Raw genomic sequence first — 835,960 nt, 5'->3', positions numbered from 1 at the left:
CCTCTTCGACAGGATGATACTGGCGTATTATGACCGGGCAGAAAAACGTATTATCCGAATCGACTGACCACAAAAGTGTTACCTATGTGGTCGGTCTGATCTGTTACCCATGTGCCCGGTTGTACCTTCATGCGCCCCTGGCCACAAACTGCACTGTAATTGATGACGCATTCGGTGCAGCATAAAATTTCTTTTGTCGCCCTAAAACGCATCCCAGCCCGGTTTACACCCCATAGAAAAACATCCTGCACTGCTGCGCCACGTTACAGTGAAATGAACAGGATAAAGGGGATGAAAATGTCGCGGATTCAATTAAAAGATGCAGAACTGTTGCGCCAACAGGCGCTGTTTGGTGGACGCTGGCAGGACGCCCATGCGGGCGCCACGCTGCCGGTCATCGATCCATCTACTCAACAACAGATTGCTACTATTCCTGCACTGGGTGCAGCCGAAACCGAGCAGGCGATAGATTATGCTGAGTCGGTGCGTGTCAGTTGGGGCAAAACCCCAAATGCATCGCGCGCAGCGCTTTTGGATAAGTGGCATCAGCTGATTCTCGATAATGCGGACGATCTGGCGATTATCATGACCGCCGAGCAAGGCAAGCCGCTGGCAGAAGCGAAAGGCGAGGTGTTATACGGCGCCAGCTTTGTGAAGTGGTTCGCTGAAGAGGCGCGCCGCATCTATGGCGATACCATTCCGGCGCCAAGCGCAGACCGACGCATTCTGGTACTGAAGCAGCCCGTTGGCGTGGCCGCAGCGATCACACCGTGGAATTTCCCGATTGCGATGATTACCCGCAAAGTGGCACCTGCGCTGGCCGCCGGTTGCCCGATCATCGTGAAACCTTCTGAGCTGACGCCGCTGTCGGCTCTTGCACTGGCGGTGCTGGCAGAGCGGGCAGGTTTTCCCTCTGGCGTGCTCCAGGTGCTCACCGGATTGCCGATCGAAATTGGCAGCACACTGACCGCCAGCCGCACCGTACGCAAAATCTCCTTTACCGGATCCACACGTGTCGGCCAGTTGCTGATGCAACAAAGTGCCGACAGCATCAAACGTCTCAGTCTTGAACTGGGCGGCAATGCCCCTCTGATTGTGTTTGATGATGCCGATCTCGATGTCACCATCCCTGGCGTGATGGCGAGTAAATTCCGTAATGCCGGTCAGACCTGCGTCTGTGCCAACCGCATTTTGGTTCAACGCGGTATCTATGAGCGTTTCAGCGAAAAACTCCTTGAGGCAGTGGCAACCCTTAAAGTGGGGGATGGCTTTGAACCCAGTAGCACGATTGGGCCACTGATTAACGATCGTGCTGTCGAGAAGGTGAACAACCATATTGATGATGCGCTTAGCCAAGGAGCAACCTTGCTGCGCGGCGGGATCAGTGCAGCGAATGGCACCTTTGTCGAACCGACCGTGTTGGGTAATGTCACCAGCAGTATGCGTATTGCGCATGAAGAAACCTTCGGCCCGGTTGCACCGCTTTTTGTTTTCGACACGGAAGAGGAAGCGATACGCATGGCGAATGACACGCCTTATGGATTGGGCGCTTATTTCTTTACGGAGAATATACGCCGAGCCTGGCGTGTGGCGGAATCATTAGAATTTGGCATGGTCGGTTTTAATACCGGTGCGATTTCATTAGATGCGGCACCTTTTGGCGGAATTAAATTATCCGGATTAGGACGTGAAGGTTCTCGCTATGGTATTGAAGAGTATCTTGAGCAGAAAACGTTTCACATGGGCGGTTTATAAATGTAGCAATGCGCGTTAAATCGTGTCGCTACAAATAGGTAGCCGCGCAATTCATTGCGCATCATGACTTCCATCATCAATTTTATAATCAGCGCCGGCAGCCTCAGGTTTCCGGCGCTTTTTATTTTGTGCGCGCTGTCATACTTTTCCGGCTCATCACCGTTTTAGTGCAAGTTTCGTGCGAGCTGCACCGTAGGGATGCACGAATTTTGTGAAGTAAATCATCTGTTTATTCCTTCGGCAATTCCGCAAATTTTCCCTCTCCAATACGGCAGAAAATTTTTCTGGGCTGTTTTTTACGCATTTTTATTTTTTACTGGGCTGGCATACTTTCTGCATTAGCTTATTAACGTGACAGATAAATGTAGTGCAGATCGTTAATTGGCGCACATGTGATGGGTGTAACAAATAAGGAATTTTCCATGTTAAGTTTCGACCCTGAAAAAGTTTCGCTCCCGATTGGCCATTATATTGGTGGCCAGCATGTCACCACCCAAGGCGCGCGTTTCGCCGTAAAACGGCCGTCTGATGGCAAAGTCTATGCCGAGCTGAACGAAGCCCAGGCCAGCGATGTGGATCGTGCTGTCACCCTCGCTCATGAAGCGCTGAAAACCAGCGGCTGGCGCAGTTGCCCACCGCGCGAGCGTGGCAGGGTGTTACGTCGCTGGGCAGACCTGATTGAGAATGACCTGCTGCTGGCTCAGCTTGAAGCTTTGGGGTCCACCCGACCGATCAGCGATGTCGTGCAGCATGAAATTCCGTTCACTGCCGAAGCCATCCGGTTTTACGCCGAGTGTGCAGATAAATACAGTGGCGACCTGTTCCCGACGCAAGAGAGCAGCCTCGGTATGTTGGTGTCTGAGCCTTACGGCGTCATTGGCGCTATCACACCATGGAATTTTCCGCTGTCGATGGCCTCATGGAAATGTGGCCCCGCACTGGCAGCTGGGAATGCGGTGGTGTTGAAGCCATCAGAGTTGACCCCGCTTTCTACCGTGCGCATGGCGGAGCTGGCCGTTCAGGCCGGGTTACCTGCTGGCGTGCTGAATATCGTGCAAGGCAGCGGTGCGGTGACCGGCAGCGCGCTGGTCACCCATCCGCTGGTGCGCAAAGTCTCGTTCACCGGTTCCACCGTGACGGGCGCACGCATCATGAGTGACGCCGCCCAGCACGGCATGAAGCCTGTCACGCTGGAGTTAGGGGGTAAAAGCCCACAGCTGGTGTTCGATGATGCAGGCGACATTGATGTCTTGGCGCAGCGCATCCTGCGCGGCTTCACCGCCAACGGTGGACAGGCTTGTGTGGCGGGTACTCGCTTAATTGTGCAACGTGGCATCGCTCAACCGCTGCTGGATCGCCTGGTGGCGCTGTGTCAGCAGCCGCAGCCAGGTGTTACCTGGCAAGACAGCAGCCGTTATGCGCCGCTGATCGATGAGCGCCAGGGCAATAAGGTCGCGTCAGTTATTGCTGAAGCCAAAGCGCAGGGCGCGGAAGTCTTGGTGGGCGGTGAGCGTTTTGCCGATACCGATGGCGGGTGGTTCTGGCAACCGACCCTGCTGTGTGGTGTGGCGGCAGACAACCCGGCCGTGCAGCAAGAGATTTTTGGCCCGGTGCTGACGGTGCAGGAGTTCGATAGCGAAGAAGAAGGCCTGGCGCTGGCCGCGCATGAGACTTACGGGTTGTGTGCGGGCGTGCATACGCTGAGTCTGCCGCGTGCCATGCGAGCGATGCGTGCTATCGAATCCGGCACCGTATGGATCAACCGTTATGGTCGCTCCGGTGATTTTATTATTCCCACTGGAGGCTTTCTTGGCTCTGGTATTGGCAAGGATCTGGGACGTCAGGCATTTCAGGCCTGTCAGCGCCAGAAGAGTGTATTAATCGATTTTTAAATTCACGTATCAGACAACGACGAGGTCGCGTCATGGCACTGTTTAAACCGAAATTCATCACCTTTGATTGCTACGGCACCCTGATTAACTTTGACATGGCGGGAGCTGCTGAACGCTGCTTTAAGGATCGTGTATCCCCGCAGGAGATGCTCGCATTCACCACCGATTTCGCCATCTATCGCCGCGATGAGGTGCTGGGCGCGTGGAAGCCTTACTACGATGTGGTGAGCGATGCGCTGCAGCGCACCTGCAAAAAATGGGGCGTGCAGTGGAGCCAGGCAGATAGTGATTTCATCTACACCGATTGTGCCACCTGGGGACCGCACCCCGATGTGCCAGCAGGGCTGGCAAAAGTGGCGAAAGAGTTTCCACTGGTGCTGCTCACTAACTCTATGAACGATTTGATTCCGCACCACGTGCCGCGTCTCGGTGCACCGATCCACATGACCATCACCGCAGAAGAGGTGGGTGCATACAAGCCACAGATGAAGGGCTTTGAGTACATGCTGGACAAGCTGAATTGTGGTCCAGAAGAGATCCTGCATGTTTCGTCTAGTCTGCGCTATGACCTGATGACCTGCTACGACATGGGTATCAAAAACAAAGTGTGGGTCAACCGTGGTCACGATCCGGCCAACCCGGCATATGAATACACCGAGATTAAAGACATCGGCGGTCTGCCCGCTGTCGTTGGACTCTAAGCCCGGAGGCGGCGATGAAACTCGAATCATTCTGGCAATCCACGGCACCGGCCTTCACCGGCGCAGCGAGCGGCGCACTGCCGGCAGTCGCGGATGTGGTGGTGATTGGCGGCGGTTTTACCGGCGTTTCAACTGCGCTCAACCTCGCACGCAGTGGCATCAGTGTGGTGCTGCTGGAGAGCGCTGAAGTGATGAGCCAAGCCTCAGCGCGTAACGGAGGGCATTGCAACACGGGTGTGGCGCAGAACTTTGCCTCACTGGTGGAGAGCCAGGGTATTGAGCAAGCCAGCCGCTTTTATCGCGCTTATGACGATGCCGTGAGCTATGTCGAACAACTGATTCGTGATGAGCAGATTGATTGCGATTTTCGTCTGTGCGGAAAACTGAAACTGGCTAGCAAAGCCTCGCATTTTCCCGGCTTGCGCAGTGCCTGGCAGTTAATGCGCGACACCGTGGACCCGGAAATCGAGCTGATCGGCAAGGATGAGATTCGCCGTGAAGTGGGGAGCGAGGCTTTCCATGGCGGGCTGTTACAAAAACGCGGCGGCCAAATGCACATGGGCAAATTCGGTATTGGCTTGGCAAATGCTGCCGCTCGCGCCGGAGTGAAAATCTTCCCTCATCATGCCGTCACGGGCTTAACGCGTCTGGAGGGGCATCGCCACCGCGTCACGACGGCGAAAGGTGAAATCATTGCTGAGAAAGTGATGATGGCAACCGGCGTTTCTAATGAAGGCCCCTTCCCATGGTTCCAGCGCCGCATTGTTCCGGTCGGCAGCTTTATTGTGGTCACCGAACCGCTGGGTGATGAGTTGATTCAACAAGTGCTGCCAAAAGATCGCACTTACGTCACCTCACTGAATATCGGCAACTACTTCCGCACCACTGCCGACCGTCGGTTGGTGTTTGGTGGTCGCGCCCGCTTTGCCGTCAGTAATCCGACCTCGGATACCCGCAGCGGTGAAGTATTGCGAGCCGCGATGACGGCATTGTTCCCACAGTTGGGTCAATCACGCATCGACTATTGCTGGGGCGGCATGGTGGATATGACTGCAGATCGTCTGCCCCATGCGGGCGAGCATGAGGGCGTGTTTTATTCCCTCGGCTACAGCGGCCACGGCACGCAGATGTCAGTGTGGATGGGACGTGTGATGGCCGATTTGTTGGCCGAAAAACGCAATGAAAACCCTTGGCAGCGCGATACATGGCCTGCGCTGCCTGGTTACCACGGGAAACCCTGGTTTTTGCCTCTCGCGGGGCTGTATTACAAGGCTAAGGATCGGCTCTCCTGATCATTGGCGGCGACCCAAAGCACGATAAATCGCACCGCTACAAAGGGTGAGATTTATCGGTGAGGTAGGCGCATAGCGCGCATTGCCTCAGGCAGCACCCAGCCAGTGATGATTTTCGAAACAAACAACTTTTCATTTTGAGGGTGTGCAGATGAGTAAATTCAATAAAGAGTCTGACGCTGTGAATCCGGCCCTGACACGCATGCTGACCGAAGGGTCCATGTCTCGTCGTGGCCTGATGAAGTTGTTGTCGGCCGGTGCAGTGATGAGCAGCGGTTTGATAGGTTTTCCGCAGATGAGTTTTGCGGCTGAAACACCGGTGAAAGGTGGCAAGTTGCGTGCAGCCATGTCGAACGCTTCCGCTACCGATACACTCGATCCTGCAAAAGGCAATAACAGCGGTGACTACACCCGCCAGTTTATGGTCTACAGCGGCTTAACCGAGTTGGATAAAAACCTCGCGGTGCAACCGGCGCTGGCAGAATCCATCGAGTCCACTGACGGTGTGACCTGGCAGATTAAACTGCGTAAAGGCGTCACCTTCCATGATGGTAAACCGCTCACCGCCAAAGATGTCATCTACTCTCTGAGCCGCCACAAAGATCCAGCGGTGGCTTCCAACGCCTTTAAATTGGCCGATCAGTTTAAGACGTTCACTGAGGTCAACGACAACGAAGTGACGTTGGAATTGAGCAGTGCCAACTTCGACGTACCTTATATGCTGGCCAGTGCACCTTTCCTGATTGTGCAGGATGGCACCAAAGACTTCAGCAAGGGCATCGGCACTGGGCCGTTCAAGCTGAAAGAGTTCTCGCCAGGCGTACGCTCGGTTGGCGTGAAGAACCCTAATTACTTCAAACCGGGTCTGCCGCACCTTGACGAAATCGAACTGCTGGGCGTCACCGACCAGGCGGCACGCGTTAATGCGCTGATGTCAGGCGATCTGCATGTGGTCTCCACGCTCAGCGCGGCAGATTGCAATCGCATCAAAGCCACCAGTGATTATGGGGTGCTGGAGAGTAAATCAGGGATGTATACCAACCTGATCATCCGTACCGATATGAAACCCGGCAGCAACGAAGATTTCGTGTTGGCAATGAAGTATCTGCAACCACGCGACATCGTGGTGAAAACCGTACTACAGGGCTATGGTGATGTCAGTAACGATACGCCGGTACCACCGTGGCATCCCCTATACAACGCCGATCTCAAGCCGCGTCCTTTGGATGCCGAGAAAGCCAAATATCACATTGAAAAAGCCGGGATGAAAGGGGCCACGGTCGAGATCATTACCACGCCTAACATCGAAGGGTCAGTAGAAGGGGGACAGTTGATTCAGCAGGTGTCACGCAACACCGGCCTGAAGATCAATGTGCGCCGCGTGCCTTATGACGGCTATTGGTCCACGCACTGGACCAAAGACCCGGTGGGCTACGGTTCGATCAACCCGCGTCCAACGCTGGATATGTTGTTCTCCCAGTTCTATCTCTCCACGGCATCCAACAACGAATCAGGCTGGAAGAACCCGCAGTTCGATCAGCTGGTGGTGGCGGCACGTGGTGAGCGCGACCAGGGGAAACGCAAGCAAATGTACGGTGACATGCAAAAACTGATTTATGACCACTGCGGTACCATCATCCCGACCTTTATCAGCTCAACCGATGGCTACAGCAAAAAAGTGGGCGGCATTGAAGCTTGGCCAAGCGGCATGATGATGGGATATCGATTCCATGAATTTGCTTGGTTGAAAGCCTAATCCGTCACCCGTTAGAGGAGAACGCCGATGAACCGATACATGTTGTTTCTGATTGCCCGGCGCGCAGGTGCCGGCATCCTGACCTTGCTTATCGTCTCGGCGGTGGTGTTTTTTATCACCAGCCTGCTGCCCGGCGACGCCGCGCAGATGATTCTGGGGCAAAACGCCACGCCGGAAACGGTGGCGGCGTTACGCCAGCAGCTGGGTCTCGATCAGCCGTTGTTGGTGCGCTACTTCAGCTGGCTTGGTGGGATGCTGCACGGTGATTTCGGCACCTCGTTTGCCAGCCATCTGCCGGTGACGCAGTTGGTGGCGCAACGTATTCCCGCCACGCTGGAACTGGCAGGAATTACCACGGTGATTTGTGTGCCGCTGGCACTGGTCATCGGCATTCTCGCCGCGATGAATCGTGGCTCTGCGCTGGATCGGTTCCTGGTGATTAGCACCATGGCCACAGTGGCGGTGCCAGAGTTTCTGGTGGCAACCGTGGCGGTGCTGATCTTCGCTGTCAAACTGCATTGGGTATCGGCGATGTCATTTGGCAGCCCCGATATGGATCTGATCAGTTACCTAAAGGCTTACGCATTGCCGGTGCTGACGTTGTGCTGCGTGTTAGTGGCACAGATGGCGCGTATGACACGCTCAGCGATCATCAACCAGCTTGACAGTCCTTATCTCGAAATGGCGCTGCTGAAAGGCGTATCGCCACTGCGCGCGGTGTTACGTCATGCGTTGCCTAACGCGGTGGGGCCGATTGCCAACGCCATTTCACTCAGTCTGTCCTACTTGTTCGGCGGTGTGATCATCATCGAATCCATTTTCAGCTATCCTGGCCTCGCCAGTGCGCTGGTGGATGCGGTGAGCAACCGTGACCTGCCGGTGGTGCAGCTCTGTGTGATGATGTTTGCCGCCTGCTATCTGGTGTTGCTGCTGATTGCAGACGTGCTGACCATTGCCTTTAACCCGAAATGGAGGAGCTGATGAATAGCTTGCTGCTTCCTGTACGTATTTTCCAGGCGCTGTCAATCTCAGGTCGTATCGGCCTGCTGATGTCACTGTTCTGGTTAGCGATGGCGGTGTTTGGCAACCAACTGGCACCCCATAACATCGACGACATTGGTGGTGGTCCCATGCTGGGGGGCATGACCGCCGATAATCTGTTGGGCACCGACTACCTTGGCCGCGACATCCTGAGCCGCATTTTGTATGGCGCAAAATTCTCCATCGGCTTGGCGCTGACTGCCGCGTTGGGTGCCAGCCTGATTGGAACCTTACTGGCGCTGTTAGCGGCGGTGGCAGGGCGCTGGCTGGAGGAGCTCTTGGGTCGCATTAACGACGCGATGCTGGTACTGCCGGGTAAAGTGCTGTCGCTGATGATTGTGGCGGTATTTGGTTCTTCACTGCCTATGTTGATTTTGACGGCCACCTTCACCTATTGGCCTGGTGCCTTCCGAATCGCTTTCGCCATGGCCAGCAGCTTGCGCAATATGGATTATGTGCGTGCTTCTCGGTTACGTGGTGAAAGCCGCTGGTACATCGCGATTCATGACATCCTGCCTAATATGGTGCACCCCATGCTCACCGACTTCGGCCTGCGTTTTGTCTACATTGTGCTGTTGTTGAGTGGCTTAAGTTTCCTCGGTTTAGGCGTTCAACCGCCGTATGCCGATTGGGGCACACTGGTGCGCGAAAACCTACAAGGACTGTTTAATGGATCGCCTGCCGTGTTAATGCCTGCGGTCGCGATTGCCAGCCTGACCATTGGTGCCAACCTGTTTATTGACAGCCTCCAGCAGATGCGTCCGCTGACGCTGGCGAAGGAGGGAGCATGAACGTGACACCACATACTGCGATGCCAGTGATTTCGGTAGAAAACCTGCGCGTTACGGCGCAGACCGATAAAGGTGAAGAGATCGATCTGGTTTCTGACATCCGTTTTACGGTGCAAAAAGGGGAAGTGCTGGCACTGATTGGTGAATCGGGTTCCGGTAAAACCACCATCGCCATGGCGCTGATGGGATATGCCCGTCACGGCTGTCGCATCGCTGACGGCAATATCCACCTGGCGGGAACCGACGTGCGCAGCTTGTCACCGGGGCAGTTGCGTGAGTTTCGCGGCAACAAGGTGGCCTACATTGCCCAGAGTGCCGCCGCCTCCTTCAACCCCGGCATGCGTATTCTCGATCAGGTCATTGAACCTGTGGTGATCCACGGCACAATGAAACGTAAAGCGGCGAAAGAGAAGGCGATAGCCCTGTTTCGCGAGCTGGCGCTACCGAACCCAGACACCATTGGCGACCGTTTTCCCCATCAGGTTTCTGGCGGTCAGCTACAGCGTTTGATGACGGCGATGGCGTTGATTGGCGACCCTGATGTCGTGATCCTCGATGAGCCGACGACCGCACTGGATGTCACCACCCAAGTTGAGGTGCTAAAAGCCTTCCGTCGCGTGGTGGCGCAACGTGGCGTTACCGCGGTGTATGTCAGCCACGATCTGGCGGTAGTGGCGCAGATGGCGGATCGCATTTTGGTGCTGCTGCGTGGAAAAATGGCCGAGTACGGCACCACTGAACGTTTAATTGGCGCACCGCAGGCTGAATATACCCAACTGCTGATGGATGCTGCACGTCAGAAAGAGCGCGAGAGTAGCTGGACCTGTGCAGAGGCTGATGTTCAGCCGCTGATGGAAGTGCGCGATCTCAGTGCCGGATATGGCCCGTGTGATAGTGAGGGCAAACCGAAAACGCTGATTCTGGAAGATATCAATCTTAAGCTGTGGAAAGGGCAAGCGATTGGCATTATCGGCGAGTCGGGATCGGGTAAAACCACGTTGGCACATGCGATTGCTGGCCTAAATGCCCCGAGCCACGGTCATATTCTGTTTAATGGTCACTACATCAATGGCGATATGCATAAGCGCCCGGATAACGAGCTGCGGCGTATCCAGTATGTGTTCCAGATGGCGGATACCGCGCTGAACCCGGCACACAGCGTGGAACGTATTCTTACTCGCCCGCTCGTGCTGTTCCACGGCCTGAAAGGGGCCGATCTTGAGCGTCGTCTGCATCAATTGCTGGACCTGGTCAAACTACCGCGTTCAGTGTTGTGGCGCCGTCCATGGGCACTCTCCGGTGGGCAGAAGCAGCGTGTGAATCTGGCTCGTGCCCTTGCGGCGGAGCCGGATCTGATTCTGTGCGATGAAGTCACATCGGCGTTAGATACGGTGGTCGCCGCCGCCGTGCTGGATCTGATTAGCGAGCTGCGTCGTGAGTTGGGGCTGTCAGTGCTGTTCATCAGCCATGATATGCATGCCGTGCGCGCCGTTTGCGATGATATCGTGGTGATGAAATCAGGTCGCATCGTCACGCAGATTTCCCGCGCTGATTATGATAAGCCGACCAGCGAGCTGTACTTCGAGCGTCTTAAACGGGCGGTGCCGGAGCTACGACAGGGTTGGCTGGATGAGCACGAAGAAGTGCTTAAAGCAGAATAAACATCACGGCATTCGTAGCAGCGCGGTTCTTCTCACATTTCAAGGGTGAAACCGCTCGCGCAATAAATGGCGCCGCTACATCGCAGGTGCGTTTTACACGAAAGGAGCAGCAGATGATCACATTACGCGCCATGACGCAGGACGATATTGAACACGGCTATGCCATCACCCAACAGCTCAAATGGCCGCATCGTCGTGAAGACTGGCAGCAGGCGTTGGCATTGGGTGAAGGCGTGGTCGCTGAGGAACAGGGTAAATTTGTCGGCAGCGCCTTTGGCTGGCGTTGGGGTGAACAGGCAGCAACCATTGGCTTGGTGGTGGTGAATCCCACCTGCCAAGGGCGTGGCATTGGCAAACAGCTGATGCTGGCCGTGATGGAAAAATTTCCGGACGCCGTGATTCGTTTACATGCGACGGAAATGGGGCAAGGACTGTATGAGAAGCTCGGCTTTAAGGTCACGGGCACCATTCAGCAGCATCAGACACGTGAGCTGGCAGCGGTGCCCGCGGTGAGCATCCCCACTGGTCTGACACTGCGTAATGTCGAGGCGAATGAAGTCGATCTCCTCACCGAATTAGACCATCAGGCTCACGGTATGTGGCGTCCACAGTTGATGCAAACGCTGATCGCTGACCATCAAACGGTATTGCTGCATGATGCGCAACAGCGGGTGCAAGGTTTTGCCAGCCTGCGCCGCTTTGGTCACGGTTGGGCGATTGGCCCGGTGATTGCGCGCAATATCGAGGTGGCAGAGGCGTTGATTGCCGCGCTGATGCAGGGGTTGCGCGGTGAGTTCGTGCGCATCGATACCGATGCGGCTTTACCACTAGCGAGCTGGCTGGAAAAACTGGGGCTGGTCAAAGTTGACGCGCCCACCACCATGTACCGGGGAACGCCGTGGTCGCCGCAAGTCGGTGAGATGCAGGCGTTTGGGTTGATGACCCAGGCGATGGCCTGATGCATATCGTTTATAAATCAGAAGCGACGCGCGGAGCCCACTGGCAGCGCTGGCTGGCGCAACATGCGCCGGATGTAAAGATGCATATCTGGCCGGATGTGGGTGACGCGGAACAGGTTGAACTGCTGGTAGCCTGGCAACCGCCGGAAGATGTCATGGCGACGTTCCCTAATCTTAAAGCGCTACTGTCGGTGGGCGCGGGAGCCGATCAGTTCGACCTTAGCCAACTGCCACCCAATTTGCCGGTGGTGCGAATGATCGAACCCGGCCTGACGCAAGGCATGGTGGAGTATGTCACCTTTGCCGTGTTGGGGTTGCATCGTGATATGCCGCGCTATTTCCAACAGCAGCGTGTAGCAAAGTGGCAAACGCACCCGATTCGTACCGCCAGTCAGCGGCGCGTGGGGGTAATGGGCTTAGGTGAACTCGGCCAGGCATCTTTGCAGCAGCTGGTGTCATTAGGGTTTGACTGTGCTGGCTGGAGCCGGACACCGCGTGAACTCGAGGGTGTGCGCTGCTGGCATGGCGCAGAGCAACTGGGTGAGTTTCTGGCACACAGCGACATTCTGGTGTGTTTGCTGCCGTTGACCGATAGCACGCGCGGTTTGCTCAACGCTGAACTGTTTGCGCAGTTACCTGCCGGCGCCGCACTGGTGCAGGTGGGGCGTGGCCCGCAGTTAAATCATAACGATCTGCTCACGGCACTGGCCAGCGAACAATTGAGCGCCGCTGTACTTGATGTGACCGATCCCGAACCTTTACCGCCGGAACATCCTTTCTGGCAGCATCCTGACATCTGGCTCACGCCGCATATTGCCAGCCAGACGCAAACCGATAGCGCTGTGGCGGCGCTGCTCGACAACCTGCGCCGCTATCAACGCGGCGAACCGATGGTCGGTCTTATCGATCGCAAACGGGGATACTGAGATGCAACTGGAACAATTAGTCGCTCTGCGACGGGATCTGCACGCCCATCCCGAGCTGGGGTATCAGGAAACGCGCACCAGTAACATTGTGGCACAGCTGCTGCAAGAGCATGGGATAGAGGTGCATCGCGGCATGGGTAAAACCGGTGTGGTGGGCGTCCTGAAGTGCGGAACCGGCGCACGCATGATAGGGCTGCGCGCCGACATGGATGCACTGCCCATGCAGGATAACGGCACACAAGCGTGGAAAAGTGTGCATGCTAATGTCTGCCATGCCTGTGGTCACGATGGCCATACGGTGATGCTGCTGGGTGCGGCCATCCAACTGGCTCAGCAGAAGGACTTTGAAGGCACGGTCGTCTTCATTTTCCAACCGGCAGAGGAGGGGCTGGCGGGTGCCAAAGCAATGATCGATGACGGCCTGTTCGAGCAATTCCCCTGTGATGCGGTATTTGCTCTGCACAACTGGCCAGAACTGCCATTAGGTGAGGTGCAGACGCGACCGGGCGCCATCATGGCGGCGGCTGACCGTTTCGATATCACGGTGAAAGGGGGAGGTGGCCATGCCGCACAACCGCACCTGACGCGTGACACGTTGCTGGCGACTAGCGAGCTGGTTGTGCAGCTCAACACCTTGGTGGCGCGTGCGCTTGATCCCTGCGAACCCGGCTTACTGACGGTGACACGCATGCAGGGAGGATTCTCGCACAACATGATCCCAGCCGAGGCCAGCATAACGGGTACGGTGCGTACCTTTAGCCCGGCAGCTCAGGACATTATTGAAAGTCGGCTGCGGGAAATGGCGCAGCATGTCACGGCAGCGCACGGTTTGCAGGCCGAGGTCAGCTATCTGCGCTATTACCCGGCCACGGTCAATAACGTCAAGGCAGCGCAACAGGCCCTCGGAGCGTTGCAAGAGGCGGGAATGTCCGCGCAGCCGGCGAAACAACCGGCGCTAACCTCAGAAGATTTTGCCTTTATGTTGCTGGCCAGGCCGGGGGCTTATGTGTGGATCGGTTCTGCACCTAGCCAACCCTTGCACCATTCAGCTTACGACTTCAACGATGCTTTGATCCCGCACGGTATTCAGGCGTTGACGGCAATGGCCCGTCACGGGCTGCGTGCAGAATTTCCCGGCTGATTGGCCGGAGATTTTGACAGGAAATGCCGCTGCTTTGCTGATTACGGCAGCGTGAGAAACCAACGGGTTGCGATACTTGAGCCAACCGAACGTTACGTGGATGAGGGTTTTTAAAATGCAGAATGTCATGGCGGAGCAGCAAACGTATACCGATAACGGCCTGTTACTGGATACGCGTGAGCAGAATGTGCCACGCGGTGTGGTCACCGCGCATCCGTTGGTGATTGAACGGGCAAAAGGCAGCGAAGTATGGGACGTAGAGGGCAATCGCTATCTTGATTTTGTCGGTGGTATCGGCGTACTCAATGTTGGACATAACCATCCAGCAGTGGTCAATGCCGTCACTCAACAGTTAGGGCTGGTGTCGCACGCCTGTTTCCAGGTGGTGGCCTATCCCGGTTACATCGAGTTAGCCCAACGCCTGAATACCCTAGTGGGCAACGGGGAACCTTATAAAAGCGTGTTCTTCACCAGCGGCGCAGAAGCAGTAGAAAATGCGGTGAAAATTGCCCGTGCACACACCAATCGTAGCGGTATTATCGCCTTTGATGGCGCCTTCCATGGGCGTACGCTGCTGGGCTGCACATTGACCGGCATGAGCCAGCCTTATAAGCAGAACTTCGGACCCTTTGCGTCAGAAGTTTATCGCTTACCTTATCCGAATGCTTTCCACGGTGTGAGTGATGAGGATTGCCTGCAAGCACTGGAACAGCTTTTTGCCGTGCAGATCCTGCCGGAACGCGTCGCCGCGATTATCATCGAGCCGGTTCAGGGTGACGGCGGCTTCTTGCCTGCTGGGGCTAACTTTATGCAGGCACTGCGTCGCATCACCGAAAAACATGGCATTGTGCTGATTCTTGACGAAGTGCAAACCGGTTTTGGTCGTACTGGGACCATGTTCGCCTTCCAGCAACTGGGTATCACTCCAGACCTGGTGACGGTGGCGAAAAGCCTGGGTGGCGGTTTGCCCATTTCAGGTGTGGTGGGTAAAGCCGCGATCATGGATGCGCCGCTGCCGGGTGGTCTTGGTGGTACTTACGGCGGAAACGCACTGGGTTGTGCGGCTGCGCTGGCGGTGCTGGACCTGCTGGAAAACGATAACTTGCTCGCCCGAAGTAATCAGCTGGGTGAACAACTCAATGCACGCCTGCAGCAACTGGCTGAAAAGTATGCCTGTATTGGCGAAGTGCGTGGTGTGGGCTTTATGCAGGCGGTGGAGATCATCGACTTCGAAACCAAACGTCCTGATGCGGCGATGACGCAGAAAATTCTCGACTGTGCCTGCCAGGAAGGGTTGTTGCTGATTAAGTGTGGACTGCATCGCAACGTGGTGCGTTTCCTCGCACCGCTGGTGACCACAGATTCACAACTGGAAGAAGCGTTGCATATCTTTGATATTGCGCTGGCACGCGCCAGTGGTCGTTTAGGATAAACCCCGCTTCCTCATTGATATTTCTGGAATTATTCACTAGACCAAAATAAAACGTGGCGCGCACGCACGCTAGCGCCGCCACGTCAAAGCGTGTTATACCTTTGTCACAACCTGCGCAATTGGTCAACAATGAGGGGTGCTATGAACGGCTTAATGAAATTAGACCGCATCGACATCAACATTTTGGTGCAATTACAAAAAGATGGCCGTATCAGCAACGTCAATCTCGCCGATGCCGTTGGACTTTCGCCTAGCCCCTGCTTGCAACGGGTGAAACGCCTCGAACAAGCCGGTTTTATCACCGGATATGAAGCCCACATCAATCTGACCAAAATCACCGACTCCGTGACGGTCTTCACCGAGGTCACGCTTTCGGGTCATCGCCGCGAAGATTTTATGAAGTTCGAAAATGCGGTACGTGATGTGGATGAGTTGATGGAGTGCCATTTGATTACGGGTGGCTACGACTATTTGCTGCGTTTTATAACCCGCAGCATTGAGCATTACCAGGAAGTGATTGAGAAGATGCTCGATGCACAAATCGGCATCGATAAGTACTTCAGCTATATCGTGATTAAGTCACCGATTATGAAAAGCAGCGTGCCGTTACGTTCGCTGATTGCCAGGCATAATCCCGTGGATTTTGGGGTGTAATTTGTCCCGCACCTCAAACTATAGCGGCGCGATTTATCGCGCGGGTTTCATTCAGCAACTTTAGCGCTGGAAAACACCCAGTAAATTGCGCCGCTACCCATTTTCGTCTGCAAAACCTCACAGCATAAAATTTCTTCCCTGCCCGAAATTCCCTTTATCTTTACTGTTCCAACCATGGCTTTAAGCGCGCCGTGTGCCTGCTCATCCGTACACTTAATTTATCCCTTTACAAGGAGTTGCCATGACCGTCCTGACCATTGCCGACCAACTCTGGCAGCGCGACGACTTCACTATCTCCACCGAACGTCAGCGCCTCGATATGAACTATATCCACCAACAGCTGGTGGAGAAATCTTATTGGGCCAAGGACCAGCCTCGTGCCAAAACCGAACGTGCTTTTGCCGGTTCGCTGCCGTTTGGCGTGTATCACCAACAGCAGCAAATTGGTTTTGCACGGCTGGTGACGGATTACACCCGTTTCGGCTGGCTATGCGATGTGATGATTGACGAGAACTGGCGGGGGCACGGGCTGGGTAGCTGGCTGGCGACCTGCGTGCGTGCGCACCCGGAACTCGCCACCGTGCACCGCTGGATGCTTTCCACCAATGATGCCCATCAGCTGTATCAGCGCCTTGGCTGGCGTGTGGTGCAGGATCCACAAAAACTGATGGAATTTCCACTCTCCTGATAATGGAGTTTTCTCACCATGGGTTACCGCGTTGGCGTTGATATTGGCGGATCGTTTACCGATTTCGCCGTGCTGAATGAACAGACTAATCAGATTCATACCTTAAAAGTGCTGTCGCGGCCGGATCAGCCAGGCAGCGAGATTTTGACGGGATTGGCGCAGTTGCAGCAGCGTGAGGGTATAGAACCCCAGCATATTGACTACTTTACCCATGGCACCACCGTGGGCATCAACGCGGTGATCCAGCAGCGCGGGGTAAGGTTGGCCCTGTTTGCCACCGACGGCTTTTGTGATGTGCTTGAGCTGGCGCGCCTCAAGATCCCACATATCCACGATTTGTTCTCACGGCGTCCCGCTCCTCTCATTTCACGCGACCGGGTATATGCCATCAAAGAGCGTACTGACCGCCATGGCAACGTATTGCAGCCAGTGGATCGTCAGAGCGTGATCACGGCTATCGACATGGCGCGCGCGGCGGGTTGTCAGGGGATTGTGGTGTCGCTCCTGCACAGCTATCGCAATCGCCACAATGAAGCCGCAGTGAAAGCCATTATTGAAGAGGTGGCACCTGAACTTCTCACGTCCTGTTCGGCAGATATCTGGCCGATTATCCGCGAGTACGAGCGCACCATTACTGCCACCATCAATGCCTACGTCCAGCCGATGGTGATTCACTACCTGGAATCGTTTGAACGCGCCTTACAAACCATGGGCGTACAGTCACCACCGCGCATCACGAAATCCAATGGTGGTGTGATGGGGGTAGAACAGGCGAAAAGCGAATGCGTGCAGATGGTGCTGTCGGGAACAGCATCGGGTGTCATTGGTGCCAGCTTCCTCGCCAGTGCCTGCGGGTTCGACAAGATCCTCAGTCTGGATATTGGTGGCACCAGTGCCGATGTGGCGGTGATTGTTGATGGGCAGGTGGCACAAGGCAACGGCGAAATCATCGGTGACTTTCCGATCTACATTCCGTCGGTGGCTGTCACCTCGGTGGGCCAAGGCGGCGGTTCGTTGGCGTGGATCGACAACCAGGGCGTCCTACAAATGGGGCCGGACAGTGCGGGATCCTTGCCTGGACCGGTGTGTTTCCAGCGTGGCGGCACGCAACCCACCGCCACCGATGCCTTTGCCGCCTGTGGCATGATCGGACACGGCGATCTCGGCTACAACGCCGTGAAAGTGGATGTTGCCGCTGCCCGTGCCGCATGGCAGCCACTGGCAGAACGGTTAGGTATTACGGTGGAAGAGACCGCTGAAACCGCCATTGAGCTGGCGATCTCCAGCATGTACGGTGACACCAGTGGATTGCTGTCTCGCTTTGGGCTGGACCCGCGTGAATTTTGGTTCCTGGCCTTTGGCGGTGCCGGTCCAATGATGGGCTGCTTCCTTGCTCGTGAACTGAATATGAAAGGCGTCATCGTGCCACCGACGCCAGGTGTGCTGTCTGCACTGGGCGGTCTGGTGGCGGATATCCGCAACGACTTTATTCGCACACTGTATAGCGATCTTGATGCCATGCTGGCCGACAGTCTGGCGACAGAAGCCGATGCCCTGAGCCAGCGTGCACGCCACTGGTTGAGCGAACAACACGGCGCCCATATGCCATTTACCCTGCACTATAGCGCTGATATGCGCTATCGCGGCCAGTCGTTTGAGATCGAAGTCGCTCTGGAGCCTGAGTGGCTAACACAGGCGAATGTCAGTGCACTGCATGCTGCCTTTGACCGCCAACACCAGCAACTCTTTGGTCACTTTGATGCTGGCGCGCCAGTACAGATCATAAACCTACGTTTGGTGATTGCATCACCTACGCCAAAACCGATGCTTAACACGCTGGCCACTGCCAGTGCGCCCGTTGAGGTGTCGAAACAGGTCAGTGCATGGATAGATGGCGCATCGCATCAGGTTGATGTGGTGCTACGCGCCAGTCTCCTTGCCGGGCACCACCTGTTTGGCCCGGTGATCATTGCGCAAGATGACTGCACCACTTGCGTTCCGCCTGGCATGCAGGTGGACTTAGATAACTTCGGCAACCTGCTGATCACCCCCGTGGAGGCGAACTAACATGGCAATTGACGGACGTAACCTGCAAATTCTGGCTAACTATTGTGCCGCCGCCGCGGATGCCATGGCGTTTACCCTGATGCGCACCGCGCACTCGACGTTTGTGAAAGAGACGGAGGATTTCTCTTGCCAAATTGTCAGCCGTGACGGCATGGCGTTCGCCTCGCCGCGCAGCTTTGGCGCCCCTTGGTACAGCGGCATCGATTACGGCCCGGTACTGGCATTCATCGATAGCTATGAGGAAGGTGATATCTGCATCACCAACGACTCCTACGCGGGTAACGTGGCAACGCACTCGCCGGATATTCATATCTGGAAGCCGGTGTTTCACGCCGGCGAGATCGTATGCTTTGTGGTCGGTCACATTCACAACACCGACGTGGGCGGTGCGGTACCGGCTTCGCTGTCGCGCTCGCTAACCGACATCGTGCAGGAAGGGATACGTATTCCGCCGCTAAAAATTGTGCGTAACGGTGAGCTGAATGAAGAAGTGGCCAGCATTATGCGCCTGAACGTGCGCGTGCCGGATCAAAACTGGGGCGATTTCAAAGCGCAAATTGCGTCGGTGAATGTGGGCGAGCGCAAGATCCATGACATTATTGCGCGCTTTGGTATTGATGATTTCCTGCAGGGCATTGAGGGCATTCTTGATTATGCCGAAGCGCAAGCGCGGAGCATCATCGCCACTATCCCGGATGGGGAGTATTTCTATGCCGACTTTGCCGATGAAGATGGCGAAGGTGGCTTTCCATGCCGCGTAGCGATCACGCTGCGTATCACTGGCGACACGCTGGAACTGGATTACACTGGCAGCGATCCGCAATTAGCGTCATCACTGAACATGCCAACCGGTGGGCGTGAACGGCACCCACTTGCGCTGGTGGGGGTAACCTATGTTCTTTCGACGCTGGACCGCAATCTGCTGCTTAACGCGGGCACGCTGCGACCTACGCGTGCCATCTTGCCTCCAGGCACAGTAATGAACTGTGAAGCCCCAGCTGCGGTGGGTATGCGTTCGTTAACCTGTGCCTTGTCGCAGATTGCCACGATTGGCGTGTTTTCTCAGGCATTACCTGATCGCTTGCCCGCTAACTCACCGGGCGGCAACTCCATCATGAACATTCGCACCAGCGACAGCCAGAATCGCAGCGTGGTGGCATCGCTTGGCCCGGTGGGCGGCGGTGCGGGTGGCACGCCACGACACGATGGTCCTGATGGTTCGGGAGGACTGTCAGCCTTCCTGAAAAATACACCGATTGAGATCAATGAAGCGGAAGTGCCGATTCATTTCCATCGTTACGGTTTAGCGGCCGACAGCGCGGGTGCGGGACGTTATCGTGGTGGTCTAGCCACCGAAATGGCGTTTGAGGTCTTTGCACCCAATACCACGGTGACGGCGCGCAACCGCAACCGTTCAGTGTTCGCTTCAGCGGGAGTATTGGGCGGGGAGTCGGGGGCTTTGTCTCACTTCCGCACGCTACGGGATGGGGTGGCGATCGAGCATGGCAACACTGACGTGATTCGTTGCCAGCCGGGCGATATCGTTGAAGTGCGCGGGCCGGGTGCTGGCGGTTACGGCCTTCCCGTGGAGCGCGATATGGCCGCCGTGCTGCAAGATGTGCGCTGTGGATTTGTTTCCCCGCAGGTCGCCCGTGAGCGTTACGGCGTCGCGATGGTGGACGGTGAGGTTGATCAGGCTGCCACCGCCCGATTGCGGGCAGAGATGCGCACGCGTGCGACACAGCATTTTGATCACGGCCCAGCACGGTCGGCATTTGAGCGGGTGTGGACGCCAGCGCGTTACCAGTTGCTCACGACTTTTCTGGCTGATGCACCGATCAGTTGGCGACACTTCCTCAAGCAGCAGGTGTTTACCGCGGTGGAGGTGGATAGCGAACGTCCCATGGCAGAGATTTTCCAGGCGTTACAGCAGCGTTATCCTGCGATGATGAATCAGTCGCACTAAGCGCTAATCGTGGTTGTGGTGCTTTGCCATAGTTATTGACCTTGCCCGGTGGCGGTTCATCGGGCGCATTTAAGGGGACGTCACTATGGCTTCAGCAAATACACCCGTGTGGTTTATTTCGGGTTGTTCTACCGGCTTCGGTCGTGAACTGGCGCAACAAACCATCGCGCGCGGCTTCAAAACCGTGGTCACGGCACGCGACCCCGCGAAAGTGCAAGATCTGGTGAGCGGACATGATAACGCATTGGCCGTGGCGCTGGATGTCACCGACCAGGGCAGCATTGATCAAGCCGTCAAGGCTGCACTTGAGGCGTTCGGCACCGTCGATGTGCTGGTAAATAATGCGGGTTACGGTTATCAGAGTTCAGTAGAGGAGGGCGATGAAAAAGAGATCCGCGCTCAATTTGATGCCAACGTGTTTGGCTTGTTTGCTTTAACTCGTGCGGTACTGCCTGCGATGCGTAAACAGCGACGTGGACACGTTATCAACATCACTTCAGTGGCCGGTTTTATTGGTTTCGCCAGTTCGGGTTATTACTCCGCCAGCAAACATGCAGTCGAAGGATGGTCTGATTCACTGGCACTCGAGGCCGCGCCATTGGGTATTCATGTCACTTGCGTTGAACCCGGCCCGTTCCGCACTGACTGGGCTGGACGCTCGCTGCACCAGACGCCAAGCACGTTGCCAGAGTATGCCGATACCGCCGCCGCACGCATGAAAGCCACGTCCGAATACAGTGGCACTCAAGCCGGTGATCCGGCACGGGCTGCCACCGCGATGATTGCCATCACCGAACATGACAATCCCCCGCGCCATTTAGTGATGGGAGCATGGGGATATGACGCGGTGACCAACAAGCTAAAAGAGCGCTTAGCGCAGATCGAAGCCTGGAAGCAGACATCCATTGATACCGATTTCCCGTCTTAACCTGTCCCAGGGCGCCATGTCTGGCGCCCTGCCGAGGCGCTTATACCATCTTCTTAATCTCTTCAAAGGGCACTGCCTGGCTGAAGAGATACCCTTGCAGTTGATTGCAGCCTGCATCGGCAAGGGCATTTTTCTGCCCCTCCGTTTCTACACCTTCGGCCGTCACGGTCAACCCCATGGCGTGGCCGAGACGCACTACTGATTCGACAATCGCGGTGGAGTTCTGCGCCACACCGAGTGACTGCGTAAAGGAGCGATCAATTTTGATTTTATCCACCGGGAAGGTGCTCAGGTAATTCAGGCTGGAGTAGCCGGTGCCAAAATCATCCAGAGCGATGCGGAAACCCGCTTCGCGCAATGCGATAATGCTGTTACGCGCTTCGTGTTCATCTTCAATCAGCACGCCTTCAGTGATCTCCAGTTCCATATGGTGCGGATTGGCGCCTTCTTCGCGCACTATCTCGATAATACGCTCCACAAAGCCGCTGGCACGGAACTGCACCGGGGAGACATTCACGGCGACAATGACCTGCGGCAGTTTCAGCGAGGTTTTGCAGGCTTCTCGTAATACCCATTCCCCCAGGGGAATGATCATTCCGGTTTCTTCAGCAATAGCGATAAAATCACCGGGTGAAACCTCCCCGCGCACCGGATGCTGCCAACGTAGCAGGGCTTCCAGCCCCACCACCCGCTGCCCGCTGATTTCCATCAACGGCTGATACCACACGGCTAACCCGGTAAAATTCACCAGCGCCTGACGCAGATCGGTCGCCATCTGTTGCCGGGTGCGCAGGGACTCGTCCATCACTTTCTCAAATTGACGATACTGACCCCGTCCGCTGTTTTTCGCTTCGTACAACGCAATATCGGCTTTACGCATTAATTCCAGGCGATCAATGCCATCTTTCGGTGCCAGTGCAAGACCGACACTCACGCCCACCCAAACTTCACTGCCTTGCAATTCATAAGGCTCACTTAGCACACTGATGATACGCTTTGCCAGTGCTTGCACTTGGCCGATGTTATCCACTTCGGGCATGACTACAATAAACTCATCGCCGCCTATACGGCCCACGGTGTCGCTCAAGCGCAAAATGTGAGTGAGACGGCGTGCGACCTCAATAATTAACTCATCCCCAGCATGATGACCGTAGGTGTCGTTGATATTCTTAAATCGGTCGAGATCCAACAACAGCAGCGCCACACGCTGATCGTGTCGGACAGAGGCGGCCAGCGCTTGCGTTAAGCGATCTTCCACCAAGGCACGATTCGGCAGGCCCGTCAGCACATCATGAAAGGCCAGATGCTGCGCCTGAGCTTCGCTGGCGCCCAGCTTCAACAGTGATTGCGACAAATTAAGCGATGATGTCCAGATTCGACGCACCATAAACAGACAGAGCAACGTAATTAGCACCACGGACAGCAGCGTTGAAGGGCCCAGCATGCGCAGCATCTGCGCACCGGGTTTATCCGGTTGCCAACTCAGATAACCCACAGCATCGCCTTGCTGAGAGTTGAGCTGGTAAAGCGCATCTTTGCCGGGCTGCGGCGCACCGTCGCTAAAATGCAGTTGTTGCAGCTGACTGCGATCCGCCAGATTACGTAAATAGCCGTCATCGAGGAATTTAATGCTTACCAGTCGGTAGCGTCCGGCTTCGGCTGTGCTGCTGATATCCCCCACCGCCAGCGCCGCCGCGCGCTGTCCTATGCGCACAAAATCAGCACGGTCGGACGGGCCTGCCACTTCATCGCTGCTTCTCACCAGTGGACTGTTGGTCATGTCCTGCAAATAGTGACCAATGTTCTCACCAGAGACCCGCTGACCGTTACGCCATACTGCCAGCGGTTGGTTGTCACGATCCAACAGCATGATCAACTGGTGATCGAACATGTCATAGAGCCAGTTACCGACATTTTGATCCAGCCAGTTGAAGTCTGGGGTCGGTGAAGCGAGTTGTTGAGCGAGCGGAGACCAACGCGTCAGGCTGCGCAGTTGGCGTAGATGCTCACTCAGACTCTGCGCAAAGGAGGCTTCGATCATGCGTTGCTGTTGATCGCGTGCCTGTTCATTGCTCAAAGAGGTGCCCCAGAACAGGCCAACGCCCGCTCCGGCAAAGGTTAACGCCAAAATCGCCACCAGCGGCAAAATCACTTCCCGAACAAAATTACGTCTGAATCCATCTGACAGTTTGATTGTATTAATCATTTTAGAGTTCGCGTGACAAGGAGGGCTCATTAATAACGTTAGCAGACTTTACGCAAGCTGCATCCTGTAAGGGAAGGGATAAAGCGGTGAAAATAAGTGATAATTTTTTGAACATTGTCACAAAGGTTACAGTTAAAAATTTTTTATTAAAACAGCAGCCGTTTCGCTTCAATTCTGCTGCCCTAAAGCAAATTCATCCCCGCGTCATTGAGTCGTCACGGCGCTGTCATCTGGCTCGCGCACTGTAGTCGCCATCCCGCAGCCACCTTCGCTGCGTTCCTCAACCTGAAGCGAATGAGGTATTGAGCGTGATGGAGATATCCAGACATCCGACCACTGTGTATCAGGCGGTCGCCGCCCAACTGGAGCAGGCACTGCAAGAGCGCTATCGCTGTGGTGACTATCTGCCTTCCGAACAACAGCTGGCCGATCACTATGAAGTGAACCGTCACACGCTGCGCCGTGCGGTAGATGAGTTGGTCAATAAAGGTTTGCTGCAACGTCGTCATGGTGTGGGCATCCTGGTATTGATGCGTCCCTATGATTACCCACTGCATGCCCAGGCGCGCTTCAGCCAGAACCTGCTGGAGCAGGGCAGCCATCCCACCAGTGAGCGTCTGCTGGCGGTGCTGCGTCCGGCCAGCAGCGATGTGGCCAGCGCCTTGGCCATCAATGAAGGCGACAACGTGATTCATCTGCGCACTCTGCGCCGTGTCAATGGCGTACCGGTGTGTGTGATTAACCACTTTCTGCCTGAATTGAGCTGGTGGCCAACACTGCAGCAGTTTCAGAACGGCTCGCTGCACGACTTTATGCAGCAGCACTTGGGGCTGGATTTAACCCGTTCGCAAACCCGTATCAGCACCCGCCGCGCACAGGCGAAAGAGTGTAAACAGCTGGAGATTGCCCTGCAGTCGCCGCTGCTGTGTGTCCGCACGTTGAATAAACACCGCGACGTTCTGGTAGCGGAATACTCCGTCAGCCTGACGCGTGGCGACATGATTGAACTGACTCTGGAGCATGAATGAAACAGCAAACAGCCCGCCAGCATTGGCTCTCGGTGCTGGCGCACAGTGAAGCCAGCCAGCTCGATGCGCACTGGCAGACGCTGCATCTCAACGCCGATTTTGAGCGTGTCCGTCCAGCCGAAACGGGGTTAACGCGCCTGCAAGCGCGTATGGGGGGCAGCGGTAAACGCTTTGTGATGGGCGATGCCACGGTCACACGCGCGGTGGTGAAACTGCACGACGGCACCCTCGGGTTTAGTTACGTATTAGGCCGTGATAAGGCCCATGCCGAACGCTGCGCATTGATTGATGCGCTGCTGCAACAGCCGGAAACCCACGCGCTGTTGCAAGAAAAATTGATTGCCCCACTGGCAGCACTGCGCGAAGAACAGCGTCAGCTGCGCGCGCGTGAAATCGCCAGTTCTAAAGTTGATTTCTTTACGCTGGTTCGCGGAGATAACTAATGACATTACTGGCCAGTTTTAACCATCCGGTTGCCGATTCACAGCGTGCCTTCCGCCGCATTCTTAAAGCCATGAGCGAGCCGGGTGTGATGGTTTCATTACCTTTGGAGCAGGGGTGGGGCGATCTGTCACCGGCTGCCACTGCAGTATTGCTGACGTTGGTCGATCAGGAGAGTGCGTTGTGGCTGGATAGTCGCGTAGACAGCGAGACCGTGCGTAACAACCTGCGTTTCCATACGGGCGTACCCATTGTTGAAGAGCGCCATGCGCCGTTTGCTTTAACCCATGCTGCTTCGAACCCGGATCCTGCGCTGTTTGCGCCGGGTGACAATATGTCACCGGAAAAAAGCACCACGCTCATCATTGAAGTGCCGGCTTTAAATGGGGGGTTAACCCTGCGCCTTTCCGGTCCTGGCCTGCGTGAATCTCGTGCTATTGCCCCGCAGCTTCCGGAAGCGATTCTGACCTATCTGCGCGAGCGTCCACATCCGTTCCCACTGGGCGTGGATCTGATTTTCACCTGCGGTGAAGCGATGATGGCACTACCTCGCACCACTGACGTGGAGGTGTGCTGATGTACGTTGCGGTTAAAGGGGGCGAAAAGGCGATAGCCAGCGCCCATGAGCTACAGACCGATTTGCGCCGTGGCGACCGTAAGGTGGCTGAACTGGGCTGCGATCAGGTGGCTCAGCAACTCGGATTAGCGGTTGACCGGGTGATGACCGAAGGCGGTATCTACGATCCACAATTAGCGGCCTTGGCGATTAAACAAGCCAGTGGCGACCTGGTCGAAGCCATTTTCCTGCTACGCGCCTATCGCACTACCTTGCCACGTTTGGCCGACAGTCTGGCGCTGGAAACCGATGAGATGCGCCTCGAACGCCGTATCTCGGCGGTGTACAAAGATTTGCCGGGTGGTCAGGTACTTGGTCCCACCTACGATTACAGCCATCGACTGCTCGACTTCACGCTGCTGGCTAACGGTGAAACCCCGTCGGCACCGCGTGACGATCAGGCGCTGCCAGAGCATTGCCCGCATGTGTTCAGCATGATGACCAGAGAGGGCCTGGCAGCGCGCGAAGAGGATGATGGCAGCGAGCCTTGCGATATCACCCGCGAACCACCCGGTTATCCCGCCACGCGCGCGGCACGCCTGCAACAGCTGGTGCGCGGCGACGAAGGTTTCTTGCTGGCGCTCGGCTACTCCACGCAGCGCGGATATGGCCGCAACCACCCGTTTGCTGGCGAAATCCGTACCGGCTATCTCAGCGTTTCGATCTGCCCGGAAGAGCTGGGTTTCGACATCGATATCGGTGAAATCCTGCTGACCGAATGTGAAATGGTTAACGGCTTCACCACGCAAACCGAGGGTGCACCGCACTTCACCCGCGGTTACGGCCTGGTGTTTGGCCGTTCAGAGCGCAAAGCCATGGCGATGGCGCTGGTAGATCGCGCCTTACAAGCCCCGGAGTACAACGAACGTATTGCCGGCCCGGCGCAGGACGAAGAGTTTGTTCTGTCGCATGCCGACAATGTGGAAGCGGCGGGCTTTGTTTCGCATCTGAAACTGCCGCACTACGTCGATTTCCAGGCGGAGCTTGAGTTGCTGAAGCGGCTGCGCGAACAGGTTCAGGAGCAGAAAGATGAGTGAGTTAACCGGCTATAACAACGGCTATCTGGATGAGCAGACCAAACGTACCATTCGGCGCGCGATCCTCAAAGCCGTCGCCATTCCAGGCTATCAGGTGCCGTTTGCCGGACGTGAAATGCCGATGCCTTACGGCTGGGGCACCGGCGGGATCCAGATTACCGCCAGCATCATCGGTGGCAGCGACGTGCTGAAGGTGATTGACCAGGGCGCGGATGACACCACTAACGCCGTATCGATCCGCCGCTTCTTCCAGCGTGTCAGTGGCGCAGCGACGACTGAAGCCACCAAAGACGCCACGCTGATCCAGACGCGTCACCGTATTCCGGAGACGCCGTTGCAGGAAGATCAGGTGCTGATTTTCCAGGTGCCAATCCCAGAGCCACTGCGCTTCATCGAGCCGCGCGAGACTGAAACCCGCACCATGCATGCGCTGGAAGAGTACGGGATCATGCAAGTGAAACTGTATGAAGATATCGCGCGCTACGGCCATATCGCCACCACTTATGCCTATCCAGTGAAGGTCAACGATCGCTACGTGATGGACCCTTCGCCGATTCCGAAATTCGATAACCCGAAAATGCACATGATGCCTGCGCTACAGCTGTTTGGCGCGGGGCGTGAAAAACGCATTTATGCCTTGCCGCCTTATACCAAAGTGGAAAGCCTCGATTTCGACGATCACCCGTTCACCGTACAAAGCTGGGATGAACCCTGTGCCCTGTGCGGTTCGCGCCACAGCTACCTCGATGAGGTGGTAATGGATGATGCCGGTACGCGCATGTTTGTCTGCTCCGATACCGATTTTTGCCACCAGCAGCAGGAACAACAGCATGCACAGTGAACAGCCGCTGCTTGCGGTCAACAACCTGACACATCTATATGCGCCAGGTAAAGGTTTTGAAGACGTGAGCTTTGAACTCTATCCCGGTGAAGTATTGGGCATTGTGGGGGAGTCCGGTTCCGGCAAAACCACCTTGTTGCGCAGCCTGTCAGCACGCTTAGCGCCGCAGCAGGGCAATATTCTTTATCGTGCTCAGGATCTTTATCAACTGAGTGAGAGCGACCGCCGCCGCCTGTTGCGTACCGAGTGGGGCGTAGTGCATCAGCATCCGCTGGATGGTTTGCGCCCGCAGGTCACCGCAGGCGGCAACATTGGTGAGCGCTTGATGGCCGTGGGCCAACGTCATTACGGCGATATCCGTAAAGAGGCGATGCGCTGGTTGCAGGACGTTGAGATCCCCGCCAACCGTATTGACGATTTACCGACCACCTTCTCCGGCGGTATGCAGCAGCGTTTACAGATTGCACGCAACCTGGTGACGCAACCCACGCTGGTGTTTATGGATGAGCCAACCGGCGGGTTGGATGTGTCAGTACAGGCGCGACTGCTGGACCTGCTGCGTACTCTGGTGCGCGAGCTCAATCTGGCGGTGGTGATCGTCACCCACGATCTCGGCGTGGCGCGCTTGTTGGCGCATCGGCTACTGGTGATGAAGCAGGGCAAGGTGGTGGAGAGCGGTCTGACCGACCGGGTGCTGGACGATCCGCACCATCCCTACACGCAACTGCTGGTTTCATCGGTGCTGGCTTAACTTCATCAGGACATCAACATGCAACCTTTATTGCGCGTAGAGAAACTCAGTAAAACCTTCGTGCTGCATAACCAGAGCAGTGCTGAACTGCCGGTGCTGCAGGATGCCAATCTTGAGGTCGCAGCCGGTGAGTGCGTGGTGCTGCACGGTCGTTCCGGCAGCGGAAAATCCACGCTGCTGCGCGCGCTGTACGGCAACTATCAGGCCAATAGCGGCCACATCTGGCTGCAACATCAGGGCGAGTGGATCGACATGGCGCAGGCACCCGCGCGCCAGATATTGGCGATTCGTCGCGAAACTGTCGGCTGGGTCAGTCAGTTCTTGCGAGTGATCCCTCGCGTGCCAACGCTGGAGATTGTCATGCAGCCGCTGCTGGAACGCGGTGTGGACCGGGCTTTTTGCGAGAAGCGTGCCAAAGACCTGCTGACCAGGCTGAATGTGCCTGAACGTTTGTGGTCACTCGCGCCGTCCACGTTCTCGGGCGGTGAACAGCAGCGCGTGAACATTGCACGAGGCTTTATCGCCGATTATCCGGTGCTGCTGCTGGATGAACCCACTGCCTCGCTCGACAGTGCCAACAGCGCAGCGGTGGTGGAATTGATTGAACAGGCGCGCGCCCGTGGTGCCGCTATCGTAGGTATTTTCCATGACGAAGCGGTGCGCGCACGCGTGGCCGATCGCCTGCACGTGATGCAGCCGGTGAAAACAGGAGCAGAAGCATGATCGTCAATAATGTCCGTCTGGTGCTGGAAAATGAGGTGGTGGCCGGTTCGCTGGAGATCCGCGATGGCCGTATTACGAGCTTCAGCGACAGCGCAAGTCAAATACCGGGTGCGCTGGATGGTGAAAATGCTTTCCTGCTGCCGGGACTGGTTGAACTGCACACTGATAACCTGGATAAGTTTTTCACTCCACGTCCTAAAGTCGATTGGCCAGCGCATTCTGCGATGAGCAGCCACGATGCGCTGATGGTCGCCAGCGGTATCACCACCGTGCTGGATGCGATTGGCGTCGGTGATGTGCGTGATGGCGGTCATCGCATTGAGAACCTAAGCAAAATGATCAATGCGATTCAGGACAGTAACCGCAAAGGCATCAACCGTGTCGATCACCATCTTCATCTGCGCTGTGAGTTACCTCACAACACCACGCTGCCGCTGTTTGAAACCTTGATGAGCACGCCGGAGTTGTCACTGGTGTCGCTGATGGACCATTCGCCAGGTCAGCGTCAGTACGCTTCACTGGAGATGTATCGCACCTATTACCAGGGCAAATACTCGTTGAATGATGAGCAGATGGATCAGTTTGAGCGCGAACAACTGGCACTGGCCGCCGAGTTCTCCACGCCGAACCGCAACGCCATTTCCGGCCTGTGCCGTTCGCGCGGCATCCCGATTGCCAGCCACGATGATGCCACAGCGGCACACGTTGCCGAATCTCACGATGTGGGCAGCACCATTGCCGAGTTCCCTACCACGCTTGAGGCGGCACGCGCCTCGCGCGAATGCGGTATGCAGGTGTTGATGGGCGCGCCGAATATCGTACGCGGCGGCTCGCATTCCGGCAACGTGGCAGCCTGGGAGCTGGCCAGCCATGGCCTGCTGGATATTTTGTCATCCGACTACTACCCGGCGAGCCTGCTGGACGCGGTGTTCCGCTTAGTGGCGGATGAGCGCAACAGCTTGACATTGCCACAAGCCGCCGCGCTGGTGACACGCAATCCGGCTCGCGCCATTGGCTTGCACGATCGCGGAGTGATTGGTGAAGGCATGCGAGCCGATCTGGTGCTGGCGCATACCGAACATGGGCATCCGCACATTCGCCACGTCTGGTCGCAGGGCAGGCTGGTGTTCTGATGGCGCGCCTGATCTGGCTAACCGGGCCTTCGGGCTCGGGTAAAGACAGTTTGCTTAACGCGCTACGTGAAGCCCCCCCTGAGCAGTTGGTGATTGCACATCGTTACATTACGCGCCCGGCCGATGCCGGGGGCGAAAATCATGTGGCGCTGAGCGAAGCCGAGTTTCGGCGGCGAGAAACATTGGGGTTGTTTGCCATTAGTTGGCAGGCGCACGGCCTGTATTACGGGCTGGGAGAAGAGATCGACCACTGGCTGGCGCGCGGTTTAAACGTGCTGGTTAACGGTTCACGTCTGCATCTGCCGATCGTGCAGCAGCATTATGGTGCGCAGCTCCTGCCGCTGGTGCTGCAGGTTTCGCCGCAGGTGTTAGAGACGCGATTGCGTCAGCGTGGACGTGAAAGTGAAGCAGAGATTAGCAAACGGCTGGCACGTGCAGCAGAACCGTTGCCTGCACACTGTTATCCGCTCAATAACGATGGCGCACTGAGCGACACGCTCGACAAGCTGCGTCAACTGCTGGAGCATCCGCCATGAAACTCACTTTTCTCGGAACCGGCGGCGTGCAGTCTGCGCCGTTGTTCGGCTGTGATTGTCACGCCTGTGAACGCGCCCGCCTTGAACCGCGACGCGCCCGTGCTGCCACCAGTGCGCTAATCGACACCGGCAGCGAACGTATTTTGCTGGATGCCGGTCGCCACGATCTGCATCAACGCTTTCAACCCGGTGAGCTGAGCCGTATTTTACTGACCCATTTTCATATGGATCACGTGGCAGGACTCTTTAGCCTGCGTTGGGGAATCGGTGAACCGATCCCGGTGTGGGCACCGCCGGATGAGAAGGGCTGTGATGACCTGTTAAAGCACCCCGGCCTGCTCGATTTCCGTCCCGCTCTAACGCCTTTTGTGCCGCACAGCTTCGGCGCGCTGCAGGTCACGCCCTTGCCGTTACAGCACTCAAAACTGACCTACGGCTATCTGTTTGACTGGTACGGCACGCGGTGTGCCTGGCTGTGTGATACCTGCGGATTGCCGCCGGAAACTGCAGAATTTCTTGAGGGTCAGCCCTTGGACCAGTTGGTGATTGACTGCAATGACCCTCCGCGAGAAAGCGTGCGCAATCATAATGATGTGACGCGCGCATTGCAGATTATTGAACGGCTGGCACCGCGCCAGGCTTGGCTTATTCACCTCAGCCATGAGATGGACAGCTGGCTACTCAATAATCGCTTACCAGACAATGTGCTGGCAGCGGTCGATGGTCAGAGCATTAGAGTCGGTTCTGTTCACGCTGTCACCGTTTAATCACTTTATTGTCATCAAGTCTTCATCGGATTTGCCCGTAATAACGGGCAATCAAGACCTCAGAGAGATGGAGTGCATCATGGCACAGGCATTACTGAAGACCGTCATCGACAATCCTTACGTTCCACACGCCGGCCAGGGTAACAAGGTGCTGTCAGTACAGGGACTGTGTAAGGCGTACGGCGAAAACCGCGTACTGGATAACGTCAGCTTCGATCTGCATGCGGGCGAGCTGGTGGCCGTGATTGGTCGCTCTGGCGCAGGCAAATCGACACTGTTACACATGCTCAACGGCACCATCAGTGCTTCACAGGGCGCGATTCTTAGTAATCGTTCGGGTGAAGCGGATCGTGATGTGGTGACGCTAAACAGCCGTCAAATGCGTGAATGGCGCAGCGAATGCGGCATGATTTTCCAGGATTTCTGCCTGGTGCCACGTCTGGATGTATTGACCAACGTGCTGCTGGGGCGCTTGAGCCAGACCTCAACCCTGAAATCCTTCTTCAAAGTGTTCTCCGAAGCGGACCGTGCGCGAGCGATTGAACTGCTGCAGTGGATGAATATGCTGCCGCAGGCGCTGCAGCGTGCGGAGAATCTGTCAGGTGGACAGATGCAACGCGTGGCGATTTGCCGTGCGTTGATGCAGAACCCGCGCATCCTGTTGGCTGATGAGCCAGTGGCTTCGCTCGACCCGAAAAATACCAAACGCATTATGGATGTGCTGCGCCAGGTGAGTGAGCAGGGCATCAGCGTGATGGTGAACCTGCACTCGATTGAATTGGTTAAGCAGTACTGCACCCGTGTTATCGGCATTCAGCGCGGCAAAGTGCTGTTTGACGGACATCCTTCTCAGTTGACCGATGGCTTGCTGCATGAGCTGTACGGCGACGAAATTAACCAGCTCCACTAACTTCCACGGCAAGAGAAAAAACACGAATGAAACTGACCTCTTTAGCTTTATTGACTGTTGCAATGACTTTTGGCGTTAACGCAGCGGATGCACCAAAAGAATTAAACCTCGGGATTTTGGGTGGACAGAACGCCACTCAGCAGATTGGCGATAACCAGTGCGTGAAAGATTTCTTCGACAAAGAACTGAATGTCGATACCAAAATGCGTAACTCGTCTGACTACTCAGGCGTGATTCAGGGCCTGCTGGGTAACAAAATTGATATGGTGCTGAGCATGTCTCCAGCATCTTACGCTTCGGTGTATCTGCAGAACCCGAAAGCGGTAGACGTGGTCGGCATTGTGGTCGATGACAAAGACGGTTCACAGGGTTATCACTCTGTGGTGATCGTCAAAGCGGACAGCCCGTACAAAAAACTGGAAGACCTGAAAGGCAAATCTTTCGGTATGGCCGATCCGGATTCAACCTCTGGTTTCCTGATGCCTAACCAGGCGTTCAAGAAAGAGTTCGGTGGCACGGTTGACGACAAGTACAACAACACCTTCTCCAGTGTCACCTTCTCTGGCGGTCACGAGCAGGACATCCTGGGCGTGCTGAATGGTCAGTTCGAAGGCGCAGTGACTTGGACTTCAATGATCGGTGATTACGACAAGGGTTATACCTCTGGCGCCTTTGGCCGCATGATGCGTATGGACCAGCCTGACCTGATGAAGAAGATTCGCATCATTTGGCAGTCTCCTCTGATCCCGAACGGTCCAATCCTGGTCAGCAACAACTTGCCCGCTGACTTCAAACAGAAGTTGGTGGCTGCTATCAAGAAGTTGGATAAAGAAGACCACAGCTGCTTTGTTAAAGCGGTGGGTGGTGCCCAGCACATCGGCCCAGCAACCGTTGCCGATTATCAGAACATCATTGATATGAAGCGTGATCTGATGAAAGGTGCGCGCGGTTAATTTAGCGGGGTGCGGTTATCGGCAGCGGTGCGCATGAATGCGCACCCTACGTGATAACGCCTGTGTAGGGTCGCCATTTATGGCGACCTTGCCAAATAATCGCACCCGTCTGATGACGCCATTTATGGCGACCTGATTCAGCACTGCATCACCCTCCAAAACAGGACATCCCCCTTGACCGATTTCGAACACTACTACCAACGCATCCGTCGCCAGCAAAAGCGCGACACCGTGCTCTGGTCGCTGCTGTTGGTGGCGCTCTATCTCGCTGCGGGCAAGATGGCGGAATTCAATCTGCTAACCGTCTGGCAATCGCTGCCACACTTTTTTGATTACATTGGCGAAACCGTGCCTGTGCTGCATTGGTCGGTGTTGTTCGCTGATGGTAAAACCGAAGGCTCCCTGGCTTATTGGGGCTATCGTCTGCACTTTCAGCTACCGCTGATCTGGGAAACTCTGCAGCTGGCGCTGTCTTCGACCATCGTTGCGGTGATGATTGCCGGTGTGTTGGCGTTTTTTGCTGCCGACAATACCCAAACGCCGCGCAGCGTTCGCATCGCGATCCGTTCGTTTGTCGCTTTCCTGCGCACTATGCCAGAACTGGCGTGGGCAGTGATGTTTGTGATGGCCTTTGGCATTGGTGCCATTCCCGGCTTCCTCGCACTGGCGCTGCATACCGTGGGAAGCCTGACCAAACTGTTCTATGAATCAATTGAGAGTGCTTCGGATAAACCGGTGCGTGGTCTGGCCGCTTGTGGGGCCACTAAATTGCAACGTATGCGCTTTGCTTTCTGGCCACAGGTCAAACCGACATTTCTCTCCTACAGCTTTATGCGTCTTGAGGTGAATTTCCGCTCTTCCACCATTTTAGGTTTGGTGGGCGCGGGAGGGATCGGCCAGGAGCTGATGACCAATATCAAACTGGATCGCTATGATCAGGTGAGCATCACCCTGCTGTTGATCATTGTGGTGGTGTCGCTGCTGGATACGGTATCAGGCTGGTTGCGTCGTCGTGTAGTGGAAGGGGAAATCAAATGATCGCTTTAGCACCGGATGTCGCGAAACTGAAGCAGGAACATCCTGCCTTGTTCGCCGCACAAAACCGTTATCTGCGCCGGGTAGCGGGAGTTGCACTTGCCATTGCACTCTATTACCTGTTCTTCTTTGAGTTCTTTGGCATTGAGTGGAGTCGAGTCATTATCGGTTGCGAGCAACTTGGGCGTTACTTCCTGCGCATGTTCGTTTGGCAAGACTTTATGAACTGGCCATTTGGCTATTATTTCTCGCAGATTGGCATAACGCTGGCGATTGTGTTTGCCGGGACATTGACCGCATCGCTGATCGCGTTGCCAGTGTCATTCCTTGCAGCGCGTAACGTGATGCACGATCCCATTGCCCGTCCGATCTCCTTAGTGGTGCGCCGTTTGCTCGACATCCTGCGCGGTGTCGATATGGCCATCTGGGGGCTGATCTTTGTCCGTGCTGTCGGCATGGGGCCGTTGGCAGGTGTGCTGGCGATTGTGGTACAGGACGTGGGTTTACTCGGCAAACTCTATGCGGAAGGGCATGAAGCGGTGGAACGTTCACCAAGCCGTGGTTTAGGTGCGGTGGGGGCAAATAGTCTGCAGAAACATCGCTTTGGCATCTTTACCCAATCCTTCCCGACTTTCCTGGCGTTGAGCCTGTACCAGATTGAATCCAATACCCGTTCTGCGGCGGTGCTCGGTTTCGTCGGCGCAGGTGGCGTCGGCCTGGTTTACGCCGAAAACATGCGTTTGTGGAACTGGGACGTCGTGATGTTCCTCACCATTATTCTGGTAGGGGTCGTGATGATCATGGATGTTATCTCTAGCAAACTGCGTAAGCGTTATATCACGGGGAAACCGTTGCCGCTGTGGCAGCCTGCCGTGCGCGACTGAGACGCTCACTGCGTTGCCAGGCCCGCTCCAGCGCCTGCGCCAACTGCACCTGCTGCCAAGGCTTGGCCAAACGTTCGCACAACGGCAACGTTACCTGACTCTGGCGCAAATCCTGACCGCTAATTAACAGCGTGGCCAACCCCGGCCACTGCTGTTGCGCCTGACGAATCACATCTGCGCCATTCAGCGCGCCGGGTAACATCAAATCACTGATCAACAGCTCAATGTCAGGGGTTTGACGCAGCAGCGTCAGGGCCGATTCGCCATCGCTGCACTCTAAGGTAAGATAACCGAGTTGATGCAGATGCTCACACAACGTCTGTCGTACTGCGGGCTCATCATCCAGCACTAAAATCAGTCGGTCTCTACTGGCGGCAGGGATAAAGGTGGGCAGTGGCGGAGCAGATTGTGTCACTTCCGGCGCGCGCGGCAGTAACAGCCGCACGGTTGTGCCTTGCCCGGGGGCGGTTTCTACCTCAATCTGCCCGCCTGATTGCCGCACAAAGCCATAAACCATCGACAAGCCCAGCCCACTGCCGCTGCCGGTGTCTTTGGTGGTGAAAAACGGCTCAAAGATTTGCTCACGTACCTCGGACGACATACCACAGCCGTGATCGATCACTTCAATCGCCACACGATCGCGTTTTCCTTCCTCTTCCTGGGGGCGTTGATTCCAGATACGCAGGCGGATTTCACCGCTCTGCTTTTCCATCGCGTCACGCGCGTTGACCACCAGGTTCATTAGCGTGTTTTCTAACTGCCCGGCATCGATCCACGCGGGCCAGCCCGGACGCTGTGCGTCGACAATCAACTGCTGACCGGGCAGCAAGGAATGCTGGAGCAGTGAATGCAGATTATCTACCAGCTCGACAACTGCCACGGATCGCGGGTAGAGCGCCTGTTTGCGCGAGAAGGCCAGTAAACGTTGTGTCAACTGCGCCGCGCGATCGGCTGCCTGACGTGCGCGTTCTACTCGGCTGGCCAGGGTGCCAGGCGGCAGTTGATCGACGGTGAGCGCCAGGCTACCGATAATCACCGCGAGAAGATTATTAAAGTCATGCGCGATGCCACCGGTCAATTGGCCTACAGCTTTCATTTTCTGGCTATGCAGTAGCGCCTCTTCCAGGGCTTTGCGCGTGGTGCGCTCTAGTACCGTGTTCACCATACCGCGCCTGGGCACTGGGCTGAAACGCAGTTCCAGCGTACGGCCATCCGGCAGACGCACCTCTTGCGCGTCATGCAAACCATTCAACTGCACATCCATGCGCTCCAGCAGATGTTGATAGTGCAGACCGCGATGTAATTCACGCGGTGCGATACCCAGCAGCTCGGCGTATTGTGCGTTCCACACCACCAGCTGGCCGCTGTTATCGAACAGCGCGAAACCATCGCGCATCGCGAGGAAGGTTGACTCCAGCTGATTGCTCTTCTCCTTCAACAGCCGCGAGGTGTGCGCCAGCGAGGCGGTGTTGCGTGCAAACACGTTAAACGCGCGCGCTAAATCGCCCAACTCGTCCCGTCTGGCTAATCCCGGCACATTAACGCTTTTCTCACCCTGAGCCAGTCGCGTCATGGCTTGGGCAATGGCGGTGAGGCTGGAACCCAGGTTGCGGTAGATGTAGTAACCGGCGTATCCGGTGATTAGCAGGGCCAGCAGCATAAACAGCCCGATAAAACCGATGATCGAGTCGAGCTCCTGATGGGTAACATTACTGCGCGCATCACTCTGCTGTGCGACCAGTTGCACATAGTGGGTAATGTCACCATTAAGCATCGCGACCAATGCTTTGATGCGATAGGTGGCGTAGGCAATGGCAATATCACTCTGCTCCAGTTGTTCTGCCACGGGTTGCAGGCTGCGAGTGGTGCTGACCAGCCGGTCTCGCTGCATCGCCAGTGCATCCTGTAATGGCAACGCCGACCAAATGGGCAGGACTTGCTGTAGCTGCTGTTCGGCGGCTTGTGGGACGCTGGATTGAATCGCCACCTTTAACAGGGCATCAGTTTGTTGGCGTAGGGGTAAAAAAGAGGCATCGGCGGCCAGGGTATTAATACGATTGAGCAGCAGCTGCGCTTGCCACAGGCCGCTCAACATCACGTTGCGTTGCAAGTGACGCTGATGTCCAAACCGCAACAGCTGGTTAATGCTTTGTTCCAGCATCTGACTGCGCTCACGAATGCGTGCCAGCAGCGCCGGCTGTTGCGCAGCTAACGGCGCATTGGCGAGCAGCGCCAGGGATTGCTGTAGCGCTTGTTGCGTTTGCTGCAAGCGCGCGGATTCACTTTGGTATTCCAATGCGCCGACCACTTGCGCTAGACGCACTGCTGCGGTGGCGACGTTGGCGGTATCACGAGCCAGTGCCAGGCTGCCGTTCATATCCGCCAGCGTTTGGGCTTGCGCCTGTTCCTGAATGTGACCGGCGTGGCGAAATCCAAAAATAGCCACCAGGCTCACCGCGAGCGTGACACTTACCACCAACAGATTGAACAGCAGCAGGCGACCCCGTGCGCCAGCATGCCATTGCAGACTCTGACTCATTTCCCATACCCCCACCTGCTCTTCTGCTGGCGAGTATAGAAGCGCACGCCAGGCGAAATATGACAAATATGAATGGCCGCTGACATTTTCCATTTATCTGCCGTTGCAACACTCGCTGCAACATCTGGCAGCGGGAACTTGGCGATGACAGCGACACCGATCTTAGAAATGCGCGAAATTACCCGACGCTTTGGCAGCTTCTATGCGTTGAAGGGCGTGGACCTGCGGGTATGGCCCGGCGAAGTGCATGCGCTGATGGGGGAAAACGGTGCCGGAAAAAGTACGTTGATGAAAATTCTGGCCGGTGCCTATACCGCCAGCAGCGGGGAAATTCTTATCGACGGTCAACCCTATGCCATCAAAGGCCCAAAAGAGGCGCTGGCAGCAGGGATCACCCTGATTTATCAGGAAATCAATCTGGCGCCAAATTTAACGGTGGCAGAGAACATCTTTCTCGGCAGTGAGATCACCCGTGGCGGGTTAGTTAAACGCCGCCAGATGGCAGAAGAGGCGCAGTTGGTGATTAACCGCCTCGGCGCTCAGTTTAGCGCCACGGATTTGGTGAGCAAACTCAGCATCGCTGAGCAGCAGCAGGTGGAGATTGCCCGCGCTCTGCATCGCAACAGCCGTATATTGGTGATGGATGAGCCTACCGCCGCACTGTCCAACCGCGAAACTGAACAGCTGTTTGCCTTGATCAAACGTCTGCGTAGTGAAGGTATGGCGATCATCTATATCAGCCACCGCATGGCAGAAGTGTATGAACTCTCCGACCGCGTCAGCGTACTACGCGATGGGCAATATGTCGGCAGCCTGACGCGCGATCAGCTGAATGCCAGCGAACTGGTGCGCATGATGGTGGGCCGACCACTCAGTGACCTGTTTAATAAAGATCGCAACATTCCCTTCGGTGAGATTCGACTTGCCGTTAATCACCTGACCGATAACCGCAAAGTGCATCCCAGCAGCCTGGCGGTGCGCGCTGGTGAGATTGTTGGGCTGGCTGGCTTGGTCGGAGCAGGGCGGAGTGAACTGGCGCAGCTGATATTTGGTGTGCATCAGCCCAAAGGCGGTGAGATCTGGATCGACGGGGAAAAGGTAAAGATTCACTCCCCGCGTGACGCTATCGCCCGAGGTATTGGCTTTCTCACCGAAAACCGCAAGGAACAAGGCTTATTTCTTGAACTGGCTGCACAGGAAAATATCGTGATGGCGACGCTTGAGCGCGATGCCAGCTATGGCCTGCTCAACCGACGCAAAGGGCAGAAGATTGCCAGTGATGCCATCGAGTCATTGAATATCCGTGTACCCCATGCACAGGTGCGTGCCGGCGGTTTATCTGGCGGTAATCAACAAAAGTTACTGATTTCACGTTGGGTTTCCATTGCTCCGCGCATCCTGTTGCTGGATGAGCCTACGCGCGGCGTGGATGTCGGTGCCAAGAGCGAAATCTATCGCATGATGAATCAGATGGCGCAGCAGGGCGTGGCAATCCTGATGATTTCCAGTGAATTGCCAGAAGTGGTGGGCATGAGCGATCGCGTATATGTAATGCGTGAGGGCAGTATTGCTGGCGAACTAAGCGGTGCTGATATCAGCCAGGAAAACATAATGACACTGGCCACCGGCGCGCAGCCGGCTCAGGCCTGAGGAGACCGATATGACCAGTGAAACCGCACGCGTTAAAAATCCCACCATCAAGCGGGCGTTAATGAGCGACCTGCTGCAAACGGTGGGCATTCTGCCGATCCTCATCATCATTGTGGCGGTGTTTGGTTTTGTAGCGCCTAACTTCTTTACCGAAGCCAATCTGCTGAACATTACGCGCCAGGCGTCGATCAATATTGTGCTGGCCGCAGGGATGACCTTTGTGATTTTGACCGGCGGGATCGATCTGTCGGTGGGATCGATGCTGGGCACCACGGCGGTGGTGGCGATGGTAGTGTCGCTTGACCCTGCATTTGCCAGTTTGACCATTCCGGCGGCACTGGGCGCGGGGCTGATCATGGGGCTGTTCAACGGCATCCTGGTGGCGTGGGCGGGGTTGCCGCCGTTTATCGTTACGCTGGGCACTTACACTGCACTGCGTGGTGCCGCTTATCTGTTGGCGAATGGCACCACGGTAATTAACTCTGATATCAATTTTGAGTGGATAGGTAACGGCTATCTGGGGCCGATCCCTTGGTTGATCATCATTGCCTTTGCGGTGATTGCGCTGTGCTGGTTCATCCTGCGCCGTACCACCCTCGGTGTGCACATCTATGCGGTGGGCGGCAATGTTCAGGCGGCGCGTCTGACAGGGATCAAAGTGGGTGTGGTGCTGGTGTTTGTCTATGCCATGAGCGGCATGCTGTCGGGATTAGGCGGGCTGATGAGTGCCTCACGTCTCTATAGCGCCAACGGTAACCTGGGCGTGGGGTATGAGTTGGATGCCATTGCTGCCGTTATCCTCGGCGGTACCAGCTTTGTGGGTGGCATCGGCACTATCACCGGCACGCTTATTGGTGCACTGATTATCGCCACGCTCAACAATGGCATGACGTTAATGGGGGTCTCTTACTTCTGGCAGTTGGTGATCAAGGGTGCAGTGATCATTATTGCCGTGTTAATCGATAAGTACCGTACACGTCATCACGTGGGCTAATGGGCTGGCAGTGCGCGCAATCCTCACGTACTTCAGTACGCTCCGGTTGCTGTGCGCTGGCCGTCGGCAAACTGGCTGCGACAATAACGCCCTTCGATTCGACGCATTAAAACAGGTTGTCACATCACGGCGATCTCTCCGATCGCCAACATAATCATAAAAGCAGGAGAACATCGACTATGCGTTTTAATCCGATTATTACCGGACTGCTGGCGGCGACATTGCTGAGTGCGCCCCTTGTACAGGCCAAAGAGTTGAAATCCATTGGTGTGACCGTCGGCGACCTCGCCAATCCGTTCTTTGTGCAGATCACCAAAGGTGCAGAGCTGAAGGCGCGAGAACTGGCAGGCGACAAGGTGAACGTGACCTTGGTATCCAGCGGCTACGACCTCGGTCAACAGGTGGCGCAGATTGATAACTTTATCGCCGCTAAAGTCGACATGATTATCCTTAATGCCGCCGACTCCAAAGGTATTGCGCCAGCGGTAAAACGTGCGCGTGACGCCGGTATTGTGGTGGTGGCGGTTGACGTGGCCGCAGACGGTGCAAATGCCACCATCACCTCGGATAACACCCAAGCCGGTGCCATGGCGTGTAAATACATCGCTGACCGTCTGAAAGACAAAGGCAATGTGGTGATCATTAACGGCCCCCCCGTGTCTGCGGTGCAAAACCGTGTCGAAGGCTGCATGACCGAGCTGAAAACCCATCCTGATATCAAACTGCTCTCCTATAACCAAAACGCCAAAGGCAGTCGCGATGGTGGATTGGAAGTGATGACCGGGCTGCTGTCTGCCAATCCGAAGATCGATGCCGTGTTTGCGATCAATGATCCCACTGCGATTGGTGCAGACCTGGCGGCGAAACAGGCGCAGCGCAGCGAGTTCTTTATTGTTGGCGTGGATGGATCGCCAGATGGTGAGGAAGCGTTGAAACGTAAAGGCTCGCTGTTTGTCGCGACACCGGCACAAGACCCGCAGGTGATGGCAGCAAAAGCGGTCGAGATTGGCTATGACATCCTGCAAGGCAAACCGGCGCCGGATAAACCGGTGCTGATCCCGGTCACTATGATCGATCGTAATACCGTTAGCAGTTACAAAGGCTGGACGGTGAAATAACGCGAGATTTTGCAGGCGGCCATTGGGCCGCCCAACAGAGGGAGGGAGTCATGCATCGATCCGAAGTGAATGCCATTCTGCAACTGACCCGCGAATTTTTTATGCGCCAGGATGTTCACCTGCCGCCCTGGGCTGATTATGGCCTCAGCCAGTGGCGTGCGCTGGATAAAAGCCGCGCAGACGAGCTATTAGCACTGCATCTGGGCTGGGATGTGACCAGTTTTGGTGCCGAGGACTTCTCACAAACCGGTTTAACCCTGTTCACCCTGCGCAACGGCTCGCGTGGCGGGCAGCCGTGGGCTAAACCCTATGCCGAAAAAATGATGCATGTACGCGAAGGGCAGGTCACGCCGATGCATTACCACCCGCAAAAAATGGAAGACATCATTAATCGAGGTGGCGGCAACCTGATTGTCACGCTGCATAATCGTGCGGGTGACCAGTTGGGTGATAGCCCCGTCAACGTCACGCTGGATGGGATTCGCCAAACGCATGCGGCGGGTTCGCAATTGCGGCTGTCACCTGGCGAGAGTGTCACCTTGTTGCCCGGCATCTGGCATAGCTTTTGGGGGGAAGAGGGCTACGGTGACGTGCTGGTCGGCGAAGTTTCCATGCCCAACGATGACGAGCATGACAATGTTTTTCTTACCCCACTGGCGCGCTTTAACCCGATTGATGAGGATGAAGATCCGCGTTGGTTGCTGTGTAACGAATATCACCGCTGGCTGGCATAAAGGAGCGTACCATGGCACTGATCTCTCTGGCGCAGGGCTTGGCCCATGCGCAGCAGCATCAATATGCGCTTGGCGCATTCAACGTCTTAGATACCCACTTCCTGCGTGCCTTGTTTCAGGCGGCGGAGCAGCAACGTTCACCCTTTATCATTAACATTGCAGAAGTGCATTTTAAGTATGTCAGTCTGGAACATCTGATTGCAGCGATACGGACAGAAGCGGCGCTGCATGATATTCCCGTTGTGCTTAATCTCGACCACGGCTTGCACTTTGAGGCGGTGATGCAAGCGATTCGTCTTGGCTTTACTTCGGTGATGTTTGATGGCTCAACCCTGAGTTATGACGAGAACGTTCGCCAGACGCGTGAAGTGGTGAAAATGTGCCACGCGATTGGCGTTTCAGTTGAAGCGGAGTTGGGGGCTGTCGGGGGCGATGAGGGCGGCGCGCTGTTCGGTGAAGCCGACAGCAACAAATTCACCGATCCGACGTTGGCGGCTGAGTTTGTCCAGTCAACGGGGATTGATTGCCTGGCGGTGGCGATTGGCAACGCGCATGGCAAATACAAAGGCGAACCAAAACTCGATTTCGACCGTCTGGCAGCCATCCGCGCGGCCGCAGGCATTCCTTTAGTGCTGCACGGCGGCTCGGGGATCAGTGATGCCGATTTCCGCCATGCCATCAGTCTGGGTATCCACAAAATTAACTTCTATACCGGCATGTCACAGGCTGCACTGGGTGCGATTGAAACACAAATTACCCAACGCGATGCCCGCTATGACTCTTTTGCCGAACTGCTGATGGCGGTGGAACGCGATATCGCCAACGTGGTGGCGCAGCAGATGCAGGTGTTTGGCAGCGCCGGGAGGGCCTGAGATGGCGCAACGCAACGGCATTCTCGGTGCGGGCAGTATGCTGGTCGATCATGTGCAGCGGATCAGTCACTGGCCAGAGCAAGGCTGGCTGGCGGAGATCACGCACAGTGAGAAATGTAGCGGTGGCGCCGCGTTGAATGTTCTGTTCACCCTGGCTCGCATGCAGGTGCATCTGCCACTTGCTGGCGTGGGGATGATTGGTGAAGACAGTGACGGTGAGTACATCCTGCAATTGCTGGATGAGCACCGGGTAGACCGCCAATTTGTGCAGCGTACGCACACTGTGACCACGGCAATGACGCAAGTGATGACGACGCCCGACGGGCAGCGCACCTTTTTCCATGCGCGTGGCGCCAATGCACAGCTTGATTTGTCCCATTTTAGCGCGGTGGAAACTGCCCACCGTATTTTTCATCTCGGCTATTTGCTGTTGCTCGATAGCCTTGATCAACACGATGAGCAATACGGTACGCGCAGCGCGCGTCTGCTTGCGGATATGCAGCAGCGCGGCTATCTCACGTCGCTGGATCTGGTGTCACGGGCGGGGGAGTATCGACCATTGGTGATGCCCGCACTGCGCTGGCTTGATTATCTGGTGATCAACGAGCTGGAAGCGCAGTCTCTCACCGGAATTCCCTTGCGCCATAAACAGGGTTTAGCGGAACCTGACGTCTTTGCACAAGCTGCACAATGGCTGATTGAGCAGGGCGTGCGTCAACGTGTGGTGATCCACGCGCCGGAAGGCGCTTGGGGACAGGAAGGGAAGCAAATGGGGATCTGGCAGCCCGCATGGTGTCTCACGCCGGAAGAGATCGTCGGCAGTGTGGGGGCGGGGGATGCCTTCTGTGCTGGCGTGCTTTATGCCAGCCACGAAGGATGGTCGATGAGAGAAACCCTGAAGCTGGCACATACCTGCGCCTGCTTTAATTTGCATGCAGCGAATGCGCTGGACGGCACGCGGCCACTGGCCGAGATGCAGCGCTGGATGGATCAAGCGATTTGTGTTTCTCGTGCCGCTGAAGCCGGGCGCATGACATCGGCAGAAAAAACATAACCCAGGCCACGGATGGTCCGAATCAAACTGGGCTGATGCGGATTGGTTTCAATCTTCCTGCGTAGGCGCATGATCAGCACATCAATGGTGCGATCAAACACTTCCAGACTTTCGCTGTGCGTTAACTCCAGCAGCTGATCGCGCGTGAGCACCTTGCGTGCATGGCACACCATGGCACGCAGTAACGTATATTCACCTTGAGTTAATGGCACGCTTTCCCGTTGTGGATTAAATAGCTGGCAGCGGGCATCATCCAGACGCCAGCCATTGAATTGCCACCCCTCATCAGGTTGCAAGTCGGGTTGCGTCAAACGTCCGCAGCGACGCAATGCGGCTCGCGCACGCGCGACCACTACGCGTGGGTTGAAAGGCTTGGCGATATAGTCATCGGCCCCCATTTCCAGTCCCACCACCATATCCGCTTCCGATCCCATACCGGTCAGCATGATCACCAGCAGATCAGGCCGTTGGCGTTGCATGTGTTGCAGCACCAGTAAGCCGTTGGTGTCCGGTAACATCATATCCAGCATGACCAATGAAATTTCCGGGTGAAGACTGAGCAGCGCCAGCGCATCTTTGCCCTGGTGACAGCTGTAGACGGTAAACACGTGTTCACTCAATACATCGTGCAGCAATTCACACACAGCACGATCATCATCAACGATCAAAATCGCGGGCTTCATTGCGCTGTCTCTTAGGTTGCGAAAGGGTTAAAGGCAGTGTAACCCGATGTTTATAAGCTGCTGTTTCAGGCAGCAGAAACGTGAGCGACATCGCCAGGCAGTGTGCGAAAGCGTGCGTTGCCGCAATATTTTCGGGGGTGACCATTGACCAATGGGAAAACGATTGCGCAGTGATAGTGCAATGCACCATAATCGCGCCTCATTCTGGTTCGGAATTATCTTAACCGTGACCACATTCGGAAACGTAAACGATTGCGTACGAGAGTGGCATAGCAATTGCTATGTGGACAGGGGAAAGCGGAAGGCACAGTTGCCTTAAGTCCGGCTCAAATCGCTTTCATCACAAAAAAAATCACTAGCTAAACCACATTGGCAAGAGAGAACGCGCATCCGTGCCGTCTCCGCTCATGAGAGATGATGATGTTAGAAAAACTCTTCAAACTAAAGGCGCATAACACTAACGTGCGCACGGAAATTATTGCGGGCATCACGACCTTCCTGGCGATGGCCTACATTCTGTTTGTTAACCCGAGTATCCTCGGCGCAACGGGCATGGACAAAGGCGCCGTTTTTGTCGCGACCTGTCTTGCTGCGGCGATTGGCTGTGTGCTGATGGGATTGATCGCTAACTATCCGATCGCGTTAGCGCCGGGCATGGGTCTCAACGCCTTCTTCACCTACACCGTTGTACTTCACATGGGATACACCTGGCAGATTGCGCTGGGTGCGGTGTTCCTTTCAGCGGTGATTTTCTTTGCACTGTCGATATTCAAAATTCGTGAATGGATTATCGCCAGCATTCCGCTGCCACTGCGTGCCGGAATTGCAGCCGGTATTGGCCTGTTCCTGGCGCTGATTGCGCTAGAAGGTGCGGGTATCGTTGTCGATAACCCGGCCACACTGGTGGGTTTAGGTGACCTGACTAAACCGGGACCACTGCTGGCACTGTTAGGCTTCTTCATCATTGTGGCGCTGGAAGCACGTCGTGTGACGGGCGCGGTGCTGATCGGTATTTTGGTCGTGACCTTTATCTCCATGGGTATTGGATTGACGCCATTTGGTGGCGTGTTCTCCGCGCCTCCCTCTATCGCGCCGACCTTTATGCAACTGGATATCGCGGGCGCCTTCAACGTGGGCTTAGTCAGTGTGATCTTCGCCTTCCTGTTTGTGGATGTGTTCGATAACACCGGTACGCTGCTGGGTGTGACCAAGCGTGCGGGTCTGGCTGATGAGCAGGGCAATGTGCCGAAGATGGGGCGTGCGCTGGTCGCTGACAGTGCGGCAGCGCTGTTTGGCTCGCTGTTAGGTACGTCTACCACCACCAGCTATGTTGAATCAGCGGCAGGTGTGAGTGCGGGTGGTCGCACAGGTCTGACGGCGATTGTGGTCGCAGTACTGTTCCTGTTAAGTCTGTTCTTCTCACCGCTGGCGGGTAGCGTACCGGTTTATGCCACGGCTCCTGCATTGTTGTTTGTGGCAGTATTAATGGCTTCGGGTCTGGCTGAAATTGACTGGAAAGATATCACCACTGCTGCGCCGGTCACGGTGACGGCACTGACGATGCCGCTAACCTACTCAATTGCCAACGGTATCGCTTTTGGTTTCATCACCTGGACGGTGGTCAAACTGCTGAGCGGTCGTACCAAAGAGATCAATGCCGCACTGGTGATTCTCTCGATTCTGTTTGTGATTAAACTGGGCTGGCTGAGCGCTTAAGTTCTGGTTTCCGGAAGCCCGCTTGGGCTTCCGTGTTTTCTGTTTCATCCCCTCGATTATTTTCTTAGCGATCTCTCGCAACACTTCACTGTAGCTGCTTTTGTTATTCCTTTGCCCGTTTTAGCCTGCGCTGCGTATTGATTCCTGCCTGATCTTTTTTGCCGTGAATGGCGGGTTCGCGGAATGTTTAATCGGCTCGAATCTGTTTCACTACGTAGCAAGGTGAAGAGATAGCCGGGACTCTCTGGAGGTGTGTAATGGAATACGCTATGCGTACTGCCCCGTTTCTTCCACCACTTATTTACGTCGTCAGGAATATCGGAGATTCAAAAATGGAAGAGTTAACTCAACGAGTCGGGCTGCTGGAAAAAACCACGCATCAAATTCAACAGGATGTTGCCGTCCTAACCGCGCGATCCGAGAATTTTGCGACCAAGGCCGATATCGGCACGCTGCGTACCGAACTGCTGGGGGAAATGGGAAAGTCGGAAAAGCGTACCGACTGCAAGTTCGAAAAAATAGCGCTGCATTTTGACGATAAACTGGGAAAAATGGCGCTGCATTTTGACGATAAACTGGGAAAAATGACGCTGCATTTTGACGATAAATTGGGAAAAATGGCGCTGCACTTCGACGATAAGCTGGAAAAATTGGAAGTGCGTATTGACGATAAGCTGGAGAAAATGGAACTGCGTATCGACGATAAGTTGGACAAAATGGAACAACGCATCGATGTTAAGTTTGAGCGCATGGATGAAAAATTCGAGAAAAAATTTGTCAGAATTGATGAGAAATTTGAAAAGCTCAATGACCGACTGACCTGGTCCATTATGGTGCCCGCCATTCTGGCTGTGCTGGCTTGGTTTGTGAAAGATCTGGTGGTTAAAGTTTAATCCAAAATCCAACATAATTCCGGCCCCAATGGGACCGGAATCGAGCACTTAACGGAACGGTGGTTCATTAAAGGTGCGTAATTTCCTTGAATGCAACTTATCGCCCTCAGCACGCAGCAGCTCAACCGCACAAATACCGATCTGCAGATGCTCAGAAATTGCCCCTTCGTAGAAGCGATTCGCTTGGCCCGGCAGTTTAATTTCACCGTGTAGTGGCTTATCCGAAACGCACAGCAAGGTGCCATAGGGAACGCGGAAGCGGTAACCCTGCGCGGCAATCGTGGCACTCTCCATGTCTACCGCCACCGCGCGGCTCAGGTTAAAGCGCAGTGCAGAAGCGGAGTAACGCAATTCCCAGTTACGGTCATCTGTGGTCACTACCGTGCCGGTGCGCAGACGCTGTTTCACTTCCTCTCCCGGCATGCCGCTCACGGCTTTGGTGGCGTCATACAGCGCACGCTGCACTTCAGCAATGCTTGGAATAGGAATGTCCGGCGGCAGCACGCTATCCAATACATGATCGTCACGCAGATAGGCATGCGCCAGCACGTAATCACCGATGGTCTGGCTTTCGCGCAGGCCGCCGCAGTGACCAATCATCAACCAGGCGTGTGGGCGAATCACTGCAAGGTGGTCGCAGATGGTTTTGGCATTGGACGGACCCACGCCAATGTTCACCAACGTGATGCCACGGCGATTGGGTGATGTCAGATGCCATGCGGGCATCTGGTGCTTCTTCCAGGCCAGATCAGACATCATTGCCGTGGGGTCTTGGGTATCAGCGGTGATCACCACATCGCCAGCACAGGCCAGGCTGTCATAAGGTGTGCTGGGATCCTGCACCTGCGCAATCGCCCAACGCACAAACTCATCGACATAGCGCGTGTAGTTGGTAAACAGCACGAACGGCTGGAAGTGCTCAACGCCTGTTCCGGTGTAATGGCGTAAACGCGCCAGTGAGAAATCAGTGCGCAGTGCATCGAAGTGTGACAGCGGAAAAATGGCATTCGCATGGAACAGGCCATCTGCGGTTTCATCGCCAATCTGCGACAGTTCGGTGGTAGGGAAATGGCGCGCAATGCTGGCGCTCATCGAGCGATCCAGTGTCAGGCCGTCAATCACGTACGGGTAGGGAATCTCCTGCTGTGAAGGCACCACTTCAACCAGGACGTCGTACTCTTTCTCCAGCATCTGTAATTGCTCACTCAGATAGTGACGCAATAACGCCGGGCGGGTAATGGTGGTGCTGTAACTGCCGGTGTGAGTAAAACGTCCCCATGCGCGGGTGCGGTTCTGCTGAGGGCCTTCGCCTAACCAGGTGATGCGCAGCTCCGGGTAAACAAACAGACCTTTCTGTCGCGCATCTTCATCCGGAAGTGTGCCGTTTGTCGTGAAATCGCGAATCGCGTTGCGCAGCGCGGCTACAGCGTTCTCATACAGGCGCTCCAGTTCATCCAGTGCCTGCTGGCTACTCAATCCGTTCCGTTGCGTATTCATAGGTTCTCCTTCAGGAAACGTGGACCGATTTGACCAGAGCATAGCGGATAAACACACCAGCACGATGAAGAATCTGTGATCGACCGCATTCTGCACCATCACGGTGCTGGTACACGGCGTAACTCTGGCTATGTTTATGATTAGCAGGGATGTCACCACGCGCCTCGTCTGCCCTGGCGCGATGCCACTGCAAAAAGCTGCCACCGACCGTCTTCTTTGGCGAGTTTCTTGCTTGATCCTAAACCGTGGTCCTGACGACCACATAAAGTGCTGCAAAAGTTTCAGAAATTGATTTCTCCCAGGCCGTGGTATGGCTCCGTTCCTGACCCGTTGAGGATTGAAAGCATGTCTTTGAAATTCATGAAACACCCAGTGAAGGTGGTACTTGCAGGTTGCCTGAGCGTGGCCTTTTACGCACAGGCGGATATCAAGATTGGTGTGGCAGGGCCGTTCTCTGGCCCGAATGCGACCTACGGGGCGCAATACTGGAAGGGCGCAAGTCAGGCAGCAGATGACATCAACGCTGCTGGCGGAATTAACGGTGAAAAAATCGTGCTGGTGCAGGGCGATGATGCCTGCGAACCCAAACAGGCGGTGTCTGTCGCTAACCGTCTCGTCGACCAAGATAAGGTGATGGCGGTCGTCGGCCATTTCTGCTCCTCCTCCACCATGCCCGCCTCGGAAGTGTATGACGAAGCCGGTGTGCTGGCGATTACCCCCGGATCAACCAACCCGCAAATCACTGAACGTGGAATGAAAACCATGTTCCGCATGTGTGGCCGCGATGACCAGCAAGGTGCCATTGCCGCGGACTTCATCATCGACAAATTGAAGGCGAAGAAAGTGGCGGTGATCCATGACAAAGACACTTATGGTCAGGGGCTTGCGGATGCGACCAAAGCCGCGCTGGAGAAACGCGGGGTGAAAGAAGTGATGTATGAAGGGCTCTCTCGAGGAGAGAAGGATTTCAATGCTCTGGTGACGAAAATTGGTGCGGTGAAGCCCGACGTGGTCTATTTCGGTGGCTGTCACCCCGAGGCTGGACCCTTGGTGCGGCAGATGCGTGAGCAAGGGGTCAACGCGGCCTTCTTCTCTGGAGACTGCATCGTGACTGAAGAGATGGTGACGGCGGCAGGAGGCCCCCAATATACCAAAGGGGTCTATATGACCTTTGGTAATGACCCGCGCACCATTCCTGATGGCAAAGCGGTGATTGAGAAATTCCGCGCCAGCGGTTTCGAACCGGAAGGTTACACTCTGTACGCGTATGCGTCTGTTCAGGCGATTGCCGCAGCGTACAAAGCCGCAGGCAAAGACAATGCGAAAGCCAGTGACTGGCTGAAAGCCAATAGCGTGGATACCGTCATGGGTAAAAAAGCCTGGGATGGCAAAGGCGACCTCAAAGTCTCGGATTACGTGGTTTATCAGTGGGATGACAAAGGCAAATATCACCAACTGTAATTCGACATGCGACCCCGCTTAAGCGGGGTCTTGCGCCATTGGGTGCGAAGTTTGCGCCCTCTCTACGTGCGAGATTGATCTATGGACGCCTTCTTCTTACAGCAGATGATCAACGGCCTGACGTTAGGCGCGGTATATGGGTTGATTGCCATCGGCTACACCATGGTTTATGGCATTATCGGCATGATTAACTTCGCCCACGGCGAGGTGTATATGATCTCTGCCTACTTGTGTGCCATTGGCTTGGCCTTACTGAGTTTCTTTGGTATTCACTCTTTCCCGCTGCTGATTTTCGGCACCTTGCTGTTCACGATTATTGTGACCGCCGCCTATGGCTGGGCGATAGAGCGTATTGCCTATCGACCCCTGCGTAATTCAACGCGTCTCGCCCCGCTGATTTCGGCGATTGGCATGTCACTCATCTTGCAAAACTATGTGCAACTCAGCCAAGGCCCAAATCAGCAGGGTATCCCAACGCTGCTAACCGGCGTATTACGCATGGAGCTAGATGGCGGGATTGTGCAGATTACATGGACGAAAGTCTTCATTCTGATCGCCGCGTTCTGTGGCATGGCGCTGCTCACCTGGATTATCCAATACACCAAGCTTGGCCGGATTTGTCGTGCGGTACAGCAAGATCGCCGAATGGCATCGATTCTGGGCATTAATACCGATCGCGTGATTTCGCTGGTGTTTGTGATTGGCGCAGCAATGGCGGGGCTGGCTGGCGTTCTGGTGACCATGAACTATGGCACTTTCGATTTTTACGCGGGCTTCATCATTGGCATCAAGGCCTTCACGGCAGCGGTGCTGGGCGGCATTGGTTCACTGCCTGGCGCCATGCTGGGGGGACTGCTGCTTGGCGTGGCGGAAGCCCAGTTTGCGGGGTTGGTGAACTCGGATTACAAAGATGTGTTCTCGTTTGCCCTGTTGGTGGTGATTTTAATCTTCCGTCCGCAAGGGCTACTGGGACGTCCACTGGTTGCGAAAGTGTGAGGATGCCGCGATGAATGCAATGACGCAACGTGCGGGCATGCGCGAAGCATTGCTCGACACACTGCTGGCAGGGGTGATCGCGCTGGTGGTGTTTGGCCCGATAGTGGGCGTGGTATTGGACGGTTACAGCTTCAAACTGTCGCCGCAGAGTGTGGCGCTTTTGGTCGGGCTGGTCATGGTCGGACGTTTGCTGATCAGCCTGTTTCTGTATACAAACTTTGGACAGCAATTTAAGCGCAAATTTGAAGGTAATGACGATGGCGTTTACGTACGTGAGCCCGGTTATCGTTCGCGGTTGCGCTGGATCTTGCCGCTGTTACTGATAGTCGCGTTGGTCTTTCCCTTTCTCTCCAGCAAATACCTGCTGACCGTGGCGATTCTTGGGTTGATTTATGTGCTGCTTGGCCTTGGACTCAATATTGTGGTGGGCTTGGCTGGGCTTCTCGATTTGGGCTATGTGGCATTTTACGCCATCGGGGCGTATGGCCTGGCGCTGGGGTACGAGTACCTTGGCTTAGGGTTCTGGAGCATGTTACCGATTGCGGCGCTGATGGCGGCTTTTGCCGGCGCATTGCTCGGTTTTCCCGTGCTACGTATGCATGGCGATTATCTGGCGATTGTGACGCTTGGCTTCGGCGAAATCATTCGTTTGGTTCTGACCAACTGGTTGTCGTTTACTGGCGGGCCGAATGGGGTATCGGTGCCATCACCGACCTTTTTCGGTCTGGAGTTTGCCCGACGTGCACGGGATGGCGGCGTACCTTATCACGAGTTTCTGCACCTCGATTACAACCCAAACATGAAGTTTATCTTCATCTATGTGGTACTGGTGCTGGTGGTCCTGTTGGTGCTGTTCATTAAACACCGACTGACACGCATGCCCATCGGTCGCGCCTGGGAAGCGTTACGGGAAGACGAAATTGCCTGCCGTGCCATGGGGTTGAATCATGTCTTGGTGAAGCTTTCAGCCTTTATGCTCGGCGCATCAACAGCGGGCATCGCAGGAGTGTTTTTCGCCAGTTATCAGGGCTTTGTGAATCCAACTTCTTTCACCTTCTTTGAGTCCGCGCTCATTCTGGCGATTGTGGTGTTAGGCGGTATGGGTTCGACGCTCGGCGTAGTGCTCGCCGCCTTTGTGCTGACGGTTGCACCTGAACTATTGCGTAGCTTTGCTGAATATCGCGTGCTGCTGTTTGGCATGTTGATGGTATTGATGATGATCTGGCGACCACGAGGATTGGTGCGCACCGCGCGCGTGGGTGTTCCCCTGCGTAAAGGAGTACGCCATGAGTGATGCCATCCTGCAAGTGAATAATCTGATGATGCGTTTTGGCGGCATTAAAGCGCTGAATGACGTCAGTTTGTCCGTGGAGCGAGGTTCGGTGACCTCACTGATTGGGCCTAATGGTGCGGGCAAAACCACAGTATTTAACTGTCTTACCGGTTTTTACCGCGCGACCGGCGGGCGCATTATGCTCAATGCCAACCAACGGCATACGGATGTGATTCAGGTGCTGGGGCAGAAAATCCATCCGCAGGATTGGCTCAACCCCGCCCGCTTGGGTTCACGCATTTGGTACAAAATGTTCGGTGGGGCTCATCTGGTCAATCGTGCCGGGCTGGCACGAACCTTCCAGAATATCCGTTTATTCCGTGAGATGTCGGTGGTGGAGAATTTGCTGGTGGCGCAGCATATGCAGGTCAACCGCCAACTGATGGCGGGAGTACTCAATACCCGTGGTTATCGTGAAGCGGAAAATCGGGCGCTGGACCGCGCATTTTACTGGTTGGAAAACGTCGATTTAGTCTCAAGCGCTAATCGTCTGGCGGGCACGCTCTCTTACGGTCAACAGCGGCGATTAGAAATTGCACGCGCGATGTGCACGCGCCCAGAACTGATTTGTCTCGATGAGCCTGCGGCAGGGCTGAATCCGGTGGAGACGGATGCCCTGAGCCAAATTTTGCATCGCTTGCGAGCTGACCATCGCATTAGCGTGCTGTTGATTGAACACGATATGCCGATGGTGATGCGAATTTCCGATCATATTGTGGTACTCGATCACGGAGATGTGATTGCACAAGGAACCCCGCAGCAGATTCGCCACGATCCCAAAGTGATTGCCGCCTATCTGGGTGCCGAAGAGGAGGACGAGCATGGCTGAACCGATGCTGAGTTTTGAAAAGGTTGATGTGTTTTACGGTCCCGTGCAGGCGCTCAAGCAAGTATCGCTGACGGTGAACCAAGGGGAAACCGTGGCACTGATTGGGGCTAACGGCGCAGGAAAATCGACGTTGTTGATGTCGATTTTTGGCCAGCCGCGTATCGCCAGTGGTGAGATTCGCCTGCGTGGGGAGTCAATTAGTCATCGCAGTACCCATTTTATCGCCGCCAGCGGGATTGCGCAGGCACCTGAAGGGCGGCGCATTTTTCCTGACATGACGGTTGAAGAGAATCTGTTAATGGGCACCATCGCTGTGGGGGAGCGGTATGTCAAAGAAGACAAAGAGCGGATGTATCAGCTCTTTCCGCGTTTGCTGGAACGGCGTAAGCAACGCGCGATGACACTCTCCGGCGGTGAACAACAGATGCTGGCGATTGCGCGTGCGCTGATGAGCCGTCCAAAGTTACTGCTACTGGATGAACCGAGCCTTGGCTTGGCCCCTATCGTGGTCAAGCAGATCTTCAGCATTCTGCGTGAGTTGACACAGCAAGGTATGACGCTTTTTTTGGTCGAACAGAATGCCCGACATGCGTTGCAGTTGGCCGATCGCGGTTATGTGATGGTCAATGGCGAAATTAAATTGAGTGGCAGGGGGGAAGAACTCTTAAATAATGATGAGGTGCGCAGTGCCTATCTCGGTGGTGCAGCGGATCCTGCGGTGGTGGCGGCAAAAAGTTTGTAATAATGATTAAATGGTGACAGGAAACACTTTGCATATTTCTCAGTGGCCTATCATCATTATTACTCATCTTCCTCTCCAAAGTGATTTGGTACTCCCTTGCAAAATCCTGGCGTAGCAGTGATGCGTGCGGTCAGAAAAACGGCGTGGTATCCAAAACGTCGCTCTTATCGCACGCTATTGTGGCGTGAAATCACGCCACTGGCCGTGCCCATCTTTATTGAAAACCTGTGTGTGATGCTGATGGGTGTCCTCAGTACCTTTCTGGTTAGCTGGTTGGGTAAAGAGGCGATGGCGGGTGTTGGACTCGCTGACAGCTTCAACATGGTCATTATCTCGTTCTTCGCGGCCATTGATCTCGGTACCACGGTGGTGGTGGCCTTCAGCCTCGCCAAACGCAACGGTAAACGTGCTCGTGCCGCCACGCGGCAGTCGCTGGGACTGATGACGGTATTGGCATTTGTGCTGGTGATTGTCATTGAGTTCTGGGGGCATCTGATCATCGATGGCATTGCGGGTAGCGCAGAGCCTAAGGTGAAAGAGTTGGCGCTTAGCTATCTGCAAACTTCTGCATGGAGTTATCCGGCGGCAGCCATCGCGTTAATTGGCAGTGGTTCATTACGCGGAGCAGGTAACACCAAAATTCCCATGCTGATTAACGGCGGTATGAACATCCTCAACATCGTGATCAGTAGTGTGCTGATTTACGGTGCCATGGGCTGGGAGGGGATGGGTTTTATCGGCGCGGGATTGGGATTGACCATTTCGCGCTACATCGGTGCAGCGGCCGCCATTTATGTGCTTTATCGCGGTATTACACCTGCATTAAGAATAACGATTGCCAGTTATTTTCGTCGTTGGGATCGTAACATCCTGATGGAGGTACTGGGGATTGGCGTGCCTGCCAGTATTGAATCGGTTCTCTTTAATGGCGGTAAGTTACTGACGCAGATTTTCGTTGCAGGCATGGGGACCAACGAAATTGCCGGTAACTTCATTGCGTTCTCGATTGCCACATTGATTAACCTGCCCGGCAACGCCTTGGGCTCCGCTTCAACCATTATTACGGGCAAGCGGCTGGGCAAAAATGAAGTCATGCAAGCGGAAAGGCAAATTAAGCATGTATTCTGGTTGGCCATGATCGGTCTTTGTTCGCTGGCGTTGATTACTGTGCCGCTTGCCGGGACGCTGGCGAAATTCTACACGCGCGACCCTGAGGTTATCGAGGTCACTAAACACCTTATATGGCTTAACGCCGCCTTTATGCCCATCTGGACCGCGTCCTGGGTACTGCCTGCCGGACTGAAAGGTGCGCGTGATGCACGCTACACCATGTACGTGTCGATGTTCAGTATGTGGGGGGCGCGTGTGGTAGCGGGTTACGTACTGGGGATCATGCTGGGGATGGGAGTGGTCGGGGTATGGCTGGGGATGTTCCTTGACTGGACAGTACGTGGCGTGTGCTTCTGGTGGCGTTTAACCAGCGGGAAGTGGCTGAATAACTATCATCGCATGCTGGCTAAAAGCAGGGGCTAGTGGTAATGGTCATCTGATAAGGTGGCCATCTGCTGATATGCATTTAACGGGATTTCATCGCATATCTAATCGTTTTGGTTATTAATCGGATTAGGTTTTACTGTCAGGGTCAACAATTACTGGAGAGCCTGACGATGAAAACGACGCTTTCGCAATGGTTCAACCGCCTGATTAATGCGGAGTCTCAGCCGACTGAAGAGCGAGAATTCGATCTTAGCAGCCATATTGATTTACTGATCCCCATCAGCCAACTTTATGGCATCGAGTTCCACCCATCGGTATACCGCTACTATGAGCGATGAACGATTTCTTCTCGTCATGCGCTACAGTTACTGGAACGAACTGTGCACTCATCAAAAAAAACCGCTGCCATGTCCAGCGGTTTTTTTTATGCCTGAATTTGCGCCTTTCTTACTCAATTTTAAGCCGATCCCTACAAATCATTCAGCTTGGCGCTTATTGTATGAATTACGTAATCCTCCCGTAAAGAAATGTATTCCCAATCCACATTTCTCGTGCAAGAATAAAAAAGTAAATGATAACCATTGGCGTTATCATTTAGGTGTTTCATCCTGATGCTGTTTTAAGCCGCTGTTTATCAGTACTTAACGTCGTAAGGATGTAACGAGCGCGTCAATAACGATAAGAAATTTCCCCTTTTAAAATGGATAACAATCGCAACTTGCCGTTTGGCAGCTTTAACTCGCTGACCCTGTTTACCGGGCTTTGTATTGGTATTTCTCCTGCCGCCGCACTGGCCGCAGATAACGCCACAAAAAAATCTGAAGATACCCTCGTAGTCAACGCGCAGACGCCTTCGCTATATGCCCCAAATGCGTCTGCTGACCCCAAATTCAGTCGTCCACTGGTTGACACCACACGAACCATGACGGCGATACCTGAGCAGGTAATTAAAGATCAGGGCGTCAATAATCTGACTGATGCATTAAAAAACGTACCCGGCGTCGGCGCGTTTTATGCCGGTGAAAACGGTAGCTCCTCTACCGGTGATGCGGTTTATATGCGCGGTATGGATACCTCAAACAGCATCTACGTTGATGGTATTCGCGATATCGGCAGCGTCACGCGTGATACCTTCAATACCCAACAGGTTGAAGTGATTAAAGGGCCATCCGGCACCGATTACGGCCGCAGTGCACCGTCTGGCTCCATCAACATGATCAGCAAACAGCCGCGTCTGGATACCGGGCTGGATGCCTCCGTCAGTGTGGGTAGCGCGTGGATGCGTCGCGGCACGCTGGATTACAATCAGGCTATTAACGATAACAGTGCGTTCCGTCTTAACCTGATGGGAGAGAAAACTCACGATGCCGCGCGTGATAACGTTGAGAATGAGCGTTATGGTGTCGCACCCTCGCTGGCGTTTGGTCTTGATACCTCAACACGTCTCTACCTGAACTATCTGCATGTACATCAGAACAACACGCCTGATGGTGGCATTCCTACCATCGGCCTGCCTGGCTACTCTTCACCCACGCCTGCAACTTCTGCATTGAACAACTCGGGCAAGGTCGCCACCAGCAACTATTACGGCACGGATTCAGATTTCGATAAATCCACCACGGATAGTGGCACCATTCGCTTTGAACACGATCTCAACGACACCACTACCATTCGCAACACGACGCGCTGGTCGCGGGTGAAGCAGGAGTATCTGTTGACGGCGGTGATGGGGAATGCGATTACCACTCCTAATCCGAACGATGTAGGCACCTGGACCTGGACGCGTAATGCCAATTTAAAAGATGTCAGCAACCGCATCCTGACCAACCAAACGAATATTACCTCCAAGTTCTACACTGGCTCGGTGGGGCACGATATCAGCGCGGGAGTAGAGTTTACGCGTGAAAATCAGACCAACTATGGTGTGAACGCGATTACCGCGCCTGCTGTAAATATCTATCACCCTATCAGCAGTATCTCGGTGGGTGGGCTGGATCGTAACGGTGCTAACGCCAATGGCCAAACCGACACCACGGGCATTTATGCCTTTGACACTTTAGCCATCACCAAAAACTTTGAGCTGAACGGCGGCATCCGTCTTGATAGCTATCACACGGATTATGATAGTGCGACAGCTTGTGGTGGCACCGGACGCGGGGCGTTAGCCTGTCCTGCCGGGGTAGCAAAGGGTACACCTGTCACCACTGTTGACACCGCTAAATCTGGCAACCTGGTCAACTGGAAAGCGGGCGCACTCTATCGTCTGACCGAGCAGGGCAATGTTTACTTCAACTACGCGATTTCTCAACAGCCTCCGGGCGGCAGCAGCTTTGCGTTGGCAGCAGGCGGAACGGGTAACAGTGCGAACCGCACTGACTTCAAACCGCAGAAAGCGAAATCTAGCGAAGTGGGCACCAAATGGCAGGTCATGGATAAACGTCTGCTGTTGAACGCGGCGCTGTTCCGCACCGATATTGAGAACGAAGTGGATGCCAATGATGATGGCACCTACTCACAAACCGGTAAGAAACGTGTAGAAGGTTATGAGTTGTCTGCAACAGGCAATATCACGCCAGACTGGGAGGTGATCGCAGGTTACACCATGCAGCATGCTTCGGTCCGTGAAGGAGCCAGCGTAGCGCAGGATGGTTCATCCTCGATTGCATATACACCGAAACATGCCTTTACGTTATGGACGCAGTATCAAGCTACCGATGCGATTTCTGTTGGTGGCGGTGCACGCTATGTGGGCAGCCTGCGTCGTGGCAGCGATGGTGCAGTGGGCACGCCTGATCATACCGAAGGCTACTGGGTGGCCGATGCCAAGCTGGGTTACAAGGTTAACAACAACCTCGATCTGCAGCTTAACGTGTACAACATTTTCGATACCAACTATGTTGCTTCGATCAACAAGAGTGGCTACCGCTATCATCCGGGTGAGCCGCGCACCTTCCTGTTGACCGCCAACGTGCATTTCTAAGTCTTTACGTGGGGCGTGCGCGCCCCACATTTTATGAGAGAACAACGCGATGATGTATCACATTCCTGCCGTACTGGCGCCGGAAGAGGTAGCAAAATTCAGTACGTTGCTACAACAGGCTGAATGGATTGACGGACGTGCAACGGTCGGGAGCCAAGGCGCGACGGTCAAAAATAATCAGCAGATTGATACGCGCACACCGCTTTACGATCAGCTGCAAGCTGCGGTGATGCAGGCTTTGAACACCAACCCGCTGTTCTTTTCTGCCGCACTACCTCGCTCGATATCCACACCGCTGTTTAACCGTTATGAACAAGGCGAAACTTACGGCTTTCATGTGGATGGTGCGGTGCGCCACAACGGCGCTGCGGGCTGGATGCGCACTGACCTCTCGGCCACGCTGTTTTTGTGCGAGCCAGAGAGTTATGAAGGAGGGGAGTTAGTGATCGAAGACACTTATGGTCAGCACAAAGTGAAATTACCTGCCGGTCATCTGGTGCTCTATCCCTCTAGCAGCCTGCACTGCGTTACACCAGTGACGCGCGGTGTCCGCGTTGCTTCGTTCTTGTGGATTCAATCCATGGTGCGAGATGACAAGCAGCGTGCGATGCTGTTTGAGCTGGACCGCAATATTCAGAGTCTTAAAGCACGCCATGGCGATAGCGAAGAGTTGTTGTCACTGCTGAATATGTACCACAACCTGCTGCGTGGATGGACTGAGGTATAAATTTCCCCTGACCGCGCGCGCTGAGCGCGGTTTTCTTTTTATTCCGATAAACAATTGTTCACCTGCTTACTGCTCCTCTCTCAAATGTTCACATGGTGAAAATGTGAAATCCTTGTAAATCACCAATCAAAGCCCTCTTTCGTGATCTGGTCGCCTTTTCCTGCGCTCATTTTTTGCTAAAAATGTGTTCATACGGTCATTGTCTGAACTTTAGTTCATCAAGAGGAGCGCATATGAGTCAGTTCGAAATAGGTGTCAACACGGCGATGTTTGACGGTTTAGATAATGATGTTGCTTTCAGCACGATTCAAAAAGCCGGGTTTCGTTATGTCGAACTTGCCTATAACCAAGGATATGTCGGTGATATGCCACCCGAACTCTTTAGTGCTGAAAACGCACGTCATATCAGCGGGTTATTGGAAAAATATCAGTTAAAGACGCGTTCTTTTGGCGCCACCATGAATATGGGCGCGGTGGATGCCGTTGCTCAGTTTACCCGCCGTATCCATTTTGCTCATTTGATAGGGGCAAAATGGATCAACATTTGTGTTGGGCGTCAGCAAGACCGACAGCAGATTATCACCAATCTTAAACAGCTCGCCCCGATAGCGGCGGACAATGGATGTGTCATTTGTCTGGAGAATGGTGGGGACCCAAATTATGACGTTTTTAGCTTGGCTGATGATGGAGCTGCACTGCTTGACGCGGTTGATCACCCAGCCGTCTCAGTTAATGTAGATGCAGGAAATATTGTCTCACTGTGTCCTGATGTCGATCCTATTGAACAAGCGATAGCCATGCTTCCCTATGCGCAGCACTGTCATCTGAAAGATTTAGAGGTTATTGATGGCGAAGTGCATTTTACCCCTATAGGCTACGGGCAATTAAATTATGTGCCGATGATTGGCCTGCTTGAAGCGAAAAATATCCCCTGCAGCCTGGAAATCCCATTACGTATGCATCGTCAGCGTGACAGTTATCCATTGCGTGGGGATGCGCCTATTGATCCCGCTCGTAGTCTTGAGGTTTTAATTCAGTCTCGTAGGACACTGGAAAAATGGTTGGGTTAAATATTTTAGTCTAAAAGGTTAAAGGACATAAAATGAGGGTGCGGCTGCTGATGATTGTTAATCAGCAGGCGTCGTTCTATGCGCCAATGACAATGATCTTAATTTGCACTGTAAGCCTTATTCATTAAATCCGTTGTTTAACGACTTTAAGCTGAAGGTTAATTTATGTCTAACTCAACGTTGAATACAATATCCAAATCGGCTAAGCCAACTCAGTTTCGCTGGGCAATATTCGCCACAATGTTTTTTCTGTTAGCCGTCAATCTAATGGACCGAATTACATTGTCGATTGGTATGCCCTATATCAAAGACGAATTTCATCTTTCACCTACTATGCAGGGTCTAATTTTAAGCAGTTTCTTTTGGTCTTATGCACTATTACAGGTCCCAGGCGGTTGGCTGTTGGACCGTTACGGGCCGCGCAAAGTGATCACCGGGGCGTTATTTGGTTGGGGATTCTTTCAAGCGATTATTGGTTTGGCGAGCGGTGGTCTTAGCCTGATTCTTGCACGTATTGGCTTAGGGGCGATGGAAGCACCCGTTTCGCCGAGCGGGGCGAAGTTAAGCTCAACCTGGCTGACGCAATCTGAGCGAGGCCGTGGTGCTGTGATCATGGATTCGGGTAGCCCGCTGGGGGTCGCGATAGGCGGTATTATTGTCGCACACTTGATTGTGGTGCTTGACTCCTGGCGCGTCACCTTTGTCGTTGTCGGGTTGTTCACCATGGTGTTGGGCTTCTTTGCCTGGAGAATACTGCGCGACAAACCGACTCAACATCCAAAAGTGAGTCAACAAGAGGCTGATTACATTGCAGCAGGTAATGTTGAAGGCGCCGTGACGGATACCCCATCAGTCCCCACAAAAGGGTTGGGTATTAGCTGGTTTACGATGATTGCTATCATGTTAGGCCGAGCTTCCTGGGGCATGGTGTATTGGGGATTGTTAACCTGGGGACCGAGTTATCTGGCTCAGGCTCAGGGGTTGCAGCTGGCTTCGATTGGTAACTCGACTTTCTTAATCTTTGTTATGGGTACTGCGGGATGCCTGTTCAGTGGCTTCTTTGCGGATTATCTGGTGAAGCGTGGTGTTAGCCATAATGTTGCATTGAAAAGCCTGCTGTCCGTTTCTGGTTTGGTAGGGCTTGGTGTTCTCTACGCATTAGCGACGGTAAAAAATCCTAACCTGGCGGTGGGACTGTTATCGGTTGCGGCCTTCTTTATGATGTTTGGCAGTTTATATTGGAGTTTCCCCGCAATTTTAGCCCCAAAAGACCGCGTCGGTATGGTGGGTGGGCTAATGAATATGGCAAACAGCTGTGCCGGTATTCTTGTTCCTATTTTGGTCGGTGTTATTCTGCAGCTTACGGGGAGCTATGAAAGTGTACTGGTTTATTTCGCCATCTGTGCAGGATGCTACACCCTCGGTACGCTCTGTATTAATTTTAATAAACTACCGGTTAAAAACGGTCAGCTCTCATTTCAGAAATAGTCGGAAAGGGAATTTGAAAATGATAGGGGGAGAGGATGTCCATTATATTACGTGCGAATAAAGTTCCACAGGCATTGGTGGATGGGTTATCGGCGGGTAATGAAATTATTGCTCTGGATAGGCTATCGCCAGAAAAATATCATGAAATTGAAATTATCTTAGCCAGCGGTGAATCGGTTGTTAATGATGCGTTGATCAATAAGCTGCCGCACGTGCGTTTGATTGCGGTATTTGGCGTAGGTTATGACGGCATTGATATTTATGCCGCCCAGCAACGCCATATTACTGTGACTAATACACCCGATATTTTAACTGATGATGTGGCCGACTTGGCGATAGGTTTGATGCTCAGCGTTGCGCGGCGGATTAATGATGCGCAGCGTTTTATTGAGCGAGGATCTTGGCAAAACGGTTCTTATCCACCTGCGGTTAAAATCAGTGGGAGGCGGTTGGGCATTGTGGGCTTTGGTCGTATTGGGCGCGCTGTGGCCCGCAGGGCTCAAGGATTTGACATGCAGATTGGGTACTACAGTCGCTCACAATCTGCTATTGAGGGTGTCACTTACTTTCCTTCTCTGGTCTCGCTGGCTGAAAATAGCGATGTGCTGATGGTGTGTGCCAGCGGAGGCAAGGAGAGCCATCATCTGATTAATAAAGAAGTACTTGATGCGTTGGGACATGATGGCATCATCATCAATGTTGCACGTGGGAGTGTCATTGACGAAGCAGCATTGTTAGCAGCGATTAACATGAATCACATTGGTGGGGCAGGGCTGGATGTATTTGCAGATGAACCACATGTCCCTCAGGCATTTTATCAACGGGAAAATGTGGTCATCACGCCACATATTGGCAGTGCGACTCAGGCGACACGCGCCGCCATGGCGAAATTAGTCATGGATAACATTGCCGCTTTCCAGGCGGGTCAACCGCTGCTGACACCGGTCATTTAATCATGAGGGGGCTTTGCCCCCTCTTTTTATCAGGCGTGCCATGCACGCTGTAAAAACTCCCGGCACTGGCGTTCATTATCCCACAGGTCATCTTGATCGGTGGTGCGCATCTCAATTGCAACCGAAATCGCGCCAAGTTCCCCAGGCAGCGGCAGATGACGGGCGGTATTAATGATGTGCGCAGCGGTAGTCTGTGTCAGGAAACCAGGTTCGCCAAACTTCATGTGATAATCACCAAAGCCGGCGGTTTGTGGATCAAGGATGGCGTTAGCGAGATGCAACTGAGAAATCAGTGGCGCTGCCAGCCTCAGTGATTCGGCCAGATCTTCCTGATTCAGGGCGACATGCGCACTGTCCCAAGCGAGATAAAGCTTTGGACAATCAGGACGGAGTGCTGTCATCCATTCAACGGTCTCACTGGTGGGACCAATCAACTGGCATTTATGTGCAAAACGGTCGAGCGGTTCGATCTGCAGCAACATTCCCTCATATTGACCTACCTCCTCACCAATGCGCACTATCGCTTCACTGAACCCCTTCATTGCCTCGGCGCGTGGCGCATCACCGGGATCGCTTCCACTCACCAGTGAAAGCTTGGTGGTGCCACATTCCGCCGCAAGGTGCACCAGCTCACAAGCGCGTCGAATTGATTTTTCGCGTAACGCAGCATCCAAACTACTCAGGTTTAACTGCTCCTTTAATAACTCAAAGGTTAGCCATTGCGTGACATGAAGGGCATGTTGTTGTGCCAGCGTACGTATCTTTTTAGCCGTAGTGGGTTGATGGAAAATACCGGTTTCAAAGCCTTGGTAATAGTCACTGATGGCAATTTTTTCAATGACTTGCAACATGGCATTTTCATCTGATGCTAATGGAAAAAAGAGTTCAGCGAGATGTGCGGAAGGATAGAAAGTTGTCGCCATAATCTAGACATAGCCTCCTGTTTAAAAAAGATAATACGTTCGGAAGTGGAGTGAATATTGACGGGTGATGAAGTAAGAATAGGTGCTCATGAACAAATGAACAATATATGTTCTTATGATCATCTCAGCATTATGATGTGGATCGCAGTTTGAGTGGATGAATACGCTGAATGCAAAAAGCCCGCTCAAGTTTCCCTGAGCGGGCTTCTCTAAATATGGCTCCTCTGACTGGACTCGAACCAGTGACATACGGATTAACAGTCCGCCGTTCTACCGACTGAACTACAGAGGAATCGTGTGAACGAGGCGAATATTAATGGTGCTCCACAAATGTGTCAACAGCTAAAAACACATTTGTATTCAACTGGCTAGCAATAGTACAAAGCGATGGCTAATTAAACAGAATCCACGACGAAACGAGCCATTGGATCCTGTCGGTAGAAACGTTGTAAGTGGGTATACATGTCTGGGAAGCGCTCAGCCAGCAGATTGGGGGCGCTAAAGAAGTACTCCGAAAGCACCGCAAAGCATTCTGCGGCATCACTGGCAGCATAAGGATCGATAGTGGCGGCCTGCTCGCCGACTAGCGCGACTTCGGCTTCAATCTCCTCCATCGCTGTCAACAGATCCTTTTCCCACTGAGCAACATCACGTAACGCTATCGCTGGAATACCGCTGGTGTATCCGCTGCCGCGTGCATCCAGCTTGTGTGCCACTTCATGGATCACCAGGTTGTAACCGGAGAGGTCGAAGGAGTCCTGAATATCCAACGCATTTAACACCACCGGGCCTTGCGTCCAACTCTGTCCAGCATGCACGGCGGGGGATTGGTGGACCAGGCCGCGATCATCTTCCCAACGGTCATCAACACGAAAAGGTTCGGGGTAAATCAACACTTCATGGAAGCCGTCCAGCCACTCCAGACCGAGTTTTAAGACGGGTAGGCAAAACAGGAGTGCAAGCCGTGCGAACTGCAGTTCAGTGAAGTGCAGCCCTTGCAGCAGGGAGATTTTCTTCTGCTGTAAGAAGCGCTGGGCTAGCGCAGTGAGGGCGACCTGCTCGTCTACATCCAGCAGCGAAAAAATAGGTTGTGCCAGCGCCTGCTGCCAGGGAAGCGCCATGACGGTGGTATCAACCTGCGCATTCCACGGCCATTTAAACATCGTGTGACTCGCTCTGCTGGGCGTAAGGGATTATCTTGGCGCGGCAGGGTAAAAAATGCCAGCGCAGAATCAAAGCTGAGTATTCAATCAGTTGCTACGGGATTTGTCTGTGATTGGGGTGGCAAAGCGAGCAGATAAAATAAAGGCCGCCACGGAGGGCGGCCTGAGAGGCGTTAGCCTTCGCGTTCGACGCGCTGGAATTCGATCACCCATACCCATGGGTTCACTTCCCAACTGGTCGCGCCATACTGTTTCTGCCACGCTTTGCGGTAGGCTTCTTTCGGGGACTCCGCGTTCATGTTCATGGTAAAGAAGTTATTCAGGAAGTGGGTATCGGTCTGCACCCCTTCCGCCATGATGTCATCTTCGCTGATGTCCTGAATCTTTTCGGCGCGCACGGATGTGATCGCCAAATCAATGCGACTGGCCCAACGCGGCATGTGGATGGCGGTCTGCCAGCCAAACTGCTCGGCGTGTTGCACATCTTCATCCAACTGACCTAATTCATTACTGTCAGCGCGATACTGGCAAAACGCGGGGGTGCGGAAGGGAAGAGGATCGCGCTCATATTCCGCCAACTGTTCTTCCGGCACGATCGGACCGCGCCAGGTTTCTCTTACCCATAAACGGTCGCCCACCTGTCCAAAAGGGCAGTGTGAGCTGATATCTGCCATCGACATCAGTTTATAACCGTGCAGGTGGTTAGCGCTGACGTCAAACGCATGTACACCTTCATGATAATCCTGACCCGGGCCAAAGGCCTGAGTTTTCATAATGCGCCGGGTTTGCGTTTGCTGGCCAATCAGTAGGGCGCGAACCCGCTGTTCGGAAAAAAGAATCGGCCGTTCTTTCATTACGTACCTCGTGTAGTGTCACTAACCCGGAGAACTTCGACGAAACATCCGCATCGGCAGATGAGAGAATCAGCATAATGGGTTTGAATCAATTTGCTTAATAATTTGTCGCCTCAGTATCAGGCTATTCCTGCATATTCCGGTTTTAAAAATGGCTCATAAGCAAAATGCGTGCTGGAAACAGCAATGCAGCCAGCGTCGAGCCAGAAATATCCCCTATACAGTACGTTATAACGGCCGTCATGGGAATCTTTTCGGACTTTTCCCGCAGTGTATATCACCGATGATCGGTGTTAATCAGCCGGTTTAACTGGAATAAATCAATATCATGAAAATTGTTGATGGTTAAAATAGATTACCTCTGTTTAACAGAGTTAATTAACTTAAACGAGACTAAGGAAATACCTAAAACGTGATCTAAGCTGGGAAACCCGCATTAACAGCGCTATAACAAGATCGGGATCGCATTTTTGCGCTTTGCACATCCAGGAGGGATGTAAAAAAAGTGTCACGACCATACCGCTATGATGTCCTCCAGGAGCAGCACCCTGAATGAGCGGTGCTTTTATAACAGCAATAAAGGAGAAGCACGATGTCACTCACCCGCTGGCAACAACGTTACGAGAACTGGCTGCAGCAGAACTGGCTGCATGACGATAAAGCCCATGATATCGCGCACCTGCGTCGCGTCTGGATGAGCGCGACTCGCATTATGCAGCACAGCGTCGCTGACCCCATGGTGGTCCTGACCGCCTGTTATTTCCATGACGTGGTTAACCTGCCGAAGAACCACCCGGAGCGTCATCTGGCTTCTACCTACGCCGCAGAAGAGACGCGACGAATTCTGCAACAGGATTTTCCAGACTTCCCAGAAGCGCTGTTAGACAGCGTTGCCCATGCGGTTCAGGCGCATAGCTTTAGCGCGAGAATTGCTCCCCAAACGCTGGAAGCGAAAATTGTACAAGATGCCGATCGTCTGGAATCTTTGGGGGCCATCGGCCTGGCGCGTGTTTTCTACACTGCCGGAGCATTGGGACGTCCGCTGTTCGATAGCGAAGATCCATTAGGAAAAGAGCGTGAATTGGATGACGTAAAATGGACGTTGGATCACTTCCAGAAGAAGCTTCTGCGCTTACCGGAAACCATGCAAACCGAGGCAGGACGCTTGTTAGCAGAGCACAACGCGGACTTTCTGGTGCAATACATGGCCAAGCTGTGCGCAGAGTTGCAGGGGAATCTCACCGCTATTGATGAGTCGGTGTTAAGGGACTTCAGCCCTATACACTCCTAATATTAAATTTTTATGACAGTCTGTTAACTTTCATATTCTTCCGCTACGTTGTTGTAAATCAAAAGGGAGTATGAAGATGACCGAGACCGTTAACTTAACCATTAAAATTGACCCGGCGCTGAAAGAACACATCAAACAGTTAGCCGCAGATAACCAAATCTCCATGAGTCAGGAGATCGTTAACCGCTTGCAGGCCAGTTTACATGCTGTTGAGCAACAGGACGTTGATAATCTGCATACCGAAGAGGCGGTGGCTGAGCAGCTTTCCGCTTCTGAACTGAAGCAGGTTCGTGCGCTGCTGAAGAAAGGCAAGAAAAAGAAATAAGCGAAAAAACCCGTCAAAATTGACGGGTTTTTTTATTTATGCGGCATTGACGCGGAATTGCTGCGCGCGTTGTGCTAGTCGATCTGAAAGTTCACGTAATTGCGCAGCGGCCTGCACCTGATGCGCGTTAAGTTTTTCGTTTTGCTGTAGCTGCTGACTCATCTCGACCACTTCCTGGGCAATTTTGCTGACGCGGTGGCTTTGCGCCGTGGAGTTTTGCTGCAACTCATCCAGCTGGGTTACCACGCCAGACACCGCCCCGCTAATCTGCGCAAACAGCACTTCCAGTGATTTCACTTTATCAAAACCATCGTTGACGTGCTGCTGCGTGTGCTGAATCAAGCCATCGATCTGGCGTGTAGATTCGCCGCTCTGCTGAGACAGCAAGCCCATTTCTTTCGCGACGACGGAGAAACTACGACCATAAGCACCCGCATGTGCGGATTCTATCGCGGCGTTAAGCGACAGTAACCGAGTCTGCATGGACAGGCTATCCAGCATGCCAACAATCCCAGCGATATCCCCCGAGGCCGTGACAATCTGCTGCATCTTATGCTCCATATTATCGACTTCAATGGCGCAGTTGCGCATCAGTTTATCGGCAGACTGGGCTTCCTGGGTAGCTTGCTGCGAGAACTGTGCGCCAATCTCAACTTCTTCTGAAACACGATGCAAACGCTGCGACAGATGGTGGAAGCTGGCATTCTGTGTCTGATGTTGCTGCATCACCTGTTCATTATGCTGCTGCATATCTTCAGCACCGGCCGCAACGCTTACCGCAACCGTATTGATATCACTCACAATTTGTTGCAGGCCATCGCGCATGGACTCAATCGATTGAAACAGCTGGCGTGTCTCCAGAGATTGGCGTCGTGGGGTGGTGTGGCTGGGCACTAAATCCCCCGTCGCAATATGCTCTAACTGCTGATTCGCACGGCGCAACGGGAGAAGTACACCGCGCATGACCAGGCTGGATGCGAGGACCAGCATCGCCATCAATATGCCACTCACAATCAGCGACATATTACGGCTCTGCTTCAACGTGCTGAGCGTGTTCTGGTTGACGCTGGTCAGTTGATGGTTGGCCTGTTCGATTTCACTGAACCAGGCATCATTAAACTGCTGCTGAAATGCCTGCATCGGCACCATGAAGAAAGCGTTGATATCGTTGGCCGCTAATCCTTTGAGCTGCTCCTGCAATCCCTCCGCCAGCATGGCAAACCCTTGCGCCAACGGGCTGTCGGCTTTAGCGTGATAAGCCGTAAATAACGACTGCGCTTTTTTCAACGACTCATCCGAGGCGGCCGCAAGGCTCTTCCAGCTGTCCACCGATCCACTCTGCTGGTCCTGCATCAGGTAGATACCGGCACGATGGCTATTATCACTGGCCGTCAGTAATTCGATTCGTGCTTTATCCAGCAGTGCCAATCTTTCCCGCAGTTGATTGGCTTGCTGTAAAGAGGTTTGTGTTTGGTTAACGTGATTATTGAGCAGGAGTACGCCTGCAAATTGGAGCAGACAAAACACCACAATAAACAGCAGAAACTGACTGCGTAAGCTGGTGAGCCACAGCGGCATGCGCAATGAAAATCGGTTACGAAAACGCAGCGGTAAGGAGATAACGGAAAGGAGTGACATCTAACGCCCCCAAAAATAAAAAGGATTATTGGGAGGGTAGGTGACAGTTGGGTGACAGCGGACGCGATTCAGTGCAAAACAGCACAAAGCGCGTCCCTAAAGGAAATTATGGACCTGGGGTGCTAGGTGTTGCGATGCTGGTGTTGCTGAATCAACGGCAAAAGAAGCTGGGCGACAGCAGCAAAAACCGGCACGACCACGGAATTACCGAACTGTTTATAAGCTTGGGTATCAGAGACAGGGATGCGGAAATGGCTTTCACCAGGCGCCTCAAACCCCATTAACCGAGCACACTCACGCGGCGTTAAGCGACGGGGACGACGTGCCATATTGCTGGCTAGTTGGAAATCGACTTCACCTTGCGCATGATCCCAACCACGATCGATCAGAATCTCTGAGCCATCTTTGTAATAACGCGCAGAGAGGGTACGTACGCAAACGTTGGGATTATGCGGATCGTTAAGCCCGAAGCCAAAACCATTGCCTTTGGCTTTGTGCTTTTTCGCGTACTGATACAAGTACTGCCAAAGCGTCGGGGACAAGATGTACTTTTCCTCTGGGGCGGTTTCCAGCAGGCTCTGCAGCGAAGGCACTTGCGGCGGATAAAACTGCGCGAGCGAACGCAGTGAGAAGCCGTCACTCAAGCCACTGTCACGGCGAATGCCAACCAGCACGATGCGTTCGCGATGTTGCGGCAAGAAATGGCGCGCATCGACAATCTTTGCATCCGGCGCACCGCTATCCGCAGCATCAGCCACGTCGTAACCCAGCTCATCCAGCGTTGCCATGATGATGGCAAATGTACGTCCCTGGTCATGGCTCTTAAGATTCTTGACGTTTTCCAGCACAAAAAATGGCGGCTTTTTGGCCGCGAGAATACGTGCCACGTCGAAAAACAGCGTGCCCTGCGCTTCGCACTCGAAACCGTGCGCACGGCCTAGCGCATTCTTTTTACTGACACCTGCCAGAGAAAACGGCTGACACGGAAAACCCGCCAGCAGAACTTGGTGATCGGGAATGGTTTGGTCAATGTGCTGATAAATCGCCTGTTCGTCCGTCAGACCAGCCGGCTGCGTAACCAGGCGAATATCGCTGTTAAACTGATGCTGGGCAGGATCGCTGTAATGATTGGCTTTATAAGTCCTTACAGCTTCTTTATTCCATTCACTGGTGAAGACGCACTGACCGCCAATCTTTTCAAAGCCGCGGCGAATTCCACCAATCCCAGCGAACAGGTCGATAAACTGAAACTCAGGCGTGTCGTAATGCAGCGGACGTGACGGCAACAGCGCCTGCAGGCTGCTGACTTCGCGGCTGGAGAGTGCCGGAACACGGCTTTTTTCCTGACGAATACGGTTCAACCGAGAGACGCTCCAGTCGAGGCCTCCAGCATCGGTTAAGGTCTGCAGTACATCACGCGTGGCGTAAATATCGAGGACCTGCAATAACAGCGATGTCGCGTCATCCGAAGCAGCAGTAAACGGGGAGGGCGAAGCCGTCGCGGCGGGTTCGATAGCAAGCATGCGTTTTTCCTTAACAGTGAAGCCGCTATGCTATCACTCCTCAACCTGTGAGGAAATTGGCGGGACGTGCCCGCCAGTGATACATCACTTTTTCTTGCGCACTTCCAGTGCATATTCTGCGCCATTAATGCGGACTTTTAGCAATTCGGTTTCATCCCTAAACTCAGTTAACGTCCCTTTGCTGGCATGTAACAGCAGCTCACCATTGTGGTTGTAGCCATATCCTACGCGGGCGTTACCGGTCCAATGCTGCTCAAACACGCTGGGTGTTTTGACGGCTTCATCCAATTCGCTGGATTTAGCGGTATCGCATTTCGTGAATATTTTGCGATATAAGAAGTGGGTGCCCGCCTCCATGCGACTCTCGCCATTGGTTTCCAACAGCACCTTAGCGGATGCCGTATAGGAGCTGAGTTTCACGAAAATACGGCATTCGCCACTTCTTATTTGCTCAACCTGCACCTGCGATACCGGGCAAGACCCTTCACCAGACCATGTGCATGCGATCTGCGATTTCAGACTTTGCAGATAGATATGCGCCACCCCTTCTGATGTTCTGTCGGTGGCATCCAACTGCGTGCTGCTCATACTGTTATAGGCAGCGGTACCTATGACGCGCATATGCACTTGCTGTCCCAGCTTGAGCTGCACTTCAGCAACACACCACCAGCTGTGAGCATCTTGCAAATTATTCATCTGATGTTGTGCTGTGATGTAATCGTAATTTAGCGCGCCGTTGATGATGATACCCGTGTTATCAATCTCAACTGAACCACGTTCATACTCCGACAGCCACTCAATATCGCCAGGGCGAGGGGTAAAGTCGAAGCCGTTACCTCCCTGGATATTCTTCTGTAAGGTGATGGTCCGGCAGTACGCCATTTTCAGCGGTGTTTCACAGCCTTCAATGCTTAGGGCCTCCAATATCCACTGCCCGTTTGAGATATCGCCAGGATCGGATGAGTGTTCAATCCAGCCATTACGAATCATCGCTTGCGTACAGCGCGGAGCATAAATAGCGGGTTGCGCTTTGTTGCGTTGAATATTGAAGTTGGACAGTTCGATAGCGGTCGAATGGTCCCATTTCCCGTTGGGATTGTCTGACCAATAGGCGTGAATCAACGAGTTCTGGCAGTCGCGGGCGTACCACTGATCGATTTTGCAATCCAGGGTGTCGAGGATATCCAGGCCACGTCCACCAAGGTTGCGGAATTCAATACTGCTGACGCGCAGAAATTGCCCCGCCTGAATAATATTTTTGAAGAAGCCCTTACTGTTGGTTGAGCTCCCCGTTGCGCTGCTTTCACCATCAATAACAAAGCCAGAGATCTCGACGTATCGTGCATTGACGTTGAACATCACTTGATTGTCTTTACGGTCAGAAACCAGCGTCGTGGTGGGAAAATAGCCAAAATTGACCGGTGCACCAGAGAGTTTGAATCGGTTCACCTCTTTCGACGCAATATCAAATTGAGAGAGGAGGAATTTGCCGGCGGTGAAGCGAATTCCCGTAGCGGGATAGTTAGCTTGCGACCAGTCAAACATTCGTTTGACCGCTTCAACACAATCCGTTTTACCGTCGGCGACGGCACCAAAATCGAGTACCGTCACGCTGTTATAATCGAAAAGCACACGCTTCCAGCGAGCACCTTTAGCTGTGACAAAGGTGATGCCGAAGTCCTCTTTCGTCGTGTTGTCGCTTTTATCGTAAACAAACAGGCCACCGCCCATGGCTGTGCCAGCAGTGTATTCCAATACGGATGCCAACTCTCCTGCTCGCGTTGGTTCAGTGGCACGCAGCGCCGCAATGTCACGTACCTGAATCAGCGCTTCACCTCCCCGATTATCTGCCAACTCGAGCACGACTTTACTGAAACTCAGCGGGTTACCGCTGGCGTCAAACACCGTGAGGCTATTGCTGACAGCGCTATCAATACTGTTTTGTGTCGCGAGCGTGCCATTGTCTGGATTATTTACCATGGTGAGTTCCTTTAAATTGAAAAGAAAAACAACAACGGGAAAAAGTATAAGTGCATGATTGTTAATGTGTTGGGACGGGCCAGCGCGGAATTAAGGGAAATGACTGACGCTTTTTAGGCTGTGTCTGGAACATCCTGATTTCGATTCATAAAGCGAAACGGCAGAATGGTGATTTACAGAACAATCGCAGCACTGTTTTATTTTTTGCTGGACCCGTTAAATCCAGAGGTGGGAAGGGTTAAAGCCTGTGTCTGTAAGAAGTTTAATCGAATTGTGCTCGAACATATTTATTGAGCTTATGTTGTCACATCATCAGGTTGCGCCATGACAAGCCCGCGTGTTGTGCTGGCCAACTTTCGCTTTTGCCCCAAACCGCTAAAGTTGAAGGAGCCCCAAACCAAGGAGACGCCATGGCAGATGTCCACTCACAAGATATCCGCAGCAAAAATATGCGTGCGATTCGCCAACAGGATACGGCGATTGAGCAGCGTATTGCGTTGATTTTAAAAGATCGTGGCTTCAGTTATCGCGTGCAAGATAAGGCGCTGCCTGGCCGCCCTGACTTTGTGTTGCCACAGGAGAAAGCGATAATCTTCGTCCACGGTTGCTTCTGGCATCGACATCATTGCTATTTATTTAACATGCCCGCCACGCGCACCGAATTCTGGGCCGGAAAAATCAACAGTAATGTCGAGCGTGACCGGCGCTATATCCAGCAATTACAGGAGAACGGCTGGAAGGTCTTGATCGTGTGGGAGTGCGCGTTGCGCGGTAAATTGAAACTGGAAGATATGGCATTAGTGGAAAGGTTGGAAGAGTGGCTGTTGGCGGCATCGCACAGCGGCGAAATCGATCATCATGGGCTGCATCACTATCGTATTGAATAGTGCGCGATTGTTGCTTTTAAACGCCATAACGGTTTAGATCAGCCCTTTCTCTGGGACGCGGAAAAGAGCCATGAGCAGCATCAAACTGACGGTCAAACGCCTGTATCAACTCCGTGATGAGCGGATGGTGAACACCCACGCAACGGCACGCATCTATCTTGGCGAGCAGTTAGTGGCCACCGAGGAGATCAGTGGGATGACGGAAAGTCCGGTGAGCAAATATGTGCATGCGGGCGATCTTGCCGGGCAGACACTTCGCGTCGAATGGGACTGTGCGGGCATCGCGGATATGTCAGTGACAGCCGTTGAGCGTTGCCCCTGTTGTCAGGATCACGAACAGGAATAAGGATAAATATTTTGGCAGGAACCAGCTTACTGACACTTCTGGATGACATTGCCACCTTGCTTGATGATATCTCCGTCATGGGCAAAGTCGCGGCAAAGAAGACTGCTGGCGTATTGGGTGACGATTTATCGCTCAATGCGCAGCAGGTGACCGGCGTCAAAGCCAACCGTGAATTACCCGTTGTATGGAGCGTGGCCAAGGGGTCGTTTTTAAACAAGCTGATTTTGGTGCCTTTGGCATTACTGATCTCTGCTTTTGCTCCCTGGCTGATCACTCCCTTACTGATGGTGGGCGGGGCTTACCTTTGTTACGAAGGCGTGGAAAAGGTTTTACACAGCCTCAATCACGATAAAGCTGACAACAGCCCAGAGGCGCGCCAACAACGTCTCGACAAACTGTCCCAGATGGACCCGCGTCAGTTTGAGAAAGATAAAGTAAAAGGGGCGGTGCGCACTGACTTCATCTTGTCGGCGGAAATTGTGGCCATCACGCTGGGGATTGTCTCCGAAGCACCGTTGCTTAACCAGGTTTTGATTCTGGCTGGCATCGCGATTCTGGTGACTATCGGTGTGTACGGCATTGTCGCGATGATTGTCAAAATCGATGACCTGGGCTACTGGCTGCGTGAGAAGTCCTCCACTCTGGCGCAGGGCATGGGCAGCGCATTATTGGCATTGGCTCCTGTGCTCATGAAGATTTTGACCGTTGTGGGAACGATAGCAATGTTCCTGGTAGGCGGCGGGATTATTGTCCATGGCATTACGCCCCTGCATCACGTTATCACGGAATACAGTAGCGGTTTCCACGGTGTCGTCTCGGCGCTGTTGAGCAACGCCGCCAATCTGGTGCTCGGTTTCATCATTGGGTCGATCGTGCTGTTGGGGGTAAATCTGATTGCTAAGCTGCGTGAAAAATCGGTATAAAGCGCAGGAATTTTCTAATCACGGGTCAGGAGAACGATGATGAACGACGATATGTTTGAATTTGATATCGATGCACAGCTGGAGCAGGCTGAAGCCAAAGCGGCTGAAAAAGCCAATGAAGTCCCAGCAGACATCAGCGATGAGGCTGATTGCGAAGGTTGCAAAATCTGATTTTCCCACCCGGGAAACTGCTTCAAAGCCGATAATAATTTTTATCGGCTTTTTTTATAAACAACATTTTTAACTGCTTATTCCGATTTCGTCACAGTAATAGCAATATCCTATAGGCAAAAACCCTGCCCACCTGCTATACCTATTCTCGTTCAATCAACGGAAAAGGGAGGGCGCGGTATGACCTTTGCGATCAGTGACGAAGTTCAGCATAAAGAGGGCGGACCCACTATGGTGGTGACCGGCTATGCCAGCGGAATGGTGGAGTGTCGTTGGTATGATGGCTTTAGCGTGCGCCGTGAGGCGTTCCGCAGTGACGAATTGAGTCATTTGTCAGCAGCGCGCCAACTGGCCAGCTAAGCGCTTGCGGGGCGGTTATCACCGTCCCGTTGCGTTTTACCTATTTGATTTTCCTTTGATCCCTGCCTGTACGGTTTTTCTCCCTCTGACTACACTTTTCGCATTCGCTTTTTACCGGACGACGGTCACCCATGCCCACTTCGCTTTTGCCGCCACGTGCAGGCAATCCTTTTTTGCCGGTGCATCTCTGCTTTCTGGCGGTCTTTCTGTTTTCTGCTTTTCTCACCGTACATGAAGCGATTGAACTAAAAAATAACTGGGAAGAGCGTCAGCGCGCGCAGCTGGCTGAAATCCAAAAGAATCTCGACAGCCGGTTTCAGGAAAGTATCGATGAATTGACGTATTACGAGAGAATGCTCAACTATGCGTTGATGCATCCGCTGGATTCGAGTCAAACGCGCGAAGCCATTACCCGCTTTCAACAATTGCGCCAGCAAACGACTTGGCAATTAAAATTGGCCAGCCTACGTAGTATGCCGCTGAATGGGGTAAGTGACAGTTGGTTGACGCGCGATCCTCTACTGCAGCGCAGTAGCGATCACATTAATGCGGAATTACGCGCCGCAATGGAATTCAGTTTTATCATGCAGTTCAGCGATCCAGGGCAGGATTTCCACTCGCGCTTTTGGTATATCTCGCGCGCCGGTTTTTTTATCAGCTCAAGGCCACCGCAAAGCCCGCAGGAGCTGATTGAAAGTTATACCACCATGACGGAGCGCCCCTATTTTCGCGACCAGGCACCGAATAATCCACAGCGCGGCCGATTGCGCTGGAGTGAAGCCTATCAGGGCGAATTCAAGGAAGGGTTGATGATGACGGTGAGCACGCCGATCGTCAGTAATGGATACTGGTACGGTGTACTGTCGATGGATTTCACCCAGACGCGGATACATGGGTTGATGACCGAAGCACGCCATAGCTTGCTTCAAGGCAAGCTGCTGATGGTAGACCGCTCGCTGAATGAAATCACCCGTTTGCATGCAGCCAATGATACACCGCTGACGCCTGAACAGCAGGCGCGCCTGGAGAAGCGTATCCGGCAGCTACCCGACGGGGTGATGCGGCTTGGCACCCAGTTTTCCAGCTGGGGTAAATTAAAGAATGTGGATGCGTATATCGTCAATATTCAGAGCCTGCGGCAGGGGATGTCGCAGGAGCTGGGCCGTGTTTCATTGTTCTTGTTCAGCATGTGGTTACTATTTGTTCTGCTTTTGGTGGTGGCGCATCAGGTCATTATTCGCCTGGTGCGACGTATGGTCGATCTTTCCGCCAAACTCACCTGGCGTGCCAATTATGACGGTATGACGCGGCTACTTAATCGCAATGCGTTCTTTGAGCAGTTTGTGGCGTTGGCGGCGCGTAGCCAGCAGCAGAAGAAGCCGATTGCGGTTATCCAATTGGATGTCGACCACTTTAAGAACGTGAACGATACCTGGGGGCATGCGGCGGGCGATCAGGCATTGATGCGGGTAGCTGGGGTGATCAGTCGGACATTGCGCAAGTATGATGTCGCGGGTCGTATCGGCGGTGAAGAGTTTTGTATTGTGTTACCCGAAACCACCTTAGCGGATGCCCAGGCGGTAGCTGAACGCATCCGTATTCGGCTGGCGGCGAAAACCATTCTGGTGAATTGTAATGCGACTTTCAATGTCACCTTATCGGCCGGCGTGACCGGGAGTGAAGAGCAGGGCGATTATCATGCCGAGAGCCTGCAAGCCACCGCCGATCGTCGCCTGTATCTGGCGAAAACCGGCGGTCGCAACCGCGTGGTGGCAGAAGATTAAACTTTGCCGTCGTTATCCTCTTCCACTGCCTGATAAATCCGTTGCAGGATGTCAGGGAAAGCCGATTGCACGCGACTCCAGCTGGGAATAAAGGGCTTTTCATTAGGGCGCTCAATAAAGGATTGCCCTGCGTCGAGTATCGCTTGGGTAAACATCTCGACAGCGGCTTCCTCAATATGTTGATCAAACTTAAGGCCATTCATCGTGGCTTCATGGTTGTAGATCTCCATCATATCCAGCGCATTACGATAGTAAGTCGCTTTTAAGACGCGAAACGAGTCGCTGGTAAGTGGCACACCCATCGTGGCCAGTTTGCGCAGCAGGGACTGGACAATATCATTGCTCATACGCTTCAACCCGCCCGTTCCATCTTCTTCGGCCAAAGGCTGATGTTTATGGTCGTAGTTGTCGGCAATCTCCACCTGGCAGGTCTGGCGTGTGGTGTAGTTGCGATAGATCTCCGATAACACGCCAATCTCCAGCCCCCAATCACCGGGGATTTTTATGCCGTTCAGCACATGGGTGCGCATCGCAAACTCACCAGAAAGGGGATAACGGAAGCTGGTCAGGTAATCGAGGTATTCTGAGTGACCATAAACCTTCTGCAGTGAGCGGAGCAGGGGGCCGACCAATAGCCGACCAACGCGACCATTCAATTTGCCATCTGCTACGCGCGCATAAAAGCCTTTGCAGAACTCGTACTGGAATGCCGGGTTAGCCAGCGGATAGAGCAGGCGTGCGAGCATACCGCGTTCATAAGTGACGATATCGCAGTCGTGTAGTGCGACACACTGGCTCCGATCAGAGGCCAAGGTATAACCGGTACAGAACCACACATTACGCCCCTTGCCAGGCTGGCTGGGTGACAGGCCCTCTTTATCCAGCTCAGCATCCAGCGCTTTCAGTCGCGGGCCGTCGTTCCATAAGATGCGGTGACGCTGCGGTAATCGTGAGAAGAATTCGCGGGCAAAGAGAAATTGCTCGCGGTCGGCGCGATCAAGGCCGATGACAATTTCATCCAGATAGGGGACTTTAGCCAATTCATTGACAATGTTATCCAACGCTGGCCCCTCGAGTTCAGAAAACAGTGAGGGCAGAATCAGTCCCATTTTGCGTTTGCGAGCAAAGCGCACCATCTCTTTTTCCAGCGATTCAACGCTGCGGTGGGTGAGATTATGAAAATTAGTAATGACACCGTTTTGGTAAAAATCACTCATCGTCTCATCCTCTGGTCAGGCGGTTAATCGGGTTGCGCCAAAAAGTAGTCGAGTCCTTCCCGCCAGCCTCGCGGGCCGACATGGGCGGTGTGATAGATATTTTGTTGATCGTTGCGCTGTAAGATCACTGGGGTTTTACTGAACCCTTTGATAACGACAGCGTAATCGACCTGCTCCAGCATGGGCGCATCATTTGGTCCATCGCCAAGTCCGATAGTGGTGAGAGGATTGGCTTTATGCTGGGCAAGAGACTGCAACAGCTGCGTCAGCGCAATACCTTTGCCGCAGCCTACGGGCATCACATGCCAGAATCGGCCTCCTTGTGTCAGCGTAAGGCCGTGTTCAGCCAGGGCGATACGGAAGTCATCAAGTTTGTTGCTCTCATCACGCCATAACACCACTTCAGAGGCCTGGCGCAGACGGCTCTGACTCGCCTCAGCCAATGTTAAGCCCGTGAAACGAGCCACCTCAGCATCACTGAAATCGTGAAAGCCGCTAAAGCGGTAGGTGGCCTGCAAGGTACGAAGGGTATTGCACAACGCGAGGTAGTTCTCATCAGGTTCGTTTTGCAGGATGGGCTCGCCATGTAAAGCCACATGGGCACCATTCTCAGCAATAAAGGGGGTGCCAGAGAGGCCGAGGCGTTTTTGTAGAGGAATAATTTCCGCGGCGGTTTTACTGGAGCAGATTACAACAGGAATGGCGTGCTGCTTTAAGCGTGCTAGCCACTCACTGGCCGCCTCCCAATTGTAGTCGTGGTGGTCCAGCAATGAGCCATCAAGGTCGGTCACTATCATCAGAGATGAATCAAGTCTCAGCATCATCACACTCCTTACGCGACGCGTATCCGTAAAGCAGAGAGTAATCAGTATAATAGCGTTATGGCGATCACACTTTTTCGCCGCCTTGCTGCGGGTAAATCTAGGATAATTCTTAAATCGAAACGGCGACAGAACGGTCTGTGCGTGTTTTGTGCGCGGTAGAAGTACCGTTATAACAGGGCGTTTTCGGTAATCCGTGGGGTTGCTAATGCAATTTTGTGCGTTTTATACGCAAAAATGGGACTTGTCTTGTGTTGACTAAAGCGTAACCTCATTCATGTGTTAAGAATTTCCTGGTGTAACGAATTCACTGATTTATTTTACCCGGCGGCCCCGCCGGGTATTTTTTTGAAATCGATTTCATCGATTCACTTCGGTAATCGCAAAGTCGCGAATGTCGAGTTCGAATGCTTCGGCCAGTTCGATATAAGAGTCATAGGCTTCGCCGTTGACTCTTACTCGGTGGGCATGTTCCGACTCCATGAACTCTTTTACCTCACCTGATGTTTTTTTCTGAATCGCTTCCAGCAACGCATCGACATCAATATTCACTTCGCGCTGCACGTTGTCGCTGTACTCTTTGGCGGTAGTCATCGTGAGCCTCCCAGAGGCGATAAGATTCGCCTTAAGTATAGACAACGTAAATTGGCGAGTGGGGAGGGGGACGGCAGGCAAAAAAAAGCCCGCGCTGCGCGGGCAAAAATCCTTGTTACTTTTAGGTTGACTGCGCCTTTGGGGTTGGTGCAGTACGAGGAAGTGTACGAGTTGCTCGCGTCAGAAGTCTCTCTGCTTAGTGTTAAGAAAGTGAAAAGTGTGTTTTTGACAGATCTTTACCTGTAGGACAGCCCGTATATGCCCACAGCGTCTATGCTTAGCTCTTGACGATTATTATTTTTATCAGGGAGTTAGTATGGATTTCATTCGAATCGTGATCGCAATTTTACTGCCGCCTTTGGGGGTATTCCTGCAAGTCGGTTTCGGCGGCGCCTTCTGGCTTAATATCCTGCTGACGCTGTGTGGCTACATTCCCGGCATCGTTCATGCTGTGTGGGTCATCGCGCGACGCTGATCGCGATCAGGCATCGGTCTTTTTCTTCCGTTACACTGTGTGCAGGATATTTTCTGGAGAACAGTCAATGAAGGTCAATGATCGGGTTACGGTAAAAACCGATGGCGGCCCACGTCGGGTTGGCACAGTGCTGGCAGTGGAAGGGTTCAACGAAGGCACTATGTATCTGGTGGCGTTAGAGGATTACCCGTTAGGGATTTGGTTCTTTAATGAGAGTGACCATGCCGAAGGAGTATTTGTCGAGCCGTATGTCGAAGCCTGAGCAACGCTGAATATAGGGTGCATATGAAGGTGCCCCCTACGAACAATGGACAGATTGATCGTAGGGTAGCCATTCATAACGAATGAAAAGCGCTTAACTGACCAGTCGTACGCTTTTCATCGTTATCTATCTGATTAGAACGTTTCCCAATTATCATTGCTGCTGGGTGCCGCCAGTGCGGCACGCGGTGGCAACGTTGGGGCTTTCAATACCGGCACAGAAGTTGTCCCCTGACGCGATGCGGGTCCATCATTTAAGCGGAACGCGGCCACGGCCTGCGTCAGACGTCCCGCCTGATCTTCCAGCGATGCTGCTGCTGAGGAGGCTTCTTCGACCAGCGAGGCGTTCTGCTGTGTCACATTATCCATCTCAGTCACCGCCAGGCTGACCTGCTGAATACCGCGACTTTGCTCATCTGAGGCTGCAGCAATCTCCGACATAATATCGGTCACGCGGCGCACCGCTTCGACAATCTCGCTCATCGTGGAACCGGCTTCACCGACCTGATGTGATCCGTTGGTAATGAGATCGACTGACTCAGCGATCAATGATTCAATTTCCTTGGCTGCCTGCGCACTCCGCTGCGCCAGATTACGGACTTCACTCGCGACCACCGCGAAGCCACGGCCTTGCTCACCGGCGCGCGCGGCTTCCACCGCGGCGTTCAGCGCCAGAATATTCGTCTGGAAGGCAATGCTGTTGATCACATTGGTGATTTCAGCAATCTTTTTCGAGCTACCCGATATATTGTTCATGGTCTTCACGACACCATTGACCAACTCACCGCCGTTCCGTGCTTTACCTGATGCATCGGCCGCCAGCTGGCTGGCGTGATGGGCATTTTCCGCATTCTGTTTCACTGTCGCCGTCAGCTGCTCCATGCTCGCTGCCGTCTGTTCCAGTGCTGAAGCTTGTTCTTCCGTGCGTGAGGACAGATCCGTATTACCGGCCGAGATTTCGCTAGAACCTTGATAAATCGCGACGGCGCCTTCACGAACGGTGCCCACCGTACGAACCAAAGCTGCCTGCATCAATTGGAGATTGTGCAGCAGGCTGCCGATCTCGCTGCGGCCATAGGCTTGTTCTGGCGCGGTGAGGTCGCCCTGAGCAATACGGCCAATACGTTCCACTGACTGCTGCAGAGGATTGATCACCACACGGCGCAGGAAAATGAAGGTCAGCAGCACCAGCACCAGTGCAGCGGCAAATGCCACAGCCATGGCAATAAAGCCCACGCGGGATTGATGGGCGGCTTCAGCATTGATGGCTTCAGCGCGGTCAGTTCGAATCTTAATCGCTTTCAACAACACCGCATTATAAGCATCATCCAGCTTGCGCGTGACGTCGGTTTCCTGCGCCACGATACCTTCAAAGCTGCCCTGCTTGGCCGATTCAATCATCGGCTTCAGCCCTTTATCGATATAGTCATTGAATGCCGCGCTCAGTGGCGCATCCAGTGCAAGGTCTTCGGGGGTTTTTGCTTTGCGGTCCATATAGACTTTAAAGCCCTCGCGCGCTTGTTTAATGCGGGTTTCAGTACGCGCCAAGTCGGCGCGGTAGCCATCCATTTCGCCAATACGGGCAGCAGCACCCGACTGAAGCACATTCAAACGGGCAGTGCGTAAGTGGTTTGAACTGTTAGAAATGCCCATACGGATTTGAATCTCATCCGTTGCATCATTCAGGGAGTTATTACTTTGAATCAGAAAATAACTGGCGAGGGCAATACACAGGGCAAAAAGCAGCAGAATGCCACCAAAGATCATGCTGAAAAGAGGCATCAGGCGCAGGTTCTGCCAGATGCTGAGCTTATATTGCCCATCAATCGATGCTGTTTTCATATCCTTGCTCTCATTTGGGGTAGGTGTTCTGAGAATTAGCATCGGCAGCGACGGACAAAGGATTAGGTGGGGAAATGGGATCTGGCTCGCAAATCGCAGCAAAACGACAAAGGGCCAATCTGCTGAATGGCCCTTTGTCTGCTACGGCTATTTACTCAATCTATTTACCCGAGGGACTATCTCACGTTGACATAAATCCCTGAGGTAACATTGTCGGTAAGACGCACCACATGATAAATAACTTGTTTATTATGTGTCTTAATTTTGCGTTTAATATTACCTTTGTGTGACGATACCGTTTTGGCTTTAATTTGCATCTTATCGGATATTTGAATGGTGTCATGACCTGACATCCACATTTTAAGCATATTTGATTCAGTCTGACTTAATGTCAGTGGGTGAATGTCGAGCCCAGCGGAAATACGCGGAGCGACACTGAGTTTCTTTTGCAGGTAAGTGCCTAATAATGAATCCAACGTCGAGGTTTTTATCGATTTTGACGTAATAATCAGGTTCTTACGAACGTAGAGGTATTCCTCAAAATGGATATTTGATATCGCCATAAAGATAAAGAATAGCGTATCAGGATGTTGCATAATAATGGCACGAATGCGATCGCTAGAATCGGATTCATGAATAAAACACTCTTCGTTAATAAAGACAACGCCAGGCTTTAACTGCTCACATCTTTGTTGCAATTGTTCGATATCAGACACAGGAGTAATATTTTTCTTTTTAACTCCTTTGGCTGACATATAGTCTGATAATCCGAGGCGTGTGTAATTACATGAATCCATAATAATCGTTGGCATTATAGCGACCCTCACCAATTTGTTATCCGTTTAAATCAACGATGAATACGCGTTTGCGGTACGAGAGAGATTTCCAAAGACACTTTTTTATTCTGCTCGGCAGACTGGCGAATGGTATCCGTGCGCCATCATGACTCTTCCCTGAACCCTTCTGCGAAGTTTATTGTGCTACTTCCACGTCACTCTTGTCCCCGCGATAGTGGGAATCGCCGGGAGTTTGCAATAAGTGTGTAAATCGCTCTGTTTTTGAGAGCCCTGTCACTATCGCGCAAGTCACAGACAAATCTGATAGGACAATTCTTAAAAACATTTGAATCGCGAAAGTGTGACGCTTCAGCGAGTGTTGACAATGCCGGAAAAAAGGGATTTAGACAAGAAAAATCGCTGTTAAATTTTTTTTGTTTAAAAACAGCCCTTTGAGCATTTTTTCAACCAATTCACAAGGTTTACCACCTTAGGAATCGTCTGACTAAAATACGCGAAGCCGGGTTTAATAAGAATAATTTTCACCTAAAATGCGCATTTATCAGAATAACCTCAGTTGATTTCTGAGAAATATGGTTCGAAAAATGCACAGATTGATTTTGGATACTTAACTATTGAATGGCATCTGTTGTAGAAAAGTTAATTAACCAGCGCGGGAGAGTTCTGACACAAACTGCGCGAGTAAATCAAAGACTTCGCCGAAGAGATGTTCACAGAAAGGGGCTAGCAGCGGCATCATCATACCCAGGCTAAGGATCCCTACCGTTAAGGTAATTGGGAAGCCAATGGCGAAAACTGACAGCTGTGGTGAAACACGGTTTAACAAACCCAGGGCCATGTTAAGCGTGAGCAATAAAACTATTAAGGGGAGTGCTAACATCATGCCGTTAAGGAAAATTAACCCGGCGGACTTCACCAACGCCATAAATGCATTCGCATTGAGTGGCTGATCGTTAATCGGCAGGGTATGAAAACTGTCCACCAACAGCGAAATAAGCCACAGATGTCCGTTAAAGGTCAAAAATAGCAGCATCGCCAACATATCAAGAAAACGTGCCAGCACGGGCATGTTAAGACGGCTGCCGGGATCAAAGAAGGTAGCGAAGGATAAACCCATCTGTAAGCCCACGACTTCCCCGGCCATACGGACAGCGGCAAAGGCTAACTGCATAGTTAAGCCGATGCCTACGCCAATCAGCAGTTGCTGCAATAAGATCCAAAAGCCCGCCGGCGTAAACAGTGTGACCTCAACGGGAGGGAGTACCGGGATGACAATCCAGGTGGTGAGAATCGCCAGACCAATTTTAACGCGTTTAGGAATCGACTTTTCACTCAGCACCGGTGCGCTGGCAAACAGGGCCAGCAACCGCACCATCGGCCAGAAAAATTGTGCGACCCAATGGATCAGCTGACTGCTGTCGAGGTTAACCATTAACCGATGATATAAGGCAGGTTGGTAAATAATGTGCGCATATAATCCAGCATCAGGTTCAACATCCATGGACCAGCAACGACCACCGTAGCGGCAACCGCCAGAATCTTAGGGATGAACGAGAGGGTTTGTTCGTTAATCTGGGTCGCAGCCTGCAAGATGCTAATGATCAAACCACTGATTAACGCAACCAACAACAAGGGAGCGGCCATCATCAGCGCAACGCGCATGGCTTCCTGGCCCATTACCATTACCGATTCGGGTGTCATGCTGCACTCCTGAAGTTATACGCCGCGACCCTGAGGCCGCCGGGTTGATGATTGCCGCCGATGCTACGAGTAGAAACTCTGCGCCAGTGAGCCCACCAGTAATTGCCAGCCATCAACCAACACAAACAGCATGAGCTTAAAGGGCAGGGAAATGGTGGCGGGCGGGACCATCATCATCCCCAGGGCCATCAGCACACTGGCGACCACCAAGTCGATGATCAGGAAGGGAATGAAGACAGTGAAACCAATCTGGAAGGCCGTTTTCAATTCGCTGGTGACATACGCTGGCAATAGAATGCGCATCGGTACCGCTTCTGGCCCGGCAATCGGCGCGGTGTTGGCGAGACGAGCAAACAGCGCTAAGTCGGCTTCACGGGTCTGACGTAGCATAAATTCACGCAGCGGCTGCGCACCTTTATCAATCGCCACGTCCATGCTGATTTTATCCTGACTGAACGGCAGATAGGCGTCGGAGTAAATCTTGTCGAACGTCGGCGCCATAATAAAGAAGGTTAAAAAAAGCGCGAGGCCCAACAGAACCTGATTCGGTGGGGCAGAGGGTGTGCCCAAGGCATTACGCAGTAAACCGAAAACAATAATGATGCGCGTGAAACTGGTCATCATCAGCAGGATCGCCGGAATGAAGGTCAGCGAGGTGATAAACACCAGCGTCTGCACCGGCAACGACCAACTCTGGCCGCCATTCGCCAGAGGATGGCTCACCAAACCTGGCAGCTGCGCATGGGCAACCGGTGCCAGCAATAACAGTGGCAGAAGGGGAAGCAATCGACGCATCATGGGTTTTTTCCGGGACGTTTAACCAGATTCTGAAACAGCTGACGAAAATCCTGTTGCGCCACCTGATGGCTCGCCAGCTCTTCCGGCGAAACAGGTGGCAAGGAGTGCAAGTGAGTGATTTGTTGGGCGGTCACACCCAGCACCAAACGCGCATCCGCGGTATCGACAATCACCACTCGCTCCTGCCGACCGACCTGCACGCTGGCGCTCACTTTTAACGCCTGGCTACTGACGGTTTTTGGTGCAAATCCGAGACGTTTAGCCAGCCAGCCACAGGCCAGGATCAGTAAAACAATCACGGCCAGCACGCTGCTCACTTGTCCTATTACCGAGCCCGTCGAGACGACAGGCTGGCTATGAACGGGCTGACCGATTTGCGCGTTCTTCAGCATGCTTAACGACTCAGACGACGCATACGTTCTGACGGGGTGATGATATCGGTGATGCGCACGCCATACTTGTCGTTCACTACCACAACTTCACCTTGGGCAATCAAATAGCCATTGATCAGAATATCCAGCGGCTCACCGGCCAGGCCATCCAACGCGACAACCGAACCCTGCGTCAGGCGCAGCAGTTCTTTGATCGTCATCTTGGTGCGACCCAGTTCAACCGTCAATTTGACCGGGATATCCATGATCAAATCGATATCCTGCAGTGAGCCACTGGCGCCATTGCTATCGAAAGACTTGAACACGTTCTCTGTCGGATCAGGCGTGCTGGTGGTCGCCTGCTCGTTCATTGCCTCAGCCCACAGGTCGTCCGCAGAAATATCATCGGACGGTTTTTTGCTGTCACTCATCGGGCTGTTCCTCATTCAGCGAATTCAAAATCGGGTTAATCAGGTGTTCTACACGCAACGCATACTGGCCATTCAAGGTGCCATATTGGCTTGTGAGTACCGGTACGCCATCGACGTGAGCAATGATGCGGTCCGGCTTCTCAATGGGCAGGACGTCACCAGGTTTCAGTTGCAAAATGCGTGACAGACGCAGCGATGTTTCTGCGAAGTGGGCAATCAGCTCCAGCTCCGAGTGCTGCACCTGTTTCACCAGATTGTCGCGCCAGTGGTTATCTTCCTGACGGGAGTTTTCCAGTGGTGGATTGACCAGCAGCTCACGCAGCGGCTCAATCATCGAAAACGGAATACAGATGTTAAATTCACCCACCAGGTTACCAATCTCCACCTGGAACGGCGTGTTAACCACGATATCGTTCGGGGAAGTGGTGATGTTGGTGAACTTTACCTGCATTTCAGAACGAACATACTCCACGTCCAGCGGATAAATCGCTTTCCATGCATCGCTGTAGCCTTCCAGTGCCAGCTTCAACATGCGGCGGATAACGCGTTGTTCCGTGTGGGTAAACTCACGGCCTTCCACTTTGGTCGGGAAACGGCCATCACCACCGAACAAGTTGTCCACGGCGATAAACACCAGACTTGGCGAAAACACCACCAGCGCGGTGCCGCGCAAGGGTTTCAGGTGGATCAGGTTCAGGTTGGTTGGCACCGGCAGGTTGCGGGCGAACTCATGGTACGGCTGAATCTTAATCGCACCGACGCTGATATCCGGGCTACGGCGCAGCAAGTTAAACAACGCCATACGAAAATGACGGGCAAAACGCTCGTTAATGATCTCCAGCGCCTGAAGGCGTTCGCGCACCACGCGACGCTGGGTATTGGGATCATAGGGACGGATATCGCCATCGGTCCCTTTGGAACTGTTCTCTACTTCCGCACTGTCACTGTCGCCATTAAGCAGCGCGTCAATCTCAGCCTGGGAGAGAATGCTATCGCCCATTAAATCACCTCAAAATGAAGGCGGTAAACAGCACGTCACTGACGACCTGTGGCGGTTGATTTTTTACCAGCGGCGGAGCCAGCACCTGTTTGATCTGCTCAACCAGGGCCTGTTTGCCTTGTTCCGTTGCCAACTGCGCCGCATTTTGGCGCGAGAGCAACAACAGCAAACGGCTGCGCACTTCAGGCAGGTAATCATTCAACCGACGACGGGTATCCTCGTCCGGCAGACGCAGAGTAAAGCCTACGTACAACACACGGTCGGGATCGTTGTCAGGATTGACCAGGTTAACCGTAAACGTATCCATTGCAAAAAATACGGGGGCGGCGGGTGGTTCGACTTTCGCCGCTTCCGGTTTGTCATCCCCGTGTTTATTCATCATTCGCCAGACTGCATAGCCTGCCACGCTGCAAGCGGCCAGCGTTACAATCAGTAACACCGGTATTAGTATTGAACGTTTGCGGCCTTTAGCTTTCGCGTTATCAGACATGTTTGCAGTTACTTCCTGTGAATTATGGGCAAGCCTCTCGGCTCGCCTGGACAGATTATCCCGCGTCTTAAGTCAAACAATGGGAAGAAAAGACGCGGGTTTTACGCTTACCTTCAGCGTTTAGCCGCTGTCAGGCAAAGATATCGACAGCGCCGTTGCCGGACGCGCGCGCCTGAAGGGCTGCCGGTACGGCAATAGGCGTTATCTCGTTATCACTGTCCTGGGAGAGGGTAAAGCTGCCGTGCTGGCCATCACGACGACCTTCCTGCTGACCCGAATAATTCTGGCTCTGTGCGAAGGCGTCGCTGCTGACATTACTCTGTCCCAGGTTTATTCCGCTCTCCGCCAGCGCACTACGCAGCTGAGGGAGAGCCGCTTCCAGCGCGGCCCTCACTTGGCTGTGGCTGGAAACCATACTTAACTGTGCCTGATCCTTATCCAGGCTCAGGCTGATCTGGATGGCGCCCAGATCTTCAGGATGTAAGCGCAATTCGGCATTTTGCTGACCGTTGCGACTAAACATCACAATTTGCTGGCTCAAAGCCTGCTGCCACTCATTGCTGCCGAGTTGGGCGTTTAGCATCGGCGTCGACGGAGTGGTACTGGTCGTCGCCGTGCTGGTGGTCAGTGTGCTGGTACTGCTGACCGGGGCGCTGGTTAATGCTGTGACCGAATCGGTGCCGCTTTGACTATCACGACGTTCTTCCGGTTTACTCAGCGTGCTCAACACCTGCTTGAAACTTTCGTCCAGCGTCAGTGCTGCGCTGTTGTTACTGGCCGCATTGCTGGCAGTGGCGGTGCTGCTACTGCTTTGCGCACTGCTGGCCTCACGTGTTAATCCACTCAGTACATCGCTGGATTTTTTCTGCGGCACGCTGTCAGTAGAGGCTTGCTCATCCTTCACTGCGCTTTGTAACGTGCTGCTTAACAATGCACTCTTTAGCGTAGACTTTGACTCTGCTGCGGTCTTATCCGTTTCGGTGCTGATGACACTCGCACTGCTGCGGTTTTCAACTGCCGCTGGCAACATGGCAAAAAGTGCCTGCACATTCTGTAAGTCGCTGGCAGTTAACGAACTTGCCTCAGCCTTGTCTTTATCATCGGCTGATTTGAGCGTGGCTTTAGTGTTTTCAGGTTGTAAAAGTGCGTTTAACGCCTCTGGTTTGTCCAGTGCCTGCAATAACGCGCTTAATGACGCTTTTGTGACGTCTTTTTCATCGACTTCTGCTGTTGAATCAGTCGATTGCGTGTTAACACTTTGTTGCTTTGCCAGCGTCAATAAGCGATTGCCCAGCTCAGTGATAAACTCTTGCGGCAAAGTGTCTGCGCTTAGCAGTTTGTCCGATGAGACTGAACTGTCTGCTTCTCCCAAATTAGAGGTTTGCGTAACCAAAGTTGGCAGCGTAATCATTCGCCTCTCCTCATAGCAGCCCGTTGGGCAAATTCATCCATCCGTTTCTGGTCGAGACGGTTTTCTTGTCGTAATGCGTTTTCCGCCGCGCGGGTAATTAACGTTTGATAGGCGTTTAGTCGCTTGTGCTTTTCACGCCAGTTGCTCAATGCCTGCTCCAGACGCTGATTCCACTGGTTAAGCTGCTGACGGTGCTGCTCGATGGCTTTTTCCAGCGTCTGAATGAATTGGTGGTAGTTAGTCCAGCGCGTGCTGGCAATCCCACCCGACATATCTGCGTTGAGTTTGTTGCGGTACTCATCCTGGTAATTCAGCAACATATTGAGCTGTTCATCCGCCTGCTGTACGCCACGGCGCATGTCGCCTAAATGAATCACGGCCTGTTCCAGATCCTGTTCCGCGAGGTCGCGCAACTTATCAATAGCACTGGCAGTTTTCATGGCTTACCTCACTTGAGATCGGACTAACCGAACATGGCCTGCAAATGCAGACAGGCATCGTCGTAGTCGCTGCGTTCGAAAATACCTTGTTGCAGGAACGCTTCCATTTCGGGGTAAAGCTTGATGGCTTTATCCAGCATCGGATCGCTTCCGGCGGCATAGGCGCCAACACTGACCAGATCGCGGTTGCGCTGGAAACTGGAGAGCAACTGTTTGAACTGGCGCACGCGCGCGTAATGGGTGTCGTCAATCAGCGCGGTCATCGCACGACTGATGGACGCTTCAATATCAATGGCTGGATAATGCCCGGCTTCAGCCAGACGACGTGATAGCACAATGTGACCGTCCAAGATGGCGCGGGCAGAGTCAGCAATCGGGTCTTGCTGATCGTCACCTTCGGTCAGGACGGTATAGAAAGCGGTAATCGAACCACCGCCATGAGTGCCGTTACCGGCGCGCTCGACCAGGGCTGGCAGTTTGGCGAACACGGAAGGCGGATAACCTTTCGTGGCGGGCGGCTCACCGATTGCCAAGGCGATTTCACGCTGCGCCATGGCGTAACGGGTGAGGGAGTCCATAATCAGCAACACGTGTTGACCCCGATCGCGGAAGTCTTCAGCGATACGGGTCGCGTAGGCTGCACCCTGCATGCGCAGCAAGGGTGAAACGTCGGCTGGCGCGGCGATCACTACGGAACGCGCGCGACCTTCAGCGCCGAGGATATTCTCAATAAATTCTTTAACTTCGCGACCACGCTCTCCGATCAAGCCAACCACAATGACATCCGCTTTGGTATAACGAGCCATCATGCCGAGCAGCACGGATTTACCCACGCCGGAACCGGCAAACAGACCCATACGCTGGCCCCGTCCGACGGTCAACAGGGCGTTAATCGCGCGCACACCGGTATCCAGCACATCTTCAATCGGCGTACGTTGCAGCGGGTTAAAGGGGGCGGTGATCAGCGGTGCGCGATAACCGGTGTCCGGGGCAGGTAAGCCATCAAGCGGCTTGCCACTGCCATCCAGCACACGGCCCAACAATTCTGGGCCAAGCAGCAGTTGTTTACCGCTGTGGCCGCTATCGCCATTGACCCGCGCATAAACGCGCGCGCCCGGCAAAATCCCATCCACTTCTTCCAGTGGCATCATCAGCAGTTTCTGACCGTTAAAGCCCACCACTTCACTTTCGACTTCGGTGATGTTGTTGCCATCGCTGCGTTCAATGATGCAGGTCGCACCCAGCGGCAGTTGCAGCCCGGTGGCTTCCAGCACTAAGCCGGTCGCACGCGTCAGGCGACCGTAGCGGCGCACCGTTTGAACTTGTGAAATACGATCTTCGAAGGCATCGAGCGCGCCGAGCCAACGTGAAAGGCGCGACGAGGTCATTACAATGTCCCCGGTGCGGCCAGACGGCACAGTTCTTGCCAGCGGGTTGCCACGCTCGCATCAAGGTCACCATCTTCTGCACTGAGTTTACAGCCGCCGGGATGCAGCGAACTGTCGGCCAGCAGCTTCCAACCGTGCAGGTCCAGCGTCGGGCCCAGTGTTTGTTCAATGCGCTGTAAATCATCAGGATGTACGCGCAGTTGCGGTTTACCACTGAACATCGGTTCCTGCTGAATCAGTTGTTGTATCTGACGCAGCAGGGCAGTGCCATCGACTTGAGTCGCTTGGCCAATGACGGTACGTGCCGCTTCCAGTGCCAGTTGCATGAGACGCGAAGCAATCACGCTGTCCAGGGCTTCCAGCGTGTGATGAAATTCGGTCACCAATTGCTGCATTCGCGCCTGTAATGGCGCCTGCTGTTGTTGCGCATCGGCCAGACCTTGCTGGAAACCAGCGTCATAGCCGTTCTGCTGTGACTCAGCAAAGCCCTTTTGATAACCCTCGCTGTAACCCTGCGTCTGTGCATCTTTGCGCATCTGCTGCTGCATGCGCTCCAGCATTTGCTGCTGTTCATCTTCTGCACTGATTTCAAACTCCGCAGCCGGTTCTTCCAGCTGCGGTTCTGCTTCGACTTTGAACGCACTGCCTAAGTCATCAGGCTGCCAGCGCTGCCACGCACGGGCGGAAAAGGCATCAGACATAAGTTTCCTCGCCACCACCAATTACCATTTCGCCCGCTTCGGCCAGGCGGCGTACCACCAGCAGAATGGCTTTCTGTTCGTTTTCCACCGCAGACATACGCACCGGACCACGGTTGGCCAGATCGTCGCGCAGAATATCGGCCGCACGTGCCGACATGTTCTTGAGGAACTTCTCGCGCAGCGGCTGTTCGGCACCTTTCAGCGCGATCAACAACTGCTCGGACTCCACTTCCTGCAGCAAACGCTGGATGCTGCGGTCGTCCACTTCCACCAGGTTTTCGAACAGGAACATCTCGTCGATGATCTTCTGAGCCAGCTCGCCATCGAAATCGCGTACTGCTTCGATAACTGCTTCTTCCTGCTGCGTTTTCATCAGGTTGATAATTTCGGCTGCTGTTCTCACGCCGCCCATCTTCGCACGCTTGAGGTTGGTGCCATCTAGCAGGCCGTTGAGCACCTCGGTCAGCTCTGCCAGTGCCGCAGGCTGTACACCGCCGAAGGTGGCAATACGCAACATCACATCATGGCGCAGACGTTCGTCGAACAACGCCAGAATATCGGCGGCCTGGCCACGTTTAAGGTGTACAAGGATGGTGGCGATAATCTGCGGATGCTCGTCGCGAATAAGGTCGGCGGCCGCCTGCGGCTCCATAAAGTTGAGTGTTTCCATCCCGCTGGTGGTCTCGTTTTTCTCGAGAATATCCTCCAGTAGGCTGGCCGCACGTTCTTCACCCAGCGCTTTCACCAGCACTGAGCGCAGATACTCATTGGAGTTGAGGCTCAGTGCCGCGAACTGCTCGGCATCTGCTTCAAACTCGCGCAGGACTTCCGTCAACTGCTTATGCGAGACCTGACGCATGCCGGCCATCGCGGCACTGAGATGCTGTACTTCACGTTGGTTGAGGTGTTTGAACACCTCCGCCGCGCGCTCTTCGCCAATGGTCATCATCAGGATGGCGCTTTTTTCTGTACCGGTCAGACTCATAGTTCTTTACTCATCCATTCGCGGATAACTAGCGCCACAACGCGCGGATCGTTTTCAGACATATCGCGGATGCGCTGGCTCATCACCTCGGCGCTCATGCGGTTATTCGACTTACGCTCTTGGTCCAGCTCGTCTTTGCTGAGCTGTACGCTGAAGGCTTCTTCAGATTCCATCGCTTCTGCACGCGCTGCGGCAGCTTCTGCGGCGGCTTTCTCTTGCTCTTTCTTACGCATCAGCTGTGGACGAACCAGCTTGCGGTAGAGGATGAAGGCAACCAGTGCCACCAGCAGCCAGCGACCACCGCTCATCAACATGTCGAAGAAGGCTTGTGATTGCCAGAACGGCAGGTCACCGCCAGACGGCTCGGTCATATTGAACTGCGAGTTGACGACGTTGATGCTGTCACCACGAGTCTGGGAGTAGCCCATCGCTTCACGGGTTAAATCTTCAATCTGTTTGATCTGCTGATCGTTCAGTGCAACCGCTTTGCCTTTACCGTCATCGCGATAATTCACGACCACTGCAACCGACAGGCGCTGTACGTCACCGACGTTCACCTTGGTATGGCGAATGGTGCGATCCAGTTCGTAGTTTACGGTGTCATTGCGTGTTGAGCTGCTTGGGCCGCTGCTCTGTGCTGTGCTGGTCGAGGTGCCATTGTTTTGACCATTCGCGTTCTGGCCATTGGCGTTTTGACCGTTGGCATTATTCTGCTGCTGCGGGTTGTTAACCGGTGCCGTATTGGCCGGGGCAGGCTGATTCGACAGTGCACCCGGCACGCCGCCTGGGTACGGGCTACCGTTTTGCTCACTGGTATTGGTCTGGCGCGAGCGAATCGCAGTGCTATTAGGATTGGCGTTCGGCTGGTACTTCTCGTCCGTTTGTTCGCTACGGTCAAAGTTAATCTGCGCTGTCACCTGCGCATGCACATTGCCTTGGCCAACAATCGGGTTGAGGATCGCTTCGATACGTTGCTGATAGCGAGCTTCGACTTCAGAGGCGTATTTCAGCTGAGCGTCATTCAGATCACGGCCTTCGCTGTCAGATCGCGTCAGCAGGCGTCCGGTCTGGTCAACTACCGTTACGTTGCCGGGTGGCAGTCCTGCCACGCTGCTCGATACCATGTGCTGAATGGCCTGAATTTGGCCTTCATCTAAAGCACGGCCTGGTTGCAGGTTCAGGGTAACGGAAGCGGAAGGGGCCTTTTGTTCGCGAACGAACAGCGTCGGTTTTGGCATCGCCAGATGGACGCGTGCGTTCTTCACCGGACCCAGAGTCTCGATGGTGCGTGCCAGCTCGCCTTCCAGCGCGCGCTGGTAGTTGATCTGCTCGCTGAACTGGCTGATGCCGAACTTCTCTTTGTCCATCAGCTCAAAGCCAACAGAGCCGCCTTTCGGCAGCCCCTGTTGCGCCAAGCGCAGACGCAGTTCATGCACTTTATCGGCGGGCACCATGAGTGCACCACCGTTCTCGGCGAACTGGTAAGGGATGTTCATTTGCGTTAACTGCGTGACAATCGCGCCGCCATCCTCATCAGAGAGGTTGTTATAAAGGACGCGATAATCCGGCGCTTTAGCCCACAGCACCAACGCAAAAACCACCGCAATGGCGGCGGCGGCGGCAACGATTAAAGGAATTCGCGGATTGGCGCGCAGGCGGCCAAGCAGGTCATTGAAGCCCTTCTTTGCGGTATCTTGTGTAGCGGCTGCACTCGCATTCATGACCGATTCCTGCCTGACATAATTGACCGGGTAAGTTGTGGTGACAAAACAGACTCCCTGACTTTCCTCTTCACATTTTGCATTGCTGCTGCGTTGGCTGCGTTCGCTTACCCCGGTCACTTACCGATGTAAGCTCCCGGGGATTCGCGAACTTGCCGCCTTGCGGCAATGCAAACTGTTTTGAGGAACAAATGAAAATGAATTTCCAATCTTATGGGGGCATTATTTGATGGATTGGGTCACTTCGATGGCTGGATAAGCCGGGGTTTTTACGTTTATTTAGCGCCTTTGTCCTATTGACAGTGTGTTAACTTTTGCAGCGTGAAAATGTAAACCCTTCTTCCATGAGGTACAGGCAATGTCGATTCAGGCAATTGATGGTGTGTTGCAGCAGCTGCAGTTAACGTCTCTGCAAGCCAGTGGCAAACAGGCCGAGTCAACCAATCAGGTGGATTTCGGTGCCACCATGAAAGCAGCACTGGATAAGATCAGCGAAACGCAAAATACCGCGCGCGCGCAGGCGCAGGATTTTGAGATGGGTAAACCCGGCATTCAGCTGAATGATGTGATGGTCGATTTGCAGAAGTCTTCTATCTCAATGCAGATGGGTGTCCAGGTGCGTAACAAACTGGTGTCCGCTTATACCGATATTATGAATATGCAGGTGTAGTGACTGCACAGATGTTGCGATGTCAGGCGGGAAAGGATTTATCTTTCTCTTTCACAGCGGCATGATGCTGGCCTGACACGCGGCTCATATCGGGAAGAGGACTCTCACGTGAAGCATCCCCTGCTGCTGGTAATGGTAATGGTAATGGCAATGGCTTTGCTGTCCGGCTGTGATAATAAAAGTGCGGACTTCTCCCCGCAAATGAAAAACTACGCTTACCTCTATCAATTCGAAGCCATCCCCGGCAACGTTAAGAGTACCCATCAACGTCTGTTTAGTGCCGATGGCACACCGCTGTTCGACGTCGATATTGCGTTTGATCAGCAAGGCTGTGTGACTCATGTTAAATCGATCGACAAGGCCGGTGAAATCACGGAAGTGACTCGCTCAGGCGAGCAACTGACCGGCACGGAAAACGGTCAGGATGTGGTGGTGACACTGAATAAGCAGTGCGCCGTTATCAAGAAAGTCACGCCAACGATGGCAGTGGATATTGCCTACAACGCTCAGGGATGGGTTGATCAAATTTCATCTCCCGCTTCTGATGTGAAATTTCATCTGACTTACAATAAAGCGGGTGATATGACGCTATTAAGCATTATGAAGGGCGACGAGACGCTTTCACGTGCCAGCGCGGTTCATGATGCGGACGTGAAGAAAATATCCGACGTGATTACGACGGTGCAAAGAAACAATCAGAGCAAAACCGTCAGCACACACTGTAAATATAAAAATGATGTGCCTTACTACTGTGACACCCTGACAACGGATGCCGATGGTAAGCTAATTGATAAGCAATATGGCACCATCGAAGTGACCTATTATTAACGTCAGAGTGCTCAAAAAAAGTCGCGGAAGCGGCTTTTTTTATGCTCGTCACCCGCGAGCGAAATAAGCGAAGCGCTAAATAAAACAAACACTTACTGATCAAGTGTGGCATCTGTGTGGTAGAGTGCTGGCGTGAGATGAGCTTTCATGAGTTAAGCCGAAGAGGGTGCAGATCATGCATTACGCCCATGAAAGTCTGATCGTTATCTTGGCCACTAGAAGCGTGTAAATATGAAAGAAGGGTACTACTGGGTGAGAGATAATGATAATCCGCCGGAAGTGTGGCGTTATATCAGGCAGTATGGTTGGTATCGTCCCTGCATTGCTGTGCCCATTACCTTAAGCTCATTCAAACTGATGAACTATCAAATCATCAGCGATCGCTTATTACCACCAGGCTATACGCCGCTTTAAATTTTAATAAACCGCCTTTCTACAGGCAATGCTTGTCAATTAAGCATCTGATGATAACGCAGTCTGGTGCCGCTCAGGGGCTGGCGGCCCTCGCGCCGCTGACGCGGTACCTTCACTTCACTCGTCCGCCTGACGGACCGGCGCAGACGGGACTTTCCCTGTCCCGGCTGCACCTTTCGCCAGCATCCATGCTGGCTCTCCTGGCTTCCTCATTTCGTTCAGCGCTGCGAAATACCCGCCCCAGAGCGGCACCAGCCTGCTTGCTAATATCGGTTTACGCTGTTGGAAAGGGCACGATGACTCAGGCGATAGCGCTTTTACTGCTACAAAGGGCACCGTGTCTGAGGCCACAGCGCCTCTGATGCTGCAAGGGCTATTCGCAGCGCTGAGGCGGAGACGTTGTGCCAGGAGCCAGTCGCAGGGATGCGACAGGCAGTTCGGGTAGGCCAGGACGGCCGTACCGGAACGTTCCGGCCGGCACAACGTTGCAGCCGAAGGCACCGCGCAGCGGCGCGAGGACGGCCCGGCAGCAGCAGAGGTGCTGTGGCCCTCACCAACATGCCCACCCGCGTATAAGAAAAGGCCGCCATTTTAACAAAATAGCGGCCTTAGCCGAACAGGACCTTAACTGACTGGCATTACCTTTCTACAGGCGGTTTTATTCAATGAAGCGTGTTATTTGATCTCAGGCCAGGCAATCGCCGGTAAGCCATTCAACTGCGGGTGGGCAAACAAATACCCCTGGAATTGACTGACACCTGCCGCCTCAAGCCACATCCACTCTTCTGCTTGTTCTACTCCCTCGGCAATCACCGCAATCTCCAAAGACGAACAGCACTTGATGATGGCATGCAAGATGGCCTGCTTCGGGCCACTTTTGTGCACGTTGCTGATGATCTCACGGTCGATTTTGATTTTATCCGGCTGAAACTTGGACAGCAGCGATAGGCCGGCAAAACCGGCGCCAAAATCATCTAAAGCCAGGCTAATTCCTGCGGCTTTAAGTTTTCTTACTTCCGCCGCAAATTCGTCAGCCTTAGAGATGATCTCATTCTCAGTCACTTCCACAATCACCTGCTCCGGCACTAATCCGTTGGCTTCTATTTCTGCCAGCAAAAACTCGACGGCATTCGGCACGGTAACCAGTGACATGGGAAGTAAATTAATCGACAGGCTGTGATCGCCAATGCCCAGTGCGCTTGCCAGTTGAAACGCGAGCTTCTTCGATTGGATATCTGCGTGATAAATCGCCTCGCCGCCGAAGTCAGAAAAATATTCGCTCGGCGAACCGCCATTGGGGGTGCGAATCAGTGCTTCATAGGATGCAACGCGGCGGGCAAAAGGATCGATGATGGGTTGGAAAGCGAAATGACAATCCTGCAAGGAGGCCATAATGTCATCCTGCAAGGTGCGCGCAGGTTCATCCGCAATAAATTCCCAGGTATTGGCAGCGGGAATTTCAAAGTAATTTTCTTTATCACGCGCAATGACGAAGGTACGTAGAAACTGCAAAGCACGATCATCGTAAGTCAGTTGGTAACGCGAAGTCCCTTTATCCAACACGGCCTGCAAAACCGTGGCCTTATCATGTTCACGGAGGTCAAACAGCTCCATGCCCAAATTGCCAAAGCGGCGTGTCGGCGCGAAGTCGTGCATCAACTCCACCAGGTTATGGTGACGAGCATCCGCGCAAATTCGGTCATAAATGTTCTGTACCGCTTCACGAGGTCCTTCCAAAAGCTGGAAGAAGTGTCGACCATCGAACAACAGTATGCCGGTCACATCCGAAGACTGGTTTTTGTTATTCGCCTTCGCAACCATGTCTTCCAGTGTTTTGATGGGGACATTATCGTGAAGATGGCTGCGGTAGATGATGGTGGTGAGCATGAGATTGTCCGAACGTATCGTTATTGTGGGGCCTACAGTAGCAGGCTTACGCCGGGGTCTGTCTATAGATACAGTGCTTGGCCGTAAACTATTTTCAAAATAATAGGTTAACCGAAGCGGCTAGCAAACGGCGTCAAGTCGAATTGTTAATGAATCGCACCATCATGCGCTTAACGATAAAAAAATTCGATTGAATGGATAAATGAAAGGCGTATCGTGGCCCTCGTTAACCAGAGGTGAGCAGAGCGTGTTAAGACTCAACAACCGCGGTCAAGAAGATGTGACTAAATGGTCAATTGTTGGCGCAGACGGCAAGCATAAAGGCAGCGTTGCGCTGTTTGATAAACTCAGTACCCGCCGTTCTTACTGCGTCAGTTATCGTATTACGCAAACGGATCTGCACGGGAGGGTTGTCGTCGATCATCTGACCGACGTTTTGTAAGATTTGCCGTAGTTTTGCTGTACTTGACCCGCTACATCAAGCGGGTTTTTTGCGTGATCATTTTGAACGATATCGACGCATCTCCATCAAAGTTCCAATCAACTTCAGACTGTTCTCTGATGATGTCACCGCAGGAAAATCTTCGTTTAAAGGCCTTAACGAGAAAATTTCCTCGTCTTGGTGTTGTGCTAACAGGCGAAAGATTCGCACCTGCGCGATGCCATTGACCCTAGCCAGAACCACATCACCGGGTTGGGGGGCGACGGCAGGGTCAAATATCATCGTGTCATTCGGTCGATAGTCGGGTTGCATGGAATCATCTTCCAGCATGACGGCGAGCGCCAGTTCACTGAGTGGAACGTCGCTATAGAGAAAGCGTGTGGCTTGTTGCTGAATGGACAAACGTTGCTCCTGCAACCACAGCGCCGCTTGCGCCAGACTTATCAAGGGCAGGGTGGAGAGATGACTGACGCTCGATGGCGCAGCAAATACTTCGCCGTCACCGTCAATGATCCACGCAGCAGTACATTGCAACCACTCTGCTAAGCGTAAAAGATTCTCTCCGCGAGGCACCGTCTCTTCCTTTTCCCACTGCGAAACAGCCACATGTGAAACGCCAATGCCACTCGCCAGCGCCTGCTGGGTGAGCTTCAGCGCTTTACGGCGGCTGCGAATGCGTTCACCAACAAATTCTTTTTTCATCATCTTGACAACTCCAACTGGGTTTACTTAAGTATACTTAAATTCATAAGTTAAAGTAAACTTAAACTATGGCATTGACCAGGCAACTGGCAAGGGTGGTCAACGTGCTTTGAGGGCTGACTCCTTGCCAGTGTTGAGAGGTGAGGCATGGAAAGTAGTTTGGTGACCAGTGTCGGTGCGTTGCTTCTCGGCGGCGGTGCGGCAGCGGTGTTTTGGAAGCCTTTAATGGCAGGCATCGCGGCCATTGTCACCAGCAATCGCGCCGGCGGAGAGATCATTACCAGCTACAAAGAGCAGGTGATGCTTCTTAAGGAGAGCCATGCATTGATGCGCCAGGAGAACGACGATCTGCGCCAGCGGCATGATAAAAACCTGCGGCGTATATCATCGTTGGAAACCGATTTGCGGCTGATTAAAAACGCGTTAGGCATTTTGCTGGCGACCACGGAATCTGACCACAGTGACAAATTCCGCAGTCAAATCAATCAACTGATTACCACCCTTGAGGAGAGCCGCGATGGTGCAGATAAACACTGAATTCTCAGTCAAAAACCATCGACGTCAGTTACTGCTTGGCGGATTGCTGTTGGTGCTGTCGCTGCTGTGCGTAGCGATGACCATCATGTTTGTGTTCGTCAATAACAGCGCCAATCGTCGAGTAGAGGATATTCGCCAACAGTACCGCGCCATTTCAGATCGACGAGAAGCGCGGGTTGCCGAACTGACCAGCCAGTTGGTGGCTTTGCAAAAAAAACTGGATGGCTTACCGGACCGCACCGCGAATAAGACAGCAGACAAAGTAAAGCAGGTTGTCGGAGAGGATGCGCCATCCGAACCGACACGCTAAGGAGGCCAAGATGAGTATTACCGAGCGGATCGTAGAAAGCCTCGGCCAACTACGGTCTTTATTAAGTCAGAAGGAGAAAATTATGAGCGATCAAACTGTCATTGAACCCACCACCACCTCAGCACCGGATGCCACTGCGCTTTCACCGGCGGAGAGTTTTGCCAATGAAGTTTCGGCACCTGTCGCTAGCACTTCAGATACTTCTGCGGCTACATCGGTTGTTGCTTCACCGGATGGTGCGGCTGATGTTGCATCGCAACCTGCTGCTGCGCCGATTGTGGCGGCGGACGCTGCATCGCAGCCCTCAGCTACACCGGCTGTTGCGGCGGATGTTACACCGCAACCCGCTGTTGCCGCTTCTGCTGTTCAGCAAGACATTAGTGCCAGTGTGAAAGACTTCACGCAGGCGTTTAATTTTGTTGAGCAGGGGGTAGAGAAGTTGGGCGTAGCCGCTAAGGATGAACTGATTGCGCTAGCAAGGAAGTATCTGTAATTACCGGGCGGCCTTCGGGCCGCCTGTCTCTGACACTTCCGATTATTCTTAATGCGGCCTCGATATTTTCAACTACCTTTAATCATTCAGGCGTTATTTAAACGGGTTTAATTAGCGAAAAGGAAGATAGCATGAGTGATACAGAGGCAATCAAAACCAAAACTGACTACCTGCGTGATGTCACCTCACAGCTAAAAGAGATGCGTCACTACGCGCAGACCAATACTGAGACGCTGTCCAGTCACTGGTTAGCTTTTGATGCAGGGGAATATAAAGACAAAGAGTATGCTGGGCGTTTTGATACGCTAATCAACAAGCAGGGACAGCTGTTGGATGATATTGATCAGGCGATTCAGGATTTGGAAATCGCCATCAATCACAGCGAGCAGGAAAGCTAAGTTCTTTCTGGGCGGGTGGCTTAATCGGCCACCAGCCACATATCCGCTTCATCGAACATCTCTTCAACAATGCGCGCCACAGTCGCTTTATCGTTCTTACTGAGGTCGGTATCGATCGCATTACGCTCCATTGGCTTAACACGCACCTCCGCGTCAGGAAACACGCGCTGCACGCGCTTCTCTAACTCCTGCAAAATCATCTCACGCGCACCCGGTAAACCGGCCACGTTGCGCTTGTCGTAAATCAGCTCCACAAACATCAGGATATTCCATTGTTCAAACAGGGTGCGTCATATTACTGTAAATAAAAACAGTAGCAAGCTGTGAGGGCTTATCAGGAGGAGTTTTTTTGCTCAGAGACAAAGAGAAGGGAACAACATTGAAGGAAAAAATACTACCTCTGGAGGGTAAATCCAGCAACACCTCCAGAGGCGGCGCAACAGCACCTTCGTTCAAGGACAATCTACGACCGAAGCCGTCCCGACTAAGTTATACAACTTAGGTCGAGTTGTACAACTTTTTTCCTTGGGAATTTGTGCGGTTGGAGGTGTATCTGAGATACTGTTTTAGTACCGCTGCGCTTAGAGTTCGTTTTTGATGCAGAACTCTTCCCACGTCATTCCCAATGCTTCCGCATGGGATTTCAGATAGGTTTCAATAGCTTCCGCTGCAACGGCTTTGTCTGGCTCAGCCAGTTGAATGGAAAACAGCATACCATCCAGTTTCTTTTGGCGCAGAAACGCGGCGTAAATTCGTTCGGCATGCCATTCACGCAATTGGCGCAATGAGAGGTTGGCGGCACGCGCATCGCTTTCTGTCAGCTCATCTAACGCGGCTTGAAAATCGGCGTGGGCAGCAAAAAACATAGTACGCGCCTGTGCATAATACTCTTCTGGGGTTTTCATGGGTGATTCCTGATCCGTAACTTGCGCGCTAGTGTAGCGTGCGCGCAATGCGTTGTCAGGAAGCGTGGTGTTTTAATCAAGATAGCTTGCGTAACTTACGGGAAAAATTATAACGTACCCGGCATTGACGCGAGTGTAGGGATGAATAATGAAAAAGTGGATGTTGCTGGCTGCGATCGGCCTGAGCGGATGTGCGCAAATCACCAGTTATGACGGTGCGGTAAAAACCCCTGCGCCGCAGGAACTCAAGGGCAACTGGCAGACGGTTGGGCCACAGAGCAAATTGATCAGCAGCCAGGCGATTGGCAGCCTGATCATTGGCGCTGAAGGCGATACGCTGGATTGCCGCCAGTGGCAGCGCGTGATTGCCAAGCCAGGCAAACTGACCCGTCTGGGCGACCAATGGGTCAACGTGACGCGCCAGGTGCGCGTGATGCCGATTGTGCTGAACAACGGCGAGCTGCGTTATGACGGATTGCGCATGCGTAAGATAGATCGCCCAACCCTGGAGTGCCAGCAAGCGCTGGAAGAGGTGGCAAAGCGCCCTAATGAAGCGGTGATTCAGAATATTGAGCCAGAGATCATGCGTCCGGTTTCGGTGCCTTCTCAGAAGTGATTCTCTGGGCGCAAAAGCAAAACGGGTGAGCATCAGCTCACCCGTTTTTCATTTAACCCGCCGTGAATTAATTCTGTGGCAGATACACATTGCCTTGCTTGCCATAAGCGCTCATCACCGACTTCTGCTTCGATGACTGGCTTACCAGTAACGCCAGCTCGTCCATGCGCAATTTCAACAGACGTTTGACTTCACTCTCATTGTCGAGGATATGGCGCAAGACTGGGCGCAGCTGCTCCTGCATCTGACTGGACGGCGGCGCGGCTTCCGTCGTTCGGGCCAATGTTTGCACCGCACTGACGTAATCCATCTCCTTTGTAATCAGGTCATCCCATTCGCCGTCTGCGGCCAGGCGCAGCATTCCATGGCTGAGATCAAGTAATTGTTGGTAAACGGTGATCAGTTGCGGTGCGTTATTCATTAAACGGCGTCCTGAAGGTGTTGAGGTTGTGCGACTTCTTTCCAGGCATCAGCGATATTGCGTAAAAGGCCTTCTACTTCTTCAATGGCTTCTACGTCATTTCGCAGGTTGGCCTGCAGCAGACGGCGGACCATATAGGCATACAATCCCACCAGATTATCGGTGAGTTCATCGCCAGTACCTTCCACCAGACCTTGCTTAAGTCCGTTTTCGATGATGTTGATCGCCTTCGATAGCGATAAACCTTTGCCTTCATTATTCCCATCCTGCAAAAACAGGCGGGCACGTACCAGCGCGCTCAGCGCGCCGTCAAACAGCATGGAGACCAGCTGCTGCTGGTTGGCGCTCATCACTGCGCTCTCCACACCAATCTTTGCATAGGCTTGAGTGCCATTTGCGCTGTACATGATCACTCCTTATTAGGATGAGCTGGTGGTGCTCGTTGAGCTGCTTGACGTATCGAACTGCTGCGTCAGATAGCTACTGGTTTGGTTCAGCGAACTCATCAGAACGTCGAGGGCGGTAAACTGGGTCTTATAACGCGCCACCATGTTATCGATACGGGTGCTCATGGTGTTGTACTGATCGGTCAGGTCATTCAGGGTTTTACTGACACCATCAGTGGCGGCCTGAACAATACCAGTGCTCGAAAGCCAGCTGGTCAGATTGGTGGCGATGGTGGTGGTGATGCCGGTGGTTTTACCGTCACCGACGATCATCTCTTTAACACCATCTGGATCGCTGCTCAGCGCCGTTTCAAGTTTGTCGTCGTCAGTTTCTAACTGACCGGTAGAAGGGTCAGTAGTGATGCCAATTTGCGCTAACGTTTTGTACGTCGATGAACTCTGCGCATTGGTTAACATACTTTTAAGCTGGGTCTGGATACTACGTAGCGTACTGTCACCTAACAGCGCGCCGTTGCTGGAATCCTGAGAGTCAGCACCGACATCAACAGCTGTATATTTTGTCAGCGTGTCAAATTGATCCAGTAAAGTGTTATATGCATCAACCCAACTTTTGATAGCACTTTCTGCTTTAGTCGTATCTTTAGCAATTGTCAGTGTCTGATTGCTGGTAGTTGTATCGTTAAGATTGAGTGTAATACCTTCCAGCGCATCATCAATGGTATTGCTGCTGTTCTCGATTTCAACGTTGTTAACGGTCAGCTTTGCATTTTGCGCAGCGACGCTTTCAGTCATCACGTTGCTGCTGGCGCTGGCGTCATAACCTACGATGCCTTGCAAGGTGTCATCGCCTGAAACGCTAATCGAAGTCACGGCGTTATCGCTGCCCGTTTCACTCGATGTCAGTGACAAACGGTAGCTGCCATCACCCACTTTAATGATGGTGGCCGTCACGCCAGCGTCTGCACTATTAATTGCGTCGCGCATCCCAGTCAGCGACGTTTGATCGCTGGTTAGGGTGATGTCTTTGCTGCTGCCATCTTTCAACGCAATTGTCATAGTACGGCTGCTGGCAGAAGTGTCACCCAGCGCTGTGGTGTTACTGGTTTGCACCGCCGAGGTCAACGTTTGCGCCTGCGCCAACTGCGTAACACTAATCGTGTATTTACCTGCAACCACTGAACCGGATGTTGTAGCACTAAAGGCACTGGTACTGCTGGTTGCAGAGGTTGCCGTGAACAGATCGGCATTATTAAGGGTGGTGTTAGCGGTCTGGAAAGTTGTCAGCGCACTTTTCAGCGTGCCGTAAGCACTCAGTTTGGCGGTATAGGCCGTTTGCTGAGTTGAAATCGGTGTCAGGGACGCTTTTTCGGCGGTTTCCAGATTATCCAGAATGGTACTTAAATCGAGTCCTGAACCGATACCGAGGGTAGAGATACTAGCCATGTTGTTTCCTTTTATATCGACACGGAGAGTGAATACCGGGGTTATCGGCTCTTAATAGGCAAAGTTTAAAATTATTTATCTGCGAGTGATAAAGCGAATAAAGCATATAGAGAAGGGTATTTCCGGCGCTAGAAAAGTATTGGGTTTGCACTAAAGATGTGCGAGGTGGGGGCGATAAAGATAAGCGTGACAGGTTGAAGATAAAAAATTTCGCCTGGTACTAAAAAATCTCTAAAGGTTGTTTCAGCACAGACGATAACAACTTTGACGGCGCTGAAGCCGGCGGGTTGAAGCCCAAACCATAACCAAAGACTTGATTAATAGGAACTTAAACCATGGCTCAAGTAATTAACACCAACAGCCTCTCGCTGATCACCCAGAACAACATCAACAAGAACCAGTCTGCTCTGTCTACCTCTATCGAGCGCCTGTCTTCTGGTCTTCGTATCAACAGCGCTAAAGATGACGCTGCTGGTCAGGCAATTGCCAACCGCTTCACCTCTAACATCAATGGCCTGACTCAGGCTGCGCGTAACGCCAACGATGGTATCTCTGCTGCGCAGACCACTGAAGGCGCACTGTCAGAAATCAACAACAACTTACAGCGTATCCGTGAACTGACTGTACAGTCTCAGAACGGTACCAACTCAGATTCTGACCTGTCTTCAATCCAGGACGAAATCAAATCACGTCTGGATGAAATTGACCGCGTATCTGACCAGACCACCTTCAACGGCGTGAACGTGCTGTCTAAAAACGGCACCATGAGCATCCAGGTAGGTTCAAACGATGGCGAAACCATCAACATCAACCTGGAGCAGATTGACTCTTCAACTTTGGGACTGAGCGGCTTCTCTGTATCTAAAAACTCACTGAGCGTAGGTGCGTCAGTGACTCAGGTTTCAAATGACAGCGGTGTGCTGACAAAAGTTGACCTTTCTGACGCGGCGAAAGCCTTAGGTGTCGACGCTAGCACACTGTCGCTTCATCAGATCACTGGTTCAAGCGGTTACGTAGTTCAGTCTGGCAGTGACTACTATTCTGTATCTGTAGATAACGCGGGTTCTGATGCCGGTAAAGTTGAGATGAACACCACTGATGTCACATACGGTGATTCAGATAATGGCGTTGGCTCTGCAACTCAGAGCGGCAAATTGGTTCAGGTTGGGGCTGACTCTGACGGCAATGCTGTAGCCTTCGTTAGTGTGCAGGGCAAAAATTACGAAGTATCTTCTGGTTTGATGGTTGATAGCCAAGATGCAACTGATGCTACTTCTGGCACCACTACTGGTATCGAGCTGAGTGGTTCAGGTGCGACAACCGAGTTCGCTGGCGCAGCGACCAAAGATCCATTGGCTCTGCTGGACAAAGCTATTGCTCAGGTTGATACCTATCGTTCAAGCCTGGGTGCGGTTCAGAACCGTCTTGACTCTGCTATCACCAACCTGAACAACACCACCACCAACCTGTCTGAAGCGCAGTCTCGTATTCAGGATGCGGACTACGCAACTGAAGTGTCGAACATGTCTAAAGCGCAGATTATCCAGCAGGCAGGTAACTCAGTGTTGGCTAAAGCTAACCAGGTTCCTCAGCAGGTTCTGTCTCTGCTTCAGGGCTAATAAGACAGTTATTCAGCATCGCCTACAAGTGATGCCGAATAGAGTTTGGTCTTACTTTTCAGTAACGGAGCGATCTACTGAGATCGCTCCGATTTTTTTCTGTTTACCTCAGCTATTCATCATTCTCAACTAACGACCTTAAAGGTCGCCTTACAACCAAAATTTCCGCTCATCTTTTTTAAACGCGTTCATAGCGAAAAACCACTTTCGTTTGGATTGAGGGGGAGAAATGGTGATTTCCGCATGTCGTAAAGAAATTAAGTACCCGAAATGAGCATTCTTTTACATTGAGCGTAATCGCTTAGAATAGCTGGCGTTTGGCTGTGTACTTGAAGGATTAGATCGAAATTAGCCAGCTAACATTCTCTATCAACATTTGCTTTTGAGTCGTGGCACCGGCTCTGCAAGTCTTTTGGGAGAAACACGCTCAATGAACGCTCAACCCCTTGTCAGTATTATTGTTACTGCACAGATACCTCATTGGCTCAACATAGCGCTGCAAAGTGCACGAGATCAAGACTATGGAAATTGCGAGATTATCGTAGCTGACTACAGCGATGACAAAAGTGTCTCGAGATGTGTGAAGCCTTGGCTAAAACGGGCCGGGCACTCGATAAAATTGATCACTACATCTTCTGGCTATCACAATGTGGTTGAGCAAGCGATTTCAGTTGCCCGTGGAACTTATTTCAAATTTTTGAGTGATGCTGAGTTGCTTGCACCAGACTGCATTAGCAAGCTGCTTGCTGCACTTAAAATGGCTCCGAGAGCAGTCATTGCTGTTTCAAAGCGAAATGTGATTGATGCACAGGGTAATATTCTGCCCGATACACTAGTCAATACAGGATTAATGGCGGAAACTACCCTAATGCGCGGGCAAGATCTGCTGCGCTATCAAACTACGCTCGATTACAACTTACTTGGAGAATTGGTCACTTCATTAATTCCTCGAGAGGCAATATCCCCTTTAATGGGAAAAAAAGGGAATTTATTTATTCTTGATGGGAATATAAATGCCGATATCTTGGCTTTAGTGCTTTATTCTAAGCTTTTACAAAGCGGTGACGTGGTGTGGTTGCCAGAAGCACTTTGTTCAATCCGCCATTCTGAAGTCTATATTCAACCCCATCAGCGTGAATCCAAAGATAACGTCAAAGAGCAGCGAAAAAAACTATATCAACATATTTGTTCTTCAGAATGGTACAAAGTTAATACTGCACCTCGAGAGCAGGTCACGGTAGCAAATATAGCTATGCCCCATGAACATTCGATAGTTGACCTCCGGAGACAACAGCAACACAATCTTAGCCTAGGTGTGCTAAATCACTGGCTTAAGGTCCGTAAGCTTGAATCATTTCAACATGAACAAATGTTTCAGATTGCGGCACAACAGACCCAACCGTTTTCATTGTCTATCCTTATTGATGGGGTGAACTCTTATCAACAGGACGTTTTACGAACTTTAAAGTCTTTAAGCTCTTTTTCTTCGCCGCTACTGAAAATACAGCCAGTCATCATAAGCGCCGCTGAAACTGATGAATACTTTGAGACGCCTGTTATCGTGGCTGATAATTTCATGGTGGGTGTAAACCAAGCATATGGCTTGGGGGATTATCAATGGCTTATGTGTACCCGCGGAGGAACTGAGTTTCACATCTCGGGGCTTATAGCGCTTTCTACTCAACTACAAAGTTCAGAAAATTATTTGGCATTATATGCTGATGAATTTTTTATGATCCAAGGGGAACCTGCAGGGGTCGCCTTTAGACCTGACTTTAATCTCGATATGCTTTTGAGTACGCCAAGAACCATGGCGCAGCACTGGCTATATCGACGGGAATTGTTGGTGGCGGCTGAGGGGTTTGATGCTTCTTGTGGTGATTCGGCTGAGTTTGATTTAATTCTCAAGTTGATAGTATCTCAGGGTCTAAACTGTGTCGGGCATGTCACTGAACCTTTAGTGACAGCTTCTCTACAGAAACGAGATATCAAAAACGACGCGAAGATATTACAGCAGCACTTACACCATCGTGGATATTCTGAAGCAGAAATTGACTTGGATTCATTCCATAACTATCGGTTGCGCTACAATCATGCTGAAAGCCCAAAAGTTTCTGTCGTCATTTTAGCCAGCGGCAGTTTACCTGTATTAATTAGCTGCTTGACCTCAATAATGGAAAAAACTTCCTATAAAAATTATGAGTTGTTAATAGTCACAGATAATCAGTATTCTCCAGAGCGTGATAGCTGGTTACAGGCGATTTCTGAAGTTGATCCACAGTCTATTCGCGTACTGAATTATGAGAATATATTTAACCGCAGCGCGATGGCAAACCTAGCTGCTAAGTACGCAAAAGGTGAATATCTAATTCTGATGAATTACGAACTTGCTGTCACCGATGGTACTTGGTTAGCTAACCTATTAAATCACGGGCAGCGTCCTGAGGTCGCAGTTGTTGGCGGCAAACAACTTTCATCAGATAATAAAGTTCGTCATGCGGGTTACGTCTTGGGTATTAATGGTGCTGCTGGGGAAGTGTTCCGCGGGCAGGATGATAGTCAGCCTAGTGCCATGGCACGTTTGCATATTGACCAAAATTACAGTGCAGTATCAGGCGACTTTATGTTGGTGCGCAAAACAATATTTAATGAAGTCGGCGGGTTTAACAGTGATAACCGTCTCTTTGACGATGTTGACTTCTGTCTAAAAATTCGTGAGCGTGGTTATTTAATCGTTTGGACCCCTTATGCGCGCATTCTGAGATCTGCAGCGAGAAGAACGCAGTTTGTTGGAGAGTCCCTGCATGCCACGGCAAAAATTAAGCTGCAGGAAGAAGATAAATTGTTTAAGAGCTGGTTGCCAATCATTGCGCGTGACCCTGCATATAATTCCAATTTATCATTACGCAGCCGACACTATGATATTAGTAATGACAGTAAGTTAAACTGGAATCCGATTAACCATATAAATGTACCTAAGATTATCGTGAATAATGCCGATAGTGCAGGATGCGGCTATTATCGCATGCTAAAACCTTTTGCTGCTATGAAAGCCGCAGGGTTTGCAAATGGATATGAGGGAATGAGCATGCTGACATTTAGTGAACTAGCACAGTTCAACCCTGACACATTGGTTATTCAGCGGCGATACTCACCAGCGTTTCATAACTGGATAGAACGTGTAGCAAAACTTCATAAGACATTTAAAGTCTTCGAACTTGACGACTATATTATCGAGTTACCGGCCAAACATAATAATCGCGCGAACTTTCGTCCTGAAGTCACCGAACAGTTACGAAAAAGTTTAAGCTATTTCGACCGCTTTGTCGTTTCTACTGCTCCCCTGGCGGAAGCATTGCATGGTTTCCATCCAGATATTCAGGTGGTGCAAAACCTGTTGCCTGTTGACTGGTGGGGTAATCTTCATAGTTTGCGCAACCAGGGACGAAAACCACGTGTAGGTTGGGCTGGTGGGTCCAGCCATCAGGGTGACCTTGAAATGATTGCAGATGTGGTTAAAGCGCTGGCTAATGAAGTGGAATGGGTATTCATGGGAATGTGTCCAGATGCACTAAGACCTTTTGTGCATGAATTCCATCGTGGAGTTGATATCACTCTCTATCCTGCCGCGCTTGAGGCGCTTAATCTTGATTTGGCGCTTGCCCCAGTGGAGGACAACATATTTAATGTTTGTAAAAGTAATCTCCGACTGATGGAGTACGGCGCGTGTGGTATTCCTGTGATCTGCAGCGATGTGGAGTGTTATCGCCATACTGATCTACCAGTAACACGAGTTAAAAACCGGTTTAAAGATTGGGTTGAAGCAATTCGTATGCACCTGACAGAATCTGAGCAGAGTGAAAAAAAAGGGCTGGCACTGCAAGCGATGTTAAGAAAAGAGTGGATGCTAAAAGCAGACGCTGCAGCTAACTGGCTCACAGCATGGCGACCTTAGTGTGACGGAGTATAGTCAGTTTCGTTAAGGCTTAAAAAGAGGGCAAAAAACAGCGGTATTCTGCGCCTGACTGTGACGGGCTCTGTGTCAGAGTGTTTCCATTATTGAATTCTCCAGGATGCATCATGTCCTGGAGCAAAATTTCGCAGGGAAACACTCAGCATGGCTGGTCCAGAATCATATCCTTACTACATCATGACACCAGATTACAAAACATCATCACTGGGTATTCAGGTGATGCACTATCTCTGTCATCTGCTTAATGAAAAGGGATATCAAGCGTGGATTGTTAATGCTAAAACAAACCCGGCGTGGAATACACCGGTACTGAGTGAACATCTTTTCCGGCAGCATAAACAGCAAAAAATTCCCTTCATTGCGGTCTACCCAGAGATAGTGAGTGGTAATCCTCTTAACGCACCGGTCGTGGTGCGTTATATGCTTAATCATGAGGGAAAAATGAATGGCAATAGCATTGATTCCGAGGAGAGTGACTTAATATTTTGGTATCGCAAAGAGTTTGCTGATAAAGCTATTAACCCCTCATTACTAAAGCTTGAGTGCATCGATTTAGACCTTTTTTGTGATGAGGGCAAGAAACGTGATCTTAATTTTCTTTATCTCAATCGCGTACCAGAGTCTGCTATTGATTTCTCTCGTTTGCCTGACGAGCTTGAAATACTCTCAATGCGTAATCCCCTAACACTTGAAAAGTTGGCAGAGAAATTCAAGAGTGCCAGAGTTCTATATAGTTTTGAATCATCAGGCACCAATACATTAGCGTCGTTGTGTGGTTGTCCTGTCGTAGCATTGAAAGCAAAAGGCTATGAGAACTATGCGGTAACAGAAGCCACAATTCGAGATGCCGGTGCAACGGCTTATTGTTGGGATGACAGCGAAGCATCTTTAGCAGACGCTCGTGAAAAAAGCACTGAACTTCGCCAGCAATTATTAGCGGCGCGAGAAGTTAGCCTGCAACAATTAGAGGATTTTATTCATAAAACACAAAGCGAAGCAAAAAATCGCACTGATGAAATAATCAATTCAAGTCTGCAACACTGGATTTCCCATCGGCAGTTACCTCCTGGTTACTGTATGAAAGTACAATCCGGCAGTGCGCCTCGGTTATTAATTTTAATCCATGAAGATGCCAGTGATGACCAAAAAACAAGTGAAACAATTAGCTCAATTCATGCGCAAAGCATCGTTGTGGATATAGAAGTTATTACCCGATCAGTAACAAAAAAAACAAGTTTAAATACAAACTATGTACTTGCTAATGATTTTGCCTCACATATTCAGAGGGTGACTGAAAGAGGTAGCTATGATTGGATGCTCAATGTTTCTTCTGGCATTATTTTAGCCCATGAAAGCTTACCAGTTATAATCAATCAGTTGGCCAATACTGATTATTCTGCAGTGGGTTGTGATGAGGTATGGTTAAATGGAAATGATGAATCATGGACAATGAAGCGCGATGCGCTTGAAGAAGAAATTCTTTACTCTGCTCCACATGTTTATATGAAACGCTGGCTATTTTCATTTGCGGCATTACGTCAGTTAAATGGGGCTGTGATTCGCTTTGATAGAGCCTATGAGACCGATTTGCTGTTACGAATTCACAACAAGTTTGGGCCTCAGTCGCTGGGGTACCATTCTGATGCCTTGTGCGTTCTCGCAAATTATGCCATTGACGAACTTGAAATTCAGGAGTCCGCTGAGGCCCTGAAGCAAAATTTGGCTACCAGAGGGTGTACTGATGTTGGCATCAGTTGCTCACCCGATGAACCGTTACGGATAGCTTATGCACGCGATGATGCACCTTTAGTTTCTGTAATAGTGTTAGCGGGAGAAGATGCTGTGCTCCTGGAAAATTCATTGATGAGTTTCCTGGAGAACACGAACTGGGATAAGTATGAAATTCTGATAATAAACCATGATAATAACTGTGATTCTGTTAATCAATGGCTTGAAGCCGTAGCTAAAATAGATGTCGAAAAGATCCGTGTGGTACGCGAAGAAAATATACAAGGTCGGAAGTCATTGCTTGAATTGGCAATAAAGTACGCCCGAGGGGAATATTATCTATTTATCGATACCGCCATAACATTTTTAATAAAAAATTGGCTAACGATTTTGATAAATAGCATGCAGCGGGAGAACATAGGTTGTGTGGCACCCAAATTGATTGGGCGTGACAAAAAAATCATATCGGCGGGATTAGGCTTAAATCAGCACGGAAGGCTAGAAAATATAGGTCTCGGCTTGCCTTGGGATGCCCGTGCGATCAACTACCTATTATCAACGGCGACATCAGTGACAGCTGTTGCGAAGGCTTGCTGGCTCGTTTCGCGTGCATGTTGGGAGGCAGTTAAAGGATTCGAGGAAATTCCACAAAATATTGCTGCTGTTGATACAGGCTTTATGATTCAGGCAAGAATATTAGGCTATAAGACTTTGCTGGTTCCAGAAAGTGTTGTGATTTGGGATGGTGAATGTGCTGATTGTTCAGCCGCGGATGAGCAAGCTCTACAGGCGATGATATATGACAATGCAGTAAAATTCAGAGCCACAAATCAATTAATTAGTTTATTGCAAGGCTTTCAAAAGCACACCATTAAGGATAATAATACAGCTAAGCGTTGGATAGCAAGGCGTCAATGCGGTATACCATTAATTGCACTAATTGGTAATGGTAATGGTGATGGTGATAGGCATCTTTCACGCTTTAAAGAATTTATTTTACTGCTTGAAAAAGAGCAGGAGTTGGATGTTATATCTTTTGAAAAAGTACCACATGTAGCAGAGTTAATGTCTGAAGAAATTAGTTTTGCCGTTGTTATGCCTGATGTGGAAGTACCAGAAAGTAATGTGATTCAACAATTAAAAACAAACCTTCCCTACAAATTTTATGGGGTGGCGGATGAAACTCTCTCTGGTGAGAATATAAAGAATTGGCTTGATAGCGATTTGCTCACAGGATGGCTTACTTATTCATTGGAACAACAGCGCTGGCTAACGAAAAAAAATAAAAAAAGCATTGCTACTCCAGCGTATTATCCATACATGCCAGCACCGTGTGCATGCAATGAGAGTTCGGTTAAATTACGCGTTCTATGTGACACACGTTATTTAACTAATGAAGAAATAAATTTTCTGACTCCTATTATAATTCAGACAGCTGTCAATCTTGACTGGGTTATTTATGGCCACTACCCGCGTGTATGGGTAGAATCGGTGAGTGAAACATGGCGAGTTTCTAAACTCAATGGGAAAAGCCCCGATTTGACATCATTAAAAATTGATGTTGCGGTCATTCCTGCACTACCACATAAGAATACACGTTATAAAGATAATTATGAACTGCTGGAATATCGCTTTCATAACATCAGTGTTGTGACCAGTCAGGGGATATCTTTTGATGCTGACCCGGATGTCGTCAGGGTTAAAAACAAAACACATGAGTGGGTTAAAGGACTGCTTATGTTAGCGCAAAGAAAGTCTAAATCAACGCAACGCACATTGTTAACTCGTGATGAATCTAGTTGCAAAACTAACGATTACATGGAAAAGGTTTTACAGTTTTTAGCAACCCTGTCCGACAAAGATAATAACAAAAAACAAAACTGTACTCAGTTTAAATGTATCAATGCTGCTTATGTAGAGAGAGTATCATGAAAAAAATAGGTGATAATCCACATTACGATCGCGAAAATGTGCTGGTCACCAGTCCGCTTTTGCCACCACTAGAAGAATTTATTCCTTATCTAGAGGAAATCTGGCAAAGCAAAAGGTTGACTAATGGTGGTCCATTTCATCAACAACTTGAAAAAGAACTTGCTGATTATCTGGGTGTTCAACATTTAAGTTTATTCGCAAATGGTACGTTGGCGTTGATGACAGCAATGCAGGCGTTGCGTATCACGGGTGAAGTTATCACCACTCCGTACTCTTTCGTTGCTACCTCTCACTCGTTAATGTGGAATGGCTTAACACCTGTCTTCGCAGATGTAGATCCTGCAAACTATAATCTGACCCCGGAGGCGATTGAACGTGCAATTACACCGCGCACTACGGCTATTATGCCTGTGCACTGTTACGGTGTTCCATGTGATGTAGAGCGCATTCAGGAAATAGCCGATACATATGGCCTTAAAGTTATTTACGATGCTGCTCATGCTTTTGGTGTAAAGCTTAATGGAGAGAGTATTCTTAACTTCGGAGATATGTCTGTACTGAGTTTTCATGCCACGAAAGTGTTTAATACCATTGAGGGTGGCGCGATTATTTGTCCCGATGCTAAAACTAAAAAACGTATTGATTATCTTAAAAATTTCGGCTTCGCAAATGAAACTACGGTTGTTGCTACAGGAATAAATGGAAAACTTAATGAGGTTCAGGCAGCATTTGGCTTATTACAACTGAAGCATATTGATGTAGCTTTAGAACAAAGGCGAGAGCTTACTACTCATTATATGAAGAGGTTGGGTAAACTTGAAGGAATTCAGACTCTTATCATTCCAGATGAAGTTGAATGGAATTATTCATATTTTCCAATTTTAATTAATGAAGAAGTCATGGCTAAGCGTGATGATATCTATCATGCGCTTCAGAAAAACGGAATTATGGGGCGTCGATATTTTTATCCTCTTATTAGTCAATTCGCTATGTATAAAGAATTTGCTAGTGCGGCACCCTCTAATTTGCCGGTTGCTCAGTATCTAAGTAGCAATGTCATCTGTTTGCCTCTTTATCCAGGGTTGAGCTCATCAGAAGTCAATAAAATTGTTGATATAATTGAGTCTTTCTCGAGAGATATTACTGCTGTCAACGAATCTTCTTCTCTGGGGATGACCGGTTGAGCTCACAGGCTGAAGTGTCTGCTAGGAAGTGCGCAATGAATGAAATAACAAGCCTAACTGATCAATTAGAGAGGTCGACTATTTTGGACTTGCGTAATGGTACAAACCATCCCTTATCGTTACGTTATAGCGAGATACACTCCTTTGCGCTGATTCAGGGAGATATAAAAGATGGTCGAGTTCTGCCCGGCTTAGATTTTTCAAATGCGTCACCTTTTTATTTAGCGGCAAAAATTGCAGTGGATAATGGTCTTGAAAGGCCGGATACTTTTTCATTAATGCATTCCGCATTAAGAAAATTTTATCTAAACTTTCAGCCAATGAATGCCGCAAAATGGCTAGGCATTAATACACCTAGTAATACAAGACTTTCGCAAATTCCTCCATGGGGCGGGGTGCTGCCATGGCGTGCCAGAACACAACTTTCCTATCAGCAGGCTTGTGAGAGTGCAGCTATTGTCGACAATGCGTCCATGGGACGACAGGGCGGAGTAGAGTTGGGATGGCAATTCTGCGGCCCAGTAAGTGATGAAAAAATAGCAATAGAATCCGAACGTATATTGGTTGTTTTAAAAAAAATAGCACGTTATGGATTTCAGAGAAATGATTCTTCTGATGGTGATGTTCGTGCCACTGCTTTAGTCAATGAAGATAATAAATGGCGTTGGTTAGTGTCTTCTGGTAACCACCGTGCTGCTGCTGCTGCCGCATTGGGATACGATTCGATACCAATTAGAATTAATCTGGTCATTAGTCGTAACGATGTTTTATTTTGGAAGCATGTTGTTGAGGGGTTATTCACTTATGAAGAAGCATTGTTTGTATTTGATAATGTTTTTCAGAACTAAAGTGATAACTGTTTTCTCTAAATAAATTGAATAACAAGGGGGCATAATGCATTCAACTTTAGAAGTCTCAATGAAATTAAAAAAGAAATTGGAAGAAGATGGTCAGGGTGAGAGGCATGCTCTTTATCATGTCCTGCCTGAGTTCTTGAATGCTGAATTGATGGAGAGTGGGTGTCAAAATATCTATCGCTTCAATGAGCGGGAGCGCTTTTCTTTTTTTAAGCAATTTGTTGATTTTAAAGGTAAAAGCGTATTGGATATAGGGTGCAATACTGGTTATTTCATGTTCTCTGTATTGGATGAAGGTGCCAATCAGATTACAGGTTATGAAGGTAAAACATCCTGTGTAAATTTCATCATGCAGGCTAAACCATACTGCTCACATCCTGAAAAAATACATGTTTTGAATGAGTATTATGATTTTAGTAATGCCGGTGGGACCTATGATGTCTGCCTGCTGCTAAATGTATTACATCATTTAGGCGATGATTTTGGTGATGATGAAATTAATAAGGATGAAGCCAAAAAGAAAATAATAGAACATTTGCGGTTTATGAGCCATAACGTGGACACGCTGATTTTTCAGATGGGATATAATTGGAAAGGTGAGCATGATAAATGCCTCTTTGCTGACGGTACCAAGCAGGAGATGATTGAATTTCTCCAATTAAATTTGGCTGAATCATGGGAGTTTGTTGTCATTGGCATTGCCGAAAGATCCGCAGAGGGCATTCGCTACTGCACACCATCCGAAAATAATATCCAACGTGATGATGAATTAAGGGAATTCTTAAACAGACCGATCTTTATCCTTAAAAGTAAAAAATTTAATACGACCAATAAGTAAGTCTGATGAACTAAAAATGCAGTTTTGGGAATCCTTTTTGCTAGTCAATGGCTGAATTAGAGTGCAAATTAGGGCGTTTTTCAACTGCAGGGCTGGGCTGTCTTTCTGTTAAGTTAGCAAAAAGTTAGTCACTGTTTGTGGGATGAAAGCGTGAAACTTGCGATTTATGGTGCGGGTGGGATGGGCCGTGAAGTCTTGATTCTCGCACGCCAAATTCATCAGGACTCACCTCGCTGGGATGACATCGTCTTTATTGATGATATTGCGCCTGGACGGGTGCTAAAAGGTGTGCCTGTTATGAGTTTTGAACAGGCCATAGCTGAGCCCATTGAGGTAGCAATTGCGGTAGGTGAACCCGCGTTGAGGGCCAAGTTGGCCAATAAAGTGCGTGAGCAGGGGATTTCGCTCGCGACTCTGATTCATCCCGATATCGTCGTCAGTGACTGCACGCGCATAGGTGCAGGATGTGTGTTAGCGAAAGGGGTTTTTCTGTCGTGCGATGTAACACTCGGTGAAAACAGCTGTATGCAAGCGTTCTCCAGTGTTGGACATGATGCATACATTGGCAATGATGTCGTCATCTCCACTTATGTGACGACGGGCGGAAACGTTAAGGTGCATGATCGCGTTTTCATTGGCATGAGTGCAGTTATACAAGAAAAAGTGAATGTGGGCGCGGATACCATCATTGGTATGGGGGCTGCAGTATTTAATGATATTGCAGCCTCGATGATTGCACTGGGTAACCCTGCCCGGGTTATGCGAAAAAATGATGAAAAACGCGTGTTCAAATAAAGATTTTAGCCAAGGCAGAGCTGACGATATGTCAAATATTGAAAAGTACAATCAAATTTTTGTTGAAACTTTTGAAGTTGATGAGTCCATATTAGAGAATTATAAATATCAGGATACGCCGTCATGGGATTCTGTGGGACATATGACAATGATTGCTGCTTTAGAAGAAACTTTCAATATCATGTTGGAGACGGATGATATTATAGAGTTTTCTTCCTGGCAGGAAGGAAAGAACATTCTAAAAAAATATGCTGTTGAAATTTAATTTTGCTCGTGGCTTCCATGAGGAATAACTATGCTAATGCAAGGTAAAACGGTTTTAATCACAGGTTGCCGCCGTGGCATTGGTAAAGCTATTGTAGAAACTTTCGCTGCGCATGGGGCTGATATTTATGCACACGCGCGTTGCGAAGATAAAACGTTTATGGCAGAAATGGAGTTTCTGTCACAAAAATATAGCGTTGACATTTTACCTGTTTTTTTTGATTTAACAGATAAAACTGCCATGCAGAGTGCCGTCAGGAAAATTATAGCTCAAAATACACCTATTGATGCAGTAATCAATAATGCTGGTGTTGCTGAAAACAGTTTGTTTCAAATGACTAGTGAAACACAATTGCGCAACCAGTTTGAAGTGAATTTTTTCTCGGTGTATTTTTTTTGCCAGTATATGGTGAAAATCATGCTTAAAAATAAAAAAGGAAGTCTAATCAATATCGCCTCAACTGCGGCTGAAGATGGTAACCCTGGTAAGTCTGCTTACGGAGCATCTAAGGCAGCATTAGTTGCCATGACACAATCTATCGCATCTGAAATGGGACATTGTGGTATACGGGCAAATGTTATTTCTCCTGGCATTACCGATACCGATATGTTGCAAACAATGCAAGCCAATGTCGTCGAAGACGCTATCAATAAGACGTCACTGAAGCGGGCAGGCCGCCCCTCAGAGGTAGCAGACTTGGCGCTTTACCTTGCATCCGATCTTTCTGGTTACATTACAGGACAAGTCATAAGGGTAGATGGAGGCTTGAAATGAATATTGCGTTAGAAAAATTAAATAAGAAAGCTAATGCTATTCGTCAGACCATTTTAAACGTGGCTTATCAGGCGCCCAGTGATGGTGTTCATATCTCTCCTGCATTATCCTTAGTAGATATATTAACAGCGCTTTACGGTGAGGTGATGCGATATTCTAATGATGACATCACCTCCTTAGAAAGAGATTTTTTCATTTTAAGTAAGGGCCATGCTGCACTTGGATTATATTCTACACTCTACCACTTCGGTATCATTGATGAACCTGCGTTAAATAGCTTTGAGATTAATGGTTCTGTATTGCAAGTCCATCCTACTTTACATCCAGAATATGGCATCGATTTTTCATCAGGAAGTCTGGCGCAAGGGATGAGTTTTGCGATAGGCCGAGCCTTAGGGCAACGTATGAATAAAGAACAATGGCATACGTATGTTCTTGTTGGTGATGGGGAGTGCAATGAAGGTTCAATCTGGGAAGGCGCTTTCATGGCGGCACAATACGGATTGGATAATTTAACGGTCTTGGTCGATCAGAATGGGTTGCAATCTGATGGTTTCACTTCAGATATTATGAAAATGCAACTGCCCTCTCTGTGGTCATCCTGTGGTTGGGAAGTATTTGAGTGTGATGGCCACGATTTCACAGCGCTAATGGATGTTTTACGAAAGCCTGTCAATGGGCGACCACGAGTGATTATCGCTCGAACCGTAAAAGGTAAAGGTGTGTCCTTTATGGAAAATAATAAAGAGTTTCATCGTAACCGATTAAATGAAGACCAAATGCGTGTTGCGTTGAACGAACTCAACCAGGAACACTCATGCTGACTATTAAGCCGACCTCTATACGCTCATGGTCGATGTTAGGCTCGCGTGGAACTTTCGGGCTTACGTTGTTTGAGCTAGCACAACATCATCCTGATGTCGTCGCACTTACTGGCGATCTTTGTAAATCGTCGGGCTTGGATCGTTTTGCTACTACGTTTCCTGAACGCTTTTTCAATGCGGGTATTGCGGAACAAAATATGGTTGGTGTTGCCGCCGGATTAGCGGCCAGTGGCTATGTTCCATTCGTCACTTCATTTGCAAATTTTGTCACTTTTCGCGCCGCCGAACAGGTACGAGTTAACCTTGGCTACATGCAACAAAACGTCAAACTAGTGGCGCTTGCATCCGGTTTGGCAACAGGTATGTTTGGTGCAACGCATCATGGAATTGAAGATCTTGCTGCGTTACGTTCAGTTTCGAATATTACCATCCTTTCACCGGCAGACTGCACTGCAACTGCCAAAATGACTGAGGCCGCTTTATTACACCAAGGGCCAGTTTACTTGCGCCTTACGGGCAATATTCGTGCTCCAGTTGTTTATAAAGAAGATTTTGATCTGCAAATTGGTCGGGCTATTGTATTAAGTAAAGGCAAAGACGTTGCATTAGTGGCTACGGGTACAATGGTGCATGTTGCTCTTCAGGTTGCTACACAACTGCAAGAATACGGTATTGATGCGTCAGTCATTGATATGCATACCATTAAACCACTTGATACGGATACCTTGAGCACTGTATTAAATGCCAAACTGATAGTCACACTGGAAGAGCATAGCGAGATTGGTGGTTTAGGCAGCGCAGTGGCTGAATATTTGACGGCTAAAAAGCAACGCCCTCCTCAGCTTATTTTGGGCATTCCGCAAGGATACCCCCACGCTGGTGACTATGGTTGGATGCTCGAACAAGCCGGACTAACAGCCTCCCAGGTTACCCAGCGTATTACTAGCCGCTTGCGAGAAGACTAATGGCATTTTGGCATATTGAAAATCATCCCTCTCTACGCTTAGCTGTGATCACCGATTCAGGTGCTGGAATAACCTATGGTGACTTATTAGAATATGTTCAACAGATAGAACAAAGGATAAGCCGTGGGGATTTGATTTTTATTTTATGTAGTAATAATTTAGCTACCCTTGCAGGCTATCTGGCATGTTTACGTAGTGGTGCTGTTGCTTTAATGCTAGATGTTAACATTGAAAGCTCTCGCTATCTTGAATTGATCCAAATTTACCAACCAGCGTATATATGGTGTCCTGAAAGTTACAGTAAGGAATCATCGGTATTTACACTTGTCGATTACAGTCTATGTGCTACGGATGCCATACCTTTTTCTGTTCATTCGGATTTGGCTTTACTGGTAACGACATCAGGTTCTACAGGCAGTCCCAAATTGGTTCGCCTGAGCCATACTAACCTTCAGTCGAACGCTTGCAGCATTTCTGAATATCTGCACCTGAGCAGTTCAGAGCGCCCCTTTGTTCATTTGCCTTTAAACTATGTTTTTGGTCTTTCGGTGGTAAATAGTCATCTGCTGAAGGGCGCGACATTAATTTTAACTCAGTATAGTTTGATGCAACGTGAGTTCTGGCACCAACTTGCTGAACATAAGGCAACATCCTTGTCAGGCGTACCTTATACGTTTGAGATGCTTATGCGCCTGCGCTTCAACCAAAATAATTATCCATCGCTAATGACGTTAACTCAGGCCGGGGGAAAGTTAGTTCCGCACCTGCACCAACATTTTGCTGCATACGCGCAGCAGCAAAAAATGTCATTTATTGTTATGTACGGTGCTGCAGAAGCTACCGCAAGAATGGCATGGCTCCCGGCTGAATATACGAGCGATAAACAGGGGGCAATTGGTATCGCGATACCCTCAGGTGAGTTATCACTCGTGGATGAAAATGGAGTCTCTGTTACTCAGCCTGGCGTAAGAGGTGAGCTAATTTATCGCGGGCCAAATGTTATGCTGGGATATGCTACGCAAGGCTCAGATCTCAGCAAGGGCGATGAATTAAAAGGCGTATTCCAAACGGGAGATATTGCATTTAGAGATGAGGAAGGATTTTTTACCCTTGTCGGCAGAAAAAAACGATTTTTGAAAATTTTTGGTAATCGTCTTGGATTGGATGAACTTGAGACATTGCTACGTGAACATCTGCCTGATTATGAGATCGCTTGTTCTGGTGAAGATGATAAACTTAGCATTTTCATCATAGACGAAAGTATTGCAGAGCGAATAAAGCAGTATGTGGTACGTTTAACAAAGTTTCATCCATCCGCGATTGTTATTCGGCTGATAGCTGTCATGCCACGCACGGCTTCTGGAAAAATTCAATATGAGAAGCTGAGTGATGTTACTAACTGATATCAATGACCTATTAGTTATACCTCCATTCTCACTGGAGCAAACCAGCAAGAAGGCGTTGCTGTTATCTCGTTTAAATGCGTTAACCCGGCATCACAAAGAAAATTGTGCATATTATCGGGGAATACTCAGTGGGCTAGGGCGTCATCAAGATACGTTTGACACATTAGAAGATGTGCCGTTTATTCCGGTATCGATGTTCAAGCAACTTTCACTGTCAAGTGTTGCAGAGCAAGATGTAGTCAAGGTCATGACGTCTTCCGGTACTACTGGTCAACAGGTTTCACGTATTTATCTTGATAAAGCTACCGCCAGCTTGCAACAGAAAACGCTCGTTAAGATCGTCAGCGATTTTATTGGCACAACGCGCTTACCAATGCTAATTATTGATTCACCTAATGTTATGAAAGACCGTAACATGTTTTCCGCTCGCGGAGCGGGTATTTTAGGGTTTTCAATTTTTGCGAGTGACAAAGCTTATGCTTTGAATGAAAACATGGAATTAAACCATGACATCATTAATTCTTTTCTCTGCAAACATAATGGAAAGCCTATTTTGTTATTTGGCTTCACCTTTATGGTTTGGCAACATTTTTACAGCCAATTAATATCTCATTCTGAGAGATATGATTTTTCACATGCAACCCTAATTCATGGTGGAGGTTGGAAGAAGCTGCTGCTTCAGCAGGTTTCCGCTAATGAATTTTCAAAAAGGCTTTATGATGTATGTGGAATCAGCAAAGTTCATGATTACTACGGCATGGTTGAACAGACGGGATGTATTTATTTACAATGCGAACCTGGCCATCTACATGCAAGCATTTATTCCGATGTTATCATTCGTGATCCGCAAGACTTTTCGCTCTGTGCAGTAGGAAAAAAGGGAATTATACAGGTTCTTTCCGCACTGCCAGAATCCTATCCTGGGCATTCCCTATTAACGGAAGATGAGGGCGTTCTATTAGGAGAAGATAATTGTGGATGCGGGCGTAAAGGAAAATATTTTCAGGTAATTGGACGGCTTAAAAATGCAGAGTTACGGGGATGCAGTGATACCTATGCCGCACATCTTTGATGAAATTTCATTTCTGGTAGGTGATAGCAATAAGCTGCATCATGTGAATGCAGTTTCTGCACTGCGCCCATTTGATGATGAAATTATCAATTTTCTAGCGACATTTTCGCAAGTATTATTTCGCCTCCCGGGTGTAAAGGAAAGAAGTGATTTAGCCAGCCTCGCATTTTGGTGTCGCCCTGCGTCACTCAAGGCCATGAAAAATCAATATGGCGACATTAATCATTTAATCGGGCGTGGTGTGGCATTTCATATTGCTCCCTCCAATGTCGCGGTGAATTTCGCCTATTCACTTTTCACTGGGCTGCTCTCTGGTAATGTGAATATTGTTAGGTTGCCAGCGAGAGATTTTGAGCAAATAAATATTATTTGTACTGCTCTTAGCCATTCTTTAAGTCTGCATCCGAGAGTATCACCTTATATTTACTTAATACGCTATAACAAGAAGCAAGAAATAAACAATGCATTGTCTTTATTGTGCAATGTACGTTTAATATGGGGTGGCGATAAAACCATAGAGGTATTACGTCAATCGCCGTTGAGGCCACGCGGTTTAGATTTGGCTTTTTCTGATCGCCACTCATTTACCATTATAGATGCAAAAAACTATCTTGATAGTCCAGATAAAATAAGGATCGCACACAATTTCTATAATGATACGCTGCACAGCGATCAAACTGCCTGTTCATCTCCTGGTCTAGTTATTTGGTTAGGAAAAGATAGGACCGTTAGCAAAAATGCGCAGGAGACTTTCTGGCAGCATCTCGATCGCGTTGCGTCAGAGCGTTATGAGTTTCAACCTGTGAGTGCGGTGACAAAACTAATGGCACTTTGTATGATCAGTGCTCAAGTCGATGGAGTGGTGCAGCACCCTGTTGTACATAACCGCTTGATGCGGGCTCAATTATCTACACTCTCACATGATAGTATGGAATACCGCTGTCATAGTGGTTATTTTCTTGAATATTTCGCTGCTTCTTTAGATGAGGTATTGCCTGTTTGCGGTGAAAAATGTCAAACAATAACCTATGCAGGTATTGAAAAAGACGTATTGAGAGACTTTGTTCGTAATAAGGCCCCCGCAGGTGTAGATAGAATTGTGCCTATCGGACAAGCGCTACAATTCTCCCTGCAGTGGGACGGCTACGATCTTATATCGCTGCTCAGCCGTACGGTTGTTGCCGTTTAATTGTATAAATGCTAATGATGATGACCACGATTTTCGTGGTCGTTTTTCATTCACAAGTTCTGATATTTACTTTCAAGTGAAAGGTAGTAATTTGATTTGAGAAGTTCTTTGAGCAACGTTCTCTGGTTTTGGCTGTCAAAGAAACAGTGATTTATTTTTCCGGCAAGATTAAGCCCAGTCTTTCGCATCATATAATAATCATTATTGTGTGAGCCTAATTGTGGTGCGATGTAGTTTTTTAATAGATCGTTGCCATTTAATTCTACTTTTTTATCTAAGTTAAACACTTTGTACAAGATGGCGCTTAAGAGAATGCTCAAATGATGATTGTTAGGATGACTAACGGTCGAAAAACATTCCGTGTCATTTAATAGTGCGTGTTCATATATCTCTGAATAGTCTATGTAAACTTTTCCTTCCTCAAAAAGATCTTTATATTTTTGAGCGTCGTCTCTTACCATTTTTATCTGCTTTTGTGGACATAGAGACACCTGATGATATTGCTGAACAGATTGAACTATGTTATGTCCCTGAAGATAGAGATGTAAAAATCGATAATCAGCATAGACCATTGAATCGGGCACGCCATCAGAAAAATAGCCTAATTGTGGCGTCGACACACGTGATTCAAGTGTCGGTAACACGGTAAGGTCAAAATATTGACTTAGTGAAGCAGTCGAGAAAGGTCCCCATTTTTCTGAATGATACTGCATGAAGATATGATCGCATCCGTCAAGTTGATGCATAAAATCAATAAGTTGCGTCTTAGGGTTGAGTTTATATATTGGCGTATTATAGACAGAGGTAATTTTTCCTTGGTGTAAGGCGCTGTTTTTTTTAGTCATTTCACCAAGGACTTCCAGCTGGCAGTTTCCAACAATAGCTATATTCAATTTATCTTTCCTCAATCATTTTTACACAAAACCCTGCTATCAGTTTACGATTCAACGAGGTGAGCTAATGAGGAAAAAAGCGACTAAAAACAGTAGTAATGCGAGTGATTGCAGAACACAGCCACGGCAGTCGCTTAGATTTTATCGGGATAAAAAATGTCAATTTACGAGACAAAGCGGCTGCGCTGTAGCTATAAAACGTGCTGCATGAGCTGGTTAACACTCAAACCCGGCGATACCCGATATCCCTTAAATCAGAACACCGAACCTTCGCCTCAAACTCCGTGGTCTTCCCATTATTCTCCAGCGAAAACGGCACCACAATATGCGTGCTGGTCGCATTCAGCGTCGTCGGGTGAATATACAGCGAACCAATCTGCACCTGAAACGTACCAAAAAACGCCGGATTGGCATGATTGAGCAGGTCCTCTTCCACTTCATTCTGCACACGCTGATGGTCAATATTGATGCAGGCTAACTGATCCTGCTGAAAGTCTGTTTTCTTCGCGTAAGCATAAAAGCCGGCGGCACCCAATCCTAAAACCAGCAGTGAGAAGAGTTGACTGCCAAATTTGCTGTGCATCGTTTGATTTCCTTATTCGTGACAACAGAAATCATAATCAATGCAATTAGCCAGTTAATGGGTTTTGCCTATGGTTTGGGCTGTAATAAAAGCGGAGTACCGCTTTACAAATAAAAAAGCCGCGATATTGAATCGCGGCCCTAATCTATTCGTCAGGAAATTAACGGTAATTGACCGTCAAAATGCCTTCACGCTTGGCATCACTCAGCCACTCTAACTGGGCTTCAGAACGGCGGTTGTTGAAAGCAATGGTTTGCACATCGGAAGTGGACAGTGACTGCTGATGATACTCGCCTTGCTCAAAGCAGTTGCTGGTGATGGCAGCATGGTTAACGTTGATACGGCAAGCGGGTTGGTAGATTTCACCGCTGAAGTGAACGCGACCTTTACCCACTACGCCAAACTGCTCGCTGGCAGAAGCGGTGCCACAAGCACCAACCAATAAAGCAAATACCGCAACCTTGCTGAGAGTACCGATATTTTTCATCATTGTTCGCTTCCTTATGCTCTTTGTCACCGTACCAAGATGTGCTGCCCGGATTAGGATTTGTCCGAAGCAGCTTCATTAATGAGGAGCATAGCCTAACCCGTTGATCTACACAGCATACTTTGACTTAAGTAACAGATGTTTTTTCCGATCAATTATCAGTAATTAATTCGCATAAACAATGAAAGGATAGTTGACTACCTTAATGCAAATTTTTTTAGGGGAAGGTTTTTTAACTGGAGCTAACGAGATAAGTCAGTCAGGAATGCTGAAAAAAGGCTGAAGTGGGAATGGGTGAAAAAATATGCAGGTGAATGTGCGGAGAGAAAATTGAAGGCTGTCTGCGTTTTGGTCGGCATAAATGAGGTAATGACCGTCACTTAAGCGCGTTTCGGTCGCCATTAATGGCGACCCTACATGGTTCGGAACGATTTTCATTTGGGCGCATTGATGGGCAATGGCTTAAATAAGCAATTTTTTAATTAAGCGAACGGCCTTACGCCATAAACCACGTCCGTACAGAGGTTCAGCGTGTTTCGTCGGGTGCGCATTAATGTGCATAGAGAGGCATAAAGGTGTACGGCTGAAGGGGCGGCAATATTGAAGGGACTATAAATGCAAAAAGCCGGTGCACTAGGGCACCGGCTTTCACTAAAAAACTCAGCGTCCTAATACTACTTAAACGTCACATCCACATTCGCCGAAGCGGAGAAATCACCGATCTTAGGGTTACTGTTTAGCCAGCGCAGCGTGGCGATAAAGTTATTCTGCATCACCTGTCCATTGGCATAACCCAGCGGCACGCTGGTGTTCATTGGGATAAAGCTGTCTTGGTTGCTGTCAGTTGAGACTGAGATACCAAAACCGCTATCGGCGCTGGGCATAATGATATCTGAACCGCTGGTAGGATAAGTGGTACTGAAGCTGGCGACAAATGTCTGCCCCTGGCAGTCTTGTCCTGCATTGGTCAAATTTGTCACCACCGAAAACGGCACGCGTTTTTCAATCACGCCTGCACTGGCATTGCGCGAGGGTAGGCTACCGAAGTTCACGGTAGCACCATTGTTCGAAGAAATGTTCACCTGCGGCGAGCAGGAGATAAAGCGAATATTACCTAATCCATTGATATAAGCTCGGAAGTTACTGTTGGGCGTGCTGTTTAGGCCTAGCACGCCATCCACCTGAAAGATGGCGTAATCGCCGGTATTCGTAATTTTACCGCTGGCCGGAGGTGTGCTGCCAGTAGCCTTAATATAGATAGAGTAACTGACGGTCACGGTTTGCGAACGCGCGGGCGACAAGCATCGGGAGCCGGAACGACGGCAGATTGTGCCTGCGCCCACATCCGTACGTGACCCCTTCACGGGTTTAATATCGATGCTGTTATAAGTCACACCCACTTCAATTGAGGGATGGATCGACTGCATTTCCCCAACCGGATCCCAATAGAGATACGCATCTTCACCCTCTGGATGGTTATTGGTGTCTTCGCACAAGAAGGTTGAGGTGTAATTTTGTGAACGCCATAAAATGGTGCCTGCCTTGAGCGTGGCGGTTGAAACCTGGATCGGATCCGCGATGGTAATCGGCTGGCGAATACTGCCCGAACCCGCTTCTTTACAGGAAAGGGCAAAACTGCTGTGAGAAAACAGTGCAGCGCTAAGCGCCAGCAGCGTCAGGCAGGCGCGCATCACGCCACGAAATTGAAGAAAACGCATTAAAGCATCCTTTTAATTGGGCGTGCAGCGCAGAGTAAATTCTTGATAACCGGCCAGCGGGCCGCTTTTGATTTCCGGCAAGGTGAGCCAGCAATGCTCGCTATCGGCACTGCCCCAGCGCAGTTGCAAACGCTCACCGCTAGAGACGCCAGACACAAAGGTGCTGCCATCTGTGCCGACGACACCCAGGTTGCTGCCGTTTTGATTAAACACGCTGGCACCGATGGCAGGCACATCGCCGTTTGGCAACTGGGCATGGATCAGCGCACTCTTACCGCTGCGGGTATCAAAGGTCACTCGGCTAATCGCGCCATAGGTGGGCACCACATCTTTTACTGCCAGAGGAATATCCAGATCGGCACCGATATCATCGGTGCGCAGTGCCACGCGGTTGTGGTGGTAGGCAGTCGCAGAAGTCATCACGGCATAGCCAGAACGGTTGATCGCCACGCCGGGCTGGTTCTCAAGGCGTACACCCTGAGCATCTTTGGCTTCTACCAAGACCACGGTGTTTTGCAACGGTTGGGTCAGGGTCAAGCCACCAGAGTGCAGCAGTGCACCGCCGGACAGATTTAGGTTGGTTTGTTGATAAGCACTGCTGTAGGTGTAGCCCAGCTCGGCATTACCGATGCTACCCATATAACCGACGTCGGCGGTGCTGGTCTGGCCCGAATGGCTCGACTTGCCGGTTTGCACATAGTAATTAAGGCGGTTGTCATCCAGCAGGCTGCCGCTCAGCCCCGTGTTATAACTGCTGCCGCCTTGTTTACTGTCGGCGAGGTTAACGGTGGCCGTTACCGGCTGATTATCAAAGGCATTAAACGGCACAGACAAAGTAAAGGAGATGCTGCGATCGTGCTCACCGTAGTTACTCTGGCTGTCCTGCAGGAATACGCCGTAATTCACTTTGCCCCAGCTGCTGTTTAGCCCGGTTTGCAGCGTGCGGTCGCGGTTCTCTGAACCCCAGTAAGTCTGATTGGTTAATGAGGCATAAACAGAGACTGGACCAAGATGCTGATTGATTGTCAGTTCGAGGCGCTGGCGTTTGTTATTGTAAACGTTGGTGTAATAGGTATTAGTGCGCGTATCCGCCCAGGACGGCACGCCATTATCCACCTCGCTGGTATCGGTATACTCGTTGCGATAGCGGCCATTTTCATAATTCGCGCGCTCCGCCACCATGTCACTGAAATCGTAATAGCCGGAGGTGGAGTAGCGGTAACCTGCAATCTGTAATTCGGTGCCGAGGGTGTTGAGCGATTTGGAGTAGAGGAAACGGAAGCTGGCCCCCTGTTTTTCATCTCCATTGGCCAAATCGGTTTTCGACCAGGCCGTATCAAATGAGGTGGCGCCAAACATGCCCAAGCTTTTACCCATCCCTAATACCGCCGAACTGTAGTGATCGGCAAACAGCACGCCACCATAGGGTGTGATGTCATAGGGCAGACCACGAGAAAGCGTGGCCTGTACAAACTGCGGATGATAATTGGTTGAGCCATCCTGGTAGCGGCCAAGGGTAAAAGCGTAATCCCAAATCCCTTCACGCAGCATATTGGTCACGGAAGAGAAGGGCACCGAATAGTGTTGTCGCGATCCGTCCGCTTCATAAATCGTTACCTGCAAGTCACCGCTCAGGGTGCTGGGGTAGACATCATTCAAGGCGAAGGGGCCAGGCGCGACACTGGCACTGTAAACGGTATAGCCATTTTGCTGCACATCTACGCGGGCATTGGTACGGGCCACACCGCGGATCACCGGCGCATAGCCGCGTAGACTATCGGGTAAAATCTCCGCCACGCTGGAAAGTTGCGCGCCACGGAACTGGAAGCTGTCAAACACGCTGTTGCTGGTGCTGCTTTGCCCGAACAACAGGCGGGAGCGCCAGGAGACAATATCCGTTTCTGCCCAAGAAGAGATGGGTGTCCAGTGGCTCTGCTCGCCACTCTGTTTTTGCCAGGTTGAGGTATTGCGCAGCCGCCAGCGACCGAGGTTCACGCCGCTGCGGGATGAAAGATAGTAATACTGGCTACTCTGCGAGCCATTATCATGCAAGCGGTTGTCAGAACCCGTGAAGTTATAATTGACAAAAGCCGCATTGATACCGTTGTCATACACTAACGGTGAAATGGCGCCTTTGGGCACCGGAATTAAAAACACCTGCGGAACCGAGAGATCTACGCGCTGCACGGCGGCGTCATAACTGACGCTGGCATCCTTAAAAGTTTTGGCTAAATCAACACAGCTATCAGGCTGGGTCGTGGTAGGGAGATCGACACCGTACGCCCGCAGTTCGTCAGCGTTTAAACAAGGCGCTATCGGTTTTTCAGGCGTCGGCTTGCGGAATTCAACATCACGATGATCAACCCGTTGTCCGTTCAAATAAATATCGAAGGGATAGCTGCCGGGTAAAATATCATCACCGGTGGCTAATTCGGCAACGGTGGCGGCATCACCGTGGATAAAAGAGGTATTAAAAGCCTCTTCCGCGTGAGCAGAAAAGGCTTGAAGTAAGGCAATGGTGAGAAGGGACAGCTTAACTTTATGATTGTTTGTATTTTTCATACATCATGGTTTCGCGCTTTCATGCACCAAAGGAAATTGCTGTGTGTAATTTTTTATAAAGCGCTTTGTTTTGCAGCACTGTTGCCGCCAAAGTCGTTGATATAGCTGGCCTGTACGCGAGAGGCGGCTTCAGCGCCAGCAGGAAGATTGACCGTCAATTGACCGAAGGCGTTAACCATATCCGCGTTGACTTGCCACTGTTTTCCAGCGGAGTTCGTCAGCTTGAGCACAGAGAACGTAATATTCAGCGGGCCTGGGTTCTCAATCACCAGCTTGTTGTTTTGCTTACGCCACTTCAGGTTTTCCACCTGTTGTTCCAATGTGGTATTCAAGCCAGCGGGGCGATAAAACAGTTTTACGCGCGTACGCACCGCAATTTGCAGCGTATTGGCTTCTTTCGGTGCGGGAGGGATTTCTTGTACGTTGACCCAAAATACCGATTCACGATCCTGCGGCAGACCTTGACCTGCATAGATAAAACGCAGAATGGCCTCTTTATTTCCGGCCAGTTTTAATACCGGCGGAATCACCTGAATCGGAATATCTTTCGGTATTTTGGTCGCATCACCGCGGTCCAACCAGGTTTGCACCATATAGGTGTCATTCTGGTCGTTGCGGATGTCCAGCGAGGCGGATTTCGCATTGCCGTTGTAAACAACGCGACTTTCATCAACCTGAATACCTGCAGCGGCGCTCGCAGAATAAATAAACATAACGGCTGCAAATAACTTTTTCATGGTTTCACTCACTGGGCGCACGCCATCCTTGGCAGTTGCAGATTTAAATTATTTATATTCGATGGTGAAGCTGGTGCTGGCGTTGGCTTCGCCCGGCGTGACGGTCTGATTAAAGGATTTGTAACGCGCTTTCAGGTTAAAGGCCGCAGTACCATTTGGCGCAGCGGTATTGGTACTGGAAGCGGTGACCCACGCGGTGTTGTCATCGGCTGTCTGGTTGATTGGCAGCACTTTCTCGTTGTTATCCAGAATTTCGATACCCACGCCAGTCGCTGCACTTACCGCTAACAGGTTTGGATTGCCAGCCACGGTTGGGCCGTCAAAACGCAGCGTATAGGTGCCACTGTCACAGTTAGACAGATTGATGGTGAAGGCTTTAGAGGCGGTCACATCGCCAATTTTGCTGAAGGCGTTGGTTGGGTATTTACCGATGAAAACTTCTTTGTTGGTGTCGGATGAATTCACGGTACAGGTCGATTTCACAATGCTGCCGGTGAATTTAACGGTGCCGTTGGTCGCATGCGCATTCATCGCCATCAGGGTCAACACAGCAGAAGCCAGAGGTAACAGAATCTTTTTCATCAGGTACTACTCCAAAGTGGGAATTCAGTTGGTTTTTGTTATCCCGATTCCGACTGAGCAGCAGGGTTTCAGCGCATCGCCAGCAATTCGTGATAGTCATTAGGATTACTCTTAACTGGCGATGACTATAAATTTCTGGACCTGATCGATTGATAGTTGTTAACACTTAATTTTCGAATAACTATCGATAAAAACATTTCTAGCTTGTTTACATTTGCGATAAGTACAATCTAACTTAACTTTTCGGGGGCTTGGCAGATCCCGGTGATTTTTATAAATACATAAAAACCAATTGGTTATGATTTTTATGCTGATAAAACCATCAAGCTGGCTTAACGGATTCTTTGTAAGCGTTTGATATCGAGAGTCAACTCCATTAACACGTCTTCGATACGGCGCGTCAGCGTTGGACTGGGTTTGGAGAAAGCACAAGCGAGTGAAAAGTAATTTGACTGCGTGCTGGAGTTAGCAAAATGCGTGATTTCTTTCACGTTGAGCAGCGTTAAATCTACCGGGTATTGACCGTAATTTTGTAGATTTAGCGTCATGCTTTTGAGCAACATGCCAGGCTTAGTCAGCGTTGGTAGAGTCTCTGAACAGATTAATTGCACGCCACGCGACGAAAGATCTTTAATCACCATACGGTGCACGTAGCCGTCGCGAAAACGTCCTTCGCAAATAAAACCGAATTGCTCTGGAATCGTCACACGTACACTGCTACGACGCTGGGTGATGACGATCTCTGACGGAAAAGAAAATGTCAGTTGATGGGCTGCCGAAGAGTGGGCAATTAAATTTGCGTCAAATTCAATTTTTTCCGTGCTACCCTGGATCACCATGGAAAAAGTGCTGTCGAGCGTAACATCATCGACTTCTGCAATAACCTGGAAACCACTTAAGTCCAGTTCGATAAAGTGGCTGCTGAGAATTTTATCACCATAGGTAAACTCAACGCTGCCATTGCGTTTTTTTGCCTCGCGCAACATAGCCAGTATTTCGAAACGATCGGTTTTCGTGACTTCCTTGAAACTAGTATTGTCCATAAATACACCAATTCTAAAAAACAGCCAGTCGTTAACCTGAGAGTAGGGGGTTAACTCTATGAATTTATGATTATTATTGGGTTTAAAGCCTGAGGTTTCGCTGTGTGAGAATACAGGCTGCATTGCAGAGGAGAATAGATAAAATCAATAGAACTGACTCCGGTAATAAGTTAACCGGAAACGTTTTAAAGGCAGAAAATATCCATTAGGTGTTGGAAAAAAGCCGCGCTCTGCAAGTCTTCTTTTTTAAAATGCCTGCGTAACGTTCATTCTGTCAATTAGAAATGTAAAGAAACTGTATTGTACCTACTAATATTAGTAGGTTTCGCATTGTGGATTCCATCAGTTTTTGATGGGTTTACGATGAGGTAAGAGTGAGGCAGAGTGCGTGGTGGCTGAGTTTTGGTCTCTCTGAATGCCTATAAACGTTCACCCATGCTAACTTTTCCAATATGTTCCCCAATCATGATCAGCATTTTTTGTTAAGTCTGTTTTGAGTTAATTGGCGTTAGAATCCTGCGAAATTTAATTAAATGGACTTTGCTATGGGGAAGAGCGTATTTATTCCTTTGCTGGCTGTTGCTTGCATGGGATTGGCGTTTGCCAGTTACAGCAGTTGGGAGAAAAATAACGAGATACAGCAAGACCGATTAACTTGCCCTTTAATCAAGCCTGAGCAAATTATCAGTAGCCTAGAGCGTGATCTACTGAATAAACCGGCAGAAGCATTTTTCCATAAAAGTCGGATTACCATTGGGGCACTGCATATTGCCAGTGAGAGTATTCAACTTGAACAAGGAACGCACTATTCGGTTCCCTTCACCATTACCGGGCGCATGGAACGGAAATATATCGCATTTGTCAGATGTTCAGATCTAAAAGATATTACCTATAATAAATCATAATAAATTTGTGAAATCGATTTTGATGTTTCAAGGATGAGGCTCTAGTTATGCTTGCTGTTAATTATCGTCGATCGTTTTTCTATCAGGATGAGCTCTTAAATACTGAGTTGCATTATTATCGCAACCACGTGGTTATCTTTTTCCAGTCTGATGTTTTTTTATTGATCCCCCCTGAAAAAGGCAAGTTAAAGAACACCCTTCTGAGGGAGGATGGCCTGAGATGGCGTAAGCTTGCTTACCTTTGGGTTGATGAAATAATTCATTTATTCAAGGTTTTAGGTTTCACTCCAAACACCAAGTCTGCCTCGCTGGCACAGAAACGCAGTCTAAAGAAGATCCATAATAATGGCACCGAATTTGAATATGCTTTACCGAAATTGGGCGCATTAGTAGAGAAAACCCTTATCACCAACAATACCGTGCTGACCTGCAACTATAAAGGCAGTGAAATAACGCATGCTTCGGGGCATTGGCTTAATGTCAATTATCAAGGAGAAATCGAGTATGGTTTACGACGTTTTGGGCAATGTATTAAGCAACACGGCAATCCGCTTAAATTCTCTACGGAAGAAAACCCTGCGACTGAGAATAAAACAGGGCTAGACTTTAGTATTCTGGCTGCGATGATGAATTCACATTACTCATTTAATCAAATGAACGATTTTCAGCGAGTCGCTAAATCTGATGCTGATCGTTACCTCAACCGACATCAGCATGTGCTCAATTTGGCGGCAAATCTGTTATAAATAAGACTCTTTTTCTCATCACAGGACGTGATACATGCGAATTCTTGCCTTTGCTGCTCTTATCTTGGTGGGCTGCACGCCGATCAAACACCCTCAGTCCCATACTGAAAAACCACCGGCTCCTGTCGTCACCGATCTCAAAAGTTACTATCTTGCCGTCCAGTACGCGATTCAAAGTGAGTTTTATGATGCTGACCATTACATCGGCAAAACCTGCAATTTGCGCATCGACCTTGATGACAAGGGGCAGCTAAGCGGCTTACATGTTTACAGCGGGGATTTATCACTTTGCACTGCGGCGATGGACGCGGCAAAGCAAGCTGAGCTACCCGCACCACCGTCAGCGCAGGTGCATGAGCAGATGAAACATGCTGTTTTAGTCTTTGCGCCGCAGTAGAAGTGCGCAATAAATCGTGCTGCTATCGATCCAAGTTGGAGGTCGTAGCGGCGCAATGTACTGCGTAATTATCTTAACCAACCATCATTACCCAGTAATTTATCCCAACCAAAACCAAATTTTCTCTCACTCTTCAGCCCGATTTCCCCCAGCACCCTATAACGCAAGAAAAGTAACCAGCCTGTTACAGTCCCAGCTAAAAATGCCGATAACTTCCCCAGAATCATTCCAATTTTTTCGCACGACTTTTTTGTTTTCTGGGGTGTCTATGCGCTTCAATTATGACTTGTTACCGGGTGAGCAGCTGACTTTCGAAGAGATCGCGTTGCGCTATGCGCAGCAGCATCCTGATGAGAAAGAACTCACCGCACGCGGGTTGCTGAGCCCGTCGACCAGCTTTCGCAATTTGGTGATCCGCGCGGTGTTCGCGCAGGAAGAGATCAATAGCCCGCTGGAGGATCTGCTGTTCGTATCGGAAGATAACGAGCGCAAAAACTATCTGCGTCGCTTTGAGCACTATTTAAAAAATCAGCAGGCTTTCCTTTATTTCCGGCGTAACGATGAAATAAAGAAAGAGGGACGCTGGAAAGTGGTGGGTGAAACCCAGGTCTATGCCATGCTCGATCCCAATTCGGCGGAGGCGCAGAACTTACTCAGCAGCCGGGGGTTCAAGCTGGTGCTGATGCGCCAGACGGAAGAGGATGAGTACTGGCAGTTGTTCGATTCCCAGGCGCATCCTTGCTTTCCGCTGTCGCGCAAGATTCAGTTCCTGGTGGTGCTGAGCACACCGCATCATAAAGTACCAACGGCGGTGATGCCCGGCACGGAGGTGGGGCGTCGCGTGAAAGCCAAAGTACTACAGCGCGCCAGCCAGGCGGAGTTCAGTTCGGCGGTGAAAGCTCGCTACGGTGCCTGCATAATTACCGGCACACAACTCACGGAACGTCATAGCTGGCCTTGGGTGGAAGCCTGCTATATCGACACGCAAGAAAATGAAGAGGGATTTTTGGCGGATAACAGTGTCGATAATGGTTTGTTCTTGCGTAGCGACTTACAGCGACTGTTCATCAATAAAATGATAAGCATCGACGCGGAGACTGGGCAGGTTTTATTTAATCCTGCACTGGAAACAGAAGCGCCGATAAGCGATTTTTATCAGACGCTCGCAGGAAAGATCTGTGTGCTGTGGGACGCCGTGCCGCCTGGCACGCGGCAACGGCTGCGTAATCTGCGCTAGCCGCTGCGCTTATGGCGGTGCATTGCACCGCCATCCATAACAAATTTGAAATAACCTCGCTTTTTCCTGTCTATTCTGCCAATCAAAACCCCTACAGAATTGGATAATCATGCCGATAACTTTATTAACGCAGGGTAGTCAACGTGAACGATCTCTATACGCCCGATGGCGTGATGGATAAACATTCGCTCTGGCAGCGCTACGTTCCTCTGGTGCGGCATGAAGCGTTGCGCTTGCAGGTGCGTTTGCCAGCCAGCGTTGAGCTTGACGATCTGCTGCAAGCGGGTGGTATCGGATTATTGAATGCCGTGGAGCGTTATGACGCGCTACAAGGCACCGCCTTTACCACTTATGCCGTGCAGCGTATCCGGGGCGCAATGCTGGATGAACTGCGCAGCCGCGACTGGGCACCTCGCAGCGTACGTCGAAATGCGCGCGAAGTGGCTGGTGCCATGCATCAGGTAGAACAAGCGTTGGGGCGCTCGGCTACTGAGCAGGAAGTGGCTGAACAGTTGAATGTTTCGCTGGAAGAGTATCGGCAAATTTTGCTCGATACCAATAACAGCCAACTCTTCTCCTATGATGAATATCGAGAAGAACACGGGGACAGTGCGGAATTGGTGACGGAGGGGCATGAGGAAGCCAACCCGCTTCATCAATTAATGGAAGGAAACCTGCGTGACCGCGTAATTGAAGCGATCGAGGCATTACCCGATCGTGAAAAATTAGTGCTCACACTGTACTACCAGGAAGAACTGAACCTGAAAGAGATTGGCGCAGTGCTGGAGGTGGGAGAATCCCGCGTCAGCCAGTTGCACAGTCAGGCGATAAAACGCCTGCGTGCCCGATTGTCGGGGGCGCGCTGACAGAATCAGTTCCTGGGATCGAAAAAATAATAAAACCGGGGACTCAGCAATGGGAGCCAAAGCCAAAGCCAGACCTTTAAGTCGCTATCTTAAAGACTACAAACACAGCCAAAGCAACTGTTCACATTGTGGCAAGGTTTTAGACCGCATGGCGTTAGTATTTCGCGGCCAGATCATCAATAAAGAGGCCATCGCTCGGATGGACCAAATGATTGACGACCAGGTGTGGATGAAGCTCCAGCCGGAATTAACCGCGTTATGTCGTTTCTGTAGCGATATTTTTTGTAATACCCATCCAAATTACTTCGATATCATGGCGTTTAAGCAGTATCTGTTTGAACAGACCGAAATGAGTCACAGCACGATTCGTGAATATGTGGTTCGCCTGCGTCGTCTTGACGACATGCTGAAAGCGAAAAATTTCCCGGCAGACAAATTACGGGGTAACAGCTGGCATGAGTGTCTGGAAAATGATTTGCCTGACGCGGGTAACAACAATTACCGCATTGCACTGCGAAAATATGACCAGTTTTTAGGCTGGCAGCAGGGCTAATTGTGATCCTACCCTTGTTGTCGCTGAGCATAGCGACAACAAGGGCCGCACACGGCGAATTCCGGGTGCGACTTTTCTCATCTTCTGCAACACTGTATGGATAATTGCATATTGCCCGAATGGAGGCTGCATTGTCCTTACACCTTTTGCACCAGTTCCCACGTCTCGAATTACTCGGTGCGCCGACGCCGCTTGAGCATTTGCCACGGCTTTCTGACTACCTTGGCCGTGATATTTTTATCAAGCGCGATGATTTCACCCCTGTCGCCTTAGGCGGCAATAAACTGCGCAAGCTCGAATTTCTCGCTGCCGATGCGCTGCGTGAAGGGGCTGACGTCCTGTTGACGGCGGGGGCTATCCAGTCAAACCATGTGCGCCAGACCGCTGCTGTTGCGGCACGTCTCGGATTGAAATGCGTGGCCTTGCTGGAAAATCCGATTGGCACCACCTCTGAAAACTATCTCTCCAACGGTAACCGTTTGCTGCTTGACCTGATGGATGTCGAGGTCGTCATGGTGGAAGCGTTACATAATCCGACTCAGCAGTTGGCCGAACAGGCGGAACGCCTCGAAGCGCAGGGTTTCCGTCCATATGTGGTACCCGTGGGGGGATCAAACGCGTTAGGTGCGTTGGGTTATGTCGAATGTGCCCAGGAAATTGCCCATCAGAGCGAAGGCGTGGTGGATTTCGCCGCCGTGGTGGTGGCTTCTGGCAGCGCCGGAACCCATGCGGGCTTGGCGGTCGGGCTGGAACATCTGTTACCGCAAAGCGAACTGATTGGCGTGACCGTTTCAAGGAAGGTCGAAGCACAGTTGCCGGTGGTGGAGCGTATTCGTACTGCACTGGCGGAACAGCTGGAAGTTCAGGCACATGCGCCCATTACATTGTGGGATGACTATTTTGCGCCACGCTACGGTGAACCGAATGAAGAGGGGATGGAAGCAGTCAAGTTACTGGCACGCCTTGAAGGCATCATGCTGGACCCGGTGTACACCGGCAAAGCGATGGCGGGCCTGATCGATGGCATTGCGCAGAATCGCTTCCGCCGTGAAGGGCCGCTGCTGTTTGTGCATACCGGCGGATCGCCAGCGTTATTTGCTTATCATCCTTCGGTCTGAGACAGCGCCAAAAAAAAGTTTATAATCCGGCGGTTATTGCAGCCTGAAGTGCGCAATAACGCCAATAACGAAAGGGCGGCAAACATGGGTTTCGCTGCCCACAGCACACAACACATCACAATAAATGGGGTAAACATGGCTTTCTCTCCAATTCGTCGCCAACTGGTGATGGGCATGATGGCGGTCGCGCTGGTCGCGGGCGTTAACGTCAAATCTTTCGCAGCAGAAGATCTGCTGGCGCAGGTGAAAAGCAAAGGCGAACTGCGCGTCGGTCTGGAAGGCACTTATCCGCCGTTCAGCTTCCAGGACGAAAGCGGCAAACTCACCGGTTTCGAAGTTGAATTTGCGCAGGAACTGGCTAAGCATCTCGGGGTAAAAGCCGACCTCAAACCGACCAAATGGGATGGCATGCTGGCCGCGCTGGACTCGAAACGTATTGATGTGGTGATTAACCAGGTGACGATTTCACCTGAACGTAAGAAGAAGTATGACTTCTCCACCCCTTACACCATCTCTGGTGTGCAGGCGCTGACGCTGAAGAAAAACGCTGGCACCATTACCAAGCCGGAAGATCTGTCTGGCAAGAAAGTGGGGGTTGGCCTCGGTTCTAACTACGAGCAGTGGCTGCGTGATAACGTCAAAGGCGTGGACATCCGTACTTATGATGATGACCCAACAAAATATCAGGACCTGCGTTCAGGCCGTGTTGATGCCATCCTGGTTGACCGTTTAGCGGCTCTGGATTTGGTGAAGAAAACCGGCGATACCATGGCCGTTGCAGGCCCTGCGTTCTCCCGTCTGGAATCAGGCGTCGCGCTGCGTAAAGGCAATGACGATTTGCTGAAAGCCATTGATGCGGCGATTGCCGACATGCAGAAAGATGGCTCGCTGAGCAAACTGTCTGAGAAATGGTTCGGCGCGGACGTCACTAAATAATGCAGGAAAGCTTACAACTGGTGCTGGATTCAGCACCATTTTTACTCAAGGGCGCGCTGTTCACACTGCAGCTCAGTATCGGCGGGATGTTCTTCGGCCTGGTACTTGGCTTCGTGTTAGCACTGATGCGCCTGTCGCATTTCTGGCCGATTAACTGGCTGGCGCGTATCTATGTGTCGATTTTTCGTGGCACACCGCTGATTGCTCAACTGTTTATGATCTACTACGGTCTGCCGCAGTTTGGTATTGAACTGGATCCGATACCCTCCGCCATGATCGGTCTTTCTCTTAATACGGCCGCTTATGCCTCCGAATCACTGCGTGGCGCGATTGCCGCCATTGAACGTGGTCAATGGGAAGCGGCGGCCAGTATCGGAATGACGCCGTGGCAGACCTTGCGCCGTGTCATCCTGCCGCAGGCTGCACGTACGGCGTTACCTCCGCTCGGTAACAGCTTTATCAGTCTGGTCAAGGACACCTCACTGGCTGCGACCATTCAGGTGCCAGAGCTGTTCCGCCAGGCACAGTTGATTACCTCGCGTACACTGGAAGTTTTCACTATGTATCTGGCGGCATCGCTGATTTACTGGGTGATGGCTACCCTGCTGTCGGCGTTACAAAACCGCCTGGAAGCGCATGTGAATCGACAGGATCGGGAGGTGAAATGAGTGCGATTGAAGTACGTCAGCTGGTAAAACAGTTCCATGGCCAGACGGTTTTGCACGGTATCGATCTCGATGTCGCGCCGGGCGAAGTGGTGGCAATTATTGGACCGAGCGGATCAGGCAAGACCACCTTACTACGCAGCATCAACCTGCTGGAAGTGCCTGACAGTGGCCGCGTCACGGTGGGCAATATCACCATTGACGCCAGCATAGGCCTGAATAAGCAGAAAGAGCAGGTGAGACGCTTGCGCCAGCAGGTCGGTTTCGTGTTCCAAAACTTCAATCTGTTCCCGCACCGTTCAGTGCTGGAGAACATCATTGAGGGGCCGGTGATCGTGAAGGGTGAACCCAAGGCGGAAGCGGTTGCACGTGCACGCAGCTTGCTGGAAAAAGTGGGTTTGCATGGCAAGGAGGAGAGCTTCCCACGCCGACTTTCGGGTGGGCAGCAGCAGCGTGTGGCCATTGCCCGTGCGCTGGCCATGCGTCCTGAGGTGATCCTGTTTGACGAGCCGACTTCGGCGCTCGACCCCGAACTGGTAGGTGAGGTGCTCAACACCATTCGTGCACTGGCGCAGGAGAAACGTACCATGGTGATTGTCACCCATGAGATGAGCTTTGCACGGGATGTGGCCGATCGCGCCATCTTTATGGATCAGGGCCGCATCGTGGAACAGGGCGCCGCAAAAGCGCTGTTTAGCAATCCGCAGCAGGCACGCACTCGGCAATTTCTTGACAAGTTTCTTAATCAATAGACTCAAGCGCCGTCTGGATCTGACGGCGCTTCCTTCTTTTTGCCTGCTTTAATCTCCCTCAGTTTCTTCTGAAAAATTTTTCGCCCCTGTGCAATAACTCACTGAAATAAAAACTTTTTATATAATTTAGAATTGATTTGGCAACAGGTGAAATCATTTTTAAGACCCGCCCGATTGAGACAACTTTGTAAATATAAATAATTCTTTACAAATTCATGGCGCAATCAGGATAAAACAATGAGTAATGCCAGAAATGAGGTCCTCTGGATCAACACGCTAAAAGGTGCATGTATATTGCTGGTGGTGTTGCACCACTCAATCATCACCACCTTCGCTCCTTCGATACATCATCTCACCGCCGGTATTGTTCCGGCGCACTGGTGGGTAACATTTAATACCTATCTTTCACCGTTGCGTATGCCTGCCTTCTTCTTTGTCTCTGGGTTGCTGGCTGCCAGTTCTATCGTTAAGAAGAGCTGGAAAGAGGTATTCACCAAGAAGTTCAGTAATATCGTCTACCTGTATTTACTGTGGGGAGCGATCCAATGGCTAAGCATCCACTACATTTCGACGCATTTGGGAGAACGTCTCTCCAGTTCCAAGAATGCTGCTTATGCGGATTCACCCTTTGAGTTTCTCAAGCTGTTGATGACCGCCATGACCAGCCTGTGGTACCTCTATGCGCTGGCCGGGTTCTTCCTGTTCACTAAGCTGTTCCATCGTCAGAAAATTGCGCTGGTATTGCTGGCTATTCTGGCTAACTATGCGGCGCAGTTCAGCCTGATACCAGGCTGGGGACCTGCAAGCGTGGCGCAAAATTATCTCTACTTTTTGCTAGGGGTGTTCTTCAGCCAGTCTCTGATTGAGATAAGCCAACTCAAACGTCAGCACTGGTTGCTGCTGACTGTCATCGCGTTAATCGGTGTGGCGCATCATGTTGGTGGTATCTATAAAAACCCGTTCTACAGTCTGCTGACCATCGTATTTGGCATTGTGGTGTGCCGTTTCCTTAATGAACGGTTTAATATGGCGTGGCTCAACTGGATTGGTCGTAATACGCTGCAAATCTATGTGCTGCACCGTATCTTTATCGAACTGCTCGGGCTGAGCGCGATTGCGATTGCGCTGCACTACGGCTGGTTCGGTCATGCGGCATTCAGTTGGGCGTGGGCGTTACTGATGCCTGTCACTGGAGTGGCAGTGTGTGTGAGCGTCTCGCTATTGGTATGGACAATGTTAAATCGCGGGCCAGGGCGCGTTTTATTCTTGTATCCGCGTCTTCTGCGTAAACCGGCATTAGAAGCTAAATCCGCACCATTGCAATAATTGATAAGGGCCAGTTTACTGGCCCTTATTATATCCACATAGCACACCTGAAATATTCCCGCTTATCCATTTGCCACATTTAATCATTATCTGAAAAACATTTGATTATTATCTGGCTGTTGCCGTGGTGGATTGTTCTCAATTTTCCCGCCTGAAAAGGCATGCCGAATTTTCCGCGCTGTGAAGGTTAACCCCTCAATTTAAGGCAAATATTCTTAGTCTGCTTAGTATTCGAAGAATAGCTGGGACTGTAAAGTATTGTTATATCAGGGCCACGAAAAGGCTTTTAGGACTTTCGCTACAGTCAGTGCGTACAGGCGTGTTTAATAATCGTTAAATAACCAGAAATGCTTCATTGATTTTTTCCTCATACTTCTCCTTTTAAGACCTACACAGCATCGGGAGTAAACCATATGAACAACGCCAGAAAAGAAGATATTGCTTGGGTCAATACCCTTAAGGGGGCATGTATATTGCTGGTGGTGTTATATCACACCGTATTACCCGGATTTGAAGGAACGGTGAAATATTTGACGGCGGGTTGGATCCCAGCAGAAATATGGGTGCACTTTAATACCGTTTTATCACCGCTGCGTATGCCAGCCTTCTTCTTTGTTTCTGGCTTGCTGGCAACCAACGGGATTTTGAATCGCCCGTGGAAGCAGGTGTTTACCAGTCGTATTACTAATTTGTTCTATCTCTATATTCTTTGGGGCTTTATTCAGTGGTGGTCGATTGTAGGCATTTCCACTGAGATCACCGGACAGCGTATTTCGCAGAACCTGAATGCGGCCTATGCCGGTTCGCTGTTTGAATTCCTCAAGCTGACCTTCATGGCGATGAGTACCTCGTGGTATCTGTACGGTTTAGCGCTGTACTTCCTGTGCGCCAAGATTTTCCATAAGCAGAAAGTGGCGTTGCTGGTGGCGGCGGTAGTACTTAACTATCTGGCCGTTGAGAAGATCATTCCGTACTGGGGACCGCAGAGTGTGGCGCAGTATTTCCTGTTCTTCCTGGTGGGGGCATTCTGGAGCCCATTGATGTTGCGGTTGAGCGAATGGCGTCGTGAAAATATCCTGCCATGGGCATTACTGGCTGCCGCTTCAGGCATCCACATTATCTTTGGCTTGGATAAGAGTCTGTTCCTGTGCATCATCGCGGTGCTGGTGAGCGTGGCGGCTTGCCGCTGGCTTAATGCGCACTTCAAGATGACGTACTTTAACTGGATTGGGCGTAACACACTGCAGATATACGTGATCCATCGTATCTTCATTGAGTTCTTTGGCATGTCAGCGATTCTGTTTGCTCAGCGCCATCATCTGTTTGAACATGCGTGGTTCTCGGTGATGTGGGCGTGTTTCTATCCCATCGCGATTGTGGGTATCTGTTCGCTGTGTTCAGTGGCGGTATGGTCTCTGACCAACCGTGGATTGGGGCAGTCGCTGTTTGTGTTCCCGACCTTAATCGGTCTGAAGCGCAGCAAGTCAGCGGCATAAAAAAACCAGGTGCGCATTGATGCGCACCTGGCTCCAAACCGCACAGTCATAATGACGTATTTGAATTTTTATTAACCAATCGTCATCAAACTCGCATTCCCCCCCGCCGCGGCGGTATTCACACTCAGCGAACGTTCGATTAACAGGCGTTCAAGCAGCAGATTGGTCTCGCCACGAGCAAAGCCCTGCACCGAAACAATCGCTCCATCACGCGCTGCAACCTGCTCGCACAGCGTACGCAGCTGGTCGGCATCGCCATGATGAATTACCGCATCAAACTCTGCCGCCAGCACATCTTTCACCAGCGCTACACGTGACTGCACAGCGCCAGGCAGACTGGAACGCAGCCCACGGTGCAGTTCATCGTCCTGCCAGAGTACCGTGCTGCCTACGCTGGTCACTGCCGCTAACTGTGTTAATGCATCCTGTTCATTATCCGCAATACACAGCACATGCTCGCGAGGGAGCAGGGTGAAGGTGTTGCGCTCACCGGTTGGTCCCGGCAACAAACGAACAGTACCGGCCTGTGCCAGTTCATCGTAACGCTGGCACAGCGCTAACAGCTCTGGCTTATCTTGCGCCCAGCTTTGCAAAGCCTGATGTGCGCTCATTAGTTCGGTACGAACGCTGCTATCGACGGGGCGTTCAGCGTCCTGGCGATCAAAGGTCTTGCGTAACGCACCATCCGGGCGGTTGGACAGCAGACGATAGAGATAGAGCGGACCGCCTGCTTTTGGACCGGTGCCCGACAAGCCTTCGCCACCGAATGGCTGAACGCCGACCACTGCCCCGACCATGTTGCGGTTGACATACAGGTTGCCGACTTTTGCTCCTGCTGTAACCTGCGCGATGGTCTCATCAATACGCGTATGCACACCCAATGTCAGACCATAACCCGAGGCATTAATCTGCTCGATCAACTGTGGCAGGCTGTTACGGGCGAATCGCACCACGTGCAGCACCGGACCAAACACTTCTTTATCCAGATCGCTCACCTGATCCAACTCGATCAGCGTAGGTTTGATAAAGGTGCCACTGTTCCACTCTTTGCTGTCTTGTGGATTGTCCTGTGCCGCCTGATAGACGGTGAAACCTTTGTTACGCATCGCCTGAATGTGGCGGTCAATGTTGTCCTTGGCTTCGGCATCGATGACGGGGCCAATGTCGGTCGACAGGCGCTCTGGATTACCCATGCGGCATTCGGCCATGGCACCACGCAGCATCTTCAGCGTGTGATCTGCCACATCGTCTTGCACACACAGCAGGCGCAGTGCTGAACAGCGCTGTCCCGCACTGTCAAACGCCGAGGCGACAATATCCACCACCACTTGTTCGGTCAGTGCGGAAGAGTCAACGATCATGGCGTTCATACCGCCAGTCTCGGCGATCAGTGGGGTTGGACGGCCTTGTGGATCGAGGCGGCCCGCCAGATTGCGCTGTAACAGCGTGGCAACTGCCGTTGAACCGGTGAACATCACTCCGCGGACTCGTTCGTCGCCGGTCAGCTGTGCACCCACGGTTTCGCCCTGGCCTGGCAGCAGTTGCAACACGCCAGCAGGCACGCCAGCATCCAGCATGATCTGCACAGCCTGTGCGGCAATCAGCGGAGTCTGCTCAGCCGGTTTGGCCAGCACGCTGTTCCCTGCCGCCAGTGCAGCCGCGATCTGCCCTGCGAAAATCGCCAGCGGGAAGTTCCATGGACTAATGCACACCACGGGACCCAGCGGACGGTGCGTTTCATTATCGAAATCGTCACGCACCATGCCAGCGTAGTAATAGAGGAAATCGACCGCTTCGCGTACTTCGGCAATCGCATTGTTATAAGTTTTACCGGCTTCACGCACCAGTAAACCAATCAATTGCTGCATCTGGCCTTCCATCGCTTCGGCTGCACGTTCCAGAATGGCCGCACGCTCTTGTGGCGGGGTGGCGAACCAGATCGGACCGGCATTCACCGCCGCATCCAGCGCTTCCGAGACTTCGGCTTCACTGGCTTCGCGTACGCTTCCTACCACATCGGCAGGTGCCGACGGATTCAGCACCGGACGGCTGACGCCTTCACCCAGCGCACCTTCCACCAGAGGTTGTGCAATCCATGGCTGGCTGGCGCTGTTGAGCAGGGCACTGGAGAGTGACGCCAGACGATGTTCGTTCGCCAGATCCAGACCGGCAGAGTTAGCACGTTTCTCACCATAGAGGTCACGCGGCAAAGGAATTTTCGGATGCGGTAAACCAACGGCACCTTCACTGAGCGCCATTTTTTCAACAGCGGCAACCGGATCGGCCACCAGTTCGTCCAGCGGCAGCGTGTTATCGGCAATGCGATTCACAAAGGAGGTGTTGGCACCGTTTTCCAACAAACGACGCACCAGATAGGCCAGCAGAGTTTCATGCGTGCCGACTGGGGCATAGATGCGGCATGGACGGTTGAGCTTGCCGTCGGCCACTTTACCTACCACCTGTTCATACAGCGGTTCGCCCATGCCGTGCAGACACTGGAACTCATACTGACCCGGATAGTAGTTGTTGCCCGCCAACTGATAGATGGCTGCCAGCGTGTGCGCATTGTGGGTGGCGAACTGCGGGTAGATCAGGTTGGGTACGGCCAGCAGCTTACGAGCGCAAGCCAGATAAGAGATATCGGTGTACACCTTACGGGTGTAAACCGGGTAGCCTTCTAATCCATCGATCTGAGCGCGCTTGATTTCACTATCCCAATACGCCCCTTTGACCAGGCGGATCATCAGGCGGCGACGGCTGCGTTGCGCCATATCGATCAGCGAATCAATGACAAAAGGACAGCGCTTTTGGTAGGCCTGAATCACAAAACCGATGCCATTCCAGCCATCCAGCTCTGGCTCGAAGCACAGTTTCTCCAGCAAATCGAGTGACAGTTCCAGACGGTCCGCTTCTTCGGCATCGATGTTGATACCAATGTCGTAAGAGCGTGCCAGCAAGGTGAGTGATTTAAGAATCGGATAGAGTTCTTCCATCACACGCTCATATTGCGCACGGCTGTAACGCGGATGCAGTGCCGAAAGCTTAATGGAGATACCGGGGCCTTCATAAATGCCACGACCATTAGAAGCTTTACCAATCGCATGGATCGCCTGCTGGTAAGACACCAGATAGGCTTTGGCATCGCTGGCGGTGAGGGCCGCTTCGCCCAGCATGTCATAGGAGTAACGGAAGCCTTTCTCCTCCAGCTTACGTGCGTTAGCCAGCGCTTCGGCGATGGTTTCACCGGTAACAAACTGCTCGCCCATCAGGCGCATCGCCATATCCACGCCTTTACGGATCAGTGGTTCGCCGCTTTTACCAATAATGCGGTTCAGCGAGCGCGACAAATTGGCTTCGTTATGGGTCGACACCAAACGACCGGTAAACAGTAGACCCCAGGTAGCAGCGTTAACGAACATTGATGGACTGCGGCCCAGGTGTGACTGCCAGTTACCGTTGCTGATTTTATCGCGGATCAGGGCATCACGGGTTGGCTTATCAGGAATACGCAACAGCGCTTCCGCCAGGCACATTAAGGCTACGCCCTCTTGAGAGGAAAGGGAGAACTCCTGCAACAGACTTTGCACCATTCCAGCGCGTCCGGTTGCCCCTTTTTGGTGCCGAAGCTTATCAGCAAGGCTATAAGCAAGCTGATGGGTTTTCTCTGCCAATGGGGCAGGGAGACGTGCCTGTTCCAGCAGCATGGGTACCGCATCAGTTTCCGGCCGGCGCCACGCGGCGGTGATGGCAGAACGCGTGACCGACTGCGGCAAAATATGTTCGGCAAAGTCGAGGAAAGGCTGGAATGACTCGTCTGGCGCGCCTTCTTCACTGATGGAATCAGCAAGTTGCACAGGAATTTCTGGCAGCCCTTCACCGGCTTCCAGTTGCGAAAGATAGTTAAAAATCGCCTGTTTGATCAGCCAGTGTGGCGTGCGGTCAATTTTTCCTGCCGCCAGTTTAATGCGATCGCGGGTGGCTTCATCCAGCTTCACACCCATGGTGGTGGTTCCCATGATTCCCTCTTCCTCAAAATATGAATCGACATCAGCGTGGGCTGCACTATCACTCATGTTGCAACTTTGTGCAACCGTGTTAAATGTGACCTGAGTTGCACGTTTATCACTGCTTAAAAGCGGCTTCGTGAAAAAACGGCACAGAACTTGCTGCAAGAAGCTCGCCAAAGTTGCAACTCCGCTCAAAGAGAGCACTCTCATGTTAAGTAAGGTGCAACTGAAAGTGTGAGTGAGTGCAACCTATTGGCATTAAAAAATCGAAGTCAGGTGAAACCAGTGTGACAGCTGTGTTAAATGCATTGTGCGCGCCGCCCCTTTGCGGCAGGATACCGCGCCTTAAGAGGAATCGCTTTCTCTGGATGCGGTAAAGCCCTATGCAGTCCCGTTCCGATTGCACAGGAAAAAGATTGCTCTTACGGATTAAATAATAAGTGGAGAGAGTATGAGTATGAGTACACCGATGTTGGTGACCTTCGTAATTTACATCCTTGGGATGGTGTTGATCGGTTTTATTGCCTATCGCTCAACCAAAAATTTTGATGACTATATCTTGGGCGGTCGCAGTTTAGGCAGTGTGGTCACTGCACTGTCAGCGGGTGCATCGGATATGAGTGGCTGGCTGCTAATGGGGCTGCCGGGGGCGATTTTCCTGTCCGGCATCTCCGAGAGCTGGATCGCCATCGGCCTGACCATTGGTGCCTGGCTTAACTGGAAAATTGTCGCGGGACGCCTGCGTGTCCAGACTGAGCATCACGACAACGCCTTAACCTTGCCTGACTTCTTCTCCAGCCGTTTCGAGGATAAAAGCAAACTGCTGCGTGTGATTTCCGCTGTGGTTATTCTCATCTTCTTCACCATTTATTGCGCCTCTGGCGTGGTTGCGGGTGCGCGTCTGTTCGAAAGCACCTTTGGCATGGATTATCAGACTGCCTTGTGGGCGGGGGCTGCAGCCACCATCCTTTATACCTTGGTGGGCGGGTTCCTTGCAGTGAGCTGGACCGACACCGTGCAGGCCAGCCTGATGATCTTTGCGCTGATACTGACCCCAGTGTTCGTGATTATCGCGGTGGGTGGTTTGGATGATTCGCTGGCGGTGATCGAAGCGAAAAGCCTTGAAAACCTCGACATGCTGAAAGGGTTGAACTTTGTGGCGGTGATTTCGCTGCTCGGTTGGGGCTTGGGTTATTTTGGTCAGCCCCATATTCTGGCGCGTTTCATGGCGGCAGATTCACACCACTCCATTCGCACTGCACGCCGCATCGGGATGACATGGATGATTCTGTGTCTGGCAGGTGCCGTTGCCGTCGGCTTCTTCGGTATTGCTTACTTCCAGAACCATCCTGAACTCGCGGCAGGCGTTAGCCAGAATGGTGAGCGCGTGTTTATCGAGCTGGCGCGAATCCTGTTTAACCCATGGATTGCCGGTATTTTGCTGTCAGCGATTCTGGCCGCAGTGATGTCCACTCTGAGCTGCCAGCTGCTGGTGTGCTCCAGTGCCCTGACGGAAGACCTGTATAAAGGCTTCCTGCGCAAAAATGCCAGCCAGAAAGAGCTGGTTTGGGTCGGACGTTTGATGGTGTTGGTGATCGCGCTGATTGCTATCGCACTGGCGGCCAACCCTGAAAACCGTGTACTGGGCTTAGTCAGCTATGCTTGGGCGGGCTTTGGTGCTGCCTTCGGCCCGGTTGTCCTGTTCGGTGTGTGCTGGAAACGCATGACACGTAATGGCGCTTTAGCCGGTATGGTAATCGGTGCGCTGACTGTGCTGCTGTGGAAACAGTACGGTTACACCGAACTGTATGAAATCATCCCTGGCTTCATCTTCGCCAGCATCGCGATTGTGGTGTTCAGCCTGATTGGCAACGGCCCATCAGAAGAGGCGCAAGCGCGTTTCGCGGCAGCTGAAGCTGAGTACCAGACCAAATAATCAGTCCTTTACAGATCAAGCCCGCCCGTAAAACGGCGGGCTTTTTTATTAACTTGCCAATGCCCCAACGCTTCCTTCAAAGCAACGACATAGCCCAAAGTCTACTAAAGGCCATTCCGAAGAGCGAAGCGTCCGCTCCAAGGGTTGCAGACCTTAAAAAGCAGTTTTTTTAACTCGCCAATGCCCCAACCCTCTTTTCAAAGCAATGACATAGCGCAAAGTCTACTAAAGGCCATTCCGAAGAGCGAAGCGTCCGCGCCATGGATGGCGCGGCCGATCTGCATGGATGCGTGATTTCTTCGCGATCGGAATGGCCTTTAGTGGACCTGGTACTAAACGTGAAGCGACCCCAAGCACGGAACTCAAAGCCACCCCAAACACTGAACTCAAAGCCCCACATGCACTGAACACCCCACATACCTCATGAAACGCCAACACCTCATCTCATTGAATCCGTCTCACGCTCCGCAAATGAGAAATTATTTCATGACGTGACTTGTATTTTTTATCCCTGTAATGATAATCAATATCGTTCACATTTTACGTATTTTTACCTAAGGTTTACCCTCCTTAACAATCAAGAGGTTGGTGATGTTCGTTCCGTTTCTCATTATGCTGCGTGAAGGTCTTGAAGCAGCACTCATCGTCAGCCTGATTGCCAGCTACCTGAAACGCACCCAGCGCACCCAATGGTTCCCCGCGATGTGGGCTGGCGTGTTCATTGCAGCTGCGCTCTGCTTGGCATTAGGCATTTTCATTAACGAAACCACCGGCGAATTCCCGCAGAAACAGCAAGAACTGTTTGAGGGCATTGTCGCTGTGGTCGCGGTGGTCATCCTCACCTCCATGGTGTTCTGGATGCGCAAAGTCTCGCGCAACATCAAAGCCACGCTGGAACGCTCAGTAGATCAAGCGCTGCAAAAGCAGGGCGGTAGCGGCTTTCCGCTGGTGCTCATGGTCTTTCTGGCGGTGGCACGTGAAGGTTTAGAATCGGTGTTCTTCCTGCTGGCGGCCTTCACCCAAGACGTGGGTTATGCACCACCAATTGGTGCGGTGCTTGGCTTAGTGACCGCGATCGTATTAGGCATGCTGCTTTACTACGGCGGTATCCGCCTAAACCTTGCGAGCTTCTTCCGTTGGACCAGCCTGTTCATTCTGTTTGTCGCCGCTGGCTTGGCGGCAGGCGCGATCCGTGCCTTCCATGAAGCCGGGCTGTGGAACCACTTCCAGGGCGTGGCTTTTGACCTCAGCAACACGCTCTCTACGCATTCGGTGGTGGGCACACTACTGGAAGGTATTCTGGGCTATCAGGAAACCCCAAGTGTCAGTGAAGTGGCGGTTTGGCTGATCTATCTGGTCCCGGCACTGCTGCTGTTTTTCTTCCCGGCACGTCCGACGGCCAACGCCGCACGCACCACACGCTGAAATTAAATCAGGCGCGATTGCGCGCCTGTTCTTCCATGAAACAGGGATATCACTATGACGATTCGCTTCCGCCGTAAGGCGCTGTTGGTTTCAATGCTGGCCCTCTCTGGCGCCGCTTCTGCTGCATCCATCCCGCAGGTAACGGTCACCGTCACCGACAAACAGTGCGAGCCGATGTCACTCAACGTGCAGGCAGGGAAAACGCAGTTCATCATCAAAAACAACAGCCAGAAAGCGCTGGAGTGGGAAATCCTCAAAGGAGTGATGGTGGTGGAAGAGCGTGAAAACATCGCGCCAGGCTTCAGCCAGAAACTCACCGCTAACCTCGAAGCGGGCGAATACGACATGACCTGCGGCTTGCTGACCAACCCGAAAGGCAAACTGGTTGTCACTGGTGAGTCGAAAACCGCTGCCAAAGGCAAAACCGACATCATGCAGCTGGCTGGCCCGATCACTGACTACAAAACCTATGTCATGAGCGAAGTCAAAGAGCTGGTTGCCGGCACCCAAGCCTTCACCGACGCAGTCAAAGCCGGTGACCTTGAGAAAGCCAAAGCCTTGTATGCACCAACCCGTGCACACTATGAGCGCATCGAACCTATTGCTGAACTCTTCTCCGACCTGGATAGCAGCATCGACGCCCGTGAAGATGACTTCGAGAAAAAAGCTGACGATCCGAAGTTCACCGGTTTCCACCGCATTGAGAAAATCCTGTGGGCGGATAAAACCACCAAAGGTGCGGAAGAGTTTGCCACTAAGCTGAACCAGGATGTATTGGATCTGCAAACGCGCATCAGCGAGCTGGCCTTCCCACCGGCCAAAGTGGTGGGTGGTGCAGCAGGTCTGGTAGAAGAAGTCGCCTCCAGCAAAATCTCGGGTGAAGAAGATCGTTACAGCCGTACCGACCTCTCTGACTTCCAGGCCAACATCGACGGTGCGCAGAAAATCGTTGATCTGCTGCGCCCACAGCTGCAAAAAGCCAATCCGCAACTGCTGGCGAAAGTCGATGCCAACTTCAAGAAAGTGGATGTCATCCTCAGCAAATACCGCACCAAAGACGGTTTCGAATCTTACGAGAAGCTCACCACCGCTGACCGTAATGCATTGAAAGGGCCGATCACTACGCTGGCGGAAGATCTCTCCCTGTTGCGTGGAACTTTAGGTCTCGACTAATCATGAGCCATAAAAATGACGCGGCAGAGCCGTCGCGTCGTCGTTTATTGCAGGGATTAGGGATGTTGGGCGGCGCGGCCGCCCTGAGTGGCGGCTGCCCGTTCCATACGGCAGCCGCGGCTGACAGCTTTTCTCCCGGCACAGTGGCACCCGATGCGCGCCAGCAGGTGCAACCTTTCTACGGTCCACACCAGGCAGGTATTGTCACGCCGCAGCAAGCTTCAATGATGCTGGTGGCGTTTGATGTCTTAGCCAGCGATAAAGCGGATTTAGAGCGCTTGTTCCGTTTGCTGACCGCTCGCTTTGCGTTTCTCACCAAAGGTGGCCCGGCACCCTCAGTGCCGAATCCGCAGTTGCCGCCGATGGACTCTGGGATTCTGGGAGCCGATATCGCGCCAGATAATTTAACGATGACGTTATCCGTTGGCACCTCGCTGTTTGATACGCGCTATGGTTTAAGCCCGCATAAACCTGCGCAGTTGCAAAGCATGACGCGCTTCCCTAATGACTCACTTGATGCCGAACAATGTCATGGTGATGTGCTGATCCAGATTTGCGCCAACACCCAAGACACGGTGATCCATGCACTGCGTGACATCATCAAACACACGCCGGATCTGCTGGCGGTGCGCTGGCGCCGCGATGGCTTCATTGCCGACCACGCTGCGCGCAGTAAAGGCCAGGAAACCCCGATCAATCTACTGGGCTTCAAGGATGGAACTGCCAACCCAGACACGCACAATGCGGCATTGATGGATCAACTGCTATGGGTCACGGCTAACCAGCAGGAACCCGCCTGGACGTTAGGTGGCAGCTATCAGGCCGTGCGCATTATTCGTTTTCACGTTGAGATGTGGGACCGCACGCCATTGGGCGAGCAGCAAACCATCTTCGGTCGTGAAAAACTCTCAGGTGCGCCTTTGGGCATGCAGCACGAACGCGATGTGCCGGATTACAGCAAAGACCCGGACGGTGACGTGATTGCACTGGATGCACACATTCGCTTGGCCAATCCGCGCACCCCGGAAACCGATAGCAGTCTTATGCTGCGCCGCGGTTACAGCTATTCATCGGGTATCACCGGCGCAGGGCAGTTGGATATGGGGTTATTGTTCGTCTGTTACCAGCATGATTTAACCAAAGGCTTTATCACCGTACAGAAGCGTCTCAATGGCGAAGCGCTGGAAGAATATATTCGTCCCATCGGTGGCGGATACTTTTTCGCTTTGCCGGGCGTCGCGGACGAAAATCATTATCTCGGCCAGTCTTTACTGCAAGCTTGATTAATAAATGCACAACCCTTGCGCGTCCAGCCGGGCGCACAGGGGCTGTCTTTCCCACACCAGCAACTTTACTGCGGCCGTACTCACTTCCGAATGTTCCGAAAAACTTCAGTCAGCCCCCAATAATCCATCTTTTTGATAAGCCTGAAAAATTTAATTTAAGACGAAAAGTCTCATGCTTCGCTTAAAACTTTTTCTTTAACGCGAAGTAAAATTACTGTTGCAATGCACTGCAAATATGATGCACTTTAATCATAAGCGTTGTCAGTTGTGTGGCTAAGTCCACTGGAGTTCGCGCATGACCCGGTCCTTCCACGGACAGTTAAATACACTTCAGCTAGCGCAGTACACTGCGGGGGATTTCTTCCCTCCAAAGTATCCTCTTCACTTTTCAATTATCGTTTCTCAATTAACGCCAAATCTTTACCGGTGCGCTTCAGCGCTTCGTCGTTGTTGCACACTATTCTCGATGGTCAGACCCGGCTTACAAGGAAGCCACAGAAACCTCTAAAGCGTTCAAGTCATCGCCGCGGGTGATCCGCCGCGATAAATGAAACCAACTGTAAGGTGCCACTATGGGAAGACAGAAAGCAGTGATCAAAGCGCGTCGTGAAGCAAGAAGAGTCGTTCGTAGTGATTCTCGCAGTCATCGTCAGCGCGAAGAAGAATCGGTCACTTCGCTGGTGCAGATGGGTGGGTTGGATTCAATTGGTATGGCGCGTGATTCACGCGACCGGGGTCCGATTGAAGCCAGAAATGAAGCTCAAGCGCACTATCTTAATGCCATAGAAACGAAACAGCTGATATTCGCCACCGGCGAAGCCGGTTGCGGTAAAACCTGGATTAGCGCAGCCAAAGCGGCTGAGGCCCTGATCAATAAGGACATCGAAAGGATAATTGTGACGCGCCCGGTTCTGCAGGCGGATGAAGATCTCGGTTTCCTCCCCGGAGACATTTCCGAGAAGTTCGCCCCGTATTTCCGACCGGTATATGACGTTCTGGTTAAACGTCTTGGCGCTTCCTTTATGCAGTACTGCCTGCGACCCGAAATCGCTAAGGTAGAGATCGCGCCCTTCGCATACATGCGCGGACGTACCTTTGAGAATGCGGTAGTGATCCTTGATGAGGCACAAAACGTCACTGCGGCACAGATGAAGATGTTCCTGACACGCTTAGGCGAAAACGTGACGGTTATCGTCAACGGTGATATCACCCAGTGTGACTTACCGTCTCACGTCAAATCTGGTCTGGCCGATGCGCTGGCCCGCTTCGAAGAAGATGAGATGATTGGCGTCGTGCGTTTTGGCAAAGACGACTGCGTTCGTTCGGCTCTGTGCCAGCGTACGCTGCATGCATACGGTTAATCCATTGAGCAGTAGATTGAGAGTGTAGCAAAGCAAAACCCGGCGCCAGCCGGGTTTTTTTCACTTCAACAGATGCAAGTCAGCATGGCGGTTCATATCTTTATAAAGCAGATAGCGGAATGGCTCATCGCCACCGGCATAGCAGGCTTGCGGGCAAAATGCGCGTAGCCACATATAATCGCCAGGTTCAACCTCAATCCAGTCTTCGTTAAGTTTGTAAACGCCTTTGCCTTGCAACACATACAGGCCATGCTCCATCACGTGGGTTTCCATAAACGGAATGAGACCGCCTGGCTTGAAAGTCACAATCGTGATGTGCATATCATGACGCATATCATTCACATCCACGAAACGGGTTGTGGCCCAGCGCCCGCCGGTATCCGGCATCGCCGTCGGTGTGATATCGCGCTCATTGGCAATCATAAACGGCGGTTTTTCCAGCCCTTCCAGTGGTTGCCAGATTTTACGGATCCAATTGAAGCGGGCGGCTTCACTGTGGGTATTCTTGATTTGCCACTGCGCGCCAGCCGGGATGTAAACGAAGCTGCCGGGCACCAAATCATGCTGTGCACCTTCCACCGTTAAATGTAGGTGGCCTTCTAAAACAAACAACGCACTTTGCGCGGCGGGATCGGATTCTGGGCGATCGCTGCCACCTTGTGGGCCCACTTCCATAATGTAATGCGAGAAGGTTTCGGAGAAACCGCTCATGGGGCGCGACAATACCCATAGACGGGTGTGCTGCCAGAAGGGTAACTGGCTGGTCACAATATCTGACATCACGCCACGCGGGATAAAGGCGTAGGCTTCGGTAAACACTGAACGTCCAGTCAACAGACTTTTTTGTCCATCAAGGCCGCCGTGCGGTGCGTAATAGCTGCCGTGTTCCATGATTCTCTCCTTAATGGCTTTCAGCAAACGGATCTTTGTGATCGTAAGAGTTGATCCAGACGTGCTCGGACTTTAGGTAGTCATAAATGCTATCGACAATATCGATGCCTTCTTTCTCGGTACGCGCCTGTTCAAGGTCTGCAATCTCACCGGGATACATCACCTTTTCCACGCCCTCTGCTGGACGAACCTGGTTCAGTTCGCCCATCACTTGTTGTACGTTGTCAAGGAAGGTCTGTTGATCGCCAAAGAAAGCCGGATTGATAACAATGTGTAGTTGCCCGAGATCGCGACCTTTACTGAGATCGGCATACATGGAGCTCACGCTGCGTCCAAACGGCAGGCCGAGCAGCACCCCTGAAAGGATGTCGATCATCATCATCAGGCCGTAGCCTTTTGGCCCGGCGATCGGCAACAGGCCACGCACGTCGTGTGGGTTGGTGGTCGGTTTACCGCTGGCATCTACTGCCCAACTGTCTGGAATGGCTTTATCACGCGATCGCATATCAAGGATTTTTCCCCACGCCTGCACCGATGTGGCCATATCAAAGGTCATGATGTTGTCGCGGCCCGGTGCAGAGAAGGAGAGGGGGTTGGTACCGTAATAGATCTCTGCGCCACCGAAGGGTACGACCATAGGGTCGGACTGGCACATCGCCAGGCCAATCAAGCCCGCTTCAGCGGCCATTTGGGTGTAATAGGATATGGCACCGCTGTGGCTCATGTTCTTGATGCCAACCACCGCAATGCCTTTTTCTTTCGCCATATCGATGGCGACTTCCATTGCCTGCTTCGACAGCACCATGCCGGGGCCATTATCACCGTGCAAGATGGCGCTGCAGGGACCGGTGGTTTCCACGCGAATCTCAGGGTGCAGTGTGATACCGCCTTTCTGAATACGTTCGGAGTAGTACTCCACTCGCACGGTGCCATGAGAGTGAATGCCGCGTGCTTCAGCAAACACCAAGACATCAGCCATCACGGCGGCATAGTCGGCCGAGAGTCCGGCGAGGGTGAGTTTGCTGGCGATAAGCGTATGCAGCGTGACCTTATCGATATTCATACTGGCTCCTGTTTTGTTTATGACTCGTGAAAATGAACACGACAACCAGCACCACAGCGCCTGTGGCGAGGATGATGCCCGCTAAGTTGAATGCGTCTAAGGTGCTACCGGTACGATCGGCGATGTTGCCGGTGAGCCAAGGGGCGATGAAAGAGGCAGACATGCCGAAGAAGTTGTAGATACTGAGAGAGGTTGCCAGCTTCTTCTTATTAGAAAGGTCGGAGATGGTTGAAATCAGCAGCGGATCGAGTGCCAGTTTGCCCAGCAGTCCATAGCCAACCAGACCCAGCATGATCACAAAGGCATCTTGTGCATGGGCGGAGATCAGCAACATCACGGCGGCTAGCACCAGTTGCAGTAACATAATCCGGTATTTGTAGTGGCGATATTTATCCGCCACCATGCTGAAGATCAGCGCTCCTGGAATGGACGCCAGCCCCACCAGTGATGCCACCATACCCGCACTGCTGCCTGAGAAATGACGCTCGGTTTGCAGGAAGTTGGGCAACCAAGAGACCACCAGAAAATAGGCGTAGCAGCTACAAAACAGCACAAAGTAAACCGCCAGCTTTTTGACGGTGAAATAGCTGTTTTCACCACTGCCCTCGGCCAGGTTATTTTGCGGCGCAGACTGCGTGGAGGCCGCGTTGTCACGGCGAATAAAGAGATAATACAGGGCAAAGGTCAGCACCATAATCAGCGCGACACCTTTTAACATCAGCTGCCAATCAACCGACTGACTGAGCACCAGCCACGATGAACCGCTCAGGCCAATGACCATTCCAACCGACGATCCACTGTTGATGATCGCGGTCGCGACGTTGCGCTTGTTGGCTGGGATATCCTGACCTGACAGCGAGAACGCAGCACCGTAAAAAAATGCGCCACTCAAACCTGCGAGCGCACTCGCGATATAGATGACCACCAGACTTTGCGAAGCCGACATCAAAAAGGTGGCAAGCGCGAAGACCAGGAAGCCGAACGATAAAATCAATCGCTTATCAAACTTGTCAGAAATCATGCCTGCTGGAACTTGCAGCAGGACATAAGCAAAAAAGTAAATGCTGGCGATAATACCGATCTGCTGGTTGCTATGCAGATCCAGGGTTTGCATCACCTGCGGATAAATCGGGGTCAACATGGAACGATAAATCCAAATGACGACCCATCCCAGACACAGTAAAGCGGTAAGTCGCTTCCAATAGGAGGACGCTCGCTGCGTGTTCTCTTCCTTTTTCATTGAACCCTCTGTTGCATGTTGGTGCAGTGAGTGAAACTTTAGTTGCAGTCAGGCCATCATGCATTGACAAAAAATTAACATAAAGATCTTTCTGTGCTGAGGTGTAGCGTCATTTCAATGAAAAAGATGCATCTTTTCTGATATATCAAGGGTTGAGATGAATACCAACAAAGAAACTAATGTTTCATGAATTGAGATCTGGTTAACAAATTAGATGCGAGGATCAGGGGGAAGCGACAGGGAATGAAAGCCTAGGTGAAAGAAAAGGAGATCGGCTGAGCGATCTCCAAAGTCATGCAATCACGATCGATTCAGCGTGGTTCCAACGAGCGAACCATCAACTGATGATGGGGAAAATCAATCAGCACCTGATGTTGTTGCAGGAAAGGGGTTCCTAGCACGCCATCGGCTTCCATGTGGTCAAAATTTCCCTTAATGACTAATGCATTCACATTAAATTTCCCTGGTGTGGCGTGTTTAATATGAATTTGTGTGGCTTCGCAGTTGTTATTATCCCATTCCGCTATGATTTCTTTGCAGCTAATACCATTACCTGTTCCATTAACGTTATTTCTCCACAGCATGGATACCGACGCGCCGGTATCTAAAAGCATCTTATAACTTTTATTACCTTGCACCATATCCATCACGATACCTTCCTCACTCAGTGTGAGGGGCAGTGATAGCCATTCATTCTGATCAATATCTAATTCTGATAATTGATTGGCAACCGTAAAGGTGCGTTGTTGATAATCTATCATCAATACCTTTTGCCAAAACAGGCCCAAGCCGATAACCATATGCTCGGGACGCTTGCCGTCTGGCAACAGCGTCAATCCCCAAGGTGTGAGCGAGACGCCTTCTACATTTTCAAAACTCATACCATTGACATAAACATGGTGGAACCGGAATTGATCGTTCAGAAAAACTTGCCCGGTGAGGTCTGTGCTACGTGCTTTTTCTTTTCGATACTGTAAGTTCGGCACCTGGCGCATAAATTCCTGAGTGAAATGGAAAGCGAATTGAGAACCGCTATCCAACATAAATTCACCGTCGCGACCATTAATGTTGACCTCGATAATTGGCAGCGCACTTTCATCCAGATTAAAAGGAATGGATATCACAGATTGAGCATAAGGAATAATACTCAAAGTGAGAATCACAGCGCCAGTGCGTAAGAATCCTTTCATGTATTGCCCGTCCTTCTCTAATAAGGGAACGGAGGTTTACATCGCGCCGAATCATATTTTTATCCTAAAGTGTCTTTATTCAAATCCTGTGATCCGAAACAGGGAGTTTCTTCTGAAAATCGCGCAGTGCGCGCATCTCGCTCATAGCCCTGCGGTTCACAGAGTAGGTGATAAAGCTCTGGCCGACGTCCATGAATCCAGCGTCGGCCGGTCGACATCGCAAGCAGGGAAAGATCTAACTCGGCGCTCACTAACGTATCTCTGAACGACAGTGTTTCATTGAGGATGCGACCGTACGGGTCAATCACCATGGCGTTGCCGGTGCGAATCTCACCGTTATCCAGACCGACACCGTTACTGAACAGAATGAACAGGCCATTATCGTGGGCGCGTGAGGGTAGCCAACGCATCAACCAGGCACGACCACTGTCACCTGCGAGTGCGGCTTCCAGTTCATCGGGATGGCTATCTCTGTTTTCCCACAGGCTCACCGGGATAGGCTTCATGCCAAACGGGCTGCGTGAATGCGTACCGCCGGTCTGATGCGGGGCGATGAGGATATCTGCGCCGAGTAGCGCAGTGATACGCACGTTATCGGTCAGATTATTATCCCAGCAAATCAGAACCCCAACGCGTACACCCCAAGGAGTATCAAACACGGTGAATTCATTACCTTGAGAAATCGCCGGATGCTCAAACGCATGGATCTTGCGATGTACATGCCGTTGGCCATCCGGCATACATACGGCATAGGCATTGTAGAGTTGGCCGTCTGGATGCTTTTCAATGAATCCGGCACCTATCGCCATTTGATGCTGTTCGGCTAGTGTCGCAATACGGGCGAGAGAAGGGCTGCTATCACTGGGTTCTGCCAGCGCTTCTACCTCTTCACGTGACAGATCCGGAACATGCCAGTAGCCCGTAATACACATCTCAGGAAAGGCCAGAAGTTGGGTGTGTTCCTGTGCGGCTTGGGCAATAAATTGCTCCATTATCGCGAGATTGTAGGGCTTGTCGCCGGCACGATGACAAAACTGTACGCAGGCAACGCGGAGGTTTTTATCCATTTCGATTTTTCTCAGTGAAGAACTTGAATGCAATTTCACCAGAGAGGAACCCAGGATGTATAATCACACCTTCTCTGATTTTGATAACCGAATGGAATGGATATCAAGCTACTGCGCGCTTTCGTCACGCTGGCGCAAACCGGGTCGTATCATGCGGCCGCTGACATTTTGTGCGTGACACAACCCGCGCTAACCAAGCAGATCCAAACGCTTGAGCACTTTGCTGCCGTCACGTTATTCCAGCGTGGCAGGCATGGCGCACTGTTAACCGTTGCGGGTGAACAGTTACTGCCCGCCGCACTAGATATTGTGGCGCGCCACACGCAATTTTTGACTTCAGTCGCGGCGTTGCAGCAGGGGCATGCGGGGAAACTTACCCTAGGCTTTGGCATTTCCTTCTTTCGTGTTGCACCTGAGCGGGTTGCTGCATTTCGCAGTGTGTACCCCGGTGTGCAGGTCACACTGAACGACATGCCGTCTGCGCTGCAGTGTCAGCAGTTGATTGAGGGGCGACTTCAGATCGGATTTGTGCGTTTGCCGGTACCCGCGCCGCTGCAAACACGCGTGCTGGGTGAGGAACAGTTAGTGCTGGCGGTCGCCGCGCATAATGGCGCAACGGCAACAGCGCTAATCGAGAGCCAGCAAATGCTACAGCTTTCACCCTCTCGTGGAGAGGGATTAACCTCGCAGGCGCAGCGTTTTCTCAGTAGCCAGCACCTCCAACCGCGCACGATTGGCGTGGCAGATGATATCCAGACATTGCTCGCGCTGGTGGCGGCGGGTGATGGGGTGGCATTATTGCCCGCCAGTGTGGTGCATGTTCTTCCGGCAGGCGTGAAGCTGCTGAATTTGGTGGGGGAACATACGCACTGGCAAACTGGGATTGCCTGGCATGCACAGATTAAAGACCCTCTCAGGGATAACTTTTTACGTTTGGTGAGTGATGTATAAGGGCATTTCATTATCTCTAACGGCGTCGATCTTATTTGCCGTGCAATATTATTTGGCCTCTCTGCTGCCAACGATGGACGGCTATGAGCTGTTCGGTTGGCGCTCACTGATTGCATTCCCCTTGATGACCGTCTTTATGCTGTTTAACGGTGAGTGGCGAGCGGTGAGTGAGATTGCCCAGCGCATTGTCGCCAAACCCTGGTTGTTACTGGGCATCATCATCAGCAGTGGTTTGATGGCGCTACAACAGTGGCTGTTTATTTGGGCCTCACTGAATGGGCGTGGAATCAATGTTTCACTGGGTTATTTCCTTTTGCCGCTCTTAATGGTGCTGGTCGGTCGCGTGCTCTACAAAGAGCGGTTGTCAGCGCTGAAGATCACCGCGGCATTGGTAGCGGCAGTGGGCGTTATTCATCAGGTGTATGAGGTCGGTGGTTTTTCTTGGGAAGCACTGACGGTGGCGATAGGCTTTATTTGTTATTTCTTACTGCGCCGTTGGATGCAAACGGCCACGCTCGGTGGGTTTTGGTTCGACATGCTGATAACCATGCCCTTTGCACTTTGGTGTGTGTGGGGCGGCGCAGTGTTTGGACATAGCCCGGAAATGTCGGATAGTGTTTATTGGGTGATTGCCATTTTTGGCGTCAACAGTGCGGCGGCATTCATGAGTTATATCAGCGCCAGTAAATTGCTGCCGTTCACCGTTTTCGGGCTACTGGGCTACGTTGAGCCCGTGCTGTTACTGCTGATTGCGTTGGTGCTGGGCGAAACGATTCATGCCAATGAGAGATTAACCTATTTGGCGATTTGGGGCGCAGTCATGCTGCTGGTGCTTGAGGGCGTAGTACGGGTGATTCGCAGTCGCAGATATCACACCTGATTGGTACTTAAAAGCCAATCTTCTGGCTTAATGCTTGTCAGTTAAGGGGCTCTTCAGATGAGGCTGCCATTTTCTTAGAATAGCAGCCTTTTCAACTGCACGATTAAGCATGTTGGCGTGTGCTGCAGCACCTCTGCTACCGGGTGCTCGTTTTAGTGCGGGCCCCAGCACCTCTGCTGCTGCCGGGCCGTCCTCGCGCCGCTTCGCGGTGCCTTCGGCTGCAACGTTGTGCCGGCCGGAACGTTCGGGTACGGCCGTCCTGGCCTACCCGAACTGCCTGTCGCATCCCTGCGCCTGGCTCCTGGCACAACGTCTCCGCCTCAGCGCTGCGAATAGCCCTTGCAGCATCAGAGGCGCTGTGGCCTCCGACACGGTGCCCTTTGTGGCAGTAAAAGCGCTAAAGTCTTCACCATCGAGCCCTTTCCTACAGCGTAAACAGATGTTAGCAAGCAGGCTGGTGCCGCTCTGGGGATGGCATTTCGCAGCGCTGAACGGAATGAGGAAGCCAGGAGAGCCAGCATGGATGCTGGCGAAAGGTGCAGCCGGGACAGGGAAAGTCCCGTCTGCACCGGTCCGTCAGGCTGACGAGTGAAGTGAAGGTACCGCTTCAGCGGCGCGAGGACCGCCAGCCCCAGAGCGGCACCAGACTGCGTTATCGCCTGTGCCGGCCACCCCAGAGCGGCTTTTCACCTAATCCTTAACTGACAGGCATTATATCTTCTGGCTTGGTTTAGCAACGGGCAAAAAAAAGCCTGAACTTTTGTTCAGGCTCTTCTTAAAATGATGGCGGTGAGAGGGGGATTCGAACCCCCGATACGTTGCCGTATACACACTTTCCAGGCGTGCTCCTTCAGCCACTCGGACATCTCACCACATTTTTTCTGCTGACCGCACTGGGTCAACGGGGCGCTACTATAGGGAGTTACCTGAAAACGGTCAAGCCCTATTTTCTCCTTTTGTTCTATCCGCTTAAGCTCTGTGCAGCTTGCTGCATCTCTCACCGAACTGCGTGTTCTGTCATCAAATTAATTCCTTTCTGCCACAAAAGTGTCACCAGACTGTCGCAGACTTGTCCGCGGAAACATTTGGTTATATTTACTGATAAGGATGCTGATAAATGAAACAAATACCTCTTTTCACGGTTTCTCTGCTGGCTTCATTAATTACTACGCCAGCAGTGGCAGATGATGCCACTTACACGCGTGCCGCAACCGGTGACATCACCGAACACGGTGGAGCACGACGTTTGAGTAGCGATCAGACTGAAGCGCTAAAAGCTTCTTTGATTAACACCACGGCCAAAAACGTTATCTTGTTGATCGGCGACGGCATGGGGGATTCGGAAATCACTGCCGCACGTAATCAGGCAATGGGCGCAGGAGGCTTTTTCCCCGGTCTTGATGCGCTGCCCCTGACCGGTCAGTACACCCACTATTCTCTGGACAAGAAAACCCACAAGCCAAACTACGTGACGGATTCAGCTGCGTCCGCCACCGCGTGGGCTACTGGCACCAAATCTTACAATGGTGCGATTGGTGTTGATGTCAACGGCAAAGACCAAGTCACGATACTTGAACTGGCAAAAGCTGCCGGTAAAGCGACAGGCAATGTCTCAACGGCAGAACTGCAAGATGCGACACCTGCCGCATTAATGGCGCATGTCACCTCACGTAAATGCTATGGGCCGGAAAAGACCAGCGAACTTTGCCCAACCAATGCGCTGGAGCAGGGTGGCAAAGGCTCAATCAGCGAGCAGATGCTGAAAACGCGCCCTGATGTGACGTTGGGCGGCGGGGCGAAGTCCTTCGGTGAAAGCGCCAAAGCAGGTGAGTATCAAGGTAAAACCCTGCGCGAGCAGGCTCAGGCGCTCGGCTTCCAGCTGGTCGATAACCTGGATGGCATGAATGCCATCCAACAGGCTGACCAAAGCAAACCGGTATTGGGTCTGTTCTCAGATGGTAATATGCCCGTACGCTGGCAGGGGCCGAAAGCCAGTTATCACGGCAATATCGACAAGCCAGTGGTGACCTGTGAAGTGAATAAGGATCGCCCGGCGTCCGCACCTACCTTGGCGCAGATGACCAAAAAGGCGCTCGATCTGCTGAGCACCAATGAAAAAGGCTTCTTCCTGCAAGTAGAAGGGGCTTCCATCGACAAACAGGACCATGCGGCTAACCCGTGCGGTCAGATTGGTGAAACCGTTGATCTGGATGAAGCGGTGCAGCAGGCGCTGGCCTTTGCTCGTGAACATGGCGATACCCTGGTTGTCGTCACGGCTGACCACGCGCACAGCAGCCAGATCATAGAGAACGGCAGTAAAGCGCCGGGTCTGACACAGGCACTGAATACTAAAGATGGTGCCGTGATGACCATCAGCTACGGTAACTCGGAAGATGATTCGCAAGGCCATACCGGCACGCAGATTCGTATTGCAGCTTATGGTCCGCATGCGGCTAATGTGGTTGGCCTGACTGACCAAACCGATCTGTTCTTCACGCTGAAGGACGCAATGGGTATTAAGTAATCGCGCATAAGCTAAAACACAGAGTTCCACTATTTATGGTGGGCTCTGTGTCATGTGCATTCAGCGCAGCCAATATTAACGGGAGCGAATGCCGAAATAAATCACGCTACCGCCCACCACTAACCCTGCCGCAGCCAACAACAGCGCCGGTTGCAGAGAACCCAGAAAATGCACGCTAAGCGAGGACACTAAGGGTCCAATCAGCTGCCCGGTCGCATAACCGGAAGTCAGCAGTGCCACGGTTTTAGCCAGATTTCCCTGACTTACTTCTCGTGCCATTTTCATGGAAAGCTGCATGATCGACAGAAACGCCAACCCGATGATCACGGTGGAAATCAACAAACCTTGCGCATCTGGCATCAGCACCACTGTCGCGACCCCCAATCCTTGCATCAGTAAGGTCATTGCAAGGCTGATACGCGTATTCAATCGCGCAGCAAAAGCGATCACCAACAGCACGCCAGCCACAGCTGAAAGTCCAAACAGCGGCCAGAAGAACGCGGCGAGTTGTCCTTGGGCAAAGAGGCTGTGCGCCATCTGTGACAAGAAAGTCGCCGGTAGAATGTAGCCAAATCCTGCCAGGGTGTAGGCAGCTAATAAGCACTTAAGATCGCGACTGACAGGTTCGGATTGTTGGGTTTGCTGACGCGTAGGCAAACTTTTTGGCAACGCTTTCCACACCAGCAGAGCACCAGCGAAGGCGACGAAACCGTAAACCAACCACGCCTGATTGGCATGGAAGTGTGTCTCAGACATCAACCACGCCAGTATGCCGGTGAGCGTAATGCCAATGCCGGGGCCGCTAAACACCGCTGCGGACATGCGTGGTGCCTGATAACTGGCTAAGACCATCTGTGTCCAGGAGGTCACAATAATCAGTGCCCATGCGCCGCCAATACCCGCGATAAAGCGAAACAGGCACTGCAGAGCAAAAGCATTGGTGAAACCAGACAGTAGCGTGACCAGCGTAGTCGCCAGCAAGCCGACTTTAAGATAGCGCGCATGCTGTGTGCGAATGCGACTCACATGCAGGGCACCAAACAAATAACCGATGTAGTTCATGGCCGCCAGCACGCCCGCACTGGATAAACTCAGATGTCCGTCCGCAATCATCAGCGGAATTTGTGGCGTGAGTGAGAAGCGTCCCATGCCCATGACCACAATGAGGGTGATCATCCCGGTCAGCATAGTCGCGACACTGACTTTATTCTCCCCGGCCACAGGCTGGCCCGGTGCGATCTGTTGCATTGACATACTTTTGCTAATCTCCGATAAGATGCCGTAATCTTGCCGACGATAGTAATCGTCAATCAGTCAGTGAAAAATAGGGTGGTTTATCCTATGACTGTAGGTCATACCCAGGAGCCGCAATGTCGCGCAATCAGGACGTAAAAAATTTCCTCACCCAGCAGCGGGCAAGGGTTGATCCACAACAACATGGATTCAGCACTCAGAATCGTAGAGTACCAGGCTTACGCCGCGAAGAGGTGGCGCAACTGGCGGCGGTCAGCGTCAGTTGGTATACGTGGCTGGAACAAGGCCGGGAGATCAATATCTCACTGGCGGCTATCCAGCGCATCGGTAAAGTGCTGCAGCTTTCTCACACTGAGCAGGCTTACCTTGAAGCATTAATTTTTGGTAATGCGCATAGCGAAGCAAGCCGAGCTGAACTGTCAATGGAAGTGAAGGCGATGGTGGATGCGCTAAATCCCCATCCGGCTTTTGTTCGCCGCGCCAACATGGATATTCTTTACTGGAACCGTGCTGCGCAATCACTGATTGTCGACTGGGCCGCGATGCCGCAGGAGGATCGCAACTCGCTCAAGCTGATGTTCGTTAGCGATGACTATCGCCAGCGTATTCACGGTTGGGAAGAGGCCGCACGTCACACCTTATCCGCCTTTCGTGCTAATTATGCGGCCAGCAATCAGGCGCAAGAATTTGAAGTGGTGGTACAGGATTTGCTGGCGCGCAGTGAGGATTTTCGCAACATGTGGCATGTGCCAGATGTCAGCAAAATGGGCGCAGGCAATAAGACGATTATAGATGTGGACGGTAAGGTGAATAGCTTCACCTACACCTCATTACAGGTGGATAACGCGCCAGGCATCTATCTGATTTTCTACCTGGCGCGTGAAGGCTAACCGATTACAGGCCGCGCTGTGCCATCAGACGAGCTAAATCCACCAGTCGATTAGAGAAGCCCCATTCGTTGTCATACCACGCGAGGATTTTCACCAGGTTACCACCAATCACCAAGGTTGAAAGGCCGTCGATGATCGATGAACGAGGGTCGCCTTGATAATCACTGGAAACCAGCGGTTCATCGCTGTAACCGAGGATGCCTTTCAGCGGGCCTTCTGCGGCGGCGGCTTTAAAGGCATCATTGACTTCCTCCGCAGTGACATCACGTTTAAGCGTCACGGTTAAATCGACAATCGACACCACCGGCACCGGTACGCGCAGGGAATAGCCCGTCAAACGGCCATCCAACTCAGGGATAACACGCCCTAACGCTTTAGCCGCACCGCTGGAGTAAGGCACAATTGACAGCGCCGCCGCGCGCGCACCGCGCAGATCTTTCTCTGGCTGATCGTGCAGCACTTGGCTGTTAGTGTACGCATGAGTCGTGTTCATCAGACCATGCTCAATACCGAAGGCCTGGTGGAGAACCTGAGCGGCCGGGGCTAAGCCGTTGGTGGTGCAGCTGCCGTTGCTCACGACGAAATGCTGTTGAGGGTCGTAGCGCTGATCGTTCACGCCCAACACTATCGTCAGGTCATCATTTTTACCCGGCGCGGAGATAATGACGCGTTTCGCGCCACCACTGGTGATATGCACCGCTGCTTTGTCACGTTCAGTGAAGAATCCGGTGGCTTCGATGACAATATCGACACCCACCTCGCTCCAGCGAATATTGGCTGGATCTCGTTCGCTGAACACGCGTACTGACTTACCATCAATGCGCAGTTCACCTTCACCCGCTTCCACTTCTGCAGGCAGTCGACCAAGCAGAGAGTCGTGTTTCAGCAAATGCGCCAGCGTTTTGCTATCCGTAAGATCGTTGATTGCGACAATTTCAATATCATCGCTGCCTAATGCGGCGCGGAATACGTTACGTCCGATACGGCCAAAACCGTTAATGCCTACCTTGATCATCTTTGACTCCTTATACGAAGTGGTTGCAGTCAATGTAGGCCGATCGCGGCATGGCGTAAACGACAAAAAAGGATCACTTTACGCCATTTTTCGACAGTGAAAGCGCTGGCGATACTCTCCAGGGGTAAGATGAAGCTGGCGCTCAAAGCTGCGCCGCAGATTAATGCTACTGCCAAAACCGGTTTCAGCTGCAATACGTTCCAGCGTATCTCGACTCTGCTCTAACCGCTCGCGTGCCGCGGCCAGGCGCGCCTCCGCCACAAAACGCGCGGGCGGTGCACCGGTTTCACGGGTAAAGACGCGCGTGAAGTTTCTGGGGCTCATGGCGGCGCGTTCCGCCAACTTCTCAATGGATAAATCTTCGGCAAGGTTGGCGCGGATCCAGCTCTGTAGCGTGCTAATGGGATCAGATGAAGCGGGCGGTAAGGGATAGCGACTGAACTGCATCTGACCACCGGGGCGTCGTAGATACATCACCATATCCTGTGCGATATCGCGCGCCACGCTAAAGCCAAAATCCTCCTCAACCAATGCCAGCGTGAGGTCAAAGCCCGAGCTGACACCGCCTGATGTCCAAATCGGACCATCCTGAATGTACAGTGGGCCGCCTTCGACCTGAATGAGCGGGAAGCGTGTTTGTAGCGTATCCAGCAAACGCCAGTGTGAGGTCGCGCGGCGCCCATCCAGCAGGCCAGCTTCAGCCAGCAGTATTGCGGCACCACAGATCGACACCACGCGCCGCGCTTGAGGCGCCGCCAGCTTAATGAAGTCCACCACCATATTTCCTTCTTCGACACTGTCACCACGGCCGGTGATCATGATGGTGTCCCATGCCTGGCGGGGATCGAGCTCTGCGAGCTTGAGGTCGGCCAGCAGGTTAAGTCCTGATTGGCCATGGATAACCTGATGTGACTGGGTGGTGGCGATACTGACGCGATAGCGCGGTTGGTCAATGCCCACCGGCAGGTGCAGATTGGCATGCATCAGGATATCGGCAATGCCGGCAGCTTCGAACAGCATGCCGCCGTCGGGTACGATAACGAGAAAGTTTTTCATGGCGTAAATAAGACACTTTAACGGATTAAGCCAAAGTGTCTCATGGCGTGGCGGCTTAAAGCGAGGGGTTATTTTTCTGGTGGCGTATCGGCTACTCCAATGCGCCATTGTTCCGGCGGTAAAGTGCCATTCACGGCGAAATCACCGACGATACGATCTTTATAAATGCGTGGGTTATGCGATGAGAGTGTCCGGGCATTACGCCAGAAACGGTCCAGTGCCAGCGGTTTCAAGGTGGCGGAAGCCCCTAAAGCATCAAAGAGTGTCGTGCTGGCATTGAGCAGTAAGTCGGTGACCACATTGAGTGATTGTGAGACTTCTAACTCGGCTATCGCTACGCTTTGGGTTTTCTGTTGTTCATCATTCTGTTGTTGTGCTTCAAAGGCGCGCTGAAGCGCTTGCGCGGCATGTTGCACAATGGCGCCGCTGGTATAAGCCGCACTGCGCAAGCGCCCGACGACCTGAAGGATTTGCGCATCATCTGCTGCCCGTGCGGCATTACCATTGCTGTAAGTGCGGGTGCGCGCAGCCACCAACGCGGCGACTTCACCACTTTGCGCGCGGCCGATACCGGCCAGCGTGGCCAAATGGATTAACTGATAAAACGCCGGTGAATAACCAAAATGCGCATCTTCGCTGATATCGGTGTGCTGAATCTCAACGTTTTCAAATATCGCGGTACCACTGGCGGTCAGTGTTTGCCCAAAACCATTCCAGTCATCCAGTACGGTGACGCCCGGCGCAGTGCGGGACACCGTCACCGATACGCCTTTGTGGTTCTCATCGGTTAAACCGATATTGATCCAATCGGAATAGAGCGAGCCGGTGGTATAAAATTTTTTGCCATTTAATTGCCAGCTATCGCCGCTACGTTTGATCTGGGTAGAGAATACCGACTGGCGCGCCTCGCCGGTTTCACTCCAGGCCGGGCCGACAATTTCACCCCGTGCAATACGAGTGAACCACTGCTGCTGAAACACCGGATCGCGGTTGCTCAGCACATTTTCTACAAAGCCGAAATGGCCGCGTAGGGATTGCACCAGATTGGAATCCGCCTCGCCGAGTTCAATCAGCAACGTGAATAATTCAGGCAGTGTGGCTCCAGCACCTCCGGCACTTTTCGGCAGCCTCAGGGCAGTAAAGCCACTCTGCTTGAGCCATTCAATCTCTTCTAAGGGGGGCTCGCGGCGCAGCTCGCGCGCAATGGCACCCGCGCGAATGTTGGCAAACAGGGGGCGAAACTTTTCTGCGAGTTGTTCATATTCTGCTGACGGGGGCGAACCCCATCCTGATTCGATTTGTGACATTGCATTAGCCTCCACTCAAAAAAGACAATGATACTGAGGCACTATGCATTTTCATCTTGCCGACTTTTAATGTTTATTTCTGCTAAGCATATTTATTGATGAGCTAATCATTTGCATTTCCATTATCTGGAACAGGAAATTAATTTTTCATATTAATTGTCATTAATGATATTTGGTTTTGGTTTTTTCTGTGTTTTATTCAGAGCGATTCCAATAAAGCTATCAATTCAATTTCCAGATAACGTCAAATGTGGCTGAGTTAAGCCCCGTTAAAATGTTGCACTGGTTTTTTAAGGGAAGTCTTAATTAAATGATGCGAAATTCAGTTCGTCGCTTAGTGATTCCCCTGTTCACCGTTTTAACTGGCGTGATGTCGCAATCGGCTGCACAGGCAGCTACACCTGAATACAGTGATGGCACGCTGGTTTATCTTCATGAACAGGAGCCCCCCTGCTTGTGGGGTGGTTGGGTGCAACAGGCTTATTTAGCCCGTCAGGTATTTGATTATTTAGTCAGTTACGATGATGGAAAAATACGCCCGTGGCTGGCCACCAGTTGGAGTGAATCACCCGATCGAAAAACCATTACTTTCCATTTGCGTCATGATGTGAAGTTCACTGATGGCGATGTATTTAACGCCGATGCGGTGATTAAAAACTACCCCGCATGGCAAAAAGGCATTGGTTGGCACGGCTTCACTTATATGACCGGGTTCACTAAGGTTGATGAATATACAGTGGCACTGCATTTATCAGAGCCCAACCCGGAAATATATAATGTGTTGGCAAATGGCCATTATGGATTTCAGTCTCCCGACTCGCTGGCGCATAACAGTAGTGAAGAAAAATGTTTACGCCCCGTAGGTACTGGGCCGTGGAAAGTGGCTCGCTGGGTGAGGGGGGAAGGCATTAGTTTTGTGCGTAATGATGATTATCAATGGGCTCCACCCAATGCACACCATAACGGTCCCGCCTATATCAAACATCTGGAATGGAAATTTGTCCCCGACGCGACGACCCGATGGGGAGCCTTAGTCAGCGGAGGAGCCGATGTTATTTACCAGCCGCCATCAGCGCAGTGGAGAACATTGCAGCGCGACTATCAAACGCTCTCCTATGTTGCCACCGGTCGGCCACAGGCGTTTTCATTCAATGTACAACGTGTGCCCTTCAATGATGTACGCGTACGTCAGGCATTTGCCTATGCCCTTGATCGCCGGCAAATCGTCAAAACGGTGTTCAAAGGCGCAGTGCCTTATGAGGGTAATGGTTCACTGAGCAAAACCACGCCGCTCTATTTAAATGTTGACGATCGCTATGCGCTCAATCTCGCCAAAGCAAACCAATTACTGGATGCAGCAGGGTGGACAGGGCGCGATGCGGCGGGTTATCGCACCAAGTCGGGCAAAACGCTGAAAGCCCGTCTGCCCTTTATTCAGGCGATTATCGATCAGGAAGGGGCTCTGATGCTGCAAGCGGTACAGGATCAGGTCAAACGTGTGGGTATCAAGTTAGATCTCATCCCGCTCACGCAGACGGAAGGCTTTGCGGGTGCGCGCTCCCGCCCGGATGACAAGGAAATTAGCTTTGGTTATTGGGTATGGCCATCGCCCAACATCCTCGACATTGTTTACAACCATTCCCTCAATGGCGCTTTCAACGGTAATAACACCACTTTCTTCAATAACCCTGAGGTCGAATCACAGATTCTTGATGCGCAGCGTGATCCGGATCCACAACGACGTCTGCAGAAGTTTGCTGTTTTGCAGAAGTGGTTTGACGACCAGGCGATTGCCATCGGCGGGTACAACTTCACCTATAACGTGGCATTTGCCAATAACGTCCGCGGACTTTGGCAGGACCAAGGCAACGGATTACTCAACTTTAACGATGCTTACTTTGTGCAGGAGAAGCCATGAGTGACGTTATCTCAGCGGAGCGCAGGTTGGGGAACCCATCGCGATCCTTATCGAGACGGGTTGCGGTTCGTCTGGCGGCGGCGTTGTTTGTGCTGTGGGGCACCATCACCGTGACCTTTCTGGTGCTCTCGGTATTGCCCGGCGACCGCGCAACCATTCTGCTCAACATTACTTCTGGGCAAGTGATTGAACGCACGCCAGCAGAACTCGCACCCATCAATGCTCAATACGGTTTTGATAAACCGATAGCGCAACAGTACGTCAATTACTTCTGGCAACTGCTGCAGGGGAAATTGGGCTATTCCTTTGAACTGCAACGACCTGTGACGCACATCATCGCTGAACAACTGTTGCCGACCTTCACCCTCGCGATGGCTGCGTTGCTACTGGCATGGTTGATTGCCATCCCCTGGACGTTACTCACCGCAGGACGCAGCAATAAGATTGGCGCACTGGGATCCGCTGTGGAGACTCTCCTGGCGGGCCTACCCCAATACTGGATTGGCATCCTGCTGCTTATCGTCTTTGCCATTGGCCTGCGCTGGTTCCCTGTGGTGGGTGGAGCAACACTGTGGGGTACGGTCTTGCCTGCCATCACTTTAGCGATCCCTTTGGCCGGGTTTATCGGCCATGCCATTCGCGGTGAATTTGAGCGCAGCATGCAGCAACCTTTTGTGTTATCGGCTCGCGCCCGTGGCATGAGCCTCTCCGGTGTGCGGCTGCGCCATGTATTACGCCATGCATTGATTCCAGCCATCACCTTGAGCGGATGGGCGATCGGCAATCTGTTGTCCGGGGCGGTGTTGGTTGAAGCGGTGTTTGCCCGGCCGGGGTTGGGCAATGTGTTGGTCAATGCCGTCAGCAACAAGGATTTTGCCCTGGTGTCTGGCATCGTCATCCTGATCAGTTCCCTGTACATCATTATCAATCTGGTGGTCGATCTGATTTACCTGATCGTCGATCCCCGTCTGCGAGGTCGAGTATGACGACGCATCTTTCCGATTATGCTGGCTTGAAAGCCAGAGGTTCAGTGTGGCGCCAGTGGCGATATTTCACCGGCGTGCTGCCAGGGTCTGTTCTACTGGCAGGCATTGTTGCGCTGTTCTTTGTGGTGGCAGCCGTAGCTCCTGCGCTGCTGGCCACCCATGACCCGTTCACCACGGACCTCACGCACGCACTGCAAGCACCGTCGCTAGCTCACTGGCTCGGCACTGATGATATCGGCCGCGACCTCTACAGCCGAATTATCTGGGGTACGCGACAATCTTTGCTGATTGGTATTGGGGCAATGGCGATTGCGCTGCTCGGCGCTGTGGTGTTGGGCTTTAGCGCTGCGTTGGGGCCACGCTGGCTGGCGGAACCGATCAATCGTCTGCTGGAGATCTTGCTGGCATTCCCCACTTTACTGTTGGCTTTGCTGTTCGTGGCGCTGTTAGGACCTTCTGCCAGCAGCCTGCTGCTCTCGGTGGGTATTGGTACCGCACCTGGCTATGCGCGGTTGGTGCGTGCGCAAGCGTTGCAGGTACGGCAGTCAGGTTATGTTGAGGCCGCCCACGCGTTGGGACATCCATGGCATCGACTGTTCTTGCAACATATCGCGCCAAATGTGTTTCGCCCGCTGTTTTCGCTGGTGGCTTTAGGCATTGGCCAATCTGTGGTGTGGGCATCCGGCCTGTCGTTTCTGGGATTAGGGGTCGTCCCGCCTTCGCCGGAGTGGGGCGCATTGCTTGAGGCCGGAAAAATCAACGTCACGGTGGCCTGGTGGCTCGAAGTCTTGCCGGGTATTGCGATTGTACTGGTCGCGCTCTCCTTTACCCAGTTAGGGCGCTATATCCAGCAGCGGGCAGAGGGGGAACATCGCGCATGACAAACAACGTGATAGAGGTCAATGGACTCAACATCTGGGTCAGCGGTGATATAACGCCCCCAAGGCACATTGTGAAGAATGTGAGTTTTAGCCTACAGCGCGGGCAGTGCCTGGCTTTGGTGGGTGAATCGGGTTCGGGCAAAAGTGTCACCGCGCGGGCGTTGGTTGGTTTAGCCGGTGAGCGGCTGAAGGTCCAGGCCGAGACATTGGCATTGCAGGGTGAGTCTTTGCTAGGACGCAGCGATGCGTGGTGGCAACAGGTGCGCGGCAGCAAGGTCGGTTTTATTTTGCAAGATGCCTTGGTATCACTCGACCCACTCCGTCCGGTAGGCCAGGAGATCGCTGAAGCACTGGCTTTACATGGTTGGGGCACGCCAGCCAGCCGACAGCAGAAAGTACATGCCTTATTGGAGGATGTCGGGGTACCACAAGCGGCACTTCGCGCCTCTCAGCGGCCTGGTGAACTCTCGGGTGGTTTGCGTCAGCGAGCGTTGATTGCATCGGCTATTGCGATGCATCCAGAGGTGATCATTGCGGATGAGCCGACTACGGCTCTGGATGTCACGGTTCAGGCGCAAGTGTTAGACGTGCTGCGTCAGATGCTGGATCGCGGTACCAGCGTGATACTCATTAGTCATGACCTGGCGGTGGTGGCGAAAATTGCCGATCACATTCTGGTGATGCAGGGCGGTAGCATTGTGGAGTCTGGCGCTGCGCGGCAAGTGCTGCAACAGCCGCAACACGCCTATACCCAAGGTTTGATTAACGCTATACCCAGCGAGCACACCAAAGGGCAACGCTTATCCAGCACCGCACCGATACAGATTTCACCGTCGCGGGTAGCTGAAATTTCTAGCGATGAAGTGCTGCTAGAGGCACGGCACATCACTAAGCGTTTTCGCGGGCAGTCGGCAGTGGCTGACGTGTCATTCCAGCTAAAACGGGGTGAAACACTGGGTATTGTCGGTGAATCAGGTTCGGGCAAGACCACGCTCTCGCGTATTGCACTGGCACTGGAATCACCCGATAGCGGAGAAGTTCTGTATCGCGGCAATGCCTGGAGCCATGCTTCAGCCCAACATCAGAGGAAGGTCCGACGCCAAATCGCGGTGGTGTATCAAGATCCTTTGTCCTCTTTTGATCCGCGCTGGCGCGTGTCTGACATCTTGTTCGATGCCATCGCGCTGGATACCCATCCCGTGACGCAAACCCCGCGAGAACGGGCCATCAGCCTGTTGCAGTCAGTCGGACTGACGGCCGAACATTTGCATCAATGGCCTGCGCGCATGTCAGGCGGGCAGCGCCAGCGCGTGGCGATTGCCCGCGCCATTGCCACGCACCCGCAAATCATTGTGTTGGATGAAGCCGTCTCTGCGTTGGATGTCACCATTCAGGCGCAAATCCTGGATCTACTCAGTGACTTGCAGGCGCAGTTGGGCGTGAGCTACCTGTTTATTTCACATGACCTGGGCGTTATCCATCATATGAGCGACCGCGTTTTAGTGATGCAGAACGGCATCGCGGTTGAGCAGGGCAACGCCGATGACGTCTTCTACCGCCCAAGCCACCCCTATACCCAGCAACTACTTGCCTCGCTGCCCCGACTGGGCACAGCGGAAACTGCCTGATAGCTAACGGAGAAAATATGTCACGTGAACTGATTTATAACGGTTTTTTGCATTTGACGCCTAACCATCACAGCCATGGCTACTGGCGGACTCCTGAAGGTCAGGTTCAGTATGGATACAACCAGCTTGATGCTTACGTCAACACGGTGAAAACCCTGGAAAAGGGCTTGTTTGATACGTTGTTTATTGCCGATGTCGTGGGGGTTTACGACATTGAATATGGCGATGGCAAAACCACGATTCGGGCCGGGACGCAATTTCCTGAGCCTGATCCTATCACCATCCTTTCCGCGTTGGGCTTGGTGACGGAGCATTTGGGGCTGGTGGTCACCAGCAATGTGATCCAATCGCATCCTTTCTCGTTTGCTCGCCAGATATCTTCACTGGATGAGTTCACGCGCGGGCGTATTGGATGGAACATTGTGACCTCCTATCTCTCGAATGGCTTTCGTAATTATGGCTTCGACGAAATCGTGCCTCATGATGATCGCTACGAATGGGCACAGGAGTATCTGGATGTCGCCTACAAGCTGTGGGAGCTATCCTGGGAAGAGGGCGCGGTACTGCACGATCCTGCGACTAATCGCTTTTTCGATCCCGACAAGATCCACAAAATTAACCACGTCGGTAAACGCTATCGTGTTGAAGGACCGCATATTGTGGAGCCTTCGCCGCAGCGCAGTCCGGTATTCTTCCAGGCCGGAAATTCGGAGGCGGGTCGTCACTTTGCCGCCCGCAATGCGGAAGTGACGTTCTTGCCCTCACAGACACCGGAAACGGCGCGCAAAGATATCGAAATTTTGAATCGGGATGTGGTGGATTATGGACGTCAGCCGGAAGACCTGAAAAAGTTGGTCATGCTCTCTACGGTGATTGGTTCAACAGAAGAAGAGGCAAAACGTAAGCAGCAATATCTGTTCGATAACATCGATATCAATGCATTGCAGGGCTTTTACAGTGGGGGTTCGGGTATTGACCTTGCCAATATCGATCCCGATACACCACTGACAGAACTGAGTCGCCGCGAGGAATTCAGTCAACATATGCGTTCCAAATTCCGTATCGCCGTGGATGCGGATTATGGTCAAGGGCGTGTGTTGACGTGGCGCGAATACCTGATTAAACATGCGTTACTGCCAGGCCGTTTTGCCGGTACTCCTGAGCAGATCGCTGACAGGGTGCAGCAGTTCGCTGATGCGGGCGTCGATGGGTTTAACGTGGTCCCGGTGACGACGTTGGGCTGGTGGGATGAGTGGGTCGAGCACGTCGTGCCGGTGTTGCAGAAGCGAGGCCTGGCGCAGAAATCCTATCAGCAAGGCACGCTGCGCGAGAAAATTTTTGGCAAAGAAAGTCGCTTGCCGGACTCGCATCCACAAAGGAGATTACGCCTGAAGTAAATTCTCGCTGAAAACCCACACGATGCGTTGTGGGTTTTTGTTATGCTCAGTGCGAGGATCGTTGTTTTCATGGAGTGAAAAGTGAATAACCGTTTTGATGCATTTCTCATGCATCCCCCAGCCCTGTGCAAACAGGGTTATCAACGTTTTGGCATCGAGTTTCTGTGGTTTGGCATCAAAGAAGCGCGTGCCTGTCTTTTCGCCGGTCTGTTTTTTCTCTCGATCTTTTGCGTACCACGCACCGGTCTATTCGGTATCGCACGCTATGACCTGCTGCTTATTATTGCATTGGCTATCCAGTTCATCATGGTGGCGACCCGGTTGGAAAGTTGGGATGAGCTTAAAGCCATCACGCTGTTTCATGTGCTCGGGTTTGGGCTTGAACTGTTCAAAACCTCATCGACGATTGGATCCTGGCACTACCCGGAGGCTGCATGGAGTAAGGTCGGTGGCGTTCCGCTATTCAGTGGGTTTATGTATGCCGCCGTCGGCAGTTACATCATTCAGTGCTGGCGTTTAATGGATCTTAAAATCCGTCATCATCCACCGATCATTTTTGCCGTGCTGCTGTCGTTAGCGCTGTATGCCAACTTCTTTACCCACCATTTTATCGGCGACTATCGCTGGTATATCGCAGCAGTCGCTCTGGGTCTCTATGCGCGCTCTGAAGTGATATTTACCCCTTATGACAGGCCATTTCGTATGCCGCTGCTGGTGGCGTTTGTCCTGATTGGCTTCTTTATCTGGTTGGCAGAGAACATGGGCACCTTCTTTGGCGTATGGCAGTATCCCAATCAGATTGGAGCCTGGGCAACAGTGCATGTGGGTAAATGGGGCGCATGGTCGCTGCTGGTGATGATGACCTTTACCATTACGTTGTTCCTGAAGGATATTAAAAAGCGCGTACATATCGCGCAGTAAAGGGGCCGATACTTTTGCTATAGTCTGGCAGCTCGATTTCACCTATTTTCGACAGGTTACGTATGCCGACTCCTGAGACGTTCGCCACATTTCTTTTCGCGTTAGCGCTGCTGGAACTTTCACCCGGCCCGGACATGATGATGGTGATGGCGCGAGGTTTAGGGCAGGGCCGCAGAACAGCACTCTATACCATGTCGGGTATGGTGTTTGTGGCGGGGATTATTCAGGTTGGCATGCTGGTGTTGGGTCTGGCGGCACTGATTCACTCTTGGCCGTTGGGATTGGATTTTTTGCGTTGGGCCGGTGCAGCTTATCTCATCTGGTTGGGCATCAAAATGCTGCGTTCCAGCGCAACTGCCTCGACACGAGCGCAGAGTAAATCCTCCATTTCTGACTGGCAAGCCGTTAAGGATGGAGCGATTAACAGTCTGACCAATCCTAAGTCGTTACTGTTTATGTTCGCTTTTCTGCCGCAGTTTGTGAATCCCGCCCAGGGGCCGATCTGGCTACAACTGCTGATTTTGGGCACGATTCAAAAGCTGGCAGGCGTGATTTCACTGGGTGCTGTCGCTATCGCGGCTGGGTCGATCGGGCAGTGGATGGCGCGCCATCCAGCGGTGCTGATTTGGCAGGAGAGATTCACTGGTCTGGTAATGATTCTGTTGGGTGCACGGCTGTTGCTGGTGGGTGGTAGTGCGGGGACAGCAATAAAAGCGCGTTCTTGAAGCTGTGCCTGCACGCCGTTCAGCTACGTCCAAAGGCCGCCTCTACCAAGGGCTCAGAGTATGAGACCACAGCGCCTGACCGCAGTAGAATCTTCTCCTTCTGTACCACATTGTTCGTATTCACCCCCTCCTGTCTGATTAATTTAATTTAACCTATATTGAGCGAAAATTAGACTAACAGGTTTTTATCCTCACCCGTTCACAGCTAACCAGATAGCGATGTAGCAGCATGCGGTGCGATTATCTAATTGAACTATTGAAATATTTTCACATTTAGTTAGCATCTTACTCTCCAGGCACAGCAGAATTTGTATCTCAAACGAGGTTCTACGGAAAGTTAAGCCGCGCTTCTGCTGTTTTTCAGGCTGACCGGCTTCTATAGTGCAGCCGATTACCTATGAGGTTAAGGTGACTCAACAACAGACGCAGGTTCAACAGGTATTTCCTTTCTGGAGAGCTATCGAGGCGCTAACACCACAGAAACTCGATAAGGATAATCCCAACGACAGAAAAGCCCCGTCTTATAAGATGGCTTTTGGCTCGCGCTTACCCTGGAACGATCCTAAACATATTCGCAAGCCTATAGCAGCCAGCAAACTATGGCGCTACACCGCACAATGCGGTGTGTATGAGATGTCGCAGCTTGCTGGGCTGCTTGAAAACAAAATTGGATCTCATGAAGCGGTGTTTACTGAGCAGGCAAACGCACAAAGCCGCCTGTTTGACATTAGTTTCAATGAACAAGGGATACCCCAATTCGAATCCTTTGCGCTGTCACTGTCTGTGTGGTCTGCCGGTAACATTCTTCAGCATCAACAGGGTGTAGTGGCTTTAACGCATAGCCTGAGTGCCGATCTCTCCGACTTAGCAGTGCCCAGCGACACCATCCCATTTATCGACAGTGGCTTTTCTGACTTTGATCGTTTAAGTCAGTACCTGATGCAATGGATTGCAGACGAAGCCATCCGTATGAAGGCAGAGAATGTCAGAGCAGATCTGGACTGGATAATACAGCTGGCAGAAATCGTGCTGGAGAAAACCTATTTTCCCCGTGAAACACTGTCGCCAAAGGTTGTTGCCCTGATTAAATGCACGCAGGTCAAAGCGCCAGAGCAAGAGAAGGGCGTTGAGAAGAGCACTTCCGATAAAAATGCCAAGGACAAACCCATAGCCGCCGTCGCGGATGATTTGCTCAACAGTTTTTTCATTCAGGAATTAGGTCATCTCAGTGCAGCCTGGCAAGATGAAAAATATGGGCCGGGATTTGCGGAATATATGATGGCTATTGCGCAACCCGAACGGCAGCGCACTGATATTCGCTCACCCAAGGGCCTGGATATGGCTTTCCAGCAACTGCTGCCAACTCAGGTGCCCAAAGGTGGCTGGCCATCCGAATATCCCTTAGCTTTTAGTCAGCAGTTAGCAGTTAATGAAATCTGGCAGCGAAATGCGCATCAGGCGGGGATTTTTGCGGTGAATGGACCACCGGGTACAGGGAAAACCACCCTGCTTCGCGATGTGGTCGCTGCGGTGGTGACATCTCGGGCAGAAAAACTGATTGCTCTGACGGATGATATTTTTTCCGCTAAAAATAAAATCAAACTCGGAGATACCTGGATACCCTATTACCCGCTTCATGACGCCATACAAGGCTCGGCAATTGTGGTCGCTTCGGCTAACAATGGCGCGGTGGAAAATATCTCTCTTGAACTTCCGGGAGAAAAGGCGGTACCGCAATCGGTGCTTAAACAGAGTCATTACTTTGCCGATCTGGTTTCCGAGCTGACAGATAAACCGGGCTGGGGGCTTTTGGCCGCAAGGCTGGGAAATAAAGAGAACCGGGAAGGATTTTTGAATATTTTCTGGTGGCGCAAGCCCGAGGAAAAAAAAGAGCATGTGGCATTGAGACCGGCCACTTTCTCCCCTAAACGCGGAGAGGGGCTGTTATATCATCTCAAACTGATCTCTGAGGGTTTGCGCCAGCCTGATATGCAGTGGGATGACGCAGTTTCACGGTTTAAAATGGCACAACAGCATGAAAACGCGCAACGTCAGCAATTGATTCGCGACTCAATGCTGGATGAACAGATAAGTTCGCTAAAGGACAAAGTGCGTGATGCAACGCAGGTACGCGCGTTGGTCAATGATGAGTTGTTGCGCAGCAGCCAGACATTCTCAACCTTTGATACCGATGTCTCACAGCACGAGAGCCAGTGTGCCCTGTTGTTGGCTCAACTCGACGCAGCCGAAAAACGTTTGCAACAGCACCAATCAAACAAGCCGGGACTGTTGCTGGCGATTGTCACGCTTGGCCGATCACCTCGTGAATGGTGGGACAGATATCGACGGTTAACGGATGAAAGTGATGCAACCAGAGACGAAATTGCGTCACAGCAGAAGCATCTCAAGGCAATAAAGACCAGGCAGTCTGACGCCGCTAAGAAAGTGGCAGCATTGAGGAAAGAGCTGCAAGGGGCTGAAGAGGCGCTCATGGCAAATCAACAGCAGCTTAACGCAGCGGAACAGATGCGTGAACAAGCCATATCAAGCATTGGGGCTTTTTGGCCGGAGCCTGATGCATCTGAGAGCGTCAGAGAAAAGTCTGCGCCCTGGGCTGTGGAAGAGTGGCGTAAAGCCAGAGAATCCCTGTTTCTGGCTGCTCTGGATGTACAACGATCTTTTATCGAAAATCACTCAAATGAGATGATCAGTAACATTAATCTCGCAAGTGATTGGCTGAAGGGTAAACCTTTGCCCGCAGCACAAGCGGCATTAGCACTGGATTCCCTTTCTCTGATTGTCCCGGTGATTTCCACCACATTTGCTTCTATCCCGCGCATGTTTAAGCACATCGGTCAGGAAGCCATTGGCTGGTTGCTTATCGATGAAGCCGGGCAAGCCCTGCCTCAGCAGGCTGCGGGGGCTATTTGGCGAGCAGCGAGAACCGTGGTGGTTGGCGATCCAAAACAGCTGGAACCGGTAAGTGGCATACCCGCAGTGGTTGAAGCCTCACTAGGCCGACATTTTAATGTTCCGCCATGCTGGTGGCCGAGTGAAGTTTCTGCACAAATTCTTGCCGACCAATCGATGGATTTAGGGACCTGGCTCCCGGACCCCGATAAGGATTCTGTTTGGGTTGGCTGTCCGCTGCGTGTTCATCGCCGATGTGATGATCCCATGTTCACCATCAGTAATCGGATTGCCTATGATGGTTTGATGGTTCATGGCAAAAAGCGCACTGCAACGTCGCTCCCGGATAGTTGCTGGATTGATGTGGTTGGCCAAAACTCTGAGGGAAACTGGATCGTAGAAGAGGGCGAGGCGGTAACAGCATTGCTGCTTGATCTACAAAACACCCACCGTATTCAGCCTGAGAGTATTTTCCTGATTTCGCCTTTCAAAGATTGTTCTGTGAAATTAGGGGCTTTGGCTTCTGAGCTTGGTTTTGACAAGCGCAAGACGGGCACCGTGCACACCACTCAGGGTAAAGAGGCGAATATTGTGGTGTTAGTGTTGGGGGGCAATTTACAAAAACCGGGTGCCAGAGCCTGGGCGGCCAGTCGTCCAAATCTGCTTAATGTGGCAGTGAGCAGAGCTAAACAACGACTGTATGTGATTGGCGATCGATCACACTGGCAGACATTGCGGTATTTCTCGACGCTGGCGAAACACTTGCCTGCCAGGGATATGCAGGCTACGGAGCATATCCTGCAGGAAAATGTGGTGCAGTAATGTAGTGGGTAAAATCCGGAACTATTAGCATCCGCTGCTGAAAACAAAAAATCCACGCATTTGCGTGGATTTTTATAAGCGTTATGAGGTTAGCTAAAACCTCAATAGGCGATTTAGACGTTGAACAAGAAGTTCATCACATCGCCATCTTTCACGATGTACTCTTTACCTTCTGAGCGCATTTTGCCCGCTTCTTTCGCGCCTTGCTCACCTTTGTAAGTCACAAAGTCATCAAATGCGATGGTCTGAGCGCGGATAAAGCCTTTTTCGAAGTCGGTGTGGATTTTACCGGCAGCCTGCGGTGCGGTTGCACCCACTGGGATGGTCCATGCACGTACTTCTTTCACGCCAGCGGTGAAGTAAGTTTGCAGGTTGAGCAGCGCATAACCAGCACGGATCACACGGTTCAGGCCTGGTTCTTCCAGACCCAACTCGGCCATAAACTCGTCACGCTCTTCATCATCCAACTCGGCGATGTCAGATTCAACCGCAGCACATACCGGCACCACAACAGAGCCTTCAGCTTCGGCAATAGCGCGAACCTGATCGAGGTACGGGTTGTTTTCGAAACCGTCTTCACTCACGTTAGCGATATACATGGTCGGTTTCAACGTCAGGAAGCTCAGATAACGGATGGCGGCTTTCTCGTCAGCGTCCAGATTCAATGAACGTAACATGCCTGCTTCTGACAGGTGCGGCAGGCATTTTTCCAGAGCAGCCAGCTCGGCTTTGGCATCTTTGTCGCCGCCTTTGGCTTTCTTCTGGCAACGCTGAATGGCGCGTTCACAGGTATCAAGGTCAGACAGCGCCAGCTCGGTGTTGATCACGTCAATATCTTCCGCCGGATTCACTTTGCCTGAAACGTGGATGATATTGTCGTTTTCAAAGCAGCGCACCACGTGGCCGATGGCTTCGGTCTCACGGATGTTGGTCAGGAATTTGTTGCCCAAACCTTCACCTTTCGACGCGCCTTCCACCAAACCGGCGATATCGACGAACTCCATGGTGGTCGGGACCACGCGCTGCGGCTTAACAATGTCGCTCAGCTGATCGAGGCGCAGATCGGGCATTGGCACCACACCGGTGTTTGGCTCGATGGTGCAGAACGGAAAGTTGGCTGCTTCGATACCCGCTTTGGTCAGCGCGTTGAACAGGGTGGATTTACCGACGTTCGGCAGGCCCACAATACCGCATTTAAATCCCATGGTCTGATTACCTTTATCACTGAGTGTGCAGCGCTGTTTAACAGCGCCGACAGATTCAAAAAATTTCGCGCATTATACACAGAATTGCCTTCTGCGGCGCGGGAATTGGCCTTAACTGGCCTTGAATGCATGCAGGCGATTCATCGCCTTAATTTTGTCTTCTTTAAGCCACAGCTCGGTACAACGAACGGCTTCATCGACGGCATCATCAATCAGCTTTTGTTCGCTGGCCGGGGCTTTGCCCAACACAAAACCGGTGACTTTATTGCGATCGCCCGGATGGCCGATGCCGACACGCAGGCGGTGAAAATTGTTGTTATTTCCCAGCTTGCTGATGATGTCTTTAAGGCCATTGTGGCCGCCGTGGCCGCCGCCTTGTTTGAATTTCGCCACGCCCGGTGGCAAATCCATCTCATCGTGAGCGACCAGAATCTCTTCCGGTGTGATGCGGTAAAAGGTAGCCATCGCTGCGACAGCCTTGCCACTGAGATTCATAAAAGTGGTGGGCACCAGCAGGCGTACATCCTCACCCGCCAACGATAAGCGCGCGGTGTAGCCGTAGAATTTCGGCTCCTCTTTTAAAGACTGATTATGCCTTTGGGCCAGCAAATCCACATACCAGGCGCCCGCGTTATGGCGGGTAGCGGCGTACTCAGCGCCGGGATTGGCCAGCCCCACAATCAGTTTAATGCTGCTCACGATGTTTATCCTGTCTTGCTGCGGAAAGGGCGATAGTTTACTGCCTGCAAGCGGCGAAGACAAAGGGTGCTGCAGCCAGATGATGTCTCTGCGTGACTAATCAATTTCTATCGAAATCAAGATGCTGGCAGTAAAGAAATGTCAGAGATTGTGAAGGATGTGTGATCCTGCACGCATCTTAACCACAAGCCATTGCCTAAACTTATGGCAAGTTAACCATACGTGCTGTTTTCTTTTTTCATAAGGATGGAGGTGAATCATGAAACGTCAAAATTGCCGCTATGTAGGTAATAGCTTGATGTGTCTGGGTTTACTGACGATGGTGCTGGGCGTCGGTTATTCCATTATTAATCAGCTACCTTCGTTGCATCTGCCACAATTTCTCGCCCACGGTGCCATGTTCAGCATCTTCATTGGTGCGCTATTGTGGTTGGTCGGTGCGCGCGTAAGTGGACGTGAAAGAGTCGAAGACCGCTATTTCTGGTTACGCCACTATGGTGACAAACGCTGCCGCCGCAATCACTCTTCACATTAACTGATTGCCGCTTCCTGCAACGGCTGTAGCTGCACAAAATAACGTTCGGTGCGGTTGCGGCCGCTGGCCTTCGCCCGGTATAAGGCTTCATCCGCCAGTCCCAACAAAATGGGGAACGTCTGGTCGCGATGGTTCGCGGTAGCCAAACCAATACTCACCGTATAACAGACATCATTCGGCTGCGACAACTGGGTCGCCAGGCGAATACGCTCGCACACGCGCTGCGCATCTTCGCCATCGCCGGGCAAAATCGCGGCAAACTCCTCTCCGCCTAAACGGGCAAAATGACCGTCAGACGGCAACAATGCCTGTACGACGTGGCAAAAATCAATCAGAACGCGGTCACCTTGTTGATGCCCGTAGCGATCGTTGATGCTCTTAAAATGGTCGAGATCGAACAGCACCGCCGTATAAACGTAAGGTTGGGTTTGACGCGCCGCACGAATCACGAGTCGGTCAGCTTGTTCAAACAGCGCACGACGATTCCAGACGCTGGTGAGGGGATCATGCAGAGACGCCAGTTTATGGGCGATTTGTGTGCGTTCGTTGACCATCGCCAAAATAGTAAATGTCAGGCCAATCACAAACAGGATCGATTCCAGAATGACATAGACCGAGAAGCTGGAACCGGCAATAGAACCGCGTACTGGCGTGGCAACGGCATCATCCAGAAATATACGGGCCACGTGGAACAGCAGATGAATCCACAGGAGCATTTGCGCGGGCCAAAACGTCACGGTTAGTGAGGCTCGTGACTGCCACAAAAGCCGTATGAGCGCGCCAGTGAAAATAATACACAGCAGGCACAGCACCAGCACTCGCTTGGGTTGGCCCTGATAAAACGTCGGGAAAACGCAGAGTATTGCCCAAAGCAATGCACCGGCTATCCAACTGAATCCCAATGGTTTATTACAAAAAATACGGAAGGCGTTAAGCAGATTACCATAGGCCAGCAACATCACCACGTTGCCAACAGCGATCGGTAAAAAGTGAAAACCCGCGCTGCGCAGGCTGCTGAGAAATACCGCCATTAAGGTCAGAACGAGCGCCAGGGTGGTGAAACCCAGCACGCGATCATACTGCGCCCCGACCCACGCGAAGATCAAAATAATGCTCAAAAACCCCAGCACATAGAGCTCGCAAACAAACAGCGTATAGATGTCGAGAGTCATAGTGGTCGGAGTTCTCTGAAAAAAGTGTGGTGAAAAATACCACTAATCAATGAAGCGCTAAAGCGCAGCGTGGTGTAGAGCATGAAAAGAGTGTAAGGCAGGGAGAATAACGGGTTTTAACGGAATTTATCGCGAAAATATCCGCGCCGAAAGCGGCTTAATCGGTAAATAAGGGAAATAACCCTAAAATAAAAAACCGGGCACCAGGCCCGGTTGCATGCAATGAATTAATGTTCGAACATTGCAGAGATGGATTCTTCGTTGCTGATACGACGAATCGCTTCGGCCAACATACCAGAGAGCGTCAGAGTACGCACATTTGGCAGCGCCTTCATTTCATCCGACAGCGGGATGGTATCGCAAACGATCACTTGGTCAATCACTGACTTACGCAGGTTTTCAACCGCGTTGCCAGAGAAGATTGGGTGAGTTGCATAGGCGAATACGCGTTTCGCACCACGCTCTTTCAGCGCTTCAGCCGCTTTGCACAGCGTACCGCCGGTGTCGATCATATCGTCGACCAGTACGCAGTCACGACCGGCAACGTCACCGATGATGTGCATGACCTGAGAAACGTTCGCGCGTGGGCGACGTTTGTCGATGATGGCCATATCGGTATCGTTGAGCAGCTTAGCGATTGCGCGTGCGCGGACGACACCACCGATGTCAGGAGAAACCACAATCGGGTTTTCCAGACCAATCTGCAGCATATCTTCCAGCAGGATAGGGCTACCGAACACGTTATCAACCGGGACATCGAAGAAGCCCTGAATCTGTTCGGCGTGCAGGTCAACCGTCAGAACACGGTCAACACCCACGCTGGAGAGGAAGTCAGCAACCACTTTGGCGGTGATAGGCACACGAGCAGAACGCACGCGGCGGTCCTGACGGGCATAGCCAAAGTAAGGAATAACAGCAGTAATACGACCAGCAGAAGCCCGACGCAACGCGTCGACCATCACAACCAGCTCCATCAGATTATCATTGGTGGGGGCACAGGTGGACTGGATGATGAAAATATCACCACCGCGTACATTTTCGTTGATTTGTACGCTTACTTCACCATCACTGAAACGGCCGACAGCAGCGTCTCCGAGGCTAGTGTAAAGGCGGTTGGCAATACGTTGTGCTAGTTCCGGGGTAGCGTTACCAGCAAAAAGCTTCATATCAGGCACGAGAGGAACCTCAGGCTTGTCGTCCAGAGAATGAACATTTCAAAAGTAACCGGCGAATACTTTTGAAGTCGTTCATACGGGTGTGTTAATGCGTTACGTGCAGTGCCTGGAACAGGGTGGCACGGTCACGTAAACGCTTAGAGCCCGGAAAGGCTACGTTGCAACGGCGAGATATTAAGCCCGCGCGCCACAAATCCGCAAATCCATTTCGGGGCAAGCTCCAGCACCTGACGAGCGTCGGATTCGGTGTTAAATTCAGCAAAAACACAAGATCCGGTCCCTGTCAGGCGCGACGGCGCGTATTCTAGCAGCCAGGAAAGCAGCGCATCAACCTCGCGAAAACGTTTTCTTACCACAGGCTCACAATCATTGTGAAAAGGACGCTGTAACAGCTCATCTAATGTGCGTATCGGTGAATTGCGCGTCAGATCCGCATCCTTGAAAATATCCGGAGTGGCGATACTCACGTCAGGATGCGCGACCAAGTACCATTTTTCTTCTGGTTCAGCGGGTTGTATCTTCTCGCCAACCCCTTCGGCAAAAGCGGCATGGCCACGGACAAACACTGGCACATCGGCACCGAGATGTACGCCGATCGCGGCCAATTCATCAACGCTAAGCTGCGTTTGCCATAAATGATTGAGTGCCACCAGCACGGTTGCCGCATCAGATGAGCCGCCCCCCAAACCACCGCCCATCGGCAAACGTTTTTCCAGCGCGATTTGCGCTCCGGCATCAGCGGGGAGGGTGCCGCGCGCAGCCGCCGCCTGTTTGAGTGCCTGTGCAGCGCGCACGATCAGGTTCTCTTCATCCACAACCCCTGGCAGCGGTGTCAGGAGCCTGATCTTACCGCTGCTGTCTGGGGTAATCTCCAGCGTGTCGCCGAAATCCAGAAACTGAAATAGCGTTTGCAGGTTGTGATAGCCGTCAGGACGACGGCCGGTGATATAGAGAAACAGGTTCAGTTTTGCTGGCGCGGGCCATGTGGTGATCATTGTGTCGTCCAGCTATCCATGCGTAATTTGATGCGTTGACCGCCTTCAGTCAGTTCCAGATTAGCCGGCAGCGGCGGGTTGACCTTGCTGTCGTAATCGGAGATGGAGACTTTCCACTGTTGACCATTACGGCTGTAGTTCACGCTTTGCAGCTGGTAGTTGCTGTTAAGCTGGTAATCCGTGGCATCTCCCGGCAGACCCATCATCCACTGACGCAGGTTGGCCAATGGGATATCCATCCCCGTGAGCTGTGAAATCATCTTCTCGGCGTCGTTGCTGACGTAGCGTTTGCCTTTGTTATCGACGATTTGCACCACAGAACCTTGCGCATCTAGCTGCAATTCGGTGCTGCCGAGCGGGTTGGTTAACAGCAGGCGATAGCGGTCAGCTGCAGTTTGTTGCCAGTTAAAGCGCGCATAGACTTTTTGCTTATCAGAAAGATAGGCAAAGGCACCACGCGTTTGATAGTGGGTGATTTTGCTCACAGCCTGCTGGTGCTGCTGCCATTGTGGTGAAGTGGTGCTGGGACCCGGACCTTGGGGTTTATTGATGCTACAAGCAGCCAGCAATACGCTGGCAAGGGGCAAAAGGCGCAACAGCTTGCGCGGGGGCAAATGCATCACGTGGTCGTCTCCTCAGACACGTTTTTAATTCGTAACAGGTAACGCTAACCATCCAATTCTATGCCGTCAATGCCGATGTAAGGATAATTGCGCACGATCAGTTTAATCTTATTACAGTCATAGCCTTTGTATGGCTTTTCTTGATCTGTGGCATCTTGTAGAATGCGCTTCACAAAACCCTGACAATCATTGGGACATCCCAACCCGAATCACCATGACGCTGCTCGCACTCGGAATCAACCACAAAACTGCACCCGTCGCTCTACGTGAGCGCGTTGCGTTTCTGCCCGACACGCTGGATCAGGCGTTAAACAGCCTGTTGTCCCAGCCGATGGTGCAGAGCGGTGTAGTGCTCTCAACCTGTAATCGTACTGAACTCTACCTTAGCGTAGAGCAGCAGACGGATTTGCAGGAGAAGCTGGTGCGTTGGTTGTGTGAGTATCACGATCTGCGTGAAGAAGATGTCAGAGCAAGCCTTTACTGGCATCAAGACAACGCGGCAGTGAGCCATCTGATGCGCGTTGCCAGCGGTCTCGATTCTCTGGTGCTGGGCGAGCCGCAGATACTCGGCCAGGTAAAAAAAGCCCACGCTGACTCATCTCGTGATCATACGTTGAGTAGCGAACTGGAGCGGATGTTCCAGAAGACCTTCTCTGTAGCCAAGCGCGTGCGCACCGAAACTGAAATCGGAGCCAGTGCGGTCTCTGTCGCCTTTGCCGCGTGCTCGCTTGCTCGTCAAATCTTCGAATCGCTAAGCACCGTTAACGTCTTGTTAGTGGGCGCAGGTGAAACCATCGAACTGGTGGCACGTCATCTGCGCGAGCATAAAGTGCAGAAGTTGATGATCGCCAACCGCACGCGGGAACGTGCGCAGTTGCTGGCCGATGAAGTGGGCGCAGAAGTGATTGGTTTGGGTGATATCGAAACGCGTCTGGCGGATGCCGACATCATTATCTCTTCCACTGCCAGCCCGTTGCCGATTATCGGCAAAGGCATGGTGGAGCGCGCGCTGAAGGCGCGTCGTAATCAGCCCATGCTGCTGGTGGACATTGCGGTCCCACGTGATGTCGAACCCGAAGTGGGCAAGCTGGCTAACGCCTATCTTTATAGCGTCGATGACTTGCAGGCCATCATCGAGCAAAACATGGCGCAACGTAAAGCCGCCGCTGTGCAGGCTGAAAGTATTGTGGTGCAGGAAAGCGGCGAATTTATGGCGTGGCTGCGCGCGCAAAGCGCTGGCGACTCCATTCGCGAATACCGCTCACAGGCTGATGAAGTGCGTGCTGAATTGCAGGAGCGCGCTATCGCCGCACTGCGTCAGGGCGCGGATGCCGAAAAAGTACTGCAAGAGCTGGCCCATAAGCTCACCAACCGTCTTATTCATGCACCAACCAAATCATTGCAGCAGGCCGCGCGCGACGGCGACAGCGAACGCCTGCAGATCTTACGTGACAGCCTCGGTTTAGAGTAATCTGGTCTGTCACGACCTATCACTGGGATACCCTCTATTACATGAAAAGCTCTATTGTTGCCAAGCTGGAAGCCCTCCAGGAACGCCACGAAGAAGTGGAAGCGTTACTGGGTGATGCCGGCGTCATTGGCGATCAAGAACGTTTCCGCGCCTTATCACGCGAATATGCGCAGCTGACCGATGTCACCCGTTGTTTCCGTGACTGGCAGCAAGTTCAGGAAGATATCGAAACCGCTGAGATGATGCTCGACGATCCTGAAATGCGCGAGATGGCCAACGAAGAATTAAAACTGTCGCGCGAGAAACGAGAAGTGCTGGAGCAGCAGTTACAGGTGCTATTACTACCGAAAGACCCTGACGATGAACGTTCCTGCTTTGTGGAAGTGCGCGCGGGAACGGGCGGTGATGAGGCGGCTATTTTCGCGGGCGACCTGTTCCGCATGTACAGCCGTTATGCCGAATCCCGTCGCTGGCAGGTGGAAATCATCAGCGCCAACGAAGGTGAGCACGGCGGCTATAAAGAAGTCATTGCGCGTATCAACGGCGACGGCGCCTATGGCCGTTTGAAATTTGAATCGGGCGGTCACCGCGTACAGCGCGTGCCTGAAACCGAATCTCAGGGCCGTATTCACACTTCTGCATGTACCGTCGCGGTAATGCCGGAACTGCCAGAAGCTGAGATGCCGGAAATCAACGCTGGCGATCTGAAAATCGACACCTTCCGCTCCTCAGGCGCGGGTGGTCAGCACGTTAACACCACCGACTCGGCGATCCGTATCACCCACTTGCCAACGGGGATTGTGGTTGAGTGCCAGGACGAACGTTCGCAGCACAAAAACAAAGCCAAAGCGTTGGCGGTGCTCGGTGCTCGTATTCATGCCGCTGAAACCGCCAAGCGCAATGCGGCTGAAGCCTCAACCCGTCGTAATTTGCTAGGTAGCGGCGATCGTTCCGATCGTAACCGTACCTACAACTTCCCGCAGGGCCGTGTTACCGATCACCGTATCAACCTGACGCTTTACCGCCTGGACGAAACCATGGAAGGCAAGCTGGATACCCTGATTGAGCCAATTGTGCAGGAATATCAGGCCGATCAGCTGGCGGCGTTGGCTGGGCAGGATTGATGATCATTCGTCACTGGCTGCAACAGGCTGTGGTCGCGCTTAGTGGCGGCGACAGTCCGAAGCGTGATGCGGAAATTTTGCTGGGCTTTGTCACCGGTAAATCGCGCAGTTGGCTGGTGGCGTTTGATGATGCCGAACTGGATGCTGCGCAGTTAAGTCAACTTGATGCACTGTTAGCGCGTCGTGTTAAGGGTGAGCCGGTTGCCCATCTGGTGGGCGAACGTGAATTCTGGTCGTTGCCACTGCGCGTCAGTGATGTCACGTTGATTCCCCGCCCCGATACAGAAGTCTTGGTGGAGCAGGCGCTGGCACGCCTGCCGACAACGCCGGCATCGTTGCTTGATCTTGGCACCGGCACCGGTGCCATCGCACTGGCGCTGGCCAGTGAGCGGCCTGATTGCCAAGTATTAGGATGCGATCGCATACTCGATGCCGTCGCACTGGCGCAGGAGAATGCGCAGCGTTTGCATATCAATAACGCGCGTTTTCAGCTCAGCCATTGGTTTAACGATCTTCCCGCCCAGCGTTTCGACCTGATTGTCAGCAATCCCCCTTACATTGATGCCGCCGATGAGCATCTGCAACAAGGTGATGTGCGCTTTGAACCTCTGAGTGCACTGGTTGCCGATGATGCCGGTCTGGCAGATCTACGTTTCATCATTCAAAGTGCGCCACATTGGTTACAGCCGGGTGGCTGGCTGTTGCTGGAGCACGGCTGGCAGCAGGATGAAGCTGTGCGCGCGATCATGATGCAGCACGGCTATCAGCAGGTCAGAAGCATTAACGATTATGGCGGTAATCCGCGTGTGACACTTGGGCAATTTTTTGGATTTAAGGAAGCATAATGGCGAGCTGGTATCCGCTGGTTAAACATTTTCACCTGCTGACGGTGGCCCTGACCATCAGCCTGTTTCTGCTGCGATTTTACTGGCTAACGACGGGTTCAGCCATGCTGCAGCGCCGCTGGGTACGTATCGCGCCACACATTAACGACACCTTTTTGCTGTTAAGTGGCGTGTGGTTAGTGGTGATCACGCACTTTTATCCGTTCTCACCACAAGGAAGCTGGCTGACGGAGAAGCTGTTAGGGGTTATTATCTACATCGCCTTAGGTTCCGTGGCATTGAGCCGTCGCCCACGTAAGATGGGGACCCGTTGGATCGCCTGCCTGATTGCAATCGTAGCGCTGCTGTTTGTGATTAAGCTGGCGATGACCAAAATGCCGATATTGGGGATAGCATGACCTCGCCAGAGCAACTCGATTACAGTGAAACACCGTTGAGTGAAGCGGTGATTGGTGCGACCTGCGCCATACGTAATGATTTTTCCGCGCCCTCTGTACAGCAACAGTTGGCTGCGTTGGTTGAAGAAGCACGTGAATACGTCAGCAGTGAAAAGAATGCTGACTTGCAGCTCGGGAAGCTGCTGGATTTGTTTTACCGCGAATGGGGATTTGGCGGCGCCAGTGGCGTCTACAATTTATCCGATGCGCTGTGGATCGATAAAGTATTGAAGAGCCGTCAGGGTACCGCAGTGTCACTGGGTGTGATTCTGTTGCATATCGCTGATGAGCTGGAACTGCCGCTGATGCCGGTGATTTTCCCTACTCAGTTGATTCTGCGTGCAGACTGGCTGGATGGGGAAATGTGGCTGATTAACCCGTTTAACGGTGAAACGTTGGATACGCATACGTTGGAAGTGTGGTTGAAGGGCAACATCAGCCCAACGGCCAAACTCTACAATGACGATCTCGACGAAGCGAAAACGGTAAATGTGATGCGTAAAATGCTCGACACTTTGAAAGCGGCTCTGATGGAAGAGAAGCAAATGGAACTGGCATTGAATGTCAGCCAGGTGTTGCTGCAGATTGATCCCGACGATCCTTACGAAATTCGCGATCGTGGTTTAATCTACGCCCAGCTCGAGTGCGAACATATCGCGCTAACCGATTTAACTTACTTCGTTGAGCAGTGTCCTGAGGATCCGGTCAGCGAAATGATTAAAGTACAGATTCACGCAATTGAACAGAAACAGGTGACGCTGCACTAAGCGTCCCTCGAAAACAAGGAAAAGGCATGACACAGAAAGTAGTGAATATTGGCGATATCAAAGTCGCAAACGATCTGCCATTTGTTCTCTTTGGTGGTATGAACGTGCTGGAATCGCGCGACCTCGCCATGCGTATTTGCGAGCACTACGTAAAAGTGACCGATAAACTCGGCATCCCTTACGTGTTCAAGGCCTCTTTTGATAAAGCAAACCGTTCTTCCATCAAATCCTATCGTGGCCCAGGCTTGGAAGAGGGCATGAAGATCTTCCAGGAGCTGAAGCAGGCGTTCGGCGTGAAAATCATCACTGACGTACATGAAGCTTCACAGGCGCAGCCGGTGGCAGATGTGGTTGATGTGATTCAGCTGCCTGCGTTCCTGGCGCGTCAGACCGATCTGGTTGAAGCGATGGCAAAAACTGGTGCGGTAATCAACGTTAAGAAACCGCAGTTCGTGAGCCCAGGCCAGATGGGTAACATTGTCGATAAGTTCGCGGAAGGCGGCAACGACAAGGTTATTCTGTGCGATCGTGGCAGTAACTTCGGTTATGACAACCTGGTTGTGGATATGCTTGGCTTCAACGTGATGAAGAAAGTGACCAACAACAGCCCAGTGATCTTCGACGTAACCCACGCCCTGCAGACGCGCGACCCGTTCGGTGCGGCTTCTGGCGGTCGTCGTGCACAGGTTGGTGAGCTGGCTCGTGCCGGTATGGCGATTGGCATCGCAGGTCTGTTCATTGAGGCGCATCCTGAGCCAAACAGCGCGAAGTGCGATGGCCCATCCGCATTGCCACTGGACAAGCTGGAGCCATTCCTGGTTCAGATGAAAGCGATTGATGACCTGGTGAAGAGCTTCCCAGAGCTGGATACCAGCAACTAATCCTTGCAGACAGATGTGAAAAAGGCGCCGATGGCGCCTTTTTTGTGGGCAACGTATAAAAACGATGCCCGAATATAGCAGCGCGATATATCGCGCATTTTGCCTAGAAGGGCGCGCCATGCATTGCAACGCTACCCACACTAAGTTCAATTTACAGCATTATCGTCAGCAAATAACCGGCAAACAGAGCCAGGTGCGCCGCGCCGTTCAGTACGTTAGTACGACCGGTTGAGAACGAAATGTGACACAGAATCAATGCCGCAGACATAATCACCAAATGCGGCGGTTCCAGACCAAATACCAGTTGCTGGCCGGTCAGGGTGGCGATAATGGTGACGGCTGGCACTGTCAGAGAAATTGTGGCCAGCACTGAACCAAAGAACAGGTTCATCGCGCGTTGTACCTGGTTCATCAACACCGCTTTAATGGCACCCAAGCCTTCCGGTGAAAGAATCAGTAAAGCGACCAGAAAGCCGGTAAATTGCTCTGGCGCGTTCAGTTCCGTCAGCAGGCTTTCCAACGTATTCGCGTTCATCTTGGTGACGGCGATGACCGCAATCAGATGCACAATCAGCCAAACGGTATGCCAGATCGAACTGTGTGCTGAGGGTTTGCCGTGGTGTGGATCGCCGTCATCGCCATCATCTTCATGCTCGTAAACAAACAGACTCTGATGCGTTTTGGTCTGGATCAGCAGAAATACGCCGTACATAGCAGCAGAGATAGCGGCAATGACCAGCGCCTGAGCCGTGGTGAAATTACCGCCCGGCAAGGCATTCGGAAACACCAGTACCAGAATCGCCAGCGGAAAAATAGCGATCATGTACTGTTTGACCCCAGCGAGATTCACATACTGGGTGGCAAATTTTCGGCCGCCCAGCAGCAGCGCAAAGCCCACCAAGCCGCCGGTGACAATCATGATGATGGAGTAGAGCGTATCGCGCATCAGCGCGGGAGCCGCATCGCCGGTTGCCATCAGCGCGGAGATTAAACTGACTTCTAAAATCACCACGGACAGGCTTAAAATCAGCGATCCATAAGGCTCGCCCAGGCGGTGGGCCAAAACATCGGCGTGACGAACCACGCTAAAAGCACTGCTGAGAATGGCGATAAGCGCCAGTAGATTGATGCCGATAATCGGCATTAAGCTGGTTTGGCCGCCAAAAAAACTCAGCACGGCCAATGCAGCAATGGGAAAAATCAACGAGTACTCGGTATGACGGGTTTTCTCATGTGTAGCCATTCACCATCCTCTCCGGCAAAAAGAACAAAACAGGCGATCAGTGCCTGATAAATATAATGACTTTTATGACGCAGCGCAGTGTAACTTTTCAACAGTTATGTTTCAGGCTCTTTACGCGTTTTTACTTAATCACTATTTTTATCTTAACTCATCAAAAGTAAGTGTTATCTGTTAATAATGACATCTATTCATGGTGTTGGGATTTGATTAAATTGAACTATCCACTGAAAAAATGATGATAAATAAAGTTTAGAGTGTGGCTTATCTACTTTAATCGATGTTAATCAATCTTTGGCAACTAAAGTTCATGTTTGCATTTTCTTCCCCATCTCCCAGACTTACTAAGACACAGTTAGTAGGAGGAAACATGCCTTACTCATCCAATCGAGAGTTGCCTGACAGCGTTCGCCATGTGTTGCCAAACCATGCGCAGACTATCTATCAAAAGGCATTCAACAGTGCCTGGGATCAGTATAAAGATGCCGACGACCGGCGCGGTGATGAATCCCGCGAGCAGGTGGCTCATAAAGTTGCCTGGGCCGCCGTGAAACAAGATTACGCGAAAGGTGATGACAATAAGTGGCACCCTAAACATTAACCTCAGTTTGCGGGCCATTGTGGCCCGCATCACTCTTTGACCGGAATCATTTAAGTTCCCCGCCAGGCAGCCGATGCTATTTACAGTTAAATTCCCCTTTGTGATCGGGGACAATCTTGAAAGTTTTATGAAAAATGCATTAATGTCTTCTCTTAAGTCGATGCAACGTGAGTTGCCTGTAAGACATCAGATTTGAGGAGCCGAACCGACAGGATGTCAGCGCAGTAGAGGAGGTCGCATTGTTAACCCGGGAATTTCTGTTAAAAGCGGATTGTAAAACATCTTTTGGTGATATTGACGAGGCGTTGCTCTGGAGTTGTGAGCAACGTGCCGCATCGCTGGCCGCTACGCTCGCTTGTCGGCCCGATAAAAGCCCGGTGTGGATTTTTGGCTATGGTTCCCTGATGTGGAACCCGGTATTCGAAGCAGAGGAAGTGGCATCCGGTCTGTTGGACGGCTGGCATCGTGCGTTTTGCTTACGCCTGACGGCTGGACGCGGCACGGTATCAACGCCCGGCCGTATGCTGGCGTTGAAAGAGGGTGGCACCACCAATGGATTGGCGTTCCGTCTGCCGGAAGCGCGTCTGCACGACGAACTTGAGCTGCTGTGGAAGCGTGAAATGATCACCGGCTGCTATCTGCCGACCTGGTGCGAGTTGCAGCTGGATGATGCGCGTAAGGTCACAGCGCTAGTGTTTATTATGGACCCGCGCCACCCACTGTATGAAGCGGACTCCTGCCGCAGCACGATTGCGCCACTGATTGCCCAAGCCAGCGGACCACTGGGTAGCAATGCGCAATATCTCTACTCGCTAGAGCAGGAGTTAGGGAAGCGCGGTATGCAGGAAGATGCATTAACACGGTTGGCGGCAGAGGTGAGAGCGCTGCAGCAATCTGCAGCGCGTTAATCAGGGGTTGCCGGGGTTGATAAGCCAAGTACCTGGCTTATCAATGGTAAGCGATTGGCTTAACACCTGGCTGCCGTTGTGCACTTCAATGCGATAATTTCCCGCAGCCAGATTCAGTGAGGCGAAGCCACTGCTGGCCGGTTTAACGTCCTTCGCTTCGCCGTTCAGCACAATATTCTCCCCGGCCTGCAACCGCAGATAGACAGTCGCCATGGCGGGCGCACTCCCAGCAACAGGATTATTTGTTACGGGTGCGGAAGCTGAAGGCGCAGCCGCCACGGGCGGGGCTTCGGTATGACGATTGGCTTTCCATACCACGACCACCACCGCCAGAATGGCAATGGCCGCTGCCGCCACTAAACCTGGCGACAGTCGACGCACATTACGTGGTGTCACAGGTTCAATTGCCGCCGCGGCATGGTTCACTGCCAGCACTTGCGGTTCAGGTACAGCAACGGCAATCGGCTCGGGGGTGATGGCGGCTTCTGTCGCGACCGGAAGAGTGGTCATTAGCGCTTCAACATCGCTGACCGGCAAATCAATCAGGCTGGCAAAGGCGTCAATGCTTTGCGGACGATCGGCGGGTTTCATCTCCAGTGCACAGTCGATGGCATGCAGCAATGGCAGTGAATAGCCCTCAGGCTGACGTTCTACCAGCGGCTGATAGTTATCTTCAATGCAACGCACCACGCTGACCGGAGGCGCATGGCCGGTAATCAAATTATGCAGCACGGCACCCAGCGCATAGATATCGGTCCACGACCCTTGCTCGACTTCCCCTTCCTCGCTGTATTGTTCAATCGGTGCGAATCCAGGCTTCAGCATGATTTCGGTTTCATCGGACAGGTTACCGATCTCTTTACGGGCTGAGCCAAAATCGAGTAATACGGGTAGCTGGTTTTCCTGAATCTGAATGTTATCCAGTGAAATATCACGATGCAGATAGCCAGCAGCGTGAATGGTATTGATAGCGCCAAACAACGGCGGGAGCAGACGGCGGATCCAGGCTTCGCTGATGCTTTCTGGGCTGGTGATCTGCCACTCTTTCAGCGTCATGCCGCTGTAATAGAGCGTGCCCATATAGGCGGTACCGTTCTCTTCCCAAAAACGCAGGACATGAAGAAGTCCTGGATGATTGAAGCGAGCCAACAGACGCGCTTCCTGAATAAAGCTGTTACGCCCCGCATTAAACAGTTTCTGGAAGCGTTCACCGCGCAGTTCCAGAGACAGGTCAGCGGCACGAACAGCCAGTGAAACCGGCATATACTCTTTGATGGCGATGGTACGTTCGAGCTGGTGATCCCATGCCCGGTAGACGATGCCGAAGCCGCCGCCGCCAATCACTTCCTTGATTTCAAATTCATTAAACCGGTAACCCGCAGGCAGGGCATTCGGTGTGTGGTTTTCGTTTGCCGACATAGTGAACTCTCTGAACACGTCCTGTAGCGCCTGGTCAAGCGGGTTGACGGCAGGCGACGACCGCTAATTAATTAATGTTACGCCAGGCACCAATCGCCGGATCGACAAGATCCGCATGCAGGGTGTCAATCAGTAACACAGTCACTTTTTGCTGTGGCATAAATTGCGACGACCAGACGCCGCGTAATGTTTCAACACGCTTTTTCACCGCATCGCTGTCTTGGCCTGCAGTCTTATCCATTTTAACCAGCAAGTTACCCGTGAAACGCCAGACATGCTGCTGCGGGTCAAATGGCAGTATCAACCAGCTGCCATCGGCATCTGGGCGGGAGACAATCATTCGTTGGTTATTGACCGCAACCACTTCCAACGGCGGTCCGCTCATTTTCAGATCAGCAATCGGGTAACCCTGATAGAAATTCACTGCCAGAGTGCGCGTTTTCCCGCCGTTCATCAGCGTCATGTCGCTGGGGCCTTCCAGCCAACCGTCAGTAGAACAGTGCTGTTGCGGATTATCCGGGATAAATAAGCCATCGCCATTATTGTCATCCCACCAGGTACGGAAATGGCAGCCAGCGGGTAATGAGAAGTGTTGCAGCGGTGTGCTGTCTGCCGGACGAGACAAATCCAGCGGCGCGGCATTATCGGCACTGGCGCTGGCGGTCGCGTCGTTGATAACAATCGGGCGCCAGTTTTGCAGTTTGGCCGCACTGCCATTCGCCAACACGCTTCCCTCTTTGTTGGTCATCTGCCAGGGGATTTCATCCAGCGTGCCACACTGATTGGCCAACAGCGTTCCCACGCGCGGCAGGAAGCTGGTCAGAATGCTGGAGTCAGTGCTTTTACCCGAGACGATGCGCAAAGGGAGTGTCTCTTTACACCAGTCGTTTGGCGAATTACTGGCCACGTTATCGATATACACTTCAAGCGACAGGCTCGGCGAATAGACCACGCGATAATCATCAGCTTGCGCATTCAGAGCCAGCAACAGGGCCGCTAAGCCCGGCAACCACACTTTCATAGGGATCCTTGGAATCAATAACGTGTCGGCAGAAAACGTGCCGCATCAGCCTGGGAATAAAGCAGCGTCGCTTCCTGCGGTTCGCCAATCCAGATTGCCAGAGCGCTGAGATTGTCGCTTTTAACACTGCGGTTTACGGCTTGTTCCATCAAAGTCAGCCACTCTTCGCAGGCATTCACCATGCGCAGGGCTTGTTCCATCTCGTGGGTGGTCAAATTGAGCCAAAATCCGTCGGTGCAAACGAGGAAGGCATCACCATCGGTTAACGCTATCACTTCGCTGAAGGTGGCTGGACGTGAAGGCTCAACGCCGAGCGCATTATAGAGTAAATTACTGTTAATGCCGGAATTTTCATAGCCTGCTTCTTGGAGCTGCTGCGCCAGGCTGTGGTCACGTGTCACCTGACTTAGCACACCGTGACGGAAGTGATAAACCCGGCTGTCACCTGCGTGTGCCCACCATGCGCGCTGTGTTTTACGGTCAATAAACAGCGCGGCAAGGGTGGTACTCATACGGGCATATTTCGGATTCTTTCCTTGCGCTTCTAGCAGTACGCGCTGGCACTCTTCAATGGCTGTACGGGTGCTGTCAGGGGTGAACACCTCACTGTTTTGTAACTGCGTCAGCAAGGTATCACGCACAATTTGCGCTGCCATATCCCCACCGGGAAGACCGGCGACACCATCGCAGACCAGAAAACAGGCTTTATGTTCGTCAAGCTCTGTGCCGGTGCGGTCTTGGTTTTCGTCCCGCATTCCCTGTTGGCAGCGGCTGGCAAACATCATTTTCATGCGTTATCAGTCCGCGTCTGGGAGTCTTTGTACTGGTTGACTTCCATATCATAGGCATGCAAAAACGCTTCGCCGAACAGCGTATGGAAGTCATCCTCGATTTCGCCCGCCGTACGCTGATAATGGCGCGAGAAGTAATCCCACAGCGCGGCTTTCCGCCCAGCCGAAAAAGGCAATTTCGGCAGCACACCCTCGTGACGCGCTTCCTCTTCCAGTCGCTGAGGATTAAATGACTGCAGCATTGAGGCAATGATGGCACGGATGCCCGCTATCATACCGAGTTGATGTGCCTGCAAATCGACTAAGGCATCACGCACCGCCGCTTCGGGTGGCATAAAGCCGGGCATCTGGCTTTGATAAATTTGCATCAACACGGTTTTGCCAGAGGGCAGGATTTTGAACGGATTGTTGGCCTCATTGAGGATCATCGTCATATCCGCCTTAACACCGCGTTTGAGGATGGAGCGTGAGGAGAGCAGGGCGACTGTGCCTTGAGAAAACAGGCTCAACATACGGCCCGTTACGCGCATTTGCTCCTCGGTAAAAGGGGTTTGATGGCCGTTGTTCAGCCCCATACCTTCTAACAGCGCGGCGACCAGTTTGTCCTGATCGACACCCGTCATCGCGACGGGCAGAGTGGGCGAATCACTTTGTGGATCGATCCCCAGGCGCGGGTCAGTGCGTCGTTCCTGACGGGCCATCGCAGGTTCTACCAGGATGTCAGGTTCCTGCTGCATGCCGAGCGGATCGGCTGCGCTATCCGCGAAGAACGCAAGGGGGTCATCCTGTTGCACGTTCTGGCACGCCGGGTCACGGACTTCCAGCCCATACTCACCGATTTGCAGCGCATCACCGTGTTGCAATTGCACCTGAGTTCCACGTTTCAGCGCGATGCCATTCAGCACCACGGAGGTGACGCTACCTTGATTGGTCAGACGGCATTCGCCCTCCGGTGACAGATGCACCAGGGCCTGCAAGCGTGAAATTGCGCGTGATTCGTCGGGTAACACCAGATCGTTATCCTGGCTGCGACCGATAGTTCCCCCTGGCGGCTTAAACGCTACCGTCTTGGCGGGCACATCCGTATTGCACTGCACAATGGTAAATTGCATGAGTCGTCCCATTAACAAGGAAATCGCGACGGTCTATTCAAACATCGGTGGATAGAGCCCGTTGCGTCCCGGCTGAGCACCTGAAGCCGGGTTAAACAATAACGAAAACAGTTGTGCGGTGAGCGGGCCACTGTGTTTGTGCGTGGCGTGGGCAAATCCGTCACTGCGATTACTCCACCAGTAGCTAATGTGCTGCTGGGGATCAAAATTATCGGCGACCTCTCGCCAGCTCAATGTGCAGGGCAAGTCATCAAAACCAATGATGTCCATGATGTCACTGCGCTGTTTATCCGGCACCATGAGCGGGGCTAACTGTTGCATCTGTTGTTCCAGCGCATCAGGATTCAGCCGGTCACGCACGCCACGCAGGAGCAGTGCGCCGAGTTCCTGAAACCAATCGCCGGACATGGCCAGTTGTGCACTGTGCCAATGGCTGAGCGGGAAACTGCGTAACGCCAGCAGCGGCCAGCTTCGGCCGACCCGATCGCACGAGGGCAATAAGCAGCCCATCTGTATCTGCTGACGCAATGGCGACAGAGGTAACACAAAATTCCACACCGGCGCGCGCAAAAACAGCGACGTATTGGCGTCGGACTGCTGATGCCACTGCATCAACCCTTGCTGAAACCACTGGCTCCAGGGGGCTACGGTCGTCTCACTCAGGCGCTGGCGCAGAAAATCCCCGGTGGCGGGTAATTTTCCGTACCAACCCGGTACGGTATGCGTCGCCATTGTTACCTCACCATTACTCACTGTGTCCGGTCAATCGCTGCGATACTACGCGCGGCGCAATCGCCAGCGTGTTGCCATTCTCTCCGGCGTTTTTCAGATTATCCGCAAGCTTGCGCATCATCAGCGCATTGTCACGCGCATAAGGTGACGACTGAATCTGCTGATCCAACAACTGGCTGAGATGCCAGTCCAACTGTTGTAAATCACGTGCGTTAACATCTTCTGGCAAATTGCGCTGTAGGTTTTGCATCAGCCAGCCACGTAAAAACTCACCATCATAATTTCGCGGTTGATACAGCATTTGATAGGCGCGCAAGGCATTGCGGCTGTACTCATTGTCGTCACCAGGATCATCACGCAACAAATTGGTGATCTGCTGGGCCACGCGGGGTAACAGCAGTGACTTAAGCGCATTTTGATAAAGTACCCATGCTGCATCACTGACCTGGTTGCCACGATACAAGCCCACGCGCATGGTAAGCGGCGGATTGTCGAGGGAAAAACGGTCCGATAACGGCAGTTTTACCAGGTTATTTAAGAAGGGTAGCAGATCAAAAATATTATCGGCTGGCTGATGTAATACCTGCTGACTTTGCACCGTGATCGGGCCAATACGGGCGGAAACCTGATTGAGATAGCGCTGGTTCTGGGCGTAGCTGGCGAGCCATAACCCTGACAGCAGTAACAACGCGCCAGTCAGCGCGCCATACCCGATCCAATGAAACAGGCGGTTGCGGTATTCCCAGTGACGATTACTGCCCGCCAGGCCACTCTCACGAAATACCAGTTCACTGAGCAGATCGCGAATAAAGAAACTCTGGCCTTTGTTACCGGGAATAGGGTTATGGCGTGTTACGCTATCCCAGGTGGCGAAACTGTTCTCACCCGTGTGCGGCAACTGTAACTTACGGTTGAGTTCGCCCATGATGCGGTCGAAGGGCAAACCTTCCTGGGTTCCGCTGGTAAAGAATAGCCCCCGTGCCGACCAGGCAATCTCATCCTCGTGGCGGGAAAACACCACATCGAGATATTCATTTAACAGTGGGCGCAGCGAGCTGAACTCCTGAGGGAACAGAAAACTGTCGGCGCGTTGGGTGAGGTCGCGCTCACTGGCCATCACACCCGCCAGCTGCTGCTGCAAACGCTGTTCTAAATGCTGATATTGCTGGTTGAAACTGTTATGCCAGTCATCCTTACGCGGTTTTCCAGGCTCCCACGGAAAGGTGAATCCCCAGATGGCGTCACGCTGCGGTTTGCTCAAGCCAGCATTGAAGCTCATAAACCCTTTGAGTAAGTCGGTTTTAGTCACCATGACATACACGGGAAAATGGATGCCCGTTTGCTGGTGCAGTTCCTGCATACGTGCGCGCAGCGCGCTGGCCTGGGCATGACGCGCCTCGGCTGAGTCTGTTAACAGATCTGCCACGCTGATGGTCATGATCACGCCGTTAATCGGCTGGCGTGTGCGATAGCGCTTCAGCAGATTAATAAAACTCTGCCACTCCGCGCCGTCGCGTACGCGCTGACTCTCCTGCAAGGCGTAACGGCCCGCCGTATCAATTAATACTGCGCTGTCGGTAAACCACCAGTCACAGTGGCGCGTGCCGCCCACTCCGCGAATCGCGGCTTTACCCAAACTGTCAGTGAGAGGGAATTCCAGTCCAGCATTGAGCAACGCCGTTGTCTTCCCGGCGCCGGGTGCCCCCATGATCACGTACCAGGGAAGCTGATAGAGGTAGTGGCTCTGAAAACGAGCCAGCCAACTCTGCTGATGACGACGGCCAAACTGGGTGCGTTTCAGCCGTAAAGCGGCTTCGCTAAAGCGCTGCGCCAGTAACGTATCGGTGGCTTGGCGATCGGATATCTCTTCACTGCTCATCTCCTGCAGGCGATTCAGCAGTTTGCTGTTAAACCAGCCGCGCCATATTGCGGGAATAAACTGGAACAACACCCAGCAGAAAAACAGCAGACCCACGACGATCTGGCGCGGGAAAACAGGCTCGAGTGGGCGGGTGTCTCCCCAGCTCCACAAGGGACCCAGCATCCAGAGCACGCAGCTCAGGGCCGTGACGCCAATCAGGCTCCACAGTAAACGATGGGTTAATAGGTGTTGCAGCGATGCGCGCATCACTGGCCTCCCGGATGATTGCCAAGGGTTTCCGGTGCCGCAAACAGGGTGATTTCGACACGACGATTGCGCGCACGGTTTTCATTGCTGTCATTGGGCAGCAGAGGATTACTGTCGCCACGGCCTTCCGCCTTCACGCTGTGTCCCTCGGCAAGCTGTGGGTTCAGTAACTGCGTGACGGCGCGAGCGCGGGCAAAGGAGAATTCATAGCTGGAGGCAAAGCGACCATCAACGGGGCTGTTATCGGTATAGACCGAGACTAAAACAGTCCCTTTCACCGTTTTCATAGCGCTGGCAACATGCGCCAGCAGCGCGCGTCCTACCTGATTAACCACGGTTCCGTCGGCAGAAAACAGCTTGTCAGCGGGAATGATCACTTTGCTACCAAATGCGCCGTCGCTCACCTCTAGTTGGCCAGCGGCGATCACATCGTTTAAACGTTGGTGTAGATCGAGCAATGCCTGCGGAGAAGTGGGGCGACGTCCCGGCATGATTTGTGGTAAAGGCGTTTGATAGATGGCGCGCAGCAGCGGTTCAGCTGCATTGCCAAGCCGCCAGTTCAGACCGCTGTATATCAGGCAGGCGATCAAGGCCGCTAAGGTGGCGCAAGCCCACAGCGGCACCATGGGACGAGTCAGGCTGCTCACCAGCGGATGGACTTCCACCAGTGGCGTGGCAGGATTGGCGGTGGAGGGGCGCGTTTCCTGGATGAGTTGTGCCAGGCGCTTTCGAATGCCTTCACACTGAGCGCGTCCACTCTCACTGCCACGGTAGCGGCCTTCATAGCCGAGGAGCAGGCAATAGTGGATGACTTCCAACAGCCACAAATGCTGTTGTGGACTTTGTGAAACGCGAGAGAGCAGTTGGAACACCTTCTCTCCGCCCCAGCTTTCGTTATGAAAGGTCACCAGCATGCCGTTTCCGGACCATACCCCCCGAGTGCCCCATGGCGTCTGGGCGGCAGCCTCATCTAATACACTGCAAAGACAATAGCGGGCGCCAATGATCATCTCAAAAGGCAAACCGGCTTGCTTGCAGCGTTGTTCAAATTGGCGGATTTCTTCGATCAACAGCTGGCGTAAACCGGCGGGATCGTCATGCGTGGCAGCCTGCCGTATACGTACAACGGCATTCAGAATGGGTGCAGCGGCATTGAGCAAAAGGTTATCGTTGCCCGCGACAATGCCATCGCGTGCAACAGAATCCTGAGTCATTAAATCTCGATTTTCCCGGCAATGGTGCTTTGTACAGTCCACAGAAAGCGACCTTTCTGCGGACAATCTGCGCCGTATTGCATTCTCAGTCTAGGATCCAGGTCGCGGTATCATTGGTGCGACAGGCTTTGCTGGCGCCTCCAACGGCCACACAGACCTGTTTGGTGCGGCGGGGACGTGGACGATCGCTACGAATGGTGGCGTCGTAACGGCTGCTTTCGACCCCGGCTTTCGGCGGAATATAGCCAATCAACGGTCCATTCGGCTCGTCAGCAATCGCGAGCCAGCTGTGCTCCACACGGCCAAGCACTTCGAATGTTTTAGCGTTATCGAGATAACGCACGATTTTGCCGCTGTAATCCGGTGTGGTCATCACGGATGCAGCATAAAGTGCGCGAAAACTTTCATTGACCGGCGTGAACTCGCCTGGTGCTGCCACCGCGTTACGGTGAACCAGTTTGACGCCATTCACCTCACTGGTCACCAGCGTGTCATCAGTCACGGGTGGTGTTGGCGCTTTACAACCCGCCAACGTTAACACTGCCAGCAGGGTTAGCACGAGACTCTTATTCACCATGAACCTCAAGTTTCATCAGATTAGCTGCAGATTAATAGGTGGCACACGCGGTTAAGGCGGGCAGATCAAGCAGCAAGAAAGCCATCAAAAAATAGTCAGATTACAGAAAGATAGTGCTGTGCTCAGTCTACCTAAGACTTTTGAGAATTCAATCCATTGCACTGGGGGAAATCCCGTGCTACCAGGCAAAAATGCAACGACAGGTGAGGATAAAAAAAGCGTGCTGAGAGTGATAGATAAGCTGCATTAACTTATTCGGCAGCAGATAAAATCAACTCGGGCGAGAAAGCAATTCCCGGCTTTGTCACATTCATAAGAAGGGTAAATTTAATTAATATATTGTGAGGGTCAAAAAAAGATTGCGCAAGTAAACAATTTTATGACTTTCGGAATTTCCGTGAGCTTTACCATCCGATTAAAACCGAGTTCGGCACGGCTTTTGCTTAATTTTTGCTATCAATCCATTTGATTGCGGGGGGAGCAATGAGCCGGGCTTTAGAATACTTACGCGCAAGTCGCGCCAGCGAGATTGCCAGCCTGCAGCGATTGTTGCACACCGGCGAACAGATTCTTGCACTCAGCGAATTGATTCATGTGTTACAGCGTGAGCGCGGAGCCAGCAACATCTGGCTGTGCTCGGCTGGCCGGTTATTTGGTGATGAACTTGAAATCCGCGCGCAGGAGGTTCAGCAACGGCAACAGGCGGCGATCAACGTGTTACCGCAAGCCGTGGCGCAACCTGGATACAGCCGTTTTTGCATGTTGATTGCCGTGGCGTTGCAGGCATTGGAAAGTTTGCCTGCGCTGCGCCAGCAGGTGCACGGGCAAAAATGCAGCCACGCTCAGGCAATGGATGCGTTCAATCATATTATCCGTACCTTGCTCAACCTGGTGTTTGAAGCGGCTGACACAGCGAGCGAGCCGGAAATTTCCCGTGCACTGATCGCGCTCTTCAGCTTTATGCAGGGCAAAGAGTTGGCTGGGCAGGAGCGTGCCACAGGTTCGGCAGGCTTTGCCGCAGGCACATTTACCCCGATGCAGCGCCAGCGCATTCAGGTGTTGATTGCTGCTCAGGAGCAGAGCTTCGCGACGTTCAGCCAATTTGCGGATGCCAGTAACCTACAACGCTGGCAGGCAATGGCCGATGCCGGCAGCCAGATCGAACGGCTACGACGCATCGCCTGTACCGATGCGCATTGCGGTGAGGATGGTGTACTGCATTGGTTCACTCTGCTGAGCGAACGTCTTGATCACATGAAGCAGATAGAAGATGCGTTGTGCAGCACATTGATGCATTGCTGCGAGCGGGCGATTGCCGCCAGTGAACAAGTGGAACTGCAACAGCTGGCGCATCAGGAAGAGGCGAGTTTCTCACTCTATGTGGCGGGCGCAAGCTGGCTGGATGGGCAGGAAAACACGCTCAGCAGCAGTGGCCTGGCCCCACAGCTGGGGCGCTCGGTGTTATCAATGATTGGTGAGCAGGCCCAACGCTTGCAAGCGCAGGCCGATGAGCTTGCCACCATGCGCGCTGCGCTGGATGAGCGCAAAATTATCGATCAGGCCAAAAGCTGGCTCATGCAGCAGCACGGTTTTAGTGAGCAGGATGCCTGGCAGGCGCTGCGCAAAAGCGCGATGAATCAAAACAAACGCATGCTGGATATTGCTCAGGCGGTTCTTGCCGTGGCAGCCACTTTAAAGTCATAACCCTAAATAGGTAGTTGCACAAAGCCTGTGCGTATTGTGCGTCAGGGCAGTGCAGATCACCGGTGATATCGACCAGTACCGAAGCCAGCACCCTGAAATAGCGGTGATTTTATTTTGGCACAGGCTTTGCAATACCTTACAGACATTGCGCATTTGTTTCGCCAACGGCGGTGAAGCGAGTGCTTTGGATAAAGGCGTCCGGCCCCATGTTTTAACGACATGCGGGAGGACGCCTTTTTTTATTTCTTTTTTGGGATGCGCATGATGAGCAAAACGCGGTTTTCGGTTTCACGTCGTCAGTTTCTGCTGGGCAGCGCGGTAGTCAGTGGAAGTTATTTACTGCCGGGATTACGTAACGCGGTGTGGGCGGCCGGTTCGGATGCGCCAGAAAAAAGCAGCGTTCGCGTTGGCTTTATTCCCCTCACAGACTGCGCACCGGTGGTGATGGCGTCAGTGAAAGGCTTCGATAAAAAATATGGACTCACACTGCAACCCAGTAAAGAAGCCAGTTGGGCGGCAGTACGTGACAAACTGACAGCAGGTGAACTGGATGCCGCGCATGCCCTGTACGGCATGATCTACGGCTTACAGCTGGGTGTGGCAGGGCCACAGCACGATATGGCCAATCTGATGACGTTGAATAACAACGGACAGGCCATCACTCTGGCGAACCAGTTAAAAGAACAAAAGATCACGGACGCGGCCAGCCTGCAAAAGCTGATTGCCAGCCAGGCAAAGGGGACTTACACCTTTGCGCACACATTTCCCACTAGTACGCATGCCATGTGGCTTTACTACTGGCTAGCGAATGCCGGTATCGATCCGTTTGAGGATGTGCGCACTGTGGTGGTGCCACCGCCACAGATGGTAATGAACATGAAGATGGGCAACATGAGCGGGTTCTGCGTGGGCGAACCATGGAACCAGCGTGCCATCAGCGACAACATCGGTTTTACCGCCACCACCACACAACAAATCTGGCCCGATCATCCGGAAAAAATTCTCGCCACGCGGGCGCAATGGGTACAAGAGAACCCTAATACCGCGCGCGCGTTGACCGCTGCAGTGCTCGAAGCCGCACGCTGGATAGATGCCTCAGACGACAATCGTAAAGAAACCGCTGCCGTGTTAGCCGGTCGGGCGTGGATCAACACAAAAGTGGAAACTCTCGAAGGGCGCATGCTCGGCCATTACGACAATGGGCTCGGCCAGAGCTGGCAGGACGCGCATGCCATGCGTTTCTACCACGATGGCGAGGTGAGCTTCCCATGGCTTTCTGACGGCATGTGGTTCCTGACCCAGATGAAACGCTGGGGCTTGGTGAAAACCGCGCCCGATTACGCCGCCGTCGCCCGCCAGATTAATCGCATCGACATCTATAAAAACGCTGCCAGCGCAGTGGGCGGGGTCTCAATACCCTCCACGGAAATGCGAAGCAGCACGCTTATCGACGGCAAAGTCTGGGACGGCAGCAACCCCGCCGCTTATGCCGACAGTTTCGCCATCAAACGTAGTTAAGTGAGGTCAGCATGAAATCTGAAGCCCGCACGCTAAAACCTGCGACTGAGTTAGTCGTTCAACCGGCGCAGGTGATTGCGCTCAACGTGCCGCAGAAACCCCGTGCTCGCCAGCGCTGGCTGCGGCCGCTGCTGCAGCGGCTGATCCCGGCGAGCTGTGGTGTGATTTTGCTGCTGTTTGTCTGGCAGCTGGCCTCGGTGTGGAGCAAGGGTTTTCCAACACCCTTTGCCACCTGGCAGGCGGCGGTGACGCTGTTCGCCGATCCCTTCTACAACAACGGCCCCAATGACCAGGGCATCGGCTGGAACGTTGTGGCTTCGCTGCAGCGTGTGGCCGTGGGTTTTGGGCTGGCGGCGTTAGTGGGTATCCCGGCGGGATTCCTGATTGGCCGTTTCACTTTCGTGGCACGCATGTTCAATCCGATTATCGCGCTGTTACGCCCAGTGAGTCCGCTGGCGTGGTTGCCGATTGGTCTGCTGCTGTTTCAACGGGCAGAACCCGCCTCCAGCTGGACCATCTTTATCTGTTCCATCTGGCCCATGGTGATTAACACCGCCGAAGGCGTGCAGCACATTCCACAGGATTACCTCAACGTGGCACGCGTCCTGCGTCTTAACGAATGGACGGTGATGCGCCGCATCCTGTTCCCTGCCGTGTTACCTGCCGTGCTGACAGGGATGCGCTTGTCGATGGGCATTGCCTGGCTGGTGATTGTCGCCGCCGAGATGCTGACGGGGGGCTTGGGCATCGGCTTCTGGATCTGGAACGAGTGGAACAACCTCAACGTGGAAAACATCCTGATTGCCATCGTGGTGATTGGCGTCATCGGGCTGCTGTTAGAGCAAGCACTGATGCTGCTGGCGCGCCGTTTTAGCTGGGATAAATAGGAGACCATCATGACCCCGATTATTCGTGTGCAGCAAGTCAGCCAGCGCTTTAACACCGCCAGCGGTGAATTCCTGGCACTCGACAACGTCAGTTTCGATATTCAGGCCGGTGAAACGCTCAGTCTGATTGGTCACTCAGGCTGCGGCAAATCCACTTTGCTCAATCTTATCGCCGGGTTGACCCAACCCACCAGCGGCGTACTGCTGTGCGAAAACCGCGAAATCAGCGGCCCTGGTCCAGAACGTGCCGTGGTGTTCCAAAATCACTCATTACTGCCGTGGCTCACCGCTTATCAAAATGTCGAGCTGGCGGTACAGCAGGTGTTTAAAGGGCAGATGAGCAAAAGCGAGATGAGTGAGTGGATTGAACACAATCTGCATCGCGTGCAGATGGGCCATGCCATGCACAAACGCCCCTCGGAGATCTCCGGTGGCATGAAGCAGCGCGTGGGCATTGCCCGTGCGTTGGCAATGAAGCCACGTGTGCTGCTGCTTGACGAACCCTTTGGGGCTTTAGACGCCTTAACACGTGCGCATCTGCAAGACAGTGTGATGCGTATTCAGCAGGAGTTGAAGACCACCATCGTGCTGATCACGCACGATGTCGACGAGGCGGTACTGCTGTCGGACCGTGTGCTGATGATGACCAATGGGCCAGCAGCGCAGGTCGGTGAAATCCTGGCTATTGATTTGCCACGTCCGCGTTCACGTGTGGCACTGGCCGATGAGCCTCGCTATCACCAGTTGCGCCAGCAGATTCTGCATTTCCTTTACGAAAAACAGACTGCGGTGGCATAGGGAGCGGGCCATGGTGCAGCGACTGGTGGTGATTGGTAATGGCATGGCGGCGATGCGGATGGTGGAAACCTTGCTGCAGCGGGCGCCGGGTTGCTATGCCATCACGGTGATTGGCCGTGAAGCGCAGGGCAATTACAACCGCGTGATGCTGTCACCGGTGCTGTCGGGTGAGAAAGCCTTTGCTGACACGCTGCTGCATACGCCGGAGTGGTATGTCGCGCATCAGGTGCAACTGCTGATGGGCGAGGAAGCGCGTCAGGTGGATCTCAATGCGCGCACTGTCTGCACCGATCGGCGCACGTTGCACTGGGACAAGCTGGTGTTTGCGTGCGGTTCACAACCACGCATGCCGGAGATGCCGGGCATTGAGCGCCCGCAGGTGTTGGGTTTTCGCACGCTGCGCGATGTTGACGCCATGCTGGCGCAGTCTGGCCCGGTTGTCGTGTTGGGAGGTGGGCTGATTGGTGTGGAAGCGGCGGCCGCGCTGCGCCTACGCGGGCGTGACGTCACGCTGCTACACCATCGCCCGTGGTTGCTGGAGCGTCAGTTGGATCAACAGGCAGGCGAGCTGCTCACTCAGCATCTTACCCAGCGGGGTATTCACTGCCGCTTGGGGGTGTCGCTACAGGCGATACATACCGCTCACGTTACCCTGACGGATGGCACCTTACTGCCCGCGCAACAGGTGGTCATGGCGATCGGTGTGCTGCCGGAAAAGGCGCTGGCGCAGCATGCTGGCGTGCCTTGTCAGCGCGGTATCCTGGTCAACCGCCAGCTACAAACCCAAGTTGATCACGTCTACGCGCTGGGCGAGTGCTGCGAAATCGATGGGGAAACCTTTGGTCTGGTCGCGCCGTGCCTTGCGCAAGCGGAGGTGCTGGCGGCGCAGCTAGCCGGTAAGCCGGTGGCTGATTTCCACTATCAGGAGAGCGGTACACGGCTGAAAGTCACGGGCATCGAGATGTTCAGTGCCGGAGACATCCGTGAAGGAGATTCCATCACCAGTTTTGATCCCATTGATGGCCATTACCGCCGTCTTTTTCTGCGCGATGGCGCGCTTCGCGGTGTGCTGCTGTTTGGCGATAGCCAGGCAGCGGGCACGCTGCTCACCCAACTTCAACAGGCTGAACGCGTGGATATCAACGCGCTGTTCGGTCTGGATAACCTCTCAACGCAGCCCTGTGCTGCAGGAAGCAATGTGATGAGCAAACCTCTTCTCGCCGTGGTCGGTCACGGCATGGTCGGTCACCATTTTCTTGAACAACTGGTGAGCCGTGAACTGCACCAGCACTATCACATTGTGGTGTACGGCGACGAACCCCAAATGGCGTATGACCGCGTGCACCTCACGGAGTATTTCACGGGGAAAAGTGCTGACGATCTCTCTTTGGTCAGCGCGAACTTCTTTGAACAGCACGGTATTGAATTACGCAGCGGTTGTGAGGTGGTCGCGATTGATAGCGCTAAGCGCAGCCTGCGCGATGCCAGTGGTGCTGAGTTGACATGGGATAAGCTGGTGCTGGCAACGGGTTCTGTGCCTTTTGTGCCGCCCGTACCTGGGCGCGATGATCCACACTGCTTTGTTTATCGCACCCTGGCCGATCTGGATGCCATTGCGGCCACGGCGAAATACGCGACGCGTGGTGTGGTGATCGGTGGCGGCTTATTAGGTCTGGAAGCAGCGAATGCGCTGAAACAGTTGGGGCTGGAAACGCACGTGGTGGAGTTTGCACCGCGTTTGATGGCGGTGCAATTGGATGACGGCGGTGCACAGATGCTGCGCGGCAAAATCAGTGCGCTGGGGGTCCAGGTTCATACCAGTAAGCAGACCGAGGCGATTGAAAGTCAGCCAGATGGCAGCGTGCAGTTGCGCTTTGCGGATGGCACTGTGCTGGAGACCGACTTGATTGTGTTCTCTGCCGGTATTCGACCGCGCGATGCGCTGGCGCGGGAGGCGGGCATTCAGCTCGGTGAGCGGGGCGGCATTACCATCAATGATGCGTGTGAAACCAATGTGGCGGGCGTGTATGCGATTGGTGAATGTGCGGTGTGGCAGGGGCAGATTTTTGGCCTGGTGGCACCCGGATATCAGATGGCGCGTGTACTGGCGGCCCAACTGGCGCAGGAAGATCTGGCGTTCAGCGGCGCGGATATGAGCACCAAATTGAAGTTGTTGGGTGTTGAAGTGGCGTCGTTTGGCGATGCGCATGGCCGAACCACCGACAGCCAAAGCTACCACTGGACTGACAATCCCAAAGGCATCTACAAAAAACTGGTGGTGTGTAAAGACAGCAAAACCCTGCTGGGCGGCGTGCTGGTGGGTGACAGCGCTGACTACAGTTCGTTGTTGCAGATGATGCTCAACAAGATGCCACTGCCAAACGAGCCGGAAAGCCTCATCCTGCCGCAGTTGGCAGGTTCCCCCTCTAAAGCGCTCGGGGTCGCGGCGCTGCCAGAGACGGCACAAATCTGCTCTTGTCATAACGTCACTAAAGGCGATATCTGCGTGGCAGTGCAGGGCGGCTGTGGCGATATGGCGTCAATCAAAAGCTGTACTAAAGCAGCAACCGGCTGTGGCGGCTGTAGTGCGCTGGTGAAGCAGGTGATGGAACTGGAGTTAGCGAACCAGGGCGTGGAGGTGAAGAAAGATATCTGTGAACATTTCGCCTACTCACGTCAGGCGCTCTATCACCTGATCCGCGTCGGTAACATCACCACCTTTGATCAGTTGATCCAGCAGCATGGCCGTGGGCATGGTTGTGAAATCTGTAAACCGTTGGCCGGTTCGCTGCTAGCCTCGTGTTGGAACGAGTATCTGCTGAAGCCGCAGCACCTGCCACTGCAAGACACCAACGACCGTTACTTTGCCAACATCCAGAAAGATGGCACCTATTCTGTTGTGCCACGCGTGCCAGCGGGCGAGATCACGCCGCAGGGTCTGATTGCCATTGGTGAAGTGGCCGCGCGCTACGATTTGTACACCAAGATCACCGGCGGGCAGCGAATCGATCTGTTTGGCGCGCGTCTGGAGCAGTTGCCTGATATCTGGGAAACGCTGATTGCCGCGGGCTTTGAGACCGGACATGCCTACGGTAAATCGCTACGTACCGTAAAGTCCTGTGTCGGCTCCACCTGGTGTCGCTATGGCGTGCAGGATTCAACTGCCTTCGCCATCGCGTTGGAGAATCGCTACAAAGGGCTGCGTGCCCCGCACAAAATCAAAATGGCAGTCTCAGGCTGCACCCGGGAATGTGCCGAGGCGCAGAGCAAAGATATTGGTGTGATCGCCACTGACAAAGGCTGGAATCTCTATGTGTGCGGCAACGGCGGGATGAAGCCGCGTCACGCGGACCTCTTCGCCAGCGATCTTGATGATGACACGTTGCTGCGCTACGTCGACCGCATTCTGATGTTCTACGTGCGCACGGCCGACCGCCTGCAACGTACCAGCGTGTGGATGGATAACATGGAAGGGGGGCTGGATTACCTGCGCAGCGTGGTGATTGAAGATGCACTGGGTATCGGCGAGATGCTGGAACAAGAGATGCAGTTGGTGGTCGATCGCTACCAGTGTGAATGGCACAGCACGCTGCAAGATCCATCACGCCGCGCCCTGTTCAATGCCACGGTTAACAGCGAGGCTGCAGATGAAACCCTGAACTATGTGCGCGTGCGTGACCAGCGCCAGCCAGCAGCCATGGATATCATTCCCACCACCACCTTACCCGTCGAGCCATGGAGTGCCATTTGTGATGTCACCACCATTCCGGCCACCGCAGGCATTGGCGCCCGCTTGGGTGGTCAGCGTGTGGCATTGTTCCGTTTAGGCGAGGCGATTTACGCGCTTGAAGATATTGAGCCGGGTACCCAAGCCAGCGTGCTGTCACGCGGTATTCTGGGTGACGTGGCTGGCGAACCCGTAGTGATTTCGCCGTTGTACAAACAGCGTATTCGCCTACGTGATGGGCAAAGTCTGGATAATCCCGAACATCAGCTACGCTGCTGGCCGGTACGGGTGGATGACGGCAAAGTGTGGCTGGGCCATCAGCCGGTTCTGGCACTTGCGGCCGCATCATGAAAACCACCTGTCCGTACTGTGGCGTGGGGTGTGGCGTAGAGGTGAAAGACCTTAACCAGCCCGTCAGCGGTGATAGCTTGCATCCTGCTAATTACGGTCGCCTGTGTGTTAAAGGCTCCGCGCTGGGGGAAACACTCTCCAGCGAGGGGCGTTTGCTGTGGCCGCAGATTCACGGTTCACGTGTCAGTCTGGCGGCGGCGCTGGATCACGTTGCGGATCGACTGCGTGACATTATCGCGCAACATGGCCCCGAGTCGGTGGCGTTTTACGGCTCCGGACAACTGCTGACCGAGGATTACTACACAGCAAACAAGCTGATGAAAGGGTTTATCGGTGCGGCCAACATGGATACCAATTCACGGCTGTGCATGGCCTCGGCGGTGGTGGGATACAAACGGGCTTTTGGCGCAGACGCCGTGCCCTGCTGCTACGAAGATATCGAACAGGCGGATGTTGTGGTACTGGTGGGCTCTAACGCGGCATGGGCGCATCCGGTCGCGTGGCAGCGGCTGGTGCAGGCGAAAAGCGACCGGCCAGACATGAAGTTAGTGGTGATCGATCCTCGTCGTACGGCCAGTTGCGATCTGGCTGACCTGCATCTGGCTTTGAAGCCAGGTTCGGACAGCGCTCTGTTCGCCGGGCTGCTCAACTGGTTGAGCGAACAGGATGCGGTCGATGCAGAGATGTTGCCGCATCTGATGAATGTCGACGCCACGCTGGCAGCCTGTCGCGCCTGGGATCTGCCCAAGGTGGCGGCAACCTGTCAGCTGAGCGAGCAGGAGGTTCTCACTTTCTGGCAGTGGTTCGCGGCGCAGCCACGCGTGCTGACGCTGTGGTGTATGGGCATCAACCAGTCGCAAACCGGGAGTGATAACAACAATGCGATCATCAATGCGCATCTGTTAAGCGGGAAAATGGGTTACGCCGGAGCGGGGCCTTTTTCGCTGACTGGACAACCGAATGCAATGGGTGGGCGCGAGGTCGGCGGCTTAGCCAATCAGCTAGCGGCACACATGGGTTTCAGTGATGAAGACGTGGATCGGGTGAGCCGTTTCTGGGGCAGCTCATGCGTTGCGCGCCAGCCGGGTCTAACGGCAGTGAATTTGTTTAAGGCCATGGAACGCGGCGAGATCAAAGCGGTGTGGATCATGGGCACCAATCCTGCCGTGTCGATGCCTGAAGGGAATCGTATTGCTAAGGCGTTGGAAAAATGCGAACTGGTGGTGGTTTCTGAAGTGAGCGCGCGCAGTGACACCGCCGATTTGGCGCATGTGCTGCTGCCCGCGCAAGGATGGGGCGAGAAGAATGGCACCGTAACTAACTCGGAACGCCGTATTTCACGTCAGCGCAGTTTTATTGCCCCCGTCGGTGAGGCGAAACCTGATTGGTGGTTGTTGGCGCAGGTGGCGCAGCGGCTGGGCTTTGCTGACGCCTTTGCGTGGCAGCATCCCTGCGAAATTTTTGCTGAACATGCAGCACTGTCGGGCTTTGAAAATGCGGGTCGTCGCGCTTTCGATATCAGCGCACTGGCCACTATTACGCCTGAACAGTATGACCAGCTTGCGCCAGTGCAGTGGCCGATTAATGAGCTGGTGCCGGGCGGAACGGCGCGGCTGTTTGCCGACCGCCATTTTTTTCATCCAGATGGCAAAGCACGTTTACTGCCGCCCGCGATCCCTGTGACGGTCCAGACCAGTGAACGCTATCCCTTGTTGATGAACACCGGACGTATTCGCGACCAGTGGCACACCATGACGCGTACCGGCAACGTTCCGCGTTTGATGCAGCACTACGATGAGCCCTTTGTCTCGCTGCATCCGCACGATGCCGAGGCTCACGGCTTACGTCAGGGGGATATTACGCGTGTGCAATCAGCCTTGGGTTGGTGGAGTGGCCGGGTGGTGATCGATACGGGACTTACGCGTGGCCAGCTGTTTATCCCGATGCACTGGACACGCCAGTTTAGCGCTCAAGCTAATGTCAATGGCCTGGTCTCTGCTCTCTGTTGCCCAGAGTCTGGGCAACCGGCGCTGAAGCAGACGGCGGTGCGCCTGCAACCTCTGCGTCCCGCATGGCAAGGGTGGCTGTATTTAACTGACGTCATGCAACCGCAAGAGGTGTTGTATTGGTCCCGTGCACCGCAGCAGGGTGCACAACGTTATGTGTTGGCGGGGCAGGCGCAGGCTGCCGATTGGCTGATGCAGCAACCGGGCATGCAGGCATTGCAGTGGCAACAGGCGCAAGCGGGGCAGCAGCTGCATAGGCTGGGCTGGCACAACGGTCGCCTGGTATGTGCGTTTTATGCTGGCCCCGCTTTGCCCGAGATTGATCATGGTTTTGTTGCGTGTGCTTTTGCCGATACATCCTCTTCGCCACAGCAACGCCATGCGCTGTTGGGCGGCCGTCCGGCTCAGGGTGAAAGTCAGGGAAGAACCATTTGTAGCTGCTTTGGCGTGGGTGAGGTGGCAATACGCCGGGCGATTGAACAGGGCTGTGATTCACCGGCCTCACTGGGCGCGGCGCTGAAGTGTGGCACCAACTGTGGCTCCTGTATTCCGGAGCTTAAAAACTTGCTGGTAACTCTGCGCGTCGCGCAGTAGTGGAGAACCTGATGACTCAGGCGATTGATAGTCTTGATAAACTGCTTAATCCGCAGGATGGCGCATCGGTTGCAGGCTGTGTCTGGCTAGTGGGTGCCGGGCCGGGTGATGTTGAATTGCTAACGTTGAAAGCGCTGCGGTTAATCAAAACGGCGGACGTGGTGGTGTATGACCGATTGGTGAGCGATGCCATTATGGCCGAAGTGCCTGGCAGTACGCTGGCCATCGATGTGGGTAAAAAGCCTGGCAGTCATGGTCTCAAGCAGACGCAAATCAATCAGCTGTTGATCGATCTGGCGGCCAGTGGACGCAGGGTGGTGCGTTTAAAGGGTGGCGATCCCTTTATCTTCGGACGCGGCGGTGAAGAGATGGTCTCACTGCAGCAGGCTGGCATTCTCTGCCAGATAGTACCGGGTATCACGGCGGCGGCGGGCTGTGCGGCGGCCAGTGGTATTCCGTTAACGCATCGCGACTGCGCCCAGTCTTTGCGTCTTATTACCGGTCATGGCAAAAGCGGTGAGCCACGACTCGACGATGCGAGTCTGGCCGCTGATAATCAAACGCTGGTGTTTTATATGGGGCTGAAATGGAGCGCGAGCATCAGTGCCCAGTTACAGGCGCAGGGGCGGGCTCGCGATACGCCGGTCGCCATTATTGAGAACGGCACGCGACCCGACCAGCGGGTCATGGTCACCACGCTCGCTGACCTGACGGCAACCATAGCACGGGAACAGGCGCAGTCACCGGCATTACTGTTGGTGGGTGAGGTCGTGCGGTTTTATCGAGATACTCACGCGGTTGTGCCAATGGATAGCATCAATAGTGGAATGCGGGTCAGTTAAGAGGCTGTTTTGGTAGGTTGTTGTTTCCTGGAATAGCAGCTTTCTTCTTATGCACGTTTCAGTGTGGGCCACAGCACCTCTGCTGCTGCCGGGCCGTCCTCGCGCCGCTTCGCGGTGCCTTCAGCTGCAACGTCGTGCCGGCCGGAACGTTCGGGTACGGCCGTCCTGGCCTACCCGAACTGCCTGTCGCATCCCTGCGACTGGCTCCGGGCACAACGTCTCCGCCTCAGCGCTGCGAATAGCCCTTGCAGCATCAGAGGCGCTGTGGCCTCAGACACTGTGCCCTTTGTAGCAGTAAAAGCGCTTTCGCCTGAGCCATCTCGCCCTTTGTAGCAGTAAAAACGCTATCGCCTGAGTCATCGTGCCCTTTCCAGCAGCGTAAACGGAAGTTAGCAAGCAGGCTGGTGCCGCTCTGGGGATGGCATTTCGCAGCGCTGAACGGAATGAGGAAGCCAGGAGAGCCAGCATGGATGCTGGCGAAAGGTGCAGCCGGGACAGGGAAAGTCCCGTCTGCACCGGTCCGTCAGGCGGACGAGTGAAGTGAAGGTACCGCGTGAGCGGCGCGAGGACAGCCAGCCCCAGAGCGGCACCAGACTGCGTTATCACCTGAACACCAGCCCCAGAGCGGCACCAGACTGCGTTATCACCTGAACACCAGCCCCAGAGCGGCACCAGACTGCGTTATCACCTGAACACCAGCCCCTGAGCGGTACCAGGCTGCGTTATCACCTGAACATCAGCCCCAGAGCGGCACCAGACTGCGTTATCACCTGAACACCAGCCACTGAGCAGCGCCAGACTGCGTTATCACCTGAACATCAGCCACTGAGCAGCGCCAGACTGCGTTATCGCCCCATCGCAAAAAACCATATGCGCACCACGATCCCCACCGCACAGCGCCGCAATTTCACTTATGGCTAAATAAACTCGCATTTTTCCCCCTTAATCCACGCTTTAGCCTCGGCGGGTTTTGGCATCCTATGCTCAGAATTCCTGCCAGCTGAGGTATGTCGTGGCTGAAGAGAGCGACGAGGACAAAACAGAATCGCCCACGGCGCACCGACTAGAGAAGGCGCGAGAAGAGGGGCAGATTCCGCGATCGCGTGAGCTGACATCCGTGTTGATGTTGCTGGCGGGTTTGCTGATCCTGTGGTTGGGCGGCACCCTCATGGCAGAACAACTTGCCAGCATGCTGGCCTCGGGGTTCCGCTTTGACCACACCATGGCGACGGATGACAAAATGGTCATTGCCCATATCAGCAACATGATAGGACAAGCAGTGTTGGCGCTGCTGCCGCTGATGGGGGGATTGGTGATCGTGGCGCTTGCGGCACCCATGATGCTGGGCGGCATCAACTTCAGCACTAAATCCCTCAAAGTTGACATCATGAAGCTCAACCCATTGAGCGGATTGAAGCGCATGGTCTCCGGGCAAACCTGGGCGGAGTTACTCAAGGCCATACTCAAAGCCACTTTAGTTGGACTGGTGGCAGGCTGGTACATCTGGTCGCACTGGCAAGAGATGCTGCGTTTGATGAGCGAGTCACCGGCGAATGCGCTGCACCATGGCCTGTCAATGATAGCGGTGAGCTGTGCGTTGATCATGCTCGGTCTTATTCCGATGGTCGGTTTTGACGTGTTCTGGCAGCTCTATAGCCACTTCAAAAAACTGAAAATGTCTCGTCAGGAAATCCGCGACGAACATAAACAAAACGAAGGCGACCCGCATGTTAAAGGGCGCATTCGTCAGGCAATGCGTGCGGCGGCTCGCCGACGCATGATGGCTGATGTACCGAAGGCGGATGTGATCGTCACCAACCCCACGCACTACTCGGTGGCATTGCAGTATCAGGAAGGCAAGATGAGCGCACCTAAGGTGATCGCGAAAGGTGCAGGTGATATCGCTTTGAAAATTCGTGAGTTAGCGAAAGAACATCGCGTCCCTGTGCTGGAGGCGCCCCCTCTGGCGCGTGCGCTCTATCGACACACGGAAATTGGTCAGTTCATCCCTGGCGCACTGTATGGCGCGGTGGCGGAAGTGCTGGCATGGGTATGGCAGGTCCGTCGCTGGAAACGTGAAGGTGGCCTGATCCCAACCAAACCAAAACACCTGCCGGTGCCGGCAGACATGGACTTTGCAGGAGAGAACAGAAACGATGGCTAATATGGCCGAAAAGCTGCGTTTACCGGGCAACTTCAAAGACACGCAGTGGAAGGTGCTGGCCGGGCCGATACTGATCATGTTGATCCTGTCGATGATGGTGCTGCCGTTGCCAGCGTTCATCCTCGATCTCCTGTTCACCTTTAACATTGCACTGTCGATAATGGTGCTACTGGTGGCGATGTTTACCCAGCGCACGCTGGAATTCGCTGCCTTCCCGACTATTTTGCTGTTCTCCACCTTACTGCGTCTGGCGCTTAACGTTGCTTCAACGCGTATCATCCTGCTGGAAGGTCATACGGGCGCAGATGCCGCAGGTCGGGTGGTTGAGGCCTTTGGTCACTTCCTGGTGGGGGGTAACTTTGCCATCGGTATCGTGGTGTTCATTATCCTCGTCATCATCAACTTCATGGTTATTACCAAAGGTGCTGGACGTATCGCCGAAGTCGGCGCGCGTTTTGTCCTTGATGGGATGCCAGGTAAGCAGATGGCGATCGATGCCGACCTTAACGCCGGTTTGATTGGTGAAGAGGAAGCCAAACGCCGCCGTCAGGAAGTGACGCAAGAAGCGGACTTTTATGGTTCGATGGACGGTGCGAGTAAGTTTGTTCGTGGTGATGCCATCGCCGGTATCTTGATCATGGTGATTAACGTCATTGGCGGCCTGCTGGTAGGTGTGGTGCAGCACGGCATGGATCTCGGCCATGCCGGTGAGACCTATACGCTGCTGACCATCGGTGACGGCTTGGTGGCACAGATTCCTGCGCTGGTGATCTCTACCGCTGCGGGTGTCATCGTCACGCGCGTCAGCACCGACCAGGATGTCGGCGATCAGATGGTCAGCCAGCTGTTCAGCAATCCTCGGGTGTTGATGCTGAGTGGCGGAGTCATCGGTCTGCTGGGTTTGGTACCGGGCATGCCGAACTTTGTGTTCCTGCTGTTTACGGCAGCACTGCTCGGCTTAGCTTGGTGGCTGCGTGGCCGTGAGATAAAGCCTAAGAAAGCAACGGAATCAGCAAGCCTGGTAAAAACCCAGGAAACGCCGGCTACCGTCGAAGCCTCATGGACCGATGTTCAACTGGAAGATTCACTGGGTCTGGAAGTGGGGTATCGCCTGATTCCGATGGTCGATCACCTCCAAAATGGCGAACTGCTGGGTCGTATCCGCAGTATTCGTAAGAAAGTGGCGCAAGAAGTCGGTTTCCTGCCGCCGGTGGTCCATATCCGCGACAACATGGAGTTGCCGCCTGCGCGTTACCGTATCCTGATGAAGGGGGTCGAGATCGGCAGTGGCGATGCCTACCCAGGCCGCTGGATGGCGATCAACCCTGGTACAGCAGCGGGATCGCTGCCGGGTGAGCCTACCGTCGATCCTGCCTTTGGTCTGGCAGCCATCTGGATTGACAGTGCACTCAAAGAGCAGGCTCAAATTCAGGGCTTTACTGTAGTGGAAGCCAGTACCGTTGTCGCCACGCATTTAAATCATCTCATTGGGCAGTACGCCAGCGAGCTCTTTGGTCGCCAGGAAGCACAACAGCTACTGGATCGCGTCACTCAAGAAATGCCGAAACTGACCGAAGACCTAGTGCCGGGTGTGATTACCCTGACCACGCTGCACAAAGTGTTGCAGAATCTGTTGATCGAGCGTGTTTCGATCCGCGATATGCGCACCATTATTGAAACGCTGGCAGAGCATGCGCCAGTGCAAACTGATCCGCAGGAACTCACCAGCGTCGTCCGTGTGGCGCTGGGCCGTGCCATTACGCAGCAGTGGTTCCCAGGCAATGGCGAAGTGCAGGTCATAGGTCTTGATGCCACCTTAGAGCGTCTGCTGCTTCAGGCATTGCAGGGCGGTGGCGGTCTGGAGCCTGGTCTGGCTGACCGCCTGCTGGTTCAGGCACAGGGTGCACTGCAACAGCAAGAGATGACGGGGGCGCCGCCAGTGCTGCTGGTGAATCATCCGCTGCGTGCACTGCTGGCTCGCTTCCTGCGCCGTAATCTGCCGCAGCTGGTGGTCTTATCAAACATGGAGTTGACCGATAACCGTCAAATCCGCATGACCGCCACCATTGGAGGTAAGTAAGTTATGCGTCGTTGGTGTTGGGCATTGATGCTGCTGCCTGTGATGGCGCTTCCTTTGAATATCGATGCCGCAACCGGTGCATGGAGCGACAGCGCCAGCGGGCCGAGCCTGGGCGCACGTGGTAACTGGCTGATGACACCGGCGATGAAGGCGCGGTCAGCTGCGCCGGGTACCATTAAGGTGGTGAACTGGCGCTATCAGCTCAGCGCTCCGGCCCCGTCAGGCTTAGTCGTGCGCTTATGTGCGCCACAGCGCTGTGTCGAGATCGAGGGTGGTAACGGTTCGACGCGCGGACTCGCCAATATCTCTGCTGAAGAGACGCTGCATCTGGCATTTGGTTTTCAGGGCAGAGGCGCATTGCCACCGGGTTTGCGGGTGGTGAGCAGTAGTGTGACGGTCAACTATCAGTAATGCATAAAAAAACCCGCCGAGGCGGGTTTTATGTTTTACATACGCTCGACGGTTTTAATACCCAGCGTATCCAGCCCTTGCTTCAGCGTTTTAGCTGTCAGCGCGGCCAGTTGCAGTCGGCTATTGCGCACTTGCTCATCCTCAGCGGAGAGGATAGGGCAGTGTTCATAGAAGCCAGAGAACTGGCCCGCCAGATCGTACAGGTAAGCGCACATCACGTGCGGCGTACCATCGCGAGCTACCTGAGTGATCACTTCTTCAAACTGCAATAAGCGGGTGGCCAACTGCGCCTCACGCTCTTCAGTCAGCACGATGTCACCCTTCAGGCTATCGTCATCAAGACCGGCTTTACGGAACACGGAAAGCACACGGGTGTAGGCATACTGCATATAAGGCGCGGTGTTGCCTTCGAACGCCAGCATGTTGTCCCAGTCAAAGATGTAATCGGTGGTACGGCTTTTTGACAGGTCTGCGTATTTCACTGCCCCAATGCCGACCACTTCAGCCAGATCTTTCAGCTCTTGCGGGGACATTTCCGGGTTTTTCTCGCTGACCAACGCATGTGCACGTTCAACGGCTTCATCCAGCAGATCGGCCAGCTTGATGGTGCCGCCGCTGCGGGTTTTGAACGGACGGCCGTCTTTACCCAACATCATGCCAAAGGCGTGGTGTTCTAATGGAACAGATTCCGGAACATAACCCGCTTTGCGCACGATGGTCCACGCTTGTTGCAGATGCTGATGCTGACGTGAGTCGATGTAGTACAGCACGCGGTCAGCATGCAGGGTTTCATAACGGTATTTCGCACAGGCGATATCGGTAGTGGTGTAAAGATAGCCGCCATCCTTCTTCTGGATGATCACGCCCATCGCTTCACCTTCCTTGTTTTTGAACTCATCAAGGAATACCACGGTGGCGCCTTCACTGGTCACAGCCAGGCCTTTCTCACGCAGATCGGCCACAATGCCAGGCAGCATGTCGTTGTAAAGGCTCTCGCCCATTACATCTTTACGGGTCAGCGTCACATTCAGGCGATCGTAGACCTCCTGGTTCTGACTCATGGTGATATCGACCAGCTTCTTCCACATGCTGCGGCAATATTCGTCACCGCCTTGCAGCTTCACCACGTAACCGCGTGCGCGTTCCGCAAAGGCTTCGTCTGCGTCATAAGTGACTTTTGCTTCACGATAGAACTCTTCCAGATCCGCCAGCGCGATATCTTCATGATGCTCGTTCTGCTGCTTTTCCAGATAAGCGATCAACATACCGAACTGCGTGCCCCAGTCGCCGACGTGGTTGGCGCGGATCACGTTGTGACCGAGAAACTCCAGAGTACGCACGGCAGCGTCACCAATGATGGTGGAACGAACGTGACCCACATGCATCTGTTTCGCCACGTTTGGCGCGGAGTAATCAATCACAATGGTTTGCGGTTCGAGGTTGCTCACGCCGAGACGTGGCAACTGCAGAGCCTGCGAGGCCTGAGTGGCGAGCCAGTTGCGATCGAGGAAAATATTGATGAAGCCGGGACCGGCGATTTCTACTTTGCTGGCGATGCCGTCGAGATCCAGATGCTGAATCACCTGTTCAGCCAACTGACGAGGTGCCTGACCAAGCTTTTTCGCCACAGCCATGATACCGTTCGCCTGGTAATCACCGAACTGCACTTTAGCTGACTGACGAACCTGAGGTTCGCAATCTGCTGGCGCGCCCGCTGCGACCATTGCCTGACCGACTTTATCGGATAGAAGAGCCTGAATATTCACCGCGTTACCTTCATATGCTGAAAAGGCCCACCACTGGCGGTGAGCCGATGTCGTCATCCCGCAACTACGCGGCGGGACGGAAAAATAAGAGGGGAAGTATACGTGAAATGTTAAGGTGCGTCAGCTTTTCGCATGCGCAATAGGGGCGAACAACAGCCCGCGCGCCGATTAACGGCGACGCGGGTGGCGACGAGGATTTTTAACGCTTTTGTCTTCACGCACCTTCCAGTGGCGGGAAATTGCAAATCCCATCAATGCAATCAGGACCGCGACAACAATGAGCATAGACATAGAGCCATTCCTTGTAGTTGTGAAACACAAATTTATAAGAAAGGGTATCAAGCTGCAATTGTTTGCAACTGAAATAAGAGTTATCTCATTGTATTAATTATCTTTAATATTAACAGCGCTTTAACCCACTTTTATAAAGTAACTTATGGACCTGATCGGGGGAATAATCCTAATTAGATGGGCTGTTTGAACGGTTTTAGGCGCTTTCTGATGCTTAATCGGAGGAATCCGGCAATATTGTCAAGCGCATTTTGCGACAACTCCAGGTTTTGATTGATTAAAATAACTGAACTGAGATGGGCGTTTTGGGAGCTTTAAGATGAATTTTCCTTCGGAACTGAGTGATTTAGAACAAGACTTGGCTCGATTTGAGCAGGATTTACAGCAATTTGCTGCACGGTTGGGGTTGGATTTACCTGAACATGAAGCCGATCATCTTGCCGTACGTTGTCATCAGTTTGCCACAGCAGAGCGGTGGAAGGCGGGTTTGCTACAAATGGGCAACCAGTTTTCGGAAGCGATCATTAATGGTCGCCCTATTTGTTTGTTCAAACTGCATCAACCGCTGCGGCTGGCGGGCTGGCAGGTGGATGTGATTGAGTTACCTTGGCCAGGTGAGAAACTGTATCGTCATGAAGGATGGGAACACGTTGAAATAGTACTGCGCGGTGAGCCAGAAACCCTGGGAATGCGTGCGATGACGTTGTTATCGGACCACGCGCTGAGCCAGCCTGGCATCTCATTTAAAACCAGCGCGCCAAAAGGGGAGAATGAGCGTTTGCCCAACCCCACGCTGGCGGTGACGGATGGGCAAACCACGATAAAGTTTCATCCATGGCGACTGGAAGAGATTGTCGCCAGCGAGCAAGGTTAACGCCGTGCCTTGACCGCGTTTTGTAACCGGTCAACCGCCTGCTCTAATAGGGCGCGCGTGCAGCCAAAGTTAAAGCGTACAAAGTGGTCATCGCCAAAATCGCGGCCAGGTGAAAAGCCGAGGCCGTGTTTCTCGAAATAAAGTGCGGGGCTGGCTACATCCAGCCGGCTCGCATCAATCCAGCCGAGATAGGTCGCTTCTGGTGCGTTCATACGCAGTTCGGGGAGAGCATTAACCTGCGCCACCAGCCAGTCACGATTGGCGCGCAGGTAGCTGATTTGCTCAGTCAGCCATTCGTCCCCGTCCCGCCATGCGGCCTCAGCCGCGACTAATGCCAGAATATCAACCCCCGGAACAATGCCTTCACGCACTTGCTTGAAGCGTTTGCGCAATTCTGCATTGGGAATGATCGCCATGGATGCCCCCAACCCGGCAATGTTGAAGGTTTTTGACGGGGAAATGAGAGTAATGCTGCGTTGAGCGGCATCCTCACTGAGCGCGGCGAACGGAATATGGTGCGCGTCGCGGGAAAGCACCAAATCACAGTGTATTTCGTCTGAGCAGACGATGAGATCATGCTGCTGTGCGAAGGCTAACTGCGCTTCCAGCTCGTGACGACGGTAGACCGTGCCGCCGGGATTTTGCGGGTTGCATAACATCAGGAGCTTTTCGTTGCCTTGCATGGCTTCAGTCTTAAGTTCCATCACCCAGCGATCGTTGTGCAACTGCAGTGGCAGATTAACCTGCTCGCGGTCTGCCAGCTTGGATGCCGCCCGAAAAGGGGGATAAATCGGCGTCGGGGCGACGGTACGCTGGCCGGTTTCCGTAAATGCGCGGACCGAAAGATTCAGGCCGCAGACCACGCCAGGCAGCATAACGATCCATTCCGGTTGAATATGCCAGTTATAGCGCTGCGCTAAACGCGAAACCGTGATATCAATCAATCCACTTGGTGTGGCGCCATAGCCCAAAACACCGTGGTCGGTGCGTTTTTTAATGGCCTCAATAATGCACGGTGGGGAGCGAAAATCGGTGTCGGCAACCCATAACGGCAACACATCGCGATCACCATATTTGTGCCATTTCAAACTATCGCTGTGACGACGGTCTATCCATTGATCAAAATCGAATGCCATAGTGAGGTTTCCACGTAAACTGTCCACTTAAGCAGACTAACTGAAGCCATCCTCCCGAGCCAGAAGTCATGAAAAGGAGTAACGTATGACGAAACTGGAAATTTGTTGCTACGGCATCGACTGTGCAATGACTGCACAGCAGTCCGGTGCCGATCGCGTGGAGCTATGCAGTGCACCACGCGAAGGCGGGTTGACGCCATCGGCTGGCGTGCTGGAAGCCGCACAACGTGAACTGTCGATCCCCGTTCACCCCATTGTTCGTCCGCGTGGCGGCGATTTTTGTTATACCGCTCAGGAATTTGAGGTGATGAAATCCGACGTTGCGCTGATGCGTGAGTTGGGTTTTCCCGGTGTCGTCATCGGTATGCTTGATGAAGATGCCCACGTTGATATCGCACGTATGCGGCAGATTATGGCGTTATGTGATGGTATGGCGGTCACCTTCCACCGTGCTTTTGATTTGTGCCATAGCCCGAAAAAATCGCTGGAGGTGCTGGCTGATTTAGGTATCGCGCGCATCCTAACTTCCGGGCAGCAGCAAAGCGCCGAAGCAGGAATTGCATTATTGCGGGAACTAAATGAACTGAGCACGGGTCCAATCATTATGGCCGGTGCGGGCGTCCGCTTAAGCAATTTGCAGAAGTTTATTGATAGTGGTCTGCAGGAAGTGCACAGCTCCGCCAGCCGTTTAGTCGCTTCGCCGATGCGCTACCGCAAAGCCGGTGTATCAATGTGCTCCGAAGCGGAAACTGATGAATTCAGTCGAACTTGTGTTGATGGCGATGTGGTTGAAGCCATGAAAAGTATGATGGAAATGACCGCAGTACGCGTCGCCTGAGTTCGCACCCGTTTTGCCGCGCAGCACGCCATACCCAGGACGTGATGTTTGCAAGTACCAAACCCCAGTGATTCTTACTGGGGTTCTTTTTATCTGTCGTTCAGCCGTTGATAGCGCGTTAGGCAAAAAGATGCTTTGATTAGTTTATCGCTGCTACGGATAAATCCTCATGAAATCCTTCTCTTGTGCTGTTTTGGTACTGCTGTTGCCTTTATCGGGTAGTGCGCTAGCGGTGAGTACGACGTGTCCGCCGCTGAGTAAAAATATCACCAGCAGTAATAACTGGATCATGCTGGGCGGCGATGCCAAAGGCGCGGTGCGCCAGGTGGTGGCTGGGGAGTTCGGTAAGGATGTCGATTCACAAAAGCGTGTCCTGGGCCAGTTTGACCCCTGTGGCGACCTGATGGTGGCTGATATCACTTATGACAAAAACGAAGGCAACGTGCTGCTCACCATGGAACAGCACATTGCTCGTGTGCAGCATGGCTGGGTGGCAGAATACGCCTATCTGGTGAAAGTGGTTAAAGAGGGCAAGGAGCAGGTGGTGGATAATCGTCAGGGCACCATCAGTTGGCAAGCGGGGCAGCATGGCAACATTGTTAGCGCCTCAGATAAATTTACCAGCATGGGTAAAGACGGTTTCACCGATACCACTTACCGTTATGACAAACATTTTCGTCTGGAAAAAAGTGTGGCTCGCGGCAGTGACAATGCCAGCAACGGTGAAAATACCTGGCGCTGGAACCCGCAAGGTCTGGTGACTTCGTCGTCCAGTTCGCGCGGTAAAGATAGTTACAGTTACGATAAACAGTGGCGTGAGATGCGACTCGACGGTTTATCGAGCACGCCGGTGAGTACCTTACACTCCGTCGATGAGTGTCAGCTCTGGGATGAGGTGGGTAACTGTACGCTGAGTTATCTGCATGAAACCGAGGTGTTTGCTAAGGGCACTATCGAACGTCATCTGAGTTCGGCTTACAAATACCAGTATTGGGATCACGCGCCAGCAACAGCAGAGGATGGCGACTGAATATGCCGTGATCGGTTTGGGCGTGCCAAGGCACGCCCCTGAATTACATGATCATTTCACGGTTTTGCTGAATGCATCGACAGCCACTATCGCATTGGCAATATCTTCCGGCGACAGGTTTGGGTTGAGATTTTTCAGGGTATCGCCCTCGCTATTCGCTAAAGCCCCTACGCGTACCAGATTTTCCCAGGTTTCATTCTCCAGGTGCAGCTCTTTCAACGTGGTAGGCATATTGATTGAGCGATAGAAGCGAATGTAGCGCGCAATTTCCTCATCTGGGCGCTGTTCCAGCACCATTTGCGTTAACGTACCGTATGCCACTTTTTCACCGTGCGTCAGGTGATGGATATCACCATCAATGGCGGTAAAACCGTTATGAATCGCATGCGCACCCGCCAGACCGGCATTCTCAAAGCCCAGCCCGGAGAGCAGGGTATTGGCTTCTACCACTGCTTCCACCGCAGGCGTCACGCGTTTTTCACTCACGGCGGTATAGGCACTGAATCCCCAGGTCAACAGCGTCTCTTCACAGGCACGTGCAATCGCGGTACCGGCAATAGTTGGATCGCCATTGACCATGGATTTGGCATGAGAACGAAGCACTGCTTGGGCTTCGACCCAAGTTGCCAGGCCATCAGCGATGCCGGATGCAAACAGGCGGGCCGGTGCACTGGCACAGACGGCGGTATCCACTAGCACCAGATCGGGGTTTTTACTGTAGAAACGATAGCTTTCAAACACACCGCTGTCGGAGTAAATCACTGACAATGCGCTGCAGGGGGCATCCGTTGACGCGACGGTGGGTACAATTGCCACGGGCTGTTTAAGCTCATCGGCCACGGCTTTTACGGTATCCAGTGTTTTTCCACCGCCGAGACCGACCACCACGTTGCTACCTTGAGATTTAGCCAGTTGCGTCAAGCGATTGATCTCATTACTGGAGGCTTCGCCCTTAAACGGCTGCCGAATAAACTCCACTCCGGCGGCTTGTAAGGTTTTCTGCGTACGCTCGCCGACCAACTGCCAGACAATGTCATCTGCCACCAGAAACGCATGTTGCCCCAGTTCGGCAATGTAGGTTCCCAGTTCATCTAACACACCTGCACCTTGCACATATTTACGCGGAGAAGAAAAAATGAACTTACTCATAGCGACAACTCCTTGATGTGATAAAAGCGGTTGCAGCTAAAGTGGCATAGAACCATGACGGAGATTTAACCATTGCTGGCAAGTTGAGAATTATTATCAATTACTGACGGAAGGTAATTATCGTCATCATGTTGCGACAAGGTTAAGATAAGCGCGAATTCACAGGGAGCAGGCTATGACACTGATATTTTCTTTTCTTTTTGCCATTACCATTCTAACGCTCACACCCGGTTTTGATACCGCGTTAGTGCTGCGTTCCGCGGCGGCCCAAGGCTGGAAACGGGCTTCCGCCACCGCTTTTGGCGTGACGCTGGGCTGTTTGGTCTGGGGTGTCGCGGTGGGCTTAGGCTTGGGTGCGCTGCTGTTGGCGTCAGAAATGGCCTATAACCTACTGAAGTGGATTGGTGCGGCTTATTTACTCTATCTCGGTGTGAAGCTGCTGCTGAATCCCCGCACTCAAGCGGAAGAGGGGCACAGTGCACAAAGCAAAGAGCAGAGCTATTTTGCCTGTTTCTCGCGCGGGTTGTTTGGCAATCTGCTGAACCCTAAAGTGGGTGTCTTTTATGTCACTTTCCTGCCGCAATTTATTCCGGCGGGTGCTTCGGTGCCGCTGTGGTGTACGCTGATGGCGTTAACCCACATGGCCATTGGCCTGGTATGGAATGCCGTGCTGATTGGTGGCAGCCAGTATTTTGCTGCGCATTTGCGTCGTCCAGCGGTATTGAAAGTGATGGATCGTCTGACGGGGTGTGTCTTTATCGGTTTCGCCGCGAAGCTGGCGCTGTCGCGGCGTTAATCACTAAGGCTTGCGTGCCACCAGCACGGCACGCAGCGGTCCGGGATAACCTTCAATGGTTTTCGTGCTGTCGTTAGGATCCAGGAACTCGGCCAGCGACTCGCTGGTCATCCAACCGGTACGGCGCTGTTCTTCCACCGAGGTCACCGCGTAATCTGCGATGCGCACATCGACAAATCCACACTTCTCCAGCCAGCTCTTCAATGCCGCAGCAGAGGGGATGAAATAGACGTTGCGCATCTGCGCATAACGTTCACCCGGCACCAGCACGGTGTTCTCATCGCCTTCCACCACCAACGTTTCCAGCACTAATTCTCCGTCGCTCACCAGCTGGTTTTTTAGTTGCAGCAGATGATCAAGCGGGGAACGGCGGTGATACAGCACCCCCATTGAAAACACAGTGTCAAATGCTTGCAGTGCAGGCAGTTGTTCAATACCAAGTGGTAACAGATGCGCGCGGCGATCGTCACCCAACAGCTTACGCACCGCTTCGAACTGGCACAGGAACAATTGCATCGGGTCGATGCCAACGACCAATTTGGCACCTGCGCCAATCATGCGCCACATGTGATAGCCGCTACCGCAGCCAACATCTAACACGGTGCGATGCGTTAGTGGGGAAATGTGCGGCAATACGCGATCCCACTTCCAGTCGGAGCGCCATTCGGTATCGATATGCGTGCCGTACAGCGAATAGGGCCCCTTGCGCCACGGCATCAAGTTGCGCAGCAGATTCTCAATGCCAAGACGCTGACGCTCGGTGAGGTTGTCCGCTTCGGCCCTGACGCTCTCTAAGAGGTCGAGCTTCTGCGGTGTCAGCAGCGGTAAATAGTCTACCGACTTTTCCCAATCGCGGAACTTGCCGTGTAAGTTCTCGCGCTGCCACTCAGCGACTTGCGCAGGCAAAACTTCGAGCCAGCTGGCGAGCGGGCCAGTGGCGATTTGCTGATAAAAACGGCCAAAATCAATCATTTCAACGCTACCAAAGATCCAAAATTAAAGCACTGGAACCACAACTCAGCGTGGGCAAAACCGGCGGTTTTCAGGCGCGCTTTGTGTGCTTCTACACTGTCGGTCAACATGACATTTTCCAACATGCTGCGTTTCTGGCTGATCTCCAGCTCGCTATAGCCGTTGGCACGTTTAAAGTCGTGATGCATGTTAAACAGCAGTTCACCGACTTCAGCGTCTTCAAAGCTGAATTTCTCTGACAGCACTAACGCGCCACCTGAATTCAGGCCTTTAGCGATTTTTTTCAACAACGCCAGACGCGCAGGCGGTTCAAGAAATTGCAGGGTAAAGTTCAGCACCACCATTGAAGCGTTCTCAATGTGAATGTCCTGAATATCCGCCTCGATGACCTGCACCGGCGTATCGGCACGGAAGGCATCAATGTGGCGGCGGCAGCGTTCAACCATCGCCGGAGAGTTGTCCACGGCAATAATTTGGCAGCCGGGCACATGAATGTTGCGGCGCACAGAGAGCGTAGCGGCACCCAGCGAGCAGCCGAGATCGTAAACCTGGCTATCAGGCTTCACAAAGCGTTCTGCCAGCATGCCAATCATCGAAATGATGTTGGAATAACCCGGCACCGAGCGCTGAATCATATCGGGAAAGACTTCAGCCACGCGCTCGTCAAAGGTCCAGTCACCCAGTTTATCGATGGGCGCGGAAAATAGCGTATCGCGGTCAGACATAATCGAAGGTCCGGAGAGAAAACGGAAAGGGCGCTATTCTGGCAGAAACTGCTGCAGGCTGCACCCGCTTTGAGTTTAGAACAAGCTGGATTGTTGCGGCCAGTCGGGCAGATTGCGCAGCGTCGGCTCGAGCTGCTGTAGCTGTGGCCAGAGCGCTTGCAACAGCGGGAACACTTCGCCCATATCCGGCGTATGGATAAACAGCATCGGATCGCTCTCGTTCTGCCACTCCGCCAGCTTTTTTTGCCAAGGGGTAAACAAGGGCACGCTCTCTTCTACGCTGTCGCTACCGATAAAACGCACCATCGGCTGTGAACCGCTGCGCACCGCGTGCGGTGGTACACGGGGCTTTTTTTCGCGCGCATCAATGGCTGCGGCGGTTTGTGAAGTGGAGGCGTGTACCGGGCGGCTATCGAGGATCACGCGATTGACACCACGCTCCAGCAGGCCGCGATTGAGCGCGCGTTCAGCCTCGCCTTTGGCGAAAAACTGATCGTGACGCACTTCCACGCCATAGCTGAAACCGCGTGGCAGGCTATCGAGGAACCGCCACAAATCCGTGAGTTGGCGCGGCGTAAAGGCGGCAGGGAGTTGCAGCCAATATTGCCCGATGCGCTGGCTCAGCGGATCGAGTAAACGGAAAAATTCATTGAGCAGTTCATCGCAGTTTCGCAGGGCGGCTTTATGGCTGATGCTGTTAGGAAACTTGAAGCAGAAGCGAAAGTCATCGTGCGTCATGTCACGCCAGCGCATCACCACCTCTGGTGAAGGCAACGCATACAAGGTGGTATTGCCTTCGACACAGTCAAACAGTTGTGCGTAGTCGGCCAGTGTTTCCAGACCGAACATTTTCCAGCGTGTGTGATGCCATTGCGGTAACCCAATACGAAGTGTCAAACGCGAGCTCCTGAATCCTTTGCGGGCGGGAAAGTGTGGCGTAATGTACCCTGTTTCCACGTTGGCAGGAAAAACAGTGGCGATAAACGCCGATCATTTCGTCGCTTTGATCTGGCTCTACTTATCCTGCCTGGGTTTTTCCATTATAATAGCCGCCTTTTTTGCGACAGCATCTCAGAAGGTTACGCGGCCTGATGTTGTCTGGCAGCAGCGGCGAAGTTAAAAGGATACGTTATGCGTACAGAATATTGCGGACAGCTCAATCTGTCCCACGTGGGTCAGCAAGTCACTCTCTGCGGCTGGGTTAATCGCCGTCGCGATCTGGGCAGCCTGATTTTTATCGATATGCGCGACCGTGAAGGTATCGCTCAGGTATTCTTCGACGCCGATCGTCAGGAAGCATTCCAGCTGGCATCTGAGCTGCGTAACGAATTCTGTATCCAGATCACTGGCACCGTGCGTGCGCGTGAAGAGAAAAACCGCAACAGCGACATGGCAACCGGCGATATTGAAGTGTTCGCCCATGAGCTGAACATCATCAACCGCGCAGAACCGCTGCCGCTGGACTCTAACCAGGTCAACAGCGAAGAAGCGCGTTTGACCTATCGCTATCTGGACCTGCGTCGTCCAGAAATGGCCCAGCGTTTGAAGAACCGTGCGAAAATCACCAGCTTCGTGCGTCGCTTTATGGATAACGAGGGTTTCCTCGATATCGAAACTCCGATGCTGACCAAAGCCACGCCAGAAGGTGCGCGTGACTATCTGGTACCAAGCCGTGTGCATAAAGGCAAATTCTACGCGCTGCCGCAGTCTCCACAGCTGTTCAAGCAGTTGCTGATGATGTCCGGTTTCGACCGCTATTATCAAATCGTGAAGTGCTTCCGTGATGAAGACTTGCGTGCAGACCGTCAGCCAGAATTTACCCAGATCGACGTTGAAACCTCTTTCATGACGGCCGAGCAGGTGCGTGAAAAGATGGAGCGTCTGATCCGTGAACTGTGGGTCGATGTGAAGGGCGTAGAGTTGGGTGATTTCCCGCAGATGACCTTTGCCGAAGCCATGAACCGCTACGGTTCTGATAAGCCTGATCTGCGTAACCCAATGGAGCTGGTGGACGTGGCTGACCTGCTGCAAAGCGTGGAGTTCCAGGTGTTCGCTGGCCCGGCTAACGATCCTAAAGGTCGTGTTGCCGCACTGCGTGTGCCAGGTGGCGCGGCGCTGACGCGTAAGCAGATCGATGAATACACCAAGTTTGTTGAGATTTATGGCGCCAAAGGCCTGGCGTGGATGAAGATCAACGAGCGTACGAAAGGCTTCGAGGGTGTACAGAGCCCGGTAGCCAAGTTCCTGACGCCGGAAATCGTTGAAGCGATTCTGAACCGTACCTCGGCACAAGATGGCGACCTGATCTTCTTCGGCGCTGATCGTGCCAAAGTGGTATCGGATGCACTGGGCGCGCTGCGTCTGAAAGTGGGCCGCGACCTGCAGATCACCGACGAGAGCAAGTGGGCACCGCTGTGGGTCATCGACTTCCCCATGTTTGAAGCCGATGAAGAGGGTGGCCTGGCAGCGATGCACCATCCGTTCACTTCACCTAAAGAGTTGACGGCTGAACAGCTGGCGGTCGATCCGACTCAGGCCGTGGCGAATGCTTACGATATGGTGATCAATGGCTACGAAGTGGGTGGCGGTTCAGTGCGTATCCACAACGGTAAAATGCAGCAGACCGTATTCAGCATTCTGGGTATTACCGAAGAAGAGCAGCGCGAGAAGTTTGGCTTCCTGCTGGATGCTTTGAAATACGGTACACCACCACACGCGGGCCTGGCATTTGGTTTGGACCGCCTGACCATGCTGCTGACCGGCACCGACAACATCCGTGATGTTATCGCGTTCCCGAAAACCACTGCAGCGGCGTGCCTGATGACCGAAGCCCCAAGCGAAGCCAACCCGGCAGCACTGCTGGACTTAGGTATTCTGGTGGCACCGAAGAAAGAAAAGTCAGAGAACAAGTAATGGGCTATAAACATCCGGTTTCGGTGCTGGTGGTGATTTTTGCGCGAGATACTGGCCGGGTGTTAATGCTGCAGCGACGGGATGATGAAAGCTTCTGGCAATCCGTGACCGGCAGCCTCGAAGCGGGTGAAAGCCCGCGTCAGGCGGCACAGCGCGAAGTGTCAGAAGAGCTGGGTATCGACGTTGCGGGCGAACAGCTGGTGCTGGACGATTGCCACAAACACATTGAGTTTGAAATCTTCCCGCACTATCGCCATCGCTACGCACCCGGCATCACGCACAATCGTGAACACTGGTTCCGGCTGGCGCTACCGCAAGAGCGTGACCTGCTGCTCACCGAGCATCTCGCCGCGCGCTGGCTCGAGCCTGCCGCTGCCGCAGCCCTGACCAAGTCCTGGAGTAACCGCCAGGCAATCGAAGAATTTACCTGAATGCCCGCCGCCGCGCGTTTTTCCGGCGACGATTAGGGTAGATTCCAAGAATTCGACGAAGCAAATTTCCTTCGAGTTAAATCCGGTGCCAGACATTTATCTCGCACCGCTAAAATTGAACAGATGGCGTAATCGGCACAGATTGTCAGTTCTACGCCGCCCAATATTGAACAGTCAGGCGTTATCGGCGCAGCAAGGTTGTTCACCGCCAGCGCGCAGCAACCGGAGCGTACTTTTGTACGTGAGGATTGCGAGCACTGCCGGGGGACAAGATTGCAAGTGAGATAGCCTGCACCCTGTTAAAGATCGGAGAAATAGTAAAGATGGCTGGACATAGTAAGTGGGCGAATACAAAGCACCGCAAGGCGGCGCAAGACGCTAAGCGCGGTAAAATCTTCACCAAAATCATTCGTGAACTGGTGACCGCAGCGAAACTGGGTGGCGGCGATGCCGGTTCAAACCCACGTCTGCGCGCAGCAATGGACAAAGCCCTGTCCAACAACATGACGCGTGACACCATGAACCGTGCGATTGCACGCGGCGTGGGCGGTGAAGATGATTCCAACATGGAAACCATCATCTATGAAGGCTACGGTCCTGGCGGCTCAGCGGTGATGATTGAATGCCTGAGTGATAACCGTAACCGTACCGTGGGCGAAGTGCGTCATGCCTTCACCAAAACCGGTGGCAACCTCGGTACTGACGGTTCCGTTTCTTACCTGTTCAGCAAAAAGGGTGTGATCTCTTTTGCGCCAGGTCAGGATGAAGATGCAGTAATGGAAGCGGCGCTGGAAGCCGGTGCGGAAGACGTAGTGAGCTACGACGACGGTGCGATTGATGTGTTTACCGCGTGGGAAGAACTGGGTGCGGTGCGTGATGCACTGGAAGCCGGCGGTCTGAAAGCGGATACCGCTGAAGTATCGATGATCCCTTCCACCAAAGCAGAAATGGATGCGGAAACCGCACCGAAACTGCTGCGTCTGATCGACATGCTGGAAGACTGCGACGATGTGCAGGAAGTTTACCATAACGGTGAAATTTCTGATGAGGTAGCGGAAACGCTGTAATGGCGTTATCCATTAACCCAACAGCCGGAGGCGCGTAGTGGCGATCATTCTCGGGATTGACCCCGGTTCGCGCGTCACCGGTTACGGTGTGATTCGTCAGGTTGGCCGCCAGCTCAGCTATCTGGGCAGCGGCTGTATCCGCACCAACGTCACCGATCTTCCCTCACGCCTCAAACTGATCTACGCCGGGGTGACTGAAATCATCACCCAATTCTCGCCGGACTATTTTGCTATCGAGCAGGTGTTTATGGCAAAGAATGCTGACTCAGCGCTTAAGTTGGGCCAAGCGCGTGGAGCAGCCATTGTCGCTGCGGTGAATCTCGATTTACCGGTGTTCGAATATGCGGCGCGCCAGGTCAAGCAAACGGTGACTGGCACGGGTGGGGCGGAGAAGAGTCAGGTTCAGCATATGGTGCGTACCTTGTTGAAACTCCCTGCCAACCCGCAAGCGGATGCTGCCGATGCCTTAGCTATCGCCATCACCCATTGCCATCTCAGCCAGAATGCGGCGCGCTTAAGCGATACCAAACTGATCATGACGCGTGGGCGTTTGCGGTCAGGGTAGCAAAATCCCAAACATTGAAGGCTGGATATTGATCCAGCCTTTTTTATGTTATAAATACCCGTCATATTTCCACTGACTGATAACTGGGTTGCCCTTTTTCATCCGAACCGGTTCCGCTTGCCAGCGCATCGCCGTCCTGTCGGTTGACGCCATTTGTCAGTGGAAATATTCAGCATATTGATAGACTTATATAAGGAACTGCTCAGGTGATTGGTCGTCTACGAGGCAACATTCTGGAAAAACAGCCGCCGCTGGTGTTAATTGAGGCGCACGGTGTCGGTTATGAAGTTCATATGCCCATGACCTGCTTCTACGAGCTACCGGAAATCAATCATGAAGCGATAATCTTCACCCAGTTTGTGGTGCGTGAAGATGCGCAACTGCTGTTTGGTTTTAACAACAAGCAAGAGCGTGCATTGTTCCGTGAGCTGGTGAAAGTGAATGGCGTGGGCCCTAAGCTGGCACTGGCTATTCTTTCCGGCATGTCCGCACAGCAGTTTGTCACTGCCGTTGAGCGTGAAGAGATAGCGTCACTGATCAAATTGCCTGGCGTCGGTAAGAAAACCGCAGAGCGTCTGGTAGTGGAGATGAAAGATCGCTTCAAAGGTATGCACGGTGACCTGTTTGGCGGGGATTCTACTTTCACACTCACCACTCCATCAGAAGCGCCAGAAAGCAACGATGCAGAGGCGGAAGCCGTTGCAGCACTGGTGGCGCTGGGATATAAACCGCAGGAAGCCAGCCGCATGGTCAGCAAAGTTGGTAAACCTGATGCGGATTGTGAAACCCTGATTCGTGAAGCCCTACGCGCTGCTATTTGAGGTAATGCATGATTGAAGCCGATCGCCTGGTCTCGGGCGGCTCTTTTAGCGAAGAAGAGAGCCTCGACCGCGCCATTCGTCCAAAGCTGCTGGCAGAGTATGTCGGTCAGCCACAGGTGCGGGAGCAGATGGAGATCTTCATCAAAGCCGCGAAACTGCGTGGTGATGCACTCGACCATCTGTTGATATTCGGCCCGCCAGGGCTGGGTAAAACCACGCTGGCTAATATCGTGGCCAATGAGATGGGCGTCAATTTGCGAACCACGTCGGGTCCCGTGTTGGAAAAAGCAGGTGATTTGGCGGCGATGCTGACCAACCTTGAACCGCATGATGTGCTGTTCATTGATGAGATCCACCGCTTGTCTCCGGTGGTGGAAGAGGTGCTTTACCCAGCGATGGAAGATTATCAGCTGGATATCATGATCGGTGAAGGTCCAGCCGCGCGTTCGATCAAGCTCGACCTGCCGCCATTTACCTTGATTGGCGCGACAACGCGTGCCGGTTCACTGACATCACCGCTGCGTGACCGCTTCGGTATTGTGCAGCGCCTTGAATTTTACAATGTGCCGGATCTGCAACACATCGTCAGTCGTAGCGCGGCTTGTCTAGGTCTGCCGTTAAGTGACGAAGGTGCGCTAGAGGTCGCGCGTCGTGCACGTGGAACTCCGCGTATTGCTAACCGTCTGTTGCGTCGTGTGCGCGATTACGCGGAAGTGCGCGCCAATGGCATCATGAGTGGTGAAGTGTCGGCCAGCGCGCTCGACATGCTCAACGTCGATAATCAAGGTTTTGATTATATGGACCGCAAGCTGCTGTTGGCGATTATCGATAAATTCTCTGGCGGACCGGTAGGATTAGATAACCTGGCGGCTGCGATTGGTGAAGAGCGCGAAACCATTGAAGATGTGATTGAACCCTTCCTGATTCAGCAGGGATTTATTCAGCGCACGCCACGCGGCCGTCTGGCTACGCAGCATGCTTATAAGCATTTCGGTATTAGCCGCGAAGAGTAAACTGTTATCCAGTGCACTCATGCGCCCCTTCAGCACAAGGGGCGTCATTGATGGCGAAGGTTATGCTGCTGGCTTTTTAGCCATGCTGAGGATGAACAGCACGGCGGCACAAAGTACGACGGAGGGACCGGCAGGCGTGTCGTAAGTGGCGGAGAACGTCAGTCCACCCGTGACCGCCAAAATGCCAATAATCACCGCAAATCCAGCCATCTGTTCCGGTGAGCGGGAAAAACGACGCGCTGTGGCGGCGGGAATAATCAGCAGTGACGTGATAATCAGTGCACCAACAAACTTCATCGCCACGCCAATGGTTAATGCGGTGACCAGCATCAGCATCAGGCGCGTGCGTTGAATGTTGACGCCATCCACTTGAGCCAGTTCCGGGCTAATGGTCATCGACAACAGTGAGCGCCACTGCCAAGCCATCACTGCCAACACAATGGCGACGCCAGCGCCCATCATCCACAAGTCATCCGGCGTTACCGCCAGCAAATCACCAAACAGGTAAGCCATTAAGTCAACACGTACGCCCTGCATCAGGCTGACGACGACCAAACCGAGTGACAATGCGCTGTGTGCCATAATACCCAGCAGGGTATCAATGGCCAGGTGCGGACGACGTTCCAGCCAGACCAAACCTAACGCCAGACAAACGGTCACCAAAATCACGGCGTAATAAGGGTTTACATTGAGCAGCAGGCCGAAGGCGACACCGAGTAATGAAGCGTGCGCCAGGGTATCGCCAAAGTAGGACATACGGCGCCAGACCACAAACGAGCCGAGCGGACCGGCAGCCAGCGCCAGTAATACACCACCGAGCCAGCCGGGTAATAACAGTTCAATCATGACGGACCATTTCCTTTGCGCAGAACAATACGTCCCTGTAAATCGTGACGATGATTATGGTGATGGCGATAGATAGCCAACTGCTGCGCACCGCGTGGTCCGAACATGGCGATAAATTCCGGATGCTGCGAAACCGCTTCCGGTGTACCTGAACAGCAGATGTGGTGGTTAAGGCACAACACTTCGTCGGTTTTTGCCATTACCAGATGCAGATCGTGAGAAACCATCAGCACGCCACAGTTGAGTTCCTGGCGAAGCTGATCGATTAAATCGTAGAGCGCAACCTGGCCATTCACATCGACACCTTGGGTGGGTTCGTCCAGCACCAACAGCTGAGGCTGGTTGAGCAGGGCGCGGGCCAGCAATACACGCTGCGTTTCGCCGCCCGAAAGCTTCTGCAACGGAGCCTGCAAAAGATGACCTGCCTGGACGCGTTTCAATGCGGGCAGAATGGCATCGCGCTTGCTACCGCGAGTCAGGCGCATGAAACGCTCCACGGTAATGGGCAATGTCGGGTCGATATGCAATTTCTGCGGCACGTAGCCGATACGCAAACCCGGCGTGCGTTTAACGCTGCCGCTGGTCGGCGCGAGCAAGCCGAGCACGGTTCGCACGAGCGTTGATTTGCCCGCGCCGTTCGGCCCAAGCAGCGTGAGAATTTTTCCCGGCTCAAGTGACAAGCTGATGCCAGCGAGCACAGGGCGCTGAGAAAATTTCACTGAAATGTTTTCAAGTGTAACAAGTGACGACATAGTATTTACAGGTTGCATTGAATTTCGGATGTTATAATATCACATTCCATCAACGGGTCACGATGGAATGACGCATTATGTTACACATTAAGCAGCGCCTCGCTTTCACTCTTCCTGCTGCAGCAATTGCTGCCGCCTTTGCACTTCCAGCTCACTCAGCGGTAGTGGCTTCAATCAAACCTATCGGATTTATCGCAGCGGCGATTGCTGATGGTGTCACACCGGTTGAAGTTTTGCTGCCAGATGGTGCTTCAGAACATGACTATGCCTTGCGTCCTTCAGACGTAAAACGTATAAAAAACGCGGACTTAGTGGTTTGGGTTGGGCCGGAAATGGAAGCGTTTCTGACGAAGTCCGCCGCAGAGTTGCCGCCGGCGAAAAACCTCGAAATTGCGGCCATGCCCGGGGTTAAACCCTTGTTGATTCGCGGGGGTGAAGAGGAAGAAGAACACGACCAGGATCACGATCATGACCACAATGCAGAAAAGTCTGAAGGCGGTGAGGCAGCACATGATCATCACCATCATCGCGAGTTTAATATGCATCTGTGGATGTCCCCAGAGATAGCGAGACAATCTGCGGTTGCAATCCACGGAAAATTATTGGAACTTATGCCGCAAAGCAGAGCCAAACTTGACGCGAACCTGCAGCAGTTTGAGGCAGAATTAGCCAGTGCTGATAAGCAAATAGGTGCTCAGCTTGCCCCGGTTAAGAATAAGGGTTATTTCGTTTTTCACGATGCGTATAGCTACTTTGAAAAACACTACGGTTTGTCCCCCGCTGGACATTTTACCGTCAACCCTGAGATCCAACCGGGCGCCCAGCGACTACATCAAATACGAACACAGTTGGTTGAGCAGAAAGCCGTATGCGTTTTCGCTGAACCACAATTCAGGCCGGCCGTCATCGATGCCGTGTCTCGCGGAACCAACGTGCGTAAAGGCACCCTTGATCCGCTGGGCATGGGAATCAGCTTAACCAAAGACAGCTACGTGAAATTCCTCTCACAGTTGTCGAGCCAGTATGCGAGCTGCCTGAATGGAGCATAGAGGAATAGGTAAAAGTGCAGCAGATAGCCCGCTCTGTCGCCCTCGCATTTAATAATTTGCCGCGTCCCCACCGCGTTATGTTGGGTTCATTAACTGTTATTACGTTGGCCGTCGCGGTATGGCGGCCATACGTTTACCATCCCCATGATGTTGCGCCCATCGTGAAAGACATCACGTTGGACAAAAACGAACTGCGTACGTTATTACCGGATGCCAGTGAGCCGATCGATCAGACCACGGCTGAACCGGAAGAAGACATCCCCGCTGATGACATCGATAAAGATGTACCGGACAATCCGAACGTTCATGACTACACCATTTCCTCGGGTGATACCCTCGGTAGTGCGCTGAATCAGTACGGCATCGATATCGGTGATATCAATGCGCTGGTGAGCAGCGATAAAGACTTCCGCAACCTGCGCGTTGGCCAGCAGCTAAGCTGGACGCTGGATGCAGATGGGCAACTGCAGAACTTTACCTGGGAAGTGGATCGCCGTGAAACTCGCACCTATGCGCGTCAGCCCAATGGCAGCTTCAAGATGCAGCAAGAGATGCAAAAGGGTGAGTGGCAGAACAGCGTATTGAAAGGCGAAGTGCGCGGCAGTTTTGGTGCCAGTGCGCAACGTGCTGGATTAACCAGTGCGGAAACCAGCAATGTCATAAAAGCGATGCAGTGGCAGATGGACTTCCGCAAGCTGCGCGCCGGTGATGATTTCAGCGTGCTGATGTCGCGTGAGATGCTGGATGGCAAAAGTGCGCAGAGCCAACTGCTGGGTGTGCGTTTGCGCACAGGTGGTAAGGATTATTATGCCTTCCGCGCCGAGGACGGGAAGTTCTACGACCGTAATGGCTCCGGTCTTGCGCGTGGCTTTATGCGCTTCCCGACGGTGAAACAGTATCGCGTCTCCTCCAATTTCAATCCGCGCCGTCTGAACCCGGTGACAGGGCGTATTGCGCCGCACAAGGGTGTCGATTTTGCCTTGCCGATTGGTACCCCGGTGCTTGCGGTGGGTGACGGTGAAGTGGTGATGGCCAAAAACGGTGGTGCTGCAGGTAACTATGTCGCCATTCGTCATGGTCGCCAATATATGACTCGCTACATGCACCTGAGCAAGGTGCTGGTGAAACCCGGCCAGAAAGTGAAGCGTGGTGACCGTATTGCGTTATCCGGTAATACAGGGCGTTCTACCGGCCCACATCTGCACTATGAGGTGTGGATTAACAACCAAGCGGTGAATCCATTAACGGCGAAGCTGCCACGTATGGAAGGCCTGACCGGTAAAGATCGCAGCAATTATCTGGCCGATGTGAAGACGTATCTGCCGCAGTTAGCGCTGAAATAGCCGATTAAGATAGCCAACCTCGAAAAAACCGACGATTTATTCGTCGGTTTTTTGCTATCTGGCGCATGATGATTGCAAAATTAACCACCGTCACTATCATTGTCCCGTCATTGTCAGAGGCGAGTGCATGGAAACCCGAAAGAAAAATAACAGTGAGTTTATTCCCGTTTTTCAACGTTCTTTTTTAAAACCGAAATACTGGGGCAACTGGTTGGCGATTGGTGCGCTAGCCGGTATGGCGATGTTGCCTGCCAAAGTGCGCGATCCGATTCTGGGTGGATTGGGTCGATTTGCCGGCAAGCTGGCAAAAAGCGCGCGCCGCCGTGCGCTGATCAATCTCTACTATTGTTTGCCTGAACTGAGCGAAGCGCAGCGCGAAGAGATTGCTGATCGTATGTTTGCCACCGCACCGCAGGCAATGGTCATGATGGCCGAATTGGGGATGCGCGATCCTGCGCGAGTCCGTCAGCGCGTGGATTGGCACGGTCGTGAAATCATTGAAGAATTACAGGCCAACAAAGAAAACGTCATTTTCCTTGTGCCGCACGGTTGGGGAGTGGATATCCCGGCGATGTTGCTGGCGTCTGAAGGGCAGATGATGGCGGCCATGTTCCACAACCAGAGCGACCCGCTGATGGATTATGTGTGGAATACGGTGCGTCGTCGTTTTGGTGGCCGTATGCATGCACGTAATGACGGTATCAAGCCGTTTATCGCGTCGGTTCGCCAAGGCTATTATGGCTATTATCTTCCGGATCAGGACCATGGCCCGGAGCACAGCGAGTTCGTCGACTTCTTTGCGACCTACAAGGCCACTTTGCCTGCCGTTGGACGCTTAATGAAAGTCTGTCGTGCACGCGTGGTGCCGCTGTTCCCGGTCTATAACAGCGAAACGCATCGCCTGGAAATTTATGTGCGACCGCCAATGGATGATCTGTTAGATGCGGACGACAACACCCTGGCGCGTCGTATGAATGAAGAGGTCGAGGTGTTTGTTCGCCCGCACCCGGAGCAGTACACCTGGATTTTGAAGTTGTTGAAAACGCGCAAAGAGGGGGATATCGAACCCTACGTGCGTAAAGACCTCTATCCACGCAAATAGTCTTAAGCATCATGAATTTCGCCGCTACGGTATGTGCAATCTGCGCAATGGGTAGCGGCGAGTTTCATCTCATATCATTCTACTGCTTCAACATGGCTACGACGTTTGCGTTCGCGTAGGAACAGGGTCACTAAAACAAACCACAGTACCCCTGCAGTAAAGTTAATCCCGCTAAACCAAGGTGTGCCACCGCTGAAGTAACCGCTTTTTGCCAGCTCGATACCGATGGCCAGTGTCAAAATACTGATCATGCCCAGCATGGCGGCGATGCTGCCTTTACCTTCATTGCTGGAGTAGAGCGTCAGGCGATACAAGCCCGCATTGACCATGCCCGCACCAAAGGCATACAGACTTAAACCAGCGGTCAAGAGCAGATAGGTGTGGCTATCCAGCAGGTTTGCAAGCAGTGCAATGCTCAAACCGATTAGGATTGGCCAGGCTGCAAATTTGACCGGCTGTTCGATGGGCACGCGACCTGCCAGCTTACCCAAGGTCAGGTTACCCGCGATCATTGCCAAGAACACCGGCAGTTGCAGCAGGGCATACTCCATACGCGATAAGCCTTCATCGTGCATCAGGATCACCGGCGACAGGGCCACCCACGTCAGAATCGGGATAAACACTAAGCCGATGGCAAATGAGCCATACATGACTTGAGGATCGCGTGCCAGACGGCCATAAGTGCGCGCCAGAGTCGGCAGGGCGATAGAGTGGCTGCGGTCACCCGCCGTCTCCGGCATGATGCGCCACAGCACCACAAACGCCACCAGGCTGCACACTGCGAATAACCAGAACATACTGCGCCATTCACCGACCGTCAGCCAGGCGGCGCCGGCCAGTGGACCCGCCAGCGGAGCCAGCAGTGCAACGTTCGCCATCAGCGCCATCATGCGGACTGCCAGCGCCTCATCAAAGGCTTCCTGCACGGCTGCGTAGCTGACAGCGCCGATAAAGCACAGGCTGATACCCTGGATGAAGCGCAACGTGACGAACTGTTCGATGTTGCTTACCCAGGTTGTGAGAATGCAGGCCGCGGCAAAGAAAAGAATGCCGAACAAGAGTACCGGACGTCGGCCATATTTATCGGAAAGCGGGCCAAGCAGCCACTGAAGGACTACACCGCCCATCAAATAGGCAGTGAGCGAAGTGGAGACCCATTCGGGTCCCACGTTGAATTCAGCGGTCACCAGCAGCATACCGGGCTGAATCATGTCATGGGCGATATAGGTCGCAAACTCAAACAGCACCAGCGCGAGCGGAAAAAGCAGCACGCGCCCGGTGAGTTGAGAAATCGGTTGAAAGCGGGCCATCTGGCCTCCTTGTCAGAGAAAAATAAAACGCGACTGCCAGGCAGTCGCGTTTGTCCATGTTGTTACAGCCGCTGTCGGTGGTGCGTTAGGGTTTAATCTACGCGCAGGACACGGCTGGTATTGGTGGTGCCGGTCGTCGCCATGACGTCGCCCTGGGTGACAATCACCAGGTCGCCTGAGACGAGGAAACCTTTGTCACGCAGCAGATTCACGGCATCGTGCGCGGCGGCAACACCATCGTTGTTGCTATCGAAGTAGACAGGTGTGACACCACGATAGAGAGCCGTCAGATTCAGCGTACGCTCGTGACGTGACATTGCGAAGATCGGCAGACCAGAAGTAATACGTGAAGTCATCAGCGCCGTGCGGCCAGATTCGGTCATGGTGATGATGGCAGACACACCCTGCAGGTGGTTTGCAGCATACATTGCCGACATCGCAATGGCTTCTTCAACGTTGTCGAACTGCACTTCAAGGCGGTGCTTGGAAACGTTGACGCTTGGGATTTTTTCCGCACCCAGGCACACTTTTGCCATTGCAGACACGGTTTCAGCCGGATATTGACCCGCAGCGGTTTCTGCCGACAGCATCACCGCATCGGTCCCATCCAGCACGGCGTTAGCAACGTCCATGACTTCTGCACGGGTTGGCATTGGGTTCGTGATCATCGACTCCATCATCTGCGTTGCAGTAATGATGGTACGGTTCAGCTGGCGAGCACGGCGAATCAGGGCTTTCTGGATACCGACCAGTTCTGGGTCGCCAATTTCCACACCGAGGTCACCACGAGCGACCATCACGACGTCAGACGCCAGGATAATGTCATCCATCGCTTCCTGCGTCGCAACGGCTTCTGCACGTTCTACTTTCGCGACCAGTTTGGCATCGCAACCGGCATCGCGCGCCAGGCGGCGGGCGTAATTCATGTCTTCGCCATTACGCGGGAAAGAGACCGCCAGGTAATCCACGCCGATTTTCGCGGCAGTGACGATATCCACTTTATCTTTTTCAGTCAGGGCTTCAGCAGAGAGGCCGCCGCCGAGTTTGTTAATGCCTTTGTTGTTAGAGAGTGGGCCGCCGACAGTGACTTCGGTGAACACTTTTACGCCCTGAACTTCCAACACTTTCAGCTGCACGCGGCCATCATCCAGCAGCAGGATGTCACCTGGCACCACGTCTTCTGGCAGGCCTTTATAGTCGATGCCGACTTTCTCTTTATCGCCTTCGCCTTTGCTCAGGTCCGCATCCAGCAGGAAGCGATCGCCAACGTTCAGGAAGACTTTGCCTTCTTTAAAAGTAGAAACGCGGATTTTAGGACCCTGCAGGTCGCCCAAAATCGCGACATGACGACCTAATTTCGCAGCAATCTCACGCACTTTGTTCGCGCGTAGCTGGTGATCTTCCGGGGTGCCATGGGAGAAATTGAGTCGAACAACGTTCGCGCCCGCCGCGATGATTTTTTCGAGGTTATTGTCGCGATCGGTGGCTGGGCCGAGGGTGGTAACGATCTTGGTTCTTCTGAGACGTCTTGACATGAAGGACTCCGTTGACAAAGGTTCGTGTCACTCTCAAGGGGACACGGTGTAATCGCATATTCTATATGATCGATGGGCTGTGATTCGACTCACATTGTGAATGTGATGTTAATTATTTTACTGCACCCGCTTTTCCAGGCGCGAATCTTTAAGCGCTTCTTTCACCCGTTTAAGATTTTCGCGGAAAGCGGCGCCACGCTCAAGGGTAAAACCTGTCGCCAAAACATCAACCACGGTTAATTGCGCAAGGCGGGAAACCATCGGCAGATAGATATCCGTATCTTCAGGAACATCGAGCGTGAGGGCGAGAGTTGCTTCTGCCGCCAAGGGAGATCCCGGAGAGGTGATAGCCAGTACTGTGGAAGCGTTTACACGCGCCAAGCGAGCCAGTTCTGTCATATTTTTGGTACGACCAGTATGTGATATGAGAACAAAAACGTCATTTGGCCCACTATTTATGCAACTCATGCGCTGGATCACAATATCCTCTGACCAGATGACCGGTAGATTAAAGCGCAAAAATTTGTTGGTGGCATCATGGGCAACGACAGCCGAAGCGCCGAGGCCAAAAAAGGCAATTTTCCGGGCTTGTGTTAAAGCCAGAATGGCCTGGTCAATCACCTGTAAATCAAGCTGCTGACGCACACGACTCAGACCCGCTAAGGCAGAATCAAAAATCTTATGGCTGTAACTCTCGACGCTGTCATTTTCTTCCACATCACGGCTAACCCAGTTAGGCCCTTTAGCCAGACTTTGTGCTAAACGTAATTTGAAATCGGGAAAACCGCGAGTCCCCATACGATGACAAAAGCGATTCACTGTGGGTTCGCTGACGTCGGCAGCACGCGCCAGCGTGGCGATGCTGGAGTGCATTGCCTGCTGCGGTGCGGCAAGGATTTGTTCTGCCACTTTACGTTCTGATTTACTCAGCGCATCAAGTTGCGCCTGAATGTGTTCCAGCATGTCGTTAACCTGAGAGTCCTCAATCACGTTCATCACACAATGAAATCGCTGCCAATTCTCAACAATATACCGTGTAATACCCTCTCGCACGCAGCAGCGGACAAATGTTAACGCGATTTTTTTGTCATACTTTGATCGTTGCCGGGTTTTATCCCGACAAACATCGAAACAGAAAAAGCGCATAAAGCGCACACGACAACACACCTTTGTTCGCCATCATGTTCAAAGTAATGGTTAATGCCACACCGCGTCTGGGTTGTTACGATGCGGGGAAAAAAGTACATTGTGCTGTAAGAAAATTACAATAAGGACCTGGGATGATGAGGACACTCAAACCGGGTATATCCTGCAACGAGGAGAGGAAAATGGCGGTAACACAAACAGCCCAGGCATGCGATCTGGTTATTTTCGGTGCCAAAGGCGATCTTGCACGCCGGAAACTGTTGCCTTCACTGTATCAGCTGGAGAAAGCCGGTCAGATTCATGACACCACACGCATTATCGGCGTTGGGCGCGCGGAGTGGGATAAAGAGGCGTACACCAAAGTGGTACGTGAAGCGCTGGAAACCTTCATGAAAGAGAAGATCGATGAAGCGCTGTGGGACAAACTCAGTAGCCGTCTCGACTTCTGTAACCTCGACGTCAACGACACCTCGCATTTCACAAAACTGGGCAAAATGCTTGACCAGAAAGAACGTGTCACCATCAACTACTTCGCGATGCCGCCAAGTACTTTCGGCGCGATTTGCGATGGTCTGGGCGCGGCCAAGCTGAATGCAAAACCTGCGCGTGTGGTGATGGAAAAACCACTCGGCACTTCGTTAGAGACCTCGCAAGAGATCAATGACAGCGTGGGCAAATATTTCGAAGAGAGCCAGGTCTTCCGTATCGACCACTATCTCGGCAAAGAGACGGTACTTAACCTGCTGGCGCTGCGTTTCGCTAACTCCATCTTTGTTAACAACTGGGACAACCGCACCATCGACCACGTGCAGATTACCGTGGCAGAAGAGGTAGGTATCGAAGGCCGTTGGGGTTACTTTGATCAAGCGGGCCAGATGCGCGACATGATTCAGAACCACTTGCTGCAGATCCTCACCATGATTGCCATGTCTCCCCCTTCTGACCTTAGCGCGGATGCGATTCGTGATGAGAAAGTGAAGGTGTTGCGTTCACTGCGTCGTATTGATCAGAGCAACGTGCGTGACAAAACCGTACGTGGTCAGTACACCGCTGGTTTTGTCCAAGGTAAGAAAGTGCCGGGTTATCTGGAAGAAGAGGGCGCGAACAAGCAGAGCGCCACTGAGAGCTTCGTGGCCATCCGTGTTGATATCGACAACTGGCGTTGGGCGGGTGTGCCGTTCTACCTGCGTACCGGTAAGCGTTTGCCGACCAAATGCTCTGAGGTTGTGGTGTACTTCAAGAACCCAGAGATGAACCTGTTCAAAGACTCCTACGCTGAGTTGCCGCAGAACAAGCTGACCATCCGTCTGCAGCCAGATGAAGGGGTTGATATCGAGATCCTGAACAAAGTGCCGGGTCTGGATCACAAGCACAAACTGCAGACCACTAAGCTGGATCTGAGCTACTCCGAGACCTTCAACCAGTCACATCTGGCGGATGCTTACGAGCGCCTGCTGCTGGAGACGATGCGCGGCATTCAGGCACTGTTTGTACGTCGTGATGAAGTTGAAGCGGCGTGGGGCTGGGTCGATTCGATTATTGATGCGTGGAACGCGGATGCGGATGCACCTAAGCCTTATCAGGCTGGTACTTGGGGCCCAGTGGCTTCCGTCGCGATGATTACGCGTGATGGCCGTTCGTGGAACGAGTTTGAATAATTTGTGATGGCACTGCCAGTGATCTAACGGCTGGTTATGTATTAGAGACAACAGACAAACGCTTTCGATGATGATCACCGAAAGCGTTTTTTTATTTCTATAAAATGTAGACGTTGACGGGTCAGAAAGCGTGTAACAGTATTTGCTGCACGGAGCAGGTTGATCAAATAAAGGATTATTGTGTGAATACGTTAGTAAAAAATGCATGGAGTTCAGCCGGTATGATATTGGGAGCGATAGCTCTGATTATCAGCCTTATCCATTTCTCAACTGGGCCTTACTCGGCACCTCCTTCGCTTGAGAGTGTCGTTGCCAGACACGTTGGCGAGATTAAAAAAGGCGTTATCGACGGATTGATAGGCAAAACTCCTTCCTCAAGTGAACCCACCAGGAAAATAAATATCGATCAAATACTGACTACCGTTGTTCTTAGCCTCGCTACGGCGGCCTTACTCATGGCCTTCGTCGGTGGTATGCGTAAAGAGAACAATAGGAGTGTCAGGGGCGCGCTGATATTTAGCTGCGGAACGCTCGCATTCCATGCCATTTTGCTGGGCATGGCATTTGCGTCCGCGATTATCCTGCTACTTATCGTGTTGTCATTGATATCTGGGTTTTTCGGATAAAGATTTGTCTCAGGCAATGGGGATGAATGATGCAGAAGGAAAAAACTTCCCATTGGAAATTCATTTTTCTTAAAATTGAACCTGGGTTTCAAAAATATTTGATACGCATAGACGTTAGTCCAGCCAATCTTGTATGGTAGAGCCAAATTATTGACAGCGTGGCGAAGCCTAGCTGAAGCAACCAAGGAAACGTGATGAAGAACTGGAAAACAAGTGCTGAACAGATCATGACAACGGGCCCCGTTGTACCGGTGATCGTAGTCAACAAACTGGAACACGCGGTGCCGATGGCGAAAGCGCTGGTGGCCGGTGGTGTGCGCGTGCTGGAAGTGACATTGCGTACACCAGTGGCCATGGATGCATTGCGTGCGATGATCAAAGAAGTGCCGGAAGCGATTGTAGGTGCGGGCACCGTAATTAATACTCAGCAGTTGAAAGAAGTCACCGATGCCGGTGCGCAGTTCGTCATCAGCCCAGGTTTGACGGAACCCTTGTTGAAAGCGGCAGTTGAAGGCTCCGTGCCACTGATTCCCGGCATCAGCACCGTTTCCGAACTGATGTTAGGTATGGATTATGGCCTGCGTGAGTTCAAATTCTTCCCGGCTGAAGCCAATGGCGGAGTCAAAGCCTTGTCAGCGATTGGGGGTCCTTTCCCTCAGGTGCGCTTCTGCCCAACCGGCGGGATTTCTCCGGCCAACTATCGTGACTATCTGGCGCTGAAAAGCGTGCTGTGCATTGGTGGTTCGTGGCTGGTGCCGAACGATGCGCTGGAAAGCGGCGACTGGGATCGCATTACACGTCTGGCACGTGAAGCGGTTGAAGGGGCGAAGTAAAGCTTCGATCGAATGAGAATAAGGTAAGGGCGGCCTGAAGACCGCCCTTAAAAGCTATAAGATGCCCTTTACAGGCCAAGGGCAGGTGAGGGGCTTAACCTTCCACTTTCACCGCTGCGGCACTCGCCACGGCACGTGCAATAGCCTCATCGGTATTGTCACCGGTTGCCAGCGCTACACCAAGGCGACGTTGACCGGCAATCTCTGGCTTCCCGAACAGACGCAGTTGCAGGCCAGCACCCAAAGCGGCTTCGATGTTCACGAACTGCACGTTTTGGCTATCGAGCTGTGGCAGAATCACCGCTGACGCTGCCGGACCATACTGACGAATTCCACCAACAGGCAGGCCGAGGAAGGCGCGCACATGCAGCGCAAACTCAGACAGATCCTGAGAGATCAATGTCACCATGCCGGTATCATGTGGACGCGGTGAGACTTCACTGAACACCACTTCATCACCACACACAAACAGCTCAACACCAAACAGTCCATAACCACCCAATGCTTTAACCACCTTGGCGGCGATATCTTGTGCGCGTTGCAGAGCTAATTCCGTCATCTGCTGTGGCTGCCAGGATTCACGATAATCGCCATCTTCCTGACGATGACCAATAGGTGCACAGAAGTGAATGCCATCGACCGCGCTAATCGTCAGCAGGGTGATTTCAAAATCAAACTTCACCACGCCTTCCACGATCACTCGACCCGCACCGGCACGTCCGCCTTGTTGTGCGTAATCCCAGGCTTTGTCCAACTGGCCTGCTTCACGAATGAAACTCTGACCTTTGCCGGAGGAACTCATCACCGGCTTAACGATGCACGGGAAACCAATATCATGTGCAGCCGCGACAAAGTTCTCTTTGCTATCGGCAAACTGATAGGTCGAGGTAGGTAAAGACAACTCTTCCGCCGCCAGACGACGAATACCTTCACGGTTCATGGTCAGACGTGCAGCACGGGCGGTTGGCACCACTTTCTGGCCCTGAACTTCCAGTTCCAGCAGTTTTTCGGTCGCAATCGCTTCGATTTCCGGCACCACGAAGTGCGGCTTCTCCAGTGCGATTAACGCGGCCAGCGCATCGCCGTCCAGCATATTGATCACATGGCTGCGATGGGCAACGTGCATCGCGGGTGCATCGGCATAACGATCCACCGCGATCACTTCTACACCCAGACGCTGACACTCCAGCGCCACTTCTTTGCCCAATTCGCCTGAGCCTAACAGCATCACTCGCGTTGCGGCAGGGCGCAGCGCGGTTCCGAGAGTCGTCATAATTTCACCTTAGCAGTCAAAATGCGCGCGCAGTATATACGAAAACGTTTGCGTACTCACGCATTCCACTGAATCAGGTTTGCCATACTTTGCCCGCTCTGACGTTACCTGACACAAGCTACGGCAGCATGGAGAGCGAAAATCTAAACGGGAGTTAAACGATGAGTAATTGGCTACAGCAGATTCAATCGGTGCTGACGAAAAAGGGTGGTGAGGGGAAATCGGGTGGTTTGAGCGATATGCTGGCCCCCGGCGCGCTTGGTGGGCTGGCTGGATTATTGGTGGCCAGCAAATCCACCCGTAAGCTGTTGACCAAGTACGGCGGCAAAGCGTTGCTGGTCGGTGGAGGGGCCGCCGCAGGCGCGGTGCTGTGGAACAAGTACAAGCAGCGTGTGCGTGAAACCCATCAGGATGAACCCGGTTTTGGTCAATTGCAGACACCGGTCGATCAGCGCGCGGAGCGATTGGTGACGGCATTAGTGTTCGCGGCCAAAAGTGATGGTCACATTGATGAAAGTGAACGTGCAGCGATAGAGCAAAACATTCATCAAGCTGGTTATGGTGCGCAGGCAGAAGCATTGATCCAACAAGCGATGAATCGTCCTCTCGATCCACACTGGTTGGCGGCGGATGTCAAAAACGAAGAGGAAGCTTTGGAACTCTATTTCCTGAGCTGTGCTGCTATCGATGTGGATCACTTCATGGAACGCAGCTATCTGTCCGCGCTGGGTGATGCCTTAAAGATTCCACAGGACGTGCGTGAGGGGATTCAGCGCGATATTGAAAGCGAGAAAGCCGCATAACCTAGTGCCAGCTTTGCTCTCGCAGCAAATTGAGCAACGTCTGCAATGACGCATCAATCACGATGATGTGGTTGTTGATGAGTAAATGCAACGCGGTGGCACGGCGAACGCCCTGTTGTAGCGGCAGTACTTTGAGAGTGCCTGCCGCTAAAGCCGCCTGAATACGTGTTTCCGGCAGCCAGCCGAAACCAACCTGATGTGTCACGGCTTCAATCGCGGCTTCAATGGTTGAGCAGGACCATACTTCTCCATGGTTGCGTTCTTGCAGCACGCTGAAATGCTGGCTGTCGGCGATGCGAATCAACGGATACGCGGCTAACTGCTCCGCGCTGATGACGCCATCCTGTTGCAACAGTGGATGAGCATGGTGTGCAACTGCGACAAAATCGACATTCATCAACCACTCGCCACGGCCTGATCCGGGCTGGCGCTGACTCAATACCAGCACATCAGCGTGGTCGCTATCCGGCACCTGCGTTTCCAACACCTCTGTGACATTCACCTGTGTGCGTGGATAGCGACGCTGAAATTCTCGCAATACGCTGAACAGGTTTTCGCGCGGCAAGATACTGTCTACAACGAGTTCAATGCGGCTACGTTCACCATTCTGTATCGCAATTGCCCGTTTCTCCAGCGTGTAAAAGGCTTTTAAGAGCGGCCGAACTTGTGCGAGTAGTTCCTCTCCTGCAGGGGTTAGCACCGTTCGGCGTCCCTGCGTTTCCAACAATGTGACCCCCAGCCGCTCCTGCAACATGGCAAGATTGTAACTCACCGAGGATTGGCTTCGATGGTTCGCTTCAGCTGCGTTGGCGAAACTGCCATGTCGCACCACCTCATCCAGCAGGCCCCATTGTTCAAGCGTAGATTTATGCATACCATCGAATTAATGAATGAATTTTATCGAAACATAGCGTTATTCATCAGGTAAGTGAAGGAGTAATCTGCATTCAGACCAAAGGAGAACACATTATGAACACTTTCGATAAAGATGATTTGGCTGGATTCATCGGTAAACACCTGATCTACACCTATGACAATGGCTGGAATTATGAGCTGTACATCAAAAATGCCGACACTGTTGATTACCGTATTCACAGTGGGATGGTGGGCAACCGTTGGGTGAAGGATCAGCATGTTTACATCGTGCGAGTCGCCAAAGAGGTCTATAAAGTCTCATGGACAGAACCCACCGGTACTGACGTGAGTTTAATCGCAAACCTCGGTGACAGGCTGTTCCACGGCACAATCTTCTTCCCTCGCTGGGTGATGAATAATCCTCAGCAGACCGTATGCTTCCAGAATCAACACCTTGATGAGATGAACCGCTATCGGGAGGCCGGTCCTGCGTATCCCACTGAAGTTATTGACGAATTTGCCACTATCACCTTGGTGCGCGATTGCGGCGCGGATAACGACGAAGTGATTGCCTGCGCGGCGAATGAACTACCAGCAGATTTTCCAGCCAATCTACTGCGCTGATGGTGGCACAAAAGGGAACGCAGCAAAAAGCGCTCCCTTCGTTACACATCATGTGCGCTGGTGCTTGGCTTCCCGCGTGATAAGTGCCACGCTTGCTGAATGTTGTTTTTCAGGGACAGGAGCCACAATGAATCAGCCACAAGCGAAAAAAATCCCCCATGTCATGAATTTGCACGGTGAAACGCGCATCGATAACTACTATTGGCTGCGCGATGACGATCGTGAAAATCCTGAGGTGCTGGATCATCTCCATGCCGAGAACGCCTACGGCAAGGCGATGATGGCCTCGCAAGACGATTTACAGCAGCGGGTACTCAAAGAGATCATTGACCGCATACCTGCACAGGATCATTCGGTGCCTTATGTGAAGAACGGCTACCGCTACCAAAGTCGTTATGAAGTGGGTAATGAATATCCGATCTATTTTCGCCAATCGGTGGACGCACCTGCTGATGAACCCTGGCAATTGCTGATCGATGGGAACCAGCGAGCATCGCACAGCGATTTCTATACCATGGGCGCGCTGGCCATTACCCCCGACAACCAGGTGATGGCGCTCGCGGAGGATTTTCTTTCACGTCGTCAATATGGTATCCGCTTCCGCAATCTGCAGAGTGGCAGTTGGTATCCTGAAGTGCTGAGCGACGCCTCATCCAGCGTGGCATGGGCGAACGACTCACGTACGCTTTATTATGTGCGTAAGCACCCGAAAACACTGTTAGCTTACCAAGTATGGCGTCATGAGCTGGGCCATCCACAATCTGATGATCAACTAGTGTATGAAGAGAAGGATGAGAGTTTCCATCTCAGCGTGCATAAAACTACGTCAGAGCACTTCATTCTGATTGCCATGTACAGCACCACTACCAGCGAGATTCAGCTGATTGACGCTGAGTATCCCGATGCGCAGCCGCAGGTATTTTGTCCCCGCCGTCGCGACCATGAATACAGCATCGATCACTACGATCATCATTTCTATATCCGCTCCAATCGTGATGGTAAAAACTTCGGCCTGTACCGCAGTGCCTGGCTGGCGGAAAATCGCTGGCAGGCGTTGATTCCGGCGCGTGATAACGTGGTACTGGAAGATTTTCAGCTGTTCCGCCATTGGCTGGTGGTGGAAGAGCGCCAGCGTGGCGTCAACACGCTACGGCAGATCAACTGGGAAAGCGGGGAAAGCATCGGGATAGCTTTTGACGATCCTGCTTATGTCACCTGGCTGGCGTACAACCCTTCGCCGGAGAGCGATACCCTGCGCTACGGCTACTCATCCATGACGACGCCAACCACGTTGTTTGAACTCAATATGGAAACCGGGGATCGCCGAGTTCTAAAACAAACGCCCGTACCGGGTTTCACCTCCGACGACTACAAAAGCGAGCACCACTGGATTACGGTGCGTGATGGCACTGAAGTCCCCGTTTCGCTGGTTTATCACCGCAAACATTTTAAGCCAGGCAGCAATCCGTTACTGGCATACGGCTATGGTGCGTACGGCAGCAGTATGGACGCCAGTTTCGGTACCAGTCGTATTAGCTTGCTAGAACGCGGTTTCGTCTACGCCATCATTCATGTGCGTGGCGGCGGCGAGCTGGGACAGCAGTGGTATGACGATGGTCGCTTAAAGCACAAGATGAACAGCTTCACCGATTTTATTGATGTGACCGAAGCGCTGGTGGCGAAAGGCTATGGCAATCCGCAGCAGCTTTATGCGATGGGCGGCAGTGCAGGTGGGTTGTTGATGGGCGGTGTGATCAACCTCGCGCCAGCATTGTTCCATGGCGTGGTGGCGCAAGTGCCGTTTGTCGATGTGGTCACCACTATGCTCGACCCCTCCATACCGCTCACCACGGGCGAATATGATGAATGGGGTAATCCGGAACAGGAGGAGTATTACCACATCATTCGTCAGTACAGCCCGTATGACAACATTGAAGCCAAGGGCTATCCGCATCTGCTGGTGACCACCGGTTTGCACGATTCCCAGGTACAGTATTGGGAACCGGCCAAGTGGGTAGCAAAACTGCGCGAGTTAAAAACCAACGACACGCTGTTGTTACTGTGCACCGAGATGGATTCCGGCCACGGGGGTAAATCAGGCCGCTTCAAAGCCTATGAAGGTGTCGCGCAGGAGTTTACCTTCCTGATTGGTCTGGCGCAGGGGAGCTTGCCAGACCGCATCGATTATTGATCGCTCTTAACATACTTGCGCAGCGCCTGCCGCAACGGCGGGCGCAAATCGCGCACGTTTTCCAGCACCCAACGTAAGTAGCCAGGATCTTTACGAGCAATACTGCCAATACTCTGTCCGCGATACTTACCAAACGGGAAGACGTCGCCGCTGACTTCCGCAGGCTGGCAACGACTGACCATCTCACTGGCGCTCCAACCTGATGTTTCCATGATGCGAATCAACAGTGCAGCAGTGACGTAGCAGTCATAGAGCGCACGGTGAGCATGCAATTCACTCGGTGGCGTGACATCCAGCTTCAGGCTGTGGCGCAGTGCCTGGTTACCGTATTTAATACCGGGCCACAGTTGGCGAGCCAGCGTCATGGTGCAGATCCATTCACCGGGCATGATGGGCAGCATCCGACGATCAAAGCTGGCATTGTGCGCCACGTAATGCGGGCTGCCGTGATAGCGGCCAATCGCTTCTTCAATGGTAGGTTTATCGGCAACCATGGCTTCAGTGATGCGATGTACCGCCATCGCCTGACGGCTAATGGGGCGATCCGGGCAGATCAAATCGCTCATAGGATTCACTATCTGACCGTTGATCACATCCACCGAGGCCACTTCGACCACGCCGCCTTGCAAACCACAAGTTTCGGTATCGATAACGCGTAACATAAATTAATTACTTCTGTTTGGGTTCATAGGGCAGGCGAGAGAGGCTCAACGATGCCTGACGATAACTCATCAAACGCTGGCGGAACCAGTCACGCAGCGCTTCAGGCTGCTCGCGCTCGACCATTTCGGCAATCACCGGCATGTTATAGCGCTCTTTAAAAGCCACACCGGCGGCGGCCAGATCGACGTTCACTTTGTCTTTCTCTTCCTGCGACAGCAGGGCAAGGTTTTGGCTCATGCATTTCTCCTGATAAACAGGGGCAAAGTAATGGTTTCCCCTTTACGGATCAAGGAAATTGGATCGCACCGCAAGTCTCGACACGCTTTAAGCAGCGGCGTATCCTGCTGCCACGTTGACGGCGCTTGGCCGCATCCAAAAGGGAAGAAGTGATGAAGAAAACTGCGTTAAACCGAGTTGTGGCGCTGTTACTGGCGTCATCTGCGTTAGCTTTCAGTCAGTTTGCACTGGCGCACGCCCACCTCAAAACCCCAGTACCCGCGGATAAGGCGTTGGTTGAGGGTTCCCCACAGAATTTAACCCTGACTTTCACTGAAGATGTCGAACCGGCCTTTAGCGGTGTGGAAGTGCTGAATGCGCAAAACCAGCCGGTAGCAGTGGAAAAGGCCAAGCTGAATGATAAGCAGCACGATCAACTGATTGTCCCTATCAGCAAGCCACTTCCTTCCGGTCAATACCAGGTGAACTGGCATGTGCTGTCCGTTGATGGTCATAAAACCAAGGGAAGCTACGCGTTCAGCGTGAAGTAACCAATGGGCTTGAGTACGTTGTGGATTGCGCTGCGCGCCCTGCATTTTCTTGCCGTGCTGTTGCTGGCGGGCAGTGCGTTCTATACGGCTCTGCTGGCACCGCGGCGCTATCGTCCGGTGCTGGCACAACGTTTACATCGAATTTTAGTGACTACAGCGCTACTGAGTCTGATCAGTGCACTGTTGATGCTGGCGACGCAAACCGGTTTGATGAGCGGCGACTGGCGCAATGTCAGCGATGTCGAAACCTGGCAAGCCGTGTTGAGCACCCGCTTCGGCGCTATCTGGCGCTGGGAACTGGCCTTCGCACTGGTCAGCATGCTGGCATTGCTGTTGCGTGGCATACTGCGTCAGCAGATTTTATTGGTGAGTGGACTACTGCAACTTATTGCGTTAGCCGGAGTAGGGCACGCTGCTATGCGTGACGGCCTGCCGGGTTTGCTGCAACAGAGTAACCATGCACTTCATTTGATTGCCGCAGCGTTCTGGACCGGTGGCCTGTATCCGCTGTTAATATTGATGCGTGAAGCTCGCCAGATTGCTTTCCGCACGGATGCGATTCGTTGCATGATGCGCTTTTCGCGTTATGGGCACTTGGCCGTTGCGCTGGCTCTTCTAACCGGCGTGATCAACAGCTGGTTGATTGCAGGTTCACCACTGAGCTGGCCTGCCACGCTCTGGAGTGCAATGTTAGTCATGAAGGTGATGTTAGTGATGATGATGGTAGGCATTGCACTCATCAATCGCTACTACCTGGTGCCGCGCTTTCGCATTGCTGGTAGCCAGGCACTACAGAACTTTATTCGCCTGACGCAGCTTGAGCTGCTGCTGGCAGTTGTTGTTGTCGGACTGGTCAGCGTGTTTGCCACGTTGTCGCCGGCCTGAATCGTGATGAAAGAAAAAATGAGGTCGATATTTTGCTGAAGAAATTCATTCCAGCTTGCATTCTGATGGCGCTGTGCAGCCAGGCAATGGCCGCGCAGATTATTACCGTCAGTCGTTTTGAGATCGGTAAAGACAAGTGGCCCTTCACGCGTGAAGAAGTGATGCTGACCTGCGAGAAAGACGGTTCGCTGTTTGCTATCAACCCGAGCACACTGTTGCAGTATCCACTTAACGATAAAGCCCAGGCACGTGCCGACGCGGGCAAAGGGACGCTGCAATCGATTGATACCATCGTGGCGGAAGACAAAGCGCATCCAGGTCAGAAAATGAGCCTGCAGCCGATCGTTGATCGTGCGCAGCAGCTGTGCGGTAAGTAATCACGCCAAAATGCGGGCGTAGCGCACAATTTTGCCGCTACGCTTGCTTCTCCGATGTGCCAGCACGATCACAGAGTTGGCAGCTTCCCCTCTCTGGCCTCGCGGTTGGCTGGAAAATAATCGATCCTGAACTACCTTTAAAAGGCAAGGCGAGAAGTCGCCTTCAAAAATGCCAACTTTTAGCGCACGGCTCTCAAAGAGCCATTTCCCTGGACCCGATACAGGAATCGTATTGGGTCTTTTTTTATGCTTATAATTTATAAAAATAAATTCATTGGTAATAAAAAATATTTTGATTAATCGGCAGGAAAGTAAACATGTTTGATATCAGAAATGAAGAGTTCGTTTTCGCGGTCTCTCCCTTGGAACGTGTCGTTGATGAGGAAGCCGATCCGGTTAATCACCTGTGGGACTGGATTAAGTCCTTCGTGGAGCTTTCAGTCAATGGGGTTAAGGTACAGTTTCAAACTGAATTTACTGTTGGTGAGTTAAAAGAACTGCGTGAACACTTTGCTTCATTTTATGAAGCAGTGAAGGTTCAGCGGGAGATTAAACCTTTCAATTTTCGTAGCGATCTTAACCAGTTGAATATGCTGCTTAGGAAAGTGGAGGGCGATGACATTGTGATAATTGAATATATACTTCGCCCGGAATCTCATGCTGACAGTGTCCAGGTTAAAGGTGAATTCGGTATTAATGAACGCTATTTTCCAGACATCTTCAGACGACTCGATGAAATGATAGCCTGGTCGGAATAACATTGTATTCATAATTATGAGCATACATATCCCGCTTTAACGTTGTAATTATTGCCAATTAACCATGTGGTGAAAACGCAGTCTGGTGCCGCTCTGGGGCTGGCTGTCCTCGCGCCGCTGACGCGGTACCTTCACTTCACTCGTCCGCCTGACGGACCGGTGCAGACGGGACTTTCCCTGTCCCGGCTGCACCTTTCGCCAGCATCCATGCTGGCTCTCCTGGCTTCCTCATTCTGTTCAGCGCTGCGAAATGCCAGCCCCAGAGCGTCACAAGCCTGCTTGCTAGCATCCGTATACGCTGTTGGAAAGAGCAAAAGAGTGAAGACGATAGCGCTTTTACTGCCACAAAGGGCACAGTGTTTGAGGCCATAGCGCCTCTGCTGCTGCAAGGGCTATTCGCAGTGCAGAGGCGAAGACGTTGTGCCAGGAGCCAGGCGCAGGGATGCGACAGGCAGTTCGGGTAGGCCAGGACGGCCGTACCCGAACGTTCCGGCCGGCACGACGTTGCAGCTGAAGGCACCGCGAAGCGGCGCGAGGACAGCCCGGCAGCTGCAGAGGTGCTCTGGCCCGCACTAATACCAAACTGTACGAGAATAATTCAACATATCAAGGGAAAATGCTAAAGCAGTAGTGTCCAAACTCAACCAAGACAATTAACTTCGAAAGGAAAATCGCCACCTTAACCGACACATCCTTACTCCATCTTTACCTGAATTGCCCGAAATCCAGCCTGTTATTCCCTCAATCGCGCGACGCCTCACATGCTACATTTCCTCACAGCTAAACGACTAGCCGTACCGGCCTAAAAGAGAGTCATAAGATGTTTAAACCTGCCAGCCTACTTATCGCGCTAGTGCTTCTTTCTGGTTGCGCACTGAAACAATATCCACAGTCTCCTAAAGTCAGTAACGAAGAAGCGCAAACCTATAACTGCGCGGCAGTTGAGCAGGAGATCGCCAAAACCCACAGCGTACAGCAACAGATCGACAAAACCGGCGAGTTTGATGCTCTAACGGTTATTGGCTTTATCGGCGATTTTGGCATTGGTAACGGCATCGCCAAGGCCAGCGCCAACAAACATGCCGCTGCGCGGTTATCTGAGTTAGAGCAGTTAAAAACCGTGCGTTGCAATCATTCAGCGGTTTAATGAACCCAAGCCAGCACTGAATATGCGGTCATTTTGTAGCAGTCAGCGTGCTGGAAAAATGGTATAAGAATGCGCATCGTTTTATTGCCGGTAAATAAGGATTCTTCATGGCAAATGCGCAATATCTTCTCTGGGTAATGATTGGCACCTTAACGCTGCTGTGTATCTTCATTGGTGTGGTAGTGGGTCGGGCGAAAACCCCGCGCGTGGGATTCGCCACCTTTGCTGGGCTATGGGTACTTTTCCTGCTGGCTATCTTCTTGCTCTCGCGGTAAACCGCGATCTTTGCCACACGGGTTGTGTGGCAAATCAACAGCCTAGGATGCCGGATGCAGTACAGCACGATGCTGAGCGATCAGCTGATCCGCCAGGTAACCATCCTCTTCATGCTGTGAGATGTAGTATTCATAAGGATCGCGCACGCCGAGGCTTTCGATATAATCCAGGTGAGCTTGTTTAACCTCACGATTAATATATTGCACAACCTCCAAGCCCAACCCGTCGGCATAAACAGGCGCTTTGCTTTTAATCTCCCTAATAAGATCCGCGTTATTAGTCATAAAAACTTCAAGGTCAATCTTGTAATAGTCTTTCATTCACTTGCTCCTTTAAAAATCACTTCACTTCTAGTTTAGTCAAGCAAAAGGCGAGCAAGTGACTGAGGGTGCGGGAGCAGAGGAGTAGCACAGATTTGAACTTCAACTGTAAGGAAAGTGTAAATAACACGAATGATAATGATATTTAATATCATTTATCTTGTTCGGAATTGTCTTACTTGGTAAGGTCGTTGCCGTCCCGCACAGAGCTAACGCCTTCAATGAGCGCCGGAGATAAGCGCCGGACGGGACTTTCATCAGGGCTGTAAGGATGCAGCCCTGATGAAAATCTTCCTGCCATCTTACTTATCGAAGCAAACCGCCGCTACCCAACAAACAGCAAATGCACCAAGCGCGCAAGCGATTCCAGTAGCAGTAGGCTGCCAAGGAATATAAAGACTAACACCCCTATAAATTGTTTACGGCTGCTCACGCTGTTCCCTCCCTTGGCTTCACCTCACCGGACTATACTTTATGCCGGGTTTACTAAACTTCCAGTCAACCGGGAAAGATTACATGTTTTACCAAACGCTGAGTGCCAAAACGTGGCGTAACATTTGGGTCGTCGGTGACCTACACGGTTGCCGCGCACAACTGGATTCGCAACTCATCCTGCATGATTTCGATAAAGAGCATGATTTATTGCTGTCAGTGGGGGACCTTATCGACCGTGGGCCAGACAGCCCCGGTTGTTTGCAGTTGCTTCAGGAGCCGTGGTTCCGTTGTGTTCGAGGCAACCACGAGCAGATGGCGCTCTCGGCGCTTGAGGGGCAAGACCCCATGCTATGGATGATGAATGGCGGTGATTGGTTCTGGCAGCTGAAGGGTGCAGAGCTCATTGCGGCACGCCATGCGCTAAAGCGCTGCGCGGATTTACCGTTGATCCTACACATTGAACTCGCGGATCGGGTGGTGGTGATTGCCCATGCCGATTATCCGGCCAGCCATTATGAACTGGGTCAGGATGTCGACTGGCATCAGGTAGTATGGAGTCGAGATCGCCTTGGTCGCCATCATCGCGGCACATCAGCCAGTATAGAGGGTGCCAGCGATTTCTATTTTGGTCACACGCCGCTGGAACAGCCATTGAACGTCGCGAACCAGCACTATATCGATACCGGTGCAGTATTCGGTAATCGCTTAACGCTGGTTCGGCTTCAGTAAAGATTAACGGAACAGACGTCCATCGCGCACCAGTTCGCGGGGATAGCTGTTTTTAATGCGGTTGCTGACCTTCTTCGCCAACCCCAGCGGCTGTTGCTGGTAGGTAACGATGATTTCATCGCGTGTTGGTAGCGTCTCAGGACGAATATCCTGACCGCGATACCAACTTTCCGCTTCGGTTTCGGTAAGTTCGAAATCTAACGCGCTGCCAGGCTGGGTGAGCGCTACTACCGCTTCATGTTGCCAGCGATAGCCTTTTGGGAAGGTCTCAGCCAGCTTCAGTCCAATGCGTGAGAAACGCACTCTGCCAAGCCAGCTCTCCAGCGCGGCAGGGAACAGCCACAACTCTTTATCTCGCTCCCACAGCTTGTGATTATCATCCCACTGTATACCGACTTTGGCTGCGGCTTGCTGCACTTCGGCTGAAAGCTTGCGGCTAACAGGCGAGAAGGGCAGTTTACCCACTTTATACGTCGGTGCTGGCAAGGCCGGGATGCTGGCCGTTTTGCGCAGGCGAGCAACGAAGAAGCCTTCACTGTCGAAGATTTGCGGGAAGACGTGCAGAAAGCCTTCTGGGGTCAATGCTTGTTCAGCACCGACAAACAAGCCATCCAATGGCAGAATTTCCACTGCATCCGGGTAGCGTTGCTGTAACCAGGCAATCACTTGCTGATTCTCAATCTGATTCAGCGTACAGGTGGAGTAGATCAAGGTGCCGCCAGGTTGTAATGCATGGAAAGCACTTTCGATCAGGTCCCGTTGGGTTGCAGCGATATCTTCCGTACTCTCTAGCGTCCAGTTGCGCAGTGCATCGGCGTCTTTTCTCACCACTCCCTCGCCAGAGCAAGGGGCATCCAGCAGAATGGCATCAAACTGTTCTGGCAAAGCAGCGCCAAACACGCGGCCATCAAAGTGGGTCAGCGCGACGTTACTCACCCCACATCGGCTGATATTGGCATGCAGCACTTTTACACGACTTGCCGAATACTCATTGGCGAGAATCGCGCCTTCATTTTGCATCAGCGCAGCCATTTGCGTGGTTTTGGAGCCGGGGGCGGCTGCCACATCCATGACCTGACGTGCGCCTGGTGCCGCGTCAAACAGCGCCGTGACGGGCAGCATTGAGCTGGCTTCCTGAATGTAGAACAAACCGCTGAGATGCTCCGCCACGCTGCCCAGTGGCAACGATTCATCGTCACGCTCAATCCAGAATCCCTCAGCACACCAAGGAACCGGCGTCAAACGCCAACCGTAATGCGCCGTGCGTGCCAGAAATGCCTCAACACTGATTTTAAGGGTGTTCACGCGCAGGCTGCGTCGTAGCGGTTGCTGGCTGATGGCCAAAAAGCGTTGTAGTTCGTCCTCATCAGCGAGGCTGGCGCGCATCAGCGCAAGGAAGTCTTCAGGAAAGCGTTCGGACACGGGCATCTACCGGGGTAACAAATCGAGCGCGAAGTGTAACACGTGCAAGTAAAACGGGCAGCCCGTAGGCTGCCCGATTGGTTAATTAGGGTCCGGAATGGCTGTTCCCCAACTACGCCACTCTTTCGGCGCTTCATCCTGCAACAGGAAGTGCTTGTCTGCGCCTGCCTGCGGTGCCAGTGGCACAGTTGGAGGCGTGGCGAACTGGATGCCACCACGAATGAACTGCTGGAATGTGCCGGTTTTCACCACGCCGCCTATCAGGCCAAAGTCGAGGTTGTATCCAGACGCCAGCCAGAACACCGAGTTGTTACGCACCAGATGCTGGTATTTCTTGCTGATGCGCAGCGCTATTTGCACGCGGTCGGCCATGTTACCCAGTGATGTGCCGGTGACGGTGCCGACTTCTACACCACGGAACAGCACCGGTGTTCCCAGCGACAGCGAACCGGCTTCGGTGGCATCCACGTAGATATTGAGGCCATTAAGGTAACGCGAATCGGTAATGGTGCTTTCCTGCAACTCGAAGGTACGTGCCTGCGCGCCTTTACCGGGATCCACGTTAAGGTAAGGCTGCAACAGCGTCTCCAGATGGTTGACACCCGCTGGCGAGATTTCTGGTGCGACCACCGAGAAACGGCTGCCGACGCGCGCGAAATCTTGCACATACTCTGGATAAAGTACGGCTTTCGCCACCACCTGATTATTGTCCTTACTCAACGCCAGCGACTCAACTTGACCGACATTGATGCCGAGATAGCGGATGGGCATGCCCGCCGCCAGTTTACTGGCATCGAAGGTGTGCAGCGTGATCTGGCTACCCACCGCACGGGCAGCGGTCTCTGAAGCGTAAAGCACGCGTTTCACGCCTTTCGCCGCCTGCGCGCCGGTCAGGTTATCGAAGCTGATGGCGCCTTTGAGTGCGCGGTTAAGCGGAGAAGCTTGCACCGTCAGGCCGCTGCCATTCAACTGCACTTTTGCGCCGCCCTCTGCCCAGAATACGCTTTCGCTGGTGAGTAACTTGCGATATTGCGGCTCAATATGGACGGAAATCTCAAACGCATCAGCACGCGGCACTACATCCACAACCTCACCGACCTGGAACTTGCGATACAGCACCACGGAACCTGCCTGTACGTCTGGCAAGCTGCTGGCCGTAAGTTTTAAAGTCGTCGCTGGCTGATCGCCAATAATACCTTCCTGCGCCCGTTCAGCATCGGCATAGAGAGGATAGCGCGTGGAAGGGTTACCTTTGGCACCCGGCACCAGACGAATGCCGCCATCCACCCATTCCCGCGCGCTGGCACCCAGCACCTGCATGCCATCAAGGCCGAACTTCACGTCTAAACGGCTGTTGACGATGAATTTGCTGTCAGCGTGCACCAGATGGCGATATTCCGGGTTGATCGCCACGGCGAAACTGATGCCGTTTTCATCCAACTGACGCGAAATAATCTGGCCGATCTTCATGCCATACAACATGACTGGCTGGCCCGCATCGATGCCATAAGTTTCAGGTGCGCTGAGCTGTACGGTGAGCACATCCGGTTTCTGCAGCAGGGATTCACTCGCCGGTAACACGGTGAAGTGATCCTGTGCGGGCCCTTCACCAGGAACCAGTTCAAAAGTGTTGCCGGTCAGTAGGCTGCTGAGATTGGTGTCAGTCAGGCTCAACTTAGGCGCACGCATTTCAATTCGCGTACCGCTGCGCATTAAACCGGTGACGGAAGGATCGACCGTCAACTCGCCCGTGACTTTACCGCCCGGTAGCAGATTGAGTTTGGTTAAGGTACCGACCTCAAGGCCTTGATACATCAGTGGGGTGCTATCGGCTTTGAGGTTATCTCCGCTGGGCAAATCCAGGCTGATTTGCACCCCGCGCTGGCTGCGCGCGAGGTCAGGATAAAGCTGATAGTTTTCATCACTATTGGCCTGCTGACCCTCATCCGGGGAGTCAAAGGCAATGGCGCCATTGACCAAGGCCGCAAGGCTCTCCAGTTTCACTTTGGCACCGCTCAGGCTGATATCGGCATCCACGCCGGAGACGTTCCAGAAACGACTCTGCTTTTTCACCAGGTTGACGAAGCGACGTTCGATCAGCACATCGACGGTCACGCCATCGGTGTTGCCGTTAATGCTGTAGTCATAGACTCGACCCACCGGAATTTTACGATAATAGACCAGCGAACCGGTATTGAGTGAACCCAGATCAGGTGAGTGGAGGTGGATCAGCAGTTCGCCGGTGTTGACGCGGTATTTGGGCTGGGTATCCAGCGCGGTGAAATGCTCACGCGGGTTCCCGCCTCCCGGCATCATACCGATATAGTTACCGCCAACCAACGCATCCAGCCCAGAAACCCCCGCCAGTGAGGCCTTTGGCGTGACCAGCCAGAACTGAGTGTTATCTTTCAGCGCATCACGCATGTCGCTCTTGATGCTGGCCTTGATCTGGATGCTGTGATAGTCATCGCTCAATACGATGCCCTGCACAGTCCCCACTTCTACGCCCTGATAGCGAATTGGCGTTCGGCCCGGCACGATGCCGTCCGCCGTCTGGAAGTTAATGGTAATAGTGGTACCGCGCTCCTGATAATTGGTCCATAACAGCCAGCCAGCAATCAGCAGGGCGATAATGGGCAATAACCAGAACGGCGAAATCTTGCGTTTGTTACGCAGATTTGCGCTAGTCGGTGTAGTCGGCGTTTCCTGTTGCATGTGCATCCCAGATCAGGCGGCTATCAAGCCACTCAACAGCCATAATGGTCAGGATGACTGCTGCGCCAAAATAGAACGCGGCAGGTCCCATGGTAAAAGCTAATAGCTGATCGCGGTTAACCAGTGACATGGTAAGCGCAATCACGAACAGGTCCAGCATCGACCAGCGTCCCACCCATGTGATGGCACGTAGCAGGCGGATGCGTGTTTTCAAGCCCTGTTCACACTTGAAATGGATGCTGATGAGCAACGTCAGCATCACTAAAACCTTGGTAAAGGGCACCAGAATACTTGCGATAAAGACCACCGCTGCCACAGGCACATTGCCGGAGGCGAGGCCAAGAATTCCAGAGAAGATGGTGTCTTCACGGCGTGCGCCATTGACATAGACCACTGAAATCGGCAACAGGTTGGCGGGAATCAGCAACACAATAGAGGCGATCAGGGCGGCCCAAGATTTCTGCAAGCTGTGGCGACGGCGAAAATCCAGTGGCGTATGGCAACGCGTGCAGCGCCCGCGTTCATCCGCCACCCCGGTATGATGGCAATTCAGACACACCTGCCATTCTTCAGGGGAAGACGTCGGCACTGCTTGCGGATAGTAGTGTTCCCACAGTTGTTCAACATTGAGATGGATAAGGGTCAACAAACTCAATACCGTGAGCACGATGTAGGCGACCAAGCCGTAGCCCACTTCCAGCGCGGCGTAATCCTGCACCTTTATAGACGCCACCGCCACACCGACCAGATAGATATCCAGCATCACCCACTCTTTCAGCTTATCCAGCATCAGCAGGACAGGGCGCAAATTCATGCCCAGCGCATGGCCAATCCATAGATAGCAGATGCCCGCCACCAAGGTTACCGGTGCACCGATAGTGCAGAACGCGACCATGGACGCTGTAAGCGTATTGCCTTGCTGTGCCATCTGAATCACGCCTTCGAGCAGGCTGGCATTAATGCGCATACCCAGCAGGCGAATATCCACCAACGGGAGACTGAAGGCGAAAGGCATTAACACCATCATGGTCACGGCCATCACGGTCAGTCGTGTCATTGACCAGTCGCGGCCGCTTTGAATTTGTGCATGACAGCGCGGGCAATGCGCTGCCTGATGCGATTTAACATCCGGTAAGGAAAAAAGGGTATCGCATTGCGGACAACGCTGATAACGTGCGTGGGGCAACGTCTGGCTGATAGCGTGAATTTTCATAGGTGACGCAAGTGGCCCATCGTTCGTTACGGTTACCGGCAAGCTGAGCAGAGCAATCTGCCTGCAACATTCTGTGGTCCGAGAAAATTCTTAACCACCGACTGCTAAGGGTATAGTAACTAACACAATGATTCACCTTATGGGGTTGGATTATTAGTGCTTATTTTAACAACTGAGTGACAACAGGGTCACGACAGTGACGAGTTATGGTTAAACAATGAACAAAAAAGACTTTTACGAGGATTTGAATCGTGATGTTCGCGCACTATTAGCGGGCGAAACCTCTTTCCTTGCGGCGCTGGGCAATTGCAGTGCGCTGCTGTTTGAACGTCTGGAAGGTGTAAACTGGGCAGGATTCTATTTGCTGACCGAACCCAACACGCTGGTGTTGGGCCCGTTCCAGGGCAAAATCGCCTGTGTGCGTATTCCGGTAGGCAAAGGGGTATGTGGCACAGCGATTGCAGAGGATAAAGTTCAGCTCGTTGAAGATGTGCATGCGTTCCCAGGCCATATCGCTTGTGACGCGGCCAGCAACGCGGAAATCGTGATTCCTCTGAAAGTAAATGGCACCTTAGTGGGTGTCTTGGACATTGATAGTACGGTTTTTTCTCGCTTCGATAGTGAGGACGAAACGGGGCTGGTGGCCCTTACCGACGGGCTTTGTGAAGTGCTGGCGGGCAGCGACATCGAAAAATTTCTTCAGATGACGCGTAGCTAATCGACTGGATCACATAGCATTTGGCGATGTTGTCATTATAATGTCGCCTGTTCATGCCTGCTCTGGTCGGCAAACCCGTAGTAATCAGGAAATTTCATGGAAAATCAACCTAAGTTGAATAGCAGTAAAGAAGTTATCGCCTTTTTGGCGGAACGTTTTCCGCAATGCTTTAGCGCCGAAGGCGAAGCGCGTCCGCTCAAAGTCGGTATCTTCCAGGATCTGGTCGAGCGCGTTCAGGGTGAAAACAGCCTGAGCAAGACGCAACTGCGTTCGGCCTTGCGTCTTTATACCTCTAGCTGGCGTTACCTTTACGGCATTAAAGCCGGTGCAAATCGTGTCGATCTTGATGGCAATGCCTGTGGCGTGCTGGATGAGCAACACGTAGAGCACGCGCGCAAGCAATTAGAAGAAGCTAAAGCGCGCGTTCAGGCACAACGTGATCAGCAGAGAGCGAAGAAGCGTGAAGCCGGTGAAGAAACCGCTGAACGTCGCCCGCGTAAACCTGCACCGCGTAAAGCCGCTGAAGGCGAAGCCCCGCGTAAGCCGCGTCCCCAGGCTCCGCGTCCAGCTGCTGAACGTAATGCTGCACCGCGCCAGCCGCAAGCGAAACCTGTCACTGACACCTCAACTTTGCAACTCGGCCAGAACATCAAAGTTAAAGCAGGGAAAAGTGCAATGGACGCCACCATTCTTGAAATCACCAAGGATGGCGTTCGGGTGCAACTCGCTTCCGGCATGGCAATGATTGTGCGCGCAGAACACTTGCAGTTCTGAAACGGAGGCTGACCTCGGCATGAACAACATTTTAAAGATCGGTATGATCGCGGGCCTGCTGTTAGCAGGCCCCACCTTTGGCGCAGATAACATTACCCGCGCCGACCAGATTCCGCAGTTACATGAAGATCCACAGCATCCTACCGTCAGTGAGCGCGTGACCTCGCGTTTCACCCGCTCGCATTATCGTCAGTTCGATTTGAATCAGGATTTTTCCGCGAAAATTTTCGATCGCTACCTGAATCTGCTCGACTACAACCATAATGTGTTGCTGGCCTCGGACGTTGCACAATTCGCCGATAAGAAAACCACTCTTGGCGATGAATTCCGCAGCGGCAAGCTGGATGTATTTTACGATCTCTACAATCTGGCGCAGAAACGCCGTTTTGAGCGCTATCAATACGCGCTGAGCGTGCTGAACCGCCCAATGAATTTCACCGGCAATGACACCATTGACATTGACCGTTCAAAATCGCCATGGCCAAAAAGTACCGATGAGTTAAATGCGCTGTGGGATGCCAAAGTTAAATATGATGAGCTGAGCCTGAAACTGGCTGGCAAAGATGACAAAGAGATTCGTGAAACGCTGACCAAGCGTTACAACTTTGCTATCCGCCGCCTGGCACAGAGCAACAGCGAAGACGTGTTCCAGCTGGCAATGACTGCCTTCGCGCACGAAATCGACCCGCACACTAACTACCTGTCGCCACGCAATACCGAACAGTTCAATACCGAGATGAGCCTGTCACTTGAAGGTATTGGTGCGGTGCTGCAGATGGACGATGATTACACGGTCATCAACTCTATGGTTGCCGGTGGTCCGGCAGCGAAGAGCAAATCCATCAGCGTGGGCGATCGCATCGTCGGTGTTGCCCAGCCAGGCAAGCCAATGGAAGATGTGATTGGCTGGCGTCTGGATGACGTGGTTTCCAAAATCAAGGGACCGAAAGGTAGTAAAGTACGCCTTGAGATTTTGCCGGCGGGTAAGGGGACCAAAACCCGTATCGTGACGCTGACGCGCGAGAAGATCCGTCTGGAAGACCGTGCGGTTAAAGGCACAGTGCACAACGTCGGTAAAGAAAAGGTCGGCGTGCTGGATATTCCAGGCTTCTACGTGGGCCTGACTGACGATGTTAAAGTGCAGTTGCAAAAACTGCAGAAGCAAAACGTCGACAGTATCGTGATTGATCTGCGTACCAACGGTGGCGGCGCATTGACCGAAGCGGTATCCCTCTCTGGCCTGTTTATCCCAAGTGGTCCGGTCGTGCAGGTGCGTGACAACAATGGTCGCGTGCGTCAGGACAGTGATAACGATGGTATCGTTTATTACAAAGGCCCACTGGTGGTATTGGTCGATCGTTTCAGTGCATCAGCCTCTGAAATTTTTGCTGCTGCCATGCAGGATTATGGCCGCGCACTGATTGTCGGTGAGCCAACCTTTGGTAAAGGTACGGTGCAGCAGTATCGTTCACTGAATCGTATTTACGATCAGATGCTGCGTCCAGAGTGGCCTGCATTGGGGTCGGTACAGTACACGATTCAAAAGTTCTACCGCATTAACGGTGGCAGTACTCAGCGTAAAGGCGTAACGCCTGACCTGCTGATGCCGACGGGTGTGGAAGCGGCTGAAACGGGCGAGAAGTTTGAAGACAACGCCTTGCCATGGGATAGCGTGAACGCGGCGACTTACACCAAAACCGGTGATATTGCAGCCCTGGTACCGCAACTGACCAAAGAGCACGCGGATCGCATCGCGAAAGATCGTGAGTTCCAGTACATCATGAAAGATATTGCGCGCTTCGATGCGATGAAAGACAAACGCAATATCGTGTCACTCAATCTCGCCCAGCGTGAGAAAGAGAATCACGAAGATGATGCACTGCGTCTGGAGCGTATCAACGCACGCTATCAGGCTGAAGGCAAAGCACCGCTGAAGAGCCTCGACGATCTTCCGAAAGACTATAAAGAGCCAGACCCGTATCTGGACGAAACCGTGAAAATTGCCAATGACATGGCGCAGCTGGAGAAATCTCAACCAGCCGCAGCAGAGGCAAAGTAATCGCCTACTGATTGAAAAGCACCGCTTCGGCGGTGCTTTTTTTTGCGAGAGAATCAGTGTTCACGGTGACTAATGAGTGAATTTGCTGACGGCATTACCAAATGTAAAGTTATGTCTTTTTAGACACTTAAAGATTAAGGTTGCTTGAAATGCTGCGGAATGGACATAGGATGTATATCCGCGCATAAGCGCGAGCACAACTGAGGAAGATTAACGTTTATGATGCGTATTGCGCTTTTCCTGGTCACCAACCTGGCGGTGATGTTGGTATTCGGACTGATTCTGAGTCTGACAGGAATCCAGTCAAGCAGTGTTCAGGGTCTGATGATTATGGCAGGTCTGTTTGGCTTTGGCGGTGCGTTTGTTTCACTGCTGATGTCCAAGTGGATGGCGTTGCGCTCCGTTGGCGGTGAAGTGATAGAACAACCCCGCAACGAGACAGAACGCTGGCTGATGGATACCGTCAGCCGCCAGGCTCAACAGTCCGGCGTTGCGATGCCGCAGGTCGCGATTTACCACGCGCCAGATATTAACGCTTTTGCCACTGGTGCACGTCGTGATGCTTCGCTAGTGGCGGTCTCGACCGGTTTGCTGCAAAACATGAGCCGCGATGAAGCGGAAGCGGTACTGGCTCACGAGATGGCCCACATCGCCAACGGTGACATGATCACCATGACGCTGATTCAGGGTGTGGTGAACACCTTCGTCATCTTCATTTCGCGTATTATCGCGCAGGTGGCCTCGGGCTTCTTGTCTGGTAACCGTGATGGTGAAGAGAGCAGTAACGGTAACCCGCTGGTGTACTTTGCGGTCGCCACCGTGCTTGAACTGGTGTTCGGTATTCTTGCCAGTATCATCACCATGTGGTTCTCACGTCACCGTGAATTCCACGCTGACGCAGGATCAGCCAAACTGGTTGGCCGCGAGAAGATGATTGCTGCACTACAGCGTTTGAAAACCAGTTATGAGCCGCAGGAGCCGAGCAGCATGATGGCATTCTGCATCAACGGTAAGAGCAAATCACTGAGCGAGCTATTTATGTCGCATCCACCGCTCGATAAGCGTATTGAAGCGCTGCGTAACGGTGATTATCTGAAGTAATCGCATAATGAATTAACAAGGGCGCCTGATGGCGCCCTTGTTGTTTACGCGTCGCTGACGGCGCGTGATTGGGTCATGCGCGCCATACTGACCACTGCGGCAACGGTGGCAAAACTGCCGGCGAGGACCAGTGAAGCGTGGGTGCCGCTGTCATTAAACAGGTTGAACATCAGTGCCACCAAGGCTGCACCACTGCTCTGTCCTACCAGGCGCGCTGTTCCCAGCATGCCACTGGCGCCGCCACTGCGATTACGCGGGGCGGAAGAAATAATGGTGTGATTGTTGGGCGACTGGAACAGACCGAAACCGGCACCACACAGCATCATGCGCCAGATAATATCCAGATCGGTAGGATGGGTTGGCAGCAGCGCCAGCAGGAACAAACCTGCGGCAAACATCGCCAGCCCCATTCCACCCAGTAAACCCGCGTGGAACTTCTCAATTAAACGACCGGCAATCGGCGCCAGCACCATGGTAGCCAGTGGCCATGGCGTGAGCAGTAAGCCCGTTGCCACTTCATCCCGGCCGAGTACGTTTTGTAAGAAGAACGGTAGCGAAACCATCGCCAACATTTGTGCGCAGAAAGAGCAAATAGAGGTGCACAGTGAGAGCGAAAAGATTGGGATACGTAAAAGGTCGACGGGTAACAGCGGCACAGGCATCGACAATTGGCGACGAACAAATACTACGCCTACCAGCACTAACGCCACGATTTCGCCCAGAATCAACCAGCCATCCTGACCTTGCGAAAAGCCGCTCAACGCGGAAATCAGCAAGCCGAAGAACAGTGCATTCATGACGGCGCTCGGCACGTCGAACTTCTGTTGCTTTGATTTCTGGGTGTTATCTGGCAGGAAGCGCAGTGCCAGCCATAGCGCCACGATACCGAGCGGAATGTTAATTAAAAATAGCCACTTCCAACTGGCGATGGAGAGAATCGCGGCGGCGACAGTGGGGCCAGCAGCACTGGAGACGGCAACGATCAGCGAGTTGATCGCCATTCCCCGGCCCAGGAAGCGTTGAGGATAGATAATGCGGATCAATGCAGTGTTAACGCTCATCAGGGCCGCACCACCAAATCCTTGCAGGATGCGCGCCACGGTCAACATATTCAGTGAAGAGGAGAGGGCGCAAAACAGCGATGTGGCAATAAACAGTCCTAGCCCAACCTGGTAAACACGGCGGTAGCCCAGCATATCTCCGATAAAAGAGAGTGAGAGCAGCGAGATAACAATCGCAATCTGGTAGGCGTTGACAATCCAGATGGATTCAGCGGGACTGGCATTGAGTTCACGTGCAATGGTCGGCAGGGCTACGTTGGCAATAGCGCCATCCAGCACCGCCATCATGATACCTAATGCAATAGTAATAATGGCGCCATAACGCTGCGGAACAGGCAAACCATCCTGAGAAGGTGTAGGGGACATAAAAGGAATAAGTGAAGTAAGTGAATATCATCATGCTAATCAATTTTGTGCTGGAAAGCACCGAATTCATTGACAAAAAATTACGTAGGAATGTGTACCGGGCACCAGCCGTTGCTGCCGCTGGGCTGAAACGCATATACTGACGCTTCTGTTCCGTTTTTTTTGAAACACCGTCAAAAAAGGATATGCGCTATGGCGAGCAGTGATAACGATAAACAGCCAGATTCCGTTTCTTCGGTAATGAAAGTGTTTGGCATTTTGCAGGCGCTGGGCGAAGAGCGCGATCACGGTATTACTGAGCTGTCACAACGTGTGATGATGTCCAAAAGCACGGTGTATCGCTTTCTACAAACCATGAAGTCGCTGGGTTATGTGGCGCAGGAAGGGGAAAGCGAAAAATATTCACTGACCCTAAAGCTTTTTGAATTGGGTGCTAAAGCACTGCAAAACGTCGACCTCATCCGCAGTGCGGACGTAGAGATGCGTGAACTATCGCGACTGACCAAAGAGACCATCCATCTGGGGGCTTTGGAAGAAGATAGCATCGTCTACATTCATAAAATTGATTCACTCTACAATCTGCGTATGTACTCGCGTATTGGCCGCCGTAATCCGCTGCACACTACCGCGATTGGTAAAGTGCTGCTGGCGTGGCGCGATCGCAGCGAAGCGCAAGAGATTCTGAGTGAAGTCGAATTCCGCCGTAGCACCGCCAACACCATTGTGACCGCAGAGGCACTACTTGATGTCCTGCTTCAGGTGAAAGAGCAGGGGTATGGTGAGGACAACGAGGAGCAGGAAGAGGGCTTGCGCTGTATCGCAGTGCCGGTGTTTGACCGCTTTGGCGTCGTGATTGCTGGGCTAAGTATCTCCTTTCCCACCATCCGTTTTTCCGAAGAGGCGAAAAACGAATATGTCGCGATGCTGCATCGTGCTGCGCGGAACATTTCCGACCAGATGGGCTACCACCACTATCCTTTCTGATACAGCATAACGGGCTGTTGCCAGCCCGTTATAACCATCAATTGTCTACCACTTCGCCACTTTTCTTGAGAATTGGACAATCGGTTACGCCGACGATGCCGCTGTCAGTGTGCAAGTATTGTGCAGTGATCATGCCGCGAGCGGTGAGGTAGCTACACTGCAAACCCAGTCCCGCTGCATTCTTGTTGCTGCCTGTCAACACACCATAGCCCGTAAAAAGCATGGCCAACCAGACTACCGCTACCACCATTATTGCTCGAATGAATAGTTTCATTTTTTCTCCTTGTGATACATAACGCAGCTATCCTGAAGTCGCTGCCATTTCTATAGTAGCAGCATGCCGCGTCCAGCTGATTAAATCGATCAGAGATAACTGAAAGCCACGAGGATGCGGGATAATCTGCTTTCCACTGGCAACCATTATCTTTTCCGCACACAACGAGTAGAATCAGCGGCGGTGTAAGTGTTTTATGTTTGACTATAGAGGCAGTTATGAACGAGTTAGCCGCAAATACCAGTCCGCTGTTCAATTATGGCGTTCTGGCCATCATCATTGTTGTGGCCTTTATTGCATGGTTCTTCGTCAACCGTGCCAGCGTGCGAGCCAGTGAACAAATTCAGTTGCTGGAAGCGCTGTTAGAAGAGCAGAAAAAACAAAATGCGCTGTTGCGCCGCTTGGCGGATGCACAACAGCCAGCCACAGCACAGCAGCAGGAAGAAGAGGATGACGCAGATCAGCGCGATTTCATCCGGATGATTCCCGAACGTTAAGTTAAATAGGACGCAGTAATGGCCTGGCAAAATCCCTGGTATGACGCATCACTGGCTCATCATACGCCAGAAGGCTTCCGCAACCCGGAAGAGGAGTTGCGGAAGCCAGGGGATTTGCAGCGCTGGCGGCGCGAGCGCAAGGCGGCGAATTTGCCGCGGCCACCACAAGCCGGGTACCCGGCTTTCATTGAAAGCTGGTGTCAAAGCGCAGATTTAAGCGGCAATGACGATCGCGTTTGGTGGTTGGGTCATGCTGCGATCCTGCTGCGTCTTAATCAACGCTACATACTTATTGATCCCGTGCTCTCTTCGCGAGCTTCTCCGTTGCCGTTTGCAGGGCCTGAACGCAAAACACCCGCGCCGCTCAGCGTCACACAGTTACCTCATCTCGATTTTGTGCTGATTTCGCACAACCATTATGATCATCTCGATCGCCCCACGGTAAAACGCATCGCCCGTCGTTTTCCTGCTGCGCAGTTCATTGTGCCGCTGGGGATGGGCGGATGGTGTCGCAAGCGCGGTGTCCGCCATGTCACTGAGTTGGACTGGTGGCAATCTGTCGACGTATCAGGATTAACCTTTACGGCCGTACCTGCCAGACACTGGAGCATGCGCACCTTTTGGGATCGGAATCGCTCACTCTGGTGCGGATGGGTCGTGCGCAATATGACACTGAATTTTTGGTTTTCGGGTGACAGCGGCTACAGCGATAACTTACTGGAGATCGCTAACCGTTTGGGGCCATTTAACCTTGCAGCATTACCTATTGGCGCTTACGCACCAAAATGGTTCATGCAGGGGCAACATATGGACCCGGACCAGGCCGTGCATCTCTGGCAATCTATTGGTCGCCCACTCACTTTGCCGATACATTGGGGGGTGTTTGAGTTGGCTGATGATCCGTTGGATGAACCTCCCGCCGCATTAGAGATAGCACGGCAGGCGGCGGGAGAGTCCAGTCAGGGCTTTATTCCCTGGAGAATAGGGGAGAGCCGTAGCTTGTTGAATATCGACTCAGATTAGTCCTAACACTGTTTGGTTAAATCAAGTCTTCGGGTGCAGTTTTTTAACATTTAATTGTTGGGTAAATAGTTAAAAATAAGATAACCGCCAAAATGCAGTGCATATATTTGGGGCAAGCATCGAATTAGTTTCCTGATTTTGGTGCAAAATAATTGATGACTTGTACCTAATAATTGGATCTGTACAAGTTTTGCACAGTGCACGATTGTTGCATTAAATGTAATTTTTTGGAGGGAATATTTTATCTGTGCCATATTAGTGCAATATTTTCTGCGTAACCTAATCTGCTTTATTTGGTATGGTTTTTGTTATCCCGCTGCGCTTGACACAGCGGTCTGATGGCGCTAACTATACTGACTAATAAACGTTTTCGTTTATTGAACCCCACGCTTGTCAATCTTGTATCGGCAAAAACATGTGAGGTTACGGGCAATAATGTGCGTCGCGTCTATCGCTGTTTAAAAATGGCTTGCCATTAATTTGCGGATATGTGATAACAAATCGTGGGTCAAACGAGGTACAGTTCTGTTTATGTATGGCATCTTCAGTAAAGAAGTTACGAGTAAAGACGTTGACGTTGAATTCCGCTTCCTTGCCGAACCTTAAATTAGTGCCTCATTCAGTAATGTCTCTGGTTTCTCTGTAAGACTGCCCTCGGGCAATATAAACACTCTAAGGAATTTGCAAAAATGGCAAAGATTAAAGGTCAGGTTAAGTGGTTCAACGAGTCTAAAGGTTTTGGTTTCATCACTCCTGCTGACGGCAGCAAAGATGTGTTCGTACACTTCTCTGCAATCCAGGGTAATGGCTTCAAAACTCTGGCTGAAGGCCAGGCTGTTGAGTTTGAAATTCAGGACGGCCAGAAAGGCCCAGCAGCAGTAAACGTTACTGCTATCTGATTTCGCTCTCAGACTCGGTGCCATGCACCGCTGACACGAATCGTAAAGCCCTGGTCTATGACCGGGGCTTTTCTTTATCCTTTCTGTTGCCAGATGATCAGGGTAAACTGCGCGCGAATCGCTAACCCGGAGTTATCTATGTCTTTGATTTGCCCCCTTTGCCATCAGCCTTTACAGCAGCAGGCGAGCAGTTTTCGCTGTGATGCAGGTCATCAGTTCGATCAGGCGAAAGAAGGGTACGTCAACCTGTTGCCCGTCCAGTACAAAGGTTCTCGTGAACCGGGTGACAGCGCTGAAATGTTGCTGGCTCGCCGCGTGTTTCTCGATGCAGGGCACTATCAGCCGCTGCGTGATGCTGTCGCCAAGGTGTTGACGGAACGTTTGTCCGGCCAAACTGCGCAGGTATTGGATATCGGCTGCGGTGAGGGGTACTACACCGCGAAGATGGCAGAAGTACTGCCACAGGCTCAGCTATTTGGGCTTGATGTGGCGAAGGCGGCCATCCGTATGGCAGCTAAGCGCTATCGTGCGGTGAAGTTCTGTGTTGCTTCAAGCCAGCGCTTACCCTTTGCTGATGCGTCTTTGGACGGCATTGTGCGTATCTATGCACCCTGTAATGAAGCGGAACTCAGCCGGGTCGTTAAAGTGGGCGGCTATTTACTCACCGTAACACCAGGGCCGCATCACCTGCAGCAATTTAAAGCGCGCATTTATCGCGAAGTACAACTGCATGCGGCTGAAGAGAAAGCCTATGAAGGATTTACTCAAGTCGAACAACAAAACCTTCGTTATGAGATGACGTTGAAAGGCGCTGAAGCCGTGAGTCTGTTGCAGATGACGCCGTTTGCCTGGCGTGCGCGTGAAGAGATGTGGCAAGAATTGGCGGCAGCCGATACCTTTAGCTGCGACGCCGATTTTGTCCTGACGCTGTGGCAGCGTGCTTAACGCGCTTCCACCAGGGTGTTATAAATCCGCTCCAAATCGTCAAGCTGTTTCACTGCAATCAGCAGACGACGCTGTTCCAGTTGCATCACCAAAATGCCATCTTCGGAAAGGTTCATGCTCTGAATACGGCGATAGTCGATCCATACGCTGCCAAAAAACAGCCCATCATTTTTCATCAGTAGTTTGGGTGTGCGTAGCCAGAACAACCAGATAGCCATAAAACACAGCACCATCAGCAGGGTGGTGCTCAGCTGTGGCCCATGGTTGCTGACGTTGTTCCACAGCAAAATCAGCAACAGTACAATAAAAATGCCACTGTCGATTTTGTGACGACGGCGCAGCGCCACACGAAGTTTGGTGGGGCCATGGCGTCGCGGCATGATGACATCATCGTAGAGTGCGAACAGGGCGAAGGCGATGATGAGCAGCGCAATCAGAGCGTCAGTCAGTGACATGAAATTTTCTTCCTCAAACGAATTTACCTCAACGTTGGCGCTCAGGTAATCCCGCTAAAACCGCCGGGAGCCAAAGCCCCCGGCGAGCGTATTACAGACCGAGTAGACCGATCCAGTAACCGAAGATACCCAAGACGAAGAAGCCGACGATAATCCACAGGGCATTGACCTTGCGGCGAAGCAACCACATACAACCAAAGGTCAGCAGCAGTGGGATTAAGCCCGGCATCAGCTGATCGAGAATTGACTGCACGGTTGTCACAGTGGTTTTGCCGGTGTGATCGGTAATGCGCGACACCACCAGCGGCACGTTTACGTGTGTCCACTTGTTGACCAAGGCCCCCATAACAAACAGGCCGAGAATCGACGCCCCCTCCGTGAGTTTCTGTAGGAAGCCGCCGCCCATGTCGCTCACGATATCCACACCTTTGCGATAACCATAGGCTACGCCGTAGTAACGCGTCAGCATACGCACGGCGTTAAACAGGATGAAGAACAGCAGTGGACCCAACAGGCTGCCGCTCATCGCGATACCTGCACCCAGCGCTGCAAACACTGGACGTACCGTACCCCAGAAGATCGGGTCACCTACGCCAGCCAGCGGTCCCATCAGACCGACTTTGATGCCGTTGATGGCCGCATCGTCAATGGCGGCGCCGTTAGCACGTTGCTCTTCCATCGCCATGGTCACACCAAGAACCGGCGCGGCCACGTAAGGGTGGGTGTTAAAGAACTCCAGGTGACGTTTAATCGCCTGTTTGCGGTCGTCATTATTCTCAGGATAAAGGCGACGAATCACCGGCACCATTGAGAAACAGAAGCCCAGCGCCTGCATACGTTCAAAGTTCCATGAACCCTGAAACAGGTTAGAGCGGATGAACACACCGCGAACGTCGCTCGGGGTGAGTTTCTTTGGAGCGTTAGTTGTATCTACCATGATTTCACCTGTTCCTAGTCGAGTTCGTTGTCGAGGTCATTGTGTGCAGGGCCAGCAGCCGCAGCACCCGCAGTGCGGTTATATTTTGGTGCCAGCTGGATGTACAGCACAGCCATAACCACACCAATCACACCCAGTGCGACCAGGTTGAAGCTGGTGAACGCAGCGGTAACGAAGCCGAGATAGAAGAACGGCATCAGGTAACCTGCGCGCATCATGTTGATGACCATCGCATAACCCACAACCACGATCATACCGCCGGCAATGTTCAGACCGTTGGTGACCACTTCAGGAATGGAGTTCAGCAGTTCCTGTACTACGCTGGTGCCCACTGAGATCGCCACGATTAAAGCTGGGATTGCGATACGCATTGCCTGCAACACCAAAGCCGACACGTGAATCCAACTGATGGCGCTCAGGTTGCCCTTCTCGGCGGCCTTATCGGCTGCGTGCTGGAAGGCCACGGTGATGGTACGCACGATGATGGTCAGAACCTGACCGGCCGCAGCCAGTGGAATTGCCAGTGCGATACCCGCACCGACGCTTTGCCCACCGGCGATAACCAAAATGGTTGAGATGATAGAGGCTAGCGCCGCATCGGGCGCGACAGCCGCACCGATGTTCATCCAGCCCAAGGCGATCATTTCCAGCGTACCACCGATGATAATACCGGTTTTCATGTCACCCAGAACGGCACCAATCAAGGTACAAGCGACCAAGGGACGGTGGAACTGGAACTCATCAAGAATCGAACCCATCCCGGCAATACAAGCCACAATAAATATCAGGATGATTTGTAGCGTGGTTATTTCCATTGCTTTTCTCCTCAGCAAGGTCTCAAGTATTCGCCCGCCAGTGCAGGCAAAAGCGAACTACTGATTGACCTTCGCAATCAGGTCCATCATTTTTAATCTCGGGTCATTTGAAACTTTACGCACTTCCAGTTCGATACCGCGTTCGTTCAGTTTGCGGAACGCGGCGATATCTTTCTGATCGACAGAAACCGCGTTGTTGACCTGGGTTTTGCCCTGTTTGAATGCCATGCCACCAATGTTGACGGATTTGATGTCGACGCCTTGCTCAACGATGCGTTCAACATCGGTTGGGTTGGTGAAGAGCAGCATCACACGATCGCGACCGTATTTTGGGTTGTTCCATACGCGTATCATCTTATCGATATCCACAACGTGTGCGGTGACACCCGGTGGGGCCACCTGCGTCAGCAGTGTTTTACGCACGGTGTCGCTGGCTACCTCATCGCTCACCACAATAATGCGGGTCACATTGGTCTCTTTGGTCCAGCGGGTCGCCACCTGACCATGGATCAGGCGATCATCGATACGGGCAAGCCCGATCTTCATGTGCTCGCCGGGTGCCAGAGGTTTTTGTGGTTGGGCTGGAGCTTTCGCCGCAACGGGTGCTGCGGCTGCTGGGGCAGGGGTTTCGGTCTTGAGGGCCTTAACCCCTTCACGACCGGCTTCCACGGCTATGTGAATCAATTCCTCAAAGGATGGGTTATCATCACGCCCCATCAGGGTTTCAACCAGCATCGGAATATTGACACCGGCAATGACATCATAATTCGGCTTGTCCACCACAATGCGACTGGCTGCATTGAACGGGCTACCACCCCAGGTATCGACCAGGAATAGCACGCCTTTTGATGTATCGAGTTCTGCCAGTCGCGCCTGATATTTTTCAATTAGCGTTTCTGCATTTTCGCCGGGTACGAAATCAATCCATCCGACATTTTCCTGCTCACCCAACAACATTTCTGCTGTTTTAAGCAGCTGTTCTGCCGCCCAGCCATGTGTACCAATTACAATAGCAATGGTCACTTGCTACCTCCGTTCGCATGAGAGATTCACTGGCATTGCCGGGAATCATTGAGAATTACCGTTGTTGTTTCAGGTGGATCGTTTTGGTCTAAGATAAAGAAACGCATCAATAAATAATCCGAAACTGTCCGCTGCACAGCGGTAAGGTCGCGATTTATTTTAGTGTGCGAAAAAATAATTTATGTGATGTTTGTCAGCTATTTCGAGCGTAACGCTGCAAAATTGCATTTATGTTCGTTATTCCTGCGTTTGTGCAGTTGTTTGTAAATGTAATAAAATTTTTTGACGCCGTTGATGTAACTGATACATTAGCGTTCTGTTTAATATTTAGGAGTAACGGGCTTCAGCTCACCTTTATGGACCGTCACCGACGTCGCTCAACATGTTCACCGCGCTCTCTGGCGCACACTTCAACGCTCTTCAGCGTGACCTCATTTGCTAACGATCTCTCGTCTCGCCTTCTGGCGCAGGCTCAGTTGCGTTCGCCCATTCGTGTTGTTAGGAGTCATTGATGGAAATTCTCTTCGACCCCTCAATTTGGGCGGGTTTACTGACGCTAATCGTGCTGGAGATCGTGCTCGGCATTGATAACCTGGTGTTTATCGCCATCCTTGCAGACAAGTTGCCGCCAAAACAGCGTGATAAAGCCCGACTGATCGGTCTATCGCTTGCTTTGGTCATGCGCCTTGGCCTGCTGTCGCTGATCTCCTGGATGGTTACGCTTACACGGCCCCTATTCAGCGTAGGCGATTTCAGCTTTTCCGGGCGAGATTTAATCTTGCTGTTTGGTGGTGTGTTCCTGTTGTTTAAGGCCACGATGGAACTGCATGAACGCCTGGAGAACCGTGGACTGGAGCAGCAGGGCAATAAAAGCTATGCCAGCTTCTGGGCGGTGGTGACGCAGATTGTGGTGCTTGATGCGGTGTTTTCACTCGATGCCGTGATCACTGCCGTTGGTATGGTGAACCACCTACCGGTGATGATGACCGCCGTCGTGATTGCCATGGGCGTGATGTTGTTGGCCTCTAAACCGCTGACCAACTTCGTTAACGCGCATCCTACTGTCGTGGTGTTGTGTTTAAGCTTCCTGCTGATGATCGGTTTGTCATTGGTGGCAGAAGGCTTTGGTTTCCATATTCCGAAAGGTTACTTGTACGCGGCGATTGGCTTCTCGATTCTTATCGAGTTGTTTAACCAGATTGCGCGTCGTAACTTTATCCGCCATCAGGCGCACCGTCCGATGCGTGAGCGCACCGCCGAAGCAATTCTGCGTTTGATGGGCGGTCGCCAGCGTCATCAGCCTGCGACCACTGAAGAAGCGGCTCTGACGGAAGCGATGCCGCAGGAAGCGTTTAAAGACGAAGAGCGTTACATGATCAATGGCGTGCTGACGCTTTCACAGCGCTCTATTCGCAGTATCATGACGCCACGTGGTGATATTTCATGGGTTGATGTCTCTCGTCCGCTGGATGAGATTCGTATCCAGTTGCTGGATACGCCGCACAGCTTGTTCCCGGTGTGTCGTGGTGAGTTGGATGAAATTATCGGTGTGGTGCGAGCAAAAGAACTGCTGGTTGCACTGGAACACGGTATGGATGTGGCGACCTTTGCTGCCAATACGCCCGCCATTGTGGTACCGGAAACGTTAGATCCCATCAACCTGTTGGGCGTATTGCGCCGAGCGAAGGGGAGTTTTGTGATCGTGACTAACGAGTTCGGTGTGGTGCAAGGTTTGATTACCCCACTGGACGTGCTGGAAGCGATTGCGGGTGAGTTCCCGGATGAAGATGAAACGCCGGATGTGATTGCTGATGGCGATGGCTGGTTAGTGAAAGGCGGGACCGACCTGCACTCACTGCAGCAGTTGCTGGATCATCATGAATTGGTTGACCGAGAAGAAGACCACGCCTCTCTGGCAGGCTTGCTGATTGCGCAAAAGGGCCAACTGCCATTGCCTGGCGAAGTGATTGATTTGCCTCCGCTGCATTTCCAAATCATCGAGGCAACGGACTACCGCATCGACCTGGTGCGTGTAACCAAAGATAAGCCACACGATGACGAAGAGCATGATGCTTAATCGTTAAGAAAAAAGGCCGTCGAAAGACGTAATGCTTGTCAGTTAAGATCCTGTTCGAATGAGGCCGCCATTTTCTAAAAATGGCGGCCTTTTCTTATGCGCATTTTGGTGCTGTGGCCTCTGACACAGTGCTCTTTGTGGAAGTAAAAGCGCTAAAGTCTTCACCATCGTGCCCTCTCCAGCAGCGTAAACAAATGCCAACAAGCAGGCTGGTGCCGCTCAGGGGCTGGCATTTCGCAGCGCTGAACGGAATGAGGAAGCCAGGAGAGCCAGCATGGATGCTGGCGAAAGGTGCAGCCGGGACAGGGAAAGTCCCGTCTGCGCCGGTCCGTCAGGCTGCCGAGTGAAGTGAAGGTACCGCGTCAGCGGCGCGAGGACAGCCAGCCCCTGAGCGGCATCAGACTGCGTTATCACCACATGCTTAACTGACAAGTATTACGTCGAAAGACGGCCTTTTTGTTATTTAATATTGTGAGAAGAAAACGTTGAACAATAAAGATGAGTCAGGGATGGTGCTGTCCAGCCAGTAAAGGGGGATGTTCCGTAAAGACGGCGTGAATACATCCCTGTAGCCTCGGCCGCCGCATCCTTGCGGCGGACGCTTTACTCCTCATCCCCCTTCACCGGCTTCATGGTGCATTTTGCGGTCTGCCTGACGTGGGTCCTCAGGCATTAAGGTGCGACTGGTGCTGCTCCAGCCACACAGGGAAGTCTTCAATCGGCATCGGACGGGCGTAATAGTAGCCCTGTAAATGGTCGACACCCCGTTCACGCAGATAATTGGCTTGTTCAGCGGTCTCGACCCCTTCAGCCACCAGTGCGATGTTCAAACGCTGTGCCAGGGAGATGACCATATCGGTCACGGTGGCGTTAATAGCATCGGTACCAATGGCGGCGGTGAAGATCTTGTCAATCTTCAGCACATCTGGCTTCAAATCTTTGAGGTAGGCCAGCGAGCTGTGGCCGGTGCCGAAATCATCAATCGCCAAACTGACGCCAATCTCGTGCAACTGCGACACCACAGACTGATCAATCACGGGTAGCGCATCACGCTCCGTTAATTCGACCACCAGTTTTGGCAACGGATTAGCCGGCCACCAGATTTCCTGCAAATCCTCTACGATAGCCCGATCGTGGAAGTGACTTGCCGCAACATTAATGGCGATATGGAAAGAAGGGCACTGTGGCAGGTTGGGTAATTCATCCACCACTTTGGCGAGCACAAAGCGGGTCAGCGGCGCGATGAGGTTTTGACGCTCAGCCAAAGGAATAAACACGTCGGGTGCTATCCATCCTTGGCGAGGATTATGCCAACGTAACAGCAGCTCAATGCCATCACATTCACCGCTTTTAGCATTGATCAGCGGCTGGCAATAAACCATGAACTCGTTCGACGTAATGCCGTAACTGATTTGCCAGCTCAGGCTCATGCGGTTCGCGGTAGCCAGCCAGACGATGTAACCCATTAGCAGGCTCAACAGCACCGCAAGCGGAAGCTGGGAAGGTAGCGTATTCAGCGCCAGACGTGCTGGCGAAGGTCCATACAAAGTGATGCTAAACGGATACCGTAACGAGGATTGATCGTAAGCAACTTCATCTTCCGATGGCACGGTGTGTTCAATCAGTGGATTACCATATTCAAGGCTTTGACCACCCACGTTAAAAATGGCGCGTTCAACCCAAGGCAACTGGGGTTCCAGCAAATAGTTGGTCATCAACTCAACGTTGATGATCTGTAGTAAGCCATCGCGGTTATCCAGTGACTTCGGCGTCCAGAGCAGCAGTACCGGCGATCCTTTTAACAGATAATCATCGGTCGTTAGCATCATGCGCTGGTTATTAATGGCGAGTTCAGGATAGGTCTGACTAAATGAGATATCGCGTGGGCCGTAAATACTGGAACAGTAAATGTTGTCATCCTGTACCAGTAGCACGGTGCGAACGGTTTGCAACGCAGCAATTTTCTCAATCAGCGGGTAGCGCACTTGCGCACAAGGCACGCCGACCAGGCCAAGGGTGTTATTGGCGGAAACATCAAGTGGGGAGAACATGCGGTCAAACCTTTCAATGGCTCGACTGGCAAAATTTAATGACTGTTGCTCAATGCGCGACTTCTCTTCGATATAACGAAAAGTGAGCGTCAGAATCAGAACCAGCGCTGCGATCACCAACGCAATAAGCAGGCGCTTACGGCGAAATTGACCGACAAATTGCTGGGGAATGAGCATCAGTAACCACCTTGCAAAACAAAGATTGAAGCCAAATTAACGTGAAGGTTATCGGCATAGAGGCGGCCAGGTTTAGCGTGCCTGAACAAAAAAAACGGCACTAAAAAACAGCGCGGCCACTAAGGGCCGCGCGCAAATTAATGTATCTGGTTTACTCACTCTGAGGTAGTGCGGGATGCATAAAAAAAATTTAAATGGTGATTTTTTAAACGTATCAAATTAATCACATTGGACTTTTATTGCCAGACCCCCACGAGAAGTCTCACGGTATTTGGCGTTCATATCTTTGCCGGTTTCGTACATAGTCTCGATAACCTTATCCAGCGATACACGCGGTTCGCTGGTGCGGCGCAGTGCCATACGCGCGGCATTGATGGCCTTCACCGAGGCAATGGCATTACGTTCAATACAGGGTACTTGCACCTGACCGGCAACCGGGTCACAGGTGAGGCCAAGGTTGTGCTCCATACCGATTTCAGCGGCAACACAAACCTGCTCTGGGCTGGCACCCAGCAACTCGGCCAGACCCGCGGCGGCCATTGAGCAAGCGACACCCACTTCGCCCTGGCAACCGACTTCTGCACCAGAAATCGAAGCGTTCATTTTATACAGCACGCCAATCGCACCCGACGCGAGGAAGTAGCGGGTAAAGATCTCTGGCGTCACCGTTTCGATGAAATGATCATAATAAGCGAGCACCGCAGGTACGATGCCGCAGGCCCCGTTAGTGGGGGCGGTTACCACACGTCCGCCAGCGGCATTCTCTTCATTCACCGCCAAGGCAAACATGTTGATCCAGTCAATCACATTCATTGGGTCGTTGGAGTGCTTGGTGGAAGAAACCAGTAAGCGACGTAGCGATGCTGCACGACGTGGAACGCGCAGTGGACCCGGTAACACGCCTTCGGTGTTAAGACCGCGATCAATACAGGACTGCATGGTCTGCCAGACATTGCCAAAATAGTCATGAATATCTTCGCGGCTGTGCAATGCGAGTTCATTTTTCATTACCAAACCCGACAGAGACAGACCGGTTTCGTGGCAGTGACTGAGCAACTCTTTCGCAGAGTTGAACGGGTAGGGAACGGACACTTGATCTAAGACCGACTGGCCAAAGTGTTCTTCATCGACGATGAAACCGCCACCAATGGAGTAGTAGGTTTTCGTCAGGATCAACAAATCACCCGCGAAGGCGAACACCGTCATGCCATTTTCATGCAATGAGAGATTCTCACTGCGAAATACCATGCCACCTTCACGTGGGAAATCGACTTCACGTGCACCCTGAGCCAGTAACAACCGCTCACGCTGTTCAACGTCTTTTATAAAGGCGGGAATACTATCGATATCCACCGTGGCTGGCTCGAAGCCCGCCAGGCCCATAATAATAGCGATGTCAGTATGGTGACCTTTGCCCGTGAGCGACAGTGAGCCATAAACATCAACGCTGACGCGTGTGACGTCCTGCAGTTTGCCCTGTTCGACCAGCAAATCAACGAACTGCTTGCCCGCTTTCATCGGACCCACGGTATGTGAGCTGGATGGGCCAATGCCCACTTTGAACATGTCAAAAACACTAATCACTGGTGACACTCCTCACAGTTCTTTTTTTGTACGGCTGAAGCCGTTTATGCGGCTAATAGTAATCGCCCGCGCGCTGCAATGAGCAGCTTTTCGCATGAAATAAACTAATTATAAACCACAGAAATAGTTATCCCATTCCACTGTTGTGAAGTGGATCGAATTTATCGAGGATGGGAAACCAGAGCGGAAATTTAGGGGAGGGCGATTTGTTGACCCAGCGCGCGGATGATACCTGCGGTCATGCCCCAGATAAAGTAATCCTCGTACCATGACAGCCACACCTGATGCTGACGGTGGCCGCGACGCAATGTGAGTCCGCTATAGCGACTGAGGCGCAGCGCTTCTGCCAATGGCATCGCAAAGGTGCTTTCCACTTCGTCAGGATTGATATTCAGTGGTAATCCAGCCGGAATGATACCGACCACGGGGGTGACAGCGAAGCCCGTGCTGCTGGTGACAGGCGGAAGCACACCAACGACGTTAACCTGTTGCGGCTGGATACCCACTTCCTCTTCTGCTTCACGCAGCGCGGTGTGCACCAGAGAATCATCCGTTGTGTCTTGCATGCCGCCGGGAAAAGCCACCTGACCGGCGTGTTTGCGCAGGTGAGAAGAGCGACGCGTCAGCAGCAAGCCAGGTTCCGCCCCAGCAATCACGGGTACCAACACCGCCGCACGGCGCCCGCTGATGACACTTTTCGGTGTGCTCACCGGTGGCTGCATCATGAAACGACTAAGAAATTGATCCAGTGTCAGGCTCATTTAGACCTCACCGCTCAGGCTGGGCAAAATTCGGTTAACTTTATGAAAAGTCTCTTGATATTCGAGTTCAAGATCGCTATCTGCCACCAGACCACCACCGGCGGCGCAATAAAGCTGGTGGTTTTCTGCAATCAGCGTGCGGATGGTGATGCTGGTATCCATACGGCCGCATAAACTCAGGTAGCCGATGCTGCCACACCAAGCGTTGCGGCGCTGTGGTTCAAGTTCTTCAATGATTTCCATGGCGCGAATCTTAGGTGCCCCGGTAATCGATCCGCCGGGGAAACAGGCGCGTAGCAGGTCAGTCGCGGACAGATGTTGCGGCAAACGAGCGCGCACGGTACTCACCAAATGATGCACAGCCGGGAAAGGCTCGACAACAAAAAGTTCCGGTACGTGAACACTGCCTGGTTCAGCCACACGGCCAATATCATTGCGCAGCAAATCAACGATCATCAGGTTCTCGGCACGATCTTTATCAGCATTGGCGAGCTTTTCTGCCTGTAATCGGTCAGCCTCAGGATCGGCGAGGCGCGGCAGGGTGCCTTTTATTGGGCGTGTTTCAATCTCATGCTGTTGCAGTGAGAGAAAACGTTCTGGTGACAGGCTCAGTAATGCGCTTTTCGGCAGACGGATAAAGGCACTAAATGGCGCACGGTTGTCACGATTCAAACGCAGGAACGCCTGCCATTCATCACCGCGATAACTGGCTTTAAACCGCTGCGCCAGATTGACCTGGTAGCAGTCACCCGCCTGAATATAGTTTTGCACTGCCTCGAAACGCTCCGCATACTGCTCGAAGCTGAGATTAGATTGCCAATCGCTGGTGAGTGCAAAGGTTTTGGGCTGCGGTACCGCTTGTGCCTGTAGCCATTGCCAACGTTGTTCGGCATCGGTGAGTGAAATCAGCGTGAGTTTTTGCAGATGGTGGTCGGCAATCAGCGCCCAGTCATAAATCCCTACCGCCATATCCGGCGTTTTGAGATCCTGCTGCGCACGTTGAGGCAGTGTCTCAAACCGACGACCCAGGTCGTAACCAAACAAACCCAGTGCACCACCCTGAAAGGGTAAGTCTGCATTAAACTCAGGCTTTATGCCGAGTAAGTCGCACTGCTGTTGCACCAGCGTCAGTGGGTCTTCGGCGGAAAGTAACACCTTACCTTCACTGTCGATCTCGGTCATATCTCCGCGCGTCATGAGCGTGGCATGGGGATCGGCGGTCAGTATATCGAAGCGATTATCAGCGTGATCGGCATGGCCAGAGGTGAGTAGCATCGCCCACGGACGATGTGCCAAAGCAGAAAAGCGGTGCAGTAACGTATCAGGCGTATACTTCAGGTTAAGGGTTTGTACGATCATCGGGCTAATTAATCCAGCAAGCAGGCGCGTAGCCTGGCATATTTTTTTGCCGCTGGCACCTGTTTGTTCTGCGTGGAATAATGCGCCCCCTTTAGCACCAGGAGCGAATCATGTTTACAGGTCTTCCCGCTTTATCTCATGAACAGCAGCAGCAGGCTGTTGAGCGTATTCAGGAATTAATGGCAGGCGGCATGGCCAGTGGTCAGGCGATTGCACAAGTTGCCCATGAGATCCGCCAAAGCCATCAGGGTGAAGCGATTCGGGCGCGGTTCGAAGACGACGAGGAAGACGAATAACGCCCGGATTGATTACAGCGCGGCGATGATTTTAATTTCGACTTTGTATTTCGGGTTCATCAATCCGGCTTGCACGGTGCAACGCACTGGCGCATTGCCGGGTGATACCCACGCATCCCATGCACGGTTCATGGCCGGAAAATCGGCTTTTTCCACCAGGAAAATCGTGGCATCAAGAATTTTGCTTTTATCCGATCCGACGCGGGCCAGAATCGCGTCAATCACCGCCAGCGCGTTGGCTGTTTGCGCTTCCGCATCTTCATCAAGATTTTCCGGTACGCTGGTGTAATACACGGTTTGATCATGCACAACAGCTTCGGACATACGGTGTTCAGGATCGATACGTGTAATGGTCATGTTGTTCTCCTTTAATTTCGCTGCGCTAGCCTGCCATATCCCTGGGGGGCTGTCATCTGTTGTGGTCGCTTCTTAGGAATCCTGAGATAATGCCGCGGTATTTGAACAATCGGTGAGGATGTGTGGCAGACGATTTTGCAACTGAAGGCGCGTTGGCGCTGGCGATTCCTGGTTTTAAACCGCGTGAAGCACAGCGCGAGATGGCGCAAGCCGTCACGGAAGCCGTCAACACTGGCGGAGAGCTGGTGGTAGAAGCGGGTACCGGTACCGGTAAAACCTATGCTTATTTGGCGCCAGCCTTGCGCGCAAAAAAGAAAGTCATTGTTTCTACCGGTTCTAAAGCGTTGCAGGATCAGCTCTATAACCGCGATCTGCCTACCATTGCGCGCGCCCTGAAGTTCAGCGGCAAAACTGCGTTACTTAAAGGGCGTTCAAACTATTTATGCCTCGAACGTCTTGAGCAGCAGAACCAAACCGGCGGCGATCTGACCGTGCAAGCCTTGGGTGATTTGATCAACGTGCGTAACTGGTCGTCCCAAACGGTGGATGGTGACGTCAGTAGCTGTTCCGGCGTAGCCGAAGATAGCCCGATTTGGCCCTTTGTTACCAGCACCAACGATAACTGCCTGGGTAGTGACTGCCCGCTGTATAAAGATTGTTTCGTGGTGAAGGCGCGTAAAAAGGCGATGGACGCCGATGTCGTGGTGGTCAACCATCACCTGTTTCTGGCCGATCTGGTGGTGAAAGAGGGCGGATTCGGTGAGCTGATCCCAGAAGCGGATGTGATGATCTTCGATGAGGCCCATCAGTTACCTGACATTGCCAGCCAATATTTCGGCCAGCAAATCTCCAGCCGTCAATTACAGGACCTGGCCAAAGACATCATTATTGCGTACCGCACAGAGGTGCGTGACGTACAGCAGTTGCAAAAGTCTGCTGACCGTCTCGCTCAATGCGCTCAGGATTTTCGTCTAACGTTGGGCGAGCCGGGCTTTCGTGGCAACCTGCGCGATCTGCTCAGCGATAACAACATTATGCGTATGTATACGCTGTTAGATGATGCGTTAGAACTGTGTTATGACGTGATCAAATTATCGCTGGGACGCTCGGCGTTATTGGATGCGGCTTTCGAACGCGCCGCGCTGTATCGTACCCGCTTGAAGCGTTTACGCGCGATTGATGAACCCGGTTTTAGCTACTGGTACGAATGCACCAGCCGTCATTTCACCTTGGCATTGACGCCGCTGTCGGTCGCGGAACGTTTTCGTGAAGTGATGGATAACCGCAAAGCTGCGTGGGTGTTCACCTCCGCCACGCTGGCGGTGAATGAGCAGATGAGCCACTTTTCCCATCGGCTCGGTGTCGACAAAGCCAAAACGCTGATCCTTGATAGCCCCTTCGATTATGCGCAACAGGCACTGCTGTGCGTGCCGCGCAACATGCCGGAACCCAATCATCCTGGCGGGGCCCGTCAGTTAGCTCGCATGATGAAACCTTTGATTGATGCCAATAAAGGGCGCTGTTTCTTCCTTTGTACCTCGCACAAGATGATGCGCGAGCTGGCCGCGGAGTTCCGGGCTTCAATGACCTTACCGGTGCTCTTGCAGGGCGAAACCAGTAAAGGACAACTGTTGAAGCAGTTCCTTGATGCCGGGAACGCCTTACTGGTTGCCACCAGTAGCTTCTGGGAAGGGGTGGACGTGCGTGGTGACGCACTCTCTTTGGTGATTATCGATAAGCTGCCGTTTACGTCACCAGAAGACCCGTTACTCAAAGCACGCATGGAAGATTGCCGCTTACGTGGCGGCGATCCGTTCAATGACGTGCAATTACCTGATGCGGTGATCACCCTGAAACAGGGTGTTGGCCGTTTAATCCGTGATACAGAGGACCGCGGCGTATTAGTGATTTGTGATCAGCGTCTGGTGTCACGCCCCTATGGTGGGTTGTTTCTCAACAGTCTGCCGCCCACGCCACGGACTCGTGACTTGAATCGCGCCATTGCATTCGTGCGCCGGGCAGAGAATCACTAATTTTTGTCCGGCTGTGTTAAGATGCGCGCCATTTTGATTCTCAGAGGTTGTTATGTCCGCCCGAATTTTAGCCTTGGACACGGCGACAGAAGCCTGTTCTGCCGCGCTGCTCAATCAGCAGCAGATCGATGCACGCTTTGAAATTGCGCCGCGCGATCATACCCAACGTATATTGCCCCTGGTCCAGGAGCTGTTGAAGGTTCAGCAGCTGGAACTGACCGCGCTGGATGCGCTGGCATTCGGGCGTGGTCCGGGAAGTTTCACGGGCGTACGTATTGGCATTGGTATCGCGCAAGGACTGGCTCTCGGGGCGAATCTGCCGATGATTGGCGTCTCATCTCTGGCGACCATGGCGCAAGGTGCCTGGCGTCTGACCGGTGCTACCCGCGTGTTAGCGGCGATTGATGCGCGCATGGGTGAAGTTTACTGGGCTGAATATCAGCGCGATGCCAACGGCGAATGGCAGGGTGCAGAAACTGAAGCCGTGTTGAAACCGGAAGCGGCAGAGGCGCGAATTGCGCAACTGACGGGTGAATGGGCAACGGTGGGCACGGGGTGGCAGGCTTACCCACATCTTCTCACCACAGCGAATGCCAAACTTGTTGCTACCGACGTAGCGTTACCCGCAGCGGAAGATATGCTGCCGCTGGCACTGAGTGCCTGGCAGCGCGGTGAATCGGTGGCGGTGGAAAATGCCGAGCCGGTTTATCTGCGAAATGAAGTGGCATGGAAAAAGTTGCCTGGCCGTTAAGCGTGACGCAACTATTTCGCCACCGCCCAGTCTAACTGAGAAATAACAGGAGAAGTGCTATGCCAATGAGTCGTAAAGGGATGTCTGGCGCTCTGTTAGCCTGTGCGTTACTGCTGAGCGGTTGCGTTTCGGTGCCAGATTCCATTAAAGGAAGCTCTCAACTTCCACAGCAAGATTTATTACGCGTAATGAATGCGCCGCAGCTGTATGTCGGCCAGGAGTCACGTTTCGGCGGTAAAGTGGTGAAAGTCACCAACCTTAATGGCTTAACCCGCCTTGAGATTGCCACACAACCGCTGGACGACAGCGCGCGCCCGCGTTTGGGTGCCGCATCCGTGGGGCGCATTTTTGCCGACATCCGTGGTTTTGTCGATCCAGTAGACCTGAACAATCAATACATCACCGTGCTGGGTAATATCAAAGGCACCGAAAAAGGTGAAATTGGCAAAGCCAGTTACAACTTCGTGGTGGTGGATGTGCGTGGTTATCAGCGTTGGCATTTAACGCAGCAGGTGATGACACCGCCGCAACCGATCGACCCGTGGATTTGGTACGGTCCAACACGCCGTCACCCCGGTTATTGGGGACCGAATCCGTACTGGGGAATGAACATGAATACTGGGCCAGCACAGGTACAAACTATCCTGACTGAGTAACCCGTTATTATTCTATTACGGCCCGGTCGCGGCGCTCGCGACCGGGCTTTTTTATTGGATGCGCAACCGATGCGCGAAATTTAGTGATGTGCTTCGCAACCTGAAAATGCTGAGATAAGCAAACTGGTACAATCAGTTAAAATATTGTTAACAGCACTGATTGCAGAGGCAGCGATGGCTACACAACAAGAATATCGGGGTGATTCTTTGAACAAGGTTTGGCTTAAACGCTATCCAGCAGACGTTCCAGCAGAGATTAATGCGGATCGCTATACCTCCTTGGTTGAACTTTTCGAGCACGCAGCGCTGCAGTATGCTGAGCAAACCGCCTTCATCAATATGGGTCAGCCAATGACCTATCGTGAACTGGACAAACAAAGTCGTGATTTTGCTGCCTGGCTACAGCAAGGTTTGGGGCTTAAACAAGGCGACCGTGTGGCGCTGATGATGCCAAACCTTCTCCAGTATCCGGTGGCGCTCTTTGGTGTATTACGCGCGGGCATGGTGGTGGTTAACGTTAACCCCCTTTATACCCCGCGAGAGCTGAAACATCAGTTAAACGATAGTGGTGCCAGCGCTATTGTGATCGTCTCCAACTTTGCCCATACGCTGGAAAAAGTGGTGGCAGAGACGCCGGTCAAACACGTGATGTTAACGCGTATGGGTGACCAACTGGCCCCCGTTAAAGCCACACTGGTCAACTTTGTGGTGAAATACGTCAAGAAGCTGGTGCCTAAGTATCATCTGCCGGGCGCAGTGCCTTTCAGAAGTGCGTTGCAACAGGGCGCGCACATGGATTATCAACGTCCAACCCTCACCAATGACGATCTGGCGTTCCTGCAATACACGGGCGGAACCACGGGCGTCGCCAAAGGTGCCATGCTGACGCACGGCAATATGCAAGCCAATCTGGAGCAGACCAAGGCTACCTACGGTAAACTGCTGCGTCCGGGAAAAGAGCACGTTGTGACGGCACTGCCGCTGTACCATATTTTTGCACTGACCGTTAACTGCCTGCTGTTTCTGGACTTGGGCGGCACCAACCTGTTGATCACCAACCCGCGCGATATTCCCGGTTTTGTGAAGGAACTCAGCAAGTTTCCCTTCACGGCCATCACTGGCGTTAACACCCTGTTTAATGCGCTGCTGAATGATGCCAATTTCAACAAGCTTGATTTCTCTACGCTACGTTTATCCGCGGGCGGCGGCATGGCCGTGCAGAAAGCGGTGGCTGAACGCTGGGAAAAATTGACCGGCCACTATCTGCTGGAAGGCTATGGATTAACGGAATGTTCACCCTTGGTGTCGGTTAACCCCTATGACATCACTTGCCACACCGGTAGCATCGGTCTTCCTGTACCCTCTACCGATGTTCGTATCGTGGACGATGAAGATAAGGATGTCGCGCCTGGTGAGCCAGGCGAGCTCTGCATCCGTGGCCCGCAGGTGATGGTCGGTTACTGGCAACGGCCGGAGGCGACGGAAGAAGTATTGAAAAATGGCTGGCTGCATACAGGTGATGTTGTTACCGTTGATGGCGAAGGCTTTATTCGCATCGTCGATCGTAAGAAAGACATGATTTTGGTGTCGGGCTTTAACGTGTATCCTAACGAAATCGAAGATGTGCTGATGCAGCACCCGAAAGTGCGTGAAGCTGCGGCGATTGGCGTGCCAAGCGATCTTTCCGGTGAGGCGGTGAAAGTTTGCATCGTTAAGAAGGATGCTTCACTCACCAAAGAGGAAGTGCTGGATCATTGCCGCCGGCAGCTGACGGGCTATAAAGTGCCGAAGATTATCGAATTTCGTGACGATCTGCCCAAGACCAATGTAGGCAAAATTTTGCGCCGCGAATTGCGTGACGAGGCGAAGCGAGAAGGGCAGTAAGTCGTCCTTTTCCCCAGGTTAACGCCGGCTCAGTCCGGCGTTTTTATTGCTTTTAACATGGAGCGCTGCGCGAAGTGTGCCGCAGCGAGAATGAATACGTGAATTACACTTTGATCGACCAAGATAGTCAGCTGGCAGCCGTTTGCGAACAGGCACGCCAGCATGATGCGGTAGCACTGGATACAGAATTCGTGCGCACGCGTACTTACTATCCACAGTTGGGCTTAATCCAGCTGTTTGATGGTGAACAACTGGTTCTGATCGATCCGCTCAATATTAGCGACTGGACGCCGTTTGTGGCGCTGTTGCAAGACAAAAAAGTCACCAAATTCCTGCACGCGGGAGGCGAAGATCTGGAAGTATTCCTGCATCGTTTCAAATGCCTTCCTGACCCGATGGTTGATACCCAGATTCTGGCGGCCTTTGCCGGACAAGCGCTGTCTTGGGGTTTTGCCTCCATGGTGAATCACTTCAACCAAATTGAACTGGATAAGAGTGAAGCCCGTACTGACTGGCTGGCGCGTCCGCTGACTGAACGTCAGTGCGCTTATGCCGCGGCGGATGTGGCTTACTTACTGCCGATTGCACACCAACTGGTTGCTCAAACGGAAGCCGCAGGCAACATGGCGGCGGCACTGAGCGAATGCGATAACCTGTGCCAACGCCGTCTTGATGTCTTACAGCCAGAAGAAGCGTGGCGCGACATCACCAACGCATGGCAACTGCGTCCGCGTCAATTGGCTGCCCTTCAGCGTCTGGCGGCATGGCGTTTGAATATTGCACGCCAGAAAGACATGGCTGTGAACTTCGTAGTACGTGAGGAGAACTTGTGGAAAGTTGCCCGTTTTATGCCGGGGAGCTTGGGCGAGTTAGATCATTTGGGTTTAAATGGTCACGAGATCCGTTTCCACGGCAAAGCGATGGTGGCCTTGGTGGCTGAAGCGCAGGCGCAAGATGAAAACACGCTGCCACAACCATTGCCTAACTTGATCGATCACCCGCACTATAAACAGGCGTTCAAAGCGATCAAAGCGCTGGTGCAACAGGTGAGTGAAGAGACAGGATTCAGCCAGGAATTGCTGGCATCACGTCGTCAAATCAATCAGGTCTTGAGTGTGTACTGGGGACTAAAGAGTGGCTGCCGTACACCCGAGTTGTTGACTGGCTGGCGCGGAGAGTTACTGCAAAAACGCATTGATGAGATCGTACAGGCGCTGTAAACAGCACGTTTTCCCCTGCGAATAACGCAGGGGAAAATCATGAACCCGCTTCTATCATTTAGGAACGTCTTCCGTCTCCGTCTCGGGCAACGTGACGTTTAGTTCCAGGATGGAGATATCGTCCCCTTTCTGATCCAGCTGAACGGTCACCATATCCGGGTCAATTTTCACGTACTTACAGATCACTTCCAAAATATCGCGCTTTAACTGCGGCAGATAGTGGGGCTCACTGTCGCCCCTTCTGCGTTCGGCCACGATAATCTGCAGCCTTTCCTTGGCTATGTTGGCTGTGTTCTTCTTACGGGATAAAAAGAAATCAAGTAATGCCATTGGTTATCCCCCGAACAGGCGTTTCAGGAAACCCTTCTTCTCTTCTTCAATAAAGCGGAAGGGGCGTTCTTCGCCAAGCAGGCGATCTACGGTATCAGCGTAAGCTTTACCGGCGTCAGAGTTTGCGTCGAGGATCACCGGCTCGCCTTGGTTAGAAGCGCGCAGCACGGATTGATCTTCTGGGATCACGCCGACCAGTGGAATACGCAGGATTTCTAATACGTCTTCCATGCTCAGCATGTCACCACGGGTAACACGGCCAGGGTTGTAGCGCGTCAGCAGCAGGTGCTCTTTAACCGGGTCCTGGCTGTTTTCAGCACGGCGCGATTTTGAAGAGATGATGCCCAGAATACGGTCAGAGTCGCGAACGGAAGAGACTTCCGGGTTGGTGGTGATGATCGCTTCATCTGCAAAGTACAATGCCATCAACGCACCGGTCTCAATACCTGCCGGTGAGTCGCACACGATAAAATCGAACTCCATCGCAGCGAGATCGTTCAACACTTTTTCCACGCCTTCACGGGTCAAAGCATCTTTATCGCGCGTTTGTGATGCAGGCAAAATATAGAGCTGCTCGGTACGTTTATCACGAATCAAGGCTTGGTTCAGTGTGGCATCACCTTGAATAACGTTGACGAAGTCATACACCACGCGGCGTTCACAGCCCATGATCAAATCGAGGTTACGCAGACCGATATCAAAATCGATCACAACAGTTTTTTTGCCCTTTTGCGCTAACCCTGTGGCGATGGCCGCGCTTGACGTGGTCTTGCCAACGCCCCCTTTACCTGATGTAACTACAATGATGCGTGCCATAAATGTTGATTTCCTTAACGAAAGAAAAGGGGCCTAATTAAGTGTCTGAATGGTAAGCGCACCGTCTTTAAGACACAGGCGCGCGGCTTTACCAAAGAATTCCGCCGGAATCTGATCCATGATCCAATATTCCCCGGCAATAGAGACCAACTCGGCTGCGAGATTGGTGCAAAAAATCTGGCTGTCACGTTCGCCACTGGCACCCGCCAGCGCGCGACCACGCATCATGCCGTAAATATGAATGTTGCCATCGGCGACCAGTTCCGCACCAGCGCTCACGCTATTGGTGACGATAAGGTCGGCATTGCGCGCATAGATTTGTTGGCCAGAACGGACTGGGGTACTGATAATGCGCGTTTTACTCGCCGTTTCTGCAGTGGGTGCAACAATCGGTGGCGCAACTTCAACGGCCGGTTCTTCTGCGCGCTTGCGATTGTCTTTGCCCTCTGTCAGCACTGGCAGGCCTGCACGGGCAATCATTTTTTTCAGGGCATCATCTTTACAACCGCTGACGCCGACAATGCGGAGACCCGTGGCGCTGACTGCCTGTTGCATCTGCTTCCAGTTAATGTCGCCGTTTAACGCTGACACATTGAGCACCACCGGCGCATTCTGCAAAAAGGCAGGTGCCTGGTTGATTTTGTCCTGCAATGCCTGACGAATCACCTCGGGTTGCGAATGGTGCAGATGAACGACTGACAGGGTAAAACTGCTTCCCTTGAATTCGATTGGCGTTTGCGACATCTGTCCTGACTCAGTCCTGTTTTACGACCCTAAGATGTTCGTCGATAAAATCATCGTTAACATCAAACGGTCAATATTCGAAGTTCTGCAAGCATGTTATAGTTACTGCTATATTCAGGCAAGTGACGCCATCGGTTAATTCGAGTAAAAAATATGTTTTGTGTGATCTACAGAAGCCCTCAACGTGAACAGACTTATCTCTATGTTGAAAAAAAAGACGATTTTTCACGCGTCCCTGAAGAGCTGCTGCGTGGCTTTGGCAAACCACAGCTCGCGATGGTGCTATCGCTGGACAAACGCGACAAACTGGCTAATGCCGATATCAATAAAGTTAAGCAAGGATTGAGCGAACAGGGGTATTATTTGCAGATCCCACCGCCGGTAGAAAGTCTGCTCAACATTCACCTTGATCAGGGTAAAAAAGTTTAATTCGGATTCATCTGTAAATATAGCCTGTAAAAATCCTCAGTGTTATTTGCATTAATTAATTGCCTGCATAAAACTTTATTGCGGGCATTTAATCAGACCCCCAATTGCCGTTTCTTGTGAACGATTAACGACTTTTGACAATTTCCGCCACGTCTGCTGCCATAAACCCGCTAATATAATCCCCCTCAGATCGTCGCGTTCCGACGCTGAGCATGACACATCCGCCAGCATAACTGGCGTCAAACACAACTCAAGCAGGGGAATCACATGTATCAGCATCGTAACTGGCAGGGCGCTTTGTTGGATTATCCCGTCAGCAAAGTGGTTTGCGTAGGCAGCAACTATGCGAAGCATATCAAGGAAATGGGTAGTGCAACGCCGACAGAGCCAGTGGTGTTTATCAAACCTGAAACAGCGGTATGTGATCTACGCCAGCCGCTCTCTATTCCTTCCGCCTTCGGTGAAGTGCATCACGAAGTCGAACTGGCGGTCTTGATCGGTTCGACATTGAAGCAAGCTAGCGAAGAGCATGTTGCCAAGGCGATTGCCGGGTACGGCGTCGCGCTGGACCTGACACTGCGTGATGTTCAGGCCGGACTGAAAAAAGCCGGCCAGCCATGGGAAAAATCCAAAGGGTTTGATAACTCTTGCCCATTGTCGGGTTTTATCCCGGTGGCGGAGTTCGGCGGTGATCCCCAAGATACGGAGTTGAAGTTGGTGGTGAATGGTGAAGTGCGCCAACATGGCTCCACTGCTGACATGATCCACAAAATCCTGCCACTGATCGCCTATATGAGCCAGTATTTCACGCTACGCGCGGGTGATGTCATCCTGACCGGGACGCCTGAAGGCGTGGGCCCGATGCGTTCGGGTGACAAACTTGAAATCTCACTCGCCGGTCACGGTATTAGCACGCGCGTGCTGTAAAACTTGCATCACCGCACCTAACCCTTTATAAGGTGCGGTCTTGTTGCTTAACCCGGACCGCCATCATGACTGAACAACCTTTCTGGCAGACTAAACGCCTTGACCAAATGGACGATGCAGAGTGGGAATCGCTGTGCGACGGCTGCGGTCAGTGCTGCCTGAACAAGTTGCAGGATGCGGACACCGACGAAATTTACTTCACTAACGTTGCCTGCAATCAACTCAACATCAAAACCTGCCAGTGCCGTAACTATGAGCGCCGGTTTGAGTATGAAGAAGACTGCATCAAGTTGACGCGTGAAAATCTCACCACTTTTAACTGGTTGCCGCGCACCTGCGCGTATCGACTGTTAGGCGAGGGGGGCACGTTACCGGCGTGGCATCCATTAGTTGCCGGCTCGAAAAAGGCGATGCATGCACAACGTATTTCGGTGCGTTACATTGCGGTGCGGGAAAGTGAAGTACGAGACTGGGAAGATCATATTATTGACCGACCCGATCGCAACGGTTAAAGCAAAAACAGGCAGCAATAGCTGCCTGTTTTATTTGTGCTTAACGGCCGAACAGATCGCGACGTTTAGGCTTGAAAGGTTGGGCAATCAGCACCAGCGCACCGACCAGCAGGTAAGCTGCAAAGATGACGATCATCCACTGCGGCATACTCCAGGTGAGGAATGTCCAGCTACGCTCGGCACAATCGCCACTCGCCACAAACACTGACGGCAACCACTTATCCAGAGGCAGCCAGGTGGGGAAACGGGCGGCAAAATCACAGGTGACAAACGGATTTGGATGCAGCTGAATGTTGGTGTGTTCGATTGAGAGCGCCAAACCTTTATAAGCGCTGTACAACCAAATTACGATGGCTGCCCAACGCAGCGGTAGGGATTTCGGTGCGATCGCGCCTACAATGCCAGCACCCATTACGCCAAACAGCGCGCAACGCTCATAAATGCACATGACACAGGGTTTAAGTCCCATGACATGTTGAAAGAACAGTGCAACAAGTTCAAAAGCCAGTGCTGTTAGAGCCAACAATAACCATGCTCCGCGACCTTGTGAGCATTGATTTAAATATCGCAACATATTGCTTATCCTGTAGCCGTTAATGCTTGGCAGTGTAAACCAAAAGCGCACCCGTGCCAGCCAGGTAATGGGAAAAAATCATGTATAAAAATAACTTAAGCCTGATCCAGGCCAAGTTAAGGGCAGTTTTACTGCTTCATGAGGATACCGGGCGGTAACCGCAACGCAAACGAGTGCTTTACGGTTGCTTTCGGACAGAATCCCTGCTGAATTTTGCGCCAGCGCGCGCTTTTAATCCGTTGTCAGGCTATTTCCGCTTTAGCCCCTCTGGTATGATGAGTGCCATTACGACAAAGAAAGCAATGAGAAATAAATGCTATGGTGATTAAGGCGCAAAGCCCCGCAGGATTTGCTGAAGAGTATATTATTGAAAGCATCTGGAACAGTCGTTTTCCGCCGGGGTCGATTCTACCTGCCGAACGTGAGCTTTCTGAACTGATTGGCGTTACGCGTACCACGTTGCGTGAGGTCTTACAGCGTCTGGCGCGTGATGGTTGGCTGACCATTCAGCATGGTAAGCCTACTCGTGTAAACGATTTCTGGGAAACCTCTGGGTTGAATATCCTCGAAACGCTTGCTCGTCTCGATCACGATAGCGTGCCGCAGTTGATTGATAATCTGCTTTCTGTACGTACCAACATCGCCTCCATTTTTATCAGCCGTGCGCTGCGCCACCATCCGGATAAAGCGCGTGAAGTGCTGGAGAACGCATTAAGTGAAGAAGACAAAGCTGATGCCTACACTGAACTGGATTATCGCGTGTTCCGTGGCTTAGCCTTTGCGTCCGGTAACCCGATCTATGGTTTGATTCTGAACGGCTTGAAAGGGCTGTATACCCGTGTGGGCCGCCACTATTTCTCCAATCCTGAAGCACGTCACCAGGCTCGCAGTTTCTATCGCCAGTTATTGGATCTGTGTAGTGCGACACCCACGCAAGAACAGATCGTAGAATCGGTGCGTGAATATGGACGTCGTAGCGGTGAGATTTGGCACAGTATGCAGAAGAGCATGCCGGACGATTTAGCCAGCAAGCGATAAAAGAAAACCGGACCTCAGCAGTCCGGTTTTTTTATCACTTTACAACGCAGGGCCACGCGACGGCGAACGGTCAAGCAACTCGACACTGCCATCCTCATTCTGTTGCTCAAGAATCACATCGAATCCCCAAAGGCGATGCACATGCTTCAACACTTCGCGGCGGCTCTTATCGAGCGGTGCCCGTTGCTGCGGAACATAGCGCAGGGTCAGAGAACGGTCACCACGCAGGTCAACGTTGTATACCTGTATATTCGGCTCCAGATTGCTCAAGTTGTATTGCGCTGAAAGCTGCTGACGTATCGCGCGGTAACCGGCTTCGTCGTGGATTGCGGCAATTTCCAGGAAGTTATTACGATCGTCATCCATCACCGTGAATAACCGGAAGTCACGCATCACTTTGGGTGACAAGAACTGGCTGATAAAACTTTCGTCCTTGAACTCACGCATGGCAAAGTGCAGTGTCTTCAACCAATCGGAACCGGCAATGTCCGGGAACCAATAGCGATCTTCTTCTGTAGGGGACTGACAGATACGCTTGATGTCCTGGAACATGGCAAAGCCCAGAGCATAAGGGTTGATACCGTTGTACCACTGGCTGTTATAAGGAGGCTGATAAACCACATTGGTGTGGCTATGCAGAAACTCCATCATAAAGCGTTCTGACACTTTCCCTTCGTCATACAGATGATTAAGGATGGTGTAGTGCCAGAACGTCGCCCAGCCTTCATTCATCACCTGAGTCTGTTTCTGCGGATAAAAATACTGGCTGACCTTACGGACGATACGCAGAACCTCACGCTGCCAGGATTCCAGCAGCGGGGCATTCTTTTCCATAAAGTAGAGCAGGTTCTCTTGTGGCTCTGAAGGGTAGCGCGATGCTTCAATATGCACCGACTCCTTCTCTTTACGCGGTAAGGTACGCCACAGGGTATTCACCTGACTTTGCAGATACTCTTCCCGACTCTTTTGCCGTGCTTTTTCTTCCTGCAGCGAGATTTTTTGCGGTCGTTTGTAACGATCGACACCATAGTTCATCAGCGCATGGCAGGAGTCGAGCAGGCGTTCTACTTCCTCAACGCCATAGCGCTCTTCACAGTCGGAGATATAGTTGCGGGCAAACAGCAGGTAATCAACGATTGAGCTGGCATCAGTCCAACTGCGGAACAGATAGTTATTTTTAAAGAAAGAGTTGTGGCCATAACAGGCGTGCGCCATCACCAGCGCTTGCATGGTCATGGTGTTCTCTTCCATCAAATAGGCTATACAAGGATTGGAATTGATGACGATTTCATACGCCAGGCCTTGCTGGCCGTGCTTGTAGCGTTGTTCAGTCTCGATAAATTTTTTACCGAATGACCAGTGCGCATAGTTGATGGGCATACCCACGCTCGAGTAGGCATCCATCATTTGTTCGGAGGTGATTACTTCAATTTGATGCGGGTAGGTATCAAGCCCGTAGCTTTTCGCTACGCGGTCGATTTCTGCCAAATAGACATCGAGCAATTCAAATGTCCAGTCAGGCCCATCACTGAGTCGTTTACTGCTCCGGGTTGGCTCGTCAAAGATTGTCGTCATAGCGCACCTCTGTTTTGCAAGCGGCAGGCAACGGATTGCTACCTGTCACGATCGTTTAAGGCTTCATCCTGAGAAAGACGGCCCAATAAAACTGAGCGAACACTTCAATCATAGTCCACTGTCGCCTATCCGAAACCGGAACTCAAACGAATTCTTTTGGCACAAAATCATCCAAAAACCTTCGCTTAAGATTTTACTCATGACAAGTGCGGGTTATTGTTAATTTTCCAGCATAAAGTTCTGTTTATAAGTGCATTGTATGACTGTGGCGCTTTCTCCTGAAAAAAGATAAAAGCACTGCATTGCGCATAATAAATTGCTGATTAATGGCTTTTTAGCATAAAAAATCCTGATTTTTGCACTACCTCATGATTTCTGTGTGCAGAAAGGTGAAAAACATGTGAAATGTAACTGCTGAATGTAAGATTAAAACGGATGTCTGGTTATGCTAGATCAGGCGTTATTCATAGTTGATTATGCTTTTGCCGCGACGAGGGGCTTATGCGCGTAGTGATTCTTGGAAGTGGTGTTGTCGGGGTGGCGAGTGCCTGGTATCTGGCGCAGGCTGGGCATGAGGTCACCGTGATTGATCGCCAGCCTGCTGCAGCGCTGGAGACCAGCGCCGGTAACGCGGGACAAATCTCGCCAGGCTACGCTGCACCTTGGGCGGCACCGGGTGTGCCACTGAAAGCAGTTAAATGGATGTTCCAACGCCATGCCCCTCTGGCCATGCGTCTTGATGGCAGCAAATTCCAGCTGGAATGGATGTGGAATATGCTGCGTAACTGCGACATGCGTCATTATCAGGAAAATAAAGGCCGTATGGTGCGTATCGCGGAATACAGTCGCGATTGCCTGAAAACCCTGCGCGCTGCTACCGGTATCGCCTATGAAGGCCGGCAGGGCGGTACGCTGCAACTTTTCCGCACCCAGCAGCAGTTTGAAAGTGCCAGTAAAGATATTGCGGTACTGAAAGAAGCGGGGGTGCCTTATGAATTGTTGGAAGCGCATCAGTTACACAATGTGGAACCTGCGCTGGCGACCACAGCACACAAACTCACGGGCGGGTTGCGTCTGCCTAATGATGAAACGGGTGACTGCCAACTCTTCACCCAGCGCCTGGCCGAAATGGCGGCGGCAGCAGGGGTGACCTTCCGCTATAACACCTCGGTTGACCAGCTGTTACGTGAAGGTAATCGTATTTACGGCGTGAAGTGTGGCGACGAAGTGATCAAAGCGGATGCATACGTGGTCGCCTTTGGTTCGTATTCGACGGCCCTGCTCAAAGATATCGTATCAATCCCGGTTTATCCCCTGAAAGGCTATTCGCTCACCATTCCTATTAAGAACCCTGAAGCTGCGCCAGTTTCTACTATCCTCGATGAAACCTATAAAGTGGCGGTGACGCGCTTTGACGATCGTATTCGCGTAGGCGGTATGGCGGAAATTGTTGGTTTTAACACCAAACTGACGCCAGCACGACGTGAAACGCTGGAGATGGTGGTCAGCGATCTCTATCCTGAAGGTGGTTTTGTAGAACAGGCCACATTCTGGACCGGATTGCGTCCGATGACGCCAGACGGTACACCGATTGTTGGGCGCACGCCGCTCTCCAATCTCTATCTCAACACCGGTCACGGCACGCTGGGATGGACCATGGCCTGTGGTTCCGGTCAGCTTTTGGCCGATTTGATTTCCGGTCAGAAACCGGCGATTGCCGCAGACGATTTGTCAGTGCTGCGCTACCTGCCGGGTTTCGAACCCCATTCGTCGCCGCTGCGAAATGCTAACGCGGCACGTTGAGACCTCAGGGAGAGCACAAGCATGTCACGTCCTACTGGCGCCAAGATCAATCAACAGGCGCTGCGACATAATCTGGCGATCGTTCGGCAGGCTGCACCACACTCCCGCGTGTGGTCAGTGGTAAAAGCCAACGCTTACGGGCACGGTGTGGCTCGCGTATGGCAAAGCCTGGCGCAGACCGATGGTTTTGCGCTATTGAATATGGAAGAGGCGATCCTGTTACGTGAGCAAGGATGGAAGAAACCTATTCTGCTGCTGGAAGGTTTTTTTCATGCGGAAGATTTAGCCTTAATCGATCGTTACCGTCTCACCACTAGCGTGCACAGCAACTGGCAGATTCAGGCGTTGGCCAAGGCCACGCTGTCTGCGCCGATTGATATCTATGTCAAAATCAACAGCGGCATGAACCGATTGGGTTTTCGTCCCGAGTTGGCGCATGCGGCTTGGCAAAAATTGCGTGCGCTGCCCAACGTCGGCGAAATGACACTCATGGCGCATTTTGCTGATGCGGAAAATCCGGAAGGCTTAATCGAGCCCATGAAGCGCGTGGAACTGGCTGCCGAAGGTCTTAACTGCCCACGTTCGCTCTCAAACTCTGCGGCAACGCTGTGGCATCCCGAAGCCCATTTCGACTGGGTACGCCCCGGCATCATCCTGTATGGGGCTTCGCCGAGTGGTGACTGGCAGGATATCGGCAGTTCCGGGTTGCAACCCGTAATGACGCTCACCAGTGAGATTATTGGTGTGCAACAGATCAGTGCCGGCGACGGGGTAGGTTACGGCTATCGCTATCACGCCGCGGGAGCACAGCGCATTGGCATTGTTGCCTGCGGGTATGCTGATGGTTATCCGCGCCATGCCCCGACGGGGACGCCAGTCAGTGTCGATGGCATCCGTACGCAAACCTTGGGCGCGATTTCGATGGATATGATGATGATTGACCTGGAACCCTGCCCGCAGGCCGGTATTGGCTCGAAAGTCGAGCTATGGGGGGATCAGGTGAAAATTGATGAAGTCGCGAAAGCGTCCGGCACGGTGGGCTACGAGCTGATGTGCGCGCTCGCGCCCCGCGTGCCGGTTGAGGTTATTTAAGCGCGGTCACACTGCCGTGCATTTTCCGACTGCAGCGCCAGGCAATCAGGGCCAGCGCTGCACCCACCAACATCATTAGTGCCAGCGCAGATTTTTCTGCTACGGGTAGCGCGACAATCGCCAAGCTGCCGCCTGCGCCGCACGCCATCTGAATAAACCCCTGCAGTGCAGCGGCAACGCCGGCCTGCTGCTGATACGGCTCCAGCGCGTAGCTGGTGGCTGGACCGACGGTAAACGCCAGACCCGCTACGGAGATGGCAACTGGGAACATATACAGCGCCCAATGTGTTTGCCAAGCAGCGGGCAGCAGATACATTCCTGCGACCAGCAGAAGAGCGCCTACCAACATTGCGACGAAGCCCATCGCCAGACAGAAAGGACGTCCCGCTTTACGGATGGTCTTATTCACAAACGCACTCACCAACATGATCCAGAATCCATTGGCCCCAAAGGCAAAGGAGAACTGCAGTGGCGTCAGGCCACCTTCCGTCATGAGTACATGCGGTGCGAGTGAAACGTAGGTCAATACCATGCCCAGTGCGCCCGCGTTGGCGAACGCAAAGGCGAGGAAGCGAGGCTCACGTGCGATGGCCGCATACTGTGCCAAGGGTATGCCTTTGACACGCAGCGTGTCCGCAGGGCGTGTTTCCGGCAGGAAAAACACCACAATGACGCCAATGACAGCGGCATAGCCACACAGGAACCAGAAGGGCGCGCGCCAGCCGTAGGCTTCAGCGAGAATACCGCCAAGCAGTGGCGCTAATGCAGGAACAATATTCAAGGCACCGTTCAGAAAACCATAAGCACGTGCAGCTTCATCACCGCTAAGCCGGTCGCGGACGCCACTGAAGGCAACCACCGCACTACAGCAAACGGCGCATCCCTGGATTAAGCGTGCGAGGAAAAACACCGGCCAAAGGGTGGCCGTCGCCGCCACGGCGCTGCCGATGATATAGAGCCCCAAACCAATCAACGCGATGGGTTTACGACCAAAATTATCGACCAGTGGCCCCGTCACCAGTTGACCGATGCCCATTACCAGTAAAAACAGTGGGATTGTGGTCTGGATCACACTCACTGGGCTGTTCAGGCCTTCAGCGATTTGTGGGAGAGTCGGGAGGTAAAGATCGATGCCGAGAGGTGCCAGCAGCACCAAGCTTAAAAGCAGCAGGGTAAATTTTTGCATTACGAACCAGAAACGTCCTGTTAAACAAGCGGGAAGGGTAATGACTTAACGGGGAAAAGGAAAGGAATAAAAAAGGCGATGTCTGCCGGTCGAGCACAGCATCGCCATGAGGGTATTAGTAAGCGCCGTCGCGACGTAACACGACACCTGCGGTCTTAAACAGAATGGCGATGTCAGTCCACAATGCCCAGTTCTTCACATACCAGGAATCAAAGTAAACGCGCGTATCGTAGTCGATGTCGTTACGGCCACTGACTTGCCATAGCCCGGTCATACCTGGTTTCGCCATCAGGTAATAATCCACATCACCTGCGTAACGTTCCAACTCTGCTTCAATCACCGGGCGTGGGCCCACCAGGCTCATTTCACCGCGGATAACGTTCCACAACTGCGGCAACTCATCCAAGCTGGTTTTGCGCAGGAAGCCGCCAATTTTGGTGATACGCGGATCGTTCTTCAGTTTGAAATCACGGTCCCACTCGGCGCGCGCTTCTTCGCTGGTCGCCAGTAACTTTTGCAGCACTTCCTGCGAGTTAGTCACCATGGAGCGGAATTTCAGGCACTTGAATTTCTCGCCATCCTGTCCAACACGCTCGTGGCCGTAAATGGCATTGCCCCCGTCGCGCTTCACCATGGCACACAGCAGGCCAAACACCGGTGCAAGGAACAGCAGCAGCAGGGATGCCACAACGATATCAAAGGTGCGTTTAAGGAAGCGGGAAGAGCGTTTTGCCAGATTGTTACTGACTCGCAGAATCATCACTTCATGGCTGAAGATGAACGACATATCAGTGCCATACAAGGGAACACCGCGCAGCGTTGGGATCACGGAAATCGAACGGCACTTCATTTTGGACAGGAACTTCAACCACTTGTCACGGACAACCTGCTGTTCAAACTCGGTCGCCACGATAAATTGCGTGTTGTCGCGATCCATGGTTTGCCAGTTGATGTCTTTCCAAGTCACTACGGGAACGCCATTCACGTTTTCCGGCTGATGTTCGTCATCCAGTGAAATAAACGCCTGCACGTTGTAACCGAGTATCTCTTCACTTTGCAGCGCAGCATAGGCTTCCATGGCGTTCTTGCCAGAGCCAATGATAATGGTCTCTTTCTGCCATTGACCCGCCCGGTTTATGGCACGTTTCACCACCGCACGCATCAGCGGCAGCAATAACAGGGCGTAAGTCCAGCTAAACACCCAGACCATACGCGAGAAGTCCCATTTGGAGAACGCGATCAGCGCCAAATCCAGCAGGGAGAACACGAACAAGGTTTTGACAATCTCTTTTAACTCAAACCAGAACGGCTTGCGGTAAGTGTAATGACGCATACGCACCCAAAACCAAGCGGTGCAAAGCACGGAAAGACCCAATTGGGCTATGAAGCGATACTCGATCTGCTGCGGCGGAATAAAGGTGTCCAGTTCTCCCCAAATCCCCTGAACGGTTGCGGCAGATAAGAATAACGCCAGATTAAGAGCAATGAGATCGGAAAAACTAAGGGCGACTTTTGCGATGAGATTTTTTCGCAATCCGCTCCACGAGCGGGTTGCATCATTCATTACCAATGTACTTGCCATAAAACCTGCTCTCTTTTCTTAAGTAAAAGATGGCCTGACCAGAATCAAGTACGCGCTCAGGAGTGATCCACTAAAAGTAGAAAATAAAGATTATTCAGTAAGATATAAATCAGTGCTGCCATAAGCGCTGCACGGGAAGGACCGTTTAAGACGTGATAAACGTCACAAAAATCTGCAGCAACGTTTAAGATTATGCAGGAGTTATTTGACGGAGTTAATATGGAAATAGTCCTAAAAGGAAATAAATGCTTAAAGAAATAATGAGCTAGCGAATTGAATTGTAAGGTTAAAAGTAAAAACTCTGGAGATATTGCGCTTCATTTTAAGCATGCTTTTAGGAATTACCGCCATACGAAGCGGATGGCGGTGTGGGAATATCAGGCGGGTTTTTTTAATACCCAGCGGTCTTGCTGTTTATCATAATGTCCGATTTCCAGATCAACAGGTTCTCCATCGATCCACGCCGGTACACTGGTTTCATGATCCCAGCCATCGAGTTGGTAACTCAGGCCGGGGTTGGTATTGCAGGGAATGCTGACGGTCTCGAGTTTGTCAGCATTCAACTCCGCATCAACGATCTCGTAACGACCAATCTTCACTACGTGTCCCATTTATCTCTCCCGTTTGAGCTGGGTGGAATAGTGATCATAGTCGCTGATAGGCATTTTAGGGTGGATCGGTGCTTCGGATTACTCTTTGTCTTCCATCACACGTACCCCAATTTTGACGATCTGGTTATCTTCTTTTTCCGCTACCGTCCAGGTTAGCTGGTTCCACTCCACCTGGTCACCCACCACTGGCGTGCTGCCGAGTAATCCCATAACCAGTTGGCCCAGTGACTGCTGATCGTTAGTCTCTTCATCCAGTTCTAAGCCGTAGATTTGGGCGACATCGCGCAGTCGCGCATCGGCATCCAGAATGAAGTCACCAAAGAAGCGTTGATCCAGCGCCACGGGAGGGGACTGGCTAAACATTTTGCCTAATGCGGGCAGGTCACGCTCGCGTCCAATAACACACAGCACGTCGCCTTCTTTAAGACGCGTGTTGCCATTGGGATGCATCAGCGTGTTATTGCGAAACAGGGCAGCGATTCGCGTCTCACGCGGCATTTGCAAATCACGCAGAGCCGCCCCGACGCACCACTTATCCGCACCCAACTGATAGACAAACTGTTCCCATGGATTTTCAGGGTGGATATCCAAGCCAACACGGCTGATCGGTGACGCTGTCGGTGGTACCACGACTTTGGCACGTTTGGCCGCGTAGCCGAGTGAAGTGCCTTGCAGCATCAGTGACACCAACACCACGAAGAACGCGATATTGAAATAGAGCTTAGAGTTTTCCAATCCCGCCATCATCGGGAAGACCGCGAGGATGATGGGGACAGCGCCGCGTAAACCCACCCAGCTGATAAAAATACGTTCGCGCCCGGTGAACCCTTTAAACGGCAGCAGCCCCACCAGTATTGAAAGCGGGCGAGCGACCAGAATCAGCCACAGTGACAGGATCATTGCCGGGACAGCGATATGCCAGAGGTCGGAGGGCGTGACCAGCAAACCCAACACGATAAACATGCCGATCTGGCTTAACCACGCCATACCATCGAAGGTTTGCAAAATGCCGTGTCGGTTACGGATCGGGCTGTTACCCAGTAAGAAGCCGCACAGGTAGACCGCCAGAATGCCGCTGCCCTCCATGACCGTGGTTAATGCAAAAACAATGATGCCACCACTGACCGCCAGCAGGGGATACAAGCCCTGCGCCAGATTTATGCGGTTAATGAGCTGCTGCAATGCCCAGCCGCCGCCTAACCCGAGCACGATGCCCAAACCAAACTGCTGCACCAGGTGGACCACAAACATCCAGCTTAAGCCTGACTGTCCCTGCTGAATCATGTCGATCAGGGTAATGGTCAGAAACACAGCCATGGGGTCATTACTGCCGGACTCAATCTCCAGGGTGGAACTGACACGCTCATTCAGCCCTTTATCGCCTAATAAGGAGAACACGGCGGCTGCATCGGTAGAGCCGATAATGGCGCCAATCAGGAATCCTTGCATTAAATCGAGTTTAAACAACCAAGCGGCGGCAAGGCCGGTTAATCCAGCTGTGATCATCACGCCAACGGTGGCCAGAGACAACGCGGGGCCAAGCGCAACTTTGAATGAACTGGCTTTGGTACGCATCCCGCCGTCCAGCAAAATAATCGCCAGCGCAAGGTTAGAGACCAGATAAGCAACGGGGTAGTTATCAAAGGCGATACCACCAATGCCATCCACACCTGTCAGCATGCCGAGGGCGAGGAAGATAACTAAAATGGGGATGCCTAGGCGGGACGAGAATGAACTCAAAAGAATACTTGCTGCGACCAGCACGGAACCAATAATGAACAAACTGTAAATCATGCTGGCATTCAACGGCGTTCTCCTGCGGTGGCGGACTTAAAAGACAAACTGCGGGGATTCACACAGACAAGGTGAAAAGATAATGCCTTATCAATAGCTTGTCAGCGCTTAATTGCACATTTTTTCAATCTACGGAGCACTATCCCATAGATGGTTAAATTTGTGTGAAAAATCAGCGGGGATTTAGGGCGAATGAGCGGCGGTGCGGAAAAGAAAAAGCCGGTCAGTGACCGGCTTGGTTATCAGGCTTCTGCCACCTGCTTATGAAAAAGTTCTCTAAATACCGGATAGATGTCTTCTGGCTCGCGGATGTGCTGAATCGCGAAGTTATCAAACATCGCCTGTAGGTGCTCATACTCGCGCCACAGTGTCTGGTGCGCACGGCGCGTGATTTCGATATAGCTGTAATAACGTACGACGGGCAAAATATGCTTTGCCAGAATTTCATGGCACAGCGGGGAGTCATCGGCCCAGTTGTCGCCATCCGACGCCTGTGCCGCATAGATGTTCCACTGCGCCGGGTCATAGCGCTCTTTCACCACCTCATCCATCAATTTGAGGGCGCTGGAAACAATGGTGCCGCCAGTTTCCTGCGAGTAGAAGAACTCTTGCTCATCGACTTCCTTCGCTTGCGTATGATGACGGATATACACCACCTCAACATTTTTATAGGTCCGGCTCAGGAACAGATAGAGCAGAATATAAAAACGCTTCGCCATGTCTTTAGTGGCTTGGTCCATAGAACCTGAGACGTCCATCAGACAGAACATCACTGCCTGGCTGGAAGGTTCGGGCCGCTTCTCAAAGTTTTTGTAACGCAGGTCAAAGGTATCGATAAAGGGCACACGTTCAATACGTGCGCGCAATTCTGCGATCTCTTTACGCAGGCGCTCTTCTTCCAGCAGTTGCGCCGGTTCGCTGTTTTCGACTTCAGTTAGCGTCTCTTCCAGCTCATGCAGCATACGGCGCTTGCCGGCCGTCATCGCGGTACGACGCGCCAGCGAGTTTTGCAGTGAACGCACCACACTGATGTTGGCAGGCACCCCGTTGGAGGTGAAGCCCGCACGGTGCGTTTTGTATTCGTTCAACTGCCGATGCTGATTTTTACGCAGATTCGGCAGGGCCAGATCTTCAAACAGCAGATCGAGATATTCATCTTTCGATATCTGGAAGACAAATTCATCCTGACCTTCACCATCCTGGCTGGCATTGCCCTGACCGCTGCCGCCGCCACCTCCACCGCCTTGTGGACGTTCGATGCGGTCATTCTGTACGAAATGGTCATTCCCAGGATGAACGCGGTGGCGGCTGCCGCCGCGCCCCTGATGGAAAATCGGCTCATTGATGTCATCAATAGGAATCGAGACCGATTCGCCGCTCTCCACGTCGGTGACCGAACGCTTGTTGATGGCCTCGGAGATCGACTGCTTGATTTGCGACTTGTAACGGCGCAGGAAGCGCTGCCGATTGACGGCGCTTTTGTTTTTACCGTTCAGACGCCGATCGATGAAATAGGCCATAAAACTCCCCCAAACTACAGTGCAAGCCAGGCCGGAACCACTCCGGCCTCCTGATGCGGCGTCGCTGCGCCGCGTAGCTTACAGGTAACGATTATGACGATTTACGCACGCGCAGATACCATTCGCACAGCAGGCGTACCTGCTTGCGGGTATAGCCTTTCTCCATCATGCGATCGACAAAATCATCGTGTTTTTTCTGTTCGTCCGTTGAGGTCTTGGTATTAAACGAAATCACCGGCAGCAACTCTTCGGTATTGGAGAACATTTTCTTCTCAATAACCGTGCGCAGTTTTTCGTAGCTGGTCCAGTTTGGATTCCGCCCACTATTCTGCGCACGGGCGCGCAGCACAAAGTTGACGATCTCGTTACGGAAATCTTTCGGGTTACTGATCCCGGCAGGTTTCTCAATCTTTTCCAGCTCAGCGTTCAGTGATTCACGATCAAACAGCTGTCCGGTATCGGGGTCGCGATATTCCTGATCCTGAATCCAGAAATCAGCGTAGGTGACATAGCGGTCAAAAATATTCTGACCGTACTCAGAGTAAGACTCCAGGTAAGCCGTCTGGATCTCTTTGCCAATAAACTCAGCATATTTAGGGATCAGATAGCCCTTCAGGTGCTCCAGATACTTCTCAGCCAAATCCTGCGGGAACTGCTCGCGCTCAATTTGTTGCTCGAGTACGTAGAACAGGTGCACGGGGTTAGCCGCCACTTCAGCATGGTCAAAGTTGAACACGCGTGACAGGATCTTAAAGGCAAAGCGGGTGGAAAGGCCATTCATGCCCTCATCCACACCAGCGTAGTCATGATACTCCTGCCAGGACTTCGCTTTAGGATCGGTATCTTTCAAGCTTTCGCCATCATAAACGCGCATTTTCGAATAGATGCTTGAGTTTTCAGGCTCTTTCAAACGCGAAAGAATGGAGAATCTCGCCAGGGTTTCCAGTGTGCCTGGGGCGCAAGGTGCCGTCGTCAGCTCACTGTGATTCAACAACTTGTCGTAAATTTTGATCTCTTCGGACACGCGCAAGCAATAAGGCACTTTCACAATATAAACGCGGTCAAGGAAGGCTTCGTTGTTCTTGTTATTACGGAATGTCACCCACTCAGATTCGTTGGAGTGCGCGAGAATGATGCCGTTAAACGGCAGGGCAGAGATACCCTCAGTCCCGTTGTAGTTCCCTTCCTGAGTAGCCGTCAACAGTGGATGCAGCACTTTAATCGGTGCTTTAAACATCTCGACGAATTCCATAATACCTTGGTTCGCACGGCACAATGCGCCGGAGTAACCATAAGCATCGGGATCGTTCTGCGCGTGGTTTTCCAGTTTGCGGATATCAACTTTACCCACCAGTGCGGAGATATCCTGGTTGTTTTCATCCCCAGGTTCCGTTTTGGCAATCGCCACCTGTTCCAGAATGGACGGCCAGACTTTTACGACTTTGAAACGCGTGATATCGCCACCAAAGTCATGCAGGCGTTTTGCCGCCCACGGCGACATAATGGTGCCCAGGTAGCGCCGCGGCACGCCATACTCTTTTTCCAGTATGTTGGCGTCTTCCTGCGGGTTGAACAGGCACAAAGGATGATCGTTTACCGGGCTACGTTCGCCATCGGCACTCAGCACGTAAATCGGTACGCGCTGCATCAGGGCTTTCAGACGTTCAGCCAGAGACGATTTACCGCCACCGACTGGCCCCAATAAGTAGAGAATCTGTTTCTTCTCTTCCAGGCCTTGTGCAGCATGTTTCAGGTAAGAGACGATCTGCTCGATCGCTTCTTCCATACCGTAAAACTCTTCAAAGGCTGGGTAACGTCCCATAACGCGGTTAGAGAAGATTCTGGAAAGGCGTGGCTCCTGCGCCGTGTCAACCATCACCGGCTCACCGATAGCCATCAATAGTCGCTCTGCAGCGTTGGCGTATGCACTGCGATCCTGTTTACAGATAGCGAGGAATTCCTGCAGTGTGAACTCTTCATCCTTGGCAGCTTCATAACGCTGACGATAGTGATCGAATATATTCATAGCGATGCCCGTCCTTTCGTTTTTAGCACAGGTAAAGGAGCGAAATTAGATACGTTTGCAGCTCCCGGAAGATATTCTTTATTGAGTACAGCAACCCTTATGCCAACCTGACGTTTTTTTATCGGGATACACAATTCTTATGGTTACTCTGCTCGTACAAAAAGTCTCGTCTTACTTTTAACTGTAGAAGGCATTCAGAAAATCTGCAGCCACTTTTCTCCTTATTTAGCGATATATCAATAACAAAGTCTCATAAGCACTGAGGCAATCCATCTATGTTGGCACGATGCTCAGACGCTTCAGACTATTCCGCATGGGTGATAAACATCCTTGATTTAACGTTAACCCAAAGCAAAAATTTGGTTAGACTCTGCGTGTGATTGTTATATTTATGGACTGAATAAATTGTGAACCATTTCAAACTTAAAGCGGTTGCTCTGATTGTTCCTTGTTATTTTGCGGCGTTCAGCACTCATGCAGAACCCTTATCTCTTGGGGCTTCGGTTATTTATGCCCAGTCTCCGTATCGCGGTGGACAGGATCGTTATCTACCCATTCCCGTCATTAACTACGAAGGTGAAAACTTTTGGTTCCGCAGTCTGCAAGGGGGGTATTACCTGTGGAAAGACCCGCAGAATCAACTGTCGTTGACGGTGCTAGGCTCGCCACAACAGTACGACCCTAAGGATAACGATCTGGGTGATATGAAAGCGCTGGATAAGCGTCGTATGACACTGATGGCCGGGGCCAGTTACCGACATGTTGCAGATTGGGGGATTGTGCGTACCGCGCTGCTTGGGGACGTTTTAAATAACAGTAACGGTATCATCTGGGATCTTACCTATCTGTATCGCTTCGATTTTGGCGCATTCAGCTTGACGCCAGGCATTGGTGCCATGTGGAACAGTGCTAACCAGAACCGTTACTACTATGGTGTTTCTTCGCATGAGAGTGCCAGAACGGGTATTGCGCAATATCACCCTGATGATAGCTGGTCACCTTATGTAGAAATGAACGCCAGTTACCAGATAAGTGATAGCTGGAACGCCAGCCTGTCGGGGCGTTACACCCGCTTTGACAGTGAAATTAAAAACAGCCCGATGGTAGATAAAAGCGGTCAGTTCACCCTCTGGACCGGTATCAGCTACAGCTTTTAGCGATAACACTGAGTGCCTCTAAATGGGGCGTTTTTGTTTCATTGCACCACAATGGCGCCTCATAAAAGTGCGCTGGGGCATATTGTATAGCGGCGCGTGTGCGCCGCCCAATCCTACTTATTACGTAAGCGAAGCGTAGTGCCTAAGCGCGCAGGCGATTCACCAGCACTTTTCATTGGTTTGTTAATCCGCGCCGTTTCTACGCAAACCATGGTTTTGTAGCCTTCATTGGGCATATCCGCCATGCTACATGACAACTCTGGGCCTGGATTCCAAGTGACAACGTCACTTTGGTAGTGGTGGTAAACTTCTATCTGGCGATTACCTCCCTTGTCATGGATTACGCTGCAATCTTCGGCAGCGGTGTGGATCCGGTCCACACGATCGGGATAGATCTGCTTGCCATCGGCCGAGCTGCCCACCACGTTAGCATTGACCTTATCGATAAAGCTGTTGCCTAAGCCACTCACTTCGACTTGAGCAATATCAGTAACCTGGAAGTAGGTGTGCAGTGCAGCAGTGGCTTCGTAATCACCCCAGGCTTCCAGTTCAATTTCACAATGTTCAGCAATGCGGAAACGGGCGAGCAGCGTGAAGTCGTGAGGCCACAGTTTTTTGGTTTGCGCGTTGCTCTCCAGCGTGAAAGTCAGCATCACCGCATCTTCATTCTCATCATGGGCAGTGAGCGTCCATGGCTGATTACGTGCGAAGCCATGCGCCGGCTCTCCGGCCGGACCGAACCATGGCCAGCAAATTGGCACACCACCGCGAATCGCTTTGCCTGTGACAAAGGGTGTCTTCTCGCTTAACCAGATAACCGGCTTTTGACCGCTGGGTTGCCATGCCAGCAGATGCGCGCCTTGCAGGGCAATGGCAGCTCGCACTTTAGGATGGCTGATCACCACAATCGGCAGGTCGCCCATTTGACGTTGTGACAGGTAAGGGGTGATCTGATTCACCACCGGCAAACTATAAAGCGTATCTTGCATCGTCAGACCTTCTCTTCTTCCAAATGAAAAAAAAGGGGCGACCGAAGTCACCCCTTGTCTGGTTCGCCAGTTGCTTACTTAGCAGCAACCAGTGCAATCAGATCCAGAACTTTGTGTGAGTAGCCAGTTTCATTGTCGTACCATGAAACCAGTTTCACGAAGTTGTCGTTCAGTGCGATACCGGCTTTAGCATCGAATACTGAAGTCAGGGTTTCACCGTTGAAGTCAGTAGAGACTACGTCGTCTTCGATATAACCCAGAACGCCTTTCATCTTGCCTTCAGATTCGGCTTTGATGACAGCACAAATTTCTTTGTAAGTTGCTGGTTTTTCCAGACGAACCGTCAGGTCAACAACAGACACGTTCGGGGTAGGAACGCGGAACGCCATACCGGTCAGTTTACCGTTCAGCTCTGGCAGTACTACGCCCACTGCTTTTGCCGCACCGGTAGAAGAAGGGATGATGTTCTGAGCTGCGCCACGGCCGCCGCGCCAGTCTTTGTGAGACGGGCCATCAACGGTTTTCTGGGTTGCAGTTGTTGCGTGAACGGTCGTCATCAGGCCTTCAACGATACCGAAGTGATCGTTGATAACTTTAGCCAGTGGTGCCAGGCAGTTAGTGGTGCAAGATGCGTTAGAAACGATGTCTTGGCCCTGGTATTTGTCGAAGTTTGCACCGCGAACAAACATTGGGGTCGCATCTTTAGAAGGACCGGTCAGAACCACTTTCTTCGCGCCAGCTTGGATGTGTTTGCGAGCGGTTTCGTCGGTCAGGAAGATACCGGTTGCTTCAGCAACAACGTCAACACCCACTTCATCCCATTTCAGGTTAGCCGGGTCTTTCTCAGCGGTAACACGGATTTTTTTGCCGTTAACAATCAGCGCGCCGTCTTTAACTTCTACGGTACCGTCGAAACGACCGTGCGTAGAGTCATACTTCAGCATGTAAGCCATGTAATCCGCGTCGAGCAGGTCGTTGATTGCAACGATTTCGATGTCAGAACGCTGCTGTGCAGCACGGAAAACGATGCGACCGATACGGCCAAAACCGTTGATACCTACTTTGATAGTCATATATTCCACCAGCTATTTGTTAGTGAATAAAAGGTTGGCTGTAAAATTACAAAAACCTTACCAAGCGTCAAGCGGAATCGTGTCAATTGTTGCGACAAGTCAATTCCAACGCCAGGAATAATTGATTGCGCAATCGCTTACGCAGCACCCTTATTGCGCGCCTATGTTACGCCGAATACCGACCGAAAAGGGATGACTTTTGCAAAGGGTGATCGACATCACAATTTTGCGCTGTGGCAGTCGTGTCGAACGGGTTCGCACGAAAAAAGACCATGTTGATGTTGTTCGTTTGTTAGAATACTAGTCGATTTTTACAGAATGACACTCCGGAACTCAAAATGGCTAAAGACACCGCACCCGAGGCAAAAATCGCGCAGCTTTCTGAGATGCAGCGCTATGTCACTCAGCATCGCGGCACGGAACCCCCTTTCAGTGGCGCACTGTTGCACAACAAGCAAGAAGGTATTTATCACTGCTTAGTGTGCAACTCGCCGCTGTTTCTCTCCGACACTAAGTACGACTCTGGCTGTGGCTGGCCAAGCTTCTACCAACCCTACAGTGACGAGGCTATTCGCTATCTGGAGGATGATTCGCACGGTATGCATCGTGTGGAAATTCGTTGTGGCAATTGCGATGCGCATCTTGGTCACGTATTCCCTGATGGCCCGCAGCCGAGCGGTGAGCGCTACTGCGTCAACTCTGCCTCGCTAAGCTTCACCGACGAGCAGGGTAATCAGCAAGAGGGCTGAGCATGAAACAAGAACTGGAAGCGATGTTGGCAGCAATGACGCCGGAAGTGTATGAGCGCTTGGCGACTGCGGTGGAAATTGGCAAGTGGCCTGATGGCGTCGCATTGACGCAAGAACAGCGCGACAACTGCCTGCAATTGGTGATGCTGTGGCAGGCTCGCCACAACGACGATCCGCAACATATGACCATCGGTAAGGGTGGTGAAATGGTGACGAAGTCGAAAAAGCAGCTGAAAGAAGAGTTTGGCATTGAGCCTGAAGTGACACGTATCAACCTGCATTAACATGTAAAAGGGCTGGTATTCACCAGCCCTCATTTTCAGATTATTACCGCCCCTTGTGCTTCCATCTGCGCGATGGCAATTTCGCTGTCATCATGATTCAGGTTAACACCACGGCAACCCTCTTTAACGACTTCAACGTTATAACCTAGCTCAAGCGCATCCAGCACACTGTATTTCACGCAGTAATCGGTCGCGATACCCAGCATCACCAAATCACTAATACCGCGTTCGCGCAGCCAACTGTCCAACTCGGTCTTACGGCGATGACCGTTGTCGAAGAATGCGCTGTAACTGTCCACATCGGCGTCACCCCCTTTATGGAACACGGCATCAATTAAGCTGCGGTCCAGTCCTGGATGGAAATCTGCGCCGATGGAGTTCTCGACACCGTGATCCGGCCACCAGATCTGCGCCAGACCGTTCAATTCGCCCAGCGTGTAGACCGGCTCTCCCGAGACAGAAGCAAAACTGCCATGGTTAGCTGGGTGCCAGTCTTGTAATGCCACTACACATTCACCCCGATCGCGGAACTCGCGTGCGTAACGGTTAGCAACAGGCACCGTCTGGTCACCTTCTCGCACCGCCATTGGGCCGCCGGGGCAAAAATCGTTTTGAATATCGATGATTATCAATGCCCGCTTCATTACTTCTCGCTCCGTATCAGTCGTCGGTCAGTTCGCCGCGTAAATTCTGTTGCATTTTGGCACGAATTTCCGCGGTGGTGAGGTTTTGGCTCAACAAAAAGTGCAGTTTTGTTAAGGTTGCCTCAACAGTGAGGTCAAAGCCACTGATCACACCGGCGTGTTCCAAGGCATTACCGGTGGCATAACCGCCCATGTTGACCTTGCCAGACATGCACTGCGTCAAATTGACCACGACGATGCCGCGTTCGCTGGCCTGATGTAATTCATTAAGGAACTCTGCATTTTGCGGGGCGTTCCCTACGCCATAGGAACGGAGGATCAGTGCCTTCACTGGCTGACGCAGGAAGTTACGTACCACATCGGCAGAGATACCCGGATAGATGGTGACGACACCAATCGGCTGAGGGGTGATCGGATGCACAATCAGCTCGCCTTTTCCCTGTGGCGCCGGTGGCGTATTCAGCTTACGGATGTGAATACCCGCTTCCAGCAACGGCGAAAGGTTAGGCGAAGCGAAGGCATTAAAACCATCAGCGTGGGCTTTGGTGGTGCGGTTACCGCGGAACAGCGTGTTGTTGAAGAACAGGGCAACTTCGCTGATCGGGTAGTTCGCTGCCACATACAGCGAGTTCAACAAGTTTTGCTGACCATCGGATCGCAGCTCAGCCAGCGGGATCTGCGAACCAGTAACGATGACGGGCTTAGCCAAGTTTTCTAACATGAAGGACAGCGCAGACGCGGTAAATGCCATGGTGTCGGTACCGTGCAGGATCACAAAGCCATCGTACCGATCGTAATTTTGCTTGATGTCGTCAGCAATCGATTGCCAGTCACGCGGCGTCATGTCAGATGAGTCCATCAACGGATGATATTCGTGGATGGTAAAGCTTGGCATCTCTGGCCGATGGAATTCTGGCATGTTGGCCAGCTGCTGCTGTAGATGGCCGGAAACCGGGATGTAGCCTTGCGCAGAGCGCTGCATACCGATGGTACCGCCCGTGTAGGCTACATAGATATTTTTCTTTTGCATGGAAGAACTCAGACTTGCCGTAAAACGCGCAGTATAAGGGGATTAACAGCGAAAAGCAGCCCGACCAGCGGCCGGGCTGTAAAGATTAACGTACGTTGCCGCAGTTAAGGCAGAAAGCATAACGATTTTGCGGATCGTTAAGGTTATTAATCAGGCCCGGCTGGTTTTTGACGGCGCTCATCACATCTAACATCGGTGCGGGAAGCCACACTTTCAGTGCTGCAGGCAGCATTGCCTGCGCTGACGCGTTCATCTGATTCAACAACAGGTCAAGCATACCCGGATCATCCTGATACCAGCTCAGCTGTGGTTTGGTCACTTTTGCCAGCTCAGCGGCTTTTGCCACGGCGTCGTCGAAGTCACCCAGTGCGTCTACCAAGCCATTGGCTTTGGCGTCGCTGCCGGTCCACACATGGCCTTGTGCAATGGCGTCGATTTGCTCCGGCGTTTTATGACGTGATTTTGCTACCAGGCCAACAAAGTTGCGGTAACCATTTTCGATGGTCAGTTGCATCAGTTGCTGAACTTCTGTTGGCAGCGCTTTGGTGGTCGCTACGTCTGCCAGCGGTGAAGTAGCCACGCCGTCCGTGTGCACGCCAATGGTGCTTAGGCTGTTTTCAACCGTGTTGATCACGCCAAAAATACCGATCGAGCCGGTCAGCGTACTCGGTGCTGCGACAATATAATCAGCTGGTGTGGAAATCCAATAACCACCGGATGCCGCCATGCCGCCCATCGATACCACCACGGGCTTGCCCGCGTCGTGTGCCGCTGCCAACTCTTCGCGGATCGCCTCTGAAGCAGTGACGCTGCCGCCAGGACTGTTCACGCGCAGGACAATGGCTTTGATTTTCGGATCAAGGCGGGCATCACGAATCTGTGAGGCGGTGGTATCGCCACCGACATTTCCTGCCGTCTCTTCTCCATCCATAATCGCACCGCTGGCGAAGATCACCGCAATATTGCCGTCATCACCCTGCGGCGGCTGTTTTACGGTGTAATCGTAAATGCTGACGTTACGATAATCGTTATTTGCCTTATCCCAGCCGAAGGTTTTCACCAGTTCCTGGTCTGCGGCTGCACGGCTATCCAACACATCAACCAGCTTGCTGTTCAGCGCATATTTCGCGGTATCACCGTCTACAGCTTGCAGGCCGCTTATGATGCCCGCTGCGCCAGGGAAGAGTTGATCTGGCGTGATTTGACGATTAGCGGACACAGTGTTGAGGTAGTTCTGCCACAGTTGGCCAATCCAGCGACCGTCGGCGTCACGCGCGTCTGGCGACATATCATCCCGCAGGAAGGGTTCAACTGCCGATTTGTAGGTACCCACACGGAACACATGCGAGCTGACTTTTAACTTATCCAGCAGGGATTTGTAGTACAGCCCATTGGTTGCGAAACCGTGCAGGTCTACCGTACCTTGCGGTGACAAATAGATCTTGGTCGCATAGCTGGCAATGTAGTACTGCGCCTGGCTATAGCTATCACCGACGGCATAAATTGGTTTGCCAGCATCGCGGAATTCACGCAGTGCTTTACCGACATATTGCAACGAAGGTTGATCGCCACCGGCAAAGTCGCGCAGGTCCAAAACGATACCCGTGATGTTCTTATCGGTTTTTGCCTGACGAATGGCATCCACGACATCGAACAGAGAGTTTTCCTGCAAGCGGTCATTGCTGGCGCCCAATAGCTGTCGGCCGATGCGGCTCAGACGGTTACTGACGGATGGTTTATCAACCAAGACTCCGCTCAGATCCACTTTCAGCGCACCTTGCTGCACCGGCTCACTGCTACTGGCACTGGAAAGCTGCAACCAAATGCCGACACCCGCCAGGATCAGCACGATGAGAAATAAATTCAGAATAAATTCTCGAATGAAATTTAATACCCGCCAGCTCCAACGGAACAGGCCGGCAATAATTCGCCACAATGTGCGCATAAACTCTCCATATTCACGTAACAGGGCAGTCGCCACGCGGTCTGCCCCGATGTCGGGTTCATCCTAAAGAGCAGCGTGCGAAATGTCAGCAGGAAATCGCGCCAGACTGTTACAAAAGATCTCGCTGTGCCAGGATTAGCCGACGCTTTTTATTCATGGGAGAATAATGATGGATGCATTGGATTTATTAGTTAACCGCCGTTCAGCATCACGTTTGGCTGAGCCAGCACCGGTAGGAGAAGCATTGCAGAACATTTTGCATGCGGGATTACGCGCGCCGGATCATGGCACGATGCAACCCTGGCGCTTCATTATTGTTGAAAATGACGGACGCGAGCGCTTCGCGAAATTGTTAGAGCAAGCGGCGCGAGACAGCCATCAGGATGATAAGGCGATTGAGAAAGCCGCTTCTGCACCTTTCCGCGCCCCGATGATCATCACGGTCGTTGCTCACTGTGAAGAAAATGCCAAAGTGCCGCATTGGGAGCAGTTGGTCTCAGCGGGTTGTGCCGTGATGGCGATGCAAATGGCGGCAGTGGCACAGGGCTTTAACGGCATCTGGCGCAGCGGCCCATGGACCGAGAATCCGGCGGTGCGCGAGGCCTTTGGATGCCGCGACCAGGATGCGATTGTGGGCTTCCTCTATCTCGGCACGCCTCAGTTAAAAGCCAACACCACCGTAGTGGCGCCGGATACCGCACAGTTTGTCAGTTATTTCTGACAGACAGCGGCGGGTTTCTTCGGCAAGGTGAGCGCGGTTGCAGATATTGCACACCACGTGTGCGAAAGATCGTGGTTAGATCGCGCAACACTTACCAGCGGCTGGCAGCCAGGCTAACATACTGCCTTCTGTACAGCGCATAAGGAACCCGCCATGAGTGAACCGCTTCGCCTGACGCAATACAGCCATGGAGCTGGCTGCGGCTGCAAAATTTCGCCGCAGGTACTGGAAACCATTCTTCGCAGTGAGATAACGCCATTCCACGACCCCCAACTGCTGGTGGGCAATGAAACGCGCGATGATGCCGCGGTTTACGATTTGGGCAACGGCACTGCGGTGGTCAGCACCACCGATTTCTTTATGCCCATCGTCGATGATCCTCATACCTTTGGCCGTATTGCCGCCACTAATGCCATTAGTGATATTTATGCCATGGGCGGCAAACCCATTATGGCGATCGCGATTCTTGGCTGGCCAGTCAACGTCCTCAGCCCGGAGGTGGCACAGCAGGTGATTGAAGGTGGCCGAGCGGCGTGTCAGGCGGCGGGCATTGCGCTGGCAGGTGGACACTCGATTGATGCGCCAGAACCGATTTTCGGTCTGGCTGTGACCGGCATCGTGGATGTTGCGCGCGTGAAAAAGAACAGCGCAGCACAGGCAGGGTGTCAGTTATTCCTGACGAAACCACTTGGCATTGGCATCCTTACCACCGCCGAGAAGAGAGGTTTACTTCGCCCTGAACACCAGTCACTGGCGGCTGACATCATGTGCCAGTTGAATAAAGCAGGTGCCGAGTTTGCCAAACTGGATGGCGTCAGCGCCATGACCGATGTCACCGGTTTTGGCTTACTCGGGCACCTGAGTGAAATTTGCCAGGGATCCGGTTTGCGCGCAGAAATCCACGCTACACAGGTTCCGCACTTGCCGGGAGTGGATGAGTATATTGCTGCAGGTGCAGTGCCCGGTGGCACTCAGCGCAATTTTGCCAGCTATGGTGGCCATATTTCCGCGATGGACGATGCAACGCGTGCGTTACTGTGTGATCCGCAAACCTCGGGTGGTTTGCTGGTGGCGGTGCAACCCAGCGGGGTCGAAGCCTTCCAGCACTGCGCAACATTGGCAGGCGTGCAGGCGACGGCGATCGGTGAGCTTTTGGCTGCTGACACGTCTTGCCCATTAATTACCGTCGTGAATTGACGTAGAAGGAACGACGCCAGACATGCGTTTGTTTATTGCTGAAAAACCCAGCCTGGCGCGCGCCATTGCTGATGTACTGCCGAAACCGCATCGACGCGGCGACGGCTTTATTGCCTGTGGCAACGATCAGATGGTCACTTGGTGTGTCGGGCATTTGCTGGAGCAGGCGCAGCCGGACAGCTATGACAGCCGCTATGCGCGCTGGAATCTCGCCGATCTACCGATTATCCCGGAAAAGTGGCGTTTACAGCCGCGCCCGTCGGTGGCGAAACAGCTCAAAGTGATTGAGGGTTTGCTGCAGCAGGCGAGCGAAGTGGTTCATGCCGGTGACCCGGATCGTGAAGGTCAGCTGTTAGTGGATGAAGTCCTGGACTATCTGCAACTCGTGCCGGAAAAACGGCAGAAAGTGCAAAGGTGTCTGATTAACGATCTCAACCCCTCCGCGGTGGAACGCGCGGTGGGCCGTTTGCGTGAGAACCGCGAGTTTATCCCACTATGTGTCTCTGCATTGGCGCGCGCGCGTGCAGATTGGCTTTACGGCATCAATATGACCCGTGCGTTTACGTTGTTAGGGCGCAATGCCGGTTATGATGGCGTGTTGTCGGTCGGTCGCGTTCAGACACCGGTGCTCGGCTTGGTGGTGCGTCGTGATGAAGAGATCGAGAACTTCATCCCGAAAGATTATTTCGAAGTAAAAGCGCATATCGTGACGCCGAAAGATGAGCGTTTTGTTGCCAGTTGGATACCCAGTGATGCCTGCGAACCCTGGCAGGATGAAGAAGGGCGGCTATTGCATCGTCCGTTAGCCGATCACGTGTTAGAGCGTATCAACGGTAAGCCGGCGATGGTCACCGGTTATAACGACAAACGAGAATCTGACACCGCGCCACTGCCGTTTTCTCTCTCCAGCCTGCAGATAGAAGCGGCAAAGCGTTTCGGCCTCAGCGCGCAAAACGTACTGGATTGCTGTCAGCGTCTGTACGAAACCCATAAGCTGATTACCTATCCGCGTTCTGACAGCCGTTATTTGCCCGATGAGCACTTTGCCGGACGCCATGCGGTGCTGAATGCGATTCAGGCGCACCAACCCAATCTGACACCGCCCACGGATTTTAATCCTGATCAGAAGAATCGCTGTTGGGACGATAAGAAGGTGGATGCTCACCACGCCATCATCCCTACCGCCCGCGCCAGTAAAGTGAATTTGACGGAAAATGAAGCCAATATTTACGGCCTGGTTGCACGACAGTACTTGATGCAATTCTGCCCAGACGCGGTGTTTCGCAAATGCGTTATCGATCTCGACATCGGCGGTGGGAAGTTTGTTGCGAAAGCGCGCTTTCTGGCGGAAGCGGGTTGGCGTGCCTTACTTGGCAGTAAAGAACGCGATGAAGAGAACGATGGCACGCCTTTACCTGTGGTGGCAAAGGGCGATGAGCTGCTGTGTGAGCGCGGTGAAGTGCTCGCTAAGCAGACGCAGCCGCCGCGCCCGTTCACCGATGCCACCCTGTTATCCGCCATGACCGGTATCGCGCGCTTTGTCCAGGATAAAGAATCAAAGAAAGTGCTGCGTGCGACCGATGGTTTAGGAACGGAAGCGACGCGTGCGGGTATTATCGAATTATTGTTCCGGCGAACCTTCCTGGTGAAGAAAGGCCGCTATATTCACTCTACGGATGCAGGAAGGGCGCTCATCCATGCGCTTCCTGAAATGGCGGCACGGCCTGATATGACGGCGCACTGGGAATCAACGTTAACGCGCATCAGTGAAAAATCCTGTCGCTACGATGAGTTTATGCAGCCACTGGTTAGCACACTGATAGGGTTGATTGGCGAAGCGCGTCAGCGACCGTCATTGCAGTCATTCAGAGGTATCGCCGCACCGGCGACAAAACGGAAAGCGAAACCGAAATCGACCCGGCGTAAAACCAAGGAGACAGAGTAATGCGTTATGTCTTTATCGCGCTTGGCTTAGCGTTGATGTGCAGTAACAGCGCACAAGCTAATCGCCAGCCGGAAACCAGCCATCTGGGCAATACCGATGTCGTGGTGGATATGCCGCGAGAGGTGTGGACGCAAGGGCAGAATAATCAGCAAAGCAACTGTTTGCAGTGTTGCATCTACGAAAACCGCAGTTATTCGGAAGGTGCAGTGGTGAAAGCGGAGGGTGTGCTGCTGCAGTGCGGACGCGATGAGAAGGTGATGGGAACCAATCCATTGATCTGGAAGATCATTAAATAACAGCGTATGGCGTTTCGACGCCATACGCTGCATCACCGCTTATTTATCCAGTGAGAACGTCGACCACACTGGCGCGTGATCTGACGGTTTCTCCATACTGCGGATGTCATAATCAATACCGCTCTCAATGCAGCGTGAAGCCAGCGGTTGGCTGGCGAGCAGCAGATCGATACGCAGACCGCGGTTGTCATCAAAACCTTTAGAACGATAGTCAAACCAAGAGAAGCGATCGGCTGTCTCCGGGTATTTGGCGCGCCAGGTATCAACTAAGCCCCAGTGCATCAAGCGGTCCATCCACTCACGCTCTTCGGGTAAGAATGAACATTTACCGGTACGCAACCAACGCTTACGGCTGTCTTCACCGATACCAATATCAAGATCGGTGCTGCTGATATTCATGTCGCCCATGATCAACACGGGTTTATCCACCGCCAACTGTTGCTCCAGGTAATCCTGAAGGTCACGATAGAACTTCTCTTTTGCCGGAAATTTGGTGGGATGGTCGCGGCTTTCACCTTGTGGGAAATAGCCATTAATCACGGTGATATCGCCAATTGGGCTGGGGATCTCAGCCATGATCAAGCGACGCTGAGAATCCTCATCATCACCGGGAAACCCGCGGCGTACTGAAACAGGCTGCGCTTTGGTCAGCAGCGCGACACCGTAGTGGCCTTTCTGACCATGATAAAAGACGTTGTAGCCCAATTTGCTAACGTCTTCGAGCGGGAACATGTCGTCATGAACTTTGGTTTCCTGCAAGCCGATGACATCTGGCTGATGTTGTTCAACCAGGGCTTCGAGTTGATGAGGACGCGCGCGCAAGCCATTGATGTTGAAAGAGACAAATTTCATTTCGCTGCCATTTTTATCCGCAAAAGTATGGCGGGATGGTAACGAGTTTTGCACAAAAAGTCATGGTTTGAATCGGTGTAATGAGCGATTGAATCAAAAGGGAAAGCTAACAAAGAAAATACAGGATGGTGGCGGGAGAAGGATGACTCGACGCCATGCGTCTCGCCCTGCGGGCCGCGCTGAAGCGCGTTGTCTCACTGCGTTCGACTCGAACCTTCGGTCGAAGCTTCTCATCCTTCTCATTGTGCAATATGAAGGAACAAATTTAATCGATGAGTGTTGAATAAATACAGGATGGTGGCGGGAGAAGGATGACTCGACGCAAAGCGTCTCGCCTTGCGGGCCGCGCTGAAGCGCGTTGTCTCACTGCGTTCGACTCGAACCTTCGGTCGAAGCTTCTCATCCTTCTCATTGTGCAATATGAAGGAATTAATTTAATCGATAAGCACTGAGAAAATACAGGATGGTGGCGGGAGAAGGATGACTCGACGCGATGCGTCTCGCCCTGCGGGCCGCGCTAAAGCGCGTTGTCTCACTGCGTTCGACTCGAACCTTCGGTCGAAGCTTCTCATCCTTCTCGTCGTGCAATATGAAGGAATTAATTTAATCGATAAGCACTGAGAAAATACAGGATGGTGGCGGGAGAAGGATTCGAACCTTCGAAGTCGATGACGGCAGATTTACAGTCTGCTCCCTTTGGCCGCTCGGGAATCCCGCCAGGGATATAAAGCTCTTGAAGATTCAGGCGAGGTGTTAATTCAGATGGTGGCGGGAGAAGGATTCGAACCTTCGAAGTCGATGACGGCAGATTTACAGTCTGCTCCCTTTGGCCGCTCGGGAATCCCGCCACTGGCCTGAATTAAAGTGCCTGAAAGCGGGGCGCATCATACCAAATGCGTTTGGACTGTAAAGTGCTGAAAACAAAAATATGAATCGTTTGACCACTTTTCACTCGTGGCGCTGAAGAGTTGCACAATTCAGCGCCAACGAAGGATTAAAGAATGATGGTGCGGTTGCCGTAAACGAACACACGCTGGCCCAACACTTTGTAGAGTGCGCGGCTAAGCACGTTTTTCTCCACATCGCGGCCAGCGCGCATCATCTCTTCTGCGGTATAGCTGTGATCAACGTTGATCACGTCCTGCATGATGATTGGACCTTCATCCAGATTATCATTCACATAGTGCGCTGTTGCGCCGATGATCTTCACACCACGCTCATATGCCTGATGATAAGGGCGTGCGCCAATGAAGGCGGGCAGGAACGAGTGGTGAATGTTGATGATCTGGTTTGGATAACGCTGAACAAAAGCGGGTGTTAACACGCGCATGTATTTTGCCAGCACCACATAATCAGGCTGGTAACGATCGATTTCCTCGCACATGCGATTGTCGTGTTCTTCACGCGTCAGCCCTTCATGGCTCACCAGTGCAAACGGAATATCAAAGCGTTCGACCAGTGAACGCAGTGTTTCATGGTTACCGATGACGGCGGCGATCTCCATATCAAGACCCCCGAAGGCACTCTTCATCAGTAAATCGCCGAGGCAATGTGCCTCTTTGGTCACCAGAATGACCACACGGCGGCGTCCGGCACTTTGCAGTTCACGCACTGAACCGACCGGCAGGGCGCTATCGAGATCCGCCAGCAAGGTATTGTCGTTGAAAATCCCTTCCAGCTCTGTGCGCATGAAGAAGCGCCCGGTACGGTGATCGACAAACTCATTGTTTTGCACAATATTGAGTTCGTGCTTGTAGCAAATGTTGGTGATCTTGGCGATCAGACCTTTTGCATCAGGGCAAATGGTCCGTAAAACTTTTCGTTGCGTGTTTTGCGCTTGCATCTCGATCAGAGTCCTGTCAAAGCGATGAATGGTAAAGCCGTTGTGCATCTGTCCAGATTAACCACAACATTTTTTGTATTTTTTATCGGAGCCACAAGGACAGCGATCGTTACGCCCTAACTCTGGCGTTGTACCGTCGATATAGTACCAGCGTTGATCCTCACGAAGAAAGCGTGAACATTCATAGATGGCAGAAGCGCGGCCTTTTTCGAGATAGCGCGCAAAAAAAGTCACAAAGGCTTCGTTCTCATGGCTTCCATGATTACAACGGGTTACATTCAAGCCCAGCCACTCAGAGTCGGTAAAACTTTCAGATAATAACGTCTCAAGGTCTGCCACGCGCTTGCTGGAGTGCCAAGTTGCCGCTAAATAAGCCGCATTCTTCTCAACGTAGGCGGTGTAGCGCGAACGCATTAATTGTTCAGCGCTGGCAGGTATCTCTTGGCCGCTCAGAAAGGGTTGGCAACATAAGCTATACTGCTTTCCGCTGCAGCAAGGGCACTTTTCGGACACGTCATCTCCTGTGAGTGATTAAAGTTAATTAAAGTATGCGCTATGGTAGCCGACTGCTCGGTGTGATGCTACGTGCCAGACGAATCACGAGGTGCGATGAGAAAGGTAAGAATTGGGCTGGCCCTGGGCTCAGGTGCCGCCAAAGGCTGGGCGCACATTGGTGTCATTAATGCCTTGGAACGTGCCGGGATTGAGGTTGATGTCGTTGCGGGCTGTTCTGTTGGCGCTTTAGTGGGTTCAGCCTACGTGAATGGCCGCTTGGGGCTGATGGAAAAGTGGGTCAGTGCCTTTCGCTACTGGGATGTTATCCGGTTGATGGACCTCTCGTGGCAGCGCGGTGGATTGCTGCGGGGGGATCGTGTGTTCAGCCATGTTCGTCAGATCATTCCCAACGAACTTATTGAAGGCTGCGACAAGCCCTTTGGCGTGGTTGCCTCTAATTTAAGTACCGGGCGCGAGTTGTGGCTTACAGAAGGCGATCTCCACCAAGCGGTGCGTGCATCATGCAGCATGCCAGGTTTATTACCTCCAGTTAGCTACAATGGTTACTGGCTGGTGGATGGGGCGGTGGTTAACCCGGTGCCAATATCGCTCACGCGAGCACTGGGTGCAGACATTGTGATTGCGGTTGACCTGCAGCACGACGCGCATCTGATGCAGCAAGATCTCCTCTCGGTCACGCCACAAAGTGGCGAAGAAGCCGCTGCAGCTGAGGCACTGAGCTGGGGCAAAAAATTGCGTCAGCGCATACTGGGCTTAACGCATCGTCGGGCTAATCAGACACCTGGCGCAATGGAGATCATGTCAACCTCCATTCAGATTCTTGAAAATCGTTTGAAACGTAATCGTATGGCAGGCGATCCACCGGATGTCCTGATCCAACCATTTTGTCCGCAGATATCCACACTGGATTTTCATCGTGCAGAAGAAGCCATCGCGGCAGGTAAAGCCGCAGTTGAGAAAAAAATGGATGAACTATTACCGCTGGTCCGTGGCAGATAATCAGGTTGTTCATTCACAAGCACTACGACTTCAGCCAATTCTGAAAGGCGTATCTGCGTTTTATGAACCACTATTGAAATATCTGGTACACAGGGGGAGAGAATGGAAAAGCCACTAATCGGCAAAAAGATACTCATTGTCGAAGATGAGGTCGTTTTCCGTTCATTATTGGACAATATGTTGGCGAATCTTGGCGCCAGTACGCTGGAAGCCGGTGATGGCCTTGATGGCTTAACCTTGCTGTCGGCACAAGCCGTTGATCTGGTGATTTGCGATCTGGAGATGCCTCGCATGGGCGGTATCCAGTTTGTGGAGCGTATTCGCAGCCGTGGCAACACGGTACCGATCCTCATCATTTCTGCCACGCAAAATATGGCTGACATCGCGCGTGTACTGAGACTGGGTGTGCAGGATGTTCTGCTAAAGCCGCTAAAAAATCTCGAGCGTTTCCGTGAAGCCGTTTATGAATGTCTGTATCCCTCGATGTTCACCTCCAAAGTCGAGGAAGATGAGCAGTTGTTTCAGGACTGGGACGCGCTGGTAAGCGATCCCTCAGCTGCCTCGAAATTACTGAAACAGTTGCAACCACCCGTTCAGCAAACCATCGCCAATTGCCGTATTAACTATCGCCAACTGACCATGGCAGAGCAGCCTGGACTGGTGTTGGATATCGCGGCGCTGTCTGACAATGACCTTGCCTTTTACTGCCTCGATGTGACGAGAGCGGGAGATAATGGCGTGCTGGCTGCGCTGCTACTGCGCGCATTGTTCAATGGGCTGCTGCAAGAACAACTTTCCGGCCAGAAACAACGTCTGCCAGAGTTAAATGGTCTGTTACGCCAGGTCAACCTGCTTTTGCGTCAGGCCAACCTGACGGGCCAGTTCCCGCTTTTAGTGGGGTACTACCATCGCCAGTTAAAAAATTTGATTCTGGTCTCTGCCGGACTCAATGCCACTTTGCACGTTAACACCCACCAAATACAGCTCAGCAACGGCGTGCCGCTCGGTACTATGGGCAGCACTCACCTCAATCAAATCAGTCAGCGTGCTGATGCCTGGCAGTGCCATGTTTGGGGCGCGGGCGGCAGGCTTCGTCTGATGCTTTCGGCTGAAGAGTAAGCGGTCGAATTTATATTTTTAGCGGGTTGAAGACAGGGCCAAGGGTAAGCTTTACACTTGGGTAATAGTCTTAAATTCCGCGGATTAACTCCATCCAGGATAAATCCGCCTGATACTAACTGATATACTCATTTCGTTTTTAAACCGACATATCAAGTATTAACTTGAACGGCCTATTAAGAGAGGTATTTAGATGTCTGCCTATAAGTCTAAAGTAAAAAAAGCGGTAATCCCGGTTGCGGGTCTGGGTACGCGTATGCTGCCTGCTACCAAAGCTATTCCTAAAGAGATGTTACCGCTGGTCGATAAGCCGCTGATCCAATATGTCGTGAATGAGTGCATTGCTGCGGGTATTAATGAGATTGTGCTGGTTACCCACTCATCTAAAAATGCTATCGAAAACCATTTTGATACCAGTTTTGAACTGGAATCTATGCTGGAAAAACGCGTTAAGCGTCAGTTGCTGGATGAAATCCAATCTATCTGCCCTCCACATGTCACCATCATGCAGGTTCGCCAGGGTATCGCGAAAGGCTTAGGCCACGCGGTGATGTGTGCGCACCCACTGGTGGGCGATGAGCCGGTTGCTGTGATCCTGCCTGATGTCATCATTGATGAGTACGAATCAGATCCAACTAAAGACAACCTGGCAGAAATGTTGGCGCGTTACGAAGAAAGCGGCCGTAGTCAGATCATGGTTGAGCCGGTTGCTGATGTGACAGCGTACGGTGTTGTCGATTGTAAAGGTGCTGACCTGGCACCAGGCCAGAGCGCACCGATGGTGGGCGTGGTAGAAAAACCTAAAGCATCTGAAGCACCTTCCAACTTGGCGGTTGTGGGTCGCTATGTGCTGTCTGCTGATATCTGGCCACTGCTGGCTAAAACACCTCCGGGTGCCGGTGGCGAAGTCCAGTTGACGGACTCCATTGCGATGCTGATGGAAAAAGAGACCGTTGAAGCTTATCACCTGACGGGTGTTAGCCATGACTGCGGTAACAAACTGGGTTATATGCAGGCTTTCGTTGAGTACGGCGTTCGTCATCCAGTATTGGGTAAAGACTTTACTCAGTGGTTGGAAGGCGCAGTCGGCAACAAAAAGTAATTCATTAAACACAGGATAATTCAATGAAAGTCACTGTATTTGGTATCGGCTATGTCGGTCTGGTTCAGGCTGCGGTGTTAGCCGAAGTCGGACATGACGTTCTCTGTATTGATGTCGATGAAAAGAAAGTCGAAAACCTGAAAAAAGGCCAGATCCCTATTTTTGAACCGGGTCTGACGCCGCTGGTTATGTCTAACTATGAAGCGGGACGCCTGAAATTCAGCACCAATGCGGAAGAGGGTGTTAACCACGGTGTCATGCAATTTATTGCTGTGGGTACGCCGCCGGATGAAGACGGTTCTGCCGATCTGAAATATGTGACTGCGGTTGCGCGCACGATTGCATCGCACATGGATGACCACAAAGTGGTTATCGACAAATCGACCGTTCCTGTGGGAACCGCCGATCGCGTGCGTGCAGTAATGCTCGAAACACTGCAAAAACGTGATGCCAACATCCCGTTTGATGTGGTTTCTAACCCTGAATTCCTCAAGGAAGGGGCTGCAGTAAACGATTGTATGCGTCCTGAGCGTATTGTCGTGGGCACCGATAACGACGAAGTGGTTGAGCTGTTGCGTGAGCTGTATGAGCCATTCAACCGCAACCATGATCGTATGATTCTGATGGATATCCGCAGTGCAGAGCTGACGAAATACGCAGCAAACTGCATGCTGGCAACCAAGATCAGCTTCATGAACGAGATCTCCAACCTGGCGGAACGTTTGGGAGCCGACGTTGAAAAAGTACGTCAGGGGATTGGCTCGGATTCACGCATCGGTTACCACTTCATCTACCCAGGTTGCGGCTACGGTGGTTCATGTTTCCCGAAAGACGTCCAGGCGTTGATTCGCACCGCTGAGTCGATTGGCTATACCCCGCGTTTGTTGCAGGCAGTGGAAGACGTCAACGATTCACAGAAAAACAAATTACCAAGCTTCATTAAACGTCATTTTGGTGACGATTTACGTGGTAAGACGTTTGCACTGTGGGGACTGGCGTTTAAACCTAATACTGACGACATGCGTGAAGCCTCCAGCCGTGTGCTGATGGAAACGCTGTGGGAAGCCGGTGCGACGATTCAGGCGTTTGACCCAGAGGCGATGGAAGAAGCCCAGCGCATCTATGGTCATCGTGATGATCTCAAGCTGACGGGGACGAAAGAAGCGGCGCTGCAGGGTGCGGATGGTTTGGTCATTTGTACTGAATGGCAGAATTTCCGTGCACCAGATTTCGATGTCATCAAAACCGCGTTAAAACAACCCGTGATTTTTGATGGTCGTAACCTGTATGATCCGGAGCGTATCAGCAAACGCGGCTTTACTTATTACGCAATCGGCCGCGGAGCATCAATTCAAATTGTGTAATGAATGAGGGATGTATGAAGTTTCTGGTTACTGGCGCGGCAGGTTTTATTGGATTTCACGTGAGTCAGCGTTTACTGGCTGCCGGTCACCAGGTTGTCGGCATCGACAATCTGAATGACTATTACGATGTGAGTCTCAAACAAGCCCGCTTGGATCAGATTGCTCAACATCCCGAATTTATCTTTGTGAAAATGGACCTGGCAGACCGCCAGGCCATTTCTTCTTTATTTTCCAGTCATGGTTTTGACCGCGTAATCCATTTAGGCGCGCAGGCGGGGGTTCGTTATTCCATTGAAAACCCACACGCCTATGCCGACGCCAATCTGATAGGGCATCTCAATATTCTTGAAGGTTGCCGCCATCATAAAATCGGCCACTTATTGTACGCCTCATCGAGTTCTGTATATGGACTCAACCGTAAAATGCCATTTTCAACTGATGACTCAGTTGACCATCCTATTTCATTGTATGCGGCGACTAAGAAAGCCAATGAGTTGATGTCGCATTCCTACTCACATTTGTATCAATTGCCCACCACGGGGTTACGCTTCTTTACCGTTTATGGCCCATGGGGCCGTCCCGATATGGCGTTGTTTAAGTTCACGCGGGCAATGCTGGCAGGCGAACAAATTGATGTGTATAACCGTGGGCAGATGACCCGCGACTTTACCTATATTGATGATATTGCAGAATCCATCGTACGTTTGCAGGATGTGATTCCACAGGCAGACGAAAACTGGACGGTTGAAGCCGGTTCGCCAGCAACCAGCTCTGCGCCGTACCGCGTCTACAATATTGGTAATAGCCAACCAACAAGTCTGATGACTTATATTGAATCACTGGAAAAAGCGTTGGGCATTGAAGCAAATAAAAATATGTTGCCCATGCAACCGGGTGACGTGCCAGGCACTAGTGCAGATACACAACCCCTGTTTGAGGCGATTGAGTTCCGCCCGCAAACGGGGGTTGAAGAGGGTGTTCAGAGTTTTGTTGATTGGTATCGCCGCTTTTATCAGCGATAACGTCGAATAAAAAAGGAAGCCAGAGGCTTCCTTTTTCTTACCCGGTGTAAAGTGAAACCGCCAATGGCATTTCACAACTCGAAGCACTGGAGAGATTACAGCAGGAAATCGTCCAGTTGTTTGCCTTGTTCTTCAATTGCTTTTTTAATAACAGCTGGCGTACGTCCCTGACCTGTCCAGGTACGGTTTTCGCCATTTTCATCAACGTAAGAATATTTCGCTGGACGTGCAGCACGCTTAGCTTTACCTGGTGCTTTGGTCTCTGAAAGTGCCTGCAGCAACTCATTTGGATCAATACCATCTGCAATCAGCATTTCACGGTACTGTGCCAGTTTACGGCTACGCTCTGCGTTTTCAGCCTGTGCATGGGTTTCTTCTTCACGACGTTCATTAACCACAACTTCGAGTTTTTCCAGCATCTCTTCCAGCGTTTCCAGAGTGCATTCTCGAGCTTGCGCGCGCAATGTACGGATATTATTAAGAATTTTAAGTGCTTCGCTCATTGTCCTAATCTCAAAATATAATAAATGGGAGTTGTTCTGCCGACTTATAATAGTGTCGACAAAAAATAACTGCAATAGCCAGTTTAAAAAGCAAAACGTAAAGTAAAAGTCAGGAATGTCATTTTATAACGGTATGCATAATATATTTACCCTTTTAGGTTTTTTAACGTGCCTTGATTTAGTGCGGTTTCAGGCAAGGCAATCTGCTTATCCTTACAGTTTGGCGGTAATAAAGCGGAATAAGTTGTGAGCAATAGTTGCTCTTTGTCAAAACGTGCTTTTTTGTGCGTAGTGGCTAAAATACTGAGCTGGTCATGACGTTAATTTGAGCAAACGATAAAAATAATGCATCGCTACAGAATCGCCTGTTTATGGTAGACTGCGCCCCATCTGATTTGCGCTGCGATGAGAATTTGCACATGGCTCAACTTTATTTTTATTACTCTGCAATGAATGCGGGTAAATCAACCGCTTTGCTCCAGTCATCTTACAACTATCAAGAACGCGGCATGCGCACTATCGTTTATACCGCTGAGATAGATGACCGCTTTGGTGCGGGTAAGGTCAGCTCACGTATCGGTCTTTCGTCTCCTGCTTTTTTATATAACGCACAAACGAATTTACATCGGGAAATAGCGGAAGAGCATGCGAAGCAGTCGGTTCATTGTGTGCTTGTCGATGAAAGCCAGTTTCTAACACGTGAGCAAGTGAGATCGTTATCTGATGTCGTTGACAATATGGATATTCCCGTATTGTGTTATGGATTACGTACTGATTTTCGCGGCGAGTTATTTGTCGGTAGTCAATATTTACTGGCTTGGGCTGACAAACTGGTTGAACTCAAAACAATCTGCCATTGTGGTCGCAAAGCCAGTATGGTGTTGCGACTCGATGCTAATGGTAAACCTTTCAGCGAAGGTGAGCAGGTCGTCATTGGCGGCAATGAACGCTATATATCCGTGTGCCGTAAACACTATAAACAAGCGATTGATGAAGGTTCTTTAAAAGCCATTTATGGATCACAGTCGCCGCATGCCTGATGATGGCGCCATAAAAAAACCCGCCGCAGCGGGTTTTTTATTAAATGCAACTTACGCTTTTCGGGTTTTTCTTTCTACTTTAACGGCTTTCTCCTCTGTAGGTTCCACAGTGGCATTTTCTGCCTCTGAGAATTCACGACCGTAGAAAGTATCCAGCATGATTTGTTTCAATTCAGCGATCAGCGGATAACGTGGGTTAGCGCCGGTACACTGATCATCGAATGCGTCGTCTGCCAGTTTATCCACTTTTGCCAGGAAATCGGCTTCCTGCACGCCAGCTTCACGAATTGACGTTGGGATGCCCAACTGAGTTTTCATCTCTTCCAGCCATGCCAGCAGTTTTTCAATTTTCTGTGCAGTGCGGTCGCCTTCGCTGCTGAGTCCTAAATGGTCAGCAATTTCCGCATAACGGCGGCGTGCTTGTGGACGGTCATACTGGCTGAAAGCGGTCTGCTTGGTTGGGTTATCATTCGCGTTGTAGCGGATGACGTTACAAATCAGCAGGGCATTTGCCAGACCATGTGGAATGTGGAACTCAGAACCCAATTTATGCGCCATTGAGTGACACACGCCGAGGAAGGCGTTAGCAAAGGCGATGCCGGCGATGGTCGCAGCATTATGGACACGTTCGCGCGCCACAGGATTTTTGGCACCATCACGATAGCTGGCAGGCAAGTTCTCTTTCAGCAGTTTTAACGCCTGGAGGGCTTGTCCATCAGAATACTCATTCGCTAGCACCGACACGTAGGCTTCCAGAGAGTGGGTGACGGCATCCAGACCGCCAAAGGCACAGAGCGAACGTGGCATATCCATGACCAGGTTAGCATCGACAATCGCCATATCCGGCGTCAGCGCGTAGTCTGCAAGTGGATATTTCTGACCAGTGGCATCATCGGTCACCACGGCAAAAGGTGTCACTTCAGAACCAGTGCCGGACGTGGTGGTAATCGCGATCATGCGCGCTTTCACGCCCATTTTTGGGAATTTATAGATACGTTTACGGATATCCATAAAGCGCAGTGCCAGTTCTTCGAAATGCGTTTCAGGATGTTCATACATCACCCACATGATTTTGGCGGCATCCATCGGTGAGCCACCACCCAGCGCGATAATCACATCGGGTTTAAAGCTGTTCATCTGCTCCGCACCTTTACGAACGATGCTCAGCGTTGGGTCTGCCTCAACTTCAAAGAAGACTTCAGTTTCGATGCCATGGGCTTTCAGCACACGGGTGACCTGATCTGCATAACCATTGTTGAACAAGAAGCGGTCGGTCACGATGAAAGCACGTTTAGCGCCGTCGGTGGCAACCTCTTCAAGGGCAATAGGCAGCGATCCGCGACGGAAGTAGATAGACTTCGGAAGTTTATGCCACAACATATTTTCAGCTCGCTTGGCCACGGTTTTCTTGTTGATGAGGTGCTTAGGTCCCACGTTTTCAGAAATGGAGTTACCACCCCATGAACCACAACCTAGCGTCAGGGATGGTGCCAATTTGAAGTTATACAGGTCACCGATACCGCCTTGTGAAGCCGGTGTGTTGATCAGAATACGCGCGGTCTTCATCTTGTCGCCAAAGTAGTGCACGCGCTCGTGTTGGTTATCTTGATCGGTGTAGAGGCAGGATGTATGGCCGATACCGCCCATGGCGACTAACTTCTCAGCCTTATCTACCGCGTCGTGATAATCTTTAGCACGATACATCGCCAGTGTTGGCGACAATTTCTCATGTGCAAAGGGCTCTGATTCATCCACCAGTTTGACTTCACCAATCAAAATCTTGGTGCTGGCTGGCACGCTGATGCCGGCTAACTCGGCGATTTTTGCGGCGGGCTGTCCAACGATAGCGGCATTCAGTGCACCATTCTTCAGAATGATGTCCTGGATGGCTTTCAACTCTTTACCTTGTAGCAAATACCCGCCATGGCTGGCGAAGCGCTCACGCACTGCATCGTAGACTGAATCAACCACAATCACCGACTGCTCAGAAGCACAAATTACGCCGTTATCGAAGGTTTTTGACATCAAGATAGAGGCGACGGCACGCTTAATATCGGCGGTTTCATCGATCACGACCGGGGTATTACCGGCACCCACGCCAATCGCGGGCTTACCAGAACTGTAAGCGGCTTTCACCATACCCGGCCCACCGGTTGCCAGGATCAGATTGATATCAGGGTGATGCATCAACTGGTTGGACAGTTCAACTGAAGGCACATCGATCCATCCAATAATGTCTTTTGGCGCACCGGCAGCAATAGCGGCTTGCAGGACAATATCGGCGGCTTTATTGGTCGCGTCTTTCGCGCGAGGATGTGGCGAGAAAATAATGCCGTTACGAGTTTTAAGGCTGATCAGTGCTTTGAAAATCGCGGTCGAAGTAGGGTTAGTGGTAGGAACAATACCGCAAATCAGGCCAATCGGCTCAGCGATGGTGATAGTACCGAAGGTGTCGTCGGTGTCGAGTACACCGCAGGTTTTCTCATCTTTGTAGGCGTTATAGATATACTCAGAAGCAAAGTGGTTTTTAATGACTTTATCTTCAACAATACCCATGCCGGACTCGGCAACAGCCATTTTAGCGAGTGGGATTCGTGCATCTGCTGCAGCCAGCGCCGCAGCACGGAAAATGGTATCAACTTGTTCCTGACTAAAGTTGGCGTATTCACGCTGTGCCTTTTTAACACGCTCAACCAGTGCATTAAGTTCGGCAACATTTGTAACGGCCATAGTGCTCTCCTGAAGGAAGTTAAACTCTTTTAGTAAGCAAGCCTGAGTTCGAAAGTATAGCCGCGCTATGCTTATATGTTGCTCAGGATGGCGAGTGACATACCGTTGCTTACTAAAAGGGTTTTTTCAGGTCAAGAACCTCGTCTGTCTCTGGTTTTGATGGGTAAAGATTACCCCCGATGAGGTAGGCTAATTTTGATGCAGATCAATCTGGAGCGAAGCTGACTCCATTCAGCAGCCACTTTAGCAACTAAAGTAAGCCATTTCGTAGGTGGCGCTGGGGTGGGGGAGCAGGCTGGGAGCGACGAGATGGTTTGTCCAGATGATTTCGCTAATGATTTGCGAAAATAGCAGCATAAATTTCTGCTGCTCCTACTGGTTTTTTTTCTGGCTTTTGCACTACATTAAGCGCGTTTTAACCCATTTGAATTTTCCGGAGCTGATTTTGAACCCTGTGCTACTTGATTTTTCCGGCTATATTAAATTTTTTGTCGGTTTATTTGCGTTGGTGAATCCGGTGGGGATTATCCCGGTCTTTATCAGCATGACCAGCTACCAAGCGGCTGTTGAGCGAAATAAAACCAATTTCACCGCCAATCTTGCGGTGGCAATCATTCTCTGGACTTCACTGTTTCTGGGGGATGCGATACTCCATCTGTTCGGTATCTCGATTGATTCATTCCGTATTGCAGGGGGAATACTGGTGGTCACCATCGCCATGTCGATGATCAGCGGGAAGCTGGGCGAGGATAAGCAAAACAAGCAGGAAAAGTCTGAGACAGCCATCCGCGAGAGTATTGGCGTAGTACCGTTAGCGTTGCCTCTTATGGCCGGTCCAGGCGCTATCAGTTCCACCATCGTATGGAGCACGCGTTATCACAGTTGGCCAAATCTTATTGGTTTTAGTGTGGCTATCGCTGTCTTCGCATTTTGTTGTTGGCTACTGTTTCGTGCTGCGCCATTAATGGTGCGAGTGTTAGGGCAAACTGGCATTAACGTCATTACGCGTATCATGGGGTTATTGTTGATGGCGTTAGGAATCGAATTTGTCGTCACGGGCATGAAAGCGATTTTCCCGGGACTTTTAAACTAACCGCTCGGTTATTTCTCATTATTAAAATACTCATGATCCAAAATGGTGCAAATTAAGACTCATTTGCACCATTTTGGTGATGATATTCGCTTTGCTTAATACAGTACTTCTGTCATCACTTTTGCTACTCATGTTTTATTGATTGCCACTTCATTTACTAATATCTGTGATAATTATCACAGTGGTTTTCACTGTTTCAATCTCTTTATCTAGAATCTAACTAAAAAATTTATCGAGACGAATGATATATTATGCCGATATGGCACCATTATGCAGAATGATTGCCATTATTGGTTATTTATTCGTTATGTTGTGCAAAATTACTACGATATTTTAATTTATTGATTTTAAATCAGTCGTTTAGGTGATAATTTGATTTAAAAATTAACACTTTTACTGGGGTTACTTACGTGATAAAAGAGAATTAGCTAACATTTTTGTTGTTTGGCTTTGGCGTGCGGGCATCTGTTCTGATAATTTTCGGCACATCACAAATTTTTAATCTGTTAGTCGCAAATGAGTACGCTTCTTGCTTATTGGCTATCAGGTTTTTGTTTAAGGTTGATATTTGTTGATGAAAAGCATGGTAGCGAAAACGGCCGGGCAGTTATTAGCGCTTTGCCTGGCGAGTGCTGTAGCACCCGGTCAGGCAGCACAGGTTCCAACAGGTACGCCTTTATCAGAAACACAGCGCATAGTGATCAACAATGGCAGTGAAGTTGCCTCGTTGGATCCGCAGAAAACCGAAGGCGTGCCCGAATCCAATGTGATCCGCAATTTATTGGAAGGATTGGTAGAGACCGATAATAACGGGCAAATTGTGCCGGGTGTGGCATCCTCTTGGCACCAAGAGCAAGGGCGTGTCTGGACCTTTACATTGCGAGATGACGCTCGCTGGAGTAATGGCGAACCGGTCACTGCGCAAGATTTTGTCTACAGTTGGCAGCGCCTGGCGGATCCTAAAACCGCTTCTCCTTATGCCAGCTATTTACAAGCGGCCCATGTGGGCAATATCGACGCCATTCTGGCGGGTAAAGCACCGCCCACTGAATTGGCTGTGAAGGCACTCGACGCACATCACCTGCAAGTGACCCTTTCTGAAGCCGTTCCCTATTTTATCGATATGCTGGCTCATACCGCGATGAAGCCGGTTTATCGGGCAGCCGTTGAGAAATGGGGCGAGCAATGGACGCAGCCCCAGCACTATGTCGGCAACGGGGCCTATACGCTGGCCGATTGGGTAGTGAATGAAAAAATCGTTTTAAAACGCAATCCTCAGTACTGGGATAACGCGAATACCGTGATTGAGGAGGGCGTTTTATTGCCACTGACCTCAGAGAACAGCGACATCAACCGCTATCGTAGTGGCGGTTCGGATATGACCAACAGCGTTGTCCCGCCGGATTTGTTCAAAAAGCTGCAGCAGGATTTGGGTGAACAGGTCAAAGTCAGCCCATTGCTCTGCACCTTCTACTACGAAATTAACAACAAAAAACCACCCTTTGATGATGCGCGAGTGCGCACCGCCCTCAAGCTCACGCTTGATCGTGACATCATCGCCAGCAAAATCATGGGACAGGGACAGATTCCTGCCTATGGCCTGACGCCACCGTTTACGCATGGCATTAGCCCTGAAGCACCAGCGTGGTCGAAGCAAACACAGGCCGAACGCAACGCCAGTGCGAAGCAGCTTCTGAGTGAAGCGGGCTTTAATGCGCAGCATCCTTTGCGTTTTACCCTGCTGTATAACACCTCAGAACAGAATAAACGCCAGGCGATTGCGGCAGCCTCGATGTGGCAGAAAAACTTGGGTGCAGAGGTGACGTTACAGAATCAGGAGTGGAAAACACTGCTTGAAACACGCCATCAAGCGCAATACGACGTGGTGCGTGCCACTTGGTGCTCGGACTACAACGAGCCGTCTACCTTCCTCAATATGCTGTTAAGTGGCGCTTCGATTAATACCGCATTTTACCGCAGCGATGCGTTCGACAGAATTATGGCGCAAACATTAACCGCTGCTGATAACGCGCAGCGTGCCGCGCTCTATCAACAGGCCGAAGCGCAATTGGATAAAGATTCAGCCATTGTGCCGGTTTACTACCGCGTCAGTGTAAGACTGGTGAAACCTTGGGTAGGAGGATTCACCGGTAAAGACCCGCAAGATATGCTGGTATTGAAATACTATTACATAAAGAAACATTGAGTAATGTGTTGATCCGGCGCTACAGTCGGACGGCACATTAACGTGGTAAACCCTGAAGGGTGGTAGTGGTCTCTGTTCAGACAGGCAGAGATCTCCCGGAAACGGGGTACGCCGGGCAGCTCACTGACCTGGTGACGATAATAAAACTGGAGCTAAGTAATGAACAACATCACGAAAAAAAGCCTGATTGCCGCTGGCGTTCTCGCAGCAATGGGCGCGCTGGCAGGGAATGCCGCGCTGGCAGCAGTACCAGCAGGCGTTGAATTGGCAGCAAAACAGGAACTGGTACGCGGTAACGGCGATGAAGTACAGTCGCTGGATCCGCATAAAATCGAAGGCGTCCCGGAAGACAACATCGCACGTGACCTGTATGAAGGTCTAATCATCAGCGACAGCGATGGCAAGCCGATCCCGGGCGTGGCAGAAAGCTGGGAAAACAAAGATTTCAAAGTCTGGACTTTCCATCTGCGTAAAAACGCCAAATGGTCAAATGGCGAGCCCGTTACGGCACAAGATTTCGTCTACAGCTGGGAGCGTCTGGTCGATCCTAAAACCGCGTCGCCTTACGCCAGCTATCCGCAATACGGCCACATCCTGAATGTTGATGACATCATTGCCGGTAAAAAACCGATCACCGATCTGGGTGTGAAAGCCATTGATGACCACACGCTGGAAGTGACCCTCAGCGAGCCGGTTCCCTACTTCTACAAGCTGCTGATCAACTCCGTAATGTCACCGGTGTATAAGCCAGCCATTGATAAGTTTGGCGATCAGTGGACTCAGCCGCAAAACTGGGTCGGCAACGGTGCCTTCAAACTGGAATCACACGTTATCAACGAACGTGTCACCATCGTACGTAACCCTGAATACTGGGACAACGAGCACACCGTGCTGAACAAGGTCACTTTCCTGCCAATCAACTCTGAAGTCAGTGACGTTAACCGTTATTTCTCTGAGAACGGCAGTGACATCACTTACAACAACATGCCGATCGAGCTGTTCAAAAAACTGCAGCGTGATAACGGTAAAGAGTTGATGGTGAAACCCTACCTCTGCACCTATTACTATGAAATCAACAACCAGAAGGCGCCATTCACCGATCCGCGCGTGCGTACTGCACTGAAACTGGGTCTGGATCGCGACATCATGGTAAACAAAGTATTGGCTCAAGGTCAGTTACCAGCGTACAGCTTCACTCCGCCAGCCACCGATGGTATGGAATTGCTGCCGCCAGACTGGTTCAAATGGGACCAGAACAAGCGTAACGAAGAAGCGAAAAAACTGCTGGCTGAAGCCGGTTATACCGCTGACAAACCGCTGACCTTCAACCTGCTGTACAACACCTCAGATCTGCATAAGAAACTGGCTATCGCCGCGTCTTCGATCTGGAAAAAGAACATTGGTGTGAACATTAAGCTGGAAAATCAGGAGTGGAAAACCTTCCTGGATACCCGTCATCAGGGCAACTTCGATGTTTCCCGTGCGGCCTGGTGTGCAGACTATAACGAACCGACTTCGTTCCTGAACATCATGCTGTCTGATAGCAGCAGTAACACCTCGCATTATAAGAGCGCAGATTTCGATAAAGTGATCCATGACGCGGTGAAAGCGGTAGACGATAAAGCCCGCGTCGCGGACTACCAGAAAGCTGAGCAGATTCTGGATAAAGACAGCACCATTGTCCCGGTTTATTACTATGTGAATGCGCGTTTGGTGAAACCGTACGTTGGCGGTTACACCGGCAATGACCCGCTGGATAAAACCCTCGATAAAAATCTGTATATCATTAAACATTAATAGCACTCAGGCTATCGACAGTGGCGGTGCTGCGGCACCGCCTTTTTGACTTTGTGAAGCAACAGCCTGGTAGGTACGGCAATGTTAAAATTCATTCTGCGTCGGCTCTTGGAAGCGATCCCGACGCTCTTCATCCTCATCACCATCTCATTCTTTATGATGCGACTGGCACCCGGCAGTCCATTCACGGGCGAGCGTACGCTGTCGCCGGAAGTGATGGCGAATATTGAAGCCAAATATCATCTCAACGATCCCATCGGAAAACAGTACGTCAGCTATCTCGTGCAACTGGCGCATGGTGATTTTGGACCCTCATTTAAATACAAAGATTACTCGGTGAACTATCTGGTGGGCCACGCCTTCCCTGTATCGGCCAAACTTGGACTTGCCGCGTTCTTTCTGGCCGTTATCCTGGGGGTGACCGCTGGCGTTATTGCGGCACTTAAGCAAAACAGCTTATGGGACTACGCGGTGATGGGGGTCGCCATGACGGGCGTTGTGATACCCAGTTTTGTCGTCGCGCCGCTGCTGGTGTTGGTTTTCGCCATCACCTTGCGCTGGTTGCCAGGCGGTGGCTGGAACGGCGGACAGTGGAATTACATGCTGCTGCCGATGGTGGCACTGTCATTGGCCTATATCGCCAGTATCGCGCGTATTACCCGCGGTTCGATGATTGAAGTCATGCACTCCAACTTTATCCGCACCGCGCGTGCTAAAGGGTTGCCGCTGCGTCGTATCGTGCTGCGTCATGCACTCAAGCCTGCGATGCTGCCTGTGCTCTCTTACATGGGGCCAGCGTTTGTCGGCATCATCACGGGGTCAATGGTGATCGAATCAATTTATGGCCTGCCGGGTATCGGCCAGCTATTTGTTAACGGTGCACTCAACCGTGACTACTCGCTGGTAATGAGCCTGACCATTTTAGTCGGCGTGCTGACCATCCTGTTTAACGCGATCGTGGATGTGCTTTATGCCGTCATCGATCCGAAAATTCGTTACTGATTCTGGAGTTCGCCCATGATGTTAAGTAAGAAAAACAGCGAAGCTCTGGATGCCTTCAGTGAAAAGCTGGAAGTCGAAGGGCGCAGCCTGTGGCAGGATGCGCGCCGTCGTTTCATCCATAACCGTGCTGCTCTGATCAGTCTGCTGGTGTTGTTAGCGATTACGCTATTTGTGGTGTTTGCCCCGGTGTTATCGCAGTTTAAATATGATGATACCGACTGGGCCATGATGTCTGCGGCACCGGATACGGTTTCGGGTCACTGGTTTGGCACTGACTCTTCGGGGCGTGACCTGCTGGTCCGTGTGGCCATTGGAGGAAGAATCTCCCTGATGGTCGGTATTGCCTCTGCATTGATTGCCGTGCTGGTGGGCACACTCTACGGCTCATTGGCGGGCTATCTTGGCGGCAAGATCGACTCAGTGATGATGCGTATTCTGGAGATCCTCAACTCCTTCCCGTTCATGTTCTTCGTGATCCTGCTGGTGACCTTTTTTGGTCGTAATATTCTGCTGATCTTCGTGGCGATCGGAATGGTGTCGTGGCTGGATATGGCGCGTATTGTGCGTGGGCAAACGTTGGGATTAAAACGAAAAGAGTTCATCGAAGCGGCACAGGTTGGCGGTGTATCGACCTTCAATATCGTGTTGCGCCACATCGTGCCAAACGTGTTAGGCGTGGTAGTGGTTTACGCCTCGCTGCTGGTACCTAGCATGATTCTGTTTGAATCCTTCCTCAGCTTCTTGGGTTTGGGTACGCAAGAGCCACTGAGCAGTTGGGGTGCATTGCTGAGTGACGGCGCCAACTCCATGGAAGTCTCACCATGGCTGCTGATGTTCCCAGCAGGTTTCCTCGTGGTCACGCTGTTCTGTTTTAACTTTATCGGCGATGGCCTGCGTGATGCCCTCGACCCTAAAGATCGTTAAGGAGTTTCCCGATGACTATTCATGAATTTCAGCCAGCGATGGCTGCACGTGCGGGAAACAGTAACCTGCTGCTGGACGTAAAAGACCTGCGCGTCACTTTTGGTACGCATGATGGTGATGTGACCGCGGTAAACGACCTTAACTTTTCACTGCATGCTGGCGAAACGCTGGGAATTGTCGGTGAATCGGGATCCGGCAAGTCGCAGACGGCATTTGCGCTGATGGGCCTGCTGGCGAAAAACGGGCGCATTGGCGGATCGGCAAAATTTAACGGCCAGGAGATCCTCAACCTGCCGGAAAATAAGCTCAATAAGCTGCGTGCCGAGCAGATTGCGATGATCTTCCAAGATCCAATGACCTCACTCAATCCTTATATGCGCGTCGGCGAGCAGTTGATGGAAGTGCTGAAGCTGCATAAAGGCATGAACAGTGCGCAGGCGTTTGAAGAGTCAGTGCGCATGTTAGATGCGGTAAAGATGCCAGAAGCACGTAAACGCATGAAAATGTATCCGCATGAGTTTTCTGGCGGCATGCGCCAACGTGTGATGATCGCCATGGCGCTGCTGTGCCGCCCGAAATTGCTGATTGCCGATGAGCCAACCACCGCGCTGGATGTGACCGTTCAGGCGCAGATCATGACCTTGCTGAACGAGCTAAAACGCGAATTCAACACCGCCATTATCATGATCACCCACGACCTCGGCGTGGTGGCCGGCATCTGTGACAAGGTGCTGGTGATGTATGCCGGACGGACCATGGAATACGGTCGCGCACGTGATGTGTTTTATCAGCCCGCTCATCCTTACTCCATTGGCCTGCTTAGCGCCGTGCCGCGTCTGGATGCGGAAGAGGGGGATTCACTCACCACCATTCCGGGTAACCCACCCAATCTGTTGCGCTTGCCACAGGGGTGTCCGTTCCAGCCACGCTGTGCGTATGCGATGGAAGCCTGCGCGAAATCACCGCCGCTGGAACCTTTTGCTGATGGTCGTCTGCGTGCCTGCTTCAAACCGGTGGAGGAATTAGTATGAGCACCGTCATCGAAGAGAAGAAAGTGTTGCTGGAAATCGCCGATCTCAAGGTGCATTTCGATATTAAAGACGGCAAACAGTGGTTCTGGCAGCCGCCGAAAACCCTCAAAGCCGTTGATGGCGTGAGTTTGCGTCTCTATGAAGGTGAAACACTGGGTGTGGTGGGGGAATCGGGCTGCGGCAAATCGACCTTAGCGCGCGCCATTATTGGACTGGTAAAGGCGACCGAGGGCCGAGTTGCCTGGTTGGGACGTGACCTGCTGGGGCAAAGTCAGGAAGAGTGGCGCCAGGCGCGCAGCGATATCCAGATGATCTTCCAGGACCCGCTGGCCTCGCTGAACCCGCGAATGACCATCGGCGATATCATTGCCGAGCCATTGCGTACCTACTATCCGAAGATGTCGAAGCAGGAAGTGAAGGATAAGGTGAAAAACATGATGATGAAGGTTGGGCTGCTGCCTAACCTCATCAACCGTTATCCGCACGAGTTTTCAGGTGGTCAATGTCAGCGTATTGGTATTGCCCGCGCGCTGATCCTGGAGCCGAAACTGATCATCTGCGATGAACCCGTCTCCGCACTGGATGTGTCGATTCAAGCGCAGGTCGTGAACCTGTTACAGCAACTGCAACGTGAAATGGGGTTATCGCTGATCTTCATCGCGCACGATTTGGCGGTGGTGAAGCATATCTCTGATCGCGTGTTGGTGATGTATCTCGGCCATGCCGTTGAACTGGGTACGTACGACTCGGTGTATAACAATCCGCAGCATCCTTACACCCGTGCTTTGATGTCGGCAGTGCCGATTCCCGATCCGGATCTGGAGAAGAATAAGCAGATTCAGCTGCTGGAAGGGGAGTTACCGTCGCCGATTAACCCGCCTTCAGGCTGTGTGTTCCGTACGCGCTGCCCGATTGCCGGGCCTGAATGTGCGAAAACGCGACCTCTGTTAGAGGGCAGTTTCCGGCATGCGGTATCTTGCCTGAAGGTCGATCCGCTTTAAGGCATCAATAAAAACGCCGGGCAATTGCCCGGCGTTGTTTTATGCGTTGCAGAAGATTATTCACGCCACAGAATATGACACAGCTTATGGTCTTTCTCACGGCACAGCAGCACGCGGGCGAACACATCGGTGATCGGTTCACCATCGGCTTCACCCAAACCAATGACCACTTCGGCGAAGAAGTCAGGGTTAAGATCGAAGTCGACATGCTCCTGCCAATCTTCAGCGGGATCAAACAACTCAGCGCCGCCGCGCTCTTCAAACTGCAGATTGAACAGAATAATGTCAGCCGGGTCGAGGTTGTCACCAGCCAGCTCAAGAAAGATATCGTAAGCCTGTTCCAGCGTTTCATCTTCAGTGAGGCGATTATTTAAATCCATGGTCATTCCTGCTTGCCCTAAGGCGGTAATATTTCCGCTCGTTTTACAGTAAAGGGCTAAAGAAGTAAAACAGTCGTTCAACGATACGCTGCCACCACGCACGTTTAGCCCAGCGCGCGCCATCAAGCAAACGTGAACGGGCAATGTAATCATCTTGTACGGTGGCTAAATCGCTGCCAAAGCCATCATCATCCACCACCAGCGTGATTTCAAAATTGAGCCACAGGCTACGCATATCGAGGTTAACCGTCCCCACCAGGCTGAGCTGACCGTCAACCAGCACGCTCTTGGTGTGTAGCAGACCATCTTCGAACTGATAGATCTTTACGCCTGCCTCGAGCAACTCGGTGAAGAAGCCACGGCTGGCCCAGCCAACTAATAGAGAATCATTGTGGCGGGGCACCACAATACTGACTTCAACCCCACGCAAGGCTGCGGTACAGATAGCGTGCAGCAAGTCATCGCTGGGGACAAAATAAGGTGTCGTCATAATCAGCTGCTCACGCGCTGAGTAAACAGCCGTAAGCAACGCTTGGTGAATCATATCTTCCGGAAAACCGGGGCCAGATGCGATGACCTGGATGGTATGACCGCTCTCTTGTTCAAACGGCATGATGTTACCGTCCGGAGCGGGGGGCAAAATGCGCTTGCCGGTTTCAATTTCCCAGTCGCAGGCGTAAACGATGCCCATGGTGGTGGCCACAGGGCCCTCCATGCGCGCCATCAGGTCAATCCATTGCCCAACACCCGCATCTTGTTTAAAGAAGCGTGGATCCACCAGATTCATGCTGCCGGTGTAGGCAATATAGTTATCGATCAACACCACCTTACGGTGCTGGCGCAAATCCATGCGTCGCAGGAAGACACGCAGCAGGCTGACTTGCAGAGCCTCAACCACATCAATACCGGCATTGCGCATCATATTGGCCCAGGGGCTGCGGAAAAACGCCACGCTGCCGGCTGAATCCAGCATTAGACGGCAATGTACGCCGCGACGTGAGGCTGCCATCAGTGACTCTGCCACCTCATCAGCCAGACCACCGGGTTGCCAGATATAGAACACCATCTCGATATTGTGACGGGCTAACTGGATGTCGCGGATCAGCGCCTGCATCACATCATCTGAGTTGGTCAAGAGTTGAAGTTGATTACCTTTGACACCGGCAATCCCTTGGCGATGGCGGCACAATTCAAACAGCGACCGCGCGACATCACTGTGTTCGGTCGCGAAGATATGACGGCACTGCTTAAGTTCATTAAGCCATTTGGCGGTCGAGGGCCACATGGTGCGGGCTCGCTCCGCACGACGCTTACCAAGGTGGAGTTCACCAAACGACAGATACGCGATAATACCCACTAGCGGCAGAATATAGATGATCAGCAACCAGGCCATTGCAGAGGTAACGGCACGGCGCTTCATTAGAATACGCAGCGTCACACCTGCAATCAGCAACCAGTAACCAAACAGCAGCAACCAACTGATCAGGGTATAAAATGTGGTCATGCAGTGGACATCCTGTTCGCGCTTTGATGAGCAAAGTTTACGTGCTGAACCGCACTAGTGAAACCTTTAATCGTGAATGACAGTTCAATGAAGCTTTCGATTTGGCATTTTCAATCAGATCTTTATAATGCCTGGCGAGTTTAGCTTGGATGAGAGGATGTGATGAGACGAAGCAGAAATGAAGTCGCGCGCTGGAGAATGTTACGTCAGGTACACCGCCGTCGGGCGCGTTGGCTGGAAGGGCAGTCACGTCGCTATAAGCGTATTCATGCTATTCGCCATCAGGTCGCGCAGCAGCATCGCCGCTCTATCTTGTTCATCACGCAAAATATGTAAATGGCTTACGCGGCCGTTAAGCGCCGCGTAACACCAGAGAGACATTGACGATCTGTAATGCTGCTGCCAGCACAATTAACATCACAATGTGCTGTCGGGCCTGGCGCCATCCTTGCTGACGCCAAATCCATAGTGCTCTGCCAATGAGTGCAAAAACCGCCATCAGCAGTAAAACCGACTGCCACATCTACTAGAAAACGCGTTTGAAGGGTTTCACGGACACTTTTTCATAGACGCCAGCGGCAATATAGGGATCGTCATTGGCCCAGGATTGTGCGGTTTCAAGCGACGAAAATTCAGCAATGATCACTGAACCGGTAAAACCTGCTGGACCTGGATCGTTGCTATCGACAGCTGGCATTGGACCCGCGGCGATAAGACGACCTTCGTCATGCAGTAACTGCAAGCGCGCAAGATGCGCAGGGCGTACGGAATTGCGTTTTTCCAGTGAATCTGCGGTATCTTCCGCATAAATGACGTAAAGCACGATGGGGTACTCCCGTTAGACTTGCCGAAATTGCGAGACACGTTAAGTGATCGTTAATCAGAGTGCAAATGAAAGATAATTACGCTGCTAAATAGCGCAATTGGCGTTAAAAAAAGCCTTTATGGTCATGGCTTGCACATCGCTTATTGAAACTGATTGCTATTTGCATTTAAAATCTGCGCTTCACTCAATGAATATGACTGATATGACGACGTTGACTACGCCTCTTCCTACACGTACCCCCGTAGCTATGATCTTGTCCGTGGTACTCCACGGCTCACTGATTGCGGGCATTCTCTATGCATCGTTTCATCAGACCATTGAGGTTCCGAAATCATCTCCGCCGATTAGTGTGACGATGGTGGCACCTGAAGTACAGCCAGAACCCGCTCCTGCGCAGGTCACACCACCGCCTCCAGAGCCTGTGGCAGAACCGGAGCCAGAGCCAGAGGTCGCGCCTGAGCCGCCTAAAGTCGAGCCTGTGCCCATTCCGAAACCGGAACCTAAGCCGAAACCAAAGCCTAAGCCTAAACCCAAGGTTGAGAAAAAAGTTGAGCCGAAGCCGCGCCAGGAAGTGAAGCCACAAGAGAGCCCGGTTAAACAGGATGTCCCTACTACACAAACGCGCCCCACGGCTGCGCCTAAAAACAATCCTGCGCCGACTCAAACCGTTTCAGATGGTCCAAAAGCGCTGAATCAGAGTAAACCTATTTATCCTAGCCGTGCACAGGCATTGCGTATTGAAGGTAATGTGCGTGTTAAATTCGATGTGGATAGCGATGGCCGTGTTGATAACGTTGAAATTCTCTCGGCGAATCCGCGTAATATGTTTGAGCGCGAAGTGAAGCTGGCGCTTAGAAAATGGCGCTATCAACCGGGCCGACCGGGTACCGGCATAACTATGAACATTGTGTTCCGTTTTGACGGTGGCGCAAGCATTGAGTAAACAAACAGCTCACAATCCATAATAAAAAAAGCGGTCATCAACCGCTTTTTTTATCGCTGCTATTCGCCGAGATTCGCTCTTCCCGGTGGGAGTGGGCGGGATTTACCCGTGTTATCCACGGCGACATAGACGAAGACCGCTTCCGTCGCACAATAGGTCTGACCGATCGGTTCTGACGATACCTTTTTGATCCACACTTCTACATTGATGGTCATTGAACTGTTACCGGTGCGAATGCAACGCGCATAGCAGCTCACCACATCACCGACGGCCACAGGTTTCAGGAATGACATACCGTCCACGCGTACCGTGACGACACGGCCTTCGGCAATCTCTTTGGCCATGATGGCACCGCCCATGTCCATCTGCGACATCAACCAGCCGCCAAAGATATCACCATTAGCATTGGTATCCGCTGGCATCGCCAGGGTACGCGACACCATCTCGCCTTGCGGCAATTTATGTTTTTCGTCCATTGCTCAGTTCTTCTGCAGATGAAGAGAAGCCCGACAGTGTCGGGCGGGGTTCTTATTTTTGTTCTTGTTGCGGCATCTGTCGCCAGATGTACACGCCGCTTAAAAGCGTAAACAGTAGGGTCAGGCCGGTCAGACCGAACACTTTAAAGTTAACCCAAAACTCTTGTGATAACCAAAACGCAACATAGATATTGGCCAGGCCGCAGGCCAGGAAGAAGATCGCCCAGGCAATGTTCAGCCGACGCCACACGCCGCTTGGTAACTGCAGTTCTTTGCCGAGCATGGTCTGAATCAAGGGTTGTTTCATGAACCACTGGCTATAAAGCAGCGCCAGCGCAAACAGAGAATAGATGACGGTCACTTTCCATTTAATGAATTCATCATTGTGGAACACCAGCGTTAATGTTCCGAATACCGCGACCAGCACGAAGGTAAAGATGGTCATCTTTTCCAGCTTGCGATAGAGCACCCAGCTCACAACCAATGCCAATCCTGTTGCAACAATCAGGGCACCTGACGCGACAAAAATGTCGTACAGCTTGTAGAAAATAAAGAAAACTACCAGGGGAAGAAAATCGAGTAACTGCTTCATAGTGTTTCCAGTTAGGGCAGGATCGTTCAGTTAAGGCGCTCCGCAGAGCGCCTTAACCGTTAACGTAACAGCATATACAGCCGATACAAATAAATAATCAGGATGGCAGAAACCAGATTGCCCAGCGCGTTCATCACGACGGAAGCGATATTCACTGGTAATACCGTGAGTGATGAAACAAGGAACATCAACACGATTTTAGCCAGAAGCCACAGCACAATGGCTGGCGCGATGACTTTCATGTTCTTCCACGCCAGTTTCATACTGGCGCGCATGGCACCCATGACACCCATTTTCTCGCTCACCAGCATCACCGGCGCCAGTGACAACAGGATCGCCAGAATAACGCCGGGAACAATCAGTACCATAAAGCCGATTTGAACCAGCAAGGTGATCAGGAAGGTTTGCAGTAGCAGTTTCGGCAGTAAAGGTGCTGAGGCACCAATCGCACGCAAGGCGCTTACGCGTTGGCCGTTAGAAACCAGTGGGATCAGGCACAGCATTCCGCCCAACAACAGGGTGTTGCCAATCAGCGCAGCAAAGGTGCCAGCAGCGGAGGCGCGTAGCAAGATGCGTTGTTGGTCGGGTGACATATTCTGGACCAGCTCAAACAGCGATGTTGCGCTGTCATCGGCTTGGCTGAGCAACGATAACTGGTCTTCGCCTGGCGTTAATGCATGACCCACGATCACGGTAATGAACGACGTCAGCAATGCCATCAGCACAATAGTAACCAGCTGATGGCGCAGAAAATTTCCTGTGTCACGGTATAACGAGCTTGCCGTGATAGACATGTACTCTCCTTGATGGAACCGGGTTAATTAACCCGGCGATTGTACATGTTCTCCGGGCAGGCTGGCACCCGCAATACCCTAACTTTCTGTCAATCTGACGTAAAGAAGCGTTAAACCACGCAATCATGACGCCTGTCACGTTTCCACAACCAGTTCCAATTATGGCTATAACGCCAAAATTGATCTGAATCAATCCATTGTTTTTTAAGTGATTAATTTGAATTGATACAGATGATCTTTTACCAAAAAAGGGGTAGATCTTGTGCCGCATTCAACATTAAGACCCTACTTTTCAGCAAAGGAGTGATTATGAAACTGGCAAAATGCGCGCTGTTGATGGCTCTGGCCATTCCTCAATGGGCACTGGCTCATGAAGCGGGTGATTTCTTTATGCGAGCGGGTAGTGCCACCGTCCGCCCGACCGAAGGCTCTGATAATGTGCTGGGTATGGGTGGTTTTAACGTGAGCAACGATACGCAACTAGGCTTAACCTTCACGTACATGGCAACTGACAATATTGGTGTTGAGCTATTAGCCGCTACACCGTTCCGCCATAAGGTTGGATTGGGGCCAACAGGCAACCTGGCTACCGTGCGCCAACTGCCACCGACGTTGATGGCCCAGTATTACTTTTTTGAACGCAATAGTCCGGTACGTCCTTATGTCGGCGTGGGGATCAACTACACCACGTTCTACGATGCCAAATTTAATCAGACGGGTCAGGATGCAGGCCTAAGCGATTTAAGCGTCAAAGATTCTTGGGGTATTGCCGGTCAGGTGGGGATGGATTATCAAATTAACCGCGACTGGATGCTCAACGCCTCACTGTGGTACATGGATATCGATACCGAAGTGAAATTCAAAGCCAACGGTGAACAACAGAACATTAATACGCGTATTGATCCGTGGGTGTTCTTCTTTGGTGTGGGCTACCGCTTCTGATGGAGCCATAACGCGACGTCATCCCGTCGCGTTATGCAGTAAAGTTACAGGCGATTAGACGGGGAAATGTCTTACCGCTTTCAGTTGCTTCTCCTTGGGTTTTTTAGGCGGCTTTTTCGCCCCACACAAGGGGATCAGAGGAGGGGGATTAACGGGAGCAACTTTGGCATGCGTCACGTCAGACAAACAGTGGGGGCAGTAGTGGATGTTGCTGTATTGCATCAATGATACGGTTAATGCCTGCGCTGGCGTATAGCAGCTGCCAATAAACGAACGGGAATCAGGTCGTGGTAAATACTGACAGCCTTCTTTATGCAGCAGCACAGTTCTCGAGGTATGTTGTGAAACATAATATTTAATTGATTTATACATAATATGTCCGTTTGCTGTGTGCGAGTCGTGAAGGAGACTCAAAGTTTAATGAGTGACGTGCGGGTATAAATTATAATTTAGCGTATTCAATATTATTTAAATCTGAACATTTCACGATGGCCTGAAAATCCACCGGGTTACCCCGATCGTTGAGCGTAAAAGGGATGAGAAATTCAGTACCTTCTTTCTTTACCTCATTACTATGAAATAATAATGAATTCATCGTGATAAGCTGTCTCCCTGACATTTCAGGATGCGGACTCCCGACTAAATCTTTTTTAACTGACGTTATTGCATCGTTGCTATGAATCTTAAGGCAAATCATCTGATCTTGCGGGTTTCCTGTGGGTTGCGAAGCAACTTCATAACCGGAACCACACAGTAAAATTCCTAAGGTGCATAACAATCCAAGCTTAGCAGTAGGTTTCATTTCGATACTTCCTTTTTTATTATAATTCTCAGCTAGTGTCGTGGATATTTATTGCGCACACAATATTAATTTCGACATTAAGCTTAACGCCGACTAATGGAATTATTTTTATTATGGGTAATTTTCTTAATTTTATTTGTCCGTTCAGTGCCAATCCTGTCAAGTGTGAGGAAAGCTAACAACAGGGCAAATCAATAGCATCGAGCATCTAAGTGAAACTCATTCAGATAAACTGGTGAACAGGGGTGAAAATGAAAAAAAGAGATATCAGCTATAAGGAAATCGTGGTTTCACTTTATTATTGAGTGGTACTAGTCGGGAGAATTTGACAGCTTATGTGGCAAAAATAAAGTTTCAGGTACGCGACCAATGTGGCGGCGATCGGGCTCACGATGGAAAAAAAAGCGGCCCGAAGGCCTAATGCCTCTCAGTTAAGGATTAGGTGATAACGCAGTCTGGTGCTGCTCTGGGGCTGGCGGTACAGGTGATAACGCAGTCTGGTGCTGCTCTGGGGCTGGCGGTACAGGTGATAACGCAGTCTGGTGCTGCTCTGGGGCTGCTGTTCAGGTGATAACGCAGTCTGGTGCCGCTCTGGGGCTGGCGGTCCTCGCGCCGCTGACGCGGTACCTTCACTTCACTCGTCCGCCTGACGGACCGGTGCAGACGGGACTTTCCCTGTCCCGGCTCCACCTTTCGCCAGCATCCATGCTGGCTCTCCTGGCTTCCTCATTCCGTTCAGCGCTGCGAAATGCCCGCCCCAGAGCGGCACCAGCCTGCTTGCTAACATTTGTTTACGCTGCTGGAAAGGGCGCAATGACCCAGGCGATAGCGTTTTTAATGCTACAAAGGGCGAGATGGCTCAGGCGATAGCACTTTTACTGCCACAAAGGGCACAGTGTCTGAGGCCACAGCGCCTCTGATGCTGCAAGGGCTATTCGCAGCGCTGAGGCGGAGACGTTGTGCCAGGAGCCAGTCGCAGGGATGCGACAGGCAGTTCGGGTAGGCCTGGATGGCCGTACCCGAACGGTCCGGCCGGCATGACGTTGCAGCCGAGGGCACCGCGAAGCGGCGCGAGGACGGCCCGGCAGCAGCAGAGGTGCTGTGGTCCGCACTCAATCGCGCACCCGGTAGCAGCGGTGCTGTGGCCCGCACCAACATGCCCACCCGCGCATAATAAAAAAGGCTGCCATTTTAAGAAAATGACAGCCTCATCTGAAGAGCCCCTTAGCTGACAAGCATTAGGCCCGAAGGCCGCCCATGATGCTCGCTAAATGCTGTTACTTAATCTGCATATTGTTAACGACAGATTTCACTCCTTCGACACTGCGGGTCACGGTTACGGCGCGATTTGCCATCTGCGGTGAGCTGACAAAGCCGCTCAACTGCACTTTACCTTTGAAGGTTTCTACATTGATCTCGGTCGATTTCAGCGATTCGTCGTGTAATAGCTGAGCCTTAACCTTGGTCGTGATCACCGTATCATCAATGTAGCCCCCGGTGCCTTCCTGTGTAGCGGTTGGTGCACAGGCGCTGAGTGTCAGTGCCATAAATGCAGCCATCAAAAATCCTGCAACGACTTTGAAAAAATTCATTGGTTATCTCCCTGTCTTAGATGGTATTTCACCGCAACGAGACGGTGCATCTAATTGTGGTCTGGGCTTGGCAAATCAGCAAATCACGGAGTGTGAAAAAGTTTGAATGGTGTGGGTTTTGACACTTATTGATCTAATACGAGGAGGGAGACAAGAAAGACCTTACTCGCCGAAACGAATAAGGTCTTGATCACTTAACGGGTACCCGCTTTCAAATTGCTAACGAAGGCTTTCAGCTCTGCCAGCAGTGTTGCCGGTTCATTCTGATGGCGTTCGATGATTTTAACGATAGCCGATCCGGAAATAGCACCTGCTGCGCCTGCGGCAATCGCTTCCTTAACCTGGCTGGCTTCTGAGATGCCAAAGCCCTGTAGCGGAGGCGCTGCGTTATATGCACTCAGCTTTTCAATCAAATGATGCAGTGGCTGACTGGCGCGGTTCTCTGCACCGGTGACGCCTGCGCGTGACAGCAGATAAGTGTAACCACGGCCGTGTGAGGCGATTTCACGCAGCAAATCATCATCAGCATTGGGTGGGCAGATGAAGATGGGGGCGACGTTGTGGCGCATCGCGGCCTGGCGGAAGGGGGCAGACTCTTCAACTGGCACATCGGCAACCAATACCGAGTCCACGCCAACCGCCTCACACTGAGCATAAAAGTTATCAATGCCTTTGCTGAACACCAGGTTAGCGTACATCAGTAACCCAATCGGCAAATCAGGATACTTTTGGCGCACGGTCGCGAGGATTTCGAAACACTGCGCAACGGTCGTACCAGCGGCGAATGCACGGAGTGTTGCTCCCTGAATCGTCGGGCCATCCGCTAAGGGATCGGAGAACGGGATGCCAAGCTCTAAGGCATCGGCACCGCCCTCGACCAGCGTATCGATGATCTTCAGTGACAATTCGGGTGAAGGATCGCCAAGGGTTACGAAAGGTACAAATGCCCCTTCTTTTTTGGCCGACAGACGTTGAAACAGCTGATTATAACGTTCCATCAGATCTCTCCCTTAGCTTTCAAAATATCGTGAACGGTGAAGATGTCTTTATCGCCACGACCAGACAGGTTGACGACCAGTAACTGCTCTTTTTCTGGATTCTCGCGGATCATTTTCAACGCGTGAGCCAGGGCATGAGAGGATTCCAAAGCCGGAATGATGCCTTCCGCGCGGCACAGCTCTTTGAATGCCGAGAGCGCTTCGTCATCGGTGATGGAGACATACTCTGCACGACCAATGCTGTTGAGATGGGCGTGCTGAGGACCGACCGATGGGAAATCGAGACCCGCAGAAATAGAGTAAGATTCCTCAATCTGCCCCTCTTCAGTCTGCATCATCGGTGCTTTCATACCGAAGTAGATGCCCACGCGGCCATGTTTCAGTGGCGCACCGTGTTCACCGGTTTCAATCCCGTGACCGGCAGGCTCCACACCGATAAGTCCCACGCTGGTTTCATCGATAAAGTCGGCAAACATACCGATCGCGTTAGAACCGCCGCCGACGCAAGCCAGAACAGCATCAGGCAGACGACCTTCACGTTCAAGAATCTGTGCTTTGGTCTCTTCACCAATCATACGCTGGAATTCACGCACAATAGTGGGGAACGGATGAGGACCGGCCGCCGTGCCGAGCATGTAATGCGCGGTTTCATAGCTGCCAGACCAGTCGCGTAACGCTTCGTTACAGGCGTCTTTCAGCGTGGCGGAACCGCTGTGCACCGGGATCACTTCAGCGCCCATCAAACGCATGCGGAACACGTTTGGTGATTGACGCTCAACGTCTTTAGCACCCATATAAATACGGCATTTCATACCCAGCAGGGCGCAGGCCAGAGCGGAAGCAACACCGTGTTGACCGGCACCGGTTTCAGCAATGATTTCATTCTTGCCCATACGCTTAGCCAACAGCGCCTGACCCAAAACCTGGTTGGTTTTATGCGCGCCGCCGTGCAGCAAATCTTCACGCTTCAGGTATAAGCGGGTTTTAGTGCCTTTGGTCAGGTTGGTGCACAATGTCAGGGCGGTTGGGCGCCCGGCATAGTTCTTCAGCAGGTCGGTAAACTCCGCCTGAAACGCTGGATCACGTTGTGCTTCGACAAACGCGTTTTCCAGCTGGCGCAGGGCCGGCATCAAAATTTGCGGCACATATTGACCGCCAAACTCGCCAAAATAGGGATTCAATAACGTGGTCATCTTTTCATCTTCCTTATTCGGCCCGCGCAGGGGCGGGCTCGCGAAATTAATAAGCGCGCAACGTGCGAAACACTGCTGCGACTTTACTGGCATCTTTGATGCCTGGCGCGGATTCGACACCGGAGTTGAAGTCCAGCCCCGCACAGCCAAGTTGTGCGGCTTCAACGCAATTGTCTGCGCTGAGCCCACCCGCCAGCAGCACATTGCTCAGGTCTTCACCCTGCAGCAATGACCAGTCGAAACGCTGTCCGCTGCCACCTTGGCCATTATCAAATACGTAGCGATCAACATGCGGCCAATCGCGGGCTGGAAGGTGACTGCTGATGCTCAGCGCCTTCCAAATTTTCACCTCTTCAGGTAAGGCGTTACGCAGTTCTGACACGAACGCGGGGTCTTCGTCACCGTGCAGTTGCACTGCGGTGAGGTTCAGTGATGTCGCTTTCGCCACAATGTCACTGAGGGACGCGTTACGGAATACACCCACGTATTTCAGTGGCGCAGCCTCCATCACGCTTTGAGCTTGTTCAGTGCTGACTTTACGCGGCGAGCCTTCAGCAAAAATGATCCCGCCATAAATGGCGCCCGCTTCATACGCACTGCGTGCATCTTCAGGGCGAGTCAGGCCGCAAACTTTATTGTCGCCCAACAGTACGCGACGTACGCCAGCATTGAGGTCCGCTTCTTCCATCAACGCTGAGCCAATCAGGAAACCATTTGCAAAGTGGCTTAACTCACGCACTTGTGCGTAGTTGTGAATGCCTGACTCACTGATCACGGTCACACCGTGGCCCAGACGCGGCGCCAGTTGGCGCGTGCGGTTCAAGTCAATCGACAGGTCGCGCAGATCGCGGTTATTAATACCCACCACTTTAGCTTCCAGCGCAATTGCCCGCTCCAGCTCTTCTTCATTACTGACTTCAGTCAGAACGCCCATCTTCAAACTATGCGCAACGGCTGCAAGTTGACGGTACTGTTCATCATCCAGCACCGATAGCATCAGCAGGATGGCATCAGCCTGATAGTGGCGCGCGAGATAAATCTGGTATGGATCGATGATGAAGTCTTTGCATAACACCGGTTGCGTGATCGCAGCACTGACAATCGGCAGAAATTCAAAGTCGCCCTGAAAGTACTTTTCATCCGTTAATACGGAAACGGCGGAGGCGTAATGGCGATAGACACCCGCGATAGCAGCCAGGTCGAAATCTTCGCGAATCAGCCCCTTAGACGGTGACGCTTTCTTGCATTCAAGGATAAACACCGTGCGTGTGCCGCGCAGTGCATCGTAAAAGTGACGTCCCGCAGGTTGTAAGCTGTTCTGGAAGGTGGACAGCGGCTGCTGTGCCTTACGTGCTTCAACCCAGACGGCCTTGTCCTGAACAATTTTCTCTAAAACGGTGCCCTTAATGCTCATCTCATCCTCTCGCTGCCAGAGCCACAACGCGCTCGTACGCCTGACCGCTGCGGATGGCGGTAATGGCACGCTGTGCGTTGTCGCGCAGATCTTCATTTCCAAATACTTTCAGCAACATTGCGACATTCACCGCAACGGCCTGCTCATGGGCGGGCTGGCCTTTACCCTGGAGTAATCGCGTCAGAATGTCACGGTTTTCTTCCGGGGTGCCGCCTGCCAGTGCTTCTTTATCATGGAAGCTAAAACCGAAGTCTTCTGGCGTCAGCTGATAACTGGTGATCTCACCGTCACGTAATTCTGCAACCTGTGTTGGGCTGTGCAGGGCAACCTCATCCATACCGCCACCGTGCACGACGGCCGCACGTTGATAGCCCAGTACTTTCAGGGTTTGAGCAATCGGCAGCACCAGTTCTGGGCTGTAGACACCAATCACTGCTAACGGAGGACGCGCAGGGTTAATTAATGGCCCCAGTACGTTGAACAGCGTGCGGGTTTTCAACTGTTGACGCACCGGCATCGCGTGACGGAAGCCACTGTGATACTGCGGGGCAAACAGGAAGCAGACGTTAAGATCGTCCAACGCCTTGCGCGCTTTCTCGGCTGGCATGTCCAGGTCAATGCCAAAAGCCGCGAGCAGATCGGATGAACCGGATTTGCTGGATACGCTGCGGTTGCCATGTTTCGCCACTTTCAACCCGCAGGTTGCTGCCACAAAGGCACTGGCTGTAGAGATATTAATGCTGTTGCTGCCGTCGCCGCCAGTGCCGACAATATCGGCAAAGGTGTAGTCGGGGCGTGGGAAAGGCTTCGCATCTTCCAACAGTGCGGTGGCTGCCCCGGCAATTTCCTCCGGGCGTTCGCCACGGACTTTCATCGCAATCAGCGCGGCAGCGAGTTGAGTCGGCTCAAGCTGGCCCTTAATAATGGCGCTGAACAGCTGGTGGCTTTCGGCCTGGCTCAGGGTTTCTGCCTGATACAGTTTTTCCAAAATAGTTTGCATCATAATCTCCCTATTACTTCGCCAGCGCCCAGGCCAGCGTTTGCTCTAACAGACGCGCGCCCTGGGTGGTGAGAATGGATTCGGGGTGGAACTGGAAGCCACACACACGGTCGGCATCGTGGCGCACGGCCATCACCATGCCGTTGTAGCTGGCGTTAACGGTCAAGTCGGCAGGTGTATTGCTGCCAACCAGCGAGTGGTAACGTGCCACGGGCAGTGGATTGCTCAGCCCGGTAAACATCGCTTCACCATCGTGGTTAATAGCAGAGGCTTTGCCGTGCAGAATCTCACCGGCTTGACCGACGTGACCGCCATAGGCTTCGACAATCGCCTGATGGCCGAGGCAGATGCCAATGATGGGCAGGCGGCCGCGCAACGCTTGCAGTAACGCAGGCATGCATCCCGCATCTTTTGGTGCGCCAGGTCCGGGAGAAAGCATCAGCACGGGATTCTCCATCTGCTGCAGGCGTTCAATTAACAGTTCAGCAGGCACGTTGTTACGGTAAATCACCACGTTATGACCAAAGGTACGTAGCTGGTCAACCAGGTTGTAGGTAAAGGAGTCGATGTTATCGAGCAGCAGGATATCGGCCATCAGAAAATCTCCTTGCAGTGATGGGCAGTGGCGATGGCACGCAATACCGCGCGCGCTTTATTGCGGCTTTCATCGGCTTCCGCTTGAGGTTGAGAATCGAGCACCACGCCCGCTCCGGCTTGAACCGTGGCAACACCGTCTTCCACCCAGGCAGAGCGAATGACGATGCAGGTGTCGAGATCGCCATGAGCGGTGAAGTAACCGACCGCACCGCCGTAGCTACCGCGACGCGTGCCTTCTTTCTCGGCAATCAACTGCATCGCGCGGACTTTAGGTGCGCCGCTCAAGGTGCCCATGTTCATGCATGCTCGATAGGCATGCAGGACATCGAGATCGTTGCGCAGCGTTCCCACCACGCGGGATACCAAATGCATCACAAACGAGTAACGGTCCACTTTGGTCAGGTCTGCCACATAGCGGCTACCCGGTACACAGATGCGCGCCAAATCGTTACGAGCCAAATCCACCAGCATCAGATGCTCTGCCAGCTCTTTGTGGTCGGTGCGCATTTCGAGTTCGATACGGCTGTCCAGGTCACGGTCCAGTGAGCCGTCTGCATGACGTCCACGTGGGCGCGTGCCGGCAATCGGGTAGATCTCAATCTGGCGTGAAGTAGCGTCATACTTCAGTGAGCTTTCCGGTGAGGCACCAAACAGCGCGAAATCCTGGTCCTGCACGAAGAACATGTACGGGCTGGGATTGCTGTGCTTTAGCGTGTCGTAAGCCGCCAGTGGTGAAGGGCAGGGCAATGAGAAGCGGCGCGATGGCACCACCTGGAAGATTTCGCCAATGCGAATCGCTTCCTGCATCTCACGTACCACACTGCAATACTCTTCATCGCTCTGATTGGTGCTGAGCACCATGTGCTCAACGCGCTGTACCGGTAACGCTGGGGCAGGTTGCGTCATCTGGCCGCGCAGTTGCTCAATGCGGCTCTGCAGGCGCTGGAATTCACTGGTCGAGGGGCTAAACAGGCTCGCTTGCAGGCGGGCGCTGCGTGTCTGATGGTCGATCACCAGTAACGTCTCGGCCAGGTAGAAGCAGTAATCCGGGCAGCTCTGTTCGTTACGTAATGATGGAAGGTCTTCAAAACCGGCAACCAGATCGTAAGCGAACAAGCCACCGAGGAACATGGCTTCACGCTCTTCAACTGGGCTGTTGACCAGTTGAGGAATTAGGCGTAGCGCATCGAATACCGATAGTGCTTTCAGGCGTGAGTCTTCATCATGCAAACCCTGCGGCTGAGGGAAGTGCAGTTCGCGGCCATCTGGACGAGCCTGAATGCGCACTTCTTGCGGCAGGGCTTCGTCCAGCAGCGGCAGAATTGCGCGGCCATTTTCGGAGAGAGCTTGCAGCGTGACGACATTGCCCAGCGCGCTGATGCGCAAGGCGCTATCCACAATCAGCAGACTCTTCAGATTTTGTTTGCTGTCGATATCGGCAGATTCAAGCAGCAACGTTGCTGGACGTGCGCCGCAAATTTGATGAAACACTGCGGCCGGATCTTCGCGGTAGGGCGCGGTACCGGTAATCAACTTCAATGTAGGTTTCGCATTAGCCATTATTGTGTTCTCTAAATTTCGCTCAAAAAAAAGCCCGCTCGGTGGCGGGCTCAGGTATCTGCACAGCGGTTACGCAAATTGTGCACGACGACGTCGCCCGTTTAAGGGATTATCGCGCCACCAACCTTTTGCATGCGTAACGAAAACAGCCATGATTGAATACCCTATGCGTGTGAACTTGTGTACTAGTTAACTGGTTCGGGTGAAAAATGTCAATACCCTTTTTCAGTCTGGGACAAAATCGTTATCATGCCAGCCGGTTTACGCAGTTGCTGGAGTTACCTTGTCGGATATCGCCCGTTTTCCCCTCTATGATTTACACAGCCATACGCAAGCATCGGATGGTTTGCTGACACCGACTGCACTGGTGCAGCGTGCCGTTGATATGAAAGTCGGCGTGCTTGCTATCACCGACCACGACACCGTTGCGGGTGTGGAGGAAGCGCAACAGGCGGTGCTGCAACAAGATTTACCGCTTCATATTCTGGCGGGACTCGAAGCCTCCACCCTGTGGGAAAATCACGAAATTCACATTGTGGGCCTGAATGTTGATTGCCAGCATCCGGCCTTGAGCGAATTTCTCGCGCAGCAGCATCAATGCCGCGCGGATCGCGCGTTGATGATTGCGGAACGGCTTGAACGTGCACGCATACCGGACGCGTTAGCGGGCGCCCAACGCCTGGCACAGGGCGGAGTGATAACCCGCGGCCATTTTGCCCGCTATCTGGTCGAGATAGGCAAAGCGGATAACATGGCACAGGTATTTAAGAACTACCTTGCGCGCGGGAAAACCGGCTACGTGCCGCCGCAATGGTGTACAATTAAACAAGCTATTGATGCCATTCATCATTCTGGTGGTGTCGCCGTACTCGCACATCCCGGCCGCTACGGCTTGTCGGCGAAGTGGCTTAAGAGATTGATTGCCCATTTTGCTGAAGTCGGGGGGGATGCGATGGAAGTGGCGCAGTGTCAGCAAGCTCCCAACGAACGGACACAGCTGGCGACTTATGCGCGCGATAATAAACTGGCGGCATCGCAGGGATCAGATTTTCACCAACCCTGTCCGTGGATAGAACTGGGGCGAAAATTGTGGCTTCCGGGCGGCGTGGAACCCATTTGGGAACGTTTCCCCGAGTTAGCACCGGCCGCGGCTATTGCAGACAGGTGATATGAGGTTTTTATGAGTCAATGTTTTCACATTCATCCCGATAATCCACAGCCGCGCTTGGTGAATCAGGCGGTAGATTACCTTAACAAAGGTGGCGTCATCGTCTACCCAACCGACTCCGGCTACGCGCTGGGCTGTCGTTTGGAGGAGAAGAATGCCATGGAGCGCATCTGTCGTATTCGTCAATTAGATGGCAACCACAACTTCACGCTGATGTGTCGTGATCTGTCTGAACTGTCAACCTATTCGCAGGTTGATAACACGGCGTTTCGTATCCTGAAGAACAATACGCCAGGCAGCTATACCTTCATTCTGAAGGCGACCAAAGAAGTCCCACGTCGTTTGATGAATGATAAACGTAAAACCATAGGCTTACGCGTACCTTCAAATCCCGTGGCGTTGGCCCTGTTGGAACGTCTGAATGAACCCATGATGTCAACCTCGCTGATGTTACCGGGCAATGACTTCACCGAATCCGATCCAGAAGAAATTCAGCACAGCATCGGTAAGCTGGTGGATCTTATTCTTGATGGCGGCACACTTGGCCAGCAGCCAACAACCGTGATTGATCTCACCAGCGATACACCCGTTGTGGTGCGCGAAGGGGTCGGCGACACGCGCCCGTTCCTCTAATCACACGTGGCCGGGCGGCGTTAACGTTGTCGGGCCAATATTCTGTTCCAGCCAATGCTTGAAATCGCCATAGGGAATATACAGTGAGACATCTTTGAGGATGACTTGCTTGCTGCGTATATTGGAGATTTCATGGCTATAGCCGACAATGACACCGCCAATCGTTTGGTCAGCATTATATACCGCGCCGCCTGACATTCCTTGCACAACACCAGCATTTGATGCCATCGCCATACAGGGTTTTTTATTCCATTTATTGGTAATTGCGGTGCGCGCTAAATTAACGCCGCTGGATTCAACCGGCATGGCTGAAATAAAGCTGTAACCGTACATCTTAATCGGCTCACCAATCTTACTGGTGCGGAATTTAGCCAGGGTTTCAGGACTATTCTTGTGATAGATAATGGCAACATCACAATAGGGATGATAAGCCTTAACGCGCTGAACAGCAGTCGTCGCCACGTGCGCAGCTGTCAGACTATATTCAGGTGTTAACGGGATGGTGGTGCCGAGGATACCCAAACCCAGCACTGTCGGGATGCCCGTCACGCTCATATCAACGTGTTCAAGCGCCGTACGACTGTACTCAGTGTGGCCCACGGAACAACCGCTCAGTGCCAGCGCGGCAAGCGCAGGCCAAAGCAGGGTGGTTCTCATGATGAGTTGCCTTTATTTTTTAGCATGTCAGGAAAATCCCTGGTGAAGACTTTCGACATGCAAATTAAATTCATTCCGTGAATGAATAAACGCGTCATTTCCCGTGCGCGCCGGTTTATATTATCAACGAAATGACTCAGTGATCGTTAATGGCTTGTTAGATAATCAAGTGTAAATAGTAAAGATTACGCTTTGAAAATACGACGCACCGGATTTCAGGGTTAAATTTTACACATATTTTTTATCAGAACAATTCATCAAATTTAATCTGAATCAAATAATGTGAAAATACAGACTTAATCCAACCTGCAGTGCCAATTAACTGGCAATTTAAAATTAATAGAATAATGCCCCTTATTTATCTCATGTATTTAGAGTTTTATGCTGTTTTGAAATTTGGCTTTAGATTTTATGTTTGGGATTATCCTTAAGCACGGTGAGCAATGCTACCAAAGTAGTCTTGAGGTGAGCTAATGTATCATAAGGCTAAAGTGGGGTGAATAACCAAGCTCAGGGAGGTGGAGGCAAATGTTAAAAATTCAGTGACTTGGCGTCATCTGCACTTTAGGTGCGTTTGGCAATCAATCAGATAAACAAATATATTCATGAGTGGCACTGATTCTGTGACGTAGCCTTTGGCCTTTATTATCGGCAGCAAAGGAAAAGGTGTTAACGAAACTTGCGTTAGTGTAAAATCGCGGGCCGCATAAGATTGCCGAAGTCAGGCAAAGCGGTAACAGATTCTGATATGGGAATTGGTAATCCCTGTATCGTACCTCTTCTTACCACGACGCCTGGGAAGGCGACAACGAGGCTGCTCCATGAGCGAGAAACTACAGAAAGTATTAGCGCGCGCCGGTCACGGTTCGCGTCGCGAAATCGAAACAATGATTTCAGCCGGACGCGTCAGCGTCGATGGCAAACTGGCGACGCTGGGCGATCGCATCGAGAATGATAAATCTCTGAAAATCCGTATTGATGGCCATCTGGTTTCAATTGCTGAATCCGCCACTGAAGTGTGCCGCGTGCTGGCGTATTACAAACCAGAAGGTGAACTCTGTACCCGCAATGATCCTGAAGGTCGCCCAACCGTGTTTGATCGCTTGCCACGTCTGCGTGGTTCGCGTTGGATCGCCGTCGGTCGCTTGGACGTTAACACCTGCGGTCTGATGTTATTCACGACTGACGGTGAGCTGGCTAATCGCTTGATGCATCCAAGCCGTGAAGTTGAGCGTGAATACGCAGTACGCGTGTTTGGAGAGGTCGATGACGACAAAATTCGCCAGTTAAGCAAAGGCGTGCAGTTGGAAGATGGTCCGGCGTCGTTCAAAACCATTAAGTTTGCTGGCGGTGAAGGCATCAACCAGTGGTACAACGTTACCCTGACGGAAGGCCGTAACCGTGAAGTTCGTCGCTTGTGGGAAGCTGTGGGCGTGCAGGTAAGCCGTCTGATGCGTGTGCGCTACGGTGACATTCAGTTGCCTAAAGGCTTGCCGCGCGGTGGCTGGATGGAAATGGAATTACCCGCAGTGAACTACCTGCGTACGCTGGTGGATATGCCAGAAGAAACGGTGACCAAAGTTGCGGTAGAGAAAGATCGCCGTCGTACTAAGGCTAACCAGATTCGTCGTGCGGTGAAACGCCACAGTAATGTAAGTGGTAGCCCGCGCCGTGGTGGAGCAAGTAGCAGTCGCGCGGGTACCAGTAAAAAACGTGGTGCCTGATGCTGTTTTGACGCCGCAGTTTGCGGCGTCACTGTTTTACCAATCTATTCCCTGCTGTGCCTGAATTCCCGCGTCAAACGCATGCTTCACAGGCCGCATTTCCGTCACGGTATCCGCCATATCCAGCAAGATGCGATGACAACCCCGGCCTGTAATGATCACACTTTGATGAGCGGGACGTTGCGTCAGCGCATTCACCAACTCATCCAGATCCAGATAATCCATGCTGACCATGTAGGTGATTTCGTCGAGAATCACCAAGTCTAATTGCGTATCAGCCAGCATACGCCGCGCTTCTTGCCATACCTTTTGGCAGGCGAGGGTGTCGGTTTCTCGGTTCTGCGTGTCCCAGGTAAAACCCGTGGCCATGACCTGAAACTCGACGCCATGCTGTTCAAGCAGATTGCGTTCACCGTTAGGCCATTCCCCTTTAATGAACTGCACCGCCGCAACAGCTTTACCATGCCCACAGGCGCGCAAAGCCGTGCCAAAGGCGGCCGTGGTTTTGCCTTTGCCGTTGCCCGTGAATACCATCAATATCCCACGTGATTCCGTTGCAGCGGCAATGCGTGCATCCACCTGTTCTTTCAGACGCTGCTGGCGTTGCTGATGGCGGTCACTCATGCGCTGGCAGGTCCTGGTTTACGCCCGGGTTGAGCATCAAAACTGATGCCGGTTTTGCGTCGGCTATCGTCGCCCATTAAATAGAGGTAGAGCGGCATCAAATCGGCCGGGGTCTTCAGTAAATTGGCATTCTCATCAGGGAAAGCACTGGCGCGCATTTTGGTGCGTGTGCCGCCAGGATTGATGCAGTTGACTCGTAGAGGGCGATTTTTATATTCATCGGCCAGCACTTGCATCATGCCTTCTGTCGCGAATTTCGACACTGCATAAGCACCCCAGCCTGCGCGTCCTGTGCGTCCTACGCTCGATGTGGTAAACACCAGTGAACCCGCATCGGACTTCAGCAGCAGTGGCAGCAGGGCTTGCGTCAAATAAAAGGTCGCATCGAGATTAATTTGCATTACCTCGCGCCAGACGCTGGGATCAAGCTCGGCCAGCGGCACGATTTCGCCAAGGATACCGGCATTGTGGAGCACACCATCAAGACGTGGCACCAGGGCTGCAACCTGCTCAGCTAACTGCTCGCAGTTTTCTGGCGTGGCCTGTAATAGATCAAGCAGCAAATAAGAGGCAGGTTGCTTATTGAGCTGATTAATTGCCTGCTCGGTTTGTTGCAGCGTTTCGGCGTTGCGGCCAATCAAGATAACGCGAGCACCATAGCGTGCGTAGGTCAGCGCAGCTTCACGGCCAATGCCGTCTGAAGCGCCGGTGACGAGAATAATGCGATTTTCCAGTAGATCGCTTTTCGGTTGATAATGCACAGCGATGTCCTATGGCAGGTCAAAGGGGTTTTTGGCTTTATGCCTCAATTCGTCCCAAGGTGCAATCGCTGAACCTCGCAATCTGTGCCGCCTGCGGGCATTTCAGGCGACGAATGCGCATAAAGCGGGTAAACTCAGCGTTTGATTGTAATTCACTGTTTAATAAGGCGGCAGAATGGATTTACTCTCCAGTTATGGATTATTTCTGGCCAAGGCCGTCACAGTCGTCGTGGCGGTTGCAGCTATTGTTCTGATTGTGCTCAATGCCGCAATGCGTAAACGTCACAGCGGCGGTCAGCTGCGCTTAACCCATCTCGATGACGAATATCGCGAGATGAAGGAAGATTTGCAGCTGGCTAAGATGAAGCCGCAGGCACAAAAAGTATGGCTCAAGCAGCATAAAAAAGAAGAGAAGCAGAAGGCCAAAACAGAGAAGCGCAACGCCAAAGCGGGTGTGAGCGAAGCAGCCAAGCCAACGCTTTATGTCTTAGAGTTCAAAGGCAGTATGGATGCGGGTGAAGTCAGTTCGTTGCGTGAAGAGATCTCAGCCGTTTTGGCGGTCGCGGTGCCGGGTGATGAAGTGTTACTGCGACTGGAAAGCCCGGGTGGCGTGGTTCACGGTTATGGCCTGGCGGCCTCGCAATTGCAACGCTTGCGCGATGCTGGTCTGCAACTGACGGCGGTGGTGGACAAAGTCGCCGCCAGCGGTGGTTATATGATGGCCTGTGTAGCCGATCGCATTGTCGCTGCACCTTTCTCTATTATTGGTTCGATTGGCGTCGTTGCGCAGATTCCGAACTTTAACCGCCTGCTTAAGCGTAATGATATTGATGTGGAACTGCACACGGCCGGTCAATACAAACGTACGTTGACACTGTTTGGTGAGAACACCGACGAAGGGCGCGAGAAGTTCCAGGAAGATCTCAACGAAACGCATCAGCTGTTCAAAGATTTTGTTCAGCAGATGCGCCCGACGCTCGCACTGGATAAGGTCGCGACTGGCGAGCACTGGTATGGTCGTCAGGCGCTGGACTTGGGTCTGATTGATGAGATCGGCACCAGTGATGCATTGATTATTAAACAGATGGATCGCTTCACCGTTCTCGGTGTGCATTATGCACGTAAGAAGAAAATGATGGATCGCTTTACCCACAGCGCCAGCCTGGCGGCAGAGCGGTTAATTCTGAAAATATGGCAGCGCGGTGACAAGCCGCTGTTGTAAGCGAGCCCGGCTGATGCCGGGCTTTTTTATGCCAGATGATAGTGCGTGGAAAGATCAACGGCGAGGTGTTTAAAGACGTTAAACACCGCCGTGGTTTTCGCGGTCGGTAAGCCGTCTTCATCGAGAAAATAGGGGCCGCGAAACACCAGCACGCTACCTTGCTGAATCACGTCGTGTGCTTCCATGCCAGCCAAATAATCATCGTGCTGTTTAATCATCTGATTGGCTATTTCCAGTAACGCCTGGCGTGAAATGGATTCCGTTTCTGCTGACATTTTTCACCTCTTTTTTGACAGCGATTATTCTCCTTCTATATTACTTGCCAGTTAACGCGTTCAGCAAATCTCCATCTGCCAGCAAAACTGGCGCAAAATTAACCAGAATGCTAATTAAGTTGCGTAACGGATTTTATCAGGTAGAGTGTGGGCGATTCAGCTTTCAGGGAGATCACACCCGGATGTGTGATGCTGTCAGATGGAAAACTCGCTCCTAATCATAAAGTTGCATAAGTCGATGCAATCTGACCTGAGATTATCCCCGCTGCCTTGAAAAGTGAAAAGCTGGCAGCAATATTGAACCCGTTGGGTTTTGGGGCATCCAATCCTCTCCCGTTTATCAGGACGTTTCAATTAGGTAAAGGTACATATGGGTAAAGCACTCGTAATCGTTGAGTCCCCGGCAAAGGCGAAAACAATCAATAAATACCTCGGTAATGACTACGTGGTGAAATCCAGCGTGGGTCATATCCGTGATTTGCCGACCAGCGGTTCAACTGCCCGTAAAAGTGCCGACGGGGAAAAAGCGAAAACAGGCAAAAAGGTCAAGAAAGATGAGAAGGCCGCGCTGGTCAGCCGTATGGGTGTCGATCCTTGGCATGGTTGGGAAGCGGACTATCAAATTCTGCCTGGCAAAGAGAAAGTTGTTGCTGAGCTGAAAAACCTGGCTGCAGATGCAGACCACATCTATCTCGCAACCGACCTTGACCGCGAAGGGGAAGCCATTGCGTGGCACCTGCGGGAAGTGATCGGTGGCGATGACAAGCGTTTCAGCCGCGTGGTGTTTAACGAAATCACCAAAAATGCGATTCGTCAGGCGTTTGAAAAGCCGGGCGAACTGAATATTGAGCGCGTTAATGCGCAACAGGCGCGCCGGTTTATGGACCGTGTCGTAGGCTACATGGTCTCCCCGCTGTTGTGGAAGAAGATTGCCCGTGGCTTGTCTGCTGGCCGTGTTCAGTCTGTGGCTGTGCGTCTGGTGGTTGAGCGCGAGCACGAAATCAAAGCCTTTGTGCCGGAAGAGTATTGGGAAATCAATGCTGACTTCACCACGCCAAAAGGTGATGATCTGGCGATGCAGGTGACGCATCAAGGCGATAAAGCATTCCGTCCGGTTAATCGTGAACAAACGCACGCCGCCGTCGCTGTGTTGCAGAAAGCTCGTTTCGATGTGCTGGATCGTGAAGACAAGCCGACCAGCAGCAAACCTTCTGCACCTTTTATTACCTCCACGCTGCAACAGGCTGCGAGCACGCGCCTGGGCTTTGGCGTGAAAAAAACCATGATGATGGCACAGCGTCTTTATGAAGCGGGTCATATCACTTACATGCGTACCGACTCCACGAACCTGAGTCAGGATGCGGTGGCGATGGCACGAGGTTATGTCGAGAAGAATTTCGGCAAGAAATACCTGCCGGAATCGCCGACCACCTACGCCAGTAAAGAGAATTCGCAGGAAGCGCACGAAGCGATTCGTCCTTCTGATGTCAACATTGCTGCTGAACAGCTGAAGGACATGGAAGCGGATGCGCAGAAGCTGTATCAGCTTATCTGGCGCCAGTTCGTTGCCTGCCAGATGGTGCCTGCACAGTATGATTCCACTACGCTGACCGTGGGCGCGGCGGACTTCAAATTGAAAGCGAAAGGGCGCACGCTGCGTTTTGACGGCTGGACCAAAGTGATGCCAGCGCTGCGTAAAAATGATGATGATTTAACACTGCCGCCGGTGAATGTGGGCGACAAGTTGGATCTCAAAGAGTTAATGCCGAGCCAGCACTTCACTAAACCGCCTGCGCGCTTTAGTGAAGCGTCTTTAGTCCGTGAGCTGGAAAAACGAGGCATTGGACGACCTTCGACCTACGCATCGATTATCTCCACCATCCAGGATCGTGGCTACGTGCGAGTTGAAAACCGCCGTTTCTACGCGGAGAAAATGGGCGAAATTGTTACCGATCGTCTGGAGCAGAACTTCCGCGAGCTGATGAACTATGACTTCACCGCGCGTATGGAAGATCGCCTTGACCAGGTCGCGAACAATGAGGCGCAGTGGAAAGCTGTACTGGACTCTTTCTTCAGTGATTTCAGCCAGCAGTTAGGTCAGGCTGAGAAAGAGCCGGAAGAGGGGGGCATGCAGCCGAACCAGATGGTGCTGACCACCATCGATTGCCCAACTTGTAGCCGCCAAATGGGGATTCGTACCGCGAGCACCGGTGTATTCCTTGGGTGCTCTGGTTATGCATTGCCACCTAAAGAACGTTGTAAGCAAACCATCAATTTGATTCCAGAAAATGAAGTGCTGAACATTCTGGAAGGCGATGATGCGGAGACCAACGCTTTACGTGCGCGCCGCCGCTGCCAGAAATGTGGCACGGCGATGGATAGCTACCTGATTGATAATCAACGTAAGCTGCACGTTTGTGGTAATAACCCAGAATGTGATGGCTACGAAATCGAGCAGGGTGAATTCCGTATCAAGGGCTATGATGGTCCTATCGTAGAGTGTGAGAAGTGCGGTTCTGAAATGCACCTGAAAATGGGACGTTTCGGTAAGTACATGGCTTGTACCAACGATGATTGTAAAAACACCCGTAAAATTCTACGCAACGGTGATGTTGCACCGCCGAAAGAAGATCCGGTTCCACTGCCAGAGCTAGCATGTGAGAAATCAGATGCTTACTTCGTGCTACGTGATGGCGCTGCGGGCGTGTTCCTGGCGGCCAATACTTTCCCTAAATCGCGTGAAACCCGTGCGCCGTTGGTGGAAGAGTTACAACGTTTCGCCGATCGTTTACCGGAAAAGCTGAAGTATCTTGCTGAAGCCCCGGCTGCCGATCCAGAAGGGAACAAAACCCTGATTCGCTTTAGCCGTAAAACCAAGCAGCAGTATGTCTCCTCTGAAAAAGAGGGTAAGGCGACGGGCTGGTCGATGTTCTACATTGATGGTAAGTGGCAGGAAGCGAAAAAATAATTCCTCTCAAGGCCAGCATCTGCTGGCCTTTTCCTTATCCTTATAGCTAATCGTTCTACATTGATCCTTTAACTGATATAGTAGTTATAGATTTTTCGTTTCGCTGACACACTTTCCCTATCCAAATCTTAATCAAGGCGGAAACACGTCTGCTGGGAATGTTCCTCTGTCGCTACCGGGAAGATATAACTATGAAATTGCAGCAGTTGCGTTACATCGTCGAAGTGGTCAATCACAATTTAAACGTCTCTTCGACTGCCGAAGGCCTCTATACCTCACAGCCGGGTATCAGTAAGCAGGTTCGCATGCTGGAGGATGAACTCGGCGTGCAGATCTTTGCCCGTAGCGGGAAACATCTCACGCAAGTGACACCCGCTGGTGAAGAGATTATCCGTATCGCCCGCGAAGTGTTGTCTAAAGTGGACGCTATTAAAGCGGTGGCGGGTGAGCACACCTGGCCTGATAAAGGGTCACTGTATGTCGCGACGACACACACGCAGGCGCGCTACGCGCTACCTGGGGTGATTAAAGGCTTCATCGAGCGCTACCCACGCGTTTCACTGCATATGCATCAAGGATCACCGACACAAATTGCTGAAGCAGTTTCGAAAGGAAATGCCGACTTTGCCATTGCCACCGAAGCACTGCATCTCTATGACGATCTCATCATGCTGCCTTGCTATCACTGGAACCGTGCCATTGTCGTGACGCCAGATCATCCTCTAGCGGGTAAATCGAATGTGACGATTGAAGAGTTAGCTGACTTCCCACTTGTCACCTACACCTTTGGCTTTACAGGCCGTTCTGAACTGGACACCGCGTTTAATCGGGCAGGATTAACACCTCGCATCGTCTTCACTGCAACGGATGCTGACGTCATTAAGACCTATGTCCGCTTAGGGCTTGGGGTGGGGGTGATTGCCAGCATGGCCGTGGACCCGGTTTCAGACCCTGATTTAGTACGCATTGAAGCATCAGAGATCTTTACCAATAGTACGACCAAAATTGGCTTTAGACGCAGCACCTTCCTGAGAAGCTATATGTATGATTTTATTCAACGTTTTGCACCTCACCTGACGCGTGATGTGGTGGATACCGCGGTCGCATTACGTTCGAATGAAGACATCGAAGCGATGTTCCGCGATATCAAACTGCCCTTCAAATAATTCCATAAGTCATTATTTTGCCAAGGTGTCCAGTGGGCACCTTGCAGATCTCCCCCCACTTAGCGCCACAAGTATCTTAAAAAATTTCATTATTTTTTTGTAAATGAAACATGGGTCACATGTTTTTCCATTGTTAGTTCTTAAATGCGAATCAGTACACAATTTTTACGTTGCCGCTTTGCGGACCGCCAGGATTATTCCCATACTCCAGTTAAGAGTTGATGAAGAAGGGCTTTTTCACTGGCCTGGAGAATTAAAATCAAATTTAGATTGGACCTAATTTTGTTTTAACCCAAATTTACAATGTAACTATTTAATTAATAGTTTGATTGGTTATTAAATTTATCTCATCAGTTTTTTGGGTTTTGATAAATAGCGTTAATCGTTGTGCTCAATAAAAATAACTGGATTTTCGGCCTTAACAAGTTTAGGATTCGTCCTAAATCTTAATCGTTGTCAACAATCGTTTTATTGAGAGTGATTATCAAAAACTATGAATACAAGACTAACTGTGCAACAAGATTTCCGTACAAAAAGTACCAAGGTTGAGCGCTCAGGTAACGTGCGTCGCAAGGCTTGGTTGACTGTCTTCGCTGCTTCAGCACTGTTCTGGGTAGTGGTGGCTTTAATGATTTGGCGTATGTGGGGTTAAGCCATGTGGGCAAATACACTCAGTCGTAAGTCTACTGTTTCTGCGCGTCAGCCGAACACGCCAGCGTGCAAAGCAAAAGAAGTGAAGAGCGCTGAACAACCTGTGGCGATTCCATCGTCTTGGGAACTGAGTGAAAACCAGCGCAACTTTATCGAATCTTTCATGGATCCGAAGTCTAAATAACGCAGTCTGCGTTCTGCTTTAATATCGTTATTAGTCCCTCATTTTACCGGATTATCCGGTGGGCATTTTAAAAGCCCGTCCTTTAACACTCAGCATTAAAAAAACGGTGTCATCAGTACAAAGCTGAAGACGGTGGACTTTTTTTGCCCGGAATCCGGGAGGGAGTGACTTAATGAACACGACAACTATTTCATGGTTTAGCATTTATGCCTTTTCATTTGCATTTTGGGCAGCGGCCGTGTGGGCAATGATGTAATCCAATAACTCAAATTGTACCAGACCTTATTAATGCCCTGACAAACGTCAGGGCATTTTTCTTTGTGCGTATATGTGTCATTTCGTGTTGTTATCAAGTCGTTAACGGCAATGTGGTCTATCTTTAAGCTAAACCTTGTGGTTATTGAGGTTTAATGAGAGGCCCATAAAAGGAGGAGCTATGTCGTTAACGTTACGCGAGCAGAGTCAGGATACGCTGGACGTTCGGGCAAAAAAATATCATTACTACAGCCTGCCTAAAGCCGCCCAGCAACTGGGCAATATTGACCGCTTACCCAAATCAATGAAGGTGCTGCTGGAAAATCTGTTGCGCTGGCAGGATGGTGATTCCGTTACCGCCGAAGATATTCAGGCGCTGGTTGCCTGGCAGAAAGATGCCCATGCTGACAGGGAAATCGCTTACCGCCCCGCACGCGTCCTGATGCAAGATTTCACCGGCGTGCCTGCCGTCGTGGATATGGCCGCCATGCGCGAAGCCGTTAAACGCTTGGGGGGGGATGTAGCCAAAGTGAACCCGTTATCACCGGTTGACCTGGTTATTGACCACTCCGTTACCGTGGACCATTTTGGTGATGATGACGCGTTCGAAGATAACGTGCGTTTAGAGATGGAACGTAACCACGAACGTTATGTCTTCCTACGCTGGGGACAGAAAGCATTTAACCGGTTCCGCGTAGTACCGCCTGGTACGGGGATCTGTCATCAGGTCAATCTGGAATATCTGGGTAAGTCAGTCTGGCATGAGACGCTGGATGGTAAAGAAGTGGCTTATCCCGATACGCTGGTGGGTACCGATTCACATACCACCATGATCAATGCCTTGGGCGTACTGGGCTGGGGAGTAGGGGGGATTGAAGCCGAAGCCGCAATGCTGGGGCAACCTGTTTCAATGTTGATTCCCGATGTGGTCGGTTTTAAATTGACCGGCAAACTCCGCCCAGGCATCACCGCCACCGATTTAGTGCTAACCGTGACGCAAATGCTGCGTAAACATGGGGTAGTGGGTAAGTTCGTCGAATTCTACGGAGATGGACTCGCCGATCTCCCCTTGGCTGACCGCGCGACTATCGCCAACATGGCACCAGAATATGGTGCAACCTGCGGTTTCTTCCCTATCGATGAAGTGACGTTAAGTTACATGACGCTGACTGGGCGTGACGCCGAGCAGGTTGAATTAGTGGAAGCCTATGCGAAACAGCAAGGCATGTGGCGCAATCATGGCGATGAGCCGATATTTACCAGTTCGCTGGCATTAGACATGGCCGATGTCGAATCGAGCCTTGCGGGCCCGAAACGTCCGCAGGATCGTGTTTCTCTGGGGGATGTCCCTGCCGCTTTTGACGCCAGTAATGAACTTGAAGTGAATCATGCGCAGAAAAATCACCGCACGGTTAGCTATCGCGACAGTGAAACAGGTGACACTTATCAGCTGGATGATGGCGCCGTGGTTATCTCGGCCATCACGTCCTGCACCAACACGTCCAATCCCAGCGTCCTCATGGCCGCCGGTTTGTTAGCTAAAAACGCGGTAGAGCGCGGCTTAATGCGCAAACCTTGGGTAAAAGCGTCATTGGCTCCGGGGTCTAAGGTGGTGTCTGACTATCTTGCCGTTGCACAATTGACACCCTACCTCGATGAGCTGGGTTTCAATCTGGTGGGGTATGGCTGTACGACCTGTATCGGTAACTCGGGTCCGCTGCCGGATGAAATTGAAAGTGCGATTAAAGAGGGCGATTTGACGGTAGGTGCCGTGTTATCAGGCAACCGAAATTTTGAAGGGCGCATTCATCCGCTGGTGAAAACTAACTGGTTAGCATCACCGCCTCTGGTGGTGGCGTATGCGCTGGCCGGCAATATGAAGTTGAACCTGCAAAGCGATCCGATCGGCCAGGATAAGCAAGGCAAGGATGTTTACCTGAAAGACATCTGGCCATCGCCTGAAGAGATCGCTGCTGCGGTGCAGAAGGTGACCAGCGACATGTTCCACAAAGAGTATGCTGAAGTCTTTGATGGCACACCGGAGTGGCAGCAGATAAAAGTGAGCGAAGCCGCAACCTATGATTGGGATGAAGGCTCGACCTACATCCGTCTGTCCCCGTTCTTTGACGACATGGGCAAAACACCTGAACCGGTACAGGATATTAAGGGTGCGCGTATCCTGGCGATGCTGGGTGATTCTGTCACCACCGACCATATCTCCCCTGCGGGTAGCATCAAAGCGGACAGCCCTGCTGGGCGTTATCTGTTGGCGCATGGTGTGGAACGCACTGATTTCAACTCCTATGGCTCTCGTCGTGGCAACCACGAAGTGATGATGCGAGGAACCTTCGCGAACATTCGTATCCGCAACGAAATGGTGCCAGGCGTTGAAGGGGGCTATACCAAACACTTCCCAAGCAATGAGCAGTTGGCCATCTACGATGCGGCGATGAAATACCTGGAAGAGGGGGTACCGCTGGCAGTGATTGCGGGGAAAGAGTATGGCTCAGGCTCAAGCCGTGACTGGGCAGCGAAAGGGCCGCGCTTACAGGGTGTCAGGGTGGTGATTTCCGAATCATTTGAGCGCATTCACCGTTCCAATCTCATTGGTATGGGGATTCTACCGCTGGAGTTTCCTACTGGCGTAACGCGTAAAACGTTGCAGTTAACCGGTGAAGAATTTATCGACGTGGCTGATCTTTCATTGTTGAAGCCAGGTTGCACGGTTAACGTCACGCTGACACGTCCCGACGGCACTAAAGAACGGTTAGAGACTCGCTGTCGTATCGATACCGGCAACGAACTGACCTACTACCAGAATGATGGCATCTTACACTATGTGATTCGTAACATGCTGAACTAAAAAGAAAGCCGGGACATTTCCCGGCTTTTAACTTTCTGCTTTACGCTTTAGGCAGCAGGTGACCCATTTTTTCCGCTTTGGTATCGAGATAATGCGCGTTTTTTGGGTTGCGGCCAACCACGAGCGGAACGCGTTCAACGATATTAATCCCGGCTTCAGACAGAATCTCAACTTTGCGCGGGTTGTTGGTGAGTAAGCGGACTTCATTCACGCCCAGTAATTTGAACATGTCTGCACACAGTGTGAAGTCACGTTCATCCGCGGCAAAGCCCAACTGATGGTTGGCTTCTACGGTGTCATAACCTTTATCCTGCAGGGCGTAGGCACGGATTTTGTTCAGCAAACCAATGTTACGACCTTCCTGACGGTGATAAAGCAATACACCGCGCCCTTCCTCAGCTATAGCCGTCAACGCGGCTTCTAACTGGAAACCGCAATCGCAGCGCAGGCTGAACAGCGCGTCGCCAGTGAGGCATTCGGAGTGAACGCGCGCCAGCACGGGATTGTGATCGCTAACATCACCGTATACCAGCGCAACATGATCCTGGCCGGTTGCCAGTTCTTCAAAACCAACCATCAGGAAATCTCCCCATGGCGTGGGCAGTTTGGCTTCTGCTACCCGTTTAAGCTGCATGTGACTCTCCAGAACCTTCAGAGGATGCGTTATCATCATGATAACGCACGGGCCCGATTGGCCCGAAAAACTGACAATATTGTGCCACAACCTGAACCCGGGCCGCTAATCAGTCAGAGTGATTGTAGTGATAAAGCACAATTATCTAAGCTGCAATAAGTAGGTTATTCTTTTTTCAGCTAAAGTTATGCAAACCAAGCTTTGTTAAAGCGGATCTAAAAGGAACAGGATGGTCAAAATTGCTCAACGCACGACCCTCGGAATGCTGCTGCTACTCATCATGCCGTTGGGTGTATGGATATCCGGTTGGCAATGGCAACCCGATCAGAGCGGCGCGTTCTTACGTGTCCTGTTTTGGATGACCGAAACCGTGACCCGCCCATGGGGCACGCTGACCAGTATTATTCTCAGCGCGTGGGTTCTATGGTGCCTGCGCTTTCGGTTTAAACCCGCCTTACTGCTGATTATTTTTATGAACGGTGCCATTCTTGCCGGGCAATACACCAAATCATTTATCAAAGAACAGGTGCAGGAACCGCGCCCCTATGTGGTGTGGTTGGAGAAGCGTCACGGCATCAGTGAAACCCAGTTTTATCAACTCAATCGTCAAGGCCGTAGCGAAATGGTCTCGACCCTGCTGGCGAACGACACGCAGCTACCAACATGGCTGAAACGACATTGGGCTTTTGAAACGGGGTTTGCATTTCCCTCTGGGCACACATTATTTGCCGCCAGTTGGGCACTGTTGGTGATCGGCCTGCTGTGGCCGCGCCGCCGTATTATCACCGTATTGGTCCTGTTTGCCTGGGCCACCATGGTGATGGGGAGCCGACTGCTCCTGGGGATGCATTGGCCGCGCGATCTGGTGGCGGCCACACTGATATCATGGGCATTGGTGACCTGCGCAACCTGGCTGGCTCAACGCTTTTGTGGCCCGCTAACGGTGCCACGCGATGAGCAACAAGAGATTGCACAGCGTGATGATGCATTGTAATTCCGGCTTATGCCCCCATATGATTGAATGCCCTTACAGAAAATGCGCTAAGTGATGCGCTGATAGGCAGCATCGGCGGCACTTTTTTGGCATACTTCTAACGGATAACCTCTCGACAGGACGCATTGTGAAATATTTGCTGATTTTTCTCGTGGTTTTGGTCATTTTTATCATCTCCGTTACGCTCGGAGCGCATAACGACCAAGTCGTCACCTTTAATTATCTGCTGGCGCAGGGAGAATTCCGTATCTCAACCTTGCTGGCTAGCCTGTTTGGTGCTGGATTCCTGCTTGGATGGGCAATTTGCGGTCTCTTCTGGTTACGCATCCGTGTTTCACTGGCCCATGCGCAGCGTAAGCTTAAACGTATGCAGGCGCAGAATGAGCAATCCACGGCCGTGACAAATTCTTCTTCTGCTGGTCGTCGGGATTAAGTTTCGATGCTTGAATTGCTGTTTTTGCTTCTTCCTGTGGCTGCGGCGTATGGCTGGTACATGGGCCGCCGCAGTGCTCATCAGGATAAGCAACAGGAAGCTAATCGCCTGTCACGTGAATACGTTGCTGGCGTAAACTTCTTGCTCTCTAATCAACAGGACAAAGCGGTTGATCTCTTCCTCGATATGCTGAAAGAGGATAGCGGCACAGTCGAGGCTCACCTGACGCTTGGTAACCTGTTTCGCTCTCGAGGTGAAGTGGACCGCGCCATCCGTATTCACCAATCGTTGATGGAGAGCGCATCACTCAGTTATGAACAGCGCTTGTTGGCCATCCAGCAATTGGGCCGCGACTATATGGCCGCGGGCCTTTACGATCGCGCCGAAGACATGTTCAGCCAGCTCATTGACGAAACCGACTTTCGTATCGGCGCACTGCAACAGCTATTGTTAATCCACCAAGCCACTAGCGACTGGCAGAAAGCCATTGAAGTGGCGGAAAGGTTGGTGAAACTCGGTAAAGATAAACAGAAAGGTGAAATTGCCCATTTTTACTGTGAACTCGCCCTACAGGCGATGAGCAGTGACGATCTCGACCGTGCCATGAACTTGCTGAAAAAAGGTGAGTCAGCTGACCATCAGAGTGCGCGCGTATCGATTATGATGGGGCGCATCTTTATGGAGCAGGGTGAATATGTCAAAGCGGTTGATCAGCTCGAACGCGTGCTGGGCCGTGATAAAGAACTGGTGAGTGAAACCTTGCCGATGTTGGAAACTTGCTATCAGCGGCTGAACAAACCAGAAGACTGGGCGCATTTTCTGCAGCGCTGTGTTGAAGAGAACACCGGTGCGGCAGCAGAGCTGTATGCGGCTGACATTCTGGAGCAGCAGCAGGGACCTGAAGCGGCGCAGCTCTATATCAATCGTCAGCTACAGCGTCATCCCACCATGCGCGTCTTCCACCGTTTGATGGACTTCCACCTGCATGAAGCCGAAGATGGCCGTGCGAAAGAGAGTTTGATGGTATTACGAGATATGGTCGGTGAGCAGATCCGCACCAAGCCTCGTTACCGTTGCCAGAAATGCGGTTTTACTGCGCATGCCCTGTACTGGCATTGCCCTTCATGCCGAGCCTGGTCTTCTGTTAAACCTATTCGTGGACTCGACGGCCAGTAATGGCCGCTTTAATTTTTAACTTGCTTGATAGTTACAACATGCTTTTGGGCTTGTTCTTAAATACCCCCTCAACGATTGTGCAGCCTTCAGTCAATCAACGTCTAATCGTTGCAGTGTGATTGTCCTGCCAGGAATGCGCGGGTAGAATGCTTGCCGTTTGTCCATCGCGCCTGCGGGTGCCTGCCTCTGAGGAAACGTTATGCCTGTTACCACTTCACCTATTTTGGTGGCACTCGACTATCATGATCTCGACAGCGCGCTGCAGTTTGTTGACCGTATTGACCCTAGCCAGTGCCGCCTGAAAGTGGGTAAAGAGATGTTCACACTTTTTGGCCCCTCCTTGGTGAAAACCCTGCAAGCACGAGGCTTTGACGTCTTCCTGGACCTGAAGTTTCATGACATCCCGAATACCACCGCACATGCGGTTGCGGCAGCAGCCGATCTCGGCGTGTGGATGGTGAATGTGCATGCCAGCGGTGGGGCTCGCATGATGAATGCAGCACGTGAAGCCTTAGTGCCGTTCGGCAAAGATGCGCCATTATTGATTGCTGTCACCGTGCTAACCAGCATGGATGAAGACGATCTTAAAGGACTGGGTATTACACTTTCTCCGGCACAGCAGGCGGAGCGTCTGGCGCGTTTGACGCGAGATTGTGGTCTGCATGGCGTGGTATGTTCTGCACAGGAAGCGGCTCACCTCAAACAGGTCATCGGTCAAGACTTCGCTTTGGTGACGCCGGGTATTCGTCCTGCGGGCAGTGATGCTGGCGACCAGCGCCGCATCATGACGCCGCAGCAAGCAAAACAAGCCGGTGTGGACTATATGGTAATTGGCCGTCCTATCACCCAATCCGCCGATCCGGCAGCAACATTGAGCACGATCCTGCAAAGCTTACAGGAGGCCTAATGGCTCAGGATAATCGACTGGTTTACTCCACTGATAGTGGCCGTATCACGCACGAAGAGGAAAAAGCGCCACGTCCGAAAGGCGATGGTATCGTGCGTATCCAGCGGCAGACCAGCGGGCGTAAAGGCAAGGGCGTCTGTCTGATTACGGGCATTGATCTGGATGATGAAGCGCTGAACAAACTGGCCGCAGAACTGAAAAAAAAATGTGGCTGTGGCGGTTCTTTGAAGGATGGCGTCATCGAAATCCAGGGCGACAAACGTGATTTGCTGAAAACGCTACTCGAAGCAAAGGGCATGAAGGTCAAGCTGGCGGGTGGTTAAATAAGAACGGGCCGCACACTGTGCGGCCCGTGATAAGTAGATGCGCTGCGTAGCCTGAATCAATATTGTTATTTAGTGGACCTGATGGCCGATAATACCGCCTACGGCTGCACCACCCACGGTTCCCAAAGCACTACCGTTGGTCAGGACAGACCCACCGATAGCACCGGCACCCGCACCAATTGCGGTGTTACGGTCTCGTTTTGACCAGTTCGAGCAGCCGCTCAACGCGATAACCAGAGTGGTCGCCAGTACAGCCACGGTCAGACGTTTCATTGTTATTGTCATTACTTTCTCCTTGATTGTATGCACAGAGGCAACCGTATAAGTATAGATGTTGCGCAATGAAGTACGTCATTCTGTGGTATCAAACGGTCCTTATTCTTGCCTGCGCAAAAATGCCTTCTGGCCTGCATCCGGCTTGAGACAAGCCTAAGCAGGGCGCACATTTCCAAAAAGAGAAAACTCCGAATTCACGCCACACTTTTGTTGCCTCAGCGACTTTCCGCCTCTTTTACAGCGATTCACTCCATAACGTTTTTTCTCAGCGATTAGCACAATTCTGGTATGACCGTTTGTAGGAGAAAAATCATGCTGGAGTCGCTAAAACAGCAGGTGCTGGAAGCTAATCTCGATTTACCTCGTTATAACCTCGTGACCTTTACGTGGGGCAACGTCAGCGCAGTGGATCGCGAGCGTGGCTTATTGGTGATTAAGCCATCGGGTGTGAAATACGAAAATATGAAACGCGACGATATGGTGGTGGTGGAACTGGAGACTGGGAAGGTGCTGGAGGGAAGTTTACGACCTTCTTCTGATACCGCAACACATCGCGCCCTTTATCTCGCTTGGCCTGAGATCGGCGGCATTGTTCATACCCATTCCCGACATGCCACCATCTGGGCACAGGCCGGACGCGACATTATCGCCCTCGGCACCACGCATGCGGATGACTTTTACGGCACGATTCCCTGCACACGTGCGATGAAGCGTGAGGAGATTCAGCAGGAGTATGAGTGGAATACGGGGCAAGTCATCATCGAGACCTTTGCCCAGCGGCGTATCCAGCCCACTGCGGTTCCAGCGGCTCTCATTCACTCCCATGGCCCCTTCTCCTGGGGAAAAGATGCGGAAGCTGCGGTTCACAGTGCAGTTGTATTGGAAGAAGTGGCTTATATGGCGCTGCATACTGAGCAACTGCGTGATGAACTTCCCCCGATATCGCAGAACTTGCTTGATCTACATTATCTGCGCAAGCATGGAAAGAATGCCTGGTACGGGCAAAACTAACACTTCTTGCTTGTCTTAGGCGCCTGTGGGCGCCTTATTTTTTTCTAGGTTAAAACTGGTATGGCGAGGCATATCATAAAAACAAAATGAAAAACCAATAAAAATAAAACAATGTTTCATTAATAGTGTTGCGATCACTTTTTCCCTTGCAGTCAGCGGTTATCTTGCTTGCCATGCCATCCGGCACATTGCAATGCACCTCCTTCTGACTCAGTTAAGGTGACACTCTTATGCATATCAAACGTGCAATCGATAAAATCCCCGGCGGTATGATGCTGATTCCGCTGTTTTTAGGGGCGCTTTGTCACACTTTTTCACCCGGCGCAGGTAAGTACTTCGGCTCTTTTACCAATGGACTAATGACCGGCACCGTCCCCATTTTAGCCGTGTGGTTCTTCTGTATGGGCGCTTCAATCAAGCTTAGCGCCACGGGAACGGTATTACGCAAGTCGGGCACGCTGGTGCTGACTAAGATTGCGGTCGCGTGGATTATCGCGACAATAGCTTCACGCGTAATGCCTGAAAATGGCGTGGAAGTCGGAATGTTCGCCGGATTATCGACGCTGGCTTTAGTGGCTGCGATGGATATGACGAATGGCGGTTTATATGCCTCCATCATGCAGCAATATGGCTCTAAGGAAGAGGCGGGGGCTTTTGTACTGATGTCCCTGGAGTCTGGCCCGCTGATGACCATGGTGATCCTTGGAACGGCGGGCATTGCCTCCTTCGAGCCGCATGTTTTTGTCGGGGCGGTATTGCCGTTTATTGTCGGTTTTGCGCTCGGCAACCTCGACCCTGAGTTACGAGAGTTTTTTGGCAAAGCGGTTCACACGCTGATTCCCTTCTTTGCCTTCGCGTTAGGTAACACTATCGACCTTGCGGTGATTGCACAGACTGGGCTGCTGGGGATGCTACTGGGCGTGGCGGTGATCATTATCACGGGCATTCCGCTGATCGTGGCCGACCGTCTGATTGGGGGCGGTGATGGTACCGCTGGGATTGCGGCGTCAAGCACCGCAGGTGCGGCGGTGGCGACTCCCGTATTGATTGCGGAGATGCTGCCGCAGTTTAAACCGGTCGCACCCGCCGCCACGGCATTGGTGGCAACATCGGTTATTGTGACTTCTGTATTGGTACCCATTATTACGGCGGTCTATTCACGACGCGTTAAGCGTTCTCATGTTGCCGTAGGTCAACGCGCCGCAATAAAGTAAGCTTACTAATCTTTCCCCGGCCCTCTGGTCGGGGATATCTCTGGATTTTACTTTATAAATCAATCTCTCATTTGGTCTGGCCTCACTCTGGATTACGCTGATGTTGCGTTTAACGCATCACATAACTAGAGGATGAAACTATGACAGTCATTAACCAACCAACTTGCAGATTGTTCACCGAAGTCGGACAAACCACTCAGCTTGCGGCCTACTATGAAGAGGGTCGACACACCATGTGGATGATGCTGCGTGCGCAACCGCGCCCGAGTTTCAACCACGAATTAATCGAGGAGATCATGAACCTGCGCTATGCCGCACAGCGCTCTGGCCTACCGATTGATTTTTGGGTCACGGGCTCGTTAGTGCCGCAGATGTTCAATGCTGGCGGTGACCTGCGCTTCTTTGTGGAGTGCATACGCAACAACCGTCGTGAAGCGCTGCGTGCTTATGCACGTGCTTGTGTGGACTGCATCCATTCGGCGGCGCGTGGCTTCGATACGGGCGCCGTGACACTGGCAATGATCGAGGGCAGTGCGTTGGGGGGCGGATTTGAAGCGGCGCTGGCGCACCATTTCATTCTGGCACAGAACAGCGCTCGTATGGGTTTCCCAGAGATCGCCTTTAACCTGTTCCCCGGTATGGGAGGATACTCCTTGGTGGCGCGCCGCTCGGGCATGAAGTTAGCTGAAGAGTTGATTTGCGAAGGGGAGTCGCACAGTGCTGAGTGGTATGAGACGCGTGGCTTGGTCGACAAAGTCTTCCAGCCGGGTGACGCTTATCGCACCACGCGCACCTTCATTGATACCTTGCGTCCAAAGTTGAATGGCGTACGTGCCATGCTGAAGGCGCGTCAGCGCGTACTACAGCTTTCACGAGCAGAGCTGATGGATATTACAGAGGATTGGGTGGATTACGCCTTTACACTGGAGCCTAAAGACATTGCATACATGGAACGACTGGTACAACTGCAGAACCGTCACAGCGCATCCCTGCGCAAAGCCGGATAATCGAGACCAGCGTTAAACGCGGGCAGGATGCTTAGCCAGCCAATGCCCGAGCTGTTCTGCGGGCATTGGTTTTGCATAATAATAACCCTGACGCCCATCGACACCGTTAGTCAGTACGAATTTTTCTTCGGCTTTAGTTTCAATACCTTCAGCAATCACCTTTAGCTCAAGGGCTTTAGCCACCGCAACAATGGCGCGCACCAGAGACTGCGCAACCGGTTGTTTATTGATATTACGCACAAAACTTTGATCCAGCTTAATGGCATCAATGGGCACACGAGCGAGTTGGGAAAGCGAAGAGTAACCCGTACCAAAATCGTCGAGATGTACCTGAGCGCCCAACTCCTGAAACTGCTTCATCAACGTCAATGCACCAGCTTCATTCTCAATGAGGCAGCTTTCGGTCAGTTCGATATCAATCGGGCATTCCGTTAAACCCGCTTCACTCAGCGCCTGCTTCAGGTCGCTGTAAATACTTTGGTCAATCAGTTGCTTCGCCGAAACATTGACCGCCACGCGCAGGTAGATACCTTCGCTGCGCCATTTGATGATTTGTTGCAGCACATTCAACATCACCCAACGTCCAAGCGGCACAATCAGCCCAGACTCTTCGGCGTAGGAGATAAAGTCACCTGGCGGGACCAGCCCGCGCTCAGGGGAGTTCCAGCGTACCAAAGCTTCGGCGCTGCGCACTTCGCCATCACCATCCAGTTTAGGTTGGTAGTAGACCACCAACTGTTCCAGTTCCAGTGCTTTACGCAGGTTGGTATCAAGCCAGAGATACTCGAAAACGCGCTGATTCATCTCATTGGCAAACACGCAGAATTTGCCGCGCCCATTCTCCTTGGCGTGATACATCGCGGTATCGGCATTGCGAATCAAGCTTTCTCGGTCTTCGCCATGCAACGGGGCGAGGGCGATACCGATAGAGCAACCGCTGTAAACTTCAATCAGGCCGATTCTGAACGGCTGACGCAAACGCTCCAGAATACGGGAAGCCATAGCTTCCAGCGCGGCTTGGCTGGTGTGCTCTGCCAGCACCACGAATTCGTCACCGCCTAAGCGAGCCAGCGTTTGGTCTTTACCCAAACAGCTCAGAATCGCCAACGACACGGCCTGTAACAGCTGGTCGCCGAACATATGGCCGTAGGCGTCATTGACCTTCTTAAAATTGTCTAAATCGAGGTAAACGACACCGGTTTGACTACCATTGGCCAGTTCCAGTGCCAGACTAATCTGCTGATGGATGGCGTTACGGTTGGGCAAACCGGTGACGGTATCGGTGTTGGCCAGGACTCGCAGACGTTCCTGAGCCCGTCGTTCCTCGGTAATATCCGTTCCTGAACAGATGAGGAAAATTTCATTTTTCCCACTCCCACTGTGAACAAACTTATTACGAAACAGAAACAGTCGCTGGCCTTTTCTGGTTTTGATCCAGCGCTCCACTTCGTACGAATTACCGTCACGAAAGAACCCGGCAATGTTACGACGTGAAGCTTGCGCTTCTTGCTTGGTCATAAACAACTGGAACACGTTACGCCCGATCACTTCCTGCTCTTTCAGGCCGGTATACTCTTCGCTTAACCGATTGAAACGCTGGATGTTGCCGCGTTGGTCCAGGATCACAATCACGGAATTGGCTTCAGACACAACCTGCTCGGCAAAGGACAAACCCAGCGTCAAATCTCGCGCCACCGAGGAGGTGTCACCCCATGCGGAAGAGGTGCCCGCCCAGGTGGACTGGTTGACTTTACGGCCGACGAAGTGCATCGGCACCGGCGATCCATGCATGGATAGCGTCAGGTTGATACTCGAGGTGATCACAGTCATCGCGCGTAGAAGACTGGCCTGCGCGGGGGTAAGGGGGACCGCCAGATTGGTATTGGCGTTCTCATCTTCGGCAAAATGCAGAGCATCGCTATCTGAAGTTAATCGCCAATGAGGGCTGGTTGTGCCAAACAAGGTGTATAGCAACGTTTGCCCTTGTTCATCGGTCATGGAAACTTCCTCCGGGGAAATGCTCAGCAGGCGGTATCTCATTATTTTAGCAACAGTATTCAACCTCCTGCGCTAGCACAAGATGCAAATCGAATATATTTTTGTTTTCACTAAAGAATGGCACGAAAAAGCCCCGAAAATCGGGGCTCAAAAGTCTAGCACGGACACTTGCCAAGCTTGCCTGCCTGGCTCGGAAAACGCGCTTCAAGGCAGTAGCGATGGAAGGCGCGTTCATCCATTGGCGGCTGCTCTGGATGATGTTCACGCATATGCTTCAGATAAGTTTGATAGTCGTGAACGCCAACCATTAAGCGAAAACTTTGCTGTAATCCCTGCCAGATACGTTGCCAGCGATTAAGAGTTTGCCCAGCCGCCTCGGTTGCGATCGGTAAGCAGTGCTTGATATGCCAGTCACCGATGGGTTTTCTCCAGCGTAAAATGGACTCAGACATTTCGCACCTCCTTACGCAGCGAAACCTCAGACTCATGCGTGGTCGGCAGGTCACTGCGCAGCGCGCGGCGGATCACAAAAAAGGCCGCGATCAGCATGGTGACGGCCACCAGCATAAAGAAGCCGCACAGGGCCGCATTTATTTGATTGCTAAACACGATAGTTTGCATATCCGCGACGGTTTTGGCCGGGGCAATGATCACACCCTCATCAATACCCTTACGGAACTTATTGGCTTGAGCAAGAAAACCAATCGACGGCTTTTCATGGAAAATCTTCTGCCAACCTGCGGTCATTGATGTCACGAACAGCCAGGCTGTCGGTAAAATCGTCACCCACGCGTAACGCTGTTTCTTCATTTTGAACAGCACGACTGTACCCAGAATCAGCGCCATTGAAGCCAGCATCTGGTTGCCGATACCAAACAGCGGCCAGAGGGTGTTGATGCCGCCCAGAGGATCGACCACGCCCTGATAGACAAAGAATCCCCAACCTGCCACAGCCACGGTAGTACCGGCCATGTTCCCTAACCAGGAACGGTTATTCGCCATAGACGGGACGACAGTACCTACGAGGTCTTGCACCATAAAACGACAGGCGCGCGTACCGGCATCGACCGCTGTCAGAATGAATAGCGCTTCAAACAGAATGGCGAAGTGATACCAGAAGGCCATCATCACGCGGCTGTTAAACACTTCGGTAATAATGTGTGCCATACCCACTGCAAAGGTCGGTGCGCCACCCGCACGTGACAGCACGGTGGTTTCACCCACATCACGCGCGATGCCGCTTAACATCTCGGGTGTGACGACAAAACCCCAGCCGTTAATCACCTGTGAGGCGCTCTCGACGGTGGTGCCGATTAACGCGGCGGGGGCGTTCATGGCGAAGTAGACACCCGGGTCCAGTACTGACGCACAAATCAGCGCCATAATGGCCACGAAGGATTCCATCAGCATGGCACCATAGCCAATAAAGCGAATGTGGCTTTCGCGCTCAACCAGTTTCGGTGTGGTTCCGCTGGAAACCAGCGCATGGAAACCGGAGATCGCGCCACAGGCGATGGTGATAAACAGGAACGGGAACAACGCGCCAGAGAATACCGGTCCGCTGCCGTCGATGAATTTGGTGACAGCGGGCATCTTCAGTTCTGGCATGGCGAACAGAATGCCCACCGCCAGACCAATAATGACGCCAATCTTCAGGAAAGTTGAGAGGTAGTCACGTGGGGCCAGCAGCAGCCATACCGGCAATGAAGAGGCGACAAAGCCGTAGATCACCAGCACCCACGTTAGTTCCGTACCCTTCAGCGTGAAAAGAGGGCCCCAGTAAGGATCGGCCGCGACATCCCCGCCATAAATAATCGCCGCCATCATCAGTACAAAACCGATAATCGAGACTTCAGCAATTTTTCCAGGGCGTAGGTAACGCATATACACGCCCATAAAAAGCGCGATTGGAATCGTGGCGGCGATGGTAAACAGGCCCCACGGGCTGTTGGCCAGCGCTTTTACCACGACCAGCGCCAGCGCAGACAGAATGATGATCATCACGCCAAGCGCACCCAGCATGGTGACGACCCCGGCAAAAGAGCCCAATTCCTGACGTGCCATTTCACCCAGTGAACGACCGTCGCGGCGAGTCGAGATAAACAGCACCAGAAAATCCTGCACGGCACCTGCCAGCATCACACCCACCAAAATCCAGATGGTGCCTGGCAGAAAACCCATTTGCGCGGCAAGGATGGGGCCCACCAGCGGGCCAGCACCAGCGATAGCCGCGAAGTGGTGACCAAACAGCACCCATTTGTTGGTAGGAACATAGTCGAGGCCGTCATTCAGGCGCTCTGCAGGGGTACGGCGACGATCATCCAGCTCGAAAATACGTTCAGCGATAAACAGGCTGTAAAAGCGATAGGCAATGCTGTAGCAGGCAACGGACGCAATCACCAACCAGACGGCGTTGACGTGTTCGCCGCGGCTTAGCGCCAGCATGGCAAACGCACCCGCGCCAATTAACGCCACCGCTAACCAGATTAAACCGGTTTTGACGTTGTTCATGAGTTAACTCCTTGTAGGGACCGGGAAAATAAGCGATCGGATACAACAAGTTAAAAGTAATGTAATGAATTGTTAACGACAGGTATTCGGATCAGAAATGTGAAGCAGAAGGCAAATTTAACATTTGCTAGAAGGGCGGGGAGAAAATGCGGGATAACAGAGGTTATCCCGCAGGTTTTCATGCTCAGGCAGCAGGGCGTGCCACGACGCTACGGGTTTCCATGCGCACTTCGGCAAGGGTCACGTCGATAATGTCAGTAACGCGGTAAACCACTTCACCTTTAATCTGCACCGTGCCGCTCTCTTGTGAGCACACCAGCTCATCACGCACCGCGTGAATAAACGGAGCAGGGATAAAGGCAACCGCGCCATTTTCCAACAGACGCACGCGCATACCACCGCGAGACACATCCATGATCTCCGCGCTGAACTTACGGTCGGTGCCTGCAAATGGCGCGAGGAAGCGCGCATACAACCAGTCGCCCACGTCACGCTCAGCCATGCGGTTCAGGCGACGGCGCTCACTCATGATGGTGGTGACGTCGTCATTTGGACGCGCGATGCTATCGCCACGCACAATCGCTTTCAGCAGACGATGGTTGATCATGTCGCCGAACTTACGAATAGGCGAAGTCCAGGTGGCGTACGCATCGAGGCCAAGACCAAAATGCGGGCCCGGCTCAGTGCCCACTTCCGCGAAACTCTGGAAGCGGCGGATGCGGCTGTCGAGGTACTGCGTCGGTTGCGCATCGAGCTCACGACGCAACTGACGGAAACCTTCCAGCGTGGTAATCGCCTGCGGGTCAACGGTGATACCGTGTCCGGCCAGCACACCAGCGGCTTGCTCAGCGTTGGCCAGGTCAAAACCGCTGTGCAGGTTGTAGATACCGAAGCCCAGCTTTTCCTGCAGCACTTTTGCCGCACAGATGTTAGCCAGAATCATCGATTCTTCAACGATACGGTTGGCGATACGACGCGGTTCAGCCACGATATCCAGCACTTCACCTTTTTCACCCAGTACGAAGCGGTAGTCAGGGCGATCTTTAAACACTAATGCATGGGTTTGGCGCCATTCGCTGCGTGCCAGACACAGGCGATGAAGCAGACGAATCTGCTCAGCGATCGCATCGTTTTCTGGCTGCCAACTGCCGCTGTTTTCCAACCAGTCTGACACTTCGTCATAGGCCAGCTTGGCTTTGGATTCAATCCAAGCTGCGAAGAAGTGAACTTCGCCCGTCACGCTGCCATCTGGCGTCAGTGTGACGCGGCAAGCCAGCGCCGGACGGCGCACATGAGGACGCAGAGAGCAGACATTATCGGACAGCTCACGCGGCAGCATCGGGATATTGAAGCCCGGCAGATAGTTGGTGAAGGCACGTTTCGACGCCAGCTTATCCAGCTCACTGCCTTCCGCGACGTAAGCGGTAGGATCAGCAATCGCAATCGTCAGTGACAAGTTGCCGTCGGCTTTTGCTTCGACATACAACGCATCATCCATGTCTTCCGTGCTGGCGCTGTCGATGGTCACAAAGTTGAGAGCGGTCAGATCTTCGCGCTGCAGATGTTCGTCCAGCATCTCGCCGAAGCCCACTTCTGGCGCTTCGCGTTCCAGATTATGACGTGACAGCGTGACCCACCACGGCGCGAGGTGATCGTCTGCGGTGACAATAAATTCGGTGAGTTCAGCATAGAAGCCACGATCGCCTTTCAGCGGATGGCGACGCATCTCTGCGACGGCCCAGTCGCCGTTCTGGAAATCATGCGACACATCACGCGCCGCACGGCACTGGATGGCATCTTTCAACAGAGGATGATCCGGCACAATCGACAGACGGTCGTCTTTTTTTTGTACCCGGCCAACAAAGCGGGTCAGGAAGGGCTCAATCAGGGTTTCCGGCTCGGCGCTCTCGCGATCTTTATCAGTGTGGATCACCGCTGAAATGCGGTCACCGTGCATCACTTTTTTCATCTGCGGAGGGGGAATGAAGTAGCTTTTTTGGGCATCGACTTCAAGGAAGCCAAAGCCTTTTTCCGTGCCTTTCACAACACCTTCGGCGCGCGGAGTTTGCGCGTGAAGCTTCTCTTTCAGCTGCGCGAGCAGCGGGTTATCCTGGAACATAATATATTTAGTTTCGTGGCCTAAGAGCGGTGGACAGTTTTACGCGAATCAGGGGCGCGCGGCAAGGCCAAAACAGGCGAAAAAGCCGCATTACGCGGCTTTTTACCTTCTGATAACGCTGATGGCTCAGGCGATACGCTGCGTAGGTGCAGCGGCCGTTAATGCCAGTTTCACCGGCACCGATTTCGAGGTGGGGGTTCCACTCCCGTCACCGTAACTGGAGAGCGGCACCAGCGGGTTGGTTTCCGGATAATAGGCCGCGAGATTACCGCGAGGAATATTATAGGGAACCAGTTTGAAGCCACTGACACGGCGCGTCCGTCCGTCATTCCACAGGGTTTCAATGTCCACCAGTTGACCTTCGCTAAAGCCGAGCGAGGCCATATCATCAGGATGGATAAACACCACCTCGCGCTGACCATAAACGCCGCGATAGCGGTCATCGAGGCCGTAAATCGTGGTGTTGTACTGGTCATGCGAACGCAGAGTTTGCAGCGTGAACGGCACTTCGACGTCGTTGCCCAACTGCGGGAAAAGTGAGGTCGGCAATGCCGCAGCACTGAATTCGGCCAGTTTGCTTGGGGTGTTGAAACGCCATTCAGCCGCCGCGCTACCGAGATAGAATCCGCCTGGGATATCGCATTTGTTGTTGAAATCGGCGAAACCGGGAATGGTGGCACCGATATGATCACGGATGATATTGTAATCGTCCGCCATACCCAGCCAGTCAATCTTGTCGCTACCGAGAGTAGCATGCGCGATACCCGCCACAATCGCGGTTTCAGAGCGTTGCGTATCTGCCAGCGGTACACCCACACCTTCTGATGCGTGTACCATGCTGAAGGAGTCTTCCACGGTGATGAACTGGTTGCCGCTCGCCTGGCGATCGCGCTCGGTACGACCCAAGGTTGGGAGAATCAATCCTTCGTGACCTGGCACCAAATGGCTGCGGTTCAGTTTGGTGCTGATGTGCACCGTTAAACCGCAGTGCTGCAAGGCTTCTTCAGTAACCGGTGAGTCTGGCGCAGCCGCTGCCAGATTACCCCCGAGGGCAATCAGCACTTTGACTTCATCACGCAGCATGGCACCCAGTGCTTCAACGGTGTTGTGGCCGTGTTCACGCGGCGGCTCGAAATCGAAATGCGCGCCCAGCGCATCAAGGAACGGCTTGTTGGGTTTCTCATCGATCCCCATGGTGCGGTTACCCTGCACGTTACTGTGGCCGCGTACTGGGCACAAACCGGCACCTTTTTTACCTAACTGGCCAAATAGCAGCTGCAGGTTGGTAATTTCGCGCACGGTATCCACGGAGTGCTTGTGTTGAGTGATACCCATTGCCCAGGTGATGATCACGCGTTCTGAGCTTTGATAGATCGCAGCAGCTTCACGGATTTGCGCTTCGCTCAAACCAGATTGACGCACGATGTCATCCCAACGGGTGTTATCGACGGCCTCAAGATAGCTTTCAATACCTTGCGTGTTGGCATCAATAAAAGCCTGATCGAAAATGCCTGGTTCACCCGCAGCCAAACGTTCACGCTGAACTTCCAGCAAGGTTTTCACCATGCCGCGCACGGCCGCCATATCACCGCCCAGATTGGGTTGGTAATAGGTAGAACTAATCGTGCCCGCCATTGAAGTGACCACTTCCAGCGGTTTTTGTGGATCGGCGAAACGTTCGAGGCCGCGCTCACGCAAGGTATTAAAGGTGACGATTTTCGCGCCGTGGTCGGCGGCATGGCGCAGGCTGTGCAGCATACGCGGATGGTTAGTGCCCGGGTTCTGGCCAAAAACAAATATCGCATCCGCATGATCGAAATCATCCAGACGAATGGTGCCTTTGCCGACGCCGATGCTGCGCTTAAGACCGGTACCGCTGGCTTCGTGACACATGTTGGAGCAATCAGGGAAGTTGTTGGTGCCCATCACGCGGCCGAACAGTTGATAGAGCCACGAGGCTTCATTGCTGGCGCGACCTGAGGTGTAAAGTTCCATCTGGTCTGGATGGTCCATCGCTTGCAGATGTTTGGCGATCAGGGCTAACGCATCGTCCCAGCTGATCGGCTCATAATGGTCGGTTTCGCTGTTGTAACGCATCGGATGCGTCAGGCGGCCCTGATACTCAAGGAAATAGTCGCTTTGCTGATACAGGGTACTCACGCTGTGTTGGGCGAAGAACGCCGGTTCAACGACACGACGCGTGGCTTCCCAGGTCACGGCTTTGGCGCCGTTCTCACAGAAGCTAAACGTACTTTTGTTGTCGTCACCCCATGCACAACCCGGGCAGTCAAAGCCGCGTGCTTTGTTCATGCGCATCAGGTTACGCATGTTTTTCAGTGCAGCTTTACTATCAAGGACAAAACGGGTGGTAGCTTCCAAAGAACCCCAGCCGCCAGCAGCGGCACGGTAGGGCTGAATTTTACGTTTAAATTTCATAGTCGTTGCAGGCTTATTGTTTATGAATTGTTATCAGAATATGACTTCTGTTGGGGGAAAGTGTGCGACTGACAGCAAAAGTTGTCTAATTGATTGGTTTAATGGTGCGATAGGCGGCGTTTATCGCGTTAAAGCGTGATGCGGATCAAATTTCATCGGCTGACTGGCCCCGTAGCGACGTGTGAATGGCATAACTGGCTAATAATTGCTCTTTCAATCTGTGAAAGGGCGCACACCATGAAGAATCTGGCCAGCCAAATTCATGCCTTCGGTAAAGCCTTGATGATGCCGATCTCCGTTATCGCTGCCGCCGGGATATTTCTTGGGCTGGCAGCGGCGATGCAAAACCCTGCGGTCACCGGCGATGCCTTTGCCAATTTGCAGGTACCGCAGCTCATCATCGGTTTTATCCGCAAAGTGGCGGCCGCGTTGTTTGCCAATCTGCCGGTTTTCTTTGCGGTCGCCAGTGCGATTGGTTTAGCGAAAGCAGAAAAGCCGACCGCTGCATTTGCTGCCGTGATTGGCTATATCTCGATGAACGTGGGCATTAACGCCACGCTGGCCGCGAAAGGACTCACCGCGCTAACCACCACGCCCGCTGCTTTGCAGCAGGCGGGTATGGATCAAACTACCGCGATGATGACCTCAGCCGAGTACATCAATATGCTGGGGATCTTTACCTACAATATGAGTGTGTTAGGCGGGGTGATTGCGGGATTGATCACTGTTGCGCTGCATAACCGCTTTTATACCCAGCAACTGCCAACGGCGATCAGCTTCTTCGGCGGACGCCGCTTCGTGCCGATCGTCACCATCGTCGTCTTGCCGCTGATTGGTGTGCTGCTGGCGTTGATTTGGCCCACCATTGGCCAAGGCATTGCGTGGGTGGGGCAAATGATTGGGAAAAGTGGGCAATATGGTGCATTTCTCTTAGGCACCGGTGAACGTCTGCTGATACCCACCGGTTTACATCATATCCTCAATGAGACAGTGCGATTCACGCCGATTGGGGGCATGGCAACGGTGGATGGACAAACCGTGGTCGGCGCCCTGAATATCTTTAACAGTTCGCTGACCCATCCGGGAGCGATTCCTGATGACACGGTGCGCAGTGCCACGCAGTTCCTTGCGCAAGGGAAAATTCCGGTGATGATGTTCGGCTTGCCCGCAGCCGCACTGGCGATCTACCACACTGCGCGCCCGGAACATAAGCAGCGGGTTAAAGCGCTGGTACTGGCGGGTGCGCTCACCTCATTCACCACGGGTATCACCGAGCCTCTGGAGTTCTGTTTTATCTTTGTTTCACCGGTGCTCTATATTCTTCATGCCTTGCTGACCGGCTTGTCCTTTATGCTGATGTCGATGCTGCACTTGATGATAGGCAACGTGCAGGGCGGTGCGATTGATTTAGTGGTGTTTGGTATTCTTGGTGGCAGTAAAACGCATTGGTGGTGGACGGTGGCGTTGGGCGTTATCTATGCACCGATTTATTATTACGGCTTTCGTTTTGTAATAACGCGGATGAGGGTTGAAACGCCGGGGCGCGAAGCAGATGAGGAGCCGCAAAGCACTCAGGTGACGGCTGATGAACGCACCAAAGTGATCATCAGCGGGCTGGGGGGTGAAAGCAATATAGAGGATGTCGATTGCTGCTTCACCCGGTTACGTGTGCGGGTGAAAGAGATGAAAGAGGTAGTGGATCAGACCTTGCTCACCACCGGCGCCAACGGCGTCAACCGCGTCAGCGAGCACGATGTGCAGGTGATCTATGGCCCGCAGGTGGAAAAGATCGCCAATGAGGTAAAAAGTGCGTTAGGCGTTGCATAACATATTTAGTTACCACGCTAATAATAAAATTAGCAACCAATGTTAAATCTGCAGGCCCGATATTTGCGATGATGTCTTTGCCCCTTCAAGAGCTAAGCCATTGCGAGTGCCGGAGATAAGCGCCGGGTGGGGCATTAATTCTATTCTCAGAGGCTGCCAAAAGGCGGCCTTTGTGCTTTTTAGGACATGAGTTTGTTACCATAGCGCGACTGTGACTTCAGGGTGGATGCGAAAATCGACATCAAGCAATTAATTTATCTCTGTAATTTGGAGCGTGAACGCCATTTTGGTCGCGCAGCTGAGGCCAGTTTTGTCAGCCAGCCGACGCTATCGATGCGACTGAAGAATCTTGAGCGCGAACTGGGATTATCGCTGATCAATCGCAGCAACAACTTTGACGGCTTCACGCCGGAAGGGGAGCGTGTGCTGACCTGGGCACGGGAAATTGTTTCGGTGTATCAGGGCCTGAAGCTGGAAGTGGAATCGCTGAAGCATGGCGTGAACGGTACGCTGCGCCTCGGCGTTATGCCGCAATGCAGCGTCGCACTGCCCGCGTTACTGAAAGCGGTGGAAGCGCGCTATCCACAACTCGACTATCGTGTAGCGGCAATGAGCGCCGACCAGCTGTTAGAAGCCTTGAACAGCCACACGGTAGACGGCGGAATCGGATTTTTTGAGCTAACGTCGCTGCGTGAATTACATTTTCAGACCGCGCTGTTAAAGGATCGTGGTGTGGAAGCCATTTTCAATCCAGACCATTTTCCGGCGCTGCTTGAACACGAAAAGCTGTCACTGGCAACGCTGGCCGCGCAGCCACTGTGCCTTGCGGAACCCACGCGCTATTTCCGCCGTTATCTCGATGGCCAGCTGCGTGAAACCGGCCTGTTACCGCGCGTAATTATTGAAAGCGCGTCGATTATGCAATTACTGCAGAGCGCACAGGTGGGGCTGGGGGTAATGGTGTCGCCCTGCGACCATCTGTTACCGGAGATGTTGCAAAATCTGGCACGACGACCGATCGATATGGCGCCCATGGGACGTCAGGCGGCGTTAGTGATTGCTGAGCCGGGCAGGGCATCACCGCTGGCTCAGCACTTCTTCGATGAAGCACGGCGTCATTTGCCGGATTAACGTGCCTCACCCAGCGCCATAAATAAACGATCCTGCCAGCTGGCAAAGGCAACAGCCTGTAACAGGGTGAAAATACGCTCGGTTCCCCAGCCTGCGTTCAGTAAGGGTTGCAGGTGAGCCGCGCTAAAGCGCTCTGGCAGACGAACCAGTTGCGCGCTGACATGAATGAGCGGCGTGTCCTCGGCAGCCTTATCGACATCCTGAAGCAGCGCCTCGCGCTGATCACCCGCCCTTAGGTTGAATTGACGAATGCAGCCCAGAATGCGCGCACTCACTGCCTGCGCCAGCGCTGCTTCATCCGTGAAATGGTCTTCCAGGCGCTGCTGCAAGGTTGCCCAGCCATACAGCGCCTGTGCATCATGCACCAGCAACCACATCGCCTCGTCTAAATCTGCAATTCCCTGGCAAAATGTAATGGCAGCCAGTTGCTCAGCACTGGCATAGCGCAGCTCAACCGGTTTCAGCGCGTGTTGCCACTCCGCTTGATGAGTCAGCATGTTAGCGTCGGCATCTGCCGGAGGAGAGACGCCCGGTATCCAACGTACTGGCAAACCCATCATCGCCTGTAGTCCGGCCACCACGCGCGCCTGATAGCTGACAAAGCCCACCAACTGATTAAGCGTCACGATATCCGGCTCAGTGAGGCCAACCGCGTCCAGTGCGCTAATGCTGGCTGCGTTAATTAATGCGGGCTGCATCGCCAACTGACGCGCATATTGGGTAATTTGCGTCAGCCGATTATTACTCTCTCGTGAAGAGTCTGGGCCTGGCAGCGGGTTGAGCCGCGCCGAGTAGTGATTGCACAGACGTTGAACACCAGCAACCTGCGCAACAATAAGCGCAGTGCTGAGGCGATCGTAAAGCGTCAAGGTGTGTGTCAGTGAGGTGCTCAGCGTGTCGGGCAGCAGGAGCTGACTGAGGTCGCGCGCAGCCAACAAAGCTGGCTGGAAACGGATCAATACCGGTTGCAGCGCAGTGGCTTCCTGCTGCAAACCCAATAAAAAGCGATCTTCAATATAGGCAGCCTCGGGCACCAAGGGTGCGGTGGCTTGCGATTGCGGGCGAGTCTGGCTTTCATAAAACCAGTGATCATGGCCGGGAGAACGGCGTTGTTCCATGGTCATTCCTTGCGCGAAAAACGGACTTGGCATGCGACGGGCAAATCTGAAAAGCGCATCGCCACCAAAGGGCTAGCTTATCGTCGCTGAAGCACTGGCTGCGGCAAAAGAATGATGGGGAATAATTTATAGCGGGTGAGTATAAGGGGGGATTTGTAGGGGCGCACCGGGGTACGCCCAAAGGCGGCTGGTTAGCCGCCGCTACATTATTTCAGTTCCAGCTCGTTCATAGCGGCAATGCTGAAGCCGCCATCAACGTGTACCACTTCACCGGTGATACCACCCGCCAGATCGGAACACAGGAAGGCCGCAGAGTTACCCACGTCTTCGATGGTTACGGTACGACGAATTGGGGTAACGGCTTCACAGTGAGCCAGCATCTTACGGAAATCTTTGATGCCAGACGCCGCTAAGGTACGGATTGGACCCGCAGAAACCGCGTTCACACGCGTACCTTCTGGACCCATCGCATTTGCCATATAGCGTACGTTAGCTTCCAGAGACGCTTTAGCCAGACCCATCACGTTGTAGTTAGGGATAGCACGCTCTGCACCCAGGTAAGAAAGGGTCAGCAGGGCTGAATTCGGGTTCAGCATTGCACGGCACTCTTTCGCCATCGCCACGAAGCTGTAGGCAGAGATGTCGTGAGCGATTTTAAAGCCTTCACGGGTAACGGCGTTCACGTAGTCACCATCCAGCTGATCGCCAGGTGCAAAACCGATTGAGTGAACGAAACCGTCAAATTTCGGCCAGGTTTTTGCCAGCTCGGTGAACAGCGCAGTGATGCTCTCGTCTTCTGCCACATCGCACGGCAGAACAATGTCTGAACCCAGATCTTTAGCAAACTCTTCCACACGACTTTTCAATTTGTCGTTCTGGTAGGTGAAAGCCAGTTCTGCGCCCTGTTTGTGCATCGCCTGTGCAATACCGTAGGCAATGGAGAGTTTACTGGCAACGCCAGTAATCAGAATGCGCTTACCGGAAAGAAAACCCATAGCTGTAATCCTTATGGTCATTGTTGTTGGCGGCCGCAGTGATTAAAAAGTAGGCGACCGACGTTAATCGACGTGCGGATTCTAGCACGTCTCTATCAAATGCGGTAAACCGCACCGCGTTTTCCGCGATGCAGTGAACAATCAGCGTGCCTTGCGCCAGGCCTCAGCGGTTAATGCCTCGCCAAAGTGGCTGGTGATCAAACGCTTTGTCAGGTCATGTAAGGGGGAAGCCAGCACATCAGCTGTGCCGCCGCGTTCAACCACTTCACCTTGATGCATCACCAGCACCTGATCGCTGATGTGTTTCATCATGCCCAAGTGCTGCGTCACATAAATATAAGCGATACCGTGTTTTTCCTGCAGCTCCAGCATCAAATTCACCAGTTGCGAGCGCATGGTCATATCCAGCGAGGCGAGGGCTTCGTCGGCGACAATCACTTTAGGCTGCAAGATCAGAGCGCGCGCCAACGCCAGACGCTGTTTTTGTCCGGGGGCCAGCATATGCGGATAATATCCGGCATGGTCGCGCAGCAACCCGACCTGGCGCAGCGTGGCGATAATGCGTTTTTCTCGCTCTTCATCATCGAAATCTGAGTTCAGGCGCAGCGGAAAATCGAGGATTTGACTGACACGTTGTCGTGGGTTCAGGGACGTTGACGGGTCCTGAAAAATCATCCTGATACGCTGGCTGCGATAGCCATAATCGCCGTACTCCAACGGATGATCGTCGATCAGCATTTCGCCCTCGGTGGGTTCCACCATGCCGCTCAGCATTTTGGCGAGCGTCGATTTTCCCGAGCCATTCTCACCTATCACCGCCAGCGTCTGCTTCTCACGCAGGGTGAAACTGACCCCTTTCACCGCCTCAACATGTTGGCGGCGAAACAATCCGGTGCGATAGCGGTAAGTTTTGCTCAGGTTACGCACTTCCAGCAGCGTTTCCATACTTACTGACCCTCCGTATTCAACGGGAAGTGACAGGCAAACAGGTGCGTTTTATTGCCGGTAAGGCGCGGTGTCTCAATACATTTGCGCTGTGCATAGGGACAACGCGGGCCGAGACGGCAACCAATGGGCAAATGTTCCAGTGAAGGAATGGCGCCGGACAGGGTATTGAGACGACTTTTGTGCGGCAACGCACTGCCGAAGTCAGGCATCGCACGGATCAGCGCTTGAGTATAAGGGTGGTGCGGTGTGTCCATTAAATCTTCGCTTTGTGCTGTCTCCACGGTCTGACCGCAATACATCACGTTAATGCGGTCTGCCCACTGGCTCATGGTGCGCAGGTCATGGCTGATCAGCAAAATCGTAGTGTTATTGTTCTGATTCAGGCGGCTCAGCAAACGAAATATCTGTGCCTGAGTCGTTGGCTCCATGGCGTTGGTCGGTTCATCTGCAATCAGCAAGCGTGGCTGGTTGGCCAGCGCGATGGCGATCATCACTTTCTGGCACTCACCATCCGTGAGCTCGTAGGGGAAGCTGCGCATGATGTCTTTGTGATCTTTAATACCGACGCGGTGCAACAACTCAATCGCGCGTGCCTTGCGCCAGAACCATAGACGTTGATACCAGTGGCCTTTGAACGTCCAGCGTGGGATTGCCTGCATTAACTGGCGGCCAATGCTTTCGGAGGGATCAAGACAAGCCTGCGGTTCCTGGAAAATCATCGACACGTTATGGCCGACAATGCGACGTCGCTCACGCGGCGAGAGGCGCAGCAGATCGATATCGTCAAACACCATGCGATCGGCGGTAACGCGCCAGTTATCCTTAGTGACGCCACAAATCGCTTTTGCTATCAGGCTTTTGCCCGATCCGGATTCACCCACCAGTCCGCGCACTTCCCCTTCACTCAGCGTGAGGTTAATCCGGTCTACAGCTTTCACCGGGCCTTCTGAGGTCATGAATTCGATAGTGAGATTACGAATATCAAGTAGCGGCATTATTCAGCTCCCGCTTCTACGGCGCGACGGACGCCGTCGCCCAGCAGGTTAACAATTAATACGCTGACCATGAGCGCCACACCCGGCAGCATCACGGTCCAGGGGGCCACATAGATCAACTCCAGTGCGTCGCCCAGCATCGCGCCCCATTCGGGCGAGGGCAGTTGCGCACCCAGATCGAGGAAACCGAGCGCTGCGATATCCAGAATCGCCATCGACAGCGAGCGTGTGAACTCACTCACCAGCAGCGGCAGAACATTGGGCAGCACCGCGTTCCAGAGAATATTCAGGTTGCGCGCGCCATCAAGACGCAGTGCCACCACGTACTCTTTTTCCATCTCATCATGCACTGCAGTATAGATCTCACGTACCAGGCGCGGAATGATGGCGAGAAACACCGCCAGCATCGCATGTTCCAAGCGCGGGCCTAAAAACGCCACCACGATGATCGCCAGTAACAGCGAAGGAATCGACAGCAAGGTATCCAAAACGTGATTCATCACCGCAGAGCGCAAACCGTGCGTAATCCCCGCCAGCACGCCAAGCACCAACGCGCAAATAGCGGCCAACACGGTGACCAGAATGGCCGATCCGACAGTTGGTGCTACACCGCTCAACAGGCGGCTGAGCACGTCACGTCCTAAATCGTCGGTGCCAAGAAAGAAGGAGACATCACCATAGCGCGACCACGACGGTGGGAGTAACTGATAACCGAGGAATTGCTGGTCGATGCCATAAGGCGACAGCAGGCCACCAAACAGGCACAGAAACAACAGGGTGCCGAATCCGTACAAGCCAATCATGCCGCTGGTATCGCGATAAAAACGCTGCCAAAACAGACGAAACGGACTGGGTAACCGTTTCTCTGCATAAATATCATCGTAGGGCATACCATTCCTTGTGTTTCAGCGGATTGAGTGCCGCACCGAGAATATCTGACAGTACACTGACCAGGATCACCAAGCCGCCGACCACCATTACGCCAGCAGAAATGGCCGCATAATCCTGTTGGCGAATCGCATTAATTAACCAGCGCCCAATGCCAGGCCAGTTGAACACCACTTCGGTGATCATCGCCAGCGTCAGCATAGTGGAGAACTGTAAGCCGAGGCGAGGGATAACGGGTGGCAATGCGTTGTGCAGCACATGCCGACGGATGACGGTGAATCGCGATAATCCGCGAGTGGCCGCTGCTTTAACATAGTTTTTATCCATCACGTCGCTGGTGCTGCTGCGTAGCAGACGTATGACTTCGGTGGTGGGGGCCACCGCCAGCACAATCACCGGTAGAATCATGTGCGTGAGCACGCTGATCAACATTTCGTGACGCCATGGTGAAGGGCTCAGCCAGGCATCAATCAGCGCAAAACCGGTGATGCTTTGTACCGGATAGAGTAAATCAAAGCGTCCTGAAACCGGTAGCCATCCCAGAGTTAGAGAGAAGAACAGGGTAAACAGTAGCGCCAGCCAGAAAACCGGCATGGAGAAGCCGAGCAGGGCCAGCGCGCTGATGGCCTTATCCTGCCATTTTTTGCGCATCACGCCCGCGCAGATCCCCAGCGGAATGCCTACCAGCAGCGCCAGAATAAAGGCCAGCACACACAACTCAAGTGTGGCGGGGAAGACTTCACGCAACTGCACGTCAATTGACTGGCCGTTAGTGCTGGAGACACCGAAGTCGAACTGCAGCAATCCTTTAAACCAGAACCACCAGGCATCGAATAACGATGCACCTTCCAGCGGTGCATTCGGGGTGAAATAGCTGAGGCTAAAACTCACCAGTGACAGTAAAAACAGCGTGATGAGCAGCAGCAAAAGCCGACGCAATATGTAGATGATCATGCTTACTCCTCGCTGCTTTCATCACGGTAAACCCCGGCAAACGAGGCATTACCAAAGGGACTCAGCACCAAACCCTTAATATCATGACGATAGGCTTGCAGGCGCAACGATGAAGCCAGCGGCAGCACAGGTAACTCCTGCGCCAAAATTTGCTGTGCCTGGTCGTAGCTATCGATACGGGCTGACAGTTGCTGTGACAACAGGGCACGCTGCAGCGCTTCATCAAAGGCGGGCGAGCACCAGTGCGCAAAGTTGGTCTGCGAGCGGATAGCCGCGCAGCTGAGCAGTGGCCGGAAGAAGCTGTCGGGATCGTTACTGTCGGTCGCCCAGCCGGTCAGGGTTAAATCATGGTTCATCGCCATTAGTTGCGCCTCCTGGAAGCGGCCTTCAACCGGTGCGATAGTGACGCGAACGCCAATCTGCGCCAAATCCGCTTGCAGCAGTTCGGCGGTTTTTAACGGGCTGGGATTCCATGATTGAGAAGTGGTCGGGACCACTAACCGCAGGTGCAGGTCTTCAATGCCCAACGCTTTCAGCTCTTCACGCGCTTTAGCCGGATTGTATTCCGTGACGCGGGCATCATTGTCGTAGGCCCAAGACGCACGTGGCAGAATCGATGCGGCGGTTTCTGCGGTGCCGTAATAGATCGACTCCATTAGGCGCTCATTGTTGATCGCTAATGCCAGCGCATGGCGCACTTCAGGACGATCCAGCGGGGGTTTACGGGTGTTAAATGCCAAATAAGCGATGTTCATGCCCGGACGTAAGGTCATGCGCAGACGCGGGTCATCACGCAGAATCGACAGTTGGCTGGCGGCGGGATAGGCCAGAACATCACATTCACCGGTCAGCAGTTTCGATAAACGTCCAGTGCCCCCGACACCCAAATCGATCACGACTTGCTGCAAGCGGGGAACGCCGCGCCAGTACTGTGGGTTACGTGCCAGCCGCAGGTACTGCCCAGTGCGATACTCACTTAACTGGAACGGACCGGTGCCCACCGGTTCACGGTCCAGTCTTTCCTGCTGACCTTTTGCCGTGAGCTTATCAGCATATTCCTGCGACAGAATCGGGGCGTAATGCGTGGCGATATGCCACAGGAATGAGGCATCAGGGCTATTTAGCCGGATCTCCACCGTATCGTTATCCAGTTTCTTCACACTTTGCACGGAATCGGAAAACTGCAGGCTATCAAAGTAGGGATAACTGCCGCCGTTCACGTTATGCCACGGGTGCTGACGGTCAAACATGCGCGCAAAACTGAACACCACATCATCCGCATTCATTTTACGCGTGGGTTTGAACCAGTTGGTGTGCTGGAATGACACATCTTTCCGCAGATGGAAACGGTAAGTCGCACCGTTATCGCGGACTTCCCAACTTTGTGCCAGGTCAGGAATCAAGCGATAGGTATAAGGATCAACATCCAGCAGGCGATCGTACAACTGCGCTGCAAGGGTATCGACCACCAGACCGCTGCTCACCATCTGCGGATTGAAGGTGTTCACCGTGCCATTCACGCAATAGACAAAGCCGCTGTTACGGATGTTATCCGTTGGTGCGGCCAGCGCAGACGCACTCAATACGCTGAGACTCAGCAGCAGCGAAGTTAGTAATTTGGGCATAGAACTCAACGATTCTGAGGCAATAGCGAGAGTGTATCGCAAAGGTCACACACTCCCCAAATCCACGATCAATCTGCGCTCTTTTTCGCCGAATTGAGGGGGAGATAATCACACCGTTAGTGTGGAAATGAGAAAAATTCTCAATTAGGGCTTTACAGATGATAATAAGAATGATTATTATTCTTCTGCGCTTCGACGGTGGCTCTACCGAAGAAGAGCACGACATTGCTCACATTGCTTCCAGTATTAAGTTGCCCGCATTCAATGCGGGCTTTTTTTTCTTCCTGCTTTGCACTGCTGCCGCGTTGGCTGCGCTCAGCCACCCCAGTCACATACTGATGTATGCTCCCGGGGATGTCTTCGCTTGCCGCCTTGCATCAGCACAAATCAGTTTGAAAAAAACACCTCTGCGTTTGTTATAAACGGCATGCCCCCCTCAGTAACAATCCGATGCATGTATCCTTACGGATCGCCTCCATAGCCTAATCCTCATCTCGCGCCTGAATGCCGTGCTTCTTCATCATTGCGCGCAGTTGATGGTAGGTCACGCGCAGTAACTCTGCGGCGCGGCGTTGGTTGTATTTTGCCTGCTGCAAGCTGGCCTCCACTAACTCACGCTCCTGCTGGTTTTGCCACTGGCGCAGATCGATCGGCAGGGAGGGAAGGGGGCTGGCAGGGGCTTCAGTGGGTGATTCTATGGGGGCGCTGCGCGGGGCAAACGGGTTGATGATGATGTTATCCAGTGGTTCGTCAACGCTGTGATGACGGTACACCGAACGCTCCACCACATTTTTCAACTCTCGCACGTTGCCCGGCCAGTTGTGGCTGAGCAGCGCCAATTGCGCGCGCTCGCTAAAACCAGGGAACAGGGGCAAACCCAGTTCACGGCTCATCTGAATCGCGAAATGCTCAGCCATCACCAGGATATCGCTACGACGTTCACGCAAGGGAGGCAGTTGCACGACATCGAAGGCGAGGCGATCGAGTAAATCAGCACGAAACTTTCCGGCCGCCGCGAGCGCGGGTAAGTCTTCATTGGTGGCGCACACCAAGCGCACGTTAACCTGCAACGACTGATTGCCGCCAACGCGTTCTAACTGACCGTATTCAATTACGCGCAGCAACTTCTCCTGAACCAGCATCGGGGCGGTGGCCAGCTCATCAAGAAATAAGGTTCCGGCATCGGCGCGTTCAAAACGGCCCAGGTGGCGTTTCTGTGCGCCAGTGAAGGCGCCTGCTTCATGGCCGAACAGTTCGGAATCCAGCAGATTTTCATTTAACGCTGCGCAGTTTAGGGAGATGAAGGGGCCTTGCCAGCGATCGGAAAGATAGTGCAGGCGGCTGGCAATCAGCTCTTTACCGGTTCCGCGCTCACCAATCACCAGCACCGGTTTTTCCAGCGGTGCGAGGCGGGAAACCTGCTCCAGCACTTCCAAAAAGTTATTGGATTCGCCTAAGAGATTGTCGTTACCTGAAGCCATGATGAATTTCGCCACGAGTTAATCAATTTGACTACCATAGTGGAAGAATCAGCGAATGTAAAATAAGCAATTATCTAAAAATCAATGCATTAAAAGTTGGCATGGTCTTTGTATTAACTAACCCTGTATTGCACAACCACATGACAAACAGAGGAACATCATTATGGGTATTTTTTCTCGTTTCGCCGACATCGTGAACGCCAACATCAATTCCCTGCTGGAGCGCGCCGAAGATCCGCAGAAACTGGTACGCCTGATGATTCAGGAAATGGAAGACACGCTGGTGGAAGTCCGCTCCACCTCCGCACGTGCGCTGGCTGAGAAAAAGCAGCTGTCGCGCCGTATTGATCAGGCGGAAATCCAACAGGCCGAATGGCAGGAAAAGGCCGAGCTGGCGATTAATAAAGGTAAAGAAGATTTAGCGCGCGCCGCGTTAATCGAAAAACAGAAACTGACTGATTTGATTGCCTCTCTGCAGCAGGAAGCGACGCACGTTGAAGAAACACTGGAACGCATGAAGGGTGAGATTGGTGAGTTAGAGAAAAAGCTCACAGAAACCCGCGCTCGCCAGCAAGCGCTGACGCTGCGTCATCAAGCGGCTTCTTCTTCTCGCGATGTGCGCCGTCAACTTGATAGCGGCAAACTGGATGATGCGATGGCACGTTTTGAATCGTTTGAGCGCCGCATCGATCACATGGAAGCCGAAGCGGAAAGCCAGCGTTTTGGTAAGCCTAAAGGTTTAGACCAGGAGTTCGCCGAGCTGAAAGCTGATGATGAAATCAGCCAGCAGTTGGCTGCGCTGAAAGCCAAAATGAATCGCAGTGAGTAAGTAAGACGGGCCTGCAATTAGGCCCGTGCATAACGGTGTACCTGAAAAAGGAAAATCAATGAGCGCACTATTTTTAGCCATACCCTTAACGATCTTTGTGCTGTTTGTCGCACCGATATGGTTATGGCTGCATTACAGCAACAAACGCAACGGTGGCGCGGAACTGTCATCCAGCGATATGCAGCGTCTGCAACAGTTGACGCAAGACGCGCGCCGTATGCGTGAACGCGTTGATGCACTGGAAGCGATTCTCGATGCCGAGCATCCAAACTGGAGGCAACCATGATGAACGGCCGCAAGCTGTGGCGTATCCCGCAACAGGGTAAAATTCGCGGCGTGTGCGCTGGCCTGGCGGAGTATCTCGATATTCCGGTGCGATTATTGCGCGTGATTGTGGTGCTATCGCTGTTTTTCGGGCTGTTCATGTTTACCGTAGTGGCGTACTTCATTCTTGGCTTCGTTCTGGATGAAAAGCCGTTAGATGCGCCGGACCAGCGAACGCCCACGGCACGTGATCTGCTGGATGAGCTGGATTCCGCGTTGAAAAGCGACGAACGCAACGTACGAGAGATTGAACGCTACGTCACCTCTGAAACCTTCAGCGTGCGTAGCCGCTTTCGCCAGATCTGATTTTATTCTCTGGGCCCGCGTGCGGGTCCGCTTCCCCGCATATTCTTAGAGGTGGACATGTATAATCAGCGTTTTACTGCTCTGCGCCGCCACGCAACACCTGCGTTGAAGTCGGCGGGGAAATTCATCATCATCAGTGCAGTAACCTATGGGCCCGGCGGCTTGGCTGGCTGGGCAGTAAAATCGGTGGCGCGTCGCCCGTTGCGCCTGTTACTGGCGGCCGCCCTGGAACCGTTGCTGAGCAAGGCGTTTAAACGCCTGTCAGCGCGTTTCATCAGGGAGAGCGATGAAAAGACTGCAAAATGAACTGTCGGCGTTGATGAACCGCGGTGTTGACCGCCATCTGCGTCTCGCGGTAACCGGCCTTAGCCGCAGCGGTAAAACCGCCTTCATCACTTCGCTGGTAAACCAGCTTCTCAATGTTCACAGCGGTGCACGTTTGCCGCTGTTCTCGGTGGTGCGCGAAGAGCGCCTGCTCGGCGTTAAACGCGTCCCGCAGCGTGAACTCGGCACGCCACGTTTTACCTACGATGAAGGCCTGGCTCAGCTGTACGGCACACCGCCGGTTTGGCCCACGCCAACGCGGGGAGTAAGTGAAATGCGACTGGCGTTGCGCTATCGCCCCGAGCAATCGCTGCTGCGCCATTTCAAAGACACCGCCACACTTTATCTGGAAATCGTCGATTATCCCGGCGAATGGCTGCTCGATCTGCCAATGCTGGCACAGGATTACCTGAGTTGGTCGCGCCAGATGATGGGACTACTGCAGGGCGATCGCCAGCAGTGGTCGGCACATTGGCTCAGCCTTTGTCATGATCTCGACCCGTTTGCACCGGCTGATGAAAATCGTCTGGCAGCCATTGCCACGGCCTGGACCGATTATCTGCACCAGTGTAAGCGCGAAGGACTGCATTTTATTCAGCCGGGCCGTTTTGTCTTGCCGGGTGATATGGCGGGCGCTCCGGCACTGCAATTCTTCCCGTGGCCGCAAGTGGAGGAGATGCACGCCAGCAAATTGCTACAGGCTCCAGCGGGCAGCAACTTTGCCATGCTGCAACAGCGCTTCAATTATTACTGTCAGCATGTGGTAAAAGGTTTCTACAAAAATTATTTCCTGCGCTTTGATCGTCAAATCGTATTGGTGGACTGCCTGCAACCGCTGAACAGCGGCCCGCAGGCCTTTAATGACATGCGACTGGCGCTCACCCAACTGATGCAGAGCTTCCATTACGGGCAGCGCACGCTGTTCCGCCGACTGTTTTCACCGGTGATTGATAAGCTGCTGTTTGCTGCCACCAAGGCTGACCATGTCACTGCCGATCAGCATGCCAATATGGTGTCGCTGCTACAGCAGCTAGTGCAGGACGCATGGCAAAACGCCGCGTTTGAAGGTATCAGCATGGATTGTCTGGGTCTGGCATCCGTGCAGGCCACTGAGAGTGGTCTGGTGGATCATCGTGGCGAAAAATTGCCGGCACTGCGTGGTCATCGCCTCGACGATGGCGAAGCGCTAACTTTCTATCCCGGAGAAGTGCCGCCACGTTTGCCGGGACATCAGTTCTGGCAACAGCAGGGTTTTCAATTTGAACAATTTCGGCCACAGCAGCTCGATGTTGATCGGCCGCTGCCACACATTCGCATGGATGCCGCGCTGGAATTTTTACTTGGAGATAAATTGCGATGAGCGACGAAACCCCCTTAAAACCTCGAATTGATTTTGCGCGCCCGCTTGAAGATGAAGCACAACAACCGCTGCGGCCGGCACAAACGTTCAGTGCAGAAACGGAGCGGGCATTTTTGGCTACCGCAGAAACCGAACCCCTGGAAGAAGGTGAGGGCGAAAAGGTGGTTGAAGCGGCGCTGCGCCCGAAGCGTAGTGTGTGGCGTAAAATGGTCGGTGTTGGGCTGGCAATTTTCGGCGTCAGCGTTGTCGCGCAGGGTGTTCAGTGGTTGCATGATGCGTGGATAACGCGTGACTGGTTCTCTCTGGGCACGGGTGTAGCCGGTGGATTAATTGTGGTCGCCGGCGCAGGTGCGTTGATTGGCGAATGGCGACGTCTTTATCGCTTACGTCAGCGGGCAGAAGAGCGCGATATTGGACGCGAATTGCTGCACAGCCACGGTATTGGCAAGGGCCGCGCATTTTGTGAGAAGTTGGCGCAGCAGGCGCAACTGGATCAGGCGCATCCTGCGTTACAACGCTGGCATGCCGCGCTGCATGAAACTCATAATGACCGCGAAATCGTTCTGCTCTATGCGCAGTTGGTACAACCGGTGTTGGATCGCCAGGCACATCGCGAAATCAGCCGTCACGCGGCGGAATCCACCTTAATGATCGCGGTCAGTCCGCTGGCGCTGGTGGATATGGCATTTATCGCCTGGCGTAACCTACGCCTGGTCAATCGCATCGCCGCGATTTACGGCATCGAACTCGGTTACTTCAGCCGCATCCGCCTGTTCCGTTTAGTGCTTCTCAATATGGCCTTTGCCGGGGCATCAGAACTCGTTCGCGAAGTGGGCATGGATTGGATGTCGCAGGATATCGCTGCACGTCTTTCTGCGCGCGCTGCGCAAGGTATTGGTGCCGGACTGCTCACCGCGCGGCTTGGCATCAAAGCGATGGAATTATGCCGACCACTGCCTTGGCTGGAAGACGACAAACCCCGTCTTGGTGATTTCCGCCGTGAACTCCTGACGCAGTTGAAGGAATCCTTGGTTAAAAGCGGGGATAAAGCAGGCAAGCCTGCTAAATAATACGCTTCTGTTCACCTTTCACGCTATAGATGGCGTGAAAGGTGAAATTATCTGTGTTAATTGTGATTTTCGACGGGATTATTGTGGGTTGTTCCGTTACACTTCTTCGCGTCACCTGCCTCAAGCTGTCAACTTTTCATGACAGCCCCCTTCTGAGGCGCTGCAAGTTAGCGTATTATCTCTAAAATCAAAACCTGACTAAGGCTCATCGCAATGCGTTTGGAAGTTTTCTGCCAGGACCGCATCGGTCTGGCGCGCGAGCTACTCGACCTGCTGGTTGCGCGCAACATCGACTTGCGCGGTATTGAAATTGCGCCCTTTGGTCGCATCTATCTCAATTTTTCCGCTCTGGAATTCGAACCCTTCAGTAACCTGATGGCGGAAATTCGTCGTACACCAGGCGTGACAGATGTGCGCACCGTGAGCTACATGCCTTCTGAACGTGAGCATCGCGCCTTGAGCGCATTACTGATCGCGATGCCAGAGCCGGTGCTCTCTATCGATCTGAAGAGCAAAATCGAACTGGCCAACCCGGCGGCGCAGAGTCTGTTTAACCTCGATGAACAGAAATTACGTAACCAAAATGCTGCCACGCTGATCACGGGTTTCAACTTCCAGCGCTGGATTGAAAACGAGCGCGTTGAGGCACAGGCGCAGCACGTGGTGATTCAGGGACGTGATTTCCTGATGGAAGCGCGACCGATCTATCTGGCGGAAGAGGAAGGGCAAAGCGATCAGCCCGTGGGCGCGATGATTACCTTAAAATCTACCGCGCGTATGGGCCAGCAACTGCAAAATCTCACCGTCACCGATGAATCTGAGTTTGATCATATCGTTGCGGTAACGCCGAAAATGCGCCAGGTGATCGACCAGGCGCGTAAACTGGCGATGCATGATGCGCCGCTGCTTATCGTCGGCGATACTGGTACGGGTAAAGACATGCTGGCACGAGCCTGCCATCTGCGTAGCGCTCGTGGTAAAAAACCGTTCCTCGCGCTGAACTGTGCATCGCTGCCAGATGATGTCGCAGAGAGCGAACTCTTTGGTCACGCTGCCGGCGCTTATCCAAATGCACTGGAAGGCAAAAAAGGCTTCTTTGAGCAAGCCAACGGCGGCTCTGTTTTGCTCGACGAAATCGGCGAAATGTCACCACGTATGCAGACCAAGCTGCTGCGTTTCCTCAACGATGGCACGTTCCGTCGGGTGGGCGAAGAGCATGAAGTGCATGTTGATGTTCGAGTGATTTGTGCCACGCAAAAGAATCTGATTGAGCTAGTGCAGCGCGGTGAATTCCGTGAAGACCTGTTCTATCGCCTGAACGTTCTGACGCTGAATTTGCCACCGCTGCGCGAACGTCCACTGGATATTTTGCCGCTAACCGAGATGTTTGTGGCACGTTTCTCCGATGAGCAGGGTTTACCTCGCCCTCGTCTCTCACCGCAGCTGGTGCCATTCCTGACGCGTTATAACTGGCCGGGAAATGTACGTCAGCTGAAGAACGCACTGTATCGTGCATTGACCCAGCTGGAAGGCTACGAACTGCGTCCGCAGGATATCGTGTTGCCGGAGCAGGCGTTGGATGTGTCGCTGGGTGAAGAAGCGATGGAAGGCTCACTGGATGAAATTACCAGTCGCTTTGAACGCTCAGTGCTGACGCGCCTTTATCTCTCTTATCCCAGCACGCGTAAACTGGCTAAGCGACTTGGTGTGTCGCATACCGCGATTGCTAACAAACTGCGTGAATACGGGTTGGGGCAGAAGCGCGGCGAAAGCGAATAGCCGTCGTTTCGAGAAATAAGAACGCCGTGTTTCGACGAAAGGTTTGTCAGTTAAGCATGTGATGATAACTCAGTCTGGTGCCGCTCTGGGGCTGGCTGTCCTCGCGCCGCTGACGCGGTACCTTCACTTCACTCGTCAGCCTGACGGACCGGCGCAGACGGGACTTTCCCTGTCCCGGCTGCACCTTTCGCCAGCATCCATGCTGGCTCTCCTGGCTTCCTCATTCCGTTCAGCGCTGCGAAATGCCAGCCCCTGAGCGGCACCAGCCTGCTTGCTCATTTCCGTTTACGCTGTTGGAGAGGGCACGATGGTGAAGACTTTAGCGCTTATACTGCCACAAAGTGCACATTGTCTGAGGCGCTGTGGTCCGCACCAAAACGCGCATAAGAAAAGGCCGCCATTTTTAGAAAATGGCGGCCTCATTCGAACAGGACCTTAACTGACAGGCATTACGCCTTTCGCCAGCTTTTTATATGTTAAAAGCTTACTTCAGTGCAGCCAGCGCCGCATCGTAGTTTGGCTCTTCGGTGATTTCGTTCACCAGCTCGCTGTACACCACTTTGTCATTCTCATCCAACACGACCACAGCACGTGCAGTCAGGCCTTTCAGTGGACCTTCAGCAATTGCCACGCCGTAATCTTCTTTGAACTCAGCACCACGCAAGGCTGACAAGGTCACCACATTGCTGACGTTTTCCGCGCCGCAGAAACGAGACTGCGCAAACGGCAGGTCAGCAGAGATGCACAGCACCACAGTGTTATTCGCTTCGCCTGAGCGCTCATTGAATTTACGCACTGATGCGGCACACACGCCGGTATCAATACTTGGGAAAATGTTCAGAACTTTGCGTTTACCTGCATAATTAGAAAGGGATACGTCACTAAGGTCTTTAGCCACCAGGCTGAAAGGTTTAGCTTGTTCGCCAGCCTGCGGGAAGTGACCTGCAACTGGGACCGGGTTGCCCTGGAAGTGAACATTCTGAGACATATGATTTCCTTTTAGCGATGAATTAATCTGGCATTTAACCTGCCAGAGCAGATATAGCGTTTGTTTATGACATAATTTTGAAGGGTTTACGAGCGCATTTCGCAGTGCAAACCGAGACGGCTCGCAATTAAGTGATGGATTTAAGGAGAAATAATGAGAACAGTGAAGAGTTATCCGGAAGCCTGGCCGTTACATTCTCCGTTTGTTATTTCTCGCGGAAGTCGGACGGAAGCCCATGTGGTGGTGGTCGAAATTGAGCAGGACGGCGTGAAAGGTATCGGCGAAGCCACGCCCTATGCGCGTTATGGTGAAAGTGAAACCTCCGTGCTGCAGCAAATTGCGGCACAACTGCCAGCGATACAAAACGGCATGACCCGCTCAGAACTTCAACATGCGTTACCCGCCGGCGCTGCGCGTAACGCTCTGGATTGCGCATTATGGGATCTGGAGCGTCAACAGCAGGGCAAAACATTGCAGGCATTATGTGGCGTTCACCTCGCGTCTGACATCACCACTGCGCACACGGTCAGTATTGATACACCAGAAGCGATGGCGAGTAGTGCGCTGGCGCTATGGCAGCACGGCGCAACTCTGTTAAAGATCAAACTCGATCATCATCTGATCAGCGAACGTTTAGTCGCGATTAGAACGGCGGTGCCGGATGCGACCTTGATTGTCGATGCCAATGAGTCATGGCATGCGGAGGGGCTGGCAGCGCGTTGCCAGCTGCTGGCGGATCTCAACGTCGCGATGCTGGAGCAACCGCTTCCTGCTGCCGAAGATGCTGCGCTCAGCCATTTTGTCCACCCGCTACCCATTTGTGCCGATGAAAGTTGCCACACGCGTGAGCAGTTGACGCAGTTAAAAGGGCGCTACGACATGGTAAACATCAAGTTGGATAAAACGGGCGGATTAACCGAAGCGCTGGCGTTAGCCAGTGAAGCACGGCAACAGGGTTTTGCTGTGATGCTGGGCTGCATGCTATGCACCTCACGTGCGATCCGCGCTGCGCTGCCAATGACACCCATGGCAAAATTTGCCGATCTGGATGGCCCAACCTGGCTGGCTGCCGATGTTGAGCCATCACTGCACTTCGAACGTGGCGTACTTAAACTTGCGGCTGCCAGCGTAGCAGATTGATCATCGCTTCCAGATACACTTCAGTGGCTTCATCAACGGAAATCGGCGGCATCTCGGCGGTGATACACAATAAGCCGAGATCGTCGCACCAGCTGCCGAATGATCCCGGCGTGGCATAGCCCACACTGCTCACTACTGGTAGCTGGGTTTGTGCTGCCAGCCATTGTGCCAATGCACTGTGGTGCGGATCGTCAATGCAAGCCAGGGGTTCATGCCATGAGACAACCCATCGCGGCTTGATGTGATGGATCAGTTGGCATAACGCCTGTGTTTCAGGTTCTGAAGCAGGGGTAGCTCCGGTCGAGAGCACCACATCGCGCTCGTCGGCGGCGCTATTCCAGCGGTAAACGGTATCGCCATTTTGCCAGTTGGCTGCCGGGAAGTTGCGATTGAGGTCCACACCGTTAGCGTTGGCGCGCAGGCCGAGCTGACATCCATCAGGATTGACCGCCAGCACCACATGATGACGGCGCAATGCCTCCGGTAGCGTACGCATCGCGCCAGACAGCGTGGCCACCGCGGCATTTTCGTCACCGTGCGTACCCGCAATAATCAAGCCACTCTCTGCATCGGCAGCAGGGGCAGGAAACCACAACAGCGGCGCGCCCAGCACCGACTGACCATACTGTTGCCAGACAGCGTCCAGCTTGCCGCGCAAGGGACGTGGATGATGTGACGACATGACATTCCTCTCTGAAAGCGTGCAATACAGACAGCCTGCATCAGGCTGACATTCAAAATTAAAAGTGTGACCGAGAATCCAGCCTCAACATAACGGTAATCAGCGCGAGGGGAAATAGCTATATATCAATCAGCAATTTGCGATAAAGTGCCAAAAGTTGCTGGCGACAAAAACTTCTTCGCAGTCGCCATTTTTTGGGTAAAGGAGTGGTGATGAAATTAACTTTCCGCAAGACGCTGGCCGCCGTTTTGATTGCTGGCGCAATCTCACCCGTTTTCGCTGCCAATGTGCCGTCGGGGGCACAACTGGCAAGCACGCAAGAAATTGTCCGCCATATTAAAGATGAACCCGCCTCTTTGGATCCGATGAAGGCAGTCGGATTGCCCGAAATTCAGGTGATGCGCGATCTGTTTGAAGGGCTCACCAATCAAGATGCCCACGGCAAAATTGTGCCGGGTGTCGCGCAAAGCTGGAGCAGTAACGATAACAAAACCTGGGTCTTTACCTTACGTAAAGACGCGCGCTGGTCGAATGGCGAGCCGGTGACGGCTCAGGATTTCGTTTATAGCTGGCAGCGTCTGGTTGAGCCTAAAAACAGTTCTCCTTTTGCCTGGTTTGCGGCGCTGAGTGGCATCGAAAATGCCGATGCCATTACTAAAGGCCAAATGAGTGCAGACAAACTCGGCGTCACCGCAACAGATGCCACGCATTTAAAAGTGACATTGTCACAACCTGTGCCGTGGTTCCCTGCCATGGTGGCGAATGCCGCGATGTATCCTGTCCCACAAAAAGTCATTGAACAAAATGGTGATGGCTGGACCTCGCCAGGCAAACTGGTCGGTAATGGCGCATATCAACTGCAAGATCGCGTGGTGAATGAAAAAATCGTGCTGGTGCGTAATCCGCACTACTGGGATGACAGCCATTCGGTACTGACCAAAGTGACCTTTATCCCCATTAATGAAGAGTCGAGCGCGACTAAACGTTATCGCGCGGGGGACATCGATATCACCGAATCTTTCCCGAAAAATATGTATACGCTGCTGAAAAAAGAGCTGCCGGGCCAGGTGTATACGCCGGATCAACTGGGGACCTATTACTACGCCTTCAATACGCAGAAAGGCCCAACCGCTGATGTCCGCGTGCGTAAAGCGCTGTCGTGGAGCATTGACCGCCGGATTATCGCCGAGAAAGTACTGGGAACCGGCGAGAAACCGGCCTGGCAATTCACTCCGGATGTCACCGCAGGTTTCACGCCGCAGCAAAGTTATCTGCAACAGCATAGCCAGCAAGAGCTGAATGCACAGGCAAAAGCATTGTTGACCGCCGCGGGCTATGGTCCTGGCAAACCGCTGCATCTCACGTTGCTCTACAACACTTCTGAAAGCCACCAGAAAATTGCTATCGCGGTGGCTTCAATGTGGAAGAAGAATCTCGGTGTGGACGTCACGCTGCAAAATCAGGAATGGAAAACCTACATAGATAGCCGTAACACCGGCAGCTTCGACGTTATCCGTGCATCATGGGTCGGCGACTATAATGAGCCTTCCACTTTCCTCAGTTTGCTGACCTCCAGCCACAGCGGCAATATCGCGCGTTTCCACAGTGCGGATTACGATGCGGTAATAGCTAAGGCCAGTCAGGAAACCAACCCGACGGCACGAAATAGCGATTACAACAAAGCTGAGCAGATCATCGCCGATCAGGCGCCGATCGCACCGATCTATCAATACACCAATGGACGATTAATCAAGCCCTGGGTGAAGGGGTATCCGATTACCAACCCGGAAGACGTTGCCTACAGCCGCGAATTATGGATTGAGAAGCACTAATTTAAGCATCACCCATCAGGGTAGCGGCGCGATTTCACGCAGGTTCGTCTCTGACAGACGCGTAATCAATGACGCCGCTACCCCTCTCACCACCTTAACGGTCTGTCACCTTTGCTCACAGCCTGATGATTGCAACTCGTCTGCGCCACGCTAGACTGTATCGTATTGATTTTGATAGTGAGGCGAGTAAGTGAACGTCATTGAAGGAAAAGCGCTAAAAGTATCTGATGCCATCATCTCCTGCCAGCTTGATGGCAAAGGTGGCGTGATTGCCATTGAAGACAAAGATGTCATCAACTGTGAGCAACCCTGCTGGTTACACCTCAATTATACCCAGCGTCAAAGTGCTGAATGGCTACAAAATACCCCACTGATCCCAGATTCAGTGCGTGATGCCTTAGCGGGCGACAGTATGCGTCCGCGTGTGACGCGTTTGGGCGATGGCTTCATGATCGTGCTGCGCAGTGTTAATCACAATGCCGATTCGCGCCCTGACCAACTGGTGGCGATGCGCGTATTTATTAATGACAAACTGATCGTTTCTACGCGCCGCCGTAAAGTCTACGCCATTGACGAAGTACTGGCCGATCTGCAAAACGGTAACGGTCCCGTAGATGGGGGTAGTTGGCTAGTGGATGTGTGTGATGCACTTACCGATCACGCCAGCGAATTTATCGAAGAGATGCACGATAAAATCATTGAGCTGGAAGATGCGTTGATGGACCAGCAAGTTCCAGCACGCGGAGAGCTGGCGCTATTGCGTAAGCAATTAATTGTCATGCGCCGTTATATGGCACCACAGCGAGATGTCTATGCGCGACTGGCGAGCGAAAAACTGCCGTGGATGAACGATGACGATCGTCGCCGCATGCAGGATGTTGCTGACCGTTTAGGTCGCGGTCTGGACGATCTTAACGCAGGCGTGGCTCGTACCGGCATTCTGGCCGATGAGGTGGCATCCTTGCTCGCGGAATCGATGAACCGCCGCACTTATACCATGTCTTTGATGGCGATGATTTTCCTGCCAGCGACATTCCTGACGGGATTATTTGGTGTCAATCTTGGGGGAATCCCCGGAGGCAGCTGGCCGCTCGGTTTCACCGCATTCTGCGTGTTACTGCTCGCGATGGTCGTCGGGGTTGCACTGTGGCTGAAAAGGCGCAAATGGTTGTGATGTTAACACCGAGTTATCGCAAGGTAACTCGCTGTTAAATAAGGTTTGGCAGGCAAAAAAAGCGTCAAAAACCTGATCGATATCAATAAGTGGATCACCTTACAGGGGCAAACTCTCTCTCGCAGGTGAATGCAACGTCAAGCGATGGGCGTTGCGCTCCATATTGTCTTACTTCCTTTTTTGAATTAATGCATAGCACATTTGATTCGTACGACGCCGGCCTATCCGCCGGCTTTTTTTTGCCCGCTTGGCTTGGCTCCGCTTCCTTTCCTATGCTTAAAGGACATTCAGCAACAAGGAGAAAGGGCATGCGAGAATTGATTTCCAGCGATCCTATCCCAACCGATCCACCTCCCATTCCTGAACCGATCCCTCATCCACAGCCGATACCGGAACCTGATCCACCCTATGATCCTGAATTTCCGCCGATTATCGATCCGCCGCCCCATCGTTAATAAAAAAGGCGCAGAGCCGAAGCGCTGCGCCTTTTCCAGTTTAACAAGCGTTATTTAATTTCTAACACGTCCAGACGCATGCTCAGTTCTGCTGCGTCTTCGTCATCAGGCTGCCAACCCGCAGGTTGAACCGGCAGGGATTCGCGGTCAAAGCCAATATCACCGCCGTTCACCACTTCATCACCGTGCTTGATCCCTTTGAAATCAAAAAGATTAATGTCAGCCATATGTGATGGCACGATGTCCTGCATCGCGCTGAACATGGTTTCAATACGGCCTGGATAGCGTTTATCCCAGTCACGTAACATATCCGCCACGACCTGACGCTGGAGGTTAGGCTGCGAACCACACAGGTTGCACGGAATAATGGGATACTGACGTGCTTCCGCAAAGCGGATGATGTCCTTCTCACGGCAGTAGGCCAGCGGACGGATAACGATGTGTTTGCCATCATCGCTCATCAATTTCGGTGGCATGCCTTTCATCTTGCCGCCATAGAACATATTCAGGAACAGGGTCTGCAAGATGTCATCGCGATGGTGGCCGAGCGCAATCTTGGTACAACCCAATTCCGTGGCAGTGCGATAAAGAATACCGCGACGCAGACGTGAACAGAGTGAACAGGTGGTTTTACCTTCTGGAATCTTCTCTTTAACGATCGAGTAGGTATCTTCAGTGACGATTTTGTATTCGACACCTAATTCTTCCAGATACGCAGGCAAAATATGCGCCGGGAAACCAGGCTGTTTCTGGTCAAGGTTGACTGCGACCAGCGAAAAATTCACCGGCGCGCTCTGCTGCAAATTGCGCAAGATTTCCAACATGGTGTAACTGTCTTTACCACCAGACAGGCAAACCATGATGCGATCGCCTTCTTCAATCATATTGAAATCAGCAATGGCTTGTCCCACGTTACGACGTAGGCGCTTCTGAAGCTTGTTCAGATTGTATTGTTCTTTCTTCGTTACTTCTTGATTTTCTGACATTATTTTCACGCTTGAGAGTGAAGGTAAGGGCCGTTGGCGGCTGAAAAATGCTTCAGCGGCAATAAACCCCTCTAACATGAGTGCGTATGGTACGGATTGCGGCCGCGAATGCCAGATCTGATGCGATCTCTTTTACGGTTTCGCACTGAGTGCTTGCGATAAAAGCGAGAACAATCTGCCCATTTATTGATCTGGGTAAAGATTATGCAGCGATACGCCTGACAGGATGGATGAAGCGTTTTTTTAGTTTCTAAAGGTGAGGAGAGGCAGATGCAAACGTACGATATGGTGTTTGAAGAAGCGTGCCGGCTAGTTGGGCAGTGCTATCTGGAGTTGGCTCAGCGCGGATCTGCAACAGAGAAAGAGGTGGTAGCGAGCGAATTGCGTAACTTGCAGCTTCGCTATCGTGAATTAACCGGTTCACCCAATCGCGCGGTGGAGATGGCGATCATTCAGCTTCAGCCTTGTTAAATTTAAAGCAGCCCGGCCCAAACAGCCGGGCTTCTCTCATCTACTCACTTTTCTCCGCTTTACCGGCCATCTCTGCCAACCGCTGATAACGCTGAAGAGCGGCTTCGGTCGCCTCTTGCCACAACTGGCTGGCGGCTTCCGGTTGTCGGGTTTGCAACTGACGGAAGCGTTGTTCATTCATCAATGCTTGTTCAAGTTCCGAGGTTGGTGGACGCGAATCCAACGCGAGCGCGGCTTTACCTTGTTCAGCACGACGCGGATCATAGCGATAAAGCGGCCAGAATCCGCTGGTGGTCAGCAAACGCATCTGCTCATGACTATACGCCAGGTCATAACCGTGCTCCTCACAAGGGCTGTAGGCGATGATCAATGATGGACCAGGCCAAGCCTCCGCTTCCTGAATCGCTTTGACCGTTTGATTGAGCTGCGCACCCAGCGATATCTGGGCAACATAAACATGCCCATACAGCAAGGTAGACATACCCAAATCTTTGCGCGCTTTGCGTTTTCCTTGCTCACCAAACTTGGTGACCGCTCCGAGCGGTGTGGCTTTGGATGCTTGCCCGCCGGTGTTGGAGTAGCACTGGGTGTCGAGCACCAACACATTGACGTTCTCGTTCAGGCTCATCACGTGGTCAAGACCACCATAACCGATGTCATAGGCCCAGCCATCGCCACCGATCAACCAGACTGATTTTTCCACCAACGCATCTGCGATATCACTTAATGCACTCGCTTCTGGTGAGGGTGATGATTTCAGTTGTGTACGCAGTTCAACGATCTGTTCACGGCGCAAAGAGGGAGTGACATTGTCACCTTTAAGCGCTTCTATCAATGAGGCCGGTAGCTGCGGTGCGCATTGGTCGAGCAGACGCAATGCGCGCTGCTTCTGTTGATCAACACTGAGGCGGAATCCAAGGCCGAATTCAGCATTGTCTTCAAACAGTGAGTTCGCCCATGCTGGGCCGCGACCTTCGGCGTTAGTGGTGTAAGGTGTGGAAGGCAAGTTGCCGCCATAAATTGACGAGCAGCCAGTGGCGTTAGCAATCAGCAAACGGTCGCCGTACAGCTGTGTCAGTAACTTGATGTAGGGTGTTTCACCACAACCCGAACAAGCGCCAGAGTATTCGAACAGCGGTGTAATCAGTTGCGAAGTGCGAATATCAATACGCTCAAGCTGCTCTGCTGTGATCTCCGGTAAGGCGAGGAACGCATCGTAATTCGTCTTTTCAGTTTCGACATGTTCAAGGCGTGACTGCATGTTAATCGCTTTGATCGCGGGATTCTGACGATCGCTGGCCGGGCAGACCTCGACGCACAGGTTGCAACCGGTGCAGTCTTCTGGCGCAACTTGCAGCACATATTTTTGTCCGCGCATGTCGCGTGATTTTACATCCAGCGAGGCAAGTGACTCCGGTGCAGATTCGAGCGCTTCAGGAACCACCACTTTGGCGCGAATCGCTGAGTGCGGACAGGCCGCAACGCAATGATTGCACTGTGTACAAAGATCCGGCTTCCAAATGGGGATCGCTTCGGCGATGTTGCGCTTCTCCCACTGCGTGGTGCCGACGGGCCAGGTGCCATCCGGTGGAAGCGCTGATACCGGCAACTTGTCACCCAGGCCTGCCAGCATCGCCGCGGTCACGGTTTTAACGAAATCAGGCGCGCGATCAGACACGACTGGTGGACGATGTGGGCTGCGATGATCAACGGGCTGAAGCGGCACCGCTTCTAACGACTGCTGAGCCATGGCCAGTGCTTGCCAGTTACGTTGCACCAACTCTTCCCCTTTACTGCGGTAACTGCGGGCAATCGCGCTTTGCAGTTCGGTTAATGCACTGTCACCGGGAAGAATTTTTGTGAGCTGAAAGAATGCCATCTGCATAACGGTATTAATACGCGCGCCCAGTTGGCATTCACGCGCAATGCGCGCTGCGTTAATCACGTAGAAATGCGCCTGCTTATCGTTGAGCTGGCTTTGTACTTCCTGTGGCAGACGTGACCACACTTCATCAGCGGCATAGGGAGTATTAAGCAGGAAAATCCCGCCTGGTTTTAGCTGATCGAGCATCGAATACTGATCAATAAATTGCAGCTGATGGCAGCCGATAAAATCGGCCTGCTGCACCAGATAGGCGGATTGAATGGGATGTTCACTCACGCGCAGATGCGAAACGGTCAGGCCACCGGCTTTTTTCGAGTCATAGACAAAATAGCCTTGAACATGCCACGGCGTAGCATTGCCGATAATCTTCAGATTATTTTTACTGGCACTCACGCTGCCGTCACTGCCCAGCCCGTAGAACAGCGCTTCCAACCGCGCACGATTCGGCACGATATTGCTTTCCATGGGCAGGGATAAATGCGTGACGTCATCGTAAATGCCCACGGTAAAGCGCGCGGGAGGCTGCTCACGTTGCAGGGCACGGAACACTGCCAACACGGCATCCGGCGCGAACTCTTTGGAGGATAAACCATAGCGTCCACCAATCACTCGAGGCAGCGTGGCGCGCTCACCCCGGCTGTAGGCTTCTGCCAGTGCCGTCATCACATCAAGAAACAGCGGCTCACCGAGCGCACCCGGCTCTTTAGTGCGATCCAAAACTGCAATTCGCTGAACAGAAGACGGCAAAGTGTTAATCAGGTGTGTGGCCGAGAACGGTCGATAGAGGCGTACTTTCACCAAACCCACTTTCTCGCCACGTTGCAGCATGGCATCAATAGCTTCTTCGGCCGTTCCGCAACCGGAGCCCATCATTACTATCACGCGGTCCGCTTGAGGGTGACCGTAATATTCAAAGGGGCGATAATGCCGGCCGGTGTCAGCGCCAAATGCGGCCATGGCGGCTTCAACATGGCCGGTACAGGCGTCATACCAGCTGTTCGTTGCCTCGCGTGACTGGAAATAGGTATCGGGGTTGGCTGAGGTACCGCGAATGGTGGGGTGGTCAGGTGTCAACGCTCGAGCACGGTGGTTGGCGATGGCTTGTGCGGGCATCAGCGCCTTCAAGGTTTCATCGCTGATCGGCACAATTTTATTGATCTCGTGTGAGGTGCGGAAACCATCAAAGAAGTGAATAAAAGGCACGCGGCTGTTGAGTGAGGCCATTTGAGAAATCAGTGCGAAATCCTGCGCCTCCTGAACGCTGGAAGCACAGAGTTGCGCGCAACCGGTCTGGCGCACCGCCATGACGTCTGAATGATCACCAAAGATAGAGAGGGCATGGGTGGCCACCGTACGCGCCGCAACGTGCAGTACAAAGGGGGTAAGTTGTCCTGCTAGTTTATACAGCGTGGGGATCATCAGCAGCAGGCCCTGCGATGAGGTAAAGGTGGTGGAAAGGGCGCCGGTTTGCAATGCGCCATGCACGGTAGCAATGGCGCCGCCTTCCGACTGCATCTCGACCACGCGTGGGATATCGCCCCAGATGTTACGGCGGCCTTCGCCTGACCAGCTATCCGCCAGTTCAGCCATAGTGGAACTGGGGGTGATCGGATAGATGGCGATCACTTCACTGGTGCGGAAAGCGACCGAGGCCACAGCACCGTTGCCGTCGATGGTAATCATAAAACATCCTTTGCTACGCTGAGAATCCCATAAAATTTACGGGGGTAATGATTCAGTCTAGCAAAGCGCGGGGTCAGGACTTTTTCATCTGTGTGGTGAACAGCGGTGAACGCACAGACATCTAAGATTGCTGTTTTTTACATCATCTCTAGCGAGTGAACCCCTTTGATTTCGATGACTTTGTCATAAATGCTGTGCATGGGTGCTCTACGTGACAATGTCACTTCAACGCTTAATTCACACAAACCGCTCTCTTCGTCCCGATTGACTACCGCAATATGGCCATAGCGTAATTTTTCGCGTTGAAGCACCAGCAGAACCAGCGGCACGCTTTTAGGTTTTAAATGCACCAGCAGCGTGTGGTGGCGACCAATCAACAAATGACTCAGACGGCGGAAGGTTTCAAGCACCACCAGCGCCAATACGGTTCCGTAAATGCCGATCTCGTACATGCCGCTACCGATAACCAGGCCAATGGCCGCCGTTACCCATAATCCTGCGGCTGTGGTCAATCCCTTGACGATCTGTTTTTGGATGATGATAGTGCCCGCGCCGAGGAAGCCCATGCCGCTGACAACCTGTGCGGCAATACGGCTGGGATCGAGCGCCACATGGTCGCTATTCAGCATGTCAGAGAAGCCATATTTGGATACCAACATGAACATGGCGCTGCCGATGCCCACCAGAATGTGGGTTCGCAGCCCGGCTTCTTTCGCGCGCATCTGGCGTTCGAGTCCAATCAGGCCACCGAGTATCCCGGCCAAGGCAATACGGATGAGCATATCCGTTAACATTGTTCCTCCTTAGGTGTTGATAAATATTAATAATTTTCACAGGAAAGGATGAGTGCGTTCAATCAGGATAATTCTGCTTGCAAAAGACGATATTAAATTTTGTAAAAAGCTGTGTCGGCTATCGACCCGTTATCCTGCCTGACATATGCTGGTGGCTCTTTTACGCCCAACTCCCCGGAGCCCGACCGATGAAAGCCGCTACTTTACTGCTGGCCGGTGCAGCGCTGTTACTTTCTGCCTGCAGCAGCAATAGTGATAACGAACCACCGCAACAGGCGACTGCTGCACACGTTCAACCGCATGTTGTGATGGCATCGATGGCTGAAGTGAATTGTAGTAATGCCGGGGGTACATTGGCATTTTCACGTCAGTTAGACGGTTCGCGTATTGGCATGTGCCAACTGGCGAATGGCCGCCGCTGTGATGAGCAAGCGCTGATGGGTGGACAGTGCGCCCGCTGATGCAGGCGCAAAACCCTTAAGCTTTGACCTGATTCGGGCTGATTTCGCCACGTTCAAGCTGTTGCAAATTACTGAGCGTAGTTTCTGAAATCGCCGTCAGGGCTTCCGCCGTCAAAAATGCCTGATGTCCAGTGAACAGCACATTATGGCAGGCAGAGAGGCGACGGAAGATATCGTCCTGAATCACATCATTCGACTTGTCCTCAAAGAACAGGTCGCGTTCGTTTTCATATACATCCATGCCCAGCGAACCAATCTTCTGCTGTTTCAGCGCATCAATTGCCGCCTGTGAATCAATTAAGCCACCCCGACTGGTGTTAATGATCATCACGCCGTCTTTCATTTGGCTGAATGCCGTTGCGTTAAGCAGATGATGGTTTTCCGGTGTGAGCGGGCAGTGAAGGGTAATCACATCAGATTCAGCAAAAAGCGTTTTAAGATCGACATACTCCGCACCGAGTTCAAGAGCTGCGGCGCTCGGGTAAGGATCAAATGCCAGCAGACGCATGCCAAAACCTTTCAGGATGCGCATCGCCGCCACCCCAATTTTGCCAGTACCCACAACGCCAGCAGTTTTGTTATGCATGTTGAAGCCGGTTAAGCCATCGAGCGAAAAGTTAGCGTCACGTGTGCGCTGATAGGCGCGATGGATACGCCGATTCAGCGTCATCATCAATCCTACCGCATGTTCTGCGACGGCTTCCGGTGAGTAGGCTGGCACGCGCACCACCTGAAGGCCCAGTGTTGCAGCGGCTGCGAGATCCACATTGTTGAAACCGGCACAGCGTAACGCAATGTATTTCACGCCCAGCTCTGCCAGCTCTTCCAGTACCTCTTTACTGCCATCGTCATTCACGAAGATGCACACCGCATCACAGCCCGCGGCGTTCTTCGCCGTGGCTTTGCTGAGCAGGAAATCAAAGAACTGCAGCTCGAATCCATAGCTGGCATTGACGTGTTCAAGGTATTTCTGGTCGTAGTGTTTGGTACTGTAAACCGCAACTTTCATTGTTTCGCTCCTGAAAAATGCAATGTCGGTATCACAACAGGATAACGTTTTCCGCGTTATTTTGCTGATCTTCAACCAGGCTATTAAGCTAACACCTTCATTTGCCAGGCATAACATGACATCATCTCTGTCAGGATTGCGTAAAGAACAGGAAAGTTAGCTGCCATGACGCGGGGCCTTCGTCGAACACTTGCTGCGCTACTGGCGCTGATACTGCTGCTGCTGGGGCTGCTGCTGACGTTGACGCAGTGGCTGCCGCGTCTGGCCGGTATTTGGCTACCCGAAAGCACACGCGTCGAGTTGCAGGGATCGCCTCGTTGGCATCAGGGCGGCCTGCATTTCCCCGAAGTCCGCTACCTGGTGGGGGATTGTACGCTGGCGAAGATCGAAGACGCATCGCTGGGCTGGCAACACCAACGCTGGCAACTGAATGCCCAGGCTTTGCAGTTGAACAGCGATTGCCTACAAGCGTTACCGAAAAGCGATGCCAGTGGGGCACCGCGTAGTCTGACAGAATGGCAGCAGATGCTTCCAGGCGCAGATATCCACCTTGGTCAACTCAGCATTCTCCCGTGGCAACAGTATGCCGGTCGCTTTGACCTCCAGTTAGACAAGGATGCGCAGCAATTACACTATCAGGGCGATAACCTCCGTGTGGATGCGCGCCTGCAAGGGCAGGAATTGCATATCGCCCAGTTGCAGCTCAATCATCCCTTGTTGCCGAAACCACTCGAACTGCACGGTGATGTCACGCTGCCCACCTTTGCCGATGGCTTGCCCGTGGCGGGTGAGTTGAATGGCGATGTCAATCTGACGCAATGGCCTCAACCGCTCTCGGTGACGCTGAACTGGCAGAAGCAGCAGGGTACGCTGGTGATCAATCAACAGGGTGACGAACAGCCGCTTTTGCAACTGCCGTGGCAAGTTGATGCCCAACAGATTCGTATCACCCAAGGTCACTGGCGCTGGCCACAGGCGGAACAGCCACTGTCTGGTGGGATGGCGCTGACGCTGGATAACTGGCAACAGGGGCTTGAAAACACCCAAGTCAGCGGCCGTTTTAATCTAATCACGCAAGGTCGTGGCGGTAAAGGGAACCTGGTGCTGAGCGTGGGGCCGGGCACGCTGAGCCTGACCGACAGTCATCTACCTTTCCAACTGACCGGCGAGAGTAAACTTGCCGAGTTACAACTTTTCGGCAGTATGCCCGGTGTGTTACACGGCATGTTGACCGACCCGCAGGTGAGTTTGAAGCAGGGAGCATTGTTGCGTTTACGCGGGCGTTTGCTTTCCACGCTGGAAGTGGATGAAGCGCGCTGGCCACTGGCGGGGGTCACTCTTGCCTCGGGTGGCATCAATGGGCGATTGCAGGCGATTCTTAAGGCCCACGATCCCAGCTTTGGCCGCTTTAACCTGCATCTTGACGGCCGTGCCAGCAATTTCTGGCCGGACAGCGGACGCTGGAATTGGCGTTACTGGGGTGAGGGGGAGATGGCACCGCTGAATGCCAAATGGGACGTTAAAGGAACCGGTAGCTGGCTAGATACCTTGATAAGTCTCGATACGCTTGATACCGGTTTTGATCAACTGGCTTATGGCATGGTGCAGGTGGACAAACCCCGGCTGACCCTTTCAGCCCCCGTTCGCTGGCAACGTGATCTTGACCATCCCGCTTTCACTGGCGGGTTCACGCTGAAGTCTGGACAGACCCAGTTCAGTTATGGCGGCTGGCTTCCTCCCTCCGAGTTAGATTTTGCAGCGAAAGGCAGCGATCCCAGCCGGTTTAACTGGCGGGGACAACTGATGGCGGAAGACATTGGCCCAGTACGCGTGCATGGTCGCTGGGATGGGGAACGTCTTCGCGGCGAGGCCTGGTGGCCTGCACAGTCGCTGACGGTATTTCAACCGCTGTTAAGCAGCGATCTCAAAATGCGTATTCAGTCTGGCGAACTGCGCGCGCAAATGGCTTTCTCTGCCGCCAGCGATCAGGGTTTTGAAGCGGGTGGGTTCTGGGCAGTGAAAAAGGGCAGCCTGTGGATGCCGGACAGTGAAATCAATGGTGTCGATTTCACACTGCCGTTCCGCTTAAAGGATCATCAATGGCAACTGGGACGCCGAGGTCCGGTTTCGCTGCGCATTGCCGAAGTCAAAAACCAGTTTACCCTCCAGAATATTACTGCCGATTTGCAAGGGCATTATCCATGGCAGGAGCGTCAGCCGCTCACGCTGAGTAATGTAAACCTCGATCTGCTTGGCGGTCATGTCAGCATGCCTGAACTGCGCATGCCGCAGCATGAGCCTGCCCGTGTCTCTCTACGCGAGATCAACCTCAGCAAGCTGATTACCGCCATCAAACCTAAACAGTTTGCCATGTCGGGCAAGGTCAATGGTGAGCTGCCGCTGTGGGTGAATAACCCACAATGGCTGATTGAGAAGGGGTGGATTGCCAACAGTGGACCGCTCACCTTCCGCATGGATAAAGACATGGCTGATGCGATTGTCAGCAATAACTTTGCTGCTGGTGCGGCGATGGACTGGCTGCGCTACATGGAAATTTCCCGCTCCTGGGCGACGATTGATTTAGATAATTTTGGTAATTTGACGATGCAGTCAGAAGTGAAAGGCACCAGCCAGTTTAGTAATCGCCGCCAGTCGATCAATCTCAACTATCGACATCAGGAAAACCTGTTCCAGCTGTGGCGCAGCCTGCGCTTTGGCGATAATTTGCAATCATGGGTGGAGCAAAATGCCACCCTGCCATCTAAGAAGGATCCCCAACCATGAGCCTCAGGGCATTGCTGTTACTGGCGCTATTGCCAATCACGGGTTGCGTACCGCGCATTGAAGTGGCAGCACCGAAAGAGCCGATCACTATCAACATGAACGTGAAGATTGAACATGAAATTCACATCAAAGTGGATAAAGACGTGGAAGCGCTGCTGAAAAATCAGAGCGGGCTGTTTTGAGGAGGGTCAGTATGAGAAGCAAAGGGATCGCATTGATTCTGGCGCTGCTGCTGGTGCCATCAGCGTGGGCATTGACGCTTGACGAAGCGCGACAGCAGGGGCGTGTGGGCGAAACACTAAGTGGTTTTATCGCCGCGCGGCAACAGGATGATGAAACTCTGGCACTGGTTAAACGCATTAATGACGGGCGTACGCAGCAGTATCAGCGTGTGGCGCAGCAGAACAACCTGACCACCAGTGAAGTGGCACGCATCGCGGGAGAGAAACTGGTGAGCCGTGCAGGCAGCGGCGAGTATGTGCGTGGGATTAACGGACAGTGGTTGCGTAAGTAAAAGCCAGCACGTAATTAACCCAAACCTTTGTCGACTGCGGCCTCACCGACAGTGGCGTAATCAACAGCCTCCCAACTTTCAAAAACAAAAAAGCCGGGCACTCAGGCCCGGCAAAGATGGCATCATACCCATTATTCTCGGGTATTCATCACGTTCTCAATGATTACGCAGCAACAATCTGCTTGATGGCGTCTTTTGCATCGTTAGCCGCTTTGGTCGCCACTTCAGGACCATAAGCAATGCCTTCCGCGAACACGAAGTTCACGTCAGTGATACCGATGAAGCCCAGGAACAGTTTCACGTATGGGGTCAGCAGGTCGGTTGGAGTATCTTTGTGGATACCGCCACGGCTTGACAGGATCACAGCACGTTTGCCAGTCACCAAACCTTCTGGGCCTGCTTCGGTATAACGGAAAGTGACGCCAGCGCGAGCAATCAGGTCAAAGTAGTTTTTCAGCTGAGTTGGGATGTTGAAGTTGTACATCGGAGCAGCGATAACCACAGTGTCATGCGCCTGCAGTTCAGCAATCAGCTCGTCAGACAGCGCCAGCGCTTCTTGCTGACGTGGAGACAGCGGGGCATCGGAAGGACGCAGTGCGCCAACCAGCTCACCATCCAGAACCGGAATCGGCTGAGCAGCCAGGTCGCGTACGGTAACGTCGTTACCTTTAGCGCGGGCTTCTTCAGCGTAGAAGTCAGCCAGTTGGTTTGACTGAGAGTAACCAGCGAGGATGCTTGATTTCAGAACTAAAACTTTGCTCATGGTATTTTCCTGTGCGTTACGCGGTTGGCTTACCGCTCAATGCGTTACACTCTACGGAGTTCCTCCGCGAGGTAAAAGCGCAATATTTCGAGACCTATGTTCGAAATTATTGAATAAGGTCGCACGTCCGGTCAGGTGAGGTTGTCCAGAGTGTGCTATTATGCCGCACAATAATTGATTGAATCCGCCGGGAAATTTCAGCCGGCATCGAGCGCACATTGGCAGTGCTCGCCGCGACAACAGGTAACGCATCACTATGTCATCATCCGTCACTTCCCCTTTAGCCCCACTTTGGACGCGGCTCGATAATTTGATGCTGCGCGATCGTCAGCGCTTACAGCGTCGCCTGCACGGCGCAGCCAAAGTGAAAAATCCCACGGCGCAGCAGGGCATTGCCGCCGAACTGGAGCCGGAGTTCGTGGCTGCTGAACAGCGTATCGCACAGCGCACTGCGGCCACACCGCGTATTACTTTCCCTGAAAACCTGCCAGTGAGCCAAAAGCAGCAGGAGATTGCTGAGGCGATTCGCGATCATCAGGTGGTGATTGTAGCGGGTGAAACCGGTTCGGGGAAAACCACACAGTTGCCAAAGATCTGTCTCGCGCTGGGTCGCGGTGTGAAAGGGTTTATAGGCCATACACAGCCGCGCCGTCTGGCGGCGCGAACCGTGGCGAACCGCATCGCTGACGAACTGGAAACGTCGCTGGGTGGGACGATTGGCTACAAAGTGCGTTTTAACGACCAGGTCAGCGACACTACACAAGTTAAACTGATGACCGACGGTATTCTATTGGCGGAAATCCAGCAGGATCGTCAGTTGCTGCAATATGACACCATCATCATCGATGAAGCGCACGAACGCAGCCTTAACATCGACTTCCTGCTGGGCTATTTACGCGAGCTGTTACCGCGCCGCCCAGACTTGAAAGTGATTATTACCTCAGCCACCATCGATCCGCAGCGCTTCTCGCGCCACTTCAATCATGCTCCCGTGATTGAGGTCTCAGGCCGCACTTATCCGGTGGAAGTGCGCTACCGTCCGATTGTGGAAGATGCCGAGGATACCGATCGCGACCAGCTGCAGGCGATTTTTGATGCCGTCGATGAGCTGGGCCATGAGAGTCGTGGCGATATCCTGATCTTTATGAGCGGTGAGCGTGAAATTCGCGATACAGCGGATGCGCTGATGAAACGCGATATTCCGCATACCGAAATCTTGCCGCTGTATGCGCGCCTGTCGAATGCTGAACAGAATCGTGTATTCCAGTCGCACAGCGGGCGCCGTATCGTGCTGGCGACCAACGTGGCAGAAACGTCACTGACGGTGCCGGGCATTAAATATGTTATCGATCCCGGTACCGCGCGCATTAGCCGTTACAGCTATCGCACCAAAGTGCAGCGCCTGCCGATTGAGCCAGTCTCACAAGCCTCTGCCAATCAGCGTAAAGGGCGTTGTGGGCGTGTCTCAGAGGGGATCTGTATCCGTCTTTATTCAGAAGACGATTTCCTCAGCCGCCCAGCATTCACCGACCCGGAAATTCTGCGTACCAATCTGGCGTCGGTTATTCTGCAGATGACGGCGCTTGGCCTCGGTGATATCGGCGCCTTCCCGTTCGTCGAAGCGCCAGACAAGCGTAATATTCAGGACGGTGTTCGCTTGCTGGAAGAGTTGGGTGCCATCACGCTGAGCGAAGATGAAACCTACAAGCTGACCACGTCAGGCCGTCAGTTGGCACAGTTGCCAGTAGATCCACGCCTGGCCCGCATGGTGTTGGAAGCGCAAAAATTTGGCTGTGTGCGTGAAGCGATGATCATCACTGCGGCGCTCTCAATTCAAGATCCGCGTGAACGTCCCAGCGAAAAACAGCAGGCTTCCGATGAGAAACATCGTCGATTTGCAGACAAAGAGTCCGACTTCCTGTCATTTGTGAATTTGTGGAACTATCTGCAAGAGCAGCAAAAAGCGCTGTCGGGTAATCATTTCCGCCGTCAGTGTAAAACCGACTTCCTGAATTATTTACGCGTGCGTGAATGGCAGGATATTTACACGCAATTACGCCAGGTGGTGCGCGAGCAGGGTATGCCGGTGAACAGCGAACCGGCGCCGTATCGTGAAGTGCACTGCGCGTTGCTGACAGGATTGTTATCGCATATTGGCCAAAAAGATAATGAGAAGCAGGAGTTTACCGGTGCGCGTAATGCTCGTTTCTCCATCTTTCCCGGTTCTGGCCTGTTTAAGAAGCCGCCAAAGTGGACCATGGTGGCGGAACTGGTTGAAACCAGCCGGTTGTGGGGCCGCGTGGCGGCACGCATCGATCCTGAATGGATCGAACCCCTGGCGCAGCACCTGATTAAACGTAGCTACAGCGAACCGCACTGGGAGAAAGCCCAAGGTGCGGTGATGGCGACGGAGAAAGTCACTCTTTATGGCCTGGCGATTGTGCAGGCGCGTAAGGTCAATTACAGCCGAATCGATCCTCAACTCAGCCGTGAGTTATTTATTCGCCATGCGCTGGTCGAAGGTGATTGGCAGACGCGGCATGCGTTCCTGCGCAACAACTTGAAGTTACGCACTGAAGTGGAAGACCTGGAACATAAATCGCGCCGCCGTGACATTCTGGTGGACGACGAGACGCTGTTTGCCTTCTACGATCGCCGCATCGGCAGCGAAGTGGTATCGGCACGCCATTTCGACAGCTGGTGGAAGCAAGCCAGCAAAGAGAATCCTGAGCTGCTGAATTTTGATAAGCAGATGCTGATCAAAGAGGGTGCGGATAAAGTCAGCCAGTTGGATTACCCAAACTTCTGGCATCAGGGCAATCTCAAGCTGAAGCTGAGCTATCAGTTCGAGCCGGGCGCGGATGCCGATGGCGTCACGATCCACATTCCACTGCCGCTGTTAAACCAGATAGAGGAGAGCGGTTTCGAGTGGCAAATCCCTGGCGTGCGACGGGAGTTAGTTATCGCGCTAATCAAGTCGTTACCGAAACCCACCCGTCGCAATCTGGTGCCTGCGCCCAATTACGCCGAAGCGTTCCTTGGTCGGGCTACGCCGCTGGAATTGCCGCTTTTGGATGCGCTTGAGCGTGAATTCCGTCGCATGACCGGTGTCACCATTGAGCGTGAAACCTGGCAGTGGGATCAGGTACCCGATCACCTGAAAATGACTTTCCGCATCGTGGACGAGCACAATCGTAAGCTGCAGGAAGGCAAAGACCTGCATCAGCTTAAACAGGTGTTGAAGGGCAAAGTCCAGGAGACGCTGTCTAAAGTGGCAGATGATGGCCTGGAACAGAGCGGTTTGCACATCTGGAGCTTTGGCGATCTTCCGCAGAGTTATGAACAGAAGCGCGGTAGTTACCAGGTCAAAGCCTGGCCAGCGCTGGTGGATGAAAAGGACAGTGTTGCGATTCGCCTGTTTGACAGCGAGCTGGAGCAGCAAAAAGTGATGTGGCGCGGTCAGCGGCGTTTATTGCTTCTGAATATCCCCTCGCCGATCAAATATCTGCATGAAAAGTTGCCGAACAAAGCCAAGTTAGGTTTGTACTTCAATCCTTACGGAAAAGTACTCGACTTGATCGATGATTGCATCGCTTGTGGCGTAGACAAACTGATGGCTGAAGCCGGCGGTCCGGCGTGGCAACAGGACAACTTCGAGCAACTGCGTGACAAAGTCCGTGCGGAGCTGAATGAAACCGTAGTTACCATCGCCAAACAGGTCGAGCAGATTCTGACGAGTGTTTTCAATATCAACAAGTTCCTTAAAGGCCGCGTGGATATGTCGCTGGCTTTGGCGCTGTCCGATGTCAAAACGCAAATGAGCGGGTTGGTGTATCGCGGCTTTGTCACCGGCAATGGCTATCAGCGATTGGGTGATACGCTGCGCTATCTGCAAGGTATTGAACGGCGTCTGGAGAAGTTGCCGGTCGACCCACACAGCGATCGTGCGCGGATGCTTAAAGTGCAGGCGGCTGAACAAGCATGGCAAAGTTGGCGTAACAAATTGCCACCGCAGCGTCAGGATGATACCGAAGTGCAGGCGATTCGCTGGATGTTGGAAGAGTTAAGAATCAGCTACTTTGCGCAGCAGTTAGGCACGCCTTTCCCGATTTCTGAGAAACGCATTCTGCAAGCCATGGAACAGATTAGCTGACGAGTGAGAAGGGCCGTTACCGCATGCTATGGTGAGCGGTAGCGGCGCAATCTCATTCGCGTCTTTCAGCAGCACTGCCGCGTCAGGTACGCGCGATAAATCGCACCGCTACAATGAAATCCCCTCAGTATGAAAGCGTTATTTTGCTAACTCTTCCAGGCGATCTTTAAACGAGGTCACCGCAATGGCGCGGTTATCAGCACGATAACGATCGGCTGGCGCGGGGGCGGAACTCTGCACTGCAATCAACTGCCAGCCGTCTCCCTTTTTCAATAACAGCGGCGAGCCACTGTCTCCCGGCAGGGTATCGCATTGATGCGAGAGTACGGCACGCTGTGCCCAGCCAGTAATCAAACAATCGCTGTGTGAATAGAGCGTATCGAGATGGTCCGCTGGGTAACCTGCCTGCGTCACTTTGCGATCGGTGGTTTTCAGTGCATCCGTCAAATCGCTGCGGGAACCATCAAACAACGGAATCGGCACAATGCCAGATGGCGGGTTATGCAAAATAACCAACCCATAATCGTAAGGTGCTGCGCCCGGTGGCACGATCCAACCCTCACCGTCGGCCTGTAATTTACGGGCTAAAGAGGGTTCAACCCGTGCATCGATGTCATGAATTTCGTAACGCCAGCCTTTCGCGCCAGCCATAAAACGCAGGGCGACGGGCTTATCGAATTTGCCTGGAGGGGCCAGTAAGCAGTGACCGGCAGTTAACGCCAGATGTGCTGAAATCAGGGTTGCGGTACAGAGGTTGCCGCTTTCGGTTTCTAACTGGCCGATCGCGTCCCAAGGCGCGGCACTCACATCCGTGATCGCCTTGCGATGGTCTTTGCCAAAGAATAGCGTCTTGATGTCTTCCGGGCTTGGCCCATCTTCATCATCGGCATGTGCTGCGAGGTTAAAACTGAAAATACCAACAAGAAACAGGATAGCCAGGCGCATAGTTCTCTCAATGGCGAGAATAAGTAGGGGATATTGTCATCACGCTTGAGCGATAACTATAGTCGGAGAGCGGGAAAAAAGGGAGAAATATTGGAGTAATCAGCACGCTACAACGACTAGATAAAAAAACTGGCTGCAACAATGCCGCAGAGGATCATCACAATCAGGATAATTTCGAAGCGATAGCGACGCACCATTTTTCGCTACTCCAGTAAATAAACACCCGGCATAACCGGGTGTTTTGAAAATTAATGCGGTATTGGCGCTAAGAGACAGACTTATTTAGCTGCTTTTTTCGCTTTTTTGTGGTGCTTTTTAGCAGCCTGCGCTTTCTGTGCAGCTGGCTTGGTTACTTTTTTGTGGTGCTTTTTAGCAGCCTGAGCTTTCTGTGCAGCTGGCTTGGTTGCTTTTTTGTGGTGCTTTTTAGCAGCCTGGGCTTTCTGTGCAGCTGGCTTGGTTGCTTTTTTGTGGTGCTTTTTAGCAGCCTGGGCTTTCTGTGCAGCTGGCTTGGTTGCTTTTTTGTGGTGCTTTTTAGCAGCCTGAGCTTTCTGTGCAGCAGGAGCTTTCTTAGCTACTTTTTTGTGTTTCTTAGCGGCCTGAGCTTTCTGAGCAACTTTTTTATGGTGAGCAGCTTTGTGCTTCACTGGTGCAGCAGTAGTAGTAGCGGCAGCAGCAGGAGCAGCAGTAGTGGTCTCAGCAGCGAAAGCAACAGAAGACATACCCATAGCAGCGGCGATCACCAGAGCAACTAATTTTTTCATCGCAAATCCTCGAACTATTTTTTCATGTGTAGCCCACTGCGGGGCCGGTGAAATCACTATATGAAAAACAATTCAGGCTTTCCGTGAGGGATTGGTATCGGCGTGTAACGGAATGTACAAAGCAAGGTAAAGGATGTGAAAAGGGCGGCCAGTAAGGCCGCCGCGCAGTTTACTCAGAGAGATAACGTTGTTCAAGATGTTGGCGGAAATAGTACGGATTCAGCTTTTCGCCAGTGGCCGTGACCAGCAATTTCTCTGTAGGGAAGCGGCTGCCGTGCTGCCAGATGTTCTGCTGTAACCAGTCAAACACCGGCTGCAACTCGCCGTTAAGAATCAGGTCGTCCACTTGCGGGATAGCACGCTTCACGGCCTGGAACAGCTGTGCTGCATACATGGCGCCCAGAGTATAAGTCGGGAAGTAGCCAAAGGCACCGTCGGTCCAGTGAATGTCCTGCATACAACCGTCGCGATAATTTCCCCGCGTATCAATACCCAGCGACTGCTGCATCTTCTCATCCCACAGCGCAGGGATATCGTCGACTTCAATTTCACCTTCAATCAACGCGCGTTCAATTTCATAACGCAGAATGACGTGTGCGGGATAGCTCAGCTCATCGGCATCAACACGAATAAAGCCAGGCTTCACACGCTGCGTCTGACGAATAAAGTTATCCAGTCCTAAAGCGGGCTGATCGCCCATCAGGGCGACAACTTGCGGATGGATATGCTGCAGGAACGTTTTGCTGCGCCCCAGTTGCATCTCCATAAACAGACTTTGGGATTCATGGATTGCGGTGGATCGCGCAAGGGCCACTGGCTGCCCACGCCAGTGCTGCGGCAGATTCTGCTCGTAGCGAGCGTGGCCCGTTTCATGGATCACCCCCATCATCGCGCTGAGGAAATCATTCTCGTTGTAACGGGTGGTAATGCGCACATCTTCTGGCACACCGCCGCAGAACGGATGAGCACTGACGTCAAGCCGGCCGTGATTGAAATCAAAACCGAGGGTTTTCATCAGGCTCAGGCCCAGCTGCTTCTGCGCTTCGATAGCAAAAGGCCCAACGGGGGCTTCGATGGCGCTTTGCTGCTGTTTAGCTACGGCACGCTGCAACAGTTCAGGCAACCAGCTTTTCAGGTCGCCAAAGGTTTGGTCGAGCTGCGCACTGGTCATGCCAGGTTCGAACACATCCAACAGTGCGTCGTAACGGGAAACGCCCAACGCGTCAGCACGCAATTGTGCCTCTTCGCGGCTGAGCTTCACTACCTCTTTCAGGTTGGTTGAGAAACCTTTCCAGTCATTGGCTGGACGCTGTTGACGCCAGGCATGTTCACAACGAGAACCCGCTAACGATTTGGCTTCCACCAGCGAGGCAGGAAGCAAGGTTGCCTGCTGCCAAGCGCGTTGCATTTCACTGAGATTTGCTTGCTCGACGTCGTTTAAAGACTCTTGCTGCGCGGCATCAAACAAACCGCCGAGGCGCTTATCGGTCAACAGTTCATGCATAAACACGCTTAGTTCGGCCATGGCTTCACCACGCGCCTGGCTGCCGCCTGGAGGCATCGTGGTTTGCATGTCCACGCCCGCAATAGCACCAAGATGGCCGAAGCGAGAGAGACGCTGGAAAGTACGACTAAGCTGCTGATAAGCGGATGTCACGATAAAAGCTCCTTATGACGGTAAACGTGGCGAAAGGTCTCGCAAGGGTAGATCAACCGGCCAGCAGAAGCGAACGCACGCCCCGCCTAACGGGCTGCTCTCAATAGTGACGTGCCCCTGCAGTGCCTGCGCGATGGAATGCACAATGGCCAGCCCCAAACCGCAGCCGCCTGTGGCTCGGTCGCGGCTGGGATCGAGACGAACAAAAGGCTCGAAGACGCGCTCGCGCTCTTCCTGAGGAATGCCAGGACCATCATCTTCGACCTGCAAGTTGCCGATGGCACCATCAAACCACAGGCTGACCCGCAATCGCTGTTGCGCATAGCGCAGCGCATTGTTGACCAGGTTGTCCAGCACACGCTCCATCAAGCGGGTGTCAGCGGAACCCACGTTCTCCAGTTGAGGGATATCCAGCGCAATTTGCGCTTGAGGATTCATGGTTTGCACATCATCAATGTGGAGGCGCAACCATTGGGCGAGATCAAACGACTGGAGATTCAGGTCAACGCGGGGGCGGTCAAGCCTTGCGTAAGTTAACAACTCTTCAATCAGGCTCTCTAACTGGCCCACATCGCGATTAAGCGCGGCTGATTCGGTTTCACTCAGATTGTCACTCATTTCTAACCGGTAGCGCAGACGCACAAGCGGGGTCCGTAATTCGTGGGCGATACCGTCTATCAACTGCTTCTTGCTGGCCACCAGCGTATTGATGTTGTCTGCCATCTGGTTAAATGCGACCCCCAGGCTGTGCAGACTGGACGTGCTTTCGAAATGCGTACGCACATCCAGTTCACCACGACCAAAACGTTGCGCTGCCTTTTCGAGACGCTGCATCTCCTGCCAGTGCGGTCGTAACCAAATAAAGACTGGCAATGCCAGCGACATACCAATAAAGGCCAGCAGCGCAATATCGAGGATACGCATCTGGTGGAGGTAGAACAGGTAAGGAATCGGCCCCACTGACAAAACATAGTGGCTGCGCGGAATGTGCTGCAGGAAAGTGTACTGATCATCCTGCGCGACAATCTCTCCTGCACGCAGGCGTCTCATGTCCGCCTCATCCAGCTGATATTTGCTCATCGGCTCGATATGCAGTTCAAAAGACAAATCAAGATCGAGATTGCGGATTGTCTTGTTCCAGTCTCGCGGTGGGATCTCGCGCAGTTCGCTACGCATCAAGAACAGCGAGCTGGCCATCAGATCGTTCATTGACTGACGTCCAGCGCGTTCTGCGGTGAATTTGTACACCAGCCCCACCAGCAACGTCATCACCAGAAAACAGACAAACAGCAGCAGATAGAACTGAATGAAGAGCTTTCTCATGCGGAGCGGGTATCCCAAGCCTGAGGTGCGAACAGATAACCTTTATTTCGAATCGTTTTAATGCGGAAGGGCTCGGTGGCACTGTCGTACAGCTTTTTACGCAGGCGAGAAATCGCTACATCAATGCTGCGATCCATGCCGTCATAGCTCACGCCACGCAGCGTCTTCAGCAACGCGTCACGATTTAGGATCTGGCCGGCATGCGTTGCCAGTTCCCACAGCAGATCGAAATCCGCGGTGGAGAGGGTGATATTCTCATCGAACAGCGTCACCTGGCGATTCAGTGAATCAATGGTGAGTGAACCAAAGCGTAAAACCCGCTGCGAGCTTTGCACCGCTGGCGCGACTTCGGGCTGGACACCCTGAGCCTGGCGAAGATGCAGGCGTAAACGCGCTAATAAAACCGCGGGAGGTGTCGTTTTTAGGATGTAATCATTAGCCCCCATTTCTAGCGCCAGAATATGGTTCATGTCGCTGTCGAGTGAGGTCAGTAACACGATCGGCCCTTGCCAGTGCGCGCGCAGGTCGCGGCACACCGTCATGCCATCTTTGCCTGGCAACATAATATCCAGCAGGACCAGATCGGGATCGGCTTCAAGGATGGTGGCTTCAGCGCGGTCTCCGCGCGTTTCAACAATCACTTCAATATCGTGGCGGCCAAGATAAGCGGCGATTAATTCACCCACTTCTGGCTCATCTTCCACATAGACAATTCTGTTCATATTTCTCTGCAAGTGATGAGAATGACAGCAGCATAACTTTTCCTGGACCTGAGCTCTACGTTATCGCACGAAATATCCCTGCCTGACTGGTATGTTTACGGTGAAATGTGCCATTATTAGCGGCGCGTTGTAGCGCAAGGTTCGGAACCGTAATGAAAACCAGGAGGAGTGCGAGGGTGTCTGATAAAGAGCTGGCTTCAGCCAGATACAGTGACCGCATCTGCTTCAATTACAGCGATTTTCTCTCCGCATCCTGCAAAAAACGCTGGAGTTTTGTTGACGCCATTTACGGTGTCATGCCGATTTTTGGCATGGTGACGCGTAAATCTGCCCAAGGCCTGGCTGCTAGCGACGAACACCTGAAAGAATTAGCATTACAAATCATTTCTACTCAAGTCAGCGATGAAATTAACATCGCGCGCCTGATCACCTTGGCTGAACAACAACACATCAGTCGCTTTGATATTCAGCTGCCTTATCCTCTGTCAGCCGAGCAACTTGACGCCATTCATCAGGAATACCGTAAAGCGCTCAACCTGACACAGCAGGATGACCTGCTGTGTGTTTCAATTCCGGTTCAACCCCACTAATTATTGCGTAAGCTGCCACATGGCGGGCAGTGACGCAGCAATCAGCAAGACAATCGCGATGCGTTCCAGCTGTGACAGTAATGTCTCGCTTCGGCCGCCGCGTCGCGCATAGAGAAACAACAATAAGCCCGGCGCGTACAACACCACGGAAAGCAGCAAGTGCAGCGGGCCAGAGGCATAAAGCAACCAGATGCCGTAGGCACTGGCACCGATGCCCGTCAACATCGCCAGCGGTTTATTTTGCCCGCGTACCACTTTGATCAAATACAAACCCACCAGCAGATAAGGCACCAGAATCATCTCTGATGCGATGGTCAGCAAGGTATTGTAATCTGCGCCCGTCAAAGCAATAAGGATCAGACACACCTGAACGCTTCCGTTGGTGAGCCATAATGAAGCCGCAGGCGAGTTGTGGCGATTCTGACGTGCAATGCTGCGCGGGAAAGCCCCTTGTTGTGCCGCGAGAAACGGCACTTCGGCGGCCATGATGGTCCAACTGAGGTACGCGCCGCACACGGAAATGATCAAGCCGACCGCGATGACCGCGTCACCCCAATGCCCGAGCAAATGTTTCATCAAGCCCGCCATGGAGGGATTGCGCATTTGTGCCAGTTCCGCGCGGGGCACAACGCCCAATGCAAGTAATGTCACCAGCAGATACACCAACAATGCCGCGATGACCGCCATCATGGTCGCGCGTCCTACATCTTTCTTATGACGCGCACGCGCAGAAACCACTACCGCGCCTTCAACACCAATAAACACCCACAAGGTGATCAGCATAGTTTGTTTCACTTGCTGCCACAGGGGCTGACCTAATGCCAGGCCGCTGAAATCGAACGCAAAGCGGTCAAAATTGAATGCCACCAGTGCCAATACGACAAACAGTAGCAACGGGACTAATTTTCCCAGTGTGGCTAACAGATTGATACTGGCGGCGGTTTGTACGCCGCGCAGTACCAGACAATGCACCAGCCATAACAATACCGAGGCTCCCAGCATCGCCTGCCAGGTATTGCCATCGCCAAACACCACATGATCGGGGGTATCAGTGAAGAAACTCAGCGCGGAGAAAACGATGACCAGATAGGAGACGTTAGCGATGACCGCACACAACCAGTAACCCCATGCAGAACAAAACCCAACCAGTTCGCCAAAGCCTGCGCGAGCATAGGTGAAGATGCCGCCATCCAGTTCGGGCTTTAAGCGCGTCAAAAGCAGCATTGCCAGCGACAGAAAAATGATACCCACACCGGTAATCAGCCAGCCAAGCAGCAAGGCGGCCGGACCGGCAACGGCAGCCATATTTTGTGGCAGGCTAAACACGCCTGCACCGAGCATTGAGCTAAGCACCAACGCCGTGAGCGCACCAAGACCTAATTTTTTATCCAAAACGCCATTCCTGAACAGCAGACTATGCTGGGTAGTGACTATTCCGTTGGAGTGTAACGCGGTGTTTGGCCGAGTTTAAAACGGAATGCCCTGAAAATAGGCGAAGGATTTTACGGAGAGCGAATGGGGAAGGCAATGCAGGTTTATGCAGATTTGTGCAGAGATTATGCAAACAGATGAGCGGGGCGACGCATATCGCCCCGCATCACTATTACTTGAACAGGTCGGCAGTCACGGTCAGGTTACCGCCGCTCTGGCTCGACCACTGGCGGGTGATGTGATAATACTTCGCGCCTTTATCTGCAGCGCGTTTGGCAACGGCTTCAGACACTTCTGTCGGTGTGCCGAAGTGATCAGAGAAAGTCACCGTATCAAACGGCTGCATTTGTGCGGCCGTGATGGCGTTAACTTCCTGCACACTACGACCATCGGCCAGTTTCACCGTGTAACGCTGCCCGGTAGAACTTTGCGTTTCAAAGAAGCGACCTACGCTACGGCTTGGTGTATCGGAAGAGGCAACACCCGGAATGGCCACTTTTTTCGCTTCCGCACCGCCAGCCGCCAGAGCCGCTTTACCTGCTTCTGAATCTGCTGGGATGGAGTCGGAGACGTTTTGTACCTTACGTTCAGGCGCATCAGCTTTGTAAACATAAGCAGTAATGTATTGGTTACCGCCGTTGTTGGCATCAACCTGACGCACAATAAAGAAGGATGCAGCACCTTTGTCTTTAGCCTGTTTGGCAATCGCATCATTCACGTCTGGCTGGCTTGAGAAGAAACCGCTGACAGAGACGGTATCGAATGGCTCTAAACGATACGCTTCTGCTTTAGGCAGCTCTTTAACACCATTGAACATGCGATATTGGGTGGTGTCATCCGCTTTGGGTGCATTGGCTTTATACAGGTCTGCCGTTACGCGCCAGTTACCACCATTGCCGTTGGTGTCATTGATGCCCTGAACATAGAAAGAGTCAGCGCCTTTTTCATCGGCTGCTTTTGAGATGGCATCAGTGGCATCACCAATGGCATTAAAACGACCGCTGATATTAATACGTTCGAATGGCTTCAACGCGGCCGCTTGTTCTGGCGTCAACTCTTTGGCGGCAAATGCATTTGCTGCCAACAGGGATAACAAGGTGGTCGCCAGAATGGTGTTCTTCAGCTTCATAAAAATGATCCTTCGCCTTACGCAAAATGAGTACGAAAACGTGCTGGACTCTTGATGTATAACAGATTAGCCGCTGATTATTGCATGTAACAATCAGCCTGTCTCAGCCAATTTATGCGCATAAGATTGACAATCACCGCAAATTATTCATCGAGATGTCATTTGGTTATGTTATGGCGATTTTTTAATCGGGTTACCACTTATTGTGGTAACACATAGTGCCATAATAGTTAACATATTGTTAATTATAGGTTTTTGAAAACACTTAATTCGACATGACACGATTTTGCGCAGCAGAATATTTTTTATTACGACGTAAAACTAGTGGCAAAACGTGGCATTCAATCTTTGCATCTGAATATTTGTGTGAATGTCATAAGTGTGCGTTATCGCTGTGGATCACTTTTCACATTTTCAGTAGGTTATAAAGACTTTGTTACATTGCGCATTTTGCTCATAAAAGGCTGAAACGCTGTTTCAGTCTTGTGAGCTTGTGCCACTTACAGAACCTCATCCTTTAATTGTAGAAAGGAAACAGTATGTTAATTGGGATACCCAAAGAACGGTTAGCCAACGAGTCGCGCGTCGCAGCTACGCCCAAGACCGTTGAGCAGCTGATCAAGCTGGGATTCAGCGTGACTGTCGAGCAGGGCGCAGGAATTCGTGCCAGCTTTGATGATGAAAGTTTTATCGCCGCCGGTGCCACTATCAGCACCACCGAAAGTGTCTGGCAGTCTGACATTGTGTTGAAAGTGAATGCGCCAGACGATCAGGAGATCGAACTGACGCGCGCGGGCAGCACGCTGGTGAGCTTTATTTGGCCAGCGCAAAATCCTGCGCTGCTGGAAAAACTGGCAGCACGCCAAGTTACCGTGATGGCTATGGACTCCGTACCGCGTATTTCCCGTGCCCAGGCACTGGATGCGCTGAGTTCAATGGCAAACATCGCGGGTTACCGTGCCATCGTTGAAGCGGCGCATGAATTCGGTCGCTTCTTTACCGGTCAAATCACGGCGGCAGGTAAAGTACCACCCGCCAAAGTGATGATCATCGGTGCGGGCGTGGCGGGTCTGGCGGCAATCGGTGCAGCTGGCAGCCTTGGGGCTATCGTTCGTGCGTTCGATACCCGTCCAGAAGTGAAAGAACAGGTGCAGAGTATGGGCGCCGAGTTCCTGGAGCTGGACTTCGAAGAGGAAGCGGGTAGTGGTGATGGCTATGCCAAAGTGATGTCAGAAGCCTTTATTAAGGCCGAGATGGAACTGTTTGCGGCACAGGCTAAAGAAGTCGATATCATCGTGACTACCGCGTTGATCCCAGGCAAACCGGCACCGAAGCTGATCACTGCTGAAATGGTTGCCAGCATGAAGCCAGGCAGCGTGATTGTCGATCTGGCGGCGGCCACCGGCGGCAACTGCGATCTCACGGTAGCCGATCAGGTGACTTTAACCAGCAACGGTGTGAAGATCATTGGTTATACCGATCTGCCTAGCCGTCTGCCAACACAGTCCTCTCAGCTGTACGGCACCAATCTGGTAAACCTGCTGAAACTGCTGTGCAAAGAGAAGAACGGCGAAATCACCGTCGACTTCGAAGACGTTGTGGTACGTGGCGTTACCGTGATTCGTGACGGCGAAGTCACCTGGCCGGCACCGCCGATTCAGGTTTCAGCTGCACCGAAAACGGCGCAAGCGGCCATTCAGCCAAAAGCCAAAGTGGAAGCCAAACCGGTTTCTCCATGGCGCAAATATCTGCTGATCGCGCTGGCCGTGGTGCTGTTTGCCTGCCTCGCCAATGTGGCACCGCCTGAGTTCCTGTCCCACTTTACCGTTTTCGCGCTCTCCTGCGTCGTCGGCTACTACGTGGTATGGAACGTCAGCCATGCATTGCATACGCCGTTGATGTCCGTCACTAATGCCATTTCCGGCATTATTGTGGTGGGTGCGGTGCTGCAAATGGGCCACGGCGGTTGGGTGACTTTCCTTGCCTTCGTCGCTGTTCTGATTGCCAGCATCAATATCTTCGGTGGATTCACCGTCACCCAGCGCATGCTGAAAATGTTTCGTAAGAATTAAGGGGTAACAACATGTCTGGCGGATTAGTGACTGCAGCATACATTGTTGCCGCGATTCTCTTTATTTTCAGCCTGGCCGGCCTCTCAAAACACGAGACGTCCAAGCAGGGTAACATCTTTGGTGTCAGCGGCATGGCGATTGCGCTGCTGGCGACCGTCTTCGGACCTAACAGCGGCAACGTTGCGTGGATCCTGTTAGCGATGGTGATCGGGGGTGCGATTGGCGTCCGTCTGGCGAAGAAAGTCGAAATGACTGAAATGCCAGAGCTGGTGGCGATTTTGCACAGCTTTGTGGGTCTGGCTGCCGTTCTGGTGGGCTTTAACAGCTATCTCGATCATGCACCAGGTCTGGCTCCGGTGATGGAAAACATCCATCTGACCGAAGTGTTCCTTGGCATCTTCATCGGTGCGGTGACCTTTACCGGTTCCATCGTGGCGTTTGGCAAACTGCGCGGCAAGATCTCTTCTAAAGCGCTGATGCTGCCGCATCGTCACAAAATGAACCTGGCGGCCTTGGTGGTCTCCTTCCTGCTGATGCTGTGGTTCGTACAGACTGACAGCACGGGTTCACAAGTGGTTGCCTTACTGCTGATGACCGTCATTGCCTTAGTATTCGGCTGGCACCTGGTCGCCTCAATTGGTGGTGCAGATATGCCAGTTGTGGTCTCGATGCTGAACTCCTACTCCGGTTGGGCAGCAGCGGCAGCGGGCTTTATGCTGAGCAATGACTTGCTGATCGTGACCGGTGCGCTGGTGGGTTCTTCAGGTGCGATTCTGTCTTACATCATGTGTAAGGCGATGAACCGTTCGTTCATTAGCGTTATCGCCGGCGGTTTCGGCACTGACGTGAGCGTAGGCGGTGAAAGTGAAGAAGAGGGTGAACATCGTGAAATCACGGCGGAAGACACCGCAGAGCTGCTGAAAGGTTCTTCTTCTGTGATCATCACACCAGGCTATGGCATGGCCGTTGCCCAGGCACAGTATCCGGTCGCGGAAATTACCGAGAAACTGCGTGCTCGCGGTATTAAAGTCCGCTTTGGTATTCACCCAGTTGCGGGTCGTTTACCGGGTCACATGAACGTGTTGCTGGCGGAAGCGAAAGTGCCTTATGACGTGGTGCTGGAGATGGACGAGATCAACGATGACTTTAGCGACACGGACACTGTCCTGGTGATCGGTGCCAACGACACGGTTAACCCGGCAGCTCAGGAAGATCCGCGTAGCCCAATCGCTGGAATGCCAGTGTTGGAAGTGTGGAAAGCGCAAAACGTTATCGTGTTCAAACGTTCCATGAACACCGGTTACGCAGGTGTACAGAACCCACTGTTCTTCAAAGACAACACACAAATGTTGTTTGGTGATGCGAAGGCCAGCGTTGAAGGGATTCTGCGCGCCCTGTAATTGAGCGCACAGGTAAAAAGAAGGGCGACCCTAAGTGGTCGCCCTTGTTGTTTTTAGTCGTCTTCGTCTTCTTCGTCGTCGTAATCGATCGGCGATTTGAAGTCATCGGGTTTGATAGCCAGTAAATCACAGCGCAGATGGTCGATCACCTGCTCCGCGGTATTGCCTAAAAAGGCGGCTGAGAGTCCGGTGCGGCCAATCGTCCCCAGTACGACAATACCGGCTTCCAGATGTGAAGCGATATCCGGGATCACCTCCTCCGGCAAACCTTTCGCCACGTGGGTAAACTCTTCACCGATGGAGAATTTCTGTCGCAGCGCTTTCATCGCCACCAGATGCTGGCCGCGAATGGCATCGTTGTAGACGCTGGGATCAAAGTCAGGCAGTTCAATCGCAATATTGATGGGCGTAATGGGATAAGCACCGACCAAATGGACTTCGGTGTGATTGACCATATCGGCCAGCAGAACCGTTTCACGAATCAGCTTCTGATTCAGCTCATCATGATGGGGTTCTTCACTCGCCAGATTCACCGCCACCACCGCTTTACCGCCTTCCGGCCAGGGTTGGTCTTTTACCATCCAGACCGGTGACGGACATTTGCGCAACAAATGCCAGTCAGTAGGCGTGAAGATTACAGCCTCCAAGCGGTCGTGCTGATGGGCCATCTTTAAGACCAGATCGTGCTGGTGTGCCAGGACTTCCTGAATAATCGCTTCATAGGGGCGGTTGTGCCAGACCACTTTAATTTCAATATCGACCCCGGCCTCAATGTACGCATGGGCCTGCTGGCGGATCCATTCGGTACGCTGGCTAATGACACCTTTGCGCATGTTAGAGCGCTCATCCGGTGACAATAAGGTGGTCATTTCATAGGAGAAATCATAGATAGGCAGGAAAGCTTTGATTTTTCCGCCGATACGTTGGTTCAGATACACTGCACGACGCAGCGCGGGTTGGTCATCCTGCTGGGCGTCAATCGCAACCAGAATATTTTGGTACCGGGACATAAGGCAATCTCCTCAAACCAAAGCAAGTTGGATTAAAGATAGCCTAAGTTTGCGCAGGGCAGAAGGGGAAAAGTTGTTGCCGGATCAATTAAATAACAATTATTGACCCGGCACTAAATCACGCTGCTTGTTCAGTCTGACCAGCCAGTTCTGCCAGCAGTGCATGGTTCTCGATAGTGATATATTTGCCTTTCACCGCCAGCATGCCGCTTTTCTGGAAGCGACCCAGCAGACGACTGATGGTTTCTACGGTTAGTCCCAAATAGTTACCAATGTCGCCACGCGTCATCGTCAGGCGGAATTCACGCTGGGAGAACCCACGTTGACCAAAACGACGTGACAGGTTCCATACAAAGGCCGCCAGGCGTTCTTCCGCATTCTTTTTCGATAGCAGTAGGATCATATCCTGGTCGCCTTTAATCTCGCCGCTCATCAGACGCATCATCTGTTGGCGCAGGGCAGGCATTTTACCGGAAAGGTCGTCGAGGGTTTCGAAAGGAATTTCACACACCATGGCCGTTTCCAGCGCTTGGGCGAAGCTGGGATGATGCGCACCCACAATGGCATCGAAGCCCACTAAGTCACCCGCCAGGTGGAAGCCGGTAATCTGCTCGTCACCCTGTTCAGTGATGGTATAGCTCTTGATGGTGCCGGAACGAATGGCATAAAGTGATTTCAATTCATCACCGGCTTTGAACAGCGTCTGGCCTTTCTGAATGGGCTTTTTGCGCTCAATGATATTATCCAGCTGATCCAGCTCGTGCTCGTTCAGCGTGAAGGGAATACACAATTGGCTAATGCTGCAATCCTGACAATGGATGGCACAACCGCCTGACTGAATACGTCGAATGCTGCGTTTTTCCGGGATCATAGGGGTTCGCTCGATGATTATTGACTGCCGTCAATTTTAACATTTTTATTTGTTAAGGGAACTCATCCGAGCAGTAATTATCATCAATCCCTTACAAACGTCAGGTATTTCAGTATTTGCGCGTTGCTCAAGATACCAAGTTTATTGATCTGGCACGTTTTCTTTACATGTTTACATCTGTTCACAGTAGGCTACAGCGCAAAAAGTGACAGATGTGATAGCAAAAATCCTTTGCTACTATTTTGTCTTTGAGCGGCTTTTTGCGTTCAATAAACCACCAGGCGCGAGAAAAAACCATGAACCTTGACGATGAAGACCTTTTCCGGGATGCCATGGGCGATGTGACACCATTGAAAGATTGCGCCAATACCCAGTGGTTGCGTGCGCCCTCCACCAAAGAACCACGTACTGTGCAGCGGGAAGATGAAGAGGAGAATTTCCTGACACGGGGTTTTCTTGACATCATTCCGCTTAATACCCCGCTGGAATATAAAACTGATGGCATGCAGCAAGGCGTCGTGGAGAAATTACGGCTGGGAAAATATCCGCTGGACGCCAGTCTGAATTTGCTGCGACAGCCGGTAGAAACCTGCCGCCAATCGCTGTTCAGCTTTATGTTGCAAGCGAGAAAGCAGGGGCTGCGCAATCTGCTCATTATTCATGGCAAAGGGCGTGATGATGAGTCGCATGCGAATATCGTGCGCAGCTATCTGTCGCGCTGGCTGCAGGAGTTTGAAGAAGTGCAAAGCTTCTGTGTGGCGCAACCGCAGCACGGAGGGGCAGGTGCGCTGTACGTCGGTTTGCGTAAAACCGACCAAGCGCGGCTGGAGAATCGTGAACGTCACGCCAAGCGCAGCCGCTAGCTAGGTGTGAAATTTACGAATGGTCGCCATCAAAACTTCAGTACTCAGATTGAGGCTTTTACCGCTGCGCGTAATGATACCTACGGGCTCACCTGGACCGGGTGAATTTATCGGTAAGGCCGCCACGGCATTGTGGTTCAAATCCTCTTTTATGGCGCCAGAGGGCACAAACCAGACGTAGTCATAACGCAATGCGAGTTGGCGAGCCAGTGATGTTGAGGACGTTTCTACACAGTTTGCCGGAAGTGAACAACCTTGTTCATCCAGCATATGTTGCGCGATGCGGCGAGGCGCGGTGCCTTCAGGTGAAATGACCACTGGCCACTGCATGGCGCGAGATAACGTGACATTGTCACTGAGTAGGGGGTGTTCCGGGCGGACCACTAACTTGAGTGATTCCAGGAACAGTAACTCGTAGGTTAACCCAGCCATCATCTCGCTGTCTGCCATACGTCCGATGCCAATATCAAATTCCCCTGCGCGCAGGCCCGCGAGCAAAACGTTGTTATGCAGTGTGGCAACCTGAACCGTGGTATTGGGCTGCTGCTCATGGAAGCGATCAAGAATCTGCGGCAGCATGCCCATTGCTGCGGTCGTCAGGGCGCCAAGACGAATGATCACCGGGCGGCCGGGTTGCGGTGTATTAAAGCTCTGTCCTGCATGGTTAAGTGCATCCAGCACCTTTACTGCATGGACCAGAAATTGTTCACCTAACGTGGTCAGTTGCGCGCCAAGACGCCCACGCTCAAAAAGCCGCGCGCCAGCAAGCTCCTCTAGCTCATTTAAGGTCTTCGAAAGCGCAGGTTGGCTGAGGTTTAAGGTCTCAGCCGCGCGCCCAAGCGTCCCTTGCTGTGCAACGGCGACGAAGGTATGTAAGTGGCGCAAGCGAATGCGCTGATTGAAAAGGTTATTTTTATCCATAACCTTTAACATAATGAGTTTTGCTGGCTAGCGGCAACGGGTAAAAAGAAATAATGTTAACTTCCCTGCAAAATTATCTTAACAAAACCGCTGGTTTGATAGCTTCTGGCTAACCTACTGTAATTCCTTACTTTGTTAAATGCGTGCTGAATGGATAAAACCGCTACCGTTGTAGTATCAATCGCTTAATGGCAAAAAAATGGAATAATTCTCACTTACACTCAAAAATCCTGCCCGTTATTGTTAACGATGAGCTATCATTAGCGCCGTTTTTTTTACCAAAACTGATGATAGGCGATGAAAGTGCAGGAGTTAATCCGTGACCAGCGTTGAAGCCGTAGATGTCCGCCAGCTCATTAATCAAAGTGCACTCAGCAGCTGGCAAAAACGCTTGATTGTACTCTGTTTCATCGTCGTGGCGCTGGATGGCATGGACATCGCGTTGATGGGCTTTATCGCGCCCACGCTAAAAGCCAGTTGGGGCGTGAGCAACCATCAACTGGGCATGGTCATCAGTGCGGCGTTAATTGGACTCGCGCTCGGCGCGATGGTCGCCGGGCCACTCGCCGATCGTTATGGCCGTCGCGTGATGATACTGCTCAGCGTAGGCTTTTTTGGCCTGTGGACGCTGGCAACGGCAATGGCGCAGAACATCGAACAAATGATGCTGTTCCGTTTCCTCACCGGCCTGGGGCTTGGCGCCGCCATGCCGAATGTTGGCACGCTGGTGGCGGAGTATGCGCCCGAACGCCGGCGCTCCTTCATTATCACCGTCGTGTTCTGCGGCTTCACCTTTGGCGCTGCATCCGGTGGCTTCGCGGCGTCATGGCTGCTGCCGCGCTATGACTGGCATTCCGTCATGCTCATGGGGGGTATGCTGCCGTTGATTGTCCTGCCATTCCTGCTGCGCGGTCTGCCCGAATCCGTTCGCTTTCTGATCAGTCGCCGTGCGCCTGCTGCGCGTATTCATGCCATCCTCGAACGTATGCTCCCTGGCGTCGTTCAGCCTGATAGTGATTATCAGTCCAGCGAGCAGCCGCATGTTCAGCGCGGTGCCGTCGCAACGGTGGTCTCGCCACGTTATCTGTTTGGTAGCCTGATGTTGTGGGGCGGCTATTTTATGGGGCTGTTCCTGGTCTATTTGATTGGTAGCTGGATGCCGTCACTGATCAATAAACTGGGTATGACCGTCACCGAAGCGGCTATCGTGACGGCAATGTACCAGGCAGGCGGAACCTTAGGGTCACTGTTTGCTGGCTGGCTGATGGATCGCATCAATGCCAATATCGCACTGGCCGTGATTTACTTCTGTGGCGGCATTGCGATTGTTGCGCTGGGTTTTTCGCCCGCAGAAGTCGGCTTGATGAGTGCCATCGCCTTCTTAAGTGGCTTCTGTTTCAATGGCGCAAATACCGGCATGAATGCCTTATCCGCCAGTTTCTATCCGACACATGCGCGAGCGACCGGATCGAGTTGGATGCACGGTGTGGGTCGCATTGGTGCGATTGTGAGTGCGTTTGTCGGCGCGGAACTCCTTTCTCTTGGCTGGTCCTTTAGCCAAATCTTCTTGTTATTGGCGATCCCGGCCGTGCTTACCACCATTATGCTGTCGCTAAAGTACTGCTTTGGTGACCGCTCTAACGGAGCTGAGTGAAAGGGCGATCACAGTTCCGCGAAATTCTCCCACGGCAATAAGGGGTTGATCTACATTAGCAACAACCCTTTAGCCCGAGGTGATGACCATGGAAAATTTTCTAACCAGTGATGCGATTCGTACGTTGTTTTCGCAAGCCATGTCCAGTATGTATCAGCAGGAAGTGCCGCAGTATGGTGTCCTGACGCAGTTGGTGACGGCGGTAAACGAGCGCACGCTTGAGGCCCATCCGGCACTGAAAAATCGCCTGGCGGCGGCGGATGAGTTGGCCCGGTTGAGCGTCGAACGTCACGGTGCAATTCGAGTGGGCACGGCTGATGAGCTGCGTACTTTACGCCAGATGTTTGCCGTGATGGGTATGGAACCTGTCGGATATTACGACCTGTCACAGGCCGGTGTGCCAGTCCACTCCACTGCGTTTCGCCCGGTGAGTGACAGCGCATTACGCCGCAATCCTTTTCGAGTCTTTACCTCACTGCTTCGACTTGAACTCATCGACGACCTGGCGCTGCGCGAGAAGGCCGCTGCGATTCTTGCGGCGCGCGATATCTTCACGCCAGCCTGCCGCGCATTGATCGCCAAACACCAGCAACAGGGTGGTCTGCACGCTGCTGATGCGGCTAATTTTGTCAACGAGGCGCTGGAAACCTTCCGCTGGCATGCCCACACCACAGTCGATAGAAGTACTTACCGTGCGTTAAGCCAGCAACATCGCTTAATCGCCGATGTCGTGTGCTTTCAGGGTTGTCACATTAACCACTTGACGCCACGCACACTGGATATCGATCGCGTGCAAACGTTAATGCCAACGCGGGGTATCGAGCCTAAAACCTTGATTGAGGGACCGCCTCAACGACAGGTGCCAATTCTGCTGCGCCAGACCAGTTTTAAAGCGTTAGAAGAAGCGGTGCATTTTAATGACGGCACGCCAGGAACGCACACGGCGCGATTTGGTGAGATTGAGCAGCGGGGGGCGGCATTAACGCCGAAAGGACGTGAGCTTTACGACCGTTTGTTAGCGCAAGCGGGAACCGGTAGCGACAATCAACTTCACCAGCAGCACCTGACGGCGGTATTTCGTGATTTCCCCGATGATGAGGACGCGCTGCGTGAACAGGAGCTGGCTTGGTTCCGCTATCGCTTAACAGACAAAGGTGAACACCAGCGCCCACAGCAGAACGAGAGTGTTGCACAGTTGCTCGCCGAGGGGAGATTGCAGGCGGAACCGATTGTCTATGAAGATTTTCTGCCGGTCAGTGCGGCCGGAATCTTCCAGTCTAATTTGGGGGATGTCGCACAGGCGCGAAGTGCCGGAAATGCGAGTCGTGCGGACTTCGAGGCCGCATTAGGGGCTGAAGTGCAAGATGAGATGGCGCTCTATCAGCAGATGCAACAACGTAGTCTGTCCCGTTGTGGTATTCACTAGGACCCAATAAAGCCGGTCTGTGAAGTGGCAATACCACTTCAGCAGACTGGCTATTTTTCTTTTATTTTTATTGCAGGCGCGAATCACGCACCAGCGTGTACTTCCCGGCACCCAAAAACATGATGGCGAGCGCGCCCAGCAGGTAAAGCGCCTCCGTTTCCAGAGACCATGCGCCTACATCCGTTCGATGCCAGAGGGCGCCCATTTTTACCAGCAACGTCGCGACAATCATATTCACCGCAATAATGAAGGCCGCAGGGCGCGTCATTAAACCGATGATCACCATCACAGGTGCCACTATTTCCCCGATGTAAGCACCGTAAGCGATGAAACCAGGCATGCCTTTGACAGTCAGCATATGGGCTATCCAGTCGACGCCGTGCATCACCTTGAACTCACCATGGAACAACAGCAGACCACCAAAAGTTAGACGCAACAACAGTTTACCGAAGTCCGGGTGATCGCTCATCCGGTTAAACATCTGGTTTATTCCACCAAACATCATACTTCTCCGTCTCGCCAGGTTAACTTGCAACCTTAAAACAAATCGGCATGCCAAGGTTAGCCAAAAATTTTGATGGTGTTGTTCAATGGATCGAAAGCTGATTCGGCTTATTCTGCAAATGCTTTCGGAACATGGACATTCGTGCAAGGCCTGCAAATAATGGAACGATGCATAAGCAGGGAACCCGTGATGAAAAATGAACGACGTCTGGGGATCATGACCGCAGAGGGTGAACTCAGAGGCATGATTGATGAGGATCTCTTTGTCTTCAAGGGAATACCTTACGCAGCGCCGCCTGTGGGCGCTTTGCGCTGGCGTCCTCCCCAGCCGGTGAAACCCTGGCAAGCGGTGCGAGATGCCACACAGTGGGGTGATGCTAGTTGGCAAAACCGTGAATATTGTGTGGCTGTGGGAGGAGGTGATCCGGGGCGATTTAGTGAGGATTGCCTGTACCTCAACATCTGGACGCCTGACATCGAACCTTCATGCCCTTTACCGGTTATGGTGTGGCTACATGGTGGGGGCTTTACGATCGGGGCGGGCAGTCTCGATCCTTATCGTGGCAAAGCGCTAGCGGCACAAGGCGTGGTTGTGGTCACGCTCAATTATCGCTTAGGGCATTTCGGCTTTTTTTCTCATCCCGCGCTTGACGCAGAATACCCGGCTGATGCCGTGGTGAATAATTTCGCACTGCTTGATCAAATTGCCGCGTTGCAGTGGATTCAACGCAATATTCCGGCATTTGGCGGTGATCGCCATAACGTAACTTTATTTGGTGAATCCTCCGGGGCACGCAGCGTTCTGTCGCTGTGCTGTTCACCGCTGGCAGAAGGGTTATTCCATAAAGGGATTGTACAAAGTGCTTATAGTTTGCCGGATGTACCCCGCAAAAAAGCACAGCAAATTGGAAAGCAGGTCGCCGCCCATTTTGGTCTGACCGAGCAGGCCAGTGCAGAACAACTTCGCCAGTTACCTGCCGACCAATTTTGGCCATTGCAGCGCCCGTTGGGTTTGGGGCCGGTAGCCATCAGTGGTGACGCAGTGCTGCCGAAACCGATGTTGGCGACGTTTATGGCAGGGAAACAACATCGCGTACCCTTAATGGTCGGCAGCAACAGTGATGAAGCCAGCGTATTGGACTATTTTGGCGTGGACGCCGCGAAGGTGTTGCAGCAGATCCGCAGTAAAAACCGTTTCAGTTACCGCTTAATGAAATGGCTCTATGATATCCACGACGACACCTTGTTAGGCCGCGCGGTGGCGCGTGATATGGCGTTTACCGTGGTGCCATTGCTGGTGGCACAGTCACAGCACAATATTGGCATGCCAGCCTGGCGTTACTGGTTTGACTACGTTTCGGAAAACGCTCGCGACCTTTATCCTCATGGTACCTGGCACGGTAATGAAATCCCTTATGTTTTTAATACGTTGACCACGCTGCAACCACCTGCTGACCGACCTTACACCGAGGCAGATAAAGCCTTTGCCAAACGGGTAAGCCGTTATTGGGTGACCTTTGCGCGTGATGCCAGCGAATTTAGCTATCAACTCACCGGTGAGACGAACTGGCCGATATGGCGACCGCATGAAGATCTGACATTAGCGTTTGGCTTGGATGGGCAACCTTTACTCGTTATTAAGGCCAGATTAATGCGTGGGCGCTTACGGTTGTTTCGCCTGATGATGCGAAGCCATGTCAGACTTTAATGATCGCGCTAATAGTGAAATCGTGTAAATGTTTTACTAAGTCAAATATTCATCCAACTCACTGATTAATTGATGATTTCATCTTCATTGCCGTTAAGCAGCCAGCAATTAATTAGCTTATTAAACCGGTACACTTTCCTGATCCACTGCCGATAAACGCAATATGCCCTATTTTATTGGGCCTCCTTCGCGTTTCACACCAAGGGATTATGTATGGGTATCTTAAAAAACTTCACTATTCGCGCTGTTATGCTGACCATTCTGGGGCTGTTTTGCTTGCTGTGGTGCGGTGTTGGGTTATTCAGTGTGCACTCTCTCAATGCGCTCGGCGATGGGAATGAGATTGACCGCCAACTGGTTAATCAAATGACGGTACTGAGTAAAGGGAATGACCAATATTTTCGTGTGGTGACGCGTCTGTCTCGCGTGATGGAAGGGCGCGCAAGCGGCGCCGTTGTCAGTGCTGACGCCTTCGCACCGGTGCAGCAGGCATTGGACAACATGAAAGCGCAGTTAGCGCAATTTAAGACGATGGCGCCAGGCCCAATGGATAGCGAGACGGCCAACAGCGTTATTGCCAACTGGCAAAAGTTGCTGGACGAGGGCATTGCCCCCCAAGTGTCGCTGGCACAGCAGGGCACGCTTGAGGCTTATCGCACGCAGGCTAACAACGTGACGCCCGCTCTGAGCCGTGCCTTTGGTGCCAGTGCAGAAGCCTTTAACCAAGCGGCAGGAAGCAAACTGGATGAGACGCGCGTCAACGTCGATAAACTCACGAACCTGACCAAAATGATTATCCTGGTGGCGGTGGTGTTTGGCTTGGTGATCCTGCTGTTCACCGATCGCTATCTGGTGGCGATGCTGGTGAAGCCGCTGGAGCGTGTGCGTAATCATTTTGCGGTTATCGCCCAGGGCGACCTGAGTCAACCCATTGAAGAGTTTGGTCGTAACTGCGTTGGCAAACTGGTGCCGCTGTTACGCGCTATGCAGGACAGCTTGCGTGATGCGGTTAGCGCGATTCGTAGCGGGACTGAAAATATTTATCGCGGTGCAGCAGAAATTTCATCGGGCAATAATGACCTTTCCTCTCGCACCGAAGAGCAGGCAGCCGCGCTTGAGCAGACGGCTGCAAGTATGGAGCAGTTAACGGCTACGGTGAAATTCAATGCCGATAATGCGCGTCAGGCCAGTGTGCTTGCGGAAACCGCCACCAGCACCGCGCAGCAAGGCGGCCAGTTGGTGGGTGAAGTGGTGACAACCATGCAGGGGATTTCTGGCAGTTCGAAGAAAATCGCTGAGATCACCAATGTCATCAACAGCATCGCCTTCCAGACCAATATCCTGGCACTGAACGCTGCGGTTGAAGCAGCTCGCGCGGGTGAACAGGGGCGCGGTTTTGCCGTCGTCGCCAGTGAAGTCCGCAATCTGGCACAACGCAGTGCAGGCGCGGCTAAAGAAATTGCAACACTGATAGAAGATTCGGTTCAGCGTGTAGACAAGGGCTCTGCGTTGGTGAGCAATGCGGGCAGTACCATGAGTCATATTCTTAAATCCGTACAGGACGTGAATGAGATCATGAAGCACATTGCCGCCGCGTCAGAGGAGCAGAGCAAAGGTATTTCACAAGTTGGCACCGCCGTGACAGAAATGGACAGTGTCACCCAGCAGAACGCTTCATTAGTCGAAGAAGTGTCGGCTGCAGCCAGTGCGCTTGAGCGTCAAACTGAGGAATTGCAGGCATCGGTGGCCAAATTCCGTTTATCGGAGAGTGCGCCGGTAAGCCAGGCCGTGGTGGTACCGGTTAAACCAGCGTTGCGTCGTCCCGTGCTGTCCGCAACGCCGGTCGCTCAGTCTAAACCTGCCAGTGCCGACGAGTGGGTTTCATTCTGAGGCTGACATAACCACGCCACCAGTTCCGGCAGGAACGGTGGCGCATCCTGTTTTCCCCGCTGTAACAAGCTGTAGGCGGCCCCGGTTGCGACTTGCTCTGCAAACGGGGCAATCAATCGGCCTGTCGCCAAATCATTCTGGACTAGCGTGACATCTGCCACCGTCACACCAAAACCCTGTATTGCTGCGCTAATTGCTAAATCCATGGTGGCGAAGTGTTGGTTGCGTGCCATCGGCAAACTCACATCTTGTTCATTCAGCCACAGCTGCCAGTCGCGAGAATCGTTGGTGGGGTGCAGAAAAGTGAATTTTGCGAGGTCACGCATGTGCGTGGGCGGTGAAACGTGGCTCCCCAGCACCGGCGTCAACTGTTCATCAAACAAGCGAATAGAACCGGCAGGTGGGGTGCCGAAAACAATCGCCGCGTCATAATTCTCCAGCTGTGAAGCATGGTCTAGGGTGGTTGTCAGCGCCACGTGGATCTCTGGCCGTTGTTGTTCCAACGCCACCAGGCGGGGAACCAGCCAGCGCATGGCACAGGTGGGTGCTTTCAGGCGAATGGATGTATTGCTACGGCTTGCCTTTTCTGTGGCATTCACCAGCATGGCATAACCCTGCTGCAATTCGGGTAACAGGTTTGCCCCTTGCTCGGTGAGATGCAGGCCGCGCGCATGGCGTTCAAAAAGTGAGAATCCCAGCCAGCTCTCCAGTGTTGCAATCTTTCGGCTAACGGCACCTTGCGTGATACATAACTCACTGGCTGCATGCGTCAGGTTAAGATGACGGGCAGTGACCAGAAAAGCATGAATGGCATTGAGCGGCAGTGCAGAGCGGGACATGGGGAGAACCTCAAGCTATGATTTTTAGTCATGGCTATTATGACAACAATTCGCTTGTAGACTCAAGCAACACACCGTTGAATAGATATCTACTTTACTTACGTGGTTATGCAACCTTGCGGAGCAACGATGACCCTGAACAGCAGTGTTAACATCTCTTCCAAACAGCCCGATGTCGGCACCACCATTTTTAGCGTCATCGGCCAGCTATCTGCGCAGCACAAAGCCATCAACTTGTCACAGGGTGCGCCGAACTTCCCCTGCGATCCGCATCTGGTTGAATTAGTCAGCAAAGCGATGCGCGAAGGTCATAACCAGTACGCGTCAATGACGGGGTTACCGGCACTGCGTGAGGCACTGGCCGAGAAAGTGCAGACGCTTTACGGTCAGCAATATGATGCGGGCAGTGAAGTGCTGATCACGGGCAGCGCCAGCCAGGGTATTTATATGGCGATTTCTGCACTGGTGCATGCTGGCGATGAAGTGATTTTCTTCGAACCGGCCTTCGACAGCTACGCGCCAGTAGTGCGTTTGCAGGGTGCGACCCCGATTGGCCTGAAATTGCAGGTGCCTGATTTCGCCATTAACTGGGATGAACTGCGTGCCAGCATCACGCCGCGCACGCGCATGATCATTATCAACACGCCGCACAACCCGAGTGCCCAGGTCCTGACGCCGGCCGATTTGGAGCAACTGGCGGCCCTGACGCGCAACACCGATATCGTGGTGCTGTCAGATGAAGTTTATGAGCACATTCTGTTTGATGGGCGTGCGCATTGCGGCATGGCAACGCATCCTGAACTGGCACAGCGCAGCGTGGTGGTCTCCTCATTCGGCAAGACCTTCCATGTTACCGGCTGGCGTGTGGGCTATGCGCTGGCACCGGCGGCCTTGATGGATGAAATCGTCAAGGTGCATCAATTCATGATGTATGCCGCTGACACACCGATGCAGGTTGGCTTTGCGCATTATTTGCAGAACCCACAGAATTACCTGCAGCTGTCGCCGTTTTATCAGGAAAAACGCGATCGTCTGTTGGCACTGATGCAGGATTCACCCTTTAAACTGCTGCCGAGTGCCGGTTCCTTCTTTATGTTGGCCAGTTACGGACATTTCAGTGACGAAAGCGACAGTGAAATGGTAAAACGTCTCATCGTCGATCACGGTGTGGCAACCATCCCGCTATCGGCGTTCTATATGGACGGCACTGACAATAAATTAATTCGCCTGTCATTTGCGAAAGACGATGCAACACTGCTGGCTGGCGCGGAAGCGCTGTGCCGGGTCAAAGGGTAATTAGGGGAAGAATAATGAAAAAACTTAACGCACTGTTTGTGGCTCTTGGCATGCTGACCTCCGCGCACGCGCTGGCGCAGGAGACCTTACGCTACGGTCTGGAATCACAGTATCCACCGTTTGAAAGCCGCAATGCACAGGGCGAGCTGGAAGGTTTCGATATCGAACTGGGTAAAGCCATTTGCCAGGTGGGTAATTTCGATTGTAAGTGGGTGGAGAGCAGCTTTGATGCGCTGATTCCGGCACTACAGGCGAAAAAATTCGATGCGATTAACTCGGCGATGAACATCACCGAAGCTCGTGGCAAAAGCATCGACTTCACCAAGCCTATCTACCGCATCCCAACGATGCTGATCGTCAAGCAAGGCGAGAAACTGCTGCCTACCGCAGAATCACTGAAAGGCAAAAACATCGGTGTGTTGCAGGGTTCTATTCAGGAAACCTATGCCAAGAAACACTGGGAACCGCAGGGTGTGACGGTCACGTCTTATCAGGATCAGAACCAGGTTTATAACGACATGGTCGCCGGTCGTCTTGACGGTACGCTAGTGATGTCAGCGGCCGGTCAGTCTGGCTTCCTGGATAAGCCACAAGGCAAAGGTTTCGCTTTCGTGGGCAAACCTGTTGAAGATGACACCATCCTGGGTTCCGGTATTGGCTTCGGCCTGCGTAAAGGTGATGCCAAGCTGAAGGGCGAACTGGATGCGGCTATCACTAAAGTGCAGACCGACGGTACGGTCACCAAGCTGGCGGCGAAATTCTTCCCAGGCATTGATGTGACTGCGGCGAAATAAAACTATCGCTCATTGATGTGGCTGTGGCGGAATAAAGCCACAGCTCATTGTAACGGCACAATTTATTGTGCCGTTACTCGCTTTTTACTTAGCCTATTTAGCCGCCAGATAACACAACGCTTCCGCCACCTGATACGACTTCACAAATGACGGAACCGGCAAGAACTCAAAGCGTGAATGGAAATTGTGCGCCCCGGTAAAGAAATTCGGCGTTAACAATCCTTTTGCGGACAACGCGGCACCATCTGTGCCCCCGCGCATAGGGATGACTTTCGGCTCTACCCCGACCTGTTGCAGTGCTGCAAAAATCAAATCAATCGCACGACGATCTTCGCCCACCGCATTGCTGATGTTGCTGTAGATATCGCTGATGGTTAATGCAACATGGCCGGTAGGGTAAAGCGCGGCAATCTCATCAGCGACTTCAAGCAGCTGCTGTTTCTTCGCATCAAAGCCCTTTAAATCAAAATCGCGAATCGACGCTTTCAATATGGCACGGCTGGCATTGGCGTTGATATCGTTGAACCAAATATACCCTTCACGGCCTTCGGTATGTTCTGGGGTGGCAAGGCGGTCAAAGCGCGAAATAAAATCATGCGCCATCAGCAGCGGGTTAACCAGCACACCTTTGCCTGACATCGGATGGGCAGGTACGCCGGTAAACACCAGTTCGGCGGCGGCTGCATTGAAGTTTTCATACACCACTTCACCCAGTTCACAGCAGTCGATAGTCCAGGCAAAATCCACGTTAAAGCGGGTTTCCAGATCGAGTGCTTTGGCACCGCGCAGGCCAATCTCTTCATCCGGCACAAACGCCACCACGATATCGCCGTGATCGCCTGTGAGGTTTTCCATTAACGTCATCACCACGGTCACTGCGGCTTTGTTATCGGCGCCGAGTACGCTGGTACCATCGCTGAAGACGATCTCTTGGCCAAGATAGGGTGCGATTTCAGGGTGTTCTGCAACCCGCAGCCAAATATCCTGCTGGCTGTTAAGGCACAAATCTTCACCAGTAAAGGTTAAGGTCTGCGGGTGGATATCCGGTGAAAGACCGACGTCCACGGTATCAATGTGAGTGATGAAACCAATGCGCGGTGCCTCAGGGCGATTGCCGGGCTTCACTGCCGTCACTGTGGCGTGCTGATCGATAACAATATCCTGCAGGCCTAATTCACGCAGTTCCTGCGCCAGAAGTTCGGCCATGGCATGCTGTGAAGGGGTGCTGGGCAGCGTAGTGGATTTGGCATCGCTTTGGCTGGAAACCGCCAGATAACGGTAAAAGCGCTGGGTCAGTTGGCGAGCGAGTTGGTCTGTCATCACAATTCCTTACACACGTCGAATAAATCATGTTATTTATCAATAGATACCGATACTGGCTCATGGAAGTCAATAAAAACGAGGTTAACGATGAAAAAGATGATGATGAAGTTCACACTCAGCGCATTGGGGTTAGCGCTGGCAGGTGGCGTATCTGCGAAAACGCTGGTGTATTGTTCAGAAGGGTCGCCGGAGAACTTCAACCCACAACTTTATACTTCCGGCACCAGCGTAGACGCCAGTGCAGTGCCCGTTTTCAACCGTTTGGTCGATTTCAAACCCGGTACGACTGAATTGATCCCCAGCCTCGCAGAGAGCTGGGATATCAGCCCTGACGGCACGGTCTACACCTTCCATTTGCGTAAGGGAGTGAAGTTTCAGAGCAACAAACTGTTCAAACCTTCACGTGACTTGAATGCGGATGACGTGATTTTTTCCTTCATGCGCCAAATGGATCCTAAGAACCCGTACCACAACGTCTCTGGCGGAAACTACACCAATTTCGACAGCCTGGAGTTGTCGAAGCTGATCAAGAATATTGAGAAGGTTGATGACAATACGGTACGCATCACCCTGGCGCACGCCGAAGCCCCGTTCCTGGCTGACTTAGGCTGGTATTTTGCGTCAATTCACTCTGCCGAATATGCCGATCAGATGTTGAAAGCGGGTACGCCGGAGAAGGTGGACATGGAGCCGATTGGCACCGGGCCTTTCGAGTTGGTTCAGTATCAGAAAGACTCTCGCATCCTCTACAAAGCCTTCCCTGATTATTGGCAGGGCAAAGCGAAACTGGACCGCATCGTCTTCTCCATCACGCCTGATGCCTCGGTGCGCTATGCCAAGCTGGAAAAAAATGAGTGCCAGGTGATGCCGTTCCCAAACCCGGCCGATCTCGAAAAGATGCGCAGTAACCCGGATTTGACCCTGGAGCAGAAATCCGGGCTCAACACGGGTTTCCTGTCATTCAATACCACCAAAGCCCCGCTGGATAACGTTAAAGTCCGCCAGGCGCTGGCGATGGCCATCAACAAACAGGCAATTATCGACGCCATTTTCAAAGGCACCGGCACCGTGGCGAAAAATATTCTGCCACCGGACGTGTGGAGTGCGGATAAGGACCTGAAAGATTACGATTACGATCCGCAAAAAGCGAAAGCGCTGTTACAGGAAGCCGGTATTAAACCTGGCACCGAAATCTCACTGTGGGCCATGCCGGTTCAGCGCCCATACAACCCGAATGCACGACGTATGGCAGAGATGATTCAGGCGGATTGGGCACAGGTCGGCATCAAAGCCAACATTGTGAGTTACGAGTGGGGTGAATACCTCAAACGCGTGAAGGGGGGTGAGCATCAGGCCGCACTGATGGGCTGGACCACAGCGACCGGCGATCCGGACAACTTCTTTGGCCCGCTTTATAGCTGCACTTCGGCTAACGGCGGCTCTAACTCGTCAAAATGGTGCTATCAGCCGTTTGAGAAAATTATCACCGAAGCACGAGCCGAGCAGAATCATGACAAGCGTGTCGCGCTTTACCTGCAAGCGCAGCAAATCATGCATGACCAGATGCCAGCGGTGATGATTGCCCATTCGACAATATTCGAGCCGGTCCGTAAAACGGTCAGCGGCTACACGGTTGATCCCTTTGGCAAACACATCTTCTACCCTGTGGATATCAAGAACTGATCAGGGTTTCCAGTATTGACGTAGAGGTTCTTCTAGCGCGGTTAACTGCTGCAAGAGAAACGTAAGAAACACATTCAGGGCGGCACTGCGGGGCCGCCCTGATTGCGCCTGTAACTGCAGATTGCGCTGAGTTAATTGATCAATAGCGACAGAGCGCAGAATGAGCCCGTGCGCTTCTGCTTCCTGTAACACCGTAAAAGCGCTACAAATCGTGACGGCTAACGGGGTGCGCAACAGAAAGTGAAAGAGCGTTGAGAAGTTATCGCAGGTCAACACCGGCTCGACCAGATTACCGCTCATATGGCTGGCTAGCTCAAAGAGCTGGCGCACTGTGGTATTTTGCTGCGGCAATGCCAGCGGGTAGGGGTTGATATCGCTCAACGTCACCTGCGGTGCATCAGCCAGTGGATGTGACTGATGCATTACCAGCAGAACCGGGGCGGGCCAGGAACCGAGTACATCCACTCCACGTTCAGCGTGCAAGCTAAACTGGAGCGCGACATCACATTCACCGCTGCGTAAGAGTTCACCCACGCCTTGCGTACTCGCTACTTTGATATCAAAGAGCACGCCAGGGTTCTCTGCGCGAAAATCGGCAATCATGCGAGGCAGCAGCGTGAAAGCTAAGCCATCGGTGCAGGCGACGCGAATCAACGTGCGACGCACCGCTTTCAGGCCTTTAATTTCCGCCAGCGCATACTCCATATCCAGCATGTTTTTACGCACGTGGTGCGCGAAAATTTCCCCAGCTTCATTGAGCACCATACCGCGCGCATGACGCTCAAACAGAGGCACACCGACTTGCGCTTCCAGTCGCTGGATTTGCCGACTGATTGCCGATACCGCAACAAACAACTGCTCGCTTGCTGCGCTCAGCGAACCACTGTTAGCGACAGCGAGAAAATAGCGGATTTCATTGCTTAACATAGGGGTGCCTCAAACTGGTGCATGCCTCGAAAATGGGCAATCAAGCTTTGCTTTTAAAGCAAATTATACTCGATAAATTGATAATTGTGGCAAAGCAGCGTTTCGGCAAAGATGTCAGAACTAAAAATCCAATAAAAGATAAGCAAACATGACAGCACAACAAGCGGTACAACAGGCGACAGCCTGGTTTGATAGCGGGGAATTTCATCGGATACTGGCGCGACGCGTGGCGCAGCGCACCGAAAGTCAGCGCCAGGATCGCGACAGTGAATTGCAGCGTTATTTACAGGATGAGATTGGACCCCAGTTAATTGCACTGGGTTTTACGCTGCATTTTATTGAGAATACGGAAGCTGCGCATCGTCCCTTCCTCGTGGCCGTGCGCATTGAAGATCCTGCATTGCCGACCTTGCTCAGCTATGGCCATGGCGATGTGGTCTTTGGTGATGATGAAAACTGGCGCGAAGGGTTATCTCCCTGGCAGTTAGTGGAAGAGGGTGACCGCTGGTACGCGCGTGGAAGTGCGGACAATAAGGGTCAGCACTGCGTCAACCTTGCGGCGCTGGAGCATATTTTCCATGCGCGAGGTGGGCACCTCGGTTTCAACTGCAAAATGCTGTTTGAGATGGGTGAAGAGATTAGCTCACCGGGTCTGGCGCAGCTTTGCCAGCAGCACGGTGATTTGTTGCAGGCTGACCTGTTCATCGCCTCTGACGGTCCGCGTCTGAATGCGATTAGACCGACACTCTTTCTTGGATCGCGCGGTGCGGTGAATTTCCGCCTGACGATCAATGCCCGCGATAATGCCTATCACTCTGGTAACTGGGGCGGCTTGCTGACCAATCCAGGCACACAGTTGGCGAATGCCATTGCTTCGCTGGTTAACGCACAAGGCGTATTGCAGGTTGAGGCACTGAAACCTGACTCCCTGACTCAGCAGGTGCGTGACATCCTCAGTGATATCGAAGTCGGTGGCATGCCGGGCGACCCTGATATCGATGTGAACTGGGGCGAACCTGCATTAACACCGACTGAGCGCTTGTATGGTTGGAATACGCTGGAAGTGTTGTCGTTTTTGACGGGCAATCCCGCGCGTCCCATGAACGCCATTCCGGGTGAAGCCACGGCGGTGTGCCAGCTGCGCTTTGTTGTCGGCACCGACTGGCAAAACCTTGCGCATCACGTGAGCGAACATCTGGCACAGCATGGCTTTGGTTATGTGAAAGTGGAGTTTATGCGTGGATCACCGGCTACCCGACTGGATCCTACCGATCCGCTGGTGGATTGGGTGCTGTCGAGCATGGCCGAAACCAGCGGCAAGAAACCCGCACTGTTACCAAATCTGGGTGGTTCATTGCCGAATGAGGTGTTCTCGGACATTCTCGGTCTGCCGACGTTGTGGGTGCCACACTCCTATCCTGCGTGCGGTCAGCATGGTGTGAATGAGCACATGCTGAAATCGATTGCCCGCGAAGGGCTGCAAATCATGACCCGATTATTGTGGGATCTGGGTGAGCAGGGTGAAGCGTTGATTGCTAAACACCGTCAACACGCGGGAGGTGCGGTATGAGCAGCTACAACACCGCCGCCTCATTGAACGTCAGCAAACCCAATTTGCATAAAACCCTGTTTGCCACCTGTATCGGCAACGCGTTGGAATGGTTCGACATCGCGGTCTATGCCTTTTTTGCCAATTACATTGCGCATGTGTTTTTCCCTACCAGCGATGCATCCGTTTCAATGCTGTTAACGTTTGGCAGCTTCGGCGTCTCTTTCCTGATTCGCCCGCTAGGTGCCATTGTGTTGGGTAATTATGCCGATCGTCACGGCCGCAAAAAGGCGTTGTTGTTATCCATCAATCTGATGATGCTGGGCGGCGCGATCATTACCTTTATGCCTGGCTACGAAAGTATTGGGTTGATCGCCCCCTTGTTGGTACTGCTGGCACGTCTGATTCAGGGCTTCTCCGCTGGCGGCGAGTTTGGTAGCTCGACGGCATTTCTGGTTGAGCATTTCCCCGAACGTAAAGCCTTTATCGCCAGTTGGCAGTTCGCTACGCAAGGTGCAAGTACCTTGATGGCTTCAGCGTTTGGCTTGGGGTTAACACAGATTCTCACTGAGAGTCAGATTCAGGAGTGGGGCTGGCGTATTCCCTTCGCATTCGGTCTGCTGATTGGTCCTTTGGGGATTTACATTCGTCGCCACGTGCATGAGCCTGCCAGTTTCGAAGCACAGCAACCTGAAGCTGCACCGCTTAAGCGCCTGTTTGGTCGCCAGAAAGAGCTAATGTTGCTGGCCATTGGTCTGATGGTCATCTCAACAGCAGTCAACTACATGCTGAATTATGTGCCAACTTATGCGACTAAAAACCTGCATTTGCCAAGCTCAACCGCTTTTGCCGCGACCTTGCTGGCGGGGGTGATCCTGACGGTGGTCACGCCGATTATGGGGCTGTGTGCGGAGCGCGTTGGACGTGTACCACTGATGTGGGGTTCGCTGATTTTGCTGATCGTCACCATCTATCCGGCGTTTAGTTTGGTGGTGAATCACCCAACGCCCACCACGTTGATTATTCTGGTGGGCTGGATGGCCTTGCTAAAATCGATTTATTTCTCGACGGTGCCTTCAGTGATGGCCGATCTGTTCCCAATTGGTACACGCGCCAGTGGAATGGCGATCAGTTATAACGTGGCGGTCACGGTGTTTGGTGGCTTTGCGCCTTTGATTTGTACGCTGTTGATTAACGCCACCGGCACCAGTTTGGCACCGGGGTATTATTTGATGGCAATGTCGGTGCTAAGCGGACTGGCATTAATTCGCAGCCAGAAGCGCGTCAGTTAACGATCGGGGCGCACTTTAAGGCGTGATGCTGTTAGCTAATGGAGGCTGCCATATTCTCGTAGTGGCGGCCTTTTTTTATGCGCGTTTTCTGGCGGGCCACAGCACCTCTGCCGCTGCCGGGCCGTCCTCGCGCCGCTGCGCGGTGCCCTCGGCTGCAACGTCGTGCCGGCCGGAACGTTCGGGTACGGCCGTCCTGGCCTACCCGAACTGCCTGTCGCATCCCTGCGCCTGGCTCCTGGCACAACGTCTCCGCCTCAGCGCTGCGAATAGCCCTTGCAGCATCAGAGGCGCTGTGGCCTCAGACACGGTGCCCTTTGTGGCAGTAAAAACGCTAAAGTCTTCACCATCGAGCCCTCTCCAACAGCGTAAACGGAAGTTAGCAAGCAGGCTGGTGCCGCTCTGGGGATGGCATTTCGCAGCGCTGAACGGAATGAGGAAGCCAGGAGAGCCAGCATGGATGCTGGCGAAAGGTGCAGCCGGGACAGGGAAAGTCCCGTCTGCACCGGTCCGTCAGGCGGACGAGTGAAGTGAAGGTACCGCGTGAGCGGCGCGAGGACAGCCAGCCCCAGAGCGGCACCAGACTGCGTTATCACCTGTACCGTCAGCCCCAGAACGGCACCAGACTGCGTTATCATCCAATGCTTAACTGACAAGCATTACGACATATAAAATTATTTAAGCAACCGCTACGCATGAATGCGCACCGGTTCGATTTTACGAGAACTGCAAATACGCCACATGTGTTTGCAAGTATTCTTCCAGCCCGTGACGGCCATCGGCACCACCAACGCCCGACTTACGCCATCCTGCATGGAACCCTTGCATCGCCTCGAAATTCTCGCGGTTAATGTAGGTCTCGCCAAACTTCAGCTTGCGCAAGGCAATCATCGCGGTGTTGAGATTCTGAGTATAAATCGATGAGGTCAGGCCATATTCGCAGTCGTTGGCCAATTCAATGGCCTCGTCCAGCGTTTTGAACGCCATCACTGGTAACACTGGGCCAAAGATCTCCTCCTGCATGATCTCCATTTCCTGACGTACACCCGTGATGATCGTGGGTTCAAAGTAGAAACCTTTACCGCCAACACGTTTGCCACCCAGCACCACTTTGCCGCCCTCAGCCACCGCATTGGCGACTTTCTTCTCCACGCGTCCCAGTGCGGCTTCGGTGATAAGAGGCCCCATATCAATATCGGTTTGTTCCGCCGGGTTACCGAACTTCACTTGCTTCATTGCCGCAGTAAGGGCGCTGATGAAACGGTCATAAATGCCTTCTTGAACGTAAACACGTTCGGCACAATTGCAGACCTGCCCAGTATTGATGACACGAGAGCTCACGATCGCCTTTACGGCCAGATCCAAGTCAGCGTCATCCATGACAATGGCTGGCGCTTTACCGCCCAGCTCCAGCGACACTTTCGTGACATTCTTGGCGGCGGCCTGCATGGTGGCGATACCGGCACCGACGCTGCCGGTCAAGCTGACTAAGCCAACCGTCGGGTTAGCCGCCAGTTCTTGTCCTACTTCCGGGCCATAGCCATACACAAAGTTGATCACCCCTTTAGGCAGACCGATTTCATGAATGATCTGCGCAAAAATGGCGGCATTATTGGGGGTTAATTCGCTGGGTTTGATGGCGATAGTATTGCCGGTCACCAGTGCTGGGGCGGCTTTACGCGCAATCAGGAAGAAGGGGAAATTCCAGGGCAGTATGCCGGTCGTGACGCCAATCGCTTTCTTAAACACGAAAATATTTTCATTCGGGCGATCGCTGTTAACGATTTCGCCTTCATAACGACGCGCCCACTCCGCCATGTACTCCAGGTAATCGGCCGTAAACAGCACCTCCGTTTGCGCCAGCCCCTGCGTTTTACCGCCTTCTGCCACAATCGTGGCGGTAAGCTCAGGCTCATGCTGGCGAATACCCGCTGCGATCTTACGTAACCAGTTGCCACGCTCAATGGCTGGCAGGGCTTCCCATCCCGGTTGTGCCGCTTCGGCGGCGGCAATCGCCTGTGCTGCATCGTGCTTTGTGCCTTCTGGTATACGTGACAGCAGTGCTTCAGTTGCGGGATTGATCACCTCAATCCACTTGTCATGCTGATCGGCCACAAACGCGCCATTAATATAATGTTGATGGTGTGTTGTCATCTGTAGGGCTCCGCGATCGGTTTCGTTAACATTGTGTGAAATGCAGAGTGAAACAGATCAAGGTGTAGCACCTTTTTGTCATTGCCAACGCAGATGACGGGATGGCAGAGAAGGGAAGAACAGCACGTTGAACGCAGCATTCCTGGCGAAATGCCGCGCATTCAGCGGGTTAGCGCAGATAAGGTATTGTTCTGAAAAGTCAGGAACCCGGCATTACCGCGCCGCTGGCAATAAACCAGGCAAGGAAACTGACGCCAGCAATAATAATGGCAATAGGGAAAAGTATTCCGATTTTCATAATGATCCTGAGTGTTAAGCGAGTTGGACAATAGCGCGGTGTGTTTTCATCATACTAAACAGTTGAAACTGTGTGGCGTCATCCACCTGCCGCAGATGCTCACCTTTCTGATAGTGAATACTGTGGATGTGCCCGAGTTGACGCCACACCACAATCGCGGATGCCAGTAAGGCGCAGGTCTCTTCACTCTGAATACAGTCGAGCGTGGCATAACGATCCTCATCCAATCCATTGATGAAAACGTTCAATGCCTGCGGCGGTACGATGGCGCGAATGTCATCCAACATTACGCGACTCACGGGCTGTGACAGTAATAGCGTCAGCCTTTTGGTATTCATCTCAATCCTTCGTTCCGATGATTTTCCCGGCGTTAAACGGATTTAGTGCGCCTGGAGGAAACAAACCGGGTGGCTTTGTGTGAGTGCCATGTTACTCAGCATGTTGGCAGTCAGTCAAAAACTGTGTTGATCAACACAACAAAAATTAAAAATATCGAGAATAATAAGCGACTTATAAAAATTAACCGCTGTAATGCCTGCAAAGGTGAATTTGTGATCCTTATGTTGAAAACCCGCCTGATTTTGCCAGCCCTTTGCGCTTTCCGGCAGCCATTCAAAGGCTGATGAAAAGCAGCACGCCGTAGACTGCCAGTAATCGGGAGACTGCCAGTTTCCTGTGGGCCTCAACCTTACGAAGGAATAACAATGAACAGTGCCATTCTTGCCGGTATTTTCTGGCATCTGGTGGGTGCCGCCAGTGCCGCATGTTTTTATGCTCCGTTTAAGCAGGTAAAAAAGTGGTCATGGGAAACAATGTGGTCAGTGGGCGGCGTGATGTCGTGGCTGATCCTGCCTTGGGCGGTGAGCGCGGTGCTGCTCCCTAACTTCTGGGCTTACTACGGCAGTTTTAGTGCTTCACAGCTGTTACCGGTGTTTCTGTTTGGTGCCATGTGGGGCATTGGCAACATCAACTATGGCCTGACCATGCGCTATCTCGGGATGTCGATGGGCATAGGCATCGCCATCGGGATTACGCTGGTGGTAGGTACGCTGATGACGCCGCTGTTACAAGGCCGCTTCGTTGAGCTGTTCAGCTCGCCGGGTGGCCGGATGACCCTGTTAGGTGTACTGGTGGCGTTGATTGGTGTCGCGATCGTCTCGCGTGCCGGTTTGTTAAAAGAGCGTGCCTTAGGTATTAACGCCGAAGAGTTTAACCTCAAGAAAGGGCTGGTGCTGGCGGTGCTCTGTGGCATCTTCTCTGCCGGTATGTCGTTTGCCATGGATGCGGCGAAACCTATGCATGAAGCGGCCGCTAATCTGGGGATCAACCCGCTGTATGTGGCCTTGCCAAGTTATGTGGTGATCATGGGCGGTGGTGCACTGGTTAACCTCGCATTCTGCTTCATCCGTTTGGCGGTGAAACCTGAGCTCTCGATTCGTCGCGACTTTTCCGTGGCAAAACCGATGCTCATCGCTAACGTGGCTTTCGCTGTGCTGGGCGGAACGATGTGGTATTTACAGTTCTTCTTCTACGCATGGGGCCACGCGAAAATCCCGCCACAGTATGATTTCGTTAGCTGGATGCTACACATGAGCCTGTATGTGCTGTGTGGAGGTTTGGTGGGCCTGATTCTCAAAGAGTGGAAAGCCGTGGGGCAACGGCCAGTGCGTGTGCTGTCTCTGGGGTGTGTGGTGATTATCATCGCGGCCAACATTGTTGGCTTAGGCATGGCTAACTAACAGAAACAACCTGCCTGGCGCAGGGTGCGTCAGGCTTTTTCCCTGTCAGAGAGGGGGGCTCGCTGTGGCAGAAAACGTTGGCGCCACGCACTCGGCGTCAACCCCGTATCCCGCGTAAAGACCACTGAAAAATAGTTACTGTCATCAAAGCCACAGCGTGCGGCTACTTCGCTGATTAAACAATCCTGAGTACGCAGTAAATATTTTGCCTGGCATAAACGTAACTGGCGTAAATAGTGTCCCACCGTCATGCCGGTTTGCTGGCGAAAAAGGTGTTTTAGCGCTCGCTCGCTGAGTTGGTTTTGCTGGCAAAACGTAGCCAGGTCGAAGGGGCGGTGTAACGCGCCCTGTAAGGCAGACATCAATAAATCGAGTTGTTCTCCTTCCGGCAGCGCCCATGGTCGGTCAGCAGCATAGCCGTGTCGGCGCAGTATCAGCGCCAACTGTAGAAAAAGCGCTTCAGAGAGTTGAATCGACAACGAATCGCTTTTGCGACTTTCCCGCTCCAGCTGGCTAATGACGCCGCGCGCCAATGCCATGCCGCGCGTGGTGAGGCGCCAGCAGCCCGGTGCATCAGCGTCTTCGGGCGGCAGCAGTTGGCTCCAGTCCAGGCTCAAGTGAAAGCTATCGCGACAGTAAAGAATATTATCGAGGGCCAAATCATTCACGCTGTCGTAACTGTGGCAGTCATTGTCGCGGATATAAAACACATCGCCACAGGTAATCAGCCAAGGGCGATCGTTCAGCACGTGCAAGCCGTTGCCGCGCCATACGATCACAATTTCACTGAATTCATGGCGATGCGGTGGGAAGGAGGGTTGCGGCATACGTTCGGCCACAGCAATCGGAAGATTGGTGGCCGGGAAGTAATCTTCGCGCGTCAAAATCAGCGACATAAGAGTGGCTCCAGTTACATCATCTGCTGGCGCTCCGCTCGGGGCGCGCAGCCAAATTCCCGCCGGAACAGCGTGGAAAAGTGGTTACTGTCACCAAATCCACACTGATAGGCGATGTCCGTTATACGCATATCACTATGACGCAATAAATGCCGTGCTTGCAGCAAACGTAGCCGATTCAGATAACGCTGAGGCGTATTGCCCGTTTGCTGCTTCATTTGGCGATGTAGCGTGCGTAGCGAGAGTGAAAAACGATCGGCCAGTGCCTCCCACGCTATGTCTTCACTGTAGTGTTCATTCAGCCAGTCGAGCAACCGATGCAGCCGCGCTTCCTGATCCTGCGCGTGCTCGTTGTGACTGGCTTGGCGCAATAGCACCAGCAGTTGTAAAAAAAGTTGCTCCTGATGCGCCTGGCGTTCAAGTGACCAAACGTCCTGCTGTTTCATCTGCGTCACGATCTGTAGTGCCTGCGCCATGACTCGCTGGTTGATACGCCAGTGCGAAGCATAGTTGCCATCTTCATCACCCGGTAACAGTGACTGTAAACCAGAAAGGAAGCGGAAAGCCGCCGGACTGCGATACAGCACATTGGTCAGGCAAAGATTATCGGTTTGCTCGTAAAGATGACGATCGTGGTCGCGTACAAAACACACACAACCTGCACATAACGTCTGGGGCTGACCGTTAAAAACATGGATGCCGGACCCTTGCTCGACCAGCACAATTTCATGGAAATCATGATGATGCTCGGGAAACGCCTGTTGCGGCACGCGTGGCTCAATCGCAATCGCGTAGTTTCCTTCAGGAAAGAAATCAGCACTGTGTAAAATGGTCATGATGCGCCCCTCATTAACAACTTTGCAACCGAGTCTACTCAGGCGGACCGCACCTTACCTTGAATTTTGAACCGTCCAGTGCAGGAAAATGGCGATTTATTCAAGATTAGCCAAGTGTTTGATAGAAATGCGGTAAAGCTCACAACTCTAACTCAAACCAGTTCTGTGAGCTTTCTCACGATCATCTTTGCCAGTCTGCCAGCCACTTTCACGCGCTGGCAGTAAGGGGAAGGTCGTCGCGTCCGAGGATTTATAGGCTAGAAGCATCTCATCACAGGAAGAAACGCCATGAGTATGCGTAACATTGTTGCCATTGATTTAGGCGCATCCAGCGGACGCGTGATGCTCGCGCAATGGAGCTCAGCCAACCAGCACATTAGCTTGCGCGAAGTGTGTCGCTTTCCCAATCAACGTGTGCGCCGAGCCGGTTACGACTGCTGGGACCTTGATGCGTTGGAGCGGGCGATTCGCGCTGGATTAGCGCAGCTGGATGAAGAAGGCATCGTGCCAGACAGTATTGGCATTGATACCTGGGGCGTTGATCTGGTGCTGTTGGATGCCAAGGGTGAGCGTGTCGGTGAAGCCGTGAGTTATCGCGACAAGCGCACCGAGGGGCAAATGGCACAAGCCATGGATGAGTTGGGGAGAGAGGCAATTTATCAGCGCACCGGCATCCAGTTTCTGCCCTTCAATACACTCTATCAGTTACGTGCGCTTCACCAGCAACAGCCTGACTGGCAAGCGCAGGTCAAACACGCACTGATGATTCCGGACTACTTGCACTATCGCCTGACAGGAAAGATGAATTGGGAGTACACCAACGCCACGACCACGCAGTTGCTCAACATCGAAACCGGTGAATGGGATAAAGACCTGCTTAGTTGGGCTGGCGTGGACGCCGCCTGGTTTGGCAAACCCTCAGCGCCAGGCAACAAAGTGGGAGAGTGGATAAACAGCCGTGGCAACGCCATTCCGGTTGTTGCCGTGGCGACACATGACACCGCCAGCGCGGTTCTCGCCACCCCTTTGATGAACGATGATGCTGCATATCTCAGTTCCGGGACCTGGTCATTAATGGGCATTGAGAGTCTGCAACCTTGCACCAGCCGTGCTGCACTGAACGCCAATATCACTAATGAAGGCGGAGCAGAAGGCTATCGGGTACTCAAGAACATCATGGGATTGTGGCTGCTCCAGCGTGTGTGTGACGAACTGCATATTACCGACCTTTGTGCGCTGATCGCTGAAGCGCAGCAGCAGTCAGCATGCCTTGCACTGATTAACCCTAATCACCACCGTTTTATCAATCCGATCAGTATGGTGCAGGAGATTCAGAATGCCTGCGCTGAACAGCATATGTCTATCCCGCAAACCCCTGCAGCACTGGCCCGAACCATCTTCGATAGCCTGGCGCTGCTGTATCGGCAGGTCCTCGGCGAGCTTAGCCAATTGCGCAACGTACCCTTACGCCAACTGCACGTGGTGGGTGGGGGGAGTCAAAATCCACTTTTAAATCAGTTATGTGCTGATGCCTGCCAGCTACCCGTTTTAGCCGGGCCGATTGAAGCTTCAACGCTCGGTAATGTCGGATGCCAGCTGATTGCGTTAGGTGAACTGCGTGATGTGGCCGATTTGCGTCGCTGCATTAACCAAAATTTTCCATTAACCACCTTTGAACCTCACTGCTCCAGCGTCTTTGCGGCCCATCAGGCACGTTTTGCAGCGCTGAGCCAACCTGCTAAGGAACTTGCTTATGACAAAGCTGATTGAACAGGCCTATGAACTGGCGAAACAACGCTACGCTGCATCAGGTATCGACGTTGAGCAGGTTATGGCGCAACTGGATGGGATTCCCGTGTCAATGCACTGTTGGCAGGGAGATGATGTCCGAGGTTTTGAAAACCCTAACGGCGAACTGACGGGGGGGATTCAAGCCACCGGTAACTATCCCGGTCGGGCGCGTAACGCCGATGAATTGCGTGCCGATATTGAGAAAGCGATGTCGCTTATCCCTGGCGCAAAACGCCTGAATCTGCACGCTATTTATCTGGAAAGTGACACACCGGTGGAGCGCGATGCCATTGAACCCAAGCACTTTAGCAACTGGGTAGAGTGGGCGAAAACCCACAAGCTGGGGCTGGACTTTAACCCAAGCTGCTTCTCTCATCCGCTGAGCGCAGACGGTTTTACGCTGTCACATGCGGACAAAGGCATTCGTCAATTCTGGATCGACCACTGCAAGGCCAGCCGCCGTATCTCGGCGCATTTTGGCGAACAGCTGGGTACGCCATCGGTGATGAATATCTGGGTGCCCGATGGCATGAAAGACATCACCATTGATCGCCTGGCACCGCGTGAGCGCCTGGCCAGCGCATTAGATGAAGTCATCAGTGAAAAACTCGATGCTAATCATCATATCGATGCGGTAGAGAGCAAACTTTTTGGTATTGGGGCTGAGAGCTACACGGTGGGATCCAATGAATTTTGCCTCGGCTATGCCGCGAGCCGTCAAACAGCACTGACGCTGGATGCTGGGCATTTCCATCCAACGGAAGTCATCTCCGACAAAATCTCTACCGCCATGCTTTATGTGCCACGTCTGCTGCTGCATGTCAGCCGCCCAGTACGTTGGGACAGCGATCACGTGGTGCTGTTGGATGATGAAACGCAGGCCATTGCTAATGAAATCGCGCGTCACAAGCTGTTCAACAAAGTCCATATCGGATTGGACTTCTTTGATGCCTCCATCAACCGTATTGCCGCTTGGGTCATCGGGACGCGTAACGCCAAGAAAGCGCTACTGCGCGCATTGCTTGAACCCAGCGACCAACTGCGCAAGCTTGAGCTGGAAGGGGACTACACCGCCCGCCTGGCACTATTAGAAGAACAGAAATCACTGCCCTGGCAGGCGGTGTGGGAGGCCTGGTGCTTGCGCCATGATGTGCCCGCTGATGCCAGCTGGTTGAGCGACGTCCGTCATTATGAACAACAAACACTGCGTCTACGTTAAGGGAAACAGCATGCAAAATATTCTCTCCTCCACCTTTGTTCAGGGCATGGTCAAAGCGACCAGCGATATGTGGTTGAAAGGCTGGGATGAACGTAACGGCGGTAATGTCAGTTTGCGGTTGCTGCCGGAAGAGGCACAGGCTTGGTCGGCCGATTTTTATGCCGAACCCCGTTGTATTGAACTGACGAAACCCGCGCCAGCTTTGGCAAATGACTGGTTTTTAGTGACGGGATCGGGCAAGTTTTTCCGTAATGTTCAGCTCGACCCTGCGGACTGTCTGGCGCTGTTGCAAGTGGATGACAAAGGGCTGTCCTATAAAATTCATTGGGGGCTGAGCAATGGCGGTTTACCCACTTCTGAGCTGGCTGCACATTTCCAGTCGCACAGCGTCCGCAAGCAGGTTTCGAATGGCGTAGACCGGGTAATCATGCACTGCCATGCCACTAACTTTATGGCGCTGAGTTATGTGGTGAATTTAGATTCCGCCCGTTTCACCCGACTGCTTTGGGAAGGAAGTACCGAGTGCCTGGTGGTATTCCCGGATGGTGTTGGCATCCTGCCTTGGATGGTGCCAGGCACCGACCAGATTGGTCAGGCAACCGCCGATGCCATGGCTTCACACAGCCTGGTGATGTGGCCATTCCACGGAATATTTGGTGCGGGTCCAAACCTGGATGAAACCTTCGGTCTGATCGATACCGCTGAGAAATCCTCGGAAGTCGTGGTAAAAGCCTTGTCGATGGGCGGTATTCGTCAAAGTATCACTACCGACCAGCTGGTGGCATTGGGAGAACGTTTTGGCGTGAAGCCTTGGCCTGCGGCGTTGCAAGCGGAGCGTAGTGATGTTGCGTAAAGCCTTCGTGATGCAAGTGCATGCGCATTGCCATGATGAGTATTTGCGTCGGCACTCTCCCATCTGGCCTGAGTTGGCAGAAACGTTAAAATCTCATGGCGCGCAGCACTACGCGATTTGGCTGGATGCTGAACGCAATTTGCTGTTCGCCAGCGTAGAAATTGAATCGGAAGCACGTTGGGAGGCGGTGGCAAAAACGGAAGTCTGTCAACGCTGGTGGGCATCAATGAAAGACCTGATGCCGTCCAATGCGGATAACAGCCCAGTGAGTGCCGCCTTGAAACCCATGTTTTACATGGCGTAATGCCGATTGAGAAGAGGGGCGCACCGAGAGCGTGCGCCTAACTTTAATCTTTGTTCAGTTCACAATACCCAGCCAAAGCTGGCCAGATTGCCATCTGTGTATTAACAATCCCGTCGAGATCATCCCGTGTGGCACCTTCACGGGCCCGCACTGACATCCCCTGTAACAGGCAGGCTAAAAAACTGGCTAATGTAGCACTGTCTGCGCATTGGGGTAATTCCCCCCGCTGCTGTCGCAATTCAAGAAACTGCTTTAATGCTCGTTCCTGAGCATGATGCTGTTGTGCAAGCATGTGCGCGATCTCTTCTGAGCCTGATGACAGCGCACTTGATGTGCAGATAAAGAAACAGCCAGCAGGCTTATCGCATTCAGTAAAACAGGCTGCGGTGGCGCGGAAATAAGCCTCGATAGCACTTTTTACATCGCGCGATTCATCATCCAGCACCGCGTTTCGCTGTGCACTGAAGGTCTCGATATAGCGCTGCATTGCGGCACGGAACAAGCCCTCTTTATTCTCAAATTCAGCATAAAGCGTCGGTGCTTTCGCGCCCGTGGCTTCCACCAGATCAGACAGCGATGTCCCTTCGTAACCATGCGCCCAAAACAGCATTAATGCTTTATCTAGCGCATCCTCACGGTCGAACACTTTTGGTCGCCCACGTGATTTACGACTAAGTGTGTCAGTGACTTCCGTCATAGCGCACCTCACTGTGTGTAAAACATGCAATTAAATTACCGATCATTAAATAAAGATGCAAGCGCAGCGGATTTTTCGTTTAAGGCACTTTAGCCGTTTGTGCCTTGGCGCAGGGGATGCACTCAAATGGATAAGTGAAAAAGGGCTGCGAAGCCCATAATCACGCCACTTTCGATTAAAATAATGGTCGTTAATAAAATGATTGACGAACAGGCTATCTCGGCGTTAGCATTTAATTAACGGTTGTTAACTTAATTCGACCGACCCATTTCATCTGCATAAGAGAGACGATCATGAAAAGCATCAAAATGACACTGGCCGCTGTAGCACTGTCTTCAATCGCGTTTGGTAGCATGGCTGCTGAATTAGTGAATCAGGCCCCGCTGAACCAGCAACAAATTGGCGTGATTAGCGCATCAGGTAGCACCAATCTGACATCTTTGGAGAACCAACTATCGGAAAAGGCGAATGCTGCAGGAGCAAAGTCGTTCCGCATCACTTCGACCTCTGGCAACAACAAGCTAAATGGCACAGCGGTAATTTATAACTAATGACCGATGCGCATTGAAAGGCGCGGGGGCGCACTGAGTGTGCCCCTGGTTATAGGACGTTAACCGTTCGAACGTAATTGGGGATAGCGGCGAAAAATGGTAATGCACCAGAGCAGAGCGGCTAAACCGATCAATCCACCCACGTTACCCACATCTGACATTTTCATGTGCGAGCTGACCTGATTACCCAACAGGGCTCCCGCTCCAATCCCAATATTGTAAATCCCTGAAAATAGAGACATCGCAACATCAGTGGCGTCGGGTGCCAGAGACAGCACACGCACCTGCATGGCCAGACCAATCATCATCATCGCCATTCCCCACAAAATGCATAGCAGGGTGATCGCGGCTGGGCGCACAGCGGCAAAGACCAGCAGGCCCATACTCAGTGTGATAATGGCGATGGCCGTTAGAAGCATGGCCGAAGGAAATTTATTGCCCAAGGTGCTAAACAACACGCTGCCGATAATACCGGCAGACCCAAAGAGCAGTAGCAACAGTGTGGTGAAATTCTCATCGGCGTTCGCCACCACCTGCATGAAAGGTTCGATATAGCTGTAAGCGGTGTAGTGAGCAGTAACGACAACCGTGACCAGAATATACATCGCGACCAGTGCAGGCCTACGGAACAGCATCGGTACGCTGCTCAGTGAACCCGTATGCTCACTGGGTAAACGCGGCAGAATGCGAATCAACAGCACTAACAGTACCAAGGCGGATAAGCCAATCATGCCGAAGGTGGTACGCCAACCTAGATACTGGCCAACGATACGTCCGATCGGCACCCCTAGCACCATGGCCAGCGCGGTTCCGGTTGCCAGCATGCTGAGTGCCTGGGTTTTCTTACCCGCAGGGGCGACACGAATGGCCAGCGATGCGGTGATGGACCAGAACACGGCATGCGCCAGCGCAATACCGATGCGGGAAATGACCAGTGAAGTGAAGTCCCACGCGACGGATGAGAGTACATGACTGGCAATAAACAAGATGAAAAGCACCGCCAGCAAGAACCGCCGTTCGATGTTACGGGTTAACAGCATCAGCGGCAGGGACAGCAGTGCGACGACCCAGGCATAAATGGTTAACATGATGCCGACATCTGCGGTTTTCATGCCGTAACTGGCTGCAATATCCGACAGCAGTCCGACGGGCACAAATTCTGTGGTGTTGAAGACAAAAGCAGCAATAGCCAGCAAGACGACGCGTAGCCAGGCTGTTTTACGTGAGACGGTGGTTGGTTGCATGGAGTTCAAATCGATTTGACGGCGAGTGAGGGGGTAAATGCACCCGTTAAGGTGACCTGGGTCACAAATTGACGCTATTGTGGAGCATTAATGAGCGAATGAAAACCGTTAATAGGGTTTTTATTCCTGAATATTTTTTATCGCTAACCTCTGAGTTAATAGCCTGAGGTTATTATCATTTCTTGCTTTCTTGGCTACAGCCACCGAGTGGCTCAATATCGATTATCGCTAGGCTTAATCAAACTCAGCGTAACGCATTAAGATCCAGCGATAATTAAGCCGACTGTTTCTGTATTAGAACGATGTGACAGTCGTGCTTAACGACACTCCTTAAGCGCTACGCCAATGTTAGGCCAGCATTATCAGAGTCTCTCCATGTGTTTTAGCGCCACGCTATTCTGAGTCGTCAGGTTTTTTTTTACCGATACCGGGCAGCAATGCTCGCACCCTAACGCGCTGGTATAAAATTTTCTCGCTTGTTGAATCGCGGCTGTTGGAGTGTAAAAAGTGCCGAGAAAGCGCCGCGCACCATCAGAGGGAAGGAAGGGGCAGCCCGTAGCATGTACCACATGGTTGTCGTTATAGCCTGCTTGTTTATCGACGTAATAATAGAGTTCCATCTAACGCCCTCATTGCTGTGAAAAAAAAGTCTAACTATTGTTGGAATAGAATGAATTATAGCGGCCAATTCCCGCTTTGTTTTATATGGAACTAACGGACCGCCCAGTTTTATGAGCTTTGATGAGCAGGGGGGCCGACTGGCCCCCGAGAATAGATGAAAGGTATTACAGTTTACGGCACTGTAAACGCCAGCCGACAATTAATGCCAGTACCAGCAATACGCTGATAAATCCGGTCACGCCCATCCAGCCGTAATTGTGCCAGAAGACGCCGCCTAGGGTTCCTGCCACGCTAGAACCCACGTAATAACTGAACAGGTAAAGTGACGAAGCCTGGCCTTTTGCGCGACGAGCACGAGGTCCAATCCAGCCACTGGCTACCGAATGTGCAGCAAAGAAACCGGCGGTAAACAGCATCATGCCTGGCAAAATCACCCAAAGGGAATTCGCCACGGTAAGCAGTAAGCCTACCAGCATAATGGCTGTCGCGCCAATCATGACCGGGCCCCGACCAAATCGACTGGTCATCGCGCCGGCTTTCGGTGAACTCCAGGATCCTGTCAGATAAACCACTGAAAGCAATCCCACCACCGCCTGGCTTAATGACCATGGCGCACTCAGTAAACGGTAGCCGATGTAGTTAAACAACGTGACGAACGCGCCCATCAACAGGAACCCTTCAGCAAACAGGAAAGGCAAGCCTTTATCCCGCCAGTGCAAGCGGAAGTTGATGACTAAACTACGAGGTCGCAATGACGCAGGTCGGAAATGGCGAGACGCGGGCAATATTTTCCAGAACATCAATGCACCCGCCAAGGAGAAACAGCCGATAACACCAATGGCGATGCGCCATGAGAAGAAATCCGTCAGTACACCCGTTAATAAGCGTCCGCTCATTCCACCAATTGAATTACCGCTGATGTAAAGGCCCATTGAAAAGGCAATCACACGCGGATGGATCTCTTCACTGAGGTAGGTCATGCCGACCGCTGCCACGCCGCTGAGCGACAGGCCAATCAGGGCGCGCATCAGCAAAATGCCTTGCCAACTGGTCATCATCGCAGAGATGAGTGTGCAGATGGCCGCCAGCATCAATGCCGTTACCATCACGGATTTACGGCCAATGGCATCGGAGAGCGGGCCTGTGAACAACAATCCCAGCGCCATCAATCCCGTTGAGAGAGATAACGAAATACTGCTTTCAGCGGGTGATACGCCAAATTGTTGAGAAAGCACGGGTAAAATCGGTTGTACGCAGTACAGCAGTGCGAAGGTGGCTAACCCGGCGGAAAACAGGGCCAGTGTAACACGCATAAACTGCGGCGATCCGCGTTCAATCCATTCTGAAGGGGTTGCAGTTGTAGCAGGCTTGGCGGACAACTCGTCTTCATCAAGTATCACAGCCTGGGAAGAGCGACTCACGGAAAATCCTCTCTATAGAATCAGTCTGTTCACTGTAGGAAAGTGAGAATAGGTTGTACAATATATTAATAATCTCAAATGAGACGTTTAAAGTATGAATGTTGAGTTGCGCCACTTACGCTATTTCATTGCCGTGGCGGAAGAACTGCATTTTGGCCGCGCGGCGCAGCGCCTGAATATTTCTCAGCCGCCACTTAGCCAGCAAATTCTACAACTTGAGCACGAAATCGGTGCTCAGCTGTTCACGCGAACCAATCGCAGCGTGCAGCTCACGCCTGCTGGGCAGCTGTTTTTACAAGATGCACGTGCGATTCTGCTACAAGTCGAACAAGCTGCGGGGCGTGCTGCACGCGTACATAGCGGACAGGAAGGTGAGTTGCGCATTGGTTTTACCTCCTCCGCTCCGTTTACCGGTTTGGTATCTGATGCGCTTTACCAGTTCCGCCAACGCTGGCCTGAAGTGCACATCCAGATGCAAGAGAACAACACGCGACAGCAGTTAGCACCGCTGCATGAAGGTCGGCTTGATTTAGGCGTGATGCGTAACACACCGCTGCCCAGTGATTTGCAACACCGTGTGCTGCTGCGTGAACCCCTTTGCGCCTTAGTTCACTGGGCGCATCCCCTTGCCGATGCGGAGTCAATTTCCATTCAGGCGCTCGCCAACGAACCTTTTGTGTTTTTTGATCCGCAAGGCGGCACCGCGCTGTATAGCGAAACCCTGGCGTTGCTGCACCGTTATCAAATCAAACCCTTCATTACTCAGGAAGTCGGAGAAGCGATGACCATTCTTGGCTTGGTGGCGACGGGCCTCGGTGTGTCGATCCTACCCGCCTCGTTTCGACGTGCGCGGCTTGCCGACGTGGTGTGGGTCCCGTTACAGGAGAGTGATGCGATTTCTGAAGTTTGGTTGGTCTGGTCTGCGGTGCGCGAACCCAGTGCTCAAATGCGTAATATGATGCAGCTGATGCTGCGCAGTGCGGAGATTTAAATCTATTGGCGAACAATGGCGCGATCTTTATGTGCGATAAATCACATTTCTAATCAAATATTTGACGCTGCCTGCCAATCTGCATCACCATAGCTGCTGTTTATTTAGAAGCGCGAAAATATCCGGGAGAGGGCGTGAATCTGGACAGTCAGCCTGGCCATATTGACCAAATAAAACAGACCAACGCAGGTGTGGTTTATCGACTGATTGATCATTACGGCCCGATTTCACGTATTGAGCTTTCTAAGCGTGCCCAACTGGCGCCCGCCAGCATCACCAAGATCGTGCGTGAAATGCTAGATGCGCACTTGGTGCAGGAAACCGAGTTTCAAGAGCCAGGCAGTCGTGGACGGCCAGCGATTGGTTTGGTGCTAGATACCTTCGCCTGGCACTATCTTGCTATGCGCATTCAACCAGGGCAGATCACCCTCACATTACGCGATCTCAGCAGTCGCGCGTTGCAGGAAGATCGACTGCCATTGCCAGCCAGTTCAGACCAGCCGCTGCTAAAAACCTTGCAGGATATGGTCAATGACTTTTTCATTCGCCATCAGAGCAAACTTGAACGTTTAACCGCAATTGCCATCACGCTGCCCGGACTGATTAATGCCGCTACCGGGGTGGTGCATCGTATGCCGGGCTATGACGTGCAAGAGATGCCACTCGGAGAGACACTCTCAACACTTACCGGTTTGCCGGTGTTTGTTCAGCACGATATTTCCGCCTGGACGCTAGCAGAAGCGTTGTTTGGTGCTTCACGTGGGGCGCAAGATGTTATTCAGATTGTCATCGACGAAACGGTGGGAGCCGGCGTCATTAGCGGTGGGCAGCTATTGCATAAGCGTGGACGCGCGCTGGTCGAAATCGGCCATACGCAAATTGATCCTTACGGGCAGCAGTGTTATTGCGGTAATCATGGCTGTCTGGAGACCGTAGCCAGTACCGGCAGTTTGCTGCAACTGGCTGCGCAGCGTTTACCCTCGCAGCCGGATAGCTTACTGCATCAGTCTCCACTGACTATCGCCAGTTTGTGTGAAGCGGCACGGCAGGGCGATAGACTGGCTCGCGATGTGATCGCCGGTGTGGGCCATCATGTGGGACGCATATTGGCGATGATGGTGAATATCTTTAATCCACAACAAATTCTTATTGGTTCTCCGCTCAATCAGGCAGCAGATGTGCTGTTTCCTGCCGTGAGCAGCACCATTCGCCAGCAGGCACTCCCTGCCTACAGTCATGAGATTCAGCTAACGCCAACCAGTTTTAGCGATCCCGGCACACATGGCGCGGCGGCGTTAATCAAAGATTCCCTCTATAGCGGCCATTTACTGGTGAAACTGTTGCAAGGATAACCCCAGCTCGCCTTAAGTTTGCGCTAACGCAATCTGCCACGAGAAACATTTCCTTAAACTGCCTTCTTCACAGCTTACACATCGCTTTATTGAAGGAGGAAGAAGGTGAAAACAATCTTTGTCACCGGTACCGACACCGCGGTGGGTAAAACCGTTGTGTCACGCGCGTTGTTACAGTGTTTTGCCAAGGCAGACCTTTGTGCAGCAGGTTATAAGCCTGTTGCTAAGAGCGCGCAATCTACACCTGACGGACTGCGTAATAAAGATGCATTGCTGTTACAACAGGCTTCCGGTCTGGAGTTGGCGTATCACGCAGTGAATCCGATCACGTTAGAAGAGGACGAAATCAGTACCAGTCCGGCGGTACGCATTGATTATCCCTTGTTGAGTCGCGGTCTGCATACCTTGCAGGAACGCGCTGCCCGCGTGGTCGTAGAAGGGACGGGCGGCTGGCGCAGCCTAATGAACGATATGCAGCCTTTCTCGCAGTGGGTTCAACAGGAGAAGCTGCCGGTCGTGTTGGTCGTAGGGATAAAAGAGGGTTGCATCAGCCATGCTTTATTAACAGCGGATGCCATCGCCCGTGATGGTTTGCCCTTTATTGGTTGGGTGGCAAACCGTATTAACCCAGGGCTGGCGCACTACGCTGAAATTATTGATGTTCTGCGTGAAAAACTCGCGGCACCATTGCTCGGCGAATTGCCATATCTCCCGCGCGCGGAACAACGTGACCTTAGTGGGTATCTGGATATCTCCTTACTGAATGAACCTACACCGCACGCTCAGAGTGCAAAACCTGCAGCATGATGAAACAAAGTGATGCAAATGGTGCAAGGCTGAATCTAAGGTTTCGGATTCAGCTGCGCCGGCATTACTAATAAATCATCTACTAATCATAGTTTTACATACCAATTTTTGATATCAACGACGCAATGGCGTGATTCATGCATCAGCATCACTGATGAATAATCTGTCGGAGCATCTGTATGTCGCCATCTCAAAAAGGTTTGTTATATGGGCTAGAAGCCCGCATTGGTCCAGTGCCTGCATTTTTCGCTGCTCTCCAGCATGTACTGGCGAGCGTGGTGGGTATTATCACGCCGCCATTAATCATTGGTTCAGTGTTGGGATTGCAGACCTACATTCCTTATCTTATTAGCATGTCGTTGCTGGTTTCCGGCTTGGGTACGTTCTTACAGGCTCGCCGTTTTATGGGCATAGGTGCAGGCATGATTTGTCTGCAAGGCACCAGTTTTGCGTTCCTTGGCGTCATTTTGTCTGGCGGATTGATGGTGAAAGCCCGTGGTGGTTCACCGGAAGAGATTATGGCGATGATCATGGGTTGTAATATGGTCGCTGCATTTATTCCGATGCTGATAAGCCGCTGCGTCGCATCATTGCGAAAAGTGCTGACACCCGTGGTGACCGGTACCGTCATTTCACTGATCGGTATCAGCTTAATTAAAGTCAGTATCACCGATTGGGCAGGTGGCCATAATGCGACGGACTTTGGCGCACCTGGCAACTTGGCGCTGGGCGCGCTGACACTGTTGGTGATTATTGTGCTTAACCGTTCACACAATCGCTGGACGCGGCTGGTGGCGGTGGTGGCCGGTATCGCCGTGGGTTGCATGGCGGCAGCGCTGACCGGCCATATGCCGATTAAATCCGTCGCCCATAGCAGTTGGTTAGTTCTGCCCTCATTTTTCCGTTTCGGTTTTGATTTTGACTGGAGCATCTTCGTGCCGATTGCGCTGGTATCGGTGATTTGTGTGATTGAAGCCGTCGGCGATTTGACGGCTAACTGTCTGATCTCACAACAACCCATCAACGGGGAGAATTTCCAGCGACGGTTACAAGGCGGCATCCTTGCCGATGGTGTGAGTTGTCTACTGGCCTCTATGTTCTCTGCATTCCCCAACACGACTTTTGCACAAAACAATGGCGTCATTCAGATGACCGGCGTCGCCAGTCGTTACGTTGGCATGGTGATTGGTGTGATTCTGGTCCTGCTCGGGGTGTTCCCCGTGGTGGGTAATCTGTTACAGCAGATTCCGTCACCCGTGTTAGGGGGAGCAACGTTGGTGATGTTTGGCAGTGTAGTGGCGGCGGGTATCCGCGTGATGACGCAATCGCCACTGGGACGCCGTGAGATGTTGATCGTCGCAGTCGCTTTTGGCATTGGTTTGGGCGTGGAGGCGGTCCCTGACGTGCTGAAGCAGTTCCCACTGCTGGTTAGTAACCTGTTTGGTCATGCTGTCACCACAGGCGGCATTCTGGCTATGATATTGAATATTGTGCTGCCATCGGAACGGGGTGATGAGCGGGTGATCAATGCGGTGAATGAAAACCCCTGATGGTGGGGCGGTGCGAGCGTTGGAAGAGATGGAGAATAAAAACCGCTGGCTGTGAGTCGGCCCGTACCTCGGAAGAGGCGGCAGATCGTAAAGACGCCGTAAACCCTCCCTGGGGCTCGGCCCGCGCCATCCCTGGCGCAGGACGCTTTACTCCTCTGCCGCCTCTTCCAACGTTTCAGCCATCGTGCGGTTGGTTATGGATTCAAGCGACGACGCGTGCGTCCTGAACTGAGATAGTCCGCAATGTAGTCCTGCGAAATCTCACCGCTGTAACGTCCTTCCTCATCCACGATAGGCATCCAGACGGTGTTGTGCTCATATAGCTTGGATAGCACTACACGCAGATTCTCTTCTGCCTTGCCCGTGACCTTAAAGGTGTGCAGCATCTCCTCGCAGCGGCCTGTGGCACCACGCGCTTCGCGACGTTTGACAAAGCCCAAAGGCTTCCCATCTTCATCGACCACGGTCACTGAGCGCATATCGTTGTCATCCATGGTCGCGAAAGCATCGAGCAGCGGTGTGCTGCGTTGCACGGTAATGGTCGGTTGCTGATCGGTCACGTCGCCCGCTTGTACCAACAACAGGCGTTTCAAGGTGCGGTCCTGGCCGACAAACGAACCGACAAAGTCGTTGGCGGGTTTCGCCAGCAACTCATCCGGGCTGGCGCACTGCACAATCTTGCCCTGACCAAACACGGCAATACGGTCACCTAACTTAAGCGCTTCATCAATATCATGGCTCACCAGCATGACCGTCTTCTTTAGCTGTCGCTGCATTTCCAGAAACTCGTTCTGGATCACTTCGCGGTTGATTGGGTCGACGGCACCGAAAGGCTCATCCATCAGCAACACCGGGGGATCCGCCGCCAAGGCGCGAATCACGCCGATACGCTGCTGTTGTCCACCTGACATCTCACGCGGATAGCGATGGAGAAATTTAGTCGGATCCAGCGCCACCATGCTCATCAGTTCGGTGGCGCGATCGCGACAACGCTTTTTATCCCAACCTAACATGCGCGGCACCACGGTAATGTTCTCTTCGATGGTCATGTTGGGGAACAGACCAATCTGCTGGATCACGTAGCCAATATTGCGTCGCAGCGTAACGGTATCTTGCCCACTGGTATCTTCGCCGTTAATTAAAATCTTGCCGCTGCTGGCGGGGATTAGGCGGTTAATCATCTTCAAGGTGGTGGTTTTGCCACAACCAGAAGGGCCGAGCAGCACACACATCTCGCCAGCAGGCACTTCAAGGCTAACATTGTCGACAGCGTTAAAAGTGGTACCGTTCTTTTGCGTAAAGGTTTTCGTCAGGTTTTCTAGCTTTATCATTATCGAATCCCCTTAGGAGTCAGCGCTGACTGCAAACGGTGCAGTAGCCAATCAAGCACAATCGCTAATAAACAAATCATCAGTGCGCCGGCAATCAACATACGCACATCACTGCCGCTAATACCGTCCAGCAGTTGCAGACCCAAACCGCCGGCACCAATCACTGCGGCAATCGCCATCACGCCAACGTTCATCACCACTGCAGTCCGAATCCCGCCAAAAATCACCGGCAAAGCCATTGGAATTTCAACCCAGCGCAGACGCTGCCAGAAGGTCATGCCGATACCGCGCCCGGCTTCACGCAATCCGGGCGACAGGTTTTCCAACGCCGTATGGGTATTGCGCACAATCGGCAGTAATGAATAGAGAAAGACGGCACAAATGGCGGGCAGGGCGCCAATACCCTGACCGATCATCGAGAATAGCGGAATCATCAGGCCAAACAGCGCGATGGTGGGAATGGTCAGCACGATGGTCGCGATGCCAAGCACCGGTGTTGCCAGCCATTTAAAGCGCACAATTAAAATTCCCAACGGCACGCCAACGATTATCGCGAATCCTACAGCCACTAATACCAGCCAGGTATGCTGCCAGGTCAACGCCATCAAGGTGTGCCAGTTGCTCATAATGTAATGCAAAGTGTCCATGACGCCTCCTTACAGCATATTTTTGGATTTAAGGAAATCACGTGCTACTTGCTCAGGCGACTGGTGATCGATATCAACGCGCTTATTCATCTCGGTAATCGCCTCGTTAGTGATTAACGGCGAGAGCTGATTAAGTGCCGTATCCAGTCCTGGATGACTCTCCAGCACATCTTGGCGTACCACAGGTGTGACGTTGTAACTTGGGAAGAAGTGTTTATCATCGTCTAACACTTTGAGTTCAAAGCCTTTGACGCGACCGTCAGTGGTATAAATCAAGCCCGCATCGACAAATCCATCCCGCACTGCGTTATACACCAAGCCAGGATCCATCTGACGAATCTGTGGGCGGTCCAGCGGCATGTTGTAAGCTTTTTGCAGAGGCTTCAATCCATCAGAGCGACCAGAAAACTCCAGATCGAGACCCAACTTCCAGTTATGGTCCGGGTCGTTTTTGCGGACTTCTTCGAGTTTGGCGACCAATTGTGACATGGTGCTGATGCCCTCTTTTTCCGCACGAGAACGCTGCATGGCAAAGGCGTAGGTGTTGTTCATTGGCGCAGGGTCAAGCCAAATCAGGCCCAGTTTCGCGTCCAGCTGTTTAACCGTTTTATACGCATCCTCCGACGACATCGGCTTATTGATGTGATTGAAGATAATCAGTGAAGTCCCGGTGTATTCCCACGTCATATCAATTTGTTTATTGATCATTGCGTTACGACCAATAGTGGTGGCGATATTGGTTTTAGGCACCACCTGAAACCCTTTTTTCTGCAACCACATGACGGTCATCGCGGACAGGATGTGTTGCTCGGTAAAGCTCTTGGTGGCCATCACAATCGGTGTGGCGGCGGCCGCAGATTGGCTTATCGCCAGGGTCGCGGCTAAGGCAGCGTGTTTAGCCCAACGCGTTAAAGTATGTATCTTGCCCATCACTGAGTTCCTTGTATTAAGCCGCAGAGTGCGGGCTGAGGAAACGTCCCAATGCTGCTAACAGCATATCGAGAATTAGCGCAAATAAGGCCGTTGCTACCGCGCCGAGGATCAGTGTCGGGAAGTCATTGAGGTAAATACCGGGGAAGATAAGTTCGCCGAAGCTGCTGGCACCAATCAAGAACGCCAGTGGTGCGGTCCCCACATTGATGGCGGTCGCAATGCGTACGCCAGCCAGAATCACCGGCAACGCGTTAGGGATTTCCACCTGTACTAAGCGTTGAAACTTGGTCATGCCGATACCATTGGCGGCTTCAATCAGCGACGGCGGAACCGCACTCAAACCGGCAAAGGTATTACGCACAATAGGAAGCAACGAGGCGAGAAACAACGCGATCAACGCGGGACGGTCGCCAATGCCGACGATCACCATCGCCAGCGCCAAGACTGCCAGCGGGGGCAGCGTGTTGCCGACATTGAAGATCTGCATCACATATTCAGCCCAACGACGGGCGAAAGGACGGCTGAGTAAAATACCGCTGGGAATCCCCATTAGCAGCGCGAAGAACATCGACCAGAAAACTAAAAACATATGCTGCTGACCGAGGTAAATCAGGTCTTCTTTACGATCACGTAGCGTATTGAGCCCGATTCCCCACACCAGCAGGGCAATCACCACTACAATAGCGAGCAGTGCGAACCCGACTCGACGGACGGGCGATGCATGTTGCATGCGAGTGTCTCCCTGATTCGAAAATTCGTTTGGTATCGTGGTGTCATTCTTAGGGTGGCGGCGTAAGCTTGGTAAACACGCATACGAAAATCCTTCACCCTGACAAATTGCAGATAAAATGACTATTTGCGACGACTTTCTCAGCGAATAACTGGAAAGTGGTTCTAAAAGCTATAGCAATCCTCAGCGTGAAGCGCCAGTTTTTACGGCAAAATCAGACAGATAGAAATGGGCAGAATTCCGGCTTAGCCCGCATGAAATAAGGCATTACCCAACAATAAAAAATTTTCATCGAAATAAGTGACGGCGTCACAAGCTGGCGCACGCAGAGGAAACTCATCTGATGGAAAATCAGCTAGCCTTGAAGGAAAAAAGGGAATCGTATGACTGAAACTGCAGAATTGAACACGGAACATCGCCACTGGATCCTCATCGCCTGCATGTTAGCCATGTTTATGGCGGCGATTGAAGTCACCATCGTCGCTACCGCTATGCCCACTATCATTGCTGAACTTGGCGGATTTGCGCAGTTCGGCTGGGTATTCTCCATCTATTTGCTGACCCAAGCGGTGAGCGTGCCGCTTTACGGTCGTCTGGCAGATATGTGGGGACGCAAACGGTTGTTTTTCATTGGTGTGTCTCTGTTTCTTCTCGGTTCAATCCTCTGCGGTTTTGCTCACACCATGACGTGGTTAATTTTGTTCCGCGCGTTTCAGGGATTGGGCGCAGGTGCGATTATGCCTCTCACCACCACTATCGTTGCTGATATCTATTCACCACGTGAACGTGCCAGCGTTCAGGGCTGGCTCTCCAGTGTCTGGGGCGTTGCGGCGATCATTGGGCCGCTGAGTGGCGCTTGGTTGGTGCAGCACTTCAACTGGTCAGTTATTTTTTGGGTTAACGTGCCCATTGGTTTGTTTTCCATGTTGCTGCTGGCACGTTTTTTACCGGGCCGCGAACACCATAAAGGAGCCACGCTTAATCTCACCGGCAGCTGTTGGCTGATGATTTGTGTCACGGCGTTGCTGGTCGCGTTACTACAGGCCGATGCCCTGGGCTACTGGCTGCTGGCTTTCCTGTTATTAGCGTTGCTGGCGGGATGGCAGCTTAAACAACATGAACAGCGAGCCGCAGCGCCGCTGTTTCCTCTGGCCATCTGGCGTAGTCGGTTAATTGTTGCGGGTAACGCCGGCAATCTGATTATTGGCGCCACCATGATGGGCATCAGCGCCTTTCTGCCAACGTGGATTCAAGGTATTACGGGCGGAACCCCCCTACAGGCGGGCAGTGCACTGGCAATGATGTCAATTGGCTGGCCACTGGCCAGTACGTTAAGCGGCAGATTGATGTTGGTGACATCTTATCGTTTCACCGCCCAGCTCGGTGCATTTCTGCTGATTGCCGGAAGTGCGCTGTTGCTGCTGTTGCGAACCGACAGTTCAATTATGCAGGCGGGGTTAACTGCTTTTGTGATTGGTACCGGTATGGGCATGACCAGCACCACCTTTTTGGTCTCGGTACAAAATCATGCACATTATGAAATCCGGGGGATCTGCACCGCATCGATTATGTTTAGCCGCATGTTGGGGTCGGCGATTGGCACCGCGCTAATGGGGGCGGTGCTGAATTTCAACCTTGCGCTGCGATTGCCTCAGGCGGACGATCCGATGCAGAAAATTATGTCGCATGAAAGCCGACAGGCATTGCCAGAAGACACTCTGCATAACTGGACTGAGCAGATTGCCACCTCGTTACATTGGGTGTTTGTGGTCGCGCTGCTGATTGCGATGCTGACACTGTGGATTGCATGGTTAATGCCCCGCCAGCGGCCGGAAGCAGAATAGAAAAGGGCAAATGCTTGTCTGCATTGGATGATAACGCACTCTGGTGCCGCTCAGGGGCTGGCGGTACAGGTGATAACGCGGTCTGATGCCCTCAGGGGCTGGCGGTACAGGTGATAACGCGGTCTGATGCCCTCAGGGGCTGGCGGTACAGGTGATAACGCGGTCTGATGCCCTCAGGGACTGGCTGTACAGGTGATAACGCAGTCTGATGCCCTCAGGGACTGGCTGTACAGGTGATAACGCAGTCTGATGCCCTTAGGGGCTGGCGATACAGGTGATAACGCAGTCTGGTGCCGCTCTGGGGATGGCTGTCCTCGCGCCGCTGACGCGGTACCTTCACTTCACTCGTCCGCCTGACGGACCGGTGCAGACGGGACTTTCCCTGTCCCGGCTGCACCTTTCGCCAGCATCCATGCTGGCTCTCCTGGCTTCCTCATTCCGTTCAGCGCTGCGAAATGCCATCCCCAGAGCGGCACCAGCCTGCTTGCTAACTTCCGTTTACGCTGCTGGAAAGGGCACGATGACTCAGGCAATAGCGTTTTGACTGCTACAAAGGGCGAGATGACTCAGGCGATAGCGCTTTTACTGCCACAAAGGGCACAGTGTTTGAGGCCACGGCGCCTCTGATGCTGCAAGGGCTATTCGCAGCGCTGAGGCGAAGACGTTGTGCCAGGAGCCAGGCGCAGGGATGCGACAGGCAGTTCGGGTAGGCCAGGACGGCCGTACCCGAACGTTCCGGCCGGCACGACGTTGCAGCCGAAGGCACCGCGCAGCGGCGCGAGGACGGCCCGGCAGCGGCAGTGGTGCTGTGGCCCGCACTAACACGCTTACAAAAAGTAAAGGCTGCCACTTCTGAAAATGGCAGCCTCACTCGAACAGAAGCTTAATTGACAAGTATCAGGGCTAAGTGCCGCCCGTTCAAACATTACTGTGCAGGTGCATCCTGAGAACTGCCTGCGCTGGCCGGAACATTACTCTCGGTGTCACGGCCATTTTTCTTGTAAACGATTTTCTGGGTGTCATTTTCGCAGTGGCCCACAACTTGACCACCCGCACCATCTGCCTGATCATTAGGCACGATATCCAGCGTGAAATCCGATTCGGCTACGCCGTTACTGACGATCTTCTTACTGATATCCGCTTTAACACTCTCACAGGAGGCCTGCGCCAATACAGGCAGTGCAAGCATCGCCATCAACATCACTGCATTACGTTTTTTCATCACACTCTCCTTGGTTCTGAATTCCCTAGAAAACTATAGCAGCAACAGCGAATTAAGGTGCAACGGGACGGCCAGTGCGGCGATCGAGGCAACGCAGGGTATTGGGTTCCCAATAGGCGTTGACGTTGTAGCTCTTTTCGCAGGAGTCACGGGTATCAAAAGCCCGGTCGGCCTTATCAAACTCTTTCTCAACGCGAGTATTGACCTTATTGCGCAGGTTACGCGTGTCATTCCACTGCTCTTTGCTTTGGCGCGCCGCTTCGTTGCTGGAAGCACTATTGCCGTTTTCAATGATCAGCCGATCGGTTTGTGCTGATGCCAGCGGTGCAGCCAGCAGCGCGCTGGAGGTCAATACGCCAGCCAGCAAGACAGAAAACAGTTTTTTCATTGTCATTTCCTTTAGTTAACAACAGCCCAGCCGGGAAAAGCGGCTGTAACAACCTTGGGCGCTAGTATATCATCGCTGCTTCTTTGCTCACCAGCGGTGAGCCGTCTGTTTAGGCTAGAGAGAGAATTTATATGCTGGTGAAAACCGCGTTACTGTTTTTTATCACTGCGATCGCAGAAATTGTTGGCTGTTTTCTGCCGTGGCTGTGGTTGAAGAAGGGGATGACGGCGTGGTTATTGGTGCCTGCGGCGACCAGCCTGGCACTGTTTGTCTGGCTTCTGACGTTACATCCCGCTGCCAGTGGACGGGTTTATGCGGCCTACGGTGGTGTCTATGTCATGACGGCGCTGATATGGTTGCGCGTAGTCGATGGCGTCAAATTAAGTGCATGGGATTGGGTTGGGGCGTTGGTGGCGTTTAGTGGCATGCTGATCATTGTCACCGGATGGGGTCGCGCGTAGGGCGCACACCGCAGGTGCGCCCTGAGTCAATATCAGCCCTTGTGCACTTTCAAACCGGCAAGCGTCTGTGCAACCGGCATGATTTCCAACGTGTTGATGTTGACGTGCTTAGGCAGTGTGGTCACCCAGTAAACCGCTTCAGTCACATCTTCTGCGGTCAGCGCGGTAGTGCCTTCGTATACCGCATCGGCGCGGCCATCATCGCCTTTGAAACGCACATTAGAGAATTCGGTGCCGCCGACTAAGCCGGGCTCAATATCGGTGACGCGCAGTGCGGTGCCATGTAAATCGGTACGCAGGTTAAGGCTGAACTGACGCACGAAAGCTTTGGTGGCGCCGTAAACGTTCCCACCGAGATAAGGCCAGCTACCGGCGATGGAACCTATGTTCACAATATGCCCGACGTTGCGTTCAACCATGGCAGGGAGTACGGCACGCGTCATATACACCAACCCTTTGTTATTGGTGTCGATCATGTTTTCCCAGTCTTCAATGTTCGCTTTGTGCGCCGGTTCGACACCCAACGCCAGTCCAGCATTGTTCACCAGCACATCAATATCGCGCCATTCAGCAGGCAAAGCCTCAATCGCTTCATCGATAGCCGCACGATTACGCACGTCCAGCTGAACGGTATACAGATTGTCTCCCAGCTCATCTTTCAATTCTTTCAAACGTTCAGCGCGACGTCCGCTGGCGATCACTTTGTGACCTGTGGCAATGAAGCGGCGGGTAATACTTTGACCAAAACCGGCAGTGGCACCTGTAACAAAAATAATCATCTCACTGTTCCTTAAAGAATTGCATTTGAAATTAACTGATTGATTTTCATCTTAAAAAATCATGAAAGTAAAAGAGGCGTAGAGGCACATAGTGATTAAGTTGCCAGTTACGGATTGGTGATGTCAACCAAGTTTGTTTTGCGATGGAATATTCATGCCACAGAATCTAACACGATGACAAATAAGAAATTGATGGTTGTAAAGCAGCGGGGATAGTAAGGCCGTACCGGGGTGCGGCTACGGCCTCAGTCATATTGCTTAGCGGATGTTGATCAGCGCCAGATCCTGTGAACCTGAATAGAGGTCAGCGGCTAACGCTGTTTTGTCATCATCAACCTGGAACTGAGTCACGGACTGTTGCAAGTTCACGACCTGCTGTTGCAGCGAGCTGGCCGCTGTTGCCACCTCGGAAACCAAGGAAGCATTTTGCTGAGTCACGCCGTCCATCTGTTGAATGGCGATATTAATCTGTGAAATGCCACGCGTCTGTTCCCCTGAGGCCAGCATCACTTCATCCATGATCTCGACGACTTTCTTCACATCGAGCATAACCTCATTCATGGTGACTCCGGCATCTTTGACTAATCCTGAGCCCTGCTCAATATTGCTCAACGAGTGATTGATCATACTGCCAATTTCCTTGGCGGCAGTGGCACTGCGCTGGGCGAGTACCCGGACCTCCGAGGCCACAACAGCAAATCCGCGTCCTGCTTCACCGGCACGCGCCGCTTCAACCGCAGCATTTAAGGCCAGCAGGTTTGTCTGGAAGGCTATACCGTCAATCACCCCAACAATGTCACCAATTTTTGCTGAGCTTTTCTCGATTGAACTCATGGTCGCCACGACTTCGGATACGACATTTGCGCCACGAGAAGCCGAGTCCGAGGCCTTCTGAGAAAGGGCATTGGCTTTGCGGGTGTTATCTTCGTTATTTTGCACCGTCGCCATGATCTGCTCCATGCTGGAGGCGGTTTCGTCCAGCGAGGCAGCCTGCTGTTCAGTACGGCTGGAAAGATCGATATTGCCGATGGCAATTTCTTCCACACCGGTGCCGATAGCGTTTGTACCATTGCGTACCATTAGCACCATATTTTCCAACCCATCACGCATACGCTGTACTGCCGCGAAGAGTTGAGCAATTTCATTTTTACCGGAGATATCGATACGTGCGCGTAAATCGCCTTCTGCTATACGGTCAAATACCGTAATCACATGGTTAAGTGGTTTCACAATCAGATTGGTCATCACTGACCAAGCCAGCCCTGCAAGCACCAGCGCACAAGCGATACAGAAGTATAGCGTAAACTCCATACGCTTTACTCGGGCACTGGAGTCATCATAAGCGACATCAATACTTTTTAATTTAAAGGCGACCAGCGCCTTTGAAGCCTGATCGAACGCACCATACAGCGCCGTTGATTTTCCAGCGCGCTGGCGGTACTCATCCAATTTACCCGCTTCCAGCGCATCAAATGCCGGATTAATGAATTCCTTCATTAGCGCTTCACGTGTTGAGGCCATTTCAGCCGCAATCGGTTTCTCTGCTGAAGATTGCGGATACTTCAGGTATTCCTGCCATTTAGCACTGGCGTTATCTATCTTGCCTCTGGCACGTTCGAGTGCAATTTTGGCTTTTGCAGTGTCGCCGTTGCCGACGAGCGATTCATAGAGACGTAAGTCCAGTCGCCCACGTAATAATAATTCTGAGCTCTCATTCAGTGCGACCAGACCTGGCAATACCTCTGTATCCACAGTGGCAAAGGATTTATTACCGGACTGGACGGCAACCAATCCCAATATACCGACGAACAACAGTAATGCGGTCAATGAAAAAACCATCATGCTCAGTGCTGTGCGAATCTTTATCCTTCGAAACATCGTGTATTCCCTGATATTGATAAAATAGCGAGATGATAAATGTTGATAAATTAACGCACCAAGAAGCCACATTTGTGACTTCTTAATCGTTAACTTAAATCATGCTTAATTTGACGTTTTTAGTCTTTTGCCATGAAATTTTGCAGCTTCTGATGATAAAACTTGGCTTGCATCATGGTGCCGTGCCCGCTGGTTTCAGCACTTGCCGGTATAACAAATAACTCGGCATGTTTAATCTGATGTAACTCTCCTTGCAAAATGCCGGTTTCAACGGGGTTTCGCTCGTCGTCCGCGGAATTAATAATGAGCATGGGCGCAGTAATACGGCTCAAGTTGGGCATCGCGTTATAATTTGCGGATGAGTTCCAGATATAAATGAAATCGTTGGCATCTGCCGTAACCGGCGCAGCGAGACGTTCATCCACCAGTTTATCGGCTAAGGCGTGAGTAGGGGCTTTGTGCTGATAAGCCAGCGTGCCGCCTGTGGTCGCAATACTGAACATAATATTCGCCGTTTTCAGCGCAGGGGGTTGCTGCTGATAATTCCCTTCAGCCCAAGCCGGGTCGCCTTTAATCGATTCAATCAACATGCGACGTAGCATCCAGTTGCGCCCAGACAACTCGTTAGGTTGCGAAGCCATCGGCACCAGCTTATCCATCATGGTCGGGTACTTTTCCCCCCACAACCAGGTCTGCATGCCACCCATTGAATACCCCATTACGAGGCGTAGATGCGAGATCCCCAAACCTTCTTTAATTAACCGATATTGTGCGGTCACCATATCGTCATAATCGTAGTGCGGAAAAGCCATCTTTAAGCCATCGGAAGGTTTAGTTGATTTTCCTGACCCAATCCCTTCGGGAATAATGATGAAGTATTTGCTGATATCGAGTGCCTGCCCTGGACCAAAGAGTTCTGCTGCAAATCCTGGGGCGAGAAAGGCGCTCAAAGGTTGGTTAGTACCGTGTAGTAATAATACCGCTGGTTTATTCTTATCACCCAGTGTTATATAGTGGATACGCAGATCATTGAGTTTTTCACCGCTGTTAAAGCGAAATTCTTTTGCCACCCAGTCTGCCTCTTGCGGGGTAGGTAATTGACTGGCGGCGTGTGTCATTGGTGACAAGGTTAACAGAATGGCACTCGCCACTCCTGATATCATGCGATTAAACATAAATGTCGCTCTTATGTGATTTGCGGTTCCCTGGAAGCCAGATATTAGTTTTTAAAGAGATAAATCCCAATTAATATCAACGGCATTAAAAGAAAAGCAGACAATAATCTTTCTTTTTGAGTTTTAACAAGACGATTTTCATCCGGTTTTTCTTAAGCTAATACATATGGCAGTGATTCTCCTTTTAATTGAAGGGAGCTATGTTTAGCTCCTTGCACTTTTCTTCTGCTGTTTAAATGAAAACCCCACGGATTTACTGAAGTGTTGCTTTGCACCGGAATCGTGCAGCTTTGCACATTGTTGGCGCATCATCATCTTCCTGTTACCCCTTTTAAGCGTGAATCCTCAGAGCTTTAAGTTTGTCCAAGGAGGCAACCGTTTGCGCATTCGTTTGCGCGCCTAAATTTAGCTCATTGAAAACAAAAGCTATTTTTCTTTGTTTGGCATGTCTCTTGCAAATTGCTCTTAAGGCAATCTTCTGCAACGACATGGTCCAAGGAATCGCTATGCCTTACGTCTCTGAAACTCTGCTGCGCGCTAGCTTTTTTGATATTACCGCTCTGGCTACCCAGCCAGATGACATCCTCGCCAACGCGCGCTATCTCGAAGATGGCCTGCTGACGTTGCGTGAGGGCAAAGTGGTCACGCTGGAAAGTTGGGAGATCGCAGAAGGGCGAGTTGATGTTACGCAGGTCATCGATCTGCGCGGCAAACTGATCGTCCCAGGCTTTATCGACACACATATTCATTATCCGCAAACGGAGATGATAGGTGCTTTTGGTGAGCAATTACTGGAATGGTTGAATCAATATACTTTTCCGGTGGAAAGCCAATATCACTGCCCCGATCATGCTGAGCAGATGTCCGCCTTTTTCTTACAACAATTGCTGGCAAACGGTACGACCAGTGCCTTAGTGTTTGGCACCGTCCATCCTCAGTCCGTGGACGCGCTATTTAGTGCGGCGGAAAAACTGGACATGCGGCTGATTGCGGGAAAAGTGATGATGGACCGCAATGCACCTGACTATCTGACTGAAACACCAGAAGAGAGTTATCAGCAGACTAAAGCGTTGATTGAGCGTTGGCATCATCGGGGTCGCCTAAGCTATGCGCTGACACCGCGCTTTGCGCCCACCTCATCACCTGAACTGCTGGAGAAGGTGCGGCAACTGCGTGAAGCTTTCCCAGACACCTGGCTACATACCCATCTCAGCGAGAACCAGCAGGAAATTGCGTGGGTTAATGCTTTATTCCCTGAGCACGACGGTTATCTGGATGTGTATCACCAGCATCAGCTCACCGGCAAACGCAGCGTGTTTGCGCACTGTTTGCATCTTGAGGAAAGTGAATGGCAATGCCTGCACGATACTGATTCTTCTATCGCCTTTTGTCCGACGTCAAACTTGTTCCTCGGCAGTGGTCTGTTCAATATCAAACGCTGCTGGCAACAGGGGGTGCGTATGGGCATCGGTACGGATGTGGGGGCGGGTACCACGTTCAATATGCTGCAAACGCTGGGTGAGGCTTACAAAGTAGGACAACTGCAGCAGTACAAGCTCAGTGCCTGCGAGGCCTTTTATCATGCGACCTTGGGTGGCGCGCATGCGCTGGACTTGGATGACAAAATAGGCAATTTCAACGCCGGTAAAGAGGCTGATTTTGTCGTGATTGACCCGGCAGTCTCCCCTCTGCAAAAACTGCGCAGTGACAATAGTAAAGACATCTGGGAACGGTTATTTGTGATGATGACGCTGGGCGACGATCGCAATATTTATCAAACCTGGGTCAGCGGCAAGCCCGTATGGCAGCAGGAAACACATCAGCCTGTAGAAGGTTGTTGCCAGCCGTCGAAACTGCCAGGATAGAAGCATCCCGCCGCACCGGTTGTGGCGTTGCTGATTATCAGGAGCGATAATGACTTCACGCGTTAATCCGTTTTTTACCGTCAGTCCCTTGCCTTATCAAACCCCGCCGTTTGATCTCATTCAGGAAGAGGATTTTCTGCCTGCGCTGGAAGCCGGTATCGAAGAGAAACGGCAGGAGGTCGCAGCGATTGCCAGCAATAGTGAACCTGCAACCTTCGCCAACACCTATGAGGCGTTAGAACGTTGTGGCCAACTGCTGAAACGCGTCAATATGGTGTTTGGTGCCATGACATCGGCGAACACCAGCGATCGTCTCCAGGAGATTGATGAGTTAATCACGCCAAAGCTCACCGCGCTGAGTGATGAAATCCATCTCAATAGTCAGCTATTTGCCCGCCTCGACAGTGTTTATCAGCATCGTGGCTCACAATGCCCTGACGCAGAAGCTATGCGCCTGGTGGAAGTCACCTGGCAACAGTTCCAGCTTGCTGGGGCAAGCCTGAATAACGTCGATAAAGAGCGGCTACGTGCCTGCAATCAGGAGTTAGCCACCCTCAGCACTCGTTTCGGTAATAAACTCCTGGCGGCAACGAAAGCGGGGGCCTACACCGTAAGCAGTCCTGTGGCGCTGGCTGGACTGAGTGAAGAGGAGCTGGCGCATGCTAAAGCCGCAGCAGAATCGCGAGGGTTGAGTGGAGAATGGCTGCTGCCACTGCAAAATACCACGCAGCAACCGGCATTACAGTCACTGGAAGTCCGAGCTACGCGTGAGGCGCTTTTCAATCAGGCACTGACGCGCAGCGAGCAAGGGGATGATAACGATACTCGCGCCATTGTGTTACGCATGGCGCAACTCCGCGCACAACAAGCGAACCTGTTAGGTTTCAACACCTATGCAGAGTGGAGTATGCAAGATCAGATGGCGAAAACACCGGATGCTGCCTTCAGCTTTATGCGGAATATCGTGCCAGCTGCCCGCGCACGCGCCGAGAGTGAGGCCGCCGATATTCAGCAAGCCATTGAACAGCAGCACCATAGCTTCACATTACGGGCATGGGACTGGAGTTTTTATGCTGAGCAGGTGCGTAAGGCTAAATACGCGTTAGATGAGAGCCAAATCCGCCCCTACTTTGAACTAAACAGCGTACTGGAGAGAGGTGTCTTCTGGTCCGCCAGTCAATTGTTTGGCATTCGATTCCATCAGCGTCATGACTTGCCGGTCTATCATCCAGACGTCAACGTGTATGAAATTTTTGATGCTGATGACACGCCACTCGCGCTGTTCTACACAGATTTATACAAACGCGACAACAAAAGTGGTGGCGCCTGGATGAGCAACTTCGTTGATCAAACAACATTGCTCGCGACCAAGCCGGTGATTTACAACGTGTGTAACTACACCAAACCTCAGGCGGGCCAACCGGCGCTGCTAAGTTGGGATGAGGTGATCACGCTGTTCCACGAGTTTGGCCATGCGCTGCATGGTTTGTTCGCTTCACAGCGCTATCCAAGCCTGTCAGGCACTGCCACACCTCGTGATTTTGTCGAGTTTCCGTCACAGATTAATGAGCATTGGGCCAGCAACGAAGCGGTGTTTGCCAACTATGCGCGCCATTATCAAAGCGGTGAAGCCATGCCCGCTGAGCTGCGTGAGAAGATGGTTCGAGCGTCGAAGTTCAATAAAGGCTATGACATGAGTGAACTGCTGGCGGCAGCGTTACTGGACCTGCAATGGCATTCGCTGACTACACAAGATAACCCGCAGGACGTCAGCCACTTTGAGTTACAGGCGCTGTCCGCCGAGAACATGGCGTTGGCCGCTGTGCCGCCACGTTATCGTTCCAGCTACTTCCGCCACATTTGGGGAGGGGGTTACGCCGCGGGTTATTACGCCTATATCTGGACGCAGATGCTGGCAGATGACGGCTATCAGGCGTTTGTTGAGCGAGGAGGGCTCACCCGCGAGAACGGTCAGCAATTCCGTGAGCATATCCTGTCGCGCGGTAACAGCAGCGATTTGCAGCATTTATGGCTGGCATGGCGTGGTAAAGCGCCGGAGATCGGTCCAATGTTGAAAAATCGCGGGTTGGAAGACGCGTAGTTGATCGGGCGCACCGTTATGCGCCCGTTCCGTTTAACCCAACGGTCCCCCTTCGATGGTGTCACACATACCGGCCAGCACCCGCTCGCCGGTCTCATTTTTCAAATCCTCATACCATGCAGCCGTCACTGCGGCATCTTTTGCATGGGTCACATCACAGCGTTTGCGCGCCTTCAACACCAAATCTTTGGTGCGTTCTACGCGTCGTGCTTCGTAACGTCGCAGTGCATCTTCGATCCCGAGCGAATGTGACGCCAGCGTTTGTGCCAGTACCACGGCATCTTCCATCGCCGCACAGCCACCTTGTCCAATGTCTGGCGTCGTGCTGTGAGCCGCATCGCCCAGCAGCGCGACGCGCCCCTTTACAAAACGGCTAAAAGGTTCGATATCGTGAATTTCAACGCGATTGGTGGTCTCTGGGTTAATGGCGTCAATCAGACGTTGTACGGGGGCGGCCCAGCCTTTGAAGTAGCCCTGTAAATCTGATTTAAGCGATATCCGATCTTCCGCTAATCCCTTCGGCAGGGGTACGTCAAAGAAGAAGTAAAAGCGGTCATTACTGACTGGCATCAGTGACACGCGCTTGCCTTCGCCGACAAACGTAGTCCACTGATCGGCGGGTGCGATACGCTCATCCACCTTGACCAAACCATTCCAGTTAACATAACCGGCATAGCGACGTTCAACGTTTTCACCCAATACGTAGTGTCGAACCACAGAATGTGTTCCATCGGCGGCTACCAGAAAATCACCTTCGGCTTGGCTGCCATCGTCGAACCAGGCGCTGACACCGGTCGCCGTCTGTTCGACTTGGGTGACGCGTTTGCCAAATTGAATCCGCGACCGGCCATAGGTATCGAGCAACATCGCTTGTAATTCCGCTCGTGCAACTGGATACGGGTACTCACCCACCTGTTGCACCAACGGCGACATACTGAAACGGGTGAGGGTGCTACCGCTGTGCGCATCGTTGTAGGCCATAAATGCCATGTTGCCGCCCAGCGCGCGCAGGGTTTCTTTCATACCCAAGGCGTTCAAGCATTTGACTCCATTTGGCCAAATAGAGATCGCCGCACCCACCGGCTTCATCTCTTTTACCGCTTCAAACACGGCAGTTTCAAATCCCGCTTTCTCGAGCGCAATCGCGGCGCTCATGCCACCTATACCCGCTCCAATGACTATCGCTTTCATAACCGTCTCCTTTGTCTACCAATGGATGCTTGCAACTTTTGTACCAAGGGAGGTGGAAGTGAGGTTAATGATTTAACATCATGAATATAAAGAATTTATTGTGCAATGATGATTTCATTGATGCACGTATGTGGTGCGGAGGCTTGCACGCATTAAGGGCGTTTATGCCCTTTGTCTGAATCGAAGGTTTCAGTGTGGTATTTGGTCATGAACGCGCCATACTTTTAGCTTCACGCTACGAGGAGCTTCCCATGAAGTGGATAATGGTCTTTACGCTGTTATTGAGTGTTAATGCCTTCGCGCAAACCCAATGGCAGCCAGAACGCAAAGCGCAAGTCGTGCAACTGACACCGGTTGCCGCTAAATGTGACCTCTCATCCTGTCAACAGAACTGCTATGTACAGCAATCGCAGTGCAAAAATGACAACGGCGGCGGCTGCGGTTCACTTGCACAAATTTGCGTACAAAACTGTTCGAGTCAGTGCAAGTAAATGAAATAAAACTGTCATAACAGGGTGCTAGCGTGTTTCCCCGGCAAGGTAATATTCTGATAACAGGGGAAAATAATGAAAACCCGCTACACGCTGATTGCAACGGTTTTACTGCTGGCTCAGCAGGCACACGCGGCAACACTGCCGCAGGCTGCCGCACTCGCGGCACAGACTTCTACCGGCTCTACGCCGGGTTACACCCAACTTGAGCAGCAGTCACTGCAGGCTGAGCGCAAGTATCTGCAAGGCGATGGCTCCACGCTTACCCGTGATGCGCTGGAAAAAGCCAAGCAAAACAGTACGCAAGCTGATAAAGCATGGTTGAAAAAAAGCGGTTACGATTTCAACGTGAAGCAAAATCAACAAGCGGGGATTGCGTTGCTCTCTGGCTTTAGCACGCTGCCTGCCAGCGTACTGGACGCCAATCGCGCGACGGTCACCAATATCAACCTGAATGCCACGCAGAATACGCGCCATCAGGCACTGCAAGATGCGGAAGCGATCAGCAGCCTCTATTTCCTCTCCGATGCGATGGGCCCACGTTTGGGCAAAGCTTTCCTCGCCGCTTATGACAAAGGCGAAATCAGTAAAGCCGCCGCACTGATCAAAGCCAGCGAAGTGAGCACCAGCGCAGCGAAAAAGCACTTCAACTACCCACGTCCTTTCCTGCATGAAGGCAACACCATTCACCTGGTGCCGGATGATGTCGTGGTAAAAGACAACGTGCGCTATACCGCTGATGGCGGTTCGTTCCCAAGTGGCCACACGAACACCGGCTATACCGACGCGCTGTTAATGGCGGAAATGGTGCCAGAACGCTTTGAGGCGCTGGTGACGCGCGGCGCGCGCTATGGTTACTCTCGCTTAGTGTTGGGCGTGCATTATCCATTGGATGTAATGGGTTCACGCATGGTGGCAGAGCGTAACGTTGCTACCTATCTAAACGATGCTCGTTATCAAGTGCTGTTCAAAGAAGCGCGCGATCAATTGCGTGCGGCGCTGGAGAAAGAGTGTGGTACTTCCCTGGCGGAGTGCGCACGCACAGTCGGTAAAGACGACCCTTATCGTTCACCCGACATGAAGCAGTTCTATCGCTTCACCCTCAATTACAATCTGCCGAAAGCCAATGTGAAAAATACGGCGGTTCAGGTTCCGCAAGGTGCAGAGATTTTGCTGAAAACGGCGTTGCCGCACCTTTCAGATGCGCAGATTCGCCAATTAATGGTGAAAACGGCACTGCCAAACGGTTACCCGTTGTCGGGTAATGCTGAGCAATCATTCTGGCAGCGGGTTGATTTGACCGCAGCCTACGCGTCAGCGAAGAAATAAGAACATCAGGGCGCGCTGTTGCAGTGCGCCCTGAGCAACCTTACTTTGATCAATCGACGATAAAAAGTTTCGCGCCTTGGGTGGTTGAGGAGCGATGCGCTTCGGCATTATCCGCCACCTGATAACTCACTCCCGGGGTTAAGGTGAAGGTGCGACCATCATCCAGTTCGGTCACCATTTCCCCTTCCAGACACAGCAAAATATGCCCCTTACTGCACCAGTGATCTGCGAGGTATCCAGCCGAATACTCGACCATCCGCACGCGGATGTCGCCAAAACGTTGCGTGCGCCACAGTGCGAAGCCCGTGTCACCAGGGTGCGTTTCTTCTTCGATAGTGTTCCAGTCGGTGATGCCAAACGGCAGCTGATTGATTTTCATGAACATATCCTTATTAAATTAATCAAACGTCCACTATTACCGCTTGGCTAAAAATAAGCCACAACAATCAACCGACGTCACGCCACATTTCACCCATCGCCAGTTCAAGTTTTTTGAATACCCGATAACGGGCATCATGAAAAGCAAACCGTTCTGGCCTCGGTAGCAACTCGCCGGGATTAATCTGCACCGCCTGTTGTACTGCCGCCGACAAATATGGCCAGACACCGACCCCCACGCCGGCACAAAGTGCTGCACCTAAAGCGCCCGTTTCTTTGCATTCGGCTACACGGATAGGAATACCCAGCACGTCGGCAAACATCTGTGGCCAGATGCAGCTTCGCGCCGCGCCGCCGGAGAGAATCGCCTGGGTAAAGGGAATGCCTGCCGCGCGTAAACGGTCGACGTGCGCACGATGCGCAAATGTCACGCCCTCGAACAGCGCAAACAGCATGTCAGCTCGGGTATGCCAGCCACCCAAACCGTAGAAACCCGCTTTAGCCGGTTCGGATTTGCGACCGGAGTAGAGGTAAGGGTGATAGAGCGGCAACTGGGCGTTGGGTTCGACGTGCGCCACGGTGTCGCTGCTGCGTGCGGCACCTTGTCCGCTGCGTCCATCATCAAATTCACGCAGAAACCAGTCCAGATTGGCGGCCGAAGTGGCACTGGCTTCAATTGCCATAAAGCGATCTTTCTCAATAATCGAGTTCATAAACACCGGACGCAAATAGTCGGGCTTATCAACCACGACCTGATTGATACTCCAGGTACCCGCCACGATGGAAGCTTGCCCCGTCTTCACCACACCTGACCCGACGGCACTGGCCACTACATCGAAAATCCCGGCAACCACGGGGATACCTACAGGTAATCCTGTCAATCGTGCAGCTTGTTCAGTGACCTGACCCACCACCTCGCAGGATTCACGCAGCGGCGGTAGCAGGGCGAGGGCGTCTTCGATATCGTAGAGCGCCATCAGTTCACGGCTGTAATTGCGTGGGCGATAGTCAATCAACCCGGCGCCTGCGGCATCCGAGTAGTCAGCACTGATCGCGCCACTCAGAAAATGCGCAATCACATCCTTTGCACAGAGTAAATGCCCCAGTCGGCTCCAGCGATCGGGTTGATGCTGTTTGATCCAACTGATCAGCACCGGCGTTGCGGCGGGCCAGGGTTTTTGCAACGACAGGCGATAAATCGCCTGATCTGCACCACTCAGCTCCAACGCCTGTACCCTAGCAAGGGCGCGATGATCAATAGATTGAATGCCAAACAGCGGTTGCTGCTGCTTGTCCAGCGCATACAAGCCATTGCCATGTCCTGCGGCCCCAACGGCAATGACTTCACGCGGATCGCTGCCCGCCTGCTGAAGACAACGGCTTACCGCCTGGCTCACGCCGTGCCAGATATCTTCCACTGGACGCTCGGCGTAGCCTTCCTGCGGCTGGTGGGTTTCACCGGCACACTCGGCGACCGAGAGCACGCGCCCGCTGAGATCAAACAGCACCGCTTTGATCATCGTGTTTCCGGCATCAATACCGAGAATTTGACTCATATCTCCGACTCCGTTTGGCTGGCGAAGACGGCGCACCGCTTAAGCGCCGGTGCAGGTCATGCTTAACCCTGCTGATAAATTTCCAGAGCATCCGGGCCACTGGCACCCTGATGAATGATCGCCATTAAAGCCTTGACCACGCGCGATGGATTATCGTGCTGGTAGACATTACGGCCATACACCATGCCGCTGGCTCCTTGCGCCATTAACGCAGCACTTTTTGCCAGCACCGGCCCAAGCTCGCCTTTGCCGCCGCCGCGCACCAGCGTTGGGCAGCGCGCGGCTTCCACCACGCGATGAAAATCTTCAATATTTTCCGTTGGATCGGCTTTGATGATGTCCGCACCCAGCTCCCGTGCTAAACGCACCAGTGGCACAATTTTTTCCACATCTCCCAATGAACCATATGCCGCACCTTGCCCGGCGGGCGCCATCACCAGGGGTTCAATCATCAGCGGCATCGCATAGCGATCGCACGCCTGGCGCAGCCGACCAATATTTTCCACGCACATGCGGAAAATGCCGGGTTCATCGGGGATCAAATAAAGATTAACCACCACAGCGGCGGCATCCATTTGTAAGGCGGCGAGAATAGGTTCATCAGGATTGTGCAGCACTGCCCACATTTCGCGGTGACGAGCGGCGTTGTAAGCATTACCGACGTCGGTACGCATCACTAAAGCGGGTTTACGACCAGCCACCCGCTGCAGCAAATCGGCCTGGCCATAATTCACCTGAATCGCATCTGGCTGGGCTGCGATCAGGTTCTCCATCACACCTTCAATATTCTCCAGCCCAATAAGAAAGTCAGGTTCGTTGGCGATACCGTGGTCAATGGCGACATCAAGGCATTTGCCGTGGTGAAAAAGACGGTTCATACGCACTTTATTGGTGACTAACATGGTGGATTTCCTCCTGAAAAACGGTGGGGTCAAGGTCTTTAAGGCCGTGCCAGCGCGCAAGGTTGGCGCAGCTTCGTTGCAGATGTTGCACTCGCTGGAGTTCACTCCAGCCCAGCGTGGTGGCCAGCAGATGTGAAATCTCCTCTATCAGCAGTGGAGTCAGCTCGCCGCAGATGGCCAGTGACGTCCGGCGTACTAACAGGTCCTCCAGTTGCCGAACCTGCTCATGCTCAATCAGATATCGCAATTCCAACGCGCTGTAAGCTTGATGATGTTGCAGCGGCTGCTCCCCCTGTTGCTGGATCCCTTGCAGGATTGGCAAGGCTCGCGAGCCATAGCGCTTCACTAATTGCGTCACACGTGCAAGGGGTAACGCATACTGTTGAGCTAGTTGGTTAAGCCAGTGAGGTTGCTCGGAGGGTTTAGGGAAATCACGACCGCCCCCAATGGGCAGGTCATCACTCGACAGACGGCGCTTTTCACCGATCAAGCGCAATACCCGGTCTGCGGCTTCTGCACCAAACTGACGGAAGGTGGTCCATTTGCCGCCGACCAGACATAACAGGCTATAGGCATGTGCAGCATCGGGCGGCAGCAAGACTAATGAGTGGTTACGCGATATTTGCCCATTTACTTTGGCGTCGCTGGCGGGCAGCGGGCGAACTCCGCAGAAGGTGTAGAGGATGGCGGACTCTGGGACAACGACGTCTGGGAACACGAAACGCAGTGATTCGAGGATGTAGGCTTTCTCCTCTTCCTCACAGACGACGCTATCAGGATCATCCACACGGATATCGGTAGAACCCAACAGCACTTTGCCGAACCAGGGGAACATGATGCATACGCGGCCTTCCTGGTTTTCGAAATAGACCATTTCACCGTCGAGCATCTGTAGCAATTCAGGATGATCAAGAATCAGATGTGAACCTTTGGTGCCGCCAATCAACTTCGCCGATTTCTCCCTGGGTGCGAGGCGCTGATTTAGTTGGTCTATCCACGCACCGCCAGCATTCACCAGCACATGGGGTTGCAGGGTGAAACGCTCACCGCTTAAGACGTCTTGTAACGTGACAGATTCTCCATCTGCACTTACCAATTCCATATAGTTGAGTGCCAGCGCGTCGGAGCAGGCGCATTCGGCATCTTCGATAAGCTCATAACCCAGACGTTCGGGGGCGCTGATCCACGCATCATAATAACTGGCGCTGTACTTGACCCAAGGAGCAAAGCCGGGCCAGCGGTCGCGCGTGGCAGTTTCTCCACGGACCTGGTGTTTGGGCATCGACCCGTACTGCCGTGTGTAGATGTCGTACAGGCTTAAACCCGTTTTGATCAACAACGCCCCGCGGCGCGCAGGTTTGTCACTAAGGCGAAGAAAACGGCGTGTAGCGTTGATAAGACCGCCGCCGAGGTTATCTATAGGTACCGTGGTACGCAGAGGGAATACATAGTGAGAAGCGTTCTTCAGCAGTCGGTCACGTTCGGTCACGGACTCCTTGACCAGCGTAAACTCACCGGTTTCAAGATAGCGTAATCCACCGTGAATCATACGGGATAAGGCTCCACTCGCGGCCTGACACCAGTCACCTTTTTCCACCAAAATCACCGGAATGCCCTGTAGTGCCAGTTCACGAAACGTACTGATGCCGTTGATGCCGCCGCCGACAATCAAGACTGGCGTCGTGGTGCGCTGCCGTAAGGCGCTGAGTCGTTGCTCGCGTGTTGCATTATTCTCCATGGATTGCTCCTCGGCTCATGGCCATATCGAGTACACCTGCGGCGGTGGATTCATCCGTGACGATGCCTTTTAGCCATTGCCCCCGCAGTGCACAGCGGATGGGATCCACCTTATCTCGTCCGGCTACCACCGCCATTGAAAAAGGAATACGTTGCAGCTCAGCTAATGTCAGACCCACCAACCTCTGGTTGTCTTCGAAAGGCGCCGGTTGACCTTGTGAGTCCAACAGCCAGGCCAGCAGTTCACTGCGTGCCCCGCTGGTTTCGATGCTGGCTGACGCGTGACGTGCTGCCAGGTTTAAATCGTAGTAGCTGGAACTGTCGCTGTGAATCGACCCCAGTCCCACCACGGCGATCGACGCGTTGCGTGCTTTTTCCAGCACCTGGTCCACGGCACTGATGCGCATCAACATGTCGCGCTCGGCAGCTGAATCAGTAAAGAGTGGGGCGTGAATTTGCCAGGCATGACCGCCAAGCCGTGCCGCCATTTCTGACGCAACATGGTTCACATCGGTGTAATGTTTGCCCTGAACGCACCCTAGTGCAGGGACGACCTGTACATCGAATTTGCGTGCAGGGTGTAAGGCTTCCACTAAAGCGCTAACACCTTTGCCACCCGTGATGGCAATGACATCGCCATCTTTCAGGCGCGAGAGCAGATATTCTGCTGCCGCAACCCCCACCATTTGTAAGCTTTGTTCCTCGCTGCGAGCCACATTGGGTGCGACGACCACCTGCTGTAGCTGTGCGAGTCGCGCCAGGTCGCTTTCTAGCTGATGGGCAGAGAGCCAAGGAGACTTAATCGTAATTTCCACCATGCCGCTCTCTTTACCTTGGCGAATCAACCGATTAACGCTGGCGACGGAGAGATCTGTTTCTGCTGCAATCTCTGACTGTTTTTTGCCATCAAGGTAGTACATCACCAGCACCTGATAGATTTGTCGGGCGCTGTGGAATGCAGGATGTTCATTTTCCATTTCCATTAAGGTTTCATCCTTATGCCGCGCGATATTTATTCAGCAGATGATCAATCGAAACGGCAGCCAACAAAATCAATCCCTTGATCAGGTCTTGCCAGTAGACCGACACGTTAATCAGAATCAGTGAGCTGGTAACGATGGAGAGCAGGGCCACGCCCAAGACCGCGCCGAGAATGGACCCGGTACCGCCTTTCAAACTGGCACCGCCAATGACGGCAGCAGCAATTACGTTCAATTCCATACCGACGCCAAAGGTGGGGGTAGCAGAACCGAGACGCGCCATGTAGATGATGCCCGCGACGCCTGCCAACGTGGAAGTCAACACCGTGACCCACAACTTAATCCGATTGATGTTGATGCCTGAGTAAGCTGCGGCACGTTCATTGCTGCCGGTGTAAAACACCTTGCGGAATAGCGTGGCCTTTCGCAGCAAAAAGTCGAAAAGGGCGACCAGCACGAAGAAGAGAATGATGACGAAGGGTATACCCCACAGCGTGCCCTGACCAAGAAACTTGAAGCTGGCAGGAAGGGTGAACAGTGACAACGGGGTACCTTGGGTAATGATCATGCATAACCCGCGAACTATCACCATGGCTGCCAATGAAGCAATAAAGTGACTGAGGCCAATTTTAGTGACCGTGAGACCCATTAACAATCCCACCAATGCGGCAGCGACAATACCGCCAAGGCTGGCAAGCCAGGGGTCGATCCCGCTAAGAAAGAGCTGGCCTGCGACAACCATTGATAGACATACCACCGCGCCGACAGACAGGTCGATACCGCCGACAATCAATAGAATGGTCATGCCGATCACCACAATGCCCTCAATCGAAAACGACAGCAGCATGGCTTTCATGTTGGCCCAGGTGAGGAAATAGGGCGAGGTAAAACTCATCACCACAAAGATCAGCGCAATAATGACGATCAAGCCGATTTCGCGCTGTTTATGCAGACCGCCAAACAGGGACAGACGGGATTTTCCTGCAGTGGGCAAGGTCGTGTTCATGGTCATAGGGCCTCCGCTTGCGTTGCGATGCCAGCCGCGAGCCGCATCAGATTCTCTTCTGTCATCGCTTCTCCCGTGACTTCACCACTGATTCGTCCTTCATGAATGACAATAATGCGATCACAGAGTCCGATCAGCTCAGGCAGTTCCGACGAAATCACAACCAAACCGACACCGTTGTCTGCCAGATTAGCGAGTATTTGATATATTTCCGCTTTAGCGCTCACATCCACGCCACGTGTGGGCTCATCCAGAAACACGATTTCCGGCTGCACCGATAGCACGCGTGCCAGCGCCACTTTTTGCTGGTTACCACCGGAAAGTGACGACACGGGGTCGCTTAACTTGCCGCGTTTTAGTTTGACCTGCTGTGCCAGAGCTTCCGCTTGCACACGTTCACGACGCGGGCTGAGCGTTAAGCCGTGATGGCTGACAGCACGGATGTCCAATGCGGAGATATTCCAGTCAATCGGCATCGCCAGAAACAGTCCCGCGTCTTTGCGGTCTTCAGATAAATAGACCATCCGCTGCTGAATACTCGCCGCATAATCCTTTAACCGCACCGGTAAACCTTTGATACTGATACTGCCGCGAGTGATCGGATGCAGTGCACAAATGCCCTGCGCAATCTCGCTGCGACCCGCACCCATCAAGCCGCCAATCCCGAGGATTTCCCCCGGACGCAGGTTAAAATGAATATCGTGAAAGCGTTTCCCATCACTGAGATTCCGCACTTCAAGTAAAGGCGGGGTGTCATTGACGGGCCGTTTATCAGGATAGAGCTGGGACAACTCTCGGCCGACTAATCGCGTGATCACCTCATCTGCCGTCATGCTATGGAGGGGAGCACTGTGAACGGTGCGGCCATCGCGCAGAATAGTGATGTGTTGGCAGAGCGCGAAAATCTCCGCCATGCGATGGCTGATATACACCACCGTAATGCCCTGGTCGCGCAGTTGGCGCACAATGCTAAACAGCGTCTGCGCTTCTGGTTCAGTAAGGGCAGCAGTGGGTTCATCGAGTATCAGCAACCGACAATCCAGCGTGAGGGCTTTCGCTATCTCTACAAGCTGCTGCTGAGACAGCGACAGCTCGCCGACTTTTTGACTCACGGGAATAGGGGCAAGGCGATTCATCACCTGCTGCGCGCGTTCCCGCAATGCTTTATGGGGTAACAGCAGGCCGCGCTGTTGATGTGCCATCCAGATATTTTCATAGATACTGATATCCGGACACAGAGCGATTTCCTGGTGTACTAAACCGATGCCCAACTGCTGCGCTTCACGCGGCGAGCGGATGGTAACGGGTTTCCCATCCAGCCAGATTTCACCACTATCCGGGCGCAGGATGCCGTCAATGATGTTCATCAGGGTCGATTTTCCGGCCCCGTTTTCACCTGCCAACGCGTGAATCTCACCGGCCTGCAATGTGAGGTCGACCTCCTGCAACGCCTTGACGGCACCAAAACGTTTACTGATACCGCGCAGTTCCAGCAGTGCTGTCATGATCGGCTCCTTACTCGTTAATGCCTTTGGTGCCACGGCGTTTCAGATAACTATCCCAACGAAAATCGTCGGCATTGTCTTTAGTGACAACCGCGTAACCGTTATCAAGAATCGGGAACGAGAAGGGATTGACGCCTTGACGTTTAGCGTCATTCATTGGGTCAATAAGCTCTGGATGAGCGGCAAGGAATAGGGTCATAAAGCCCATGTAGCCCTGAATGCCCTGATTCGGGTTGATGGCACCAAATACCTGTCCGCTTTTGATCATATCCAACACTTTGGCATTGACGTCCACCGTCATGACTTTCACTTTACCGCCGTTTTCCGCCACCGCTTGCGCAGCCCCAATCGCCGAACTGGCTTCCGGCATAAAGATGCCTTTCAGATTGGGATGAGCCTGTAACATCGACAGCACGGCGTTATAGGCTTTGGAAGGGTCCTGATAAGTTGCTGCACGCGCCACTAACTTGCTGTCAGGAAATGCCGCTTTCATTTCATTGACGAACGCTGTGACTCTTCGGTCGTGGTTATCCTGGCCGGGATTCTCTAACACGGCGAATTCGGCATCTTTACCCATGGCTTTACCTAACTCATCTGCCGCAGCTTTTCCTTCACGGAAGTTGTCAGACGTGATGTAGGCGACGCGTTTACTGTTGGGCGAATCAGCAGCAAAAGTCACTACCGGAATGCCCATTTCGGCAGCGCGATTGATGGGCTCAATAAACGGGTCAGGATTCATGGGGTGAAGGAAAATCCCCGCGGGCTTTTGTGCCAGAACCTGTTCAAAGCTGGCTAACTGTTGGTTGACGTCATAAGCGGGAGTACCGCCATACACGGTTTTACAGCCTAACTGGTGCGCGGCTTGTTTGAACATCTCATAGACCGGGAACCAATATTCAACACCGGTTACCATAACGTTCATGTAGTAAGTTTCGCCGGGTTTACAGCGAAATTGTGGTGTGTCGTCGGCGGCCTGTGATGTGCTGACAAGTGTGCTGGCGAGAGTGAGGCCGACCAGAATTGAGGCGATCTTTTTCATGTTTTTCCCCGGAGCAGACGCTGAATTTTGAAGGCTCAGCCGTGACAACTAAACGCGGTAAAACGAGCCGGGGTAGGTGCTGAAAATTATTTCTGATGCCTGAAATAATTTTCATAAGCTATAAAAGCTGGCGGAAAAAAGATCAATTAACGGTTAATGAAATGTTTCATGATTGTGATCATCTTCACTTTCCCAGCGTTAGCACAACATTGGGTTTGGTGATTAATTGGCAGGATTTTATAATCACGCGCTGAAATCATGTATTCACTGAAAGAAAAGGAATTTTCATGCTTAAACAACTGACGGTATTGGCGTTGCTGGTGGGTGGCAATGCACTGGCGCACGCTGCGTCGCCCGACACCATCATCAAACCCTTAATGCAGCAATATCAGATACCTGGTATGGCCGTTGCCATTCTGCATGACGGTAAAACTGAATTTTACAATTACGGCGTGGCGTCAAAGGAAACCCGTCAGCCGATTACCGAGCAGACGCTGTTTGAGATCGGTTCGTTGAGTAAAACCTTTACCGCAACCTTAGCCAGTTATGCTGCACAGCAGAAAAAACTGCAGTTTAGCGATAAAGCCAGTCAATGGTTGCCAGAACTTAAGGGCAGTGCATTTGATCAGGTTTCGCTGTTGAATCTTGCTACACATACCGCCGGAACGCCTTTATTTGTGCCTGATGAGGTGACAAATCAGCAACAGCTGATGGACTGGTATAAACACTGGCAGCCAAATGCCAAACCCGGCAGTGTGCGAGTTTATTCCAATCTGGGCATTGGCATGCTGGGGATGATTGCTGCAAAAAGTCTGCAGCAGCCGTTCATCAGCGCGATGGAGCAACAATTGCTGCCGGCGATGGGCATGCACCACACCTTTATTCAGGTGCCCGCATCAGCCATGGGGCAGTATGCACAAGGTTACAACAAACAGGATAAGCCGGTACGCGTGACGCCGGGGCCGTTGGATGCGGAATCTTATGGGCTGAAATCCACATCCGCCGACCTGATACGTTGGCTTTCTATTCAGCTGAACGAGCGGAAAATCGCCCCTGAATGGCAGCAGGCGATTGCCCGCACGCATCAAGGCTACTATCAGACCGATGCCTTCACTCAAGCGATGATGTGGGAATATTATCCGCTGCCGGTCAGTCAGAAACAGCTCGTCGATGGCAACAGCGGTCAGCGCATTATGAAAGGGATGTCAGCGACGTTAATCTCACCACCACAGGCAGCGCCTCAACAGGCGTGGTTTAACAAGACAGGTTCGACTAACGGTTTCTCAACCTATGCCGTGTTTATTCCGTCACAGAACCTTGCCGTTATTATGCTGGCGAATAAATGGTTCCCGAATGATGACCGCGTGATCGCTGCGGATAAAATCATTCAGCAATTAAGCAAGTAACGCTTAACCCAGGGCGCAGATTGCGCCCTGACGCTATTTTCGGGCATCCAACGCCAGTTTAACGGCCATTCCCGCTAAGACGGTACCCATCAACCAACGTTGCATGCGTTGCCAGCTTGGGCGAGTCAGCAAAAAGGTCGACACTTGTCCTGCGGTGGTAATGAAAATCGCATTAACCGTCAGGCTAATCGCAATTTGGGTAACCCCTAATATCAACGACTGTAATAATACGCTGCCGTGATGAGGCGTAATAAATTGCGGTAGCAGCGATAGAAACATCATCGCAATTTTAGGATTTGCGAGGTTGGTGAGAAAGCCCATGGTGAATAGCTTGCGATTGTTATCAGCAGGCAGATCGCGTACCGCAAAGGGTGACCGTCCACCGGGTTTCAATGCTTGCCAGGCGAGATAGAGCAAATAGAGCGCACCGCCAAATCGCAGCGCATCATACGCCCAGGGGACGGCCAGCAACCAGGCTGTGATACCCAGCGCCGCGCACAGCATGTAAAAAACAAAACCTAACGCAACACCACCCAGCGAAATATAGCCGGCTCGCTTGCCTTGGCAGAGTGAGCGAGAAACGAGGTAAATCATGTTAGGACCGGGGGTTAACACTAATCCCAATGCCACAAGAGCAAAGGCTAACCAACTGGATAGTTCAGGCATGCGTTACTCCTTGCGTCAATAATCACTGATTATGCCGTGAATGCTTCGTCGCAGACAACGCACGTTTTCAGACTGACAGCGGGAATAAGCTGGGTTAATTTGAATCTGCTTTTATTTTTTATTTAAAAGGGAGATGAATATGACGGTTCCTGTTGTTGCACTGCTGACCGCAAAACCAGGCTGTGAAGATAAAGCTGAGCAATTATTTCGTGGTGTTATTGAAGAGACATTACGTGAAGAGGGCTGTATCACCTATCAGCTGAATATTGACAGTAAAAATCCACGTCGCTTTGTCTGGACTGAAGAGTGGGCCAGCCAGGCCTTGCTGGATAAGCATCTTCAAGCGCCACATATTGTCAAATTGTTCGCCGACCTGGAACCCTTATTAGAACAGGCCGAAGTCGTGGCATTGCGTAAAGTTGCGGGTGGTAACGCGTAACGACTGATAAAGCAGGCTGCGGTCTGCTTTTTTCTTTCTGAACGAAGCGAGTCTGATATGAGATGCGCGTCATCAGTGGTTTGATTCACAGGCCTAATATTGGGCAGGGTATATAGGGAGAAACGATGAGAACACAAAAACGTTGTATGGGTTATGTTGCGATTGTGGTGGATGACTACGATCGTGCGATTGAATATTACACGCAGAAATTAGGTTTTCATTTAATCGAAGATACACCTCAACCGGGTAAGCGCTGGGTCGTGGTGAACCCAAACCCGCAAAGTGACTGTAACCTACTGTTAGCGCAGGCATCCAACGAGCGCCAGCAGGGTTTTATTGGCAACCAATGTGGCGGTCGCGTATTTCTGTTCTTGCAGACGGATGACTTCTGGCGCGATTACCACCAGATGAGAGCCAACGGCGTCACGTTCTGTGAAGAACCGCGTGAAGAGGAATATGGCATCGTGGTGGTATTTGAAGATATTTACGGCAACCGCTGGGATCTGTATCAGAATAAATAGTTGGCTCCCTAGATTTCGAAATTAAAATAGGCATCTTAAGCACCTTTCAATCACAGAACCACGATAACCCTGCGAGCTCATTATGCTTATCACCTTCAGTGGCTTACCCGGTACGGGAAAAAGCACCATCGCGCGCTTGTTAGCCCGGCAGTTAAGTGCCGTTTATTTACGTGTCGACAGTGTTGAGCAGGCGCTTCGCGTAGCAGATCAACCTATCGGCCCAGAAGGCTACTTTGTAACCTATGCCGTCGCACGGGAGAATTTGCTATTGGGTTCCACGGTGATTACGGATTCCGTTAATGACCTGATGCAGATTCGTGATGCCTATCGTGATATTGCATTACTGAGTGGCACTGAAATTCTGGAGGTGGAAATCATCTGTTCTGACAAGAATAAACATCGTTTTCGTGTTGAAAACAGGGTTGCAGATATCAAAGGCCATATATTGCCAAGCTGGCAGGCGGTGGAGCAGCGTGAATATCAACCCTGGCTGCGGGAGCGACTGCAACTGGACAGCGCACTGTTGTCAGCTCAACAGTGCGTAGATCGTATCGTGCTGGAGATGAACGGATAAATCAGAATGTCGGCTTCATGCAGCGATTCAGGGGGCGATAGTGGAAACCTGAAATCAACTGGTTCCCCAATTTGAAGAGATAAATGCGTGCGCTGAATTTCTCATCGGCAAGCGGATCAATATATTTTCCGACCAGCGGATCTTGTGTGTCGGGGCCAGCGATGCGGAATGATTTTTTTGTCGATGCCGTCAAGGAGTCAATGTGATAGGTGTAATCAAGGTTGACTGTTCTATCCACATTGACCTTTCGCTCATCGCCTTGCGGTGAAATAAAGGCAAGATAGGCATTGAGATGGCCTTCACGACTGCCCCGCATAATGTCCCAATATCCATGACTTATCACGGTACGTTCAGGCTCATCGTAAATGATTAAGGTTTCGCTACGGCAGTCTCCGGAGAAGGGTTGTAGCAAATAAGGCAACGAAAACCATCCCAAGAACATCATCAACAGGCAGCTCGCGGCAATAAAGGCGACTTTCATGGGTGATTTCTCCCGATTACTGCCATCGACTCACAGTAAGAGTTATCTGCTTCAATGTCGCCATTACAGACAAAGAGGTTTATCGAATTACCATGGTCAGAATTGATGTAGATCTTGCTGTTTTGTGTCGTTTTTATTTTCATTTTAATAAGCCAATAGTTCACGCGGGACATCAACTCGGCATTATTGTTTTTTACGTAATTTGAAATGTAGAAGGTGTGTCCGTCTTGGTTAACGGCTTCGCTGTAATGGAGTGGGTGAATAAACTGTTGACTGCGAAGATAAGCACCCGTCGCAAAGAACAGGCAAAATAAAAAGAGAATGCAGGTAATCAGTTTTGATTTAGATACTATCGGTTTAACAGCGCTGAGAGGTTGCTGTAATGAATGAGTGTCAGGGTGTATGTTCTCCTTTGCCGTTTCGATCGTCGATCGCTGTTCCATCAGCCTAAATTCATGGGTATTTGGCACAACTATAATGTAATCAGGCCTTAATCGATAACCTGCATAACCCTGTGTTTCGAGGATATCCTCCACAACACCTAATGATGCAAGAGATTTACGAAGGCGAAAAAGTGTTTGTCTGACAGTATTCTCTGACACCACAGTACCATACTGTTTCCAGCAAGCATCTTGCAGTCTCTCTTTAGAAATAATTTCACCGGCGTGCTCGCACAGAAACGTCAGGCATATTTTGCTTTGCCTGCTCAGTAGCACCTCTTTATCACCCAGTCGTATAAGACCAGAATCGGTAAAAAATAACATACTCAACGTCGACCTTGACCTCACCACACACAGCCAGCATTTCAACCTCAGATGCGGTAAGTATAACATGAGTTATCAGAAGGTCTTCTGAGCATTTTAGCGGCAGTTAAGCTGCTGTAACCGCTTTGTCACTACTTCAACTCATTGATTTTAGAGTTTAATATTATTTCCTGGTGACTTATTTGTGACATGAAAGCCGATGTATTGAAAGCGACATTGCCGGTGAATAATATTCGCATCAGATTAATCGCATGTCATAAGTTAATATCTTTTTAAAAGTGTTATCGACGTATGTTGCGATTTTATTGAATTTATTTTTAATGCGATTTATCAGAAAGAAGCGAGAAACATGCTGATCCATAAAAACAAAAATATAATGGTAATTACACCTAACCCTATTACTTACTACGGTGTCCGCGCAATGCTCACAACGCTTTCGGGCGTGAACGTGGTACATTGTCCGGTACATTTTCGTGATGAAACACCCATTGATATTGAGATGGGAATGCACGTAGTGATAATCGATACTGAAGTTGCGAATGCTGATACTATTACGACACTTATTAAGTCTTGCTCATTATCCTCTTCGGTTGTTATTTTGACTCATACATTAGAATATAAGGTGATGCAAAAATATAAGATGATGAATGTACGTGCGGTATTACACAGGAAAAGCAGTCAGAAGGATGTTGAAAATGCAATTTTATCTGCATTAGAGAATAATGAATGGGGATTCGAAGACAACCCTCGCCTATTAAGACGCAGCTATACTACTAAAGATTTATCACCTGCAATAAAAGATGAGCAGGCGATGCTCTCTTTATCTGCCACAGAAAGAACCATTATCCGTTCAATATATCGTGGCAGAACGGTCACCGATATTGCCGTTGCCAAAGAGAAAAGTATCAAAACCATCAGTAGCCAAAAACAGGCCGCTATGCGCAAGCTTAATGTGAAGAACCTTGCGGAACTCCATGTTCGTTATCATCGCTATCTCGATTAACTTGCTGCTTTCGAAATCCCCTTCATGCTTCATACGAAAGCTGAAACTAGCGGTTTAATGTGACTGATGTCTTAAAATCATGCGATTTATGTTGGTTGATTGCTGTCTGGTTGTTATGAATGAAGTGTAAATTGGTTTCGAACGAAGCAATCGGAGCAACGCTATGAACACAATCTTCACCTCAGAACAACAACCAGATGATTTCAAACACAACGTACGCTTGATGAAAAGAGTGCTTAGAGAGCAAATCGGCGATGTCGAAGGGCTGTTTGAGCAAGTGAGAAGCAAAATTGTTAACGAGATAGCTGCGGCACGCGCAGAAGAGGCGCAGAAAGGCACTGCATGGCCGCAACTCAGCTGGGATGAGATCGCAGAAGGGCGCGTAAGCGATGAGGTGAAGGCGCATATTCGCCGCCGTGGTTGTGTGGTGGTGAAACAGACCTTTTCGCGCGACCAGGCATTATGCTGGGACGAATCGATGCTCAAATACCTCGATGACAATCATTTCGACCAAGTCTATCAAGGCCCAGGTGATAATTTCTTTGGCAGCCTTGATGCGTCACGCCCCGAAATTTATCCCATCTATTGGAGCGAGGCACAGATGACGGCGCGCCAAAGCGATGCGATGGCAAAAACACAATCATTCCTCAACCACCTCTGGACGTTTGAATCCCAGGGCAAACGCTGGTTTGATCCTGACGTCAGCATTATCTATCCCGATCGTATTCGCCGTCGCCTGCCTGGTACCACATCGAAAGGTTTGGGTGCACATACGGATTCCGGCGCGCTGGAACGTTGGTTATTGCCCGCTTATCAGCGGGTTTTTGCCAAAATATTCAACAATCAATTTGATCAATACGATCCTTGGGATGCCGCCCATCGTACCGAGGTGAATGAATACCAAGCTGGCACCACCACCAAATGCTCAGTATTTCGCACCTTCCAGGGCTGGACTGCGCTGTCAGATATGCAACTCGGCCAGGGGATACTGCATGTGCTGCCGGTTCCGGAAGCCATGGCGTATATGCTGCTACGTCCGCTGCTCAAAGATGTGCCCGAAGATGAACTCTGTGGCGTTGCGCCGGGTAAAGTGCTGCCGGTTTCTGAGCAGTGGCATCCAGAATTGATTCAGGGCTTGTGCTCTATCCCAGCAATGGAAGCCGGTGATTCGGTGTGGTGGCACTGTGATGTGATCCACTCCGTGGCGCCGGTTCAGGATCAAAAAGGTTGGGGTAATGTGATGTATATCCCGGCTGCCCCCCTGTGTGAGAAAAACGCAGCCTATGCCGCTCACGTCGCACAGTCATTGGCAACGGGTGTATCACCGGGTGATTTCCCCAAAGAGGATTATGAAGCCACCTGGCAGAATCGCTTCACTGTGGAATCATTGAATTTGAACGGACGCCGCAGTCTCGGCTTAAGTTGAATTCTGGTAAGCTTGATGAAAATTTAAGGACAGCAGGTGTTATGAACGCACGTCATCAGCAGATTATCCAACTGGTTAGCGAACGCGGCAGTGTCAGCGTCAACGAACTGGCGCTTACTACCGGTGTTTCAGAAGTCACCGTGCGCCAGGATCTCAATGTGTTGGAAAAGGGCGGCTTTCTGCGTCGCGTGCACGGTTCGGCCGTGACGCCAGAAAGTGATGATGTGGGTGCACGAATGCAAACGCGTTTTGCTGTAAAAAAACGTTTGGCTGAATATGCAGCATCTCTGGTGAAGACAGGGGAAACGGTGTTTATCGAAGGGGGCAGCACCAATGCGTTGTTAGCACGTGAGCTCAGTGTCCGGGACGATATCACGATCATTACCGTCAGCCACTATATTGCCGGTTTACTGCGGGAAAAGGGGGGAGATGTAATTATTCTCGGTGGCCTTTTTCAGAGAAGCAGCGAGTCCGTGGTCGGCCCTTTAACACGACTCTGTATTCAACACCTTAATTTTCACAAAGCCTTTATCGGTATTGACGGCTGGGATACAGCAACCGGATTCACCGGTCGGGATATGCTGCGCTGCGATGTCGTCAATGCGATCATGGAGAAGCAAACGCATACCATTGCATTGACCGACTCTTCGAAGTTTGGGCAGATTCATCCCTATTCTCTGGCACCTTCGCATCCTTTTAAGCAGGTAGTCACCGACGCAGAAATAGGCGAGGGGTATCAAAAAGCACTTATCTCTCAGGGCACAATTTTAAGCTTGGTATAGACGTTCGTTATTGATTGTTGCTGCCATTAAATTACGGCGTTAACCAGTTTGTCGAAGGAATAGCATGTTTTTCGATATCCACTCCAACCGACTGCACTATCGTCAAATCAACGCTGAAGATTGGCCATTCTATCTCGCGTTGCGACACGACGAACAGGTGATGCAATTTGTGGCCGATCGCCTGCCTGAAGCGACCATTCGCCGCGAAAAGTTCGAGGTGAGATTGCCTGAGTGGCGCAAAGGCAGCACCCACTGGCTGTGCCTGGTGATCATGGAAAAGAGCAACACCACGCCGCTGGGATTGACGGGATTTATCGACCGGGGCGAGGGTATTGCCGAAGTCGGATTTATGCTGGCAACATCAGCGCAAGGTCAGGGGTTTGGCGCGGAATCATTACGCGATATCAGCCAGTTTGCACTGCGTGAATTAGGCTATCGCAAGTTGGTTGCCACAGTGACGGCCGGAAATGAGGCGTCACGTAAGACATTGCTGAAAGTCGGGTTCCAGCAAGAGGGCACACTGCGGAAAAATTATTTTCTCGGCGGTGAGTGGCGTGATGATTGGCTACTGGGTTTGTTAGCGGATGAGTTTCACGCTGAACTAGCCCGCGATTAACGCCTGCGCCGTTAATTCATCGGTAATTAAACCGGTCACCAATCCACTGGCCAGCACTGCGCGGATGGCCTCCACTTTCGTTACGCCCCCTGCCAGCGCCACAATTTCTGCCCGATGAGCGAGATCTAACTCAACGGAAAGCGTGCGCGCGGTCAAGCTGGTATGAATCATCTGTCCATGTGTATCAAAGAAATGTCCCAACAATTCGCCAACGGCGCCGGATCGAGAAATATCATTGATCTCTGATTCGTCAATCATGCCTGCTTCCACTAACTGGGCGGCGGGTTCCACAGTACCGATGCCGACCAATTTAACTTCACTCTGCGCAGCCATCGCAAACACCTCGCTGACTCCGCGTTGTTTGAGCAGCACTCCACGGTCTTCCTGGGTATTGGCAAAAAAAGGCACGGGCATCATATAAGCCTGCGCACCGGTTTTTTCAGCGATACGGTGCATGACGTCGTGAGGATTAAGCGCGTAGTTGCGGGTTAAACATCCAAGCAATGAGACAAAACGCATATGTGGCGCTTCAATGCGTGGAAGTTGATGAATGGCGGCGGACAGGGTGCGACCATGGCCCAGCCCCAGAGTAATGGCCGGTTGCGCGCTAAGCAGATTTCGCAAGTAATCGGCGCCAGCCATGCCTAAAGTACGTACGGGCAAGCCCTCTTCACCGAGGTCCGGGGCAACGTGGCAAAAATGTAGGCCGTATTTTTCCCGAAGCTGATCTTCCAGTGCAACACAGGCCACGATATCGCCATCAATCGACACTTTTACCGCGCCTTCCGCGACCATGCGCGCAATCATGCGATGCGTTTTGACCGAGGGTAAACCGAGGCGCTTAGCCACCTCAGCTTGCGTCAAACCGCCGACGTAATGGAGCCAGGCGGCACGCAGAGCCAGAGAATCATCGCGTTCAGCGGGTGTTGGAGCCGGTTTCATAACTATTTCCTGGTGAAGTTGGCTTTAAGAAGCCAGATGCAAATCCTGCACGCCCGTATCAATATGCGCCGCCCAAAAAGCCACGCTTTCTGCGATATCTGCCACCACTTGTCGATCGGTGGGTTCACGCTCCTTGAAACTTAACTCAAGGCAAATCTCATTATCTTGTGCGCCACCGCGCGCCAGCGCCGCCAACAACGGCTGCGGCTGGATACGGCCGCCCGCATTGTACTGCAATGTAAAAGGTCTGTGGCCGCCTTTATCCATCATGCTCTGTTTGATATGGATAATGGGTGAAAAGCGCGGCACCGCTTCGGCCCAGGCGTAGGGGTCATAATCACGCGGGTCTGCTGAAGTGACATCACCATGATCGATATCCGCCATCATCCACATCGGCAATGCGAATGACTCGCTGCTCAAACGCTGCTGCAAGGCGAGACACGCGGGAATGGTTTCACCAAACTCGCGCCCAATGCTCATCGGCTCCCAAAACAGATATTTTAATCCTGCAGCCTTCGCATGTTCCGCTACCTCGGCCCAGCAATCGATAGCGATATCTATCAACGCTGCACGCCGGTTAACATCATTGAAATCCTGTTGCGTGAAGATAGCGAATTGCGAACCCACTGCATCACCGCCCAGCTCGGCAGTAATATCAGCAAAGGTCTTAAACCAGTCAACATAGTAGCGGCGCACCTCGACGTCAGGGTGGCCAAAATGATTGAGGCGACCATAAGGTCCAGTCATGCCCGATGTCACGCGCACACCTGTGTCACGCAGTGCCTGCTGCATAAGGCGTGTCATGCGCTTAATGGTTGCGGCAGGCCAACCGGGATTAATAAACTCGTGGGTCAGTTGCAGGTCACGAATGCGGATCTGCTGCGCCACGGTGTAAATCAAGTCCTGCGGTTCAGCAAAACGATTCACCAGCGGATTGGTATTAAGTGAGAGCGTTAACGGCATACCTTAGGCCTCCTTCCGCAGCGGAACAGTGGCGGTAAACGTCGAGACGAACCACTGGTTAAACGCTTGCTGCTGTTCCTCTGAGAGATGCAGCCGATGTTTGGTTCGGCGCCACAGGACATCCTCAGGCTGTTGTGCCCACTCGTTCTCAACCAGATAGCGCACTTCGGCTTCATAAAGCTGTGCACCAAAATGCTGCCCCAGTTCGCTGAGACTGCTGGCGTGCCCCAGCACTTTATCAATCCGCGTACCATAGAGGCGCGCATAGTGTTTACGCAAGGGCGCGGGCAACCATGGCCAGCGCGATTTCACCTGTTCAAGGAAGGATTCAAAATCGCCATGCGCCATATCCCCGCCAGGCAAGGTGGCATCCCTGGTCCAGTCTGCTCCCATCATGGGGAAAAAGGGGGCAAGTTTTTGTAAGGCATGCTCTGCCAGCTTACGGAAAGTCGTGATTTTGCCGCCGAACACATGTAAAAGCGGCGCCTGTTGTTGATCATCAAGATCAAACACGTAATCGCGCGTGACCGCTGAAGGATTACCTTTGCCATCGTCAAACAGTGGGCGGACACCCGAAAAGCGGGTGATGACATCGCTGGGGCGCAGCTTAACTTTGAAGTAGCGATTGACCACATCCATCAGGTACTGCTGCTCGCTGTCGTCGGCGGTCACCGCCTCGGCTTTACCTTGCCAGGGGATGTCGGTGGTGCCGATCAACGCCTTGTCGCCTTCATAAGGGTTAATAAAAATCACTCGCTTATCGGTGTTCTGCACCAGATACGCCTGCTGACCTTCCCAGAACTTCGGCACGATAATGTGCGAACCTTTCACCAGACGCACGCTGCGGTTGCTCTTGGTTTGCGTTACCTGATTGACGATATCAAGCACCCACGGCCCTGCGGCGTTAACCAGCACTTTGGCGAACACCGTTTTCTGCGTGCCGCTGGTTTCATCTTGTACTGTCACTTCCCATTTGCCACTGAGGCGCTTGGCGGACACACAGCGCGTACGAGGTAAAATCGTGGCGCCGCGCTCAGCGGCATCCAGTGCGTTAAGGGCCACCAGCCTTGCATCATCGACCCAGCAGTCAGAGTATTCGAAACCTTTGCTGTAGCTATCGATGATCGGTGCACCTTCAGGATCGCGCATCAAGTCTAGGGATCGCGTACCCGGTAATTTCTTGCGCCCACCGAGATGGTCATAGAGAAACAGCCCTAAACGCACCAACCAGGCAGGGCGATCGGTTGGGCTGTGCGGCAATACGAAACGCATCGGCCAGATAATATGAGGCGCAGCATTGAGGAGAACTTCGCGTTCAATCAATGCTTCACGCACCAGACGAAACTCATAATATTCCAGATAACGCAGCCCGCCGTGTACCAGCTTGCCTGAGCGCGATGAGGTGCCTTGAGCGAGATCGTCTTTTTCACACATCATTACAGACAGACCGCGACCCGCTGCATCACGTGCAATGCCCGCACCATTAATGCCGCCACCTATCACAAACAGATCCAGCGTATTTTCACTCATGATTAACTCCTTAAAACTTGTTCAGTGCATGCCAGGCGGCAGGCAGATCGCTGCGGATCTGCTGATAATGGGGAAAAAGTTGGTTATAGCGTTGCGATAGCTCCGCAGAAGGCGGTTCCGGTGCATCCAGCAGCGGTCGCACCCAACTCTCGACGCACTGCGCCATAGAGGGATAAGCACCAATGGCAACCGCGGCCATCATGGCGGCACCTGCAGCGCCCGCTTCATCACGCTGGCTAATGCGCACTGGCGCACCAATACAAGAAGAGAGGATCTGGCGCAGTGGCTGAGAACGCACTGCACCGCCGGTAAGGCGAATTTCCCCTGGCAACGTACTGCCCATGGCCTGATAACAGTCGCGAGCGGCCATACCAATGCCTTCAATCACGCCGCGCACCAGGTCAGCAAAATTGTGTTGATAGTTAAGTCCGGTGAAGCTGGCGCGCGCATCGGCGTTCACGAATGGGCCGCGCTCTCCGGCGATTGAAATGTAAGGATGGAACAGCAAACTGCCGGGCTCAGCTTTGTTGAGCCATTGGTCGATATGTGAAACCAGACGAGCATGATCGACTTCACAACCAAAGTTGCTCAGCAGTTCACTGGCAACATTGAGTAGCCAGTCCAAATTCAGTGTCGAGGCCATATTGGTTTGTACTTGTGTGACGAAGCCCGGCCAGGGTAGCGGAATGACATAACCGGTTTGCGCCGGATTAAGCCAGACGTCATCAATGGTGACGCTGCGTAGATGTACGCCGGTTGACCCCACAATTGAGCAGGCGGTATTGGTTTCACCCGTGTGAACTCCCGCACCCAGTGCGGTCATCGCCATATCCACGTAACCCAGCGAAATCGGCGTGCCTGCCCGCAGCCCGGTCAGGTTGGCGGCTTCGGCGGTGAGCGGGTGGGTAGTCTGTGTGCCGTCGATGATCTCAGGCAACAGGTGGCGGCAATGCTCCAGTCCTAGCGCGGCAATCACGGTGTCGTCATAACGCTGGGTGCGGAAATTGCCAAAGGTGAAGCTGGCTTCGGAGGGGTCGGTTGCCCGCACGCCAGTGAGATTGAGGTAAAGCCAGTCCTTGCAGTGCAAAGCGACTTCGCTTTTGGCCAGTAGCTCTGGGTAATGTTGATCCATGTGTGCCAGCTGCGATCCTTGCTGGCAGGTATTCAGCCCGGTACCGGTTGCCTTAAAGCGCTCAGTGGCAAGGGGATGTTGATTAAGCGTTTCAACGGTGTGTGCGGCACGCGCATCCAGCCATATCCAGGCATCATCCACCGGTTGATTGTTTGCACCCACCAGCCAAGTGCCATCACCTTGTGCGGTCACAGCCACTGCCACCACGCGCGCCGCAAGATTTTCTACGCGATCGCCCAGTTTGCGGATTGCATCGACGGCATCCTGCCAGGTTTGGCTCATGGATTGCTGTGCTGCGCCACCTTCACTGCGGTAATAGCGGTTACGCACCGAGGCGCACGCTAGCTGTGACCCTTCCAGATCAAACGCCACTGCTTTAACCACTGAAGTGCCGGAATCCAGACCCAGAATGATATCGCCATTACTCACGTACACCTCCGAGGGAAGAAGAATTGAGTCATCACGCCGTGTTAATCCCCTGTGATGAATTTGCTAAATAATGTCTTACACCACTTCTCACTGAGATAACATATCATCTGTATTATTTTTCTATAAAACGAATAAATTTCATTTCAGTTAGCGAGATTGATCACGAAATTCGTGGCTAAAGTGGGAAGGGGGAAATGTGATATCACACATAGAATGCTGATATGGTGCGGCTTAAGGAGCAAATTTGTCGTCGGTGGCCTAATTTAGCGATCCAGATCTCTCTCCTGAAAAAATTGTGCTTACGCTGTTGACAATTTAGTCACATCAGAACAATTCTCATCACACAAGTTATCACATTTATAACATTTATCGCGGCGATTATCGCAGCAGATAACAGTGAGAGGTCACGATATGTCCGATGTCTCGATGCTTGCACAGCAGCTCAGCCGAAAACGCACCCGTCGCTACACCCTCATAGGCGTGGTGGTGGTAGCGGTCATTGCTGCCATGGCGCTTGACACTAAGGTGGTGAAAATCGGTTCAGCGCAAGATGCACAAGAGCAGGGCTTCTCGCCAGATAGCTACGGTCAGAAAACCTTCCCCGGTATCCAGCAGGATGTGGAAGGTCGTGCCGTGGATGCGAAAACCCTGGCTGAGGCGTTGAAGGCCAACCAGCAAGAAGCTGTGCAGAAATATGGTGTGGGTGCGCCGTTGCCGGTGATTCCGGTGAAACTGGAAGCGGTAGTACAGCCCGGACAAATGGGCATCTTCCCGTTGAAAGTCGAGGGATTGCCTGAAGGCAGTCAGGTTCGTTTGCAAACAGGACCCGCCATTACCGGCACTGATTTACGCGATGCTAGCGGCAAAATTCAATTCGGCGATTTTACCAACCAGATCGAGTATCAAAATGCTGGTTCGGCCATCAATCGCGCGATGAAAGCCGCCGTTCTTGACAAACTGGATCGTGATGCACTGCCGGGTAAAACCGTGCAGGTGGTTGGCGTGTTTCGTCTGTTAACCCCCACCAACTGGATGGTGACGCCCGTCAGTCTGGAGGTGAAATGAAACCGTTCAACGTTAATCCTGCCTTGTTAAAAGGCGAAGTGATCCTGGAAGCGCGCCATATCAGCAAAGTTTATGGCTCGACCCACGCGCTGAAGGGCGTGAACTTCGAGATCCGCCGCGGCGAAGTCACCACATTGTTTGGTGAAAACGGCGCGGGCAAATCCACACTTATGAAAATCTTGTCAGGCGTGATTACGCCAACATCCGGGGAAATTCTTTACAACGGCGAAGAGAAAGTTTTTCGCTCGGCGACCGAAGCACGTGATTGCGGCATTTCGATCATCCACCAGGAGCTGAATCTCGCGCCAAACATGAACGTGCGCGACAACATCTTCATGGGGCGCGAAATCATGAAACCAGGCGGCGTGGATTATGCCGAGGAAGCACGCATTACCGCGCACTTGATGGCGGCGCTAGAAGAGGAGATCGATCCGCTGACGCCTGTTGAGAATTTGCGTCTCGGCCAGCAGCAAATTGTTGAGATTGCACGCGCGCTCTCTGTGAACTCACAAATCTTGATCATGGATGAACCTACTTCGGCCCTGAGTGCGGCAGAAGTCTCGGTGCTGTTTCAGGTGATTCGTGACCTCACCAGCCAGGGCGTGGCGATTGTCTATATCTCGCATCATCTGGAGGAAGCGTTGGAGATTACCGATCGGGCGGTCGTGCTGCGTGATGGTGTGATGACCGCTTACGCCAAGCGCGATGAGATAGATCTCGAATGGATCGTGCGCAACATGGTGGGGGATCACTTTGATCTCGGTTCACCACCGGAGGGCTACGCCTTTGGTGAACAGGCGCTTACCGTGCAGGATTTGACCCTCAAAAGTAAAACCGGCATTCGGCTGGTGGACAATTTATCGCTGAGCGTCAAAGCCGGAGAAATCGTCTGCATCTACGGGTTGATGGGTGCCGGGCGTACGGAACTGCTGGAGTGCATTGCTGGACGACTGCGTCAGAGCAGCGGGCACATTCTGTTGCAGGACACCGACGTCTCTGGCCTGACGATTCAGCAACGCATTCAAATCGGTCTGGCGTTGGTACCTGAAGATCGCCAGCGCGATGGACTGGTGCAAACCATGTCGGTGGGCGAAAACCTGTCACTCGCCAGCATCAGTGAGTTCGTCCGTGGTCTGGTGCTGTCACCGCGTCGCGAAAAACAACTGGTGGCGGACAGTATCCGCAACGTCACGGTGAAAACTGCCGGCGGTGAGGCGGCGATTGGATCACTTTCAGGCGGTAATCAGCAGAAAGTGGTGATCGGCAAAATGCTGGCCACGCGTCCCAAAGTCATTCTGCTGGATGAACCCAGTCGCGGCATCGATATCGGCGCCAAAGCCGAGGTATTTCGTCTGCTGGCGGAGAACGCCAAAAAGGGGCTGGCGGTGGTCTATACCACCTCTGAAGTGGGGGAGTGCTTGAGCATCGCACATCGCATTGTGGTGATGAGCAAAGGGCGCATTAACGCCATCTTCGATTCCAGCGTGAGTAAAGAACGCATTATGGCCGCTTCAGGCGAGTCTCTGGTGGCATGACATGAAAAACGGAGCAAACGATATGACAGACAGAACGCAAACGCTGGATTCGCCGCCGGTCACCACTAAGAAGAAGGCAGAGAAAAGCCTGAATCTGGCGCGGTTGCTGCTGGAAGGGCGCGCCTTTATCGCGCTGCTGGTGATTATCGCCACTTTTTCTCTACTTTCACCTAACTACTTTACCGGTGCCAACTTCCTGACCATGGCCTCGCATGTCGCCATCTTTGGCTTGCCGGCAATCGGCATGCTGCTGGTGATCCTCAATGGCGGGATTGATTTGTCCGTGGGATCAACCTTGGGCCTGGCGGGCGTCATGGCCGGTTTTATGATGCAGGGCATCAACCTTGAAGCGTTAGGCGTGGTGTTGTATCTGCCAGTGTGGGCGGTGGCGATTTTAACCCTGGTGATGGGCGCACTCGTGGGATTGGTCAACGGTGTACTGATTGCCTGGTTCCGTGTGCCAGCCTTTGTGGCGACGTTAGGTACTATGTATGTGGCGCGCGGCATCGCATTGCTGATCACCAACGGGCTGACCTACAACAAACTCTCCGGCAGCGAAGCTTTAGGTAACACCGGCTTCGACTGGCTGGGTTTCAATCGCATCTTCAATATTCCGGTTGGCGTGCTGGTACTGGGCGTGGTAGCGCTGGCTTGTGGTTTCCTGCTCAGTCGCTCGGCCTTTGGTCGCTGGCTCTATGCGTCAGGAGGCAACGAGCGCGCTGCTGACCTCTCCGGCGTACCGGTGAAACGCATCAAAATCAGCGTTTATGTGCTGTCGGGCATCTGTGCCGCCATGGCGGGTCTGGTGCTCTCTTCCCAGCTGACTTCTGCCGGTCCTACGGCGGGTACCACCTATGAGCTAACGGCCATTGCTGCCGTGGTGATTGGTGGCGCGGCCTTAACCGGCGGGCGGGGTAACGTGCGTGGCACGCTGCTGGGCGCTTTTGTAATCGGTTTTCTCTCTGATGGCTTGGTGATTATCGGTGTTTCTGCCTACTGGCAGACGGTGTTCACTGGCGCCGTGATTGTGCTGGCGGTGTTGCTCAATACCTTGCAATACGGCAAGCGCGGTCGCTAACTCACGCGCGCTGTTTGGCAGCGCGCGGTTATCCGTAAAACCTGTACCCTAAATAATAACGGAGCACCTATGTTCACAAAACGTCTGTTTATTGCTGCCGCAGCGATGGCCATTACCACCTTTGCTGCACCCACTTGGGCGGATAATGGCCTAATGACCATCATCGTCAACGACCCTTCAAACCCCTATTGGCTGACGGAGGGGCAAGTGGCGCAAAAGGCCGCTGAGAAACTGGGCTACAGCGCCAAAGTTAGCGCGCACAAAGGTGATACCAACACGGAAAGCCAACTCATCGATACCGCGATCACCAACAAATCGAAAGCCATTATTCTCGATCCGGCTAACGCTGACGGATCGGTGGGATCGGTTAAAAAAGCCATTGCGGCACATATTCCGGTGTTTATCATCAATGCGGAGTTGAACCAGAGCGGCCTGGCAAAAGCGCAATTGGTCTCTAACAACGCGCAGGGCGCTGCCGTGGGCGCCATGGAGTGGGTGAAACAAGTGGGCGATACCGCTAACTATGTTGAACTGGTGGGCCCCCCTTCAGACAACAATGCGGCAACCCGTGCCAATGGTTTTGATACCGTGTTGTCCCAGTACCCAACACTGAAGAAGGTAGGTCAGGAAGTGGCAAACTGGGATCGTACTCAGGGCTTCAACAAAATGCAGTCATTGCTGCAGGCTAATCCCAACATTAAAGGCGTCATCAGCGGTAACGATGAGATGGCGCTGGGTGCCATTGCCGCGTTGAAAGAAGCCGGCAAGCTGAACCAGATCAAGGTGGGCGGCTTTGATGGTTCACCGGATGCGGTTGATGCCGTTAAAGCCGGTACATTGGCTTATACCGTTATGCAACCGGTGGCGCAGTTCGCGCAAAAAGCGGTTGAGCAGGCGGATAGCTTCCTGAAAACCGGTAAAACCGGTGCGGCATCAGAGAAACAGCTGTTTGACTGTATTCTGATCACTAAAGAAAATGCGGGTAACTTTGTTTCTCCGTTCGTATTGAAACAGTAAGGTGCAGAGGCCGCTTTTCACGGCGGCCATGCGGCCCAGGTGCGCAGAAATGCGCACCTGGTCGCGGCAACCGAGGTCGACCATTTGCAAAAAGAACGTTTCCGCGTTGTAATCATGACGAACCCGCTTTTCTGCCTCTTTTTCCCGGACGAAACATGGCGCACAACCCGCAGGACTCATCGCTAAACGTATTTATGGCTGAACCTCTACCGAGCGATAGCCGACAGGCGCGTCAACTCGCACGACGTCAATTGATTGCCGAAGCCGTCATGGCGGAAGGCGCCATTCGCATTGAGGACATCACGGACCGGTTTGGCATCAGCCTGATGACCGCCCATCGCGATATTGATGAGATGGTCGAACGCGGACTGCTGCATAAATCTCGCGGCGTGGTTTCCGCGACCCCGACGAGCCTGGTTGAGTCGAGCGATATCTACCGTGCAACCCGCCAGCTGGAAGAGAAGCAGGCCATTGCCGAAGTGGCGGCCAGCTATCTCGAACCGGGTCAGGCGATATTTCTTGATGATTCCACTACCGTATTGCAGATGGCCCGTCTGTTGCCCGCACGCGCACCCCTGACGGTTATCACCAACTCTCTGACGTTAATGAATGAACTGCGTAACGGCCGAGACATCACGCTGATGGGATTGGGCGGGCAGTTTTATCACTGGTGTAACGCCTTTATGGGCCGCATGACGCGGGAAGAGATTGCCAGCCTGCGTGCCGATGTGTTTTTTGTCAGCATGTCAGCGATCATTGACGACGCGGTGTTTCATCAATCCGCAGAAACGGTGGAAACTAAACGCGCGATGTTTGATGCTGCGCAGAAGCGCATTTTGATGATGGATAACACCAAATTTGAACGTCGTGCGCTGCATCGTTTTGCCCATCTCAGTGAATTCGACGTGGTGATCGTGAACCAGGGCACGCCGGTACCGATTTTGCGTCGCCTGCAAGATCTGGGCGTCAATGTGGTGGTGGCGCCGATGAAAGCCAGTTACTACCAGCACGAGCAACAGTAACGCTCCCCAACCAAGGGCGTAGCCTTCAGACAGCATCAACACCGGCGTATTAAAATGTAATTCATTTGACAGCACTGTCTACCTACTAGTAGATTGACTTGATTGAAACCTAAAAACCGTCCGTTATGACGGTTACGTTTATCACCACGCAGGGCCTCTGCTGATTGGGTGAGTGCCTTGTCTTCTTACTTTGCAATGTTGAGCGAAACCATGACCAAGCCTTCTCTGTCAGCTGGCCAAAAAATAACGCGCCTGATCGTTATTGCTGGCATTCCACTCTTACTGATTATGCTTTTTCTCTGGACGGGGGGTTGGCTTACCCCTGAGAGATTGACATCAAACAAACTCATTACTGTATTGCAGAAATCCGGCGGTGAGCATCCTGGCTATCGGCGTAATCACGCCAAAGGGGTCTGCATTAACGGCAGCTTTACTGCCAATGGGAATGCCAGCACGCTATCCCGCGCCGGTCTGTTTGCGCCAGGTGAAACCCCGGTAGTCGGGCGTTTTGCCATTGCGGGTGGAAACCCCAACGCGCCGGACTATACGGTGCCGGTACGCAGTATGGCATTGGCGTTTTATCAAAAGGATGGTCAGCAGTGGCGTACCGGGATGAATGCCATGCCTTTCTTCCCAGTCAACAGCGTAGAAGGTTTCTATGACCTGCAAATCGCCACGCTACCGGATGCCAAAACGGGTAAGCCCGATCCGGCAAAAATCCAGGCTTTTGTGCAGAAGCATCCTGAAATCAAACCCTTCTTCGGTTGGGCACAGCAATATATCCCGTCCTCCAGTTGGGCAAGCGATCGCTTCAACAGTCTTAACGCGTTTAAATTTGTCGATAAAGCGGGGGGCAGCCACGTTGTGCGTTGGAGTATGGTGCCGCATCAGGCTTACCAACCCATCAATGCCAGTGATAAAAATGACAGCAACTTCCTGCAGGACGATCTGCAACAACGCCTCGCAAAAGGCCCATTGATGTGGGATCTGATGATTACTGTGGCAAATGCGCAAGATAAGAGTGATGACGCGTCAGTGGCCTGGCCAGCAGAACGCCAGGTCATTAATGCCGGTACCTTAACCATCAATCAAACCACGCCCCAGCAGCAGGGAGCCTGCAACGATATCAACTACGATCCATTGATTCTGCCCGACGGCATTACGGCCTCTGATGACCCCATCCTCAATGCCCGTTCCTCGGCCTATGCCAAATCCTACAATGCACGCACCCGTGAACAGGCAGGAGCACACTGATGAAACACGCTGACTATTTCCATCCTGCGTTGCGCATTATTCACTGGACGATGGCGGCAGCTATTATGGCCATGCTGTTTATAGGCGTCGGTATGGTGGCGAGCGTCTCGTCACTGCATAGCCTGCTGGTTTCAATCCACAAACCGCTGGGGGTGATGATTCTGCTGCTGGTGGTGGTGCGATTGTGGTTGCGATTTACCACAGTGAAACCTGCGCTTCCCGCGTCGCTGCCAGCCTGGCAGAAAGGGATCGCGCATCTTTCGCACTGGGCGCTGTATTTCATGATGTTGGCCCAACCTTTAGTTGGCTGGGCGATGCTCTCAGCCGCGGGCTACCCGGTGAGTTTAGGCGGCAGTATTGTGCTGCCGCCGATTGCCCCTGTCAGTAATGATGCCTTCGCCGTGCTACGCCCGTTACACACCTGGCTGGCGTTGGCGCTGTTCATCACGGTGATGCTCCATCTGACTGCTGCACTGTTCCACGGATTGATCTTACGGGACGGCGTTTTTAGCAGTATGGCTGGACGGGGCAAGCGTCCTGAAGCGCCTTGACAACCCGGCTGCAGGTCAGTAGGTTCAGTGCCAATTTACTGATTTGCAGCCATTTCATTTTGCTGCCGGAGCCTTGCATGACCGTTGAACGTTCACCGAAAGCCACTGAAATCATTAACCACACCAGAACTCTGCTCACCTCTGGTGGGTATAAAAGTTTCAGTTACGCGGATTTAGCTGAACGGGTGCAGATACGTAAAGCGAGTATTCATCACCATTTTCCGGCAAAAGCCGATTTAGTTCAGGCGGTGGTGGCAGAATATCGGCAAGAGGCGCGGGCAGGGATGGCGGCGACCAGCCAGCATTTCAGCAATGACCCGCTGAGCGAACTCGATGGTTATATCAACTTTTGGGCTGACTGCATCCGCCATAACACCTCGCCTTTTTGTATTTGCGTGATGCTGGCCGTTGAGTTACCGACATTGCCCGACGAGGTGGCCGCTGAAGTGACTGGGCATTTCACCGAGTTAGCCGACTGGCTCACAAGCGTGCTACATAAAGGTGAGCAGAGCGGAGTGTTTGTCCTGCGTGAAGAGGCGGAAACCGAGGCGAAATCAGTCATGGCCACAGTGCATGGGGCAATGATTGCCGCACGTGCGTTTAATAAACCCGATCTGTTTTTACACATCGTTGCACCGGTCATAAACAGGCTGCAACAGAAAAACTGAGCAATAAAAAAAGCCGCGCTGCGGCTTTTTTATTTTACGACTCGACGCCGCGCGACTCTTTTATCAGCAACATGATGACTTTATCGACCAAATAAGGCGCACGGCTATTTAACTCATCATCATTGCGCAGCTGTGTGGCAATCTTTAACGCAAAGTCACGTACCGCGATGTTTTTAATCTCATAGGTAAGTTGGCTGTGCTCAACTTCTTGCTGTTGTGAATTAGGAAACTTAATCACATTCACACCGCCTCCTGTCAGGAATTTCCCCGGCTTACTGAACCCTAGTTAATCTACTAGTTGGTAGGTTGTGCGTCAAGTGAACAATTGCCGGAAGATTCGACAGTGGCAATGGGGGGATGCCGCGGAATGCAGGGGTTTTCACCGCTTCGCCAGTGCCGCCGTAAAATAGGAATTTTTACCTTACGCCGTCATCAATTTCGCCATAAATTAGCGCCGACGAGCAGTGCAAGTCGCCAATGATTTGGTGTCTTAACAACAATCAAATTAAAACAATTGCATTCCATTAATTAATGGTAATGAGGATTTCGATGCTTTTAAAACGCAGCTGCAGTTTCGCTATTGTCGCATTAGTTTGTTTATCTGTTACCGCCTGCGGTATGTCACATCGCGGACGTAACACTGCAATTGGCGCGGGTGTCGGTGCCGTCGGCGGCGCAGTATTAACCGGTGGCAGCACATTCGGTACACTGGGTGGCGCGGCGATTGGTGGTTTAATTGGTCACGAAGTAAGCCGCTAATACTTTATATTGTCGCGCAGTCTCTGCGCGACAATAAAATCCCATAAAATAGATTTAACCTTTCCCTTCGATTATATTTTCGCTAACGCCCCAAAGACCTGTTTGCCCTGATGGAATGTAGCCATCACTGGTGCGACATGGGCCACCGCTTCTGCTGAGCAACTCGCTGCGACCAGCATCATGGTTGCGGGATCCTGCGTTTTTGGCCACTGCTGTTCGCCTTGGCTGTTCAGCGGCAAGATTTCATTGGTGGCAATGCCGAGTGCGCGACTCAATGAGTACTCATCCGGTCCGCGATAGAGCTGGGAATAGACATTCGCTTTCTCCAGCATGCTGCCACTGCCAAATGGCTGCCAGTGATCGGCAATGGTATCGGTGCCTGACCACACAGGAATACCGGCGGCACGCAGTTGCGGTAGTGGCATAATCACGCGCCCGATAGGCACGGTGGTGGCAATGCTGAACTGTTGCTCTTTCAGTTCCTCGATCATCGCATCCAGTTCTTTTCCTGACAGCGTTCCTAATGCGAACGCATGGCTAATCGTCACCTTACCTTTAAGTTGTGGGTTATCGCGCACGGTCTTCAACATATAACGTATTGCCGCGACGCCGTGTGGCTCCGTTTCATGCAGGTGAATATCAATCGGGGCGGCGAAATCGAGAGCGATGCTGAACATCGTGTCGAGTGACTTCTCCATCGCGCCATCGACGTTGGTGGGATCCAAACCGCCAACGTAGTTCGCCCCCATTTTCATTGCTTCACGCATCATTCCCTCGACATGCGCACGCAAGAGGCCATGTTGAGGGAAGGCGACAACTTTTGCGCTGAAATCCTGGCGATGATGAGCAATAGCTTGCTGCAGATGAGCCAGCCCTTGGAGCTGACTGATCGGATCAATATTGCAGTGGCTACGGGCTTCCGTGCTGCCTTTAGATTGCAGCAGGCCAATGAGCTTTTCAGCACGCCCTTCTGAGGTCGGAACCAGCTCAGGCAGAATCTGTTCTTCCTGGTGGATCATGTCGATAACGCTTTTTCTCGGCAGCGGGGCGCGCCAACCCTCACCATAGAAGGTTTTGTCGAGATGGATATGCATATCACGAGTGGCAGGAAGCAGGATATGCCCAGCGGCATCCCATGCGGGAAGCGGGGAGCTAAATCCTGGGGAGTGGATGCCCGCAATACTCGCGCCATCGATCTCAATGTCATATAAACCCGTACGGGTTGCGGTAATCACATCCTGTTTACGTATGAATCCTTCTTCGAGGCGGACATTACGCAGCAGATAGTGACTGACATTAACTTGGCTAAGGTTTTCTGGCGCACAGCTTTCTGCCGCAGAAACACGGCTCGCGAAACCACTGCCAAGCAACGTGCCAGCAGCGGTTAACTTGAGAAAGTCGCGGCGATTGCCTGCCGATAAAAAGCTCATAACTGATGTTCTCCTTGTAGGGGGATATCCACCCTAAAGGAGCCACTGGCACGGTGCTGTGATTTTTTTCACTGATAACTATGGAGAAATTGAATAGCGCCGTTCATCCGCAGGTGAAAGGGCTTTGCACAGCCCAACAAATGTTAAATAAATGCTTATTAATTTAATCATTGTGCGCATACTAACAGCATTATGTTGCGTTATGGTTTATTTAATAACACCTTTATTCAGAGCATGAGTCAATTCTACAATAACGATGGGTTGTTATTTGAGTGTTAAAATAAGACGCAATACGTGTTATTGGAAGCGACTTGTCATCCATTGTTAAATTAATGTGTATTGTATGTTGGCTGACTGTCTACTGTAATTGTAACACTGCTAAATAATAATTAATTAACACCACCATCATTATCCAGTGAGTTTTTATATTTCGCCTAAGACTAAAACACTCCCATCGTATCAATTAAGGTGTTGTTTTTGATGTGTTTTAATGGATAATCTTATCCTTGTTGTCGCAATTTAACATTAATGAAACACGACAAGCATTCATAGGGTTAAAGTGTCATTTTCTTTTTGTTACAACTTGACCCTTTATTCGCAGTGTCTTTGCGCTAGCGCAAAATATAGAATAATTTACATAGATTTTCTTATTGCGAGCACTGTCTGGATCTTATTTCACCACCTCGTGGTGACGGGTCTTCAGTTAACAATCTTGGTTGTTTTTTCTGTTTTCCTTAAAAATGAAATCCGCGGTAAATACTCTGTTTCCATTCAACACCTGCCTGGAAAATAGACTGTTGGTTGTTGCTCGCAGTTAAGAGGGAGACGACAGTGCAGCACCTGTTTCTACTTATCATGTCTGAGCTTTTCTCATATCACTCGCATGACAAGCGAAAAGGCGCTTTGTTGCCGCTAACTAACACGGTCACTCATATAAAAGAAGATAGTCATGTTAAGTAACGATCTTACATCGCTGATCACGCGTATAGATTTCGCGCTAATTTCATCCATCCACATCATTTTTCCTCCGCTAACCATCGGTTTGGCTGCGCTTCTGTTCTTTTCTGAACTGATGTGGGTCAGGAAGCAGGACGAGAAGTGGTACCGCCTGTGTCGCTTTTTTGAAAAGTTATTCATTGTTAACTTCGGTGCAGGTGTGGCGACGGGCGTCACCATGGAAATGGCCTTTGGTATCCTTTATGGCCGCTTCTCTCAGGCTGCCGGACCCTTCTTTGGTCAGGTATTGGGCTATGAGACCATCACCGCCTTTATGTATGAAGCTGGCTTCATCGGTCTGATGATTTTTGGTTGGGGCAAAATCAGCCGTGGTATGCACCTGTTTGCCACCTTTAACGTTGCGCTCTCTTCTACGCTCTCTGCGATGTGGATTCTGGTCGCTAACTCCTGGATGCAAACGCCAACGGGTGTGGAGCTGCACAATGGCATCTTTATTGTTACCGACTGGTTAGGCGCGCTGTTTAACCCGAACGCACGCAGTGCTTTCCCTCATATGCTGTTAGCCAGTTTCGAGCTGTCGCTCTGCTTCGTGGTAGCAACCTGTGCCTGGTTCGTGCTGAAGCAACGCCATGTTGAACTGTTCCTGCGCCCGTTAAAGTATGCGCTGGTCGCACTGGCAGTGGTTGCAGCGGTACAGATCTATATGGGTGATGTGTTGGGTGAAGAGACCCTTGAGCACAAGCCTGCCGCGCTGGCCGCAATGGAAGGTCACTATGATACCTATGATGCACAAGGCAACGTCAACAGTGCCTGGCATATCCTCGGCTGGCCCAATAAGGACGGGACCGGTCTGGCATGGTCCATCGACATTCCACACGGTCTGAGTCTGATTGAAACCAAAACCTGGAATGGTCCGGTCAAGGGCTTGAACAGCTTCGCAAAAGATGAACAACCCCCGGTGGTGTTACCGTTCTACGCCTTCCGCGCCATGTCAGGTGCTGCTGCTGCTATCCTGGCGGTTGCCGTATGGGGTCTGTGGTTGATGGCCCGTCGCCGTATGACGGTTGAACTGGCTCCGCGTAACAAACTGTTCTTGCTGCTGGCCGTGCTCATGGTAGCGCTGCCGTATATCGCTGTGATTGCGGGCTGGTGGACGCGTGAAATTGGTCGTCAGCCGTGGATTGTGTACGGTCTGATGCGTACTGAAGATGGCATGAGTGCGATGACGCTGGGCTTAGCGATATTCTGGCTGGTGGGTTTCGCTATTTTCGAAACGGCTGTGGTTGCAGGCACGATCTGGTTCTTGGCGAAGGTTGTGCGTAACGGCCCAGACTTAACCAGCAAACTGCCGGGAGAAGGGCATGAACATCTGGGGCACCTTGAGATGCCTGCCAGCGGTCACGCCGATCACCCTGAATATATCCGCCCGGTTTAATGAGAGAATAGACATTCATGGACATGCTTAATTCTTCACAGCACTTCCTGATCATCGCTTGGTGGTTAGCCTTTGGTGTTAGCGTCATTTTATACATCGCGCTGGATGGTGCCGATCTGGGTGCGGGAATTTTCTCGCTGTTTGTTCGCGACCACGATGAGCGTGGCGCGATTATGGCGGCAATGGCCGGAACCTGGGATGCCAATGAAACCTGGCTGATCGTTGCCGGTGGCATTATGTTTGGGACCTTCCCGTTTGTTTACGGGTCAGCTTTCATCTACCTGATGGTGCCTATGGCGCTGGTACTTTGGGGCATCATGTCCCGTGCCGTCGCGCTGGAGTTCCGCCACCTGGCGTCACCTTTCTGGCAGAAATTCTCTGACGGTATCTTTGGTGTAGCCAGTCTGGCCGTGACCTTCTTTGGTGGCATGAGCGTCGGGGCGATCCTGCAGGGCTTCGGTCTTGATCATCCCGCTCAGGGCGTTCCTCACTACGTCGGTGGTGCTTTCAGCTTTGTCTCGCCGTTCTCTATCTGGACAGGTGTGGCCTCTTGTATCGCTATGACGCTGGCTGGTGTGCTGTTTGTTCGTGCGCGTTTTGAAAAGTCCGAACCCATCCGTCAGGATGCGGCGCGTTGGACGGCAGTGATCTTCTGGCTGGCGATTGCCGCGGTGGTCATTACCTGGGTATGGAGTGCGATTCTCTTCGATTGGGCGCGTGAGAAATGGTTCGGTCCACACTTCTGGATCTGGGGACTGTTCGGTCTGCTGGCACTGTTCTGTATTGAACAGGTTCGCCGTGACACGCTGAAGGACAAAGATTTCGCTGCGGTCCTGTGGTTCAACGCCGCCGCCGTGATTCTCGGCTTTGGTATGTTGATCACCATGTTCCCTTATATTGTTCCAGGTACGTGGACAATCTGGGATGGCGCGAGTCCGCAGGTTTCAATGATTACCTTCACGATGACCATGGGCGGATTTGTTCCGGTGATGCTGATGTATAACTGGTATCAGATCTGGGTATTCCGTGGCCGTATCTCTAAATTGGTTGGTCACGAGGGTCACTAAGCATCATGTCTGCTAGCGCACCTCCTAGTGGAATAGCAGCTCGCCTGGCTGAACGGTGGCTTTCAAGCCTCCGTCGCCAGGCGGGCGGTTTATTTTCACTATCCATCAGTATGGCGACACTCAATGCTGTGCTGATGATTGCACAGTATTGGCTTCTCGCTTGGTTAATCGACAAAGCGGTGCTCGAAGGTAAAAGCTTCACCCAACTGATGCCATGCCTGTGGCTGCTGCCGTTGGTGATGTTGCTGCGCGCGGGAGTTGATGTGCTGCGTCAGGGATTCGCGTTTGAGGCCTCTGCCCGTATCCGTCAAGGGCTGCGTAACATGTTGCTGGAGCGTATTGCGGCACTGGGCCCAACCTGGAGTCAGAGTCAGCGTACGGGCAGTATCGCCAACTCACTGAGCGAAGGTGTCGAGGCCATCGAGGCTTACTTTTCAGGTTTTCTTCCGCAAAAAATCATCATCGGTATCGTGCCGATCGCCATTCTGGTCGCGCTATTCCCGTTCGACTGGGTGTCAGGCTTGATCATGCTGATCACCGCGCCACTGGTGCCGTTATTTATGATTGTGGTGGGTAAGGGCGCTGAGAAAGTGAGTCTTAAGCAGTGGCATAAACTCAACTTGATGAGTGCGCACTTCTTTGACGTCATCGCCGGTCTGACGACGTTGCGTCAAACCAATGCCGCGCGCCGTCAGGCAAATATTATCGCTGCGATTTCAGACAGCTACCGTCAAACCACGATGAAGGTTTTGCGGCTGGCATTCCTCTCTTCTTTAGTACTGGAGTTTTTTGCCACCATCAGCACAGCCATGGTCGCCGTGTACGTAGGATTCCGTTTGTTCTACGGCGAGATGGGCTTTTTACCGGGTTTATTCGCGCTGTTGCTGGCGCCGGAGTTTTTCCGCCCACTCCGCGATCTGGGTACGCATTATCACGCACGAATGGATGCCATTGGCGCCACCGAAGGTTTCCTCGCCATCCTGAATGCGGAGGTACCCGCTTCGTCACAGGGGAGTCTCGCGTTACCGGCTAAACCTCGTGAGATCAAAATCGAGGGTGTGAGCTATCAGTATGAAGAGGGTGGCGGCGTAACGGATATCACGCTCACATTACGTGCAGGCGAAACGCTGGCCATTGTTGGCACCAGCGGTGCCGGTAAAACCACGTTATCACGTCTGCTGCTGGGCTTTATCCAGCCTACGTCGGGGCGCATCCTGATTGATGGTTGTGACCTGTCATCACTGGATCTTCCCGCATGGCAGCAGCACATTGGCTGGCTTCCGCAGCGGCCCACGCTATTTGCTGGCTCGATAGCAGAGAATATTCGGTTATCGCGCCCCGGCATCAGCACTGAAGCCATAGCGGCGGCAGCACAGCTTGCCCAGGCTGACGGCTTTATCCAGTCACTGCCAGCACAGTATGGCTATAGCCTGGGTGATGGCGGACAAGGCTTATCCGGTGGGCAGATCCAGCGTATTGCCATGGCTCGGGCGATCTTGAACGCGCCATCGGTGGTGATTCTCGATGAACCCACCGTTGCGTTGGACAGTGGCACCGCTCAGCGCATGATTGCGGCGTTAAGTGACCGGCTGCCGGACAGCGCAAGATTGATTATTACCCACGATACGGAGATCGCAGCCAAGGCCGATCGTGTGGTCGTATTGGAAAGGGGACGTATGATTGAATCCGGCACGCCACAGGCGCTGCGCGATCAAGCGGGCCTGTTTGCTGAGCTTGAGCGGCTGCAGAAAGGAGCGATCGTATGAATGATCTCTGCCATCTCTTACGCCTGTCGCGTCCGTGGCGCTTACGCATGGCAATGGGGGTTTTGCTCTCTGTCATTGTGATTCTCTCGAATGTTGCGCTGCTTGCATTATCAGGCTGGTTTATCACCTCCATGGCACTGGCTGGCGTAGGTTCACTGGCGCTGGAGTTTTTCACTCCTGCTGCTGCGATTCGTGGTCTTGCCGTATTACGTACTTTCGCACGCTATGTGGAAAGATTGGTCACACACGATGCAACACTGCGGTTGTTGTCCGTGCTGCGTGTCTGGTTTTACCAACAACTGGCTCCGCTGGCACCTGCACGACTGCAGGATTTCCGCGATGGGGATGTGCTGGCGCGTCTGCGGTCAGATATTGATAGCCTGGATAACTTCTATCTGCGCATCTTAACCCCTGCCATCGCGGGGTTGATCTCCGCCATGATCATTGTGGCGGTGATTTGCTGGTTTTCACCTTCCGTGGCGCTGATAGATGCTGCGGTATTGTTGCTGGCCGGAGTGGTGGTGCCTGTTATGGTGGCATCGATGACAAAAACCAGCGGTCATCAGGTTGCGCATGTGCGCTCATCCGCAGTGGCGGCGTCTACTGACCTGATCCGCGGGTTGGGCGAGTTGCAAATGGTCGGTGCCGTCAGCCATCAAACCGATCACCTGCGCCAGCTGTCGCAGCAATTAATTGGCGCTCAGCGCCAGCAAGCCTGGATGAGTGCCATTGGCGGATCGCTGTGCGCCCTGGTGGGACAGCTAGGGATGTTTGCTGCCTTTGTGCTGTTGTTCCGTCACGGCCACGCGGGCGGCATTACGCTCAGCGAAATCGTCATGCTGTTATTCACGGTGCTCGCCAGTACGGAAGCTGTAGCCGGCTTACCTGGAGCCTTTGCGGCTCTGGGGACGACGCGTGAAGCGGCGCGCCGTCTGTTCTCCATGACGGAACTGTCACCGGCAATCGTGTTGCCCGAATCCAGCCCAATGCCAGAGAGTAGCGATCTGACGTTCACCTCGGTCACGATGCGTTATGCACCTGAAACCCCCGTGGTGTTGGATCAACTGAGCTTCACTGTGCCCGCTGGCCATTGCCTGGCGATACTCGGCCCCAGTGGCGCAGGCAAAACAACTATCCTGAATCTGGTGCAAGGGTTTTGGGACACGACTGAAGGGGATGTGTTGATTGGCGGGCATCCAGTCCGAGATCTTTCCGACGAGACTTTGCGTCAGATGATTTCGGTGGTCAGCCAGAAAACCTATCTTTTTAATGCCTCCATTCGTGACAACCTCCGTCTGGTCTCACCTGAAGCGGACGATGCAACCCTGTGGGACGCGCTGACGCGTGCAGCGCTGGCGGATGAAATCCGTGGCTTCCCGCAGGGGCTGGATACGCTGGCGGGTGAATTAGGAGTGCGCCTGTCCGGTGGTCAGGCGCGTAGAATTGCGATCGCACGCGCTTATCTCTCGCATGCGCCGATTGTATTACTCGACGAGCCAACCGAAGGGCTTGATGCGGTAAACACAGAATTAGTGCTCAACTGTCTGAAAGAACTCATCAAGGGTAAAACCACGTTGCTGGTCACTCATCAGATTCAGCCACTTTCTCTCGCGGAGAGTCGGTTACAGCTCGACCTAAAATAACAAGAGCAGAGTCTGATACTTTTCGTTTTAACGTCTGCTCGGGAATAACTCGAGCAGCGTTTTGATATCAATACAAAAATTAAACGTGTGAGACAACTGACCAGGGATCAACATGGATAAAATGACGAACTCCAAAACCCGACGAAAACATATTCGTTTTCCTCACCTGCTGATTGATCAGATCGAAGAGAGTATGAAGATTGAGAACAGTCAGAACTTTTCTGCCTGGGTGGTGGAAGCCTGCCGCCTGAAAGCGAAGGAAATAAACAGCGAAAAGAAGTAGGAGGGTATGCACGCGATTGCATCTTTGCCATTAGCGCTGAACCTAGCCATCACCTGACGACACCTCGCGAAAAATTGCATTGAAACCGGCAGGTCACCTTGCCGGTTTCATTAGCTTGAAGATTATTGCTGACCGACAAATTGAGCATAATTCTCAGGGGTAATCGTTTTATACGGCACCCAGTTGTACGCCTGAACTTTCTGTTTATCCAGTAGCGCTTTGGTTACCTGGACCGCACCTGTGGCTTGGCCTTTAGCGTCCTGGAAAATCGTTAATGCCATTTTGCCGTTTTTGACAAACTGCTGTCCGTCTGGCGTTCCATCAATGCCCGCGACCAGGATTTTTTCATTCTTCGCCTGACTCAGAGCCATAATGGCACCAATCGCCATTTCGTCATTGTTGGCAGCGATGGCATCAATGGGACGCTGATTCAGTAACCAACTTGAAACCACATCCACCGCCTCATTACGCTGCCATTTAGCGGTCTGCTTCTCGATCACTTTCATATCTTTATATTTGGCTATCACTGCTTCCACGGCGCGGGTACGTTCACGTGCTTCCTCGTTGGATAATGCCCCCATTAATATAGCCACGTTACCTTTGTAGTTCATCTTTTTAGCCAGAGCTTCCATCTGCATCTCGCCGCCCAGCGCGGAGTCTGAGCCAACATACGCCACGTCTCCTTGCAATTTTACCTCTGGCTTACGGTTAACAAAGATCAGCGGGATATTGGCATTCTTCGCTGCGTTAATCATGGGCAGCACGCCCTGAGTGTCCACTGGGTTTAGGATAATGGCGTCTACGCCCTGATTGATAAAATCGTCAACTTGCTGCACTTGCAGTGCGACATCGCCTTTAGCATCGACAAACTGCCCGTTAAGTTGATTGGCTTTGAGTTCCGCCTGCATCTGCGTGCGGAGAATAGAAACGAAGTTAAGGTCAAAGTTGGCCAGCGCTACGCCGACAGTGAAGGTTTTGGCACTGACGCTGAGACTCAGCAGCAGGGAGCACAGACAAATAAGCACATTTCTGATTTTCATAATTGATCCTGTAGGGTTGAGATTATTATTTTTTTCAACGAATGGAATACGCCGGGCAACAGGCAAATACCCGGCGGTGTGACACTTAAACAGTGAAATGATCGCGGAACTGCTGCAGCGCTGCGGTACTGTCTCCTTTTGCCCAGCCTTCCATCGCTACGGTGCCGCGATAGCCCACATCATGTAATGTGCGCGCAATCGCGCGATAGTTGATTTCTCCGGTGCCCGGCTGTTGGCGGCCCGGCACATCGGCGACCTGAATCTCACCTATTGCCGGTCCACAGCGGCGAATAAGCTCAATCAGATTCCCTTCACCAATCTGCGCGTGGTAGAGGTCAAGGTTCATTTTCAAGGCCGAGCTGTTGACTGCTTCGACCAGCGCCAGGGTGTCTGCTGCCAAAGCAAAAGGCGTACCTGGGTGATCAACCGGTAGGTTAAGGTTCTCCAGAGTAAAAACACGTCCGGCACGTTCGCCAAGTTGTGCCACCTTGCGCAGCGTCTCTACCGCTTTGAGCCACATCGCACCGGTGACCACTTCAACCGGTTTAACCGGTAAACCTTTGTCATCCAAATCGGTGCCATGCAGGTTCAGTCCGGGGCAGTTCAGCCGTTCAGCGACGGCCAGTGACGCTTCGGCACTCGCCAATAGCTGCTGGATCTCGTCATCATCTGTCAGGTTACCGGTGAGGTAGCCGGTCATTGAGGTAAAGCGGGCCCCTGTCGCCACCAGTGCGTCAATATCTTTGTTGGCCCATCCCCAAATCTCGACACCGAACCCCATCTCATGAATACGCTTCACGCGCTCAATAAAAGGAAGGTCGAGAAACACCATTTCGGCACAAACGGAAAGTTGATAGCTGGCCATTAGCGCGCCCCCAGTTTGACAGGTTGCTTCAGTTGCACAGATTCAATACAGGCCAGGGCGATTTTCAACGCGTTACGCGCATCTTCTCCTGTGGCGCGCGGGGTTTCACCTGTGCGGATACAGCGAGCAAATTCGGCCATCTCAGCCACATAGGCAGCGCTAAGCAGGTCTGAATCGAGGCGGGATGTTTCAATCGCAATCCCGCCTTGGTGATAACGGACACAGTTATTCACGTTGATATGTCCTGCCTGCAACATGCCTTTACTGCCAAAAACTTCGCCACGCACGTCATAGCCATAGACCGCATGGAAATTGGCTTCAGCCGTAGCGATAGCGCCGTTATCAAATCGGATAGTGACAACCGAGGTATCTAGCAGCCCCTTGTCCTTGAAGTCAGGGCGTACCAGCGCATCGGCAAGGGCATAGACCTCCACCGGTTTTGCGCCGTGGTTAAAGTGCAGCAGCGTGTCAAAATCATGGATCAGGGTTTCAAGGAAAATTGTCCATTGTGGGATGCGTGAAGGGTCATGCAGCCCCGGGTCGCGGGTCAATGAACGGCTGAGCTGCGTTGTGCCATTTTCGCCCGCTTTGACGGCGGCAATCGCTGCCGCAAAACCGCTATCAAAACGGCGATTAAAGCCCACCTGAAGCACAATGCCCGCTGATTTAGCGGCTGCAATGGCGCGATCGGCTTCATCAAGGGTGACGGCCATCGGTTTTTCGCAGAACACATGTTTACCCGCGTTTGCTGCTGCAATAACCCATTCAGCATGCGTTCGGGCGGGTGCTGCGATCACGACCGCATCAACGTCTGGGTCCTGAAGCAGCGCATGCAGATCGGAGTAGGCTTTATCAACGCCGAGTGCTTTAGCCAGCTTCTCTGCTGCCCCCGGCATCGGGTCAGCCACCGCCGTTAAAATGGCACCGGGTACACGATACGCAAGATTTTCCGCGTGGAAACTCCCCATCCGCCCCGCGCCAATCAGACCAACGCGTACAGTTTTCATCGCCATAAAATCTCCTTGTTTTGTAGGGTTTGCCTGTTCAGGCGTACAAGGTAATTGCAAAGGTGATGCCAACTAAAAAAGGGCGGAAAGTGTGAGTGACAACACAGAGTTAGCGTAAAAATCGACCACAAAGTTTACATGTCAAGTTAACATGTAAACTTAATGTACATACTCTTGAACAAGGAAGGATGGCGTGTCATTCACTGAGCGTTCCCCCATCAAAGATGAAAGTGATCCTATTTTCAGCCTGCCAGACGGCAATGAAGTTGTGGAATGGGAGAATCTGCTGTGGCAGGGCTGGCAGAGTTTCGAAGAAGGCATTCAACCGGGATGGATGCGACCGAACATCCTTGATTCATGGAATCGCTCGCAGCAGCGTGGTATCGATCCGCATTCATTTCACTATATTTCTCCCCCCGCTGATGAGCTGAACGCGATTATTGAACGTAACGCGGAGTTCATTCAGGTGGCCCGCAGCGTTATGGAAAATCTGTTGGCCTATAACCCGGACGGCCACATCAACCTGACGGATGCGCAGGGGGTGACGCTGTACTTTTGCGGATCGGACCTGACCCCGGTCGGCAGTATTTTGCGTGAAGATGTTCTGGGTACTAATTGCACCGCCCGCTGTTTGATTGAACAGCGGTTGGTCTATGTTCTGAGTGGAGAAAACTGGAAGCTGGACCTGCGAAAACGTAATTATCAGTGTGCCGCAGCGCCGGTAAAAGACGGCAGTGGCAAGCTGCTTGGCGTACTGACGCTGACTGCCACCCCGGATAACTTTAATGCGCATACCCTTGGCACCGTTCAGGCTGCTGCTGAAGCGGTAGGGCAACAGCTCATGCTGCAGCGTTTACTCGCTGAGCAACAATCCATCCTTGAAACGCTAAACGAAGGGGTAATCGTCTGTGATCGGCATGGTCACATCAAAACCCTCAACCGCTATGCACGGCAAATCTTTAAAGATATTGATCCGCATGCAGGCACCATCGACGTGGTTCTGAGGCCGGAGGGGGGATCATTACTGACCATGCCCTTTTGTAATGACCGCGAGATCCAGTTCATTCCGCATAACGCGGAGCCGATTTCATGCCTGATCTCCCTGATGCCCGCGCCAGATGATGGGCGCGTATTGTCACTGCGAGAAAACCAGCGTATTCGCGCCATTACCCGCAGAGTCATGGGCGTCAGCGCCAGTTATACCTTTGAAATGATTAGAGGGATGTCGCCACGTGTACAGCAAGCGATTTTTAAAGCGCGGGCCAGTAGTCGTACAGACAGTACCGTACTGTTGAGTGGAGAGAGTGGCACTGGGAAGGAGTTATTTGCCCAAGCCATTCACAATGCCAGCCCTCGTCATCATGAACCTTTTATTGCCCTGAACTGTGGTGCCTTGCCAAGAGATCTTGTGCAGAGCGAACTCTTTGGCTACGTAGATGGCGCTTTCACCGGATCGCGTCGTGGTGGCTCAGCGGGTAAGTTTGAACTGGCAGATGGCGGCACGCTTTTTCTGGATGAAATAGCTGAAATGCCGCTGGAGGCCCAAACAAGCTTGCTGCGTGTCCTTCAAGAAAGCGAGGTAGTGCGTATCGGTGCGGCTCACCCTATTAAGGTCAATGTGCGCATTATCGCCGCGACCCATTGCAACCTCATGGATGCGGTGGAAAAAGGCGCTTTTCGTCGCGATCTGTTCTACCGCCTAAACGTCATTTCCCTTGATATTCCACCCCTGCGCGAACGTCAGGAAGACATACCCGGTTTGGTGAATACCTTCATTCATGCCCTTTGTACCCGACTAAAGCGCATCGCACCGCAGGTGTCACCTGAAGCGATGCATTTTTTACAGGCATGGCACTGGCCCGGCAACGTTCGTGAGTTAGAGAATCTCGTTGAACGCATGGTGAACCTGTGTGAAGGACTGGAAATTGGCAGGGATGACTTACCGGAAGAAATGACCTGTGGTGACGTGGCGGTAACTCCTCAGGCACTCACTTCGTTACAGGAGCATGAGCGCCAACATGTTTTACGCGTCGTCAAAGAGCAAAAAGGGAATCTGCGTCAGTCAGCCCAGCAGTTGGGTATTTCACGCACGGCGTTATATAACAAACTCAAGGTGTGGCAGGTTGACGTGACGTCATTCCGGAAGGATTAAAGTTACTGCATTGTTGAACTGAAACAGACGATAAGCGCCCAAGCCGATGGGCTGGGCGCTTTGAGGTTACCCTTCGACGGGTGGGGTGCCGTGAGTATGGAAGGTCTCAATGGTTTTTAATCCCCAGGCCTGACCTTTCTTACGCTCAGATTCAGTCCATACCACGGTCTGCCAGTCTGGAGCCAGGATGAGGCGCGCGCCCGAATTCGCCAGCTCAACACGGTTTCCGGCAGGCTCCCAAACATACAGGAAAAACGTGCCCTGAATGGCGTGCTTGTGCGGACCGGTCTCAATGTGCACACCGTTTTCCAGGAAGATATCCGCCGCGCGCAGAATATCTTCCCGTGTATCCGTGGCGTAAGTCACGTGGTGCAGGCGCGCATTGCCGCCGCCATGCTCCTCGGTACAGGCCAGATCGTAAGTTTTGTTGTTGATGGTGAACCAGCATCCGCCGATGCGCCCATTATCTAACTGAATCATTTCAGTGACACGTGCGCCAAGGCAGGTCTCCATAAAGGCTTTGAACTCACGCACATCTGCGGCGAGCAGATTGAGATGATCCAGTCGACGCGGGCAAGCGCCGCGCCCATGGTAACGTTGTGCCAGATTCTTTAAAGACGGACGCTCATCTTGCTCAGGCTGGTAACGCACCGTATCGTAGTAGATTTCGAAGATATGCCCAAAGGGATCGGCAAAGCGAAAAGCACGCCCGTGCCCAGGTTCGTTATCCACCCAGCCTATCACTTCATATTGACTGGCTTCGATCGCGGCGACACGCCTCAACAATGCGGCTTCTGAGCTAGTACGATAGGCGATATGCCCCACGCCGGTGGTGTGATGGCGCGTCAGTTTCAGCGAGTGAAATTCGTAGTCGTCCCAGGCGCGCAACCAGGCGTGATTTTCATCCTGGGCGGAGACCGTCAGGCCGTAAACGTTAACGAAGAAATTCAGACTCTCTTCAAATTTATCGGTGTACATCTCAACATGGGCCAGATGCGCGATATCGAAACAAGGTTCTGACAGGTGCTGCGTCATGAGAATCTTCCTTAACGGGTATTAACGGTTATTCAGGGTTTGAGACAGCGCGGGAATGTCGTTCAATTCCGCGCCTTTAATTTTCATTTCCAGCGCGACATTGCGATGCAACACGATACTCAATGCAGCCAATAATGCGGGCAGGGCAAGGATAAAGAAAATGGCGGATTGGGCAGGAAAGGCCCCCATCAGCAGTCCGCCTACGGATGAGCTTAAAATCGCGCCCGTACGGCCAATGCCGTGCATCCAGCTTACGCCAGTCGCGCGAATCTCAGTGGGATAGTAGGCAGGAGAATAGACTTGCAGACCATTCTGCGCGCCATTAATGCACATGCCAATAATAAATATGAACACGCCTAATGCCACACCGGAGAAGGCGAAAACGCCCTGCGCCATCAGGCAGACGCATCCCAACAGATACACCACGCCGATGACGTATTTCGCGTTTAACTTATCCATTAACGCCCCGACCAAAATGCCGCCTAATGGCCCACCCAGTTGGAACAGACCGGCAAGAATGGCGGCTTGTTCCAGCGAAATACCGCCAGAACGCATAATGGTGGGTAACCAGCCATTCAGCAGATAGATTACAAACAGCCCCATAAAGTAGGTCAGCCACAGAATAATCGTGCCGCGGGCAAAACCGTGACTAAACAACTGTGCAATGGTGCTGCTGCGCTGGATGCGAGGTGAACTCAGTACAAATGCGTCATGTTGCGTAAAGTGCCCTCCCATGCGATTGAGTAAGGCGGCGATTTGCGCTCGCGGTGCTTTACGCACCACTAAGTTAAGGGTTGATTCTGGCAGCAAGACAGCTAACAACGGCAGCAATAGCAGCGGCACGGCTCCCCCCACAATCAACACGGCAGGCCAGTGATAATGGCTGAGTAGTGCGGCGGCGATAAAACCACCCAAACCGGAGCCGATATTAAAACCACTGAACATCAGGGTGATCATCACCCCTTTACGACGCTCTGGCATATATTCGGCGAGCAGAGTCACGCAGTTAGGCATAACTGCCCCTAAGCCCAGCCCGGCAATGAAACGCAGCAGCGCCATTTGCAACGGTGATGAGGCGAAAGCACAGGCCAAACTGAAAGCAGAAAACATCGCGACGGAGAGTAAGATGACTCTCTTTCGTCCATAACGATCGGACAGCGGGCCCGCAATGAGGGCTCCAATGGCAACGCCGAACATCGCCGCACCCAGAATCGGTCCCATCGCTGCACGGGAAATATGCCACTGCTCAATCAGCGCGGGAGCAATAAACCCCATCACGGCGGCATCATAACCATCAAACATGATGATAATCAGGCACAGTATCAGCACGCGCCACTGGAAGGGCGAAATCGGACGAGAGTCGATCCATTGTTTAATATCGATCAGCTTGTTTGTGTTCATGGCTTAGCTCTCTGTTAGGGCTCGTAGGGCCGTTATTGTCGTAGTGAGAGGAGTGTGAATGCCCTTACACGTTATGCAGCCAAGCGCGGAGTGTCTGTCAAAAAAGGCTTTTAGAGGTATGAGTTACATTTATATTGTGAGCAGCTTGGCAAACTTGATGGCTTGCCAATGTGGCGAAACAAGCCACAGGCAGAGCCTGTGGTCAACATTTCAGCATGTGAATGTATGAATTTCGTTTAGGACGCATCCGTACATGCTTCAGCATCAATGCTGGCAATCAATGCCAGGGTGGCGGGCGAGTGCAATGCACCCTGGCGTAACGTTAGGCCAATCGCGCGATGCGTATCGGGCAGGGCAAAACTCAGCGGTTTAAGAATACCGGCACGCAATTCGTAGGCTAACTGGTGGCTGGAGACGGCGGCGACCATATCGGAGTTGAGTAACAGTCCTCGTATAATCGCCAGATCGCCGCTTTCAACCACCGGGGTGGGAGGCGCCATACCTAAGCGTTGGAAGGCGCGGTCCAACAACTGACGGCCGGGGCTGTTTTCGCGCGGTAAAATCCACTGCGTGTGACCCAAATTAGCGGGTAGCAAGGGTTTTCCGGCCAATGGGTGCTGTGGACGTGCGAGCAGCACCAGCTCTTCAGTGAACAGCACGCGATTATCCAAATCAGGTACGCTGTCATTCTGACGCAGCGCCCCCAAAATCAGGTCCACATCACCGGATCGTAATTCGGTGACCAGGTTGCTAAAGGCACTCTCATTGGTCACCACTTTTACCGATGGGTGTTGGGCGACCAGACGTGCGATGGCACGCGGTAGCAGGCTACTGCGACACAGCGGCAAGGCACCCACCTGTACCGTACCCTGAATATCACCCGCATGGGCGGCAAGATCTTCTGGAATATGACGAATTTCATTCAGTGCGCGGCTGATGTGGGGTGCCATTTCCTGCGCCGCCGTTGAAGGCATCATGCCTTTTGGCGATCGTTGAAAAAGGTTCACGCCCGCCCCTTTTTCCAGCACCTTCAATGCGGCACTGACCGCTGGTTGGCTGATACCCAACGCACTGGCCACGCTTTGGGTATGGTGCAAGTGGAAGAGTCGTAAAAAGATTTGCAAGCGCCGGACGTTGAACAGCCAGATGGGCTCGGCTTCATCCCGATGACTGCCATGCTGTTTAAAACGCGCCATCATCGCCGGGATTTGCTGCAACTCACCCAGTGCTCGCTGCGCGCGCGGCAACACACATTTCCCAGCATCCGTTAACAGCATTCCGCTGGAGTGGCGTTCAAATAGCGCGGTGGATAACGTTTGTTCCAAATCACGCAGTGAGCGGGTCACCGCAGATTGTGTGCGAAACAAATTTTCCGCTGCATTAGAAACCGTTCCACGCTCAGCCACCATGCACAGTGACCTTAATTGCATGATTTTAATGTCATTGTCTTCTGTTTGATATTTCGTCATAACTTTCCCCAATGCGCGACCCTAATCACAACATAAATAAAAGTCATAGCCTGCGCAATGAAAGGAATTATTCGTGCAGCGCGTTGCATGCCAGCATGAAAAAAACGCAACAGCAGGGGAATAACATGGAAAACAACATCAAAAAGAGCGCCTTAGTGGTCAGTGCGCATTCTGCCGACTTCGTCTGGCGTGCGGGTGGTGCCATTGCACTGCACGCTTCGCAGGGTTATGACGTTCACGTCGTCTGCCTCTCCTTTGGTGAGCGCGGAGAGTCAGCCAAGTTATGGCGTAAAGGGAGCATGACGGAAGCCCTCGTCAAACAGCAACGCCAGGTGGAAGCGGAAGCGGCCGCAGAAGTGCTAGGTGCCAGTATTGAGTTCTTCGATTTAGGCGATTACCCGCTAAGAGCTGACAAAGAGACCTTATTCCGTCTGGCTGACGTGTTCCGTCGCATCCAGCCCCATTTTGTTTTGACGCACTCGATTGCCGATCCCTACAACTATGATCACCCACTCGCGGCAAATCTGACGCAGGAAGCGCGCATTATTGCCCAGGCAGAGGGATATCGCCCCAGTGAGCCGATTATTGGTGCGCCACCCGTCTATTGTTTTGAACCGCATCAGCCGGAGCAGTGTCAGTGGAAACCGGATGTGCTGCTGGATATCACCTCGGTGTGGGACAAGAAATATCAGGCGATTCAATGCATGGCAGGTCAGGAACATCTGTGGGAGTACTACACGCGGGTGGCACTACAGCGTGGCGTGCAGGCCAAACGTAACACCGGTATCACCTCTACTCGGGTTATCACCCATGGCGAAGGCTATCAAAGTCTGTTCCCGCGCGTGACGGAGGACCTTTCATGAGCCTTGTGAATAAAAAAGGCGTGGTGGTGCGCCATATCGATCGCGCTGATCGCGATATGGTGGCTCAGTTCGCGCAGTTTGGCGTAGCAACAGCACATGAAGCTCAGCAGCGTCAGGGTTTATTAGATGTACGCATAAAACCTATCCAGCAAGGCGTCACTATCGCCGGCAGTGCCGTGACTGTGCTGGTGTCACCCGGTGATAACTGGATGTTTCACGTGGCGGTAGAGCAGTGTCAGCCGGGAGATGTGCTGCTGGTGGCCCCTACATCTGACTGCCATGATGGATTCTTTGGCGATCTGTTAGCGACGTCGTTAAAGGACCGAGGTGTCGTCGCGCTGGTGGGTGACATTGGCATCCGTGACAGTCAGACCTTACGTGACATGCAGTTTCCGGTCTGGTCTCGCGCTGTACACGCACAGGGTACGGTAAAAGCCACCATTGGTTCCGTGAACGTTCCCGTTATTTGTGCCGGCCAACTGGTCAATCCCGGCGATATCATTGTGGCCGATGATGATGGCGTGGTGGTGATTCCCCGCGCTGATGCTGCTCAAGTTATGCACGCCGCGCAGCAGCGTGTGGCCAATGAAGAGAGCAAACGCGTTCGTTTGGCCTCTGGCGAACTCGGACTGGATATTTATCAAATGCGTGAGCACCTGGCTGAAAAAGGGTTGCGTTACGTCGAGTCACTGGACGAACTGGCAAAGGCGTCATCATGAAGCAAACCCTGATCCCCTGCACAATGATGCGTGGCGGCACGTCAAAAGCGGCCTGCTTTCTGGCCAGCGACCTGCCTGCCGATCCATCCGTACGCGATAATGTGTTGCTGGCGGTGATGGGTTCGCCAGATAAACGCCAAATTGATGGCATCGGCGGTGCCGATCCGCTCACCAGTAAAGTTGCGATCATTTCACGTTCTTCACGCCCGGATGCAGACGTGGAGTATCTGTTTGCGCAGGTCAATGTGGATAAGGCCGTGGTCGATTACGGGCAAAACTGCGGTAATGTGCTTGCCGCTGTTGGCCCTTTCGCGATTGAAAAAGGGTTAGTCCCCGTAGAAGGCGCGATGACGCGAGTGCGCATCTTTATGGTGAACACCGGTCAAATTGCCGAAGCGCAAATTCCGACGCCAGAAGGTGCCGTGGAGTATCAGGGCGATACGCAGATTGACGGTGTCCCCGGGACTGCCGCAGAGCAGGTACTGAGATTCGCGGATATCGCCGGGTCCAGCTGCGGTGCGCTGTTACCGACCGGCCGGGCGGTAGACACCTTTGATGGAATTAACGTGACCTGCATTGATAACGGCATGCCGGTCGTGGTGGTGCGAGCCGCCGACTTACACCGCACCGGACTGGAAAGTCGTGAACAACTGGATGGTGATGAGAAGCTAAAAGCGCAGCTTGAATCAATCCGACTGCAGGCCGGCCCCTTGATGAATCTTGGTGATGTCGCGCAACGCACCGTACCGAAAATGGCGCTGATTGCCGCCCCCACAAACGGGGGGGCTATTAGCTCGCGCACCTTTATTCCCCACCGCTGCCACGCATCGATTGGCGTGTTGGGCGCGGTCAGTGTGGCGACGGCATGCCTGATTCCAGGATCGGTAGCAGAAGGCTTAGCCCGCGTCAGCAGCATGCATGAACAGCGGCTGGCAGTGGAGCATCCCAGTGGCGAGTTCAGCGTGATGCTGACCCGTGATGCACAAGGCAATGTCAGTCGCAGTGGTTTAATTCGCACCGCACGGCTGCTGTTTGATGGCCGGGTGGCGATTCCAGGCACAGTGTGGTCGGGCACATAGGAGAGCAGGATGACACAAATCGCCATTATCGGCTTCGGCGAGGCCGGGCAAATCTATGCTGAAGACCTGGCGCGCAAAGCGACTATCCGCGTCTGGGATAAAAAACTGCTGGGTTCACAAGCTGCATCGCTTCGCGCGCGTGCTCAACAGTTCAATGTGGGAGTTGCCGCATCGCTTGGCGATGCGATCCAAGGTGCTGATCTCATCCTGTCCCTGGTGACGGCAGGGAATGCGCGGGACGTCGCTGAGCAGGCGGCGCCGTTATTAGTGAGAGGGCAACACTTCCTCGACTTTAACTCCGTCTCGCCAGCCACGAAACAAGCCGCTGCAGAGGCCGTAAAGCATGGAAAAGGCAGCTACCTTGACGTGGCTGTAATGGCACCCGTGCCACCCAAGCGGCTGGCAACACCGCTGCTGCTGGCTGGAGCCCATGCTGACTTGATGGCTGAAACCTTGACGAGCCTCGATTGCAGTGCTCGCGCAGTAAGTGACAGCATCGGCGATGTCTCTGCCATAAAGATGTGCCGCAGTGTGATGATCAAAGGGCTGGAAGCCTTAACCACTGAATGCCTCAGTGCCGCGCAACAGTATGGCGTTGAAGATGCCGTGCTGGCCTCACTGCATGCGAGCTTCCCTTCGATGGGATGGGACGATCAGCTGCCTCATTATCTGATTAGCCGCGTCGCTGAGCATGGCGTCAGGCGAGCGGAAGAGATGGGGGAAGTGGTGAAAACCTTACAAGATGCGGGAGTGGACGCCATGATGAGCAAGGCGATCCGCCGGGTTCAGGCAGCTATGCCGGCTAAAATGGCCGAGCGAGGCATCCTCTACTCAGATTTACAGCCCTTTGTTTGGCAGACGTCACTGAACACATTGAAGTAGGGAATGGCCGCCAGAACTCATGGCGGCATTGCTCTATGTGGCGTTTGATCATCACAACACTATGCTGTGATAGTGCTCTGGATGCGCTAAAACATGCGCGATAGTCTGGAGGTTCTCGGAACATATCGCGCGTGACCATGCACCTCCCAGGCAGATACGTAACGCATCAGGCGGGTTGTTGTCGGTGCAAAACGCGGCACTGGAGACGGCGCTCACCCCAAGTTCCCGCAATTTTACCGCCACTTCTGCGGGGTTCCAGTGAAGGTGGCGCGGTAACAGTAGCCACAAGTGGAAGCCCTCTGGCGAAGCGCGTAAGTTAAAAGGCCGTAGAATATCGGCGGCAAGTTTCTGGCGAATTCCCGCTTCTGCACGAATGGATCCCAACACGCGATCGGCCGTGCCATCCTGTATCCATTGTGATGCCAGCGCATTGGTGATCGGGCTTGCCATCACGTTGAGTGCGCGCAACGCGCCCGCCAGTAATTGCGTATTGCGTTTGCCGGGGCCTTTGACAAAGGCTGTACGTAACCCTGGGCCAAAACACTTCGACATGCCTGTGATGTACCACGTCAATTCAGGAATCAGTTCACTGAACGATGGAATGTGTTCTGTCATCAGCGCCGCATAGGCTTCATCTTCAATGACCGGAATACTGTAGCGCGAAGCAACATCCGCCAGTGCCTCACGCCGACGTAATGGCAGCGTTAACGTGGTGGGATTCTGCAAAGTCGGATTGATATAGAGTGCGCTAATGTGCCCGGTCTGGCACTGATGTTCAAACGCACGCGGTAGCGGGCCATCCTCATCACAAGGGAGAGACTGCAACGTGATGTTTAACTGGCTGGCGATAGCTTTAAGGCCGGGATAGATCAGATCGCTCACGCAGACACTGCCCCCTTTACGGCATAACAGCGTCAATAACCCGACGAGGGCACTGTGAATGCCCGGCGTGATTAACACCTCTTCGACGTTAACTGGCGGCAGTTGCTTCTCAAGCCACACTTTGGCCATCGCCTTATCATCGGCGTGTCCGCCAAAATCCTGATAGCGCAACAGACTGAGTATGTTTTGTTGCGTGAACAGGTTTATCGCACCTTCACTGATCGCCTGCGCCAGGTCCTCTCCCGGCTCGATAGGCGAGTTCATCGTCATCTCATAGCTGCTCCCGCCGCTGAGTGGCATTGAAGGGACTTTGCCTCGAATATAGCTGCCTAACCCTGGACGTGAATCAATCAGCCCTCGCCGTTTTGCCTCGGCATAGCCGCGCGTGACGGTGGTGTAATTGAGCGACAGTGAGAGGGCAAGATCGCGTAACGGAGGCAGGCGGTCACGAGGCAGGAATTCACCGCTGTTAATGCCATCAGCAATAATGTCAGCAATTAACAAGTAGGCGGGACGCGGGGTGTTTTGCGCCTGATGGCCGTGCCAGCGGCTGGAGAGTTTGTTGAGCATAGTCGCAACGCCTTATCGAATGAGCCGTTTTCACTCACTATGCCGCGCTGCATTTTTCTCTGCAATCGACGATTTCATTGATTGCATCATTGATTGCATGATGATTTAAGATGTGTGCTTTATTGGTGCAAATAGGCATCAATTTAGTGCATTTTACGACATATCAACCGCTATACAATCCTCCTTTTTTCACGCTGAACTTCGCCGATAAAATTTTTTAGCTCACAAAGTGAGCAGTTGATGGGCTATTGATTGGATGGCGTCAGATCTCGGCTGGCACGCCCCTTGCTCCTGTACTAGGGCATGACCTGCACATGTCACATAACGGGGAGCCAGGCTCCTCAAGACAACCTTTAGGAGAGAAGTGCTATGCCAAAAGTCACAATGCCTGCCCACCAGACGGGTGATTTTTTTGTCGATTACGAAGAAAAGGTTTTTGAGGACGTTAAAGCAGAACCCGGTCAAAAAGCACTGGTGACCTTCCACACGGTGGCGTTTGAGGGGTCAATTGGCTTCGTCAATATGCTGCAAGCCACGCGCCTACAACGTAAAGGGTTTGAAACCTCAATGTTGCTGTACGGTCCGGGTGTGCTGCTGGGTGTTCAGCGTGGTTTTCCAACAATCGGGGCAGAAGCGTTTCCCGGCCATCAGAACTATGCCAACCAGCTCACTAAATTTATGGCTGAAGGCGGAAAGGTCTACGCCTGTCGTTTTGCCCTCCAGGCGTTATATGGGCATGGCGAACCTTCGCTGCTGGAAGGCGTGCGCCCCATTAATCCACTTGATGTGCTCGATCTCAAGCTACTGCATGTCCGTGACAATGCGGTAATTATCGATACCTGGACGATGTAAGCGGAGGCCCATCATGGCTGGATCTCGCATTATTCGCGCCGCTGCAGCCCAGATTGCCCCGGATCTCCATGAGGCCAGCAAAACGCTGGCCCGTGTTCTGGAGGCAATTGATGAAGCCGCGTCGCAGGGGGCTGAAATCATCGTGTTTCCCGAAACCTTTGTGCCTTATTACCCCTATTTCTCGTTCATCACCCCGGCGATGACCGCTGGCGCTGCACACCTGAAGCTTTACGAGCAGGCGGTGGTCGTACCGGGCCCCATTACCCATGCCGTGGGGGAGCGGGCGCGCCTGCGAAATATGGTGGTGGTACTGGGGGTGAATGAGCGCGATTACGGCACGCTCTACAACACACAGCTGGTCTTTGATGCCAGCGGGGAGTTGGTGCTGAAGCGGCGCAAAATTACCCCGACCTACCATGAACGCATGATCTGGGGGCAGGGCGACGGTTCAGGGTTAAAGGTAGCGGAAACGCGCGTAGGTCGCGTTGGCGCGCTGGCCTGTTGGGAGCATTACAACCCGTTGGCCCGCTATAGCCTGATGACACAACACGAAGAGATCCACTGCAGCCAGTTTCCGGGATCGCTGGTCGGGCCCATTTTTGCCGAACAGATGGACGTCACGATTCGCCATCACGCGCTGGAGTCAGGCTGCTTCGTGATTAATGCCACGGGCTGGCTGACCGAAGCACAGATTAATGAGCTGACCGCCGACCCGGCCCTACAGAAGGGGCTACGAGGCGGATGTAACACCGCCATTATCTCGCCGGAAGGGCGCCATCTGGTGACGCCGCTAACGGAAGGAGAAGGCATTCTGGTGGCCGATTTGGATATGGCGCTGATTACCAAGCGTAAACGCATGATGGATTCCGTCGGTCATTACGCACGTCCGGAACTACTGAGTTTGCGGCTGGATGATACGCCTGCGCGTTATGTCATTCCTCACAGTATCGAGTCTGAAACCGAAGGAGAGCGCGATGCAGAACGTACCCACTTCACGCCAGCAATTGATCACTGAGTTATTGACGCAAGGTGTACAGGTGATTAATCCACAGCAGGAGCACGTCAGTCGCCATGGCGGCGCGGGCCCTTCGGATCATCAGGCGATGAATATCGACGGTGTTACGGTGATGGTGCCGATTTATACCCATTCTGCACACCGTTCACCCTGGCAAGTGAAGCATGAATCATCGGGCGCAACCCGTCTCTACAACCTGAATATCCCGGTGAAGGAGATCAGCATTGCCCATAAACCGCGCTTCTACGATCGGCAGACGGCAGAGGGTATTCCCTATTCGCAGATTGCCACCCTACATGGCACCGATGTGCTGGCCACTACGGTGTTACAAACCTGTATTCGTTACGAAAATCGCGCCAAAGCATGCCAGTTTTGCGCCATTGGCCAGTCGCTGGCCGCGGGTAGCACCATTGCACGTAAAACGCCGCAGCAACTCGCGGAAGTCGCCAAAGCAGCGGTAGAACTGGATGGTGTTAAGCATATGGTGATGACCACCGGAACCCCTTCGGGGAGCGATCGTGGTGCGCGTATCCTGGTTGAAAGTGCCGAAGCGATTAAAGCGGCCGTGGATCTTCCTTTGCAGGGGCAGTGCGAACCACCGGGCGATGCCGTCTGGTTCCGGCGTATGAAGGATGCCGGTATTGACGCGCTGGGGATGCATCTCGAAGCGGTAACGCCAGCAGTGCGCGCACGCATTATGCCGGGCAAGGCGCAGGTAAGCGTTGACCAGTATCTGATCGCCTTTGCTGATGCCGTTGAGGTGTTTGGCCGTGGTCAGGTCAGCACCTATATCCTCGCCGGGCTGGGTGATACCCCCGAGGCGATACTGTCGCTGTCGGAAACACTCATCGATCTGGGCGTCTACCCGTTCGTGGTGCCTTTTGTTCCCATCAGCGGCACCCCGCTGGAACACCACGCTGCACCGGACAGTGCCTTCATGGCGTCAATCCTGCAACCCCTCGGACAGATGCTGAACGGCGCGAATCTGCGTTCGCGTGATATCAAAGCAGGCTGCGGCCGCTGCGGCGCCTGTTCTTCGCTGTCCAGCTTTGAACAGGCGATAGCCTGAGGAGCGCCGATGAATCACTACGCGGGATACACCATCAAATGGGTCACTCTGCCTTGGGAACGTCAGCAGGCGTACGCGCTGCGTCAACGTGTGTTCTGCCAGGAGCAGGGGCTTTTCGTCGGCGACGATCGTGATGACATTGACAGCGAAGCGCGCCTGCTGGTGGCACTCGGTAGCGTGGCTGGCTGGCACGATGAAGTGGTCGGCACGGTGCGTATTCATCAGCCAGAACCGGGGATCTGGGTAGGATCGCGGCTGGCTGTGGACAGCGCCTATCGTCGACAAGGACAGCTCGGACCGACGCTTATCCGTTTAGCAGTATGCAGCGCGCATGCGTTGGGGTGTCAGGCATTTTATGCCCAGGTACAGCATCAGAACGAACCGCTGTTCCGGCGTATGCACTGGCAAACGCTCGACTGGCTCGATCTGCGTGGTGTGCGCCATGCGCGCATGCAGGCTGACTTAACCTTCTATCCACCTTGTCACGATCCGCACAGCGGCATGGTTATTCACACTGCAACCCGACAGCGCACCGCGGCGTTGCCAACCTTTCTGACGGGAGTTGCGTGATGAACGAGGATTTATCCGCGCTGATAACACGGTTGCACAGCTATAGCGGCCTCGCGCACAAAAAAGACATTCAGACGGTGGCACGCCAGCTACGCGAAGCCTGGCCTGCGCCTTGTGCGAACGGCGACGACGGCGCGCTGATCCCGGATGGGACGGGCTTTAAGTTGCTGGCGATGGAGGGGTTTATCAATCACTTCGTCGCGGAAGATCCCTGGTTTGCGGGTTGGTGTGGCGTCATGGTGAACCTCAGTGATATCGCCGCGATGGGAGGGCGTCCGCTGGCTATCGTCAATGCACTCTGGGATGACGATTTACCCCATGCAGAGCAGATTCTGCAAGGCATGGCGGCGGCTTCACGCGCCTGGCAGGTGCCGATTGTGGGTGGACACACCAATCTGCGCAGTGAACAGCCGCAGCTGGCGGTGGCGGTACTGGGAGAGACCACTCATCCACTCAGCAGCTTTGCGGTGCGCCCCGGTCAGACGCTGATGGTGGCGATCAATTTACACGGGCGCTGGCATCCACCCGGCCTGAACTGGGATGCCGCCACTGACGCCGATCCTGCAGCATTAAGGCGGACGCTGAGCTTGTTGCCTGAACTGGCTGCATCAGGTCAGGTACATGCAGCAAAAGATATCAGTCAGGCTGGGTTGGCGGGCACGCTGGTGATGATGCTGGAAAGTGCAGGGCTGGGCGCGGAAATCGATCTGGCCCAGATACCCCGACCAGATGAGGTGGGGCTGGAGCAATGGCTGTGTGCATTTCCAAGCTTTGGTTTTCTGCTGGCGGTGGAGGCTGAGCATTGTGATGCCGTCCAGCAACGCTTTGAAGCCTGCGATGTTGCCTGTGCGGCGGTGGGAAAATTCACCATCAATCAACAACTCATGATGCAACTCCAGCAGCAGCGCGCCTGCTACTGGGATCTGACTCAACAGCCGCTAACCGGCATGACAAATCACTAAAGGAGCGAGCAATGCCTGCGATGCATTTTGTTGTTTGCTGGCCCGACGGCAGCAAAGATACCTGCTATTCGCCTTCTACGGCGATTGAGAAACACCTGCAGGTCAATCATCCCTATACGTTGGAAGAGTTTGTCACCGTCACCACCCGAGCCCTGGATGAAGCCAGCGATCGGGTGAAAGCGAAGTTTGGCTATTTCTGCTCCAGCGCCATGGACCAGTCAGCCGCGATCTCGCTCAAAGCACAGCAGTTCAGTGCTGAGCAGCGGGTCATTGTCGAAACCATCACCCCGATCCCGGCCTGACAACAAGCGAGAACACCATGAACCATCACTATCCTGTGGTCATTATTGGCGGCGGGCAGGCAGGGCTCGCCATGAGCTGGAGTCTGACGCAGAAAAATATCCGGCATATTGTGCTGGAACGCCATCAACTTGCCTGGGCCTGGCGTCATCAGCGCTGGGACAATTTCTGCCTGGTGACACCAAACTGGCAATGTAAGCTGCCGGGGTTTCCTTATGACGGCGACGATCCGCACGGGTTCATGCTGCGCGATGACATCGTGGCCTACATTGAACGCTACGCGCAGAGCTTTAATGCGCCCCTTTACGAAGGGGTCAACGTCGAGCGTGTCACGCAACATGCTGATGGTTTTGCCTTACACACCTCAATGGGGACCATTCAGGCTGAGCAGGTGGTCATTGCGGTGGGAAATTACCACCGGCCACGCTTTCCTGACATTGCTCAGCAACTGCCGCAGCGTATCGTGCAGGTGCACTCCGCTGAGTACAAATCATCGCAGCAACTGCCAAAAGGGGATGTACTGGTCGTAGGATCGGCACAGTCTGGCGCGCAAATTGCTGAGGATTTGCACCTTGCAGGGCGTCGCGTGCATCTGTGTGTGGGGAGCGCACCGCGCGTGGCACGCTTTTATCGCGGACGCGATGTGGTTGACTGGCTGGATGATATGGGCCACTACCGTTTAACCGTGGACAACCATCCGCTGGGCGAGGATGCACGGCGTAAAACCAACCACTATGTCACCGGGCGGGATGGGGGAAGGGATATTGATCTGCGCGCGTTTGCGCTGCAGGGCATGCAGCTATATGGACGTTTGCTGGGCTATCAGGACGGTAAGCTTCTCACCGCTGACGACCTGATAGCCAACCTCGACGGCGCAGATGCGACCTCGAAAAAAATTAAGGACAGTATCGATGCCTGGATTGAACAACAGGGTCTTCAGGCACCGGAAGAACAGCCTTACCAGCCGCTCTGGCAGCCGGAACACCAGCCGGGTGCTGTCGATCTTGCCAACATCAGCGCTATCGTCTGGGCAGTTGGTTTTCATACTGACTTTAGCTGGATTGAGGCGCCAGCCTTCAATGAAAAAGGCTATCCCAGCCATACCCGAGGTGTTTCGGTGCAGTCGGGTCTCTATTTCCTCGGTTTACCCTGGTTGTGGACGTGGGGATCGGGACGTTTCGAGGGTGTTGGGGAGGATGCGCTATGGATTGCGAAGAGTATTGAACAGCACGCTCGGAAAATGGCTGAGCCGGAGGCTACCTATGTTGACAGCCGACGCTGAGAGTGAAGGATTGGACCGGGACTTCTGGCAACAAGAAGCGCAACAACTCCATTGGCAGCATCCCTTCGAACAGGTGGTTGAGTTCGTTGAGAGTGGACCTCGTCGCCGCTGGTTTTCTGAAGGAAAGACCAACCTATGCTTCAACGCGCTCGATCGCCATCTGGCACTGCGAGCGGATCGGTGTGCCATCATCCATCGCGACTTTTGCGGTGAGACGCATCAATTGAGCTATCGCGAGTTATGGCAACAGGTCAACGCACTCAGCAGCCTGATGACCGAGTGGGGGATCCGGCAGGGCGATCGCGTGTTAATCGCACTGCCCATGACGCCGCTGGCTGCGGTGGCGATGTTAGCTTGTGCACGCCTCGGGGCGATTCATGTGGTGGTTTATTCTTCAATCACCAGTGAAGCGCTTGCACAGCGTATTCAGGCTTGTACGCCTGCATTATTCCTTCATCATAGCGACAGTCGTGGTCGAGAATCGTTGCCTACTATTCCCTCCACAGCAGAGAACATGCGGGTTGTGGATACCGCCTCTGCCGCTTATGTACAGCAGCTGGCGCTACATATGGACAGGCATGTCCCTTGTGTGTGGCTCTCTTCCAGTGAGCCGTCACATATCTTGTTCACCTCCGGCACCAGCGGTGTACCTAAAGGGATTGTGCGCGATACAGGAGGCTATGCCGTGGCGCTGCTAGCCAGCCTGCGCCATCTTTTTCATCTTGCGGATGATGAGGTTTTCTTCACCTCGGCTGATGTAGGCTGGGTGACCGGACACAGTTACGGTATTTACGCACCACTGCTGGCGGGTCTAACCACGGTGATGTGTGAAAGCAGTGCGGTTAATGCGCCAGGCCAGAACTGGTGGCACATGGTCGCAGAACTGGGCATTACCCGTATGCTCACCATCGCGGGTGCTATCCGACTCGCACGGCGGCAGGGACCACCGCGAGCCAGTTTGACATCGCTTCGCACATTGTATCTGGCCGGAGAACCCCTGGATGAGTCAACTGAGACGTGGGTGCGAGATGTGATGGCGGTAAGTTGTGAAAACCATTACTGGCAAACGGAATCAGGCTGGCCGCTGCTGGCAGGCCAGGGGACGAAACTGAGTGCGGTATTTTCGCGTAGCGTGGAGGTCATTAATCCGCTCAATGGTGAAGCCAGCCCAGAAGGCGAAACCGGCATGCTCATAATCAAAAACACCCTAGGGCCAGGAGCAATGCTGACGTTGTGGCAAGACGACACCCAGCACGACCAGCGTTATTGGTTACAACATCGAGGTCAGTGGTGTTATGCCACGCACGACTGTGCCATCAAGCAGGACAGTGTGATTGTCATTCAGGGCCGCATGGATGACGTGATCAATATTGGGGGGAAAAGGCTGGCAACCGCTGAAGTGGAGAATGCGCTGAGTGGTTTACCTGGCATGGTGGAAGTGGTCGCCAATCGGACGCCTCATCCATTGCTTGGCGAGATGGTCGCGTTGTTTGTGGTCACAGAGGCATTAACCTCGACACAGCAAGCATTGCTTAAGCAAGAAATCCGGAAAAGGCTGGTGGAGCGCTGTGGTCGCCATGCTTTACCACGGCGGATTCACTTTCGCTATCAACTACCTAAAACCTTTTCCGGAAAATTCCTTCGGCGGATGTTGCTGGATTGACTTTTACTCCACTCAGCACGTGTGTTGATATCGGTTTCATGCCTGTCAGATTTATGCGTTTATGACTCTAGATTCAGAAATTATCTGATCTTTGATGCTCCGGGAGATGACACCCTTGAGCCAGTCAGTCGATGATTTCTTTCCGCTGCGTTTATGAGAATAAATTTTTACCGTAAAGGGTGGGGCGTAGAAGGGTAATTTGAAGCTATTCACGTCCGCCATCGCAGCAATCTGCCCCGCGACGTAGGAAGGGATGGCCATCAGCAGATCACTCTTGGCGATGATGTGTGGTGAACTCAGCATTGAGGGGGTTTTAAGAACGATTCGGCGTTCCAGCCCAAGATGCCCTAAGTGGGTATCAAGCAACCCCTTTTTTTCATTCCACGGAGTGACAACCAGATGACCGGCGGCGAGATATTCATCCAGCGTCAGACTCTGGCGGCGACTGCTGCCGATCACGATAAATTCATCGTTGAACAGTTCCACCTCATCCAGATCCTGATGGCTTGCATCATCCGGTTCACTAAATCCCAATGCCAGGTCCACTTCACCCGCGAGCAATTCATTCAGCGCCGGGTTGTTCGGCAAATGGCACAGTTCAAACTGTATGTTGGGGGCCATTTTTTCAATCTCCCCCATCAAGGCAGGAAACACGCAGAACGCGGTGTAATCCGTCACCGCGATACGAAAGCTCTCGCTGCTGTTTAATGGGTCAAATGGCTTAACCGGGCTGAGCCGCTGATTGAGTGCACACAGGCTCTGTGCAATGTGTGGCGCGAGCTCTTCTGCATAAACGCTGGGACACATTTTATGCCCCTCACGATAGAACAGCGGGTCTTTTAAGAATTCGCGAAGTCGCGTCAGGGCATGGCTAAGTGCAGAGGTGCTCATGGACAGTTCAACGGCGGCCAGTCGGACGGAGCGATGTCGGTATACCGCATCGAAAACCGGCAAAAGATTGAGGTCAAGACGCCGCAAAACATGATGCATGAAATTCACCTTCCATTGATTTTATTGCACTTAATTCATTTTAAGATACCGATTATCATGACAACCTTCAAACCTCGCATGGCAGAGACACGTTTATGAGTGTGGCTATCCGGAAAGCGGTCCCGGACGATACCGATGCTATTTACAATATGATCAATGGATTGTCGGTTTACCGAGAAGCACCACCCGACGCCATTCCCGGCGTGGAGGAGATTAGGACCACTCTGTTTGCTGAAGACACCAATGCCGAAGCCTATATTTGCGAAATAGAGGGCATTGTCGCTGGATATGCGGTTGTTTCTCAAAGCTACTCCACCTGGCTAGGTCGGCATAGCCTGAACATGGATGATCTGTACTTCACGCCTGATTACCGGGGACGGGGAGCGGGAAAGGCGATGCTTCAGTTTATCGCTCAGATGGCTGTCAGCAGACGCTGCAGCCGCATCGAATGGAATGCGTTGGAATGGGATAAATCAGCCAAAGATTTTTACAACAGTATTGATGCGCTCCCTCTGAATGAATGGGTGCGATATCGACTGGATGGTCCGGCTCTGGAAAGGTTCGCGTCGCAGGTCATTAACTCATAGGGTTTGCCTGCTATTTATTGTCCACTGAATTGAGACAGTAATTACATTTATGCGCCATTGATGGTCGATTTTGTTTACGTTAATTTTGCTCCATCGGCAGCGAATACTCGCTCCCAACAATCAATAATGGAGATGACCATCATGATCGAACAAAGACTCTCAGACGCCCGCGGACTCGGCGACCACGGCTGGTTACGCTCACGTCACACGTTTTCTTTTGCGAATTACTGGGACCCGAAACAGACCGGTTTCTCCGACCTCTTAGTCATCAATGACGACCGGGTTTCAGGCGGACGTGGTTTTGGTGCTCACCCACACAGCAACATGGAGATCATCTCCTATGTGCTGGACGGGTCACTGGCTCACAAGGATTCGATGGGCACCGGTTCCGTTATCGTCCCGGGAGATGTTCAGCTCATGAGCGCAGGCTCCGGGGTGACTCACAGTGAGTTCAACAACTCAAAAGAAGCAGGGGTTCACTTCCTGCAGATCTGGGTGGTACCCGCTGAAAAGGGCACGACGCCAGGCTATCAGCAGGTGAGCGTCGCGGATGGGGAGAAGCGCGGACAGTTCAAACTCATCATTTCGCCGGATGGTGCAGAGGATTCACTGAAAATAAAGCAGGACGTGCGCATTTATGCCGGACTGTTTGATGGGGGTGAACAGCAGACAATCACACTGCCGGAAAACCGTTACGCCTACATCCATGTTGCACGGGGCAGTATTAGGGTAAATGGGATAACTTTCAGTGAAGGAGATGGAGCTCGGGTCCGTCATGAAAGTGAACTGACATTCTCTGACGGAAAGGAAGCAGAAGTGCTGCTGTTCGACCTGCGTCCGATCGAGGTTAACCACCCAACGCGATAAGCCTAAAAAAGACCGGCTGAAAAGCCGGTCAAATCCCTTAGTCTTCTCTTAAACAGCCATGAAGTGATGTGTGGCTGTTTTTTTATGTCCAGCCACGAGGGCCGGCTAATTTATGCTTCAGTTTTTTATGCTTGCAGCGATTTCAGGAACGCCAGCAGATCGGCTTCAGCTGATCAGCATGTTTCACCGAAAAGCCGTGCGGTGCATTGTCATAGACCTTCAGCTGTGCACCTTCACATGGCGTTTACCTTGCCGTTGAGTGAACTTATTCATTACTCAGGTGCAACCAGATAGCGTGCGACGGGCATCTGCTCCCCTTGATGGAAGGCATAAACCCGGGTCTGTATTTTTTGATCGTTCATGGTGTAACGCTCAAGCTGGCGCAGATGTTCCATCCAGGAACCCACAACAAACGTCTCAACGAAGATGCCGGGCTGGAGAATGTCTTCATAAACCGCCCAGTTGATGGCTCCACCGCGACGGCGCACGCGGCGCATGTCCTGCATGCAGACAATGAAGTCGTGCGCATCTTGCTGGCGGATCTGATATTCATAGCTCACCCTGACCGGCCCACGATCGTGATGAATATCCAGCACCGGAACCGTTTCGCCCGTTTCACTGACGTCCAGATTCAGGTCAGGATCTTTATCGAGACGCCAGCGCAATACGGTGAGGCAGGCCAGTGCCATGCCGACGGTGGCGACGCAGAGTGAAACAGGAATACTGTAGCGAGAGGCCAGTTGTCCCCAGACAGCGCTACCTACGGTCATAGAACCAAAAAAGACCGTCAGGTAAACCGCCAGTGCGCGCGCTTTTACCCATTTAGCCGCGCTGCGCTGAGCCCCCAAGTTGAGCGTGGAAAGCACGGCTATCCAGGCAAAACCAGTGAAAAACTCGAACGCATTGAGTAGCCAGAAATGGCGGATAAACGCCAGCGCGAGCATCGTCACAGCAAATAGCAGGCTCGCCAGCACCATCAGCTGATCGGCATTAAAACGCTTACGCAGGCGGGGCAGCAGCACGGCACCGCAAATAGCACCGACGCCGATAAAGGCCAGCATGATGCCGTATCCACCTGGCCCCAGTCCTAGCTCACGGCGGGCAACCAGCGGCAGCAGTGCCCAGCCAGCGCTGCCGAACACAAAGAAGGCCACCGTACGCACCAGTACGTTACGCAGTACCGGAGCAGCATGAACGTAGCGGACGCCTGCCTTCACGGCGGAGAAAAAATGCTCCGGCGGCAGGCGCTGTACGCTGGGGGCTTCTTTCCAGCGATAGAGAACCCAGGCCACGCCCAACACGGAGAGTGCATTGAGCATGAACACCATCCACGGCCCGGCAAACGACAGGATCAGACCACCCAGCGCCGGACCGATGGCGCGACTGATATTGATGCCCAGCGAGTTCAGTGCAATGGCGGGACCCAGTTCACTCTTGTCGACCAAATCAGGCACGATGGCCTGGAATGGCGGTGAGCTCATGGCGGCACCTGCACTCATCAGGAAAGCGGCAATCAGCAGTACCAGCGGCGTGACATGTCCGGTATAGGAGAGGACTGTCAGGCCCGCCGCAGCGATAAACACCCACAGCTGAGAGAACAGCAGATATTTTCGTCTGTCGATGATGTCGGCCAGCACGCCAGAGGGCAGGGCAAACAGGAACATCGGCAGGCTGGCGGCCGCCTGAACCAGCGCGACGTTCAGCGGATCGGCGCTGAGCGTCAGCATGGTCCAGTTGACGCCAACATCATTCATCCAGGAACCAATGTTGGACACCACAGTGGCAATCCACAGCATGCGGAACACCGGCTGCTGCAAGGGTTGCCAGGGCGAGGCCGACGTGTCAGGCGCAGGAATGATCTCCTCATCCTGCGTCACGTCATTGATGTCATTAACCTGCGCCATGGCGTACCTCACTTTGTCTGCTGGCACCGAGGCGCCACTGACCCGGCCCGGTGATGGCCAGCGTGGTAAAGATAATCAGCAGCAGCCAGCCAAACTGGCCTTCTGCAATGCTCCAGCCAGGATGAACAAACACCATCGCAACCAGCAGCACGCCAATGATCGGCAGGCAGGCTAAACGGGTAAATACGCCGATCAGAATGAAAATCGGGCAGATCACCTCGGCAAATATAGCCGGAAGCAAGCTCATGTAAGGACCGAGGCCAAAGGGATCCTCGATACGCGTCAGTTCTTCGCTGAAATGAAACACTTTCGGCAGGCCGTGTACGTGCAGTAACAGCAGGCAGCCAGTGAGGCGCAGGAAGAACAGCCCCGCATCAATGCGGGGCGGCTGAGAGAATAAACGCTTCATGTCTATCAGAACGCGAAGCAGCTGCAGCCGAGCGCGCCCCAGAAGGCGTTCTCCTCGGATACCGGCATGTTGGCGCCACGCGCAATATCGTGCGAATGGCTGTGCACGCCGCACGGGCCGCTGCACTGGTGCGGCATCTGCTGCATGCCCACACGGGTTTGCGCGGTTGGCGGTGCGCTGCGGTAGTGACCCGGTACTTTCACTACCGGTGACCACTCAGGCAATACTGGAATTGACGGCGGCGCCTCACTGCTGAATGAGCCTGCGGCATACACGATGTTGCCGTCGACCAGAGTCAGCACCGACTCAATACCTTTGATCTCCTCTTCCGGTACGCTGAAGTAATCTTTGCTCAGCACCACCATGTCCGCCAGCTGGCCGGCAATGATCTGGCCTTTTTTACCCTGCTCGCTGGAGAACCAGGCGCTGCCCTGAGTCCACAGCATCAGGGCAGTATCGCGGTCCAGACGGGCGTTGACGTCATACATCTGCATCCCGCCCACGGTACGACCAGAGACCAGCCAGTAAAGCGCGGTCCATGGGTTATAGCTGGCAACGCGCGTCGCATCGGTACCGAGACCCACCGGCACACCGGTTTCCAGCATACGCGCCACCGGTGGCGTATGACGGGTCGCTTCAATGCCGTAACGCTCAGCAAAATATTCGCCCTGGAACGCCATACGGTGTTGTACGGCGATACCGCCACCCAGCTCTTTGATACGGTCGATGTTGCGCTGCGTGACGGTTTCAGCGTGGTCGAAGAACCAGTGCAGGCCGTTAAACGGAATGTCGCGGTTGACCTTCTCGAATACGTCCAGCATGCGGCTGATTGATTCATCGTAGGTGGCGTGCAGACGGAATGGCCAGCGATGCTCGACCAGGTGGCGCACCACGCGTTCCAGTTCATCTTCCATGCCTGGCGCCAGATCCGGACGCGGCTCAAGGAAGTCTTCGAAGTCGGCGGCGGAGAACACCAACATCTCACCGGCCCCGTTGTGGCGGAAGTAATCGCTTCCCTGACCAGGAGTAAGCATATCCGTCCACTTTTCAAAATCTTCGAGCTCATGACCTGGACGCTGGGTAAACAGGTTGTAAGCGATGCGGATCGTCATCTGCTTCTTCTCGTGCAGTTCGGCAATCACTTCATAGTCTTCCGGGTAGTTCTGGAAGCCGCCGCCTGCATCAATCGCACTGGTGAGGCCAAGGCGGTTCAGTTCACGCATAAACTGACGAGTCGAGTTGACCTGCTGCTCAAGCGGTAATTTCGGACCTTTTGCCAGCGTGGCGTACAGGATCATAGCGTTCGGGCGGGCAATCAGCATGCCGGTCGGGTTGCCATTGCTGTCGCGCTGGATTTCACCACCCGGAGGGTTAGGGGTGTCTTTCGTATAGCCTACGACTTTCAGTGCGGCACGGTTGAGCAGGGCGCGGTCATACAGATGCAGCACGAAAACCGGTGTATCCGGTGCTGCTTCATTGATTTCATCCAGCGTCGGCATGCGGCGCTCGGCAAACTGAAACTCGGTCCAGCCACCCACCACGCGCACCCACTGCGGTGAAGGGGTACGCAGTGCCTGCTCTTTCAGCATACGCAGCGCGTCTGAGACAGAAGGCACGCCTTCCCAGCGCAGCTCAAGATTGTAGTTCAAGCCACCACGAATCAGGTGCAGGTGCGAGTCATTCAGGCCGGGAATAGCCGTGTGGCCCTTCAGGTCAATGACCTTTGTGCCTTCACAATGGTGCTGCATGACTTCTGCCAGACTGCCTACTTCAAGAAACTTGCCGTCGCGGATGGCGACCGCATCGGCGATCGGATTTGCACGATCGACGGTATGAAATCGGCCATTGGTGAGAATGACGTCGGCTTTGCCAAGGGTAACCATAGGATCTCCTGATATGAGTTGTCCGGAACAGCCATGAAGACTGCGAACACTAATTGCCCCGCTATGACAGCAGGATATTGGGATGGCGGAATTATGATCAGGAGTTCTGGAGAGCGTCTAGTTATACAAAGGGATATGTATACCTTGGTATAGCTATACGTTGGTATAGCTATACCTAGAGATAATGGTCTGAAAATAAAAAGGTTCCTAGACTGCGATCAGACAGCTAACCACCGGAACAGCGACACAAACATGGCGCTATTCGGTCGTCAGGAATGCTGTCAATTGACGTCGTTTAATCGTTCCTCGGAACTTAGCAACACTAACCTCAATGGGCTATGACATGACCAATCGTAAACTTGAAGTACTGACGCCGCAGAACTGCCAGATCATCTTTATCGACCAGCAACCGCAGATGGCTTTTGGCGTTCAGTCAATTGACCGTCAGGTGCTGAAAAACAACGTCGTTGCGCTGGCTAAAGCGGCCAAAGTCTTCAACATCCCGACTGTACTGACCACCGTTGAGACCGAAAGCTTCTCCGGTAACACTTTCCCGGAACTGCTGGACGTGTTCCCAGGCCAGGACATTCTTGAGCGTACCTCAATGAACTCTTGGGATGACCAGAAAGTCCGTGATGCACTGGCGGCTAACGGTAAGAAAAAAGTGGTGGTTTCTGGCCTGTGGACTGAAGTGTGCAACAACACCTTTGCACTGTGCGCCATGCTGGAAGGCGACTATGAAATTTACATGGTGGCTGATGCTTCTGGCGGCACCACCAAAGAAGCACACGACTATGCCATGCAGCGCATGATCCAGGCTGGCGTGATCCCGGTGACCTGGCAGCAGGTGATGCTGGAGTGGCAGCGTGACTGGGCACACAAAGATACTTACACCGCCGTGATGGATATTGCGAAAGAGCACTCAGGTGCTTACGGCATCGGTGTGGATTACGCTTACACCATGGTTCACAAAGCACCATCACGCCAGAAGAGCGAGCACCGCACCTTGGCACCGGTTCCTGCGAAAGTTCGTTAATCTGTTTTAACCGTCCGGCTCTGAGGGCTGGACGGTTATTTTTATAAGGAGGACCCATGAGTCCTTTATTGATTTCTCTGGGGGCGGGCGCGCTGATCGGTCTGGTCTACTCGCTGCTTAAAGTCCAGTCGCCCGCGCCGCCGGCCGTGGCGCTGGTTGGGCTGCTGGGTATGGTCATTGGCAGCACGTTGGGTGGTAAACTGCTTTACAACGAGGTTTCAGCCCGAGTTCCTTCTAACGGCCAGACTCAGTCTGTTGCCGTGCAGCAACCTGCCTCATCACAACCTATTGCCAGACAGGCGGGCTGAACATGCTGAAAACCTATTCTGTTTCGTTGGCTGTCGGTATACTCGCTGGCCTGATTTACGCGGTGCTTGACGTTAACTCGCCAGCGCCACCGATCATTGCGCTGGTTGGCCTGTTAGGCATGCAAATTGGTGAGCATCTCATTCCGTTGGTCAAGAGACTGATCAATCGCCAGCCGGTGAACCTGCACTGGTTTCGCCACGACTATCACCATAAGATTGGCGATAATCCTCCGCCCTCAGGTGACAAGACCTCCTAAGGATGTGCCTCAAACAGGCCTGAGCTTTATTTAAGGATATCAGCATGCAGCTGTCGCAGCGCATTGTCGTCGTCGATGATGAAGGTTCTGTTCGCAGTGGTCTGACCAATTTACTTCGTTCTGAAGGCTATCAGACCGAAGCCTTCGAATCAGCAGAATCTCTTCTTAGTGATGAAGCCGCGATAGCAAATGCTGCGCTTTTTATCATTGATGTTCAGTTGAAGGGCATGAGTGGGTTTGAGCTTTTCATCAATCTGACCCGGCGGATTAAGAACCCGCCGGGTATTATTATTTCCGGAAACGGAGATGAAAACATGCTGTGGTATGCCATTAACCTGGGCGCGATTGCGTTTCTGCCTAAGCCTATCGACATCGATACCTTGTTTAAACATATCCATGAGGCTTTCTCCTCAGGGGCTGCCCGTCCATGAGCACGGAATCGCAGACATTTGGCTTCGACAGCCATGATGAAATCGTCTTGGCTGAGGATATGACCTTCAGTCCGCTGGTACAGGAGGGAAACATTGACTGGTTCCTGGGTCGGCAAGCCTCCTCCGGCGCAACTTTTGTGCTCGCCACCGCAGGCAATGAGGAGTCAATATTTCAGGTCACGCAACTGTTAAAAAACGAATTTGCTCTGCGTGCCATGCTCTCCGATAACTGGTCGCTTAAGCCGCAAAAACAGACGTATTATCAGGGCCGTTATGCCTTGATTTATCGGGCATTCAATTACCGGACGCTGGCAGACGTGCTCTGCATGCCGCCAGGCAGCATGCATGAGTTTTTGAGCCGTGCATCCAGGCTCTGCACCACGCTCAGCCTGGCGCATCAGCAGGGACTGGTGCACGGGGATATTAAACCCTCGAACTTTTTTTTCAGTGACGACGGCACTGTTCGCCTTGGCGGCTTTGGCCTGTCGGCCGTTTATAACGATCTGCTTCAGCAGCCACGTCTGCCAGTGGCGGGCGGCACGCTGGCCTATATGTCGCCTGAGCATACGTCCCGTTCTTCTCATCCCGTCGGCCGCGTCAGCGATCTCTACAGCCTTGGCATTGTGCTTTATGAGCTTCTGACCGGAAAACTGCCTTATGGCAGTGCTGATGGAGGACAGGCTGAATGGGTACATCACCACATTGCTTCCGAAGCGTCTCCACCTCATCTGCTGCGTAAGGACGTATCGGTGGTGCTGTCATCGATCATCCTTAGACTGTTGAATAAATCTCCCGAGCATCGCTACCAGACGGCTGAAGGAGTGCTGGCCGATCTGCGTCGCTGTGCCGCCACCCTGATGCCGGACGGCATTATCGAGCCTTTCTCCCTTGGGGTGAAGGATGCACCACCGGAGAATTACGCCACCGATACGCTGTTTGCTGACCATGCGCAAGCAACCGACATTCTGGCCGCGTTCGACGAAGTCAGTCGCAGTGGCAAACACAGTCTGGTTGCGATCGATGGCTTACCAGGGGCGGGGAAATCATCCCTGTTAGCCTCGTCGCTCAAGCTACTGCGCAGTAAAAAAGCACTGATCACCCTTGTTAAGGCTGACCAGCATTCTCCCGTTATTCCTTATGCAGTGTTTACCAGCGCCTTTAGATCGCTGGCACTGCACGTGCTCGGACTTCCGGTACAGGAATTGACGCGCTGGAAAACGCACATCGCACGCATTTTGGGTGAGTATGCGGGGCTGGCCGTGAACCTGGTCCCTGAACTGGGCATTCTGCTGAATCAGAAAGCGTTGGTGCCGACCCACTCTCATACCCGTGATGCCAAAGAGCGTTTTAACCTGGTGGCCTGCAGCTTGGTCAAGGCCTTTACTGCGCCAGGGCGCCCTCTGGTTATCCTGCTTGATGATGTTCACTGGGCGGATCAGGCCACGCTGCATCTGCTACAAAATCTTCTGAGCCTGAGCGAGGAGATCCCTCTGCTTCTGGTCATCACGCACCTCGACAGTGCTTCATTGCCCTGTCCCACGATTGCCGCCAATCTAAAACGTATTCGCGCCAGTGCGGTACGCATTATGGATATGACGCCTGAGCCCTTGTCTGAAAAAAATATTGCAGGCTGGCTGGCGGGGCGCTTTCATACCCGCCTAGCGGCGACTGCTGAGCTTGCGCAGCTTATTCATGAGAAGACGGCCGGTAATCCGCTCGCGACCCACGAATTTTTCCGGCAGGCGGTCAGTGAGGGGCTGATTACCTACAATGATCCGTTTAGATGGGCGTATGATTCACAAGCGATCAGAAACCGCCACTACACGGCAAATGTCGCAGCCAGCGTAATACAAAATCTGTCCTCTCTGCCTCTGCCGACCCGCAAGCTACTGGGTCAGATTGCCTCCCTTGGCAGTACCGGTGAACTGGGAGTACTGAGCGATATGACCTCAGTTCCCGTTCAGGACATCTCCCTTTCACTGATGCCAGCCGTGTCTGCCCGGTTCATTACGCTGAATGAGACCACTTATGCCTTCATGCACGACAGCATGCATGAGGCTGCGATTGAGCTGTTCGAGCACGAAGATAAAGATGCCTTTCATTACGATGCGACGCGGTATTACATGCGGGAGTCTGCGCGGGATCTTACCAGCGCCTCGCTGTTCAGCGCGGCTCATCACCTGCTGTCGGTGCAAAACCTAACCTTGTTGTCACACGACACCGACGGCTTCTGCCAGCTATTGCTCAAGGCCAGCCGACGCGCTAAAACCAGCGGGGACTACGTATCAGCACTGCGCTACCTCCAGGCCATCCGCTTACTGAATGAAGACGTAGGCATCACGGAAGCCAGTGAGTATCTGCTTGAAGAGGCGGAGTGCGAATTCCTCAACGGGAATCTGCCTTCCGCGCTGGAACTGAGTGCTCGCATCCAGTCATCACCCGGTGAGGTAGCGGATAAAGCCGAGGCGGCCTGCCTGATTGCCGAGATTCATATGCGCCAGTCGGACAGTAAGCTTGCACTGGAAACGGCGCTCGCCTGGCTGGCGGTTTTTGGCATCCAGCTGAACCGTAACCCGACCCAGGAAGAGTGTGATGCGGCGCGGATAGTCCTTAAAGATGACGTGGGCAAGAATCCTTATACCCGTTTTCGGTCACTCGATCTGGTTCAGTGTAAAAATACCGAAGCCGTCATGAACTTGCTGGCGAGCGCCAGCACCTTTGCTGCGTTTATCAATCCTCGCCTGCACTTTATGATCCTGTGCAGGCTGCTGCACCTGTCGATGGCGCGTGGCCTGACGGGAGCCTCCACGCTGGCGCTCTCCTGGTATGGCGTGGTATGCGGCGATCAATACGATGAGTACAGCCGTGGTTTTGCCAGTGCATTGCTGGCACGCGAGCTGGTCTACAAACATGATTTCGTCAGCTTTAAAGCGCGAACGCTGCTGCCGCTCGATCAGGTCAGCGTCTGGACGATGCCGCTGAGTTATGCCATTGAGCGGGCCAAAGCGGCGTTTGACGTTGGTGTTGAAACAGGCGACAGGACGTCTGCCTGTCTGGCACTGCGTCATCTGATCATGAATTATCTTGCCCGTGGCGATCATCTTGATGGGGTACACACCTCAATCATGCGCGGGATGTTGTATGTCAGAAAGTCGCAGTATCGGGACGTGGAAGTAATCCTCGGCATGCAGCTGGACTATGTTCTGTTCCTGAGAAAGCCGCGTAGTGGCACGTTTAGTGGCGATAATTTTCTGACACCGATGCTCGAGGTGGTGAAGCCTGAACATGCCGTTGAGCCCATCTACCTGATGCAGTTCTGGTCACGGCTGTATAAGGCCATGGCGCATTTCTTTGCGTGTGAATATGCCGCTGCCTATCACTGGTTTAAGGAGGCCGAACCCTTCACTGCGTTTATCCCCGGCCATGTTCACATGCTTGATTACCATCTCTACAGCGCACTGTCGCTAACGGTGCCGCTGACATCGGGAACCATGACAGAGGAGTTAAGGTTGCAGCTGCAGCCTCATCTTGAGCGCATCGTGACTTGGTCTAATGAAAATACCAAAACGTTTTCAGATAAAGAGACGCTGCTGCGTGCAGAACTGTGTCGCCTTGAAGGTGATGTGGCTCAGGCCTTCGAGCTGTTTGAAAAGACCGTTACGTTGTCACGTGATGGGCAATTTCCGCACATCAATGGACTGGCCTGTGAGCTGGCTGCACGTATGGCGTATGCCAGAAATATGCCGTTTGCCGGAGATAGTTACATTAAGGGGGCTATCGCCGCATGGGATCGCTGGGGAGCAGGGGCAAAAGTTCATCAGCTAGAGACGCAGTACCCAGCATTGGCGAGCCACTCCTCTCAGATGGCGCTAAGTACGGTGTCGTTTGAACAAAGTGCCGTTATCGGCGATCTGCAGAGCATGGTAACCGCCATGCGCGCGCTGACGGAAGAGATCAATCTCGACCGGCTAATCCACATACTGATGATGATGCTGGTTGAAAGGGCTGGCGCGCAGCACTGTATCTTGATACGCCTGATTGACGGCAACATTCCGGAAATTCAGGCGCGGGCTTCCACCACAGCAGAGGGCGTGAAGGTAAAAATTGTTCAAGAGCTGCCGGTTGCCACCGATCTGCCACTTTCCGTCTTGTCTGCGGTTATTCGCACCGGTCAGGAGATACGCACCGGGAAACCAGAGGTGTTCAGCCCGTTTAGCCAGGATAATTATCTGGTCGCGTCGGGCGCAGCGGTGATGTGCGTTCCAATGTTCCGCCAGGCACAGATGGTTGGCGTACTTTATCTGGAAAACCGTTTGATGCCAGATGTGTTTACGGCCGATCATTCCAGGATCGTTTCGATGCTGGGTGCCCAGGCGGCCGTGTCGCTGGAAACGGCTCGGCTGTATGCTGAACTGCTTGAGGAAAACATCCAGCGGCGGAAAATTGAAAAACAGCTTCGCGCCAGCCAGACATCCTTGATGCTAGGTGAAAAAATCAGCAATACCGGTACGTGGCACTGGCAAATCGAACCCGACATTCAGTACATCTCTGATGAATATAAGCGCATCATGGGGCTGCCCGATCATCAAATCACGACTTCAATGGCTGAGTTTCAGAGCCGGGTGCATCCTGACGATCTTCCCTGCTTGAGAGCTAAAATTGACGCTTGGGCGAGGAGTGGGGATGTGATGCAGGCAGAGTTCCGCATCGTTCGCGATGACGGGGAATGCCGATATATAAAGGGGATTGGGGAACCCAACGAAAACTGGCCGGAAGTCGCTGAATATTTTGGTACTCTCACCGATATCACCTCACTGCGGCAAACCGAAGATGCCGTCAGGATCGCGCAGGCTGATCTTGCCCGCGTTGCTCGCGCGACCACAGTGGGGCAGCTTACCGCCTCAATCGCCCATGAAATCAATCAGCCACTTATGTCCATTGTGGCCAATGCGGGCGCAAGCCAGCGCTGGCTGAAGCGAGGCACTGCCCATCTGGAAAATGCTTGTAAAAGTCTGGATGAGATCATTCGCGAAGGCCAGCGTGCGGGGAATATTATCCGCGGCCTACAGTCACTAACACGTAACCAGATTACTGAGTTCGCGCCGGCTAAATTACACCACATTGTACGGGATATTATCGTATTGTCCCGTCTGGAACTGGAACGCCAATATGTGTCTCTGGAACTGAATTTAGCGGCGGTTAATGACGAAATTTTCTGTGAAAACGTGCAGATTCAGCAGGTATTACTCAATCTGGTCATCAATGCGATTGATGCGATGTGCGAAAATCCAGGCGTCCGAAACCTGATCATTGCCTCTTCACAGCCACACGACAATATCATCCGTTTAGAGGTGACTGACAACGGCACAGGTATGTCAGAGCAGGTGATTGGTAAAATCTTCGACTCGTTTTACACCACCAAATCGGAAGGTATGGGAATGGGGCTGACTATCAGTCATGAAATCATTAAGCGTCATGGCGGCGAGCTGCACGCAGAAAATCGTCGAGAAGGGGGCAGCCGGTTCTGGTTCACCTTGCCTGTGGAACGCTAACAGGTGATATAACAAAGCATCTGAAATTTAAATCTGCCGTTTTAATCAGTTGGCTCAGACTGCCGGTTTTTCACTTTTTTTCATGACCAGCATAAACAGACCAATGACAATCAGCACAATGCAGGTTTTCAATGTATTCATAGCTATCTCCTTTCTTAATGGCCGCAGACTTTAAGGTGTCTGCGGCCTTCAAATTCATTTCACCAGCTCTGCTGACATATAAGCGCCGTTGGTAAAACGCGCGCTGGTTATTTTGTATGAAGTTCCCGCCTGTTTAGCTTTCAACGCAATCTGTGCCTCGGCCGCATCCAGTGTGGTGCCGCTGGCCGTCACACTCTGTGCGAATCCAGAGAACGAAACCAGAGTAAGAGCGGTAATAGCAACGATATTTTTGATGTTTTTCATGGTCTTTTCCTTAATTGAGATTTTTGTTTTGAAGCGTTTCACCTCGATGTGATGAATGTTATGCGGGTGGCAGGGTTAAGAAAATACATGCTTTGTGGTGAATTAAATCAAAAAAACTGAACGTCTTTGAATGGGCTTGTAACAGGTTGTGATTCGAATGGGGGAGGACGGTGAAATTTGAGGGGAGTGACGAATATTTTTATCATTTCACCATCTGACCTTATCTGCCAGCGGTCAGCACAAAACTCATGAATATGATAATCCTGTGGTTTTTTATAAAGAATAATCTCACCTGACATGATGGTTATCATGAACGTGGGTTTGGCAATTATCCCTTAGTATAACTATCTGTTGGTATAACTATCCCTTTGTATAACTTCCACTTTTGGAATATTCACCCGATAATCTTTCCATAAATGACACTCAGGCACGCCTACTTAACTGATGCGTGCGCGTATCTTTATGAGCTGGCTTTAATGGGAAAATTGATGGCAACCCTTAACCCTGATCAGAAGATGGAAACGGCACGCGGTAAGATAATGGGTGCCGTTATCCAGGATATTCTTCCCTGGATCGAAGCAAACCTGTCTGACGAATCGATAAGAATAAGAAACGTGACTGAACGCAGTGGCTATGGGCACTGGCACTTCCAGCGTGTATTCCGTAAACAGACCGGAATTAATCTGGCGACCTATATCCGAATCAGACGAATTGTCAGAGCGGCGTTTTCAGTGGCTTTCTCTGAAAAGGAAATCATCGACATTGCCATCGAAAATGGTTTTTCCAGTCAGCAAAATTTCAGTCGAACGTTTAAATACTATTTTAAGGTCTCGCCGACCACATTCCGTAAAAATTGTTCAGGCCGAGAAGGGATATTCAGAACCCTAACAAAAGACATTCAGCATGAATTTGACTGGCTTTTCTTTGAAAAGCTAAATCATCAAAATTAAAAGTATAAAAGCTTAGAAATAAATTGCTATTGCAGAACAGGTGCTGATAAGCACTGAGACCGATTAATCTGAGGATCACCATGAATCAAACTCTGAAATTCGTCACGCTTACTTGCAGCCTGCGTGTGGGATCATTTAATGCGGCCATTGCCAACGCGCTGCCAGAGTTGGCACCTGAAGGCGTTATCTTTGAACATCTGGGCTCACCGGGTCTTTTCCCCCATTACAGCACGGACACTGAAGCCGCGGGCTTTCCAGCCGAAGTGTTAGCAATGGCCGAAAGCATTCTAAAGGCTGATGGCCTCATCATTATCACACCGGAATACAATCACTCCATTCCGGGCGTACTGAAGAATGCCCTGGACTGGCTCTCACGCGTGTCACCTCAACCCATCGCCGGAAAGCCGGTACTGATTCAGTCCGCATCGCCGGGCAAACTGGGCGGCGTTCGCGCGCAGATCCACCTGCGCCAGATCCTCGGTTACTTTGATGCGCGTCTGCTGAACAAACCCGAAGCGATCATTGGCGAGGTGAGTGAGAAGGTGACAGACGGCATCCTGACCGATGAATCAACCCGCCAGTTTCTATCGCGCCAGCTGACGGCATTCAGAGACTTTGCCCGTTAATAATTGTTCATTGCAGCGCGGGGTGGTTAATGCCCCGCATTTTAAATACATATCAGGCTGAAGTTATTCGCCGAATTAGGTTTGCGGTTGTACCGCGAGCGTCATCTTCAGGCAGGTAAAATTATGTCACAGACTGAAGCTGTTCCATCAACAGTGAAATCTATGGTCTATCTTCAACGCTTTCTCGCACCAAAACCCGTGGTCAGCGTCAGCCTAATAAACAACAAAATCACGCTAAATGTATTGATACCTGCGCTGCGGTCTGACGGAAAAGATATTCTTATTAGCGGTGGTCCCTCTGCCCACCTAGGTCTGCGCGATGGAGTGGTATTTTCGGTTATCCAGCAGATGATCCAATGGATTGAAGAAAATCTTGATCAAAACCTGTCGGTAGAACGCATATCCGAGAAGAGTGGCTATTCCGTCTGGCATTTTCAGCGAAAATTCCTGCAATTAACCGGTCTTAACGTTTATGAATATGTCCGTATTCGTCGCGTCATTAATACCACTTTTTTGCTGATAAGCAGTAATAAACGCATTCTTGAAGTGGCTGTTGAAAATGGATTTAACTGCCAGGCCTCATTTACACGCACCGTTAAAGGCATTACCGGATATACGCCAGCGGTGATCAGGAAGAAATTCAGCAGTGATGAACGAAAATGGGTTGAGATGATTGAAATGCTGATTAACCCGCAGCTCAATAATTAGCTGAAAATGAATGAGATATCACATCATTAACAGATAAGGCCCACGATGAAGTACTGCATTATTTACGGCCAGACTTAAATTAAAGTGACGACCGTAAATGGGGCATTATTTACTCTTAAACAAACAGGGATATTCATGAATTTGAAAATGAAGGCCATTGCAGTGCTTCTGGCCACTCAAGTCGGTGCCGCTTTTGCCGGTGCACCAGATAATACGCCTGAACCTACAGCGGGCGTCAGTGCCTTCCTAAAGGTACTGAACAGTGGAGGCGGAAAACCTATTGAGCAACTTTCACCAGCCGCAGCGCGTGCGGTGCTGATTGGTGCACAAAAAGGAGTGAAGCTGCCACCTGCGAGCGTCTCGGAAAAAGTGATCACCGTACTTGGCAAACCACTGACGCTAACGGTGGTTAAGCCGGAAAATGCTTCGGGCACGCTGCCGGTATTCATGTTCTTCCATGGCGGAGGCTGGGTGCTGGGCGATTACCAGACTCACGAGCGTCTGGTTCGCGACCTGGTCAATGAATCCGGCGCTGCGGCGGTCTTTGTCAACTATACGCCGTCTCCTGAAGCACATTTCCCGGTCGCTGTAACACAGGCTTATGAAGCGACAAAATGGGTTGCCGAGCACGGTAATGAAATCGGTGTAGATGGAACGCGTCTGGCGCTGGTAGGGAACAGTGTAGGGGGCAACATGGTGGCTTCAGTGGCATTGCAGGCTTTGCGTAACCATACGCCAGCGATCCGCTATAACGTGATGCTGTGGCCGGTAACCGATGCTGATTTCAGCGACGCATCCTATCAGCAGTTTGCTGAAGGGCATTTCCTGACGAAGAACATGATGAAATGGTTCTGGGATAACTACACCACGTCTGAAACTGACCGCAATAACATTCTGGCATCACCACTTCGCGCCACAACCGCTGAGCTGAAAGGGTTATCGCCGACGCTGATTCAGACTGCCGAATTGGACGTGCTGCGCGATGAAGGCGAAGCCTTTGGACGTAAACTCGATGCGGCAGGCGTGCCAGTAACGGTAACCCGCTATAACGGGATGATCCACGATTACGGCCTACTTAATGCCATTAGTCAGGAACCCACCGTTCGAACGGCGCTGCAACAAGCCTCTTCAGAAATCAAATTGCATCTGAAGTAAGGCTGTTTTAACTCTGATCTGGGCCGAAATACACATATAAAGACCCGTATAGCGGGTCTTTTTTACCATTCAATATCTGCTGTTTCTTAAACATTTTCTTTATTCCAATCCACCAAAAAAGGCCACCTTTCGGCAGCCCCTTCTGGCAAATCCTTTTGCGACCATGATTATTTGGTCAGACGTGCGGTCATGTGTACTTGGTTACCCGCATAGGCTTCGGTAATGCTATATCCTGCGCCAGCGAGTTTCGCTTTTGCCGCGATTTGCGCTTCTGCACCGTCCAGCGTTGACACCGTAGCCGTCACGGTTTGCGCAAAGCTTGAAGAAGAGATAAGTGCCAGAGCTGCAACTACAACGAAAGTTTTGATGTTTTTCATGGTCATTTCCTGGAAGTTTAGTTTTCATTGTGAGGCGTTCTGCCTCGATGGAATGAATACTAAACCCCTTGATGCATACTGAAAATCGGTAATAATTGCTTTAATAAGTCAAAAAAATTGAACAAAGTCGAACGTGAAAAAAAATGACCTAACGGTGGCTGCCGTCCAATTGTAATAAGCAGGGTCTGATACATACCTGACGTTCATATTGGACTGATTTATGGCTGTTACGAATACATACGTCGGTAAAACGAGAACGCATCAATTTCTCATTCGGTGCGTACCCGCACATCAGGGGGCGCCACACAATCGGTCACCCGTATACCCGCATCTCTCCTGCGATATTTGCGTTCCTAAGACCAAACTGAATGCGAATAAATGATGATTATGTGTAATTTGAATAGTTTTATTGTGTAATAATTTACATTATTGCGTAAGAAACAATTAATTTATTCTTAATAATGTAACGAAAGATAAACATTAGATTCCTATATTGGCTGCTTTCTAAAAGGAGCCAGGCAATGCGAAGTTGGAATGAATCCAAAAAGAACAAAGCGCACATCGAATTAATACCAATGATCGACGTGATGATGTTTCTGCTGGTTTTCTTTGTGTTGATCAGTCTCAACGTTATTCCATCGCAGGGAATGAAAACACAATTACCCGCAGCGGCCAGCGCACAGCAAATTAAGCCGCAAAAGCGCGCGATTGTCACATTGGGTGAAAATAATCAGCTGGAACTGGACGGTGAAGGCGTGACCTTAGAAGCGTTGGTGGCGCGTCTGAAGGCAGGGCAGGCCAGCATCGATTCCACAGCAATCATCCTCAATAGCGATAAATCCGTGCCCGTGGAGCGTTTGGTAGCGGTGATGGACAGCTTGCGTCAGGGTGGCTTCACGTCGATTTCCATCGCCACGCGGAAGCTGTGATATGTATTCACTTTACCGCTTACGCCATGCTTTCAGTTGGATACCGGTTATCGCTGCGGCGGGCTGGATGATGTTCAACAACCCTCTGACCTTGCTGAAAGTCCAACCGCGCTATGACGAGACGACAATGGAAGTGGCGTTGGTGGAACTGCCCGCTGAACAGCCCGATCCAGAGCCGCAGGCGGAATCGTCGCCGTCCGAGCCACCGCCATTACCAGAACCCATTCCCGAACCGCCACCGGTGACCAACGCGCCAGCGTCCGAGCCGATCGCGCCGCCACCGCGGGTCAAACCGCAGCTGAAGGCAGAACCGAAACCGCAACCAAAACCAAAGCCAGTTACCAAGCAGAAACCGGCGACAGAACCGCGACCAGCCGAGAAGAGCGTGCAAAGTAATACGCACCCAACCGTGAATAAGAAGCCTGCTGCGCCAGTTATTCCATCCGCTCCCGCAGTTAACGCTGCCGCTCTGGAGAATGGCTGGATTGCCGCGCTGCGTCGCGACCTCGAAGCACAAAAGCGTTATCCCACGGGACGCCAGGCATCGCTAGAACGCCCGGAAGGCCAGGTAGAAGTGTGGCTGGAGGTGGACCGTAGCGGTCGTGTGCTGGATTCAGGTGTCACCACTAAGGCGCGAAGTATGTTGCTGAATCGCGCGGCCGCCAGCAGCTTGCAAAACATTAAACAGGTGAGGCCGTTTCCGGCTGACGCCTTTGCTGGGCAACGTACTAAACGTTTTACCGCCACTTTTAACTACCGGGCGCCATGACCGCCCAATTTTAAAATTAAAAGGAAATTTCGATGAGAGCATTTACACGTTCTGGGGTTTACCTTGCGGTGATGTCTGCGCTTTCTCCGGGCGTAGCGCTGGCTGCTGATGAAACTGATGTCGGCACCATTAACGTTCAAGGGCAATCACTTGGCGGCGGTATGATGGTGCAGGAAGAAAGCGCCAAAGCGCGCTCGACCATCACCAAAGAGGCGATGAAAAAACAGGCCAACATTGCGGGTAATGCCTTGGATCGTCTGAAATATTCGCCAGGATTAAATGTTAACAGTAACGATTCCAGCGGCTTGAGCGGCGTAGACTACACCATGCGCGGAATGAGCTCTGACCAAATCGGTTTGTCGATGGATGGCATCCCCATTAACGACTCCGGCAATTACGCCGTATATCCCAATCTGGTCGGTGATGAAGAGAACTTGCAAGAAATTTTCATTACTCAAGGTTCTTCGGAAGCGGACGGCCCGCATATTGGCTCTAGCGGAGGCAATATCGGATTAGTGACTAAACGTCCGGCGAAAGAGTTCGGCGGCTTTGTGAAACAAACCCTCGGCAGTAATAATCTCAGCAAAACCTTTGCGCGTCTCGAAACCGGTGAATACAACGGTTTCAGTAACTGGCTCTCCTATTCGCACACTGAAGCGAAAAAGTGGCGCGGTGAAGGGCGGTTGTACTCGAACAAGTTCGAGATGAATTCGCTGTATGAAGCCGAAAACGGCAACAGTAGCAATCTGATCGTCAAATATAACCGTCAATTAAACAGCAACTACAATTCGATCAGCAAAGCGCAGTTTGATCAAGGAGGACGCTATAGCAATGATTATCCGGCGACGCCGCAGTACAACAGCAGCGGCCAACTTTCACGCTATTACAAACTCAACCGTAACCCGTTTGAAAATCTCACGGTCAGCTTCTCTCAGAAATTACAGCTGCGCGATAATCTGGCGCTGACTTTACAGCCTTACTATTACTGGGGCAACGGCGGCAGCTTTAGTGGTCAAAGTGCCAACACGCTGGGCCCAACCTCCGACCGCAACGGCCAGTACGACCTCAGCAATCTAACCAGCAATACCTACTATCGTCCTTCATGGACGCAAACCTGGCGTCCCGGCATCACCACTAAATTGAAATGGGATATCAACGAGGCGCATAGCCTTGATATTGGTTACTGGTATGAGCGCGCGCGCCAGTCACAAACTCAGCCGTTCATCGCGATTAAAGGCGATGGTAATCCGGTGGATCTATGGGGTGAACCGGGCGGTTCCGGTCAGGTGACTGATGCCAACGGCAAAACTGTGCAAGGCCGCAATCAATACACCGTGACGCCTGCGCAGAAAGTGTGGTTGCAGGATACCTGGTATACGACATCCGATTTGACCTTGGTCGGCGGCTTGGCCTGGCAGCACGTTGAGCGTCGCGGCAATAACAAAGGCAGCCTCGAAGCCGCACCAGAAAAACGCAGCAAAACCTATAGCGAACTGCTGCCGAACTTTAGCGCCAGTTACAAACTCAACCCGGAAAATCAGCTGTTTTATAATCTGACGCGCAACATGCGTACGCCGCAAAACTATGTGTTGTACAACGTTGGCGACTCGTTCAGCCTTGAACCTGAAATGAGCTGGAACCACGAGCTGGGCTGGCGTTTCCAGGGTGAAGATATGATGTTGAGCGCCACCTTGTTCTACCTTAACTACACCCATCGCCAAGTTTCTACCACCAACGCCGATGGGGATTACGAAATGATCGACGCCGGCAAAGTGCAGAATCGCGGGCTGGAGCTGGAGTGGAGTGGCTTGCTGCCGTATAACTTCAATTACTACGCGTCATATACCTACACCGATACCGAACAGAAAAATAACACCAGCCGCAGCGGCATTGAAGTACCAACCAGCGGCAAGCAGATCCCGAACGCGCCAAAAAACCTTCTCAACCTCTCGCTCGGCTACGACGACGGCCTGTTCTACAGCAATATCACCGGCAAATATGTCGGCGCATTTTATGGTGACATGACTAACGATCAGAAAATTGGCGGCAGAACACTGTTTGATTTATCGGCAGGTGTCTATTTGCCAGTGGATAAGAAGATTGTCAAAAGTGCCACGCTGCGTGTTGGAGTTGAGAACCTGTTTGATAAAGAGTACCTGACATCGGCGCGTACCGTAGTGACCAATGCCGATGAGCATAACGGCCTGCGCGGCGCCACACCTTATTACAACGTGGGCGAGGAACGTACGTTTAGCGTCTCGCTGGAAGCAACTTTCTAACCTGAAGGATGAACATGATGAATGCGACACTCGTCCACGACCTGATCTTCTATGTCATGTACGCCGCGCTGGCGATTGCAGTAGTGATCATCATTGAGCGCACCATTTGGTTTGCCTGGACACAGCGCCAGGCGAAGCAGTTGGAGAAGCAAATGACCACGGACACGATGACGCTGAATGAACTGCCGGAAGCACTGCGCCGCCAAACCAGCTTGCCGGTCAAGATGATTGAGCCAGTGCTGGAGAAGAAAAACGGCGTCAGCAGCGAAGCGATGAACGACATCATGGATGCGCAGTATCTGCTGAGCAAACCGGCAATGACACGCGGCTTATGGCTGCTGGAAACCGTGGTCACCGCAGCGCCATTGCTGGGCTTACTCGGCACGGTGATGGGCATAATGGATACCTTCAAAGCGTTGGCGGCCTCGGGCGTTTCCGATGCCAGCCAAGTTTCTGCAGGCATGGGCACCGCGCTGTTCGCCACCGGTTTGGGTATTGCGATTGCGCTGCTGTGCCTCGTCAGCAACAATTTTCTGCAAAACCGTATGGAGCGCATTAATGAGCTGCTAAAGGTGTTGCTGTTACGCGCCGCCACGCCGACGCGGGCCAGCAACAATGAAGGTTGGAAGGAAAAGGGAGTACAGCGCTATGCGTGACTGGCGCCAGCGCCTGACGCAAATGCTTTGTACCGGGCTGCTGCTGTGCAGCCCGTTAAGCAAAGCCAGTGTCAGCATTCCCGGCTATGAACTGATCTACGATGCGCCAAGTGAAACTACGCTTAACGCCGAAGATCTGCGCAATAGCGCCGAAGTCTGGCGCGAGATGATTGACGGCGCGCAGCAGCAGATCGACATTGCGCAGTTTTATGTGGCCGATGAAGCGGATTCACGCCTGACGCCAGTGATTGAAGCGTTACGCCGTGCCGGTGAGCGTGGCGTCAAAATTCGCTTTTTGCTGGAAGAGAAGGGCGTCAAAATCAGCACACGCTCAACTCTGGAACAGTTAGAAAGCCTGCCTAATCTTTCATTACGTATTATTCCGTTCGGCAAGTTGGCGGGCGGCATCGTGCACGCCAAATATTGGGTGGTGGATGGCAAACTCGGTTTTCTGGGTAGCCAGAATTTTGACTGGCGCGCGCTGGAACACATCCATGAAACCGGACTTCTGATCAATAACGCCACCGTTGTGGCGAAAATGGCGGCAATTTTCCAGCAGGACTGGGATGCGCAAGCACTATTGGCTGCGGGAAAAAGCGTCCCTGAACTAGGCGGCGGCACGCCACCCAGCGATGTGTTGAACGGTAATTATCTGGTTGCCAGCCCACGTCGCTGGAATCCAAGTGATGTGCCTGACTCACAAGCGGTGTTACCTCAGCTACTGGCAAGTGCAAAAAAGCGCATTCGCGTGCAGGTGATGGATTATGCGCCGCTGTCATTCGGCGAAAACCGGTCTCGACCATTTTATGGCGTCATCGACAATGCTTTGCGTGCCGCAGTCGCGCGTGGCGTTCAAGTTGAGTTGATGGTCGCCGATTGGAATACCAAACAACCGGAAATTAGCTGGCTAAAAAGTTTGGCGCTGGTGCCGAACGTGCAGATAAAAGTGGTCACCATTCCGCAAGCCAGCCGCGGCTTTATCCCGTTTTCGCGTGTGATTCATAGCAAAATTATGACTATTGACGATCGGCTGGCGTGGGTAGGCACCAGTAACTGGAGCGGTGGATATATGGATAATTCGCGCAATCTGGAAATGGTGATGAATAGTAAAAAAATGGCAGCCCGGCTGGATGCGCTTTATCTACAGCTTTGGCAAAGCCAGTATGCGAAGGTGTTGGATATTCGGGCCGATTATCCGCGTCCGGATCCCGGCGGCGTTCGGCGCACGCAGCAGTGAATCATTGAACAGAATGCTCCATGTGCAGGTTACGTCGAACGGGTCATAAATGAAATGTACTACGGCAGAAACCGGGCAGGCACCACGCAGAAGTTTTTAGGTGCCTGCTGTTGGTATAAGGAGAGTTGGATCAAAATATCATGAGGTGCAATGCGTCCGCTGAAGTACCGGCAGCATCTGGGAATCACAACATAACAGTCCAGGAAAGCATCGGCATCGCCAAGGGGACATGTGAATTTAGCTAGTACATCGAATGGCGCATAATGTATATTATGTTAAATAATGTATCCAGTTGCGCGCCAGTAGCTGTACATCATTCTCACCCGCTCTCCACGGTCTTCTCTGCTAGCATGTCTCAACTCCCATCGGCATTATCTAAACCCTTCGGTGATAGCTACCAGCCACACCCCAAAGCGTTTTAGCTTCCCGATGCTCCTCTCCAGAAAAATGGCGTAAGCTGGACGCGCAACCGGTTCGGCGCACTGCACGCCTTTCTCACTCAACACCTGCCAGGCTGCGAGCCTCACCTTGTAAACCCCATCATGTTTAAGCAGAAATTGCAGCGCCTCAATGCTGTGGCCATCCGTCCGTGCTTTCAAGGCTGCTATCAACTTGAGTCGCTTATGAAAGTCCGTTTTATCCTTCATCAGAATGTCGATTTCTTCAAACTGCACTTTACCCCCTTAAATTGGATAATAAACCGGCATCGCTACGTGAAAAATCATGGGTTATCCCTCGCGTTATTACGCAGAATTCACGTAGCAGCGCTTGGTGCTTTAAGCACAGAATCACCCTATGCCAAGTTTTTTTGCCAGCCGATGCGATGCAGATTTCCCAGATCGATTTCCAGTGTGCGCGCGCACAGTGCCCACTTACGATAGCTGGCATTATAGGCGCGCAAGATGTACTCAAGTTGAAACTGCAACTGCGCATCTTTCAAACTTTGCATGGTCACCGCTATGATTTGTGCCGGTGCCACGGATCCGCTCAGAACGAAATGTTGAGGCTGCAATGAGACATCATCATTTGCCGCATCAGCCTGCGCCATCATGGCTGCTCGATAAATTGTATGCTCCAGTTCGCGCCCAATCATAAGCCAGTAGCCGTTCGCGTGCCGCTGTGCTGACAGACAATGCTTGATGCCAAACTTCTCTCGGCATCTTTCACAAAAGAAGCCGGCCAACAACACGATATCCGTTCTGCGATCCTGTAGCGCGGGGACATGCAGCGAGAATACGCTCAAGCGATGATGAAAATCGGTACGGAAAGCAGAGCAAAGTCTTAAATGGTTAACTTGCGGTGGTGTAATAACTCTATAGAGTTAATTTTGAAAGTGAGATCAAATAAGCGTGCAATTTATTATTCATTGGCACGCTTATTATTCATTTGCAGTTGTTCTTATTCAATCTTAATCCCTTATCAGCATGCCACTTATGCCATATTCCCCCGAAAGCCGCTTCAACCTCCTCTATCAATAAATGATAGTCAAACCGTTTTTCGAACCTGATTTACCCTAGCCTTGCCGTCAAAGTGGCAAGGGCATCGCCAGACAAGATGTTTAGGCTGAATACGTCACACCAAATAATCCTGCGGCAGGTACATCTTGGTGGATTATGGATCACAATTTCATTTCCATCAAAATCTATCTGCGTTGGCGATTTCTTTATTCTTATCAAATAAGTCGTCAGTTCTCAATGCAAGGCAAGGTTTATTCCAAGCTTCAATTATTTGATTTATATGACTTTTTATCATCGTAAATGCAAATTATTGTTTGAAGTAATTGTCATTATGGCAATGTCATGTGTCATATTTTCCCTCTGAGCATCGTTATATATTAAAATATACATCCAAAAAGAGATTGCCTTGATTTTCATCGTCAGTTAACCCGTCGCTTTCCTTTATTATCAACGAATAGGGCCTGCTTGAAACTAATCATTACAATTTGCATGGTTTTTAGTCATTGAAAATGCCCTTTTCGCCTTCTATTAAATTATATGCCATCTGTTTTGATATATATCATGCTCGTCACATACCTATAATGATAAAAGATCTGTTCATATTCTAAAGGCAAAAGCAGCAGTTGCTTATTTAGAATGCCAAGTCTTATTCAATGTCATACAAAACCTTATCAGACTAACCAATAAGGGGGGGATGTGAGCCATTCTTTTCAATCTGAAAAGTCATTATTGCGCCAGTGGTCACCGGAAGATCCACAATTTTGGCAGCAGACTGGGCAGAAAATAGCCCGAAGAAATTTATGGATCTCGGTGAGTGCACTGCTCTTAGCATTCTGCGTGTGGATGCTATTTAGCGCTGTCGCTGTGAATCTCAATCGGGTTGGATTTAATTTTACCGTTGACCAACTGTTCTTGTTGACCGCGTTGCCCTCGCTATCGGGCGCATTATTCCGCGTACCCTACTCCTTCATTGTCCCTGTGCTGGGCGGAAGATTGTGGACGGTGATCAGCACAGCCATATTGGTGGTTCCCTGTTTGTGGCTTGGCTTTGCCGTACAGGATCCCTCCACGCCTTACTCCGTTTTCATCATCATCGCGCTGTTATGCGGCTTAGCCGGTGCAAACTTCGCCTCTAGCATGGGTAACATCAGCCTGTTCTTCCCCAAAAACCGTCAAGGTTCGGCACTGGGCATTAACGGTGGATTAGGCAATCTGGGCGTAAGCGTCATGCAACTGTTAGCGCCTTTGGTGATCGTCGTACCCTTCATCAGCGGCGGAGTCACCCTCGCCGATGGCAGTAGCATATGGCTCGCGAATGCCGCTTGGGTTTGGGTGCCGTTCCTGATTATCGCCTCTGTGGCCGCTTGGTTTGGCATGAATGATATCGCGGGATTCCGCGCATCATTGCGTGAGCAGTTACCGGTATTGAAAAGCGCGCATTTGTGGATTCTGGGAATGCTCTATCTGGCCACCTTTGGCTCCTTTATCGGCTTTTCTGCTGGCTTCGCCATGTTAGCGAAGACCCAATATCCACAGGTAGACATTATCCATCTCGCCTTTTTCGGCCCGCTGTTAGGGGCGTTAGCGCGTTCCGCGGGCGGCATGATGTCGGACAAATTTGGCGGCGTGCGTGTTACCACCATTAACTTTATGTTGATGACGCTTTTTTCCGCCCTGCTGTTTCTCACCTTACCCGGTTCGCGGGGGGCTTCGTTCTTTAGTTTCTATGTCGTCTTTATGGGGCTGTTTCTCACTGCCGGTCTTGGCAGCGGCTCAACCTATCAGATGATTGCCGTCATCTTCCGCCAACGTACCCAGCAACGCATGCTCGCTTTAGGCCACAGTGCGCAAGAAGCACAGCATGTTGCCATTACCGATACCGCTGCCGCACTTGGCTTTATCTCAGCGCTGGGTGCCATTGGTGGCTTCTTCATTCCGAAAGCCTTCGGAACCTCACTCGCCATGACCGGATCTCCGATCGGTGCGATGAAAATTTTCCTTATTTTTTATTTGATTTGCCTTGTCGTGACTTGGCTGCTTTACGGTCGCCGCAAAGCGACAAACTCATAATTACGCGCCTGTAAAGGCTTAGAGCAATGTGACAATCGGAGAAGCGTCATGAGCAAACTGCTTGATCGCTTTCGCTATTTCAAACAGAAAGGTGAAAGTTTTGCTGACGGTCATGGTCAGGTGTACCACACCAATCGTGACTGGGAAGACAGCTATCGCCAGCGCTGGCAATACGACAAAATTGTGCGTTCAACGCACGGAGTGAACTGCACTGGTTCCTGTAGCTGGAAGATCTACGTCAAGAATGGCTTAGTGACGTGGGAGACGCAGCAAACGGATTACCCACGTACTCGCCCTGACCTGCCCAATCATGAACCGCGTGGCTGCCCGCGAGGTGCCAGCTATTCCTGGTATCTTTACAGCGCCAACCGCTTGAAATATCCGCTGATTCGTAAAGCGCTGCTGGAGCTATGGCGCGATGCCCAGGCACAGCACAGCGATCCGGTTGAGGCCTGGCATTCCATCATGGCCGATAGCGATAAAAGTCAGCAGTTTAAAACCCAACGCGGTCGGGGTGGATTTGTGCGCGCCAGCTGGCAGGAACTGAACCCGCTGATTGCCGCCGCAAACATTTGGACGATCAAAAACTACGGCCCCGATCGTGTCGCCGGTTTCTCACCGATTCCGGCGATGTCGATGGTCTCCTACGCCGCGGGTACGCGCTATCTGTCGTTGATTGGTGGCACCTGTCTCAGTTTCTATGACTGGTATTGCGATTTGCCGCCTGCCTCACCGATGACGTGGGGTGAGCAAACCGACGTGCCAGAATCTGCTGACTGGTACAACTCCAGCTATATCATTGCCTGGGGTTCCAACGTGCCGCAAACCCGTACCCCAGATGCACACTTCTTCACCGAGGTGCGTTACAAAGGCACCAAAACGGTGGCCGTCACGCCAGACTATTCAGAAGTGGCTAAGCTCAGCGACCAATGGCTGGCGCCAAAACAAGGGACTGACAGCGCGTTAGCCATGGCAATGGGCCATGTGTTGCTCAATGAGTTCCACCTGAAAAATCCTAGCGAATACTTCCTCAATTACGTTCGCCACTACACTGACATGCCGATGTTGGTGGTGCTGGAACCGCGTGAAGATGGCAGCTATGTACCCGGACGACAGTTACGCGCTGCCGACCTGCTGGACAATCTTGGCGAAACCAATAATCCCGATTGGAAAACGGTGGCGTACACCAGTGCAGGTGAGTTGGTTGTACCAAATGGCTCGGTCGGTTTCCGTTGGGGTGAGAAAGGTAAATGGAACCTGGAACCGAAAGCGGCGGGTCAAGCGATTCAGTTGCAGCTCAGTCTGCTTGAGCAGCATGACGCCGTTCTCGACGTCGCTTTCCCTTACTTTGGTGGACTGGAAAACCCTCACTTCCGCCATGTGAAACAGGACGAGATTCTGTTGCACAAACTGCCCGTCAGAGCGATCACGCTCGCTGACGGCGCGAAGATTAATGTGGCCTCCGTTTACGACCTCACACTGGCGAATTACGGCGTGGACCGTGGACTGGATGACAGTAACTGCGCACGGGATTACAACGATATCCGTGCTTATTCACCCGCCTGGGCAGAACAGATTTGCGGTGTGCCGCGCAGCCAGATAGAAAAAATCGCTCGTGAGTTTGGCGAGACAGCGCATAAAACCCACGGGCGCTCGATGATCATCCTCGGTGCCGGGATCAACCACTGGTATCACATGGACATGAGCTACCGCGCGCTGATCAACATGCTGGTGTTCTGTGGTTGTGTCGGGCAAACCGGCGGCGGCTGGGCGCACTATGTTGGACAGGAAAAACTGCGTCCGCAGACCGGCTGGACACCGCTGGCCTTTGCGCTGGACTGGAACCGTCCACCACGCCACATGAACAGCACCTCTTACTTCTACAACCACGCCAGTCAGTGGCGTTACGAGAAGCTACAGGCGCAGGAGTTGTTGTCGCCATTGGCCGACGCCAGCCAATACCGCGGTCATTTACTCGACTTCAACGTGCGTGCCGAACGCATGGGTTGGTTACCCTCCTCTCCACAGCTCAACGTTAACCCACTGGACATCGCCGCCAAAGCGGAACAGGCCGGTCAATCCCCCGCGGACTGGACCGCCGCCGCCTTGCAATCCGGCGCTATCCGCATGGCGTGCGAACAGCCGGATAACGGCAGCAATCACCCACGCAATATGTTTATCTGGCGCTCGAACCTGTTGGGATCATCCGGTAAAGGCCATGAGTATATGCTGCGTTACCTGCTCGGCACCGAAAGCGGCGTGCAGGGTGAACCGATTGATGATGAACAAGTGATGCCTGAAGAAGTCGAATGGCGCACCGCCGCGCTTGAAGGCAAGCTCGATTTGTTGGTGACGCTCGATTTTCGTATGTCGAGCACCTGTCTGTTTTCCGACATCGTCTTGCCGACTGCCACCTGGTATGAAAAGGACGATATGAATACCTCGGATATGCATCCGTTTATTCATCCGCTTTCAGCCGCCGTAGACCCTGCCTGGGAATCGAAAAGCGACTGGGACATTTACAAAGGTATCGCCAAAACCTTCTCCGAACTTTGTGTCGGTCACTTGGGCGAAGAAACCGATGTGGTACTGCAACCCATTCAGCATGACTCGCCTGCCGAGCTGGCCCAAGGCGGTGAGATTCGCGACTGGAAAAAAGGCGAATGCGACCTGATCCCTGGCAAAACCGCGCCACACATCATCAGCGTTCAGCGTGATTACCCCGCCACTTATGAGCGCTTTACCTCTGTGGGTCCGTTATTGGAAAAACTTGGCAACGGCGGTAAAGGCATCAGTTGGAATACCGATAAAGAAGTCGATCTGCTGCGTCGCCTCAATTACACCAAAAAGGACGGTCCCGCCAAAGGGCAACCTCAAATCAACAGCGCCATTGATGCTGCGGAGGTGATCCTCACGCTGGCGCCGGAAACCAATGGTCAGGTGGCGGTGAAAGCCTGGAATGCGCTTAGCGAGTTTACTGGACGTGAGCATGCGCATCTGGCGCTGCCCAAAGAAGAGGAAAAAATTCGCTTCCGCGATATCCAGGCGCAACCGCGCAAAATCATCTCCAGCCCAACCTGGTCAGGCCTGGAAGATGAGCACGTCTCCTACAACGCTGGCTATACCAATGTGCATGAACTGATCCCATGGCGCACGCTGAGCGGCCGTCAACAGCTGTATCAGGATCACCCGTGGATGCGTGCGTTTGGTGAAAGCCTGGTCGCCTATCGGCCGCCGGTGGATACCCGCAGTGTCGCCGACCTGCAACGTATCCCCTCTAACGGCTTCCCGGAGAAAGCACTGAACTTCCTGACGCCGCACCAGAAATGGGGCATTCACTCAACCTACAGTGAAAACCTGCTGATGCTGACGTTGTCACGCGGTGGTCCGATTGTGTGGATGAGCGAAGCCGATGCGCAGGAACTGGGGATCAAAGACAACGACTGGATTGAAGTGTTTAACGCCAATGGTGCGCTGACCGCACGTGCGGTGGTCAGCCAGCGCGTCCCCGCCGGTATGACCATGATGTATCACGCTCAGGAGCGCCTGATGAATATTCCAGGGTCAGAAGTGACCGGGATGCGCGGCGGGATTCATAACTCAGTGACACGTGTCTGCCCGAAACCCACCCATATGATTGGTGGCTACGCGCAGTTGGCTTATGGCTTCAACTACTACGGCACCGTGGGTTCCAACCGCGATGAGTTCATCATGGTGCGCAAAATGCGACAGGTTAACTGGCTCGACGACGAGGGCCGCGATCAGGTTCAGGAGGCTGGGAAATGAAAATACGTTCACAAGTCGGCATGGTTCTGAACCTCGATAAATGCATTGGCTGCCACACCTGCTCCGTGACCTGTAAAAATGTCTGGAGCAGCCGCGAAGGCATGGAGTATGCCTGGTTCAATAATGTGGAAACCAAGCCCGGCGTCGGCTATCCCCATGCCTGGGAAGACCAAGATAAGTGGCACGGCGGCTGGATCCGCACCATCAAAGGTCGCCTGGTGCCGCGTTTGGGTAATCGCTCCTCGGTGCTGTCGAAAATCTTCGCCAATCCCTTGGTGCCGGGCATTGACGATTATTACGAACCCTTCACCTACGACTACCAGCATCTGCATACGGCAAAAGCGGGTAAGAGCCAGCCCACTGCCCGTCCGCGTTCGCTGATCAGCGGCGAGCGCATGGATAAAATCGTCGGCGGTCCTAACTGGGAAGAGCTGTTAGGGGGTGAGTTCAGTAAGCGCTCAGCAGACAAAAACTTCGATGCCATGCAGAAGGAGATGTACGGCGCGTTCGAAAATACGTTCATGATGTATCTGCCACGTCTGTGTGAACACTGCCTCAATCCGAGCTGTGTCGCAACCTGTCCGAGTGGTGCCATCTATAAGCGCGAGGAAGATGGCATTGTGCTGATCGATCAGGATAAATGCCGTGGCTGGCGTCTGTGCATCAGCGGCTGCCCCTACAAAAAAATCTACTTCAACTGGAAAAGCGGCAAGTCAGAAAAATGCATCTTCTGCTATCCCCGTATCGAGTCGGGCATGCCAACCGTCTGCTCAGAAACTTGTGTTGGCCGTATTCGCTATCTCGGCGTGCTGCTGTATGACGCCGATAAAATTGCCGAGGCGGCCAGCACCGAAGATGCACAACAGTTGTATGAGCGCCAGTGTGACGTTTTTCTCGACCCTAACGATCCACAGGTGATCGAGGAAGCGTTGAAACAAGGCATCACACAAAACGTCATCGATGCTGCGCAGGCTTCTCCCGTGTGGAAGCTGGCAATGGACTGGAAACTGGCACTGCCGCTGCACCCGGAATATCGCACCTTGCCGATGGTGTGGTACGTGCCGCCGTTGTCGCCCATTCAGTCGGTGGCAGACAACGGCGGATTGCAGCAGCATGACAGCGTATTACCCGACGTTGAAAGCCTGCGCATTCCTGTACAATACCTGGCCAATATGCTGACGGCCGGCGATACCGCGCCAGTGCTGCGGGCGCTGAAACGCATGATGGCAATGCGCCACTACAAACGTTCACAAACGGTGGAAGGCGTCACCGATACCCGCGCGCTGGAAGAAACCGGCCTAAGTGAAGCGCAAGTGGAAGAGATGTATCGTTACCTCGCGATTGCCAACTACGAAGATCGTTTTGTGATCCCAACCAGCCACCGTGAATTGGCACGCGAGGCCTTCCCTGAACGCAATGGTTGCGGTTTCAGCTTTGGCGATGGCTGCCACGGCAGTGACACCAAATTCAACCTGTTCAACAGCCGCCGTATCGATGCGATTAACGTCGGCGATAAAGCAGGAGGTGAATAATGGAGATCCTGAAACTGATCGGCATGCTGATCGAATATCCCGATGACGCGCTTTGGCAGCATCAGGATGAGATCCGCTCGCTCGCGGAACAGCAGCAGCCTGCGCTGCTGCCGTTTATCAACCAGTATCTGACTACGCCCCCCCTCGATATGCAAGCTGACTGGTGCGCGTTATTCGAGCGCGGACGGGCAACCTCCCTGCTGCTGTTTGAACACGTGCATGCCGAATCACGCGATCGCGGTCAGGCCATGGTGGATCTGCTCGCGCAATATGAACAAGCGGGTTTGCAACTGAACTGTCGTGAGTTACCGGACTACTTGCCGCTTTACCTTGAGTATCTGAGTCTGCGGGAAGCCAGCGAGGCACGTCAGGGGTTGCTGGATATCGCACCGATTCTGGCGCTACTCGGCGGACGCCTAAAAGAACGCGAGAGTGCGTTTAGCGAACTTTTTGACGCGCTGCTGACTATCGCTAATAGCCCATTACGCAGCCAAAGCGTGGCGCAGCAGGTCGCGACTGAAGCGCGCGATGATACCCGTGAAGCCCTGGATGCCGTGTGGGAAGAGGAACAGGTGAAGTTTATCGATGATAAAACCTGTGATAACAGCGCACAGCAGCAACATCAGCGACGTTTTCGTGATGAAGCGGCGCCGCAATATCTCGACCTCTCAGCAGGAGGATCACGCTAATGCACTATCTCGATTTGTTGTTTTTTGACATTTATCCCTACCTGTGTGGCACGGTGTTTTTAGTCGGCAGTTGGTTACGATACGACTATGGTCAATACACCTGGCGTGCCTCATCAAGTCAGATGCTGGATAAAAAAGGCATGCGCCTTGCGTCGAATCTGTTCCACATCGGTATCCTCGGTATCTTCTTTGGCCATCTGTTTGGTTTGCTGACGCCGCACTGGATGTATGAACCCTTCCTGTCAATTGCCGCCAAGCAGAAGCTGGCGATGGCTGCGGGTGGCGTGTTCGGCATTATGACGCTGGTAGGCGGTTTGTTGCTGCTGAAGCGACGCCTCTATAACCCGCGCATCCGCGCCACATCAACGCATGCGGATATGCTGATCCTTGGCATTCTCGTGGTGCAGTGCATGCTTGGGCTGACCACCATTTTCTTCTCTGCGCAGCACATGGACGGCTCTGAAATGATGAAACTGGTGGGTTGGGCGCAGGCAGTTGTCACCTTCCATGCGGGCGCTTCTGAGCATTTAGACGGGGTGGCGTGGATTTATCGTGTTCATTTGGTGCTAGGCATGACCCTCTTCCTGTTATTCCCCTTCACACGTTTGGTACACGTCTGGAGTGCGCCGGTGGAGTATTTCACACGTCGTTATCAGGTGGTGAGGTCACGCCGTTAACCCACTCATTTCAGGCGGCCTGGTGGCTGCCTGATCCCATTTTTCCGGCCATCGTCTACAGTTAACGTATTCAATCGCCGGGAAAATTCCGCCTATCATGCCCTTTTCTTTCACTTCCCATCTTTTCGCTCGACTGCGTTTGCTGATCTCAATGGCGGCAGGCATCCTCTGCTATCTCTTGCTGCCCGCGCAGTTAGGCGAAATGCAGCGACTTTTGATTGGCTGGAATGTACTGGCGTGGCTCTATTTGTGGTTTATTTGGTTTCGCATGTTGCGGACGGATGCGGGTGAAATAAAACGGATTGCACAAATGCAGGACCAAAGCGCGACGCTGGTGTTGGTTATGGTGATCGTGGCCTGTATGGTGAGCATTGTGGCGATTATGAGTGAACTGCCAGCGTTAAAACATCTCAATGGCACACCGCGAGTACTGCATCTGCTGCTCACGGCATTAACACTGATTGTGTCGTGGGCATTGCTGCCCAGCTCATTTGCGATGCATTACGCCCATCAACACTACCTGCAAAGAAGTGACAACGTCACTCCAATGATCTTTCCGGAAAAGCCTGAAGAGCCCGAGTATTGGGACTTTCTCTACTTCTCGTTCACCATTGCCGTTGCTTCCCAGACTGCCGATGTTGCCACCGGCACCACAGAAATGCGCAAGCTGGCACTGCTGCAATCCGTTATCTCGTTTATCTTCAATCTGGCGATATTAGGACTGTCAGTGAATGTGGGAGCAGGATTGCTCAGTTAGCGTCTTCCTTTGATTACAGACGCCGACCAGTTGAAGTCGTTAACTTCACTGGCAGATTGTGCCTCAGGCTTTTTACGGCGCACCGGCGTTTTCTTTGCCTTGTCCGCTTTCGCTTTCTCTTTCGCCAGCTTCAGAGTCATGACCTGTTGGCGGGCTTCTGCCGTGAACTCCTTCTCTTTCTTGGCGTCTGGCTCTTTACCGCTACGCTGACGATGTTTCTGCATCAATCCCTTAAAAATCTCATCGACCTCGACACGTTCCGCTTCGTTGAACTGGTCGATGGAAATCATTTTCTTATCGCTCATTGCGTCTCATCCTGTGGTAAATGGCCCGACTAGAGTTTACATCATTGCTGCTGGCTCGGCTTTCTTGTAACCTTGCCCGCCAATCTTACACCTGCACGCAAGGATTTATCATGACCGCTCACTCTTCTAACGATCCGATGCACGGTGTCACCCTGGAAATGATTGTCAATGCGCTGGTGGCCCGCTACGGCTGGGTTGAACTCAGCAAACTGATTAATATCAACTGCTTTAAAAACGATCCCAGCGTTAAATCGAGCCTCAAATTCTTACGCCGCACCCCCTGGGCGCGTGCAGAAGTCGAAGCACTTTATCTTGATTCACTGGATGAACCTACCGCTGATGATAAAGAAGAGCCAGGATTTAATCCTTGGACGCAGGGCCGCTAACCCTCCCTTACGCTGACTTTCTCCCTCTCATCTCAAGCTTGCCAGCGTCATCACATTTTCCAATGACCGCCTGCCTTGTAACTTCTCATCGCGCGTGACAGTATCGATACATGTATATACATGTATCACCAATTGCATTCACAACAGACTAACAATAAAAATTCACGCACCGCGTTTACTGTTCCAGCGAGGAAACTATGTCAGCCGAATCACCTGCAGCAGATTATTCAGGCGCAGAGAAACAGCGCCTGTCAGAAACCCGTTCCATTGATTACATTCCATTGCGCGAGCGTCATGGACACCCTTTTAGCCAGTTCACCCTGTGGTTTGGCGGCAATCTGCAAATCACCGCGATTGTCACGGGCGCCTTGGCCGTGGTGCTGGGCGGCGATGTGGTGTGGTCGCTGATGGGGTTGTTAGTCGGGCAAATTGTCGGCGCAGGGATTATGTCTCTGCATGCGATTCAGGGGCCGCGACTGGGTTTGCCGCAAATGATCACCAGCCGCATGCAGTTCGGTGTGTTTGGTGCGGTGATCCCCTTGGTGCTGGTGTGCATCATGTACGTCGGTTTCTCCGCCAGTGGTACGGTGTTGGCGGGACAAGCCTTGGCCAAGCTGATTAACGTCAGCAACGCTGCGGGAATGATTCTGTTTAGCGCCATCATCGTGGTCATCGCGGTGCTGGGCTATCGCGTGATTCACAAGCTGGGTAAAGTGGCGAGTGTGATTGGCGTATTGGCTTTCGCCTACCTGTTTATTACCCTGCTGACCACCCATGACTTGTCAGCCGTGTGGGGGAATCAACACTTTACCATCGCCAACTTCCTGCTGGCGGTGTCACTCTCTTCCTCGTGGCAGATCGCATTTTGTCCTTATGTTTCTGACTATTCCCGCTATCTCCCGGCAAATGTCTCCGCGAAAAAACTCTTTTGCTCAGTGTTTTTTGGCACCGTGTTAGGTACTCAGGCATCGATGACCTTGGGTGTGATTGTTGCCGCCATTGCCGGCAAAGCGTTTTCAGGTAACGAGGTGGGTTACATTGTCGGTTTAGGCAGCACCGCCACCATGGCAATGGTCATCTACTTCGCTATCTGCTTTGGGAAAATCACCTTCACCACGCTGAATGCTTACGGCAGTTTCATGTCATTGACCACCATCGTCTCTGGCTTCCGTCAGCAAACCTCACTCAGCCGCGGCGGCCGTATCCTGTTTGTGGTGCTGATGGTCACGGTAGCTTGCATCATTGCACTGATCAGTGAACCCGCTTTCCTGAAATCCTTCACCCACTTCCTGCTGTTCCTGCTGGCCTTCTTCGTGCCCTGGAGCGCGATTAGCCTGACTGATTTCTACCTGATCACCAAAGGCAAAGTCGATGTGCCTGCGCTGTCTCAACCCAATGGGCGTTACGGACGCTGGAACTTGGCAGGCATCGTGGTTTACTTCCTGGGAGTGTTGGTACAACTTCCCTTTATCGACAATCCGCTGCATCACGGTTCATTAACCTGGATTTTTGCCGGTAATGACGTGTCATGGATTATTGGCTGGTTTGTTACGGCACTGCTGTGGCTGATTGCCAGCCGTTGGGATGGTCGTGGCAAACTGGAACGCTCTGTCTATCCGCTTGAGTGACGTTGTCACTAAACCTTTACGTGTACTCTTCAGTAAAATAGCAGGTCGTCGCTTAGGACGGCCTGCTCGTCACATCACTTATCGTTGGTAAAGCGTCCAACCACGGTTGCGCCACCCAGTGCGTGCCCTTTGAGTTTCGCGATGAGCTCATCATGTGTGAGCCCGGCCGGTAACTGATTCACCGGCAAGTCAGTGGCGACCAGCACGAAGTTGTAATGATGAATGCCACTTCCAACAGGTGGGCAAGGTCCATAGTAACTCGTGGTGCCAGGAGAGTTTTTGCCGCCGGTATAGCCTACGCCCTTACTGAGCTCACCTTGTGCAAACTGGGTGCGATCGGCGGCGATGTTGTAGGCCACCATATGGGTGACACCTAGCCCTTTTCCCCCCACCGGGTCAGTCAGCAGCAAGGCAAAACTGCGCGTCCCTGTTGGCGCATTTGACCAACTCAGCGCGGGAGACACATTCTCTCCCGTACAAGATGGATTGCTTTTGTTATTACCGGCAAAGGTTTTATCCAGCATCGCACTGTCGTTAAAGTCTGGCGATTGCAGGGTAAAAACCGGAGCTGCCATCACACTTCCCGGAAGCAGCGCCAAGAGTAGCGCGCGTTTTAACGTAACCATCTTCAACTCCTGTTGATGAAAAAATCAGCGAAACAACAAGTATATATGCTGATGATGTCGTTAACGAAGTTTAAGCCGGGAGTGTTAGTAAGCGCGTTGGCGATAATCCTGCAATTGCATCATCTCCATCTGACGCGGTGTTGCCACTGGCCATGACTGCTGCGGGAACAAATAAAGTCGGATGCTATACAAATGGAATAACGGCGTCAGCAAGTTGTCATCCTGTTTAGCCAGTCGTTCCAGCAACAGCATCAGCAGATCGAGTTCATCGAGCAGATCCTGATGCGGCGGCGCTTGCAGTGATTTCAAACGTCGTTTGAGAAACAGCGACAGCTCATGAAACATTTGGCCACTGTCCAGTTGGTATTTAGCCAGCAACGTTTTGTGCCGGGCATAGTAGTCAAAACTGTTCACGCCCATCCACACTTCAGCCAATAGCATGCCGGCCATATCGGGCTGTGGATCGAGTCTCAGTCGCGGTAGGACCACATTGACTTTATCCAACATCAAACTGATAAATCGCTGCCGTCCCAGTAACGAAGAACCGTTACGTTCAAGCTCTTTAATAAAGCGTAATAGCTCGCGTAATCCCTGACGTACCGCGCGTCGTGCGGTCCATGAGGGGCGTTTGTTACGCATCAGCACCGTGGCGACCACAGCAAATAGCACGCCGGTTAACGACGCAATCGCATTATTGATCAGCAACACCAAGTCTGGTTTAAGGTGATGGCCCAAACCAATAAACCCCGGGATCTGAATCGCCACGCTGATACCAATCATGTTGGTGGATGGGCGCGCAATCATCAACCCCAACAGCAATAAGCCTGGTGCGAGACAAATCATCAGCGCTTCAAATGAGGTCGCCTGCGGAATCAACAACGCCACATAGATGACGCTGATAACAATCGCGACAATCACACCGCGTACAAATAGCTTCATTGAGGTGAGCGGCGTATCCATACTGACAAACAGCGAACTGAGAATCGCGGCCATCACCGGGGCCGAGGCACCATCGTGCCAACCTGTTCCGATCCACAGCAGGCATGAGCCGAACACAGCACAGAAGGCCGTCAGCGCCGAAAGGCGAATCATCCCTTTGTCGTAAAAGCGGTGTGTGCGTTTGCCGCGCGCGGGTGTGGTGTCCCCTGACAGATCGCTGACCAACCCACCAACGCTTTGATAGGCGCCCGCGATGCGCACGAAATCTGCCATGCGCTCCAGCAATCCGGTAAACAACAAACAGTGTTCAATCGATAACTCACCGTTGCGCCAGGCTGCGTTGATATCGCTCTGGCAGCGGCTGAGTTCAAGTTGAATACCGCTGGTTTCGCCCACGGTCTCGCCATCGTTGAGCCAGTGTAAAAACAGCCGGAAGACCACGGCGACATTGTCGGGAAAAGGAATTTGCTGAGCCGATATCCGCTGCAGGCGCATCTCTATGGCTGTCAGCGTAGGGATGAGATACGAAAGATGTTGATACTGCACGCTGACGAGGCGGATTAATCGCCGAGCCGCATCCCCCTCATACACGCAGTGGGTGATGAGGATTTCCACCTGCTGTGGATTGGTCGCCATACGCGTCAGGATCTCATCACGCTCAGGGGATTTATCGCTGGGTATGCCTGACAGCAAGTCATGGCAAAGCTTACGCGCGTTGAGATACCACTGGCTGACACTCTGCTCCAGCAAGCTGCGCATCGATACCGGAAAGAGTAAAGCGTGCACCAGGCTGCTGCACAGGGTTCCGACGGCAATCTCTTCAATACGGGATAACACGGTATTGGTGATCGACATCGGGGTCATCACTTCGGGAAATCCCATGATCGCGGCACTGTAGCCTGCCAGCATAAAAACATAGCTTTTTGGGGTACGGTCGTGCAGGGAAAGATAGAGACAAACGCTCACCCACAGTGAAATACACAGGCTAAACAGCAGCGGGTGCTCCACGGTGAGCGGGAAAACAAAGAAGATAAACACCCCACCCAACAAAGTACCGAGCATGCGGAACAGTGACTTAGAGATGGTGGAAGCCGAGTAGAGCTGGGAGGCAATAAAGACCGTCGTCACTGCCCAAGCGGGTTTATCCAGATTGAGTTCCAGCGAGATATACAGTGCCAGGAAGGCAGCCAGACAGGTTTTTACAGCAAAATAAACGGCGTTTTTTGAAAACCACTGCATGACAATTTTGAGACCAAGCCAGTCTAAGTGCGGCGTATCCTGACAGAATAATCAATCCGCTCACTGCGATAAATACGTCAAATTGTTACAGCATCGAAAATGATGTTTTAACCTGGCAATCAATAACAGGGTAATTATTAAGGTTTACTAATAGTATTAGTATTAAAAAGCGCAGCTATTTCATCACCACATTGATTTAAAAGCGGATTTACTCGCTGGTTGTTATCAGTGGGATAAATGTGTTCTGGATCACACTTTCAAAAATAACCTGAGCAATAACAACGCCTCCATAAAAACATTTCGCGCAATCTGTCGCGATTAACTGCGCCAGATCAGCGAAAACTCAGTCTCTTACGATGGTCACCCAGTTTGCGTCCCCACCTGCCGGTGCTTCACTGACTTTTTTCAACGCCCCGCTTTGTCTATCAATCGCATAACTGCCTGTGACCTTGCTTTTTTCACCACTGGCGATGAGCCAACGGCCATCACCGGTTATCGCAAAACTGCGGGGCTGCTGCTCAACCGGCCAACTGCCAATCAGCGTGAGCTTGCCACTGTTTTTATCCACGTGGTAACCCGTCAAGGTACTGCTGGTGCGCTCGCTGACGTAAAGAAAACGTCCATCGGAGGTGATGTGAATATCGGCTGCCCAAATGCGCGGCGTGGTGTCACTGTAGCCCGGCGGGCGCTCAAGACCGTGTTGCAGCTTATACTCCGCAGCCACCGCATTCGGTGTCTCGGCAATTTTCGACAGCTCGCCCTGAGCATTACGACTGTACTGCGTGATGATGCCGCCCATTTCTCCCACGTTGTAGAGATAGCGTTGGTCTGGAGACAGCACCGAGTGGCGCGGCCCGTTTTCCGCTGCGGTCTTCACGTAGCCATTTGCCAGTGCGCTAAGTTCCCCCGTTTTGCTGAGTTTTAATTGCAGCACACGATCGGTTCCAAGATTGCCGACATAAGCGGTATGCCCGGCATCATCCACAACCACCGAGTGTGCCGCATGGCCGGTTTTGTAGCTGCCAACGGGGGGTGCGATCACGCCGCCCTCTTGTGCCAGACGATACACGTGGACAACATCTCCGTCGTAAGACGCGCCAAGCAGGAACCGTCCTTGTTTGTCGGTGCTGATATAGGGATAGCTGGCTGCGGCAGTGACTTCGCCGGTTTTACTCAGATCGCCCGTGGCACGGTCTATCTTCCAACTCTGTAGCCGCAGAGGTTTACTGCGGATAGCCGCATAAAGATGCTGGTGGTCAGCGCTTAGCGCCAGCGGCATCACTTTGCCTCCCGCGGGCGTGCGCCCAAGTAACTGCAAAGCACCGGTTTGCTCATTCAGCGCATAGCGCGCGATGGTGCCATCATCCGCTTCGGAAACATAAACAAAGGTTTTCGCCAACAGCGGTGCACTTAATGCCATGGCTGCCAGCAAAGTGGCGACCTGAAAAGTCTTCTTCATTTCCTTTCTCCCCGAACCAGCGCAGGCCGTTTCGCATCATAACGCCAGTTATCTATCAAAAATTGCATCCCTAACGCATCGTTGCGGTTCTTATCCGGGAGCGCGTTATACAACGCATGCGCCTGTTCAACACGTTGCATATCCAGTTCAATGCCCAATCCGGGGCCTGGCGGTAATTCCAGATACCCGTCACGGATCTGTGGAGGTTGATGGCTTAATTGCTGACCATCCTGCCAAATCCAGTGTGTATCGAAGGCCGTTTGGCGGTCGCCAGGGGCAGCCGCCCCGAGGTGGGCCACCATGGCGAGGGAGACATCAAAGTGATTGTTGGAATGGCAACCCGTGGTGAGCCCCCATTCGTTACACAGTTGAGCCACCACGTTAGCGTTACGCAGGGTCCAAAAATGGGGATCGGCAAGGGGAATGTCGATGGCATTGAGCTGCAATGCATGATGCAACTGCCGCCAGTCATTGGCGATCATGTTAGTCGCGACGGGCACACCGGTGGCGCGTCGAAATTCGGCCAGGGTTTCACGCCCAGAATACCCCTGCTCAGCACCGCAAGGATCCTCCAGGTAAGGCACTTTGCCCGCCAGCTGCTTGCCAAAGCGGATCGCCTCTTCTAATGACCAACTGGCATTGGGATCGACCGTGACACGAGCCTGCGGGAAACGCGACAACAACGCCTCAACGGTTTCAACTTCCACCTCACCGTGCTGAACACCGCCTTTGAGTTTAAAGTCGCGAAAGCCGTATTTATCAACCGCTGCCTCAGCGAGTTCTACCACGGCTGCACTGTCCATCGCGGGTTGATGGCGCCTGCGCAACCAACCTTCAGGCTCATCTTCACCGGTTCGGTAATGCATATTGGTGCGCTTACGATCTGCGATGTAGAACAGATAGCCCAGCACGGGAATTCGATCTCGCTGTTTGCCGCTGGCAAGAAGATCGGCAACAGGCAGATTGAGGAATTTACCCTGCAGGTCTAACAGTGCCGCTTCAATGGCCGCTGCAGCGTTATAAAACTTCTCCGGGTTCATTTGCGGGATATGAATGTCGTTGGTATGAGAGGTCTGCTGGCTGCGTGCGTCGCTGGCAAATAGCTGGCTCAAGGTCGCGTTCGCTCGCATCAATGAACTCCCCACAATCAGCGGGCGGAACCCTTCCAGTAACTGTAAGGTGGATGCGTGGCAAGGTGTCTCACCGACACCAACGTTCCCTGACGAGTCAGTCAGGAACACCAGAATGCGCGTGAAATAGCAGTTATGCGCACCGCCAATATTCAGCAACATACTGTCGTAACCCGCGACAGGCACAACGCGCATGGTGTTAATGACTGGTGTGTCGGACATGGTTTCTCTCCTTGTGACCGAATGCAGGTGGAACAGGTTTACGACGCAACAGCAGCCCGACACCGGTGATGACCGAAACACTGGTCAAGGCGTAGAGTCCGCCGGTGGTGCTGCCGGTATGAAGTTCGAGGTAGCCAAACACGGTCGGCGCAAAGAAGCCGCCGAGGTTGCCAATCGAGTTAATCAATGCGATGCCGGGCGCGGCAATGGATGCGGGTAATTCGCTTTGCGGCATCGGCCAGAAAAAGGCGGCACTGACTTTGGAGCCGATACAAGCGACAATCATCGCGAAAAAACCAAACCAAGGTGAACCCAGGGTCGCCATAAACGTGCCGCAAGCGGCAATCAGCATGGCGATACCCAGCCCTTTATCCAGCTTGTCGCGATAGCGGTCAGTGGTTTTGCCCAACACAAACAGGGCAACTATCGCGCATAGCCAGGGAATTGCCGTTAGCAGCCCAATTTCAAAACTGTTATAGCCCTGAATACGCTGGATAATTTGCGGAAGCCAGAACACCAGGGTGTATCCAGTCATTGTCATGGTGAAAAAGATGAGACAGTAGAACAGTAGGTTGCGATCGCGCAGCAAACCCCAGCGGCCATACTCTTTGGCCTGTACATCACGCGCCGCCTCTTCCAACGCCAGTTGCTGTTTTAATGCCTGCTGCTCTGCGGCATTGAGCCACTTGGCATCCTGGGGTTTGGAGACCAACACAAAGGCTGCTAAGAGACCGATGATGATGGAACCTCCCCCTTCCAGGAACATGACCCACTTCCAACCGGCCAGGCCGTTTACGTCATGCAGCATCAGAATGGCGCCCGTAAGAGGGCCTGAAAACAGAAAGGCGCTGGCCGTGGCACTCAATACCATGGCTGTTGCCCGCCCGCGCCAGGCATTGGGGACCCATTGACGAAAGTAGAACAGCACGCCGGGAAAGAATCCCGCTTCGGCCACGCCGAGCAGAAAGCGTAAAACATAAAAATGCAGCGGTGTGCTCACAAATCCGGTCATCACCACCACGATACCCCAAGTGATCATGATGCGAGTGAGCCAGATCCGTGCCCCCAGTTTTTTCAGCATCACGTTGCTGGGCACTTCAAACAGCGCATAACCAATAAAAAATAGCCCCGCGCCAAAACCAAAAGCGGCGGCACTGATTCCTGCATCGGCTTGTAGCTCCGCTTTAACGAAGCCGATATTGGCGCGGTCAATCTGGTTAACGATGAGCATCACCGCCAGCATCGGAATGATACGGCGGAAAAATTTCGCGATGGCTGAAGCAATGTGTGCGTTGTGATCTGCTGCTAAATCAGAAGATTGTTGAAGCGTCATGCGTCACCTATTGGGTTATTAGCACCGCTATAGGTATACGCAGCTGATTTGAGAGCCGTTATGTGAAAGTGCCCGATACCGCCTGTGCAGTTGCACATCAGTCATGGTTATTCAGGAGGTTAGCTTATTTCGCAGCAAAAACTTTTGCGTGGGATTGTGCGCTGGCTCACTGCGAAGTTAAAGCCTGTCCGCCTTTCACAGCAGGGAATCCGTCTTACGTTTTTTAGGGCGTTTTACATCGGTTGTCAGGAACAGATTATTGGTTGCCATACTGCGAGTCAGTGAACGGCCAATGGACTCCTTTAACTCTGGAAAATCTGCAAATAGTGTCCCCTTGACTAACTGCTCGTTAATCACATCCGCAAACTCTTCCATCACAGTTGCAGGTTTAATGATTTTTAGCTCACGTGCAAACTTCAATAAATCATCTCTGTTGGGAAATTTTTTGCTTTTGTTTAACTTGAGCGCTAATTCTTTATCTGTGGTGGGATAAATGTCGGTATTAACGACATCATAGAGAGGAGATAGCTTAGGTGAGGTATTATCCTGAGCCGAATACAGTAATGAATAATTCTTTAGATGCGCATCGCCATTACCTACCATGCAGCTGAAGAGTACATAGCGCCAATAATGCTCAACCTGCGACTGGTCGCGAGTAAATAAACTCACAATCTTGCCACCGGTTTCATAGGATCCACTGTACTTATGGTCCGAAGTTTTTCCCGATAGCACGCAAAAATCTTCCATGGCCAGACGCTTATCTTGTTGAATATCAAAGCGCTCCATAATGAAGAGTTCTTTATTGTCTGATAACCAGAAATCTGCCACTTTAAGCCCGCAGAGTTTTGCAAGTGACATGCATATGAACTCATTTTCAGCGAGTCGTGGATACTCTTCATCCCCTGTTTTGGCGATCAAGTTGGGATACAGCACCGTACCGCGGCTTTCAGTACTGATCATCACTTTTGGTTGCACACCAGAGATTGACGTTTGCAGTAAATATTTATTTAGCAAATATTGAAAAGCACTCTCTTTATGATCCCAATGCAGCAAGTCATCAAGCTTTTCAGGTGAAGGGCGAGGGAAGTTTATATCACTCTTGTAAGATAATGCACCAATACCTGTATCCTGCTGTAAAGCCAGAAACAGCATGTCGTTGACATTACCAACATATCGGCGAAGCCGCTCTGCAATATGATAGCGTACATATCCTTCAGGAATATTCATTTCAAAGATGTTGAATAAGCGACTGCCGTTGTAACCAAGACGATTATCAGCAAGCATTGTTAATGAAACAGCCCTGGCGCGTTCGGAATCATAGCTAAAATTATAGCTTCCCTTCTCATGCAATAATCTTCCGCTATATTCACCACCGCTATAAACTTCAATATGGCGTATGGGCTTGGCAAGCTGCGTTAAATCAGTCATCGTTAAACAACGCCTCCAATTCATCTAACTGTGGCATACCGGCTGACTGCACCGAAAGCTTCATCTCCAGCGCGTTCAGATAGAGGGTCAATGCTTTAAGGGAACCGGAATAAAGGCCATTTTCTATTTGTGAAATGACCGTACGATGGATTCCCGCATGCGTGGCCGCAGTGCTTTGTGTCCACCCTTTCGCCTTTCGTTTCTCTTGGCACTTTTGACCAATCTCAAGCATACCTGGCAGCATAGACCCTCAAATGTTGTTATATAGCAACAAAACACCAATATTGGACCAAATGTTATTATATAGCAACATTCTGGCTAGATTTAACTATCAGCTACACTTGCTAAATCGATCACAACAATGAGGTCTCCATGGCACAACATTCAAACGTCAATCATGCTTGGCTGCTCGCCTCACGCCCCAATGGCGAACCCACCAAAGACAACTTTAGACTGGTTGAACAACCGATTCCCGCATTGAACGACGGTGAAATGTTGTTGCGCACCCTTTACCTGTCACTAGATCCCTACATGCGCGGTCGTATGGATGACAGCAAATCTTATGCGGCCCCGGCTCAGCTCGATCAACCCATGGTGGGTGGGACGGTCTCTCAAGTTGCCGAATCACTACATCCTGATTTCAAAGCAGGTGACTGGGTGCTGGCAGGCAGTGGCTGGCAGAGCTATGCCGTTTCGGATGGCAGCGGCGTCAGTAAAATCGGCAACCTGCCCCATCCTTCCTGGGCGTTGGGCATTCTCGGCATGCCAGGGTTTACCGCCTATATGGGGCTGCTGGATATTGGGCAGCCAAAGGCGGGTGAGACGTTGGTGGTGGCCGCCGCAACCGGCCCAGTGGGCGCAACCGTTGGGCAGCTTGGTAAGCTGAAAGGCTGCCATGTTGTGGGTGTCGCCGGTGGCGAAGAAAAATGTCGCTATGCCATTGAAAAACTGGGTTTCTCCGCCTGTCTGGACCATAACAGTGCAGATTTCGCTCAGCAGCTGGCAAACGCCTGCCCTGATGGCATTGATATCTATTTTGAAAACGTCGGTGGCAAAGTGTTTGATGCGGTATTCCCGTTGCTGAACACGGCAGCGCGCGTGCCGGTTTGTGGTTTAGTCTCCAGCTACAGTAGCGGCAATCGCCTCCCGCAAGGCCCGGATCGCACTCCGCAGATCCTTAGCGGCATTCTGAAACGCCGCATCCGCCTGCAAGGTTTCATTATCTTTCAGGATTATGGTGATCGTTATCCTGAATTTTTGCAGGCGATGACGCCCTTGGTTGAGCAGGAGAAAATTCACTACCGCGAGCATATGATTGAGGGTTTGGAGAATGCGCCACAGGCATTTTTCGATATGCTAAAAGGCAAGAACTTCGGTAAAACCGTGGTGAAGGTATCATCTTAACTGGTTGTCTTATTTGCATTTTTCACTTTACATAGCTGCAATTGAGATATGGCCTGCACCGAGCGCATGAGAGGATATTCACCTGAATGATCACCCTCGGGAGTTCTCATGTCGCTCATACTCAAAGTCAATTCGCAACAAGCCGAAGCCGCTGTGCCATTACCACAACAACCCGCTCATATTATCCGTGATGATGTAGAAGCTATCGCGATTGCCCATCAACTTGCGGAGACATTTGCTCGTGACGCCGCGCTACGCGATCGCGAAGGCATTTTACCGCTAAAAGAACTGGATGCTTTTTCGCAGAGTGGTTTATGGGCGATGGCGGTGCCCAAACAATATGGTGGTGCAGGTGTCTCTTGGGCGACGGTAGCAAAAGTGATTGCCATTATTTCTGCAGCCGATTCCGCGCTCGGCCAACTCCCGCAAAATCATTTGGCGGGTGTGGCACATCTGGTTGAAGACGGCAGTGAAACGCAAAAACAGACGCTGCTCGCTGAAGTGTTGGCGGGTTTACGCTGGGGCAATGCGTTCTCTGAGAAAAACTCACCCACGGTCGCTGATTTCCAGACTCGCTTCCACCGTGAAGGCGAGGACGTGGTGATTAACGGCGAAAAGTTCTATGCCACAGGAGCCCTGCTGGCTCACCGTATCCATGCCGTGGCGCTGGATGAACAGAATCGCGCCCATCTTATCGTACTTGATCGCAACACGCCGGGACTCACCGTCATTAACAATTGGTCCAGCTTCGGACAACGCACCACGGCCTCAGGCACTGTGCTGCTGGAAAATGTTCGTGCGCCGGTTTCCCGCGTCATTCCTGCGTACCAGGCATTTGAACGTCCAACCGCTGCGGGGCCCATTTCGCAGATCATCCAGGCTGCAGTCGATGTAGGCATTGCGCGTGGCACGATTGAAGATACCCTGCGCTTCGTGCGTGAGCGCTCCCGCCCCTGGATTGACAGCGGCCAACAGCGCGCCTCTGATGATCACTTCACGCTCGCAGCCGTCGGCGACTTAAAGATAAGACTGCATGCGGCTGAAGCGCTGTTGTGGCGTGCTGGTGAAGCCATTGACCGCGCCCTGCAACAGCCAGATGAATTGCAGGTAGCAGAAGCCAGCGTGGCCACTGCTGAGGCAAAAGTGCTGACCACGGAAATCGCCATTCTCGCCGGTAACAAGCTGTTTGAACTGGCGGGCACGCGCTCAACGCTTCAGGAATATAACCTTGACCGGCACTGGCGTAATGCACGCACTCACACCCTGCACGATCCGGTGCGCTGGAAGTATTACCATGTGGGTAATTATTACCTCAATGGCACGCCACCACCGCGTCATGCCTGGAGTTAGTCATGGCGAAAGCGCGCGGCAGGATGGTCAGCGCTGAGGCGAGGCTGACCCAATAACCTTTCGCGCAGCGTGGACGGTTGCGCTGGCATGCTGCGTAGCCGCCCACGTTGACGCAACACCGGCATAACATAAGTGATGAAGTCAGTGAAACTGCCGGGGCTGATTGCCCAAGCCAGGTTAAAGCCATCAACGCCGGATTCGGCGGCGAAGGCGTCCAACTGGTCGGCAATGCTCTCCGCACCGCCCACCAAAAGGGGATGTAAGCCACCAATACCGATGTACTGAGCCGCATCGCGCAGTGTCCAGCGCTTCTGGTCATCAATTCGCGTCAGGCTGGCGAGAGCCGATCGGCATGCATCGGTTTCACGAAATGCCAACGGGGTATCAAGGTCTTCCTGAGACCAATCAATACCGGTCCAGGCGGAAAACAGCGCTAAGGCCGCTTCCTCACTAATATATTGCTGGTAATCACGTAATTTGGCCTGGGCTGCCTTGTCTGATTCCGCTGTGACCACCGTGATGGCAGTGACAAAGCGCAACGAGCCACTGTCGCGCCCTTCTGCTTCGGTTAGCGCGCGAATGCGTTGGATATCTTCGGCGATAGCCTGCGGCGTGATGCCGCCAAGAAATATCACTTCTGCATTACGTGCTGCGAACTGCGCCCCGCGGCTGGAAGTACCGGCCTGAAACAACACGGGCGTGCGCTGTGGACTGGGTTCGCTAAGATGTGCATCGGGCACCTGATACCAGCGACCCTGGTGGTTAATGGCGTGCACTTTAGTGGGCTCGCTATATAAGCTGTTGTCTTTGTCACGATGCACGGCGCCATCTTCCCAAGAGCCTTCCCACAATTTACCGGTGACATCGAGAAACTCCTGCGCGCGTTCATAACGTTCATCATGGGGAATCTGTTGTGTCAGTCCCAAATTGCGTGCAGCTGAGTCCAGCATCGAAGTGACCACATTCCAGGCTATACGACCTTGCGTCAGGTGATCCAAGGTGGTGAATTTTCGGGCCAGTAAGTAAGGATGCTCATAGGTGGTTGATACTGTGATACCAAATCCCAAATGTTGGGTGACAGCAGCCATCGCAGAGACCAGCAGCAGTGGGTCGTTAACCGGCATCTGTGCTGCCAAACGTAGCGCAGTATCCGGCTTGCCCTGCCAGACATCGAGTTGTCCAAGTGCATCGGCAATAAACAGAGCATCAAAGCCCGCTTGATCAAGTTGTTTAGCTATCTCCGTCCAGTAAGCTAACTCGGTGTAACGATGCGCTTGGTCCTCTGGATGTCGCCACAATCCGGCGGAAATATGGCCAGGCACGTTCATCATAAAACCAAAGAGTAAAAACGGTGGGCGGCTCATCCTTAACTCCTTAATCAGGCATGACGACGGTTGCGCAGTGCACCTATAGCCAGCACGATGAAAATTAGAACGCCGGTAGCCACCTGCTGCCAATAGAAATTCCAGCCCACTAATAGCAAGCCGTTGGCAATAAAGCTCAGTAACACCACACCCAACAGCGTGCCGAAAACGTTCGGGCGACGCGAAGGCGCAAACGTTGCACCAATAAAGCTGGCCCCGATAGCATTGAGAAGATAGGCATTGCCTGACAGCGGTACCCACGCTTTCACATTGGCTGCGAGGATCAAACCGACAATACCGGCAATCAAGGCACATAGGATAAAGACGATGGCAGTGAGTCGCTTAACCGCCACGCCGGAGTGCTGCGCCACGCTATATTGCTCTCCCATAACGCGTAATGCGCGCCCGGTCGCACTGCGATGCAATAGCTGATAAAGCACCAGCGTGACCAGTAATAACAGCCACAACGGCACCAGGATACCGAGTAGAGATCCGTGTCCAATAACGGAAAATCCTTCGGGTAGTTTCTGGCTGAGCAAATACACAGGCTGCCCCCCATTGGATGAGAGCTGTTGCACGCTCTGCCCTATAAAGAGGGTTCCCAGCGTCGCCAGGAAAGGTTCCACACCCAGTTGAGTCACCAGGATGGCATTAAAAACGCCGACTAAAAGCGCCGCGGTTAACGCCAGTATCAGTGCGAGCGGCAAGCTGGTTTGATGAACAATCAGCGTGACAAAAACCAGACAGGCGATATCGATAGCCGTGCCCACGGAAAGATCGATGGCGCCAATGCGCGTCACCAGCGTCATGGCCAACGCAACAATCGCAAGGGGTGCAACGTTATTCAACAACACGCTACGAATGTTTGAGATAGTCGCGAAGCCGGGTGCGGCAAGAATAAAGAAAAGCAGCAGAACAACGAACGTCAGCACGATTAATCCGCGCAGCAGGTTAACCTGCCACTGTTGTCGGGATTGAAGCGGCCATGTTTGATCAGACACCTTGCGTTCCTCTCTGTTGACGGCGGCGTAGTAACGCGGTGAGCGCGACGACACATAAAATCAAGACACCTTCCACACCATTGATCCAGTAGCTCGATACGTTAACGAGCTGGAAACCATTGCTAATCAGGCTGAGGAAGAGTGCGCTAATAAGCGCCCCTCCCAAGGTTGGCACCAGACGGCGTGAGAACACCACGCCCAACAGCGCTGCTGCAATCACCATCAGCAAATTGTCATTTGCACCGGGAGAGCTGCCACTAAGCAGAGAAACAGAAGCCACCGATGCCAATGCTGCACTGGCACCACAGATTACATAGCTCAATGCGCGATAGCGCTTAACGCCGATTCCCGCCGCATTCGCAGCCTGAGGGTGGCTGCCCACCGCTTGCAGGCGCAAGCCAAAAGCCGTGAAGCGACACAAGGCAATAGCGATTAATGCCAGTAAGAGAAAGCCCCAGCCGAGCCAGGACACCGCTAAAGGCCCGTTAGCAATCAAGATGTTTTGCAGATCGCTGCTGGCAGACACAGAGGCATTGCCCGTTAACACCATTTCCAGGCCCATCGCAATATTCATGCTGGTGAGCGTGGCGAGCAGCGGCAAAATACCCAGCCAGACGATAGCAAAAGCATTGAACAGACCGACGGCAGCGCCAGTAAGGAGGGTGAGCAGCAATGCAACTGGTGTGGAGTGCTCTGTCGCGATCAGAGTGGCAAACACTGCTGCGCAAAGCCCAAGGTTTGCAGCAATGGAAAGGTCAATCCCGCCTGAAATCCCCTGCACCCCTCCGCCGCTTAATACCAGCGTCAGTCCCAATGCCAGCGTACCGACCACTGCGGTTTGTTGCAGGACATTGCCCAGATTGGTCAACGTCAGAAAAATGGGTGACAGCCAGGCAAACACCGCCAAAACCAGAATGATAATGATCAGAGAAACATGCTGCAGCCATTGTGTATTGCGCCCTGAGCGTGAATGGCTGTTAGGCGCAGAGTGAATGACATCGCTCATGATGCGCGCTCCGTCAGTGTTCCTGTACCCGATGCCCAGGAAAGGATTTCTTCATGGCTAGTGGATTGGGCGTCAAGCGTTGTGGCCTGTTCTCCACGTGCCAATACGATGATGCGATCTGCCAACGTTTGCAGCTCCAGCAGATCGGTGGAAAACACCAGAATCAGTGCCCCACGATCCGCGAGTTGCTGTAAGGTCTGGTAGATAGCCGCTTTTGACGCAATATCGACACCAACAGTCGGTTCATCCAGCAGATAAAGTTGAGCATTGGTGTTGAGCCATTTTGCCAACACCACTTTCTGCTGATTGCCACCAGAGAGCTGACGCACGGGTGCCTGCTGGCCTGGTGCTCGAATAGCAAGTTGCTCAATATTCGTCGCAACCAGAGCACTTTCCGCTTGGGTAGAAACGCCACCCCAGCGCAGTAAACGACGCACTGTGGTTAAAGTGACATTGTCACGCAAACTAATATCCAACGCGATGCCATTGGCCCGTCTGTCCTCGGGAACAAAAGCGATACCGCGTTTGACGGCCACGTGAGGTGTAAGGGGAATTCCCTGCTGGTCATTCAATCGAACCTGCCCGCTGACGCCAGACTCCAGTCCAAATAGCGCGCGAATCAGGGCTTTCCCTCCTGATCCGAGCAAACCCGTTATCCCGACGATCTCACCTTTGCGACCCGAAAATGAGATGTTTTGGAATCGCCCTGAGGCACTAAGCTGTTTCACTTCCAGCACCACGTTGCCTATGCGGTGGACATCACGCGGCGCTATCACCTGTTGCGCATCGCCCACCATGGCACTGACTAACGCATTAGACGTGATGTGTTGAGCGCGAAAATGCGCGACATCTTTTCCATCGCGCAGCACCGTAACGCACTGACACAACGTCTGAATTTCATCGAGATAATGAGAAACATATATCAGCGCGATACCCTGCTGACGCATGCGTTCAATCACGCGAAATAGTGCGGTGACCTCGTGTCGTGCCAATGCTGCGGTGGGTTCATCCAGCACCACGACACGGGGGGAGGTTTGCAACACCCGACAAATTTGTATCAGTTGCTGTTCTGCAACGCTCAACGAACCAATCAAGCTGTCAGGATCAAGCTGCAAGCCAAAATGTTGTTGCAGCAGTTGCTGTGCTTGCTGCCGCATCTTTCGCCGTAGGATGAACGGAGTGCGTGGCAAGCGTGGTTCATTACCCAGTAACAGTGCTTCGGCAACGGTTAACGATGCAGGCAGTAAACGCTCCTGATGGACAATGGCAATCCCCTGGCGCAGTGCCTGCGCCGGGTTAGAAAACGTGATGACTTCACCGTTTAACCTGATCTCTCCGTGATCGGCAGAATGAATGCCCGCAAGCACCTTAATCAGCGTGGATTTACCCGCCCCGTTATGTCCAATCAGTCCATGCACTTCTCCGGCATGAACGTTGAGCGAAATAGATTGCAGTGCGGGTATGCCGTCAAAGGATTTGCTGATGTCCCTCAGATGCAGCAGCGGTGGATTATTTACCATCCGTCTGACCCAAGGTTTTCTGCGCTTCTGCTGCGTTGTCTTTGGTTACCAGAATAGCCGGCACATAGGTGGCAGGCGGCAGTGAACGGTCACCTGCAAGGTACTTCGCCACGTTCTGGACGGCGGTTTGCCCAATCACGTAAGGTTGTTGCGCGACAACGGCTGCCGCGCTGGATTTGGGATCTTTCACTAATGAAACTACATCCGGGCTGCCATCCACAGCATAGGTTTTAATTTCATTACGCCCTGCAGCGTCAACGGCCTGAGTCGCCCCAATTTGCGGCACGTCCCACGCAGCCCAAATAGCCTGTACCGATCCTTTCGGGTATTTATTCAACAACTGACTGATTTGCGCATAAGCGTCCTGTACCGTATTTGGAATAACATCTCGCAGTTCAGGTTGGATAATCTTTATTTTCGGATACCACTTCAGCACGGCTTTCAACTGGTCATAACGCATGGCAACCACAGGGACACCATAAAAACCATTAAATACCAGAATATTTCCCTCGCCACGCAGATCATTGACTAATTTCAGCGCCAGCTGCTCACCAATATAAAAATTATCTGATGTAGTCACATTAATGCTGGATGGGCTTGCCGTATCAACAGTAAATAAAGGAATGCCAGCATCACGAATTTTCTTTAACCAAGGCTCCAGTACCGATGCTGTGCCCAAGGTTTCAATAATTGCATCAGGTTTTTGCGCGATAAGGGTTTGAATTTGCGCGATCTGTTGGGATTCTTTACGGCCTCCGTCCAGGGCAATTGGCGTGCCACCCAGGCGTTTCACTTCATCAACCTGCCCTTGATAAGCTTTTAAATCCCAATAGTGATCGGTACCTGCCACCGTAATCCCAATACGTTTACCGGCCAAAGAGAGTGCAGGTGCCTCCTCCGCGTTTGCAATAAGGGAGTGACTTAAAAACAGCGATGCAGAAGCCAAAAACAGACCTGCCAGGCGGTGCTTTTTCATGGGTTATATCCCTGGAAATAATAAAATAAACAATGTTAGTGGGTGTATGCGATACGGCGCATAACAGGAAATTAACACAGCGTTATTTTATCCTTAATGCTATTTTCTCCTTAGGCTAGTTAACGAATGGAATTACGGGAGAATTCATTAGCCACGGCAATAACGGTTAAGTTTATTCCTGTCACCTTCTGATAGGCTCCTGCCATCTAACCAGGAGGCACCATGAGTTCTTTGATCGATATCTTTACTAGCCATAAAAGTGACAGAAGCTTTACCGACCAACCCGTTGACGATGCAGTATTAGATCGCATCATTTCTGCTGCGTATCGCGCACCGACTTCAGTGAACTCACAGCAGGTGTCATTAGTCGTGTCTCGTGATGCTGCTAAACGCGCGCAAATCTCGCAGATTGCCGGTGGCCAGCCCTGGATTGCGAAAGCCCCGGTCTTTATCACCCTGGTGCTGGACATGCACAAATCTCAGGTAGCCATGGCCGCAGTCGATCGCCAGCAGCTGGCACATCAAAGTATCGAGAGTATTGTGTCGGGTTCGACGGACGTCGGTATTGCTTTGGGTACACTCATGGCGGCCGCGCGTGCAGAAGGGCTCGGTATCGTGCCCATCGGCGGTATTCGTCGTGTGCCTCAGGAACTCATTGCCTTACTGGACCTGCCAGAGCACACCTTCCCGGTTGCGGGTGTCGTGATAGGTCATGTTGATCAACCTGCGGCGCAGAAGCCACGTCTACCACTGGCGACCTTCCGCCATGATGAACGTTATCAACGTGCAGGTCTGGAGCAGCATATTGCCGACTATAACAAGGAAATTTTGCAGCACTGGAAGGACACCGGGCGTAATGACGGTGAAAGCTGGAGTGAAAGCGTGAGCGGCTATTACAGCAAAGTTTACTTCCCGGATGTGTTGCCCGCGCTGAAGAAGCAGGGATTCGGCAACGACAAGTAAGTCTTTTCGGTCGCCTTGAATGGCGACCGAACAACGAAATTATGCAGTGGCACTCACGTGCAACAGGTTTACCGCCCTTTCTTTTTACGCCCAGGCTGTGTGAAGCGCTGGCGACCCGCCGGTTTGCCCGCGGTTTTCTCGCTCTGTTTTGGCCCATTCATGACGGGCTTCTTCGCCGTAGAGGCGGGTTTCTTTTTCGCCTGCGTTTTCTGCGTTTTTTGATCTTCAGAAGATGAGTCTTCGATCAAATTAAATAACTCGATCAGCTCATCGTCAGTCAGATCTCGCCACTCGCCCAGTGGGATACCCTTAAGGCTCACATTCATAATGCGTGTACGCTCAAGTTTGGTCACTTCAAAACCAAAATGCTTGGTCATACGACGAATCTGGCGATTCAGGCCCTGAACTAAAATAATACGGAATACAAAGGTCGACTCTTTCTTCACTTTGCATTTTTTGGTTACGGTACCGAGCATTGGTACGCCGCCTGCCATTCCGGCGATAAACTCGTCGGTAATCGGCTTGTCTACGGTAACCACGTACTCTTTTTCGTGATTATTGCCAGCACGCAAAATTTTATTCACCAGGTCGCCGTGGTTAGTCAGGAAAATCAGACCTTGAGAATCCTTATCCAGACGACCAATGGGGAACACGCGCTTACTGTGGTTAACAAAGTCACCGATATTGTCGCGCTCACCCTCTTCCATGGTGGTAATGATGCCCACGGGTTTATTCAGTGCGATCAACACCAAATCTTCTTCGTTGCGCGGTTCAATCAACTGCCCATTAACTTTAACTTCATCACCGGCAAACACTTGCGCACCGACGGTGGCGCGTTTTCCATTAATAAAAACGTTGCCTTGTTCGATATAGCGGTCGGCGTCACGACGTGAGCAAATTCCGCTCTCGCTGATGTATTTGTTCAGGCGGGTGGATGAGTTGGGCAGCATGGTTCCTCCGAAAAAAAACGGACTATACAGCAACCTTAGACGTAGTGTAAGCCGCTGTTAAACATCACCGCATTGATGCGCATTTTAATCACCTGTGCGTAACAGCACACTAACATTGTGGTTGTTCTCAACAAATCGATCGGCGACAATCTGCATCCATCGTTTTTTCTTATGACAGAGCCATTCCGCCATGACCGAATCTCGCCGCATCAACAGGCTGGCATCATTGCGTACTTTTCTCGCGCGTTTTTGGCCGCATCCACTACCTGGAGCCAAAAAGCAGATGGCGATGGCCAGTCTAGGGGCGGGTATAGGCTTGATGATCACCAGTCTTACCAGCCATTGGCTGCTGGGTGAGGTGAACTTATGGTTTGTGGCACCGATGGGCGCATCAGCGGTATTGCTTTTCGGTTTACCCAACAGTCCATTAGCACAGCCGTGGTCAATTATCGGCGGCAATCTGGTCGCAGGTTTAATTGGTGTGACCACCGCAATGTATGTCCCTCACCCGGCGCTGGCCTGCGGTATTGCGGCTGGCCTGGCGATTTTGCTGATGTTCCAGTTACGCTGTTTGCACCCACCCAGCGGTGCGGTGGCGTTAACGGCAGTGCTCGGTGGCAATGGCGTGCAGCAATTGGGTTATCACTTTGTCCTGACGCCGGTACTGCTTAATTCGGTGTGCTTAGCACTGCTGGCCTTGATCTTCAATAATTTGGCCGGGCGTCGCTACCCTCATGCGCTGGCGTCGAATGAGCCTAAACCACAGCCAGTTGCACTGGACGTTCCTATCACGCGTGACGATCTCCATAAGGCGTTGGAAAATGGGCAGCTGTTGGATATTGATGAAGATGACCTACAACAGTTGCTACAACGCGCCGAAGAGATTGCGATTCGCCGCCAACAGCAGAATGTGCAACCGTTAAAACGCGCCAGCTAAAGCCACTGATAAGCCGCCCGAATTTCAGGTGCGGCTCACTTCACTCCCAAACCCATTCACTTTTACCCTATCTTCAGTGACTTCAACCACCGCAAACGGGACATCGGCTGGCCCATCCAGCATGCCTTTCATGGTATAAAAGCCTGTTTGGCCGATGCGTGCAAAATTGCCGCGATGGTCATGACCAGAAAAGCAAAACTGTATGTTGTAACTAGTAAGGAGGTCCACCAGCACATGTGCATTCATCAGAATATGCGTGGTATGCGGTGCCAGCGGGTAATGGCCAAACACGCCCACTTTCTCGCCCTGCTGTCGCGCTTCAATCAGATGTTGCTCAATCCACGCTAACTGTTGCTGCCCCACTGCCCCATTCCACGGCTGGGCCTGCGGTTGCTGCTGGGCACGCAAATCAGCCAGCAATGTCTCTGCTTGATAATAATCATCGCCGTTCAAAGCATTGCAGTAGTGGCTGACATCATTGCCGTCGTACACAATAAAGCGCCAACCTGCTAAGCGGAACGCGTAATAACTTTTGGGCAGCGGCGCGCGGTTATTCAGATGTTGTGCGATCGTCTGCACATCGTGATTCCCTAACACCACCGCATGCGGATGTTCGAGACGGTCGTATAACGGTAAAACTGCCGCATAGCTTTCCCAGTGGCGGTCAACTAAATCCCCTAAGGTCACGACAAAGTCGAGCGGCTGTTGATTCAACACTGAAATCGCCTGCGGGAGTTTATGCAACGCCTGACGGTAGTAAAGATTGTTCGCGATGTCAGGGGCTACATCGGCATATTGGGGATCGGCAATCAGGCCAAAGCGCAGCGTACGATCCAAGACGGTAGGACGTAAATCAGGCAACGCATAAAGTTCAGCCACATCGCCTAATAACTCGCGCTGTGATGAAGTCAGTGGATGCGGATGGGTCACGGGAAGCACTCCTTAGCGGATACCGGCACGCATGAATGACTGAATAAATTGACGCTGAAAAATCAGGAACAACACCAATAGCGGCAAGGTGGTCATCAACGTGGCGGCGCCAATTAATGCCCACTGTACGCCCTGCTCCGGTGCAGAAAACAGCTGTAAACCTACGGTCAGTGGTCGTACGTTGACCGAGTCGGTGATCACCAGCGGCCACAGGAAATCGTTCCAATGGAAACTGATCGACACCAGAGCAAAAGCAATATAAATCGGCTTTGCCAGAGGAATATAGATTTTGCGCAGAATGTAAAAGCGACTGGCACCTTCAACAATTGCCGCCTCTTCCAGCACCAAAGGAATGCTTTTAAACGTCTGGCGCAGCAGGAAGATAGCAAACGCGGAGGCGAAATAAGGCAATGCAATACCGGTCAAGCTATCGCGCAGACCGAGTGCACCAATGGTTTTATAGTTATTCAGTATCAGCACATCGGGGCTTATCATCAATTGCAGTAAAATCAGCGCAAAGATAACCCCGGAGAATTTCATTTTGAAGCGTACCAGCGCGTAAGCCGCCATGGTTGCCAGAATCAGCTGTACCACCACAATCATCAGCACCAGCAGCATGGTGTTAAGGAAATAGCGCGCAAATGGGGCGGCATGCCAGGCTTTAACAAAGTTCTCAAACGTCAGCGGGGAGAACAAGCTGAAGCTGGCTTGATCCGATGCCGGATGTACGGCGACCCACAACGCGACCAGAATCGGCAAAAACCATAATAAAGCAGCCAGCCAGAGGGTGAGATTAAGACACACCTTGCCCAAAGAGAGAGATGTCTTCATTGATAGTGGGCTCGCTTGTCCAGCAGGTTGAATTTAATCAGTGCAATCGCTGCCAGAATCACCAACAGCACCACCGTCATAGCGGCCGCCGCAGGCATATCCCAGAAACTAAAGGCAGTACGATAGATATAAAACAGCAACAGGCTACTACTGTTATTCGGCCCGCCATTGGTCATGGCAATCACCTGATCAACAATACGGAACGCATTCATCGACGCATTGATTAACACAAACAGCGTGGTGGGCATTAAGAGTGGCCACTGGACGCGCCGGAAGAAATATCCGCGTGATGCCCCTTCAATCTGAGCGGCTTCACTCAGCCGTGGGTCGATCTGCTGCAATGCCGCGAGATAAAAAATCATAAAGAAACCCGCCTCTCGCCACACCGATACCGCCATTAAACAGTAGAGTGACGTACTCGGTTCCCCTAGCCAGTTAACCGCAGGCAGTGAGAACAGAGCCAGAAGCTTATTCAGCAATCCCAACTGCGGCGTGTAAAAAAACAGCCATAAATTGGCGATCGCAATCATCGGCAGCAGCGAAGGGATAAAGAAAGCGGCGCGCACCAGCGCGTTACCCGCCATTCGCCGATTTACCGCCAGCGCCATCAGCAAAGCGAGGATCACTGCCAGCGGAATGGTGATCAGTGCATACAGCAAGTTATTCCACAGCGACTGAATGAAGATGTCGTCATCCAGCAACGCCATGTAATTATCCAGCCCAACAAAATGGGCCGGATGATTATTACGTGAAGCGCTAAACAGACTCTCCCAAATGGTCGCCACCGCCGGATAGTGTGTGAACAGCAACAAAAAACACAGCGCAGGTAGCACCAACAGATATCCATAAAGCTGCATCTTCCACCATGATGAACGACGCAGCGGCATGCTCGAGAGAATCGTGCTCATAGCGCTTCCGTTACTGGTATGACTTTAACAGACGGTCGGCTTGCTTTTGCGCACCTTCCAGGGCTTCGGCAGGCGTTTTGGCTTGCGTTACCGCTGCTTCTACCGCGTGGTTCAGTGCATCCTGAATCTGCACACTGTTATAGGTCGACAGTTCCGGCTGTGCATACTTCAACTGTTCACGTGCGACCAGCGCCTGAGGCACCTCTTTGACGTAATCCTTCATCACTGTGGTATCCCATGCCGCTGGCGAAGTTGCCACATAACCGGTAGCAATACTCCAGCGCGCCGCTTGTTCCGGCGAGGTCACCCAACGAATAAATTCCATGGCGGCTTTTTGCTGTTCAGGCGTGGCATTCTTAAACACATACAGGTTACCGCCGCCGGTTGGGCTACCGCGTTGGGTTTTCTCTGGCAACATCGCGACACCAAACGGGAATTTGGCATTGTCGCGCACGTTAGTCAGGTTACCCGTCGTGGTGACCATCATCGCCGTTTTGCCGCTAATGAAGTCCTGTGGCGTGGTGCCCCAGGCAATAGCCCCTTTCGGTGACACTTCTTCTTTCTGACCGAGATCGGTCAACCACTGCAGAGTTTCGATGTTACCCGGCGTATTAAAGTTAACGGCAGTGCCTTTACCGTTATCCAGACGACCGCCGTTGGTGGCAGAAAGACCCTGGAAGTTCCAGTAACCGTTGGGTGTGGACGGGATCTCAATGCCCCACTGACTGACACCGTTGGCATCTTTGATGGTCAGTTTCTTACTGAACTCGACCACTTGCTGCCAGTTAGCCGGCGGCGTGTCGCCATTCAGTCCCGCTTTTTCGAAGGCTTGTTTGTTCCAGTACATCACCACGGTAGAACGCTGGAACGGCACCCCCCACACTTTGCCGTCGATGTGGCGCAGGAAAGCGGGATAAAAACCGTCGATCCACTTTTTACCTTCATCACCCGTGGCCAGATCGCTGGCGGCAACGATTGCGCCCGCGTCGATCAATGAATAGGCTTCAATATCGCCAATCACGGCCAGCTGCGGGGCATTACCGCCGCGAAATGCCGTCAGGGCCTTGGTGACCGTTGTGGCGTAGTCACCGGTATAAACCGGCTGAATGCTCACTTCTGGGTGCTCTTTTTCAAAATCAGCCACCAGCGAGTCGACGGTGTGGCTGACTTTGCCACCGACCGCGATCGGATAGTACATCTGCAGTTTGACAGGATCCGCAGCAAAGGCGGATGCAGTTGCACAGAGTAATACAGCAGAGGCCAGACGTGAGTAACGGATCGCAGACATGATTATCCCTTGGGCGAAAAACAACGGTTAAACAGCGTATTTTTTCTGTGAGGAAAACATTTGTTGTTCGGCAGACGCACAGCGTTTGCCACTGGTACTTGAAAACAGATATTGACGGGCGGCGGACCACTGCAAGCCAACCAGACTGCCTTCGTCATAGCGTTGCATACCCGGCACTTTGACGGTCACAAGCTCGGACAATCCTGCGAGTTGGCAGGCCAGTAAGGTGTCAGACCCCATATATTCGTAACTGATAACCCGCGCGGTGAGCGCCGCATGATCGGCAGAGATAAGCTGTATATCCTCGGCACGCAGTCCCAGACTGAGCGCGACCTCATCACAACGCTCTACTACGGGAGCCTGCAGATGACTGAGGTAGTGCTGTTCGCCTTTGGCATGCAGCGGCAAGATGTTCATCGGTGGTGCACCAATAAACTGCGCAGCAAAAATAGTGGCAGGATTGTTGTAAAGGTCGTTGGGCGTCCCATGCTGCTCAATATGGCCGTCATTCAGCAGGATAATGCTATCCGCCATGCTCATCGCTTCTGTCTGGTCATGCGTGACATACAGCATGGTCAGTGCCAGTTTCTTTTGTAATGCGCGAATTTCACGACGCATGCTTTGACGCAGCTTGGCATCGAGGTTGGACAGCGGTTCATCCATTAAACACAGATTGTTGTTAGCGATCACCGCCCTACCCAGCGCCACACGTTGCTGCTGTCCACCCGAGAGTTGCGAAGGTAGCCGATCGAGCAGTTTATCCAGCTCCATCAGTTTACTGACGTCATCCAGGCGTGCGGTAAACGTCTGCTTGTCTTCCCCACGCGCTTTCAGACCAAACAGCAGGTTCTCACGTACATTGAGATGCGGAAACAGCGCATAGGATTGAAACACCATGGAGAGCTTGCGCTGCGACGGCGGTAAATGTGTGATATCGCTGTGTTTGAAATGGATCTCGCCGCTGTCGGCGGTTTCAAGCCCGGCAATAGTGCGCAGCAGCGTGGATTTGCCACAGCCAGAGGGGCCAAGTAGCGCGACAAAGCTGCCTTCTGCGGCGTCAAAACTGATGTCATTCAGGGCGATTTTTTCGCCCCATGCTTTAGTGATGTGATGAAGCGAAAGGTGGCTCATGCATCCGCAGTCCTGAAAACAGAATGGCGGTAAGCTAGCTTAGGGAAATGAAGGATTTATGGTGCTGAGGTGACGGTTGAGTGACTGGGATTAGGCCGTCATTAAGTTATATGAACGTTAGAAAGACCACCACTTGGTTTATTAAAATTATAATAAGCGGCGATAATTGCCGTAAAATCCAAACATAACAAACCCAAAGCCCTGTAAGGTTTGCTTAATATAAAATTAACGGCGATAATTGCCGTCATCTGACAACTATGCAAACCAGAAACGATGTTAAACGCTGAAAGTCGTCAAAAACTGAAAATGATGCTTCCTGCGGGATTACTCGCCACTAAACCTTGGTTAGTCACACAAGGTTTGAACCCCCACTTCATTGATAATGCGGTCAAAAGTCAAACGCTGCTGACACTTACCCCTGGTGTGTATGTCCGTGAAGTGTTGCAGGTTAACTGGAAAGGCATTGTCACCTCATTGCAAAGGATGAGTTTCTTCCCCGTGCATGTCGGCGGCTTGAGCGCACTAGATCAAGAAGGGCTCGCTCATTATCAATCACGTAGCAAACGTATCCACATCAATCTGTACGCAGAAACGGCCTTACCTGCATGGCTGAATAAAATCGACAACAACATTCATTTTGAATGGCACAGCACTCGCCGATTATGGCCCGCTTCATTGATGCAGAAGACTCACTATCTTCGAGAGGATCACTGGCGAGAGTCACTTCCTCCCTTGCTCTACTCCTCACCTGAAAAAGCGATACTGGAGGCCCTGGCAGGTGTTCCATCAACAATAAGCTTTGAACATGCAGCTCAACTGATGCAGAGCTTATCCACTTTATCGCCTAAAAAAATGGATGCCCTGTTGCGTGCCAGCTCCAGCATTAAGAGTAAACGATTATTTTTATGGCTGTCTCAACAGTACAATCATGCTTGGTTCAAATACCTAAAACCGGAAGAATATGATTTGGGTGTGGGAAAGCGTGAAATAGCACGTGGTGGCCGATTGGATAAAACATGGAATATAACTGTACCCAAGGAGTCGACGTAAATGGACCGCCAGAGTGTTTATTATAAGCAAGTACAGTTATTGCTGCAGATCCTGCCAATTGTCTCTCAGCATAACTGCTTCGCACTCAAAGGCGGCACGGCGATAAATCTCTTTATTCGTGATTTACCCCGTTTATCCGTCGATATTGACTTGGTTTTTCTACCCGTGATGGATCGTCAGCAATCTCTAATGACTATCCGTTTGAAGTTAAATGAAATCACGAATAGCATCATCGCGACATTAGCAGGCAGCACAGTAATTAAATCTTACGAAGATAAAATAGACGCGTTAAGACTGACGGTTGTGCGTAGCGGCATACAGATAAAAATTGAGTTATCTCCCGTGTTGCGTGGCACCGTCTATGAGCCTTCGGTTATCTCAGTGAGTGATTCCGTCGAGGAGGAATTTGGCTTCGCAGAGACGCTAGTCGTCGCTTTTGCTGACCTCTATGCGGGAAAAATATGTGCAGCTTTAGATCGTCAACATCCTCGTGATTTGTTTGATATTAAGTTTTTGCTCGATAATGAAGGGCTCACAGAAGAATTGCGCAAGGCACTGCTGGTCTATTTAGTTAGCCACCCTCGCCCATTATCAGAATTGTTGAGGCCTCAATTAAAAGACATTGGCAGTGTTTATGAGGGTGAATTTCGTAATATGGCGGAGATTGATGTCTCAAGGGAGGAATTGGAAGCAGCAAGAACCCAATTAATTGAGACGATAAATCGTTCAATTACCGAGCAAGAGCGCCACTTTCTACTGACATTCAAATATGGAACACCAGACTGGGCCTTGTTGGGATTAACAGATGTTGAGCAATTACCTGCCGTACGTTGGAAATTACATAATTTATCTAACATGCAGCCATCTAAACACACGGAAGCTCTGGCAAAACTCAAGGACGTACTGCTAATAACTTCATAGCTAAGCCATGCAGTATGGCTTAGCCACTGAAGACAAATTACTGCGACATACTCAAAATCGTGCGAATATTTTGTGCCGTGGTAGCGACAATATCGATTGCACCCGTGCGCAACGCGCCGAGAATGGCCATGGCTTTTGTATTCTCGGAAGCAATCGCAATCACGCAGGGGATCTTGCGTAATTCTTCGATGCTGAGGCCAATGACACGGTCATTCATTACCGTATCGACATGCTGCCCTTGGGCATTGAAGAAGTCGTAGCCCGCCACATCGCCAGTCACGCCCTGATTCACATGCGCATCAATAATTTCATGCGGCGTGAACCAGCCAAGTTTCACCATATAGCTGTTTTCATTCATATCACCGATGCCCACTATCGCCACATCGGCCTTACGCGCCCGGTCCAGCGTCTCTTTGATGGTGCCGTTTTGCATAAAGGCGTCACGGAGTGCGCGGTTCTCGACATAGGCCGGGGCATACAGGGTTTCACTGATACCACCAAATTTCTTCGCCAGACGACGGCTAATGTGATCGGCATTAATGGCGTCACCGGGACGATGCGTACCGCCAATGCCACTGATGAAAAGACAATTGCGCGTCGGCACCTGACCGGGATAATCAGCAACTGCCGCCACGTTGCGTCCCTGTCCTACCGCCACGATGGCATTATCTTTCAAGGACTGCGCGAGATGTGATGACACCAACGCAGCAACCTGACGGCGTTGCTCTTCATCATCGGGGGAATCCAGGGCAATCAGTGCGCGTTGCAGTTGGGGAAAACGGTTTTGCAGCTGTTGTTCAAGACGTGTACTGAACACCGGATGATAGCGCACATTAATCTCGACGATACCCTCTTCACGCGCGCGCTTGAGCAGACGGCCAACTTTAATGCGGGAAATCCCAAACTTACGCGCAATCTCCTCCTGGGTGATTTCGTCCTGATAATAGGCTACAGCAATTTCTGTCAGCAGCTCGGAGTCCTGAGAAAGCGTGTTTTTTTCCATCCGTTACCTGTCTTGTATCGTGACACTTGATTTGAGGAAGGAGTTATATCATTGATACGACTCGCTTCGCCAGACAGCGGCGTCGCGAGTCGTAAGACACATCACGCTTAGCGTTTGATTGCGTCAATTTTCAACATACGGGCAATCACAATATCCAGCTCTTTCTGATCGAAGATCTGCTTCCAGTCTGGCTTAACAATTTTCTCGCGGCCGTACTCCATCGCGATCATACAGGCATCTGAGAACGGGTTGGTGGCGCGGAAAGCCACAGCCAGTGCGATCTGAATATGACCATACAGCATCGCTTTCGCGGCTTCTTCTGGCACACCGCTGTGCTTCACGGTTTCATCCAGCGCCTCTTTCATGAACGCGCCAACCATGCAAGCCACGGTTTCCACCAGCGTTGGCTCCAGGTAAGCCAACTGCGTCACCGTGACCCAATGCACTTCTTCGACTGGGCCGTACATCACGCTGATCACTTTGCTCAGTTCGGCTTTCTGCGCATCGCTACCGGTTTCATACGAAGCCGCAACGTGCTGAACAGCGGCGATACCGCCAAAGGCATCCGCATGTTCTTCTTTGGTGTAACGCTCCAGGAACACCGACGGATGGCAAGGATGGGCAACCGCGTATTCAATGCCATCACGATGCGCGATCAGGTTAGCGTAGGCTGCAGCAGGGTCCAGCGTCAGCAAAATGGCCCCCGCTTTCATCTGTGGCACCACGCCTTCTGACACTTTGCCCAACACGATATCCGGCACCGCCAGGATCACCACATCACTGACCGGCACCACGGAAGCCGCATCAGACAACTCACGACCTTGCGCAGTGACTTGTTCCTGCGCCTTCGGGGAGTTTTCAACGTAAAACACCTGGTATGCGCTTTTCTGGAAGTTGGCAGAAATACGCATGCCCATTTTGCCGCCGGCGCCAATCACGGTGATGGTTTTCAATGTATTGCTCATCGGTATTACTCCTGATCTTGTTTACTACGTAAGAATTCAACGGTACGGCGAGTCCACTCGGCTTCTCGCTCGCAGGTCAACGCGGCATCGTCTTGCCACGGCAACCAGTGTTCGACTATTTGGTTAATCTCTCTTTCAACCGGGCGCACGCTGGCGATCATCCGGTCATAATCCAGCAGGCCTTCGCCCATCAGGCAGCCCGCATAGGTAAAGCCGACCCAGCCATCACGACGTGTAAAGGCGAAATCTTTAATGTGGAGATTGCCGACACGCGCGGCAGTATTGGCGATGACCTGCTCAGGCAATTCCAGTCCTGCCACGCAGTTAGCCGGGTCCAGGCAGACACACAGCCACGGCGACAAGAACTTATTAATCACTGACATCATTGCGCCGCTCTTGACCTGCTCGTAGGTCTCCAGACACAAACGCACCTGCTGACGCGCAAAATCCGGCAAAACAGCAGCAATTAGTTCAGCCGCTTCGTCCAGTGACGGGCGGTGTTCGGCGGTGTAGAACATCGAGCGCACCACGCGCGCATCGAGAATGTTTGCCATATGCAGATAGCGACGCAGATGGGTGGTGCCCAAGCCGCGTGTACCCAGCTCAAGCGTGATGCCAAGCTTGTCGGCCAGTTGGCGAAGATCCTGTAACTGCTCATCTGACCAACTTTCAATCGCCGGGTAATCACAAATTTGAAATACCGACACATCCATCTCAGCGGTCTGTTGCAGCATCTGCTCCAGCGTCAGTGGGTTCGGCACTTTGCTGGACATGCGCCAGAAAAAGGCATAGGTACTGAGTCCGATACGGCTCATTAACGGATCTCCTTGGCCAGCACGCTGGCTTCTTCAATGATTTGCGCCAGCGCGTTAGGATCGTGGGCAAAGCGGCCGAGGAACAGGCCGTTGACGTCTGCGCCCAGACGCTGAATCAGTCCCGGTCCTGCGCTGCCGCCATAAATAATTTTCAATGTGATGCCGTTTGGCGTTTTCAACTGTTGCAGGCCCGCACAAACCGCGCGGATGTAGCTGTCGGGGGCGGGCTGCGGTGCGCCAATCGCCCATTGCGGTTCATAGGCGAAGAACACTTCACCCTTCAGCCCTTGTTGCGCGGCATCCGCTAAGGCTTCGGCGAGCTGCTGCTCGCATAATGCAATCGCCTGCTCCGGCTCAGCCTGTTGCTCTTCGCCGATACATAACACTGGCGTTAAACCATGGCGCAGCGACATGGCGACTTTGGCCGCAATTTGCGCTTTGTCTTCATGGAAATGACGACGACGTTCTGCATGACCAATCTCGGCCAGTGAACAACCCAGCTCCTGCAACATGCTGGCGCTCACTTCACCGGTCCAGGCACCGTTCTCGGCCTGACACACATCCTGTCCGCCAAAGCGAACCGGCGTTTTAGCAAAGATGTCGGCAACGGCTGGGATGGCAGGATAGGCAGGCAGTACGAACAGCCCCACTTCTCCGTTTTTCACCGCCGGAAGCTGCGCCAGTCCGGCTACTTTGCGGCACCAGTCCAATGTTTGCTGATAACCGAAGTACATTTTCAGGCTGACGCCGAGCCAGATCTTAGGCTGAGACATTGTGATGCTCCTTACTGAGAGACTTTCTGTTCTTTTAGCAAATCGCCAACCCTGTTGACGATCATCGCCAGCGAAATCGCACCGGCATCCGGTGTGCCAACACTTTTCTCTGCCAACGGGCGAGCACGCCCCATTTTTGGAACAAGATGCGCCGTATCTTGCGCGGCCTTATCGGCCACTTTTGCTGCCGCCAGCCAGGCATCGGTCAGTGAAGCTCCCTCCGCGACTGCTGCGTTAAGACTGTCGCTAAACGGCACCAACACATCAACCATGGTTTTGTCACCGACTTTGGCTTTACCAAAGTGCATGATGCCGTCTTTAGCGCCTTTTACCCCAGCGGCGACACGTTGCGCATCCGGTGATTGATTATCGCCAATCGAGGTGCCCAGCGCGGTTAAGGCTACCCCCCACAACGCACCTGAAGTGCCACCAGCTTTGTCTGCCCAGGCATCCGCCGCCCGGCACAGCAAACTCCCCGCTCCCGCACCACGTGCAGCCACTTCACGCGCTTTTTCCACCGCGCCGAGCACGCCACGTTCCATACCAATGCCGTGGTCACCGTCACCGGCGACAGCATCAATGTCGCCCAACTTTTGCACGTTACGCTGTAACAAGTCAGCGACAGACTCCAGAAGGGATAAGACCCGCTGTGCGCTTTGCTGAGATTCAGCAGAAGCCTGTGGCAGCGCTTCTTCAGTGCTCTCTTCGCATTCTGCTGCACTTAAAGGCTCAGCGATCAGGACACTTCCTTTTCGATAAGCCGGTGCATTGGCGGGGGCGCGCCACAGTGTTTCCAGTTCATCATCCAGCCACATTAGCGTCAGAGAAACACCCGCCATATTAAAACTGGTGACAAACTCGCCCACGTCGGGCTCAACCACGGCTAATCCTGCCGCATCAAGTAACTGAGCCACACGGCGGTACACCACAAACAGTTCTTCGTACTTCACGGAGCCCAAACCGTTCAGGATCACCGCGACGCGCTGACCTGCAATCTGTTTGATGTCTGCCGGCACTTCACTCAGCAGACGTTCAACAAAAATTTCAGCCAGCTCATCGGCACGCGGTACCTCGGTTTCGCTGATACCGGGCTCACCGTGAATTCCCAGACCCAGCGCCATGCGGCCTTTTTCCACCTCAAACAGCGGATGCGACGCGCCAGGTAAGGTACAACCTGCGAAGGCCACGCCAAAGGTACGGGTGCGATCGTTAGCGTGCTGTGACTTTTTCAGCACGGTAGCCAGATCGTCGCCCGCTTCAGCCGCCGCACAGGCCGCTTTGAAGACACACAAGTCACCCGCCACACCGCGACGTTTCGTCAGCTCATCTTTGCTGGCGCTGGAGATGTCATCGGTTACCGCCAGAATTTCGCAGGCAATACCTTCAGCACGCAGGCGTTCGCAAGCCTGGCCAAAGTGCAGTACGTCACCGGCGTAGTTACCGAACATCAACAGGACACCTGCGCCGTTATGGGCAGCGCGGGCCACGTTGTAGATCTGCTGGGCAGACGGCGAAGCAAACAGGTTGCCCATTGCCGCACCGTGTGCCAGCCCTTGTCCAACCAACCCGGCGAAGGCCGGATAATGACCGGAACCGCCGCCCACAATCACCGCAACCGTGTTTGGCTGGCTGCGCGTACTGCGCACCACACCACCAGTGACCTGACGAACTTTATCGGCGTTGGCGGCGACAAAGCCTTCAATGAGTTCAGCAGCAAAGGCTGAAGGTTGATTAAACAGGTATGTCATTTTAGTGCTCCTGTGCGATAGAGGTCGGCTGAGACTGCGTACGTTGGCGATTAAGTAACAACATGAGAACGGCAGACAGCAGCATGAATCCGCCGACCACAAACATCGGTAAGACGTAGCTGTTGGTGGCGTCGTGCAGTGCGCCAGTGATATAGCCCGCGGAGAAGCCCGCCACGTTTCCTAAGGTATTAATCAGTGCAATGGCAGCCGCAGCTGATGCACCGGTCAGGAACTGCGTTGGCAGTGTCCAGAAGTTCGGTAAGGCTGCGAAGATAGAGCTCGCCGTAATCGCAATCACCATGATGGTGGTAAACGGTGAATCCATATACAGCGCCAGGGGAACGCTGATACCGCCCGCCAGAGCTGGGATCGCAATATGCCAGGTTTTGCAGCCGCGACGTGTGGCATCTTTTGACCAGAAGTACATCACCACGGCGGCAATCAGGTATGGCACGCCGGTGATCAAGCCTTTCTGCATCACGTTAAAAGTGGTGCCGAACTGCTGCTGGAAGCCGCCGATAATGGTCGGCAGGAAAAAGGCCAGCGCATACAGACCATAGATAAAGCCGAAGTAGATCAGGCACAGCGTCCACACACGACCGTTACCCATCACTGAACGCAGGCTGTGTTTCTGGTGGCTCTGCTTCTGCTGATGCTCCGCTTCCAACTCGTTGGTCAGCCAGGTTTTCTCTTCAGCCGTCAACCATTTCGCCTGACGCGGTGAATCCACCAGCCAGAACAACGCCGCAATACCGATCAAGATGGCCGGAACTGAGACACCGAGGAACATCACACGCCATCCGTCCAGACCAAACAGACCGTGTTGCTCAATCAAACCTGCCGCTAATGGCGCACCGAACACTACGGTTAGGGGTTGTGCCAGATAGAACAGGGACAGAATTTTGCTGCGATGACGCCCCGGTACCCACATGCTCAGATAAAGAATCGCGCCCGGGAAGAAGCCCGCTTCCGCGATACCCAACAGCAGGCGCAACGTATACAGCCCTTCGACACTGCTCACCCAAGTGAACAGTAAGGAAACAATTCCCCAGCTGATCATGATGCGCGCCAGCCAGCGGCGCGCGCCGAATTTGTGCAGCGCCAGGTTGCTTGGCACTTCCAGCAGGATATAACCGATAAAGAAGATGCCCGACGCCAGACCAAACTGTACGCCCGTCAGACCGAGGTCTTGCGTCATACCGTTAGGCCCAGCAAATGAGATAGCTGTGCGATCAAGGAAGTTAATAAAGAACATCAGCGCCACGAAAGGCACCAGACGCCAGGAGATTTTACTGATAGCGGACTTCTCGACCGCTGTCATGGTTTGCTGACTCATAACGCACCTCCATGACGTGCGTGGTTAAAGCTTTTGATTGGTGTTGACCAGACGCCAAGGGGGCGCTGGTTGCAGGTGTACTGAGAGGTACGGTGTAAATGACACATGTTCGAGTCCTCGATGGGTCTTCTTGTACATTGGTATCGTTATGCGAACAAATGAACACTACACGTATAATTGTGCAGCGCTCAACCGCAAAGCGTGAAAATGTGACCCTGCTCATGAGATTTAAATTTGGCGATAAATCGGAGATTTACGGGGATTTACAGCGCAACCAGCGCACTACAGGCCTTCAAAGCCGGAATTGATGGGAAAAACGCACTTAAGACATATGAACAACCATTGAACATATGATGGATTTTATGGCAGGCTGTCACTGAACATCTTCTCGCCTACGTAACAAACGTTCAGGCGTAAGAACAAACCCTGCTGGAGAATGACGATGAAAACAATCGCAATTGGCGCCGATGATGCGGCTATCGAATTGAAAAACATCATTAAAAAACTGCTTGAAGAAAAAGACTATCAAGTCACTGACTACACCAATGACGCGCAAAATGACCGTCCAATGTACCCGGATGTCGCTTTTGCACTGGCAACCGCCATTCAGAAAAATGAATTTGAGCGTGGCATCCTGTTATGCGGCACCGGCATTGGGGTGGCAATCGTCGCGAACAAAGTTGAGGGCGTTCGCGCGGCACAATGTCATGACACGTTCTCTGCTGAGCGTGCACGTAAAAGCAATAACGCCCAGATCATGACCATGGGCGCACGTGTTATCGGTCCGGAATTGGCGAAAAATATCGTGAATGCCTGGCTGGCCTCAGAGTTTGAAGGTGGCGGCTCAACAGCCAAAGTTGAGAAGATCGGTTACTACGAACAGGTTTCACACACTAAATAATTGCCGACTGCTTACCTCTGGAGATCTTTATGTCAACACGCCGGGAAAGAGCGAACGCCATCCGTGCTTTGAGCATGGATGGTGTTCAGCAAGCGAATTCAGGACATCCGGGTGCCCCGATGGGCATGGCGGATATCGCTGAAGTTTTGTGGCTCGATTTCTTACAACACAATCCAATCAACCCTCAATGGGCTAACCGCGATCGCTTCGTGCTGTCGAATGGCCACGGCTCTATGCTGATTTATAGCCTGCTACACCTCAGCGGCTACGACCTGCCCCTTAGTGAACTGAAGAATTTCCGCCAGTTACATTCAAAAACGCCAGGACACCCCGAGTATGGCTATACGCCTGGCGTCGAAACCACCACCGGCCCATTAGGCCAGGGTATCGCTAACGCCGTGGGCTTTGCCATCGCTGAGCGCACGTTGGCGGCCCAGTTTAACCGTCCTGGCCATGATATTGTCGATCATCACACCTACGTGTTTATGGGTGACGGCTGCATGATGGAAGGTATCTCGCACGAGGTATGCTCCATCGCTGGTACTCTGAAGCTGGGGAAACTGGTGGCCTTCTATGATGACAACGGCATCTCTATCGACGGTCACGTTGATGGCTGGTTTACCGATGACACTGCATCCCGTTTTGAAGCCTACGGCTGGCATGTGGTGCGCGGTGTGGACGGTCACGACGGTGAGGCCATTAAGCAAGCGGTCGAAGCCGCCAAAGCCATCACTGACAAACCTTCACTGTTGATGTGCAAAACCATCATCGGTTTCGGGTCGCCCAACAAAGCGGGCACCCACGATTCACACGGTGCTCCACTGGGCGGCGATGAAATTACATTGACCCGCAAACAGCTGGGCTGGAACCACGCGCCGTTTGAAATTCCTTCAGACCTCTACGCGCAGTGGGATGCGAAAGAAGCCGGTCAGGCAAGAGAAGCCGCCTGGGACGAAAAAGTAGCAGCCTACGCCGTCGCTTTCCCGGAACTGGCAGCAGAGTTTACGCGCCGAGTGAACAACACGTTACCGGCCAACTGGGCATCCGAATCGCAGAAGTTCATCGAACAGTTGCAGGCTAACCCGGCAAAAATTGCCAGCCGCAAAGCCTCGCAAAATGCGATTGAAGCCTTCGGTAAAATCCTGCCGGAATACCTCGGCGGCTCCGCTGACCTTGCACCCAGTAACCTCACCCTGTGGTCGGGTTCTCAGCCCATCAACGAAGATCCTGCCGGCAACTATATCCATTACGGCGTACGCGAATTCGGCATGACGGCGATCGCTAACGGTATTGCGCTGCACGGCGGTTTCCTGCCCTACACCGCGACTTTCCTGATGTTTGTGGAATATGCGCGCAATGCGGCACGTATGGCGGCGTTGATGAAAGTGCGTCAGATCATGGTCTACACCCATGACTCTATCGGCTTAGGCGAAGATGGCCCAACCCACCAGCCAGTTGAGCAGATGGCGAGCCTGCGTGTGACACCTAATATGAGTCTGTGGCGTCCCTGTGACCAGGTGGAGTCGGCTGTCGCCTGGAAATACGCCATCGAACGCGTCCACGGCCCTACCGCTTTGATCTTCTCTCGTCAAAATCTGGCGCAGCAGGATCGTAGCGCTGAACAGCTGGCAAACGTGGTGCGCGGCGGTTATGTGCTGAAAGACAGCCAGGGTACACCGGAGTTGATCCTGATTGCGACGGGCTCTGAAGTTGAACTGGCGGTCGCGGCGTATGAGCAATTGACGGGAGAAGGCCGTAAAGTCCGCGTGGTGTCGATGCCCTCTACTGATGCTTTCGACCAGCAGGATGCAGCCTACCGTGAATCTGTGCTGCCAAAAGCGGTCTCGGCGCGTGTGGCCATCGAAGCTGGCATCGCGGATTACTGGTTTAAGTACACCGGTTTACACGGCGCGATTGTCGGTATGACCACCTTTGGTGAGTCTGCTCCAGCAGAACTACTGTTCAAAGAGTTCGGTTTCACCGTTGAAAACGTGGTGAACACCGCGAAATCTATTCTGTAATCAGCGGCCGCCAGCCATGGCAGTCCTACAGATGCGAGTACCGGGTGCGCATTGCGCACCCGTTTTTTGCACGCTTTTCGCCGTTGACATCAATACCTCTCTACACGTCGATTAAAACCTCCCTGCGCAAAATTACGCTAAATCAATCTCCCCTTAAGTAACCTGCAAATCCTCTGGTCAGTCAGCGAAATCAAGCCTAGCTTAAAGATGCATTTAAAATACAACTTATACGCAAGGTGTGATTATGTTCTGTGTGCAATGTGAGCAAACCATTCGAACTCCCGTGGCCAACGGCTGTTCTTACGCGCAGGGAATGTGCGGCAAGACCGCTGAAACCTCCGACTTACAGGATTTATTGATTGCAGCGCTGCAAGGGCTCTCGGCTTGGGCCTGCAAAGCGCGTGAATATGACCTGATTGACCACGCGGTTGACAGCTTCGCCCCGCGCGCCTTCTTTTCCACCCTCACCAACGTCAACTTTGATCCGATCCGCATCGTCGGTTACGCGCGAGAAGCGATTGCCAAACGTGAGGCTCTAAAAGCGCTGTGCCTGGTGCTCGATGCCCATGCGCAGGTCGAACACCCAATGGCCGACTTACAACTGGTCAGTGACAACCTCGGCGATCTGCAAAGGCAAGCAGCGGCCTTTATCCCCAACCGCGATAAAGCCGCTATCGGTGACAACATTCTCGGCCTGCGCTTGCTTTGTCTCTATGGGCTGAAGGGCGCAGCGGCGTATATGGAACACGCGCATGTCCTCGGCCAATATGACAACGCCATCTACGCACGCTATCACACCCTCATGGCGTGGCTCGGCACCTGGCCAGCGGAGATGAATGCATTGCTTGAATGTGCGATGGACATCGGCCAGATGAATTTCAGCGTGATGCAAATACTCGATGCGGGTGAAACCCATGCCTACGGCCATCCCACTCCCACTCAGGTCAACGTCAAAGCGGTAGCGGGTAAAAGCATATTGATTTCCGGCCATGACCTGAAAGATCTCTATCACCTGCTGCAACAAACCGAGGGCACAGGCGTTAACGTCTACACCCATGGCGAGATGTTGCCTGCGCATGGCTATCCTGAACTGCGAAAATTCAAACACTTGGTGGGTAACTACGGCAGCGGATGGCAAAACCAGCAGGTTGAATTCGCGCGCTTCCCTGGCCCCATTGTGATGACATCCAACTGCATCATCGATCCGCATGTTGGCTCATATCAGGATCGTATCTGGACGCGCAGCATCGTTGGCTGGCCTGGTGTCAATCATCTGGAAGGTGACGATTTTAGCCCTGTAATTTCGCAAGCCTTGCAGCTCAACGGCTTCCCTTACAGTGAAATTGAACATCTCATTACCGTGGGCTTTGGCCGACAAACGCTGCTCGGCGCGGTCGACACGCTGATCGACCTCGTCAGCCGCGAAAAATTGCGCCACGTATTTTTAGTCGGTGGCTGCGACGGTGCACGCGGTGAACGCAATTACTTCACGGATTTTGCCACCCAGGTTCCGGCAGATTGTCTGATCTTAACGCTGGCTTGCGGAAAGTATCGCTTTAACAAGCTCGATTTCGGTGACATTGAAGGCTTACCGCGTCTGGTGGATGCCGGACAGTGCAACGATGCCTATTCAGCCATCATGTTGGCCGTCACCCTGGCAGAGAAACTGGGCTGCAGCGTCAATGAACTGCCACTCTCGTTAGTGCTGTCTTGGTTTGAACAAAAGGCAATTGTGATTCTGCTGACGTTGTTGTCACTGGGCGTCACTAATATTGTCACCGGCCCCACTGCGCCCGGTTTCCTGACACCGGACCTGCTTGCCGTGTTGAATGAGAAATTTGGCCTGCGCCAGGTCACCACCGTCGAGCAAGATATGCAACAGATGCTGAGCGCATAGGAGACACCATGACCATGCCAACCCCACTGTGCCCATGGCGCATGCAAGTCCATCATATTCACCAGGAAACGCCTGACGTCTGGACGCTGTCGCTGATTTGCCATGATTACTATCCCTACCGCGCAGGCCAATACGCCCTCGTGAGTATCGGTCATCAAAAGGAGACACTGCGCGCCTATACGCTATCGTCAACGCCGGGCGTCAGTGAATACATCACACTGACCGTCAGACGTATCGAAAACGGGTCTGGATCAAACTGGCTAACACAGCAGGTGAAACGCGGTGACTACCTGTGGCTGTCGGATGCTCAAGGCGCATTTACCTGTGACACTCTCGCCAGTAACAAACTGCTATTACTGGCAGCCGGTTGTGGCATCACGCCGGTGATGTCGATGCGTCGTTGGCTGGCTGCCCATCGCCCTGACGTGGATGTGCAGGTGATCTACAGCGTGCGCTCACCGCAGGATGTGATTTTCGCGGATGAGTGGCAGAACTATCCCGTCACGCTGGTGGCGGAGAGTCAGGCAAGCGCAGGATTTATGGCGGGGCGTTTAACACAGGCCATGCTGAGTGCCGTACCGGATCTCACCGAACGGACCCTCTTCTGCTGTGGTCCTGCACCCTATATGGAATGGGTAGAGAACACTGCGCGAGAAATGGGGGTTTTACAGGTCTTTAAAGAGCCCTTCTTCACCCCTGCGTCTCCCGCTGCGGGTGAAGGCGTGATGTTAACCAAACTGTCTGCGGCGAAAACCTTCTTTGCAGCCCATGGCGACTCACTGTTGCAGGCACTGGAGAGCAATCAGGTCGCGGTAAATGCCGCCTGTCGCGAAGGCGTATGTGGCTGCTGCAAAACCCAAGTGCTTGCCGGTGAATACAGCGTTAGCAGTACGCTGACCCTGACCGAACAAGAGATCGCCGAGGGCTATGTGCTGGCGTGTTCTTGCCAGCCATTAAGTGATTTAGTGGTGGCATGAGGGGTAAAAAACGCGCTTCAATTGAAGGGCGTTTTTCTTACCTTTCCTTTCCGTAACGCGTAAGCTATGGCTCTTTCTCAAGGAACTGGAGGAAACATGTCCACCTTACGTTTGCTGATCTCTGATTCGCACGATCCCTGGTTTAACCTCGCGGTGGAGGAGTGCATCTTCCGCCAAATGCCCACCACTCAGCGCGTGTTGTTTTTATGGCAGAACGCCGAAACGGTGGTCATTGGCCGTGCACAAAATCCGTGGAAAGAGTGCAATACGCGCAGGATGGCAGAAGATGGCATCAAGCTAGCGCGACGCAGCAGTGGCGGCGGTGCGGTGTTTCATGATCTGGGCAACGCCTGTTTCACCTTTATGGCCGGCAAACCGGAGTACGATAAAACCGTCTCAACAGCCATTATTTTGCAGGCGATGGCGAAATTGGGCATGCACGCGGAAGCCTCTGGGCGCAATGATATTGTGGTCAACGTGCAGGGCGAAATGCGCAAGATTTCCGGTTCCGCCTATCGTGAAACCCCCGACCGCGGTTTTCACCATGGCACTTTCCTGATGAATGCCGATCTCTCGCGACTCGCTGATTACCTGAACCCGGACATCAAAAAGCTTCAGGCCAAAGGGATCACGTCGGTGCGTTCACGCGTTGCCAATATCGCGGATTTTATCCCGGATATTAGTTTTACAGACGTGTGTCGCGAGGTGATTGCGGCCTACTTCGCGCATTACCACGAAACCTGCGAGCCCGAATATATTTCACCTGAAGCGCTGCCAGACCTTCCCGGCTTTAAGGAGCAGTTTGCACGACAGAGCAGCTGGGAGTGGAATTTTGGCCAGGCACCGGATTTCTCACACCTGCTGCAGGAACGTTTTGTCTGGGGCGGCGTAGAAATGCACTTTGATGTTGAGCGTGGCACCATTACCCGCAGCCAGATTTTCACCGATAGCCTCAACCCCGCACCGTTAGAAACGCTGGCGATGAGGTTACAAGGTGTGGTGTATCGCCCGGAATCCCTTCAGGCTGCCATGCAAGAACTGATTGCGGAGTTTCCGGAACAACAGATGGAACTCAGCGAATTGGCAAGCTGGCTGGTGAACAGCATCAGATAATATGGCGTTGCACCAGCGCCTCAATCAGTCCCTGCAGTTCCTTTACGCCATCCAGTTGTCGAATATCGCTACACACCACGGCATTTGAGATGGCGTCTGCCGCGCCCAGCAACCCCCACAAGCTGGATTGCGGCAGCTTCGCTTCAGCAAACCACAGACGAAACTTTGCCATAAAATCGAGTTGGTATTTGCGCTTCACCTCTGCCAATTCTGGGGTGCTGTTGAGCGCAGACAACACATCGGGGATCTCTCTTCCTTGAGTGAGTACACAGTTCACATAGCAAGCCGCCACCGTGCTGGCACGCTCCGTCAGCTTGGCCCCCGCCTTTGCCATCGCCGCATCAATCACAGCGTTTTGCCGCACATCGAAGTCCTCATACAGCACAGCGAGCAAACCGTGCCGGGTACCAAAATGCTCATACACTACGGGCTTGCTAACACCCGCCTCGACCGCCACCCGTCCTAAGGTCAGCGCATCACTGCCGTGCGAGCGCACCAGGTTCCACGCCGTGCTGATTAGCTGCTCGCGGCGCTCGTCAAAGGTCATACGTTGGCGCGTTGGTAAGTTCATGCAGGTTCCTTCAAAGTGAAAAGCCGCTGCCCCAACTGCTGGGCGAGCGCGTAATGGGCATCAGGATAGCCTTCATCAGACGGCAACAACAGTTCGCTGGTGATTATCGGAGCGCCACAGTAGCCAAATATCCCCTCATCAATCTGATTGCGCATACTGCTGAAATAGCCGCGACGCAGGTAAGTGCGCGTATTCGCCGCACCCAGTGCCAGCAGATGCACCTGCAGATGACCTAACTTTTTGATGACCTTTTCGCCGGTATCGTCATACGCCCAGCCTTGGGTAAATACGCGGTCAATCCATCCTTTCAACTGTGCCGGGAAGGACCACCAGTAAATCGGATACACCAATACCAGCGCGTCCGCACGGTTCAAACGCTGCTGTTCCGCCAACACATCCGCTGGCGAAACAGTGCCCAATTTGAACTGATCGAAATCCGCCTGATTGAAGCGCGGATCGAATTGCTCGGCGGCTAAATCGGCGATTTCAACGCTGTGTAAACCACTCGTCGTGATGCCTGCTGCAAGTTGTGTGACCACAGCGTGCGTATGTGAATGGCTGTCAGGATGGGCCGTAACGATAAGCGTATGCATGGGAATAATCTCCGATAATGATCGACCTACCATTGGTAACTTACCAGTGGTAGGTTGTCAATTGCTTATTTGTCGTGCGACTTGAACGAGGGATGCCATTTGGTTGAGCCGAGGGGTGATAACAAGTTTGGAATGGGCTGGAGGAATTAGTTGCGCAAGAGACGACGATTCCTGGGTGGGTTTGGTGGGTTTGGCTGATTTGGCTGATTTGGCTGATTTGGCTGATTTGCCGAGTTTAGTGATGATCCAGATTAGTTTTCCATAGCTTCAATCGGTTTTATCAAAGCGGGCACAATCTAAATGGCCGTAGCACCGCTGATGCTGCAAGGGCTATTCGCAGCGCTGAGGCTTTTACGTTGGGCCAGGAGCCAGCCGCAGGGAAGCGGCAGGCAGTTCGGGTAGGCCTGGATGGCCGTACCCGAACGATCCGTCGGCACGACGTGGAAGCCGAGGGCACCGCGTCAGCGGCGCGAGGACTGCCCGGCAGCAGCAGCGGTGCTACGGTCCGCTCCGCTACACAAAAAACTGCCATTCGTTGACCAATGGCAGCCTTTAATCCTCATCAATATTCTCTGATTCCAATCAAATAAAAGTGACGCCGTCACTCACTAAAAAAGCTATCACTGTCGCGTCTCGCTCGCCACGCACCGCGGGTAATGCGCCCTGCTCACTTATAGAATCCCCTTGCGCCAAACGCTCATCGCCAACCTTTACAATGCCATCCAGCAACGTCAGCCAGGTTGAGAAACCGGCGATATGTGGCACTTCGACTTGTGCGCCCCGCTCCACTTTTAGATCATAAATAAAAACCTCCTGACCCAAACGTAATGGTGCATCACTACTTTCGGGTCCCGCCAGTAACGTCCAGACGTTAAGCGATGGGCCATCAGCGCGAATGAAATCCAGTGTTCGTGGAATACCGCCGCTTTTTGCCGGACGGATATAAACCTGCAGCATCTCGGTTTCGACAAACGGCGCAGATTCTTCGTAGCGCACCCCACTTCCTGCACTCACCAGCATGGCACGTTTTGCATTCAGCGCGGTTTTTTCACCCTGTTCCGTCAGGTGTTGTGCCGAACCACGCCAAACGTAGCTAAAAATTTCTTCATCTTGACGGGTGTGCATCGGAATAAGCGCATCCATTTTCAACGACATCTGGTCAATGATCGCCAGCGGGCCAAATGCCTCACCGGGTCTTTGCCGACGGATAGTAAAAGGACCGTATTCAAACAGTTGGTCACGCTGGGCACGCATCACGTTCATGGTTTGCTCCTTAAATATTGCTATGCACATCATGATAGCGACATGAAACCAACTGAACAGGTGTTCGATTTGCTCGCTTATGTCAAAATTTTTGAATGTTAATACCCTGTGGCAATAATAAGAAAGGGAAACGACCCTAAGACCGACAAATTTCAGCAATCATGATTAGTCAGCCCGCTTATTTTTGCGTAAAATAAGCTTTTCCGTGACGAGTAAATATCATGAATCGCAGCGAACAAATTCTTGACGCAGCCGAACAATGCATGCGACTAAAAGGTTTTCATCAAACTTCCATTCAGAATATTGCCAGTCAGGCAGATGTGAGCATTGGTTTAATTTATAAATACTATAAAAATAAAGAAGCCATCATTGAAGCACTGGTAACCAATGTGGTGCAACGCATGATTGCATTATTAAATGCTGATTTTGAGCGAATAGCCCATGCAGGAGGGATGACACATTCGGTGCAAGACATTGTGCCACCTGAAGTCGAACACAGTATTGTGTTGCTGATGGAGGTATCATCTGAATCCACACGTAACGAACGTATTCGTCAGATAATGCATGATGCGTGGCAGGTGCTGAAAAATAACTTCATTATTCAGGAACAGACGCTTAATCCGGCGCTGGATGCCAACGTTATCAATACCCGACTGCATATCATTTCCCTGGTCATTGACGGCATGATTATCCGCCGCTGCATGAAACAGCGTGACGTTCCTGCCGGTTTTATGCCTTTCTTCGATGCCGTCACGCGTGACATCAATCAGTCTGACAAGGTCTGATGTCAGCCAAACAAATGATGCGTGAGAATGCCATTGATTCTCACTTGTTCCTGATGATCCAGGGTTTTATCGTTAAAAGCGCGACAGGCAACCCCGTCTACCAGCATCAATAAAAATTGAATACGATCATTACACTGCTGAGCACTCACGCCAGGGTTCTGTTGAACGAATGATTTTTCCAGCTCAGCAATCAATAATTGTTCTTCCTGCGCCAGAACATCACGGACACACTGATTCCGCGATGCTTCCGAATACATTTCCAGTAATAAACAGCGGTCCTGATACGGCCAACCCTGCCAAAAATCAGACTCTGTGTAAATAATATCAGTGGTGCTAATTTGTTGTGGAAGCTTATTTTGCAAAAAAAGACGCCAGCTCACGGCAATACTTTTAATAGTTTCGCCGACGATTAATTCTTTACTCTCGAAATAACGGTATATCTGCCCTGCTCCCAGTCCGGATTCACGGCTAATATCCGCCATGCTGGCGCCATGAAAACCTGATTGACTAAAGCAAATTTTGGCCGCTGAAATAATCAACTGCTGACGTTGCTGGAAGAACTCTTCATTCTCTGATTTGCTCAATCATCGCTCCTAAAATGTCCACAGCGTAATTATTGTTTTTTATATCATACGCGAAGGCGTTTCCCGCTGAAATGGCGGCTAAAAACCCAGTTACATTTTTACCCGGGCCGACACATAACCGGCCCGGGGGTGGGTTACATTTTCAGTTCAGATTCTTTCAATGCCGTACCGCCCCCCAAAACTTTGTAGAAGGTATTGAGGTTTTGGTAATAGGCCTGCTCAACGCTGACCAAACTGGTACGCGCCGTGTAGAGCGTACGCTGAGCGGTTAACGCATTCAGATAGGTATCCACCCCGTTCTGATAACGCAGATCTGCCAAGTGGTAGTAGGTTTGCGAAGCGGCAACATTATTACGCTGGCTGGTCAACTGATCGTTGATCGTGCCACGGCGAGCCAATGCATCTGCCACCTCCTGGAAGGCCGTTTGTACCGCCTTTTCATACACCGCCACGTAATACTCCTTCTGCGCTTTGGTGTAATTAAGGTAGGAAACGTTATAGCCGCCTTTAAAGATCGGCAGTGAAATGCTCGGTGCGAACGACCAAATCCCCGCGCCATTCTTGAACAGCGATGACAAATCAGAACTGCCCACGCCACCGCTGGCGGTGAGTGAAATGCTGGGGAAGAAGTTCGCACGCGCCGCGCCGATATTGGCATTCGCCGCTTTCAGATTGTGTTCAGCCTGCAACACGTCCGGGCGGTTATTCAGCGCGTCCGATGACACCCCAGCCGGTACGGTGCGTAGCGCATTGCCGATCGACTCAATACTCTGCGGCAGCAGATTATCAGGCACGCTTTTCCCTACCACTAAATCAAGTGCGTTCTTATCCTGCGCCACGCTGGTGGTGTAGCTCGCGACATCTGCCTGCGCCGACTGATAGGTGGTTTCTGCAGAGGCGACATCCACCATCGAGTCCACCCCGTTTTGCAGACGCTTGCGCGTCACCTCCAGTGACTGGCGTGCACTTTCGGCGGTCTCTTTGGCAATCGCCAAATTGCTACGATCAGCGGCGAGCTGTAACCAATAATCCACGGTGTTATACAGCACCGTCAGACGCGTGCTGCGTGCGCCCTCCAGCGTGCCCAGGTAGGTTTCATACTGTTGACGCGTCAGGCTCTGATTTTTACCAAACAGATCCAACTCAAATGAACTGACGCTGCCTTCTGCGGAGTAGGTATTGCTGAGCGCCGTTTGGTTGCCTTCTCCCGTTAGCGCACGTGAGCGTGTCCCACTCACGCCCGCACTGATCGTGGGAAACAGATCGGCGCGCTGCTCACCATATTGCGCATGGGCGGATTTGACACTCGCCACCGCTTCACGCAGATCGCGGCTACTGTCCAGCGCCATTGCTACCACCTGGCGCAAATGGGTATCGAGCACATAATCCTGCCAACTGATGTCGCGATAATTGCCTGGCGTTCCCTGCAATCCACGATAGGCATCACCGGTAGGTGCGGTGGTGTTCACCGCACCTTTTGGACGGTCATAATGCGGATCGAGGGAAACACAGCCCGCAAGGAAGCACGGTAAAAACACCATTAAAAGTTTTGCAGACATATTACTCCTCCGCCTTAACAGCAGATTCAGTTGACTGTGCATCGTCATGCGGAATCGCCGGGAATACGCGACGGACCAGAACAAAGAACAGCGGGACAAAGAAGATGGCCAGCAAGGTCGCGGTCAAAGTACCGCCGATAATGCCAGTACCGATGGCGATACGGCTGTTCGCCCCGGCACCAGTTGAGATAGCGAGCGGCAGCACCCCAGCGGTAAACGCCAGCGAGGTCATGATGATAGGACGCAAACGCATCGTTGCCGCATGAATCGCTGCTTTCACCAGGTTCTCACCCTTCCGGTAATGCTCCTCAGCGAACTCGACGATCAGAATGGCGTTTTTGGCCGACAGCCCAATAATGGTTAACAGCGCCACCTGGAAATAGACATCGTTTTCCAATCCACGCAGTGAAATCGCCAGCAACGAACCAATCACGCCCAGCGGCACCACCATCATCACCGAGAACGGCACTGACCAGCTCTCATACAAAGCGGCGAGACACAGGAACACCACAATCAGTGAGATGCCATATAGCGACATTGCCTGGTTGCCAGAGAGTTTTTCCTGATACGAGAGTCCACTCCACGCGAAGGTGGTGCCAGCAGGCAGTTTTGCCGCCAGTTTTTCCATCGCCGAGATCGCATCGCCCGAGCTCTTACCCGACGCGGCGGAGCCTTCAATTTCATAGGAGGCAAGGCCGTTATAACGAGACAGCACATCCGGTCCGTACGCCCATTGCGACGAAGCAAACGACGAGAACGGCACCATGGTGGTATTACTGCTGCTGTCGGTGCCACGCACATACCATTGGTCAATATCTTCCGGTTTACTGCGGAACTGTTGGTCGCCCTGGATATAGACTTTCTTCACGCGACCGCGATCGGTGAAGTCATTGACGTAACTTCCCCCTATCGCTGCACTCAGCGTGTCGTTGATATCGCTGATGGTCAGGCCCAGCGACTGCGCTTTGGCATCATCAATATTCACGTCCAACTGTGGCAGATCCGGCAGCGAGTTAGCACGAACCGCACTCATAACCGGGTCTTGGTTGGCTTCGGCAATCAGCTGATTGCGCATCTTCAGCAGTTGATCGCGATCGGTGGCTCCCCGACCCTGGAGTTCAAAGGTAAAGCCATTTGACTGGCCCAGCCCAGAAACAGCCGGGGGCGACAGCACAAAAATCTGCGCATCACGAATGCTGGAAAGCGCCGCCATCGCACGGCCAGCAATCGCATCAGCACTGTTTTCACTGCCTTTACGCTCGCTCCAGTTTTTCAATGAGATAAAGCCAATACCGGCGTTCTGGCCACTCCCCGCAAAACTGAAGCCGTTGACCAGCATGCTAACGTTAACGTTATCTTTCTCTTTGGTGGCGAAGTACTGCTGTACCTGCTTACGGACTTCACTGGTGCGGTTTTCCGTCGCACCCGGTGCCAACTGATACTGCACCATAATGTAGCCCTGATCTTCGGTCGGCAGGAAACCGGTTGGCAGGCGCATATAGAGCACTGCACAGCCAATCAATAACACCCCGTACAGCAGCAGGTAGCGCACCGAACTGTGCACCACATGGCCTACACCGTTTTGATAACGCGCCTGAACTTTTTCATAACTGCGGTTAAACCAGCCAAAGAAGCCTTTCGTGCCGCTTTCGTGGTTATGCGGTTTGAGTAATGTGGCACACAGCGCGGGGGTCAGCGTTAAGGCCACAATCACCGACAGCACCATCGACGACACAATGGTGATAGAGAATTGACGATAAATCACACCGGTAGAGCCGCTGAAGAAGGTCATCGGCAGGAACACCGCCGATAGCACTAATGCGATACCAATCAGCGCGCCCGTAATCTCTCTCATCGACTTCTCAGTGGCCTGACGCGGCGGTAATCCCTCTTCACGCATCACGCGCTCAACGTTTTCCACCACTACGATGGCATCATCGACCAGCAAGCCAATGGCAAGCACCATGCCGAACATGGTTAAGGTGTTGATCGAGTAGCCAAACAGTGACAACACGCCAAAGGTGCCGAGTAACACCACGGGTACCGCAATCGCCGGGATCAACGTGGTACGGATATTTTGTAAGAACACAAACATCACGATAACCACCAGGATCACCGCTTCAATCAGCGTTTTTACCACCTCTTCAATCGAGATCTTGACGAAGTCAGTACTGTCGAGCGGGTATGCAATCTCATAACCCGCGGGCATACTGCTGCGGAATTCATTGATGGTGGATTTCACCTGCTCTGCGGTCGAGAGCGCGTTAGCACCCGACGCCAGCTGCACCGCAATACCCGATGCCGGATGACCATTCGCCAGTACGTTGGCGCTGTAGTCCTCATCACCCATTTCGACGCGGGCGACATCACTTAGACGCACTACCGAACCGTCCGTCTGGCTTTTCAGCACAATATTGCGGAATTGTTCTGGCGTTTGCAGGCGCGAACGCGAACGCACCGTCGCCACCAGCTGTTGTTCTTTGCTGGCGGGTTGCGCACCTAACTGCCCTGAAGAAACCTGGGTGTTTTGGCTCTCAAGCGCGGTGGTCACATCGGATGGCATTAATGAATAGGAAGCCAGTTTGCTGGGGTCCAGCCAAATGCGCATCGCATATTCGGCACCAAACACCTGCACGCTCCCGACGCCCGGCACACGCGCCAGGGTATCTTCCATGTTACTGACCATATAGTCGGCAACATCGGCAGAGGTGCTTTTGTTGGTTTTATCGTAAAGCGCGAGGATCAGCAGAAAGTCACTCTGCGCCTTCTCCACAGTAACACCCTGCGTTGTCACCGCAGTGGGCAGACGACTTTCAGCCTGCTGTACCTTGTTCTGCACCTGCACCTGCGCGATATCCGGGTCAGTCCCCTGCTGGAACGTGACCGTGATCTTCACCTGGCCGGTTGAGGCTGTACTGGTGGAGCTGAAATAGAGTAAGCCATCCAGCCCGGTGAGCTGTTGCTCAATCACCTGCGTTACACTGCTCTCCAGTGTTTCCGCCGAAGCACCGGTGTAAGTGGCCTGAATACTGATCTGCGGGGGTGCCACATCCGGGTACTGAGCAACAGGCAGACTATTAATGCTGAGCAAACCGAACATCATAATGCAGATGGCAATCACCCAGGCAAAAACTGGGCGGCGGATAAAGAACTGAGCCAACATATCAGTTGCCCTCGCTGGTCGCAGCTTTGTCGTTTGGCGTCACTTCGACGGCTTTAACGCTCATGCCCGCCTGCACTTTCCCGGTGCCCTCAACAATCAGTTTATCGCCGCTGTTAAGCCCAGAAGTAATCAGCCATTTGTTGCCAATCACCCGATCGGCCACCACCTCACGACTCTCGACTTTGTTCTCTTTATCGACCACCAGCGCCGTGGCATTGCCTTTGGCATCACGGGTAATGCCCTGCTGCGGTGCCAAAATCGCATCAGTTTTCACGCCGTTCGTGACATTCGCACGCACATACATGCCAGGCAGAAGTTCATGTTGGGGATTGGGGAAAATCGCACGAAGCGTGACCGTTCCGGTCGCTTCATCCACCGCCACTTCCGTCAGTTCCAGTTTGCCCGGATGGTCATAGGCGCTGCCGTCTTCCAGTTTCACCGTTACAGGGACCACATCCGTGCTCTGCTGCAACGACGCCTGCTGGCGTTTCAGCTTCAGCAGTTGCACGCTGGATTGCGTGAGATCGACATAGATAGGGTCAAGCGCGCGAATGGTTGCCAGCGCGGTGGTTTGGCTGGCGGTCACCAGTGCACCCGGTGTCACCGATGAGATACCGATACGACCGCTAATCGGCGCTTTGATTTGGGTGTAATTAAGGTTGATGCGCGCACTTTCAACCGCAGCACGATATTGGTCCACGGATGCGACATTCTGTTGATAGGTTGCCAGCGCGTCATCCGCATCCTGGCGCGACACGCCGTTTTCTTTAACCAGAGCCGCATAGCGCTCGGCTTTTAATTTGCTGCTTTTAACTAATGCCTGCGCATTTTTCAGTTGCGCCAGGGCTTGATCGTAACTGGCCTGGTAGCTGGCGGGGTCGATCTGGTACAACACTTGGCCCGCTTTGACCTCATCTCCTTCGGTAAACAGGCGTTTTAAAATGATGCCTTCTACCTGTGGCCGCACCTCTGACGTCATGCTCCCTGTGACCCTTCCGGCAAGCTGGCTATCCAGCGTAACCGGTTCGCTTTGCAATGTTTTCACGCCAACTTCTGTTGGCATATTTGCGGCTGGTTGATTGCTGTTTTGATCGCAAGCGGCGACTAACATCACTAGCCCGGCGATCACACTGCGCTGAAAATTCTTCATGAATTATCCTGTAGTGAACGTTCATTCTCAAGATTTAGTCTAACAAATCACAGCCGCATCGACTGTCAGGAAAATGAAAATAGTTACAGTGTGCCTTAGCTTATCGTGCGGCACTTTAGTGAGATGAAAGGGTCTGAAAAGTGCATTACGCACCTTTTGGAAACATGAATATAATTTGATTTCAGAATGAAAGATCATCACGTTACAAATCGGCAACATATAAATGTTGTCTAAAAAATAATATCAACATTTACATACTATAATTTGTGTTAAGGCAACCTTATATTCTACTCTTTTTTGTGAATGCTTCAGGAAAGCAAGTTTTCAGAAAATAACCTTCCGTTAAAGTTACTCTGTATATCATCTCCATTATCTATCATCACCTCGAAATTTAATTCTTTAACCGCAGCCATAAGCAAATTGCATATTTTCATCATATTAAAAATTTATTTTTCATATCAAAATAAATTCACAAACAAAATAGACTTGCTCGCATGCCGCTATATTCATGGGGTGCGCAATTTGTCAGACTAAAGATGACAATTTAAATGCTCTCGTTAGCTTTCCGTCAGGAAAGCGTTTAGGAAGTTTCTTATCTTCACACAGGCCAGCAAATAATATAAAAACGTTAGAAGATTTGTAAATTCGACAAATAACTAAGGGCTCTCAATTCATCTGAATTAAGTGCTCTCGGCTTTTTATTGCCAATTTATTTCAGGATGCAAAATAGAATATTTTGCGGTCCGTGCGGTAGCCATGCCGGAATAAAAAGAAAGGGTAATTATGGATCGTGTCGTCGTTGCACATTCACCACTGAGCGAGTCATTACTATTCAAAAGCATGGTAGGTCACGAAGCACTTTCGTGCATCTACCAGTATGATGTTGAATTTCTTTGCAAAGATAACAGCCTTTCTCTGCCTGATTTACTGGGTAAACCTCTGACTCTTGAATTAAAACCTCGCCCAGGCGTGACCCGCTACTTAAGCGGAATTATCACTCGCATGGCTTTCCTGGGGCATGAAAAACACCGAGAAGAATATTATACCTTTCGTGCGGAGGTCAGACCTGAATTATGGTATCTGACACAAAATAGCGGATTTCGTATTTGGCAAAAGCAAACTGTGAAGCAGATCATCGAAACGGTCCTGAATGATGCTGGTATTATTTTTGAAAATAAGCTGACGGGCACCTACCGAGAATGGGAATTCTGCGTGCAGTATCAGGAAAGCACCTATGCTTTCTTGCAGCGCTTAATGGAGCACGAGGGCATCTATTTTTATTTCGAGCATACTTTGGATAAACAGACACTGATTCTGGTCGATGATCCCGCTATTCACACGCCTTTTCCTGGCTATGATTGCATTGAATATCATCAAGCCGCGGCAGGCGGATATGTGAATGATGAAAGCATTAATATCTGGCAAGCCACAGCCGCTATTTCTCCCAGCCTTTATCAGCACGATGATTACAATTATCTGGAAAGCAACGCTGATCTTTCCGCAAATGGTCAAATCAGCCAGTCACACGCGCAAAAGGTTGCGACCCAGCGTGAATGGCCGGGGCAATATCCCCAACAGGGTGATGGGCAAAATTACGTCAACGTACGCCAACAGGAGCTTGCTGCTCGCCAGTTGGAATCTGACGGGGTTGGAGATGCCTTTGGATTAGCGCCAGGTTATACCTTCGCCTTAACTAAAGCCCCCAGGGCGAGTGATGAAGGTCAATCCTTTTTGGTCACCGCCGTCGACTATCAGCTGGTTGAAAACAGTTACGCCAGTAACGATGAAGATTTCACCCGCCACTGTTTTCAGTTCCGCGTGGTGCCTGCCACAGTGAACTGGCGCCCTGCTCGCAACACCCCCTGGCCGCGGACCAGCGGACCTCAAACTGCCGTGGTGGTCAACGCCCCCGACGCCACTAAGGGGGATAACAGCACCGTCGCCACTGATGATTACGGTCGCGTACGGGTCAAATTCCTCTGGTTTAAAGCGGAAAACGAACAGGATCTTTACTCCTGTTGGTTGCGTGTAGCCAGTGGCTGGGCTGGGAGTCAGCAGGGTTATTACCAGATTCCACGGGTCGGCGAAGAAGTGGTCGTGGACTTCATTAATGGCGATCCCCATATGCCGGTCATTACCGGGCGGGTTTATAACAACCTGCAAACCCAGCCTGTTGGTGAAAGCTTGTTGACCATTAGCAGTGAAGGCGATATCGGCGACAGCGATACCATCACTGCCGAAGCTGCCGAGTCCTGGTCGTGGTCTAAAAGCGGGTTCTGGTCGCGTTCTATAGGAAACAGCGACGCCAGTAACGGCAACTTTATCTCCTTCGACGATCTTTCTGGTGATGAATCGCTGGATATCCACGCCCAGAAAGACCTTAACCTTTCTGCGGATAACGCCATCAAAATCTATGCGGGCAAAGCCGGCGATGGTGCGATGAAGATGTGGTCCGAGGGAAAATTCAATATCCATAGCAATGAAAAACTCACCATGACCGCGCCCAACACGACTCACTCCGTTCGCGGCACCTACTACACAGTAACGGGTTCTAACTTTACGGCTAACGCCATAGGGCTGACCGTTAACGGCGTTAACGGCACGGTTAATGTGGTGAGTAACGTGGCTGCCAGTGGAACGGACTTTGCCTTTAAAGGCATCAGTATGGATTACACCTACCTGAAACGCAGTAAAACCCAGGTGGAGTACAAAGCCGACCTACAGCGTTTTGAACAGGTTCCCTTCTACCAGATACGTGTCGGACTGATGTCGTTACAAAGCGGTGCTACTGGCGTGCTGGGCGATAACAGTGCCATTAAAACCAAGATTCAAAATCTCAAGGATAAAATGGAAGCACGTAAAGAGATCAAAGAGGAAGCTGACGCTAAAAAATACGAAGAATATAACGAGAAACAGGGTGAAAAAATCACCGCTAAGCAAAATGCGCGTAACGGCGTGGAAGACGCCAACAGCAGTGGCAGAAACAGCGCGGAAAACAACAGTCGCCGTAACAGCACGGACAGTAACGCCAGTAATAACAGCCGAAACAGCACAGAGAGCAACGCCAGTAATAACAGCCGCAACAGCACAGAGAGCAACGCCAGCAATAACAGCCGCAACAGCACAGAGAGCAACGCCAGCAATAACAGCACAGACAGTAACGCCAGTAACAACAGCCGCAACAGCACAGAGAGCAACGCCAGCAATAACAGCACAGACAGTAACGCCAGTAACAACAGCCGAAACAGCACAGAGAGCAACGCCAGCAATAACAGTGCTGAGAACAACGCCAACGATAACTTCGATGATAACAACGACCCTGCCTTTAATCCGTGGGCTTAACTGTTATGCAGATTATTAAACCCTCACAACTTAACCACCTGTCACGCCCTTACCGTTGGCAGGGGCAGGATTATCTGGGCGTTGCGGTTATGGCCCTTTTAGATATGTCAGACACCCCCATTCTGCTTGACGAACAAACACTCTGGCAGAGGGTAAATGAAGAATTGCAGTTACCAGATGGTGTACTGGATCTGGCAATACCAAAACACTGTGCGGAATTTCTTGCCAGCGGATTTGGTTTTCCTCAAGCGGGAAATTTAGATTGCGATGTTTCAATACAAGTTGGCTCATTGCGAAAACAGCAACGCTTAGCGCATGAAAATCCTGTTAGCGCCCTGCCCGCAACTTTTCATCCCATTGCCATCAATGATCCCCTGCGACAGGCATTTATGGGGCATCAGTACGATGATCAATGGCTACAGCATGACTACCCTGGATTTGCGCGGGACACCGACTGGCGAGCATTTAATCAAGCCCCAGCCGATCAATGGTGGGAAGATAATGACCGATTGCCGCGTGGCGCCGCCTGGCGGATAGAAAATATGCACCCGCAACATCTGGTGCAGCAGGGACATTTACCGCTGTGGCAAGCGCGCGCCTTTATTACCCGTAATCGACATAACGACCTGTTGTTTGAAGAGGTTAATTTACGCGCCACTACCGTTCATTTTTTGCCGCACTGCAATGAGCTAATCCTGATTTGGCACGGTTGCTGCGCTATCAATGAAGATGACGCGTTTGACGTCCACTCTCTTATGTTGGCACTGGAGTTGGACGATAAACCGCGCGATCAACCGCACTATGCCGGTGTACATCACCGGCGCAGCAACGACGACGATGCGGCACTCCATGCTCTACGTGACAAGGATCTCATCGATCCCGCCATTCTGTCATCCGTTTCCACCGCGGCACCTGAACCGGAGCCCGGCCCCTTGGTGGAAAACCTGAGACGTTATGAACAACAACAACGTCAGCAGTTTGACCCGCACATGATGGCCCATCACTCCCCCTCTATGCCGAAAGCTTCTGCCATGGCATTTAAGCCGGAAGAGGATTTGGCGACGCAATTTCAGCGTCATGAAATAGAGGGGGAGAAACAATACCAACAGATGATGGCAACTTACCAACGAGAGCAACAGCGTAACCCCACATCGCCCATGCATGATGGTGCAACACAATTCAAACAACAGCGTGAGGTTTTGCAGGCGCAATTCCAACGACAAAACACGACGCCAGAACAGCAAAAGCACAGTGAAGAAGCGTTATGGGATAGTTATCGACTCGCAGCACAAAATCATATTGCAGCGCCGAGACTTAGCCTGGCTGCGTCTGAAATTCAGCGTCAACAGCTGCTGCAATGCATGGCTGGAGACAAAAATGCACGTGGTCGGGATTTCACCGGTGCCGACCTCTCCGGCCTGGATCTGCGTGGCATCGATTTCGAAAACGCACTGCTGGAGAACACCGACTTAAGCCACTGTCGGCTTGATTATGCAGACCTGCGCGGTGCTGTGTTGGTACGGGCTGAACTTCATCACACGAGTCTGACGCACTGCTTGTTTGATGGTGCCAATCTTTCACTGACCCAGTGTTGGCACAGTGATTTCAGTGACAGCAGTTTCGAGGAAATCGAGCTTGAAGGTATTGAGCTGGAGCATTGTCGCTTTCACCGCGCCCTGCTGAGCCAACTGCTGATTCAGCGCGCAACACTGGCGAACTGTGACTTTCAACATGCTCAGTTAGAGTACTGCGATCTAATGGATCTGAAGCTCGAAAATCTCGATTTTGGCCATGTGCAACTTAGCCATTGTTCATTCATTCGCTGCCAGTTAGACGCCGTGAATTTTCATCAGGTTTCTGCGCAGAGTTTGTCGCTGGTGAGTTGTACTGCAGAGCGCCTCTGCTTCGACGAGGCAGAATTGAAGCAGTGCTTGTTTACCGCAGAGAGCCGACTGCGACAGGCGCGTTTTCGTCGCGCAACGCTACTGGAGTGCAATCTGCGCGACATCGATATGCAATCCGCTTGCTTCGATGAAGCCACGCTGGAAAACAGCGATTTAAGTGGTACCGACTGCCGCGATGCCAGCTTGCAATTGTTGCGCACCCGATTATGCCGTTTCGTTCGTACAGATTTCCGTGCTGCGCGCCTGACAGGCAGTTTATTGCTGGGCGCGGATCTGCAGAAGAGCCAGCTACAAGGATGCGATATCAGCGACTGCAACCTTTTCCGCGCCGATTTATCCCAGAGCCAAACCGATGAGGCCACTCGCTTCGACCATGCGCTGACCGATAGTATGAAAACGCTGCCACATCGCCGTGAACATCAGGTATAAACCATGACTCCCCAAGACATTCAACATGCTATCAAGTTGGGAAATCTCATCCACGCGATTGTGCCTGAACAGCGCGACTTTACGGGATTGGATCTCTCCGGTGGGCGGTTTATCGCGGTCGATTTACGCGGCGCAGACTTTCGTGGTTGTAATCTGCATGAGACCCAATTTAGTGAATGCTCGCTCTCCGGTGCGCAGTTTGACCAAGCGCAACTGCGCGAGACGCTGTTCAACCAGTGCCAGATGGTCGCCACGCAATTCAGCGGTTGCACCCTGACAGATTGTCTGTTCAATCAATGTGCGTTAATGGAAAGCGATTTCAGCGAGAGCATTCATATCAATAGCCAATTCAATGAAGGCGACCTGAGTGACAGCAGCTTTATGCTGGCCTCGCTGTATCAAAGCGGTTTTCTGACGCTGCCGGTCGAGCAGCTGTTGCTGCGCCACGCCAGTTTGGAACAGTGCACCTTCATGAGTCTGGATCTGCGCCGAAGCGACCTGCACAGCAGCCGCTTTGCACTCTGTACCTTCTATCAGTGCGATATGCGTGGCGGGGACTATCGCCAACAGCATTTCGCCGGGAGTCAGTTCACGGCAAGCCAACTGGATGAAGTGAGTTTTCAGGGTGCGGAGTTAATGCAGTGCAACTTCAGCCAGGTCTCACTGCGTGGCGCGGACTTGCGTGGCGTGCAGGCCAGTCAAGCCCTGTTCACCCACAGCGATTTGCACGATGCGCGCTGCTCTGAAGCGAATTTTAATCAAGCAGTTTTCATGCACGCCCGGTTGAATGAAGCCGATTTCAGCCACAGCCAGCTACAACGCACCGTGTTGCAACATGCCAAAGCCCCACACGCCAATTTCCAGCACTGCCAGTTGGATTACGCCGATTTTTCTTACGCCGAACTCGACCACGCTGATTTGCGCGATGCGAAGTGCCACCAGACCCGTTTTCACCGTGCCAGCCAACAGCAGAGCCTGCTCTCCAGCCGTGAAGGCATTATCGAACAGGATGACGCCCTGTTTGCCGCTGAGAACTGGCAACCGCAAACGCGCCTTACACATCAGGAGGATCACCATGAACCACGCTGAAAATACTGTACCGCTGCCACTGGATTTGCCCTTACAAGCTGAAGGTGAGGTGTTAAGCCTTGAACCCGACGCAGCAGTACAGGTGGTGATTGGCGGACGTCGTTGGCGCTGCCAGCGCGCGGCCAGTTGCCTACTGACACCCCAAATCGGTGACCGCGTGTTGCTCTGCCGCGCCGATGAACAACTGTGGTTACTGGCGGTATTAGTCCGCGCGCAACCGCAACACATGGCCGAATTGCACTGCGAGGGACAATTAACCTTCAGTGCCAGTCAGCGATTAACCCTGCGCAGCCCGCAGTTTGAGTTACAGGCTGAGCACGGCGACTGTCAGATCAACCAGCTCAACTATCGCGGCGATCAGGTTTCCGCATGGGTCACGTTGAGCCGCGTATTTGGCAAACGTTGCGAAAGCCTGTGGGAGAGCCTGAGCCAAATCAGTCATCACCTGCTGCGCCGCACCACGCACACCGAACAGGTGCGCGCCGGACAACTCGATATTAAAACCAGCCAACTCACTCGTCTGCGCGCACCAACCACGCTGATCAGCAGCGAATCGCTGACGCGCGTCGATGGCAAACAGATCCACATGGGTTAAGAGGAGACAGCATGTTTGCAAATTGTCAGTGTGGCGGCACCGATCAGGCCCTCGCCGATGTGTGTAAAACCCCGGCGCCCGTGACCTTCGTGAATCTCGCGCTGGGTAATACCGCCGTCCCCACGGCCAGTACCGTGCTATTCACCGGCATGCCCGCCCATAACCTCTCGACCATCACGCCCATCACGCAAGGCGATGAAGCGGGTTTGTTGGGTGGCGTCGTGTCCGAAACCTTTATGGGGCTGTCACGTCACCTCACCGGCTGCAATTCGCTGTTGATCAATGGTATGCCCGCTACCCGCATGGGCAGCGTCACGCAGCAGAACGTGGCCAACGCACCCGGCGTACGTATTACGCCGAGCCAGACCACGATAGCGTTATTGGCAACCTGAACGGCATCCGGGCGTAGCGGCGCGATTTATCGCCCATTCAATCGCAGCATGACAGCCGCAGGTACGGGACATTCCCTCATGCAACACAGGTATGCAGACCTTTACGACTCAATGATGTCACACAGGATGTTGATAAACATGGAAATAAAACACAGCAAAGCCGCTTTTATCGCCGCACTTTTTGCGACGGCTATCACCGCAGGTTGCAAGGCTCCACCACCCACCGTCACCGCCGACACCCTGGAAACCAGCACCGTCAATGATGTGGCGTTGGTGCACATGCATATCGTCCAACCCCCGCAGCAGTTCAAACCGATTAATGCCGCCTATCGCACGTTATTCCCGGTGTCGCTGATCAATCGCCCTGATTACGGCGGTCTGCGTATGGAAACACTGGAGTCGGGTGCCACCTTACAGGTGCTCGGTGAGGTCGAAAACAACTGGCTCGCGGTCGCGACCCAAGACAATGGTCAGCTCAGTGGCTATATCCCATTCCGCGCCGCCGTACCCAGCGATCGTTACAGCGCCACGGTAAAAGCCCAGGCCGCCCGCCCTCGCCGCGCTCAGCAGCAGTGTATCGGCGTGGGTGAAGGTGATAAAGCTTGCCGCAAAGGCAATTCCTCCACCTGGGTTATTCAGTGATGCTGGCGCGCATCGCAGTACTCATCGGGCTGCTGATGCTGCTCAGCGGCTGCATGTCGTCCTCACGTCAGGTACCGGCCAACTGGCAGCTCACGTTAAACAGCGCACCGGGCGCCAATGAAGGCGCGCCGCTCAAAGTACGGGTACTGGTTTTGCGCTCTGATGCCAATTTCCAGTCAGCTGACTTTTACTCGCTGCAGAGCAATGCCTCCGCAGTATTGGGTGGAGATTTACTCGACACCCAGCAGCGTTTTCTCACCCGCCAACAGCCAAAACAGACGATCACCGGCAACCCGTCACTGGACGCCCACTATCTCGGGGTGATTGCGGAATACGCCAACATCAACGGCAAAACCTGGCGCGTTGTCGTGCCACTGCCGGCCCCGACTGAAACCAACTTCTACAAGTTCTGGCAGTTCTCACCCGATGCGTTGCATGGCCACGTCACCGCCACAGCAGCCGGGTTGCATCTCACAGCAAACAACGATTAAACGTACTCAGGAAGGCGCTATGCACACCGCAGACAAAGTGATTTGGAGCGAAGGGATGTTTCTGCGTCCCCACCATTTTCAGCAGTCGGAACGCTGGCTGGAAGCGTACAGCCGCAGCTGGGGCAAGCTGCAATGCCCGTGGCATTGGGGTTTCATGACCTTGATCATCGATCAGGCACTGCTGCGTCAGGGCAAACTGGCGATCAGCGAGGCCAGCGGTCTGCTGCCTGACGGCACACCTTTTGCCATTACCGGTGCGGATAACGCCCCATCACCGCTGGCCTTTACTGACCTCCAGGGGCCTGTCGATGTGGTGTTGGCACTACCAGAACAGCGCCAGGGGCAGACCGAGGTCATCTTCAGTGACGCCAGTGATTCGCTGGCGCGGTATCTCAGCCAGGATCGCGAAGTGGACGATCTCAATGCCTCATCCGTCGGCCGCGCGCCGATGCAATTTGGCCGTTTGCGTCTCTGCCTGATGCCCGCAGCCGACCTGAATGCTGAGTGGACCGCTATTGGTGTTGCGCGCGTCAAAAGCAGTGGTAACGATCGCGCTCTGACACTCGATAGTGACTACATTCCGCCACTGCTGAACGGCCATATCTCTCCCACCCTCAATGCCTTCCTCAACGATATGCATGGGCTGTTACAGCAGCGCAGTGAGCAGATGGGCGAGCGCTTGCAACAGGCCGGGCGCGGTGGCAACACCGAGATGATCGACTTTATGTTGCTTACCCTGATCAATCGCTACATCGGCCAGGTGGCGCACAGTCGTCGCTTGCCGCAGTTGCACCCTGAACGTTTGTTTAGCGAGTGGCTGCAGTTCGCCACCGAGTTAGCCAGTTGGTCGCCGTCGCGTCGACCCAGTGAACAATTGCCAGTATACGACCACGACAACCTCTATCTGAGTTTTAGCCGCCTGATGATCCAGTTGCGCCAAAGCCTGTCGCTGGTGATGGAAGAAAATGCGCTGCAACTGACGCTCACCGAACGCTCGCACGGGTTGTTTGTGGCGACCGTTTCCGACGTCAGCCTGATCCGTGATTACGGCTTTGTGCTGGCGGTACGCGCTGACTTGCCGGGTGAAACGCTGATCACTCACTTCCCGGCGCAGATGAAAATTGCGCCCGTGACACGTATCCGTGATCTGGTGCAGCTGCAATTGCCCGGCATTGGTTTACGCGTTATGCCCGCCGCCCCGCGCCAGATCCCTTGGCACTCTGGCTATGTGTATTTCGAACTGGAGCGCAGCGGCGAACTGTGGCAGCAGATGGCCAAAGCAGAAGCCTTTGCGCTGCATCTGGCTGGCGAATTCCCCGGCCTTGACCTGCAACTTTGGGCGCTGCGCCACGCGCGCAGCTAAGCACGGAGAGAAGCGATCATGATGCAGCCGCAGTCACTTAATGGCGAACTGGAAACCGCCATGCCGCATGAAAATCCGCTGGTGGCGCTTGCCAATCCACTGATCAACTCGATTGCACAGTTACGCCATTCGGTCTCCCATGACAATCCGGCTGGCCTGCGTCAGCAGCTGATTGACCTGGTGCGCCGCTTTGAAGTGGCCTGTCAGCAGGCACAACTGCCGTATGAAACCATTGTCGGCGCCCGCTACTGCTTGTGCACCTCACTGGATGAAGCGGCCGCTCTCACCCCTTGGGGCAGTCGTGATGTCTGGCCGCGTAGCGGGCTGCTGGTGACGTTCCATAACGAAACCTGGGGCGGCGAGAAGTTCTTTCAACTTTTGGCGCGGCTGTCACAGCATCCACAGCAGAACATCTTGCTGCTAGAGCTGATGAACGCCTGCCTGCTGCTGGGTTTTGAAGGGCGCTATCGCATCATGGAAAACGGACGCACCCAGCTCGAAACCTTGAAGTTGCGCCTGTTACAGCTGATCCGCTCGGTGCGTGGGCCTTATCCAGCGCCGCTGTCGCCGCAGCCCTTGGATGAACCGGTACAGCAGAAGCTGTGGAAGCCGCTGATCCCACTGTGGAGTTTTGCTGCCTTGCTGGCCCTGCTGGGGTGTGCGGTGTATATCGCGCTCAACTGGCGTCTCAACCACTTTACCGCGCCGGTGCTCTCAGCCATTTACCAAACTGACCTGCCGAAAGTCGACATTGCTCGCCCGGCCGCGCCAGCCGCTCCCACACTGGATCTGCGGCATTTTCTGGCGCCGGAAATTGCTGAAGGATTGGTGTCGGTGCGGGATGAAGCCACACGCAGCGTGGTGTTGCTGCGCGGCGACGGTTTGTTTGACTCCGCCGCGACCACTATTCGCGAACGTTATCGCCCGGTGATCCGCCGCATCGCCCAAGCGATGGATAACGTCAACGGGCAGATCCGCGTCAGTGGCTACACCGACAACGTGCCGATCCGCAGTGCGCGCTTCAACTCCAACTACGCGTTGTCACTGGCTCGTGCCCAGTCGGTGCAGGAGATGCTGGCTCAAGACCTGCGGCAGCCACAGCGCATCATCGTTGAGGGACGTGGGGAGAGCAATCCGCTGGCAGCGAACGATTCCGCCGCCAACCGCGCTCGCAACCGCCGTGTAGAGATCACGCTGCTGGTCGCGCCCAAGCAGACTGAATCTGAACTCAACAGCGTGCATTAAAAGGAATAGCCATGATTCGCACTGTCTTTTCCATCGCCACCAGCCGCCTGATGTGGAGCGGTCTGGGTATTACGGCACTCTGTTTGCTGATCTGGACCGTGGGTCCACTGGTGGCGATTGGCGATTATCGTCCGCTGGAGTCCGCACTCTATCGTTACATTGCCATTGCGGTGCTTTACGCGCTGTGGCTGAGCTATCGCGTGGTCCCGCGCCTGTGGCGGCGCTGGCAGAATCGCCGTCTGGTGCAGAAAATGGCCCCTGCCCCCACGGAAGCCGCAGAGCGCGATGAGATGTCAGCGGAACACCCTCTGGCCGAGCGCTTCAGTGAAGCCACCCAATTGCTGCGCCAGGCGCGTTTTAACCGCCCAGAAAGCCGTCGCTGGCCGCGCTGGATGCAAAAACTGAATCGGCAATATCTTTATCAACTACCGTGGTACATGTTGATTGGTGCACCGGGCGCGGGAAAAACCACGGCGCTGGTCAACTCCGGACTGCACTTCCCTTTGGCGGCGCAGTTTGGCAAAACTGCCCTACGCGGCGTCGGCGGAACGCGACACTGCGACTGGTGGTTTACCGATGAAGCCATTCTGCTGGATACCGCGGGGCGCTATACCACCCAAGAGAGTGACCGTCAGCAAGATGCGCAGGAATGGCGCAGCTTTATGGGGCTGCTGAAAAAGTACCGCCCACGTCAACCGGTTAACGGCGCCATTATCACCATCAGCGTCGGCGACTTGCTGAGTGAATCTGAAGAAGCACGCCACCAGCAGGCCAGCGCCCTGCGTAAACGTCTACTGGAGTTGCGCGATCAACTGGCGATCCCCTTCCCGGTTTACGTGCTGGTGACCAAAACCGATCTGCTGAAAGGCTTTACCGCCAGTTTCGGCGCGATGAACAAGGCACAGCGCGACCAAATCTGGGGCTTTACCTGGCCGTGGAGTGACCAGCAACTGGCGGTGGGCAATGAGTTTGAGCCACAGTTTGATCGCTTGCATCAACGCCTTGACGCCGGTTTAGCCGACCTGATGATTAATGAGCATGACAGCGTGAAACGTGCAGAGATGTACCTGTTTCCGCAGGAGTTCTTAGCCCTGAAACCGCTGCTCAAGCACTATCTTGACGTGGTGTTTGCCACTTCCGGTTATGACGCGAAACTAATACCGCGCGGCGTCTATTTCACCAGCGGCACGCAGGAAGGTCTGCCCTTTGACCGCGTGATGGGGCAAATGAGCCGCGCCCTCGGTTTACCGGCGCTGAGAGCGGCGAACAGCGAACCTGCACAACCTGGCCACGGCCAGAGTTTCTTCCTGCAACAGATGCTGACCGAAGTGGTGTTTAAAGAAGCCGGACTGGCAGGCATTAACCGCTGGTGGGCGGTGCGTAACCGTCTGGTGCATTTAATTACCTACGGCGTGCTGGCACTGCTGCTGTTCGTCGCGCTGATTGCCTGGGTTACCAGCTATCACCACAACAAAGCCTATCTGGCAGATGTTCAGCAGCGCGTACCGGATGTTGAGAAGCAAAGTAAGGCGCTGTCGCCACTCAACGGTGAAAACATCTTTGCGCAGCTGCCGTTCCTCAATAGCCTGGCGGGACTGCCCAACAGTGACAAGCTGTCTGATTTACAGCAACCGCCGCTCAGTTGGCGTGCTGGGTTGTACCGCGGTGAAGAGGTGGCCACAGCGTCTGACTCCCTTTATCAGCGTGCCTTAGAGCAGATGCTGCTGCCGGTGATCGCCCGTAATATCACCGACTGGCTGCGCAGCGATAACGGCAGCGATGTCGATTACAGCTACGAAGCGCTGAAAGCCTATCAGATGCTCTATCTACCCCAGCATTATGACGGCAAGTTCCTGCATGCCTGGGTGATGCTGAATGTACAGCGCACCCAAGGTGCCAACGCCCCGCAGGCGCAGCTCAAAGCGCTGGATTATCACCTCGGCCAGCTGTTGGATGACAAAATCAATGCTTCGCCCTTTGAACGCGATGAGCCGTTGGTGGTACGCCAGATTGAGATGATCAGCCGTTCCCCGCTCTCCACACGCGTTTATGGCCGCCTTAAGCGTTTACTGCTGCCGCGCGTCAATCCCGGCGTCAGTCTCATCAACCTGAGCGGCGCGCAGACTGAACTGGTGTTCAGCCGGAAAAGTGGTCAGCCGCTGACTGAAGCCATTCCTGGCTTCTTCACACCAGCGGGTTACTGGGGGCCGTTTAACAGCAACATTAAAAATGTCGCGGCCAGCCTGTTACAGGAAGACCGCTGGGTGCTGACGCGCCGTGAAAGCACCGATGAGCAGAACACGCTGGAAGAGACGGTGCGCCGTCTCTATCTCGACGACTATATGCGTCAGTGGGATGCGCTGTTGCAGGATATTCAGTTGCAGCCGATCAATAACCTCGGTGAACGCATCAACACTGCTCGCCTGCTGTCAGGTCGCACTTCGCCGCTGCGCCAGATGATCATCAATCTGAGCCGCAACCTGACGTTAACCCCGCCCGAGGATGAAAAGGAAAAGCAGGATAAACCGTCGCTGCTGGAGCGCAGCACCCACTACGTCAACAATAATGCCACCGCGACACTGCAAGCGCTGTTCCGCGCACGTAAGGCGGCGCAGAGCGGCAATATCGAAGCACCTGAACAGCGTGTCATGGCCCACTACGCCAGCATCATTGAGCAAGCACAGGTGAGCGACCCGAAAGAAAGCAGCATCCCGTTCGACGCACAGCTGAAAGATATCGACGATCTCTATAGCTATCTCACAGCCGTGCAGGACGCCAGCAACAGCGGCATGTCGCCACCGGACAGCAGCATCATCTCCCGCATGCAGGCTGATGCTGGACGGCAGCCCGAACCCTTCCGCACCTTGCTGCTGGAACTGGCCGTCGGCGCCAGTAGCGATACGCAGAAGCGCAACATGAGCAATATGCAGAAACGGGCAGGTGTTGAGGTGGGCAGCTTTTGCCGCAGTGCCATTGCGGGACGCTATCCGTTTAATCGTAACGCCACCAGCGACGTGAAGCCCGATGACCTGGCACGGATGTTCGCCCCAGGCAGTGGATTAATGGACAGTTTCTTCCGCGACAATCTCGCCAGCAAAGTGGATACCACACACAGTGAGTGGCGATATGCGCCAGGGGTGGACGGGAAAACGCTGCCGGGTGGCACCGCGCTATTACGCCCGTTCCAACAGGCACAGGCGATCCGGGAAGCGCTGTTTGCCAATGGTGCCAGTACCCCCTCCTATCGCCTGACCATCACGCCGATCAGTATGGATAACAGCATCCTCAATCTGACCCTCGACGTCGACGGTCAATTGATTCGGTACAGCCACGGTCCGCAAACCCCTCAGGTAGTGAACTGGCCTGGCAGCGGTAACACCCAACAAGTGCGCATGCAGATTGGTCTGACCGATGGCACCACCAACACGCTGAATACCACGGGCCCGTGGGCACTCAACCGCCTGTTTGATAAAGCCAGCTTGCATCCCGGCAGCAATCAGAGTCAGCAAGCGACATTTTCGCTCGGTGGTCATCAAGTGGTGCTGGCCTACACGCCTAACAGCGTGCGCAACCCGCTGCAACTGCCGGGGTTCAGTTGCCCATGAATACCGCACCTCAGCAAGTTAAATGCGGGCATCGCATTTCGTAGGGTGTGCATTCATGCGCACCGGAAACACGCACAAGGTTGCCATCAATGGCGCCCCTACAAGGACCTGTCAATGCAGCAATCCTCACAATTGGGCTGGTACGGCAAACTGCCCGGCAGCGGTGACTTTATGCGCCGCCGCCTGCCCACGCGGCTGGTGGAGATCTGGGCGCAGTGGTTCCAGAACAGTTTGCCTCGGCTGGCGCAGCAGCCTGCAACCGGTCGTGCACCGGTGTGGAATTTCATTGTTCCCGCCACGCTCGGTGTACCCATGATTCAGATGGGCTGCCTGCTACCCACTCGCGATCGCGTGGGCCGACAGTATCCACTCTGTGCCATGCAACTGTTCACGCCGCAGCACTGGCACGCTATGCAACTACACACCGCGGGTGATTGGTATTACCAACTGGGGAAAACCCTGACGCTGGCGGTGCAGAACCGCTACAGCGGCGATCAATTCGATGCCGCGTTGAACGCCTTACCGGCACAGCTCGCGCGACCACCGCAGTCAGATGTGTTTGATGTGATCGGTTATCAGGATACCCCCTGCAATCTGAACTGGCCGCAGGTGGCGCACTATTTCGATCCGGCTCAGTACAGCAGTTTTTGGTGGAGTAACCAAAGCGATGGCAGCGCCTTCTACAGCCATTCGCACAGCGGCAATTTCACCACGCAGCTGTTCCTTCGTTTGTTCAATCCTCCCCATGTCAGCCGCGGCGAACCGCCGCTGTTTGGCCAGTTTTAACGGTGACAAGATGAATGTAGACGCCCTGCTTAAACCACTGCGCGACGACGCCCCCTGCGGCGATGACCTCGAATATGACGCGGCCTTTATGGCGCTGGAACAGGCGCGTAGCGGCAAAGCCGAACAGCAGTTTGGCAACACCATCATTCCTGCTGAGCCACCAGACTGGCAACAGGTGGCCCAACAAGCCGAGCAGTTACTGACGCGTACCCGTGATATTCGTTTGCTGTTGATCCTCACGGAAGCCTGGACCCACAACCAGGGCCTCGCCGGTTGTGCAGCAGGATTCACCTTGCTCAGTGAGGCGTTAGCGCGTTACTGGCCGACGCTGCATCCCGCGCTGGAGTTTGATGGTGAACCGGATCTGCTGATGCGCGTCAGTGCATTAGCTGTGCTCGGCCCACAATCTGGCTTGAGTCGTGCGCTGCGCAACAGCTGGCTTATCAAAAGCAGCACCGGGGAAATCACGCTACGCGATGCCATCGCCCTGCTGGACGGCAGTAAAAGTGAAGTCGCCGATTTTCCCGGCGGTGTCGCGCGGTTACGAGAAATGCTGCAGCAACCCGGCTTCGCCAGCGGTGAGGCCATCCGCACCCTCACGCAGCATTTCACCACGCTGCGACTCTTTCTGGAGCAGCATCTGGAACGCGCGGATATGCCGGATCTGGCCGCCAGCGAGAAAGCCCTTGCGCTGTTGTTGCCCCTGTTGCCGACGCATGACGAACCCGCCGCTGAGGCGATTCCTTCGGAAACCGCTGAAGCGCCTTCATCATCGTCTATCGCCGCGCCGGTTCAGACCGCTCACTGGCAACAGGTGCCATTACAGTCGCGCGCCGACGCCGAACTGATGCTGGAGAAAGTGCGCCTCTATTTTCTCCAGCATGAACCGAGCCATCCGGCGCCGATCATGCTGGAGCGCGTACAGCGTCTGATCCAACTCGACTTCCTCGACATTATTCGTGACCTGGCGCCCGACGCCGTCACCCAACTGCAGGGCCTGTTTGGCCGTGCGGGCGAATAAAACGCCTGAATCTCAGGCACATCACTCATGGAGAAAACTATGGCTAACTTCCCCACCATTAAACGCGCCCGCAGTGGACAGAAGTTCATCTCGCGCAACCGAGCGCCACGCGTGCAGATCGAGTATGACGTGGAGATTTATGGTTCAGATCGCAAAGTGCAGTTGCCTTTCGTGATGGGCGTGATGGCGGATCTGGTGGGGCAACCCATCGAGGATCAGCCGGAAATTGCCGAGCGTAAGTTCCTCGAAGTGGATATTGATAACTTTGATGAGCGCATGAAAGCGCTGAAACCTCATCTGGCCTATCACGTTGATAACACCCTGACCGGTGAAGGCAAAGTTGGCGTCGACCTCACCTTCAACAGCATGGATGACTTCCTGCCCGATGCCATCGTGCGTCGCGTCGAACCGCTCAATGAACTGCTGGAGGCGAGGACGCAGCTCTCCAACTTGCTGTCGTATATGGACGGCAAAAATGGTGCTGAAGCGCTGATTGCTGAAGTGCTACAGAACCCGACTCTACTCAAAACCCTGGCAGCGGCCCCTAAACCTGCCACCGCGTCCAACGATGACAGCGAAACGGAGAAACATGATGAGTAATGCCGCATCCCAAACCGCACGTTTACAGACAGACACCGTGACGCAAAGCGATTTCAGTGCTTTGTTAAACAAAGAGTTTCGTCCTAACAATGATCAGGCACGGGACGCCATCTCGCAGGCTGTACAAACGCTGGCCGCCCAGGCGCTGGAGAATACACTGCCCGTTTCGGACGATGCCTATCGCACCATCCAGGCATTGATTGCAGAAATCGATGCCAAGCTGTCACAGCAGGTTAACGCCATCATGCACCACGAGAGTTTTCAGCAACTCGAAGGGGCGTGGCGCGGTCTGCACTATTTGGTGAACAACACCGAAACCGATGAGATGCTGAAAATTCGTGTGATGAGCATCAGCAAACGCGAGCTGAGCCGCACGCTTAAGCGCTACAAAGGCGTGGGCTGGGATCAAAGCCCACTGTTCAAGAAAATCTACGAAGAAGAGTATGGCCAGTTTGGTGGCGAACCCTACGGCTGCCTGGTCGGCGACTACTACTTTGACCACAGCCCGCCCGATGTTGAGCTGCTGGGAGAGTTAGCGAAAATTGGCGCGGCGGCCCACTGTCCGGTGATCACCGGTGCGGCTCCGAGTGCGCTGCAAATGGAGTCGTGGCAAGAACTGGCGAACCCACGCGATATCACCAAAATCTTCACCAACACCGAATATGCAGCCTGGCGCACCCTGCGCGAGAGTGAAGACACCCGCTATCTCGGCTTGGTGATGCCACGCTTCCTCGCACGTCTGCCTTATGGTGTGCGCACCAATCCGGTGGACAGCTTCGATTTCACCGAAGACACCGAAGGCGCCACCCACAAAAACTACACCTGGGCCAACGCGGCCTATGCCATGGCGGCCAACATTAACCGCTCCTTTAAGCAGTTTGGCTGGAGCACCTCTATTCGTGGCGTGGAATCCGGCGGCTCGGTGGAGAATCTGCCGTGCCACGTGTTCCCTACCGATGACGGCGGCGTGGACATGAAATGCCCAACGGAGATCGCCATCAGCGACCGCCGTGAAGCCGAACTGGCGAAAAATGGCTTTATCCCGCTGGTACACCGCAAGAATTCGGACTTTGCCGCCTTTATCGGCGCGCAATCGCTGCAGAAGCCCGAAGATTATTACGACGCCGATGCCGCAGCAAACGCCCAATTGGCTGCGCGTCTGCCGTATCTGTTCGCCTGCTGCCGCTTTGCCCATTACCTGAAGTGCATCGTGCGCGACAAGATTGGTTCCTTCCAGGAGCGAGCCGACATGGAGCGCTGGCTGAACTCGTGGATCATCCGCTACGTCGATGGTGATCCGGTTAACTCTACCCAGGAAACCAAAGCGCGTAAGCCGTTGGCTGACGCCCGTGTAACCGTGGAAGAGCAAGAAGATAATCCAGGCTACTACGCCGCCAAATTCTTCCTGCGCCCGCATTACCAGCTTGAAGGCCTGACGGTATCACTGCGTCTGGTTTCGAAATTACCTTCGCTGAAACAGCAGCAAGGCTAAAACCCTCTGGGCGCACGTTCCCGCCCATTTTGCTTGTTCATTACTAAAGGAGTTCGACCCGCATGACCATTGCAATGTATTTGAAGCCAGAAGGTGTTGAAGGCGAATCTAAAGACTCAGCGCACACGGGCTGGATCGACATTCTCTCTTTCAACTGGGGTGCCAACCAGCCAAACAACATGAGCGTCGGCGGCGGCGGCGGTGCAGGTAAAGTAAATTACCAGGATCTGCATGTGCACGCGCGTATTGATAAAGCCACACCCACGCTGATGTTGTACTGCTCCAACGGTAAGCACATCCCTACCCTGGAGTTTCACGTCACCAAAGCCGGTGGCTCGCAGATTATCTACAACAAAATCAATCTGACCGAAGTGCTGGTGACCAGCGTGCAGTTCACCGGTTCACGTGATGATGACACCGTTGGCATTGAGTACTCGTTCCAGGCAGCACAGGTCGAAGAGATTTACACCCAGCAGTCCGAAGACGGTGCAGCAGGTGCGGATACCACCTTTGGCTGGAACATCAAAACCAACACCGCGTCGTAATCGTTTCGAGCGGTTGGTGCAGGCGGCCTCGCTGTCGCCTGCCTGTCCGTAACAAACCGTAGCGGTGTGATACATCGCGCCGCTACGGTTTGCATCACCCCTTTATGCAGGTAATGCCTATGCGATTCACTCTTGTTGACAGTAAAAACGGCGTTCAGCCACCGCTGACCAGCGTCGATTTCTATCCTCCAGGCGGCACCATTGGCCGCAGTGAAGACAATAACTTTATCCTGCCGGACGACAGCCGTGCCATCTCACGCCTGCAACTGCTGGTGCACACCTCTGCTGAAGGTGATTGCCGTATCACTAACCGTGGCAACGTGATTAACGTCGATTTTAACGGTATTCCGTTAGAGCATGGTCGCCAGGTTGAGTTGCAAAGCGGCGACCTGCTGGGTATTGGGGATTACACGCTGGAAGTCAGCGCTATAGATGGTCAAATGCCTGCACCGCGCGTAAACAATGCACAGGCAACCCAAGCGAAACCGATACAGCGCAGCGTGGAGTCCACGGTACCCGGGGAAATTTGGGAGAGCTTGTCGCGTGATTTCACCGCCCCCAAAGTGGCACCCGCGATCGCTGAAACCCACCATCCACTGACACAACCGGCAGCCAAAGCCTTAAACCCGATAGATCCGCTGGCACAGGAAGCGCAGCATACTGAGCTGGCGCAGTTGGATGTACGCGAGAACGATCCCGCACGCCTTTTCGCCGAAAGTGACCTGTTCCAGCAACCGACCATACTGCAAGATGCCACCCCCACAACACTGCGTGACCAACCGCAGGTGGCGCATCAGCAACCACAAACGGAAATCGATCCCTTAGCGCTGTTTGGCAGCAGCGGCAGCGCACAGCCCGATAGCAGCGATCCTTTCGGGCTGATGAATGCGCAAGCGCAGCCTTTAACACCGCCTGATCTGTTCCAGCCCGAGGCGGCCCCGGCTATCGCTGCGGTGCCGACTCCCGCCCCCGCACCGATCCCGGAAGTGCAGCAACCGGCGGAACCGGCGCCGATCCCGACGCCGCGCATACAGCAAATCAGCCCTGAGCACTCGAATGCCAGCCGTGCCAGTGGACGTATGGGCATTGATCCGGTCAGCTATAAAACCGCAGCCCAGCGACGCGCTGCCAACACGCCAGGCGTCGATGCCGACCTGTTGCAGGCATTTCTTAACGGTGCCGACCTCGCAGATATTGATGCCAAACCCCATCTTGACCAGGAGCAGATGCATTTGCTGGGTCAGTTGCTGAGCCTGTTTTCGCAAGGCACGGTGGCACTGCTCTCTTCTCGCACCATGCTGAAGCGTGGGGTCAATGCCGAGATGACGATGATCCTCGAACAGGCCAACAACCCGTTCAAGCTGCTGCCGTCGGGGAAAAGCGTGCTGGTGCAGATGTTCAGCAGCCAAATGCCGGGATTTATGGAGCCGGAGAAAGCAGTGCGCGATGCGCTGGTTGATTTACAGGCGCATCAGCTGGGGATGATCGCAGGCATTCGCGCCATCATCACCGCGATGCTGCAATCCTTTAATCCTGACACGTTGCAGCAGGAAGAGAGTGGCCGTCACCTGTTTGCCGCCTCACGTAAAGCCGCGCGCTGGGACAGCTTCGTGAAGCGCTATCAAACCATTGCCAGCGAAATCGACGACGATTTCCACACGCTGTTCGGTGAAGCCTTCCTGCACGCTTACGACGTCGAAGTGAACCATTACAAAGACCTGCAAACGCAAAAAACGGATAAATGATGAATATAACGTTCGCGTCCATCAGCCATCAGGGCAAACGTAGCAGCAATCAGGATCGACTCGCGAACGCATTGGGCGCACGCGCCGCCTGCTTCGTCATGTGTGACGGTATTGCCGGACAACAGGGTGGCGATACGGCAGCGCGTCTGGCGTGTGAAACCATCATGACGCAATTCGACGGCGATAATCATCTCGATGCGCAGCTGATCCGGGGTTATATCGCTGCGGCCAATCAGGCCATCAAGCAACAGCAGCATCGCGATGATGTTTTAAAAAACATGGGCACCACCTTAGTGAGTTTGTTTATCGATCGTGACTATCAACTCGCTTATTGGGCACATGCCGGTGACAGCCGGCTCTATCACTTCCGCCGTGGCTACCTGCTGGAAATGACGCGCGATCACAGTCTGGCTCAGCGCATGCAGGATGCCGGTTACCCCTCAGATGCTATCAATCAGAACCTGCTCTATTTCGCGTTAGGCATGAAAGAAGAGCGCGAAGCCAGCTACAGCGACGTGTTGGCGCTGGAAGACGGTGATGTTTTCCTGCTGTGCACGGATGGATTCTGGCATGAGATGGAAGTCAGTGACCTGGAACAGACACTGCGTATGGTCAGCAATCCGCAAGAGTGGCTGGCATTGCTACAGCGGATGAAACCCGACGACAACGGCGACAATTTTAGCGCCATGGCGGTGTGGATGGGTGACCCGCAGGAGTCGACCCTGCTGAGTTCGTTCAGTGATGCGCAGCGCATTTTGCTGTCACAGCGTGACTGAGGAGATGCCATGAAAATCGCTTCCACAATGTTGCTGTCGCTGCTGCTGATGCCGTTAGTCAGCGAAGCAAAAAGTGTGCGTATCGTTTGGTCCCCCACGCTGCGCCTCAGCGCCTGGTTGGATAACGTGGTCGATGGTCGGGTAAAAAGTTGGTGCGACGAGAGCGTGGCCCTGCACTTCGAGCCTCAAGGTGAGTTGAAAAAGGATGCTATTGAGACATTTGTGCCGCAGGTGGGCCAGCTATTGAAACGCCAGTGCCGCGCACTGAATGCGTTGCACTGGACGTTGATCGACAGCAGTGGCGAAGCGGTGCGCGAAGGTGATGTGACGGAGAAAGATAACTGGCGCATCCCGCCGAAACCGAAAGCGGTCATTGCACAGGCTGACACCACCCCGTGGCAGCGTTTTCGCATCAATGATCGCTGTCAGCTCCGCACCTATTGGCCTGCCTCAGGCGATGCGCGCTTCACGTTTGATGCCCATCCGCAATGTGACAAAGACGACTGGATAAACGGCGCGGGTACGCTGCATCAGGGGGAAATCACCACCACATTGTGGTTCCTGCAGGGCTATCCACTGATTGACCTGCCCGCTGGCGCGCACGATGCACAGGTGGTGTCGGCCAACAACCAACGCCTGATCCTCGCCAGCGCGGACGATGCGCAAAGTTGGCTGCTGCTGCCCTGGGATCCCGACCACCTTGCCTGGCGTTTTCACGGCGATGTGCTGATGAAAGCCAGCGAAGCACAAATGCGCGATGACAACGCCAACGCCCAGCTGATGGCCGATGCGCTACATCGTTGGCAGATCGACGCCAGTGCCAGCCAGCTGAATTGGCATCGGTTTGACACCCTACGCTTGCAACAGCGCGACCCGACACAGCCAGCGAGTTAGCCCCTCTCTGTTGCGGCACGATTCATCGTGCTGTTCCGAAGCCGTATTGCTGCTGAAAAACGCGCCATCACTTGCGCCGCTTCAGACCAGGCAACCGCAGGAAACCGTTGCGGCACGATTCATCATGCTTATCCGAATCTGTGTCGCTGCTGAAGAACGCACAATTAATTGCGCCGCTACAGCCTGGCACGCGCGTCGTCGAGTGCGCATTGATGCGTACCGCTATCAAGGAGCCACAATGAAACCCCATCCCGACAGTTTCAACGGCTGGCAGGCACGCAAGCAACAGCGCATTACCGCTCAGGATGAGATGCGCCCCAGCCTGCTCGACCGCCTCACGGACGATCATCCCGAACAACAAACCATTGAGCTGGGACGTCAGTCGGTCAGCCATCAGACGCTGCGCACTCAGGTACTGCGCGACCTGCAGTGGTTGTTCAACTGTATCAACAATGAAAGCCAACATGATCTGCGCCCCTGGCCAGACGCGCGCATGTCGGTGATCAATTTTGGATTGACGCCGCTGGCAGGTAAGCGCATGTCGGAGATTGAGTGGGATGACGTCCGCACCGCGCTGCGCCGTGCCATGTTGCAGTTTGAACCGCGCATTATCCCGCACGACTTACAAATCCGCTGCCTGACGGATGTCAACGCACTCAACAATCACAACACGCTCTCCATCGAAATCAGCGGCAATCTCTGGTGCATTCCTTGGCCGCTGGCGTTTATTTTTCGTACCGAACTCGATCTGGAACACAGCCGCTTTGACCTGAAGGACGCAGATGCATGAATCCTCAACTGCTTGATTACTACAATCGTGAACTTAACTACTTACGCGAGCTGGGCGCAGAATTCGCCGAGCACTACCCGAAAGTGGCTGGCCGTCTGGGCATGCAGGGTATTGAGGTCTCCGATCCCTATATCGAACGCTTAATGGAAGGATTTGCGTTCCTGACCTCGCGCGTGCAGTTGAAAATGGACGCCGAATTCCCCCGTTTCACTGAACAACTGCTGGAAATGATCTACCCCAATTACCTGGCGCCCACGCCGTCGATGGCGATTGTTGAGTTTCAGCCCGATCATATGAAAGGCAAAATTAGCAGCGGTTTCTCAATTCCACGCGGTTCACTGATTGAAAACCAGGCGATGAAGAGCAAAGGGATAAGCTGTAAATACCGCACTGCCCACGATGTGACGCTGCTGCCGCTGCAACTGCGCGAAGTTTCGCTGGGAGGTATCCCGGCTAACTTACCCGTTTCCGCGGCCCAACTTGCCCAACGCGGGGCGGTGCGCGCCTTACGCATTCGACTGCAAACCACCGGGAACATTCCGCTCCATCAGTTAGAGATAGAGGATGTGCGTTTCCACTTGAGCGGCGCAGATTTGACTGCCAGTGCGTTGATGGAGTTACTGATGGCGCACTGTGTTGGTGTGCTCTATCGCAGTATCGACAATGCACAACATCTGCTGCTGGAGGCTGACGCGCTGCAACAGCAGGGATTCGCCAACGAAGAGGCGCTACTGCCTGACGACTTACGCAATTTCACTGGCTATCGGTTGCTGCAGGAGTATTTTGCTTTCCCCGCCCGCTTCCTGTTTTTCCGTACCCACGGATTGCAACCCCTGGTGAAACAACTGCGCGGTGCCACCGAGATGGAAATTGTACTGCTGTTAGATAAAGCGGAAGACGACCTGGAAAGCCTGGTGGATGTGTCACATCTGGCGCTGCACTGCACGCCGGCCATCAATCTGTTCCCTCGCGTGGCGGAACGTATTCAGCTCAGCGAAGGACGCAACGATTATCATCTGGTGGTCGATAACACTAACCCGATGGATTATGAGGTGTTCAGTGTCAGCCGCCTTTACGGCAGTGGCCAATCGCTGCATAAAGAGCAAGTGTTCCGTCCTTTCTGGCACAGTTTTGGTCGCGATAATGGCAATTATGGGGCCTATTTTTCGCAACGGCGTGAGCAACGCACCCTGTCGGACCAGGCCAAAATATACGGGACGCGCACCGGCTACGGCGGTTCTGAATTGTTCGTCACCCTAGTAGATGAACAGCAATCGCCTTGGTCCGAAGAGGTACAGTACGTGATGGCGGATGTGCTGTGTACCAATCGCGATTTACCGCTGCTGTTGAAACAGCAAGGTATGGATCAGTTCACCCTTTCCACCTCCGCGCCCGTTTTGGGCATTCATCTGCGCAAAGGTCCGAGTGCACCACGCCCAGCGCTGGCAGCCGGTGCCTCAGCCTGGCGCCTTATTAGCCAGTTGCAGCTCAATTACCTGAGTTTACTGGAGAGCGAAGGCGATGAGGGCGCGGCCTCACTGCGCCAACTGCTGGCGCTGTATGCCGATACTGCCGAAGCGGCGACCTCGCGCCAGATTGCAGGCGTCAGACAATGTGAGCTGCGCCCGGTCTTTCGTCGCGTGCCAGAGCCTGGCCCCATTGTCTTCGCACGCGGTATTGCTATTACCCTGACCCTTGATGAGCAAGCGTTCGGCGGTGCCAGCCCGTGGCTGCTGGGCAGTGTCCTCGCCACGCTGTTTCGCCGCATGGTGGCAATCAACACCTTTACCGAACTGACGGTTAACAGCACGCAGCGCGGAGAAGTGGGTTACTGGCCGCCGCAGATGGGCAAGAGGTCACTGCTATGACTGCGATGCAACAGGGCTGGCGAATTGCCTGTCGTTTGCCCGATGATTTCTGGCAACAGCGCCGAGCAGCACCTTTCCAGCACGATCTTTTCCAATTGCTGCGACGCCTTGATGCCCAAGCAGGAAGCATGTGGCAACTTGGCCGCGCCCCACTGCCGCGTCATGAACCTTTGCGGCTGGGACAAGCACCGTCGCTGGCATTCGCCCCCGCCACGCTTGCGGGAATACGCCAGCGCAACCACGATGCGCTGCATGAAGTCGATATCTGGAGTTTTGGCCTGTTTGGGCCAAATGGTCCACTGCCGCTGCATCTCACTGAGTATGCCCACGAACGCGTGACCCATTTTAGCGACCGCAGCATGGTGGCATTCTGCAATCTGTTTCATCACCGCCTGATCCTGCTGTTTTACCGTGCATGGGCCGATGCGCAGCCTGCGATTGCGCTTGATCGCCCGGACCGCCATCAATTCAACCATTACCTCTCCTGTTTAACCGGGGTCGGCCAACCTGCACTGCAGCAGGATCGTGGCAGTCTCAATGAGCATGCACGCTATGCCTTAGCCGGGCATTTCACCCGGCAAACCCACGATGGCGAGGGATTAACCCGCAGCCTGAGTTGGTATCTGCAGGTGCCTGTGACGATCAAGCACAATATCCCGCAATGGATGCAGATAGGCGAACGCGAACAAGCCCAATTACGTGCCGGTAAACATGCACCGCGTCTCGGTGAAACGGCATTTCTCGGCGGTGCGGTCCGCGACATTCAACACAAGTTTCGCCTGCGGTTTGGCCCGCTGCGTCTGGACGATTATCAAGCGCTGCTCCCCAAAGCACGCAACGCACAGCAGGTGGTGGATTGGGTTCGTCACTACCTCGGCGTCGAGTACAACTGGGAGGTGCAATTAGAACTGCACCGCGAGGATGTCACGGGTGTGGCACTCGGCAGCAAACAGCCGCTCGGCTACACCAGTTGGCTCGGTGAGCAGCCCTCGCCGCGCCATCGTGATGATTTGATTTACCAGCCTGATATGCAGCACTAAACCAGGTGCGCATAAATGCGCACCCTACGAATCCATTTCGCTCAGACCTGCAGAGTCGCCATTTATGACGACCTGGGATATGCACATTAATAAGGGAACACCATGTCAGATATCCGTCGCAACGTACTGTTTAGCAAATTGAATCGCACTCTGTTTACGTCACTGGAAAGCGCGACCGCGTTTTGCAAACTGCGCGGTAATCCCTATGTCGAAGTGGTGCATTGGCTACATCAGCTCTGGCAACAGCCGAACAGTGACTTACAGCAGATTGCGCGTCGCTTTGAAATCGATGAACGTCAACTGGGTGCTGACCTGTTACAGGCATTAGATCGTCTGCCGCGCGGTGCCAGCGCGGTGGCAGACCTTGCTGAGCACATTGATAACGCCGTCGAGCGCGCGTGGATATATTGCTCACTCAGCGTCGGCGAAACACAGATTCGTGGAGGCCATCTGCTGCTCGCCTTATTGAAAACCGTCGCGCTACGTCACGTTTTGATAGCTATCTCCAGCGAATTTGGCCGTATCAGCGCCGATCGCCTGCTGGAAAGCTTCAGTGATTTCGTCCAGGGCAGTGATGAACATTCCACTACCTCAAGTGACAACGTCACGAAAACTACTGCCGTTCCCGCAACCGGTGAGCATGTGTTAGCAAAATATGGTCGCGATCTCACTGCCGAAGCGCGCGCCGGCAATATCGATCCCGTTGTCGGTCGCGATGATGAAATTCGTCAGATGGTGGATATTTTATTACGACGTCGCCAGAACAATCCTCTGCTTACCGGTGAGGCCGGGGTCGGAAAAACCGCGTTGGCCGAGGGCCTGGCGCAGTGCATTGCCAGTGGCAAGGTGCCACCACCGCTACAACAGGTGCAGCTTTGGCTACTGGATATCGGCCTGTTGCAAGCCGGTGCATCGGTCAAGGGAGAATTTGAAGCGCGCCTGCAAGCGGTGATCAATCAAGTTCAATCCAGCCCGCAGCCGATTGTGTTGTTTATTGATGAGATTCACACGCTGGTCGGCGCAGGTGGTCAGCAAGGCACAGGCGATGCGGCCAACCTGTTGAAACCAGCATTGGCGCGTGGCCAACTGCGTACCGTGGGTGCCACCACTTGGGCAGAATATAAAAAATATATTGAGAAAGACCCGGCGCTGACGCGGCGTTTTCAGCCCGTGCAGGTGGCCGAGCCGGATGAGCCAACCGCCATTCTCATGCTGCGTCATTTGGCCAAACCGTTATCACAGCACCATCAGGTGCTCCTGCTGGATGAAGCATTACAGAGTGCCGTGCGCCTTTCCCAACGCTACATCCCTGCCCGCCAGCTACCGGATAAAGCCATTGCACTACTGGATACCGCCTGCGCGCGCGTGGCCGTGAGCTTGCACCATCAACCGCCACAGTTGGCCTTTTGTCGACAGCAGCTCGCCGCACTGCAACTGGAAATCGAGATTGCCGAACGCGAAGCACGCCTCGGCTTTGACTCAGCGGCGACACGGATTGCCAATGCCCAACAACAGCAAGCCGTGTTGCAAGACGAAGAGCAGCAATTAGATCTGCGCTGGCAGCAAGCCCTCGCGTTAACACAGCAACTGAGTGCGCTGCGCGCTGAGTTGCTCGCCGATGAAGACGCGGAACGTCGTGCACGTTATCAGGCATTGCAACAACAGTTAGACCAACTGCAGGGCGACACACCTTTAACCTACCCGGCAGTGGATAGCAGCGTGGTAGCCAGCGTGGTGGCTGACTGGACCGGCATCCCGCTGGGTCGCATGTTGCAGAGTGAGCGCGATGCCGTGCTGAATCTCGCCGCTACGCTGGCAAATCGGGTTATTGGCCAGCAGTACGCGCTGAGTGCCATCGCGCAGCGCATCCAAACCTCGCGGGCTGGACTTGACGATCCCGGCAAACCGATTGGCGTTTTTATGCTGTGTGGCCCTTCAGGCACCGGCAAAACCGAGACCGCACTGGCGCTGGCTGAGACGCTGTACGGCGGTGAACAGAATTTAATCACCATCAACATGAGTGAATTCCAGGAGTCGCACAGTGTTTCCACTCTCAAAGGCGCACCGCCTGGCTACGTCGGTTATGGCGAAGGCGGTGTGCTGACTGAGGCCGTACGCCGTCGTCCCTACAGTGTGGTGCTGCTGGATGAGATCGAAAAAGCGCATCCTGACGTCCATGAAATCTTCTTCCAGGTATTCGATAAAGGCTGGATGGAAGATGGTGAGGGGCGCCGTATCGATTTCCGTAATACGGTGATCATTCTCACCTCTAATATCGGCAGTGATGAAATAGCGGCTACTTGCTCCGATAACAGCCACCCATCCGACGCGGAGTCGTTAAATGCCCTGCTGCGCGCACCGCTCCGTGAGGTGTTTCCCGCCGCTCTGTTAGGTCGCTTATCGGTGATCCCTTATGTCCCGCTGAGCGACGCCATGCTTATTCGCATCATCGATCTGCGTCTGGCAAAAATTCAACAACGCTTGCTTGAACGCCATGCCATCACGGCGGAATTCACTCCAGCAGTGGCTCAACAGATCATGCAACGCTGCACAGAGGGGGAATCCGGTGGACGGATGGTCGATGCAGTGCTGTCACAGACGCTATTGCCGCTAATCAGCTGCCAGTTGTTAAGTGAAGCTCCGGCAACCACGCCACGCGCATTGCAGGTGGATTACTGCCAGGCAGCATTCCAATTGCGCTTCAGTTCGGAGAGCTAACATGAGTGAAGCCAGCAACAAAAAATCGTCTCAGGCATTGCCGGTCGGTTACCGCTTTAACGAGTATGAAATTCAACAGGTGATTGGTGAAGGTGGCTTTGGCATTGTGTATCGCGCCTGGGACAGCGAATTAGACCGTACCGTCGCCATCAAAGAGTTTATGCCCGCCTCCATTGCCTTACGTGATGAGAACCATCATCTGCTGTTGCGCAGTGAACGCTTTTTGCGCCTCTACCAAGCGGGCTTGAACAGCTTTATGCAGGAGGCTAAAACGCTCGGCCGCTTCAACCATCCCCATCTGCTGCATGTCCTGCGTTTCTGGCAAGCCAATGACACCGCCTATATGGTAACGCTGTATTATCAGGGGGAAACCCTGAAAAGCCGCTACCTGCGTGATTTCACCCCCTGTGGTGAAACCGTGATTCGCGACATGTTGCCACCTTTGCTCAGCGCGCTAAAAACCCTGCACGATCACGACTATTTGCATCGCGATATCGCGCCAGACAATATCCTCATTCAGCAGGATGGTTCGCCGGTACTGCTCGATTTTGGTTCGGCCTGCAAAACCATTGGCCACCTCACGGATAAAACCGAAATTATGCTCAAGCCCGGCTACGCACCTATCGAGCAATACAGCGAAGGCCGCGATGGCGATCAGGGCCCCTGGACCGATATCTATGCGCTGGGTGCCGTGTTGCATACGCTGATATGTGGCGAAGCGCCGCCGGTCAGCGTTGTGCGTTCACTGAGTGATAGCTACCAGCCGCTGGCAGAACGGGAGCTGAGTGGCTACTCCCGCGGCTTGCTACGCACCATCGACCAGATGCTGGCCTGTGAACCCGAGCAGCGCCCACAATCGATTGTCGCCCTGCGCGATCTGTTGGTGGAAAACGACCGTGAGGTGCAGTGCGATGCGCCAGAACCGGAACTGACCATTGCGCGCGAAGAAACCTTGTTGCCTGCATTGGTGGTGCCGGAGGTTGCGCAGTCTGAACCCGCTGTCGCGCCGCCACGCAAACGGCGTCCTCTGTGGATTGGCGGCGGGATAGCGGCAGCAGGGTTAGTGACCCTGCTCGCTGTGCTCGGGTTTAATCGCCATAGCCCTCAACCCGTTGCTGTCGCCCCAACAAAACCGCCGGTAGCGGTGGCTGAGCAGAAAGTGACGCCGTCACCTAAAGCCACTGTGGCGCCTGCCCCTGTTACGCCTGCGCAGATTTATTTGCGCGCAGCGGATGCTACCCAGCTCACTCAGATTGAAATCAACGGCAAGCCGCAAAGCACGGAAGATCAGGATGGCATGAAAAGGTTGAGTTTAGTGCCGGGTGACTATCAGTTGCAGGTCACGCGCAAGGAGGGGGGGAGTTGGCAGCACAAACTGCATATAGATGAAGGGAGTGGCACCTGGTTGGTGAATGTGCCGTCTCCCGAGAGCTAATTCACTCGACGACGTTGCCGTTTTCGCTAAACAGCACCTTGTCGCCTTGGGCTTGGTGCTGTGAAACCTGCAACGTCCAGACGTGGTTGTCATCGTTGCCCGCGCCTGCCGCCGGTGATAGTACGTAGCTGTAATCGCCGTTGCGGAAAATGTAACCACGAAAATCGTGTGAGGGTCCAATATTCAGCGTCGAACCTTTAAGCGTTAATTCGTGGTGATTCTTTTTATTGATCGAGTGGTAAACGATGCCATCACACTCCACATCCCCCTCAACGCACTTGCTGGTATCAAGAAACACTTGATAACTTTTGCTGTCGAAGAATGGTTTTTTCGTAGCAGACGTCTGCGCCATGGCGTGGAATGAAAAACAGACCAGTGATAAAGCGAGGAGCTTTTTCATAATTTGATATAAATTCCTTTGTGATAAACGTTCAATTCGCTTTTTCTGCGATTCACTAATCCCTTCATGCGTACTCCACGCGAATAGACAAACTGCATCCATGCGCGATCCAAATCCTCCGGTGATTCGCCATTAATCACTTTCAACGCCGTCGAGTAATACAATCCTTTATGGTTCAGATTATCTCGCGTGCCAATATTAAATGCCAGCATCACTAATGCATCAAATTCATTTTGCGTCAGAGATACTTTGACATAATTACGCACGGCATCGACGAACCGTTTTAAATCCTGGGAGAAGAGTGTTTCTGCTGCCTGCTCTGAAATGCCATCTTTAAACTGATCGAATTCACTTTGGCGACTTATCCAATGTCCGTAGCCAATGGTGGCTCCCGCCGTCCAGTTGCTGATGGTGCTTGACGAGTGATCGTCATAGGGCAGCGTATGCAGTTGTTCATATTGCATCATTAACTTAAGCACTTGATAACTCGGGTACATCGTCTTTGGATTTTTGCGCGCACCCTTCGGATTGCTCCCCGTGGAACCGTGTGCGCGTGGCAGTGCGCTGCGTTGTCCAGAGGTTAACTGAGTGAGTGTTTTTTTACCGGGTGACACCAGACCATCGGGATGGTGATAAAAATGTTTCTGGTAGGTGATAATCGCTTTAGTGGTGTTATTTCCGCAAATTCCATCGACTTGTAATTGCGGGAAACCATTCTGGTTTAATAATTTCTGTACTAATCTGACATCTTGCGGTCGATTTGCTCCGCGCAACCCAACACTGTCCTCTATTGTTTCCATTGTTCGCCTCAAAAATTCTTTATGGGAATAATTTTATTGACGCCTGAAAGCACGTAGCAGGCAATTATGCAGTATTCGTCATTACTATAATTGATCAGGATAGTAGGATTGTTCTTAAAGTCTTAAATGACATTTTCATGACAAACCCTGATGGATGGAAATATTTCTCGCGACAGGGGAAAGGAATAATAAACTTCTGCGTTGACCAAGATCAGGGCCAATATCGTAGCGGTTTAGCCTATTACGCTGCTGTCAGCAGTCAGGCTGCTAAGGTTGCGTGATAAACCGCACCGCTACGACACATTCATGACCTCGCCATATTACTCATCTATGCGCGCCACACTCTCCAGTTTGCCCGCTTTGGTGGCCGCACCGTCATTTTTAACGGTGACAAACAGCGCGTGGTTCGCTTCATCCAGTGCCAGGCTGTTGGGATGCGGAGGCAAGTTCAGCGTCTTAAGGCGTTTTAACGATCGTGCATCAAATACGGAGACGGTCCCCGTGCCCTGCTCGACCCTTACTCCGTTACGGTTGGTGACATAAATACGCTGCCGCTGTTCATCCAGCAGTAGGCCAATCGGCACCTGATCGGTATCGGTCTTAGCCAGCACCTTGCCGCTGTCTGCATCGAATGCAAACAGCTGATGTCCGCTACTGCGACGGGTGTAAGAGTGACCGAGATAGTTATTGCGAGGCTTATCGCGATCAATGCCCTGATCCACACCAAGTAGTCGGTTATTCTCGGGGTCATACGCCAGATTCAACAGTTGATCGGCCTCGATTTCCTGTGTCTTCGTCACCTTTAATGTATCGGCATTCACGGTCATCAGTTGCCCCTGCATATTGGAGACAAATACTCTGCGCCCCACTTCATCAATCGCGATGCCTGTGGCATAAAAACCAAAACCGGGAATGACTTTTTCGAGTTGCAGCTTGTGAGTGTCCACCACAAATAGCACGCTTTCCACGCCGTAGCCCAAACCGGGTAAAAACAGGCGTCCGCTCGGTGCGTCATATTTTACTTCGCGGACTTTATACAGATAATCGTCACTGATACCGAAGCGCTGCAACTCTTCAAGTAAATAAGCTAAGCGCTGGCCGCCAATCCCCGCATCACGATAGGCTGCGGCCAGATTGACTTTAGGCTGCAAGGGGATATCGCCAAGGGGTTGATTACGGTCGATATCGACTACGCCGACTGCACCATTGAACCCCTGACTGACATAGAGCCGGTTATGGCTATCATCCAGTGCCACCCCGAAAGCTTTAACCTTTTGCGCAATGGTGGCCTCTGCTTTGAGTGTGAGTGGATTAAGCCGCAGCACGCGGGATTTATCCTCCTGCTTCCAGTCCGGCGCGCTAACAAACAGTGCATTTTGCTTTGGGCTAAAGGCTAATTCTACCAGCGCCGGTGCCAGCGCTTCACGCACGGTTGCCGCACTCACGGACACACTCGCGATGAGCATCAATGAAGCCATGACTTTTCCTTTCATTATCTCTCCTTAGAATGTCAGTTCCAGCGCCGCACCCACCATGCGTGAGCGTTGCAGTGTTGCGCCATACACGTCATTACCGCTGACCATGGTTTTGCGGTCAGAATCAAACAGGTTTTGCGCGTACAGCGTGGCGCGACCATAGAGGAAGTTGTAAGCCAGTTGCGCATTCGCCGACCAGTAAGAACCAATACGCCCGCGTGAGTCGTTGTCATAGGCGGAGTAATAAGAGTCCGAGAACGCCACGTTGCCACTCACTTCCCAACCCGCTGCGACTTGCCAGGTTGCCCCGAGATTGGCGGTATAAGCTGGAGCACGAGCCAGTTCATGTCCTTCGACGCCGCTATCCGCAAACTTCTTAATTTTGGTTTTCAGTAAACCGACATTGCCGAACAGATTCAGATCCCAACGCGGGGTCCAGTTGGCTCCCAGTTCCGCGCCGTAGGTTTCGACTTTATCGGCATTGCGAATCACTGACGAACCGCTCGCAAGATAATACGGGAGCTGCATGTCCTTATAATCGTTATAGAAAATATTACTGGTGAGCACCAGATTCTCAGTGGCTTGATGACGGCTATACAACTCGTAGTTCCATACATATTCTGAGTCGTAGGTGTAGCTGGTGATTGGCGCGCTGAGGGTGATACCCGCGCCACCGGCGTTATAACCTCGGGCAATGCGGGCACCGTAGGTCTGGCCAGGCTGCGGCTTCCAGGCGAGATCCAGTTTCGGTAGGAAAACGTTATAGGTCTCATCCAGATCAACACGCACACTGTTGCTACCGCCCACACGCCGGCGATGCTCACTCTCAAGACGGCTGGCGGCGGTGATATCCACCTGCGGCGTGACGCCGTAGGTCATCTCTGCGTAGGCGGAGCTCGTGCGCGTCGAGTCTTTGAAGGTCGAACCCCCGAAGATATAAACCGATTCGTCTTGTGAAGCATCAAAGTAACGCAGCCCTGCCAAACCGCGCAGACGACTGTCACCGTCACCAAAATGCAGCACCGGCTCTACGTGGACCTCGCGCCCATCAATTTTTGCATGCGGCTGAGTGAGTGCGGTGTAGCGATTGATATTGAAGCCGGTATAAATCAGCTTATTCTCGAGCCGCAAAGTGGGACTGGCCTCCCACGCCACGTCCCAGATGCCACTATTGACGTTGCTTTTAAATACCGGTCGCCGCCATTCATAACGGGAGTTAGTGGGATGCGGCATCGGGTTGAGGCTCTCATTTTGCGGCGCACCGGCATCCGAGTGATTAAACGTGAGCTTGGTGGTGACATCGCGTAACCCTGCTGGATTCAGCAGCAATTTAGCGCGCGCATTGGTGGTCTGCACCTCGCGGGGATCACCCACCGGTGTATAAGCCGGTAGATCGATGTCGCTGCGGCGGCGTTGGCGATCGACACTGACACGGAACGCCAGTTGCTCATCAATCAGCGGTCCACTCGCCATGGCGGCCAGTTGCGATGCGTGCTGATTACCTAAGCCACCTTTAAGCGCACTCTCCCATTCAAAGCTGGGATCTTTGGTGGTCATGACAATGGCACCCGCGATGGCATTGCGGCCCTGAATGTAACTTTGCGGTCCACGGAAGACCTCAACGCGATCTAGATCCCACAATGATTGCGGTCCGTAGGCCTGTTCGTTATAGGTGAGCGCTCGACCATCGAGCGATAAACCGAGACGCGGACGAGTTCCGCTAAGAAAAGCCCCCGCGCCAGTGGAAGGGCCTGAACCGTCAACACCCCGCACGGTTGGCAGGTCATTACCGATACCGACATCCACGGTGTTGGCGGTCATACGGAGCAAATCATTGACGGTGTTTGCGCCTGGCAGCGCATCCATACGCCGGCTGTCAAAAACTTCAACGCTTGATCCGGTATCAAAAATGGATCGTTCCGTTTTCTCGCCTGTCACCACCAGTTCCTGTTCGTCCTGATAATTACGTTCACGGCTTTTGGTCGCTTCTTCCGTATCGTTTTCTGCGGCAGCGGCACCTGAAATGCCGATACAAAGACCGATCGCAATACTGATAGCTTTACGACGAACATAATAGCCGTGGTGTGTGGCCATAGACTGACGCATCTTGCGTGTCTCCTTTATCCCAAAGGTTTGAAAAAACATTCATGTTTATTGACACCGCCCACATTATATTGAATATCGTCTGCATTAATGTTCCTGGCAGACGGCAATAGCCAAGCCTCCTCTTTTGCAGAGGTTTTTATAAGAAGATGATCGCTAAGCGTAAAAAAGTGTTGCCAACCATAATCACTAATAACCATGGATGCAAATAATTATTGCGACTTTATCAAATAGCCTCGTTATTCACGGATCTATTAAATTACGCCGACCAAAGACTATTTTCGCTTCATCCGTAATTGCACTAAAATAATCTCACAACAGTGTGATTTTTTATCACAGGCTGAATGTGAGACTGAATGGGCAACCACTGATTAGGCTGCAGGAGAAAAACATGAATATGATGGCTTTGATTCAGCACACACCTGTGTGGGTGTGGGTTCTTTTCATCTATCTGATTTTTCGTGGTTTAAAAGCGTTACACACGCGAGAGGTGGCCGTACAAAAACTGTTTTATATTCCATTACTTTTTCTGATTTGGGGCCTTTTCGGGGTATTTCGCGAAACAACTTGGTTGGGTTATACCCTTTTAGCGATGATTGCAGGGGTATTGGTCGGTGGTGCAACAGGTGCTTTATTGAGTCGCGCCACCGCAAAACCTTTAGCGAGCGGTAATCGCGATACCATCACGAGACCGGGATCGGTGCTGCCGCTTATATTTATGCTATTGGCCTTTGTGATTAAATATACGCTTTCAGTCGCTGTGGTTATCCATCCAGAATTAATCGCTTCACTGCAATTCAATCTTATACACGGTGCATTAAGCGGGCTCACCATTGGAATATTTTGGGGCAGCATGCTGGTTTATTTTATTCCTTGGTATCATCACCGGAAAAAATTTTTATCATAAAATACCCAGAGATTTGGGCCTCGATGAATCCTGGCCCCATCGTCCGGTTAAATCACTGCTTTTAATGCCAGTTGCGGAATCGTTAATGGCCGCGATTCGGCACTGATGCTTTTTGCGGCGGCTGCCATTGAAACCTGCGCCAAAGCGACCTGCTGTGCACCCTGTTCACGCCCTTGTGCTACCGCTTCGGCAATCAATGCATGATATCGCTGATGATCACCGGCCTTGAATGCGGCCCAGGCATCAGGAATAAGCGCCACCTGCGGCTGCTTATCAGCAGGTAAAGACGCCGGACAGAACAATGCGCGAGTTGCGGCCAACGTTGACTCCGCAGCACACAACACCAATGCAGGTCCTGCGATTTGATGCAGGTGATCGGCTAGCATGCGGTCGGTGCGATAAATGGGACAGTCGTGCTCATCGACGACAAAGCTATCGGCCACTGGGCCAAGGGTAGAACAGGTGATCAGAATCGCGTCGAACCAAGGTGTCAACGTGTGTAAAAACTGATCTAAGCGTTGCTGCTGATGGGGTGTCATGCCGCCACTGCTCTCCGCTTCAGCGAGCAGATGTGGCATCACAATATGACTCAGCGCGGTAACCGGTAACCCGAGTGCATGTGCCGCATCATCGAAGAGTGCGATATTACTGGCGGCAGTGTGGAGACAAGCAATCGTCATAATAATCCCTTACGTTAATTCATGATGTTAAGTGCGAACAGCCAGAACAGTATTGCTTTACACCTGATCTTTATTCAAAATTATTTAACATTCCTTTGCTATTACGTCGATGAATTTGCACCTGCTCGCCTTCATTATTGCGATCTTACCGGTGGCCTTGTCGCCGGGAGCAAGTTTTACGCTCGCAATCAACAACACTCTGGTTGCAGGCTCTCGTGGACTCGCGGCAATCATCCTTGGCACCGCGCTGGGAATTTACACTCATGCGCTACTGATTGGCTTGGGCATCAGCGCCCTGCTGCTGCACTCGCCGATTATTTTCAATCTGCTGAGTTTTGCTGGCGCCGCGTATTTGCTATGGCTCGGCATGCAATTAATGCGTCGAGGTCGTCACATCTCTCAGCCGGTTGCCTCACATCGCACTGCACGTATCGGCATTAAGGATGCGTGGCTCGCAAATGTGCTTAACCCAAAAGCGGTGATGCTCTACCTGACCGTGGTATCGCAGTTTGCGGGGCGCGATCATGCGTTAGCTCACTATCTTCTGCTGGCTTCGATCCATATTGCCATTATGAGCCTGTGGCTGGTGATTATCTGTTTTACGCTGCTGACTTCAGCGCGGGTTATCAATATACGTAAGTTGGCCATTGCCATTAATATCGGTGGTGGGTTAATACTGGTGTTTTTTGCTATCAGTAATCTGGTTCAACTCATCATGACGCTAAAGCATTAACTCTCGCCTCCCCTCCCGCTTCGCCTGCAAGTTTGGTCGGTGCTGCTACCTTTAGGGGGTTGCATTACCCTTACAAAAGCTGGAGATATTATGAGCAATCAAGATCGTAAACCGACCACCACGGATGCTGGCATTCCGGTAGCCAGCGATGAGCACTCTCTTACCGTTGGGCCTGATGGCCCACTGGTGTTGCACGATCACTACCTGATTGAGCAGATGGCCAACTTTAACCGCGAACGTATTCCTGAGCGCCAGCCCCATGCCAAAGGCAGCGGCGCGTTTGGCCACTTCAAAGTCACTGAGGATGTGAGCCGCTATACCAAAGCCGCTGTATTTCAGCCCGGCACCAAAACTGATGTGGTGATGCGCTTTTCAACCGTTGCAGGTGAACGCGGCAGTCCCGATACCTGGCGCGATCCGCGAGGTTTTGCCCTCAAGTTTTACACCAGCGAAGGCAACTACGACATGGTGGGCAATAACACGCCGGTGTTCTTTATTCGTGATCCGATGAAGTTTCAGCACTTTATTCGCTCGCAAAAACGCCGTGCTGACAATAATCTGCGCGATCACAACATGCAGTGGGATTTTTGGACGTTGTCGCCAGAGTCAGCCCATCAGGTCACCTGGCTTATGGGCGACCGTGGCATTCCCAAAAGCTGGCGTCATATGAATGGCTATTCAAGTCACACTTACATGTGGGTGAATGCGCAGGGTGAGAAGTTTTGGGTGAAATATCACTTCAAAACTGACCAAGGAGTTGAGTTTCTTGCCCAAGAGAATGCGGATACTTTGGCGGGACAGGATGGTGATTACCACACCCGCGATCTGTTTAATGCGATTAAACAGGGCGAGTTTCCCAGCTGGACGCTTTATATGCAGGTCATGCCGTTTGCCGAGGCAGAAACCTATCGCTTTAACCCATTCGATCTCACCAAAGTATGGCCGCATGCGGATTATCCCCTGATCAAAGTCGGCACGTTACAACTCAACCGCAACCCTACCGATAATCATGCGCAGATCGAACAAGCGGCGTTTGAGCCAAACAACCTGGTGCCGGGCATTGGTTTGAGCCCTGACAAGATGCTAATTGGACGAGTGTTTGCCTACGCTGATGCACACCGCGCGCGCTTAGGCGTGAACTACAAACAAATCCCGGTCAACGCGCCACACGCCCCGGTACACAGCTACAGTAAAGATGGCGCGATGCGCATCAATCCCGTGTCCGATCCGGTGTATGCACCTAATTCCAAAGGCGGTCCGGTGGCGGATGGCGAGCGTTATCCCACCGACTCCACTTGGGAATCACAAGGCAACATGGTGCGTGCGCCGTATACGTTGCGCAAAGATGATGATGATTTCGGTCAGGCGAATACCTTGGTGAATAAGGTGATGGATGACGCCGCGCGCGACCGTTTGGTCAATAACGTCAGCGGACATCTATTGGATGGCGTGGAGGAACCGGTGTTATCCCGTGCGTTCGAATATTGGCGCAACATCGACAAAACCATTGGTGACCGCATTGCACAACGGGTGCAAGCAGAGCGAGCGAAACGTTAATCACACGATTGTGTTGAGCCTGTGAGAATAACGCAGTCTGGTGCTGCTTAGGCGCTTGTGTTCAGGTGATAACGCAGTCTGGTGCCGCTCTGGGGTTGCCGGTACAGGCCATAACGCAGTCTGGTGCCGATCTGGGGCTGGCGGTCCTCGCGCCGCTGACGCGGTACCTTCACTTCACTCGTCAGCCTGACGGACCGGTGCAGACGGGACTTTCCCTGTCCCGGCTGCACCTTTCGCCAGCATCCATGCTGGCTCTCCTGGCTTCCTCATTCCGTTCAGCGCTGCGAAATGCCAGCCCCAGAGCGGCCCCAGCCTGCTTGCTAACATCTGTTTACGCTGTTGGAGAGGGCACGATGAATCAGGCGATAGCTTTTACTGCCACAAAGGGCACAGTGTTTGAGGCCACATCGCCTTTGCTTTTGCAAAGGGCACAATGTTTGAGGCCACAGCGCCTCTGCTGCTGCCACGGGCTATTCGCAGCGCTGAGGCGGAGACGTTGTGCCAGGAGCCAGTCGCAGGGATGCGACAGGCAGTTCGGGTAGGCCAGGACGGCCGTACCCGAACGTTCCGGCCGGCACGACGTTGCAGCCGAGGGCACCGCGCAGCGGCGCGAGGACGGCCCGTGGCAGCAGCAGAGGTGCTGCGGCCCGCACTAACAAGTGCAAAAAAGGCTGCCATTCTCAAAAATGGCAGCCTCTCAATGATGGTCTTAACTATCAGGCACTAAGCACTCACTGCGCCCTAACCACGACATGATTATTTCAAACGGAATGCAACCACGCTGTCACCGGCTTGGGTGCCAAGCGAACCGTGTCCACCTGCGGCAATCACCACATACTGCTTACCATCTTTACCCATAAAGGTGGATGGTGTGGCTTGCGCGCCTGCGCTCAGTTCGATCTGCCACAGCAGTTCACCAGTGGTGCTGTCATAGGCGCGGAAGAAGTTATCTGCCGTCGCGCCATGGAACACCAAGTCACCCGCCGTTAACAATGGACCACCGTGCGCCACCATACCCATTGGGAAACCAATCGGGAATCGGCCTGGCAGGAAGCTGGTTTTCAGGTTTTTAGTCACACCAACGCGACGTAACCATTCAGTTTTACCGGTTTTCAGATCAACGCCCACCATACGACCCCACGGCGGTGCGATACACGGAATACCCAAGCCAGACGCCAATTGCTGGATATGAATCGCGTAGTCACCCTGGAAGTTTTCGTTCCAGTAAGGCTGACCGTCTTTGGTAAACAGACGCTGTGTTTCAGTCTGCGGCGTACGTTTGATCAGATTGTACTTGTAGGCCAGACGCACTGGCGCGGCAATCAGCATCTGACGCTGTGGATCAACCGCCACAGAACCCCAGTTGAACACGCCAATATTACCTGGGAAGATCAGCGAGCCAGCTTCGGTGGCAGGCGTCCATGGGTTGCCGTCGTAGCGCAGTGAACGGAAGTCCATGCGGCATGACATCTGATCAAACGGCGTGATGCCCCACATTGACTTCTCAGTCAATGGGTCCGGAATGAAGTTCAGGCTCGATACCGGCTGCGTGGCGGCGAATTTCTCACCTGGCACACCACCTTCGGTGGATACCTTCACTTGATTCACTGGATAGACAGGTTGCCCCGTCAAACGATTCAACACAAACAGGTTGCCGGTTTTGGTCGGCAGGATCACCACGGGCTGTTTCTGGCCCTGATAATCGATATCCAACAATGACGGCTGAGACGGGTTATCGCGATCCCAAAGATCGTGATTGGAACTCTGATAACGCCATTTAAATGCACCGGTCTGCAAATCCAACGCCACCAAGGCGTCACGGAATTTCTCGGTATTGCTGTTGGCATCACGTTCAATGCCTACTTCATCTGGAGAAGCATTACCGAAAGGTACATACACTAGACCATTTTTCAGATCGGCGCTCAGTGTGCCCCAGGCAACCGGCGTATCCTGCGGATAGTTTTGACCTGCGGCAATCGGCGAGGTGCTATCAGGGTTTGCGGGATCGAAGTTCCATACCAAACGTCCGGTTTCGGCGTCATAAGCACGGATCACACCTGATGGGTTGCCGCTGTTGAAGCCGTTGTCCATGACAGAACCACCGACAATCACCAGCTTACCCGCCACCAGCGGCGCTGCGGTTTGCATCAGCGCATGTGGACGTACTTCGCCCATATTGGCATGCAAATCCACCACACCATTGGTACCGAAATCGGCGCAAGGTTTGCCAGTATCTGCATCTAACGCGATCAGCTGTGCATCCGTCGTGGCGTTGAAGATACGTTTACGGCAGATGGCCGGTGCAGCAGCAGAATCCTGCGCGGCTACAGGGCTTTGCTCGTAATAACTCACACCACGGCAGGTTTGGTGCTGCTGAAGGTAAGAACGATCTTTGTTAGGTGTGTACTTCCATTTCACAGCACCCGTTTCTGGATCAAGTGCGTGCACTTCATTGTGCGGGGTGCAGAAATAGAGCATGCCATTGGCTTTCAACGGTGTTGCTTCAAAGGTGTATTCGCTGGCATCCGCATCCTGACGTAAATCGCCGGTGTGATAAGTCCAGGCCACCGCAAGGTTTTTCACGTTGTCTTTGGTGATTTGATTCAGCGCGGAGAAACGCTGGCCATCAGTGGTACCACCGTACGCCGTCCAGTCATTTGCGGCACCCCGCTCGCTGGTTTGCTCGCGTGCGTTAGTGATGGTGCCCGCCTGCGGCAATGGATCGTAGAAACACAGACCGATCACTACCACAATCATCACGATCACCGTACCACCCAGGAAGGTGTGGAAGCGACGTTCGCCTTGATACAGCGGTTTCACCACCCATGGCATCGCCAGCCACAGACCAATCACGCCGAAGAGGTCGCCGCGCGGGATCCACTGCCATTTATCAAAGCCCACTTCCCAGATAATCCAGGCAAGGGTAATCCACATCAGAACCGCATACAGCGCCAGCGCACTACGCTGGTTTCTGAACAGTAAAATGGCGGTGATCAGTAAGCCTACCGCCATCAGTGCATAAAACGCGCTGCCGCCCAGCATCAGCAGCTTCCCACCCATATAGAGCAGCGCTAATGCCAGAATCGCCAGCACGATACTGGTTAATTTGTTAACCATGCCAATCCCTCAACGTTTTTCATCAATTACCACCCAAAATAAACCTACATAAACTCAACAGAATTTTAACGTACGTTAGCGAAAGGTAAAAACCCGTTGCTGAGTGTGTCGTTAGCTCCGCTTATGAATGTAGCCGGGCTAATCACTGACAAATCAGGCGGCATTCAATCTGTGATTGAAATCACGTTTTATTTTTCGCAGCGAGAATTAATCATTAGTGAGGATAAATCGCATTTTTTGATAACGGGAACTGTATGAATTCCCGTCTTTACAGACTTTTCGCCACACCGCTGACGTTGTGGCGGAAGTTGTTAACATTGTTGTGAGCGATTATTGGCAATGGAAAGTTGGGAGGATATCGCAAGCAATCGCAAAAATAGTACTTTTTGCGATTTCTTGCGATCGATTAGCGTTTTTTCAACCACTCTTTAAGTTTCCAGAGTGAGACCGGCGCTTGATAAACCGTGCCCTTGCCCTCTTTGATGGGTCTCAGTAACCCCTGATCGGCAAGATTTTTTAAACGACTGCGTGCGGTATTATCGGCGACACCGAGTCTGGATTTCACACCGGCGGCGCTCAACAAAGAACCCGGCGCGTGCAGCGCAATGGCCATGATGTCCAGCTCACCTTTCGCCAACGTCATGTTTTCCTCTACCCAGTGCACCAGCCGCGACCGTTCCTGACGCAGCGTAGTAATTTGATCTGTGAATGCGTTCACTGCTCGCATCACTATTTCACATTGAAACTGGACAAAATAGGTCAGGTCGAGCTCATCCGTTTCACTGTAGAGGTATGACATACCGTATTTGACGGCGGCCGCTTTAAGGAGTTTGCTGATCGATATGTAACGGAACGCATGATAGCCACGACGAATCAAATGATGATAGAACAAACCCCGCGCCGTGCGGCCGTTGCCATCATTAAATGGGTGGATATAACCAATGGCAAAGTGCAAAACACAAGCCACCAGCAATGGGTGTGTGCCCTGCTGTTCAAGAAATTCGACTTCAGCGCATAACGCATCAAGCATGCCGTTTAATAGGGTGTAATCGGGGGGTTGATGGATAATTTCGCCGTCACGTCCTGCCACAAAAACATCGTTATTGCAGCGCACCTCCCCCGGCCGATATTTTTCGTCATTGATTCCTGCACAGGCAATGTGATGCATGTGCAAAATATCGGCACGCGTTAGCGGTCCCTCTCCCATAGCAGCAATATGCTGCATCAGCCGCCAGTTCCCCATAATCATGCTTTCATCTTCGTTACGGGGTTCCCGGCCTACCGCCAGCAGTTCCATCGCCACGCGTGAGGTCGTTGCTGCGCCTTCGAGCTGACTGGAGGAGATCGCCTCTTCCATGATCAATTGGGACATCAGATAGGAGGCCGCGTCCTCGTCAGTAGGCTGACCATTGCGCGCAAACGTCATGCGATCCACCAGAGAAATGGCCGCGTTGATTTTGGCGGTAAAGTTGCAACTGACTTCTTGTGACGCGATGACAAAATGTTTAGCCGTACTGCGACGTTTAAATTTTAATGCACTCCACACGGCCAACCGCTCATCTGCATCACGAATTCGACGACTAAGTTCGTCGAAGTGCAAATAACGCGCATCCCACTCATCACAACGGCTCAGCAGTTCTACAGCCTCGCTGTTGGTCAAGGTATCTAGCAGTTGTTTAGGGGGGCGGCGTAATCTCATCTCAAGTAATCTCAAAAATGACGTATTTTGAGTTTACTTGAGGTACCCCTGGGTAGCAAATAAAAAAAGAAATGCTAACAAACTGAAATGTAAGCCTAATTAACTTCATGCCCTAGTAAAATTCAGCCATAGAAGTCATTAAATGAAGAAATGTCAGTTCGTAATTTTTCGTGTCTGAATAGCGTATTCCAGCATCGATCACAGAATCAGGAGAAGTGTGAAGAAGATAAAAGTGGTTTGTCTTTTTTGCCAGAAAACCCTGTGGCTTTAAGGGAAATTCCATGCAAATGACCGAGGCGCAACGCCACTTTTGTCGTCAGACTTGAATGTCAGGAAAAGTAAATAACCCCCGATAAGAGGTTGCCCTGCGATGTCTGAAAGTCACATCTTAATTAAAAATGCTGAAGTTATTGATCCCGCCAGGAATATCCAGCAACGCCAGGATATTCATATCCTTAATGACCTGATTGCCTCTCCCGATACGCCGGTTAGCGCTCGTACCGAGATCATCGATGCTAAGAATTGCTACCTGTTTCCTGGCCTGATTGATTATCACGCGCATGTCTTTTATGGCGGAACGCACAGTAGCGTACCGCCCGATCTCGCCTCATTACCTTTTGGCGTGACCACTATTGTTGATGCTGGCTCCGCAGGCTCAGCGAATGTTGAAAGTTTTTTACGTGACCAGATTCCCCGCAGCATGGTGCGCATCAAAGCGTTTGTGACGGCTTATCCCGGCGGACAACTTTGGCAAGAGGAAAACCACAACCCAGACTATTTTGATTTCCCCCGTCTGCAGCAACTATTCCGCCGTTATCCCGAAACGCTGCTAGGCCTGAAGCTGAAACAGGAGCGCGCTGTAGTGGGTGATCTGGGTTCCCGGCCCTTTCTTCGTGCGGTAGAGATGGCCGAGCAACTTAACTGTCGTGTAGCCGTTCACATGACCGATCCGGTTCAACCCACTGAACAACTGCTGGAAATATTCCGCAGCGGGGACGTGTTCGCACATTGTTTCCACGGTAAGGGTGACACTCTGCTCGACGAGAATGGGCAGGTCAAATCGGCGGCTCGACAAGCCCGTGCACGAGGAGTGATCTTCGATTGCGCACACGGGCGCAATAATTTCTCTCAGCGCGTCGCACAACTGGCAGTCAGCGATGATTTCTTACCCGACATCATCAGCAGCGACCTTTCCGCTTTGACGCTCAATCGTCCACCGGTGTTTGGCCTACCCTGGGTGATGTCTAAATTTCTTGCCATGGGCATGTCACTGTTCGATGTGGTGGAGCGCTGTACCGCACGCCCGGCCGCGCTGCTCGGCATGCCTCAGCAAATAGGAACATTGCAACCCGGTAGTTGTGCCGATGTGGCACTGTTCCGGTTGGAAAAACGCGATGTCAGCTTCACCGATGTCCATCAGCATACCCTTACGGGTAGCCAGTTGCTGGTGCCTCAACTCACCCTGAAAGCGGGCGTGCCACTGTGGCGCGCCAATTTCGGCCTTCACTGAGGTATTCCCTATGCGATCTCCCTGGCTCCGTATCGGCGGCACCTTGATGTTGGGTATGTTTATCTCCTACATCGACCGCACCAACCTTTCAGTCACATTAAAAGAAGTCGCGAGCGATCTTGGCTTCAGTGGCGCTGATTTTGCCACCACCTCTAGCCTGGTATTAACGGCGTTCTTGATTGGCTACATTGTGGCGAATATCTCTGGCGGTATTTTTACAACACGCTACGATCCCAAAACTATCGCCATTGGCATGATGGCACTTTGGTCAGTTGCCACCCTCGCGACAGGGTTTGCCAGCACCGTCGTCCTCTTGGTCGCCTGCCGCTTTGTCTTAGGTGTCGCCGAAGGGATTTACTGGCCGCAGCAGTCCCGCTTTGTTCGTCTCTGGTTTACCCCTTCGGAATTGACGCGCGCCAACAGTCTGATTCACTATTACGGCCAGTTTCTGGCGCTGGGTCTGGGTTTCATCATTTTGACGCCGCTGCACGATTTAATGGGTTGGCGTAATCTGTTCTTCCTGTGTGGCGGCATTGGACTGCTGATTATGGTGCCGTTGTACGCACGTGTGCTGCTGAATACCCGCGATGCACCCATTCAACCGGAAAAAGTGGCCCCGCGTCAGGCACGTCTGACACGCGAAGATTTTGGCGGACTCTCCTTTGTGCTGCTGATCGTCACTTACCTCACTCAGGGAATGCTGTTTTGGGGCATTACCTTGTGGATTCCGATGGCGGTGAGCTCGCTGGGCTTCAGTGGATGGAACGCGGCTTTAGCCAGTGCATTGCCTTATCTGCTCGCCGTGGTGTTGGCAATCCCGATGTCATGGCTCAGCGATAAAACCGGTAAGCGCATCCTCATCGCCTCGCTGGGATTGCTGATACCCGGCGCGATGTTACTGGTGCTGCCGCTGGTCCAAAGTGGCGTGATGAAAATGACGTTGATTACCCTCGCAATGGGCTATTACGCCAGCAGTTTCACGCCCAACATTTGGTCGATTATCCAATCTAGCGTGCGCCCTCACGCGGTGGGAGCTGCCGCAGGGATTGTCAACGGCTTGGGCGCAGGCGGTGGCGGAACCCTGGCAGGCTTTATGGTTGCTATGTTATATGCCCGTACAGGGAGCTACACATCCGGATTTGCCCTGCTCGGCGCACTGGTGATTATTGGCGGCGTATCGCTACTGACCTTTGGCTGGTGGCGCAGCCGTCATCCTGTCAATCAGGCTCAAACTGCCGCACTATAAAAGAACGCTTATGTGATCATGCTGGTGCAATTGATATTGTCAGGTGCGGTCTGCGGGCCGCCCTCTATTCGCAAGGCTTGTCGACACGCACCACGGAAAAGCCCTTAGCAGCCTCACCAAATTGGCATCAGCTTTGCTTAATGATTCCTGTGTTCTTTATCAGGAGTCGCGCTATGCAAGCATCCTCTACCCGCTACACCATTTTCTCTCTACTGTTTTTGATCGCGCTGATTAACTATGTTGATCGCGGCGCGCTCTCTTTTGCTGCTAACGCTATCTCCCAAGAGTTTCATTTCAGCAAAGTGCAACTGGGCGCGGTGCTGAGTTATTTCGGTTTCGGTTATCTGTTTGGCTCACTGTGTGGTGGTTTTCTTGCCGATCGGCTTGGCACCAAAAAGGTGTGGCTGATGGCGGGCATCCTGTGGTCGTTGCTGGAAATAGCTACAGCATGGGCCGGTGAAGTCGGTATGGCCATATTTGGGGGTTCCGCGATTATGGGATTTGCCGCGTTACGTATCCTGTTTGGTTTTTCCGAAGGCCCAGCCTATGCGCTGATGAACAAAACCATTGCTCACTGGGCGCCGGATAATGAACGCGGTTTCGCCTTGAGCATCGGTTTGCTGAGCACTCAGGTCGGTTCGCTGTTAACCGCCCCGATTGCCGTAGGACTATTACTGTTAACCAACGACTGGCGGATGATGTTTATTCTGCTGGGTGCTTTCTCCCTGCTGGCCATGCTGTTGTTTGCGCGTAACTTTACTGACACGCCTCTGTTGCACCCGCGCGCTAACGCGGCTGAACGCCAATTGATTATCAATGGGCAAAAGCGTGAAAGTCAGCATGAGGGCACGCTGCCGTGGTGGCGTTTCTTTACCAGCCGCACGCTGGTGTGCAACGCCCTGGGTTACTTTAGCTTCCTCTACATTACTTTTACGCTCGTCACCTGGCTGCCCAAATATTTGCAGGATAACTTCCACTACGATCTGCACTCGCTGTGGTACGTGGCCATGATTCCCTGGAGCGGGGCCTGTATCACGGTGCTGCTCGGCGGACGCATTGCCGATCGTCTATTGGCACGCTTCAACAACTTACGCCTGGCGAGAAATGTCTTTGCTTCCGTCACCTTATGCGCGACCGCTTGCTGCTTTATGGCGATTCCGTGGGTGGGTTCAGCGGCGGGCATTATCGCGCTGATGACGCTGGGTAATGCACTCAACGCCTTGGTGAATAACGTCTATTGGTCAGTGGTGATAGATGTTACCCCTAAAGCATCGGTGGGCGCGTACAGCGGTATGACGCTGGCGATTGCCAATCTCGCCTCGATCATCTCTCCAATGTTGTGTGGCTGGTTAGCGGAGTATTACGGTTACAACGCGATGTTCACCGTCACCGCCTGCATAGCTTTTGGCAGTATGCTGGCGATGACGTTGTTGCAACCCGAGAAACGCCTGAAGGCCGATGCACCGGCAGTAGCAGCACAGCAGGCGATGTAATTTCTATACCGCGTGCCGCTGGCAGAAGGCAGCGATATCCGGCGACTGGAAATCAGCCAGATGCGCCATCAGCTTCTCCAGCGGCCAGTTCCACCACGCAATCGCCTGCAACTGAGCAGCAATCTCTGGCGAAAAGCGACCGCGAATGGGTTTGGCCGGAACACCACCCACAATAGTGTATGGCGCGACATCTTTGGTCACTACCGCGCCCGCAGCCAGTACGGCCCCGTCCCCCACAGTCACACCAGGCAGCACAATCACACCGTGACCAATCCACACGTCGTTGCCAATGATCACACGATCGGCGCGACGATCGGCAAAGAAACTGGCATCACGCCGGGCCTGGTTATCATAATATTCCGGACAGTAAGTAAAGCGATGCTGAGACGCACGATCCATCGGATGATTGGGTGCACCAATACGCACCTGATTTGCGATAGCAGTAAAACGACCAATCTGCGCATCAGCGACACAACAGTGTTCACCCAAGTAAGAGAAGTCACCCAACTCGCTGTATTCAAGATAACTCTCAGCGAGGACTTCACATTGCTGACCAATGTGGGTATCGCGCATTCGCACGCTAGGATCAATGACAGAGTGTTGCAGTTTAGCCGGTTGGACAGCAGCGAGTGCCATAGGAAGCTCCGATGTGGTCAGATGTCTGGATAACGAGTAGTAACAGGTCAAGCGCGAAGCACAACACTAAAGCGGGAAGATGACAGAAATGCTATCGTAGCGCCTCTGATGCTGGTGATTGAAGGAAAGGGAATGAAAACACCGTGGTCACTGTTGGCCCTGTTATGGTCTGCCGGACAGGCCTCTGCGGCGCTGCCCGCTGATGTCAAAGCAGGTGATATCGTGCAAGTGCAGCTCGCACAATTGCACCCGACGCAAGCGGCGATTGGTTATCGTCAGTTGGATTACAAGCTGCACCGCTACCAGGCGGATCCAAAAAAACTGTTCGATGACTTCTGCGAAAGCATGGGGCAGAAAGGCGTGGATAAATTCAACAGTAAATCACGCATCTCTGACCTCGACAGTTTTACCTGCAAAGCCCCAGTTGGCACCCATCCCGGCCCGATGAAAACGGCGGTGATCGCCCCCGATAATGCGCTCTACCTCACCGATGGTCATCATACCTTCAGCAACTTTGCCGACATTGGCGGTTTAAAAACGCGCGTACAGGTGCGCATCACCAACGACTTCCGCAACCTGACCAGCATGAAAGCCTTCTGGCAACAGATGGAAGCCGCGCATCTGGTGTGGCTGGATACGCCAAAAGGCAAAATCACCCCAGATGCGCTGCCGAAAGAGCTGGGCCGCAAACATATGCAGGACGATGAGTATCGCTCGTTGGTTTACTTCGTGCGCGATATTGGTTTCGAGAAGGAAGAAACGCCGCCGCCATTCCTTGAGTTCTATTGGGGACAATGGCTGGAGTGCGAACTGCCGTTAAAATCCTTCGACTTGCACGACCGTAAGGGCTACGGCGCTGCCGTTACTGCCATTGCGGAGAAAATCACCGACGTACCCAAAGATACCGTGATAGCGCAAAGCGATGTCGGTCCGCTGACCGCTGAAAAGCTGGGCGCCATGAAGAAAGTCAACGAGAAGAAACTAGAGAAGCTGGTCTCTGCTGAGGGCAAACTCGGCTGGGCATTTAAACAATAATCCCACTGGCTTTCACCAACGTGAGGAAATTCTGCGCCGTTGCCGCTAATGCCTGGTCATTCCAGGCCACCGCTAAACCGGTGGTCGGCACCGGTGCTTTGATTTGTTTGAACACCACCCCTGCCAGGCTAAATTGGCGCATAGATTCCGGCACCAGTGACACCCCTAACCCCGCCGCCACCACAGATAATATTGAAACGATATGGGGTGCTGGCTGCCCTTCCATCGGCGTAAAGCCCTGCTGGCGACACGCCTGAAGAACGGATTCCCGTAGACTGGTACCGCTCTCTTTGGGTGTCAGAATGAAGTGTTCATCACGCAGCGACGGCAAAGTCATTTTACCGCGAATTCGCGCCAGAGGATGGTCAGCAGGCAGTGCAGCCACCAGCGGTTCTTGCAGCAATAGCTGCACCCTGACTCCCTCGGGAACCGCATTTTCCTGGCGCAATAACGCGATATCCAATTGCTGATTCGCCAACGCCTGTAATAACACTATCGAGTTAGCCTCCATCACGTTAAGAAACACGTCGGGATACGCCTGACGAAAGGCACGAATGCAGCCAGGAATCAGCGGATTCATACCCGCCGTGCCAGTAAACCCCAAACGCAACGTGCCGGTTTCCCCTTGGGCGGCACGACGGGCGGAGGCGGTGGCTCCTTCAGCGAGAGCAGGCAGCGGCTGAACCGCTTGCAAAAAAGCCTGCCCGGCTTCAGTGAGCTCCACTCCCTGCGCAGTGCGGTCGAACAGCGCATAGCCAATCTCTGTTTCGAGATCCTTGATTTGCATGCTGAGCGGTGGCTGTCCGATCCCGAGTTTCGCCGCTGCACGCGTGAAATTACGCTCGTTGGCGACAGCAAGGAAGTAGCGAATGTGACGTAGCTCCATCTGTTTTATAGATACCTTTATGCAGCGCTATATATTGGACAGATGATAGGTGGCGCGGTAGCGTTGTGCAATCTTCGTTACCCTGGAATCATCATGAGTCGCTCGTTAGAAAATGCCCTGCCTGCATCATCCCCCGCAACGTTCAGCATCGCGCGCGGTAGCAGTGAGTATCGCCGTGCGGGTATTGCCTTTTTCATGCTCGGACTGGCCAGTTTTTCGCTGATCTATTGTGTACAGCCGCTGCTGCCCGCTTTCACTCACGCGTTCAATGTCACCCCGGCGCAAAGCTCACTCGCCCTGTCGCTCACCACCGGCTTGCTGGCGGTGTCTATTTTGCTGGCTGGTGCTTTTTCTCAAGCTGTAGGACGTCGTGGATTGATGTTCACCTCGATGGCGCTGGCATCGGTCTGCAATTTCATCGCAGCGGTGTTACCCAATTGGCATCTGCTGTTGGTTGCCCGTGCGGTGGAAGGCGTGGTGCTTGGCGGCGTCCCCGCCGTCGCCATGGCCTGGTTGGCGGAGGAAATCGATAAAAAAGATCTCGGCAAAACCATGGGATTGTACGTCGGCGGAACAGCGTTTGGCGCAATGGTTGGACGCGTCGGCATGGGATTGCTGACTGAATTCACCTCATGGCGCATCGCCATGGGCGTATTGGGTGTGCTCGGCTTAGCGGCAGCGATAGCGTTTGTGCTGTTATTGCCAGAATCACGCAATTTCGAACGCAAACCAGGACTCAATCTCCACTTCCATTTCAGAGCCTGGTTTAGTCACCTCGGCAATAAGGGATTGATTCGCTTGTATGCCACCGGTTTCTTCCTGACCAGCGTGTTTGTCACGCTGTTTAACTACGCTACTTTCCGCCTCTCTGACGCGCCGTTTAACTTTAGCCAGACACAGGTAAGCCTGATTTTCTGTGCCTATGCGATTGGGATTGTCTCCTCCTCATTGTCGGGGAGTCTGGCCGATCGGTTCGGTCGTAAGCCGTTGCTGATTGCCGGTTTTCTGTTGTTGCTGGCTGGTATCTTACTGACGGTGCCAGATAACCTGCTGTGCTTGATTGGTGGCATTATCCTGATTACCAGCGGTTTCTTTGTCGCGCACGCGGCAGCGAGCGGTTCCGTCGGCCCGTTAGCCGGTAATAATCGCGGCCACGCTTCCTCGCTGTATCTGTTGTTCTACTACATGGGATCCAGCATTACGGGTTCGTTTGGCGGCTGGGTCTGGCTGCACGGTGGTTGGAATGCCGTGGTGGGTCTGACGGTCGTCATGGCGCTGGCCGGCCTGGCATTGAGTGGATTGTCACGGCAGAAGCATTCAGCATAAAACCTCAGGGGCGCATGCTGTGCGCCCCTTTATCTCTATCCTTTCTTCTTCACCCGCCGTGACTGACGGAACTGATCAACAATCACCGCCAGCACAATAATGGTGCCTTTGATGATGTCCTGGTAGTAGGCGTCAACGCGCAGGAAAGTGAAACCTGACATCATAACCCCGAGGATCAACGCCCCGATAACCGTACCGAGAATACGGCCGCGTCCACCGGAGAGGGATACCCCGCCAATCACTGCGGCGGCGATCGCATCCAGTTCATACATCATCCCCATTCCCGCCTGAGCGGTTTTGATGCGCGCAATCGCGACCATCGCTGCCAGGCCCGCCAACAGACCGGCAATCACGTAGATTTTGATCAGATGGCGTTCAATGTTGATCCCTGACGCACGTGCCGCAGGCAAATTCGCACCAATCGCATAGGTAAATTTACCAAAGCGGGTATAACGCATCACCAGATGGAACAGCAGCGCGACCACAAGGAATATCGCCACCGGTGCCCAGCGTCCCAGGCCGTTACCCAACCATGCGAAGCCATCAGTGAAGCCCGATACCGGGCTACCCTCGGTAAACCAGTTAGCGACACCGCGCGACGCTACCATCATGCCCAAGGTGGCGATAAAGGGTGGGATCTTGGTCAGGCTGATCAGTAGACCGTTCACCAGCCCTGTTAGCGCACCAATTAACAACCCTACGCCAAGTGGCACAAAGAAAGGCAGGTCGGTCAGACCTGGATAGAACACTTTCGGCCAGAGCGAGCTCTGCGCAAAAGTAGCTGCAATCATCGCGCTCATCGCCACCACTGAGCCGGAGGACAAATCAATGCCTCCGGTGATGATCACCAGCGTCACCCCCACAGCGATGATGCCAATGACTGCCACCTGGAGAATGATGATTTGCAGGCGGTGCAGGTTGAACAGGAAGCTTTGCCCTACCACGATCCAGCCCGCGATTTCGAACAGCGCCGCGATGCCGAGAAACACTAAGAAGATATTCACCTCCGTGGGCAAGCGTTTTTTACGCCGCGCAGGCACGGGCTGCAGGTTATCCGTTGTCGACATAGTCATATTTTCCTCAACTCGATGCGTTAATGAGCCGCCAGACTCATGATGGAGGTTTGATCGGCGCTCGCCGCCGCCACAATGCCGGTGACTTTGCCTTCATGCATCACCAGAATGCGGTCGCTCATGCCGAGCACTTCAGGCAGTTCCGATGAGATCAAAATGATGGCAACCCCTTGGCGGGCCAATTCGACAATCAACCGATGAATTTCCGCCTTGGCACCGACATCAATGCCGCGCGTGGGCTCATCCAGAATCAGGATGCGCGGTTTAGTCAGCAACCAGCGGCAGATCAACACCTTCTGCTGGTTACCACCGGACAGGTTTTCGATGCATTCGTGCATGTTGGGCGTTTTTACCCGCAACTTTTGGCAGATATCGTGACAATCCTCTTCCAGCGATGCTTCATCGACGATGCCGTTGCGGCAGTAGTTCTCATGAATGGCGGCGATCTGCATGTTTTCCTGAATATCCAGCGGCAGGAAACAACCTGTCTCCTTACGATCCTCCGTCAGCATCGCCATACCGTGATGAATGGCCTTGTAGGCCGATGACATCACCAGCTTACGCCCGGCCAGTGCAATGCTGCCCGCCGTAGCCGGAGTCACGCCAAATAGCGTTTCCGCGACGTTGGAACGCCCGGCCCCCACCAGCCCGGCAAAACCGAGAATCTCACCGGCACGCAGTTCAAACGACACATCGCTGAACACCCCTGCCAAGCCTAATCCCTCAACCTTCAAAGCCACATCACCGATCGGCACCACCTCTTTAGGGAACATCTGGGTGATTTCACGTCCGACCATCATCTTGATGATCTGGTCGCGCGAGACGTCGCTGGCGGCATGGGTGCCGACAAACTTACCATCGCGAAACACGGTAAATTCATCAGCAATTTCATAAAGCTCATTCATTTTGTGCGTGATGTAGACGATGCCAATACCACTGTCGCGCAAATCACGGATGATGTTGAACAGATGTGCCACTTCGGTTTCGGTAATCGATGAAGTGGATTCATCCATGATCAGCACATCGGCTTCCAGCGACACCGCTTTGGCAATCTCCACCATCTGCCGACTGGCCATCGACAGCTCAGCAATCAAGGCGTCGGGATCCAGATCCAACTTGAGCCGGGTTAGTAAGGCTTCGGTCTGCTGATACATGGCAGCATGGTCGATCAGACCGAAACGGTTGCGCGGCTCACGCCGTATCCAGATGTTTTCGGCCACCGTCATTGAGTTCATCAACAGCAGTTCCTGATGAATCATCGCGATGCCCGCCTGTTGCGCAGCCAGTGGGCTAGCGAGCGTCACAGATTCTCCCCGCAACCGAATTTCACCGCTATCCGGTTGATACAGGCCGGAGATTATCTTCATGAGTGTCGATTTTCCGGCGCCGTTCTCCCCCATCAGGGCATGTACCGAACCCGGTTTGATCTTCAGCGAGACATCATCCAGCGCTACCACGCCGGGAAAGGCTTTGCGCACCTTTTCCACTTCCAGCACATAATCCCAGCGTGCAGCATCTTGCGGCGCGCCGCGTGGGCGCACCGATGTCAGTTGGCTTGTCATGGGTGTCTCCCGCTTATTTCATGAACTGATTCAGGTTGGCTGGCGTAACCAGTTGATAGGGGATCAGCACGCGCTTATCGACTTTTTCACCCTTCACCAATTTCATGGCGGTGACCAAAGCTTCGCGGCCCTGAGCATTGGCATCCTGGAACACCGTGACATCGAGATCGCCCGCCTTCATGGCGTTCAGTGCATCGACGGTGGCATCAATGCCCGCCACCACCACAGTTTTCATGTCGCGATTCGATGCTTTTAACGCCTGGATTGCACCCAACGCCATTTCGTCGTTGTTCGCCACCACGGCATCAAATTTGATGTTGGTAGAGAGCCAGTTGGTCATCAGGTTGTTGCCGCCGGTGCGCGTCCATTTCGCCACCTGTTTATCCACCACCTTGATGCCATCACACGGCGCCTTTTTGAACACATCTTCCACCGCTTGCGTGCGCAGTACTGCCGACTGTTGCGCTAAATCGCCTTGCATAATCAACACGTTGCCTTTGCCATTGAGCAAACGACACACTTCCTTGGCTTGCAGCGTGCCTCCTTCGATTTCGCTGGAGCCGACAAACGCCTGATTATCGGGCAGCGTGACGATATTGGCCGGTTCGCGGTTAAGGTAAACCAAAGGGATATCCGCATCTTTGGCTTCATCAGTAACAGATTGCACCGCCGTGCTGTCTACCGGGTTAACAATGATGGCTTGCAAGCTGGAAGCGGTGAAATTTTGGATCTGGTTAAGCTGCGTGCCAACTTCGTTTTTACCATCTTCCATCTGCACCGCTGCGCCCTCTTTCTTCGCCTCTTCAGCAATGGCGCTGCGCAGAATGGTCAGCCAGTTATCGTCAAACGCCGACATCGCTACGCCAATTTGCGGCGTTGCCGCATGCAAAGAGGCGGAGAGGGGCAACATGCACAGCAGGGTAAGCAATTTTTTTGTAGGTTTACGCATGATGTTCTCTTCTTTCGTCAGATTATTATTGGGCTGCGGCTGCAGCCCGCTGTTATTAACGGCAACGATTTACCCGATGTTGGGCAGCGTATAATCGGAGGGTGCATCCGCCAGGCAGCGCTGCAACAGCGCCACTGACTTACGCATCCCCTCGTCACGCGACAACACCACATCTTCATGTTCAATACTCAGCACATCGTCATAGCCCACCTGGCGTAGGTGGTAGCAGAACTGTTTCCACCACTGCTCATCCTGACCGTAGCCCAGCGTGACATAGTTCCATGCGCGTTCCCGGTTATGGCTGGAGTGCAGGTTTTCCAGGCGGCTGGTGAGTGCGGCCTGGCGCGGATTGACCCAAGCATCTTTGGCATGAACGTGATAGATGGCATCACCCAGATCGTGGATACACGCCAGCGGATCGGCACCCATCCAGATCAGGTGGCTCGGATCGAAGTTAACGCCGACCGTTTCCCCGACCGCTTCACGCAATCGCCAGAAACTCGGCACGTTGTACACCAGCTGTCCCGCATGGAACTCAATGCACAACCGTTCAACCTTGTGCTGCTGTGCCAGTTTGGCGCGCTGTTTCCACCATGGAATGGCGATTTCATTCCATTGATATTCGAGGATCTGTCCGCAGAATGGCGGCCAGGCCACGGTGATCCAGTTCGGCCATTGGTCGCCGGGGCCTCCAGGTAAGCCAGACATCATGACCACGCGCTCAATACCCAGTAGACCGGCAAGCTCCAGCGTGGCATCAGCACAGGCTTGGTGTTCTTTGCCACTTTCCCCCGGATGTAACGGGTTGCCACTGGCATTCAGCGCGGAAATCGTCAGACCGTGGTCGCGGACTTTGGCGAGAAAATTACGACGGCTCTCAGCACTGCTGAGCAGCGCATTGAGATCCAGGTGTGGCGCGGAAGACCAGTTACCGCAGCAAAATTCTAAGTGGGTCAATCCCAGCTCTGCGGCGACACGCAACATTTCGTCTTGGCTCAGATGGCCAAGACTATCGGTGACCATACCGATTTTCATGGTTGTGCTCCTGCAAACTCACTGATAGAAACCGGGCGACGTTCTCGCGCGGCATGTTGTATTGCCTCCAGTACCAACGCCACCGCCAGGCCATCGGCAAAATTGCCTTTGCTATAGGGCCGATTTTCCGCCACCGCTTGCATAAACTCGGCAATCATGAAGCCGAAGCCCTCGGCGTAGCCGATTGCCACGCCGTCATGCGGCACGGGAATCAAATCACTTAGGTACGGGAAGGCGGGATTGTTGGCGCGTGTGACAAATGCCCCGCTCTCTTTACTGGCGCGGGCGATCTGGAATTCACCTGGGCGTTCAGAATTAAACAGCACGGTGCCTTTGCTGCCGGTTAAGGTGAATGACAGGGTATTGCCCATGCCAACCGTGACGCGGCTGGCGGAAAACAGCCCCTGACAACCGCTGTTAAAACGCAAGACACAGGAACTGATGTCATCCGTGTCCACGACTGCGCTTTGGTCACTCAACGTCACATGGCTATGCCCGGCATTGGCGGTGAGTGGCAGGTAACGGTGTTTGATAAAGGTATCTTCAGTGGCGCCGACAATCTCAAGAATGTCACCGCAGAGAAAACGCGCGATATCAATGGCGTGCGCGCCGATATCATGCAATGCCCCGCCTCCAGCACGGCTTTCGGTATAACGCCAGCTATGCGGCAACAGAGGATCAGCGGCATATCCGGTTTGATACTGCACCAGCAGATGAGTTGGCGTGCCAATCTCACCCTGCTCAATCAACTGTTTGATCATCGAGATCGCTGGAATACGGCGATAGTTGAAGACGCTACCATTAATGCCTTTACTGCTTGCCGCCAGTTCGGTGAGTTCTTTGGCTTGCGCTGCCGTCAGCGCAAGCGGTTTTTCGCACAAAACATGTTTACCCGCGCGCAAGGCTGCTGCTGCCACTTCCGCATGCAGGAAATTAGGCAGCGCCACGCTGACAATGTCGATATCCGGGTTGTTCAGTACTGCTTGCCAGTCACTGCTGGTATGGGCAAAACCCCATACGCGTGCTAACTCCTGGGCCGCATCTTCGCGGGCATCACATACTGTATGCAGATTGAACTGATGGTTGGCCCCTGCCAAACGGGCTTGATGCGCCCGATATCCTGAGGCGTGTGCGGCACCAATCATGCCCGCACCAATAATGGCAATGTTGTAAGTTTTCATTGCGCCACCTCCTGCCACTGACCGGAATCTGCTGAGGCAAACAGCGCATCCATCACGCGCATCTGGGCAATGGCGTCTTCAATACCAAATTCCAGTCCCTGCTCACCGCGCACAGCGCGTGCGAAGTTAGTGGCTTCGCACTGGTATTGTTCCACCTCAGGCAAGTGACGAGGCTGCGGTGCCGCATCATCTAAACCGCTATGGGAATCGATCCATAAGGTGGCGGGCGAACCTTTGCCGGGAACATAGGGGGCGGAGAGATCGAGCAGTGATTTTTCACATACCACCTGCACACGCTGTGAGGCGGCCATTTTCAGGCTAACAGTGAGCGTGACCTGCTGGCCATCACCAAAATCAAGGATGGCATGGGTGGTTTCATCGGTGCCATTTAGCGGCGAACGCACCATAGAGCAGAACACACGTTGCGGTTCGCGTCCTAACAGATAACGTGCCGTCATCACGGTGTAACAACCGAGATCAAACAGCGCGCCGCCGCCCTTTTTCACATCAAAGCGGAAGTCCCCAGGATTATCGAGCATGAATGACAGCAGAATCTGCGCGGTTTGTAGTTTACCGTGTTCGCCACTGCGCAAATGCTGGCGCAGGATGTCAAACTGCGGATGATGGCGCACCATAAAGGCTTCAGCCACCACCAGATTGGCTGGAATATCGCGCAGACGCAGCGCTTCCTGCGCATTCAGCGCAATGGGTTTTTCGCACAACACATGTTTGCCATGTGCCGCAGCAGCCAACACCATATCGATATGCTGATCGTTTGGCAGTGGCACATAAATGGCCTCAATCTCCGGGTCATTTAGCAATGCTTCATAATCGCCGTAGGCTTTCTCGATGCCAAATTGTGCCGCTTTGGCCTGCGCCTTCTGAAGTGAGCGCGATGCGATGGCTTTTACTTCACAATTCTCACTCGCCAGCATGGCGGGAATGAGTTTGACACAGGCGATATTGGCGGTGCTGATAATTCCCCAGCGAACCGGATTGGTCACTTTCTTAACTCCATGATTTGACATCATTTACCTCTCAGGCTGAGTGCGATCACACTTTTAGTGTTATGGCGATTGGTGACGAAAATGTGTCGCAATTGATCGCTTTCCTCGGTTTTTAAGTCAATCAAGCGAGAAAAAATGATGTTAAAATAATGATGTCCATCACACATCATTTTGATGTATTTAAACTCAAAAAAGCAATAAATTTGCATTATCATACAGATAGCAAAGATTGATTTTTAAATCATTACCGTTATGATGAATCACAATGATTGAATGATGGATTTTACATCAAAGATGAATGGGAAACTGTATAAGCGTGGACCTACCGTTGCAGAGATTGCCACTTACACTGGCTATGGCACCGCCACGGTTGACCGTGTGATCAATGACCGGCCAGGTGTACGCGAGAAAACGCGCCATAAGGTGATGGTCGCTATTGAGCAACTGCAAGGACGACATGAAAATAGTGCTATCCAGCCCGTAAAACGCATTGCGTTTATTTGCGATGCGGGTTCAAGCTTTATCTGTTTAATTGAGAGTGAAATTAGAAAATATATTGCTGTCCATCATGATTATTTATTTACTTTCGACAGCATTCCTAACGTACAGGTGGATTCCGAGCGATTTAGTGCCCTTATTCAACAACGTGCTAAAACCAGTGACGGCATTATTTTGATCTCTCGAGATGAATTGAAAGTCAATCGCGCAGTACGCAATACGGTTGACCATGTTGTGCCTGTTATTTGCCTGACCACTGATCTGCCCAACTCACGGCGAAATGCTTACGTTGGCCTTGACCCACTGAGCACCGGCGCGACCGCGGCTTGGCTCATGGGACGTATGCTTCCTCGCGTATCAGGTAAAATCTTGCTGCTGTTTAGCGCCAGCTATCGCACCCAGGAAGAGCGCGAAATCGGTTTTCGTCGCGTGTTACGCGCTGAATTCCCACATCTGCACATTCTTGAACGTATGAACGTAAACGATGAAGCGGAAAATGCCTGCCTGAGCGTTAAAAAATATCTCAGCGAACATGAACCGATGGCCGGTATCTATAACATGGCAGGTGGCAATCGCGGTGTCGCGCAAGCCTTAGCCGAATATGGCCTGAATGGCAAAGTGTTGTTTATCGGTCATGAATTGAATCACTATACGCGAAAGTTACTGGAACAAGGGGAGATGGACATTGTGTTAGGCCACGATGTCCAGCAAGAAATCGCACACTGCATCATGCTGATTGAGCGTTTTAGATCGGGTAACACCTGTAACGATATTAAAACCACGTTACAGGTGTTTAATAAAAATTCCTGGTTTAACTGACAGTATAAAAAATCAGAAACGCGAATACTTGGTATAAATCAGCGAGGGGAACCACGTCTTTTCGATACGTTCACCCCGGCACAGCGCCTCAACGGTGGTGATGCACGCGTTGACTTCACGATCCATATCGTGGGCAAACAGAATGTCCATCTCCCCTTGTTCCAGCAACTTATGAGTGTGTTCAGTGAGTTCGTGACCGACAAATAAGGTTTTTCCTGTCAATCCTGCTTCTTTAATGGCGCGGGCAATACCGCGATTGCCACCAGCCAGATTGTAAATACCCGCGACATCCGGGTTGTGTGTCAGGAACTCTTTAATGATCTTGTAGGTGCCGTCCGACTCGTCATTAGAATCAATACGTTCGAAAACATCAATATGTGGGAATTCGGCACGCATCACCCGGCGGAAACCCATTTCACGCTCTTCCTGGGTGCGATACGTTGAACTGGCCACAAACAGTACTTTGGCCTTGTCCTGCTTTATCATCCGGCCTATGAACAGCGCAGCATTCGCACCTACACTCACTTCATCCACGCCGATGCAAGCAGCTGAATGAGGCATGTCAGAGGTCAGACACACCACCGGGACGTTTTTCAATCCGGCTTCACGCACTTCGCTGTTGATCAAGATATCTTCCCGCGAGACCAACACCACCCCATCGGCTCCATCAATGCGAGATTTGAGTAAATCACAGAAGGACCGCTGATCGCGCTGGTGGTTAGGCACGCTGTCGAAGGTAAAGGAGACGTGAGGATAGTTGTCTTTGACGCGTGATAAGGCACCGCGAATGATTTCGATAAAGCTGCTACCCGCATCCACCACAAAAGCGATTTTCTTCTCAGCGACAAGCGTTGCTGAGACCGGCGAACGCTGTGACATCGCCTGTTCAACGCGTAACCTGGTGCTCTCTTTAACCCCCGGACGGTTATTCAGCACACGGTCGACAGTAGCCGTACTCAAGCCAGAAATTCTGGCGATATCCTGAATAGTGAGTTTTTTCCGCAGGTTATGATCGGTCATTGCACGCATCCATGATTTTTACAAGGAGGTCATCATAGTGCAAAAGAAGAAAAAAATTAACCCGGCTTATGCCGGGGTAATTGATTGGGTTACATCAGATGAAGGCATCAACGCTGCTTGCGACGACGCTCAGTGATGAAAATCAGGATAATCAACAACACCACCGCACCGATCCCGATACCACTCCACGCTAGCGTTGCAGCATTGCGAATCAGGAATGAGGAGCCACCGCCCGCCTGAATCTGCATCACGCCTTGCGCGGTAAGTTGCGGATCGCCCTTACCTTACTGGCCCATGACGTAATTGGTCACGGCAGCCGACAGTGGTAGAAGCTTGCTCACAGTTAACCCCGACATCAAAACACATCAAATGATGTAAAATAGTTAATAAAACCCGGCAATCATATACTCAATATTCATATAATCAACAATCATAAAACAGCAATAATCATCATTAAGCATAAAAATCACATCTTTTGATCAGGGCGTGAGGGTATTTGAATGGTTATGAGCAGAAGTGAGGGTGGTGCAGAAGTGGAAAGTGAGTTCGGTGCGCGGGGGGGGTGCGCACCGGTTTGCAGCAAAAAAACGGCCGTGTGGTGCGAACGGCTAAGCCAGTTCGCAGTTTTTCACATCAGCGGAGGGGGCCAGCAGGTTTTTATCAAACTCCTGCAAAGGTGCCGCATCGCGGACGCGCATCGGCCAGTCAGGATTGGCCAGCGCGCTTTTGCCCAGCGCCACAAAATCAGCCCCCTGCTCCAGCGCCTGTGAGGCACGATGGCAGTCTGACAGCGAGCCATTTGCCACAATGGTCAGACTGGGTGCCACCCCACGAGCTAGCTGCACCAACGAGCGTGCATTGTCAGTAAAGGCGGGTTGCAACGCGTCATATTCTGTGAGGTGCAGGTAATCAATGCCCGAATCCGCTAACAGACGGAACACCTGCTTTGCGCCCGCTTCTCCTTCCTGCCACTTATGATGGAAATCATTCACTTTGCCCTGTGAAATGCGCACACCTAAGGTGACATCATGGCCAATGCGCTGGCGTACCGCTCGGATCACCGCCAAGGTCAGCGACAAGCGTGCTGCGATATCGCCGCCCCAGCGATCGTGGCGCTGATTGGTGTAATCCGTGAAGAATTGGTCAAGCAGATAGCCATTAGCACCATGAATTTCAATGCCATCAAATCCGGCAACGCCAATCGCGCGGGCGGCAGTCTCGGCAAAACTTTCAATTGCCTGCTGAATCTGCTCCTCGCTCATTTCTGCCGGCAACGCATAGTTGCCATGACCATGGTAAAAGCCCAGCTGTTCTCCGCGCGGTTGCACGACTGAAGGTGCCAAGGTATCACTCCGGTAGATATTGCCTTGGGAAATCGCGCCTGCATGCATCAGCTGTGCGATGATTTTGCCGCCATGCTGATGTACATCATCAGTGATGGCACGCCAGCCCGCGACCTGTCGGCTATTCACTAAACCGGCTTGGAACGCGTAGGTCTGCGACCAGGCTTCATCGATATACAGCCCTTCCGTAATGATGGTGCCGAAACCGCCGCGAGCGAAACGCGCGTAATAGTGCTTCATGCGATCGCCCGGTACGCCGTCCACCGTGGCAGAGATGCGTGTCATGGGCGCGACCATGATGCGGTTCTTCAGTGCGAGGCGATTTAACGTGCCGCTTTGAAATAAGTGTTTATCGGCCATTTTGCCTTGCTCTTCCTGATTATCGTCAGAGCGCAGTATAGTGTGTCGCATTAACCGCAAAAATGGCCGAAGATGATACGTCTGTATAACGGAAATCGTTAAAATGAACTCCAAAGATATTGAGGTTTTCCTGATGGTGTCGCAAACCCGCAGCCTCACGCAGGCGGCACGGCGGCTCAACACCACGCCCATGACCGTGTCGCGCAGGCTGGCATCGTTGGAGGAGGATCTCGGCGTACGTCTGATGCATCGCACCACGCGCGCCATCGCCTTAACGGATGAAGGTGAAGAGTTTCTGCCCTACGCCAAATCACTGGCGGAAACCGAGCAGAGCGCGCGCAACCTCTTTTCTCCCCATCAACAAGGTGCAACCGGTCAGTTGCGTATCACTGCACCTTCGGGTTTTGGGCGGCGAACCATCATTCCGCTGTTACCTGCGTTGATGGAAGCGAACCCGGAGCTACGCATTGAATTTCAATTGAGCGATGACGTCACCGATTTAGTGGGGTTGGGCTACGATATTGCGATCCGTATTGCTCCATTACGTGACTCTCGACTGGTGGCACATCGCCTTGCCGATAACCCGCGCATGCTGTGCGCGTCACCCGATTATCTGCAACGCTTCGGCACACCTCAGACACTTAACGACCTGCACAAACATAACTGCCTGCGTCTTTCCGGCGTGGTGCAATGGAGTTTTCTGATCGACGGGCATATATCCAGCCTGAGTGTAGAAGGCCGTTTTAGCGGCAGTAACGTGGAGGGTGTGCGCACACTTTGTGTGGCCGGCAGCGGCATTGCGCAGTTATCCGAATGGGATATAAGGGAAGAACTGGCGGCAGGCACACTGGTCGCCATCGATTTGCTCGATGCCCAACCACAGATGCTCGGCGTTTGGGCGCTGTTCCCCACCACACGCCAATTACCCGCACGCGTAACGGTGTTTCTTAACGCGCTCAAGCAAGCAATGGAGAAAAACAGATAAATACCCTGTTCTCGCGCCGCAGTGATAGGCTTAAATCAATGATTCACTTCATGGAGGCCCATCTTGAAACCTGAAATTCACACCCTCGCATCGACAGAAATCTATCGCAATCGCTGGATGACGCTTAAAGAAGATAAGATTCAACGGGCTGATGGCAGTGAAGGCATCTACTCAGTGATTGAAAAGAATGATTTTGTGGTGATTCTTCCGGTAGAGCAGGACAGTATTTTCGTGGTGGAGCAGTACCGTTATCCCATCAGTGAACGCACCATTGAGCTTCCCCAGGGCAGTTGGGAACTTGACCCTGGCGCCACACCAGAAGCACTGGCCGCTGGCGAGTTGCAAGAAGAGACCGGATTAATTGCCGATCGCTGGCAGTATGTTGGCTACCAAAAACTGGCGCAGGGATACTCCGCGCAGGGATACCACATCTACCTTGCCAGCGAGTTGCGTTATCAGGGACAAAGCCTGGATGCGGAAGAAGTTGGGCTGACCGCGCGAAAAATGAAGATCAGCGAGTTTCTGCAGCTGGTGTTGGCAGGGAAAGTCACCGATGCCACCTCCGTGACCGCGTTTTTGCTGGCGCGGGCGAGAGGATTGATAGATTAATCCCTTTTAAATCAATTGCATGAAGAAATTTCGCTCGCCATAAATGGTGCCCCTACCACAATGACGTGGGATTTTCATTGGTTAGGGATTGATGTGCATGCTTGGATTGAGTCGTTCACGTCGTTTTGAAAGGTGCGCACTGATGCGCACCTTTACCTCGAATCCTGCCGCTTAGTGACTCACCGCGTCTGCCAACACCAGTTGCGCACCTGCCGCACTGACAGCAACACCATCAATATACAACTGGCGCTGTTCTGCCGTAGGCAAGACAATCTGCAGCGTTTTCCAAGCTGGCTGGTAATTGCCTTTGCGCTGGAAGTTCAGGTGAATAGCCTCGGCATCGCTGCGCATTTCCCAGTTTAACCACAACGCGTTACCCTGCTGATAGCCCCAAGACTCACCGTCATCTTCAAATACCAGGCCTTTGCTCTCGCCCTTACCCTGTAATGGATAAAGTTGCAGCGTGCGACGGTCATCCGCTTGGGCATCCACATGACGCAAACGCTGGCTCATCGGCAGTGCAGCACCCGCACGCACCAACATCGGCTGGGTTTCCAGCGGTGCTGGCAGGGTGATCCACTGACCGCCGCTGTACCACTGTTGCGTCGCAAAGTCATACCAGCCTGTTTGGTTATCAGGCAGCCACAAACTGCGTTCACGTTGTCCTGCTTCCACCACGCTGGCCACTAACAGATCGCGACCCAGCATAAACTCATCGCACTCAGCGAAGGTCTGTTTATCCTGTTCATGATCGAGGAACGTTGGGCGCAGCATCGGCTCATCATCAGCATGTGCTTGCCACAGCAAAGTATAGAGGTATGGCAGCAGGCGATAACGCAGTTCAATCGCAGCACGAATCGCAGGCGTGACTGTCGGATACATCCAAGGTTCATTCACCGTGTGATCATCATTCCACGAGTGAATGGTGAAACGCGGATGCATCACGCCGTTTTGCACCCAACGCACGAACAATTCTGCATCCGGCTTATCACCCGAGAAACCACCCACGTCATGACCCACGTTGAACAGTCCCGACAAACTCATCCCCAAGCCCATGCGGATGTTGTAACGCAGTGACGTCCAGTTAGTACGGTTATCACCACTCCAGGTTTGCACATAGCGTTGCATGCCGGCGCAGCCAGAACGCGAGATCAGGAATGGACGCTTCTCTGGGGCAAAACGCTGCTGCGCTTCCATTGACGCACGCATCATCAGTAATGGCATCACCGGGCGAATATGCTTGATGGCAATGGGTGTGCCGAAACCGTGGCAACGCGCTTCACCATCCCACACTTCATATTCGTTGTTGTCGTTCCAGGTCGAGTCAATGCCCTTCTCCAGGAGTTGTTTGGTGACATTTTCCTGCCACCAAGCCACCGCCTGCGGATGGGTAAAATCAAGATGTGAACCTTCATCGTCCCAGAACACCGAGCGCTCTGGCGCATCCTGTTCCGAATCACGAATAAACAAACCTTGCGCCGCAACTTCTTCGTAGCGCGGATGGTCCTGCAATAAGCAAGGCTTGATGTTGGCTGCCAAACGCAAACCGGCATCGTGAAACGCCTGGCTCATCACTTCCGGTTGCGGCACCTTGTCGTAGTTCCAGTTGAACACATAACGTTTGTTATTAATCGAGGTGTAACCCGATGACAGCTGGAAGGAGTCGCATGGAATGTCGTGCTGTTCGCACAAACGGATGAACTTCATCAGCTGATTCTGCGCGTCCGGTGCATCGGTGTAGTGCATGGTGGAGCCGCTGTAACCCAGGCTCCATTTCGGGCCAAACAGCGTTTTACCGGTCAGACGCACAAAGGCTTTGGTGACATCCAGCACTTTGCTGCCAACAAACAGATAGTAATCAATATCTCCACTTTCAGCCTGCCAGCGGCGATAAGGCTGATGGTAGTTATCTAACTCATTACCGAGATCGAACCAGCTGCTGCTGAGGTTATCGTAGTAAAGGCCAAAGCTCATTTCACTGCGGCGTGTGATGGTGAACGGCACATGCTTGTAGAGAGGATCAGTCGCCGCCGCGTTGTAACCCATCGCATCCAGATTACGCATCTCGTAGCGCTTGCCGTTACGCTGCAAATCTCCGGTTTTTTCACCCAAGCCGTAGTAAGCATCGTCATTCATACGGCGCTGGTAGTGCGCCACGCCATCGCCGTGCGCATTGATTAGATAGGCGCTGGTTGGGCGGTCGCAGGTCAGTAATTGCCATGCACCGGCGCTATCTCGATATTGCCACTCCAGCGCCAACGGCTGGTGCACCAACACGCGCAGGACATCAGTGGACACCACCAGCGTATCGCCCTCTTCTTCGAGCGTGAATCCTGGCAGGGTAAAGCCTGCCAGACTGTCACGTGGACGCCCTTCCCACGGCACCTCGCTCTCTGGCGCAATACTCCAGGTGCGATCCAGTGCGAATCCGCTCTGACGTTTAATCGCAACGCGGAACATGCCGGCTTCCAGCACATACAGGTTCAGCTGGTATTTTCCATCGACGGTTAACGCAACATGGTGTTGATCAGAATGTGTGAGTGACCAATTTTTTAAGGTTTTCATTGTTACCTACTTTATTCAGGCGCGCTGCGCGCGACGTTCAGCAATAAATGCAATCAGGAAGACCGCGCCAATCAGGTCGAAGAAGCCCATGGCGACAAACAGCGGGTTAAAGCCAATCTTGTCGGCGGTGACGCCGATCACCAGTGAGAACAGGAAGCTGGAGATCCACGCGAAGGAACCGCGCATACCGTTCACCGTCGCCATTTGGCCTTTATCAAACTTTTCCACCACCAGCGCACTGAGCATGCAGGAGATGATCTGATGCCCAAAGCCACCAATCGAGATCAATGCGATGGCCACATACGGGCTCTTGGTGACCGCCACCAGCGCCAGCGAAAGCATCAGAAAGGCCCCGGTCACCGAACTCGCCACCACGGCATTCACTTGGTTGAAACCAAACAATTTGGTGTACACACGCGTCAAATAACCACTGACGACGCTGCCAAGATCCGCGGCCAGGAAGGGTAGCCAGGCAAACATGGCGATTTGTTTGAGGTCCATTCCGAGATCTTTTGCCAGATACAATGGCACCCAAAAACTCAGCACGCCCCAGGCCGGTTCGGCCATGAAGGCGGGAATGGCGATGCCGTAGAAACGTTTGTTTTTCGAGACGCTTTTTAAGGCTTTAAAAAACGGCAGTTTGACGGCAGGAGGTTCATTATCCTGACGGATGAATTCCAGCTCAGACGCCTGCAAATTCGGATGGCGCTCAGGATCGCGATAGAACAACGCCCAAAGCACGACCCATGCCAGCGCCAGACAACCGGTAAACAGGAACGCACCCTGCCAACCGAAGGAAGCGTGAGCAAAATAGATGATCGGCGGCGCCAACATAGCACCAATAGAGAAGCCCACACCCGCCCAACCGGCTGCGACAGGACGCTCTTTTTTCGGAAACCATTCGCCCAGCACTTTGGCGTTAGCCGGCGTGGCGGCGGCTTCTGCGCCCCCCATCACAAAGCGCAGAATGGCAAGATGCACCCAACTCGCGGCACCCGCGTGGAACAGGCAAGCCACCGCCCAGATGGAGGCGCAGATAAGAAAGCCGAGTTTCAGACCAATCACATCAATCAACCAACCACAAATCGGCTGGAAGAAGGTATAGGCCAGCTGAAATGCGCCGACGATCCATGAATATTGTTCAGTGGTGATACCCAAACTGGTCTTGAGTTCTGGGGCCAAAATACCCAGTGAGTTTCGGGTAATGTAATTGACGGTGACGCCCGCTAAGAACAACACCAATACCCACCAGCGCAAATTGCGGAAGGTGCGTTTGCTGCCAGCGGCAGCGATCCCTGGATTCAAACTGCGGTTCATCTGGTTCTCCATTATTTATTAACATCATGAGCTTACAAATCCTGTGATGTTTGCGCGGGCATCGATAAACCGGAAATATCGCTGGCTGCCGCACAGGAATTGCTGCTTGTTGTTGAGGAGCGACTTCAGTGAGTCATCTCTAACCATCCGCCAGGAGTGAACCACAGATGCTGAATCTGGTCGCCAGTCAGATGCCGCAATTGTGATCTGGTTAACCAAAATGACTAACCAGGTTGACATCCGCGGTTAAAGAGTCGAATTTTAGGGCCTGAAAGCGCAATCCATGTCATAAGCAGTGCGCTAACCGAAAAATAGGTCAACCAATATAAGAATTGTCTTGAGTTCCATTTTCAGGACCTAAAAGAGGTAACAACATGAAGCAGACCTGGCGCTGGTATGGCCCAAATGATCCCGTTTCTCTTGCCGATGCACGACAGGCTGGCGCCACCGGCATCGTCACCGCCCTGCACCACATCCCTAACGGTGAAGTGTGGTCGGTGGACGAAATTATGCAGCGTAAAGCCATCGTGGAAGCCGCTGGTCTGGTGTGGTCAGTGGTGGAAAGCGTGCCGATTCACGAAGAGATCAAAACCGGCAGCGGTGAGTGTCAGAAGTGGATCAGCCATTATCAGCAGTCTCTGCGAAATCTGGCGCAATGCGGTATTAGAACGGTCTGCTACAACTTCATGCCGATCCTCGACTGGACGCGAACGGACCTTGAATATCTGTTACCCGATGGCGCGAAAGCCCTGCGCTTTGATCAGATCGAATTTGCTGTGTTTGAACTGCACATTTTGCAGCGTCCCGGTGCGGAGAAGGATTACAGCGCCACTGAAATAGCGCAGGCAGCGGACCGTTTCGCCAACATGAGCGAAGCGCATAAAACCCGTCTGACGCGCAATATCATTGCTGGTTTACCAGGTGCAGAAGAAGGTTACACGCTGGACCAGTTCCGTGCTCAATTAGCCCGTTATGACGGTATCGGCAAAGCTGAGTTGCGTGAAAACTTCGCCACCTTCCTGCGCGCCATTATTCCGGTGGCAGAAGAGGCTGGCGTCCGTATGGCGGTACATCCGGATGATCCGCCCCGTCCGATTCTTGGTTTACCGCGCATTGTCTCCAATGCAGAAGACTTGCAGTGGATGATCGATACCGTTCCAAGCCCTGCGAATGGGTTCACCATGTGCACCGGTTCTTATGGCGTGTTGGCGGAAAACGATCTCGCTGGCATGGTGAAACGCTTTGGTCCTCGCATCTACTTTGCGCATCTGCGGTCAACCAAACGCGAAGAGAATCCGAACACTTTCCACGAAGCGGCGCATTTGGGCGGCGATGTCGACATGTTTGCGGTGATCAAAGCGATTGCTGAAGAAGAACATCGCCGTAAAGCGGCCGGTCAGGAGGATTTGATTCCGATGCGCCCTGATCATGGTCATCAGATGCTCGACGATTTAAGAAAGAAAACCAACCCCGGCTATTCCGCCATTGGTCGTCTGAAAGGGTTGGCGGAAATTCGCGGTGTGGAGTTGGCGATCCATCGCGCTTATTTCTGAAAACTTAGCGCCGTTGTGGTCGCCATAAATGGCGCCCCTACAATCCATCGGTAGGCTTTAGGTGGCATCCCCCAAAATCCATCGGTAGGCTTTAGGTGGCATCCCCCAAAATCCACCGGTAGGCCATATGGGGCCTCTCCCTAACATGCATCGGTCCGATGTAGGGTGCGCATTAATGCGCGCCGGTTCGAATGGAGTTTACATGGAACACAACCTTGCCAATGACGAGCTAAACGTCACCCGTCCCGCATGGAATCATCAGCGGCTGGTGCCGCGTATTGTGCATATCGGCTGTGGCGCCTTTCATCGCGCCCACCAGGCACTGTATCTGCATCACCTGCTTGAAACCAGCGACAGTGACTGGGGCATCTGTGAAGTCAACCTGATGTCGGCGAGTGGCAAGCTGTTGGTCGAACAACTGCGCCAACAAGACCTGCTCTACAGCGTGACGGAAAAAGGGGCTGAGCAGAACGACGTTCACCTCGTGGCGGCCATCAAAGAAGCCTTGCATCCTGCACTGGATGGACACAATGGCATTATCGAAGCGCTGGCTCGTCCGGAAACCGCTATCGTTTCATTGACAGTGACGGAAAAAGGCTATTGCACCCAAGGTGCCAACGGTGAGTTGGATGCTGACAATACGTTGATAAAACATGATATTGCGCACCCCATGACGCCGAAATCCGCCATTGGTTTTATCGTCGAAGCATTACGTGTGCGTCGCGAACGCGGTGTTGCACCGTTTACTGTGCTCTCCTGCGACAACCTGCGTGATAACGGCCATGTCGCGCGCGCCGCTGTGGTAGGCCTGGCGCAGTTGCGCGATACGGCACTGGCGCATTGGATTGATGAGAACGTTACCTTCCCCAGCAGCATGGTTGACCGCATCGTTCCCGCGGTGACCGATGAAACCCAACAGGAAATTCGTGCGCTGCTGGGCGTCGAGGATCCTTGCGGCGTGGCCTGCGAGCCGTTTCGCCAATGGGTGATCGAAGATAAGTTTGTTAACGGTCGCCCGGAGTGGGACCGCGTTGGCGCACAGTTGGTGGCCGACGTAGCGCCGTTCGAAATGATGAAACTGCGTATGCTCAACGGCAGTCACTCATTTCTGGCCTACCTCGGGTATTTGGGTGGCTGTGAAACCATCGCTGACACCATGCAACTCCCGACCTATCGCCAGGCAGCATTGGCCCTGATGATGCAGGAGCAAGCACCGACGCTGTCGATGCCTGAGGGTATCGATCTGCAAGCCTATGCCAATCAGCTGATTGAGCGTTTTAGCAACCCTTCGCTACGCCACCGGACGCAACAGATTGCGATGGATGGAAGCCAGAAGCTGCCACAGCGCTGGCTCGATTCGGTGCGTTATCACTTGCTGCATGGCAGTGACTGTCGCCACTTGATGCTGGGTATTGCCGGCTGGATGCGTTACGTGCTCGGACAAAATGAGCGAGGTGAAGCATTTGACGTGGTTGACCCATTAAGTGCCACGTTGCATGACATCAACCAGCACACGCCAGAAGGTGACGCGCGTATTCGCGCCCTGCTCGCCGTGAGAACCATTTTTGGAGACGATTTGCCTGCCAATCCAGGCTTCGTCAGCCATCTTCAACAGGTGTACGCGCAACTTTGCCAGCATGGTGCCCGCGCCGCCGTTGCATCCCTGAATCAGGAGCCGAAATGAAGCGTTTTATGGATGACGATTTCCTGCTGCAAAGCGACGTTGCGCGTCGTTTGTACCATGACTATGCGGCTGATATGCCGATCTACGATTATCACTGTCATCTCAACCCGCAGGAGATCGCCGAAGATCGCCAGTTCGCCAATCTGGGCCAGATCTGGCTGGAGGGCGATCACTACAAATGGCGTGCGCTGCGAGCGGCCGGCGTCGATGAGTCACTGATCACAGGCAAAACGACTAGCGATTACGATAAATATTTCGCTTGGGCCCACACCGTACCCAAAACGCTGGGCAATCCGCTCTATCATTGGACCCATCTGGAGCTGCGTCGCCCGTTCGGCATCACCAATACGTTATTTGGGCCGGACACCGCGCAGCGCGTATGGGACGAATGCGCCGAGAAACTGGCAACCCCGGCATTTTCTGCACGCGGCATTATGCGTCAAATGAATGTACGTATGGTCGGCACCACCGATGATCCGGTTGATTCGCTGCAATATCATCGTCAGATTGCCGAAGACAGCAGCTTTGATATTGATGTCGCTCCAAGCTGGCGACCGGATAAGGTGTTCAAGATTGAGCTTGAAGGCTTTGTTGAATATCTGGGACGGCTGGAGGCAGCAGCGGATGTGGCGATCACCGACTTTGATGCGTTGCGCACCGCACTGTTGCGCCGTTTAGATCACTTCTCTGCCCGTGGCTGTCGTGCAGCGGATCACGGGATTGAAGTGCTGCGCTTTGCACCTGTTCCCGACGATAGCGTGTTGGACGCCATTCTGGCGAAACGTCGCAATGGCGACACGCTGAGCGAGCGGGAAATCGCACAGTTTAGCAGCGCAGTGCTGGTCTGGTTGGGTTCAGAGTATGCACGACGTGATTGGGTGATGCAGTTACACATCGGTGCCATTCGCAACAACAGCACTCGTCTGTTCCGTTTGCTGGGTGCTGACAGCGGTTTTGACTCCATTGGCGATAACAATATTGCTTTGCCGCTCTCGCGCCTGCTGGATGCGATGGATGTTAACGATCAACTGCCAAAGACCATTCTGTATTGCCTCAATCCGCGTGATAACGAAGTGCTGGCGACCATGGCAGGCAACTTCCAGGGTGCGGGCATTGCCGGAAAAGTGCAGTTTGGTTCCGGCTGGTGGTTCAATGACCAGCGTGATGGCATGCTGCGCCAGTTGGAGCAACTCTCACAAATCGGCTTGCTCAGCCAGTTTGTTGGCATGTTGACTGACTCACGCAGTTTCCTCTCCTACACACGCCACGAATACTTCCGCCGCATACTGTGTAATTTGCTCGCACAATGGGTAGATGAAGGCATTGTGCCGCACGACGAAGCCGTACTCGGCAGCATGCTGCAAGATATTTGCTTTAACAACGCGCAGCGCTACTTCACCCTTAACCCAAGGTGAAAATCACGCCCTGTGCTATAGTGCAGGGCGCGAAAGAAGGCCGCATCTGCAGTCGTAAACTCCTTAATCAGCAGAAAAGAGCTCTATGAAAACACAAGCTTCAGCACAGCGCCCTTATCAGGAAGTCGGGGAAATGTTGCGTAACATGATTATGCAAAAACAGTATGCCGTGGGCGAACGACTGCCGCCAGAACGCGAGCTGGCTGCCCTGCTGGATGTCACGCGTACACTGGTGCGTGAGGCCTTGATTATGCTGGAGCTGGAAGGTTTGATTGAGGTGCGCCGGGGTGCAGGCATTTACGTGGTCAATGACAGCCCAGCAGCACGAAGCAACGGGCAGACCGCCTGCAACGATGCAGGGCCGTTTGAGATGTTACAGGCGCGCCAGTTGCTGGAGAGCAATATTGCTGAATTTGCAGCCCTGCAGGCAACCCGTGAAGACATCATCAAAATGCGTCAGGCGCTGGAGTTGGAGGAGAAAGAGCTGGCTTCCGGCGCGGTCAATGAAAGCGAGAACGGCGATCGTAATTTCCATTTAGCGATTGCTGAAGCCACCCACAACAGCATGTTGGTGGAGCTGTTTAAGCAATCCTGGCAGTGGCGTGAAGACAATGTGATGTGGAGCCAGTTGCATCGTCATCTGGTCAACACGCATTACCGCAAGCAGTGGCTCGACGATCATAAAAAAATCCTCGCCACCTTAATCAAAAAAGACGCGCGTGCCGCCAAGCAGGCCATGTGGCAGCATCTGGAAAATGTGAAACAGCGACTGCTGGAATTTTCAGACGTCGACGACATCGATTTTGATGGTTACCTGTTTGAATCCTGGCCGCTGGACAGTGCCAACGGCTAGGAGCAGCCCTTTCTGCAAAGGGCTTTTAGGTCGTTACTGCGGTAATGACGCTTTCAGACGCTGTGCGGCCAAGGCCAGGTTGGTTTCTGAGACCGAGGCATAGGAAATACGCAGCGTTGAGGTATCCGGATTGTCACAGTAGAAGAACTCCCCGGGAACATACACTACACCATTGCTCAGCGTGGTTTTCAGCCATTCAGTGGTGTTGAAGGCTTCTTTGAAGGTTGCCCACAGGAACATGCCACCCAGCGGGCGATAGAAGTGCAGCTTATCCCCCAACTCCGTCTCCAAGGCTGCGCAGAGCGCATCGCACTTCTGCTTATAGGCCGCGCGGATCAAGCGAATCTGCTCCGGCAAGCGACCGGTTTCCAGATAATGACGCGTCAGGGATTGTGACAAAGCGCTGGTGTGCAGATCCGTTGCCTGCTTCAGGTTCACTACCGACGACTTCAGCCAACTCGGCATGGTAATCCAGCCAACACGCGCACCCGGTGCCAAAATTTTGGAGAAGGTCGAGGTATAAATGACATTCTCACTGGCACCCATTGCTTGCGCATGGGATTTCAATGGGCGGAATGTCTGGTCGGTGAAGTTGATCTCGCTGTAGGGATCGTCTTCAAAAATCAGGAAATCATACTGTTTCGCCAGTGCAACCAGCTGCTGACGGCGCGCTTCTGATAGGGTAACACCGCTTGGGTTGCCAAAGGTCGGAACGATATACACGGCTTTGATTGGCGTCTGTTTGACCAGTTCTTCCAACTCGTCAACGATCATGCCTTCGCCATCGGTACCCACAGACTTAAATTGCGCATCAGCCAACTGGAAGACCTGTAACGCGGCGAGATAAGTCGGACGCTCCACCACCACCACGTCGCCTGGGTTAATCAGTGCGCGGGCAAGGATATCCAGTGATTGCTGTGACCCGGAAGTGATGACAACGTCGTCCGGTGTGCAATCGATACCACGATCGGCTGAGATGCGGCAGATCGCTTCACGTAACAGCGGATCCCCTTCACTCAAGCCATACTGAAACGCATTGTGCCCATCCTGGGTTAGCGCACGGTCCATGGCAATTCGCAGACCTTCGGTATCAAACAGATCGGGATTCGGGATACCACCACCGAGTGAAATCACCCCTTCCATTTTGCTGTGTTTCAATAAATCGCGAATGGCTGATGAATGAATGCGTTTAACGTTATGGGATAACTTTTGCGACGACATAAAACCTTTACCTGATTATATTTTTCTAAGGCTAAATTCATAACATAAGTTAGCTATGCTGATAATCACATTTTCACGGTTTGGCAAAGAGAATTTAGTACCGGAAGGAAACGACTGATATGGCGAAATTATCACTGTTGGCAAAGAACGAAAAAAGGCGGAGGGGTGAGCTCCGCCTTGCTTCAAGTTCCGGTCAATGTGCCTGACCGGTCAGTTGCAAAAGGGCAACGATGATTTGCAGGATCACCCGGACCAGGTCCAGGAGTAACCGAACAATTTCCATCACTTTCCTTCTCCTCTGACAGGAGCGCGCCTTTCAGCCGTCGGGGCTTTGACTCCACCCGCCGATGGCCTGAGCACAAGTGTGAGGAGTGCTGAGCGCCACTCATTGTGGAAGCCACAGGCCAGCACCACCTGAAACCTGCCGGGATTTGACTATCCGCGCCCCTGGGAGTCATCAGAAAACAATGAGACTGCGCTCGCCACTCAACACCTGTATAACCATACAGTATTTTAGCGAAACTTGAAATATTTCCCCGCACATTTTATGATTTGCTTTGTGAGGAGTGCTGAGCACCCCGTTCGCAACGCGGTTACCAGCCGGTTAGCGAACATAAAAAAAGGATTTGGCCACCAGCCAAATCCTTTTTTATTGCCTGCAGTGATCAGTTGGCGGAGCTGATTCGCCAAATGGCATCACCGGCATCGTCTGCGATCAATACACCGCCTTGCTGGTCAGCGGCGAGTCCAACCGGCAAGCCACGCACCTGCTTTTGATCATCCGTCAGGAATCCTGTCACCACAGGTTGCGGTTGCCCAACCGGTTTTCCATTTTCGAATTTCACCCACACCACCTGATAGCCATTCAACGGTGTGCGGTTCCAACTGCCGTGTTCGCTGATAAATGCCCCGCCACGATACTGCGGCATATTATCCGCACCATAAAACAGCAGCCCTAGCGGGGCGACATGCGAACTGAGCGCGTAGTCCGGCTTGATGGCTTTCTCGACTAAATCGGGACGCTGCGGCTGGGCGCGCACATCCACATGTTGACCGTAGTAACTGTATGGCCAACCGTAGAAACCTCTGTCTTGCACAGAGGTCATGTAATCTGGCACCAGGTCGGAACCGATTTCATCACGCTCATTAACAATTGCCCATAGCTTGCCGCTTTGCGGCTCCCATTGCAGACCTGTTGGATTACGCAGTCCACTGGCATAAATGCGGCTGGCACCGCTCGCCGCATCGACCTCTAATACCGCAGCACGGCGGTATTCTGCACCAATGCCGTTTTCCGTAATGTTACTGTTGGAACCGACGCCGACATAAAGCTTAGTGCCGTCCGGGCTGGCGACCAGCGATTTAGTCCAGTGGTGGTTAATCGGCCCACCGGGCAACTCGGTGACCACCACGGGCGGTGTGCGAATCTCAGTTTGGCCGCTTTCATACGGGAACTTCACCAGACTGTCGGCATTGGCAACATACAGCGTGTTGCCCACCAGCTGCATGCCGAACGGCGCGGTGAGGTTGTCAATAAAACGATGTTGCTCCCATTTGCCATTTACGTTGCGCAGCAACGTGATGCGATTGCCACCCGCCCCGCCCTTACCAGACGCATTCTTCACGATGCCGGTAATCAGATCCTTCGGCGCGGTAGTCGGTTTCGGGGTGCCATTGGACTCTGCCACCAGCACATCATTGTTTGGCAGCACCAAAACTTGCCGAGGGTGCTGCAAATGTTCGGCAATCTTTTCAATTTTCAACCCCTCTGCCACCTTCGGCATTTCACCCACTTTCCACGGCGTGGCCTGCGGTACCTGCATCGGCGGCACAAAGAAGTTTTGCGCTTGGGGTAATTCAGGATCGGGGCCAATTTGCTTTTGTGGATCAATCAACGCACCGTCATCGCAGGCACTGAGTATCATCGCCAGCGTTACTGCACCAAGAATCTGTTTCATACGCGACCTCCCTGTACGGTACGTCCACGTAGTGCGAGTTGCACATTGGCGATGAATAGCAGCGCCACCACGAGTGTCGACAGCGTCACGCCCAGTGGCACAACCGCGTAAGCATCGCGGCTATGAATAAAGGCATTCACGATCGCCAGCACGATCGCCAACAGCGACAGCCAGAAGTGTGTTTTTTCACTGGGGTAAGGGCCACGGAATAAGTAAACAAGACTGATTAGTCTGGGCAGGATAGCCATCACCAGACCGATGGCAATCAACCAGCTGGCGGATTTGGTCCACATGATGACAAAGGTTTGCAGGTAGATGATATCGAACAGCCAGGCAGCCACAAAAAAGCCCAGCGGCAAGGGTTCCAACAGTGCATAAAGCCCGACGACAAACGCCGAACGTCCCGAGGTATACAACATTTGACTCTCCCTTTACGTTTATTTTTCAGACGCTGGCTGGGTTTCGCTTCCCCGAAACCGCAGCCAAACGCCTGTAAAATATTAGTAAAGATGAAGAGTTGTGCGCAAAAATAACGCAAAAAGCCTAAAGGTTATGACTTATCCGCTGGCAGCGTGACCCAATAACCCGGCTGATACGGCAGAGGCAAAAACTTCTCATGGAATTCACGGAATGTCGCGTCAGGATCCAGATCCTTGAACAAATCCGGATGCAGCCATTTCGCTAAGGCCTGAATCGCAACAAACTGATAAGGGCTGTCATAGAACTGATGCCAGATGGCGTGGGCATTGCCATTGTGCGCTACTGGTAGAGTTTTGAAGGCATCGCGCATCATCAGTAATTTCAAACGTGCAGTGGCTTCCTTGGTGTCAGCGCCTGGCCCTACACCCACCCATTTGCCGACGGTGTTGTAGTTCTTCCAGTTTGCGCCCGTCACCACCACCACATCAGGACGGCTGGCAATAATTTGTTCAGGATTCAAAGTACCGAAGGTGCCTGGAATCAGGTCCTTGGCAATATTGCTGCCCCCTGCCAGTTCGACCATTTGACCAAAGTTCTCGTTACCAAACGACATGCAGCACTCATCGGTATAGCCGCCCGCACGGTCAATCATCACTTTCGGGCGTGGACCTTCAAAGTTTTTCAGGCGTTCGGTCACCTTGTCGATCTGCGCACGACGGAACGCAACGATCTCTTCAGCGCGCTGTGGGTTATTCACCAGCTCACCCATAATGCGGATGCTTTTTTCGGCATGTTCCATCGGCTTCTCGCGGAAATCGATAAACACCACCGGCACACCCACGGCTTGCAATTTCTCAATCAGTTTGCCTTCGTCGGTCGCCGCTTTGGATTCGAGATTCATTAACACTAAATCAGGCTTCAGCGTCAGCGCTTGCTCAACATTGAAGGTGCCATCTTTCGCGCCACCAAAAGTGGGCAGCTTTTTAATCTCTGGATACTTCTTCTCATACGCCATATAGCCGTCATAGTCGGCTTTGTGGAAGTCATCTCGCCAGCCGACGACGCGATGGAAAGGGGCTGCGGTGTCGAACGCCGCCAGCAGATACATCTGACGCCCTTCCCCCAAAATAATGCGCTTCGACTCCTCTTTAACCTCAACCTGACGTCCTGCGATATCGGTGATGATTTTTGCCGAAGCGGAACTCGCTACTGCCACTAACCCCAGTGCTAACAGCCATTTTTTCATTTCGTCTACCCGTACAAATGATAATGATTATTATTAAATTTTCGCGGCGTCACTATCACCTGGCAGGCGTAAAATGAAAAGCCCCTGAGACACATTTTTTTACATCCCGTCATCTCTTATTTCAGTCTGCAATCGCTCACAAAACGCGCCTCTTTCGTGAAAATGCTCACAGCACACCATGCAACTGCCCAAGTAATTGCCCACGCTTCCCGCACTTTGGCTAATGCGTAAACAAAATGTGAACGCTAAATTACGAATTGAAACGCTGTTTTATTTTTATTTTAACGCTCATCGTGAGCATGGAAAACCGTTCTGGAGGTGTTACCGTGAAGATCAGCGCCATTGATGTCACTCTCTTTTCTTACCCTACGCGTCGTGTATCCGACAGTGCCGGGCACTCGCACCCCGGCGCGGAAACGGATGCGCAGATGGCGCTACTCACGATCACCAGTGAAGATGGCGATTGCGGTTACGCCTTTGCCCCTGCAGAAGTGGTGCGTTCGCACGTGGTAAACGCCTTTTTCCGCAAAGTGCTGATCGGGCAAAACGCATTTGACCGCGAACGTTTGTGGCAGGATCTGGTGCACTGGCAGCGAGGCAGCGCGCATCAACTTACTGAACGCGCACTTTCCGCCGTCGAGCAGGCCATGTGGGATTTAATTGGCCGCAAGCTGAAACAACCCGTGCATAAATTGCTGGGCGGTTATCGCGAAAAAATTCCCGCTTATGGCAGCACCATGTGTGGTGATGAGCTGGACGGTGGCCTCTCAACGCCTGATGAGTACGCCCAATTTGCTGAAAAGCTGGTAGCGCGCGGATACAAGGCGATCAAATTACACACCTGGATGCCGCCGGTCTCGTTTGCACCCAGTACCGCGATGGACATCAAGGCCTGTGCTGCTGTGCGTGAAGCGGTGGGCCCGGATATCGCCCTGATGCTGGATGGCTACCACTGGTACAGCCGCAGCGAAGCCCTCACCATCGGTAAAGCGCTTGAAAAACTCAACTTCGCTTGGTTCGAAGAGCCAATGGAAGAGGAAAGTATGTCCTCTTACGCTTGGCTGGCCGAGAACCTCAGTATTGATGTACTCGGTCCAGAGAGCCTGGGGGGGAAACACCACAGTCGCGCCGATTGGGTAAAGGCTGGAGCCTGCGACATCTTGCGTGCCGGGGCCAACGGCGTTGGCGGCATCTCCGCCACCATGAAAGTCGCCAGCCTCGCAGAAGCCTTTGGCATGGATTGCGAAGTGCACGGCAACGGTGCGGCCAGCCTGGCAGTGGTTGGGGCAATCCGCAACTGCCGCTGGTATGAGCGTGGTTTGCTGCACCCGTTCCTCGACTACGAACAGCCGCCCGCCTATCTCAACTCGCTAGTCGACCCAATGGATAGCGAGGGATTTGTGCACCTTCCCACTCGACCCGGTTTAGGTGAGGACATCAACTTCAGTTGGATTGAAACGCACACGCTCAACCGCTGGTAAGCGTCGAACACAAGCAGTACGGCAAACAACAATAAACCTCTGACCTGCTGGACTTTGCTTATGAACATTTCTCGCTGTTGCAGAGCGTGGTTTACCACGCTGCTGCTGCTCACTTGCAGCCCATCGCTGCTGGCTGCCACGCCAGACGATCAGCTGATTGTGGGCATGAACATGAATAACCTGCTGACGCTTGACCCCGCCGCCATGACCGGCAATGAAGTGGTGGGCATCGTGGTCAATCTTTACGATGGTTTAGTGGAACTCGATCCGCATCAGCTTACCGACGTGCGTCCTGCCCTGGCGGAACGCTGGGAGATCAGCGCCGACAATCGTCAGCTTACCTTCCATCTGCGCGACGGTGTGCATTTCCATTCCGGCAACCCACTAACCAGCGAGGATGTGATTTGGTCGATGCGCCGTGTATTGCATCTCAATCTGGCGCAAGCTTCAGTGTGGAAATCCTACGGCTTCAGTAAAGACAACGTGGACCAGATGATCACCGCGCCAGATGCGCGCACTGTGGTTATACAGCTCCCTAAACCCAACGATCCTCAGCTGGTGATTTACTCACTGGCCGCGCTCGGCAGCATGGTGGTACTGGACAGCAAAACCGTGCAATCACACAGCGTGAATAATGATTGGGGAAACCGCTGGCTCACTACCCACGAGGCCGGTTCAGGGCCGTTTCGTCTGGATGTGTGGCAGGCAAAAGATGTGCTGCGCATCAGCCGAGACGCCCACTACTGGCGCGGTTCGCCTAAGCTGACACGCGTGGTGTTCCGCCATTTGCAAGAATCACAAACCCTGCGCTTGATGATGGAGAAAGGCGATATCGACATTGCCAGCAATATGGCGATCCCGGATGTGCAGGCATTGCGTCACGATCCCGATCTCACCATTGATGCGGTGCAAAAAGGCACGCTTTATTACCTGGCGATGAGCATGAAAGATGAGCATTTCGCCAACCCGCAAGTGCGCGAAGCGGTGCGCTATCTGGTGGATTATCAGGGCATCAACAAAACCTTGATGGCCGGATACGGCACGCTGCACCAGCGACCGATTCAATCGGGTATGCCGGAAACACTACCCGATCCTGGTTACCGCTTGGATGTACCGCGCGCCAAAGCCTTGCTGGCGGCGGCGGGCTATCCCAACGGTTTTGACACCACCCTGCGTGTGCTGGCGGATCAGCCATTCCTGAATATTGCCATCGCCATTCAGTCCACGCTGATGCAGGCGGGCATTCGCGCCAAAATCATCACCGGCACCGGTAACCAGATTTATGGTGCGATGCGTGAACGCCAGTTCAATCTGCTGGTGGGCCGCGGTGGCAGTGGCGTGGAGCCGCACCCGCACTCCAGCCTGCGTTCGCTGGTGTATAACCCCAATAACGCTGACAGCGCTCGCCTCACCAATTTCCAGGGCTGGCGTACCGGCTTCTATGATGCCCAACTCAATCAGATGATCGATCAGGCGCTGCTGGAGCGGAACAAACAAAAACAGCAGCAGGATTACTTCGCCATTCAACGGCGTTATGACCTGTTGATCCCGGCATTGATGCCGATTTCACAAATGACCGATTCCGTGGTGGTGAATAATCGGGTGCAGGATTACGTACCACACCCTTCTGCCACCACTTTCCTGCGCGATGTATGGAAAACGCCAGATAGCCTGGCGGGAGGTGCTCAATGACCTTAACTCAACGTCACTGGCGGCGCATCCGCAGCCGCGTGATGCAGGTAGCCATCACCCTGTTTGGCCTACTGCTGCTGACTTTCTTTATTGGTCGCGTGATGCCGCTCGATCCGGTGCTGGCGATTGTTGGCCCGGATGCCGATCACGCCACCTATCAGCAGGTTTACCATCAGCTAGGCTTTGATAAGCCGCTGTGGATGCAGTTCTGGATTTACCTGCAAGGCCTGCTGCATGGCAATCTCGGCTTGGCACTACTCACAGGTCAACCGGTGATCAACGATATCCTGCGCGTGTTCCCGGCCACCGTTGAACTCGCCACGCTGGCGATTGTGCTGGGAACCGGCCTCGGCGTACCGCTTGGTGTATGGGCGGCCGCGCGCCGCAACAGCCTGGTGGATTATCTGGTGCGTATCATCAGCCTCGCCGGTTACTCCACACCGATATTCTGGGTCGGCATGATCGGACTGTTGCTGTTTTACGCGCATCTGGGTTGGGTGGGGGGTGCCGGTCGGGTCGATTTCAGTCTGGATGGCATTGTGCCGCGCCGCACCGGCTTCATGCTGGTGGATGCGCTGCTGGCGGGCAATATCACCGTGTTCAATAACGCGCTTAATCATCTGATCCTGCCTGCTTCATTACTGGGTTTTCACTCGCTAGCCTACATCAGCCGTATGACGCGCAGTTTTATGCTGGCACAGCTGTCGCAGGAGTTCATTTTAACGGCGCGGGTGAAAGGCCTTACCGAGTGGCAGGTGGTTTGGCAGCACGCCTTCCGCAACATTCTGGTACAGCTCCTCACCGTGGTGGCACTGGCCTATGGATCCTTACTCGAGGGCGCAGTGCTGATTGAAACCGTGTTCTCCTGGCCCGGCTTTGGTTCCTATCTCACTGGCAGCCTGATGCTGGGTGATATGAATGCTGTTATGGGCTGTGTACTGGTGGTCGGCCTGATTTTTGTCATGCTCAACCTGCTCTCTGACCTGCTCTATCAGGTATTCGATCCGAGGACCAAAGTATGACTGTCTCTCTCGATCTGCTTCATGCCAGCAGCGCACGCGAGCGCCTGGCGCGTTGTCGCCGCACGCTGACGCGCATTGGCCATTTTCTGTGGCAAATGGCCTGCAATCCCCTGACGGCCATCGGCGGTGGCATCATTTTATTGCTACTGATTGTGGCACTGTTCGCCCCATGGATCGCGCCCTATCATCCCTTGATTCAAGACCTGAACAATGCGCTTACCCCGCCAAACGCCCAGCACTGGTTCGGCACCGATGAGTTCGGTCGCGACATCTTCAGTCGCCTGGTTTGGGGCGCGCGTATCACCTTGTACATCGTGCTGCTGGTCTCCATCACCGTGGGGCCATTGGGACTGCTACTGGGGGTGACGGCGGGATATTTCGGCGGCAAAGTGGACAGCGTGCTGATGCGCGTGACCGATATCTTCATCTCATTTCCAAGCCTGGTACTGGCGTTAGCGTTTGTCGCGGCACTGGGTCCCGGCCTCGAGCATGTGGTGATTGCCATTACCCTGACCGCCTGGCCGCCGATTGCCCGTCTGGCGCGTGCGGAAGCGCTGTCGCTGCGTCAAGCTGACTTCGTTTCTGCCGTGCGCTTACAGGGTGCGTCATCCTTGCGTATTTTGTGGAAGCACATCGTACCGCTCTGCCTGCCGTCAGTGATTATTCGCATCACCATGAACATGGCGGGCATCATCCTTACGGCTGCGGGTTTGGGTTTTCTGGGCTTAGGCGCACAGCCGCCCGATCCCGAATGGGGGGCAATGATCGCCAGCGGTCGCACTTATATGCTGGAGTGCTGGTGGGTGGTGACCGTGCCGGGTTTGGCGATTCTGGTGAACAGTCTGGCGTTTAACTTCTTAGGAGATGGCTTACGTGACATCCTCGATCCCCGCAGTGAATAGCGCTGCTCTCTTGCTTGATGTGCAAAACCTGCAGGTTAATTTCGTCAACGGACGCCAGATAACACCGGCGGTACGCGGCATCTCTTTTCAGTTGGGTAAGGAGAAGTTGGCGATTGTCGGTGAATCAGGTTCGGGCAAATCCACGGTCGGCCGCGCGCTGCTGCAACTGCATCCACGCACTGCACAGGTGACTGCACAACGCATGCAGTTCGGCGATGTCGATCTGTTACGCGCCTCACCGGCTCAGATGCGTGCGGTGCGCGGCAAACGCATCTCGATGATCATGCAGGATCCCAAGTACTCGCTGAATCCCGTCGTCCGTGTCGGTGAACAAATCGCTGAAGCCTGGCGTAGCCATCATCCCGGTCAAGGTGATATTGCACGCCAGCGGGCACTGGAGATGCTGGAGGTGGTGCAGATTCGCGATCCACAGCGTGTCTATCAGTGTTACCCCCACGAGATTTCAGGCGGACAGGGGCAACGTGTAATGATCGCCATGATGCTGATTACCGACCCTGAGCTGTTAATCGCCGATGAACCGACCTCAGCGTTGGATGTGTCGGTGCGTTTGCAGGTGCTGACACTGCTGGATGATCTGGTGCAACAGCGTGGGTTGGGTCTGATCTTTATCAGTCACGATCTTAATCTGGTCAGGCGATTTTGTGATCGCGTGTTGGTGATGTATGCCGGACGTGTCGTTGAGTCATTAGCGGCCAATCAACTGGATCAGGCTCAACATCCTTACACCCAGGGATTGCTGGCGGCCCTGCCCGATATGGACCAACGCCGCGTGCGTTTACCGGTGTTGCTACGTCAGGCCAGTTGGCTACAACCCTGAGGAGTGCGCATGAACGAGATGATTCGCGTCAGTGACCTTAACCTGAGCTTTGGCGAAGACGAACAGCGCAATCAGGTGCTGTTTGACGTCAATTTGTCGGTACGTGAAGGTGAGGTTTTTGGTTTGGTCGGTGAGTCAGGATCGGGGAAAACCACGGTGTTGAAATGCCTCGCCGGATTGTTTACCCACTGGGAGGGTGAATTAGCCATCGCAGGCCAACCGCTTGAGCATCGCATTGCCCGTCAGCGTTGTCGCGAGGTGCAGATGGTGTTTCAGGACCCCTATGGTTCCCTGCATCCGCGCCACACCATTGGCGATATTCTGGAAGAACCGCTGCATATTCACGGTATCGGACAGCGAACCCAGCGGGTGATTGCCATGTTGGAAAAGGTCGGACTCAATCGTGCCTGGCAAACCCGCTATCCGCATCAGCTCTCTGGTGGTCAGCGCCAGCGTGTGGCCATAGCCCGTGCGTTGATTCTCGAACCACGTGTGCTGTTACTGGATGAGCCCACCTCCGCGCTGGATGTCTCCGTGCAGGCAGAGATTCTGAACTTGTTGAGCGACTTGCAGCAGCAGGAGAACTTGACCTACTTGATGGTGACGCACGATCTAGGCGTCGTGGCGCATCTGTGCCATCGCGTGGCGGTGATGCAGCATGGCAAGCTGTTAGAAACATTAGATGTGGATACCTTGGTGGGGAATGGTGCGCAGGTGCCCTATACGCGCATGCTGGTGGAATCGAGCCGGGCTTAAATTTAGAGGGTGTAATGTCTGTTAGTTAAGACTCTATCTGAATAAGACTGCCGTTTTTCAAGAATAACAGCCTTTTTCTTTACGATTTAATGCGGGCCGCACCACCTCTTCTGCTGCCGGGCCGTCCTCGCGCCGCTTCGCGGTGCCTTCGGCTGCAACGTCGTGCCGGCCGGACCGTTCGGGTACGGCCGTCCTGGCCTACCCGAACTGCCTGTCGCATCCCTGCGACTGGCTCCTGGCACAACGTCTTCGTCTCAGCGCTGCGAATAGCCCGTTGCAGCAGCAGAGGTGCTGTGGCCTCAGACATTGTGCCCTTTGTGACAATAAAAACGCTATCGCCTGAAATATCGAGCCCTTTCCAGCAGCGTAAACGGATGTTAGCAAGCAGGCTGGTGCCACTCAGGGGCGGGCATTTCGCAGCGCTGAACAGAGTGAGTCTGCCAGGAGAGACCGCATGGATGCGGGCGAAAGGTGGGGCTGGAACAGGGATGTTCCATCCCCACCGGTCCGTAAAGGCAGACGAATGACGTGAAGGTACCGCGTCAGCGGCGCGAGGACCGCCAGCACCTGAGTGGCACCAGACTGCGTTATCATCTGTCCCCCCCAGTCCCTAAGCAGCCGTCATAAGATACTGGGTTAAATTTTACAGGGGGCGCACTTAATCACACCTGCATACCCTTACAAAATTTTCTCGGCTGAACGCAACCCATCGTTACAGCAGATCACGCACAAAGCGCACGATGTCCTGATTCTGTCCGTGTTCGAACAGACACGCCTGGAAGCGAGAACCGCCTACGGCGGCTTTCACCAGTTCAGGATCCAGTGCGCGCAGTGAATCAAGGTAATCTTCTTTCAGCAACGTGGCTTTCACCTGATTGAGAATGCCCGCATTACGCACCTGCGGTTCTTTGCGCTCTGGCGGATAGCCTAAACCTTTTTCACCGGTGAAGGCTTTCTCGAAGATAAAGCGTAGATTCAACTCGGCTCCCCAACCAAAACCCTTGGCGAAAGGCAGCGAAAGCGCATTACCGTTGTTAATTTGCGCAAACAGATAAGCATCGGCGGGATCAATACAGTAGCCGCACACGACACCGGGATGCAGGTTAAGCGACACCAACGCCCCTTGCCCTGTACCACAACCTGCGACCACAAAGTCAGCCGCTTTGCTGTTCAGCAACAGTCCAGCCATGATGCCGAGGTGAATGTAAGTCAGATGATGATCTTGCTCATCGCTCATGCCGACGTTAAACACCTGATGGCCGAGCGGTTGCGCGACGGTTTGCAGCTCTTTCCATACGGTTGCATTCTTGGCGGCCTGGCTATTTTCCATCATCAAAGCAATTTTCATGATCCATCCTCAGATTAAATTGAAACACCGTTTCATTTTAATCAAGATGCGCTAAAATGCAGCCAACAAATACCCTTTTCACTGTGATTCAGCTCACACATTAACGATGTCATGATTCAGGAGAGTCCATGTTTATTTATAGAAACGCGACCACAGTAGAAGACTTGGGTGGTGGCGTAACGCGCCGAGTGATGGCCCATGGAGGTCACATGATGGCCGTTGAGGTGACCTTTGCTAAAGATGCCGTTGGCCCATTGCATCATCACCCGCATGAGCAACTAACCTATGTCTTGTCAGGGCGTTTTGCTTTCACGATCGATGGCATCACACAGGAAGTCAGTGCGGGAGACACGCTTTATAAAGCGCCCAACATCGTACACGGTTGTGTCTGCCTGGAGGCAGGTACGCTGCTGGATACCTTTACCCCGCAGCGTGAAGATTTTCTGGCGGCACGGTAAATCCCGAAACGCATCAATGCGCTCCCTACGCCATCGATCCCCACCAAAGGCTGGGTACCTCACGACGTAGGGGCGCTATTGATGGCGACCAGGCTTAAGACGACGGTTTACCCACTAAATTTTCCCGCCCACCACAGTCGTAGCTTCAGACCCCACGCGCTGCTCCAACCGGTTGTGGTACTGACCACTTTGCCGCGCCGTAGCACGATAAATGTCGGCGTCACGTTGATATCCCAGCGTTGACTCACCGCGCCGTTTTCATCATTCACCGCGACGCCCTGTAGCCCTTTTTTCTCCAACCATGTGGCGACGCGGCGATCATCACCGGAGCGCAGTGCCACGCTGACCACCTGCGTGCCTTGTTGGCTTATGGCGGCCACGGTGGGCGTGGTGAGTTTACACACACCGCACCAGGTCGCCCAAACGTACACCAACACCGGACGATCCTGACTCAACGAGGCGAGATTAACCTCCCCCTGTAACGACGTTAGTGGCTGCTGCGCCAAATCGGCAGGCAGTTGCGGTGCTCGCCACCTATCCATGCCCCAAATGATCGCAGCGCCAATCAGTACCAGCCACAGGGCTTCACGCAGCCAGCGCTTCAGACGCGTCATGGCTTCGCCTGCAACGCGCCCTTCACTGCCGTTTCCAGCTGCTCATAAGGCACTGCACCGCTGATCAACTCATTGCCCACCAGCGTAGCAGGCGTGCCCTGCACACCCAATTGCTGTGCCAATGTCAGGTTTAAATTAATGGTATCGAGACTCGCTTTACTCGGATCCTTCAGCTTAATACCTGTTTTATCTAATGCCGCTGCAATACTTGCCTCGTCGTGGTTGCCCTTTTTCGCCATCAAGCGTTCATGCAATTTTAGAAAGTTCTGCGGTTGCTGTTCCCATACCGTCAACGCCAGCCGCGCTGACGTCAGTGATGTTTCGGCCCGGTAAGGCAGTGGTTTTAAAACAACGGCCACTTGGGGATAGGTTTTCAGCAGCTTCTCAATATCCGCATCAAATTTTTTGCAGAAAACACAGTTGTAGTCAGTGAAATAAACCAGCGTTAACGCCGGGTTTGCCGCACCAATACGCGGCGAACCCTTATCGTTAAACAGGGCATCGTGATTTTTCTTCACCACCTGCGCAACAACATTCTGCTGCTGGCGTGACGCTTCTTTATCGAACGCATCAGCCGCTTCTGCCAGAATCGACGGATTCTGTACCAAGGTTTCACGAATCAGTTCTTTGATACGTGCCTCCTGTTCTGGGGTAAACGGCGCAGCGGCCAGCGCGGGTAGAGTCAGGAACATCAAGGGCAGTAACAGGAATTTTTTCATCATTTTTTGGCCTCAGAGAGTGTTGAAATCACCGCTTCACGACTCAGCAACGGTGACAAAATGTGGCCATGCGGCAGTGCCGGGCCATAAATCTGGTTAAAAGGGATCGCCACGCGGTCACGTCGACGTAGGAATTCACCGATTGCCGGATCGGGTTGCGTCCAGTCCCCGCGCAGCAGGACAACATCATCGGCTTTCAGCGCAGCACGCACGTCCGGTTGGTTCAACACGCGGGATTTGTTCACTTTGCAGGTGATACACCAGTCAGCGGTGACATCAACAAACACACGTTTATCCTGTTCCAGCGCTTGATTAATCGCCGCTTCGGTCAGAGGTTGCCAGTGCAGCGTCTCCTCCTCTGGCGCAATACGCGTCATCAGGAACACCGCGCCGACCAGCGTCAGGCTGATAAACACCACAGCGGCTTGCTGCAGCGCGCGACGCTGAACCAGCCACGCACACATCACCAGCAGCAAAATCCCGCTCAATACCAACGCGAAAGTTTGCCCCCAATGCGGGATTAACAGCGTGACCAACCAGAACGTGGCGAGCAGCATCAATAGACCGAGCAAGGTGCGCAGATGCACCATCCAACGCCCCGGGCGCGGCAAACAACGCGCCAAACCGGGCAGCGCTGCGACCAAAAGCCAAGGCAGACTCATGCCAATGCCCAGCGCTGCGAACAATAACCATAGCTGTGGCAAAGGTGCGGTCAGTGCATAGGCCACTGCCGTACCGAGGAAAGGAGCACTGCACGGCGTGGCCAGCAAGGTGGCAAAAGCACCCTGCCCGAAGTGCCCGAGCAACCCGTTTCCGCCTTGCGTTGCCAGCTTGGTGTTGAGGCCAGAAGGCAAACGGAAATGGAGCAAATCGAACAAACTGGCGGTGAACAGGAACATCACCAGCACCATCGCCAGCAGGAAGCCACTGCTTTGGAATTGAATGCCCCAACCCAGCGCTTGACCGCTCAGCCGTAAGCCTGTCATCACGGCCGCCAGCAGCAGGAACGAGAACAGAATGCCAGCGCTGGAGGCGAGGAATTGCTGGCGGGTCTGACGGCGAGTTTGTCCCTGTTGCTGCACCAGACTGCTGAGCTTTATCGCCAACACCGGCAGTACACAAGGCATCAGATTGAGGATCAATCCCCCTAACAAGGCCAGCAATACCACCGACCACAGAGTCTGCGCTCCGCTGTCTGCGACCAGGGGCTGTGCCCCAATAGTCACCGAACTTTGTTGTGCCATCCCCGCATCCGTCACCACCAGCGACAAGGTTTTGCCACGCAGGTCGGGTGCGGCTTCCCCCCATTCATCGGTCACCGCCACCCGTGCACTCAGCGTATCGCCCTGCACATTGATTTGTGGTGCAGCCAGCATGCTGCCTTGTGGATAGTCAAAGAACAGCGCGGGTTGGGTCCAACCGCCCTGACGTTGCGCGCGAATCTGTAGCTCGCCATTAATAAAGCTGGCGTCAAGTTGGTCGGTCAGGCCGCGCTCCGCAGGGATCTTTCCCATCGCCAGCGCGTAGTCACGAGCGAAATCGCCCCCCGTCGCTTGAGTGAGATCAAGACTGAACGGGAAGTCGGTCAGAATGCAGACATCACTACAGGTTGACAGCGTCAGCGTGCCGGCCAGCGTCTCACCCGATAACTTATCTAACGTTATCGGCAGGGTAATATCGCCCTTGTAGCCTTGCGTGGTCAGTCCGCTCACGTCAAAACGTGCTGGCGCAGGCCAGAACCAGTGGGCTTTCACATCGGGGTTTTGCCAGCGGATTTCCGGTGCTACGCCGCCTTCACCCGGTGTGCGCCAGTAGGTTTTCCAGCCCGACTGTAGGCGGATATCCAGCAACAACTGTTGCTCATCACCGAGGCTGGCACTGCGCAGGCGTACTTCAGCATGGCTATTTTGCGCATTGTGCAGCCAGCCAGTGTCGGCAGCTTGGGCAAAACTTGCACAGCACATCAGCAGGAGCATCAGGCTCCTGATAAACATCTTCATGTCGATTTCTCCAGTAAATAACAGGGTTACGCGATGGAACGCGCCGTGTTATTCCCGGAAGACACAGAAAGTGAGATGCCGCCGCTGGACGGGCGGAAAAAGAGGTTCACGACGAAAGCCGGTCAGCGTTCGACATGACATTGAGGTGGTGATCAACGCCATCACCATCAACAAAAACGGCATGACGCTATCCAGTAGCGGTGCGGGAGCGTGCAGAGATTTGGCGCTAATAGAACAGATTTTGTCGCCACCTACGCTCTCAACATCACTGAAGGATGAACTGCTGAAGGATACCGGCGATGCGTCAGGTAGATTAAAGCTACGCTGGGCGAGACAAAACGCCAGCACCAGACAAAGCAGTGCCAGAATCCATTTTGCGCGTTGTGCTGATTTCGTCATGCCACCGCCCCAGAGAAAAGTGCGGGCATTTTATGCAGTTGAAGCAGAAACACCAAGCATTGCTGTGTAAACTTTTGTCTGGAAGTGAGCCCTTGAAGGTGCGGCACGATGTATGGCACATCTGTTAGCGATAGCGTGGCTTTACAGATAGACGATAAATCATGCCGCGACGGATAGTGGCGCGTCAGTGAAAACTAGACGATATCGTCCACGACACCGCCATCAACGCGAAGTGCAGCGCCAGAGGTAGCAGAAGCCTGTTTGGAACAGACGTAAACCACCATATTCGCCACCTCTTCCACCGTGGCAGCGCGTTGAATGACCGAGCTAGGACGTTGCGCCATGACAAACTCTTTTGCCAATACTTCCAGTGATTTTCCGGTACGTTTAACCTCATCTTCCATCATCGCGGCAAAGCCATCCGAAATCGTTGGACCGGGCAACACACTGTTTACCGTCACACCGCTGCCTGCTGCGACTTTTGCTAAACCACGCGCCAGGGAGAGCTGCGCGGTCTTGGTCACGCCGTAATGCACCATATCAGCCGGGATGTTGCGCGCGGACTCTGATGAGATAAACACCACTCGCCCCCAGCCGCGCTTGACCATATCGGGTAACAAGGCGCGAGACAGCCGTACACCTGACATCACATTGGTTTGCCAGTAAGCCTCCCAGGTCTCATCATCTGTCGCGTAGAAATCCTGCGGTCCATAAATGCCTGCGTTGTTGACCAGAATGTCGATCGGCGGCAAACCCTTCAGCAACTGCTCCACTCCCTGCGCACTGCCAAGGTCGGCAATAAAAGTGTGAATTTTGGCACCCACAACGCGTGCATTTAGCTGCTCACGCGCACGGCTGACCGACGCCTCACTGCGTCCGTTGAGCACCACCTCAGCGCCGCTCTCCGCCAGCCCTTGAGCAATCGCGAAGCCAATACCGCCGGTAGAGGCGGTCACCAATGCCGTTTTGCCATTCAAATCGATTTTCATAAAGGTTTCCTTAGTTGATGCGCAATAAACATGAAGAACATCGCTAAAGTGTGGTCAACACTGACCAATATGCCTTGCCAAATCATGCGGTTACTATCACGCCTGGGGATTAAAGCTGGCCCGCCCGGCGCACTTTCTGCCAAGCCATATCACCCACAACGCCACCGCCAGCAGGAGAAAGCAGACTGGCGCAAACAGGCTGACACCGAGGCTTTGCAACAGCATGCCGCCGATCATACCACCACCCGCAATCGCCAGATTCCATAGGGTAACCAGCATAGACTGCGCCACGTCAACGGCTTTCCCAGCATGGTCGACCATCGCTGTCTGAAACAATGTCGGCACCCCGCCAAATGCCAGCCCCCACATCACCACCGCCAGCCATATCGCGGCGGGCTGGGTTGGCAAGAGTTGCAGCAGCAGCACCGATGCCATAAATAATACAATGCTGATCAGCATCATGAGATGCAGGTGGCGATCGACCCACACTCCGGTGATAAATATGCTGAACAACGAACTGATACCAAAGAGGAGTAACGCAGAATCTGCACGCGCTCCTAATCCGGCTGGCTGTAACAAGGGCACGATATAGGTGTAGAGAATGTTGTGCGCTAGCACGAAACAGAGCACCAGCACTAACACACGCCCCACACCTGGCAGCATGAGCACTCGGCGTAAAGGTAAACGCTGCTGTGCCGATTGCCCCGGCTGCTCAGGTGCAGTCAGCCGCAATAGCAGCATCAGTAATAATGACAAACCACTCAATGCGGCAAAACTCATGCGCCAGCCAATCAGATTACCTACGAAGGTACCCAAGGGAACCCCGATCGCCAGCGCCAGCGGTGTGCCAGCCATGGCAATCGCAATCGCTTTGCCCTTTTGCTGTGGGACCATGGCAGCAGCGTAGCCCGCCAGCAGAGCCCACAGCAGACCCGCAGCAATCCCGGCCACCACACGTGCCAGCAGTATCAAGAGGTAATTATCGATTAGCGCTGTGGCGCCATTGGCGAGGGTAAATCCTGCCAGTGTACACAGCAACAGGCGGCGGCGCGGCATCGCCTGTAACAGCGACATCAGCGGTATTGCCGCAAGGAAAGAACCGAGCGCATAAACTGACACGCTCTGACCTGCCGCCGAAACCGAAACCTGTAGATCCCGTCCCATCGGTACTAGCAGTCCAGCAGGCAGGGCTTCAGTGACGATGGTGATAAACGCCGCCAGGCTGAGCGACAATAAGGGAAGAAGCGGTAAACGCGAGCTCATCGCGCCTCCTGTAAACCGAGATACACCGCATCACGCAGATCATTAACAAATTGCCCGGACATGCCTTCGTATAGGGTATTGGTGAATGCCACCACACTCAGTGATTGTTGCGGATCGACAAACCACGCATGTCCATAAGCCCCGCCCCAGCGCCAGGTGCCCACTGACTCCGGTGAGTTAGCCAGCAGAGGATCACGCAGCACAGAAAAGCCCAGACCAAATCCTACCCCTGGCGCATCCTGCAACGTATGCGAACTCACTTGATCGCGTGCCATCTCCGCCACCCATCGTTCTGGCAGGAGTTCACCGCCGCCACTGCGCAGCGTTTCCAACAGCAGCATCAGATCACCTACTGTCCCAACCATGCCCGCTCCCCCTGACGGATAAGCATGGGGATCGTAAATGCGCGCCGGGCTGTAGGGGATACCCACCGTCTCGGCAAAGGGTGCCACGATCTCCCCTTCACGCAATGGATGCGGTTGCGGCTGATCGCTGACATAGGCCGTGGCGACAGGTTGGTCCGACGACAGCCAGAAATGGGTACTTGTCATCTGTAGCGGCCCAGTCACCAAGGCGTGTACTGCCTCGGATAACGGTTGCTGCTGAACCTGCTCAATGATTGCCCCCACGACATCAATGGCCAGCGAATAACACCATGCTGAACCCGGCTCGAACAGCAAAGGCACGGTGCCAATCCGCGACACGTTTTCTTTCAGAGAAATCGTGGTCGCATCCATGCCATCCGAAACACCCGCTCGCGCATAGGGTCCATCCTGATTGGCTTCAAGAAAGCGATAGCCAAGCCCAGCACTATGACTGAGCAACTGACGCAAGGTGATGATGGCGTAGCGGCCATCAGGTTGACGCGGTTTAAAAGCGGGCAGCCAACGCGTGATATCGTCATCTAAAGAGAGTTTCCCGCTAGCAACTAACACCATCGCTGCGGTGGTGACAATCGGCTTACTGACCGATGCCAATCTGAAGCGCTCCCCTGTTACCATCTGTCGTTGGCTTTCACGATCGGCATCACCTAAGGCCTGATGGAAAACCGTCACACCCCCATGCTTTACCATCACTTCCATCCCCATCAAACGCTGTTCGTCTAACGCCGTTTGCATCACCCGCTGAATGATTTCCTGCATTGATATCGCTCCTGAAAAATTGTCTCTCTCAAGGTAGTCATTTCGCGATTGCGGAAAAAGTGGGGTACATTTCATGACTAACCGGACATTTACTTCCGCAATAGTGAGACGTTATGGACAGCCTTAATGGTTTTATGGTGTTTGTGCAGGTCGCGGAAACGCGCAGTTTTGTTGCGGCGGGACGACATCTTGGTATCACTGCCTCCGCCGTCGGAAAGAGTATTGCCCGGCTGGAGGATAAGCTGGGGGTACGGTTGTTTCATCGCAGCACACGTAGCATCACATTAACGGCTGAAGGCATACTGTTTCTGGAGCGCAGCAGGCGTATTCTTGCCGAAATTGAAGCCGCCGAGAGCGAGTTATCGCAGGCTGCGCAGCGTCCTACCGGAAGATTGAAATTGAGTCTGCCCATCGTTAGCTCATTGATTTTGCCGGCTTTGGGCGATTTTATGGCGACCTACCCTGATATTCAGCTCGACCTCGACTTCAGCGATCGACTGGTGGACGTGATAGCCGAGGGGTATGACGCGGTGATGCGCGGCGGTCCGCCCACCGACTCCCGCCTGTCGGCGCGTAAACTCGGCTACGCATACTCCATTGCCGTGGCATCACCCGACTATCTGGCTCGTCAGGGTACGCCACAGACTCCAGAAGCGTTACAACAGCATGCCTGTTTGCATTACCGCTTTAACACCACCGGCAAGCTTGAACGGTGGGTACTGCGTGGTTATGAAGATGAGCACGAGTTGGAATTGCCGGTTAGCATGGTGTGTAACAACATTGAGACTCGCGTCTGTTTTGCCCTGCGTGGTTTAGGTATCGCCATGCTGCCTGATTTCGCAGTGCGTGAGGCACTGGCACAGGGCACGCTGTGTGAGGTCTTGAGTGATTACGCCTGCCATCGCAATGTGTTCCATCTGCTGTGGCCCGCCAGTAAACATCCCTCGCCTAAAGTCCGTGCGTTAATCGATTTTCTGAGCACACGCGTCTTTGCCGCTGACTAACAGTTGTATTTGCTTGCACTTCCCTGAGTACGCGATTGGCAGGGCGTTCCATACTGACAGTCTGATGATTGAAGGAGATGCCAGTATGAAAACCATCGCTATCGCCGCCCCTGGCGCCATGGGTGCGGCTGTGGGGGGCGTGCTCGCGCAGCACGGTGCGCGCGTTATTGCGGCTTTAAGTCAGCGTTCGGTTATCTCGCAACAGCGCGCGCAGGCGGCGAAGATAGTGGATGTCGACGAGAAAACGCTCTGTGAGGCCGATATTATCCTGTCGATTCTGCCACCGGAATCGGCGTTAAGTTGGGCGCAGCACATGGCCCCACTGCTGCAATCCGCCCCGAAAAAACCGCTGTATGTGGATTGCAATGCCATCAGCCCGGAAACCCTAAAACAGGTTGCACGGGTTATTGAACACACCGGAACCCCCTTTGCCGATGCCGCCATTATCGGCTTGCCACCGGGTGAGCATAATCCACAGGGTCCCCGCTTCTGGTTTTCGGGACCTCATGCAGCGCAGCTAGCCACATTGAGTGATTGGGGTTTGCGGGTGCGGGTGATGGATGCCGAAAATGGCGCCGCGTCAGCGTTGAAAATGGCCTACGCCGGGATCAATAAAGGCATCACGTTACTCACCTCGGCGATGCTGATTAATGCCAGTCGGGTCGGTGCGGCCGATGCGCTGCGTGAAGAGATGCAGGAGAGCCAACAGGCGCTGCTGCAAAGGATGGCGAAGGCCACGCCTGATATGTTGCCAAAAGCCTGGCGCTGGGCGGCAGAGATGGATGAGATTGCTTCACTGAACCAGGGCGAACTCGCCACCGATAGGCTGTATCAGGCGCTGGGCGAAATCTGCCGCCAGCTGGCTGAAGATCGTCAGCACGATCAACAGTTCAGCACATTACTGGCGGCCTTCTTTCAGCCTGAAGCGGATAAAGCGGGTTGAGCATTAACCGGCAAACTCAGTTGACGCTGCAACCATGCACAAGCGGCGGCTTCGTCAGGATCGCTGGCGTCCAGTTGTAACACCGGACCCAGCGCCATCGGTTGTGCCGTTTCTGCCAGTTTACGCAGTTCTGGCAGATACTCAGCACCCGGATGGCCCGGCATACGCTGCGCCAACCGTGACTGATAACGGGCTACCGCCTCGTCTGGGGTTATTGCCATCCACAATTCCAGCACCCGCGTAATGCCAGCCTGCTGCAATCCCTGCTGCAGTACCTCTTTCGGTTGGAAACCAAACCAGGCATCTATCAGATAGACACAGCGCGTGGGCGCCTGACCCACCACTTTCCAGATTGCCTGATAAGCAGCACATCCCAACTGACGATTACGCAAACGGTCTACGGGCGCGAAACTGGCCATAAACGGCTCTTTAAGGCTGTCCAACGTCAGCACGGGAAAACCAAACTGTTCTGCCAGTGCTCTTGTTAGCGTGCTCTTGCCCGAAGCCGGAATGCCGTTAATCAGCACCACATACTTCTCTTCAGTGTGGGAAGTCATAGGATTTCTATTACCTCCGCAACACTGCTGGCCCGGCGTAACCGTACCAGCGTCTCTTCGTCCTCCAACAGCGAGACGATGGCACGAATGCCCTCTTCAATGTGGGCATTGCTGTCGCGCGCGCCAAACATGATCACGATGTCTGCTTTGTCACTGCCATCAAAGGAAATCGGTTCGTCCAATACAATCATGCTGAAACAGTCTTTCACTACGCCGGTTTCTGGGCGGGCATGAGGTATGGCAATCCCCTCTTCAAACACGTAATAGGCACCGTGTGTCAGTGTGTTGGCGATCACTGCCTCGGGATACGAGTCCTTAACGTATCCGCCGTCTACCAGCGGTTGCGCCGCCAGCGCAATGACTTCGCGCCAATCCGTGGCCGTGATCCCCACCTGAATCGCGTTCGCTTCTTGCAGCAGTCGCTTAATACTCATACTGCCTCCTTAAATCGATTTGCGGATGGTATTACGCAGCTCATCAATTTTAATGAACAGCGGATCAATTTCCTGACGAAAACGGCGACTCTTGGCAAAAATATTCAATGCACGATTATATTCCAACATTAATTGTTTTTGCGTATCGACAGCCTGCGGATTATTTGCGAGCTGTTGCTCCAGCTCGCTTATTTTTCCGCTAATCGTTTCAGCCTGAAGATCTATTTCTTGTGAATCTTGGCTCTTATTATTAGAGCCCTTTTTCAAGAATCCAAACATAGCGTCTCCTGCCCCGAATGGCGCCAGGGCACCTCAGGTTATTACGTCATGAGAGAGTCGTGCTTAGCGGAACAGTGAAATCTTTTCTACCAACACATTGGTCACGGCATCGTTGGCGGGCACCAGGAAGTTACGCACGCTGTCGTTCACTTTGCCTTTTTCAAACGTCTGCTTGCAGTTTGCCACCCACTGCACATTCATTTCCGTGCCCACGTTCACTTTTTCAATCCCGCTGCGTACGGCCAGACGCATATCTTCATCACTGACGCCTGTGCCACCGTGCAACACCAGTGGCGTCTTTGTCGCCTCAGTGATATCGGCCAGGCGCTGGTGCTGAATGTGCGCTTTACCAGTATACAGCCCGTGGACCGTGCCGATGGAAATCGCCAGCATATCCACGCCGGTTTCGTCGACGAAACGTTTGGCATCATCTACCGTGGTGAAGGAAGCGTCGTTCATTTCCACTTCTTTACCGTCTTCAGAGCCACCAATCGCCCCCAGCTCTGCTTCGACTGAAACATCTAAAGGACGGGCCATATCAATGACGCGGCGCGTATTGGCAATATTCTCTTCAATCGGCAAATGCGAGCCATCATACATAATGGAACTGAATCCCGCGTCGAGCGCAGTTTTAATTGCCTCTAAATCTGAACAGTGGTCAAGATGCAAACAGGTTGGCACATTACGGCTTTCAGATAATGAACGAATCGCATCCACTAATAATTTATGCCCCAGATATTTTGCGGTACCGGTAGAGATTTGAATCATTAATGGGCTATTGGTTTTCTCTGCTGCTTTAAAAAAGGCCGGTAACATTTCCAGACAGTGCAAATTAAAGGAACCGAGCGCTTTAAATTCACGTTGTTTAGCCACCTGTAACAGATCGGTAAAGTTATAAAGTTTCATGGAGTTTTTCCTCATGGGATTTAGTGGGTTTTCCGTTAACAAACCAGGCGATTAGGGTGATAAAGACAATAAACAGTGCGACGAACAACCAATTCCCCTGGAACGCATGTCCCAATACCAGACCGGTACTGATCACGTCAGAGTCACTGAAGGTCACGCCAGTGAAACCGTAGCTTTCCAGCATTGGCACCAGAATGGCCGGTAAGAAGGTGATGAACAGGCCGTGAACAAATCCGCCAATCATCGCGCCGCGACGTCCGCCCAGCGCATTACCAAATACGCCTGCAGTACCACCGGCAAAGAAGTTGGTCAGCAGCCCTGGAAGAATCATCGCCAGACCAAACATCGGGAATACCAACATGCCGACGACAGAACCTAAGGTGGTGGCGAGGAAGCCCACGATTACCGCATTCGGGGCGTACGGGAACATCACCGGACAGTCGAGCGCTGGTTTTGCATCTGGCACCAAGCGCATCGCAATGCCACGGAACGCTGGCACCAACTCGTTGAGCAGTAAACGCACACCGCTATACAGCACGAACACACCGGCTACGAATTGAATCGACTGCATAAAGGCATACATCAGATAGTTCATGCCGTTGCTGTACTGGCCGATAAATTCTGGGCCTGCTGCCACTGCCGGGATCAGGTACATCGGTACCATCACCACTGCCATCGACAGATAGGTGTCCTGCAGAAACTTGAAGTTGTCAGGCAGCTTGAGATCTTCCGTTGAACGCGAGCCTTTACCGACCACCTTCGCCACTGCCGCTGTCAGCAAGTAGCCGATGGTGCAGAAGTGCCCCAGTGCAACATCATCGGAATCCGTGATACGGCGCACCACCGGTTGTGCCAGTGCTGGCATCACCACCGCCATAATGCCGCCAAAGATGCCGCCAGTAAGGATCAGAGGTAAACCGGTTAGCCCCGCTTTATAGCCAATCACCGCACCGATAGTCGCCATCCACAGCAGCGCCTGACCGGTCAGGAAGATGTATTTAAACGGCGTCAGACGCGCAATGATGATGTTGACGATGAAAATCACCAACAGCGTCAAGGCGACTTCTGAGCCCAGCTCGCGGCTCGCTAACCCAGCGATGGCTGCCACATCAGTGATATAGCCTTTCATGCCAAAGCCGTGGGTGAAAATGGTGTTCAGGAAGGTCAACGCACTAACAATAATGTTGATACCTGCCATCATGATTAAGAAGCCCAGCAGAGTTTTAAAGGTGCCTTCCACCACCTTACCTGCCGATTTTTTCTGCAGTAACAGACCAATCAGGGCAATAAAGGCAATCAGAATGGATGCCTGCCCTAATAGATCTTTTACCAGGAAGTTGATCACACTATTCATGGTTAGCAACCTTCAAGTTACGTTCTTTCATAAACGCCACGATTTTTTCTTCAATTTCCGCTTTATCGGTCAGCTTATTGAGAATAATCACCCGCTTGATCTGTTCTGGGGTAGCGTCAGCATTCAAGACGTCGGCAAACGCCTTTTGAGTTAAAATCATGTCGGATTTAAAGGCATTGGCTTCTGAAATAGTGGTGTGATCAATATCCGCTTCAATTTCGAGTTTCTTTAATACGGATTTGGCACTCATTTCGATCGCGAAACTAGAGCCCAGACCACATCCACAGACACATAATATTTTCAGCATGGCGTTTTCCTCACAGAATATGCAGTTGTTTAGCGAGTTTGTAATGATGCCCTTCGGTATCAACCAGGCGTTTTTTCATGCTTATAAGATCAATCGGTATCGGTCGATTACTGCCATTAATAATCACCGCTTTATTGCGCATTCCCGACTGAATACAACGCGCAACTTCACTGGCCATAATGGTGCCCTGATAAATCTCTTCACAAGTTGGATCACCATTACGCAAGCCGTAACCGATGATGGTTTTACGAATACGTACTCCAATCAGCGGTTCAATCTGTTTTATCAGCGTATCTATCGCCCCCTGAAAACCTGGCGAATACTCTCGGGTGTAACCCTCAGAGCAGAGGATGACGACACTGTTTTGCGCCGCCAACCGCTGGGTGATGCGCTCTGCCAGCTCCTGCGGTGGGATCTGGCATTCTGGAATCAGCGCAAAATCAGCATTGGATTTAATTGCCGACTGCAGCGTGAGTTCACCACAATAGCCGCCCAGTAATTCCACCATAAATACACGGCCAGTTAATGCACGCCCGGTATTTCTTAGCTTGGAGACTTCTTTTAATACCTGTTCGCAGGCAGTTGAGAAACCAATGGTATAGTCGCTGCCGAAAACGTCGTTATCGATGGTCATACCGACGCCAAAACAATTCACACCGAATTCACTTAGTGTGTTTAGAAATTGTAATGACCCGTCTCCACCTGCCATAATTAATACATCGATGCGCAGTGACTTAAGTTGTTTAGCAATCATCTCATATTCGGGTCGAATCAGTTTTCGCGTGGTGCGTCCAGATTGCATAACAGGAATCGACGTGATGGCGTAATCCACCAAATCACGCTGTGTTATTTCCTGATGACGATTTTCTAATAACCCCGGAATGCCGCCATTAAATAACACCATATCCGCTTGTGTCATACGTGATATTTGAAAGACAAAGTTATTTATTCCGGTGACATCGCCACCACTGATCACCATGCCAATTCTCATTGTCATCACTCCCTATGCTGCGCGTCTGACACTCATTCTTCCGGCGAACGACTTTTCTATTTGCAATAGAGATCACATTTTTGCCATGAATTTAATCAGCGACAACGTTGACACAGGTATTTAATGGCTGTTTTTTGTGATAAATATCACACCACGCTTCTTGATGATAATTATAAAATCCCATATCAATCATTGAGTTATATTTATTTCACACCTCAAATCGCTTTTGTCCCTTTATCGCTATTACCCCTTAATTTCTTTCGATCTGAATTGTGATTACCCGCTCATTTTTATCGGTTCAGAGACTTTTTCCCACGAAAGATAAAGGGATAATGATTCAGTGCGTTATTTCTGGATTAGTGCCGTGGAATGATTGACGTGGCGCCGTTCAGGCGCTCCAATAACGCGGTAAATAAATGACAAAGAAGAGAAAACATGACCACCTCGCAGGAAATGTTACGTCTGTTCGCTGGCATCGTAGGCGGCAAGCAGGTATTGACTGACGCTGATGATAAAGCTTGGTACACCAAAGGGTTTCGTGTTGGTCGCGGAGAGGCTTTGGCAGTGTTGCTGCCACAAACCTTGCAGCAGTTGTGGCAAACACTCGAAATATGTGTGGCACATAACGCCATTATTTTGATGCAGGCATCGAATACAGGCGTGACGGGCGGCTCGACGCCCGATGGCAACGATTACGATCGTGAAGTGGTGATCATCAGCACTCGGCAGCTTAAAGGTGTACAGGTCATCGACCAGGCACGCCAGGTCATCGCCTTCCCTGGCACGACCTTGACCGAGCTGGAGCAGACGCTACAACCGCTGGGCCGTGAGCCGCATTCGGTGATCGGTTCCAGTTGTATTGGTGCTTCGGTGGTAGGGGGTATCTGTAATAATTCTGGCGGTTCGCTGATTCGTAGAGGTCCCGCATTTACCGAGAAATCACTGTTTGCGCGCATTCACGACGACGGGCGCTTAGAGATGGTCAATCATCTTGGCATTGATTTGGGTGACTCACCGGAAGCCATGCTTAAAAATCTTACCGAGCAACAGTATCAAACCGGTGAGCATGCCGATTGGCAGGGAAAAATATGGGCGGATGATTATGCTGACCGACTGCGTGACATCACGGCTGACTCCCCTTCCCGCTTTAACGGCGATCTGCGCTATCTACATGACAGCTCTGGCAGCGCAGGCAAGGTAGTGGTCTTCGCAGTGCGTTTGCCGACCTTTGAAGCCAGTGCCGGTAGCGATACTTTCTATATTGGCACCCATGATGAGCGTGAACTGGTGGCGCTGCGCCGTTTTCTGCTTAGCCAGATGAGCGAGTTACCCTTACAGGCTGAATATATCCATCGCAATGCCTTTGACCTGACAGTGCGTTACGCCAAACATATGTATTTGGCGATTCGCAAACTCGGGCCACAGGCGATCCCCAAAATGATGGCCAACAAAGCGAAGTGGGATGTACGTGTCAGCCATGTGCCTTTCCTGCCGCGCAATTTAGTTGATCGGGCGCTGCAATTCTTTAACCAGTTAAGCCCCAGCTTTGTCGCACCGCGCATCATGGATTACCGCAGCGAATACGAACATCATTTGATGATTAAAGTCGATGTGCAGCAGACCGGTGAGTTGCAAAGCTTATTGCAGCAATTTTTTGCTGAACACAACGGTGGTTTTTTCCATTGCGATGCTCGCGAAGCCGCTGATGCTTTTCTGGTCCGTTTTGGCGTAGGCGGTTGCACCATCTCCTATTGCGATGCGTTGGGTTATAACCCAAACGAGCGGCTGGTCGCTTTTGATGTCGCACTGCGCCGTAATGATGATGTCTGGCGTCTGGTGCTTCCCGCAGAATTGGCTGCGCAAGTGCAGGTCGATTCTTGCTGTGGGCATTTCTTCTGCTATGTGAACCATCAGGATTATGTTCTGAAGGAAGGCGTTGATGCGAAAGCGTTTAAGGAAGCCGTGAAAGTTTATCTGGAGCAGCGCGGGGCGAAATATCCCGCTGAGCATAACGTGGGGCATCTGTATCAGGCGTCGTGCGAGCATGTGGAACACTGGAAGCAGTTGGACCCGACGAACAGTTGCAATCCCGGCGTGGGTAAGACCAGCAAGAAGAAGTATTGGGCTTAAAGACTGACGTCGGTCGCTGTGAGGGCGTGATGCCGGATGTGAATTAGGACTTTGCTTGGATTGAGGCTACCCTTTTTTCAAAGATGACAGTCTTTTCTTGTGCGCGTTCTAGTGCGGGCCGCAGCACCTCTGCTGCTGCCGGGCCGTCCTCGCGCCGCTGTGCGGTGCCTTCGGCTGCAACGTCGTGCCGGCCGGAACGTTCGGGTACGGCCGTCCTGGCCTACCCGAACTGCCTGTCGCATCCCTGCGACTGGCTCCTGGCACAACGTCTTCGCCTCAGCGCTGCGAATAGCCCTTGCAGCATCAGAGGCGCTGCGGCCTCAGACACTGTGCCCTTTGTGGCAGTAAAAGCGCTGTCGCCTGAGCCATCTCGCCCTTTGTAGCAGTAAAAACGCTATCGCCTGAGCCATCTCGCCCTTTGTAGCAGTAAAAACGCTATCGCCTGAGTCATCGTGCCCTTTGTAGCAGTAAAAACGCTATCGCCTGAGTCATCGTGCCCTTTCAAACAGCGTACACGGAAGTCAGCAAGCAGGCTGGTGCCGCTCTGGGGCTGGCATTTCGCAGCGCTGAACGGAATGAGGAAGCCAGGAGAGCCAGCATGGATGCTGGCGAAAGGTGCAGCCGGGACAGGGAAAGTCCCGTCTGCACCGGTCCGTCAGGCGGACGAGTGAAGTGAAGGTACCGCGTCAGCGGCGCGAGGACAGCCAGCCCCAGAGCGGCACCAGACTGCGTTATCACCTGTACCGCCAGCAACTGAGCAGCACCAGACTCCGTTATTACCTGCACCACCAGTCCATGAGCGGCGCCAGACTGCGTTATCACCTGAACACCAGCCCCTATGCGGCACCAGACTGTTTTATCACCTATACCACTAGCCCCTATGCGGCACCAGACCGGGATATTAGCCCCTGAGCGCTGAACCCACGGCTACTGGGTGCAGTTTTATAGGCGATACATTGATGCGCGTCGTTTAAAGCCTATTTCGCATAAGCCTCAGTCGAAATCGTCAGTGTCACATCGTCACTGACGGCAGGCACAAACTTATCCAGCTTAAAGTCCGAACGTTTGATCACCCCAGTCGCATCAAAACCAATCGCCTGTTTTTTTACCATCGGGTGCATACCCTGTTGATTCAATGTGGCATGCAGGGTGACCGGTTTAGTGATGCCTTTCAGCGTCAGGTTCCCTTCCACATCAAACTTGTTATCACCCTTCGCGACCACTTTGGTGCTGTGGAACACGGCAGAAGGATATTTCGCCGTGTCAAAGTACTCAGCACCGAGGAACTCTTGGGTCAATTTTGGAACATGGCTATCTATCTGGGTGATCGGCAGCGTGACATCAACACGTGATTGATCTGGGTGGTCCTTATCAAAGACGATTGAACCTTTGCTGTTTGGAATATCCGCTGTGGGATGAGAAAAACCAAAATGCGTCCAGGTCACGATCACAGAGGTATGGGCTGGGTCGAGATCATAATGCATAGCCGCAGCCTGTGAAGCAGGCGCATACAGAGCAGCAGCAGTCAGTAATGGCAGTACCAAGCGGGTAACGTTTTTCACTTAGAGTTCCTTTTAGAACGGGATAATCTCTTGAGTGTGGCGGATTAGTTTACTGAGTAATAGTGAAGAGATTTGCGTGTGACTTTCAAATATATTTAAAAATATCAATGAGTCATGATTACGCTTAGTGAAAGTTTCACAGCTTTTCTATCGCAACAACGATCCGCCAGCGGCGGCGCTCTCGCAGTAGTCTGGTATGAAGCTGCTGAATGCTGGTCAGAGTCAAGGAAGCAACGGCATTACGATTCAGATTCGGCAGCCCTTGCTGCTGGCGTAATCCCTGCGTCGCCGCCTCGGCGTTATCTTTGGGATCGCATTGTTCAAGCAAAGTCGCCTGCCATGCTGCCAGGGTTTGTGGCGTGACCGAAGCCACTTCTGCAATCATCTCTCGCATAAAACGTTTGCAATGCCCTAGCAAAACTCGCCAAGGGATTTGCGGCGACTGCAGTGCAAGTAGCAGCCCATCAACATCGGCGACCCGCTGATACCGTGCCGAAACCACATAACCAATTTGTTGATCAACGCGCAACCGCTGGAAAAATCGCGGCTCAAGCAGCAACGAAAGTGCGCGCAGTGACGCTAAGTTGATGTCATCTGCCTGTGGCAAGGGGATAAACAACAAAAGCGACTGATCGCTCCCTTGGCAGCTAACCGACGTGATACCGCGTTGTAGCCGGGGGGGTTGTGCGTGGGTGGCCAAACCTGGCGAAAAGTCACTTAACAGATGTGCGACTCGTTGATGTAAAGGAGCCTGGTGACCACACCAAGCAGCCAACCAGTCGCCATCGGCAACGGGAGCAATGAGTTGGGTGGGTAACGCAGCCAGTAATTGACGAATTACGATGGTTTGAGCAGAAGCCACGGGCTTGAATTGGCCCTCTTCATGCAAAGCCTTCAGCGCCGAATGCACCGTCATTAATGCTGATGTATCGCTGACAGGAAGGTTAAGCACCAGTTGCCAGACACCCTGCTTCTGTTGCCAACTGCCACTGCCGCCCGCATGCCGCAGCGCTGCCAACACTGGACGCAGCCGCGCCTGATACGCCTGTGCGCGTTGATCACTCAAAGTGTGATAAAACGCCGGGCGCAACAGTAAGGTTTCAACATGCTGGTGTGCTGAAAAACGTGGCAGCTTCATCGCAACAGGCGGCAAAGCAGGCAAATCAACAGATTGCGACAGAGGATAGAAATTGAAAGCCCCCGTTGACTGAGAGGCTAAGCACGGCGGAAGCCCCTTCTGGCACAACAGCGTGAATCCTTGCGTCTCGACGCGTTCCGCATTGAGTAGCTGCTGCTGTGTCAATAAACGCGTGCATGGAACCTGTACTAATCCCGCCACAAATTCCGTGAAATGCGCTGGCACAGACTCAGCTGGCGCAAAGCCCAGCGCGCGTCCGCGCAGTTGTTCCAGCGGGGCCAGTCGTGCAAAGTCTTGCCGTGCCAACTGCGCATAATGCTGTTTTTGAACCGCATTAGATGCCCCTATGGCTTTCAAATGCTGCCAGAAGAGATCTTCAATGCGTCGGGCTTGTTCGGCACTGATTTTGGCTGCGCTGAAACGTAGTGCGAGCCAGCCGTGCTGCGCATCCTGCCACAGCCATTGCCCATGCAGCATGTCACACAATCCGGCCTCTCGCAGCACTGCCAGCAAACTTCCAGGTGCTTCATCCAGCCAAAACACACTCAACAGCGTGACATTGTCACGAAGCAATGACTCATCTCCGGTTAACCTCAGAGAGATCCAGAAATTCTCATCACCCGGCAACTGCAATTGCACGTCATCTACGAGCGCGGTGGGAAGTACATGAACGGCTAAATCCTTGGCGGGTTTAGGCGAGATAAAATGCTCAGCAATTTGCGCCAATTCATCAAGCGATTGCGGGCCTTGTAGCCACAGCTCAATGCCATTCGCACGATAATAGCGATGATGAAAGTGACGCAGCGCCGCCTGCAGTAAAGTGACATTGTCACCAAAAGCAGCGGCATTACCCACCCGGAAACGCTGAAAAGGTTCACCCAACGTATCAACTAAGGCCGCTTCACTTAGCGTATCCGCATGGTGTCGCAGTAATTGAAACTCAGCATCGATAACCGCAATTTCCTGCATGATCGCCTGCTGGCTAAGCAGTGGAGCGGTGATCATATCGCTTAACCGCTGCACACCTTGCGCTAACGCCCTCGCCGGCAGCTGGAAAAAGAAGGCACTGGAACTGAGCTGAGTCGTAGCATTGACTTGCCCGCCTTGCTGCTGCACCCACGGCATTAAGCGATCGTTCTCTTTGAAGCGCTCACTGCCGCAAAACAGCAGATGCTCCAGCAAGTGCGCCAGACCTGGCCAGCGGTCTGGCTCGTCCAGACTCCCCGCGCGCACTCTGACCAACGCAGCGGCGTCTCGTGCATCAGGCTGGTGATAGAGATGGCAGTGCAGTCCGTTAGCCAGCACAAGACGGCGCGAGGTCATCAGGTAACCCGCTGTTTGAAAATCAGTTCAGAGTTGGTGCGATTGCGGAACTGTAACTGTTCAATTTTGATATCGCTGCAGGTCGCTTCACGTCGCGCTTCCAGGATTTTACCATGATGCTCGGATTTACTGCAGACGGGATCGGTGTTGTCCGCATTCCCTGTCAGCATAAAGGCCTGGCAGCGGCAGCCGCCGAAATCCTTCTCTTTTTCATCGCAAGAACGGCATGGCTCTGGCATCCAGTCATAGCCGCGATAGCGGTTAAAACCAAAGGAGTTGTACCAGATATCCTCCAGGCTCTGCTCCAGCACCGATGGGAACGCGATCGGCAACTGGCGCGCACTGTGACATGGCAGCGCATTGCCTTCTGGCGTCACACTCAGGAAGATTGAACCCCAACCGCCCATGCAGGGCTTAGGACGTTCTTCATAATAATCAGGCGTAACAAACAGCAGATTGGTGAGGTTGCCGCTTTCACTCATGCGCTCGCGATATTGCGCCACCACGGCTTCTGCGTTGGCAATCTGTTCCCGCGTGGGCAGTAAGCCCTTGCGATTCACATGCGCCCAGCCATAAAACTGGCAAGTCGCCAGCTCAACGTCGTCAGCTTCCAACTCGATACACAGATCGATAATTTTATCGATCTGGTCGATATTGTGGCGATGCAGGACGAAATTAAGCACCATCGGGTAGCCATGGGCTTTGACCGCTTTTGCCATTTCAAGCTTCTGTTGGAAGGCTTTTTTCGAACCGGCAAGCGCAGCGTTCAGCGTCTCGTCACTCGCCTGGAAGCTAATCTGAATATGATCGAGCCCTGCGTCCGCAAAAGCATCCAGTTTCTTCGCCGTCAGACCAATACCAGAGGTGATCAGGTTGGTGTAGAAACCGAGATCGCGCGCTGCGCGAATCAACTCTGGCAGATCTTTACGGGTCAGAGGTTCGCCACCAGAAAAGCCCAACTGCACGCTGCCCACCGCGCGCGCCTGGCGGAAAACGTCGATCCACTGTTCCGTGGTCAGCTCTTTCTCTTGCTGAGCGAAGTCGAGCGGATTTGAGCAGTACGGACACTGCAGCGGACAGCGATAAGTTAATTCAGCCAGCAGCCACAGCGGTGCCGTGATAGTTTTATTCGGGTTCACGACAATGGATCCATTTCTGTTCAATGGCAGATTGCAGGAACTCTTTCACGTCATCATCCACGCCACCCGCTTCTGGAAAACGGTTGTTGAGGATGGTGATGATGGCGGCCACATCTTGCTTGCCGGTCACCAGTTCCAAAATCGCCGTGGCCGTTTCATTCAGTTTCGCCATGCCTTCTGGATAGAGCACAACATGGCTGTCTTGTGCGGGTTCCCACTGCATACGATAACCACGACGGAAAGCAGGAATAAGATTATCTTTCATGATGTTATACCAATCTTGTACTGTGCCAGGATACCTGATCGGTAACCGTGTGGTAAGGCGGACGCTGCAACGTGTAGGCCATGGTCATGGCATCCAGCAGGGTCCAGAGAATATCGAGTTTAAACTGCAGAATCTCCAGCATTCGATTTTGCTGTTCAGCAGTGGTAAACACTTCCAGCGCCAGCGCCAGGCCGTGCTCTACATCGCGATTTGCCTGGCTCAAGCGGCTGCGGAAATAGAAGTAGCCCTCTTCCTTGATCCACGGATAGTGTTGCGGCCAGCTATCAAGGCGTGACTGGTGAATCTGCGGCGCAAACAGTTCCGTTAAAGAGCTGCATGCAGCTTCCTGCCAGTTGGCGCGACGCGCAAAATTAACGTAAGCATCCACGGCAAAACGCACGCCAGGCAGCACCAGCTTTTCTGACAACAGCACCTCGCGGTCTAATCCTACCGCCTCTCCCAGCTGCAACCAGGCTTCGATGCCCCCTTCCTGACCGTTGCTGCCGTCGTGGTCAAGAATACGCTGTACCCATTTGCGACGCGTAGCTGGGTCAGGGCAATTTGCCATGATGGCCGCATCTTTCAACGGAATATTGGTCTGGTAATAAAAACGGTTCGCAACCCATCCCTGAATCTGTTCACGGGTCGCTTCACCATTGTGCATGGCGATGTGGTAAGGATGATGAATATGATAAAACGCGCCTTTGGCACGCAACGCCTGCTCGAACTCTTGCGGCGATAAGGCTTCGGTAATGATCACGATGCGTTCTCCTGCAACTGAATCGCCATACCGTCCCAGCTCACTTCTATGCCCTGCTGCATCAAATACTGACGCTGCGGCGACTGTTCATTGAGAATCGGATTGGTGTTGTTAATGTGAATCAAGATTTTTCGTTCTGCCGGCAGCGATGCCAGCAAGGCCATCAAACCATGCTCTTCTGCCAGGGCCAGATGCCCCATCGCTTTGCCAGTGTTTTTACCGACACCGGTCGCTAATAATTCGTCGTCCTGCCAGACGGTGCCGTCAATCAGCAGACAATCGGCCTTTTGCAGCCAAGGCATGATCACTGCATCAGGCTCACCTAAGCCTGGCGCATAAAGCAGCGTTTGCCCGTTCGCCGTGTTCTCAATAAACAGCGCCACGTTATGGCCCGGCAAGGGCCGGTCACGGTACGGCGAATAAGGTGGCGCATTGCTGAGGATCGGGATGGCAGTAAACTGCAAGTCACGGCACACATCCACACGGAAAGGCGCTAATGGCGTCAACGCATGATGCTGTAGCCCGCCATTCCAGTGCTGCAACATGGTAAAAATCGGGAAGCCGCTGGTGAGGTCGGCGTGGACCTCTGGTGTGCACCACACTTGATGTGGGCAACCTTCACGTAGGCTGAGTAAACCCGTGGTGTGATCGATCTGGCTGTCGGTCAGAATAATGCTGCCAATTGCCGTGCCGCGCAGCACCCCTTTCTTGATCAGCTCTGGCGTATGGGCAATCTGCTGGCTAATGTCAGGCGAAGCGTTACATAAAACCCAATCTTCGCCATTGTCACTGACAATAATGGAGGATTGCGTGCGCGCTTGTGCCTGGATCGTACCGTTGCGCAGGCCACTGCAATTGGTGCAGTTACAGTTCCACTGCGGAAAGCCGCCACCGGCCGCTGAACCGAGAACTTTAATAAACATGTGAGATAACCAGAAAGAAAAAATAAAATGCCCGCACGAATGGCGGGCAGAAAGTCTTAGCGGTTGGAGATGTACAGAGTCACTTCCAGGCCCAGACGCAGGTCAACAAACTCAGGTTTTTTCCACATAATATTCTTCCTCAAAACATAAAACGCAGAGCAGGCTCTGCTGGAAATGCTTGCCTCAGGGAAAGGATTCCCTGACAGCAATGCACGACGCGGGCTGATGTTGCGCCAATGTAGCAGGCATATCAACCCTGATTCGGTAAGGGAATTGTGCTAATCCTGCCAAATTTGTTGCAGGACTCGCTGCCAATTCCCCCAAGTTATCTGCTCAATCACTGACTGATCATAGCCGAGCGATTCGAGCATCACACACAGCCGAGGTAGCCCGGACACATCTTTCAATTCATCTGGCACGCTGATGCCATCAAAATCCGAACCAAATGCTACATTTTCGACACCCATTATTTCAATTAAATGTTCCAAATGTTTAACAATTTCGATCAACGGCGTATCGCTGTCGCGCTTACCATCCGCCCGTAAAAAAGCGTTACCAAAATTCACACCAACGATTCCGCCGCTATGACGAATAGCGCGCAGTTGACCGTCGGTGAGGTTGCGAGGCTGGGCGCAGAGTACATGCGCGTTAGAGTGACTGGCGACTAAAGGCGCGTTTGAAAGGCTTGCGGTGTCCCAAAAAGCCTTCTCATTCATATGAGAAACGTCAATCATCATTCGATGATGGTTAGCGGCGGCGATGAGTTGTTTACCTGCATCAGTCAGGCCTGCTCCCGTGTCTGGAGAGTGAGGAAAACTGCCGTTCACCCCTTCGCCAAAAATGTTGGGTAAGTTCCAGAAGGGGCCAATGCTACGAACGCCAGCCTGATAAAAGTCCGCCAGGGCTTCGCCTTCGGCATCAAACCCATCGGCACCTTCAATGTGCGCCACCATGGCTAACACACCATCACGGCGGCACGCGGCGATATCACTTGCTGACAGGCACAAACGCGCCCGCCCATCAGACTTTGCCACCAGCGCTTTAAGAATATCGAGCTGTTGCCAGAGAATATCCAAGGGTTTCCACTGCTCATGCGCACGCTGTGGTGTCACTTCATTAATGTAACGCTGTGGAGGGACAAACATCGCAAATAGCCCGCCCGCAAAACCGCCCTGCTGCATGCGCGGATAATCGAGGTGGCCTTTCTCAATACCCGCGAAAAAAGCCTCCGCTGGCGCATCACGATGATGCAGCCACAGATTGAGTAACAGGTCGTTATGACCATCGAAGGTTTTGAATAACATAGACGATTCAGATTAAGACAACATGGGCACTATGCTACGCGCGCCCGGTAGTTAATCCAAACGTTGGGGCACAAAGCGTTACTTCTGCGTCACCTTCAAGCCTTGATAAAAAGTGGGTTTCACATCGAGATGCTGCTGAATCAGACCCTTTTTTTGATAAAAGTCGGCCGTTTCTTGCTGTTGTCCAATGGTAGCATCATCAATACTTTGCCAGTGGGACTGGCGGCGTGAGAAGGATTTCGCCGCCGCTTCTTTCGGGAAACCGATAATCTTGGCCAGCGTGGTGGAGTATTCATCCACATGGCTGTTCGCCCAGCGGTCGGCAGCAGCTAATCGATTGACGTAATCCTGCAGCGCAGCACGCTTGCCCGCATCGTTGAGCGCCGCATCTGTTGCCGCGAGGAAACTGTTGCCACTGGAAAGCCCCACGCCATTAACTAAGACACGTCCGGTGTGTGTCACTTCTGCCAGTGCGGTGTAAGGATCCCAGGTTGACCACGCGTCTACCGAACCGTTTGCCAGCGCAATACGCGCATCTGCTGGCGTCAGGAAGCGCCACTTTACCTCTTTGTCGCTGATACCGGCTTTTTCCAGTGCTTTCAGCGCCTCGAAGTGACCGATAGAGCCACGACCAGTAGCGATATTTTTCCCTTTCAGGTCGGCCACCGTTTTAATCGCTGAATCGGGGTTCACCAGCACCGCCAGACCTTCAGGCACCGATTTACTTACCGCGACGGCTTTGACCTGAGAACCGGCTGCCAGTGAAAACAGCAGGGGTGCATCGCCGATAATACCGGCATCGACCGCCCCCGCATTCAGAGCTTCCGCTAATGGCGCTGCAGCCGGAAACTCTGCCCATTCGATTTTATAGTTGAGGTTGTTTAACTGCTGTGCCGCCTCCATCTCGGCGTGCATATTTCCTTTTTGATCGGCAATACGCAGTGTGATGGTTTCAGCGGCACTGAGACCGCTTGCTGACAGAATCAAAATAGCTAAACCTGCTCTTTTCATTGTGATTTCTCTTATCGCGCAAAATCCCAGACTACCCTGTAGCGATTAAAGTCCAGATGCTGATTTCATCTGAGAAATGCCGTTCAACGCATAAGCCCTCTCTCAGCGAGCAAATGGTTGTTCTTTCGTTGCAGCGCGACTTATCGCGCTTCCCGGATGCGATGCGGCTGGCAGATGCCTAATGAATTTCGCCGCCAGAGGCAGAAACACAGAGACGTTTTAGCCTCATCTGTCAGTTATGCAGTAAGTGTTGTCAGTTTTGCGTGAGCAGAGTGCAGCGGCGTGGTCCAGACTGAATGGAGACCCATAAGGAGAACCCCATGCTGAACCAACCTGCTGAGAAATATCGTCCCTACCCGGTAATCGACTTGCCAGAACGCCAGTGGCCTTCACGCCAATTGACCAAAGCCCCGCGCTGGCTCTCGACGGACCTGCGTGACGGTAACCAAGCGTTGGCAACACCGATGGACAGTGCCCGCAAGCTGGAGTTTTGGCAGCTGTTACTGCGTTGCGGTTTCAAGGAAATTGAAGTCGCTTTTCCTGCCGCCTCGCAAACCGACTTCGATTTTGTTCGTTTGCTGATTGAGCAAAACCACATTCCGCAAGATGTCGCGATTCAGGTTCTGACCCAGGCGCGTAGCGATCTGATTGACCGCACCTTTGAGGCGCTGCGCGGCGCGCCCCGTGCAATCATTCATATGTACAACGCTACGGCGCCACTGTTCCGTGAACGTGTTTTCCGTCAGAGCAAAGCTGAGATCATTGAGTTAGCCTGTGCCGGTGCGCGACAGATTCGCGCTCAGTGTGAAGCACAGACCGATACCGCCTGGACTTTCCAGTACTCGCCTGAGACGTTCTGTTTTACTGAGCCAGAATTCGCACTGGAAATTTGTGAAGCGGTAGCCGCCATTTGGCAGCCCGGACCGGAGCGTCCGATGATCATCAACCTGCCTGCCACCGTTGAAGTGAATACGCCAAACGTTTATGCCGATCAGATTGAGTATTTCTGCCGTCATTTTAGCCAGCGTGCACAAGTGGCGATTTGTGTACATCCACACAACGATCGTGGCACGGGCGTGGCCTGTGCCGAGCTGGCGATTCTGGCCGGGGCGGATCGCGTTGAAGGGTGCTTGTTTGGTAACGGTGAACGCACCGGTAATGTCGATATCGTGACACTGGCGCTGAATTTATATACCCAAGGCGTCGCACCGGAACTCGATTTCAGTGATATCCAGCAAGTGTTGGAGGTGGTCACGCGCTGCAATCAGCTGCCCGTCCATCCACGCCATCCTTATGCGGGTGAATTGGTCTTCACCGCCTTCTCGGGATCGCATCAAGATGCGATACGTAAAGGGTTCGCTGAACGCAGCGAACGTCAGGAAGTCATCTGGCAAATGCCCTATCTGCCACTCGATCCGATCGATATCGGTTGCAGCTACGAAGCGGTCATCCGCGTGAATAGCCAGTCGGGTAAAGGCGGCGCAGCCTGGCTACTGGAACAAAATCACGGGCTGCAGTTACCGCGCGGACTGCAGCAGGACTTCAGTCGCATCGTGCAGCAGCAAACGGACAGCCATGGTCAGGAGATGACGCACCACGCCTTGTGGCAGTTGTTCTGTCAACACTACGGTCTCACACAACCTTCGCGTCGCCTCCTCGAGGCGGAAAGCCACAGCGATGACAAAGGTGAAACACGTTTCAAAGCACGCCTGCAAGATGGCGGGCAACAACTGACGCTGGAAGGCAAAGGCAACGGGCTGCTGTCAGCCGCCGTGGCCGCCTTGCGCCAACGTTATGACCTGGCGATCACCATCGAGGATTATCACGAACACACGCTGGGTAAGCGCAGTGACAGCCGTTCGGTGACTTACATCAGTTGCCTCAATGCACGCGGTGAGCGCGCCTGGGGGGTGGGAATCGATAACGATGTGACGCGAGCGTCATTGCAGGCATTAGTTAACGCAGCCCACGCTTTTCTGCCGCAGGAAAGTAGTTCGCTGGCGTAACGCCGAGTACGCGACGAAACATCGCACTGAAGGCGCTCGGGCTGTCGTAACCCAGGTCGAGCGCTACTGTCAGCACCGATTCACCCAAGGCTAGCCGCGCGAGTGCCACACTCAGACGCGCGCGGCGCACCCAATCGCTAAACTGTAACCCGGTCTCGCGCGTGAAATGGCGCGCTAATGTGCGTTCCGCCACACAAAGATGGCTGGCCGCACGCGCTAAGGTCCACTCTTCGCCCGGCGCCTGCTGAATGCGCTGGCACAGTATGCGCAACCGCTCGCTTTCGGGCCATGCCAGACCAAACGGCAGCACATCCATCACACGGATTTCATCGAGGATTAATTCATAGATGCGCTCTGCACGGCTGCCAGAGCCATACTGTTCGGGCAGCGCCAGCGCACTCACAATCAGCTCACGCAGCAAGGGGGAAACCTGCACCACCTGACAACTGGCGGGCAAATCGGCGCGCGCCAAGGGATCCACAAACACCGTACGTGCTGCCACCGTCCCCACAATATGCAGCGCGTGTTGCGTACCCGCCGGCAACCAGACTCCACGACTGGGTGGGACGATCCAACTTCCTTGCAGCGTTTCGACTCTCACGACCCCGCTCAAGGTGTGGATGAGTTGCGCGCAGTCGTGGTGGTGCCACGGCTCAGCCTCACCATGCGTATAATCGTGCGCGTAAGGCACCAGTGGACGATGGCTGAAATCGAAGTTGAGCCGCTTACTCATTTCAGCGTTTCAGATACTGATAAACGGCCGCCAGATCTTGTTCACCGTAACCGGCATCCACCGCTTGCTGCCAAACATCGACGATATTTTCCAGCGCAGGTAACTTGCTGCCTCCTGCGGCATCCAGCGCCAGTTTTGCATCTTTTAATGCCCAGACCAGGTGCATCTGCGGAGTGAAATCACCGCTGGCAATCATGCCGAGTTTCATTTTGGCATAGGGTGCCGCTAACGGACCGCCATCCAACACTTTCCACAAATCTTCGGTGCTGAAACCAAATTGTTCCGCCAGGCGAGTACTCTCTGCCAGACTCTGCATCAATCCAATCAGCCAACTGTTGACGACCAGCTTCATGCGCGAACTGGCACCGGCCTCGCCCAGCCACTGTGTGCCTTTACCGATCGCCGCAAACACTTGCTCTGCCGCTTGCGCCCTTGTTTGATCGCCGCTGGCCATCACCAAAATTTGCGCATTTTCTGCTGGCGCTTTGGTACCGGACACCGGGGCATCAATAAACAGTACATCGGGGCGCGCTTTTTTGAGGTCAGCAATCAGTGCATCTGTGGCCTCTACGCCAATGGTACCCATCTGGCAAACGGTCGCGCCCTGCTTCAATGCGATACTCGCTTCGGCCAAGGTCTGGCGGGTGGTGTCACCATCAGACAGCATAGCGATGACCACATCGGCACCCTCTACGGCCTGCGCTGCGCTGTCGCTGAGTTGCAAACCTGCACCTAGCAAGTCTTCGCCTTTGGCACGCGTGCGGTTCCAACCGCGCACCACAAAATCTTTTTTCAGTAAGTTGGCGGCAAAAGCGTGCCCCATTGCGCCCAACCCCAATACCGCCACTATCGGTTGCTGACTCATATTGACTCCCTTTTATGCATTCAGACAAAACAGTCAGACTGACAGAATTTTCTGCGCGCAGCCAGGCGAGAGGTGCGCCGAAAGACATTTTTTAATCTCAATTTCCACATGACACCTTGTTAATCAGTATGCTTTTTAAACACCGCTAGAAGTTTTCAACAATGAGACCAGGAGAACGATTCCCCGGAGCAATTTTATCATTGCGCCAGGGGCCACAGAATTCGTATTCATCGCCATTCGATTATTAGTAAAAGTTCGCATATGATAAATCGGAAACTAACACTCTATAAATAATTGACGATGACATCAGAAAACCAAAGCTTAAAAGTCACCCGAGAGCGCGGAAGACCACGCGTTTTTGATATGGACGAAGTTTTAGATAAAGCAATGATAGTATTCAGAAAGAAAGGTTATCACGCTTCATCAATCGCCGATTTGGGCGAAGCCATGAGTTTGACGGCGGGTAGCATATATAAAGCATTTACTGATAAGCGCACCCTCTTTTTGCGGGTCTTTGAACGCTACATTGCTATACGTAATGCCGATTTACGCCAGCGGTTGCAACATTTCCCGGATGGCAGGTCGCGGATTGAGGAATTACTGCAATTTTATTTAGACTCGGCAGTTGAGATTGAAGGTCGTAGAGGTTGTTTGGTTGTCGGAAGTACGGTTGAATTGCAAACGCTGGATGAAGAACTGTCAGAGTTAGTTAGACAGGCCGTGATGCGCAATCAAAACTTTCTCGTTTCGCTTATTATTGAAGGCCAGAAGGACGGCTCTATTTCCTCTGATTTGGATGCTGAAACAGCAGCAGGTCTGCTACTGTGCGTAGCATTTGGCATGCGTGTGGTGGGTAAAGTTCAAGATGTGACTAATGGGAAAAAAACCATTACTATGGTGATGAAGGTTCTGGAGTAATTCATTTGCCATATTAGGAAATAATCATTTCCTAATTAAATTTAAGCATAGCGCTCTCCGAATGCCTGAGCCCCCTAGAGGAATTGATATGTGCATCAACGATGTAGCGAAGATACCAAGAACGGTGATGGAGAATAATGTGACAACACCTAGCGATATTTCAGAAGAGGAAGCCTTGGGACGGATTGTGGGCGAAATTTTAAGCGCGGGAAAAACGCTCAGTCGTAAAACACTTTGTTTTGAGTTGCTAAAAAAGCTGGATGAGACTGAAGAATCATCGGTTAAAATGCACTATTCAAATATTTTTAAAAAATTATTGTCTTGTTAACATAACTATGAAAACCACCTCTGCTTGATTGCTTTAAATATATTTGTTTTGAGCAATCATCTGTTTTTGCATCCCCACCCCCTCTTTTATTCGATAAAAGCCTGAGCACATGCTTGCCGTTACGCTTATTATTTACGTTTCTATATAAGAAACATCCTAATCATTGATAAAACCTGGCAATAGGGAATTATCTGCTTTCCACAGTGCCCAAAAAAAACAAAATCACCTCTTCATCAGATAAGGATTAATTATGTATTTAATCCAATATTAATGACATGAGGATAATAAAAAATGAAAGACCCTATACAGCGCCGCATCCCGTCAAATTTGTCCCGCATTGAATTATTTGAACAGTGGCAAATAACTTATTGGACTCTCACTCTGCATACCACCCAAGAAAGATTGACCCGGGCGGTGCGAGAAGTGGGTTCAGATACAGAAGATGTTCGCCGATGGCTCAAGGAGCATCCTCCTGTCCGTCAACCCAAGTCTCTTTAATGAGAAATGCCATCGCCATGACCCAGGCGAGATATGCGCATAAGGACAACGTGAGCGCATTTTCGCCAACGTTATTGCTTATGAATTCCCCAAGCAACCGCTGAGTCGTTTGTGTTGCCCCCTGATCAGCCAAATGCCAACAAAAAAGCCGATAGTCAACTTCATATACGCTGCAAACGTCACTGCTACCTCCCCGCTCGAAGGATGTCAGTCAAATAACAGCATTTATTTAATATAATGCATAAAAATGTAATACCATTTATCGACAAAACTATTAACATATGCGCGATTAATGTTCCTTTTGGTTCATTCCACGTCTTTTATACGGTCTTTCATAATGAAAATTGCTTTACTGCGACAGGCACCGTTGCTGATGCTGCCTGCATTATTCCCCCTGCATTTGATGGCGGCGGATAATGCCAGCAATACCATGGTGGTGAGCGCCGCACCTGCGGGTTCCGGCTTGTCTGAATTGGATACACCGGCGGCGGTCAGCGTGGTTTCCGGTGATGATATGCGCCATGCGGCGCCTCGCGTGAATCTTTCCGAGAACCTGACCAGCGTACCGGGATTGCAGATCCAGAACCGCCAGAACTACGCCCAGGACCTGCAAATTTCCGTGCGCGGCTTTGGCTCGCGATCGACCTTTGGCCTGCGTGGTATCCGCATGTATGTGGACGGCATTCCTGCCACCATGCCTGATGGCCAGGGACAAACCTCAAATATTGATATCGGTTCTATCGATCACGTTGAAGTGCTGCGTGGTCCGTTTTCGGCACTGTATGGCAACTCTTCGGGTGGCGTGATCAACGTCGAGACGCAAACCGGCCAGCAACCGACCACACTGGAAGCCAGCACCTGGTTCGGGAGTTTTGGTAGTTGGCGTAACAGCGTAAAAGCCAGCGGTGCCACCGGTGACGGCACCCATGCCGGTGACGTCAACTATACAGTTTCGGCCTCACGCTTTACCACGCATGGCTATCGCGACCACAGTTCCGCGCAAAAGAATCTGGGCAATGCCAAATTGGGTGTGCGTATCGATGATGTCAGCACCCTGACACTGTTGTTCAACAGTGTGCACGTGGATGCACAGGACCCCGGTGGATTAACCGAAGCACAGTGGAAAGATAATCCGCGTCAGGTCGCCAGCAACGTGACGCTGTATAACGCACGTAAGACCGTTGACCAGACGCAGGCTGGCTTACATTATCAGCGCCAGATGAGTGAGAACGATGATCTCAGCGTGATGCTGTACGCCGGTGAACGCGAAACCACGCAGTACCAATCCATTCCCATGGCAACCCAGTTGAAGGCCGGTTATCCCGGTGGCGTGATTTCGCTGGCGCGTCACTATCAAGGCATTGATACTCGCTGGACTCATCGCGACACCCTGTTCACCCTCCCTGTGACGCTGACTGCTGGTATCGACTATGAAACCATGACCGAGAAGCGCAAAGGCTATCAAAACTTCACCACCAATAACGGCATCACCGATTATGGTGTGCAGGGTGATATGCGTCGTAATGAACGCAACCTGATGTGGAACCTCGATCCTTATCTGCAAACGGCCTGGCAGTTCAGCGATAAATGGTCACTGGATGCGGGCGTACGCTTGAGCACGGTGAATTTCGACTCCAACGATTATTACGTGACCGCAACTGACCCGGACGACAGCGGTAATCGCCGTTATCACCGCTGGTTGCCTGCCGCCTCGCTGAAATATGCCATTGATAACAGCTGGAATGCCTATGTTTCTGCGGGTCGTGGCTTCGAAACGCCGACCCTCAATGAGTTGTCCTATCGCTCAGCAGACCAAGCGGGCCTTAACCTGAACCTGAAACCCGCCACCAGCGATACGGTGGAACTGGGCACGAAAAAACGTATCGGCAACGGTCTGATTACCGCTGCGCTATTCCAGACCGATACCAAAAACGAAATCGTCTCCGACAGCAGCTTTGAAGGCCGCACCAGCTACAAAAATGCCGGTGAAACGCGTCGTCGTGGGTTGGAATTGGGATTGGATCAAGACTTCGGCTATGACTGGCACCTGAAAGCAGCCTGGACATTGCTGGACGCGCGCTATCGTTCCAATGCCTGCGGTACCGAGAGCTGCGATGGCAACCGCATCCCTGGCATCGCGCGCAACATGGCGTATGCCGGATTAGCTTATGCGCCGGAACAAGGCTGGTATGCAGGCGGCGATGTGCGCTATATGAGCGACATTGCAGCGGACGATGAAAATGATGTTAAAGCACCGTCTTACACGGTATTTGGCCTGAACTCCGGTTATAAGTGGCTGGTGCAGAACTGGACGCTGGACCTGTTTGGTCGCGTGGATAACCTGTTCGATCGTACCTATGTGGGTTCAGTGATCGTGAATGAAAGCAATGGGCGCTATTACGAGCCAGCACCGGGACGTAACTACAGTGTTGGCTTGACCGTGAGTTATGCATTTCAGTAACTGACATCACCCCCCAATAAATAAGCCCTGCAAATCTCATCAGATTGCAGGGCTTTTTATCAACGCCGTTTAGGCATCGCGCACGCCTTAAAGTCAGAACGACTTCAGCAGTGCCAGAACGTCTGCCGTTGAGCCGGTTTCACCCAAGCGCGGGAAGATACGTTCAATGCTGTTTTTGTGCGTTTCTGCGTTAAGGCAAGTCATGGCATCGGTTGCCAACGTGACATTGTAACCCAACTCATACGCCTGACGTGCCGTAGACTCAACACCGATGGAGGTTGCGATTCCGCACACGACGACCTGAGTCACACCACGCGCTTGCAGTTGCGCATGCAAGTCGGTGTTGTGGAAGCCACCCCAGGTGGTTTTCGTCGCCGCGATTTCACCCGCCTGCAATGCCATTTCTGGCACCAGTACCGCCCAGTCTGCAGGCAGTTCGCCACTGTGACGCGCCTGCTCATTACGACCTGGTGCACCACCTGCTACGTTGACTTTTACAACCGGCAGGTTTTTAGCGTGAAATGCGTCGACCAGCTGTGCGCAACGCTCAACAACAACATCTGCTGCTAATGGCGTCACAGGAAGACGGACAATCCCGTGCTGCAGGTCAATCACAATCAGGGCGGTTTTTGCGTCTAAGGTGGTTAAAGCCATGTTGATTCCTCTCAGGATTATTGGTCGGCAATACGTTGCAGTAAGGGAAGAGCGGCCAGTAATATCTTTTGTTCTGCTGGATTGAGCGTAGTCGCCATACTCTGCAGCAACCAGTCATCACGTTGCGCACGGTTTGCCGCAATCAGCGCGAGACAACTTTCTGTCGGTAAATAGCGAGTTTTGCGGCCATCCAACGGGTCGGCTTCACCGATGACTAACCCCTGCGCCTGCAAACTGGCCACCGTCGCGCCCATTGACTGGCTGCGTACGCCTTCCAGATCGGCCAATTCGGTGACCGTCATGGCACCGTCGCGCACCAGATAACCCAATACCGACACTTGCGGCCAGGTCAAATCGGCCGGCGGAGCCGATTCCCGTAGGCGGCGCGCCAGTTTGCCATTGATGCTGCGTAAGGCCGCAGCCGCACTGTTCAGGTCACTCATGGCACCTTCTCCTTACTGATGAAGCGCGAGTATATAAATACGAAGGTAAACTGTGTAGTTTACCTTCGTATCAATTTGTAATTTTTACTTCACCGCGCTCCGCAAGCCCGTAGCGTTATATTCGCTGTAGGTAATGAATTAAACTGTGAAAACGCAGCGGCGTACTGAGAGGATTACGGTAACTGTGCGGTTTATCCGCCGCAAACTGATGGGCCTCACCCACCTGCAAACGGCGCCAGGTGCCTTCAACGTTCAGCAGCAGTTCCCCTTCCAACACCACCACTTGTTCGATCACGCCATCTTCATGGGCCGAGGAGTCACTTTGTGCCCCTCCTGCCAGAATCACCTCCAGCAAATCGAAGCGCAGCTGCGCATCGTAAGGGAGTAGCGGTTTAACCTGCATTTGCGCATTAGGCTGGCGAAAAGTGGCGGCGACACCAGGGGGTTGATCGCTTCCCTGAACAAAGAAAGAGAAAGGCACATTAAAACCGGTGGCGATCTTCCACAAGGTCGCCACGGTAGGACTAGACTCACCTCGCTCGATCTGACCGAGCATCGCTTTGCTGACGCCGGTGCGATCAGCCGCTAACGTCAGACTCCAGCCGTTAGCCTGGCGCAGCTGTTTCAGTGCCTGGCTCAGGTGTTGATGCAGATTTTCCATGGTGTCTCCTGACTAAGTCGCGCGCAGTGTACCACTTGTGCGTTATAACACACTCGTGCAATAGTGTGCGCTATAACGCACAAGCAGGATGTGACCTGATGATGACCGCCACTTCACGTAGCGCTTTCTCCTTCCCGATGTTGATTTCTGGATTTATTGCCGTACTGGTCGGCTATAGCAGCACCGCTGCACTGATCTTCCAGGCTGCTCAGGCCGCTGGCGCATCGCCTGAGCAAATTGGCGGCTGGCTGTCGATGCTTGGCGTTGGCATGGGTCTGGCGTCGTTTGGGCTGTCAGTATGGACACGCATGCCCATTTTAGCCGCCTGGTCCACGCCTGGAGCAGCCTTACTGGCCACCAGCGTGCAGGGATTGACCCTCAACGAAGTGGTGGGGGTCTTCGTCGCCACGAATGCCCTGATTGTGCTAAGTGGCGTCACAGGATTATTCGCCAAGCTGATGAACCACATACCGCAATCACTTGCGGCGGCAATGCTGGCGGGTATTTTGTTGCGCTTTGGCATCGGCACTTTTACTGGCTTACAAGGCAACTTTGCCCTCTGTGGCAGCATGTGCCTGGTGTGGCTGCTCAGCCGCCGCTGGCTGCCCCGCTACGCCATCATTTTAGCGCTGGTAGCAGGTGTCTTAGTCGCATTAGGCCAGCAGGCGATTCATTTCCCGGCGCACGCCTTAACCCTTAGCGTGCCTGAATTCATTATGCCGCAGTTTAATCTGGCGGCGCTGGTTGGCGTCGGCTTACCTTATTTCCTCGTGACCATGGCCTCGCAAAACGCGCCGGGCATCGCAACTTTACAGGCGCATGGCTATCAGGCTCCCGTTTCAGCCCTCACCGGCTGGACCGGGTTTATCGCGCTAATCTTGTCGCCCTTTGGTGGGTTCTCGGTCTGCATCGCTGCCATTACCGCCGCGATTTGCATGGGTGATGATGTCGATGCCGATCCCAAACGCCGCTGGATGGCCTCAGCCATCGCAGGCATCTTCTATTTACTCACCGGATTTACCGGCGCACTGATTGCGATTCTGCTCAGCGCCCTGCCACAAATTTTAATCGCCACCTTGGCGGGGCTGGCGCTACTGGCAACGCTCTCTGGCAGCCTGCAACGTGCGCTGGCGGAGCCCGAGCATCGTGATAGCGCCATTGTTGCTTTTCTTATCACCGCCAGCGGCATCTCACTGTTGGGCATCGGTTCCGCCTTCTGGGGATTGATTGGCGGGATGATCACGCATTTAGTCCTTAGCCAGCGCGCTCGCGCTTAATTTTTCAGCAACTCTCTCTTGCACGCGGGAAAAACGCCCTGTTTTTCCCCCTTTATCAGCCGTTTGATTCCCCTGCATTTGGCTTAAGATCACTACCATCGCCAAAACACACGATGTTCTGCTTCAGACAACCACCGATAAGGGCCCAACGAGTGGCAAAAACTTTTCTGCGCAGCGGCAATCTGGATACGGTACTGGCACTGGGTGAAAATGGTCAGCCAGTCTGGGCTTCCGCCTTGCAAATCCGAGAAACGCTGCGCCTGCGTCGCCAGACCACTCTGGCCAACTGCCTTGCCATTCCGCAAGCGAACGAGCGCGGGGATCGCCTCGACTGGTATTCCCCCTTTAGTGGCAAAGTAAAATCCTGGCGTGCGGCCAGCGATCACGAACGACAAAAAGCACTGGAGCTGCTGACCCTCAATCAGCAGGACTTACAGGCCGCTAGCCTGCGCGCCCGCGATGCCGAAAACCCTGCCATGCGTCTGTTTGGTGCATTACTGAGCAAAACATTGCAGTTCCCCGATCAGCAATACGTTTATCTGGTCGATGGCAAACCGGTGATCACCTTCTGGGGTTTTGTCGATCCGCAAGCGCGTACGCGCGATGACGCCCTGGCATGCCTGCGCGACAGCCTCGAAGAGGATGTGCCGCCCCTGCTGCCTGAACCTCCGGCGGCGATTGTCGCACCCGTGGTGGTTGCGCCCGTCATTGCACCTTTAATAGAAGTGCCGCCCGTCGTCGCTGCGCCAGTGGAAGAACCCGTTCCAGCAGAGGTTGAACCTGAGCCAGTCGTGCCGCCAGCCGCAGCGGAGCTCGCCGCCGAACCGATACCACCGCCTGTGCGCCGCTCCTCGGCATTACGTCCGCTGGCGCTGCTGCTGCCGGTTGCTGCTGTGGCAGCCGCTGGCGTGGCCTTCTGGCTGCACAGTGCGTCACCAGAGCCAGCGTCTACCGTGCCGGTCGCCGATCTGCCTGCGCCGGTCTTCACTCCGCCAGCCGTGGTGGCCAAAGCCGAAAAACTCGCCGCGACCTTGCCACAGAAAAGCGCCACAGTAGCTGCTGCGCCTGAACCTGCCGCGCCACCTGCGCCAGCTGAAATTGTCGCTGAGCATACCGAACCGGCTAAGGCTGACGACCTGGTGATGACCACCGAAGATGCCCGTGTGGGGTCTGTGAAATTTATTAACGGCACCTGGCGCGTCACCTTACGCCAGACCAACTTGCCGACCGGCAAGCCGCCGAGTTTGCGTTATCAATTGCGTAACGGCAAAGGCACCGCAGTGATTACCCAAGGCGATAACATACGCTGTAAGGCGGATGTCACTGCCGCCATGACCACCGCCGGTACCATGGTGGTACGTAGCCGTTATACCGCGACCTGCAGTGACAAGTCGCGCTATCGGATGCCGGAACTGGTGTGTAAAGCCGGTGATGGCATTGCCAGCTGTAATGCGCAATATGGCGCAGATCAGGTCTTCCCGTTGACGATTAAGCGTGAGAGTAAGTAACCATGTTGGCTCCCCTCATCGATGACAAACAAAAAATCACGCTGATTGAAGATAGCGGTGTGCAGTTTCTTGATTTCGGATTACGTCTGCCGGCACTCAATGCGCGTCGTCAGTTTGTGCGTCAAACCGCAAATGGTCCGTTGCTGCGCCTGAACGTAGACGGCAATAGCGGAAAATTCCTGCTCTATCCAGAAGATGGCGGTGCAGCGGAAGTGGTTCGCCCGGAATCCGATATTGCACTGGCTGATTCGTTAATGCTGCTGGCACATCAGTGGCTACCGCTGCCGGTATTACGCTGCACCAGCGGACGCCGCTTTATTGGTGGTCCTGATAACTGGGCTCGCCTGCATCTTGCCCCTCTAAGTCAACCGGACGCGGCCGGTAACACACACCGCATCACGCTGGCATTCGATACCCGCATCGTCCCTGAACAGGACGGCGGAGAGCAACACGGCCTGAGTAAAGCCGATGCACAGAATGGCGTGAGTTTCGCCCTTGCCTGGCACAATTATGAGTTGGGAGAATTCCTCGATCATACCTGGGTCGATGGCTGGCTGCGTGAAACCTTTACCCAGCAGGTTAATGCACTGGAGTCACGTCGTGAGCAGGAGTTGAATCAGGCTCTGCGTGAGTTTGAGTATCAGGCACACTACCTTAACCTGCTTGAGTTGCTGGGTGAGCAACTGGACCTTGCCGAGATTTATATCCAGGCCGCTTCGCTGCAAACGCCAGCGGTGAATGTCGATATCATTCTGGATGTGGGCAACTCACATACCTGCGGCATTCTGGTGGAGGACCACGCCGAAGAGAGCAACGGCCTGCGTCAGACCTATGAAATGCAACTGCGCGACCTTTCTGAACCCCATCAGGTTTATAACGAGTTGTTTGATAGCCGTCTTGAATTCGCAGAAACCCGTTTTGGTAAAGCCAACTTCTCGCTCGAGAGCGGACGTGAAAATGCTTTTATGTGGCCGTCACTGACGCGCGTAGGCCGTGAAGCCAGCCGCCTTGCGCTGCTGCGCGCCGGCACCGAAGGCAGCACCGGTCTTTCCAGTCCACGCCGCTATTTATGGGATGAAGCACGTTATCAGCCAGGCTGGCGCTTTAATGCCAATGGCAGCAGCGACGAACCGCAAGCCACCGCTCTGCCTTTCACGTTGCTGTTGAATGATGAAGGCCAACCGCTGCATGCCCTGGCGGAAGATGAGCGGCTGCCGGTATTCTCCGCCAGCTACAGCCGTAGCTCGTTAATGACCTTCATGTTATGTGAGCTACTGGCGCAAGCCATGATGCAGATGAACAGTGTGGCGCAGCGCCAGCGTATGCCACAGAGCCAGGCTCCTCGCCAGCTGCGCCATGTGATTCTGACACTGCCCTCCGCCATGCCTAAACCCGAGCGAGAAATTTTCCGCCGCCGCATGCAGGAAGCCATCGCGCTGGTGTGGAAAGCCGAGGGCTGGCACCCGGCAGAAGAGGCGTTCAGCCCGCAGAACCAGGCCAAAAGTTTGCGTCCCGTACCCGATGTCCAAATGGAGTGGGATGAAGCCACCTGTGGGCAAATGGTGTGGCTGTTCAATGAAACCCAGGTTAACTTTGCCGGCCGCGCCGAAGATTTCTTCAGCAGCATGGCGCGCCCAGACCGCCCGCGTGAAGCCGACGAAGTGCCGGGCAAAAGCCTGCGCATCGCATCGATTGATATCGGCGGCGGCACCACCGACCTCGCCATCACGCAATACCGTCTCGATGACGGCCAGGGTAACAACGTCAAAATCACCCCGCGCCTGCTGTTCCGCGAAGGCTTTAAAGTGGCGGGAGACGATATTCTGTTAGATGTGATTCAGCTGTGGATCCTGCCAGCCCTGCAGCAGAGCCTGCAAAAAGCCGGACTGACCCTAGCCGAACCGCTGATGAACAAGCTGTTTGGTCACGACAGTCGCATGGACGGGCAAGCGACCTTGCGTCAACAGGTCACCCTGCAGCTGTTTATTCCGCTGGCACAGGCGGTGCTGGAACGATATGAAAACTGGGACCCGCTCGATAGCCACAGCGAAATCAACGCACTGTTTGGCGAGCTGGTGCCACAAAAACCCGCCAGTAGCGTGCTGGCCTTTGTGAACGGTGAAATTCAACGCACGCTGGGCGGTGACAGCCGCTTCGATCTGCTTGAGGTGCCGTTGGTGGTGAGTATGGCGCAGCTGCATGGTGAATTCCTCCAGCATCGTATGGCGATCATTCCTGCGCTGCGTGCCATGTGTGAAGTGGTGTCACTGTACCAGTGTGACGTGCTGCTGTTGACTGGCCGCCCTTCGCGCTTCCCGGGCATTCAGGCGCTGGTGCGCCATTTACAGCCGCTACCGGGGAGCCGCATTCTGTCGCTGGAAGGCTACCACACCAGCGACTGGTATCCGTTCAACAAACAGGGTCGTATCGATAACCCGAAATCGACCGCCGCCGTAGGCGCAATGCTGTGCTTGCTGGCACTCGATCTGCGCCTGAGCAGCTTCTGGTTCCGCGCCGGGGATTTTGAGCCTTACTCCACCATTCGTTATTTGGGCGTGCTTGATGAGAACGCCACACTGAGCGATGACAACCTCTGTTACAGCGAAATCGATCTCGACAGCAGCGATTTCGCCCTGGACCGCAAAAGCAGTTTCCGCATCCGTGGCAACGTCTGCCTCGGCTTCCGTCAACTGGAAAACGACCGCTGGCCGGCCTCTCCGCTTTACAGCTTAAGCATCACCGACCCGCAGTTGGCCCGTAAGGTCGCCGGTGAGAGCGTGTTGCGCATTAAGCTGGCGGTACAGCCTGGCCCGGAAAACTTTGGACCTGAACGCCTGGTGTTAAGCGATGCACGTATGGATGACGGTACGCGCGTGCCGCTGGAACAATTGAGCCTGAAATTGAATACGCTGTCTGCCACGGGCAATGCCAACGCACAGTATTGGATTGACAGCGGGAGCGTCTGCAAACGATGAGAACTGCTAAGAAAACCACGCCGGTCACGGCCGCCAAGCGCCTCAGCCTGATGCAAGAGACACTGGATGGCGCATTGAACTGGATTGAGAATAACCAGGCGCAGGCCCCGCGCCTGGCACTGGAAGCGGATACGTTACGACTGCAACTGCGCCGTGCGCGCGTGGAGAGCCACGCGCTGGCACGCCAGTTGGCAAGGCCCGTGACCCTGGCCCTGTTTGGTCAGTCACAGGCGGGTAAAGCCTGGCTGTTGAGTGAAATGGTCGGTGACGCTCAAGGTCAGCTGATTGCCCGGCTGGGCGATAAGGTGGTGAACCATTTCCAGAACATCAATCCTGGCAATCTTGATTTTGCCATCGCCACCCGTTTCAGCCACCAGCGTGAAACCCAATCCAGCGCCTGGCCATTAGAAATGACGTTGTTGAGCGATGTCGAACTGGTTCGCCTCGCACTGGCCTGCGCCAAAACCGAGGAACAGCCGGATACTACAGTGATTGACAGCGCACTGCAGCGTTTGCAACGTCATCGCCAAGATGAGGCTCAGCCTGGACTCGACAGTGATGCGCTGATAACGCTATGGGCATGGAGTCGCCGCCAGCATCGTCACGCCGAAGTGCTGGATCGTCACTTCTGGCCACAGGCGATTGAGCTGGCCCCGTGGCTCAACGTGGATGACCGCGTACAACTCTTTGCCCTGCTGTGGCCGAACCAGGCAGCGTTGAACGAACAGCTGCGTAGTCTGATGCATCTCCGCCATCAGTTGCGCCAGGCCCCGCGTTTGCTCGCGCCGCTCAGCCTGTTGACAGATGAAGCTGCACTACCCGCAGAAAAACTGATCGGTCACGACGCGGATTGGCAGGAGATGGTTGAAGTCTGTCCGATTATCGCCAACCGCGTGGCTAAACCGCAGCAGGTGCCACTCGGCCTGTTATCGCTGCTGACACTGGAAATTACCCTTCCGCTTAGCTCAACGCCACGTCAGGCGCTCTATGATGAAGCCGATATGCTGGAGCTACCCGCGCCTGGCTTACCTGCCGATCAAGGACAGCAGGAAGAGCTGCTTCAGTTGCGCAAGCGAGATGCGCTGCGTGCCACGCTGCTGGAGCAGAAGCGTGCGCTACTGCCGGGCTTGTATGCCGCGCGTCAGGGCATTGATTTAATGCTGATTTGTACTGCTGCCAGTCAGCGGCAGGATACGGATATTGCCGTCAACGCGCTGCGTGAATGGCATATCCATCAACCCGTGGCCGCCAGCGGTGAGAAACCGCGTCTGATTTGGGCCATCACGCCACACGATGCTCGCTACCAGCAACAGCAGATTAATGTTGATGAAGCCGTGCAGCGCCAAATCGGCCAGCCGGGTCAAAGCTGGGGATCAATGCTGGCGCTGGATCGCGCAGGTGTCGACCGTATGGGCAGCTGGTTGCAGGATGAGATGCAGCCCGAAGCGCGCCGTGACCGCCTGGCGCAGCAGTTGAGCACGCTGCAACAAAAACTGGTCGAGCGTTTGCAACCCTGGACCGAATCCACCGCCACGCCAGAGCAGGCTGCACGTAAACAGGCCATTTCCGACACCCTGTTGAAATGCCTGCAGCATCGCACCGGTTTACATGGTGAACTGCTCGAACGGTTGCAACCCTCACGCGAAGCCGTACGCCAACTGTGGTTGAGCCAGAGCAGCACCACGGTCACACAGCACAGTGTTAAAACCGCTGCTGCTGAGCAGAGTTATTTCGGCATCGGCTTTGAATTTGACCTGTTTAAAGATGAGCCGGTCGCCCCCACCGAGCCGCGGAATGGCAGCGGTCAACGCGATCAGCAATTCCCGCAGCAGGTCTTTGCCCTATGGCTGGAGCATCTGCGTCAGTTGCCGGAGAGCCGGAGCTTGCTGGCGCTGCTCAATGTTGATAAACCGACGCTGGAGCTGCTGGTTGAGGAGCTGATCACCGCCAGTTTCCGCCTGAAGGTGCTGAGCAAACTGCAATCGGCGTTAAACGAGCCGGATGCGCAAGCCAGCGCGCATGAGGCGCGCACCGATCGGCAGGTGTCCCGTGCAATGACGGTATTAGGCGATTTTGTTGCCTGGCTAGGTTTTTTACAGCGTCCTGAGAGTGAGCGGCCTGAAAGTCGTGTGAATCGTGGGCAAACCATCTTTGCCCGACCGCCAGCACCGAGCGTAAGCTTCTCACCGGGACAACGCTTAACACGTTTATCCGCTGCCCCGGCCAATCACACGGCGTATTACATTTATGACTGGTTGGTGGGATTAAACTCGGTGATCGTAGAAAACAATGGCTACACCGGTGGCGGTGATTTACCCGCCAGTGCACGTCAGATGCTGGCCATTCTACTCTTGCCGTTACACGCCTAACGTACCAGGCGCAGCTCACCTTGCAGTTGCTGCGCCGCCTCTTCTAACAGCGCCAGTATCGGTGCAAATTCCGCCTGCTGGCTGGCGCTTTCTGCATGCTGTAAATGAATGGTTGCAGGCAACGCCATGCCGCCCGTCAGCCAGTCCCACATCGCATCCAGATTGTTACCAAAGTCGAGCGGGCAATGGCTCTGCTCCACCAGCGCACGGTAAAACGCCCGGCGGGTGCTGAGCTGTTGGAAATCGAACGAGAGCGTCAACATGCTTAGTTCACCTGTTTGAAGCTGCGATAGTGATCGGTCGTCAGAAAAATCAGACCATCTGAAGAGTAAAGCAGACGATCGGCATCGCGGTGACCGCAGTCGTAATTCACATCGGCTTCATACCACTGCCTCCCTGGTTGCATTGGCAGGCGCTGTTCACGATTGCTAAATCGATCGCCACCAATCGCCCGGCCCGGCAGGACATTGCAGAGATCGCCCTTGCTCGGGTTCCAGCCCTGACGGCGTGCTTCACTTTTGGTGAGGTATAAATCGGGTAATTTGTGATGCTGTTCAAGCCAGCGCGCCACGGTGTTGGCTTCCGTCAGTTGCGCGATATTGCTGTCGTGTGCGGGGGATTTGCCATTTAAGTGCGGCTTAAGTCCGGCCCAGGTTGCGGCCAGCGCGAAGATCAATCCAATCCAGAGTTTCTTTGACATAGTGACATCCTGAAGTTCAGGAGGCCGATGATAGCAGGATTATCGCGGAGAAGAACGCGGGCCAGCAAAGCTGGCCCTGGCGGAGGTGTTATTGCATCGCGCTAGCAGAAGGAACGGCATGACGTCGCCATGCGCCCGGCGCAACGCCATACTGGCGTTTAAAGCTGCGATTAAATGACTGCTGCGAATCAAACCCCAATGAAATAGCGACATTAAGGATCGGTTCGTTGGTGGTGGTCAAACGGTCCGCCGATTTTTTCAGTTTTTTGTTACGGATGTACTCACCTAGCGGGTAGCCGGTGTGTTCTTTAAACATACGCTGCAGATGCCACTTCGAATAACCGGCGCGCCCTGCTACGGTGTCCAGATCCAAACGTGCTTCAATGTTGTTATCAATCCAGTCGATCAGATCGTGAATAAATGCGTCGCTCATCATCCCATTTTCTCCCGTCGCCTTAACGAACAGTATCAGTATCAGTTGCAATTACACTTTAAGGGTGACTGACTATGACATTTAATGCAAGTTTTATTATTGCATTAAATGCCGCACTCGCCGTAGGGGCTTTCCCCCCTCTGAAACGAATTGATCAAAACAGCACATAAAGTGTATCAGATATTCTTGCAGATGCAGTTTGCAGCAGCCTACACTCATCGCGTTTTAATGCAATCTTAAAAGTTGCAGATTTTTCGTACATGACCTTTCTTTTTTCACACCAACGCGGAATAACAACAATGCATCTGCAAACATATGGGGTTCGTCGGGCAGTAAGCCTGTCAGGAGTGATGTTGCTGGGAAGCCTGCTGGCCGCTTGCGATCGGGGTGTGGCGCAAAACGCCCCGCCACCGCCGCCCGAAGTGAGTGTCGCGCAGGTGGTCGAACAAAAAGTCAGCCAATGGGATAGCTTCAATGGTCGCTTTGAAGCGGTGCAGAGTGTGCAGCTGCGCCCCCGCGTTTCCGGCTATATCGATCAGGTTAACTATCGCGAAGGCGATGACGTGAAAAAGGGTCAGGTGTTGTTCACCATCGATGACCGCACCTACCGCGCCACGTTAGAGCAGGCACAAGCTGAACTCGCCACAGCGCGCAGTCAGGCCTCGCTGGCACGCAGTGAGTCGGCACGCACCGATAAGCTGATTGGCACCAATGTGGTATCGCGCGAAGAGTGGGAACAGCGCCGTTCTGCTGCCAACCAGGCGCAAGCCAATGTGCAATCTGCGCAAGCCGCCGTCGATATGGCGCAGCTGAATCTTGACTTCACCCGCGTCACGGCACCGATTGATGGCCGTGCCAGCCGCGCGATGATCACCACCGGTAACCTGGTGACCGCTGGCGACAGCGCAAGCGTGTTGACCACGCTGGTGTCGCAGGATCGCATGTATGTCTATTTCGACGTTGATGAAGCGACCTATCTGCAATATCAGGCGATGGCGCGTCAGGGACAGAATCGCGGTTCGTTGCCCGTAGAAATTGCGCTGACTGGCGAACAAGGCTATCCACATCGTGGCACCGTTGACTTCCTCGACAACCAGCTGACCGCCAGCACCGGCACCATTCGCATGCGCGCTACGTTGGATAACCACGAACGTCAATTCACACCGGGTCTGTTTGCCCGTGTGCGCTTGCCAGGCAGTGCGGCCTTTAATGCGCTGTTGGTAAACGATAAAGCGGTGCTGACCGATCAGGATCGTAAATACGTTTATGTCGTTGACGCGCAGGGTAAAGCAGAACGCCGCGATATTCAGGCTGGCGAGATGGCCGATGGCTTGCGCATTGTGCAGTCCGGTTTAAAGCCGGGTGACAAAGTGATCGTCAATGGTCTGCAGAAAGTCTTCATGCCTGGCATGCCGGTGAAAGCTCAGCCGGTGGCAATGCGTTCCGCTCAATAACAATCGAGACTGCCTGTTATGGATTTCTCCCGCTTTTTTATCGACCGACCGATCTTCGCGGCGGTGCTGTCGATTTTGATATTTACCACCGGACTGATCGCCATTCCGCTGTTACCGATCAGTGAATATCCCAACGTGGTGCCACCGAGCGTGCAAGTGCGCGCAGAATACCCTGGCGCCAACCCCAAAGTGATTGCAGATTCCGTGGCGACACCGCTGGAAGAGGCGATCAACGGGGTCGAAAACATGATGTACATGAAGTCGGTGGCCGGTTCTGATGGTGTGCTGGTGACGACCGTGACCTTCCGTCCAGGTACCGATCCCGATCAGGCGCAGGTACAGGTGCAGAACCGCGTGGCGCAGGCTGAAGCGCGTTTACCTGAAGAGGTCCGTCAACTGGGCCTGACCACGCAGAAGATGTCCCCTACGCTAACGCTGGTGGTGCATCTGTTTTCACCGCATGGCAAGTATGACTCGCTCTATCTGCGTAACTACGCCACCTTGAAGGTCAAAGATGAGTTAGCTCGTCTGCCTGGCGTGGGTCAGATCCAGATATTTGGTGCCGGTGAGTACGCCATGCGCGTGTGGCTCGACCCTAACAAAGTCGCTGCACGTGGTATGACGGCTTCCGATGTGGTCAGCGCCATGCAGGAGCAGAACGTGCAGGTGTCTGCTGGTCAACTCGGTGCAGAGCCAACCAAAAAGGCCAGCGACTTCCTGTTGTCAATTAACACTCAGGGTCGTCTGGAGAGCGAAGAGCAATTTGGCAATATCATCCTAAAAACGGCTGACGACGGTACGCTGGTACGTCTGCGTGACGTGGCGCGTATTGAGATGGGTTCCGGTAGCTATGCGCTGCGTTCGCAGCTGAACAACAAAGATGCCGTCGGTATCGGTATCTTCCAGGCGCCGGGCGCCAATGCCATCGACCTGTCGAATGCCGTCCATGACAAAATGGCTGAGCTGGCGACCCGCTTCCCAGATGACGTTCAATGGGCCGCGCCTTACGATCCAACCGTGTTCGTGCGTGACTCAATCCGTGCCGTGGTGCAAACGCTGTTTGAAGCAATTGTGCTGGTGGTACTGGTGGTGATCCTGTTCCTGCAAACCTGGCGTGCATCAATCATTCCGTTGCTGGCCGTGCCGGTTTCAGTGGTGGGTACTTTCAGTGTGCTGTATCTGCTGGGCTTCTCACTCAATACCCTCAGTTTGTTCGGGTTGGTGTTGGCGATAGGTATCGTGGTGGATGACGCCATTGTGGTGGTGGAGAACGTCGAGCGTAATATCGCCATGGGACTCTCACCGACGGCGGCGGCGCATCAGGCGATGCGCGAAGTCTCTGGGCCCATTATCGCGATTGCCTTAGTGCTGTGTGCGGTATTTGTGCCGATGGCCTTCCTGTCCGGTGTGACCGGTCAGTTCTACAAGCAGTTCGCGGTGACGATTGCCATTTCCACGGTGATTTCCGCCATCAACTCGTTGACCTTGTCTCCAGCGTTGGCGGCTAAGTTGTTGAAAGCCCATGATGCGCCGAAAGATATGCCTACGCGTCTGATTGACCGCTTGCTCGGCTGGGTTTTCCGACCGTTTAACCGTTTCTTCCAGCGCAGTTCGGACGGCTATGAATCAATGGTCGGCAAAACCCTGCGTCGTCGCGGTGCGGTGTTTGGGGTCTATGTGCTGCTGCTGGCAGGCGCGGGCTTTATGTTCCATACCGTGCCAGGTGGCTTTATCCCGACTCAGGATAAGTTGTATCTGATTGGCGGTGTGAAGATGCCAGAGGGTTCATCGCTGGCGCGTACTGATGAAGTGATTCGCAAGATGAGCGAGATCGGTATGAACACCGAAGGCGTAGCTTATTCCGTCGCCTTCCCTGGCTTGAACGCCCTGCAGTTCACCAATACACCGAATACAGGAACCGTATTCTTCGGCCTGAAGCCGTTTAATGAACGTACCCGTACGGCTGCGGAGATTAACGCTGAAATCAATGCAAAAATCTCCAAAATCCAGCAAGGCTTTGGTTTCTCTATTATGCCACCGCCGATTCTGGGGCTGGGCCAGGGTTCGGGTTATTCGCTGTATGTGCAGGATCGCGCAGGCTTAGGCTACGGTGCATTGCAGACCGCCATCAATACCCTGTCCGGGGCGGTGATGCAGACGCCAGGCATGATGTTCCCTATCTCCTCGTACCAGGCCAACGTTCCACAGTTGGACGTGCAAGTCGATCGCGATAAAGCCAAAGCGCAAGGTGTGTCACTCACCGATCTGTTCAGCACGTTGCAGGTCTATCTGGGTTCATCTTACGTCAACGACTTCAATAAGTTCGGTCGTACCTGGCGTGTGATGGCGCAGGCAGATGGTGATTTCCGCAATAGCGTGCAGGATATTGCTAATCTGCGTACCCGCAACAACCAGGGCGAGATGGTGCCGATTGGCAGTATGGTGAACATCACGACCACTTATGGTCCCGACCCGGTGATTCGCTATAACGGCTATCCGGCGGCAGACTTAATAGGTGATGCCGATCCGCGCGTGCTCTCTTCAGCGCAGGCAATGGAAAAACTGGAAGCGATGTCGAGCCAGGTACTGCCAAATGGCATGAATATCGAATGGACCGACCTGAGCTACCAACAAGCGACACAAGGTAACACCGCCTTTATCGTGTTCCCGGTCGCTGTATTGTTAGCGTTCCTGGTGCTGGCGGCACTGTATGAGAGCTGGACCCTGCCACTGGCGGTGATCCTGATTGTGCCCGTCACTATGCTGTCCGCTTTGGTGGGTGTATGGCTGACAGGTGGCGATAACAATGTGTTCGTCCAGGTTGGTTTGGTGGTACTGATGGGGCTGGCGTGTAAGAACGCGATTTTGATTGTCGAGTTCGCCCGCGAGCTGGAGATGCAAGGTAAAGGGATCGTCGAATCAGCCCTCGAAGCCTGCCGCCTGCGTCTGCGCCCGATTGTGATGACTTCGATCGCCTTTATCGCCGGTACCATTCCGCTGATTCTGGGCGAAGGTGCCGGTGCGGAAGTGCGTGGTGTCACCGGGATTACGGTGTTCTCCGGGATGCTGGGCGTGACGCTGTTCGGCCTGTTCCTGACACCGGTGTTCTATGTGACGTTGCGTAAGTTGGTCACGCGTAAACAGCCGGATGCGGAAGTGCAGACGGTGTAGTTGAATCGCGATTAAAAACCAAAGGGGCCTTGAGCTTTAATGGTTATCAGTTAACGTCCTGTTCAGGTAAGGCTGTCATTTCCAAGAAATGGCAGCCTTTTCTTTTTGCACGGGTGGGCATGTTGGTGCGGGCCACAGCCCCTCTGCTGCTGCCGGGCCGTCCTCGCGCCGCTGCGCGGTGCCCTCGGCTGCAACGTCGTGCCGGCCGGAACGTTCGGGTACGGCCGTCCTGGCCTACCCGAACTGCCTGTCGCATCCCTGCGCCTGGCTCCTGGCACAACGTCTCCGCCTCAGCGCTGCGAATAGCCCTTGCAGCATCAGAGGCGCTGTGACCTCAAACACTGTGCCCTTTGTAGCAGTAAAAGCGCTATCGCCTAAGCCATCGCGTCCTTTCCCGCAGCGTAAACAGATGTTAGCAAGCAGGCTGGGGCCGCTCAGGGGATGGCATTTCGCAGCGCTGAACGGAATGAGGAGGCCAGGAGAGCCAGCATGGATGCTGGCGAAAGGTGCAGCCGGGACAGGGAAAGTCCCGTCTGCACCGGTCCGTCAGGCTGACGAGTGAAGTGAAGGTACCGCGTCAGAGGCGCGAGGACAGCCAGCCCCAGAGCGGCACCAGACTGCGTTATCACCTGAACACCAGTCTCTGAGCGGCGCCAGACTGCGTTATCACCTGAACACCAGCCTCTGAGCGGCGCCAGACTAAATTATCATCTGTACCATCAGCCCCTGAGCAGCGCCAGACTAAATTATCATCTGTACCACCAGCCCCTGAGCAGCGCCAGACTGCGTCATCACCCGATGCTTAACTGACCAGCATCGGGCCACTGAGACCAGATTTTTGCCTGTTTAACGAGAAACAAAAAAGGCCGTCATAGAATGACGGCCTTAGAGGATGGTATACATGTTGTGATGCGCCTTAAGGCGCATCAAGTAAATCAACGGGCTTTTTTGCAGAGTTCCGCGATCTCAAGCTCGGGTAACTCTTCGCAACTGCTGGTGTCGTGTTTCTTCAGCTCAGCCAGCGCATCCGCCACGGTGCGGGTTTCCAGCACTTTTAGGGAAGCCTCTTCGGCTTCTTCGGCAATCGACTTGAAATACCAGCACAAATTGGCACTGACAAGACAGCGCGGTGCAACATCTGGGCGTGATGCCCAGAGTTTTTTATCTTCGATGACCGAGGTATAAATATCGCGCAGCGTTATCTCCGCGGCTGGACGACCGAGATGAATCGAACCGGTACGGCCAAGCGTAGAGACGATGATGCCATCGCGCGTTAACGGAACCATAAGTTTCCGAATGAAACTGGGGTTCGCTTCAAGACCATACGCCAGTATGGCACTGGTCGAGCGTTTGCCCAGTTGCTCCGCCATCGCTACGCTCAAAACCATCTGCAAAGCTGTCGGGAAGCGGTAATCTAGCATTTCTGTATCCTGATTTGCGGTCTATCTTATTGTTTTCATACCGCGACAGTGAGTAATCAATGAGCAATAAATATAACAAACACTGTTGCTTTTTAGAAGCCAACTGCTGTGATCAAGGCACGTATTCATCATTTGATCAGGCAGAAGCGCACAGGCTGCTTAGTTTATCGCTCCCTTTTACGTTTGCGGCTTCAGTGCAGGCAATTTTTGCTTCAGCACCCCCACCAGCAACACGTTGATTAACGCCAGCAGGCACAGCAACCATAATGTGGCATTTGCGCCGAGTTGCTGAAAAACATATCCCCCTACCAATGGCGTTAACGCTTGGCCAATCAGTGCCGGACGCGCCATGCGCCCAACCACAATGGCATAAGCCTCTGGTTTGACCATTACTAGCGGTAAAGTTCCGCGCACAATGGCACGCAGGCCATTTCCGGCACCGTACAACACCATACTGACCAGCGCAAACTGCGGATATAAAGTCAGGAGCAGCAGGCCAATGGCCACTAACCCCACTGAAAAAAAGGTCGTCCAGATAGGATGTCCGCGCTTAAAGGCGATATCGACAATGCGCGAACCCACCTGGCAAGGGCCGAGAATGGCACTGATCGCTAAGGCTGCCGTTAAAGAGTGTCCACTCGCCTGAAGCAGGCTGATTAATTGCACCGAAATGGCGGTCATGATGACGGAAGCAAGGGTGAAAATGCTGCATAACAACCAAAACAAGCTGGGAGCCAATTCATCATGCCCTTGCCCTTTTTTCACCACAGGTTTAACTATCGGTGACCGGGGGGCGGGCAGCGCATAAAGATAGGCTGGGAGTACCGCGAGGCACAACAGACCGGCAATGGCAAAACACGCGCCCCGCCAATCCAACAAATGAATCAGCAACGCCGTGCCCGGCCACACCAACGAAGTGCAAAACCCAGAAATCAGGGTGATGCCCGTAATCGCCCCTCGCGCCTGCCCACCGTAAAGTGTCCCTAGCGTGGCAAACAGCGAATCATACAATCCCATGGCCATACCTATGCCGATAATCAGCCAGGCAAAGAGAAACAGCAGCAGATGGTGGCTGAATCCCATAGTTATCAACCCCAACGCCATGACGGCTCCGCTCGACGCCAGCAACGCACGACCATAAGACCTGGAAATCAATCGTCCGCTTAATGGTGCCAGCAACCCTGAAACGAGTATCCCCAGTGACAGTGCGCCGTAGACCCACTGCTGCGACCAGCCGGTTTCCGCCACAATGGGATTCGCCATCACCGCCATTAGATAAAATGAACCACCCCATGACAGGATTTGGACTAATCCAAGGGTGACGATGGCAGGAACGGCAGGTTTAGGGTGATGCTCCACGACATTTTTCCATTAGCAGGCAAAGTGTTGTTATAACACGTTAATCCTACTGGAAAAATGCTTGTGTGCCCTGCTTAGCGAATTGATGTTTTCAGAGTGGCAGATCGGCGGAAAATAGGATACGTTATAAGGTATGTTGTAACTATGGAGAGTAACATGCCTCGCTATGACTTAGTTGCCGACCTGCATGAGTGCGTTAACACTTTGGAGTCGGGTCTAAACACCCTGCGTCAGCAGGTTGAACAGCAACCCCTACTGATTGCGCGCACCTTCAGCCTGCCCGAAATTGAAAAAGGCCACGAAAATGACGAGATTGAGCGCATTGCGGTCACACAACATCTCGGTCAAAAAGCGCGAGACATGGCGCTTGCACATTACTGCCGGTTGTTTATGCAACATCAGTCGGAGAAGCTCAGTACTAAATCCGCAGTGCGTTTGCCAGGCGCGATCTGCATCGAAGTGGATGAAACCACCCGCGAGCAGATAAGCCTTCAGGTGGCGGATATCAATGCCCTTAAGCTGCGCCTGGAGCACCTGATCACCGTCGAATCTGGCCTGCCCAGTGAAGCGCGTTTTGAGTTTGTCCATCAGCATCTGCGCGGTTTGATCACTCTTAACGCTTATCGCAGTGTCACCTTGCTGCATGCGCCTGACAGCCTGCGTTTCGGTTGGGCCAACAAGAACATCATAAAAAATCTGACACGTGAAGCGGTGGTAGAGCAACTGGAACGCAGCCTGAAGGCGAACCGCGCGCAAGCGCCGTGGACGCGTGAGCAGTGGGCGGAGAAAGTACAGCAGGAGCTGGAGATGATTCTTTCTCTGCCTGCCGATGCCAAGCTGAAAATTAAACGTCCAGTAAAAGTGCAACCCATTGCACGCGTCTGGCGCGCCAGTGATAAGAAGCAGGTGCAGCTTGCCTGTCCTTCACCGCTGCTGGTGCTGTGCCGCGATAAAACCCAAGTACCGATTATTGGTGAGTTATTGGATTACGATGCCGACAATGTGTCACATCGTTACAAGCCGCTGGCACAGCCGCTGCATCTGGTGATTCCGCGACTGCATTTGTGGAGCGATCGCTTGTAAACGGCAAAAAAAACAGCGCGATAAATCGCGCTGTCTGGATGACGTTGCATCGCCGCGCCTGCGGCGTACGGTCGCAAGGCCGCACCCTACTTTTAGCAGTAACGTGCTGGCCTACTAACTATTGCTTCATACTGCCAACCATCTCTTCCGGACGTACCCACTCGTCAAACTGTTCTTCCGTCAGATAACCGAGTTTGAGCGCCGAGGCTTTCAGCGTCAGCCCCTCTTTATGGGCCTGCTTAGCAATTTCTGCCGCTTTGTCATAGCCGATGTGGGTGTTCAGCGCCGTCACCAACATCAGCGACTCATTCAGCAGTTGATCGATACGCTCGCGCACCGGTTCAATGCCAACCGCGCAATGATGGTTGAAGCTGTCCATGCCGTCGGCCAGCAGGCGAACGGATTGCAGGAAGTTGTGAATCACCATCGGACGGAACACGTTCAACTCAAAGTTGCCGGACGCACCACCGATGTTCACCGCAACATCGTTGCCCATCACCTGGCAGCACAGCATGGTCAGAGCTTCACACTGGGTAGGGTTCACTTTCCCTGGCATAATTGAGCTGCCAGGTTCGTTTTCTGGAATCGCGAGTTCGCCAATCCCACAGCGTGGACCGGATGCCAGCCAGCGTACGTCATTGGCAATCTTCATCAGCGAGGCCGCCAGCCCTTTCAAGGCACCGTGCGCATGCACCAGCGCGTCACAGGTCGCTAACGCTTCAAATTTGTTGGGTGCCGTGACAAAAGGCTGCTGAGTCAGATCGGCCAAAGCTTTAGCCACGCGAACAGCATATTCCGGATGGGTGTTCAGACCGGTGCCCACCGCGGTGCCGCCCAGCGCCAGTTCAGCCACATGCGGGATGCTGTGTTCGATGTGCTTAAGGTTATGCTCCAGCATCGCTACCCAGCCAGAGATCTCTTGGCCCAGCGTCAATGGCGTGGCGTCCTGCAGGTGGGTACGACCAATTTTAACGATGTCTTTGAAGGCTTCAGACTTCTCGCTCAGGGTCTTTTTCAGTACATGAATCTGCGGAATCAGCTGCTCCCGCACGGCGATGACCGCGGCCACGTGCATGGCGGTGGGGAACACGTCGTTGGAGCTTTGGCTCTTGTTAACGTCATCGTTTGGGTGAACCAAACGCGACATACCACGCTCGCCGCCGAGAATTTCACTGGCGCGGTTGGCCAGCACTTCGTTCATGTTCATGTTGGTCTGGGTGCCCGAACCGGTCTGCCAAATCGCCAGCGGAAACTCTTCACTGTGTTTATCCGCCAGGACTTCGTCGGCCGCTTTCAGAATCGCTTCCGCACGTTCTGCCGGAAGCAGACCAAGGTCGCGGTTGACCTGCGCCGCTGCACGTTTGGTTAACGCCAACGCATGCACCAGTGCAACGGGCATCTTTTCGGTTGAAATGCGAAAATGCTCGAGCGAGCGCTGAGTTTGTGCCCCCCACAACTTATCTGTCGGTACTTCGATCGGTCCCATTGAATCTTTTTCAATGCGATTCGCTGCCATGACTACGTCTCCTTAGCTCAGATTTGAGGTTTCCGCTCAGGTCGTCTTCCCGCGACGCCGTTGAGCGAGCAAGATTGTCACATACAAGAAATTAACATTATGCGAGCCCATCGCGTTTATTGCACTTGTTGATGTATTTTGTATGGCACTTTCTGCTTTAATAAGCCTATTTACTTACGGTTATTAAGGGTAAACGATGCAAAAAATGAACAATTCGCTGCAAAATTACGCTTGGGGCAGCAAAACTGCGCTGACCGAACTTTACGGCATTGATAACCCGCAGGGATTACCGATGGCGGAGCTGTGGATGGGTGCCCATCCCAAAAGCCCTTCTACGTTAGAGATCAACGGGCAAACCCGCTCACTGCGAGATGTCATCAACGATGACCAAACAGCGGTACTTGGGAAAGCCGTCGCCGATCGCTTTGGCGAGTTGCCGTTTTTGTTCAAAGTATTGTGTGCTGACCAAGCCCTGTCGATTCAGGTACACCCCAGCAAGGCCGCCGCAGAAGAAGGGTTTGCGCGTGAGAATGCCGCAGGCATCCCGCTGAGTGCCGCAGAGCGCAATTATAAAGATGCCAACCATAAACCCGAATTGGTCTATGCCCTGACACCCTTCCAGGCAATGAATGGCTTCCGTGAGATGCATGAGCTGGTTTCACTGCTTGAACCCGTTGCCGGTGCGCATCCGCAGATTGCGCATTTCCTGGAAAATGCCAATGAAGACAACCTTGCCAAGTTGTTTACCACGCTGCTGTCATTACGCGATGACCTGAAATTACGTGCATTAGGCGTGCTGAAATCGGCGTTGAATTCCCGTGAGGGTGAACCCTGGCAGACCATTAAGCACATCGCCCGCGACTATCCCGATGATAATGGGCTGTTCTCTCCCCTGCTGTTGAATGTCATCACTTTGCAACCTGGCGAAGCCATGTTCCTGTTTGCTGAAACACCACATGCTTATCTCAAAGGCGTGGCGTTAGAAGTGATGGCGAATTCTGACAACGTGTTGCGCGCGGGTCTGACCCCGAAATTTATCGATATCCCAGAGTTGATGGCTAACCTGAAGTTCCAGCCTAATCCGGCTGCGGCGCTCCTGACACAGCCACAACAGGACGGCACAACCCTCAACTTCCCGATCCCGGTTGAGGACTTCGCCTTCTCGATTCATGCCCTGTCCGCCACGCCACAATCACTGGCACAGCAGAGTGCAGCCATACTGTTCTGTATTGAAGGACAGGCTGTGATTGAGAAAGCAGGTGAGCAGCTGGTGCTGAAGCCGGGTGAATCCTGCTTCGTTGCCGCGAACGAATCGCCGGTCAACGCTGCGGGCACCGGTCGTCTGGCGCGCGTCTTTAATGCGCTCAACTGATCCGGCTGACGATACCAGCATTAACTGCTATTCTTTCAAACTATTAATTTAAAACGCCTGCGGGCGTTTTTCTTCACTCGTCGCCTCTCAATAGCGGCGTGCGGACCCAAGGATAAGGACGACTCAGCGATGAAAAAGACCAAGGTAGCCGTAGGTGTAATTGTAGCGATCGGCGTAATTTGGACAGGCGCTTCCTGGTTTACCGGCAAGCAGTTGGAAAGCCATATGGACCAGATGTTGCAAAATGCCAATACGCAGCTGAACGCCTATGCACCCAACAGCCGCCTGACGCTCAGCTATCAGGATTACCAGCGTGGCATCTTCAGCAGCAAAACCAAACTGGTGATTCAGGCCAGTTCGCAAACCGAAGACAATCCGCTGCTGAAGCCGGGTCAAAGCATCGTGCTGAACGAAACTATCGATCACGGCCCCTTCCCGTTTGCCCAGTTGAAGCGTGGCAGCCTGATCCCAAGCATGGCGTCCGTGCATACCGAACTGGAAAATACCGATGCGGTGAAGAAACTGTTTGAGCTGACAGACGGTAAGTCACTGGTCACTGCTGACACTCGCGTGGGTTACAGTGGCGCGACCGATACCGCATTGAATCTCATCGCAGTTGACTATAACAACGCGCAGACGGGCGATCGCCTGGCCACTAATGGTGGCACGTTGGAGATCAGTGCCGACAGTAAAGGCGACAAAGTCAGCCTGAATGGCGATTTCTCCAGCATTGCCGTCACCAGCAAAAATCAGGTCGAGCAGCCAGTACTGTTCACCTTGAATGGCTTGAAGCTGAAGGGTGATACACACCTCAGCCCTGAAGGCGTGCGCGTCGGCGATCAATCCATTAGCCTGGATAAGCTCAACGCCAGCGTAGATGGTCAGGAAGGTTTGTTGCTTGAGAAGCTGAATACCAAGTCATCTTTTGACAACAAAGACGGCAAAATTGGCGGCAATCTGGACATGACTGTCGATAATATCAGCTTGCAAAAACAGCCGTTCGGCGAAGCTAAGCTGGCCATGAAATTTGCCCAGTTTGACGCTCAGGCGGTCAAAACCTTCTCTGACACTTACAACGCACAGATGCAGGATTTGCTGAACCAGCCTGGCGTGGTTGAGGATCCTGTACGTTATCAGGCTAGCGTGCAAACTATCCTGAAAAACAATCTGCCGACCCTGCTCAAAGGTGCCCCTACCGTGAGCATTGCACCGTTGAGCTGGAAAAACGATAAAGGCGAAAGCACCTTTAACCTGAATATCGGTTTCAACGATCCCGCCACGGTGACCGGTGAAGCGCAGAATCTGGGTGCCGCCGTGGACCGCGTGCTGAAAACGCTGGATGGTAAGCTGAACATCAATATGCCGATGGCCACCGAAGTGATGCGCCACGTGGGCCTTGCTGAAGGCTATCAGAGCGACGATGCACAGAAGCTGGCGGATCAGCAGGTGAAAGGTTTGGCAGCGATGGGACAAATGTTCCGTCTTACGCAGCAGCAGGATGACAACATCACCACCAGCCTGCAGTACGGCAACGGTCAGGTCACCATGAACGGCGATAAAATGTCGCTGGAGCAGTTCCTTTCACGCTACATGCTGGGTGCACAAACCAGCGAAGGGATGCCGGAGTAAACATAGGATGCAGCGCCGAACCGGCGCTGCTTTCTGGCGGCACCTGTATGCGCCCTTTCCCATCACGCTTCTTCTACTCTCCACCGCGCACCAAACGCGGCGGTACGATCAACGTTTGCACTTCGGCTTCCGGCTGCGATAGCCGCTGTAACATACGCTCTGCTGCACGCCTTCCTACATCTCGCGCTTCACTGCTGACAAAGGTTAATGAAGAATCATAGGACTCGCGCTGCGGATCATCATTGAAGCCGACCAAAGCCATCTTCTGTGTGAAGTAACTGTCTACCGCATCCTCACCCAAAGAACGCCCACTGTGCAGTGCGCCAAAATAGCAACCGAGTGTGGTACTGGCATTGTGAGCAATAATCGCCGTGATACGGGGATGATGGTGCAGCAAGTCTTGCGTCAACGCTAAGACATTTTGCTGGCGGTCGTCACATTCAATGATCCAATCCGCCCGGAACGGTAAGCCGTATTGCAGTAAGGTCGCACAATAGCCACCAATCCTTTCAGCACGCGTGAGCGAAGAGCCCAATCCCCCGATCCACGCAATACGTTGGTGTCCCTGACGAATCAGGTATTCCGTGGCGATGCGTGCCGCCTGGCTGTTATCCGGCCGTAGCGAGTCGACGCTGTCCAGACTGCTGGCACGGGCAGCGCAAATTAACGCAATCTGCTGTTCCTGCGCTTGTGCGATCAGCATCTCTGCCTGTGCCACCGCACCGCCGAGTACGATACCATCCGCACCCTGCGCGGCGAGGGAGTCAAAACAGCGCTGAAGGTTCTGTCCATGCTGACCACTCTGCGTCAGCACCAGCACTTTGCCCTGCTGTTCCAGAACTTCACTTAATCCGGCGGTCATCGCGGCATAAAATGGCTGACTCAGATCGCGCACGATCAGGCCAATCACCCCGCTCTCGCCGCCGCGCAGTATCGAAGCCGAGCGGTTGCGTACATAGCCGAGTTGTTCAATCGCCAGATTGACGCGCTCAGCCGTCGCGGAAGAGATACGCCCTTTCCCGGAAAGCACCAGAGAAACGGTAGAGACTGAAACCCCGGCAGCCTGTGCAACATCGTGAATAGTGGTTTTTAGCTGGGACATCGCGTTCCGTTTCCAACAACTGATGAAGAAACAAAGAGGTAAAACGTTACACTGATTAACGCAAAAATAAAGCCTGGGATTAGTCACGCTTTGTGATTATAGCCACAAAATTGCTTGGTAAAACGTTTTATCATTCTTTACCACTTTGATCGCTTGTCATTTTTTAGCCAGGAGAGACTATGTCCGCCAGCCGCCCCAAAATGTCACTTTGGGAATTTTTCCAGAGTTTGGGTAAAACCTTTATGTTGCCCGTTGCCCTGCTGTCGTTTTGCGGCATCTTGCTTGGCATAGGCAGTTCACTCAGCAGCCACGATGTGCTGACCCTGATCCCGATGCTCGATCAGCCGTTCTTGCAATACCTGTTTATCTGGATGGCGAAGCTCGGTTCATTTGCCTTCAGCTACCTGCCGGTGATGTTCGCGATTGCGATTCCACTGGGCATGGCGCGTGAAAATAAAGGCGTCGCAGCGTTTGCCGGGTTTGTCGGTTACGCGGTGCTTAACCTGAGCGTCAACTTCTGGCTTAACATCAATGGCATTCTGCCCACCACCGATGCGGCGGTGCTGAAAGCCAACAACGTGCAGAACATCCTCGGCATTCAGTCGATCGATACCGGCATTCTCGGCGCGGTGATCGTCGGTGTGGTGGTGTTTTGGCTCCATGAACGGTTCCATAATATCCGTCTGCCGGATGCGCTCGCCTTCTTCGGCGGGACGCGTTTTGTGCCGATTGTCACCACCGTTGTCATGGGCTTACTCGGCTTAGTGGTGCCGCTGATTTGGCCGTTCTTTGCCCGTGCGATCACAGGTCTAGGTTGGATGATCAACAGCGCCGGTGAATTTGGCCCGATGATCTTCGGCACCGGTGAGCGTCTGCTGCTGCCGTTTGGTCTGCAGCACATTCTGGTCGCCATCATTCGCTTTACCGATGCGGGTGGAACCATGGATGTCTGCGGCAAAAGCGTCAGCGGTGCATTAACCATCTTCCAGGCGCAACTGGCTTGCCCGGATACCCACGGCTTTGCGGAAAGCGCCACCCGCTTCCTGTCGCAAGGCAAAATGCCTGCCTTCCTCGGTGGCCTGCCGGGTGCAGCCTTAGCGATTTATCACTGCGCGCGCCCTGAGAATCGCCACAAAATTAAAGGCCTGCTGATTTCTGGCGTGGTGGCTTGTGTGGTCGGCGGTACCACTGAACCGATTGAATTCCTGTTCCTGTTCGTGGCACCGGTGCTGTATCTGATCCACGCCCTGCTGACCGGTTTAGGTTTCACCGTGATGGCAATTCTCGGCGTGACCATCGGCAATACCGACGGCAACGTCATTGACTTCTTCGTGTTTGGCGTGCTGCACGGCCTCTCCACCAAATGGTATTGGGTGCCGGTGATTGCTGCGGTGTGGTTCGTCGGTTACTACGCGATCTTCCGCTTCGCCATCACCCGCTTCAATATCAAAACACCGGGTCGCGAAGCCGAAACCAGCAGCGTTGAACAGCAGGTGAGCCGCGCTGGTGTGGGTAAATCAGGTTATAACACCCCGGCGATCCTCGCGGCATTAGGGGGTATCGACAACATCACGTCACTGGATAACTGTCTGACGCGCCTGCGTCTGTCCATTGCTGACATGAGTAAAGTGGATGATGCCGCGCTCAAAGCCAATGGCGCTATCGGCGTGGTGCATCTTAATAAAACCAGTCTGCAAGTGGTGATCGGTCCGCAAGTGCAGTCGGTCAAAGATGAGATGGCACATCTGATGAGCGCAACGGCATCATGATAAAGCCCTTTGATTTTGATGCTGTGGTGGATCGCCACGGAAGCTGGTGTACGCAGTGGGACTTTGTTGCCGATCGTTTTGGGGTCGCTGATCTGCTGCCCTTCACGATTTCGGATATGGATTTCGCCACTGCGCCCTGCATTATTGATGCGCTGCAACAGCGTGTGGAGCACGGCGTATTCGGCTACAGCCGCTGGCAGCACGATGATTTTCTCTCAGCGATCCAGCACTGGATGCGTAGCCGCTTTGCCACAGAGGTTGATGCGTCATCGCTGGTCTACGGCCCGTCAGTGATTTACATGGTGGCGCAGATGCTGCGCCACTGGACGCAGCCCGGGGACGAGGTATTGATTCATACCCCGGCCTACGATGCGTTCTACAACACGATACGCGGTAATCAACGCCGCGTACTGGAACTGCCGTTACAGCGGCAGGGAAACCAATGGCACTGCGATTGGGATCAGCTAGCGGCTTTGCTGGCGCGGCCACAGTGCAAAGTGATGTTGCTGTGCAGCCCACACAATCCTACTGGCAAAGTGTGGCAGCGGCAGGAGTTGCAGCAGATGGCAGCGCTGTGTGAACGTCAGGGTGTGAAAGTGATCAGCGATGAGATCCATATGGATATGGTGTTGAGCGCGGAACGGCATACGCCGTGGAGTGAGGTGGCGCAATCCCCTTGGGCCCTGTTCAGCTCCGCCTCAAAAAGTTTCAATATCCCAGCGCTGACCGGTGCCTGGGGAATCATTGCCGATGAGACCGATCGTCAGGCATGGTTCCATGCGCTGAAGCAGCAGGATGGCCTATCGTCGCCTGCGGTGATGGCAGTGGCTGCGACCATCGCCGCCTACCGTGATGGCGCACCCTGGCTTGATGCCTTACGGGCGTATCTGCAGGAGAATATGCAGCATATCGCCCAACGCTTAAATGATGCGTTTCCGGCACTTGGCTGGGCGCCACCCGCCGCCACCTATTTGGCGTGGATGGATCTCAACCCGCTCGGCATTGATGAACAGGCCCTGCAACACCAGTTGATCCATCATCACAAGGTGGCGATCATGCCAGGATCGACCTACGGCGAAGCCAGCAGAGGTTATTTGCGTCTGAATGCCGGTTGTCCGCGAATTAAGCTCGACGATGGGCTGGACCGCCTGATTGCCGCCTTAAAAGCCTATTGAGTTTCGATGGATGCTGATTAATTCAGCATCCATTGCGCGCTTTGCGCAAATCACTGGCACTGTTGCGCAAGTTGTTTTTATAATGCTCTGCACTTTATGAAACTTTTGCGAGTGCGACATGATTGACCTGAAACTCCCCCTGACTGACATCCACCGCCACCTTGATGGCAACATCCGCGCACAAACCATCCTTGATTTAGGTCGCCAGTTTAATCTCGCCTTACCTGCCAATTCCCTCGACGATCTGCGCCCACATGTGCAAGTCACCGCCAACGAGCCAGACCTGGTAAGCTTCCTGCAGAAGCTGGATTGGGGCGTGAAAGTGCTTGGCGATCTCGATGCCTGCCGCCGTATCGCGCTGGAAAACGTGGAAGACGCTGCACGTGCTGGCATTCACTACGCTGAATTGCGCTTCTCGCCGGGTTATATGGCGATGACCCATCAGTTGCCAATTGCCGGCGTGGTAGAGGCCGTGATTGACGGCGTGCGCGCTGGGGTAAAACAGTACGGCGTCGATGTGAATCTGATCGGTATTATGAGTCGTACCTTCGGTGACGAGGCATGTTTGCGTGAGCTGGAGGGCTTGTTAGCCCATCGCGATGGCATTACTGCGGTAGACTTAGCCGGTGATGAGCTGGGCTTCCCTGGCAGTGAGTTCCTCAGCCATTTCAATCGCGCACGTGACGCCGGTTTCCGCATTACGGTTCATGCAGGTGAAGCGGCGGGTCCAGAAAGTATCTGGCAGGCGATTCGTGAGCTGGGGGCTGAACGTATCGGACATGGCGTGAAAGCGATTGAAGACCGCGCCCTCATGGACTTCCTGGCTGAACAGCGTATTGGCATTGAGTCCTGCATGACGTCTAACATCCAGACCAGCACCGTGGCTTCACTCGCCAGTCATCCGCTGAAAGCCTTCCTGCAGCATGGGATTCTCGCCACCATCAACACCGATGACCCAGCCGTTCAGGGCGTGGAACTGGCGCATGAGTATGAAGTTGCTGCTCCACAGGCAGGATTGACGGCAGAAGAGATGCGCCAGGCTCAGGAAAATGGCGTGACCATCGCGTTTCTCAGTGATACCGAGAAAGCCGCGCTGCGTCAGCGTGTGGCGGGATAACCGCTTTTTAAATAAATAAGGTGCGCAGGTATGCGCACCTTAAAATTAAGGATGAGCGTGCCAATGAATGCACGCCCTTAATTCCCTACATAGCGACCGTGAATCCTGTTACTTCAGTGACATTGTCTGGCGCTTCTCAGCAGACTGCAGACCCAGTTCAATCAATTCCATCACCTGAATCGCTTCTTCGGCATGCACCGGGTTTGCACCCGTACCGGCAATCGCATCGCGAATCGCCGCATAATACGCCGGATAGTTGCCTGGCAGCGTCAACAACTCTTTCTCCACCATCACATCACCTTCGGCGAGTGTCAGCGTACCGTTGCGCATGTCATAACCCCAGTCCTCACGCGGTGGACGCTCGCCCGCTTTCAGGCGATCTTCCTGCGGATCAAGACCGTATTTCACATAGCTGCCACGGGTGCCGTGCACCACAAAACGGGCGGATTCCGCCGCAACCAGCATACTGGCATGCAGCACAACGCGACGCGTTGGATAGGTCAATACCGCATGGAAATAGTCGGTGGTTTGCGCACCCGGACGCAACTCTGCCATATCGACGTTAATAGCAACCGGCGGGCCAAACAGCTGTAGAGCCTGGTCCAGCACGTGCGGCCCAAGGTCAAACCAGATACCGCTGCCAGGCCCTTTCATTTCACGCCAGCGTTGACGAACTTCAGGGCGGAAGCGGTCAAAATGGGATTCAAGATAACGCACATCCCCCAGCGTGCCGTCAGCCAACAGGGTTTTCAACGTCAGGAAATCACTGTCCCAACGACGGTTGTGGAACACGGAGAGCAGCAACCCCTTGGCTTTCGCCAGCGCATCCAACTCACGCGCTTGTGACAACGTCACGGTAAACGGCTTGTCGACCACCACATGCTTGCCTGCATTGAGTGCCGCTTTAGCCAGTGGGAAATGGGTATCGTTCGGGGTCGGAATTACAATCAGTTGCAGTGTCGGGTCATCCAACAGAGCCTGTGGATCAGCCACCACCTGCACCGAAGGCCAGTCAGCGTGCACTTTCGTGGCATCGCTGCTGGAGATCGCCGCAAGTTCAACGCCTGGCGTACCGGCGATCAAAGGTGCATGGAAGGTTTTGCTAGCAAAACCATAGCCCATCAGGCCGACACGTAATTTATCGCTCATTCTCATTCCTCTTGTTCGTTACCCCACTGATTTAAGACGAATCAGCTGTTAAGAACAAGGCGGAATCACCTGAAATTCAGGAGATAGCACTCCTTGCAGGTTGCCAGCTCTCTTGCGCCACTAATGCATCGTGCGCATCCTGGCTACGGCGACGGAAATCACTCGGGCTAACGCCGACACGTTTGCGGAATACGCGGGAGAAATAGAGCTGATCGTCATAGCCTACTTCGCGTCCCACAGTCGCGATGGGTTCCTGGGTGGTTTGCAGCAGCAGTTTGGCGCGAATCACTCGCTGATCCTCGCGCCAGCGCAGCAGATTGATGCCCATTTGTTCGCGGAACAAGTGCGCCAGGCGTGAGGGGGAGAGGCAAACATGTCGCGCCACGTCCTCGATCTTCACTTCGCTGGCCAAATGATTGGTGACGTACTGGCAGGCCTCAATCACGCGCGGATCGCGAATTTGTTGGTGACTACGCGGATCTTCCTCTACGGCACGCAACAACAGGCGCTCCAGCAAATTCATCGCCAGCTCTTCGGCAAAGCGACGGCCTGAATTATGCGTTTGTTCAATGCTGGCAAACAAACGATCAAACTCAGCACGCTGCGCCTCGGGCAATCGCAAGCGCCCTACGCCACCATTCTCATCCTGCCACTGTAACCAGTCGGTCCAATAGGCACGCGGGCGGAAATAGACCCAGCGGTGGAACCAGCAGGGGTTATCTGGCGAACGGCCATAATAGTGCGGGGTTTTCGGCTGGAACAGCAACAGATCCCCTGGCTCGCAGTCAAACGCTGACTCCCCATCAAACACGCGACCACGGCCTTTAATGGTCAGGTTGAGAATGTAACCTTTCATGCCGTGCGGCCGGTCAATAAAGAAATCCAGCTGATCGTTGGCGTTGATGGGTGTCAGCCCCGCCACCAGCCAGGCATTGAACGGATAGCCGGGCAACAACGGGTTCTGCTGCTCACAAGGGGGTTCACGGTGGTACATAATGCCCTCACTGTCACCTGTTAAAGCCTAACGGGCGACCTTATGGCCGCCCCGACACCATCCGAAATCAGACAGCTTTATTTTTCTGTTTATAGCGGTCAAAAATCACCGCTGCTAACAGTATCAGACCGCGTACCACATACTGTGAGAACGGCGAGATATTCAATAAATTCATCGCATTCTCAACGGTGCCGAGAATCAATACCCCCGCCACGACATAGGAAATCTTACCGATCCCCCCTTTCAGCGATACGCCACCCAGTACACAAGCCGAGATCACAATCAATTCATAGCCCAATGATGTCATCGGTTGGCCGCTGGTCATACGCGAGGCCAGGATAATACCTGCGGCTGCAGAGACCAGACCTGACAGAATGAAGATAATGATGCGGGTTCTCACCACCGGCACGCCCGCCAGTCGTGCTGCTTCTTCATTGCCGCCAATCGCCAGCGTATTACGACCAAAGGTGGTTTTATTAAGCAAAAAACCGAAGATGATCATCGTCGCAATGGTGAGCCAAATCGGTGCCGGTACGCCCAGCCAGTTGGCATAGCCGAGGGTAAAGAATCGTTCGTCTTCGATGCCCACCGCTTTACCATCAGAGAAGATATAGGCCAGTCCACGCACAATCTGCATCGTCGCCAATGTGGTGATCAGCGCATTAATTTTCAGTCGGGCAATCACGAAACCGTTGATAAAACCAGTGGCCATACCCAGCACCAAACCTGCTGCCACGCCGATCCACAGGCTTTCCGTCATGTTGATCACCACGGCGGTCACCACGCCTGCGCAGGCAATCACTGAGGCCACAGACAGGTCAAAATCGCCCGAGGCAAGGCAGAACAGCATCCCGCAGGCCACCATGCCCGACATCGACATCGCCAGCCCCAAGCCTTTCATATTGATCAACGTACCAAAGTTCGGCACAAAGATAGCGCAGACGATAAACAGCAGCGCAAACACCACCAGCATGCCAAAGTTGTCCCAAATCCGCCCCAGTTGCAGGCCAGAACGCTGCGCAGGTGGCGTGTTGGAAGTCGTAGATGAAGCCATTTTTGCTCTCCTTTACATCAGGCCACGGCGGCCGCTTGGGTCGTTTTCGGCATTGCCAGACTCAGCGTCAGCTGCTCCGTGGCCGCGTCGTGTGTTAATTCACCGGCAATTTCGCCCTCGCGCATCACAACGATGCGGTCGGCTAATCCCATCACTTCGGGGAGATCGCTCGAGGCAAACAGCACCGCGATCCCTTTGTTTGCCAGCTGATAAATCAGGTTGTAAATCTCGTGCTTAGCGCCTACATCAATGCCGCGCGTGGGCTCATCCAGCAGAATCACGTTCATCTCTTCCGACAGCCAGCGACCTAGAATCGCTTTTTGCTGATTACCGCCAGACAGGTTCATGATCAGTTGCTGCGGCCCCGATGTTTTGATGTTCAACGCACGAATGTGGATATCGGCGTTTTTCGCTTCCCAGCCGTTATTGATGAGGCAACCCGCGGTCAGGTTATGACGTCGAGCGCTGATGTTGATGTTGTCCCGCACCGAGTGAACCGGAATGATACCTTCGGATTTGCGATCCTCTGGGCACAGCATAATCCCCGCGCGAATGGCATCGATTGGCTGGCGAATATTGAGCGCTTGACCATCCAATGTGACGGTGCCGCCACGCAGTTTGGTCGCCCCAAATAACCCTTTCATCAGTTCACTGCGTCCCGCGCCCACCAATCCAAACAGGCCAACGATTTCACCCGCTCTGACCTCAAGGGAGATGGGCATGCGCACGCCTTTGGCTTCGACGTTATCCAACTGCAAACGGACCTTGCCTAACTCGCGTGGGGCGTAACCATAGATATCCCCCAGATTGCGTCCCACCATTGCCTGCACTAAATCGTCATGATGGGTATTTTTCATATCCGTAAAGGTGCGCACGTAGCGACCATCTTTAAACACGGTGATGGCATCGCTCAGGGCAAAGATTTCCTCCATGCGGTGGGAGACATACAACACCGTGCGGCCCTGGTCGCGCAGCTGGCGGATGACACGAAACAGGTGCTCGATTTCACGCGCCGACAGAGAGCTGGTCGGTTCATCAAACGCGATAATGCGGGCATTGCGCGCCAGCGCTTTGGCAATCTCCACCATTTGCCATTGACCCAGCGACAGGTACTTCAATGGCATGTCAGGATCGATATCCATGCCAAGGTTTTTCAGCTGTAAGTCGGCTTCGTAGCGCAGCAACTTGCGATTAACCAGTCCACGTTTGTGCGGCAACTGCCCGAGGTAGATGTTCTCGGCGACACTCATTTCCGGCACCAGGTGCAGTTCCTGGTAGATGATGGCCACGCCAGAATCCAGCGCATCCACAGTGTTATTGAAGTTTTTCACCTCGCCTTTGATACGAATTTCACCGCGGGTCGGCTGATAGCTCCCGCTGAGAATCTTTAACAGCGTGGATTTTCCCGCGCCGTTTTCGCCCATCAGCGCATGCACTTCCCCGGCGCGGCACTGGAATGAAATGTCCTGGAGCGCTTTCACGCCAGGGAAAGTTTTGCTAATGCCATGAAAAGAGAGAAAAGCAGAATCAGTGCTATTCATGGAAACTCCTGATCTTCATATTGCTTTTGGAATCGCCGATTACGGCAATCATCCCAGGTGCGCATCAATGCGCACCCTACAGAACGCACCTTACGACCTAGGGTCGCCATTAATGGCGACCGTCGTATAAGGTACAACCGCCTGAAAAATGACGATTACATCAGCCCTTTCTTCGCTAACTCGGTCTTGAAGTTGTCACGGGTAATCAGCACCACATCCGTCACCTCAGTAAATTTCGCAGGTTCTTCGCCCTTGGTGACCCAGTTGTAGAGCATCTGGCTGCTCTTATAGCCGTGCACGTCTGGACTTGGCAGCAGCGAGCCGTAGAAGCCGGTTGGCGCGCCTTTTGACAACTCGCTCACCGCATCAACACCGTTGATGCCGATACCGATCACGTCTGGCGCTTTAAAACCCTGGCCTTCAGTGGCACGTACGCCGCCCAACACGGTGTTGTCATTCATGCCGACAATCAGCCAGTGCTTCACTTCAGGATGTTGCACCAGCAGCGAGTTACCGGCGTCGAATGCGCCTGGGATATCGTTAGATTTGGTGGGAACCTGATAAATTTGTTTTTCTGGGAAGCCTGCAGCTTTCAATGCATCCATTGAGCCGCCAGTACGACGGCGCGCCGTATCCAACTCGTTCGCGGTAATTGCCATTACACCGGTCTCTTTGGCATCCCAACCGCGCTTCTGCATCTCTTTATAGAGTTCTTGCCCCTGACGTTCGCCAATCTTGGTCGCGGCCATCATCACTAACGGCACCGTGTCCATGGGCTTACCTTTGGCCGTCACGAACTGGTCATCCACGGCAATCACTTTCAGGCCATAACTCCGTGCCTTCGCCACAATCGCGGAACCCAATTTCGGATCCGGCGTACAGATGACGAAGCCTTTGGCGCCACTCGCGGCCAGGCTATCGATGGCGTTCAAGGTTTTTTCACCATCAGGCACCGCGATTTTAATGACATCAAATCCAAGATCTTTTCCGGCTTTATCGGCAAATTTCCATTCAGTCTGGAACCAGGGTTCCTCCGGTTGCTTGACGAGGAAACCCAGTTTCATCGTCTCGGCGATAGCGGATTGTGACATAACCGCGGCGAGACCTACCGCCGCCAGCGCTTTAGTGAATTTATGCATGATGCTCTCCGGCACAATGGTGTTTTATCGCTGTAAGGAACCAATCGGTGTAAACGCTACCAATCAGATTTCACGTTCGGGTACTGCGAAAAATCAGCGCGTTAGCTCAATGTTTGTTCAAAGGGTGTGCAAACGCTGGGCTAGTTGTAGCGGGAATGGCGAGGAAAAATGTAGAGCGGTATCACATCCTAAAACGATGACAAAATCCTCCATATATTCAGCGAAATTAACCAGTCATTAACTTTTGCGGCCGATCACGCAATGCTGTCGATAGCAGAAAAGTACATGTTCTCAGCTGGCGATGACTAACCGCTTATCCCGGCACATTCCAGGATAGAGCCAGATAACTCACACAGGAGAATCCCAATGGGTGCTGGCGCCATAACAATTGGGCTGGATTTTGGCAGTGACTCGGTGCGTGCGCTCGCCGTGGATTGCCGCAGTGGTAAAGAGTTGGAAAAAGCCGTGGTGAATTATCCACGTTGGGCAAAAGGTGACTTTTGTGACGCGCACACCAACCGCTTTCGCCACCATCCTCAAGACTACATCGATGCACTGGAACAGGCCGTGGTAAGCGTGGTGCAAGCGTTATCACCTGAGCAGCGTGCAGCTGTCGTTGGCATCGGCGTGGATTCCACGGGTTCAACCCCTGCCCCGATTGACCGGGAGGGCAAGGTGTTAGCACTACGCCCGGAATTCGCCACTAACCCTAACGCCATGTTTGTGTTGTGGAAGGATCACACCGCGATTGAGGAAGCCGAGGAGATTAACCAGCTGTGCCGCAATGGACATTTCACTGATTACACTCGCTATATTGGCGGCGTGTATTCATCGGAGTGGTTCTGGGCCAAGATTCTGCACGTGTCACGCAGTGATGCCGCAGTACGTGACGCGGCAGTGTCTTGGGTGGAACTCTGTGACTGGGTGCCAGCCTTATTGAGTGGCAACACCGCGCCCGATCAACTGCGCCGTGGACGCTGCGCGGCCGGCCACAAATCTTTGTGGCATCCAGAATGGGACGGTTTACCACCCGCAGATTTCTTCCGCGCCCTTGATCCGATGCTGGTCGAGCAGCTCGATTCCCCACTGTTTATCGATACCTATACCGCCGATGTGCCGGTCGGTACGCTTTCAGCAGAATGGTCGCAGCGTCTTGGCTTGTCGCAGCAGGTGATTTTATCTGGCGGCGCATTTGACTGCCATATGGGTGCCGTTGGCGCGGGAGCACAGCCCTATACCTTGGTGAAGGTGATTGGCACGTCCACCTGCGACATTCTGATTGCCGACAGCGAAAAGGTCGGTGACCGCGCCATTAAAGGTATCTGCGGTCAGGTGGATGGCAGTGTCGTGCCGGGGGCGATTGGCTGCGAAGCCGGACAGTCGGCATTTGGCGATATTTACGCCTGGTTCAGTCGCCTGCTGGGTTGGCCATTGCAGCAAGCTGTCGCGCGTCATCCTGAGCTGCAACCCCAACTGGCTGAGATGCAGCAGGATTTAATCCGTTCGCTGACCGAGGCCTGGGCTGCCGATCCGCAACTTGATCATCTCCCGGTGGTACTGGACTGGTTTAACGGCCGCCGTACGCCCGATGCCAACCAACGTTTGAAAGGCGTGATTACCGATCTCAATCTCGGCACCGATGCACCTGCCCTGTTTGGTGGCTTGGTCGCCGCTACCGCCTTTGGCGCACGCGCCATTATGGAGTGCTTCGAGCAACAACAGATTCCGGTGGAGAGCATTCTTACCCTCGGCGGAATCGCGCGGAAATCCCCCGCCATCATGCAGGCATGCTGCGATGTGATGAATCGTCCGCTGGATATCGTCGCATCCGATGAATGCTGCGCGCTAGGTGCGGCCATTTTTGCAGCGGTTGCTGCTGAAGTTTATGCCGATGTCCCTGCCGCGCAGCAAGTGATGGCCAGCCCGATTGCCGTCACGCTTCAGCCTAACAGTCTGCGCGTGGCGGGCTATCAACAACTTTATCAACGTTATCAAAACTGGTGTCGGGCTGCTGAACCGCAGTACGCCGCATCCGCCAAGTAAGGAGCAGGAAATGCAACAGAACGTTTGGTTTGTGATTGGTACACAGCACCTCTACGGAGCGGAAACCTTACGCCAGGTTGAGCATCACGCTCGCCAGGTCATGGACGGCTTAAATCAGGCGGGCGTTTTACCCGTTCCGCTCGTGTTAAAGCCGTTGGTCAAATCGCCTGATGAAGCCTTGGCGCTGTGCCGTGAGGCTAATCACGATACCGCGTGCGTGGGCATCATTACCTGGCTGCATACGTTCTCACCCGCCAAAATGTGGATTGGTGGCTTAAGCATCCTCAATAAACCGCTGCTGCAGTTTCATACCCAGTTCAATGCGGAAATCCCGTGGGACAGCATGGACATGGACTTTATGAACCTGAACCAAACTGCGCACGGCGGCCGCGAGTTCGGCTTTATTGGCGCGCGTATGGGGTTGCAGCACAGTGTGGTGACGGGACACTGGCAGGATAAAACCAGCCAGCAACGTATCGGCCGCTGGATCAATGCGGCTCTGGCAAAACAGGCCAGTCAGCAGCTGAAGGTGGCGCGCTTTGGCGACAACATGCGTGAAGTCGCCGTCACTGAGGGCGATAAAGTCGCCGCGCAGATTCAGTTTGGCTATTCGGTGAATGGCTGGGGCGTCGGCGATTTAGTGGAAGTGGTGAACAGCATCAGCGATGGCGATGTGAATGCGCTGATTGATGAGTACGAAAGTCAGTATCTGTTTAGCGATGCGGCGGCCGTGAATGGTGAGAAACGCCAGAACGTACTGGACGCGGCCCGCATCGAATTGGGTCTAAAGCGCTTCCTTGATGACGAAGGTTGCAAAGCCTTTACCACTAACTTCCAGACTTTACATGGTATGACGCAGTTGCCTGGTTTGGCAGTGCAGCGCCTGATGGGCCAAGGCTACGGATTCGCCGGTGAAGGCGACTGGAAGACCGCCGCGCTGTTGCACATTCTGAAAGTCCAGGCGGGTAATCGCGCTGGCGGTACCTCCTTTATGGAGGATTACACCTATCACTTCTCGCCGGGTAATGATCTGGTGCTGGGCTCGCATATGCTCGAAGTGTGCCCTTCGATTGCAAAAGAACCGAAGCCATTGATCGATGTACAGTTCCTTGGCATTGGTGGCAAAGCCGACCCTGCGCGTATGATCTTCTCGACACCTGCCGGTCGTGCGGTGAACGCCAGCGTGATCGATATGGGTGACCGCTTCCGTCTGCTGGTGAATGTGGTCGATGCGATTGAGCAACCGAAACCCCTGCCGAAACTGCCGGTCGCACGTGCATTGTGGCGTGCTCAGCCGTCACTGGCGACAGCGTCTGAAGCCTGGATTCTGGCGGGCGGCGCCCACCATACGGTGTTTAGTCAGGCTCTGGATCTGGATGACATGTACCTGTACGGCGAGTTGAATGGCATTGAAGTGCTGGTGATTGATGAAGAGACACGTTTACCGGCGTTTAAAGATGCATTGCGCTGGAATGAAGCGTATTACCGCCTGGCACGCTGATGTTTTGAGTTGATGATTGAAGCCGCGATGATTCGCGGCTTTTTTGTGGTTCAAACCTGCTGTCCAGTCAGAAAATGTTGGCCTGGTCGCTAAAAGTGTGCATTCCAGTTAACAAAGGTGGGCTCTGTGACTAAATATGTGCAGTCCTGTCAACAAAGGTGGGCTGTGGCTAAAAACGTGCGGTTCAGTCAACAAAGGCGGGCGTTGCGTAAAGTCGGCGTGAATACATCCCTGTAGCCTCGGACGCCGCATCCCTGCGGCGTACGCTTTACTCCACTGCCCACCTTTGTCTCCTTTATGAAAGCATAATGCCGTCTGCTAACACTCAAAACCGAGCAGAATGTTGCAGTCCGCACCCGCTACAGCCATGCAAACCCGAGCAGTGTGTTTCAGTCCGCACCCGCTACAGCCATGCAAACCCGAGCAGTGTGTTTCAGTCCGCACCCGCTACAGCCATGCGAATCTTAACGGACCAGCAAAGGCCAGCCCGAAGAGCAAAGCGTCCGCGCCAGGGATGGCGCGGCCGATCTGCATGGATGCGAGATTTCTTTGCGATCGGGCTGGCCTTTGGTGGTCTTGCGCTTAGCCTAAAGCGAATTCCACAAATGCACATTCTCAGGAAGTCATGCCCCTAGCCAATCCCACAAAAAACAAAAAGGAGCGCATCACTGCGCCCCTACTTAAAACAGGAGAAAATATCTAAGAAGTCAGTCGCTTAACCGGCGCATTCTTTTGGCGATCCCACATCACGGTCAGCAAACGCTGCAAAGCGATAAAGGCAAACAGCAGAATTCCAATCGCAATTTTGGTCCACCATGAACTCAGGGTGCCATCGAAGTTAATCCATGTCTGAATCAGCCCTTGGATCAACACCCCAAATAACGTGCCGAGCACCGTGCCGACACCGCCGGACAGCAAGGTGCCGCCAATCACTACCGAGGCAATCGCATCCAGTTCCACACCCAATCCTGCCAGCGCATAACCGGCTGAGGTGTAAATAGAGAACACAATCCCCGCCAACGTCGCCAAGGTGGTGGAAAGCATATAAATCTTGATAGTGGTGGCGCGAGTTGAGACGCCCATCAACTGCGCCGACGTCAGATTGCCCCCGATGGCATACACCTGATTACCAAAACGCGTGCGATGCGCGAGGATAATGCCACCCAGCACCACAACCAGCATAATCACCGCTAACAGACTCAAGCGACCACCGCCGGGGATCTTCCATGCCAGACTCGACAACGTGGTATACAGCGGATGATCGATAGGTATCGAGTTCTCTGACACTAAATAGCTGCAGCCGCGCAGGAAAAACATCCCCGCCAGCGTAATGATAAACGCGGGGATCTTCAGTGCATCAATCAGCCAGCCCATCATGGCGCCAAACAATGCCCCCATCGCCAACACAATGGCGAACGCCAATATCGGATCGACATGGTAATCCCCGATGATACGTGCCAGAAAAACACCGCTGAAGGCAATCACCGCGCCGACCGACAAATCGATCCCACCCGACAAAATCACAAAAGTCATGCCGACGGCAATAATGCCGAGAAATGCGTTATCGGTCAGAATATTACAGATAACGCGCGTTGAGGCGAAGCCCGGAAACTGGCTCAAACAGAACAGGTAACCGGCGACAAACACCAACAACGTAATCATCAAAGGCAGATGGCGCTTCATCATTTTGGACGTCTCCCTTTCAGCATGGAGATAAAGCGCGGTGACTGCAGCAACAGCACACACATCACCACCACCGCTTTAACCACCTGATTCAGCTCCGGCGGGAAGCCAGAAAGCAGAATACCGGTATTCATTGATTGAATAATCAGCGCGCCAATCAGCGACAGCACCAAATTGAATCGCCCACCCATCAACGAGGCACCGCCAATCACCACCGCCAAAATGGCATCCAACTCCAGCCACAAACCGGCATTATTGGCATCCGCACCACGAATATCAGCCGCCACAATCAAACCAGCTACCGCCGCGCAGACACCACTGATGGCATAGGTTGACATCACCACCAGCCAGCCTGTCACACCCGCGTTGCGTGCCGCGCGTAAGTTAATCCCGACCGCTTCAATAAACAGACCTAATGCCGTTTTGCGCGTCAGTAGCCAGACCAACAGGGCCACCAGCAAAGTAATCCATACCGGCACTGGCAAACGCCATAACGAACCGCTGCCAAACCATGCCAGACTATCGCTGTTGAAGGTCACAATCTGGCCTTGGGTGATTAACTGAGCAATACCGCGCCCTGCCACCATCAGGATCAGTGTGGCGACGAAGGGTTGAATCTTCAGCAAGGCCACTAACACGCCGTTCCATAAGCCGCAAACCAGCCCGGTGCCGAGCGTAGCAAGGATAATAAAAACCAGACTGTGGCCGGCAACCGTCAGGGTCGCTGCTGTTGCACCGGCTATGGCCATCACAGCACCGACCGACAAATCAATACCGCCGGTGGCAATCACTAATGTCATCCCCACCGCCAACAAGGCGACAGGCGCGGCACGGTTGAGGATATCAATCGGGCTGCCAAACAAGCGGCCATCCTGCACATGAATCGCGAAGAAATTATTAGCGACCAGGCTATCCACCAGCAGCACTAAAATCAATGCGGCGATCTGTGGCATGCCCGGTGGCAGTTTCGGCTTACGCCGTTCGGGTTTTTGCTGTGTCATAGGGGATTCAAGCATGTTGTGCTCCTCCGTCGGCGATGGCTTTCACAATCGATGCCACCGACAATTGCTCCAGCGGGATTTCGGCCACTTGCTTCAGATCGCGCATGATCAACACACGATCGGCATAGCCCACCAGTTCTTCCAGTTCAGAGGAGATAACCAGTAACGCCAGTCCATCGGCGCACAGGGATTCAATCAAGCGAATAATCTCGGCATGCGCACCCACATCAATGCCACGCGTCGGTTCATCGAGGATCAGAAACTGCGGTTTGGTCACCAGCCAGCGCGACAGCAAAACCTTTTGCTGATTCCCCCCGGAGAGCAACTCCACAGGCTGATCGGCATGAGGCGTGCGGATGCCAAGACTCTTGATAAAACGTTCAGCAATCGCCTGCTGTTCGCGCCGCTTAATCGGACGTAACCAACCGCGCTGTGCCTGTAACGCGAGAATAATATTTTCGCGTACCGACGCTGCGCCGATGATTCCATCAGTTTTGCGATCTTCAGGGCAGAAACCCATTCCCAAACGTGAAGCTTTGGCGGGCGTGCGAATATGTTGCACTTTGCCCTTAATGGTCGCCTTACCACGATCCGCGCGGCGAATACCAAACAGCACTTCTGCGGTTTCAGTGCGCCCAGAGCCGAGCAGCCCCGCCAGTCCAACCACTTCTCCGGGGCGGACTTGTAAACTAAAGGGCTCGATTGTCCCCTTCTTGCCATAGTCTTCAAACGAAACCACCGGTTGATTGCTACGTAAGGTACTTCCCTGGCGCTGTAACGCAGTCTCGAGCAGTTCGCGGCCCAACATCAGTTTGATGAGCTCAATTTGCGGGAGGGTTGACGTCTCACGCGTGGCTATATACTGACCGTTGCGCAACACGGTGATGCGGTCGGTAATGCGGTAAACTTGGTCTAAAAAGTGCGTCACAAAAATCAGGCTCATCCCTTTGGCTTTTAGCTGTGCCATCAGGGTAAACAGCATCTCAACTTCACTGGCATCAAGACTTGCGGTGGGTTCGTCGAGGATCAAAACCTGCGCGGAGAGATCCACAGCACGGCAAATCGCGATGATCTGCTGCATCGCCACTGAATAGTGGCCAAGCGGCCGAGTCACATCCAACGCAAAACCGTAATTGCGCATTAGCGCATCGGCATCTCGCACCATGCGCTTGCGATCGATCATGCCGAAACGACGAGGTTCACGGCCAATATACAAATTGTCAGCCACCGACATATTCGGCAGCAGGTTGACTTCCTGGTACACGGTGCCAATGCCCGCTTCCTGGGCATCTGCGGTGTTATGGGGAGAAATGGCCTTGCCATTCAGGGTGATAGTGCCCGCGTCACGGGTATAAACGCCGGTCAGCACTTTGATCAGCGTGGATTTACCCGCACCATTCTCACCCAGCAGCGCCATGATTTCGCCCTTGCGTATGCTGAACGAAACATTATCCAGCGCCTTCACGCCAGGAAAGCCTTTGCTGATGCCGTTGAGGGTCAGAAGTGTGGATTCATCGGAGGTGTTCATTAGGTTCTACCTCGCCTTACGTCATGAAAACCGCCCCGAAGGGCGGTTGCGGGGATCAGTAACCCATGCCTTTTTTGGTATCGAGCTGCGCCTGCGCAGAATCTGGCAGATACAGTTTCGACTCGGTTTTGATAATTTTTGGCGGCAAGGTGCCATCTTTTTTGAATTTCTCTAACGCATCAAACGCTGGGCCTGCCATATTCGGCGTCAGCTCCACGTTAGCGTTGGCTTCACCCGCCAGCATGGCTTTGTAGATATCCGGCACGCCGTCGATTGAACCGGTCAGGATGTCTTTGCCGGGTTTCAGACCCGCCTCTTTAATCGCCTGAATGGCACCGATGGCCATATCATCGTTATGTGCGTAAACCATGCAGATGTTTTTGCCGTTGTTCTCCGCTTTGATAAAGCTCTCCATCACCTCTTTACCCTTGCTGCGAGTAAAGTCACCCGACTGCGAGCGAATCACTTTGATGTTGTTGTGTCCTGCGATGGCGTCGGCAAAGCCTTTCTTACGATCGATGGCGACACTGGCGCCCACCGTCCCTTGCAGTTCAACGACGTTACACTGTTTATCACCTACCGTTTTGACCAGCCAGTCACCGATTAACTTACCTTCCAGCACGTTATCCGCCGTGACCACAGCCATATACAGCGACTTATCTTTCACGACGATGGCACGGTCGAGCAGGAACACCGGGATCTTGGCGTCTTTCGCTTCTTCTAACACCGGTTCCCAGCCAGTTTGCACCACTGGTGCAATGAAGATGGCATCAACACCTTGTGCGATGAATGAACGCACAGCTTTGATTTGGTTCTCTTGTTTCTGCTGACCATCGGCGATTTTCAAGGTGATACCGCGTTTTTGCGCTTCACTTTTCGCCACATTCGTTTCCGCAGAACGCCAGCCAGATTCCGACCCAACCTGAGAGAAGCCCACCGTCATATCCGCAGCCAGCACCGATGTACTGAGTGCAGAACTCACCATGGCGGTTAAGAGTAAACGTTTCCACATAATTTCATTCCTCTGAAGGGAGTGTGTTGTAGGGGGTACAAACGCGGATTAAGCCTGGCGCAAAAGCGAAAAAACAAGCGCGACATGCCTCACAAAATGGAATGAATTAAAGGGGTTACGAAATTAACACGCAAACAAGTCGTACCAGCATTATGGACAAATTGCCTGTGATTTATTTCAACTGCCGTTAAATAAATGTAATAAACAGAATCGGTTATGCGTGGGGCAACTGGAAACGATTACAGCTGTTGCGTAAAGAATGGTTATGCGCTGGACACTGCAGCAATGATCAGATTTGTGACTATTCGCACACTATGTGATCTGCAATTTCAAGACGTGTGCATAAAAGTGCAGACCAGTTGGAAATAAATAAATAAAACATCCGCACCCTGGCAGATAAATAAGGTGGAAAAGGCAGGAAAATAGTCTGCGCAACGCGTGAAATAAATGATGTGAGTTTTTTTCACACTCTGCACCTAATCGGGGCATAATTTGCCTTAATACTCTTAAGAAAGGTGCGTTTGAAAAGACAAAAGGAAGAAAAAATGTCTTTTCATGAGCGAATTAGCTCACCTTGTCTGATTTTTGAATTTTTTTAGCATTGGTGTATGGACTATGGCGGTGTGCTCCCTATACTTGGGCACTTCCTCGTTCTCTATTTTTTAATGGCAATCATGACTGCGTTAGATTACCTGTTGAAATTCCGCAAAGTGAATAATCTTGAGAGTTTGGAAAAACTCTACGACCATCTCAATTATTCGCTGACCAATGATAATGACATCATCAATATGTATCGCGCTGCCGACCATCGCCGTGCCGAACTGGTTTCTGGCGGTCGCCTTTATGATCTTGGTCGCGTGCCAAAATCAGTCTGGCGCTACGTAATGTAATTGGTTTTCCCCGCCTTTTTCTGCACTATTGCGTTGTCCATGTCGGGCGTGCCCCGTTTGGACATGAAACGCTCTTATTCTTACGTAACAGGATCCGCATAATGACCGAATCGGTAAACCCGCCGCGCATCGCTGGCTGGCTGCTGCTGCCGTTGGCCTGGCTGATTATGACCATGCTCACCAGCGCGTTAGTGGTGGCAATGTATCTGAGTCCACTGTTTAACACGGAACTGCGTACCACCCTGTTTTCTCACGGTGGCATGTTGCTGACCCAGTGGTCAGTCTCTCTGCTCACTGCAGGTGTGGTGTGGGCTTACAGTATCTGGGTGTGCTGGATTTTCTGTAAACGTTCGCGCCGTTTACCGCGCCATTACATCTTGTGGTTACTGATGACGGTGCTACTGGCGCTGAAAACCTTTGCCTTTACGCCCGTAGCAGACAGCAAAGCGATCCAAACGTTGCTACTTTCGCTGCTGGCCGCTGCCGTGTTTGTCCCCTACTTCAAGCGATCGCAGCGCGTTAAACAGACGTTTATCCAGCCATAACGGCGTGAGTTTCGTCAGGAATTTAATTCTGAGTGCTCTCAACAGCCACACATTTTGTGAAGAGGTTGAGATGCACCTCTCAATTCCGGATAATAGACGCCTTTCGGCTTCCCAGGTTAAAAAATGACCGATTACTTACTTCTCTTTATTGGCACCGTGCTGGTGAACAACTTCGTGTTAGTGAAGTTTCTCGGCCTATGCCCCTTTATGGGCGTGTCAAAAAAACTGGAAACGGCCATTGGCATGGGACTCGCCACCACCTTCGTGATCACCTTGGCGTCAATCTGCGCCTGGCTGGTGAATCACTTGATTCTGGTGCCGCTCGATCTCGTCTATCTGCGTACCTTGGCCTATATTCTGGTGATCGCCGTGGTGGTGCAATTCACCGAGATGGTAGTGCGCAAAACCAGTCCGTCACTCTATCGCTTGCTGGGTATCTTCCTGCCACTGATTACCACTAACTGTGCGGTGCTGGGTGTCCCGTTGCTGAGTGTGAACCTCAATCACACCTTCATGCAGGCTGCGGTCTATGGTTTTAGCGCCTCGCTGGGCTTCTCGTTGGTGATGGTATTGTTCGCCGGTATGCGCGAGCGTCTGGTGTTGGCCAACGTCCCTGCGCCGTTTAAAGGCAACTCTATTGCTCTGGTGACGGCTGGCTTAATGGCACTGGCCTTTATGGGCTTCACCGGTCTGGTGAAATTCTAATGACCGCGATTTGGATTGCTATTGTGGCTATTGCTGCGCTGGGCCTGGTATTTGGCGCCCTGCTCGGCTACGCCTCGCGCCGATTCGAGGTCGAAGAAGATCCGATCGTCGAACAGATCGACAGTATTCTGCCCCAGAGCCAATGTGGACAATGCGGTTATCCGGGCTGCCGTCCGTATGCAGACGCCGTGGGTAATAACGGTGAAGCCATTAATAAATGCGCCCCCGGTGGCGAGCAAACCATGCTTAAGCTGGCAGCGCTGCTCAACGTTGAACCGCAACCGCTGGATGGCGGTGCGGACGTGCAGGAACCGATCCGCACCGTGGCATGGATTGATGAAGCCAACTGCATCGGCTGCACCAAATGCATTCAGGCTTGCCCGGTGGACGCGATCGTCGGGGCCACCCGCGCCATGCACACTGTGTTGAGTGATGTCTGTACCGGCTGCGATTTGTGTGTCGCACCCTGCCCGACAGACTGTATTGAAATGCGTCCGGTTGCCACTACCACTGCCAACTGGAAATGGGATCTTGAAACCATTCCTGTACGGGTGATCCCGGTAGAAACTCATGCTTAATCTGCTAAAACTGTTCCGCAAAGAAAAACTGTGGGATTTTCAGGGCGGTATTCATCCGCCAGAGATGAAAACCCAATCTAATGGCACGCCGTTAAGTCAGTTGCCGCTGCCTGAACAATTTATCATTCCGTTAAAGCAGCACATTGGCCATGAAGGCGAGATCTGTGTGTCGCCGGGCGATCACGTTCTGCGCGGTCAACCGCTGACTTTTGGTAGCGGACGCATGCTACCGGTCCACGCGCCGACTTCCGGCACCATCGAAGCCATTGCGCCACATATGACGGCGCACCCTTCGGGTCTTTCTGAACTGTGCATTTTTCTGCGCGCCGATGGTGAAGACCGTTGGACCACACTCGATCCGCAACCTGACTTCCGTGCGCTGTCGCGTGAGGATGTTGTCAAGCGCATTCATGAGGCAGGCGTCGCCGGTTTAGGCGGCGCGGGCTTCCCGACGGCCACCAAACTGCGTGGCGGTTTGCGTGGCGTGAAAACCCTGATCATCAATGCCGCCGAGTGTGAACCATACATCACCGCTGACGATCGTTTAATGCAGGATTGCGCAGCTGAAGTGCTGGAAGGCTGCCGTATTCTCGCGTGGGTTTTACAGGCAGAGCGTGTGTTAATCGGGATTGAAGATAACAAACCCGAAGCGATTGCAGCATTGAAACAGGCATTAGGTGGCGATCGCGAGTTGCAACTGCGCGTTATCCCCACCAAATACCCTTCTGGCGGTGCTAAACAGCTGACCCAAATTCTCACGGGCGTTGAAGTGCCGCACGGCGGTCGCTCGACCGATATTGGCGTACTGATGCAGAACGTTGGCACCGCGTGGGCGGTAAAACGCGCCATTATCGATGGTGAACCCATCACGGAGCGTGTTGTCACCTTGACCGGTGAGGCGATTGCTCAACCGCGTAACGTCTGGGGTCGTTTAGGTACGCCCGTCAGCCATTTGTTGCATCATGTCGGTTTCACACCGAGTGCACGTCAGATGGTGATTATGGGGGGCCCTTTGATGGGCTTTACTCTGCCCTCGCTCAATGTCCCGCTGGTGAAAATCTCCAACTGTATTCTGGCACCGTCCGCTAGTGAGATGGGCAATAACGAAGAAGAACAGTCTTGTATTCGTTGCAGTGCCTGTGCGGATGCCTGCCCGGCGAAGCTGTTACCGCAACAGTTGTTCTGGTACAGCCAGGGCGGCGATCATGAGAAAGCGCGAGCCCACAATATTGATGACTGCATCGAGTGCGGTGCCTGTGCTTATGTCTGCCCGAGTAATATTCCGCTGGTGCAATATTACCGCCAGGAAAAAGCAGAACTGCGTGCTATCGATCTCGAAGCGAAGCGCACCGCCGAAGCTAAAGCGCGTTTTGAAGCCCGTCAGGCACGTTTAGAGCGGGAAAAACTGGCGCGTGAAGCGCGTCATGAAGAAGCTAAACAGCGCGTGGCGCGCACCGACACAGGTGAACGCGACGCAGCCATCGCGCGCGTAAAAGCGCGCGCCGCCAAAACACCAGAGCAGGAAACTGCAGAGCGCGAGGCCCGCCATGCGCAAGCATTGGCTCAGCAGGCGGAAAAACAGGCTGAAACCCAGGCGCTGAGCCGTCAGGCTGGCGATCCTCGCAAAGCCGCGGTTGAAGCAGCGATTGCCCGTGCGAAGGCGAAGAAGTCAGGTGTCGCTGAGCAACCGGTTAGCGACGTTGTGGAAACACCTGCGGCTGAGACTGATCCACGCAAAGCAGCGGTTGAAGCCGCCATTGCCCGTGCTAAAGCGAAGAAAGCCGCCGCCGCAGAACGAGTGCCTGAAGCTGCTGATGCGGCCCCTGCCGCTGAGGTCGATCCGCGTAAAGCAGCGGTGGAAGCCGCCATTGCGCGAGCCAAAGCGAAGAAAGCTGCCGCCACCGCAGAACAAGCGCCTGAAGTTGCTGACGCGGCCCCTGTCGCTGAGGTCGATCCGCGTAAAGCAGCGGTGGAAGCCGCCATTGCGCGAGCCAAAGCGAAGAAAGCCGCTGCCGCCGCAGAACAAGCGCCTGAAGCTACTGACGCGGCCCCTGTCGCTGAGATCGATCCGCGTAAAGCAGCGGTTGAAGCCGCCATTGCGCGAGCCAAAGCGAAGAAAGCCGCCGCCGCAGAACAAGCGCCTGAAGCTGCAGACGCGGCCCCTGTCGCTGAGGTCGATCCGCGCAAAGCAGCGGTTGAAGCCGCGATTGCGCGAGCCAAAGCGAAGAAAGCCGCTGCCGCCGCAGAACAAGCGCCTGAAGCGGCTGACGTGGTCCCTGTCGCTGAGGTCGATCCGCGCAAAGCAGCGGTGGAAGCCGCGATTGCGCGAGCCAAAGCGAAGAAAGCCGCTGCCGCCGCAAAACAAGCGCCTGAAGCTGCTGATGCAGCACCTGAATTATCTTCTGAAGTGGAGGCTGCTGCCTCTCCTGACTCCGCCGACCCGCGCAAAGCAGCAATTGCTGCCGCGGTCGCCCGTGCCAAAGCGCGCAAAGCGCAGCAGCAGCCTTCGACGACTGAGGAATAAATGGCTTTTCGTATTGCAAGTTCTCCGTATACCCACAACCGCCGCAGCACCGGCAACATCATGCTGCTGGTGGTGTTGGCTGCGTTGCCCGGGATGGCGGCGCAGTGGTATTTCTTTGGTATTGGCTTTCTGATTCAGGTGCTACTGGCTACCGCTACCGCGTGGATCACCGAAGGCGCCATCCTGCGTCTGCGTAAGACACCGGTAGTGCCGACACTTGCCGACAACTCCGCGCTGCTTACCGCATTACTGCTCGGTATCAGCCTGCCACCGCTCGCGCCTTGGTGGCTGGTGGTGATTGGTACCGTCTTTGCTATCGTGATCGCCAAACAACTTTATGGCGGATTGGGGCAAAACCCCTTCAACCCGGCGATGGTCGGTTACGTTGTATTGCTCATCTCCTTCCCGGTGCAGATGACCAGCTGGTTGCCGCCTGACAGCTTGCAAGCCATTAAACCTGGCCTGCTGGATTCACTGAGTATGGTTTTCACTAACCACACGTTGGCGGGTGAAACCATGCAGCAGCTTCAGCTTGGCGTAGACGGTGTCAGCCAGGCGACGCCGCTGGATACCTTCAAAACCGGCTTGCGTGCCGGACACAGTGCAGAGCAGTTGCTGGCAGAGCCGATTTATACCGGCGTGCTGGCAGGTTTGGGCTGGCAGTGGATTAACCTCGGTTATCTGCTCGGCGGCATGCTGCTGCTGGCGAAAAATGCCATTCGCTGGCATATCCCGGTGAGCTTCCTCGTGTCGCTGGCGTTCTGCGCGACCCTGGGTTGGTTGTTCTCACCGGAATCACTGAACTCACCGCTGATTCATTTGTTCTCAGGCGCGACCATGCTCGGCGCGTTCTTTATCGCCACCGATCCGGTCACCGCCTCAACCACCAACCGTGGTCGCTTGCTTTATGGTGCACTGATTGGTTTGCTGGTGTGGCTGATTCGCAGTTTTGGTGGTTATCCAGACGGTGTGGCCTTTGCGGTTCTGTTGGCGAACATTTGTGTGCCGCTAATTGATTACTACACCCAGCCGCGCGTTTATGGCCATCGCAAGGATTAATGATGTTCGATGCTATTCGTAAAAATGCCGTGACGCTGGCTGCATTTGCAGTGATTACCACCGGTGTCACTGCGGTGGTGAACTATGTTACCAAGCCGACAGTGGAGCATCAGACGGCTTTACAGCAAAAAAAACTGCTCGACCAGGTGGTACCCACCGATCTGTACGACAACCACATCCAGCAAGAGTGTTTTCTGGTAACGGATGCGGCGGCGTTGGTTAATGACAAACCACATCATCTCTATCTGGCACGTAAAGGCGATCAACCTGTGGCAGCGGCGCTTGAGACTACCGCGCCAGACGGCTATTCTGGTGCCATTCAGATGTTGGTGGGTGCCGATTTCCATGGCAAAGTTCTGGGCGTGCGTGTGGTTGAACATCACGAGACTCCGGGCCTTGGCGATAAAATTGAGCTGCGTATTTCTGACTGGATCAACAGTTTTAACGGCAAAGTGGTTCACGGTGCCGACGATAAAAATTTTGCGGTGAAAAAAGATGGCGGTGAATTCGACCAATTTACCGGAGCCACCATCACGCCACGCGCAGTGGTTAACGCGACCAAGCGTACTGCCCTGCTGATTGAAACGTTGCCAGCGAAGCTCTCTTCGCTGCCTGAATGTGGAGATGCACCATGAGTGAAGCAAAAAACCTGCTGGTCGGCGGCTTGTGGAAGAATAACTCCGCATTAGTCCAACTGCTTGGCCTGTGTCCATTATTGGCTGTGACATCAACGGCCACCAATGCCCTTGGGCTGGGACTGGCCACCACATTAGTCCTGACCATCACCAACAGTGCCATTTCAGCCTCGCGCCGCTGGGTGCCCGCAGAAATCCGTATTCCGATTTACGTCATGATCATCGCTTCAGTGGTGAGCTGTGTGCAGATGCTGATCAACGCTTACGCCTATGGCCTTTATCAGTCGCTGGGGATCTTCATCCCGCTGATCGTGACCAACTGTATTGTTGTAGGCCGCGCGGAAGCCGTCGCGTCTAAAAGCAGCATCCCGCTCTCAGCGCTGGATGGCTTTGCGATTGGCATGGGGGCGACCTGTGCCATGGTGACGCTGGGTTCGATTCGCGAATTGATTGGCAGCGGCACCCTGTTCAACGGTGCCGACCAGCTGTTGGGCCCATGGGCTAAAGCGCTGCGTATTGAAGTCTTCCACTTTGATTCACCCATGCTGCTCGCCATGCTGCCGCCGGGTGCCTTTATTGGCTTAGGTATGCTACTGGCAGCCAAATACTTAATCGATCAGAAGATGAAACAACGTGCGGCGAATCGTGCTGCTGCGCCAGAAGCTGCACCGCAAGGTGAAACCGGGAACGCAGTGTGAATAAGGATAAGCGTCTGCAAATTCTCACGCGCTTGCGTGATAACAACCCGCATCCCACCACTGAACTCAACTTTAGCTCGCCATTCGAGCTGCTGATTGCGGTGCTTCTCTCCGCACAAGCAACCGATGTTAGCGTCAATAAAGCCACCGCTAAACTCTACCCCGTGGCCAACACGCCAGCCGCCGTGCTGGCGCTGGGCGTTGATGGGGTGAAAGAGTACATCAAGACCATCGGCCTGTTTAACAGCAAAGCTGAGAATGTGATTAAAACTTGTCGCATCCTCATTGAGCAACATGGCGGTGAAGTGCCAGAAGATCGAGCAGCACTGGAAGCATTGCCGGGCGTCGGCCGTAAAACCGCGAACGTGGTGCTTAACACCGCTTTTGGCTGGCCAACGATTGCCGTCGATACCCATATATTCCGTGTCAGCAACCGCACGCGCTTTGCGCCTGGTAAGAATGTGGAAGAGGTAGAGGATAAGCTGATCAAAGTGGTGCCCTCCGCCTTTAAAGTCGATTGCCACCACTGGCTGATTTTACATGGCCGTTATACCTGCATCGCCCGTAAACCACGCTGCGGCTCCTGCCTGATTGAAGATTTGTGTGAGTTTGACGCCAAAACTGAACTCTGATCCTTCACCGCGCATGGGCACTAATCTGGCGCTCTGGTATCGGCAATTTGGCGATCCCGCTGACGTCCTCACGTTGGAATCTGCGCCCTTAGCGTCCTGCACCGCTGATATGTTGCGCGTGCAAATGCACTATGCGCCCATCAATGCTTCCGATCTGATCCCGATTACCGGTGCTTATCGTCATCGCCTTGCGCCGCCCCAAGTGGCTGGATATGAAGGCGTTGGCACCGTTGTTCAGGCCCCCTCCACTTTCCAACACCTGTTGGGGAAACGCGTGCTGCCTTTACGTGGGATGGGATGTTGGCAGCGCTATGTCGATGTTAAAGCACACTTGGCGGTCTCCGTGCCGGATGACATCACCATGACGCTTGCTGCTCGGGCATACATCAATCCTTTAGCGGCACTACTTATGCTGAAAAAGTGGCCAGTTGCGGGGAAACATGTCCTGATTACCGCCGGCGGGTCCGCTTGCGCGATGCTGCTGGCACAGTGGGCACAGTTACAGGGTGCGAGACGTGTGGTGGTGGCGCATCGCTCGCCTGCCCATGCTGCAAGGTTACACGCCATGGGCCTGGATGCGGTGCTGGAATCTGCCACTGACGCGATTCAGGCGCTCAGCGCCCAGTCAGATGTGGTGTTCGATGCCGTGGGAGGAGATGTTGGGCAGCGCATTTGGCAAACGCTGCCGGAGCAGGCGCACTTCGTGGCTTACGGCGTGTTGAGTGGTAAACCTGTTCAGGTCAACGCAGGCCGCCCGCTGCTGCATTGGTTCCATGTGCGTCACACATTGGGTGATATCAACACTGTTGAATGGCAGCAACTGTTCGCGGAAGTTTGGCCGTTATTGCGCAGAAGTGATTGTGGCGAGGTAGAGATTTTTCCGCTGTCGGGGTGGCGCGCGGCCATCGAGACGTATCATCAGTCAGGACGCGCGCGTAAACCGCTGTTGTGTCTGGATGCGTGACTTCAGCGCAAACGTTAAATGGCAACCCTACGACGATACCGCTCCATTTCGTAGGGTGTGCGCAGCACGCTACGTTAAGGCTTTAAACTCGCTGCGGCCTGCAACCAAGCAACTACTAGCGGTGAAAGGCGGTTTTGCAGCGCGGCTCGTTCTGACTGGAACAGTGTTGCCACAAAGAACGGATGATCGGTCAATTCAACTCCGCGCACGTCCCCTTCCAAATCCCACGAGGTAATTTTTAGGTTCTGCGTCGCCAACGCGGCACTGAATTCGGGATTAACACCGAAGTTGCAGTGATACCCTTCGTCGCTTTCCAAAGCGCCATAAGCTTGTGCGATACGCGATCCCGGCTCGAACGTCACTGTGCCACGCTGCTCGACCAACGAGCAGGCCAGCGGGGCAATGACCCAACGTCCTTGTTTATCGGTTTCGGCATGTGCGGCGTCTTCCCATCCCAACGCATTACGGGCGTATTCCACCACCGCGTATTGGAAACCTCCACAAGAACCCAGGAACGGTTTGTGGTGTTCACGCGCCCAGCGAATCGTCTCGAATACACCTGCGTCATTAAGGTATGGGCTGCCCGGTACCACCCAGATGGCATCGTAATCCGCCATATTATGCTGTTGAATCTCTGGGGTGGCGATCCAGTCGGCGGTGACATGGAGTGAGAGGGACTTTGCGGCGAACTGTACTGCAGGTGGAATAGCTTGGTGCGCGACGGCACTGGCACGGTAATCGCCAATAAGGGCGACACGGATATTCATAATAACCCCTTAAAATCAATGTGTTACGATCCGATGTTGCACATAGTATAAAGCATGATCAACATACTGTAACCCTCAAAGTTGTACAAGGTGTTGCCCAGCATAAGGCAATAAAAAACCCCTCAGAGAGGGGTTTAAGGTTAGTCACGTTTTACTTACCAAGAAATTGCCTGACTTTCTCAGTGCCGTTAGCCACTTTTGCAATTGCTACACGCAATTGAGCAACAGTGACGCCAAACGTTTTAGTCCAATATTCAACTTCCACCATTCGTAAAGGTTGATGAAACGCTTGTCGACTGGCCGTCCTTGAGGTCTGACGCTCACTGGAACAAAACTTATGCTAAGGCATTTCGGATTTACGTCATCCAGCGCTTGGATTAATTTCTCATTTAAAAGGTGGATCTGATTAAGTATTATCAAATCATCGGCCAATCAAAGGAACTGTGAAATGGATGAAGCATTACTTGCTATGATGCGCTCAAATGGGCGCAATAGAGCTTGGGCAGAAACAATGGTCAATCTTGAAGCCCGTAGGCTGATTGAAACTGCTAACCGTGAAGCCGGGTTTCACATCAAGGATGGACTTACACGACTTCAGTTTGTGCAGGAAATAAGGGATGTAATTGAAGGTCAGTTCGCGATCGCCAGGCGCGCAAAGTCTGATGAAGAGTGTATGACCTGCATAAAAAATCTCAGGGAAGAGGCCGCAAATCTTGAAGAGCAAGGGCAAATGCTGCGCAGGAATACTGCGAAACTTTACGCCAAAGTGGAATTTGTGCGGGAAAATAACGAAATTGTTGGTTACGTCATTTCTGCGGTGAACGTAGTGCTTTCGGGTGCAGAAATAGCTTTAGGAACAACGCTACTGGCCAGCGCTAATCCATTGGGTGTTCTGGCTGGAGCAATACTCGTTGTGGATGGATTCAATGGTCTGAGCAAAGAATTTAGCCATCAAGTTCTACATGATTCAACATCTGAGGGGTTTGCTGCTAATGCTGCTATGTCTACAGCTGAATTTATGGGGTTTAGTCCTAAAAGTGGATTAGGCGTGTATAAATCAATCTCACTTATTGCTAACGCTTATAGTATTTTTGGCCTAATAAGGAAACCCGGAGCGTGGAGACTTTTCCGCTATGTTCCAATTGATTATTATAGAAAAGTTAATACGTTAAGCAGGCCAAAACTAACCATGAAAATAGTTGGTTATGGCGTGAAAGCTAAAGTCATTTTTGATCTGATGACAATTACTGATCACCCTCAATATTAAATGCATATTTTTTATACCGCCAGGCTTTAAATGCGAGTTTGGCGGGCGTTAAATACCAGATAAAAGGTAATCCCACAATTAACGAAAAGGCCAGAGATAGTGTGTTATTTTTTGTCGATAAAACGGCTGTTAAAATAAGGATTACGAAAGCAACAATAGTTATCCACTTAGCTATATTAAATCGTTTTACTAAATCCTGAATCACTTCATCAAGAGTCCCCCCGAAATTCTCGACATTGCTTTTTATTTTCTGCAGTTCTGCATGACTGAAGCCGGACTCCAGCAGTGATTTTTCGCTAACTTTCATGGATTTCATCCTTAAAATTCACTACAATATTAAGGCAAGTTTACCCTAAATCATGTGAAAAATCGCCACATCAAAACAAGTTTTAATGTTGATAATTTTTTCTTATAAAACATTAGGTTAAACTGTTTACGTATTAAGGGTAAGATTGGCAACTACCTACCCTAAGAGCCCTCTCTAAAAGTTATCTGACCTGCCCCCAGTATTAGATACAACCTTCAGTTAGTAATGTCGGTTGGTGGCCCTGACCCCGAATATGATCCAGGCATAATCAGGAATAACCGGCTTCAGGTTGGTTGCTTATTCTGGCAACCGGCAGATTTTTCGGCGAATTCGAATGGGGTCATCCAGCCCAGCGCAGAATGGGGACGACTCTGGTTATAGTGTATGCG

General features: G+C 52.8%; 752 protein-coding genes, 4 tRNA genes, 3 other RNA genes, 2 pseudogenes and 1 other annotated feature. Of the genes and pseudogenes, 420 read left to right on the top strand and 341 right to left on the bottom strand.

Annotation, left to right across the window (positions count from 1 at the left end; translation table 11 throughout):
• Nucleotides 1–297: 297 nt before the first annotated feature.
• From F3J38_RS12595 to F3J38_RS12515, 17 genes are all read left to right on the top strand, one after another.
• Nucleotides 298–1,755, top strand: coding sequence for an NAD-dependent succinate-semialdehyde dehydrogenase (locus tag F3J38_RS12595; protein WP_167138819.1), 1,458 nt, complete (start codon nt 298–300; stop codon nt 1,753–1,755).
• A gap of 422 nt (nt 1,756–2,177) precedes the next feature.
• Nucleotides 2,178–3,647, top strand: coding sequence for an aldehyde dehydrogenase family protein (locus F3J38_RS12590; protein WP_167138817.1), 1,470 nt, complete (start codon nt 2,178–2,180; stop codon nt 3,645–3,647).
• A gap of 32 nt (nt 3,648–3,679) precedes the next feature.
• Complete coding sequence (locus tag F3J38_RS12585; protein ID WP_038646202.1) at nt 3,680–4,348, top strand: haloacid dehalogenase type II; 669 nt, start codon at nt 3,680–3,682, stop codon at nt 4,346–4,348.
• A 14-nt stretch (nt 4,349–4,362) separates the two neighbouring features.
• Entirely contained in the window at nt 4,363–5,640 is a 1,278-nt protein-coding gene (locus F3J38_RS12580; RefSeq protein WP_167138814.1) for an NAD(P)/FAD-dependent oxidoreductase, read from the top strand.
• Nucleotides 5,641–5,791: 151 nt separating this feature from the next.
• The gene (locus F3J38_RS12575) at nt 5,792–7,396 is read left to right on the top strand and encodes an ABC transporter substrate-binding protein (RefSeq protein WP_167138813.1); all 1,605 of its coding nucleotides are present in this window, start codon (nt 5,792–5,794) and stop codon (nt 7,394–7,396) included.
• Nucleotides 7,397–7,423: 27 nt separating this feature from the next.
• Entirely contained in the window at nt 7,424–8,377 is a 954-nt protein-coding gene (locus F3J38_RS12570) for an ABC transporter permease (RefSeq protein WP_167138811.1), read from the top strand.
• A complete protein-coding gene (locus F3J38_RS12565) occupies nt 8,377–9,228 on the top strand; it encodes an ABC transporter permease (protein WP_167138809.1) in 852 nt (283 codons plus the stop codon). Before F3J38_RS12570 ends, F3J38_RS12565 begins: the two co-directional genes overlap by 1 nt.
• Nucleotides 9,225–10,889: an ABC transporter ATP-binding protein gene (locus tag F3J38_RS12560; protein ID WP_167138807.1), complete on the top strand. Its 1,665-nt coding sequence runs from the start codon at nt 9,225–9,227 to the stop codon at nt 10,887–10,889. The genes F3J38_RS12565 and F3J38_RS12560 overlap by 4 nt, the downstream gene beginning before the upstream one ends.
• Before the next feature lie 113 nt (nt 10,890–11,002).
• Entirely contained in the window at nt 11,003–11,848 is an 846-nt protein-coding gene (locus tag F3J38_RS12555; protein ID WP_167138805.1) for a GNAT family N-acetyltransferase, read from the top strand.
• Entirely contained in the window at nt 11,848–12,774 is a 927-nt protein-coding gene (locus F3J38_RS12550; RefSeq protein WP_167138803.1) for a 2-hydroxyacid dehydrogenase, read from the top strand. The genes F3J38_RS12555 and F3J38_RS12550 overlap by 1 nt, the downstream gene beginning before the upstream one ends.
• A 7-nt stretch (nt 12,775–12,781) precedes the next feature.
• Complete coding sequence (locus F3J38_RS12545) at nt 12,782–13,915, top strand: M20 aminoacylase family protein (protein WP_205298247.1); 1,134 nt, start codon at nt 12,782–12,784, stop codon at nt 13,913–13,915.
• 115 nt (nt 13,916–14,030) lie between these two features.
• The gene (gene gabT / locus F3J38_RS12540) at nt 14,031–15,347 is read left to right on the top strand and encodes a 4-aminobutyrate--2-oxoglutarate transaminase (RefSeq protein WP_167138800.1); all 1,317 of its coding nucleotides are present in this window, start codon (nt 14,031–14,033) and stop codon (nt 15,345–15,347) included.
• A 141-nt stretch (nt 15,348–15,488) separates the two neighbouring features.
• On the top strand, nt 15,489–16,001 hold the full coding sequence (locus F3J38_RS12535; protein ID WP_167138798.1) for an Lrp/AsnC family transcriptional regulator: 513 nt from the start codon (nt 15,489–15,491) through the stop codon (nt 15,999–16,001).
• 241 nt (nt 16,002–16,242) lie between these two features.
• Complete coding sequence (locus F3J38_RS12530; RefSeq protein ID WP_167138796.1) at nt 16,243–16,689, top strand: GNAT family N-acetyltransferase; 447 nt, start codon at nt 16,243–16,245, stop codon at nt 16,687–16,689.
• A gap of 18 nt (nt 16,690–16,707) precedes the next feature.
• On the top strand, nt 16,708–18,756 hold the full coding sequence (locus tag F3J38_RS12525) for a hydantoinase/oxoprolinase family protein (RefSeq protein WP_167138794.1): 2,049 nt from the start codon (nt 16,708–16,710) through the stop codon (nt 18,754–18,756).
• Nucleotide 18,757: 1 nt separating this feature from the next.
• Complete coding sequence (locus tag F3J38_RS12520; RefSeq protein ID WP_167138792.1) at nt 18,758–20,722, top strand: hydantoinase B/oxoprolinase family protein; 1,965 nt, start codon at nt 18,758–18,760, stop codon at nt 20,720–20,722.
• An 85-nt stretch (nt 20,723–20,807) separates the two neighbouring features.
• Complete coding sequence (locus tag F3J38_RS12515) at nt 20,808–21,650, top strand: oxidoreductase (protein ID WP_167138790.1); 843 nt, start codon at nt 20,808–20,810, stop codon at nt 21,648–21,650.
• A gap of 40 nt (nt 21,651–21,690) precedes the next feature.
• Here F3J38_RS12515 and F3J38_RS12510 read toward each other — a convergent pair whose 3' ends face one another.
• Nucleotides 21,691–23,856: a putative bifunctional diguanylate cyclase/phosphodiesterase gene (locus tag F3J38_RS12510; RefSeq protein WP_167138788.1), complete on the bottom strand. Its 2,166-nt coding sequence runs from the start codon at nt 23,854–23,856 to the stop codon at nt 21,691–21,693.
• 311 nt (nt 23,857–24,167) lie between these two features.
• Between F3J38_RS12510 and phnF the strand changes: the two genes are divergently transcribed.
• From phnF to phnE (F3J38_RS12440), 14 genes are all read left to right on the top strand, one after another.
• Nucleotides 24,168–24,884: a phosphonate metabolism transcriptional regulator PhnF gene (phnF, locus tag F3J38_RS12505; protein ID WP_167138890.1), complete on the top strand. Its 717-nt coding sequence runs from the start codon at nt 24,168–24,170 to the stop codon at nt 24,882–24,884.
• Nucleotides 24,881–25,327, top strand: a complete 447-nt coding sequence (gene phnG / locus F3J38_RS12500; RefSeq protein ID WP_167138786.1) for a phosphonate C-P lyase system protein PhnG — start codon at nt 24,881–24,883, stop codon at nt 25,325–25,327. The genes phnF and phnG overlap by 4 nt, the downstream gene beginning before the upstream one ends.
• On the top strand, nt 25,327–25,902 hold the full coding sequence (phnH, locus tag F3J38_RS12495; RefSeq protein WP_167138784.1) for a phosphonate C-P lyase system protein PhnH: 576 nt from the start codon (nt 25,327–25,329) through the stop codon (nt 25,900–25,902). Before phnG ends, phnH begins: the two co-directional genes overlap by 1 nt.
• A complete protein-coding gene (locus F3J38_RS12490) occupies nt 25,902–26,978 on the top strand; it encodes a carbon-phosphorus lyase complex subunit (protein WP_167138782.1) in 1,077 nt (358 codons plus the stop codon). Before phnH ends, F3J38_RS12490 begins: the two co-directional genes overlap by 1 nt.
• The gene (locus F3J38_RS12485; protein ID WP_167138780.1) at nt 26,971–27,819 is read left to right on the top strand and encodes an alpha-D-ribose 1-methylphosphonate 5-phosphate C-P-lyase PhnJ; all 849 of its coding nucleotides are present in this window, start codon (nt 26,971–26,973) and stop codon (nt 27,817–27,819) included. Before F3J38_RS12490 ends, F3J38_RS12485 begins: the two co-directional genes overlap by 8 nt.
• Complete coding sequence (phnK, locus tag F3J38_RS12480) at nt 27,809–28,570, top strand: phosphonate C-P lyase system protein PhnK (protein ID WP_038646247.1); 762 nt, start codon at nt 27,809–27,811, stop codon at nt 28,568–28,570. The genes F3J38_RS12485 and phnK overlap by 11 nt, the downstream gene beginning before the upstream one ends.
• An 18-nt stretch (nt 28,571–28,588) precedes the next feature.
• Nucleotides 28,589–29,293, top strand: a complete 705-nt coding sequence (phnL, locus tag F3J38_RS12475) for a phosphonate C-P lyase system protein PhnL (protein WP_167138777.1) — start codon at nt 28,589–28,591, stop codon at nt 29,291–29,293.
• On the top strand, nt 29,290–30,426 hold the full coding sequence (gene phnM / locus F3J38_RS12470; RefSeq protein WP_167138775.1) for an alpha-D-ribose 1-methylphosphonate 5-triphosphate diphosphatase: 1,137 nt from the start codon (nt 29,290–29,292) through the stop codon (nt 30,424–30,426). Before phnL ends, phnM begins: the two co-directional genes overlap by 4 nt.
• Entirely contained in the window at nt 30,426–30,962 is a 537-nt protein-coding gene (phnN, locus tag F3J38_RS12465) for a ribose 1,5-bisphosphokinase (RefSeq protein WP_167138773.1), read from the top strand. The genes phnM and phnN overlap by 1 nt, the downstream gene beginning before the upstream one ends.
• Nucleotides 30,959–31,729 carry a phosphonate metabolism protein PhnP gene (gene phnP / locus F3J38_RS12460; RefSeq protein ID WP_167138771.1) on the top strand — a complete coding sequence of 257 codons (771 nt, stop codon included), beginning with the start codon at nt 30,959–30,961 and terminating at the stop codon, nt 31,727–31,729. Before phnN ends, phnP begins: the two co-directional genes overlap by 4 nt.
• Nucleotides 31,730–31,808: 79 nt before the next feature.
• Entirely contained in the window at nt 31,809–32,639 is an 831-nt protein-coding gene (gene phnC / locus F3J38_RS12455; protein ID WP_167138769.1) for a phosphonate ABC transporter ATP-binding protein, read from the top strand.
• 26 nt (nt 32,640–32,665) lie between these two features.
• Nucleotides 32,666–33,592, top strand: a complete 927-nt coding sequence (phnD, locus tag F3J38_RS12450) for a phosphonate ABC transporter substrate-binding protein (protein ID WP_167138767.1) — start codon at nt 32,666–32,668, stop codon at nt 33,590–33,592.
• 174 nt (nt 33,593–33,766) lie between these two features.
• Nucleotides 33,767–34,630 (top strand): phosphonate ABC transporter, permease protein PhnE, encoded by an 864-nt coding sequence (phnE, locus tag F3J38_RS12445; protein WP_167138765.1) that lies wholly within the window; start codon nt 33,767–33,769, stop codon nt 34,628–34,630.
• Nucleotides 34,627–35,511, top strand: a complete 885-nt coding sequence (phnE, locus tag F3J38_RS12440; protein ID WP_167138763.1) for a phosphonate ABC transporter, permease protein PhnE — start codon at nt 34,627–34,629, stop codon at nt 35,509–35,511. The genes phnE (F3J38_RS12445) and phnE (F3J38_RS12440) overlap by 4 nt, the downstream gene beginning before the upstream one ends.
• Here the strand turns inward: phnE (F3J38_RS12440) and F3J38_RS12435 are convergent.
• Nucleotides 35,465–38,050: an ATP-binding protein gene (locus F3J38_RS12435; protein WP_167138761.1), complete on the bottom strand. Its 2,586-nt coding sequence runs from the start codon at nt 38,048–38,050 to the stop codon at nt 35,465–35,467. The genes phnE (F3J38_RS12440) and F3J38_RS12435 overlap by 47 nt on opposite strands.
• 144 nt (nt 38,051–38,194) lie before the next feature.
• Between F3J38_RS12435 and F3J38_RS12430 the strand changes: the two genes are divergently transcribed.
• The 6 genes from F3J38_RS12430 (at nt 38,195) to F3J38_RS12405 (ending at nt 44,472) form a co-directional block, all read left to right on the top strand.
• Nucleotides 38,195–39,700: a sugar ABC transporter ATP-binding protein gene (locus F3J38_RS12430; protein WP_167138759.1), complete on the top strand. Its 1,506-nt coding sequence runs from the start codon at nt 38,195–38,197 to the stop codon at nt 39,698–39,700.
• 10 nt (nt 39,701–39,710) lie between these two features.
• Complete coding sequence (locus tag F3J38_RS12425; protein WP_167138757.1) at nt 39,711–40,694, top strand: ABC transporter permease subunit; 984 nt, start codon at nt 39,711–39,713, stop codon at nt 40,692–40,694.
• A gap of 179 nt (nt 40,695–40,873) precedes the next feature.
• The gene (locus F3J38_RS12420; RefSeq protein WP_167138756.1) at nt 40,874–41,812 is read left to right on the top strand and encodes an ABC transporter substrate-binding protein; all 939 of its coding nucleotides are present in this window, start codon (nt 40,874–40,876) and stop codon (nt 41,810–41,812) included.
• Between the two features lie 50 nt (nt 41,813–41,862).
• The gene (locus tag F3J38_RS12415; RefSeq protein WP_167138754.1) at nt 41,863–42,546 is read left to right on the top strand and encodes a D-lyxose/D-mannose isomerase; all 684 of its coding nucleotides are present in this window, start codon (nt 41,863–41,865) and stop codon (nt 42,544–42,546) included.
• Nucleotides 42,547–42,557: 11 nt separating this feature from the next.
• Nucleotides 42,558–43,418: a ketose 1,6-bisphosphate aldolase gene (locus F3J38_RS12410; RefSeq protein WP_167138752.1), complete on the top strand. Its 861-nt coding sequence runs from the start codon at nt 42,558–42,560 to the stop codon at nt 43,416–43,418.
• A gap of 1 nt (nt 43,419) precedes the next feature.
• The gene (locus tag F3J38_RS12405; protein WP_167138750.1) at nt 43,420–44,472 is read left to right on the top strand and encodes a carbohydrate kinase family protein; all 1,053 of its coding nucleotides are present in this window, start codon (nt 43,420–43,422) and stop codon (nt 44,470–44,472) included.
• Here the strand turns inward: F3J38_RS12405 and F3J38_RS12400 are convergent.
• Nucleotides 44,409–45,155 carry a response regulator gene (locus F3J38_RS12400; protein WP_167138748.1) on the bottom strand — a complete coding sequence of 249 codons (747 nt, stop codon included), beginning with the start codon at nt 45,153–45,155 and terminating at the stop codon, nt 44,409–44,411. The two genes, F3J38_RS12405 and F3J38_RS12400, sit on opposite strands and share 64 nt — an antisense overlap.
• 417 nt (nt 45,156–45,572) lie before the next feature.
• Here F3J38_RS12400 and F3J38_RS12395 point away from each other — a divergent pair, with 417 nt between their 5' ends.
• Complete coding sequence (locus tag F3J38_RS12395; RefSeq protein WP_240155961.1) at nt 45,573–46,871, top strand: NCS2 family permease; 1,299 nt, start codon at nt 45,573–45,575, stop codon at nt 46,869–46,871.
• A gap of 332 nt (nt 46,872–47,203) precedes the next feature.
• Nucleotides 47,204–47,764 (top strand): hypothetical protein, encoded by a 561-nt coding sequence (locus tag F3J38_RS12390; protein WP_167138746.1) that lies wholly within the window; start codon nt 47,204–47,206, stop codon nt 47,762–47,764.
• 48 nt (nt 47,765–47,812) lie between these two features.
• Here the strand turns inward: F3J38_RS12390 and F3J38_RS12385 are convergent, their stop codons facing one another.
• The gene (locus tag F3J38_RS12385) at nt 47,813–49,261 is read right to left on the bottom strand and encodes an AMP nucleosidase (RefSeq protein ID WP_167138744.1); all 1,449 of its coding nucleotides are present in this window, start codon (nt 49,259–49,261) and stop codon (nt 47,813–47,815) included.
• Nucleotides 49,262–49,606: 345 nt separating this feature from the next.
• Here F3J38_RS12385 and F3J38_RS12380 point away from each other — a divergent pair, with 345 nt between their 5' ends.
• The 12 genes from F3J38_RS12380 (at nt 49,607) to F3J38_RS12325 (ending at nt 63,337) form a co-directional block, all read left to right on the top strand.
• The gene (locus F3J38_RS12380) at nt 49,607–50,722 is read left to right on the top strand and encodes a branched-chain amino acid ABC transporter substrate-binding protein (protein WP_167138743.1); all 1,116 of its coding nucleotides are present in this window, start codon (nt 49,607–49,609) and stop codon (nt 50,720–50,722) included.
• Between the two features lie 81 nt (nt 50,723–50,803).
• Nucleotides 50,804–51,718 carry an ABC transporter permease subunit gene (locus tag F3J38_RS12375; RefSeq protein ID WP_167138741.1) on the top strand — a complete coding sequence of 305 codons (915 nt, stop codon included), beginning with the start codon at nt 50,804–50,806 and terminating at the stop codon, nt 51,716–51,718.
• Nucleotides 51,719–51,728: 10 nt separating this feature from the next.
• Entirely contained in the window at nt 51,729–53,012 is a 1,284-nt protein-coding gene (gene livM, locus F3J38_RS12370; protein WP_167138739.1) for a high-affinity branched-chain amino acid ABC transporter permease LivM, read from the top strand.
• Nucleotides 53,005–53,880: an ABC transporter ATP-binding protein gene (locus tag F3J38_RS12365; protein WP_167138737.1), complete on the top strand. Its 876-nt coding sequence runs from the start codon at nt 53,005–53,007 to the stop codon at nt 53,878–53,880. The genes livM and F3J38_RS12365 overlap by 8 nt, the downstream gene beginning before the upstream one ends.
• Nucleotides 53,873–54,622: an ABC transporter ATP-binding protein gene (locus F3J38_RS12360; protein WP_167138735.1), complete on the top strand. Its 750-nt coding sequence runs from the start codon at nt 53,873–53,875 to the stop codon at nt 54,620–54,622. The genes F3J38_RS12365 and F3J38_RS12360 overlap by 8 nt, the downstream gene beginning before the upstream one ends.
• A gap of 120 nt (nt 54,623–54,742) precedes the next feature.
• Nucleotides 54,743–56,155 (top strand): EmmdR/YeeO family multidrug/toxin efflux MATE transporter, encoded by a 1,413-nt coding sequence (locus tag F3J38_RS12355; RefSeq protein ID WP_167138733.1) that lies wholly within the window; start codon nt 54,743–54,745, stop codon nt 56,153–56,155.
• A gap of 134 nt (nt 56,156–56,289) precedes the next feature.
• Complete coding sequence (locus F3J38_RS12350; protein ID WP_167138731.1) at nt 56,290–56,457, top strand: hypothetical protein; 168 nt, start codon at nt 56,290–56,292, stop codon at nt 56,455–56,457.
• Nucleotides 56,458–56,819: 362 nt separating this feature from the next.
• Nucleotides 56,820–59,099: a catecholate siderophore receptor Fiu gene (locus F3J38_RS12345; protein WP_167138728.1), complete on the top strand. Its 2,280-nt coding sequence runs from the start codon at nt 56,820–56,822 to the stop codon at nt 59,097–59,099.
• 49 nt (nt 59,100–59,148) lie between these two features.
• A complete protein-coding gene (gene ybiX / locus F3J38_RS12340; RefSeq protein WP_167138726.1) occupies nt 59,149–59,826 on the top strand; it encodes a PKHD-type hydroxylase YbiX in 678 nt (225 codons plus the stop codon).
• Nucleotides 59,827–60,059: 233 nt separating this feature from the next.
• Nucleotides 60,060–60,896 carry a sugar phosphate isomerase/epimerase family protein gene (locus tag F3J38_RS12335; RefSeq protein ID WP_167138724.1) on the top strand — a complete coding sequence of 279 codons (837 nt, stop codon included), beginning with the start codon at nt 60,060–60,062 and terminating at the stop codon, nt 60,894–60,896.
• Nucleotides 60,897–61,061: 165 nt separating this feature from the next.
• Nucleotides 61,062–62,384, top strand: coding sequence for an MFS transporter (locus F3J38_RS12330; RefSeq protein WP_167138723.1), 1,323 nt, complete (start codon nt 61,062–61,064; stop codon nt 62,382–62,384).
• A 35-nt stretch (nt 62,385–62,419) separates the two neighbouring features.
• A complete protein-coding gene (locus F3J38_RS12325) occupies nt 62,420–63,337 on the top strand; it encodes a 2-hydroxyacid dehydrogenase (protein WP_167138721.1) in 918 nt (305 codons plus the stop codon).
• Nucleotides 63,338–63,366: 29 nt separating this feature from the next.
• Here the strand turns inward: F3J38_RS12325 and F3J38_RS12320 are convergent, their stop codons facing one another.
• The 4 genes from F3J38_RS12320 to F3J38_RS12305 form a co-directional block, all read right to left on the bottom strand.
• Nucleotides 63,367–64,188 carry a sugar phosphate isomerase/epimerase family protein gene (locus F3J38_RS12320; protein ID WP_167138720.1) on the bottom strand — a complete coding sequence of 274 codons (822 nt, stop codon included), beginning with the start codon at nt 64,186–64,188 and terminating at the stop codon, nt 63,367–63,369.
• 288 nt (nt 64,189–64,476) lie between these two features.
• A tRNA-Asn gene (locus F3J38_RS12315) sits at nt 64,477–64,552 on the bottom strand.
• Between the two features lie 103 nt (nt 64,553–64,655).
• Nucleotides 64,656–65,423 carry a DgsA anti-repressor MtfA gene (mtfA, locus tag F3J38_RS12310; RefSeq protein WP_167138718.1) on the bottom strand — a complete coding sequence of 256 codons (768 nt, stop codon included), beginning with the start codon at nt 65,421–65,423 and terminating at the stop codon, nt 64,656–64,658.
• A gap of 173 nt (nt 65,424–65,596) precedes the next feature.
• Nucleotides 65,597–66,277, bottom strand: coding sequence for an ASCH domain-containing protein (locus F3J38_RS12305; RefSeq protein ID WP_084935570.1), 681 nt, complete (start codon nt 66,275–66,277; stop codon nt 65,597–65,599).
• A 592-nt stretch (nt 66,278–66,869) separates the two neighbouring features.
• On the opposite strand from F3J38_RS12305, the gene F3J38_RS12300 reads away from it, so the two are divergent.
• Together F3J38_RS12300 and F3J38_RS12295 are read left to right on the top strand one after the other, a co-directional pair.
• Nucleotides 66,870–67,568 (top strand): phosphohydrolase, encoded by a 699-nt coding sequence (locus F3J38_RS12300; RefSeq protein WP_167138716.1) that lies wholly within the window; start codon nt 66,870–66,872, stop codon nt 67,566–67,568.
• 76 nt (nt 67,569–67,644) lie between these two features.
• Entirely contained in the window at nt 67,645–67,893 is a 249-nt protein-coding gene (locus tag F3J38_RS12295; protein WP_167138714.1) for a hypothetical protein, read from the top strand.
• A 36-nt stretch (nt 67,894–67,929) separates the two neighbouring features.
• Here F3J38_RS12295 and F3J38_RS12290 read toward each other — a convergent pair whose 3' ends face one another.
• The 3 genes from F3J38_RS12290 to F3J38_RS12280 form a co-directional block, all read right to left on the bottom strand.
• On the bottom strand, nt 67,930–69,531 hold the full coding sequence (locus F3J38_RS12290; protein ID WP_167138712.1) for a methyl-accepting chemotaxis protein: 1,602 nt from the start codon (nt 69,529–69,531) through the stop codon (nt 67,930–67,932).
• Between the two features lie 122 nt (nt 69,532–69,653).
• Complete coding sequence (gene dcm, locus F3J38_RS12285; RefSeq protein ID WP_370661723.1) at nt 69,654–71,045, bottom strand: DNA (cytosine-5-)-methyltransferase; 1,392 nt, start codon at nt 71,043–71,045, stop codon at nt 69,654–69,656.
• A gap of 93 nt (nt 71,046–71,138) precedes the next feature.
• Complete coding sequence (locus F3J38_RS12280) at nt 71,139–73,034, bottom strand: putative phage tail protein (RefSeq protein WP_167138708.1); 1,896 nt, start codon at nt 73,032–73,034, stop codon at nt 71,139–71,141.
• Nucleotides 73,035–73,444: 410 nt separating this feature from the next.
• Between F3J38_RS12280 and F3J38_RS12275 the strand changes: the two genes are divergently transcribed.
• The 6 genes from F3J38_RS12275 (at nt 73,445) to dgcQ (ending at nt 77,505) form a co-directional block, all read left to right on the top strand.
• A complete protein-coding gene (locus tag F3J38_RS12275) occupies nt 73,445–73,921 on the top strand; it encodes a very short patch repair endonuclease (protein WP_167138706.1) in 477 nt (158 codons plus the stop codon).
• Between the two features lie 70 nt (nt 73,922–73,991).
• Nucleotides 73,992–74,267 (top strand): hypothetical protein, encoded by a 276-nt coding sequence (locus F3J38_RS12270; RefSeq protein ID WP_167138704.1) that lies wholly within the window; start codon nt 73,992–73,994, stop codon nt 74,265–74,267.
• Nucleotides 74,268–74,278: 11 nt separating this feature from the next.
• A complete protein-coding gene (locus tag F3J38_RS12265; RefSeq protein WP_167138702.1) occupies nt 74,279–75,190 on the top strand; it encodes a DUF808 domain-containing protein in 912 nt (303 codons plus the stop codon).
• A 36-nt stretch (nt 75,191–75,226) separates the two neighbouring features.
• Complete coding sequence (locus F3J38_RS28275) at nt 75,227–75,361, top strand: hypothetical protein (protein WP_255253243.1); 135 nt, start codon at nt 75,227–75,229, stop codon at nt 75,359–75,361.
• Nucleotides 75,362–75,541: 180 nt separating this feature from the next.
• Nucleotides 75,542–75,721 (top strand): YodC family protein, encoded by a 180-nt coding sequence (locus F3J38_RS12260; RefSeq protein ID WP_084935562.1) that lies wholly within the window; start codon nt 75,542–75,544, stop codon nt 75,719–75,721.
• A gap of 131 nt (nt 75,722–75,852) precedes the next feature.
• Nucleotides 75,853–77,505: a cellulose biosynthesis regulator diguanylate cyclase DgcQ gene (gene dgcQ, locus F3J38_RS12255; protein WP_167138700.1), complete on the top strand. Its 1,653-nt coding sequence runs from the start codon at nt 75,853–75,855 to the stop codon at nt 77,503–77,505.
• Here dgcQ and F3J38_RS12250 read toward each other — a convergent pair.
• From F3J38_RS12250 to yodD, 3 genes are all read right to left on the bottom strand, one after another.
• Nucleotides 77,502–78,722 carry a glycosyltransferase family protein gene (locus tag F3J38_RS12250; RefSeq protein WP_167138698.1) on the bottom strand — a complete coding sequence of 407 codons (1,221 nt, stop codon included), beginning with the start codon at nt 78,720–78,722 and terminating at the stop codon, nt 77,502–77,504. The two genes, dgcQ and F3J38_RS12250, sit on opposite strands and share 4 nt — an antisense overlap.
• Nucleotides 78,723–78,745: 23 nt before the next feature.
• Nucleotides 78,746–79,543, bottom strand: a complete 798-nt coding sequence (locus F3J38_RS12245) for a mannosyl-3-phosphoglycerate phosphatase-related protein (RefSeq protein ID WP_167138886.1) — start codon at nt 79,541–79,543, stop codon at nt 78,746–78,748.
• Nucleotides 79,544–79,903: 360 nt separating this feature from the next.
• On the bottom strand, nt 79,904–80,137 hold the full coding sequence (yodD, locus tag F3J38_RS12240; protein ID WP_084935559.1) for a YodD family peroxide/acid resistance protein: 234 nt from the start codon (nt 80,135–80,137) through the stop codon (nt 79,904–79,906).
• A 316-nt stretch (nt 80,138–80,453) separates the two neighbouring features.
• Between yodD and F3J38_RS12235 the strand changes: the two genes are divergently transcribed.
• Both F3J38_RS12235 and dsrB read left to right on the top strand, forming a co-directional pair.
• Nucleotides 80,454–80,612, top strand: coding sequence for a YqaE/Pmp3 family membrane protein (locus F3J38_RS12235; RefSeq protein WP_034824466.1), 159 nt, complete (start codon nt 80,454–80,456; stop codon nt 80,610–80,612).
• 67 nt (nt 80,613–80,679) lie between these two features.
• Nucleotides 80,680–80,874: a protein DsrB gene (gene dsrB, locus F3J38_RS12230; protein ID WP_205298218.1), complete on the top strand. Its 195-nt coding sequence runs from the start codon at nt 80,680–80,682 to the stop codon at nt 80,872–80,874.
• A gap of 134 nt (nt 80,875–81,008) precedes the next feature.
• On the opposite strand, the gene F3J38_RS12225 is transcribed toward dsrB, so the two are convergent.
• The 15 genes from F3J38_RS12225 to fliF form a co-directional block, all read right to left on the bottom strand.
• A complete protein-coding gene (locus tag F3J38_RS12225; protein WP_167138694.1) occupies nt 81,009–82,715 on the bottom strand; it encodes a methyl-accepting chemotaxis protein in 1,707 nt (568 codons plus the stop codon).
• 176 nt (nt 82,716–82,891) lie between these two features.
• On the bottom strand, nt 82,892–83,527 hold the full coding sequence (gene rcsA / locus F3J38_RS12220; protein WP_039327754.1) for a transcriptional regulator RcsA: 636 nt from the start codon (nt 83,525–83,527) through the stop codon (nt 82,892–82,894).
• 628 nt (nt 83,528–84,155) lie between these two features.
• Complete coding sequence (fliR, locus tag F3J38_RS12215; RefSeq protein WP_084935557.1) at nt 84,156–84,944, bottom strand: flagellar biosynthetic protein FliR; 789 nt, start codon at nt 84,942–84,944, stop codon at nt 84,156–84,158.
• Nucleotides 84,944–85,213: a flagellar biosynthesis protein FliQ gene (gene fliQ, locus F3J38_RS12210; protein ID WP_084935556.1), complete on the bottom strand. Its 270-nt coding sequence runs from the start codon at nt 85,211–85,213 to the stop codon at nt 84,944–84,946. The genes fliR and fliQ overlap by 1 nt, the downstream gene beginning before the upstream one ends.
• Before the next feature lie 63 nt (nt 85,214–85,276).
• Entirely contained in the window at nt 85,277–86,008 is a 732-nt protein-coding gene (gene fliP, locus F3J38_RS12205; RefSeq protein WP_167138884.1) for a flagellar type III secretion system pore protein FliP, read from the bottom strand.
• The gene (gene fliO / locus F3J38_RS12200; RefSeq protein ID WP_167138692.1) at nt 86,008–86,403 is read right to left on the bottom strand and encodes a flagellar biosynthetic protein FliO; all 396 of its coding nucleotides are present in this window, start codon (nt 86,401–86,403) and stop codon (nt 86,008–86,010) included. The genes fliP and fliO overlap by 1 nt, the downstream gene beginning before the upstream one ends.
• Before the next feature lie 2 nt (nt 86,404–86,405).
• Nucleotides 86,406–86,813 (bottom strand): flagellar motor switch protein FliN, encoded by a 408-nt coding sequence (gene fliN, locus F3J38_RS12195; protein ID WP_167138690.1) that lies wholly within the window; start codon nt 86,811–86,813, stop codon nt 86,406–86,408.
• Nucleotides 86,806–87,813: a flagellar motor switch protein FliM gene (gene fliM / locus F3J38_RS12190; RefSeq protein WP_167138688.1), complete on the bottom strand. Its 1,008-nt coding sequence runs from the start codon at nt 87,811–87,813 to the stop codon at nt 86,806–86,808. Before fliM ends, fliN begins: the two co-directional genes overlap by 8 nt.
• Nucleotides 87,814–87,817: 4 nt before the next feature.
• Nucleotides 87,818–88,303, bottom strand: a complete 486-nt coding sequence (gene fliL / locus F3J38_RS12185; RefSeq protein WP_167138686.1) for a flagellar basal body-associated protein FliL — start codon at nt 88,301–88,303, stop codon at nt 87,818–87,820.
• Between the two features lie 130 nt (nt 88,304–88,433).
• Nucleotides 88,434–89,714 (bottom strand): flagellar hook-length control protein FliK, encoded by a 1,281-nt coding sequence (locus F3J38_RS12180; protein ID WP_167138684.1) that lies wholly within the window; start codon nt 89,712–89,714, stop codon nt 88,434–88,436.
• Nucleotides 89,711–90,154 carry a flagellar export protein FliJ gene (fliJ, locus tag F3J38_RS12175; RefSeq protein ID WP_167138681.1) on the bottom strand — a complete coding sequence of 148 codons (444 nt, stop codon included), beginning with the start codon at nt 90,152–90,154 and terminating at the stop codon, nt 89,711–89,713. The genes F3J38_RS12180 and fliJ overlap by 4 nt, the downstream gene beginning before the upstream one ends.
• Before the next feature lie 23 nt (nt 90,155–90,177).
• Nucleotides 90,178–91,542, bottom strand: coding sequence for a flagellar protein export ATPase FliI (gene fliI / locus F3J38_RS12170; RefSeq protein WP_167138679.1), 1,365 nt, complete (start codon nt 91,540–91,542; stop codon nt 90,178–90,180).
• The gene (gene fliH, locus F3J38_RS12165) at nt 91,542–92,243 is read right to left on the bottom strand and encodes a flagellar assembly protein FliH (protein ID WP_167138677.1); all 702 of its coding nucleotides are present in this window, start codon (nt 92,241–92,243) and stop codon (nt 91,542–91,544) included. The genes fliI and fliH overlap by 1 nt, the downstream gene beginning before the upstream one ends.
• Nucleotides 92,236–93,228, bottom strand: a complete 993-nt coding sequence (fliG, locus tag F3J38_RS12160) for a flagellar motor switch protein FliG (RefSeq protein WP_167138675.1) — start codon at nt 93,226–93,228, stop codon at nt 92,236–92,238. Before fliG ends, fliH begins: the two co-directional genes overlap by 8 nt.
• Entirely contained in the window at nt 93,225–94,949 is a 1,725-nt protein-coding gene (gene fliF, locus F3J38_RS12155; protein WP_167138673.1) for a flagellar basal-body MS-ring/collar protein FliF, read from the bottom strand. Before fliF ends, fliG begins: the two co-directional genes overlap by 4 nt.
• Before the next feature lie 358 nt (nt 94,950–95,307).
• Here fliF and fliE point away from each other — a divergent pair, with 358 nt between their 5' ends.
• The 3 genes from fliE to F3J38_RS12140 all read left to right on the top strand — a co-directional run bounded on the left by fliE (nt 95,308) and on the right by F3J38_RS12140 (nt 96,861).
• Nucleotides 95,308–95,619, top strand: a complete 312-nt coding sequence (fliE, locus tag F3J38_RS12150; RefSeq protein ID WP_167138670.1) for a flagellar hook-basal body complex protein FliE — start codon at nt 95,308–95,310, stop codon at nt 95,617–95,619.
• Nucleotides 95,620–95,727: 108 nt separating this feature from the next.
• Nucleotides 95,728–96,447 (top strand): YnfC family lipoprotein, encoded by a 720-nt coding sequence (locus tag F3J38_RS12145; RefSeq protein ID WP_369410999.1) that lies wholly within the window; start codon nt 95,728–95,730, stop codon nt 96,445–96,447.
• 252 nt (nt 96,448–96,699) lie between these two features.
• Nucleotides 96,700–96,861, top strand: coding sequence for a hypothetical protein (locus F3J38_RS12140; RefSeq protein ID WP_167138668.1), 162 nt, complete (start codon nt 96,700–96,702; stop codon nt 96,859–96,861).
• Between the two features lie 675 nt (nt 96,862–97,536).
• Here the strand turns inward: F3J38_RS12140 and F3J38_RS12135 are convergent.
• The gene (locus F3J38_RS12135; protein WP_167138666.1) at nt 97,537–98,748 is read right to left on the bottom strand and encodes a diguanylate phosphodiesterase; all 1,212 of its coding nucleotides are present in this window, start codon (nt 98,746–98,748) and stop codon (nt 97,537–97,539) included.
• Between the two features lie 202 nt (nt 98,749–98,950).
• Here F3J38_RS12135 and F3J38_RS12130 point away from each other — a divergent pair, with 202 nt between their 5' ends.
• Nucleotides 98,951–99,190: a hypothetical protein gene (locus F3J38_RS12130; RefSeq protein ID WP_167138664.1), complete on the top strand. Its 240-nt coding sequence runs from the start codon at nt 98,951–98,953 to the stop codon at nt 99,188–99,190.
• 57 nt (nt 99,191–99,247) lie between these two features.
• Here the strand turns inward: F3J38_RS12130 and F3J38_RS12125 are convergent, their stop codons facing one another.
• Complete coding sequence (locus F3J38_RS12125) at nt 99,248–99,895, bottom strand: helix-turn-helix domain-containing protein (protein ID WP_167138662.1); 648 nt, start codon at nt 99,893–99,895, stop codon at nt 99,248–99,250.
• A 144-nt stretch (nt 99,896–100,039) separates the two neighbouring features.
• Between F3J38_RS12125 and F3J38_RS12120 the strand changes: the two genes are divergently transcribed.
• From F3J38_RS12120 to F3J38_RS12105, 4 genes are all read left to right on the top strand, one after another.
• Nucleotides 100,040–100,429, top strand: a complete 390-nt coding sequence (locus F3J38_RS12120) for a hypothetical protein (RefSeq protein ID WP_167138660.1) — start codon at nt 100,040–100,042, stop codon at nt 100,427–100,429.
• Nucleotides 100,410–100,739 (top strand): hypothetical protein, encoded by a 330-nt coding sequence (locus F3J38_RS12115; protein WP_167138658.1) that lies wholly within the window; start codon nt 100,410–100,412, stop codon nt 100,737–100,739. Before F3J38_RS12120 ends, F3J38_RS12115 begins: the two co-directional genes overlap by 20 nt.
• A gap of 82 nt (nt 100,740–100,821) precedes the next feature.
• On the top strand, nt 100,822–101,232 hold the full coding sequence (locus F3J38_RS12110; protein WP_167138656.1) for a hypothetical protein: 411 nt from the start codon (nt 100,822–100,824) through the stop codon (nt 101,230–101,232).
• Between the two features lie 131 nt (nt 101,233–101,363).
• A complete protein-coding gene (locus tag F3J38_RS12105; protein WP_084935536.1) occupies nt 101,364–101,630 on the top strand; it encodes a hypothetical protein in 267 nt (88 codons plus the stop codon).
• Nucleotides 101,631–101,650: 20 nt separating this feature from the next.
• Here the strand turns inward: F3J38_RS12105 and F3J38_RS12100 are convergent, their stop codons facing one another.
• Together F3J38_RS12100 and F3J38_RS12095 are read right to left on the bottom strand one after the other, a co-directional pair.
• A complete protein-coding gene (locus F3J38_RS12100; protein WP_084935535.1) occupies nt 101,651–101,890 on the bottom strand; it encodes a DinI-like family protein in 240 nt (79 codons plus the stop codon).
• A gap of 321 nt (nt 101,891–102,211) precedes the next feature.
• Nucleotides 102,212–102,535, bottom strand: coding sequence for a DUF6388 family protein (locus F3J38_RS12095; RefSeq protein ID WP_034824381.1), 324 nt, complete (start codon nt 102,533–102,535; stop codon nt 102,212–102,214).
• A 148-nt stretch (nt 102,536–102,683) separates the two neighbouring features.
• On the opposite strand from F3J38_RS12095, the gene yedD reads away from it, so the two are divergent.
• Nucleotides 102,684–103,151 carry a lipoprotein YedD gene (yedD, locus tag F3J38_RS12090; protein ID WP_167138654.1) on the top strand — a complete coding sequence of 156 codons (468 nt, stop codon included), beginning with the start codon at nt 102,684–102,686 and terminating at the stop codon, nt 103,149–103,151.
• A 67-nt stretch (nt 103,152–103,218) separates the two neighbouring features.
• Here the strand turns inward: yedD and fliT are convergent, their stop codons facing one another.
• Genes fliT through fliD form a run of 3 tightly spaced genes read right to left on the bottom strand, consistent with a single transcriptional unit; the run spans nt 103,219 to nt 105,422 of the window.
• Nucleotides 103,219–103,572, bottom strand: a complete 354-nt coding sequence (fliT, locus tag F3J38_RS12085; RefSeq protein WP_167138652.1) for a flagella biosynthesis regulatory protein FliT — start codon at nt 103,570–103,572, stop codon at nt 103,219–103,221.
• Nucleotides 103,572–103,979, bottom strand: coding sequence for a flagellar export chaperone FliS (gene fliS / locus F3J38_RS12080; RefSeq protein WP_167138650.1), 408 nt, complete (start codon nt 103,977–103,979; stop codon nt 103,572–103,574). Before fliS ends, fliT begins: the two co-directional genes overlap by 1 nt.
• Before the next feature lie 12 nt (nt 103,980–103,991).
• A complete protein-coding gene (gene fliD, locus F3J38_RS12075) occupies nt 103,992–105,422 on the bottom strand; it encodes a flagellar filament capping protein FliD (protein ID WP_167138648.1) in 1,431 nt (476 codons plus the stop codon).
• Between the two features lie 335 nt (nt 105,423–105,757).
• Here fliD and F3J38_RS12070 point away from each other — a divergent pair, with 335 nt between their 5' ends.
• The 14 genes from F3J38_RS12070 (at nt 105,758) to F3J38_RS12005 (ending at nt 124,843) form a co-directional block, all read left to right on the top strand.
• Nucleotides 105,758–107,041, top strand: coding sequence for a FliC/FljB family flagellin (locus F3J38_RS12070; RefSeq protein WP_167138646.1), 1,284 nt, complete (start codon nt 105,758–105,760; stop codon nt 107,039–107,041).
• A 430-nt stretch (nt 107,042–107,471) separates the two neighbouring features.
• The gene (locus F3J38_RS12065) at nt 107,472–110,996 is read left to right on the top strand and encodes a glycosyltransferase (RefSeq protein ID WP_167138644.1); all 3,525 of its coding nucleotides are present in this window, start codon (nt 107,472–107,474) and stop codon (nt 110,994–110,996) included.
• A gap of 162 nt (nt 110,997–111,158) precedes the next feature.
• Nucleotides 111,159–114,674: a glycosyltransferase family 2 protein gene (locus tag F3J38_RS12060; protein ID WP_167138642.1), complete on the top strand. Its 3,516-nt coding sequence runs from the start codon at nt 111,159–111,161 to the stop codon at nt 114,672–114,674.
• The gene (locus tag F3J38_RS12055) at nt 114,671–115,858 is read left to right on the top strand and encodes a DegT/DnrJ/EryC1/StrS family aminotransferase (RefSeq protein ID WP_167138640.1); all 1,188 of its coding nucleotides are present in this window, start codon (nt 114,671–114,673) and stop codon (nt 115,856–115,858) included. The genes F3J38_RS12060 and F3J38_RS12055 overlap by 4 nt, the downstream gene beginning before the upstream one ends.
• Before the next feature lie 35 nt (nt 115,859–115,893).
• A complete protein-coding gene (locus tag F3J38_RS12050; RefSeq protein ID WP_167138638.1) occupies nt 115,894–116,706 on the top strand; it encodes a hypothetical protein in 813 nt (270 codons plus the stop codon).
• Between the two features lie 46 nt (nt 116,707–116,752).
• Complete coding sequence (locus tag F3J38_RS12045) at nt 116,753–117,553, top strand: class I SAM-dependent methyltransferase (RefSeq protein WP_167138636.1); 801 nt, start codon at nt 116,753–116,755, stop codon at nt 117,551–117,553.
• 150 nt (nt 117,554–117,703) lie between these two features.
• Nucleotides 117,704–118,348 carry a NeuD/PglB/VioB family sugar acetyltransferase gene (locus tag F3J38_RS12040; protein WP_167138634.1) on the top strand — a complete coding sequence of 215 codons (645 nt, stop codon included), beginning with the start codon at nt 117,704–117,706 and terminating at the stop codon, nt 118,346–118,348.
• Between the two features lie 28 nt (nt 118,349–118,376).
• The gene (locus F3J38_RS12035; RefSeq protein ID WP_167138880.1) at nt 118,377–118,613 is read left to right on the top strand and encodes an acyl carrier protein; all 237 of its coding nucleotides are present in this window, start codon (nt 118,377–118,379) and stop codon (nt 118,611–118,613) included.
• A 30-nt stretch (nt 118,614–118,643) separates the two neighbouring features.
• Entirely contained in the window at nt 118,644–119,387 is a 744-nt protein-coding gene (locus tag F3J38_RS12030) for an SDR family NAD(P)-dependent oxidoreductase (protein ID WP_167138632.1), read from the top strand.
• The gene (locus F3J38_RS12025) at nt 119,384–120,211 is read left to right on the top strand and encodes a transketolase (RefSeq protein WP_167138630.1); all 828 of its coding nucleotides are present in this window, start codon (nt 119,384–119,386) and stop codon (nt 120,209–120,211) included. Before F3J38_RS12030 ends, F3J38_RS12025 begins: the two co-directional genes overlap by 4 nt.
• Complete coding sequence (locus F3J38_RS12020; protein ID WP_167138628.1) at nt 120,205–121,176, top strand: transketolase family protein; 972 nt, start codon at nt 120,205–120,207, stop codon at nt 121,174–121,176. Before F3J38_RS12025 ends, F3J38_RS12020 begins: the two co-directional genes overlap by 7 nt.
• Entirely contained in the window at nt 121,176–122,579 is a 1,404-nt protein-coding gene (locus tag F3J38_RS12015) for an AMP-binding protein (protein WP_167138626.1), read from the top strand. The genes F3J38_RS12020 and F3J38_RS12015 overlap by 1 nt, the downstream gene beginning before the upstream one ends.
• The gene (locus tag F3J38_RS12010) at nt 122,566–123,654 is read left to right on the top strand and encodes a LuxE/PaaK family acyltransferase (protein WP_167138624.1); all 1,089 of its coding nucleotides are present in this window, start codon (nt 122,566–122,568) and stop codon (nt 123,652–123,654) included. The genes F3J38_RS12015 and F3J38_RS12010 overlap by 14 nt, the downstream gene beginning before the upstream one ends.
• Nucleotides 123,638–124,843, top strand: coding sequence for an acyl-CoA reductase (locus F3J38_RS12005; protein ID WP_167138622.1), 1,206 nt, complete (start codon nt 123,638–123,640; stop codon nt 124,841–124,843). Before F3J38_RS12010 ends, F3J38_RS12005 begins: the two co-directional genes overlap by 17 nt.
• 50 nt (nt 124,844–124,893) lie before the next feature.
• Here F3J38_RS12005 and F3J38_RS12000 read toward each other — a convergent pair whose 3' ends face one another.
• From F3J38_RS12000 to F3J38_RS11965, 8 genes are all read right to left on the bottom strand, one after another.
• Nucleotides 124,894–125,736, bottom strand: a complete 843-nt coding sequence (locus F3J38_RS12000) for a WcbI family polysaccharide biosynthesis putative acetyltransferase (RefSeq protein WP_167138620.1) — start codon at nt 125,734–125,736, stop codon at nt 124,894–124,896.
• Nucleotides 125,737–125,959: 223 nt separating this feature from the next.
• Nucleotides 125,960–126,319 (bottom strand): hypothetical protein, encoded by a 360-nt coding sequence (locus F3J38_RS11995; protein WP_167138618.1) that lies wholly within the window; start codon nt 126,317–126,319, stop codon nt 125,960–125,962.
• 160 nt (nt 126,320–126,479) lie between these two features.
• Nucleotides 126,480–126,809 carry a YmdA family protein gene (locus F3J38_RS11990; protein WP_167138616.1) on the bottom strand — a complete coding sequence of 110 codons (330 nt, stop codon included), beginning with the start codon at nt 126,807–126,809 and terminating at the stop codon, nt 126,480–126,482.
• Nucleotides 126,810–127,480: 671 nt separating this feature from the next.
• A complete protein-coding gene (locus tag F3J38_RS11985; RefSeq protein ID WP_205298217.1) occupies nt 127,481–128,524 on the bottom strand; it encodes a fimbrial protein in 1,044 nt (347 codons plus the stop codon).
• Between the two features lie 12 nt (nt 128,525–128,536).
• Nucleotides 128,537–131,086 carry a fimbria/pilus outer membrane usher protein gene (locus F3J38_RS11980; protein WP_167138614.1) on the bottom strand — a complete coding sequence of 850 codons (2,550 nt, stop codon included), beginning with the start codon at nt 131,084–131,086 and terminating at the stop codon, nt 128,537–128,539.
• A 53-nt stretch (nt 131,087–131,139) separates the two neighbouring features.
• Entirely contained in the window at nt 131,140–131,823 is a 684-nt protein-coding gene (locus F3J38_RS11975; protein WP_167138612.1) for a fimbrial biogenesis chaperone, read from the bottom strand.
• Nucleotides 131,824–131,871: 48 nt separating this feature from the next.
• Nucleotides 131,872–132,405: a fimbrial protein gene (locus F3J38_RS11970; RefSeq protein WP_167138610.1), complete on the bottom strand. Its 534-nt coding sequence runs from the start codon at nt 132,403–132,405 to the stop codon at nt 131,872–131,874.
• Nucleotides 132,406–132,737: 332 nt separating this feature from the next.
• On the bottom strand, nt 132,738–133,448 hold the full coding sequence (locus F3J38_RS11965; protein WP_167138608.1) for a PilZ domain-containing protein: 711 nt from the start codon (nt 133,446–133,448) through the stop codon (nt 132,738–132,740).
• Nucleotides 133,449–133,993: 545 nt separating this feature from the next.
• On the opposite strand from F3J38_RS11965, the gene F3J38_RS11960 reads away from it, so the two are divergent.
• From F3J38_RS11960 to F3J38_RS11905, 12 genes are all read left to right on the top strand, one after another.
• Nucleotides 133,994–134,353, top strand: a complete 360-nt coding sequence (locus F3J38_RS11960) for a hypothetical protein (protein ID WP_167138606.1) — start codon at nt 133,994–133,996, stop codon at nt 134,351–134,353.
• A 47-nt stretch (nt 134,354–134,400) separates the two neighbouring features.
• Nucleotides 134,401–135,099: a hypothetical protein gene (locus F3J38_RS11955; protein WP_167138604.1), complete on the top strand. Its 699-nt coding sequence runs from the start codon at nt 134,401–134,403 to the stop codon at nt 135,097–135,099.
• Between the two features lie 34 nt (nt 135,100–135,133).
• Nucleotides 135,134–135,496 carry a cell envelope integrity protein TolA gene (gene tolA, locus F3J38_RS11950; RefSeq protein WP_167138602.1) on the top strand — a complete coding sequence of 121 codons (363 nt, stop codon included), beginning with the start codon at nt 135,134–135,136 and terminating at the stop codon, nt 135,494–135,496.
• A 268-nt stretch (nt 135,497–135,764) separates the two neighbouring features.
• Complete coding sequence (locus F3J38_RS11945; RefSeq protein WP_167138600.1) at nt 135,765–136,733, top strand: HNH endonuclease signature motif containing protein; 969 nt, start codon at nt 135,765–135,767, stop codon at nt 136,731–136,733.
• 143 nt (nt 136,734–136,876) lie between these two features.
• Complete coding sequence (locus F3J38_RS11940) at nt 136,877–137,599, top strand: RNA polymerase sigma factor FliA (RefSeq protein ID WP_084935524.1); 723 nt, start codon at nt 136,877–136,879, stop codon at nt 137,597–137,599.
• 49 nt (nt 137,600–137,648) lie between these two features.
• Complete coding sequence (gene fliZ / locus F3J38_RS11935) at nt 137,649–138,152, top strand: flagella biosynthesis regulatory protein FliZ (RefSeq protein WP_084935523.1); 504 nt, start codon at nt 137,649–137,651, stop codon at nt 138,150–138,152.
• A 131-nt stretch (nt 138,153–138,283) separates the two neighbouring features.
• Nucleotides 138,284–139,270 carry a D-cysteine desulfhydrase gene (locus F3J38_RS11930; RefSeq protein WP_167138598.1) on the top strand — a complete coding sequence of 329 codons (987 nt, stop codon included), beginning with the start codon at nt 138,284–138,286 and terminating at the stop codon, nt 139,268–139,270.
• Nucleotides 139,271–139,405: 135 nt separating this feature from the next.
• Nucleotides 139,406–140,206, top strand: coding sequence for a cystine ABC transporter substrate-binding protein (gene tcyJ / locus F3J38_RS11925; protein ID WP_167138596.1), 801 nt, complete (start codon nt 139,406–139,408; stop codon nt 140,204–140,206).
• Nucleotides 140,206–140,874, top strand: coding sequence for a cystine ABC transporter permease (gene tcyL / locus F3J38_RS11920; RefSeq protein WP_167138594.1), 669 nt, complete (start codon nt 140,206–140,208; stop codon nt 140,872–140,874). Before tcyJ ends, tcyL begins: the two co-directional genes overlap by 1 nt.
• On the top strand, nt 140,871–141,623 hold the full coding sequence (gene tcyN / locus F3J38_RS11915) for an L-cystine ABC transporter ATP-binding protein TcyN (protein ID WP_167138592.1): 753 nt from the start codon (nt 140,871–140,873) through the stop codon (nt 141,621–141,623). The genes tcyL and tcyN overlap by 4 nt, the downstream gene beginning before the upstream one ends.
• 237 nt (nt 141,624–141,860) lie before the next feature.
• The gene (locus F3J38_RS11910) at nt 141,861–142,949 is read left to right on the top strand and encodes an acyltransferase family protein (RefSeq protein ID WP_167138590.1); all 1,089 of its coding nucleotides are present in this window, start codon (nt 141,861–141,863) and stop codon (nt 142,947–142,949) included.
• Nucleotides 142,950–143,362: 413 nt separating this feature from the next.
• The gene (locus tag F3J38_RS11905) at nt 143,363–144,445 is read left to right on the top strand and encodes an acyltransferase family protein (RefSeq protein WP_167138589.1); all 1,083 of its coding nucleotides are present in this window, start codon (nt 143,363–143,365) and stop codon (nt 144,443–144,445) included.
• A gap of 71 nt (nt 144,446–144,516) precedes the next feature.
• Here F3J38_RS11905 and putA read toward each other — a convergent pair whose 3' ends face one another.
• Entirely contained in the window at nt 144,517–148,461 is a 3,945-nt protein-coding gene (gene putA, locus F3J38_RS11900; RefSeq protein ID WP_167138875.1) for a trifunctional transcriptional regulator/proline dehydrogenase/L-glutamate gamma-semialdehyde dehydrogenase, read from the bottom strand.
• Nucleotides 148,462–148,903: 442 nt separating this feature from the next.
• Between putA and putP the strand changes: the two genes are divergently transcribed.
• From putP to phoH, 5 genes are all read left to right on the top strand, one after another.
• Nucleotides 148,904–150,388: a sodium/proline symporter PutP gene (putP, locus tag F3J38_RS11895; protein ID WP_167138587.1), complete on the top strand. Its 1,485-nt coding sequence runs from the start codon at nt 148,904–148,906 to the stop codon at nt 150,386–150,388.
• Between the two features lie 591 nt (nt 150,389–150,979).
• On the top strand, nt 150,980–151,813 hold the full coding sequence (gene efeU / locus F3J38_RS11890) for an iron uptake transporter permease EfeU (protein ID WP_167138585.1): 834 nt from the start codon (nt 150,980–150,982) through the stop codon (nt 151,811–151,813).
• Nucleotides 151,814–151,867: 54 nt separating this feature from the next.
• Nucleotides 151,868–152,986 carry an iron uptake system protein EfeO gene (efeO, locus tag F3J38_RS11885; RefSeq protein ID WP_167138583.1) on the top strand — a complete coding sequence of 373 codons (1,119 nt, stop codon included), beginning with the start codon at nt 151,868–151,870 and terminating at the stop codon, nt 152,984–152,986.
• Between the two features lie 2 nt (nt 152,987–152,988).
• Nucleotides 152,989–154,269 carry an iron uptake transporter deferrochelatase/peroxidase subunit gene (gene efeB, locus F3J38_RS11880; protein ID WP_167138581.1) on the top strand — a complete coding sequence of 427 codons (1,281 nt, stop codon included), beginning with the start codon at nt 152,989–152,991 and terminating at the stop codon, nt 154,267–154,269.
• 575 nt (nt 154,270–154,844) lie between these two features.
• Nucleotides 154,845–155,633 (top strand): phosphate starvation-inducible protein PhoH, encoded by a 789-nt coding sequence (gene phoH / locus F3J38_RS11875; protein ID WP_167138579.1) that lies wholly within the window; start codon nt 154,845–154,847, stop codon nt 155,631–155,633.
• Nucleotides 155,634–155,693: 60 nt separating this feature from the next.
• On the opposite strand, the gene F3J38_RS11870 is transcribed toward phoH, so the two are convergent.
• From F3J38_RS11870 to F3J38_RS11850, 5 genes are all read right to left on the bottom strand, one after another.
• Complete coding sequence (locus tag F3J38_RS11870; RefSeq protein ID WP_167138577.1) at nt 155,694–156,524, bottom strand: bifunctional allantoicase/(S)-ureidoglycine aminohydrolase; 831 nt, start codon at nt 156,522–156,524, stop codon at nt 155,694–155,696.
• Between the two features lie 10 nt (nt 156,525–156,534).
• Nucleotides 156,535–157,587 (bottom strand): ureidoglycolate dehydrogenase, encoded by a 1,053-nt coding sequence (gene allD / locus F3J38_RS11865; RefSeq protein ID WP_167138575.1) that lies wholly within the window; start codon nt 157,585–157,587, stop codon nt 156,535–156,537.
• Nucleotides 157,574–158,827, bottom strand: a complete 1,254-nt coding sequence (locus tag F3J38_RS11860) for an MFS transporter (protein WP_167138573.1) — start codon at nt 158,825–158,827, stop codon at nt 157,574–157,576. The genes allD and F3J38_RS11860 overlap by 14 nt, the downstream gene beginning before the upstream one ends.
• A gap of 311 nt (nt 158,828–159,138) precedes the next feature.
• Nucleotides 159,139–160,017, bottom strand: a complete 879-nt coding sequence (locus tag F3J38_RS11855; protein ID WP_167138571.1) for a pepsin/retropepsin-like aspartic protease family protein — start codon at nt 160,015–160,017, stop codon at nt 159,139–159,141.
• Between the two features lie 59 nt (nt 160,018–160,076).
• Complete coding sequence (locus F3J38_RS11850; protein WP_167138569.1) at nt 160,077–161,084, bottom strand: nitrilase family protein; 1,008 nt, start codon at nt 161,082–161,084, stop codon at nt 160,077–160,079.
• Nucleotides 161,085–161,180: 96 nt separating this feature from the next.
• Here F3J38_RS11850 and F3J38_RS11845 point away from each other — a divergent pair, with 96 nt between their 5' ends.
• Entirely contained in the window at nt 161,181–162,035 is an 855-nt protein-coding gene (locus tag F3J38_RS11845; RefSeq protein ID WP_167138567.1) for a LysR family transcriptional regulator, read from the top strand.
• Entirely contained in the window at nt 162,028–162,915 is an 888-nt protein-coding gene (gene rarD, locus F3J38_RS11840; RefSeq protein ID WP_167138565.1) for an EamA family transporter RarD, read from the top strand. The genes F3J38_RS11845 and rarD overlap by 8 nt, the downstream gene beginning before the upstream one ends.
• A 784-nt stretch (nt 162,916–163,699) precedes the next feature.
• Here rarD and F3J38_RS11835 read toward each other — a convergent pair.
• A tRNA-Ser gene (locus tag F3J38_RS11835) sits at nt 163,700–163,787 on the bottom strand.
• A gap of 245 nt (nt 163,788–164,032) precedes the next feature.
• Here F3J38_RS11835 and phoA point away from each other — a divergent pair.
• Nucleotides 164,033–165,439 (top strand): alkaline phosphatase, encoded by a 1,407-nt coding sequence (gene phoA / locus F3J38_RS11830; protein ID WP_167138563.1) that lies wholly within the window; start codon nt 164,033–164,035, stop codon nt 165,437–165,439.
• Nucleotides 165,440–165,514: 75 nt separating this feature from the next.
• Here the strand turns inward: phoA and F3J38_RS11825 are convergent, their stop codons facing one another.
• Nucleotides 165,515–166,693, bottom strand: a complete 1,179-nt coding sequence (locus F3J38_RS11825) for a YbfB/YjiJ family MFS transporter (RefSeq protein WP_240155941.1) — start codon at nt 166,691–166,693, stop codon at nt 165,515–165,517.
• 116 nt (nt 166,694–166,809) lie between these two features.
• On the opposite strand from F3J38_RS11825, the gene F3J38_RS11820 reads away from it, so the two are divergent.
• A complete protein-coding gene (locus F3J38_RS11820; protein ID WP_167138561.1) occupies nt 166,810–167,583 on the top strand; it encodes a helix-turn-helix transcriptional regulator in 774 nt (257 codons plus the stop codon).
• A gap of 4 nt (nt 167,584–167,587) precedes the next feature.
• Here the strand turns inward: F3J38_RS11820 and gap are convergent, their stop codons facing one another.
• The 3 genes from gap to F3J38_RS11805 all read right to left on the bottom strand — a co-directional run bounded on the left by gap (nt 167,588) and on the right by F3J38_RS11805 (nt 170,961).
• On the bottom strand, nt 167,588–168,598 hold the full coding sequence (gap, locus tag F3J38_RS11815; RefSeq protein ID WP_167138559.1) for a type I glyceraldehyde-3-phosphate dehydrogenase: 1,011 nt from the start codon (nt 168,596–168,598) through the stop codon (nt 167,588–167,590).
• Between the two features lie 78 nt (nt 168,599–168,676).
• Nucleotides 168,677–169,654 carry a GlxA family transcriptional regulator gene (locus tag F3J38_RS11810; protein WP_167138557.1) on the bottom strand — a complete coding sequence of 326 codons (978 nt, stop codon included), beginning with the start codon at nt 169,652–169,654 and terminating at the stop codon, nt 168,677–168,679.
• 68 nt (nt 169,655–169,722) lie between these two features.
• Nucleotides 169,723–170,961 (bottom strand): acyl-CoA dehydrogenase family protein, encoded by a 1,239-nt coding sequence (locus F3J38_RS11805; RefSeq protein WP_167138555.1) that lies wholly within the window; start codon nt 170,959–170,961, stop codon nt 169,723–169,725.
• A 310-nt stretch (nt 170,962–171,271) separates the two neighbouring features.
• Here F3J38_RS11805 and F3J38_RS11800 point away from each other — a divergent pair, with 310 nt between their 5' ends.
• From F3J38_RS11800 to F3J38_RS11765, 8 genes are all read left to right on the top strand, one after another.
• Entirely contained in the window at nt 171,272–172,879 is a 1,608-nt protein-coding gene (locus F3J38_RS11800) for an ABC transporter substrate-binding protein (protein ID WP_167138553.1), read from the top strand.
• The gene (locus F3J38_RS11795; protein ID WP_167138550.1) at nt 172,876–173,865 is read left to right on the top strand and encodes an ABC transporter permease; all 990 of its coding nucleotides are present in this window, start codon (nt 172,876–172,878) and stop codon (nt 173,863–173,865) included. Before F3J38_RS11800 ends, F3J38_RS11795 begins: the two co-directional genes overlap by 4 nt.
• Nucleotides 173,862–174,746 (top strand): ABC transporter permease, encoded by an 885-nt coding sequence (locus tag F3J38_RS11790; RefSeq protein ID WP_167138548.1) that lies wholly within the window; start codon nt 173,862–173,864, stop codon nt 174,744–174,746. Before F3J38_RS11795 ends, F3J38_RS11790 begins: the two co-directional genes overlap by 4 nt.
• Nucleotides 174,743–176,374, top strand: a complete 1,632-nt coding sequence (locus F3J38_RS11785) for a dipeptide ABC transporter ATP-binding protein (RefSeq protein WP_167138546.1) — start codon at nt 174,743–174,745, stop codon at nt 176,372–176,374. The genes F3J38_RS11790 and F3J38_RS11785 overlap by 4 nt, the downstream gene beginning before the upstream one ends.
• Nucleotides 176,375–176,391: 17 nt before the next feature.
• Nucleotides 176,392–177,771, top strand: coding sequence for an NtaA/DmoA family FMN-dependent monooxygenase (locus tag F3J38_RS11780; protein WP_084934399.1), 1,380 nt, complete (start codon nt 176,392–176,394; stop codon nt 177,769–177,771).
• Between the two features lie 108 nt (nt 177,772–177,879).
• Entirely contained in the window at nt 177,880–178,692 is an 813-nt protein-coding gene (locus F3J38_RS11775) for a DUF817 domain-containing protein (RefSeq protein WP_167138871.1), read from the top strand.
• A gap of 62 nt (nt 178,693–178,754) precedes the next feature.
• A complete protein-coding gene (locus F3J38_RS11770) occupies nt 178,755–179,417 on the top strand; it encodes a LysE family translocator (protein ID WP_167138544.1) in 663 nt (220 codons plus the stop codon).
• Between the two features lie 408 nt (nt 179,418–179,825).
• A complete protein-coding gene (locus tag F3J38_RS11765) occupies nt 179,826–183,149 on the top strand; it encodes a DEAD/DEAH box helicase (RefSeq protein ID WP_167138542.1) in 3,324 nt (1,107 codons plus the stop codon).
• Nucleotides 183,150–183,262: 113 nt separating this feature from the next.
• Here F3J38_RS11765 and ychF read toward each other — a convergent pair whose 3' ends face one another.
• A complete protein-coding gene (gene ychF / locus F3J38_RS11760; protein WP_167138539.1) occupies nt 183,263–184,354 on the bottom strand; it encodes a redox-regulated ATPase YchF in 1,092 nt (363 codons plus the stop codon).
• A 111-nt stretch (nt 184,355–184,465) separates the two neighbouring features.
• The gene (pth, locus tag F3J38_RS11755) at nt 184,466–185,053 is read right to left on the bottom strand and encodes an aminoacyl-tRNA hydrolase (protein ID WP_167138537.1); all 588 of its coding nucleotides are present in this window, start codon (nt 185,051–185,053) and stop codon (nt 184,466–184,468) included.
• Nucleotides 185,054–185,312: 259 nt separating this feature from the next.
• Here pth and ychH point away from each other — a divergent pair, with 259 nt between their 5' ends.
• Nucleotides 185,313–185,588, top strand: coding sequence for a stress-induced protein YchH (gene ychH / locus F3J38_RS11750; RefSeq protein ID WP_167138535.1), 276 nt, complete (start codon nt 185,313–185,315; stop codon nt 185,586–185,588).
• On the opposite strand, the gene F3J38_RS11745 is transcribed toward ychH, so the two are convergent.
• From F3J38_RS11745 to lolB, 4 genes are all read right to left on the bottom strand, one after another.
• Nucleotides 185,585–186,760: a GGDEF domain-containing protein gene (locus tag F3J38_RS11745; protein ID WP_167138534.1), complete on the bottom strand. Its 1,176-nt coding sequence runs from the start codon at nt 186,758–186,760 to the stop codon at nt 185,585–185,587. The genes ychH and F3J38_RS11745 overlap by 4 nt on opposite strands.
• 227 nt (nt 186,761–186,987) lie before the next feature.
• A complete protein-coding gene (gene prs, locus F3J38_RS11740; RefSeq protein ID WP_013509507.1) occupies nt 186,988–187,935 on the bottom strand; it encodes a ribose-phosphate diphosphokinase in 948 nt (315 codons plus the stop codon).
• Between the two features lie 137 nt (nt 187,936–188,072).
• A complete protein-coding gene (ispE, locus tag F3J38_RS11735; protein WP_167138532.1) occupies nt 188,073–188,930 on the bottom strand; it encodes a 4-(cytidine 5'-diphospho)-2-C-methyl-D-erythritol kinase in 858 nt (285 codons plus the stop codon).
• Nucleotides 188,927–189,550 (bottom strand): lipoprotein insertase outer membrane protein LolB, encoded by a 624-nt coding sequence (gene lolB, locus F3J38_RS11730; RefSeq protein ID WP_167138869.1) that lies wholly within the window; start codon nt 189,548–189,550, stop codon nt 188,927–188,929. The genes ispE and lolB overlap by 4 nt, the downstream gene beginning before the upstream one ends.
• A gap of 217 nt (nt 189,551–189,767) precedes the next feature.
• Here lolB and hemA point away from each other — a divergent pair, with 217 nt between their 5' ends.
• Genes hemA through kdsA form a run of 6 tightly spaced genes read left to right on the top strand, consistent with a single transcriptional unit; the run spans nt 189,768 to nt 195,078 of the window.
• A complete protein-coding gene (hemA, locus tag F3J38_RS11725) occupies nt 189,768–191,024 on the top strand; it encodes a glutamyl-tRNA reductase (RefSeq protein ID WP_167138530.1) in 1,257 nt (418 codons plus the stop codon).
• 41 nt (nt 191,025–191,065) lie between these two features.
• Complete coding sequence (prfA, locus tag F3J38_RS11720) at nt 191,066–192,148, top strand: peptide chain release factor 1 (protein ID WP_167138528.1); 1,083 nt, start codon at nt 191,066–191,068, stop codon at nt 192,146–192,148.
• Nucleotides 192,148–192,993: a peptide chain release factor N(5)-glutamine methyltransferase gene (gene prmC / locus F3J38_RS11715; RefSeq protein ID WP_167138526.1), complete on the top strand. Its 846-nt coding sequence runs from the start codon at nt 192,148–192,150 to the stop codon at nt 192,991–192,993. Before prfA ends, prmC begins: the two co-directional genes overlap by 1 nt.
• Nucleotides 192,993–193,391 (top strand): SirB2 family protein, encoded by a 399-nt coding sequence (locus F3J38_RS11710; RefSeq protein WP_084934412.1) that lies wholly within the window; start codon nt 192,993–192,995, stop codon nt 193,389–193,391. The genes prmC and F3J38_RS11710 overlap by 1 nt, the downstream gene beginning before the upstream one ends.
• The gene (gene sirB1, locus F3J38_RS11705; protein WP_167138524.1) at nt 193,388–194,197 is read left to right on the top strand and encodes an invasion regulator SirB1; all 810 of its coding nucleotides are present in this window, start codon (nt 193,388–193,390) and stop codon (nt 194,195–194,197) included. Before F3J38_RS11710 ends, sirB1 begins: the two co-directional genes overlap by 4 nt.
• 26 nt (nt 194,198–194,223) lie before the next feature.
• The gene (gene kdsA / locus F3J38_RS11700) at nt 194,224–195,078 is read left to right on the top strand and encodes a 3-deoxy-8-phosphooctulonate synthase (RefSeq protein WP_167138522.1); all 855 of its coding nucleotides are present in this window, start codon (nt 194,224–194,226) and stop codon (nt 195,076–195,078) included.
• Nucleotides 195,079–195,229: 151 nt separating this feature from the next.
• Here the strand turns inward: kdsA and chaA are convergent, their stop codons facing one another.
• Complete coding sequence (chaA, locus tag F3J38_RS11695; protein ID WP_167138520.1) at nt 195,230–196,321, bottom strand: sodium-potassium/proton antiporter ChaA; 1,092 nt, start codon at nt 196,319–196,321, stop codon at nt 195,230–195,232.
• A gap of 367 nt (nt 196,322–196,688) precedes the next feature.
• On the opposite strand from chaA, the gene chaB reads away from it, so the two are divergent.
• On the top strand, nt 196,689–196,919 hold the full coding sequence (chaB, locus tag F3J38_RS11690) for a putative cation transport regulator ChaB (RefSeq protein ID WP_167138518.1): 231 nt from the start codon (nt 196,689–196,691) through the stop codon (nt 196,917–196,919).
• Nucleotides 196,920–197,158: 239 nt separating this feature from the next.
• Nucleotides 197,159–197,827, top strand: coding sequence for a gamma-glutamylcyclotransferase (locus tag F3J38_RS11685; RefSeq protein ID WP_167138516.1), 669 nt, complete (start codon nt 197,159–197,161; stop codon nt 197,825–197,827).
• Here the strand turns inward: F3J38_RS11685 and F3J38_RS11680 are convergent, their stop codons facing one another.
• The 8 genes from F3J38_RS11680 to F3J38_RS11645 form a co-directional block, all read right to left on the bottom strand.
• Nucleotides 197,828–199,246, bottom strand: coding sequence for a serine/threonine protein kinase (locus F3J38_RS11680; protein ID WP_167138514.1), 1,419 nt, complete (start codon nt 199,244–199,246; stop codon nt 197,828–197,830).
• A gap of 67 nt (nt 199,247–199,313) precedes the next feature.
• The gene (locus F3J38_RS11675) at nt 199,314–200,267 is read right to left on the bottom strand and encodes a hypothetical protein (RefSeq protein WP_167138512.1); all 954 of its coding nucleotides are present in this window, start codon (nt 200,265–200,267) and stop codon (nt 199,314–199,316) included.
• Nucleotides 200,268–200,281: 14 nt separating this feature from the next.
• A complete protein-coding gene (locus F3J38_RS11670) occupies nt 200,282–201,058 on the bottom strand; it encodes a PP2C family protein-serine/threonine phosphatase (protein WP_167138510.1) in 777 nt (258 codons plus the stop codon).
• Nucleotides 201,055–202,170 (bottom strand): type VI secretion system-associated FHA domain protein TagH, encoded by a 1,116-nt coding sequence (gene tagH, locus F3J38_RS11665; protein ID WP_167138508.1) that lies wholly within the window; start codon nt 202,168–202,170, stop codon nt 201,055–201,057. The genes F3J38_RS11670 and tagH (F3J38_RS11665) overlap by 4 nt, the downstream gene beginning before the upstream one ends.
• Before the next feature lie 33 nt (nt 202,171–202,203).
• Nucleotides 202,204–202,902 (bottom strand): type VI secretion system-associated protein TagF, encoded by a 699-nt coding sequence (gene tagF / locus F3J38_RS11660; protein WP_167138506.1) that lies wholly within the window; start codon nt 202,900–202,902, stop codon nt 202,204–202,206.
• Between the two features lie 13 nt (nt 202,903–202,915).
• On the bottom strand, nt 202,916–205,030 hold the full coding sequence (tssM, locus tag F3J38_RS11655; RefSeq protein ID WP_167138504.1) for a type VI secretion system membrane subunit TssM: 2,115 nt from the start codon (nt 205,028–205,030) through the stop codon (nt 202,916–202,918).
• Nucleotides 205,030–206,244: a type IVB secretion system protein IcmH/DotU gene (gene icmH, locus F3J38_RS11650; RefSeq protein WP_167138502.1), complete on the bottom strand. Its 1,215-nt coding sequence runs from the start codon at nt 206,242–206,244 to the stop codon at nt 205,030–205,032. The genes tssM (F3J38_RS11655) and icmH overlap by 1 nt, the downstream gene beginning before the upstream one ends.
• 85 nt (nt 206,245–206,329) lie before the next feature.
• Entirely contained in the window at nt 206,330–206,821 is a 492-nt protein-coding gene (locus tag F3J38_RS11645) for an SH3 domain-containing protein (RefSeq protein ID WP_205298216.1), read from the bottom strand.
• A 483-nt stretch (nt 206,822–207,304) separates the two neighbouring features.
• On the opposite strand from F3J38_RS11645, the gene F3J38_RS11640 reads away from it, so the two are divergent.
• From F3J38_RS11640 to flhE, 10 genes are all read left to right on the top strand, one after another.
• On the top strand, nt 207,305–208,525 hold the full coding sequence (locus F3J38_RS11640) for a nitrate regulatory protein (RefSeq protein ID WP_167138501.1): 1,221 nt from the start codon (nt 207,305–207,307) through the stop codon (nt 208,523–208,525).
• A gap of 264 nt (nt 208,526–208,789) precedes the next feature.
• Complete coding sequence (locus tag F3J38_RS11635; RefSeq protein WP_167138865.1) at nt 208,790–210,043, top strand: CmpA/NrtA family ABC transporter substrate-binding protein; 1,254 nt, start codon at nt 208,790–208,792, stop codon at nt 210,041–210,043.
• Nucleotides 210,044–210,054: 11 nt separating this feature from the next.
• Nucleotides 210,055–210,930, top strand: a complete 876-nt coding sequence (gene ntrB / locus F3J38_RS11630) for a nitrate ABC transporter permease (RefSeq protein ID WP_167138499.1) — start codon at nt 210,055–210,057, stop codon at nt 210,928–210,930.
• Nucleotides 210,931–210,939: 9 nt separating this feature from the next.
• Nucleotides 210,940–211,728, top strand: a complete 789-nt coding sequence (locus tag F3J38_RS11625) for an ABC transporter ATP-binding protein (protein WP_167138497.1) — start codon at nt 210,940–210,942, stop codon at nt 211,726–211,728.
• A gap of 10 nt (nt 211,729–211,738) precedes the next feature.
• Nucleotides 211,739–215,806, top strand: a complete 4,068-nt coding sequence (gene nirB / locus F3J38_RS11620; protein ID WP_167138495.1) for a nitrite reductase large subunit NirB — start codon at nt 211,739–211,741, stop codon at nt 215,804–215,806.
• Nucleotides 215,803–218,406 carry a nitrate reductase gene (locus F3J38_RS11615; protein ID WP_167138493.1) on the top strand — a complete coding sequence of 868 codons (2,604 nt, stop codon included), beginning with the start codon at nt 215,803–215,805 and terminating at the stop codon, nt 218,404–218,406. Before nirB ends, F3J38_RS11615 begins: the two co-directional genes overlap by 4 nt.
• Nucleotides 218,407–218,417: 11 nt before the next feature.
• Complete coding sequence (cobA, locus tag F3J38_RS11610; protein ID WP_167138491.1) at nt 218,418–219,248, top strand: uroporphyrinogen-III C-methyltransferase; 831 nt, start codon at nt 218,418–218,420, stop codon at nt 219,246–219,248.
• A 1,012-nt stretch (nt 219,249–220,260) separates the two neighbouring features.
• Nucleotides 220,261–221,412, top strand: a complete 1,152-nt coding sequence (flhB, locus tag F3J38_RS11605) for a flagellar biosynthesis protein FlhB (RefSeq protein ID WP_167138490.1) — start codon at nt 220,261–220,263, stop codon at nt 221,410–221,412.
• Nucleotides 221,405–223,492, top strand: a complete 2,088-nt coding sequence (gene flhA / locus F3J38_RS11600) for a flagellar biosynthesis protein FlhA (RefSeq protein ID WP_167138488.1) — start codon at nt 221,405–221,407, stop codon at nt 223,490–223,492. Before flhB ends, flhA begins: the two co-directional genes overlap by 8 nt.
• 3 nt (nt 223,493–223,495) lie before the next feature.
• On the top strand, nt 223,496–223,903 hold the full coding sequence (flhE, locus tag F3J38_RS11595) for a flagellar protein FlhE (protein ID WP_167138486.1): 408 nt from the start codon (nt 223,496–223,498) through the stop codon (nt 223,901–223,903).
• Nucleotides 223,904–223,938: 35 nt separating this feature from the next.
• Here flhE and argS read toward each other — a convergent pair whose 3' ends face one another.
• Nucleotides 223,939–225,669 (bottom strand): arginine--tRNA ligase, encoded by a 1,731-nt coding sequence (gene argS / locus F3J38_RS11590; protein ID WP_167138484.1) that lies wholly within the window; start codon nt 225,667–225,669, stop codon nt 223,939–223,941.
• A 168-nt stretch (nt 225,670–225,837) separates the two neighbouring features.
• Complete coding sequence (locus F3J38_RS28270) at nt 225,838–225,960, bottom strand: hypothetical protein (RefSeq protein ID WP_007889544.1); 123 nt, start codon at nt 225,958–225,960, stop codon at nt 225,838–225,840.
• Between the two features lie 319 nt (nt 225,961–226,279).
• Here F3J38_RS28270 and F3J38_RS11585 point away from each other — a divergent pair, with 319 nt between their 5' ends.
• Nucleotides 226,280–226,834, top strand: coding sequence for a VOC family protein (locus tag F3J38_RS11585; protein ID WP_167138482.1), 555 nt, complete (start codon nt 226,280–226,282; stop codon nt 226,832–226,834).
• Here F3J38_RS11585 and F3J38_RS11580 read toward each other — a convergent pair.
• Entirely contained in the window at nt 226,831–227,970 is a 1,140-nt protein-coding gene (locus F3J38_RS11580; RefSeq protein WP_167138480.1) for a MalY/PatB family protein, read from the bottom strand. The two genes, F3J38_RS11585 and F3J38_RS11580, sit on opposite strands and share 4 nt — an antisense overlap.
• 85 nt (nt 227,971–228,055) lie before the next feature.
• Here F3J38_RS11580 and cutC point away from each other — a divergent pair, with 85 nt between their 5' ends.
• Together cutC and F3J38_RS11570 are read left to right on the top strand one after the other, a co-directional pair.
• A complete protein-coding gene (gene cutC / locus F3J38_RS11575) occupies nt 228,056–228,808 on the top strand; it encodes a copper homeostasis protein CutC (RefSeq protein WP_167138478.1) in 753 nt (250 codons plus the stop codon).
• A gap of 169 nt (nt 228,809–228,977) precedes the next feature.
• On the top strand, nt 228,978–229,838 hold the full coding sequence (locus F3J38_RS11570) for a hypothetical protein (protein ID WP_167138476.1): 861 nt from the start codon (nt 228,978–228,980) through the stop codon (nt 229,836–229,838).
• A 51-nt stretch (nt 229,839–229,889) separates the two neighbouring features.
• On the opposite strand, the gene F3J38_RS11565 is transcribed toward F3J38_RS11570, so the two are convergent.
• Entirely contained in the window at nt 229,890–230,987 is a 1,098-nt protein-coding gene (locus F3J38_RS11565; protein ID WP_167138474.1) for a glycerol dehydrogenase, read from the bottom strand.
• Nucleotides 230,988–231,162: 175 nt separating this feature from the next.
• Between F3J38_RS11565 and F3J38_RS11560 the strand changes: the two genes are divergently transcribed.
• Nucleotides 231,163–231,783 (top strand): LysE family translocator, encoded by a 621-nt coding sequence (locus F3J38_RS11560; protein ID WP_167138473.1) that lies wholly within the window; start codon nt 231,163–231,165, stop codon nt 231,781–231,783.
• 3 nt (nt 231,784–231,786) lie between these two features.
• Here F3J38_RS11560 and cmoB read toward each other — a convergent pair whose 3' ends face one another.
• From cmoB to F3J38_RS11545, 3 genes are all read right to left on the bottom strand, one after another.
• A complete protein-coding gene (gene cmoB, locus F3J38_RS11555; RefSeq protein ID WP_167138471.1) occupies nt 231,787–232,755 on the bottom strand; it encodes a tRNA 5-methoxyuridine(34)/uridine 5-oxyacetic acid(34) synthase CmoB in 969 nt (322 codons plus the stop codon).
• Nucleotides 232,752–233,480 (bottom strand): carboxy-S-adenosyl-L-methionine synthase CmoA, encoded by a 729-nt coding sequence (gene cmoA, locus F3J38_RS11550; protein ID WP_167138469.1) that lies wholly within the window; start codon nt 233,478–233,480, stop codon nt 232,752–232,754. Before cmoA ends, cmoB begins: the two co-directional genes overlap by 4 nt.
• 75 nt (nt 233,481–233,555) lie before the next feature.
• Entirely contained in the window at nt 233,556–234,377 is an 822-nt protein-coding gene (locus F3J38_RS11545) for a DUF72 domain-containing protein (protein ID WP_167138467.1), read from the bottom strand.
• Nucleotides 234,378–234,611: 234 nt separating this feature from the next.
• Here F3J38_RS11545 and aspS point away from each other — a divergent pair, with 234 nt between their 5' ends.
• From aspS to ruvB, 6 genes are all read left to right on the top strand, one after another.
• Nucleotides 234,612–236,393 (top strand): aspartate--tRNA ligase, encoded by a 1,782-nt coding sequence (aspS, locus tag F3J38_RS11540; protein WP_167138465.1) that lies wholly within the window; start codon nt 234,612–234,614, stop codon nt 236,391–236,393.
• A complete protein-coding gene (gene nudB, locus F3J38_RS11535) occupies nt 236,393–236,824 on the top strand; it encodes a dihydroneopterin triphosphate diphosphatase (RefSeq protein ID WP_167138463.1) in 432 nt (143 codons plus the stop codon). Before aspS ends, nudB begins: the two co-directional genes overlap by 1 nt.
• Nucleotides 236,825–237,147: 323 nt before the next feature.
• Nucleotides 237,148–237,891, top strand: a complete 744-nt coding sequence (locus F3J38_RS11530) for a YebC/PmpR family DNA-binding transcriptional regulator (protein ID WP_034828649.1) — start codon at nt 237,148–237,150, stop codon at nt 237,889–237,891.
• 37 nt (nt 237,892–237,928) lie between these two features.
• Nucleotides 237,929–238,456 carry a crossover junction endodeoxyribonuclease RuvC gene (gene ruvC, locus F3J38_RS11525; protein WP_167138461.1) on the top strand — a complete coding sequence of 176 codons (528 nt, stop codon included), beginning with the start codon at nt 237,929–237,931 and terminating at the stop codon, nt 238,454–238,456.
• 206 nt (nt 238,457–238,662) lie between these two features.
• Nucleotides 238,663–239,277: a Holliday junction branch migration protein RuvA gene (gene ruvA / locus F3J38_RS11520; RefSeq protein WP_167138459.1), complete on the top strand. Its 615-nt coding sequence runs from the start codon at nt 238,663–238,665 to the stop codon at nt 239,275–239,277.
• Nucleotides 239,278–239,285: 8 nt separating this feature from the next.
• Nucleotides 239,286–240,290 (top strand): Holliday junction branch migration DNA helicase RuvB, encoded by a 1,005-nt coding sequence (gene ruvB / locus F3J38_RS11515; protein ID WP_167138457.1) that lies wholly within the window; start codon nt 239,286–239,288, stop codon nt 240,288–240,290.
• Between the two features lie 60 nt (nt 240,291–240,350).
• Here the strand turns inward: ruvB and znuB are convergent, their stop codons facing one another.
• Both znuB and znuC read right to left on the bottom strand, forming a co-directional pair.
• Nucleotides 240,351–241,136, bottom strand: coding sequence for a zinc ABC transporter permease subunit ZnuB (znuB, locus tag F3J38_RS11510; RefSeq protein WP_167138455.1), 786 nt, complete (start codon nt 241,134–241,136; stop codon nt 240,351–240,353).
• On the bottom strand, nt 241,133–241,888 hold the full coding sequence (znuC, locus tag F3J38_RS11505; RefSeq protein WP_167138452.1) for a zinc ABC transporter ATP-binding protein ZnuC: 756 nt from the start codon (nt 241,886–241,888) through the stop codon (nt 241,133–241,135). Before znuC ends, znuB begins: the two co-directional genes overlap by 4 nt.
• A gap of 77 nt (nt 241,889–241,965) precedes the next feature.
• On the opposite strand from znuC, the gene znuA reads away from it, so the two are divergent.
• The 3 genes from znuA (at nt 241,966) to lpxM (ending at nt 245,382) form a co-directional block, all read left to right on the top strand.
• Nucleotides 241,966–242,937, top strand: coding sequence for a zinc ABC transporter substrate-binding protein ZnuA (znuA, locus tag F3J38_RS11500; protein ID WP_167138450.1), 972 nt, complete (start codon nt 241,966–241,968; stop codon nt 242,935–242,937).
• Between the two features lie 14 nt (nt 242,938–242,951).
• Nucleotides 242,952–244,280 (top strand): murein DD-endopeptidase MepM, encoded by a 1,329-nt coding sequence (gene mepM, locus F3J38_RS11495; protein ID WP_167138448.1) that lies wholly within the window; start codon nt 242,952–242,954, stop codon nt 244,278–244,280.
• A 127-nt stretch (nt 244,281–244,407) separates the two neighbouring features.
• Nucleotides 244,408–245,382: a lauroyl-Kdo(2)-lipid IV(A) myristoyltransferase gene (gene lpxM, locus F3J38_RS11490; protein ID WP_167138447.1), complete on the top strand. Its 975-nt coding sequence runs from the start codon at nt 244,408–244,410 to the stop codon at nt 245,380–245,382.
• 74 nt (nt 245,383–245,456) lie between these two features.
• Here lpxM and F3J38_RS11485 read toward each other — a convergent pair whose 3' ends face one another.
• From F3J38_RS11485 to F3J38_RS11475, 3 genes are all read right to left on the bottom strand, one after another.
• The gene (locus F3J38_RS11485) at nt 245,457–246,692 is read right to left on the bottom strand and encodes an MFS transporter (RefSeq protein ID WP_167138445.1); all 1,236 of its coding nucleotides are present in this window, start codon (nt 246,690–246,692) and stop codon (nt 245,457–245,459) included.
• Nucleotides 246,693–246,784: 92 nt separating this feature from the next.
• Nucleotides 246,785–248,227 (bottom strand): pyruvate kinase, encoded by a 1,443-nt coding sequence (gene pyk, locus F3J38_RS11480; RefSeq protein ID WP_167138443.1) that lies wholly within the window; start codon nt 248,225–248,227, stop codon nt 246,785–246,787.
• Nucleotides 248,228–248,344: 117 nt separating this feature from the next.
• Nucleotides 248,345–249,223 carry a MurR/RpiR family transcriptional regulator gene (locus F3J38_RS11475; RefSeq protein WP_505538582.1) on the bottom strand — a complete coding sequence of 293 codons (879 nt, stop codon included), beginning with the start codon at nt 249,221–249,223 and terminating at the stop codon, nt 248,345–248,347.
• 332 nt (nt 249,224–249,555) lie between these two features.
• On the opposite strand from F3J38_RS11475, the gene zwf reads away from it, so the two are divergent.
• The 3 genes from zwf (at nt 249,556) to F3J38_RS11460 (ending at nt 252,490) form a co-directional block, all read left to right on the top strand.
• Nucleotides 249,556–251,031 (top strand): glucose-6-phosphate dehydrogenase, encoded by a 1,476-nt coding sequence (gene zwf / locus F3J38_RS11470; protein WP_167138441.1) that lies wholly within the window; start codon nt 249,556–249,558, stop codon nt 251,029–251,031.
• A gap of 182 nt (nt 251,032–251,213) precedes the next feature.
• Nucleotides 251,214–251,657 (top strand): inner membrane protein YidI, encoded by a 444-nt coding sequence (gene yidI, locus F3J38_RS11465; protein ID WP_167138439.1) that lies wholly within the window; start codon nt 251,214–251,216, stop codon nt 251,655–251,657.
• A gap of 194 nt (nt 251,658–251,851) precedes the next feature.
• Nucleotides 251,852–252,490, top strand: a complete 639-nt coding sequence (locus F3J38_RS11460) for a bifunctional 4-hydroxy-2-oxoglutarate aldolase/2-dehydro-3-deoxy-phosphogluconate aldolase (protein WP_167138437.1) — start codon at nt 251,852–251,854, stop codon at nt 252,488–252,490.
• Between the two features lie 94 nt (nt 252,491–252,584).
• On the opposite strand, the gene purT is transcribed toward F3J38_RS11460, so the two are convergent.
• The gene (gene purT, locus F3J38_RS11455; RefSeq protein WP_167138435.1) at nt 252,585–253,763 is read right to left on the bottom strand and encodes a formate-dependent phosphoribosylglycinamide formyltransferase; all 1,179 of its coding nucleotides are present in this window, start codon (nt 253,761–253,763) and stop codon (nt 252,585–252,587) included.
• 161 nt (nt 253,764–253,924) lie between these two features.
• Here purT and F3J38_RS11450 point away from each other — a divergent pair, with 161 nt between their 5' ends.
• Complete coding sequence (locus tag F3J38_RS11450) at nt 253,925–254,566, top strand: tellurite resistance TerB family protein (RefSeq protein ID WP_167138433.1); 642 nt, start codon at nt 253,925–253,927, stop codon at nt 254,564–254,566.
• 1 nt (nt 254,567) lies between these two features.
• Here F3J38_RS11450 and F3J38_RS11445 read toward each other — a convergent pair whose 3' ends face one another.
• Complete coding sequence (locus tag F3J38_RS11445; RefSeq protein ID WP_167138431.1) at nt 254,568–255,440, bottom strand: LysR family transcriptional regulator; 873 nt, start codon at nt 255,438–255,440, stop codon at nt 254,568–254,570.
• A gap of 92 nt (nt 255,441–255,532) precedes the next feature.
• Between F3J38_RS11445 and F3J38_RS11440 the strand changes: the two genes are divergently transcribed.
• Both F3J38_RS11440 and F3J38_RS11435 read left to right on the top strand, forming a co-directional pair.
• A complete protein-coding gene (locus F3J38_RS11440; protein ID WP_167138861.1) occupies nt 255,533–256,045 on the top strand; it encodes a phenolic acid decarboxylase in 513 nt (170 codons plus the stop codon).
• Between the two features lie 127 nt (nt 256,046–256,172).
• On the top strand, nt 256,173–258,236 hold the full coding sequence (locus F3J38_RS11435) for a prolyl oligopeptidase family serine peptidase (protein ID WP_167138429.1): 2,064 nt from the start codon (nt 256,173–256,175) through the stop codon (nt 258,234–258,236).
• On the opposite strand, the gene exoX is transcribed toward F3J38_RS11435, so the two are convergent.
• Nucleotides 258,230–258,898, bottom strand: coding sequence for an exodeoxyribonuclease X (gene exoX / locus F3J38_RS11430; protein ID WP_167138427.1), 669 nt, complete (start codon nt 258,896–258,898; stop codon nt 258,230–258,232). The two genes, F3J38_RS11435 and exoX, sit on opposite strands and share 7 nt — an antisense overlap.
• 7 nt (nt 258,899–258,905) lie before the next feature.
• On the bottom strand, nt 258,906–259,136 hold the full coding sequence (locus F3J38_RS11425; RefSeq protein ID WP_167138425.1) for a DNA polymerase III subunit theta: 231 nt from the start codon (nt 259,134–259,136) through the stop codon (nt 258,906–258,908).
• A gap of 152 nt (nt 259,137–259,288) precedes the next feature.
• Here F3J38_RS11425 and copC point away from each other — a divergent pair, with 152 nt between their 5' ends.
• From copC to F3J38_RS11395, 6 genes are all read left to right on the top strand, one after another.
• Nucleotides 259,289–259,666 (top strand): copper homeostasis periplasmic binding protein CopC, encoded by a 378-nt coding sequence (gene copC / locus F3J38_RS11420; RefSeq protein ID WP_167138423.1) that lies wholly within the window; start codon nt 259,289–259,291, stop codon nt 259,664–259,666.
• A gap of 3 nt (nt 259,667–259,669) precedes the next feature.
• Nucleotides 259,670–260,551 (top strand): copper homeostasis membrane protein CopD, encoded by an 882-nt coding sequence (copD, locus tag F3J38_RS11415; RefSeq protein ID WP_167138421.1) that lies wholly within the window; start codon nt 259,670–259,672, stop codon nt 260,549–260,551.
• A gap of 29 nt (nt 260,552–260,580) precedes the next feature.
• Nucleotides 260,581–260,928: a YebY family protein gene (locus F3J38_RS11410; protein WP_167138859.1), complete on the top strand. Its 348-nt coding sequence runs from the start codon at nt 260,581–260,583 to the stop codon at nt 260,926–260,928.
• A 317-nt stretch (nt 260,929–261,245) separates the two neighbouring features.
• Nucleotides 261,246–261,686: a WapI family immunity protein gene (locus F3J38_RS11405; protein WP_167138419.1), complete on the top strand. Its 441-nt coding sequence runs from the start codon at nt 261,246–261,248 to the stop codon at nt 261,684–261,686.
• 820 nt (nt 261,687–262,506) lie between these two features.
• Complete coding sequence (locus tag F3J38_RS11400; protein ID WP_167138417.1) at nt 262,507–262,833, top strand: hypothetical protein; 327 nt, start codon at nt 262,507–262,509, stop codon at nt 262,831–262,833.
• Nucleotides 262,834–262,940: 107 nt separating this feature from the next.
• Nucleotides 262,941–263,108, top strand: coding sequence for a hypothetical protein (locus F3J38_RS11395; RefSeq protein WP_167138415.1), 168 nt, complete (start codon nt 262,941–262,943; stop codon nt 263,106–263,108).
• Nucleotides 263,109–263,150: 42 nt separating this feature from the next.
• On the opposite strand, the gene F3J38_RS11390 is transcribed toward F3J38_RS11395, so the two are convergent.
• Nucleotides 263,151–263,429, bottom strand: coding sequence for a hypothetical protein (locus F3J38_RS11390; RefSeq protein WP_167138413.1), 279 nt, complete (start codon nt 263,427–263,429; stop codon nt 263,151–263,153).
• 516 nt (nt 263,430–263,945) lie between these two features.
• Between F3J38_RS11390 and F3J38_RS11385 the strand changes: the two genes are divergently transcribed.
• Nucleotides 263,946–264,593, top strand: a complete 648-nt coding sequence (locus F3J38_RS11385) for a metallophosphoesterase (RefSeq protein ID WP_167138411.1) — start codon at nt 263,946–263,948, stop codon at nt 264,591–264,593.
• A gap of 3 nt (nt 264,594–264,596) precedes the next feature.
• Here the strand turns inward: F3J38_RS11385 and rsmF are convergent, their stop codons facing one another.
• The 3 genes from rsmF to yebS form a co-directional block, all read right to left on the bottom strand.
• Entirely contained in the window at nt 264,597–266,021 is a 1,425-nt protein-coding gene (gene rsmF, locus F3J38_RS11380) for a 16S rRNA (cytosine(1407)-C(5))-methyltransferase RsmF (protein WP_167138409.1), read from the bottom strand.
• 75 nt (nt 266,022–266,096) lie between these two features.
• Nucleotides 266,097–268,730, bottom strand: a complete 2,634-nt coding sequence (locus tag F3J38_RS11375; protein ID WP_167138407.1) for a PqiB family protein — start codon at nt 268,728–268,730, stop codon at nt 266,097–266,099.
• Nucleotides 268,699–269,943 carry a membrane integrity lipid transport subunit YebS gene (gene yebS / locus F3J38_RS11370; protein WP_167138405.1) on the bottom strand — a complete coding sequence of 415 codons (1,245 nt, stop codon included), beginning with the start codon at nt 269,941–269,943 and terminating at the stop codon, nt 268,699–268,701. Before yebS ends, F3J38_RS11375 begins: the two co-directional genes overlap by 32 nt.
• A 217-nt stretch (nt 269,944–270,160) precedes the next feature.
• Between yebS and msrC the strand changes: the two genes are divergently transcribed.
• The 4 genes from msrC (at nt 270,161) to htpX (ending at nt 274,595) form a co-directional block, all read left to right on the top strand.
• Nucleotides 270,161–270,661: a free L-methionine (R)-S-oxide reductase MsrC gene (gene msrC, locus F3J38_RS11365; RefSeq protein ID WP_167138403.1), complete on the top strand. Its 501-nt coding sequence runs from the start codon at nt 270,161–270,163 to the stop codon at nt 270,659–270,661.
• A gap of 96 nt (nt 270,662–270,757) precedes the next feature.
• A complete protein-coding gene (gene proQ, locus F3J38_RS11360; protein ID WP_167138401.1) occupies nt 270,758–271,435 on the top strand; it encodes an RNA chaperone ProQ in 678 nt (225 codons plus the stop codon).
• Between the two features lie 19 nt (nt 271,436–271,454).
• On the top strand, nt 271,455–273,494 hold the full coding sequence (prc, locus tag F3J38_RS11355; RefSeq protein WP_167138399.1) for a carboxy terminal-processing peptidase: 2,040 nt from the start codon (nt 271,455–271,457) through the stop codon (nt 273,492–273,494).
• Between the two features lie 219 nt (nt 273,495–273,713).
• Nucleotides 273,714–274,595 (top strand): protease HtpX, encoded by an 882-nt coding sequence (htpX, locus tag F3J38_RS11350; protein WP_167138397.1) that lies wholly within the window; start codon nt 273,714–273,716, stop codon nt 274,593–274,595.
• Between the two features lie 44 nt (nt 274,596–274,639).
• On the opposite strand, the gene F3J38_RS11345 is transcribed toward htpX, so the two are convergent.
• Nucleotides 274,640–276,022, bottom strand: coding sequence for an MFS transporter (locus F3J38_RS11345; protein ID WP_167138395.1), 1,383 nt, complete (start codon nt 276,020–276,022; stop codon nt 274,640–274,642).
• A 192-nt stretch (nt 276,023–276,214) separates the two neighbouring features.
• On the opposite strand from F3J38_RS11345, the gene kdgR reads away from it, so the two are divergent.
• Entirely contained in the window at nt 276,215–277,006 is a 792-nt protein-coding gene (kdgR, locus tag F3J38_RS11340; RefSeq protein WP_167138392.1) for a DNA-binding transcriptional regulator KdgR, read from the top strand.
• 37 nt (nt 277,007–277,043) lie between these two features.
• Here kdgR and F3J38_RS11335 read toward each other — a convergent pair whose 3' ends face one another.
• Nucleotides 277,044–277,280 (bottom strand): YobH family protein, encoded by a 237-nt coding sequence (locus F3J38_RS11335; protein ID WP_167138390.1) that lies wholly within the window; start codon nt 277,278–277,280, stop codon nt 277,044–277,046.
• A gap of 218 nt (nt 277,281–277,498) precedes the next feature.
• Here F3J38_RS11335 and F3J38_RS11330 point away from each other — a divergent pair, with 218 nt between their 5' ends.
• From F3J38_RS11330 to rlmA, 5 genes are all read left to right on the top strand, one after another.
• Nucleotides 277,499–277,777 (top strand): YebO family protein, encoded by a 279-nt coding sequence (locus F3J38_RS11330; RefSeq protein ID WP_167138388.1) that lies wholly within the window; start codon nt 277,499–277,501, stop codon nt 277,775–277,777.
• An 18-nt stretch (nt 277,778–277,795) separates the two neighbouring features.
• Entirely contained in the window at nt 277,796–278,800 is a 1,005-nt protein-coding gene (locus F3J38_RS11325) for an MBL fold metallo-hydrolase (RefSeq protein ID WP_167138386.1), read from the top strand.
• A 531-nt stretch (nt 278,801–279,331) separates the two neighbouring features.
• The gene (locus F3J38_RS11320) at nt 279,332–279,406 is read left to right on the top strand and encodes a DUF2627 domain-containing protein (protein WP_128599124.1); all 75 of its coding nucleotides are present in this window, start codon (nt 279,332–279,334) and stop codon (nt 279,404–279,406) included.
• 83 nt (nt 279,407–279,489) lie between these two features.
• The gene (gene cspE, locus F3J38_RS11315; protein WP_034828712.1) at nt 279,490–279,699 is read left to right on the top strand and encodes a transcription antiterminator/RNA stability regulator CspE; all 210 of its coding nucleotides are present in this window, start codon (nt 279,490–279,492) and stop codon (nt 279,697–279,699) included.
• Nucleotides 279,700–279,837: 138 nt separating this feature from the next.
• Nucleotides 279,838–280,644 (top strand): 23S rRNA (guanine(745)-N(1))-methyltransferase, encoded by an 807-nt coding sequence (gene rlmA, locus F3J38_RS11310; RefSeq protein ID WP_167138384.1) that lies wholly within the window; start codon nt 279,838–279,840, stop codon nt 280,642–280,644.
• On the opposite strand, the gene F3J38_RS11305 is transcribed toward rlmA, so the two are convergent.
• From F3J38_RS11305 to manX, 4 genes are all read right to left on the bottom strand, one after another.
• Nucleotides 280,641–281,099: a DUF986 family protein gene (locus F3J38_RS11305; protein WP_167138382.1), complete on the bottom strand. Its 459-nt coding sequence runs from the start codon at nt 281,097–281,099 to the stop codon at nt 280,641–280,643. The two genes, rlmA and F3J38_RS11305, sit on opposite strands and share 4 nt — an antisense overlap.
• Before the next feature lie 91 nt (nt 281,100–281,190).
• Nucleotides 281,191–282,036 (bottom strand): PTS mannose transporter subunit IID, encoded by an 846-nt coding sequence (locus F3J38_RS11300; RefSeq protein WP_167138380.1) that lies wholly within the window; start codon nt 282,034–282,036, stop codon nt 281,191–281,193.
• A gap of 14 nt (nt 282,037–282,050) precedes the next feature.
• The gene (locus tag F3J38_RS11295) at nt 282,051–282,851 is read right to left on the bottom strand and encodes a PTS mannose/fructose/sorbose transporter subunit IIC (protein ID WP_167138378.1); all 801 of its coding nucleotides are present in this window, start codon (nt 282,849–282,851) and stop codon (nt 282,051–282,053) included.
• Between the two features lie 57 nt (nt 282,852–282,908).
• Nucleotides 282,909–283,874, bottom strand: coding sequence for a PTS mannose transporter subunit IIAB (gene manX, locus F3J38_RS11290; protein WP_167138376.1), 966 nt, complete (start codon nt 283,872–283,874; stop codon nt 282,909–282,911).
• 511 nt (nt 283,875–284,385) lie between these two features.
• Here manX and F3J38_RS11285 point away from each other — a divergent pair.
• Nucleotides 284,386–285,951 (top strand): TerC family protein, encoded by a 1,566-nt coding sequence (locus F3J38_RS11285; protein ID WP_167138374.1) that lies wholly within the window; start codon nt 284,386–284,388, stop codon nt 285,949–285,951.
• A 665-nt stretch (nt 285,952–286,616) separates the two neighbouring features.
• On the opposite strand, the gene pdeD is transcribed toward F3J38_RS11285, so the two are convergent.
• The 4 genes from pdeD to pabB all read right to left on the bottom strand — a co-directional run bounded on the left by pdeD (nt 286,617) and on the right by pabB (nt 291,883).
• Nucleotides 286,617–288,179, bottom strand: coding sequence for a cyclic di-3',5'-guanosine monophosphate phosphodiesterase PdeD (gene pdeD / locus F3J38_RS11280; RefSeq protein ID WP_167138372.1), 1,563 nt, complete (start codon nt 288,177–288,179; stop codon nt 286,617–286,619).
• Between the two features lie 219 nt (nt 288,180–288,398).
• Nucleotides 288,399–289,763 (bottom strand): L-serine ammonia-lyase, encoded by a 1,365-nt coding sequence (gene sdaA, locus F3J38_RS11275; protein ID WP_167138370.1) that lies wholly within the window; start codon nt 289,761–289,763, stop codon nt 288,399–288,401.
• A 191-nt stretch (nt 289,764–289,954) separates the two neighbouring features.
• Nucleotides 289,955–290,524 carry a CoA pyrophosphatase gene (locus F3J38_RS11270; RefSeq protein ID WP_167138368.1) on the bottom strand — a complete coding sequence of 190 codons (570 nt, stop codon included), beginning with the start codon at nt 290,522–290,524 and terminating at the stop codon, nt 289,955–289,957.
• Nucleotides 290,525–291,883 carry an aminodeoxychorismate synthase component 1 gene (gene pabB, locus F3J38_RS11265; protein WP_167138366.1) on the bottom strand — a complete coding sequence of 453 codons (1,359 nt, stop codon included), beginning with the start codon at nt 291,881–291,883 and terminating at the stop codon, nt 290,525–290,527.
• Between the two features lie 110 nt (nt 291,884–291,993).
• Here pabB and F3J38_RS11260 point away from each other — a divergent pair, with 110 nt between their 5' ends.
• Nucleotides 291,994–292,179 (top strand): YoaH family protein, encoded by a 186-nt coding sequence (locus F3J38_RS11260; protein ID WP_167138364.1) that lies wholly within the window; start codon nt 291,994–291,996, stop codon nt 292,177–292,179.
• Nucleotides 292,180–292,191: 12 nt separating this feature from the next.
• Here F3J38_RS11260 and F3J38_RS11255 read toward each other — a convergent pair whose 3' ends face one another.
• On the bottom strand, nt 292,192–292,536 hold the full coding sequence (locus F3J38_RS11255; protein WP_167138362.1) for a RidA family protein: 345 nt from the start codon (nt 292,534–292,536) through the stop codon (nt 292,192–292,194).
• A gap of 122 nt (nt 292,537–292,658) precedes the next feature.
• On the opposite strand from F3J38_RS11255, the gene yoaA reads away from it, so the two are divergent.
• The 5 genes from yoaA to rnd all read left to right on the top strand — a co-directional run bounded on the left by yoaA (nt 292,659) and on the right by rnd (nt 299,080).
• Nucleotides 292,659–294,569 (top strand): DNA repair helicase YoaA, encoded by a 1,911-nt coding sequence (gene yoaA / locus F3J38_RS11250; RefSeq protein WP_167138360.1) that lies wholly within the window; start codon nt 292,659–292,661, stop codon nt 294,567–294,569.
• Between the two features lie 52 nt (nt 294,570–294,621).
• The gene (tsaB, locus tag F3J38_RS11245; RefSeq protein ID WP_167138358.1) at nt 294,622–295,320 is read left to right on the top strand and encodes a tRNA (adenosine(37)-N6)-threonylcarbamoyltransferase complex dimerization subunit type 1 TsaB; all 699 of its coding nucleotides are present in this window, start codon (nt 294,622–294,624) and stop codon (nt 295,318–295,320) included.
• 59 nt (nt 295,321–295,379) lie between these two features.
• Entirely contained in the window at nt 295,380–295,976 is a 597-nt protein-coding gene (locus F3J38_RS11240) for a Slp family lipoprotein (RefSeq protein WP_167138356.1), read from the top strand.
• A 207-nt stretch (nt 295,977–296,183) separates the two neighbouring features.
• A complete protein-coding gene (gene fadD, locus F3J38_RS11235; protein ID WP_167138857.1) occupies nt 296,184–297,860 on the top strand; it encodes a long-chain-fatty-acid--CoA ligase FadD in 1,677 nt (558 codons plus the stop codon).
• Between the two features lie 98 nt (nt 297,861–297,958).
• Nucleotides 297,959–299,080 carry a ribonuclease D gene (rnd, locus tag F3J38_RS11230; RefSeq protein WP_167138354.1) on the top strand — a complete coding sequence of 374 codons (1,122 nt, stop codon included), beginning with the start codon at nt 297,959–297,961 and terminating at the stop codon, nt 299,078–299,080.
• A 54-nt stretch (nt 299,081–299,134) separates the two neighbouring features.
• On the opposite strand, the gene minE is transcribed toward rnd, so the two are convergent.
• From minE to minC, 3 genes are read right to left on the bottom strand one after another with little or no spacing between them, the layout of a single operon-like run.
• On the bottom strand, nt 299,135–299,410 hold the full coding sequence (minE, locus tag F3J38_RS11225; RefSeq protein WP_034828741.1) for a cell division topological specificity factor MinE: 276 nt from the start codon (nt 299,408–299,410) through the stop codon (nt 299,135–299,137).
• 3 nt (nt 299,411–299,413) lie between these two features.
• Entirely contained in the window at nt 299,414–300,226 is an 813-nt protein-coding gene (gene minD / locus F3J38_RS11220; protein ID WP_034828743.1) for a septum site-determining protein MinD, read from the bottom strand.
• A 33-nt stretch (nt 300,227–300,259) separates the two neighbouring features.
• The gene (gene minC / locus F3J38_RS11215; protein WP_167138352.1) at nt 300,260–300,970 is read right to left on the bottom strand and encodes a septum site-determining protein MinC; all 711 of its coding nucleotides are present in this window, start codon (nt 300,968–300,970) and stop codon (nt 300,260–300,262) included.
• Between the two features lie 153 nt (nt 300,971–301,123).
• Between minC and F3J38_RS11210 the strand changes: the two genes are divergently transcribed.
• The 3 genes from F3J38_RS11210 to ycgN all read left to right on the top strand — a co-directional run bounded on the left by F3J38_RS11210 (nt 301,124) and on the right by ycgN (nt 302,838).
• On the top strand, nt 301,124–301,399 hold the full coding sequence (locus F3J38_RS11210; protein WP_167138350.1) for a YcgL domain-containing protein: 276 nt from the start codon (nt 301,124–301,126) through the stop codon (nt 301,397–301,399).
• A gap of 267 nt (nt 301,400–301,666) precedes the next feature.
• On the top strand, nt 301,667–302,326 hold the full coding sequence (locus F3J38_RS11205; RefSeq protein WP_167138348.1) for a fumarylacetoacetate hydrolase family protein: 660 nt from the start codon (nt 301,667–301,669) through the stop codon (nt 302,324–302,326).
• Between the two features lie 65 nt (nt 302,327–302,391).
• A complete protein-coding gene (gene ycgN, locus F3J38_RS11200) occupies nt 302,392–302,838 on the top strand; it encodes a cysteine cluster protein YcgN (RefSeq protein WP_034828749.1) in 447 nt (148 codons plus the stop codon).
• 40 nt (nt 302,839–302,878) lie between these two features.
• Here ycgN and dsbB read toward each other — a convergent pair whose 3' ends face one another.
• Nucleotides 302,879–303,412 (bottom strand): disulfide bond formation protein DsbB, encoded by a 534-nt coding sequence (gene dsbB, locus F3J38_RS11195; RefSeq protein ID WP_167138346.1) that lies wholly within the window; start codon nt 303,410–303,412, stop codon nt 302,879–302,881.
• Nucleotides 303,413–303,730: 318 nt separating this feature from the next.
• Between dsbB and fadR the strand changes: the two genes are divergently transcribed.
• Nucleotides 303,731–304,450 carry a fatty acid metabolism transcriptional regulator FadR gene (gene fadR / locus F3J38_RS11190; RefSeq protein ID WP_167138343.1) on the top strand — a complete coding sequence of 240 codons (720 nt, stop codon included), beginning with the start codon at nt 303,731–303,733 and terminating at the stop codon, nt 304,448–304,450.
• Between the two features lie 39 nt (nt 304,451–304,489).
• Here the strand turns inward: fadR and F3J38_RS11185 are convergent, their stop codons facing one another.
• Nucleotides 304,490–306,025 (bottom strand): SpoVR family protein, encoded by a 1,536-nt coding sequence (locus F3J38_RS11185; RefSeq protein WP_167138341.1) that lies wholly within the window; start codon nt 306,023–306,025, stop codon nt 304,490–304,492.
• Nucleotides 306,026–306,526: 501 nt separating this feature from the next.
• On the opposite strand from F3J38_RS11185, the gene F3J38_RS11180 reads away from it, so the two are divergent.
• Complete coding sequence (locus F3J38_RS11180) at nt 306,527–307,828, top strand: D-amino acid dehydrogenase (protein ID WP_167138339.1); 1,302 nt, start codon at nt 306,527–306,529, stop codon at nt 307,826–307,828.
• 21 nt (nt 307,829–307,849) lie between these two features.
• Nucleotides 307,850–308,920 carry a catabolic alanine racemase DadX gene (dadX, locus tag F3J38_RS11175; RefSeq protein ID WP_167138337.1) on the top strand — a complete coding sequence of 357 codons (1,071 nt, stop codon included), beginning with the start codon at nt 307,850–307,852 and terminating at the stop codon, nt 308,918–308,920.
• Here dadX and F3J38_RS11170 read toward each other — a convergent pair.
• From F3J38_RS11170 to yeaG, 6 genes are all read right to left on the bottom strand, one after another.
• A complete protein-coding gene (locus F3J38_RS11170; RefSeq protein ID WP_167138335.1) occupies nt 308,913–310,106 on the bottom strand; it encodes a multidrug effflux MFS transporter in 1,194 nt (397 codons plus the stop codon). The genes dadX and F3J38_RS11170 overlap by 8 nt on opposite strands.
• Before the next feature lie 115 nt (nt 310,107–310,221).
• Nucleotides 310,222–311,688: an undecaprenyl-phosphate galactose phosphotransferase WbaP gene (gene wbaP / locus F3J38_RS11165; RefSeq protein WP_167138333.1), complete on the bottom strand. Its 1,467-nt coding sequence runs from the start codon at nt 311,686–311,688 to the stop codon at nt 310,222–310,224.
• Between the two features lie 377 nt (nt 311,689–312,065).
• On the bottom strand, nt 312,066–312,299 hold the full coding sequence (locus tag F3J38_RS11160; protein ID WP_167138331.1) for a DUF1480 family protein: 234 nt from the start codon (nt 312,297–312,299) through the stop codon (nt 312,066–312,068).
• A gap of 78 nt (nt 312,300–312,377) precedes the next feature.
• A complete protein-coding gene (locus F3J38_RS11155; protein WP_167138329.1) occupies nt 312,378–314,105 on the bottom strand; it encodes a potassium/proton antiporter in 1,728 nt (575 codons plus the stop codon).
• A 230-nt stretch (nt 314,106–314,335) separates the two neighbouring features.
• Nucleotides 314,336–315,613, bottom strand: a complete 1,278-nt coding sequence (locus tag F3J38_RS11150) for a YeaH/YhbH family protein (protein WP_167138327.1) — start codon at nt 315,611–315,613, stop codon at nt 314,336–314,338.
• A gap of 91 nt (nt 315,614–315,704) precedes the next feature.
• Nucleotides 315,705–317,639, bottom strand: coding sequence for a protein kinase YeaG (yeaG, locus tag F3J38_RS11145; protein WP_034828773.1), 1,935 nt, complete (start codon nt 317,637–317,639; stop codon nt 315,705–315,707).
• Between the two features lie 407 nt (nt 317,640–318,046).
• Between yeaG and F3J38_RS11140 the strand changes: the two genes are divergently transcribed.
• The gene (locus F3J38_RS11140) at nt 318,047–318,796 is read left to right on the top strand and encodes a MipA/OmpV family protein (protein ID WP_167138325.1); all 750 of its coding nucleotides are present in this window, start codon (nt 318,047–318,049) and stop codon (nt 318,794–318,796) included.
• Between the two features lie 113 nt (nt 318,797–318,909).
• On the opposite strand, the gene F3J38_RS11135 is transcribed toward F3J38_RS11140, so the two are convergent.
• Complete coding sequence (locus tag F3J38_RS11135) at nt 318,910–319,785, bottom strand: D-hexose-6-phosphate mutarotase (RefSeq protein ID WP_167138323.1); 876 nt, start codon at nt 319,783–319,785, stop codon at nt 318,910–318,912.
• Nucleotides 319,786–319,859: 74 nt separating this feature from the next.
• On the bottom strand, nt 319,860–320,858 hold the full coding sequence (gene gapA / locus F3J38_RS11130) for a glyceraldehyde-3-phosphate dehydrogenase (RefSeq protein ID WP_039335472.1): 999 nt from the start codon (nt 320,856–320,858) through the stop codon (nt 319,860–319,862).
• A 338-nt stretch (nt 320,859–321,196) separates the two neighbouring features.
• On the opposite strand from gapA, the gene msrB reads away from it, so the two are divergent.
• Together msrB and F3J38_RS11120 are read left to right on the top strand one after the other, a co-directional pair.
• The gene (msrB, locus tag F3J38_RS11125) at nt 321,197–321,607 is read left to right on the top strand and encodes a peptide-methionine (R)-S-oxide reductase MsrB (protein WP_167138321.1); all 411 of its coding nucleotides are present in this window, start codon (nt 321,197–321,199) and stop codon (nt 321,605–321,607) included.
• Between the two features lie 2 nt (nt 321,608–321,609).
• On the top strand, nt 321,610–321,891 hold the full coding sequence (locus F3J38_RS11120; protein WP_167138319.1) for a YeaC family protein: 282 nt from the start codon (nt 321,610–321,612) through the stop codon (nt 321,889–321,891).
• Between the two features lie 35 nt (nt 321,892–321,926).
• Here the strand turns inward: F3J38_RS11120 and pncA are convergent, their stop codons facing one another.
• The 3 genes from pncA to sppA form a co-directional block, all read right to left on the bottom strand.
• A complete protein-coding gene (gene pncA, locus F3J38_RS11115; protein ID WP_167138317.1) occupies nt 321,927–322,535 on the bottom strand; it encodes a bifunctional nicotinamidase/pyrazinamidase in 609 nt (202 codons plus the stop codon).
• Nucleotides 322,536–322,551: 16 nt separating this feature from the next.
• Nucleotides 322,552–323,565: an asparaginase gene (gene ansA / locus F3J38_RS11110; protein ID WP_167138315.1), complete on the bottom strand. Its 1,014-nt coding sequence runs from the start codon at nt 323,563–323,565 to the stop codon at nt 322,552–322,554.
• An 85-nt stretch (nt 323,566–323,650) separates the two neighbouring features.
• A complete protein-coding gene (gene sppA / locus F3J38_RS11105; protein ID WP_167138313.1) occupies nt 323,651–325,510 on the bottom strand; it encodes a signal peptide peptidase SppA in 1,860 nt (619 codons plus the stop codon).
• A 169-nt stretch (nt 325,511–325,679) separates the two neighbouring features.
• Here sppA and F3J38_RS11100 point away from each other — a divergent pair, with 169 nt between their 5' ends.
• The 4 genes from F3J38_RS11100 to F3J38_RS11085 all read left to right on the top strand — a co-directional run bounded on the left by F3J38_RS11100 (nt 325,680) and on the right by F3J38_RS11085 (nt 329,669).
• Complete coding sequence (locus F3J38_RS11100; protein ID WP_167138855.1) at nt 325,680–326,231, top strand: NAD(P)H nitroreductase; 552 nt, start codon at nt 325,680–325,682, stop codon at nt 326,229–326,231.
• A 153-nt stretch (nt 326,232–326,384) separates the two neighbouring features.
• A complete protein-coding gene (gene selD, locus F3J38_RS11095) occupies nt 326,385–327,428 on the top strand; it encodes a selenide, water dikinase SelD (RefSeq protein WP_167138311.1) in 1,044 nt (347 codons plus the stop codon).
• Nucleotides 327,429–327,450: 22 nt separating this feature from the next.
• Nucleotides 327,451–329,373 (top strand): DNA topoisomerase III, encoded by a 1,923-nt coding sequence (locus F3J38_RS11090; protein WP_167138309.1) that lies wholly within the window; start codon nt 327,451–327,453, stop codon nt 329,371–329,373.
• Between the two features lie 35 nt (nt 329,374–329,408).
• On the top strand, nt 329,409–329,669 hold the full coding sequence (locus F3J38_RS11085) for a YnjH family protein (protein ID WP_370661721.1): 261 nt from the start codon (nt 329,409–329,411) through the stop codon (nt 329,667–329,669).
• 39 nt (nt 329,670–329,708) lie between these two features.
• Here F3J38_RS11085 and xthA read toward each other — a convergent pair whose 3' ends face one another.
• The 8 genes from xthA to F3J38_RS11045 form a co-directional block, all read right to left on the bottom strand.
• The gene (gene xthA, locus F3J38_RS11080; protein ID WP_167138305.1) at nt 329,709–330,521 is read right to left on the bottom strand and encodes an exodeoxyribonuclease III; all 813 of its coding nucleotides are present in this window, start codon (nt 330,519–330,521) and stop codon (nt 329,709–329,711) included.
• 126 nt (nt 330,522–330,647) lie between these two features.
• A non-coding RNA gene (locus F3J38_RS11075) (RtT sRNA) lies at nt 330,648–330,776 on the bottom strand.
• Nucleotides 330,777–330,816: 40 nt separating this feature from the next.
• Nucleotides 330,817–330,945, bottom strand: a non-coding RNA gene (locus F3J38_RS11070) — RtT sRNA.
• Between the two features lie 40 nt (nt 330,946–330,985).
• Nucleotides 330,986–331,114: non-coding RNA, RtT sRNA (locus F3J38_RS11065), on the bottom strand.
• Nucleotides 331,115–331,154: 40 nt separating this feature from the next.
• Nucleotides 331,155–331,239: transfer RNA gene (locus F3J38_RS11060), tRNA-Tyr, on the bottom strand.
• A gap of 45 nt (nt 331,240–331,284) precedes the next feature.
• Nucleotides 331,285–331,369, bottom strand: a tRNA-Tyr gene (locus F3J38_RS11055).
• A 146-nt stretch (nt 331,370–331,515) separates the two neighbouring features.
• Nucleotides 331,516–332,364: a formyltetrahydrofolate deformylase gene (gene purU / locus F3J38_RS11050; protein WP_167138303.1), complete on the bottom strand. Its 849-nt coding sequence runs from the start codon at nt 332,362–332,364 to the stop codon at nt 331,516–331,518.
• Nucleotides 332,365–332,421: 57 nt separating this feature from the next.
• Nucleotides 332,422–332,877: a YchJ family protein gene (locus F3J38_RS11045; RefSeq protein WP_167138301.1), complete on the bottom strand. Its 456-nt coding sequence runs from the start codon at nt 332,875–332,877 to the stop codon at nt 332,422–332,424.
• A gap of 96 nt (nt 332,878–332,973) precedes the next feature.
• On the opposite strand from F3J38_RS11045, the gene rssA reads away from it, so the two are divergent.
• The 5 genes from rssA to F3J38_RS11020 all read left to right on the top strand — a co-directional run bounded on the left by rssA (nt 332,974) and on the right by F3J38_RS11020 (nt 338,486).
• A complete protein-coding gene (gene rssA, locus F3J38_RS11040) occupies nt 332,974–333,879 on the top strand; it encodes a patatin-like phospholipase RssA (RefSeq protein ID WP_167138299.1) in 906 nt (301 codons plus the stop codon).
• 102 nt (nt 333,880–333,981) lie between these two features.
• Nucleotides 333,982–334,998, top strand: a complete 1,017-nt coding sequence (gene rssB, locus F3J38_RS11035) for a two-component system response regulator RssB (RefSeq protein ID WP_167138297.1) — start codon at nt 333,982–333,984, stop codon at nt 334,996–334,998.
• Nucleotides 334,999–335,191: 193 nt separating this feature from the next.
• Entirely contained in the window at nt 335,192–336,100 is a 909-nt protein-coding gene (gene galU / locus F3J38_RS11030) for a UTP--glucose-1-phosphate uridylyltransferase GalU (protein ID WP_034828817.1), read from the top strand.
• Nucleotides 336,101–336,123: 23 nt separating this feature from the next.
• Nucleotides 336,124–337,464 carry a UDP-glucose dehydrogenase family protein gene (locus F3J38_RS11025; RefSeq protein WP_167138295.1) on the top strand — a complete coding sequence of 447 codons (1,341 nt, stop codon included), beginning with the start codon at nt 336,124–336,126 and terminating at the stop codon, nt 337,462–337,464.
• Between the two features lie 14 nt (nt 337,465–337,478).
• Complete coding sequence (locus F3J38_RS11020) at nt 337,479–338,486, top strand: NAD-dependent epimerase (RefSeq protein ID WP_167138293.1); 1,008 nt, start codon at nt 337,479–337,481, stop codon at nt 338,484–338,486.
• 95 nt (nt 338,487–338,581) lie between these two features.
• On the opposite strand, the gene hns is transcribed toward F3J38_RS11020, so the two are convergent.
• Nucleotides 338,582–338,989, bottom strand: coding sequence for a histone-like nucleoid-structuring protein H-NS (hns, locus tag F3J38_RS11015; RefSeq protein ID WP_167138291.1), 408 nt, complete (start codon nt 338,987–338,989; stop codon nt 338,582–338,584).
• A 419-nt stretch (nt 338,990–339,408) separates the two neighbouring features.
• On the opposite strand from hns, the gene tdk reads away from it, so the two are divergent.
• Nucleotides 339,409–340,029 carry a thymidine kinase gene (gene tdk / locus F3J38_RS11010; RefSeq protein ID WP_167138289.1) on the top strand — a complete coding sequence of 207 codons (621 nt, stop codon included), beginning with the start codon at nt 339,409–339,411 and terminating at the stop codon, nt 340,027–340,029.
• Between the two features lie 51 nt (nt 340,030–340,080).
• On the opposite strand, the gene adhE is transcribed toward tdk, so the two are convergent.
• Nucleotides 340,081–342,759 carry a bifunctional acetaldehyde-CoA/alcohol dehydrogenase gene (adhE, locus tag F3J38_RS11005; protein WP_167138287.1) on the bottom strand — a complete coding sequence of 893 codons (2,679 nt, stop codon included), beginning with the start codon at nt 342,757–342,759 and terminating at the stop codon, nt 340,081–340,083.
• A gap of 445 nt (nt 342,760–343,204) precedes the next feature.
• On the opposite strand from adhE, the gene F3J38_RS11000 reads away from it, so the two are divergent.
• From F3J38_RS11000 to oppF, 7 genes are all read left to right on the top strand, one after another.
• Nucleotides 343,205–343,852: a YchE family NAAT transporter gene (locus tag F3J38_RS11000; protein WP_167138285.1), complete on the top strand. Its 648-nt coding sequence runs from the start codon at nt 343,205–343,207 to the stop codon at nt 343,850–343,852.
• A gap of 583 nt (nt 343,853–344,435) precedes the next feature.
• Nucleotides 344,436–346,058, top strand: coding sequence for an ABC transporter substrate-binding protein (locus F3J38_RS10995; protein WP_370661720.1), 1,623 nt, complete (start codon nt 344,436–344,438; stop codon nt 346,056–346,058).
• Between the two features lie 159 nt (nt 346,059–346,217).
• Nucleotides 346,218–347,855 carry an oligopeptide ABC transporter substrate-binding protein OppA gene (gene oppA, locus F3J38_RS10990; protein ID WP_167138281.1) on the top strand — a complete coding sequence of 546 codons (1,638 nt, stop codon included), beginning with the start codon at nt 346,218–346,220 and terminating at the stop codon, nt 347,853–347,855.
• 81 nt (nt 347,856–347,936) lie between these two features.
• Complete coding sequence (gene oppB / locus F3J38_RS10985; protein ID WP_038646657.1) at nt 347,937–348,857, top strand: oligopeptide ABC transporter permease OppB; 921 nt, start codon at nt 347,937–347,939, stop codon at nt 348,855–348,857.
• Nucleotides 348,858–348,872: 15 nt separating this feature from the next.
• Nucleotides 348,873–349,781, top strand: a complete 909-nt coding sequence (gene oppC / locus F3J38_RS10980; RefSeq protein WP_167138279.1) for an oligopeptide ABC transporter permease OppC — start codon at nt 348,873–348,875, stop codon at nt 349,779–349,781.
• Nucleotides 349,782–349,792: 11 nt separating this feature from the next.
• A complete protein-coding gene (locus F3J38_RS10975; protein ID WP_167138277.1) occupies nt 349,793–350,812 on the top strand; it encodes an ABC transporter ATP-binding protein in 1,020 nt (339 codons plus the stop codon).
• Complete coding sequence (oppF, locus tag F3J38_RS10970) at nt 350,809–351,813, top strand: murein tripeptide/oligopeptide ABC transporter ATP binding protein OppF (RefSeq protein WP_167138275.1); 1,005 nt, start codon at nt 350,809–350,811, stop codon at nt 351,811–351,813. Before F3J38_RS10975 ends, oppF begins: the two co-directional genes overlap by 4 nt.
• Before the next feature lie 56 nt (nt 351,814–351,869).
• Here oppF and F3J38_RS10965 read toward each other — a convergent pair whose 3' ends face one another.
• Together F3J38_RS10965 and cls are read right to left on the bottom strand one after the other, a co-directional pair.
• On the bottom strand, nt 351,870–352,199 hold the full coding sequence (locus tag F3J38_RS10965) for an HI1450 family dsDNA-mimic protein (protein ID WP_196761379.1): 330 nt from the start codon (nt 352,197–352,199) through the stop codon (nt 351,870–351,872).
• A 37-nt stretch (nt 352,200–352,236) separates the two neighbouring features.
• On the bottom strand, nt 352,237–353,697 hold the full coding sequence (gene cls / locus F3J38_RS10960) for a cardiolipin synthase (protein ID WP_167138273.1): 1,461 nt from the start codon (nt 353,695–353,697) through the stop codon (nt 352,237–352,239).
• Nucleotides 353,698–353,859: 162 nt separating this feature from the next.
• Between cls and F3J38_RS10955 the strand changes: the two genes are divergently transcribed.
• Nucleotides 353,860–354,033 carry a YciY family protein gene (locus F3J38_RS10955; RefSeq protein ID WP_097117257.1) on the top strand — a complete coding sequence of 58 codons (174 nt, stop codon included), beginning with the start codon at nt 353,860–353,862 and terminating at the stop codon, nt 354,031–354,033.
• Between the two features lie 16 nt (nt 354,034–354,049).
• Here F3J38_RS10955 and F3J38_RS10950 read toward each other — a convergent pair whose 3' ends face one another.
• Both F3J38_RS10950 and F3J38_RS10945 read right to left on the bottom strand, forming a co-directional pair.
• Nucleotides 354,050–354,220, bottom strand: a complete 171-nt coding sequence (locus tag F3J38_RS10950; RefSeq protein ID WP_167138272.1) for a hypothetical protein — start codon at nt 354,218–354,220, stop codon at nt 354,050–354,052.
• Between the two features lie 3 nt (nt 354,221–354,223).
• Complete coding sequence (locus F3J38_RS10945) at nt 354,224–354,520, bottom strand: YciI family protein (RefSeq protein WP_167138269.1); 297 nt, start codon at nt 354,518–354,520, stop codon at nt 354,224–354,226.
• 205 nt (nt 354,521–354,725) lie between these two features.
• Between F3J38_RS10945 and tonB the strand changes: the two genes are divergently transcribed.
• Complete coding sequence (tonB, locus tag F3J38_RS10940; protein WP_205298212.1) at nt 354,726–355,466, top strand: TonB system transport protein TonB; 741 nt, start codon at nt 354,726–354,728, stop codon at nt 355,464–355,466.
• A gap of 59 nt (nt 355,467–355,525) precedes the next feature.
• On the opposite strand, the gene yciA is transcribed toward tonB, so the two are convergent.
• The 3 genes from yciA to F3J38_RS10925 are packed head-to-tail and all read right to left on the bottom strand — an operon-like array spanning nt 355,526 to nt 357,328.
• Nucleotides 355,526–355,942: an acyl-CoA thioester hydrolase YciA gene (gene yciA, locus F3J38_RS10935; RefSeq protein ID WP_167138264.1), complete on the bottom strand. Its 417-nt coding sequence runs from the start codon at nt 355,940–355,942 to the stop codon at nt 355,526–355,528.
• Nucleotides 355,943–355,994: 52 nt separating this feature from the next.
• The gene (locus F3J38_RS10930; protein WP_167138262.1) at nt 355,995–356,534 is read right to left on the bottom strand and encodes a septation protein A; all 540 of its coding nucleotides are present in this window, start codon (nt 356,532–356,534) and stop codon (nt 355,995–355,997) included.
• 59 nt (nt 356,535–356,593) lie between these two features.
• Complete coding sequence (locus F3J38_RS10925) at nt 356,594–357,328, bottom strand: YciC family protein (RefSeq protein WP_167138260.1); 735 nt, start codon at nt 357,326–357,328, stop codon at nt 356,594–356,596.
• A 309-nt stretch (nt 357,329–357,637) separates the two neighbouring features.
• Between F3J38_RS10925 and ompW the strand changes: the two genes are divergently transcribed.
• Nucleotides 357,638–358,270 (top strand): outer membrane protein OmpW, encoded by a 633-nt coding sequence (ompW, locus tag F3J38_RS10920; RefSeq protein ID WP_167138258.1) that lies wholly within the window; start codon nt 357,638–357,640, stop codon nt 358,268–358,270.
• 54 nt (nt 358,271–358,324) lie between these two features.
• On the opposite strand, the gene F3J38_RS10915 is transcribed toward ompW, so the two are convergent.
• Both F3J38_RS10915 and F3J38_RS10910 read right to left on the bottom strand, forming a co-directional pair.
• Nucleotides 358,325–358,642 carry a hypothetical protein gene (locus F3J38_RS10915; protein WP_167138256.1) on the bottom strand — a complete coding sequence of 106 codons (318 nt, stop codon included), beginning with the start codon at nt 358,640–358,642 and terminating at the stop codon, nt 358,325–358,327.
• A gap of 70 nt (nt 358,643–358,712) precedes the next feature.
• The gene (locus F3J38_RS10910) at nt 358,713–359,072 is read right to left on the bottom strand and encodes a hypothetical protein (protein ID WP_167138254.1); all 360 of its coding nucleotides are present in this window, start codon (nt 359,070–359,072) and stop codon (nt 358,713–358,715) included.
• Nucleotides 359,073–359,514: 442 nt separating this feature from the next.
• On the opposite strand from F3J38_RS10910, the gene F3J38_RS28265 reads away from it, so the two are divergent.
• A complete protein-coding gene (locus F3J38_RS28265; RefSeq protein ID WP_255463724.1) occupies nt 359,515–359,643 on the top strand; it encodes a hypothetical protein in 129 nt (42 codons plus the stop codon).
• A 706-nt stretch (nt 359,644–360,349) separates the two neighbouring features.
• Here F3J38_RS28265 and F3J38_RS10905 read toward each other — a convergent pair.
• The 6 genes and pseudogenes from F3J38_RS10905 to F3J38_RS10875 form a co-directional block, all read right to left on the bottom strand.
• Nucleotides 360,350–360,664: a BON domain-containing protein gene (locus F3J38_RS10905; RefSeq protein WP_167138252.1), complete on the bottom strand. Its 315-nt coding sequence runs from the start codon at nt 360,662–360,664 to the stop codon at nt 360,350–360,352.
• Between the two features lie 194 nt (nt 360,665–360,858).
• Nucleotides 360,859–361,662, bottom strand: a complete 804-nt coding sequence (trpA, locus tag F3J38_RS10900) for a tryptophan synthase subunit alpha (protein ID WP_167138250.1) — start codon at nt 361,660–361,662, stop codon at nt 360,859–360,861.
• A complete protein-coding gene (gene trpB / locus F3J38_RS10895; RefSeq protein WP_167138248.1) occupies nt 361,662–362,855 on the bottom strand; it encodes a tryptophan synthase subunit beta in 1,194 nt (397 codons plus the stop codon). Before trpB ends, trpA begins: the two co-directional genes overlap by 1 nt.
• 46 nt (nt 362,856–362,901) lie before the next feature.
• The gene (gene trpCF / locus F3J38_RS10890; RefSeq protein WP_167138246.1) at nt 362,902–364,269 is read right to left on the bottom strand and encodes a bifunctional indole-3-glycerol-phosphate synthase TrpC/phosphoribosylanthranilate isomerase TrpF; all 1,368 of its coding nucleotides are present in this window, start codon (nt 364,267–364,269) and stop codon (nt 362,902–362,904) included.
• A 1-nt stretch (nt 364,270) separates the two neighbouring features.
• Nucleotides 364,271–365,864: pseudogene (gene trpD / locus F3J38_RS28110) on the bottom strand (bifunctional anthranilate synthase glutamate amidotransferase component TrpG/anthranilate phosphoribosyltransferase TrpD).
• Nucleotides 365,864–367,426, bottom strand: coding sequence for an anthranilate synthase component 1 (locus F3J38_RS10875; protein ID WP_167138242.1), 1,563 nt, complete (start codon nt 367,424–367,426; stop codon nt 365,864–365,866). The pseudogene trpD and the gene F3J38_RS10875 overlap by 1 nt, the downstream one beginning before the upstream one ends.
• Before the next feature lie 24 nt (nt 367,427–367,450).
• Nucleotides 367,451–367,555, bottom strand: a sequence feature (Trp leader region).
• Between the two features lie 154 nt (nt 367,556–367,709).
• Here F3J38_RS10875 and rnm point away from each other — a divergent pair.
• Entirely contained in the window at nt 367,710–368,594 is an 885-nt protein-coding gene (gene rnm, locus F3J38_RS10870) for an RNase RNM (protein ID WP_167138240.1), read from the top strand.
• A 12-nt stretch (nt 368,595–368,606) separates the two neighbouring features.
• On the top strand, nt 368,607–369,227 hold the full coding sequence (locus F3J38_RS10865; RefSeq protein ID WP_084934142.1) for an L-threonylcarbamoyladenylate synthase: 621 nt from the start codon (nt 368,607–368,609) through the stop codon (nt 369,225–369,227).
• On the opposite strand, the gene F3J38_RS10860 is transcribed toward F3J38_RS10865, so the two are convergent.
• The gene (locus F3J38_RS10860) at nt 369,228–369,884 is read right to left on the bottom strand and encodes a serine protease (protein WP_167138238.1); all 657 of its coding nucleotides are present in this window, start codon (nt 369,882–369,884) and stop codon (nt 369,228–369,230) included.
• 821 nt (nt 369,885–370,705) lie between these two features.
• On the opposite strand from F3J38_RS10860, the gene rluB reads away from it, so the two are divergent.
• A complete protein-coding gene (rluB, locus tag F3J38_RS10855; RefSeq protein ID WP_167138236.1) occupies nt 370,706–371,608 on the top strand; it encodes a 23S rRNA pseudouridine(2605) synthase RluB in 903 nt (300 codons plus the stop codon).
• A gap of 36 nt (nt 371,609–371,644) precedes the next feature.
• On the opposite strand, the gene cobO is transcribed toward rluB, so the two are convergent.
• Both cobO and F3J38_RS10845 read right to left on the bottom strand, forming a co-directional pair.
• Nucleotides 371,645–372,232 carry a cob(I)yrinic acid a,c-diamide adenosyltransferase gene (cobO, locus tag F3J38_RS10850; protein WP_167138234.1) on the bottom strand — a complete coding sequence of 196 codons (588 nt, stop codon included), beginning with the start codon at nt 372,230–372,232 and terminating at the stop codon, nt 371,645–371,647.
• Complete coding sequence (locus F3J38_RS10845; protein WP_167138232.1) at nt 372,229–372,993, bottom strand: YciK family oxidoreductase; 765 nt, start codon at nt 372,991–372,993, stop codon at nt 372,229–372,231. Before F3J38_RS10845 ends, cobO begins: the two co-directional genes overlap by 4 nt.
• 175 nt (nt 372,994–373,168) lie before the next feature.
• Here F3J38_RS10845 and sohB point away from each other — a divergent pair, with 175 nt between their 5' ends.
• Complete coding sequence (gene sohB, locus F3J38_RS10840; protein WP_167138230.1) at nt 373,169–374,215, top strand: protease SohB; 1,047 nt, start codon at nt 373,169–373,171, stop codon at nt 374,213–374,215.
• A 26-nt stretch (nt 374,216–374,241) separates the two neighbouring features.
• Here sohB and F3J38_RS10835 read toward each other — a convergent pair whose 3' ends face one another.
• Complete coding sequence (locus F3J38_RS10835; protein WP_167138228.1) at nt 374,242–374,490, bottom strand: YciN family protein; 249 nt, start codon at nt 374,488–374,490, stop codon at nt 374,242–374,244.
• Nucleotides 374,491–374,860: 370 nt separating this feature from the next.
• On the opposite strand from F3J38_RS10835, the gene topA reads away from it, so the two are divergent.
• The 5 genes from topA (at nt 374,861) to acnA (ending at nt 382,577) form a co-directional block, all read left to right on the top strand.
• The gene (gene topA / locus F3J38_RS10830) at nt 374,861–377,458 is read left to right on the top strand and encodes a type I DNA topoisomerase (protein WP_167138226.1); all 2,598 of its coding nucleotides are present in this window, start codon (nt 374,861–374,863) and stop codon (nt 377,456–377,458) included.
• 191 nt (nt 377,459–377,649) lie between these two features.
• Nucleotides 377,650–378,624, top strand: coding sequence for an HTH-type transcriptional regulator CysB (gene cysB, locus F3J38_RS10825; RefSeq protein WP_167138224.1), 975 nt, complete (start codon nt 377,650–377,652; stop codon nt 378,622–378,624).
• Between the two features lie 493 nt (nt 378,625–379,117).
• On the top strand, nt 379,118–379,276 hold the full coding sequence (locus tag F3J38_RS10820) for a YmiA family putative membrane protein (RefSeq protein WP_084934151.1): 159 nt from the start codon (nt 379,118–379,120) through the stop codon (nt 379,274–379,276).
• Nucleotides 379,277–379,279: 3 nt separating this feature from the next.
• Nucleotides 379,280–379,459: a YciX family protein gene (locus tag F3J38_RS10815; protein WP_167138221.1), complete on the top strand. Its 180-nt coding sequence runs from the start codon at nt 379,280–379,282 to the stop codon at nt 379,457–379,459.
• Between the two features lie 436 nt (nt 379,460–379,895).
• The gene (acnA, locus tag F3J38_RS10810) at nt 379,896–382,577 is read left to right on the top strand and encodes an aconitate hydratase AcnA (protein WP_167138219.1); all 2,682 of its coding nucleotides are present in this window, start codon (nt 379,896–379,898) and stop codon (nt 382,575–382,577) included.
• Nucleotides 382,578–382,617: 40 nt separating this feature from the next.
• Here the strand turns inward: acnA and ribA are convergent, their stop codons facing one another.
• Nucleotides 382,618–383,211, bottom strand: coding sequence for a GTP cyclohydrolase II (gene ribA / locus F3J38_RS10805; protein WP_034821474.1), 594 nt, complete (start codon nt 383,209–383,211; stop codon nt 382,618–382,620).
• A gap of 229 nt (nt 383,212–383,440) precedes the next feature.
• Between ribA and pgpB the strand changes: the two genes are divergently transcribed.
• From pgpB to yciH, 5 genes are all read left to right on the top strand, one after another.
• Entirely contained in the window at nt 383,441–384,205 is a 765-nt protein-coding gene (gene pgpB, locus F3J38_RS10800; RefSeq protein WP_167138217.1) for a phosphatidylglycerophosphatase B, read from the top strand.
• A gap of 127 nt (nt 384,206–384,332) precedes the next feature.
• Nucleotides 384,333–384,638: a LapA family protein gene (locus tag F3J38_RS10795; RefSeq protein WP_167138215.1), complete on the top strand. Its 306-nt coding sequence runs from the start codon at nt 384,333–384,335 to the stop codon at nt 384,636–384,638.
• 6 nt (nt 384,639–384,644) lie between these two features.
• A complete protein-coding gene (gene lapB / locus F3J38_RS10790) occupies nt 384,645–385,814 on the top strand; it encodes a lipopolysaccharide assembly protein LapB (RefSeq protein WP_167138213.1) in 1,170 nt (389 codons plus the stop codon).
• A 199-nt stretch (nt 385,815–386,013) separates the two neighbouring features.
• Nucleotides 386,014–386,721 carry an orotidine-5'-phosphate decarboxylase gene (gene pyrF, locus F3J38_RS10785; RefSeq protein ID WP_167138211.1) on the top strand — a complete coding sequence of 236 codons (708 nt, stop codon included), beginning with the start codon at nt 386,014–386,016 and terminating at the stop codon, nt 386,719–386,721.
• Nucleotides 386,721–387,044, top strand: a complete 324-nt coding sequence (yciH, locus tag F3J38_RS10780) for a stress response translation initiation inhibitor YciH (RefSeq protein ID WP_167138209.1) — start codon at nt 386,721–386,723, stop codon at nt 387,042–387,044. The genes pyrF and yciH overlap by 1 nt, the downstream gene beginning before the upstream one ends.
• Nucleotides 387,045–387,116: 72 nt before the next feature.
• Here the strand turns inward: yciH and osmB are convergent, their stop codons facing one another.
• Nucleotides 387,117–387,332: an osmotically-inducible lipoprotein OsmB gene (gene osmB / locus F3J38_RS10775; RefSeq protein ID WP_084934159.1), complete on the bottom strand. Its 216-nt coding sequence runs from the start codon at nt 387,330–387,332 to the stop codon at nt 387,117–387,119.
• 303 nt (nt 387,333–387,635) lie between these two features.
• Here osmB and araD point away from each other — a divergent pair, with 303 nt between their 5' ends.
• The 3 genes from araD (at nt 387,636) to F3J38_RS10760 (ending at nt 390,555) form a co-directional block, all read left to right on the top strand.
• Nucleotides 387,636–388,334, top strand: coding sequence for an L-ribulose-5-phosphate 4-epimerase (araD, locus tag F3J38_RS10770; RefSeq protein ID WP_167138207.1), 699 nt, complete (start codon nt 387,636–387,638; stop codon nt 388,332–388,334).
• Nucleotides 388,335–388,564: 230 nt separating this feature from the next.
• Nucleotides 388,565–389,548 (top strand): 2-keto-3-deoxygluconate transporter, encoded by a 984-nt coding sequence (gene kdgT, locus F3J38_RS10765; RefSeq protein WP_167138205.1) that lies wholly within the window; start codon nt 388,565–388,567, stop codon nt 389,546–389,548.
• Nucleotides 389,549–389,688: 140 nt separating this feature from the next.
• Entirely contained in the window at nt 389,689–390,555 is an 867-nt protein-coding gene (locus tag F3J38_RS10760) for a crotonase/enoyl-CoA hydratase family protein (RefSeq protein ID WP_167138203.1), read from the top strand.
• Nucleotides 390,556–390,567: 12 nt separating this feature from the next.
• Here the strand turns inward: F3J38_RS10760 and pdeR are convergent, their stop codons facing one another.
• From pdeR to F3J38_RS10735, 5 genes are all read right to left on the bottom strand, one after another.
• Nucleotides 390,568–392,553: a cyclic di-GMP phosphodiesterase gene (pdeR, locus tag F3J38_RS10755; RefSeq protein ID WP_167138201.1), complete on the bottom strand. Its 1,986-nt coding sequence runs from the start codon at nt 392,551–392,553 to the stop codon at nt 390,568–390,570.
• A gap of 155 nt (nt 392,554–392,708) precedes the next feature.
• The gene (locus tag F3J38_RS10750) at nt 392,709–393,005 is read right to left on the bottom strand and encodes a YbdD/YjiX family protein (protein ID WP_167138199.1); all 297 of its coding nucleotides are present in this window, start codon (nt 393,003–393,005) and stop codon (nt 392,709–392,711) included.
• Complete coding sequence (locus F3J38_RS10745; RefSeq protein WP_167138197.1) at nt 392,998–395,064, bottom strand: carbon starvation CstA family protein; 2,067 nt, start codon at nt 395,062–395,064, stop codon at nt 392,998–393,000. Before F3J38_RS10745 ends, F3J38_RS10750 begins: the two co-directional genes overlap by 8 nt.
• 184 nt (nt 395,065–395,248) lie before the next feature.
• Complete coding sequence (locus F3J38_RS10740) at nt 395,249–397,183, bottom strand: exoribonuclease II (RefSeq protein ID WP_167138195.1); 1,935 nt, start codon at nt 397,181–397,183, stop codon at nt 395,249–395,251.
• Between the two features lie 126 nt (nt 397,184–397,309).
• A complete protein-coding gene (locus tag F3J38_RS10735; protein ID WP_167138194.1) occupies nt 397,310–399,619 on the bottom strand; it encodes an FdhF/YdeP family oxidoreductase in 2,310 nt (769 codons plus the stop codon).
• Nucleotides 399,620–399,856: 237 nt separating this feature from the next.
• Between F3J38_RS10735 and F3J38_RS10730 the strand changes: the two genes are divergently transcribed.
• Together F3J38_RS10730 and F3J38_RS10725 are read left to right on the top strand one after the other, a co-directional pair.
• Nucleotides 399,857–401,446 (top strand): PTS transporter subunit EIIC, encoded by a 1,590-nt coding sequence (locus F3J38_RS10730; RefSeq protein ID WP_167138192.1) that lies wholly within the window; start codon nt 399,857–399,859, stop codon nt 401,444–401,446.
• 234 nt (nt 401,447–401,680) lie between these two features.
• Nucleotides 401,681–402,577, top strand: a complete 897-nt coding sequence (locus tag F3J38_RS10725; RefSeq protein ID WP_167138851.1) for a LysR family transcriptional regulator — start codon at nt 401,681–401,683, stop codon at nt 402,575–402,577.
• Here F3J38_RS10725 and F3J38_RS10720 read toward each other — a convergent pair.
• The 7 genes from F3J38_RS10720 to sapA form a co-directional block, all read right to left on the bottom strand.
• Entirely contained in the window at nt 402,574–403,695 is a 1,122-nt protein-coding gene (locus tag F3J38_RS10720; protein WP_167138190.1) for a CMD domain-containing protein, read from the bottom strand. The two genes, F3J38_RS10725 and F3J38_RS10720, sit on opposite strands and share 4 nt — an antisense overlap.
• A gap of 206 nt (nt 403,696–403,901) precedes the next feature.
• On the bottom strand, nt 403,902–404,690 hold the full coding sequence (gene fabI / locus F3J38_RS10715) for an enoyl-ACP reductase FabI (protein ID WP_007892455.1): 789 nt from the start codon (nt 404,688–404,690) through the stop codon (nt 403,902–403,904).
• A 141-nt stretch (nt 404,691–404,831) separates the two neighbouring features.
• The gene (sapF, locus tag F3J38_RS10710) at nt 404,832–405,635 is read right to left on the bottom strand and encodes a putrescine export ABC transporter ATP-binding protein SapF (protein ID WP_167138188.1); all 804 of its coding nucleotides are present in this window, start codon (nt 405,633–405,635) and stop codon (nt 404,832–404,834) included.
• Between the two features lie 2 nt (nt 405,636–405,637).
• Entirely contained in the window at nt 405,638–406,633 is a 996-nt protein-coding gene (gene sapD, locus F3J38_RS10705) for a putrescine export ABC transporter ATP-binding protein SapD (RefSeq protein ID WP_084934170.1), read from the bottom strand.
• Entirely contained in the window at nt 406,633–407,523 is an 891-nt protein-coding gene (gene sapC / locus F3J38_RS10700; RefSeq protein ID WP_167138186.1) for a putrescine export ABC transporter permease SapC, read from the bottom strand. Before sapC ends, sapD begins: the two co-directional genes overlap by 1 nt.
• Entirely contained in the window at nt 407,510–408,475 is a 966-nt protein-coding gene (gene sapB / locus F3J38_RS10695) for a putrescine export ABC transporter permease SapB (RefSeq protein ID WP_167138184.1), read from the bottom strand. Before sapB ends, sapC begins: the two co-directional genes overlap by 14 nt.
• A 2-nt stretch (nt 408,476–408,477) precedes the next feature.
• On the bottom strand, nt 408,478–410,100 hold the full coding sequence (sapA, locus tag F3J38_RS10690) for an ABC transporter substrate-binding protein SapA (protein ID WP_084934173.1): 1,623 nt from the start codon (nt 410,098–410,100) through the stop codon (nt 408,478–408,480).
• Between the two features lie 170 nt (nt 410,101–410,270).
• On the opposite strand from sapA, the gene F3J38_RS10685 reads away from it, so the two are divergent.
• Nucleotides 410,271–410,522: a hypothetical protein gene (locus F3J38_RS10685; protein WP_167137161.1), complete on the top strand. Its 252-nt coding sequence runs from the start codon at nt 410,271–410,273 to the stop codon at nt 410,520–410,522.
• Nucleotides 410,523–410,582: 60 nt separating this feature from the next.
• Here the strand turns inward: F3J38_RS10685 and pspF are convergent, their stop codons facing one another.
• Complete coding sequence (gene pspF, locus F3J38_RS10680; protein WP_167138182.1) at nt 410,583–411,581, bottom strand: phage shock protein operon transcriptional activator; 999 nt, start codon at nt 411,579–411,581, stop codon at nt 410,583–410,585.
• 163 nt (nt 411,582–411,744) lie between these two features.
• On the opposite strand from pspF, the gene pspA reads away from it, so the two are divergent.
• The 7 genes from pspA to tyrR all read left to right on the top strand — a co-directional run bounded on the left by pspA (nt 411,745) and on the right by tyrR (nt 417,573).
• A complete protein-coding gene (gene pspA, locus F3J38_RS10675; RefSeq protein ID WP_167138180.1) occupies nt 411,745–412,410 on the top strand; it encodes a phage shock protein PspA in 666 nt (221 codons plus the stop codon).
• A gap of 58 nt (nt 412,411–412,468) precedes the next feature.
• The gene (pspB, locus tag F3J38_RS10670; protein ID WP_167138178.1) at nt 412,469–412,696 is read left to right on the top strand and encodes an envelope stress response membrane protein PspB; all 228 of its coding nucleotides are present in this window, start codon (nt 412,469–412,471) and stop codon (nt 412,694–412,696) included.
• Nucleotides 412,693–413,040: an envelope stress response membrane protein PspC gene (gene pspC / locus F3J38_RS10665; protein WP_084934177.1), complete on the top strand. Its 348-nt coding sequence runs from the start codon at nt 412,693–412,695 to the stop codon at nt 413,038–413,040. The genes pspB and pspC overlap by 4 nt, the downstream gene beginning before the upstream one ends.
• Before the next feature lie 57 nt (nt 413,041–413,097).
• Nucleotides 413,098–413,346 (top strand): phage shock protein PspD, encoded by a 249-nt coding sequence (gene pspD, locus F3J38_RS10660; RefSeq protein WP_084934178.1) that lies wholly within the window; start codon nt 413,098–413,100, stop codon nt 413,344–413,346.
• Complete coding sequence (locus tag F3J38_RS10655; RefSeq protein ID WP_167138176.1) at nt 413,327–414,724, top strand: YcjX family GTP-binding protein; 1,398 nt, start codon at nt 413,327–413,329, stop codon at nt 414,722–414,724. The genes pspD and F3J38_RS10655 overlap by 20 nt, the downstream gene beginning before the upstream one ends.
• Nucleotides 414,721–415,794 (top strand): YcjF family protein, encoded by a 1,074-nt coding sequence (locus F3J38_RS10650; protein ID WP_167138173.1) that lies wholly within the window; start codon nt 414,721–414,723, stop codon nt 415,792–415,794. Before F3J38_RS10655 ends, F3J38_RS10650 begins: the two co-directional genes overlap by 4 nt.
• A gap of 213 nt (nt 415,795–416,007) precedes the next feature.
• Nucleotides 416,008–417,573 (top strand): transcriptional regulator TyrR, encoded by a 1,566-nt coding sequence (gene tyrR / locus F3J38_RS10645; protein ID WP_167138170.1) that lies wholly within the window; start codon nt 416,008–416,010, stop codon nt 417,571–417,573.
• Nucleotides 417,574–418,057: 484 nt separating this feature from the next.
• On the opposite strand, the gene tpx is transcribed toward tyrR, so the two are convergent.
• Nucleotides 418,058–418,561, bottom strand: a complete 504-nt coding sequence (tpx, locus tag F3J38_RS10640) for a thiol peroxidase (protein ID WP_167138167.1) — start codon at nt 418,559–418,561, stop codon at nt 418,058–418,060.
• A gap of 153 nt (nt 418,562–418,714) precedes the next feature.
• Between tpx and ycjG the strand changes: the two genes are divergently transcribed.
• Nucleotides 418,715–419,701 (top strand): L-Ala-D/L-Glu epimerase, encoded by a 987-nt coding sequence (gene ycjG / locus F3J38_RS10635; protein ID WP_167138164.1) that lies wholly within the window; start codon nt 418,715–418,717, stop codon nt 419,699–419,701.
• On the opposite strand, the gene mpaA is transcribed toward ycjG, so the two are convergent.
• Nucleotides 419,670–420,383: a murein tripeptide amidase MpaA gene (gene mpaA, locus F3J38_RS10630; RefSeq protein ID WP_167138161.1), complete on the bottom strand. Its 714-nt coding sequence runs from the start codon at nt 420,381–420,383 to the stop codon at nt 419,670–419,672. The two genes, ycjG and mpaA, sit on opposite strands and share 32 nt — an antisense overlap.
• Before the next feature lie 212 nt (nt 420,384–420,595).
• On the opposite strand from mpaA, the gene F3J38_RS10625 reads away from it, so the two are divergent.
• The 3 genes from F3J38_RS10625 to F3J38_RS10615 all read left to right on the top strand — a co-directional run bounded on the left by F3J38_RS10625 (nt 420,596) and on the right by F3J38_RS10615 (nt 423,844).
• A complete protein-coding gene (locus F3J38_RS10625) occupies nt 420,596–422,215 on the top strand; it encodes a peptide ABC transporter substrate-binding protein (protein ID WP_167138158.1) in 1,620 nt (539 codons plus the stop codon).
• A 190-nt stretch (nt 422,216–422,405) separates the two neighbouring features.
• Nucleotides 422,406–423,389 (top strand): zinc transporter ZntB, encoded by a 984-nt coding sequence (zntB, locus tag F3J38_RS10620; RefSeq protein WP_167138155.1) that lies wholly within the window; start codon nt 422,406–422,408, stop codon nt 423,387–423,389.
• A 308-nt stretch (nt 423,390–423,697) separates the two neighbouring features.
• Nucleotides 423,698–423,844, top strand: coding sequence for a hypothetical protein (locus F3J38_RS10615; protein WP_167138152.1), 147 nt, complete (start codon nt 423,698–423,700; stop codon nt 423,842–423,844).
• A 50-nt stretch (nt 423,845–423,894) separates the two neighbouring features.
• On the opposite strand, the gene ttcA is transcribed toward F3J38_RS10615, so the two are convergent.
• Nucleotides 423,895–424,830 (bottom strand): tRNA 2-thiocytidine(32) synthetase TtcA, encoded by a 936-nt coding sequence (ttcA, locus tag F3J38_RS10610; protein ID WP_167138149.1) that lies wholly within the window; start codon nt 424,828–424,830, stop codon nt 423,895–423,897.
• A 270-nt stretch (nt 424,831–425,100) separates the two neighbouring features.
• Between ttcA and F3J38_RS10605 the strand changes: the two genes are divergently transcribed.
• Entirely contained in the window at nt 425,101–425,301 is a 201-nt protein-coding gene (locus tag F3J38_RS10605; protein ID WP_167138147.1) for a DUF2767 family protein, read from the top strand.
• 40 nt (nt 425,302–425,341) lie between these two features.
• Here the strand turns inward: F3J38_RS10605 and nifJ are convergent, their stop codons facing one another.
• Entirely contained in the window at nt 425,342–428,869 is a 3,528-nt protein-coding gene (gene nifJ, locus F3J38_RS10600) for a pyruvate:ferredoxin (flavodoxin) oxidoreductase (RefSeq protein ID WP_167138144.1), read from the bottom strand.
• A 137-nt stretch (nt 428,870–429,006) separates the two neighbouring features.
• Nucleotides 429,007–429,663, bottom strand: coding sequence for an MgtC/SapB family protein (locus F3J38_RS10595; RefSeq protein WP_167138140.1), 657 nt, complete (start codon nt 429,661–429,663; stop codon nt 429,007–429,009).
• A 188-nt stretch (nt 429,664–429,851) separates the two neighbouring features.
• Between F3J38_RS10595 and F3J38_RS10590 the strand changes: the two genes are divergently transcribed.
• Complete coding sequence (locus F3J38_RS10590) at nt 429,852–430,124, top strand: putative hemolysin (protein ID WP_167138137.1); 273 nt, start codon at nt 429,852–429,854, stop codon at nt 430,122–430,124.
• A 16-nt stretch (nt 430,125–430,140) separates the two neighbouring features.
• On the opposite strand, the gene F3J38_RS10585 is transcribed toward F3J38_RS10590, so the two are convergent.
• Nucleotides 430,141–431,133, bottom strand: a complete 993-nt coding sequence (locus tag F3J38_RS10585; RefSeq protein ID WP_167138134.1) for a 2-hydroxyacid dehydrogenase — start codon at nt 431,131–431,133, stop codon at nt 430,141–430,143.
• A gap of 165 nt (nt 431,134–431,298) precedes the next feature.
• Between F3J38_RS10585 and F3J38_RS10580 the strand changes: the two genes are divergently transcribed.
• Genes F3J38_RS10580 through F3J38_RS10570 form a run of 3 tightly spaced genes read left to right on the top strand, consistent with a single transcriptional unit; the run spans nt 431,299 to nt 434,431 of the window.
• Entirely contained in the window at nt 431,299–433,917 is a 2,619-nt protein-coding gene (locus F3J38_RS10580; RefSeq protein ID WP_167138131.1) for a YdbH family protein, read from the top strand.
• Nucleotides 433,914–434,099: a YnbE family lipoprotein gene (locus F3J38_RS10575; protein ID WP_167138128.1), complete on the top strand. Its 186-nt coding sequence runs from the start codon at nt 433,914–433,916 to the stop codon at nt 434,097–434,099. The genes F3J38_RS10580 and F3J38_RS10575 overlap by 4 nt, the downstream gene beginning before the upstream one ends.
• 11 nt (nt 434,100–434,110) lie before the next feature.
• Nucleotides 434,111–434,431 (top strand): YdbL family probable chaperone protein, encoded by a 321-nt coding sequence (locus F3J38_RS10570; RefSeq protein ID WP_167138125.1) that lies wholly within the window; start codon nt 434,111–434,113, stop codon nt 434,429–434,431.
• 163 nt (nt 434,432–434,594) lie between these two features.
• On the opposite strand, the gene azoR is transcribed toward F3J38_RS10570, so the two are convergent.
• Nucleotides 434,595–435,194, bottom strand: coding sequence for an FMN-dependent NADH-azoreductase (gene azoR, locus F3J38_RS10565; protein ID WP_167138123.1), 600 nt, complete (start codon nt 435,192–435,194; stop codon nt 434,595–434,597).
• 256 nt (nt 435,195–435,450) lie between these two features.
• Here azoR and hrpA point away from each other — a divergent pair, with 256 nt between their 5' ends.
• Nucleotides 435,451–439,347 carry an ATP-dependent RNA helicase HrpA gene (gene hrpA, locus F3J38_RS10560; RefSeq protein WP_167138120.1) on the top strand — a complete coding sequence of 1,299 codons (3,897 nt, stop codon included), beginning with the start codon at nt 435,451–435,453 and terminating at the stop codon, nt 439,345–439,347.
• Between the two features lie 138 nt (nt 439,348–439,485).
• Here hrpA and F3J38_RS10555 read toward each other — a convergent pair whose 3' ends face one another.
• The 6 genes from F3J38_RS10555 to rstA form a co-directional block, all read right to left on the bottom strand.
• The gene (locus tag F3J38_RS10555) at nt 439,486–440,292 is read right to left on the bottom strand and encodes a trypsin-like serine peptidase (protein ID WP_167138117.1); all 807 of its coding nucleotides are present in this window, start codon (nt 440,290–440,292) and stop codon (nt 439,486–439,488) included.
• Between the two features lie 116 nt (nt 440,293–440,408).
• Entirely contained in the window at nt 440,409–440,489 is an 81-nt protein-coding gene (ydgU, locus tag F3J38_RS28510; protein WP_455843913.1) for a small membrane protein YdgU, read from the bottom strand.
• An 81-nt stretch (nt 440,490–440,570) separates the two neighbouring features.
• On the bottom strand, nt 440,571–441,053 hold the full coding sequence (gene asr / locus F3J38_RS10550) for an acid resistance repetitive basic protein Asr (protein WP_167138114.1): 483 nt from the start codon (nt 441,051–441,053) through the stop codon (nt 440,571–440,573).
• A 169-nt stretch (nt 441,054–441,222) separates the two neighbouring features.
• Entirely contained in the window at nt 441,223–442,710 is a 1,488-nt protein-coding gene (locus F3J38_RS10545) for a carboxypeptidase M32 (RefSeq protein ID WP_167138111.1), read from the bottom strand.
• A gap of 12 nt (nt 442,711–442,722) precedes the next feature.
• The gene (gene rstB, locus F3J38_RS10540; RefSeq protein WP_167138107.1) at nt 442,723–444,033 is read right to left on the bottom strand and encodes a two-component system sensor histidine kinase RstB; all 1,311 of its coding nucleotides are present in this window, start codon (nt 444,031–444,033) and stop codon (nt 442,723–442,725) included.
• Nucleotides 444,030–444,755 carry a two-component system response regulator RstA gene (gene rstA, locus F3J38_RS10535; RefSeq protein ID WP_084934203.1) on the bottom strand — a complete coding sequence of 242 codons (726 nt, stop codon included), beginning with the start codon at nt 444,753–444,755 and terminating at the stop codon, nt 444,030–444,032. The genes rstB and rstA overlap by 4 nt, the downstream gene beginning before the upstream one ends.
• 176 nt (nt 444,756–444,931) lie before the next feature.
• Between rstA and F3J38_RS10530 the strand changes: the two genes are divergently transcribed.
• The gene (locus F3J38_RS10530; RefSeq protein ID WP_167138104.1) at nt 444,932–445,345 is read left to right on the top strand and encodes a hypothetical protein; all 414 of its coding nucleotides are present in this window, start codon (nt 444,932–444,934) and stop codon (nt 445,343–445,345) included.
• On the opposite strand, the gene F3J38_RS10525 is transcribed toward F3J38_RS10530, so the two are convergent.
• Entirely contained in the window at nt 445,346–446,737 is a 1,392-nt protein-coding gene (locus F3J38_RS10525; RefSeq protein ID WP_167138101.1) for an amino acid permease, read from the bottom strand.
• 211 nt (nt 446,738–446,948) lie between these two features.
• Nucleotides 446,949–447,905, bottom strand: a complete 957-nt coding sequence (gene ydgH / locus F3J38_RS10520) for a DUF1471 family protein YdgH (protein WP_045814202.1) — start codon at nt 447,903–447,905, stop codon at nt 446,949–446,951.
• A gap of 539 nt (nt 447,906–448,444) precedes the next feature.
• Between ydgH and pntA the strand changes: the two genes are divergently transcribed.
• Both pntA and pntB read left to right on the top strand, forming a co-directional pair.
• Nucleotides 448,445–449,977, top strand: coding sequence for a Re/Si-specific NAD(P)(+) transhydrogenase subunit alpha (gene pntA / locus F3J38_RS10515; RefSeq protein WP_167138098.1), 1,533 nt, complete (start codon nt 448,445–448,447; stop codon nt 449,975–449,977).
• Nucleotides 449,978–449,988: 11 nt separating this feature from the next.
• On the top strand, nt 449,989–451,377 hold the full coding sequence (gene pntB, locus F3J38_RS10510) for a Re/Si-specific NAD(P)(+) transhydrogenase subunit beta (protein WP_167138095.1): 1,389 nt from the start codon (nt 449,989–449,991) through the stop codon (nt 451,375–451,377).
• Between the two features lie 53 nt (nt 451,378–451,430).
• Here the strand turns inward: pntB and uspE are convergent, their stop codons facing one another.
• A complete protein-coding gene (gene uspE / locus F3J38_RS10505) occupies nt 451,431–452,387 on the bottom strand; it encodes a universal stress protein UspE (protein WP_167138092.1) in 957 nt (318 codons plus the stop codon).
• A 118-nt stretch (nt 452,388–452,505) separates the two neighbouring features.
• The gene (gene fnr / locus F3J38_RS10500; protein WP_034830913.1) at nt 452,506–453,258 is read right to left on the bottom strand and encodes a fumarate/nitrate reduction transcriptional regulator Fnr; all 753 of its coding nucleotides are present in this window, start codon (nt 453,256–453,258) and stop codon (nt 452,506–452,508) included.
• Nucleotides 453,259–453,554: 296 nt separating this feature from the next.
• Between fnr and smrA the strand changes: the two genes are divergently transcribed.
• Complete coding sequence (gene smrA, locus F3J38_RS10495; RefSeq protein ID WP_167138089.1) at nt 453,555–454,121, top strand: DNA endonuclease SmrA; 567 nt, start codon at nt 453,555–453,557, stop codon at nt 454,119–454,121.
• Here smrA and F3J38_RS10490 read toward each other — a convergent pair whose 3' ends face one another.
• Entirely contained in the window at nt 454,122–455,042 is a 921-nt protein-coding gene (locus tag F3J38_RS10490; RefSeq protein ID WP_167138849.1) for a LysR substrate-binding domain-containing protein, read from the bottom strand.
• A gap of 319 nt (nt 455,043–455,361) precedes the next feature.
• Between F3J38_RS10490 and F3J38_RS10485 the strand changes: the two genes are divergently transcribed.
• Together F3J38_RS10485 and hglS are read left to right on the top strand one after the other, a co-directional pair.
• Entirely contained in the window at nt 455,362–456,696 is a 1,335-nt protein-coding gene (locus tag F3J38_RS10485) for an MFS transporter (RefSeq protein WP_167138086.1), read from the top strand.
• Nucleotides 456,697–456,784: 88 nt separating this feature from the next.
• Nucleotides 456,785–458,122 carry a 2-oxoadipate dioxygenase/decarboxylase HglS gene (gene hglS, locus F3J38_RS10480; RefSeq protein ID WP_167138083.1) on the top strand — a complete coding sequence of 446 codons (1,338 nt, stop codon included), beginning with the start codon at nt 456,785–456,787 and terminating at the stop codon, nt 458,120–458,122.
• 67 nt (nt 458,123–458,189) lie between these two features.
• On the opposite strand, the gene F3J38_RS10475 is transcribed toward hglS, so the two are convergent.
• Entirely contained in the window at nt 458,190–458,624 is a 435-nt protein-coding gene (locus tag F3J38_RS10475; RefSeq protein WP_167138847.1) for a DoxX family protein, read from the bottom strand.
• A gap of 192 nt (nt 458,625–458,816) precedes the next feature.
• Here F3J38_RS10475 and F3J38_RS10470 point away from each other — a divergent pair, with 192 nt between their 5' ends.
• Both F3J38_RS10470 and F3J38_RS10465 read left to right on the top strand, forming a co-directional pair.
• Nucleotides 458,817–460,334: a carboxylesterase/lipase family protein gene (locus F3J38_RS10470; protein WP_167138080.1), complete on the top strand. Its 1,518-nt coding sequence runs from the start codon at nt 458,817–458,819 to the stop codon at nt 460,332–460,334.
• A 213-nt stretch (nt 460,335–460,547) separates the two neighbouring features.
• The gene (locus F3J38_RS10465; protein WP_167138077.1) at nt 460,548–462,224 is read left to right on the top strand and encodes a methyl-accepting chemotaxis protein; all 1,677 of its coding nucleotides are present in this window, start codon (nt 460,548–460,550) and stop codon (nt 462,222–462,224) included.
• On the opposite strand, the gene F3J38_RS10460 is transcribed toward F3J38_RS10465, so the two are convergent.
• The gene (locus tag F3J38_RS10460; protein WP_167138075.1) at nt 462,182–463,063 is read right to left on the bottom strand and encodes a LysR substrate-binding domain-containing protein; all 882 of its coding nucleotides are present in this window, start codon (nt 463,061–463,063) and stop codon (nt 462,182–462,184) included. The genes F3J38_RS10465 and F3J38_RS10460 overlap by 43 nt on opposite strands.
• A 129-nt stretch (nt 463,064–463,192) precedes the next feature.
• On the opposite strand from F3J38_RS10460, the gene F3J38_RS10455 reads away from it, so the two are divergent.
• Together F3J38_RS10455 and F3J38_RS10450 are read left to right on the top strand one after the other, a co-directional pair.
• Nucleotides 463,193–464,359 carry a methionine aminotransferase gene (locus F3J38_RS10455; protein ID WP_167138072.1) on the top strand — a complete coding sequence of 389 codons (1,167 nt, stop codon included), beginning with the start codon at nt 463,193–463,195 and terminating at the stop codon, nt 464,357–464,359.
• Between the two features lie 14 nt (nt 464,360–464,373).
• Entirely contained in the window at nt 464,374–465,153 is a 780-nt protein-coding gene (locus tag F3J38_RS10450) for a transporter substrate-binding domain-containing protein (RefSeq protein WP_084934217.1), read from the top strand.
• Nucleotides 465,154–465,246: 93 nt separating this feature from the next.
• Here F3J38_RS10450 and pepT read toward each other — a convergent pair whose 3' ends face one another.
• Nucleotides 465,247–466,473 carry a peptidase T gene (pepT, locus tag F3J38_RS10445; protein ID WP_167138069.1) on the bottom strand — a complete coding sequence of 409 codons (1,227 nt, stop codon included), beginning with the start codon at nt 466,471–466,473 and terminating at the stop codon, nt 465,247–465,249.
• A gap of 90 nt (nt 466,474–466,563) precedes the next feature.
• On the opposite strand from pepT, the gene F3J38_RS10440 reads away from it, so the two are divergent.
• Complete coding sequence (locus F3J38_RS10440) at nt 466,564–468,159, top strand: ABC transporter substrate-binding protein (RefSeq protein WP_167138066.1); 1,596 nt, start codon at nt 466,564–466,566, stop codon at nt 468,157–468,159.
• Here F3J38_RS10440 and F3J38_RS10435 read toward each other — a convergent pair whose 3' ends face one another.
• Complete coding sequence (locus F3J38_RS10435; RefSeq protein WP_167138063.1) at nt 468,160–469,086, bottom strand: LysR family transcriptional regulator; 927 nt, start codon at nt 469,084–469,086, stop codon at nt 468,160–468,162.
• Between the two features lie 148 nt (nt 469,087–469,234).
• On the opposite strand from F3J38_RS10435, the gene F3J38_RS10430 reads away from it, so the two are divergent.
• Both F3J38_RS10430 and F3J38_RS10425 read left to right on the top strand, forming a co-directional pair.
• Nucleotides 469,235–470,656: a M20 family metallopeptidase gene (locus F3J38_RS10430; RefSeq protein WP_167138060.1), complete on the top strand. Its 1,422-nt coding sequence runs from the start codon at nt 469,235–469,237 to the stop codon at nt 470,654–470,656.
• Nucleotides 470,653–471,927 carry an MFS transporter gene (locus F3J38_RS10425; protein ID WP_167138029.1) on the top strand — a complete coding sequence of 425 codons (1,275 nt, stop codon included), beginning with the start codon at nt 470,653–470,655 and terminating at the stop codon, nt 471,925–471,927. Before F3J38_RS10430 ends, F3J38_RS10425 begins: the two co-directional genes overlap by 4 nt.
• Nucleotides 471,928–472,641: 714 nt before the next feature.
• Here F3J38_RS10425 and aldA read toward each other — a convergent pair.
• The 3 genes from aldA to F3J38_RS10410 all read right to left on the bottom strand — a co-directional run bounded on the left by aldA (nt 472,642) and on the right by F3J38_RS10410 (nt 474,714).
• Nucleotides 472,642–474,078: an aldehyde dehydrogenase gene (gene aldA, locus F3J38_RS10420; RefSeq protein WP_167138026.1), complete on the bottom strand. Its 1,437-nt coding sequence runs from the start codon at nt 474,076–474,078 to the stop codon at nt 472,642–472,644.
• Nucleotides 474,079–474,277: 199 nt separating this feature from the next.
• On the bottom strand, nt 474,278–474,376 hold the full coding sequence (locus tag F3J38_RS10415; protein WP_167138023.1) for a YoaK family small membrane protein: 99 nt from the start codon (nt 474,374–474,376) through the stop codon (nt 474,278–474,280).
• Between the two features lie 14 nt (nt 474,377–474,390).
• Entirely contained in the window at nt 474,391–474,714 is a 324-nt protein-coding gene (locus F3J38_RS10410; protein ID WP_167138020.1) for a hypothetical protein, read from the bottom strand.
• Between the two features lie 366 nt (nt 474,715–475,080).
• Here F3J38_RS10410 and rhaT point away from each other — a divergent pair, with 366 nt between their 5' ends.
• Nucleotides 475,081–476,115, top strand: coding sequence for an L-rhamnose/proton symporter RhaT (gene rhaT, locus F3J38_RS10405; RefSeq protein ID WP_167138017.1), 1,035 nt, complete (start codon nt 475,081–475,083; stop codon nt 476,113–476,115).
• 29 nt (nt 476,116–476,144) lie between these two features.
• Here the strand turns inward: rhaT and rhaR are convergent, their stop codons facing one another.
• Nucleotides 476,145–477,011, bottom strand: a complete 867-nt coding sequence (rhaR, locus tag F3J38_RS10400; RefSeq protein ID WP_167138014.1) for an HTH-type transcriptional activator RhaR — start codon at nt 477,009–477,011, stop codon at nt 476,145–476,147.
• A 14-nt stretch (nt 477,012–477,025) separates the two neighbouring features.
• A complete protein-coding gene (gene rhaS, locus F3J38_RS10395) occupies nt 477,026–477,847 on the bottom strand; it encodes an HTH-type transcriptional activator RhaS (RefSeq protein ID WP_167138011.1) in 822 nt (273 codons plus the stop codon).
• Nucleotides 477,848–478,135: 288 nt separating this feature from the next.
• Between rhaS and rhaB the strand changes: the two genes are divergently transcribed.
• The 4 genes from rhaB to rhaM are packed head-to-tail and all read left to right on the top strand — an operon-like array spanning nt 478,136 to nt 482,014.
• Entirely contained in the window at nt 478,136–479,617 is a 1,482-nt protein-coding gene (gene rhaB, locus F3J38_RS10390) for a rhamnulokinase (protein ID WP_167138008.1), read from the top strand.
• Nucleotides 479,601–480,857: an L-rhamnose isomerase gene (locus F3J38_RS10385; protein WP_167138005.1), complete on the top strand. Its 1,257-nt coding sequence runs from the start codon at nt 479,601–479,603 to the stop codon at nt 480,855–480,857. Before rhaB ends, F3J38_RS10385 begins: the two co-directional genes overlap by 17 nt.
• A gap of 10 nt (nt 480,858–480,867) precedes the next feature.
• Nucleotides 480,868–481,710, top strand: coding sequence for a rhamnulose-1-phosphate aldolase (gene rhaD, locus F3J38_RS10380; protein WP_084934231.1), 843 nt, complete (start codon nt 480,868–480,870; stop codon nt 481,708–481,710).
• Nucleotides 481,700–482,014: an L-rhamnose mutarotase gene (rhaM, locus tag F3J38_RS10375; RefSeq protein ID WP_167138002.1), complete on the top strand. Its 315-nt coding sequence runs from the start codon at nt 481,700–481,702 to the stop codon at nt 482,012–482,014. The genes rhaD and rhaM overlap by 11 nt, the downstream gene beginning before the upstream one ends.
• 43 nt (nt 482,015–482,057) lie before the next feature.
• Here the strand turns inward: rhaM and F3J38_RS10370 are convergent, their stop codons facing one another.
• Nucleotides 482,058–482,711: a TetR/AcrR family transcriptional regulator gene (locus F3J38_RS10370; RefSeq protein WP_167137999.1), complete on the bottom strand. Its 654-nt coding sequence runs from the start codon at nt 482,709–482,711 to the stop codon at nt 482,058–482,060.
• A gap of 293 nt (nt 482,712–483,004) precedes the next feature.
• On the opposite strand from F3J38_RS10370, the gene bhsA reads away from it, so the two are divergent.
• Nucleotides 483,005–483,262 (top strand): multiple stress resistance protein BhsA, encoded by a 258-nt coding sequence (gene bhsA, locus F3J38_RS10365; RefSeq protein ID WP_167137996.1) that lies wholly within the window; start codon nt 483,005–483,007, stop codon nt 483,260–483,262.
• A gap of 59 nt (nt 483,263–483,321) precedes the next feature.
• Here the strand turns inward: bhsA and F3J38_RS10360 are convergent, their stop codons facing one another.
• The 3 genes from F3J38_RS10360 to ynfM form a co-directional block, all read right to left on the bottom strand.
• Nucleotides 483,322–484,506, bottom strand: coding sequence for a sugar transporter (locus F3J38_RS10360; protein ID WP_167137992.1), 1,185 nt, complete (start codon nt 484,504–484,506; stop codon nt 483,322–483,324).
• A gap of 362 nt (nt 484,507–484,868) precedes the next feature.
• On the bottom strand, nt 484,869–485,126 hold the full coding sequence (locus tag F3J38_RS10355; RefSeq protein ID WP_167137989.1) for a hypothetical protein: 258 nt from the start codon (nt 485,124–485,126) through the stop codon (nt 484,869–484,871).
• Nucleotides 485,127–485,291: 165 nt separating this feature from the next.
• Nucleotides 485,292–486,548 (bottom strand): multidrug efflux MFS transporter YnfM/SxtP(Kp), encoded by a 1,257-nt coding sequence (gene ynfM / locus F3J38_RS10350; protein WP_167137986.1) that lies wholly within the window; start codon nt 486,546–486,548, stop codon nt 485,292–485,294.
• A gap of 94 nt (nt 486,549–486,642) precedes the next feature.
• On the opposite strand from ynfM, the gene F3J38_RS10345 reads away from it, so the two are divergent.
• The 4 genes from F3J38_RS10345 to F3J38_RS10330 all read left to right on the top strand — a co-directional run bounded on the left by F3J38_RS10345 (nt 486,643) and on the right by F3J38_RS10330 (nt 491,248).
• Nucleotides 486,643–487,539 (top strand): LysR family transcriptional regulator, encoded by an 897-nt coding sequence (locus tag F3J38_RS10345; protein ID WP_167137983.1) that lies wholly within the window; start codon nt 486,643–486,645, stop codon nt 487,537–487,539.
• Between the two features lie 134 nt (nt 487,540–487,673).
• Nucleotides 487,674–488,891: a sugar metabolism global transcriptional regulator Mlc gene (gene mlc, locus F3J38_RS10340; RefSeq protein WP_167137980.1), complete on the top strand. Its 1,218-nt coding sequence runs from the start codon at nt 487,674–487,676 to the stop codon at nt 488,889–488,891.
• Between the two features lie 105 nt (nt 488,892–488,996).
• Nucleotides 488,997–489,698, top strand: coding sequence for a dethiobiotin synthase (bioD, locus tag F3J38_RS10335; protein ID WP_167137977.1), 702 nt, complete (start codon nt 488,997–488,999; stop codon nt 489,696–489,698).
• Nucleotides 489,699–489,877: 179 nt separating this feature from the next.
• The gene (locus F3J38_RS10330) at nt 489,878–491,248 is read left to right on the top strand and encodes a nucleobase:cation symporter-2 family protein (RefSeq protein ID WP_167137974.1); all 1,371 of its coding nucleotides are present in this window, start codon (nt 489,878–489,880) and stop codon (nt 491,246–491,248) included.
• A 194-nt stretch (nt 491,249–491,442) separates the two neighbouring features.
• On the opposite strand, the gene osmV is transcribed toward F3J38_RS10330, so the two are convergent.
• Genes osmV through F3J38_RS10310 form a run of 4 tightly spaced genes read right to left on the bottom strand, consistent with a single transcriptional unit; the run spans nt 491,443 to nt 494,889 of the window.
• Nucleotides 491,443–492,579 (bottom strand): osmoprotectant ABC transporter ATP-binding protein OsmV, encoded by a 1,137-nt coding sequence (gene osmV, locus F3J38_RS10325; RefSeq protein WP_167137971.1) that lies wholly within the window; start codon nt 492,577–492,579, stop codon nt 491,443–491,445.
• Nucleotides 492,579–493,226: an osmoprotectant ABC transporter permease OsmW gene (gene osmW / locus F3J38_RS10320; RefSeq protein ID WP_167137968.1), complete on the bottom strand. Its 648-nt coding sequence runs from the start codon at nt 493,224–493,226 to the stop codon at nt 492,579–492,581. Before osmW ends, osmV begins: the two co-directional genes overlap by 1 nt.
• 9 nt (nt 493,227–493,235) lie before the next feature.
• Nucleotides 493,236–494,156: a glycine betaine ABC transporter substrate-binding protein gene (locus F3J38_RS10315; protein ID WP_167137965.1), complete on the bottom strand. Its 921-nt coding sequence runs from the start codon at nt 494,154–494,156 to the stop codon at nt 493,236–493,238.
• Nucleotides 494,157–494,172: 16 nt separating this feature from the next.
• Nucleotides 494,173–494,889 (bottom strand): ABC transporter permease, encoded by a 717-nt coding sequence (locus F3J38_RS10310; RefSeq protein ID WP_167137962.1) that lies wholly within the window; start codon nt 494,887–494,889, stop codon nt 494,173–494,175.
• A gap of 383 nt (nt 494,890–495,272) precedes the next feature.
• Here F3J38_RS10310 and F3J38_RS10305 point away from each other — a divergent pair, with 383 nt between their 5' ends.
• Complete coding sequence (locus F3J38_RS10305; RefSeq protein WP_167137960.1) at nt 495,273–496,733, top strand: MDR family MFS transporter; 1,461 nt, start codon at nt 495,273–495,275, stop codon at nt 496,731–496,733.
• Nucleotides 496,734–497,658: 925 nt separating this feature from the next.
• Here the strand turns inward: F3J38_RS10305 and F3J38_RS10300 are convergent.
• Both F3J38_RS10300 and F3J38_RS10295 read right to left on the bottom strand, forming a co-directional pair.
• On the bottom strand, nt 497,659–497,955 hold the full coding sequence (locus tag F3J38_RS10300) for a DUF1161 domain-containing protein (RefSeq protein WP_167137958.1): 297 nt from the start codon (nt 497,953–497,955) through the stop codon (nt 497,659–497,661).
• Between the two features lie 52 nt (nt 497,956–498,007).
• Nucleotides 498,008–498,343: a DUF1283 family protein gene (locus F3J38_RS10295; protein WP_167137955.1), complete on the bottom strand. Its 336-nt coding sequence runs from the start codon at nt 498,341–498,343 to the stop codon at nt 498,008–498,010.
• Nucleotides 498,344–498,474: 131 nt separating this feature from the next.
• Between F3J38_RS10295 and F3J38_RS10290 the strand changes: the two genes are divergently transcribed.
• A complete protein-coding gene (locus F3J38_RS10290; protein WP_205298210.1) occupies nt 498,475–498,804 on the top strand; it encodes a YnfA family protein in 330 nt (109 codons plus the stop codon).
• A gap of 32 nt (nt 498,805–498,836) precedes the next feature.
• Here F3J38_RS10290 and ydfG read toward each other — a convergent pair whose 3' ends face one another.
• The 3 genes from ydfG to F3J38_RS10275 all read right to left on the bottom strand — a co-directional run bounded on the left by ydfG (nt 498,837) and on the right by F3J38_RS10275 (nt 502,636).
• Nucleotides 498,837–499,583 carry a bifunctional NADP-dependent 3-hydroxy acid dehydrogenase/3-hydroxypropionate dehydrogenase YdfG gene (gene ydfG / locus F3J38_RS10285; RefSeq protein WP_167137952.1) on the bottom strand — a complete coding sequence of 249 codons (747 nt, stop codon included), beginning with the start codon at nt 499,581–499,583 and terminating at the stop codon, nt 498,837–498,839.
• Nucleotides 499,584–499,841: 258 nt separating this feature from the next.
• Nucleotides 499,842–501,461, bottom strand: coding sequence for a methyl-accepting chemotaxis protein (locus tag F3J38_RS10280; protein WP_167137948.1), 1,620 nt, complete (start codon nt 501,459–501,461; stop codon nt 499,842–499,844).
• 119 nt (nt 501,462–501,580) lie between these two features.
• The gene (locus F3J38_RS10275; RefSeq protein ID WP_167137945.1) at nt 501,581–502,636 is read right to left on the bottom strand and encodes an alpha/beta fold hydrolase; all 1,056 of its coding nucleotides are present in this window, start codon (nt 502,634–502,636) and stop codon (nt 501,581–501,583) included.
• Nucleotides 502,637–503,142: 506 nt separating this feature from the next.
• Between F3J38_RS10275 and guaD the strand changes: the two genes are divergently transcribed.
• Nucleotides 503,143–504,501 (top strand): guanine deaminase, encoded by a 1,359-nt coding sequence (gene guaD, locus F3J38_RS10270; RefSeq protein ID WP_167137942.1) that lies wholly within the window; start codon nt 503,143–503,145, stop codon nt 504,499–504,501.
• A 49-nt stretch (nt 504,502–504,550) separates the two neighbouring features.
• Complete coding sequence (gene dcp, locus F3J38_RS10265) at nt 504,551–506,602, top strand: peptidyl-dipeptidase Dcp (RefSeq protein WP_167137939.1); 2,052 nt, start codon at nt 504,551–504,553, stop codon at nt 506,600–506,602.
• Nucleotides 506,603–506,635: 33 nt separating this feature from the next.
• Here the strand turns inward: dcp and hpxO are convergent, their stop codons facing one another.
• Nucleotides 506,636–507,793: an FAD-dependent urate hydroxylase HpxO gene (gene hpxO, locus F3J38_RS10260; RefSeq protein ID WP_167137936.1), complete on the bottom strand. Its 1,158-nt coding sequence runs from the start codon at nt 507,791–507,793 to the stop codon at nt 506,636–506,638.
• A 251-nt stretch (nt 507,794–508,044) separates the two neighbouring features.
• Here hpxO and F3J38_RS10255 point away from each other — a divergent pair, with 251 nt between their 5' ends.
• Both F3J38_RS10255 and F3J38_RS10250 read left to right on the top strand, forming a co-directional pair.
• Nucleotides 508,045–508,284, top strand: a complete 240-nt coding sequence (locus F3J38_RS10255; RefSeq protein WP_084935001.1) for a hypothetical protein — start codon at nt 508,045–508,047, stop codon at nt 508,282–508,284.
• Between the two features lie 75 nt (nt 508,285–508,359).
• A complete protein-coding gene (locus tag F3J38_RS10250) occupies nt 508,360–509,613 on the top strand; it encodes an acid phosphatase (RefSeq protein ID WP_167137932.1) in 1,254 nt (417 codons plus the stop codon).
• Between the two features lie 49 nt (nt 509,614–509,662).
• On the opposite strand, the gene F3J38_RS10245 is transcribed toward F3J38_RS10250, so the two are convergent.
• The 8 genes from F3J38_RS10245 to F3J38_RS10210 all read right to left on the bottom strand — a co-directional run bounded on the left by F3J38_RS10245 (nt 509,663) and on the right by F3J38_RS10210 (nt 518,716).
• Nucleotides 509,663–509,992, bottom strand: a complete 330-nt coding sequence (locus F3J38_RS10245; RefSeq protein ID WP_167137929.1) for a DHCW motif cupin fold protein — start codon at nt 509,990–509,992, stop codon at nt 509,663–509,665.
• A gap of 67 nt (nt 509,993–510,059) precedes the next feature.
• A complete protein-coding gene (locus F3J38_RS10240; RefSeq protein ID WP_167137926.1) occupies nt 510,060–511,547 on the bottom strand; it encodes an FGGY-family carbohydrate kinase in 1,488 nt (495 codons plus the stop codon).
• A gap of 62 nt (nt 511,548–511,609) precedes the next feature.
• Entirely contained in the window at nt 511,610–512,449 is an 840-nt protein-coding gene (locus tag F3J38_RS10235) for a class I fructose-bisphosphate aldolase (RefSeq protein WP_167137923.1), read from the bottom strand.
• Nucleotides 512,433–514,187, bottom strand: a complete 1,755-nt coding sequence (locus tag F3J38_RS10230) for a glycerol-3-phosphate dehydrogenase/oxidase (protein WP_167137920.1) — start codon at nt 514,185–514,187, stop codon at nt 512,433–512,435. The genes F3J38_RS10235 and F3J38_RS10230 overlap by 17 nt, the downstream gene beginning before the upstream one ends.
• Entirely contained in the window at nt 514,177–515,169 is a 993-nt protein-coding gene (locus F3J38_RS10225; RefSeq protein ID WP_167137917.1) for a sugar-binding transcriptional regulator, read from the bottom strand. The genes F3J38_RS10230 and F3J38_RS10225 overlap by 11 nt, the downstream gene beginning before the upstream one ends.
• 13 nt (nt 515,170–515,182) lie before the next feature.
• Nucleotides 515,183–516,178 carry an ABC transporter permease gene (locus F3J38_RS10220; RefSeq protein ID WP_167137914.1) on the bottom strand — a complete coding sequence of 332 codons (996 nt, stop codon included), beginning with the start codon at nt 516,176–516,178 and terminating at the stop codon, nt 515,183–515,185.
• A complete protein-coding gene (locus F3J38_RS10215; protein ID WP_167137911.1) occupies nt 516,175–517,677 on the bottom strand; it encodes a sugar ABC transporter ATP-binding protein in 1,503 nt (500 codons plus the stop codon). The genes F3J38_RS10220 and F3J38_RS10215 overlap by 4 nt, the downstream gene beginning before the upstream one ends.
• 10 nt (nt 517,678–517,687) lie before the next feature.
• Nucleotides 517,688–518,716 (bottom strand): substrate-binding domain-containing protein, encoded by a 1,029-nt coding sequence (locus F3J38_RS10210; protein ID WP_167137908.1) that lies wholly within the window; start codon nt 518,714–518,716, stop codon nt 517,688–517,690.
• A 287-nt stretch (nt 518,717–519,003) separates the two neighbouring features.
• Between F3J38_RS10210 and ampC the strand changes: the two genes are divergently transcribed.
• Entirely contained in the window at nt 519,004–520,122 is a 1,119-nt protein-coding gene (gene ampC, locus F3J38_RS10205) for a class C beta-lactamase (protein WP_167137905.1), read from the top strand.
• A 33-nt stretch (nt 520,123–520,155) separates the two neighbouring features.
• Here the strand turns inward: ampC and F3J38_RS10200 are convergent, their stop codons facing one another.
• On the bottom strand, nt 520,156–520,788 hold the full coding sequence (locus F3J38_RS10200; protein ID WP_167137902.1) for a LysE family translocator: 633 nt from the start codon (nt 520,786–520,788) through the stop codon (nt 520,156–520,158).
• 139 nt (nt 520,789–520,927) lie between these two features.
• Between F3J38_RS10200 and F3J38_RS10195 the strand changes: the two genes are divergently transcribed.
• The 3 genes from F3J38_RS10195 (at nt 520,928) to F3J38_RS10185 (ending at nt 522,322) form a co-directional block, all read left to right on the top strand.
• Nucleotides 520,928–521,227: a putative quinol monooxygenase gene (locus tag F3J38_RS10195; RefSeq protein ID WP_167137899.1), complete on the top strand. Its 300-nt coding sequence runs from the start codon at nt 520,928–520,930 to the stop codon at nt 521,225–521,227.
• Between the two features lie 125 nt (nt 521,228–521,352).
• Nucleotides 521,353–521,748 (top strand): VOC family protein, encoded by a 396-nt coding sequence (locus F3J38_RS10190; RefSeq protein WP_167137896.1) that lies wholly within the window; start codon nt 521,353–521,355, stop codon nt 521,746–521,748.
• Between the two features lie 82 nt (nt 521,749–521,830).
• On the top strand, nt 521,831–522,322 hold the full coding sequence (locus F3J38_RS10185) for a P-loop nucleotide/nucleoside kinase family protein (RefSeq protein WP_167137893.1): 492 nt from the start codon (nt 521,831–521,833) through the stop codon (nt 522,320–522,322).
• A gap of 1 nt (nt 522,323) precedes the next feature.
• Here the strand turns inward: F3J38_RS10185 and F3J38_RS10180 are convergent, their stop codons facing one another.
• Together F3J38_RS10180 and F3J38_RS10175 are read right to left on the bottom strand one after the other, a co-directional pair.
• Nucleotides 522,324–522,803, bottom strand: coding sequence for a hypothetical protein (locus tag F3J38_RS10180; RefSeq protein ID WP_167137890.1), 480 nt, complete (start codon nt 522,801–522,803; stop codon nt 522,324–522,326).
• Nucleotides 522,800–523,567 carry a winged helix-turn-helix domain-containing protein gene (locus F3J38_RS10175; protein WP_167137887.1) on the bottom strand — a complete coding sequence of 256 codons (768 nt, stop codon included), beginning with the start codon at nt 523,565–523,567 and terminating at the stop codon, nt 522,800–522,802. The genes F3J38_RS10180 and F3J38_RS10175 overlap by 4 nt, the downstream gene beginning before the upstream one ends.
• Nucleotides 523,568–523,916: 349 nt before the next feature.
• Between F3J38_RS10175 and F3J38_RS10170 the strand changes: the two genes are divergently transcribed.
• From F3J38_RS10170 to F3J38_RS10155, 4 genes are all read left to right on the top strand, one after another.
• Nucleotides 523,917–524,570, top strand: coding sequence for a LuxR C-terminal-related transcriptional regulator (locus tag F3J38_RS10170; RefSeq protein WP_167137884.1), 654 nt, complete (start codon nt 523,917–523,919; stop codon nt 524,568–524,570).
• Between the two features lie 163 nt (nt 524,571–524,733).
• Nucleotides 524,734–525,996, top strand: a complete 1,263-nt coding sequence (locus F3J38_RS10165) for a DUF1479 domain-containing protein (RefSeq protein ID WP_167137880.1) — start codon at nt 524,734–524,736, stop codon at nt 525,994–525,996.
• A 41-nt stretch (nt 525,997–526,037) separates the two neighbouring features.
• A complete protein-coding gene (locus F3J38_RS10160; RefSeq protein WP_167137877.1) occupies nt 526,038–526,778 on the top strand; it encodes a DeoR/GlpR family DNA-binding transcription regulator in 741 nt (246 codons plus the stop codon).
• Between the two features lie 64 nt (nt 526,779–526,842).
• A complete protein-coding gene (locus tag F3J38_RS10155; protein WP_167137874.1) occupies nt 526,843–527,394 on the top strand; it encodes a GNAT family N-acetyltransferase in 552 nt (183 codons plus the stop codon).
• Here the strand turns inward: F3J38_RS10155 and F3J38_RS10150 are convergent.
• Genes F3J38_RS10150 through F3J38_RS10135 form a run of 4 tightly spaced genes read right to left on the bottom strand, consistent with a single transcriptional unit; the run spans nt 527,380 to nt 532,390 of the window.
• Nucleotides 527,380–528,336, bottom strand: a complete 957-nt coding sequence (locus F3J38_RS10150; RefSeq protein WP_167137871.1) for a sugar-binding transcriptional regulator — start codon at nt 528,334–528,336, stop codon at nt 527,380–527,382. The genes F3J38_RS10155 and F3J38_RS10150 overlap by 15 nt on opposite strands.
• A 24-nt stretch (nt 528,337–528,360) precedes the next feature.
• Complete coding sequence (locus tag F3J38_RS10145; protein WP_167137868.1) at nt 528,361–529,299, bottom strand: sugar phosphate isomerase/epimerase family protein; 939 nt, start codon at nt 529,297–529,299, stop codon at nt 528,361–528,363.
• A 3-nt stretch (nt 529,300–529,302) separates the two neighbouring features.
• The gene (locus F3J38_RS10140; protein ID WP_167137865.1) at nt 529,303–530,829 is read right to left on the bottom strand and encodes a glycerol-3-phosphate dehydrogenase; all 1,527 of its coding nucleotides are present in this window, start codon (nt 530,827–530,829) and stop codon (nt 529,303–529,305) included.
• Nucleotides 530,830–530,839: 10 nt separating this feature from the next.
• Nucleotides 530,840–532,390, bottom strand: coding sequence for an FGGY-family carbohydrate kinase (locus F3J38_RS10135; protein ID WP_167137862.1), 1,551 nt, complete (start codon nt 532,388–532,390; stop codon nt 530,840–530,842).
• Between the two features lie 411 nt (nt 532,391–532,801).
• Here F3J38_RS10135 and F3J38_RS10130 point away from each other — a divergent pair, with 411 nt between their 5' ends.
• From F3J38_RS10130 to F3J38_RS10095, 8 genes are all read left to right on the top strand, one after another.
• Nucleotides 532,802–533,455, top strand: coding sequence for a DUF2291 domain-containing protein (locus F3J38_RS10130; protein WP_167137859.1), 654 nt, complete (start codon nt 532,802–532,804; stop codon nt 533,453–533,455).
• Nucleotides 533,452–534,990 (top strand): sugar ABC transporter ATP-binding protein, encoded by a 1,539-nt coding sequence (locus tag F3J38_RS10125; protein ID WP_167137856.1) that lies wholly within the window; start codon nt 533,452–533,454, stop codon nt 534,988–534,990. The genes F3J38_RS10130 and F3J38_RS10125 overlap by 4 nt, the downstream gene beginning before the upstream one ends.
• A 22-nt stretch (nt 534,991–535,012) precedes the next feature.
• Nucleotides 535,013–536,068: an ABC transporter permease gene (locus F3J38_RS10120; protein ID WP_205298209.1), complete on the top strand. Its 1,056-nt coding sequence runs from the start codon at nt 535,013–535,015 to the stop codon at nt 536,066–536,068.
• Nucleotides 536,069–536,137: 69 nt separating this feature from the next.
• On the top strand, nt 536,138–537,085 hold the full coding sequence (locus F3J38_RS10115) for a D-ribose ABC transporter substrate-binding protein (protein ID WP_167137851.1): 948 nt from the start codon (nt 536,138–536,140) through the stop codon (nt 537,083–537,085).
• Nucleotides 537,086–537,240: 155 nt separating this feature from the next.
• The gene (locus tag F3J38_RS10110) at nt 537,241–538,107 is read left to right on the top strand and encodes a DeoR/GlpR family DNA-binding transcription regulator (protein ID WP_167137848.1); all 867 of its coding nucleotides are present in this window, start codon (nt 537,241–537,243) and stop codon (nt 538,105–538,107) included.
• A 210-nt stretch (nt 538,108–538,317) separates the two neighbouring features.
• A complete protein-coding gene (locus tag F3J38_RS10105; RefSeq protein ID WP_167137845.1) occupies nt 538,318–539,361 on the top strand; it encodes a catalase family peroxidase in 1,044 nt (347 codons plus the stop codon).
• Nucleotides 539,361–539,912, top strand: a complete 552-nt coding sequence (locus F3J38_RS10100) for a cytochrome b (RefSeq protein ID WP_167137842.1) — start codon at nt 539,361–539,363, stop codon at nt 539,910–539,912. The genes F3J38_RS10105 and F3J38_RS10100 overlap by 1 nt, the downstream gene beginning before the upstream one ends.
• A gap of 77 nt (nt 539,913–539,989) precedes the next feature.
• Nucleotides 539,990–540,580, top strand: a complete 591-nt coding sequence (locus tag F3J38_RS10095) for a TetR/AcrR family transcriptional regulator (RefSeq protein WP_167137840.1) — start codon at nt 539,990–539,992, stop codon at nt 540,578–540,580.
• Between the two features lie 34 nt (nt 540,581–540,614).
• Here the strand turns inward: F3J38_RS10095 and F3J38_RS10090 are convergent, their stop codons facing one another.
• Nucleotides 540,615–540,824, bottom strand: coding sequence for a hypothetical protein (locus F3J38_RS10090; protein WP_167137837.1), 210 nt, complete (start codon nt 540,822–540,824; stop codon nt 540,615–540,617).
• Between the two features lie 305 nt (nt 540,825–541,129).
• Between F3J38_RS10090 and F3J38_RS10085 the strand changes: the two genes are divergently transcribed.
• Nucleotides 541,130–541,339, top strand: coding sequence for a YMGG-like glycine zipper-containing protein (locus F3J38_RS10085; RefSeq protein ID WP_038646981.1), 210 nt, complete (start codon nt 541,130–541,132; stop codon nt 541,337–541,339).
• 71 nt (nt 541,340–541,410) lie between these two features.
• Here F3J38_RS10085 and F3J38_RS10080 read toward each other — a convergent pair whose 3' ends face one another.
• Nucleotides 541,411–542,769, bottom strand: coding sequence for an amidohydrolase (locus F3J38_RS10080; protein ID WP_167137834.1), 1,359 nt, complete (start codon nt 542,767–542,769; stop codon nt 541,411–541,413).
• A gap of 949 nt (nt 542,770–543,718) precedes the next feature.
• On the opposite strand from F3J38_RS10080, the gene F3J38_RS10075 reads away from it, so the two are divergent.
• The 5 genes from F3J38_RS10075 to F3J38_RS10055 all read left to right on the top strand — a co-directional run bounded on the left by F3J38_RS10075 (nt 543,719) and on the right by F3J38_RS10055 (nt 549,920).
• A complete protein-coding gene (locus tag F3J38_RS10075) occupies nt 543,719–545,161 on the top strand; it encodes a cytochrome ubiquinol oxidase subunit I (RefSeq protein WP_167137831.1) in 1,443 nt (480 codons plus the stop codon).
• A gap of 17 nt (nt 545,162–545,178) precedes the next feature.
• Complete coding sequence (locus F3J38_RS10070; protein ID WP_167137828.1) at nt 545,179–546,228, top strand: cytochrome d ubiquinol oxidase subunit II; 1,050 nt, start codon at nt 545,179–545,181, stop codon at nt 546,226–546,228.
• A gap of 5 nt (nt 546,229–546,233) precedes the next feature.
• Nucleotides 546,234–547,994, top strand: coding sequence for a thiol reductant ABC exporter subunit CydD (gene cydD, locus F3J38_RS10065; RefSeq protein ID WP_167137826.1), 1,761 nt, complete (start codon nt 546,234–546,236; stop codon nt 547,992–547,994).
• Nucleotides 547,991–549,637 carry a thiol reductant ABC exporter subunit CydC gene (gene cydC, locus F3J38_RS10060; protein WP_167137823.1) on the top strand — a complete coding sequence of 549 codons (1,647 nt, stop codon included), beginning with the start codon at nt 547,991–547,993 and terminating at the stop codon, nt 549,635–549,637. Before cydD ends, cydC begins: the two co-directional genes overlap by 4 nt.
• A 112-nt stretch (nt 549,638–549,749) precedes the next feature.
• On the top strand, nt 549,750–549,920 hold the full coding sequence (locus tag F3J38_RS10055) for a YlcI/YnfO family protein (protein ID WP_167137820.1): 171 nt from the start codon (nt 549,750–549,752) through the stop codon (nt 549,918–549,920).
• A gap of 122 nt (nt 549,921–550,042) precedes the next feature.
• Here the strand turns inward: F3J38_RS10055 and F3J38_RS10050 are convergent, their stop codons facing one another.
• From F3J38_RS10050 to F3J38_RS10040, 3 genes are all read right to left on the bottom strand, one after another.
• Nucleotides 550,043–550,960, bottom strand: a complete 918-nt coding sequence (locus tag F3J38_RS10050) for a substrate-binding domain-containing protein (RefSeq protein ID WP_167137817.1) — start codon at nt 550,958–550,960, stop codon at nt 550,043–550,045.
• An 85-nt stretch (nt 550,961–551,045) separates the two neighbouring features.
• Entirely contained in the window at nt 551,046–551,825 is a 780-nt protein-coding gene (locus F3J38_RS10045; RefSeq protein ID WP_167137814.1) for a TIM barrel protein, read from the bottom strand.
• Nucleotides 551,825–552,838, bottom strand: coding sequence for a Gfo/Idh/MocA family oxidoreductase (locus F3J38_RS10040; protein WP_167137811.1), 1,014 nt, complete (start codon nt 552,836–552,838; stop codon nt 551,825–551,827). Before F3J38_RS10040 ends, F3J38_RS10045 begins: the two co-directional genes overlap by 1 nt.
• 187 nt (nt 552,839–553,025) lie before the next feature.
• On the opposite strand from F3J38_RS10040, the gene F3J38_RS10035 reads away from it, so the two are divergent.
• Nucleotides 553,026–554,984, top strand: coding sequence for a sigma-54-dependent Fis family transcriptional regulator (locus F3J38_RS10035; RefSeq protein ID WP_167137808.1), 1,959 nt, complete (start codon nt 553,026–553,028; stop codon nt 554,982–554,984).
• A gap of 66 nt (nt 554,985–555,050) precedes the next feature.
• Here F3J38_RS10035 and F3J38_RS10030 read toward each other — a convergent pair whose 3' ends face one another.
• The 3 genes from F3J38_RS10030 to F3J38_RS10020 form a co-directional block, all read right to left on the bottom strand.
• The gene (locus F3J38_RS10030) at nt 555,051–556,019 is read right to left on the bottom strand and encodes a VOC family protein (RefSeq protein WP_167137805.1); all 969 of its coding nucleotides are present in this window, start codon (nt 556,017–556,019) and stop codon (nt 555,051–555,053) included.
• A 21-nt stretch (nt 556,020–556,040) separates the two neighbouring features.
• On the bottom strand, nt 556,041–557,420 hold the full coding sequence (locus F3J38_RS10025) for an MFS transporter (RefSeq protein ID WP_167137802.1): 1,380 nt from the start codon (nt 557,418–557,420) through the stop codon (nt 556,041–556,043).
• A gap of 236 nt (nt 557,421–557,656) precedes the next feature.
• Nucleotides 557,657–558,889, bottom strand: coding sequence for a LysR family transcriptional regulator (locus tag F3J38_RS10020; RefSeq protein ID WP_167137799.1), 1,233 nt, complete (start codon nt 558,887–558,889; stop codon nt 557,657–557,659).
• A 125-nt stretch (nt 558,890–559,014) separates the two neighbouring features.
• On the opposite strand from F3J38_RS10020, the gene galB reads away from it, so the two are divergent.
• From galB to F3J38_RS10000, 4 genes are read left to right on the top strand one after another with little or no spacing between them, the layout of a single operon-like run.
• Nucleotides 559,015–559,752, top strand: a complete 738-nt coding sequence (gene galB, locus F3J38_RS10015) for a 4-oxalmesaconate hydratase (RefSeq protein ID WP_167137795.1) — start codon at nt 559,015–559,017, stop codon at nt 559,750–559,752.
• Nucleotides 559,749–560,471, top strand: a complete 723-nt coding sequence (locus tag F3J38_RS10010; protein ID WP_167137791.1) for a 4-carboxy-4-hydroxy-2-oxoadipate aldolase/oxaloacetate decarboxylase — start codon at nt 559,749–559,751, stop codon at nt 560,469–560,471. The genes galB and F3J38_RS10010 overlap by 4 nt, the downstream gene beginning before the upstream one ends.
• On the top strand, nt 560,468–561,550 hold the full coding sequence (locus F3J38_RS10005; RefSeq protein ID WP_167137788.1) for a 4-oxalomesaconate tautomerase: 1,083 nt from the start codon (nt 560,468–560,470) through the stop codon (nt 561,548–561,550). Before F3J38_RS10010 ends, F3J38_RS10005 begins: the two co-directional genes overlap by 4 nt.
• 9 nt (nt 561,551–561,559) lie before the next feature.
• Nucleotides 561,560–562,432 carry an NAD(P)-dependent oxidoreductase gene (locus F3J38_RS10000; RefSeq protein ID WP_167137784.1) on the top strand — a complete coding sequence of 291 codons (873 nt, stop codon included), beginning with the start codon at nt 561,560–561,562 and terminating at the stop codon, nt 562,430–562,432.
• 51 nt (nt 562,433–562,483) lie between these two features.
• On the opposite strand, the gene F3J38_RS09995 is transcribed toward F3J38_RS10000, so the two are convergent.
• Complete coding sequence (locus F3J38_RS09995) at nt 562,484–563,884, bottom strand: aminotransferase-like domain-containing protein (RefSeq protein WP_167137781.1); 1,401 nt, start codon at nt 563,882–563,884, stop codon at nt 562,484–562,486.
• A gap of 369 nt (nt 563,885–564,253) precedes the next feature.
• On the opposite strand from F3J38_RS09995, the gene F3J38_RS09990 reads away from it, so the two are divergent.
• The 8 genes from F3J38_RS09990 to F3J38_RS09960 are packed head-to-tail and all read left to right on the top strand — an operon-like array spanning nt 564,254 to nt 571,597.
• Complete coding sequence (locus F3J38_RS09990) at nt 564,254–564,736, top strand: MSMEG_0572/Sll0783 family nitrogen starvation response protein (protein WP_167137778.1); 483 nt, start codon at nt 564,254–564,256, stop codon at nt 564,734–564,736.
• A gap of 13 nt (nt 564,737–564,749) precedes the next feature.
• Nucleotides 564,750–565,751, top strand: coding sequence for a Nit6803 family nitrilase (locus F3J38_RS09985; RefSeq protein ID WP_167137775.1), 1,002 nt, complete (start codon nt 564,750–564,752; stop codon nt 565,749–565,751).
• On the top strand, nt 565,711–566,820 hold the full coding sequence (locus F3J38_RS09980; protein WP_205298208.1) for an MSMEG_0568 family radical SAM protein: 1,110 nt from the start codon (nt 565,711–565,713) through the stop codon (nt 566,818–566,820). The genes F3J38_RS09985 and F3J38_RS09980 overlap by 41 nt, the downstream gene beginning before the upstream one ends.
• Nucleotides 566,821–566,829: 9 nt before the next feature.
• Complete coding sequence (locus F3J38_RS27940) at nt 566,830–567,390, top strand: MSMEG_0567/Sll0786 family nitrogen starvation N-acetyltransferase (RefSeq protein ID WP_205298207.1); 561 nt, start codon at nt 566,830–566,832, stop codon at nt 567,388–567,390.
• Nucleotides 567,390–568,352 (top strand): sll0787 family AIR synthase-like protein, encoded by a 963-nt coding sequence (locus tag F3J38_RS09975; protein ID WP_167137772.1) that lies wholly within the window; start codon nt 567,390–567,392, stop codon nt 568,350–568,352. The genes F3J38_RS27940 and F3J38_RS09975 overlap by 1 nt, the downstream gene beginning before the upstream one ends.
• Nucleotides 568,353–568,363: 11 nt before the next feature.
• The gene (locus F3J38_RS09970) at nt 568,364–568,654 is read left to right on the top strand and encodes an MSMEG_0570 family nitrogen starvation response protein (RefSeq protein WP_167137769.1); all 291 of its coding nucleotides are present in this window, start codon (nt 568,364–568,366) and stop codon (nt 568,652–568,654) included.
• A 17-nt stretch (nt 568,655–568,671) separates the two neighbouring features.
• Nucleotides 568,672–569,934 (top strand): MSMEG_0569 family flavin-dependent oxidoreductase, encoded by a 1,263-nt coding sequence (locus tag F3J38_RS09965; protein ID WP_167137766.1) that lies wholly within the window; start codon nt 568,672–568,674, stop codon nt 569,932–569,934.
• On the top strand, nt 569,915–571,597 hold the full coding sequence (locus F3J38_RS09960) for an AMP-binding protein (protein WP_167137761.1): 1,683 nt from the start codon (nt 569,915–569,917) through the stop codon (nt 571,595–571,597). Before F3J38_RS09965 ends, F3J38_RS09960 begins: the two co-directional genes overlap by 20 nt.
• A 51-nt stretch (nt 571,598–571,648) precedes the next feature.
• Here F3J38_RS09960 and F3J38_RS09955 read toward each other — a convergent pair whose 3' ends face one another.
• Nucleotides 571,649–572,587: a LysR family transcriptional regulator gene (locus F3J38_RS09955; protein WP_167137758.1), complete on the bottom strand. Its 939-nt coding sequence runs from the start codon at nt 572,585–572,587 to the stop codon at nt 571,649–571,651.
• A 95-nt stretch (nt 572,588–572,682) separates the two neighbouring features.
• Between F3J38_RS09955 and F3J38_RS09950 the strand changes: the two genes are divergently transcribed.
• Both F3J38_RS09950 and F3J38_RS09945 read left to right on the top strand, forming a co-directional pair.
• Nucleotides 572,683–573,174 (top strand): GNAT family N-acetyltransferase, encoded by a 492-nt coding sequence (locus F3J38_RS09950; protein ID WP_167137755.1) that lies wholly within the window; start codon nt 572,683–572,685, stop codon nt 573,172–573,174.
• A 141-nt stretch (nt 573,175–573,315) separates the two neighbouring features.
• The gene (locus F3J38_RS09945; protein WP_167137752.1) at nt 573,316–574,041 is read left to right on the top strand and encodes a pirin family protein; all 726 of its coding nucleotides are present in this window, start codon (nt 573,316–573,318) and stop codon (nt 574,039–574,041) included.
• 125 nt (nt 574,042–574,166) lie between these two features.
• On the opposite strand, the pseudogene F3J38_RS28105 reads toward F3J38_RS09945, so the two are convergent.
• From F3J38_RS28105 to F3J38_RS09925, 4 genes and pseudogenes are all read right to left on the bottom strand, one after another.
• Nucleotides 574,167–574,273, bottom strand: a pseudogene (locus tag F3J38_RS28105) (alpha/beta fold hydrolase); the annotation flags it as partial.
• A gap of 40 nt (nt 574,274–574,313) precedes the next feature.
• Nucleotides 574,314–575,945: an MFS transporter gene (locus tag F3J38_RS09935; RefSeq protein WP_167137750.1), complete on the bottom strand. Its 1,632-nt coding sequence runs from the start codon at nt 575,943–575,945 to the stop codon at nt 574,314–574,316.
• Nucleotides 575,932–576,354, bottom strand: coding sequence for a DoxX family protein (locus tag F3J38_RS09930; RefSeq protein WP_167137747.1), 423 nt, complete (start codon nt 576,352–576,354; stop codon nt 575,932–575,934). The genes F3J38_RS09935 and F3J38_RS09930 overlap by 14 nt, the downstream gene beginning before the upstream one ends.
• 5 nt (nt 576,355–576,359) lie before the next feature.
• A complete protein-coding gene (locus tag F3J38_RS09925) occupies nt 576,360–578,237 on the bottom strand; it encodes an amidohydrolase (protein ID WP_167137744.1) in 1,878 nt (625 codons plus the stop codon).
• A 343-nt stretch (nt 578,238–578,580) separates the two neighbouring features.
• Here F3J38_RS09925 and F3J38_RS09920 point away from each other — a divergent pair, with 343 nt between their 5' ends.
• The 5 genes from F3J38_RS09920 to F3J38_RS09900 are packed head-to-tail and all read left to right on the top strand — an operon-like array spanning nt 578,581 to nt 585,821.
• Nucleotides 578,581–579,273, top strand: a complete 693-nt coding sequence (locus F3J38_RS09920) for a hydrolase (RefSeq protein WP_167137741.1) — start codon at nt 578,581–578,583, stop codon at nt 579,271–579,273.
• Nucleotides 579,274–579,329: 56 nt separating this feature from the next.
• The gene (locus F3J38_RS09915; protein ID WP_167137738.1) at nt 579,330–579,581 is read left to right on the top strand and encodes a DUF1427 family protein; all 252 of its coding nucleotides are present in this window, start codon (nt 579,330–579,332) and stop codon (nt 579,579–579,581) included.
• Between the two features lie 2 nt (nt 579,582–579,583).
• Nucleotides 579,584–579,838, top strand: a complete 255-nt coding sequence (locus tag F3J38_RS09910; protein ID WP_167137735.1) for a DUF1427 family protein — start codon at nt 579,584–579,586, stop codon at nt 579,836–579,838.
• Between the two features lie 44 nt (nt 579,839–579,882).
• Nucleotides 579,883–580,269 carry a response regulator transcription factor gene (locus tag F3J38_RS09905; protein WP_167137732.1) on the top strand — a complete coding sequence of 129 codons (387 nt, stop codon included), beginning with the start codon at nt 579,883–579,885 and terminating at the stop codon, nt 580,267–580,269.
• On the top strand, nt 580,266–585,821 hold the full coding sequence (locus tag F3J38_RS09900; RefSeq protein ID WP_167137729.1) for an ATP-binding sensor histidine kinase: 5,556 nt from the start codon (nt 580,266–580,268) through the stop codon (nt 585,819–585,821). The genes F3J38_RS09905 and F3J38_RS09900 overlap by 4 nt, the downstream gene beginning before the upstream one ends.
• Nucleotides 585,822–586,016: 195 nt before the next feature.
• Here the strand turns inward: F3J38_RS09900 and F3J38_RS09895 are convergent, their stop codons facing one another.
• Nucleotides 586,017–586,226 (bottom strand): DUF1471 domain-containing protein, encoded by a 210-nt coding sequence (locus F3J38_RS09895; protein WP_167137725.1) that lies wholly within the window; start codon nt 586,224–586,226, stop codon nt 586,017–586,019.
• A gap of 488 nt (nt 586,227–586,714) precedes the next feature.
• Between F3J38_RS09895 and F3J38_RS09890 the strand changes: the two genes are divergently transcribed.
• The 4 genes from F3J38_RS09890 to F3J38_RS09875 all read left to right on the top strand — a co-directional run bounded on the left by F3J38_RS09890 (nt 586,715) and on the right by F3J38_RS09875 (nt 589,665).
• A complete protein-coding gene (locus tag F3J38_RS09890; RefSeq protein WP_167137722.1) occupies nt 586,715–587,176 on the top strand; it encodes a helix-turn-helix domain-containing protein in 462 nt (153 codons plus the stop codon).
• 80 nt (nt 587,177–587,256) lie between these two features.
• Nucleotides 587,257–587,802: an NADPH-dependent FMN reductase gene (locus tag F3J38_RS09885; RefSeq protein ID WP_167137719.1), complete on the top strand. Its 546-nt coding sequence runs from the start codon at nt 587,257–587,259 to the stop codon at nt 587,800–587,802.
• Between the two features lie 123 nt (nt 587,803–587,925).
• Nucleotides 587,926–588,510, top strand: coding sequence for a helix-turn-helix domain-containing protein (locus F3J38_RS09880; protein ID WP_167137716.1), 585 nt, complete (start codon nt 587,926–587,928; stop codon nt 588,508–588,510).
• A 135-nt stretch (nt 588,511–588,645) separates the two neighbouring features.
• The gene (locus tag F3J38_RS09875; RefSeq protein WP_167137713.1) at nt 588,646–589,665 is read left to right on the top strand and encodes an alpha/beta hydrolase; all 1,020 of its coding nucleotides are present in this window, start codon (nt 588,646–588,648) and stop codon (nt 589,663–589,665) included.
• A gap of 167 nt (nt 589,666–589,832) precedes the next feature.
• On the opposite strand, the gene F3J38_RS09870 is transcribed toward F3J38_RS09875, so the two are convergent.
• Nucleotides 589,833–590,042: a YdgH/BhsA/McbA-like domain containing protein gene (locus F3J38_RS09870; protein ID WP_167137710.1), complete on the bottom strand. Its 210-nt coding sequence runs from the start codon at nt 590,040–590,042 to the stop codon at nt 589,833–589,835.
• A gap of 521 nt (nt 590,043–590,563) precedes the next feature.
• On the opposite strand from F3J38_RS09870, the gene F3J38_RS09865 reads away from it, so the two are divergent.
• The 5 genes from F3J38_RS09865 to F3J38_RS09845 are packed head-to-tail and all read left to right on the top strand — an operon-like array spanning nt 590,564 to nt 595,912.
• The gene (locus F3J38_RS09865; protein ID WP_167137707.1) at nt 590,564–590,971 is read left to right on the top strand and encodes an ExbD/TolR family protein; all 408 of its coding nucleotides are present in this window, start codon (nt 590,564–590,566) and stop codon (nt 590,969–590,971) included.
• A gap of 1 nt (nt 590,972) precedes the next feature.
• Entirely contained in the window at nt 590,973–591,740 is a 768-nt protein-coding gene (locus F3J38_RS09860; RefSeq protein ID WP_167137704.1) for an energy transducer TonB family protein, read from the top strand.
• 32 nt (nt 591,741–591,772) lie between these two features.
• Nucleotides 591,773–594,019: a TonB-dependent receptor family protein gene (locus tag F3J38_RS09855; RefSeq protein WP_167137701.1), complete on the top strand. Its 2,247-nt coding sequence runs from the start codon at nt 591,773–591,775 to the stop codon at nt 594,017–594,019.
• Between the two features lie 17 nt (nt 594,020–594,036).
• Nucleotides 594,037–594,675: a MotA/TolQ/ExbB proton channel family protein gene (locus F3J38_RS09850; RefSeq protein ID WP_167138843.1), complete on the top strand. Its 639-nt coding sequence runs from the start codon at nt 594,037–594,039 to the stop codon at nt 594,673–594,675.
• Entirely contained in the window at nt 594,668–595,912 is a 1,245-nt protein-coding gene (locus tag F3J38_RS09845) for a phospholipase D-like domain-containing protein (protein WP_167137698.1), read from the top strand. The genes F3J38_RS09850 and F3J38_RS09845 overlap by 8 nt, the downstream gene beginning before the upstream one ends.
• 371 nt (nt 595,913–596,283) lie before the next feature.
• Here F3J38_RS09845 and F3J38_RS09840 read toward each other — a convergent pair whose 3' ends face one another.
• Together F3J38_RS09840 and F3J38_RS09835 are read right to left on the bottom strand one after the other, a co-directional pair.
• Nucleotides 596,284–596,586, bottom strand: coding sequence for a hypothetical protein (locus F3J38_RS09840; protein WP_167137695.1), 303 nt, complete (start codon nt 596,584–596,586; stop codon nt 596,284–596,286).
• Between the two features lie 119 nt (nt 596,587–596,705).
• The gene (locus F3J38_RS09835; RefSeq protein WP_167137692.1) at nt 596,706–596,963 is read right to left on the bottom strand and encodes a hypothetical protein; all 258 of its coding nucleotides are present in this window, start codon (nt 596,961–596,963) and stop codon (nt 596,706–596,708) included.
• A 1,102-nt stretch (nt 596,964–598,065) separates the two neighbouring features.
• Between F3J38_RS09835 and F3J38_RS09830 the strand changes: the two genes are divergently transcribed.
• The 6 genes from F3J38_RS09830 (at nt 598,066) to F3J38_RS09805 (ending at nt 606,880) form a co-directional block, all read left to right on the top strand.
• Nucleotides 598,066–599,439 carry a NarK family nitrate/nitrite MFS transporter gene (locus F3J38_RS09830; protein ID WP_167137689.1) on the top strand — a complete coding sequence of 458 codons (1,374 nt, stop codon included), beginning with the start codon at nt 598,066–598,068 and terminating at the stop codon, nt 599,437–599,439.
• A gap of 48 nt (nt 599,440–599,487) precedes the next feature.
• Nucleotides 599,488–603,225, top strand: a complete 3,738-nt coding sequence (locus F3J38_RS09825) for a nitrate reductase subunit alpha (RefSeq protein WP_167137686.1) — start codon at nt 599,488–599,490, stop codon at nt 603,223–603,225.
• Nucleotides 603,222–604,757 (top strand): nitrate reductase subunit beta, encoded by a 1,536-nt coding sequence (gene narH / locus F3J38_RS09820; protein ID WP_167137682.1) that lies wholly within the window; start codon nt 603,222–603,224, stop codon nt 604,755–604,757. The genes F3J38_RS09825 and narH overlap by 4 nt, the downstream gene beginning before the upstream one ends.
• Complete coding sequence (gene narJ, locus F3J38_RS09815) at nt 604,757–605,446, top strand: nitrate reductase molybdenum cofactor assembly chaperone (protein ID WP_167137680.1); 690 nt, start codon at nt 604,757–604,759, stop codon at nt 605,444–605,446. Before narH ends, narJ begins: the two co-directional genes overlap by 1 nt.
• Nucleotides 605,446–606,123, top strand: coding sequence for a respiratory nitrate reductase subunit gamma (narI, locus tag F3J38_RS09810; protein ID WP_167137677.1), 678 nt, complete (start codon nt 605,446–605,448; stop codon nt 606,121–606,123). Before narJ ends, narI begins: the two co-directional genes overlap by 1 nt.
• Before the next feature lie 97 nt (nt 606,124–606,220).
• Nucleotides 606,221–606,880 (top strand): DUF1345 domain-containing protein, encoded by a 660-nt coding sequence (locus F3J38_RS09805; protein WP_167137674.1) that lies wholly within the window; start codon nt 606,221–606,223, stop codon nt 606,878–606,880.
• Here the strand turns inward: F3J38_RS09805 and F3J38_RS09800 are convergent.
• On the bottom strand, nt 606,877–607,185 hold the full coding sequence (locus F3J38_RS09800) for a hypothetical protein (protein ID WP_084934916.1): 309 nt from the start codon (nt 607,183–607,185) through the stop codon (nt 606,877–606,879). The genes F3J38_RS09805 and F3J38_RS09800 overlap by 4 nt on opposite strands.
• A 110-nt stretch (nt 607,186–607,295) precedes the next feature.
• Between F3J38_RS09800 and F3J38_RS09795 the strand changes: the two genes are divergently transcribed.
• Together F3J38_RS09795 and F3J38_RS09790 are read left to right on the top strand one after the other, a co-directional pair.
• Nucleotides 607,296–607,571: a VF530 family protein gene (locus F3J38_RS09795; protein WP_167137671.1), complete on the top strand. Its 276-nt coding sequence runs from the start codon at nt 607,296–607,298 to the stop codon at nt 607,569–607,571.
• A 197-nt stretch (nt 607,572–607,768) separates the two neighbouring features.
• Nucleotides 607,769–609,199 carry a purine-cytosine permease family protein gene (locus F3J38_RS09790; protein ID WP_167137669.1) on the top strand — a complete coding sequence of 477 codons (1,431 nt, stop codon included), beginning with the start codon at nt 607,769–607,771 and terminating at the stop codon, nt 609,197–609,199.
• A 74-nt stretch (nt 609,200–609,273) separates the two neighbouring features.
• Here F3J38_RS09790 and F3J38_RS09785 read toward each other — a convergent pair whose 3' ends face one another.
• The 7 genes from F3J38_RS09785 to F3J38_RS09755 all read right to left on the bottom strand — a co-directional run bounded on the left by F3J38_RS09785 (nt 609,274) and on the right by F3J38_RS09755 (nt 617,819).
• Nucleotides 609,274–609,825 (bottom strand): YbhB/YbcL family Raf kinase inhibitor-like protein, encoded by a 552-nt coding sequence (locus F3J38_RS09785; protein ID WP_167137666.1) that lies wholly within the window; start codon nt 609,823–609,825, stop codon nt 609,274–609,276.
• 84 nt (nt 609,826–609,909) lie between these two features.
• Nucleotides 609,910–612,003: an FUSC family protein gene (locus tag F3J38_RS09780; RefSeq protein WP_167137664.1), complete on the bottom strand. Its 2,094-nt coding sequence runs from the start codon at nt 612,001–612,003 to the stop codon at nt 609,910–609,912.
• Nucleotides 612,004–612,346: 343 nt separating this feature from the next.
• Nucleotides 612,347–613,462 (bottom strand): lactonase family protein, encoded by a 1,116-nt coding sequence (locus tag F3J38_RS09775; RefSeq protein ID WP_167137660.1) that lies wholly within the window; start codon nt 613,460–613,462, stop codon nt 612,347–612,349.
• Nucleotides 613,459–614,814: an enolase C-terminal domain-like protein gene (locus F3J38_RS09770; RefSeq protein ID WP_167137657.1), complete on the bottom strand. Its 1,356-nt coding sequence runs from the start codon at nt 614,812–614,814 to the stop codon at nt 613,459–613,461. The genes F3J38_RS09775 and F3J38_RS09770 overlap by 4 nt, the downstream gene beginning before the upstream one ends.
• Nucleotides 614,792–616,147, bottom strand: coding sequence for an MFS transporter (locus F3J38_RS09765; RefSeq protein ID WP_167137654.1), 1,356 nt, complete (start codon nt 616,145–616,147; stop codon nt 614,792–614,794). Before F3J38_RS09765 ends, F3J38_RS09770 begins: the two co-directional genes overlap by 23 nt.
• Nucleotides 616,148–616,342: 195 nt before the next feature.
• Complete coding sequence (locus tag F3J38_RS09760) at nt 616,343–617,575, bottom strand: type II toxin-antitoxin system HipA family toxin (protein WP_167137651.1); 1,233 nt, start codon at nt 617,573–617,575, stop codon at nt 616,343–616,345.
• Entirely contained in the window at nt 617,568–617,819 is a 252-nt protein-coding gene (locus F3J38_RS09755) for a helix-turn-helix domain-containing protein (protein WP_167137649.1), read from the bottom strand. Before F3J38_RS09755 ends, F3J38_RS09760 begins: the two co-directional genes overlap by 8 nt.
• Before the next feature lie 128 nt (nt 617,820–617,947).
• Here F3J38_RS09755 and curA point away from each other — a divergent pair, with 128 nt between their 5' ends.
• Nucleotides 617,948–618,979 (top strand): NADPH-dependent curcumin/dihydrocurcumin reductase, encoded by a 1,032-nt coding sequence (gene curA, locus F3J38_RS09750; RefSeq protein ID WP_167137646.1) that lies wholly within the window; start codon nt 617,948–617,950, stop codon nt 618,977–618,979.
• Nucleotides 618,980–619,087: 108 nt separating this feature from the next.
• A complete protein-coding gene (locus F3J38_RS09745) occupies nt 619,088–620,329 on the top strand; it encodes an SfnB family sulfur acquisition oxidoreductase (protein ID WP_167137643.1) in 1,242 nt (413 codons plus the stop codon).
• On the opposite strand, the gene F3J38_RS09740 is transcribed toward F3J38_RS09745, so the two are convergent.
• The 5 genes from F3J38_RS09740 to F3J38_RS09720 are packed head-to-tail and all read right to left on the bottom strand — an operon-like array spanning nt 620,326 to nt 626,196.
• Nucleotides 620,326–621,693, bottom strand: a complete 1,368-nt coding sequence (locus tag F3J38_RS09740; protein ID WP_167137640.1) for an LLM class flavin-dependent oxidoreductase — start codon at nt 621,691–621,693, stop codon at nt 620,326–620,328. The genes F3J38_RS09745 and F3J38_RS09740 overlap by 4 nt on opposite strands.
• 14 nt (nt 621,694–621,707) lie before the next feature.
• Entirely contained in the window at nt 621,708–622,694 is a 987-nt protein-coding gene (locus F3J38_RS09735; RefSeq protein WP_167137637.1) for an ABC transporter permease, read from the bottom strand.
• Nucleotides 622,687–623,700: an ABC transporter permease gene (locus F3J38_RS09730; RefSeq protein WP_167137634.1), complete on the bottom strand. Its 1,014-nt coding sequence runs from the start codon at nt 623,698–623,700 to the stop codon at nt 622,687–622,689. Before F3J38_RS09730 ends, F3J38_RS09735 begins: the two co-directional genes overlap by 8 nt.
• The gene (locus tag F3J38_RS09725) at nt 623,697–625,220 is read right to left on the bottom strand and encodes a sugar ABC transporter ATP-binding protein (RefSeq protein WP_167137631.1); all 1,524 of its coding nucleotides are present in this window, start codon (nt 625,218–625,220) and stop codon (nt 623,697–623,699) included. Before F3J38_RS09725 ends, F3J38_RS09730 begins: the two co-directional genes overlap by 4 nt.
• The gene (locus F3J38_RS09720) at nt 625,210–626,196 is read right to left on the bottom strand and encodes a sugar ABC transporter substrate-binding protein (RefSeq protein WP_167137628.1); all 987 of its coding nucleotides are present in this window, start codon (nt 626,194–626,196) and stop codon (nt 625,210–625,212) included. The genes F3J38_RS09725 and F3J38_RS09720 overlap by 11 nt, the downstream gene beginning before the upstream one ends.
• 222 nt (nt 626,197–626,418) lie before the next feature.
• Between F3J38_RS09720 and F3J38_RS09715 the strand changes: the two genes are divergently transcribed.
• On the top strand, nt 626,419–627,159 hold the full coding sequence (locus F3J38_RS09715) for a nitroreductase family protein (protein ID WP_167137625.1): 741 nt from the start codon (nt 626,419–626,421) through the stop codon (nt 627,157–627,159).
• Between the two features lie 68 nt (nt 627,160–627,227).
• On the opposite strand, the gene rluF is transcribed toward F3J38_RS09715, so the two are convergent.
• Nucleotides 627,228–628,109 (bottom strand): 23S rRNA pseudouridine(2604) synthase RluF, encoded by an 882-nt coding sequence (gene rluF, locus F3J38_RS09710; RefSeq protein ID WP_167137622.1) that lies wholly within the window; start codon nt 628,107–628,109, stop codon nt 627,228–627,230.
• A 190-nt stretch (nt 628,110–628,299) separates the two neighbouring features.
• Between rluF and F3J38_RS09705 the strand changes: the two genes are divergently transcribed.
• Entirely contained in the window at nt 628,300–629,046 is a 747-nt protein-coding gene (locus F3J38_RS09705) for an HPP family protein (protein ID WP_167137619.1), read from the top strand.
• 24 nt (nt 629,047–629,070) lie between these two features.
• On the opposite strand, the gene F3J38_RS09700 is transcribed toward F3J38_RS09705, so the two are convergent.
• Genes F3J38_RS09700 through F3J38_RS09680 form a run of 5 tightly spaced genes read right to left on the bottom strand, consistent with a single transcriptional unit; the run spans nt 629,071 to nt 634,134 of the window.
• Nucleotides 629,071–629,976: a metallophosphoesterase gene (locus tag F3J38_RS09700; protein WP_167137616.1), complete on the bottom strand. Its 906-nt coding sequence runs from the start codon at nt 629,974–629,976 to the stop codon at nt 629,071–629,073.
• Nucleotides 629,977–629,988: 12 nt separating this feature from the next.
• Nucleotides 629,989–630,807, bottom strand: a complete 819-nt coding sequence (locus F3J38_RS09695; RefSeq protein WP_167137613.1) for a carbohydrate ABC transporter permease — start codon at nt 630,805–630,807, stop codon at nt 629,989–629,991.
• On the bottom strand, nt 630,804–631,715 hold the full coding sequence (locus tag F3J38_RS09690) for a carbohydrate ABC transporter permease (protein WP_167137610.1): 912 nt from the start codon (nt 631,713–631,715) through the stop codon (nt 630,804–630,806). Before F3J38_RS09690 ends, F3J38_RS09695 begins: the two co-directional genes overlap by 4 nt.
• A gap of 10 nt (nt 631,716–631,725) precedes the next feature.
• Complete coding sequence (locus F3J38_RS09685; RefSeq protein ID WP_084934900.1) at nt 631,726–633,003, bottom strand: ABC transporter substrate-binding protein; 1,278 nt, start codon at nt 633,001–633,003, stop codon at nt 631,726–631,728.
• Nucleotides 633,004–633,030: 27 nt separating this feature from the next.
• Nucleotides 633,031–634,134, bottom strand: coding sequence for an ABC transporter ATP-binding protein (locus F3J38_RS09680; protein ID WP_167137606.1), 1,104 nt, complete (start codon nt 634,132–634,134; stop codon nt 633,031–633,033).
• 273 nt (nt 634,135–634,407) lie between these two features.
• On the opposite strand from F3J38_RS09680, the gene F3J38_RS09675 reads away from it, so the two are divergent.
• Both F3J38_RS09675 and F3J38_RS09670 read left to right on the top strand, forming a co-directional pair.
• On the top strand, nt 634,408–635,184 hold the full coding sequence (locus F3J38_RS09675) for a type IV toxin-antitoxin system AbiEi family antitoxin domain-containing protein (RefSeq protein WP_167137603.1): 777 nt from the start codon (nt 634,408–634,410) through the stop codon (nt 635,182–635,184).
• A complete protein-coding gene (locus tag F3J38_RS09670; protein WP_167137600.1) occupies nt 635,185–636,105 on the top strand; it encodes a nucleotidyl transferase AbiEii/AbiGii toxin family protein in 921 nt (306 codons plus the stop codon).
• Between the two features lie 37 nt (nt 636,106–636,142).
• Here the strand turns inward: F3J38_RS09670 and F3J38_RS09665 are convergent, their stop codons facing one another.
• From F3J38_RS09665 to F3J38_RS09640, 6 genes are all read right to left on the bottom strand, one after another.
• Entirely contained in the window at nt 636,143–637,108 is a 966-nt protein-coding gene (locus F3J38_RS09665) for a sugar-binding transcriptional regulator (protein WP_167137597.1), read from the bottom strand.
• Nucleotides 637,109–637,215: 107 nt separating this feature from the next.
• Nucleotides 637,216–638,073: a phosphogluconate dehydrogenase C-terminal domain-containing protein gene (locus tag F3J38_RS09660; RefSeq protein ID WP_167137594.1), complete on the bottom strand. Its 858-nt coding sequence runs from the start codon at nt 638,071–638,073 to the stop codon at nt 637,216–637,218.
• A 5-nt stretch (nt 638,074–638,078) separates the two neighbouring features.
• Nucleotides 638,079–638,888, bottom strand: a complete 810-nt coding sequence (locus tag F3J38_RS09655; RefSeq protein WP_167137591.1) for a sugar phosphate isomerase/epimerase family protein — start codon at nt 638,886–638,888, stop codon at nt 638,079–638,081.
• Nucleotides 638,888–639,661 (bottom strand): triose-phosphate isomerase family protein, encoded by a 774-nt coding sequence (locus F3J38_RS09650; protein WP_167137588.1) that lies wholly within the window; start codon nt 639,659–639,661, stop codon nt 638,888–638,890. Before F3J38_RS09650 ends, F3J38_RS09655 begins: the two co-directional genes overlap by 1 nt.
• An 11-nt stretch (nt 639,662–639,672) precedes the next feature.
• Nucleotides 639,673–641,409: a dihydroxyacetone kinase family protein gene (locus tag F3J38_RS09645; protein ID WP_167137586.1), complete on the bottom strand. Its 1,737-nt coding sequence runs from the start codon at nt 641,407–641,409 to the stop codon at nt 639,673–639,675.
• Nucleotide 641,410: 1 nt separating this feature from the next.
• On the bottom strand, nt 641,411–642,745 hold the full coding sequence (locus tag F3J38_RS09640) for an MFS transporter (RefSeq protein ID WP_167137583.1): 1,335 nt from the start codon (nt 642,743–642,745) through the stop codon (nt 641,411–641,413).
• Between the two features lie 442 nt (nt 642,746–643,187).
• Here F3J38_RS09640 and F3J38_RS09635 point away from each other — a divergent pair, with 442 nt between their 5' ends.
• The 5 genes from F3J38_RS09635 (at nt 643,188) to lplA (ending at nt 649,654) form a co-directional block, all read left to right on the top strand.
• On the top strand, nt 643,188–643,646 hold the full coding sequence (locus F3J38_RS09635) for an RpiB/LacA/LacB family sugar-phosphate isomerase (RefSeq protein ID WP_038647043.1): 459 nt from the start codon (nt 643,188–643,190) through the stop codon (nt 643,644–643,646).
• A gap of 29 nt (nt 643,647–643,675) precedes the next feature.
• The gene (gene tkt, locus F3J38_RS09630; RefSeq protein WP_167137580.1) at nt 643,676–645,667 is read left to right on the top strand and encodes a transketolase; all 1,992 of its coding nucleotides are present in this window, start codon (nt 643,676–643,678) and stop codon (nt 645,665–645,667) included.
• 244 nt (nt 645,668–645,911) lie between these two features.
• The gene (gene hcp, locus F3J38_RS09625) at nt 645,912–647,564 is read left to right on the top strand and encodes a hydroxylamine reductase (protein ID WP_167137577.1); all 1,653 of its coding nucleotides are present in this window, start codon (nt 645,912–645,914) and stop codon (nt 647,562–647,564) included.
• Nucleotides 647,565–647,572: 8 nt separating this feature from the next.
• On the top strand, nt 647,573–648,541 hold the full coding sequence (gene hcr, locus F3J38_RS09620) for an NADH oxidoreductase (protein WP_167137575.1): 969 nt from the start codon (nt 647,573–647,575) through the stop codon (nt 648,539–648,541).
• 96 nt (nt 648,542–648,637) lie between these two features.
• Nucleotides 648,638–649,654: a lipoate--protein ligase gene (lplA, locus tag F3J38_RS09615; RefSeq protein WP_167137572.1), complete on the top strand. Its 1,017-nt coding sequence runs from the start codon at nt 648,638–648,640 to the stop codon at nt 649,652–649,654.
• On the opposite strand, the gene F3J38_RS09610 is transcribed toward lplA, so the two are convergent.
• From F3J38_RS09610 to F3J38_RS09600, 3 genes are all read right to left on the bottom strand, one after another.
• Entirely contained in the window at nt 649,647–650,225 is a 579-nt protein-coding gene (locus tag F3J38_RS09610) for a TetR/AcrR family transcriptional regulator (protein ID WP_167137569.1), read from the bottom strand. The two genes, lplA and F3J38_RS09610, sit on opposite strands and share 8 nt — an antisense overlap.
• Nucleotides 650,222–650,818, bottom strand: a complete 597-nt coding sequence (locus F3J38_RS09605; RefSeq protein ID WP_167137567.1) for an NAD(P)H-dependent oxidoreductase — start codon at nt 650,816–650,818, stop codon at nt 650,222–650,224. The genes F3J38_RS09610 and F3J38_RS09605 overlap by 4 nt, the downstream gene beginning before the upstream one ends.
• A 582-nt stretch (nt 650,819–651,400) precedes the next feature.
• Nucleotides 651,401–652,081: a pirin family protein gene (locus tag F3J38_RS09600; protein WP_167137564.1), complete on the bottom strand. Its 681-nt coding sequence runs from the start codon at nt 652,079–652,081 to the stop codon at nt 651,401–651,403.
• A gap of 221 nt (nt 652,082–652,302) precedes the next feature.
• On the opposite strand from F3J38_RS09600, the gene F3J38_RS09595 reads away from it, so the two are divergent.
• Nucleotides 652,303–652,866 (top strand): TetR/AcrR family transcriptional regulator, encoded by a 564-nt coding sequence (locus F3J38_RS09595; protein WP_167137561.1) that lies wholly within the window; start codon nt 652,303–652,305, stop codon nt 652,864–652,866.
• A gap of 2 nt (nt 652,867–652,868) precedes the next feature.
• On the opposite strand, the gene F3J38_RS09590 is transcribed toward F3J38_RS09595, so the two are convergent.
• From F3J38_RS09590 to F3J38_RS09575, 4 genes are all read right to left on the bottom strand, one after another.
• Complete coding sequence (locus F3J38_RS09590) at nt 652,869–653,450, bottom strand: TetR/AcrR family transcriptional regulator (RefSeq protein WP_167137559.1); 582 nt, start codon at nt 653,448–653,450, stop codon at nt 652,869–652,871.
• 134 nt (nt 653,451–653,584) lie between these two features.
• Nucleotides 653,585–655,009 (bottom strand): efflux transporter outer membrane subunit, encoded by a 1,425-nt coding sequence (locus F3J38_RS09585; RefSeq protein ID WP_167137556.1) that lies wholly within the window; start codon nt 655,007–655,009, stop codon nt 653,585–653,587.
• A 1-nt stretch (nt 655,010) separates the two neighbouring features.
• Nucleotides 655,011–658,172 carry an efflux RND transporter permease subunit gene (locus tag F3J38_RS09580; protein WP_167137553.1) on the bottom strand — a complete coding sequence of 1,054 codons (3,162 nt, stop codon included), beginning with the start codon at nt 658,170–658,172 and terminating at the stop codon, nt 655,011–655,013.
• A gap of 1 nt (nt 658,173) precedes the next feature.
• Nucleotides 658,174–659,322 carry an efflux RND transporter periplasmic adaptor subunit gene (locus F3J38_RS09575; protein ID WP_167137551.1) on the bottom strand — a complete coding sequence of 383 codons (1,149 nt, stop codon included), beginning with the start codon at nt 659,320–659,322 and terminating at the stop codon, nt 658,174–658,176.
• A 783-nt stretch (nt 659,323–660,105) separates the two neighbouring features.
• On the opposite strand from F3J38_RS09575, the gene F3J38_RS09570 reads away from it, so the two are divergent.
• From F3J38_RS09570 to F3J38_RS09460, 23 genes are all read left to right on the top strand, one after another.
• Nucleotides 660,106–662,664: a type VI secretion system Vgr family protein gene (locus F3J38_RS09570; protein ID WP_167137548.1), complete on the top strand. Its 2,559-nt coding sequence runs from the start codon at nt 660,106–660,108 to the stop codon at nt 662,662–662,664.
• Between the two features lie 5 nt (nt 662,665–662,669).
• Nucleotides 662,670–664,997, top strand: a complete 2,328-nt coding sequence (locus F3J38_RS09565) for a DUF2169 family type VI secretion system accessory protein (RefSeq protein WP_167137545.1) — start codon at nt 662,670–662,672, stop codon at nt 664,995–664,997.
• Between the two features lie 3 nt (nt 664,998–665,000).
• Nucleotides 665,001–666,086 (top strand): pentapeptide repeat-containing protein, encoded by a 1,086-nt coding sequence (locus tag F3J38_RS09560; protein WP_167137541.1) that lies wholly within the window; start codon nt 665,001–665,003, stop codon nt 666,084–666,086.
• On the top strand, nt 666,073–666,681 hold the full coding sequence (locus tag F3J38_RS09555) for a DUF3540 domain-containing protein (RefSeq protein ID WP_167137538.1): 609 nt from the start codon (nt 666,073–666,075) through the stop codon (nt 666,679–666,681). Before F3J38_RS09560 ends, F3J38_RS09555 begins: the two co-directional genes overlap by 14 nt.
• Nucleotides 666,682–666,692: 11 nt before the next feature.
• Nucleotides 666,693–667,073 (top strand): DUF4150 domain-containing protein, encoded by a 381-nt coding sequence (locus tag F3J38_RS09550; RefSeq protein WP_167137535.1) that lies wholly within the window; start codon nt 666,693–666,695, stop codon nt 667,071–667,073.
• A 138-nt stretch (nt 667,074–667,211) separates the two neighbouring features.
• Nucleotides 667,212–667,715: an SH3 domain-containing protein gene (locus F3J38_RS09545; RefSeq protein ID WP_167137532.1), complete on the top strand. Its 504-nt coding sequence runs from the start codon at nt 667,212–667,214 to the stop codon at nt 667,713–667,715.
• Nucleotides 667,715–668,206 (top strand): type VI secretion system lipoprotein TssJ, encoded by a 492-nt coding sequence (gene tssJ / locus F3J38_RS09540; RefSeq protein WP_167138841.1) that lies wholly within the window; start codon nt 667,715–667,717, stop codon nt 668,204–668,206. Before F3J38_RS09545 ends, tssJ begins: the two co-directional genes overlap by 1 nt.
• Before the next feature lie 19 nt (nt 668,207–668,225).
• A complete protein-coding gene (gene tssK, locus F3J38_RS09535) occupies nt 668,226–669,569 on the top strand; it encodes a type VI secretion system baseplate subunit TssK (RefSeq protein ID WP_167137529.1) in 1,344 nt (447 codons plus the stop codon).
• A gap of 21 nt (nt 669,570–669,590) precedes the next feature.
• A complete protein-coding gene (locus F3J38_RS09530) occupies nt 669,591–670,814 on the top strand; it encodes a DotU family type VI secretion system protein (RefSeq protein WP_167138839.1) in 1,224 nt (407 codons plus the stop codon).
• 11 nt (nt 670,815–670,825) lie between these two features.
• A complete protein-coding gene (gene tssM / locus F3J38_RS09525; RefSeq protein WP_167137526.1) occupies nt 670,826–674,419 on the top strand; it encodes a type VI secretion system membrane subunit TssM in 3,594 nt (1,197 codons plus the stop codon).
• A gap of 114 nt (nt 674,420–674,533) precedes the next feature.
• The gene (gene tagF / locus F3J38_RS09520; RefSeq protein ID WP_167137523.1) at nt 674,534–675,205 is read left to right on the top strand and encodes a type VI secretion system-associated protein TagF; all 672 of its coding nucleotides are present in this window, start codon (nt 674,534–674,536) and stop codon (nt 675,203–675,205) included.
• 10 nt (nt 675,206–675,215) lie between these two features.
• Nucleotides 675,216–676,226 (top strand): type VI secretion system protein TssA, encoded by a 1,011-nt coding sequence (tssA, locus tag F3J38_RS09515; protein WP_167137520.1) that lies wholly within the window; start codon nt 675,216–675,218, stop codon nt 676,224–676,226.
• A gap of 39 nt (nt 676,227–676,265) precedes the next feature.
• Complete coding sequence (gene tssB, locus F3J38_RS09510) at nt 676,266–676,826, top strand: type VI secretion system contractile sheath small subunit (protein ID WP_205298206.1); 561 nt, start codon at nt 676,266–676,268, stop codon at nt 676,824–676,826.
• Nucleotides 676,819–678,318 (top strand): type VI secretion system contractile sheath large subunit, encoded by a 1,500-nt coding sequence (gene tssC / locus F3J38_RS09505; RefSeq protein ID WP_167138834.1) that lies wholly within the window; start codon nt 676,819–676,821, stop codon nt 678,316–678,318. The genes tssB and tssC overlap by 8 nt, the downstream gene beginning before the upstream one ends.
• 62 nt (nt 678,319–678,380) lie before the next feature.
• Nucleotides 678,381–678,863: an Hcp family type VI secretion system effector gene (locus F3J38_RS09500; protein WP_034823617.1), complete on the top strand. Its 483-nt coding sequence runs from the start codon at nt 678,381–678,383 to the stop codon at nt 678,861–678,863.
• A 119-nt stretch (nt 678,864–678,982) separates the two neighbouring features.
• Nucleotides 678,983–680,608 carry a type VI secretion system-associated FHA domain protein TagH gene (gene tagH / locus F3J38_RS09495; RefSeq protein WP_167137517.1) on the top strand — a complete coding sequence of 542 codons (1,626 nt, stop codon included), beginning with the start codon at nt 678,983–678,985 and terminating at the stop codon, nt 680,606–680,608.
• Entirely contained in the window at nt 680,608–681,384 is a 777-nt protein-coding gene (locus tag F3J38_RS09490) for a PP2C family protein-serine/threonine phosphatase (protein ID WP_167138832.1), read from the top strand. The genes tagH (F3J38_RS09495) and F3J38_RS09490 overlap by 1 nt, the downstream gene beginning before the upstream one ends.
• A 9-nt stretch (nt 681,385–681,393) precedes the next feature.
• On the top strand, nt 681,394–682,278 hold the full coding sequence (locus F3J38_RS09485; protein WP_167137514.1) for a hypothetical protein: 885 nt from the start codon (nt 681,394–681,396) through the stop codon (nt 682,276–682,278).
• Between the two features lie 238 nt (nt 682,279–682,516).
• A complete protein-coding gene (gene tssE, locus F3J38_RS09480; protein ID WP_167137512.1) occupies nt 682,517–683,068 on the top strand; it encodes a type VI secretion system baseplate subunit TssE in 552 nt (183 codons plus the stop codon).
• Nucleotides 683,065–684,936: a type VI secretion system baseplate subunit TssF gene (tssF, locus tag F3J38_RS09475; protein ID WP_167137509.1), complete on the top strand. Its 1,872-nt coding sequence runs from the start codon at nt 683,065–683,067 to the stop codon at nt 684,934–684,936. Before tssE ends, tssF begins: the two co-directional genes overlap by 4 nt.
• Nucleotides 684,933–685,976, top strand: a complete 1,044-nt coding sequence (gene tssG / locus F3J38_RS09470; RefSeq protein ID WP_167137506.1) for a type VI secretion system baseplate subunit TssG — start codon at nt 684,933–684,935, stop codon at nt 685,974–685,976. Before tssF ends, tssG begins: the two co-directional genes overlap by 4 nt.
• A gap of 102 nt (nt 685,977–686,078) precedes the next feature.
• Nucleotides 686,079–688,694, top strand: coding sequence for a type VI secretion system ATPase TssH (gene tssH, locus F3J38_RS09465; protein WP_167137503.1), 2,616 nt, complete (start codon nt 686,079–686,081; stop codon nt 688,692–688,694).
• A 1-nt stretch (nt 688,695) separates the two neighbouring features.
• Nucleotides 688,696–690,129 (top strand): serine/threonine protein kinase, encoded by a 1,434-nt coding sequence (locus tag F3J38_RS09460; RefSeq protein ID WP_167137500.1) that lies wholly within the window; start codon nt 688,696–688,698, stop codon nt 690,127–690,129.
• Nucleotide 690,130: 1 nt separating this feature from the next.
• Here F3J38_RS09460 and F3J38_RS09455 read toward each other — a convergent pair whose 3' ends face one another.
• The 4 genes from F3J38_RS09455 to F3J38_RS09440 form a co-directional block, all read right to left on the bottom strand.
• Nucleotides 690,131–690,529 (bottom strand): hypothetical protein, encoded by a 399-nt coding sequence (locus tag F3J38_RS09455; protein WP_167137497.1) that lies wholly within the window; start codon nt 690,527–690,529, stop codon nt 690,131–690,133.
• Complete coding sequence (locus F3J38_RS09450; RefSeq protein WP_167137495.1) at nt 690,526–691,329, bottom strand: glycoside hydrolase family protein; 804 nt, start codon at nt 691,327–691,329, stop codon at nt 690,526–690,528. The genes F3J38_RS09455 and F3J38_RS09450 overlap by 4 nt, the downstream gene beginning before the upstream one ends.
• A gap of 320 nt (nt 691,330–691,649) precedes the next feature.
• Nucleotides 691,650–692,822, bottom strand: coding sequence for a YncE family protein (locus tag F3J38_RS09445; RefSeq protein WP_167137492.1), 1,173 nt, complete (start codon nt 692,820–692,822; stop codon nt 691,650–691,652).
• 9 nt (nt 692,823–692,831) lie between these two features.
• Nucleotides 692,832–694,910 carry a TonB-dependent receptor gene (locus tag F3J38_RS09440; protein ID WP_167137489.1) on the bottom strand — a complete coding sequence of 693 codons (2,079 nt, stop codon included), beginning with the start codon at nt 694,908–694,910 and terminating at the stop codon, nt 692,832–692,834.
• Nucleotides 694,911–695,298: 388 nt separating this feature from the next.
• Here F3J38_RS09440 and F3J38_RS09435 point away from each other — a divergent pair, with 388 nt between their 5' ends.
• Complete coding sequence (locus F3J38_RS09435) at nt 695,299–695,814, top strand: DUF6622 family protein (protein ID WP_167137486.1); 516 nt, start codon at nt 695,299–695,301, stop codon at nt 695,812–695,814.
• 47 nt (nt 695,815–695,861) lie between these two features.
• Here the strand turns inward: F3J38_RS09435 and F3J38_RS09430 are convergent, their stop codons facing one another.
• Nucleotides 695,862–696,494 carry a glutamate racemase gene (locus F3J38_RS09430; RefSeq protein ID WP_205298205.1) on the bottom strand — a complete coding sequence of 211 codons (633 nt, stop codon included), beginning with the start codon at nt 696,492–696,494 and terminating at the stop codon, nt 695,862–695,864.
• Nucleotides 696,495–696,603: 109 nt separating this feature from the next.
• Between F3J38_RS09430 and F3J38_RS09425 the strand changes: the two genes are divergently transcribed.
• A complete protein-coding gene (locus F3J38_RS09425) occupies nt 696,604–697,227 on the top strand; it encodes a LysE family translocator (RefSeq protein WP_167137483.1) in 624 nt (207 codons plus the stop codon).
• Between the two features lie 90 nt (nt 697,228–697,317).
• Complete coding sequence (locus tag F3J38_RS09420) at nt 697,318–698,784, top strand: catalase (protein ID WP_167137481.1); 1,467 nt, start codon at nt 697,318–697,320, stop codon at nt 698,782–698,784.
• A gap of 756 nt (nt 698,785–699,540) precedes the next feature.
• Here the strand turns inward: F3J38_RS09420 and F3J38_RS09415 are convergent.
• Complete coding sequence (locus F3J38_RS09415) at nt 699,541–701,901, bottom strand: membrane-bound PQQ-dependent dehydrogenase, glucose/quinate/shikimate family (RefSeq protein ID WP_167137479.1); 2,361 nt, start codon at nt 701,899–701,901, stop codon at nt 699,541–699,543.
• Nucleotides 701,902–702,307: 406 nt separating this feature from the next.
• Nucleotides 702,308–703,600, bottom strand: a complete 1,293-nt coding sequence (locus tag F3J38_RS09410; RefSeq protein WP_167137476.1) for a Fic family protein — start codon at nt 703,598–703,600, stop codon at nt 702,308–702,310.
• A gap of 370 nt (nt 703,601–703,970) precedes the next feature.
• On the opposite strand from F3J38_RS09410, the gene F3J38_RS09405 reads away from it, so the two are divergent.
• From F3J38_RS09405 to F3J38_RS09395, 3 genes are all read left to right on the top strand, one after another.
• On the top strand, nt 703,971–705,110 hold the full coding sequence (locus F3J38_RS09405) for a metallo-dependent hydrolase (protein ID WP_167137474.1): 1,140 nt from the start codon (nt 703,971–703,973) through the stop codon (nt 705,108–705,110).
• A gap of 10 nt (nt 705,111–705,120) precedes the next feature.
• Nucleotides 705,121–706,356, top strand: a complete 1,236-nt coding sequence (locus F3J38_RS09400; RefSeq protein ID WP_167137471.1) for an MFS transporter — start codon at nt 705,121–705,123, stop codon at nt 706,354–706,356.
• A 173-nt stretch (nt 706,357–706,529) separates the two neighbouring features.
• Entirely contained in the window at nt 706,530–707,849 is a 1,320-nt protein-coding gene (locus F3J38_RS09395; protein WP_167137468.1) for an MFS transporter, read from the top strand.
• Between the two features lie 3 nt (nt 707,850–707,852).
• Here F3J38_RS09395 and F3J38_RS09390 read toward each other — a convergent pair whose 3' ends face one another.
• The gene (locus F3J38_RS09390; protein ID WP_167137465.1) at nt 707,853–708,485 is read right to left on the bottom strand and encodes a DapH/DapD/GlmU-related protein; all 633 of its coding nucleotides are present in this window, start codon (nt 708,483–708,485) and stop codon (nt 707,853–707,855) included.
• Nucleotides 708,486–708,617: 132 nt separating this feature from the next.
• Between F3J38_RS09390 and F3J38_RS09385 the strand changes: the two genes are divergently transcribed.
• Entirely contained in the window at nt 708,618–709,520 is a 903-nt protein-coding gene (locus tag F3J38_RS09385) for a ParB/Srx family N-terminal domain-containing protein (RefSeq protein ID WP_167137462.1), read from the top strand.
• On the opposite strand, the gene F3J38_RS09380 is transcribed toward F3J38_RS09385, so the two are convergent.
• Nucleotides 709,510–710,406, bottom strand: coding sequence for a LysR family transcriptional regulator (locus tag F3J38_RS09380; RefSeq protein ID WP_167137460.1), 897 nt, complete (start codon nt 710,404–710,406; stop codon nt 709,510–709,512). The two genes, F3J38_RS09385 and F3J38_RS09380, sit on opposite strands and share 11 nt — an antisense overlap.
• Nucleotides 710,407–710,499: 93 nt before the next feature.
• Here F3J38_RS09380 and F3J38_RS09375 point away from each other — a divergent pair, with 93 nt between their 5' ends.
• Complete coding sequence (locus F3J38_RS09375) at nt 710,500–711,732, top strand: MFS transporter (protein ID WP_167137457.1); 1,233 nt, start codon at nt 710,500–710,502, stop codon at nt 711,730–711,732.
• 35 nt (nt 711,733–711,767) lie between these two features.
• Here F3J38_RS09375 and F3J38_RS09370 read toward each other — a convergent pair whose 3' ends face one another.
• From F3J38_RS09370 to F3J38_RS09345, 6 genes are all read right to left on the bottom strand, one after another.
• Nucleotides 711,768–712,799, bottom strand: coding sequence for an ABC transporter permease (locus F3J38_RS09370; RefSeq protein WP_205298204.1), 1,032 nt, complete (start codon nt 712,797–712,799; stop codon nt 711,768–711,770).
• Between the two features lie 26 nt (nt 712,800–712,825).
• The gene (locus tag F3J38_RS09365) at nt 712,826–714,367 is read right to left on the bottom strand and encodes a sugar ABC transporter ATP-binding protein (protein ID WP_167137451.1); all 1,542 of its coding nucleotides are present in this window, start codon (nt 714,365–714,367) and stop codon (nt 712,826–712,828) included.
• 13 nt (nt 714,368–714,380) lie between these two features.
• Nucleotides 714,381–715,316 carry a sugar ABC transporter substrate-binding protein gene (locus F3J38_RS09360; RefSeq protein ID WP_167137448.1) on the bottom strand — a complete coding sequence of 312 codons (936 nt, stop codon included), beginning with the start codon at nt 715,314–715,316 and terminating at the stop codon, nt 714,381–714,383.
• A gap of 69 nt (nt 715,317–715,385) precedes the next feature.
• Nucleotides 715,386–716,351, bottom strand: a complete 966-nt coding sequence (locus tag F3J38_RS09355) for a sugar phosphate isomerase/epimerase family protein (protein WP_167137445.1) — start codon at nt 716,349–716,351, stop codon at nt 715,386–715,388.
• Nucleotides 716,348–717,532 carry a Gfo/Idh/MocA family protein gene (locus tag F3J38_RS09350; protein WP_167137443.1) on the bottom strand — a complete coding sequence of 395 codons (1,185 nt, stop codon included), beginning with the start codon at nt 717,530–717,532 and terminating at the stop codon, nt 716,348–716,350. Before F3J38_RS09350 ends, F3J38_RS09355 begins: the two co-directional genes overlap by 4 nt.
• Nucleotides 717,529–718,563, bottom strand: a complete 1,035-nt coding sequence (locus F3J38_RS09345) for a Gfo/Idh/MocA family protein (protein ID WP_167137440.1) — start codon at nt 718,561–718,563, stop codon at nt 717,529–717,531. Before F3J38_RS09345 ends, F3J38_RS09350 begins: the two co-directional genes overlap by 4 nt.
• Before the next feature lie 270 nt (nt 718,564–718,833).
• On the opposite strand from F3J38_RS09345, the gene F3J38_RS09340 reads away from it, so the two are divergent.
• Nucleotides 718,834–719,856, top strand: coding sequence for a LacI family DNA-binding transcriptional regulator (locus F3J38_RS09340; protein WP_167137438.1), 1,023 nt, complete (start codon nt 718,834–718,836; stop codon nt 719,854–719,856).
• 12 nt (nt 719,857–719,868) lie between these two features.
• Here F3J38_RS09340 and F3J38_RS09335 read toward each other — a convergent pair whose 3' ends face one another.
• The 3 genes from F3J38_RS09335 to F3J38_RS09325 form a co-directional block, all read right to left on the bottom strand.
• A complete protein-coding gene (locus F3J38_RS09335) occupies nt 719,869–720,876 on the bottom strand; it encodes a LacI family DNA-binding transcriptional regulator (RefSeq protein ID WP_167137435.1) in 1,008 nt (335 codons plus the stop codon).
• A 107-nt stretch (nt 720,877–720,983) separates the two neighbouring features.
• Nucleotides 720,984–721,124, bottom strand: coding sequence for a hypothetical protein (locus F3J38_RS09330; protein ID WP_167137432.1), 141 nt, complete (start codon nt 721,122–721,124; stop codon nt 720,984–720,986).
• A gap of 360 nt (nt 721,125–721,484) precedes the next feature.
• On the bottom strand, nt 721,485–722,579 hold the full coding sequence (locus F3J38_RS09325; protein ID WP_167137429.1) for an NADH:flavin oxidoreductase: 1,095 nt from the start codon (nt 722,577–722,579) through the stop codon (nt 721,485–721,487).
• A 103-nt stretch (nt 722,580–722,682) separates the two neighbouring features.
• Here F3J38_RS09325 and F3J38_RS09320 point away from each other — a divergent pair, with 103 nt between their 5' ends.
• Both F3J38_RS09320 and F3J38_RS09315 read left to right on the top strand, forming a co-directional pair.
• Complete coding sequence (locus F3J38_RS09320) at nt 722,683–723,564, top strand: LysR family transcriptional regulator (RefSeq protein ID WP_167137426.1); 882 nt, start codon at nt 722,683–722,685, stop codon at nt 723,562–723,564.
• A gap of 63 nt (nt 723,565–723,627) precedes the next feature.
• A complete protein-coding gene (locus F3J38_RS09315) occupies nt 723,628–724,173 on the top strand; it encodes an NUDIX domain-containing protein (protein WP_167137423.1) in 546 nt (181 codons plus the stop codon).
• Nucleotides 724,174–724,344: 171 nt separating this feature from the next.
• Here the strand turns inward: F3J38_RS09315 and F3J38_RS09310 are convergent, their stop codons facing one another.
• Both F3J38_RS09310 and F3J38_RS09305 read right to left on the bottom strand, forming a co-directional pair.
• A complete protein-coding gene (locus F3J38_RS09310) occupies nt 724,345–726,738 on the bottom strand; it encodes a glycoside hydrolase family 31 protein (protein ID WP_167137420.1) in 2,394 nt (797 codons plus the stop codon).
• 15 nt (nt 726,739–726,753) lie between these two features.
• Nucleotides 726,754–728,055 carry an MFS transporter gene (locus F3J38_RS09305; RefSeq protein WP_167137417.1) on the bottom strand — a complete coding sequence of 434 codons (1,302 nt, stop codon included), beginning with the start codon at nt 728,053–728,055 and terminating at the stop codon, nt 726,754–726,756.
• A 374-nt stretch (nt 728,056–728,429) separates the two neighbouring features.
• Here F3J38_RS09305 and uxuA point away from each other — a divergent pair, with 374 nt between their 5' ends.
• The 4 genes from uxuA (at nt 728,430) to uxuR (ending at nt 733,560) form a co-directional block, all read left to right on the top strand.
• Entirely contained in the window at nt 728,430–729,608 is a 1,179-nt protein-coding gene (uxuA, locus tag F3J38_RS09300; protein WP_167137414.1) for a mannonate dehydratase, read from the top strand.
• A 202-nt stretch (nt 729,609–729,810) separates the two neighbouring features.
• Entirely contained in the window at nt 729,811–731,292 is a 1,482-nt protein-coding gene (locus F3J38_RS09295) for a fructuronate reductase (RefSeq protein WP_167137411.1), read from the top strand.
• Nucleotides 731,289–732,707 (top strand): glucuronate isomerase, encoded by a 1,419-nt coding sequence (gene uxaC / locus F3J38_RS09290; protein ID WP_167137408.1) that lies wholly within the window; start codon nt 731,289–731,291, stop codon nt 732,705–732,707. Before F3J38_RS09295 ends, uxaC begins: the two co-directional genes overlap by 4 nt.
• A gap of 85 nt (nt 732,708–732,792) precedes the next feature.
• Nucleotides 732,793–733,560: a Uxu operon transcriptional regulator gene (gene uxuR / locus F3J38_RS09285; protein WP_167137405.1), complete on the top strand. Its 768-nt coding sequence runs from the start codon at nt 732,793–732,795 to the stop codon at nt 733,558–733,560.
• 33 nt (nt 733,561–733,593) lie between these two features.
• Here the strand turns inward: uxuR and F3J38_RS09280 are convergent, their stop codons facing one another.
• The 4 genes from F3J38_RS09280 to F3J38_RS09265 form a co-directional block, all read right to left on the bottom strand.
• A complete protein-coding gene (locus F3J38_RS09280) occupies nt 733,594–734,781 on the bottom strand; it encodes an aminotransferase-like domain-containing protein (protein ID WP_167137402.1) in 1,188 nt (395 codons plus the stop codon).
• Nucleotides 734,782–735,446: 665 nt separating this feature from the next.
• Entirely contained in the window at nt 735,447–736,739 is a 1,293-nt protein-coding gene (locus tag F3J38_RS09275) for a PQQ-dependent sugar dehydrogenase (RefSeq protein ID WP_167137399.1), read from the bottom strand.
• On the bottom strand, nt 736,736–737,158 hold the full coding sequence (locus tag F3J38_RS09270; RefSeq protein ID WP_167137396.1) for a DUF2231 domain-containing protein: 423 nt from the start codon (nt 737,156–737,158) through the stop codon (nt 736,736–736,738). The genes F3J38_RS09275 and F3J38_RS09270 overlap by 4 nt, the downstream gene beginning before the upstream one ends.
• Before the next feature lie 131 nt (nt 737,159–737,289).
• Nucleotides 737,290–738,405, bottom strand: coding sequence for an ABC transporter substrate-binding protein (locus F3J38_RS09265; RefSeq protein ID WP_167137393.1), 1,116 nt, complete (start codon nt 738,403–738,405; stop codon nt 737,290–737,292).
• A 299-nt stretch (nt 738,406–738,704) separates the two neighbouring features.
• Here F3J38_RS09265 and F3J38_RS09260 point away from each other — a divergent pair, with 299 nt between their 5' ends.
• The 6 genes from F3J38_RS09260 (at nt 738,705) to F3J38_RS09235 (ending at nt 745,096) form a co-directional block, all read left to right on the top strand.
• Nucleotides 738,705–739,886, top strand: a complete 1,182-nt coding sequence (locus F3J38_RS09260) for a mandelate racemase family protein (protein WP_205298203.1) — start codon at nt 738,705–738,707, stop codon at nt 739,884–739,886.
• 165 nt (nt 739,887–740,051) lie between these two features.
• Entirely contained in the window at nt 740,052–741,578 is a 1,527-nt protein-coding gene (locus F3J38_RS09255; protein WP_240155944.1) for an ABC transporter substrate-binding protein, read from the top strand.
• A complete protein-coding gene (locus F3J38_RS09250; RefSeq protein WP_167137385.1) occupies nt 741,575–742,600 on the top strand; it encodes an ABC transporter permease in 1,026 nt (341 codons plus the stop codon). The genes F3J38_RS09255 and F3J38_RS09250 overlap by 4 nt, the downstream gene beginning before the upstream one ends.
• The gene (locus F3J38_RS09245) at nt 742,597–743,502 is read left to right on the top strand and encodes an ABC transporter permease (protein ID WP_084935767.1); all 906 of its coding nucleotides are present in this window, start codon (nt 742,597–742,599) and stop codon (nt 743,500–743,502) included. Before F3J38_RS09250 ends, F3J38_RS09245 begins: the two co-directional genes overlap by 4 nt.
• Nucleotides 743,474–744,340, top strand: a complete 867-nt coding sequence (locus F3J38_RS09240; RefSeq protein WP_167137382.1) for an ABC transporter ATP-binding protein — start codon at nt 743,474–743,476, stop codon at nt 744,338–744,340. The genes F3J38_RS09245 and F3J38_RS09240 overlap by 29 nt, the downstream gene beginning before the upstream one ends.
• 18 nt (nt 744,341–744,358) lie before the next feature.
• Entirely contained in the window at nt 744,359–745,096 is a 738-nt protein-coding gene (locus F3J38_RS09235) for an ABC transporter ATP-binding protein (protein ID WP_167138829.1), read from the top strand.
• Nucleotides 745,097–745,808: 712 nt separating this feature from the next.
• On the opposite strand, the gene F3J38_RS09230 is transcribed toward F3J38_RS09235, so the two are convergent.
• Nucleotides 745,809–746,444, bottom strand: a complete 636-nt coding sequence (locus tag F3J38_RS09230; RefSeq protein ID WP_167137379.1) for an RpiB/LacA/LacB family sugar-phosphate isomerase — start codon at nt 746,442–746,444, stop codon at nt 745,809–745,811.
• A gap of 128 nt (nt 746,445–746,572) precedes the next feature.
• Between F3J38_RS09230 and F3J38_RS09225 the strand changes: the two genes are divergently transcribed.
• Nucleotides 746,573–746,902 carry a cupin domain-containing protein gene (locus tag F3J38_RS09225; RefSeq protein WP_167137376.1) on the top strand — a complete coding sequence of 110 codons (330 nt, stop codon included), beginning with the start codon at nt 746,573–746,575 and terminating at the stop codon, nt 746,900–746,902.
• 107 nt (nt 746,903–747,009) lie between these two features.
• On the opposite strand, the gene F3J38_RS09220 is transcribed toward F3J38_RS09225, so the two are convergent.
• From F3J38_RS09220 to F3J38_RS09190, 7 genes are all read right to left on the bottom strand, one after another.
• Nucleotides 747,010–747,516, bottom strand: a complete 507-nt coding sequence (locus tag F3J38_RS09220; RefSeq protein ID WP_167137373.1) for a protein disulfide oxidoreductase — start codon at nt 747,514–747,516, stop codon at nt 747,010–747,012.
• Nucleotides 747,513–748,235, bottom strand: coding sequence for a DsbA family protein (locus F3J38_RS09215; RefSeq protein ID WP_167138827.1), 723 nt, complete (start codon nt 748,233–748,235; stop codon nt 747,513–747,515). Before F3J38_RS09215 ends, F3J38_RS09220 begins: the two co-directional genes overlap by 4 nt.
• Nucleotides 748,235–750,235 (bottom strand): protein-disulfide reductase DsbD family protein, encoded by a 2,001-nt coding sequence (locus tag F3J38_RS09210; RefSeq protein WP_167137370.1) that lies wholly within the window; start codon nt 750,233–750,235, stop codon nt 748,235–748,237. Before F3J38_RS09210 ends, F3J38_RS09215 begins: the two co-directional genes overlap by 1 nt.
• 48 nt (nt 750,236–750,283) lie before the next feature.
• The gene (locus tag F3J38_RS09205) at nt 750,284–750,634 is read right to left on the bottom strand and encodes a hypothetical protein (protein ID WP_167137367.1); all 351 of its coding nucleotides are present in this window, start codon (nt 750,632–750,634) and stop codon (nt 750,284–750,286) included.
• Between the two features lie 194 nt (nt 750,635–750,828).
• The gene (locus F3J38_RS09200; RefSeq protein ID WP_167137364.1) at nt 750,829–751,623 is read right to left on the bottom strand and encodes an SDR family NAD(P)-dependent oxidoreductase; all 795 of its coding nucleotides are present in this window, start codon (nt 751,621–751,623) and stop codon (nt 750,829–750,831) included.
• A gap of 96 nt (nt 751,624–751,719) precedes the next feature.
• Nucleotides 751,720–752,886: an MFS transporter gene (locus tag F3J38_RS09195; protein ID WP_167137361.1), complete on the bottom strand. Its 1,167-nt coding sequence runs from the start codon at nt 752,884–752,886 to the stop codon at nt 751,720–751,722.
• The gene (locus F3J38_RS09190) at nt 752,883–754,028 is read right to left on the bottom strand and encodes a serine hydrolase domain-containing protein (RefSeq protein WP_205298201.1); all 1,146 of its coding nucleotides are present in this window, start codon (nt 754,026–754,028) and stop codon (nt 752,883–752,885) included. Before F3J38_RS09190 ends, F3J38_RS09195 begins: the two co-directional genes overlap by 4 nt.
• Before the next feature lie 113 nt (nt 754,029–754,141).
• Between F3J38_RS09190 and F3J38_RS09185 the strand changes: the two genes are divergently transcribed.
• Nucleotides 754,142–755,032: a LysR family transcriptional regulator gene (locus F3J38_RS09185; RefSeq protein WP_167137355.1), complete on the top strand. Its 891-nt coding sequence runs from the start codon at nt 754,142–754,144 to the stop codon at nt 755,030–755,032.
• An 85-nt stretch (nt 755,033–755,117) separates the two neighbouring features.
• The gene (locus F3J38_RS09180) at nt 755,118–755,975 is read left to right on the top strand and encodes an NAD(P)-dependent oxidoreductase (RefSeq protein ID WP_167137352.1); all 858 of its coding nucleotides are present in this window, start codon (nt 755,118–755,120) and stop codon (nt 755,973–755,975) included.
• Here F3J38_RS09180 and F3J38_RS09175 read toward each other — a convergent pair.
• From F3J38_RS09175 to F3J38_RS09145, 7 genes are all read right to left on the bottom strand, one after another.
• Nucleotides 755,948–756,532 (bottom strand): P-loop nucleotide/nucleoside kinase family protein, encoded by a 585-nt coding sequence (locus F3J38_RS09175; RefSeq protein ID WP_167137349.1) that lies wholly within the window; start codon nt 756,530–756,532, stop codon nt 755,948–755,950. The two genes, F3J38_RS09180 and F3J38_RS09175, sit on opposite strands and share 28 nt — an antisense overlap.
• Complete coding sequence (locus tag F3J38_RS09170; protein WP_167137346.1) at nt 756,529–756,966, bottom strand: PTS sugar transporter subunit IIA; 438 nt, start codon at nt 756,964–756,966, stop codon at nt 756,529–756,531. The genes F3J38_RS09175 and F3J38_RS09170 overlap by 4 nt, the downstream gene beginning before the upstream one ends.
• A gap of 9 nt (nt 756,967–756,975) precedes the next feature.
• Nucleotides 756,976–757,245 (bottom strand): hypothetical protein, encoded by a 270-nt coding sequence (locus tag F3J38_RS09165; protein WP_167137342.1) that lies wholly within the window; start codon nt 757,243–757,245, stop codon nt 756,976–756,978.
• Between the two features lie 63 nt (nt 757,246–757,308).
• A complete protein-coding gene (locus tag F3J38_RS09160; protein ID WP_167137339.1) occupies nt 757,309–758,151 on the bottom strand; it encodes a class II fructose-bisphosphate aldolase in 843 nt (280 codons plus the stop codon).
• Complete coding sequence (locus F3J38_RS09155; protein ID WP_167137336.1) at nt 758,138–759,505, bottom strand: PTS sugar transporter subunit IIC; 1,368 nt, start codon at nt 759,503–759,505, stop codon at nt 758,138–758,140. The genes F3J38_RS09160 and F3J38_RS09155 overlap by 14 nt, the downstream gene beginning before the upstream one ends.
• Nucleotides 759,498–759,812 carry a PTS sugar transporter subunit IIB gene (locus F3J38_RS09150; protein WP_167137333.1) on the bottom strand — a complete coding sequence of 105 codons (315 nt, stop codon included), beginning with the start codon at nt 759,810–759,812 and terminating at the stop codon, nt 759,498–759,500. The genes F3J38_RS09155 and F3J38_RS09150 overlap by 8 nt, the downstream gene beginning before the upstream one ends.
• Nucleotides 759,813–759,822: 10 nt before the next feature.
• Nucleotides 759,823–760,803: a 6-phosphofructokinase gene (locus tag F3J38_RS09145; protein WP_167137330.1), complete on the bottom strand. Its 981-nt coding sequence runs from the start codon at nt 760,801–760,803 to the stop codon at nt 759,823–759,825.
• Between the two features lie 435 nt (nt 760,804–761,238).
• Between F3J38_RS09145 and dld the strand changes: the two genes are divergently transcribed.
• Nucleotides 761,239–762,933 (top strand): D-lactate dehydrogenase, encoded by a 1,695-nt coding sequence (gene dld, locus F3J38_RS09140; RefSeq protein ID WP_167137328.1) that lies wholly within the window; start codon nt 761,239–761,241, stop codon nt 762,931–762,933.
• Between the two features lie 501 nt (nt 762,934–763,434).
• Here the strand turns inward: dld and F3J38_RS09135 are convergent.
• From F3J38_RS09135 to F3J38_RS09090, 10 genes are all read right to left on the bottom strand, one after another.
• Nucleotides 763,435–763,755 carry a hypothetical protein gene (locus F3J38_RS09135; RefSeq protein ID WP_167137327.1) on the bottom strand — a complete coding sequence of 107 codons (321 nt, stop codon included), beginning with the start codon at nt 763,753–763,755 and terminating at the stop codon, nt 763,435–763,437.
• A 155-nt stretch (nt 763,756–763,910) separates the two neighbouring features.
• Complete coding sequence (locus tag F3J38_RS09130) at nt 763,911–764,495, bottom strand: YceI family protein (RefSeq protein WP_167137324.1); 585 nt, start codon at nt 764,493–764,495, stop codon at nt 763,911–763,913.
• A gap of 136 nt (nt 764,496–764,631) precedes the next feature.
• The gene (gene pqqF, locus F3J38_RS09125) at nt 764,632–766,956 is read right to left on the bottom strand and encodes a pyrroloquinoline quinone biosynthesis protein PqqF (protein ID WP_167137321.1); all 2,325 of its coding nucleotides are present in this window, start codon (nt 766,954–766,956) and stop codon (nt 764,632–764,634) included.
• Complete coding sequence (gene pqqE, locus F3J38_RS09120; RefSeq protein WP_167137317.1) at nt 766,956–768,095, bottom strand: pyrroloquinoline quinone biosynthesis protein PqqE; 1,140 nt, start codon at nt 768,093–768,095, stop codon at nt 766,956–766,958. Before pqqE ends, pqqF begins: the two co-directional genes overlap by 1 nt.
• Nucleotides 768,082–768,360, bottom strand: a complete 279-nt coding sequence (gene pqqD, locus F3J38_RS09115; protein WP_167137314.1) for a pyrroloquinoline quinone biosynthesis peptide chaperone PqqD — start codon at nt 768,358–768,360, stop codon at nt 768,082–768,084. Before pqqD ends, pqqE begins: the two co-directional genes overlap by 14 nt.
• 4 nt (nt 768,361–768,364) lie before the next feature.
• Nucleotides 768,365–769,120 carry a pyrroloquinoline-quinone synthase PqqC gene (pqqC, locus tag F3J38_RS09110; protein ID WP_167137311.1) on the bottom strand — a complete coding sequence of 252 codons (756 nt, stop codon included), beginning with the start codon at nt 769,118–769,120 and terminating at the stop codon, nt 768,365–768,367.
• On the bottom strand, nt 769,117–770,043 hold the full coding sequence (pqqB, locus tag F3J38_RS09105) for a pyrroloquinoline quinone biosynthesis protein PqqB (protein ID WP_167137308.1): 927 nt from the start codon (nt 770,041–770,043) through the stop codon (nt 769,117–769,119). The genes pqqC and pqqB overlap by 4 nt, the downstream gene beginning before the upstream one ends.
• A gap of 56 nt (nt 770,044–770,099) precedes the next feature.
• Complete coding sequence (gene pqqA / locus F3J38_RS09100) at nt 770,100–770,171, bottom strand: pyrroloquinoline quinone precursor peptide PqqA (protein WP_010617686.1); 72 nt, start codon at nt 770,169–770,171, stop codon at nt 770,100–770,102.
• 150 nt (nt 770,172–770,321) lie between these two features.
• Nucleotides 770,322–771,347: a dipeptidase gene (locus F3J38_RS09095; protein WP_167137304.1), complete on the bottom strand. Its 1,026-nt coding sequence runs from the start codon at nt 771,345–771,347 to the stop codon at nt 770,322–770,324.
• A gap of 78 nt (nt 771,348–771,425) precedes the next feature.
• Nucleotides 771,426–772,358, bottom strand: coding sequence for an ABC transporter substrate-binding protein (locus F3J38_RS09090; protein ID WP_167137301.1), 933 nt, complete (start codon nt 772,356–772,358; stop codon nt 771,426–771,428).
• Nucleotides 772,359–772,678: 320 nt separating this feature from the next.
• Between F3J38_RS09090 and leuA the strand changes: the two genes are divergently transcribed.
• On the top strand, nt 772,679–774,364 hold the full coding sequence (leuA, locus tag F3J38_RS09085) for a 2-isopropylmalate synthase (RefSeq protein WP_167137298.1): 1,686 nt from the start codon (nt 772,679–772,681) through the stop codon (nt 774,362–774,364).
• Here leuA and F3J38_RS09080 read toward each other — a convergent pair.
• Together F3J38_RS09080 and F3J38_RS09075 are read right to left on the bottom strand one after the other, a co-directional pair.
• The gene (locus F3J38_RS09080) at nt 774,315–775,097 is read right to left on the bottom strand and encodes an AraC family transcriptional regulator (protein WP_167137295.1); all 783 of its coding nucleotides are present in this window, start codon (nt 775,095–775,097) and stop codon (nt 774,315–774,317) included. The two genes, leuA and F3J38_RS09080, sit on opposite strands and share 50 nt — an antisense overlap.
• A 1-nt stretch (nt 775,098) precedes the next feature.
• Nucleotides 775,099–775,962: an NAD(P)-dependent oxidoreductase gene (locus F3J38_RS09075; protein ID WP_167137292.1), complete on the bottom strand. Its 864-nt coding sequence runs from the start codon at nt 775,960–775,962 to the stop codon at nt 775,099–775,101.
• Between the two features lie 300 nt (nt 775,963–776,262).
• Here F3J38_RS09075 and F3J38_RS09070 point away from each other — a divergent pair, with 300 nt between their 5' ends.
• From F3J38_RS09070 to pqqU, 4 genes are all read left to right on the top strand, one after another.
• Nucleotides 776,263–776,880 carry a TetR/AcrR family transcriptional regulator gene (locus F3J38_RS09070; RefSeq protein WP_167137289.1) on the top strand — a complete coding sequence of 206 codons (618 nt, stop codon included), beginning with the start codon at nt 776,263–776,265 and terminating at the stop codon, nt 776,878–776,880.
• Nucleotides 776,881–776,968: 88 nt separating this feature from the next.
• Nucleotides 776,969–777,208, top strand: a complete 240-nt coding sequence (locus F3J38_RS09065) for a biofilm development regulator YmgB/AriR family protein (RefSeq protein ID WP_240155939.1) — start codon at nt 776,969–776,971, stop codon at nt 777,206–777,208.
• Nucleotides 777,209–777,499: 291 nt separating this feature from the next.
• Nucleotides 777,500–777,706 (top strand): DUF3606 domain-containing protein, encoded by a 207-nt coding sequence (locus F3J38_RS09060; RefSeq protein WP_167137286.1) that lies wholly within the window; start codon nt 777,500–777,502, stop codon nt 777,704–777,706.
• 337 nt (nt 777,707–778,043) lie between these two features.
• Entirely contained in the window at nt 778,044–780,167 is a 2,124-nt protein-coding gene (pqqU, locus tag F3J38_RS09055) for a TonB-dependent receptor PqqU (RefSeq protein WP_205298199.1), read from the top strand.
• Between the two features lie 93 nt (nt 780,168–780,260).
• Here pqqU and F3J38_RS09050 read toward each other — a convergent pair whose 3' ends face one another.
• The 3 genes from F3J38_RS09050 to F3J38_RS09040 form a co-directional block, all read right to left on the bottom strand.
• Nucleotides 780,261–780,821 carry an isochorismatase family protein gene (locus F3J38_RS09050; RefSeq protein WP_167137283.1) on the bottom strand — a complete coding sequence of 187 codons (561 nt, stop codon included), beginning with the start codon at nt 780,819–780,821 and terminating at the stop codon, nt 780,261–780,263.
• A 17-nt stretch (nt 780,822–780,838) separates the two neighbouring features.
• Nucleotides 780,839–781,264 (bottom strand): MarR family winged helix-turn-helix transcriptional regulator, encoded by a 426-nt coding sequence (locus tag F3J38_RS09045; RefSeq protein WP_167137280.1) that lies wholly within the window; start codon nt 781,262–781,264, stop codon nt 780,839–780,841.
• A 115-nt stretch (nt 781,265–781,379) separates the two neighbouring features.
• Nucleotides 781,380–781,925 carry a helix-turn-helix domain-containing protein gene (locus F3J38_RS09040; protein WP_167137277.1) on the bottom strand — a complete coding sequence of 182 codons (546 nt, stop codon included), beginning with the start codon at nt 781,923–781,925 and terminating at the stop codon, nt 781,380–781,382.
• Between the two features lie 98 nt (nt 781,926–782,023).
• Here F3J38_RS09040 and F3J38_RS09035 point away from each other — a divergent pair, with 98 nt between their 5' ends.
• From F3J38_RS09035 to F3J38_RS09020, 4 genes are all read left to right on the top strand, one after another.
• A complete protein-coding gene (locus F3J38_RS09035) occupies nt 782,024–783,202 on the top strand; it encodes a benzoate/H(+) symporter BenE family transporter (RefSeq protein WP_167137274.1) in 1,179 nt (392 codons plus the stop codon).
• 152 nt (nt 783,203–783,354) lie between these two features.
• Nucleotides 783,355–784,710 carry an SrfA family protein gene (locus F3J38_RS09030; RefSeq protein ID WP_167137271.1) on the top strand — a complete coding sequence of 452 codons (1,356 nt, stop codon included), beginning with the start codon at nt 783,355–783,357 and terminating at the stop codon, nt 784,708–784,710.
• Between the two features lie 2 nt (nt 784,711–784,712).
• On the top strand, nt 784,713–787,685 hold the full coding sequence (locus F3J38_RS09025) for a virulence factor SrfB (protein ID WP_167137268.1): 2,973 nt from the start codon (nt 784,713–784,715) through the stop codon (nt 787,683–787,685).
• The gene (locus F3J38_RS09020; RefSeq protein ID WP_167137265.1) at nt 787,682–790,054 is read left to right on the top strand and encodes a virulence factor SrfC family protein; all 2,373 of its coding nucleotides are present in this window, start codon (nt 787,682–787,684) and stop codon (nt 790,052–790,054) included. The genes F3J38_RS09025 and F3J38_RS09020 overlap by 4 nt, the downstream gene beginning before the upstream one ends.
• Here the strand turns inward: F3J38_RS09020 and F3J38_RS09015 are convergent.
• The 3 genes from F3J38_RS09015 to F3J38_RS09005 all read right to left on the bottom strand — a co-directional run bounded on the left by F3J38_RS09015 (nt 790,051) and on the right by F3J38_RS09005 (nt 791,190).
• Nucleotides 790,051–790,317 (bottom strand): barstar family protein, encoded by a 267-nt coding sequence (locus F3J38_RS09015; RefSeq protein WP_167137262.1) that lies wholly within the window; start codon nt 790,315–790,317, stop codon nt 790,051–790,053. The genes F3J38_RS09020 and F3J38_RS09015 overlap by 4 nt on opposite strands.
• A gap of 2 nt (nt 790,318–790,319) precedes the next feature.
• Nucleotides 790,320–790,754 (bottom strand): ribonuclease domain-containing protein, encoded by a 435-nt coding sequence (locus F3J38_RS09010; protein WP_167137259.1) that lies wholly within the window; start codon nt 790,752–790,754, stop codon nt 790,320–790,322.
• Between the two features lie 88 nt (nt 790,755–790,842).
• Nucleotides 790,843–791,190: a helix-turn-helix domain-containing protein gene (locus F3J38_RS09005; RefSeq protein WP_038647181.1), complete on the bottom strand. Its 348-nt coding sequence runs from the start codon at nt 791,188–791,190 to the stop codon at nt 790,843–790,845.
• A 296-nt stretch (nt 791,191–791,486) separates the two neighbouring features.
• Between F3J38_RS09005 and F3J38_RS09000 the strand changes: the two genes are divergently transcribed.
• Nucleotides 791,487–792,641 (top strand): efflux RND transporter periplasmic adaptor subunit, encoded by a 1,155-nt coding sequence (locus tag F3J38_RS09000; RefSeq protein WP_167137256.1) that lies wholly within the window; start codon nt 791,487–791,489, stop codon nt 792,639–792,641.
• An 18-nt stretch (nt 792,642–792,659) separates the two neighbouring features.
• Complete coding sequence (gene oqxB / locus F3J38_RS08995) at nt 792,660–795,812, top strand: multidrug efflux RND transporter permease subunit OqxB (RefSeq protein ID WP_167137253.1); 3,153 nt, start codon at nt 792,660–792,662, stop codon at nt 795,810–795,812.
• Between the two features lie 935 nt (nt 795,813–796,747).
• Here oqxB and F3J38_RS08990 read toward each other — a convergent pair.
• Together F3J38_RS08990 and F3J38_RS08985 are read right to left on the bottom strand one after the other, a co-directional pair.
• Nucleotides 796,748–797,233, bottom strand: coding sequence for an RrF2 family transcriptional regulator (locus F3J38_RS08990; RefSeq protein ID WP_045814359.1), 486 nt, complete (start codon nt 797,231–797,233; stop codon nt 796,748–796,750).
• Between the two features lie 177 nt (nt 797,234–797,410).
• Nucleotides 797,411–798,592, bottom strand: coding sequence for an MFS transporter (locus F3J38_RS08985; RefSeq protein WP_167137250.1), 1,182 nt, complete (start codon nt 798,590–798,592; stop codon nt 797,411–797,413).
• Between the two features lie 156 nt (nt 798,593–798,748).
• Here F3J38_RS08985 and tus point away from each other — a divergent pair, with 156 nt between their 5' ends.
• The gene (tus, locus tag F3J38_RS08980; RefSeq protein ID WP_167137247.1) at nt 798,749–799,675 is read left to right on the top strand and encodes a DNA replication terminus site-binding protein; all 927 of its coding nucleotides are present in this window, start codon (nt 798,749–798,751) and stop codon (nt 799,673–799,675) included.
• A gap of 118 nt (nt 799,676–799,793) precedes the next feature.
• Here tus and fumC read toward each other — a convergent pair whose 3' ends face one another.
• Nucleotides 799,794–801,191, bottom strand: a complete 1,398-nt coding sequence (gene fumC, locus F3J38_RS08975; RefSeq protein ID WP_167137244.1) for a class II fumarate hydratase — start codon at nt 801,189–801,191, stop codon at nt 799,794–799,796.
• Between the two features lie 196 nt (nt 801,192–801,387).
• On the opposite strand from fumC, the gene manA reads away from it, so the two are divergent.
• Both manA and F3J38_RS08965 read left to right on the top strand, forming a co-directional pair.
• Nucleotides 801,388–802,563, top strand: coding sequence for a mannose-6-phosphate isomerase (gene manA, locus F3J38_RS08970; protein WP_167137241.1), 1,176 nt, complete (start codon nt 801,388–801,390; stop codon nt 802,561–802,563).
• A 129-nt stretch (nt 802,564–802,692) separates the two neighbouring features.
• On the top strand, nt 802,693–804,192 hold the full coding sequence (locus tag F3J38_RS08965) for a YdgA family protein (protein WP_167137237.1): 1,500 nt from the start codon (nt 802,693–802,695) through the stop codon (nt 804,190–804,192).
• Nucleotides 804,193–804,265: 73 nt separating this feature from the next.
• Here the strand turns inward: F3J38_RS08965 and malI are convergent, their stop codons facing one another.
• The gene (gene malI, locus F3J38_RS08960) at nt 804,266–805,294 is read right to left on the bottom strand and encodes a Mal regulon transcriptional regulator MalI (RefSeq protein ID WP_167137234.1); all 1,029 of its coding nucleotides are present in this window, start codon (nt 805,292–805,294) and stop codon (nt 804,266–804,268) included.
• Nucleotides 805,295–805,473: 179 nt separating this feature from the next.
• Between malI and malX the strand changes: the two genes are divergently transcribed.
• The 3 genes from malX (at nt 805,474) to add (ending at nt 809,355) form a co-directional block, all read left to right on the top strand.
• Nucleotides 805,474–807,063, top strand: a complete 1,590-nt coding sequence (gene malX, locus F3J38_RS08955) for a maltose/glucose-specific PTS transporter subunit IIBC (protein WP_167137231.1) — start codon at nt 805,474–805,476, stop codon at nt 807,061–807,063.
• A complete protein-coding gene (locus tag F3J38_RS08950; protein WP_167137228.1) occupies nt 807,060–808,238 on the top strand; it encodes a MalY/PatB family protein in 1,179 nt (392 codons plus the stop codon). Before malX ends, F3J38_RS08950 begins: the two co-directional genes overlap by 4 nt.
• Before the next feature lie 118 nt (nt 808,239–808,356).
• The gene (gene add, locus F3J38_RS08945) at nt 808,357–809,355 is read left to right on the top strand and encodes an adenosine deaminase (RefSeq protein WP_167137225.1); all 999 of its coding nucleotides are present in this window, start codon (nt 808,357–808,359) and stop codon (nt 809,353–809,355) included.
• 108 nt (nt 809,356–809,463) lie between these two features.
• Here the strand turns inward: add and F3J38_RS08940 are convergent, their stop codons facing one another.
• From F3J38_RS08940 to F3J38_RS08920, 5 genes are all read right to left on the bottom strand, one after another.
• Nucleotides 809,464–810,504: an oxidoreductase gene (locus F3J38_RS08940; protein WP_167137222.1), complete on the bottom strand. Its 1,041-nt coding sequence runs from the start codon at nt 810,502–810,504 to the stop codon at nt 809,464–809,466.
• 76 nt (nt 810,505–810,580) lie between these two features.
• The gene (gene araC, locus F3J38_RS08935) at nt 810,581–811,498 is read right to left on the bottom strand and encodes an arabinose operon transcriptional regulator AraC (protein WP_167137219.1); all 918 of its coding nucleotides are present in this window, start codon (nt 811,496–811,498) and stop codon (nt 810,581–810,583) included.
• Nucleotides 811,499–811,565: 67 nt separating this feature from the next.
• The gene (gene araH, locus F3J38_RS08930; RefSeq protein ID WP_167137216.1) at nt 811,566–812,552 is read right to left on the bottom strand and encodes an L-arabinose ABC transporter permease AraH; all 987 of its coding nucleotides are present in this window, start codon (nt 812,550–812,552) and stop codon (nt 811,566–811,568) included.
• Nucleotides 812,553–812,569: 17 nt separating this feature from the next.
• Nucleotides 812,570–814,093 carry an L-arabinose ABC transporter ATP-binding protein AraG gene (gene araG / locus F3J38_RS08925; RefSeq protein WP_167137214.1) on the bottom strand — a complete coding sequence of 508 codons (1,524 nt, stop codon included), beginning with the start codon at nt 814,091–814,093 and terminating at the stop codon, nt 812,570–812,572.
• Nucleotides 814,094–814,248: 155 nt separating this feature from the next.
• The gene (locus F3J38_RS08920) at nt 814,249–815,232 is read right to left on the bottom strand and encodes an arabinose ABC transporter substrate-binding protein (RefSeq protein WP_034827390.1); all 984 of its coding nucleotides are present in this window, start codon (nt 815,230–815,232) and stop codon (nt 814,249–814,251) included.
• Nucleotides 815,233–815,598: 366 nt separating this feature from the next.
• Here F3J38_RS08920 and F3J38_RS08915 point away from each other — a divergent pair, with 366 nt between their 5' ends.
• Both F3J38_RS08915 and araA read left to right on the top strand, forming a co-directional pair.
• Nucleotides 815,599–817,275, top strand: a complete 1,677-nt coding sequence (locus tag F3J38_RS08915) for a ribulokinase (RefSeq protein WP_167137212.1) — start codon at nt 815,599–815,601, stop codon at nt 817,273–817,275.
• 10 nt (nt 817,276–817,285) lie between these two features.
• On the top strand, nt 817,286–818,776 hold the full coding sequence (gene araA, locus F3J38_RS08910) for an L-arabinose isomerase (protein WP_167137209.1): 1,491 nt from the start codon (nt 817,286–817,288) through the stop codon (nt 818,774–818,776).
• Nucleotides 818,777–819,475: 699 nt separating this feature from the next.
• On the opposite strand, the gene yjfF is transcribed toward araA, so the two are convergent.
• From yjfF to ytfQ, 4 genes are read right to left on the bottom strand one after another with little or no spacing between them, the layout of a single operon-like run.
• Nucleotides 819,476–820,462: a galactofuranose ABC transporter, permease protein YjfF gene (yjfF, locus tag F3J38_RS08905; protein WP_167137206.1), complete on the bottom strand. Its 987-nt coding sequence runs from the start codon at nt 820,460–820,462 to the stop codon at nt 819,476–819,478.
• Nucleotides 820,459–821,475 (bottom strand): galactofuranose ABC transporter, ATP-binding protein YtfT, encoded by a 1,017-nt coding sequence (gene ytfT / locus F3J38_RS08900; protein ID WP_167137204.1) that lies wholly within the window; start codon nt 821,473–821,475, stop codon nt 820,459–820,461. The genes yjfF and ytfT overlap by 4 nt, the downstream gene beginning before the upstream one ends.
• A complete protein-coding gene (locus tag F3J38_RS08895) occupies nt 821,468–822,988 on the bottom strand; it encodes a sugar ABC transporter ATP-binding protein (RefSeq protein WP_167137201.1) in 1,521 nt (506 codons plus the stop codon). The genes ytfT and F3J38_RS08895 overlap by 8 nt, the downstream gene beginning before the upstream one ends.
• A 55-nt stretch (nt 822,989–823,043) precedes the next feature.
• Complete coding sequence (gene ytfQ, locus F3J38_RS08890; protein WP_167137198.1) at nt 823,044–824,000, bottom strand: galactofuranose ABC transporter, galactofuranose-binding protein YtfQ; 957 nt, start codon at nt 823,998–824,000, stop codon at nt 823,044–823,046.
• A gap of 674 nt (nt 824,001–824,674) precedes the next feature.
• On the opposite strand from ytfQ, the gene ydgT reads away from it, so the two are divergent.
• The 10 genes from ydgT (at nt 824,675) to F3J38_RS08840 (ending at nt 833,230) form a co-directional block, all read left to right on the top strand.
• Nucleotides 824,675–824,890, top strand: coding sequence for a transcription modulator YdgT (ydgT, locus tag F3J38_RS08885; RefSeq protein WP_167137195.1), 216 nt, complete (start codon nt 824,675–824,677; stop codon nt 824,888–824,890).
• Between the two features lie 101 nt (nt 824,891–824,991).
• Nucleotides 824,992–825,435: a DUF2569 domain-containing protein gene (locus tag F3J38_RS08880; protein ID WP_167137192.1), complete on the top strand. Its 444-nt coding sequence runs from the start codon at nt 824,992–824,994 to the stop codon at nt 825,433–825,435.
• A 123-nt stretch (nt 825,436–825,558) separates the two neighbouring features.
• Nucleotides 825,559–826,140 carry an electron transport complex subunit RsxA gene (rsxA, locus tag F3J38_RS08875; protein WP_034827413.1) on the top strand — a complete coding sequence of 194 codons (582 nt, stop codon included), beginning with the start codon at nt 825,559–825,561 and terminating at the stop codon, nt 826,138–826,140.
• On the top strand, nt 826,140–826,718 hold the full coding sequence (rsxB, locus tag F3J38_RS08870) for an electron transport complex subunit RsxB (protein WP_167137190.1): 579 nt from the start codon (nt 826,140–826,142) through the stop codon (nt 826,716–826,718). The genes rsxA and rsxB overlap by 1 nt, the downstream gene beginning before the upstream one ends.
• Nucleotides 826,711–829,242, top strand: coding sequence for an electron transport complex subunit RsxC (gene rsxC, locus F3J38_RS08865; RefSeq protein WP_167137187.1), 2,532 nt, complete (start codon nt 826,711–826,713; stop codon nt 829,240–829,242). Before rsxB ends, rsxC begins: the two co-directional genes overlap by 8 nt.
• The gene (gene rsxD / locus F3J38_RS08860; RefSeq protein WP_167137184.1) at nt 829,243–830,301 is read left to right on the top strand and encodes an electron transport complex subunit RsxD; all 1,059 of its coding nucleotides are present in this window, start codon (nt 829,243–829,245) and stop codon (nt 830,299–830,301) included.
• 2 nt (nt 830,302–830,303) lie between these two features.
• Nucleotides 830,304–830,936 (top strand): electron transport complex subunit RsxG, encoded by a 633-nt coding sequence (rsxG, locus tag F3J38_RS08855; protein ID WP_167137181.1) that lies wholly within the window; start codon nt 830,304–830,306, stop codon nt 830,934–830,936.
• Nucleotides 830,933–831,634: an electron transport complex subunit E gene (locus F3J38_RS08850; RefSeq protein ID WP_167137178.1), complete on the top strand. Its 702-nt coding sequence runs from the start codon at nt 830,933–830,935 to the stop codon at nt 831,632–831,634. The genes rsxG and F3J38_RS08850 overlap by 4 nt, the downstream gene beginning before the upstream one ends.
• A complete protein-coding gene (gene nth, locus F3J38_RS08845; RefSeq protein WP_167137176.1) occupies nt 831,631–832,266 on the top strand; it encodes an endonuclease III in 636 nt (211 codons plus the stop codon). Before F3J38_RS08850 ends, nth begins: the two co-directional genes overlap by 4 nt.
• Entirely contained in the window at nt 832,238–833,230 is a 993-nt protein-coding gene (locus tag F3J38_RS08840) for a zinc-dependent alcohol dehydrogenase family protein (protein WP_369410992.1), read from the top strand. Before nth ends, F3J38_RS08840 begins: the two co-directional genes overlap by 29 nt.
• A 74-nt stretch (nt 833,231–833,304) precedes the next feature.
• On the opposite strand, the gene F3J38_RS08835 is transcribed toward F3J38_RS08840, so the two are convergent.
• Entirely contained in the window at nt 833,305–833,997 is a 693-nt protein-coding gene (locus F3J38_RS08835) for a CTP synthase C-terminal region-related (seleno)protein (RefSeq protein ID WP_167137173.1), read from the bottom strand.
• 151 nt (nt 833,998–834,148) lie between these two features.
• Complete coding sequence (locus tag F3J38_RS28365) at nt 834,149–834,265, bottom strand: DUF3606 domain-containing protein (protein ID WP_205298197.1); 117 nt, start codon at nt 834,263–834,265, stop codon at nt 834,149–834,151.
• 180 nt (nt 834,266–834,445) lie between these two features.
• On the opposite strand from F3J38_RS28365, the gene F3J38_RS08825 reads away from it, so the two are divergent.
• Complete coding sequence (locus tag F3J38_RS08825) at nt 834,446–835,264, top strand: DUF4225 domain-containing protein (RefSeq protein WP_167137170.1); 819 nt, start codon at nt 834,446–834,448, stop codon at nt 835,262–835,264.
• Here the strand turns inward: F3J38_RS08825 and F3J38_RS08820 are convergent.
• On the bottom strand, nt 835,242–835,571 hold the full coding sequence (locus tag F3J38_RS08820) for a DUF2207 domain-containing protein (RefSeq protein ID WP_167137167.1): 330 nt from the start codon (nt 835,569–835,571) through the stop codon (nt 835,242–835,244). The genes F3J38_RS08825 and F3J38_RS08820 overlap by 23 nt on opposite strands.
• A gap of 284 nt (nt 835,572–835,855) precedes the next feature.
• Nucleotides 835,856–835,960 (bottom strand): integrase core domain-containing protein (locus F3J38_RS28360; protein ID WP_167137164.1); only part of this gene is annotated, 105 nt, incomplete at its 5' end.

Origin of the sequence: Candidatus Pantoea formicae (assembly GCF_011752625.1) — a bacterium.
GTDB classification, from domain to species: domain Bacteria; phylum Pseudomonadota; class Gammaproteobacteria; order Enterobacterales; family Enterobacteriaceae; genus Pantoea; species Pantoea formicae.
The sequence above is the reverse complement of the archived record's forward strand: the minus strand, read 5'-3'. Positions and strand labels throughout refer to the sequence as shown.

Coding starts and splice junctions, on each gene's coding strand:
- pabB (WP_167138366.1), bottom strand. CDS start 291,883: ATGATCGTACAAACCCTTAACCTGAAGTATACGCCTGATACGTTACTG.
- F3J38_RS09235 (WP_167138829.1), top strand. CDS start 744,359: ATGATTCGCGTCAGTGACCTTAACCTGAGCTTTGGCGAAGACGAACAG.
- yebS (WP_167138405.1), bottom strand. CDS start 269,943: ATGAAAATTCACGCTATCAGCCAGACGTTGCCCCACGCACGTTATCAG.
- F3J38_RS09190 (WP_205298201.1), bottom strand. CDS start 754,028: ATGCAGGAAATCATTCAGCGGGTGATGCAAACGGCGTTAGACGAACAG.
- azoR (WP_167138123.1), bottom strand. CDS start 435,194: ATGAGCAAAGTTTTAGTTCTGAAATCAAGCATCCTCGCTGGTTACTCT.
- uxaC (WP_167137408.1), top strand. CDS start 731,289: ATGAAGCGTTTTATGGATGACGATTTCCTGCTGCAAAGCGACGTTGCG.
- F3J38_RS12305 (WP_084935570.1), bottom strand. CDS start 66,277: ATGAAAGAACGGCCGATTCTTTTTTCCGAACAGCGGGTTCGCGCCCTA.
- F3J38_RS09895 (WP_167137725.1), bottom strand. CDS start 586,226: ATGAAAAACATCAAAAATATCGTTGCTATTACCGCTCTTACTCTGGTT.
- F3J38_RS10750 (WP_167138199.1), bottom strand. CDS start 393,005: ATGTCTGAGTCCATTTTACGCTGGAGAAAACCCATCGGTGACTGGCAT.
- araA (WP_167137209.1), top strand. CDS start 817,286: ATGCAACAGAACGTTTGGTTTGTGATTGGTACACAGCACCTCTACGGA.
- F3J38_RS08915 (WP_167137212.1), top strand. CDS start 815,599: ATGGGTGCTGGCGCCATAACAATTGGGCTGGATTTTGGCAGTGACTCG.
- chaB (WP_167138518.1), top strand. CDS start 196,689: ATGCCTTACTCATCCAATCGAGAGTTGCCTGACAGCGTTCGCCATGTG.
- F3J38_RS10310 (WP_167137962.1), bottom strand. CDS start 494,889: ATGCAACATGCATCGCCCGTCCGTCGAGTCGGGTTCGCACTGCTCGCT.
- F3J38_RS10055 (WP_167137820.1), top strand. CDS start 549,750: ATGGATAAAATGACGAACTCCAAAACCCGACGAAAACATATTCGTTTT.
- F3J38_RS08820 (WP_167137167.1), bottom strand. CDS start 835,571: ATGAAAGTTAGCGAAAAATCACTGCTGGAGTCCGGCTTCAGTCATGCA.
- F3J38_RS09220 (WP_167137373.1), bottom strand. CDS start 747,516: ATGACGCGTCTGAAGCGCTGGCTGCGTGAAGCCCTGTGGCTGGTACTG.
- efeO (WP_167138583.1), top strand. CDS start 151,868: ATGACGATTCGCTTCCGCCGTAAGGCGCTGTTGGTTTCAATGCTGGCC.
- F3J38_RS12280 (WP_167138708.1), bottom strand. CDS start 73,034: ATGGTAAATAATCCAGACAATGGCACGCTCGCGACACAAAACAGTATT.
- F3J38_RS09215 (WP_167138827.1), bottom strand. CDS start 748,235: ATGAAAAAATTCCTGTTACTGCCCTTGATGTTCCTGACTCTACCCGCG.
- F3J38_RS09690 (WP_167137610.1), bottom strand. CDS start 631,715: ATGAGCACGATTCTCTCGAGCATGCCGCTGCGTCGTTCATCATGGTGG.
- F3J38_RS10430 (WP_167138060.1), top strand. CDS start 469,235: ATGACAGCACAACAAGCGGTACAACAGGCGACAGCCTGGTTTGATAGC.
- F3J38_RS10025 (WP_167137802.1), bottom strand. CDS start 557,420: ATGAACACAAACAAGCTGATCGATATTAAACAATGGATCGACTCTCGT.
- curA (WP_167137646.1), top strand. CDS start 617,948: ATGGCACAACATTCAAACGTCAATCATGCTTGGCTGCTCGCCTCACGC.
- F3J38_RS11800 (WP_167138553.1), top strand. CDS start 171,272: ATGATGCGAAATTCAGTTCGTCGCTTAGTGATTCCCCTGTTCACCGTT.
- oppA (WP_167138281.1), top strand. CDS start 346,218: ATGAACAACATCACGAAAAAAAGCCTGATTGCCGCTGGCGTTCTCGCA.
- F3J38_RS08835 (WP_167137173.1), bottom strand. CDS start 833,997: ATGAATATCCGTGTCGCCCTTATTGGCGATTACCGTGCCAGTGCCGTC.
- minC (WP_167138352.1), bottom strand. CDS start 300,970: ATGTCGCAAACGCCAATCGAATTCAAGGGAAGCAGTTTTACCCTGTCA.
- kdgT (WP_167138205.1), top strand. CDS start 388,565: ATGCATATCAAACGTGCAATCGATAAAATCCCCGGCGGTATGATGCTG.
- F3J38_RS12525 (WP_167138794.1), top strand. CDS start 16,708: ATGGGTTACCGCGTTGGCGTTGATATTGGCGGATCGTTTACCGATTTC.
- ansA (WP_167138315.1), bottom strand. CDS start 323,565: ATGCAAAAGAAAAATATCTATGTAGCCTACACGGGCGGTACCATCGGT.
- rssB (WP_167138297.1), top strand. CDS start 333,982: ATGGAAAAGCCACTAATCGGCAAAAAGATACTCATTGTCGAAGATGAG.
- F3J38_RS09695 (WP_167137613.1), bottom strand. CDS start 630,807: ATGAAGACATCTCTCTCTTTGGGCAAGGTGTGTCTTAATCTCACCCTC.
- F3J38_RS10330 (WP_167137974.1), top strand. CDS start 489,878: ATGTCGCCATCTCAAAAAGGTTTGTTATATGGGCTAGAAGCCCGCATT.
- pntB (WP_167138095.1), top strand. CDS start 449,989: ATGTCTGGCGGATTAGTGACTGCAGCATACATTGTTGCCGCGATTCTC.
- F3J38_RS10910 (WP_167138254.1), bottom strand. CDS start 359,072: ATGAAACCTACTGCTAAGCTTGGATTGTTATGCACCTTAGGAATTTTA.
- F3J38_RS10460 (WP_167138075.1), bottom strand. CDS start 463,063: ATGTCCCGCTCTGCACTGCCGCTCAATGCCATTCATGCTTTTCTGGTC.
- tpx (WP_167138167.1), bottom strand. CDS start 418,561: ATGTCTCAGAATGTTCACTTCCAGGGCAACCCGGTCCCAGTTGCAGGT.
- F3J38_RS09665 (WP_167137597.1), bottom strand. CDS start 637,108: ATGGAAAAAAACACGCTTTCTCAGGACTCCGAGCTGCTGACAGAAATT.
- minE (WP_034828741.1), bottom strand. CDS start 299,410: ATGGCATTACTTGATTTCTTTTTATCCCGTAAGAAGAACACAGCCAAC.
- F3J38_RS09975 (WP_167137772.1), top strand. CDS start 567,390: ATGAACGAGGATTTATCCGCGCTGATAACACGGTTGCACAGCTATAGC.
- F3J38_RS09610 (WP_167137569.1), bottom strand. CDS start 650,225: ATGAACTTACCAACGCGCCAACGTATGACCTTTGACGAGCGCCGCGAG.
- araG (WP_167137214.1), bottom strand. CDS start 814,093: ATGAATAGCACTGATTCTGCTTTTCTCTCTTTTCATGGCATTAGCAAA.
- fliD (WP_167138648.1), bottom strand. CDS start 105,422: ATGGCTAGTATCTCTACCCTCGGTATCGGTTCAGGACTCGATTTAAGT.
- F3J38_RS09655 (WP_167137591.1), bottom strand. CDS start 638,888: ATGAGCCGTATCGGACTCAGTACCTATGCCTTTTTCTGGCGCATGTCC.
- F3J38_RS10360 (WP_167137992.1), bottom strand. CDS start 484,506: ATGCAACCAACCACCGTCTCACGTAAAACAGCCTGGCTACGCGTCGTC.
- uxuA (WP_167137414.1), top strand. CDS start 728,430: ATGAAGCAGACCTGGCGCTGGTATGGCCCAAATGATCCCGTTTCTCTT.
- F3J38_RS12325 (WP_167138721.1), top strand. CDS start 62,420: ATGTCCATTATATTACGTGCGAATAAAGTTCCACAGGCATTGGTGGAT.
- F3J38_RS10305 (WP_167137960.1), top strand. CDS start 495,273: ATGACTGAAACTGCAGAATTGAACACGGAACATCGCCACTGGATCCTC.
- lolB (WP_167138869.1), bottom strand. CDS start 189,550: ATGCATTTGCCCCCGCGCAAGCTGTTGCGCCTTTTGCCCCTTGCCAGC.
- fliJ (WP_167138681.1), bottom strand. CDS start 90,154: ATGAAAACTGCCAGTGCTATTGATAAGTTGCGCGACCTCGCGGAACAG.
- F3J38_RS12360 (WP_167138735.1), top strand. CDS start 53,873: ATGGCTGAACCGATGCTGAGTTTTGAAAAGGTTGATGTGTTTTACGGT.
- F3J38_RS10925 (WP_167138260.1), bottom strand. CDS start 357,328: ATGTCTATCACGGCAAGCTCGTTATACCGTGACACAGGAAATTTTCTG.
- fliS (WP_167138650.1), bottom strand. CDS start 103,979: ATGTACAGCGCAAATGGCACTCAAGCCTATGCAAAGATTGGTGTGGAG.
- F3J38_RS12410 (WP_167138752.1), top strand. CDS start 42,558: ATGGCACTGATCTCTCTGGCGCAGGGCTTGGCCCATGCGCAGCAGCAT.
- F3J38_RS11570 (WP_167138476.1), top strand. CDS start 228,978: ATGAAATCCTTCTCTTGTGCTGTTTTGGTACTGCTGTTGCCTTTATCG.
- tkt (WP_167137580.1), top strand. CDS start 643,676: ATGTCAACACGCCGGGAAAGAGCGAACGCCATCCGTGCTTTGAGCATG.
- oppF (WP_167138275.1), top strand. CDS start 350,809: ATGAGCACCGTCATCGAAGAGAAGAAAGTGTTGCTGGAAATCGCCGAT.
- F3J38_RS09370 (WP_205298204.1), bottom strand. CDS start 712,799: ATGTCGACAACGGATAACCTGCAGCCCGTGCCTGCGCGGCGTAAAAAA.
- F3J38_RS09065 (WP_240155939.1), top strand. CDS start 776,969: ATGTGCATCAACGATGTAGCGAAGATACCAAGAACGGTGATGGAGAAT.
- F3J38_RS11745 (WP_167138534.1), bottom strand. CDS start 186,760: ATGACTCTCGACATCTATACGCTGTTTGTTTGCGAGCTCTATGTGCTG.
- F3J38_RS11805 (WP_167138555.1), bottom strand. CDS start 170,961: ATGTCACAAATCGAATCAGGATGGGGTTCGCCCCCGTCAGCAGAATAT.
- F3J38_RS11565 (WP_167138474.1), bottom strand. CDS start 230,987: ATGAGTAAGTTCATTTTTTCTTCTCCGCGTAAATATGTGCAAGGTGCA.
- F3J38_RS12225 (WP_167138694.1), bottom strand. CDS start 82,715: ATGAAAACAGCATCGATTGATGGGCAATATAAGCTCAGCATCTGGCAG.
- rhaT (WP_167138017.1), top strand. CDS start 475,081: ATGAACAGTGCCATTCTTGCCGGTATTTTCTGGCATCTGGTGGGTGCC.
- pspD (WP_084934178.1), top strand. CDS start 413,098: ATGTATAATCAGCGTTTTACTGCTCTGCGCCGCCACGCAACACCTGCG.
- F3J38_RS09545 (WP_167137532.1), top strand. CDS start 667,212: ATGGAAATAAAACACAGCAAAGCCGCTTTTATCGCCGCACTTTTTGCG.
- F3J38_RS12515 (WP_167138790.1), top strand. CDS start 20,808: ATGGCTTCAGCAAATACACCCGTGTGGTTTATTTCGGGTTGTTCTACC.
- F3J38_RS11970 (WP_167138610.1), bottom strand. CDS start 132,405: ATGAAAAAGATTCTGTTACCTCTGGCTTCTGCTGTGTTGACCCTGATG.
- cls (WP_167138273.1), bottom strand. CDS start 353,697: ATGACCACATTTTATACCCTGATCAGTTGGTTGCTGCTGTTTGGTTAC.
- F3J38_RS10235 (WP_167137923.1), bottom strand. CDS start 512,449: ATGTTAGTCACCAATAAAGTGCGTATGAACCGTCTTTTTCACCACGGC.
- F3J38_RS11390 (WP_167138413.1), bottom strand. CDS start 263,429: ATGAAAGACTATTACAAGATTGACCTTGAAGTTTTTATGACTAATAAC.
- tagH (WP_167138508.1), bottom strand. CDS start 202,170: ATGCAATTTACCATTGTGCAGTGCAATACGGATGTGCCCGCCAAGACG.
- yciH (WP_167138209.1), top strand. CDS start 386,721: ATGGCTCAGGATAATCGACTGGTTTACTCCACTGATAGTGGCCGTATC.
- sapF (WP_167138188.1), bottom strand. CDS start 405,635: ATGGAAACGCTGCTGGAAGTGCGTAACCTGAGCAAAACTTACCGCTAT.
- F3J38_RS10190 (WP_167137896.1), top strand. CDS start 521,353: ATGAGAACACAAAAACGTTGTATGGGTTATGTTGCGATTGTGGTGGAT.
- F3J38_RS09145 (WP_167137330.1), bottom strand. CDS start 760,803: ATGAGAATTGGCATGGTGATCAGTGGTGGCGATGTCACCGGAATAAAT.
- aspS (WP_167138465.1), top strand. CDS start 234,612: ATGCGTACAGAATATTGCGGACAGCTCAATCTGTCCCACGTGGGTCAG.
- phnE (WP_167138763.1), top strand. CDS start 34,627: ATGATCGCTTTAGCACCGGATGTCGCGAAACTGAAGCAGGAACATCCT.
- nifJ (WP_167138144.1), bottom strand. CDS start 428,869: ATGATTACCATCGACGGCAACGGTGCTGTGGCCTCGGTCGCTTTCCGC.
- F3J38_RS10415 (WP_167138023.1), bottom strand. CDS start 474,376: ATGAAAATCGGAATACTTTTCCCTATTGCCATTATTATTGCTGGCGTC.
- F3J38_RS10005 (WP_167137788.1), top strand. CDS start 560,468: ATGAAGCAAACCCTGATCCCCTGCACAATGATGCGTGGCGGCACGTCA.
- F3J38_RS10605 (WP_167138147.1), top strand. CDS start 425,101: ATGCAAACGTACGATATGGTGTTTGAAGAAGCGTGCCGGCTAGTTGGG.
- rlmA (WP_167138384.1), top strand. CDS start 279,838: ATGTCTTTGATTTGCCCCCTTTGCCATCAGCCTTTACAGCAGCAGGCG.
- F3J38_RS12015 (WP_167138626.1), top strand. CDS start 121,176: ATGGCATTTTGGCATATTGAAAATCATCCCTCTCTACGCTTAGCTGTG.
- rluB (WP_167138236.1), top strand. CDS start 370,706: ATGAGCGAGAAACTACAGAAAGTATTAGCGCGCGCCGGTCACGGTTCG.
- F3J38_RS09925 (WP_167137744.1), bottom strand. CDS start 578,237: ATGGTTACCCTTGGCAAAGCCGACGTCATTCTCACCAATGGCCGATTT.
- F3J38_RS11205 (WP_167138348.1), top strand. CDS start 301,667: ATGTATCAGCATCGTAACTGGCAGGGCGCTTTGTTGGATTATCCCGTC.
- rsxB (WP_167137190.1), top strand. CDS start 826,140: ATGACCGCGATTTGGATTGCTATTGTGGCTATTGCTGCGCTGGGCCTG.
- F3J38_RS09795 (WP_167137671.1), top strand. CDS start 607,296: ATGACCGCTCACTCTTCTAACGATCCGATGCACGGTGTCACCCTGGAA.
- F3J38_RS09225 (WP_167137376.1), top strand. CDS start 746,573: ATGTTTATTTATAGAAACGCGACCACAGTAGAAGACTTGGGTGGTGGC.
- F3J38_RS09945 (WP_167137752.1), top strand. CDS start 573,316: ATGATCGAACAAAGACTCTCAGACGCCCGCGGACTCGGCGACCACGGC.
- F3J38_RS09170 (WP_167137346.1), bottom strand. CDS start 756,966: ATGAGTATTAAGCGACTGCTGCAAGAAGCGAACGCGATTCAGGTGGGG.
- F3J38_RS10230 (WP_167137920.1), bottom strand. CDS start 514,187: ATGGAGAATAATGCAACACGCGAGCAACGACTCAGCGCCTTACGGCAG.
- F3J38_RS10465 (WP_167138077.1), top strand. CDS start 460,548: ATGGGTATCTTAAAAAACTTCACTATTCGCGCTGTTATGCTGACCATT.
- phnC (WP_167138769.1), top strand. CDS start 31,809: ATGGCACAGGCATTACTGAAGACCGTCATCGACAATCCTTACGTTCCA.
- F3J38_RS09380 (WP_167137460.1), bottom strand. CDS start 710,406: ATGGAGCTACGTCACATTCGCTACTTCCTTGCTGTCGCCAACGAGCGT.
- F3J38_RS10575 (WP_167138128.1), top strand. CDS start 433,914: ATGAGCCTCAGGGCATTGCTGTTACTGGCGCTATTGCCAATCACGGGT.
- F3J38_RS10095 (WP_167137840.1), top strand. CDS start 539,990: ATGACCGTTGAACGTTCACCGAAAGCCACTGAAATCATTAACCACACC.
- F3J38_RS09045 (WP_167137280.1), bottom strand. CDS start 781,264: ATGAGTGACCTGAACAGTGCGGCTGCGGCCTTACGCAGCATCAATGGC.
- pyk (WP_167138443.1), bottom strand. CDS start 248,227: ATGTCAAGACGTCTCAGAAGAACCAAGATCGTTACCACCCTCGGCCCA.
- F3J38_RS09180 (WP_167137352.1), top strand. CDS start 755,118: ATGAAAACCATCGCTATCGCCGCCCCTGGCGCCATGGGTGCGGCTGTG.
- pqqD (WP_167137314.1), bottom strand. CDS start 768,360: ATGAAAGATAATCTTATTCCTGCTTTCCGTCGTGGTTATCGTATGCAG.
- F3J38_RS12430 (WP_167138759.1), top strand. CDS start 38,195: ATGACAGCGACACCGATCTTAGAAATGCGCGAAATTACCCGACGCTTT.
- copC (WP_167138423.1), top strand. CDS start 259,289: ATGAAGAAAACTGCGTTAAACCGAGTTGTGGCGCTGTTACTGGCGTCA.
- F3J38_RS09870 (WP_167137710.1), bottom strand. CDS start 590,042: ATGAAAAACATCAAAACTTTCGTTGTAGTTGCAGCTCTGGCACTTATC.
- F3J38_RS09260 (WP_205298203.1), top strand. CDS start 738,705: ATGGAAAACCGTTCTGGAGGTGTTACCGTGAAGATCAGCGCCATTGAT.
- F3J38_RS12380 (WP_167138743.1), top strand. CDS start 49,607: ATGTCTTTGAAATTCATGAAACACCCAGTGAAGGTGGTACTTGCAGGT.
- ychF (WP_167138539.1), bottom strand. CDS start 184,354: ATGGGATTTAAATGCGGTATTGTGGGCCTGCCGAACGTCGGTAAATCC.
- phnP (WP_167138771.1), top strand. CDS start 30,959: ATGAAACTCACTTTTCTCGGAACCGGCGGCGTGCAGTCTGCGCCGTTG.
- F3J38_RS12105 (WP_084935536.1), top strand. CDS start 101,364: ATGAGTGATACAGAGGCAATCAAAACCAAAACTGACTACCTGCGTGAT.
- F3J38_RS12035 (WP_167138880.1), top strand. CDS start 118,377: ATGTCAAATATTGAAAAGTACAATCAAATTTTTGTTGAAACTTTTGAA.
- F3J38_RS12555 (WP_167138805.1), top strand. CDS start 11,003: ATGATCACATTACGCGCCATGACGCAGGACGATATTGAACACGGCTAT.
- F3J38_RS09650 (WP_167137588.1), bottom strand. CDS start 639,661: ATGTCTCAGCCTAAGATCTGGCTCGGCGTCAGCCTGAAAATGTACTTC.
- prc (WP_167138399.1), top strand. CDS start 271,455: ATGAACAACATTTTAAAGATCGGTATGATCGCGGGCCTGCTGTTAGCA.
- F3J38_RS11790 (WP_167138548.1), top strand. CDS start 173,862: ATGACGACGCATCTTTCCGATTATGCTGGCTTGAAAGCCAGAGGTTCA.
- F3J38_RS09015 (WP_167137262.1), bottom strand. CDS start 790,317: ATGTTGACGCTCTCGTTCGATTTCCAACAGCTCAGCACCCGCCGGGCG.
- ybiX (WP_167138726.1), top strand. CDS start 59,149: ATGATGTATCACATTCCTGCCGTACTGGCGCCGGAAGAGGTAGCAAAA.
- F3J38_RS12290 (WP_167138712.1), bottom strand. CDS start 69,531: ATGTCACTCCTTTCCGTTATCTCCTTACCGCTGCGTTTTCGTAACCGA.
- pntA (WP_167138098.1), top strand. CDS start 448,445: ATGTTAATTGGGATACCCAAAGAACGGTTAGCCAACGAGTCGCGCGTC.
- dsrB (WP_205298218.1), top strand. CDS start 80,680: ATGAAGGTCAATGATCGGGTTACGGTAAAAACCGATGGCGGCCCACGT.
- F3J38_RS09915 (WP_167137738.1), top strand. CDS start 579,330: ATGAGTCCTTTATTGATTTCTCTGGGGGCGGGCGCGCTGATCGGTCTG.
- F3J38_RS09635 (WP_038647043.1), top strand. CDS start 643,188: ATGAAAACAATCGCAATTGGCGCCGATGATGCGGCTATCGAATTGAAA.
- hcp (WP_167137577.1), top strand. CDS start 645,912: ATGTTCTGTGTGCAATGTGAGCAAACCATTCGAACTCCCGTGGCCAAC.
- F3J38_RS11405 (WP_167138419.1), top strand. CDS start 261,246: ATGTTTGATATCAGAAATGAAGAGTTCGTTTTCGCGGTCTCTCCCTTG.
- sapA (WP_084934173.1), bottom strand. CDS start 410,100: ATGCCCAAATTACTAACTTCGCTGCTGCTGAGTCTCAGCGTATTGAGT.
- F3J38_RS10120 (WP_205298209.1), top strand. CDS start 535,013: ATGACAGACAGAACGCAAACGCTGGATTCGCCGCCGGTCACCACTAAG.
- F3J38_RS09600 (WP_167137564.1), bottom strand. CDS start 652,081: ATGAACGTGATGCGTGCCCAGCGTGACCAACTGTTTGAATACGGTCCT.
- sapC (WP_167138186.1), bottom strand. CDS start 407,523: ATGCCCTACGATGATATTTATGCAGAGAAACGGTTACCCAGTCCGTTT.
- tssM (WP_167138504.1), bottom strand. CDS start 205,030: ATGCGCGCATCGCTGCAACACCTATTAACCCATCGTTTACTGTGGAGC.
- F3J38_RS09705 (WP_167137619.1), top strand. CDS start 628,300: ATGACCGAATCTCGCCGCATCAACAGGCTGGCATCATTGCGTACTTTT.
- F3J38_RS10965 (WP_196761379.1), bottom strand. CDS start 352,199: ATGACCATGGATTTAAATAATCGCCTCACTGAAGATGAAACGCTGGAA.
- F3J38_RS10720 (WP_167138190.1), bottom strand. CDS start 403,695: ATGGAACAACGCCGTTCTCCCGGCCATGATCACTGGTTTTATGAAAGC.
- hglS (WP_167138083.1), top strand. CDS start 456,785: ATGGAAAATTTTCTAACCAGTGATGCGATTCGTACGTTGTTTTCGCAA.
- phoA (WP_167138563.1), top strand. CDS start 164,033: ATGAAACAAATACCTCTTTTCACGGTTTCTCTGCTGGCTTCATTAATT.
- F3J38_RS09575 (WP_167137551.1), bottom strand. CDS start 659,322: ATGAAGAATTTTCAGCGCAGTGTGATCGCCGGGCTAGTGATGTTAGTC.
- F3J38_RS12030 (WP_167138632.1), top strand. CDS start 118,644: ATGCTAATGCAAGGTAAAACGGTTTTAATCACAGGTTGCCGCCGTGGC.
- F3J38_RS10220 (WP_167137914.1), bottom strand. CDS start 516,178: ATGACCATGAACACGACCTTGCCCACTGCAGGAAAATCCCGTCTGTCC.
- F3J38_RS11780 (WP_084934399.1), top strand. CDS start 176,392: ATGTCACGTGAACTGATTTATAACGGTTTTTTGCATTTGACGCCTAAC.
- lplA (WP_167137572.1), top strand. CDS start 648,638: ATGTCCACCTTACGTTTGCTGATCTCTGATTCGCACGATCCCTGGTTT.
- F3J38_RS09560 (WP_167137541.1), top strand. CDS start 665,001: ATGACTCCCCAAGACATTCAACATGCTATCAAGTTGGGAAATCTCATC.
- F3J38_RS10355 (WP_167137989.1), bottom strand. CDS start 485,126: ATGGAACTCTATTATTACGTCGATAAACAAGCAGGCTATAACGACAAC.
- ydgU (WP_455843913.1), bottom strand. CDS start 440,489: ATGGTGCGTCGCTATCGCTTCGAAATTATCCTGATTGTGATGATCCTC.
- F3J38_RS12570 (WP_167138811.1), top strand. CDS start 7,424: ATGAACCGATACATGTTGTTTCTGATTGCCCGGCGCGCAGGTGCCGGC.
- F3J38_RS27940 (WP_205298207.1), top strand. CDS start 566,830: ATGAATCACTACGCGGGATACACCATCAAATGGGTCACTCTGCCTTGG.
- F3J38_RS12330 (WP_167138723.1), top strand. CDS start 61,062: ATGTCTAACTCAACGTTGAATACAATATCCAAATCGGCTAAGCCAACT.
- F3J38_RS10145 (WP_167137868.1), bottom strand. CDS start 529,299: ATGCCGTTAACGCTCTCACTTAATACCAATCCGCTGGTGAATCGTTTT.
- F3J38_RS11770 (WP_167138544.1), top strand. CDS start 178,755: ATGCCGACTCCTGAGACGTTCGCCACATTTCTTTTCGCGTTAGCGCTG.
- malI (WP_167137234.1), bottom strand. CDS start 805,294: ATGTCCCAGCTAAAAACCACTATTCACGATGTTGCACAGGCTGCCGGG.
- F3J38_RS12355 (WP_167138733.1), top strand. CDS start 54,743: ATGCGTGCGGTCAGAAAAACGGCGTGGTATCCAAAACGTCGCTCTTAT.
- F3J38_RS11240 (WP_167138356.1), top strand. CDS start 295,380: ATGCCAATGAGTCGTAAAGGGATGTCTGGCGCTCTGTTAGCCTGTGCG.
- F3J38_RS09985 (WP_167137775.1), top strand. CDS start 564,750: ATGGCTGGATCTCGCATTATTCGCGCCGCTGCAGCCCAGATTGCCCCG.
- F3J38_RS11995 (WP_167138618.1), bottom strand. CDS start 126,319: ATGCACAGCAAATTTGGCAGTCAACTCTTCTCACTGCTGGTTTTAGGA.
- F3J38_RS09375 (WP_167137457.1), top strand. CDS start 710,500: ATGAGTCGCTCGTTAGAAAATGCCCTGCCTGCATCATCCCCCGCAACG.
- yodD (WP_084935559.1), bottom strand. CDS start 80,137: ATGACTACCGCCAAAGAGTACAGCGACAACGTGCAGCGCGAAGTGAAT.
- F3J38_RS10470 (WP_167138080.1), top strand. CDS start 458,817: ATGAAAAATGAACGACGTCTGGGGATCATGACCGCAGAGGGTGAACTC.
- F3J38_RS09210 (WP_167137370.1), bottom strand. CDS start 750,235: ATGAAGATGTTTATCAGGAGCCTGATGCTCCTGCTGATGTGCTGTGCA.
- F3J38_RS09580 (WP_167137553.1), bottom strand. CDS start 658,172: ATGTTGGCTCAGTTCTTTATCCGCCGCCCAGTTTTTGCCTGGGTGATT.
- narI (WP_167137677.1), top strand. CDS start 605,446: ATGCACTATCTCGATTTGTTGTTTTTTGACATTTATCCCTACCTGTGT.
- tssC (WP_167138834.1), top strand. CDS start 676,819: ATGAGTAATGCCGCATCCCAAACCGCACGTTTACAGACAGACACCGTG.
- F3J38_RS10010 (WP_167137791.1), top strand. CDS start 559,749: ATGAGCCTTGTGAATAAAAAAGGCGTGGTGGTGCGCCATATCGATCGC.
- F3J38_RS10185 (WP_167137893.1), top strand. CDS start 521,831: ATGCTTATCACCTTCAGTGGCTTACCCGGTACGGGAAAAAGCACCATC.
- F3J38_RS11785 (WP_167138546.1), top strand. CDS start 174,743: ATGACAAACAACGTGATAGAGGTCAATGGACTCAACATCTGGGTCAGC.
- F3J38_RS09430 (WP_205298205.1), bottom strand. CDS start 696,494: ATGACGATTGCTTGTCTCCACACTGCCGCCAGTAATATCGCACTCTTC.
- chaA (WP_167138520.1), bottom strand. CDS start 196,321: ATGGCTACACATGAGAAAACCCGTCATACCGAGTACTCGTTGATTTTT.
- osmB (WP_084934159.1), bottom strand. CDS start 387,332: ATGACAATAACAATGAAACGTCTGACCGTGGCTGTACTGGCGACCACT.
- pqqB (WP_167137308.1), bottom strand. CDS start 770,043: ATGTTTATTAAAGTTCTCGGTTCAGCGGCCGGTGGCGGCTTTCCGCAG.
- F3J38_RS12565 (WP_167138809.1), top strand. CDS start 8,377: ATGAATAGCTTGCTGCTTCCTGTACGTATTTTCCAGGCGCTGTCAATC.
- F3J38_RS11185 (WP_167138341.1), bottom strand. CDS start 306,025: ATGACGACAATCTTTGACGAGCCAACCCGGAGCAGTAAACGACTCAGT.
- F3J38_RS09330 (WP_167137432.1), bottom strand. CDS start 721,124: ATGCAGATTCAGGCGGGCGGTGGCTCCTCATTCCTGATTCGCAATGCT.
- minD (WP_034828743.1), bottom strand. CDS start 300,226: ATGGCACGCATCATTGTAGTTACATCAGGTAAAGGGGGCGTTGGCAAG.
- F3J38_RS10815 (WP_167138221.1), top strand. CDS start 379,280: ATGTGGGCAAATACACTCAGTCGTAAGTCTACTGTTTCTGCGCGTCAG.
- trpB (WP_167138248.1), bottom strand. CDS start 362,855: ATGACCACGTTATTGAATCCCTATTTTGGCGAGTTTGGCGGTCAATAT.
- F3J38_RS12510 (WP_167138788.1), bottom strand. CDS start 23,856: ATGATTAATACAATCAAACTGTCAGATGGATTCAGACGTAATTTTGTT.
- F3J38_RS11905 (WP_167138589.1), top strand. CDS start 143,363: ATGAACAACGCCAGAAAAGAAGATATTGCTTGGGTCAATACCCTTAAG.
- F3J38_RS12065 (WP_167138644.1), top strand. CDS start 107,472: ATGAACGCTCAACCCCTTGTCAGTATTATTGTTACTGCACAGATACCT.
- F3J38_RS11615 (WP_167138493.1), top strand. CDS start 215,803: ATGAAAACCACCTGTCCGTACTGTGGCGTGGGGTGTGGCGTAGAGGTG.
- ampC (WP_167137905.1), top strand. CDS start 519,004: ATGCTTAAACAACTGACGGTATTGGCGTTGCTGGTGGGTGGCAATGCA.
- F3J38_RS10995 (WP_370661720.1), top strand. CDS start 344,436: ATGGTAGCGAAAACGGCCGGGCAGTTATTAGCGCTTTGCCTGGCGAGT.
- F3J38_RS10080 (WP_167137834.1), bottom strand. CDS start 542,769: ATGAGCTTTTTATCGGCAGGCAATCGCCGCGACTTTCTCAAGTTAACC.
- nudB (WP_167138463.1), top strand. CDS start 236,393: ATGGGCTATAAACATCCGGTTTCGGTGCTGGTGGTGATTTTTGCGCGA.
- leuA (WP_167137298.1), top strand. CDS start 772,679: ATGCTGAACCAACCTGCTGAGAAATATCGTCCCTACCCGGTAATCGAC.
- araC (WP_167137219.1), bottom strand. CDS start 811,498: ATGTACCACCGTGAACCCCCTTGTGAGCAGCAGAACCCGTTGTTGCCC.
- F3J38_RS11325 (WP_167138386.1), top strand. CDS start 277,796: ATGGCCTGGCAAAATCCCTGGTATGACGCATCACTGGCTCATCATACG.
- F3J38_RS10730 (WP_167138192.1), top strand. CDS start 399,857: ATGAAGAATCTGGCCAGCCAAATTCATGCCTTCGGTAAAGCCTTGATG.
- F3J38_RS11675 (WP_167138512.1), bottom strand. CDS start 200,267: ATGAAAGTGTGGTTGCCGGGCTTAGCGGCCCTGTTGCTGGCTCTGAAT.
- yjfF (WP_167137206.1), bottom strand. CDS start 820,462: ATGATGAAGCGCCATCTGCCTTTGATGATTACGTTGTTGGTGTTTGTC.
- trpCF (WP_167138246.1), bottom strand. CDS start 364,269: ATGAGCATTAAGGGCACCGTTTTAGAGAAAATTGTTCAGGACAAGGCC.
- F3J38_RS09275 (WP_167137399.1), bottom strand. CDS start 736,739: ATGAAACAGATTCTTGGTGCAGTAACGCTGGCGATGATACTCAGTGCC.
- F3J38_RS09530 (WP_167138839.1), top strand. CDS start 669,591: ATGCAGCCGCAGTCACTTAATGGCGAACTGGAAACCGCCATGCCGCAT.
- F3J38_RS11210 (WP_167138350.1), top strand. CDS start 301,124: ATGTTTTGTGTGATCTACAGAAGCCCTCAACGTGAACAGACTTATCTC.
- F3J38_RS09585 (WP_167137556.1), bottom strand. CDS start 655,009: ATGTCTGCAAAACTTTTAATGGTGTTTTTACCGTGCTTCCTTGCGGGC.
- phnG (WP_167138786.1), top strand. CDS start 24,881: ATGAAACAGCAAACAGCCCGCCAGCATTGGCTCTCGGTGCTGGCGCAC.
- F3J38_RS11980 (WP_167138614.1), bottom strand. CDS start 131,086: ATGAAAAATACAAACAATCATAAAGTTAAGCTGTCCCTTCTCACCATT.
- F3J38_RS11335 (WP_167138390.1), bottom strand. CDS start 277,280: ATGAAACTATTCATTCGAGCAATAATGGTGGTAGCGGTAGTCTGGTTG.
- dsbB (WP_167138346.1), bottom strand. CDS start 303,412: ATGTTGCGATATTTAAATCAATGCTCACAAGGTCGCGGAGCATGGTTA.
- F3J38_RS09090 (WP_167137301.1), bottom strand. CDS start 772,358: ATGAAAAGAGCAGGTTTAGCTATTTTGATTCTGTCAGCAAGCGGTCTC.
- F3J38_RS09350 (WP_167137443.1), bottom strand. CDS start 717,532: ATGAAAACTTACAACATTGCCATTATTGGTGCGGGCATGATTGGTGCC.
- F3J38_RS09280 (WP_167137402.1), bottom strand. CDS start 734,781: ATGTCGTCGCAAAAGTTATCCCATAACGTTAAACGCATTCATTCATCA.
- F3J38_RS10085 (WP_038646981.1), top strand. CDS start 541,130: ATGCTTTTAAAACGCAGCTGCAGTTTCGCTATTGTCGCATTAGTTTGT.
- F3J38_RS10580 (WP_167138131.1), top strand. CDS start 431,299: ATGACGCGGGGCCTTCGTCGAACACTTGCTGCGCTACTGGCGCTGATA.
- rhaS (WP_167138011.1), bottom strand. CDS start 477,847: ATGACCATTTTACACAGTGCTGATTTCTTTCCTGAAGGAAACTACGCG.
- wbaP (WP_167138333.1), bottom strand. CDS start 311,688: ATGGCAAGTACATTGGTAATGAATGATGCAACCCGCTCGTGGAGCGGA.
- tssM (WP_167137526.1), top strand. CDS start 670,826: ATGATTCGCACTGTCTTTTCCATCGCCACCAGCCGCCTGATGTGGAGC.
- rhaD (WP_084934231.1), top strand. CDS start 480,868: ATGCAAAATATTCTCTCCTCCACCTTTGTTCAGGGCATGGTCAAAGCG.
- F3J38_RS09785 (WP_167137666.1), bottom strand. CDS start 609,825: ATGGTTACGTTAAAACGCGCGCTACTCTTGGCGCTGCTTCCGGGAAGT.
- F3J38_RS09865 (WP_167137707.1), top strand. CDS start 590,564: ATGCGAAGTTGGAATGAATCCAAAAAGAACAAAGCGCACATCGAATTA.
- hpxO (WP_167137936.1), bottom strand. CDS start 507,793: ATGAAAGCGATAGTCATTGGAGCGGGTATAGGTGGCATGAGCGCCGCG.
- F3J38_RS09265 (WP_167137393.1), bottom strand. CDS start 738,405: ATGAAAAAATGGCTGTTAGCACTGGGGTTAGTGGCAGTAGCGAGTTCC.
- F3J38_RS09555 (WP_167137538.1), top strand. CDS start 666,073: ATGAACCACGCTGAAAATACTGTACCGCTGCCACTGGATTTGCCCTTA.
- F3J38_RS10955 (WP_097117257.1), top strand. CDS start 353,860: ATGAGACGAAGCAGAAATGAAGTCGCGCGCTGGAGAATGTTACGTCAG.
- galB (WP_167137795.1), top strand. CDS start 559,015: ATGGAAAACAACATCAAAAAGAGCGCCTTAGTGGTCAGTGCGCATTCT.
- F3J38_RS10160 (WP_167137877.1), top strand. CDS start 526,038: ATGAACGCACGTCATCAGCAGATTATCCAACTGGTTAGCGAACGCGGC.
- F3J38_RS12095 (WP_034824381.1), bottom strand. CDS start 102,535: ATGAAAACCCCAGAAGAGTATTATGCACAGGCGCGTACTATGTTTTTT.
- F3J38_RS12375 (WP_167138741.1), top strand. CDS start 50,804: ATGGACGCCTTCTTCTTACAGCAGATGATCAACGGCCTGACGTTAGGC.
- add (WP_167137225.1), top strand. CDS start 808,357: ATGATTGACCTGAAACTCCCCCTGACTGACATCCACCGCCACCTTGAT.
- F3J38_RS10280 (WP_167137948.1), bottom strand. CDS start 501,461: ATGTTTCGAAGGATAAAGATTCGCACAGCACTGAGCATGATGGTTTTT.
- F3J38_RS12045 (WP_167138636.1), top strand. CDS start 116,753: ATGCATTCAACTTTAGAAGTCTCAATGAAATTAAAAAAGAAATTGGAA.
- rsxD (WP_167137184.1), top strand. CDS start 829,243: ATGGCTTTTCGTATTGCAAGTTCTCCGTATACCCACAACCGCCGCAGC.
- lapB (WP_167138213.1), top strand. CDS start 384,645: ATGCTTGAATTGCTGTTTTTGCTTCTTCCTGTGGCTGCGGCGTATGGC.
- phnF (WP_167138890.1), top strand. CDS start 24,168: ATGGAGATATCCAGACATCCGACCACTGTGTATCAGGCGGTCGCCGCC.
- pqqF (WP_167137321.1), bottom strand. CDS start 766,956: ATGACCTCGCGCCGTCTTGTGCTGGCTAACGGACTGCACTGCCATCTC.
- F3J38_RS11090 (WP_167138309.1), top strand. CDS start 327,451: ATGCGTTTGTTTATTGCTGAAAAACCCAGCCTGGCGCGCGCCATTGCT.
- sppA (WP_167138313.1), bottom strand. CDS start 325,510: ATGCGCACATTGTGGCGAATTATTGCCGGCCTGTTCCGTTGGAGCTGG.
- F3J38_RS09905 (WP_167137732.1), top strand. CDS start 579,883: ATGCAGCTGTCGCAGCGCATTGTCGTCGTCGATGATGAAGGTTCTGTT.
- cysB (WP_167138224.1), top strand. CDS start 377,650: ATGAAATTGCAGCAGTTGCGTTACATCGTCGAAGTGGTCAATCACAAT.
- fliT (WP_167138652.1), bottom strand. CDS start 103,572: ATGAATAACGCACCGCAACTGATCACCGTTTACCAACAATTACTTGAT.
- F3J38_RS09345 (WP_167137440.1), bottom strand. CDS start 718,563: ATGATGTCAAATCATGGAGTTAAGAAAGTGACCAATCCGGTTCGCTGG.
- F3J38_RS11345 (WP_167138395.1), bottom strand. CDS start 276,022: ATGTCCCCTACACCTTCTCAGGATGGTTTGCCTGTTCCGCAGCGTTAT.
- F3J38_RS09995 (WP_167137781.1), bottom strand. CDS start 563,884: ATGCTCAACAAACTCTCCAGCCGCTGGCACGGCCATCAGGCGCAAAAC.
- F3J38_RS11975 (WP_167138612.1), bottom strand. CDS start 131,823: ATGAAAAAGTTATTTGCAGCCGTTATGTTTATTTATTCTGCGAGCGCC.
- phnD (WP_167138767.1), top strand. CDS start 32,666: ATGAAACTGACCTCTTTAGCTTTATTGACTGTTGCAATGACTTTTGGC.
- F3J38_RS11295 (WP_167138378.1), bottom strand. CDS start 282,851: ATGGAAATAACCACGCTACAAATCATCCTGATATTTATTGTGGCTTGT.
- cmoA (WP_167138469.1), bottom strand. CDS start 233,480: ATGTCTGACCGCGATACGCTATTTTCCGCGCCCATCGATAAACTGGGT.
- F3J38_RS09685 (WP_084934900.1), bottom strand. CDS start 633,003: ATGTCTGCGATCCGTTACTCACGTCTGGCCTCTGCTGTATTACTCTGT.
- F3J38_RS10490 (WP_167138849.1), bottom strand. CDS start 455,042: ATGGATAAAAATAACCTTTTCAATCAGCGCATTCGCTTGCGCCACTTA.
- F3J38_RS09080 (WP_167137295.1), bottom strand. CDS start 775,097: ATGAGTAAGCGGCTCAACTTCGATTTCAGCCATCGTCCACTGGTGCCT.
- F3J38_RS11400 (WP_167138417.1), top strand. CDS start 262,507: ATGTTTAAACCTGCCAGCCTACTTATCGCGCTAGTGCTTCTTTCTGGT.
- prmC (WP_167138526.1), top strand. CDS start 192,148: ATGATCATTCGTCACTGGCTGCAACAGGCTGTGGTCGCGCTTAGTGGC.
- rcsA (WP_039327754.1), bottom strand. CDS start 83,527: ATGCCAACGATTATTATGGATTCATGTAATTACACACGCCTCGGATTA.
- F3J38_RS08880 (WP_167137192.1), top strand. CDS start 824,992: ATGACCGAATCGGTAAACCCGCCGCGCATCGCTGGCTGGCTGCTGCTG.
- F3J38_RS09165 (WP_167137342.1), bottom strand. CDS start 757,245: ATGTTTGGATTCTTGAAAAAGGGCTCTAATAATAAGAGCCAAGATTCA.
- F3J38_RS11585 (WP_167138482.1), top strand. CDS start 226,280: ATGAATTTTCCTTCGGAACTGAGTGATTTAGAACAAGACTTGGCTCGA.
- fabI (WP_007892455.1), bottom strand. CDS start 404,690: ATGGGTTTTCTTTCCGGTAAGCGCATTCTGATTACTGGCGTTGCCAGT.
- F3J38_RS12050 (WP_167138638.1), top strand. CDS start 115,894: ATGAATGAAATAACAAGCCTAACTGATCAATTAGAGAGGTCGACTATT.
- F3J38_RS11645 (WP_205298216.1), bottom strand. CDS start 206,821: ATGGTGAATAAGAGTCTCGTGCTAACCCTGCTGGCAGTGTTAACGTTG.
- F3J38_RS12250 (WP_167138698.1), bottom strand. CDS start 78,722: ATGAGTGATTTTTACCAAAACGGTGTCATTACTAATTTTCATAATCTC.
- F3J38_RS10150 (WP_167137871.1), bottom strand. CDS start 528,336: ATGAAACCGGCTCCAACACCCGCTGAACGCGATGATTCTCTGGCTCTG.
- ytfQ (WP_167137198.1), bottom strand. CDS start 824,000: ATGTGGAAACGTTTACTCTTAACCGCCATGGTGAGTTCTGCACTCAGT.
- F3J38_RS12595 (WP_167138819.1), top strand. CDS start 298: ATGTCGCGGATTCAATTAAAAGATGCAGAACTGTTGCGCCAACAGGCG.
- aldA (WP_167138026.1), bottom strand. CDS start 474,078: ATGACAACACACCATCAACATTATATTAATGGCGCGTTTGTGGCCGAT.
- F3J38_RS10865 (WP_084934142.1), top strand. CDS start 368,607: ATGAGTCAATGTTTTCACATTCATCCCGATAATCCACAGCCGCGCTTG.
- tdk (WP_167138289.1), top strand. CDS start 339,409: ATGGCTCAACTTTATTTTTATTACTCTGCAATGAATGCGGGTAAATCA.
- F3J38_RS11180 (WP_167138339.1), top strand. CDS start 306,527: ATGCGCGTAGTGATTCTTGGAAGTGGTGTTGTCGGGGTGGCGAGTGCC.
- F3J38_RS11475 (WP_505538582.1), bottom strand. CDS start 249,223: ATGAACGTGATTGAGGACTCTCAGGTTAACGACATGCTGGAACACATT.
- F3J38_RS11820 (WP_167138561.1), top strand. CDS start 166,810: ATGTCGCGCAATCAGGACGTAAAAAATTTCCTCACCCAGCAGCGGGCA.
- F3J38_RS10300 (WP_167137958.1), bottom strand. CDS start 497,955: ATGAAAAAACGTAATGCAGTGATGTTGATGGCGATGCTTGCACTGCCT.
- F3J38_RS10650 (WP_167138173.1), top strand. CDS start 414,721: ATGAGCGACGAAACCCCCTTAAAACCTCGAATTGATTTTGCGCGCCCG.
- F3J38_RS12245 (WP_167138886.1), bottom strand. CDS start 79,543: ATGCTGAGACTTGATTCATCTCTGATGATAGTGACCGACCTTGATGGC.
- F3J38_RS09880 (WP_167137716.1), top strand. CDS start 587,926: ATGTCACAGACTGAAGCTGTTCCATCAACAGTGAAATCTATGGTCTAT.
- F3J38_RS12590 (WP_167138817.1), top strand. CDS start 2,178: ATGTTAAGTTTCGACCCTGAAAAAGTTTCGCTCCCGATTGGCCATTAT.
- F3J38_RS10735 (WP_167138194.1), bottom strand. CDS start 399,619: ATGAAATTTAAACGTAAAATTCAGCCCTACCGTGCCGCTGCTGGCGGC.
- F3J38_RS12535 (WP_167138798.1), top strand. CDS start 15,489: ATGAACGGCTTAATGAAATTAGACCGCATCGACATCAACATTTTGGTG.
- F3J38_RS11860 (WP_167138573.1), bottom strand. CDS start 158,827: ATGAAAAAGGAAGAGAACACGCAGCGAGCGTCCTCCTATTGGAAGCGA.
- F3J38_RS09010 (WP_167137259.1), bottom strand. CDS start 790,754: ATGTCAAAGAAACTCTGGATTGGATTGATCTTCGCGCTGGCCGCAACC.
- F3J38_RS11285 (WP_167138374.1), top strand. CDS start 284,386: ATGGAAATTCTCTTCGACCCCTCAATTTGGGCGGGTTTACTGACGCTA.
- F3J38_RS11710 (WP_084934412.1), top strand. CDS start 192,993: ATGGCGAGCTGGTATCCGCTGGTTAAACATTTTCACCTGCTGACGGTG.
- F3J38_RS11395 (WP_167138415.1), top strand. CDS start 262,941: ATGGCAAATGCGCAATATCTTCTCTGGGTAATGATTGGCACCTTAACG.
- F3J38_RS09195 (WP_167137361.1), bottom strand. CDS start 752,886: ATGAGCTCGCGTTTACCGCTTCTTCCCTTATTGTCGCTCAGCCTGGCG.
- F3J38_RS09270 (WP_167137396.1), bottom strand. CDS start 737,158: ATGTTGTATACCTCGGGACGTTCGGCGTTTGTCGTCGGGCTTTATGCA.
- phnL (WP_167138777.1), top strand. CDS start 28,589: ATGCAACCTTTATTGCGCGTAGAGAAACTCAGTAAAACCTTCGTGCTG.
- hns (WP_167138291.1), bottom strand. CDS start 338,989: ATGAGCGAAGCACTTAAAATTCTTAATAATATCCGTACATTGCGCGCG.
- malX (WP_167137231.1), top strand. CDS start 805,474: ATGTCCGCCAGCCGCCCCAAAATGTCACTTTGGGAATTTTTCCAGAGT.
- F3J38_RS10070 (WP_167137828.1), top strand. CDS start 545,179: ATGGACATGCTTAATTCTTCACAGCACTTCCTGATCATCGCTTGGTGG.
- F3J38_RS11085 (WP_370661721.1), top strand. CDS start 329,409: ATGTGCAGTAACAGCGCACAAGCTAATCGCCAGCCGGAAACCAGCCAT.
- F3J38_RS11855 (WP_167138571.1), bottom strand. CDS start 160,017: ATGAAAGGATTCTTACGCACTGGCGCTGTGATTCTCACTTTGAGTATT.
- F3J38_RS12100 (WP_084935535.1), bottom strand. CDS start 101,890: ATGTTTGTGGAGCTGATTTACGACAAGCGCAACGTGGCCGGTTTACCG.
- tolA (WP_167138602.1), top strand. CDS start 135,134: ATGCGAATTCTTGCCTTTGCTGCTCTTATCTTGGTGGGCTGCACGCCG.
- F3J38_RS10590 (WP_167138137.1), top strand. CDS start 429,852: ATGAAAGCCGCTACTTTACTGCTGGCCGGTGCAGCGCTGTTACTTTCT.
- F3J38_RS12520 (WP_167138792.1), top strand. CDS start 18,758: ATGGCAATTGACGGACGTAACCTGCAAATTCTGGCTAACTATTGTGCC.
- yciA (WP_167138264.1), bottom strand. CDS start 355,942: ATGGACGAAAAACATAAATTGCCGCAAGGCGAGATGGTGTCGCGTACC.
- F3J38_RS09825 (WP_167137686.1), top strand. CDS start 599,488: ATGAGCAAACTGCTTGATCGCTTTCGCTATTTCAAACAGAAAGGTGAA.
- efeB (WP_167138581.1), top strand. CDS start 152,989: ATGAGCCATAAAAATGACGCGGCAGAGCCGTCGCGTCGTCGTTTATTG.
- oppB (WP_038646657.1), top strand. CDS start 347,937: ATGTTAAAATTCATTCTGCGTCGGCTCTTGGAAGCGATCCCGACGCTC.
- F3J38_RS10195 (WP_167137899.1), top strand. CDS start 520,928: ATGACGGTTCCTGTTGTTGCACTGCTGACCGCAAAACCAGGCTGTGAA.
- ribA (WP_034821474.1), bottom strand. CDS start 383,211: ATGCAGCTTAAACGGGTAGCAGAAGCCAAACTGCCCACGCCATGGGGA.
- ydgT (WP_167137195.1), top strand. CDS start 824,675: ATGACTGCGTTAGATTACCTGTTGAAATTCCGCAAAGTGAATAATCTT.
- F3J38_RS12235 (WP_034824466.1), top strand. CDS start 80,454: ATGGATTTCATTCGAATCGTGATCGCAATTTTACTGCCGCCTTTGGGG.
- F3J38_RS08990 (WP_045814359.1), bottom strand. CDS start 797,233: ATGCTAGATTACCGCTTCCCGACAGCTTTGCAGATGGTTTTGAGCGTA.
- F3J38_RS10255 (WP_084935001.1), top strand. CDS start 508,045: ATGAAGTGGATAATGGTCTTTACGCTGTTATTGAGTGTTAATGCCTTC.
- mtfA (WP_167138718.1), bottom strand. CDS start 65,423: ATGTTTAAATGGCCGTGGAATGCGCAGGTTGATACCACCGTCATGGCG.
- F3J38_RS09255 (WP_240155944.1), top strand. CDS start 740,052: ATGAACATGAATAACCTGCTGACGCTTGACCCCGCCGCCATGACCGGC.
- pncA (WP_167138317.1), bottom strand. CDS start 322,535: ATGAAGCGGGCATTGATAATCATCGATATTCAAAACGATTTTTGCCCC.
- rssA (WP_167138299.1), top strand. CDS start 332,974: ATGAGAAAGGTAAGAATTGGGCTGGCCCTGGGCTCAGGTGCCGCCAAA.
- F3J38_RS11305 (WP_167138382.1), bottom strand. CDS start 281,099: ATGTCACTGACTGACGCTCTGATTGCGCTGCTCATCATCGCCTTCGCC.
- F3J38_RS12365 (WP_167138737.1), top strand. CDS start 53,005: ATGAGTGATGCCATCCTGCAAGTGAATAATCTGATGATGCGTTTTGGC.
- F3J38_RS10175 (WP_167137887.1), bottom strand. CDS start 523,567: ATGTTATTTTTTACCGATTCTGGTCTTATACGACTGGGTGATAAAGAG.
- F3J38_RS11425 (WP_167138425.1), bottom strand. CDS start 259,136: ATGAGCCAAAACCTTGCCCTGCTGTCGCAGGAAGAGAAAGACAAAGTG.
- F3J38_RS12350 (WP_167138731.1), top strand. CDS start 56,290: ATGAAAACGACGCTTTCGCAATGGTTCAACCGCCTGATTAATGCGGAG.
- osmW (WP_167137968.1), bottom strand. CDS start 493,226: ATGGACACTTTGCATTACATTATGAGCAACTGGCACACCTTGATGGCG.
- ychH (WP_167138535.1), top strand. CDS start 185,313: ATGAAACGTCAAAATTGCCGCTATGTAGGTAATAGCTTGATGTGTCTG.
- dcp (WP_167137939.1), top strand. CDS start 504,551: ATGACTTCACGCGTTAATCCGTTTTTTACCGTCAGTCCCTTGCCTTAT.
- znuA (WP_167138450.1), top strand. CDS start 241,966: ATGTTACACATTAAGCAGCGCCTCGCTTTCACTCTTCCTGCTGCAGCA.
- F3J38_RS10250 (WP_167137932.1), top strand. CDS start 508,360: ATGAAAACCCGCTACACGCTGATTGCAACGGTTTTACTGCTGGCTCAG.
- topA (WP_167138226.1), top strand. CDS start 374,861: ATGGGTAAAGCACTCGTAATCGTTGAGTCCCCGGCAAAGGCGAAAACA.
- dadX (WP_167138337.1), top strand. CDS start 307,850: ATGTCACGTCCTACTGGCGCCAAGATCAATCAACAGGCGCTGCGACAT.
- smrA (WP_167138089.1), top strand. CDS start 453,555: ATGAACCTTGACGATGAAGACCTTTTCCGGGATGCCATGGGCGATGTG.
- F3J38_RS11955 (WP_167138604.1), top strand. CDS start 134,401: ATGCTTGCTGTTAATTATCGTCGATCGTTTTTCTATCAGGATGAGCTC.
- F3J38_RS11985 (WP_205298217.1), bottom strand. CDS start 128,524: ATGCGTTTTCTTCAATTTCGTGGCGTGATGCGCGCCTGCCTGACGCTG.
- F3J38_RS10295 (WP_167137955.1), bottom strand. CDS start 498,343: ATGAAAAAACTGTTTTCTGTCTTGCTGGCTGGCGTATTGACCTCCAGC.
- F3J38_RS12120 (WP_167138660.1), top strand. CDS start 100,040: ATGGAAAGTAGTTTGGTGACCAGTGTCGGTGCGTTGCTTCTCGGCGGC.
- msrB (WP_167138321.1), top strand. CDS start 321,197: ATGGCTAAAGACACCGCACCCGAGGCAAAAATCGCGCAGCTTTCTGAG.
- F3J38_RS09175 (WP_167137349.1), bottom strand. CDS start 756,532: ATGACTTCCCACACTGAAGAGAAGTATGTGGTGCTGATTAACGGCATT.
- F3J38_RS12135 (WP_167138666.1), bottom strand. CDS start 98,748: ATGCTCACCACCATCATCTACCGCAGCCATCTTCACGATAATGTCCCC.
- F3J38_RS11025 (WP_167138295.1), top strand. CDS start 336,124: ATGAAAGTCACTGTATTTGGTATCGGCTATGTCGGTCTGGTTCAGGCT.
- araD (WP_167138207.1), top strand. CDS start 387,636: ATGCTGGAGTCGCTAAAACAGCAGGTGCTGGAAGCTAATCTCGATTTA.
- F3J38_RS08940 (WP_167137222.1), bottom strand. CDS start 810,504: ATGAGCGATAAATTACGTGTCGGCCTGATGGGCTATGGTTTTGCTAGC.
- F3J38_RS09245 (WP_084935767.1), top strand. CDS start 742,597: ATGACTGTCTCTCTCGATCTGCTTCATGCCAGCAGCGCACGCGAGCGC.
- F3J38_RS09490 (WP_167138832.1), top strand. CDS start 680,608: ATGAATATAACGTTCGCGTCCATCAGCCATCAGGGCAAACGTAGCAGC.
- F3J38_RS11100 (WP_167138855.1), top strand. CDS start 325,680: ATGGATGCATTGGATTTATTAGTTAACCGCCGTTCAGCATCACGTTTG.
- F3J38_RS09200 (WP_167137364.1), bottom strand. CDS start 751,623: ATGAAAATCGATTTGAATGGCAAAACGGCATTGGTGACCGCCTCTACC.
- F3J38_RS10820 (WP_084934151.1), top strand. CDS start 379,118: ATGAATACAAGACTAACTGTGCAACAAGATTTCCGTACAAAAAGTACC.
- F3J38_RS09960 (WP_167137761.1), top strand. CDS start 569,915: ATGTTGACAGCCGACGCTGAGAGTGAAGGATTGGACCGGGACTTCTGG.
- fliF (WP_167138673.1), bottom strand. CDS start 94,949: ATGAATGCGAGTGCAGCCGCTACACAAGATACCGCAAAGAAGGGCTTC.
- flhA (WP_167138488.1), top strand. CDS start 221,405: ATGGCTAATATGGCCGAAAAGCTGCGTTTACCGGGCAACTTCAAAGAC.
- F3J38_RS10455 (WP_167138072.1), top strand. CDS start 463,193: ATGACCCTGAACAGCAGTGTTAACATCTCTTCCAAACAGCCCGATGTC.
- F3J38_RS10275 (WP_167137945.1), bottom strand. CDS start 502,636: ATGTTTAATCGCATGATATCAGGAGTGGCGAGTGCCATTCTGTTAACC.
- F3J38_RS09440 (WP_167137489.1), bottom strand. CDS start 694,910: ATGCGTCAGTCTATGGCCACACACCACGGCTATTATGTTCGTCGTAAA.
- ruvB (WP_167138457.1), top strand. CDS start 239,286: ATGATTGAAGCCGATCGCCTGGTCTCGGGCGGCTCTTTTAGCGAAGAA.
- F3J38_RS12530 (WP_167138796.1), top strand. CDS start 16,243: ATGACCGTCCTGACCATTGCCGACCAACTCTGGCAGCGCGACGACTTC.
- F3J38_RS11300 (WP_167138380.1), bottom strand. CDS start 282,036: ATGGTAGATACAACTAACGCTCCAAAGAAACTCACCCCGAGCGACGTT.
- tssF (WP_167137509.1), top strand. CDS start 683,065: ATGAATCCTCAACTGCTTGATTACTACAATCGTGAACTTAACTACTTA.
- dld (WP_167137328.1), top strand. CDS start 761,239: ATGACCACCTCGCAGGAAATGTTACGTCTGTTCGCTGGCATCGTAGGC.
- hrpA (WP_167138120.1), top strand. CDS start 435,451: ATGTCATCATCCGTCACTTCCCCTTTAGCCCCACTTTGGACGCGGCTC.
- rhaR (WP_167138014.1), bottom strand. CDS start 477,011: ATGTCGCTGATTTTGACGCGCGAAGATTACTTCCCGGCCACCAATCTT.
- F3J38_RS10200 (WP_167137902.1), bottom strand. CDS start 520,788: ATGCCTGAACTATCCAGTTGGTTAGCCTTTGCTCTTGTGGCATTGGGA.
- F3J38_RS09250 (WP_167137385.1), top strand. CDS start 741,575: ATGACCTTAACTCAACGTCACTGGCGGCGCATCCGCAGCCGCGTGATG.
- F3J38_RS09765 (WP_167137654.1), bottom strand. CDS start 616,147: ATGACGCTTCAACAATCTTCTGATTTAGCAGCAGATCACAACGCACAC.
- F3J38_RS10030 (WP_167137805.1), bottom strand. CDS start 556,019: ATGACGCAGCACCTGTCAGAACCTTGTTTCGATATCGCGCATCTGGCC.
- pspC (WP_084934177.1), top strand. CDS start 412,693: ATGATGAACGGCCGCAAGCTGTGGCGTATCCCGCAACAGGGTAAAATT.
- F3J38_RS09715 (WP_167137625.1), top strand. CDS start 626,419: ATGAGTTCTTTGATCGATATCTTTACTAGCCATAAAAGTGACAGAAGC.
- msrC (WP_167138403.1), top strand. CDS start 270,161: ATGAACAAAAAAGACTTTTACGAGGATTTGAATCGTGATGTTCGCGCA.
- F3J38_RS09910 (WP_167137735.1), top strand. CDS start 579,584: ATGCTGAAAACCTATTCTGTTTCGTTGGCTGTCGGTATACTCGCTGGC.
- F3J38_RS11670 (WP_167138510.1), bottom strand. CDS start 201,058: ATGAAAATGATGTTTGCCAGCCGCTGCCAACAGGGAATGCGGGACGAA.
- F3J38_RS12395 (WP_240155961.1), top strand. CDS start 45,573: ATGATGTTAGAAAAACTCTTCAAACTAAAGGCGCATAACACTAACGTG.
- F3J38_RS09070 (WP_167137289.1), top strand. CDS start 776,263: ATGACATCAGAAAACCAAAGCTTAAAAGTCACCCGAGAGCGCGGAAGA.
- ttcA (WP_167138149.1), bottom strand. CDS start 424,830: ATGTCAGAAAATCAAGAAGTAACGAAGAAAGAACAATACAATCTGAAC.
- F3J38_RS11160 (WP_167138331.1), bottom strand. CDS start 312,299: ATGGGACACGTAGTGAAGATTGGTCGTTACGAGATCGTTGATGCGGAG.
- tssJ (WP_167138841.1), top strand. CDS start 667,715: ATGCTGGCGCGCATCGCAGTACTCATCGGGCTGCTGATGCTGCTCAGC.
- F3J38_RS10655 (WP_167138176.1), top strand. CDS start 413,327: ATGAAAAGACTGCAAAATGAACTGTCGGCGTTGATGAACCGCGGTGTT.
- F3J38_RS09400 (WP_167137471.1), top strand. CDS start 705,121: ATGCGATCTCCCTGGCTCCGTATCGGCGGCACCTTGATGTTGGGTATG.
- rsxG (WP_167137181.1), top strand. CDS start 830,304: ATGTTCGATGCTATTCGTAAAAATGCCGTGACGCTGGCTGCATTTGCA.
- F3J38_RS10215 (WP_167137911.1), bottom strand. CDS start 517,677: ATGACAGCACTGCTGGAACTGCGCGGTATCAGTAAACGTTTTGGTGCC.
- F3J38_RS08965 (WP_167137237.1), top strand. CDS start 802,693: ATGAAAAAGACCAAGGTAGCCGTAGGTGTAATTGTAGCGATCGGCGTA.
- F3J38_RS10950 (WP_167138272.1), bottom strand. CDS start 354,220: ATGTGGCAGTCGGTTTTACTGCTGATGGCGGTTTTTGCACTCATTGGC.
- F3J38_RS12010 (WP_167138624.1), top strand. CDS start 122,566: ATGTTACTAACTGATATCAATGACCTATTAGTTATACCTCCATTCTCA.
- ydfG (WP_167137952.1), bottom strand. CDS start 499,583: ATGATTATTTTTGTTACAGGTGCCACTGCCGGTTTTGGTCAAAGTATT.
- F3J38_RS09335 (WP_167137435.1), bottom strand. CDS start 720,876: ATGACCGATCATAACCTGCGGAAAAAACTCACTATTCAGGATATCGCC.
- F3J38_RS12550 (WP_167138803.1), top strand. CDS start 11,848: ATGCATATCGTTTATAAATCAGAAGCGACGCGCGGAGCCCACTGGCAG.
- F3J38_RS11150 (WP_167138327.1), bottom strand. CDS start 315,613: ATGGCCTATTTCATCGATCGGCGTCTGAACGGTAAAAACAAAAGCGCC.
- F3J38_RS12435 (WP_167138761.1), bottom strand. CDS start 38,050: ATGAGTCAGAGTCTGCAATGGCATGCTGGCGCACGGGGTCGCCTGCTG.
- F3J38_RS09230 (WP_167137379.1), bottom strand. CDS start 746,444: ATGAAAATTGCTTTGATGATGGAAAATAGCCAGGCCGCCAAGAATGCA.
- F3J38_RS09570 (WP_167137548.1), top strand. CDS start 660,106: ATGGATCGTGTCGTCGTTGCACATTCACCACTGAGCGAGTCATTACTA.
- pdeD (WP_167138372.1), bottom strand. CDS start 288,179: ATGCTCATTCCCCAGCAATTTGTCGGTCAATTTCGCCGTAAGCGCCTG.
- fliP (WP_167138884.1), bottom strand. CDS start 86,008: ATGCGTCGATTGCTTCCCCTTCTGCCACTGTTATTGCTGGCACCGGTT.
- fliH (WP_167138677.1), bottom strand. CDS start 92,243: ATGTCTGATGCCTTTTCCGCCCGTGCGTGGCAGCGCTGGCAGCCTGAT.
- F3J38_RS09855 (WP_167137701.1), top strand. CDS start 591,773: ATGAGAGCATTTACACGTTCTGGGGTTTACCTTGCGGTGATGTCTGCG.
- htpX (WP_167138397.1), top strand. CDS start 273,714: ATGATGCGTATTGCGCTTTTCCTGGTCACCAACCTGGCGGTGATGTTG.
- F3J38_RS10225 (WP_167137917.1), bottom strand. CDS start 515,169: ATGGAAATGGAAAATGAACATCCTGCATTCCACAGCGCCCGACAAATC.
- tagH (WP_167137517.1), top strand. CDS start 678,983: ATGCGATTCACTCTTGTTGACAGTAAAAACGGCGTTCAGCCACCGCTG.
- F3J38_RS09415 (WP_167137479.1), bottom strand. CDS start 701,901: ATGGTTAACAAATTAACCAGTATCGTGCTGGCGATTCTGGCATTAGCG.
- F3J38_RS09935 (WP_167137750.1), bottom strand. CDS start 575,945: ATGGCGCAGGTTAATGACATCAATGACGTGACGCAGGATGAGGAGATC.
- fliE (WP_167138670.1), top strand. CDS start 95,308: ATGTCGATTCAGGCAATTGATGGTGTGTTGCAGCAGCTGCAGTTAACG.
- F3J38_RS11330 (WP_167138388.1), top strand. CDS start 277,499: ATGAACGAGTTAGCCGCAAATACCAGTCCGCTGTTCAATTATGGCGTT.
- F3J38_RS10440 (WP_167138066.1), top strand. CDS start 466,564: ATGAAAAAGATGATGATGAAGTTCACACTCAGCGCATTGGGGTTAGCG.
- F3J38_RS09790 (WP_167137669.1), top strand. CDS start 607,769: ATGTCAGCCGAATCACCTGCAGCAGATTATTCAGGCGCAGAGAAACAG.
- F3J38_RS12585 (WP_038646202.1), top strand. CDS start 3,680: ATGGCACTGTTTAAACCGAAATTCATCACCTTTGATTGCTACGGCACC.
- F3J38_RS09565 (WP_167137545.1), top strand. CDS start 662,670: ATGCAGATTATTAAACCCTCACAACTTAACCACCTGTCACGCCCTTAC.
- F3J38_RS09160 (WP_167137339.1), bottom strand. CDS start 758,151: ATGAAACTTTATAACTTTACCGATCTGTTACAGGTGGCTAAACAACGT.
- F3J38_RS09675 (WP_167137603.1), top strand. CDS start 634,408: ATGTTAAACGCTGAAAGTCGTCAAAAACTGAAAATGATGCTTCCTGCG.
- kdsA (WP_167138522.1), top strand. CDS start 194,224: ATGACACAGAAAGTAGTGAATATTGGCGATATCAAAGTCGCAAACGAT.
- narH (WP_167137682.1), top strand. CDS start 603,222: ATGAAAATACGTTCACAAGTCGGCATGGTTCTGAACCTCGATAAATGC.
- purU (WP_167138303.1), bottom strand. CDS start 332,364: ATGCAAGCGCAAAACACGCAACGAAAAGTTTTACGGACCATTTGCCCT.
- F3J38_RS10975 (WP_167138277.1), top strand. CDS start 349,793: ATGACTATTCATGAATTTCAGCCAGCGATGGCTGCACGTGCGGGAAAC.
- F3J38_RS09355 (WP_167137445.1), bottom strand. CDS start 716,351: ATGAAAATCGGTATGGTCACCGATAGTCTTGGCCATCTGAGCCAAGAC.
- rhaM (WP_167138002.1), top strand. CDS start 481,700: ATGTTGCGTAAAGCCTTCGTGATGCAAGTGCATGCGCATTGCCATGAT.
- icmH (WP_167138502.1), bottom strand. CDS start 206,244: ATGACTCAGGATTCTGTTGCACGCGATGGCATTGTCGCGGGCAACGAT.
- F3J38_RS10425 (WP_167138029.1), top strand. CDS start 470,653: ATGAGCAGCTACAACACCGCCGCCTCATTGAACGTCAGCAAACCCAAT.
- F3J38_RS10615 (WP_167138152.1), top strand. CDS start 423,698: ATGCGAGAATTGATTTCCAGCGATCCTATCCCAACCGATCCACCTCCC.
- F3J38_RS09095 (WP_167137304.1), bottom strand. CDS start 771,347: ATGTTATTCAAAACCTTCGATGGTCATAACGACCTGTTACTCAATCTG.
- tssB (WP_205298206.1), top strand. CDS start 676,266: ATGGCTAACTTCCCCACCATTAAACGCGCCCGCAGTGGACAGAAGTTC.
- F3J38_RS11775 (WP_167138871.1), top strand. CDS start 177,880: ATGCATCCCCCAGCCCTGTGCAAACAGGGTTATCAACGTTTTGGCATC.
- F3J38_RS09040 (WP_167137277.1), bottom strand. CDS start 781,925: ATGGAAAATCTGCATCAACACCTGAGCCAGGCACTGAAACAGCTGCGC.
- oppC (WP_167138279.1), top strand. CDS start 348,873: ATGATGTTAAGTAAGAAAAACAGCGAAGCTCTGGATGCCTTCAGTGAA.
- F3J38_RS09990 (WP_167137778.1), top strand. CDS start 564,254: ATGCCAAAAGTCACAATGCCTGCCCACCAGACGGGTGATTTTTTTGTC.
- F3J38_RS09970 (WP_167137769.1), top strand. CDS start 568,364: ATGCCTGCGATGCATTTTGTTGTTTGCTGGCCCGACGGCAGCAAAGAT.
- F3J38_RS09800 (WP_084934916.1), bottom strand. CDS start 607,185: ATGAGCGATAAGAAAATGATTTCCATCGACCAGTTCAACGAAGCGGAA.
- F3J38_RS12300 (WP_167138716.1), top strand. CDS start 66,870: ATGTCACTCACCCGCTGGCAACAACGTTACGAGAACTGGCTGCAGCAG.
- guaD (WP_167137942.1), top strand. CDS start 503,143: ATGCCTTACGTCTCTGAAACTCTGCTGCGCGCTAGCTTTTTTGATATT.
- F3J38_RS10585 (WP_167138134.1), bottom strand. CDS start 431,133: ATGAAAGTTGCGGTTTACAGTACCAAACACTACGACCAGAAATACCTT.
- F3J38_RS10595 (WP_167138140.1), bottom strand. CDS start 429,663: ATGTTAACGGATATGCTCATCCGTATTGCCTTGGCCGGGATACTCGGT.
- pdeR (WP_167138201.1), bottom strand. CDS start 392,553: ATGACCGATGAACAAGGGCAAACGTTGCTATACACCTTGTTTGGCACA.
- tagF (WP_167138506.1), bottom strand. CDS start 202,902: ATGGCGACGCATACCGTACCGGGTTGGTACGGAAAATTACCCGCCACC.
- cspE (WP_034828712.1), top strand. CDS start 279,490: ATGGCAAAGATTAAAGGTCAGGTTAAGTGGTTCAACGAGTCTAAAGGT.
- F3J38_RS09455 (WP_167137497.1), bottom strand. CDS start 690,529: ATGAAAAAGCTCCTCGCTTTATCACTGGTCTGTTTTTCATTCCACGCC.
- rsmF (WP_167138409.1), bottom strand. CDS start 266,021: ATGCCCGTGTCCGAACGCTTTCCTGAAGACTTCCTTGCGCTGATGCGC.
- F3J38_RS10555 (WP_167138117.1), bottom strand. CDS start 440,292: ATGCGCCTGGCTATCCTGTTTCTTGTTGGTATTTTCAGTTTTAACCTC.
- cutC (WP_167138478.1), top strand. CDS start 228,056: ATGACGAAACTGGAAATTTGTTGCTACGGCATCGACTGTGCAATGACT.
- tcyN (WP_167138592.1), top strand. CDS start 140,871: ATGAGTGCGATTGAAGTACGTCAGCTGGTAAAACAGTTCCATGGCCAG.
- fliO (WP_167138692.1), bottom strand. CDS start 86,403: ATGCTGAAGAACGCGCAAATCGGTCAGCCCGTTCATAGCCAGCCTGTC.
- osmV (WP_167137971.1), bottom strand. CDS start 492,579: ATGATAAAGCTAGAAAACCTGACGAAAACCTTTACGCAAAAGAACGGT.
- F3J38_RS09720 (WP_167137628.1), bottom strand. CDS start 626,196: ATGAAAAAGCACCGCCTGGCAGGTCTGTTTTTGGCTTCTGCATCGCTG.
- F3J38_RS12415 (WP_167138754.1), top strand. CDS start 41,863: ATGCATCGATCCGAAGTGAATGCCATTCTGCAACTGACCCGCGAATTT.
- fliM (WP_167138688.1), bottom strand. CDS start 87,813: ATGGGCGATAGCATTCTCTCCCAGGCTGAGATTGACGCGCTGCTTAAT.
- phoH (WP_167138579.1), top strand. CDS start 154,845: ATGGGAAGACAGAAAGCAGTGATCAAAGCGCGTCGTGAAGCAAGAAGA.
- F3J38_RS09640 (WP_167137583.1), bottom strand. CDS start 642,745: ATGAGTCAGCAAACCATGACAGCGGTCGAGAAGTCCGCTATCAGTAAA.
- F3J38_RS09435 (WP_167137486.1), top strand. CDS start 695,299: ATGAATATGATGGCTTTGATTCAGCACACACCTGTGTGGGTGTGGGTT.
- sohB (WP_167138230.1), top strand. CDS start 373,169: ATGGATTTACTCTCCAGTTATGGATTATTTCTGGCCAAGGCCGTCACA.
- oqxB (WP_167137253.1), top strand. CDS start 792,660: ATGGATTTCTCCCGCTTTTTTATCGACCGACCGATCTTCGCGGCGGTG.
- F3J38_RS09755 (WP_167137649.1), bottom strand. CDS start 617,819: ATGCTGCCAGGTATGCTTGAGATTGGTCAAAAGTGCCAAGAGAAACGA.
- F3J38_RS11560 (WP_167138473.1), top strand. CDS start 231,163: ATGACACTGATATTTTCTTTTCTTTTTGCCATTACCATTCTAACGCTC.
- F3J38_RS10155 (WP_167137874.1), top strand. CDS start 526,843: ATGTTTTTCGATATCCACTCCAACCGACTGCACTATCGTCAAATCAAC.
- F3J38_RS09310 (WP_167137420.1), bottom strand. CDS start 726,738: ATGAAAACCTTAAAAAATTGGTCACTCACACATTCTGATCAACACCAT.
- F3J38_RS11810 (WP_167138557.1), bottom strand. CDS start 169,654: ATGAAAAACTTTCTCGTTATCGTACCCGACGGCGGCATGCTGTTCGAA.
- F3J38_RS10370 (WP_167137999.1), bottom strand. CDS start 482,711: ATGACGGAAGTCACTGACACACTTAGTCGTAAATCACGTGGGCGACCA.
- F3J38_RS09295 (WP_167137411.1), top strand. CDS start 729,811: ATGGAACACAACCTTGCCAATGACGAGCTAAACGTCACCCGTCCCGCA.
- asr (WP_167138114.1), bottom strand. CDS start 441,053: ATGAAAAAATTAGTTGCTCTGGTGATCGCCGCTGCTATGGGTATGTCT.
- F3J38_RS10450 (WP_084934217.1), top strand. CDS start 464,374: ATGAAAAAACTTAACGCACTGTTTGTGGCTCTTGGCATGCTGACCTCC.
- tyrR (WP_167138170.1), top strand. CDS start 416,008: ATGCGTTTGGAAGTTTTCTGCCAGGACCGCATCGGTCTGGCGCGCGAG.
- F3J38_RS09725 (WP_167137631.1), bottom strand. CDS start 625,220: ATGGTAAATAATCCACCGCTGCTGCATCTGAGGGACATCAGCAAATCC.
- copD (WP_167138421.1), top strand. CDS start 259,670: ATGGGCTTGAGTACGTTGTGGATTGCGCTGCGCGCCCTGCATTTTCTT.
- F3J38_RS12115 (WP_167138658.1), top strand. CDS start 100,410: ATGGTGCAGATAAACACTGAATTCTCAGTCAAAAACCATCGACGTCAG.
- F3J38_RS12345 (WP_167138728.1), top strand. CDS start 56,820: ATGGATAACAATCGCAACTTGCCGTTTGGCAGCTTTAACTCGCTGACC.
- F3J38_RS09485 (WP_167137514.1), top strand. CDS start 681,394: ATGAAAATCGCTTCCACAATGTTGCTGTCGCTGCTGCTGATGCCGTTA.
- cydC (WP_167137823.1), top strand. CDS start 547,991: ATGAATGATCTCTGCCATCTCTTACGCCTGTCGCGTCCGTGGCGCTTA.
- F3J38_RS09745 (WP_167137643.1), top strand. CDS start 619,088: ATGTCGCTCATACTCAAAGTCAATTCGCAACAAGCCGAAGCCGCTGTG.
- gabT (WP_167138800.1), top strand. CDS start 14,031: ATGCAGAATGTCATGGCGGAGCAGCAAACGTATACCGATAACGGCCTG.
- manA (WP_167137241.1), top strand. CDS start 801,388: ATGCAAAAAATGAACAATTCGCTGCAAAATTACGCTTGGGGCAGCAAA.
- F3J38_RS10290 (WP_205298210.1), top strand. CDS start 498,475: ATGCTGGTGAAAACCGCGTTACTGTTTTTTATCACTGCGATCGCAGAA.
- F3J38_RS10165 (WP_167137880.1), top strand. CDS start 524,734: ATGAACACAATCTTCACCTCAGAACAACAACCAGATGATTTCAAACAC.
- F3J38_RS09500 (WP_034823617.1), top strand. CDS start 678,381: ATGACCATTGCAATGTATTTGAAGCCAGAAGGTGTTGAAGGCGAATCT.
- lpxM (WP_167138447.1), top strand. CDS start 244,408: ATGGAAACCCGAAAGAAAAATAACAGTGAGTTTATTCCCGTTTTTCAA.
- F3J38_RS09595 (WP_167137561.1), top strand. CDS start 652,303: ATGAATCGCAGCGAACAAATTCTTGACGCAGCCGAACAATGCATGCGA.
- tcyJ (WP_167138596.1), top strand. CDS start 139,406: ATGGCTTTCTCTCCAATTCGTCGCCAACTGGTGATGGGCATGATGGCG.
- F3J38_RS10315 (WP_167137965.1), bottom strand. CDS start 494,156: ATGGGCAAGATACATACTTTAACGCGTTGGGCTAAACACGCTGCCTTA.
- flhE (WP_167138486.1), top strand. CDS start 223,496: ATGCGTCGTTGGTGTTGGGCATTGATGCTGCTGCCTGTGATGGCGCTT.
- F3J38_RS09405 (WP_167137474.1), top strand. CDS start 703,971: ATGTCTGAAAGTCACATCTTAATTAAAAATGCTGAAGTTATTGATCCC.
- pyrF (WP_167138211.1), top strand. CDS start 386,014: ATGCCTGTTACCACTTCACCTATTTTGGTGGCACTCGACTATCATGAT.
- F3J38_RS12575 (WP_167138813.1), top strand. CDS start 5,792: ATGAGTAAATTCAATAAAGAGTCTGACGCTGTGAATCCGGCCCTGACA.
- tcyL (WP_167138594.1), top strand. CDS start 140,206: ATGCAGGAAAGCTTACAACTGGTGCTGGATTCAGCACCATTTTTACTC.
- tssG (WP_167137506.1), top strand. CDS start 684,933: ATGACTGCGATGCAACAGGGCTGGCGAATTGCCTGTCGTTTGCCCGAT.
- F3J38_RS11625 (WP_167138497.1), top strand. CDS start 210,940: ATGACCCCGATTATTCGTGTGCAGCAAGTCAGCCAGCGCTTTAACACC.
- F3J38_RS09320 (WP_167137426.1), top strand. CDS start 722,683: ATGAACTCCAAAGATATTGAGGTTTTCCTGATGGTGTCGCAAACCCGC.
- gapA (WP_039335472.1), bottom strand. CDS start 320,858: ATGACTATCAAAGTAGGTATCAACGGTTTTGGCCGTATCGGTCGCATC.
- F3J38_RS11680 (WP_167138514.1), bottom strand. CDS start 199,246: ATGTCGGCAAACGAAAACCACACACCGAATGCCCTGCCTGCGGGTTAC.
- tsaB (WP_167138358.1), top strand. CDS start 294,622: ATGTCCGCCCGAATTTTAGCCTTGGACACGGCGACAGAAGCCTGTTCT.
- F3J38_RS09965 (WP_167137766.1), top strand. CDS start 568,672: ATGAACCATCACTATCCTGTGGTCATTATTGGCGGCGGGCAGGCAGGG.
- narJ (WP_167137680.1), top strand. CDS start 604,757: ATGGAGATCCTGAAACTGATCGGCATGCTGATCGAATATCCCGATGAC.
- F3J38_RS09025 (WP_167137268.1), top strand. CDS start 784,713: ATGTTGGCTCCCCTCATCGATGACAAACAAAAAATCACGCTGATTGAA.
- F3J38_RS12110 (WP_167138656.1), top strand. CDS start 100,822: ATGAGCGATCAAACTGTCATTGAACCCACCACCACCTCAGCACCGGAT.
- F3J38_RS09775 (WP_167137660.1), bottom strand. CDS start 613,462: ATGAAGAAGACTTTTCAGGTCGCCACTTTGCTGGCAGCCATGGCATTA.
- F3J38_RS10835 (WP_167138228.1), bottom strand. CDS start 374,490: ATGTCAGCAGAAACGGAATCCATTTCACGCCAGGCGTTACTGGAAATA.
- F3J38_RS09845 (WP_167137698.1), top strand. CDS start 594,668: ATGCGTGACTGGCGCCAGCGCCTGACGCAAATGCTTTGTACCGGGCTG.
- F3J38_RS09950 (WP_167137755.1), top strand. CDS start 572,683: ATGAGTGTGGCTATCCGGAAAGCGGTCCCGGACGATACCGATGCTATT.
- F3J38_RS11170 (WP_167138335.1), bottom strand. CDS start 310,106: ATGCAAAAATTTACCCTGCTGCTTTTAAGCTTGGTGCTGCTGGCACCT.
- F3J38_RS12385 (WP_167138744.1), bottom strand. CDS start 49,261: ATGAATACGCAACGGAACGGATTGAGTAGCCAGCAGGCACTGGATGAA.
- F3J38_RS09980 (WP_205298208.1), top strand. CDS start 565,711: ATGCAGAACGTACCCACTTCACGCCAGCAATTGATCACTGAGTTATTG.
- F3J38_RS12320 (WP_167138720.1), bottom strand. CDS start 64,188: ATGTTGCAAGTCATTGAAAAAATTGCCATCAGTGACTATTACCAAGGC.
- phnH (WP_167138784.1), top strand. CDS start 25,327: ATGACATTACTGGCCAGTTTTAACCATCCGGTTGCCGATTCACAGCGT.
- F3J38_RS09660 (WP_167137594.1), bottom strand. CDS start 638,073: ATGAGCAATACATTGAAAACCATCACCGTGATTGGCGCCGGCGGCAAA.
- F3J38_RS09890 (WP_167137722.1), top strand. CDS start 586,715: ATGGCAACCCTTAACCCTGATCAGAAGATGGAAACGGCACGCGGTAAG.
- F3J38_RS10040 (WP_167137811.1), bottom strand. CDS start 552,838: ATGGCGATGAAAACTGTACGCGTTGGTCTGATTGGCGCGGGGCGGATG.
- pqqU (WP_205298199.1), top strand. CDS start 778,044: ATGAAAATTGCTTTACTGCGACAGGCACCGTTGCTGATGCTGCCTGCA.
- uxuR (WP_167137405.1), top strand. CDS start 732,793: ATGAAAACACAAGCTTCAGCACAGCGCCCTTATCAGGAAGTCGGGGAA.
- pspB (WP_167138178.1), top strand. CDS start 412,469: ATGAGCGCACTATTTTTAGCCATACCCTTAACGATCTTTGTGCTGTTT.
- F3J38_RS11375 (WP_167138407.1), bottom strand. CDS start 268,730: ATGCAACAGGAAACGCCGACTACACCGACTAGCGCAAATCTGCGTAAC.
- F3J38_RS10860 (WP_167138238.1), bottom strand. CDS start 369,884: ATGAGAACCACCCTGCTTTGGCCTGCGCTTGCCGCGCTGGCACTGAGC.
- bhsA (WP_167137996.1), top strand. CDS start 483,005: ATGAAAAGCATCAAAATGACACTGGCCGCTGTAGCACTGTCTTCAATC.
- allD (WP_167138575.1), bottom strand. CDS start 157,587: ATGAATATCGATAAGGTCACGCTGCATACGCTTATCGCCAGCAAACTC.
- fliG (WP_167138675.1), bottom strand. CDS start 93,228: ATGAGTCTGACCGGTACAGAAAAAAGCGCCATCCTGATGATGACCATT.
- F3J38_RS12405 (WP_167138750.1), top strand. CDS start 43,420: ATGGCGCAACGCAACGGCATTCTCGGTGCGGGCAGTATGCTGGTCGAT.
- F3J38_RS10020 (WP_167137799.1), bottom strand. CDS start 558,889: ATGACGAAATATCAAACAGAAGACAATGACATTAAAATCATGCAATTA.
- F3J38_RS10760 (WP_167138203.1), top strand. CDS start 389,689: ATGACAGTCATTAACCAACCAACTTGCAGATTGTTCACCGAAGTCGGA.
- cydD (WP_167137826.1), top strand. CDS start 546,234: ATGTCTGCTAGCGCACCTCCTAGTGGAATAGCAGCTCGCCTGGCTGAA.
- F3J38_RS10170 (WP_167137884.1), top strand. CDS start 523,917: ATGCTGATCCATAAAAACAAAAATATAATGGTAATTACACCTAACCCT.
- adhE (WP_167138287.1), bottom strand. CDS start 342,759: ATGGCCGTTACAAATGTTGCCGAACTTAATGCACTGGTTGAGCGTGTT.
- F3J38_RS09780 (WP_167137664.1), bottom strand. CDS start 612,003: ATGCAGTGGTTTTCAAAAAACGCCGTTTATTTTGCTGTAAAAACCTGT.
- fliZ (WP_084935523.1), top strand. CDS start 137,649: ATGGGAGCCAAAGCCAAAGCCAGACCTTTAAGTCGCTATCTTAAAGAC.
- F3J38_RS10100 (WP_167137842.1), top strand. CDS start 539,361: ATGAAACACGCTGACTATTTCCATCCTGCGTTGCGCATTATTCACTGG.
- uspE (WP_167138092.1), bottom strand. CDS start 452,387: ATGTCCCGGTACCAAAATATTCTGGTTGCGATTGACGCCCAGCAGGAT.
- rhaB (WP_167138008.1), top strand. CDS start 478,136: ATGAGTATGCGTAACATTGTTGCCATTGATTTAGGCGCATCCAGCGGA.
- F3J38_RS10625 (WP_167138158.1), top strand. CDS start 420,596: ATGAAATTAACTTTCCGCAAGACGCTGGCCGCCGTTTTGATTGCTGGC.
- F3J38_RS11270 (WP_167138368.1), bottom strand. CDS start 290,524: ATGAGCCTGACACTGGATCAATTTCTTAGTCGTTTCATGATGCAGCCA.
- F3J38_RS11435 (WP_167138429.1), top strand. CDS start 256,173: ATGAATCAGCCACAAGCGAAAAAAATCCCCCATGTCATGAATTTGCAC.
- ntrB (WP_167138499.1), top strand. CDS start 210,055: ATGAAATCTGAAGCCCGCACGCTAAAACCTGCGACTGAGTTAGTCGTT.
- F3J38_RS12580 (WP_167138814.1), top strand. CDS start 4,363: ATGAAACTCGAATCATTCTGGCAATCCACGGCACCGGCCTTCACCGGC.
- F3J38_RS09305 (WP_167137417.1), bottom strand. CDS start 728,055: ATGAACCGCAGTTTGAATCCAGGGATCGCTGCCGCTGGCAGCAAACGC.
- F3J38_RS10875 (WP_167138242.1), bottom strand. CDS start 367,426: ATGGCTAATGCGAAACCTACATTGAAGTTGATTACCGGTACCGCGCCC.
- fumC (WP_167137244.1), bottom strand. CDS start 801,191: ATGGCAGCGAATCGCATTGAAAAAGATTCAATGGGACCGATCGAAGTA.
- rstB (WP_167138107.1), bottom strand. CDS start 444,033: ATGAGAAAGCTCTTCATTCAGTTCTATCTGCTGCTGTTTGTCTGTTTT.
- sirB1 (WP_167138524.1), top strand. CDS start 193,388: ATGACCTCGCCAGAGCAACTCGATTACAGTGAAACACCGTTGAGTGAA.
- F3J38_RS11965 (WP_167138608.1), bottom strand. CDS start 133,448: ATGGACAATACTAGTTTCAAGGAAGTCACGAAAACCGATCGTTTCGAA.
- rstA (WP_084934203.1), bottom strand. CDS start 444,755: ATGAACAGAATTGTCTATGTGGAAGATGAGCCAGAAGTGGGTGAATTA.
- fliR (WP_084935557.1), bottom strand. CDS start 84,944: ATGGTTAACCTCGACAGCAGTCAGCTGATCCATTGGGTCGCACAATTT.
- zwf (WP_167138441.1), top strand. CDS start 249,556: ATGGCGGTAACACAAACAGCCCAGGCATGCGATCTGGTTATTTTCGGT.
- F3J38_RS10130 (WP_167137859.1), top strand. CDS start 532,802: ATGTCCGATGTCTCGATGCTTGCACAGCAGCTCAGCCGAAAACGCACC.
- tonB (WP_205298212.1), top strand. CDS start 354,726: ATGACGACGTTGACTACGCCTCTTCCTACACGTACCCCCGTAGCTATG.
- sapD (WP_084934170.1), bottom strand. CDS start 406,633: ATGCCGCTACTTGATATTCGTAATCTCACTATCGAATTCATGACCTCA.
- F3J38_RS28275 (WP_255253243.1), top strand. CDS start 75,227: ATGATGAACGACGATATGTTTGAATTTGATATCGATGCACAGCTGGAG.
- F3J38_RS10435 (WP_167138063.1), bottom strand. CDS start 469,086: ATGTTAAGCAATGAAATCCGCTATTTTCTCGCTGTCGCTAACAGTGGT.
- F3J38_RS08895 (WP_167137201.1), bottom strand. CDS start 822,988: ATGAACACCTCCGATGAATCCACACTTCTGACCCTCAACGGCATCAGC.
- F3J38_RS09670 (WP_167137600.1), top strand. CDS start 635,185: ATGGACCGCCAGAGTGTTTATTATAAGCAAGTACAGTTATTGCTGCAG.
- F3J38_RS28365 (WP_205298197.1), bottom strand. CDS start 834,265: ATGGTGGAAGTTGAATATTGGACTAAAACGTTTGGCGTCACTGTTGCT.
- kdgR (WP_167138392.1), top strand. CDS start 276,215: ATGGCGAGCAGTGATAACGATAAACAGCCAGATTCCGTTTCTTCGGTA.
- F3J38_RS11870 (WP_167138577.1), bottom strand. CDS start 156,524: ATGGAACACGGCAGCTATTACGCACCGCACGGCGGCCTTGATGGACAA.
- F3J38_RS09020 (WP_167137265.1), top strand. CDS start 787,682: ATGAGAACTGCTAAGAAAACCACGCCGGTCACGGCCGCCAAGCGCCTC.
- F3J38_RS10045 (WP_167137814.1), bottom strand. CDS start 551,825: ATGGCCAGCTATCAACTTTCCGTTTGTGCCGAAATGGTGTTTCTCGAC.
- F3J38_RS11845 (WP_167138567.1), top strand. CDS start 161,181: ATGGATATCAAGCTACTGCGCGCTTTCGTCACGCTGGCGCAAACCGGG.
- rsxC (WP_167137187.1), top strand. CDS start 826,711: ATGCTTAATCTGCTAAAACTGTTCCGCAAAGAAAAACTGTGGGATTTT.
- F3J38_RS10570 (WP_167138125.1), top strand. CDS start 434,111: ATGAGAAGCAAAGGGATCGCATTGATTCTGGCGCTGCTGCTGGTGCCA.
- yedD (WP_167138654.1), top strand. CDS start 102,684: ATGAAAAAGTGGATGTTGCTGGCTGCGATCGGCCTGAGCGGATGTGCG.
- putA (WP_167138875.1), bottom strand. CDS start 148,461: ATGGGAACCACCACCATGGGTGTGAAGCTGGATGAAGCCACCCGCGAT.
- F3J38_RS09000 (WP_167137256.1), top strand. CDS start 791,487: ATGCATCTGCAAACATATGGGGTTCGTCGGGCAGTAAGCCTGTCAGGA.
- F3J38_RS10475 (WP_167138847.1), bottom strand. CDS start 458,624: ATGTTTGGTGGAATAAACCAGATGTTTAACCGGATGAGCGATCACCCG.
- F3J38_RS09550 (WP_167137535.1), top strand. CDS start 666,693: ATGTTTGCAAATTGTCAGTGTGGCGGCACCGATCAGGCCCTCGCCGAT.
- F3J38_RS09445 (WP_167137492.1), bottom strand. CDS start 692,822: ATGAAAGGAAAAGTCATGGCTTCATTGATGCTCATCGCGAGTGTGTCC.
- F3J38_RS10385 (WP_167138005.1), top strand. CDS start 479,601: ATGACAAAGCTGATTGAACAGGCCTATGAACTGGCGAAACAACGCTAC.
- F3J38_RS09385 (WP_167137462.1), top strand. CDS start 708,618: ATGAAAACACCGTGGTCACTGTTGGCCCTGTTATGGTCTGCCGGACAG.
- F3J38_RS11825 (WP_240155941.1), bottom strand. CDS start 166,693: ATGTCAATGCAACAGATCGCACCGGGCCAGCCTGTGGCCGGGGAGAAT.
- F3J38_RS09730 (WP_167137634.1), bottom strand. CDS start 623,700: ATGAGCGATGTCATTCACTCTGCGCCTAACAGCCATTCACGCTCAGGG.
- F3J38_RS09155 (WP_167137336.1), bottom strand. CDS start 759,505: ATGAATAGTGTGATCAACTTCCTGGTAAAAGATCTATTAGGGCAGGCA.
- znuB (WP_167138455.1), bottom strand. CDS start 241,136: ATGATTGAACTGTTATTACCCGGCTGGCTCGGTGGTGTATTACTGGCG.
- F3J38_RS12260 (WP_084935562.1), top strand. CDS start 75,542: ATGACCTTTGCGATCAGTGACGAAGTTCAGCATAAAGAGGGCGGACCC.
- tssK (WP_167137529.1), top strand. CDS start 668,226: ATGCACACCGCAGACAAAGTGATTTGGAGCGAAGGGATGTTTCTGCGT.
- F3J38_RS11460 (WP_167138437.1), top strand. CDS start 251,852: ATGAAGAACTGGAAAACAAGTGCTGAACAGATCATGACAACGGGCCCC.
- F3J38_RS11945 (WP_167138600.1), top strand. CDS start 135,765: ATGCGCTTCAATTATGACTTGTTACCGGGTGAGCAGCTGACTTTCGAA.
- F3J38_RS12400 (WP_167138748.1), bottom strand. CDS start 45,155: ATGAAGCCCGCGATTTTGATCGTTGATGATGATCGTGCTGTGTGTGAA.
- F3J38_RS10740 (WP_167138195.1), bottom strand. CDS start 397,183: ATGTTCCAGGATAACCCGCTGCTCGCGCAGCTGAAAGAGAAGCTTCAC.
- purT (WP_167138435.1), bottom strand. CDS start 253,763: ATGACGACTCTCGGAACCGCGCTGCGCCCTGCCGCAACGCGAGTGATG.
- fliL (WP_167138686.1), bottom strand. CDS start 88,303: ATGTCTGATAACGCGAAAGCTAAAGGCCGCAAACGTTCAATACTAATA.
- F3J38_RS10915 (WP_167138256.1), bottom strand. CDS start 358,642: ATGTATAAATCAATTAAATATTATGTTTCACAACATACCTCGAGAACT.
- hcr (WP_167137575.1), top strand. CDS start 647,573: ATGACCATGCCAACCCCACTGTGCCCATGGCGCATGCAAGTCCATCAT.
- F3J38_RS28270 (WP_007889544.1), bottom strand. CDS start 225,960: ATGTCTATGCTCATTGTTGTCGCGGTCCTGATTGCATTGATGGGATTT.
- F3J38_RS12490 (WP_167138782.1), top strand. CDS start 25,902: ATGTACGTTGCGGTTAAAGGGGGCGAAAAGGCGATAGCCAGCGCCCAT.
- F3J38_RS11260 (WP_167138364.1), top strand. CDS start 291,994: ATGTTTACAGGTCTTCCCGCTTTATCTCATGAACAGCAGCAGCAGGCT.
- F3J38_RS11255 (WP_167138362.1), bottom strand. CDS start 292,536: ATGACCATTACACGTATCGATCCTGAACACCGTATGTCCGAAGCTGTT.
- F3J38_RS09760 (WP_167137651.1), bottom strand. CDS start 617,575: ATGACTGATTTAACGCAGCTTGCCAAGCCCATACGCCATATTGAAGTT.
- F3J38_RS10210 (WP_167137908.1), bottom strand. CDS start 518,716: ATGAAAAAGATCGCCTCAATTCTGGTCGGCCTCACTCTCGCCAGCACA.
- ydgH (WP_045814202.1), bottom strand. CDS start 447,905: ATGAAGCTGAAGAACACCATTCTGGCGACCACCTTGTTATCCCTGTTG.
- F3J38_RS11135 (WP_167138323.1), bottom strand. CDS start 319,785: ATGCAAGATACGCTTTATAGTTTGCCGGTGGTGAATCAGATCACCCCT.
- pgpB (WP_167138217.1), top strand. CDS start 383,441: ATGGTCAAAATTGCTCAACGCACGACCCTCGGAATGCTGCTGCTACTC.
- rsxA (WP_034827413.1), top strand. CDS start 825,559: ATGACCGATTACTTACTTCTCTTTATTGGCACCGTGCTGGTGAACAAC.
- fliN (WP_167138690.1), bottom strand. CDS start 86,813: ATGAGTGACAGCAAAAAACCGTCCGATGATATTTCTGCGGACGACCTG.
- acnA (WP_167138219.1), top strand. CDS start 379,896: ATGTCGTTAACGTTACGCGAGCAGAGTCAGGATACGCTGGACGTTCGG.
- F3J38_RS12180 (WP_167138684.1), bottom strand. CDS start 89,714: ATGATTACGCTGCCAACTTTGGTTACGCAAACCTCTAATTTGGGAGAA.
- cmoB (WP_167138471.1), bottom strand. CDS start 232,755: ATGATTGATTTTGGCCGTTTTTATCAGCAAATCGCCACTGGCCCGCTC.
- F3J38_RS12020 (WP_167138628.1), top strand. CDS start 120,205: ATGCTGACTATTAAGCCGACCTCTATACGCTCATGGTCGATGTTAGGC.
- cobA (WP_167138491.1), top strand. CDS start 218,418: ATGACTCAGGCGATTGATAGTCTTGATAAACTGCTTAATCCGCAGGAT.
- F3J38_RS09075 (WP_167137292.1), bottom strand. CDS start 775,962: ATGAGTCAGCAACCGATAGTGGCGGTATTGGGGTTGGGCGCAATGGGG.
- F3J38_RS09450 (WP_167137495.1), bottom strand. CDS start 691,329: ATGGAAACAATAGAGGACAGTGTTGGGTTGCGCGGAGCAAATCGACCG.
- F3J38_RS12275 (WP_167138706.1), top strand. CDS start 73,445: ATGGCAGATGTCCACTCACAAGATATCCGCAGCAAAAATATGCGTGCG.
- dgcQ (WP_167138700.1), top strand. CDS start 75,853: ATGCCCACTTCGCTTTTGCCGCCACGTGCAGGCAATCCTTTTTTGCCG.
- F3J38_RS11020 (WP_167138293.1), top strand. CDS start 337,479: ATGAAGTTTCTGGTTACTGGCGCGGCAGGTTTTATTGGATTTCACGTG.
- F3J38_RS09205 (WP_167137367.1), bottom strand. CDS start 750,634: ATGACGAAATCAGCACAACGCGCAAAATGGATTCTGGCACTGCTTTGT.
- F3J38_RS10180 (WP_167137890.1), bottom strand. CDS start 522,803: ATGAAAGTCGCCTTTATTGCCGCGAGCTGCCTGTTGATGATGTTCTTG.
- F3J38_RS10105 (WP_167137845.1), top strand. CDS start 538,318: ATGACCAAGCCTTCTCTGTCAGCTGGCCAAAAAATAACGCGCCTGATC.
- F3J38_RS12425 (WP_167138757.1), top strand. CDS start 39,711: ATGACCAGTGAAACCGCACGCGTTAAAAATCCCACCATCAAGCGGGCG.
- ispE (WP_167138532.1), bottom strand. CDS start 188,930: ATGATCACCACATGGCCCGCGCCAGCAAAACTGAACCTGTTTCTCTAT.
- gap (WP_167138559.1), bottom strand. CDS start 168,598: ATGATCAAGGTAGGCATTAACGGTTTTGGCCGTATCGGACGTAACGTA.
- F3J38_RS09425 (WP_167137483.1), top strand. CDS start 696,604: ATGAATTTGCACCTGCTCGCCTTCATTATTGCGATCTTACCGGTGGCC.
- F3J38_RS12125 (WP_167138662.1), bottom strand. CDS start 99,895: ATGATGAAAAAAGAATTTGTTGGTGAACGCATTCGCAGCCGCCGTAAA.
- F3J38_RS12390 (WP_167138746.1), top strand. CDS start 47,204: ATGGAAGAGTTAACTCAACGAGTCGGGCTGCTGGAAAAAACCACGCAT.
- F3J38_RS11795 (WP_167138550.1), top strand. CDS start 172,876: ATGAGTGACGTTATCTCAGCGGAGCGCAGGTTGGGGAACCCATCGCGA.
- tssE (WP_167137512.1), top strand. CDS start 682,517: ATGAAACCCCATCCCGACAGTTTCAACGGCTGGCAGGCACGCAAGCAA.
- F3J38_RS11990 (WP_167138616.1), bottom strand. CDS start 126,809: ATGATGAAAAATATCGGTACTCTCAGCAAGGTTGCGGTATTTGCTTTA.
- F3J38_RS10745 (WP_167138197.1), bottom strand. CDS start 395,064: ATGAACAACGTCAAAACCGGTTTAATCTGGTTAGCGGTGGCGTTAATT.
- livM (WP_167138739.1), top strand. CDS start 51,729: ATGAATGCAATGACGCAACGTGCGGGCATGCGCGAAGCATTGCTCGAC.
- fnr (WP_034830913.1), bottom strand. CDS start 453,258: ATGATCCCGGAAAAACGCAGCATTCGACGTATTCAGTCAGGCGGTTGT.
- F3J38_RS09185 (WP_167137355.1), top strand. CDS start 754,142: ATGGACAGCCTTAATGGTTTTATGGTGTTTGTGCAGGTCGCGGAAACG.
- F3J38_RS09920 (WP_167137741.1), top strand. CDS start 578,581: ATGACCAATCGTAAACTTGAAGTACTGACGCCGCAGAACTGCCAGATC.
- F3J38_RS08920 (WP_034827390.1), bottom strand. CDS start 815,232: ATGCATAAATTCACTAAAGCGCTGGCGGCGGTAGGTCTCGCCGCGGTT.
- F3J38_RS09360 (WP_167137448.1), bottom strand. CDS start 715,316: ATGCGTAAACCTACAAAAAAATTGCTTACCCTGCTGTGCATGTTGCCC.
- F3J38_RS09060 (WP_167137286.1), top strand. CDS start 777,500: ATGAAAGACCCTATACAGCGCCGCATCCCGTCAAATTTGTCCCGCATT.
- F3J38_RS12560 (WP_167138807.1), top strand. CDS start 9,225: ATGAACGTGACACCACATACTGCGATGCCAGTGATTTCGGTAGAAAAC.
- prfA (WP_167138528.1), top strand. CDS start 191,066: ATGAAAAGCTCTATTGTTGCCAAGCTGGAAGCCCTCCAGGAACGCCAC.
- rluF (WP_167137622.1), bottom strand. CDS start 628,109: ATGCTGCCCAACTCATCCACCCGCCTGAACAAATACATCAGCGAGAGC.
- nirB (WP_167138495.1), top strand. CDS start 211,739: ATGGTGCAGCGACTGGTGGTGATTGGTAATGGCATGGCGGCGATGCGG.
- F3J38_RS12270 (WP_167138704.1), top strand. CDS start 73,992: ATGAGCAGCATCAAACTGACGGTCAAACGCCTGTATCAACTCCGTGAT.
- F3J38_RS10245 (WP_167137929.1), bottom strand. CDS start 509,992: ATGAAAATCAATCAGCTGCCGTTTGGCATCACCGACTGGAACACTATC.
- F3J38_RS09875 (WP_167137713.1), top strand. CDS start 588,646: ATGAATTTGAAAATGAAGGCCATTGCAGTGCTTCTGGCCACTCAAGTC.
- ompW (WP_167138258.1), top strand. CDS start 357,638: ATGAAACTGGCAAAATGCGCGCTGTTGATGGCTCTGGCCATTCCTCAA.
- yeaG (WP_034828773.1), bottom strand. CDS start 317,639: ATGAATATATTCGATCACTATCGTCAGCGTTATGAAGCTGCCAAGGAT.
- F3J38_RS09035 (WP_167137274.1), top strand. CDS start 782,024: ATGATGACCGCCACTTCACGTAGCGCTTTCTCCTTCCCGATGTTGATT.
- selD (WP_167138311.1), top strand. CDS start 326,385: ATGAGTGAACCGCTTCGCCTGACGCAATACAGCCATGGAGCTGGCTGC.
- F3J38_RS10125 (WP_167137856.1), top strand. CDS start 533,452: ATGAAACCGTTCAACGTTAATCCTGCCTTGTTAAAAGGCGAAGTGATC.
- tus (WP_167137247.1), top strand. CDS start 798,749: ATGCCTCGCTATGACTTAGTTGCCGACCTGCATGAGTGCGTTAACACT.
- putP (WP_167138587.1), top strand. CDS start 148,904: ATGAGTATGAGTACACCGATGTTGGTGACCTTCGTAATTTACATCCTT.
- F3J38_RS11530 (WP_034828649.1), top strand. CDS start 237,148: ATGGCTGGACATAGTAAGTGGGCGAATACAAAGCACCGCAAGGCGGCG.
- F3J38_RS09860 (WP_167137704.1), top strand. CDS start 590,973: ATGTATTCACTTTACCGCTTACGCCATGCTTTCAGTTGGATACCGGTT.
- F3J38_RS10050 (WP_167137817.1), bottom strand. CDS start 550,960: ATGAAAATCAGAAATGTGCTTATTTGTCTGTGCTCCCTGCTGCTGAGT.
- F3J38_RS09900 (WP_167137729.1), top strand. CDS start 580,266: ATGAGCACGGAATCGCAGACATTTGGCTTCGACAGCCATGATGAAATC.
- F3J38_RS10075 (WP_167137831.1), top strand. CDS start 543,719: ATGTTAAGTAACGATCTTACATCGCTGATCACGCGTATAGATTTCGCG.
- F3J38_RS11910 (WP_167138590.1), top strand. CDS start 141,861: ATGAGTAATGCCAGAAATGAGGTCCTCTGGATCAACACGCTAAAAGGT.
- F3J38_RS10000 (WP_167137784.1), top strand. CDS start 561,560: ATGACACAAATCGCCATTATCGGCTTCGGCGAGGCCGGGCAAATCTAT.
- F3J38_RS10345 (WP_167137983.1), top strand. CDS start 486,643: ATGAATGTTGAGTTGCGCCACTTACGCTATTTCATTGCCGTGGCGGAA.
- F3J38_RS10685 (WP_167137161.1), top strand. CDS start 410,271: ATGATTATTATTCTTCTGCGCTTCGACGGTGGCTCTACCGAAGAAGAG.
- F3J38_RS09050 (WP_167137283.1), bottom strand. CDS start 780,821: ATGGCTTTAACCACCTTAGACGCAAAAACCGCCCTGATTGTGATTGAC.
- tagF (WP_167137523.1), top strand. CDS start 674,534: ATGCAGCAATCCTCACAATTGGGCTGGTACGGCAAACTGCCCGGCAGC.
- tssA (WP_167137520.1), top strand. CDS start 675,216: ATGAATGTAGACGCCCTGCTTAAACCACTGCGCGACGACGCCCCCTGC.
- F3J38_RS10905 (WP_167138252.1), bottom strand. CDS start 360,664: ATGAATTTTTTCAAAGTCGTTGCAGGATTTTTGATGGCTGCATTTATG.
- F3J38_RS09395 (WP_167137468.1), top strand. CDS start 706,530: ATGCAAGCATCCTCTACCCGCTACACCATTTTCTCTCTACTGTTTTTG.
- F3J38_RS09885 (WP_167137719.1), top strand. CDS start 587,257: ATGAATCAAACTCTGAAATTCGTCACGCTTACTTGCAGCCTGCGTGTG.
- F3J38_RS10140 (WP_167137865.1), bottom strand. CDS start 530,829: ATGAGTGAAAATACGCTGGATCTGTTTGTGATAGGTGGCGGCATTAAT.
- F3J38_RS09680 (WP_167137606.1), bottom strand. CDS start 634,134: ATGAGCCACCTTTCGCTTCATCACATCACTAAAGCATGGGGCGAAAAA.
- F3J38_RS11385 (WP_167138411.1), top strand. CDS start 263,946: ATGTTTTACCAAACGCTGAGTGCCAAAACGTGGCGTAACATTTGGGTC.
- pepT (WP_167138069.1), bottom strand. CDS start 466,473: ATGACAGACCAACTCGCTCGCCAACTGACCCAGCGCTTTTACCGTTAT.
- F3J38_RS12485 (WP_167138780.1), top strand. CDS start 26,971: ATGAGTGAGTTAACCGGCTATAACAACGGCTATCTGGATGAGCAGACC.
- F3J38_RS11450 (WP_167138433.1), top strand. CDS start 253,925: ATGAGTAATTGGCTACAGCAGATTCAATCGGTGCTGACGAAAAAGGGT.
- F3J38_RS09850 (WP_167138843.1), top strand. CDS start 594,037: ATGAATGCGACACTCGTCCACGACCTGATCTTCTATGTCATGTACGCC.
- F3J38_RS11120 (WP_167138319.1), top strand. CDS start 321,610: ATGAAACAAGAACTGGAAGCGATGTTGGCAGCAATGACGCCGGAAGTG.
- F3J38_RS09955 (WP_167137758.1), bottom strand. CDS start 572,587: ATGCATCATGTTTTGCGGCGTCTTGACCTCAATCTTTTGCCGGTTTTC.
- cobO (WP_167138234.1), bottom strand. CDS start 372,232: ATGAGTGACCGCCATCAGCAACGCCAGCAGCGTCTGAAAGAACAGGTG.
- F3J38_RS12335 (WP_167138724.1), top strand. CDS start 60,060: ATGAGTCAGTTCGAAATAGGTGTCAACACGGCGATGTTTGACGGTTTA.
- galU (WP_034828817.1), top strand. CDS start 335,192: ATGTCTGCCTATAAGTCTAAAGTAAAAAAAGCGGTAATCCCGGTTGCG.
- F3J38_RS12130 (WP_167138664.1), top strand. CDS start 98,951: ATGAAAGGCGTATCGTGGCCCTCGTTAACCAGAGGTGAGCAGAGCGTG.
- F3J38_RS11640 (WP_167138501.1), top strand. CDS start 207,305: ATGAGCCGGGCTTTAGAATACTTACGCGCAAGTCGCGCCAGCGAGATT.
- F3J38_RS11635 (WP_167138865.1), top strand. CDS start 208,790: ATGAGCAAAACGCGGTTTTCGGTTTCACGTCGTCAGTTTCTGCTGGGC.
- F3J38_RS09605 (WP_167137567.1), bottom strand. CDS start 650,818: ATGCATACGCTTATCGTTACGGCCCATCCTGACAGCCATTCACATACG.
- F3J38_RS09410 (WP_167137476.1), bottom strand. CDS start 703,600: ATGAGATTACGCCGCCCCCCTAAACAACTGCTAGATACCTTGACCAAC.
- phnM (WP_167138775.1), top strand. CDS start 29,290: ATGATCGTCAATAATGTCCGTCTGGTGCTGGAAAATGAGGTGGTGGCC.
- F3J38_RS09930 (WP_167137747.1), bottom strand. CDS start 576,354: ATGAAGCGTTTATTCTCTCAGCCGCCCCGCATTGATGCGGGGCTGTTC.
- trpA (WP_167138250.1), bottom strand. CDS start 361,662: ATGGAACGTTATAATCAGCTGTTTCAACGTCTGTCGGCCAAAAAAGAA.
- F3J38_RS09150 (WP_167137333.1), bottom strand. CDS start 759,812: ATGCTGAAAATATTATGTGTCTGTGGATGTGGTCTGGGCTCTAGTTTC.
- fadR (WP_167138343.1), top strand. CDS start 303,731: ATGGTGATTAAGGCGCAAAGCCCCGCAGGATTTGCTGAAGAGTATATT.
- araH (WP_167137216.1), bottom strand. CDS start 812,552: ATGGCTTCATCTACGACTTCCAACACGCCACCTGCGCAGCGTTCTGGC.
- F3J38_RS09770 (WP_167137657.1), bottom strand. CDS start 614,814: ATGTCCGACACACCAGTCATTAACACCATGCGCGTTGTGCCTGTCGCG.
- F3J38_RS09420 (WP_167137481.1), top strand. CDS start 697,318: ATGAGCAATCAAGATCGTAAACCGACCACCACGGATGCTGGCATTCCG.
- F3J38_RS09460 (WP_167137500.1), top strand. CDS start 688,696: ATGAGTGAAGCCAGCAACAAAAAATCGTCTCAGGCATTGCCGGTCGGT.
- F3J38_RS10410 (WP_167138020.1), bottom strand. CDS start 474,714: ATGAATACCAAAAGGCTGACGCTATTACTGTCACAGCCCGTGAGTCGC.
- F3J38_RS09805 (WP_167137674.1), top strand. CDS start 606,221: ATGCCCTTTTCTTTCACTTCCCATCTTTTCGCTCGACTGCGTTTGCTG.
- F3J38_RS12005 (WP_167138622.1), top strand. CDS start 123,638: ATGCCGCACATCTTTGATGAAATTTCATTTCTGGTAGGTGATAGCAAT.
- F3J38_RS09340 (WP_167137438.1), top strand. CDS start 718,834: ATGAATGGGAAACTGTATAAGCGTGGACCTACCGTTGCAGAGATTGCC.
- F3J38_RS11445 (WP_167138431.1), bottom strand. CDS start 255,440: ATGCATAAATCTACGCTTGAACAATGGGGCCTGCTGGATGAGGTGGTG.
- F3J38_RS12055 (WP_167138640.1), top strand. CDS start 114,671: ATGAAAAAAATAGGTGATAATCCACATTACGATCGCGAAAATGTGCTG.
- F3J38_RS08950 (WP_167137228.1), top strand. CDS start 807,060: ATGATAAAGCCCTTTGATTTTGATGCTGTGGTGGATCGCCACGGAAGC.
- phnN (WP_167138773.1), top strand. CDS start 30,426: ATGGCGCGCCTGATCTGGCTAACCGGGCCTTCGGGCTCGGGTAAAGAC.
- F3J38_RS11580 (WP_167138480.1), bottom strand. CDS start 227,970: ATGGCATTCGATTTTGATCAATGGATAGACCGTCGTCACAGCGATAGT.
- mpaA (WP_167138161.1), bottom strand. CDS start 420,383: ATGTCGTCACATCATCCACGTCCCTTGCGCGGCAAGCTGGACGCTGTC.
- F3J38_RS08825 (WP_167137170.1), top strand. CDS start 834,446: ATGGATGAAGCATTACTTGCTATGATGCGCTCAAATGGGCGCAATAGA.
- F3J38_RS12025 (WP_167138630.1), top strand. CDS start 119,384: ATGAATATTGCGTTAGAAAAATTAAATAAGAAAGCTAATGCTATTCGT.
- F3J38_RS10110 (WP_167137848.1), top strand. CDS start 537,241: ATGGCGCACAACCCGCAGGACTCATCGCTAAACGTATTTATGGCTGAA.
- F3J38_RS09390 (WP_167137465.1), bottom strand. CDS start 708,485: ATGGCACTCGCTGCTGTCCAACCGGCTAAACTGCAACACTCTGTCATT.
- F3J38_RS09740 (WP_167137640.1), bottom strand. CDS start 621,693: ATGAGCCGCCCACCGTTTTTACTCTTTGGTTTTATGATGAACGTGCCT.
- pspF (WP_167138182.1), bottom strand. CDS start 411,581: ATGGCTTCAGGTAACGACAATCTCTTAGGCGAATCCAATAACTTTTTG.
- ytfT (WP_167137204.1), bottom strand. CDS start 821,475: ATGCTTGAATCCCCTATGACACAGCAAAAACCCGAACGGCGTAAGCCG.
- F3J38_RS12070 (WP_167138646.1), top strand. CDS start 105,758: ATGGCTCAAGTAATTAACACCAACAGCCTCTCGCTGATCACCCAGAAC.
- F3J38_RS09325 (WP_167137429.1), bottom strand. CDS start 722,579: ATGGCCGATAAACACTTATTTCAAAGCGGCACGTTAAATCGCCTCGCA.
- hemA (WP_167138530.1), top strand. CDS start 189,768: ATGACGCTGCTCGCACTCGGAATCAACCACAAAACTGCACCCGTCGCT.
- F3J38_RS09005 (WP_038647181.1), bottom strand. CDS start 791,190: ATGATGAGCGACGCATTTATTCACGATCTGATCGACTGGATTGATAAC.
- efeU (WP_167138585.1), top strand. CDS start 150,980: ATGTTCGTTCCGTTTCTCATTATGCTGCGTGAAGGTCTTGAAGCAGCA.
- sapB (WP_167138184.1), bottom strand. CDS start 408,475: ATGATCATCTACATATTGCGTCGGCTTTTGCTGCTGCTCATCACGCTG.
- F3J38_RS12295 (WP_167138714.1), top strand. CDS start 67,645: ATGACCGAGACCGTTAACTTAACCATTAAAATTGACCCGGCGCTGAAA.
- F3J38_RS09645 (WP_167137586.1), bottom strand. CDS start 641,409: ATGACATACCTGTTTAATCAACCTTCAGCCTTTGCTGCTGAACTCATT.
- exoX (WP_167138427.1), bottom strand. CDS start 258,898: ATGTTACGCGTTATCGATACCGAAACTTGTGGTTTGCAAGGCGGCGTG.
- xthA (WP_167138305.1), bottom strand. CDS start 330,521: ATGAAATTTGTCTCTTTCAACATCAATGGCTTGCGCGCGCGTCCTCAT.
- pspA (WP_167138180.1), top strand. CDS start 411,745: ATGGGTATTTTTTCTCGTTTCGCCGACATCGTGAACGCCAACATCAAT.
- F3J38_RS11485 (WP_167138445.1), bottom strand. CDS start 246,692: ATGGCCCGCTTTCAACCGATTTCTCAACTCACCGGGCGCGTGCTGCTT.
- F3J38_RS12420 (WP_167138756.1), top strand. CDS start 40,874: ATGCGTTTTAATCCGATTATTACCGGACTGCTGGCGGCGACATTGCTG.
- F3J38_RS10240 (WP_167137926.1), bottom strand. CDS start 511,547: ATGAGTCAAATTCTCGGTATTGATGCCGGAAACACGATGATCAAAGCG.
- znuC (WP_167138452.1), bottom strand. CDS start 241,888: ATGTCGTCACTTGTTACACTTGAAAACATTTCAGTGAAATTTTCTCAG.
- F3J38_RS11850 (WP_167138569.1), bottom strand. CDS start 161,084: ATGGATAAAAACCTCCGCGTTGCCTGCGTACAGTTTTGTCATCGTGCC.
- F3J38_RS09835 (WP_167137692.1), bottom strand. CDS start 596,963: ATGATGGCGCAGGCTGATGCGGCAAATGATGATGTCTCATTGCAGCCT.
- fliQ (WP_084935556.1), bottom strand. CDS start 85,213: ATGACACCCGAATCGGTAATGGTAATGGGCCAGGAAGCCATGCGCGTT.
- F3J38_RS08850 (WP_167137178.1), top strand. CDS start 830,933: ATGAGTGAAGCAAAAAACCTGCTGGTCGGCGGCTTGTGGAAGAATAAC.
- proQ (WP_167138401.1), top strand. CDS start 270,758: ATGGAAAATCAACCTAAGTTGAATAGCAGTAAAGAAGTTATCGCCTTT.
- F3J38_RS10930 (WP_167138262.1), bottom strand. CDS start 356,534: ATGAAGCAGTTACTCGATTTTCTTCCCCTGGTAGTTTTCTTTATTTTC.
- fliI (WP_167138679.1), bottom strand. CDS start 91,542: ATGACCTCGTCGCGCCTTTCACGTTGGCTCGGCGCGCTCGATGCCTTC.
- F3J38_RS11960 (WP_167138606.1), top strand. CDS start 133,994: ATGGGGAAGAGCGTATTTATTCCTTTGCTGGCTGTTGCTTGCATGGGA.
- F3J38_RS09365 (WP_167137451.1), bottom strand. CDS start 714,367: ATGACAAGCCAACTGACATCGGTGCGCCCACGCGGCGCGCCGCAAGAT.
- ycjG (WP_167138164.1), top strand. CDS start 418,715: ATGAGAACAGTGAAGAGTTATCCGGAAGCCTGGCCGTTACATTCTCCG.
- F3J38_RS12060 (WP_167138642.1), top strand. CDS start 111,159: ATGGCTGGTCCAGAATCATATCCTTACTACATCATGACACCAGATTAC.
- F3J38_RS10115 (WP_167137851.1), top strand. CDS start 536,138: ATGTTCACAAAACGTCTGTTTATTGCTGCCGCAGCGATGGCCATTACC.
- ycgN (WP_034828749.1), top strand. CDS start 302,392: ATGACTGAACAACCTTTCTGGCAGACTAAACGCCTTGACCAAATGGAC.
- tssH (WP_167137503.1), top strand. CDS start 686,079: ATGTCAGATATCCGTCGCAACGTACTGTTTAGCAAATTGAATCGCACT.
- rarD (WP_167138565.1), top strand. CDS start 162,028: ATGTATAAGGGCATTTCATTATCTCTAACGGCGTCGATCTTATTTGCC.
- phnK (WP_038646247.1), top strand. CDS start 27,809: ATGCACAGTGAACAGCCGCTGCTTGCGGTCAACAACCTGACACATCTA.